The sequence below is a fragment of the Enterococcus sp. AZ020 genome (assembly GCF_050499205.1).
Classification (GTDB): Bacteria; Bacillota; Bacilli; order Lactobacillales; family Enterococcaceae; genus Enterococcus_L; species Enterococcus_L dunnyi.
Genome location: NZ_JBIPAT010000001.1, coordinates 2,951,372 through 3,751,657 on the forward strand (window position 1 = coordinate 2,951,372; position 800,286 = coordinate 3,751,657).

Consider the following 800,286-nt stretch of genomic DNA (forward strand, 5'->3'; position numbering starts at 1 on the left):
TCATCGATCAGAATTTTTACAGATCCGCTAAGAACGTATAAAATTCGAATATAAGGTGCACGGTAGGTCAGTCGTTCTTTTGTGTTTTGACAGACGAAAGAGGCGATTTGTCGTTTGGGATTGGTTTCAAAATTATTAAGTTCTTCAATCATTCCATCTTGGGTTTTATTATAACAATCCAGGGTTTTTAAAAAGTCAAAAAAGCAGTCGAATTGTTCTTTAGAAAAAGTATACATAATTCCTCCATCTTAAAATAGCCTACTTAATATGTTTGGACAGACTAATTCAATTATTCTCAAATGAAAGTATAATGAATTAGAATTCAGATGTAAATAGCTATTTAACAACTTTCTTTATTGTGAAAATACGAGCAATGTAATTGTTCGGTATATATAGCAAAATGGAATAAGACACTTTGTATGAAAGGGGAAACAAAAAATGGACACAACGGCTCAAAAAAGAGTACCAACAAAAATGATGATTGCCATTGCAGCTATTGTAACGAATGTCATTTGGGGAACACCATTTAAACTAATCAAAATCATGAATGATGAGATGGGAATTTCCAGAGATGCTTTAGGAGATAATTATATTGGACAGGTTTTGGCAACGATCAGTATTCGCTTTTTTATTGCAGGGATCATGACATTGATTTTTGCGATGTTTATTAAACAAAATATTTTTAAGGTGACAAAAACCCAATGGAAAGAAGTTGTGATCATGGGGCTCTTGTCTACAACAGCTGCGTATTTCTTTTTTAATATCGGGAATGTGAATATTTCTTCAACGATCAACTCAACGATTCTTGCGCAATCCACGATTTTTTTTGCAGCGATTTTAGCTCATTTTGCGTATAAAAATGACAAATTGACTGTGCCGAAAGTAGTTGCTTTGGTGATTGGTTTCACTGGATTGATCATTTCTCAGCTGACTGGTGGAACAACGATCAACGATATGTTTGAATTTGCTTTAACAGGGGAAGGGTTCATGTTGATTTATGGATTGATCGCCGCACTGGCTACGATGTTAGCGAAAAAAATCGGTTCTACGCTGAATTCATTTGTAATGACGGGTTGGAATTTGATTATTGGTTCTGTTTTTTTATTTGTCATTGGTTTATTTATGGGCGGGACCTTAAGTTATATCAACTGGACGCCATTAGGTGTGGTGTTATTGATTATTTTAGCTGCTGCATCAGCGATTCCATTTAGCCTATGGTACTGGTGTGCGCAGTATGCTAATCTAGGAGAGATCACTGTTTATAAATTTATCATGCCGATTTCTGGCAGCTTACTAGCAGTTATTTTAGGTGAACGTTTCACGATGCCTTTAGCATTTGGGTTGATTTTAGTTTGTTTATCGATCATTTTGATCAATCGGCCGCCAAAATCATTTCAGGCATTAACAAAATTTACCAAAAAAGAAAGCGAATCAGTTTAGTACTTTTTGAAAGGAAGTCACTTTTATGAAAATTGGATTCATTGGAACAGGAAATATGGCAGGAGCAATCGTACAAGGCATCACTGCTAAAAACTTTGTTGAGGGAAAAGACGTTTATCTGTTTGATGTTTTGACGGATAAAGTCAAAGAGTTAGCGGCTCAAGTTGATGGAAATGTTTGCTCTTCTGCTGGAGAAGTGATTGAGCAAGTAGATGCTATCGTACTTTCAGTTAAACCAAATATTATTCAAAAAGTTGTAGAAGAAACAAAATCAGTCGTATTAAAGAAAAAACCACTATTGATTTCGATTGCTGCAGGTACAACATTGGATAAACTGGAAGGATTGGTTGGTACAAGTACATTACCGATTATTCGAGTAATGCCAAACGTTAACGCAATGATCGGTTTAGGAGCTGCGGCAGTAGCTGGAAATCAAAATACTTCAAAAGAACAGATACAATACGTTGTTGACTTGTTCAATGCTGTAGGAAAAGCTTGGGAAGTTGAAGAAAAAGACTTTTCAGCCTATACGGCTGTGGCAGGAAGTTCACCTGCCTATGCATATTTATTTATTGACAGTATTGCTCGAGCAGGAGTCAAACATGGTTTGACGAAAGAAAAAGCATTGGAATATGCGGCTCAAGCTGTTCTAGGTAGTGCTCAAATGATCTTAGATTCAGATGAAAATCCTTGGACCTTGATCGATCGTGTATGTTCTCCAGGAGGAACTACAGTTGCGGGACTACTGGCTTTGGAGGAAGAAGCATTTATTGCGACAGTGGTAAAAGGAATCGATGCGACAGTTGCTCGCGATGAGGAAATGAAAAAAATGTAATTTTTCGTATAGAAAAAGGAATAAATCAACCTAAAAAGGTCGGTCTATTCCTTTTTTTCATTTTATAGTTTCTGTGTAGCATTGGTCTTCACTAACCGCAATAAAACCGAAGTTACGGCCACCGTAGCAATCGCCGCTACAATTGCTTCCACGATCCCGCTTGTAAAAATCACCGTCAAAATCGCAGTGTAAACAGCGGCTCCGCTTGCGCCGATCGTCTCTGCATATGCATCTTTAAAGAGAAAATAAATCAAGTTCATAACTAAGATCGTATTTGTCGCAGACCCTAAGAGTCCTGCGATAAATAAACTGATCGATTGTGATGTTGGTTTATTTTTAGTTACTTTTTTTAGCCCCATAAAGACGAAGTAAGGGACGACACCGATCAAAATCCTCGGTACCATTGCGATCACGATTGCTTTCCAGCTGCCTTGGTTTGTTCCGATCACCGGAATAAACGGTGAGAAAACAAACGACAGTGGAGATAAGACTACTGTACTGCGGATCATACTGATCACACCGAAGACACCGCCTAGAAAAGCACCGATTCTTGGACCTAAAATGATCGAAGCGATAATGACAGGAATATGCATCGTTGTTGCATTGATCGGACCGATCGGAATGAAGCCCAGAAAGGGAACTGCTGATAATAAGATCAAAATTGCTAAGAACATCGCAGTCAATGTAAATGTTTTTGTATTTTTCATAAAGGACTCCTCACCATTATTTCGCTAAAAGTTCACTGGCTTTTGCCACGACTTCTTCAACAGTCGCTAAAGCGCCGCGACCAAAATCACCGCAAGCCAGTAATGCTTCGCGAGGCTCGATTTCTTGGTAGCCAACTTTTTTTAGTGTTTTTAGATTCCGTTGTGTGATCGGATTTTGATACATATAGGTATTCATTGCTGGTGCGATCATCTTTGGCACTTCTTCTTTCAAGGCTAAGGCAACGGTTGAAAGCATATCATCTGCGATCCCGTTAGCAAGCTTGGCAATGATATTCGCAGAAGCTGGCGCTACAAGGAATAGGTCGGCTTTTTTCGCTAGTTCGATATGATTGATTTTATCTGGCGCAATTTCTTCCATGACATTTGTGTGCACAGGATTTTTAGAAAGAGATTGCAACGTCAAAGGCGTGATGAATTTGGTGCTGTTTGTTGTCATGATGACTTCCACATTATAGCCTAATTTTGTTAATTGACTAGTGATATCCGCTGATTTATAGGCAGAAATACTGCCTGAAACACCTAACAGAATGGTTTTCATTTTTTATTCCTCCATTTATTTTCGACATTCTCGACGATCAGTCGTGCAATCTCGGCTTTGGTTTGAGCAGTTTGTGTTTGCCCAGCCGCATCGATCAAAATGCCTTTGTGCTGATCACCTTGGATCGTTTCTAAATCATTGGCTAAAATAAAATCGCAGTGATTTTTTTCAAGAATCGTTTGACCGACTTGGATCAGCTCTTCTTCTGAAACGCCAACTAAAAGTTTAAAACCAACTACTATTGCCTGCGGTTGTTTTTCGCGAAGCATTGCAATTATTTTAGGGTTTTTCTTTAAAAAAAGCAAGAGACGATCTGTTTTTGAAGGAATCTTTTTCTGATCCTGAACCGTTTCGCCAATTTCAGCTAAACCTTGGTGCAAAAATTCTTTTAGTTGTTGCTTCGTTGGTTGTTCCAACTCAACTAATTTTGCAGAAAGCTGCTCGATAAATTCTTCTTCTGATAGGGTTGTTTCAGTCGTAAAATCGCTCACAGCCATGCTATGGATCACACTGTCAAAAGCGGTCTGGTCAAATTGTTCAAGCAACGCTTCTTGTAAGTCTTTCGTCGTTTCAATGGGAACGATCGTTAATTTTTCCTGTTCAGCAGGTCGGACAGCTTGAGCTGTGGTGACATAGGTTACGTGATGACCTTGTGCTAAAAATGTTTCAGCGATGATTTTACCTAAGCGTCCAGTCGAATGATTGGTAATGGAACGGACGTTGTCTATTTTTTCAGAAGTTCCACCTGCAGTAATCAATATATTCATTATTGTGATGCCCCTTTAGTTCATTTTTATGATGGTGCGACCAATGTGTGTGCCTTTTTGTAATTGCTCCAACGTATTTGGCAATTGCTCTAATGTGATTTCTTGTGTCAGTTCGTGTTGGCTTACATTCAAATCTGCCGCCAAACGTTGCCAGATCGCTACGCGCGGCTCCATTGGCACATTGACTGAATCGATGCCTAACAAATTGATACCTCGTAAGATAAACGGTAAGACAGTGGTGTTTAGTGTGATACCTGCTGCATTGCCGCAGATGGCAATGCTTCCGCCATAACGCAATTGCGCCAATAGTGCAGCTGTGATATCTCCGCCAACGGTGTCGATCACAAAATCGATGGTTTGTTTCGCTAAAGGCTTGATTTTTTCGGGAAGAAAATCCTCAACAAGCAGTACTTGAGAGGCACCGATGTTCTTTAATGATGCTTCCGCTTCTTTTTTTCGACTTAATGCAATGATGTTTTTATAGCCTAATTGCTTCAGCATCGCAATCGACAAGCTGCCGACACCACCTGTAGCACCAGACACTAAAATTGTCGCTTCTTTATTCTGGCTCAACCCATGATTTTCTAGTGCTTGAACAGATAAGGCTGCAGTAAAACCAGCAGTACCGAAAATCATAGCATCCTTTAGACTTAAACCAGTAGGTAAAGGAACGACCCAATCTGCCGGAACACGAGCAATTTGAGCGAACCCGCCAGTATGTGTCACGCCTAGACCGTAGCCTGTGACTAAAACTTCTTGTCCTTCTTTGAAGCGAGCATCAGTTGAAGTTAAGACAGTGCCGCTTAGATCGATACCGGGAATCATAGGATAATGACGGATCACCCCGCCATTTTCTTTTGCTGCTAAAGAATCTTTATAGTTGACCGATGAATAAGCTACTTGTATCGTAACGTCACCAGCAGATAACGCATCGATCGTAGTATCAGCTATCTCTGTTCGGAATGTTTGATTGATGTCATTTACGATAAATCCAGAAAATGTTTTCATGTGTAGGCTCCTTTAAATACAAAATCGTTTTATTGTTACTATCATAACATATTCTCCTTTTATCTTTAGGAAATTCTTCTCAAATCAACCTTCATAAATGCTAGAAAATAAGCTAGAATAGAAGGTGAGTGTTTTATTGACTTGGAAAGTGAAAATAAATACATGGATGAAAAAAATAAGCGGAAAGGGAATTGAATGAGTGAAGTTTAAAATTGGTATGCGTACATTTAAAACGGGGATCAGTGTGTTTCTTTGTATCCTTGTCAGTATTTTATTGAAACGTGAAACGTATGTCGTTGCGGCGATCACTACTGTATTCAGTCTGAGAGAAGACATGGAGAATACGTTAAAATACGGCAAGCATCGAATTACTGGGAATGTAATGGGAGCGATCATGTCAGTTGTTGTGATTGCGGTGTTCAGTGTATTTGGACGAACCGAGATCGTTCAGCTGATCTTTATTCCAACGATCATTATGGTGATGATCGCACTGCTTGCTTCGATCAGCTGTCATGAAGGGACGGTCGGAGCTTGTGCGACGCTTTTGACGATCGTGTTTATGATTCCTTCTGATCAGTCTTACGGCTATGCGTTTGATCGTGTGGTGGATAGCTTTATCGGGATGGGAATCGCATTAGCAGTGAATTATTTTATTCCGTTAAAACTAAACAGAAAAAAGGCAGTGATTCCAGAGGACAATGAAGTCGCTGCAGAATAAAAGAAAAGGTTGGGATTTAGTACCCAGCCTTTTCTTTTTTGCTATTCTTTGATTAAATGTGTTTCTTTTTGTTTAATGTGTGCTTCCAATTCGTGCTTGTCGATCAAGGAAGAAACTACACCATCACGTGAGATACAAAAGCCGGCAGCATACGTAGCAATACGAACAGCATCCTTCAATGTATATCCATAAAGCAAGTAGGAAGAAAGGGCACTGATAAACGCATCACTTGCTCCTGTGCTATCGATTGCTGGAAAATCAACAGCGGGAACATAGTCATCCCATTCGGCTGTTTTAACATAACAGCCTTTTTCGCCTAACGTGACAATGATCGTATCGACACCGCATGTTAGGAGATGATCGGACTTTTCTTCTAAAGTAGTGTATTCAGGACATAGTTCGTTCAGCTCATCTTCATTCGGAATCAAGATATCGATCGCAGAAAGAACCTCTTTAGGAATACTGCCATAAGCTGAAGGTTTTAAAATTGTTTTTGCGCCATATTGGTGTGCTACTGAACACGCTTTAGCGACGGTGTCCAGTGGAATTTCTGTTTGAATCAGGCAATAGCCTGTGTTTTCGAACAACTCTTTTTTATCTTCGATATCTTCTGGTGTAAAAATGCCGTTGGCACCAGGGAGGATCGAGATAGTGGAGTGGCCGCTCGTTTCTACAAAGATATACGCTTTTCCTGTATTAGTATGATTACTTCTCTTGATCCCTAATGTCTCAACACCAAATTGGTTCAATGTATTATACACATAATCAGAATCAAGGTCCGATCCGATTTTGCCGATCAGCGCAACCCGATGCCCTAATTTAGCAGCACCGATCGATTGGTTCACCCCTTTTCCTCCTGGATAGATCGAAGAACCTGTGATCGAGACTGTTTTCCCACTGTCCGGCAGCTTTGGCACGGTCAAATAAGTATCGATATTGATACTTCCGATCACTACGATTTTAGGAATATTCAAATTGAAGGGCAAGCTGACTGTCGTACGATTATCCAACGAAAAATCTTGAAAATAAGTCGGTGTTTCCAATGATTTTTTTTCTATGGTATTGATCAATTGCCGACAAAGATAGCCGCCAAAATCAGCATTTCGAATCGTATATGTAGAGATTTCAGATAACTCACTTAATGATAGCGGCTCCGTCCGTTCGCTTTTTAGTGAAATCAGCGAAAGATCCTCCGGGATTTTGTAACTTAGTGCGTGGAGTAGTTGGTAAAATTCTAATGCCTTATGATAGTGAGAAGAAATCACACCTGTGATCTGTCTGTTATTTAATTTATGGTTTAAGTTCTCATTGAAATCGAAGAAGATCAACTCTGGGTCAAGTTTCATATGATTATCGAACAAACATTTTTTATAGCCAGCTAAGAAGGCTTCGGTACGTCTGCCGGGTGTCAGTAAACAGGCGATTTTTTGATGTTTTTGATCGATCAACTCTTGTGTGATATGATAGGCTGCTTTTTCGTAAGGAAACAAAATCGATGTTTCGCCACCATTTTCTCCAGTACTTAGGACAGGAATAGCCAGTTCTTCAAAATGGGTGAGGTGGCTTAAACTTTCTTCATCGATCGGCTCCCAGATGACACCGTCGACGTTTTGTTTGCAGAGAGAGGTGATGTTTTTTAATTCTTGTTCCTTGTCATCGTAATTATTAAAGATCAACGGGCTGTAGCCATTTTTTTGAGCGGTCTGGATGATCCCGTCTAACGTCGCATCCAATGAGGTGGAAGACCGGAGTAAAACGCCTAATAGCCATGACTTTGCTGGGGTACCTGCAGAAGAAGCATAAGGTGCATAATTATATTCTTTGACGATTTTCAGCACGCGTTCTCTTGTTTCATGGCTGATACTTTGGTCTTTTTGGTTGACGATTTTTGATACGGTAGAAACAGAAACACCAGCTAATTTGGCGATGTCTTTTATATTCATAATGATTATTTCCCTCATTTCGTTTAGTGATCAAAAGGTGGTTCATCTATAGTAAATAAGAAAAAAATGCTAATTCTTTCTATCAAAATGAAGCGTCTAATTATGCTTACATCATAGATAAATAATTCATGGAAGTCAACCGTAAGTATTCTGTGAATGAGGAGAAAAATCTTTTTGATCAAAATCCAAAAAAGCGTTGACAAAAGAAGCAAACGATGTTAATTTCTACTTAGAGAAAACGTTTTCCGAAAAAGTTTTCCTTATTCGAGAAAAATAAATTCTGAACGAAACGGAGGTCATGTCATGAAGCAGAGAAGTTTTCTAAATAGAATCAAGGCGCAGTTCACGACGAAATCGTTAGTTCTCATTCCCATAGCTGTAGGCATCAACCTGATTGGCGGAACGTTATGCTCAGCGTTAAAGCTGCCTTTGTTTTTAGATATGATTGGAACGATCATCATTGCTTGTCTCTCTGGACCTTGGGTTGCTGCTTTATGCGGTTTTTTGACAAATGTGTTTTTAACTTTAGTGGCTAATCCAGTTTATTTTCCTTATTCCGTCGTGAGTGTTTTATGTGGTCTTGTCACAGGCTTTATGGTCAAAGCGGGGTTGTTTCGAAATGTTTGGGGAGCAATTTTGACTTGGATTGTATGCGCCTTCACAAATACGGTATCTGCTTCGATGATCACGATTTTTGTATACGGCGGTGCAACAGGTGTTAATGGCAGTTCACTTTTTACAGCTGCATTGATTGCAACGACTAAGAAAATCATTCTATCGGTTTTATCGACATCGATGATCGAAAATTTGGTCGATAAAGGGATCGTTTTTCTGATCGCCTATCTTCTAGTACAAAAGATTCCAAAACGTTTCTTAAGCCAATATGCACTTGGAATGAACGAAGATGAATTAGAAGAAGATTGGTAGTGAAAAGGGACAGAACGAAAATAGTTTAGGAGGGAGAATATGAAGCTGTCAAATACCTTTGTAGAAAAAGATACAATGATCGAAAAGATAAATCCGTTGACGAAGATCCTTGCTGTCTTTTGTTTTGGATTAGGTACGCTGTTATTTCCCAAATTATGGTTAGGGTTTGGACTTATTATTTGTTTATTTTTCATTGCTTATTTAGGGAAATTACTGAAACCGTTTACTCGTTTGATGCTGGGCTTCGGGCTGCCGATCAGTTTGATGCTGCTTTTTATTCAGGGTTTTTACGGCGTAAATAATAAAACAGTCATTGCTGATTTTGGCTTTGCTGAGCTAGGCTTAGAAGGTGTGCTATATGCGCTAAAAATAGTGACGACATTATTAGTATTTCTAGGGTCATTTTATTTGATGAATCAAACGACTGAGACAGGAAAATTAGTTGCAGCATTGACGAATAGCGGCTTACCGCCCAAAGCAGGCTATTTGGTTTTAGCAACGTTGAATGTCGTACCGCAAATGCAGCGGAGAATGAATGTGATCCAAGAAGCGCAAGAAGCGAGAGGCGTCGAGATCAAAGGACGGTTAGTTGCAAGGATCAAGGCCTACTTGCCGCTTTTAGGTCCTGTAATCATGTCTTCGCTGACGGATGCACAAGAAAGAGGAATGACGCTGGAAACAAGAGGATTTGGTATTAAAGGAGTCAAGCAAACAAGCTATGTCCAAGTAAAAACGACAAAAATAGACAAGATCATCAACATCTTGCTGGTACTCTTTTTAATTTTTGTGATTCTAGCATCTATATGGATGAAATAAACAAGATAGGAGGGGAAATGAATGTCTGAACCTGTTGTAACAGTCAATAATTTTTCGTATAGATATAATCAAACGAAAACAAGAGCTCTGAAAAATTTGACGTTTCAGGTGGAAGCGGGCAGCTTCTTTTGTATCGTTGGCGGAAATGGCTCAGGGAAGTCAACGTTATGTAATGCACTAGTCGGCTTGATTCCTCACTATTTTGTAGGGAAAAAAGCGGGAGAAATCATCATTGATGGGCTTAAAACGGAAGCTGCGACGATCGCTGAGTTGTCTACACGAATTGGGTTAGTCTTTCAAAATCCATTCAATCAATTATCCTATACAGCGGGTACTGTTGCAGAAGAGTTAGCGTATGGCTTGGGCAATCGTGGTGTACCGAGAACAGAGATGCTCAAAAAAGTGGAGATGGTATCCAAGCTGATGCATATCGACCATATTCTTTCAAAAAATCCGCTGGAGCTATCAGGAGGTCAGGTACAGCGGGTCGCTTTTGGCTCGACGTTCATTTTAGAACCAAAAATCTTAGTGTTAGATGAATGTACAACACAGCTGGACCCCATGGGAAGTGACGAGATTTTTGCTATCGTGAAGCGCTTGAATCAAAATGGGATCACTGTGATCATGGTGGATCATGACATGGAACGGGTAGCAAAAAATGCGGATCAGATCATGGTTCTTTCAGAAGGTGAGATCCAGATGATTGGAAATCCCAAGGATGTTTTTGAATTTCTGGAACAAACAGATCTTGGAATCGAAGTGCCTGATTATGTGAAAATTTCAAGAATACTTCAACAAAAGGGCTATACAAAAGCAGAAATCACATGGACGGAAGAAGAAACGATTCGTTTGGTAAAGGAGGTGCTGAAATATGAAGATCCAGTTGAAAAACCTTCATTTTAGCTATCCTTCAAGTGAGGAAGTATTAAAAGGGATCGATTTAACGATCGAAGGCACAAAACCTGTCGCGATCATCGGACAAAACGGTGCAGGTAAAACAACGATCGTGAAGCATTTGAATGGCATTTTGTCACCGACCTCAGGTGAAGTATGGATCGATGGAGAAGCGATCCAGACAAAGAGCACAGCACAATGGTCGAAAACGGTTGGCTATGTGTTTCAAAATCCTGATGATCAATTATTTTTAGAAACAGTTAAAAAGGAATTGTTGTTTGGTCCGCAACAGATTGGTATGTCCCAAAAAGACATCGACCAACGCCTAGAATGGGTAGCAGATGTGACTGGCTTAAAGGATAAATTAGATATTCATCCATTTGACTTAAATGCAACTGAAAAAAAGTTTTGTACGATTGCTTCTATTATGATGATGAATCCGAAGGTTCTGATCTTCGATGAGCCGACCTGCGGACAAGATGTCTATGGAAATCGACGATTGAAAAAAATCATTCAGGAACTGAAACATCGTGGAGTGCTATGTATCACGATAACGCATGATATGAAGTTTGTGGCAGATAATTTTGAACGAATCATCGTGATGAAAGAAGGAACGGTACTTTTAGACGGATCAGTGGATGATGTATTTTCACAGCCTGAACGATTAAAACAAAGTTTTGTTACACCACCTCCGATCACGCGTGTGGGACAAGGAGTTGGGTTTTCAGAACCAGTATTTACGACAGAAGCGTTCATGAAGGTTTTTGAAAGAGAAAGGGGTGAGTAAAATGTTTGATACTGTTGGGGAACTAGTAAAAAGAAAGCGTGAAAGAGACGGATGAGATAAACGCTCCGTAAAAATGGTTGGTTGTTGAATAAAGTCAAGATTGAAAGGTGTGGAAAAAATGTCAGCTAACACTGAGACAGAAAAAGTAATTGGCGTTCCCGTTCCTAGAGAAGGAACTCCTGAATTTGAAAAAATGAATCGGATGGCAAAACGTGCGATTCCGCTGATTTTAATTATTTTTATTTTTGGTATTCTTGAGCAACAGGCATTTGGTATGATTTTTGTTAATATTGGCGAACAGTTGGGAACACCCAATTTAGCGCCATTGATCACATCGATACCGGGCATCGTTTTGGGCATCGTTTGTGTCATTTATGGTTCTTTGGGAGATTTTGTTTCATTTAAAAAGATGACGATGTTGGGTGTCGTATTATTGATTGTTGGTTCTGCGATCGGATTTATACTGGGACCGATCAATATTTGGGCGGTCGTAATTGCCCGTGTGCTTCAATCAGCAGGCGGACAGGTAGCAGGTTCTGTTTTCTTAGTCTTGGTATCAAAATATATCGCAAAAGAAAATCGCGTGATCTACTACGGCATTTTCGTTGCTGTTTTTAGATTTTCAGCAGCACTAGGTGTGGTAGCAGCAGGTTATGTAACGAAGATCGATTGGCGTTGGTTATTCGCTGTTCCTTTGATTTCTTTCTTATTTATTCCATCGTTAGCGAAAAACTTACCGGACGATCATGCAGAAGGTGCAACGATCGACTGGGCTGGATTTGCCTTGATCGGTGCATTTGCTGGAGCAGTCACGATGTTCTTTACAGATATGAATGTATTTTGGGCAGTAGCCTGTGTGGTTACACTGATTGCTTTTATCGTTTATATCAATAAAGCTAAAAATCCGTTTATTACTCCTGAGTTCTTTAAGAACCCAGCATTCATTGCAACGATGACCGTTATTTTTGTAGGTTATTTCTTCAGCTACACATTAAATGCAGGTGTCAATGCGATCGGCTTGAATATTTATGGTATCGATTCTGCAGAAGTTTCTACTTTATTGGTTTGGTCGATTTTATTAGCGGCAGTTCTTGGATTTGTTTGCGGTCCAGTTATTAAACGGATCGGACGTTCAGCAGGCATCATTATGGCCTTGAGCTTTATGGGATTAGGATTGATCGCAATTGCTTTCGCCATTCCTATGGGCAAAGTTTGGGCATTAGCTGTAGCGCCATGTATCTATTATTTTGGAACGTCATTCTTTTACTCACCGATCGTTGATACAGCAACGCTTACTGTATCGCCGGAAGAGTCTGGTCGTGTTCTTGGTGTCAATGACCTAGTCCAAGCGATCACAGGATCTGTTGGTGTGGCTGTATTCGGCGGAATGATGTCTTCAGGTGCGATGTCTGGAGGAAGTATCGTCGGTGTAGACAGCGGTGCTGCGTCAACTTATGCCAATGTCTTTTTAGTCGGTGGTGTGATCATTTTGGCCGCTTTGGTGATCTTCTTGGTAACGAAAAAAACGATCTACAGTCGTTCAAGAGCAGAATAAAAATAGTTAGAAAAAAAGATGATAGGAGGAAGAAAAATGGCAAAACAAAAAATAATTTTAGACTGCGATCCTGGACATGATGACGCGTTGGCTTTATTGATGGCTTTAGCTTCTGACAAGGTGGAACTGATCGGAATCACGACCTCAGCTGGCAACCAATTGCCGGAAAAAACCTTTGATAACACGCGAAAACTCTTAGCTTTAGCAAACAGAGAGGACATTCCTGTAGCAATGGGTGCATTGAAACCTCTTCGAAGAGAATTGATCATTGCAGATGATGTTCATGGAGAAAGTGGGCTGGATGGAGCAGAACTACCTGAACCAACAGCAGCGGCAGAAAAGATCAGCGGAAATGACTTACTAGCGAAGCTATTAAAAGAAAGTGATGAAAAGGTGACGATCATCGCTACTGGTCCACTGACAAATATCGCGATCTTTTTATTATCACATCCAGAACTAAAAGAGAAGATCGAGTTGATCTCCTTTATGGGCGGCGCTTGTTTTGGCGGTAATATCACTCCGCATGCAGAGTTCAATATTTATGTCGATCCTGAAGCAGCCGATATTGTCGTGAAATCAGGCGTGCCAACAGCGATGTTTGGCTTAGATGTGACATTGAAAGCACAGCTTTTTGAAGAAGACATTCAAGAAATCAGAGCGATCGGGAATCCAGTCGCTCGTACGATGGCTGATTTATTAGACTTTTTCAATTTGACAACAACAGTTCCATTTTTGGCTGAGGAAGGTCATATCGAAGGGATTCATATGCATGATCCGTGTGCGATGGCGTACGTCATCGATCCAAGCTTATTCAAGGTTTTACCGATGCATGTGGAGGTCGAAACAAGCGAAACACTTACGCTAGGAAGCACAGTTGTTGATTATGATGATCTTTTCAAAAAAGAAAAAAATGTGCTTGTTGGATTTGATATCGATTTACCAAAATTCAAAGCCCTAGTAATAGATACGATGTCTTATTTTTCTAAGTAGTCATCATTCGAGTGAAACGTAGTAGAGGAGGTCAGGCAATGAATAAAGTCACAGTCATTGGAAGTATCAACGCAGACACCACATTAAAAATGAACTATTTGCCCAAACATGGAGAAACGATCCATGCAGATGAATTATTTACATCAGGCGGAGGAAAAGGGGCAAATCAGGCGATCGCTGCTAAACGAAGCGGAGCAAATACAAGCTTTATCGGAGCGGTTGGCGCTGATGATACAGGCAAGCGAATGCTGGATTTATTAAAGAAAGAAACGATCGATGTCTCAGGGATCAAAACCCTTGATGATCAAACGACGGGCAGTGCATATGTATTGTTAGATAGCTTTGGGGAAAACAGTATCATTATCCATTCAGGCGCAAATAATCAAATCACTTGTGAACAGGTAGAAGAAAATAGAAATAAGATCGAAGAAAGTGATTTTATCATTGCCCAATTTGAGAGTACGATCGACAGCACGATTCGAGCATTTGAATTAGCCAGAGCAGCTGGGACGAAAACTATCTTGAATCCAGCGCCGGCGATCGAACAGATTCCTACGCAGCTACTAGAAAATACGGATATGATCGTACCAAATGAATCCGAAGTAGAAATTCTGACTGGAATAAAAATCACCTCTGAACAGAGTATGATCCATGCAGCCTCTTCTTTACACGGATTAGGAATAGAAACGGTCGTGATCACACTCGGTAGTGCAGGTGCTTTTTATGATCAGGCAGGAGAGCGGGGAATCATCCCAGCATATCCAGTAAAAGCAGTTGACACAACGGCAGCTGGGGATACATTTATTGGCGCGATGGCAGCTATTTTGGAAAAAGATTTCAGTAATTTAGAAGCTGCCATTCGTTACGGTGCAAAAGCTGCTTCACTCACTGTCCAACGCTACGGTGCACAACCAGCGATTCCTTATCGTAGTGAGCTAGATGGATTTCTTGTGAGTAAATAGAAGAATAAGTTAGACAATGATTTAGAAACAATAGCCTATCTAAAGAACAGGACGAGAGTAAAGATTACTTTTGTCCTGTTCTTTTTTTATTTAAAATAAGTAAATACATAATTTAAGTGGGAAACTATAAATTGAAGGTGAAAAAGCCTGTTATAATAATGTTGACAAATTATACCGACTAGGAGGTATTTATTTATGATTTCATATATACACCTTACTATACGCAAGCAAGAAATGCTCTTTTTTATCATGGTTTTGGTTTTAACATTCGTGGAATTGGGCGAAAACTTGCAACTGTTATGAGAAAGCTTAGAAGGGATATTGCAAAGGTTACAACCTATTCGCGTTCTTTAGCTCAAAAAATCGTCTCATCAGAAAAAGCATAAATGCGGAAGAAAGAAAATTTTGGATCAATCTATTCTCATTTAGTTTATTTGATACATGATATCTTTTGTTTAGAGTACATGTTGAATAGTTTCTTATTAATCAATTCCAACGAATGTACTTCTGCGTTCTAAAAGTAATGTATCTTTCCATTTAGGTCCTAATTTTCCAATTTTTTTTCTTTTACCTACAATTCTAAAACCATGTTTCTCGTGGAGAAGTATGCTTGCCGTATTTTCAGAAAAAATCCCTGCTTGAATTGTCCATAATCCATTGTTTTCACTTTCCTGAATTGCAGCTGTCATTAATTGATCGCCAATTCCTTGTCTTCTATAGCGTGATGAAGTATAAATGCTGATTTCAGCAACTCCGCTATATACGCTTCGAGAAGAAATTGGAGAAAAAGCACTCCAACCAACCACTTGATGTTCAATAGTGGCTACCAATCTTCCAATTATCAAATGATTGCCGTCCCATGTGGAGTAGTCTGGAATTGAATCAACCGTTGTAAAAGTTGCAGTACCCGTTTCGATGCCTTCCTGATAAATAGCTCTGACTTCAGACCAATCACTCTCAGACATTTTCCTAATTAGTATTGTCATTAAATTATCCTCCTTAAAAACTTTTGACTAAATGGGTTGGACTACGTTCTCTTAAGAGATTTCTGTATATTATATCATATTAGCTTGATATAATTTTTTATTCTTGCGTTTAATTAAATGATCCTAGTAGCTATAAAAAAATAGAATTTTTTTAGCAAATGTAGTTGCTATTTTTTGAAAAATTCGTATACTAAAGAAGGTAAAATTAAACTCCTAGTTTAGTATTAGAAAACTTTTTAGAATATCCAAGCGAGGTGAGTAGATGGAAATCGGTGAAAAGCTACGTAATTTGCGCGTACAAAAAAATTTGACCCAAGAAGAACTTGGTGAGCGGACGGACTTGACGAAGGGCTATATTTCGCAGTTGGAAAGGGATTTAAGCTCGCCTTCAATGGAAACCTTTTTTAATATTTTAGAAGTGTTGGGCATCACTCCAGAACAATTTTTTAGTGAGCAAACCTTGGAACAAAAGATCGTGTATAAAGATGAAGATAGTACGCTCTATTATGATGAAGAAAACGGCTATGAACTAAAATGGCTGATTCCAGAATCGAACGAAAAAGAGATGGAGCCTGTGTTATTGACATTTGATAAAAATGGGGAATATAAAACGTTCGAGCCTTCATTATCTGAGACCTTTATTTACGTGATCGATGGTGCAGTCTCATTGACGTTAGGTGAAACGAGATACTCGGCGAAAAAAGGTGAAGCAATGTACTATCAAGCAACAGAGCCGCATCAATTGATCAATCATGCCAAGGGGAAAAGCCGTGTATTGATCGTAGCAACAGAATCTTATTTATAAACAAGGGGGCATTGGCGCGTGAAAAAAAAGATCATTTCATTTGAAAATGTAGTGAAAGAATATGATGATGAAAAAGTACTAAAAAATGTCAGCTTTGAGATTGAACAGGGGAAATTTTATACGCTCCTTGGACCTTCTGGTTGTGGGAAGACAACAATCTTACGTATTTTAGCTGGATTTGCAGATGCGACAAAAGGAGATATCTATTTTGATGGTCAGAGAATCAATGATATTCCTGCTAATAAGCGTCAGGTAAATACTGTATTTCAAGATTACGCGCTATTTCCTCATATGAATGTGTTTGATAATGTCGCTTTTGGGTTGAAAATCAAAAAGTTATCAAAAGCAGAAATAGAGAAAAAAGTCAAAGATGCTTTGCGAATGGTTCAATTGCCAGGATACGAAACAAGAGAAATCAGCGAAATGTCTGGTGGGCAAAGGCAACGTGTGGCGATTGCCCGAGCGATCGTCAATGAGCCAAAAGTCTTATTGTTGGATGAGCCATTATCTGCGCTAGATTTGAAGCTGCGGACGGATATGCAGTATGAGCTTCGGGACCTGCAGCAGCGGTTGGGGATCACATTTATTTTTGTCACCCATGATCAAGAAGAAGCTCTAGCGATGAGTGATGTGATTTTCGTGATGAACAAAGGTCATATCGTGCAAAGCGGGACACCAGTGGATATCTATGATGAGCCGATCAATCATTTTGTTGCAGATTTTGTAGGGGAAAGTAATATCGTCAATGGTACGATGATCGAAGATAATTTGGTTGAATTCGTCGGTAAACGCTTTGAATGTGTCGATGGCGGGATGCGTAAAAATGAGCCCGTAGAAATCGTCCTGCGCCCAGAGGATTTGACAATTACAAGTGCAGACAAAGGAAAATTAGTTGTTACCGTCGATACGCAGCTTTTTCGCGGTGTTCATTATGAAATCATTTGCCATGACGAAGACCATAATGAATGGATGGTCCATTCGACTAGAAAGGCAACCGAGGGAGCTAAAGTTGGGTTGTTTTTTGAGCCGGAAGACATTCACGTCATGCGTTTCAATGAATCGGAAGAAGATTTTGATGCTCGTTTAGAAAGCTACGAGGAATAGGGGGAAGAGCAATGAAAACAATGCGTCGGATCTATTCGATTCCTTATGCGATGTGGCTGCTTTTGTTTGTGATCACACCTGTTTTAATGATCATTTATCAATCTTTTTTTGATATGAATGGACAGTTCACATTGGAAAATTACCGAACGTATTTTACATCAGGTACTTATTTAAGTATGACGTTGAATTCGGTTTGGTATGCGTTTTTGATTACCTTATTTACGTTGTTGATCAGCTATCCGACCGCCTATTTTTTGACGAAATTAAAGCATAAGCAATTGTGGCTGATGTTGGTTATTTTGCCGACCTGGGTCAATCTTTTGCTGAAGGCTTATGCATTTATTGGCATTTTTAGTATTCATGGAAGTATCAATCAATTTTTAGGCTTTGCAGGTGTGGGTCCGTATCAAATTTTGTTTACTGATTTTAGTTTTTTATTTGTTGCAACTTACATTGAAATTCCATTTATGATCTTGCCGATCTTCAATGCCCTTGAAGAAATGAATCCTTCATTGATCAGCGCTAGCCGTGATTTAGGTGCGAGCAGTGTTCAAACCTTTCAACGGGTGATTTTTCCCTTATCTTTGAATGGAGTTAAAAGTGGGGTGCAGGCAGTATTTATTCCATCACTTTCTCTGTTCATGTTGACTCGTTTGATTGGCGGCAATCGTGTGATCACATTGGGAACGGCGATCGAAGAGCATTTTATGGTGACTCAAAACTGGGGCATGGGTTCAACGATCGGTGTGATCTTGATCGTTGCGATGTTTTTTGTGATGCTTTTGACTGGTGAGAAGAAGAAAAAAGGGCGGGTGAAAGAATGACAAAGAAAAAATTCAAATGGTCTTATCTGTATTTGATCGTTGTTTTTGCTTTATTATATGCACCGATCTTTTACTTGATTTTTTACTCGTTCAATGACACGGATACGATGAATCAGTTTACTGGCTTCACTTTGGATAATTATAAAGCGGTTTTCGAGGACACTCGTTTACTGATCATCGTACTGAATACCTTTTTGTTGGCGTTTTTATCTGCTTTACTGGCAACGATCATTGGCACATTTGGTGCGATGGGAATTTATTATACACGCCGACGTAAAACGAGAACGACATTGATGAGCTTCAATAATATCTTGTTAGTTTCTCCGGACGTAATCATCGGTGCTAGTTTTTTGATTTTCTTTACAGCACTCGGATTTATCAGTTTGGGCTTTGCTAGCGTATTATTGTCGCATATTGCCTTTAGTATCCCGATCGTTGTACTGATGGTTTTACCGAAATTACAGGAAATGAACGACTCGATGGTGGATGCTGCAAGAGACCTTGGTGCAAATAATATTCAAGTGATCAAAAATATTATTTTACCATTTTTGTCACCAGGGATCATTGCCGGCTATTTTATGGCTTTTACGTATTCACTGGATGATTTTGCGGTGACATTTTTTGTTACTGGAAATGGATTTTCAACATTGTCAGTTGAAATCTATTCCCGTGCCAGACAAGGAATCAGCTTAGAAATCAATGCCTTGAGTGCCCTTGTCTTTATTTTCTCTATGATTCTTGTGATCGGCTATTACTTTATTAGTCAGGATAACCTGCCAAAAAGAATGCGTAAAATACGTCAGGAGCAAAGTGAGGTGGCTAAGCTCAAATGAGAAAACTACAATCTTTGTTTATTGGGATATTAGCGATCATTTTGATTTTGTTTTTTGGTGTACGTCAACTTGAAAAGTCAAGCGGCATGGCTGGAGCCGATACGTTGACCATCTACAATTGGGGCGATTATATTGATCCCAATCTTATACGTGCATTTGAAAAAGAGTCAGGCCACAAGGTCAACTATGAAACCTTTGATTCAAATGAAGCGATGTTCACAAAAATTCAACAAGGCGGAACGGCCTACGATATTACGATTCCTTCTGAATATATGATTCAAAAAATGATGAAGGAAAAAATGCTGTTGCCGATCGATCATACGAAGCTTAAAGGACTTAATAATATCGATATGCGTTTTTTAGATCAAGAGTTTGATCCGCAGAATAAATACTCGATCCCGTATTTCTGGGGAACGTTAGGGATCATTTACAATGACAAGTTTATCGATGGAAGCAAAGTCAACCATTGGGATGATTTGTGGCGACCCGAGTTAAAAGATAATGTGATGCTGATCGATGGTGCTAGAGAAGTTATTGGTCTGTCACTAAATAGTCTTGGCTATTCTTTAAATAGTAGAAACAATCAAGAGCTGCGAAAAGCAACGGACAAGTTAAATAAATTGACAACGAATGTCAAAGCGATCGTCGCTGATGAAATCAAGATGTACATGATCAATGAAGAAAGTGCGGCAGCTGTGACATTTTCAGGTGAAGCAGCAGAAATGCTGGATAACAATGAACATCTGCATTATGTGATTCCCTCAGAAGGCTCGAACTTATGGTTTGATAATATCGTGATTCCTAAAACTGCTAAAAATGTCAAAGGTGCTTACGAATTCATCAACTTCATGTTACGGCCAGAAAATGCGGCGCAAAATGCAGAGTACATTGGGTACTCTACACCGAATAAAGAAGCGAAGAAGCTTTTACCTAAAGAGATTTCTGGTGATGAACAGTTCTATCCTAGCGATGAAGTGATCAAGCACTTGGAAGTGTATGAGGATTTGGGTGCGGAATATCTTGGGATTTATAATGATTTGTTTTTAGAGTTTAAGATGTATCGTAAATAGCGAGAAACTCAGCTAAAGTAGTATTAAATCAATAGAAAAATGAGCTGTCATTGTAGCTGTTAATTTTATTATCCTATAATGAAGGAAACTAGTTGTATCATTTGATACAGCTAGTTTTTTTACGTATTGTTACAATTTACTTTTCAAAATTTAAGTAGTCAAAAAGTAGCTTGAAAATGTATTGCGCCAAGATAGCAGATTTTTATGAAGATTTCTAGCTTATTTTTACTTTAGATACTAGTGGAAGTGATACGAGAAGCTTTTGTTTTTTATTCGTTGGTGGTTTAGCTAGGTAAGTTTATTCTTTTCTTGGTGCGATCCCTTTAATTAGGAGCTCTGTCCACTCAGCTGTATAAGGCAGAATTCGTTCATAGATCTGAGGACTAGAGATTCCTTCCACAATTGCTTGGAAATAAAGCAAAAGAAATTCATCTGAATATTTAAGATCGACCTTTCCTTCCTTACGTCCACGGTGAAATAGGTCAAGCATTATGCTAAAGCTTTCCTGTGTATATTGCTCCATCAAAAGAGAGAATTCGCGATTACTTTTATCAGTATAATAAGCCATTAAATCAAGGTAAAATTGCTTGTTTATTTTTTCTAGGTAGTTGATTTTATTTTGACTCATCGCAATCAGTGTTTCTTCAAATGGTTTATTTTCAGCCATAATTTTGGTAGCAGATTCACCCATCTTATTTAAAAATGAACTGAAGACTTCATGAATCAAGGTTTCTTTGTTACCAAAGTATTTGAAAATAGAAGTTTTCCCGACATTGGCATGTTTGGCGATATCGTCCATTGTCAAGTTTTCAATACCATTCTCCGTATTCATTAAAGTAAAGGTTGCCTCTAAAACTTGATTTTTCTTTTCCTGGGTTCGTTTTTCAAAACCATTCATAGTAGTTCCCACTTTCTACAAAAATAGATATTGATTTTCGTTTTCTAGTTCAAAATAAGTCTTTCTTCTATTATATAGTAATAGTTATGAACTATCAAATTGAAATTAGTTTGTAAAAAAAGAACGATTTTGATTGACTATCTACTTGTGAGAGTCTATTATTGAAGTCGTAAATGAATTTTAGTTTAAAATAAGATGGAAAAAGGTATAATATGAACTTTTTTAATATTTTTAGTTCGTTATTGTAACTAGATAAAAAGGTTATTTTAAACTGGAAAGCACGTTATAACCTATTTAAAATAATTGTAAGGAGTTTAGTGCTATGTCAGAGATCGTAAAAGTACAAGGTTTACAAAAAAAATTCGGAAAATTTCAAGCGTTGCATGATGTATCGTTTACTATTGAAGCAGGAGAGGTCGTTGGTTTTATTGGACCTAATGGCGCTGGGAAATCTACGACGATCCGAACCTTGCTGGGAATTATTAATCGTGATGCAGGAGAAGCAAAGATTTTTAATCAAGATGTTTGGAAGGATAGTTTCGATATTCATAAAAGGATTTCTTATGTTCCAGGAGACGTTGCTTTGTGGGGGAATTTAACGGGCGGAGAAATTATTGATTTATTTATCAAGCTGCATGGTGGCGGCGACCGTCAAAAAAGAGATGAGCTGATCCAGCGTTTTGAACTGGATCCAAAGAAAAAAGCAAAAAGTTATTCAAAAGGAAATCGACAAAAAGTCGGACTGATTGCGGCTTTATCTGTTGCTTCAGATTTATATATTTTTGATGAGCCGACTTCCGGTTTGGATCCATTGATGGAGGCAGTTTTTCAAGAAGAAGTTGAAAAAATAAAGCATGCAGGGAAAGCGATTTTACTTTCATCACATATTCTTAGTGAGGTAGAACGTTTAGCTGATAAGGTGGTTATTATTCGTCAAGGCAATATCGTAGAAACTGGAACGCTTGATGAGCTGCGTCATTTGACGCGCTCAACTGTGACAATGGTCACTGCTGGAAATATCTCGGAGATGGCTGGTATAAAAGGAGTCTATGATTTTAAAGTCAAAAACAATCAAGCAACATTTTCTGCAGACAATGAATGTATCAATGATATTTTAATTGAGGCAACAAAGCTTGGCGTTCAAAAATTTGAATCAGTCCCACCAACGCTGGAAGACTTATTTATGCGTCACTACGAAGGCTGAGGAGGGAAAAAGATGACAAGAGAAAAATTTGGGCGCTGGGATGTGCTGTTTAAGCAATATATAAAACGTGACTGGAAAAAAATCATTCTTTGGATTGTTGGTCTAGGCTTGTTTTCAGCAGGCTTTGTTCCAGCTTTTGAAGAGATCAGTAAAGGTCAAGGGCTGATCGGAATGTATGAAACCATGCAAAATCCGGCAATGATCTCAATGGTCGGACCGACTCCGGTGACCGAAGCCGCTGATTATACCTTAGGTGCTATGTATGCACATGAAATGCTGCTGTTTTGCGGGTTATTTGCGATGATTATGTCAGTGTTGCATGTCGTTGGTCATACACGTAAGGAAGAAGATTTAGGCTTGACTGAGTTAGTTCGGTCATTTCAGGTCGGACGTCAGGCTAATTCTTTGGCTGTAATCGTTGAAACGATTTTGATCAATCTGCTGCTGGCTGTCTTGGTTGGTGGTGTGATTTCAAACTTTGGTGTAGAAACACTTTCGATAAATGGCTCTTTCTTATTTGGCGCATCTGTCGGTTTAGCAGGAATTTTAGGCGCTGTGATCGCCTTAGTGATGTCGCAAATCATGGCTACATCAGCAGGAGCGACAGGTTCTTCTTTAGGGATTATTGGTTTGTTATATATTGTTTGGGCGGGAACGGATGCGTCTAACGTTGATCTTTCAATGCTGAATCCGTTAGGCTGGACGTATTTAACTTATCCCTTTACTGAAAATCATTGGTATGTACTGGGTTTTGGCGTGCTGTTTGGTGTAATCCTGCTAGGACTTTCATTTCTTCTTGAAGGTCGGCGTGATATGGGGAGCGGTTATCTTCCAGAATTTGAAGGGAAAGCTACAGCAGGCAAAACCTTATTGTCTGTTCCGGGTCTGTTTTTAAGAATCAATCGCGGTGTAATTTTGAGTTGGCTGATTGGGTTTCTTATTATGGGGGCTGCTTATGGTTCTATTTACGGAGATATGCAATCTTTTTTAAATAGTAATGAATTGATGAAGCAAATGTTTGCCCAATCAGATGTCTCAATTGAAAACTCTTTTACCGGAACAATCACGGTTGTATTAACAGGATTAGTGTCAATTTTACCGATTGCGATCATCAATAAGCTATTTGCAGAAGAAAGCCGTCAGCATCTAAGTCAATTTTATGTGACTAAAATGACTCGCGCTAAGCTTTATTGGACAAATGTTTTATTAGCTGTGATTTTTGGCGCTATTGGGATTTTACTAGCCTTAGGGGGACTCGGAGGAGCGGCAGTTGCTGCGATGGACGGAAAATCTGATCTACAGCTAAATGATTTTCTGGCAGCAGGATATAATTTTTTCCCAGCAGTCCTATTTTTCGTTGGCTGTGCTGCTTTAGCTTTAGGTTGGTTTCCTAAGCTAGGTAAGGTGATTTATATCTATTTAGGCTATTCATTTGCATTGAATTATTTTGGCGGTATTTTAGATCTTCCAGATTGGTTTGCCAAAACGGCGATTCAAAGCTGGATTCCAAGAATACCGATAGAATCATTCGATGGTACGATCTTTTCGATAATTACTTTAATTAGTATTGGGTTGATGTTCATTGGTTATTTTGGATACAGTAGACGTGATTTAGTAGAAGGTGCTTAAATGTATAGTTTGGCATATTAAAAAGTAATCTTATTATGGAAGACTATGACAATAAAACATACAGATTAACTATTCATGATAAACTTCGGGGGATGAAATTCTTATTTCTTTAATCTGAAACGATTTATGATGTATCGTAAGTAAAATGAATGTTTTGGTAAATAGTTTGTTTATATAGTCCTAAAAAGATGAATATGTCTGTTTTTTTCTTTCATTTTTTTAACTGTCTCATTGCGTCTCTTTTATAAGTAAGGTAAATTGAACATGAAAGGAGCGAATACAGATGGCTAATGAAGGAACAAAAGACTTTAATGCAATGTTGCAAGACAGCAAAGATATGCCCAAAATAAAGGTGATCAATGATCAAAAAAGTATCGATAAGTATGGTGGGAAAAGAATGTTTTTTGCGCCACCAATTGCTTATGATGCGGTAATGAAAACAATCCCTACTGGTAAATTGACTACCGTGGGAGAAATTCGACAGTACTTTGCAAAAGAAAATCAAGCAGATTTTACTGATCCAATCACAGCTGGAATATTTGTGTCTATTGTTGCTTGGGCGAGCGTTCAAAGAGAACAAGATCAAACCCCCTTTTGGAGAACATTAAAAGCGAATGGAGAATTGAATATCAAGTACCCTGGCGGAATAGAAGTACAGAAAAAGCGATTAGAAGCTGAGGGGCATGAAATTATTCAAAGAGGACGAACGAATATTCGTTTTCATGTTAAAGAGTATGAAAAATCATTGATAGAGTTAGGAAATTAATGATGTTGCCTTTATTGGAGTTAATGTAATGGTGAGTACCCCTTTATGATATGTAGATAAATCTTGGAAAACGATTCCCAAATTTTTTGGGAATCGTTTTTTTGTTAGATAATAACATATTTCTCGATCACTAAACAGGCTCACCGAAAAAAAAGTAAATATAAATTAGTAAAACTGGCAGTAAGGCAAACGCAAGCCAAAAAAGTTGAAACTTTCTTTGCCCGCGCGATTTTGCTTCATAGGAACAATAAATGCCAAGCAAAGGTAACAGAAAAAAGAGTATGTATTTAAAAATCAAAATCGTTCTCCTTCATTAAGTAATTAGGTCAAAATATATCCAAACAGAAAACTAATAGGAAACTTTCTGAAAATGTTTCACTAAAGATTCTAGTTAAAACTTAAAAATAGAAAAAGTAATCCAGCCAGAAGAAGCGAAAAGAAACCAATCAAATTCTTCCTATTGATGCTACTACCATAGCCTTCTGATTTAGAAATAAAAAAACGCTGATCAGTAAAAAATTTTCCCATAGATCGTTTAGATGCAATGAGCGAGGGCAGTGTCAATACAGGATAGGCAAGAAGAATCAAAGAAACTAAAAAAGTAATATTATTTTTCATCGAGTTATCCTCCTTTTCATCCTCATTATACATCGAATAGTTCAACAATCATATAATGAAAAAATCAATGAGAAAAACAATCTCAGGCTGATAAATCAATTATCGATGAAACACTATAAATTTTTCTTGACCTAAAGTTAACTTCAAGTAGTAAAATAAATCAAGACAAAGGAGGAGTTTTATGTTACTAGAAACAATACAACAGCCAAGTGATCTTAAAAAACTGTCTGATCAGGAACTACAGAACTTGGTGAATGAAACGCGGGAAACCTTACTACGTAAAATCAGTCATCATGGTGGTCACAATGGACCGAATCTAGGTATGGTTGAAATGACAGTCGCTTTACATTACGTTTTTAATTCACCGATCGATCAACTCATTTTTGATGTATCTCATCAAACGTATATTCATAAAATGTTGACAGGGCGTGCAGAAGCATTTTTATCCCCAGAACACTATGAGGATGTCTCAGGCTACACGAATCCAAAAGAAAGTACACATGATCTTTTTACGATTGGACACACATCGACCTCGTTATCCTTAGCAAATGGTGTTGCGAAAGCGCGTGATTTAAAAAATGAAAAGAATAACGTAATAGCTGTTATCGGTGACGGGTCGCTTTCTGGGGGACTTGCCTATGAAGGATTGAATAACATTGTCGAGCAAGGAACAAATACGATTGTGATCGTCAATGACAATGATCAATCTATTGCAGAAAATTTTGGTGGTATTTACAAAAATCTTAAAGAGTTACGTGAGACAAATGGGCAGGCAAAAAATAATTTCTTTGAAGCGCTAGGATTCGAGTATCACTATCTTGAAGACGGTAACGAATTAACTGCACTGATCGATTTATTTGAAAGTGTGAAAGACAAAAAAATACCTGTGTTACTTCATATCCACACGATCAAAGGCAAAGGGTTCAAATTTGCAGAAGAAAACAGAGAAAAATTTCATGCCGGCGGCCCTTTTAGTCTAACGACTGGCGATTACCTTACCTCTAGTAGCCAAAAGGAGACATATAATTCCATCACAACGGATTTTTTGATGAGAAAAATGCAGGCTGATCCAAAAGTTATTGCAGTCAATGCAGGAACGCCAATGCTTCTTTTCAATAAAGAGCAACGTGAAAAAGTAGGAAAACAATTTGTTGATGTTGGCATTGCTGAAGAGCATGCAGCAACGATGACAGCAGGACTTGCTAAAAATGGAGCAAAACCGATTTGGGCTGTTTTTTCTACATTTATGCAGAGAAGTTATGATCAGATTTCCCATGATTTAGCATTGAATGATTTACCAGGTACGATTTTAGTTTATGGTGCTTCAGTACATGGAATGAATGATGAAAGTCATTTAGGGATTTTTGATATTCCGTTTTTAAGTCATATTCCAAATATCGTTTATCTGGCACCGACAACAAAAGAAGAATATTTGGCGATGCTGGATTGGTCGATTGAACAAAATGAACATCCTGTAGCCATTCGTGTGCCGGTCGGATCAGTCAAAGAAACAGGAATCAAAGATCAAACAAATTACGCTCAATATTTCAAAAATCATGTCACAAAAGAAGGCTCTCAAGTTGCGCTGTTAGGACTAGGCAACTTTTATTTTTTAGCAGAGGACATTGCCCTTGATCTTGAAACAGAGCATAACATCAATGCAACGATCATCAATCCTAAATTTATCTCAGGTCTTGATACAGTATTGCTTGATGATTTAGTAAAGAATCATAAGCTCGTCGTTACACTTGAGGATGGTGTGCTTGATGGAGGATATGGTCAAACTGTAGCTGGATACCTAGGCAATAAAAATGTAAAAGTTCAAACCTATGGCTTAGAAAAAACATTTCATGACCGTTACTCTGCATCTGAGCTGCTTAGTGAAAATGGGCTGACAAAAAATAACATCGTCAAAAATATCTTGAATAGTTTATAAGAGAAACTCCTTCATCCCTTATACTGGATGTGGGAGTTTTTTTATTAAGAAACATAAAAAAAGGATATATTTAGTATCAATCATGAATTTTTTGAGAAATTTTATGAAACTTTGAGTCAAGTACGAGATTTTAACACTTACTTATGGTAAAATAAATTCAACTTATGGAAGCTTTAAATCGATCTTTAGAACAAAGGTAGGTGGCTATATCAAAGTATGTGGCAAGAAGCTAGCTGAAAGGCTGACTTATTGAAACTGCAAAAAATGGTACTGATTTAAGCATCAAGATATAAGAAGGCAATAACGAATAAAGTAAGAACAGATCCTACTAAAAACAAGTGATCTGAATCTTAGCAGTTTACGAGAGGAACTAAAGTGAATGAAAAGAAAAATTCTATCATTCCAGATGATTTTTGCACTGCTTAGTGTGAATTTGATTCCCGTCGCAAGTTATGCGGATGAATTGAGCCAGTCGGGACCGAGTGCAATTGAGGACGGTTCAACAACTGAGTCTACTGAAAGTTCTTGTACAGAGGAAACATCCACATCAACGACAGATTCTTCAACATCTGGAAGCGAAACAAGTACGACAGAATCTAGTAATACTGAAACGACAGATTCTTCAGTGGCTCCACAGCCGCCAACAGTCAGCCCGGAACCTGAGCAGCCAGTAGAGCCTGCTCCTGTTGCGCCAACAGCTCCTGAAGAAGAGGTGACAGTTGATCAAGTGCCCGTAGTAACAGACAACGGGTTGACAGTTCAGCCTAACCAAGAGATTTCTATAGTAAAAAATGAGCCAACCGAAAACTTTATTCGCCGAATCGGTGAAAAAGCACGAGCAGTTGGACAAAAAAATGACTTATATGCTTCTGTCATGATTGCTCAAGCAATCTTAGAAACAGGGGCAGGCGGCAGCCAATTAAGTCAACAGCCTTACCATAATTTATTTGGTATCAAAGGAGAGTATAAAGGTGAGAGCGTCGTTTTTTCTACTCAAGAAGATGACGGTTCTGGAAATCTATATACGATCGATGCCGCATTTAAACAATACCCTGGCTACAAAGAATCCTTTGAAGATTATGCAAAATTGATGAAAGAAGGCATTGATTCTAATCCAGAGATTTATTCTGGTACGTGGAAAAAGAATGCTGTAACATATCAAGAAGCAACAAAATCTTTGACAGGTGTTTATGCGACAGATACCAGCTATGATCAAAAATTGAATGCGTTCATTGAAGAGTATAATTTGACTGAGTATGATAAAGCTCAGCCTTCTCAAACAGCATCAGGAATGATTATCGCTGATACACATCCAGACAGTGATTTTGAAGATTATACTGGGGAAACTTTCTCAGGTTCTGAAGCCTATGCAGAAGGAAATTGTACTCAATATGTATACAATCGTGTTGTTCAATTAGGCGGCTCTGTAGAAACGACGATGGGCAACGGAATGGATTGGGGCGCTACTGGTAAAGCTAATGGCTACGAAGTCACAAATAAGCCTAAAGCCGGTACAGCTGTCAGCTTCCAACCTGGCGTAGCTGGAGCAGACGGAACTTATGGACATGTAGCGTTTGTTGAACATGTGTATAAAGATGGTTCAATCTTGATTTCAGAAATGAATGCTGCTGGTTTGGGAGTAGTCTCTTTCCGAGTGATCGACCAAAACACAGCTAATACACTTGCATACGTAACACCGAAATAAGTAAAAACAGTAACAGCACTCTGTGAAATGCGGAGTTGATGTTACTGTTTTTTTATATTTACTCTTTCTTAATGTTTCTATAGAAAATCAAAACAAATTGGGCACACTTTCTTCAAATCTTCTCGGTATTATTAATGCATACCCAATAACAAACCCAAACAAAACACTTTTTCATTTTTACTCCTCAAGTAAAAAAGAACTCCTTTCCGCTCGGTCACCCAGCCGAGCGGTCTTTTGTTTTTATTTGGGGAGAGTGAACTTTCCAATCAAGTGGATAGAATGATTCATGTATAATTGATTTTGCGAATAAACAGTAGCTAGGATTATTTGATATTTTCAACCTGTAGTTATATAGATATAATATAAGTATACTTTGTAGCTAATTGTTGGTTATCTTGAATAAAATTTGAAGGAGCTTCGTTATGACAAATAAGATTGCGTTGTTGGCAGATGTTCATGGAAATTCAACTGCTTTAGAATCTGTTTTAAAGGATTGTGAGCTTAAAGAAGTATCTGATTACTGGGTTTTAGGAGATTTATTTTTACCAGGACCTGGTGGAAAAGACATTCTAAAGAATTTAAGAGCGGTTACTCCAAGTGCTTGGATCAGAGGGAATTGGGATGATTGCTTTTTAGAGGTGGTCGATAAAAAAATCGATTTCGATGATCCAACTGATGTATATGTAGGGATGCTGGCCAGCATCATTATTCCACAGTTCGATCAAGCAGACATTGATTTCTTTAAGAAAATGCCAATTCAACGAATAAAGAAAATAGCTGGTCTAAATATTAGCTTAACGCACAACCTGCCAGAAATAAATTATGGTGGACAGCTGCATCCTAGTTCAAACCAATCTGAGTTTGATAAATTATTTACCATTGAAAGTGATATTGCAGTCTATGCACATATACATCATCAAACATTACGATATAGTTCGAATGATCAAATTATCATAAATCCAGGATCGATCGGACAACCTTTTAATGGCTGGAAACATTTTAAACATGATAAAAGAGCGCACTATGCTATTTTAGAAGTAGAGGATAGTTGTCTTGTGAATGTGGATTTTAGAAGAATATCTTATGATGTTGAGAAAGAACTTAAAAGAGCGCAAGAGGCAAGTCTGCCATTCTATAATCTTTATGAAGAGATGCTCTATTCAGGAAAAACGTATACACATGATGCGGTAGTATTAGGAGATTTGATTGAAAAGAATAATTATAAAGAGCGTTTAGCAGATTTTTTATCAAGCTGAAATAATAAAAAATTTTAACTTATAAAGTGATGAATAGACAAAAGCATTGAGACTATCTGATCATAAGAAAAAAGCAACTCATACGATGAGTTGCTTCAGACTGTAGACAAAGTCCCAAAAAGGGATGACGTCTGCAGTCTGAAACCTCCTGTGTAAACTGGAGGTCTTAATTTTGCTAAAAACATTGATTTTATAGGATTTGCAAATTCATGTAAGAAATCTTAGAGTGAAATTTCGTTCCATTGATACGGGAACCCCTTTACCTGTAGGAATTGTGAAAGTCATTAACAAAAACAATCAGAAATTTCTAACCATATTGTTGTCGAACCTTATGGTAACCTTGATGATATTATGTTTGTTACAGTAATAAAAGACTAATAAAAAAGGCCAAGCACTGTTCAGTGTTTGGTCTTTTCTATTTATTATCCGTATACTAAATGATCTAAGTTCCAAGCAGATAACCAAATATTTTTTGTTCTACCCACTGTATTTTCTGTGGCACGGAATAAAGTCCACCAATAACCACCGGTACCATAACCACCAGCGTCTGCTACAGACCATGTAGCTCTTATACTTTGTGGGATACAGAATTGCCCAGCATATAATTCAACTGTGCCTATTGGAATACCGTTTTCTCTGTCTGTATAGCCTACGGGAACAAGGTAATTAGAAACAATGAGAGTGGAACTATATCTACTTACTGAGTACCATTTTTTTGCCGCTCTTGCTTGTTTTGTAACTGATGATAATAATTCATAATCTTTTTCTGTTTGAGATTTTTCTAAAGTCAAATTTTCTTTAGGAAAGGGCAAATTTTCAAGAGCTTCTGGAGCAACTTTTTCAAGATATTCAATTGCTCTTTGATTTTCTTCTTTCGAGACAGTATATTGAGAAGCTTCTTCGCCACCCCATGCAGCTGCATGAACAGTGTCCGAAGTGTTACAAATCGAAATACCTAAAATTGTTAATGTTAGAGCCAAACTACCTAATATCTTTTTCATAAAAACACTCCTTACTATAATTTTTTGTCATTATTATTAATAATAATGTGAGCGCTAAACAACATTATACAGGAAATGAATACTAAAATATAGAACGGTTTCACCTTTTCTTTTATGAGAGCCAGAACGTTATTATTCAAAAATTTATCAAGTATATGGCCTTTGTTTATTGATATTAAATATTGAATTTCCAACATCGTTGGGAGAAATTGAATATTTTTATCTGGATATCCCACAAGAAATAAAATCAGTCACAGTACAAGTTTTTGGGAGAGTTCATCTAAGAATGCTTGGTGAATTATCCATATAATAAATGATTAAGATCCCAAGCTGATAGCCAATAAGTTACTGTAGTATTTGTTGTTGCATTAACATAAACAGTTGACCTAAATTGAGTCCAGAAATATCCTCCAGTTCCATACCCGGCGGATCCAGTTGTCGAAATATTGTTTGTTTTAAAGTTAAAAATTCCAGAAGTTGTAGTTCCGCCACGTTGGGTAATAGCATTCCAAGGGATTCCATTGTCAGCCCAGGTGAACCCCACAGGAACTAATTCTACCGTTGGTTTGACTTGTAACCCACCATAAAGAGGTGCAGAAGCTGTATAAGCATAGGTCTTTAAGACAGCTCGTGGTTGTGCCAATATTTTTGGTTGTTGAAGTGTTAAGTTTTCAATAGGGACAGGGCAATTGTCTAAACCACCATTTTCTTCTACAATTGCAATAGCTCGTTTGTTATCTTCTTCGCTTACTACAAAATTTTCAGCACCACCATATGCCATTGCCGAAGCTTCTGTACTCATACCAAGACAAACCCAAAATGCACCTGTAGCAACGAGTAATAATTTCTTCTGGATCATTTAACTCACTTCCTCTACTTTTTTTAGAACTTAATGTTCTAGATATAATAATACCATCGTTCGGAAAGCGCTGTCAAAAAATATGTTAATCTTTTCACTATATTAATTTTAAGACGATTTTGCGATTGATTGTTAAGTAAAAAATTAATTTTATCGGGGGAAATCCGGACATATTGCTATCCATTCTTTAATTACTGTCTATTACTACAGTGCTAAAACGTAAATATAATTGATTTCTAATAAAAATATATAAATTATTGACAAAAGATAACGCTTACATTTATACTGATTTTGTAATTAAATAAAAAATGATTGGAGATGTTATCATGAAGAATTTTCAGGCAACAAAGTTATCATTTTTTCTATTATTGTGTATGGGGTTACTTTTTTCTTTTTCTGAAAAAGGATTTGCTCAAGAGATGGGTATGTATTATACGGAGGAGGAAATAGAAGGCAGATTTTTTGGAATGGAGAACGAAAAATCGGTAATTATAACGCCAGAAGGCGGTATTTTGCATGGAGAAATGACTGTCTATGATAGTGATGATCAAGTAATTGAGTATTATAACAGCGAGACTGATCCAGATGCAACAACAGTAGCAAAATTAAAATATAAATTCAGAAATACTCCTAAAAACTTACTTGATGTTGGAGTAGCACCGCGTGTGGCAAGACCTGCTTCAGGACCACCTAAAGTCTTATCTTATGGAGGCGAATATATTTCAAATAAATTTAGTGGCAGTGGCTGGCAATTTGCAGGATATCTATTCAAGCCAGCAACTGGAACTGGAAATTTTTTGAGATGGTCTACTTATAATGATAGTGGAAGGGTAGGAGACGAGGCTCAAGCCTGGAGTACTTATAACGGAGGTTTAGCAGGGAACGTCTTGGATCCTGGACCAGCGAGATGGTTTACAGGAGCAAATGCGGTTACAACATACTACTCATTTAATCCAGTGAATGGGTCGTTCTACTTTGTTGCAAATAAAGAACCTTAATATTTTTTATAAGACGATTGTTATTTATTGGTGATATTTCGTAAAACAAAAGGTGAACTTTAGTTCACCTCAGACTGTAGACAAAGTCCTAAAAAAGGGATGACGTCTACAGTTTTTTCTTTTATACTTAACGTATGAAAACGTTTTAAAGGGGAGTGGGAAAAATGATGACAAAACACCCAATGAATGGCAGAGATCAGTACATGATGATTTCCTTGGAAGAACTTGTCCCAACAGATCACTTGATTCGAAAAGTAGATAAAGCAATCGATTTTACCTTCATTTATCCAATTGTTGAATCAACTTATTCGACCTTAGGTCGACCAAGTATTGATCCTGTGGTTTTAGTCAAAATCGTCTTCATTCAATATCTCTTTGGTATCCGTTCCATGCGTCAAACCATAAAAGAAATAGACACGAATGTCGCTTATCGTTGGTTTTTAGGCTACGATTTCAATGAAACCATTCCACATTTCTCTACCTTTGGAAAAAACTATGTTCGCCGCTTTCGAGAGACCACACTCTTTGAAGATATCTTTGCCTACATACTGGAACAAGCTGTCAAAGCTCGGATGGTTACGGAAGATGTTCTCTATATGGATTCTACTCATATCAAAGCCAATGCAAACAAGCACCATTTTACTAGAGAAATGACCCATATTGAAGCTAAGGCCTATCAATCAGAATTAGAGAAAGAAATTAACGAGGAACGCATCAAGGCAGGAAAGCGTCCTTTTATTTTCCTGCCAGAAAGTGAGCTGAAAGAACGAAAAATAAGTAAAGTAGACCCAGAGAGCGGATATTATGTAAAAGGAGAACGAGAGAAACAATTTGCTTATTCTGCTCATACTGGTTGTGATGAACATGGATTCATTTTTGATGTCATTGTGACTCCTGGTAACCGTCATGATAGTCAAATTGCTCCTGATTTAGTTGCCTCTATCTGTACTAAATTTCCAGCGATATACGCTGTGGCTGCTGATGCTGGGTATAAAACTGCCACTTTTATAGAATTTCTCCGTCGGAGAAATCTTCACCCTGTTCTTCCTTATACACGACCTAGAGGTGATCGAACGTTACTAGCCAAAAATCAATTTGTCTATGACGAATACTACGATTGTTACCTGTGCCCTGAAAATCACCCCTTACATTTTTCTACACTTACTCGAGAGGGATACCGTGAATATAAGTCAAAATCTTACATTTGTCAGAACTGTCCGCAATTGAAGCAGTGCACAAGAAGTCAAAATCATCAAAAAGTAGTGACTCGTCATATTTGGCAAGCTGGGTTGGAAAATGCAGAACATCTTCGTCATACGTCCTTTAATCGAGAGACATACCGCAAACGAAAAGAAACTATTGAAAGAGTGTTTGCCGATGCAAAAGAGAAGCACGGGATGCGCTGGACAAAATACCGAACCTTGGAAAAAGTCGCAGTGCATACGAGGCTGATTTTTGCTGCAATGAACTTAAAGAAATTAGCCTTGTGGGGCTAGAAAAAGGCGAATGCCTTTATTTTTTTACTTTGATTTTGATACTAAGATAAAAAATACGCTCAACACTCTATTTTCTGAATGTTGAACGTATTTGTCTACAGTCTGAAGCAACTCATACGATGAGTTGCTTTTTTCTTTGGTTTATTTTTTCCATTTTGCCACTTCATCTGAATGACTATCGATCCAATCTCGTGCTGCTTGTTCTGGGTCAGCTCCATTGTTGATCGCTAACATGACAGATTCCATGTCTTCCTTTGTCCAGTGGAAATTTTTCAAGATATTATAAGCTTCAGGATTGTCTTTTTCTAATCCTTTTCTAGCCATTGTATGGATCGTTTCTTCAGTTCCCATCGTTCCTTTAGGATCTTCTAAATATTTTAAATCATATTTAGCAAACATCCAGTGAGGAGACCAGCCGGTGATGACGATCTCTTCTTTATTTTTGATCGCTTGACCTAAGGCAACAGTCATTGCGCCGGAAGAAGAGGTTTCAACAGACCAGTCTGCTAAATTGCTGTAGGCTCTCTGTGTTTTTTCAGCTGCAGAAACAACTCCTGCCCCAGGTTCGATCCCTGTGATTTTTTTGCCAGCTTGATCTGTTAAATCTTCAATCGAATCAACATCCATATAGGCTGGAACGACAAGCCCCAATTTAGCACCTTTTAGATTTTCACCTAGATCATCGACTTTAGATTGATATTGTTTGTATTGTTCCCCATGTGTGCCGGGAAGCCAAGCTGCAACCATAGCATCTGTTTCACCTTTTGATACAGATTCCCACATGATGGCATTATCTAATGGCGTCAATGAAACATTATATCCAGCATCCTTCAATACTTCAGCTATCACGTGAGTGGAGGCAACTTCTGTATCCCATTCTACGTAAGACAATGAGATTTTTTTATCTTCATCCTTTGCTGAAGTAAATAGAGAAGGAACTGCAATAGCGCCAATGATCAACACAACGATAGCGATGATACCGCCGATTTTCTGCTTCTTAGAAACAGTCGATTTAGCTGGTGTTGTTTTTTTCTTGTTTAGATTTTGAGTAAAGCGATCGATAATGATTGCTAAGATAACTAAAGCAACACCATTGACAAAACCATTTCCGACTTGCGCTCTTTGCAAGGCAGATAGAACACCACGACCTAAGCCAGGTGCGCCGATCATCGAAGCGATAACGACCATTGAAAGTGCCAGCATGGTTGTTTGGTTGACACCAGCCATAATGGTGCTTTTAGCTAATGGTAATTCTAGCTTAAATAGTTTCTGCCAGCCTGTACTACCAAATGAATCGGAAGCTTCAACTAATTCTTTCGGCACTTGGCGAATACCAAGGTTCGTAAAACGAACAGTTGGCGGTAAAGCAAAAATGACAGAAGCAAATACACCAGGGACCATTCCAATACCAAAGAAAGCAACTGCTGGTATCAAATAGACAAATCCAGGCATCGTTTGCATGAAATCGAGGATAGGAGTGATCACACTTTGAGCTTTATTACTTTTAGCCATTAAGATCCCTAATGGAACCCCAATAATGATCGATACTACACTAGAAAGTAAAACTAACGTCACTGTGCTCATCAAATCGTTCCAAAGGTTTTGGTTATAGATAAATAATAGACCAACCAAAGTGAAAAGACTTAGACCGATTTTCTTATTTGAAATAAGAAAGGCAACCACCGTTAATAATACAATGAACAATAGTGGCGGGATTGCAACAAGTAGAGAAGTGATCGTATCCATCAGACTTTGACCTGTAGATTGGAAGAAACTGAATAGTCCAGAAAATGTATTTGTCATCCATTCTGTGATCGTCTCTACCCAGTCAGCTACTGGTAATTGATAATTATTCATTGATGCTCACCTCAGTTTCTGCTAATGCTTCAAGAACACTTCCGCGAATAACTACACCCAATAGCTTATTATTATCTGTTACTGCAACAGGAGTAGGGGAGTCATAGATGATAGGTAAGATATCATTGACTAGCATATCTTTATCGATCGTTGTGATCTCAGTGTCAACAAAATCTGTTAATGGAAGTCCAGCTTTTCTTGCTTCTAACGCACGTTCAGCCCGGACCACTCCTTTTAACTGACGTTTTTTGTCGACTGCCATCAGCATACTAACTTCTTCTTGGCGCATACGAGTCAGAGCAACCGTAGGGCCGTCGATCTCGATATTGGTCGTAAGTGCCGGCACCATGATATTTTGTGCGGTCAAGACTTTTGAACGATCGACATCTTCAACGAACGTACGAACATAATCATTAGCGGGATTGGTCAAGATTTCTTCTCCAGTACCGATTTGCATGATCTGTCCATCTTTCATCAAGGCAATCCGATCACCGATACGTAACGCCTCATTTAAATCATGAGTAATAAAAATAATCGTTTTCTTCACATTTTCTTGTAAATCAACTAATTCATCCTGCATTTCACGGCGAATCAAAGGGTCAAGAGCTGAAAATGCTTCATCCATCAATAGGATTTCAGGATCATTTGCTAATGCTCGGGCTAAACCGACCCGTTGCTGCATCCCACCGGATAATTGATTGGGATATTGATCTTTAAATGCTAATAAACTAGAATTTTCCAACGCTTGTTCAGCTTTAGCTGTTCGTTCTTCTTTAGGAACGCCACGAACTTCTAAACCATATTCTGTATTTTCTAAAATTGTTCGGTGAGGGAAGAGACCAAAATTTTGGAACACCATACTCATTTTATTTCTACGGACTTCCCGTAATCCTTCTTTATCCAGTTTGGCGATTTCTTGATCGTCGATAAAGATATTTCCTGATGTTGGTTCAATCAAGCGATTCAATAAACGAATCAACGTAGACTTCCCACTTCCTGAAAGTCCCATGATCACGAAAATTTCTCCTTCTTCGACTTCAAAATTAACATCATACACACCGACAGTGGCACCCGTCTTTTTCAAAATCTCCGTTTTTGACTTGTTTTCTCGGATCATATCCAATGCTTGCTTGGATTTTTTACCAAATATTTTTGTTAAATGTGACACTTTTACCTTGGGCAAAACAAAATTCCTCCTTAAAATTAAAAGCGGAACAAGCCGTTTAGCGTTGACAGAAAAATAGGAAAAACGAAATGTTATGCTTTTTGCCACAATTCATTTTTATCTTTTTTCCGAAAAGCTGGCTTGTACAGCTGGATAGCAATAAAAGCGGAACAGGCTCATTTAGTTCTGAAAGAAAAATAGGAAAAATGAAATGAGGTGTTTTTTGCCTCAGATCATTTTTATCTTTTTTCCGAAGAACTAGCCTGTGCAGCTAGATAGCACAAATGATCAACACTTTCTTACGAAAGTCTTGTACTGTTCATCATCAACTCAAATACTTTCGTTGTGATTCTCAGTACAAGCGGAACAAATCGGTTAGTTCTGTAGAAAATTAGGAAATTGAGATTGAGACGCTTTTTGTCTCACTGGCAATTTGCCTATTTTCTTAAGGATTGATTTGTGCAGCTAGATAACAAATACGTTGTCCATTGTAGCGATCATTCATACTCAATTTTTTATTCATGAAAAGAAAATCATTTCTTTTCTGAAAAAAAGTGACCATTTTAGGTTAACATCGTGTAGTCACTTTGTCAAATTGCTGTTATATCTCATGAGAAAATAATAAGAGAGTTCGAAACAAAGCTGAATAACAGTTTTGTTTCAAACTCTCTTACTTAATGAACGGTGGCCAAAGACCAATTTTTACGAAATTTCCAAAGGAGCTGCTATATAGCCATTTTGATTACACGCTAGGATAGAAGTAGTTTTGAACGCGCTGCAAAGTAGATTCATGTCCAACAAAATAAATCGTATCACCGGCTTCTAATTTTGCATAAGGACCAGGAGAGACAAGTAATTCTTCCCCATGTTTGATTGCAATAACGGTGGCAGAAGTACTTTGCCATAGGTTTAACTCACTGATTGTCCTATCAAGGTTTGCAGCTTTTTCCGTTAAGGTAAATGTTACGGGATTCAAAGGATTGAAAGAATCAAAACGTTTTGTTTGATCAACTAACTTATCTAATATTTCAGAGAAGTAGCTTAATTCTTCTTTTTGCTTCTCTACACTATTGATCAAGTCCTCTTTTAGATCATGGATCGATTGAACATCTTGGTATTGTTCAACGAAAACTTTGGCTTTTTCGATCGAGTGGACATAAAATCCACTGCCATGCTTTGCTTTGACGATTTCTAAATCGACTAAAACACTGATAGCCTTTCGAGCGGTTTCAGGTGAAACGCTGTATTTATTTGCCAGTGTAGAACGTGCGTGAAGCTTATCGCCCACTGAGAATCGTTGTTCAGCGATTTGAGAGGCGACATCGACAGCGATTTGTTGATATTTAGGTTTGGTGACATTCATGCGTTTAGATGCCATATTCATCTGCCTTTCATTCGTTCATATCTTCAAATTCTTCTAGCTCAAGGCTGAGATTTTCCCAATCTGTAAGCAATGTTTCCTGCTGAGTACGTTGAGACTCCAGTTCGTCATTTAAAGCCATTAGTTTTACATGGTCGTCAACTAGCGCTGGATCATTCATGCTTTGCTCTAGCTCGTCGATAGATGTATCCAATGACGTTAGCGTTTCTTCGATTTGAGTGATTTTTCTCTTTAGGTTCCGTAGTATTTTTTGCTGCTCTTTGTTTTGATAAAAGTCATTTTTAGGTTTTGGTGTCTCCGAAGATTTAGTTGTTTCATCTGCTAATAATTCAGCCAATTCTTCTTCTTCTTTTTTCTTTTCGATATAGTAATCGTAATCGCCCAAATATAATTTACTACCAGATTCGGAAAGTTCGATCACTTTTGTAGCAATTCGGTTGATAAAATAACGGTCATGGGAAACAAATAATAACGTACCTTCATAATCGATCAAGGCATTTTCAAGTACCTCTTTATTATCGATATCTAGGTGGTTGGTTGGTTCGTCAAGGATCAGAAAATTTTCTTTATCCATCGATAATTTGGCTAAAGCAACGCGAGCTTTTTCGCCGCCGCTTAGAAGCGGAATCGTTTTTTCAACATCGTTTCCACTAAATAAAAAGCTGCCCAACACACTTCGGATCTCCTTTTCCGGAGTGGTAGGATGTTCATCCCATAATTCGGCTAAAACTGTTTTTGTACCATGTAACTCCGCTTGCTCTTGATCATAGTATCCGATTTGGACATTGGTTCCAAGCGTTGCATGACCTTTGATAAAAGGGATTTTTCCAATGATCGATTTAAGCAGCGTTGATTTTCCGATTCCGTTTGGACCTACTAAAGCGATAGCTTCTTGTCTTCGGATATCTAAAGAAACAGGTTCAGATAAAATGCGAGTATCATACCCGATAGCTGCTTCTTCAACCTGAAGTACGACATTTCCAGATACTTTTTCTATATCAAAAAGAAAATTAGCTGATTTTTCATCACCTTGAGGCCGATCCAATCGTTCCATTTTTTCTAAGGTTTTTCTTCGGCTTTGTGCGCGTTTGGTTGTGGAAGCTCTCACTAAATTTCGTGCGACAAAATCCTCCAGTTTACTGATCTCAGCCTGTTGTTTTTCATAGGCTTTCCATTCGCTGGTCAGCTGCTCAGCTTTTAAATCTAAATATTTTGAATAATTACCTTTGTAATAACGCATTTTGTGACGGCTGATTTCATAGACTTCATTGACGACCTTATCAAGAAAATAGCGATCATGGGAAACGATCAAGAGAGCACCTGAATAACTTGGCAGATAATTTTCTAGCCAAGAAAGAGTATCGATATCTAAATGGTTTGTTGGTTCATCCAAAATTAAAATATCTGGTTTTTGCAGCAGCATTCTAGCTAAAGCCAAACGAGTTTTTTGACCTCCAGACAATGTACTGATGGCTTTTTCATAAAAATCTTCTTGGAAGCCGAATCCGTGTAAAACTGAGCGGATCTCATTTTCATACCCGTAGCCGTTTTGCTCAGCAAAGTCATGCTGAAGGCGATCGTATTCCATCATTATTGATTCGTAGTTTGCTGCATCAGGTAAAAGTTCACTGATGATCACTTCTAATTCTCTCATACGTTTTTCCATTGTGATGATTTCTGCAAAGGCTTCAAGCATTTCGTCCCAAACAGTTTTATTAGAGGTTAAACCAGTATCTTGAGCAAGGTAGCCAAGACTGGCCGTTTTATTTTTAGCGATCGTTCCTGCATCAGGAGCGTCGATTCCAGCAATTATTTTTAATAATGTTGATTTACCAGCACCATTGCGGCCGACTAAAGCAATTCGACTATTCGTGCTGATTTCCATTTGTATGTTTTCAAACAAAGTTTCCGCTCCAAAATAACGGGCGATTTGATTTGCTTGGAGTAAAATCATGGGGCATCCTCATTTCTATTTGAATGTCTTTAGTGTAGCATAGTTTAAGGCAAAATAGCACCTATACTGCCGGTTGTCCTGCAAAAATCACTTTAGGGAATTAGAAAAGATTGAAAAAATTGCTTTTTCTTGAGCTGTAAGATTGCTTTTTGATGAGAATAACTGATATCATGAGAGATGGATATTTGTCTATATTTAGAATATTGGAGGTACAATTGTGAAAGACCAAATTATTCCAAAAGCAACGGCACGCCGCCTTCCCCTATATTATCGTTATTTGAGAATCCTGCATGACGCAGGGAAAAACAAAGTTTCTTCAACAGAGTTAAGTGAAGCAGTTCAAGTAGATAGCGCAACGATTCGCCGCGATTTTTCTTATTTTGGTGAATTAGGTAAGCGTGGTTACGGTTATGATGTGGAGAACTTAATGAATTTCTTCGCTAAAACATTGAATGATGATGAACTTACTAATGTGGCTTTGATCGGTGTAGGGAATTTAGGGAGTGCATTACTTAAATATAAATTCCACCAAAGTAACAGTATTCGTGTGAGTTGCGCGTTTGATGTAAATGAAGATATCGTTGGTCGGATCGTCGACGGGATCCCCGTATATCCAATGAGCGATATGATGGAGCAGATTCGTGTTCAGCAAATCGAAGTAGCTATTTTGACGTTACCTGCTAGAAGAGCACAAGAAGTTGTCAGCCAATTAGCAGATGCAGGGGTCAAAGGGATCTTGAACTTTACCGCAGCACGTTTGGTTGCACCTTCTGATGTATTGATTCAAAATGTTGATTTGACGAATGAATTACAAACGTTGATCTACTTCTTGCATCATGACAATGAATTGATCGACACTGAGATAGAAGAATAAAAAAGTAAAATACCTAAGGTTGTACTCACGATGTGATACGGAACCTTAGGTATTTTTTATTTAGGTAATTCAATATTTGCATAATGTAGAATCAATTGAGCGATGACAACGAGCGTATTCATTCCGCAATGTGCAAGGATCGATGTCCAAATTTTTCCAGTCATTTTATATAAAATAGCAAAAAAGAAGCCCATGAAAAAGTAAACAAAGAAATGGCCATCTTGATGCACGACGGAGAACAAAGCTGAACTGATCCCAGCAGCGATCCAAAAACCTGTATAACTTTCTGTTAATCCAATCATCGAACGGCGAAAAACAAATTCTTCCATGATAGGGCCGCCGATAGTAGTTGCCAATATAAATAGCGGGTTAGCTAAAATAATAGCCATGATATTTTGAGTATTTTGTGAACTTGGTTGTTCCCCCGTGATGGCCATTTCGATACTGAAGACGATTGTTTGGATGATCATAGCCAGAAAAATCCCGCTGATGCCTAAAAGCAAGGTAAAAACAGGAGAAGTCAATTTTGCTTCATTTTCAGTAATTGTAGTAGCTGTTTTCCTATTATTGAAGTATAGGCATATCATCACTGCTGCCCCAAGAATATAGCTGACAGTTGTGCCGATGATCACTAAATCTGAAGAAAATGGTACAAAGACATAGGGTGAAAAAAAGACTAGTAAATAAAGTAAAATCGTAATGATGCTTAATTTTTTGATCGATAAGTTTCTGAGCATAAATAAATTGAACTCCTTTCCATATAACAATGTAAAAAGTATATCATATCCTTTATGAGAAGATATGGACTGATTGAATGAAAGTAGATCATTTTCGATTATTGCGATACCCTAATAAGAGAAAAATGAATACAAAGAAGAACGCTGCTTCCCATAATGTTGTTGTCCAATCAAAACGTCGGCTGATGCCAAAAAAGAAATTTCCCACATTTGCAATGATCAAATAAAGGCCAGTCGCCAGTAGAGCTCCGATAATTCGTTGTTTCATCTAAATCGCCTCACTTTCTTTTTTTATTTTACCATGAAATCGTTGTAAACAAAAAAATGCTTTATTTGGCTAAGGACCTTTTAATAGATGTAAAAATAAGAGGGAAGAAATATTTTATAAAATTGACCAAAAGACTTGCAAAGTAATAGTAAAATGAGTATTATAAAAAGTGTAAGTTAGCACTCTGCTTATAAGAGTGCTAAAAAAGATGATCAATTTTAGTATGGAGGGATTTATTGTGTTAAAACCATTAAGCGATCGCGTCATTATTGAAGTCGCACAAGAAGAAGAAAAGACAGTAGGAGGCATTGTTTTAGCGTCTGCTGCTAAAGAAAAACCACAAACTGGAAAAGTCATCGCAGTAGGAGAAGGCCGTGTTTTAGATAACGGGACAAAAGTTCCTGCTGATGTTAAAGAAGGCGATGTAGTAATGTTTGAAAAATACGCCGGTACAGAAGTAAAATATGAAGGCAATGATTACCTGATCGTTTCTGGAAAAGATATTATTGCGATCGTTGAGTAATCGATACAATCAAGTAAATAGAAAAATAATTTTGAGGTGAAGAAATCATGGCAAAAGAAATTAAATTCGCAGAAGATGCACGAGCAGCAATGCTTCGAGGTGTAGATATTTTAGCAGATACAGTAAAAGTAACATTAGGCCCTAAAGGTCGTAACGTTGTCTTAGAAAAATCATTTGGTTCTCCTTTGATCACAAATGATGGCGTGACAATCGCGAAAGAAATCGAATTAGAAGATCATTTTGAAAATATGGGTGCTAAGCTTGTTTCAGAGGTAGCATCAAAAACAAATGATATCGCTGGAGATGGTACAACAACTGCTACTGTTTTAACGCAAGCGATCGTACGTGAAGGATTGAAAAATGTTACGGCGGGAGCTAATCCGTTAGGAATTCGCCGTGGTATCGAACTAGCAACAAAAACAGCTGTTGAAGAATTACACAATATCTCAACAGTCGTTGATTCTAAAGAAGCGATCGCTCAAGTTGCAGCTGTTTCTTCAGGATCAGACCGTGTGGGTCAACTGATTGCAGATGCAATGGAAAAAGTTGGGAATGACGGCGTTATTACGATCGAAGAATCAAAAGGGATCGAAACAGAATTAGATGTCGTTGAAGGAATGCAGTTTGATCGCGGTTATCTATCTCAATATATGGTCACTGACAATGATAAAATGGAAGCTGTTTTAGAAAATCCATATATCTTAATCACAGATAAAAAAATCTCAAACATCCAAGATATCTTACCGTTACTAGAACAAATTCTACAACAAAGCCGTCCATTATTGATCATTGCTGATGATGTTGATGGAGAAGCATTACCAACCTTAGTATTAAACAAAATCCGCGGAACATTCAATGTTGTTGCAGTGAAAGCTCCAGGATTTGGTGATCGTCGTAAAGCGATGCTTGAAGATATTGCTGTCTTAACTGGCGGAACTGTGATCACAGATGATTTAGGCCTTGAATTGAAAGATACAACGATCGAAAATCTTGGAAATGCAAGCAAGGTCGTTGTGGATAAAGACAATACAACGATCGTTGAAGGTGCAGGCGAAAAAGCAGGAATCGATGCACGTGTTCAATTGATCAAAAATCAAATTGCAGAAACAACTTCTGATTTTGACCGCGAAAAACTACAGGAACGTTTAGCAAAATTAGCTGGCGGGGTTGCCGTTGTCAAAGTTGGTGCTGCAACTGAAACAGAACTAAAAGAATTGAAACTACGTATCGAAGATGCGTTAAATGCTACTCGCGCAGCTGTCGAAGAAGGAATGGTTTCTGGTGGTGGTACTGCTTTAGTTAATGTGATCAATAAAGTAACAGAAGTAGAAGCTGAAGGAGACGTAGCCACTGGCGTGAAAATCGTTGTCCGTGCCTTGGAAGAACCAATTCGTCAAATCGCTGAAAATGCTGGCTATGAAGGCTCAGTTGTTGTCGATAAATTGAAAAATATTGAACTAGGTATTGGTTTCAATGCTGCAAATGGCGAATGGGTCAATATGGTAGAAGCAGGGATCGTTGATCCTACAAAAGTAACTCGTTCAGCATTACAAAACGCTGCCTCTGTTGCTGCATTATTATTGACAACAGAAGCTGTTGTTGCTGATAAACCAGAACCAGCTGCACCAGCAATGCCACCAATGGATCCTTCAATGGGTATGGGCGGCATGATGTAATAACTCTTTGAGAACCCTTATTTTATAAGGGTTCTTTTTCTTTTTATTGATTGTTTATTTACGTAAGGGGCAATAAAGGGGCATAAAAATATAAAAAAATTATAGGCTATTAAGTTTGTTTATGACCTGCTTTTTAGCTTTTTTTGTAACATGGTTATATATAGATAGAGTTGTATTTGCGTCAGAGTGTCCTACACGCTCCATAATTGCCTTTAGCGGAACATTAAGCTCAGATAAAAGCGATACATGACTGTGACGAAAAATATGAGAAGACAATTTTTTCTCGAAAGATAGTTCTTCCTCTACCTTATGAAGAATAATATTGAAACTATGGAGAGAGAGAGGGGTTCCTCTGTTTGATATAAAAATATAATTATCATGTGCCTGTTCTCCAAGTCTAAAAGTATTGTCAGCGATAACTTGATTCAATATCTCTTTTGCCCGATCTGATAATTCAACAATACGGTTAGAATAAACATTCTTCGGTGTGGTCTTTACAGCTTCAGACATTTTCAAGAAAGAATAGTCTAGTGTCCCATTCACCTGAATTGATTTTCCATCGTAGTTTTTGATCTGCAAGGCTTGAAGCTCTCCATATCTTAATCCCGTTAGATAAAGAAATTCAGCAATATAAGCATGAAGCGAACGACTGCTTCTTTTTCTCATATGATCAAGGATTACTTTCACTTCTTTTTGATCTAGATATTTTTCATCCATCTGCTTTCTTCGTTTTTCTTCCTCACTCTTTTTAGGTTGTATCTTTACCAGTAGAGCTGTATTGTTAGAGATGTATTTTTTTTGTTGTGCATAGTTCAACATGACAGATAGAGTGGTTTTTGTCTGCTTGGTATAGTTAAGAGACAGGGTCCCGAATGTATACATTTCTTCAACTATTTTTTGGATAAGTTCTTCATCAATATTCCTTATCAATGTATCACCTGGAATCACTTTATTGATATGTTTCATCATCTTAGGGACTTTAGTCCAGCTCGATCTTTTAACATGCATCTTATAATAATTGAACCATTCTTTGTATAATTCATCGAATCTCATATCTGATCGATTATAATTTTTAAGCTTTTCGTCGATTCTGTCAGTAAGTATTTTAACGGCTTTATTTCTTGCCCGTCCTGAATCAGAATCTAATGTCACGCTAACCCTTTTTACTTTTTCGGAATAAGGTTCTGTATAACGCTCAAAGTATTTAAACTTTCCATTGTCTAACTCTTCCATCCACATGTTGTATCACTCCTAATATTTTGATACAATAAGCGTAACTAAATAAGCCTATTGTGGTTTTATTTTTAACGTACTTGCTTCTTGGTCGGAGGGGTACGTTTTTATTTTAATTATTGTTTTTCATAGGACATAACAAAAGAACCAAGCACATTCTCAACTTTTTTGATCTTAACGACAATTTCATCGCCTTCTTTTACGTTGGGATTGTCACTGGAAATATAGTTTAGGTGTTTCCCAGCTTGGATAGTATAACCCAATGCCCCATCTGGAACAAAAGTTGCAACTTTTACTTGTACAGTTTTACCTTCTAAATTCTCACCATTATTCAACGCGATTTCAGCTTCTTTTTCAGTATAATCAGGCTCAGCTACTTTTGATCCGCAGCCAACCAATACCAACGAGATAAACATAGCAAATAGTAGCATTTTAATTTTTTTCATTTTGAAAAACCCTCACTTTTAATTTTTTTATTTTACTCTAAGTTGTTCTCCAGGAGATATTCCTGAACTTGCATCCATATTATTCAATTCGAATAATTGTTCTAAACTAATCCCGTTTCTTTGAGCGAATTGATTCGGACCTTCTCCAGCTTGCACTTCATCATATATATATTGCTGAGGTTCTGAAGATTGTGCAGGTTGTTCTTCGCTACTAGGGACAGCTTCCTCGGCAACTACTTCACTTTCTGGCTGTTGTGTTTCTTGCAACACTGCAGCAGTCTGACTTGTTTCAGAACTTGTTTCGGTAGAAGAACTACTAATTGATGTAGATGATTCTTTCGTACTTGAACTAGTTGACTGTTCTGTTTTTGAAGAACTGCTGGAGTCGATTTTTTTATCAGAACTATTTCCACACCCAGCTAATGCGATTAAAGCAATACTTAACATAAACACTTTTTTCATCTTTTTTCCTCACCTTTATGATTTAGTTATTTTCTAAGATTGAATAGAACGTTTCAGGAAGTCCATATTCTTTTGAAAGTAGATCAATCTTACTGAGCTTAAAATCATGTTCTTCCTTATATAACTCGTAGATCAGTTTAGTTGCAAATTTACTCGCTTCGTATTCTGATTTATTTTTCGTCGAGTTATTCAAAGAGTAATACCCTGATATGTCTGTATGCAGTAGAGCATGACCAAGCTCATGGGCACAAACAAAATACTCCTCATTAGTATCTTTAATTGAATTGCTTAGCAGGATTACTTTATCACCTAGTATTGTTGTATATTGACCTCTAGGATTTTTTAAAAAGTTTACATATTTTATTTCGATATTCATGTGTTCAGACAGATTAAATGGATTCATAGTACCGTACTTGTTTTTTAAATCATCCATCATTTTAGATATCTGCAATCACGTCACCCTCATTTATTTGTTTTCTTTTGTTTCTCTAACTTTTCCCAGAATATGCCTGTTAATACATCTTTAACTCTTTGTTTTTCTTCTTCGGTCAAATTTTCACCTCCATAACTCATGTTTACATTTGAACTCAACATTTTATCTAGTTCAAGAATATCGTTATCACTTGCCCACTTTGGAGCACTTTCTTCAATTTCACTTTTACGTCCTAAAAGGTAATCAGTTGAGACTTCAAAATAATCAGCTACTTTTGACAGTGGTTCTGAGTTGGGCTTGACTTTGTCCCATTTAGATATAATTCCGTTGGATAAATCTAATTCTCTTTCTAATTGAGCAATACTAATTTTCTTTGATCTAGCAAGCTCTTTTATGATCTGATATGTTCCCAAAATAAAACCTCCGATTTAATTCTAATAAAACTGTTGACAATAGAATTAAATCTATGTTAATATTCATGTGTACTCAAAACAAGGTACACATATAGCTATCCTAAAATCTCGCCAAAAGGTTTTAAGACTTATCTCACATATGATTTAACTCAAGAATCTCAACAATTCTTAGGTATATTTAGCATACATTCATATTAGATTATATTCTGAGGTAAGTCAATAGGATAGATTAAAAAAATCTGTTTAAAATCTAAAAAGAAGGGAGTGAGCTAATTGCTTTATGATCAAATTAAGAAGTTAGCTTCTAAAAAAGGAATATCAATTCAAAAAATAGAGGCTGATTTAGAACTTTCAAATGGAATTATTTCTAAATGGAACAAAGCGAAACCTACCATAAATAATTTAGCGAAAGTTGCAGATTATCTCGGTATGACCGTTGATGATTTGCTAAAAAAATCAGAGCAGGAACGTTAGTTCTTATTAGTATAATAGCGCAAATGCTAATGTATTACAAATTAGAATGCTCTAATGTGTGTGAAAGCTATTTGAAAGGAGTGACAGGGATGAAGAAACCAACTGTAGAAGAGCTTCTAAAACAGATAGAAGGGAAAGAGGTACAAGTTGAATGGGATCGCAGAGATGAGCTCATGAAACGTTTTAATGGTTTATCGAGATCAACACTCAATACCTATCAGAAAGAAATGGAAGAGATACCTGAGTTTAAAGAAGGTGTTCTAAAACCGACTCACAGTGTCACATGGATAAACCTAGCTCTTTTCATTCTGTTTCTAAAATGGAAGGAAGAAAACCGATATCGAACTCGAAAAGTATCAGCTAGTGATTTTTTATTAAAAATTGAAGGTGAGACCTTATGAAACTACCAGCAATACTAATCCTACTAAGCCTATCCATCATCTGCTTTTCAGTAGGCGAGAAGGTACAAGGCAGCGTATTTCTAGCTGTGGTGTGGGTAGTAGGGAATCTATCACTTATATGGAAGGAAGAAAACGAATGAAACACAAATTTTTCAAAGCATTAGACGAAACGCCGTTTGTTCTATTTCTAGCCGTTATGTCAAGTCTGTGGGTAGTTGCGGGGATGATGATCATTGTTCTATGTATTTTTAACGGCACGATGAAATTGAAAGATATTCCTATGGCACTGTTCGTAGTCGCTACGGCTCATATGTCAATTTGGATAGGCTTAGCTGTCATTGTTGCTTATATCATTGTTCGGACGTTGGATTTCCATTCATACGTAGTTGAACGTAAGAGATTAAATTAGGAGGAGAACAAATGGGAACTAGCAAGAAAAGTAAATTAAGAGTCAGATATGTTGATGATTATAAAAAAAAGGAGTGGATATACCTAGAAACTAAAGGGCCTGAAACAAGCTTATGGAGTGTAGTTGTTAAATATCCAATCAAGAAAATGCCTGATGGAGAAGAGGTAATTGCGCTAGATTTGCCTTTAAAAATTAGAGATATGATGGAAAGTGGGCTTTACACTTGGTCTCAGTATTAATTAGGAGGGATTTAAATGCCAAAAGAAAAGAAGTTTGAAACAAGTATTCATGTTGAAAGAGCTAAGAAACGTATGACACAACAGGAGTTAGCTGACAAAGTAGGATGCAGTAGACAGACAATCATTCAGTTAGAGCGCAATCGTTTTAATCCATCACTAATGTTAGCTCAAGATATTGCTGATGTTTTTGGAGTCACTATTTATGAAATATTTACTTTCACTACTCAGAAAGATGAAGGTGAAACCAATGCTTAATCCAGAACAAAGAAGATTAGTAGTAGGTGCAATCAAAGACAAAGTTGATAACTATGCTGAATTACTCAGACATGAAAATGCTAAACCTTTAGCTGATCAAGATACTAAATTGATTAAGCAGCTTACTAATATGTATCACGAATACGATGAAATTTTGAATGAAGTTCAGAGAGTAGGTGTTTAGATGCCTGAACCATCAAAAGAAACATATATTCAGTCTATCAGTGAAATGTTGAAAAATTTAGACAAAGAAACAATCGATCGAATCTATCGATTTGCTCAGCGCAGATGGATAAAAGAATCAAAACAAAAACAAGAGCCTGCATCGTCTGCAAACGATACAAGCCATTAAATAAATTATTCGTATAAAAATTATAACACAAACTAGGAGGAATTAGAAAATGCAAGAAAGCACAGGATCAAAGATTTTAGTAACAGGAGTAATCGCGGTAGGTTTAGGAGTACTAGGAGGCTTCCTGTTTTGGGAAAAAATTGACAATGGATATGTCGGTGTTCGTTATTCAATGAGTGGTGGGATTAAAGATGACACATTATCTCAAGGTGTAAAATTTGTCGGTTTAGATAAGGTGATCCAGTATCCAATCCGTTTGCAAACGATCCAAGCAAAAGATGTATCAGTTTCCACATCAGACGGTAAGAAAACTACGGTAAACATTAAATATGATTACAAGGTAGATCCTACGAATGCCTCAAAAATGTACAAAGAGTTCGGCAATATCACCTCAGAAGATATCGAAAAAGGGTGGCTCAAATCTAAGCTACAAAAAGAAGCAAGAGAAGTCTATTCAAAATATAGCCTATTGAACGTCCTATCTGGTGATTCATCAAAAGTTGAAGCTTCTTTATTAGACAACTTCTCCAAAGCAGTAGAAGCCAAAGGATTTGTGGTCGAAGATGTTACAGTCGGCGTTCCAGAAGTTGACAGCGAAACACAAAAATCAATCGATGGAATCATCCGTGCTGGTCAAGATAATGAAAAAGCCAAGCTTGATGCACAAACAGCTAAAACAAAAGCAGATAGTGAAGCTTACCAAAAAGTTAAGTCAGCAGAGGCAGAAGCTGATGCAAATAAAAAACTATCAGAATCAATCACACCTGAATTGATCAACTTGAAAGAAGCAGAAGCACGCCTAAAACATGGCTGGGTTGAAGTTCAAACTGGTGAAGCAATTGTAGATGCCAAGAAATAGGTGATTGTATGGGATTTTTCATTCAAAAAATAGTTATTGGAATTATCCTGATCTTCACACTGTTGAGAGTATGGACGTTACTAAAAAGGATGAACAAGAAAGATCAAGAAAAGGAACACGATGATCAGTGGGACGAATTTTAGAGGGAGGGTTCACATGTCTGTAAAAATAAATAAATTAGAAATAGAAAATGTTAAGCGTGTCAAGGCAGTTAAAATTGAGCCGACAGCAAGCGGTTTGACAATCGTTGGTGGAAATAACAACCAAGGTAAAACAAGTGTGTTAGATGCAATCGCATGGGCATTAGGGGGCAACAAATACAAACCTAGCCAAGCGAACAGAGAAGGTTCAGCTATTCCACCACATCTGCATATCGTAATGAGTAACGGCTTAATTGTAGAGCGAAAAGGAAAGAACAGCGATTTAAAAGTAATTGATCCAGAAGGCAACAAAGGTGGACAGCAGCTCCTTAATGGTTTTGTGGAAGAGTTGGCCATTGATCTACCAAAATTTATGGAATCAACCGGAAAAGAAAAAGCTCAAACACTATTACAAATTATTGGTGTAGGGGATCAGTTGGCTAAAATCGAGCATGAAGAACAGCAAGTTTATAATCAACGCCATACAATCGGTCAAATAGCTGACCAGAAAGATAAATTTGCTAAAGAGCAGTTGTATTATCCTGATGCACCGAAAGAGCTTGTATCAGTGTCCGAATTGGTTCAGCAGCAACAAGAGATTCTAGCGCGCAATGGTGAAAATCAAAGAAAAAGGCAAAACGTTGCGGAATTGTCAGCACGATACGAGCAAGAGTCGCAACGAATTGAATTAGTCAAGAACCAGCTTAAAGAACTTGAAGAGCAACATTTCAAAACGTATGAAGATTTATCTACTGCTCAAAAGTCTGCTGCTGATATTCAAGACGAATCTACAGAAGAGCTACAAAAGAATATAGCTGAGATTGATGAAATCAATCGTAAAGTCAGAATCAATCTCGATAAGGAAAAAGCAGAAGAAGATGCAGCAGATTACCGTGAGCAATATGAAAAGTTAACTGCTCAAATTAACGACTTACGGCAAATGAAAACTGAGTTGCTCAATAAAGCCGACTTACCACTAGCTGGGCTATCTGTTACAGATGGAGAATTGATTTATAACGGTCAGAAGTGGGATAACATGAGCGGTTCTGATCAATTGAAAGTATCTACTGCGATTATTCGTAAATTGAAACCAAACTGCGGCTTCATTCTTTTGGATAAGTTAGAACAGATGGATATGGTCACATTGAATGAGTTTGGTCAATGGCTAGAACAAGAAGGATTGCAAGCAATTGCCACTCGTGTTTCTACGGGTGAAGAATGTTCCATCATTATTGAAGATGGCTATGTAGCTGGTGAAGATGCTGCACCAGTTAAAGATATTATTCCACCAGCACCACAAACTTGGGAAGGGAAAGGAGCATTTTAATGAACATTACAAGCGGCAAAGTACCAAAAGCACAAAAAGTTGTTCTGTACGGAGTAGAAGGGATCGGCAAATCAACATTTGCTAGTCAGTTTCCAGATCCATTATTCATTGATACAGAAGATTCTACTCTGCATATGGATGTAAAACGATTCGATAAGCCGACAAGTTGGACAATGCTATTGCAACAAGTGTCATTCGTAAAAGCGAATAAACCGTGTCAGACACTGGTAATCGATACGATGGACTGGGCAGAAGAAATTTGTAAACGTCATTTAATGGATGCCAACGGCTGGTCTGGCATTGACTCAGAGGGCTATGGTAAGAAGTTCGTTGCTTTGGCAAAAGAAATGGGTGGACTACTAAATTTATTGAGTGATGTAGTCGATACAGGTATTAACGTTGTGGTCACGGCTCATGCGATGCTGCGTAAAAAAGAAGAACCAGACGAAATGGGCGCTTATGATCGATATGAATTGAAGCTTGAAAAGAAAACAGCTCCATTAGTCAAAGAATGGGCGGACATGGTTCTGTTTGCTAACTACAAAACAACAATCATCACTGATAGTAAAACAGATAGTAAAAAGGCTACTGGCGGACAACGTATGATGTATACCACACATCGTCCGGCTTGGGATGCTAAGAACAGAATGGGATTAGCTGACGAGCTGCCGTTTGATTATGGACAAATTGCACAAGCGTTTATCCGAGTAACTAGCCAACCACAGCAAACTGCACCAGATCCACAATTTGATGTAGTTGCTACTGCAGAAACTCTTCCCACTGAAAATGCTTCTGTTCCGGATTTTACGCCTGATCGTGAACAGACAATGCCTGATAGTATTCCGAAATCAGTTGCTGATCTGATGACTGCTGATCAAGTAACGGTTGACGAAATCATGCAAATTATTTATCAAGGCGGATTTATGCCAGCCGACACACCACTCGATAATATTCCAGCCGATCTTTGGGGTTACTTATCAAGTAACTGGAGCAAGGCAATGGATTTATTAAATACAAAAATTAGAAACTTTTAGGGGGAAACATTAATGAACAACGAAAATGAATTTTTAGACTGGAATGGTGGTTTTGTGGCCGAGGAAAACTCGTTCACTCTTTTACCAGCCGGCGAATACCAATTTACTGTGACAAATATGGAAAGAAAAGTCTATGACGGATCAAGTGATAAAATCCCAAATGGCGCACCATATGCAGAAGTATCTTTGGAAGTAGTAGGAGCAGAAGGAAAAACTGTAGTAAAAGAACGTTTATACATGATGAAAAAATTCCAATGGAAGCTAACGGAATTCTTTTCAGCTATTGGACAAGCGCCAGTTATTGGACAGCCATTTAATCCGAACTGGTCAACGATTATCGGGAGTGCAGGACGCGCTAAAATCGAAATCAACACCTATAAGCATCAAGGAGAAGAACGTCAAAATAATCGAATCAAAGAATTCTTGAAACCAGTGGGGCAAACAGGAACGCCACAGCAAACGTTCACTCAGCCAGTGCAACCTACACAACCAGCACCGCAACAAACATTTACACAACCAACACAACCGCAACAACCAAATAACGGATTTCAACCAGGAGCGTTCTAGAAAGGGGAATTATTATGAGCAAAGAAATTGAATTGAATTTGTCAGCAATGGCAAATGGTGCTATTCAAGAAAAACTTGATGGCGAGCTAGAAAAATTATTTAAAAATATTCATGATCCAAATACAAAGGCGAAGGATAAACGAGCGATCACCATTAAATTGGAGTTCGCTCCAGATGATAACCGCCAAGTGATTAATTTAAATAGTAGCTTTTCAACGAAATTAGCGCCTGTACGTGATTTTGATACTACTATTTTAACGGGTAAAGATTTGACTAGCGGAAAAGTTGCTGCTCGTGAATTGCAATCCGAAGCACCAGGACAAACTTTTATCGATCCAGTTGATGGCCAACAAAAAACAGATGTCGGTGAATCAATTGATGTCATCGAAAAAGAAGAAGCAGCCAAAGAATCTCAGCAACAACAAATCATAAACTTACAAGAGAAAAGAGGATAAATAAATGACAATGACAAAAGAAGCAATTCAATATTTGATGGAACAAGGTATTCATCCAGAGGATCGTTTAGTTAATTTTGATAATGATACTCGATGGATGGTTATTAACAGCAATGGAGAGGCTAGAGAAATTGTGCCTAAAGTTTATTTAGCTGATCCACTTGAAATTAATACCCTTTCAGGTCTAGTGAATTATATCAAAGCGAATATTGAACGCATCAATAAAAAATTGATTGTTCAAATTAAAAATGAGCATACAGTCTACCTAAAAGGACTTATTGAAGAAGACGGGGACAGAGAATGCCTAGCAACAGCAACTGCAATTGTTCCTAGATTTCATTTTGATAATTTTTACGACATGGAAGAATTTAACATCGCGTTGCAATCAAAATTCGTTAGCCTAATTGAAGATGTAGATATTCCGGATGATCGTTCATTGTTACTGCAGGTAGTGGGGAATGTAGCAGAAAAGAACGTCAAGCAAGCAAACGATGATGGTGTTAGCCAAGCGATTACTATCAATCAAGGTGTTGCCACTCAAGCAGCCGTTCAAGTTCCTAATCCTGTTTTATTAGCACCGTACAGAACTTTCTTGGAAGTTGAGCAGCCAGCGAGTCAATTTGTATTCCGTATGAAAGACGGTCCGCGTGCTGCGATCTTTGAAGCAGACGGGGGAGCTTGGAGAAATCAAGCAATCGTTAATATTCGAGAATTCTTAGTTAAGGCACTAGAAGAAGAAATCGAATCAGAACGAATTACTATAATTGCATAAAACTGGAAGGGCGGTTTATCCGTCTTTTCTTAAAGATTGGAGAGAAGCCGAATGAATAAACCGAAGTTTCGGGCGTGGGATGAAGAGCGAGGAATGATGAAATGTCACGGATTGTTTCAAGGTTGTACGATAGCGCAATTGTATAACGATGATTATCAAAATTACATGAGGTTTTTGGATGAAATCATCCTCATGCAATACACCGGACTAAATGATAAGAACGGTGTTGAGATTTATGAGGGGGATATCATTAAAGGTCCACATGATTTCGGTCCAGCAGGATTTCATCAAAGAACTGGTGTTGTAACTTTTACTGCTGAATATGGGTATCAGTGGGAATATTGGCTAATAAATGACATTGAGGTAATAGGTTCGATCCACGAAAACCCTGAGCTACTAAGTGGGGTGGAGTAGATGAAAACTTGTCCTATTTGTGAAGAGGTATTCACTTCTTTCCAAGACGTAGTGGAAGTGAACAACAAAGTTTATCACGAAGAGTGTATCGAAATAATTCCAATTAAGTTTTGTGCTTATATACCTGGTGATTACGAAGATGGGTATTTAGGGAATTTCGAACCAGATGACAAAACTTGGGCTTCTAACATTTTAGATGAAGAAGAATATCTTGAAGAAAAACCGTATCTAGTAACGTATCTAACTTATGAAGATGAAGTTGATTCACGAGAGCAATTTGCTCTTAGTAAAGAAGATGCGACAAAGATAGTTAGTCAATGGGGATTTGTCAGCGAAGTAATTAGTGTGGAAGAGGTGGAGTAGATGTATGAGGACTTTGAAAGCCAGTTTTGCCCAAATTGCGACGAAGAACTAACTTATGAAAATTATTGTGAGGATTGCGATAAACAGTGGACTGAAAAAGAGCTAGATGATTATCAAGAAAGAGAAAACGAAGCTTATGTGAAATGGTGCAAAGAATAGCATCCGGAGTGGTTTGACGAAAAAAGCCTAGAGCCACAACTCTAGGCACCACGCTTAAGAACTCTAGGTCCGAGCGGTGATCGCTCGTAAATAGTGTATCAAAGATATAGCGTGATTTCAAATAGATTTTAGGGAGTGATATATGTTCAAACGAATTATAAATTTTAAAATGAGCGATTGGAAACATATTTGGTGGCTTTGGAAAAATATGCATATCCAATTCTTTAAAGGAAATTTTAGCGAATCGTATGAAGCTTGGATGTGGATACTGGTGCATTTATCTTATGATTCTGAGAAAAAAGAGGTGGAGTAGGTGTGGAAGGTTAAATATTTAAATTGGTCACACAAAATCAAAACTACAAGAATACAGGCATTTACGGAAAAACAAGCTGAGCAAACAGCAAGTAATCTGTCTGATGTCAAATGCATATTAGATATTAAGGAGGACACAACACATGGGAAATATAGATTATTACATTAAGAAAAATAAAATGAAGATTGAGCGAAACGAGCGTGCTTTAGAAAACGGAATGTCATCGCATGCCGTTAAAGATTTAGATTTATGCAATGAAATGAGAGAGGAATTTATTGAAGACCTTAGACAACTCAGATCATCACTACCAAACCAACAGGACAAGATTGTGGTGCCGGAGTTTGTGGCTGAGTGGATTGAACATTGCAGAAAATGCTCGTGGGATTTAAGGGCAGCGATGTCGTTTGAAAACTTTGGCAATTTTGACGATAAGAGAAAACTAAAAAAATGGTTTTTAGATGGACAAGGCAAAAGCGAATTATTCGCTCGTGCGTGGCAAGACGGTTACACAGTGGTAAAAGAGCCTAGAAAGCATGTACTGAAATTAGATAGCGAATACTATGATGATGTTGTATCGGGATTTAAAAAGTTCGAAATTAGGTTTAACGATCGTGACTATAAAGTCGGAGATATTTTGGTGTTAGAAGAATATGACGGCATCGATTATACAGGTGATCGTTGTAAAAGAATAGTCACCTACATCACAGACTATGCGCAGCAAGATGGCTATGTAGTGTTGGGGATTGAACCAGTGGAGGAGGAAGCGAAATGAGTAAATCATATACAACAGAACAATTTGAGGCAATGCGTAAATTGTTTCAAGAATTTAAAGAAGTAGGACAGGAACACGAATTTACAGTAGGTACGATCCAAAGAAGATTAAGAGTTGGGCGAGTAAAAGCGCTGGATATATTTGTTGATTTGATGGAGGATGCGGAATGAAACGAATCTACATTTTATCGAATAATGGAACTCACAAAAATTACGTAAAAAAATACGATGGTGCATACTGTGGCTTTGGAAGTCGTGAAGAAGCAAAAGCCTTTGACGAAAAGCAAGCTAAAGAAGTTAAAGCGCTGTTGGATAGAAACATGGGTGAAGCTTTTATCGAGGAGGGAAACCAATGACAGAGAAAACAATACTGCGACAGATTAGATCATTAGCTCAAACAGCTGTCAATGCAGACGATGATCAAGAGCAGTTTAGTAACCTAATGCGGATTATCGAATTAACAGAAGTAGACAACCAAAACTTTGCAGTTGGGGAGTATTACAGTTATAAAAGTTTAGAGAATGTGTTGCATATCTTAAAAATTGATGCTGTTATGGGGGACATCGTAGAAGCGGGGTTTTTAAATACTGAAACAGGAAAATTAATCAATACAAGAATTGAACTTGACAAGAAATATGTACAACCAGCCACCGCCGAACAGATAGCAACGATTAAGCGTGCCGAGCAGTTTGCTGCTAAAGGGCGTAAGTTGGATGAGTTTCGAGTGGGGGATAAGGTTAACTGTAGCGAGATACCTTTTGATAATGGTTACTATATGGGCGATTTAAAGATTGAAAGATTCGTTGGAAAGCAATTTGTTGCAGAATCAGAAACCAGTTTTTATCCATTTGATTTAGATGAAATTAACAAAGTTACCCTCATCCAAACAGCCGAAGAACTGCAGGAGGTAGAAACTAATGAAGGCATATGAAGCAAAACAATTGATCAGAGAATATTCCGCAACTACAACATTAAAAGAAATATTCGAAAGTTTTGAAAGGCCGTTCGAGTGCCCACAGTGTAAAGGTGATGGATTCTATCAGAAAAAAGTAATAGTTCCGTATCCGAGCGGCTTACCCGATTCTGGTTGGGTACCAGATAGCATTGAATACCGTAGAACAGAATGTGAATTGTGTGACGGTCATGGTTGGGCTACCAAGGAGTACAAGCCGAAAATGGTTCAGGATGGCTGGCAATAAAAAAGGAGGGCGTAACATTGGAGCTTAGACCTTATCAACAAGAATCAAGAGAGGCTGTTCAGAACGAATGGGAAGCAGGCAACAAGAAAACTCTTCTAGTTTTGCCGACAGGAACTGGTAAAACAATTGTATTCAGTAAAATTATTGAAGATACAGTTAGAAAAGGAAATAGAAATCTCGTTCTTGCTCATCGTGGTGAGTTATTGGATCAAGCAGCCGATAAATTAGAAAAAAGTACAGGACTTAAAAGTGCAACTGAAAAAGCAGAAAAAAGCGCATTAGGAAGTTTCTTCCGTGTAGTCGTTGGATCGGTCCAAACACTACAAAATGAAAAACGATTGAAGAAATTTCCACCAGATTATTTTGACAATATCATTATCGATGAAGCTCATCATTGCATCAGTGATGGTTATCAACGTGTATTGAAATATTTTGGATCAGCGAATGTTCTTGGTGTTACAGCTACACCAGATCGTGGAGATATGAGGAATTTAGGTAGTTATTTTGATTCGTTAGCTTATGAATACTCATTAGTTCAAGCAATCAAAGAAGGTTATCTATCACCAATCAAGGCGGTAACTGTTCCGCTTAAATTAGACTTATCTGGTGTGGGGCAGCAAGCAGGAGATTTTAAAACAAAGGATTTAGGCACTGCGCTTGATCCTTATCTAGAATCTATTGCAGATGAAATGCTGGAATACTGCAAGGATCGCAAAACAGTTGTCTTTCTTCCACTCGTTAAAACTAGCCAAAAGTTTACAGAAATTTTGAATCGAAAAGGATTCAAGTCTGCAGAAGTGAATGGAGATAGTAAGGATCGCGCCGAAGTGTTAGAAGACTTTGAAAACGATAAGTACAACGTTCTCTGCAATTCTATGCTGCTAACTGAAGGCTGGGACTGTCCGAGTGTCGATTGTGTCATTGTTCTACGTCCGACGAAGGTACGTAGCTTATATAGTCAAATGGTTGGGCGGGGTACTCGATTACATCCAGGGAAAGAAGAATTGTTGCTATTAGATTTCTTGTGGCATACAGAGCGGCATGAGCTTTGCCATCCAGCACATTTAATTGCTGAAAATGAAGAAGTAGCCAAGAAGATGACCGAAAATATCGAAGAGGCAGGTTGTCCTATTGATTTAGAAGAAGCGGAAGCAAAAGCCGCCGATGATGTCATTGCTCAACGTGAGGAAGCTCTGGCTAAACAACTTGCTGAAATGAAAAAACGCAAACGTAAGTTAGTTGATCCGTTGCAATTTGAAATGAGTATTCAAGCAGAAGACCTTTCCAGTTATGTTCCAAGTTTTGGTTTTGAAATGTCTCCTCCTACAAATAATCAATTGCAGTCACTAGAAAAATTCGGAATTATGCCTGATGAAATAGACAATGCAGGGAAGGCCTCATTATTATTAGAGCGACTTAATAAACGAAGAATAGAAGGCTTAACTACGCCAAAACAAATCAGGTTTTTAGAAGGTAGAGGTTTCCAACATGTTGGAACTTGGGACTTCGAAGGAGCAAAAAAGCTAATTGATCGAATTGCTGGGAATGGTTGGCGCATACCTAGTGGAATAAATCCGTCGGAATACAGACCAGAGAGGTGATGAAAATGGCAGTGGCTTTGAATTTAGAAAATAAAAAATTTGGTAGGTTAACCGCTATAAGACGTTCTGATAACGTTGGTAATCATGCATATTGGCAATGTATTTGCGAATGCGGTAATGAAAAAACTGTTCGAAGTGATCATTTAAAAAATGGTTTAATAAAAAGTTGTGGATGTTTAGAAATTGACTCAAGGGAACGTGGAAACAATCATAAACATGGAGGGTCAAAACATCGACTTTATAGAATATGGTCAGGTATGAAAAAACGGTGCTTTAATAAAAATTGTCCTGCGTTTAAAAATTACGGTGGTAGAGGTATCACTATTTGTGTTGATTGGAAAAATGACTATGCCAGTTTTGAAACTTGGGCATTAAAAAATGGATATGATGATACTCTTTCAATAGATAGAATAGATGTCAATGGAAATTATGAACCTTCTAATTGTCGTTGGGCAAATGCCAAAACACAAGCGAACAACCGAAGATTGAGAGGTAGTGCTTGAAATGAGTTTTAATTTATTGGAAGTTTTAGATCATATAGATCCGTCTGCTCTGGATTATCAGGAATGGGTAAATGTTGGAATGGCTTTAAAACAGGAAGGCTATTCCGTTGATGATTGGGACGATTGGAGCAAGAATGATAGCCGATATAAACCAGAGGAATGTTTCAGAAAATGGGAAACATTCAAAGGTACAGGCTTACCAGTGACTGGTGCAACGATCACACAATTAGCAAAGGACAACGGCTGGCAGAGCTCTTATTCTGATGATGATTCGTTTCTTGATTGGAATGATAGTTTCATCGCAACAGACGTGGACAAAGGCTATAAGCTAGTAAAAACAGATTGGGTATTAGGAAAAGAAATCAAGGAGCCAAAAAACTGGAATCCTCCACAAGAGATCATCAGTTATTTAGAGGCATTGTTTGCTCCAGGGGATATTATCGGTTATGTAAATGATGGCTATTTAGATACAAAGGCAGATGGTCAAGAAAAATGGCTGCCTAGAAATGGTGTCTACACTAAAACATCTGGTGAGATCATTGATGCTTTAAGAAAAAACAACGGTGATATCGGTGCTGTGATGGGTGATCCTAATCAAGCAAGCGGTGCATGGATTCGTTTCAATCCATTAGACGGAGAAGGGACTAAAAATACTAATGTTGTTGACTTCCGTTATGCATTAGTAGAATCAGACAGCATGAAAATTGAGCAGCAACATGAGATCCTCAGAGAATTGGAGTTGCCAATTGTCGCTCTGACATATTCAGGTGGGAAAAGTCTTCATGCAATTGTCAAAATTGATGCTGTCAATTATCCGCAGTACCAAGAACGCGTGGATTACTTATATAAGATAGTAGAAAAAAATGGGTTAAGAGTAGACAAACAGAATAAGAACCCTTCTAGATTGACTCGTTTACCGGGTTTTGTCAGAGGTGAAAAGAAACAGTTTCTTATAGCAAAAAATATCGGTAAAGGCTCATGGGAAGAATGGCAAGAATACATTGAAGATATGAACGACAATCTACCAGATCCTGAAAGTTTGGCTGATTTATTCGATAAAGAAATCGAGTTGGCACCTGAACTGATCAAGGGAGTTCTACGGCAAGGGCATAAAATGTTGATTGCTGGTCCAAGTAAAGCCGGAAAGTCCTTCCTATTAATGGAGTTAGTAATTGCAATTGCTGAAGGTACTGACTGGCTAGGCTTTCCATGTGAGCAAGGAAAAGTTCTGTACGTAAACTTAGAGCTTGATGCTAATTCTGCGAAAAACCGTATTGTCGAGATATACAAGTCATTAGGTCATGGACATAAAAATGTCTCAAATATTGATATCTGGAATTTACGTGGGAAAACAAGTCCAATGGATAAGCTGGCCCCTAAGCTGATCAGACGAGCGCAAAAAGCTGGGTACATCGCAGTGGTCATTGATCCAATTTATAAAGTACTTACAGGAGACGAGAACAGCGCACATGAAATGGCTAATTTTACAAATCAATTCGATAAGATAGCCACAGAATTAGGATGTGCGGTCATCTACTGTCACCATCACTCCAAAGGATCTCAAGGAGGAAAAAATTCAATTGACCGTTCCAGTGGTTCAGGAGTATTCGCCAGAGATCCGGATGCTATTCTCGATCTAATTGAATTACCCGTTACTGAGGATCGTTACATTGTCCTTGAGAATCAAGCGGAGTGTGATACCTACTCAAGAGCGATCAAATACTATAATCCTTCATACAATGAAATTGGGTTAGATGATCAGTTCAGTAAAAAGCAAATGGGCCATCATTTAATGGCAGCCATTCAAAATCAAGAAACACTTGCTTATATCGAACAGGAACGACAGCGATCAGTTGAAATTGCTAGACAATGCAGCGCTTGGCGTTTAGAGGGAACACTGCGAGAGTTCCCGAGATTTAAAACTGTCAATGCATGGTTCAAATTCCCGATTCATGAGCTTGATGACTCATTGCAAGACATTAGTCTAGAAGACAATCCAAAAGAGAAGTGGAAAAAAGGTACCTCGAAATCAAACGAGAGTCGTTCCGAAAAAGCGAAAAAAGAGCTGGAAGAAGCGTTTAATATTTTAAGTGAAAATGGAGATTCTGTTGAAGTTGGACAATTATCTGATTACTTAGACATAGCAAGAAGTACGGTTTATACAAGAGTAAAAAAACACGAAAGTTTCAAAGCGGAAGATGGATTCATCTATAAAAATAAAGAAAAATGATTGTCGAGGCTAAATAGCTCCGACAAGCCCCGACAAAACAAGTTTTACGTTAAGGGCTAAATAGCTCCGACAAGCCCCGACAACTTTTAGAAACCCTGTCACACCGCTGTCCGCTATTCTTGTCTACTCTCCCTTTACAAGGGATAGAGTAGACAATAGAATACAGCGTGACAAAATTTGGAGGCGACAGAGGAAAAAGAAAAGGTATGTACTAGAATAAAATAACAGGAAATGGAGAATGAAAATGATTGAATTTTTTCTACACATGATACCGCCAGAAACCACTCATCAGCAAAAGAAAGTTCATGTGGTAAAAAATAAGCCAGTGTTTTATGAGCCGGATGATCTAAAGGATGCACGAACAAAGTTAATGGCTCATCTATCTAAACATATTCCGAAAGAGCGAATTGATGGACCCGTTCGGATGATGATCAAATGGTGCTTTCCATTAGTTGGCAATCATACGAATGGTGAGTACAAATATACTAAGCCTGATCTAGATAACAGTAATAAGCTGATTCAAGATTGCCTAACGAAATTGAATTTCTGGAAAGATGATTCTTATGTAGTCAGCTTAGTCGCTGAAAAATTTTGGGCAGAAGTACCAGGAATCTATATCAGAATTGAGGAGATAGAATGAATTGGGCTGACGTTTTTACAGATATACAGAAATGGATGGAGGCTTCTAATGTTATTCGATTGCAGCATCCAATTACTACCGATGAATATTGGGACTGGCTCATTCAAACACTTGGCTATTTAGGAAATAAATACAATAACCATCCAGTGGTGTTAGGATTCCTAACTGTTCTGATTGGTGTTCAAGAAGAAAATTATAAAAGTGCATTAGGAGGATGACAGGGAATGATTAAAAAAATATATAAGCAATGGGATAAGATTCTAATGATATTACTATTCATTTCTGCGATCTTGAACATGTTCTGCGGCTATGAATTTAGAGCCTTTGTGTATGCATTTTTATTGGTCGGTTTAGGCATACAGATAACTATCGCAGAACTTGCGAATTGGATTAAGTCGCTATGTCATTTACTTTACTGGAAAGAAAAAGAAAGAGAGGAGTAATCATATTGAGTAAGATTACTGAGTTATCAGATGAGCAGCTAGATATACTAGCGGAAAAAATCACCATGAAATTGACCAAAGAGCAGCAAAATGAATTTGAAAAAATGAGACAGTATGCTTTTCATAATACACGATTGCTTCTGAAAAATTTTGATAAATTGAAAGCACATGTACAAACTGTTGCGGATCAGCTTGAAGAGGATAGAGATACTTTTTGGAATCACAAGTATTTAACTCTTAGTGCATTGATGCAGAACAGAGCCAAGACGGTGAAAATTATGCATCATGTAGATATCTGTCTGAACGAATATGAAAAAATGTGCAAGGAGACAGGAAGTCGTGGCTATAAACTAATCGAGAAAAAATACTTTGGGCGTAAGATGAGTGATGAGGCAATTGCTGAGTATTACGATGTGGATCGAACTACTGCAAACCGACAAATCAAAGATGCGATAAACGAATTCTCAATTTTATTATATGGAGTGGAAGCTTTAGAAATAAAATAATGCACAGTTCACGCACAATCGATGCACCACAAAACCACATTTTCCGTGTTACTATGATAACGTGAAATAAGTAGGTTACCTGAAAAACAACCAAAAAAACATGAGAACTCCAATTTTCATAATTTGACTCCTTTAAACATGCCAGAGGGAACCTGTTTTCACTAAGCACTCACAGGCTAACAACAAAAATTGAAAATAAGGATGGTGAAAACTCTCCCTCATAGAGTTTATTTTACACATTCTTGTCTGTGGGTGTTTTATTGAGGTATAGCTCAGTTGGTAGAGCGCCTGACTGTTAATCAGGTTGTCACAGGTTCGAGTCCTGTTATCTCAGTTTGAAACAGAAAATAATTAGGAGTGATCAAATGAATAATCAAAACTTTATTGAAAATTGTATTGATATCGTAGAATCAAAAGGAGCGCAACGAGATAGTATTTTTGTAGTTTGGACCTGCAAAACTTTACAAAATAATAAAGCTATTCTTTCCTATGCTGGAAAAGGTGCGCCGCTATACGAAATCACGCACAATGGTGATAAGTCTGAAATCTATGTTGATACTTACATTAAAGAATCTAATGAGTGTTTAGTAATACCAAAATAAAGAAAATAGTCATCGCATTGCGGTGGCTTTTTATATTGCAAGAAAGAAGGTGAATAACATGACAATGACAGAGAAACAAAGGATTTTTGCGGATGAGTATTTAAAAGATCTCAATGGTACGAGGGCATACAAAGTCGCTTATCCAGCTGTTAAGAAGGATACAACGGCAGCAACTAATGCTGGGCGATTGCTTAGAAATGCTGAGGTTAAAACTTATATAGATGAGCAGCTCGAAATCATGCATAACGAACGCACTGCAGACGCTCAAGAGGTACTGGAGTATTTAACGGCAGTAATGCGGGGGGAACAGACTGAGACAGTGGCTACTTCAAAAGGATTATACGACGGGGTTGAGGTTGGTGCTAAGGATCGCTTGAAAGCTGCAGAACTACTGGGCAAACGTCATGCGCTGTTCACTGATAAAGTTGATATCGCTGGAAATATTGGCGTTACGATTGTGGATGATGTCTGATGGCAGCGAATCAAGTCAAAATCTCAGATATCATTACAGAACCGTTCAAAGAATTTTGGATTGTGTCGAGATGTAAAGAGCATCTGCGGCATGTGCTAAAAGGCGGGCGTGGTTCTGGTAAGTCGTTTCATATTCCTCTGAGAATCCTAGTGGATATTATGGAGTACCCCGTTTCTGCAGTTGGAATTCGTAAGGTTCAAAATACATTATTAAAATCAGTATATGCAAACTTTAAAGGTGCTGCTAACGTTTTAGGCGTTCGGCATCTTTTTCGTTTTGTTGATTCAAGGTTAGAAATCACCTATCGCCCAAGAGGTAATAAGATCTACTGCATGGGTGCTGATGATCCAGACAAAATAAAATCTATCAAAGATGCAGATTTCCCGTTGGCAATCGCTTGGTTTGAAGAATTGGCAGAGTTTAAAAGCGAGGATGAAGTCACTTCGATTGAGAATTCTATTCTACGTGAAGAGTTAGAAGGAAAAATCACTAGTGAGGCTGACAGGAAGAAAGCCTATCCTTTCGATTATAGCTTTTATTACTCATACAATCCGCCTAAACGTCGTCAATCATGGGTAAATAAGAAGTACGAAAGTAGTTTCATTGATAAGAATACTTATGTACATCATTCAACATATCTGACAAATCCTCATCTATCTAAGAAATTCATTGAAGAGGCTGAAAACGTCAAAGAGAGAAAGCCTTTAAAATATCGTTGGGAATACTTGGGTGAAGCAATCGGCTCTGGTGTAGTACCGTTTGACAATTTACAAGTAGAAGCAGGTTCTATCACAGATGAGATGGTTGCTAACTTTGATAATATTCGAAACGCTGTCGATTTTGGGTATGCAACTGATCCACTGGCTTTTGTTCGTTGGCATTACGATAAAAAGAAAAATGGCATTTATGCGATAGATGAGATATACGGCGTTAAGATCAGTAACCGAGAATTAGCCAAAGAGTTACATGCTAGAGGTTATCAATCTGATGAGATATTTGCTGATTCTGCTGAGCCTAAATCGATAGCGGAGTTATCTGATGAACATAATATCAAAAGGATTGAGGGCGTTAATAAGGGTCCAGACTCTGTGGAATATGGTGAGGAATGGCTGGATGACTTAGATTTCATCTGCATTGACCCATTAAGAACACCAAACATCGCTAAAGAATTTGAGAATATTGACTATCAAACTGATAAAGATGGCAATCCTAAGCCAAGGCTTGAGGATAAGGACAATCACACAATTGATGCTACACGTTATGCGTTTAGTGAGGATATGACAACTAATGAATTTGAATTCTTTGAATATTAGGGGGTGGAACAGTGCTTTATAATAAATTATCATTAAAAAACTATAAAAGAATACGAACGAAATATGCAACGCAATTGGCTGAAGGTCTTTTCGATCCTAACGGATTCATGGAAGATATGCAGCCATTCTTTAATGATCGAGAACGGAAGTATTTAGCTTATACAAGCGAGAAGAATGAAATCGATGACAGACAAAAGCCAAAAACAAACATTATCAAAGTGAATAACAAGCTTCATGCTGGTATGTACAACATCGTTGTAGATCAGGCAGTGAATCATTTCACTGGTATTCCAATTAAATGGGACTACGACGTATCAGAACAGAGAAGAACAATTATTCAACGCGCAAAAGATTTCTTTCTTGGAAATGATTTGAATCATTCAAAAACACCAGAAGAATTTGACATCCTCGCAGACATGGTTGATAATCTTCGTTTTTCAATGCTTGATTCCGAATCTGCTACCTATCAAGGAGCAACTGGAGTGGCCTTTCGTTTGCTCGAACCTGTGAAAGCAGGTGAATCATGGGAACTGTGGGCATCTAACATTGAACCTTGGTTCGCTGAAAGATATCAGAATGGCGCTGTATTCATTCGTGAAAAATATGATACGATGCAGCGGAAATTCTACCAAGAAATGAAAGTAGTAACCGAAAATGAAATTGAAACGTATGATCGTTATATCGATAGTAGTCTTATTGGTATTACTAATAAGTTTAAGTTGATGGACAAAGTAAAAAATCCGCTTGAAAATATCTATCTGTCAGAATTCAAGAACAATACAAATAGGTATTGTGATTTCGAGGTTGCAGAGGAAATATCTGATGCAATCGATCGCAGTGTTTCAGATCAACAAAATGAAGTAGAGCAGTTCAAACTTGCTTATATGATGGTTACTGGAACGAAACTGGATGAAGAATCAGCAAAGCGCATGATGGATCAGTTAGGTATCATCAACATGAAAGATCCTAATTCTAAAGTTGAGTATGTAACGAAAGATATCAATAAGGACTTTAATGAATATCACTTAGATTTGCTCAAACGTCAGTTTTACACAATCACAAAGGCAATCGACTTCAATGATGAGGTATTCAAGTCTAACTCATCCGGTGAGGCACGAAAGTGGCAGATCATTGCTCTAGAGGCTAAAACTAACACGAAAGAACAGTTCTTCCGCGAAGGGTTAAAAGAGACTGCTGAAACTTTAGCAGCATTCATCCAAGTAAAAGATAAAAAAGAAATCGATCCTAAAAAGATTATTTTCACCTTCTCACGTTCGTTACCAACAGATATCGGATATTTAGCTGAAGCTTTGCCAAAACTAGCACCATATGTCTCTAAGCGCACAATCATGACTCAGATTCCATTCGTTGATGATGTAGATTATGAGCTGCAGATGATGGATATTGAACAAGGTCAAACCTATCCAGATGGCGAGTACAGCAATCTAGGCGGTGAGTCTAATGGCAAAGACACCCAAGTTGAGTAAGTCAGCATTAAAATATTGGGAGAAGCGCCGTGATCTAGAAGATAAAGTTCGTCTCAAATTAGAGAACGAAACGCTAAAGATGATTACAGATATCTTTCCCGAAGCTTTAAAACGGATCCAAGAGAAATTACTGTCTCAATCTGATTTGCATAAGATTAACCAGCAAAAACTTCTAGAAGATGTGAAACAGCGTGATCAAGAGAAATACAGAAAGTACATTGAGGAAAATTATAAGTCTTTGATGAATTCTGACGAGAAATATCAGGCGTTTATAGATGAGTTCTTCCCAGCTTATGATTATGCCAAGGTCAATCGCTTGCTGCAGATTCGTTCTGACATCTTTTCCATTTTAGCAGAAGAAATGATCAAAAAAGAAGCCGATGCAAAATTCAATGATCGGTTAGATGACTTTGTTAATCGTGTTTACAACACCAATGCTAATGCTTTAGGTCATATATTGGGGACTGGTGATTTTTCGTCGCTTCCCAAAAAAGAAATTGAGCGAATGTTAAACTACCCCTGGAGCGGAAAGACCTTTTCTTCTCGATTATGGGGGAATGTATCAAAATTAGAACAAAACCTCAGCCAAGCAATAGTTAATGCAGTTGCGAGTGGTGGCGGTGTTACAGATGCTTTGAAAACAATGCGGCAAGATCCGACAATTTCCGACATGTTCAAACTTGAGAAAGATAAGTTTAATCGAGCCATTGAAAATCTCGTCAGAACTGAATATGCTCATTTTGCTGTAGAGGGTATCAATGCATCATTTGAAGAAGCTGGCGTTAAGAAATCAATAAGCTGGTCCGCAGAAGATGAGAGAGTTTGTTCGATTTGCGGGGGGTATCATGGCAAGGAAATAAAAAAAGGTGGTATTGATCCACCGTATCATACTCGTTGCCGTTGTACTAAGATACCATCTATTCCAGATTTGGGTGAAGACATCGACACTCTTTATGAGTCAATGTTTGGGGATTTACTAGATGAGTTCGCTAAAAATGAATGGGGAATTGCTCTAAATCGTCCTAACAAACCAAATACATTGAAGAAAGTATTTGATAAAACAAACATGAAGGAAATGGTTGGTACGGACAATTACAACGCATTCTTAAAGAGTTTTGAATCAATTAAGGATGGACGTGTTAAAGAACTACTTAACAAATTCGGAGATCAGCTATCTTTTAATAAGCTATCAAGTGGCAAAAGTTCTGCACAAGGAAAAACAATTCAACTGTCTGAAAAAGCGTTTAAAGGTAGTCATAATGGGAAACCGATGCAAAAAGTATTCCATGAACTGGGACATTTTCTTGATGCTCGGGGAGCTGAAGCAATAGGTAGTGATTTTGATCATATCTCTGAAATTCCTAGTTACAAGCTGAAAAATGCTATCAAAAAAGATCTACTAAATTTATTCAATAAAGATTTATCAGAAATTAACGGTGAAAAGCATAAACAAATTAATGATCTGAAAAAGTTATCTATTTTTGATCAGAGCGCAATCGTTAGGAAATATAAAAAATTGGCGGAAGAAAATCCGTATATGTATTCTTCTTTATCTGACATGATGGAATCAACAGGTGTATTTGTTGAAGGGCCATTGGGTTCTGGTCACGGATTAAAGTATTGGAAGATATCCGGAATGCAAGAGACAGAATTTTTTGCACATATGCTGGAAACTGTTGTGAACGAAGAATCAAGAAAAATGATGTATGAGTTATTTCCTGAGGCGACTAAGAAGTGGGAAAAAATGCTGGATGACATTTTAAAGAAAATGAAGTAGCCGTTAAGTTGTTTTTAAATTAGAAGTCCTAGCAATAGGGCTTTTTGTTTTGTCCGAAATGACATAAAACTAACGAATGGCGGGCGGTTATCCGAATGCTGGGCGTAAAAAATAATATCAATGCAATGCGGGGCGCAAGACGAATCGTGGGGCAGAGGAGGAAAAACAATGAAGAAATTGTTACCAATGAATTTGCAGTATTTTGCTGAAGGCGAAGGAAATGAGCCTGAGTTTTCTTTTGATGACTTCAAAGCCTTTGCTGAGTCCAATGAAGATGCTCAGAAGTTTCTTAAATCTCAGAATCAGTCTGCTGCAGATAAACAGCTCGAATCATGGCAGAAGAATAACTTAGATAAAATCAAACAAGATGCAATCAAGGATTATGAAGAATCTAAGAAGAACAAGACGCCTGATCAAATCAAACTTGAAGAACTACAAGCAGAAATGGCAGCGGAAAAAGCTCTACGCATTACAAGTGAAAATAAGGCGTTTGTAGCTGAACAAATTTCAGGACTTGAACTTGATGGAGATTTAAAGGAATCAGTTTCTAAATTCATGTTGAATAATTTAGTCAGCGATAACTCAGAATTTACCAAAAGTGCAGTAGAAGCATTTACTGGCGTGTTAGGAACAATCAAGGAGCAACATGCTGCATCAATCAAAGAATTAGAAATGAAGTCAGCGTTTGGTAATAAGCAACAAAACAGTACTGGATCACAAAAAGAACAATCTACTGGTGATCCGATGGAGGCATTAAGCCAAGGAATTAATAATTTAATATCTTAGGAGGAAACACACATGAAAAAAACATCAACAAATAATTTGGAGTACTTAGACATTTCTCCAATGATTAACGCTTTACAAATTCCTAATACACCGTTCTTATCTTGGTTATTAGGGGCAGGAAAAACTAATCCTGCTACGTCAACCGAAATCAAATGGCGCGAATATAATATCAATGAAGATGATTCATCTGGTCAATTAGAAGGCGGAAAATATACGGATGCAGAATCAGGACGTGTATGGTTTAACAACTTCACAGAGATTTTCCGTAAATCAACTTCAGTGTCAGGGACTTTGGACGCCATTAATGTTCACGGTGTAGGTAATGAATTGACTAATCAAGTATCACAACGCGCCTTAGAAATGAAAATTGATTTAAACCGTCAATTATTAACTGGTGTTAAAGCAGACGAAAATGGTACAACTGGTCGCCGTACTAGTGGAATTATGAATCTAATCAATTCAGCAAATGTGATCGATACAGCATCTGCGACTGCAGTTACACGTAAAGATGTAGATAAAATGTTCAAAATCATGTATGACAAGGGTTATATGGGCGAGAAACTTTGTTTAGTTTCAACTGATATGCTGGATTTAATGACGGATGAAGTAGATGGTAAATCGACTAAGGTTGCTCAATTTGGCGATACTGTTCAGTTTGGACTACGTTTAGGCAGCATCACATCTAACTATGGATCAGGGATTGCTTTGGTAGAACCAGCGTTGCCAAATGGCACAATGATTGCATTAGATACTAACTACGTTAATTTACGCCCGTTACGTGAATGGAGAGCAAGAGAATTGCCTCAAGAGACTGATTCAAAACGAATTGGTATCGTTGGTGAATATACAATTGAATACACTGCATCAAATTCAGGCGCAATCTTGAAACTTGCTGCTGTTACAGAGGGATAGTCTAAAAGCTATCTCTTTTATTTTAATTTAGGAGGAATTTTAATGACTGCAAAAAAAGAAACTGAAAAAAATACTGAAGAAGTAAAAAAAGAACAGGCAGAAACGAAGCAGGAAAAAACAGTGACTTATAAAGTGCTGAAAAAGAAAAATTTTGTAGGTTTTGTTCATCCTGACTCTCGCCGATTAGTGACAGCAAATGATAAAGGTGAGTTTATTGTGAAAGCATCGGACAAAAAAGCAATCGATATTTTAGAAAATGCTGCAGATGTACACGAAGTATAGGACGTGATCATATGTCTGATGAACAAAAGAAAAAAATCATCGATCAGATCAAAAAACAATTTCCAACAGTAGAAGAACAGCGAATCGAATCACTGTTAAATCTTATTTTATTGGAATTTGAATCCTTCAATACTTGTGGGAAGGAAATCGACTGGGAGAAGCTCTCTGATCTCGTTTCTGAGGTTTTATATCAGGCAATGAAGAGCGAATCAGAAAAAACTATTACTGCTGTAAAACGCGGTGATACGTCCATAAGCTATGCTAACACCTCGCAAGCTGTGCGCCAACTATTAGATGGTTATGCAGCCATGATCAATCGACTCATTGGTTGTAATAGCGGGGTGATGTTCTTTTGAACGAAGCTGAAATTTTAGCGATGACATATACAGATACATGTACAATCGAGCGCTATGATGATCATGAAGATCCTGAAACAGGAGTAACAGAACAATCTTATCAAGTTGTTAGCGAGGATCTTCCTTGTGCTTTATCTCAGAGTGGGCTTGGTAGTTCAGGCAATTTAGCTGTTGTAGAAAATACTGGAATGGTTAATGTTACCTATGAAGAACAAAAGCTGTTTCTCGTGCCTACGGTAGACATTAGAAAAGGAGATCGAATTCAGATCACTCAATCAACTGGACAGCAGCACACACTATTTGCGAAGAAGCCTTTTTCATATCCTAGCCATTTAGAAGTTAACTTGTCAGGAAGTGAAATAGATGAGTAAGCCGGGGTACAGCACACACTCAAATGCTAAAAAAGTAATTGAAAACTTTAAGAAGATGACTCCTTTAGCTGAAGCTCAGGGGATTATGCTAGTAAATGATTCGTTGGCTAAGATTTATCAATTGATTGTGCCGATCACACCTATTAAAACAGGAGATTTGCGCCGCGGTTATCGTATTGTCAAAGCACGAAAATTATCAAGCGGTCGAATCGTAGGTGCTTTAGTAAACAACGAAAAATATTTTAAATACATCAATGATGGTCATCGTACGAAAAACGGCGGATATGTCAAAGGTCGATTCATGCTGCAAAAGGCTCAAAACCTCGCACATATGACTTACATTCCACGTCGGTTCAAACAGATGGCCATTGTTATTGCTAAGAAAGGATAGTTGCCAATGTACGATAAAATTTTGTCTACTGTAACAGGGATTCTAAAACAGATTAAACCTGATGGCACTATCTATTTAGATTCTGTCATGCAATCTAAGCAACCTCTTTATTTTGTACTCAGCATTGAAGAAGGTGGAACAGAAAACGTAGGTATCACGATTCAAAATGCTTCGTTTTTAGTCGACATTGCGATTGTAGACAACAAAGAGAATAAAAAACTAGTAAGGGACCTCACAGCTCAGTGCGGTTCTTTTTTTAATGTGTTAGATATCGATGGAAATCAACTCTTTCCAGAGAATTATCTACCTTATAAATCTGACGGAGTGCAGCATGTTAGTTTTACTATTGCATTTCCACAACAAATTGAATGGAGTGAATCATAAATGAAAAAAAGTACAGTAGGAATCATTTCCGTTGAGAAACCTACATGGTTTCCACTGGAAGATGAAACAGCCGGATTTCCAACGTATAAAGCACCAGTGACGATCGGTACAGCTGTTAGTATCAACCCAACCCTAAATTATGAAACATCACCAGACTATGGGGATGGCGTTGTGCAGGATCAGTTTACTGCGTTTGGTGGTGCTGAAATTGCGCTAACAACAAACGGTTATCTCAATAAAGTATTAGCTGAATTGACTGGCGGAAGAATGGTCGGCGGTGGTGTATTGCGATCTGCTGATGATATTACACCGGATGGAGCCTTCGCCTATCGTCGTAAGAAATCAAATGGCGCATACCGTTACACAATTTTTTACAAAGGACAATTCTTGTTATCGTCTGACGAATCCACAACTTTAGAAGGCAGCACCGTTTCATATACACATCCTGAATGGACAGGAAACTTTGTTGATGTTCCAGGCGTCGGCTATATGTGGTCTGTAGACTCTGACGATGAGAATGTAGATCCAGAAGTAATCAAAAACTGGTTTACAAAAGTAACAGAACCAATTGACTTTGATGGAGGGACAGAATAATGGCGAGTAAATTACAAACAACAATCAAATTGAATTTTAAAAAAGCAAAAGGTGGGTATGAAAAGAAACAATTCAAATCTGCTGAAATTTTACCAGGATCAGTCATGGAAGATGCCACTGCTTTACAAGTAGAGCTTGAAGAAGCAACTCAAACAAATGACATGGAAGAAATTCGTCCAGTTTTGCGCAAATGTTATGACTTTATCGCTGAAGTCATTTTTGAAGGTCAATTCACTGGCCAACAATATTTAGACGGTATGGATGCCAGAGAAATTTTAAAAATGACTGGGCAGCTCTTACGCTCTGTTTCCGTTGGATACGACTCTGTCTACTCAGAAACGAAAAAAAAGTAACCGACCTTTTACAGCATCCTGACTTTATGTCTACACCACAATATCGTGAAATGGCACTAAAAGTTGAACTGTTTGAAATGGGATGGACTCTGAACGAAATAGAAAATACTGATTTATCTGAACTGATGAAGTTACTCGCGTTTCGTGATGGTGCCAAAGAATATCAAGATCTCAAATACCTTGATGAAAATACGATGTTCTAGGGGGTGACACTTTTTTGAATAATGAAGATTTAGTTTTAAAAATGATATTAGATGAATCTGGTTTTGCTTCCGGTTTGAATGCTGCTGTAAAAAAGCTAGGGGATTTTGACGGTAAAGTGGACAATGCAAGTCAAAAAGGCGGTCGCTCTCTGGGCAGCATTTGGACATCGTTTGTCGGTAATTTCCTTGCCAGTGGAGCAAGTAAAATCATTTCAAAAGGTATCGGTTTGATTACTAGTAACTTAGATGGGGCTATTAATCGGGTCGATACCTTAAATAATGCAAACAGAGTCTTTGAAAATATGGGCTTTTCTGCGGGCGAAACATCAAAGACGATGGACAGTTTAAAGAAAAGTATTCAGGGACTACCCACGCCATTAGATGGTGCAATCAAAGGGGTTCAACTCATTGCCTCCTCTACCAATGACTTGGGGAAGTCCGAAAAGATATTTGCTGCATTAAATAATGGGATTCTTGGTTTCGGTGGATCTGCTGAAATGGTTGATAATGCCGTTGTTCAGTTATCACAGTCATTTTCTAATGGCAAGGTTGATGCACAGACATGGAACAGTATGATCAATAGTGGTCTTGGTCCCGCGCTTAATGCTTTAGCCAAACAAATGGGGCTAACTGCAGGTGAAATGAAAGAAGGACTCTCAAATGGAACTATTTCAGTAGAAGAGTTTCAGGATTCCTTGATCAAACTTAACAAAGAAGGTGGCGGCGGTCTTAAATCACTAGAACAAATTGCAAAAGACTCAACGGCTGGTATCAAAACAGGTATTGCCAATATGAAAACTGCAATTGTTCGTGGTGTCGCTAATTTGATCACTAAGTTTGATGAAGCTTTACAAGATGCTGGCTTCGGTAGTATCAGTGAGATTATCGCTGAAAAAGGTGCTGCGCTTGAAAAAATGCTAACCAATTTCGCTAATGCTTTACCTGGGATCATTAAAACAGCAAAACAGCTATACGACACATTGAAACCATATGAACCAGTACTTGTCGCGTTGGCCGCTAGTATCGGAACATTAATGGTCATCAATAAAGTAAACAGCGCTATGAAAGCTTGGAAAACGGCTACTGAGGCGATGACGATTGTTCAAGCAATTTTAAATTCCACTATGTTAGCCAATCCAATTGTAGCAATTACGACATTAATTGTTGGATTAGTTGCAGGGATTGTTTATCTCTGGAAAACTAACGAAGGCTTTAGAAATGCAATCAAAGATATTTGGAAAGGCATCACAGATGCAATCAGCAGTGCGGCAGATGCCGTTGTAAAAGCTTGGGATGCCACTATTCAATGGTTTTCTGATATGTGGAAAGGTCTGCAAGATGCAGCCAAAAATGCTGCTGATGGTATAAAGGATGCTTGGAGTAATATCACAGGTTGGTTTTCCAATCAATTTCAGGAGATTCAAGATGCTGCTGTCGGGATCTGGAATGGTGCAGTAGATGGTGCCAAGTCCGGAGTCAATAGTATAAAAGAAGCTTGGTCTGGTACAAAACAATGGTTTGCGGATCTATGGGAGGGCATAACTTCCACGGCTAGCGGATTAGCAGACGGGATCATGCAGTATATTGGACCACTTGTCTATGGGGTAAGAAATGCATTTATGCATATGGGCTTGTTCCTCAGTAATTTGTGGAAAAACCTCGTAAATATTGCAAAAAATATCTTTACTATTCTGAAAAATGTGATTATGGCTCCGATGTTGTTCGTTACTTCTCTGATTTCAGATGGTTGGGATGAAGCAAAAAATAATATGATCGCAGTTTGGGAAAACATCGCAGAAGCAGCGGGGAATATATGGGGATATATCACTGATATCATCTCGAATTTCTTGCTAAACATAAAAATGGCTGGGCTTAATATTTGGTACGGCATCAAGAATTCATTCCTTAATATTTGGAATGATTTATCCAGTCGAGCTGTTGAAATATGGGGAAATGTAAAAACGTATTTCAGCGATTTATGGACTGGGATGAAAGAGAATGCTGCTCAAAGTTGGATAGATTTGAAAGTAAGTGTGGCGACTACCTGGGAAAACCTCAAACAAGGTGCTGCAGATACCGCCAACTCAATAGGAACCTTTTTTGTCGAAGGTTGGGCTTCTCTAAAAGAAAACACTGCTCAAACTTGGGAAAATATCAAAAAAGGCACAGTTGATGGGTGGGAAGCAATTAAAAAATTCTTTTCAGATACTGTAAACAATATGGTTGAAGGTGCAAAAAATGCTTGGGAAAATCTGAAAAAAAGCGTCCGAGACACAGTAGAGAAAATAGCAAATATTTTCAGTGATCTGAAAAAAATTGATCTATATGAGATTGGGAAAAATATTGTTCAAGGATTGATCAATGGTGTGAATGAAATGATTGGTAAGGTTGGTAAAACAATCAAAGGTGTAGCAGGAACAATCAAGAACACAATCAAAAAGAATTTAGGAATAAACTCACCATCTCGTTGGATGCGGGACATGATCGGTAAAAACATCGTACTAGGTGTTGTAAGAGGTGTCGAACAAGAACAAAGTACATTAGACAATACAGTCAAAAAGATGACTGACTTTCCAGTGGAACTGCCATCAATTTCTGCTCAATCAAAAGTTCCTACTATTAATAGTACGGATAAAATTGATCAAAAGAACCGAAACGACAATAAAGCCGCCACTGATATTGCAGGAGATACATTCAACATTAATCTGCAAGCGCTTGGTGAAATGTCAGAATCACAATTAATGAGTATGGCAAGACAGCTAGTGAAATATATTGAAATGGTTAGAAACAATGACACAGCACCACAGGGAGGGGCATATAATGGAGCTTAAACGCGGTCAATTCAAAATAAATCATCAACACAGCGAGCAGTGCAATGCTTTTATGCGAGAACGCCCAAAACGCCCCTCTGCTGCTCGTGTGGTCGAAATGAGAGAACGACCGGGCAATGACTCTATCGTTATGGACTTCAAATATTACAAGAATGCCGAACAAACTATTTCTTGTTACGCTAAAGCTGCCAATCTAGAAGAGGTATCTGTTTTAGAAGAGGAAATCTCTTACTGGCTTGATATGGGAAGTTATACAGACTATGCAGTTTATTATGATCCTCATTACATTTATCAAGCAATCGTAACTTCTCCGCCGGAATTTACCGGACAGCGTAGAAATGGAAATTTGATTCCATTCGATTTCTCGATCAGTCTTAGGCCGTTTAAGATGTCGCGGGTCGGTCTTTCATGGAAAACGAACAAAAAAATATTGATTAATACAGAGAAATATCCTTCTAAACCTAAGATTCATATCTTTGGTTCGGGGGATATTTCTTTTTACATTAATGATCAAGTTTTCGAGCTAAAAGGGGTAGATGAAGAAATCCTGATCGATTCTGCTATCGAAGAATCATATAAGAAGGTCAAAGATGAAATAGTCTCACAGGATGAAAAGACACTGTTTAGGGATTATCCACTATTAAATACAGGAAGAAACAAGATTTCATGGATCGGAGACGTCCAAAAAATACAAATTATGCCGAGGTGGTGGACAAAAATATGACACCAGTCATTTATAAACCAAGGGAAACAGATTTTACACATAATGGGCTAGGTCGCTTATCTGAGGCGACTCGATGCGACATTACAGAAGAAGCAAACGGAAAATATGAGCTTGAGCTAGATTATCCAGCAAATAGTCGATTTTCTGATTACTTCGAAAATGGGTATCAAATCAAAGCGAAACCAAACGATTTGGAAGAGTATCACATTTTTGAAATCAAACAGACATTTAAAGATACCTTTTTAGGAATCGTAACTGTTTACGCTCAGTGTAGAACCTACAAATTAGGCAACAGAGAGGTGCAATATGTAGATATTAAATCTGCAGACGGCGCAAAAGCAATGAAAGCTATTGAAGCTAATATGGACGAGCCTTGTGACGTGAAGTTGTTCTCTGATATTTCAGCAAACTCGAATACAGTCTTTGAAGCCCGAAACGTGTTGAACTGTATCGCTGGTGAGCAAGGTTCTTTATTACAGTTATGGGGTGGAGAGATCAAGCGTGAACCATTTAAACTTTCTCTGTTAAAACGCCGTGGCCGCGATAATGTAGGTACTGTACGTTACGGAAAAGACTTGAATGGGTTGAAAATAAAATTTGATTGGTCATCAATCGTTACAAAAGTTTTACCATTCGCAGATTTACAAGATGGCAATGATGGGAAAACAAAACGAATATACGGTGATCCAGTCAAAAGCCAGTACATGAATAATTATCCTGATATTTACGCTCGGCATATTCAGTTCACCGAAGAACAAGGCGTGACTGACAAAGCTAGCTTGAATCGTGTAGCAAAAAACTATTTTACCTCAATGAATCCGGGATCAGATAAGCCGAAAGTCAGCATGGAATTAGAAGTTGAAAAGCTGACTGACTCAGAGGAAGCGAAAGAATTTTCTAAGATTCGGAATTACGGTTTGTTTGATACATTCAAGATTTACCACAATCTTTATGATATCGACATCGATACAAAAGTGAACAGTATCATCTATGACAGTTTACTTGAAAAAAATAAGAAAGTAATTGCTGGAGATATCCAAGTCGCCTTTTACAAACAACAAAATTATGAGTTTCAAGAAGCAATGAAGACTCTAACAAAAAAAGGATACATGAGTGAGTTCGTTGATTATATCACTGATTTGATCAATGGTGTTCAAGGCGGATCAGTGCTTCAGTATCCTAAAAATCATCCACATACTACCTATTATATGGACACTGATTCCACAGATACTGCTAAAAATGTCATCGCCATTAACAATGCCGGAATTGGTTTCTCAACTACTGGTTGGCGCGGTCCGTTTACAAATGCATGGACAATTGACGGCACATTAAATGCTGATTTCATTAGAGCGGGCAAAATCAGAGCCGACATTTTTGAGACATCATTTAATGCTTATGGTGATCAACTGAAACTATCAGGTGGTGCGTTACAGGCTGTAAACAATAAAAAGAAAATCATGGAATTAACAAAATCAGGAATGGAATTTTGGAATGATAAAGAGTATATAGGATCAATTGGTACAAAAGGAAATCCTTTTCCTCGATTAACAGCTAACGATGAGAATGGTAACGCCATACCAGTAGTGCTTGATGGAAATTCAGTACTTATAACCAGTGATGGAAAAAGAAAAATTATTGGGATATCCACTAAAGACGAAACAGGAATTTTATTGAATGAAGAACAATCTATGTTTATGGGAAGAAGATTTTCATTTTTTAACGGTATTGAAGGTGGTGCAGAATCGAAAGCAATTTTTCAAAATGTTGAAATCACAGGGAAATTAACAGTTAATGGCAAAGAAATTGGAGACGGTTCAGGTGGCGGTGGCGGAGGGATTGGCGGAGGCTATCCACCAGAGGTAACAAGCAAAGCCGATAAGTTCGCATGGGACTTGTGGGCTTATTTATTATCTAAAGGATACAGCAAGGCAGCTGCCGCTGGTATCTTGGGTAATGTTCAACAAGAAACGGGCGGAACGATGGACCCTGACACATTACAAGGTGGCGTTGGTCCTGGTTATGGTTTAGTTCAGTGGGATGGTTCACGCTATCCGTTAGTTCCTCCAGCTACCTCAGATGGTATTCAATATGTCAAAAACTTAATGAAGGCTGCTAACATCACAGATGGTCATGCATCGATTCTTGGACAATCTAAGTTGCTTGATTGGTCAATGTATAACGGTCAGTGGCTTGGTATTGTAGAACCGACTAGTGTTGATGGATTTAAAAAGATGACTGATCCTCGCGCTGCAGCTAATACGTTTGAACGAAACTTTGAGCGTCCTGCAGTAGCCCATCCGGAAAGACAAGGATATGCACAAGAATGGTACAACAAATTTAAAGACTTGAAACCTTCGTCAGATGGTTGGTTGTCGCCTGTTCGTGTGGGTTACGTGATTACACAAGAATGGGATCACATTGGAGCCGGAACTAGCGTTATGCACGGTGGTATTGATTTAGCCCCAACTGGTGGTGGAAATCCACCTATATATGCAGCTAAAGGTGGCACAGTAATAACTGTCGGAAATAACCCAGCATTAGAGGGTAACTATGTCATGATTGATCATGGAGACGGTTACTATACCTACTACGGGCATATGGTTGATGGCAGCGTAAAAGTTACTAACGGTCAAAAAGTCACGAATGAAACAGTGTTAGGAGCAATGGGTGAGACAGGGCTAGCATTTGGAGTTCATCTTCATTTTGAAGTTCGACAAGGTGGCTCTGGTGCTGACAAACGAATCAACCCACGTGATGTAATTAAATTTAGTTAGGAGTGATACTTTGAAGATCAAATATGAAATGACCTTATCCACGACTGAACCTAACAACGAAGTTGGTGTGATAAAGATTAGGCAAGAAGATATTAATAGCCAAGTTTTTGATATCGAGGTAGAAGCAAACGGGGAGCCTGTAGATTTTACAGGATTAACCCCGTTTTTTGTAAATAAAACAAAGCTCGCTAATGCCAAACCGATTGAACAGGCTGATCGAATGACAGTATATCCAAAAGAAGGTTGTCTGGAATATACGTTAGATAGTCGTGACTGGCAATGGATTGGGGAAAATACTGCGTATATTAGTTTTAGAAAGTTAAGTGGTGATGATAGTTGGAGTGAGATGTTCAGCACTCGTGATTTTAGCTATCAAGTAACCGAAGGGATCACAAAAGGTAAGTTACAAGATTCCGGATATGTTTGGACCTTTGAAGACTTGCTGCGCATGTTTCAACAATTTATTAATGATAGCGAAAACTCGATGCTTACGTTTCGGGAACAATGGGAAAAATTTGTTGAAGAAAATAAAGCAATACTTGAGAGTGTAGATCCCGGCGGAGAACTTTTGAACCAATTACATGAAGTAAAAGAAAAACAAGCAGAATTGGATGGTGTGCTACAGACAAACGCAGCACTGCAAATTGGCGGCGAGACACCCCGTCCGGTGTTTACAGGACCATTAAACACCTTACGGAAAAAGATTGATAAAACAAAGTTTAACGTGCTGCATATGACGGATATTCATACCGATTACGGCTATGAAGCAACGTCGTGGAAATATGCACAGTATTTTTGGTCACACCTCACTAACATGCAGTCGTTGCAAGATGTAGCAGATGTGGCGATTTATAACGGTGATAATGCCGATTGTTATATCAAGGATAAAGAGCAGTCAGAGATCCAGCAGCGTAAATTTGGGATCAAGGCACTGCGAATGGCTAAAATTCCAACATTTGTAAATCTCGGCAACCATGATAACGGATCACCACCGTTTAAACGAGACATTGGAAAAGTTATGCCAGGTGACATTATTACAAACGAGGAATTCAAAGATTTCTATGAGACTAAAACAAAATTATTTGACGAAGTGAGAAACGGCGACAGCTTGTACTTTTACAAAGATTTTCCTGAGAAGAAAATTCGAATCATCGGATTAAATACAAATGATAATAATCAAAGCGTGCTAAATACAGATGGTACTTACAAGTATGGATCTCATGATCATTTCGCAATGCAGCAGGAACAACTTCAATGGTTGGCAAATGAAGCTCTTAAAGTCCCTACCGATTATCATGTCATTGTGTTTGGTCATTGTCCATTACACGAAACTATTTTTGATAACAGAGAATGTGCTGTTAAAATTCTTGAAGCATTTAAACTTGGAACAACAGTACCGATTAAAAGTGTCTATCCTGATCATCTAGTAGATTTTACAGCAAGCTTTGTAGGTCAAGGTCCGGGGAATTTAGTTGGATATATTTGTGGACACTGGCACGACGAGGGATTCAATCAAATTGGCGAAAGTATCAAATTTACGCAAATGCGATGCTTAAATGGTGGCTTTAGCGATCCGACATTGATTGATACACCTCAAGAGGATTGTTGGTCTGTCTTATCTGTAGATACTGCAGCAAAAAAAGTAGATGTATTTGGATTTGGTCGGGCAACTGATCGATCATTTACCTATTAAGGGGTGACGGAATGAAATTTGATTTAAAAAATTTGAAGTTGTTTCCTTCTGTAAAACAGCTAATTTTATTAGTGGAAAATCATATCGGCTCAAATGAAAAAGAAGCGCACAAGGCAGCGAGTGAGTTTACTCATGGATTTGCTACACCAGAAGTATTCAAAGGGGCTAAGAACATTAGACTCCAAGGAGCGTTAAAACAGTATAATTCAGTTTTTGACATTCCTCCTGGACTATACGATACGTACGCAGACTTCGGTGGATTGCCTGGTGGGTTGAGTAACACTAGCGCAATTATTCAATTAAGGATTGAGCAAGGGGTAGGAAGACGAAAACAAATCTGGTTAACAGAAGGGTATGAAGGTCGATTATGGTACTACACATTCCACACGAACGAGCAGTCATACAATCCAGAAGGATGGACGTATCTTCCGCGTATTCAAGAAGTATGGGCTGGCACAGCGAAAACTGCAGGGGATATTCTTACATTAAATCAACATATGACTCACTTTAAGACAATTAGAGTATGGTATGAGCTAGACGATGGAATATCAAGGATTTGCCAAGAATTTGAATCAAATCAATCATTTAACTTGAGAGAAATTGACATATTTAACGGTTCTGCTGGTGCTAATCTATTTGAAATTCGCGTGACTAGGAATAGTAATACTCAATTAGTTATAACTCAAAATAAAGCTATTGGGTTAGATGGAAAAGAAACTACTAGCAATTTAAGAATCAGAAAAATTGAAGGAGTGGCTTAGATGGTAAATAAATATCTAAAACAGGAAACAGTCACCCCATCAGCAGAGATTACACTTGGCGCTCACAAGCAACAAAAGCTTGAGAGCGTCATCTATTCTTATGATAAGGATATCTCAAAACTGATTATTCCTGTAACGGTACCAAAGTGTAAAGAATTGGATTTTGAAAATGTTGAAACAGTCAAAATTCTTTTAACCGTGGTACAAGATCGAAAAGAGAAAAAAATAGAAGATACAGCCACCGTCGAAAAAATCCACCGTAGGCATATTTCTTATATCATCACCGATCGGTTAAATGGCTATCAAGGTAATGTAAAAATGAACGTTTATCTCGACTTAAAAAATGGTCAACAAATCGATTTAGCTGAGTATGGTTTTACGATGGTACGTTCGGCGATTGATCAGAATATGCCAGAGATCGAGGATTTTTATTTTAAGTCGTTAGATGATGTGATAACAGAACTAAAACAAAAAACAGAAGCAGCGTGGCAAGAAGTAGCTGGGGATTTATCAGAGATCAATGGCAGCATTGATGCTGCAAACGAAAAGATCAATCAGCTTGAAAATAAAGCAGATGAGATCAGCGATCAAATAGCCAACAATGACTTTAGAAATTTTATCATGGGTAAAGAAATCATCATTGATGAAAAAGCGACTATGATCGGGAAAGTTTCGGGTAGCTTAGTAGAAAATCCTCATAGAATGTTCTCAAACATGGGTAAGGCTATTTTAAACCCTAACCAATTCAACTATGAGATAGGATCAACGTCCTATGCAGATTCAGCGGAATTAGATAATAAAATCTACACTACTCAAACAAGTGTTGCAGAGCAGATGCGACAAGTTGGTGTGCATTTCAATATTGTGGAGGATATTGAACGTAAATATCAGGGGATATTTGAAACGTTTGGGGCGATCACACAACAGCAAAAAGTCGCTGTTGCTAAATCTGTCATATCGTTAATATCATATGGAGTCTATGCAATGGCGAGTAGCTCGACAAGTAATGAACTATCAACGGCTCCAAGGGCAAAAGATGCTTGGGGAGGCGTCATGATTACTAAAGGAGATAAAATCCATTTAAATAGCCGTAAATTTACTGGCGGACAAATAGATGTTGTTATTCAAGATGATGGTTTTATGTATGTTGTAATTTTTGCACCACCAAGTGACGGCACAGCACCAAGTATGATTAATATTGATCAAGTCTATTTGGAGTATCAAATCAAATTTAAGATGTCCGACGTGTACGTATCAAAAAATAATCAATTTACTCCGATACTTATCGTTGCGCCAAATGCTGGGGCTGATGATTTAGATAAGTATACAAAAGCTGGGTATTACTTATGTCGTACTAGCGCATATGCAACTAACGTTTTAAATACACCAATAAACATCGCTTTTAGGTTAGAGGTACAAGAGCTTGTATCATCAGGGGAGTTGCCGGGAGTTAATCAGTTGTTGACTACTTATCATACTAACAACACGTCTTTTAGGCGATTTACCCGTAACTTATACAATGGTGTGTGGTCAGTATGGCGCGAGATCCCGTTTGTTGATCAAGTGCAAATATCTAAAGTTACTCAGGATAATGGCGATGCTCTTATCAAGGTGAGCGATACAGAGACTATCCTTGATCGTGTACTTGCTTCCGGAGCTGGATATAAGACGGGCGAAGCAACCGGAAAAACAGCAGACGCGCCGTCAACATCAAATACTCGTTTAAAAATTACTATGGTTAACGCCACAGCTGGAGTAGTTGATGCGACAGATACCGGAGGGGTTAACTATACAAGGGTGATCAGTGGTAGTGCTTGGCGCGATGAGTGGAAGCGACAACCAACAGCTAAAGAGTTTAGTGATTTAGCAGCGAAAGTGGCAGCGTTAGAAAGCAAGGTAAAATAAAGAAAAGGTGGTAATTATGGAAATGTTTGAATATTTGGAGCGATTTTTAGTAGATGCGGATCATAAAGCGATTTATGTTTTAGCATTAATTTGTGTAGCAATGGTGATTGATTTTTTAAGTGGCACTTTAGCAGCCAAAATCAATCCTGACATTGAGTTTAAAAGTAAAGTAGGAATCAATGGAATTTTAAGGAAAATTGCAAGTATGGTTCTGTTAATGTTTTTTATTCCTTTTGCCCCGTTAATCCCGGGAGGTGTCGGCGTAGGTTTAATTTATGTATTGTATCTAGGCTATCTAATGATGGAGCTTAAATCAATCTTAGAGAACTACAAAAAAATGGGAATCGTGACAGAACTTTTTGAGGATTTTTTGAAAAATATTAATACTAAGGATGATGAAGAATGAATATTGAACGCCAAATGAGAGCAACGCCACAAGTAGGCAATGCGCCTTATAGACAAATCCATCCGCATAGTACTGGCAATACGAATTCTACCGCACAAAATGAAGCAGACTATATGAACCGAAAAGACTTGAACGGTGGTTATTACACTCATGTGGTCGGTAACGGACGTATTATCCAAACAGCAGAAGTGGGACGCGGTGCCTATGATGTCGGTGGCGGATGGAATTATGAAACCTATGCTGCTGTGGAATTGATCCAAAGTCATGCAACGAGAGCAGAGTTTGAACGAGATTATCGTTTATATGTGGATCTGCTTAGACAGTTAGCTAAAGAAGCAGGCATTCCACTAACTTTAGACACTAAGGATCTGGCAGGGATTAAAACTCATATGTTTTGCACCTATAACCAACCAAATAACAGCAGTGATCATATTGATCCATACCCATATTTAAACCAATGGGGAATTACTGTAGATCAGTTTGAACGAGATTTAGCGCATGGATTTGGAAATTCAAATAACAACACAAACAGCAATACAGAAACACCAAATAAACCAACAACAGGAAAGGATGATGATATTATGTTTAAATTTATCAAAGTGTTAAAAAATGGAACAAAAGAAATTTGGTTAGTCTTCGGAAACAAGCGTATGCACTTAGGACCAAAACAATTGGCAGATGCAAATTTATTGCTGACTCGCACAGGACATTCAACAAAAGAAGAGCAGTATAGCCATGATAATTATGCACTGAAAATGATTGAGAAATTTACGGATGTTGTAAAATTCTAATTAACCAAGCCTATCTCTTAACTGAGGTAGGCTTATTTTTTTGTTTCGTCCTCTAGTGGGGGAATATTACTTCCCCTTAAAAGGGCGGCTGAAAAATCCGCTACACCATCAACAATTGAATAGCCGTAGCCAAAAATGGCAACGTGCAAGCTATATGAAAGTAAAGCCAACCAGATTGACCTTGCTTTTTTTATAGAAAATAATTTAATATAGCATTTTTTTCTTACTCTTGGTATGATTGAATAAAAAGGAGTAAATATGAATAATAAGAAGATTATAGGTGAATGGATTGATAAGATGAATGATTATCAGAACAAAAAAGTGAATTTAGATATAAGAGTGAGGATTGCAGAAAAAATAGAGGCTATGTTCAATCCTATAAAAATTTTAATTAGAAATAACTGGTTTATATTTACAATATCAACTCTTATCGCAATACCATGTTTTATTACGTCATTTTATATATTGAACAGTGTTATTGTTAACATTACTAATCTTGGAGAAATAAAATCGATATTAGCAATATCAGGAGTGTTGCTGGTTATACCATTGTTTTGTTTATATGTATATTTTGTTTATAAATTGAGTATAAAAAAACGTCCAGCATTTACAGTCGTTTTGATTTTAGGCATCATTGGACTTTTTATGCTAAATGTAATAGGTGGGATAGACTTGATTAAAACTATAGAGGCCAAGAAGGAAGCTCCGAGCGATTTATTTTTAAAGACATTTTTAATAGATACTTACACAATTTCTTTTATGATTACAAAATTGACATGCTTATTGTTTAATAAAATTATTGATAAAATAAAAAAAGTAGGGAATTGGATAGTTGATGATGCTCAGGATAATAACGATATTTTAAAAGCAAAATTATCTTTCATTAACAAGATTATTACTGGATTCATTGCAATTGTTGCTTCAATACTTGGCTTATTATTAACTCTAAATAAAATATTCTAGTAGTATGAGTTATTTTTTTATGGTATATGAAAAGGGGCAAAAAAGGGGCACAACTTCCAAATAAGTGTAAACTAGCACATTTTCTTTCTAATGAAAAAAGAGTGGTACACCTTTATTTTACGGGATTTTACACCTGTTTGAACTAGCCGGAATTGTAGTTGACTGATGGGCGGCATGATGTAATAAAAAATCAAAGAAGAAATGTTAGGGCAAAAGCGTTTGGCTAATGTGATCGAAGCGTGTTAGCTGCTTTTGTCTTGATGTTTATTCGAAATTAGAGCCCGAAACAAAACTGATGTTTAGTTTTGTTTCGGGCTCTTTGAATTTATGTAAATAGTAGAAAGTGAGGTAGCTACTTTAAAACAGCCATCTGGTCTACTTATTTTTCTAGAACATATTTAGCAAATATGGAACAATGATGAACTGCTGAATTGCTGTCAAAAGCAATAAATGAACAGGATAGAACCAATAAAAAAAATACTTCATTTGTTTTCCGCGCTGCCCATTATAAAAATAAATCAAAGGAAAAGCCATCAGGCCAAATAAACTGTTTTGTAAAATCACAGCCCCGCCAAATACACATTTCAGTAAGTTATGATTCCTAAAAATATACAATACCACGATCAATAAAACACCGATCCAACCACCATAATCCGTATGCAGCCATTCTGCTGAAAAAATTCCACATAAGATAAACACACTTGAGATAAGATAATTTTTGATCGAGCGACCTTGATACCTCTTTAGACCAGTAATAACGAGTAGACCTATCAATAAGGTAAAAAAGACATTCTGATTTTGCCAATCAAACCATTGTTTAGAAAAAGCAAGATCATAAGGAATTTCAGAAAGAAGGGTAAACAGAAATAAGCGTAAACTGTAACGTGAAAGGTTTGATGTATGGATAAATCCTTGAACCAGCAAAAAGCAAAACAAAGGAAAAGCTAATCTGCCGATCGTAATAAAAATAGGAAATAATGTTTTGGTGACTTCTGCTATAACAGAACTGTCTGTTGCATAAGGGACAGACAATGCAGCGTTCTGCTGAAATGAAATGATTTTTGCTGTATGATCCAGCAACATTGAAATGATCGCCAGCCACTTTAATTGACTGCCTGTAAAAAATTTAGATGCCAACAATCTGCCTCCCTGTCATAGTAAGTAAAGATACACTATTTTACCACAAATTATATAGAAGAGAGCATAGTTTTTCATGTTCGATTACCTTTTTGAAGGGAAGATAGACTGTTTTAGTTAGAGAGAAGAATAAGTGTAGGAATCGGAGAGAATATTTCAAATTCTATGATTTTTTATACAAAAAAAGAAATAATATTTTTTATAAAAAGGATGAAATTTCTAGTTATATTGATATAATAATGATATATATGTATTAGATAATTTTTTTCTTGTATGTATCAGGTATAAGAAAATATAAAACAGGTTAATCAATAAATCACAAGTCAACTTCAACTACTAATTCATTCTATCTCAAAAAAGATGAGCAGTCTATATGAAAAAGATCATTTTTCTATCATGTTTTTATGAGAATTGAGAAAAAAATGAGAAAAGATTTAAACAAATCGGTGTTAAAAATTAAAAAAACGAAGGTTTAGATGGTTATTGTTTTATTTTTATTGAAATTAATTTACTCATACTTATGATCTTATCAAAAAAGAAATAGGTATATATTTTTAAGCCGTCAAATAAGCCGTCAATTTTTTTTTCGGAGAGGGTGTCGCAAGTGAGTAGAAAAGGTGAAAATATATATAAAAGGAAGGATGGTAGATGGGAAGGTAGATACATCAAAGCAAGAAACGAACATGGCAAAATCATATATGGCTATATCTACGGAAAAAAATATTCTTGTGTTAAAAAAAGGCTTGCTGAGTTGAAAGTTCAATATTCTTTCACGCATAATAATCTCAGTTTATATAAAGGAAGCGTTGAAGATTGGCTAAATCATTGGCTGAATGTTGTGATGAAGAAGAGAATAAAGCAGTCTACCTATATAAGTTATCGGCTAAGGATCGATAAATATATTATTCCTGCTTTGGGAAATCGTGCATTAACACAGCTAAAAAGTCGTGAAATAGAGGAATTCGTTAATTATCTGATTCAATTGGAATTATCATCTTCAACGATCCATTCAATAGTAACTGTTTTAAAAAGTGCATTGGGGAGAGCGTATATTGAGAATTGTATTTTAGTAAATCCTTGTAAAAATCTTTCATTATCTTCTACATCGACGAATGAAATATCTGCACTAAGTTTGGCCGATCAAGAGAAGATAGAAGCTATCGCTTTAAGAGAGAAAGGATGTTCTGCTGTCATATTAGCGCTATATACAGGATTGAGAATTGGTGAAATAAGCGGACTTAAATGGGACGATATTGATTTTGAGAAGAACATCATACACATTAGAAGAACACTGTATAGGATCCCAAGTGTGACAAACAAGAAAAAGACTGAGGTTATCTTGGCAGAACCCAAAACAAAAAGTTCTAAGCGTCTGATTCCTTTGGCAGATAATTTGAAAAGCTACCTATTAAATAAGAAAAAGGAACGAACCTCCGAATATGTTATTTCTTGCAAAGATAGCTACGCTGAACCTCGAGTGATTAGTTATCGTTTTCGAAAAACTGTTGAAGAAGCTGGAATCAAACCGATTCATTTCCATGTTTTAAGACACACATTTGCAACAAGGTGTGTAGAACGCGGTATCGATATCGCCACTTTAAGTAAGCTTTTAGGTCATGCTTCGATAAAATTGACCTTAGATACCTACACAGATTCGCTTTGGGAAAACAGAAGAGCAGCTGTTTCTATATTGGATAAGCAATTACAGGAACTACTTTAAAAAGAAGCTAACAAAACATCGCTTGTTTTGTTAGCTTCTTTTTTTGTTTGCCAGACATTTTTTAGCCGTCATAAAGTGGTCAACTGATTTTTTGAAGTGTGTAGCAACAAGAGCTGACCGTCCTTTTTCTTATACCTGATACATTCAAGAAATTAATTTAAGCCAAATATCTATTATAAAATCAAAATTTGCCGTCGATATAAATTCATTCGACCACTGATGAATTTACTTATCGTTATTATAATCGCAAATCAATTTTTTCTAAACTTTAAGGCTTCAAATTTAAAAGAAATATTGTTTAAAGGAAAAAAAAGTAAAACAACAAATGATGGTGAGGAGGCTTCGAGAAATGTACACAATCGGATACATTTCATTAAATGGTAAGTTAAGTGAAAAGTATAAAAAAATCCTTAATATGTTTCAATGCGATATTCAATTAATAGAAAAAGAAACGATTGATCAGTTACTTCTGGGGAAAGCTGAGTCAATTAAGCAAGTAGATACATTAATTATCGAGGATATTGATTTTTCCAGTATCAATTGGATTTGCGGATTGATTATGGACATACGAAGACAATCAGATTTACCATTGTGGATTCTTACATCTGTGGATGAGTCTAATAAAACAAATCGTATCGTTTATCTTCAATTAGGAGCTGATGGGATCATTGATTACAACAATGATTTAGATGAATCAATATTAACTGTAAAGAACTTAATAAAACGTTTTAAAGAACCTCAGGCACAATTGAGCATGTCAAAAAATTCTTTGGTTCGAGATGTAAAGGATTTTCAATTAAATCCACAAAATCTGAGTGTTTGTTTAGAAGATGGCAAAGAAGTAAATCTAACGAAATTAGAATTTCTTACGATTGAATATTTACATAAACATGCACGTAAAACAATGACATATGAGGAAATCTACAAAAACGTTTGGAATGATACCTATGGAAATAGAAAATATCGGGTTTCGAATTTAGTTTTTCATTTAAGAAAAAAAATCGAGCACGATATTGAAAAACCGCAGTATATCAAAACAATTCGTTCTAAAGGATATATGTTATACGTCTAAAGAATTGAATAGCAGTTTATCTAATTAGTAATGGGACTGGGAATCGGCAATGATACATCCTAGTGTGATAAAACCAATCATTTGATTTTAGTTAGAAATAGGAGGTAGAGACATGCATATTATGATTTCAGTCAATAGGATAATTTGCGAAACTGGTTAGAAGCAAGCGGGAAAAGAAGTGGATGCTCGTTACTTCTGGAAAGGAGGGAGCAAAAAAAGGTTTCGTCAAAAGCATATTTTAGGAGGAGAAAGATTTGAAAAAAACACAAGTATTGAAAAAAAGTTTGTTTGCTTTAGCAGCAACAGCGACCCTAGGAGCAGTGGTAGTAACTGTACCAACACCAATTTCAGGTAGCCCAGTAGTAGCATACGCAGCAGAAGAAACAGCAGAAGTTTCAACTATTGAACAATTTGAAGCGGCCTTAAAAAACCCTTCAGTTACAGTAATCAATGTAAATGCAAGTATCCAATTCAAGAAAAACATCACAGATATCCCAAACCGTGATCTAACGATCAATGGTAATGCAGATCAAGGTGTTGTAATCAATTCAGCACACAACTCTATCTATGGTAAACAAAACAAGAAAGGCACAAACCTTGTAACGATCACAAATGCAAACATCGTTGGTGCCGACAGTGACGGTCGTTTCTTTACAGGTGGTTCTGGTAACGGACCTTCAAGCTATGGATGGGACGTACTAGCGAAAGATGTCACTTATACTGGTGCTCGTTTTGTTCACCTTAGTGAAGGTAAATTAACATTTGACGGAACAAACAATATCACGACTCGTGCAGAAAATGCTTGGGTTCACGATTTAGAATTTAAAGCAGGTTCTACGTATAACGGAATTGCAGCGAACAAAGATCACGGACAATTCTCAGCGTTTTACTTTAATGGTGCGTTGATCAACGGAAAAGCAACTGGTGAAGCAATCATCGGTGACAATGCAAACGTAAATGTAAAAATTGGACCTCAAAGCAAAGTTAATTACTACTATCCAGTATTTTACGATAAAGTACAAAAAGTTGATGTAGGTACAGGCGCAACATTTGATGTTGATGCTGCAGGAGTTGCTTTCCAATTTATTCCTCGTGCTGATTATGTAAATAAAGTACCAACATTGAACTTAGCTTCAAGAAGTAAAGTGAAATTCAATGGTCGTGGTGGCGGAAACTATTCAGCAATGAAACTACAATACTATGGAACTGAAGTAAATGTAGATCGCGGTGCTGAATTAGTTGTGACTGGTGACAGCACAAAATCAGTAATCGAAAGTGAATATAAGGGTGCAGTAATCAATTTAAATGCCCCTAAAAACTTTGAAGTAGCAAACAAACGTGCGAATTCAAAACTATTCTATTCAACTAATACAACAATCAATGGTACAAATATTAGCCGTATCTCAACTTGGGGTCAACTAGGTGGAGATTATGCAACACCTGCTACAGAAACATTCAGAGGTGGAAAAGAATTTGCTGTGAACTTCGGTAAGATCTGCAATAGCAAAACATTGTCAGTTACAGGTACTTTGACTGGAGATCAAGAATTTAAACTTGAAAACTACGGTAAGCTTTCTCTAGTTGGTGGAAGTATCTAATCGATTACCTTTAGTAATGTGATTCTTATTTAATTTTTGAAGAAAGGAGGAAAATAATGAAGAAACATATCAAAGTTTTTCTCTTTCTAGGACTAGGGCTAATTGCCCTAGTTTCTGGTTGGTTTCAATTTTATGTTTCTAATGGAAATAAAATTGTTGCAGCACCTTTACCAGGCTATTCAGATATTAAAACAGCCAATGGGATTAATTTAGTCGGTAAGAGTGGTTCTAATACAGAAATTTCTGGAGATTATGGTTTCATGTTCAAATTAACTGATAATGTCACCTATGAACCGATTGGAAACCCAATAATCAATGATGGTTTTTCTGGAAGCAAGACCAAGGTTTACCAATTTAATCCAACAAATCCGAGTACAGAAAAAGGTGCTTGGGTTAGAAATGCTGGATTATATAATGGTCGCAGTGTGGATATGAAGTTTGTCATCGATGAAATGGCCTTTGCGCAAAAAAAAGATGGTACATATCCTTCATTCCGCTTTTTTGCAGTAGATGCGGCTGATCGAAATAGTATGGTTAATGTACCAATCGACACTGCTTGGGGAAGCTACTTCTTAATGGTCGGATCGGGTTTATATAGTCATGAAGAAGATTTTATGTTAGGTGATAAAGTTCGTTATCATTATGAATTTTACTATAACGATAACAAAGAATCGCTCAATTTAAAAGGTTCATGGAACTTTAGTAATGTGAATGTGAACAAAAAAGTTGCACTCCCATTTTCTTCAACTGATTTTAGTAGTATGTATGTTACAGATGATTCAAAGATCGGTTATAAGCTTGAAAATAATATTTTTGAAATGACCAGTGATGATTTAGAAGTAGATCAACCATTTACTCGATTAACTGATTTGTTCGAAAAAAAGACGTATGAAATGAGTATGGAATATCAAGGATATGATTATGATGATCCAGATCCATGGCCAGGTCAAATGGCTGTTTTGTATTCTACTGAGTCTCTAGCTCGTATTGCACCAGCAACACCAATCGTATATGGAGAGAGAAACAGTGCTGTCCATACTGATCCAGATTATAAGACATTGAAGTACTCTATTCTTCAAGGAATTGCTGATAACTCCAAAGAAAATAGAAACACTAAATTCAGACTTGAGACAGAAGTTCCGGAGTTTTATGATATTCAATCTATTGAAATTTATGAATACGGTACGACAATCAAAAAGACGAATCTTTTTGATATCACTTTTGATGGTACAGCGAAGTCAAAGGCTATCTTGACAGCAAAAGATTCTACATCTAACGATTTCAATGGTAGTTTATTTGATATCAAAGTGATAGCTGTCCCAAATGACAAATTCAATTTTGATGGCTCTGCGACGTCACCATACGGATACGTTAATGCTGCTAATCAAAGTGATAAGGACAATGGTTACATGGTCTTTGAACAGGCCGGTCCTAAGACAGTTGCTTACTATAGCTATATTAATGCCTTTTTAAATATTGATAATAAGGCGTTAGAATCAGTGCCTGTAAAAAATGTCAATGAAGTTGGTTCGCAAGCAAAAGTATTATATGAAGGTATACCAAATGCAGAAGCCAAATCACCAATTCAAATTCCACTAAATACGAATTTTGAAACGGACTATCCATTTAATGCAAATCCTTTACCGACAGAAACTGAGAATTATTTCTTGAAAAATATTTCTGTGGATACGGATAACTTAATCGATAAACCAGTGAAAGTGACCTATAGTCAAAATCATACGTTGCCCGACACATCTGTATTAGGAGACAAGACGTTGTGGCTGACACTAACGACGGCCAAAAATGTTACAAAGGACATTGAAGTGAAAATCACGATTGTACCTGTTACAACTGAATTAAGAGTTAAGTACAAAATCAACGGAAGTTATATGACCGATAAATATCCTGATTATGTTGATACGACTCAAATGATTGGAGATCCAATCAATTTGAAAAACATCAAATCAGTTACGGATACTATTCAGGCTATTAAAGATGCAGGTTACGAACAAACCAACGCACCAGTCGAGGAATTTGTACTTTCAGCAAGTGGCAATACAGTAGAGTATGAATTTGAAGGCCGACTATTTTTATCTTCAACACCAACGAAGCTCAACTTTGGGATCGAAGAAGTCAGCTATAAGCCAATTCGTGTAAACGAAGCTACACTTGACAAAGCATTGATCATCACGGATACAAGAGCCAGCAAACAAAAGTGGACACTTCAAGCTAAAGTAACACAAGAATTTACTTTAACGGATACGGATGGATCAAAAAAAGTCATTCCTAACATTTTGAGATACAACGATGGGACGGAGAATGAAAAGAGTTTCTTGTTGGATACTGCACAGGATCTATTGACAGATACTCATACGACAAGTAATGAGTTTGATGTAAGTGGAACCTGGAATCCGAAAGGCAAAGGCTTCAAATTAGATGTGCCTGCGGATACAGTGAAGAAATTAGGTAAATATCAAGCAACGATCGAATTTACAGTTGGAGAGACCCCGTAAAAATTAAAGGAGAGACATGCACATGACAGTAAAAAAAATACGAGCAACTATTGTTCTACTTTCCCTTGTTTTTATAGGTAGTTTCTTCATGCTGAAACCAACACTGGTATATGGAGCAGAGGCTTCTGTCAAAACGAACGGAGAAATTGTTTTCACAGAAGAAAGTACTCCTCCAACATCAGAAACAAGTGAGACAACATCGTCTAGTGAAGAACCAACAAAAAAACCGGCAGGAAAATATCCTTCTACAGGAGAATTGATTCAAAAAAGCCTATCGGTTAGCGGAATTGCTGTTCTTATTTTTGCACTAGGTTTTTATCTAGTGAAAAGAAAACGAGAATCTACCAGAAAGGAAGGGTCTGATCAATGAAAAGAATAAGCTTACTGATGACTGCTTTTCTTGGTACTGTTCTCTTTTTTTCAGCTCAAATGGAACAAGCTCACGCAGAAGCTTCACGCAAAAGCGGAGCAGAAATCGATTTGAGTCAATTTAAGGAAGAAGATTCTATTATTCGTGATCCTGAAAATCCTGATATAGAGGTCGATCCAGGCGAAACACCGCAAACGGATGGTGATTTACGAATCGATTTTGTTCCAAAGCTAAATTTCAGCACAGTAAAAATAAGTAAAGAAGCAGCTGTCTATCCGATCAATGCACAACTGTTTCACGGTGAGACTGGAGCGAGAGGAAATTTTATTCAAGTTTCAGATTATCGTGACAATCACTCAGGTTGGACATTACAGGTAAGACAAGAGGAACAATTTAAGCATGCAACGAAGGTCGGAGCTGAGCTAAAGGGAGCAGTGATTTCTTTTGACCAAGCTTGGACGAATTCGACTACAGATGCATCTTTATCACCATCAGTTTCCAAAGAAGTCATTCGTATGAGTAATATTGGAGACACGTATAACCTTGCACAAGCAAAGGACGAAAAAGGTTCTGGAACTTGGAGCATCATATTTGGCGCATCAGCAGAAAATAAAAATGGGCGTCAAAATTCATTGGAACTGAGAAAGGATTTTTCAGGCAATACGATTGAAGATCCAATCTTTAAAAAGCCTGTGTATAGTAATCAAGCGATTACACTAACTGTACCTAAGGAAACAGAAAAAGAAGCGGGCGCTTACTCAACGGTGTTAACTTGGATATTAGCCGAGTTACCATAAATATACACAAAAACTAGGAGGAAATACAAATGAAATTAACACACAAATTAGCTGGTACAGCTTTACTAGCAGCATTGGCAGTAGCAGCAGCAGGACCGGCAACTAAAGCGGCAGATCCAAACAAACCAGGTGTTGGCGAAGGAGAAATCGAATTTACAAGTAAATCGTATGAAACATATGATACTTCTGGTGTTGTACCACCTAACACATCTAGCCAATCAACAAGAGATACTGATAGTACTGCATTGTTGGATGGAGAATTTTTAGTACAAGGTATGTCTAAGTTAGTCTTCAATTCACAAGCTGCAACAACTGGTGCAGTAACTTCTTGGGCGAAACCAACAACAGCTAACCCATCTACAGCAGCTGACCACGTGCCATCACGTGCTAACTGGGTTCAATTCAAAGATGACCGTCAAACAGACGATCACACATATGAATTGACTGCAAAAATTACTAGAAACTTCCAATTCAACGATACTGCAAAAGGTAAAGTAAGAAACATCAATGGTGCTGAAATCACTTACGGCAACCCAATTTTAGTTGCTGATGCAGAAAACGAAGCTTTAAAACCAAGTTCTACAGGAATTAAAACAGCTGTAGTAAACGAATCAACACCTGCTGCTGTATTTACAAATACAGATGGTAAAGAAGCTAACGGTTCTAAAGGTCGCGGACGTTATGCTGTTTACTTTGGTGATATCGAAGATCCAGCTAAAAAAGCAGAAGAATCTGTTAAATTAGAAATCCCTGCGAACCAAGCACAAGAAATCATGAATGGTAAATATGTAGCTGAAATCACTTGGACACTTTCAGAAACACCATTATAATTCGAGATCAACCATTCGAATAATTATTTAGGCTGGGACAGAAGCAGCACACTCTAAGAATCACTTTCGATGATTCAGCTGATCACGGTCAGTTAGTCATCGGAATATATGGGAGTTGCTTCTGCTCCCGCCATTTATTTAATAAGCCTATTCGTTTAGAGAAGTAACAATAATTAGGAAGTATTTGTATCTAATTTTAACTATAGAAGTTGAGCATTTTTAGTCTTGGCTTATTGTAGTGATAGGACGAGAAAGGACAATCAAATCAAATGAAAAAAAGAATCAGCTTATACCTAATAATAGGATTATACATAGTATCGTTGTTTGGCTTTGCCCTGCCTGCACATGCTGAAAAGCAGTTTGCCTATGAATCGATCATGCCGGAAAATCAACAAGGAGATGTGCAATACTTCAATTTACGGATGAATCCAGGTCAAAAACAAACCGTTCAAATCATGCTCACAAACCGGGCAGAGGAAGAACAGACGATCACGATTGGATTGAATGGCGCTAAAACAAACTCAAATGGTGTTTTAGAATATGGTCCATCGTCAATAAAAAATGATGCTTCACTAAAATATGATTTCAAAGACATTGTAAAAGGTCCGACAGAAGTAACACTGGGACCTAAAGAAACTGCACCTTTGAATTTAGACATAACAATGCCGGAAGTCAGTTATGATGGTAAAATCGTTGGCGGAATTTATATGAAGTCAAAACCAAGCAAAAAAGAGGAAGAAGAGAAGAAAAAAGCGACGGGCGTGATCAACGAGTATGCCTTTGTAGTAGGTATGGTCTTGCAAGAAACGGATACAGCGATTACACCAGAATTAAAGCTGAATAGTGTTTCCGCTGGTCTATCAAATTACCGCAATAGTATTTTTGCCAATTTTTCGAATATCTCTGCAGATTTTGTCAGCGGAATGACTGTTGAAATGGAAGTGACGAAGAAAGGTTCAGAAGCGGTTCTTTATGATACAAAACGCGCAGATATGCGTATGGCTCCAAACTCACTGATCGATTTTCCATTGGAAATGAATGGTGATCAGATGGAACCAGGCGATTATAAAGCTCATATTCTAGTAACAAGCGGAGACAAAAAATGGACGTGGGATAAAGAGTTTAAAATCACAAAAGAAGATGCAGACAAATACAATGCGCAAGATGTGACACTGATCCAAGAACGAGGGATCAACTGGAAGCTGATTGCAATGATCGCAGGCGGTGTATTTATAGCCTTCTTGGCAATTTTCTTCACTGTTAGAGCGATGAATAATAAGAAAAAAACAAAAAAGAAGGGTAGTAAAAGCGGAGCAAAAAAGAAAAGAAAGAAGAGCAGCTAAATAAGAAGGGGGATCAGTAATATGGTTCTGTTAGATTGGTTTTTTATGGGGTTGCTTTCTTTAGCTATGCTTTGCTTTATGTTTGTGTTATTTTGCTTATTTTACTTCTTTGCAACGAAAAAGGAACTAAAAAAAGGCCAGTGGAGAAGGCGACCAAAAAATAAGGTGAAACGAAAAAGGTGGGTACGTGAAAGACGGCTGCTTGTTAGTCGTCAAAAACGTTACTTTAGAAATTCATTGATTTTCTTAGTTGTCATGCTTCTTTCAGCTGGATCTGCTGCATATGCTAGATACTATCAATTGACGAACTTAACGTCAGATGATGCCAAAGTAGTTGTTCAAGGGTATTTATTGACAGAAGATTTAGAAAAAAAGCTTACAACCATCAAAGAAGGCGGCAGTATCGATAAAGTCTATCCTCAGTTTCAAGAAGTAAGTTCATTATTGGTTACCTATGGCAATCGACCGGTTTCGGTGGGACTATCAGAGGAAGGCTCCAAGCTATTGACTCGTTATTATGTTTCGATGAAAGATGTTGGAATGAACTTATCGACTTTGACACAAGAACAATTAGCAAACAAAGAAATACTCGAAAGTTACCTGAAAGATATAAGTAAGATCAAAGAACGACAAAAAGCTGTTTTTACTTACTTTAAAGTCAATGAGTCAGCACTGAAACAGAAAAACTAGGAGACTCAACATGGAACAAAAGGCTAAAGTTAAAAACCATAAAAGACGTAAAAAGATAAGAGAGCAGACTGCCAAAAAAAAGAACGTAAAAAGCCGAAAGTCGCAACAAACAACAGCTAAGACAACGGTGACCTCTGCAGCAAAAAAGAAGCATTCTTCATCCAGAACAATAGATAGAAAAAAAGGAAAACGAAAAAAAACGAGTCAAAAAAGAAAAAGAAGTGAGCAAAGACACCAAATATACAAAGAAATTGGTATCAGCTTTTTCCTGTTGATGAGTCTTTTTTTTCTATTACAGTGGCTTTTCTTTAGCTTGCCGACAGTCAATGGTTATGGGATGACTGCTACATTGAACGATGGTGATCGACTTTTTGTAAGGAAGCACGCACAGATCAAGCGGTTTGATTTGATCTATTTTAAAAATCCCGTGAACGATCAGTTGATGATCAGGCGGGTCATTGGTCTACCAGGAGAAGAGATTACTTATGAAGAGGATCAATTGATGATCGATCAAAAGTTCGTTGTCGAACGATTTTTAGTGAACGAACAAAATGAAGCAAAAGCAGAGGAGCGCTTATTAACTGAAAATTTTTCTTTAGCTTCCTTGACAGGGTCTAGGGCTTTACCGAAGGGCAGCTATTTTGTATTGGGCGATAATCGTCATTACGCAGCGGATAGTCGTCAGTTTGGCTGGATCGATGAAGAAAACATTATTGGTGTTGTGAAAACAAGGCTGTTGCCGCTGCACAACATGACACAATTTTAATCGGGCAATGGGAGGAACAACTGTGGCAATCAATCAAATGCAGACACAGAAACCTAGAAAAGGACAATCTACGATCAAAAAGTGTCAACATTTTTCAAATAGGAGGCTCCCAAAAAATAAAAAAATATCGGAGCGGGAAACTAAAAAAAGGCTGAACATTCGTGAAGGACTTCTGCTTTTTTTAGTAGCTCTGTGCATTCTCGGTTTATTACAAATCAAAACACATCGAGTTGACGGACGCTCGATGCTGCCTACGCTACAAAATAATGATCGAATCATTGTGAGAAAAGGTCAATCACCGAACCGCTACGATTTGATCACTTTCGATCCGGAAATACCGGAGGAATCCAGTTACGTGAAGCGTGTGATCGGTATGCCGGGAGATCAGCTTTGGACAGATCAAACAGGTGTGTACTTAAGACCAAAACAGGCAGATGTATGGAATGATGTAAATGATCAATTAACTGCCTTCCAGTTGCCTGACAGTACATTAAAGTTGATTGTTAGTGAAGAAGTAGCTCGAAAATTACGCAATATTTCAGTGATTCCGGAAGGAAGTTATTTTGTTTTAGGCGATAATCGGAATGCCTCAAAAGACAGCCGTCACTTTGGGTTGGTCGAAGCAGAACAAATTGAAGGAACGGTGGTTTGCCGTTTTTATCCCTTTGATCGAGCTGGGCGCATAAATTGAAAAAGAGATTAAATATCTAGGAGGAAACGCAGTATGAAGTATAAAGAATGGATCAAACATAAGGGCTGGGCATTTTTATTGAGCATTCTTTTACCGATCAGCATCATGGGCTTTGTTTATTTTCTTCTAGGAATTTATCCAGGCAGTGAGAAAACGATTTTAGCTAGTGATGCTTTATCGCAAACGTCTAATTTTTTTGCCAGTTTCAACAATGCTTTACATGGAAAACAGAGCTTTTTATATACTTGGTACGGCTCTTTAGGGCTGAATTACTGGTCCTTTATGGCGTACTATATCAATGGTATTTTTAGCCCACTTGTTTATTTTTTTGATAACAGTCAAATACCAGACGCATTGTATATGATCCTTTTACTGAAATTCGGTGCGATCGGCGGAACATTTTGGGTAATGAGCGATCGTATTTTCAAAATCCCCCAATGGAGCAAATTGATTTTGAGTGTCAGTTTTGCCTTAAGCGGATTTTGCGTTGCGTATTCTCCGCAGCAAATGTGGCTGGACGGGTTGATTTATCTACCGTTAGTTATTTTAGGGATTCACCGCTTGATGGATGAAAGAAAACCAGCATTATTGTTTATCAGTTATTTACTCTTGTTTTTATCAAACTTTTACATGGCTTTCATGATCGGTGTCTTTTCTTTTCTATATGTATTATGTCGATTTATATTAGCGCCGCAAATGTACAAAAAGACGTTGATCACCTATTTGATCACTTCGCTTTTAGCAGGTGGAGCTTCAATGGTCACTATTTTACCTACCTTGCTTGATTTAAAAAACAATGGGGAAAGCTTAACTAAATTAAGTCGTTTGTTTACAAATGATACAGGGATCTGGGACATTCCAGTCAAAACCATGGTAGGTGTCTATGATACTAGTAAATATGGAAGTGCACCGTTTCTATATTTTGGTTTATTAGGAACGATTTTTTGTCTCTTCTATTTTGTTAGTCCAAAAATAAAATTGAAAAATAAACTCGTATACGGCAGTCTTTTTTTCCTTTTGATCGCCAGTGTTTATATTGAACCAATGAATCTATTTTGGCATGGATTCCATGCGCCAAATATGTTTTTATTCCGTTTTAGCTTTCTATTTTCTTTTTTAGGATTACTTTTAGCAGGGTTCGGACTGGAAAAAGCGACGAAAGAAGACGGTAATCGCATATTAAATATCGTTTTAGGCATCATTTTTCTTTATGTTCTGATCGTTTTCTTAGCGAATCGTAAACGTTATGATTTCTTAGATAAAAATGCTGTGCTGGCTAGTGTCGTTTTTCTGATTGTTTACTTGCTGATTTTGTTACTGAAAGATCGCTTCAAATCAAAACAAACAGTTTGGTTATTTCTTTTAGTTGCTGTTTTTATCGGTGAAATGACATTGAATGCTCAAAAATTAGTGGAGGGAATTGCAACTGAATGGCGTTACCCAGAACGAATTGCCTACACTCAAAACTATGAAGATGTGCATCGATTAGTTGAATGGACAAAAGAGCAAAATGATACTTTATACCGCATAGGAAATCTCAACAGTAGTTCAAGAAATGAAAGTTTTATTCATGGCTACAGCGGAGTTTCAATGTTTTCATCGATCCGAAACCGTCATTCTTCAATGTATATGAATGAATTAGGATTTCGTTCAACAGGAACCAATTTAACGATCCAATATATCAATAACACGCTAGTAATGGATTCTTTGTTAGGAATCAAATACAATTTAGCGCAAAATGATCCAGATAAATTTGGCTTTACTCTTAAGAAAAAAGTCGGTAAATATGGTGTGTATGAAAATGAATTTGCCTTACCTTTAGGCATGCTGACGGATAAAGGCATATACAAAAAAGATGTGGTAAACAATCAAACAGAGTTGTTGCAGCATTTATCCGGCGAAACAGATTCGTTCTTCTATTTTTCTGAGATCAAAACGCTCAAAGAAGAAAATGTTCAAGTTGAAGATCATGATTCTGTCTTATTTTACTCCAAAACAATGCCTAATAAACTGAGAACACTGACTTATTCAGTCGATGTTCCGGCACGTTCACAAGCCTACCTTAGCTTGTACGGTCAGGGAACCGAGGTTGACGTCAAAATGAAAGTCAATGGTGTTGAAAGTTGGGCCGGTTTGGAAGGAACGGGGCAATATTATAATTTAGGCTACTATGATAAAGCTGAAACAGTAGAGGTCGAAGTCAGCTTCACAGGTGATCGGGTTGTCCATTTAGTGAGACCGAATGCTATGTTTATAAACGTCGACACATTTAAAGAGGCGATTCAAAAGGTGAAGGAAAAAGAAGTTGACTTTAAAACAGATGGGCGTACTGCAGAGGCTAAGGTGAATTTAGATAAAGAACAAGTGGTCTTGACGACGATTCCTTATGATAAGGGATGGCAAGCCTACATTGATGGAGAAAAAGTGGCTATTCCGACCTTCAAAGATGCTTTTCTTGCGTTGCCAGTCGCAAAAGGCAGTCATACGATCAAATTCGTCTTTGTTCCACAAGGGCTTAAACTGGGAGTAATTTTATTTGTCAGTTGTATTCTTCTTTTTACTTTCTATAACTGGCAACTAATAAAAAAGAACAAGCAAAGCTTAATAGTAATTGAGAATGGAGGGTACTATGACTAAGAAACCAATAAAGGTATTACTGTTGTTCTTACTTCTTGTTTTTAGTGGTTGTTCAGCTAAATTAGCAGACAAAAAGGAATCTTTTGAGGCGAAAGGGATCGATTATACGATCCAGCTACCGAGTAAGTGGGAAACAGTGACGGATTTCAAAGTAAAATACAGTAATGAAGCAGTATTTGGTGCACAAGATACCAAAAGTAACTCAACTTTAGTCGTCATGGGTCAAAGGAAAGAAGCAGTAACGCTGGACGAAGATTTTGGCAAGCGGATGCGAAAAGAACTGAAAGAACAGTATAACTATAAAAAAGAATCTGAAATTTTTATGAAAGAATTTAAGGTTGGGAAATATAAAGGATACAAATATACCTTAGATACAATGTTTGAAAAGCGTTCAACTTGGCTGCATCTGTACTACATTGAAACAGCGCACGGACTGCTTCAGCTAAATTATTATTCAGCAAATGATGGCGGTCATGAAAAAAGAGCGGAAATCATTGATGAATCGGCACGTTCTGTAAAAGAAGTCAGTGATTCAGGAAGCGACACTTCTGATGAAACAGATGAAGTAGTTTTTAAAAACGAAACCCTTTCGATCGAATTAACTGGTGTGATGAATTTAAATGGAGAAGGCAGCAAAAAATTACTTGCGTTACGCTATACAGTTGAAAATATCGGTGAACAAGATGTGACAGCTAAAATTTGGGATGAAGCAATTCAGATAACTCAAAATGGTCAAACCTTAGCCGAAGGCAAACTACCAAAAGAAAACACGATATTGGATATTCCTAAATTGATCGAGCAAAAAAATGAAGCAATTGCGATAGGAGCCAGTGCAGAAAGTGTGTCTTTATATGAGCTGAAGGATACAAGTGAAGTGACTTTAATTCCTTCAAAAGAACGCTTTGCAGGAGCAGATGAGATTCCGATCGTCATAACGACTGTAGCAGAGGAAGGAGATAAATAATGAAACACAGAAACTATTTGTTTATACTTGCTCTATTTATTTGTCTTTTATTAGCGGTAGGTTGCTCAGGTAAAAATAATGCAGCTGAGGTTGAGCATCAGCAACTGATTTGGCAAGAACAGCGAGAGAAACCTTTTGGTACATTTGATTATCCAGAAATTTCAGAGGATGAGGCATTGGACTTACTGAAAAATAAATTTGAGGTGAAGGTTCCTGAAATCATCCCACAGACTAAAAAGTTATTTGATGAAAAGATCATCACCACTAACCTTGAAGCAAAGAAAGCTGAGTACTCCCTCTATGCTTCTGGAAATGACCTTTTAGTTCGCGGGTATTATCCTGTCTACAAAGGAGAAGAATTAATTGTTTTTGCATTAATCGATCTGAAATATTCATTTGATAAAGAGCAAAAAGAAGTTCGTTTAGCTTCGCAAAGCTTGGCGCTGTCAAATTATGGAAAAGAAGAGACGTATCCAAAGGACAATTTCAATGAACTGCTATTGGAAGTGGCTCAAAACATCGATATTTCAAAGGATAAAGCTGATTTAGCTATCCAAAATTTTGAGAAAGATTACAAAGAAGTCGATAAACGACCGGCTTCAAAAACAGTGGTCGTCTATGGAAATGATGAAGAAGCGGAAGAAAAGAAACTAGTTTCTCAAACCTTGCGAGTTGGATTCAATGATAAACGAGAATTTAGAGAAATTCATGCGGCAATCATCGACTATACAGAGTAAAAGAATGATTCGTTATATAAGTGATTTGAGAGAAAAGAGGTGAGCTCGGATAAAGATGGAACGGAATCGACAGCGAATACTCCTATTTATTGTGTTTTTGCTGTTAAGTATCATACCGCTGCTATTTACTCATATAGGAAAAGAAGTCATGTATCGAGGGGATGATCTTTATTTTCATCTCAATCGAATCGAAGGCTTAGCTTTGGGCATAAGAAATGGAGATTATAGTCCTAAAATCAACTATTTTTTTCTCTATGGGATGGGTTATGGCTCACCAATATTTTATTCAGATATTTTCCTTTATCCGGCTAGTTTGCTGAGAATATTGGGTCTGTCAATAAGCAATAGTTATATTATTTTCTTGATAGGGATAAATTTTATAACTTATTTGGTTGCTTATTATAGTTTTCTTTTTTATAAAAAAGCCCCTTTTCAAGCATTTCTTTTTGCTGTTTTATATGGGACAGCTTCTTACCGCTTAAGTGACTTGACGGAAAGAGCTGCTTTAGGAGAAGTATTGGCCCTTACGTTTATTCCGCTAGCATTTGTCGGTATGTGGTCAATTTTTGAAGGAGACAGGGATAAATTTTATTTGTTATCTCTGGGAATGTCAGCCTTGATTTTAAGCCATGTATTAAGTGCGTTTATCTTTAGTCTATTTATTGTAGTTTACTTACTATTTAATATACGTCATATAATCAGTGAAAAAATAAGATTAGTTGCCTTTTTTAAAGCAATTGGACTAACGATATTATTATGCCTAGGTTTTCTCGTGCCGTTGGCTGAACAAGTCGTACAGCAATCATTCACATTTCAAACAAATCAAGTAACACAGCTTAGTCAGGAAGTTGGAACGATCGTCGATTATTTGAACATTGCTATTCGAAATAGTGGGTTTAATAACATAGGGCTGTTGATGATCGGGTTACTATTTTTCTTAGGATTAAATTACAGTAGTTTTCCTAAACGAACGAAACAATTACTTATGATCGCAGGCTTATTTTTATTTGCCTCAACGAGTTTCTTTCCTCATAGATTATTGGATAATACGCTAATGAACGCGATTCAATTTCCTTGGCGCTTATTTTCGATCGTTACTTTTTGTGTTTGCTGGTTATTCGCAGAAAATTATTCTTTGATCATAAAAAAAGAGTACTGGAGAAAATTACTTTCATACGGTGTTATGACGATAGCTCTGGTACTTGTGTTTACTCATGGTTTTTTTGTGGCAGATGTTGAGCGGTTGGTTACCAAAGATCAGATTGAGCAGTTGCCTTCAACATTTTTAGGATGGGGCAATGAATATATCCCTTCTGATACTGATCTTCAGGAATTTATTCAAGCACCTAAAACGATCCGCAATAGTAAAGGGATCAAACTAGAAAATGTCACCTTTGATTATGGCGCAGTCGACTTGGATTATCAGATAGATGAAAAAGACTCAAAAGAAGCAATCGTTTTCCCGTTCATTTATTACAAAGGCTATCAAGCTAAGGTGAATGGAAAAATGCTGGAAGCATACAATAGTCCAACTTTTTCAGGCCTTAGTGAGCTACGTTTGAGTGGAAAAGGAACTGTTCACTTTGCCTATTACTGGACAAAGCTTCAACTACTGTCAGCTGCTATTTCAACAGGAACTTTGTTGTTTCTAGTCGTCTGGCTATCGAAGCAGAACAACAAGGAACAGAAAATAGTAAATGAAAAAAACGAATGATCGAAAGGGCTATGTTGCCTACCACACAGGTAATCAACATGGCTTTTTTGATATGTTCTATTTTTTACAGGAAACAATTCACCAAAATAAAAAATCAAAATATATAATCGTCTTCTTTATGCTATACTTAATCAAGCGAATAAAATGGAAAATGAATTGTAAGGGGAGAATAAGTAGTGAACGTTGTTTTTTGTGATATAGATGGTACTTTTCAAGAGATGGGTCAAGAAATTCCGCAAGTTAATTTTGACGCAATTTATGCGCTTCAAAAACAAGGAGATCATTTTGTGTTTATCAGTGGACGTGGTTTTGCGCAATTAGAAGAATTGATGAATCAGCTTGATAGTGAATGTGATATGATTTTCAGTAATGGTGGTGGCCACAAATTAGTCGGTCAGCCAGTTGAGTATAACCATTGCTTGCCTTTGGATGAATGCAAAAAAGCGATTACGATCTTGGAGGATCGCAACATTTTTTATCATCTTCATACGAACGAAGGAATCATTTTAAAACCAGTAGAGAATTATGAAGATAATATTTTAGCTTTGAGAGAAAAACTTGCGTCAATGGGAGACCTTGGAAAACAAATCATGGATTTTAAAGAAAACTTCTTTAAAACAGAATGCGATCATGTAGAAGATCCGTTGGCTTATTTAGTGGAGCATCCGGAGGTGAAAGTAATGAAGATCGAATTGATGGAAGCAAGTGATGCCGAACATGAGAATTTACGTAGATTATTGGGGAGCGACACCGCGTTTGTCTTTTCTTCATTTACGCAGTGTCTAGAAGTGGTCGATCCAAAAAGCAGCAAAGGTTATGCGATCAATGAATTTATGAGTGCTTATCCAGATGCGGTCAGCTATGGTATTGGCGATGCTGGAAGCTGTTGATGTTTCGCTTGCAGTGGATAACGCGTTGGATATCGTCAAAGAACAATGTGATCGAGTGATTGGCGATTGCGCTGATGGAGGCGTGGGAAAATTTATTTTTGAAGAATTAATAAAATAAATAGTTATGTTGGTAAAAGGAGAACGAATGGAAAATATAAAAGAACAGATTCATCGCGATCTTGACTATTACAAATCAGGGATCCGACAACTTTATCAAAGGAGCTATCAGCTGTATATATTTGGACTGATTGCTTTAATGCTTTTGACTGTCACAGGGATAGGTGTTTCAACTGCTATTTTGAGGGGGATTTTAGTACTTATTTTTATTAGCGAAGTTGTCGGCTTGCTATATTTGCTTCGCTTTTTAAAAGAAGCTTCCTTTGAAAGCTATTTTAAGGAAATTCCAGAAAAATTGATCGAGGCGTTTCCGGTGATGCAGGAAAGTGCGCCCCAAGAAGATAATCAGGCCTATTATTTTTTAGATAGCCAGGGCGAATTGATCAAATTAAACAAGAAAAATATTCGTAATTTTCCTTCGGCTATCAAACAATATACATTACTAGTAGGTTTCAACTATGAAACAGATAAAGTTAGATTTGAGCAGCCGCTGCATTTTTATTACTATGATATTACAGCGATCACACACTCAGACAGCTATAAAAAAGAAGTGTTGAAGAATACTAATTTCTTGGCGAAACGTCGAAAAAGAAGGATTCGTACAATTATCTTGACGTTGATCGGTATAGTTCTAGCGAGTGCTGTGGTCTATTTTGGAGCAAAAACTTATTTTAACGATAATGGTTCTTCAATTCTTGAAAATAGATTACGTGATGAGGCTGATTTCGATAACGATGAACAAAAAACGATGATTCAGTCAATGGACATATCAAGAGGAAATGAGACTGTCACATTAACGCTGCCTCAGGAACTTCATGATCAATCTGGCTATTTTATGGATATTGCTGATGAAGATGGATATTCATATCAATCGTTTATGAGCGAAACCTATTTTATCGATGTTAGCATGATAGAGAAAGCTACATACGGTAGTTTTTCCGAGTATTTGAAAAAGGCAGCTCAAACGAGAGCTGAATCTTCGGTCGATAAAAAAACGGAAAAAATTCATGAAGATTTTTTTATTACTGAATATCGTGAAGAAGCAAAACAAGATGCTGAACAAGGTCAAATGATGGTGTATTATTTTGAATCAGAGGAGAATTACGGTTCGATCAGCCTGAGTTTCAAGGATGCTGATGAACTGAACTTACCTGCTGATACAGCCTTGAGCATACTAAAAGAGCTTAAATTTGAGCGAAAAGAGAATATACTATAAAAAAAGTGGTCAAAAGTCAGAGCTTTTGACCATTTTTTCAAAAACGAGCACTACGATTTGCGTAGTGCTCGTTTTTTACTCTAATGATTTGACTTAGCCGTTTTTGATTTAGAAGTACTGTTCTGCATTTGATTTGTACATTGTTCTTATCTGTTCCTATTTCGCAAACTCTTGGATGATCTGATTCAATGTTTCGGCAGCTCTGTCACCAATACGATCATTGTAATAAGCAGCAAAACGTTCATCGCCAACATACATTTGACCTAGTCCTTTGTGCAGTTCAACAGAATAGTTAGGGGAAGTGATCTTCAGCCATTCTCTGTGTTTTGAAAATACGGCTTTTGCTTCATCCGATTGATAGTCGTTTGTTTGTATGACTATTTTCAAAGCATCAAACATTTCTTTTTCAATGCGCTCCATTTTTTCAACATCAGCTTCACTTAAATTTAGCCACTGCTTATTTGAAGCGGCTACAGTTTTTTCTCCGTATTTTTCACGGATTTCTTTACCGTATCGTTCTTCATTTTCTTTTAGTTTTTGTTGTTTAAAGCCAATAAATTTTTCTTTATCAGTCATATTTATCTCTCCTTTTTGATAGTGGATCGTTTTTTCTACAGTCAGGATCAGATGGTCGATCATCGTTCGTTTTTCTAAAAGCTGCTCATAGTGTTCCTGTAATGCTTTTTGAGGATCATAATTAGGATCATTTAACAACTTTTGGATATCCTCAAGCTTCATCTCTAGCGAGCGGTAAAAAAGAATTTGCTGAAGACGATCGATTTCTTTTGTACCATATATACGATAACCGGAAGAATTGATGCGCGCAGGGTTCAATAAGCCGATTTCGTCATAGTAGCGTAATGTTCGTGTACTGATTCCGGATAATTCAGCAACTTTTTTGATTGTATATTCCATCTTTTTCCCTCCTGTGTAACTAAGCATAAACCTTTACCTAACGTGAAGGTCAAGTCTTTTATTTACAATAACATATAAAATCTCTGATTTACAAATAAGCAAAGAAAGAGTAAAATTTATGTAAGGTTAATCAGACAGGGATAGTTGAAAAGGAGCTACATATATGAAATTGATCGAAACACCAATAAATAAAAATTTGAATTTAGAATATTTTTATCCAAATATCACAAAGTTTGTTTTTGGTTCTAAAGCAATCAAGTTTTTTAAATTATATGCACTAGACCGAACACAGATCGTTTATGCGGATGCCTATGATAAAATCGACATCATCATGATCAATACGAAGAAAAAAATTGCAAAAGCGGAAGTTGACTTTGTGATCAAAAGACTTTTGAATGCAACAAGAGAAGATGTCGATGTACATATCGGCATAAAAAATAAAATGACAGAAGCAGGTTATTCTTTTAGTGCACCTAGAAAGGATATCATTGTAATTCAAAAAAATGTTTCTGCTGAGTAAGTACAAATGAGCAGCACCAAAAAGGGAAAATAGCGATTGCCCTTTTTGGTGCTTTTACTTTATCAACGAATGAACGATTCGCTTATAACTAAAAAATAGAAAATCAGTAGGCTTTCGTTTCCATTTTTGTTAAAATAGAAGCACAATGAAAGGAAGAGTGAAAATTGAAAGAGTTATTTCATAAATATAAAGAAGTGATTTCTTATTTAGTTTTTGGTGTGGCAACAACAGTTGTTAACATTGTTGTGTTTTTTATCTGTAAAGATCTTTTTGGCATTGATTATAAAATCAGTAATACGATTGGCTGGTTCTTATCTGTCTTGTTTGCATTTTTTACAAATAAGTATTTTGTTTTTGCAAGTCAGCATGTTGATTTGAGAGCATTTTTTAAAGAAATGCTGCTATTTTACTGGTATCGTATTTTATCGTTTGTCATTGATATGGCTCTGATGGTATTGATGATCGAGTGGCTGCATATTTCTGATTTTTGGGCTAAGATGGTCACACAGGTCGTCGTGATCGTATTAAATTATTTCTTTAGCAAGTTTTTGATTTTCAAGAACAAGGCTTCTTAAGAAGTAAAACGAGTTTTTGGTTGAAATAATGAAGTTTTGTTATAATAAAGGATAATGTTTTATAAAAAGTAAAGGATGGCATGGTGAGATGAAGCGAGTTTATAAAGATGATAGTTTAACGTTACATACTGATTTATATCAAATCAATATGATGCAAACATATTGGAAGTTAGGACGTGCAGATATCCATTCTGTTTTTGAATGTTATTTTCGAGAAATGCCGTTTAACCATGGCTATGCAATTTTTGCCGGATTGGAGCGACTAGTCGATTATTTAGAGAATCTAACATTTTCTGACACAGATATTGCGTATCTTAGAGAAGTAGAGGATTATCCAGAAGATTTTCTGACCTACTTAAAAGAATTTGAATTTAAATGTACGGTCCGTTCCGCTTTGGAAGGCGATCTAGTGTTCAATAACGAACCTTTGATCCAGGTTGAAGGACCATTAGCTCAGTGTCAGTTGATCGAAACAGCTTTATTAAATATGGTCAATTTTCAAACATTGATCGCCACAAAAGCAGCTCGAATCAAGTCAGTGATTGGTGATGATCCGTTGATGGAATTTGGGACACGTCGAGCACAAGAATTGGATGCGGCTATTTGGGGAACACGTGCGGCATTTATCGGTGGTGCAGACGCTACGAGCAACGTGCGCGCAGGCAAAATTTTCGGTATCCCTGTGAGTGGAACACATGCCCATTCACTTGTTCAGTCCTATGGTAATGATTACGATGCGTTCATGGCTTATGCTCAAACCCACAAAGATTGTGTCTTTTTAGTTGATACGTATGATACCTTGAAGTCAGGCGTGCCAAGTGCGATTCGTGTAGCACGTGAGATGGGTGATAAAATCAATTTTCTTGGTGTTCGTTTGGATAGTGGGGATATGGCCTATATTTCTAAACGTGTACGTGAGCAGTTAGATGAAGCTGGCTTCCACGAAGCAAAAATTTACGCTTCAAATGATCTGGATGAAAATACGATTTTGAGTTTAAAAATGCAAAAAGCTAAGATCGATGTTTGGGGTGTTGGAACTAAGCTGATCACGGCGTACGACCAGCCTGCATTAGGAGCGGTGTTCAAGTTAGTGTCGATCGAAGATAAAGATGGCAAGATGAAAGACACGATCAAGCTTTCAAGCAATGCGGAAAAAGTGACTACGCCAGGGAAAAAACAAGTGTGGCGGATCACACGTAAGTCAGATAAAAAGTCTGAAGGCGACTATGTCACTTTATGGGACGAAGATCCGCGCGAACAGGAAGAAATTTACATGTTCCATCCAGTGCATACATTTATCAACAAGACAGTTAGAAATTTTGAAGCAAGAGCAGTCTTGCAGGATATTTTTGTTGAAGGAAAAAGAGTGTATGAACTGCCGACATTGGAAGAAATCAAGCATTATGCCAAAGAAAATCTCGATTCATTATGGGAAGAGTACAAACGAGATCTTAATCCGCAAAAGTATCCAGTAGATCTATCGACAGAATGTTGGAATCATAAAATGCGTCTACTTGAAAAAGTCCGTGTTGATGTAAAGGCACTAACAGAAAATAAATAAATTGGAGGAATGTTTCATGGATTCTTTGCAAAAAGCGATCATCGAAGAATTAGGTGCAAAATCTCAAATTGATCCTAAAGAAGAAATTCGTAAGAGTATCGATTTTATGAAAAGCTATTTATATAAGTACCCATTTTTAAAAACGCTGGTGTTAGGAATCAGCGGTGGTCAAGACTCAAGCTTGGCCGGAAGATTGGCACAGCTTACAATGGAAGAAATGCGCATAGAAACCAAAGATGATTCTTATCAATTTATTGCCGTTCGCTTACCATATGGCGAACAGGCAGATGAAGCAGATGCCAAAAAGGCGTTGGATTTTATCAAACCAGATATTTCCTTGCGAGTAGATATTAAACCGGCGATTGATGCGAGTGTGGTTTCACTGAGTGAGACGGGTGTTTCAATAAGTGATTTCAACAAAGGCAATATGAAAGCTCGTCAACGGATGATCGTACAATACGCTATTGCAGGTGAAAAATCAGGCGCTGTAATAGGAACAGATCATGCTGCAGAAAATATTACTGGTTTTTACACGAAATATGGTGATGGTGGAGCAGATATCTTACCATTGTTCCGTTTGAACAAGCGACAAGGCAAAGCTCTGTTGAAAGAATTAGGTGCGCCAGCAGAACTTTATTTAAAAATCCCAACTGCAGATCTAGAAGACGATAAGCCATTAGTAGCGGATGAAGTCGCTTTAGGTGTGACTTACGATGACATTGATGATTATGTGGAAGGCAAAGAGGTTTCTGCAAAAGCAAAAGAGACGATCGAGAACTGGTATAAAAAAACGCAACACAAACGCCATATGCCAATTACGATTTTTGATGATTTTTGGAAATAATAGTACATTGTAGTTTGTTTCGTGTTTGGTGCGAATCATAAGTGCACATGAAATCACTGAGAGATTCGCACCAAAAAAATCGAGATAATTTGGTTGTAATCGCTCTTCTTCTCATGGAATTTTAATGTGAGAGAAGAATTTAAGGTGAATACTAGCAGATATGTAATCTATTTCTGCTTTATTCACAGTCTAGCTCTGTTTAGAGCTAGTGGATTGAAATTTAACTTTGGCGCTTTATGAACATTTTAATAAAAAGTCTAGCTCTGTTTAGAGCTAGTGGATTGAAATCATGCTCTTTGTCAATCTCATCTAGGTGTCGATTGAGTCTAGCTCTGTTTAGAGCTAGTGGATTGAAATGCACAAGGTTGGCACTTCAGTTCAGACAAAGCAAGTCTAGCTCTGTTTAGAGCTAGTGGATTGAAATAGGATTGACGGGTAAGACTACGGTTGAACCCCCATGTCTAGCTCTGTTTAGAGCTAGTGGATTGAAATACATTGGAGTGCCTAACAAAATAGATATATCTGGTCTAGCTCTGTTTAGAGCTAGTGGATTGAAATAGTTCACCTGTTTTTGTATCATCGTTGAAAGGTGTCTAGCTCTGTTTAGAGCTAGTGGATTGAAATAAAATATACATGGCAATTTTTACTAAGAAAGATTTGTCTAGCTCTGTTTAGAGCTAGTGGATTGAAATAGTTCTTCCTTTTCTTTCGCTTCTGCTTTTTCCTGTCTAGCTCTGTTTAGAGCTAGTGGATTGAAATGCTTAGGATATGGAAAAAATGATCCGATCATCGGAGTCTAGCTCTGTTTAGAGCTAGTGGATTGAAATCCCAAGTCCTTTCTAACAAGGAGGTGATTTTATACGTCTAGCTCTGTTTAGAGCTAGTGGATTGAAATCTAGATAAATTAATTCGGTAGTGTTTTCAAACAGTCTAGCTCTGTTTAGAGCTAGTGGATTGAAATTTATCACCAATTTTCTTAACTAGTTGGCGCATTTCGTCTAGCTCTGTTTAGAGCTAGTGGATTGAAATTTATCACCAATTTTCTTAACTAGTTGGCGCATTTCGTCTAGCTCTGTTTAGAGCTAGTGGATTGAAATACTACTAACCTATCTAATGATGAATCATTTCTTGCTGTCTAGCTCTGTTTAGAGCTAGTGGATTGAAATAGCAAGAGTAAAGCCACTGCCACTACTTCCACCGCGTCTAGCTCTGTTTAGAGCTAGTGGATTGAAATTATCCGCTCTTTCTCATTAGTTTCAATAATTGATGTCTAGCTCTGTTTAGAGCTAGTGGATTGAAATACCGCTTCCACCTAAAACTTTCGAAAGTTTTAACAGTCTAGCTCTGTTTAGAGCTAGACGTTTCTCCTTTATGTTTATATATTATCTCAATTTTTTTGAGTAGAAACTTCTCAAGTATTCTCCTTATTTTTATGTTAAAAATTCCGGGAAATGAGATCTTATTACTCCAACGTTTTTCTTCATTGAAGGACATCTGATTTTACTTTTATCAAAAACTATAGAGAGAAAAACATTTACAGGTATTTTAATCAAGGCATCTGAAGTAGATTAACCCTAAATCTCAAAAAGTAGCTATCTTATAACATATTATGGCACTTTCTACAAAAGTGTACCGCTGAAATGAGAAAAATAGAAATCTCGATTTATCGAAGTTTCTATTTTGTTATGGCAATAGACAAATGATCTTTAGTCTTCTTGATTTTTGAAAGTATTTAGGTTCAGAATAATTATCACAATAAAGAACCATGCGGATTAAGTAATCTGTAAAAAGTTTCACTGCCGATAGAGTGAGGCTTTTTTTAGTTTCTATATTATTAATAACAAGAAACGAGATAAATAGTGGGAGCTGGAAAAATTCTTCCTATTTGGATTTAGTAATGATGATCCACGAAAATGATGTTAAATACACTTTGAATAGAGTAAGAAAGGGCCATTCTTGTTCAATTGATTAAAAAAAGTGTAAACTTAAAGCTATAACCAGTAATTATGATAAAAGTATTCTACAATTAATTAAGTATAAACATCAGAGGAAAGTGAATTGGGTGAACTATGAAAAAATTGTTTAAGAAAAAAAGAGATATCGATAATGAAACGTTTTTTTCATCAGAAGAAAAACAACAAGGAATAACTACTGAAGATATAAGGATTCCAGAGACGATCAAAGGGCTATCCGACCAAGAAGTCGAAGCACTCTATGCTGAAGGAAAATACAATAATGAAACAGAAGATCTATCCAGAACAACGAAACAGATCATTTTGGATAATTCATTGACATTATTTAATTTCATTAATTTATTTCTGGCAATCGCTGTTTTTGCTGTAGGATATCCTAAAAATGCGCTTTTTTTCTGGATCATCATCATCAATACAGCAATTGGTGTTTTTCAGGAAATTCATGCGAAACGAACGATCGATAAGCTATCGATCGTCAATAAAACAGAGGTTTTAGCGCTAAGACAAGGGCAATTGAAAAAGATTTTTCAAGATGACATTGTTTTAGGTGATGTTCTCGTTTTGACATTAGGCAATCAAGTGCCATCTGACGGCATCGTTCTTCATGGAGAAGGTATGGAGGTTGATGAATCGCTGTTAACTGGAGAGTCTGATAAGATCCTGAAAGTTAATGGAGATAAAATCATGAGCGGGAGCTTTATCACTTCTGGTTTAGGTTTTGTCAAAATCACAGCTGTGGGTGAAGATAATTTTGTTTCCAAGTTGTCTAAAGAAGCAAAAACAGAGAAAAAATCAACATCAGAGCTTATGAATTCGTTAAACCTTTTGATTAAAGGACTGACTTTTGCGATCGTGCCTATTGGAGTATTGCTATTTTGGTCTCAATATCAATCAACACACTCATTTCCTAAAACAGTCTTAGGCGTATCCGGTGCATTGATCAGCATGATACCAGAAGGATTGATGCTTTTGACTAGTGTGGCATTTGCCGTAGGTGCAGCAAATTTGGCGCGGAAGCAAACGCTGATTCAGCGCTTAGCATGTATCGAAACACTAGCACGTGTCGACACGATTTGTTTGGATAAAACAGGGACGATCACCGATGGAACATTAACATTCAAGGAGCTGATTCCATTAGCGGGTTTTCCTTCGAGTGAGATCGAGCGCGCGATGAGCGAGATGATGGCGGGTCTGTCCGATCAAAATGCAACTGCAAAAGTACTGAGAAAAAGATTTCCTCAGCAACAAGCTGAATGGGCAGTAAAAAAAGTCATGCCGTTTTCTTCTGATCGAAAGTGGAGTGGCATTACATTTAATGAAAAAGGGACTTTTGTAATGGGCGCTCCTGAATTCATTTATTCGGAGCTGCCGAATGAACTTCGTGAAAGACTTGCGCCTTATAATGAGCAAGGCGATCGAGTGTTGATTTTGATTCATTCTGATGAAGAGTTAACGGGTCCGATCCTGCCAAATGAAAAAGAAACGGTAGCTATCTTTATTATCGCAGATACATTACGAGAAAATGCTGCAGATACCTTCTCTTATTTTGCGAAACAGGATGTTACTCTAAAAGTTATTTCTGGTGACAATCCAATCACAGTTTCTCAGATTGCCAAACAAGCTGGAATTGCAGGAGCTGAACACTTTGTTGATATGAGTAAAGTATCTGATTCTGAAAATTTTAATGAGCTGGTTGAAAAAACAACAGTTTTTGGTCGAGTAACACCGTATCAAAAAAGGGAACTGATCCAAGCTTTGAAAGAAAATGGTCATACGACGTGTATGACAGGTGATGGCGTAAATGATATTCTTTCTTTAAGAGAAGCAGATGTTAGTGTGGCAATGGCTAGTGGAAGCGATGCAGCTAGAGCTGTGTCAGATGTCGTTTTACTGAATTCAGACTTTAGTTCCATGATCCAAGTATTGAATGAAGGCCGTCGTGTTATCAATAATATTGAACGTGTGGCATCGATGTATATGGTCAAAACGATCTATTCTGCCATTCTTGCAGTGACGTTCATTTTCTTATTATTGCCGTATCCATTTGCTCCGTTACAGTTAACACCGATCAATACGTTAACTGTTGGTATTCCATCATTTATTTTAGCGCTAGAGCCAAATTATAAGCGGATCAAAGGTCATTTTTTGACCAATATCCTTAGAATTTCGGTGCCGGGAGCTTTGACAGTTGTTTTTAATATTTTGATTTTACAATTGGCTGGAATTTGGTTTGGGTTGCCGCATCAAGAAGTTTCTACGATGTGTGTTCTTTTAACTGGATGCGTTGGTTTTCAAGTGCTTTTCAGAGCAGCAAGACCTTTAGATTTGAAAAAGAAAATCATGATCGGATTGCTGATTGCAGCATTCTTAGTCTGCTTCTTGATTTTTGGAGAATTTTTCATGCTGACCTCCTTATTCACAAGGAACGTGTTCTTCTACTTACCACTTGTTTTAGGTAGCCGTTCCATCTTCAATTACATTTCATTGGTGATGACTAGAGTGGTTTACGAAGTGGAGAAGAGAAAAGAAAATAGAAAGGTCAAAAAGAAAAAACGTGTGATTTAAGCTGAAAATGACCTGGGAGAGTAAAATGTCCAGGTTATTTTTTTGCTGTTTTTAATAAAGAATGACAATCATTTTCATTTAAGCCTTTTGATTTTGTTCTATTGTTCTTTGGGGGTATTCTTGACTAAAAGAGATCTTTTGTGAAAGGCGTGGCTACGATGAAACATTTGACAAAATTACTGATCACGATCAGCACAGGAATACTAGCTTTATTATTTGAATTTATTCTTCATCAACCTTCATTTGCATTTGGTATTATTTTAATAACGGGTTCGATTATGGCATTTTCAATGCTGATAGAGATGATCCGCACGCTAAAGTCAGGGCGCTATGGCGTGGATATATTAGCAATCACAGCAATTGTTGCCACATTGGCCGTCGGTGAGTATTGGGCAAGCTTGATGATTCTGATCATGTTGACCGGTGGTGATTCTTTGGAAGACTATGCAGCAAAGCGTGCGAATAAAGAATTGAAGTCGCTTTTGGATCATTCTCCTCAAATAGCTCATCGGCTGTTAGATGATTCCTTATCTGATATTCGTGTCGAGCAAATCAAAATTGGTGATGAGCTAGTCGTGAAACCAGGAGAAATCATACCAGTCGATGGCAAAATTTTGAGAGGCAAGTCAGCGGTGGACGAAGCATCTTTGACCGGTGAATCACGTCCGGTAAACAAAAATCTTGGCGATTCTGTGATGTCGGGTTCTATCAATGGAGAAAGTTCTTTGACGATCCAAGCAGAAAAGACAGCCGCAGATAGTCAATATCAAATGATTGTGAAACTGGTTAAAGAGTCCCAAACGCAGCCTGCACATTTTGTTCGCATGGCTGACCGCTATGCTGTACCTTTTACGATTGCCGCTTATGTGATTGCTGGAGCTGCCTGGTTTTTTTCAAAGAATCCAACTAGATTTGCAGAAGTGTTAGTTGTTGCTTCACCATGTCCGTTGATTTTAGCAGCTCCGATTGCTTTAGTTGCCGGCATGAACCGTTCAAGCAGGAATGGGATCGTTATAAAAACTGGAACTTCTATAGAAAAAATAGCCGATGCAAGGACAATCGCTTTTGATAAGACTGGCACGATCACCAAAGGAGAACTTTCTGTCGCACAAGTTGTTGCTTTAGGGTCTATTGCTGAGGATGAGTTACTTGTTTTAGCAGCGAGTGCTGAACAAGAATCAAGTCATATTTTAGCACGGTCGCTTGTCAATTATGCATCAAAAAGTCATAGCTTGAAAAAGGTTTCGAGCCTTGAGGAAACAACTGGTGCTGGTGTGAAAGCGATTATTGAAGGAAACACGATTCTTGTCGGTAAGCCAACGTTCGTTTCAAAAGATATAATAGAAGATATCCCAGAGCAAACAGCTATCTATGTTTCTATGAATGGCCACTATTTAGGATATATCACTTTCACTGATAGTGTTAGACTAGAAGCTAAGCAAACGATGAGCCAACTTCAAAAGCTTCAAATCAGTCATTTATTGATGTTGACTGGAGATCATCAGAAAATTGCCGAAGAGATCGCGTCAGAAGTCGGCATTACAGAAGTTCACTCAGAGTGTTTGCCTCAAGATAAAATAGACGTGTTGAAAAAATTGCCAGAATCAAGTCGTCCAGTGATCATGGTAGGTGATGGTGTCAATGATGCACCTTCTTTGGCTGTTGCAGATATCGGAATCGCGATGGGTGCTCATGGGTCAAGTGCTGCAAGTGAGACGGCAGATGCAGTTATTTTAAAAGATGACTTAGAAAAGGTCAGTAAAGCGGTTAAAATCTCAAAAGATACGATGAAAATTGCTAAGCAATCTGTATTGATCGGTATTGCTATTTGTACTATTTTGATGCTGATCGCTAGTACAGGAGTGATTCCAGCTTTATTTGGGGCAGTGTTGCAGGAAGTGGTAGATACTGTGTCGATCCTTTCTTCACTACGGGCTAGAAATGATTGATGTAGGAACGATTAGTTGCCTTGCTGGTTTTAAGTTGTTAAAATGTAGCTATAGATAAAGCGTGTTATCTAATTTCAGTAACAAGAGGCTAAAAAACATGTATCAAATTTTAGTAGTGCTTGTTAGATGAGGAGGAAAAACGATGGACGGCAGTAAAATCGATGGAAAAAATGTAACAGAGGAGATGCTTTTAGACCAAGGGTATCGTAAATACTCGGGAGAAAAATTAGATATATACTATAGCAAGGATATTTGTGCTCACATTGGTAATTGTGTGCGGGGCAATCCTGATGTATTTGAAGTAGGACGTCGTCCTTGGATCATCGCAGATAATGGCGGCGTAGAAGACGATATTCAGGTAATCAATACATGTCCAAGCGGGGCATTAAAGTATATTCGAAAGGATGGAAAATAAGAATGGAAATCAAAGAAGAAACAGGGCGTTTTGCTTTATATAATGATGAAAACCAAGAAATTGGCGAAATGACTTGGTCAGATGCAGGCACTGAAATGATGATCATTGACCATACATTTGTTGATCCAGCGTACAGAGGTCAAAAACTAGCTGAAAAATTAGTTTATCAAGGGGTGGAAAAAGCACGTCGAGAAGGGAAAAAAATTATTCCGTTATGTCCATTCGCAAAAAAAGAATTTGATACAAAGCCAGAATATAAAGATGTTTTAAGAGCGTAATAAAAATAGAGATTCTTCTGATGTTTAGAATCCATCAATTAAAAGTTTAGGATGCGACTCAATGAGTGGTCTCCTAGACTTTTTTCCGACAAAAAGACAGAGGATTTTTCAATTTTAACTAGTATTTAAAAAAGAATTATGCTAAAGTATAGTAGATGTATTTTGTGAATAAGGGAGAATTAAACTATGTATAATTTTATTTTAACACTTGTAGTCATTTTGTCAGTAGTGATGGTCATTGCTGTAATGATGCAGCCAAGCAAACAAAATAGCGCAGCAAGTGCCTTTACAGGTGGAGCAGATAAACTTTTCGGCAAACAAAAAGCTCGTGGTTTTGAAGCTGTGATGCAAAGAGCGACAGCAGTGATTGGCGCTGTTTGGATGTTACTATTATTTGTCTTAGTATTATTATCATCAAAGTAAGACCTTTGAAGTCCCTCATTTGACTGAGGGACTTTTTTATTTCCTCAAAAAGCAAAGGAAAAAAGTCAGCGACCTTTCTTTTCATAAGGTTTTCAGCCGATAATGTGCTAAAATGAGGATGAGGTGAATCAGAGAATGAAAATAACAAATCTACCTAAACCATTATTTACCGAAAATGGTCCTCGTGCAGTTCTTTTACTGCACGCATATTCAGGAAGCAGCAATGACATGCGTATGCTTAGTCGCTATTTAGAAAAAGAAAACTACACGGTGTACTCACCAAATTTTTCCGGTCATGCAACGTTTGATCCGGAAAATATTTTGGAAAAAACAACAGCAGACTGGCAGCAGGACACAATAAATGCTCTTCAATTTTTAAAAGAAAAAGGCTATGCGCAAATCGCTGTTTTTGGCCTTTCAATGGGCGGGATTTTCGCAACAGCAGCGTTAGCAGATCAATTAGAAGGTGTGATCGGGGGAGGATTTTTCTGCTCACCGATTTTTCCAGTCAAAAACAATGTACCTGAAAATTTTGCTTTGTATGCGGAGCAAGTATTGAGTATTGCTGGTGTTCCAGAAGATGAGCGCATCGACCGCTTAACCAACATCAAGGCTGACTCTCACGAACAGCTAGCAGATATTGAACAGTTTTCCACTAAAACAGCTGAAAAACTGAATCAAGTAGAGGTGCCATTTTTTATGGCTCAAGCTGGTAATGATGAAATGATTGATGCAACAGGTGTCTATCAAAGTGCTGAAGCACTCACACAAACACGATTTACATTAAACTGGTATCCAAACGGTGGACATGCTGTAACAGTTGGACCAGAACATAAACAATTAGAACAAGACGTGGCAGCATTTTTAAACACACTGTCTTGGAATGAGGAGAACGAATGACAAAACAAACAATCAAGGAGAATATCCTGTTTTTCATGGAAAATCATAGTAAGAAAAGCTTTTCTATGGAAGAAATTGCGGAGGGACTTAAGCTGCAAAAAAGTGCAGATTTTAAACTGCTGGTTCAAACAGTCGCAGCAATGGAACGGGAAAAATCCGTAGAATTTACTAAAAAAGGCAAAATCAAGTTGCCGCAAAAGGATGTAACAGTCGAAGGCGTTTTTCGTGCGAATGAACGCGGTTTTGGTTTTGTGACGATCGATCCGGAAGAAGCGGATGTCTATATCCCAAAAGAAGCAGTCAATTTTGCAATGGATGGGGACACTGTAGCGATCGATATTGTTCAAACTGCGGATCCTTTTTCTGATCGCGGAGCAGAAGGCAAAATCGTCGAGATCAAAACAAGAGCGATCACTCAAGTCGTAGGCGAATTTATCGCTTATGATGACAAAGAAGTCAGTGAAACTGATCTGTATGGTTATGCAGTGCCAAAGGATAAAAAGATGGCAGGACTAACCTTCAATATTGCAGCCCAAGGAATCAAACCAGTCGACGGCAGCATTGTGATCGTCGAAGTGACACATTATCCTGAGAAAGAATACCCAAGAAGTTTGGAAGGATTGGTCAAAAAAGTCGTTGGACATAAAAACGATCCAGGCATGGATATTTTATCGATCGTTGTTGCCCATGGAATTCCAACAAGCTTTCCAGATCCTGTCATTGACGAAGCAGATAAAGTACCAGATGCTATTTCAGAGGATGATATAAAGGGACGCAGAGATTTGCGTGATCAATTGATCGTAACGATCGATGGAGAAGATGCAAAAGATTTAGATGATGCGGTCACTGTTCAAAAATTAGAAAACGGGAATTATTTCTTAGGTGTTCATATCGCTGATGTCTCTTACTATGTAACAGAAGGCAGCGAACTTGATATTGAAGCCTATGAACGTGGAACAAGTGTTTATTTGACAGATCGTGTAATACCGATGATTCCTCAACGATTATCAAATGGTATTTGTTCATTGAATCCACATGTTCCTCGTCTAACGATGAGCTGTGAAATGGAGATCACGCCGGAAGGTCATGTAGTCAAACATGATATTTTCCAAAGTGTGATTCAAACTGCCGAGCGAATGACCTATACAGCAGTCAATGAGATTCTAGAGGAACAAAATCCTGAAACAATGGAGCGCTACAAAGAGTTAGTTCCTATGTTTAAGGAAATGGGTGAACTTCACCAAATACTTGAACAAATGCGGGAGACACGAGGAGCGATTTCATTTGAAGATCGTGAAGCTAAGGTATTGGTTGACGCCAAGGGGCATCCACAAGACATCTTATTGCGAACACGTGGTATTGGTGAGCGTTTGATCGAGTCCTTCATGCTGGCTGCTAATGAAACAGTGGCGAAGCACTACCATGATCTTAAATTACCGTTTATTTATCGGATCCATGAACAGCCGAAAGAAGAAAAGATGCAGCGATTCTTCGATTTTGCAGCAGTTTTAGGAATTTTAGTCAAGGGAACAAAAACAGATATCACACCAAAGGATCTTCAAAGAGTATTAGAGCAAGTAGCTGATAAACCTGAAGAAGCAGTTATCAATACAATGCTGTTGCGCAGTATGCAGCAAGCACGTTACTCTGAGGATAATTATGGACACTATGGTCTAGCAGCCGAATACTATACGCATTTTACGTCACCGATCAGACGATATCCAGATTTGATCGTCCATCGTTTGATCCGCAGCTATGAAGGAAATGTTTCTGAAAAACTAAAAGAAAAATGGGAACAACATTTACCTGATATCGCAGACCATAGTTCAAAAATGGAGCGACGCGCAGTTGAAGCGGAACGCGAAGTCGATGCAATGAAGAAAGCTGAATTTATGGCAGATAAGATCGGTGAAGAATATCAAGGGATCATCAGTTCAGTCGCTCGCTTTGGTTTCTTTGTGGAATTACCAAATACGATCGAAGGCTTGATTCACGTCAACAACTTGAAACAAGATTATTTCCATTATATCGAAAACCATATGGCGCTCGTTGGAGAACATACAGGTATGACCTTGAAGATCGGTCAAAAAGTTAAGGTTAGAGTAGAAAAGGCCGATCCGGAAACACGTGAGATCGATTTTGAATTTTTAGAAGCAGAAGAAGTTGAGAAACTGGAAGCACCTAAACAAAAGAAACGGCAAGATGGTCGTAAACGACGTGATGATCGTAAAGATCGGGAGCGTGGTCGTGATAAGAAACCATTTACCCAAAAGAAAAACAAGAAAAAAGGTAAGAAACCTTTTTATAAAGAAGTTGCTAAGAAAAAAGGTAAAGGCAAAAAAACGAAGAAAAAATAAGAAATTGGAGGTACAGCTATGCCAAAAGGAGAAGGCAAATTGATTGCCCAAAATCGAAAAGCTAGGCATGACTATACTGTTGTTGATACAATGGAAGCAGGAATGGTTTTACAGGGAACTGAAATCAAGTCGATCCGCAATAGCCGCATCAATTTGAAAGATGGTTTCGTACGTATCAGAAATGGCGAAGCTTATTTACTCAATGTGCATATCAGTCCTTATGAGCAGGGAAATATCTTTAATCACGATCCTTTGCGCACGAGAAAACTATTATTGCATAAAAAGCAAATCGCGAAATTGATGACGGAAACGAAAAACACTGGAATCACAATCATTCCTTTGAAAGTTTACATTCGAAACGGCTATGCGAAAGTCTTGATCGGACTTGCTAAAGGGAAAAAGCAATATGACAAACGAGAAGACTTAAAACGCAAAGAAATCAATCGGGAAATCGATCGTACATTAAAAAATAATTTGCGATAAATGATTAAATTTTTTGTTGTTTTTTGATAGAAAAAGTGCTTTTAAGTGGTTATTTTATTCTTTTTCGCATATTTCATTTCTTTGCTTTATCTTATGCGGAAAATTTGATAGAGTGTAAGGGCACTGATGAGTTTTCATCGTTTTTTCAGTAACTCGTCTTCATGCCGTCAGATACCATTAGGACCCTATTCTTTTAATCTTTTGTCAGATCAAAAGAAGTGTCTTATTTTCATAGATTTTTTTTGATATTATTCATTGATGGTGGTATGATACGTGTGATTAAAAAAGAGAAGCAAAGGACGCTTCTTATAAGTTTGTTGGAAAAGAGGTGAAATAAGTTGGAAGAGAAGACAATGCTCTTCAAAGTCGGGCCATTTTGGTCTGGTGGACCTTCAATTTGGTTTGATGGCACCATTTGTTTAATGGTACTGTTGACATGTGTCATTGTCTTTGGGATCGTTTATTTCTGCACAAGAAATCTTCAAATGAAACCAAAAGGCAAGCAAAATGTGATTGAGTATCTCATTGATTTTGTTCGGGGGATCATTACCGACAATATGCCAAGTAAAGAAGTATCGAATTTTCACCTACTTTCATTTACAATGTTTATGTTTGTCTTGGTTGCCAATATTATTGGCCTGGTGACAAAAGTTGTGATTGGTGATTATACGTATTGGAAGAGCCCAACGGCCGATCCATTAGTTACCTTGACCTTAGCATTGATCATGATCGTATTGACTCATTTCTTTAGTGTGAGTCGATTTGGTTTGAAAGGTTATTTTAAAAATAGCTTTTTGAGTCCAGTAGCATTTTTGATGCCGATCAAGATCATGGAAGAATTTACGAACTTATTAACATTGGCATTACGTCTATACGGTAATATTTTTGCCGGAGAGGTTTTACTGGGATTGATCGCAAGTATTGTTTCAAGTACAGGTCTGTGGGCAATTCCCTTAGCGATACCGCTAGAGATGATCTGGCTGGCATTTTCAATATTTATCGGAGCGATCCAAGCATTTATCTTTGTTACATTATCAATGGTTTACATGGCTCATAAAGTTGAAGTCGAAGAATAAATAATAAAAACAATCATTTTTAGGAGGAAAACAACATGGATGGATTAAATTATATCGCAGCTGCAATCGCAGTTTTCGGAGCAGCAATCGGGGCAGCATATGGTAACGGAAAGGTTATCTCTAAAACACTTGAATCAATGACACGCCAACCAGAAATGGCTGGCCAATTAAGAACAACAATGTTTATCGGGGTAGCTTTAATCGAGGCGGTTCCAATTCTAGGTGTAGTTATTGCATTGTTATTAGTGTTCAAATAATTTCTTAGAAGGCAGGGCGCACAAAGTTTGAGAGAATGCGTGCTGCTTTCTTTGCTGCGAATCACTGTGACTGGCTGCTTTAGCAGACAGAACAGATGATGAGCAGTGCTTGGCGAACGAAGGTGAGCGAAGTAACCTTACAATGAAACACAGCGATTGCTAAAAGCAGAGCTGATGTTGAGAAGTACTTGGCGAACGAAGGTGAGCGAAGTGACCAAACTAGGACTCACAGCGATTGCTAAATCAAAACTATTGTTTAGCTGTCCTTGGTAAGCAAAGTAGCCTCACTAGAATTCACCTACCGTTTTCCAAGCCACAATTAGGAATCAGAAAGCTTAGAACTACGAACAAATAAAAAGTATGGGACTAAGCAGCTGACGAATAAAACGATAATAACTATTTATTAATAACAAAAGTACAAATGAGCTATTAATAAAATTCAATAAAATGTGTTTTAGGTAAAGTGCAAGTCAGTTTAAAGTAAAACACAATCACCACCGAGAATTGCAGAGAAAGGAAGTTGATACTTCATGCTGAACCATTTAGTTATCGGCGAAGCGACCCCAAGTACAACACTTGGAACCATGATCGTCGTAAGTGGTGCTTTCCTTATTTTGATGCTTCTGATCAAGAAGTTTGCCTGGGAAGCAATCACCGAAATGTTGAAAAAACGTGAAGATAAAATTGCCAACGATTTAGATTCTGCAGAACAATCTCGACTAGCAGCAGCTAAGATGGAAGAAGAACGTCATGCAAAATTACTTTCTTCTAAATCCGAAGCAGCAGAAATCATCAAAGATGCGAAAGAGAGTGGAGATCAGAACCGCCAAAAAATCTTAACAGAAACCAATAATGAAGTATCACGTTTAAGAGAAAAAGCACGTCAAGATATTTCTCAAGAACATGATGAAGCGTTAGCCTCTGTAAAGGATGAAGTAGCGAGCCTATCTTTACAAATTGCAGAGAAAATTTTAAATAGAGAATTGACGCCAGATGCTCATGAAGCATTGATCGATTCCTATATTGAAGGCTTAGGTAAGTCAGATGAAGTTAGATAAATATACAGTAGGTAAACGTTACGGCAAAGCTTTGTTCGAGTTGGCAATTGAAAAGCAAGAAGCCGATGATGTTTATCATGATTTACTAACGTTAAGGGAAATTTTCCATGAAGTTCCTGATTTAGGTGAGATTTTAAGCGATGCTCGTCTTGAACCTTATGAAAAAGATGAGATCATGAATCAGTTGATCCGCGGATTTGATGGGACGATGAAAAACTTTTTGTACGTGGTTTATAATTACTCACGTATGAATGATCTGTTATTGATGATCGATGAGTATGAACGTAGATATGATGAGCATAAGAGTCTTTTACTTGGAACCGTGTTAACGGCTGTTCCTTTATCAAAAGAACAACATCAACGGATGGAAGAAAAAGCTGCAGCACTTTTAGGCTACGAACAAGCAAATCTGATCAATCTGATCGAGCCGGCAATCATTGGCGGTGTCGTGATCGAAGCGAATCATAAAGTAATAGACGGCAGTATCCAAAAACAACTAGAACGAATCCAAGAATTGTTAGTAAAATAACGTTCAGCACAATAAAGAGGTGAATTGAATGGCTATCAAAGCAGAAGAAATCAGTGCCTTGATTAAGGAACAAATCAAGAATTATCAACAAGAATTAGCAGTTGAAGAAGTTGGGACTGTCACATATGTCGGTGACGGGATCGCCCGTGCACACGGCTTAGAAAATGCGATGAGCGGAGAATTAGTTGAATTTTCCAATGGCTCATATGGAATGGCGCAAAACTTGGAAACAAATGATGTCGGTATCATTATTCTAGGTGATTTTGAAACCATTCGTGAAGGAGATAAAGTAACACGTACTGGAAAAATCATGGAAGTTCCTGTTGGAGAAGCAATGATCGGTCGTGTCGTTAATCCTTTAGGTCAGCCAATCGATGGGCTGGGTGAAATCAAAACAGATAAAACACGTCCTGTTGAAGCAGCAGCTCCAGGCGTTATGCAAAGAAAATCCGTTAACGAACCAATGCAGACAGGACTAAAAGCGATCGATGCGCTTGTACCGATCGGCCGCGGTCAGCGTGAGTTAGTCATTGGTGACCGTAAAACTGGGAAAACATCGATTGCGATCGATACGATCATCAACCAAAAAGGGCAAGATGTTATCTGTATCTATGTTGCTATCGGTCAAAAAGAATCCACAGTTCGTAATCAAGTCGAAACCTTGAGAAAATTTGGTGCACTTGACTATACGATCGTTGTCACTGCCGGTGCTTCTCAACCAGCACCATTATTATATATTGCGCCTTATGCAGGTGCTGCCATGGGTGAAGAGTTTATGTACAACGGCAAGCATGTGTTGATCATTTTTGATGATTTATCTAAACAAGCGGTTGCTTACCGTGAACTTTCTTTACTATTACGCCGTCCTCCAGGTCGGGAAGCTTATCCTGGGGATGTTTTCTACCTACATTCACGTTTATTAGAACGTGCAGCTAAATTAAGTGATGAATTAGGCGGCGGTTCAATGACCGCTTTACCGTTTGTAGAAACACAAGCGGGAGATATCTCTGCTTATATTCCAACAAACGTAATTTCGATCACAGATGGTCAAATCTTCTTAGAAAGCGATTTGTTCTATGCTGGGACTCGTCCAGCCGTAGATGCGGGTCTTTCCGTTTCACGTGTTGGTGGTTCAGCACAAATCAAAGCAATGAAAAAAGTTGCTGGAACACTTCGTTTAGATTTAGCCAGCTATCGTGAATTAGAAGCCTTTACTCAATTTGGTTCTGATTTAGACGCGGCGACACAAGCAAAATTAAACCGTGGCCGTCGAACAGTCGAAATCTTGAAGCAAAAATTACATGCACCATTAGCCGTGGAAAAACAAGTCGTGATTTTATACGCGCTGACTCGCGGATTTTTAGATAGTATCAGCGTTGCAAAAATCTTAGATTTTGAATCAGAATTATTTGATTATTTAGATGGTAAACATCCAGAAATTTTTGAAACCATTCGAACAACCAAAGACCTTCCAGAGTCAAAAGATTTAGATGCTGCAATAAATGAATACAAAGAAATCTTCAGCGCTGCTAATTCTGAGGGTTCAACAGCAAAAGATACCCTTGAATCCATTCAAAACGCATAAGAGAGGTGACAGGAAATGGGTGCTTCATTAAATGAAATCAAACAACGCATAGCTTCTACTAAAAAAACCAGTCAAATCACAAATGCGATGCAGATGGTTTCAGGAGCAAAGCTGACGAAATCAGAAGCGGCTTCTAGAAGCTTTCAAGAATATGCGTCCAAAATCCGTTCGATCGTTACTCATCTTGTTGCATCACAGTTGAATGACCTTGATGATTTAGACAACTTTGATTCCGAAGATTCTTCGGATCTGAACTATCATGCGATGTTAAAAGCACGTCCAGTGAAAAAGACCGGCTACATCGTTATCACCTCTGATAAAGGATTAGTTGGTGGTTATAATAGTTCGATCTTAAAACAAACGATGAAAATGATGAGTGATGATCACGACTCACAAGAAGAATTTGTTTTGATTGCAATTGGCGGAACTGGAGCTGATTTTTTCAAGGCTCGCGGCATCAATGTTGCGTATGAATTGCGCGGACTGACTGATCAACCAACGTTTGATGAGGTCAGAAAAATCGTTTCAGCAGCAACATCAATGTATGAAAACGAAGTTTTTGATGAATTATATGTTTGTTATAATCACCACATCAATTCACTGACAAGCCAATTTCGAGTAGAAAAGATGCTGCCGATTTCAGATTTAGATCCGGAAGAAGCAACAACTTATGAGCAAGAATATATATTGGAACCTTCAAAAGAAGCGATCCTTGATAATTTATTGCCTCAATATGCGGAAAGCTTGATTTATGGAGCCATTATCGATGCCAAAACAGCGGAACATGCTGCTGGTATGACTGCAATGAAAACGGCAACGGATAATGCTCAAAATATTATTAGTGATTTAACGATTTCATATAACCGAGCTCGACAAGGAGCAATCACTCAAGAAATCACAGAGATCGTGGCTGGTGCAGCAGCACTAGAATAAGTAGTATGAAACACTATCTCTATAAACGGTATAAAACTATCAGGCGCTTCGACAGTTTCACACAAGTTAAATAGCCAAAAAGCGGCTAGTTATCTTGTGCTCCAACTGCTTTCGCCAAAGCGATAGTTTTGTGACCTCTATAAACGGTATAAAACTATCAGGCGCTTCGACAGTTTCACACAAGCTAAATAGCCAAAAAGCGGCTAGTTATCGTGTGTTCCAACTGCTTTCGCCAAAGCGATAGTTTTGTGACCTCTATAAACGGTATAAAACTATCAGGCGCTTCGACAGTTTCACACAAGCTAAATAGCCAAAAAGCGGCTAGTTATCTTGTGCTCCAACTGCTCTTGCCAAAGTGATAGTTTCATGACCTCTATAAACGAAACGGAGGAAAAGACATGAGTTCAGGAAAGATTGTTGAAGTTATTGGTCCCGTTGTCGACGTGGAATTTTCACTAGATCAATCCTTACCAGATATCAATAATGCATTAGTCGTTTATAAAAACGGCGAACAAAAACAAAAAGTTGTATTAGAAGTTGCTTTGGAATTGGGCGATGGTGTTATCCGCTCGATCGCTATGGAATCAACAGATGGTCTGCAACGTGGAATGGAAGTTATCGACACAGGTAAACCAATTTCAGTTCCTGTAGGAAAAGAAACATTAGGACGTGTGTTTAATGTGTTAGGTGACACTATCGATTTAGAAGCACCATTCCCTGAAGAAGCAGAACGTAGCGGTATTCATAAAAAAGCGCCTGCTTTTGATGAACTTAGCACAAGTAATGAAATTTTGGAAACTGGGATCAAAGTAATCGATTTGTTGGCTCCTTATTTAAAAGGGGGGAAAGTTGGACTTTTCGGGGGTGCCGGAGTAGGTAAAACCGTCTTGATCCAAGAATTGATCCACAATATTGCCCAAGAACACGGCGGTATTTCAGTATTTACGGGTGTAGGTGAACGAACTCGTGAAGGGAACGACCTTTATTTTGAGATGAAAGATTCCGGTGTTATTGAAAAAACAGCGATGGTGTTTGGACAAATGAACGAGCCGCCAGGTGCACGGATGCGTGTAGCACTGACCGGTTTGACGATCGCTGAGTATTTCCGTGACGTGGAAGGACAAGACGTATTGTTGTTTATCGACAATATTTTCCGTTTCACACAAGCGGGTTCAGAAGTGTCTGCCTTGTTAGGCCGGATGCCTTCTGCCGTTGGTTATCAACCAACGTTAGCTACTGAAATGGGTCAATTGCAAGAACGTATTACCTCAACTAAAAAGGGTTCTATTACATCTATCCAAGCGATTTATGTGCCAGCCGATGACTATACTGACCCAGCTCCAGCAACTGCTTTCGCCCATTTGGATGCAACAACCAACTTAGAACGTCGTTTGACGGAGCAAGGAATCTACCCTGCGGTTGATCCGTTGGCTTCTTCATCGAGTGCCTTAGCGCCGGAAGTTGTTGGTGAAGAGCATTATGCAGTTGCAACAGAAGTGCAGCATGTGCTTCAACGTTATCGTGAATTGCAAGATATCATCGCTATTTTAGGGATGGATGAATTGTCAGATCAAGAAAAAATCTTGGTAGGACGCGCACGTCGAATTCAATTCTTCTTATCACAAAACTTCAATGTGGCAGAACAGTTCACTGGTCAGCCAGGTTCTTATGTGCCAGTTGCTGAAACTGTTAGAGGATTTAGAGAAATTCTTGATGGAAAATATGATGATCTACCAGAAGAAGCATTCCGTAGCGTCGGCAAGATCGAAGACGTCATTGAAAAAGCGAAAACGTTGAATTACTAGAAGGAGGGAACACAGATGGACTGTTTAACTGTAAATGTGGTTACTCCTAATGGTTTAGTTTATGATCACCGAGCAACGATCGTTGTGGCTAAAACGACGGATGGTGAGATCGGTATTTTGCCAAAACATGCGCCGATCATTGTTCCTTTAGCGATAGACGAGGTTCGTGTGAAAAGAACAGATTCCGACACTCACGTCGATTGGATCGCAGTAAATGGCGGTATCATGGAAGTTCGTGATGACGTTATCTCGATCATCGCAGATAGTGCGGAACGTGAACGAGACATTGACGTTAGCCGTGCTGAGAGAGCAAAACAGCGTGCTGAACGAATGATTCAAGAAGCGAAAGAAAATGCTAATACAGATGAATTGCGCCGAGCAACAGTTGCTTTACATCGAGCGATCAATCGGATCAATGTATCTAAACATACGTAATAGCATATTCTTCATTAAGAATAAAAGTCTGGGATAAAACTGTTTTCTAGTTTTGTCGGCTCTTTGTCAACTAATGTTGGTAAAGAAAATCCAAAGAATGAAATCGATGAATATGAATCCTAGAGGAAATTTCCTCTAGGTCTTTTTGTTTTCTTGAAAAAGAATGGTGCCAAAACACAAAGAAATTCTCAATTTGAAATTGTAAAAGTTACGGAACCCGTAAGCATTTCTCTTCAACACTTTAATATGGTTATTTAAACCTTCTAATGGTCCATTAGAATAAGACAATTCTAGCGCATGTTTAATTTCATTTTGGTACTTCTTAAACGTACCAATAGTCTTTTGATAGTAGGGAGGAAGACGGCGGAAATCTTCGTCTAATAGTGCATGAAACCGATCAAAGTCTCTTGTCTGTATAGCATAAAGAAAGTCCTGATAACAGGTGTGGCCACTTTTCAACTCGTCATCATACGCAAGTAATCGATCAACGATCTCTGTTTCAGTTAAATAGGTGCGGAAAGAAGGACGCCAAAGGCGTTTTTCAAAATCAAGCTTCGATTGATTTTTTTGAAGAAGCTTCCAGTAGTTCTTCAAGTGTCGATATTTTTTCGCTTCTGTATTTCCCTGATGAAGAAAGGTGTTCATTCTCTGAATGCGGTGCTTTAAAAAGGTTCGACCGATGAGTTGGACAATATGAAAGCGATCAAGAATAATCTGAGCCATCGGGAATAACTTTTTGACGAGAGAAAAATAAGGAGCATACATATCGCAAACAATATACTTAACCGTTTTACGAACAGTCAAAGGAAATCGTGAAAAATAACGCTCTAGAAAAGGGAGCTGACGATTTTCAACAACATCAATTAACTGCTTGGTTTGCCCATCCATCATGATGAAACTCATCGAAGCCGTGACTTGTTTCACTGATTTGAATTCATCAAAACAAAGAACTTCCGGTAAGGTGAGTCGATTGATTTTTTTTGGCTCATAAAATCGTTTCAAGACACGGTAAACAGAGGAAACAGAGACCTTCTTTTGACGTGCAATTTGACTCATAGAAGTGACGTTTCGGAGGCGGTCAGCAATGGACAGCTTCACCTTCGATGAAATCGAACACCCTTTTTCAACAAGACTCGTTTCTGCAACAAATGTTCTGTCACAAGAATGACAGAAGAAACGACGTTTCTTCAAGCGTAAATACGTTTGATACTCCGAAACATCGTTGAGTAAAATCAAACAGCTTGTAAAGCCCCAACGGATAATTGCTTCCTTTTCTTCTTGATCACAGTGAGGACAAATATGCGCAGTATAATCGAGCGTACCAGAAAAGACCTGACAGATTCTTCCTTTGACCCGTTCTTTTTTTAAGCAGTTTTCGTTAAAAGTGATATTTAAGTCTAGAATATCTAAGGTATTTTTGATAAGATTTGTATAGGACATCTTGATTTCCTCCTTTTTGAATGGTTTTAGACGACTTCATTCTAAAGGATATCAGGGTGTCTTTTCTATTATTTTGCATTAAAAAAGATGCCAGTGATTTCTCACCAACATCAGAAAGTATAGAGCCGTTTTGTCTTAGACTTTTTCTTGTTTTAAAAGTATACATATATTTGAGAGATAAAAAGTAATTAATTAAAAAATAAGAAACATTATTTTTTGTTTTTGCTGATTTGTGATAAACTGGTTTTATGTTACTTAGTTAGAGAGATACATATTATTAAAAAATAAAGTTAGTGATGAACATTTTTGTGGGAAAAAGCTCTATATCTCTCGAGAAAGAGATAAAACCTGAATGAGGTAAAAGCGCCTCAGGCATGTTTTTCTATTTTTCAGTCAGAGCTGAATGAGACTGTTCCGCTTTTGCTGAGAATCACAACGAAAGTATTTAAGTTGATGATGAACAGTACAAGACTTTCGTAAGAAAGTGTTGATCATTATTGTTATCCAGCTGCATGAGCCAGTCTCTCGAGAAAAAGATAAAACCAGAATGAGGCCAAAAGCGCCTCAGTCATGTTTTCCTATTTTCTAGTCGAGACTAAGCGGGCTCATTCCGCTTTTAATTTAAGGAGTGTATTATGCAATTTTATGGAATCGATGCGTTGATTCGGATCATTTGTCACATGCTGTTTATTTATGTAAGTTTTTGGGCAATGCAGTCTATTCGGATCGAGCAGTTTTTTAAAGCGCATTTGACGAATCAGGTGCGTTTGCTGATTGTGTTATTTTCAATTGTGATCGGTTATACAGTCAGTTCATTCTTCTTAGAATTTATTGCGTTGTGCCGTAATTTATTCATAGTATTTTTCCAATAAGAATGAAGAATAAAAAGAAAAGGTACTATTTTTTATAAAATAGTGGTATAATAGAAAAGATTTTGGATCGAGACGTCCAATTCTAATTTTTTTGGGGGGAACAAAATGGAACAAATTATTGTTCATGGTGGTAACCAATTAAAAGGAACTGTGAAGATCGAAGGGGCTAAAAATGCAGTATTACCTATTTTAGCAGCGACCCTATTAGCAGAAGAAGGAACAACGACATTAAATAATGTACCGATTCTTTCTGATGTATTTACAATGAACCAAGTAATTAAACATTTAAATGTAGATATTGATTTCAATGAAGAATTAAACCAAGTTAAAATAGATGCGACTCAACCGTTAGGCATTGAAGCAAATTATGAATATGTTAGCCAAATGAGAGCATCGATCGTCGTTATGGGGCCATTATTGGCTCGTAATGGGCATGCTAAAGTAGCAATGCCTGGTGGCTGTGCCATCGGTAAACGCCCAATTGATTTACATTTAAAAGGATTTCAAGCATTGGGTGCGACGATCATCCAGAAAAATGGATATATTGAAGCCATTGCTGAAGAATTAACAGGAAACACGATTTATTTAGATTTTCCAAGTGTTGGTGCAACACAAAATATCATGATGGCGGCTGTTAAAGCAAAAGGTACTACGATCATCGAAAACGTGGCTAGAGAACCTGAAATCGTTGATTTAGCTAATGTCCTTAATAAAATGGGTGCGAAAATCATTGGTGCTGGGACTGAAACGATGCGTATCGAAGGCGTTGAAAAACTTCATTCTGTTGAACATTCGATCGTCCAAGACCGTATTGAAGCAGGTACTTTCATGGTGGCTGCGGCAATGACACAAGGGGATGTACTGATCGAAGAAGCTATTCCGGAACACAACCGTCCGTTGATTTCTAAATTGACTGAAATGGGTGCTGTGATTCGTGAAGAAAGAGGCGGTTTACGTGTTGTTGGTCCTAAAGTGATCAAACCAACTGATGTTAAAACTTTACCTCATCCAGGTTTCCCAACAGATATGCAAGCACAAATGACAGCGATGCAAATGGTAGCGGATGGCTCAAGTGTTATTACTGAAACTGTTTTTGAAAATCGTTTCCAACATCTTGAAGAAATGCAACGTATGAATGCAGACGTGAAGATCGATGGAAATGTTGCTATCATCAATGGGACACAACGTTTACAAGGAGCTGCTGTCGAAGCAACAGATTTACGTGCAGCTGCAGCATTGATTTTAGTTGGTTTACGTGCTGAAGGGATCACTCGTGTCTCTCATCTAGAGTATCTAGACCGCGGTTATTATAAATTCCATGAAAAACTTCAAAAACTTGGAGCAAAAGTGGAACGTGTCAATGACGAAAAAGTTGTTGAAAAAAATCTATCTGCAATTCTTTAAAAGGGGAAAAAAATATGAGTTCGACACGCTATATAATAGTGACTTTGTTGAAAGTCTTAGTTGTGATTTCTTTAGTGATCATTTTATTTGTTGCCGGTACGATGATCGGTTACGGTGTGATCGGTGGAGGAAATCCTAAAGATGTATTTAAAGAAGAAATTTGGGCTCATATTCTAGACTTTTTTAAATCTTGATAATGAATCACTACAAACGTTTTGTTTGTGGTGATTTTTTTCGTTTTAGATAAAAGTGATAAGAAAATAAGAATCGTGTTTTAGTTCAAAATAGTGATTTAGAAAAAATGTTCTATGTTATAATTAAAAGTGAATACTAGATGAAGGGAAGATTATGTGATGAAAGCAATAGTTACCGAAATTGGTGCAAAAGCCTTGGATGAAAAAGAACCAATGATCATTCTATTTGGTGAAAGTGCCACAGAAGGACTAAAAGAATATTCCGTAATTCAAAAATTTCAAGAAACACGATCATTGAAAATGAAAGAAGGAGACCGACTAAAAATTGACGAACAGGAATACACGATTCGTTATGTGGGGTCATATGCGAATGAAAATTTAAACAGCATTGCCCATGTCACTTTAGTTTTTACTGATATACCTGAGGAAGATCCTATTGTCAATGGTTTATATCTTGATCCAACAACGCTTCCGAAGATTCAGATCGGAACAACAATTGACTATGTGTCTTCTGGAGTGTGATTAAATGAAAAATGAAAAGGTCAAAGAAAAACGCCTTTCGTGGTTTTGGCGTTGGTTCTTGAATAATCAGGTGGTCACAGCTTTATTGATCGTATTGCTGATTTTATTGATCATTTTGGTTTTTACTAAGGTTTCCTACCTATTTACACCAGTCTGGCAATTTATTGGTGTCGTCGGCCTACCATTGATCATGGCAGGTATCTTGTATTATTTAATGAATCCAGTAGTTGATTTCTTAGAAAAGAAGCAGATTCCAAGGATTTGGAGCATCATTGGCTTGTTCATTATCGTTGTTGCATTGATCATTTGGGGATTAGTTGTAATTGTTCCAAAAATACAAGAGCAAACCATTAGCTTTGGGAATCATTTTCCTCAATATATCGAAACGATCGATAAAAAGATGCAGGAAATTTTAAGTGATCCGCTTTTCGCACAATTCCGTACACAGTTAGAGGATATGGGCGATAAATTGACTAATTCATTAGGAGATGTGATCCGCAATATCTCTACGTTTACCGTTCAAGGATTAGGAAGTTTTGTGGGCGCTGTAGCAACTGTCTTTGTGGCAATCGTTACGATGCCATTCATTTTGTTCTATCTTCTAAAGGACGGCAAACAGTTGGCTCCTTATCTTATGAAATTTTTACCGAATAAAATGCGTAAGCCAACATTGAGGGTCTTGAGTGAAGTGAATGAACAAGTGTCATCTTATATTCGCGGGCAGTTGACGGTTGCGTTCGCAGTTGCGGTGATGTTCATTATAGGGTTTTCGGTCATCGGGCTTGATTATGCGATCACGTTAGGGATCACAGCTGGATTTTTAAATTTGATTCCATATCTTGGTTCATTTTTAGCAATGATTCCGGCTATATTTTTGGGGATCGTAGGCGGTCCTGTTCTGTTAGTAAAAGTTTTGGTCGTTTTTGTTATTGAACAAACGATCGAGGGCCGTGTGATTTCACCGCTTGTTTTAGGTAGTCAGCTGGATATTCATCCAGTAACGATTTTAGTGGTTTTATTGACCTCAGGGAAGCTTTTTGGTGTGGTAGGAGTGATTTTAGGTATTCCAGTCTATGCTGCGGCTAAAGTTATCATTACGCATATTTTTGAGTGGTATAAAGATGTATCAAGTTTGTATCATGAAGAAGAGGGACAAAATCAAGAAGAATAAAAGAAGAGGCTGAGATAAAAGTGTTTAGCTCCGAGAACCAAGTAGGTACTGTGCAGCATCAACTCATTCTTTATTGTGTTTTACAGCAATAAGAAGGGGCTGCTTTTTTCTCGCCGTTTATTCGAATTTAGAGCGTGGGACAAAACTGATTTTTAGTTTTGTCCCACGCTCTTCTTTTTATTTTAAAAAGTTTTACCTAAAGTCGTTGCTTGGTTCATTGCTGTTTCTAATAATTCTTCTGCTCTATCTGGGAAATGGTCGATTCCTTCAATAAACAATTGATCGACTTGAGAAACTCCGATGAAGTTTAAGATTCCTTTAACATATTGTGACGCGAAATCTTGTCCTTCATAAAAGCCGCCATTTGATTGGATGTGTAGAGCTTTTTTACCTTCAGTTAAAGGTTTTGGTCCTTCTTCTGTATATTTGAACGTTTTGCCGGCAACGTTGATCGTATCGACCCATGCTTTCAAACGAGTAGGTACGTTTAAGTTCCATAAGGCATTTGCAATAACAACTTTATCAGCAGCTAAGAATTGATCAGTCAACTCGTTGAAGCGTGCTACTTTTGATTGTTGGCTTTCGTTTAAAGCTGTAAATTCTGTACCAGTACGTAATGCTCCCCAACCAGATAATAATTCTTCATCGATTTCAGGAACATAATCAGCATAAACATCAAGAACATCGATTTCATCCGCTGGATTTTCTGATTTATAGCTTTCTAAAAAAGTTTCTAATGCACGTACAGAACGTGATTCTTCTTTTGTAAGCGGGTGTGCTTTGACAACTAATAATTTTGACATATAAAATCTCCTTTAAATACCTAAGTATCTTTATTTGTAAACAAGACTTATTTTACTAATAAAAAGTAAGAAAATCAATATTTTTGCGAAAATTATATAAAAATTGTTTGTATATGATTTTTTGGTAAAAAACATCGAGTGTTTGAGCAGCCATAAATCTTTATTTTGTGGATGATCTCTTTTGGAGTCATATTCTTAAATGGAACAGCGTATTTTTTATTCGATTCTAAAAAAATTCTCAATTCCTTTTTTGAAAAGGGTTGCATCTATTTTAAAATAATGGTATGCTAAGCATGCATTAAGGATTGTTACTGTTCGGCAGGCAAAACCAGAATCTTCCATAAGTTTGTAGTAGTGGGCGGATTCTAGGTTTTTTTCATTTGTATTTGTAAAAGTGAGGTTCATCATGTATATTGAAAAAATTTTAAACAACAATGTCGTTATGACAAAAAATGAATCAGGTGAAGAAATTGTCTGTATGGGCCGTGGATTAGCATTTCAAAAAAAAGTTGGAGACTTGATCGATCCAACCTTTATTGAAAAAGAGTTTGTTCTAAAAGATTCTGTTACCTCAGGACAATTTCAGCAATTATTTGCAGATATTCCTATGGAGGAAGTCGAGGTCGTTAAAAAGATCGTTGATATGGCAGAAGCTGATTTAGGGATCGAGCTCTCTTCAAATATCTACTTGACGTTGACGGATCATATCCATTATGCGATCATGCGGGCAAAAGAAGGATTGGAAATGCCCAATCCATTGATGTTTGAGACTAAAAAGTTTTATCCTAAAGAGTTTGCGATCGCTAAAAAAGGTGTAGAGTTGATCAAAGAGAAATTAGCTGTTGATTTTTCTGAGAGTGAAGCAGGATTCATTGCTTTTCATATCGTCAATAGTGAACAAGCAAACGGGAATATGGAAGTGACCATGTCAGCTACTGAGATGGTACGGGATATCCTGACGATCATTAGCCGTTACTTTGGGAAACCATTTGACGAAGATTCCTTGAATTATCAACGAATCGTGACACATCTGCAGTATTTTGCACAACGCTATCTGCAAAATGAAGCGCACGATGAAGAAGATGATTTTCTCTATGAATTGATTCAAAGTAAGTATCCGAAAGCATTTCAATCGGTACAAAGAATCAATGATTATCTAGTTAAGACATATCAAAAGCCGATCGATAAGGCTGAACAAATTTATCTAACCATACATATCCAACGAGTGGTTGGAGATAAAAAGTAGTTTCATCAAAAACCTTCAATCATAGCGGATTGTTACTGATTAGCAGGCAAAACCTAGATTGAAAAAACAAACGATTCATCTATACGTATCTTTTCTTTACGTATAGGCGAGTATTGTTTTTTCAGTTTAGGTTTTTTTATATAAAAAAATCAAAAATATGGACGGTTCTCTTTTCATTTAATGAGAAAGAGCACTTAGCCTGATAAAAATAAGCAAGGGAGAAAATGATTATGAGTAAAAATCAAGAAATCGCTGAACGCGTGTTATCGATGGTTGGCGGAGAAGAGAATGTAAATAGCGTTGTACACTGTGCAACTCGTTTACGTTTCAAATTGAAAGACGAGGAGAAAGCAGCGACTGATAAGCTAAATCAAGATCCAGATGTCATTCAAGTTGTTAGAAGCGGTGGACAATATCAAGTCGTTATCGGAAGTCATGTTAGTGATGTTTATAAGGAATTGATGGCTCACAGTGGTTTAGGGGACAATAGTGACTCTAAAGATGAAGGACCTAAAGGAAATATCTTTAATCAGTTGATCGATATTATTTCTTCTATCTTTACACCATTTTTAGGTGCAATGGCAGGAGCTGGGGTCTTAAAAGGATTCTTGACTTTAGCGCTCACATTGAATTGGTTGACAGCAGAATCTGGTGTCTATGTAGTGCTTTTTTCTATCGCTGATGGTATTTTTACGTTCTTACCGATTCTTCTAGCATTCACGGCGGCGAAGAAATTTAAGACAAATGAATTTTTGGCAGTCTGTTTAGCGATGGCGTTAGTTCATCCAAGTATTTCGGCACTAGCAGGTAATACTTTGAGCTTTGCTGGAATTCCAGTGATTATTGGTGCAAGTGCGTATACGTCTTCAGTTATTCCAATTATTTTGGCTGTGTTCGTACAAAGCTATGTTGAACGCTTTTTCAAAAAAGTTATTCCGTCATTCTTGCAAATTATCTGTGTTCCATTAGCAGTTTTCTTGGTAATGGCGCCAGTAACATTTATTGCGATCGGTCCGATCGGTACAATTTTAGGTGATCTATTAGGTAAAGGCTATAATGGTATTTATGGTTTTAGTCCAATTATCGCAGGTGCTGTAATGGGTGGTTTATGGCAAGTATTCGTAATGTTTGGGATGCACTGGGGCTTTGTGCCGATCATGATGCTAAACTTATCTGAAGCAGGCGGTGGTGTTGATACAATGGCGCCAATGTTATTACCAGCTGTTTTAGCACAGGGTGGCGCAGCTTTAGCTGTGTTCTTCATGACAAAGAATGTAAAATTGAAAGGTTTAGCATTATCATCTGCAATGACTTCTGTCTTTGGAATTACTGAGCCAACTGTTTATGGTGTAACACTTCCTCTGAAAAGACCATTTATCGCCGCTTGTATCGGTGGTGCGATCGGTGGTGCATATATTGGCTTTAGTCATGTTCAAAACTTTGTCTTTGGGTTGATCAGCTTATTGAGCTTACCAGGATTTATTCCGCAAGAAACAAAAGATACATCAGGTATGATCGCAGCGATCATCGGAACGGCCATCGCCTTTGTAGTTGCCTTTGTTCTAACATTTATCTTGAGATTTGATGACAAAGTAGAAGCAGCTGGAACACAAGAAACAAAAGAAAGTCAAACAGCTGCAAAAGGTGATAAAATTGTTTTATCCAGTCCATTAACAGGTGTAATCGTTCCTTTAGATAAAGTAGAAGATCAAGTGTTTTCATCTGGCGCTTTAGGTAAAGGAATTGCAGTTGAACCAACAGTCGGTGAACTTTATGCTCCGGCAGATGGAGAAATCACTACGTTGTTCCCAACAGGGCATGCAGTTGGTATTACTACCACTGATGGAGCGGAAGTGCTGATGCATATTGGCATGGACACTGTTGAAATGGATGGTGATGGCTTTGAAATACTTGCAAAACAAGGGGATAAAGTGAAACAAGGTGATTTATTGATCAAATTTGATATCGATAAAATCAAAGAAGCTGGACACCCAGTTGTTACGCCGATCGTTGTAACAAATAGTGCTGATTTTCTTGATGTGTTAGATATGAACCAAACAGAAGTGCTTCATGGTGAAGACTTCCTGGCAGTGGTTCGTTAAAAAGATTTTTGGCTATTTGAAGTAGTATCAAGGAAAAACGGATAAAAATAGAGTCAGGCTGAAAGCGGCTCTATTTTTTCTAACGAGGATCAAATGGGCTTGTCACGCTTATAAATTTAAGGAGGACGATTATATGTCAAACAAAACTACTGCATTTCCAAAGGGATTTTTATGGGGCGGTGCAACAGCAGCGAATCAGCTAGAAGGAGCCTATCTTTCAGATGGTAAAGGATTATCTGTTGCAGATGCGATGCCTGGTGGCAAGCAGCGTTTTCAAGTGTTAGGCAGTGATACCTTTAATTGGGAGATCGATGAGGATAAATATATTTACCCAAATCATCGTGGCATCGATCATTATCACCGCTATAAAGAAGATATCGCACTATTTGCAAAAATGGGGTTCAAATGTTATCGCTTTTCTATCGCTTGGGCTAGAATTTTTCCTAAAGGAGACGAGTCTACGCCAAATGAAGCTGGCTTGAAGTTTTATGATCAAGTGATCGAAGAATGTTTGAAGCATGGGATTGAGCCTGTTGTGACGATTTCTCACTACGAAATGCCATTACATTTGGCTAAAGAATATGGCGGCTGGAAGAACCGTAAGTTGATCGATTTCTTTGAAACATATGCAACGGTCGTATTGAATCGTTATGGTAAAAAAGTAAAATATTGGATGACCTTCAATGAGATCAACTCTGCTTTCCATTTTCCAGCACTTAGCCAGGGAATGGTCAAAGCGACTGGAGCCGGCGATTATCAAAATGTTTTCCAAGCATGGCATAATCAGTTTGTAGCAAGTGCTAAAGCAGTGAAAATCGGACACGAAATCAATCCAGATATGCAAATCGGATGTATGATCATTTATGCAACTACTTACAGTATCGATGCTAATCCTGTCAATCAAATGGCGACCTTAGCTCAAAATCAGGAATTCAACTTCTACTGTACGGATGCACAAGTTCGCGGTGAATATCCTGCTTATCAACAACGTATGTTTGAAAAATATGGTGTTTCTGCATTAGAAATGGGCGCAGATGACTTGGAATTGATGAAGAAATATACGGTAGACTATATTGGTTTCAGTTACTATATGTCATCAGCAGTCAATGAGACAGCTGAAGAAGAAGACACAGTGATTGGAAACTTACTAGGTGGTGTACGTAATCCATTCTTAGAAGCAAGTGAATGGGGCTGGCAAATCGATCCAGAAGGCTTGAGAATTGCATTGAATGAATTGTATGACCGTTACCAAAAACCACTATTTATCGTTGAAAATGGCTTAGGAGCGATCGATAAGGTTGACGAGAACTTCTATGTAGAAGATGATTATCGTATCGATTATCTGCGTCGTCATATTGAAGCGATGTCTGATGCAATAAAAGATGGTGTTGATCTAATGGGCTATACGCCTTGGGGATGTATTGATCTTGTTAGTGCATCGACGGGTGAAATGAGCAAACGTTATGGCTTTATTTATGTAGATTTAGATGATAATGGCGAAGGAACATTGAATCGCTATGAGAAAAAATCGTTTAACTGGTATAAAAAAGTCATTGAAACAAATGGTCAGGATCTAAATTAATACTCTTGCAGCTGAACTGTAACTTTTCAAGTTATGGTCGGCTGCTTTTTTTAGTTGAAGCAATCGTTCAGTTATTGTATAGTTGTGCTAAGTTTTCAAAGGAGGAAAAACAATGACAAAGCCTTCATTACAACATCTATTTTTTATTATTATCGGTCCAAGCGGCTCTGGAAAAACAAAGGTTGCAGAAGCTGTTTTTCCAAAAGATTATAAAGTGATTTCTCACACGACCCGACCAAAGAGGCTGGGAGAACAAGAGGGAGTCGATTACTATTTTGAAACACAAGAACAATTCCAGAACTTGATTCAGTCAAATGCTTTAGCAGAATATGATACCTATAATGGACAAAAATACGGAGTGGGCATTGATGAACTGTTGCGTAAAACAACGAAACATTGTGCGTATGATGTTTTAACCTTTCAGGGATTTGAGGCGATCGAAAAGCTGTTTAAACCGATGGTGGTTCCGATTTTTTTTGAAGTATCTAAAGAGAATGTGATGACACGATTACAGGAAAGAGGAGATTTGCCTGAGATCATTAAGGAACGTTCTGCTTTATATGATCAAGAAATCAAAAATAAAGAAAAAATCATCCACTATCCTCAACACTTCATTATAGATGCAAACCAGCCATTTGATTGTGTTGTGAAGAGTTTAGCTCACATCGTCGAAGAGTCCATAAAAAAACATGACTAGGCAAGTTTATTTTTTATAAAGAAAGTAGTTTAGTGCTAAAAATGCTTTTTGTACGACCTTTATTGATAAGCGTATTTGCTTGCTGAAATCAGGAGACACGTATAAAATAAACTCTAGGAGACATTCGGAGGGGGAAGTCGAATGGAGAAATTTATACTATCGAAAGATGTCTATGTAGAAACGGTTGCAATTCGGATAAAAGATGTAGAAACGATGGTCAGCTTTTATAAGAATGTGTTGGGTTTTGTGTTAAAATTAGAAGAAAATAATTTGTCTATTTTTGGTTCTCTGAAAAGAGACAGTCGATTACTTATATTAGAAGAAACGGAATCTGAACAGGTGGAAGTAGTTGAGAAGTCTGTCTGTTTTTCTTTGTTGATTCCAACATTGGAAGAGTTCAGCAGTCTTTTGCGGCGAATTACGGTTCATGATTATCCAATTACATGCGCCATTCAGCAAAATGGTCGAAAAAGTGTTTTTTTAAGTGATCCTGAAGGCAATGATATCGCCATTACGTATAATGATGAAACGAAGCAGACGGAAACGTCATTGCAGGAACTGGATATTCAGCATTTGATCAAATCTAGTAAAGTTTTATACACGAATCTGTCTCCAGAAGTCAGATTGGATCGAGTGAAATTATATGTTGATGATAAGTCAGAACACTATCATTTCTATCAAGAAGTATTAGGGATGGTTCCTAAATCAGATAGTGAAGATACATTAGCGATCAATGATCATAATTTTTTTATTCATTTGGAGCATTCAAAACAGTCAAACAAAAAAGCAACAACAAAAGATACTTTAGGGATCGATTTTTTTGTGCTGAATGTTGATCAGGAAGATGAAATGATCCGCTTGAAAGGGCACTTGGAAGAACAAAATCAGGCATTTTTTATCGATAATAAACGAACGATATTAACTATTTACGATCCAAGTAATATTGAATGGTGGTTTGTAAGAAACTAAGAGGGAAAATAAGATGTACAATAGAACAAAAGAAAAAATCACACAGCTCATGAATCAAGGAACGTTTTCAGGTGCGAGCTTTTCATTTATCATAAACGGCTACAGTGAAGATTATACGTGGGGCAGTGCTCAAGTCATTCCAAGCATAGAGCCGCTTACGCCTTCACTGCTTTTTGATGTGGCTTCTTTGACGAAAGTCATTTGTACTACGACGGTTGTTCTTCAATTATTGGAAGAAGGCCTGATCGATCTAGATCAACCATTTAACAACTATTTACCAGTGTTCAATGATGAAAAAATAACGATCAGACATTTATTGACTCATACATCAGATATTCAAAGCTACATCGAGAACCGTGACGAATTATCCAAAGAAGAATTGCGGGAAGCATACTATCATGTTCGGTCTGGCGATCAGCTTGGAAAAAAAGTAGCCTATACAGATACTGGAACGATACTTCTAGGCTTCATGTTGGAACATTTGTTAGGTAAGGATGCTATCGTTATCTTTAAAGAGCGAGTGTTAGAGCCTTTGGATATGAATGACAGTTGCTTTTTACCAAAAGAGGCTTTGAAAACTGTCCCAACTGAAAAGCATCCAGTTAGAGGACTTATACGTGGGCAAACTCATGATCCAAAAGCGTTGGTTTTAGCTGAACATGCCGGAAATGCTGGATTATTTACAAATTTAGCTGACTTAAAAAAATTTGTTGGCATGTATCTGAGACAAGGGGTGGCTGGTTCTAGAAGATTGTTGAAAAAAGAAACGATTGTCTCACTTTTATCGGATCAAACACCCGATAAAAAAGGACACCGTTCACTAGGTTGGGATTTAAAAGATGACAAGGAGAAGCGACCGTTATTGTTCCATACAGGGTATACTGGGACCTTTTTATTGATTGATGTCCTAAAGCAAGAAGCGTTTATTTTTCTTTCAAATCGTGTTCATCCGATCGATCGAAGAGCAGACTATATTCAAAAGCGCGATGAACTGATTCAAATATATTTAAAAGAAAAATAACAAGCAAAGATGAATCGCTTTCTTTTTAGTGGTATAATAAATTCGAGCAAAAATGGAAGGAGTCTCAAACAATGCAGCAACCTTTATTTTTAACACCTGTTTTTCAAGAAAAAATTTGGGGTGGGGATCGTTTACATACCGTATTCGGTTTTGATCTGCCTAGTAACAAAATTGGAGAGGACTGGGCGATCAGTGCGCATCCTCATGGCGTAAGCGTCGTGGAAAATGGTGAATTTGCAGGACAGAAACTTGATGATCTATGGACCAACTATCGTGAATTATTCGGTAATGCTAAAGGAGATGTATTTCCTTTACTGACGAAGATTTTAGATGCAGAGGATGATTTATCTGTACAAGTTCATCCAGATGATGCCTATGGTTTGGCTCATGAAGGAGAATTAGGGAAAACAGAATGTTGGTACATTATCGATGCAGAACCAGGTTCAACGATCATTTATGGTCACAACGCGAAGACTCGTGAAGAACTTGAAACATTGATCAAAGAAGGTCGCTGGGATGATTTATTGCGGAAGGTTCCTGTAAAAAAAGGAGATTTTTTCTATGTCCCAAGCGGAACGATCCATGCGATTGGTAAAGGCATCATGATTTTAGAAACACAACAAAGTAGTGATACGACTTATCGTGTATATGACTATGATCGAAAAGACGATCAAGGTCAGACGCGTGAATTGCATATTCAGCAATCAGTAGACGTGACCACAGTTCCGGCGAAAGATGCGCAATTAACTATTCAGCAGCAAAATCAAGGACAATCAAGCATCGTTACCTATTTAAAGACAGCATTTTTCAATGTCTATGAATGGCAAGTGAAAGGTATCTTGAAGTTAGCGAAAAATGCGCCGTACACTTTGGCTACGGTCATTGATGGTGCTGGAAATTTGGTCATCGAAAATGAAGATGGAATGAAAGCTGAAAGCTATGAGTTGAAAAAAGGCAGCAGTTTTATTCTACCAAGTGATATAAAAAAATGGCGTATTGAAGGTGATGTTACGATCATTGCGTCTGAGCCTGGTGAGAATGTTTAAAAGTAATGGAGTATTAAATTAGTTGATTTTTTAGTAGAAGTTAATATGAGGGATCTTTCGCTTTCACTGTCTATATGTTTTTAGGAGGAGTGAGTCGCAGTAGTTCTTAAAGTTATGACCTACTCCTTTTTACGACTAAATTTTCTCACTTTGAAATTAACAAATAGACTGAGGAAATTTTATATTTAAAAGTTGATAGTGATTTTATTGATAATATAAAGTGAGGAAAAATGAAAAAAATAATTTGTGAAGCATGTGGTAGTAATGAACTAGTCAGAAAGGGTAATTATTTCATTTGTGAGTATTGCAGAAGTACTTACGAAATAAATAAGGTAATGACTGATAAACGAAATACCCTTCATTCATCACCTAAACAAAGCGTTAAGTTAAACGAAGATAAATCTTCTTTAGATCAAAAAGAAGTCTTAGCGAAAAATGAACCAAAGAAAGTAGATTTAGCAAATAGAACGCCTTTTTTATTTCGTTTGTTGGGCAATGCTCTTATTATTTGGGGAATCCTTTTTGCTTTGGTCGTGATTACTTCTTTAGTAGACAAAGAATGGCTGGATGTGATTTTCTTTGGTTTGTGGTCAACGTTACTAATTAACGGCGGGAACGATTTAGTAAACACAAAGAGAACTGGAATCATTAGGAAATTGCGTGTACCTCAGTTAATTTTTTTGATTATTCTTTCTCTCATTCTTTTTTTCTGTTACGTGAATGGTTTTCTTTTTTTTAAGTACATCTAATTATATAATTATAGTTTGAAGCAAAAAAACATACAAATCTCTTAATTAAAAGAAATGTATGTTTTTTTATTTTTCAAAATATGCATAGAGGATTTTGAACATTATAATATATTTATCTAACTGAATTTAGTTGATGATCATTTTATGAGGAATCTCAAAAGGCTCTCCGTACTTTTTTTCCAAAGCTGTCTTGATCAATCGGATACCAAGATTTTCATTTCTAGCCAAGATCGGACCATGGAAGTAAGAGCCAAAGACATTTTTGTAGATGACACCCTCAGAACCGTCTTCATTATTATTGCCTTTTCCTTGAACAACATTTCCAAGCGGACGCTCACCTTTACCCAAAAAGGTTCGGCCATTATGATTCTCAAAACCATAATATGTTTCGTTGAATTCTTCGTTATGAATAACGATATCCCCAATGTAACGGTTATTGTCTTGACTTAATGTATAGTGATCCAAGGCACCAATACCGTGGATTTTTTCCCCTTTAGCACCCATATAATAATGCCCAAGTAATTGGAAGCCGCCGCAGATCGCCAGCATGACGCCATCATTCTCGATATATTCTGTTAATGTCTCTTTTTTTGTCTGAATATCATCCGAGATGATCAGCTGTTCAAAATCTTGACCTCCGCCAATAAAGACTAAATCATATTTTTTTGGATCAAAATCTTCATAAACACTGACGATCTCCGAACGAAAAGTTACATTCATTTTTTCAGAAAGGTATTTAAGCATCAACAAATTTCCATTATCACCATAGGTATTCAGTAAATTTCCGTATAAATGACAAACAACTAATTCTTTAGGCACCATTCATTCCTCCTTGAATATAGCCTTGAGCAGCTAATGATTTTCGTAACTGTAAAACTGCTGTGTAGGTTGCTAAAATGTAAACATGTTCTGTTGGCAGCTCTTTGATCGCAGCAATTACATCATCTATCGCAGGGATTTCTCTTAATTTATCCTCTGGAATGCCCGCAACTTTTAAACGCAGAGCCATATCCTGATGGCGGTCGCCACCTGCAATCACCTCTGGAATGTCCATTGTAGCCAATGCTTCATGATCTCCGTCCCAGATCCAGCTCACATCGATTCCGTCTGCGTAATTCGCATTAAGTAATGAGACCAGTGAGAAGGAGTAAGGGGCAAGCCCCATCATATCGATAACTTGATTGATACCTACAGGATTCTTCACCAAAATCAAGGTACATTGTTTTCCTTCGATGGTGATGACTTCTTGACGGCCAAAAACTTTTTCATCATAGCTTAAGCCTGCTCTGATTTTCTCAGGTGCAACACCATAGTGTTCAGCTACTGCTGTGGCTGCTAAAGCATTATACACATTATACATTCCGCCAACTGCGATGTTGTATTCTGCGCCATCGATCACAAAATCGGCAGATACGTTATCCATTCGAACCATCTCAGTTAATTGAACATCTAATTCTGGACGATGGAAGTCACAATTTGGACAATAATATTTTCCTAAATTCGCATACGTGATCATTTTGTAGTGCAAGATATGATGACACTTAGGACAAAGCAAGCCGTCTGTATTATAATGCGCCATCTGTTCTTCATCTGGCTGGTGATTAAAGCCATAATATTTTCTAGGATTGATCGTTTCAATAGAATTGAAGATCGGCGAATCACCATTACATAAAATCGGTGCGTTTGGTGCTTGCGCAGCACCATCTACGATCAATTTGTACGTTGTATAAATTTCGCCATAGCGATCCATTTGATCACGAAAGATATTTGTAAATAAAAATAGTTTTGGTTCAATATATTTAGTTACACGGCTTAAGCTGGCTTCATCGATCTCGAGAACAGCAAACTTTTGTTTTGCTCCTTTATTTTTGGCAGATAAAAAGGTTGAAACGATGCCTTGTTCCATATTTGCCCCAGTTGGATTCGTCAAAACATGATCGAACTCTTGTCTTAAAATATTAACAGTCAAAGCTGTCGTCAATGTTTTTCCGTTTGTTCCTGTGACAACGATGATTTCATAGTCTTTTGCTAATGTATCTAAAATTTTAGGATCGATTTTTAATGCTAATTTTCCAGGGTAGCTGCTGCCGCCTTTAAAAAATGTTTGTAATAACCATTGAGAAGTTTTTCCAGCAAAAATCGCTGCATGGCTTCTGATTCCCATAAAGTGACCTCCAATTTGTCTCAATTATTCGTGTCTAAAGACAACAATAAACTCAATCTATAATAACACAACTGAAAAAAAAAATTAATTCCTTTTGCTTTTTCTTACTATAATATAAAGAATTTACACTAACGTATAAAAAAAGTGACTGGTCGTTCCTTTAAAAAAGGAATCTACCAGCCACCAGATTTGATTATTTCGCATCGATATAGCTATATAACGTGTATTTGGAAATATTAAAGAAATTAGCGACTTTATCTCCAGACTTTGTGACTAAAAATGCGCCCTTATTATTCAAAAATTGAATACACTTTACTTTGTCATCTTTGGTCATAAGCGGAACAGGTTTGCCCACTAATTTAACAGATTCTTCGATCAGGTCATCTAAAAGTTCGTTGATGTCTTGAGGAATATAATCTGGCTCTTTGTTGCTGTCTTCTTGTTCATCAATTGAAATCAAAGATTTTAAGGTAGATTCAGCCGCGATCAAAGAGGTGATATCATAATTGATCGCAAAAATTCCGTCTAAGCTTCCGGATTTATCTTTAAAATAAATGGTACTTGATTTTAAGATTCGTCCGTCGTGAGTTCTTGTTAGGTAATTGATGTGGTCAACTAAATCAGCTGGATCTTTTTTCAATGCCTCAAGAACGACTTGAGAAGGACCATCTCCAAGCTGACGGGAAGAAACATGACCGTTTTCAATGGATACAATCGTATTGTTTACATTGTCTTCATTGATTTTGTGGATCACTATTTCACAGTTTTCGCCAAACTGACCTGCCAAGGCTTTGGCAACTTGCGTAAGAAAAATTAACTTTTCATCTGAAAGCATGAGGTTCTCCTTTCTAATGTGTATAAAATAATAAAACTCGATAAGTAAGATAGTTCTTTGATTTATAAGCCCTAGATACGAAAATCAAGAACGAATATATGTACTCCAATAAACAAAGGAAAGTCTTTTATCAGTTTCTGTTTGTAATAATATCATGCGCCAATTTATAATACAAGACAATGGTCACGATGCACTAAAAAATATTTTTTAGGTAGCATTGTTTTTTTTTAGGTTAAGTGGTATAATTTACTCGAGTTAGAGGAAATAGTTTGCTGAAAGCAATGATGCGAACGCTTTCATCTGTTTTTAGAATAACAGAAAAAAATCGAACAGCCAACTATTTATACTTTCGTGAATAGTTGAACTAGTTATTTTGTAAGCGATTACTTATTTGTGGAAAATTAAAAAATTGAACTTATAGGAGGAGCAATGATGTTATTAGTTGGAAATGGACGGTTGATTGCCAGAGATGCACAAGGAACTTTTTATGACGATGGATGTGTAGCACTTGAGGGAACGACGATCAAAAAAGTAGGCTCAACAGCTGATCTGCGTAAAGAATTTCCAGAGGCTGAATTCATAGATGCCAAAGGCGGTGTGATCATGCCGGGATTTATCAATATGCATAATCATATCTACAGCACATTTGCCAGAGGCTTGAGCATCAACGGGTATCATCCAAAGAATTTTATGGACATATTAGAAGGACAATGGTGGCGGATCGATCGTACGTTGAATTTAGATGACTCTTATCATAGTGCAAAAATTGCCTATCTGGACAGTATCAAAAATGGGGTCACAACGGTTTTCGATCATCATGCAAGCTATGGCGCGATTGAAGGAAGCTTAACACAACTATCAAACGCAGCAGATGAATTAGGTGTTCGAACTTGTTTATGCTATGAAGTTTCTGATCGAGATGGGGAAGAGAAGATGAAGGCAGCAGTAAAAGAGAATGCTGATTTTATCAAAGCGAGTGCTGCCAGAAATGATGATATGCAAAAAGCAATGATGGGCATGCATGCAGCGTTCACTTTATCAGATAAATCGTTAGAACACTGTGCTGCCAATACTCCAGAAGGCGTGGGCTATCATATCCATATCGCAGAAGATATTGCAGATGTTTATGATTCATTGAAAAAACATGGGAAACCAATCATCAATCGTCTCTTCGATCTTGGCATTTTAGGCAAACAAACGATGGCAGGTCACTGTATTCATATCGGTCCTCATGAAATGGAGATTTTACGAGACACAAACACTATGGTCGTGACGAATCCAGAGTCAAATATGGGCAATGCAGTTGGGTGTCCGCCAGCAATGCGGATGTTTAATGACTATGGTATTTTAATGGGGCTTGGAACAGATGGCTATACGAATGATGTCACTGAATCCTATAAAGTAGGCAATATCATCCATAAGCATCATTTGGCAGATCCTAATGCTGCCTGGGCAGAAATTCCTGAAATGCTTTTCAATAATAATCCTAAAATGGCGAATCGCTACTTTGAAAAGAAACTAGGGGTTTTAGAAACAGGCGCAGTAGCAGACGTGATCGTTTTAGATTATAAAGGCCCGACACCGATGACAAAAGATAATTACAATTCTCATATTCTTTTTGGAATGAATGGCGGAGCTGTAACAGATACGATCATCAATGGCGAGATTCGTATGAGAAATCGTGAAGTTCAAGGGGTTGACGAAGCAAAAATTTGGCATGATGCACAAGCGCAAGCACAAAGCCTTTGGAACAGAATCAACGGTTGATCGTTAATAATGAATTAGCGTAGAAACTCTTTTCAGGTTGAACACTGAGACAATTAGCTAAATGAGGGCCCTTTGTTCAAGCTGATCTTAACAAAGCAGAAAACTAAAAAAGGAGTGACACACATGAGTGACATCATGCATCCGATCTCGGTCGATGGGTTATTGAACTGGATTTTAAACGAATATAAAAATGAATCAACTATTTTCGGCGTACGAAAGTTTTACAAAGCAGACCCAACTAAAACAATTCCGCTTTTTGGTGAAAAAATGGAGACACCGTGTGGTCCTGCTGCTGGACCGCATACGCAATTATCACAAAACATCATTGCTTCTTATTTAACTGGTTCACGTTTTTTTGAAGTGAAAACAGTACAGATCATCGATGGAGAGGATTTGCCTGTTAGTAAACCTTGTATTACTGCGGCTGATGAGTGTTATAACGTCGAATGGTCGACAGAATTAAAAGTACCGCAAGCGTATGATGAATATGTCAAAGCATGGTTTATTTTAAAACTGTTGAGTAAAGAATTGGGATTGGGCGATCCGGACGGGTTTATCTTTAACATGAGTGTTGGATATGACTTAGCAGGAATTCAGTCTCCGAAAATTGATAAATATATTACCGATATGCAAGATGCACAAGGCACACCGATTTGGGCAGAGTGTATTGAAGCTGCGTATAAGTATTTGCCGCAGTTCAAGCATATTGATAAAGCATATATTGACAGCATCAGTCCAAACGTGTGTCGTTCCATCACATTATCAACATTGCACGGTTGTCCATCAGATGAGATCGAGCGAATCACGACCTATTTATTGGAAACGAAAGGTCTTAATTCATTCATCAAATGTAATCCAACGATGCTTGGTTATGAATACACACGTCAAACAATGGACGATTTAGGTTTTGATTATATGGTGTTTGATGATCATCATTTCCTAGAAGATCTGCAATTTGAAGATGCAGTGCCGATGCTGCAACGACTGCAAAAATTAGCAGACAGCAAAGGATTGAACTTTGGTGTGAAAATCACGAATACATTTCCTGTGGGGATCGCAGAAGATGAGCTTCCAGGAGATGAAATGTACATGTCCGGGCGGTCATTATTCCCATTAAGTATTTCTCTTGCCAAAAAATTATCAGATGCCTTTGATGGCAAACTGCAAATTTCATACTCTGGCGGAGCAGATATTTTTAACATCAAAGACATTTTTGATGCTGGGATTTGGCCGATCACGATGGCAACGACATTATTAAAGCCGGGCGGTTATCAACGAATGAATCAGGTGGCCAATTTATTGGGTGATTCGGATTATCCAACGGATGTGCAAGTAAACTTGGAAAAATTAGGGCGAATCGTTGAGAAAGCAAAAACGCAAAGTCGCTATAAAAAATCGATTAAATTACCAGAAAGTCCTAAGCTTCGGACAACTGTTCCGTTGACAAACTGTTATACAGCTCCATGTCGAAGTGATGGCGGCTGTCCAATCAATCAGGATATTCCGGCTTACCTCCGTTATGTGAGCGAAGGCAACTATTTAGAAGCACTGAAAGTGATCGTTGATAAGAATCCGTTACCATTCATCACTGGAACGATTTGTGCTCATCCATGTATGACGAAATGTACACGTCAATTCTATGAAGGCTCGATCAAGATCCGTGAAGCAAAACTGGAAGCTGCTGAGCATGCTTATGATGAATTAATGGCTTCGATGACGAAACCGGTTCGTAAAGAAAATGCTGTTAAAACGGCAGTTGTCGGTGGGGGACCTGCTGGAATTTCGGCTGGCTTCTTACTTGCTCGTGAAGGAATGCCGGTAACAGTTTTTGAAAAAGCTGATATGATCGGCGGTGTTTGTAGTCAGATCGTTCCAGAATTCAGAATTTCAATGAAATCTGTTCAAAATGATGTTGAAATGGCGAAATTCATGGGCGCAGAATTTAAAACAGGACAAGCGGCACCAAGTTTAGAAGAATTGAGAGCACAAGGCTACACGAATGTCATTTATGCGATCGGTGCCTGGAAACATGGCAAATTGAGACTTGAATCTGGAGAGGCAATAAACTCACTTGAATTCTTAAAAGCAAATAGAGAAAACACTCAAGTCAATCCATACGGTGAACAAATCGTCGTTGTCGGCGGAGGAAATACAGCGATGGACTGCGCAAGAGCAGCCACTACGCTGCCAGGCGTGAAAAAAGTTTCTGTCGTTTATCGTCGTGACAAACGAAATATGCCGGCGGATGAAGAAGAATTGTACTTTGCTTTGGAAGATGGCGTAGAATTTTTAGAGTTATTATCACCAGTTAAATTAGAGAACGGTATACTGACTTGTGAAAAAATGCGTTTAGGTGAACGTGATGCTTCGGGGCGTCGTAGACCAGTCGGTACAGGTGAATTCACAGAGGTTCCAGCAGATACAGTGATTGCGGCAGTTGGTGAAAAAGTCGATACTGATTTTTACCAATCGATCGGTATTACAACTGATCAGTATGGAAAGGTTGTTTCAAATCAAGAAACACTTGAAACAAATTTAAAAGATGTTTACGTGATCGGTGATGCGAATTTAGGTCCGGCAACGATCGTCGAAGCAATTGCAGATGCGACAAAAGCTGCCAGCAATATTTGCCAAATCCATAATGAACATTATGAGCAAACAAATTTGAACAGCGATGTTGCTTCAGTTCGCAATAAACGCGGCATTCTTGAACCAAATGAAGCATTGTGCGGCCAAGCTTCAAATTGCTTGGAATGTTCAACGATTTGTGAATCTTGTATGGATGTTTGTCCAAACCGCGCCAATATCGTTGTAACAGTGAAAGGGCAACCGCAAATCGTCCATGTAGATCGGATGTGTAATGAATGTGGTAACTGTGAAACCTTCTGTCCCTACGCAAGTGCACCATACAAGGACAAATTCACATTGTTTAATACCGAAGCTGATTTCAACGATAGTACAAACTCCGGATTCTATGTGATCGATCCGAGAGAAAAAGCTTGCTTGGTTCGTTTATGGGGCAATGTTTCAACTATTCGTTTGGATCAGGCTGGCCTTGATATTCCGGAAGACTTAATTGAATTGATGGATACGATGATCGAAAGCTATGATTATTGTATGCAAATGTAAAAAGACATGAGTTGCCCAAAAAACAACTTCTGAATCGATGGAGGTTAAAATATGTCTATTCTATTGAAAGGCGGAGTTGTAGTCTCCGCAAACGATCGTCGCCAGCTGGATGTCAGGCTGGACGGTGAAACGATCATTGAAATGGGAACAAATTTAGCAATAGGTGAGTCCGAGGTAGAAGATGTCACAGGATGTTTTTTACTACCGGGATTTATCGATGCGCATACGCATTTAGAATTGAATAATGGAAAAGGTTCGATGGGGACAGCTGATAATTTTTACACAGGCAGTAAAGCCGCTGTTGCCAAGGGAACAACGACCGTTATCGATATGGCCACACCAAGCAAAGGCAGTTCGTTGAAAGACTGCTTGGCTGCTTGGGATCATTTAGCTGAAGGAAATAGTTCATGTGATTATACGTATCACATGTCGATCATTGAATGGAATCCTGAAATCAAAGCAGAGATCAAAGAGATGATCGATGCTGGAATCACTTCTTTCAAGATGTATATGGCTTACGATAATCTACGAACAAAGGATGCTGAAATTTTTGAAGCAATGCAGGAAATTCGAACGTTTGGCGGCATGCTTGGTATCCATTGTGAAAATGGCGACATGGTCAATGAAATGATTGCTAAATTTGTAGCAGAAGGAAAAGTAAGTCCTCATTATCATCCGCTAACGAGACCAGATTCTGTTGAAGCAGAGGCGGTAGAGCGTTATCTAATGATTGCTGATCTAGCAGATTTGCCAGTGAATATTGTGCATCTTAGCACAAAACGTTCTCTGGAAGCTGTTCGCCGGGCCCGTGAAAGAGGGCAAAAAGTGTATGTTGAAACTTGTCCGCAATACCTAGTTTTGGACGAACATCTGTATGATGGTCCGGATTTTGAGGGAGCTAAATACGTTTGCTCACCGCCGTTACGTTCGATAGAAGATCAAGCGGCTTTATGGACAGGTGTTATTGAAGGGACAGTCGATACGATCTCTACCGATCATTGCAGCTTTAATTTCGAAGGACAAAAAACGATCGGAAGAACTGATTTCAGTAAAATTCCAAATGGGATGCCTGGTGTAGAAACAAGGCCGGAACTGATTTATACCCATGGCGTAGCAGCAAATAAAATCACCCTAGAACGTATGGTGGGACTTCTTTCGGAAGACATTGCCAAGCAGTTTGCATTGTATCCGCAAAAAGGTGTGATCCAACGAGGCAGTGATGCAGATATCGTTGTTTGGGATCCAGAAAAATCAGGTGTGATTTCTGCGGCGACACAGCTGCAAAATGTGGATTATACCCCTTATGACGGTTTTGAAACAGAAGGAGCTGCTCGTTCTGTCTATCTTAGAGGGCAAAAAGTTGCTGAAGAGGGGCAGATGTTCAAAGAGAAAAAAGGTCGATTTGTTTTTAGAACGATCGGTCAAAATAAGTAATGGAATCAATCAACCCATGTTGATTTAAATAATAAATACGGAGGGGAACATTTTTGGAAAAAATAAAATGGACGGCAAATGAAATGCCTAAAACAGACGATCAGTATTTATCACTGATGTCGAAGGATTCGATTGAAAAAGCGTTGGCTTTTCATCAGAGTTTTCCGCAATATAGCCAAACGCCATTGGCTGAAGTAAAAAATATGGCTGAATATTTAGGATTAAAAGACTTCTTTGTTAAAGATGAATCCTATCGCTTCGGATTGAATGCCTTTAAAGTACTTGGCGGTTCATTTGCGATGGCAAATTACATTGCAGAAAAATTAGGGAAAGATGTATCTGATCTGACCTACGATGTTTTAACCTCTGATAAGCTGCGTGATGAATTCGGTCAAGCAACATTCTTTACAGCAACTGATGGAAATCACGGGCGTGGTGTTGCCTGGGCGGCAAATAAATTAGGGCAAAAATCAGTTGTGCTAATGCCGAAAGGTTCAACACAAACACGGAAGGAAAACATTGAAAAAGAAGGCGCCAAAGTCACGATCGAAGAAGTGAATTATGATGAGTGCGTTCGGATGGCTAATAAAATGGCTGAAGAAACTGAAAACGGTGTCATGGTCCAAGATACTGCGTGGGACGGCTATGAGAAAATCCCGACCTGGATCATGCAAGGCTATGGAACAATGGCTTTAGAAGCATCTAAACAATTAGAAGAAGTAGGAAATAAGCGTCCAACACACGTATTCGTTCAGGCAGGTGTGGGAAGCTTGGCTGGGGCAGTCGTTGGGTATTTCGCCAATTTGTATCCGGATAATCCTCCGACCATGGTCGTTGTTGAAGCACAAGCTGCAGATTGTTTATATAAATCGGCGATCGAAAAAGACGGCAAGATTCGTTTTGTTGAAGGAGACTTACAAACGATCATGGCAGGGCTTGCCTGCGGTGAACCAAATACGATTTCATTCGATATTTTGGAAAATCACACGTCTGTTTTTGTTTCAGCACCAGATTGGGTTTCAGAAAAAGGAATGAGAATGCTCGGAGCGCCATTAAAAGGTGATCCGCAAGTGATTTCAGGAGAATCAGGAGCTGTAGCAATGGGCTTAGTAGCAACTGCTATGAAAGATCCCGAGTACAAAGAATTACGTGATGTCTTGAAACTGGATGAAAATTCTACCGTCTTGATGTTTTCAACAGAAGGCGATACAGATCCAGATAATTATAAAAAAATCTTATGGGGGTAATGGTAAATGGATTTCAAAGCAATTAACGCAGCAGCAGAAGGTTACAGAGCAGACATGATCAAGTTCTTACGTGATCTTGTAAAGATTCCGGGAGAAAGTGCTGAAGAAGGCGCAAAAATGGATTGTGCGAAAGCAGAAATGGAAAAACTAGGATTTGATAAAGTCGAAGTTGATCCTCAAGGAAACTTATTAGGATATATGGGAACTGGTAAAAAGCTAATTGCTTTTGACGGACATATGGATACAGTTGGAATCGGTGAAATGAGCAACTGGGAATTTGATCCATATGACGGATACGAAACAGATACAGAAATCGGTGGTCGTGGGACTTCTGACCAAGAGGGCGGGATCGTTTCTGCTATCTACGGTGCAAAAATCATGAAAGACTTAGGTCTATTATCTGAAAAATATACAGCATTAGTTACAGTGACTGTGCAAGAAGAAGACTGCGATGGCTTATGTTGGCAATATATCATCAAAGAAGACAACATTCGTCCAGAATTTGTTGTGTCAACTGAACCGACGGATGGCGGAATTTACCGTGGGCAACGTGGACGTATGGAAATCAAAGTTGAAGTTAAAGGTGTTTCATGTCATGGCTCTGCACCCGAACGTGGAGACAATGCGATTTATAAAATGGCAGATATTTTACAAGATGTGCGTGCATTGAATAATAATGGCGACACAGAAAGTACAGCGATCAGAGGTTTAGTTCGCATGCTTGATCCAAAATACAATCCAGAATGGAAAGAAGCTCGTTTCTTAGGTCGAGGAACCGTTACAGCTTCGCAAATTTTCCACTCTTCTCCAAGCCGTTGTGCAGTTGCTGATGGTTGTACTGTTTCATTAGACCGCCGTATGACTGCAGGCGAAACATGGGAAAGCTGTCTAGAAGAGATTCGTCAATTACCGGCAGTTAAAAAATATGGTGATGATGTTGTTGTATCAATGTATGACTATGATCGTCCATCTTACACAGGCTTGTCTTACCCGATCGAATGTTACTTCCCAACATGGGTGATCCCAGAAGACCATGGTGTAACGAAAGCATTGATGGAAACACACAGAAATCTTTACGGTGAAGAACGTGAAGGCTCAAAAGAAACTATTGAAATGCGTAAAGCTCGTCCGCTTCTTGATAAATGGACCTTCTCAACCAATGGTGTATCGATCATGGGCCGTAACGGCATTCCATGTATTGGATTCGGACCTGGTGCCGAAGCACAAGCACATGCGCCAAATGAAAAAACATGGAAAGACGATTTGGTTCGTTGTGCAGCAGTTTATGCTGCATTGCCAAGTGTTTATTGCGAAAACAACTAAGTTATCTCGCAAGAAAGTGAGTCTCAAAAAAAATAATAGGAATCATCGAATGATCGTCCTGATGAGTAAAGGACATCAGGGCGGTCCTTTCGCTATTACTAATCAAAAGGGAGAAATAACATGGAAACTTTTAACGAATATATTGCAAAATTGGACAAATTAGAATTTGATAAAATGTATGAAAATGACTTTTTCTTAACTTGGGAAAAAACACGTGATGAACTAGAAGCGGTCTTTACAGTAGCTGATACGCTACGTTATTTACGTGAAAACAATATCTCTACGAAAATTTTCGATAGCGGATTAGGAATTTCCTTATTCCGTGACAACTCAACGAGAACTCGTTTTAGTTTTGCATCTGCTTGTAACCTTTTAGGATTAGAAGTTCAAGATTTAGATGAAGGAAAAAGTCAAATTTCTCATGGTGAAACAGTTCGTGAAACAGCAAACATGATTTCATTTATGGCAGATATCATTGGGATTCGGGATGATATGTATATCGGTAAAGGAAATGCCTATATGCATGAGGTATCTGAATCTGTTCAAGAAGGACATAAGGATGGCGTATTAGAACAACGTCCGACATTAGTCAATTTACAATGTGATATCGATCATCCGACACAAGCGATGGCAGATGCACTTCATTTGATTCACGAATTTGGCGGCGTTGAAAACCTTAAAGGCAAGAAAATCGCTATGACTTGGGCTTATTCTCCATCTTACGGCAAACCATTATCAGTTCCTCAAGGAATCGTTGGTTTGATGACACGTTTAGGGATGGACGTTGTTTTAGCTCATCCAGAGGGCTATGAGATCATGCCGGAAGTAGAAGAAGTGGCGAAGAAAAATGCTGCTGAATCAGGCGGTTCATTTACGAAAACAAATAGCATGGCAGAAGCGTTCAAAGATGCTGATGTTGTTTATCCTAAGAGCTGGGCACCATTTGCAGCGATGGAAAAACGCACACAATTATACGGTGAAGGCGATCAAGCTGGGATCGATGCGCTAGAAAAAGAATTATTAGCAGATAATTCCAACCATAAAGATTGGGAATGTACGGAAGAATTGATGAAAACGACAAAAGACGGCAAAGCATTATATATGCACTGCTTGCCTGCTGATATCACTGGTGTTAGCTGTGAAGAAGGAGAAGTAGCTGCCTCTGTCTTTGATCGTTACCGTGTTCCTCTATACAAAGAAGCTAGTTACAAACCATATATCATTGCGGCAATGATCTTCTTAAGTAAAGTGAAGAGCCCGCAACAAACATTGAAAGAGCTTGAACAAAAAGCGACACCGAGAGAAGTAAAATAAACGGTGTAAAGATCATTGGCATGAAGTGAGATGCTTTTTCTATCAATGATGATAGTTATTAGTAAAATAATTTGCTCTCTTTTAGAAATACCATTGAAATGATAATAAGACCTTTCCAAGTCCATTTATATTGGCTATCGGTTAAGAAAAAGTTGTTTTGAGACGAATCTGCTGTCCACAGGTTCTGACCACTTCATGCACAATTCAGATTTTTCTTAACACTCATTGACAGGATTTATTGAAGAGAAAGCATCTTACTTTTTTACTAAAATATCGAAACGATAAGGTGGATGATTGAATGGTAAAACGAGTAGTCGTTGCCCTTGGCGGAAATGCCTTAGGGGATAATTTAACAGAACAAATGACCGCAGTCAAAGAAACATCAAAAGCAATCGCGGATTTGATCGAAGCAGGATATGAAGTGATTTTATCACATGGGAATGGTCCTCAAGTTGGGATGATCCAATTAGCGATGGAAGAACTTTCCTTAAGCAATCCTGAAAAATATCCAACAGTTCCATTATCGGTCTGCGTAGCCATGAGTCAAAGCTATATTGGGTATGATTTACAAAATGCTCTTCGGGAAGAATTGCTAAACCGTGATGTCACACAGCCTGTAGCAACGGTGATCACTCAAGTCGGTGTAGATCCAAATGATCCAGCTTTTGAGCGTCCAGCAAAACCGATCGGACGTTTTATGTCTAAAGAAGAAGCCGATCAATTAGTGAAAGAGAAACACGTAACAGTCGTTGAAGATTCAGGTAGAGGCTATCGCCAAGTCGTTGCTTCACCAAAACCAAAAGAAATCATTGAAGTTGAAACGATCACATCATTGATCAAGTCTGGCCAAACAGTGATTGCTTGTGGCGGCGGTGGAATTCCAGTCGTTAAGGAAGGCAATCATTTGAGCGGTGTTCCAGCAGTGATCGATAAAGACTTTTGTAGTGAATTACTAGCAGAATTGGTAGATGCTGATTTATTGATCATTTTGACAGCTGTTGAAAAAGTATGTGTCGATTTTGGTAAACCAACACAAAAAGAATTAACGAATGTTACGATCGATGAAATGAAGCAACATGCCAAAGATGGTCAGTTTGCGCCTGGATCGATGTTGCCGAAAGTTGAAGCAGCGATTCAATTTGCAGAATCAAAACCAGGACGTAAAACGTTGATCACTCTTTTAGAAAAAGCGAAAGATGGGATTCTTGGTAAGACAGGAACAACCATTCAACAATAAAGAAACTAACGAATTCAAATAGGAATAGGAGTGAAGTAGATGACAAATAAAATGATCAATTCAGCAAATGCACCAGCAGCAGTAGGACCGTATTCACATTCTGTATTCGCAGGACAGACACAATACATTTCCGGACAATTAGGACTTGATCCTGTAAGTGGTGAAATGAAGGAAACAGTTGAACAACAGGCAGAACAAGCACTAACGAATCTAGGAGCTATTCTTAAAGAAGCAGGTATGACCTATGACCATGTGGTAAAAACAACGGTCTTTTTAAAGAATATGTCAGATTTTGCTAAAATAAATGATATTTATGGAAAATACTTCTCAAACACTCTTCCTGCTCGTTCGTGTGTAGAAGTATGTGAGTTACCAAAAAACGGACTTTTTGAAGTAGAAGCAATCGCAGTCAAAAATTGATTTTTGAAAGACTTTCGTAAAGAAAAGGGTTGCGGATTTTTGAGACTCGTTAAGTGCAGTCCTTTTTAAAATAAAAAGAGAAGAAGGAAACTTGCCTATGAGTGAAAAGGAAGAAAAGGCATTGTTCGAATACGATGCCAAGTTATCGATCAAAGAAGCTGTTCCGATGGGCTTACAACACGTCGTAGCAGCAGTCGTCGGGATCGTTACACCAGGGATCATGATTGCCAAAGTTTGTAATCTAGATTCCGGTGATACAACGATCATGATTCAGACATCGCTGATTTTTTCAGCAATCGCTACGTTGATCCAGCTATTTCCGATTTTTGGGAAGGTTGGTTCTAGACTGCCTGTGATGATGGGAGCGAGTTTTGCTTATGTACCGATTCTAATGGCTATTGGGGGAGATTTCGGTATTGCCGCAATATTTGGGTCACAGTTAGTCGGCAGTATCTTGGTTATTTTAGTTGGTTTATCGATTAAAAAAATTCGGATATTGTTTCCTCCGCTAGTTACTGGTACAGTTATATTGAGTATTGGATTATCTCTATTTCCAGTAGCGATCAAGTATATGGCCGGTGGTGCCGGCAGTCCTGATTTTGGTTCTGCTCAAAACTGGCTGGTTGCGTTACTGACGTTTGCAGTAGTCTTTTATTTTAATTATTTTTCTAAAGGTTTTCTAAAATTATCGTCCATTTTAAATGGAATGATCATTGGTTATATCGTATCGTTAGTTTTAGGGATGGTCGATTTTGGCCCTGTACAAGAAGCATCAGTGTTTCAGGTGATCACACCGCTTTATTTTGGGCTTGATTTTCAACTCGTTCCAATTTTGACTTTAGTGGTCATGTTTATTGTCGATGCCGTGCAGGCGATCGGTCAGTTTACAGCTACAACTGTTGGTGCAATGGATCGCGAGCCAACGGATAAAGAGCTTTCCGGTGGAATTATGGGAAGCGGTTTCTCAAACTTTATCGGCAGTTTTTTCGGTTCAGTTCCAGTCGCTACTTTTGGTCAAAATGTTGGGTTAGTAACTGTAACAAGAGTGATCAATAAATATGTGATGGTTTTTGCTTCTGTCATTCTGTTGGTCGCAGGATTTGTTCCAAAAGTCGCTTCGATCTTGACAACGATTCCTTATGCTGTGATCGGCGGGGCAACGATTTCTGTTTTCGCTTCGATCTCAATGACGGGTATTCGGATGATTTCCTCTCAAGAATTAACACCAAGAAATACAGGTGTCGTTGGAATTGCCTTAGCTTTTGGAATAGGTGTGACATTATCTGTTGGTAGCTTGAGCGGATTTCCGCCTTGGGTGACAACGATTTTTGGCAATTCAGAAGTTATTTTAACAACGATCGTTGCAGTGCTCTTAAATGTGCTTTTGAAAGAAGAAAAAGAAGTAGCGCTTGAGTAACTGTAAGGATTTTCTCCTTAAAGGTAATAAATGGATTGAGGCGAAAAGTTGATTTTTGCCTCAATACCAATTGGAATAATGGGCATATAAAGGGAGGAAAGAATGAGACATTTTTTTCTACAGGGGGATAAATTTATCGGGAAATCGACGATGCTGCAAAAAATATTACAAGAAATGGCGATTCCAGTCGGCGGGTTCTATGTCGAGCGAAGGTGGGATGCACTGGGAAACATTACTGGTTTTGAACTAAGGGCAGCAATGGACTTATCTACGTCTGTAAAAGCTTCTCAAAGCAATGAGGATCATTATTTTATTTATACTGAAGATGGAAAACGTTATCATAATCTAGCGGTTTTTGAAGAATTTGGCTGTGAATTGCTTCGTAAAGCGAGACGATCAGAGCAAGTAATACTTTTAGATGAAATCGGTGGAATAGAGCTCTTGTCAGACAAATTCACTAAAGAGCTGCTGACAACGATTCGACGATCAAAAAAAATTCTAGGGGTATTTAAGTCTGAAAAAAATTATCAAAACCAAAAGCAGCATACATTAGAGAAACTTGAAATCAGTCATCAACGAGAATTATTAAAACAAGAAATTATTAAAGCTAATGGAAAAATCATGTCATTGACGCAAGAGAATCAAGACTTGCTAGAAGATAAGCTACGTCTTTTTTTGAAAGAGTAATTTTTTTTGGTAGCCGTTATCTTTCTTGAGGATAACGAAAATGATCAAAAAAGGAGGGGACGATATGGAGGAAAAAGAAAAATTCAATTACACACTGAATTTGAAGTTGCGTATGAATCGGATATTTTTTGGCCCAGGTGTTGTCGAGTTGCTCCAAAGGATCTCTCAAACCGGCTCTTTGAATACCGCAGCCAAACAGATGAAAATGTCATACAACAAAGCGTGGCGAATGATTCAAAAAGCGGAAGAGGAATTAGGCTATCCATTGGTGCATAAAAGTGTCGGAGGAAATAATGGCGGAGGGTCTGTAGTAACAAGAGAAGGAAAACGCTTGACTGCTAAATTTTTACTTTTTCAAAAAAAGACCTATCATATCACGAATCAATACTTTAATGAAATATTCAGTGAGGATTTAGAAAAGTTGGAGGAAAAAGCATGAAGGAGATTTTTGACCGATTGTCTCAGGCAATCAAGAATAAAAATGATACTGTTTTAGTTTCAGTCATTGCAAGTTCTGGTTCAACACCGCGAGGAGAAGGGGCACGAATGCTGGTCGATAAAAACGGGCGGGTTGCAGGAACGATCGGCGGTGGTGCTGTTGAATTCCGTTCGGAACAGCTGGCAAAGGAAGTGCTGGAAACAAAAGCAGCAAAAATTGAGACGTTTATTTTAGCGCCGAACGATGTTGCAGACTTAGGCATGGTTTGCGGCGGCAATGTAGAAGTACTTTTTCAATTTATTGATTGCCAGGAACCAAGTGTTAGTGTCATTTGTCAGAAGTTTAACCAGCACTACCAAGAGAATCGACCGTGTTGGCTGATTTCTGAATTAGGTGAACAACCGTCGAATCATTTAACTTTTTATAGTCGTGAAACTGGATTTTATAATGAGGAATCGAAAGAACTTCAGAAGCTTATGTTTAAACAAGGAATGACGATTGTTTCTGATTCAGACAAGCGATTTTTAGTCGAATCTCTTATAAACACTGGGAAAGTATATATATTCGGCGGTGGACATGTTGCACAAGCGTTGGTTCCTGTACTGAAAACAGTAGACTTCTACTGTGTTGTACTGGATGATCGTCCCGAATTATTAACAAAAGAATATTTCCCGGAGGCAGACCAATGTGTTGTACTCGATCTAAAAAATATCATGGATAAAGTCGAGATCACCGAAGAAGATTATGTTGTTGTTATGACAAGAGGGCATCAATTCGATTTTGAAGTGTCGAAGCAAGTTTTGAAGACAAACGCATACTATATCGGTGTGATGGGAAGTAAGCATAAAATAGCAATACAGATCAAACGGTTGAAAGAATGTGGATTCGAGACTGAGGAGATCGATCGGATCAATATGCCGATCGGCTTAAAAATAAAAACAGAAACACCGGCAGAGCTTGCAATAAGTGTTGCTGGAGAGTTGATCATCAAGCGGGCAGAAAAATAAAAGCCTCTTTTGGGAGTGGACACAGTGGAGATGCGACAATCATTATCTAGGCACAAAAAAATCATACTTTTGGGAACGATCCTTCTCTTTTTTGTTGTACTGATCGTCTCCTTTTTACTGGGAAAATATCCGATCACGCTGACTGATTTTTTGCGCGCAGTGATCAATAAGATAATTCCGCTGGAGCAGACTTGGAGTACTCAAGTGGAAACCATTTTATTTAAGATTCGTTTTCCTAGAATTATTATGGCGGCAGTGATCGGCAGTGGCATTTCAGTTGCTGGTGCGACCTATCAGGCTTTGTTCCAAAATCCAATGATATCACAAGACATTTTGGGTGCTTCACAAGGAGCAGCCTTTGGTGCTGCAGTCGGATTGTTCTTTTCATTGACCTATGAACAAGTGATTTCGTTATCGTTTTTCTTTGGCTTACTGGCTGTCGCAGTGGTGTTGCTATTGAACCGTTGGCTAAAAAGTAAGTCTGTGTTGAACATGGTTTTGATTGGGATGATGATCGGTTCGTTGTTTTCGTCTGCTGTTTCTTTTTTAAAACTGGTCGGTGATCCAACCAACACACTTCCTGCAATCACTTATTGGCTGATGGGCAGTCTATCTGCAATCAAAATACAGGATCTTCATTTTGCTGTGCCGCTTATTTTAGTTGGTATGATACCGATTTTTCTACTGCGCTGGCGTTTGAATGTCCTTTCTTTAGGGGAGGAAGAGGCCTTGAGCCTAGGTGTTAACAGTAGACAATTACGAATTGTTTTGATTACAGCGGCAACACTGATCACAGCGGCTGCAGTTTCTGTTAGCGGTTTGATTGGCTGGGTCGGTTTGATCGTTCCTCATTTTTCACGTCTGCTTATAGGGAACGATCATCGCTATAGCATTCCTGTGAGTGCTATTTTAGGCGGCACATTTTTGTTGTTTGTTGATGATTTTTCTCGCTTGCTCTCGACAAGTGAAATTCCGATCGGGATACTGACTTCGTTTATTGGTGCACCGATTTTTCTTATTCTGATTGCTAAAAGTAGTCGTGCTGTTAACGCTTGATTTTGGAGGGATCGATATGCTGCAAGTGATAGATCTAAATTTTTCGTATAGAAAATCAAAAATATTAACGAACATCTCTTTTGAGTTGGACTGCGGACGATCCGTTTGTTTACTAGGAAAGAACGGGGTTGGGAAAAGTACATTGTTTAAATGCTTACTGAACATAGTAAAACCAACCTCGGGAGTGATCAAGATAGAAGGAAAAGAGCTTCAGCATTTCTCAAGAAGTCAACTTTCCAAATGCATATCTTATATTCCTCAGACCCAAAATGGACAAACAGGATTTACCGTTTTCGAAATGGTCTTGTTGGGGACGACCTCTCGTTTGAACCATTTTCAGCAACCTGGAAAAATGGAATATGATTTGGCAGAAGCTGCATTAGTTGATTTGAACATTGCACACTTAAAGCAGAAATTGTTTTCTGAAATCAGCGGAGGCGAACAACAATTAGTGATCATTGCCCGTTCAGTTGCTCAACAGAGTAAAATCATCATCATGGATGAACCGTGTGCAAATTTGGATTATGGCAATCAGATCATGGTGCTGGAGATGATTCGAACCCTTAGTAAAAAAGGCTATTTGATTATTCAGGCCACTCATGACCCTAATCATGTATTGCAGTATGGGGATCAGGTATTGATTTTACAAGAAGGAAAGTTGCTTGTTCAAGGAGCACCAAAAGAGGTATTGACGAGCCAACGATTGGAGGAAATTTATCAGGTGCCAGTCATTGTGAGAGAGCTGGAAATGGAGCAGCAACGAATTTGTTTGCCTAAAAAGAGAACGATCAACTAGAAAGAGAGAGAACCATGTGGAAACTATATGATGAATTGATTGAAGCCATTCCTTCTGGAATCAAGATTTCTGATCTAGCGCAAACTGAACGCTGGACATTTGCGGTCAATGATCAAACGATTGGAACGGCGATGAAGTTTTCCAAAAAATACCAGGATCTTGAATACTATCAGCAGATGGAGTTACAAGAAGTTGCAGCACTTGTTAAGTCCTGGGATTTTGAAAAGGCCAGTTTTGGATTAGCGGCAATCAATAGCTTTTTTAATGATAATAAACAAGTGAAAAAGCAGTTTCAGACAGAGAAAATCTACCATAAAGATGCTTTTGATCGATTGATCGAAAACCCCAATCAGCAAAAAATCGGTATGATCGGCCATTTTCCATTTGTCGATCGTTATCCAGAACTTAGCAAAAATATCAGCATCTTTGAATTAGAGCCTAGAATTGGTGATTATCCAGCTAGTGCATGTGAATTCTTACTTCCTAAGATGACGACTGTTTACATCACCGCTTCAACGATCATCAATAAAACATTGCCTAGACTATTGGAGTTATCAGAACACGCACAAACCATTTTAGTTGGTTCCAGCTGTCCTTTGAGTAACAGCTTGTTCAACCATGGTATAGACATACTGGCAGGAACTATTTATGAAAATACTCTGACTGAATTACAAGCGAAAAAATCATCTGAGCGATTACCACTCAGTAAATACGGTCATGCCGTCATGATCGAAAAAAGAAAGGCGTAGAAAGAATGAAAAAGAAAACAATTCAGCTAGTTGTCCTTATGCTACTCTCGGTAGTAATAACAGGGTGTGCAGGCAAGAATGATCAAACAAATGACAGTAAAAGCAGTAGTTCACAGTCAGAAAAGATGACCCGAATATTTACTGATTCTGCCGGAAGAGACGTGGAAATACCAAATACTATCGAAAAAATCGCTCCTTCTGGTCCATTAGCACAACTTGTTTTATATACAAGTTCACCAGATTTGTTAGTTGGATTGGCGAGTCCATTTTCAACTGAATCAAAGGAATTTATTGATCAAAAATACCAGTCCTTACCTGAGTTTGGTCAATTTTACGGTAAGAATGCCAGTCTGAATATGGAAGCCCTTAGTGCGGCAGAACCAGATGTTGTGATCGATATCGGTGAAGCTAAAAAAACGGTCAAAGAAGATATGGATAAATTACAGGATCAGTTAGACATTCCTACGATATTTATTGAGGCAAATCTGAGCAATCTACCTGAAGCCTATCAAAAAATCGGTGAGTTGCTCGGCAACACAGAAGAAACAGATCAGTTAAGTGCATATTGTGAAAAAGTATTGGCCCAAGCGAAGGAAGTCAAAGGAAGCTTGAAAGCTGCAGATCAAAAAAGTGTTTATTACGCTTCTGGAAATGCTGGTTTAAATACAAATGCTGAAGGTTCTTTTCATGCTCAGGTCATTGATGAGGTAGGCGCTAAAAATGCTGCAGTCGGTGTGGATATTGTTTCTAAAGGTGCTGGAAGTGTTGTCTCGATGGAACAATTGATCCAATGGCAGCCAGATTATATTCTTGCAGATTCAAAAGATGTTTACAAGCAGATCACCACAGAGGAGTCTTGGAAAGAATTGACTGCTGTCAAAGAAAATAGAGTGTACCAAATTCCGACAGCGCCATATAATTTCTTAGGTTCGCCACCGTCAGTCAATCGAATCATCGGGATCCAATGGCTAGGTCAATTGATTTATCCAGAGCAATATCAGCTTGATATCAAGCAAGCTGTCGCAGAGTTTTATGAACTATTTTATCATGTAAAACCGACAAATGATCAGATCTCAGCAGTCTTAGAAAACGCTCAATAGCATCTATGTAAGGAGGAAAAAAATGCAGATCAAAACAGAACTCCCAGAAATTTTTACTGAATTTGACGAAGCACGTCGTCAAGGATTCATTCAAGTCAAAGAATTAAAAGAACAAGGAATTCCTGTGATCGGTGTCTACTGTACATTTATGCCGGAAGAAATAGTCTTAGCAGCAAATGCCGTTCAAATCAGCTTATGTTCTACTTCAGATGAAACCATCGCAGCAGCAGAGGAAGATCTACCAAGAAATCTCTGCCCGTTGATCAAATCAAGTTACGGTTTTGGGAAAACAGATAAATGTCCTTTCTTTTACTTTTCTGACTTAGTTGTGGGTGAAACGACATGTGATGGCAAGAAAAAAATGTATGAATATATGGAAGAATTTAAACCGCTATATTTGATGCAATTACCAAATATGCGTAATTCAGCTGCTTCTTTCAATTTATGGAAAGATGAAATCGTTCGTTTCAAAGAAAAGCTGGAGGAATTTCTTGATGTAGAAATTACGGAGGAACAAATCCGTCAGGCGATCCGTTTAAAAAACAGAGAACGTGAAGCACGCAAAAATTTTTACGGTCTAGGAAAATTAAATCCGCCAGCAATCGAAGGATCAGAAATTTTCAAGGTGATGTACGGAGCAAATTATACATTTGAAAAAGAGGGCTTGATCGAAAAACTGACAACAACAACGAATACTATTCAAGATCAGTATCCTGAAAAACACCAGCCACAAGGAAAGCCGCGCATTTTGATCACAGGCTCTCCCATGGGCGGAGTAACTGAAAAAGTTATCCGTGCAGTCGAGGAGAACGGTGGAACGATCGTAGGATTTGAAAATTGTACAGTAGCTAAAGCGGTGGAAAAATTAGTCGATGAAGAAAAAGAAGATGTCTATGAAGCGTTAGCTGAAAAGTATATCGATATTGGCTGTGCCTGTATGTCGAATAATACAAGTCGTTTTGATTTGCTGGATCGAATGATTGATGAATATCAAGTTGACGGCGTGCTGGATATGGTATTGCAGTCATGTCATCCCTATTCGATTGAATCATTGAAAGTTCGCCGTTTTTGCCAAGAAGAAAAGAATGTTCCATATCTTTATTTGGAAACGGACTATTCGACAGCAGATATCGAGCAAATCAATACACGTGTTGCCGCATTCATTGAAATGCTGGAGGAGTAGAGCGATGCGAGTGATTGGTCTAGATAGTGGCTCTACAACTACTAAAGGCGTTCTTTTTGAACATGGTAAACTTCAAAAAAAGAAACTCGTATCAACATCTGGTGACCCCAAAGTAGCTAGTGAAAAAATTTTTACGGAATTAGGTAATACACCAGAAACGTTTATTGTTACAACAGGTTATGGACGGAAATTGATCCAGGCAGACAAAATTGTAACAGAGATCACTTGTCATGCAAAAGGAGCCGCTTATTTGAGAGACGGCATCAAAAATGTGATCGATATTGGCGGTCAGGACAGCAAAGCGATTCGAATGGATCAGTTTGGCAGAGTGCTGGATTTTAGTATGAATGATAAATGTGCGGCTGGCACTGGACGTTTTGTAGAAGTGCTGATGAGAACGTTAGGTGAAAAAATTGAGCAGATCGATCCATTTGTCGCGCATGCAGTACCAGTAAAAATCAACAGCATGTGTACTGTCTTCGCAGAATCTGAAGTGATCAGTTTGATCGGAAAAGGTGAAAAAAGAGAGAATATTGCTTTAGGTGTTCTTCATTCGATCGCCAGCCGAATCAGCAATCAATTAAGGCAAGTAAATCCAGAAACAGGACCGATCTTTTTTTCCGGGGGCTTATCTCATAGTCAAACGATGGCAAAACTGATTGGACAGTATACGAAGATGGCGGTCTATTACGATCAGGAGCTTTCTCAATATGCTGGTGCGATCGGCGCTGCACAGATTGTTTTGCAGCAGAATTAAATAAAATTATTTTTTTGCTAAAAAATAATTTTTAGCTTAACAATTTGTGTTATAATCATAGTGATAAAAAGCTATATTATAATAGAAATTGGGGTGTAAAGAAAAAATGTATTCATTCGTAGTAAATGGCAAACCTGAAACCTGCAGCACAAACAAAAAATTGATGGACTTTCTACGGGAAGATCTATCGCTGACCGGAACGAAAGATGGTTGTAACCAAGGCTCATGCGGCGCTTGTTCAGTGCTGATTAATGGAAGGGTTTCCAAAGCGTGTTTATTCAATTTGGAAAAGCTTGAAGGTAAGGAAATCACCACGATCGAAGGAATCAGTCAAAGACAAAAAGATGTTTACGCATATGCTTTTGCGAAAATGGGCGCAGTTCAGTGTGGATATTGTATACCGGGAATCGTGATCTCAGCGCAAGGCTTACTGAACAAAAAAGAAGAACCAAGCGATGAAGAGGTTCGTAAAGCAATTAGAGGGAATATTTGCCGATGTACTGGCTATGTTAAAATCATCGAAGCGATCCAATTAGCTGCTAAAATGTTTCGTGAAGATTTGAGCATACCAGAAGAAGCTTCAACGGGCAAACTTGGTGAAGACTTCAAACGTGTCGATGCGGTTGAGAAGACTTTAGGTACGGGGCTTTATGTAGATGATATCACAGTCGAAGGTATGCTGCATGCTTCTGCGATCCGTAGTAAATACCCAAGAGCAAAAGTCCTGAATATCGATACATCCAAAGCTTTAGAGCATCCTGAGTGTGAAGCGGTACTGACTGCTAAAGATGTACCGGGAAATAATAAAATCGGTCACTTGGAATTTATATCTGATTGGGATGTAATGATTCCAGAAGGAGAAATCACACGTTATGTGGGGGATGCAGTAGCGTTAGTCGTTTCTAAAGACAAAGAAGCATTAGAAGAAATCAAAGAGCTTGTCGAAATTGAGTATGAAGAGCTGAAACCGATGGTCACCTGTGAAGAAGCATTAGCTGAAGGAGCTCCATTGATCCATGAAAAAGGCAATGTTCTATCTCATGAGCACCTTGTTCGTGGAAATGCAGATGAACAGCTAGCTGCTTCTGCTCATGTCGTCACCCAACATTATTCTGTACCGATCAATGAACATGCATTTATGGAGCCGGAATGTGCGATTGCAATGCCGGAAGGTGAAGACGGAATTTTACTTTATAGTGCTGGGCAAAGTATTTATGATGAACAACGAGAAGTTGCAAGAATGCTTGGAGTAGAAAAAGAAAAAGTTCATGTCCAAGCAAAATTAGTCGGCGGCGGCTTTGGCGGAAAAGAAGATATGAGCGTCCAGCATCATGCGTCACTTGCAGCTTGGTGTTTACAGAAACCTGTGAAAGTCTTGCTTAGTCGCCAAGAAAGTTTGATGGTTCATCCGAAGCGTCATGGAATGGAGATGGACTTTACAACTGGCTGTGACGAAGAAGGAAATCTAACGGCAATGAAAGCTGTTATCTATTCAGATACTGGAGCCTATGCTTCGTTGGGTGGTCCAGTCTTGCAAAGAGCATGCACTCATGCGGCAGGTCCCTATAAATATCAACATATCGATGTTGAAGGTTTTGCCGTATACACGAATAATCCGCCAGCTGGAGCGTTCCGCGGCTTTGGTGTTTGTCAGACGGCCTTTGCAATTGAGAGTAATTTAAATCTACTGGCAGAAAAAGTAGGGATTTCGCAATGGGATATACGCTATAAAAATGCTGTAGCACCAGGAGACTCCTTACCAAATGGACAGCTTGTGTCAAATAATGCTGCATTAAAAGAGACCTTATTGGAAGTCAAAGAAGCATACGAAAATGCAGAAATTGCTGGTATTTCCTGCTTCTTTAAAAACAGCGGGATCGGTGTTGGCTTGTCCGATGTTGGTCGTTGTATTGTTTCAGTAGAAGACGGTAAAGTCCATGTAAGAACGAGTGCAGCATGTATCGGACAAGGGATGGCGACAGTTACCACGCAAGTGGCCTGTGAGACACTGAATCTACCACCGGAAATGATCATAGCAGAAGCACCAGATACTCGTCGTACACCGGATTCCGGCACAACAACTGCTTCTCGTCAGTCTTTATTTACAGGTGAAGCGACAAGAAGAGCTGCCATGCAGTTACGTTATGAGCTGGATATGGGACGTTCGTTATCAGATTTAGAAGGGCAAGAATTTTATGGTGAATATTCTGCTAAAACAGATCCATTGATCAATGATAAGACGAATCCTGTTAGTCATGCTGGCTATGGCTATGCTTCTGAAGTGGCGATTTTAGATGAAAAAGGGAAAGTCGAGAAATTTGTTGCTGCTTATGACATGGGACAAGTTGTGAATCCTAAAGCTGCGGAAGGCCAAATCGAAGGTGGGATCGTCATGGGCATGGGCTATGCGCTGACAGAAAAATTTGCGATGGAAGATGGGTACGTAAAAGCAAAATATGCCACATTAGGTTTGTTGAACGCGGCACAAGTACCGCCGATCGAAACGATCTTAGTTCAAGCTGATAATATTCATGACGGCTTGGCCTACGGAATCAAAGGAGTTGGAGAATTAGCAACGATTCCGACGGCTCCTGCATTAGCGGGTGCTTATTATGCACTGGACGGTAAGCTGCGTCCGACATTACCAATGGAAGATACCTTCTATCAAAAAAAGAAAAAGTAAAAAAGTAATACTGTGATGTGCTGGGAAAATCGCTCATAACAGGCGAAAAAACGCATCTATTTGAAAGAGTTGGATGCGTTTTTTCTTTTTTGTAAAACAGACGTAAAGGAGAAAAAAGTGATGCTAAAGATCAGTGCGATCATTATGGCCTCTGGTTTTTCAAAAAGAATGGGCACCAATAAACTATTCCTTGAATATCAGGGAAAAACTTTTTTGGAACACGTTCTTTTGTTATCGAAGAAGCTTGGCTTTTTTGAACAAATTTTAGTCATTTCACCTGAAAATCTAGCAGGCATATCTTTACCTGAAGACGTCAAAGTTGTGTTGAACCACGATGCTGACCAAGGTCAAAGCACCAGCGTACGTTTAGGGACACAATTTGCTTCTGGAGCTGGTTACCTTTATCTGACCGTAGATCAGCCTTTGCTGGATGAAAGCTTATTTGCACCGCTTTTAGCAGCATATACCACAGAAAACATTGTTTTTCCAGTTACATTAGAAGGAAAACCAAGTAGTCCAATCTTTTTCGGGAAGCGATTTCGGACAGATTTATTACAGGTTTCAGGCAGTACTGGCGGTCGTGAGGTCCGAAATAAATATCCTGATGCGTGGCATCAGGTGCCAGTCGACGAACCTTATCGGTTAGCGGACATTGATACATATAGCGATTATCAAAAGCTGATCGCCAATAAAGTAGATGAAAGGACACGATCATGAAACTACCTGTCTATCTAAATTATGCGGCAACCTCTAACCAGAAATTTGACACAACGATCGATGAGCTTTGTGCATATTTAAAAGAAAATAATAGTACAAATACAAACCGCAACGTCAATGCTTTAGGCGATCTTGGTGCACTTTTTAATGCACGCCAAGTACTTGCTGATTTTTTTCATGCCCCAGATCCAGCGCATGTGATTTTTACATCTAATGCGACGATGGCGTTGAATATGGTATTGCATGGCTTACTAAAACTAGGGGATCATGTATTGACAACAATGGTGGAGCATAATGCAGTAACCAGACCACTGCATCTTCTTGAGACGGAACGAAATGTTGCTGTTACACATTTAGTATGTGCGAAAGATGGTAGCTTTGATCCTGAGCAGATCGAAATGGCTATTCGTGGAGAAACGAAGGTGCTGGTGATGACCCATGCCTCAAATGTTTTAGGAACGATACTTCCTATTAAAGAATGTTTTGAAAAAGCCAAAAAGCACGGGATCATCACGGTTTTGGATAGTGCACAGACGGCCGGTTTTTTACCGCTTGATATGAAAGAGCAGGCAATAGATATTTTAACGTTTACAGGACACAAAAGCCTAATGGGGCTGTCTGGAATCGGCGGTTTTGTTTTAGGAAAAGACATAGAAAAGAAAATCGATCCTTGGTTGACAGGAGGAACGGGCAGTGCTTCTCATTTATTGACACAGCCGGAATTTTTACCAGATAAATTTGAGCCGGGCACCTTGAATACGCTTGGGATCATTAGCTTGAAAAGTGCTGTCACAGAAATACAGCGGCTTGGTTTAGACCGAATTTTAATGCATGAACGACTGTTGACGAAAAGATTTTTAGATGGCGTCAAAGGAATGCCGGTTGAAATCTTGGGATGCCAAGATGCAAAACGGTCAGTCCCTGTTGTTTCCCTCGTTAGTCCCCAAATAGATAGCGGTGAGCTTGCTCAACGATTAGCTGATGAGTTTCAAATCGTTACGAGATCAGGCTTGCATTGTGCACCATTGGCTCATGAAACAGCAGGGTCACTCAAGACAGGAGCTGTTCGCTTTAGCTTTGGCTGGGAGACAACGCTAGCAGAAGTCGATTATGCATTATCAGCATTAGAAAAAATTTTATCTCAATGATAGAAAGTAAGGAGAGACCGATGGAATTTTTATCACAATGTACATCAGGAGGCTGCGGCGCTAAAATAGGACCAAATGAATTAGCCGGCTTTTTGAATCATTTACCAACATTTACGGACAAACGCATATTAGTGGACTTTGACTCATCTGATGATGCGGCAGTTTATCAAATTTCAGAAGACACGGCACTGATTTCTACAGTTGATTTTTTCTCTCCAATGGTCGATGATCCTAAAACTTTTGGCCGGATCGCCGCAGCAAATGCTATGAGTGATGTGTATGCCATGGGCGGTGAGGTGCTGTTTGCTCTGAATTTGGTTTGCTTTCCTGAAAAGATGGACAAGCAGATGCTTTCAGACATTCTATATGGTGGAGCCGAAAAACTGAAGGAAGCACAAGCATCTTTGGCAGGAGGACATTCGATTTATGATCATGAACCGAAGTATGGTTTGGCTGTAACGGGAAGGATCGATCCACAAAAAATCATCCGTAACAACACAGCAGAACCTGGAGATATCTTGATTTTGACCAAAGCATTGGGTGTAGGCTTGATACAAGCAGCTGTAAGAGGACAGGTTGCTTCAAAGAAAGCAGAGCAAGCGGCTATTGACTCGATGGAGCGGTTGAATAAATATGCTGCTGAAAAAATGCAGGATTTTGCAGTCCATGCTTGTACGGATGTCACTGGTTTTGGTCTATTAGTTCATGCTGCAGAGATGGCAGACAAACATGTAACACTCGTCATAGACACAGAGCAACTGCCGTTATTGCCGGAAGCGTATCATTATGCAGAAGAATTTTTAGCGACAGCTGCTGGACAAAGAAATCGCCAGTTTATGGCTGATAAAATTGATCTATCCGCTATTACACCAGCTTTTCAAGAGATATTATTTGATCCGCAAACATCCGGAGGACTTTTGTTGAGCGTAGCACCAGAACAAGCAGAGGCTTGCTTGGCCGCTATCCAAAAAGAAGACCCAGTTGCTGCCATTATTGGGGAAGTCTGTGAAAGAATCACAGAGCAGCCGTTGCTTATTTTATAAGAAAGAAGGATACAAAATGAATAAAATCAATGCTTTAGGAAAACCCTGCCCAATTCCAGTCATTGAAGCCAAAAAGGCCATTCGGGAAATTCAAGCAGAAGGTGGATCGATCGAAATACTGGTCGATAACGAGGTCGCAGTTAAAAATATAGAAAAAATGGTCCACGGCCTAAAATTGAAGGCTAAGATCAAACAGGTGAACGAAGCAGAATGGACTGTTCAAATTGCTGTACCTAAAAAACAAATACAAGCAGATTCAGAGCAGCCCGACCAGGAGCTTGTGATTGCTTTTGGAAAAAAAACGATGGGTGAAGGAGATCCTGATCTTGGCGAAATTTTACTTAAAAATTTTATCTACTCACTGACAGAACTAGAGACACCACCAGAACATCTACTGTTTTTCAATAGTGGAGCATATCTGACAAATAAAGGGTCAAATGCTTTGAAGGATCTGCATAGACTGGAAGAGAAAGGAACGCAGATCAGCACGTGTGGTGCTTGTCTGGACTTTTATCAAATCAAAAAAAGCTTAGCAATCGGTGAAATCACTAATATGTATGGAATCACAGAAGTGATGGCTCAAGCAAAAAAAGTGATCAACTTTTAGTAAAAGAGGTGTAAAGATGGAATACCTTTTGACTTTTCAAAATACGCATTATGCTGTCCATAGTGAAAAAATTTTGGACGCACATAAGATCCCAGTTTCTGTTATGGCATTGCCGACAAGTCTGGGTGATTTTTGCGGGATCTGCTTACGACTGGACGCTTCTTATGTTGAAAAAGGACAACAGTGTTTATCACAGGCTGACTTACCAATTGAAAAAATTTTTATCATTGAAGAACAAAATAACGAAAGGAGCTATAGGGAATGGAACGATTGAACGATTGCTTTGCATTTCAGGGGAAACAAGTGATCTCACTGATTGGAAGCGGCGGTAAAACAAGCTTGATGTGGTATTTAGCGGACTGCTATCGTCACGAAAAAGTGTTAGTCAGTACGACGACGAAAATTGGCTATCCGCTTCATCAGCTGTACGACTTTTTCTATTGTCAAGATTTCTCTAAAGTAGGAACTGATGGTAGAGGGATCACATTAGCTGGAACACATATGCTGGGTGCACATAAATTAAGTTCGCCGCCTAGTATAGTTCAGCAAAGCTTTCCGTCCTTCGATAAAATTTTTCTTGAAGCAGACGGCTCAAAACAATTGCCTTTGAAAGGCTGGGAAACCTTTGAGCCAGTGGTCATCCCTGAGACCACTGTGACGATCGGGCTGATTCCGATTTCTGTTTTAAATCAAAAAATCGATGAGACAACTGTCCATCGCTTGCCCTTATTTTTGAGAGCTACTGGAACTAAAACAGGAGAGGTGATTTGCGAGGAGACATTAGCAGAGGTTATTTCCAGTCCCAAAGGTCTCTGGGCAAAGAGTCGCGGTCATCGTATTTTATGTATCAATCAGGTAGAAACCTCAGAACAATTAAATCAGGCGAAAAAAGTTTTATCCTTGCTGCCGTGCATGTTGATGAAGCGGCTGACTAAAGTTATCGCCTGTAATGTTCAATCTGGAAAAGGAGTCGTACTATGGGAAAAATGACAGACACATTTGCTGAAACGCTTGTTGCTGTACGTGGCGGTGGCGATCTTGCTACTGGTATCATTCAAAAATTGTACCATGCAGGGTTCAAGGTAGTTATCTTGGAAGCGGAAAAACCCTTGGCAATTAGACGAACTGTAGCTTTGTGTAATGCAGTTTTTCAAAAAAAACAGCACGTTGAAGATATGAAAGCCGTGCTAGTTGAATCAAAAAATGAATGTCATGAGTGTTGGAAAAATGGCTATTTACCTGTATTAGTGGATACAAAAGCGGAATCATTGAATGAGTTAAAACCGTTGATTTTAGTTGATGCTATTTTAGCGAAACGAAATATCGGAACGAATCGATCGATGGCGCCGATCACGATTGCATTAGGTCCTGGTTTTTCTGCATCAGAGGATGTTGATGTAGTTGTAGAGACGATGAGAGGTCATTATTTAGGAAGACTTTATTTTGAAGGAAGTGCATTAGCAAATACGGGCATTCCAGGTGAAATTGGCGGAAAAAGTGCTGAGCGAGTGATTCATTCCCCAGCCTCTGGTCAAGTAAAGCATATAAAAAAAATTGGAGACAGCGTTCAAAAGGATGAACTTCTATTTTATGTTGGGGACCAGCCAGTACATTCACCTTTAAAAGGTGTTTTAAGAGGCTTGATTTCAGATCAAGTAATTTGTCAAAAAGGTTTAAAATGTGCAGATGTCGACCCGAGAGAGACAGAAGAGGTCGATTGCTATACTATTTCAGATAAAGCACGAGCATTAGGCGGCGCTGTTTTAGATGCAATTCTGTTGATAGGACGTCAAAAGGAGTTGCTGTAGAGACGCTCTTTTTGATATCACTTTTAAGAATTGATCTTGCCATCTAAAAATTATTTTTTTTACCTAAAAATTATTGTTTTAAACATTGAGTTTATGGTATAGTATAAGTGAAGTTTTTGATTCTTTCCGTCTTCAAAAAAGAAAGCGTTTTATTTGGATTTTTAATTATGTGAAAAAGGTAATTTGATTAAAAGCTAGTAGAATAATTCATATTTTTGATAATAAGTATGAGAGAAATGAAAGGGGTTTCGTTCAGCTTTTATACTTTAAAATATTTTGTAAAAAAGATGAGAGGATGAGCAAATATGGCACTAGTAAAAATCGTTTATGCAAGTATGACAGGAAACACTGAGGAGATTTCAGAAATTTTGGAAAGTACTGTTCAGGACGCAGGCTTTGAGGTTGAAAGAGAAGAGTGCTCAGAGGTAGATGTAGACTTTTTTGATGACGCAGATGCATGTGTCATCGCGACGTATACTTATGGAGATGGAGAATTACCATTTGAGTTTGAAGATTTCTTTGATGAACTGGAAGATAAAGACTTATCAGGAAAAATCTTTGGTGTCGTTGGTTCGGGAGATCGGGAATATGGGGACTTGTTCTGTAAATCCGCTCATGATTTCGTTGAAGCGTTGGAAAAAGCAGGCGCAAAAAAAGTAGCAGAAACAGTCGAAATCGAAAATAACGCTGAAGATGAAGATGTCGAAGCATTGAAGAAGTTTGTCACTGAATTGACAGCAGGTTTATAAAGCTTGTAAATCATATGAAAGAAGGAAAAATGAATGAATTCATTCATTAACGGTAAAGCATATGTATAAGATAACCAAAAGTGAAGTACTTTCAACAAATGAATTTGATTTTTGGATCGAAGCGCCACGAATCGCTTCAAAAGCGCAACCTGGTCAGTTTGTGATTTTACGCATCAATGAAGTCGGTGAAAGAATTCCTTTAACGATTGCAGATACAGACTCAGAAAAAGGACTGATCCGTTTGGTTTTTCAAGTCATTGGCAAGACGACTGCCGAGCTGTCAAAATTAAAAGCTGGTGGTAATTTATTAGACTTAACGGGTCCTCTAGGCATGCCTACAGAGATCAAAAATTATGGGACAGTGATGATCGTTGGTGGCGGTGTAGGGATTGCAGCGATTTTTCCAATCGTCAAAGGGCTGAAAAAAGCTGGAAATCGTGTGATTACGATTCTTGGCGCAAAAACAGCAGAATTAGTGATTCTACAAGAAGAATGCGAACAGTTTTCGGATGAGTTGATCATTACGACAGACGATGGCTCTTTAGGTATGAAAGGTCTAGTCACTGAAGCGATGGAGCAAGTGATTAGAAGGGAGCCTGTTCATTGTAGCTGGGCGATTGGACCAAGCTTGATGATGAAATTTTGTACACTAACCGCATCAAAACATGACTTGCCTATCTATGTTTCCCTGAATCCGATCATGATCGATGGAACGGGGATGTGCGGAGGCTGCCGTGTTACGGTGGATAATAGCATCAAATTTGCTTGTGTCGATGGACCAGAGTTCAAAGGAACAGAAGTCAATTGGGATGAATTCATCAATCGCATGAAACAATATAAAGCAGAAGAAGAAACGTGTCTGGCGGATTATGAAAAAGCGCAGGTGACAAACTAATGGCGAGAAAAAGCAGAACAAAAACACCTATTTCAGAACAAGCGCCGGAAATTCGCAAAACGAATTTTGAGGAAGTTTGTTTAGGATATACGATCGAAGAAGGTCAAGCAGAGGCAGAGCGTTGCCTTCAATGTAAAAATGCTCCATGTATTGCCAGTTGCCCTGTAATGATCGATATTCCAGGATTTATACTAGCGATCAAAGAAGGTGATATGCAGGAAGCTGCAGACGTTTTAGGAAAATATACGAACCTACCAGCAATTTGCGGTCGTGTTTGTCCTCAAGAAAAACAATGTGAGGAAGTTTGTAAATTAGGCAAAGCGAAAAATTTTGAACCTGTGGCTATTGGAAAATTAGAACGTTTAGTTGCTGATTGGGCTTTGGAAAATCAAGATTTTTCAAAGCAGACATCGAACGATAGACCGATCATCGGAAAAATTGCGGTGATTGGTTCAGGACCGTCAGGGCTTACTGTAGCAGGTGATTTAGCTAAACTGAATTATGAGGTTACGATTTATGAAGCACTCCATGATGCAGGTGGTGTGTTGACCTACGGCATTCCAGAATTTCGTTTACCAAAAAGAATCGTAAAACAAGAAATCGAAAGTATTGAAGCATTAGGGGTCAAAATCGAAACAAATGTTGTCGTTGGAAAAACGATCACGATGGATGAGATCATGGAAGAATTTGATGCGTGTTATATCTCGGTAGGCGCTGGGGCTCCTAATTTCATGGGTATCCCTGGAACCTCTTTAAACGGCGTCTATTCTTCTAGTGAGTACCTAACAAGAATCAACTTGATGCATAGCTATGAATTTCCTAAATATGATACGCCGATCAAAAAGTCGAAAAATGTTGTTGTTATCGGCGGGGGAAATGTTGCGATGGATGCAGCAAGGTCAGCTAAACGGATGGGTGCAGAGAATGTCAGCATCGTTTATCGTCGTTCGTTGGAAGAACTGCCGGCACGTATCGAAGAATATCACCATTCTGTTGAAGAAGAGATCAATTACCACTGGCTTACTAATCCAATCGAATATTTAAGCGACAGCAACGGAAACCTAATAGGAGTCAAATGTATCAAAATGGAATTAGGCGAACCTGATTCATCAGGCCGACGCAGACCAGTTCCAATCAAAAATAGTGAATTTATTATCGAAGCTGACACAGTGATCGAGGCAATCGGTCAAGGATCCAACAAAGTGTTGTTATCCACTTTCCCAGAACTTGCGTTGACGAAATGGGGTTATATTGAAGCGGATCCAAAAACGGGAGAAACATCGATTCCCGGCGTCTTTGCCGGCGGAGATATCGTGACAGGAGCAGCAACAGTTATTTTGGCGATGGGCGCCGGAAAAGTTGCCGCAGTTCAAATGGATAAATATGTCCAGGAACAAAAGAAAATACCCGCAACAACAAAAGTCTGAGGAAAGATAAAAGGTGAAAAGACATGAAAAGAACAAAAACAATGGATGGGAATACAGCAGCAGCTTACATTTCCTATGCATTTACGGAAGTGGCAGCGATTTATCCGATCACACCCAGTTCTACAATGGCAGAATTAGTAGATGAATGGGCTGAAAATGGGTTGAAAAATATATATGGACAAAAAGTTCAGGTCATCGAGATGCAGTCAGAAGCTGGTGCAGCCGGTGTGGTTCACGGATCATTGAAGACAGGAGCATTGACAACGACTTATACAGCTTCACAAGGGCTACTGCTGATGATTCCTAACATGTATAAGATCGCAGGAGAACTTTTACCCTCTGTTTTCCATGTGGCAGCTAGAGCGATCACCACAAGTGCATTAAGTATTTTCGGTGATCATGGGGATGTTATGGCCACTCGTCAAACTGGTTTTTGTATGCTGGCAGAATCAAGTGTCCAAGAAGTAATGGATTTATCTGCTGTGGCTCATTTAGCGAGTATCGAAGGGAGCTTGCCGTTCGTTAACTTTTTTGATGGTTTTAGAACGAGTCATGAGCTACAAAAAATCGAAGTTCTTGAGTACGATGATTTAAAAGGAATGCTGGATCAAGATGCTGTTGATCGTTTCCGCCGCAGAGGGATGAATCCGAATCATCCGACTGTTTCAGGAACGGCTCAAAATCCAGACATCCATTTCCAACAACGTGAAACTGTTAATGCAAATTATGAAGCGATGCCGGCGATCGTTCAAAAATATATGAAGCAAATCAACGAAATAAGAGGCACTTCTTATGATTTGACAGATTATTATGGTGCAGAAGATGCGACTGAAGTCATTATTTCAATGGGGTCGGCTTCACCAGTGATCCAGCAAACAGTTGATTATCTAAATGGGCAAGGCAGAAAAGTCGGCTTTATCAATATTCATTTATACCGCCCATTCCCAACAGAAAACTTATTAGAAAAATTACCGAAGACCGTTCAAAAGATAGCTGTGCTAGACCGAACTAAAGAAGCTGGTGCAGATGGCGAGCCATTGCTTTTAGATGTTCAAAGTGCGCTTTATCAACATGAGAGTCGTCCAATCGTGATTGGCGGACGATATGGGCTAGGTTCGAAAGACGTTACACCAAATCAAATCAAAGCAGTATATGATCATTTATTACTGCCATTTGCCGATTTAAAACAACGTTTTACGATCGGGATCGTTGATGATGTGACATATCGTTCATTACCGCAGGGAGAAACGTTAGATTTAACGGCTCCAACAACTTTCCAAGCTAAATTCTGGGGCTTTGGTTCAGATGGAACGGTTGGTGCGAACAAACAAGCAATCAAGATCATCGGTGATAATACCGATTTATATGCCCAAGCTTATTTTAGTTATGATTCAAAAAAATCTGGCGGATTGACCATGTCTCATTTACGTTTTGGTAAAGAACCGATCACATCCACTTATTTAGTAGAGCAGGCTGATTTTATCGCCTGTCACAATGCCTCTTATATCCATAACTATGATTTGCTTAAAGGATTAAAAGATGGCGGGACTTTCTTACTCAACACGATTTGGGATAAGGAAAAAGTCTATCGTTTATTACCAGCTAAACTAAAAAAATATATTGGAGAACACAATATTCAGTTTTATATCATCAATGCGGTGGAGCTAGCTCGTGAAGTTGGGTTGGGACGGCGCATCAATACGGTGATGTCTACCGCATTTTTTGAAGTCACAGATTTGATGTCACGCGACGAATATCTACCATTATTAAAAGCAGAAGTTAAAAAAACATATGGTAAAAAATCAATGGAGATCGTTGAGAAAAACTACCAAGCGATCGATGGTACGTTTGATTCTTTACAAAAAGTAGAGGTTCCGGCAGAATGGGCAACGATCGAAGTTGAACCAGAAAAAGTCGATCCAACGCTGCCAAAATATATCACGAATATTTTACAACCGATCAATCGTCAAGAAGGAAATGACTTGACTGTTGGAGATTTGATCGATAACGGCATGAAAACTGGTGAGATGCCAATGGGAACAGCAGCCTACGAAAAACGCGGCATTGCATTAGAAGTTCCAGAGTGGCAAATGGATAAATGTACGATGTGTAATGAGTGCGCCTTTGTCTGCCCACATGCTGCGATCCGGCCGTTTTTAGCAGATGAAGAAGAAATGCAGGAGGCACCTGAAGGCTTCGTAGCGAGAGAAATGCGCGGCGCTGACGGCTTAATGTACCGTATACAAGTTTCTTTAGAGGACTGTACAGGCTGCGGCTTGTGTGTTCAAGCATGTCCAGTAAAAGAAAAAGCGATCCTAATGAAACCATACGAAGAACAAAAAGAACAAGCAATCAATTGGGCTTTTGCGATGACGTTACAGCAAAAAGAAAATCCTGTCCGCAAATTATCTGTAAAAGGTTCACAGTTCAATCAACCGTTGATGGAATTTTCCGGGGCCTGTGAAGGCTGTGGTGAAACACCATATATCAAGTTATTGACTCAGCTGTTCGGTGATCGAATGATGATGGCCAATGCTACAGGTTGTTCTTCTATTTGGGGTGGTTCTTCGCCTGTTACCCCATATACGACAAATGAATGCGGGCAAGGACCTGCATGGAGCAATTCATTATTTGAAGATAATGCAGAATATGGTTATGGTATGTATGTGGCAAATAACACGAAGCGTCAATATGTAGCTGACCAAGTTCAGGAGGCTATCGATAAGAAGGTAGGCTCGGAAGATCTTCAAGCGTTACTTCAAGATTGGCATGAGCATTACTTAGAAGGTGAAGGAACACAGCAGCGTGCAACGAAACTTGCAGCTGTGTTAAGTGAAGAATATCGATCAGATCCATTATTAGAACAAATCTATAAGCAAAGTGATTTGTTCGTCAAAACAAGCCAATGGATCGTCGGTGGAGATGGATGGGCGTATGATATTGGGTTCAGCGGAATCGACCATGTATTAGCTAGCGGGGCAGATGTCAATATTTTTGTCATGGATAATGAAGTTTATGCGAATACTGGTGGACAAACATCCAAAGCAACGCCGGCTGCAGCAATTGCGAAGTTCTCTGCTGGAGGAAAACAAACCTCTAAAAAAGATTTAGGTATGATGGCAATGACCTATGGCAATGTTTACGTTGCGCAAATCGCACTTGGTGCAAATTCAATGCAAACGATCAAAGCGATCGATGAGGCAGAACGTTATCCGGGTCCATCTTTGATCATTGGTTACACTCCTTGTATCAATCATGGAGTGAAAGGCGGAATGATCGAAACGTTATCTTTAGCCAAAGAAGCAGTTGAATCTGGTTATTGGCAATTGTATCGCTACAATCCGCAACTGATCGAAAAGGGCAAAGACCCAATGATCATCGATTACAAAAAAGCTGATTTCAGTAAGATGAGAGACTTCCTTGAAAAACAAACTCGTTTCTCTGCGTTACACACGATCAAAGATAATCAAGAAGTAGTTGAGCATCTTTTGACGAAAACAAAAGAAGACGCGGAAGACCGTTCAGAAAACTATGTAAAATTAGTGAGCCAGATCAAGAAATAAAGCTTCGTACAACTGAAGACCAAACAGTCCGGATAAAACTAGAAAATAGTTTTGCCCGGACTTTAATTTTTAATGAATAATGACCAAGAGTCAGATTCTTCAGTGATTTTTATCTCTTCCTTTTTTCTTGCCAAAAATAAAAAATTTATCAGAAACCTGAAAAAAACGTTTCCATTGTGTTATCCTTATGTTCGATCATTTAAGTAAAAAATACCAAATTATATTGATACATAGAGATTTGATTTATGGACTATTAGGAGGAGTTATATGTTTCGAATAAAAAAGCTGACTAAAGAAGGGCTCAAACGTGAAATAGTTGCGGGAACAACATCGTTTTTTGCTATTTCATATATTATCATGGTGAATACAGTCATTTTGTCTGAAGCGGGAATGCCGAAGGAACTGACGATTTTTGGGACGATCTTCATTTCGATCATTGGTTCGATTTTGATGGGATCGATAGCAGATGCACCAATTGTACTGACGACAGGGATGGGCGTAAATTCATTTTTCACATACACGTTAGTTCTTTCTTTGGGGCTGAGCTGGCAGGAAGCATTAGCTGTTAGTTTTTGTGCAGGGGTCGTATACTTGATCGTTGCCTTTACGAAGTTGAGTAAGTTATTCGCAGAAATCGTTCCTGAAACGTTGAAAGCTGGAATAACAGTTGGTATTGGTTTTTTTCTAGTGCTGATTGGATTAGAAAAGGGACATTTGATTTTAAGAGGGGAGCATACCTTTACACAATTAGCGCCGCTGAATGACAGTTTGACGATTTTGACATTATTTTCACTATTATTGACTGTATTTCTTTTTATCAAAGGGATACAAGGCAGCTTCTTTATAGGGATCGTTGTTGTGACGGCAGTTGCTAATCTTTTAGGATTAGTGGATCCAACAGAACATTTTTCTTTAGGCAGTTTAAAAAATGTTTCTCAAATTTTTCTAGAACTTGATTTCAGTTCAATGCTGTCAAAAAGTTTCTTACTCGGTGTATTTGCCTTATCGATGATTCTGATTTTTGAATCGATGGGGATTCTTAAAGGCTTGATGCCGGAAGCAGATGAGGATAAGTATTTGCGTGCTTATCGCGTCACAGGTTTGATTACACTGTTGTCTAGTCTATTTGGAACGAGCCCGACTATTGCAGCAGCAGAAAGTGCGACTGGGATCGAAGAAGGTGGGAGAACAGGCTGGACTGCCATTACGAGCGGAATCTGTTTCTTTTTAGCCTTGTTAGCTTTACCCTTTCTTTCCTATATCCCTGATTCTGCGTTAGCTCCAGCAATCATCATCACAGGCTTTTTAATGATCCAGCAAGTCAAGTCATTAAATTTTAGTGATTTTAGTGATTACTTTCCCGCAATGCTGATGATCGTTTTGATTCCTTTTACTATGAACATTTCTGATGGAATGGCTTTTGGATTTGTCGCTTATCCGTTAACAAAATGGATCGCTGGAAAGAAAAACGAACTGTCATTACCAATGTGGCTGATCTCTGGATTGTTTTTAGTGTATCTGATCGTGAATGTCTTGATTTAAACAAAAAGGTTGAGATAGAAGCGTAGTAGTTGCTTTTTTATCGCTGTTTATTCGTTTTAAAGAGGGACTGGGTCGTAACTCCTAGAGTTATGTCCCAGTCCCTCTTTTTTTATCCAATAATGATTTTTTCAGAAGGATATTCATAGCCGATATCACGTGTTTCTTTTGGCACGAAAAGCATCAATGTATACAACATACCGATTCGTCCAATAAACATCAATAAAGCGATCATTAGTTTGCCGACGGTCGTTAAATCAGAAGTGATCCCCAACGAAAGACCGGTCGTTCCAAAGGCAGAAGCAACTTCAACAATGATTGCGATCAGCGAATGGTCCTCTGTTGCGGTCAAAAATAAGACGGCAAAGAAACACATCGTTAATGAAAGCATGAAAACAACGATCGATTTTCTGACATCATCCTCATCGATCCTTCGTCCGAAAACGTTGATTTTATCTTCGCTTTTTAAGAAAGAGTATAAGTATAGGCCGATGATCGCTACAGTAGTCGTCCGAATCCCTCCGCCAACAGAACTGGGACTACAGCCGATAAACATCAATAAAGAAAAAACAATGAGCGTTGTCACCTGAAAATCGCCTAAATCATTGATCTGTAAACCAGCATTTCGAGTGGTCATAGAATAAAACATCGAGGTGATCCAGCGTTGCACTTCGCCCATCTCGATAAATAAATGATCTTTCTCCAGCAAATAAATCAGTAATGTTCCACCGACAAATAGAATCACGAAGGCCAGTAGAGCGATTTTACTAAAAAGAGAGAATCGAAACGGCAATCCCCGCTTTTTCTTTTTAAAAAATATCCATTCTCGAACTTCCATCAATACAGGAAAACCGATCCCGCCGATAAAAATCAAAAACATGATGAGCATCAAAAATAAATAATCATTCGCAAAAGGAATGATCGAATCCCCTGTTACATCGAATCCAGAGTTTGTTACAGCCGAAATGGATTGATAAAAGCCAAAGAAAATCGCTTTCGACCATGTTTTATAATACCCTGCATAATAAAAGTAGATCGAAAAAAATGTACCGAAAATAACTTGAAACCACAAGATAATCGAGAACGTGATGCGGATCAGTCGGACAATTCCACTCAATTTAGGTTGATTCATGTCTGTCATGATCAACTGACGCTGTCTTAATGAAATCTTGCGTTTTGACAAGATGATAAAAGCTGTCGAAATCATCATGATCCCGAGTCCACCAATTTGAAAAAGAATTTCCAATAATACTACTCCGCGGTCGTTAAAAACAGAATTGATATCAAAGGTAGATAACCCTGTCACACTAACAGTGCTGATCGCCATAAACAGCATATCTATAAAATGAACCTGCGAGCCCTTTTCTCTAAAAAAAGGCAGGCAAAAAAGAATATACGAGATGACTGTCATAATAATATAGTATGAAACAATAATTTGAATGGAAGAGAAATGGTTTGAAAAGTGTTTCCCTTTTCGCTGTGCCAGCCATATAAGCCGATTTCGATTCATAACGAACCTCCCAACTGTCATTAAGATAAGTATATCAGAAAATGAAAGATGGGCAAATAAAGAAAAATTTCTTAGAATAGATAAAAAATTGATTAAAAAAAAGTAGAAAAACAAGACAAATGAAAAAAGACATGTTATTTTATCAAAAGACAATTTATAGTCGTTCTAATTTGTGAAAAAAGTTAGATTGTTTAATTTATTCGTTAAAATATTATTTTAATTGATTACTATTTGCTTTCTATTGTGATTCGTTTCACTAAAAAAACGATCTATTGTCTAAAAAAAGATGAGGTGGGGGAAACAATGAAAAAAATCGTCTTGAGCGTAGTTTCTTTAGGACTGTTTGCGGGCTTAGCAGTTGGCTGCAGCAGTGATCAAGAGAAAAAGATGAGCCATAAAACGTCGAAAGAAAGTACAGAAGAAGTGACCTCAGGTGCCTCTGCAAATGGTTATACAGTTATCAGTGAATTGAAAGACAGCTTGATGTTGTAATTGTTGGCGCTGGTGGTGCAGGCATGACAGCTACATTACAAGCGAAAGATGCTGGAATGAATCCTGTTATTTTAGAAAAATTGCCGATTGCTGGGGGAAATAGGATCAAATCATCTTCTGGAATGAATGCATCTGAAACTAAATTTCAAAAAGAAGAAGGAATATCAGACAGCAATGACAAATTCTTCGACGAGACTTTAAAAGGCGGAAAAGGTACAAATAATTAAGTAGATCAAGTAAAGGTGATGAATAGTGAAGAAAAGAAAAAGTTTAGTACTACTTGGAACGATATTATTATGCACGACTCAATTAGCACCGATGATTTCATATTCTATGGAATCAGGGACATTGAATCAATCAAATACTTCAACGTTATATAATGAAAATAGTGAAGAAATGATGACAAGTCCAAAGCAAGACCTATCTGATCAGTCGATCATGGAATCAGAGCGTATTGAAGAACAGACAAACCAAGAAACACAGAATGAAGTCAATGAAACAGAAAATCCTTTAGCAGACTCAACTCAAACGTTAGTTGATGATAAAAACGAAATAGAAAAAGCAGCTGATGCCCAGGAGTCAAACGTGATTCAAGGCTTAGCAGACTCTTTAGGGACTTTGGAACAATTGATTCCTAAAAACCCAGAGGCTGTAGCTGATATCAGTGAAAATTTAGGTATTCTTCCAACCGATGAAGTCACGCAAGAGCAATTAGATACAATCACAACATTAAGAGCATCTGCCGGTGATTGGGAAGGATTTCAATATTTGACTAATCTTACTGAATTAGTCATTTTCACTGGAATCGGTCATCCTGAGAACAATGTTCAGTATCTACTGCCTTTGAAGCAGCTTGAAACGCTAACGTATGATGGTAGTGGCGGGAATGAACATACACTAGTCCCGAATGGCACATCCAAAAAATCAAGTGTTGATTTGACTCAATTTAATGAACTATTAGATAATGGCTTTCCTTTGAACGTCAATTTTATGAATTTAGATGTTACTGCTTATACACCATCATATAAATATGCAATTGCAAATCCGTTTATCGATCGAGAAGGAGCTGTGAGTCAAGAACTGAGTATTGATTCACCTTCATCAGATATTTTCTATGACGAAGAGAATGGGATGTTTTTTACAGAAATCGCTGATGGAACGATGGTTGTCCCTAGCAATAACCTAATTGATGAACTTTACTTTGCAGATAATGAATGGAAAATACAATATTACTTTACGATGGTCAATTTTAACGTACCAGTTTATGGTGATTTTGTGATTGAAGCAGATTCGGAAATTTCGTATCATGCGAATACATCCATTTCTGAAGCAACGTTTCTTTCAGATATCCATGCCAAATATGCAGCAAAACTTCCAATAGAGTCGGATGTAATAATAACGAGTAACTTTTCAGAAAACGTTGATTTTAATCAACCTGGAGAATATACAGTACAGCTTGATACAAAGTTATCTTCAACGATCGACTCTAGAGCAAATGCTAAGCCGGTTGAAGTCATTGTAACGATTTTGCCGGAGATCAGTGGGGATGTCATTGTCAAGTACGTTGATACAGAAGGCAACTCAATTGCGGATGAGATCATAAAGTCCGGCAGCATAGGAGAAGATTATACAACAGAAAAACAAGAGATCGCTGGTTACACATTTAAAGAAGTGCAGGGAAATGTGAGCGGTAAATTTACGAATCAATTGCAAACAGTGACATATGTTTATACAAAGAATACTGAATCTGCTGGAGATGTCATTGTTAGGTATGTCGATACGACTGGCCATCCAATTGCGGATGAAATCGTGAAATCAGGTAAGATAGGAGAAGGCTATACGACAGAAAAACAAGAGATCACTGGTTATACATTTAAAGAAGCTCAAGGAAATACAGCTGGTACATTCACGAATCAGGTTCAAACAGTGACATATATCTATACAAAAAATAAAGAGAATATTTCTTCACCAGCGCCTAAACCACAAAGTCCTTCGAACAATGGTCAAGGATACGAAAAGAATGATACGACTAAAGATGCACTGCCAGCATTAGGCGAAACCGATCACTTAACACTCAATATTCTTGGTATGATAATAATGGCAGTAACAGCAATCATTTTATTATTTAGAAAAAGAACACAGGAAAAATAAAAGACAGCATGCAATAGACATTAAAGAAATTGATTTCGATAGATCGATTCTTTATTGTCTATTTTTATGTAAAATCGGTCTACAGTTTTTAGATTTCCCAATATTATTAAAAGAGGCAAAGGAGAGAAGGAAGAGAAAATTTATAGAAAAAAATCTCTTGTTCGATATGCCATAAATTTACCACTGTAAAAAACTCCAGTTTTATAGTAAAATACGAGAGGAACAAAACGAAAGGTGACGACGGATAAATGGCACAATTATTTTTTAAATATGGCGCAATGAACAGCGGCAAAACCATTGAAATTTTAAAAGTAGCTCACAATTATGAAGAACAGGACAAACCTGTTGTAATCATGACAAGCGGACTAGATACTAGAGATGGCGTTGGTGTCGTTTCAAGTCGTATCGGCCTTAGAAGAGAAGCGATCCCGATTTTCAAAGAGACCAATGTTTATGAATTGATCCAAAAATTAGACTATCGACCATATTGTATATTAGTGGACGAATCTCAATTTTTAGGTAAACAGCACGTGATCGAATTTGCCCGTGTGGTTGATGAGCTGAATATTCCAGTCATGGCGTTCGGGTTGAAAAATGATTTTCGTAATGAGCTTTTTGAAGGATCTAAATATTTAATGCTTTATGCAGACAAATTAGAAGAACTAAAAACGATTTGCTGGTTCTGCCACAAAAAAGCAACGATGAACTTGCATTACATCGACGGTAAGCCCGTTTATGAAGGCACACAAGTTCAAATTGGCGGCAATGAAGCCTATTATCCAGTCTGCCGTAATCACTACTTTCATCCGCCGATCGATGGGGAACAAGAAGGAAAGTAAACGATAAATAAATGAATAAAAATGTTATCAAACAAAAAAGGAGCAGTTGACTATGTACGATCAGTTACAATCAATCGAAGATCGCTATGAAGAGCTGGGCGAATTACTAAGTGACCCTGAAGTCATTAGTGATACGAAACGCTTTATGCAGCTATCAAAAGAAGAGGCGAATACTCGTGAAACAGTAGAAGTCTACCGCCGTTATAAACAAGTCATCGAAGGAATCAGTGACACCGAAGAGTTATTAGGTGAAAAAATGGATGCTGAAATGACTGAAATGGCGAAAGAAGAGCTTTCAGAACTCAAAAAAGAAAAAGAAGTGCTTGAAGAACGAATCAAGATTTTACTATTACCAACAGATCCAAATGACGATAAAAATATTATCATGGAAATTCGCGGAGCAGCTGGTGGAGATGAAGCCGCATTATTTGCGGGGGATCTATTCGGCATGTACCAAAAATATGCAGAATCCCAAGGCTGGAAAACAGATGTTATGGAAGCGAGTATTACTGGGATCGGCGGCTATAAAGAAGTCATCATGATGATTTCTGGGGAGAACGTTTTCTCTAAATTAAAGTATGAGAGTGGTGCACACCGTGTACAACGTGTCCCTTCAACGGAATCGCAAGGACGAATCCATACCTCTACAGCGACAGTAGTGGTGTTGCCGGAAGCAGAGGAAGTCGAACTTGAGCTGGAAGACAAAGATATTCGTACGGACATTTACCATGCCTCTGGGGCAGGTGGTCAGCACGTCAACAAAACGGCATCTGCTGTTCGTTTGACTCATATTCCAACAGGAATTGCTGTAGCGATGCAGGATGAACGTTCTCAAATCAAAAACCGTGAAAAGGCAATGAAAATTTTACGTGCCAGAGTGTATGACCAAATTCAACAAGAAGCACAAAATGAGTACGATGCAAATCGGAAATCTGCTGTGGGAACAGGCGATCGTTCAGAGCGTATTCGTACCTATAATTTCCCGCAAAACCGTGTAACAGATCACCGAATTGGTTTGACGATCCAAAAATTAGATCAAATTTTAGCTGGAAAGCTGGATGAAATCGTGGATGCATTAGTACTGTATGATCAAACCTCAAAACTAGAAGAGATGCAAAATGGGTAACCGTTATTTTGAAGTCCTTGAACGGGCTTCTTCTTTTTTGGAAGAACAAGGGATTGAAGGTCAAAGTATCCTTTTTGTCTTTTTAGAGCGGAAAAACTGGAGCAAGACAGATTGGCTGATCCATTTAAAAGATGAAATGCCTGAAGAAGAAGAGCAGCAGCTTGAGACAGACCTAGCCTTGTTAGCGGATCATTATCCAGCTCAATATTTATTAGGCTATGCTGACTTTTATGAACAGCGCTTTTCTGTAAACGAACATACACTTATTCCTAGACCGGAAACAGAAGAACTCGTTGAACTTTGTCTAAAAGAGAATCTTGATGAGCCGCTGACAGTTACAGATATCGGTACAGGTACAGGAGCAATCGCAATCAGTTTGAAGGTAAATCGTCCAAGCTGGCAAATCCTAGCAGTTGATATTTCTGTTGAAGCTTTAAGAGTTGCTGAAGGAAATGCCAAGAGATTACATGCAGCAGTGGATTTTCTACAAGGGGATCTTCTAAAACCTTTAGAAGGAAAAGCAATTGATCTTTTGATCTCAAATCCGCCTTATATCAGTAATGATGAGTGGCGCCTGATGGATGAAAGTGTCCGCACGTTTGAACCTAAAACAGCTCTTTTTGCAGAGCAGGACGGTTTGGCTATTTATCAGCGTTTAGCACAAGAAGCACCGAAGATTTTAGCACCTAAAGGGAAAATATATTTAGAAATCGGATTCCAGCAAGGGAAAGCAGTGAAAGAATTATTTCAGCAGGCTTTTCCTGGACATGTCGTTCGAGTACTTAAAGATTTATCTGGTAATGATCGAATGGTAGCAGTCACACCAGATGAAAAAGCGGGGTGAAAATGTGGAAACAAAACTATTTACAGTTGATGAAATAGAGCAAGCGGCAAATTTGCTTCGCCAAGGGGAGCTCATTGCCTTTCCGACTGAGACAGTATACGGTCTTGGTGCCAATGCTTTGGATGAGTCAGCAGTCAAACAGGTTTATGCTGTCAAGGGGCGTCCCAGTGATAATCCGCTGATCGTCCATGTCAGTGATTTTGAGATGGTCAAAGAGTACGTCACTGATTTACCAAAGCAAACGGCAGCATTAGTAAACGCTTTTTGGCCGGGACCGCTAACGATGATCTTCAATGTAAAACCAGCTGCCTTTTCAAAAACAGTTACAGGCGGATTGCAGACCGTTGCTTTTCGTATGCCGAATAATCAGCAGACGGTCAATTTGATCAAAAAAGCAGGTGTGCCTATTGTTGGACCAAGTGCCAATACTTCTGGAAAACCAAGTCCTACAACTGCCGATCATGTTTATCATGATCTTGAAGGAAAAATTGCTGGTATATTAGATGATGGACCCACTCAAATCGGGGTAGAATCTACTGTTTTAGATTTGACTTCTTCTGACGGCGTCCCAGTGATACTCCGACCCGGGGCAGTCACGAAAGAACAGTTGGAAGCAGTCATTGGACAGGTGGCGATCGATCAGCACTTGATCAGCGAAAATGAAGCACCTAAAGCTCCTGGAATGAAATACAAGCATTATTCTCCAGATGTACCTGTTTGGATCATTGAGGGCGGTTTAGAGGTGTTTGATCAAGCAATCGATTGGGCATTCAAGAACCATAAAAGAGTTGGCCTTTTTGCAGATGATCAGATCATCGTTGAGACCAAAAAAGTCAATGAGACTTTTTCATTCGGGCAACCTTCCGTAGAGTCAGCGACAAAGTGGTTATTTGCTGGTTTGAGAGCACTGGATGAGACAGAGATCGATGTTATTTTTGCTCAGGGATTTCCGGAGACTGGCCTAGGGATCGCTTACATGAACCGGTTGAAAAAAGCTGCAAACCAAAAAATTTTAAAAAAAGATTCTATTTTCGAGTAGAGAGCATTTAAGTATGATACAATCGAGACATCTGAATGAAATGGAGGCTTGTTTAATGGATTATAAAACATTTGATCCTGATTTATGGGAGGCAATCGCGAAAGAAAATGACCGTCAAGAAAACAATTTGGAGCTGATCGCATCTGAGAATGTTGTTTCAAAAGGAGTAATGGCGGCACAAGGAAGTATTTTAACGAACAAATATGCTGAAGGTTATCCGGGCAAACGATATTATGGCGGCTGTGAGTTTATCGATATCGTTGAAGATTTAGCGATCGATCGTGCAAAAGAGCTGTTTGGTGCTAAGTTTGCGAATGTACAGCCGCACTCAGGCTCACAAGCGAATACAGCAGCTTATCTTTCATTGATCGAGCCAGGGGACACGGTGTTGGGCATGGATTTGTCTGCGGGAGGACATTTAACACATGGATCACCAGTGAATTTCAGTGGAAAAACCTATAACTTTGTTAGTTATGGTGTGGATCCGACCACAGAAGTGATCGATTATAATGTCGTACGCATTTTAGCACGTGAACATCAACCAAAATTGATCGTTGCTGGTGCAAGTGCCTATTCTAGAATCATCGATTTTGCTAAATTCCGCGAAATCGCAGATGAAGTTGGAGCAAAATTAATGGTAGATATGGCTCATATTGCCGGCTTAGTTGCAGCAGGCCTTCATCCAAATCCAGTACCTTATGCAGATATCACGACTTCAACAACACATAAAACATTACGCGGTCCTCGCGGCGGGTTGATTTTGACCAACGATGAAGACTTAGCAAAAAAAATCAATAGCAATATATTCCCTGGGATTCAGGGCGGACCATTAGAACATGTCATCGCTGGTAAAGCAGTTGCCTTTAAAGAAGCGCTGGATATCAGCTTTAAAGAATACAGTGAACAAGTGATCGAGAATGCCAAAGCAATGACAAAAGTTTTCAATCAAGCACCAGAAGCGCGTTTAGTGAGCGGTTCGACAGATAATCATTTATTATTGATCGACGTCTCTGGTTTTGGTTTGAATGGAAAAGAAGCGGAAGCAATTTTGGATAGTGTGAATATCACTGCAAACAAAAACTCGATTCCATTTGAGCAACTTAGCCCATTCAAAACAAGCGGGATCCGAATCGGTACTCCTGCAATCACAACTCGCGGCTTCAAAGAAGACGATTGTGTAGAAGTGGCTAAATTGATCGTAAAAGTCTTAAAAGATCATGAAAATGAAGTGACACTATCAGAAGTTCGTGCATCTGTGAGTGAGCTGACAAAAAAATATCCACTTTATAAGTAAAAGATTCGAGTGATTGACTAGTCAATCGCTCGATTTTGTTTTACAATAGGAAGGAATAAATTATTGAAGGAGAATGAACATGGGAAAATTCCAAGTAATCGATCATCCGCTGATCCAACACAAATTAACAATCATTAGAGATAAGGATTGTGGAACAAAGGTTTTTCGTGAAGTCGTGAATGAGATTGCGATGTTGATGGCCTATGAAGTATCAAGAGATATGCCGTTAGAAGATGTCGTTATTGAGACACCTATCTGTAAATCAACACAAAAAACATTAACTGGTAAAAAGGTAGCGATCGTACCGATTTTACGTGCAGGTATTGGAATGGTAGATGGTATTTTGGAATTGATTCCAGCAGCTAAAGTTGGACATATCGGTTTGTACCGCGACCACGATACATTAGAACCTGTGGAGTATTTCGTAAAAATGCCGGAAGATATCGATGTTCGTCAATTATTCGTTGTTGACCCGATGTTAGCGACAGGTGGTTCAGCGATCATGGCGATCGATGCATTGAAAAAACGCGGCGGCAGCAACATTAAATTCGTCTGCTTAGTTGCAGCGCCTGAAGGGGTCAAAGCGTTACAAGAAGCTCATCCGGATATTGATATCTACACAGCTGCTTTAGACGAAAAATTAGATGAAAATGGCTACATCGTTCCAGGCTTGGGCGATGCCGGTGACCGTTTGTTCGGAACTAAATAATAAAATAAACCATAGCAGATTCGTTTTATTCACAACATCTGTTATGGTTTTTTTTATGAAAAAAAATCCATCCAAGATTGTTTGGATGGAAGTAGTTAGACTTTTTGTAATTTTTTGTAATTGATGACGATGACTCCGTTGCTTTTGACCATCAAGTCAGTGTTATCAGAGTTTTCATCAATTTCTACAACAGCGGAATTACTAAGTTGCTTAGTGATGATTCCAGTTTGTTGTTGGCCATGCATCAAGAAAGTGACTTGAGTATCAACAGTGAATAATTCCCCTTCAGAAGAAGGCACGACAGGGCGATTAAAGTTACCGAAATTAGACATTTATAAAAAACTTCCTTTCTTAACTACTTTTATTATACCACATTTGAAGAAAAAATTCACAAGTCTGATTTTTGAAGAAAATACATCCAAAGACTTTACAAAAAAACAGATTCGTTTTATAATTTTGTTTGTGTCGCCAGCTTAGCTCAGTTGGTAGAGCAATGCACTCGTAACGCATAGGTCACAGGTTCGATCCCTGCAGCTGGCATATAAGTAACCCTCGAAGCCTTTGAAATTTAAGGTTTCGAGGGTTTTGTATAGTTAACATATTCAGTGTAAATGGGAAAATGTTGTTGCTGTTCTTTAAGCGCTTAAAACTAGAAGCATTCCTTTTCGCTAGTTTCTGATCAAGCTGCAGTCGTCTGCAATTTATTTTTCACACAATAAAAAGAAACCTATAAAAAATAAGGCAGGTAAGCCGATATTAGCAATAATTTCTCCAAATACAACTTCTTTTTCAGCAGATGTTAGATAAATAGAATTTAATAATATTATTATATTTCTGAGCAGTAATGGAATATTGACCAACAATACTAGAATTCCTAAAATCAAGAATACCCATTTAAAAAAATTTTTTCATAATAATGCCTCCTTTTTATTTAGAAATATTATATCATAGTAGGTAAAACGAAATAATATATACAGTAACTGTGTGTGTATTGATTGTAAACAGGGAGTAAAAGATAAAAATCAACTGTTTTTGCTAACAGTTTTGTGAGAAGACAGTCTGCTTGTGTATTATACAGAAATAAGAAGACAAATTAATGGTGTATAGAATAAAATTAAGTATTTCTTTTTTTGCACAAGCACAAGTAAACGTTGGCTCTAGAGAAACTTCTTTATAAAAAAATCCTGGATTGATGAAAAGTAATTTTCATCAATCCAGGATTTTTTGTCGATGTGCTTCTTTTCAACATTATATAAAATTAAATGTATATTTTATGATCCAACTCCACCTATAAACACAAAGTACATTGAATGAGCCCCTAAATCATTTGTCGGTAAAAGATAGACACCCACTGAAAATTCATTGAGCTCATCTGCAAGAAGGGCAGCATTATCTGTTGGATCATTCTTCCAAAAATCAAGGATCTCTTTCGCCATATCTTCGGCATGTCCTGAGGCAACAGGCTTACCTACATCAGTCATGTTTCCAATAGCTTGGACTGTTGGGTTATGTTTCGCCATGTCGATCCCAGTTTCCTGAATCACCGTCTTAAACGATCTTCCATCTGGACGAAGGGGAGTAAACGACGTTGATAATTCTCTTGCTCGATTTCTATTGCCTAATTGATAAAGAGCATCATGAGTCATTTCAGATTTTCCGTTCTCTAATCGATATTGATTGATCAAGTAGGCTAGAACCAGTTCGATATTTTGTTCACCCGCAGTTTTCAAAGTCATCTGATAGGTGAAAGTGATGCTTTGGTCGGCACTCATATTCGTGATTGTTTGAGACGTATCCCCTTTGAGTGTACATTCATCAAATTCAGGGGCAATAGCAGTATACGTTTCGCCTTCTGGAATTTCAATGATCTCAGGTAATCGAATCATGGTATTGTTATTGTAAACATAATTGATCGTAAGAGTATGCATAACTACTTCGTTTTTCTTATAAATAAATGTTGCTTGCTGATCATTTTCTGTAAAAGTTATTGTTTGGGAACTTGGCTCTTGAGCCGTATAACCTTTGATCGATGGTGCATTATATGTTTTGGTTGTGCCGACTGCTTGTGTGTCGCTAGTTGTAGATTGAAGAACGTTGTTATCTGTATCTTTGTAATTAAATGTGATTGTTGATTTTGCGCTCACCGTTACGGTTTGACTTTTTTTGATCCCGTTGTGAGACGTTGCTGTGATCGTTGTAGAACCTACCCCAACAGCTGTGATGTTGCCTAGCTGATCGATCGTCGCGATAGCAGGGTTGCTGCTGCTGTATGTGATAGACTTATCTGTCGCATTTCTAGGGTAGACAAAAGCAGGTGCTGTCGTTTTTTCACCAACGATCAAGTTTGCTTTCGTGACGCTCATGTCGATTTCAGTAACAGGAATCGTTTCTTTTTCAACAAGCTTGATCTCAATGGCTTCTAACTTTTTCTTTTGTCCAATACTGCCGGCTAGTTCAGCATTTTTCTTCCAACCTTGCCAGCCATAATCTTGTCCATGGACTCGATAGTAGACATCATGCGTTTGCTTTAAATTCCCAGTTAATTCAATCTTAATGGCTTCTACGCGCTTTTTTTGTCCGGAAGTACCACCAAGGGCACCATCGCTTTTCCAAGTCTGCCAACCATAGTCCTGTCCGTGGACTTGATAGCTGATACCACCATCACCAGTTGTATTGATTTTTAATGCTTCCACACGTTTATTTTTTCCAGTTGTACCAGCAGTGATACCATCACCCACTTGACTTTGCCAACCGTAGTCTTGACCATGAGCAGAGTAGTAAACCTGTGGAGTCTTAGCAACTAGACGAATTTCTATTGCTTCTACCTTTTTTTTTTTGCCCGTTGTGCCAGCAAGCTCGCCATTTCGTTTCCATTCCTGCCAGCCATAATCTTGTCCATGAACTCGATAATAAATATCATATTTATTTTTAAGATTACCAGTTAATTGAATTTTAAGAGCTTCGACTCTTTTTCCAGTACCTGTACTTCCACCTAGCTCGCCATCTTTTTTCCAGCTTTGCCAGCCATAGTCTTGTCCATGTAATTGGTATGTGATGCCGCCGTCACCAGTAACATTGAGTTTCATAGCTTCCAACCGCTTGTTTTTACCAGTTGAGCCAGCCATAGTTCCGTTAGATACTTGTTTTTGCCAACCATAGTCCTGTCCATGGACAGTATAAGTTACGTTGTCAATAGGTGTAGCGCTTACAGTATCGATTGAGCAGACTGTACTGACGATCATCACAAAACCAAAGAAAATCCCTAACATCTTCTTTTTCATAATTTCCTCCTTTTTTATACGAAACGATAGAACAACATATTTACAATATTAATATATCATGAGAAAAGACGCTGGGAAAGTCATTTTTAATAAAAAAAATCCTGTTTTTTGATTATTTTCCTGAAGTTTATTTAATAAGAGATATACTAAACATATAATTTTTATGAAATTGATAGATATAAGTATTTATTGCTCTACTTTTATGTAAAGAGTATACTTTTACTAGTTAAAACGGTGAAGTCTAAAATGAAGTTGTTTTCACTATTTTGCTATTTAGTGAGTTGATCATAGGAAGAGAGGGATTGGGTGAGGGAAGAGAAATGTACGATCCATTTAATGGGCACTGTGATCCAAATATGGGTACAGCATGAAAATCCTGAGGTGCTCTTAAAAGAGGCGCAGAAAAGATTGATGGATTATGAAAAACGGTTTAGCGCAAATGATTCAAGTTCTAATTTAATGAAGATCAATCAGCAAGCAGGGATTGCTCCAGTAAGAACAGATTTAGACTTATTTGAGCTGATAAAAATCGGAAAACAACACAGCTTAGCAGAAAATAGCTTTTTAAATATTGCTATTGGTCCAATGGTTCAGGAATGGCGGATCGGTTTTTCCAATGCTGCTCATCCATCTGATGAAAGAATTGAGGCATTACTCTCTTTGATCGATCCCAAAAATGTCGAATTGAATGAAGCTGAAACAACTGTCTTTCTTAAAAATTCCGGTATGGCGATCGACCTTGGTGCTTTAGCTAAAGGCTATTTTGCGGATCAAATCATTCATTATTTTAAAAATGAAGGGGCAAAAGCAGCTTTTATTGATCTAGGAGGCAATGTTCTGACATTTGGAGAATCACCTCATCATGAGGATGGATATTGGCGAATTGGGCTTCAAAATCCATTTTTACCGCGAGGAAATCATGCGGCAGTGCTCAAAATCAAAAATCAGTCAGTCGTGACTTCAGGAATTTATGAACGGAAATTTGAATGGCAAGGAAAAAATTATCATCATATCTTTAGCAGTGAGACAGGCTATCCCATTGAAACGGATCTTGCTAGTTTAACGATCGTTTCAAAGCTATCACTGGATGGCGAAATTTGGACGACGCGTTTATATGGAAAAAAAGCAGCAGAAGTGATTGCTTTTCTTTCGCGGCAAAAAGAAATAGAAGGTTTAGTCATCACGACGGATGGCCGTATGGCACATACACAAGGATTAACTGGAGCACTTGAACACGTAATATCTTAGAGGATGGATCGTTGATCTGTCATTCAAAAGATCAGATCATCACTCGTTAAGTATATTGACAATCAAATGTTAAAGCTTTTGTTTTAGCATTTAACTGTCAATATCTAGTTATGTTCTGGTCTTTTTATTTTGTCTTTAAATCGATAGCTAACTGATCTAAAAAGCAATCGACTAGTTCTTTTTCGATCGGACGCATCGTTTTATCAGCGGAATGAGCGATGAAATAGTCTAGTGACAAGAGTTCTAAAGGCATAGAATAAATGTTATAAGGGCCATCTAATTTAGAAATACGAACACTTTCAGGAATGAAAGTCAAACCCACACTTTGTTTCGCTAGCTCTAAAATAGTAAAAATATTATTGCTTTCTAAGAGGATCGTCGGCTTGATTTTGAATTTTTGTAATAAATAATCTATTTGACGTCTGATTGCTGAGCCGCGTGTCGTTAAAATCAGCGGTTCTTGGAGTAACTGTTTGATCGAAAGTGTATTTGGTTTAAGTATGGTCTGATTTTTTTGATATAGCTTCGATGTTTTAGGAATGACTGCATAATACCCGTGTGGCCCTTTACTGTAAACAGTAAGCTTTGGTGAAATCGACTCTGGATTTTGTCCTATAAAAAAATCAAGCTCCTTAGCAATAATTTTTTCTTCAGTTTGTTCAGGTACAGACTCGATGATCTGAATGCTGATTTCAGGATGCTTTTTTAAGAAGTCGGGGAGAAACAAAGGCAATAGATAGGTCCCTAAACTGGATAAAACCCCAATTCGAATAACGGTCTGTTCTTGTGGAGCATAAGCTGAAATTTTTTTTCGAAAGCGGTCCTGCTCTGTTTCTAGCGATTGCAAATAGTGATAATAAACTTTTCCGGCTTCGGTCAACTGTAACGGTGAAGCTTGTCGATTAATAATATCGATCTCTAATTCTAGTTCGACCTTTTTGATGGTTTGCGTAAGATAAGGCTGAGAAATATACAGATCTTTGGCTGCTTTTGTATAGTTTCCATGTTTTAAGAGCATATCGAGATACTGCAGCATGTTCGATGAATAAATAGAGGTCATTTTTTACTCCTAGATCGTTTTCTTTTTATTATAACAAAATACTTATAGTTTGATAATTAAATAAATATTTCACAAATGAATTTTTCTGATTTACACTACCTATAGAAACGAAAACATACATAAAAAACATTTTACGTACGGAATAATCTCAGTTTTATCCCATTTTTTGTTTCATTTTGATTTGAACAGAATTTGCCAACTATTTTTTTAAGTTTATATGTGTATGTTTTCACAATTAGAAAGAAGGTATATTATGAAATTTATTGGGATCGTAGGAACAAATTCAGCGCATTCGACAAACCGTAAGTTACTACAATTTATGCGTGATCATTTTTCAGAAACTGCAGAGATCGAAGTTTGTGAGATCGGTGATTTTCCAGCGTTTAATGAGCCAAAAAATAAGGTTGCACCAGAAGGAATTAGTGTATTATCAGAAAAAATCAACGAGGCAGATGGGGTGATCATTAGTACACCAGAATATGATCATTCGATTCCTGCTGTATTAAAAAGTTTGATCGAATGGCTTTCGTATACAACAAGACCTTTGATCGATAAACCTGTGATGGTCGTCGGTGCCTCACATGGGTCACTTGGCTCTTCAAGAGCACAAGCACATTTACGTCAGATTTTAGATGCACCAGAGCTAAAAGCAAGAATCATGCCTGGTTCAGAGTTCCTACTAGGACATTCTCTTCAAGCGTTTGATGAAAATGGAGAGTTGCTTTATTCAGAAAAAGTAACAGAATTGGATGAATGCTTTGAAGAGTTTTGCTTATTCGTTTCAATTACCAATCAACTAGTTAAAGATCATCGTTTTAAAACGGAACAAAATAGAAAATTTACATGGGAGCAACTTGCTGAAGGGGGAGAAAGAGCATGAAATTTATCGGAATCGTAGGGACAAATGCCCAAGAATCGTATAACCGTCTGCTTTTACGGTTTATGCAGAAGCATTTCAGTAATAAAGCAGAGATTGAAATTTTAGAATTAACAAATGTGCCAATGTTTAACGAGACAAATGATCAATCAGACAGTGAGATCATTCAGGAATTCAACCGTAAAATTACGGAAGCAGACGGTGTCATCATTGCGACTCCAGAACATAACCATTCTATCCCTTCAGCCCTTAAAAGCATTCTTGAGTGGCTATCTTTTAATCTTCATCCATTTGATGGAAAGCCAGTGATGATCGTTGGAGCATCATATGACGTGCAGGGTTCTTCTCGCGCGCAGCTTCATTTGCGTCAAATTTTAGATGCTCCAGGAGTCAATGCGACTGTCATGCCTGGCTATGAATTCTTGCTGGGTCGTGCGCATCAAGCGTTTGATGAGGAAGGAAATATCAAAGAAGAGCGTACGATCGACTTCTTGGAAAGCTGTTTCTGGCGTTTTATGCGCTTTACAGAAATTGCTAATTTATTGAATGTTCCAGAAGATGTGACTTTTGAACCAGGAGATTATACGGTTACTGCGCCGGGACATAATGGTGATCTGCCGATGGTCGTTACGTTGACGACTGATCGAATCGAGTCGATCGATATTGATACGACTGGAGAATCAGAAGGCATTGCAGATGTCGTGTTTACAAGGATTCCGACACAGATTTTGGAAGGACAGACATTGAATGTCGATGTGCTTTCTGGTGCTTCTGTAACGAGTAATGGTGTGATCGATGGTGTGGCAAAAGCGGTGAAAATGGCTGGAGCAAACCCAGATGTTCTTAGAAAACGTCCAAAGGCACCAAGCACTGTAGCAGAAGATGCTGAATATACAACTGATGTAGTGGTCGTGGGTGCTGGTGGAGCTGGATTAGCTGCAGCAGCAAGTGTTCTTCAGGAAGGAAAGAAAGTCATCGTTGTCGAAAAATTTCCAGCAGTTGGTGGAAATACCGTTCGTACAGGAGGTCCGATGAATGCTGCTGATCCAGAATGGCAAAATACATTTGAGGCGATTTCAGGAGAAAGCCATACGCTGAGAGAAATGGCTGAGATCGATGAAGAGTCGATCGATCCAGAATATATAGAAGATTTCCGATTACTGAAACAACAAATCGACGCCTATCTAAATGAAAATAAAGGAAAAACAGGTTATTTATTCGATTCTGCAATTTTCCATCGGATGCAGACCTATCTTGGAGGAAAACGGACAGACCAAGAAGGAAATGTGATTTATGGCCAGTATGATCTAGTAAAAATCCTTACAGATCAAGCCCTTGATTCCGTTAAATGGTTAGAAGAGATCGGTGTTGAATTTGATGCAGAGGATGTGACTATGCCAGTTGGTGCATTGTGGCGCCGCGGACATAAGCCGTTGAAAAACGAAGGCTATGCATTTGTTTCAGCCCTTCAATCGTTTGTTGAAACGAATGGTGGAACGATCATTACAGATACAGCTGTAGATGAACTGATTATTGAGAATGGTAAGATTACTGGAATCATTGGTTCAGGAGCTGGTGGTCAAAGCGTAACAGTTCATGCCGATGCTGTTGTGCTGGCTTCTGGAGGATTTGGGGCAAACACGAAAATGCTGAAAGAGTACAACACTTATTGGACTGAAATCGATGATGATATCAAAACATCCAATTCCCCAGCTATTACAGGAGATGGTATTCTTTTAGGCCAAAGTGCTGGTGCAGATCTTGTTGGAATGGGTTTTTCTCAGATGATGCCAGTTTCTGATCCGGAAACGGGAGCTTTGTTTAGTGGATTGCAGGTACCGCCGCAAAACTTTGTGATGGTCAATCAAAAAGGAAAACGTTTTGTGAACGAATATGGCAGCCGAGATGCCTTGACTCAAGCAGCGATCGACAATGGCGGACTGTTTTACTTGATCGCAGATGATGAAATCAAAAAGACTGCATACAACACGACACAAGAAAAAATCGATCGTCAGGTAGAGGCAGGAACCTTGTTCCGTTCTGACACATTAGAAGGATTAGCTGAACAACTTGGCATGGCCCCTGCTGTATTTGTAGAAACTATTGATAACTATAATCGTTATGTCGATCAAGGAAACGATCCAGAATTTGGAAAAGATGTATTTGATCTAAAAGTAGCAGTTGCGCCATTTTATGCTACACCAAGAAAACCAGCAGTGCATCATACGATGGGCGGGCTAAAAATCGACACTGAAACACATGTTTTAGATAAATCAGGAAAGATTATTCCGGGACTTTATGCTGCTGGAGAAGTAGCGGGAGGAATTCACGCAGGCAACCGATTGGGCGGAAATTCATTGACAGATATCTTTACATTTGGCCGAATTGCAGGAAAAACAGCATTAAAAGATACACAGACAGACTAACCTAACGAGAGATATGGAGGAGTAAAAATGAATGCTAAAGTAAATCGATGGCAAGTGCTGATTGCTTCCACAGCTGTATTATTATGTACAGGTGCAGTCTATGCATTTAGTGTTTTTGCAGGTCCGTTAAGCGTTGAAAAAGGCTGGACGATGGCTGAGATCATGCTCGCTTTTACGATAAATGCAGCGATAGGTCCGATTCCTATGATTTTTGGCGGATTTCTTACAGATAAAGGATTAGCCAAGTGGGCGATCGTTATTGGCGGCGTATTATTTGGATTAGGTTTTTTATTGACTGGTTTTGTGACAAGTACAGGAATGCTGTATTTGACTTACGGACTTATTGGCGGCTTTGGTCAAGGCTTAGCCTATTCTGGTTGTCTTAGTAATACGATCAAGCTATTTCCGGATAAAAAAGGTTTAGCTTCAGGGATTATTACGGCGGGAATGGGTGGAGCAGCGATCATAGCTGCTCCGATAGGTAACTATTTTATCGAAAACAACGATGTATTTTATGCATTTCGATCATTAGGGATTGCCTATATCATCGTTATCGTGATCGCCAGTTTTTTCATTAAGACGGCTCCCGCAAATTATGTACCGGAAGGCTTTACACCACCTGAAATGATGCGTGGTGGGAAAATGATCAATAAAAATTGGAAACAAATGCTGCGCTCTCCTTATTTTTATTTGATTTTCTTTATGTTATGCACTGGAGCGTTTTCTGGTTTAATGATCGCTTCAAATGCTTCTGTGATTGGGCAGCAGATGTTTGGCTTGAGTGCAGGAACTGCCGCCTTTTATGTAAGCTTATATTCATTGAGCAATTGTGCTGGCCGCGTTTTGTGGGGAACTGTCTCTGATAAATTAGGTCGAAATAAGACATTGAATATTATTTTGAGTGTGATCATTGCGGCATTGATCGTATTGACTGTCTTATCGAGTCAGCTAGGATTTGCTATTGGAATTATTGCATTAGGATTATGTTTTGGCGGTGTGATGGGTGTTTTTCCGCCGATTGTTATGGAAAATTATGGTCCCGTCAATCAAGGAGTCAATTACGGTATAGTATTTATTGGTTACTCTACAGCTGCTTTTTTTGCACCGAGAGTAGCAGTTAGTATGGCTTCAGCTAGCGGCGGCAGCTTTACCAATGCGTTTTATGTTGCAATTGTTGTTGCTTGTATCGGACTAGTTTTGAACATTTGCTATAGTCAAATGAAAAAAACTAAAGCAAAAGAGATAGTAGAAGCGTAAATAGATGATTTATTGTAAATAAAAACAGGCAGGTTTCTTAATTAAATGAAACTTGCCTGTTTTTTGATTGCTGATCTATCGGTAACTGATAATAAGTATCACTGATGGTTATTATCAAAAACATTGATTGTACTTCGGATTCTTTCAAACATATAATGATGTCAGATAGGAGTGATAGTATTGAAAAAAATCGATTGTAGTATTTATAGAGGAGGGACGAGTAAAGGTGTCTTTTTATTTGAAAAGGACTTAGCTGAATTTGGTGAAAACTATGATGATGTTCTTCTTAAGATAATGGGCAGTCCGGATGTAAGACAAATTGATGGCTTAGGTGGAGCTGTCTCTACTACAAGTAAGGTTGCCATCATTTCACCTGAAGAAAAAGAAGCGTGGGATGTAAATTATACATTCGCTCAAGTAGCGATCGATAAGCCGATCGTCTCTTACGCTGGGAATTGCGGAAATATTTCTTCAGCTGTTGGTGTATTCGCAATTGAAAGCGGTTTAGTAAAAACGACTGATCCGATAACGACCGTTAAAGTATATAACACGAATACAAAGAAAGTGATCTATGAGCATATTCCTACGCCTGACGGAAAATTAAGTTATGAAGGCGACTTCAAAATATCTGGAGTACCTGGGAGCGGATTGAAAATCGAGTTGGAATTTATTGATCCTGCTGGTTCAATGACTGGCAAACTATTACCAACGGGCAATGTAGTTGATACATTAATGATCGAAGGGTTAGGTGAAATAGAGGTATCGATCGTTGATGCAGCAAATCCTCTCGTTTTTGTAGAAGCAGATCGGGTTGGTTTGACCGGAAAAGAAAGCGCTTCGGAAATAGATAGTAGTGACGACCGATTAGCTTTACTGGAAAAAATCAGAGGAGCAGCAGCAGAAAAACTAGGGTTCGTCAAAGCGGCAGATCAAAGCGCAAAAGAATCGCCGGGAGTACCTAAACTGACTTTAGTGAGTAAAGCTGGAACCTACACAACTGTCAGTGGTGAAACGATTCCATCAGATAGCTACGACTTAGCTGTTCGAATGATGAGTATGCAAAAAGCGCACAAAACGATTGCTTTGACAGGCGCACTTTGTACTGCAGCAGCTTGTGTGATAGCTGGTACGATTCCAAATCTGCTTCTTAGAAAAGAGAATCAGTCGAACCATCAAACGAAATTATGCTTTGGTCATGGCGATGGCTTGATCGAAACCACTATCGATTATGAAGAACCAAAAGAAGGTGACACAATCATTCGTTCTATATCATCTTATAGAACAGCAAGAAAGATTTTAACGGGTACGGTATTTTTTTAGATTAAAAAGGAGATGAAAAGAGTATGTTGGCTTTATTGGGATATTTGATGATTATTGTATTTATGGCACTATTACTTTCGAAAAAAATCTCCCCTTTTGCAGGGCTGATTCTTGTACCATTGGCATTCGGGTTTATTGCAGCGGGATATACAGGGCAATCATTCTTAAATGTATTTGAGTGGATATATGAAGGGTTATATTATCAACTTGCCGGAGGCAAAGTGAAATCAGGTGTCGCACCGACGATCACTTTATTGTTATTTGCTATTTTATACTTCTCGATCATGTTAGATGTTGGTCTTTTTGATCCGTTAAGTAAAGTCTTGATCAAGTGGGCAAAAGGAGATCCTCTTCGACTTTGTGTAGCTACAGCAGTTATTTCGATGATCGTTTCTTTAGACGGTGACGGAACAACAACTGTATTGATCGTAACTGCGGCAGTTTTATCTCTATTCAAAAAAATGAAGATGCGGCAGCTCTACTTGGCAGTATTGATTGCCATACCTAATTCGATCATGAATTTAGTGCCGTGGAGTGGACCGATGGCTAGGGCCATGCCGGTGCTGAATATTGGGCCTAAAGAATTTTTCTTACCTTTGATTCCTGGAATGATCGGAGCGATGTTCCTTACAGCGTATATGGCTTATAGTTACGGAAAAAAAGAGCGTGTAAGATTAGGCTATACAGCAGAGAAAAGTATTGTCACGGATGAAGATTTAACAGCGATCATGTCTTCTCTAGATGAAGATCCAGAGAGCTTGAAACGTCCCAAACTATTACTGTTCAACTTTATTTTGACGATTTTCATCATGGCGTTACTGATATTGGATACTGTCAACGGTGGAATACTCTTCTTAGTTGGAACGAGTATCGCATTGATCGTTAACTATAAAAATCCTGTGCTTCAAGCGCAACGATTGACGGCAAATGGTTCGGAAGCGCTAGGACCTGTGAGTTTAGTTTTTGGCGCAGGTGTTATTATGGGCGTGCTGAATGGTAGTGGAATGAGTGAAGGAATTGCGCAGCATATCGTTTCCTTACTGCCTGAAAGTATGGGCGGCTATATTCCTCTTTTACTGGCGTTGATTTCTTTACCGGGGCTATTTTTCTTACCGAATGATGCGTTTTACTTTGGTATTTTGCCTGTGATCGCACCGATTGCGTACACATTTGGTGCGAGTCCAGTAAACATTGGTGTTGCTTCACTGATCGGGCAAGCTGTGCGTTTTGCCAGTCCTTTAGTGGCGTTCCTTTACGTATTAGTTGATCGTACAGAAGTCAGCTTTGGAGATTACCAAAAAGAATACTTAAAATGGGGAATCCCCAGCTACTTCATTCAATTAGCGATCGCGATCTTGACTGGGGCTATTCCTTTGCCATTTTTAAATTAATGTTTTACAAAGGTCAATAAATTCACGTGTATAGGGTGGGAGTATCCGATTTTTACGATAACCGATCAGCACTTCTGTAGAAAATAAATGTTCATCTGGCTGGCTGATCGAAAAGAAATAGGGGCGTTCTTTTAGATTCAGGTGTTCTACATGGTTTTCGTAAACGAAGGATACTCCATATCCAGCAACTGTTAGATTGAGAGCTGTTTCGATATTTTTTGTGTAAAATACATTCTTGGGTTTGATTTGATAATAGCGGAAAATTTTTTCGGCCATTTGACCTGTCCTTTGGTTGGGAAAATGCAAAATAAACCGCTCATCTTTAAGCTGTCGTAAATCAAAATAGGGATATTTGGGTTGAGATTTTTCTGGAAGAAGATCTGCTGTAAGAAATGATCTTGGAACAGCCAGCAATATTTTTTCTCTACGGACGATTTCGTAGTCCATATTTAAGAAACGGTCAGGTTTATTCATGATAATAATATCTGCACGCCCATCTTGTATTTTCTTCTCAAGAACAACAGAAGCATCCTCACTCAATTCAATTTGAACATTTGGATAAAGCGTATTGAATTTAGGCAATATTTCAGGCAGCAAATAGGAACTGCGTAATAAAGGAATCGCTAAGCGGATTTTACCATAGCGTTGTTCCAACATTGTTTCCAGCTTACTTTGGAAATTATCTTTGATTTCAAGAATGCTTAATCCGGCTGCTAGATATTCTTCACCTAATAGGGTCAAAGAAAATTTTTTACCGATGATCTGAAACACTTGAAAACCTAGACGATCTTCCATATTTTTTAAATACATGCTTAAAGAAGGCTGCGTGATATACAGAGATTCAGCTGCTTTGGTCAAATTTTCAAATTCTAAAATTGCACGAATATACTCAAAATCTTTTATTTCCATGAAATAGATACCCCTTTCATCTGTTTCTTTACTATCAATCATAAAGTATTTTCATATTAAAACAACATTTTTTGGAGGTCACTCGATGAAAAGAACAATAATAATTCAAAACAAGGAGTACACTTTTTTTAGTTTAAAGGCATTGGCTGAAAAAACGGGAGCCGATATTTCCCGTTTGCCATATTCCATCAGAATTTTACTGGAAAATATTTTACGTCAGGAAACAGCGGAAGGAGATAAAGTCGTTCAACAATTAGTGGATTGGAACTTACCGAATAGTCAAAAAACCGAAATTCCTTTTAAACCAGGTCGAGTTATTTTACAAGATTTGACTGGAGGAGCTGCGATCGTAGACTTAGCTTCTTTGAGAAAAGCGGTGAAAGATTTTGGTCAAGATCCCAATATCATCAATCCAGAAATTCCTGTTGATTTAGTGATCGATCATTCAGTTCAAGTTGATTTTGCAGGTTCAAAAACAGCATTTCAGAAAAATGAAGAGCTGGAATTTGCGCGAAATATGGAACGTTACAGTTTCTTTAAATGGGCAGAGCAATCCTTTGATTCGTTTAGAGTGGTTCCACCGGCAACCGGGATCGTTCACCAAGTCAATTTAGAATATCTGGCGGATGTCGTAACGGAAAGAGACACTAAAAACGAAAACCTTCTTTTCCCAGATACTTTAGTGGGGACAGATTCACATACAACAATGATCAATGCACTCGGTGTTTTAGGCTGGGGAGTTGGCGGCATCGAAGCAGAGGCAGGAATGTTAGGACAGCCATGCTACTTAACGACACCTGATGTTATTGGTGTTCGTTTAACTGGGGCACTTAAAAATGGCGCGACTGCTACAGATTTAGCTTTGACGCTTACGCAGCTATTACGAGAAAAAAATGTTGTTGGCAAATTTGTTGAATACTTTGGTGAAGGTCTCGCTCATTTGACTGTATCGGATCGTTCTGTTGTAGCAAATATGGCACCTGAATATGGGGCAACTTGCGGATTTTTCCCGATCGATCAAGAAACACTCAACTATTTAGATTTCAGCGGAAGAAATCCTGAACAACGAGCGATCATTGAAGCCTATGTAAAAGAAAATCAACTATTTTATGACGCTGCGAAAGAAGCAGACTATACAGAAATCATCGAATTGAACCTAAGCGACATCGAACCAAGCTTAGCAGGGCCCAAACGTCCGCAAGATTTAGTGCCGCTATCAAAAGTCAAACAAGGATTCATCGATTCGCTTACGAAGCCTAATGGGAACAGCGGGTACGGTTTAGCATCAGGAGAAGAAAAGAAACAAGCAACGATCAACTATAAAGATGGTACACAAGAGACGATCGAAACAGGAGCAGTCGTTATTGCTTCGATCACAAGTTGTACAAATACAAGTAATCCGTTCATCATGTTGAGTGCAGGACTACTTGCAAAAAAAGCAGTTGAAAAAGGGTTATCAGTGAAACGATACGTGAAAACATCATTGTCGCCTGGTTCAAAAGTAGCAACACGTTATTTTGAAGATGCTGGCTTACTTCCGTACTTAGAAAAACTAGGGTTTGATGTGATTGGTTATGGCTGTATGACCTGTGTTGGAAACTCTGGACCACTGGATGAAACGATCAGCCAAGTGATCCAAGATGAAAATTTACTTGTTTCAGCTGTCCTCAGCGGCAATCGTAATTTTGAAGGACGTATCCATGCTGATGTAAAAGCAGGCTATCTAGCAGCACCGCACTTAGTGATTGCCTATGCTTTAGCAGGAAATGTCAATGTTGATCTGACAACAGAACCATTAGGCTTTGACTCAGAAGGTGCTCCAGTCTATCTAAAAGACATCATGCCGAGCAATGAAGAAGTGGAACAGTTGATCAATCGTTATGTCAAAACAGACCTATACAAAGAAGAATATGGTTCTGTGTTTAACTCAAATCAACACTGGAACAATATTGAAACAACACCATCGATGACTTATGAGTGGGATGAAAAATCGACTTATATTGCCAATCCGCCTTATTTTGAAGCGTTGGAATCTCAAGCTCAGCCGATCCAAGCTTTAAAAAATCAACGAGTATTGGCTAAATTGGGCGATTCGATCACGACGGATCACCTTTCTCCAGTGGGCTCGATTCCGTTACAGTCACCTGCGGGTAAATATTTGACAGAACACGGTGTGCGACCTCAAGCTTTTAACTCTTACGGCAGTCGACGCGGCAATCACGAAGTGATGGTACGCGGAACACTGAATAACATTCGATTACGTAATGAATTGGCCGATGGGAAAGAAGGCGGATATACAAAACATTTTCCAACTGGGGAGATCTTGACAATATTTGATGCAAGTGAAAAATATCTCAAAGAGGATGTTGGTTTGCTTATCTTAGCTGGAGAAGACTATGGCATGGGTTCTTCTAGAGACTGGGCAGCGAAAGGTGTTCGGCTGCTTGGTGTGAATACAGTGATCGCTAAAAGTTTTGAACGAATCCATCGTTCGAATCTATTGATGATGGGCGTTTTACCACTTCAATTTGTTGAGGGACAGGATGCAGATAGTTTAGGATTGACTGGCGAGGAAAGCTTTGACTTCATTATCGATGACTCGATCAAACCAAATGACATCATTAGTGTTCGAGCGACAAACCCAAATGGCGATGTGACTGGATTTAAAGTACGTGCAAGATTTGAGTCAGAAACAGAGATCGATTATTACCGAAATCAAGGGATTCTACCAATGGTACTAAGAAACAAACTAAGCTAAAAAACAAATAGGAGCAAACCAAATGACACATATGATAGATGTAGCTGAAATTGTTGCAGAAAACTTAGACTTCAGTAGCACAAAATCATTGAAAACAGTGGTGTATTCAGCATTAAAAAAAACGATCTTAAATGGAGAGATCCCAGCAGGGACAAGGATCAATGAATTATTTCTTTGCAACAAAGTGAGTATCAGTAGAACGCCGTTACGCTCCGCCCTGCAACGTCTTCATGATGAAAACCTCTTAGAATATGTGCCGGGGAGCGGGATGATCGTCAAAGGAATCACGAGCAAAGATGCGTATGAAATTTTCACCATTAGAAAATCGTTGGATCGATTAGCAACGATCACTGCAATGCACGAAATGAATGATCGTGATTTTGAAGAGTTCGAACAAATCGTGTCGCTTATGCAAAAGCAGGGAGAAAACGGTGAGGAGTTGGCTTCAATATTCACTGAATTCAACGAATTTATTTACTCTAAGAGTCAGTTATTTCGACTTAGAGATACGAGGGAAAACATCCAGAACTATTTAAGTTATTTTAGAGAGCTATCTGTGCATTCGAATGATCGAAGAGCGAATGCGATCGAAGACCATGTGAAACTTTACTATTATATGAAAACAAAAAATGAGAAACAGGTAGAGCTTCTTTTGGACGAACATTTGGAAAATGCGCTGGACGGCATCTTAAGTGAGATGGATAGAAAGGTGCTGCAGGCAATCTAAGATTTTTTCTAATTAAATATTTGTAAAAATGAGAGAGTGTGGGACAGAAGTGTTCAACTCTGAGAAATAAGCTGGAATCCACGAAAATTGTACTACAAATTTTTGTGGATTTCAGTTTATTTTTGACGCTTTCAACTTGTGGTGCTTTAGCATGTAGAATTAATTTTACTAGCTTCATTTTGTTCCTTGAACAATAGCGAAATTGTATCCCTTAACTGATAGGATCGAAGCATTGTGTAGTAGTTATTTCTGTTTCGTACGCTCTTCTTTAAAGCTGATTCTCTAAAGTTTTTCCAAAATCCTCAAGTCTACACTTTCTTTTCTATCCATAGAAAGTTATAATAAAAAGCGTATGATTCAAGGAAAAGGGATGACGAATGAATAAAAATAAATTACTAAATAACTTAGATAATCGAATCGACTACGGAGTGATCTTACCTGTTTTCCTTCTGTCGATCATAGGAATACTTTCATTATATGTAGCATTGAGCAATGATCCGTTACGACCTGAGATAGGGAATATGTTGATGAAGCAAGGACTATGGTACCTTGTTGGCGGCATCAGTATCGTTGTGGTGATGCATTTTAACTCGAAGTTACTTTGGCGATTGACACCGATTTTTTACGCCATTGGTCTTGTGATGATGGGTCTATTGCTTAAGTTTTATGATCCTTATTTAGAGTCTCAAACAGGGTCTAAAAACTGGATTTCTTTTGGTGGTACAACATTTCAGCCATCTGAATTGATGAAAATTGCTTTTATTTTGATGTTAGCCTATATTGTCACAATGCATAATGTGAAGAACGTTGATCGGACATTGAAATCTGATTTTTGGTTGATCGGTAAGATGCTGTTGGTGACGCTGCCTGTTCTGATTTTGATTTTACTGCAAGATGACTTTGGAACGATGTTAGTTTTCTTAGCCATTTTCAGTGGCGTTTTCTTGATGTCAGGTATTTCTTGGAAAATTATTTTACCGACGTTTTTAGTAGCTATCTTGATTGGGGCTGGAACGATTTATCTTGTGACAACAACAGCAGGGCGTGAGTTTCTTTATTCGGTTGGATTTAAGTCTTATCAGTTTGAACGGATCGACTTATGGATGAAGCCGTTTCATCATGATCCAAATCGTTCGCAGCAACCAGCGCTTGCATTGACTGCTATTGGTTCAGGCGGATTATTTGGTAAAGGATTCAATAATAGCGATGTGTATGTGCCGGTCAGAGAATCAGATATGATTTTCACGGTTGTGGGAGAAAACTTTGGTTTCATTGGCGGATGTTTTATTATTTTGCTATACTTTATCTTGATTTACCGCATGATCAAAGTTTGTTTTGAGACGAATAATGAATTTTATGCCTATATTGCGACAGGGATCATCATGATGATCTTGTTCCACGTATTTGAAAATATCGGTGCAAACATTGGACTTCTGCCATTGACTGGGATTCCGTTGCCATTTATTAGTCAGGGTGGTTCATCTATTTTAGGAAATATGCTGGGCGTAGGTTTGATCATGTCCATGAAATATCAAAAAGAAGCAGTGATTGAAGAATATTAAACGAAAGAGGGCGTTAGAATGTATACATTTTTCTGGTATCCAAAGTGTTCAACATGTAAAAAGGCAAAAGCTTGGTTAGATGAAAAACAGGTCAACTATGAAACGATCGATATGATCGAAAATCCGCCAACAGCAAAACAGTTAGCAAGCTGGATGGAGCAAAGTGATCTGCCTGTTCGTCGTTTTTTCAATACAAGCGGTATTCGTTATAGAGAACAAGGCTTGAAAGACAAAGTCAATGACTTTTCGATCAAAGAAGCCAGCGAGCTTTTAGCGACAGACGGTATGTTGATCAAACGTCCGATTTTTGTTAAAGGAGATCAATTTTTAGCGAACGGATTTAAAGAATCTGATTACGAAGGAGCTATTCAATAATGGCTGAAGAAGTAAAAATCATTGATAACTTATGGGTCTTGAAAACCGCTGAAGGATACAAGGTAGGCCTGACAAATGAAGCGCAAGAAGAATTAGGCAATATCACTTTTGCAACATTACCAAAAATGGGTCAAGAATTAAAAAAAGGTGATTCCTTGATCGAAGTGGAAGCAGAAAAAGCGGTTAGTGAATTTAGTTCACCGGTAACTGGAACGGTTGCTTCTATCAATGAAGCTGCTGAAAATGAGCCAAGTGTCCTTGATGACCCTAATCAAACGAATGCATGGATCGCTGTTTTAACTAACGTTAACGAAGAAGAGCTAGTATAAGCATAAAAATGTTTGACAAGTGTTTTGGTTGTTGCTATAATTTCATCAATATAAATTGAAAGCTTTGAAAAGAAGAGTACATGTCAAAAGTGTTTTAAAGAGAGCCTTGTTTGCTGAAAATAGGCAACGTGATTGATATGGAAGATGGTCTTTGAGCAGAATAAGTGAGCATGAGTAAACTTATTACGGGTGTGCCCGTTACAGCACCACAGTATACGAATTCAAGTACTGTATAAGGCTATTATTGTGAAATGATAGTAAATCAAGGTGGTAACACGAAAGACAAGCTTTCGTCCTTTTGTCAAATAAGACAAAAGGGCGGAAGCTTTTTGTTGTGAAACACTGCGACTGGCTAAGCCAGAGCAGATGTTGAACAATACTTGGCGAGCAGAGTGAGCGAAGTTACATTACTAGTGAAACAAAGAACAGTTTAGGTCAGAGCAGATGTTGAACAATACTTGGCGAGCAGAGTGAGCGAAGTTACATTACTAGTGAAACAAAGAACAGTTTAGGTCAGAGCAGATGTTGAACAGTACTTGGCGAACAAAGTGAGCGAAGTTACGTTACTAGTGAAACAAGCCAATCTTTCATTGAAGGTACTAGAATCAAAAAATCAAAGTATCCATAGTTTAAAACACACGCTTGATCACCAAGAGAAGTCTAACCATACCACCAAACATATAGTATACTTAAACAAGCAAAACAAAAGAAAGTCGAGGGGGAAAAATGCCTCTAATTGAATTACAACACGTAAAAAAACAATTTTCTGGTAAAAACGGGCAAGTAACGGCCGTCAATGATGTGTCATTATCTGTTGAGCAGGGCGATATTTATGGTATCGTAGGTTACTCTGGAGCAGGAAAGAGTACCTTGGTTCGTCTGTTAAATGGCTTGGAACTGCCAACAGAAGGAGAAGTAAACATCCAAGGACACAATGTCGCGCAAATGGCGAATCGTGAACTTCGTCAGTTCCGCAAGAAGATCGGCATGATTTTCCAACACTTCAATTTGCTATGGTCAAGAACGATTTTAGAAAATATCATGTTGCCGTTAGAATTAGCCGGGGTGCCTAAAAGTAGTAGAAAAGAGCGAGCACAGGAGCTTTTGACTTTAGTTGGGCTAGAAGGCAGAGGAGATGCCTATCCAAGTCAGTTGTCCGGTGGCCAAAAACAACGGGTGGGGATCGCCAGAGCATTGGCAAATAATCCAGAGATCTTACTTTGTGACGAAGCAACCAGCGCCTTAGATCCGCAAACAACAGACGAAGTATTGGATCTACTACTTGAAATCAATAAAACATTGAATCTAACCATCGTACTGATCACACACGAAATGCATGTGATCCGTAAAATTTGTAATAAGGTAGCTGTAATGGAGCTTGGACAAATCGTGGAAGAAGGAGACGTATTAGAAGTCTTTAAAAATCCCCAACAAGCTGTCACAAAACGTTTTGTTCAACAAGAACTTGAACCAAAAGAAGACACAGAAGAACTACTTGGTGAGTTGATCAAAGAAAATCCAGCTGGTTTAGTCGTTACGCTTCAGTTTAGTGGAGACAATGCCAATGAACCAGTGATTTCTCAAGCGATTCGTCAGTTTAAAGTGGACATCAATGTCGTTCAAGGTCAAGTGCAGCAAGCGAAAGAAGGCGCCTTTGGAACCTTGACGGTCATGGTTTTAGGAGAACAAAGTGAAGTCGAAAAGACACTCGCTTTCTTCACAGAAAAAGAAGTTGGGTTGGAGGTGATTCACCGTGGCGAATGAAACATTTGTTGAAAAGTACTTGAATTTTAGCCGGGTGAACCCAGAGTCAATGAAACAAGCGGCGGTCGATACATTGTTTATGACAGTCGTTGCAATGATTTTTGTCATTATTATCGGATTCTTGTTAGGATTGCTGTTATATAGTTTGAGCCGCAACAAGTCTCCTCTAGCGAAAATCAGCTATAGTGTGTTATCCGTTGTTAGTAATGTTTTCCGCTCGATTCCTTATATTGTATTGATCATCTTGTTGATGGATTTCTCTCGGAAATTAGTGGGAACAGGGATCGGTGCAAAAGCGGCTATCCCATCATTGATCGTATCTGCAGCACCCTTTTATGCTAGATTAGTTGAAATTGCCTTTCGTGAAGTGGATAGTGGTGTATTAGAAGCTGCTGATGCGATGGGGGCTTCCAAACTTCAAAAGATTTTTAAAGTTTTGATTCCAGAAAGCAAACCAGCATTACTATCAGGAATCACGTTAACAACGATCACGATGATCGGATTTACGGCAATGGCCGGAATCATCGGTGGTGGTGGCCTTGGCGGGTTAGCTTACCAAGAAGGGTTTAGCCGGAACAATAATACAGTAACACTTGTAGCAACGATCTTAATTTTGGTGATTGTGTTTATCATTCAATTTGTCGGTGATCAATTGGTCAAACGTTCAGACAAACGATAAGCAATTAATATAGAAAATAATTGGAGGAAATAAAGATGAAAAAGAAATTATTCGGTTTAGCAGCATTGGCAGTCGTTGCAGTTAGTTTAGCAGCATGTGGTGGCGGAAATAGTAAAACAGATGATAGTAAAACTGCGGGATCAGACAAAGAATCTTCTGTTTTAAAAGTCGGCGCATCTGCTTCTCCACACGCAGAAATTTTGGAGCAAGTAAAACCAATCCTTAAAAAAGAAGGCGTTGATTTGGAAATCGTTCAATTCGATGATTATATTTTACCAAACAAAAACTTGGCAGAAGGCGATATCGATGCAAACTACTTCCAACATATTCCATACTTCAATCTACAAGTAAAAGAAAACAACTATGATTTCGCCAATGCGGGCGGTATCCATATCGAACCAATGGGCTTATACTCAAAACGTATCAAAGATATCAAGGATTTGAAAGATGGCGCGACGATCATCACCTCTAACTCAGAATCAGACTGGGGCCGAATCATCACGATTTTACAAGATGCGGATTTAGTAACGGTCAAAGATGGTGTTGATCTAGAAACAGCAACATTTGAAGATATCGACAAAAATCCTAAAAACTTGAAGTTTATTCACAACATCAACCCTGAAGTCTTAACAACAACGTATAACAATGATGAAGCTGACCTTGTTGCGATCAATGCCAACTTTGCATACAGTGCAGGCTTGAATCCATTGAAAGATTCTGTCTTGCTTGAAAAAGATAACTCGCCATATGTGAATATCGTTGCAGTTCGTTCAGAAGATAAAGATAGTGATAAAATCAAAAAATTGGTTGATGCGTTGCATAGTAAAGAAATCCAAGACTGGATTCTTGAAAAATGGGATGGCTCAGTGAAACCAGTAGATAAGTAAACAAAATAGAAACAGCTGAACTACGCTCTGTCAAGTTGTAGTTCAGCTGTTTTTGTCTACTCAGAATACTCTATAAAAAAGACATGTTTGTTGTAATTTATTTATTATTTAAAAATAATAATTTTGTTCTTTAAGTTGATTTAAATGTTTGTTTATGATAATCTCATCTAGTGCACATTTATAAAAAAGGAGAGGTTAACATGAAAAAAAGCAATATTGTTTTATTTTTTGTTTCGATGATGGCAATTTGTTTTGCTGTTGTTGGAACTAGTTCAAGTGCGGAGGCAAGTGAATATGATTTGAATCAAGGAGCGACCTTCACGTTTAATTCAGAGGGTGAGTGGAAACGAATCTATTCTGGTGTATTTTCTGGAACGAGTGCAACTGGTTTTAGCTATGCTGATTATTCTGGAGAGATCCAGTATGCGCATGTAACGGCAAATACACAAAAAATCCAAGCAGCCTATGTTGTGAAGGATCGGATTTTTGATTTTGAAGGAACCTATTCACCAAGAGAATCTTATTTTAATGGTAATACTAAAATTTGGGCATTCAACATTCAAAGAGTGAATGGCTTAACACCTGTTTATAAAACGACAATGGCCGTGACAGAAGGATTACCTGGCGGAACAGTTTTACATGTAAAAGCTGACCGTGCGCCAGTGCCTAACTGGGCAGCGTTACCGAATATAGATAGTATGTCTAAAGTTCAGATCACTGGAACATACATCTCAATTATTCCTCAATAATTTAGAAGAAAAAGGAAGGACTTCTGCTTAATGTAGAAGAACTTTCTTTTTTTGTATATCAAAAAAAGGTCTGGGTTAACTGTTTTATAGACGGTAAGAAGAGATTCACTTTAGAAAGATTCTAAATAAGTCCATTTTTTCACAAAGAAAACCTCTAGTAATTAAGAATTATTCTAGTAAAGAGATTGCTTATCATTCTCAATTAGGATAAAATGAATGAGAACGATAAAATAATTATTTTTAAGTTGGAGGGAATTATACATGTCCGTTTTAGAGATTAAAAATTTGCACGTATCAATCGAAGATAAGAAGATTTTAAAAGGTGTGAACCTGACCATGAAAACAGGAGAGATCCACGCGATCATGGGACCAAACGGAACAGGTAAATCGACATTATCTGCTGCGATCATGGGAAATCCAAATTACGAAGTCACAGAAGGTGAAATTCTTTTTGATGGCGAAAATGTCTTAGAACTTGAAGTAGATGAACGTGCGCGTTTAGGTCTATTTTTAGCGATGCAATACCCAAGTGAAATTCCTGGTATCACAAATGCTGAATTCATGCGTGCGGCGATCAATGCCAAACGTGATGAAGATGACAAAATTTCTGTGATGCAGTTCATCAAAAAATTAGATAAAAAAATGGAACTACTAAATATGCCAGAAGAAATGGCTGAACGTTATTTGAACGAAGGATTCTCAGGCGGAGAAAAGAAACGTAATGAAATCTTACAATTATTGATGCTAGAACCAACATTTGCGATCTTAGATGAAATCGACTCTGGTTTAGATATTGATGCTTTAAAAGTTGTTTCAAAAGGCGTGAATGAAATGCGCGGCGAAAACTTTGGCGCATTGATCATCACTCACTACCAACGTCTATTGAACTACATCACACCTGATGTGGTGCATATCATGATGGAAGGCCGTGTCGTAAAAACAGGCGGCGCTGATCTTGCACAACGTTTAGAAGCAGAAGGCTATGCTGGAATCAGTGAAGAATTAGGTATTGAATACAAAGAAGAAGCGTAAGGAGGACAAGATAAATGAAAGATATCACAACAGCAAATTATCTTGACGACATCAAAGCTTTTTCAGCACGTAACGAAGAACCCTCATGGATGACGGACTTGCGCGCAGCGGCTTTAGAAAAAGCTGAACACTTAGAATTACCAAAGATCGAACGGGTGAAATTTCACCGTTGGCCTTTGTTTAATGTAAATACAGACGATTATATACCACAAGCGATGAATATCCCTAGCTTTGATGCAATGAAAGACAATCCAGTCATCGTGCAGCAAGGATCGATCACAGCATTTGAACAGCTTTCAGCAAAATTAGCTGACCAAGGCGTGATCTTCACTGATCTGTTCACTGCGATGCAGGAACATGGTGATCTAGTCAAAGAATACTATATGACAAAAGCTGTGGAGATGGACGAAGACAAGCTGACAGCTTTCCATACAGCGTTCATGAATAGCGGTGTGTTCTTATATGTACCCAAAAATGTCGTGATCGAAGAACCGATCGAATCGATCTTTATCCAAGATTCAGATAGTGAACAACCCTTCTTCAAACATGTTTTGATCATTGCAGATGAGCATAGTGAATTCAGTTATTTAGAACGATTCCAAACTATCGGCGAACGAAAAGCAAAAGTTTCGGCAAACATCATTGTTGAAGTGATTGCCAAAGCTGGCTCAAAAGTGAAGTATTCAGCAGTCGATCAATTAGGTGAAAACCTATCGACTTATATGAACCGTCGTGGTCATATCATGCGCGATGCCTCAGTTGACTGGGCGATCGGTGTTATGAATGATGGCGATGTGGTTGCTGATTTTGATTCTGACTTAGTAGGCGAAGGCTCTCACTCAGAAGTCAAAGTTGTGGCAATCAGTGCCGGCAAACAAACACAAGGAATCGATACACGTGTAACCAATAAAGCCTCTCATTCTGTAGGGCATATTTTACAACACGGAGTTATTCGTGAAAAAGGAACATTGACCTTCAACGGAATCGGTCATATCTTAAAAGGGGCTAAAGGAGCAGATGCGCAACAAGAAAGCCGTGTCTTGATGCTTTCTGACAAAGCCCGTGGTGATGCGAACCCAATTTTATTGATCGATGAAAATGAAGTAACTGCAGGACATGCGGCCAGTGTTGGTCGTGTCGATCCAGAGGAAATGTACTATTTGATGAGTCGTGGTCTGCGCAAAGAAGAAGCAGAACGTTTAGTGATTCGTGGTTTCTTAGGATCAGTGATCACAGCGATCCCGGTCAAAGAAGTCCAAAAAGAATTTGTAGATGTTATTGAAGGGAAGTTGAATGCATGATAAACGCAGATAAGATTCGGCAACAGTTTCCCATCTTGTTTCAAGAAGTAAATGACGAGCCGCTTGTTTATCTGGATAATGCAGCAACAACTCAAAAACCCAAAGCAGTTTTAGATAGACTGACTTATTATTACGAACATGATAACGCCAATGTCCATCGTGGTGTGCATACTTTAGCTGAAAGGGCAACAAAAGATTATGAAGCGGCTCGTGAAAAAGTTAGAGCTTTTATCAATGCCAAAGAAACAGCTGAAACATTATTCACGCGAGGCACAACGACTAGCTTGAACTGGGTCGCAAAAAGCTATGGTGATCTAGTAGTACAAGCTGGTGATGAAATTGTGATCTCTTATATGGAACACCATTCAAACATCATTCCGTGGCAGCAATTAGCCGAACGTAAAGGTGCGACGTTGAAATACATTGATATTACAGCAGACGGCTTTTTAGATATGGAAAGCGCGAAACAACAAATCACAGACAAAACCAAGATCGTTTCTATCGCTCATGTCTCTAACGTCTTAGGTGTGATCAATCCAGTTAAAGAACTAGCTGAATTAGCGCATAGTCATGGTGCTGTCTTAGTTGTCGATGGTGCGCAAGCTGTTCCTCATATGTCGGTGGATGTTCAAGCCATCAATGCGGACTTTTATGCTTTTAGCGGACATAAAATGTGCGCCCCAACTGGAATTGGTGTATTATATGGAAAACGCGAATTGCTAGAGAAAATGGAGCCCATCGAATTCGGCGGAGAAATGATCGATTTTGTGAATTTGTATGATAGTACATGGAAAGAATTGCCATGGAAGTTCGAAGCAGGAACGCCAAATATTGGCGGTGCGATCGCTTTGGGTGCCGCAATCGATTTTCTCAATGAGATCGGTTTGGACAATATCCATCAACATGAAGCAGAATTAGTAGAGTATGTATTGCCAAAATTGTTAGCGATCGATGGTCTAACGGTGTATGGACCACAAGATCCTGCGCATCATACGGGTGTGATCGCGTTTAATTTAGATGGACTGCATCCTCATGATACAGCGACGGCTTTGGATATGGAAGGTGTGGCAGTTCGGGCAGGACATCATTGTGCCCAGCCATTACTGAAATATTTAGACGTAGCAGCAACAGCTAGAGCAAGCTTTTCTCTCTATAATACCAAAGCAGATGCGGATCGATTGATCGAAGCAATTTTAGCGACAAAGGAGTTTTTCCAACATGGCTCTCTCTAAATTAGATAATTTATACCGTCAAGTGATTTTAGACCATTCTAGCCATCCGCATCATCATGGAAGCTTGGATGCGTCAAGTCAAACAATCGAAATGAATAATCCGACATGTGGTGATGTGATCGAATTACAGCTGGATATCCAGGATAATATCATCAAAGATATTGCCTTTAACGGCAGCGGCTGTTCGATCAGTACTGCAAGTGCCAGCATGATGACTGATGCAGTCATCGGAAAAAGCTTAACTGAAGCAGAGCAGCTTGCGGAAGATTTCTCCCAATTGGTGCAAGGCAATGAGGTATCAGATGAAGAAAAACTCGGTGATGCAGCGATGCTTGGCGGCGTAGCAAAATTCCCAGCTCGGATCAAATGTGCCACATTAGCGTGGAAAGCATTAGAACAAGCAGTGGAAAATGACGGACAAGGAACTGCAGGACAATTACACTGCAAAGAATAAAAATACAAATCAAGAGGAACGTTGTTTCCTTTTAGTTCGAACTTATATTTAAGGGAAGGTGAAATAATGAGCAACGTACCAGAGTTAGAAGAATATAAATTTGGTTTCCACGATGATGTGAAACCGATCTTCAGTACGGGAGATGGACTAACAGAGGAAGTCGTTAGAGAAATTTCACGAAAAAAAGAAGAACCAGAATGGATGCTGGAATTCCGTTTGAAATCATTAGAACAATTCAATAAAATGAAAATGCAGGACTGGGGACCAGATTTATCAGATATCGATTTTGATAAGATCAAATATTTCCAAAGAGCCAGCGACAAACCTGCTCGCGACTGGGACGATGTACCAGATAAAATCAAAGAAACCTTTGAAAAAATCGGTATCCCAGAAGCAGAACGTGCTTACTTAGCTGGTGCTTCTGCCCAATACGAATCAGAAGTGGTTTACCACAATATGAAAGAAGAATTCCAAAAATTAGGGATCATCTTTACCGATACAGATTCAGCGTTGAAAGAATACCCTGATTTATTCAAGAAATACTTCTCAAAATTAGTGCCACCAACAGATAACAAATTAGCTGCACTAAACTCTGCGGTTTGGTCCGGTGGAACCTTTATCTATGTACCGAAAGGCGTTCGCGTAGATGTCCCATTACAAACCTACTTCCGGATCAATGCGGAAAACACCGGACAATTTGAACGTACGTTGATCATCGTGGATGAAGGCGCAAGTGTTCACTACGTAGAAGGCTGTACCGCACCTACGTACACAAGCAATAGCTTACACGCAGCGATCGTTGAGATCTTTACCCATAAAGATGCCTATACACGTTACACAACGATCCAAAACTGGTCAGATAATGTATATAACCTAGTAACCAAACGTGCCAAAGCTTACGAAGGAGCAACCGTTGAGTGGATCGATGGAAACCTAGGAGCAAAAGCAACGATGAAATACCCAAGTGTCTATCTAGATGGAAAAGGCGCACGCGGCACGATGCTATCGATCGCATTCGCCGGCGAAAACCAAATCCAAGACACAGGGGCAAAAATGATTCATAATGCACCAAACACATCAAGCTCGATCGTCTCAAAATCGATCGCTAAAGATGGCGGAGAAGTGAACTATCGTGGACAAGTAACCTTTGCCAAAGATAGTGCTGGTTCGATTTCACATATTGAGTGTGATACGATCATCATGGATGATAAATCGAAATCAGATACGATTCCGTTTAATGAGATCCATAATAGTCAAGTGGCGTTGGAGCATGAAGCAAAGGTTTCGAAAATTTCGGAAGAACAGCTTTATTACTTGATGAGTCGCGGTTTGTCAGAGCAAGAAGCGACTGAGATGATCGTTATGGGATTTGTGGAGCCGTTTACGAAGGAATTGCCGATGGAGTATGCGGTGGAGTTGAATCGATTGATTAGTTATGAGATGGAAGGGTCTGTTGGGTAGACCTATAATAGAAGCTCCGAATGTTGATTTAACAGCATTCGGAGTTTTTTATTTTGCCTAAAAATCTATCTAACTACGTTGTTAGCTACGATTTAAAAATTTGCGTACTTGGCAAACTGGTTATGAGCATCATCTATATCATCGTCTGTAACGTGAGTGTAGATATTCATTGTTGTTTCTAAATTTTTGTGGCCAAGTAGTTCTTGGGCTGTTTTTGGAGGTACACCACTTTTGAATAATAGACTGGCAAATGTATGTCTAAAACCATGAACTGTGATTTTGGGTAAATCATATTTATCTAAAATCATTTTCAACCAGTCATTGGCTACTTGTGGATAGTACAGACCATTCTTTTTATTGGTAAAGATAAATTGGTCTTTATCAAAAGTATTAATACCAAATTTAATGTACCATTCTTTTTGATTAATTTTCCATCGTTTTAAAATACGTAAAGTCTTATCATCGAATTTTACTTTCCGTTTGGAGTTTTCCGTCTTAGGTGACTGAATAATAATCTTACCAAATTCATCAACAGCCAAGGTTTTACTTATATTGGCTGTGGATTCTTCAAAATCAATATCTTTCCACTGAAGGCTCAGCACTTCGGATTTTCTCAAACCAGTAAAAGCAAGAACTCTAAAGAATGCCAATATTTTAAGTCCGGTTCGTCCATCTTTTTCAATATGCTCATCTAAGCACTTAAAGAAAATTTCTAGTTGTTCTTTTGTATAAAAATTTTTTTCTTTAGCAGTATCTGTTTTTGGAGGAACTGTATTTTTCATTGCATTAGCTTGAAGATACTCCATCCGAACAGCATATTGCAAAATTTGAGCAGTAACCCGTCTAAAATATTTACATTGTTTGTATTTTTTTTGCCAGCCATCAACTATTTTTTGACACTGAGACACAGTAATTTTATCTATCTTATAGCTTCCTAGGACAGGTAATACATGACTTTCTACAAAACGACGGTTAGTAGCAACAGTTGAAGCTTTAACCTCAAGACGGTGATGTTCCAACCATTCTTGGTATAACTCTTTGAAGGTTAAAGACTTTGTTTTATCAGTATTGTATTTACCATCTTTAAAATCAGTCATTAAGCGATTATATGCAAGCTTAGCGGCTGTTTTATTCTCAAAACGTGATCGGGTAGTCCGGATTTCTTTGCCGGTATTGGGATCAATACCTAAGTATGCCGAAAACTTCCAATATTTTTTACCATCTCTTTTGTCAACGTACTGTTTGTATCTGTCATCTGTTTTATTGTTCTTCATTATAATTTCCTCCTGTTTGCATGGGCATGCAATAGAAGAGGTATAACTAAATGATTCTTGAATCAGCAACAAGGTCTAATGATAAGTTGTTCTCTGGATCGATTTCTTGTTCAATTTCTTCAAGAATTTGCCTTTTTATTTTTGTTTTTATTTCATCTATAAAGCTTTTTTCTTGTACAAATTTTTCCTGTATCTCTTTAAAGTCTTCTTCATTGTAGAAGATCTGACCATTTAGGATATCATTATTTATATGATTAATTGCGACATCAACATCAGATTTAAAAGAAAATTTATACTTGTTGTATCTTAGTGTGCAATAAAATTCGGCAGTCCAAATGGTTTTCTCCACATCAGTGTATTCAACTTCTCCATAGTTATCGAAATCTTCTTCACGCGCGAAGTCGCCTCTACTTTCACTAACTTCTCTTATAATTATTTTGGAAACAGTCACATTCATTTTTTTTGATTTATGTGGAGAGTAAATAAATAGTTCTTCTAGAGGAATTTCCAAATAATCCAATATGGCTTGAATGGTATCAAAATGTATCGAAGTTGATTTTTCATTAATGATTTTTCCCAATGAATTGGCTGATATACCAATATCAGCACTCATTTTAGTAATGGTTATTTTTCTATCTTCTAAAATTTTTTTTAGATTTATTTTTATGCTATGTTCCTTCATACTTCCTCCTCCTTCCTTGTTCTAAGTTATACCATATAAACTTAAAACGTTCAAGTTTTTATATAACCACGATTACTAATATATAATCGTGGTTGTTGACCGAGCGTAAAAAAAATGATAGATTAAGATCATAGGTGTTGATTCACGACTTTACTTGTTTGGTGTAGTAAGGAGGTGAAACAATGAATTTAGAAAGAGAGGAGAAAAAAGAGTTAACTGAATTAAAGTTAGAAAATCAAGTTTTATCCACTATTTCAGAAAGTGTTTATGCGGCAATGATGTCTGAGGAGTTTCTTAATAAACTGATGATTATTCTTCACAAAGAAAACTTTAATCAAGGAGAAATTGCAGCATTAAATGGAGTATCACCGGTGACAATACGTCAGTGGAGCAGAAGTGGTCTTCCTGTTCAGATATTAGGTGAAAAGACATTGTTATACGATAAAAAGGAAGTCAATGAATGGATAAAGAAACATAAAATTTAGAAAATGGGCATGCAATGAGGACGTTGGTACATTCTTTAAATTCAAGTAGAATGTACCAACATTAAATGTGCATAAGGAGGGTATGGAAATGAAAACATCACACATTTCAATTGATAGTAGAAAAGTAGAATATACTGAATTAGTGGCTTTACTAAAAGTTGTTCAATTAAATTGTAGCCAGATAAACGAAATTTTTGGCTGTGATCTAAAAACTGATAAGTCGCCGCTGAAAGAAGATTTTCTAGATAAGGAATTTTTGAGAAAAGATGGAGATAGTAAAGCAACAACATATTATACGTTAAAAGATTCCAAAATTAAAAATGGAAGTAAAAAATATGAAGTAATTGCAGATAGATACAAAAAAGGACAGCAATTGTTAAATTTCGTTCGAACGATGAATGAAAGAAGTAAGAGTAGAATAATTTTACTAGATCCATATCTTTTATCTGCAAATTGTTTTGATACAACATTTGTAGATATGAATAATTTGTCAAGAATTGAATCAGGAGTGCAAGTCTACTTTCTTTCAGGTGAAAATGAAGAGATTCCTGTAAAATCTTCAAGAGAACATAAGATTTTTTTAGTTGAGAATATATCGATTGCGAGAAGAGCAAAGTTTCTTAAAAAAAGAATTAGTCAGGTTTTTCCATTTATTTTTTATTGTGACATAAAGGAATTTCAAACTAAGATATATGCTTTCTATTCGGAAGAATCTGCTATCGCAGAAGAAGAATTTACGAAAATGGACGTTATTGATATCATTCATTTCACTCGAAATCATCATTTGAGTAGCGCGAATTTTGAACCAAGTGATGAACAGCAATTAAAAATGAATGATGCTAAGTTTCAAAAGCTTATTAAGTTAGTGAATGTTCAAAAAAAGAGCTCTAAGCAAACTAGTAATGCAAGAAGCGAAAAGGTGAAAAAAACGTTTGAATTAATTGAAAAAAAAGAGGTGTTTTAGAAAGATATGGGCAAAATGAGAGAAAGTTTGAAGGAATTAGGTAACCAGAAAAGATGGATGATTAAGCTATATTTAAGATTAATAGTTAATAAATAGAAATAACGGGCTGTATATAGTATTTTAATGCGGTAAGATAATAGTATAAGTAGAAATTGAATGTGCTTTTCAATAGTTTTTAATCTCAGTAAAAGATTGAAAAGCACTTATGAAAGTGCTAAATAGGATGTAATCCTTAAAGCAAAACTTTGCTGGTTTCACCGGTAAAAGTGGTTGTATGTAAGGTGGTTGCTCGCTCCCCACTGACATTAAAAATAGCGTTTAGTTGCATACACACCGGGAATAATTTCTGGAAGAGGGAAAATTTCAGATAAAACAATAATAACCTATCCAAGCATATGGGTGTTGTCTTCCATATGTGGGATTCTATAGAGAATTGAGCATTCTATTGATATTGACCTAAGTAAATTTATAAGGTAAACAGCTCAAAATTTCCAAGTAAAAGAAAAGTGTTCGTTAAAAGAAGCGGACAACGAAGAGGACGGCGGATTCCAGAAATGGATAGTGGTTATAGTTGGAAAGACCATTGTGTAGTCGTTGATGAGCGTATACTCATCGGGGGAGGCAACTGGCAATTGATCTCAGATTATGAGGGCCTAATAGTAATTAGACCTTGATAAATTGAGATTAGTAGCGAGTTCAATTTACCTAAGTCTAACTTCAAGTTGGGAAGGACCTGTAAATTTTAGTGCAGGGGAATCTTTAGAATTGGAGGGGGGACAAGAGGGGGGTGGATTGTTCTCGATTAAGTAGTATCTAATAGTATATGTGTAATAGTACCAACAGTAAACTACTAGCAAATATAAAGCAGGAGCAAGTAAAGAGAATAGAAAGTACTAGAGAATGAACAGAGAACGTACAAAGAATACACAGGGAACAAACAGGATGTTAGGGATGATAAAAATAGTTTGAATAGAAGTAATAACAACTTTTTAGGTAAAGTAAAAAAGAACAACTTCTTTTTAATAAAAGATGAGGTTCTTTCAAAATAAAACTATTTAATATCTATTAGGGATTGAATGATTTTTATATATTCGTTTCGGTGTGGATGAAGATTCAGTTGTTTAAACAAGTCGACCATTTCAGTATCACTTTCATTAACCAATGCTTGTTCATTTTCAAATTCTTTAAAGAAAACTGAATAGCTTATATTTAAACCTTTTAGTAATGAACAGAAGGTTACCAATGATATTTTTACAGAGCCACGTTCGATTTGAACTATAGTATTTCGACTAATACTGGCTTTCTCTGCAAGTTTTTCTTGAGTAAGACCTTGCTTTTTCCGTAGGTAAATAATGTGTTTTATGATTCGTTCAGCTTCTATTGTAGCAAAAGTTTTGATTTGCTCTTCATTCATCATTCTCGCCTACTTTCATTCGTTTATATCACAAATTTTAGATGAAGATTGCTTATCTAACCATGCTTTAGAATGTGCAAAAAAAATTAATGTTTAGTTTGGTGTGGAAAAATACTATTATGTGCGATATAATGTTTTTGTAAGTTATCATGCAAGGAGGAGAATGTAAAATGAAAAAGAGATTATTTCTTAGTTTAACAAGTGTCGCGTTATTTGGAGTCTTAGTAATAGGAACGGGAATAGAAACAGAGGCGACAACTAATTGGAGTCCAAATAGCCCAGATATGATACAAATTAAAGATGGAGAGAAGTCGTATACATTAGTTTTAGGAGATACACTGTGGGCGATTTCACAGAGGACTAATTTAACAGTTCAAACTTTGGCTGAAGTAAACAGTATTGATCTTTCTAAAGGTGAACAATATTTTTTACCAGTTGGGCGAGTTATTTATTTTGAAGGTGATGTAGTTACAGTTAAAGATAATCAGGGAAATGTTATTAATGAAACTACTATAACTGATGAGAATAAAGTGAATCCAAATCAGGGTGTTGGTGAAACAGTGAACCCTTCTGTAACAGAGCCAACTACAGGTACAGAAACACCGCCAACAAGCGGAGGCGAAGTAGTAGCTCCAGAAGTGCCAACAAACCCGATAGCTCCGGTTGAGCCAACAGACCCAGCAAAACCTGTCGATCCGGTAGACCCAGTTGACCCTACTGATCCAGAAGAACCAGAAGTGCCAGAAGGTCCGTATGTAGGAGCTCAAATTCCCGGTGTGGCAAATGGTATCATAGGAACATATACAGATGATACAGCGTTAATGGATGCGATGGATGATTACAAATTGGCGAATGACCTACATGGTAGTGATTGGGATTATCTAATTTTGAGCAATGGTTATGGTTGGTATGCAGTTTGGGTAAACCAGTAAGAATATAGAATCAGAGAGGTTTAGGGGAAACTCTAAGCCTTATTTTTAACTAAAAAGGAGCTACAAGTGGATGTTTAAAAAGAGAGATACAATTAACATAAATAATAAACAATCTAACCAAAAAAGACAATTTATTATATTGGCAATACTGATGGTTTTTGTAAGTATATTCTTTTTTAAAACTATGTATGATAAACGTGTGGAAGCCCAGAAAATTCAACAAGAAGAGAAAATTGCAAAATGGGTTAAAAAAGCATATGAAGACGGCTATTTAACTGAAGAAGCTACTCAAGTACTTTCAGATGTTCAAGAATATATAAAAGAGAATAGTTTAGGGAATGAAGGTTTCATTTTTAAAACAGGATTTAATGAACTTGAGGAGGAGTTAATGCTAAAAGATACACTCAATGATCTTTTTGAGGTACCAGTAATTGTTGCAGGTGAATTGAAAAAAGATGTAGTTTTAAAAGATTTTAATATGGATAAAGAAGTTATGGCAAGCATCGAAAGTGAGTTGTATAAATATAGTAAAGAAGAAAAATATAATAAGAAAATCTATGAACAGTTCACTCAAACAGCAAAAATTGTTGAAGAGCAAGAGGATTTAGGAGAATATGTAGCTAAAGAAAGTATAAAAAAGAATAAGGAGAGTGAAGAGCTGCGTTCTTATTTAAAATCATCTAATCAGTTAAATTGGGAGCAATTTAGTTTGACTTCTCCAACAATTGTTGGAAAATATAAGTTGACTAGATCAGGTAAAATTTCTAACATGAATTTTTCTTTAGAAGATTTGGAAACTTTAACTGCGATTGGTAAAATGAGTGACGAATTCGTTGTAGATATCTCTACAAATAAATCAAGTATAGAGTTAACTGCTGATGGGAAGCAAATTACTTATTATGATTTTTATTCAACTAATTTGGATATTATAAAAACAACGATTGAGACTGCTAATTACTTGTTTCGTGATAATGATACTTTGATTGTTGGGACTTCAAATCAGTCAGAAGACTATTCTTTTTATGCTAAGTTGTATAAAGGGAGAATGCCTGGTGGAGGAAGTGGCCTCCTCCAAAAGTATTTTTTAGAGAATAATCAAGAGAAACAATATATTAATATCTATGATTATCCAAAGGTCGAAGAGACTGATTCGTATATGCTACTAGACTTAACTAAAGACTATTTGGGACGAATTGATGAGTTGAGAAAAGAATATGGAAATCAAGTAATGTATATTGATAGAGAAGTACTTTATCAAATTGCATATTATGAGGATAGTGTTTCCGTTTATGTATATACCAAAATATAATGTTAATGCTGAACATCTAGCATTAGAAGATGTTGTGTTATTTGAGTTTAAATGAATTTCAGGCAGAACTTGTAAATTAAGTTCTGTTTTTTTTGTTTTGGGCGCAGACAATTGATTTTTAGCGCGTTAAACTTATGGATATAAATATAAAATAGGAGTGAGATGTTTATGGATATTACAGATGTTTTATCATTAAAAGAACTAAGAGCTATTGATATGATTGTAGAAATGAGCCCGGAACAAATAATAATTGATTATCTTGGTGCTTCTTGCATTGAAATAACACTTTCAGAGATTATGACTTTGACCATTCATTTTAGGTCAAGTGAAGAGTGTCAAATTGTTGATGCCTACTTAAGTGAAGTGCTTTTTGAGTACGCATTCGAATACGAGTTATGGGAAGACAGTTATAATGCAATCTGAATATAGATTGTTATCAAGTTCAATTTATTTTGATCTAGGTATTATTAAAAGGTTGGTTGAAAATCGTCCGCTTACTCTATTCATTACTGGTTTGACAGTGGATATACAATTACAAGAAGTCGACATATATACGATCAACAGTGAGGATGAAGATACCTTAGAGTTTGTTTTGTTGCTTTTAAAAAATTTTTTTAAGGTAGAAGAAATCATAGTATAAAATATTTGGTTAGATTTGGATGTTTAGTTTAAGAAGCTAATAATCCAAATCTTTTTTATTAAATAACGAAGATTCTGCGAAGATAGCTGTAATTGGATGGTGAACCCGATATGATTAATTGGAGGTAAATATTCGATTTATTTTCTATTAATTAAAGATTTATTTCTGATGAATTTACCTTATCTTGTAAAAAAAGACTGTAAAACAGGCGATTCTGTGGGAAGTGATTGTCTTTTTACTCATTTGTTTAGAATCAAAATGAAAGGGTGTGAAAAATGCTACAGCGAATAAATTTAAAAAGAACTGAACTTTTTGAGTTGTTATCTATCTGTGCATTGACTACCAAGCAAATAAACTTCTTTCTTTATTCCAAAAAAGAGGCACAACATTTTAAGAAATATCCGTTGATCCAAAGAGAGAAAATGCAACCAATAACTGCTGGAAGACCTACATATTTTATGTATGTTGCTCCAAATAAACTGTCTATTTCTAGTATTAAGAGAGGGGAGCTATTAGAGAAATTTGTTTTATATGGGAGAACCCAATTTTGGTTATTTGCTGATTTTAAAACGTTATCTGAAAGTACCATATCCGTAACAATTTTTGATAGGCAGCAGTGTAAACAGTATACAAACGTCCATTTACATTTGGTAATCAATGCTCAGTTTAAAGTAAAATCCCTTTTCTTGGGTAAGAAAAATATCTTTTTAAGCGAAGATGGGACTATTGGAAAACGTGTTGATTTACAAAATCAAGATATCTATTTTTCAATGGAAAATAGTGAATTGAAGGAAGTTAAGAAAGAAAAAAATGAGAATTTTTCTGGGTCTAAAAGTCTATTGAAATCAGCTTTATTTAAAGGTTTAGAGTATTACTTCATAGCTAGTGAAGGTGATTTTGTTGAGGAACTAAGTTTAAAATTTAGACCTAAAAAAAATAAGGGGGAAAAATAATGAATAAAAATAGGGAAGAAAAAAGGAAGAGGTCAGTAAAACGTTGGAAATATATAAAAAAGGAGATAATTCCTAAAATACGAATTTTTATTAGATTTGTAGGTATATTTTTAGGAGGGGGAATTTATCGATTGAAGTATCAAAAAAGAACACAACAAAACTTTTGGTCATTCTTTCTAACAGCATTATTTATAATATCAATTACTTTAAAAATTGTGGCGATGTGGTTCCCAATTTTCAGTGTAAAAGTTATTTTTTGGTTCTGTTGGTTCACAGCAACATACCTTGTGATCATTATCTGGTATGAGTTGACAATAGCTTTGATTAATAAATCACTACAATCAATTAGAAAAGAACAAGATGTAGGCACAAAAGAGGTGTATTACGATCTCCCGTTAAGACTAGATAAGACTTGGGAAGCGATAGAAAAGATTTTGGGTGTAACAATTGACTTCTATCATACAGAGTATGATAGAGCACGAAGTATTTTGAAGATAAAAATACTAGATGTACAAAAGATAACTACAACTATTTCACAAGGATGTTCATCAGATGAATTGTTTAAAATGCTATATCTCTTACCCGCCCATAATTCACTTAGGAAAAATGTTTATGTTAGTGTTGAAGGATACTTGCATCAATATATTCCAGCACTACTATCTGCTGACTCAAGGCTAATGGAGGAATATGTAATGAATGATCCTGTACTGTTAAAAAAGATTAAGAATATTGTTCCAGAAAAAAATCCCGAATTTCAAGCAGAACAAATAATTCAAGCTAGTATTTTACCTTTATCAGCTCAGAAAAAAGCACAGCAATTCTTAGACCAAGTGTATAGAAATAGAAAAATGTGGAAATTTAGTGTGAGTAATGTTTCGGGGCAAGAGAAATTCCTTCAATTAAATTGCCGACTTATAGAAAATCAGACGGTTCAAAACATTGAAAAATTGAAGCCAGATATTGAAGCTCTATTTAGGTGTCGAGTGATTATTAAAGAACATGCCGACAGAGGTATTTTTACTTTAGTAGTTTTATTAAATGAAGAGCTATCTTCTTATGAAATGAGTATTGATGCACTGAATAAGTATAATGCAGTTGGGGAGTTTTTTATTGGGGAAAGTTTAATGGGATCACTGTCTGCTAAATGGAATTTTCAAACGAATTTCTTTTGGGTAGCAGGGATGAGTGGAGCAGGGAAAAGTGTTCAAATTAAGAATATTTTAGCTCAGTTAGCTCAAATTTCGCAATACGATTTGGGTTTTGACTATACAACTATGTTTTTGACGTCTAGTTCTAAAATTGCTGATTTTATAGAATTTGAGAAAGCAGGAGCTTTTATTGCTTCTGGAATTAACTCTCAGTTGAAGGTCTTTGAATACGTCTTAAAAGAGCTTGAAAGACGTGAAAGGTTGTTTTATGAGCTTCAAGTTGAAAACATTAAAGAATATAACGAGAAGCATTTGCATGCTCCACTAAAACAAATAGTTTTATTAGCGGACGAATATGAAAATACTCGAAATGGGTTAGATAAAAAGCAAAGTGATTATGCAGAAAGATTGCTTTTGAACATTTTAAATATAGGGAGATCTTCTGGTTGTGTGGTAATTATTGGTACACAAAGTGCTTTAAAAGGAGCCGTTGGAATTGTTGCAGATAAGTTGACGGTTAAGTTTAGTGGCTATAATGAAAGTAACGTTCTTAGAAAATTTTCACCTGCAATTGCTTCTTACTACCAGACACTAAAAAAAGAGCCGCAAGGAGTTTTTTTCTATAATTCACTTAATTTGAGGCCGGAACAAGAAGTTTTAACTTACGATATGTCTTATGCTTTGATACAAACACCGTATGTTTTAGGAATCAATCAAGAAAATTTGCCTAAACTTTTAGGTAGAGAAATGAAGGAGGAAATTTTTAAATCCATTTCAGTGGAAGATGATTTATAAATTTTTTAGTTGGTCAGAAACATAATAGTTTTTGACCAACTATTTGTTTGTTGATGTGTCAATCTTGATAGATGGTCATTAACTTAGGTCAGAAAATAATTAAGATAAGAGGGGATATTCTATGATTTATGGATATGCGAGAGTAAGTACGAAAGCTCAGTCATTAGGGGAGCAGTTGGAACAATTGAAACAAGCTGGTGTGAGTAAAGAAAATGTGTATAAAGAAAAATTTACAGGAACAAAAATAAATCGACCGGAATTTACCAAGTTATTATCAATTCTAGAGGATAACGATACAGTTGTAGTGACTAAATTGGATCGTTTTGCAAGGAATACTAAAGAAGCGTTAGAAGTAATTGAACCGCTGTTAGAACGAAATATAACAATTAAGGTTCTTAATCTCGGTACCATTGAAAACACAACTATTGGTCGGATGATAATGCGTACAATTTTATCAGTAGCTGAAATGGAGCGTGACATGATCGTAGAGCGCACACAGGAGGGGAAAGCATTTGCTAAGAGAAATAATCCAAACTTCCGAGAAGGACGCCCTAAAGCCAAAATAACAGATGATAAGTTGCATGCCTATGAATTGTTGAAATCTGGATTGAGTTACAAAGAAGTTTCTAAAAGAACAAGGCTGAGTGTGAGCACGATACAGAGGGTAAAGAGGAATATTGAATTTCCAATGAAAAATGAAAGATAATTCTTTTGATTTTGTTCATTTTGAATTGAATATATGCCAAATGCTTTATTGCTGATATAATGGATAATAAATAAACTTCTAAATTCTGATAGCATAAATAGAAAAATCTAGAGAATTTTAGGACATATAACAATTTTAATTATGATAATCTGGGAGGCGGAAAAAGTGTATCATAATGTTGAAGTGGACTGGAAAACTTTTGAATATATACATTCTGGACGAACTCAGTATACATTTGAATACTTAGCATATATTTTATTTTGTCATGAATTCAATCAAAGTATTGGAATGTTTCGGTACTTTAATCAAGCTGGTATTGAAACAGACCCAATTGATCTTGATAATGAAGTGATTGGATTTCAAGCAAAATACTACGATGCTTCCACAAAGATATCGGACCGAGTATCTGAGCTTAAAGATATGGTGGATAAAGCAAAGAAAAAAAATCCAGCATTAACTAAAATACTTATATATGTAAACAAAGAACTATCAGAAAGCAGTAGCAAAGATAGAAAAATTCCTAAGTATCAGGAAGAGATTGAAAAATACGCCAAAATGAATGATGTATGTATAGAGTGGAGAGTTCCAAGTCATATAGAACGGATACTTTTTTCATCTAGAATTCCAGAATATATAAGAGATTTCTTTTTTAATCCTCAAAAAGGAATTAGGCAGTTCATTGAACAAAATAAGTCACATTCCGAGTCTTTAATTGAGACAATAGATAATTCAATTGAATATGAAAATCAAAAGTTGGAAATTGAATATTCTAAGTCTTTTTTTTCAGAATTTTTGGGTTCAGATCAAAAACATTTATTAATATACGGTGAGTCTGGCACAGGTAAATCTGGACTTATTAAATCATTTTACACAGAGAATAATGATGATATTCCAATTTTTATTTACAAAGCAACTGATTTTGGTTTTAATACACTTTCTGAATTTAGTAGACAGTTTGGTGAGTGTAATTTAGATGATTTTTTTAGTGCATTTGACAATAGTAAAAATAAAGTAATTGTAATAGATTCGGCTGAAAAGAGGTTCAGCCTGCCTAACGAAGTTTTAGGATTGTTTTTGAATAAGGCAGTGAAACATAGTTGGCAAGTCATCCATACAATTAGGCGATCTTACAAAGATAGCTATGTTAGCTATGTTTTAAATGATAGTAGCTATTTAGAAGAACAATTAGAATTAATCTCAGTTCAAAAAATGAAAGATTTTTTAGAAATTTGTAACATTTCGTGTCCCGAAAATGAAAAAATGCAAAATCTACTGTGTAATCTATTCTATTTATTTATATATATACGTACTTATCATGAAAATAACGATTCCTTTAAGACTAGAAATTTGTTTTTCAAACACATTTGGGACACTAGAATTAAAGGAATTCCATGTGATACAGAAATTAATTCAGTTGCTCGTGAGAAAACAATTTTTGCCATGTTTGAAAGAATTTTAGAAACGGGCTCTTCATATTATACAAGTAATGCTCCTCAAGAAATGCAGGTACTCCAAAATATAAAAAATGATGGTGTTATTGATTATGATGACGTTTACAGAGGATATTATTTCGCGCATGATATTTATGAAGAGTTAGTTGCTAGATATTTGATTACATCGTTGTATGATACGACAGGAAGTGAAGTTGAGTTCCATGGTTCACTTCATCTTAGTATGATTATGCGTAAACATTATAGATTGTGGTTGTATGATAGATTGTATGAAACGGAAGATAACGAATTTTCAGAGTTTATTGTCAAATCAATTACAAATAAGACAATTAACAAAATATGGAGAGATGAAATTTTAATTACCTTAATGGAATTTGAAAAAAACAATCAAACGCTTGATCTATTAGAAGAATTGTTTAATGAAGATGGGGAATTACTTGTGCGATCTATTTTTTTATTGAAAACTGCATGTAAGATGATAGATTATAACTCTGCTTCCTCAATTTTAACTCAAGAAGAGATAGATTCAAGAGTTACTCTTCTGTATCGATATACTAAGCCCTCTGGAGCTGGATGGAAGTATCTAATTAAATATGTATACTTACATTTATCGGAAATAAACTGGGATGAAGGGTTGGTACCGCTGGTTTATGAAATGGTTTCAAGTTGGATTAAAAACGTTAAACGAGGTGTGACAACAAAGTATGCTGGAATGATAGCGCTATATCTTTATGATTTGTTAGAAGAATCTGATTTTAAATATCCGATTGACAGAGATTTGAAAGGAAAAATAAGTGAAACCATCCTAGAGGCTTCGGCAGAGCTAAAAGAAAAATTATTATTAATTTTTAATTCAATACTTGAAGAAAAAGATTTAGATAATAATCATAAATATAATGACTTAGTTGAAGTTCTTTTAGGAAATGTTGTGAATAGCTATATACCTTGTTTAGTTATGCCTGATATGGTTATAAAAATTTGTGAAGCTTTTTGGAAAAAGAATGAAACTAATGAACCTGACGGCTCTTTCAGATACACGTCTTACGATAGAGATAGTATTGAAAATGATTTTGGATTAAAGTCTAGCACAAACTATGATTATTATCCAACAAGTGCTTTCTGGACACCTACATTTATGTTACTCCAGCATGTTTCTGATGTAGGTATTCCTTTTGTTTTGAATTTTGTAAATGAAATCACAGAGAATTACGAAATTTCTAAAAGCAATCAAGAATACACGGAAACTTACCAAGTTGTTTTGAAACTGCAGGATGGTACAGAGGTTGTTCAAATCTGCAGTAATCGCTTATGGATGGCACATAGAGGACTTTCATCAGGGCCTAACCTGTTAGACTGTATTTTGATGGCATTAGAAAGATGGCTTTTATATACTATACCTTCTGTAGATGAAAATAAGGCTAATAAGCTATGTGAATACCTTTTACGAAATTCGAAATCTGTTGCAATAACTTCTGTAATAAATAGTGTTGTTCTATCATTTCCAGAAAAATTGTTTCCTACAGCGTGTAGTTTAATATCTTTAGGTGAAGTTGTTTTTTCGTTGGATAATAGTCGATTAATAAATGAGAGTATGACTAACATGGCTAGAGGAGTACTAGGAACAAGCTATCAATATGATCAAGAAAGAATTAAATCAAATGCTTTACCTTTTCGAAAAAAGAGCATAGAAAAGATAATAGTGGACTATCAAATGTCATCAGGAAATCTTGATGAAAAGCAATTTATAAAAAGAAGAGAGCAGATTTATAGTTGTCTTGATTCGTTAAGCAAGGACGTAGATCTTGATAATACAACATTACGTTATGCATTAAACCGAATAGATTTAAGACGTTTGAAAGTTAGTGATGAACCAGAACAAATCATAGAGGGGAAAAAATATGTTGTTTTAAAAGCTGATGAGGCGGAAGATTTAAGATTATTACGCGAAAAACAACAAAAGGAGACAGATGAGAGATACGAATTTTTAAGTGTTTCTCTTTGGGCTAGAGCGAAGTTTAAGGGGACAAAAGATGCTGAAAAGTACAAAGAATATGAGACTCAACCAGTAAAAGCAATTGATGAAATGAAAAGAATGCTAGAAAAAGTAAAGCAAGGGTATTCTTATGATTTTACGATAGCTAGTGCTCCTGCCTATATATCTGCAGTATCATTAAAGTTTTTTGAAAACCAACTTTCAGTCGAAGAAAAAGAGTACTGTATAAAATTTTTAGAAGAAAATTTATCTTTACTGACTAATACAAATCACGTAAACAATATCTCGAATGGTGTTATTGCAATTGTCGATAGTTTGCCATATTTGATTAAAAATACTATTGATTATAGAAAAAAACTTGATTACAGTATTGCTTTTTTTACTGCACTACTAGTAGACAATTCTAGAGAGAGAGATTTTTATAAGGTTTTTTCTAGAAAGATGTGGTGCGAGAATCCTGTTGAAGCAAAGCTGATTTTTAAGATGATTGTATCGTTTAAAAAGGAATTCACTGATTGGATTAAATTAGAAGGGCTTAGTACTAAATCAGTTGAAAAATTTGTTAAAAAAAGAAAAAAATATCTTCGAAAAATTTTCAAAGGAACGGAAGAAATAGATGAGACTGAGTATTCTTTATTAGATTACAATGATTTAATGGAGATTACGATGCTATTAGATATTACCAGTGAATCACACTGGGGGATACTAAAAAGTTTTGGTCCTACAGTATGGAAAATAGTGTTTGAGGAGGATCATTTAAGAAATAGAAATTATGATTTAGAAGTTCAATATATAGTTTGGTTGGCAAAATACACATACCACACAACAGACAAGATACGAATGGAACTAATGGAGATGTTAGGCCCTTGTTTGACCATTTGCAGAGACTTTGAAAGCTATTTATCTTGGATAATAAGTGAGCATGATAAATTAAAAGATAATCGGGTTTTTTGGACTATCTGGAATAATTTATACGGAACTATAGTTAGACTGGTCAATCCATACAAAGAACTAGTATTAAAAAGTTCCAATTCCTATGATTTTGATGGAGTGATTGCTACCTATTGTTTTGCTTGGAATTATTGGGGTGAAAAACAAAAAGAATGGGTAGGATTTAAAATACAACATTTGAACTTCTTTGATAAGGTAATAAAGGATATAGGTTTTTTACCAGTGACTTTAGAATCCATAGCAAGATTTATTGGTAGTATTGGTTATTCATTTACTAAAGAAGGTGTATCATGGGTAGCTACATTAATTTCAGAAAATGACTATTTGGTTCATGCTCAATTACATTCTAATACTATATACTATTTAGAGGAGATGATTCTTAGAGTTTCTAAAGAGAATTTGAATGATGTAAAAAAGGATTCCATTTTAAGAGGGAAAATTTTAATAATAGTGAATTTCTTAATATCGAGAGGTTCTACAATAGGTTTTCTTGTGAGAGAAGAATTTTTTTAGTGATTGTTTTGTCGAATATTCTAGTTTTTAAGTATTATGAAAACTATAGATCTTGTTCCCGTGCATTAAAAACCATGAATTATATCATGCAAACAAGAATTTTAACAGGTATTCTAAATGGTTTGGAGTCAACATATAATCGATTAACCAATGCTCAGAGACCTTTTTGAGAATAATATAAAAGCTAATCTTATTGTTTCAAGCAAAAATTAGTATTCAATTTTCAGGGATTTAGAAGTTGTTTTACTGGGATATTTAATTCTTATTTGACTATTTTTTCTGATAAGATAATCGAAATTTAAGTTTTATGTATGTTTTTCATCGAGAGTATAATTATATGAAGACAGGTAAGTTAGTTATAAAGCTTTCCTGTTTTTTTATAATTAGATTATTTGCAACATCTAAATTAATGAAAAAGAACTAATTAAAGTATTTTTAGCTGATTTAGTTACTTCATAAGCTTTATTTATCTTGGTAAGATATATGTACAAAATAAAAAAGGGGGAAATCATATGCTTCTTAATAAGCAACTAGAGATTGAGAGGAAAAATAGAGGCATTTCTAAAAAAAGATTAGTACAAATTATAGAGCAAGGAACAGGACTTACTTTTCAGGTAGATACTATTCGACGTTGGGAATCAGGAATTTCAACCATTGATCCAAGAGGGTTAGCATTCTTAAGTGTACTATATGGCATCACAATGGAAGATTTAGTTTCTGAGGATGTAGAGCCAGTTATTGATAATAAAGAAAAATACTACAAATTTGGGAAAGAAATAAGCGAATATTGCTTGGTAGAAAACATTACAGAATTTACTATGAGATATGAAGTTGTTGATAGTAGAGATTGGATTGTGACACCAAAATATGATTTGATTATGCGTTGTTATGAAGATTATTTAAAACGTGAGCAAGCTGATTATTTTGCTTGCAAAGCTGCATACGAGGTGTGTAGAGATTGGATGGTTAATATAAAGGAACTGGACTATATTGATGACAGATTATATAACCGAATATATGATGATAGTGCAGGATATTTGGGAATTAGAGAAAAAAGAGACCCTATAGACTATTTAAATTTATTAGAGGAGTTAGAAGCGGTTGTAGATGATATTTCTGGTTATTTAGAATTATTTGAGACTGGAGGGTTTGATAAATGGGAGTATATTTAAAAATAAAAGAAGAAAGAAAAAAGAAGCAAATGACACAAGAACAATTGGCTGAAAAAGTTGGGGTTTCAATAAAGACAATAGCTAATTGGGAAAATGATGCTGCTATGCCTACCTTAGAAAACTGTAAGAAATTAAGATCAGTCTTTGAGATTACGCTAGATTATCTCTTAGAAGATAGTTTTGAACTACAGAATATGTACGATGAGTATGTCAAATTAGGAGAAAAAGTTCTTGAATTAGTCGATGAAGAATATCCTTTAGATTTTATTCAAAATTATTATATCTGTGCTAGAGAGCCTAGCTTGGTAATACCTAAAAAAGTAGCAGATAGTTTTATTAAGAATATAGGGCAGAAAATAAATAATACCGATTACTTTGATAGAGGAAAAATAAAAGTGATACATCAAGAAATGAAGGAGTTTTTATACTTTTGGTATAAATACAATAAAGGAAAGCATTTGCTTTCAAAGAATTTGAAAGTGAAGACTTTATTTATGAATAGTGTTTCTTTTACCAGTGAAGAAGTAATAGATCAGCTAAAAAATCCAGAGGCTCAAACAAAACCCATTTTGTTACTACGAAATCTGATGATAAATAGACTAATAAAAGAATGTAACCTCCTTCAGTACAATATTGATGAGGAAATAGAAGAGGAATTAGATTATAGTGGGGAAATTATGTGGCCCGTAACTGCTTACAAATAGAATGAAAACTATAAAAAGATTATTTTATAAAGGAGATTCATATGGACAATTCAAAACTAAAATCTTATTTTAAAAAATTTGATTCAATATCTTTAGCTAAATCGATCTATACAATAACATCATGGATTTCGAATAGAAAATATATTGGTATGGTAGATAAAATGAATAAAACCTTTATAGAAATTGAAGATGAAGCTGGAACTATTGAAATATCAACTTATGAAGACTTTAAAAAAATGTTTCAAGATCTAACTCCTTACTTGAAAAATTCTTATGGTTATCCTGAAGGATTCACTAGTGATACAGGAGAAGTAAGATTTTATTCGGATGGTAGTTTTAAAAAAATTTTTATTGGTAACGGATCTGAAGATATTTATGAAGCATGTTTTTTTATAGAGAGTATAGTGCAAGATGATGAATATTTAAAGACAATATGGAAAGAAATTTTGTTATATGAAGATTTCATTCTTTCTAAATTATACTTAGGAGAATTTTCTCGTTCTACAGAATTTGAATGTCCCCCAAAAGAGTATTTTGAGAACGTATTCGATATTTATGAATCTTTAATGAATCCCAAGTTAAAATTATTCTTTCAAGATTTTAAGAGTTCCAATAGTGAATTATATGATTTTTTTACAAAGAAGAATGGCTATCCAATTTTTTTACCGGTAATAAAAGAAAGCTTTTTAGAAAAAATCGAACAACTTTTACCGTTAGAACACTTAAAAGATTCAGCTTGGCGTGCAGTAATTAATCAGGTGAGAGATAATTTTTTACCGATATCTTCCAGAGAAATACAAGCTGTTTTTTCAGTAATGCTTATTGAAAAAAAGACAAATTTAGAAACTGTAATTGAAAATTCCTTTGTGATTTGGGATACAAGTCATGTTGTCATTTTTGTACCAGATGATTTAAATGAAAAATTACTAGATTCACTAAAACTTGGAATTAGAGATGAAAACTATACTCTTGCAGGATTTTCTGCTAACGGAGATTTAATAAAAGTAAGTTTTGAATCAGAGATGAGGATGATTGTCCAGAAAGTGGAAGATGTTGATATCTCACCCAATATATCCAAAATGATGATGTTTTCTAAAACGGATGAAGCTTATATTGATATGAGAGGGCTAATGGGTATAATTAATTTTGCATCTGACATAAACGAAATCGTTGAATTTATAAAATTTTCAAATGATAAAGCAAGTGCAGAAAAAATTATGAATGCTTCAGGAATAACATCTTATTTTCAGATATGGCAGGATATGAATAAAGTAATTATTGAAGGATCATTAGACGCTATGATTGTAGTGCCACCGTATCAATCTGTCGAAAAAACTATAGAATTTTTTAGTAGCGATATGAAGTACTATCCTTATGATGCTGGACTTGAATTTTCAAAAATTCATCATTGGAATTTTTTGACTGAAGCAAAATCAGATTTATCATTAAATGCTAAAGGTGGAACAGGATCAGCTGATATTTTTATAGCAAAGGATAAATCAATAGTATATCAAGAACTTTACTTTATTATAGAAGATATGGATGAGAAAACCGTCGAAACAATAACGTCTTTCCATGAAATTATTATAAATGAACTAGATGAAAATAAAGAATTGATTCTTTCCTTATATAGGAAAAATATATTAGAGATTAATCTGGTATCAGAAAGAGTCTTGAAGAAAAATGCGACAAAGTTAACAATTATAGAATCTAAATATTGTGAAAAGCTTATTATAAATTCAGATGATGACACCCAAATATTGTTAGTAAAACCAGATTGGGAAAAAATTGTAGATGATAACATTATTTCAAAAGAGAAATCTTTTGAAAATGAGTTAATATTAAGTTTTTTAAAGGGCGGAAATTTTAGTGATGAAAAGCTTTTAGAAAAAGAGATTAAAAAAAGTAATACTGAGCAGAGAACATCATCGATTAGTCAAATAGAAATTCCTTATTTTATTGATCCTCACTTAAATTTTGATTCACCGAAGATATCCGCTTTTAAAAATGTTAGGAAAATAATGTCTAAAATAATAGAAAAAATGGAGTTGGAGACTAAAGAGTACGAAGAGGCTGAAATTTTAGGAGTTGTAAGACGCTTTAGAAATGAGATTCGTAATGATTTAATAAAAAAAATTGAAATTTTTGATAAAATCGATTTGCATAAAAAACTGTTAAATGTATATTCTACAATACTCTTCCAAATTAATATTCATCAGGAAAGAATTAATGAGTTTCAGGTGATTGATTACTTGCGTGAAGATTCGTTAAATGAATTTAGAGAGCAGGCAATTAAATTAAGAGAGGAATCAAAAACGTATAGGCAAGTTCTTGAGTACTTAATGGAAGAGAATTTGATTTGTGACAGAATAAACACAGCTCGAATTATCACCAATCAAGACTTGGACGAATTAATTGCATATTCGAAATGGATACTAGATTTTCAAACAATGTCTGATTCCGTAAGTTATGGAGCAAGTGGATGGAATAAATTAGAAATTAGAGAAGACCATGTACTTGAAATCAAAGAAACTGATAAATATGTGAGAGATGCAGAATTATTAAAAAAATTGAGATATGTCTATGGCGATTATTCATATAGAGATCATGAAATGGATAAACAAATGCTTGATTTAGTTGATAATGCATTTCAAATAGAAACCCAAATATCTTTTAAAGCTTTATTTACGACATTAACATTACTTTACTCTAATTCATATGTGGCTGATATTGCACAGGAAGAAGAAGTTAAAGTTACTAATAATATTGTTGAAACACCAATTAATATTATTGCCAATCTTTTTCTATTCGAAACAGAATTGCCTATAGAAGAATTCTTTAAGGTACTCAATTTTATAACAATAAATGTCGATCAAATTTCTGATAATAATGGCGTAATTCCAGTATGGGAAAAGAAAAAAAGGAAAAATAAGTTATCAGCTCAACCAGTATTACTTATTGAAAACAATTTAATTTTTTCTCCGATTTCTTTATATGAATTAAAAAAAAGTTGGTTCCAAGGAATGATGAGTTTCATATTACCTTACAATGTAGGCTTAGAAAAGACAACAAAGGCCATTGATGAGTGGAAAGAGTATTATGAACATAAAATAGTAATGGATTTAGCTACATTATTTGAAGAAGCCATTTATGATGTTTACCCTGATAAAGAGTTATATAAATTAGATCCAAAAGGAAATCATCCACGTGATCTTGGGGACTATGATCTTATTGTAATAAATAAAGAAAAGAAAGAAATCCTTCTATTTGAAGTTAAATATATGCGTTTAAGCCAGACAATGAAGGATTCGCTTGGTGATCAAGGAAAGTATTTTTTAAATAGAAAAGCTAAGGCAAAGAAATTTGTGAGAAGAGTAAATTATTTTCAAGAACATGTTAATCGAATAATGAGTAATTTAGGTTTTGAGGAAAATTTCGTAGTTAAGAAATATTTTTTATCTAATAAAAATATCCGCTCTTTCTTTAAAGAGTATCCATTTGAAGTAATTGGTTTTAAAGAGTTTGAGCAGACTTATTTCAATTAAGATAAGAAACTAAAAGAATCTAGTATTGGATAATTAACAAATTGAGAGATTGGAGTTGATTTTTATGGTTTGGGAAAACTTAAAAAAGCATATTTCTGAAATGAAATCGAGTGAAAGGACTTTCAGTGGATTTGAATTTAGATATAAGAAATTTGATTGTATTGGTATTCTTAGTATTGTCGAAAGCGATTTGGAGACAAGTAAATATGGAATTGCAAAGATTTACGTATATAAAAATCAGGATTTGGATAATTGTTTAGTTGTTTATCCGAGTTGGACAGACATGAGTATTTATCCGAATATTACAGCATTTTATAATTTTTTTGAGATTGAAACTTCCTATAATGGGGATCATTTCAAGGAATTAAAAGCAAATTTCATGTCGGATACAGATTCATTTATTCCTCCAAATTTTCAACCTAATTTAGCACCTGCTATTGAACGAGCATCTATACACACATTGATTTCGAATGATCCTACTGATCCAAATAAAAGATATTGTATTGGTCTAAAATTGAACGGGAATAAAAAAAATGGGAATCGGAAAAAAAGATCAGACTATAACGATGAAAAATCACGACATTTAAAAAAGAGGTTGTATGCTATTGTTGGGAAACATAAAGAAATTAGTTTTAACTATTCTAAAAATGTTGAAGAGGAAAAAGATGACTGGGAGATATTACGTCGCTTTGTAGAGAATAACTCAGAATATGGATTTCTCAATTATCAGAAGAAATAGAATTGTTAGTCGGTTTAAAATGCATGCCCATGCTATTTGATTTAACTCCGTTGTTAACTACGATTGAACTTTCTTTGTCTAATTATTAGTGATTAAGAGTAACGATTTACTCATTAGTGATTCGTATATTTACTAACTTTTTCCAACTCTTTCTAATGAAATCTCTATTGGAAGGGTCTGTTGGCTAACTCTCTAATATGTGCTAGGAATACTGTTAAATCAGTATTTCTAGCCTTTTTAATTTAGGTGAATCATTAAAAGTTCTTTATTTTCACTCATTTAATATTTTATGTGTATGACTATTTATAATTTCTTTATGGTTATATATAAGTATTCATTTATAGTTCCTTTTTAATCCTTTTTCCATATTTATAGTTTGTCTATTATATGATAAACTAAATTAGACAATATGCTAAATAAGGAGGAACAAAATGACTGTTAATAGTAATTCAAGTATTGCTGGTGGTATTTCGGCTTCTTTTAGTCAGTCTGCTAGTGCATTAAATAGTATAAGTGTTTCTGTATCTGCTTCTAACACCAATGTTTCAGGCAATGCTCCAGCTGTACAATCTATTAATAACTATCAACAAGGATTAGCAGCATTATCTACTAGTGTTGTTTCTGCGGGCGATAATATTCATTCCGTTGCGAAAGAGTTTGAACGAATCGATCAAACTATTGCTCAATTGACAAAATTTAATTTTCCAGGAGGTTTGTCATGAGTGAAATTCAAAAACAACAAGAATTTGATCAAAAAAATTATCAGTTCAGGATTCGTTTAGAACAACTTCAAGAGGATCAGTTAGCAATTAGGAAAGAGCAGCGCTACATAGAAGAGCAACAAGAAGAATTTTTTCAGCTAGAACAACAAGAACAGGCTGCTTATGATTTTGTCTTAGGAAACTGTGAAGCAGAGGAGCGAGCTTTCTTTGAAGAAAGAGGAGATGAAAGTCTTCATCTCGCTAAAAAAGCTCAACGAGAATTTAATGAACAACTTCTTCAACTAAAAAAAGATGAACGTACATTGTTTGATCAAGAAGAAAATCTAAAGGCAGAACTACAAGCTTTTTGGAAGAAGCCAGAGGCAAAAGAAAATGGGGCTTAAATTTTACGTGAGTGAAGCACAGGCACGATCAATACAAGCTTCTCAATTGACCAATCAAGCAAATCAGGCTATTACATCATTACAAGCAAGCATTCAATTGTTTTTATCTGCACCACTTTCTAGTAAGGCCTACGATTCAGCGAAAAGTTATTTTATAATCGCTTATACACCGTTATGTCAATCTGCTATAATGACAGGTGAGGCATTGGAAAGTGCACATAAAAAGTTTCTTAGTGAATATCAAGGAACAGTTAGTGGGATTGATACGGATGAGGACCTGATTTTAGAAGAAATCAATCAATTTGAGCAGTTGAAACAGCGTTTAGACTACCAAATGAGTACCGCAAAAACCGCGCGACCAGATTTAGAGCGTAGATATATCAATGCTTGTGAAAGTATTGATAAGCGTCGAGAGAAATTAGAAAAGTTTCATGCATATGATGGTCAATCAGCTGGTTTCTTTTCAGATTATGAAGCGAGTCAACAAGAATTTAACACAGGTTTAGCACAAGTGGCAAATTCTAAAGCATGGAATCCAGCTACAGGTACTTTTGATATGAAGCGTTTAGACATGACATGGGCAAAACCAATCCATACACGTTGGAAGCAACGTGAAAAAATGAAACAAGAAGCAAAAATGAAAGAAGTCAATCAAGCGATCGGTAATTTAGATGGTTATACAATCATTTGTAGTGATTTAGGGAATAGTAAAAAATGGTATTTGATGAAGAATGGAAAGCCGCTACCAATAAAAGACCATCCACGATTATACGAGCAACTATATAAATGTAAGGACTATTTGAAGCCTGAACAGTATAACGTTGAGGACGTTATTGTAATGAAAAACGAAATGCCATTTGCGCCCGGTATTGGAATATTAGGAAATTTAGGCAAAGCAGGTAGGGGATTTAACGTAATCCGAAAAGGAACTCAAGCTTTAAAGGTAGGGCAATCAATTTCAGATTTAATCAATAATGCGCCTTCAATTTCCTATAGTGATGCTAGTGCTGAGGATGTAGAGATTGAAATACCCAAGGATGTACAAAGGAAGATAAAAAAGCTATCTCCAGAACAGAAGAAAGCATTAGATAAAGCATTGGATAAGCTTTCAAAAGGAGACAAAACAGGACTGCATGATCATGCTCTTTCAGGAAATAGGAAGGGTGAAAGAGCTTTTGATATCAAAGGAAAAGGTACAGGGAATAACAGAGGTGGTATCCGAGGGATATATGAAAACGGTGGTAAAGGTAAAATCAAACTGAAAGATGTATTTAAAGGGCATAAATATTAAGGTAAAGGGAGTTTTAAATTTTGGAAACTAGAATAAAACATGTATTATTAGAAGTATTTTATGAAGATGGTCTAGATATAGAGAAGTTATTCCAGGAAGGAGCAACTTTTGATGATTTTAAAGAAAAAGATATAAGATTTACTTATGCAGACTATGAATTATGTTATGCTGGAAAAACGGGAATTGTTCAAACTCTAGATGATTTTGTTGGATTTGGTGGAGAAATGGATATCGATTTTGATGATGAGAATTATGAAACTCATAATAAGAAATTAAAAGAAGAGTGGGAGAGAATATCTAGAAAAAAAATTAAAGAAGCTTATGATGAATATATGGGGTTCAAAAAGAATTATATGATAAAAAATGACATTAAAGATGATATGATAGATTAATTTTTTGAAGAAAGATTAGAATAGTTAGAGCTGTTTTTATTTTAGTAATAGCGTATGTTTAACTAGTAAAATATTACTAATTTCTTCTAAATGAAATAGCTCATAAAAAAAGTATATACTCTTCACTTTCTTAAATAGAAAAGAGTATATACTTTTTTATTGAACTTAAATCTTCCCTCTCTGCATCATCCTCGCTACAATCTCCTCACTCTCCTTCAAAACTCCCTAAAAATCCCAAGAAAACACCTGATACAACTGCTGACAAGAATAATACCGCATCCGCATATCCTTCTTATTCCTCGTAACCTTCCCATCAAAAAACTCATTCAAATAAACCAACGACTTCTGCCAAGACCGAAGCTTGATCAACTCACTCCGCACATCCAAAATATCCTGATAAGGTACTGCTTTCAAATTCTGTTCTTTACTCATCATTACACATCCATTCCTTTTTTGTAAAACCAACAGGAAAATAAAAAACGATTAGACCTATCTGTGCCTCATCGTGTGCAATAGTTCGTCAAAGAGCGCATGAAATCGCCAGAAAAATGAAAGAATCCACTAATACCCCTAGTCAAATCAATCAAAATTAAGTACAATAAAATATGCGAGTACTTAGGTACGCGCTATCGGCAACTCGATTATGCAGTTCCTGCTGCCTATTCGGGGCCTTGCAACGTGATGCCAGTCAGGTTGTAAGGTGCCGTTTTTTATTTTTCTATTTTTAACTCTATACATTATAACTTTAGAAAAAATCAACCATAGAAAAGAAACAAAAAAGGCATTGGCGCAATGTCCAATACCTGAATAAGTCAATAGTACCTTAAAGAAACCTAGCAATCTTTTAAAGTTTTCGCTCAAAAAGAGACATGACAAAAAAGCTAGTGATTCATTTACTATTGGCATACTTGTGCGGACAGTTCCTGCTGTTTTCAAGACCATTTCCGTTCGGTGCCAGCCAAACAAAAAGGTGCCAAGGATTAAATTGTCATAAAGTTGAGTGAGGTTCTGAATCAGGACTTACTCAGCTTTTTTATTTCCATTCTATACACTAAGTATAAATAAATCGACAGAGAGAATCAAGGCGAACAAGCAATAAAATCCACTTTTATTCGAGAAGTTCAACAGGCGAAAAGATGGAATAAATGCTACTGAGTCAGTTAAAAAGTACTATATAAACGAAATGATTATCAAAAATAATCATCTATCGCGAAATTTCTGAAAAAAAGCTAGACAACTCTTATGGTAATCTATAATTAGCATAATGACAATTTATTGAGAAAGTGGGTTGATTTGATGGAACCAATTAGTAGCAATAGTGCAGTTGCAGGAGAACTCGCAAGAGGGATTTTTTCTGCGATGGACGACCTGAACAGTCAGCAATCTATCGTTACAGATGAGCAATCAACGATTTCTGGAAATACGGCAGCCAAAAATGCAATAAAAGAGTTACAGTCTATGGTACAGACGATCAGCGCAGCCGTTGCAACAGATGCCAATAATATAAAGAGCGTGGCAACGGAATTTGATGAAGCGGATGCAACGATTCGTAAAATGATGCGTGGGTTAAGGTGAATGTATGAACGAAAAACAGTTAAGATGGGATGATCTATTAGTAGAGGAACGGAAAATCGAACATGAGCTAGACGAAATGATCCAAGTCCAACGGGATACACAAAGGATCGAAGAGAATTACCAAGAACTTTTCTTTCAAGGAAATCAGCTGATGGATCGTTTGGATCATTTTATTGGAGAAGATAGGGATGAAATAAAAGAGCTGCAGTGGCAAAGTAAGCAGAAGCAGCAAGGAATTTTGTATCATTTAGAGGATCAAAAAGAGCAATTACATAAAGAACAGAGAAAAATAGAAGATCGTCAAGATGAGCTATATTACGAAAAAAAGAGAGTTTTAGCAGGCAAGGAGGACAGCGATGAGTATTGATATGTACTTAGGTTCTTCTAAAGCACAAGGAAGCAGTGCCAGCGCGTTAAGCCAAAGCTATCAGGCCGGATTTCAGGTATTACAAGCGGCTGTTGGTCAGTTTACTCAAGATACCCTGTTGAGAAGCCAAGCCTACGATTCAGGCAAATCTTATTTTCAAGGTGTCTATATTCCGCTGATCCAAGGAGCGATCCTTGTAGCAGAAGCAACGGGAAAAGCAGTCGAAAAACTACCCAATGACTATGTATCACAAGTAGATAGCTGCGATTTGAGATCCTCTGAACTGGAAGCTGAGATCCAGCGATATGAAACACAGATCCAAGGAATGCAAAATCAAATGGATCAAATAAAACAATTACTGCCAGTTTCTAGCGAACGTGTGCAGCATCTCAGAGAAGCAAGCGGACTAATCTCAGATTATACAAGTGCAAAACGCAAGCTGGAAAAACAGTTACAAAAACTCCTCGCTTTCCATGCCTTTTCTTCTACACTTTTTACAGAAGTCACAAGCTTACAAACTGCCGTCAATCAAGGGTTAGCCCAAGTTTCAGGAGGCAAAGGCTTTGATCCAAAGACCGGCACATTTTCTCCAAAGAACTTGAAAGATACCCGTTGGATGATTACAATAGGAAATGCATGGGATAAACGCCAGAAAGAAATAGCTGAGATCAATCGAAAAGCGAGAGTAGAAAGAGAAATGGCTGCATTGCAAGAAGCAGCGAAAATAGCTGGTGCTGATATAGCCATGAACTCTTTCATGATGAATGTTGGTCTAATGAACATGGGGCCATCTATTTATGGAAATTTGAAAGATTACGGCTCGCAGAAGGCGTTGACAGCGTCGTTGAGACCGACTGGAACGATGAGCAGAAGTAATATGAAAGTTAGTGGAGGTGAATTGCCTCAAAAATACCAACAGATTATCAAGAAAAATTCTTCAGACTATAATTATAGCCGTAGTGTACTTGAAAAAGCTAAGCTGGATCCTCATTATCATGATTTTCCTAAGAATTTAGATAATGAAATTTTGTCAAATCCAGTTTTGACTAGGCCGGATGGGAGAATTGAACACCTAGCAAAAGGTACTATAAATGGAGAGAAAGGAATATATCATATTACGCTGAAAGGAGATAAGATCATACATCGTACCTTTATCCCAGAGAGCGGTTGGGCAAGGTTTGCAAAAGTAAATGGTTTACCAGAATATGTGAATATCCCTTCATTAAAATAAAGGAGAAGAAAATGACACAATTTAGAATTAATATACTGGGTGAATATAATGACTGGTGCGAAATTTATAAAGATAATATTTTAATTCACAATGGCTCATTGATAGGAATTTTAAGTAAAGTAGAAAATAAGATTTTTTTAAGGATAAATTATGGAACACCAGACTACTTTTATTCTGAGATTAAGTATTTAGGAAATAATATAATTTCAGTTCCGCGACAACCTGATTTATTGAATAGTCAATATAGATACCAGCCATTAATTTTTAATACTCAAGAATTTGAAGCATTTATTGATACTGTTTATTTTGACAAAGAATTGTTAAAGGAACTATCGGAAGTCTCTAAAGAAGACTTGATTAACATGTGGTTATTATCAAATCCAAATAGAGGTAATTATTCAGACATTCTTGAACTGGAACAAAGTACATTAAAGAATATATTGTTTTTTTCAGACGATTGTTTTGATGTATCTAATTTGAAAAAAGTGATTGATTCTTCTAGCACAGTAATTAGTCAAATTTGTGGTAACTTAGAGCCTGTAATCATTTATATGGACAGCGATAAAGGAATGTATGAATGGAGTGGTTTGGTAAAAATAGAAGATAAAATTCTCTTGAGATTGGATGATTATTACTTTATAAATAGTTAGAAAATAGTACGTTTTACTATTTACAGATATCATGGACGTGGAATTCGTTTGAATATGGACGGCTCTTTTAAAGGATTTATTGATCAAATTGATTTAAAAGGCTACAAGCAGCTTTAAATATTTGTCTCATTATCTCAGATACAGCTATTAGTCAAAATTGTTTTAAATAATAATGGTCTTCTAGGTGTTTAAATTTATAAAATATTGTAAAGCTAAGTAATGTTCTAAAGTAGAACTTACTCAGCTTTTTTTAGTATATAATAGGTTTAAATAGTCTAACGTTGAGAAGCAAGACGAATATGAAAAAAAGCGACTGAGTATCAACGAATTACTCCACGAAAAAGAGAGTTATAGTAGCAAAAATATCTGAAGTCGATACGTAATCCCATCAGTAACCATAATAAATTTAAGTAACTTTCTGGAAATCAAGAAAGGAGAAAACAATATGATAAAAAGCATGATGCCTGATATCATTGACTTCATAAAAACAGAAGCACTAGCTAAAAAAATGACCAGTGAAGAAATCGCCAATCATTTTGGTTATGATAAATATCATTTCAGCAGAAAATTCAAAGAAATAAATGGATTCAGCATTGCAGAATATATATCAAGTTTGAAAATAGAAAAGGCAGTTACTGCGATCGATCAACCAAAAAAAATGATTGAACTGCAAGATATTTCAGATTTTGAGAGCAGTAGCAGTTTTACGAATACCTTTAAAAAATTCACTGGAAGTGCTCCTAAAAAATATAAAAATGAAATGACTGAATTATTCTCTGAGGTAAAAAGTTTCGAAAGCAGCAATGAATATCATGCAGTGGAATATTATGAAAAGCAAGATACATCCTATTGTAGTGTAACGATCGAAGTGCCCGAAAATTTTGAAAAAGGATTGTTTTTTATCGGATTATTCCGCACACCGATCCCAAATCATAAACCGATATCTGGGATCGCTACTAAAAGAACCAAATTGAATGTGTTGAAGAACGTGCCAGATGGTGAATATTATTTACTGGTGTGCGCTATTGATCGCTCAACCAATATTTTTTCTTACTTTAATTTGCAAAACTGCTTGAGGGGAAGAGTAATGGAAAAATTATCTTTTCCCGCATGCTCTGGGGAGCATTATACAGTAAAACTAAGACCGCCTATACCGGAAGATCCTCCCATTTTACTAAGTGTAGCAAAGCTTTTAATATCGAGTTTGAAAAACACAATCTAGAACAATATTAATAGTGGAAGCCATAGTAAAATATAGTTGAGATGGATTTGAAAGTACACTAAACTTTTAGGGTAAAATCTCAAATAAAAAATGGAGGTAAGTCGATATGAAAAGTTTCGTATCTATATTAGAAATTCCGGTACTAGAAGTTTCAAGAGCCATTGATTTTTATCAATCGAGTTTGGGTATTGAAATTGAATACTTAGAATTTCCAGAGTTGAAAATGGGGTTATTCCCAACAGAAGGACAACAGCTTGTAGTTGTATTAATGCAAGGAGAGGACTATACACCTTCATCAAATGGTGTGACAAGCTATCTTGATGGTGGAGATGATCTTCAGGTTATACTGGATAAAATTGAGAAGAGCGGCGGCACGATCGTGGTTCCAAAAACGCCTCATGCTGATGAAATTGGTTATTTTGCATTGTTTATTGATACTGAAGGGAACAAATTAGGGTTACATTCGCCGAATTGATTTAATTTAGTTGAGATCGAGTAGGTAATAAGATCATAAAAATTGCTCTCTTTTTGAACACTTGAGGGATATAAGTAAACTATCATGTTAATGAAAAAAGATTGCTTAACGCTAGGCAATTATAGAAAAATAATTTGGCACAGAACAGTGGTTTTGAGGGAATCAAAACTGCTGTTCTTTATATAGAACGGCACAAGATCAATTAGACATTTCGAGTTCTGTAATTTACTGAATCGGACGATAGATTTACTATTTAAGATAAATGATAGCTAGTCAACGTTGCATCGTTACAAAAAATACCTAGCAAAATGCAAATAATTAAATTCTAGCTATTTGATTGACCGCTCGTTATAATCATACTATACAGATCTTGAAGGTGAGGGATGTTCATGGAGTTTCAGCAAAGAGTGATCAATCAAGAGTATCGTTTGACTGATTTAGAAGACGAGCTTGTAGCCTATATCGCTAAAAATAAAGCGAGTGTTTCCAAAATGAAGATCATAGAGCTTGCTTCTCTTTTTTTCACTGTTCCAAATACGATCACTAGGTTGTGCCATAAGCTAGGTTACTCTGGGTATTCTGAGTTGAAAAATGAGCTGAAACGAGAAAGTGAACAGCCGTCAGATAACTCATTCAAGCAGAAAGAACTGTTACTTAAAAATTTTGAACTCATTGATTTTGAGCGAGAAAAGCGTGTCGTGCAATTATTCAAAGCTGCAAAACGGATCAATTTTTTTGCGATTGGTCAAACCGCCTATGCAGCAAAGATCGTCGTTGATAATTTTTATGCAATAGATGATAAGGCGTTTTTCTATACATATGCGAATGAGTTAAGGCACAAGATCCAGCATGCAACAGAGGAAGTTTTTTTCTTTATTAGTCTTTCAGGAGAGAAGGAGCAAATACTAGAATTAGCAAAATTGGCGCATGAGCATCAACATAAGGTAATATCTCTGACAGGTTTAAGCAGCAATTCTTTAGCGAGATTAGCGGACATCAGTTTATTTTGTTATTCGCCTGAAGTGATCAGGAATCATTACAATATCACAGACAAAACACCGCTGCTGGTCATTATGAACAGTCTTTTTGAAACCTATATCGATTCGTGAGATCAATGGACGTGTAAAATTACACATAAACCTCTTTCAAAAGAATGAAAGGGGTTTATTTTTCTTAAAAATCAAAGTTCTGAGCCTAAATAGTGCTAAAGTTTAGCCATAAGGAGGAGGAAAGAATATGAATCTAGCACACGCAACGTCAGAAGCACTTATTTTTTTAGAAGCATCCTTTAAAACACGTGAAGAAGTTTTTGGATTTATGACGCAAAAACTCTATGAACAAGGGAAGGTATCAGATCCTAAGCAATTTTTAGCAGCAGTTCAAGCTAGAGAAGCATTGTCGGTGACGGGGTTTGAAAATGGGCTGGCGATTCCACATGGAAAATCTTCAGCAGTCAAGGAAGCGTCGTTTGCGATACTGAGATTGAAGGAGCCGTTAGCAGATTATCCTAGTTTGGATCCTACGAATCAAGTATCGTTGATCTTTATGTTGGCAATTCCGGAGGCAGAAGCAGGCAGCACTCATTTAGATATTCTTGCAAAGCTAGCAGGTCGACTTTCTGATCATGATTATTTAGAACGATTTAAGCGTGCAGTAACTGCTTCTGAGATGTTGACTTTACTGGATGAATCAGACGAAGTTACAACGGTTTCTCAAGGGGACAAAGGATTGATCTTAGGAATCACAGCTTGTGCTGCAGGCATCGCACATACTTATATGGCTGCTGAGGCGATCACCAAAGCAGCGAACCGACTTGGCTATCAGGCTAGGGTCGAGAAGCAAGGTGCGAAAGGAATGGAAGATCGGATCACAGCAAAAGAAGTCAATGAGGCAGTGGGAATTATTTTGGCTCATGACGTGTCTCTTAAAGGAATGGAGCGCTTTGCGAAGCTTCCTAAAGTCGATACCACAGTGGCAGAGCCGATCAAACATCCTGATGAAGTCGTTCAGCGACTATTGGATAAGGCAGAGAATTATGTACCTAGTGGAGATGATGTGGCAGATTTTGACGATACTGATGAACAAGAGAAATCGATTGGTCAGCAGATAAAAGATGCAATTTTAACAGGAATTTCCTATATTATTCCGATCATCATTGCAGGCGGAATGATTTCAACGGTTGCAGTGTTGATCACTCAATTATTTGGGTTGCAGGAGATGGCTGCAGCTGAAGGTAGTTGGCTGTTTTTACTAAAAGGGCTTGGTGGCGGATTATTGGGAAGCTTGATGATTCCTGTATTGGCAGGGTATATGGCGTATTCGATTGCCGATAAACCAGGCTTGACCCCAGGTTTCGCTGGTGGTTTAGCTGCGATGACGATCAATAGTGGATTTCTTGGCGGGATGTTGGCCGGTTTACTGGCTGGTTTCTTGATGAACTGGATGAAGAAAAATATTCAGGCTAAAGGTGTTTTTTCAGGCTTTGTGACTTTTTGGGTTTATCCAGTGATCGGTTCACTGGTTGTTGGTGTGGTCATGCTTTTTCTTATCGGAAAACCAGTTGCAGCAATCAATAATGGATTGATTGGTTGGTTAGATACTTTGCAAGGAACGAATGCGTTATTGCTGGGCGCTGTATTAGGAGCGATGGTGTCATTCGATTTGGGTGGACCTGTCAATAAAGCTGCTTATGCATTTTGTATTGCGGCGATGTCAAATGGTAATTTTATTCCTTATTGTACATTTGCTTCGGTTAAAATGGTTTCTGCATTTTCTTTATCCGCAGCGTGCTTATTGAAGAAAAATTTATTTACTGAACAAGAAAGAGAAATCGGCAATCAAACATGGTTATTAGGCTTAGCGGGAATTACTGAAGGAGCGATCCCGTTTGCGATGGGCGATCCGATTCGAGTGATTGGTTCATTTATTGGAGGCTCTATCATCACTGGGGCGATCGTTGCTTATACGGGACTTGGTTTGAATGTTCCAGGAGCAGGGATTTTCTCGATGTTTTTACTGGAAGGTGACTATAGCAGTGTAATGGGTGCGTTCATTTGGTTAGGTGCAGCAATTTTAGGTGCGGCGGTTTCTACTATTTTATTGATTGTAACAAGACAACATAAATTGCGAAAACAAGCAAATAGATAAGGTGAGAAAATTTATGAAGAATGTACACATTGTGCCCCATATGCATTGGGATCGAGAATGGTATTTTTCAACAGAGGAATCTAGAATTTTATTAGTGAATAATATGGCAGAAATTTTAGAGATGTTAGAAAATGATCCAGAATATCCCTATTACGTATTAGACGGACAAACAGCTGTTTTAGAAGACTATTTTGCAGTTTGCCCAGATCAAAAAGAGCGGGTCAAAAAGCTTGTTCAAGCTGGAAAACTGATCATTGGTCCATGGTATAGCCAAACAGACGAACTAGTTGTAGGCGGAGAATCGATCGTCAGGAATCTACTCTATGGCATCAAGGACAGCAAAAAATTGGGTGATCCAATGATGATCGGCTATCTACCGGATTCGTTTGGTCAAAGCGGGCAGATGCCGCAAATTTTAAATGGATTCAATATTCAACGAGCGATTTTTTGGCGGGGGATTTCTGAACGTCATGGCACAGACAAAACCGAATTTTATTGGGAGGGAAATGACGGTTCTGAGGTTCTGACCCAACTATTTCCATTAGGATATGCTATCGGAAAGTATCTTCCGGAAGATAAAAATGCTTTGAAAGAACGAATGGACAAGTATTTTAGCGTTCTTGATCATGGGGCAACAAGTAATGAAGAAATTATTCCAAATGGTCACGATCAAATGCCGATTCAAAAGAATATTTTCCAAGTGATTCAAACGCTTGAAGAATTATATCCCGAAAGAAAATTTTTCCTTAGCCGCTATGAGAATGTGTTTGATATTTTAGAGAAGAAGACGGACTTACCAACGGTCAAAGGGGAATTTATTGATGGGAAATATAGTCGTGTTCATCGAAGTATTTTTTCGACAAGAATGGATATCAAGGCAGCGAATGCGCGCATTGAAAACAAGCTTACGAACAGTTTAGAACCACTAGCAGCGATTGCTTATTCACTAGGGCACGAATATCATCATGGATTGATCGAAGGAATCTGGAAAGAGATCATGAAAAATCATGCACATGATAGTATCGGCTGCTGTTGTTCGGATAAAGTGCACTTTGAAATCATGGCACGTTTTATCAATGCTGAGGAACGTACGGATCGTCTGATCGAATTTTATCAACGAAAAATTTCAGAGAGTACGCCTGATAAAGAGGACTCAGAAAAACTGATATTGTTTAATCTATTGCCTTATGAAAGAACTGAAGTTGTAACAACGGAGATTATTTCCAAACGTTCAGCTCTTCATTTAGTGAATGATCGAGGGGAAAATCTTCCTTTTGAGATCATTCAGCAAGAAATAATCGATCCAGGATTGATCGACCGACAGATCGTACATTACGGGAACTATGAACCATTTATTAAATATACGATTTGCTTTGAAAAAAAATTACCAGCAATGGGCTATGAAGTAGTGTATATAGAAACAGCAGAAAGTCTTCCAAAATCGGAATTGACTGAAAAAGAATTTATAGATACGGAGTATTTCAAGATTTTCGGTAATCCTAATGGCACAATAACAGTTCTTGATAAACGAAATAATCAGGAATATAAAGATATTCTTGCAGTGGAAGATATAGCGGATGATGGTGATGAGTATGATTTTTCACCCTTAGAAAATGATCGACCTCGTCTATCAAAAGATGAAGTCACAGCAAATATCTCTTATGAGCATAGTTTATTTGCAAGCTCGATGCATATTTCTTATGAGTGGTCATTAGCGAAAAATCTCGAAGAACGCAAAAGTGGAAAGGCGACAGGGAAAATCGGGCTGGAACTTACCATTCAAGCGATAGAAAATCAGCCAATTCTCCAGCTGTCTGTTCAAGTAAATAATCAATGTGAAGATCATCGGATGCGTCTATTATTGCCGACAGAAATTGCTTCGAGTTTTTCGATCGCAGACAATCAATTTGGAACAGTTGAACGATCAGTGATCGATGAAGCGATGGCGTTTTGGCAAAAAGAAGAGTGGGATGAACGTCCGGATGCGATCTATCCATTTTTGACGAACGTTTCATTAACAAATAGTGAGCGAACAGTCTCCGTTTTAACAAATAGCTCAAGAGAGTATGAAGTCATCGGTGAACACTATGATTGCTTAGCGATCACATTGTTTAGAAGCGTTGGTGTGTTGGGGAAAGAAAATTTAGTGCGTCGTCCAGGAAGACCCTCAGGAATCAAACTGGCGACTCCTGATTCGCAAATGTTGAAAACAATTAAGTTAGAGTTTGCGCTTTTATTTTCGAATGAACCGATCGAAATAGCGAATCCAGCAAAATACGCTAAAGAATACCTAACACCAATTTTAGCCTATAATCAGATGGGGTATAATGCAATGAAACTGAACTCTTCAATGTTACAGGTGCCAACAAGTTATTCGCTGTTCCGTCAAGAAAATGATACACTTATTTTAAGTGTAGTCAAAAAAGCAGAAGAGGGCTCGCACCTTTTAGCGAGATTTTTCAATCCAGCTAAAGATGATCAAAGTTTAAGGTTAAAAGATGTTCAAGCACCAGCTCATTATCAACTAAACGAGGAGCTCATCTTGGAAAATGATTCTGAACAAATCGGTGCAAATAAAGTAGTGACAGTCAGCATCAAAAAATAAATGAGTATCTGAACAGCTAATATAGCTGTTCAGTTTCTTTGCAGAAGAGGGTGAAAAAATGAAAATTGTGACGGCGATCGATTCAATGAAAGGCTCCTTAACGAGCAAGCAAGCGAATCAAATTGTGGCAGAAGTTTTTAGAGATGAAAAATTAGAGGTCACAGAAGTTGCAATTGCTGATGGCGGGGAAGGAACGGTAGAGGCTTTTGTAACAAATGCTAATGGGGAAGTAATATCAGTTAAGTGTCATAATTTATTAGGCGATGAAATAACAGCTGACTATGGTTGGCTGAAAGAAGAAAAAACGGCTGTGATCGAATCTGCAGCGACTTGCGGGATCCAATTTTTAAAGGGGACATCTGGAACACATCCCCACAATACCAATTCTTATGGCTTGGGCGAACAAATTCTTTCTGCAGCACAAAAAGGAGCCAAGCGAATCATTATTGGCTTAGGCGGAACAGGAACGATCGATGGCGGAATCGGTTTATTAGCCTGTCTAGGCGTTGAATTTTTCGACAAGCAAAATCAATTGGTTTCACCGATTCCTCGTAATTTCAAAAAAATCACCAGAGTAGAAACCCCAAAAATGCCAATGATGTTAAAAGAGCTTGAAATCATCGTTGCTGCAGATGTAAAAAGTACGATTACAGGTGAAAAAGGAGCAGTCTATTTATTTGGAGAGCAAAAAGGGCTACAAAGCAATGAGCTAGCTGCTTTTGAAGAAGAGATGACACATTATAGTAAATTATTATTGGAAGGAGCAGAGTCACAAGAAGGTGATGGCGCAGCTGGTGGGATTGGATTAGCTCTTCGGACGATCCTGCAGGCAAAAGTGGTATCTGGTTTGGACCTGATCGCTGAACAGTCTCATTTACCAGAAATAATCCAACAAGCCGATCTGGTTATTACAGGTGAAGGAAAAATCGATAGCCAAAGTTTACAGGGAAAAGTCCCAGTAGGTATCGGGGCAATGGCGCAAAAGCATCAAGTTCCCGTTCTCGTATTTGTAGGTGCGATGCAAGGAGAATCTGACGAATTTGAAAAAGCAGGACTATCAGTGATCATTCCGATCGTAAACGAGGTATCAACTTTGACTGAAGCGCTTATGTATGCTGAACAAAATCTGCGTCAGGCAGCAGAAAGAACGAAAAAACTTCTTTTTCTATTAACATAGTTTATTTGGTTTAAGATTAGAAGAGAATATATTTTTTCATTTTAAGGGGACAATAAAGGAGCAATACGCATAGCGTATTGCTCCTTTATTGTAAAATTGCCGGAAAATCTGGTTTTTGCTATCACTTGTTAAGAAGTAGAGTCCGAGACAAAGCTGTTTTCTAGTGTTTGTCTCGAACTTTTTTTGTAACCACTATATTTTTCTATTTTCGAAAGCTCATTAGACGATAAAAACCTTTAGAAATCAAGGGTCTAAAAATTATAGCCTCAAAATAAAGAAAAACATTTACAAAAAATAGAAAATAATGTAAAATTACACCATAAATATAAAGAAGGTGAAAAAATGTTCCGATTAGAAGCATTGAAAGGAAAATTGATCGTGTCTTGTCAAGCGTTGGAGAATGAACCCCTGCATAGCTCGTTTATAATGGGAAGAATGGCGCTAGCTGCTGAAGAAGGTGGTGCAAAGGGAATCAGAGCCAATTCAGTAACTGATATCAATGAGATCAAAAAACAAACAGAGTTGCCAGTAATCGGTATTATCAAGCGGGATTATGATGATTCAGATGTGTATATTACGCCAACAATGAAAGAAGTTGACGAGCTATTGACGACTTCAGTAGAAATCATTGCTTTAGATGCAACGAAGCAAACAAGACCGGATAATGAAAAAGCAAGTGATTTAGTCGAACGGATCCATCGATCAGGGAGATTAGCAATGGCAGATATCTCCACATTGTCAGAAGCATTGCAAGCGGAGAAGGATGGATTTGATCTAGTGTCAACAACATTGGCTGGATATACATCTTATTCTAGAAAAACGGACACGCCTGATTTTGATCTACTTAAAGAGATCGTTCAGCAAGTTGATGTACCAGTAATTATGGAAGGGCATACAGATGCTCCAGAACAAGTGACTAAAGCACTTGAGTTAGGTGCATTTTCTGTTGTGGTTGGCTCGATCATCACAAGACCGCAATTGATCACAAAGCGTTATGTTGAAGCAGCAGATAAGGCAGTGGATGGAAAATGATGAAAGATAAATTATTGGTTTGTGACCTTGATGGCACATTGCTAGATGCGAATGGAGCAATTGATGAAGTTAGTTTAGAAAAAATAAAACAGTTTTGTGAAGACGGTGGACATTTTGTTGTTTGCACAGGCAGGATGGATACAGACATTCGCTATATCGAAGACAAGCTAGGCTTCAAAAGTGAATATCGAATTAGCCAAAATGGAGCTGTGATTTATGACAAAAGTGAACAATTGTACTATGAAACGATCCCCAAAAAATACATCATTACTTTAAACAGGATTATTTTTGGTATGGGACTACGTACGGAAGTATCTAATGTTACAAACCGTCTTTTTCCTAGTCCGAGAGATCCTAAAGATATTGCGGAGTTTGTTGATTCATCGATCATTATTGAGAATCTGGAGAATTTTGTTCTGGAACAAGAAAAAAATCCAACGATCTATCTTACGTTTGGAGAAAAGCAACAATTTCAGGAAATTCGTGAAAAGGTCGAAGAGGAGTTAGGAGAAGATGCTGTCAACATTGTCATGACTAGTCCCAATTCATTAGAAATCTTTTCAAAAAAAGTATCGAAAGGACAAGCGGTGGAACGAATCATTCAGCAATTGCAATTAGAACGTGAAAATGTTTATACTGCGGGAGATGCTGAAAGTGATGTGTCCATGTTTCATGTGACACCAAATTCTTATGCTGTCCAACAGGCAGAGGCGGCAATAAGAGAGCAGGCTGATTTTTACGCAGAGAATGTTGGAGTGATCATTGACGAAATGTATAAAGGAAGGTGAAAAAAATGCTGAAAATCGTTTATATTCCTTTAGATGAGCGACCGTGCAATGCAGATTATCCGCTGAATGCAGCAGCAGTTTCTAAAGAGATACAGTGTACGATGTTGCCAAAAGAAAGGATGGGAAATAAAAAGAAGTCGGGTGATCTTGATGCTATTTGGCGATTTATTGATGAAGCGGCAAAAAATAGTGATGCAGCCGTTATATCAACAGAAATGGTTCTTTATGGAGGGTTGCTTGCTTCCAGATTACATGAGTTAAAAGAAGCTGCATTGCTAACGTATGAGAAAAGAATACGATCGTTAAAGAAAACGAATCCTCGATTAAAAATTTATGCGTCCAATTTGATCATGAGAACACCAAAATATAATAGTTCAGATGAGGAACCGGAGTATTATGAAGAATACGGTGAACGAATTTTTCGCTATGGCTGGCTGTTGGACAAAAAAACTAGGGAATTTTTAGATGCAGATGAAAATTTGGAGCTTGAGCATCTGAAACAAGAGATCCCAAAGGCAATCATCAAGGATTATGAAGATCGTCGTTCGTTCAACGTTCACGTAAATCTTTTAAATATTCGACTTGTGGAAGAAGGCGTGATCGATTTTCTTGTGATCCCGCAAGATGATTCAGCAGCTTACGGCTATACTGCAATGGATCAAAAGAAGGTTTATCATGCCATTGATGAAAAAAACTTAAAAGATCAAATCATGGTTTATCCAGGGGCAGATGAAGTTGGTTTTACTTTATTAGCTAGAGCCTATAATCAGTATAAAAATAAAATACCTACTGTGTACGTTCAATTTTCTTCAACACTAGGTCCTGAAATCGTTCCGCTATACGAAGATCGAATCATCAATGAAAGTCTAAAAGCTCACATAATGGCTGCGGGGATGAGATTGACGAAAAATCAGGACTCTGCTGATTATTATTTAGCGTATAATACTCCAGGAAAAGTAATGCAGGAATCATGGGATCAGCTTGAAAATAAAGACGTCACTTATGACTCGTATCGTCATCTTTTGACTTTTGTTGATGAGATTGCTTGTGCGGCAAATTCGGGGAAAATTATTGGAATATGTGATAGCGCATACGCAAATGGCGGAGATCGTGAATTGCTTCAACTTTTAGATAAACAGGGATTAGTCAATCAACTTTCTGTTTACAAGGCATGGAATACAAATTGTAATTCCTTAGGTAGTGCATTAGGGGCGTTGGCGATGATCGATGAGCAGGTCGATCATTCACAACTTATGAATAATTTGTATTCAAGTCTATTTGAAGATATCTTGTATCAAGCACTCATTCGTATGGACGTCACTGAGAATTTTTTACCTCAGATCGATGCAAACTATTTTGATTTGAAAGATCAAGTTGAAGTGGTACTAATGAAAGTCGAGAGTGCAATGAATCATTTAGAAAAACGTTATTTAAAGAAATCTCTTAAAGGAAAGCAGATTGAATTTACAGAAATGTCTTCACCTTGGAATCGAATGTTTGAAATAAACTGTCAAGTAAGAGTGACGGAGGGAGAATAAAATGAAATCAAACGTAGTTGAAAAAATGTTGGTCGTTGCAAATAAGTTTTCTAGTCAGAGGCATATTGCGGCGATTCGAGATGGTTTTGTGGCCTTGATACCAGTTACGATCATTGCTTCTTTTTGGGTGTTGATCAATAATCTCGTATTGAGTCCATCCAACGGTTTGTTGAAACATTTTAGCGGTGCTGCTCGTTGGATGGACTTAGGGAATCAAATTTATAATTCTTCATTAGGAATTTTAGCGATTTTGATTGCTGCGACGATTGGTTATAAATTAGCGATCAGCTACCAAGAAGAAGGGCTGTTTGGTGCGGTGATGGGTGTGATAGCTTTCTTCCTTGTCTTGCCTGCTCAAAATATTGTTACAGATAGTAACGGAGAAACCTTTACAGCCACAGCATTCACACAAGCGCAGACAAGTGCGACGGGAATGTTTTTGGCCATCGTTGCAACCTTGGTTTCTGTCACCCTTCTTTCAAAATTTTCAAAAATGAATGCGCTGAAAATTAGAATGCATGAGAGTGTTCCGCCATCGATTGCAAAGTCATTCAATGTACTGATTCCAGCCTTTTTAGTTACAACGATCATAGGACTTGTAGAAGTAATGATCGTTTGGTTCGCTCATACGGATATCCCAACGATCATTACGAAATTTTTCCAAGCGCCATTGGTTGCGTCTTTTCAATCGATCGGTGGACTGTTGGTTTATGTTTTTCTAAGTAACCTTTTATGGGCTTTTGGGTTACATGGGACGTTTATTTTAGGTTCGATCGGGGAACCAATCATGATGACTGCGATCCAGGAAAATATGGACGCATTGAAAAACAATACAGAATTACCGAACATCGTCACTAAACCATTTCTAGATGCTTTCGGCTGGATGGGCGGAGGAGGAATGTTGATTTGTCTAGTTATCGCTATTTTTATAGGCTCTAAACGTTCAGATTATCGTTCAATTACTAAAGTTGGTGTGATTCCTTCCTTATTCAATGTTAGTGAACCGCTGATGTTTGGGATACCGGTCGTTTTCAATCCTTTGCTAGGCATTCCGTTAGTGATTGTTCCGATGGTCACTACAGGGCTCGCTTATTTTGCGACAAGCATTGGTTTGATCGCTAAAACTTCTGTGTTGATTCCTTGGACCACACCGCCGATTCTTTCAGGCTATTTGGCTACGAATGGTGATTGGCGCGCAGCACTGTTACAAATTGTTTTATTGATCATCGGCGTCTTGATTTATCTACCATTCGTTTTCATGACAAACAAAGAAAGTGCTTGATCATTAAAAAAAGTGAAACCAAACTAAAAATCAGCGTTTGCTTCAGTTTCTTTCCTCTTTTGGAGATTTGAATCGAGTTTGATATAATCAAGCTATAAAGAGGAGGACGTAATATGGATTTATTAGCAATGATCAGCAGCTTTTTTCCATCGTTAAGTAAGTCTGAGAAGAAAGTTGCTCAATTGATTTTAAGTAATCCTGATGAAATAGAACATTTATCGATCAATGAAATTTCTGCAATGGCAAGTGTGGGTGAAAGCACGGTTGTTCGTTTTGCTAGAAAAATCGGTTTTTCTGGATTTCAAGATTTGAAGCTGGCTTTAGCTAAATATCAAGCAACTGTCATCAAAAAGGATAGTAGAGAAAGTGATGGTGAGAAGGGAATCATCTATCAACAATATGTCGATAGTTTAGCTGAAACGATGGGCTTTTTAAAAGAGGATCAAATTCAAAAAGCTGTTACTTCTATCCATGAGGCGAGACGTATTTATATATTTGCTGTGGGAAATTCAGGTCTTGTCGGAATGAACTTAAGTAATCGCTTGAAGCGTTTAGGAAAATGGGTCGAGTTTGTTCAAGATGGGCAACTACAAAGTATTTATGCAACGATGATGACAAAAGATGATTTAGCATTTGCTATCAGTACCTCTGGTAATACGAATGAAGTGATCATCAATGTGGAGATGGCTAAATCTCATGGATGTAAGTCTATTTCATTAACAAACTATCTTGGCTCTAAACTAACTGAAATCAGCGATCTAGTCTTAATTGGATCATCTAAAGAATATATTTCGGATGCGGGTTCATTTGCGGCGATGGTCAACCAAATGTTCATTATCGATGTATTGGCTAAAGAATTAGTCAAGCTTGCTCCTGATCATTATCATGAGCTACGTATGAAGCGTAATGAAGCGTTGATGAATCGCATAAATTAAACGGTTGGACTTGTCATATTTAAAAAAGAGGGAAAGCTTATCAAAAAATAAGTTTTCCCTCTTTTTAAATTAAAAACAAAATGATTTATTACTGAGTCTCATTGACTGTCACCTTATATTCATAAACAATGTCGTCCTCGGAGATCAACTGTTCAATTTTGTTAGGATCACTTTTGACTTTTTTGATAAGCTCTTCATTATCTGTAAAAATGCTATATCCTAACGAAGTGCCTTTTTTAGTGTTTGATTGGATGTTAGGGATAAAGCTAGAAAAATTCTTTTCGGTATTGGAGCTAGTGGAGTTAAAAAGTGAAGTTTCATTCGCAAAGGTTAAACGTTCATGTAAATCTGAACCTTTGTTATAGATGACTAATAATAGATTATTTTGTATCGTACTTGAAACTTGTTCATTTTTATTATTTGGAAAGTGTAAAAAGTCTTGGAATTCATTATTTTTTGAAGGAGTGCTTAAAACTCTTTTTCTTGATAATACTGCATAGATAGAAGTGTTTGAAGAATTCGTGAGTGTAAAGTATGTTGGAGTTTTTGCTCCTTCAGAGATTAGAGCAGTATTCAATGCTTGAGCTTCTTTTGGTAACGCATTCATTTCAACCTGATGAACGACAACGTTTTCTGATTGCTTATTCTGATAGGTGAAATACAAGGTAAGGGCAATTGCAATTATCAGCATAGAAGTTAGTAAAACAAACGATTTCTTTTTCATTAAAATCTCCTCCTTGCAAATGTAGAGTCCTCTCTTTTATTATACGGTAATAAAAAAATAATCGCAATGTAAAAAAAATATTATTATAGTGAGAAATTAAATATATATTTAAAATTAAAATAAAAAAATATTGATATGTTTGATAGAGAATGATATTTTTAACTTGAAGAAAGCGCTTTCTTAAAAATCTATAAGGAGAGAGAACCATGAAAAAAATTATATTATCCTCATTGATATTTGTTTGTTTTGGATTGAATTTAGCGTTGAATGCTGAGGCGGATGAACTGCCTGAAGGATTAGAGATAGAAATTGGTATGCAGGATTTAACTACGGGTGAAATGCTTACGGACAATTTAGAAATTACTGATGTAAAAACAAGAGAAGGAATAAAAAAGAGCATCAATCCATTTGAAGAGAACTACATTTCAGAAATAGAAGTATCATACTCAGTTCCAGAAGATCAGAATCTAAGAGCTCAAAATACGAACACTTCAGACCAATACGGTGTGGCCAAAGCTTATGTATTGATCGATTATGATGTCTCTGGTCAGACAATAAGGATCAATGGTGGTGGTTGTAGTTGGACGCTAAACAGCAGTTTGATGTCAGTTTATGATCGATCATTTGTTCTATCAGCACCCTTTGGAGTTAATATTTTACAAAGAACACCTGCTAGTAATAGTTATGTCTACTATAGTACTGGTTGGGGGTATGTGACAAATTACGGTGGGACGCAAAGAGCATATGCCAGTTCAGCGGCTACAGGTGGAGCTAGTGGGATGACTCAATATAGACTAACGAGTATTGTCTATCCAAGAACTGCGAGAGGAGATGAAAGTAATGAGGAAAATAAATAAACGATTTCTAGTTTTTTTCTCGCTACCAATTCTGATCTGCATTCCGGGACAGATAGGTTATGCAGCAGAAATCGATCGAGCATTAGAAAATGATGTCGAGGTAAGAATGACAAATATGGAGACGTTGGAAGATCTTTCTAAAGAGGTAAAAATCACAGCAATTTCAGATAAACCTGCATTGGAAACTTTTACAACAAAACTAGGGCATGAATATAGGGAACGAACGGTTGAAGCTGAGTTTTCATTACCCGACGACTATGGTACTCGGGCATCACAGACTGGAACGAGCAATAATGGGATAGTAACGGCCAGCGTGACGATTACTTATTCTTTTTCCGGTAATCAAGTACAGGTATCAAATTGTTCAGGAAATTGGTCAAAGTCGAGCTCTTCTGTATTTATCACGAATCGATATGTGACTTATCGAGGACCGATTATCCAACAAACGGGTTACGGTTATCCAACGACAGACTCGTTTAGTTACAATACAGGTTTTGCTTATGCAACTAAAAATACTGCTGGAAATGGTAGAGGGTATAGTTCAGCTTATACAAGGTTAAGCGGTATGGGAGACGTATTCCTTGAAGTTGTAGCACATGTACCGCAATAAAGGATAGAAGAATGACTTGATACCAATAATTATTACAATTATTTTTGAATGAAGAAAATTTATTCAATATTATAAAAAAACAGATTAGAAATCATGTTTTATGATTTTCAGTCTGTTTTTTTATTTCTAGAATATTAATTAGGTTAAAATGATGAGTTTATCAAGGACATTATCTATTGATATCCTTAATTGTTAAGAACGCTCATTTCTATTTAAAAAAAGATAATCCATTTTTCGATATTCTTTAGGTGATACGCCCGTCTTTTTTCGAAATAGCCGACTAAAATAAGCAAAATTATCTAAGCCGACCTCAAGTGAAATCGCCTGGATTGTCAACTTGGAATAACGTAATAAATCCTTAGCGTAGGTAATCTTTTGACTGATTTGGTAGTCTATTGGAGGTTGCCCGATGTATCTGGAAAAATCTTTTGACAACTGAAATTTATTTATGTGAAACATATTTTCCAATTCTTCTAAAGAAATGCTATTTACATAATTTTCATCTAAATATTTTTTTACATGAAAAATATAGTTTGGTATGTCTTGATCGGAAAAATCTAGCTGGTATTTTTGAAGGATGAGCTCATTTAACAATTCATGGAGAAGCAGTGAATTTTGAAAAGCAGTTTTTGCGTTTGGTTCTTGTTGCAACTTTAGCAGTTTCTCAATAAGTAAATGAATTCGATTTAACCTAATGTCAGGAGCAGAAGTGTGAAAGACCGGATGCCCATTCTTGATAAACTCATTGTAGAAAATAGAGGTATTTCCTCCAGAAAAATGAACCCAATCCATCTCCCAAGGTTCAGAACTGACCGTTTTGTAATGCTGATAATTATTGCAGTCTATAAAAAAGAGATCACCTGCTTTAAGTGAGTATGTTTGATTTTTGTAAATCAATTGCCCTTCTCCGCTTAAAGTGAATTTGACTAGAAAAGAGGATAAATTTTCTCGCTCGGTAAAATAAGGTTTAGCTGCCTTGAACTGACCGATTTCCTGTACATAATAAAATAATTTACGGTTTTTTTGAGTCGGTGTATCAATAAAACGAGTTGAATCTGAACTCCAAGAGTGATTTGCTTTTTCCCAGTAATCCATTTTCTCAAATCCTTTCTACCAAGATAGTGCTATTATATATCAAAATTGTAGGATGTAAAATAGTAGATGGCCTTTTATACTATAAATGTAAACAGTTGGAATAAGAAATGTACTAATTTTTTTGAAATCAAAAAAATGAAAGGATGTGGAGTATATGGAGACGTTTGTCGCTATTGATATCGGTGCTTCAAGCGGTCGAGTGATAAAAAGTGAACGACTGGATGGAAAACTAACTTTGGAAGAAATTCATCGTTTCAAAAATGCATTTCATTTAGAAAAAGGTTTTCAGCGGTGGAATGTAAAAAATCTGATTCAAGAAATCTTGATTGGCTTAGAAAAGCTCAAAAGGAAAGGAATTCAAAAATGTTTTGTAGGTATCGATACATGGGCAGTTGATTATTGCTTAGTAGATAAAAATGGAGAATTATTAGCAAACCCAGTTTCTTACCGAGATCCCCGAACACAGGGAGCGATAGATTTGTTTCAACAAAAAATGGATCTGATCACATTGTTCAAAAAAACTGGAATTCAGATACAGCCCTTTAACACTATTTTTCAGCTTTTGATCGAGGACAAGCGAGTTTTAGAAGCTACAGAGAAAATAATGCTGATTCCTGACTATCTTGGATATATGTTCACTGATGAGATGGTGACTGAAAAAACAAACGGATCCACGATGCAGCTTTTAAATAATGAAACAGAAACGTGGGATGAAGAGTTGTTGCAGCTTCTGGGCATAAATGAAGAGTTTTTTGCACCTTTAGTAGACAGCGGCACTATTTTAGGGCCATTAGTTTCTGAAAAATTTACTGAATTTGACTTGCCGGAAGTTACCTTTATAAATGTTGCTAGTCATGATACTGCCTCGGCGGTTGCAGGTATACCGAGTGAAGAAAGAAAAAATTGGGGATTTCTTTCAAGTGGTACATGGTCATTACTGGGAGTTGAAACAAAAGTCTCCAACCATAGTGTCGAAGCATATAATGAGAATTATTCAAATGAATGGGGTGTTGAATCCAGCTACCGCTTCTTGAAAAATATCATGGGCATGTGGCTGATTCAGCAAGTATCTCACCAATTAGATGATCAATATAGCTATCAAGAGTTAGCTGATCTAGCATCAGAAGAACCAAAGTTTCAGCAGTTTATAGATATCAATGAAGCAATGTTTTTAAACCCTGAAAATATGATTGAAGCGATTCAAGATTACTGTCGAAAGACAGATCAGAAAATTCCGAAAACGACGGGTGAAATAGCCCGAAGTATCTTTGATAACTTGGCTTTATGTTACGCTTTAGAGCTGGAAAAACTTGAGAAACTATCTACTAAAATAGAAGTTCTTCATATTATTGGAGGAGGTTCCAATAATGAGTTGTTGAATCAGCTGACAGCTGATTTAAGCCATACGCCAGTATGTGCCGGTCCAAGTGAAGCAACGGCAATCGGCAATATTCTGATACAAATGGTTACGATAGGGATTTTTTCATCTGTTCAAGAAGGGAGAGACTACGTTCGGAAATCTTTTCCTCAGACATATTATCAACCGATCGATGTAAATAAAGAAGTTCTAGAAAATTATAAATGCTTTATTGAAAAGAGGAAAAATAATGACAATTGAAAAGAAGTATTTAGAGGCAAAAGAAAAATATGGAAAGCTTGGTATTGATACGGATAAGGCGCTAAACGAATTACAAAAAATCAAGATTTCTGTTCATGTATGGCAAGGAGATGATGTCAATGGATTTCTGAATGATTCAGCGCTTTCTGGCGGAATTTCTGTCACGGGTAGTTACCCCGGTGCTGCAACTACGCCAGATGAGCTAAGACAAGATTTGGAAAAAGCGTATTCCTTGATTCCTGGTAGGCATAAATTGAATTTGCATGCTATTTATTTAGATACTGAGGAAAAAGTTGATCTTGACGAGTTAGAGCCTAAACATTTCAAAAAGTGGGTAGATTGGGCGAAAGAACAACAATTAGGGCTTGATTTTAACGCCACTTTCTTCGCTCATCCAATGTTTAAAGATGGCTTTACTCTAGCTTCACCAGAAAAAGATGTTCAAAAATTTTGGATCGAACATGGAAAACGTTCGAGGAAAATTGCGGAATATTTTGGAAAAGAAACAGGTCAAGTAAGTATAAATAATTATTGGGTGCCAGATGGTTACAAAGATAATCCGATCGATCGTTTGTCACCAAGAAAGCGTTTGTTGGAAGCCTTAGATGAAATTTTTGCTGAAGAATTGGATCCGACATATATGTTGGATGCGGTAGAAAGTAAGTTGTTCGGCATTGGTGCAGAAGCTTACACGGTTGGCTCACATGAATTTTATATGGGGTATAGTTTAACACGAAACAAACTTCTTTGTTTAGACTCCGGACATTTTCATCCGACTGAAGTGATTTCAAATAAACTTTCTTCTCTCAGTCTATTCAATCCGGGCCTTCTGCTTCATGTAAGCCGCCCGGTTCGTTGGGATAGTGACCATGTTGTGATAATGGATGATGAGTTACAGGAAATCGGGCGTGAATTAGTTCGTAATGAGTTGTTGGAAAAAACAGTCATTGGTTTAGACTTCTTTGATGCTACGATCAACAGAATTGCTGCTTGGGTGATTGGGACTAGGAATACGCAAAAAGCTCTATTAAAAGCAATGTTAGAACCAATCAGCTCGCTAAAAGAGTTAGAATTATCTGGAGATTATACAAGCCGTATTGCGTTGATTGAAGAATTGAAAGACTATCCTTTTGCAGATGTTTGGAACTATTTTTGTATGATCAATAATGTTCCTGTTGGGTTGGAGTGGCTGAAAGAAGTACAAGAATACGAACAGACAGTATTAAGCAAAAGAAAGTAGAGGATCTTATGAAAAAAATAGATATATTACAAGCCGGCTTTGTTCAAGAAATGATTGAGGTTACTTCAAATATGTATCGTTTAGGTTGGGACGAACGCAATGGAGGAAATGTTAGCTATTTGTTGAAGGAAGAGCAGATTCTGCCATTTTTAGATACAAAAAAGGTTATTCGTACATTTTCAATGAAGTTTGATGCCGCGAAACTTGCTGGAGAGTACTTCATTATTACTGGTTCGGGAAAATATTTCAAAAATGTAAAAGAAAATCCTGCGGATAACTTAGGGATCGTTCGAGTGAATAAAGATGGACAAACCCTAGAGCTATTATGGGGGTTAGAAAATGAAGGGATACCAACAAGTGAGCTTCCTAGTCATTTTATGACTCATATAGCGCGCTTAGAGGTCGATCCAGAGAATCGGATTGTCATGCATAATCATGCGACACATTTATTGGCGATGAGTTTTTCTCATGAATTAGACGAGCGCAAGTTTACCAGAACCTTATGGCAAATGTGTACAGAGTGTATCGTTGTATTTCCAGAAGGTATTTCCATCATACCTTGGCTTGTTCCTGGAACGGTAGAGATTGGTGAGAGAACTGCTGAGAAAATGAAGGAGACGAGATTAGTATTATGGCCTCAGCATGGCGTATATGGTGTAGGTAAAACAATGGATGAAGTCTTTGGCTTAATTGAAACTGCTGAAAAAGCTGCTGAGGTTTATACCTATGTGTGTGCTCAGGGAGGAATGAAGCAAACAATTACAGATGAAAACTTGAATGAGCTGGCTGAATCTTTTAACGTAGTTCCTCGAGACGAGTATCTAAAATAAATCAGAAAAAAGTAAGAGGATGGGATAGAAGTGTTCAACTCCTAGAACCAAGTAAATACTGTGCAACACTGTTTATCTGCGACGAGTCTTTGACAAGAAAGCATCAACTCATTCTTCGTTGTTTTTTACAGCAATAAGAGGGAATTCACGAAAATTGTTCTTCAAATTTTTGTGACCAAGTAGGTACTGTGCAACATCAACTCGTTCCTCGTTGTGTTTTACAGCAATTTCAGCTTATTTCCGAAGCCTTCAACTCTTAGTGCTTTAGCACTTAGAATGTTGCTAGCTTCACTTTGTTCTTTGAACAATAATGAAACTGTATGCGTTAGCTGATGTGATCCAAGCGAAGCGTAGTGCAGTAGTTACTTCTGCTTCAAACGTTTATTCGTTTTAAAAAGGACTGGGGCATAACTCATAGAGTTATGCCCCAGTCCTTTTTTGTGCATGATTACAAGCTTGATTCTTTAGCCACCATAAGTTAACTTGATCATTTTGTGATCGACGACTGGAGATTCACCTTGTACTGGACCAAAATATTGCTCCATCATTTTTCGTAAGCTGCCGATTGTTTTTCTATCACGCATAAACTCGTAAAAGCCTAAAGGGTTTGTTGTTGGATGGCTGCCGATCCACGGCTGATCATCGAAAGAGATGTCTTTCCGCACAGAATAATGCCCCAAGGATTCTTGAAAACCGTAGCTTTGTACAAAAGCAAGGAATAGACGTGCAGCAGCTTTATGCTTTGTCAATTTGAACATAGCAATTCTTTGACCCCAAGAAATGAAGAAGTCTTTTTCTGGGATAAAAGATTGGGAAGGCTGAGTAGGAATTGTTTCATATCCAGTCAAGCTGCCAAGCAATTGATTTTTACCCACTAATAATGGGGGGCCGGCAGTTCCGCGAATAAATAACGGATTTAGTTTGGCTAAATCAGCTAGAAATTGTTCACCATGTTTTTTGATCATTTGATCGTACACATAGAGTACGGCATCATCATCGTGAGGATAAGTTAGAACCAGCTTGTTTTGATAGTCTGGTGTCAGCATATCCATAAGAGTTGATGGTACTGTTGAAATCCCTTCTTTCGCGTATTGTGGAAGGAAAGCAAACATACGAAAAACAGAAAAATCACCTTCTGGATCTTTAAATTCATCACGAATTTGCGAAAAGCCTAGTGGTTTAAAGGATTCTAAAACGCCAAGTTTTTTCCAATCTTCAAAATCATTTGATGTTTGAAGCATCGTTACATCTGGAGTTAAGTCACCGTTCAGTAATTCTTCATATATTTTTAAATCATGAATCTTTGATAGTTCTACCTTGATATCAATGGGTATTTTAGGGAATCTAGCTGTAAATAGTTTAGCTAAAGTATCCTGTTGATTCACTGCATCACCGCCAGCCCAAACTATGAGACTTTCTCCAGTATCAGCGAGTTCTTCGACTGCTAGAGTATAGAGCTCATCTAATTCCTTTTCTTCTAAAGACATATCCATTTCTCTTCCTCCTTATTAATTATGTAAAGTTAAACGTGTAAATAAATACATGTTTAATTTTATGTATTTATGTTATAATTATTGACACTAATTGTCAAGGAGAAGTCTAATGGCTAAAAAAAGAACACTACGATATATATTATTAGGGTTGTTGAATGATAACCCGATGACTGGATATGAATTGAATCAGTCGTTTCGAAATGAAATTGGTGAATTTTGGCAGGCGAAACACAGCCAAATATATCCAGAGTTGATAAAAATGGAAAAAGATGGTTTGATTTCTCATAAGATAGAGATTGCAGGGACGAAGCTTGAGAAAAAGTGTTATTCAATCACTGAAAAAGGAAGAGCTGAGCTGAATAGTTGGGTGAACTTAGCCACAGAGGAGCTTCCAGTAAATAGAGATGAATTCGTGGTAAAGCTGTATTTTATAAAAGATGCCACTGATCCCGCTCTCTATGAGGTTGTAGAAAATCAGTTGAAACTTCATGAAGAAAGGCTATCTCACTTAGAAGATAGGAAACGTCTGATTTTTGACTCTTCGAAAAAAATAGAGGCTAATTTTGGTCATTTTTTAATCTTAGATCATGGTATAAATCGTGAAAAAGAATATGTGGATTGGCTGAAGAAGATTCAATCTCAAATAAATGAACGATAAAAGTGATGTTTGACGTGTCGCTTTTATCGTTCGTTTCTATTTTACATCCGAGTCCTATATTCTTGAGGTGTATAATTTGTGAAATGCTTAAAGCGCTGATAAAAGGAAGTCAAATTAGAGATGCCAACTTTTTCTGCTATTTCGTAAATGGGCATTTCTTTGTTTTGTAGTAGTATCAATGCCTTTTTCATTCGTTGTTCGTTCACAAGCTGTTTGAACGTTTTACCAGAAAACTCTTTAATAAATTTACTGATATACGACGAATTATAGCCAAGTGTTTGGCACATGTCACTAAGGTTTCCTTTTTGATAATTTTGATTGATATAATCAAGGATCCTGTTAGCAAGTTCTTGATTTTTAACACCGTAGTGAGAAAAATTTGTATTGTAAGAACTTTCTCTTGAGAGATGTGAAATGAGAATCATAATATAATTATCAATGATGTCGTCTGAACAAATTCGCGGTTCGAAAAACTCACATAGAATATTTTGAATACAGTTTCTCAACAAAGGATCGTCTTTTGTATAATAAAGCAAATAATGATTGTGCGTATTTCGATGATTCATCAGTTCCGTCATAAATGTTGTGATCAGTTGATCTCTGGGTAACGTATTGATGAATTTATTAGAGAAAAAATTTTCATTGAGAATAATGTTGATACCAACATCATTTTCTCCTGTGGCAGCTACACTATGCGGTACATGTTTATCTAAAATAATGATATCTCCAGCCTTTAAAACAACTGTTTGATTTTCAACAGTTAATGTAAAAGAACCAGAATAAACATAAGTCATCACAATATAGTGAAAAATATGCATAGGAATCCGACCATTATTTTTCTCGTGGATCGAAACAATGTGGTTTCGATTCTTAAATTCTCTATTTGTATCAAATACAAACATTTGCTCGTTATTGAAAGGTACAGAAAGGAATTTATTATTGAAATGTTCAAATAATTCTTGATCTTCCATTCCGCTATACACACAATAGCGTCCCAAGGTTTTCTCTAATTCCTGATAATTCATATAAATCATCTCCATTTTTCCAAAAATTTGACAGTCTTAAACCCTTTTAATGACATTGAGAAAACGTTTTCTTTTCTTTATAATAAGAGTATCTTAATAGAAAAGCGCGCTCTTTGAGAGTAATTGTATCACAATCTGAAATTGTTAGGGGAGAAAAAATATGGAAACGAAGAAAACATTTTTTGATAGTTTGCAGGATATCCTTGGGAAATTATCAATGAAGATGAATGGGAATATCTATGTCAATGCGATCAAAGATGGAATGCTTGCTTATATGCCGTTTACTTTTATTGCATCGATCTTTCTGATTATATCCTTTTTTCCAATACCGCAGGTTGGCGAGTTCATTACAATGATCACGGGGTTAGAACAGCCCATTTGGCAAGCAAAGTTAAATTTAGTCAGTGATTCTAGTCTAGGGATTGGAGGTTTATTAGTATTAGTGGCTGTAAGTCGTTCACTTGCAGAGAAAATGAATATCAATGTGATTCAAGTATTAATGACCTCGATTGTGTCATATATTTTGTTGACACCTTATGGTCAAAGTGAAAGCGGAAGTGTGATCGAGGTTGCTTCATTAGGTGCACAATCCATATTTATTGCATTAGTCATCGCTATTTTAGTCGCAAAAATTTATGCATTTATTGATTCTAAAGGTTTGAAAATCAAGATGCCGGCAGCAGTTCCACCGGCTGTTTCAGCACCTTTTGAATCGATCATTCCTTCATTGTTGGTCATCACTTTTTTCTGGATCATTCGTTTACTGATAGATGGTATCTTTGCTAGTAGTGCATTAGAATTATTCAATGCTACTCTAGGTGCACCCTTGAAAATGATGGGAGGGTCGCTATTTGGAGTCATTATAGTGAAAATATTTAGTCAATTACTTTGGTTTTTCGGAATTCATGGCGATTCAATTGTTGGTGGTGTGATGTCACCGATTTTTCAAGTATTGCAAGATGAAAATAGAGCAGCATCAATAGCTGGTGAGTTGCCGACGAATATTATCAATCAGAGTTTCTGGGATAGCTTTGCTTCTATTGGGATCGTTGGCTCTATTTTGGCAATCATTGTCATTGCAAAAAGTAAACGCTACAAAGAAATGAAAAAAATTGCTGGTGTCCCTTATTTATTCAATGTTGGTGAACCAACACTTTTCGGTATTCCTTTGATGATGAATGTAACGTATTTTATTCCGTTTATATTAAGCAATGTTGTTTCTATCGTCATTTCATATAGCGCTTTTGCTTTTGGGTGGGTTTCCATTCCAACGGGATTAGCTCAAGTTCCTTGGACAACACCACTTATCATTAGCGGCTATCTAGTTACGGGTAGTATTGCGGGGGCTGTTCTTCAAATTATTTGTATTGTCGCAGTATTTTTCATTTGGCTGCCATTTGTTAAGGTAGCAGATAATCAGCTAATGAAGGAAGAGGCCGCTTTAGATGAAGGTAACAGTGCTTCATAAAGTTAATGTAGGACGGTGAGAGAAGATATGACGAAAAATAAAGAGTGGCAATTTCAAGGCGGATGGCTTCAAGGAGAATCAATGGCTTATGGCGTTGCTGATGAATTATATTATAAAAAAAATGCACATACTATTTTAAAAAAGACATTTATGCTTCAAGATTTTGATACAGCGTGCTTACATGTTGCTGCTCTTGGTTATTATATAGGTTACTTGAATGGGAAAAGAATTGGGGATGCTGAACTAAATAGTGACTGGACGAATTATAGAAAAAGAATTTACTATGATGAATATGATATTTCTAGTTATCTTGTTCAAGGAGAAAATGTGTTGACTTTTGAGCTAGGAAATGGAATGTATAATCCTTCGCCACTTAAATTACTGGGAAAGTATAATTTAAGAGAAAGATTGTCAATCATTGGAGAGCCTAAATTGATCTGTGATATAGAAACAGATGGGAAACTTTTGTTTTCTAGTGACACTACTTGGGAAACAAAGCAGGGGAATCGAATCGTTAATAATTTGTATTTAGGCGAAGTCGTTGATTTTACAAAAGCCCCTTCTTCGTGGGTTCAGGCTACAGTAGTACCATTTAATGAACAAGCTATAATGGTAAAAAGCTTTATTCCTAAGATAAAAAGCTTTCAGTCTGTATTGCCAGTTACTATAAGAAAGTCAAACGAAGAGATTATCATGGATTTCGGTGAAATGATTTCTGGTTTTATACACATTAAGTTAAACGCAAAAAAAAATCAGCGCGTCTGCTTGAAATATGGAGAGAGTTTGACCGATGGGAAGGTTGACTATGACTCTTCGTATGCTGGTAGTGTTGGCGCAAAAATTGGTGATCATAAAATTGACGGAGGTAAGGGAGCGCCAGAAGAAGCGATTCAACAAGATATTCTTATTTGCAGAGCAGGACTCAATGAGTTTCACAATAAATTCTCTTATCACTCTTTTCGATTTGTTCAAATTCAAGGCGTTGCGCTTGATGACATATTAAGTATCGAAGCAACGTATGTTCATACAGATGTGCAACAAATCGGACGGATACATTCAGATAATGACTATATAAATGAACTCTTTGCAGCAGCGTTACGTACAAAATTGAATAATATTCATTCTGTATTTGAAGATTGTGCGAGAGAACGATTGGGTTATGGTGGAGATATCGCTGCACTGGCAGACTCGAATTTATACTTATTTGACCTTGAAGCGTTTGCTCGAAAAGTGATCATTGACTTTAGAAATGACCAGACAAATTCAGGCGGGATTCCGGAAACGGCACCTTATATGGGGATTCAGACAAAGGGTACAGGAGAGGGTGAAGGTCCGATTCTTTGGCAGCTAGTCTATCCATATCTAACCTACAAGCATTATCAATTTTATGGTGATCAGGATGTTGTTGAAGAAGAATATCCATTCATAGAAAAACAATTGAATTATCTATTGTCTAAAGAATTAGAAGAGGTTGTTCAAAAATGTATAGGAGATCATGGAAGTCCATTGATTGCTGGACATTTTAACCTGAGTACACCTGACAAGTTATTTGTAGGGTATTGTACGATTTTATTATTTTTAAAATATAACATGTATCTAAGAAAAATTTTGAACAAAGAATGCACGTTTCTTCAAGAAAGATATAATGAGATTGAACGAACTGTTATTCAAAAATTTCAAAAAGAGGATAATACTTTTGGTGACGGTACGCAGACATCCTATGCCTTTGCTTTGGAACTAGGAATTGGGGATACGAAAAAACTGGCAAGGAAATTTGCTGAAAAAATTAGAAAAGAGCACTATATCTTTAATTCTGGAATTTTCGGCATGAGCCTAACATATAAAGGTTTACATCGATTCGGCTATGACTACATTATTGAAGAATGGTTATGTCAAGGCTCAGATATTAGCTTTAAAAAGATGCTTGGTAGTGGGAACAAATCTTTGGCAGAGCTATTTGTTGGTGATCACTATTCCAAGAACCATGCTATGTTTGCCAGTTATCAACAATGGTATTTTGAGGCTTTAGCTGGAATTACGATTTCAGAAGAGGCCATTGGTTTTTCAAAAATTACTATTAATCCTTATTTTTCTAAACGATTGAATCAATTTACTGCTACTATTTCGACAAAGAATGGAGAAATCAAATCAAGTTGGTATAGAGTAGAAGAAAAAATCGTTCTAAAAGTAGCGCTTCCTAAATCAATTGATTATAAAATTGATTTAAGAAGTTACGAGATAAGCGTTGAAGATGACGGACAGTCCCTATTTTTAGCGATCGAATGTTGAATAAATAATTTATTAGCCGTATGAAAGGTGTTCTCAAGCAAAAAGCGAAGAGGCACCTTTTTTTAATTGATGAATATAGAAAAATCTATTTCTATCCTTGTTGCTATATAGTATACTTTAGGGAAGGAATATATTTTATATTGGAGTTAGTTAGGAGAATTTATGAACATGATCGATTTGCTAAATAGTTTGAAGCCGCTGTTTGAGAGTAAAGTAATGTGGTTTTTAATGGTGCTGATTATTATCAATTATCTTTCCAAAATTTTTTCATTTTTTGTTGAACGCAATAAGAACTATCAATTAAGTGATATCGATGCTATGTCAGGTGAAAAGTTCGAGCATTATTTTGCCAATTTATTAAGAAAATCAAATTATCAGCGAGTCAATGTTACGCAATATCAGGGGGATCAGGGAATCGACGTTCTAGCTCATAATGATGATCGGAAAATAGGATATCAGTGTAAACGATATAAAAGAAATGTTGGAAATAAAGCCGTTCAAGAGGCACATGCTGGTAAAAGTTATTATGAATTAGATGAGGTGTATGTCGTGACGAACAGTTACTTTACTAAACCTGCAAAAGAATTAGCACACAAAACAGGGGTTCATCTAATTGATAGAGACGAGTTATACAAAATGATGAAAAATAAAAAATGACAAAGCTTTATAGAAATCCATTCAAATAAAAGAGAGTAACAAAAAATCGATTTATCCCTTTCTATCTAGAAAAAAGATAGGATAAATCGATTTTTTTATCGTATTAACTATGTTTATTTTCTAACCATTTTCTTGCTTCGCTAATTTCTTCATAGGTCAATTGATGACTTTGTGTCCATAAATGAGAGACATCTCCATGATTTTCCGCAAATAAATTCAGCACACGTTGGCTTTCTTCGATTGGTACGATCGGATCATGTGCTCCAAGTGTCATAAAAGTTTCCGTATTTTTCAAATGCTCTGGGTTCGCTACATTTATTGGATACATGGGATGTAGTAAGATAGCTTTTTTCAATCTGGAATCTCTCAGCATCAAATTGACGGCGATATTTGCTCCATTGGAATAACCGATCAATGTGACCCGATCGAATGAAAAATCATATGTTTGTGCTAAACCATCAATAAAATCGTCTAATTCTTTTCCCCGTGATTCCAAGTCTTTTTCATCATAGATCCCTTCAGCTAGCCGACGGAAATAACGATTCATGCCATCTTCTTGTACGGTTCCTCGAATCCCGATCAGTGTAGCATCAGCATTCAATTCTTTTCCGATCGGAAGCAGAGAATGCTCATCTCCTCCTGTTCCGTGAAGGAGAATAAAAACAGGAGCATCTGCTTTGCCTTGTTCTATTATATAGTTCATTGTTGTTCCCTCCATCGTATATCGTGATCAAACATCTAGCCTTGGTAGACGAGAGATGATTTCTGTTCGCCGAGCTTCAAACTGAGGCGGCATCATTAATTGTTTGCCTAAATTTTCAAAAGATTCATCAACAGTAAAACCAGGTGTTTCAGTCGCGATTTCAAAGATGATATCTCCGTGTTCTTGGAAGTAGATCGCTTTAAAATAGTTGCGGTCTTTGATCTCAGTTACCGAATAATGATGAGTATATAAATAATCCTGCCATTGTTTCTGTGATTCGTAAGTGGGCACAGACCAAGCAATATGGTGTACGGTACCAACTCCCCAGCGACCAAATTTCATCACCGTTTTTGGCACGATGATTTGATGCTTTTGAGTGCCTTTTGTGTAAAACGAATAGCTTTTCTCAGTTGTTACCGCAGATTCTAATCCGAGATCGTTTACCAAGGTGTTGATTGTTGCCTCAGGATCAGCTGAAAACAGCACTGTCCCGTGAAATCCAAGAATTGCGGCTGAATCTGCAGTTTCGACTCCTTCAACAAGTGCCAAAGATAAATCATGAGAGTCTTGTAGCTCCAATGTTGGTTGATTAAATAGCTCCGTTTCTTTTACAGAAATCTGATGTTTAGCTAGATGCTCTTTCCAATAAGCGGTAGTTCCCTTCGGAATACGAAAAGCAATGGTTCCCACTTGGCCGCTGCCTACACGTCCTTTATGCGCATTGCTCCAAGGGAAAAAAGTGATGATCGTTCCATTATCGACAGATTGGTTGCTGTAGTATAAATGGTAGGTATGTTCGTCATCAAAATTGACCGTTTGTTTGACTAAACGTAAACCTAAAACATCGCGATAGAACTGTAGATTTTCTTGCGGATCACCGACTATGGCAGAAATGTGATGGATTTTATCGATCGGGTTCATTGGACATTCTCCTTAAGCGCGTATGGTATTGAAAGGTTTGATGACACTTTCGATATATTCGCGACGATTTTCTAAAAATGGTGCAAGTGATAATTTTTCTCCTAATGTTTCGTAAGGCTCATCCCCCATGAAACCTGGTTCATCTGTTGCTAGCTCAACAAGTATATGACCGACACGAACATATAAAGATTCAAAGTAGTAACGATCGACATAGCCGGAATTGGCTAATCCTAGATTATCAAAAATTTCCTGCCAAACAGCTAATGATTTGCGGTCAGCTAAACGGAATGCAACATGGTGAACCTCGCCAAAACCTTGTTGAGATTGCGGACTGGTCGTATCATCCACCAATACTACTTGAGCGCCGTTACCACCTTCGCCAACTTCCATCAAATATCGATTGTCTTCTTGCTTAACAGTTTTAAAGTTGAAAATATTTTCTAATAAACCTTTAAAATCAGCCGCATAAGAAACGGAAATCTCAACTGGTCCTAAACCGTAAATCGCAAATTCTTCTGGGACGGGCCCTTTTTTCCAAGGAATTCCTGCTTTGACACCGGTATTTGTTTCATCGGAAATCAATTGATAGGCTTGATCGTCGAAATCCCAGAAACGTAATACTTTTTTACCGAATTCAGTTGAAATAGCTTCCTGTTTTACATTGAATTCATTAAAACGTTGTTCATAGTAAGTTAAAGCAGCATCGCTTGGTACACGAAATCCAGTTCTGCTGATCGAATTCGTCCCTTTGGTTCCTTTTGGATTGTTGGGAAAGTCGAAAAAGGTCATCGTTGTACCGGGTGAACCTAAGTCGTCTGCAAAATAAGTATGGTAGGTATAGATATCATCTTGATTGACTGTTTTTTTCACTAATCGCATGCCTAGAATATCTGTGAAAAATGCATAATTCTTTTCTACATCGCTAGTCATTGCTGTGACATGATGTACTCCTAATAATTGATCTTCTTTTCTCATTTTAATAGCCTCACTTTTAATCGTTTATTTTTTTTAATAAGTGTTGTAATGATCGTAATTCTTCGATAGTAATATCAGAAAAACTAGCCGTAATTTGCTGAGCATGAGTAGGAAAAATTTCCTCCATCAGAGTTTTTCCTGCTACGGTAATATCGACATAGATGATTCGACGATCGCTTTCATTTGTTTGCCGTTTTACATAGCCTTTTTTCGTTAACTGGTCGATGACATAGGTGGTACTGCTGCTAGCAATCAGGATCTTTTCCTTAATGGTTTGTGTCGTTTGTCTTCCTTTATGGAAAAGCAATTCCAAAACTGAGAATTCAGTAATATTCAAGCCGTAACAGGTAACATCCTTTTTGGCTAATTGCTCTAGTTGACTAGCGGTGCGTAAAATTCCGATATATGTTTTTAATGATTCTTCTTGATGATCCATGAGTTCACCTCTTTTTATTTCGAATTCGAAATAAATATAACTTACTTTTAATAAGTATGCAAGCTTTTTGTTTCGATCATTCAAAATGATTGTTTAAAAGCAGCGTCAGTTGTACTCTTAAGAGAGAATAGAAAGAGGAGAGGTTGACTTTAGAGGATTAAAACATTTTCGTTTACAAATGTAGTCGTATTTGTTATGCTTGTTTTGTCGAAAGGTTTTAGAACATATAAATAATCTGGTTTTGATCAATGAGCGAAAGCAGCTAAAGTGAAATAAGCGAAAGTAGGGATAAATAATGAGTAATAAGAGTACAGGCAGTGATGGAAAAAATCATTCAATGCACGCAGATCATGAAATGAAAGGAATGGACCATACTGAACATGATATGAGCAACATGAATCATTCGATGCATGAAGACCAAGATATGAGCAACATGGACCATTCAATGCATGAAGGACACGATATGGGCGGTATGGATCATAGTATACATATGGGGAACTTCAAGCAAAAATTTTGGTTATCTTTGATCATCGCTATTCCGATCATTATACTATCACCAATGATGGGAATGGAGTTGCCTTTTCAATTTTCGTTTCCAGGTTCTAACTGGGTCGTTTTAGTTTTAGCCACTATTTTATTTGTTTATGGTGGTCAACCATTTTTAAGTGGCGCTAAAATGGAGTTGAAAATGAAAAGTCCAGCAATGATGACACTGATTGCAATGGGGATTTCTGTCGCTTTCTTTTACAGCTTATATTCGTTTGTTGCGAATACCTTTTTTCATGCACATGTCATGGATTTTTTCTGGGAGCTTGCGACATTGATCGTTATCATGTTATTAGGACATTGGATCGAAATGAATGCGGTGATGAATGCCAGTGATGCGTTGCAAAAATTAGCAGAACTGCTGCCGGATGAGGTGACACGAGTTAGATCCGATGGCACTGAGGAAAAAGTTTCTCTACAAGCAGTCCACGAAAACGATCATTTGATTGTTCGTGCGGGCGACAAAATGCCGACAGATGGACTTATTGAAAAAGGCAATTCCATTGTTGATGAATCAGCTGTTACAGGTGAGTCTCGCGGTGTGATCAAAAAGGTAGGGGATCGTGTGATCGGTGGCTCTGTCAACGGAGATGGAACCATGACAATTCTAGTTACAGGAACAGGCGAAAGCGGTTATCTTGCGAAAGTAATGGACATGGTGCGCAAAGCCCAAGCGGACAAATCAAAACTAGAAGCACTATCAGACAAGGTAGCAAAATTGTTGTTTTATGTGGCATTATTTGCTGGGATTCTAGCATTTATTGTCTGGTTGTTTGTTAGTGATCTGCCTTCTGCTTTAGAACGAATGGTGACCGTTTTTATTATTGCTTGTCCTCATGCGTTAGGATTAGCGATCCCGTTGGTTGTTGCCCGCTCAACCTCTATTGCAGCTAAAAATGGCTTATTATTAAAAAACCGCAATGCTCTTGAGAATGCTCATGATCTAGATATGATTTTATTAGATAAAACAGGTACGTTGACTCAAGGAACTTTTACTGTAACTGGTGTGGAAACATTTGCTGAAACTTTAGATAAAAAAGCAGTGTTACAATATATCGGTGCTTTAGAAAGTAGCGCAAATCATCCAATTGCTACAGGAATCATGAACTACTTAAAGGAACAGAAGATCACACCGTTTAAAGCTGCGAATGAAAGAAATATTTCTGGTGTTGGGTTAGAAGGGCAAGTTGAAGGTAAAAAGGTAAAAATCATCAATGCCAAAGCGTTGAGTCAATTGAATATGACAGTTGATCAGTCAGCTATTACACACTATCAAGAACAAGGCAATACGATCAGCTATTTGTTGATCGAAGAGCAATTAGTCGGTTTGATTGCTTTGGGTGATCAAGTAAAACCTGAAGCGAAGGAATTTATTATCGCGTTGAAAGCACGGGGGATTGAACCCGTTATGCTGACTGGAGATAATGAAGAAGCAGCTTCTAGTGTTGCAAACTATTTAGGTATCGAACGATTTTATGCTAGTTTATTACCTGAAGGAAAAGAAAAAATCGTTGCTAAGTTAGTGAATGAAGGACATCGTGTAGCGATGGTGGGTGACGGAATCAATGATGCGCCGAGTCTCGCACGTGCGACGATCGGAATTGCGATCGGAGCTGGAACGGATGTAGCGATCGATTCTGCAGATGTTGTATTAACAAATAGTAACCCGCTGGATATTTTACATTTTATTGATTTGGCGAAACAAACCCGAATCAAAATGGTTCAAAATTTATGGTGGGGAGCGGGTTATAACATCGTTGCTATCCCTTTAGCTGCTGGTGTTTTAGCTCCTTGGGGAATCATCTTGAATCCTGCTGTCGGGGCTGCCCTGATGTCTTTGAGTACGATCATTGTAGCATTGAATGCGATGACGTTGAAGATTAAAAAATAGAGAAGGGTTACTTTTTATAAAAATAAAAGAACAAACTAAAACAGAGGAGATCATCATCAGTTGATGTGCAGCTCCTCTGTTTTAATTAGCTCTATTGATCAAAGCTTTCCATTAACTTAGCTTGAGCTTCAATCCGTTCTTTGATCTTGATAATAAAACTATCTGGGCTAGTCACGGTCAAAAATGGTCCGAATGACAATATCCGAATCAACAGCTCTGTTTCATCGCTCGTATCATATTGAATGGTCAATTCATAGTGAGACTCATCCAATCGACGAGTCGTTTTGTGGTAATCAGCAAAATGAAGCATACTTCGTTTTAACGCTTGTCGCTTATCGATCAATTGACAAGTCATTTGTGCTTGCTTTCGACGAGAGGTGATCGGTAGAGCCAAATAGTCTCTTTTTTCTTCAGCTAACTGGGCTGTAAGCATGCGATCAAGATTAAGTGTTACTTCAAATCGGCTGGTCCGTAAGATACGCCAAGCCTTTAAGCGAAAAAGATTATTCTTGGGTGAATAGTCTAATTTGAAGGGCAGAAAAAGACCGATTTTGCTGGATACTTTTTTATGTCGTTGATAGTCGATCAACAAAGGCCTTTTTTCCTGAATGGCTTCGATCAAGCATTTAAAATGGCGCTGCTGCTGTTTCTGATCAATGATCGAATCGATTTGGTTAAACTGATCATAATAAGTGATAGCGTTTAAATCGAAAAGTGGCTGAATTCCTTTAAGTTGCTGATCTAAATCAGAAATCTCATGATCTTCTAAGAAAAATGAAAGTCGAGGATCCTTCATTATCGTTTTGAGCCAGCGACGTTCTAAAGCCGTATATGTGCTAGGTGTCTCATTTTTCGTGATTGGAAACCAGCAATCAGGTTCTTTTTCAAATAATAAGTACCAAGGATTATTTTTGTTCTGCAAAGAAGGAAGGAGCTGCATCACAGACTCGTCAAATCCTTTCATTCGAACGATACGGTCCAGTTCTTTTGTTGATAATGCTTGCTTCTGATTTAAAATTTCCTTTACAATAGCAAAATAGATTCCATGTATTTCATGAAATAAAAAATCAGTCATCTATTTTTACCTCCTTTGAAGGGGAGTATAGGGCAATAAGTTCCTTTAAGTCGTTAATAAATAATGTCTCCCACTCTTTATCTGTACTTTCAATAGAAATGATTCTTCCGACAAATGTTCTGAGAAATGGGTTGATAGCAAATAGATCAATCAATTCAATTTCAAAAACGACTGTCTTTTGATCGATTCGATAGCTAATTCCCATTCGCTGTTCGCGAGCGATTCTTGTCATCAAATAATCCTCATATCCCTCCAAAATCTGAAGCAATACGCGTAATTTTTTTAAAGGTTTTTGATTAAAACTTCCGTTCCAAGAAGTCTCTTTCTTCTCAGAAAACTGTTCTTGAAAATCTAAATATTGTTCAACAGGTTCTTTCAAAATAACTTCTTTGATATTGTCGATTCTGATCGAAGTAAGTAAGTTTTTGTGAAGCAAGCCGACTAGATATTGTCTGCCGGTCTCTGTGCTAACATACAAAGACAGTGGTATTAGTTCAGCTTCTTTGCCATTATATTGGTAAACAGATATATAGCGGTGCTCCGTAATTGCAGCAAGAATGGTCAAAACAATTTCCTCATCTAAACTGTGAACAATAAAGTGATGCTTGAACGTAAACGGATTTTCGGTTTTCTGATTTAGCTTATTCAATAAAAATTGGCCAATAACACCACCAGGCAGAACTTCTTTATAAAAATGCAGAACAGGAATCATTTTTTTCTCTAAACTTAGAAGAGCGACTAACTGATAATGAAGTCGCTTCTCTTTTTCTATCTCTTGAAGGACACCTAGTCTGCTGTATTCTTTCAGTTTGTTTCGGATGGTAAGTTCTGAGAGTGTCGGTGCACCGTCAAAATGATTCAAGTACTCTTGGTGAAGCAGTTCTGTCAATTCAGTTAGGGACAATGACTCATAGCTTGTCAAACAATCTAGAATTGTAAAATGAAGAAAAACATCATTTTTAGTGAAACTTTTTGTTTGCCATAATTTAAAGAGTGGATTTGTGTCTAAGGGTTCTTGCTTGAGTTCAAGTCGAATCGTTTTCCCTTGGGCAGTTTGTTCCCATTCAGTATATTCGCTTAAGAAGCTTTCTATGCGACGGCGCTCATTATCATAGCTACGTAAACTTTTTTCTTGAAATTCCTCTCGATGTTTAAAACCATTGATATAAAATTCTCTGGCATACGAGCGAATCGTATTAAAATCTTTGATCAACTCATTAAAAGACCTACTCATTTTTTTCCTCACTATTTTTATTTGGTCATTTTATTATAGCAAATTCACTGATCAAAGTTCGCAACATTTTTTTAAGGCTGAAATGAACGGGGTGTTTTACAATGAATTCAGTTAAGTCATTACTGACAAAACATATCGAAAAAAGGAGTGAAAATAATGTTTGTACATTATGATAAATCAAAAAATGCTGCACCGATCAAAGTTTGGCTGCCTAAGGGGACGCTTGAGGAAAATGTGTTAGAACAAGCGCTGGACTTGGCTCAATTACCATTTGTTTTTAAATGGGTTGCTTTGATGCCGGATTGTCATTATGGCTACGGGATGCCGATTGGAGGAGTTTTAGCGACAAAAGATGTGATCGTTCCTAATGCAGTTGGTATGGATATTGGTTGTGGGATGTGCTACGTTCAAACGGATATTTTGTTCGCTGATTTGCAAAAAGTAGAACATGATAGACAACCACTTTTAAAATTGATCGTCAATCAAGTGATGCGCGATGTACCAGTCGGCTTTGCATTGCATAAAGAAAAGCAATCTTCTAAAGTGATCGACCAAGCATTGATCGATATGAGGGATGATCGAAGTCTTCCAGAAGCAAAAGAAATTTTAGAGAATGCGTATTATCAAATAGGTACGTTGGGCGGAGGCAATCATTTTATCGAGTTTCAGCAAGATGATGAGGGCTATATCGGGATCATGCTTCATTCCGGAAGTAGAAATTTGGGTGCTAAGATTTGTCAACATTTTAATAAAGTAGCGAAAAACTTAAACGAAATCTGGCATAGTCGAGTACCTGAAAGCAATCAATTGCCTTTTTTACCGACAGCAACTGAAACAGGTAAATCGTATTTAAAATGGATGAATATAGCGCTGGATTATGCTTATGAGAATCGTGAACAGATGCTTGAAAAAACAATGGAAATCTTTTCTCATTTTGTTGATAAGTATTTGGAAAAAGAAGTGAATTACAGTATGCGTGTGAACTGTCACCATAACTATGCAGCGTTAGAACATCATTATGGTCAAAATGTTTGGGTACATCGAAAAGGAGCAACACGTGCTAGAAAAGGTGAGTTGGGGATTATTCCTGGAGCAATGGGTTCATCGAGCTATATCGTAAAAGGATTAGGTGAACCAGAAAGCTTTCATTCATCTTCTCATGGAGCTGGACGTGTGTATTCACGTAAAAAAGCGAAAGAAGAAATTTCTGTTGAATCTGTGATCGTTGATTTGAAAGAAAGAGAAGTTATCCTTGGCAAAGTGAAAAAGGCAGATGTCGCAGAAGAAAGTCGTTTTGCGTATAAAAATATCGATGAAGTGATGGGAAATCAAGAAGAACTAGTCACGCCTATCAAAAAATTAACTACAATAGGTGTCATCAAAGGATAGAAAGCAGGAAGTAAAATGAAAAATCAAGAATTTACAAATAATAATCAGCATTATAGACAGCTTGAGGAAAATATGCAAAAAGAATTTCATCAATTGCTTTATGAGAATCAACCATTGTTTAAAGTCGCGCTTACCGACGATTTGTGGCTTCATTATCTGGAATCACTTGAGCTATCAAGTCGACAACAGTATAACTGTAGTTGCTGCAAAGCATTTATTAGAAAGTATGGAGATCTAGTTATTCTGACAGAGGATGGTCAAATAAAATCTGCACTTTGGCATCCAGAAACTGTACCTGATTATTTTAAAGCAGCAGTAACACAACTCAAGAAAGTGGTTGAAGCGAGTTCTATCAAAACAGTTTTTTATTCAGATCAGCGTCAGCTGGGAACGCCATTTTCTGGGGAAAGAAGCCACTTATCACTGATGTTGCCTAAACACTATGTAAGTAAGTCTGCTTTGAAAACAGCCAATCAGCTGATGGCGGAAAAGAAAGCAGAATTTCAACTTTTTGAAGCTACCTTACACATGTATTCTAGAGATAGTGTTTCTATAATGAAAACACTTATCGACTCAGGTGCTCTTTATCGCAGTGAACGATTTATCGGTATGATCTCATGGTTTGACGAAGCACAACAAGTGATTTTGAAAGAAAAAGATGCTCTCGTGAGAGAACGTTTGATGTGGCGTTATATAGCAAAAGCCAAAACAGGCTATTGCCATTTGAAAAATTCGATGATCGGCACCTTGCTTGATGATTATCAGGCAGGTATAAATACTGATGAATTGATCCGACGCTATAACGATAAAATGGACCCATCACAATATATGCGTGCGCAATCGGCTCCTACTGAAGGTGCTTTGATCGAAGCAGAAAAATTAGTTGAAAAACTTGGCATAACAGATGCGTTAGAACGTCGTTTTGCTCGTTTAGATGAGATTCCAGAATTCATTTGGCGTTCTCCTGAAAAGAAAGTGGAAAAACAAAAAATGGGATTGTTTAGTGGGATTATTCCGAAAATCCCAAAGGTCAAGATTGTTGATTGGCCGATCACTACAATGACCTGGAAAAAGTTTTCTGAAACTCTTCTGCCGCAAGTAAATAAAATTGAAGCTAGAGTTGATGATACGAATCGTTTGATGAGTTTAGTGACGGAGAATATACCAGACTCTAAAAGCATTTTCCAATGGGATAATCCATTCTCTTGGTATTATCACGGCGGGGTAGATGGTGAAATCAAGCGTCGTGTCCAAGAAGCGGGTGGCAGATATGAAGAAAATGATATCCGCTGTTCGCTCATTTGGGAAAATCGTACGGATTTGGATTTGCATTGCTTGACACCGGCTGGTAAACATATTTTCTATAACCGAAAACGTGAAACAAATGGTTGGCTGGATGTTGATATGAATGTTCGTGGAGAAACGATGTATCCAGTTGAAAATATTCGCTGGACGAAAGGAGAAGGTGTGGAAGGAAACTATCGGTTTTATGTTCATAATTATCGGGATAGGAGCAATGGATGGGGCACGCCTTTTAAAGTAGAGCTGGAAGTCGCAGGGCAAGTTTATACTTATCAAGGAGAGTTGAGTGTAACAGGTGCGCAAGAAACTGCTTTTGAGTTCATCTATAAAAAAGGACAGATAGCCAAAATGTTGACTAGTAATCAAAGTAGAGAGTATGATACATGGAATCTTACACAAGGAGCATTTGTGGAAGTTACAGGGATCACTAAATCACCCAATCTTTGGGGAGAAAGAAATTGGGAACAAAGCGGAAATCATACATTCTTCTTGTTAAAGGACTGTCGTGATGAGAGTCAAGGCAAAGGTCGTGGTTTCTTCAACGAAATGTTGATACCTGAGTTGAGGGAAATAAGAAAGACTCTAGAAATTTATACGGCGATGACACCGATCAAAGCGGCAGAGATGGCAACAGCTTGCGGGCTTGGATTTAGTAAAGAAGCTGAATGGAATGTGTTATTAAAAATTTCTATCGATGGTATGGAGCGATTGATCAAAATTGATCGATTTGACTGATTTCGATTAAAAGGATAAAAAAATGTTTAAAAAGAACAACCGTCCCAATTATTTTTATTGAGACGGTTGTTCTTTTTTTCGTAAGAGCGATTAAATCGTAATCGTCTCTTTAGCAGTTTTAGCTAATTCTTTCTTCAATTCGCCGATAATTTCTATTCCTGCGCTAGTTCCGATTCTTTCAGCTCCACAGGCGATCATCTTTTTAAACGTTTCGGCATCACGAATTCCACCGGCCGCTTTGACCTTCACTTTATCACCCACACGTTTTTTCATCAATTTGACATCATCGAAAGTTGCTCCTGTCGGCGCAAAGCCTGTCGATGTTTTGATGAAATCCGGCTCGACTTTTTTAGCTATTTCACTAAGCTTGATTTTTTCTTCATCAGTCAGGTAAGCATTTTCAAAAATAACTTTGGAAATCACGTGGTTTTTACGGCAAATCGCAACGATACCTTCCATCTCTTCTTCGATATATAGCCAATTTTGAGCTTTGACCTCAGTCAGGTTGACTACATAATCGATTTCAGTGGCACCGATCTTGATTGCGTTCTCTGTTTCGAAAAATTTCGCTTCTTTAGAAGTTTGTCCTAAAGGAAAGCTAATGGCTGCGCCGATATTGATATCCGTCCCTGCCAATAATTCAGCGCATAACTTCGACTGGACTTGGTTGATAGCGACCATCTTGAAATGATAGTCTTTCGCTTCTTGGCAAAGCTTGCTCATATCTGCGGTGGTAGCATCAGCCTTCAGGTTGGTATGATCGATAAAACGTGCTAACTCATCGATAGTATAATTCGACATGTAAATCCCTCCTATATGTAATTACATAATGAGTGTAAAACGAAAAGGTTTTCTTGTCAAGAGAAAAAATATTCAAATAAGTTATTGACATATTAATTGTAAGGGGTTGCTATTTGGGTGTGTTAAGAATTAATGTAATTACATAAATGGAGGTTATAAAATGAAGCTATTACTTGTCTCGCATGGAACCTTTGCAACTGGCTTATTGGAAAGCTATGTCATGATCGCTGGCGAAAATAGTGATATTTCTGCAATTTGTTTGACAGATGATGGGATTGGAGATTTCTCTAAACGTTTGCAGGACTTTGTACAAATGCATCTTGATGAAGGTCTTTTGATTCTGTGTGATATTAAAGGAGGAACGCCCTTCAATGAGGCGTATCGGGAATTTTTGGCAAATCCACAGCAAGTAAAAGTGGTGACAGGGATGAATCTACCAATGTTGATTGAAACAGGTGTCGCCCTTCAAAGCGGTAGAAAGCTTGAAGAATTATTTGAACTAGCAGTCAATACGGGTAGAAGCTCTGTTGAAGGTACTGAGGTATTAGCACAACAAGAGGATGAGATCGACTTTTAAAGGAGGAAAACAACATGACAATTACACTAGCAAGAATCGATGACCGAGTGATTCATGGACAAACAACGACACGCTGGACCAAAGCAAGACCTGTCCAAGGAATCTTAGTTGTAGGGGATGATATCGCTCAGGATGACTTAAGAAAAAAAGTACTGAAGGCAGCGGCTGGGAACTTGAAATTAGGAATTTATACCGTAGAGCAAGCAGTTGAAAGTGTGCCGAAAGGGAAAAACTCACAAAAGGATTTCTTTCTTATCAGTAATTCGCCGCAAACGTTTGCGAAATTGGTAAAGCTTGGCGTTGATTTTGGTAAAAAACTCAATGTTGGACCGATGAATACTCGTGCTGGAGCAAAAGTGTTAGGACGAACAGTAGCCATCGATGAAAAAGATTATGAAGCTTTCGAATATATGGACCAGCAAGGAATCGAAATCGGATTTCAATTGTTGCCGGATGATGAAATCAAACCTTGGAAACAATTAAAAGCCAAATATGATGGGATGTAATGGGAAAAACAGATAGGGGGAATCAAAATGGATACAGGATTATTATTGCCAGCATTATTGACCGGAATTTTTTGTTATTTAGGTGCGATCGAAACCCCATGGCTTTTCGGCATGACGGGCGGCTTTTACATTGTTGGCCGGCCTTTGGTTGCAGGATTACTGGTAGGGATCGCTTTTGGTGATGTGCAGGCGGGAATTCTTTGTGGCTTAGCTGTTCAAGCCGTTTTTATTGCCAATTTAACCACTGGGGGAGCAACGAACAGTGAGATCACGTATGCGGCATATGGCGGCATCGGTTTAGCTTTAGCAACGACTAAAGACCCTGCTGTTGCAGTTACTTTGGCTATTTTGATCGGGCAAACATTTGGACTTATTTTTTACAATTCTAGAATGGCAGCGTATTCTTTTTGGAATACTCGGGCGCAAACAGCCGCAGAGAAAAATGATGATCGAGGAATCGTTTTGAACCATGTTGTTTATCCTCAGATCACGACCTTCTTATTGCGTGCAGTACCAGTATTTTTAGCAATATTTTTAGGAAAAGGATTAGTGAATTGGCTTCTTTCAAACGTTCCTCAGGTCGTAACGGATATTATTTCTGTTTTGGGCGGCGTCTTACCGGCATTAGGAATCGCTATGCTAATGAGCATCGTAGTCAAAGAAAAGGCGCACTTGATTTTCTTTTTTGCTGGTTTTGTTTTAATGGCATTTGCCGGATTGAATATGATCGCTTTAGTATTTATAGCAGCACTTGTCGCTTATATCGTCTTTTTAGCAACAGGCAATGCGTCTAATGCTCAACCTAAAGCAACAAATCAATCGGCTGATTCTACCGTATTTGAAGATGATGATCTATTCTAGAAAGGATGAACTGACATGGAACAAACAACGAAGCGTTTATCAAAAAAAGAGTTACGTCAAATTTGGAAACGTTGGGGCTTCACCCATCTTTCTTCGATGAGCTATGAAAAATTACAAGCGCATGCCTGGGCGTATTCCTATCTGCCATTTGCTGAAAAATACTATAAGAATGATCCAGAAAAAAAGAAACGTTTATTGATGCGTCATTCAATGTTCTATAATACTGAACCACAAACGGGACAGCTGATCAATGGGATCGTGGCATCTTTAGAAGAAGAGATAGCTATCGGCGGCGATGTGCCAGAGGAAATGCCGATCAATATCAAAACGACGCTGATGGGACCCCTAGCAGGAATTGGAGATTCGATCATTCAGGGCATCATCGTACCGATCCTATTGTCGATCGGTATGGGCTTAGCTTCTGGCGGGAATGCCCTAGGACCGATCTTTTATATCTTATCGTATGGCGTAGTTGGGGTACTGATTTCTTACCTTGCGTTTATGAATGGGTATAAATTAGGTGTAAACGCCATTGATGTGATTATTGGCGAAAATGCGAAACGAATCACAGATGCCTTCAACATTTTAGGTGTGATGGTTGTCGGAGGCTTAGCTGCTTCAAATATTGCGCTCGTGACAAAACTAAAGATTCCAATGGGCGAAGAAGTCCAAGCCTTACAAGATGTCTTGGATGGCATTTTTCCTAAGGTACTACCGTTGGCGATGGTATTATTAGCTTGGTACTTATTGACGTCTAAGCAATTGACAGCAACAAAAGTTATTTTAGTACTGACGGTTATTTCTGCGATCGGTGTTGCCGTCGGCGTTTTTTAGGAGTGGTGAAAAAGCATGTTTATATTAAAATCGATTCCCAAAAAAAGAATTTGGGGAACGCCTCGTTTACAAGCCTATTCAACAGAAAGCTGTGAGGGAAAAATAGGTTCTGTGTATTCTGCATCTGCAACCGAAGAAATCGATAGTCCTGTTGTTTCGGAACAACAGACATTACGTGAGTTGGTACAAGAAAATCCACAGTCCTTTGGTTTGCTTGAAGGAGAAGAATACCCTTTGATCATTTCGATGACTGGCGCAGATGAGGATTTGAGCATTCAAGTGCATCCTACTGATGACTATGCTGAAAAAACAGTCAATAAGCCGTATGGAAAAAGTGAAGCTTGGTTCTTTTTGACATCACCAAAAAGTGGATCGATCATCGCGGGGCAAACAGCAGCTTCCGAACAAGCCTTTATGACAGCGATCCAAGAGAATAAGTATGAAACGATTTTAGGAAAAACGACAGTGGCGAAAGAATCGATCGTGTATATTCCTTCTGGAACCATTCACGCATTGACCAAAGGCGCATTAGTCTATGAAATTCAGCAGTCTACAGATATCACATATCGTTTTTATGATTATGATCGTTCCGATGATTCCGGCATCAAAAGAGAACTGCATACAAAACAAGCGACTGAAACACTAGAATTACAACAAACTGTGCTAAAGGCTAATTTTGACTTAGGACAAACCCTTGATGTGAAAGAATTTACTGTCAGAAGAGCACTTTTAGCAAAGAACTACCGAAATCAAAACTCCTTAGCACAAGTGATCACAGTTTTGACTGGAATAACTAAAATCGCAGAACAAGAGATCAAGCAAGGCCAGAGTATAATCGTTTTGCCCGATGAACAATTAGTGATCGATACACCATTTGAATGTATGATCGCTACACCAAAAGCATATTGGCGCGAGACTTCTGTCTAATTTATTGTATAATGAAGATACATGAGCGAGGAGGTAGTTTATGAATTTGCCTTTATACAAAAAAATCGAGCAGGATCTATTAGATAAGATCGAAGATGGAACCTATGCTGAAAATGAGCTGATCCCAACAGAATTAGAATTAGCTGAAGAATATCAAGTAAGCAGACCGACAGTAAGACAGGCGGTCCAAACATTAGTGGATGCTGGCTATTTAGAGAAGAGAAAAAAAAGAGGAACGATCGTTAAACGCCCAAAAATCGAGCAGGAATTTACCAAAGTGATCGAAAGTTTCGATTCTGAGATGAGCCGAAAAGGCTTGGTTCCAAAGACGAAAGTCATTGCTTTTAAAAAAGACGCTGCCAATGAAGAAGTGGCTGAAAACTTAGAGATTCTAGAAGGTGATGACGTCTATAAGCTGATTCGTTTACGGTATGCTGGAGAAAAACCGACAGTTTTAGTAACTACCTACATCCCGGCATTTCTATTTAAGGAACTTGATGAAGTCGATTTTTCTACAAATTTACTTTACAGTATCTTTAAAGAAAAAGGCTTTCCGATCAAGACTGTTTCACGTCGTCTAGATGTGATTCAAGCGGATGATACAGTGAGTGATTTATTGGATGTTGAGGTAGGCGCACCGCTGTTTTATTTCCATACTCGAGGATTTACAGACGGGAAGTTACCGATCGAGTATTCGATTTCAAAATACCGGGGAGATATAAATTCCTTTGTGTTTGAGATAACTGAAAATGGATAGCACTTGAATCATAGTTTGACTGTAAAAAATGTGTATGAGATATGCCGTAGGTGATATCTCATACACATTTTTTGTTTTCTTTTATACTAGAAAATCATTTATTAGATAAGAATAAAAAAATATGTTACATTTCAATTGAACGTCAATGTGCCATTATTTTAGTATACATGCTTTTTTTCACGATTAAAAGACCAGAGGTGAAGTTGCGATGACCACTAATCAGGAAGAAGTAATGAAAGAGCTCTATAACCTTATTTTAAATCCCGGAACACGTGATTGGGAACGTGTACAGTTGATAGAAGCGAAGAATCAAATAGAAACTGGTGCGAATTTCAAAGACCAGCTAGCTAAACTTGAAGCAGCCTTGCGCCCTCTGAATACGAGAAACAATCTAACTCCTGATGTAGCTGACTTTTATTCGAAAATCACAAACGACCCAATTGGAGAAAAGGTGTATGACTTTTCAAAACATATCGTTTTAGATGCCGACCATCAAGAACGTGCTGTTTTTGCTGGCGGCTGTTTTTGGTGTATGGTCGAGCCTTTTGAAACACGTCGTGGGATCGTTTCCGTTTTATCTGGCTATACAGGAGGATCGGTTGAACATCCGACTTATGATCAAATAATAGGAGGAAGTACAGGTCATGTAGAAGCAGTTGAGATTATTTTTGATACACGCATGATCAGTTATAGAGAATTAGTGGAATTATACTGGGAAATTTCTGACCCAACGGATGCATTTGGTCAGTTTCAGGATCGCGGAAATCAATACAGACCGATCATTTTCGTTCAGAATGCGCAACAACGACAGATTGCTGAACAATCAAAGGAGGCACTTGAAGCTTCTGGAAAATACAAAGAGCCGATTGTGACAGAAATTCAGTCAGCAACGGAATTTTGGCCTGCAGAAAATTATCATCAAGAATTTTATAAGAAACAGCCCAAACGATATAGAAAAATGAAGCGTGCTCGTCAAAATCTTATGAAATATCAACAGCTTAAAAATAAAATTCAACGTAAAAAAAATAGAAAACGCAATTGAATTTGTCGATAATTTCCTTGAATTAAAATGAAAACGTATTTATTTTTTTGTTTCTTGTAAGACTATTGACAATAAAACCTATATGCGTTAATATCGAACAGTATTAATTACTAACACTGTTAGCTATTAACGGTGAAAGTGATTATTTTAAAAGAAGGAGGAGTCATATGTCATTCGCAGAGGAAGCTGAACAAGAGCTTATTCGTTTGATGGTGGAGAACCGTAATAGTGCCTTCAGCAAGTTTGAAAAGAGTAATCAAGGTGAAAATATCGTCATCAAATTTCTCTATAAACATGGTGAACCCACTAGCCCGAAGCATTTAGCGGAATCACTGAATTTATCTAGTGCCCGAATTGCTGTTGTTTTAGGAAGTTTAGAAAAAAAGGGACTGATCGAGCGTAATATGGACCCAAATGACCGTAGAAGAATCAATGTTACTTTGACGGAGTGCGGCAAGAAAGCGGCTAAACAAGAGAAAAAGCAAATGCGTGATAAAGTCGTTCAAATTTTCAAAATGATGGGCGAAGACGATACAGTACTGTTCATTGAACTCGTTGCGAAATTTGTTGACTGCGCCCAAAAATTATCTCTGAAAGAGGAAGGTGACCAATAGTGAAGATTTTTAAATATCTAGGCAAATACTGGTATGCGGTCATCGCAGTTCTTGTGCTTTTAGTTGTACAAGCCAATAGTGATCTAAGCTTACCAAACTTAACATCCGACATTGTTGATATCGGTATTCAACAAGGAGGGCTTGAAAACTCTACGCCTGAAAAAATCAGAAAATCAACTCTTCAGGGAATTGAAATGTTCATGACTGAAGATGAAAAGAAAACCATTGAGGACAACTACAAAGAAACAACTCAAAAAATCGATGGTGAAAAAGTAGACATTTATAAACTAGATCTGCAAGAAGGAATGACAAAAGAAAAGCTTGCTAAGGTCTTTGATCTGCCTATGATGATGTTAGCATCTTCTCAAGCAAAGGATTCTAAAAGTGCAAGTGAAGCCAAAGCAATCATCGAAGACTATAAAGCAATCGGAAACGATGCTGAAAAAGCCCAAAAGTTAGGAGCAGAGGCTAAGGCATTAGGCGAACAAGCAAAAGCAGCTGGCGAAGCTGCAGCAAGTGCAACAGATGCCGCTACTGCGGCAGCCAATGTCAGTGAAGCTCAATCTTTAGCAGCGCAAGCACAGGAAAAAGGGGCTGAAGCACAGAAGCTTGCAGATTCCTTACAAACAAGAACGGATGAAATGCCCGCAAAAGTGGAGGCTGCTAGAAAGAAAACAGAAGATAACTTAGGTGATCTTGGAGCAAATTCGCTTAGAACGGTGGGGATCCAATTAACGTTAGCTGAATATAAGGCGTTGAATATGGACACACAACAAATTCAAACGGATTATATTATTAAAACTGGCTCAAAAATGATCTTATTAACATTGATTTCTGCTGTCGCTGCAATTATTGTTGGTTTGATCGCTTCGATCGTGGCAGCGTCTGTCGGACGAAATTTACGTGTGGGACAATATGAAAAAACATTACAATTCTCCAATACAGAAATGGAAAAATTCTCACCAGCATCATTGATCACTCGTAATACTAATGACATCCAACAAATGCAGATGGGGATCGTCATGATCATGCGTATCGTATTATATGCACCGATCCTTGGTATTGGCGGGATCTACCAAGTCTACCGAACAGGAACTGGTATGGGCTGGATCGTTGGAGTAGCGGTCGGCGCGGTATTGGTTTTAGTTCTAACCTTATTAGCAACAACGATGCCTAAGTTTAAGGCGTTACAAAACTTGGTGGATAGAGTGAACTTAGTTTCTCGTGAAATCATCACTGGACTACCTGTTATTCGGGCATTTTCGCGTGAGAAATTTGAAGAAAAACGTTTTGACCGTGCAAATACAGATTTAATGAAAACTCAATTATTTGTCAACCGCGCAATGTCGATCATGATGCCGGTAATGATGCTATTGATGAATGGGATTTCTGTCTTGATCGTTTGGGTCGGTGGTCATAATATGGATATGGGCCAACTTCAAGTTGGGGACATGATGGCCTTCATCACCTATACAATGCAAATCGTTATGGCCTTCATGATGTTGTCGATGGTATCGATCATTCTTCCTCGTGCAAATGTAGCAGCAGGCCGTGTGGAAGAAGTTCTTGAGACCGTACCGACGATCGAAGATCCAAAACAACCAAAAGACGACCATGAATTCAATGGTGAAGTGAAATTCGAAGCTGTTCAATTTAGATATGGCGATGCCGATGAGGATGTCTTACATCATATCAATTTTGTGGCAAAACCAGGGCAAACGACCGCATTGATCGGGTCAACAGGATCTGGTAAATCAACGGTCATCAATTTGATTCCTAGATTATTCGACGTCACAGGTGGACGAATCACAATCGATGGCATCGATATTCGGGAAATGTCCTTGCATAAACTACATGAAATCATTGGATTTGTTCCTCAAAAAGGGGTACTTTTCTCAGGTGATATCGCGTCAAACATCAAATTTGGAGATGCAGATATTTCAGATGAACAAATGAAAAAAGCAGCTCAAATTGCACAAGCAGAAGAATTTATCGATTCGAATGAAAAAGGCTACAGCCGTGAGATTTCTCAAGGTGGAACGAATGTTTCCGGTGGTCAAAAACAACGTTTGTCCATTGCTCGTGCTCTAGCTAAAAATCCTAAGATCTTGATTTTTGATGACTCATTTTCAGCACTTGATAATAAAACTGATGTTGCTTTACGTAAGGCTTTGTCTGAAAATATCAAAGATGTAACGCAGATCATTGTTGCTCAAAAAATTTCAACGATCCTTCATGCAGATAACATTATCGTGTTAAATGAAGGACGTATCGTTGATCAAGGAACGCATGAAGAACTGATGAAATCATCAAAAGTATATCAAGAAATCGCTCAGTCACAATTAAGCAATGCTGAATTAGGCATAGAAGAAGCGGAGTAAGGAGGAGCAAATAATGGCAGAAGAAAAACAAAACCGCCCTCGTCGCGGCGGTGGTCCTGGACAAATTGCTCCAGTAGAAAAAGCAAAAGATTTCAAAGGAACGATCAAGAAATTAGTGTCGTATATCGGTGCCTATAAAATTCCTGTATTCTTTGTGATGATCTTTGCGATCGCCTCAACCGTATTCAATATTTGGGGACCAAAAATTTTATCCAAAGCAATCACAGAATTATTTAATGGTTTAATCAAGAAATATCAAGGAACCGGTGGTATCGATTTTGAAAAAATCGGTGGTATCCTATTATTCATGCTAGGTTTATACCTTGTTGCATCGTTATTCGGGATCATCCAAGGCTGGATCATGTCGACGATTTCGCAAAAAATCACCTACCGCATGAGAAAAGAAATATCAGAGAAAATCAATCGTATGCCGATGAACTATTTTGAAAGTCGGACGACTGGGGAAGTTTTATCTCGTATCACAAATGACGTGGATACATTAGGACAATCATTGAACCAATCGATCACACAACTGATCACATCTGTCTTCACCATCATTGGAGTTATCGTGATGATGCTTTCGATCTCAGTTAAAATGACAGGAATTGCGATTTTGATCGTACCGATTTCCTTTATTTTGATCATGATCGTTGTAAAAAACTCACAAAAATACTTTAAAACACAACAAGAATATCTTGGTGTGATCAATGGTAAAGTCGAAGAAACGATCGGTGGTTACAATATCGTGCGTTTGTTCAATGATGAAGAAAACTCTTTGAATGAATTTAAAGAGCAAAATGATGTGCTATTCAAATCAGCTTGGAAATCACAATTTCTTTCAGGTTTGATGCAGCCGATCATGAACTTTGTCGGAAACTTAGGGTATGTTGCAGTTGCGATCGTTGGTGGGATCATGGCATATAATGGTTCGATCACAGTTGGGGATATCCAAGCGTTCATCCAATATGTACGTAACTTAACACAGCCGATCGCTCAATTAGCGCAAGTGTCTAATATGCTTCAATCAATGGCGGCAGCTGCTGAACGTGTCTTCGAATTTCTTGGTGAGGAAGAAGAAGATCAAACGGTACCAAATCCAGTTAAAATCGATAAAGCCGAAGGAATGGTCGACTTTGACCATGTACAATTTGGTTATACACCAGATAAAATCGTTATCCATGACTTCAGTTCCCATGTGGAACCAGGACAGACAGTTGCGATCGTTGGTCCAACGGGTGCAGGGAAAACAACAATGGTCAAATTGCTGATGCGTTTTTACGATGTCAATTCTGGTGCAATCAAGATCGATGGCCACAATATCAAAGATTTCAATCGTGCCGATCTACGTAAGAATATCGGAATGGTTTTACAAGATACTTGGTTATTCAAAGGAACTATCATGGAAAATCTTCGGTATGGTCGTCTTGAAGCAACGGATGAAGAAGTCTACGCTGCTGCGAAAGCGGCCCATGTCCATCATTTTATCCAAACATTGCCTGGCGGCTACAATATGGAATTGAATGAAGAGTCTTCTAATATATCTCAAGGTCAAAAACAATTATTGACGATCGCCCGTGCTATTTTAGCTGACAAACCGATCTTGATTCTAGACGAAGCAACTTCTTCTGTTGATACACGAACAGAAGGATTGATCCAAGAGGCGATGAATAATTTAATGGCTGGACGTACGTCATTTGTTATCGCTCACCGTTTATCTACGATCAAAGATGCAGATAAGATCCTTTATATGCAAGACGGAGACATCAAAGAGCAAGGAACACATGATGAATTACTTGCTGAAGGTGGCTACTATGCGTCGCTTTACAATTCCCAGTTTGAGGATTTAGCAGACGAAAACTAGATAGTAAAAAGAAAGTTAGAAATGATCTTTAAGAGGTCGTTTCTAGCTTTTTTAATTATGGTAAAATGAAGAAGGACTTATCAAGTTTAAACCAAAAGAAACACTTAAGGAGGAACCAGTGAAAGAAAAAATAATCGTTACAGGTGCAACAGGCTTTTTAGGAGAGTATGTGATACAGGAGCTAGTTGCCCAAGATTACGATGTGATTGCGGTTGGTAGAAATAGCAAACAATTGGCGATGTTGGTGGGAAAATATGGTGTAACTGCTTTGCAATTGGATTTATCGAATCGAGAACAAGTGCTGAAGGTTTGGCCGAAGAGTGTATCGGCTTGCATTCATTGCGCTGCACTGTCAACTGTTTATGGACCTTATACTGCTTTTTATGAAGCAAATGTAATGGTGACAAAAACTGTGATAGAAGCTTCGATTGCAGCTCACATTCCGCGCTTTGTTTTTGTATCTTCACCAAGTGTCTATGCAAAATGCAGAGATGATTTTGATATCAAAGAGCTTGATCCATTCAAAGACTTGTCTAAGCAGTCTTACTTGAATTATTATATCCAGACAAAAATTGAAGCTGAACAACTACTGCTAACTTATCAAGAACAAATCGAATTAGTTATCGTTCGACCTAGAGGTTTATTTGGTATCGGCGATACTAGTATTTTTCCTCGATTGATGGAAGTAAATAATAAGATAGGTATTCCTTTATTCCGAAAGGGACAAGGAAATATTATGGACATCACTTGCGTCGAAAATGTGGCGTATGCTTTACGGCTTTGTGTTGAAAAAGCAGACATTCAAGGAAGCATTTTTAATATCACCAATGGAGAACCGATGCCTTTTAAACTATTGATTGAACGGATTTTTGATCTTTTGGGAGAAGAAGTCCACTATCGTAAATTGAACGCACAGCTGATCTATCGTTTTGCAGGCATGTTAGAAGGTATCTACTATGGCTTGAAGCGGAATAAAGAACCGCTTTTGACAAGGTATACTGTGAGTATTTTGGCTTATAGTCAAACACTAGATATCAGTGCGGCAAAGGAGCGATTAGGCTATACACCGATCATGACGGTCGATGAAGGAATTCAAAAATATATTACGGACTATAAAATGAAATTGGATAGGTGAAAAAATGAAATTTACAATTGTTGGATCAGGCCGTCATTTGCCTGAAAGAGTCGTTTTATCGACAGAAGTCGATCAGCATTTCAATTTAGAACCAGGAGAAACACAACGCAGAACAGGTATTGCCAAACGTCATTTTTATGACGAAGGAACATCAAAGTTAGCGGCAAAAGCAGTGACTGCAGCTCTAAATGATGCACAATTGACGTATCAGGACTTAGATCTTTTGATTTGTGCGTCAGGTACATTTGAGCAGCCGATTCCGTGCACAGCGAGTTTGATTGCAGAACACTTTTTAGCAGAGGATCATCCGATTCCGTGCTTTGATGTTAATGCCACCTGCTTAAGCTTCATCAGCGCTTGTGAAATAGCACAGTCATTTCTTACAACTGGCAGATACTCGACTATTTTAATCGTTTCTGCGGAAGCTGGTGATGATGCTCTAGATCCAGAAGAGTTTGAGAGCAGTGCTTTAATCGGAAATGCGAGCGCAGCATTTATTTTTTCTACAGCTAAGCAGCCCAAAGCACAGTATGATGTTGAGGTTTTAGGCGCAAGGTTTATGACCTATCCTGAATATGCTCATGCAGCAGAGATCAAAGCTGGAGGAAGCGCTGATTTTATTCCTGAAAATGAGCAAGACCGCTATTTCCATATGGACGGTTTTGAATTGATCAAAGCGATGCGCCGTAAATTGCCGGATTTTTTAAGTGATCTTTTAGCAGAAGCTCAAGTGGAGATAAAAGCTATCGATTTTGTTGTGCCGCATCAAGCGAGTGGTCCTGGTATGAAGATCGCTGGACGGTTGGCTAAATTTTCAGATAAGCAGCTAATCAATATCATTGAAGAAACTGGAAACACGATTGCAGCTTCAATTCCATTCACCTTCGAGTATTTGTTGAAACGAGAAGAAGAATTTAAAGAAAAGATTGTTCTACTTCTAGGAACAGGAGCAGGAATGTCGATCGGCGGACAGTTACTAAGGATCAGTCGCCGATGATCAATCATATAACAGTTATTAAAACGGGGAAGGCGATGCAGCGTCCGTTTTGGACCAAAGCTGGCGGAACATTTCGAAAAAAGGAATACCCCATTTATTGCATTGAACTTGAGCACGAAAAACTAGGGAAGATTTTAATTGATACAGGCTATGGCAATCAGTTTTTATCTCGCTTAGCATCACTGCCGCGAATTGTCTACGGGAAATTATTTATTGAAAAGAAAGAGTCTGTAAATGAAAAATGCTCTATAGCTGTACAGACTTACGAATGGGTGATTTTATCACATTTCCATCCGGACCATATAGGCGGATTAGGGGAGCTGAACTATCGGAAATTGATAATATCTTCTGAAATCGAAGGGCTAATAAAGCAGCCGCGTATTCAACAATTAAGACAAGGCTTTTTTACAGAGCTAATGCCTAAATCAATAGAACAGGCGGATTTTATTGAACATAGTAAGAAAATAAACCTACCCGAGCTACAAGTTGAAGCATATGATCTATTTGGCGATCGCAGTGTTTGTGCGATTCCAATGGAAGGGCATGCTGTCGGACAATCGATTTTTTATGTTCAAACAGTAGAAGGCCCCGTTTTACTGGCCATTGATGTTGCCTGGCATGTAGAATCGATTACCGAACACCGTTTTCCAAAAATTGTGACTAAATTAATCGTGCACGATTATAAAGAAATGAAACGTAATATCCGGATGTTAGCGAAAATTCATCAAGAAAATCCTGATCTTCCAATCGTGCTTTCCCATTGTCAAAACTCACTGAATTGGCTGAAACGATGGGATCAAGAGAATGGAGGCTGCATCGTTGACTATCAAGAAAATTAAACCTTTTATAAGTACCTATTTAGATGTAAGCTATCAAAGATATTTAAGCATAAAGCACCCTAAAAGGTTCCGACAATTTCAGAAAAAACGTTTAAACCGTCATTTGAAAAGGATAGTGTCTAAATCCCCTTACTATAGAAGCCTTATAAACGAACAAGAAGAAATCAGTCTCAGCGATTTTCCAATCATGAATAAGGCTGTGATGATGAAAGAGTTCGACCAGCTAAATACCAAGGGAATTTCACTAGTGCAAGCCAAAAAAGTTGCTCTTCAAGCGGAAGAGAATCGTGATTTTGCCCCTAAAATAGGCACAGTTTCTGTTGGTCTTTCCTCTGGGACTACAGGGAATCAAGGCGTCTTTTTAGTAAGCGATGAAGAGACTGTCCAGTGGTCTGCAGCTATGATGAATAAAGCCTTAGACCGTAAAAAATTTCGTGGACAAGCAATTGTGATCGCCTTTTTCATGCGCGCCAATAACAATTTGTATGAGATGATCAACCAAGGAAATATTCAGCTTCATTTTTTTGATTTGTTGCATCCAGTAGAAGAAAATTTGAAGCAGTTAAAACAACTGAAACCCAATGTGATCGTTGCGCAGCCATCGATGCTCAGAATGATTGCTCATTTTTTTGACAAAGAATCACTGGATTTCTCACTAAAAGAAGTTTTCAGCATTGCCGAAGTTTTGGAAGAAGTTGACAAAGAATTTATTGAGCAGCGATTATCCTGTCGATTAAAAGAAATCTATCAAGCAACGGAAGGCTTTCTTGGAATCAGCTGTCATCATGGGACACTACATTTGAATGAAGAGATTGTTTATATTGAAAAAGAGTACTTAGCAGATGATTCTACTCGATTTGTACCAATCATCACGGATCTTTATAGAACTACCCAGCCTTTGATTCGCTATCGTCATACTGATATCTTAGTTGAGCGGGTGACTCCTTGCCCTTGTGGTAGTTCGTTTATAGCCTTGGAAAAAATTGAAGGCCGTGAGGATGATTGTTTTATTTTTGGTGAAGGGAAAGAAGCACAAGTCATTTTTCCTGATTTTATTCGTTATGCGATCACACGCTCAAGTGAGGAAATCCGACAATTTAAGTGCATCCAGCAAACGAGACAAATAATTGAGGTAACCTTGGAACTTTCACCGCAGGCACTTGAATCAGAAATCATACAGACTGTAAAAGCAAAGCTTAAAGCATTAGTAAAAGATGTCGATGAACAAAAGGCATTAACGATCACTATTAATGTCGCTTCGTTAGACTATGAACAAGACCAAAAAATGCGCCGTGTGATTTCTAATGTAAAAGGAGGAGAGCGCTGATGCGGATCGCATTATCAGGCGGGCGTTCTCCGTTAGCCCTTTTTTTCGGGAATAAACTGAAGCAACAAGGTCATGAGATCTTTATGCTGGAACATCTTTCACCGACTTTTGCAACGTATTCATCTATTTTTACGAAAGTCCAAGTGGTTGCTTCACCTGTATTTCATTGGGAAACTTTTCGAATGGAAGTTTTGAACTTTCTAGAAGTGACTGATATCGAGTTGTTTCTGCCAATCAATGAAGAAACGCTTTACTATGGACTACTTCAAGAGGAAATTCGAGCGCTGGGAACGACATTTTTGATTGGTTCTCAGGACCTATTGGAAAAGTTACACAATAAATTAGATTTTATCAACTGGTGTAAAGATATTGGTTTAACTGCTCCAAAAACTGAATTGTATCAAGGGCATTCGATTGACTTTTCCAGCCAATTATTAAAACCTGTGTATTCTCGCTTTGGTCAATCAGTCATAACTTCGGAGATTGAGCTTGTCCAAAAGCAACCAAAGGCTAAAATGATTGTCCAAGAAAAAATCGTTGGTCAGCAGATTTGTGTTTCATTGATGATTCGAGAAAGTCGCTTGATTTCATATTGTGCATATGATACCAATTTAGGAATAGAAAATTATGCCAGTATCACGTATATTCCATTTGAACATGCTACATTGACCCAAATCGTCAAACAGTTAAGCGAAAATTTAGGGGATCAAGGGATTTTTAGCTTTGACTTTATGTTTGATGGAGAAAATTTTTTTCCGATCGAGTGTAATCCGCGCCTGACTTTCGGCTCAATATTGGACAGTCAGCGGATTCTGGCAGGTCTTCTAGAAGAAAATGGCAGCAATTTATCAGAGGTGAATCAGACACATTATGGAATCAAACTGCTTTGGTTGGGGAAAATACTTTATCATCGTGAATGGAGAAAAACTTTCAGGCGATATCGACAATCACGTGATGTGCTAGCTGAAGCATTCGATTGGCAGACTTGGTTGTGGATGCCATGGGTCTTAATGTCTTATTTCATCAGAGCAAGAAAACGAAAGCTTACTATCACGGATTATGTAGTTCATGATATTTCATACCCCTATCAGCAGAGTAGTAAAGGAGACATGGAATGATGAAAGCACGTTTATATTCAAGTGTTGATTTTGCTGAATGTCCCTTGACCAAACATCCATTGTACAGTTACATTCAAACTTTTCTAAGTAATGATCTTTCCAATTTAGTTGAAAACTGCAGCAATGCTGATTGTTATGCATTAGAAGTCGGACAAAAGCTTCTCCTAGTTGTTGATGCTACGTACCAAGATAGCCAAACTTATCCCACCTCTTTAAGAGCGCAATATTTAGATTATGCGCAAGAGGAGCTGTTCTTAACCAATATAAAAGGTAAAAAAATTTTAACTAAGGTGTTTCAGATTATAAAAATATTTGTCCCGAAAACAATAGATGAAGCGGTTTATGTGGGAAATTATTTATTATCGACAAATTTATTTCAAGAGTTTTCATTGGAAGAGCTTCAAGAAATCGAAACACTTTTGAAGCAACGATTCCCAACTAAAACGATCGTCTATCGTTCACAAAATCAATTGCTAAATCAGCAGCTGATGACCCATTTAGCTACTCTAAACTATCAGCCTTTTATATCTCGACAGGTGTTTATCGCTCATCAAGCACAAACCATTAAACAAAAAAAGAGTTTTAACAATGACCGTAGACTAGCTGCTAAAACAACCTTGGATGTGCGTACAGATTTTGATGTTAAAGCGTACAGCGAACGTATCGTGGAACTGTATTCGCAATTGTACATTACAAAATATTCTCAAATTAATCCGCAGTACACACCAACATTTATTGAATCGATGGCAAGTGCGGAAAATACCTGTTTTACAGGAATATTTGAAGATGAAAAATTAGTCGGAGTGACAATGAGTTGGGAATTGGATGGTATGCTTACGGTTCCTATTTTAGGTTATGATTTAAGTTATCCTAAAAAAGTTGGGATCTATCGGTTGTTGACCTATTATACATTGTTGCGTGTTGATGAAACAAAAGTCTTTCATATGAGTTCTGGAGTAGGCTCTTTTAAACTTTCCCGGGGAGCAGTGTACCTTCCTGAGTATATCTATTTCAAATCATCGGCTTCCTCTAGAAAAAAGTATTCTTTATGGTTATTACAGAAGTTAAACAAGTTGCTCGTTTATATCAGCAAGAAGCATGTGTTTTAATAATCAGAAATTTTTTAAGAGGATTGTCAAAAAATCTTTTCTTTTGTTATAATCAAATTCAAGAGAAGTGGAGGAATGTAAGTATGATCAAAGTAGCAATTATTGGGTACGGGAACCTTGGACGCGGCGTTGAGCGTTCGATCAAACAAAATGAAGATATGGAATTAGTCGGAGTATTCACAAGAAGAGCACCTGAGACCGTTCAAACCGAAGGGGCAAAAGCTTATAAGATGGATGAATTGAACGGTAAAAAAGACGCTATCGATGTGTGTATTCTATGCGGTGGGTCAGCAACAGATCTGCCAACACAAACACCGGAGTGGACAAAACAATTCAATACGATCGACAGCTTTGACACCCATGCGAAGATTCCAGAGCATTTTAAAAAAGTTGATCAAGCAGCAAAGGAAAATCAAACAACATCGATCATTTCTACTGGCTGGGATCCAGGTCTATTCAGCTTGAATCGTTTATATGCACAAAGTATTTTGCCTGTTGGTGAGACGAATACGTTTTGGGGCAAAGGAGTCAGTCAGGGACATTCAGATGCGCTCAGAAGAATCGAAGGCGTTAGTGATGCTGTTCAATATACGATCCCAAATAGCGAAGTCATCGCTAAACTTAAAGCTGGTGAAACATTGAATTTGACGACAAGAGATAAACATTTTAGAGAATGTTTTGTTGTGTTGGAAGAAGACAGTGACGCAGAAAAAATCCGGGAAGAAATCATTTCGATGCCGAATTATTTTGCAGATTATGACACGGAAGTACATTTTATTTCCCAAGCTGAATTGGATCAAGAGCATAAGGCAATGCCGCATGGAGGTACTGTGTTGCACACTGGAACAACACATGAAGATACGAAGCAAGTCATTGAATACAATCTTCAACTAGAAAGTAATCCAGAATTTACAGCAAGCGTTTTGGTCGCTTATGCGAGAGCGTGTGTTCGTTTGGCTAAGGAGGAGCAGTTCGGTGCATTTACTGTATTAGATATTCCGCCGAAATATTTGTCACCAAAAACAGATGAAGAATTAAGAAAAGAACTATTATAATAAGCAAAAAGACTTGCGTTTCAGTTATAACTGAAACGCAAGTTTTTTTGTTTATTTAGTCTTTAGCTGTATTGACTAAAATACGATAGACATGTTCGATATCCTCCTGTGTTCCGCGCAGCTCATAATCTGCCAAAAAAGGAAAACCAAATTTTTCTGCATACTGCTTAGCAGTCAAACAATACTGATGATTGAAATTTTTATTTCCACTACCGACAACTCCTAGACAATAACGATAATTATCATGATAATCTAAATATTCCCGCATCGTTTCTGTCAATATTTCGGTATCACCATTATCTACGCCGTTTCCACCATCCAAGTAAGTAGGAACGAAGGTGAAAAATGGTTCTGTCTCATCTTCGAACGTTGAATTTTCATGGATTTCCTCTACGTTGATTTGAACATTATGCTGAGTATCGGCATAATCAACGAGACGTTTTACAAAGGAACGGGTATTTCCCGAGATAGATATATACAAGATCTTCATCATTTAGCCCCTCCGCTTGTTAAATGTTTTACAAGTCTACTATAGTTAAAGGGCAGCGAAATTACAATAGTTTTCTATTAATAATTGTCAGTTCTAATAGTTGTAAAGAATTGATCGTCTTCTTATAATAAGCATATAAAACTAGAAAAGAGGAACCTTCATGTCTTATAAAGTAGATTTTAAAAGTGTATCGACAGTTGGCTTTGAAAGCTCACCAGCAGCTGAAGCAATGGCCGGCCTACGAGCAAATGAGGCGCGTTATTATTGGAATAAATACAAGCATGAATTTGTAACAGTACCTGCAAGTGAAGATCCAGAAACGCTAGCTTGGATCGAAAAAATTCTGGCAGAACGTGATTTGACGTTTCCGTATAAACCACTAGAAGTTTCAAGTTTTGAAGTTGATGGAATCAAAATGGCTTATGTGTTTTACGAGAATGGTTTATCTGTCAACGTGATGTATACGTTAGAAGACGGGGGAAAACGAGCTGTTGGATTCAAATTATCTGATGGAATCGATATCCCGGCTGAGTTTGAAGGGAAATTTAAATTTGCACGCCAAAAATCAAAGCTTGCTGGTACGATTCGCGGTTCGTTTTTTGTGATCAAAGGTGAATATTGAATAATTGAGGATAAGCATTATAAAAACGTCTATAGTTAGTTTCTAAATGTTTTTTGTGTATCTTATAGCCAATGGAAATATGGCGAAATGGAAAGCTTTACATTTTTCGCTAGACATGATAGGCTTATTGTAGTGTCGAATAGATGCGAACTAAAAATTAAATAGAACCCATCACAAAGGGGAGCCTTGGCTGAGATTGAGTACCTACTCTAAACCCTTCGAACCTGTTCGTTAATACGAGCGTAGGAATTGTGATGGAGTAAATATATGCATTTTACTCCTCCTTTGTGAATTGGTTGTTCTAAAGGAGGAGTTTTTTTATGCAACGAAAAAAAGAATTACAAGTGTGGATCGAAGGAACGATCGTTGCGGCGATTGCCATGATTTTGTCTTTTATTCCAACAAATATCGGCAGCAGTTTTTCAATTTCTTTAGGGATGATTCCTGTGACTCTTTTTGCTTTAAGAAGAGGGGCGAAGGCTGGTTTTTTCTCAGCATTTATCTGGGGATTACTTCATTTTCCGTTAGCCCAAGTGTATTATTTGACCCCAGTTCAAGTGGTGATTGAATACATTTTGGCCTTTGGTTTCGCAGGATTTGCGGGCGTTTTTAGTGGGAAGCTACAGCAGTCGATCCAAAATGGTACGTTTAAAAAGAGTGTGTCGATCATTTGTTATGCAACATTTTTAGGGACATTGATGCGTTATTTCTGGCATTTTATTGCCGGTGTGATTTTCTGGGGAAGCTTTGCATTGTGGGGAATGAACCCATGGCTGTTTTCATTCGTTATGAATGGCATTAGCGGTCTAGCAACAGCAGTTGTGACAGCTTTATTCTTGATTGCTCTGCTAAAAATCAATCCGAATTTATTTTTTCCAGGAAAGCTAGTGAATGTTCTTCAGCAAAAAAAATAAAAAAGACTTGACCGATGTTTTAGTAGGTGAATTATGCTGACAGATCAACTCGTATTCTTTATTTTAGAGTAAATTCTGTCTAGCAAAAAAGAAGAAAATTTTAGTTGAATAGTATGAAAAATGAGGCTGTAATATAATTAATTGCTAATTATATTACAGCCTCTAAAATATACAATGATAAAAAGATGCAGCAAGTTTGATTTTAAGTGTCACGTACTTTTTGAGTCATCGTTTTTCATCTTAGTTATTGGTTTACATTTGCATCCAAGTTGGTTCTAATGTATTGCCATCTAAGTCCTGTACCTCAAGACCATACATCTGATCTTCTGGTATGCCCATATCAACTTTATAAAAATCTCCACCGTTTGCTTTGGCTGTTTCACCAAATTTTTTTACAGCATCCGCACTTTCCATACTGAATGATACTAAGACACCGCTTGTCGTTCTGGCGTCTGCAATTGTTTTTTCTTTGATAAATTTACTGTAAAAGTCATGGTTCAACAGCATGATCCAAAAATTATCATCCCAAACCATTGAACTTGCTTCCTCATTAGAAAACTCTTCATTTTTTTTAAAACCTAATTTTTCATAAAATTCTGTCGCTCGTTTAACATCACTTACTGGAAAATTGACAAATACCATTGTAGCCATAGAAAATCAACCTCTCTTTTTTTATTTTTATACGACTAGAGCATCTCACGCGGCTACTTTTTTGTCAAAAATTAGCGTTCACGTTTCAAAAAAAGTTGTGTGACTGGCACTTCAATGGTAGAAACTGTTAAAATGAGTGGAGTGAATACTTAGATTGTCACCTAGATCTTTCGCTGCAGAAGCTAACATAGAGATTTAAAGTGATGGGTGATAGCGGTATGAAGAAAATAAACAGCATCAAAGCAATGAGCTGCTTTTAAATTAGGAGGAACGACTATCAATCAAAAAAGAACATTTATTACTGCGATCTTACTCTTATTACTTATTTTTGTTATCAGCTTGGGAGTGATTTTAGTCATGAATCAAAAAGAACAAAAGGAAACAAGTCAACGATCAGAAACAACTTTGGCGAGTAGTACAACAACTTCTTCAACACAAAAAAGAACTTCAGCTAAAACGCAGGATGAAGTAATCAAAAAGTTGATGGCTTCCATGAGCTTGGAAGAAAAAGTCGGTCAGTTATTCTTAGCTCGTGTGCCGGTTGAAGGTCAGATCGAGAGTATTCAACTGAATCATTTAGGCGGCTATTTACTTTTTGGGCGCGATGTAGAAATGGAGACGCCAGAGACACTAAAAGAAAAAATTGCTTCTTATCAAGAAGCAAGTAAAATTCCATTATTGATTGCCTCTGATGAGGAAGGTGGAACTGTTTCTCGTTTAAGTAGAGGAACTGATTTAGTTGCAGATGCGTTTCAGTCACCCCAAGAAATTTATCAAGCTTCAGGTCTAGCGGGAATTCGTAGGGATATTCAGCAAAAAGCCACTGTTTTACACTCTTACGGTATTCAAGCCGGTCTTTTCCCTGACGCTGATGTTGCTACTGATCCTCAAGCATTTATTTACGATCGGACGCTAGGATTAGATGCAGGTAAAACAAGTGAGTATATAAAAACAAGCGTAGAAGAGTTGAAAAATCAAAAGCTTGTTTCTACGTTGAAGCATTTTCCAGGTTATGGGAATAATCGAGATTCTCATGTCGAAATCGTTTATGATACAAGAACTTTAGCTGAATTACAAACGAACGACTTTTTACCTTTTAAAGCAGGGATCTCGGCTGGCGCTGATAGTGTCTTAGTGTCTCACAATATTGTAACAAGTATTGATGAAACAATGCCGGCATCTATTTCAAAACCAGTCCATGATTTATTGCGTAATGAGTTAGGGTTTCAGGGCGTGATCATGACAGATGATATGGATATGGCGGGATTAGCCGAATTTATTCCCCAGGAAGAAGCAGGTTTAGCTGCACTGCAAGCCGGCAATGACTTGATTCTATCTTCCTCCTTTCAAGAACAGATTCCCTATGTGCTGCAAGGAATCGAACAAGGAGTGTATACAACAGAGGCATTGGATCGATCTGTGTATCGTGTGTTAAAAATGAAAATGGACATAGGCTTGATAAATCGGTAGATGTTTAGTTTTAAACAGTTGAAAAAACAGCCAGCTGATAGAGTAAATTTTCAGCTGGGTGTTTCATTTATATCAAGTTAGGATTCATCTTTTGATAGTTGGCTAATTTATAGGCAAGGTTCTTTTCATAATCTTGATTGAAAAAGCTAAGGTAGAGACAATCAAAGATATACATCAAGGACATGCGGGTGGAAAAAGAAGAAATCTTGTTATAATGGTTCTCCAAGGATGAAAAAAGAAAGACGTCATCAACTTTTGTTTTAAGTAAAGGGCTATTTTTAGAGGTGATCAATAGTACTTTACTTTGATTCTTTTTTAAGGTATCTAAGATTTTTTTGACACTGGAACCTCGTCCTTCATATGAAACAACGATCGCCAGATGGTCTGGTGTACTATTCGCTGCACTCAGGTTTTGTGTGTAATCATCGATGGGGACATTGATTCGTTTCCCGATTTCCTGCAGTTGAAATTGAAAGTTTTGAGCAAAATAAATATTTGCGGAAGAAGCATAAACATCGATATATTTCGCTTGTTTCAATAAATCACTATTTGCTGTCATTTGATCAAAATTATTTGTATCGATGGTGGATTGTACAGTTTGTTCGTATACTGTTTTCAATTTGGTCGTCATTGCATAGAGATTGTCTTCGGCAGAAATAGGATAGTCTATATCGATGATCGGTGTCGTTCGGTGCTCATTTAAATCATTGACTAAGGCGAGTTTAAGATCATTCAGACCATCAAGCTCAAGCTTATTGATCAAACGATAAATGGTTGAAATCGACACGTAAGAATGTTCTGCCAACTCTTGTGGAGAAAAGTGGATCACCTCATCCGGCGTTTCTAAAATGTAATCAACGAGAGTTTGTTCACTAGCAGTTAAAGAATCTAAGCTTTTTAATTTAAAAAATAGGCTCATTATATCAGTTACCTTTCAATGATGTTCGTGTTACTAAATTCAGTATACCTGATAATGACCATTTATGTAAAAAAGAGTGTCGAACCAAGCATTATTTCTACGTTTGGTTCGGCACTCAAAAGTTGAATAAATAATGAAAACTGAAACGGCTGTTTTAAAGTAACTCTGCCAATGCTTTTGCAATTCCATCTTCGTTGTTAGTCGCTGTAACTTTGTTCGCTGCACTTTTTAATTCATCTACCGCATTGCCCATTGCAATACCGATTCCAGCGTAATTGATGAGCGACAAATCATTATGTCCGTCACCAAAAGAAACAATATGCTCTTGCTGGATTCCTAAAGGCTTAAGCGATTGCTCTAGAGCATGAGCTTTGTCGATCCCCTGATCAGTAAACTCGAAATACATTGGAGCAGAAAAGACGCCGCTCACTATATCTTTAAAAGGGGCTAAAATGTTTTCGGCATGTTTTTGTAAATATTCTGGTTGAGCAGCCACTAAAATTTTGTGTAATGGAAATTCAACAAAAGCAGCTAAATCTGTTTTTTCGCATAACTGGAAGTTCCCGCCGCGAGATTCATACTCAATGATATTGAACTGTTTACCCATAGTGCCAAGATCAAGGATACCATCGAAAACATCGTTCACATACATATAGTCACCGTGAGCGATCATTGGTTTCACATCAAACTGTTTTAAATGTTCTAAAATAGCTTTTGCTGTTTCAGTAGAAAGAGGTTGACTGAACAGTTCTTCTTGCGTGCAAACGTCTAAAACATGTGCGCCATTATATGAAACAAGCAGCCCATTATATTGATCCAATTTCAATTCTTCAACGTATTTTAACATACCGGGAGTTGGTCTGCCGGAAGCCAATACGACTTTGATCCCGTTTTTTTGTGCATCGATCAGGGCCTCTCGTGTGTTTTTTGATACTTCTTTTTTATCATTTAACAAAGTACCATCGATATCTAATACAATTGCTTTAATAGTCATGTTCGTTTCTCCTCACTATACAGTTAATTCCAATCGATTTCCTTCTGGATCAGCAATCACTGATTCATAATAGCCGTCACCAGTTGTTCGGCAGGGGCTTAACAATTCATAGCCCTCCAGCACTAAAACATTCGTCAGCGCATCAACGCTTTGTTTACTTCCTAAAGAAATCGCTAAATGGGCAAAGCCTAAGCTTTCACTGGTGCCAGTGCTATTTGTAACATCTTCACGCTGCATGATCTCTAATCTAGCACCATCTTCAAAAGTCAAAAAATAAGAATGAAAACTTGTTTTAGTATTATGATAAAGCTCCGATGATGTTACATTGAAATATGTCTGATAAAAGGTTCGCATGGCTTCTAAGTCACGAACCCATAATCCAATATGTTCTATTTTCAAAATAATCCCTCCGTTTGCAAATGTTTACACTCTCAGTATAAAACAAAACCATCACATAAAGTATGGGACTAGAAAGATTGATAGAATCTTTTCAAAAGTATAATAAAAGTAAGTTTTTTTCTGAAAAAAAAGTATCAGAGCTATTTACTTTATCCATCCGTAAAAGGCAGTTCTTGACAAGTAATATTTCCTCATGCTATATTGAAAACAATAAAAACGAAGAGAGGGATCCGTGCATTGAAAAATTAAGTCAATTTGTTGAAGCTGCATTCAGACTGTATCTTGAAGTATTTCAAGGGAGCAGTGTGCAGATTTTCAGGATTGGCGATGATTTTTCAGTGTACGGGTCTTTTTGTGTACAGATAAATGAGTAAGCCAGTTCTGAAAAGTGTCGAAGGTGTTTAAAGCAGCCTTCCGCTTTTTTTAACGAGGTGATAGTATGTCAAAAATTGAAATCAAACAACTAACGTTTGGATATGATAATCAAGGAACACTCTTATTTGACCAAGCAAATCTAAATTTCGATACCAGCTGGAAATTAGGTCTAATTGGAAGGAATGGGCGGGGAAAAACGACGCTCTTAAATATTTTACAGAACAAGCTAAGCTATAGCGGACAAATCAACCATCAATTAGAATTTTTGTACTTCCCGCAGCCGATCAAGGATAAAAAACAGCTGACTTTTTATGTTTTACAGGAGATCAGTGATTTTGAACAATGGGAAATCGAACGTGAGTTGAATCTTTTGAATGTCGATCCGCAAATTTTATGGCGTCAGTTTGAAACATTATCTGGTGGGGAGCAGACGAAAGTGCTGCTAGCTTTATTATTCATTGATGATCAGCATTTTCCGCTGATCGATGAACCGACTAATCATTTAGATATCGCAGGTCGCAAGCAAGTAGCAGAATACTTGAAAAAGAAACGTCAGGGATTTATCGTTGTTAGTCATGATCGATCTTTTGTAGACGACGTCGTTGATCATGTATTATCGATCGAGAAGAGTCAGCTGGAATTATATCAAGGAAATTTTTCTGTTTATGAGGAACAAAAGAAGATAAAAGATGAGTTTGAGCTAGCGCAAAATGAAAAGCTAAAAAAAGAAGTCACTCGTCTCCGAAAAACAGCTGCTGAAAAAGCTGAATGGTCTCGATCGAAAGAACAAGATAAGTATGGAAAAGCTTCTGAAAAAGGTAGTGGAGCAATTTACGATACAGGCTTTATCGGTGCTCGGGCAGCACGTACGATGAAACGATCAAAATCGATCGAGAGTAGGATGGAAACACAGCTCGCTGAAAAAGAAAGCTTATTGAAAGATATCGAGTATATCGATCCATTGACCATGAACTATCAACCTGGACACAATAAGCGCCTATTGACAGTTGAACACTTAGCTTTAAGCTATCAAGGTGAGCCTTTGTTTCAACCTGTTTCTTTCACTTTAAGTCAAGGAGATCGACTTGCATTGACTGGTGCAAACGGCTCAGGAAAATCATCGATCATTCGTTTATTACTGAATCAGTTCGAAGGAGAAAGTTCAGGAGAAATAAATCGTCCTGAAAAATTGAACATCAGCTATGTCCGCCAAAATTATGAGGATAATCAAGGAACATTGACGGAGTTCTCAGAAGCACAAGGACTAAATTACCAAGAATTTCTCAATAATTTGCATAAACTCGGGATGGAAAGAGACGTTTTTCATAATCGGATCGAGCAAATGAGTATGGGGCAGCGTAAAAAAGTTGAACTGGCAAAATCTTTGGCGATGCCAGCAGAATTTTATATCTGGGATGAACCTTTGAATTATTTGGATGTATTTAATCAAGAGCAGTTAGAGCAATTGATTTTATCCGTCAAGCCAACCATGCTTTTAGTAGAGCATGATCAAGCTTTTTTAGAAAAAATTGCCACACAGATTATACCGTTAGTCAAAGCATGATCTAGTCTATTAATGATTTAAATGTAGAGTACGGAATAAAAGAGCACTTTCTTTTATTCCGTGATGAAAAGAGAGAGCACAAATTCATTCTTTCTTATGATGATTATGGATGTTTAGAACACATTTATGGTGAAAATTGGAAAATTATGGAAGATGGGGAGAAAAAATGTTATATGAAAACACTGAAGAAGAAATCGGTGTATTTTAGCTGAAAGGAAGTGGATTTGTACAATGAAAGTATTGGTAACTGGGTTCGATCCGTTTGGAGGAGAATCAAGAAATCCTTCATATGAAGCTGTAAAACTCTTACCGGATAGAATTGCTGGAGCGACGATAGTCAAAGCTGAAATTCCCACTGAATTTGAAAAAAGTAGTGTTATTTTGAAGAGGCTTCTCGAAGAAATGAAGCCTGATATCGTCATTTGTGTTGGGCAAGCTGGTGGACGTAGTGCCATTTCTTTTGAGCGTGTAGCGATCAATCTGGCCGAAGCAAGAATTCCAGATAATAAAGGAAATCAGCCGATAGGTGCTAAACTAGAGTTAGATGGAGAAACGGCCTATTTTACGAACCTACCGATCAAAGCAATGAGAAAAAATGTAGTAGCTCATGAGTTACCTGCAGATATTTCATATACGGCAGGTACTTTTGTCTGTAACGCAGTGATGTATCGACTATTATATCTGATCGATCGAGAATATCCCGATGTACGAGGTGGCTTTATCCATGTTCCTTTTGAGCCTGGACAGGTACTTGATCGGGCACCTGGAACGGCTTGTTTACCACTTCCAACCATTTGTGACAGTCTTTATTATGCTATTGAAGCGTGTGTAACGAATCCGTTTGATAGTGAAGAAAATGCTGGAACACTTCAATGATCAAAAGTGAGTTCAATTTTACTGATAATGATTCTCATTATCATGTGCTTGTGTTATACTAACTCAATAAGGAAAGGAGTGGATCAAGGATTCTTTAGACGGGCTATCCATCCTTTTGAACGTAACAAACCATCAGCTATTTTTTTAACTGATCTGTTGACTAAAGGACGATATCTACTTAAAATAAACAGTCCTGTCTATGGGCAGTTATTATTTTTATCTATAGTAAAGCAAGAAGGGCCGGAAAAATGAAAAAATTAAAAATTCAAGATTTTATTTCAATTGGTATTTATACTGCTATTTATTTTTTGATTGTATCGATCGCCTTGGCGATCCTAACATTCACGATTCCTACATTTAACAATGTTTTGATTCCTAGTGCGACTGCTTTGTTCGCTGGAATCGTCTATTTATTAGTGATCCAGCGTGTTCCTCGATTCGGTGCGATTACGATCATGGGAAGTGTGATGGGATTATTTTTTCTGATATCTGGACATTTTCCTTTATCATTCTTACCAAGTATTATTTGTGCAGTCGCTGCAGATTTACTGCAATATAAAACGAAATTACCACAAAAAGCTCGGACGATGATCAGTTATACTGTTTTTAGTTTTGGATTGATGGGTCCTGTGCTGCCATTGTGGTTTATGAAAAATGCATACATCGATGCATTGATTGCACGCGGCAAAGATTCAGTCTACATCGAAAAAGTCTTTACACCGATCACGACGGGCATGTTTTATTTTTGTACGATCGCTGTTATTGTTTGTAGTGTTTTAGGTATATTGATTGGACAAAAAATCTATGTGAAGCATTTTGATAAAACCAAAGGGAAGAACTATGAGCAAAGTATACGTAACGTTTGATCCTAGAAGTAAGTTATGTACGATTTTATTTGCAAGCTTTTTGCTGATGTTCCCTTTACCATTTGCTGCTGAAATACTTTTTGTGAGCTTGTTATATGGACTGTTTATTTTAAATGGTGCATTTAAAAAAGGAACGATTTTCTATGCGATTTTCTGGTTGTTCATTCTTGGTGATCATTTGTTATTTCCCTACATAGATAATGGAGCGGCAGCTTTTTTTGATTTTCTTTTGGTTGGGAATCGTCGTTTATTACCGACGGTTATGGCAGCAGCTTTTGCAATGAATCAGACAAAAATCAGTGAATGGATCGCAGCATTAAAAAAATGCCGTATACCTTTTGGCTTGATCATTCCTTTAACGGTACTATTTCGCTTTTTCCCAACTCTTTTTCAAGATTTTAAAAGTATCCGAAATGCTATGAAGTATCGGGGGATCGCTGTCTCGACAGTAGATTTATTTATGCATCCTTTTCAAACAATGGAATACATCATTGTTCCCGTACTGATGTCAGCAGAAAATACGTCATTGGATTTATCAGCAGCTGCGCTAGCTCGTGGATTGGCTACTCCAACAGCCCATACAAGTATTTATGAGATTCGTTTAAAAATACAGGACTATGTATTGATGGGCCTTCTTGTTCTAGGTATGTTGTTTGGGAGGAAGATTGGATGATCGACTTAAAAAAGATGACATTTGCTTATGAGGATAAAGAGACAGTGATCAAGAGCGTCGATCTATCTGTTCAGCCTGGTGAATTTATTGTTTTATGTGGAAAAAGCGGTTGTGGAAAATCGACACTGCTTAGACTGTTGAATGGCTTGATACCGGAATTATATACGGGAGATCTGACAGGAGAAGGAACGATTTTAGGACACGACTTTTTAACGAAAGAATTTAACCAGTATGTTCGTGATATCGGTACGGTTTTTCAAAATCCTAAAACACAATTTTTTACAAATGATGTTTATTCAGAATTAGCATTTGCTATGGAGAATTATGGTGTACCTAGGACAGAAATTATTGAAAGAATCGATGAAATCGCAGAATTATTTTCGTTGACACCATTTTTAGATAGAAGCATGTTTCATTTATCCGGTGGGCAGAAACAGTTGATTGCGTTTGCTTCTGCAAGTATGTTGGAACATCGTTTATTCTTATTAGATGAGCCTTCGAGTAATCTAGATGGTGAAACAGTTGAAAAACTGAAAGAATATTTACAAATCCTCAAGAATTTAGGAATGACGATCATAGTTTCTGAACATCGTTTGTACTATTTAAAAGAGCTTGCAGATCGCTATATACTAATGGATAAAGGGGAGATCGTGACACAATATACACGACAAGAAATGAATGAAAAATCACCTGATGAGATACGTCAGTTAGGACTGCGTTCGCTTGAGCAAACGGCTCTTATAAAAAAAGAATCACCGAAAGTTTCAAGAGAGCATGTACTAACTTGTCAAAATTTGGATTTTTACTATCGAAGAAGCGGATCAGTTTCTGTAAGAATCCCTGATTTAGAGCTAGCTAGTTCATCTGTAACAGGCATCATCGGTCATAATGGTGCAGGAAAATCTACCTTTTCAAAACTTATATCAGGTCTCATTAAGCCGCGTTCTGGGAAAATCCTATTGAATCAAAAAACAATGACGCCTAAAGAGCTGATCAAAGAAAGTTTTGTTGTCATGCAGGATGTGAATTTACAGCTATTTTTTGAAACTGTAGAAAAAGAAATCTGTCTACATGCAAAAGAAAGTGAAGAAATCGATCAAATCATTGCGATGCTTCATTTAGAACCGCTGCTTTTTCGCCATCCTCAAACCTTATCAGGTGGAGAAAAACAACGGGTCGCGATTGCCAGTGCTGTTTTATCTGGAAAGAAGATCATTATTTTTGATGAGCCTACAAGTGGACTTGATTTGATGCATATGGAAGAAGTTGCCGCAACAATACGTTGGTTGAAGGAGCGAGATATTTTGGTTTTGATCATTTCACATGATAAAGAATTTCTTAGCCAAACATGCCAGCGAATCGTGCATTTTGATCAAGGAGAAATCATCGATGACTATTTTATTGAAAATACAGAGATCGATCATGGAGGGAAATAAATGTATATTGTAACGAATACGATCCAGGCAGAAACAGAACATTCCCAGCGAATTATTCAGCAGTTTACTGCAGGTCATACGAAAAAAAGCATGGAAGCAGTTGAAGGATTTTTAAATTTTCAGTTGATGTATCGAGTGTTGCCAGAAACTCCAGAAATCACAGAATTAGTTGTGCTAAGTCGCTGGGTATCAAAGGAGCACCAAAAAAATTGGGTAAAAAGTCAGTCTTTTAAACAAATGCATCAAAGAAATTCAGAAAAGAAAGAGTCGAGAGAAAAGTCAAAATCCTCTGGGATTATTTCTAGTACGATTGCCGAATATGAAGTGTTGACATAAGGAAAACTAGTCAAACCAGAAGCATAGAGCTTTGAGAATAAAGACCTTGATGTTGATACTTAGAGAGAGATGATCGAAACAAAGTGAAGTCATTTCTACTTCTACGTTTACTCATTGCTAAAAGACCATGCCGTAACTTATAGAGTTATGTCATGGCCTTTTTTGTATCTGATCAATATGAATGACATTGTAATAATTACATAAAAAGATTTAAAAAATAGATTATCGGAATTGTTTTTTCAGTTTGGTTCGGATTTCGTCTAAGTGCCGATCGTTGTACGTACAATTATCTGATTTTTGTGAAATCGTTTGCCGCTGTGATTTAGGTTACTTAAAGGAAATCTTTTTAACTATCTATACAGATCGATCCTAAACAGAGCAAGCAAGATAAATAGAATTAGCTATAAAACAATAGAGAATTGTTGAACATCAAAGGAAAAACGTTTATGCTTATGAAGTAGATGACGTAGAGAACTACGTATTGATGGATGATAAGATCTATCAGAATACGATAAAGCAACTTCTTTAAAAAAATCTTTTTAACGGCGAATGATCAGGCAGAGAAAGAAGTTATCTAACAGATGCTCATTCAAGCAAAAGACGATCCCAAGTTGATGCTTGAAGGAATCAATCAATGCTCCCAATGGGCTCATGAGTGGTTCTCATAAGCAAATATGATGTTTTACGAGTTAGTGTTAGATACATTAAAAATAGGTAATTAGGAGACGGTTAGATGAAAAAATTTCCAAAACATTTTTTATGGGGAGCAGCGACCTCAGCTCCGCAGTCAGAAGGTCACAGCTCATTAAACGGAAAAAGTCCTTCAACATGGGACAAGTGGTATGAATTAGCACCGGAAAAATTCCAAAAAGACCAAGGGCCAGAACACACAACAAATATGTACGAGTTTTACAAAGAAGATGTGAAGCGGATGAAAGACATTCATATGAATTCCTTTCGGACGTCCATTGCTTGGACTCGTTTATTACCAGATGGAAAAAGCATCAATCAGGAAGCAGTCGAATTTTATCGTTCCTACTTTGAGGAGCTTCGTGTCAATGGGGTAAAACCGATCATCAATTTATTTCACTTTGATATGCCTTGGTGGCTGATGGAAAAAGGTGGATGGGAAGTACGTGAATCTGTAGATGCATTTGCGTTTTATGCAAAGACCTGTTTTGATCTGTTTGGCGATCTAGTTGAGTATTGGACGACTTTCAATGAGCCCATGGTTCATGTCGAATGTGGTTATTTGTATGGCTACCATTATCCGGCAGTCAATGATTTTAAAAAGGCAGTTCAAGTAGGCTATCATACGTTGCTGGCGCATACTATGGCTGTAAAAATGTTTAGAAATGGCAACTATCCAGGTGAAATCGGTATTATTTTGAATGTTTCTCCTTGTTATCCAAGAAGTGAGTCTGTAGAAGATAGACAGGCGGCGGAAATCGCAGATTTATTGAACACAAAAAGCTTTTTAGACCCAGCTGTTTTAGGAACGATTCCAAAGAAACTGATCGATTGTTTGGCTGAGAATCAGTTACTTCCAGTTACGGCAAAAACAGATTTAAAAGAAATTGAACAAAATACAGTCGATTTTATTGGTATGAACTACTATCAGCCGCGCCGTGTTAAAGCACCCGAACGGGTCAATCATCCGGCAAGCTCACCAGAAGATTTCTACGCTCATTATGACTGGCCAAATAAAAAAATCAATCCTTACCGCGGTTGGGAAATTTTTCCAGAAGCGCTTTATGATGTGGCAATGATGATCAAAAATGAATACAAAAATATTCCTTGGTATGTTTCTGAAAACGGTATGGGCGTCGCTGATGAAAAACGATTTATGGATGAAACAGGGATGATTCAGGATGATTATCGTATCGAATTTATGGAAGAACATTTGGAACAGCTGTATAAAGGGATCGAGGCAGGAAGTAATTGCTTTGGCTATCATTCATGGACATTCATCGATTGTTGGTCATGGTTGAATGGTTATAAGAATAGATATGGTTTTTATCAGTTAGATTTAGAAACTGATCAGCGCAGATTGAAAAAAAGCGGACATTGGTTTAAAGAACTGATCGATCATAATGGGCTAAAATAATATCAGTATACTCAACTAAAAAATCTCAATGGCTGTTTATTTTTTACTAGAATGAAAGGAGGAAAAGTGATGCATCGAGGTAGCTGCTCAATACAGTTATGATCTGATAGAGATTGTATTGAGCCAAAATTTATCTATCAGAAAAATAACTGTATTGATCTTACTGTATAACGATTAAGTAAGGGAGAAGCGGTTATGAAAAAAGAAAAACAAAAGAAATATTGGCAATCACTTGAGCAGGAGAATATTCTCGGATGGGATTTTTCTTATATGGAGAATCGGTGGAGCGTAGAAGAGTTACCTTGGTCTTATGATGATCTTGTTCGTAAATATTTAAAAGAATCAATGTTTCTATTAGATATGGGAACAGGAGGAGGGGAACGATTATTGACTTTTGATCACCCCTATAAGCGAACAAGTGTAACGGAAGGGTGGCTGCCTAACTATGAGCGACTTCAAAAGGTACTGAAACCTTTGGGAATTACAATCGTTTATGTTGATGAAACAGATCGTTTAGATTTTCCAGATGATTCATTCGACATCGTTTTAAATAGTCATGAGTCCTATGATCCAAGAGAGGTTAGACGTGTTCTGAGATCGGGTGGATTATTTATCACTCAACAGGTTGGAGAAAAAAATGGGCTTATTCTTTCAGAAAAGATGAAGATGGTTGAACAAAGAGATCATACAAGTTGGTCTTTAAAGACTGCTGGAGAAGGACTAAAAAAAACAAATTTCAGTTTGATTTTCTGTCAAGAATTTTTTCCTTATCAAAAATTTTATGATATGGAAGGACTGATTTACTACATGAAAAGAATTCCTTGGGAGTACCCAAATTTTTCGGTAGCAGTCCATTTTGATGAGTTACTAAAGCTGCAAAACGAATTATCACTAAATGGTGAAGTCAAAAATCTTCAACATCGTTTTATTTTGATCGCTAAACTAGAGAAATAAGTAAAAAACGTAGGAGCGCTTATCAGCAGCTCCTACGTTTTTTACTTATTATTATTTAACTACTAAAACATTACAAGGTGCATACTGTACAACATAGCTTGTAGTAGTACCGAGTTGATTTGCCTGAATCTGTCCTTTTCCTGTTGCTCCGACAACGATCAAATCAATGGATTGATTGGCGGGAACGATTGTTGCGATCGTTTCTTTAGGATTTCCGATTTCAACAAGAGGAATCACATCATGGACCTCTTGTTGTGTGGCATAATAGATATTTTTCAATAATTCTTTTTCGATCGCTTCTTTCTCTTCAGCTAAAACTTTTGAATATGCATAAGAGCTGTGGCTGATCGCATTTTCATCAACGACAGAAAGCAAGTATAAGGTGGCATTTTTTTCTTTAGCGATTGCAACCGCATGCTGCAATGCTAACTCAGCATTTTTTGATCCATCAACAGCAACTAAAATATTTTTGTAGTCATTGATCATTTTACTCATCACCTTTCTTTATCTATCTTAATTATATCATGTTCTGTACAGGACTTTAAATAATTGCACAAAATAAAAAGATAAGAAAATCAGGAACTTCCCAAAATTCTTATCTTTATATAAATGATTACAAACCTAGGAATGGGGCAGGATTTACAAAGCCGCTCCATAAACCAGTAGAAATACTAAAGTGTAAATGAACTCCTGTTGAATTACCAGTTGTTCCCATACCACCTAATGTTTGTCCCGCACTAACATTTTGCCCAGCTGAAACGCTCAGACTGCTCATGTGTAAGTAGTAAGAATAGTAGCCATTATCATGTTTGATAACAACATGATTTCCAGCCATACCTCCGTAATTTGCTGTTACGACTTCACCGCCGCGTGAGGCCATGATTGGAGTGCCGCTAGCGCCCCCAAAGTCGATACCATCATGGAAAGAACCAGAAATCCCCGTAGGATCTTCTCTTCCGCCAAATCCACTTGTTACGATCATGCTTGCAACAGGAGAAGCCCAGCCGCCTGAAGAAGTCGGTGGCGTCACAACTTCTTGACTGTCGTTAGAGTCAGAAGGGGTCTCAACCGTACTAACTGTGTTTGTATCCGGAACTGTTGTAGTGGTATTCTCTGAATCAGTTGTTTTTGAAGCTGCTGCAGCTTGCTGTTCTTTTGCTGCTAATTCTTTGGCTTGTTTCTCAGCGATTGCTTTTGCTTCCGCTTCTTTTTTCTTTTCTTCGGCGATCGCTTTTAATTGAGCGGCTTTTTTCTTTGCAGCTTCTTCTTTTTGTTTAACAAATTTATCTTTCTCTGCTTTTTCAGTTGCAAGGGCAGCTGAAATTTCATTGATTTTTACATTTTGCTCTAACTTCGCTTCAGTCAATGCAGCTTCTTTTTCTTCAAGCTCAGCAGTTTTCTTTTCAAGCGTTTCTAATGTTTTAGTTAAAGAAACTTTCAATTTATCAAGTTCTTCTTTATCTTCTTTTTGAGCGGTCAAAATATCATTGTTCGCAGTGACTAATGTGTTTACTGCCAATGCTTTAGAAATAGCATCTGAAATCGACTCAGAATTTAGAATGACAGCTAGAACTGATTCTTGTTCATTATTTGTTTGGGTAACTCTTGCTTGAGCATTTAACTGGTCATTTCTTTTTTCGATCTTTGTTTCCAAAGTTGCGATATCTGTATTTAGTTTGTTCATTTCTTTTTCATGTTTTTGTTTTTCAGATAGCACAGATTGGTATTCATTTTCGATTGTTTCGATTTCAGTTTCTAGAGTAGCTAAATATTCTTTAGCGTCTTGTTCATTTTTTATGATTTCTTCGATTTTTTTCGTTTGGCTATCGATTTTTTGATCGATGTCTTCAGCAGATACGCTCATAGGCGCTGCATGGACTAACAATATAAATGAAAGTGTAAGTAATAATTTCTTCTTCAAAGTAACATCCTCGCTTTTTAATTTTCATATTTTAGAAATGGAACAAGAAGTGCTGCTCAAAAGACATCCAGCTACTAGCTTTGCACCACCATATATTCTTTGATAACACAAATAAAAGTATACCATAATCTACGAGGAATAATCCTTTAAGAACCATAAGATTAATAAAAAGCGATGAAATTTAAAATCTGGAAATAAACTTATCATCTAATTGTAATATATGACATCTAGGTCTTTACAGTAACAAAAGTATATAGAAAGATCCTTAAATTACTTTCTATTGTGGTCAATGTAGAAGGCATCCAAAAGTGCTAGAAGAGTATCCTTCTCCTGAGTATACCTCTTTTGAACTGTTTTATCAGGCAACTTCTTTTGACGTGTTTTTTTATCGTTAAATGCTGAATAATTCACGATTTTTGCTTCATGAGGGTCATCATAGGCAATATCATTGGTCACGACATCAGATATGATAGAGAAAATCTGGGTAAGTGAAGGAAGAAGTTGATTTTTTTCAGCACGCTCTAATAGATCAAATAATTGAAATAAGAGAATATCATTGATTTGCTTCTGAATCGATTTGTGAAATAAAGCATCGATCTTTGGTAGAAAATCTGTCCGATATTGACGATCTTGTTCGATCCTATAGACCATAGGATCTTCTGAAATCACTAAATTACTTTTTTGTGAGAGCTTGATTTGATAAGTCGTTTCAAATAATTCTGGAAATAGCTCATGGGCAGTGGTCAAGATTTCTAGATCTTGCAAATAAGAAATTTTCTGTTTTGTTAATGTTTGCATCAGTAGTTGTAATTGATCTTTCTGAAGTGAAGCCTTTAATTTATTTTGAGACAGTAAACGAATCACATATTCTTCAAAGCTGCCGTAACGAATCCAATTTACTGTTGTATTGCCAAGAATAGCCAATTTTTCTAAACGTTCTTCTTTTGGCAGATTATTGCCTTTTTCCCAATTGTTTACTGTGCTGGCACTAGAATTTCCGACTAATTTTGAAAAACGTGCCATAGAATAATTATGCTGACAACGAATGTCTTTGATTCGCTGTCCTGCTGCTTTTAAATCTATTTTCAAGATAGTACCTCCTGTTTTTTCTCTTTTCTACTATATCACTTTTTGAAGATTAATTGTAGTGTTTAATTGTCAATTTGTTGTTGATTTTTGTTCTTTTAAATGATAATCTATTTTTATGCCGAAATAGTTTCATTCGTTTGGTGAAGGAGGTGAAAGCACGACATGCTATTGAGCTGATTTAGTTAATGTTTTTAGTTTATTCCTTTGTTTTAAAAACTGGTACATAAAATTATAATTGTCTATCTCAGCATTTTGTTTTTATTTATTTTTACCGAAATTTATTCATTATTTGTAAAAAGGGGGAAGAAGAAAATGAAAAAAACGGCCAAATTGGAAGAACGCAAAAATTATTTATTGTATGAATTTTTGGAAAAATTGAATAGAGAAGTTCCTTTTCAAAACGACGGACGAAAACTAGAAGAAGCATTTGTTCAGCAATACAAGATGATGGTAAACATGTCATTCAGTGCGAATATTTTATATAAAGGGCTTGATTATGCTTCACGACTTTATAATCATATCGCTAAAATAGAATACACACGTTTGCATAAATTTATCATCTATCATCAGTTTGATCCTCAGCATACAGAAATGTTATTAAAAAGAATCAAGAAGGCACACAATGAATTGGTTCAAAATTCTCCTAGAACAAAAAAATCTGAGGGTGTAGAAATATTTTATGGGTTCACCGGTGGAAACCGTAAAAAGTATAAAATGAACCGTAAAGCGATCACTCAAATGTATATTGTGATAAAAACGACGTCTGAACAAAACCGATTGAAATTTGCGCAAGAGTTATGGGACAGGGGCTACCAAAAATTGAAAATGAAAAAGGCAGCTATTTGTTGGCGACTAAAAAGTTATACATGGCGTTAAAGGAACTTCTTAATGAATAACATACGCATAAGAAGTCTTTTTATTTGCGGCGCAATAATGATTTTTCTAATTTGTGTACTCAAAAATTTGATTATCTAATACAAAAACTGAATAAAAAATGAAAATCGATGAGTCCTGCGTAGTTTATCTATGTAGACTCATTTTTGTATGTAGAAGACATCAAAAACTAATTATTGGGGGAACACACAGGAGATGGATTACAAAGAACTTATTGATTACGATGCCAGAAAATTACTAGATCTTTTCTTATTACTTGCTTCTGCTGATGGCAAAGAAAAGTTGGAGATATTCTCAAGAAAATTATCTATAAATGCAAAAACGATTTTGCGTTACATAAAGAAGATAAAGCTTCTTATCAAACGATTTCAATTAGAGGCGGAGTTATCGATCAGTCGTAAATCCATAAATTACTATTATTTAAAAAAATCTAGTGATTATTATGTAGAAATATTTTTAACTAGATTTTTGTGTGAGCTCCCTGAAATTATTTTTTTGAAGGCAATAATAGACGATACAACTATTCAAACGAAAGAATTTTCAGAAAGACTTTCAATTAGTGAGTCCAGTTTAAGAAGACGAATAAAAAAAATCGATTTATGGTTACGCAAAAGTGGACTTTCTTTAAGAAGAGGCAGTTATCAACTTGTGGGAGATGAAGTACAAATCCGGGCATTTATTTTGCATTTTTATTGGCTTGTCTATCGAGGAACCATCGGCAACTTTCTCTCATCTGAAATAGAATCTAGTGATAAATTAGCAGAAACGATCATTCATTTTTTTCAGATTAAAATCAACGATCTTCAGAAACTATCTTTTTCCCGCATGATCCAGATTGCATTATGGCGCGAAAGTAATGGCCATCAGATTCGTCAAAAAAGTGAGTGGTCTCCTTATTTAAAAGAAAGTGCCATTTTTTCAAATTTTGTTCAGACGATTGTAAAAGAAGGCTTCGCTAAAAAAATACCTCTTTCAGAATTTGCGTATCTGTATTTAATGATTCAGGCAAATTTTTTACCCTACTATGGTGCAAGTATGCAAGCTTATATTATTGAAGAGCATTTTTTGAAAAAAACAACCTGCTATTTAAATACGCTGATAGCAACAACTAAATTTCGACAGATTTTTTGGGAGAAAAAGATCGAGCATTCCAAAGCAAGTGTGATAAGCTTTCTCTCTTTTCACTTACTTTATGAGTTAGTTTCTGATTTATCATTCGAGCGAAATCGTTCTGTCAACAAATTACAGGAAATGTACCCTAAGTTTCTGAAAAGGATTCATACGTGTGTTGATGAACTGATAGTAGAAATTCCAGTCTATAAAAAAGTGAAGAGAGAGTTACTTGTGCATCGCTACTTCACAATCTTATCGACTCTTACATCACCGGTTTACAATGAAAAAAAGATCGTCATTTGTTTGATGACAGATTTCTCCATGGAAAAAGAATATGAATTAGGTAAGCGAATCACTGCTTTTTTTCAATACAAATATAATTTAGTCGTTATTTATGCTCGAACATCCAGTACGATCGGTTATGCAACGCTTATTTTAACGACCACGTACCACCAAAATTTATTTCATCAGTGTGAAAGGCCAGTGATGCTAATTGATATTGAATTTTGTGAAAAACAGTTTTTTCAATTGGAAAAATACTTAAAAAAAGTGATTAGTTGAAGCCCTTTCATAGAGTTGTGGTACACTATAAAAGTAAAGACAAATTTAGGAGGTTTCACAGTGAAGAAAATTCAATTTGGAACAAGTGAGTTAAAAGCGGCATCGGTCATTCTTGGATGTATGAGGATGAATGGAGCAGAAAATCCTACAGAAGTAATTGAAACCGCATATGAGAATGGCATTGATTTTTTTGACCATGCGGATATTTACGGAGGAGGAGAATGTGAAACGATTTTTGGCAAAGCTCTAAGAGAATCCGCAATTAATAGAGAGGATATCATTATCCAAACAAAATGTGGGATCCGCAAAGGAATGTTTGACTTCTCAAAAGAACATATCGTTGCTTCTGTTGAAGGCAGTTTAAAGCGTTTGGGTGTGGATTATGTTGATGCTTTATTATTACATCGCCCTGACACTTTAGTAGAACCAGAAGAAGTTGCTGAAGCTTTTGATCAATTAGAATCTCAAGGAAAAGTAAAATATTTTGGTGTAAGTAATCAAAAACCAATGCAAATTGAATTGCTGAAAAAAACCGTCAAACAACCATTGCTGGCAAATCAGCTACAGTTTGGAATCAAGCATACTGGAATGATCGATCAAGGAATTCATGTTAATATGACTGATGAAGCAAGTATTGACAGAGATGGGAGTATTTTAGATTATTCTAGATTGAATCAAATGACGATCCAAGCGTGGTCTCCTTATCAATATGGATTTTTTGAAGGTGTTTTTCTTGGAAATGATAAATTCTCAGAGTTAAACCAAATACTGGATCGCATTGCCGAAAAGTATGGTTGCTCGTCAACTGGTTTAGCAACGTCTTGGATTTTAAGACACCCTGCGAATATGCAAGTGATTGCAGGAACGATGAATACTAAGCGTATCAAAGAAATAGCGCAAGCAGCTGATATCGTACTTTCAAGAGAAGAATGGTATGAGATTTATAGTGCTGCGGGGAATATTCTACCTTAAAATACAAGTTTTTCATATAATCTTCACAATGATTTAGTATGATTCTTTTTGTAAAGCAATTCTATTTTGTGTGTGAATAATATAAAAAGTCCATTCCGTGTGTGGGAATGGACTTTTGGCTCTTTGTCAACTAATGTTGGTAAAGAAAATCCAAAGAATGAAATCGATGAATATGAAACCTAGAGGAAATTTCCTCTAGGTTTTTTTGTTTTCTTGAAAAAGAATGGTGCCAAAACACAAAGAAATTCTCAATTTGAAATTGTAAAAGTTACGGAACCCGTAAGCATTTCTCTTCAACACTTTAATATGGTTATTTAAACCTTCTAATGGTCCATTAGAATAAGACAATTCTAGCGCATGTTTAATTTCATTTTGGTACTTCTTAAACGTACCAATAGTCTTTTGATAGTAGGGAGGAAGACGGCGGAAATCTTCGTCTAATAGTGCATGAAACCGATCAAAGTCTCTTGTCTGTATAGCATAAAGAAAGTCCTGATAACAGGTGTGGCCACTTTTCAACTCGTCATCATACGCAAGTAATCGATCAACGATCTCTGTTTCAGTTAAATAGGTGCGGAAAGAAGGACGCCAAAGGCGTTTTTCAAAATCAAGCTTCGATTGATTTTTTTGAAGAAGCTTCCAGTAGTTCTTCAAGTGTCGATATTTTTTCGCTTCTGTATTTCCCTGATGAAGAAAGGTGTTCATTCTCTGAATGCGGTGCTTTAAAAAGGTTCGACCGATGAGTTGGACAATATGAAAGCGATCAAGAATAATCTGAGCCATCGGGAATAACTTTTTGACGAGAGAAAAATAAGGAGCATACATATCGCAAACAATATACTTAACCGTTTTACGAACAGTCAAAGGAAATCGTGAAAAATAACGCTCTAGAAAAGGGAGCTGACGATTTTCAACAACATCAATTAACTGCTTGGTTTGCCCATCCATCATGATGAAACTCATCGAAGCCGTGACTTGTTTCACTGATTTGAATTCATCAAAACAAAGAACTTCCGGTAAGGTGAGTCGATTGATTTTTTTTGGCTCATAAAATCGTTTCAAGACACGGTAAACAGAGGAAACAGAGACCTTCTTTTGACGTGCAATTTGACTCATAGAAGTGACGTTTCGGAGGCGGTCAGCAATGGACAGCTTCACCTTCGATGAAATCGAACACCCTTTTTCAACAAGACTCGTTTCTGCAACAAATGTTCTGTCACAAGAATGACAGAAGAAACGACGTTTCTTCAAGCGTAAATACGTTTGATACTCCGAAACATCGTTGAGTAAAATCAAACAGCTTGTAAAGCCCCAACGGATAATTGCTTCCTTTTCTTCTTGATCACAGTGAGGACAAATATGCGCAGTATAATCGAGCGTACCAGAAAAGACCTGACAGATTCTTCCTTTGACCCGTTCTTTTTTTAAGCAGTTTTCGTTAAAAGTGATATTTAAGTCTAGAATATCTAAGGTATTTTTGATAAGATTTGTATAGGACATCTTGATTTCCTCCTTTTTGAATGGTTTTAGACGACTTCATTCTAAAGGATATCAGGGTGTCTTTTCTATTATTTTGCATTAAAAAAGATGCCAGTGATTTCTCACCAACATCAGAAAGTATAGAGCCAAAAAAGGGATGACGTCTACAGTTTTTTCTTTTATACTTAACGTATGAAAACGTTTTAAAGGGGAGTGGGAAAAATGATGACAAAACACCCAATGAATGGCAGAGATCAGTACATGATGATTTCCTTGGAAGAACTTGTCCCAACAGATCACTTGATTCGAAAAGTAGATAAAGCAATCGATTTTACCTTCATTTATCCAATTGTTGAATCAACTTATTCGACCTTAGGTCGACCAAGTATTGATCCTGTGGTTTTAGTCAAAATCGTCTTCATTCAATATCTCTTTGGTATCCGTTCCATGCGTCAAACCATAAAAGAAATAGACACGAATGTCGCTTATCGTTGGTTTTTAGGCTACGATTTCAATGAAACCATTCCACATTTCTCTACCTTTGGAAAAAACTATGTTCGCCGCTTTCGAGAGACCACACTCTTTGAAGATATCTTTGCCTACATACTGGAACAAGCTGTCAAAGCTCGGATGGTTACGGAAGATGTTCTCTATATGGATTCTACTCATATCAAAGCCAATGCAAACAAGCACCATTTTACTAGAGAAATGACCCATATTGAAGCTAAGGCCTATCAATCAGAATTAGAGAAAGAAATTAACGAGGAACGCATCAAGGCAGGAAAGCGTCCTTTTATTTTCCTGCCAGAAAGTGAGCTGAAAGAACGAAAAATAAGTAAAGTAGACCCAGAGAGCGGATATTATGTAAAAGGAGAACGAGAGAAACAATTTGCTTATTCTGCTCATACTGGTTGTGATGAACATGGATTCATTTTTGATGTCATTGTGACTCCTGGTAACCGTCATGATAGTCAAATTGCTCCTGATTTAGTTGCCTCTATCTGTACTAAATTTCCAGCGATATACGCTGTGGCTGCTGATGCTGGGTATAAAACTGCCACTTTTATAGAATTTCTCCGTCGGAGAAATCTTCACCCTGTTCTTCCTTATACACGACCTAGAGGTGATCGAACGTTACTAGCCAAAAATCAATTTGTCTATGACGAATACTACGATTGTTACCTGTGCCCTGAAAATCACCCCTTACATTTTTCTACACTTACTCGAGAGGGATACCGTGAATATAAGTCAAAATCTTACATTTGTCAGAACTGTCCGCAATTGAAGCAGTGCACAAGAAGTCAAAATCATCAAAAAGTAGTGACTCGTCATATTTGGCAAGCTGGGTTGGAAAATGCAGAACATCTTCGTCATACGTCCTTTAATCGAGAGACATACCGCAAACGAAAAGAAACTATTGAAAGAGTGTTTGCCGATGCAAAAGAGAAGCACGGGATGCGCTGGACAAAATACCGAACCTTGGAAAAAGTCGCAGTGCATACGAGGCTGATTTTTGCTGCAATGAACTTAAAGAAATTAGCCTTGTGGGGCTAGAAAAAGGCGAATGCCTTTATTTTTTTACTTTGATTTTGATACTAAGATAAAAAATACGCTCAACACTCTATTTTCTGAATGTTGAACGTATTTGTCTACAGTCTGAAGCCTGAACTAAAACTAGTTTTAGTTCAGGCTTTTTTCTGATTTATATTTTGGCACTGTATTTCTTTTGACTAACCTGACGTGAATTTCACGTTCAGGAAGCTGCGTTTTATTTAATTGATTATATAAATAAATAAAAGAATTCTCAGCCTGATGATTGATAGAATAATCGACCGTCGTAATATGCATTAAATCACTGATTTCACTGTTATCAAATCCAATAACTGCTACGTCTTCTGGGATAGAATAGCCTAATGTTTGCAATCTTGAAATAAATCCCGCGGCTACGAAGTCAGTATAAAAAGCCATTGCAGTTGGTTTTTCCATCATTTCATGCCATAAATCAGCAATAGACTGCCCATTGTTGCTGTTGCTTTCTTCATGAAAGATCCAGTTTTTTCTAATAGGTAAATGCTTTTCCTCATGAAAATCATCGATCGCTTTTAAGCGAGCTTTGGTATTTAGATTTTTTACGTTTCCTAAAACATGGCCGATAGAACGATACCCTTGATCGAAAAGATACTCTAATGACTTATAATAGCCTTTATAATGATCAATATAAGAAGAATAGATCCGTTCAGAATCTATTCGGTGCCAGGTTGCGATAGGGCCATAAATGCTATAAGATTCTATGACATCCCATTCATTTGCTCTAGTTAAGATGAATACGCCGTCAAGCTGTTTGTACTTCATTTGATTGAGTGCTTCGATTTCTTTTTTCTTATCGCCATCAGTGAAATAGACAGTGACATAATAATTATAGGTTTTTGCAATTGAAATAAAGCTTTCTAAAAAGACACCCAAAGGACCAAAAGAACCATGAGCTAAAAAACCAATTGTTTTGGTTTCACCACTTTGAAGGTTTCGTGCAATTAGATTAGGAGAATATGCGAGCGTTTCCATTGCTTCCAATACTTTTTTTCTGCTTTCTTGACTGACATAGCCATTTCCGGAGATGACCCTTGAAACAGTTGATTTTGATACATTCGCTTGTTTTGCTACATCAATGATAGTCGTCATGTGTGTACACCTCATAGTTTAAATTGAGTAAGGAGAAAAATTGCCTCGACACTTACTAAATAAGTATACCATAAAAAAATTATAAAAAGTCCTTGACATGGGAACATTCCCACAGATTATCCTATAAATGTAAACGATGTCAGAACGTATTCTGAACAAAAAATCAGGAGGGAAACACATGACAAGAGATGCATTGAAAATCGCTACAATTGGTGGAGGATCTAGCTACACACCAGAGTTGATCGAAGGATATATCAAAAGAAAAGATGAATTACCGATCAAAGAAATTTGGTTAGTTGATATTGAAGCAGGAAAAGAAAAATTAGAAATCGTTGGCGAGATGGCAAAACGTATGGTCAAAGCGGCTGGCTTAGACTGGGAAGTTCATTTGACTTTGGATCGTCGTGAAGCCTTGAAAGATGCCGACTTTGTTTCTACACAATTCCGTGTAGGTTTATTGGATGCTCGTATCAAAGATGAGAGAATTCCTTTATCCCATGGTGTTTTAGGTCAAGAAACAAATGGAGCAGGCGGTATGTTTAAAGCATTCCGTACAATTCCAGTGATCTTAGGCATCATTGAAGATATGAAAGAACTATGTCCGAATGCTTGGTTGGTAAACTTTACAAATCCTGCTGGAATGGTCACGGAAGCTGCAATCAAACACGGCGGCTGGAAAAAGACAGTTGGATTATGTAATGTACCAATCGGTCACCGCAAACAGGCTGCTGAAAAATTAGGTGTTCCGGAAGAAGACTTATTCTTCAAGTTTGCAGGAATCAATCATTTCCACTGGCACCGTGTATGGGATAAAGAAGGAAATGAGCGAACTCAAGAATTGATCGATTTGATTTATGGTCCGCAAAATGAACAAGAAAGTCATCTGAAAAATATTTGGGATGCACCATTCCATTATGAACAATTAAAAGACTTAGGTATGCTGCCTTGTGGCTATCACCGTTATTACTACATCGAAGATGAGATGCTGAAACATTCAGTTGAAGAATTTGAAAAAGGTGAAACAAGAGCACAAGTCGTAAAAGAAACGGAAGCACGCTTGTTTGAATTATACAAAGATCCAAAACTAGATTACAAGCCAAAAGAATTAGAGCAACGTGGCGGAACACACTACAGTGATGCTGCTTGCGAAATGATTGCTTCGATCTATAACGATAAACGTACAGACATGGTCGTTTCAACAGAAAACAATGGTACAATTACTGATTTGCCATATGATTGTGTTGTAGAAGTTTCTGGTCCGGTAACTTCTCATGGACATGAACCATATAATTGGGGTGCTTTCCCGCCAGCAGCTAGAGGGATCATCCAAAATATGAAAGGAATGGAAGAAACAGTGATCCGTGCTGCAATCGATGGAGATTACGGAGCTGCTTTACATGCCTTTACAGTGAATCCATTAGTTCCTGGAGGCACAATGGCTAAAACACTCTTAGATGAGCTATTGATCGCACATAAAGATCATTTACCAAACTTCTCAGAATCGATCGCTAAAATCGAGAAAGAACAACCAGATACAGTTGCTTATGTGACTGAATTGATGAAAAGTAATTAATGACTTAAAAAAAACTCCGATGAAATAATCGGAGTTTTTTGCTTATATTTAAATCAAATAATTTTAGTTGTCATCGTGTTCTTCAAGAAAGAGCGAATGGGTTGCTCTGGTTCAACGCTAAATCGATAAGAACGGTAACGAAACAATTGGCTCAAGACTCCAAAAGAAATCATTTCAACGAAAAAGAAAATTTTCAAAGAATCAATGGAAAGGCTAATCAATGAAATAGCCAAAAATAATGTTATGAGTAGAGCGAATAATTGCTGGATTTGGTTTGTATTTGTGATGGTTACTTCTTTAGTATCCGATGTGACTTTGATTTTTTGAGAAAAACGAAAAAGACCTTCTCTAAACTCTAACGTATCTCCTTCATTAACTTCTAATTCAGTTGAAAAATTATTGAATAGTTTCCCTTGGTAAGCGCCATTTTTATACACAGAGAAATGACGAACACATCCCCACGTTGTTTGTCTTTTTAGTACAATTTTCATTCATATCACCTCTTGTAACTATTTTCCCATGATTCAAATAAAAAAGAATCAATCAAAAGACTGATTCTTTTTATCACTTTTATCGTTCTTAAGTCTTAGAAGTTAAATATCTTCTAAAGGAAGGTAGGTATACTCGGCTATTTCAGCCGCATGAGTTCCTGCCACATGTCCTGTAACAAAAGCTGCAGTCACATTATAACCGCCAGTGTATCCATTGATATCCAATAATTCCCCTGCAAAGAATAAGCCATTGATCAGTTTACTTTCCATTGTTTTAGGTTGGACCTCTTTTAAAGAAATTCCGCCTCCAGTAACAAAAGACTTTTCGATCGGCAAAGTTTTTTCTGCTGTTATTGAAAAAGACTTTAAGGTTTTTGTGAACTGTTCTAATTGTGTTTCAGAGACTTTTTTAGCTGTGGTGTCAGTCAGCTCAAGCTCTGTCAATAGATAATCCAAAAGACGCTCAGGAATCAGATTTTTCAACGCATTTTTAAAAGACTTTTCAGGTTGCTCCGAAATCATCGACTGGACGCTCTTATTTAATTCAGCTTGTGTATTTTCCGGGAAAATATCTAAGCGTAATGAGACAGCAGCTTCGGGATTTTTAGCTAATTCTTGATTGACAAAACTAGAACATCTCAAAGCTGCAGGACCAGAAATGCCAAAATGAGTAAAAAGAAGATCCATTTGGTGCGAAACAATGACTTTATTTTTTTGATTTAAGACAGAAAGCGAAACATCTTGTAAAGATAGACCTTGAAGTGTTTTTTTCTGAATAAATGAATCATTTGAGACAATAGGGGACTCAGTTGCATAAAGTGTGGTGATCGTGTGACCTACTTTTTTAGCTAGCTTGTATCCATCTCCAGTAGAACCAGTAGAAGGATACGTTCTTCCGCCGGTCGTTAGAATAACACAAGGCGCATATAGCTTTTGATCGGCTAACGCAACTCCGATCATTTGACCTTCTTTATGTAAAAGTTTTTCAACCTTTGCTTCTGTATAAATAGTGACCTCAAGTTGTTGTAGCTGATTAAAAAGAGTTTCTACAATCGTTTTTGAACGGTCAGTGACAGGGAACATTCTTCCGTGATCTTCCTCTTTTAAATGAGTACCGTTTGATTCGAAGAACGCCATAATATCATAGTTATTGAATTGAGAGAAAGCACTGTACAAAAATTTCCCATTTCCAGGAATGTGGGAAATGATTTCTTCTGCTGGTCGATTATTGGTCACATTACACCGTCCGCCGCCAGTCATCAATAATTTTTTTCCGACACGTTTATTTTTTTCTAGTAATAAGACTTTACTACCTGCTTGAGCTGCGGCGATTGCAGCCATCATACCGCTAGTGCCGGCACCAACGACAATAACATCAAAAAGTTTCATATATTTGCCTCCAATTCAATGGTAGTTTAACACAATTTTCAACTTTTTTCTCACTTTCTTGCAATTTACAGTAAAAAATTGTGGAAATTTTCTGAATTTAGGTTAAAATAGGATTATAACTATGAGAGGGTGATTAAATGGAAGCAAAACAGTATGTGGAAGAGATTCAAAAGAAGATTCATGAAAATGATCGAGGACAAGTAGAATACTTGCAAGCAGTCGATGAATTTTTACCAACGGTAGAGGTATTTCTAAAAGAAAACCCAGCATTCATTGAAGCCAATATTTTAGGGGTCTTGATCGAGCCAGAAAGAATTTTACAATTCAGAGTACCGTGGCAAGATGATCAAGGCAACTGGAAAGTCAACCGTGGTTATCGTGTGCAGTATAATTCTGCGATTGGTCCATATAAAGGTGGCTTGCGTTTTCACCCTAGTGTAAATTTGAGTGTGATGAAATTTTTAGCATTTGAACAAATTTTTAAAAATAGCTTAACTGGATTACCGATCGGCGGCGGTAAAGGTGGCAGTGATTTTGATCCTAAAGGAAAATCAGATGCCGAGGTCATGCGTTTTTGTCAAAGCTTTATGACGGAGTTACAAAAACATATCGGTCCAAGTACAGATGTGCCTGCAGGAGATATCGGTGTTGGAGCAAGAGAGATCGGCTACTTATATGGACAATACAAACGTTTGAGAAATTATGACGCGGGTGTTTTGACTGGGAAGCCATTAGGTTATTGGGGTAGTCAGGCTAGAACGGAAGCTACAGGTTACGGCTGTGTCTATTTTGTGAAACATCTATTGAACGATGCAAATGATTCTTTCCAAGGGAAAAAAGTTGTTGTTTCCGGTAGTGGAAATGTATCGATCTATGCGATGGAAAAAGCTAAAGAACTTGGTGCGACAGTTCTCACTTGTTCTGATTCAACTGGCTTTGTCTACGATCCAAATGGCATCGATGTGGAACTTGTCAAAGAATTGAAAGAAAAAAATCGTGAACGAATTTCTAAATATGTCGACACACATAAAGAGGCAGTCTATTATGATGGTCAATCTGTGTGGGATTTTGATGTGGCGTATGATATTGCTTTACCATGTGCAACACAAAACGAAATCAATGTAGAGCAAGCAAAACGCTTAGTTAAAAATGGCGGTAAAGTTGTAGCAGAAGGGGCAAATATGCCTTGTACGCTAGAAGCTGTGGATGTTTTAGCTGAAGCTGGTGTCTTATACTGCCCTGGTAAAGCAGCAAATGCTGGTGGTGTAGCAGTTTCTGCACTTGAAATGAGCCAAAACTCTGAGCGCTTATCTTGGTCATTCGAAAAAGTGGACAGCATGTTGGATGCTATCATGAAAAATATTTATGAGACTTGTCGTGACACTGCAGCAAAATATGATGCTAAAGATAACTTTGTTTTAGGTGCAAATATTGCAGGTTTTGAAAAAGTTGCAACGGCTATGCTGAGTCAAGGTTTAGTCTAAGAAAAAATCTAAACGTTAACGAGAGTGATGAAAGAACGATCGAATGCTTGGTCATGGTCGTTCTTTTTTCTTGCAATGAAGGCATTATGTTACGAGATAATTTCGTTATTTTAAATGAATTAACATAAAATTGGTACAGACGGTCATAATTTGCTTGAAAAATACAGGAAAAGAACGTAAAGTAGTTAATGTAGTAAGTTTAAATTCAAGGAGGAGAAGGAATGTCACACATTCAATTTGATTATTCCAATTTGACACCATTTATCGCTGATCATGAATTGGAATACATGCAGACACAAGTGACTGCAGTAGACAAAGCATTACGAGAAGGAACTGGAGCAGGCAGTGATTTTACTGGCTGGATCGATTTACCAGAAAATTATGATAAAGAAGAATTTGCCCGTATCAAAAAAGCAGCTGAAAAAATCCAGTCTGATTCTGAGGTTTTAGTTGTTATTGGGATCGGTGGTTCTTATTTAGGTGCTAGAGCAGCAATTGAATTTTTACATCATTCATTTAACAACTTATTACCAGCAGATGAAAGAAAAGCACCACAAATTTTCTTCGCTGGAAATAGCATCAGCTCAACTTATCTAGCAGATTTGATCAATGTTATTGGTGATCGTGACTTCTCAGTAAACGTGATCTCAAAATCTGGTACAACGACAGAACCTGCTATTGCGTTTAGAGTATTCAAAGAATTACTAGTTAAAAAATATGGTAAAGAAGAAGCAAACAAGCGTATCTACGCAACAACTGACCGCGCGAAAGGTGCTGTAAAAGTTGAAGCGGATGCTGAAGGTTGGGAAACATTTGTAATTCCTGATGATGTTGGCGGACGTTTTACTGTATTGACACCAGTAGGCTTGTTACCGATCGCTGTTAGCGGAGCGGATATCGATAGTTTGATGAATGGGGCAAATGATGCTCGTAAAGAATACGCATCAACGACAGATTTAAGCAAAAATGAAGCATATCAATATGCGGCATTAAGAAATATCTTATACCGTAAAGGTAAAACAACAGAAATGCTGATCAACTACGAACCAGGAATGCACTATTTCTCAGAATGGTGGAAACAATTATTCGGTGAATCAGAAGGAAAAGATCAAAAAGGTATTTTCCCAGCTGCAGCTGACTTTTCTACTGACTTGCATTCAATGGGTCAATATGTACAAGATGGTATGCGTAACTTATTTGAGACAGTCGTTAAAGTTGAAACACCGCGTCATGTTGTTTCAATTCCTGAATTAGAAGAGGATTTAGATGGACTTGGCTACTTGCAAGGTAAAGAAATCGACTTTGTAAATACAAAAGCGTTCCAAGGAACGTTGCTTGCTCACACAGATGGCGGCGTGCCAAATATGGTAGTAAAAATTCCTGCAATGGATGCTTATTCATTAGGTTATGTAATGTACTTCTTTGAAATCGCTGTTGGGATTTCAGGATACTTGAATGGCGTAAATCCATTTGACCAAGAAGGTGTGGAAGCTTACAAGAAAAATATGTTTGCTTTACTTGGTAAACCAGGCTTTGAAGAATTAGCGAAAGAATTGAACGCTCGCTTGTAGGACGCTGTTTACAGCGCTCTAATAATAGTAAAAAGAATGCCACCAAAACAGATGCTAAAATCGCTTTGGTGGCATTTTTTTAAGCTTTGGTTTTCATATAACTATCTAATTTATCCATAGCACTCTGTTTCACTTCTGCTGTTATATGAGCGTAGATGAGGGTGGCAGTTAGATTTTTATGTCCTAATATTCCCTAAAATTTGAGTATTGCCCGTCTCCAGTTTTCCGTTTTTCAAAAGATACTCAGCTTCAAATCGCTGATTCTTTCGCTTTTGTATAAAAAAAGCAACCTATTAAGACTGCTTTTCCTTTTTGTATTTTGTTAGGAGAAAAGAAACGATTGTGTAAATAGTTAAGGTTATCAAAGATACCTCACTTATTTTGATAAACAGATGCCCTAAATCGTAATTAATAGAAAATTGTTTTTGAAGATTAATCTTCTCATCCAATGTTAAAGTATCTGGATCTTGCATAGGGAGAAAATTTAAAGTTAGGATAACTCCTATTAGCCAAATTAGAAGAAGAACAAAATACAAGCTTTGTATTATTTTTTTTCTATTAATCACAGTAATAAACTCCTATCTTGACATAGTCCTCACAATTTCAATTTTATAAGGTTTGATGGCACCTAATGTTTGGACAAATACACAATAATTATTTCCGAAACCTACACCAAAATTATTACTATATCCATTAACTTCCCACTTAAAGTCAAATATATCAGTAACTTTCACCGTAGTAAAGTAGTTACCATTTGCTTGTCTTTTATATGATACGGTATAAGATACTCCTCTCAATGCAGTCATAAGATGTCCACTAGGGAAAGTATGTGTACCTGAAAACGATCCTGAAGCTCGTCCACCTCTGAACGCTTCAGCTTTTAAACGACTGTAATATGCAGTCATAAGACTTTCACTGTCTACCATTCTTGCCCAAGTATCGTCTTTATTCTAATAAGTTGCTGGAGTGTAATTAGTACCAATTTTGTCTAACGGTACAATCGCGCGTCTCATATAGTTTGCAGTTTGCCAGTGTCCCATACGATCAACAACAGCGATGCCTGCTTTATAAGCTGCAATTGCTGTTGGATATGGTGTAATAACTCTTTTTTGTGAAAGGTTGGAAGACTCAATCACGTCTTCTAGTTTTTCATCTTGTGTAGAATCAAAATTATCTAACTCGGATAGCGCAGAATTCAAAAAGGAATTAAAATCTTCCGCAGAATCATTTTCGGAAGCTACCTCATAATACATGTCAATTGTACTTTCAATATAGTCCTTATTTGCAGGTTCAGAAGCTGAAAGTTCTGCAATTAAGTTACTATTTTCCTCATTGATTTCAAATTTTTCTTGGGCTTCAACAGTTGTACTAAAACCAAGACCTAACAGTAACAAAGTAACCCCTAGTAATTTTTCCATAATATTCCTCCTTTTTGAAGTGATGAAAGTATACTATATAATTCTATTAGAATCAAATTTATTTTTTGTTGGTGGATTTTATGTGATGTGTAAAAAGGCGGTTGAAATTGTTCCTTTAACGTGTGTATCTTGAAAGATAATAAAAATCCCGACCGATTGAATAGACATACGAAGTAGGAATTTTTTTGTATATCTAAAAGGGTGGCATATTTTGATAAAAGTGGCATAAAAAGATTTTTATGGTGAAAGTAGATAATAGAAATGCCTATAAGTAGCCAATTATGGCTACTGTGATAGTTCTAATAAAGAATAACTTACAAGAAAAAAATGTTTGCGCTACTTGGTAATCCAGGCTTTAAAGAATTAGCGAAAGAATTGAACGATCGCTTATAATTTTGATTATTATTCAGTTGAAAAAGGAACGCTCATGAGTTGAGCGTTCCTTTTTCTAAGTATAAATAAATTAGTTAACTGGAAAATCAGCTTTTCCATATTCTGTTCCTAATATGTCTTGTGCGATTAAAGTAACAGGTGTCTCAGTATCAGTCAATTCATAACCCATTGCACTTGCTACAGTTCCGCCAGGTTTGATTTCTGCCATTTGAGACTCTAAAAATTGAGCATCTGGTAAAGGTGAAACATTTAACTTGTTCACTTTATTTGGATCATTATCTTGAACAGCTTTGAAACTCATGATCCATGCCATATTTGGATTGATCTCAGCTTCATCTTTGTAATCAGGTGAAACTAAAGTATCAAACCAAAAAGCTAGTACTGGTTTTTCCCCATATTCATTGCCAGGTTCACCCGGTTGAATCACTTTGTTGCTTGTGATTTTGATAGTGTATGAATTGCCTTTAAGTGTTGTACCATCAAAAGTTGAGTCTGCAGCTGAAGAAACGAAATCGCCCGTTGTTTCAGTCTTTTCCTCTTTTTTTGTAGTTGAGCTGGTTTCACTGGCTTTTGACTCTTTGCTTCCAGAATCAGTTGATCCGCAGCCCATAAGTGCAAATAAAAGTATACCACCCATAAACATAATACTTGTTTTTTTCATTTTCGAATTCCTCACTTTGTGATATAATATTTTTGCTAAGAGAAATTCTGTTTGGTTGCTCCGTTATGTGTCAGCATAACAGAGCTTTTTTTATTGATCGATTTTTAGCTAGTTGTTATTTATATTCATCATCTTTGGGATAAGGCAGGACGTGAAGATAGTCATCGTCTTCTACGGGGGCATCTACATTATCTACCTCGTGTTGTGAATAGGTGTTTTGCTGAAAGTCGTGTTGTGTTTCTTTTGGAAGGTCACTAGTATTCATTGTTGAATGAAGAGTGTCTGTCTGCTCTGGATTATGTTGAGCTAGACGAGCCTTGGCTTCTTTTTCAGCTTTGATTTGATTGTCGTGTTTATTCGTTTGACCTTTTCCACTTGTAAAAGTTAAATAAATGATCAATAAAATCATGATGATCGTTGCTATGATCAAAGCAATAAACATACCGAATGAGATAAACATATTGATTCAACCTCCTTTATCCATTATTGACAAGTACTAGTGTATCAAATGTTAACGCTATCGTCATCTGTTTCTAGCGAACAATTGCGTTTTTCTTAAGAAGGATTAATATAATTTGCATAAAAAGGAAAGAATTGTGTAGGAATTTGCTCCTTTGTGGTAAACTATAGAAAGCAAGTTTTTGGAGGAATGAAATTGAAATCAAAAGAGCTATTACATACAGTATTATATTTTGCAGCTTTTGCGCTGATCCTATTTTTATTAAGACAATTTGTCTTCACCCCGGTGGTTGTCAAAGGGCATTCGATGGACCCGACATTAGCTGATGGTGAACGAGTGATCGCGCTGAAAAATACTGAGATCAAACGGTATGACATTGTGACATTTCCAGCGCCGGATGAACCTAAAAAAAGCTATATCAAGCGAGTGATCGGACTTCCAGGAGATTCTATCGAGTATAAAGACGATGTGTTATATATCAATGGTAAAGAAACAAAAGAGCCTTACTTGGATGAATTTAAAGGTGAACTGACAGATGGAATGCCATTTACCTTTGATTTTACCTTGAAAGAAGTCACAGGTAAGGACAAAGTTCCAGCGGGCGAATATTTCGTGATGGGAGACAATCGAAGAAATTCTAAAGATGGAAGAATGATCGGTTTCATCAACGAAAAGGATATTTCTGGTGATGTTAAATTTGTGTTATGGCCGTTCAGTCGTTTTGGAACTCTTTCAAAAGTTGAGCAGTAGATACGTTGCACTTACTAAAAAAACAGAAAGCTCTCTTTTAATTAAGAGGCTTTTTTTGTTAGATATTGTCTATGATAGTCATAAAGATTATGTGCTACACTATAAAAAGAATCAACAGCTAAAAAGGATGTGACAAAATGAGTCTGCAATTTGTACGTGGAACAGCTGATATGGATTTGGAAGAAGAATTGATACAAGCTTCATTGGACTGGCTTTCAAAGGACAAAAGAAATGAAGTTTTTTATCTAGTACCCAATCATATGAAATTTGAACAAGAAATCAATACATTGAAACGAATTCAAACACTCAAAAACCAATCGAATGATTCGATTGCGACAATGCGTCTACAAGTGTTCAGTTTTTACCGCTTAGCTTGGTATTATCTTCAAAATACACAATATTATAGCTCAGAAGTGTTGTCAGAAGCTGGAGCGGCTATGGTGTTTAGGAAGATATTGTCTGAAAGTGAAGAAGAACTGAGTGTTTTTCGTGGAGAAATCAACAAAGCTGGCTTTATTCAACAGTTATTTGAACTCTATCAAGAGATGAAAGAGGGGAATATTGAAATCCAGCAACTCTCTGATTTTCTAAAAGAAACTAAACTAGGCGGGAAAGAACAGGATCTACAATTAAAGATTCAAGATATTCAATTGATCTTTTCACGATTTGAGGAGACTATGAGTCATTATGGCATCAAGTCAGCTGAGATCATCAATTATTTGGCGGAATATCTGGAAACGAAAGAGCTTAAACATGTTTTGTTTGTGATCACAGGGTATCATCATTTTTCTGCGAGAGAATTAAAACTGATCGAGGTTTTATTGCGACAAAGTGGAGAAGTAAAGATATCTATGGTCGTCGATAAAAAATATGCCGTAGAAATACCGTCATCAATGGATTTATTTTATGAAACGGGAACGACGTATCAGCAGCTATATCAATTGGCTAGAAAATCAAATATCGCTGTTTTGCCAGATATCGTCGAACATGATAAGCCATTGATCACAGAAGTAGATCTTCAAGCTCTTGGCGATTACTGGATCGATTCGCAAGAGAAAACAATCAAGAAAAGTAAAACAAGTATCAAAAATGACCATCTACAGATATGGCAGGCAGAAACGCCAAAAGAAGAAATCGATCATATTGCTAAAGAAATTAGAAGATTAGTTGTGGAAGAAGGCTATCGTTATAAAGATATTCAAGTATTGACTCGTGATCTGGATAGCTATGAGACACTTCTTGAACCACTTTTTTCACTCAACGATATTCCAATTTATTTGGATCGAGATATGGCGATGGAGCAGCATCCGTTGGTTGAATTTATTCAATCCTTATTCGCAATAAATGCTTATCGCTACAGATATCGTGATGTTTTACGATTCTTGCGAACAGAATTATTCTTTCCTATTGAAGATGAGATTTCCAGTGAAGAATGGCAACAACAACGAGATGAATGGCGCAGGAAAATCGATGTGACTGAGAATGTTGTGCTTGCTTATGGTTATGAAGGGTATCATTGGGAACAAAATAAAGACTGGCGTTTTATCCGTTACGATTTTGAATCAGATCAACAAGATGATACTGAACAAATTGAACAGGATTCAAATGTCGTTCGTAAAATGATCCAGCAAACCATTCCTGCTTTTTTTAAAGCCATTCAAAAAGCAAAAACAGGGATTGAAGCTGCAGATTGCTTTTATCGTTTTTTAGTGCACAGCGGCGTTGAAAAGCAATTGATCATGTGGCGAAATCAAGCAGTTGCTAATGGAGAGCTTGAAGCAGCTAGAAACCATGAACAAACTTGGGAAGCTTTGATGACTTTGATGGATGAATACGTGACGATCTATGGTGGAGATTCGTTTGACCTATCCACATTTGAAACGATTTTTTCAAGCGGTCTAGAAGGATTACGTTATAATAAGGTACCTACAGCTATTGACCAAGTTCAGGTAAGAGCCATTGATTTAGCGCGTCCAGGTCAAGCAAAAGTTGTTTTTGTTATTGGCTTGACTGATCAAGTCTTACCGCAAAAAATCGAAAATAAAACATTGCTTTCAGATGAAGAACGACAATTTATGAGTGAACGTCTTGGTGAAGGTCAATATTTGCTAAACGATACAAGAAAAAGTATCGCTAAAGAGCCATTTATTGCTTATATCATGCTTAGTTCGGCTAGAGAACGTTTATATCTAACATATCCTAGTGTAAAAGATACAGTCAAAGACGTTAAAATGTCTCCTTATTTATTGAATATCCAAAAAGATTTAAATCTGTCTATCATAGAAAAGAGAGCATTGCTGATTTCAGATGATGAGCAGGAAAGCTTAGCGCATATTGGGACTTATCGGACATTGATCAGTGATTTAACCAATCTAAAACGGCAGAAAAAGGAAACGCAAGCACCTTATTTAACATTTTGGGATCGTTTAGAAAAAGTGTTGATGAAAAAAGAGCAAAGTCTGTTGGCGCAGCATGTCTTTGAAAGTTTAGCCCACAAAAATGTTCCTGAAAATCTACAGGAACAGCTGGCGCAAAATTTATATAGTAAGCAGATCTATACTTCTGTTTCGAGAATGGAAAGCTTTTACCGTTGTCAGTATCAATATTTCTCTCGCTTTGGTTTAGGCTTAAAGGAACGGGACGTATTTGGACTATCTCCAGCAGCTACAGGTGATTTTTTCCATGAAGCACTTGATCAGTTTTTCAAATTATTGATCATGGAAAAGAAACAATTGACTGATTTGACAGACAAGGAAGTCAACGAGTTTACAGAGAAAATTTTGAATTCTGTTTTTGGCGAAATCAAATTTTCGATTTTAGATTCTTCAAGCCGAATGAATTATATTCGCTATCAGCTCGGTCAAACGATCAAAAAAGTCAGCTGGGCATTGAAGCGTCAAAGTGAACGGAGTGGAATGAGCACAGTCCAAACAGAAATTTTATTTGGGCAGCTAGCAAGTCAAAAAGGTATCAAGGGACTAGAACTACCTCTTAAAAATGGCGGAAATATCAGTGTACGCGGGAAAATCGACCGATTGGATCAATTAGTTACACCAGATGCTCTTTATTTAGGTGTTGTAGATTATAAATCCAGTCATAAAAAGTTCAACATCACAGAAGCGTATTATGGATTAGCTATGCAGATGCTGACGTATCTAGACGTTGCGTTGATGGATGCGGTAAGCTTGGTAGGTCAAACGGCTAAGCCGGCGGGATCTTTGTATCTTCATGTCCATAACCCGATTCTTCCATACGAGGTTGAAGATAAAAAAGAGCAGCAACTACTGAAGAAATTTCAATTTGATGGTTTATTACTAAATGATCCGGTTCTATTAGAAAATTTAGATAAAAGTTTGGAACCAAAAAAGAGTTCTTTACTTTATCCGATCGAAGAATCCGCTAAAGAGCTGATCAAACCTGGCCGTCGTCAGGAAGATAAATTTGTAACGGAACCTGAGTTAGATGCATTATTGACCCATAACCGCAGTAAATTTATCGAGGCTGGAAATAAGATCACAAGTGGTGAAATCGAATTGAACCCTGCCTATCAAGGCAAAGAAAGAATTGCTTGTAAATTCTGTCCATTTAGAAGCGTCTGTAATTTTGATGTGATGCTAAAAGAAAATAACTACAACCGAATTGAAACATTATCCAAAAAAGAAGTAATGGAACGATTGATACTTGATGAACAGGAAGGAGGACGAAGTGATGAGTAAGGAGATTCCTTTACGTCCAGAGAATGAACTTTTTACGGACAATCAGTGGCAAGCAGTATTTGACGGGGATGAAAACATTTTGGTTTCTGCATCTGCGGGTTCTGGAAAAACGACCGTCCTTGTTCGCCGTGTGATCGAAAAACTAAAAAGTGGGACCGATATTGATCGATTACTGATCGTTACTTATACTGAAGCTGCCGCAAAAGAAATGAAAGAACGAATTCAAGTTGCCTTGCAAAAAGCAATTACCAATGAAAGTGATGCTGAAAAGAAACAACATTTTATTCGTCAATTGACATTGCTTCCTACCGCTAATATCAGTACGTTACATGCGTTTTGTTTGACGGTGATTCGTCGGTTTTACTATTTGATCGATATGGATCCTGTGTTTCGACTGTTAACGGATGAAACAGAAATGCTTTTGTTGAAAGAAGATGTTTGGGATGAGTTAAGAGAAACATTTTATGCAGAAAACCGCGAACCCTTCTACCAATTGACAGGGAATTTTTCTAACGATCGAAGCGACGAAGGGCTAACACGTTTGGTATTTTCACTTTATGAATTTGCTAAAGCAAATCCTGATCCTAAACAATGGCTTACTCATTTGGCGGATAGCTATCGAGCAGATGGTAAACTGGGAGATTCGATCTTATTCCAAGAGTTTATAAAGCCCCAAGTGATGGAAACTTTAATGCGCTGTGTGGAACGTTATGAGGAAATGATACAGTTGACTGAAGGGGAAGAAAAACTTGAAAAAATCGCTGTACTTGCTCGAAATGAAAAGGAGTTTGTAGAGACATTCAGCAGTCTGTTAGCAGACGATGATCTAGAAGCTGGTTTTGAAGTTTCAAAAACAGTGACGTTTGAACGATATCCAACAGTCAGAGTTGAGGAATTAAAAGAAATTGCCAGTCAAGCAAAGGGATTACGTGAGCAAAACAAAAAAGCGATCACTACAGTTATTGACGATTTGTTTACTTTATCTCCGCAGAAAATGAAAGAGGTCATGGCTCAGGCCTTCCCTGTTGTTGAGGAAATGGCACGAGTCGGTCAAGCTTTTATCGAGGCGTATGGTAGACAAAAATTAGCCAAAGGCTTGGTTGATTTTAACGATCTGGAACATTTTACCTTAGCTATTTTGGCAAAAAAAGATGCGGATGGCTGGCATGCCACAGAAGCATCCACTTATTATCGGGATAAATTTGATGAAGTACTCGTCGATGAATATCAAGATATCAACCGGCTGCAGGAAACGATTCTTTACTGGCTGAGACGACCAGATGCTTCAGAGGGGAATTTATTCATGGTGGGTGACGTGAAGCAGTCGATCTATTCCTTTCGTTTAGCAGATCCTACGTTGTTCATTGAGAAGTATAACCAATATGGACAAAATAAAGACGGAAAAAGAATTGTTTTAGCAGAAAACTTCCGTTCGAGAAAGAATGTACTAGACTTTACGAACTTAGTTTTTGAACAGCTGATGGATGAACGAGTTGGCCAAATTGCCTATGATGAAGCAGCGCGATTGGTTCATGGTTTTGATCAATTTGAAGAAGCTGAAAATTATGATACAGAACTATTGATTTATGAAAAAAAAGCTGCTAAAACTGAAGAAGTGTCAATAATAGATGAGAGCCAGCTGGTTTTAGAAGACAAAACAGAGGGCGAACTGCACATGACTGCTTTGAAAATCAGAGAATTAGTGGATCAAAAATTCATGATCTATGATAAAGCAAATAAAACCAATCGCCCTGTAACATACAAAGATATTGTGCTGCTGACGCCGACGAAGAAAAATAATTTGACGATCTTAGAGATTTTTAAAACAGCAGGAATTCCAATTCAAGTGAATGATGCACAGAATTATTTTCAAGCAACAGAAGTACAAACGATGGTTTCTCTTCTACAGATCATTGATAATCCATATCAAGACATCCCACTCGCTGCAGTATTACGTTCGCCGATTGTTGGTTTGAGGGAAAATGATTTAGTCGAAATTCGTCTAGCTGCGAAAAAAAGTATGTATTATGATGCTTTTTTAGCATTCAACCAAAAAGTAGAGTTGACCAAAGAGCAACAGGAAATACAACTGAAAACAATGGAATTTGCAGAAAAATTGACAAAATGGCGGGAAATGGCAAGACGTAATCAACTAGCTTCTTTGATTTGGATGATCTATCAAGATACTGCTTATTTAGATTATGTTGGCGGACTGCCTGCTGGCAAACAGCGTCAAGCAAATTTGTATGCGCTGGTCGATCGTGCTGCGGCATATGAACAAACAAGTTTTCGCGGGTTATTTCAATTTGTACGATTTATTGAAAAAATGCAGGAGAAGGACAAAGATTTAGCTGAACCTGTCATTTTGAGTGAGGAAAATGCTGTTCGTGTCATGACGATCCATGCTAGTAAAGGGCTTGAGTTTCCGATCGTCTTTATTTTAGATATGACTAAAGAATTCAATTTAGGAGATTTAAATGAACGGTATATCTTTGATGATCGGTTAGGTGTAGGAATTCGTTATCTTGATCAGACAGAGCGGATGCTGTATGATACATTGCCGTTTTTAGCAATCAAGCAAGCAAAATTGAAAAAATTATTATCAGAAGAAATGCGTAAGCTTTATGTTGCATTGACCCGAGCTGAGCAAAAACTTTATTTGGTCGGTTCTTACAATGATCAGGCTGCACTTTGGAAAGAATGGCTGAAAGTCGGGGATGTTACAACAAAAGTGCTGCCTAGTGAAAATCGTCTTCAGGGAAAAAGCAGCTTGATGAATTGGGTAGGGATGAGTCTGATCCGTCATCAAAGCATGGCGAAGTTTCAAACCGAATTTGTGACCGAAAAAGTAGCGGGAATCACAACACATACGGCTGATTTTACTCTTTCATTTATGACTGAAAAAGAGATTCAAGAACAATTTGCTGCTCTTCAATTTACCAATACAGCTGTCGAGAACGCTCAAATAGATCAAACCGTTGATCCAAATAGGATAAAGCAAGCTCTTCTTCGGTTGGATTATCATTACCCATACCAATTATCAACAAAAACGACCAATTATCAATCTGTTTCGGAAATCAAGCGTGTTTTTGAAGATCCTGATAATAAAGAAATCGCAAAAATCGAAGTAAGCGATAAAAACACCTTTCAGCCGACCCCATTGATCGTTCATCGAATGACTGAGGGAGAGCTAGGAAAACCGAGATTTATTGAAAAAATCCAGCGGGCTACTTCAATGGAAATCGGTACGGCAACACACTATTTATTGCAGCTTTTAGACTTGAAGCAACAACCGACAAAAGAAACAATTGAACGACTAAAGAATGAACTTGTGAAAACAAAAATCATTCAGGAAAATGTAGCAAGGGAAATCAATATTGAACAAATCCTGGCGTTTTATCAGACGAGTTTAGGAAAGCAATTGTTAGCTGAGCCTGAAAACGTCGTTCGTGAACAACCATTTTCTATGTTGTTAAAAGCAGAAGAGCTGATCAAGGATTATCCACGAGAAACAGAAGATGATCTTTTGATTCACGGGATGATCGATGGGTATATCGAACAAGAAGAGTCCTGTATTTTATACGATTATAAAACGGATTATGTAAAAGATCATAAAAATCCCGCTGAAGTGTCAAAAATCATTCAACGCTATAAAGGACAATTGAATCTTTATAAAAAAGCATTGGTAGAAGCAACGAATAAACCAGTAAGACAAGTGCTTCTGGTCTTGCTGTCTGCCGGGATCATCATTGATCTAGACAAAGAAGAAATAATTGAAGAAATCAATAAGAATTGAAGCAGATGTACTTACAAATTGTAAGTTGTGTGCTATACTCAGTTCACGAGGTGAGGAAAATGGAGCAAGTAAAAACAACTGAATTTGCACTATGCCCCAAGTTTGAAAAGGCCTTTGCGATTCTAGGAAAGAAATGGAATGGTTTGATCATTGACGTGCTATTAGAAAATGGCCCTCAACGATTTGGTGAACTGCGCCAAAAGATTCCTGAATTAAGTGATCGCGTGTTAGTCGAAAGACTAAAAGAGCTTGAAGCAGAAGGTGTTGTTGCAAAAGCTGTTCGTTGTGACGAAAGCAGTCGCTTAGAATATTTCCTTACAAATAAAGGTAAGGATCTGCAGCAAGCGATGGAAAAAATTCAAGAATGGGCAGAAAAATGGGTCACTGCTGAAGAATGCAGTTGACCAAACACCAAACTTCTTGTAAACTATACTCAATTGAATAAAAAAATGTCGATGGAAAAGAGTAGTTTTCACTGGTACGTTCAAGGGAAAATCTGTCATAGACTGAAAGCAGATTACGTTATCGAAAAATGAAGTTCACTTCCGGAGTTTGTCTGCTCCATAAAAGCAGGCCGGTGAAAGCCGTTATTAAAATTGAGTGCATGACTATTTGTCATGAAGTAGGATGGTAACACGATAGCTCGTTCCTTATTAGGAGCGGGCTATCGTTTTTTGTTTTACCGATAGATGAAAATGTGAACATTAAACAAAAGAAAGGGATAGAAAAAAATGACATTGAAAGCTCAGTTAGAAGCATTAAGAGATGAAACATTGACTAAGATCCAGCAAGTGGATGACCTTAATGCACTAAATCAAATCAGAGTAGAAACATTAGGGAAAAAAGGGCCCATCACAGAAGTGTTGAGAGGCATGAAAGATTTATCTGCAGAAGAACGTCCGATCGTGGGGAGTTTTGCAAATGAAATCCGAGATTTATTGACAGAAGCACTGGAAAAACGTAAAGAAATTTTGGAACAATCAGCTTTGAATGCTGCATTAGAGCAAGAAACGATTGACGTTACACTTTCAGGAAAACAAATGACTCATGGCACACGCCATGTCTTATCTCAAGTAATGGAAGAAATCGAAGATATTTTTGTCGGCATGGGCTATCAAGTTGTTGAGGGATATGAAGTCGAGTCAGATCATTACAATTTTGAACGGATGAATTTACCGAAAGACCATCCGGCGCGTGATATGCAGGATACGTTTTACATTACAGATGAAACATTGATCCGCACACATACTTCTCCAGTTCAAGCACGTACAATGGAAAAACACGATTTTTCTAAAGGTGCACTTCGCATGATCTCTCCTGGGAAAGTTTTCCGTAGAGATACAGATGATGCGACTCATAGTCATCAATTCCATCAAATAGAAGGTTTAGTAATCGATAAAAATGTTACAATGGGTGATCTTAAAGGAACGCTAGAAGTGGTGATGAAAAAAATGTTTGGTGAAGATCGCAGCATTCGTCTGCGTCCAAGCTATTTCCCGTTTACAGAACCGTCTGTTGAAGTGGATGTCAGCTGCTTCAAATGTGGCGGAGCAGGCTGTAATGTGTGTAAACATACTGGCTGGATCGAAATTTTAGGTGCAGGTATGGTCCATCCTGATGTACTGAAAATGTCCGGCATCGATCCAACTGAATATACAGGCTTTGCCTTTGGCTTAGGTCCTGATAGGGTTGCTATGCTGCGTTATGGTGTCAATGATATTCGGAATTTCTATCAAAATGATTTACGTTTCTTAAATCAGTTCAAGGTAAAGGAGTAGTCGACAATGTTAGTTTCTTATAAATGGTTAAGTGAGTATTTAGATCTTTCTAAAATTTCTGCTAAAGAAGTATCTGATAAAATGTCTGTGACAGGGATCGAAGTCGAAGGTGTGGAAGTACCTGAAGATGGATTGAAAAAAATTGTTGTGGGCGAGGTCAAAGAATGCATTCCTCATCCCAATTCAGATCATTTATCGATTTGCCAAGTGGACATCGGCGAAGAAGAATTGTCTCAGATCGTCTGCGGTGCGCCAAATGTTAAAGCTGGGATCAAAGTGATCGTGGCTCTGCCTGGTTCTCGTATTACAGGAAATCAAAAAATCAAAAAAGGAAAAATGCGTGGAGAGGTTTCAAATGGAATGATTTGTTCTCTTCAAGAATTGGGTTATTCAGATAATGTTATTCCTAAAGCTTATTCGGATGGAATTTATTATCTGCCTGATGAGGCTGTGAATGGGACAGATGTGTTTCCTTATTTAGATATGGATGATCATATCATCGAATTATCGATTACACCAAATCGTGCTGATGCGCTGAGTATGCGCGGTGTAGCTTATGAAGTTGGCGCGATTTATCGTCAGACACCTTCTTTCAATGACGAACCCTTGATGGAAGATATGAGCGAAACAGCCTCTGATTACATTGATGTTGAAGTAATGGATACAAAAGATGCACCAGCGTATCAAATCAGAATCATCAAAGATGTAAAAATTGCAGAAAGTCCACTCTGGCTGCAAAATCGTTTAATGAATGAAGGAATCCGTCCAATCAATAATGTCGTTGATGTAACGAACTATATTTTATTGCTTTTTGGTCAACCATTACATGCGTTTGATTATGATAAATTAAATAGCAAGAAGATCCTTGTTAGAAGAGCAAATAAAGGGGAAGAGCTAGTCACCTTAGACGGTGAAAAAAGAGAGCTATCAAGCGAGAATATCGTTATCACAAATGGTGACGTTCCGGTTGCTCTTGCTGGTGTTATGGGCGGAGCAGATTCAGAAATCACAGATGGGACAACAACTGTAGCGTTAGAGTCTGCCTTGTTTGATTCATTATCTATCCGCAGAACATCCAAAGAATTCAATTTACGCAGCGAATCTTCCAGTCGTTTTGAAAAAGGAATCAATCAAGCAACGGTTGGAGAAGCGGGAGATGTGGCTGCTGCAATGATTGCAAAACTTGCAGGCGGAACTGTTGTTTCAGGAAAGAGTGTGGGTTCAAAAGTCACTCTTGAGGAAGTAAACGTTAGCGTGACGATCGATCGTATCAATGAATATCTTGGAACGACTTTAGATGAAGCAATCATCAGCGAAATTTTTGAAGCATTAGGATTTAACTATTCATTCAATAATGGAGAATATACAGTGACTGTACCTCCAAGACGTTGGGATATTTCAATTGAAGCGGATTTGATCGAAGAAGTGGCTAGAATTTACGGCTATGACAATTTACCTTCGACATTACCAAAAGGAGAAACAGTTGCTGGAAGCTTAACTGATAGTCAACAGCTAGTCCGTAAAATAAAAGGGCTATTGGAAGGCAGCGGACTTAGTGAAGCGATTAGCTATGCATTGACAACAGAAGAAAAATCTAGTCAATTTATGATGAGAGCAAGCGAAGCAACAAAACTTCAATGGCCAATGAGTGAGGAGCGTTCTACGTTAAGAATGAACCTGATTTCAGGTTTATTGGATGACGTTCTTTATAACACGGCGCGTAAGAACTCAAATGTTGGCTTATATGAAATCGGACGAGTTTTTTATAAAAACGAAGATGAAGCTCAAGAATTACCCTATGAAGAAAATCATTTAGCAGTAGCTATTTCGGGAAATCAAATGATAAAAGATTGGCAAACGAAAGAAACACCTGTTGATTTTTATACAGTTAAAGGAATTTTAGAAGGTATGTTTGATTCGATCGGACTAAAAGATGTCGTGACGTATGAAGCGGTCAATGACTACGCTGAAATGCATCCAGGAAGAACAGCGTTAGTAAAAATCGATGAGAAGGTCATTGGCTTTGTTGGACAAGTTCATCCAACAATTGCAAAAGAATACGATATTCCAGAAACCTATGTTGCGGAATTGAACTTACAAGCGATCGTTGAAGTAAGCGGACATTCGTTTGTCTACCAACAAGTTACAAAATTCCCAGCGATTTCTAGGGATATTGCACTTTTAGTAGATGAAACTGTCACAAATCAAGCATTAGTTGAAACAATTACAATGAATGCTGGAAAATACTTGCAATCTGTTCATTTGTTCGATGTATATCAAGGCGCGAACATTGCAGACGGGAAAAAATCAATGGCTTACAGCCTGACATTTGTTAACTCAGAAGCAACGTTAGTAGATGAAGAAATCAACCAATCGCTAACAAAAGTGGAAAAAGCATTAGTTGAACAATTTGATGTAAGCATTAGATAAGTTAAAAAGGAGCCTCATACAAAACTTTTTTAGTTTTGTATGAGGCTCCTTTTCTATAAAAGATGCTAAAAAAATTAGCTTCTTCGGTAATTTTGCACCAACTAATTGAACTCAGGTGATTTTTGTTTTAGACCCAGTTTCGAGACAACCATCTTGAAAACTGAGAAATAGAAAAGTTAATAACAAAATACATCAAGGCAACGAGACCGTATATCATAAAGACCTGCTCTGTCTGAGCATAGCGTCCCATCAAAATATAAGACTTGCCAAACAATTCTTGCAAAGCAATAACTGAATACAAGAAACTTGTATCTTTGATCACTGTAACGAACTGAGATACGATTGCCGGCAGGACATTTCGAATCGCCTGAGGTAAGACGATATACAAAATGATTTGAAAATTGCTGAATCCCTGCGAGCGTGCCGCTTCTTTTTGTCCTTTGTCAACACCATTTAAGCCACCGCGGATAATTTCAGCTAAAGCAGCTGTAGTGAAAACAGTGAAGCTGACGATTCCAGCTGGCGTTGATTTGATCTTGAAGATCAAAAATATTACATAAATCCATAGTAAATTAGGAATATTGCGGACGATCTCGATGTAGAGACTGGCCAAAAACTTTAAAGGTCCTTTTTTCTGATTTCGAAGTACAGCTAAAATAGTACCAAAAATCGTACTTAAAACGATCGAAATAAAAGAAATATAAAGAGTGAGCTTCAATCCATCGAATAAAAAGCGCAAATTATTCCCCGTCAAAAGTTGACTCATTTGTTCTGAAAAAGACATTTATGCACTCTCCTATCTGGTATAAGCTTTCTTATTATTTTCTTCTAATCTTCGTGCTAGTTTAGCTAACGGGAAGCACAGAATGAAATATAAAAACCCTGCTAAAGCAAAAGCTGGAATATAATTCAAGTTGATAGAAGACCAACTATTTGCCGTGAACATGACATCTGCTCCCGAAATGATAGCGACCGTCGATGTATTTTTGATCAAGTTTACCACTTGATTTGTTAATGGCGGCAGCATGATCCGCCAAGCTTGTGGTAAAACAACGTAACGCATCGTTTCGCCATAGGAAAATCCCTGGGAATAAGCTGCTTCAAATTGTCCTTTCGGAACTGCACCGATCCCTGAGCGAACAACTTCAGAGATATAAGCGCCATGATATAAACCAACACATAGAATGGCAATAAATGTTGTCGGAAAGGTCAAAGCAGGGCTGATCAAAGGAAATCCATAATAAACAACGATAAATTGAATCAATAATGGTGTATTCTGAAAAAACTCAACATAAATTCTACTGATTATTTTTGGTAGTTTATTATGCATTGAAGATAAACTGCCAAAAATAATGCCGAGAATCATTGCAACGATCAGAGAGCCGACGGCCAGAAGAATTGTATAAAGAAAGGCGTCGCCAAACAGTTTCCAGTCCTTAAGCAAAGCTTCCCAACGGAAAAGAGCAAAAGGGCTGGCATTTAATATAATCAACATCTAATTCCCTCCCAAGTCCAGAAAAACTAAATAAAATCGACTGGGATTTAGTTTAGATTCCATGTTTTGTAGATTTTATCTAATGTTCCGTCTTTTTCCCATTTTTCGATCGATTCATTCAAGAAGTCATTTAACTCAGTATTCGACTTTTTAGTCGCAATCCCATATTCTTGTGGTGAGAATCCATCCTTGAGAATTTCAGTATTATCATCCACATAGCCGGTCAAAATAGATTTGTCGACAGAAAAAGCGTCGATACGTTTTGACGTTAATGCAGTTTTTAATTCTGGATAAGAACCTAGCTCTTGATATTTAAATGTGACACCTAATTCTTTTGCTTGCTTCTCGATCGCATCTTTTGTTGTCGAAGATTGAACAACGCCGATCGTTTTTCCATCAAGACTTTTAGTATCTGTAAATTTATCTGCTTTTCTTACAAGGAAGCCTACTTCATCTTTATAGTAAGGGGTAGTGAAGTTATAAGTTTCTTTTCGCTCATCGGTAATCGTAAAGGTTGCGATGACCATATCTAACTCACCGTTATCCAAAAGAGGACCACGAGTTTTAGCTGTTACACCGACAAATTCAACATTATCTTCGCTGCCAGTCAACTCTTTTGCAAGCAAACGGGCAATATCTGGTTCCATTCCTTCGTTTTTATTCGTATCAGGATTCATATAACCGAAATTAGGTACATCTTCTTTTACACCGACTTTGATAACACCTGCATCTTTTATTTTCTGAAGATCTGTCGTTTTACCTGATGAATCAGCTGACTTTGTATCATCTCCACTGCTGCAGCCTACAACTAAACCAAGCAATAAAGTAAGGGAAAGAGCACCTACAATTTTTTTCATCTTTTTCATATTCAATTCCTCCTATTTTTATCATTAATTATGAATGATTTTGCTTAAAAATTCTTTTGCACGTTCGTTTTGTGTATTTGTAAAGAAATGTTCAGGAGTCCCAGTCTCAATAATTTGACCGTCATCCATAAAAATCACTTTATCGGCTACTTGACGGGCAAATCCCATTTCATGAGTAACGCAGATCATTGTAATATTTTGTTTAGACAAATCGATCATTACATCTAATACTTCTTGAATCATTTCAGGATCAAGCGCTGATGTTGGTTCGTCAAAAAGAATGATCTCCGGATGCATATTCAATGCCCGAGCAATGGCGACCCGTTGTTGCTGTCCGCCTGAAAGTTGCGAAGGGTAAGCATTTGCTTTGTCTGCAAGTCCGACTCTTTCTAAATATTCCATACCAGTTTTGGTTGCTTCTTCTTTGCTGACACCTTTTACTTTGATAGGGGCTAGGGTCAAGTTTTGAATAATTGTCTTATGAGCGTAAAGATTGAAGTTCTGAAAGACCATCGCTACTTTTTGGCGAACTTCCTGCACAGGGGCTTTTGGTTCCGTTATATCGATCCCATCAACGAAAATATGTCCATCACTAACTTTTTCCAAACGGTTGATACAGCGAATCAAAGTGCTTTTTCCCGAACCAGAAGGTCCGATTATAACAATTTTTTCCCCTTCGTTGACATTTAAAGAAACATCTTTCAAAACGTGATGTTCTCCAAAAAACTTATTTACATGCTCCAACGAAATCATAGCAAATCTCCTTTATGTATAGATTTATCACATGAATATCAAAAGATTATGAGTGAATAGGACAAAAGAATAGTGCAAGAAAAAAGAAAAAGTATTACCTTCAATGAAATGATACAAAATAGAATTTTGTAAAAAAACGTTTTATCGTCTTTAGTTGATAGAGGTATCGTTTTTTTACTCCGAAAGAATATTCTTTTTCTAAGCACATTTATCTTTTTAATCTAATCTAATAATCATAATTCTATTCGTTTGTTAATGTTAGAAATTATAACATATGAAAAAAGAGATTGCTAGTTTTTTTTGTTAATGGATAACAAACAATAAAAAAACATCAAGAAGAATGGTATAATAGAGGAGCTTTGATAATTAAACTTGAAATAAAACATTAAAAAGTAGAAAATAAAAATGTTGAAATATACTGTAAAGGTTTGATCAATTTGAATAATCGTGGAGCGATAGGTTTTATGGATTCCGGAGTCGGAGGACTTACGGTTGTTAAGGAAGCGTTAAAGCAACTTCCCAATGAGCAGTTGATTTATTTAGGTGATACAGCACGTTGCCCTTATGGCCCTAGACCAGCCGAACAAGTTATCCAGTTTTCCTGGGAAATGACTGATTTTCTATTAGATAAAAACATAAAAATGCTAGTGATAGCTTGTAATACTGCAACTGCTGTAGCATTGGAGTCTATCAAGGCACAATTAGATATTCCTGTAGTTGGCGTGATTCTTCCAGGTACTAGAGCGGCATTGAAAGCAACAAAAAATAATCGAGTTGGAGTGATCGGAACAGCTGGTACGATCAAAAGTGGTGCGTATGAATACGCATTGAAAGGAAAAGCGCCAAAAACATTTGTTAGTAGTTTAGCTTGTCCTAAGTTTGTTCCGATCGTTGAAAGTAATGAAACACATTCTTCGGTTGCTAAGAAGGTAGTATCAGAAACATTGCATCCATTGTTGCTTAAAAAGCTGGATACATTGATTTTGGGATGTACGCATTACCCGTTGTTGCGTCCGTTGATCCAAAATGTGATGGGCAATCAAGTAAAGCTGATTGACTCAGGTGCTGAGACAGTGGGAGAAGTTAGTATGCTTTTAGATTATTTTGACCTTGCTAATACACCATCATCAGAAAAGGCACCTCATGAATTTTATACGACAGGTTCCGCTAAAATGTTCAAAGAAATTGCGGATGAATGGTTAGGTTTAGAAGGTCTTACTGTAAAACAGATTCGATTAGGGGGAAAGTTAAAGAATGAATAGACATGATGGTAGACAAGCAAAAGAATTGAGAAAGATCATCATTGAGACGAATGTCTATAAACATCCGGAAGGTTCCGTAGTCATTTCATTTGGTGATACAAAAGTCATCTGCTCAGCAACGGTGGAAGAAAAGGTTCCACCATTTTTAAGAAATCAGGGAACGGGTTGGGTCACAGCGGAGTATAGTATGCTGCCGCGTGCAACCGACACCCGAAATATTCGTGAAAGCGCCAAAGGAAAATTGACGGGCAGAACAATGGAAATCCAAAGACTGATTGGCCGCTCTTTACGTGCGGTGGTCGATCTGGCTAAACTTGGAGAACGAAGTATCATCGTTGACTGTGATGTAATACAAGCAGATGGAGGGACACGTACGGCAAGTATTACAGGAGCATTTGTAGCAATGAAGTTAGCAGTAGACAAACTGATGAAAAATGGAGAATTAAAAGAAGATCCGATCAAAGAATACTTGGCAGCTGTCAGCGCGGGAATTTTAGAGGATGGTTATTGTGTCTTGGATCTAGATTATGAAGAAGACTCTGCAACTGCTGTTGATATGAATCTAGTGATGACAGAATCAGGAAATTTCGTGGAGCTCCAAGGGACGGGAGAGGAATCCACTTTTTCGGGAGATGAGCTGAATGCATTGCTTTTTTATGGAAAAACGGGAATCGAAGAGCTGATTGCGTATCAAAAAGAAGCACTTTTAGCACCCGATCTACAGAACCATTCTGTAGAGGAAAATACGATCGTTATTGCAACTAGAAACCCTGGAAAAGCAAAGGAATTTACGAAAATTTTTGCAGAAAAAGGCTATCAGGTAAAAACGTTATTAGATTATCCAGAGCTTCCTGATGTGGAAGAGACTGGAAAGACATTTGAAGAAAACGCACGTTTAAAGGCGGAAACGATTGCTGAACTTTTACAACAGCCGGTCTTGGCTGATGATTCTGGTTTGATCGTTGATGCATTAGGCGGACGACCAGGGATTTTTTCTGCAAGATTTGCAGGTGAACCAACGAACAACGCTGCGAACAATGCAAAATTACTTCATGAAATGACAGGGATACCGCCAGAAAAAAGAACGGCAACATTTCATTGTACCCTTGTTTTTGCAGCGCCACATAAGGAAAGTTTAGTGGTTGAAGGTGATTGGGCAGGTATTGTTGGTACGATTCCAAGAGGTGAGCACGGCTTTGGGTATGATCCATTATTTTTCATAGCCGAAGAACAAAAAACTGCCGCAGAATTGTCTGATGAACGCAAAAATGAGATCAGCCATAGAGCTAAAGCAGTCGCAAAATTAAAAGATCAATGGGAAGATTGGTTGAAAAAGTAGGAGGAAATCAATGAAATATTTAGTAGTGAGTGACAATCATGGAGACCGTGATGTTTTAGTGGATTTGGTTGAAACCTATCGCGGCAAAGTCGATCGAATGTTCCATTGCGGTGATTCAGAACTTGAACCAACCGATTCCTTATGGCAGGATTTTAAAGTTGTGAAGGGGAATTGCGACTATGATCCGGCATTTCCTGAGAAAATTGTTGAAAAAACTGAAATGGACACGATTTTTATGACACATGGGCATCTGGCAAACGTTCGTTATGATTTAACGACGCTTTCTTTGCAAGCATCACAGGCTTCTGCCAATATCGCACTATTTGGTCATACACATGAAATCGGCTGTGAAGTGCGGGCCAATATTTTATACCTGAATCCCGGAAGTATTCGGCTGCCCAGAGGACCGATCCAATTACAATCATATGCGATCATTGAAAGTACAGAAGATAAATACCATGTTCAATATTTTGGACGGGATCATCAGCCATTTAAAGAGCTATCGTTTAATTTTAGCAAATATTGATCATCTAACAGTAAGGTGTTGAACAATCGATTTGTTTTCACCTTGCTTTTTTAAAAGTGAAGAAATTGTGTTCAAAGCTTAATTTTTTTTAAGAGTTATGAAAAAAGTTTGAATTTCAAGACATTTGCATCCGTTTTCGGTAAAATAGAGTTTGTGGCAAAGAAAATGAAATGGAGGCACTCCAATGATTGGATCTGCTGTAAAAGAATTATTATTAGAAAAAGAAGATACATTTTTAATACCTGCGGAAAACGTTGCAAACGTAATGTGTTTGAATCCGCTTAGTCATGCATTATTGGTTTTATCACAAGTAAAGTATTCAAAAATTCCTGTTTTGGATAAAGGGGACCGATTTGTCGGATTGATCAGTTTATCAGATGTTGTAGATAAAATGTTTGATATCAGCTCGGTTGATTTTGATAAATTGAAAGAATTTACAGTTGCAGATGTGATGGAGGTCAATGTTCCTGTGATCGGTGAAAATTGGGAGCTGGAGGATATCCTGCATTTGTTAGTAGATGCAGCATTTTTACCTGTTGTTGATGATAATCAACGATTCAAAGGAATCATTACGCGCAAAGAGCTACTTAAAGCAATCAATCATATGGCTCACGAATTAGAGCGAAAAAATATCATTTTACCAAAATCAGAAGAGGATCATCGAGAAATAAAAGTTGTTTGATTTTTTTCGTTTTTCTGTTAAGCTAAAAATCTGTAAAATGATTATTTTACTGTAAAGTTTGAAGGGAGTTATTTAATGGACGCATATGAAATTATCAATTATATTGGCAATGCCAAAAAGAAAACGCCTGTCAAGGTGACATTGAAAGGAAAGCTAAAAGAAGTTACGTTTCCAGAAACGATCCAAGCTTTTACGAATTGCAAAACAGGAACGTTATTTGGAGAATGGGAAGATATTAAGGCTTTTCTAAGTGAAAATGAAGCAGCAATCGAGGATTACGTTGTTGAAAATGATGCTCGAAATTCAGCGATCCCGATGCTTGATATTAAAGAAATCAACGCACGTATTGAACCGGGAGCGATTATTCGTGATCAAGTGGAGATCGGGGATCAAGCGGTCATTATGATGGGTGCTATTATTAATATTGGGGCGGTGATCGGTGAATCCTCAATGATCGATATGGGTGCAATTTTAGGTGGAAGAGCAACCGTAGGTAAGAATTGTCATATTGGCGCTGGAACAGTACTGGCTGGTGTTGTTGAACCGCCAAGTGCTCAACCTGTCGTAATTGAGGACAATGTCTTGATCGGAGCAAATGCCGTTGTTTTGGAAGGCGTTAGAGTAGGTGAAGGAGCAGTGGTTGCCGCTGGTGCAATTGTGGTCGATGATGTTGCGCCCTACACAGTTGTTGCGGGAGTTCCTGCTAGAAAAATCAAAGATATCGATGCTAAAACCAAGAGTAAAACAACGATGCTTGATGAATTGAGAAAACTTTGATCTTCCACATTAAATGATAACGAGATATGAAATAAAGAATAGGTGGGACGCTTAGGCTGTCTCATCTATTTTTTTAAGCTTTCAAATATGTAAGAAAACTGTTCGTTTATTCGCTTTTTGAATTGTCATTAAACATCTATAATCATTATTAGATAGATTGTAGGAGGAATTATGATGATGAAGAACAAAAAAGTAAAATGGGTTATCGGCGGCGTTATTCTTAGTTTAGGGATCGGAGGATATTTTTTCCTATCTTCTTCAAATAAAAATAGTGAACCGAGTTATAGTGCATTTAAGTTGGAGCCGCTAGATCCTCTTGTACTAAAAGGAGAAATCAACGCTACTCAAAGCGAAGATATTTTTTATGATCAAACTTTAGGAACGATCGCATCGATCTCAGTCAAAAATGAACAAGAAGTCAAAGCTGGAGAAGTAGTGCTGAACTATCAAAATAGTGATGCTCAGACTCGGGCAGATCAACAACAGCGAACAGTAAACAAAAGTAGTTTGACAGCACAACAAGCTGCCCAAAACTTAACGAATGCACAAACGAAATACAATGAGGCACAAGCAGCTTTAAACCAAAGTAAAGCAGATGTGGATCGTGAAACCGATCCAGAAATAAAAGAAACACTAAAAAGCAAGGTAGAGCAGCAACAAACTGAATTGACTGCTACTAATAGTGAAGTGATTCAAGCTCAGCAGGCATTAGAATTAGCAAATACTGATGTGAATGACGAATCAGCAGCACTGGAAACAGAGCAAGGAAAAATCGTGACGACGGTCCAAGCTACCCAAGATGGAATTGCGATCGTGAATGAAGCTGGGAAAAAGTCATTAGATATTCCTTTGGTAAGAGTTTTGAGCAAATCAAAACAAATTAAAGGAACTGTAACAGAGTATGATCTTTCAAAATTAAAAACAGGTCAAGAAGTTAGCGTCACTTCTATCGGTTCAAACCAAGAAGTTTCAGGGAAAGTCGGAACAATCAACCAGTTACCTAAAACAAGTGCTGGCGGAGAAAGCGAGATCCCGACCTATGAGTTTACTGTAGAAGGTGATTTTCCTTGGCCTTATGGTTCTTCAGCCCAAGTTTCTTTGCAGCAGCCTCAATTGATTTTACCTCAAAGTGCAATCGTGACCGAAGGCAAGCAAACCTTCGTTTATATCTACAAAAATGGCCGAGCTAAAAAAACTGAGGTGAAACTTTCTGACAGCAATAATGCTAAAGTTGTAGAATCCGGTGTTTCAAAAGGAATGACGATCATTGATAATCCTGATGAATCATTAAAAAACGATGCAGAAGTGCAGGTGGCCGAAAATGATTAAACTGGAACATATAAACAAGTATTACTCACTGGAAGAAGAACAACTTCATGTGCTGAAAGATATCAACTTTGAAATCAATGAAAAGGAATTTGTGGCAGTCATGGGACCGTCTGGTTCCGGTAAATCAACCTTGATCAATTTGATCGGTTTTATTGATAAGAAATTTGAAGGGAAATATCTTTTTGAAGGAAAAGAAATCACTGATTTTTCAGATAAAGATCTTTCTGCGATTCGAAATCGTTCTGTCGGTTTTGTTTTCCAGAATTTCAGCTTGATCGAAAATAATACGGTTTTTGAAAATATTGAATTACCACTGCTTTATAATGGATCAGCTTATGAGAATACCAAAGAGAGAGTTCAGGAAGTTCTTGAAAAAGTAGGCTTGCCGGATAAGGGCAATAAATATCCGAAACAGCTTTCCGGTGGTCAGCAGCAACGTGTGGCGATTGCTAGAGCAATCGTCAATTCCCCTAAATTTATTATTGCAGATGAACCAACAGGCGCATTAGATTCAAAGACCTCAGAAGACATTATGCAGTTATTTCAGGAATTAAATCGTAAAGAAGGCGCAACGATCATTTTAGTTACGCATAATCCAGAAATGGTTTTTTACTGCAATCGCTTGATCCGCGTAAAAGACGGCATGATCTTGGAAGAGGAGCTGATTAAATGAAAAGTCATGTTCTCTGGAAGACAGCACTAAAGTCTATTTTAAAAAATAAAAAACGTAGCTTTCTGACGATGTTCGGCATAATCATCGGTATTGCATCAGTAATTACGATCGTGTCGATCGGTAATGGGTTTAAACGAGATATGATCGATAAAATGTCAATGACTAACACTAACGAAAACGTCAACAATTTAACGTTTAATTATTATGATGTTGCTAATGCATTTACTGAAAATGAAGTTTTTAAAAAAAGTGATTTAGATTTAATAAAAAATGTAAAAGGCGTTAAGAAAGTAGATTTTTACGAGCCAAAGAAAAAAATGACTGAACGTCAAGTGGAAATTCATATCAGAGAAAAGAAGCTGACAAAAACAGTTGAACGTGTAGAACAAACAACTCTTCAATTATTAAAAGGCCGTCAACTTGAACCTAAAGACAGCGAAACGTTAAACAAAGTCGTTGTGATCGATGAGATCTTAGCACAAAAATTATATGGTGACCCTGAGCAAGCATTGGGTAAAGGGTTTGAAGTTGGCAGTGAATTATTTACGATCGTCGGTATTAATGCTAATAAAAATGGCACGTTATCGATGGAAAATCAAGCACCTTTGGCTTATTTTCCGATAAACAGTTATGATCGTTACTTTAAGAAAAAGGAAAGTCAATCAATTTTAAATTTAGAAGTAGAAAATGTACGAGATAAGGAACGAATCACTGCAGAAGTATTGAAGCAGTTGAATTTTAATGGTAGTTTGCGTAATGTTGGAGAATATGAACAGTATAACCCTAAATCAGATATTGCTGAAATGGGTAAGATTTTAGATAACTTAACGTTGTTTATCTCTGCAGTTGCTGGAATTTCATTGTTTATTGCAGGCGTGGGTGTGATGAACATGATGTACATTTCTGTTTCTGAACGAACAAAAGAAATCGGTATTCGTCGTGCGTTAGGAGCAACAGAAAAAGATATTCGCAAACAATTTTTGGCAGAAGGCCTGACGTTGACTTTACTTGGCGGTTTGATCGGCTATCTTCTTGGTATGGTTTTAGGGCTTTTGACCTCTCTATTTTTACCGTTTGCGGTTCGCCCAGATTTGTTTACAATCTCCTTAGCAGTAGGAATTTCAGCTTTGATTGGGATCGCATTTAGTTATATGCCTGCATCAGCAGCTTCTAAAAAGGATCTAATCGATATTATGAAATAGTTGCTAGCGAAGTAAGACGAAACAGAGATTTTGTTTGGTCTTACTTTTTCATTTTCTCAACAATCAATGTTAGAGTAATTGAACGATTGACAGATTCTTTTTTTTGTTGAACAATAAGTCTTATGAAATAGAAAAGAGGCAGATAAATAGTGATTAATGATCGATTGATAGAGATTCGTAGACAATTGCATCAAATACCTGAGATTGGCTTGGAAGAAATTGAAACACAAAAAAAACTATTGACGTTGATCCGTCAAATTGAGAAGGACTATATAGAAGTAAAGGTTTGGCAGACAGGTATTTTAGTTTTTATCCATGGGAAAAGCCCTAAAAAAACAATCGGTTGGCGGACAGATATCGATGGTTTACCCATTACTGAAGAGGTTACTTCTGATTTTGAATCGGTGCGAGAGGGATTCATGCATGCCTGCGGGCATGATTTTCATATGACGATTGCTTTAGGTCTATTGGAACAGTTAGCAAAAGAGCAACCTGAAAATAATTATTTATTCCTTTTCCAACCTGCTGAAGAAAATGAAGCAGGAGGAATGCTGATGTATGACGGAGGTGCCTTTGGAGAATGGTTGCCTGATGAATTTTATGGATTGCATGTCAATCCTGATCTGCCGGTAGGAACGATCACAACCAAAGTGGGAACGTTGTTTGCTGCAACGTGTGAGGTACAAGTTACATTGGTTGGCAAAGGCGGACATGCAGCGTTTCCTCAAGATTCCAATGATATGATCATTGCTGGTATGAGTTTTGTGCAGCAAGCTCAGACGATTGTCAGCCGCAATGTTAATCCGGTAGAAGGAGCAGTTGTGACTTTTGGGACGTTCAATGCAGGAAGTGCTACAAACGTGATCGCTGGAAAAGCAACGATTTCTGGAACGATTCGAACACTTACAGATGAGATGAATCAATTGACTCAAAAAAGAATCCGGGAAATTGGAGAGGGAATTGCAAAATCATTTAATTGCGAGGTAGATGTTTTTCTAGATCAAAAAGGGTATGTTCCTGTTATCAATGATCAAGTGACAACAGAGCGTTTTATGCGTTTTATGGAACAAGAAGAAGAGGTTTCGTTTTATGAAGCGGGAGTAGCGATGACAGGTGAAGACTTTGGGTATTTATTATCGAAGGTTCCGGGAACAATGTTTTGGTTAGGTGTAGACAGTGCTTATGGATTGCATTCAGCTAAATTCGATCCGAAAGAAGAAGCGATTCCTTTCGCAGTCAAGCATATTTCTGCATTTTTAAAATCATTAGATAAATAAAAAAGTGACTAGGACATAACTCTACGAGTTACGGACTAGTCACTTTAAAACGAATAAACGGCAAAACGAAAACATCTATTTTAAAGTAATCGGTGTATTTGGTATGGAGAAATTCGCTTCTGACAATTTTTTGACGTACTGTGCCAAAAATTCTTCTCGGATCACTGCTTGTTTTCCATTTAACACATACATCGTCGTCCGAATAGCAAAGTTTCCGTTGCCTAAATCAACCATTCCGAAAACCGTTGGTCCAGACTGGATACTTTCGGAATATTTTTCTTTAAGCTCCTGATTTACCTGTTCGATGACTGCAACGATCTGGTCATATCCTTCATCAGGAATAATCCGCACATCGATCAACACCTGCATATTAGAGCGTGAAAGGTTACTGATAGTTGTAATATTACGATTGGGGATAAAATGGACAGTTCCGTCAAGGGCCTTCATTTGAATCGTTCTAAGACCGACAGAAGTCACAGTTCCTTCAATGCCTAAGGCAGTCAGACGAACATAATCACCAACATCCATTTGTTGTTCTAAAATAATGAAAAAGCCGGTAATGATATCATTCATAAATCCTTGCGCGCCTAAACCAATTGCTACACCTGCGATCCCAGCACCAGCAAGTAAGGACCCTACAGGAACACCGACAGTTGTCAATAAAGAATAAATAAAGAAGAAAAATAATGTATACTGAAACGCATTGATGATCAATGTATGCAAAGTTTTTAGACGACTTTCGCTAAAAGATTGCTTTTTGCTATAGTTGTTATATGCTCGATCGATCAATAGTTTTCCAATACGATTTAAAACGATAAAAAGTAAAATCAATAAAACTAAATAGATCGTTTTTTCAATCACAACAGCTAAAATGTGATCCCAATTGATATCGTTCCAAAAACGCTGTAGAGCATTGACTTTTCGTTCAGTGGCTACTTTTATATCAAGCGTAGAATCTGCCGTGCTGTCTAATGTACTGCTGGAAATAGATTGTCCCAAAATAAGCAATAATAACCCAACTTTCTTTGACTTTTTTGAAGGGAGAAAGCATTCCTCTCCCATTTGTACTCTTCATATTATACTTGAAATTGAAAAAAGATGTCATTATTTCTGTAAAAAGGTTAACAAAGTGATTGGGAATATGTTACAATATTCTGAAAATAAGGAGTGATTGCATGACATTAGATTGGGATAATTTAGGCTTCGACTATATAAAAACACCTTTTCGTTATATATCGATGTGGAAAGATGGTCAGTGGGATGAAGGGAAACTGACTGAAGATAATGTTCTTCATTTACATGAAGGCTCTGCAGCCCTCCATTATGGACAGCAATGTTTTGAAGGGCTTAAAGCTTATCGGTGCAAAGATGGTTCTATCAATTTATTTAGAGTAGATGAGAACTCAAAGCGTATGAACCGCAGTGCCAAAAGACTATTGATGGCTGAAGTTCCAGAAGAAAAATTTATTCAAGCAGTTGAAGAGGTAGTAAAGGCAAATGAAGCTTTCGTTCCACCTTATGGAAGTGGTGGAACCCTCTATATCCGTCCGCTATTGATCGGAGTAGGGCAAGGGATCGGAGTTCATCCAGCCCCTGAATATTTGTTTACTGTGTTTTGTATGCCAGTTGGTGCTTACTTTAAAGGCGGCTTAGTACCGACTAATTTTGTGGTTTCAGAATATGATCGTGCGGCACCTCATGGCACAGGAGCGATCAAAGTTGGAGGAAATTATGCTGCAAGCTTACTTCCAGGTGAAGAAGCAAAAGAGCGAAGTTTTTCAGATTGTATCTACCTTGATCCGGCGACACATACAAAGATCGAAGAGGTAGGTTCAGCTAATTTCTTTGGAATCACAAAAGACGATCGTTTCGTTACACCATTGTCTCCATCTATTTTACCGAGTATCACAAAGTATTCACTTTTGCATCTTGCCGAGCACAATTTGGGCTTAGAAGCGGTAGAAGAAGATGTTTATCTTGATTCGCTGGATCAATATAAAGAAGCCGGAGCTTGCGGAACTGCTGCTGTCATTTCACCGATCGGCGGGATCCAAGTTGGAGATGATTTTCATGTGTTTTACAGTGAAAATGAAGTTGGTCCAGTCACTCAAAGATTATATGATGAGCTTACAGGCATTCAATTTGGTGATATTCCAGGACCATCAGGCTGGATCAGAAATATCAGCGTATAGAACTTTACAATAAAATCTTGAGAGCTCACTTGTTAAAAGTAACTTTCGAGATTTTTTGTTTCTTTAAAAGACTTAGCTTAGATACAGAAAATAAAAAAAAGGCAGGTTGTCATGGATGCTACTTTGCGATTAATAAGTATTCATCAGATTGAGAAACTTGCAGTTCCCAAAATAGAATGATCAAGGTGTGATCAATAATGGAGAGTCTATGTATAAGCTGATTTGAAGCTCTTTTTTAACTTGTTCACTCTTTTATAAAAGGTATCGATTTAGGAAAACATAACTTTTTATAAAATGAGTTGTTTTTCATCTGGATACTTTAGGAGTATAATAAAGTAAGAAAAAATTTTATATGGAAAGGAATGACCGATGTATGTCTTTTGAAACAACAAAAGAATTGGCTAATGGTTCTATCATTCCTCGCTTAGGTTTAGGCGTTTGGAAGGTAGAAGATGGGAAAGAAGCAGTAAATTCTGTAAAATGGGCGCTTGAAACAGGATATCGTTTGATCGACACTGCTGCAGCTTATAAAAACGAAGAAGGCGTAGGAGAAGGGATTCGTCAGTCTGGAGTTCCTAGAGAAGAGATTTTTGTTACAACTAAATTATGGAATGCGGACCAAGGATATGAGTCAGCTCTTAAAGCCTTTGATAAGAGCTTAGAGAAACTAGGGTTAGACTATGTTGACTTATATTTGATTCACTGGCCAGTTGAAGGGAAATATAAAGATTCTTGGCGGGCGATGGAAGAGATTTATCATAGTGGCCGAGCAAAAGCAATCGGTGTTTCTAATTTCCACGAACATCACCTTGAGGATCTCCTGAAAGACGCAACGGTAAAACCTGTTGTCGATCAAGTTGAAATACACCCAACATTAACACAAGAGCCTTTACGTCGTTTCTTAGCTGAGCATAATATTGCTGCAGAAGCGTGGTCACCTTTAGGTCAAGGGAAAATCCTTGAAAATCCTGTCTTGATTGAAATTGGGAAAACACATAATAAAACTGCTGCACAAGTTATCATTCGCTGGCATTTACAAAATGATATTATTGTTATTCCAAAATCAGTGCATGAGGATCGAATCAAACAAAACTTCGATGTTTTTGATTTTGAATTAAGTAAGGATGAAATGGAACGAATCGATCAGTTGAATACAAATGAACGTATTGGTCCAGATCCTGACAATTTTGATTTTTAGTTAGCGAAAATAAAGATAGCAAAATAAAAAGTACGGGACAAAACGAATGCTAAGTTTTGTCCCGTACTTTTATTTTTGTGATAATGGCTAAAGATCATTGACGAAATAGTCGAACAGTTTGAACTCGTTTCTTTCAGCTTCAAATCGTAATTCAGGATGCCACTGAACACCTAAAATACGTTTTACAGGATCGATTGACTCAATGCCTTCTATCAGTCCGTCAGTAGAAGTAGCACTGACCTTTAATGTATCAGCTAATGTGTGAATGGCTTGATGATGGTAAGAATTGACCCGAGCTTTTGCACCGAAAAGTTGATAGAGAGCGCTATCTTTTTCTATGTTTACATCATGCGTCGCGAACTGTGGTTGTGTTGGCTGTTGAACATGCTTGACTTTCCAATCTGCATATAATGAGAGATCTTGGTACAATGTTCCGCCTAAAGCGACATTGAGTAATTGCATACCGCGGCAAACAGCAAAGATTGGTTTTTGTTGTTTGAGTGCTTCCTCGATCAATGCAAGTTCAAAAAGATCACGGTTTCGATTCGTTTCTTCAAGCTTTGGGTGAGGTTCTTCTCCAAATAAATCTGGAGATATATCTTGTCCGCCAGCTAACAATAATTTGTCGATTTTTTCAATATATGCTTTCGCTGCTTCTTTTGATCCGATCGGTAATACTAAAGGTAATCCGTTCGCTTGCTGAACAGCCGTTACAAATCCTTGTGGAGTATACGTTACGTGATTTCCGTGAAAAACATCAACGTGTTGAATAATTTGGTTAGCAGCAATACCTATTATTTGTTGCATATAAACACATCCTTTATTATCATGTAGCAATAGTTTATCATTCTTTCTCAAAAAAAGAATAGAAATAGCTTTAGGAGACATCAATAAAAAAATACCCAAGACAAAACTAAAAAACGGTTTTGTCTTAGATACTAACTCTTAATAAATGAGGGCCAAAAGTCAGATTCTTCGGCAACTTCGCAAAAAAGGACCGATTGTTCGAAGTGACTTTTATCTCCTCTTCTTTAGTGATTAACGAGCACGAATGACTTCGATTTTATATCCATCGGGATCAGTAATAAAGTAATACGATGGCGGAGTACCAGGTAAACCTTTCATGTCAGTAACATTAAAACCAGCTTCTTTTTGTTCTTCGTGAAGTTTCTCGATTTCGTCTGTACTAATAGCGATATGACCATAGCCATCACCTAAATCATATGCTTCATGATCGTAATTATATGTTAGCTCAAGTTCGTATCCGTCGCCAGGAAGTGTTAGATAGACTAATGTAAATTTATGTTCTGGAAAATCACGACGGCGACTTTCTTCAAAATTGAAAGCTTTTTGGTAAAATTCTAGAGATGCTTCTAAATCTTTGACACGTACACAAGTATGGGCCATTTTCATATGAGGTATCATCCTTTCAAATATAAATCTATCGTAGAAAAATCTACTGACAATCTTATAGTAGCACAAATATTCCTCGATTTGTGATTGAAAAGTTTAGATAATACTTGTTCATTAGAAAATTCTCATGTAAAATTGACTTAAACGAAAAGGGAGTTGTTTGTATGGAAACACCGTCGTTCGGTGAAAAATCGGAAAAATTGGTCTATAAAAAAAGGTTAGGTGCTTATATTATTATTTCCAGAAAAAACAATAGTGAGATTGTTTTAATCCAAGCACCAAATGGGGCCTATTTTTTACCAGGCGGAGAAATTGAAAAAGGAGAAACTAAAGAAGAAGCTATAGATCGTGAAATGATTGAAGAATTAGGTATTGAAGTAGCTATCGGCTCTTATTTGGGGCAAGCGGACGAATATTTCCACTCAAGACATCGCAGTACCGATTATTATAATCCTGGGTACTTTTTCGTTGCAGATGCTTGGAAACAAATTTGTGAACCTTTAGAAAAAACAAATGGAATTGAATGGGTCAGCGTAGAAGAGGGGGTCTCTCTGTTGAAGCGCGGCAGTCATAAATGGGCAGTAAAAAAATGGCAAGCGAGTTTATTACACTAAGAGATCGAAATAGATAGGTTCCACTGATGACTCATTTTTAAAAGGAGCAGGGCATAACTCATAGAGTTATGTGCCTGCTCCTTGTTTGTTACAAATATTTTAATAAAACTTCAGCAACACCGTCTTCATCATTACTGCTGGTTTGAATATCTGCTGCCTGTTTCACACTCTCAGTCGCATTACCCATTGCTACACCGATTCCGGCATATTCGATCATAGATAAGTCATTTTCGTTATCTCCGATAGCCATAACTTCTGATTGTTGGATTCCTAAATGATCAGCTAATTTTGCTAGTGCATTTCCTTTACTTGCTTCTTTGTTTAAAATCTCATAATAAAAATCTGTGCTTTTAACTGTTGTATATTTATTAGAGAATTCTTCCGGCAACTGGCTGATTGCTTTATCCAAAATCTCCGGCTCGTCGATCATCATCATTTTGATGATCGACAAATCAGGTGTCATTTCCTCAACAGTACGATACTTTAAAGGCATGTCCACTAAATAAGCTTCGTGAACAGTGTATTTCCCGATATCACGATTTGCAGTATAGATTGCCTTGTCATCGATCGTATGCAGATGAGTACCAACTTTGCGAGACATCAATTCGATTTCTAAAAAGTCATCATAACTTAAAGAATATTCAGAAATGATTTTATTTGTTTTGGTAGCTTGAACTAAAGAGCCATTATAAGTGATAACATAATCATTATCACCATATAAATCCAATTCAGTTAACTGATCTTTCACTCCAGGTAATGGACGACCAGTACAAAGAACAATGTAAATACCTTTTTCATTGGCCTTTTGAAGTGTCTCTTTCACTTTCGGTGTGATCTTTCTGTTTGAATCAAGTAGTGTTCCATCGATATCTATTGCTACTAATTTGACTGACATAACTTCCTCCTGTATCTCTCTTTTTAATTATTGTTTTCCTTCGACTAATGCACCGTTATGAATGTAGGCTGCAAATTCACGATACGTATCATCGAATAAATCAAAATGTTGCTGTCTTTTTGGGTCGATCATTTCCTTTGGAAAGAAAAAGCGTTCATCGATTTGGGTCTGACCAGCTAAAGCAGCAACTAAATGACTAACTTTAGATAACTCGACCAGAGTACCATCTTTTTGCATAATCTCGATTTGGGTACGATGACTATGTTTTTCCGGCCGATAAAAATCATATGGAAGGTCATAGCTCGAATTGATCGCTGTATAATATTGAGGATTGTAACCAACTTTTTCGATCAATGCCTTTAAATGCCTGATTGTGACAGAATCACGATTGCCTGAAAAAGTAGCTGATTTGAGTGGTCTACGAATCAAAAATCGATTTGCTAAATCTGTCAGAATAGGATCTGGCAATGACGTCCACTGAGTAAAGTAAGTATTCAAAACACCGTCATCCAATTTCAAATAATCCTGCAATGAATAATTTCCTTTAAAGAAAGGAACCAATAACTGAGAATGAAGCTGGTAATCTTCTGGTGCTTCTTCATATAGCTCTTTTGCGCGATTAAGCAGATGGTCTAAAATCACTTCCATACCACGTGAAACAGGGTGGAAGTAGACTTGCACATACATCTGATAACGACTGACGATATAGTCTTCGACAGCATGCATACCATTCATTGCAAAGGCCAAGCCATTTTTATATGGACGAATCACGCGTAAAATTCTGGTTAAGTCAAATGTACCATATTCTGTTCCAGTAAAATAGGCATCCCGAAGAAGATAATCCATTCGATCAGCATCGATCTGACTCGAAATCATTTGAACGACCTGCGGGTTAGGATAGGTTTTCTTGATAACATTAGCTACCTTATCCGGAAAATCAGCCGACACGCGATTTAATATCTGGAAAACTTCTGTTTCAGGTGAGGTAATGATCTCTACGGTGATTGCTTCATGATCCGTTTTAAAAATGTGCTCAAACGTATGAGAATAGGGACCATGACCGACATCATGCAACAAAGCAGCACAAAGTGCCACTAATCGTTCATTATCATCCCAACCTTCTTCACCTAAATATTCTGCAGAGTAATTTCGCTGGAAAATATCACAAATTCTGCGTGTGATCTCATAGACGCCCAATGAATGAGCAAAACGACTATGCTCTGCACCATGAAAAGTAAAAGAGGACGTGCCGAGCTGCTTGATCCGACGTAGTCGTTGAACTTCTGCAGAATTGATCAAATCAAGGATTACCTGATGTTGCACGTGGATATAATTATGAACAGGGTCACGAAAGACTTTTTCTATCGGTAAAATTTGGTGTTTATATGGGGTTGGCATCTGTTCACTCCTTTAGTGAGGATGGGACAAAAGTATCAGGATCCGAAAACCAAGTCCTTCAATTCTTAGTATCTTTGATATTTAGAGATTGATGTGATCGGAACAAAGTGAAGTAGGTACTATGCAACACAGTTTATCTACTTTTGTTTCCACCTTTTTTAAGTTTCAGAGTGCAAAATAAAGCTGATTTTTTTGCTTTATCTCACGCTGAAAATTATTTTTGAAAAAATTAATCTAATAGTTGATTACGCTGCTTCATTTTTTCGAGTTGTTTATTTGTTTCAGTGATAAACCATTCTGATCGAAGTAACGTAGAAAGAGCTTGGTCATTTACTGTAAATTCATTTTTTGATGCTAATGTATCAAGCAGCCTTTGTTTGACGTCACCAACAGAGAGTCTGGTCTGAAGTAAGTCTTCCAAATTTGCCATGACAGCCGGATTGACAGGTGGGTAACCATTTTTGCCGAAATCTATCCCTAAGCTTGCTTTGTAAAAATCACGGACACTCTCACTACGCTTTTGTTGATCTCCGCTTACGCTTAAATAAATCATAACAGAAATACCATCTTTGACGCGGCGTTGAGCAATTCCTGCAAATTTTTTCCCATCAATGCTTAAATCAAAAGTGCCTGGACAGTAAGATTCTGTCACTTCAAAAGCATTGATTTTATGCGTAGAATCTTCAAACGTAAGCTTTATCAATTCCCACATCAGCGTGTACCCCTGATCGATACTCAGCTTTTTATCAGCAGTATTTGGTAAAATCAGTGAGATGTTCAAGACGCCCTCATCTGCAATCACGCCCAATCCGCCTGCATTACGAACAACAGGATGATAGCCAGACTTTTCTAAAGAGGTCAGACCAGCTGAAAGGTCACTGACACGAGTGTCTTTCATTCCAAGGATCATCGCTTGATCTAACTGCCAAAAATGGATGATCGGCTGTTGGTGGCTACCTGTATATGTCGTCAGAACATCAGTTAGGGCAAAAGGCAAAAAATAATCTTTTTGAGTCAAACACTGCTGATCATACAAAAAGATAGAATCGAAGTGGGCTAAACGTTCTAAACTATTCATCTGCATCGTCATCCTGCTTCACCCGAGAAACATAATCTTTTACTTCTTTATTCATCTGGTTATATTCATTTGTAAACCGCATTAGCTTGCTGATGATACGCATAGGCATCGTTGCAAGAAATTTACTGAAATCTTGACGGGCTTCTTCTGATAAGCGACCGGGTTTTGAAACTAAGCGTTCGTATAAGTAGTGATAAAATTGATTCATCGCATCAATGTCAATACTCATCTGGTTATGGCATTCAACGCATTCGATGCTGGAAATGATTTCATTCATATACTGAATATCATGTAGTGTTTCTTTTTGACAATGCATACAAAAGAGCATTGCTTTTTCATCGTGAAATAACATCTTTATCCACCTCCATTATCTATTATATACGATTTAAGCGAAAAATCATGCTTCATTGCGGATAAATAATAACTAAAGTTGAAAAATCTTAAAGAAATCAAAAAAAGATGGAGAAAATCTTGCTATTGGAGCAGGAAAACTATAATATATTTACATATGATCACAAGATGAACAATTGTAAAGGAGCAAGTGCATGAATCCGAAAATACGCATGACCGAAAAGAATGGTCGACTTGATAATGTTTCTGCATTAAGAAAAATGTGGGAGATTCGAATATTCGAAGAAATGATCCAGCAACTTTTTGATGAGGGAGAGCTGCATGGCACAATGCATCTATGTATAGGACAAGAAGCAACAGCGGTCGGTGGAGCCGGCATTCTTGATCAAAGTGACTGGATTGTGTCTACACATAGAAACCATGGGCATTGTATTGCAAAAGGAACAGACATCCGTGCAATGTTTGCTGAAATGTTAGGGAAAAAAACAGGAACGAATGAAGGAAAGGGCGGTAGTATGCATATTGCTGATCTGGATGTTGGTAATCTAGGTTCGAATGGGATCGTGGGCGCTGGTTTTCCGATTGCAGCTGGAGCAGCTCTTAGTGCCCAAATGCAAGGGTCAAACCAAGTAGTGTTATGCTATGCTGGCGATGGAGCCACCAATGAAGGCAGCTTTCATGAAGCATTGAATTTAGCGTCTATTTGGCAATTGCCGGTGATATATTTTATCGAAAACAATCAATATGGAATGAGCAGCTCGATCGAGCAGATGGTCAATATCGACCAGCTGTCTGAACGTGGAAAAAGCTATGGTATCGAAGGGATTACAATCGATGGTAATGATTTGGATGAAGTTGCTCAAACGGTTGCTAAAGCCGTTGAAAAGGCAAGAAATGGTGGCGGCCCTACACTTATTGAAGCATTGACTTATCGGCATAAGGGCCACTCAAAATCGGATAAACTAATGTATCGATCAGAAGCAGAATGCCGTCAATGGCAAAAATATAATGACCCAATCGTTCGGCTGGAAACCAAATTGATCCAACAAGATCAGATGACTCCAGAAGATATTCGTTTACTGGAAGAGTCGATCCGAAATGAGTTTTCAAGTCTTGTTGCTTCTGTCAAACAAGATGAAGAACCCAAAATCAATGATCTTTGGACACATGTCTATGCGGAGGAGAATAAATGAGAACGATCACTTACTTACAAGCAGTCAATGAAGCTCTTGACGAAGCTTTAGCTCAAGATGAACGTGTGTTTCTTTTGGGAGAGGATATTGGGATTTATGGTGGTGGTTTTGGTGCAACTCAAGGCTTGCAGGAAAAATATGGTGTACAACGGGTTCGTGATACGCCTATCTCTGAAAGTGCGATTGCAGGAGCAGCTGTAGGGGCAGCTATGACAGGGATGCGTCCAATAATGGAGTTACAGTTTTCAGATTTCATCACTGTGGCTATGGATCAATTAGTCAATCAGGCTGCAAAAATCCATTATATGTATGGCGGGAAAGCAAATGTTCCTTTGGTGATGCGAACGGCAGCTGGATCGGGAACGGGTGCGGGCGCTCAACATTCGCAAAGTTTGGAGAATTGGATGGCGCATATTCCTGGTTTGAAAGTTGTACAGCCGTCAAATGCATATGATGCAAAAGGTTTGCTGCATGCGGCAATCAAAGATAATAATCCTGTCATGTTTTATGAACACAAATTACTATATAAGACAAGCGGAGCTGTTCCAGAAAAAGCGTATGATTTACCGCTTGGTGTAGCAGATATAAAATTGACGGGATCAGATATTACGATCATAGCGACTGGGATTATGGTCAACAAAGCGTTACAGGCAGCAGCAATGGTCAAAGAAAAAGGCATTTCGGTCGAAGTAGTCGATCCGAGAACTTTAGTACCGTTAGATGAACAAACATTGATTCAGTCTGTTGCAAAAACCAAACGAGTGATCGTAGCTACTGAAGCTGTTAAAAATAGTGGATTTAGTGCGGAGTTGACTGCGGTTATCGCGGAATCTGATTTGGCAACAAAATTAGCTGCACCGATTATACGTTTAGGTGGAGAATTTGTTCCAATGCCGGCTCAAAAATCACTCGAAGCACAAGCAACACCTCAAGTTGATTCGCTCGTTCAGGCAATCGAGCAATCGATGTCTTATAAAGAGGATCAAGCATGAAGATCAGTGAAAATCGAAGAAAAATGTTGAAGATCGTAACAATGTATTACGAACAAGGCCTGACACAAGCAGTTATCGCCAAAAAAATGGGTATTTCTCGTCCAGTGGTCTCTAAAATCCTCCAACAAGCGAAAGATAGTGGCATCGTATCTATTTCAATCAAAGATGAATCAGCTTATGTGGTAGAATTAGGATTGCGCTTGGAGAAAAAATTTCAATTGCGAGACGTCCTTGTTATTCCTGCAAATGAACAAAAAAGACCCGAAGCGATCAAAAGAGAAGTCAGCAGTGCCGCTTCGATGTACCTTAAAGAACATTTGACACCGGATATGTCTGTTGGGTTATCGTGGGGAACGACCTTAGCGGATATGATCGATGAAATGCCTTATTGCTCTTTTCCTACGATCAAAGTTTGTCCTCTAGTCGGAGGGGTTTCAAGTGAGCATTTGTATTTTGATACGAACCATTTAGTTTTTCGTTTAGCGGAAAAATTGAATAGCCGCTGTCAGTATTTTTATGCGCCTGCACTTGCGGAAAGCATCGAACTGGCTGACATCTTAAACAAGACTGATCTAGTCAAAACCGCGATGGATCAAGCAAAACATGTAGATCTAGCAATTATTGGTGTTGGAAATCCGAACGAAAGCTCTACTTGGAAAAGATTAGGGTATATTGGCGTTGAGGAAGCACATATGATCGAACAAACCGCAGTTAAGGGAGATGCAGTAGCGTCACTATTTGACAAATATGGCCAAACAGTCAACAATGAAATAAGCAAACGAATGCTTGGAATCAAGATAGAAGATCTTGCTGAGATGCCAGAAGTTATGGTGATTGCCATTGGTGAGGAAAAAGCAGAAAGTATTTTGCCGTTACTGATCGGTAAACGCTGTACAATACTGGTGATCGATCAGACAATTGCAGAAGCATTGCTATGAACGATGCACTCTAGGTTTGAACTAAAAAACAACGGTTTTTATTATCTAGTTTCATGAGCTGATTTTTCGAGAAAAAGATAAAATCTCAAAGTGGTAAAGAGCACCACCTTTCGATTTTCCTATTTTCTGTCAAAATTGAACGAGCTCATTCCACTTTTACTATCTAGTTTCGTGAGCTAACTTTTCGAGAAAAAGACAAAATCATAACGTGGTATAAAGTACCATATTTGATTTTCTTATTTTCTATCAAAGTCAAATGAGCTCATTCTACTTTAAAATTAAGGAGTGTGTCATTATGGATTTATCACAAGGAACACCAGTGTCGATTCAATTGAAAACAATTGTCGATCAAGAGGGAGAGAAGAAGAATTTTTATTTTGATTTAGAAGGTCAAATCGTCAAAATTGGCGATACACTTTATATTCGTTATAAAGAAGAGCAAGAAGAGGGGGAACCTGTACCTGTTACGATCAAGGTCGAGCCTGATGGGAAAATTCAGCTGATCCGCGCAGGAGGATTACGGATGCGTTTGAAATTTGCTTACCAAGAGCGTTTAGATACTAGTTACAGAACTCCTTATGGACTATTCCAAATCACGACGTTCACGCGCAATCTACGCTTTAGTTTGAAAGATCAGCCGGTAGCAGGAAGCATTCTAATCGACTATGATTTGTACTCTCAAGCAGAAAAAATCGGCGAATATCATTTAGAATTAGAATTTACTGCGTAATTATGTAAGAATCAATTGATTTTTTCTTCATGTTTTTGTATGATAAAGAGTAGACTGTGAAAGGACGTGTACCGTTTGGAAATTAATGTATTTGACGGGTTGAACAAAGATGAACTATCCATGATCGAAGTTGCGCACGCAATTTTAGAACAACGTGAAGATGTGATGGATTTCTCTGATTTAGTAAACCAAATTCAAAATTATCTTGGAAAATCTGACAGCGAAATTCGTGACTCTTTAGCACAATTTTATACTGACTTAAATATTGATGGCAGTTTTATCTCTCTAGGAGATAACCGTTGGGGCTTGCGCTCATGGTATCCAATCGATTCTATCGACGAAGAAGTAACACATGGTTTAGAAGATGATGAAGAAGATAAACCACGCCGTAGAAAACGTAAGAAAGTCAATGCCTTTATCATTGATGCCAATGATGAAGACGTGATCGACTACAACGATGATGATCCGGAAGATGCAGAATTAACGGATGAAGACGAAGACGATATTCTTTATGATGATGATGACGATGAGGATGAAGAAATCAAAGCATACAACTCTGATCTTCAAGAAATCGGTGCAGATTCAGATGATGAAGAAGAAGAGCTTCCTGGCATTGAAGAAGACTTGACTATTATTGATGAAGACGATGTAGATGACGACTTTGACGATGAAGACGAGTATGCCGACGAAGAAGAAGAGTAAACTGATTTCAGCGAATGTTTTTACATATAAACATTCGCTGATTTTTTTATTTTTCTGAATGGAAAATTTTTTTGATCACTTTTTTGAAAAAAAGGAAACAAATTGATTGACAAATGGTCTATATCTTTGTAAACTATCACTGTTAACAAAACGAATAGCGTTTTCATGTGACTGGATAATACTAGGCATGGAAGAATTTCTTTAAAATATGATATACTCATATTTTGACGGGATTGTTCTATGCTTTTTTTGTTGCTCCGGCACGTGAATGCGGACGATCTACTTCTGCAGAAGAGGAATGTTTATGAAAATCAAAAAGGTGCTTAATCAAAATGCAGTACTTGTTGAAGATGTCGGGCAGGAAAAAGTAGCTGTTGGCAAAGGAGTGGGCTTTAACAAGAAGAAAAATGACTTGTTATTCCCGCAACAGGTGGAGCGGATGTTTGTGATGGAACCAGACGGTGTAAAAAAACTGCAAGTTCTATTGTCACAAATCGACGAAAAGTATTTCTTTGTAACAGAAGAAATCATTGCACATGCTGAGATGGTTTTAGGTGAAAAACTAAATGAGCATATCAATATCGGGCTAAGTGATCATATTGCCTTTGCGGCTGAAAATATTCAAAACAATATCATTGTGCGCAACAAACTTTTAAATGAGATCGAAATTCTTTATAGTGAAGAATTTTCAATTGCACAATGGGCTGTTGAATATTTAACACAGACATTGGAAATCCCATTTAGCTATGATGAGGCGGGTTATATTGCTATCCACATTCATAGTGCTCGCAGTGGGCGGACGGATAATAGTAAAAGTATCCGTGAAGTCACAATCGTTTCAGAAATCATTCATTTAATCGAGCAAGAATTAGAGATCAATATTCATGATGAAAAGATGAGCCTAAGTTATTCTAGGTTAGTCAATCATTTGCGCTTGTTTATTCACCGTTTTCAGCAAAATCAATATGCAGTACTGGATGATGAAATTTTAGATGTGGTCCGCAAGAAATATGCGGAGAGCTATGAAATCTCTAAAAAAGTCCAGGTTTTGTTAATGAGGAACTTTCATTATCAGGTTCCAAACGAAGAATTAGGTTATCTAGCGATTCATATCGAACGCTTGAGGATGACCAAATAAAAGAATAAGGGGAGAAACAAAAATGAAAGCATACATGCAAAGAATGGGACGTTCATTGATGCTTCCTGTAGCCGTATTACCGGCAGCAGCGATTTTGATGGGGATTGGTTACTGGATCGATCCAAACGTAATGACTGGATTAGGCGATCCGAATTTCTTATCTGTTTTCTTAGTGAAAGCAGGGGGCGCGATCATTGATAACTTACCAGTATTATTTGCGGTTGGTTTGGCATTAGGTATGTCTAAAGATAAAGACGGTGCAGCAGCCCTTAGTGGACTAGTAGCGTTCTTAGTTGTAACAACATTACTTTCAAGTGCAGCAGTTGGTGCGATGAAAGGAATTCCAGTTGAGCAAGTCGATCCTGCATTTGCGAAAATCGGTAATGCCTTTATCGGTATTTTATCAGGTTTGATCGCAGCTGCGATGTACAATCGTTTCAGCCAAGTGAAATTGCCAATGGCTTTATCATTCTTTAGTGGGAAACGATTAGTACCGATCATGACTGCTTTAGCAATGTTAGTTGCTTCAGGCGTATTGTTCTTTGTTTGGCCAGTTGTCTTTTCTGGCTTAGTAACTTTTGGTGAATCTATCTCTAAATTGGGTGCTGTAGGTGCTGGTCTTTACGGATTCTTTAACCGTTTATTGATTCCGACAGGTTTACACCACGCTTTAAACTCAGTATTCTGGTTCGACGTAGCTGGTATCAACGATATCGGAAACTTCTTGTCAGGTGCTGGTGAAAAAGGTGTCACTGGTATGTATCAAGCTGGGTTCTTCCCAATGATGATGTTTGGTTTACCAGCTGGAGCATACGCAATCTATCGTAACGCTCGTCCTGAAAAGAAAAAAGCAACTGCTTCATTGATGATCGCAGCAGCTTTTGCTTCATTCTTCACAGGTATCACTGAACCATTAGAATTTTCATTCATGTTCGTAGCATGGCCATTATATGTATTACATGCTATTTTGACAGGTATTTCATTATTCATCTCAGCAATTTTCCACTGGACAGCAGGTTTTGCATTTAGTGCTGGACTAGTCGACTTTGTGTTAAGCTTACGTAATCCAATCGCGAACCAACCGTACATGTTGATCGTTCAAGGATTGGTAATGGCTGTTCTTTACTTCGTAGTATTCGACTTTGCAATCAAGAAATTCAACTTGATGACACCAGGTCGCGAAGAAGGTGAAGGCGAAGAAACACCAGATGTTGCAACAAATGGAGATAATAAATTCGCTGTATTAGCAAGCAGAATTTATCAAGGTCTTGGCGGAGATGCAAATGTTACTTCTATTGACAACTGTACGACTCGTTTGCGTTTAACAGTGGCTGATACAAGTAAAGTTGATCAAGGAAAAATCAAAGCAACTGGCGTTCCAGGTGTGAAAGTCATTGATGATACAAATATTCAAGTAATCGTTGGGACAGAGGTTCAATTCGTTGCAGACGAAATGAATAAAATCCGTAATGGAGCTGCTCCAATTTCAGGTGAACTTGTAAAAAAGCCTGAAGTGAAAGAAGAAGTAGCAACACCTGCCGCAACAACAAAAGAAACTGAGTTGTTTGCAGTAGCGAACGGGAAAGTTATCCCGATTTCTGAAGTACAAGATGATGTTTTCTCAGCAAAAATGATGGGTGATGGATTTGCAGTCATTCCAACAGATGGTGAAGTAACAACACCAGTTGCTGGTAAAATCACTAGTATTTTCCCAACTAAACATGCCTTAGGAATCCAGACTGATTCAGGTATCGAAGTACTATTACACATGGGCTTAGATACAGTTGAACTAAAAGGTGCACCATTTACGCTTCATGTTGAAGAAGGTCAAGTAGTAAAACATGGCGATAAGATCGCTACGATTGATCTAGCTGCGCTTGAAGCGGCAGGTAAAAAATCAGATTTGATCGTTGTATTTACGAATCAAGATATTGTTGATAACTATGATCTAGCTAAATCAGGTCAAGAAACTTCAGCCAATGATACAATTGGTAAAGTAACAGTAAAATAATAGCCGTTATTTACAGCTGAACAAAGATAGAGCCGTCGTGATTCTATCTCGTTCAGCTGTTTTTTTAAACCCTCGTTTTATTTTTAATGTTTTTGTTCTCTTGCTTTATTTTTTTTCTATGCTATGGTTAATGTGTAATTGTTTTTAGGAGGAGATTATCTTGCGCGAATAAGGCTGGACACAAAGAAGTGCCAGTTGATGATCCTATGGTTTCTTTGTGTCATATTGATTGAATATGATGAAGAAAAGGGAGATAGATCAATGATTATTGTTAAAGGAAAGAATTCAAGAAAAATCGAGAAAGTCTGGGATTTAGTCAAGAGAGAGCACACTGGTAAGAAAGTTGCGGTTGTCGGATATTCTGGAGAGATTCCTTATAATTTTATTCGAGCAAAACAAATGCCGGCCTATGAAACGATGACAAGACATAATACGCTTAACGACTTAAAACGTTTTTTAAACGACACTAAAAATAGATTTGAAGCAATTATTCTTTATATTGATTGTGACACTCATATGATCGATCAAATTAAAGAGATGACAAGATCTTATCAAGAGAAATTTATTTTGACGGTTTATGATGAAAAGGAAATCGAGCAAGTCGTTGATAGAATTTAAGGTGGGAAAAATATGAAGGAAAATACAGAACGGTTGTTGGGACTGATCGAAAAATTTCAAACAGAGGAGCTTTCCCTGGATGATGCAATAGAGTTACGTCGCTTATCGGCTGAATTTGCAAATGTATGCGGCGAAAACGTCGAACGTAAGATGGATCAATTTTATAACAAGTAATGTATTAAAAGGATGGTGCTTAAAACCATCCTTTTTTCTTTCTGTTTCACCACTTACAATTAGTAAGCATATAAGTTGTACTTTTTTTAAATAGGTATATAATAGCATTACAAAGGTCAATAAAGGTCAATTAAAAATCTTTTTATTGATCCTTTGAAGAAAATAGGAGGTTTGTAAATTATGGCAAAACAACATTATGACAGAAGTAAACCCCATGTAAATATCGGCACGATCGGTCATGTCGATCATGGGAAAACAACATTGACTGCTGCGATCACTACAGTATTAGGAAAAAAAGGCCTAGCAAACCCGCAGGACTATGCTAGTATTGATGCAGCACCAGAAGAAAGAGAACGTGGGATCACAATCAACACCGCCCATGTGGAATACGAAACAGACGCTCGTCACTATGCTCATATCGATGCTCCGGGACATGCGGATTACGTGAAAAATATGATCACAGGTGCAGCTCAAATGGATGGTGCGATTTTAGTCGTTTCAGCAACTGATGGTCCAATGCCGCAAACAAGAGAGCATATTTTATTGTCTCGTCAAGTCGGTGTTAAATATCTGATCGTCTTTCTTAATAAAACAGATTTAGTAGATGATGAAGAGTTGATCGATTTAGTTGAGATGGAAGTTCGTGAATTACTTAATGAGTACAATTTCCCAGGCGATGATACACCGATCATCAAAGGCTCTGCATTAAAAGCACTTCAAGGAGATCCAGAAGCAGAAGCTGCCATCATGGAGTTGATGGATACTGTTGATTCATATATTCCTACACCTGAAAGGGATACAGATAAACCGTTATTACTACCTGTAGAAGATGTCTTTTCAATTACAGGACGAGGAACTGTTGCTTCTGGTCGTATTGACCGAGGAAAAGTGAGCGTTGGTGACGAAATTGAAATCGTAGGGATTAAACCAGAAACACAAAAAGCTGTGGTAACTGGAATCGAAATGTTCAGAAAAACATTGGATTATGGTGAAGCAGGAGATAATGTTGGTGTACTTTTACGTGGAATCACTCGTGATGAAATCGAACGTGGACAAGTAATTGCTAAACCGGGTTCCATTACTCCACATACAAAATTCAATGCAGAAGTCTATGTTCTTACAAAAGAAGAAGGTGGACGTCATACACCATTCTTTACAAATTATCGTCCACAATTTTATTTCCGAACAACTGATGTAACGGGAGTTGTTGAACTCCCTGAAAATGTTGAAATGGTTATGCCGGGTGACAATGTGACGATCGATGTTGAATTGATCCATCCAATTGCTGTTGAAAAAGGAACGACCTTTTCAATTCGTGAAGGCGGACGTACAGTCGGTTCCGGGATTGTGACAGAAATAGAAAAATAGAAAAAAGTCGTACTAAGCGTGTATGTCAAAAAAATCTGTTTTGACGTATACGCTTTTTTATTATATGATATGGACTAAAAAAGGGAGCGTTCGTTAATGGAGTGTTTGGTTTTGAGGGTAGATGCATTTACTAAGGTCATTGGACAAGGGAATCCAGCAGGTGTTGTCTTAAACGGTGATCAGTATAGTACAAAAGAGATGCAGGAAATTGCGAAAAAAGTCGGCTTTAATGAAACAGTTTTTTGTTGTTCGAGTGATCATGCGGATATCAAATTACGATATTTTACACCAGGACACGAAACACCATTATGTGGCCATGCGACGATGGGGAGTATTTTTGCTTTATATCATGGAAAAGGAAATCAAAAGCGAGTCATTGAAACGAAAGCGGGGCTTCTTTCGGTCGATTATAATGATGAACAATGTGAAATCACGATGACTCAAGCGGAACCAAAGTTTATCGACTTTACGGGAGATAAAAAAGCGCTTTGTCGGAGTTTAGGGATCGAAAAGACAGATCTTGATCCAAGTTTACCGATTCAATATGGGAATACAGGCTCATGGACCTTGCTAGTTCCGGTTAAAAATGAAACAGTTTTGGACAAAATGTCAGCAGATACACAATGTTTTCCTGAGCTGTTGACTGAGATACCAAAAGCTTCTGTTCATCCCTTTGCAGTGCTTTCAAAAGAAGCTGCTATGATGACTGCAAGGCATTTTTCATCTCCATTTTCAGGAACGAAAGAAGATTCTGTTACTGGTACCGCTTCTGGTGTGATGGGAGCTTATGCTTTAAATCATATTTATCTTGATGATCAGAGAAAAGAAATCACTGTTTTCCAAGGGAAACATGTAAACAGATCAGGACAGGTTTTAGTTGATGTGATCAGAGGGGAAAAGGCAGCTCATTCGGTCAGAATAACTGGTACAGCCTGTTTGAACGAAGAGATAAAGATAACATTAGATGAGTAAAAAACGAGACAAAACTGAAAATCAGTTTTGTCTCGTTTTTTTCTAAATCATGATCAATGATGGTCTAAAAGTAGATTATTCAGTAATTCTGTAACGATTTGTACCAATTACAGCCTACTTCTTAACGTTGAGATCTATTTCTAAGAATACGGCGAATCCCGTGAACATTTTTTTGCTTTTCAATAGGTGCGTTGTCAATGATCAATAGTGCGATCATAACATAGGCGATAAAACTTTCTCTGGAATAAAGGGTATAACGTGAAACCCAGGCAGTTGCATATTTTTCTTTATAATCCCGTAATCCTTGAAAAGAATAAAAGCGAGAGCCAAATTCATAAACAAGATAAGCGATCCGTTCTTGGATAAAGCTTTTTCTCGATGTTCCTACATTCGATAAGGGAGCCATTCCTAAATTGAAGTAAGCTAAGCCTTCTTCTTGCATATGTTGGAATAAGGAGATAAAAAGATAGTCCATTACGCCAGAGGGAGCTTCCTTGCTGTATCTCATTAAATCGATCGTTCCTTCTTCTTTTGTGTAAGTCGGCATGATATTTGCAAATGCAATGATTTTTCCTGATTGATTTTTCGCTACAGCGATTTGGCTGCGAGCTAGGTAATATTCATTGAAAAAACCGAGAGAAAATCCTTTTTCTTTGCGGCTGCCGAGCCACTCATCTGAAACTTGTTTTAGCTCTGATACTAACTCATCTGAAAAAGGAGGGGACAGAACCTCGAAAGAATAGTTCTCTTTAGTGAAACGATTCATAACAGCCCGCTCACTTTTCATTTTTTTGCCAGATAAAGTAAAGCTTGGTAAATCGACATGAGCCTCTTCGCCCATTTTAATGAAATCATAGCCAAACTCGTGTAAAAACATTACACATTCTTCTGAAACTTCATAGAAAACAGGTAAATATCCCCAACGATCAGCTTCGTTGATGAACTGTTCGATCGCATCAGAAAAATCTTCTTTATTTCCGGAAGGATCTCCCATAACGATGCATTTGTTGTTGATCGTTTTAAATTGTATCAAGACAGTATCTTCCTGAGCACTATTTTGATAAATATACATATCTTTGTCACCAAGAAAAACCAATTGACTGTCAGTATTTCCTCCATAATTCAGCAAAAGTGATAATGCCCGTTCGTCATCTAGCGGCATACCGATTTTATAGCGTTTGCCTTCGAGATAACGAATGAATAAGTAGCTGACTAAAGTGACCAGTAAAATACCAATAAGACCAGATAACCAAATTTTCTCAGACGGGAATAAGAAAAAGGAAATAAATTTGTGCTTGTGGTGAGGGAAGGCCGGCAAGTTATAGACACCGATCACGATATATAAGATTGTCAGCGTTAGAAAAATCACGCCATCGACTGTGATCATCTCCCAAGAATACACAAGTTGTTCTCTAAATAATTGTCGCTTGGAAAAGACAATGATAAGTAAAAGTAAACTTAGAAATAAAATCACTCCCCAGCTAAAATCTTTCATAAAGGTATAACCAAGTGTAATGACGATCAATCCGATTGTGGGAAAATATGCTCGTTTCACACGAGCCGCGATGCCTCTACCAGTAATCAAGAGCAAAAAGCCTAGTAAAATTGCTGGAATTTGTGTAATAATCCGAAAAGAAAGTGGATTTAGCTGTTTGAGCCAAGTCAACTCTATAAAAGCTTCAGGAATCGTAGCTGATAAAACAATCATAATTCCAGAAAAATACATTAGGAAAACAACAAATTTATGTGCTATTTCAGTTGAAAGCTCTCTGGGAATACCAGAATATCTTTTATTTAAGGAATAACTCAAATTATTCATGAAGAAAATCACACCGATCAGAAACGGTATAATATAGTAAAAGAGTCGATAAAGTAGGATCCAAGCAACAACAACCTCACGAGAGATACCGAGTGCAGACAATCCGAGGATCATCAATAAGTCGAAACTACCAAGTTCCCCAGGAATCATCGAAACGATTCCGATAACAGAAGCAGCAATAAACAATGGGATGATTTGTAATGGATTCATTTTGACACCCATCAGCATGCCGATCAACAAGAAGCTGCCTAAAACGCCTGTCCATTCCATGAAAGAGGTCAAGATCAAACCAGCACGTGTTTTTCTATCGATATCCCCAATATAATTGTCTTTCTTGAAAAAACTAACAAGTAGTACGATCGGAAAATATAGACTGCCGCCAATTAACCAAACCCAGTATTGTTGGATATAGTCATTTGTATGCCCTAGTGTTACTAATAAAAATGAAATAAGACTATAGATTGAAAGACCGGACATCAAAAATAGTAAAATCTTCGAAAGTGCCTGAACAACTCTTTTACCATCTTTTTCTTTACCGTAGAATTCAGAGCGTAGTCCGATACTGATCAATCCGCCGAAGCCTGCAATATTATTGATCGTATTGATCATCCAGCTGCTTTCAAATAGAAATCTTTTCTTGGGATGTTGTCCTAGTATTTTGTTGAGGATTACATCATAATTAAGCATCGGCAGCACAGAGACTAATCCAATAAGTAGCATCAAAGCAATTTTCCAAAGAGGAATATCTTGAAAAACGATACCTAATTGATTGAATGAGATCGTTTTACTGATCGTAAGAAGTTCACGCAAGATGATAATAATAACTGAAAAAATAAAGATTATTTTAAAATAACTGATTCGTTCCTTGAACCATTGCAGCATTTTTTTCACTAAATACACCTACTTTTCTAATAAAAATGAGAGCACTTCTTGATTAAATAACTCAGGATTCTTTCTTGCAAAAGAGTGTCCTTGTCTGGGGACTAAAACAAATGAAGCCTTCGGAATATTTTTTGCCAGATACATCGAATGGGCACGTTTGATCACATCGTGTTTTCCGACAATAACTAATGTCTTAGCTCTAAATTGGCTTAAATCAGTTGTTGAGACATCGATATCTTTTCGCATCAACTGAATAACTGGCAAATATCTTTTTGCTGTTTCACTAATCAATGCAGCTAGGCGAACTAACAGATATTCTAGTTCCGTTAATCCTCTAAAAAAAAGTTTGACTCCTGAAACGGTTGTATTACCAGCGTTTAATACAAGGCGATGAACAGCTTTGGGGTACTTTTTAGTGAAGACCATTGCAACATTCGCACCATCGCTGAAACCGACAAAATCAGCTTGCCGAATATCCTCCTGCTTCATGATCAAATGTAAATCTTCTGCCATTTGGTTAAATGACAAGGTAGTACTTTGATTCGTAGAACGCCCATGTCCGCGGCTGTCTACGGTGATCACTTTAAAATGTTGACTGAATTCAGGTAACTGTTTTTCGAAATATTTTCCGCTTCCGCTATTGCCATGAAGAAGAAATAAAGGGAAGCCGGTGCCGCAAATTTCGTAATAGATTTGACTGTGATCAGCTGCTGATAACACTCTTTTTTCTCGTTTCATTTTATTCCCACCTGTCGTTCTTAGTATATCGGTTTTTGACTTGTTTTCAAACCGAAAAGATATTTATTTAGGAACCTTTTATTAAAGAATAATAAAGAATTCAGCATTTATTTAGATTTTTTTTTTAGAATAACGTATGATAAGTAATACCTTAAAAAAGTTTGGATGATATGATGGGCAAATTAGCGAGATTATTTAAAAGATCACTATTATTAATATTATTACTATTGATTATTGTAGCGGGTTATCTTGGCTACGACATTCGTAAAAATGTCAAACATGTGATGACATTTGAGGCAGAGGTCGAGGAAGCTGTGAAGGAGAACCATATTCCTGAATATAAGAATGTGATTTTAGCAATTATTTATACAGAATCAAAAGGTAGAGCAGACGACCTGATGCAAAGTAGTGAGAGTGTTTATGGTCAAAGACATATGATCGGAACGACCAAAGAGAGTATTGACGCAGGTGTCGCTTACTTAGCTCAATCAGTTGAAAAGGCTGAAGCAGCTGGTTGTGATCAGTGGACTGCGGTGCAGGCTTATAATTTTGGATTGGATTATATTGAATTTGTTAAAGAACGCGGAGGCAAAAATACCGTTCGTTTAGCTGAAGAGTATTCAAGAGATGTTTTGGCGCCTTTATTAGGAAATGACGAGCAAAAAATGTATCGTTATTATCGGCCGCAGGCAGTTTTTCATAACGGTGGTTTTTTATATCGTAATGGTGGAAACATGTTTTATGCAGATATTGTCAAGATGAACATGCAATTTATCAAATGGCTCAAATAAGTAACTACATAATCCTTGAGAATGATCGTTTGTTGAAATTATACGAATTCTCAAGGATTTTCTTGAAGTTCTTTCTATTAACAAGTAAACTAAAGAATGTGTATCTTTAACAAGGAGAAAGTAGGGAAGCTAATTCATGGCAAATAATTTTGATATAAAACAGGGTCTGACTCAATCGGAGGTAGAAGAGAGAAAGAGGCAAGGCCTACAAAATGATTACGAAGAAAATGTTGCAAAATCAACGAAAGACATTATTTACGACAATGTAATGACCTTGTTCAACTTTTTGAACTTTGCCATTGCCGTCTGTTTATTTTTTGTTGGGGCTTATTCTAATCTAGCCTTTCTAGCAATTATTTTAGTCAATATGGGTATGGGGATCTATCAGGAGATTCATGCCAGAAATTTAGTCCAAAAGTTATCGATCGTCGCCAAAGAAAGCGTACATGTCGTACGTGATGGAAAAGAGGTCGAGATCGATACCAAAGAATTAGTCATGGACGATATCGTTGTGATTGCAGCAGGTGAACAGGTTCCTTCTGATTTAGAAGTAATTGAAGGAAAAGCAGAGGCAAATGAAGCCCTGCTGACGGGTGAATCTGATTTGATCGAAAAAGTGAGTGGAGATATCCTACTTTCCGGCAGTTTTTTAGCGAGTGGACAAGTCTATGCCAAAGTCATCCATGTCGGAGCTGAAAACTATGCGGTCAAAATTACAGCGGAAGCAAAGGTCCATAAACCAATTCAATCAGAGCTAGTAAACTCGATTCGAAAAGTATCGAAATTTACCAGTTTAGTGATCATTCCATTGGGTGTCATTTTATTTTTAGAAGGATTTTTGATCAGAGATGCAGGTCTAAAAGGGTCTGTCGTCGCTTCAGCAGCTGCTTTGTTAGGGATGCTGCCAAAAGGATTGGTTTTACTGATTAGTATCGCGTTGACAACAGGTGTTGCCAAGCTAGCTAAAAAACGAATTTTAGTTCAAGATATGTATTCTATCGAAACATTGGCACATGTCGATACACTATGTCTAGATAAGACAGGAACGATCACCGAAGGAAAAATGAAAGTCCAAAAAGTAACAGTGCTTCATGCTGAATATCACGAGAACTTTCCACAGATTATAGGAAGTTATCTAGCTGAAAGTACAGATAATAATATTACGATGCAAGCGATTCGAGATCATTTTGACTTATCAAATCGTTATGGTGCAGAACAAACTTTACCATTTTCTTCTGAGAGAAAATGGGGAGCGATCGATTTTACCGAGCTTGGGACTGTGTACCTTGGAGCGCCTGAAAAATTATTTTCAGCTGAACGGCTACCTAAAGAAGTTTTAGATGCTCAGGAAAATGGCTATCGTGTGCTGATGTTGGGGATTGCTGAACACATTCGTTTGGATGAGCAAACGATGCCGCACCTAGAGCCTTTAGCTGTGTTAGAAATCGATGATCCGATTCGCCAAAATGCAAATGAGACACTAGCTTATTTACGTGAAGAAGGCATTGATTTAAAAGTCATTTCCGGAGATAATCCAGTAACGGTATCGAATATCGCTCGCCGAGCAGGTTTGTTCGGTTATGAGTCATATATCGATTTATCAACTTTAGACACAGAAGAACAGGTTCGTAAAGCAGTACATGAGTATACTGTTTTTGGTCGAGTGACACCACAGCAAAAACGAATCATCGTTCGTGAACTAAAAGATAATGACCATGTTGTCGCGATGACTGGTGATGGAGTAAATGACGTTTTAGCTTTGCGTGAAGCAGACTGCAGTATTGCAATGGCAGAAGGAGACGGCGCAACAAGACAGATTTCTAATTTGGTTTTACTGGATTCAGATTTTACGACCTTGCCGGATGTTTTATTTGAAGGGCGTCGTGTGGTCAACAATGTCACAAAAGTTGCTAGTATCTTTTTCATTAAAACGATCTATTCATTCATTTTATCCATGATCTGTATGTTCACTGCAATCGCATTCCCATTTATACCGATCCAGATTACGTTGATCGATTTGGCTATTGAAGGCTATCCAGCTTTCTTCCTGTCATTCGAAAGTGATAAGCGGAAGGTTAAAGGGAAGTTCTTACCTACGGCTTTGAGAAATGCTTCTGTAAATGCCGTATTAGTTGTGTTAAACATCGTTGCTGTTTACCTGATTGCTCAGGGACGAGGGTTTAGCCAAATGGAAACAACGACTCTAATGTATTATCTATTGATCGGGATCAGTTGTATGGCTGTTGTTAGAGCGTGTCTGCCGTTTAATCCATTACGGATTTTCCTTGCGGTAACAACCATCGGCGGTATTTATGTTGCAGCGATGCTGTTCCACCATATTTTAGAAGTCGGCTTTTTAACTAGCCAAACGTTACCGATCTTCGCTGTGATGATGGTGATAAATATTGTCGTAAGAATCATCATCGGATTTTATCAAATGAAACGCGCAGGTAAAACAATCAAGGAGCTTTAAAAGTGAGTGAAAAATAAGGAGGGGAAATGATGAGCGGCGAATATCAAATGCGCAAAACGATTGGAAAATGTTTTCGGTCTTCAACAGATAATTTTAATGGAGTCGTTCGAATCTATGGCAGTCCTTATATGTATCGTGTGATCAACGGTATCCCTGAAAAGGGTGCAATGTTGGAAGTCGTTGATTTTTCTAGTACAGAATTATTTGTAACTGTAAACAACTATTTATTCGAAAGTGATGTGAATTATATTGATAATCCTTAATATTTTAATTTTTATTGTCGTTCTTATTTTAATTTTGGTACTTGTTTCAAAAATGGTGATCATTGTACAGCAGGGAGAAGTGAAGATCGTTGAAAGCTTTGGTAAATATGTTAAAACGATCGATCCAGGGCTTCATTTTCTAATTCCGGTACTTTACAAAGTTAGAGGAAGAGTGTCACTAAAGCAAACGCCTTTAGAAATCGAGTCTCAAAGTGTGATTACCAGAGACAACGTAATCGTGGAAGTTGATGAAGCAATCAAGTACCATGTAACCGATGTTCGTGCATTTGTTTATGACAACGAAGATTCTGTGACTTCGATGATTCAAGATTGTCAATCAAATCTACGCGGTATCATTGGTAAAATGGATTTGAATGAGGTGCTAAACGGTACGGAAGAAATCAATGTGAGTTTATTCGAAAGTGTCAAAGATATTACTGCTGGGTACGGCTTATCTATCGATAGAATCAATATCGGAGAAATCTCAGTTTCAGATGAAATCGTTAATTCAATGAATAAATTGATTACCGCCAGTAGAGATAAAGAATCAACGATCACTATTTCTGAAGGTAGAAAGCAATCGATTATTTTGGATTCTGAAGCGAATGCGTCGCAAATGCAGATCGATGCTGAAGCGCGTGCTAAACAGACAAAAATCGACGCCGAAGCTCGAGCTGAACGTACGAAAATCGATGCCGAAGCCGAGGCAGAAAGAATTCGCATTACAACTGAAGCCGAAAGACAAAGGATTTTTGCATTGAATCAGGCAATCAAGGATAGTGATTTAAATGATCAAGCCTTAGCTTATCTTGGAATAGAAGCATTTAAAGAAGTGGTGAAAAGTGATACTAATACAGTGATCTTACCAAGCAATATGACTGAATTAGGAAATATTCCTGTAGCAAAAGAATTATGGTCCGCTCAAGATAAGAAAGAGCATTCGACTCCAGAACTTTAAGGGAAATATCGTATTAAACAAGAAAAGAAAACGATAAGTTGATTATCTGTCTTCTTTTTTTGTTTATATCATGATTTAGGTGACCATATTTATTTTATGTAAACTATAAAAAAAGATTTTTGAGTGAAGAAAATAAATAGGCAATTTACTTGAAAATAATGTTAAATATGATACAATGAACCATGTGTAATTGTGTCTTTTTAAAATCGCGCTGAAGGTTTCAGTGCTTTTTTACTGACTATCACGTGAATTAGCTTTTGGCTTTTTTTAGGAGGTGAGAACAGTGGCACAAAGAATTCCTCAAGAAGTGATCGAGGAAGTGAGGCAACGAACAAACATCGTTGATGTTGTTGGACAGTATGTTCAATTGAAAAAATCCGGCAAGAACTATATGGGTCTATGTCCGTTCCACGAAGAACGTTCCCCTTCATTTTCGGTAGCAGAAGACAAGCAGATATTTCACTGTTTTGGTTGCGGAAAAGGTGGAACTGTTTTTAATTTTCTACAAGAAATCGAAGGAATCAGTTTTCCTGAGTCGGTAAAAAGAGTTGCAGAGCTTGAAAATATTCCGGTATCTATCGACTGGAGCAATTCTTATGATGCGGATACAGCTGAAAATAGCCAAAATCGTAAATTGATCGAACTGCATAAAAAAGCTGCTGATTTATATCACCATGTATTGATGAACACGCAAATCGGCGAGCCTGCGTTGAACTATTTACTAGAACGTGGCTTGACGAAAGAGTTGATTGAAACATTTAAAATCGGCTTTGCTCCGAAAAAAAGAGATTTTTTAAGCCAGGTTTTCCAAAATGAACAAACAGCCGAAGAATTGTTTAAAGAATCAGGTTTATTTATTCAAAGAGACAACGGTGAATTTTTGGATCGTTTTTATCAGCGTGTGATGTTTCCTATCAATGATGATCGTGGAAATATTATTGCTTTTTCTGGACGATTGCTTAAAACAGAAGATTTTTCTGGCGACGATATGCCTAAATACCTCAATAGTCCTGAGACGGTCTTATTCAATAAAAGAGATACACTCTTTAACTTTGATAAGGCCCGTAAAGAAATTCGTAAAGAGAATACAGTCTTTTTGTTCGAAGGCTTTATGGATGTACTTGCTGCTTGGCAGGCCGGCATCACTAGTGGTGTTGCCTCGATGGGAACCAGCTTGACGAATGAACAAATCCGAAAGCTAGAGCGAGTCGCTCAAGAACTTGTTATTTGTTACGATGGGGATAAAGCAGGGATCGAAGCAACCAATCGGGCGATTTCCTTATTAAGTGACCATAGTCGCTTTAAGTTGAGTATCGTTAGTATCCCGGAAAAGCTTGACCCGGATGAGTATTTAAGAAAATACGGCAGTGATTCTTTTCGTGAGCTTGCACTTCATGGTCGCGAGACAGTTTTCAGCTTTAAAATGCAGTATCATCGTTTATCGAGAAATATGAACAACGAAAAAGAACAGCTGGATTATGTTAATGATTTACTCCAAGAGCTGCTACTTGTTCAGTCACCATTAGAAAAAGACCGTTATCTGAACCAACTCGCTCAGGAATTTCAATTATCCTTTCATTCTTTGGAAGAACAGTTGAGACAACTTGAAGCACAACAGCGTTCCGTCAAAAGAAGCGAACGACAGCAAGCAACAGTACCGCCGCCTGTTTTAGAAATAGACGGGATGATCGAACCACCTGAATTTTTTGAAGAAGAAGCGATGCCATCTGCTCAAAATAAATTGCCTTTGACTCAAGTAGAAAAGGCGGAGCGAACATTGATTTATCGTTTAATGAATGAACAGGGGATTCGTAATCAGGTCATGCAGCTGGCTGACTTTAGTTTTGCTCATGATCAGTATCAAGAATTATATTTACTTTTGGATAGCTATATGAGTATTCATAGTGATTTTTTACTAGCTGATTTTGTTGATTATTTGAAAGAAGATTCGACGAAGAAACTCGCTATTGATATCTCTCTTCAAAAGATTTCTGAAGAAAGTTCGGATCGTGAAATTGCAGATGTCATACGAGTGATCCAAAATTCCAGCTTGGAAGAACAAATTTCTTTGAAACAACAGCAAAAAAAGGAAGCAGAACGTATCGGCAACAAACAATTAGTTGATGAATTATCCATTGAAGTCATCGGCTTAGTAAGACAATTGCAAAAAAGTCGTACAGCCTCTTAGCGAACTGTTTAAGAGCATGTATTTGACTATTATTTATAGATTTAGCTGAATGGAAAAATGAAGGGGGCCTTCTTTTCATGGAAAAAGAAACAGAAAAAAAATATGCAGCTGCACTGGCAGCCTTTATCAAGAAAAACAAGCCTAAAGGAACTGTTTTTTATGATGATTTAACAAACACATTAGCAACACCATTTACATTGAATGCAGATGAAATGGAAAAATTGATTCAAAAAGTTGAAGACGCTGGAATCAGTGTTGTAGATGAAAATGGCGACCCTAGTGAACATAGTCTGAAAAAAGATGAAAAAGTTGCTGAAAAGGCCCAAATGGAAGATTTGTCTGCTCCTACGGGTGTCAAGATCAATGACCCTGTACGTATGTACTTAAAAGAAATCGGCCGCGTTCAATTACTGACAGCAGCAGAAGAAGTTGAACTTGCCTTGAAGATCGAAGAAGGCGATCAAGAAGCGAAACAGCGTTTAGCTGAAGCTAACTTACGTTTGGTTGTTTCTATTGCAAAACGTTATGTTGGCCGCGGTATGCAGTTCCTTGATTTGATTCAAGAAGGAAATATGGGCTTGATGAAAGCCGTTGAAAAATTTGATTATCGTAAAGGGTTCAAGTTTTCAACCTATGCGACTTGGTGGATCCGTCAAGCAATCACACGTGCGATCGCTGACCAAGCAAGAACGATCCGGATTCCAGTGCATATGGTAGAAACGATCAATAAATTGATCCGAATCCAACGTCAATTACTGCAAGATTTAGGCAGAGAACCAACGCCGGAAGAAATCGGAGCAGAAATGGATCTACCTACTGAAAAAGTACGTGAGATTCTAAAAATCGCTCAAGAGCCAGTTTCTTTAGAAACACCGATCGGTGAAGAGGACGATTCTCATCTTGGTGATTTTATCGAGGATCAAGATGCAACAAGTCCTGCTGAGCATGCAGCGTATGAATTGTTGAAGGAACAATTAGAAGATGTCTTAGACACATTAACTGACCGTGAAGAAAATGTTCTTCGTTTGCGTTTCGGTTTAGATGACGGACGTACTCGCACATTAGAAGAAGTTGGAAAAGTTTTTGGTGTAACTCGTGAGCGTATTCGTCAAATCGAAGCGAAAGCATTGCGTAAATTACGCCATCCATCTCGTTCTAAACAATTGAAAGACTTTTTAGAATAAGAGTAGGTACAGTTAAAAATGAATAAGAATAGCTGATAGGACGCTGTTTATCTAAGTTTTAAAGTGAAGCAAAACTTTTGTTTAGTTTTGCTTCACTCTTTTTTTAAATAATCGTAACAAAAAAGTTAGATAGTACATATTGGAAGAACAGCATTTTTATGGTAGATTAGATTTACTTGAATGATAGAATGTGAGGCGGAATGAATGACGAAACAATGTCCAAATTGCGGAACTGAAATAGATAATAAAGAAGAAATCTGTCTAAACTGTGGTCATTCTTTTAAAGAAGACCAAAAAAGTGAAAAGATTTCAACTGAGGAAACGAATACTGAAGCGACGATCAATGAGGAAGAATCATCCTCAAGTTTTCTTAATAAGGAAAAAAATGAAAATATTGAATGGTCTGAATTGAAAGATATGAGTATTGGTCATGTGATGACGATGTTCAATGAGCAGCAAGAAGAAACAAGTGCGACTGCTGAGGAAAGCACAATTGACTCTGAGGAAACAATCGAAGAGAAAAAGACTGACCTCGAAGACACAGCTGCGTTAGCTCAATATATCAATGACCATAAAAATGAAGAAATAAAAGACGAGTTATCTTCTGATGAGAAAACAAAAAATGCTGAAAAGACCAATGAAAATGAAGAGCTTAAAGAGCCGATGACTTCTAAAGAAACAGAACAAGCGGCTGAGCCGGAAGTAGAATCTACTGATAAAGGACAAGATGAAGTGAAGCCTATAGAAGAGGATAAAAAACAGAATGAAAAACCGATAAATAATACATCAAAAGAAGGAATTTCTAAATTCGTTAAACCAGAAGAAAAACCAATCGGTCCTAAAGCATTACCGAAAGAAACAACTGAAATCCCTTCAAATAGTAAAAAGCCGGAAGAAATCGAAATGGACGCAGCACCGATCTTTTTTAAAGATGGGGAAGAAGGATCGTCTTCTGCTAAAGATCATTTCGCTAAACCGGCGGCTCCATCTAGTAAAGCTGAACCTAAATCTGACAATCCAAAACCATCAAAACCAAAAAACTATAAAAAATTATCGATTATTTTGGCGGCGGTCGTAGTACTAGCAGGAGGATCGTGGTTTGCTTATAGCCAAACACAAAAGAAATCTTCTGATGGAACAAAAGTGTCTGAAACGAATGAAAAACTTGCTTCTCAAACAGAAAAAGAATTGAATAGTTATTTTACAGATGATAAACAGCTGTTTATCAAGCCGGAGATGGTCAATCTTAGTCCGAAAACCATCAAAGAAAATCTAGATACATTGAAAGATGATAAAGATCACAAAAAACTACAAGCATTGTATGATAAAGTGACGACGAAGCAGGCTGCACTTTCACAGGTCAATGAGCTATTTGATCAACCAGTTATTTCTGGAAACAAGTTAAATGATGTTGCAATCAAGGCCGATAAAAAAGTCGATATTAGTAAATATGATGAAAAAGATGCTTTTGACAAATTGATCAACCAAGGAATCGATCAAGCAATCGCACAATATGATCAATTACAAAAAGCAAAAGCTGCAGTTGAAGTTGTCTATAAGGATAACCAAACGACTGAAGCCTTGACAAGAGAAACCTATAATGCTGCAAAAGCCGAAGTCGATCAAGTCAAGAGTGAAACGTTACGTAAGCCGTTAACAGAAGCACTGGCAAAAGCTGATCAAGCATTGACTGAACTAGAAACAGCAAATGCAGCACAGCAGCAAGCGGCATCTGCTCAAGCGAGCGGACAGTCGTCAGCGGGGAACACAGCTGTTTATGATGAGCAAGGAAATACTGTACAACCTGCAAATGGCGGACAACCAGATGCAAGTACATTCACACCTGCAAATGCTGATGGTGTTTACACGGCTCCTGTTTATACGGCAGATGCAAATGATGTTAGCGATATGAGTAACCCAGCATGGGTATGGGCACCTGGGATTCAAGATAAAGTCATTGCTACTTGTATTGAACGTGGATACATTACAGCAGGTAATTACTCATTACAACCCGCTAGAATCATTGATGGGGAAGGCTATTATAACCTCTATGGCGGAGATGGTCAGTATTTAGTTACGATCAATGCTAAAACAGGCTGGTTCAAAGGAAATGCTTCAAGAAATGCTGGAAGATGATCATTTTTTTGAGAAGAAATAGATGAGGCAAAGGTCTTTGTACTTTTGTCTCGTTTTCCTTCTGAATCAATCTATATAGGCGCTTATGCAAGCACGAAACAGAAAAAATGAGTTTCTGCATTTTTAAAGGCATCACTGGTTGTCTTGATAAACGCCCTATGGTGAAAATAGCCAATGACGATTGGCTAAATACAAGGAGAAACAGTATGGAAAAAAAAGAATATAACACATTCAAAGAAGGGGTAATGGCTTGTGTACCAACCATTTTAGGCTATTTAGGCATCGGGATCGCTGCAGGAGTCGTTGGGAAAAACGTTGGCCTATCGATTTTGGAAATTGCTTTAATGTCCATTTTGGTTTATGCCGGAGGTGCACAATTTATCATTTGCGGCATGCTCGCAATACATTCACCAGTTTCTGCAATTATCTTTACCACTTTTTTAGTAAATTTACGTCATTTTTTGATGAGCATGTCCGTTGCGCCATATTTTAAACAAGAGCCTCTGATCACAAGTATCGGTATCGGAACACTTCTGACAGATGAATCGTATGGGGTTTTGATGTCAGCTTTAAATAATGAAAATCGTGTCTCTTCGGCATGGACACACGGCTTGAATATCACAGCTTACGCTGCTTGGATTTTCGCCACTGTCATTGGAGGATTATTGGGTACTTGGATTCCAGATCCAAATTTACTTGGCTTGGATTTTGCGTTAGTTGCGATGTTTGCCGGCTTATTCATATTGCAATTGGATGATCCAATAAAAAAACATACCAAAGAAACATTGATCGTTTTAGGAACGGTGATCGTTTCACTTTATCTATTTATGGGATTCTTTTCCCCAGAACTTTCTGTTTTATTTTCTACACTATTAGGTTGTACAGTCGGGGTGGTGAATTATCGTGATGAATAATTATGTGCTGCTGACTATTTTAGGATGTTCATTAGTTACTTGGATTCCGCGGATTTTACCATTCCTGATCTCAAAACGTGTGGATTTTCCTAAATGGTTTTTACGATTTTTATCGTTTATTCCTATTTGTATCTTGACTGCACTTTTATTTCAGAGTATTTTAGAGGCTCAGACAACAGGTTTTCCCCGGGTAAAAGTAATAGAAGCATTAGGCTGTATTCCCACTTTACTCGTAGCTATTCGTACGAAAGACTTAATGAAAACCGTTTTAGTCGGGATCGTAACGGTAGCTTTACTACGCATTTTTTTAGGCTAAGGCCAGAAGGAGCATACTATGAACGAATTATTAGCAAAAATTTTTACCGCATTGGTGATCGATGAAAATGACGGATATTACTTTTTACAAAAAAACGGGATCACTTTTCGTTTAGCAAAAGAAGAAGGAGCTCATGAAATCGGTGAGGCAGTTGAAGGATTCGGCTACTTAAATCAAAAACAAGAGCCGGAAATGACAACGGTGATCCCAGCAGCTCGAATCGGTCAATTTGCTTTCGGGACGGTAACGGGTACTAGAAGAGATCTGGGCGCTTTTGTCGATATTGGCTTAAAGGATAAGGATGTAGTAGTATCTCTTGATGAATTGCCTGTTATGCGCGAATTATGGCCTAAGAAAGATGACCAACTAATGATTGCACTCAAAGTCGATGACAAAGACCGGATTTGGGGTGAATTAGCAGATGAAAAATTGTTTAAAGCAATGGCTAAGCCTGGAACTGAAGACCTTAAAAACAAAAATGTCAGCGGCATCGTTTATCGTTTAAAGATGGCAGGTACTTTTGTTCTAACAGATGATTTTCAAATTGGCTTTATCCATCCTTCCGAACGTTATCAAGAGCCACGTTTAGGTGAGAAAGTAAATGGCAGAGTCATTGGTGTGCGTCCTGATGGTGTGCTGAATCTTTCATTGAAACCTAGAGGATATGAAGTCATTAGTGATGATGCGCTGATGATTTTGACCTTCTTAGAAAGAGCCGCTGATCATAAGATCCCTTTTACTGATAAATCGAATCCTGAGGAAATCAAGCAGACATTCGGTATCAGCAAAGCTCAATTCAAGCGGGCAATCGGCAGCTTGCTAAAACAAGGGAAGATCAAGCAGGAATCTGGGTTTACTATTTTATTGGAAAAAGAGGAGAAATAAATCTTTTTTCATTCTAATTGAGAATCACTTGCAAATGTTCTTCAGTTATTTTATACTAATTATAATCTAATTCTAGGAATTACATTCCTAGTTTAAAATCATTCTAAATAAGGGGCTGCCAACTATGGATTCAACTGCTGCTTTAAAGAAAACGAAACAACAATTGCATGAATCTGGATTCAAACTAACGCCTCAACGAGAAGCAACGGTTTTAGTCTTACTAGAAAATGAAAAAGATCACTTATCAGCAGAAGAAATTTATTTTTTAGTCAAACAAAAAAGCCCTGAAATTGGTTTAGCAACTGTTTACCGCACACTGGAAATATTGACGGATCTAAAGGTCGTCGATAAAGTAAGTTTTAATGATGGATTAGCCCGTTATGATTTACGTAAAGAAGGTGCAAAGCATTTCCATCATCATTTGCTATGTTTGGAATGCGGCAATATTCAAGAAGTAGAAGAGGACCTTCTCGGTGAAGTCGAGCAAGTGATCGAGCAACGCTATCATTTCATGGTGAAAGATCATCGCTTAACCTTTCATGGTATTTGTGAAGAATGTCAGCAGAAAAAGAAAAATCAAACAAAAGAATAGTGTTCTATTTGAAAAAGCCAAACGTGTATTTTAGATACTTTTGTTTGGCTTTTTGTCGTTTATTTGCAAAAATGATTGACAATCCTTGAAGAATCTCATACAATAGCTTCAATAAACAATAAAAGTATCGATAAGAACTAGTAAGATAAGACAGTTGTACAGAAAGTAGCCGGTGGTTGAGAGGCGCACAAACTTGGATTATCCGAATTCCTCTTTGAACTTCACACCGAATGAAGTAGGCTGTGACGGTTAGTGCGCGCCCGTTATTGTGCCAGGGTATATATTTGTACCTATTAAGGCAATGAGTGTGAGCTGATTGTAAACAAAGGTGGTAACACGAGTCAATACGTCTCGTCCTTTTCAGAAATGAAAAGGCGGGGCTTTTTTTATTGTTTGAGTACTAGAAAAATGAGGGGGAGTTATTCTATGAGTTTTAAAGCATTAAGCAAGACGATCGATTTTGATCAAGTAAAATCTTTGTCCACATTAACGAAAGAGCAAGCGGAGAAAAAAGCACTTCGGGATCATGAATTGAGGGAGATCATAGAAGGGAAAAGTCAAAAGATTTTATTATTGATCGGCCCATGTTCTGCTCATGATGAAGAAGCTGTGATGGAATATGTTACTCGTTTAGCAAAATTGCAAGAAAGAGTACAGGATAAAGTTTTTATGGTTCCGCGTGTTTATACGAATAAACCAAGAACAAATGGCGACGGCTATAAAGGGCTGCTTCATCAACAAAATCCAGAAGGTGAAAGTAACCTGATCAAAGGTATCGCAGCTGTGCGCAGTCTCCATAATCGTGTAATCAGTGAGACAGGATTGACAACAGCAGATGAGATGCTTTATCCAGAAAATTTAGAATTTGTACAGGATCTAGTCAGCTACATTGCAGTTGGTGCTCGTTCAGTAGAAGATCAGCAACATCGTTTTGTGGCAAGCGGGATCGACCAGCCTACAGGAATGAAAAACCCAACTAGCGGCAACTTAAATGTACTGTTCAACTCTTTATATGCAGCACAACAAAAACAAGAATTTATTTTTAATGGATTAGAAGTGGAATCTAGCTCAAACCCATTGGCTCATGTTGTTTTACGTGGAGGGTTAAATGAGTATGGGAAAAATATTCCTAATTATCATTACGAAGATCTATTGAAAGTAGTAGAATTATACAAATCAGGTGGGTATAAAAATCCATTTATTGTGATCGACACTAATCATGATAATTCTGGTAAACAATACAAAGAGCAGATTCGAATCGTCAAAGAAACATTGATCAATCGTTCTTGGAACAATGATATGAAACAATGGGTTCGCGGCTTTATGATCGAAAGTTTCCTTGAAAGTGGACGGCAAGAAGCAAACGGCAAGGTGTTTGGTCAATCTATCACCGATCCATGTTTAGGCTGGGATGAAACAGAACGTTTAGTTGAATATATTGCTGAGAATGCGTAAATAATTTCAGCAATGAAAAAAGCTCTCACAAGCAATTATTTTGCTTTGAGAGCTTTTTTACGATCATGATTTATAAATTAGCAAATTTTTCCAGTAAGCGAATCATTTGGCAAGTAAAGCCATATTCATTGTCATACCAAGCAACGGTTTTAACTAATTGGAATTCACCAGCAGAAGTGACTTCTGTTTGAGTTGGGTCGAAGATCGATCCTTCTGTAGTACCAATGACATCACCTGAAACGATTTCGCGGTCGTCATAGCCGAATGAAGGATTATCAACTGTATGTTTTTTGATTGCTTCATTGACTTGGTCTGCAGTTACTTTTGTTTTTAGAATCGATACTAATTCAGTTAATGAACCGTCAACAACAGGAACACGTTGCGCATGGCCTTGTAATTTTCCATTCAATTCCGGAATAACTAAACCAATTGCTTTAGCTGCTCCAGTAGAGTGAGGGATCGTATTATCAGCTGCAGAACGAGCGGCACGCAAGTTTCCACCTTTGACCGGACCGTCTAAAAGCATTTGAGTAGAAGTATACGCATGGACCGTAGTCATTGTGCCGACTTCAATACCAAACTCATTGTTTAAGAAAAAGGCCATCGGTGCTAAACAGTTTGTTGTACATGAACCAGCTGAAATAATTTTGTCATCAGGAGTCAATGTATCATCGTTTACGTTGTATACGATCGTTTTCATGTCTCCAGCAGGAGCAGAGATCACAACTCGTTTTACACCAGCATCTAAGTGAGCTTGTGCTTTCGCTTCAGAAGTATAAAAACCAGTACATTCTAAAACGATGTCGACACCATTTTCTTCGACCCATTTCAATTTGCTGGCATCAGCTTCTGCATAGACTTTTGTTTCTTGCCCGTCAACTACAATTGAATCGTCAGTTGCAGTTACTTTTCCAGGATAAGTACCATGAGTAGAGTCGAACTGCAATAACTGAGCCAACATAGTCGGACTAGTCAAATCATTGATCGCCACCACTTCAATATCATCAGAAACCTCTTTGATTCGACGGAACGCAAGGCGTCCAATACGTCCAAATCCATTAATACCTACTTTTACTGTCATGCTAAATTTCCTCCTTTGATAGTTAAGGTTAAGACAATATCAAGAAATAGGTTAACTATTTTGATACCTTCTCACCATTTATCCAAAATTTTGAACACAAAAACAGTACATAAAATGAATAAAGCAGTCAACGTAATATCCCTTTTGAGTTAAGAACAGATAGATATACGCTATACCTGTAGCATGAACGCTTTTTCGATTTTTGTCAAAAATCTTGTCTTTTGATCAATAAAGGTCACAAAAAAATTTGCTGTTATAGCATAAAAGTGAAAAAAAGAAAACATGGACATTTGTTAATTTAAGCTCATAATAACGAAAGTAACTAGACAAATGCAGCATTAACCTTTACAATAAGAAAGGCTTTCAAACAGCATTTCCTTTTGAGGAAAATAGTAAAACACTAAGCTGTTTTACGATCATCAATTAAATCCAATGAATGAAATAATGAATATCGAAAGAGTTTATTTCAATTTCTTTAGAATAGGAGGACAAATTATGTCCATGTTTTTAGATCAGGTAACGATCGACGTCAAAGCCGGTAAAGGCGGCGATGGAATGGTAGCTTTTCGTAGAGAAAAATATGTACCGGACGGAGGTCCAGCAGGCGGTGACGGAGGTCGCGGCGGTGATGTGATTTTAATCGTTGAAGAAGGCTTGCGTACATTGATGGATTTTCGTTTTAACCGTCATTTTAAAGCACAGCCGGGCGAAAATGGTATGAGTAAAGGAATGCACGGGCGCGGCTCGGAAGATACATTTGTCAAAGTTCCGCCGGGTACAACCGTACGCGATGCAGATACGGGCGTTTTGATCGGTGATTTAATCGAAAATGGTCAAACTTTGACTGTAGCTAAAGGCGGCCGCGGCGGCCGTGGGAATATTCGTTTTGCCTCTGCAAAAAATCCAGCACCGGAAATTGCTGAAAACGGTGAACCAGGCCAAGAAAGACGAATCGAATTAGAGTTGAAAGTTTTAGCTGATGTCGGACTCGTTGGTTTTCCTTCTGTTGGGAAGTCTACGTTACTTTCAGTCATTTCATCTGCACGTCCTAAAATCGGTGCCTATCACTTTACGACGCTTGTACCAAATCTTGGAATGGTTTCAACAACAGATGGGCGCAGTTTTGCTGCTGCTGATTTACCTGGATTGATTGAAGGTGCGTCGCAAGGTGTCGGCTTGGGTACACAGTTTTTACGCCACATTGAACGAACACGAGTAATCCTTCATGTGATCGATATGAGTGGGATGGAAGGCCGTGATCCATATGAAGATTATCTGGCAATCAATAAAGAGCTTGCCTCTCATAACTTGCGCTTAATGGAGCGTCCGCAAATCATTGTCGCTAACAAGATGGATATGCCGGAAGCTGAAGAAAACTTAAAAAAATTCAAGGAACAGATCGAGAAAGAACGGACAGATGAATATGCTGATCATTTACCGATTTTCCCTATCTCTGGTATTTCCCGCAAAGGGATCGAACCTTTGCTGAATGCAACAGCGGATCTACTTGAGGTTACTCCAGAATTTCCGTTATATGAAGAGGAAATCGTCGAAGATACTGTTCATTATGGTTTCCAATCCGAAGGTCCGCAATTTAGCATTGACCGTGACCCTGATGCCACTTGGATCTTGTCAGGTGAATCATTGGAGAAATTATTCCAAATGACGAACTTTGAACATGACGAAAGCGTGATGCGTTTTGCTCGTCAGTTACGCGGAATGGGCGTTGATGAAGCTCTCCGAGCACGTGGAGCAAAAGATGGAGATATCGTTAGAATAGCTGAATTTGAATTTGAGTTTGTTGAATAAGAATAGATGAAAGAGCTGATCATTGATCAGTTCTTTTTTAGATGATTTTAGTGAATTTATTCACATGCATTGAGGCAAAGACTCTTTTTCAAGAGACTCTTTGATTTAATTGTCTACTTCAAAATGATAGTGATTTTCAATAGGAGTTTCTAAGATAATTGAACTCTTGACTTTAGCAAATCTCATCCATTTTGCAAGCAGCTCCTTCATCTCAGTGGTATTTTGAACGGTAGCTTTCACAAGATAATTCACTTCTCCACTGACGATATGGACTTCGTTGACTTGCGGCAGCTGTTTTAGCATGGGAATTATCTTTTCAAGGGGCAAGGTGACTTGGCTTAGTTCGGAAAAGAAGGTGATTGTTTCGTTGTACTGATTTAAAGATGTTTGGATCGTAAAGCTTTTGATGATCCCTTTTTCGACCAATTTATCGATTCGTTCTTTTACGCTGGGACGACTTAAATTAACCTGACGAGAGAGCTCAACGATTGAAATACGTGAATTTTCATGCAGGATCTGTAATAGCTTATAATCAGTTCTATCCATCGATCTACCTCCTAATAGTGCTGTGTGACTTATTTTGTACAATTATTATAGTGTATAATTCGTGTTTTTTCTAGCTATTTCAGATTGTAAAAAAAAGGAAGGAATAATTTCTAATCTGAAAAGAATGCGTTTTCATTTCGTGCTTTTTTTTATATACAAAAATAGAAAGAATCCTTTATGATAGACCTATCTTGAGATGTAAGTTATTTTACTAGTAAAAGCAGTGTTTCTTCAATCAAAAAAGGAACCAAGAAGGAGTGTTCTTTATGGTGGGAAACAAATGGTTGAAATTTTTGTTGCTTTATTTAGGTGGAGTGGTCGTTTCATTGAGCCAATTGAAGTTGGTTCCTATTCAGAATGAATTGAGTCAGGAGCTTGGCGTTAGTCTATCGATGATTTCATGGTTGATGGCGATCTTTACAGTTTCTGGTATCTTTTTAGCAATTCCAGGAGGCGCTTTAGTGGCGCACTTTGGAGCGAAAAAGCTATTAGTTGGGTTGATGAGTTGTTTAGCTATAGGGAACCTTTGGGGATATTTTTCCAAGAGCTATTTCACATTATTACTCTCCAGAGTCATTGAGGGAATTTCGTTTTCGATGATCATTATGGTAGGCATCGTATTGATCAATTTTTGGTTTAAAAAAGGAAATAGCGGCATTGCAACTGGTCTTTGGGGAACATTTTCAGCATTAGGTTCGATGTTGGCTATGAATGTATTTAAACCATTGACTCAATTGTACGGTCTTCGTTTCTTGTGGTTGCTTATCGCAGTATGTGCCGTTTTCTTATTGTTTATTTATCTGTTTCTATTCGACGAACCCGCAGTATATGAAAAGGAAAGTCAAAAAGAAGAGAAGATAACTATTAAAAAGACGATCAAAAATAAATCGATCTGTCTTTTGGCATTAGCGCAAGGCGGGATGGCTTTCATTTTGTTCGCTTTTATCAATCTTTATCCATTGATTTATACACAGCTATATGGATTATCAGAAACAGTGGCAAATCGGTATACAGGTTACTTTGGTCTATTCGGTATTCCTTTTGGTGCTGTAGCCGGCTACTTGATCGATAAAACAAGAAAAGGCAAAGTCGCGATTGTTTGTTCATTTCTCTTATTATTTGTTTCAACATTGTGGATGGCCTTTTTATCTAGTGAAGTGACATTTATTGGACAATTGTTTACTCTATCTGCCGGAGCAAGTCTAGCATCATCCTGTGTGATGATCTTAGCACCAAAAGTGGTCAAGCAAGAGCAATTGATTGGTTCAAGCATCTCGTTTATCAACTTATTTTATTATATAGGTATTTTTATAGGCACACCCATAGTTACAGAAATCAGTGGAAAAAATCAATCGTGGACGTTCGCGATTTATGCGCTGAGCGGTATTGGAATTTTCTCTTTGTTGGCGATCATAGTCTTTGTCAAATTGAATCGAGAAAAAGTTTTAGCCTGAAAGAGCGATGATTGATTTATTAAATAGGAATCGTTGAAAAAGGAAAGGTGATAGCAATGAAAAATAATTTTCAAGCAGATCGTGCATATGCACAATGGTTGGATGATAATGACCCGTTAAAAGAAATTAAAGGTCGCTTTTATGTACAGGAAGATGAAATTTATATGGATGGGAATTCTTTGGGGCTAGCCTCCAAAGATGCAGAAGAGGCCCTGCTGAAAATGCTGGAAACTTGGAAAAAGGAAGGCATCAAACTATGGGACGGCTTATTTCATTATGCTGGAAAGTTAGGTGAACTATCAGCACCATTGATCAATGCATACCCAGATGAAATCGTGATCACTGGAAGTACAACGATAAATATTCATCAATGCATTAGTACATTATATAAACCAACAAAAGATCGTTATAAAATATTAGTAGATGATCTAAATTTTCCAACAGACCGATATGCCATCGACAGTCAAGTACGTCTGCGTGGATACACCCCTGATGAAGCTGTTAAAGTAGTCAAAAGTTCTGATGGTCGTTTGATCGATGAAGAAGCGGTCATCGCTGCAATGACAGATGATGTTGCGATCATACTGCTGCCAACTGTGTTGTATAGAAGTTCTCAGGTATTAGATATGGGGAAAGTAACAAAAGCCGCACACGACAAAGGGATCTTGATCGGGTGGGATCTGTGCCATGCGATCGGTGCGATTCCAATGGATTTTAAGGAAGTTCAACCAGATTTTGCAGTGTGGTGTACGTATAAATATCTCTCAGCAGGACCAGGATCGATTGCTGGTCTATACATGAATAGAAAACATTTTAAAGAAACTCCTGGATTAGCTGGCTGGTGGGGGAATAAAGATGAGACTCAATTTGAATTGAAGCATCAGTTCGAGCACCAACAAGATGCCAGTGGTTGGCAAATCGGTTCACCAAGCTTTTTAGCTATGGCGCCTTTAGAGGGAACCTTAAACATTTTTAATGAAGTAGGAATAGAAAAGATTCGTGAAAAATCATTGTTGATCACAGCCTATTTAATGTATTTGATCGATGAAAAACTTGAACGTTATGGTTTTAATGTAGGAAATCCTCGTGAAGACAATCGACGTGGCGGTCATGTTTGCTTAGAACATCAAGAAGCATACCGAATCTGTAAGGCATTAAAGCAAGCAGGGATTGTTCCAGATTTTAGAGAACCAAATGTCATTCGGTTGGCACCAATAGCTTTGTATAATACTTATCAAGAAGTGTATACACTTGTGGAAACACTAGAGAAAATCGCCGTAGAAAAGACATATGAACAGTTTAGTAAGGAACGGACATTAGTTGTTTAAAATAAATCAGCGAGGTGATAAAAATGCGTATTGGAATTCCTAAAGAAATTAAGAATAATGAAAATAGAGTAGCCATCACACCTTCTGGAATCGTTAGTTTAGTTGATGCTGGTCATGACGTCGTTGTTGAACGTGGAGCAGGTCTTGGTTCAGGTTTTACAGATCAGGAATACAAAACAGTTGGTGCAGTCATTGAAGCGGATACTAGTAAAGTTTGGCAATCAGAAATGGTGATCAAAGTCAAAGAACCGCTGCCGCAAGAATTTCAGTATTTTCATGATAAGCTAATTTTGTTTACCTATCTGCATCTTGCACCTGAACCTGAATTGACGAATGCTTTGATCACTAGTAATGTCACCGCTGTAGCCTATGAAACAATGAGCTTGAACCATACATTACCTCTATTGACTCCAATGAGTGAAGTTGCTGGTAGAATGTCTGTTCAAATCGGTGCACAATTTTTAGAAAAACCAAAAGGTGGAGAAGGAATCCTGCTTTTCGGCGTTCCTGGTGTTGAGCGAGGAAAAGTGGTCATTATCGGCGGAGGTGTTGCAGGGACGAATGCCGCAAAAATCGCTATTGGGTTGGGGGCTAAAGTTACTATATTGGATGTCAACCCGAATCGCTTGGCAGAATTAGATGATTTGTTCGGTAATAATGTACAGACGCTGATTTCAAATGCTTATCATATCGAAAACAAAGTCAAAGAAGCGGATGTGGTCATTGGTGCAGTGTTGATATCAGGTGCTAAAGCACCGAAGCTTGTCACTGAAGAAATGGTCAAGCAAATGAAGCCTGGTGCAGTCATTGTTGATATCGCCATCGATCAAGGAGGAATCTTTGAAACAACGGACCAAATCACGACTCATGACCATCCGACTTATATCAAACACGGTGTTGTTCATTACGCTGTTGCTAATATGCCGGGTGCTGTACCGAGAACCTCTACTTTTGCATTAACAAACGCGACGATTCCTTATGCTGTAACAATTGCTAATAAAGGGATCGTTCAAGCAGCAAAAGAAAATGAAACGATTGCCACAGGGATAAACACGTATAAAAATCATTTGACAATAGAGGTAGTCGCAAAAGACCAAAATAAAGAATATACACCAGTATATGAGCTTTTAACTTAAACGATCTATAGGCTATATCAACATTTATTCAATTTCCAAATGACTGAGAAGTAATCTTTTGAAATTACTTCTCAGTCATTTTTTATATTTCCCCAGATAAATCAACCAACTTTAAGTTTTATTTATGTTTCCTTTTTTACAATGAATTCAGTTAAAGGAGAGACAAATATGGTTAAACTAAAAAATAGTTTTCAAAGAAAAGAAAAAAAATATGCGTTATCTTATGAAATGTATCATAAATTAAAAGAAGAACTACAGGTCTACATGCAAGAAGATGAATACGGACTACACACGATCATCTCTGTCTACTTCGATACTCAAGATTATGAAATGATCAGACAGTCGATCGCAAAGCCAACCTATAAAGAAAAATTTAGAATCAGAAGCTATGGTGTTCCCAAAGAGCATTCAGAAGTCTTCTTAGAGATCAAAAAGAAAGTTCTGGGAGTTGTTTATAAGCGTCGAATATCATTGCCTTATCGATCTGCGAAACGATACATTCAACACCCGCATTCACTTAAGTTGAGTTCAGCGAAAGAGCAACAGATCAAACAAGAAATCGACTGGCTCTTTGCTCGAAAAAGATTACAGCCAAAAGTCATGATCGCCTATGATCGTCGAGCATTATTTGCTTTAGACAATCATGACTTCCGGGTCACTTTTGACTTTAATATCCGTTTTAGACAAGAATATTTAACTAAAGAAATAACTGATTTTGGCGAACGTGTGGCTCCAGAAATCGATGTTCTAATGGAAGTAAAAGCATTGGGTGCATATCCTTTATGGTTCTCTGAAATTTTAGCAGCATTCGAGGTCTATCCATGTTCATTTTCTAAATACGCTCAAGCGTATCAGCGTTATTTATATTGTAGGGAGGATTTTTATCATGTTGTCTAGTTTGTTAGTTGAAAGCTCAGTCGATCTATCCTTTAAACAATTGCTTATTTGTATCGTAACATCGGTTCTTTTAGGATTATTGGTAGCAGGGGTCCACATGTATCGCAATGTTTACAGCAAAAACTTTGTGATCACATTGGCAGTCTTACCTGTTTTGGTACAGTTGGTCATCATGCTGGTCAATGGAAATTTAGGCACAGGCGTAGCAGTACTTGGTGCATTTAGTTTGATCAGATTTCGTTCGGTAGCTGGTGGTGCAAGAGAAATCACAAGTATTTTCTGGTCAATGGGGATCGGTTTAGCAACAGGTATGGGATTTGTTGGCTATATTGCACTATTTTCTGTGATCATTGCTCTATTCTTATTATTGTTGAATACTATCCATTTTGGTGAAAAACAAAGAGTTGCGGAACGAGAAATCAAAATCACGATACCAGAAGATTTAGATTATCCTGGTTTATTTGATGATTTGTTTCAAAAATACACTTATTCTTCCACTTTGGATTCTGTTAAAACCACGAATATGGGTAGTTTATATGAATTACGCTACCGGATTAATTTGAAAGACAGCCGAAAAGAAAAAGAGTTGATGGACGCCATGCGTGTTAGAAATGGAAATCTAACGATCGTTTTTGGAAAAGTATCAACGAATAGAGAAGAATTGTAGGTGGCATATCATGAAACGAAAAAAACTAAGTTCAGCTTTGGTAATCTTGATTTTGATGACACTTGCTGGTTGCGATCGTCAGGCGTCAAATACAGATGAAAAAACAACTACCGATACATCACAACAAGCAGCAAAGACCGTTGCACAAGCTACACAAACATCTGAAATTAAATATGGCTCATATGACGATGAAGATTTTGAAGAAAGCTATAATGAAGCTAAAGCTACAAACATCACTTTAAAGAACTCTGGAACTGAGATCGACGGCTCCGGCGCTTCTGAAAAAGACGGGTCGATCGTGATAACTGCTGGTGGAACGTATGTTTTTTCCGGTGATTACAATGGTCAGGTGAGGATCAGTGCAAAAGATGAAGTTGTTCATTTAGTATTAAATAATGCGAACATCACAAACGATTCTTCTTCTGCGATCTACGTTGAGCAGGCACAAAAAGTAATCACGACTTTAGTAGATGATTCAAACAACAGCTTATCTGATGGAGCCAATTACACCTTTCCTTCTTCGGATGTGACTGAGCCCGATGCTGTATTTTTCAGCAAAGATGATTTGACAATAAACGGTTCAGGGACACTGAATGTGACAGGAAATTATAGCAACGGTATTCGTAGTAAAGATGATTTGATTATCACGAACGGGACGATCAATGTCACAGCCAAAAATAATGCGCTGAAAGGCAAAGACTCTGTATCTATCGCAGACGGCACATTTAGTTTAAAGACGTCAGAAGGAGATGGTATCCAGGCAAACAACGCAACAGATGCTGAGAAAGGGTGGATCGCTATCGATGGCGGAAAAATCAATATTCAATCCGGAAATGATGGTATCCAAGCTGAAACAAATCTATCGATCTCTACTGGGGATATAACGATTCAAACTGCTGACGGCTATGATGATTCAGCCATCGATACAACCAAAAGCTACAAAGGATTGAAAGCTGCAGGTAACATTATAGTTGATTCTGGAACATTTGACCTAAATACCGCAGATGATTCGATCCACGCAAATGCAGCAGTTACCATCAATAATGGGACGTTTTCAATAACAAGTGGTGATGACGGGATTCATGCTGATACTGATTTATTGATCAATAATGGAAAAATCAAAGTCAGTCAATCATATGAAGGACTGGAAGGAGCAACAGTGACAATCAAAGATGGGGATATTTCTGTCAAAGCTTCAGATGATGGAATCAATGCAGCTGGTGGCAGCGCAAACGAAAATGAACAAGAAGGTCCTTTCGGTACGGATTCATTTGGAGGACCAGATGGAGCTGGAGATAGTACAAAATTTATAGAGATTTCTGGTGGTACGGTTTTTGTTGATGCACAGGGTGATGGAGTCGACAGTAATGGTGACATACGAATGACCGAGGGGACATTGATCGTAAACGGACCATTGGATAGTGGGAATGCAGCGTTAGACTATGATGGTTCCTTTACCATTGACGGCGGCACATTTATCGCGAGCGGAAGTTCAGGTATGGCAATGAGTGCGAGCGACTCCTCTTCTCAAGCTAGCCTTAGTATTTATTTTGACGAAACAAAAGCTGCAGGTACACTGATCAATGTGAAGGATGAAACAGGGAAAACCATTGTTTCAGTTGCACCAGCAAAAGATTTTTCTCACATTGCGATTAGTTCACCAAATTTAAAAGTCGGTGAGACAGTCACTCTTTCTATAGATGGGGAAGACTCCGGGACTATGACAAACGGGGTGTATCAAGATGGAAACTATTCAAACGGAACCCAGCTAACTTCTATTTCGATCGACGACGTATTAACCTCAGTGGATCAGTCCGGGAATGAAGTCAGTGGGAATCAGATGGGCGGAGGACAACCGCCGATGTAATTGATTTTCATTGCTTTTGCTCCTACTTTATTGATAAAATGAAGACATCAAATAAAATGAGGTGGATACGATGTCAAAACGAGTAATTATTATGCATTTTGAAGTAGAAAGTCAAGCGTATCAAGCATTTTCAGAAATAAAAAAATTGTATGTAGAAAAACAGGTCAAAGGAGAACAAATGGCGGTAGTCACTCATATCAATGATGGCGTCCATCAATTTAAGATCGATGATTTTCTTGATTTTACAGGTAATGACCATACATCAAAAAATAGTATGATCGGGATGTTGATCGGTATTTTAGGTGGTCCCCTAGGTATTTTACTTGGCTGGTTTGCAGGAAGCCTTTTAGGTGCCAGTCAGGATGCGAAAGAAATTCAAGGGGCGCAAACCGTTTTCGAACATGTCACAAAGCAAATTGGCGAAGGTGAAACGGGACTGATCTTGATTGCAGAAGAAGATGATAATCGTCCATTGAATCATTTGATCATGAATGAATTAGGCGGTGAGATCACTCGTTTAGATTTTGAAGATGTGGAACAAGAAATCTCAGATGCTAAAGCTGTCGAAAAAGAAACAAAGGACTCAGCAGAAAGATCTTGGCGCAATAAAAAGCAAGAATCAAGCGAAAAAGTGGATCATTGATTTTTAAAGCAAATTGAAATAAATAGTTCATGAAGAAGACGTGACAAATGCTGCTTTCGTCTTCTTTTTTTGAGTAAAAAGGTGGGAATAAGATGCTTAAGATACTTTTAGTAGAAGATGATGAAATTTTGTCAGATAGTATTTTGGAGATTTTATCTGAAATCGGAGAAATCGACCAAGTCTATGATGGAGAGGAAGCTCTTTATGAAGGCGAGCGCGGAATTTATGATCTAATTGTTTTGGATCTGATGTTACCGTTAATGTCTGGAGAACAAGTTCTGACAGCACTCCGCAAAAAAAATATTTATACGCCAGTTCTTATTTTGACTGCTAAAGACGGTTTAGAAGATAAGGTAAATGGATTTAAAAATGGGGGAGATGATTATCTGACAAAGCCCTTTCACCGTGAGGAGTTACTACTTCGTGTTCAAGCGTTGGCGAGACGTTCTTTAGGAATGAATGGGAAGAATGAGTTAGTGGTAGCTGACTTACGTTTAGATCCAGATAATCGCCAGGTAAGCTTCAAAGAGCAAGAGCTAGTTCTTCAGGGAAAAGAGTTTGATCTGCTGCACTATCTTATGCAAAACCGCGGGAGAATCATTACTAAAGATCAGCTTTTCGATCGGATTTGGGGATTTCAATCGGATACGACATTAACTGTAGTCGAGGTTTATATGAGTAATCTGAGAAAAAATATGAAACCGTTCGGACTGGATAGCTGGATCAAAACATTACGAAATGTAGGCTACCTCTTTGAAGTGCCTGAAGGTCATGCCCATGAATAAACAACTCAACAAAAGGCAGCGGTTCAATTATTTCTTGATGAATTTAGTTTCCTTTGCCAGCATCTTTTTGATTTTAGGTGTTATCGTATTCCAGCTGGTTCAAACATCGATGTATCAATCTGTAGATAACGATTTGGAGGGACTGGCGACAGATCAAAAATTTATTCAACATCAGTTGATGAAAAAAGAACAGCTGCAAAATCAATCACCCATGTTAGGAAAGTTTGACGGTCCGCCTCCAAACAATTTCCAACAGCAAGTGATCCTCTGGTCTGCAGATGGAAAAATTTTGAACGAAAGAGAGCTGGGTTCTCGGCTTTATGATTTTCAAGCATTAAAGCTATCCACTGATGACTTGAATAAAATTGCTAATGTCCAAACGAAAGACAGTAATGACCGTTCATTACAGTTTCGATCGATCATTCTTCCTACAGAAGGGCAAGAAGATATTGCATACATCCAATTATTAGTGAATACAGATCCTATCAAAGGAACTGTCGAGCGATTCAAACAAATCTTGATCATTTGTATGATCATTTTCGGATTACTTTCGATTGGATTAAGTTATTTTCTTTCAAAATGGTTTATGAAACCCATCTTGATTTCATGGAAAAAACAGCAGGAATTTGTTGAAAATGCCTCTCATGAATTGAGGACCCCTCTTGCGATCATTCAAGCAAAATTGGAAAAACTATTTACAAAACCAAATCATACCATTATGCAAGAATCTGAAACGATTGCACTTTCGTTGGACGAAGTACAGCGTTTGAGTCAACTGACGAGCGACCTATTACTATTGGCTCGTTCGGATTCCAACTCTTTGACATTAGAAAAAACACCTGTGAAAATCAATCACTTTCTAAACACATTGTTACTGCCGTATCAGGAGTTAGCTATTGCTGAAGAGAAACAATTCACGATTGATCTAGGTGAAGAACAGCAACTCTTTTTTGACAAAAAGAGAATCCACCAATTGTTGATCATTCTTTTGGACAATGCTTTGAAATATACGTCATCGGGAGAGCGGATCATCGTTTTTTCTACTGTAAAAAATAGTGAATGGATCATCAAAATCAGTGATACAGGAATCGGTATTCCTGATGATAAAAAAGCGGCGGTGTTTGAGCGCTTCTATCGCGGAGAAGAATCAAGAAATCGCAAAACAGGAGGCAACGGCATAGGTTTAGCTATTGCCCAGTGGATCGTAGACGAACATCAAGGAAAAATAGAGTTGACTGATACTAATCCGAAAGGGACGACCGTCACACTACGTTTTCCTGTAAAATAAATATTATTTGCTAAAGCGAGCACTTTCTTCTAAAATAAAGAAGAAGTTTAAAGAAAGTTAGGAAGCCGATGGAATTACAATTTTTAGGTACAGGTGCTGGGGTTCCAGCAAAACACCGCAATGTCAGCAGCATTGCATTAAAGTTATTAGACGAAAGAAATGCCGTTTGGCTATTCGATTGCGGAGAAGGAACACAACTGCAAATTTTAAAAAGCAATATTCGCCCTAGAAAAATCGAGAAAATCTTTATTACTCATCTACACGGTGATCATATTTTTGGTCTGCCTGGGTTATTGAGCAGCCGCTCATTTCAAGGCGGGAATGAACGACTAGAACTGTACGGTCCTGTTGGAATTGCTTCATTTGTACGTACAGCACTAAAAGTGTCACAAACGCGATTATCTTACGAATTGAAGATTATTGAGATCGATAAAGAAGGCGGTACTATTTTTTCTGACAAACAATTCAGTGTTTCATGTTTACCGTTAGATCATGGAATCGCTAGTTTTGGTTTTCGAATCGTCGAAGCAGATCACGAGGGAGAACTACAAGTTGAAAAACTAAAAGCTTTAAATATCCCATCTGGTCCGATCTACGGGAAAATCAAACGCGGAGAGACGGTCACATTACCGGATGGACAGGAAATCAACGGAAAAGATTTTGTTGGAGAACAAAAAAAAGGACGAACAGTAACGATTTTAGGTGACACTAGAAAAACTAAAAATAGTGTGTTATTAGCTGACCATGCTGATATTCTCGTTCACGAGAGTACGTTCAATAAAGAAGAAGAAAAGATGGCGAAGGCCTATTTCCATTCTACAAGTCATCAAGCTGCACAGGTGGCTCTAAATGCGAATGTTGAGAAGTTGATCTTGACTCATATTAGTGCCCGCTATTTAACTGGTGATATTATTCAACTGGAAAATGAAGCCAAAGAAATTTTCCAAAAAACAAAAATCGTGAAAGATATGGATATCATCGATATACCGTTTAAGGATGAGGGGGATAAGTGATGTTTAAAGGACAGGATTTAACAAATAAAGTGGTCGTTGTAACAGGTGGTTCTGCTGGTTTAGGTGAGCAGATTTGTTATGAGGCAGCTAAGAAAGGCGCTATCGTCGTGGTGTGCGCTCGCCGAATCAATCTAATCGGCAAAGTCAAAGAAATGTGTGAAGAATTGAGTGGGAATGAAGCATACTCATTTCAACTAGATATTGCTGATCCGGATAATGTAGATGCCGTATTTGAAAAAATCGAAGCAGAAGTTGGACCGATCGATGTTTTGGTCAACAATGCTGGTTTTGGTATTTTTGAGAATTTTTTAGAAACAGATTTGGCTATTGCTAAAAATATGTTTGAAGTGAATGTCTTAGGAATGATGGTTTTCACTCAAAAAGTAGCTTTACAGATGGCTGAAAGAGGAACAGGTCATATCATCAATATCGCTTCTATGGCAGGAAAAATGGCGACAGCGAAATCAACGATATATTCTGCAACAAAATTTGCTGTACTTGGTTTTTCCAATGCTTTACGCTTAGAATTAAAACCTTTAGGAATTTCTGTAACGACCGTTAACCCAGGTCCGATCAAAACAGAATTTTTTGATAAGGCAGATCCTTCTGGAGATTATTTGGCATCAGTTGATTTATTTGTATTAGAGCCCAACAAGTTAGCGAAAGAGATCGTTTCAGCGATGGGGACTTTTAAAAGAGAAATCAATCGGCCATTGGCTATGGAGGGGGCATATCGTCTGTATGCGTTATTCCCGCACATTGGTGATTTTTTAGCTGGCGGTTTATTAAATAAGAAGTAGGAGGAAAATACATGAAAAATCAGTGGCGAGTAGTGATTGGCCTTGTTTTAGTTCTTATTATCGTGGTCTTTGCAGTTTTGAACAGTCAGACAGTTCCTGTTAATTTCGGAGTCGCAAAAATCTCAGGTCCTTTGATCTTAACGATTTTAGGATCAGCAATTATAGGAGCGCTAATTGGTCTGTTGACATCAACAACAACGATGTGGAAACAAAAAAAACAAGTAAAAGAACTTGAAAAAACGATTGAAACCTATAAAAATGATAGCGAACAAGCAACGCAGGCAGAAGTGGAAGAAATCAAACGCAGCTATGAAAATCAATTGGCAGAATTACAAGCTAAATATGAAGCGTCCCTTTCAATGAATACGGCTGAACCTGTTGATCCTGAATCTGTAGGAAGCCGTGTCGATCATTTCACTAAGCCGAGAAATAATTGATCCATACATCAAAAAAGACTGATCAGACTGCTCGATGAGCCGCTTGTCCAGTCTTTTTTCTTTTGCATAAAATGAGAGACTTTCTTTAGTTTTCCGTTTGAATTTGTTATAATTACTTGGTTAGGAGTGGTGACGTGAAAAAAGCAAAATATGCATGGCGATTGCAAGAAAAGAGCGAATTGCCGGCAGAGTTTACAGAAATACTAACAAATGAAAAAATCAATCCCTTATTAGGACAGATTCTATGGCATCGCGGGGTCCAGTCTGCGGAAGCCTTAGAAACTTTTTTACGTCCAACGATAGAAAATCTTTATGATCCTTTTTTGATGTACGATATGGAAAAAGCTGTTACTAGAATTCAAGATGCTGTTGCGCAAGGTGAAAAAATTTTAGTTTATGGTGACTATGATGCCGATGGGATCACAAGTACGACTGTGATGAAAGAGGCGATCGAGCTGATTGGTGGCGAAGTGGATTATTTCTTGCCGAATCGCTTTAAGCATGGCTATGGTCCAAATTTGTCTGTCTTTAAAGAGCAAATAGAAGAAGGCGTTCAATTGATCGTAACGGTCGATAATGGAGTTGCTGGGCATGAAGCGATTGAGTACGCTGAAACTCAAGGAGTCAATGTGATCGTTACCGATCATCACGAATTGCCTTCAGATTTACCGAATGCTTTTGCTATTATTCATCCAAAACATCCTAAAGGCTCATATCCGTTCAGTGATCTAGCTGGGGTGGGTGTTGCATTTAAAGTGGCTACAGCCTTGTTAGGAGAGTTGCCAGTTGAGTTTTTAGACTTAGTTGCGATCGGTACGATCGCTGATTTAGTTTCTTTAACAGACGAAAACAGAGTTCTTGTAAAAATGGGTCTTGAAATGATTCAGACGGGTGAACGAATCGGTCTAGATATGTTGATTCATTTAGCAGAATTAAAAAAAGAAAGTATCTCAGAAGAAAATATTGGTTTTACCATTGGTCCTCGTTTAAACGCGTTAGGCAGATTAGGTGATGCGGCACCTGGTGTTGAGCTGATGACGACTTTTGACGAAGAAGAAGCGCAGCAGATCGCAATGTATGTCAATAGCCAAAACGAAGAACGAAAAGAAATCGTATCAAGGATCACAAAAGAAGCCTTTGAGCTGATCGATCCTGCTGATTCAGTTCACGTTCTTGCAAAACAAGGATGGCATGAAGGGGTTTTGGGGATCGTTGCCGGCAGAATTATGCAGGACACAGGAAAGCCAACGATCGTTTTGACGATCGATGAGCATAATGAATTGGCTAAAGGATCTGGGCGAAGTGTTTCAGCACTGAATCTATTTGATGCTCTAAATGAGATTCGTGAATCGTTCACGCATTTTGGCGGACATCATATGGCTGCTGGAATGACTTTACCTGTTGAAAATATTTCTAAAGTAAAAGAACATTTGCTGAATTATCTGGAAGTAAAGCAAATTGATCTTTCTCAAGGGCAAGAACTATTGATAGATGAAACATTAAAAATAGAAGAGGTTACACTACCTTTTATTCAGCAATTGAAAATCTTGGCTCCCTTCGGTACGGATAATCCTGTTCCTAACTTCCTATTCCAAGATGTTTCCATCGAGCAGAGCAAGCAAATCGGTGCGGATAAAAGTCATCTTAAGTTCCAATTAGTTCAATCTAGTGCAAAATTAGATGCAATTGCCTTTCAGATGGGCAGCCAAATCGATGAACTAGGGCAAGGGAAGACGAACATCTCCGGACAATTATCGATCAACGAATGGAATGGCAATAAAAAACCGCAATTGATGGTCAATGATTTTTCCGTTGATGGTATGCAGTTATTTGACTTGAGAGGAAAAAATAATCGTCAAAAAGAAATACCTGTCACTAACACTCTATTTATTTATTTTAACGAAAATAATCAAAAATTGATCGATAATCCTGCAGCAAATCGAGTGTTGTTTAGTCACCTCGAAGATATTTTAGAAACGATCAAAACAAATCAAATTGAACAACTAGTATTTGTTGATTGTCCGGATGATCACTCATTGATCAAGCAAATTACTTTGCAGGGACAGATTGAACGAGTATATTTGATGGGCATTTCACCAGAAGAAGCTTATTTAAATGGTGTGGGCACAAGGGAGCAATACGCGCAATTGTTCAAATTCGTTAAACAACAAGAACAAGTCGATGTTCGGTATAAGCTGGATAATGTAGCGCAATACCTAAATATTCAAAAAAAATTATTAATTTTTATGATTCAGGTGTTTTTTGACTTGGGATTTGTTACAATAGAAAACGGTGTTTTAAGAAAAGTTGAAAAACCTGAAAATCATCCATTGACAGAGAGTACAGTTTATCAAACTCGCTTAAAACGAATCAAAACAGAAGAATTTTTGTTATACAGCGATCGTGAGACATTACAACAATGGCTGTGGAATGAGGAGGAAGTATAAAAATGAATTTGAAAGATTATATTGCTAGTATTCCCGATTACCCTGAAAAAGGCATCGTTTTCAGAGATATCTCACCATTGATGGCAAATGGAGATGCGTATCGTGAAGCAACAAAGCAAATCGTTGATTATGCAAAAGAAAAAAGAATAGACATGGTCGTAGGACCAGAAGCTAGAGGCTTTATCGTAGGCTGTCCAGTCGCCTATGAATTAGGTGTAGGATTTGCTCCAGTTCGTAAAAAAGGCAAATTGCCACGCGAAACAATCGAAGTTACTTATGATTTAGAATACGGAACAGATACATTGACGCTTCACAAAGATGCGATCCAGCCTGGACAACGTGTTTTGATTTGCGATGATTTACTAGCAACTGGCGGAACGATCAAAGCAACAGTTGAATTGATCGAATCTTTGGGTGGAATCGTTGTTGGCTGTGCTTTCTTGATCGAGCTAATGGATCTTCATGGACGAGATAAAATCAGTGACTATGAAATTGTTACATTGATGGAGTATTGATAAAACAAAAAGATGTTGAAGGGTTGACCGTAAAGGTGGTCTACTTCAACATCTTTTTTAGTTATAAACACAACGAATCGTACTATTTTTTATGGATACTTCCGATAGACATACCGTTGATGTTCACTTTTTTTTCGAGTATGAATATATCTTTTCTCATCCCATAACATAAACCATATAATAAAGAGAGGGCTAACGATAAGTAAAGCTGAACGCAACCCTAATGTTCCTAAGAAAATACCAATAATCAATACAACAAATAATAACCCGCCACGACGAATAGCTTTCATTCTTAATCACCTCATAATTTTTTATCGAACAAATGTTTGTATAGTTATTATACGAATGTTTGTTCGGTTTGTAAAGAGATAAATGCAAAAAAAGTTCTTCTTTTTTTATAAAAGAAGAACTTTTTTGATTCGTGGTGTAAAAAGATAAGCTGTACATGATTTTTAAGTGAAGAATAGAATAGAGAAAAACATAAAGCCAGCACCCAACATAACGAACAGATGCCAAACCACATGCATAAATCGTACACTCTTTAAACTATAAAATGCTGCTCCTAGCGTATATGAAACACCGCCGGCAACCAATAATGCAGTTCCTGTGAATCCTAAAGAATCATATAGTGGTTTAGCTGCGGTTAAACAAAGCCAACCCATGATAATATAAATCACTGTAGAAATATTTTTGACGGTCTCTTGCTTGTGTAGTGTAAGAGACTTATAAACGACACCGCTGATTGCCATCAACCAAATCAGTACGAACAATAACCAGCCCAGCCAACCTTTGACGCTTAATAAGCAAAAGGGGGTATAACTACCTGCGATCAGTAAGAAAATCGAACTATGATCGAAAACCTGAAAGACTTTTTTTGCTCGCGTAAAAATTAGACTATGGAACAACGTCGATGACAGGAACAATAAAATCAAAGTTGATCCATAGATTGCATAGGAGACAACATGAACTGCAGAGCCAAGACGTGCCCCTTTGACGAGTAAAATCACAAGTCCAGCAATACTCAAGCCGGCACCGATGCCATGAGTCACTGCGTTGAGGACTTCATTTAAAATCATGTATTTTCTGGAGAATTTTGCTTTTTCCAAGAAATCAACTTCCTTCATTTTAATTTGGTGAAAAATACTTCTTTGTCTGTTATACTATAAACAGACATTCAAGCCTCAAAAGTATTTTACCACGAATTGGGGTTGTTTTTAAAGGAAGAGTGATAAAATTATGACAAATGTTAAAGTTGTGACGGATTCTTCTTGTACGATGTTGAAAAGTGTACGAGATGAACTAGACATTCAAATGATGCCTTTATCTGTAATGATCGATGGTGTTGTATACGCTGACGATGATCATTTGGAAGGTGAACACTTCATGGAACTGATGGCTTCAGCTAAATCTTTGCCTAAAACAAGCCAACCGCCAATTGGCGAATTTGTTGAGCTTTATGATCGTCTAGGGGCTGACGGCAGTGAAATAATTTCCATACACATGACTAAAGGACTAAGTGGTACAGTTGAAGCTGCGCGCCAAGCCAGCAATCTAAGTACCAGTAAAGTGACAGTTATCGATAGTGATTTTACCGATCAAGGCTTGTCATTCCAAGTGATCCAAGCTGCAAAACTTGCTAAAAATGGCGCAAGCCTTCCTGAGATATTAGCTGAGATCAATCATGTCAAAGAAAATACCAAACTATTTATCGGGATTTCTACATTAGATAACTTGGTTAAAGGTGGTCGTATTAGTCGGGCAACAGGGCTTTTGTCGAATATTTTCAATATGAAAGTGGTCATGGACTTTGAACATACAGAATTGATTCCAGTGGCTAAAGGTCGAGGAATAAAAACCTTCAACAAATGGTTTGATGAACTTAAAAATGAATTAAGTCAATTATCCAATGTACGCCAAATTGGTATTTCACATGCTGATGGTTTAGAGTTAGCGAATGGGTTCAAAGAAGGTTTACAAGCTTTGTTTCCTGATATGGATATTCCTGTGCTGCACACTAACCCTGTTATCGCGACACATACAGGTAAAGGTGCTTTTGCCATCATGTATTATACAGACTAGCAATCAAACACTTAGCTTTAGTTTGATTTAGAATTATTTAAGATGTAAGACGAACAATTTTTTGAGCTGTACCACTTCAGAAAATTTGTGACTGAGGAATAACTGGACAAGTTATCGCTCAGTCACTTTTTTCTAGTTTTCTGATGAAAGTGATATAAAAGCATAGAAAATCAGTCTGATTTTGTGTATCATAGCGATTAATAGTAAGTTTAAATGACCGTTTGGAGGTAGCAATCCTACCTCATTTGATTTATGTAAAGGAAGGGATAGAATGAACTATTTTTTTCAAAAAAACTGGCGAAGCTTTGCAATTTTCTTTGCCACGATCATCAGCGTTTTCTTGCTCCTGATGATCACAATCCCTAAAGCGAAACCGATTTTAGGAACTGGTGACCAAAAAACAGAAAAAAGAGCGACAAAAGAAGTGATACATTATGCGGCGATAGGTGATTCATTAACTGAAGGGATCGGCGATTTAACTAACTCTGGCGGTTTTGTTCCGTTAGTTGCCAACGATTTACAAGAAGAATATCATTTGAATGGTGTTCAAACAGATAATTTTGGTAAAAATGGCGACCGCAGCGACCAAATTCTTAAAAGAATCAAGAAAAAAGAAGAGATCCAGACAGGATTAGCTTCTGCCGATTTGATTTCTTTAACAGTTGGCGGAAATGATTTGATGAAAGTCATTAAAGGAGACGTTTTTCGTCTAACACAAGATTCTTTCAAAAAGCCTCTCAAAAAATATCAGAGCCAAGTGGAACAGTTACTTGCGGAGATCCGTAAATACAATCCAGAGGCACCTATTTATGTAGTGGGCATTTATAATCCATTTTATCTCTATTTTCCTGAAATCACTGAGATGCAAGATATCGTAGATAATTGGAATGAGGGAACTAAAGAAATCGTTGAAGCTGAAGGGAATTCTTATTTTATTCCAATCAATGATTTATTATATAAAGGCGTAGACGACCAGGTTGGGATCGTTAGTGCTGATCAGACTGCCTCGTCAAGTGAAAATCGTGATATCAAAAACAATGCTCTTTATGAAGAAGATCGATTCCATCCAAATAATTTGGGTTATCAACTTATGGCAAGTGCGATTCGTGATGAAATGGTCAAAACAAATAATAAATGGCTAGAAAAAGGAAGTGAGTGAACAAGATGAACAATGAACAAGAGACTTCTAAAAAGGAAAAAGACGCTAAGCAGAGAAAACAAAAGAAAGACGTGCAAACGCCAATGAATCGTTGGAAGATCGCTTTTCTTATTTTAGTTGGTACTATTATTGCAAGTTTAGCTTTTATTTTTGTAAGAATCACTCAAGTTCGTGAGCCTAATTATAAACCGGTTCCTGAACTGGTTGCTAAAGAGGGAACACCTGTAATTGCTATTCAATCAAATAAAAAACAGGTCAATGCATTGATCGATTTTTTCCTTAGTGATTTTCAAAAGGATTCTGACATTACCTATAAATTTTATTTAGAAAACGAAGCTATGTTGAACGGAACTTTTGAAGTTTTAGGCTATCCAATTGAATTCAACCTTTATTTCGATCCATTTGTGATGAATGATGGCAATGTTCAACTAAAGGCTAAAAGTTTATCAATTGGAACGCTAGGTTTACCAATAAAAGAGATCTTGAAGTTTGTTCAGCGAGATTATAAGCTACCAAGTTGGGTAGAGGTAAATCCGGATGACAGTACTATTTTGCTGCGTTTAGATCAGTTTAGAATGCAAAACGGCCTGTTTATTCGAGCAGAAAAAATCAATTTAGTGGACGATGATATTCGAATGAACATCTATCTACCAAAAGATACTTCAAGTAAGGAGGATTAATTATGAGTGAAAAAGCAATATTTGCTGGAGGTTGTTTTTGGTGCATGATCCAGCCGTTCGATACCCAACCTGGCATTCTTTCGGTTACCTCTGGGTATACAGGAGGACATGTGCCTAATCCCACTTACGAGCAAGTCTTGAGTCATACTACTGGGCATACTGAAGCTGTCGAGATTGAATTTGATCCTGAAATCATGTCATATGAACGATTAGTAGAAATATACTGGCAGCAAACAGATCCTACCGATGCTCTTGGGCAATTCGAAGATCGCGGGGACAATTATCGACCAGTGATTTTTTACACAACAGATGAGCAAAAGGAAATTGCGATACAAAGTCGAAAAGCATTAGCGGAAAGCGGACGCTTTGATGATCCTATAGTTACAAAGATCGAACCGGCTGTCACTTTTTATCCTGCCGAAGACTATCATCAAGATTTTTATCAAAAAGACCCTGAACGCTACGAAGATGCTCACGCAAATCGAGCAAATTTTATAAAAGAAAATTGGTGAATCAATGAGAAGAAGTTTCTACCATTACTTAATGACTTTACGAGCTCCTAAAAAAACTGCAGAAAGTCAATTTGCCAATGACGCTGCAAAAGACATTCAATTCCCAAAACAATCTGAGGATTATCATGAAATATCCAGTTACTTGGAAATGAATGTAGATTATATAAGCAATATGCTCATTTTTGATGAGTTGTGGGAAAAATACTTAGAAAACAACAAATAAAAAGCGGGGAAGACTTTTCCTTGCTTTTTTTTCATGTTACACTGGAATGCATGCAGTATAAATTAGCAGGAAGGAGAGAACGCTATGAAAGAGAAACGACAAGTGCCTTATTATCAGTACATAATTTCAATTTTATGTGTCGCGTTTCTTGTTGGAAGTGGTAGTTATATTTATTTTGATCACCAATATAAAAAACAACTTGCAGATCGTCCAATGCAAAGCAGTGAGCTAAAAAAAGTTGACGCTCTTTACAACGAAATTGTCACAAATTACGTCGGAAAGGTCGATGAAGAAAAGCTAGTAGATGGTGCACTAAAAGGAATGACAGAAGCGTTAGACGATCCATATTCCAGCTATTTAAATGAACCCGAGGCAGATGAACTGGATCAAAGTCTTTCAGGAAGTTTTGAGGGAATTGGTGCAACCATGACCATGACCGATGAACTACCTACTGTGGCACAAGCACCGATCGACGGATCTCCAGCTGCAAAGGCAGGAATCAAAGCAAACGATCAAATCATCAAAGTGGATGATGAGGAAACAAAAGGAAAAACACTCACTGAAGTTGTAAGTAAAATACGAGGAAAAAAAGGGACAGAAGTCCGCTTGACCATCACTCGTGGTTCTGAAACTTTTGAGCTAAAATTAAAACGAGATACGATCCCGATCGAAACTGTTAAGGGAGAAATCGATGCCAAAGATAAAACGATCGGCAGCATCAAAATTTCTTCCTTTGGTGAAAATACATACCAAGAGTTGAAAGATACGATCATCTCATTAAGAAAAGACGGGGCAACCTCCTTCGTGATCGATTTACGTCAAAATCCTGGGGGCTTATTGGATCAGGTGGAACAGATGGCCAGTATGTTCTTAGAAGATGGTCAAACTATCGTGAAATTTGAAGATAAGCAGGGAAATACAAGTGAAGATACGGCTTCTTCTGAATTAGATGACGGGTTTAAAGTAAAAGAGCCAACTGTTGTTTTGGTGGACGAAGGCAGTGCGAGTGCTTCTGAAATTTTCGCAGCGGCTCTAAAAGAATCTGGAAATAAAAAAATCATTGGGATGAAAACCTTCGGCAAAGGCACTGTCCAATCAGTGAAGAATTTGAACGATAAAAGTGAGATCAAATTGACTGTGATGAAGTGGTTGACGCCTAAAGGTGAGTGGATTCATGAAAAAGGATTAGAGCCAACGATCAAAGCAGATTACCCTGACTATGCCTATCTAGCTCCGATTTCTAGAGACAAAACATTGAAAATAGGCGATTCTTCCTCTGTTGTCAAAAATCTCAATGCTTTATTAAAAGCTTTGGGATATGAAGTAAATGCCGAAAGCAGTGATTTTTCTGAAGAAACGAAAAATGCTGTAGCTGCTGTTCAAACTGAGAACGGTCTTCCAGCTACTGGTGAAGTAGATAACGAAACTGCAGATCATATCGAAAAAGAAGTAGCGAAAAAAATTGTTGAAAATGATCAAGCCTATGATTTAGGCATCAAAGAATTACAGGAAGAACGAAACAAAAATTAAAAATGATGGTGTGAATTGGGGTGATTCATCAAACGATATTTTACCTTTTTCACACCTTTACTTTATTTTGCAAAAGGATTCATTTTTTTCTATAAAAATAGTCGCTTTTTCTAATGTTCTTCCTTTATAATAAGATAGACGAAAGGATGGGGAAGATGAATCAAAAGAAAAATTATGTTGGTTACTTTATTTCTTTCATGAAATTACTCATTCCTTCTGTTGTCTTAGTTTTTATTTTGAGAGGTTTTTTCTTGATTCCTGTTCCGGTTGACGGAAGTTCAATGGCCAAAACACTGAATCAAGGGGATATGATCGTGATGGAGAAGTTCACTTCGATCAAGCGGTTTGATGTAGTTGTGTTTAAATTACCGAATGGATCGATTTATATTAAACGGATCATTGGACTGCCGGGGGATGCAATTCGCTATGAGAACGATCAGCTTTATGTGAATGAAACTCCGGTAGAAGAACCCTTCCTAGAAAAAAATCTGAAAAAAGATCATGAAACGGTTCCTTACACGACCAATTTTGATTTGAGTGATCTGATTACAGAAAAGGTGCTGCCTGAAGATCATTACTTTGTACTAGGTGATAACCGTCGGATGTCAAAGGATAGCCGTTCTTTCGGAGCAGTCGAAAGTAAGTATATTTTAGGCAAAGCGCAATTTGTGTACTACCCATTTTCACACATGAAATTTATACCAAGATAGGTGATAAAATGACAATACAGTGGTTCCCAGGACATATGGCAAAAGCCAGAAGAGAAGTATCAGAGAAAATCAAATACGTAGATATCGTATTTGAACTGATTGATGCGAGATTACCGCTTTCATCCCGCAATCCAATGATGGATCAAATCGTTCAGCAAAAACCTCGATTGATCTTATTGAATAAAGGAGATTTGGCAGATAAGGAGCAGAATCAAAAATGGCAACAATATTTTCAAGAAAAAGGTTACCATACCCTGATTATCAATGCTCAGCAGAATAAAGGAGTCAATAAAATCGTTCCAGAAGCCAAAAAGGCTCTGAAAGAGAAAATCGAACGTGAACGAGCAAAAGGACTGAAGCCTCGCGCGATCCGTGCCATGTGCATTGGGATTCCTAATGTCGGGAAATCAACGCTGATGAATCGATTAGTCGGAAAAAAAATAGCACAAACAGGCAACAAGCCGGGTGTTACCAAAGGACAACAATGGCTACGTTCAGGAACGGAGCTAGAACTTTTAGATACGCCGGGTATTTTGTGGCCTAAATTTGAAGATCAGGAAATTGGAAAAAAATTGGCATTGACGGGAGCAATCAAGGATCAACTTCTTCATTTAGATGATTTAGCCATTTATGGTTTGTCGTTTTTTTCTCGTTTTTATCCTGAGCGTTTGATTGAACGATACCGTCTAACTGAAGAAGAAACTTTTTTACCACCTGCGGAGCTTTTGATGCTGATCAGTCAAAAACGTGGGTACCGTGATGATTACGATCGAGCAAGTGAAATGATCATCCAGGAGATCCGAAGCAGTAAATTGGGACCTTATACATTAGATCGTTGGGAAGAATTAGGAGCTATAAATGATGAAAGCTGAATCGATTCAACAAATAAAAATGGCTTTAGCTGAAATTGATAGAAGAGATGACGAACGAATTGAGCACTGGCAGCAAGATGAGCGCAGCGGAGTACAACAAGCTCTCAAGCAATGGGAACGCAGAATTCAACGACATGAAAAGGACATAGCGCTTTTAGATGAGATGCAAGTGTTTGAAAGGAATGCCCGCGCACAAGGACATCGTTTGATCGTAGGAATCGACGAGGTTGGTCGAGGTCCTTTGGCTGGACCAGTTGTTGCAGCAGCGGTTATTTTACCAGAAAAATTTCAATTGCTTGGTGTTAATGATTCTAAAAAGTTATCTGCTAAAAAAAGAGATGAGCTTTATGATCAAATTCAAAATCAAGCTATTTCTATCGGTATTGGCATGGTTGATCACAATAAAATCGATGAAATCAATATCTATCAGGCATCTAAACTTGCAATGGGAATCGCATTAGAAGATCTATGCTTCATTCCTGATTATTTGTTGATAGATGCAATGACTTTGGATGTCAAGATCCCTCAAGAAAATATCATAAAAGGAGATGCACGTTCTGTTTCGATTGCAGCTGCAAGTATTGTAGCAAAAGTTATTCGTGATCGATTGATGGAGGACTATGCCAAAATGTATCCCGGTTATGGTTTTGAAAAAAATGCTGGTTATGGAACAAAAGAGCATTTACAAGGGATCAAGGAGCTGGGAATTTGTAAAATTCATAGAAAGACCTTTGCTCCAATAAAAGATTTTTGCTAAAAAATAAAAAAGACCTTTTTTTGCGGATACTTACTATAACAAGTATACACAAAGGAAGGTTTTTTTATGAATGAAGAACAACGGGCACTATTTTTTAAACTTTCGGTATGTAAAGGCATAGGCAATCTAGGAATGCTAAAAGTATTAGATTTTTCAATGAATTATAATAATATAGCTGATTTCTCCAAAGAAGAGATTATTCACATAGCTGAAATCCGAACCTATCAGAAGATTTTTTTACACTCTTGGGAGTATTGGACTAGAGAAGATAAGAGCCTAAGATCTTTTCAAGAACAGCATAATTTTATTACAATTTTAGATGATGACTATCCAACGTATCTCAAGCAAATCTATAATTGTCCAGTTTTATTATTTTACCAAGGAAATATCGCTCTTTTAAAGAATCCTTGTTTATCTTTTGTTGGCGCTAGATCTTCTTCTGTTTATGGAATAAATGTCGTTAGGCAATTAGTACCTAAAATGATTGAACATGGGCTGACGATCGTCAGTGGATTAGCTAAGGGAATAGATAGTGTGAGCCATCAAATAGCAATGCATCATTCAGGTCAAACGATCGGTGTGATCGGAACGGGACTAGACTATTGCTACCCAAAAGAAACAGCTCATGTTCAACGCAAAATGATGGCAGAACAGCTAGTGATCAGTGAGTATCCTAACGGAACAAAGCCAAGAAAATACCATTTTCCAATGAGAAACCGGATCATCGCAGGCATCAGTTTAGGTACATGTGTGATCGAGGCCAGTAAAAAAAGTGGCTCTTTAATTACTGCACAAGCAGCATTAGAATACGGAAGAGAAGTATTTGCAGTTCCGGGAAATTCACTAGATTTGCGTTCTGATGGCTGTCATACACTGATTCAAGAAGGTGCAAAGTGTACGATTTGCCCTCAAGATATCCTTGAAGAAATCCAAAATTTTTCAATTTAATACTATCAATCCTTGACAAACCTGTGATGAATAGATATGATGAAGTACGATTTGTGAGTTCTCTACATTTTGATATATATAATAGAAGAAACACAAAAACCGAAAGGAGCCACACGTTGAATGGCGTATAAATATCTAGTTATTGTAGAATCCCCAGCTAAAGCCAAAACGATTGAAAAATATTTAGGAAAAAATTATAAGGTAGTTGCCAGTGTTGGACACATTCGTGATTTACCAAAAAGTAAAATGGGTATCGATATTGAAAATAATTATGAACCGCACTATATCTCGATCAGAGGTAAAGGCGATGTAATCAAAAGTTTAAAAGCTGCTGCTAAAAAAGCTGATAAAGTCTATCTCGCAGCCGATCCGGACCGAGAAGGAGAGGCAATTGCCTGGCATTTATCTTACCTTCTCGGCCTTGATCTGAAAGACAAAAACCGAGTTGTCTTCAACGAAATTACAAAAGAAGCTGTCAAAGCTGCGTTCAAAGAACCTCGAACGATCGACCTAGATTTAGTAGATGCGCAACAAGCTCGTAGAATTTTAGACCGTCTTGTTGGCTATTCACTTAGCCCAATTCTATGGCGTAAAGTCAAAAAAGGCTTAAGTGCCGGCCGTGTTCAGTCTGTTGCATTGAAGATCATTATTGATCGTGAAAATGATATTCGTAAATTTATTCCAGAAGAATACTGGAGTATTGATGGAAATTTCCAAAAAGCAAAGAAAAAATTCAAAGCGAATTTTTGGGGTGTGGATGGAAAGAAGAAAAAATTACCTAATGCTGAAGCAGTCAAAGAAGTGACCACTAGAATTACGGGAAAAGATTATGATGTTACCAAAGTTGAGAAAAAAGAACGTAAACGTAATCCAGCATTACCTTTTACCACGAGTAGCCTACAACAAGAAGCAGCTAGAAAATTGAATTTTAGAACGAGAAAAACAATGATGGTTGCCCAACAGCTATATGAGGGAATTGCTTTAGGAAAACAGGGAACAGTTGGTTTGATCACTTATATGCGTACCGACTCAACCAGAATCGCGGATTCAGCGAAAGAAGAAGCTGCAGAATATATCGAAAAAAATTACGGCAGTGAATTTTCAGCACACGGCGGGCGTAAAGCAAAAAATTCGCAAGGGGCGCAAGATGCCCATGAGGCTGTCCGACCATCAAGTGTATTGCGCTCACCAAATGAAATCAAGCAATACTTAGACAAAGACCAACTTAAATTGTATACATTGATTTGGTCCCGATTCGTTGCAAGTCAAATGACACCAGCAGTGCTGGATACAATGAAAGTAACCCTTGAGCAAAATGGCGTGATTTTCATTGCAAACGGTGCAAAAGTGAAATTCAAAGGGTTCATGCAAGTTTATGTTGAAGGTCGAGATGACGGAAAAGAAGACAAAGAAAATATTCTTCCTGATTTAGTTGAAGGAGATAAAGTCAAGGCTGTTGATATCGAACCAAAACAACATTTCACTCAACCTCCAGCACGATTCAGTGAAGCAACATTGATCCGCGCATTGGAAGAAAACGGAGTGGGACGTCCATCAACGTATGCACCAACTTTGGAAACTATTCAAAGACGTTATTATGTTAAATTAACGAATAAACGTTTTGAGCCAACTGAACTTGGTGAAATCGTTAATTCTCTGATCGTGGAATTCTTCCCGCAAATCGTTGATGTCCATTTTACTGCATCAATGGAAGGGGATTTGGATAAAATCGGCGTTGGGCAGGAAAAATGGGTGGAAGTTGTGGACCGCTTCTACCAACCATTTGAAAAAGAATTGACCAACGCAGAAGAGAAAATCGAAAAAATCCAAATCAAAGATGAGCCAGCTGGTTTTGACTGCGACCTTTGCGGACACCCAATGGTCATCAAACTAGGACGCTACGGAAAATTTTATGCATGCAGCAATTTCCCAGAATGTCGAAACACTAAAGCCATCGTTAAAGAAATCGGTGTAACATGTCCAGTTTGTAATGAAGGCCAAGTTATTGAACGTAAATCTAAGAAAAACCGATTGTTCTATGGATGCAGCCGTTATCCAGAATGTGACTTTACTTCTTGGGATAAACCAATTGGACGTCCATGTCCAAAATGTGGTCAGTATCTTGTTGAAAAGAAAGTCAAAGGCGGAAAACAAGTTGTCTGTATCAATGGTGATTACGAAGAAAATGTTCAAAAATAGCTATCTTGACTACAAATAAAATAATCAATTATACAGAAGCAATTACTTTTTTAAAGTCAATTGTTTCTGTATCTATATAAAAGAAAAGGGGATCTAAATGACTACTACTTCTGTAACAGTTATTGGCGCCGGTCTAGCTGGCAGTGAAGCTGCTTGGCAAGTTGCCAAAGCGGGTGTGCCAGTTACTCTATATGAAATGCGACCAGTAAAAAAGACACCAGCTCACCAGACTGAAAATTTTGCTGAGTTAGTTTGCTCTAATTCCTTAAGAGGAAATAATTTAACGAATGCAGTAGGGGTTTTAAAAGAAGAGATGCGCCGTTTAGACTCAATTATAATCAATAGCGCTGATTTAACGGCAGTTCCCGCAGGAGGAGCTTTGGCAGTCGATCGAGATACCTTTTCTCAGGAAATCACAGATCGAATCAAAAAACATCCGTTAATTACTGTAAAAAATGAAGAAATCACTGCATTACCAGAAGGAATCGTTATTGTAGCAACAGGACCTTTGACCTCAGAAGCTTTGGCAGAACAAATCAAAGAATTCAATGGTTCAGATGGTTTCTATTTTTATGATGCAGCTGCACCGATCGTTGATAAAGCAACGATCGATATGGATAAAGTTTACCTGAAATCACGTTATGATAAAGGAGAAGCAGCTTATCTAAACTGTCCTATGACAGAGGAAGAATTCACTGCTTTTTACGAAGCATTAGTTTCTGCTGAAGTCGTTCCGTTAAAAACATTCGAAAAAGAAAAATTCTTTGAAGGATGTATGCCGATCGAAGTAATGGCTAAACGCGGAATCAAAACAATGCTATTTGGACCTTTAAAACCTGTAGGACTTGAAGATCCTAAAACAGGAAAACGTCCGTATGCGGTGATTCAATTGCGTCAAGATAATGCAGCAGCGTCTTTATACAATTTAGTTGGATTTCAAACTCATTTAAAATGGGGAGAGCAAAAACGTGTTTTCCAAATGATTCCTGGGTTAGAAAATGCTGAGTTTGTGCGATATGGTGTGATGCATCGAAACAGTTTCATGAATTCACCAAAGCTTTTAAAACCAACCTATCAATCTCAAAAGAGAGAGAACCTGTTTTTTGCAGGTCAAATGACTGGTGTTGAAGGATATGTTGAGAGTGCGGCTAGTGGTTTATTGGCAGGTATCAATGCAGCGCGTTTAGCTAAAGGGGAAGAGCCTATTGTCTTCCCAAGAGAAACGACACTTGGCAGTATGGCCTATTACATCACTCATGCAGAAGGCAAGCATTTCCAACCAATGAATGCTAATTTCGGTCTCTTTCCTGAGATGCCTGAACGAATTCGTGATAAAAAAGAGCGTTATGAAGCAATTGCCAATAGAGCATTAACAAAATTGGCTGAGACAAAAAAAGAATTTGATCTTGTCGATTAGTAACTAAAAACTAAGGTACTTAGGGTGGAAACATTCTGTACCTTAGCTTTTTTTGTCTGCTTTTTGACTTGTTACAGATTAGATTTCCCTTATAAAACACGAGTTATTTATCTTCAAATATGAATAAATTGTTACTAAATTTGAAAATATTAATTAAATTCTGACAATTCATTTGTTTTTTCAAAATGGTTATGCTAAAGTTACCTTGTAATTTGATGGAGGGAAAATTATGCAGCAAAAAAACTGGCCGGAGATGTTCTTAACTTACTTGATCGTCGAACGCGGTTACTCTGAAAAAACACGAATTGCCTATGAAGAAGACATTCTAAATTTTTTTGATTTCCTGAAAAATTCTGGAGACGCTGATTATTTAACAGTCGATCATTTGGATATTCGTACATACTTAAGTTTTCTGTACGATAAGAAATACAGTCGCAATTCGATCAGTAGAAAAATTGCTAGTTTACGCTCATTCTATCAATTTTTACTTAAAAATGAAGTAATCAAAGAAAATCCATTTTCCTATGTTCATATGAAAAAAAAGCAATTGAGACTTCCTCGTTTCTTTTATGAAAAAGAGATGGATGCACTTTTTGAGAGTGTTAAGGGAACAAAACCACTGGACTTAAGAAATCAGGCACTGCTTGAAATTTTATACGGAACGGGTATTCGTGTGAGTGAATGCGCTAACTTAACGCTCCAGTCAGTGGATTTTTCTGCAAATGTATTACTCATTCATGGGAAAGGAAACAAGGATCGCTATGTTCCTTTCGGCTCATTCGCTCAAGATGCATTAAAAGAGTATCTTGAACATGGCAGAAAAGTTTTGATGGAAAAACACGGGAAAGATCATGCATTTATTTTCATCAATCACCATGGGGATCAGATCACATCAACAGGGATCGAATATGTGTTGAATCAATTGATCAAGAAAAGCACGCTAAACGGGGATATCCACCCCCATATGCTGCGGCATACCTTTGCCACCCATTTGCTGAATAATGGCGCTGACATGAGAACCGTCCAAGAGCTCTTAGGACATTCGGATTTATCGACAACTCAAATTTATGCGCATGTAACAAAAGAAAGTTTACAAAAAAATTATCGAACATTTCACCCTCGAGCTTAGCAAAAAAATATTAGCTGCTTTAAAGGCGTGGATCTATAATACAACAAAAGCGTGTGAGCTTTTGATTTAGGAGGAACTATCATGGTTGAATCACAATTTCACTCAACAACGATTTGTGCGGTTGAAAAAGATGGAAAATTCGCGATGGCTGGTGACGGTCAAGTTACGATGGGCGAATCTGTCGTGATGAAAGGAACGGCTAAAAAAGTTCGTAGAATTTATAATGATGAGGTCGTTGTCGGTTTTGCAGGCAGCGTTGCAGATGCATTTACTTTAGAAGAAAAATTCGAAGGTAAATTGAATGAATATAATGGAAATCTGACTCGAGCAGCTGTTGAGCTCGCTCAGGAATGGCGTACACAGCAGTCTATGCAAAAGTTAGAGGCAATGTTGATCGTCATGAATAAAAAGGAAATGCTTTTAGTTTCCGGAACAGGAGAAGTGATCACACCAGATGATGGCATTTTAGCTATTGGCTCAGGTGGCAACTTCGCACTTTCCGCTGCAAGAGCGATGAAACATTACGGTGATAAAGAGATGTCTGCCAAAAGTATTGCGGAAAATGCATTGAATATAGCCGCAGATATCTGTGTTTTTACAAACCACAATATTATTGTAGAAGAATTATAGATGGAGGATTCTAGCTATGAATGAACTGAATAAAACACCTAGAGAAATCGTGAAGGAATTAGATGAATATATCATTGGCCAAGAAACGGCTAAAAAATCTGTCGCTGTTGCTTTAAGAAATCGATACAGACGTCTGCAGCTCGATGAAAAAATGCAGCAGGATATCACACCTAAAAATATGCTGATGATTGGTCCTACCGGGGTCGGGAAAACTGAAATCGCTCGACGTTTGGCTAAAATCGTCAATGCTCCATTTATAAAGGTTGAAGCAACTAAATTCACGGAAGTTGGCTATGTAGGTCGTGATGTGGAATCAATGGTCCGCGATTTAGTAGAAAATGCCATTCAAATCGTCGAAAAAAAACAATACAGTCGAGTCTATTCTCAAGCGCTAAAAAAAGCGAATAATCGTCTGGTAAAAGTATTGGTTCCTGGGATCAAAAAAGAACAAAAACAAGCATCAACTAATCAATTTGAACAAATGATGCAAATGTTCTCAGCAGCACAACAGCCACAGGAAACACAAGAAGAAGTAACGGAAGAAATCAAAATCAACCGAAAAACCGTTCTTGAGCAGTTAGAAAAAGGACTGTTGAATAATCGTGAAGTTACAATCGAAATCGATGAACCTAAGAAAAATATGCCGGCAATGAATGCAGGGATGGAGCAAATGGGGATCGATCTAAACGAAACGCTAGGGGCATTGTCACCAAAGAAAAAAATAGAGCGCACAGTCACTGTAAAAGAAGCGCAAGAACTGCTAGTCAAAGAAGAATCAGCTAAAATCGTCAAAGATGCTGATATTCACAGCGAAGCGATTCGTTTAACAGAGAGTAGCGGGATCATTTTTATTGATGAATTCGATAAGATCACGTCAAAAAGCCAGCAAAATTCTGGAGAAGTGTCACGCGAAGGAGTACAGCGTGATATTTTACCGATCGTTGAAGGCTCACAAGTCAATACAAAATACGGTCCGATCCAAACAGATCATATTTTATTTATCGCGTCGGGTGCCTTTCATTTATCAAAACCAAGTGATTTGATCCCGGAACTGCAAGGGCGTTTCCCGATTCGTGTAGAACTAGATGATTTAACCGCTGAAGATTTCGTTAGGATTCTGACTGAACCAAATAACGCGTTGATCAAACAATATATAGCATTGATCGGAACAGAAAATGTAACAGTTATTTTCACTAAAGAAGCAATAGAGCGTATTGCTGATATCGCTTTTGATGTCAATCGCGACACGGACAATATTGGAGCACGTCGCCTGCATACGATTTTAGAGCGTCTTTTAGAGGATTTGTTATTTGAAGCACCAGATATGCAAATGGGTGAAATTACGATCACAGAAGCCTACGTGAACGAAAAATTGAACAGCATCGTTCAAAACGAAGATTTAAGCCGCTACATTCTTTGATCCTAGTAAACGTTCTTCGGACATCTTTTTAAAACAAGCTTGATAGTTTTTAAATTAGGAGGAGTAAAAATGACTACTTTATTAGAAAAAACGCGTCAAATTAACAAATTATTACAGCAAAAGAATACGTTTGATCAAAAAGCTGATTTACCTTACGATAAAATGGCAATGATCTTAGGGGACGTATTAGATAGCAATGCTTACATCATCAGCAGTGAGGGCGTACTGTTAGGGTATAATGAAAAACTAGATGTCAATAATGCACGTGTCAAACATATGTTTGAAGAAAAACGCTTTCCTCAAAGCTATACAGATGCAGCGGACAATTTAGCTAAAACAGAAGCAAATATTTCCATTACAAGTGATCTGACAGCTTTTCCTGTGGAATGGCGCGAAAAATATCCGTTTGGATTGACAACGATTGTACCGATGTTTGGGGCAGGAGAACGTTTAGGGACGATCATTTTGGCGAGAGTGGAACAGTCTTTTGATGATGAAGATCTAGTTCTAGCTGAATATAGTGCGACCGTTGTTGGCATGCAGATCTTGTATCAACAATCCAGATCGATCGAAGCAAGTGTTCGCAGTGCAACCGCTGTTCAAATGGCGATCAACACGCTATCTTATAGCGAACTGAAAGCTGTTCATGCGATTTTCAAAGCTTTAGATGGGGAAGAAGGTCGTTTGACAGCCTCAAGTATTGCAGATGAGATTGGAATCACGCGATCAGTGATCGTTAATGCGTTGAGAAAATTAGAATCTGCCGGAATCATTGAATCTCGTTCGTTAGGGATGAAAGGGACTTATTTGAAAGTCTTGAATAAGCAATTCATGAAAGAGCTAGAAAAAGAGAACTAGTAGGGGGCATGACAAATGACTGTACAAATTGAAAATGAATTTTTGATCGCAACGATTGCAGAAGACGGAGCGGAATTGATCAGTTTAAAATCTAAAAAAAGTGATATCGAATATATTTGGAACGGAGATCCAGCTTTCTGGGGACGTCATGCACCTGTTCTTTTTCCTTTTGTAGGTAGATTGAAAGATGATCGATACACATATGGTGGCAAGTCTTATCCGATGGGACAGCATGGCTTCGCGAGAGATCAAGTTTTCGAAGTACTCGAACACGGGACAGAATTAGTTTCCTTGTCGCTTAAAAGTTCAGCAGAAACGAAGAAAGTCTATCCTTTTGATTTTGAATTGATTCTTTCTTATGTCTTAGAAGAAAACAATCTTACTGTAAACTATCAGGTTGAAAATACTGGCAATGAAAAAATGTACTTTTCGATTGGCGGTCATCCAGCTTTTAATGTGCCTTTAGAAAAGAACTTATCATTCGATGATTATTATTTAGGGTTCTCACCACAAAAGTCACGCATTCAAATCCCATTAAGTGGTCCTTATGCTGATTTTGCTCACAAGACACTTGGACAGACAAATACAAGTCTAGATTTGCGCAGAGAGTTATTTAAAGAGGATGCGATCATTTTTGAAACAAAAGGAGTCAATACCTTTACGATCGCAACGGATGAAAGTCCACACAGCATTAGTTTAAGCTATGCTGACATGCCTTATGTCGGCTTTTGGTCTCCTTATCCAAAGGAAGCCCCATTCGTCTGTATCGAGCCGTGGTGCGGAATTGCAGATGGTGTAGATGCAACAGGGAATCTTATTGATAAAATCGGCATCAATCAGCTTGATAGCTCAGGCATATTTAAGACACACTATACACTAACAGCGAAATAATAAAAAAAGCCAAAGACGAACACCTAATACGCTCGAGCTTTGGCTTTTTTTATTTACTATTTTTTGCACCTAATCCAAAGGACACACGGCTTTCTGTTCCTTCTTTGATTCGTTTGATGTTGTCTTTATGGCGGACAAAAATAAAAATCGTCAATGCCACAGCGATCAAAGTCAGCAACCAGTCAAATCTCGGCAAAATCTGTGGGATCGCGAAAGGAATAATGATCGTTGATAATGTGATCAACACAGCACTAACCATACTAGTCAAACTTACCATACTGGTAATATACAATGTAATAATAAAAATCAATGCAGAATAAACAAAAAATGTTGGACTATAGGCTAAAATCATCCCCGCGCTTGTTGCAACAGCTTTGCCACCTTTAAAATTCGCAAAAACTGGAAATGTGTGTCCCAATACAGCTGCTACACCGAAAACCAACGGATTGACATTCAAAGAAAATAAGAGTGGTAAACTAGTTGCTAAAGTTCCCTTTAAAATATCCATCAATAAAACAGTGATTCCAGCTTTTTTCCCTAATACTCTAAACGTATTGGTCGTTCCAGTGTTGCCGCTCCCGAAAAGGCGAATATCTTTTTTGAAAAAAAGTTTTCCGATCCAAACGCCAGACGGAATCGAACCTAATAAATAGGCAATGATCAATAATACTATAAATTTCATCAAGTGACCTCTTTCTGTTCAAGCTAGCCTATATTTTATCATGAATAGAAACAGCTAACAATAATTAACTATTCGTTGTATAATAAGAAAGAAGCGAAATTAAGAGAGGGTGACAAAGATGTCTGTTGAAAATCCATCACAAGAACAAATCTTTACTTATTTGAAAGAAGCGAAACGAATCGCAGTTGTCGGTTTAAGTAATAAGCCTGATAGAACAAGCTACCAAATTGCAGAATTATTGCAGGAATATGGATATGAAATCATTCCAGTCAATCCAGTCTTGGCAGGGCAAGAAATCCTTGGTGAATATGTGTATGAAAAACTTCAGGATATCCCTGGCTCAATCGATATTGTCGATATTTTCCGCAGAAGTGAATTCTTACCAGAAGTTGCCCGTGACTTTTTAGAAACAAATGCGACAGTTTTTTGGGCACAACTAGGGCTAGAAAGTGAAGAAGCTGCGGAATTATTGAAAAAAGCAGGAAGAAATGCTATCATAATGAATCGTTGCATTAAGATCGAACTCGCTAAAATGCCGAAATAAGCACAAATGATCTTAAGAAAGAGTTACCGAATAGGAAAGCTCTTTTTTTTTGAGAGTTTTTAGAGTATTATTGTAATGATGTGGCTAAGGGCCCTATAATTCAAGTATAAGGAGTTTTTTTCTTTGGCGAAAAAGGTAAACAATGAATACAATGACGCCTCCATCCAAGTCTTAGAAGGTTTGGAAGCGGTACGTAAAAGACCAGGGATGTATATCGGTTCAACAGATAGCCGCGGATTACATCATTTAGTGTATGAAATCGTAGATAATGCCGTCGATGAAGCATTATCAGGGTATGGAAATGAAATCAATGTAGTCATTCAAAAAGACAATAGTATAAAGATCGTCGATTCTGGACGTGGTATGCCCGTAGGGATGCACGCATCAGGAATACCAACTGTAGAAGTAATTTTTACCGTATTACATGCAGGTGGAAAATTCGGACAGGGCGGTTATAAAACATCCGGTGGACTTCACGGAGTAGGTGCCAGCGTTGTAAATGCATTATCCTCATGGCTGGAAGTAACGATCGTCCGCGATGGTGTTGAATATAAAGAGCGTTTTGAAAATGGCGGGAAGCCTGTCGGTACATTGAAAAAAATCGGGAAGACAAATAAAAAGAACGGGACAACTGTTACTTTTTTACCTGACGATACGATTTTTTCTACGATCCATTTCTCTTATGAAACATTAGCGGAACGCTTACGTGAATCTGCTTTCTTATTGAAAGGGGTAAAAATCACACTTGCTGATCTGCGAGGAGAAGAACCTAAAGAAGAAGTCTTCCATTATGAAGAAGGAATCAAAGAATTTGTCTCGTATTTGAATGAAGAGAAAGATACCTTGACCCCAGTTGTTTATTTTTCTGGTGAAAAAGAAGGGATCGAAGTTGAATTAGCTTATCAGTATAACGATGGCTATTCAGAAAATGTTTTGTCATTTGTTAACAATGTCCGAACAAAAGATGGCGGAACTCATGAAGTCGGGATGAAAACGTCCATGACGAAAGCATATAATGAATATGCTCGTAAAGTAGGTCTATTGAAAGAAAAAGACAAAAATCTTGAGGGCAGTGACTTTCGTGAAGGTTTGGCTGCAGTTTTATCTATTCGTGTACCTGAAAATCTCTTGCAATTTGAAGGTCAAACAAAAGAAAAATTAGGTACACCTCTTGCCAGAAATGCAGTGGATAATGTTGTCGGTGAACAAATGGGCTTCTACCTTCAAGAAAATAGCGAAATGAGTCAGCAATTAGTTCGTAAAGCAATCAAAGCACGTGAAGCACGTGAAGCCGCTCGTAAAGCACGTGAAGAAAGCAGAAATGGAAAGAAACGGAAAAAAGGGGAGTCTCTTTTATCCGGTAAGTTAACACCTGCTCAATCGCGAAACCCTAAGAAAAATGAACTTTACTTAGTCGAAGGAGATTCTGCCGGCGGCTCTGCAAAACAAGGCCGCGATAGAAAATTCCAAGCAATTTTGCCGCTTCGAGGAAAAGTGTTAAATACAGAAAAAGCAAAAATGCAGGATATTCTCAAAAACGAAGAAATCAATACGATGATTTATACGATCGGCGCCGGTGTTGGTCCTGAATTTTCAGTTGAAGACTGCAATTATGATAAAGTCATTATCATGACCGATGCAGATACCGATGGTGCGCATATCCAAGTCTTGTTATTGACGTTCTTTTATCGTTATATGAAGCCGCTGATCGAAGCAGGCAAAGTTTATATTGCTTTACCTCCGTTGTATAAGGTTTCAAAAGGGCTGGGTAAAAAAGCGATCACTGAATACGCGTGGACCGACGAAGAGCTTGCAAATGTAACAGAACAAGTTGGTAAAGGCTATATGCTGCAACGCTACAAAGGTCTTGGTGAAATGAATGCAGATCAGTTATGGGAAACAACGATGGACCCTGAAACTCGTACGTTGATTCGAGTTCGTATCGATGATGCAGCTCAGGCAGAACGTCGTGTTACCACTCTTATGGGAGATAAGGTAGAGCCGAGAAGAAAATGGATCGAACGTCATGTTCAATTCACTTTAGAAGAAGACGGCAGTATTTTAGACCGTAAAGATGGCGAAACAGAGATTGCACCTTCCATTTCAAACGACGTTTTGGATGAAGAGAAAAAAATAGAAAATGAACAAAAAAAGACAGAAACTGAAGAAATCAGTTTGTTCGATTTAGAGTAGGGAGTGATGAATGTGGAAAAACGCCAAGAAGTTCAAGAACTGACTCTTGAAGAAGTAATGGGCGATCGTTTTGGAAGATATTCCAAATATATCATTCAAGAGCGTGCCCTGCCAGATATTCGTGATGGATTAAAACCAGTTCAGCGCAGAATTTTATTTTCCATGAACAAAGATGGCAATACATTTGAAAAAAGTTTTAGAAAGTCAGCAAAATCTGTCGGAAATATCATGGGGAATTATCACCCCCATGGAGACAGCAGTATTTACGAAGCGATGGTTCGTCTAAGTCAAGACTGGAAACTTCGTGAAGTTTTGATCGAAATGCACGGGAATAATGGAAGTATGGATGGTGATCCGCCTGCAGCCATGCGTTATACTGAGGCCCGCTTATCAAAATTAAGTGGAGAAATGCTGAAAGATATCGAAAAAGACACCGTCGACTTTGTGTGGAACTTTGATGATACAGAAAAAGAACCAACAGTTTTACCCGCAAAATATCCCAATTTGTTAGTCAATGGCTCCACAGGGATATCAGCAGGTTATGCGACGGAGATCCCTACGCATAATTTAGCCGAAATCATAGATGGAACGATCTATCTGATCGATCATCCAAATGCTTCATTAGAAAAATTAATGGAATTTATCCCAGGACCTGATTTTCCTACAGGAGGTATTCTGCAAGGAAAAGAAGAAATCAAGAAGGCCTATGAAACAGGACGAGGAAAAGTGATTCTCCGTTCGAAAACAAAAATCGAACCATTAAAAGGCGGTAAACAGCAGATCATCGTCACTGAAATTCCTTATGAAGTGAATAAAGCGACACTAGTGAAAAAAATCGATGAAGTACGTCTGAATAAAAAAATCGAGGGGATCGCCGAAGTTCGTGACGAAAGTGACCGAACGGGGCTGCAGATCGCTATCGAGTTGAAAAAGGATACCAACGCTGAAGGAATCTTGAACTATCTTTTTAAAAATACTGAATTGCAAATCAATTACAACTTTAATATGGTTGCCATCGATAACATGACACCGCATCAAGTGGGGCTCAAACGTATTTTAGACAGCTATGTTGCGCACCGCAAAGAAGTGATCACAAACCGCAGTCAGTTTGAATTGGATAAAGCGCAAGCCCGTCAACATATCGTATCTGGTTTGATCAAAGCCTTATCGATCCTTGATCAGGTCATTGAAACGATCCGTGCATCAAAGGATAAAAAAGATGCAAAAAACAATTTAGTGAAAGAGTACGCGTTTACAGAAGCACAAGCGGAAGCAATCGTTACTTTACAATTGTATCGTTTAACAAATACAGATATTACACAGCTTGAAAAAGAAGCGGAAGAACTTAGTCGTTTAGTTGCTGAATTGACAACTATTTTGAATGATGAAAAAGAATTGTTCAATGTCATGAAAAAAGAGCTTCGCGAGGTCAAAAAGCAATATGGAAATGAACGTTTGACTCAAATCGAAAATGAGATCCAAGAGATCAAGATCGATACACAAGTATTGGTTGCTCAAGAAGATGTTGTAGTCACAGTAACACATGAAGGCTACATTAAGCGGAGCAGTTTGCGCTCTTACAGTGCATCCAAGCCGGAAGAAATCGGGATGAAGGAAGGGGACTTCCTGCTCTATACCGGTGAAGTCAATACGTTGGATCATGTTTTATTGATCACTAATAAAGCGAATGTGATTTATCGTCCGGTCCATGAATTACCAGATCTAAGATGGAAAGAAATCGGCGAGCACATTTCTCAAACGATTCTAAATCTGTCGATAGATGAGTCGATCATCGCTGTTTATACCTATAAAGAACTGTCACCGACAAAAACATTTGTTTTCATGACAAAAGAAGGTATGATCAAGCAAACAAAAATGACTGATTTTGAACCTTGGAGAACCTATAAGAGTCGACCAACAAACTGTATGAAACTGAAATCCGATACAGATGAAATCGTCAATGTTTATTTGACGAATGAGCAAAAGCTCTTGGATGTCTTTTTAGTTAGTCATCGAGGATTTGGCCTCCGTTATCCATTAGAAGAGGTGCCAGTCGTCGGAGCAAAAGCTGCTGGGGTAAAAGCGATGAACTTAAAAGACCAAGATTATGTGGTCAACGGTCTATTAGTTTATCAAGAAGGAGATACACCGGTCGTGATCTTAACGCAGCGTGGAAGTATCAAGCGAATGCTTGCACAAGAACTCACACAGTTAGGTAGAGCAAAACGAGGACTGATGGTCTTAAGGGAACTAAAGAAAAATCCACATCGTGTGAGCTTTATGTCAGAAAGCAGTACGCTAGAGCTTTTAGTAACTACTCAAAGCGGCAAACAATATACGATTGATTCTCAGACATACCCAATTAACGACAGAACTTCTAATGGTTCATTTATGTTGGATGAGAAACAAGATGGAGAAATCCTAGAAGTCCATGAAATGCATACAGCAGAGTTGCCTGAAAAAGATGAGACTGAATAAATCAATTCTGTTCTATAGAATTAGAAAAAAGCTAGAACTGTACTAATACAGTTCTAGCTTTTTGTATTACAGATTTCTTACTTTTTATATAAAACTGATTCTAGTTCGTTAATCATATCACAAATATTAAATCCCTATAAATCAACGTTTCATACTGTTTTATTAAAAAAAATAGCGATTTCGCTCAAAATATAATAAGGAAAGGCTTGCATAAAAATAGCGATGTGTTATACTAATCACATAAAGCTGTTACATTAATCAACAGCATACTAAGGAGGCCCATCAATGGAGCAATGGAAAGGCTTTAAAGGCGACAAGTGGAAAACATCAGTAGATACACGTGATTTCATTCAAAGAAACTATACTGAGTATACAGGTGATGACTCTTTCCTAGAACCGATCGCACCAAGCACAGACAAATTATGGACAAAATTACAGGAATTATTTGAAGTACAGCATGAACAAAATGGTGTGTACGACATGGACAATAATATTCCTGCAACAATCACTTCTCATGAACCTGGGTATTTGATCAAAGAAGAAGAAACAATCGTAGGTCTACAAACTGACGTACCTTTGAAACAAGCATTCATGCCATTCGGCGGTATCAACATGGCGAATAACTCTTTAACTTCAAACGGTTACGAAGTAGACGCTGAAATGTCTAAAATCTTTACTGAGTGGAGAAAAACACACAACCAAGGTGTTTTCGATGCTTATACACCAGAAATGAGATCAGCTCGTAAAAACAAAATCATCACAGGTCTTCCAGATGCATACGGACGTGGACGTATCATTGGTGATTACCGTCGTATTGCTTTATACGGTATGGATTTCTTGATCGCTGAGAAGAAAAAAGACTTAAGCAACACAGGAAACAAAGTGATGACTGACGATGTTATCCGTTTAAGAGAAGAAATCTCTGAACAAATCAGAGCAATGGCAGATCTTAAAGAAATGGCTTCAACTTATGGTTTTGATATTTCTAAACCAGCAGCAAATGCTAAAGAAGCAATCCAATGGTTATACTTTGGTTACCTAGGTGCAATCAAATCACAAAATGGAGCAGCAATGTCTATCGGACGTATTTCTGCATTCTTAGATATCTATATCCAACGTGATTTAGAAGCTGGATTGATCACTGAATTTGAAGCGCAAGAAATGATCGATCACTTGATCATGAAACTACGTATGGTTAAATTCGCTCGTACACCAGAATACAACCAATTATTCTCTGGTTACCCAATCTGGGCGACATTATCGATCGCTGGTATGGGCTTGGATGGACGTTCATTAGTAACTAAAAATGATTTCCGTATCCTGCATACTTTAACAAACATGGGACCATCACCAGAACCAAACTTAACTGTATTGTATTCATCTCATTTACCAGTAGGATTCAGAACATTTGCATCTAAAATCGCAAAACAAAGTTCTTCGATCCAATTCGAAAATGATGATCTATTACGTGCTAACTGGGGATCAGATGACTGTGCGATCGCATGTTGTGTATCTGCAACAGTTATGGGTAAAGATATGCAATTCTTCGGTGCTCGTGCCAACTTAGCTAAAGCTGTGCTTTACGCGATCAATGGTGGTGTGGACGAAAAAACAAAAATGCAAGTAGCTCCTAAATTCCGCCCAATGACTGGCGATACTTTAGACTACAACGAATTTATCGATCGTTACAAAGACATCATGGATTGGTTAGCTGAATTGTATGTAAATACATTGAATGTTATCCACTACATGCATGATAAATACTCATATGAAGCAGCACAATTAGCCTTCATGGAAAGTAACTTACAACGTACATTTGCAACTGGTATCGCAGGTATTTCACATGCTGCTGACTCAGTAATGGCTATCAAACATGGTAATGTAAAAGTTATTCGTGATGAAGACGGCTTAGCGGTTGATTATGTTCCTCAAAATGAGTTCCCAACTTATGGTAACGACAATGAAGAAGCAGATGCAATGGCTAACTGGATCCTTGAGTACTTCATGACTCAAATCAGACGTCAACATACGTACCGTAACGCTAGACCAACAACTTCATTATTGACAATCACTTCTAATGTAGTTTACGGTAAAGCAACTGGTAACTTACCAGATGGACGTCGTGCAGGTAAACCATTGGCACCAGGTGCTAACCCAAGTTATCAAGATGGTAAATTCTTAGGTGAGAAAAATGGTCTTTTAGCTTCACTTAACTCAACTGCTAGACTTGAGTACACAAGTGCATTAGATGGTATCTCTAATACACAAACGATCAATCCTAACGGTTTAGGTAAAGATGATGAAACAAGAATCGAAAATCTACGTAACGTAATGGATGGCTACTTCGATAAAGGTGGTTACCACTTGAACGTTAACGTATTCACAAATGAATTGCTTTTAGATGCACAAGCACATCCAGAAAAATATCCAAACTTAACGATCCGTGTATCTGGATATGCCGTGAAATTCCGTGACTTAACTCCTGAGCAACAAGCAGACGTTATTTCTAGAACTTCACACGATAGACTGTAAGAACATACAATTGAAGGGGTGACCTCGTGTCATCCCTTTTTTCTAAAAAAGAAATGAGGAATCGAAATGACGACACCTGTAATTGGTAGAATCCACTCTACAGAAAATTTTGGAACGGTTGATGGACCTGGTGTCCGCTTCATCGTGTTTACGCAAGGGTGCCGCATGCGTTGTCAATTTTGCCATAATCCTGATACATGGAAAATAGGTTCAGGCGGCCGCGAAGTTACAACGGATGAAGTATTAGAAGAAGCTATCAAGTATCGTTCATATTGGGGCGAAAAGGGAGGAATCACTGTCAGTGGTGGTGAACCATTACTACAGCTGGAATTTCTCACAGACTTATTTAAAAAAGCGAAAGACAAAGGCATACATACAACGATCGACACTTGTGGGAAACCTTTCACAAGAGAAGAACCATTTTTCAGCCAATTTCAAGAACTAATGAACTATACTGATCTGTTATTATTCGATATCAAACATATCGATAATGAACAACACAAATTATTGACTTCTTTAGGAAATGAAAATATTTTAGAAATGGCTCAGTATCTTTCTGAAATTGGAAAACCAGTTTGGATCAGACACGTATTAGTTCCAGAGCGTAGTGACTATGATGAGTATTTGATTCGCCTAGATTCATTTATCAAAACCCTTAAAAATGTCGATAAAGTAGAAGTTTTACCTTATCACGTAATGGGTAAATATAAATGGGACGAATTAGGGTTAGACTATCCATTAAAAGGAATCGATCCACCAACAGAAGAGCGTGTGACTAACGCAAAAAAACTATTACATGTTGCAGATTATCAAGGATATGCAACGAGATAAGTATTAAAAATAGAAAAGTGCAGCAAATATTGTTGTTTCTTTTCTATTTTTTGTTATTATTAATAATGAAGAAAAAAGAAGGAGTGAACCCTTATAATGTCAAAAATTCTTGTTTTTGGACACCAAAATCCTGATACTGATGCAATCGGTGCAGCGATCAGTTTTGCCTATTTACAAAAAGAACTTGGAAAAGATACTGAAGCTGTAGCTTTAGGTGCACCAAGTGAAGAAACACAATATGCTTTAGATTATTTTAACGTAGATGCACCTCGGGTAATCGAGAGTGCAGCTGGAGAAACGAATCAAGTGATGTTAGTCGATCATAATGAATTTCAGCAAAGCGTTTCAGATATTGCAGATGTAACGATTTTAGCTGTTGTTGACCATCATCGTATCGCAAACTTCGAGACAGCTGATCCATTGTATTATCGTGCAGAACCTGTCGGCTGTACAAGTACGATCGTTTTAAAGCTATTTAAAGAAAATAACATTGTTGTACCAAAACAAATCGCAGGAATGATGGTATCAGCGATCATCTCTGACACTTTATTATTTAAGTCACCAACCTGTACTCAAGAAGATATCGATGCCGCTCACGAGCTAGCAGATATTGCAGAAATAAACTTGAATGGCTACGGACTAGATATGTTAAAAGCCGGAACGAATCTAAGTGACAAATCAGCTGAGGTCTTACTGGATTTAGATGCTAAAAGCTTCCCAATGGGCTCTAAAAACGTCCGAATCGCTCAAGTTAATACCGTTGACCTGAATGAAGTTTTAGACCGCCAAGAAGAGCTGGAAGCAGCTATGAAAAATGAAAATGCGACGAATGGATATGATTTATTCGTTCTGATCATCACAGATATTTTGAATAGTGACTCTGAATTACTAGTGATCGGAGAGTCATTAGATAAAGTAGAATCAGCTTTCAATGTAACCTTGGATAACAATCGTGCATTTTTAAATGGTGTCGTTTCGCGTAAAAAACAAGTAGTTCCTCAATTAACTGAAGTATTTAGTTAATCTGGACATATCAATGAAAGAGCTTGGGATATAACTCTTCGGGTTATTTTCTAAGCTCTTTCTTATTATAAAAAGAAAGCGTGGTCGAGCTTTGGAAAAGGTAATCTACTATTATAAAAGAGAAAACACTGCACAGCTCAACAAGTTGATTTCCACACCATTATTTGAAGAAATCATGCAGCATTTGATACACAATCAGCAACAAGAACTTATTTTACGACAGTTAAAAGCTACTATTCCAACAACAGAAAATTTAGAACTCTATTTAGAACAAATGATCAGTCAGGGGATCATCCAAAGAGTAAATCGACGCTACTATTTATCCATACCGATTTTTTCTCAGCAAAATCGCCTAGAGATACCAGCTTCTACCCAATTATTCTTAGATGATTTAATGAAAAAATCCAGCAACCAAGACCAGTTTTTTGGCGAAGTTTTATGGTCGGTATTCTTTGATGACGATACGAACTATTTTTTTGGTGTACAAATGGCGGATTCTTCGGCTACTTTCGTGAAAAAAGTAGAAGAGGGGAATGAGAAGCTACAATTTGTTTCTCTTCATCTGGAAGATACGTTTCCGCTTTCTCTAGCCGACTATTTTTCTCTACTCTCTAAAAGAACGGCTTTACCAGACACATTCAAGCCAATAGAGCAATTGATCGGAGATGTTGACATTGATTATTTCATCACTCAAGCACTAAAAGTGATACGTTCTAGTCTCAGGTCAAAATCCAAACAAATGAAGAGAAATATTTTCCAGGAGACTCTTATAATCACAAATGACTTGCAAGAAAGAGCTGATACCACTTTTTCTTTGACTTCGCCCATCTTAGAAAATGGTAGTTTAGCGACAGCAGACGAACTAGACGAACTCAAAAAAATCTTACCGCCACTTTGGGAAAATATCAAAGACGATAATGAACGCATATTCTATAAGAAACAATTATATTCTTACTTGTTTCATTATTATTTTCCTGAGATAGAATTTTTACACTACCTAAAATATTAAGTTACCTATAAAAATATTATGTAAACTTTAAAATCGATTAGGTAAAAGAGCAGCATCTAAAGTAGAATAGATCCTGCTCTTTTACTTAACTATTTCGTTTACGTACTTTTTTAGTCCAGAAACCACCTGAAATAAACTTAGGTTCATAAGAAATGATAAATGCTCTAGGTTCTTTTTCATTGATCAGTTTATACAAACTACGTTCATTTTTGCGAGGAGAAAGAATTTCAAGAATCATTCGTTCACCTTCACGACCGGCACCAAAGCTTTGGGTCACACCATATCCGTTTTCTCTTAATATCTCCGGTAAATTCAGTTGTTCTGTAGAAGAAGGCAAGATCGCTGTAACCATGATATAGCCTAAAGCTAAGTAATCTTCGATTTTGATTCCAACGCTGATTCCGACTGCATACCCTAAAGCGTACACGATTAAATTGATTGGCTCATCTAAACGATTCAATACCATACTTAAGCCTAAAACGTAAATCGTGATCTCGGCCATGCTGACTAATGGTGCAATCAAACGATAACCTTTCATTGTCAGCATAAAGCGGATAGTGTTCAAAGTAATATACGAAAAATTCACAAAAAAGATAGTTGCAAGCATCTTGACATCCATTCCGATTAATTCCTCTTTTCAATTAAAGATATCTGCATATTATAGTACACTATTCACTGAAATTAAATAGGTTGAACAAAATTAAAGAAAAAAACTTATGCTCTATTTTATTCAAAATTGATTATGAAAAATCAGAGTGTTATATGTTGGAGCAGGAGATACTTTTTGCTATAATCAATGTATTATGTGTATAAGGGAGAAATGAAATTAGATGAGAATTTTTATCCTCATACTTGTGGGTTTATTGTTATTAAATACAACAGCAGCACTTATTACCGTGTTTAGAAAGCCGCGAAGTATTTCCAGTGTTTTGGCCTGGATCATGACCTTGATTTTTTTACCAGGAATCGGCTTTATTATCTATCTTTTTTGCGGTAGAGGGATCGATGGGCAAAAAGTATTTCAATTAACTGACTATGATAACGAAAAAATAGCAGAAATCAAAAAAATTGTTGATAAAGATAATTTAAAAGCTGATAGCGGATTAAATATCAATTTATTGACAGATGCACGTGTACTGAATCGCTATTTCAGAAATATGGATTCATCGCCTTTAAGCAAGCGCAACAGTATACAGCTTTATACGGACGGTAAGGAAAAATTCGAGGCCTTATTTGATGATATCCGTAAAGCAAAAGAAACGGTTCATGTCGAATATTATTCTTTTTTCAACGATAAGATTGGTAATACATTTCTTGATCTATTGGAGGAAAAAGTAAAAGAGGGGATAGAGGTCTATTTAATCTATGATCCATGGGGCTCACCTGGTGCTGATAAAAAATTCTTTGCTTCATTTGTTGCTGCCGGTGGAAATGTCGCACCTTTTATAACCTCAAAAAATATGATCAGTAAAACCCGGCTAAACTATCATTTGCACCGTAAGATCGTTGTGATCGATGGAAAGATAGGCTGGACTGGCGGCTTTAATGTCGGTGATCAGTACTTGGGTGAAAGTAAAAAATTTGGTTACTGGCGAGATACACATATTCGAATTGTCGGTTCTTCAGTCTTTTCTCTTCAGGAGATTTTTATCATGGATTGGAATGCGTCTGTTGCAGATAAAACAAAGAAAATGGACTATTTAGATAAGTATTTCCAACTTTCTGCTGCTGATCAATTAGAAGATTTATCATTGCAAATCGTTTCTGATGGACCTGATTCAGAAGAAGAAATTCTAAAAAGCGGTTTTATAAAAATGATTTTAGCGGCCGAAAAATCGGTTTGGATCCAAACACCGTATTTAATACCAGATGACAGCATGATCAATGCGCTGCTGATTGCTGTTCGATCTGGAATCGATGTACGTATCATGATTCCATGTATGCCAGATCATCCGTTTATTTATCGCGCAACTCAGTACTATGCAAACTATCTTCATAAACGCGGCATAAAAATTTATCTGTATCAAAACGGTTTTTTACATGCAAAAACAATGATCATCGACAATGAAATCTGTATGGTCGGCACCACAAATCAAGATATCAGAAGCTATGCATTGAATTTTGAAGTAAGCACGTTTATCTACGACACTAAGTTTTCTTGGAAGCTCACTCAAATATTCAAAGAAGACATAGAGCAAAGTCTTTTACTGACTGATGAGATGATCAGAGAACAGTCCCATTGGTTACGATTTAAGCAAAATTTCTCAAGATTATTATCACCAATTCTATAGTTAAACTGAAGAAGTTGCTTCTGTTTCCACCGTTTATTAAGATTTAGAGTGCGAAACAAAACTAAAAATCAGTTTTGTTTCGCACTCTTTCAGTTTTTTTGTCTGGATTGATAGGGTCTTAGGCGAATATGTAAAAGGTGCTTGAGTGATAATTTCTTATTTCATTCCAGTTAACATAATATACATTATACAAAGTAACTTTACTCCAGTTTAGAATAAGTTTAGACAACGTCATACTTTCGTCTTTATTATCTGGAATAACTGAATATAAAAAAATTTTTTAAACTTTTTTTATTGGCACAAAAAACCCCTTGAAGCTTAGAGCCGCAAGGGGTTAGTAAGTATACTCTTTGTACAGTGTAGGGGGGTGTTACTAGCCCCCATTCAATACATTAAATAACAAATATTCACGTTGGGGATCAGACGAAAAACTCCTTATAAAATAGTATATCAAATAACGTTAAAACAAGCAATAAAGTATTGATTTTCATATGTATCCACTTCTCTTCCTTTGTTGGAAAAAAGAACAGAAAAATGCTACAATATTAGTAAGTTGTTCGAGTGTTGTGATTCTCTTTTTTGCTTACCAGGCTTTGAGATTCCAACGCTCGTTTTTCGATTTCAAAAAATTTTATAATGAGATCGTTCAAATTCTTCTTGTACAGATCCAAGAACTCTTCTGATGCCTCTAAAATTCCCTCTGCTGAATCTTCTGACATATACTCTTGATTGTTCCTGTAAAACTCTAACTTGAATTCTATGACCCTGCAAGGATCTATAATATCATCCTGAATCATTTCAAGTACATCAAGTAAAAACTCATTCTTAACCACACTAAGCATAAAAAAACCTCCTGCATTATTGTATTTATTTTAAGCATGCTTATTAGCTTTTTAGAAAGCATTTTGTCAGACAGTGCAGGCGCGCGGTGCAGCAGCTCCGTGCGTCCGCGCTGTCCAGAACAAAAATGCCTTAACTAAAAAATTCTAAATGTAGCACTGCATTAAAACCGAAATCCGCAATCATTGACAGCAGGAACCCCTTTGTTGTGCTTGTTTTTTGGTGCCCTCAGCCTTATAAGTCATTAACCAAAATTAGCACGCTGAGGCGCAAAAAGCTTAGCACAAGTCGCCTACTGTAAATGAACCGCTACGCTTTGCTAGTTCTCTTCTTGTTGTTTCTTCTCAGACAAAATGACATTGACTAGCGCATTAACTGAAATGCCTTTTGCTGCTGCCGTCACCTTAAGCCATGCATGAATATCTGCCGGAGTAGAAACTAAAAATTTCACCTTATCCGTTTTATTCAACCCCTTCACATATGGTATATGCAAAGCATATATTATATATATATACTTGTCAACAAAAAAAGCCCTTTAGAAGTTCAAAAAGCAGTTTAACATTTATACATTATACAAAGTAGTTTTGATTAAACAATTATCACTACCTTTCAATAACATCATTAATTAAAACATGAAACTACTCTTGAACTTGATCTTCAATCGATGCTAGCTAGTTCTTATTGATTAATATTCGTAATAACCTGTGGCTTCAAAATAGTTAAAAGTTCCAATGCTGAAGTGTAAATTACGATCTTGTTGTCAGCCCAACGCTCTTTTACTAAAACTTTTTCCGTCTATAACATGTGTGATCTTTGTAGAAATCAGGCACTTTTCGGAACTGTTTCATAATGATCATCGATTTTTCAAGCTTAGGTACATTAAAAATAAGTACAAACGTATTCGTGTTCTTATCGTAATCTAAATGCGCTCGTTCATTTTTATCTAATGAATAAGCGACGATTTCTTCATCGATTTTATATTCTTGATAAAATTTTGTTAGTGTTTCTTTGTCATCAGTTGCAATGTTGATCCAATAATCCCCTTTATGACTCAAGGCAGTTTTAGTAATCAATTTTTTCACTCCTTAACTTCGTGAAATATGAATCCTCTTCCATATTGTCTGACTTTTCAGAAAAAGTCTTTTCAAAATAAGGGGAGTATTCCGGAAAGTTCAAAAAGACTTTTTATTCGAATCTTTTAATTATAATGAAATTATTCTTTTAAAACAACTAAGTTCAGGTAATAAATGTATAGTAAAAAAACTGAAACAAAACTTTTTGAAAGTAAAGTTAAGCTCCAGTTTTTTTGTATTGCTATTGATGTTATCTTTCGTTTTTCATTGCTTCTAAGGCTGCTGTGTTGATAATATTCCAAGGTTTATCAAATGAAGGTTGGAAGAAGAAATCTGCATAAGCTAAATCTTCGATCGTCATTTTCGCTTTGATTGCTAAGGAAATGGCATTGATATTTGCTGTTAAATCGGCTTTAGACATCAATTGCGCACCTAAAACTTGTGTTGTTTCTGGATCATAAACTAATTTGAACCACGCTTTTTGTTTATCCGGATTAAAGTCCATTAAATAATCTTCAACCACTAATGCTGATTTCGTTTGTTTATTTAGTTTTTTGGCCATCTCTTCATTGATACCAGTTGAAGCAAATTTATAGTCAAATACGGCTAGTCCTGATGAACCTTGAATTCCTGGGAATGGTTTTACAGGAGCCTCTAAGTTTTTCACTGCAAAGCGACCTTGTTTTCTAGCATTCGTAGCTAATGCAATATTTACCTCTGTTTGTCCAGGATTGTATTTGATCAAGGTTGCGTCACCGACAGCAAATACATCCGGAGCACTTGTCTGCATGTATTCGTCCGTCTTGATCAATCCATTAGGATGAAGTTCAAGGGTATCCTTCAGCCATTCTGTATTTGGACGAACACCAACAGCTACAACAACTAGATCAGCGTCATAATCCCCCTTATCTGTGACAACTTTTTGAACATGCCCATCGCCTTTATAGCTTTGAACTGTTTCGTTTGTTACTACTTTTATATTATTTGCTTCCATCTCTTCAGTCAATACATCTGTAAATTCTTTATCGAGATAAACGCCTAGTGGTCGATCCAAAATATCGATGACAGTAACATTTTTGCCAGCTTTTGCAAATGATTCTGCTGCTTCGATTCCGATATAGCCACTACCGATCACTACCACATTATTTACTTCTGGATCTACGGTTTTTTGTTTTAATTTGATTGCCCATTTTCTGCCGCGCATCAAATAAATATTATCTAAGTCCTTTCCAGGAAGATTTAATTCAAATGGAACAGCTCCAGGACTGATAATAAGCTTGTCATATTGCTCAGTACGCTCAGCTCCAGTTACTAAATCTTTCACAGTAACATAGTGATCTTCAGGTTTGATCGCAGTGATTTTTGTATTTGAAAATACGTTGACTCCTCTACTTTCCATACCTTCTGCTGTCATATAACGAACTGAATTTACATCTTTAACTTTACCTTCTAGATAAAGCTGCATTCCGCAAGAGAGAAAAGAAATGAAATCCCCTTTTTCGTACCATTGAATTTCTGCATCCGGATGAGAAATCAACAACTCCTCTACTGCTTCATAACCTCCATGGGATGAACCTAAAACGATAACTTTCATACTTCTATTCCTCCAATACTATTTATTATATAATAAATAGTATCATATAAATAGCTTATAAAACAAGTCATTTATATATATATTCTCAATTAAGTGTAATTAAATGAGAATATGTAGCTAACTAAATGAACATAATAATTTTATTGTAACTAAAAATAGCAACCGATGCAGAGATCTCCCCTGAATCAGTTGCTATTCAATCTCTTACTCTTGCGCTTGTTCTTTGGATAAAGTTGATAAATCATAAGGTGTATTTTGATATACTGCATAGTTTAGCCAATTAGAAAAAAGCAACGACGCAGCCATGTGCCAACGCAATTGAGGCGTTTTTCCTTGATCATCGTTAGGAAAATAATGCTCAGGAATATTTGGGCCGATCCCCTTCTCTAAGTCTCTTTTAAATTCTTGTTCTAGAGTTTCTCTATCATATTCCAAATGCCCCATTGCATAGAAAGCTCGGTTGTTTTTATTTCCTACTAAAAAAATACCAGCTTCTTGTGATTCAGCCAAAATTTCCAGCTCAACCGTCGCTTCTATGTCCTTTTTTTGAATAGTTGTATAACGAGAATGAGGAGCAAAAAAAATATCATCGAAGCCTTTCATAATACTCCAAGTTGAATCGAGCACATCGTGTAGATAGATTCCAGATAATTTTCTATTTAATTGATGTTTGTTGATATTATGATGATAATACAGACCTGCTTGCGCTCCCCAACAGATATGAAACGTTGAAAAGACATGAGTTTTACTCCATTTAAAAATATCCGACAACTCCGACCAGTAATCAACCTCTTCAAAAGATAACTGTTCCACAGGAGCTCCGGTAATGATCAATCCATCGTAATAATTTTCTTTAACTTCATCAAATCGATGATAAAATCGTTTTAAATGATCTTTAGAAGTATTTTTCGCTATATGACTACTCATGTGCAAAAAATCAACATTGATCTGTAAAGGTGTATTGCTCAACAAACGTAATAATTGAACTTCAGTTTCATCTTTTTTCGGCATTAAATTTAAAATAAGAAGTTGTAATGGACGAATATCCTGATGCATGGCGCGATCTTCGTCCATTACAAAAATATTCTCTTTCTCTAAAACTTTAATTGCTGGCAGTTCTTTTGGCACTCGAATCGGCATACACATATTCCTCCCTTTCTTATTATGTAAATCTATTCTACGCTATAAACAGCTATAAAGGAAGCTACTTATTGCTAAACGCCGTCTTTTAAATAAATATAATAGCTGATACTCTTTAGTCACCTATATGAATCCCATACAGTTTTTACATACCAAATAGAAAAAACATGAGATGAAGATTATATCTTCATCTCATGTAACTTATGGAAGTATAAAATGATCCTTTATTTATTCTTCTTCTTTTTTGTTTCTACGGTTAAGACCAAAGATTCCTAGTGCGCCTAATAATAATGCGCCTACTAAGCCCCAGTTGTTTACGATCTCACCATTGTTAGGGAGGTCTTTTCTAGAGCTAGAGCTTAGAGTCTTCAATCCAGAACCATTATTGTTCAACCCGTTATTGCCGGTACCATTTCCGTTGCCATTGTTGTTATTACCATTCCCGTTACCATTTCCTGATCCAGGATCGGCTGGGATTAAGAATTCAGTTGGTAAACTTTGATTACCATCTTCATCAAAAGCAACGGCCGTATCTGTTTCTCTAGGTGATACCATACCTTTAGGGATAGCGATTGTGTAATTTCCGTTTTCATCAACTTGGCCGGCACCTACCAACATACCTTCATCACTATATAAATTGACAGTGTTGCCAGGGTCAGCCGTTCCAGTTACTGTATAACCAGTTGTTGATGTTCCGGTAACATTATTTACAATTGGTGCAGAAACAGTTGCACCAGGATCTGCAGGTAATTCAAATAATGTAGGAACACTTTCGTTATTTGCGTTATCTTTTGCAATTGAAGTCAACTGTTCATTTGGAGAAGCCATTCCCATTGGAATAGTGATCGTGAAGCTTCCCTCTGCAGCTGCTCTATTTGTATCTGTTGGAAGTTCTCCATCAGCTACTGCTTGTCCTAATAGGTCACCGTCTGCATTGTAGATTTCAACTTTATTACCAAATGTCGTTTTACCTAAAACAGTATATCCAGTAAGTGAAGTTCCTTCAACGTCTAAAATAATCGGCGGAGCGATATTTATTTTAGGATCTGCTGGCGTTGTAAATGGTGTAGCCGAACTTGTATTACCAGCTCCATCTTTCGCTACAGCACTCAATTGTTCTCTAGCAGATGCAGCACCTACTGGAAGTACAATTGTGTAGTCTCCGTTGGAATCTGCTACATCTGTTCCCAACACAGTTCCATTCGTATTGCGAATTTCAACTGTATTTCCTGCTGTTGCCTTACCAGTCACTGTATAGCCCGAAGTTGAGCTTCCTGTTACTGTATCAACGCTTGGTGCAAGGACATTTACAGGATCTGCTGGCGTCGTAAATGTAGTACCTGGGCTTGTGTTACCATCTGCATCTTTCGCAGTTGCAGTCAATTGTTCATTTGGTGTAGCAGAACCAGCTGGAATTGTTACCGTGTAATCGCCGTTTTCATCAGCTGTAGCTGAACCGATCACTGTACCACCGCTATTTTTGATTTCTACAGTGCTGCCAGCTGGTGCTGTACCTGTCACTGTATAGCCGGTAGATGAAGTTCCTGTGACACTATCTACGGTTGGTGCTGCAACGACTACAGGATCTGCTGGGGTCGTAAATGTAGTACCTGGACTTGAATTGCCGTCCTCATCTTTTGCTGTTGCAGTCAGTTGTTCGTTTGGTGTAGCAGAACCAGCTGGAATCGTTACTGTGTAGTTACCATTCTCATCAGCTGTAGCTGAACCGATCACTGTACCACCTGCGTTTGTAATTTCTACAGTGCTACCAGCTGGTGCCGTACCTGTCACTGTATAGCCAGTAGATGAATCTCCTGTGACACTATCAACAGTTGGCGCTGCAACTTCAACTGGATCTGCTGGAGTAGTGAACGGTGTTGCTGGACTTTGATTACCACTGCCATCTTTTGCTACTACAGTTAATTGTTCATTTGGCACTGCAGAGCCTGTTGGAAGAGTGACTGTGTAATTGCCACTCCCGTCTGCTAAACCAGAACCGATCACCATGCCTCCCGTATTCTTCACTTCTACAGTGTTGCCTGGTGTTGCCGTACCTGTCACTGTATAGCCGGTAGATGAAGTTCCTGTGACACTGTCAACAGTTGGTGCTGTAACTTCAACTGGATCTGCTGGAGTAGTGAACGGTGTTGCTGGACTTGTATTACCATCTGCATCTTTCGCAGTTGCTGTTAATTGTTCACTTGCTGATGCAGCCCCTGTTGGGATTGTAATAGTGTAATCACCATTTGCATCTGCCGTTGCAGAACCGATGACTGTGCCGCCTGTATTTCTCACTTCTACTGTACTATCTGCTGGTGCTGTACCAGTTACAGTATAACCAGTAGAAGAAGTTCCTGTTACGCTATCTACTGTTGGCGCTGTAATAACAACTGGATCTGCCGGAGTAGTGAATGGTGTAGCTGGACTTGTATTACCATCTGCATCTTTTGCAGTTGCCGTTAATTGTTCACTTGGCAGCGCTGATCCAGCTGGAATCGTCACTGTATAGTCACCATTTCCATCTGCTATTGCAGAACCAATGACTGTACCACCTGTGTTTTTCACTTCAATAGTGTTTCCTGGTGTTGCCGTACCTGTCACTGTATAGCCTGTTGATGATGTACCTGTTACACTATCTACTGTTGGTGCTGTGACAGCTACTGGATCTGCTGGGGTAGTAAATGGTGTTGCTGTACTTTGATTTCCTAATAAATCTTTTGCTACAGCTGCCAATTGTTGACTTGGAGCGGCAGAACCAATTGGAAGATCAATTGTGTAATCGCCATTTAAATCAGCAATCGTTGACCCAATGACTGTACCACCAGTATTTCTGATTTCAACAGTATTTCCGACTGTTGCTTTACCTGTCACTGTATATCCAGTTGTAGAGGTTCCTGTTACATTATCTACTGTTGGCGCTGTGACAACGACTGGATCTGCTGGGGTAGTAAATGGTGTTGCTGGGCTTTGGTTGCCATCTAAATCTTTTGCTACAGCTGTTAATTGTTGATTTGGCGTTGCTTGTCCTGTCGGAATCACAACTGTGTAATTGCCACTGCCGTCTACGAGAGTGGTACCGATGACGGTTCCGCCTGTATTCTTGATTTCGATAAAATCACCAGGTGATGCAGTTCCCTTGACCGTATAACCCGTTGTTGAAGTCCCTGTGACACTATCAACAGTTGGTGCTGTAACTTCGACTGGATCTGCTGGTGTCACAAATGCTGTCGGTAAACTTTCGTCAGTTCCCACTATAGCTACTGCAGTTAAAGCTTCATTTGCAGTGGCTTGTCCTTGAGGGATCGTAACGGTGAAATCACCATTTCCATCAGCAATACCTGAACCGATTGTTGTTCCACCAATATTGTGGATTTCAATGGTTGCACCTGCTTCGGCAGTTCCTTTGACCGTATAGCCAGTTGCAGCAGTACCTGTTGTATCCGTCACAACTGGAGGGGCAACAACCACAATTGGATCTGCTGGTGTGATAAACGATACTGGTAAACTTTCGTTTGCACCATTTTTGGCTACTGCAGTCAGCGGCTCAAGAGCCATTGCTTGTCCTTGAGGGATCGTAACAGTAAAATCACCATTCCCATCTGCAGTTGCTGTACCGATCGTTGTGCCGCCAAGATTCCGGATATCAACTGTATCACCTGCAGTAGCTGTTCCCTTAACTGTATAGCCAAGCGTTGAATTACCTGTTGTACTTGTAACCACTGGTGGGGCAACTACTACTGTATCTGCTGGTGTCGTAAAGGCTGTTGGTAAGCTTTCATTCGTTCCATCTTTCGCTATAGCAGTCAATGGTTCAAGAGCTGTTGCATCGCCTTGTGCGATAGTAATGGTGAAGTCGCCGTTAGCATCTACAGTTGCTGTACCGATCGTTGTACCGCCAAGATTCCGAATATCAACTGTATTTCCTGCAGTTGCTGTACCTTTAACGGTGTAACCTGTTGCAGATGTCCCTGTAGTACTTGTAACCACTGGCGGTGCAACTACTACTGCATCTGCCGGTGTTGTAAACGGCGTTGGTAAGCTTTCATTTGCGCCATCCTTTGCTACAGCTGTTAGTGCTTCGTTTGCGGAAGCTTCACCTTGAGGGATCGTGATCGTGAAGTCACCGTTACTGTCTGCTGTTGCTGTACCGATCGTTGTGCCACCAATATTACGAATATCAACTGTATTTCCTGCAGTTGCAGTACCTTTAACGGTATAACCTGTTGCAGATGTTCCAGTTGTACTTGTAACTACTGGCGGAACGACTAAAGCGACGTCTAGCGGAGTTTTGAACGGAGTTGGTGTACTTTCATTCGTTCCATCTTTCGCTACAGCAGTCAATGATTCATCTGCAGTTGCTTGCCCTGAAGGAAGTGTAATCGTGAAATCACCATTTGCATCTGCGACTCCTGAAGCGATAGTGTTGCCACTTCCGTTACGAATATCCACTGTATTCCCAGCTGTTGCTGTCCCTTTGACTGTATAACCAGTCAAAGAAGTGCCAGTTGTACTTGTAACTACTGGCGGAGCAACTACTACTGCATCTGCTGGTGTTGTAAAGGCTGTTGGTGTACTTTCATCCGTTCCATCAATAGCGATCGCATTCAACGATTCATTCGCAGTTGCAGCTCCTTGTGGAATTGTAACAGTGAAATTACCACTTCCATCAACAAGTCCTGTCCCAATCGTTGTTCCTCCTGCATTTCTGATGGCGATTGAATTTCCTGCTGTTGCAGTCCCTGTCACTGTATACCCAGTTGTAGATGTTCCAGTTGTATTTGTAATAACTGGAGGGGCAACAGCTGCTGCTGTTCCAGCGTAGTAAATATCAGATACGCCATTTGCTGTTTTAATCAAAGCGACATCGATAAGATCTGCTTTGACAACTGTTCCGACAAATCTAGCATCTAGATTTTGTGTTAAGCCTTGTGGGCTAATTACCGTTGTTGGGATATTGATATCTGTCCCGCCTAAAACTGATGCATCAGCTAATTGATTGACACCTTCTCCACCTAATCCAACAAGCGGTAAAGCAAGATCAATAGCTGTATTAACAGTGCCTTTCACTGGCAATAATGCAGTATTAATAGCTGCTGCAACGATATTGCTGGCAATGCCACTTCCTGTAGCATTTAATGCTGCTACAGCTGCTTTCAAATCTTGTAGTAATGTTGAAACATTTTGTGCTAGAACTAATCCTAGTCCATCATCAATGTTCGCATTGATATATGATCCATCTGGTGATAATACAGCATTACTAGTAAATGATGCACTACCAAAATTTTCTAAATTGTTCAAAGCATCAATTTTTTGATTCACAGTCGTTAAATTTAAGGTAACTCCTGTTAAACTACCTAACGAACCATCAACAATATCAGTCAATAAATTAGAGAGCTGATTAACTGCATTCAATGTACCGGTTAAAAACGTTAAGTCTCCCACTGTTAATGTTATATTAGTATCGATTTGAGCTGCTCCATTAGGAGATACACGCCCTTGTAATTCATTTGGTATAGCTAAAACTGCTTGTTTCGTTCCGTCTGCAACAACTGAAGCACCAACTAGCTCGCTACCAGAAATCGAAAAATCAACATTTTTGGAAGTACCATCGGCAGCCCAACGATTCGCCGTACTTGTTCCACTATTGTTTGAACTAGAAATATTAGATAAGATCTCGGCATCTAAAACCGCTGCTGAAGCAGTAATTCCTCCTGGTAGATAAAATGATAGTGGAACAGTTAAAGGTGCAATGATTAAACTACTTGTCATTACTAAAGATAATGCACGATATTTATTTTGCTTTTTTGACTTTGTAGTGCTTTTCTTTTTTTGCTGATCATTTTTCATGATTGTCCTCCTCTTTACTTATAAGACTTAATAACACAAAACAAACAATTAGAAGCTTTCCAAAACCCGTAAGACACTCTCCCTTCATAAATTGTGAGCACATAAAAATTTATTTAAGCTTCTACCAAAGGATTTTATAACCTTTATAATATTTTTGGAAATAATATGTACTGAAAACCAACGTTTTTTTTAATAAAGATAAGAAATCAAGTAGAAAACAAGAATGGAATAATATTAAAAACGCCTTTAAATCAAAGTTAATAAGCTATATTTAAACTAATTTATATTTAATAAAAATAATAAAAAAAAGAACCGACATATTATTCAATTAATATGTTGGTTCTTTTGAATTTTTTAGTATTCGCTTACATTTTTCTTTTTATAAAAATAACAACTACGATGACTCATTTTTTTGATTTTCAAACGATAAATATTAAACTTTCGTACTTTTCTTGATCAGTGGTAAGCTGACTTCCTTATTCCAAAAATCGATCAGTGGGCCAGTCAAGAACGCATTGATAACTGTACCGATTCCAACAGGTCCGCCGAATATAAAGGCTAACAAGACAAAAAAGACATCTTGCGAAATTCGAACGATTTTATATGAACCATGTGTTCTATCTACGATGATCGGCGCAATCGCATCATAAGGAGCATTTCCTAATTCAGCAGACATATACAATGATGCACCGAAAGTAAAAACTATCACCCCAATCAATAGTAACAACACCTGTACAAAACGTGTGATCTCAAACGGAATAAATGTTTCATAAACCCATGTATAGAAATCAATAAAAAAACCTGTAAGAACCATATTGACAACCGTACCGATTCCAATGTATTTTCTTCCAAAGAGAAATACTAGTACTAAAATGATACAATTCACAATCAATTGGTAAACACCTAAAGAAAGACCTAAACTCTTACCGATCCCGATATTTGCAGCTGTATAGGGATCCAACCCCACCTTACCAACACGTAAAGTCGCGGCACCGAATGCCAAAATAGCCACTCCTAAGAAAGCGTAAGCAGTTCGTATACTAATTTCTTTTATATTTTTCATTCTATTCGATCTCCCCATTCTTATATAGATAAAGCATCTCAAACTAATTAAAAAAAAGCAAAAAAACAAACTCAAAAAAGTCAAAAAAAAATGAGCTCGGAGCAAAACCAAAATTTAGTTTTGCCCCGCACTCTAAAACTTGATACTATTTTTGATTTTCAGCAATATCTTTTAACGCTGCTTGTGCTAATAGGTTTAAATAGTTCCAAGGACGATCGAAATGCGGCTGGAAGAAGAAATCAGATAAAGCAAGATCTTCAACAGTCATTTCATTTTGAACTGCTAATGACAATGTATTGGCAGATTGTGTAATATCATATTTAGACATCAATTGTCCACCAACAATTCGATTTGTTCCTTTTTCGTAGACTAATTCCATCATAACATTTTCAGTCGTTGGCATAAATTCTGGGCGATAATTATCTTCGAATAAAGTTGCATCTACTTCTAAATTGTTCATTTTCGCGCTTTCTAAAGTGACCCCAGTTGAACCTATTTTCCAACCGAATAAATATAAACCAGAAGTTCCCTGAGTACCACGATACGCTAATTTTTGCTCAACTAGGTTATACCCAACGAGCATCCCTTGGCGAACAGCGTTCGTTGCTAAAGGAATGTAATTTGTCGAACTGCTTGGGTTATAGTGTACAACTGCACTATCCCCTGCAGCAAGGATATCAGGATTGCTTGAGCGCATAAACTTATCTACAACAATTGCTCCATTAGGCAACATATCAACTTTATCTTTCAACAGCGTTGTATTAGGGCTGAAACCTACGCACATAATTACCATATCAGCATCAAATTCTAGACTAGGAGTAATTACTTTATTCACATGACCAGCCGCATCAGCTTTAAATTCTTGAACATTTTCTCCAAGCGCTAGAGTCACACCGCGATCAACAAGTTCTTTTTCTAATACATCAGTGAAAGGTTTGTCCAAGTATTTATTTAGAATACGATCCAAACCATCGATTAGAGTGACTTCCTTACCAGACTCTACAAAAGCCTCAACCAATTCGATACCGATATAACCACCGCCTACTACGACAACCTTTTTCGCATCTTTGGCACGTTCGATAATAACATTCGCCTGATTAAAGTTTTTACACAATAAAATATTTTCCGCTTCAATGCCCTTGATTGGAGGTACGATCGGCCAAGAACCTGTGGTCATTACTAATTTATCATATGAAACTGTTTCAACAGTCCCAGTTGTTAAATCTTTCGCTGTAACTGTTTTATGATCAACATCGATGGTTTCGACTTCATGTTCCATTTTGACTGTAGCACCTAGTGACGCTAGTTCTTCAGGACTTGAATAAAATAAGCTATCAGCCTCCTTCACTACCCCGCCAACATATAGAGCGATACCGCATGATAAAAATGATACATTATCATTTCGTTCATAAACGGTTACCTCCGCATTTGGGTGATTTGTTAAAATACTTTTGACTGCAGCTGTTCCTGCATGCGTACATCCTACGACTACGACTTTCATTTTGTAAATCCCTTCTTTCAAGTTAAATTTTTCACCAATATAAGCTGTACTTTACACTGGTCTACTTAAAATATAACAAAGCAAGGAGCGAGTTTCGAGTTCTTTGCTTGTGAATCACAAACATATTTTTTCACAAACTATTGTTCATTTAATCATTTTCACAGCATAATCTAAATAGACAATCTCATAATCGTTGATTTAACAACAAAAAAAGTTGAGGATATTTCATTCCTCAACTTGTGAAAACGCTATGCTATTGATTAACAGCTGCAATAATTTCTATCTCTACAAGAACATCTTTTGGTAAGCGGGCTACCTCAACTGCAGAACGAGCAGGTAATTTTCCCGAAAACGCTGAAGCATAGACTTCATTGAACCGCACAAAATCATTCATGTCCTTTAAAAAGCAAGTCGTCTTAACAACATGATCAAAATCGCTACCTGCTTCTTCTAAAATTGCTGAGATATTTTTCAATACTTGCTTTGTTTGTTCTTCTATCGTTGCTCCCACGACCTCTCCTGTTTCAGGATCTAAAGGAACCTGACCGGAAGCAAACAATAATCCATTGATAATATTTCCTTGAACATAAGGACCTATCGCTTTGGGTGCTTTTTCAGTATGTATCGATCTCATTTTTTCACTCATTTCTTTTCAGCGGCTTGGCATTCTGGACACAAACCATATAACTCTAATCTGTGTTCATTGATTTCAAAGCCCGTTAGTTTACTAGCAGCCATCTCTACATCTTCCAATCCTGGATAATGAAAGTCAACGATCTTGCCGCAGTTTTGACAAATCGCATGGTAGTGTTTTTTAGAACTAAAATCAAAACGGCTGGATGCATCTCCATAGTTCATCTCTTGAACGAATCCAATATCTGTGAATAATCGTAAATTATTATATACGGTTGCCACGCTCATATTCGGAAAGCGATCTTCCAAAGCGCGGTAAATTTCGTCAGCTGTCGGATGACTATGATTCTCAATTAGATATTCTAAAATCGCATATCTTTGAGGAGTGATACGGATATTGGCTTCTTTTAGCTCTTCAAGTGCATTTTTAACCAATACATTGTCCATTTTGTTCCCCTCCAGTCTTCTTTCTTAAATAATACTATTTCTAATCTGACTTGACAAGAATAATTGAGCAATAAAGCGGGAAAATCCCGCTTTTATTTCAATTTTCCACATAAAAAAGAAATAATACTTGCTTTTTGACAAAATATATAGACGCACCCCGTTTTGCGTGTTCATTCTTTTAAATGATCAATCATTCAGGAAAATTGTATAGTGCTGTTGATAGATAACGTTCGCCATTATCTGGAACAACAGTCAAGACTTTTTTCCCTTTGCCTAATTCTTTTGCTTTTTCAATCGCAGCGTAAACTGCTGCACCAGCAGAGATCCCAACTAATAGACCTTCTTGAGTGGCTAACTGGCGTGCTGTTTCCATAGCCGTTTCACTTGGAACAGCAGCAATTTGTTCATAAATTTCTGTGTCTAATATTTTCGGTACAAAGCCTGCACCGATCCCTTGAATTTTGTGAGGAGATGGACTACCGCCTTCTAAAACAGGAGATTCTGAAGGTTCTACTGCAATAATGGAGATCGTTGGGTACACACGTTTCAATTCTTTTCCAACACCAGTGATCGTCCCACCGGTACCAACGCCTGCCACAAAAGCATCTAACCCAGAAGGGCCAAAAGCATCCTGAATTTCCTTTCCAGTCGTCTTTTCATGAGTTTGTGCATTTGCTGGATTTTCAAATTGCATTGGCATGAAGTAACCGTCTTGCTCTGCTAACTCAGAAGCTTTAGCAATAGCGCCTTTCATCCCTTCTGATCCTGGAGTCAATAATAGCTGTGCACCATAAGCCTGCATCAACTTTCTACGCTCAATACTCATTGTGTCAGGCATGACAATGACCACTTTATACCCTTTAGCTGCACCGACCATCGATAAGCCGATACCTGTATTGCCGCTTGTTGGTTCTACGATCGTATCCCCTTTTTTTAAATGACCATCTTTTTCAGCCGCTTCGATCATACTAAGTGCAACTCGATCTTTGACACTTCCACCAGGATTAAAGAATTCCAGTTTCACAAACACATCTGCGGCATCTTCAGGAACAATTTTACCTAACTTGACAATGGGTGTCTTTCCGATTAATTCTGTAACTGAATGAAAAATTTGAGTCATTAGCTATTCCTCCATTTTCTATTATGAGACTTGGTAATTTTATAATAGCTCATATTTTTTCGTATGGCTATCATTTTGCAAGTATTTAACGAGCATTATGAATGGGTTTCTCGTTTTTTTTCATTAAACTACGTTTGAATAGCCTTAGCAACCAATTTTTTATGATATAATTGCTGTCTAAATAGTTACCCTTAATCCCTTTTCTTATCATTTAAGACAAACTTAATAAAAATAGTGTATAGTAGTAAAGATAGTAAAAACTTAAAAATAGGAGTTATTTTATTTATGAAAATAGTAAATATTAGTCCTAGAGGCTATTGTTACGGCGTTGTTGATGCTATGGTCATTGCCAGAAATGCTTCTCTTGATGAAAGCTTGCCTCGCCCTATCTATATTTTAGGAATGATCGTTCATAACAAGCATGTCACTGATGCCTTTGAAAGTATTGGTATCCATACATTAGAAGGTGAAAATCGTGAAGATATTTTAGCGCAAGTCGATCAAGGGACCGTTATTTTCACGGCTCACGGAACATCCCCTAAAGTAAAAGAAATGGCTATTGAAAAAGGCTTGACGGTTATCGATGCGACTTGCCCTGACGTGATGATCACTCATGAGTTGATTGCTGAGAAAGTCGCTGAAGGCTATGAAATTATTTACATCGGTAAAAAAAATCACCCAGAGCCAGAAGGAGCACTCGGTGTTTCTCCTGAACATGTTCATCTAGTATCAAACAGCGATGAAATCAAACATTTAGAATTAGTTGCTGATAAGATTTTTGTTACGAACCAGACAACAATGAGCCAATGGGACGTCAGTGATTTAATGGATTTGATCAAAGAAAAATATCCCAATGTGTTGATTCACAAAGATATTTGTAAAGCAACACAAGTTCGACAAGAAGCAGTTGTCGAACAAGCGAAGGGTTGTGACCTGACGATCGTTGTAGGAGATCCTAAAAGCAACAATAGTAATCGATTAGCTCAAGTTTCGATCGAACAAGCAGGTGTCAATGCTTATCGTATCTCGGATGTTTCTCAAATAGATCCCGCTTGGCTTTTGAATGTTGAGACGATCGCCGTGACCGCTGGGGCCTCAACCCCAACTCAAATCGTTCGAGAAGTAATCGAGTATTTAAAAGAATTTGATCCAAATGATCCGCAAACATATAAAAGGGAGTCAACAACGGTTCCTGAAGCAATATTACCAAGGCCTAGAATCAAGGACTTGACCAAAAATCGACAACGACGTTTAGAAGAATTACGCTCAGGAAAACGTTAAAAAAGCAACAGCTTCACAGAATATGTGAAGCTGTTGCTTTTTTGTATGCTATACTTGTAAAGTTTGGCCAACAGTGATCAACTCAGCAGATAATCCATTCATTGCCATCAGTTGATCAACAGAAACACCGAAGTTTTCTGCAATCCCCCATAAGGTATCTCCTGAAGCAACTGTGTAAGATTGTCCTGAAATAGTTGCTGTTTCAGTGCTTTGGCCAATCGTCGATTGATCAGTTGCAGTCACCGAAGTTTCAGAGGAGCCCCAATCGTATGCTGTTAATCCATAAGTAGAAATCAACCAATTTAATTTATCTGCATAATTGGGATCAGTCGCATAACGTCCTGTCAAAGCCGCTGTAGCATCCATATAGCTGGTCGTATTGCTTCTCCAAGCACCCGCATAGTGTGCGCTCATAAGAACATTAGCATGGTCCTGAAATGAATCTGCATAAGAAGGATAACTTCTAAATGGTTCGGTAAGAGTGACCCACTCTCCATTTAGATATTCTTTCGTAGGCATGTAGACAGTTTGTCCACCATAGCTACCTTTCACTCCAAATAAATTATAATTAGGCGCCGATGCTAAGCCTGATGTACCGTAGCTACTTTCTAGCAAAGCTTGGGCAATCATAACAGATGCATATAAATCATTCGAACTAGCTACAGAAGCAGCTGAATAACCAATAGAATCAATAAATGCTTGTTGAGAAACCGCTTCTTGTTGTTCATACTCTGTCGCTTGCGCACCTAATGGAAGTAAATTCCCAGCAATTGGTAAAAATATTAATGACGTTCCAATCACCGATGCAGCTTTTTTGCTGTTACGTTGCTTCGCATTAAGTTGATGCCTGCTACTTCTTGTCATTTTCTTGTCCATCCATTTGTTCCTCCTCAATAGAACATCGTACAATCATTCTACTAGGAGTTTTTTTTATAAACAATCATTTAGATTCGAAAAATAGATATTTAAAGCTAGTGTAATCCTGTTGAAATGTTTGTTTTATTATTTTATTGTCATTTGTTTTACATTTTTCACACTGTGTTTTTTATATTTATGACTAATTATTGAATAAAACGCTCACTGATAGCTTTCTGAGAAAAATATTAATAAAGTAGAAAAACTTTCTGCTCATTGCTGTTTCATTACATTTGTTACACAAACTTGATCAAACAAAAAAAGAGACTAAAACATAACTCTTAGAGTTGCGTTTTAGTCTCTTTAACTTTTGAAAACGGCAATATCAGAAGTCAATCTTTCTTATTTCTCGGAAGTTGACCGTTCTGTCTCAGCCCTTTTTTTATTTAGCAATTATAAGGAGTTGAATTTGGCAGCAACATTTTCTGGTGTGAAACCAAACTCTTTTAAGACTAGATCACCTGGTGCAGAAGCGCCGAAATGATCGATCGTTACTGTTGTACCCTCAGTGCCGACATAACGCTCCCAACCGAATGAAGAAGCCGCTTCAACTGCTACTCGCTTAGTTACTTCTTTAGGGAGAACAGATTCTTTGTATTCATCTGATTGTTTTTCAAACAAGTCGAAACTTGGCATTGAAACAACTGAAACATCTTTTCCTTGTTCTGACAACAATTTTTGCGCTTCGATTGCCAAATTAACTTCAGAACCTGTTGCAATCAAAATACCTTCAGGTTTCGCTCCTTTTTGAGCTGATATCACATAGGCACCTTTTTTAACAAGATCACCTGCATGTTCTTTAGTGCCTTCAATGACTGGTAAATTTTGACGGCTCAATACTAAAATAGTAGGGGCATCTTTTGTTGTCATTGCGATCTTCCATGCTGCAACTGTTTCATTACCATCTGCTGGGCGAATAACTTGGACACCAGGCATGCAGCGAATACTTGCCAATTGTTCCACAGGCTCGTGTGTTGGGCCGTCTTCTCCGACCGCAACTGAATCATGTGTCAAAACATACGTCACAGGTGTATGCTGGATAGCTGCTAAACGAACTGCTGGACGGAGATAATCAGTAAATACAAAGAATGTTCCTCCGTAAATACGGCTTCCTCCGTGTAGCTGAATACCGTTCATAGCCGCCGCCATAGCGAACTCACGAACACCGAACCAAATATTGCGACCTTCATATTGTCCAGGTTCAAAATCTTTTTCAGCAGCAACCATTGTATTATTTGAAGCCGATAAATCAGCGGATCCGCCCCAGAAGCTAGGAATAGCTTTAGATAGAGCTTGAATCGTTTCTTTACTAGTCACACGACTTGCTGCACTAGTTCCAACTTCATAACTTGGCAACTCACTATCCCAATTTTCAGGAAGTTCATCAGCAAAAGCTTGTTTGAATTGTTTTGCTAGTTCAGGATGTTCTTTTGTATAGTTCTCAAACATTGTATTCCATTTGTTCTCAGCCTTTTCGCCTTCATCAACTACCGTTTCTTTGAAACGTGCTGCAACTTCATCTGGAACTGTAAAATCTGGATAATCCCAGCCGTACACTGCTTTCGCTGCAGTAATACCTTCTGCTCCCAGGGGTGCTCCATGAACAGCTGAAGTTCCTTCTTTAGGTGAGCCAAATCCAATCACTGTTTTCACTTCGATCAATGTGGGTTTGTCAGTCTCAGCTTTGGCTGCTTCGATTGCTTTTGAAATAGCTTCTAGGTCATTTCCATCTTTTACGAGGATATGCTGCCAGCCATAAGCTTCATAGCGTGCACCAACATTTTCAGTGAATGCTTTAGACGTTGGACCATCTAATGAAATATCATTTGAATCATATAACACGATCAATTTACCGAGTTTCATATGACCAGCCATTGAACTTGCTTCTTGAGAAACACCTTCCATCAAGTCACCATCACCGCAAAGTGCATAAGTGTAGTGATCGATCACAGGGAAGCTGTCACGATTATAAACTGCAGCAGTATGCGCTTCAGCCATTGCCATTCCTACAGCCATCGCAATACCTTGACCTAATGGACCAGTCGTTGCTTCAACACCATCTGTGTGATGGACTTCAGGGTGACCAGGAGTTAGGCTTTCCCATTGACGGAACCCTTTCAAATCATCGATAGAAAGGTTATAGCCTGCTAAATGAAGCAAACTATATAACATCGCCGAACCATGACCAGCAGAAAGAACGAACCGGTCTCTGTCAGCCCAGTTTCTTGAAGTTTTAGGATTTACTTTTAAATGTTTTGTCCAAAGTGCATAGGCCATAGGTGCTGCCCCCATTGGTAATCCAGGATGCCCTGAATTAGCTTTTTGGATCGCTTCGATACTTAAGGTACGAATGGTATTGACGCCTAATTGATCAGTGTTGTCGAACAAAAAAATCATCTCCTATTTAGGTTTTTTTTACCTTTATTAAGTCCATTTTAGCGTATTTCTTTTATGAAAGCAATTACTTTCAGTAAAAAAAACTGAAATTATTTTCTATTATGCAGCCCTTTTTGTTTTTGGATTTTCTTCAATTTATCCGGGGTCACATCTTTTCCTTCTGGGTCTACAACTTTCATTCCTTCGATATGATGACGCATACCGCTGCGGAATGTAGCCAAATATTCTTGTCTAAGTTGATTTTGTTCTTCTTTTTCAATTTCTGATAATCCGCTTTCTTTTGCTTTTTTAGCAAGCTCGTTGATACGGTTCATTTTTTCTGCTGATAGCATTCATTGTCCTCCTTTAGTAAAAGGTCATCAAAATTAAAATAGTAATTACATAAGAAATAAGAGTTTACTTTCCATGTCTATCTTATAAGATGTGCTATAAAAATACAACTATATTCTAGATAAAACCATGTTCTCACCCCTTTTTTCACATTTAATAATACTTTCAATAAAAAATACGAACGCTTGTTTGATTCCTGAAGAAATCTATGGTACACTAAATTTATAAATTGAAAGAAGGTGCGGGTTTTGGTGAAACGTACAGATACAAGACAAGTCGAAGTATTAAAATATATATATGAGCAAGTCGAACTTAAAGGATATCCCCCAACCGTTCGAGAAATCGGAAAAGCAGTAGATCTTTCTTCTACCTCTACCGTTCATGGACATTTAGCACGTTTAGAGAAAAAAGGGTTGATCCAACGAGATCCAACAAAGCCTAGAGCAATCGAGTTGACTGCTGAAGGTTTAGAAAAAATCGGCATCAAGCCATCCGTCATTCCTATGTTAGGAGTAGTTACCGCCGGTGAACCAATTCTGGCTGTTGAAGAGGCATCTGACTTTTTCCCATTGCCTCCTGATTTACAATCCGAAGAAAATTCCCTATTCATGTTGACGATCCGCGGAGAAAGTATGATCAATGCGGGAATACTAGACGGCGATCAAGTCATCGTTCGTAAACAAAGTGCTGCAGCAAATGGGGACATTGTTATTGCGATGACGGATGAAGATGAAGCGACATGCAAACGGTTCTTTAAGGAAACAGACCATATTCGCCTACAACCTGAAAATGACGCATTAGAACCAATTATTCTGCCTAATGTCAGTATCCTTGGTAAAGTTGTTGGTTTATATCGCAATCATATTTAATAAAAAAGTTAGCAGATCTTTTTATAAGATCTGCTAACTTTTTCTAATTTTCCTGCTCTGGGCAGACTTTCCTTTGATACGTTTCAAATTGATAAGGATAATGATTCTGCTCGTCCTGCTCACCTGGGCTAAGATTGATCAATGTCCAATCCTCCCAAGAAACTTCTGGAAATACTGAATCTCCATCAAAAGTATGGTTGATCACTGTACGATATAAAACGTCACAGTACGGCAAAAATTCTTCGTAGACTGCGGAACCTCCAGCAATAAACGTAATTCCTGAAAATTCTTGGGCATAGGCCAATACTTCGTCTATATCATGAACAACAATAACACCGGAAGCCTGATAGTCTTTGTCCCTCGTCATAACGATCGTTTGGCGATTAGGCAGCGGACGACCTCCCATCCCTTCAAAAGTTTTTCTTCCCATGACGATTGTATTATCCTCCGTCATTTGCTTAAAAAATTTTAGATCATTCGGCAGATGCCATGGTAATCGATTGTTCTTTCCGATCGTTCCCTGTTCATCTTGTGCCCAGATAGCTGCTAACATAAGGTGCTCCTTTCAAATCTTAGACGGCGATAGGTGCTTTGATTGCTGGATGAGGATCGTATCCTTCAATCACGATATCCTCCATTTCAAAATCAAAAACAGATTCTTTCTCTTGGTTTAATTTAAGTGTAGGAAATGAACGAAGCTCTCTCGATAGCTGCTCTTTCATTTGATCAACATGATTTGTATACAAATGCGCATCACCTAGTGTATGAACGAAATCCCCAACTTCTAAGCCAGTTTCATGAGCAATCAAATGAGTCAATAACGCATAACTAGCAATATTAAATGGTACTCCTAGAAAAACATCCCCGCTACGTTGATATAATTGACAGCTTAATTTACCATCATTCACATAAAATTGAAACATGGTATGACAGGGTGGCAAAGCCATTGACGGTACATCTTCTGGATTCCAAGCAGAAACGATCAATCGACGAGAATCTGGTATTGTTTTGATCATCTTAATGACATTTTTCAATTGATCGATAAATCCACCGTCTTTTGTTTCCCAATGCCGCCACTGTGCACCATAAATATTACCAAGTTCTCCATACTTAGCTGCAAATTCGTCGTCTGATACGATCTTTTCACAAAACGCTTTATGTTCAGCCTCATAGCTTATTTTGAATTCGTCATCCACTAACACTCTACGACCAAAATCAGTCATATCCGGCCCTTGATAGTCTTCACTTTTGATGTATCGCTCAAAAGCCCATTCGTCCCAAATATGATTATTATGCTCCAATAAGTAGCGGATATTCGTGTCTCCTTTTAAAAACCACAACAACTCACTTTTGATCAAGCCAAAAGGAACTCGTTTTGTCGTAAGCAATGGAAACCCTTGGGATAAATCAAAACGCATTTGATGACCAAAAATACTTTTGGTTCCAGTTCCAGTCCGGTCTTCTTTTACATGACCCTCTTCTAAAATTTTACGGCCCAGCGCTAAGTATGCTTCTTCCATCGTTATTGCCTCCTAATTTTCTGCAAATTCACTCAAATATTCCCAACGTTCCAATTTTTCTTCTAATTGTTGTTCAACAGACGTCAATTCTGCCTGCAATTGCTGAAGCTTTGTGAAATCATCTCCTTGGTGATTCATCTCTTCTCCAAGTTGAGCTGAACGATTTTCTAGTTCACTGATTTCAGTTTCAATTGTAGCCCATTCTTTTTGTTCCATATAGGTCAATTTTACTTTTTCTTTTTTTTCGGTCACCTGAACTTGTTTCGGCTCAGATTTAACTGTTTTTTTAGCAGATTCCTTATTTTGTGTCAAGTAATCACTCATCGAACCAAAATACGTACTTATCTGCCCTTCTCCTTCAAAGACAAGTAGTTTTTCCATTGTTTTATCAAGAAAATAGCGGTCATGTGATACGGCAATAACTGCACCTTTGAATGTACGAATATAATCTTCTAAAATTGTCAATGTGTCGATATCTAAATCATTTGTCGGTTCATCAAGCAGCAAAACATTTGGCTGTCCTATCAGTAGCTTCAATAAATACAAACGTCTCTTTTCTCCACCGGAGAGCTTACCTATGATGGTCCCATGCATAAAACGCGGGAAAAGAAATTGTTCAAGCAGTTCAGCGACTCCAATGCTGCTGCCGTCATTTCTTTGTACCTGTTCAGCAGCTTCTTGAAGATACGCAATCATCCGCTGATTTGGGTCCATGGCTTCATTTTGTTGGGTGTAGTATGCTAGTCTCACTGTTTCACCGATCGAATAGAGACCGCTATCCAAAGGTAGACGCCCAGCTAAGATATTTAACAAAGTTGATTTTCCTGCACCATTTTTTCCAGTGATCCCAATGCGGTCTTTTGTCTGTACTAGAAGGTCAAACTGCCTTAAAATAACCTTCTGTTCAATTGAATAATTTCCGTCTTTTATTTCAAGTACTTTTTTCCCAAGCCGCTGTCCAGCGATATCGATCTCTAATTGCCCTTTTTGATTGACCTGATGCAAGTTTTCCTTAAGATCATGAAACCGATCTTGTCTAGCTTGTTGTTTGGTTCCACGAGCCTGAACTCCTGCGCGCATCCACTCAAGCTCTTGTTTATATAGTTGTTTTCGTTTTTCTTCTTGATCGACCTCGATCCGCTCACGTTCAGCCTTAGCTAAAATATATGCTTCGTAATTTCCTTTATATTCATATAATTGTCCAAATGACAGCTCAAAAATTCGATTGGTTACTCGATCGAGAAAATAACGATCATGTGTCACCATCAAGATGGCTCCGCGATAACCATTCAAAAAGCTTTCAAGCCAGCTGATTGCTTCGTAATCCAGGTGATTGGTCGGCTCATCCAAAATCAGTAGATCTGGTGACTCGATCAATACCTGTGCTAAACTAACACGCTTTTTTTGACCGCCGGATAATTCTCCAATTTTTTTATGAAGTGTTTCGATTCCCAATTTTTGTAAAATGATTTTAGCATCTGTATCTGCTGTCCAAGCATCTTCTTTGTTCATCAATTCTTCGGCCTGAGCATATTGTCTTTGAGCAGCTTCACTACTGCCGTCTTTTGCTAAAGCAATAAGTGCCAGCTCGTAACGCTTGACCGCTTGAATAATCGGAGTTTCTCCTTGGAAAATAGCATCCACGACTGTCAATTCTGGATCAAAGAGCTGATCTTGAGAAAGGTAGCCGATTTGATAATCATTTGGTTGCTGGATTGCTTGAACATCACCATCTCCACTATCTTTACCAGCTAATATATTTAATAAAGTAGTTTTACCAGTTCCGTTCGTCCCAATCAAACCAATACGATTTTTTTCGTGGATATGGAAGGATATATGATCAAATAATGTTTTTTCCCCATATGTTTTGGTTAGTTCTGTCACTTTTAATTCTTTCATCTGTTTGCTCACACCCTTTTCATCCTGCTTATTGTATCAAAAATAAACAAAAAAAAGAAGCTTGTTTTCTCACTCAGCTTCTTTTTCTAATTTTTTCGCTAACTTTCTAAATGGGATCGTATTAGAAACATCATTGATCGAATACGATTCTAGTAAATTAACATTTTTTCTAAACTCGTTTGCTTCTATTGAAGATATCTTATCACATAATTCATATTCATCGATCACTTTTCGTTCTTCTTGATACCCAATCAATAGCTCTTTGACATAATTTGATTGAGAATGAACAATAAAGGAATCGATAAATGTTCCATCTTCTAAACGCTGTGCTAATTGCAGGCGGCTATCAATGAAGAAACGGATGATTTCATCGTCATAAACACCTTTTAAATTATCCAAACTCTTTAAAATAACTTCCGTATTTTGTAAGAAAACTTGTCGGACATTTTCTAATTCTTCTGATTGCAGCTCTCGTCTGTCTTCTTCATTTTTACGTGCAAAAAGAAAATTTGGATGAACGAAAAAAGCAACGATTTGCCGGACGAACAACAGCCAAAAACCAATAATTGAAAGAAGCTGTCGCGCAATGGAGCGTTCCATTCTAGAAATCAGACGGGCATAAAGGCGATAGCCGTCAACGCCAATTTCTTTTTGACGAAAACTTTCTTCCAATCCATCACGCTCAATAGAAACGATCAAGGCCCGCAGTTCCTGGACTTCTTGTTTCTGATCAGAAGGCAGTTGACTGGTATACAGTTCTTTTAAGCGGTCTTGGTAATTCTCAATGACCACGTTCATTTCTACATGCGGATCTTCTTTGTTGATAACTTTCAGTTTTTCAATCACTTCTTGCAACAAGGTGATTCCTTGAGGATTTATCTCCTCTACTTCTTCTGAATCTGTCAGAAAAGGTAATACTAAGATCCCCCCAACTAGTGTAACTAAAATGACACAGGCCGTTATGAATAATAGTAAGGAACGTTCTTCAAACGTTTGTCCATTGATCGTGATCGGTAAAATAAAAATAGTGGCTAGACTGACGGTTCCTTTTACACCGCCAAACGTTAAAATCAACATTTCATTCATAGATTGCCAAAGATTTTTGATTCCTTTTTTTACACTATAAATCAAGACGATCGAAAGGAAGCGCGCAACAAATAACGTTACACTCAAAAGTAAAATGACCAGCATCAAAAAGCTGTTTGAATAGGTCTCGCTATTCCAAATCGGTGAAAATACTTGAGATAACTCGATCCCAAGAAATAAAAAGACTAATGCATTCAATGTAAATGTGATCGTGCCCCAGGTAGTCTCAGACACACTAGAAAGTTCTGCTTCAAATAACGATACTTTTTTGAAAGTCGCAGCTTGCATGACCCCAGCGACTACCGCAGCAATAATTCCTGAAACATTGAATAATTCTGCTACCATATAAGCTAAAAATGGCAGTAATAATTCTAATAATAAATACCCAGTTACATCTCTTGCTGATGCTTTTTCTAATATCATAACTATTTGTCTTTTGATCATCACTAAAATCGCACCAACGACAGCACCGCCAATACTTGAAACAATCAACATGATTCCTGCATCTGCTGCAGAAAATGAGCCTGTAAGCAACGCAGCCAATGCAAATTGAAAGGCAGTAACGCCGGACGCGTCATTGATCAATCCTTCACCTTCAAGAATGTGCATCGCTTTTTCCGGAATTTGAATTTTCCCTGATAACGAACCAACTGCCACGGCATCCGTAGGTCCTAACGCTGCTCCCAAAGCAAAACACGCTGCAATCGGCAACGCTGGTAGAATTATATGTAAGGCCCAGCCAACACTGATCAGTGTGATCAGCACACCGAAGAATGCTAAAAACAAGATCACACTAAAATTTTTCAGTGTAGATGAAATATCATTTCTCTCACCTTCTCGAAATAACAAAGGTGCAATGATCATTACTAAAAATATTTCTGGTTCAAATACGATTTCATGCCCGATCTCAGTGATTCCGATCAGTACACCCACGATGATCTGTACGATCGGCAACGGAATGATCGGAAAGATCCGGTTAAAGACATTAGAAAAAGTAATAGCAAAAGCAAATACAATAATTAAATAGACAAACTCCATCTTGTATCCCCCTTTGACTAATGGTTTTATTGATCGATTTGTTTTCCTAAATAACGAAGTAATTTCTCTTTTTTACAGCTGATTTTTTTCTCGATCAAGCCTAGTTCTTTTTCTCTATCACAAAGTTCCAGTTGTGCACGTCGAGCTTCCAAACGAAGCAAATCAGATTTAATGTGCTCAATCTTCTTATAGTTCAGGAAATTTTTCTTCTTAATATGGCGCTCCAGCTCTGCTTTTTTCTCAGGCGGCAACGCTTTATATTTTTCACGTAATTCAGCAAGCCGCTCTTCTATTTCTTTATGCACAATGATACTTCCTTTCAGAATTTCTCTGACACATTATAGCAAACTGTTCGGAAAATACCTATCAAAATTGATCATTATTTTGAAAAGGAAAGTTCTTTTACTCTTTTCTCTTAATAATTTAATAAAAGTGAAAACGACGTACCTTATTGCATACGCGATTTCACCTTTACTTGGCTATTACTTATTGATTTTCATCAACAAGTATGTTGATTTCTGCGTCTTCATTCAATCGCCCAGAGAGAAAGGTCAGCAATTCTTCTAATGGAATAGAAAATTTCAACATCGGACCTCTCCTGTCATCTTTGAAATAATTCAACCAAATTTCTTCTTCTTTTAACAACAAAGCCATCTTGTTGATCTCATGATACTCTATCCCTTTACGGTCAAAAGGTCCTAAGATCAAGCGATCATCTGAAAAGCCTTTTGCATCTAATAAGAAGCTTAAGACAAGTAAAATCACAAGAAAACTGCGAATCCGCTGATCAAGAGTTTGTTCAACACTTAAAGCCAAAAATAAAATCAGCAAACTGACTATACTGATAAGAACATAAATAATTTTTTTCTTCACACTTTTGATCAGAATACTTTTTCTGACTAAAAACAAATAAACGTATAAAAGTACGACAAAAATGAAAAGTATTACAGTGAAAAAGTCGATAATCAAATCAAGCTCCTTTTTGATGAATAACCGCCTACATCAGAGACTATTCTTTATTATTTAATTCTGTTAATTTTTGATTGATTTTTTTTATTCTATCTTTACATGCGAGTATATCGCGGATCATCTGGTCTCTCTCGTCTCCAAGGGGCAAACGGTTGATCACCTGGTAATACGCAGCGAGCAGTTGAACCTGCTTCATTTTTTCTTTCTGTAACCGCTCTTCATTTAGATTCATCCACTCGCCTCCTTTTCTTTAAGTATACCTTACTTTTAAAGAAAAATGACTATCGAACCGTTATTTTTATTAAAAAATAGGATCTGTCTTCTATTTTAACATACTATTCATTATCTGTTGAATTATATGAAAAACATAGGATAAAGTAAAACGATCGATCCGTCTTACTTCATCCTATGTCACCTATTATTATTGAGCTGAGATACATAAACCAATTGCTTTTTCACCTAAATGTGTCCCAATAACAGGACCAAAATGACCGATTTCAATAATTGCATCAGGATATTGTTTTGCAAGCTTTGCTTTTTCTTCTTCAGCGACTGCCAAATTATTTGCATGGATCACATATAATTTTACTGGACGATCAATTTCTTTATCACGCATACCGATAATTTTTTCCGCTCGAGCAAAAGCTTTCTTAGTCGAACGGATTTTTTCAAACAGGATTATTTTCCCTTCTTCGAAGGTCAAAATCGGTTTGATTTTCAATAAACCGGCAATCAGTGCTGCTCCATTTGTCAAACGTCCGCCACGAACTAGATTATTTAGATCATCAACGATCAGATAAGCGTAAGTATTATCTCTAATAATATCCAATCGTGCAAAGATCTCTTCTAGGCTAGCGCCTTCTTGAACTAAATCAAGTGCGACCTCTACCATATGGCCCATCGGCACACTTGTGATCTTAGAATCATAAGGATAAAGAGTGATTCCTTTCACTGCATCTGTCAAAGAAAACAATGTATTGACAAAACCAGAAATTCCAGCAGAAAGATGAATACTGATGATCGTATCGTAGCCTTTTTCTGCAATCTTTTCATACAAATCGATGACTTCTCCTAAAGCTGGCTGAGACGTCGTTGGGAATTCTTTACTGCTATTCAATAAGCTGTAATATTCATCTGCTTCAATGTCGATTCCTTCGTTATATATTTTACCGTCCAAAATGACTGGGATCGGTATTACAAACAAATCAGGTGAATTCTTAATTCGCTCAGGTAAATAAGCGGTACTATCTGTCACAATAGCGATTTTCATTCTGTAACCTCGTTTCACTAATTTTACACGATATTATAAATATAGCATAGATTACCTGATATTTAAATAAAATAGTTATTGATCAAGAAAATTTTGTACAGCTGCACGGTTCATATCTGGATCGATTTGAAGCACGCTGCCAGCGTAATCGTAATCGACGTTCTGCCAAGAATTTTCCACTGGAACTGTTAATCTTTCGATGCCACTGCCGCCTTTTAAAAGAAGAGACGGACCATTTTTGATCATAAAACTAGTTGGAACATCGGTTGACATATATCCTACTAAACGGCCAAGCGATTCTGGTGTACGCAATAATGCTAATGGATTTTTCAACTGTCCCATCACTGCCGTCATCACTTGTTGTTGACGACGAACTCGGCCAAAGTCACCTTCTTCATCCATTCTAAAGCGTGAATATTGTAATAATGTATGCCCGTCCATCTTCTGACTGCCTTTAGCAATATCGACACCATCTAAATTCAAATCTTTTTCTGCATCTATTTTGACACCGCTAGGAAACATCGAGTCAACGATTTTTTCAAATGATTGAAAATCGACTTTTGCATAGTAATTACATTGGATATTAAAGTTTTCGGCTAAGGTTTGGCGAACTAACTCTGCACCACCTAAAGCGTAAGAAGCATTGATTTTATTATCATCATAGCCTGGAATATCAACAAAGGTGTCACGCATGAAAGAAACCAACTTAGGTTTTTTAGAAGGTCCATCTAGCTGCAGAACCATGATCGTATCTGCACGACCGCTATCTTCTCCCCGTGTATCACTTCCTAAAATCAAAATATTGTGAGCACCATTGGAGCTTTTCACTCCATTAAATGTTTCAAGTTCTTCTTTGGGAAGAGAAGTATCATTTTCAGCATAAGACTTACCTTTGAAAAAGAAGCCAACAGCTAATACGATCAATAATAGCAATACAAGTAAAATTCTCTTCGGCCAACTAAACCTTTTTTTCTTTTTTGGTTTTTTAGGCGACTTTTCTTTTTTAAAAAAACGTTTCTTTCCATTCGGTTGATCCATAGGTTCATTTGAACGTGATTCTATTTCCGGTTCTTTAAATGACTCGGACTCCTTGTAGGATGCTTCATCACTGGAATTTTTTTCTTTTCTTGGATTGAATGATTTTTTCTCTTCAATTGGTTTTGCTTTTTCATGGATATGTTTATAACGATCCACTCGGCTCATCATTTCCACCTCACTTAAATATTACAACACTAACAAGCATACCTTATTTTACACTAAAAGCCTAATGCTTCGTTAAAATTTTAACAAAAAAATAAAAAGACCTTTGCAGATCTTTTATACACCTTCTATCAAATGAACATTATAGTTACCGAATACTTTGACCGTTCCACCCATTAAACGCAGTTCCTCAAGTGCATAGTCAATCAATGATCGTGGTTGCTGGATATTGATATCGATAAGAAAGAAATACTCCCCCAAGGTTGTTTTTAAAGGTCTAGATTCGATTTTACTCAGATCGATCTCTCGCCAACTAAATACGGAAAGTGCTTTATGCAGTGCACCCGGCATATTATTCGGCATCGTCACAGCAATAGTCATCTTTTGGTTTTCGACAGCCAACGGCAAATGAACATCTTCAGCACCCAAGATCCAAAAACGTGTCTGATTACTTGCTACATCTTGAATGTTTTCCCCAACAACAGCAAGTTCATAAGTTTCTGCAGACTTTTTCGGTGCGATCGCCGCCATTTTTTGCTCCGGATGGTCAGCCACAAAACTCGCAGCATAAGCGGTTGAAGGTGTTGCTTCTAATCGAGCATTCGGAAAATACATCCGGATAAATTCTTGTGATTGAGCTAACGCCTGCGGGTGAGACAAAATCCGTGTTGTTTGCTGCCAATCGTGTTGGTTTGATTTAGTGACCATAAATTGTTGATAGATCGGCAGAACGATTTCACCGCCAACTGGAATCGTCGTTTGATGAAACAGATAATCTACTGTTGTATTGACAGAGCCCTCGATCGTATTCTCGATTGGTACAACGCCAAGATCGACTTCGCCAAATTCGACCCCTTTGATACAGGCTGGAATTGAATGAAAAGGAACCAATTCTTCTTGTGGAAAAGCTGTTTTTGCTGCATTATGTGTAAAAGAAGCTTCTGGTCCTAAAAAACCCACTCTCATTTGCTCACCTACTTATATTTTTTCTAGAATCTCTTGAACAATGCTTTCTGGTGTTCGATCACTTGTTGGAATGATCAGACTTGCGCTTTCTTCATAAAAAGGAATCCGTGGTTCAAAAATTTCTTGGATCTCCTCCGCTGTTTTTGATAAGATCAAAGGCCGTACATTTTCCTGATCTTCTTTTAACCGGGAAAGAAAAGTTTCTGGTTCTGTTTTTAGATAAATGACTGGCGCCAATTGTTTCAATAATTGGCGGTTTTCTGGCTTTAAAACAATACCGCCACCAGTAGAAATGATTTGTTCATGATCGATATAACGTTTCAATAATTTTGTTTCTTGATCTCTAAAGGCTTTTTCTCCATAAAGGCCAAAATACTCCTGAATCGTCATTCCCAGTTCGATAACTAACTGTTCATCGAAATCGACGTGCTGCATTCCTGTTTTTTCAGCTAACAATTTTCCGACGGTCGTTTTTCCTGACCCCATGAATCCTATTAAAATGATACCTTTCATTTATATCACCGCCTATTGATACAACTTGTTTAAATCATCGAAAAAGGCTGGATAAGAAACGGAAATGGCTTCTGCTTTTTCAAGTTCAACAGTACCAGATTTAACTAAAAGCGCTGCGATCTGTAACATCATCCCGATTCGGTGATCCCCGTAACTAGTCACTTTTGCCCCATGTAACGGTGTCTTTCCATGGATGATCAATCCATCATCAGTAGGTTCGATCGAAGCCCCCATTTTGTTCAATTCTGTTGCTACAGCATCAATCCTATTTGTTTCTTTGACTTTTAATTCTTCCGCATCGCGAATGATCGTTGTTCCTTGTGCCTGTGTTGCTAAAAGAGCAATAACCGGTAATTCATCGATCAAACGAGGAATGATTTCTCCACCGATCTCGATCCCTTTTAAATCGCTTGTTTCAATAATCAGTTTGCCCGCTTTGTTTTCTTTATTACCAGTTTCTTCTACGGTTAGTTTACCACCCATTTGTTCAATGACCTCAAGAATACCCGTCCGAGTTGGATTCAATCCGACATTATTCAAAATGATTCGGCTATTTTCAATGATGGAGCCTGCAACAAGGAAAAAAGCAGCGGATGAAATATCTCCTGGGACATTTATCTCTTGACCAGTCAGTTTTTGCGGTCCTTTAATGCGAATTTCTTTGCCTGAAATTGCAATCTCACCGCCAAATTGACGAATCATATCCTCAGTGTGATCTCGCGTCTTTTCTTTTTCAATGATTACTGACTCACCTTGCGCCTGCAGTGCTGCAAATAAAATAGCTGACTTGACTTGTGCACTAGCAACCGGCATTTGATAATGAATGGGTTTCAATGTTCTTGTGCCTTTGATCGTCAACGGTGGAAACTCTGTACCATCATGTCCAGAACATTCTGCTCCCATTTGATTGATAGGGAGCATCACTCGATTCATCGGACGCTTAGCTATGGAGTGATCACCGAATAATTCCGTACTGAAATCTGTTCCAGCTAAAATTCCGGTGATCAAGCGGATCGTTGTTCCAGAATTTCCTACATCGATTGCTTTTTTTGCTTGGGTCAAACCGGAAATTCCCTTTCCATGAACGGTAATTGTTTCACCATCATCTTCAATCGAAACACCAAGATTTTGAAAGGCTTTTAGTGTACTTAAGCAATCATCACCACGCAGAAAATTCTTGATCGTTGTTTTCCCATTTGCAATCGCTCCGAACATAATACTTCTGTGAGAAATTGATTTATCGCTAGGTATATCGATTTCTCCATTCAATCCAATCTGGTTCACTACTAGTTCCAAAATATCCCTCCTTGATTTAACTATTTTTCATACTTATTTTTCATAACATAAATAATTTGTTTGTTTTTCTATATACTCTTTGGCTGCTTCTACATCTTTTTGTCGTTTAAACGTCAATTGTAGAATACCATAAATATCTTCTCGTGTTTCAAGAATTTTTAAATTGATCAATGACAGTTCCGCTTTTCCTAGTAAGCCCGTGATTTCAGCAATCACACCTGGAACATCCGGTACATCTACAAACAGATCATGGAATGCCGGAATCGCCCCTTCTTTATGGACAGGCAGCTGGTTTCTCGTTTCTTTTGCCTCAAAGAAAAATTGAAAGATAGCTTCAGAATTTTCAGAAGCGATCCAGTCAGCCACTTGTGTCATTTCCTTTTGCCAAAGATGCATCAAGTCCAACAGCGCTTCTTTATTACTTAATAAAATGTCTGTCCACATTTGCGGATCTGATGAAGCAATTCTCGTAATATCTCTGAAACCACCTGCAGCTAATTGCTTAGACCGAGGGTGTTCTTCATTAAATTGCTTACTTTGGTTCACTAAACCTGCAGCAATAATATGTGGAAGATGACTAAGCATCCCTGTGATTTGATCATGTTCTTCTGCTGTTAAAACAACAAATTTTGCTCTGGTTCCCTGCAGTAATTCCTGCAATTGTCGAACATTCTTTGCATTTGTTTGATCTGAGTTTGTGAGGATATAATAGGCATTCTCAAATAAATCTTCATCAGCTGCTGTTACTCCGGACTTGTGTGAACCAGCCATTGGATGACCGCCAATAAAAGAATCTAGTCCTAATGATCGGGCTTTAGCTACGATTTCTTTTTTTGTACTGCCGACATCTGTGATCACCACACCGCTTTTAAGTTCTGTACTACTTAAAATTTCTAGTTGTGTTAAAGTACTTTTGACTGGGGTACATAAAAAAATTATATCCGCTTTGGCAGCTGCTTTTTTTAATGAATCCGCTTCTTGATCGATGATCTGCCTTTTCAAAGCAAAAGCCACCGAAGTTTCTTCCTTGTCTAAACCAATGATCGTTACTGAAGGATGTATTTTTTTGATACACAATGCTATAGAACTGCCAATCAATCCTAATCCAACAATTACTACTCTTTTTTTCATATCGTGTCACTCTCCACTTATTTTTTGATCAAAACGATTGAGTATAACGACGATATGCTGAAACCTCTTCTTTCATTTGTTCAAAGGCATCACTGCCAAATTTTTCAAGCATTGCTTGAGCAACTTCTGTTGCAACGACAGCTTCACAAACAACACTGGCAGCTGGGACAGCGGTGCTATCAGAGCGTTCCACACTTGCTTTGTATGGCTCTTTCGTGTCGATATTGACACTTTGTAATGGTTTGTAGAGCGTTGGGATCGGCTTCATCACCCCTCTAACAATAATCGGCATACCGTTGGTCATTCCGCCTTCAAAACCGCCCAAATTATTTGATGTCCGAGTATATCCAGTTTGTTTATCCCAAACGATTTCATCCATGACTTGACTCCCCGGACGATTGCCCATTTCAAAACCGATACCAAATTCAACACCCTTAAAAGCATTGATACTCGTAACAGCTTGAGCAATTTTAGCATCTAGTTTTCGGTCCCATTGGACATAACTTCCTAAACCAATCGGCACTCCGCCAACAATGACTTCAACAACTCCACCGATCGTATCTCCGTTTTTCTTAGTTTGATCGATCAAGTTTCGCATTTTTTCTTCAACCTCAGGATCTAACACTCGAACATCTGAGTGTTCGGAGCGCTCACGGATTTCAGAAACAGTCAGATGTTCCGGGATTTCAGCTCTGATCCCGCCCAAAACAGCCACATGACCAGCTACCTCGATATCCAGCTCTTTCAACAACTTTTTGGCGACAGCACCGATCGCGACACGCATCGTTGTTTCACGCGCTGAGGAACGCTCTAAAACATTTCTAAGATCGTCATGTTGATATTTGATTCCGCCAACTAAATCTGCATGTCCTGGTCTTGGTTTGTTGACACGACGAATTTTCTTTTCTTTTTCAGTCACTTCTTCAATAGACATAACTGAGGTCCAGTTCTTCCAATCTTTATTTTCAACGACTAGCGTCACTGGCGATCCCAGTGTTTTGCCATGTCGAATACCAGATGTGATTTTCACTTGATCTTTTTCGATCAACATTCTGCCGCCGCGCCCATATCCGCCTTGTCTTCGTGCCAATTCAAAATTGATATCTTCAGGTGATAAAGGCATACCGGCTGGCAAACCTTCAATGATTGCTGTCAATTCTGGTCCATGAGATTCTCCTGCAGTAATAAAACGCATATCTATTCCTCCCTAGTCTAAATAACTCTTCATTTCTTCAATCGGCATACGAACGATCTTAGCTTCGCCAATTGATTCTAATAAAATAATATTGATTTTCCCGCCGCGTGTTTTTTTGTCATGCGTCAATGCATTATACAGTGCTTGTTTGTCCCAATTTTTAGATGAAGTAGGCAAATGAAATTTTTGAATCATTTGGCTCAATTGTTCCGTTGTCCCTACAGGTGTCAACCCTTTTTGCTCTGCTATACGAGTAATTTGAAGCATCCCGATAGCTACTCCTTCTCCATGAGTCAACTTACCATAACCAGCTGTATTTTCCAATGCATGACCAATCGTGTGTCCAAAGTTTAGCAACAGTCGTACACCGTTATCAAGCTCATCTTCCTCTACAACTTTTCTCTTGATCTTACAGCAAGCTGCAATAATTTCAGTTGCATGGGCTAATAAGTCGTGTTCATCTTTTAAAGCAGCTAATTGCTGCCAAAGTTGTTTATCAGCAATTGCCGCAGATTTGATGATTTCAGCGATTCCTTCTTGAACGCGACGGACTTCCAATGTATTCAAGGTGTCTGGATCGATCAAAACGCCATCTGGCTGAGCAAATGTTCCAACTAGATTTTTTGCTTTAGATGTATTGACTGCTGTTTTGCCGCCGATACTGCTGTCAACTTGAGCCAACAAAGTAGTCGGCACTTGTAAAAAGTGCAGTCCGCGCATATAAGTCGATGCTACAAATCCGGCTAAATCACCGACCACACCTCCACCTAAGGCAATGATCCCATCACTTCTAGTTAAACCTTCCTCTGCTAAAAAGTCATATAGCTCAGCAGCGACTTTTAACGACTTGCGTTGCTCTCCAGCTTCTATAACAAACGTTGCTGCTTCAAATCCGGCATTCTTCAAACTTGTCTCAACCTGAGCTCCATATAAAGGCTGAACATTCGTATCAGTTATGATAACAACCTTTTGTGGAGACCAAATAGTCGCAGCCCATGAACCTATTTCAGTCAACAAGCCCTTTTCAATCGTCAAATCATAGGAATGATTTGGTAAGGTTACAGTCAATTTCATTTTCGTTCAACTCCTGTATTTGATTGGAAGAATGACCGTCTTGGAACATTCTGCCTTCTTTTTTTGGATTAGTCTAATGCATTGATTTCCTTCATCGCTTTTTCCATGATATGCACTTCTTTCATCATACGCATGTATGTTTTTTCATTTAGCGATTGTGGACCATCTGACCAAGCATTGACTGGATCTGGATGGATTTCAACGATCAAACCATCAGCACCAGCTGCAACACCTGCACGAGCCATTGGCGGAACGAGATCCCAAATACCTACCCCATGACTAGGATCGACGATGATCGGAAAATGGCTCAATTTTTTGATCAGCGGCACCGCACTTAAATCTAACGTATTTCGTGTAGCTGTTTCGTATGTCCGAATCCCACGTTCAATGAAAATCACATTAAAGTTACCTTGCGCTGCGATGTATTCAGCAGCATTCAACCACTCATCAATTGTACCAGATATCCCGCGCTTCAGACCAATCGGTTTTCCTGTTTTCCCAACTGCTTCTAACAGCTTAAAGTTTTGCATATTTCTGGCACCGATCTGTAAGATATCACTGTATTCAGCTACCATATCGATATGCGCTTCATCCATTACTTCTGTGATGACTTTCATGTCTAGTTCATCTGCTGCTTGACGAATGTATTTTAGCCCTTCTTCCTCCAAGCCTTGGAATGCGTATGGAGATGTTCTTGGTTTAAAAGCACCTCCGCGCAAAATAGTCGCGCCGCCAGCTTTAGCGATTCTAGCACATTCACGGATTTGATCCAGCCCTTCAATCGAGCAAGGACCAGCCATCATTGTCATGCTTCCGTCACCGATTTTTACCCCATCTACATCGACTATTGTATTTTCTGGGTGAAACTCACGACTTGTCAGTTTGTAGGTCAAAGAAATTCTTACCGCATTTTCTACTCCATCATAGCTGTTAAACGCTACATCTTGCATTTTACGTGTATCTCCGACCAATCCAATGATCGTTTGTTCTTTTCCTTCGCTTAAATGGACCTCAAGTCCTTCTTTTTTTACGCGTTCAATCACTGATTTAATTTGTGCTTTCGTTGCTTCTGATTTCATGATTACGATCATTCTAATTCTCTCCTCTAGTTTCGTTCTTTTTATATATTCTCAATAATGGGTTTAACTAGTTCAATAGGTAATTCTTGTCCAGTCCATATTTTAAATGCTTCTGCTCCTTGATAAAGCAGCATTCCCAAGCCATTTGCAGTGTTTGCACCACGTAATCGTGCTTGCTTTAAAAATTCAGTTTCTCTTGGTGTATAAATAGCATCATAGACTGCTAAATCGGATGGGATAACTGAAAAATCTTGAATAGGCGTCGTTTTTTCTAATGGTTTCATCCCAACAGAAGTTGTGTTTAACAGTAAAATACTTTCTTCGATATCTTTAGCTAAAGCTTGTTCGTCAGCCAAGTCATTTAAAATAATACTGCAACCCGTCTGTTCAGCGATGGCTTTTAACTTCAATTGAGCTTTTTCGTATGAAGGGCTTTTGCGATTGTATACGGCAATTTCATTCACTCCATCCAGGGCTGCTTGTGCTATGATAGCCGCTGCCGCTCCGCCTGCTCCGAGAATGGTTATTTTCTGACCAATAATATTGACATTCATATCTGTTAGGCTTTTTAAAAAGCCGATACCGTCCGTATTGTGGCCAATTAGTCGACCATTGTCATTTTTGATCGTATTGATCGCCCCGATCAATCGGGCCGACTCACTTAACTCATCCATGTAATCAACCGCTAAAATTTTATTCGGCATCGATAAATTGGCACCTAGCATATCTAAGTTTTTGATTGAATCGATCGCCCTTTCAAGACTACTTGTCCCAACATCAAAAGCTAGATATACAGCATCGATCCCTAATGCCTGAAATGCTGTATTATGGATCATTGGCGAAACACTATGTCGAGCCGGTGTGGCAAATAGTGCAGTCAACCTCGTATTTCCTGTAATTTTATTGCCCAACTCATCTCCTCCTCTAACAATCTTTTCAACAAAAAAAGGGTTCACGTAAATTTTCAGAAAAATCTACAGTGAACACCTTGCAAAAAAATAGGTAAAATAAAAGCCACTATAGATTTCTCATCTACGCGGCTGAAAGTCATCTCAAAATTCCCTAGCCATCATAGATACAAACACGTCTGTTTGCATCCACAATGTTCATGAACACAAACTCATCTAAAATAGCTAAAGTAATAATTATTCAGTTGTAATTGGTTATGCTTCATGCTTGTCATATGAATCACTCCGTAACTGATTTATTTAAGAATTGTTCTTAGTATATACTTCAAATTTACAAGTGTCAACAATTTTTTTCGGGCATGTTTAAAACTGTCGTTCATTTTATCTGAATTTTCTTATTTTTCTAATTATTTCTGATCGTAAAATGAAGAGGCAAAACTATGAGATTTGCCTCTTCATTAGATCATTTACTATTAAAGCTCTTCACCATAAACATCATCAACTGTTTGTGTTGGATCGATCACGATATACAAGCTTTTTGTTTTTTCGCTGACTTTAGTTGATTGGTATACGTTGTCTAAACCTTCGTCAGTTTTGTCTTTGTATGGGAAGTATACTAAGTCAGGTGTACCTGTTTTGTATAAAATTTCCATACGTTCAATATCTTCATATTTTAAGGCACGGGCGAACATACCTAATTCTAATCCACCAAGGTTGATGTCATGTGTTTGAACATGATCCCCTTCTTGGAAAATTTCGATTTTAAAGCCTTCACATGGATGGATTTCCATAAATTCGCTTCCGTGGATGCGACCAAAACTTGTTGTAATTTGTTTGATCCATAGGTCTCCGATAAAGCGGCGTCCGATCGTCCATGTTTCACCATTTCTAAAATAAAACTTCAATCCTGTCATTTCTCTACTCATGATATAAGTCTCCTTACTAAAATATTTTATACATTTTTAAGTTTAGCATAACTTTTAAACTAGGTCACTCTATTCGCTTCATCATTTAGAAAGCGCTAATTTGCTTAAAAATACATCTGTTAAGATAACAGCTCTTTGATGTGTTCCAGAAGCTACGACTTGCTCATTGTCTAAAACCTCAAAAGAAAAATCGACTTTAGATTTCCCCCTTGTTTCAACCTTGATATGAACGAAAATTTCAGCTCCTACTTTTGAAGGTCTTGAATGTTTCGCACTGATCATCGTACCGACTGACGTTTCTTCTGGTGTCAATTCTTTAGCCAAGAAATCTTTGGCTGTATTTTCAACCATCGTGATCAATACAGGTGTTGCAAGAACATCTAGATCACCTGATCCGATCACTTTTGCAGTATCTTTTTGACTGACAATAAACGACTTAGAAAATTTTTCCATAGCGCTCACTCCTTCTCAAGATTGTCTTTTGCAAAAGAAAGTAAAGCTTCCCGCGTATTTTCAACCTGTCCATCAACAACCGCTCTCTCGATCGTTTGAATTAGATCACCCAACCATTTTCCAGGCTTTTTGTCAAAAGACTTCATCAGGTCATTGCCTGTAATGGCTAGCTCTTTCCGATCATGGATAGGTAGACTTAAATATAGTTTACTTGCTTCTTCAATTTTACTCTTTTGGTTATAATAAAACAATAGTTTTTCAACGGATACGAGCGCTTCTAATCCTAAATCGAACAAATCGATGGCTTGCCAATCAGCAACGAGACGTTTCTCTAAACCATATAATAATTGTTGTACTTCCTGAAGTAAATGATTGGAAAGCTTCCATGATTTTAAAAAGCTGCGCAGGTCATTTTCTTTTAGCCCGATCGTTTTGATCAGTAATGTCCACGCTTGTGCTTCCGTCTCTATCCTTCGTTCTGGGAAATCAGCAAACCTTAGTAAAGCATCGCCTGATTGTTTTAATCCTGGACAATATTGATAACATTCCGTCTCGACAAATGGTAAGATTCCAGCCCGTCTATTTTTCCCTAATAACAATTTGCTGAACTCAACAGCGATCCGCTCCACCGAGATTTTTTCAAGTAACGAATGAAATTCTTGGATCGCAGCTAGAGTATTATCTTCAATCGAAAAATCAAGCTGACTGGCAAACCGTAAACCGCGCATCATACGTAATGCATCTTCATGAAACCGTTCTTTCGGATTTCCTACTGCTCGAATGATTTGCTGATTCAGATCTGACATACCATCAAATAAATCAATGATTTCACCTTCGACAGTCATTGCCAATGCATTGATGGTAAAATCACGTCGTTTCAGATCCTCTTTTAGTGTACGGACAAAAGTAACTTTGTCCGGTCTTCTATAATCTTGGTAGGTAGATTCCGTTCGAAAAGTCGTAATCTCATATTGTTCTTCGCCTACTAATATTAGAACCGTTCCATGATCGATCCCAACATCGATCGTCCGTTTAAATATTTGCTTGATCTCTTCTGGGTAAGCACTAGTAGCAATGTCTACATCATGAATTTCTTGACCTAATAAAGCATCACGAACACTGCCCCCAACAAAATAAGCTTCATATCCATGCGAGTGGATTTCTTTTAAAATATCAGATGCTTTGATAAATTCATCTGGAACTATCTCTAATTTCATAGAAGATTTTCCAATCCATAAACTAATTTGTCTAAATGAATCACTTTTTCACAACCTAAAGCGACTCCAGTCATAAACGAGCTACGGTCATAAGAATCATGTCTAATCGTCAAGCCTTCACCAACACCGCCAAATTGAACTTGCTGATGTGCGATCAATCCCGGCAAGCGCACACTATGGATTTTCATCCCATCAAAATCTGCGCCTCGTGCACCGGCAAGCAGCTCTTTTTCTTCTTGATGTCCTTGCGTTTTCTTTTGGCGAACTTCGCTCATCATTTCAGCTGTTTTAAGTGCAGTTCCGCTCGGAGCATCCAGCTTATTATCATGATGAAGCTCGATGATTTCCACATCTGGAAAATAAGCTGCCGCCTTTTGAGCAAACTGCATCATCAAAACTGCACCAACAGCAAAATTAGGTGCTATTAACCCACCGACTTTAAGTTCTTCAGAGAGCGTCGTTAATTCAGACAGTTGTTCTTCTGTTAACCCCGTCGTTCCAACTACTGGTGAAATGTGGTTTTCGATCGCAAAACGAGTATTTTCATAAGCAACTGCCGGAATAGTAAAGTCTATCCACACATCTGGCTTAACAGATACTACTTCTTTTTTATTTTTAAAAATAGGGACATCGATCCCTTTATATTCAGCTAATTCATTCAGATGATTTTTTTCCTCAAACGGATCTAATACACCTACTAATTCAAAATCATCATGGTCTAACACCATTTTGGTCGCTGTAGCGCCCATTTTCCCTTTGAAACCTGCTACTAACACTTTAATCATTTGTCTGACCATCCTTTCGTTCAAAACGATATTTGTCTCGCTGATTGAATTTTTCCATATTCTTTTGAAATGCTTCTGTTAAATCTATATCTAGAGAGTTGGCCATGATCATCGTCACAAACAATACATCTCCTAATTCTTCGGTAACTGTTTTTGGCTGTTCGTTTGCCTTTTTAGGCTTTTCGCCATAATAGTGGTTGATTTCTCTTGCTAGTTCCCCAACCTCTTCAGTCAAACGAGCCATCTGACTCAATGGAGAAAAATAGCCTGTTTTAAATTGCTGGATATACGCATCGACTTCTTGCTGCATCGAGTACAATGACTGTTTATTCTCTTTCATTTTATCGCAACCTTTCTTACTCTATTCATCTTATCAAAAACTTTGTGATCTGGAAAGGTTCTACTTGTTGTTTTATCTGTAGAATGCTAAAGTGAGTACTGGATATAGACAACTTATCATAAAGAATAATAGCTAAATCTTGAGTTGTTAGGGAGTGGAGTTATGGAAGAAAAGAAATTTTATATGAAAGACGTTTTGCTGATTTTAGCCGGGACCTGCCTCTATGCGTTTGGTTTAGTTACTTTCAATATTGCAAATGACTTAGCCGAAGGCGGCGTGACAGGGATCACCTTGATTTTACGAGCATTATTTCATATTGATCCAGCGTACTCAACGCTGATCATCAATATTCCACTGATTTTGATCGGTGGCAAAGTTCTTGGTAAACATTCATTTTATTATACTATTTTAGGAACGGTCTCTTTATCCGTTTTCTTATGGCTATGGCAACGTTTCCCGATCGAAGTTAATCTAGATCACGATTTGTTGATTGCCTCTTTACTTGCGGGGTTAGCTGCAGGCTTGGGCAGCGGTTTTGTCTATCGTGTTGGCGGAACCACTGGTGGAACAGATGTTATTGCTCGGATTTTAGAAAAGAATTATGGGATCAGCATGGGACGCTCATTACTGATTTTTGATATTTTAGTCCTTGTTCTGTCACTAAGTTACATCGATGTTAAACGAATGATGTATACACTGATCGTATCGTTTGTATTTAGCCGCGTGGTTGATTCTGTGCTGGATGGAGCATATGCTGCAAAAGGAATGCTGGTCATTTCTGATCACACAGAAGATATCGGTGAAGTCGTTATGGCTATTTTAGAACGAGGTGTTACTTATTTGAATGGTCAAGGTGGTTACTCTCAGGGAGAGAAAAAAGTGCTTTATATGGTCGTTAGTCCAAGTGAATTGATGGAAATCAAACGAATCGTTCATGAACTGGATCCGAAAGCGTTCATCTCAGTCATCAATGTTCATGAGGCCATTGGCGAAGGCTTTACTTATGCCCGTCCAACTAAAACATTATTCAAAAAGAAAAAGATCTTAAATTGACTTTAAAAGGAGTGAAGCAAAGGGTCAAGCCTTTCGTTTCACTCTTTTTAATATTTATCATGAATTTTTCAAATGATTCAGTTCGTCTGATAATTCAAGAAACGCTTCATAATTATCATCTTCCAACGCTAAATCAATTTGACTATACAATAAGTCGATTTTAGCTTGTTTTTCTTCTTGAGCAAAAAAAGTATTGATATTTTTCACGATTTCTTCACTGACCTGTTCATTCCAGCGAGCATACGGATTATCCTCCAAAATGGATAAATATTGGCTATTTTGCCAAGAACCATCGAATATACATTCAATATACAGGGCTTCTTTCCAGTTCATTCGAATTTCATGGAAAATCTGATCCGTATCTGTAAACTCTTTTCCTGAAAGAAATAAAATAATAGGATCGTCTTCCATTTCCTTTGATGTAACTTTTATTCCTCGCACCGCTTTATCTGCATGCTCAACAAAATGCACATTATTTAAAATCGCTTCATGGTTGATCAAATAATTCAAGATCCATAACACTTCTCTTTGACTAAAAGAAACGTTGTTCACTAACCAAAGTAAAAATTCTTTCTTATCAGAGACATTGACAAACATCGTCATCACCTATCTTTCTTCTATATCATCCAGTAATGATTGTGCTTCTGTATCACCAGGCTCATGGTGGAGATAATGCTGTAACAATTCCTTCGCTTTTTCCAACTGACCTTCTTCACGTAGAAATACCGCATATTCTTTCAAAAAATCAGGTTCGTGGTTAAGTTCTTGATATGCTTGTTCGTAGTGAACTTTTGCCAATGCAAATTCTTCCAGTTCATTATATGCATGAGCGAGATTCCATTCAGCATATGGATGTCCTTGTTCTTCCATCTTTTGAACGACTTCGACAACTTCATCAAAGCGTTCTTCATTTAAATACAAATTACTTAAGGTAAGCAGCGTTTCATCTTTTTTTTCCCCAAGTTCTAGAGCTTTTTTCAATAACTCTTCTGCTTGTTCTGTATCATGTAGGCGATAAGCATTTTCAGAAGCAAGATGGTATAAATCAACTTGAAATGGATTTTCTTTGATTCCTTCTGTCAAAACGCTTTGAGCTTCTTCAAGTTGTTCCTCTTCTTGTAACGCTTCCCCTAATGAAAGATACAACGACTGATAATGAGGATTTAAAGCTCTCAATTGCTGCAGCAATGCAATAGCTTTTTGATTTTCGTGCAGCTGTAAATACGTGAACGCAAGCTGAAATAGACGCTCATCTGTCTGCCCTTCTCCCAAAGCCTTTTCCAAGTAGGGAATAGCTTCTTCAAATTCACCAGTCATGCTGTAACAGCTTCCAAGGCGTTCATTGATCGAAACTCCGGAAATTTCTGTTACTTGTTCCTCAAGCAGAGTAGTGTATGCTTCTACAGCTTCACCAAATTGTCCATTTACAAAATATAACTCGCCTAAAGCGAATAAAATAAGTGGTTCATTCGGTAAAATCTGTTGTGCTTCCTTCAATTTTGCTTCACTGACTTCTGGAATACCGATCACTTGATATAAATCTGCTGTAACAAGCAGACTTTGAACATAGCTATCACTGTCTTTCGTTACTTTTTCTAAATATTCAAAGGCTTCATCGATCATATTATTCTCGATCGCAATCTCTGCCAACGGAATATTTAATCCTTCCGCATCTGGGAAAATCGATAGTAAATGGTCAAAAATCAATTTTGCTTCTTCTAGGAAACCTAATGACAACAACTCTTCACCTAAATCTGCAAGAGTATCATCGTCATCTTTTCTAATTGCTTCTGCAAGCATCAATTGCGCTTGCGCTAAATCATCTTCATGTAATGCTTGTAGCATTTTTTCGCTATATGTTGTCATCGTTCTGCCCTCTGATTTCGTTTATTATTCGTCTATATTGTTCAACAGTCTGTAACAAGTCTTCTGCTTTTGGCTTTTCAAGCTGATCCCCATTGCCGATTTCGCTTAACAAAAGTGCCCGCTCTCCTCGGTCAACACAGGTCAAAATCCCTTCCACATAATCGCTAGTCAAAATTTGTTCTGGAAAATCGACAGGAAAGCCTAAGTGGATCAACCAGATGACAAAATTTTTATAATGAAAAGAAAAACCACTAATTTTCTGTGCCCAAAGTAACTGTAATAAACAACCTAAAAGACGCTTCATATTTCTAGATAAAAGATGTCCATTGGCTGCTTCAGAAAAGCCGTGCTCGAATAGTGTACCAAACTGATCGATTTTTTGTCCATCTATCTCATAATAATGAATCATTTCATTCAATAAAGCAGCAAATGACTGCTGATTTAATTTTGAACGATCATTATAGTTTTTAAAAAGGACCCTTAAATAATCATGACTTCGCACAATACCGCATCGGATAAAAATCAGAAAATCCACTAATTTTCCATCCCCATGGTCTGTGATCAGCGTATGATCATAGATAATTTGTTCTGGGAGCACTGTATTTTTTAATACAGGATGATTGCTTAGTTCTATTTCAGCATCACAAAGTAAGCTCTTACTAAGTGCACGAACTGATAAAGGGAGTAACCAGCAGGTCGATGTCAGCACTGAGGTACTGTGCAAAAAACTAGTCAATTGAATTACTCCTTCATTTCCGATACCTAAAAACAAGAAGTCCTGTTGCTGGTCAAAATCTGCGATAAACGTGAGAAGACTTTCAAGTTCATTCATATTATTGCAATGCGCATCATTCTTACAAATAAACCAATCGATCTCCTGTCCCTCATCAAAAAACTGAATAAATTTATCCGCAAACAAATCATAGTATCGTTGGTTGGTGATCAAAAAAACATGTGTAGCCTTCACCGTCGTTGCTCTGAGCTGAGAAGCGAAGGTTTTTCCATATGTAATCGTGGTTTCTTGATCATTCTTTGCATAAGTGAACTCCATCGCTGTCACCCCTCTTCTTTATTCTACCATTATTTGCCGGAAAACATAAAGAGGGAGGGACTATTTTCCCAAACGATCACTTTGACCCAATAACAATGCTTCTTTAGGGTTTCTTAAAGAACAGACATTATTGATTCACATTTCCCTACAGAATATTCCTTTTTCCAGCATATAAAATTCTCATATGCAACTTATAATAAAATTGCTTCAAAGAAAATGTATGATGTGGACTTTAGCGCACTCCTTAAACATACAAATTTCTAGGAGCATAGTGATTCGATCTAATTTGAATAATTAGTCGCTTTAACTGTTCATAGGTAAACTTGTTTTTGACATAACTAATTATTCCTTATCCTTAAAAAACTGAGATAAATGCTGTCAACATCCATCTATTATGGAAGCAGCACTTATCTCAGCTTTTTATCATTCCAAAATAAAGAAAGAACCCCTGAATATCAAGGGTTCTAAGAACTGTCTTATTTAACAGCATCTTTCAAGGCTTTACCTGGTTTAAACGCAGGTACTTTACTTGCAGCGATTTGAATTTCTTTACCAGTTTGTGGGTTACGTCCTTTACGAGCCGCACGTTCGCGAACTTCAAAGTTACCAAAACCGATTAATTGAACTTTTTCACCTTTAGCAAGAGATTCTTGGATTGTTGAAAATACAGCATCCACTGCTGCAGTTGCGTCTTTTTTAGTTAGACCAGTTGAAGATGCAACGTTTTCGATTAATTCTGCTTTATTTGCCATGGATTATTTCACCTCCTCCACAAGGGATAGGATATCTAATAGATATCGAATTTACGTTCATTTTTGAGTGGTCCAAAAATGACGTACAAATATTGATTTGGTTCAATATTCTGTTATCACGATATCATAGGAAGCTTGTAATAGCAAGGTTTTTGATGCTTTTTAACCAGTTTTTTCAAAAAATGTCATTTTTTTTTAGAACTCAATGAATTTGTTTGTACATTTGAAAAAAGTGTGGTAAAATGCGCTATTTCCGTCTTCTTGGAATAATTTTGATCGGTGTTCCTTCAAAAGTGAATGCTTTTCGAATTTGATTTTCTAAAAAACGTGCGTAAGAAAAATGCATCAATTCTTCTTCATTCACGAAAATCACGAAGGTTGGCGGTTTGATAGCCACTTGTGTAGCATAAAAGACTTTCAAACGTTTCCCTTTATCGGTCGGTGTTGGATTGATCGCGATCGCATCCATCACTACGTCGTTCAATAACGCTGACGGAATTCGTAGGTTTTGGTTCATGCTGACAGTTTCGATCAGCTCAGGCAGCTTATTTAAACGCTGCTTCGTTACAGCTGAAACGAAAATGATCGGTGCATAGTCCAAATATTGGAATTCATCACGAATTTCTTCTTCAAAATCACGCATGGTATTTGTTTCTTTTTTCAACGTGTCCCATTTATTGACGACGATGATGATGCCTCGGCCAGCTTCATGTGCATAACCGGCAACTTTTTTATCTTGTTCACGAATACCTTCTTCCGCATTTAGAACCATCAAAACAATATCTGAACGTTCGATCGCACGCATCGCACGCATTACGCTATACTTTTCAGTACTTTCATAGACTTTTCCGCGTTTACGCATTCCTGCTGTATCGATCATCAGGAACTTTTGCCCATTTTCAGATTCAAAGTGTGTGTCGATGGCATCTCTCGTCGTGCCTTCAATATCAGAAACGATCACTCGTTCTTCACCTAAAATTGCGTTGATCAATGAGGATTTCCCTACATTCGGACGTCCAATCAGGCTAAACTTGATTATGCCTTCCTCTTCTTCTTCGATTTCAGTTGAAAAATGCTTAACTGCTTCATCCAGTACATCACCGATACCAAGTCCATGACTTCCTGAAATTGGAAATGGATCTCCTAATCCTAACGCATAAAACTCATAAATATCATTACGCATTTCTGGGTTATCGACTTTATTCACAGCCAAAATGATTGGCTTTTTACTACGGTATAAAATTTTTGCTACAAGTTCATCTGCATCTGTCACGCCTTCTCTGCCGCTGGCAACGAAAATGATGACATCGGCCTCTTCGATCGCGATTTCTGCCTGATGCTTGATTTGTTCCATAAACGGCTCGTCACTAAGATCGATACCACCTGTATCGATTATACTAAATTCGCGACCTAACCACTCTCCTGTGGCGTAAATACGGTCTCTGGTGACACCTGGTGTATCTTCAACGATAGAAATTCGTTCACCAGCTATACGGTTAAAAATCGTCGACTTTCCTACATTCGGGCGACCGACAATTGCAATTGTTGGATTTGCCATTCAAACTACCTCCTTGACAAGTTTTCAATCTTTACTAGTTTACCTAATGCCTGTCGAAGATGCAAGAAAAACTAGTGAAATATATGTTTAAAGATGAAAAAAGAACGGTACTGTATAAATGACTTCATTTGTCATTAATTACAGTACCGTTCAACTATCCCTGTCATTCTTCTAATGATCGATCATTCTATACCATAGGCTATACGTTTGACATTCATCAAATGACGTGCTGTTACATTATCCGTTGTACTACTGCCGCCCATGGCACCACAGCCTAAAGTCATTGAAGGTGCCAGTTTTGTCGTCGCTCCGATTGCACCTAAAGCGCCAAGTGTATTGACTAAAATACGAGAGGCTTTCATTTCTAAACCAAACGTTTCCGCATTCGCATCCGTTGTCGTATGAAGAACAGCAGTATGACCTGTTCCTTCATTTGCTAGTAAAGCTTTACATGTATCGACACCTTCTTTGAAAGAAGTTACAGTATACAACCCTAAGATCGGTGTTAGTTTCTCTCTAGAGTATGGATTGTGCCGACCGATCTCTGTCTGTTCTGAAATTAAAATACTGGTACTTGCTGGTACATTAATACCTACTAATTCCGCTACATCGACTGCACTTTTTCCAACTATTTCAGGATTCAGAGTTCCTGTCTCTCTCAAAATGTAACAGCTGACTTTACCCGCTTCTTCCTCATTCATAAAATAAGCATCCTTCGCTTTTAATTGTTCAATGACTTCATTTTTGACAGATGCTTCCACAACTAAAGCCTGTTCTGAAGCGCAAATGATACCATTATCAAAAGTTTTACTGCTGACAATACAGTTTATTGCATGATTAATATCTGCAGAGCGATCGATCAATACAGGAACATTGCCAGGCCCTACACCAATTGCTGGATTTCCCGAGCTATAAGCTGCTTGGACCATTGCCTTGCCACCCGTCGCAAGAATCAAAGAGACATCCGGATGCTTCATTAAAGCTCCTGTTGCTTCTAAAGTGGGCTCTTTGATCACTTGAATCAAGCCTGCCGGTGCGCCAGTAGCAACAGCTGCGTTTTCAATAATTTCAGCAGCTAATAAAATCGCATTCAATGCTTTCGGATGTGGTGAAAAAATAATTGCGTTTCCAGTTTTTAGAGCAATCAATGATTTAAAAATGACCGTTGCCGTTGGATTTGTTGATGGAATCAAGCCAGCAACCACTCCTAAAGGTATACCGATCTCGATGATTTTTTCCTGTTCAAGGCGATTGATGATTCCAACTGTCGCTAAATCTTTGATGCTCTCATACACTTGTTCACTTGCAAAAGTATTCTTGATTATTTTATCAGATACTTTCCCAAATCCTGTCTCTTCATTTGCCGCTATAGCCAATTTTTCTGCATTCTTTAGCGTAGCTTGGTAAACACTTCTAACAACCGCATCTACTTGTTCCTGTGTAAAGTACTCGTACTTCTTTTGCGCATTTTTTGCTGTCTCAACAAGAGTTTCGATTTCTTTTACTTTGATTTCTTCTGTCATATCGGCCACCCCTTCTTTTTTAAACGCTTACAAATAGAGTTTAATCTATTTTAGCCAATTTGTTAGGGACAAATTTAAGAAGATTATGGACAATATTTACTTTTTTCTGTAATTTTTTCACAAAGAATTACACTTGAAAGCGCTACTTATTCAATGTATGATAAGGTTGTAAAATAAATTTCACAAAGAAATGAGGGTTTGTTTATGTGCCGACTATTGATTGTCAGTGATGATCTACAGGAACAATCGATGCTTCAACAATCGATCAACGATTCTTTCATGAATATAAAAATCCTACCTCCAGCTACAACTGAAGTAGAAGCACTAAAAATCACAGAAGAATTTTTACCTGAGATTTTGTTGATTTCGATTGACCATTTGGACATCGACGGATTTATTGTGAAACGAAAAATAGTTCAAACTTTGCCGAATATCAAAGTGATCATTTTGACTGAACACGAGAGCTTTCAAAGCCTTCATCAGGCTCTGCGCTGTGGAGTCATCGACTATTTACTTACACCCGTTGATTTTGATGAATTGAAAGTTGCAATCGACCGTTGTGTCAGATCCTTAAATCAAGTTTCACTCATGGATGTATTAAATAATAAACCAACTGTTTTAGCTAAAGAACAAATCAATACTATCTTAGATTATATTCACGAACACTATAATGAGGAGATCAACTTGACCACCTTAGCTGACATCATGCACCTAAATCGTCACTATGTCAGTCGCTTCTTTAAAGAAGCTGTCGGAATGAATTTCATTGATTATTTAACTGCTTATCGGATTGAAAAAGCGAAACAGCTATTGATGAAAACAGAGGAGCCTATTACTGAAATTTCAGGAACAGTCGGTTATATAGACTCAACATATTTCAGTAAATTATTCAAGAAAAAAGTGGGACAATCGCCTCATCAATTTCGTAAACAGTATCATGGGGAACATACCCCAGCTGATTTAAGAATTATTTATCAATGAACAAAAAAAATCCACGATAAAACTAGAAAACAGTTTTATCGTGGATTTTTATTCTTGATAAACGGTGATAAAAATCAGACCGAGCATTTATACTCTACCTTCAGACTGAAAAATTATTCTGAGTCTGTGTCCTGACCTTTTAATGCATCACCTAAGATATCACCCATTGTGAATCCAGTATTTTCTTCTGGAAGTTCATAATCTTCAACATCTTTTGGTTCTTCTTTAGATTCTGGTTTTGCTTCTAATGCCTTAATACTTAGAGCAATACGATGTTCTTCAGGATTGACTTCTAATACTTTTACTTGGATCGCATCGCCTTCTTGCAGTACTTCATGAGGAGTTGCAATATGTTTATGCGAAATTTGAGAGATATGCACTAAGCCTTCCACGCCAGGGAAAACTTCAACAAATGCACCAAAGCTAGTTAAACGCTTAACAACTCCGTCAAGAACAGAGCCGACAGCTGCTTTATTTTCGATATCTTCCCACGGTCCTGCCAATGTTTCTTTGATAGATAATGAAACACGCTCTTCATCTGGATTGATCGAAAGGATCTTGACTTTCACATCATCTCCAACTGATAAAACATCGCTTGGTTTACCGACATGCTGATGAGCGATTTCTGATACGTGAACCAATCCGTCAATACCGCCTAAATCGATAAATGCACCGAAATCAGTTAAACGAGCAACTTTACCATCCACGATATCACCATCATGCAATGTTGCTAGAATATCTTTTTTCTTCGATTCCTTTTCAGCTTCAACAACAGCTTTATGAGATAAAATCAAACGATTTTCTGAAGGTTCGATTTCAATGATTTTGAACGTCAACGTCTTCCCTTTGTATTCAGAGAAATCATCTACAAAATGATCTTCAACCATTGATGCAGGAACAAATCCACGTACACCAACATCAACAACTAAACCGCCTTTTACAACATTTGTAACAGGTGCTTCGATGATTTTTCCGGCTTGGAAATCTTGCTCGATCTCTTCCCAAACTTTTTTAGCATCTAAACGGCGTTTTGAAAGTAAATAACTGCCATTTTCTTTATCTTTACCGATTGATGTGATGACTACTAAATCTAATATGTCACCGACTTTAACTAATTCATTGATATCTTCTACTTGAGTCGTAGATAACTCTTTTGCGGGAACTACGCCTTCAACACCGGCGCCTTCAATACCAACAATCACTTGTTTGTCCTCAACGGCAAGTACTTCACCCTTAACGATGTCGCCAACGTTTACTTCTTGGACGCTGTTCATTACATCTTCCATTGTTTCATTGCTGTTTTCCATTTGTTTGTCTTCTGTCATGAATACTAATCCTCCTATGCCACCAAAAATTCGTAAAAAACTGACCTACTCCCTTAATAGTACGGGATTTTCCAGAAAAAATAAAGCGATTTCTCTCATTTTCTTTTTTTTCTTTCAGAGAAGAAGAAATTTTCTTGCTTAAAGACAAAGAAACTATATCCTTATCTGATTTGTAAAGGTGAAAGTAGCATTTAACTAGCTGCTAAAATAACTTGCTCAATCGCTGCTACGACCTCTTCTATAGTTAAACCTGTCGTATCGATCTTCACTGCATCTTCCGCTTGCTTTAAAGGTGACACAGCTCGAGTTGAATCAAGGTGATCACGCTGCTCGATTTCTTTTTTCAATGTTTCAAAATCTGTTGTGATTCCTTTTTCCTGATTTTCTTTATAACGTCTTTCTGCCCGTTCTGAAACACTGGCAACCAAAAAGATCTTGACTTCCGCATCTGGCAAGACTGCTGTACCGATGTCTCGGCCATCCATCACTACTCCTCCAGCTTGACCGATCGCTTGTTGCAGTTCGACCATTTTTTCTCGAACTTCTTTATGTTTCGCAACGATCGAGACAGCGTTTGTAACATCCGGCTGTCTAATTGCTTCCGTTACTTCATTGTTGTCGACAAAAACTAATTGCTCTTTATCAGTTTGCTTAAATGAAATCGTATGCTCCAAACATAATTTGACTAAACCCGTTTCATCTTCAAAATCAATATTCTTTTGGATCGCTAAATAGGTCAATGCACGATACATCGCACCTGTATCACAGTATATATAATTTAGTTTTTTAGCTAAAATCTTTGCTACAGTACTTTTGCCGGATGAAGCCGGACCATCGATTGCAATACTAATCTTTTTCATAATGCGCTCCCTTGTTTATCACATAGTAAAAGAGTCTGGTACAAAACGATCACTGTTTTGCTTCAGACCCTTAATAACAGCAGAAAACATTGGGACATTTCCTGCTGCTTTATTTTTTATTATTTTACACGTAGTCGTTGACCTGGTTGTAACATTGCATCGCTAGTCATTCCATTTAATTGTAGTAATTCTTCAAGAGAAATGCCGTTTCTTTCAGCTACTTGTTGAGGTCCTTCTCCTGAAAGTACTTCTGTATAATCACTATCAGCCTCTGTTTGACTTGATGATGGTGTTGTTACACCATTTGGATCTGTTTCACCTTCTGATGATGAAGTAGACTGCTGTTGAGATTCACTTGATGACGAAGGTTGTGTCGTGCTGTTTTTAGTTGACGATTGAACGACAACTGACGATGACGGCTGACTCGCTTGTTTACTTGCATCAGGCTTTTTATCTCTCATTACATAAAGGTAAGTTCCTACTGGAAGTGAAATGATCAATAGTAATAAGATAACTAAAATCGTTAGAAAAACTGTGTTTCCTTTCTTTTGTTGACGCTTTTCTGAACGAGAACCTCCCGCACCCTTTTCTGTATCATAAATTGACTGCTCCCATGGTTCGCGTACACCATTTTTCTTATCTCGTTTACTCACGTATCTGTTCCTCCTAAAAATTCTCTTTTGCTATTATACCACAGCTTTTTCTATGCTGCAGTCTAAAAAAAGATTATTTTCATTCTTTAAATAATCTTATCAAAATGTCCTCCCACCGATCGAGGATTTCGTTTTCTTCTGGTGATTGTACTATTTGTGCTTGATAACTGTCAAAGGATAAGTCGCAATTATCACAGCAGAATCTTTGATGATTTTCTTCTACTTCCTCTGAGAAATACTGTTGAATGAATCGACGTCGGCAGTTTGAATGCTGGATATAGTTTAACATAATTCTCAATTGTTGTTGACGTTCTTTCTCTTTTCTTAATAATCTTTGTTCCAACTCTTCAATTGTATATTCTTGATCCAGAAACCCTTGAATCCATTTTTGTTGGATCTCACTCAATTCTAAATCTGCCAGTTCATTTTCAGAAAGTGAAGATATCAATGCATGTAGGATTTCACGATCCATCCGACTTTCAGATTGAAAATAATAATGGATCGATTCATCGCCTTTTTGATAAAGTAAGATCGCAATACTTTCCAGTCCATCTCGCCCCGCGCGACCGATTTCCTGAACATAATTTTCTAAACTATCCGGACAGTCATAATGAATGACAAAACGAACATCTGGTTTATCGATGCCCATTCCAAAAGCATTCGTCGCACATAAGACATCTAGTTGATTGTGGACAAACTGCTGCTGCAGTAAGCTGCGTTCAACAGGAGTCAAGCCGCCATGATAATACGCTGTTTTCAAGTTCGTTTGTTCTTTGATAAGACGGTCAAGTGCTTCGGCTGTTTTTCTGGTCGCACAATAAATGATCCCTTTTTGTTTCAATTGCATCAGATAAGAAATCAGCTGTTCTTCTTTTTCCGTCGTTTGATCGACCATGAGTCCAATATTCGGCCGATTGACAGAGTATACGATTTGCGACACTTCTCGGCTGTGAGAAAACAATTGAGCGATGATTTCCTCCTTGACTGCTGGTGTTGCGGTAGCCGTTAGTGCTAGTGTTAAAGGAAAACCACATTCTTGCTGAATTTGAGCAAGTTTCGTGTACTCTGGTCTAAAATCGACCCCCCATTGAGCAACACAGTGCGCTTCATCTACAACAAATAGTGACACGGTCTCTTGAGCAAGCTTTGTCCGAACATCTTTTTGCAGCAATGTTTCAGGACTGACAAAAATATAGTTGTATTGACTCAAATGAGCCAATACATATTGTTTTTCAAAAAAGTTCAAGCTGCTATTTAATGCTATCCCTCTTGTTTCTCCTTGCTTTTGTAATTGAATCACTTGATCTTCCATCAAAGATAGCAAAGGCGATACGATAATAACCAATCCTTCAGTAAGTTTTCCGATCATTTGATAACAAAGTGATTTCCCTGTCCCTGTCGGCAAAACAGCCAACGTATCTTTTTTATCCAGCAATTGCTGGATCACTTCTTTTTGTCCTGGTTTAAATGTAGAAAAGCCAAATTTATCATGTAAAAACTGCTCTAGATCAATCATGGCAATTTATCAGCTCTTTCTTTTTTTAGTTTTTCAATTTGATATAACCGATATTCAAAATAATCAAGTTTCTCATTTTCTTGTTTTAAGGAACGATAGATCCATTGTGGACATGGGCTGGAAAGCTGGTCCAAAAATCGATAAGTTTCCTTTGAAATATAGTGTTCAAAAGGGATCTCTTCTGTTAAAGCAAGTTCCAGTAAATGATCTTGAATCGTACTTTTTTTCATCCCTCTTTGTTGTGCAATTGCTTCGATTGAAGTCTCTTGATGTAAGTAGCTTTTTGTTTGATTCATACTCTGATTATCATTTTTTGTTATAAAGGGTTGAATCGATTGTTTTAAAAACGTTTCTTCCGGCATATTTTCAATCTCATAGAGTAAATGGTGCAGCCGATCTTTTTTTATTAGAAGCTGTTCAAATGGAGTTGATTCTTTCTGCAGTATTTGAGCGGCGATCTTGCCGATTTGCTGATAACCAGAAAATTGCTGGGCAAAATAATCAGCTTCGCTTTTTGATAAACGTGATAGTAAAAAATGCCATTCGGCTTTCATCGTTTGAATCAATTCTTTTTTTGAAACGGATGCGATTCTGCGTTTTAAGAAAGCTTGATAAAACGGTGATTGCTCGAGCGGGATATATTCTTTATCTCCATAAGATAAATGAGAAGTCACTTGTACTAAAAATTGCAAAAAACGCCAGATTTCTTCGTCTGTTTTGCCAAAGCGATAATTATCCAACCAATGAATCGATTGATCGCTTTCTGATAATAATCGTTTTCCTTGCGTTGTTATCTGAACTTCTCCCGTTAAATCTGTTACCAATAATTGAGCTTCGTTCAACGTGTGTATCTGCTTGTTGAATTCCTGTTCCGACAATTCTGGACACAGTTGAAAAAAACGAAGATTTTCATAAAGAAAACCATAGACTAAAACGGAGCTTGTTCGCTTTCCTTTTAAAAGGTGATATAATGTCGATGTTCGAACCTTGTATCCGTGCTGAAATAACGTTAAAATAAAGTGCGGCTCCATTGTTTCACCTCTTTAAATGCTAGAATAGGATGTGTCACTATGTTATGTAAAATAATTCCAGATAAATGTATTGCCTGCGGGCTATGTCAAATCTATGCGCCTGAAATTTTCGATTATGACGATGATGGGATCGTACTCTTAAATCATGATCATTCTGCCCAACAGGAAATGATCAGTGAAAATGAACAGTCTAATGTCTTAACAGCGTACCGCAAATGTCCTGTCCGTGCAATAGAGATCACTGAAAAATAAAGAATAACAGAAAATGGATGCCATATATCGCCTCCGATTCTGTTATTCTCTATTTTTTTACTTTATATTCTTTAGCCAGTTTATTAAATGCTCAGCTATTTCATGTTGTTGTTCTTCGTTATCGATCGATGCAGGATGATCCCCTTTTTGTTCGCCATAGCTTCCAAAACCTGCGTGATTCCCTCCGCTTATTTTTTCATAAAGCGTCTGTTTCGGTAAATATCTTTTTGACTCATCATAAGCTGTCCAGTTCAATACGCCATCTTCTGAACCCGTCAACGATAAAACCGGTCCTGTAAATTTCGCTAAACTTCCTTTTTCATCTGGGTAACTTGCAAGAAAAAAAACACCTTTAGGAGCAGCTTGTTTCTCTTGGTCTGCTGCGAAACGACTAGCCATGACACCACCCAAAGAATGTCCTCCGATCACATAATTGCTCAACTGGTTCTTTTGGATCACTGCTTCTGCCTTGTTTTGTCCTAATACTGCTAGATTTAACGGTTGTTTCACTAAATAAACTGAGTATCCAGCTTCAGCAACTTGTTCAGCCCACAAGCTGTAACTAGTATTTTCTACTAAAGCACCTTGATAAAAAATCACTGATGGTTTTTCTGGATCACCTCTAAATACTAGAGTCCCATTTTCATTTTTGGCTTTTTCAGCACTTTCGATCGCTGAGGTAGTTGGCGTATAGGTGATCGTTTTAAGATAAAACAGACCGATCAACAGCAGCGCAACAATCACTCCTGCTATCCAAAGCAAGCGTTTTTGCCATTTTTTCAATTTAGATTCGCCCCTTTCTTTTCCTTTATATTTTATCAGAAAGAAGCACATTAGCAGATAATTTTGTTTTCAAATAAAAAAGAATCGAGGATGCTCCCCGATTCTTTCATCTATACATTATTTCATTATTGGTTTTTTATTTCCTAACTGATGTTGTTTCCTAGAAAGCCATGGTAATAACTTGGCGTGAAGGACTAAGAAAACAGCACTCACGATAGCTCCTTTGATTAAATTGAATGGAAGAATACCGATCGTTACGTATTTCGCTAAAGACATTCCTAAGAATTCTCCAGCCGACAGACCGAACAGCTTCAAATAAATTGGTGTAATCACAAAGTAGTTAGCCACACACATGAATATAGTCAGACTAAGAATTCCCGTTACCACACCGAATACTTTATTTGTTGTTTTGTGGCTTCCTCGTTTAAAAAAGTAATACATCGGCAAGGTGAACATTGTGCTTGCCAAAAAGCTTGTAGCATCTCCAACAAAATTTTGCGGCGATATTCCCGTTGTAAACAAATGCAGAGCAGATCTAATAAAAGCTGTACTGATTCCTGCCAGCGGTCCAAATAAGAACATGCTGATCATGACTGGAATATCACTAAAATCGATTTTCAAGAAACTGAATGCAGGCATGATTGGAAAAGCCACGAACTGTAATACCACCCCGATTGCTGCTAGCATTGCTACACTTACCATTTTTTGTACCTTGTTGTTTCGCATATGAAATCCTCCTGTTAAGGACCCATCTTCAAATGAACTTTTCTAAACCAACACTTTCAACTAAGATTCTCGTTTAACTGTGAGCAGCGCTTGATGACCTTCCAATTATAAGACCAAAAAAACTTAAGTGACTCAAAACGGTAACAACTTCTGCTAAGCATCATACCTGATCTTACACGGTCATAGACCATAAATAACATCATCTACTTCTAATTAATTTTAGGTACTTTAACTTTTAGAAGTTGATGAGATCGAAGCCTAGCGTAGTGATTCACAGCAAAAAAACTCTATTTTCCAACAGGGAAAATAGAGTAGAGTTATCTTATTTGAAAAATGCCAATTCAAATAAGCCCTATCTTCTTTATCCAGACTTTACTGTCGGTATTGGATTTTCACCAATTCAACTACTTCAAAAGAAGTAGGTCGTGGACTATAACCACCGGTCGGGAATTTCACCCTGCCCCTGAAGACGAACCTTTATTAATTTTTTAGTACAACTACAGTATACAACCTTTTTGAGAAAAATCAATCTTTATGTTCATATTATCACATAACTTTTCATCTATTCAGACAAAATTTGCTAGCTTCACATTGTTTTTTGAATAATTATGAAACTGTATACATTAACTGAGGGGACCAAAACAGTTGCTTCTGCTTCCACCTTTTATAACGTTTTAGAGTGCGAAGCAAAACCATTTTTTAGTTTTGTCCCGCACTCCTTCTCTCTTTATTTTGACTGGTTCATCAACACGCTGATTTCTTTTTTATTCAACGAACGGTACTCACCCGGACGAAGTCCTTTTAATGTTAAATCACCGTATTTTTCTCTTTTAAGTTTTTGAACTGGATAACCAACTGCTTGGAGCATATTTTTCACTTGGTGGTTACGCCCTTCATGGATCGTCAATTCGACAATACTTGTATTTGTCTTTAAATCAACAGAAATGATTTGAAAAGCTGCTGGCGCAGTTTTATAGCCGTCGATTTTGATTCCTTTTGTTAAGGGAAGAAAATCATGCTTTTTAGCTAAGCCTTTGACCTTTGCTACATATACTTTATCTACCTCATGGCTCGGATGTGTCAAACGTTGTGAAAATTCACCATCATTTGTCAATAACAGCAATCCTGATGTGTCATAATCCAATCGACCGACTGGATAGATGCGTTCTTTGATATGAGTAAAGTAGTCAGTAACGACTTTCCTTCCCTTATCATCTGATACTGCTGAGATCACTCCTTTAGGCTTATAGAACAAATAATAACCGTACTCTTCTTTATAGATCGGCACATTATCGACTTCTACTAGATCACTTTTCCCAACTTGTGTTCCAAGTTCACGTACGATTTTTCCATTTACTTTGACTCGACCACTCACAATATATTCTTCTGCTTTTCTGCGGGATGTGATGCCGGCATGAGCAATTACTTTTTGAAGTCTCTCCATTTAGCTTTCTTCCTCCGATTCGTTGATCTCCGTTTGTTCTTCTTCATTTAATTCTTTATAGCGGTCAAAAAAGAGATCTAATGGCAATTCTTCAGCGATTTCTTCTTCCATTTGCTGAATATCCGGCAACTCTTCTAATGATTTTAAACCAAAATAATCCATGAAATAGGCAGTCGTCCCATATAAAATTGCACGCCCCGGGCCGTCTACTCGCCCTTTTTCTTCTATTAATTGACGTGCAACCAATTTTTGCATGGAACCTGCTGACTGAACTCCTCGGATCTCGTCAACCTCTACCCTTGAAATTGGTTGTTTATATGCTACGATCGACAATGTTTCTAATGCAGCTTGTGATAAAGCATTTGAAATCGGTGATTGCGCATATTTTTTCAACAATGGCGCAAAGATTTTTTTTGTTGATAAGACAAAATGATTGCCAACTTCTAATATATTCAATGCAGATTGATCATCTGCTTCATAGCGCTCTTTTAATGCAGTCAGTGCTTCGTAAGTTTTCGCTGTAGAAAGTTCTAATAAATACGATAATTCTTCCAGTCCGATTCCTTCTTCACCAACAACGAATAGAATCGCTTCGATTTGACTAATTGTGGTCACGCTGTTTCCTCCGTACTAGATTCGATCTCATTTGCTGTATTGTATAGCAAAATCGTGCTGTAATTTTCTTCTTGCTCAACATGGATCGACCCTTTTTTCATCAACTCTAATAATGCCATGAAAGTTGTGACGATCTCCTGTTTTGAATGGGATGTAAAAAAATCTTCAAAATTCACTGGTGTTTGCCGATCGATTTGAGCCATCTTTTGTGAGATCGCAGTTATTTTTTCTTCGATCGACACATCATCTCCAGCCACTGTCGTTTTTACAGGCTGTCGATTTTTTTTCTTTTCAAGCATTGCATGAAAAGCCAAAAATAAATCGATCGTATTTAATTGATTGGGTTCCAGCAAAGGATTGTCTTCCTTATATTCATCGACATCCATTGGCTCTTTCGTAAAATAAAGACTTCGTTCAGACTCTTTTTCATGTAAAAGTCCTGCTGCATATTTAAATTTACGATATTCCAACAATTGGGCAACAAGTGCATCCCGCGGATCTTCACCAGTTAAAAGCTCATCATCATCTGTCACTTCCAACTCTTGTTTCGGCAACAGCATTTTACTTTTGATAGCCATCAATGTTGCTGCCATAACGATATATTCTCCAGCCACTTCCAGTTCCAAGGTTTTCATCGTGTGAATATAATTCATATATTGTTCTGTTACAGCAGCAATCGGAATATCGTAAATATCAATTTCAAGTTTCTTGATTAAATGTAAAAGAAGATCAAGCGGTCCTTCAAATACATCTAACTTTACATTCATTTCTTGCAAGATCATCCAACTTTCTTTTTCGACTCTCTAGTTTACCATAAAATTTATTCATTGTGTTCTTTCCATTTAGATAAATAAGCAGAAGTGGCAGCAGTGCCGTATAATTTCAGCTCTGGATATCGCTCCAGCACTTCGTTCAAAAGCTCAAAGCCAAGTTTTTCGCCACGAAAAGAAGGCGTGATCGAAATATCATGAACGACTATCCCAACAGAATCTTCTAACTCGATCCCTATGATTCCTTGGATATTCTGTTCTCCATCCGGTGTCCAAAGAAGTAAATGAAGATTTTCGTCATTTTCATACATATCGATTTCTTTCAACAACGAACGATATTCTGTCAGTTTTTGGTGGAAACTCAACAAACCCATAGCTATTTTCCGCTGTTCTTTTCTATAATACGTTAACATGATCTCACCTTCCTCTGTAGAGTACCTACTTTGATCAGGCTCTTGGAAAATGCTGTTTATAAACATCTGCCATTCGCTGTTTTGTGATATGAGTGTATATCTGAGTAGTTGAAATATCCGCATGCCCAAGTAGTTCCTGGACGATACGTAAATCTGCGCCATTTTCCAACAAATGAGTAGCAAAACTATGTCTTAAGGTATGCGGTGTGATATTTTTATCGATCCCCGCTTCTTGGACGATCTGCTTCAAGTTTTTCCAAACTCCCTGACGAGAAAGCGGCTTGCCATGATGATTTACAAATAGATGTGTTTCATTGGGATTTTTTTTAGTTAACATAGGACGGGCTTCTTCTAAGTACTTTTCGATCCATTGTATCGCATAATCCCCTAAAGGAATGATACGTTCTTTGTCTCCTTTACCAATCGTTTGTAATAAACCGATCGATAAATGTAGATCGCCAATTTTTAAATCTACAAGCTCACTCACACGTAATCCTGTAGCATACATCACTTCTAGGATCGTACGATTTCTGATGCCTAATGGTTTTGTTGTATCCGGCGTTTCGATCAAAGCCGTAACTTCCTCTATCGAAAGAGTACTAGGTAGTTTTTGCGCTTTTTTCGGCGAATCGATATGCTGCATCGGATCATGATCTGTCAGGCGTTCCTGTCTCAAAAATTGATGAAACCCTCTCAAAGTCGAGATCATACGAATGATCGTAGCAGAAGAATTACTGTCATTACTCAAGGATTGTAAATATTCCATAATTATGTATCGGTCAACTGATTGCCAAGAGTCTAGTTGTTGTTCTTTCAAAAAGGCATTATATTTATGTAAGTCGCGTTCATAGCTTTTTCGTGTGTTAAGGGAAAGCCCGCGTTCGATTTGCAGGTAGTGCAAATAATCGGTTATTTGTTCTTCCATTCATTTTACCTCATTTCTTTTTATTATCATATCAAAGAATGCTGACCTCTGACTAGTCTCCACAAGAAAAAAGCATAGCTTCTTCTCTCTAACACTTTAAAAATGACTGAAATATAACTCATCAAAGTCATATCTCAGCCACTTAAGGATTTAAGTTCTTGTTAATCCACGTATTGATTTAGAAATTTATTGACCTCTTCCTTGTAGGCTTTTGAATCAATAGAATAAGCCTTGGCGTGTTCAGCGCCTTCAACAACATATTTCTCTTTTGGTGCGTCAGTTGCATTATACACCTCATCCAGCATTTCAAATGGGACAAATGTATCAGCATCACCATGAATAAATAGCATCGGTGTTTTATTTTTTTTCAATTGTGCAACAGAACTTGCTTCACCAAAGAAATAGCCTGCACGAATTTTAGTGATCATACTTGTTACTGGAATCAACGGAAAGGCCGGTAAATTAAACATGTCTTTCAATTGATAAGTCAATTCTTCATTGACTGAAGAATAGCCACAATCTTCAACGATCGCCTTAACATTTTGAGGCAATTTTTCACCACTTGTCATCATGACTGTCGCGCCACCCATACTAATCCCATATAATGTGATTTGTGCATTTTCTCCATTTTTATCGATCATTTGGTCGATCCAGTTAAGATAATCTTTACGTTCCGGCCAGCCAAAGCCGATATATTCTCCTTCACTTTCACCATGTCCGCGAGCATCAGGAACTAAAACATTATATCCCCAGTCGTGATACATTTTTGCAAACTTCGCCATTGTTTCTGCGGTTCCCATGTAACCATGAGCCATAATCACATTTTTATCCGTTTTTTCATCCGCTGGCAAATAGATGGCATGAAGCTTTAATCCATCTTCCGATTTTATTGACCAATAAGAACGGTTTTGATCATCTTTGAACCACTGTTCTTCTGGACTTTTTGCCTCTATATTAGTGCCTGGAGTATCTCCTGCTAAAAAATCTTTTTCAGAGGGAACCACTGCGTAATTATAGAAGTACAGCCCTGCGCCGATCAAGATGATCGTGATGACCACAAAAACGGCAATCAATATCTTTACTATTTTTTTCATTTACTGACCCCTTACTTCATAATAGTGCTTTATCATTGAGAATCACCATTTCTCTCAACGTATTATTCACTTTTTAAATCCTTAAATAGTATAAAGTTTTATTCTCTTTTTCGCAATCTTAATCACAAATCATTTCATTTTTTTCATGCTGGTAATCATGAAAAAGCATCTCATAATTTTGTTTGATCGTTCGCGCTTCAGAAAGTTTCAGTGAGTAAATTTCTTCAAGTGTAAAAAAAGCTGCAGCACTTGTTTCAATACCCGGCTTGATTTTTTGACTAGCTGGCTGACATCGTATAAAAAATTTATACACATAGGTCAATGATGGCGGGTATTCATGTTTGGCTTTATCTAAAACTGCTATTAGTCGTTCCGCTTTGACTTTTAGTCCTGTCTCTTCGAGAACTTCTTTTTCCGCAACTTCCTTTGGAGAATACCCGATATCAGCCCAACCACCCGGTAAAGCCCAAGAATCATCACTTTTTTCTTTAACCAACAATAATTTGCCTTCTTGATTGAAAACAACTGCTCGAATATCGACTTTGGGCGTCGCATACCCTTCATCTTTGTCGAAAAATATCATAAGTTCTTGTTCAGATAACTCCGGATATAGTAAGTGAGTGAGTTCTTTAGCAACGATCGAGAGTTCCTCGTATCGTTCTTGATCAAAAATATCTTTGCCAAACTGTTTACCAGTCTGTGCGATCCCTTGAAGCTTCGACAATAAAATACTTAATTCCTTCTCCAATACTACCACCTCATTTTACCTATTATACCAAAAGGAATGGCTATTTACGCAGAGTGAACAAAAAAAGGACTGAGACATAACTCTACAAGTTACGACCCAGTTCCTTTAAAAATGAATAAACAGTGAAAACAAAAGTAAATACTAAGCTTCGACCATACCGGCTAGCCAAATTGTAACTGCTGAAGCACTAAGACTTGAAGGCCCAGAAAATAAGCTCAACTCTTCTGTCTCAATCTCATTATTTTTCAATTATTTTTTGTTTTCGATCAATTTAAAACTTGACCATGGTTTTAGAAAATCTAATAAAAATAGTTCGTCATCAGAGATACGGCCAACCACATTTACCCGACCATCGTTTTTCATTGGCTTCAGCGCAATTTGTGTTTCTCCTTTATATTGACCATAACCCACATTGTCGATCAAAACATCACCTTTAGTCATGTCGATCGTATTATGCGCTGGAAATTCACGATCTTTGAAGTGGATACGGGTCATCGTAGAACGTAAAATATATTCTGAGCGATCACCGCGGTAACTGTGCAGGCTAGTAAATAAAACTTCTTTTTCATCATCTGAAATATCGGCTGCAACATCTACTTTTACAGATGGATATTCGGCATTGAAGGCCTCTGCCATTGCTTTTAATTCAGCTTCTGAAGCATAAGCGTTCCCTACTAAAATATCATCGATCAAGCCCGTTAAAACAAGATGTTTTACTTGTGTAGCAATTTCAAGATCACGATGATCTTCTAGCGAACACAAGCCGTCTTGTGTCGGCCACGGACCAAACGTTGCGTCATGTGAATTCACAAAGGCCATTGTATTTAAATTATATTTTCTGAATTTCTCAGAACAAAAAACAAAATGATCATAACTTAAACCTGAATAGCGATGCGGATAAAAATTATGTGAACCTAATAAATTCTCTGTGTTGGGTGAATAGCTCATGATATTATCAACATAACTTGTACCGGTACTCATATTGATTTCTATTTTGATTCCATAAGGGTTACGGGTCATTTTTGCTTCTTCCGCTCCAGTAAAACCGATATCTAAACGTACACCATAAGCGCCCATTTCATTGAAGAATGATAAATCATCATAAGAAATCTCTAATTGTTCAAATAAAGCAGGATTGATATCTACCATAACTTCCATGCCCAGACTATTTGCGTAGTCTGCGACTTTTTTAAATTCTGCTAATACTTTTTCTTTATTTTCTGTAATTTGAAGCAAGCTGGTAAATACACGTTTGAATCCATATTTATGCGCTAAGTCTAAATATTCTTTGTCCTTTTCAAAAGTTGAACGTTCTGGATAAATCGAAATGCCTAATTTTCCCATTGTGCTGCCCCCTAAGAGTTTTATTGATTATAATGTATCCATTTTCATTATAGCAGAATGAAGAAAAGTGGTCTACACCTTTCCTAAATTTTAAAAAAAATCTATTTTGACTAGCAGTTATATCGATCATTTGTTATCATGAAATGTAAACTATTTTTGAAAGGAAGAATTAACCTTATGAAAACCAAAAAATTCATTGCTGCTGCTACACTCCTAGCATCATTAGTGTTCTTTACAGCATGTGGATCTAAAACTGAAAACAAAGCAGATTCATCTTCAAGCCCAGAAACAAAAACATCTGAATCCGTTGACCTGAATGCTTTAGAATTACCTCAACTATCAGAAAAAGTTAGTGAAGATGAAGATTTAGTTGAAATGGTCACAACAGAAGGCACGATCGAAATCAAGCTTTTTCCAAAACAAGCACCAAAAACAGTTGAAAACTTTATGACTCATGCAAAAGACGGTTATTATGACAATGTTACTTTTCACCGTGTGATCAAAGATTTCATGATCCAAGGCGGCGATCCTAAAGGTGATGGGACTGGCGGAGAAAGTATCTGGGGCGATTCATTTGATGATGAATTCAGCAACCAACTATACAACATTCGCGGTGCACTATCTATGGCAAATGCTGGTACAGATGCTGATGGCAACGGAACAAACGGCAGCCAATTCTTTATCGTCCAAAATGATCAAGATGTTTCTGATGGACTATTGAAAGATGACTACCCACAAAAAATCATTGACGCTTATAAAAAAGGCGGAACACCATTCTTAGATGGAAAGCATACCGTTTTTGGTCAAGTGACCAAAGGAATGGACGTTGTCGATAAGATCGCTTCAGCCGAAACAGACGAAAGTGACAAACCGAAAAAAGATATCCGTATCGAGAAAATCAACATTTTACAAGAAGCTAAATAATGATAAAATGAAACCGGACATGACCTTGTGTTATGCTTCGGTTTCTTTATTGTTCTTAATTAGGAGGTACGTATGATGAAAATAGTTATTGCGGGTCCTGTCGGTAGCGGGAAAACTACATTTGCCAGAGAATTAGCCAAAGAACAAAAAGTTCCACTATATGAACTTGACAATCTTATTTGGCAACGAACACCACAAGGAGATCAACGCTTTTCTAAAGAGAAATCTGCACAACTATTACAAGATATTTTAAACTATCCAGAATGGATCATTGAAGGGACTACCACTCAATCCTGGATTCAAGATGCATTGATTCAAGCGGATAGTGTTTTACTTTTACTCCCACCTTATCCTATACGCCTATATCGTATTCTGAAGCGCTTCATCAAGCAAAAGTTGCAGCTAGAACAAGCAAATTACACTCCAACGATAAACTTGCTAAAAATGATGTTTGTGTGGAATCATCACTATGAAACAAAAAATAAATTGGAACTGCAGCAATTGATTGCAACAAGTCCTGCTAAACTGCATATTTTAAAAGGCCGAAACGCTTATTCTGCATACAAAAAAATGATTGAGACATAACTAGTTACGTCATATCCCCATCATAATGTATTTTGTCTATTCTTTTTTAACCTATTTTATCTAGTGCTTGTTGCGGTACTTGGTCTTTTGTTACTTCTTCATAAGTTTCAACATGGGCACCCTTATTATAAATTTTTAAATAGCGATCTTGGATCAATTCATGATCTGCAGTGAAGGTGATCGCTCGTTTTTTGCCTTCTTTATCTACTGCTTCTTGTTTATATACCGCAATACCGTGTTCAATGACTTCATTGGCTTCTTTAGTCTTCACGTAGACTTCACCTTCTGTAACCAATGGATTCAATTGATCCAATACACCTGGAAGCTCGCCAGACTGATTTTGCGTGTATGCTTTAGCTCCAAAAAGAGCAGCTGCTCCAAGTAAAAGAAAAATTCCGATCGTTTTGACTAATTTCATTTTTGTTCCTCCAAATTTATTTGATAAAACTACTTTAACAATAAATATAAAAAATGAAATCAGACAAATTAATGAATTTTCTTTCCAACCTTCGACCTACTTTTTTCTAAGACCAGCAGTAGATAAACACTCTGTTCAATTATTTTTGAAAATAGCGATGATTTCTTCTTTTTTCAAGCTCATGATTCCAGAAGTACTTAACGAGGCCAATCCAGTCGCAATGACCCAGACTTTGATAAATAACTTGTTTAAATTTTCTGGTGAAATCGCTGTATAACGTTCGTCTCCTTTTAAACTTTTAGTGAATAAGTCCAAAGTCAACTGATTGATTTGTTGGCCATATGAATGATGCTCAACAAATAGAACGATAAATAAATTTCTCTTTGTCTTAGCAAATTCAATGTAATTCAAAACGAAGTTGATTAAAAAATCGTCCGATTGAATTGTCGAAAAATAGTCTTTCTCCAGAGATTTATAAATTGTTTGTAGCAGCGTCAATTTTAAATCTTCCATATTTTTGAACTCCAAGTAGATCGGCTGAGTTGAGATTCCCATGTGCTCAGCTACATTTCTTGCAGTTATTGCAGAAAAACTTTTTTTTTCTAGTAAATCAGAGGCAGCAGCTAAAATATGTTGCTTTTTATATACTTTTTTCCTAACCAAAAAAATCCCTCCATACCTATGCTTCTTTAAATATTTATTTAAATTCCATTTATTATTATTACATTTTACACTGTTTTAAGTGTTTATTTTCTCAATAATTATAGATATGGTGGAAAAATATGATAATTTTCAAACGAAATACGAAATAAGATTGACCAATCAGAGTTTGACAGGATATAGTAAACTTATCAATTGATAACGGAGGTAGTCTTCATGTCCAGCGATCAGCATTCGCGTCAGCCATTTTTTTTACATACTGATAAAAAAACAGAGAAAGAAATCATTCAAAACAGAAATTATTACCTTTTGATCGGCTACTGTCTACTCCTGATCTTGATCGGGCTGAGTAGTGAATCTTTCAATACACTTTTAGGAGGCATGCTTCGGATTTTAACTTCTCCTAGTAATTTACTTACTGATTACATTGCTTTAGGTAGCTTCGGCAGTGCCTTTGTTAATAGTGGTTTACTCACCTTATTTAGTGTACTGATTGCTAAGAAAGAAAAAATCCCTATCAATGGTGCTATGATAGCTGCGTTGTTCACTGTATCGGGGTGTTCTTTTTTTGGAAAAAATATGTATAATTCTATTCCAATTATCATTGGTGGAATTTGTTATGCTAAAATTGTTAAAAAGCCCTTTTCTCAATTTATTGTCGTTAGTTTATTCGGCAGTGCATTGTCACCGATCATTAGCTTTTTCACTTTTGGCTTATCGATCCCTTTGATGTTTTCTTTGCCATTAGGCTGCATTATCGGTATTTTTATCGGTTTGATCTTGCCGCCGCTCGCTTCTCATGTTCTAACTTTCCATCAAGGATTTTCTTTATATAATGTTGGATTCACTTCTGGATTGATCGCTATGATGTTTACTGGTGTACTTAGAATGTTCGGCGTGAGCATCGAAGGAAAAAACGTTGTATCTGACGATTATCATAATCAATTACTATTTTTTATGTTATTTTTATTTTTTCTGATATTTATTGTAGGGTTTATCATTAACCACTTTTCCTTTAAAGGGATCAAGGAGATCAGTCGCACCTCCGGGAAATTGATTACTGATTTTACATTTATCTCAGGAATTGGTGCAACAATGATGAATATGGCTTTTATGGGGTTGCTCCTGATCGGTTATACTCAGTTTAGTCATTGTACTCTTAATGGCCCCATTGTTGGTGCTATCCTATCAGCAGTCGGCTTCAGTGCTTTTGGTAATCATCCATTAAATAGTCTCCCCTTGCTTATCAGTGTCTTTTTCACTGCACAATTATCATCTGTTTTTGCTGTCGATCAGACAACTGTAGCTCTAGCTGGAATTTTTGCCACTGGGTTGGCGCCGATCGCTGGATATTATGGTTTTCACTATGGTCTTGCTGCCGGTTTCCTGCATATGTCATTGGTTACTAATGTGAGTTACCTTCATGGTGGATTAAATCTTTATAATAACGGATTTTCTACTGGTTTTGTTGCGGCTGTCATGGTACCATTACTAGATAATATTTTACAAATCAGAAAGGTGAAACAACATGCAAGAAAGAGAAAAAGCTAAGCGTATTATAGATGAGCTTCTCACTTATTTTTTTTCAAATGATATTGAGGACATCCGAATTGGACTCGATTTTACATCTGAAGGTTTTTATATAGAAATGCAAGGACAAACCAAAGACGAACCAGAAGGTGTTTTGAACTTATTGGAATTGTTGAATACACCAAGAGATTTGAGTATTGAAAGCTATTATGATGAGCTGCTGGGCATCACCCATCATGAAGAAGAAGATTATCATTTACTAGGTTTAATGATTGACGAGGCCGAAATCAATTTTGACTCTCCTATTTTCGATATTAAGGTTTTTAGAAAAAAATGATCGTAAAAGCTTGATATAAAAGTATATTAAAAAATGTACTGGGACATAACTCTTAGAGTTACAACCCGAGTACATTTTTTTAATACACAGCACGAGCTCCGCCAATCAATTTCGGTCGACTATACAAAAAAGTCGTATGTGCTTCACCAATTTCCTTGATAGTTGTTCTGATTGGGATCTGTACATGTTTCACATGCATACCGATAGCCGTATCTCCTATATCGATTCCCCCTCTAGCAACGATTTTTTCTACCACGACTGGATCAGTAAATAATTGAAAGGCTGCAACAGCAGCTGCGCCGCCTGCATGAAGGGCAGGAACAACAGACACGATTTCAAAATCATGTGCTTCAGCAACTTCTTTTTCAATGACCAATGCCCGATTGATGTGTTCACATCCTTGTACAGCAAGGTATACCCCTTTTTTATCCAGATGCTCTTTTAGAGTCGAAACGATCCCTTCACCAACATCAAGTCTAGAATTTTGACCGATCACGCCACCAAGTATTTCGCTGCTACTGCACCCTAAAACAAAAATGTCTCCAGCTTTGAATGACGTTTTTTCAAAATATTCTTGTATCCCTGTCGTTAACTGTTCCTGATAGCTATTTCGTTCATTCATCACTCACGCCTCCCGTTCTTATTCATTTTGTTCATTATGCACAAGATTTATTCTTTAGTCAAAAAAAATCGTGAAAAATAACTCAATGAGTTACCTTTCACGACCTTGATCTTATTTACCATCTACGATATTTAAACGAACTTTCTTAGGTCCATCCACGCGTACACTGTAAACAATCGTACGGATTGCTTTAGCAACACGGCCTTGTTTACCAATAATACGACCAATATCTTCAGGTGATACAGTTAAATTATATTCTAGAAAAGCATCAGACTCTTCTACTTCCAATTTAACCATCTCAGGTTGACTGACTAATGGACGAACGATAGTTAAAACTAACTCTTTCACATCTGCCATAATCGGTCACCTTATTTCTTTTCTAATTTAGCTTCGTGGTGTTTTTTCATAACGCCTTCTTTTGAAAGGATGTTACGAACTGTATCTGAAGGTTGAGCACCTTTAGACAACCAGTCTAAAACTAAATCTTCTTTTAAAACTACTTCTGCAGGATCTTTCAAAGGATTGTAAGTCCCAACAGTTTCGATGAAACGTCCATCACGTGGAGAACGAGAATCAGCGACTACGATACGGTAAAAAGGACTCTTTTTAGAACCCATACGTTTTAAACGAATTTTTACTGACATTTTATCTATTACACCTCCATTAACTTAATCACAAATGTTAGTTTAACAGATTTCAAGTGTGCTGTAAAGAGTTTTTTCTTGACACCCTTAAAATTGCTTCATTCTATTGATCTATACAGGTTTTCATCTTTTTATGATATACTACTATTACCTTGGCAGGGGCAATTATTTGCTTCAAAAATCAGTCTGGCGATTTTCTCTTGAGAAGAACCAGACTGATTTTTTAAAACACTGAAACGTAATAGTCGAAGCATGCTTTTTGCTTGAAGCCGATCGACTGATAGAGGCCCATAGCAGCTGCATTCGTTGACTCAACTTCTAAATAAATTTGTGAGTAGCCTTCTCTTTTTAACTGTGAAACAATCGTTGTTAAAATTTTACGACCGATTCCTTTTCCGCGTTGGTCAGTTCGAACAACAAAGCCATAAATTCCACACTCTTCTTGATTTTTTTCGAGTCGAATACTGGCTATGAGTTCTTTCCCTTCTTTAAGCACAAGAGTTTTAGCCAAATCGATTTCATCAATCGGCTGAATCTTCTCAAACTCTGATTCTCCATCCAGCTGTGCGATTTTACTGGCATCAGCTTTTTCAGCTGATACTAATGAACACTCTTCTGAATGGATTTCTGTCTTACTATCGAATAACATCGCATATTCTGAGAAAGAGTGGCTATAAAGTTTCATTTCTTTGATGAAAGATACAATCAAGTTATCTCTTTGGTCAACGATCCATAATAACCGTACAAACTTTTTTTTCTGAGCAAAGATGCGTGCGGCTTCATGCATAGGAGCAATTGCTTCATTAGTCGTTGCAATCATAGTTACCTCTAACTCCTCAGGGTCATAGCCGCTTAACGCTGTATAGCCCAAAAGCTCTTCATCTTTCCAGAGCAACAGATGCTGGACTTTCTCCGTCGATTCCATAAAAAAACTTAAGTCTAACTTATATTCCACACCAAGTAATTGTTGATTTCTAGCTTTTAACAGCTTGATCTGGCTTAACTCCGTTTCACTGAGCTGTTGCTTTATACTAAGATTAATATCGAGTTCCTCACCTTCATGTTTTTTTACTGAATTGTAGCTTAATTTGAACGAAACAGCAATCCTATTTTGATCTACTCTATACTAAAATAGAGACAAGCGTCAGTTCAGCAAATCAAAATACAAAAAAACTACCCAACTTTGAAAAAATCAGGTAGTTTTTTTAATGAGCTTACTGTTAAATTATTTTTTCTTCTTTTTCTTCTTTTTGTTTTTCTTGACCATTCGGTTCATTGCCATTTTCCCAAGTTTTCCTTTGATACCGCCACCCAGCATTTGATCCATACCAGGGATATCCATATTACCTTTAGACATTTGCTGCATCATTTTCTTAGATTCTTTGAACTGTTTGATCATTCGGTTGACCTCAACAACACTGTTCCCAGAACCTGCGGCAATCCTTCTGCGTCTACTTGGATTCAGTAAATCAGGATTTTCTCGCTCTGCTGGTGTCATTGAAAGCACCATTGCCTTTTTACGTGCAACATCTTTAGGATCTACTTTGACATTTTCAAGACCAGGCATTTGACTCATGCCAGGGATCATTTTTAAAAGATCTTCAATCGGTCCCATTCCCATGACTTGATCTAATTGCTCGATAAAGTCATTGAAATCAAAGCTGTTTTCTTTCATCTTTGTTGCAAGTTCTTCAGCTTTTTTCTCATCATAATCCTGCTGTGCTTTTTCGATCAGCGTCAGCATGTCTCCCATGCCTAATATACGGCTGGACATACGATCTGGATGGAAAATTTCTAGATCAGTTAATTTTTCACCTGACCCAATAAATTTGATTGGTGCACCTGTAACAGCACGTATAGAAAGCGCCGCACCACCACGCGTATCCCCATCCAATTTTGTGATTACGACACCAGTGATACCTAGCTGCTGATTGAAGCTCTCTGCAACATTCACCGCATCCTGTCCTGTCATTGCATCAACAACAAGTAAAATTTCATCTGGTTCAGCGACTGCTTTGATTTGTTTCAATTCATCCATGAGCGCTTCATCAACATGAAGACGTCCTGCTGTATCGATCAAGACGTAGTCATTTTTCTGCTCTTTGGCTAAGGCCATCCCTTGACGGACGATCTCAACAGGATCAGTATCTGTTCCCATATCAAAGACAGGTACATCTAATTGCTGACCTAAGACTTTCAATTGATCGATCGCCGCTGGACGATAAACATCGGCTGCGATCATTAAGGGCCGCGCTTTTTCTGTTTTGATCAAGTGATTTGCTAATTTACCGCCGAAGGTCGTTTTACCGGCCCCTTGTAAACCAGCCATCATAATGACTGTTGGAATTCGTTCGGATTTATTCAGTCCCACCGTTTCAGAACCTAACGTTGCAGTCAATTCTTCATCTACGATTTTAACGATTTGTTGGGCAGGTGATAAACTTGCTAAGACCTCTACACCAACGGCACGTTCCCGTACACGCTTTGTAAAGTCTTTTACTACTTGTAAATTTACGTCTGCTTCTAATAACGCAAGACGAATTTCTCTCATCATTTCTTTTACATCTGCTTCGGAGACTTTCCCTTTGCGACGTAATTTACTCATTGCCTGTTGTAAGCGGTCTGTTAAACTTTCAAAAGCCATACTCTCATTCCTCTACTTCTTGTATTTGTTCTATATAATTTGCAATCGTTATATCTTTAGGATAGGTTTCACTCACATAGTTCTTAAGTGCATCCAATAACTCGCCACGTACGACATAATCGGAAAACAAATGAAGCTTCCGTTCATATTCTTCTAATATTTTTTCTGTTCGCTTGATATTATCATAAACGGCTTGACGACTGACATCGTACTCTTCAGCAATTTCACCTAAAGAAAAGTCATCAGCGTAATACATCTCCATGTAATTCATTTGCTTTTCAGTCAGCAATGTGGAGTAAAATTCAAATAAAGCATTCATTCGATTGGTTTTTTCAATTTCCATAATTGCTGCTCCTATCTTCAATCCCTTTTAGGTTACCGATTTCAAGGGAATTAGTCAATAGTTCTCAAGTGATTTCCTTGGATTTCTTCAAAAATTTCGACCAGTGCCTCATAGTAGCTTTCCGCATTTGCACAGAAATCTTTTTTTGATACTACTGCTCGTGTGATCGTTTGTTGATAGTTTTCTTGGTGATAGCCTGTTAAGGCAACCTTTAAAGTAGGATCAGCCAGCATTCTTTTTAACTTAGAAAGCGGGACACAAAATAAACTTTCAACTTCTTCTTCCTGTAAAGTAAAACTTCCTATCTTGATTTCTTGCTGCACAAGATAAACATTCGTAAATTCATTATCGATAAAGGTTCCTAAGTTTATGCTCACCGGAAAAACACCTAAAAACGCTGCTTCCTCAGGTAAAATCTCCACACCTAATTCTTCCCTGACCTCTCTAAAACCGTCTAAAACAGTTTCATTCGCCAAAAGATGCCCAGCAGCTGTGATATCCAACTGATTAGGAAAGTCTTTCTTTTTAGGTGAACGTTTCTGAAAATAAATGATTACTTCATCTTGTTCCATTGTATAAAACCAACAATGAAAGGTTTCGTGCCACAAACCTTCTCGATGCGCACGTTCTCTGGTCGCTGTCCCATATTGCTGATAATCTTTATCAAAAATCTTTAGTATTTCCATTTCAGCCATTTGATCCCTCATGCTGTACAATTGTTTGCCATTCATTTTCTGATACAACGCTGATCCCGTTCAAAATAAAATAAGCCGTCGCAACACCAATACCAGCTATTTTATTTCCGGAAAACGTACCATCATAGATCCTTCTGTATCCACAAGAAGGACTATCTTCTTTAACGATCAATGTATCGATTTGATGTTCTAGAAGTTTTTGATACGCAATTTTTGCCCCTTCTTTGAAACACTCGGTCACATCTTCACCCGATACTGTCAACACGCTTGCTTGTCCTTGCCAAACAGCAAAACCGTCTCCACCTGTTATTTCGGCCGGCTCTCTTGGAATCGGCAATCCACCTAAAACCTCTGGGCAAATAGGCATTGCCTCTTTCTTTTCAACTAATTCTTTTAAAAAAGATAGTTCTTTAGACTGACCATCATATCGACAACAAATACCACCCAAACATGCACTGATTCCGATCATTTCTTCCCCTCTTTTCAATCTTTATTATTATACCATTTCTTTGAACCAGAATGTAGCATTAGACCCATTCCTTAAAGTTTTTGATCGTTGCTGATTTATGATAAAATAGCGTTGTATTGATTTTCCATATAAAAGGAGCTAAACGAATGAAAAAAGTGCTTGTGGTTGACGATGAACCTTCGATCGTCACATTGTTAACTTTCAATTTAGAAAAAGACGGGTATGAAGTTATAAGTGCCACTGATGGAGCTGTAGGTTTTGAATTGGCTTCAACCAATCAATTTGATTTTATTATCCTTGATGTCATGCTGCCGAATATGGATGGGCTGGAAATTACAAAAGCCTTGAGAAGAGAAAAAATCGACACCCCTATTTTGATTTTAACTGCAAAAGATGATCAAGTAGATAAAATCATCGGTTTGGAAATCGGTGCAGATGATTATTTAACTAAGCCTTTTAGCCCTAGAGAAGTTTTAGCACGAATGAAAGCCATTTTCAGACGATTGAAACCAACAGTTGAAAAGAAAGAGGACATTAGTGAACCTGTGAAAGCACCATTGATCATAGGAGACATTATGGTCGATGAACAAAACTATGCTGTCTCTGTTCGTGGTGAGAAAATCGAATTGACACCAAAAGAATTTGAATTATTGGTTTACTTTATCAAACGTAAAGATCGTGTGATCGATCGTGATACATTGCTTGATCGTATTTGGAATTATGATTTTGCAGGGCAAAGCCGTATAGTAGATGTCCATGTGAGCCATTTAAGGGATAAAATCGAAATTGATCCGAAGCATCCGGCTTACTTAGTCACAGTCAGAGGATTTGGCTATCGTTTTCAGGAGCCTAAAAAATGAAAAAGCGGCAACGTTTTGAATATCTTTTAGTCATACTTATGATGCTGGCTCTTTTTGTTGGCAGTATTTTTCTGACGAACTATTTTTTCCGAAAGGAATTATTGACACAACAGGAAGAATATTTGCAAAAGAAAGCAACGCTGCTTTTAGATCAGTTATCTCCTGAAGTTTTCACTCAGCAGGCTTTTACTTCTCAGGAAAAAACACTAGTTGCTCACTATTTGACTGATGAGAATGAACGATTGAGTCTAATGAATAACACAGGTGATATCTTCTATGACAGTGTAGACACAAAATTACATGACTCTAGAAAAAACCGGCCTGAGATCAAAGCGGTTCTTTCAGGTGCTGACTTCGGTTCTGCTCTGCGTAAAAGCGCCACTTTAAATAAGGAGTTGCTCTACCTTGCACTTCCCGTGAAGAAAAATGGCGATCTAGTTGGGATCATTCGTATGTCAGAAGAAACAACCCAATTTTCGAGCAGTATACAATCATTCAAACGGTATATTTTACTAACTTTAGGCATTTTATTTATCATTATCACTGGGTTTGTTTTTGTCCTGCTTCAGCAGAAAAATGAACCACTAGTCACCGTCTTACCTGTATTGAAAAAAATCGTCAAATACCCTGATGAAGCCCGTTCGATCATCCAAGATTCTCCTGAATGGAATGAACTTTACCAAACGGTCAATCTTATCAGCCAGCAAATGAGTCAGACCTATTTAGCCTATACTTCAACTGAAGAACAATTTCATGCACTACTAGATGAACTGATGATCGGCGTTTTTATTATTGATGTCGAAGGAAAATTACAGTTGGTCAATCCAAAAATGCTGGATATTTTGAATATCCAACCGGATGCTGTCGGCAAAGATTATTTTGATGTGATCGAAGAGCCTGCATTGATCCACCTGATTCACCAAGTAATTACTGAAAAGACGACTCTTCATCAAGAGATTTCTTTAGCTGAGAGCTTGAATGAGACCATTTTGGATATGTCCTTACGTTTTATAGAAGAAAACGGTAATAATTACCAAGTGCTAGGAATCGCTTATGATTTGACGCGTGTCAGACAATTGGAAAAGATGCAAAAAGACTTTGTCAGTAATGTCTCTCATGAATTGAAAACGCCAGTCACTTCTCTATTAGGTTTCACTGAAACTTTACTAGATGGTGCGAAAGATGATCCTGAAACATTAACTCAGTTTTTACAAATCATGGAAAAAGATGCTTTACGTCTACAACAGTTGATCCAAGAAATATTGCAGCTTTCTCGTGATGGCAAAAATATCACTTATGATGATCAAATCATTGAGCTTTTCCCGTTTACAGAAGAAATTCTACGATCTTATCGCAAGACGATCAAAGAAAAGAATCTGACGATCCAAATCAGCGGTTCAAAACATATAACCTATACAACAAAATATGAACTTTTTTATCCTATCGCAAAAAATCTTATTGAAAATGCTGTTCAGTACTCACAAATCGATGAAACGATCACCATTGATTTTGGCTTTACAGATAGATTTTACTTTATGGTGAAAGACACTGGAATTGGGATCAGTCAAAAGGATCAAGAACGAATTTTTGAGCGGTTCTACCGTGTAGACAAAGCACGAAGTCGTCATTCCGGTGGGACTGGCTTAGGCTTATCGATCGTGCAAAATTATACTGAATTACTTGGCGGCAAAGTGACCATCGACAGTCATTTAGGTTTAGGAACGACCTTTACCGTCTATTTACCAAAAAAATAATCAGAGAGAAAACTTGATGATCACAAGTTTTCTCTCTGATTTTTTCTATTTCTAGGGGGAAATATTTATTTTTCTTTGATCGTTCCTGAAACGTCACGTTCAACTTTCATATCTGTGATCGGTAAGTAACCTAATTCTTTGACCACTCCTTTTTGAACATCTTCTTCCAACATAAAATCTAAAAAGGCTTTGACTTCTTTATCTGGCTCGCCTTTTGTATACATATGCTCATAAGACCAGATTTTCCAAGAGTTATCCGCGACATTTTCTTCCGTCGGCTTAACATCATCTACGCTTAAAGCAATCGTTGAGTCATCCATATAAGAAAAAGCAAGATAGCTGATTGCTCCTGGAGTTTGGGCAACGATTTGACGTACAGTTCCTGATGAGTCCTGTTCCTGTGATTGAACGGCTGTCGCTCCATCCAGTCCCCATTTTTCAAATGTTGCGCGCGTTCCGCTTCCACTTGGGCGGTTGATCACAGCAATTTCCTGATCTTTGCCTCCAAGTTCCTTCCAATTTTTCGTTTTTCCAGTAAAAATATCGATCAATTCCTGTTTTGTCACGTTTTTAACGCCGACTTCTTTGTTAACAACAGGTCCCATACCAACTACTGCAACTCGATGATCGACTAATTTTGACGCATCAACTCCAGATTTTTCTTCTGCAAAAACATCTGAATTACCAATCGTCACAGCGCCATCAGCTACTTGAGAGAGTCCTGTTCCGCTGCCCCCGCCTTGAACAGAGATCGTATAATTAGGATGTTCAGAAATAAATTGATCTTTTGCTGCATCAACTAGCGGCTGTAAAGCCGTTGAACCGACTGCTACGATTTTAACTGGTTGATCGTTGCTTTCCTTACTTTTATTACTGCTTTCGTTAGTTGCTGCGCCTTGACTGCCGCAACCTGCGATTAATAGTCCTACACTCAAAACAATTGCTGATAATAAAGGTTTCTTCATTTCTGCACTTCCTTTTCAATTAGTTACAAGCTTAGTTTAACAGCGGAGTGTTAATTCTAATCCAATGTTTTGTAAATAATTCGTAAAGGAGTGTAAAGGTTTTGTTTAAGTGAAAAATAAAAAAGTGTTAAAGACAAGCCTAAAAACTGGTTTGTCCTTAACACTGATCAGAAGTCAGGTGCTTTAGCGATTGGAAAAAACAGAGAATATAAATATCCTACTATTCATTCTTTTCTAAAAGCTCGAACCTAAACGATTTACATAAGATTCTCTATTAGCTTCTCATTTATTTTATATAAGCACCAATACGTCTCATAGCTTCTTTCAAGGTACTCATATCAGCCGCGTAGCTGATTCTAACATACCCTTCTGCTTCTTTTCCAAAAGCAATACCAGGAATGATTGCGATTGCTTGTTTCTGCGCTAAATCAACACAAAACTTCATAGAGTCTTGCTCATAACCGTCTGGGATTTTAGCAAAAATATAAAAAGCGCCATTTGGTCTAGCAACTTCAAACCCGAATCCTGTCATTTGTTCATAAACAAAATCACGACGCTCTCGGTATTCTTCTTTCATCACAGAAGCATCATTGATACCTTCGACAAGCGCTCTAACAGCTGCTTTTTGTGAAATCGTAGAAGCTGCAGTAACCAAATACTGATGGACCTTGATGATCTCTGCAATCAATTCTTCGGGTCCAAAGATAAATCCGATCCGCCAACCGGTCATAGCATGGGATTTTGACAATCCGTTGATCAGGATCGTTTGCTCCGGAATAAATTCTGCAATAGATACATGTTCGTCTTCATACGTCAGCTCACTATAAATTTCATCACTGATAACGAATATTGGATATTTTTTTACTACATCAGCAATTGCTTTCACTTCTTCACGTGTATAAGTGACCCCCGTCGGATTACTTGGATAATTCAAGATGATTGCTTTCACTTGATCCCCGTGCTCTGCCATAGCTTCTTCGATCATTTGTGGAGTTAAAACAAATTTATTTGGTCTCGTATCGATATACACTGGTTCAGCATTTGCTAAAGTGATCACAGGCTCATAACCTGGATATATCGGAGCAGGCATCAAGATTTTATCTCCTGGCTCCAAGATCGCCAATAAGCTTGCCGAAATCGCTTCTGTTGCACCTACAGTTACCAAAATCTCAGAAGTCGCTTGGTAGCTCACACCATACTTCTCTTTCATAAAAAATGCGGCTGCTTCTCGAACATCAGTCAACCCTGCCATACCTGAGTAGTGAGAGAAATTGTCATTAATAGCGTCATGTGCCGCTTTTTTTACATGCTCTGGTGTATTGAAATCAGGTTCACCTAACGTTAGTTTTAAAATTCCATCGATCGATGACACTTGCTCATCAAACTGACGAATCAATGATACAGCGATTTTAGATACTTGTTTATTGAATCTTTTAGTTAAATCCATGAACTTCTCCCCTTCTCTATTTAAATGCCCAAACCGTTCATACGGCTTATTTTATCAATGGAATTATCATAGCATATTCTCTTACAAAATGAAATTTGTATTTAAAAAAAGTGTATTTTCTTTTCAAATTCTCAGATTGCACTTGCGAAACCTTCTTTGCTTCTTTATAGTAATAAGAAATGAAGGGAGTTATGTTTATGAAAGGACTCAGAAAAATCACACCCTATGTTCCAGGTGAGCAGCCAAATTATTCGGATATGATCAAACTAAACACCAATGAAAATCCTTATCCGCCTTCTCCAAAAGTAACGGAAGCTTTAAAAAATTTCAATCCAGAATCATTGAAGCGCTATAGCTCCGTCGATAATTTTGAGCTAAAAAAAGTCTTGAGTGATAAATTCAAATTATCTCCAGAACATTTTTTGATCGGTAATGGTTCAGATGAGGTACTGGCATTTTGTTTTCTAGCTTTTTTCAATAGTCCAGATCCACTGCTTTTTCCAGAAATCACTTATGGTTTTTATAAAGTTTGGGCAGACTTATTTCATATCCCATTCAAAGAAATTCCATTGAAGAAAGATTTTAGTATTGATCTTGATGACTATCATCAAAACAACGGCGGAATTATTTTAGCCAATCCTAATGCACCTACTGGACTATTTCAACCACTCGAAGCCATTGAAAGGCTATTGTCAGAAACTGCCGATGTTATCGTAATTGTTGATGAAGCCTATATTGATTTTGCTGGAAAATCAGCTATTACCTTGCTAGAAAACCATCCAAATCTCATTATCGTCAGAACCTTATCAAAAGCGAACTCTTTAGCTGGTCTACGTGTTGGTTATGCTATTGGAAATCCTCAGTATATCCGTATTGCTGAAAGTATCAAGTCTTCTTTCAATCCTTATTCGGTCGATCTACTAGCGGAAACATTGGCCACAGCTGCTATTGAAGATACAGACTATTATGACAAGATTACAGAAAAAATTTGCCAAACACGAGAGTGGTTCATTAGAGAACTGCATGCTGTAGGTTTTGATTCTCTACCATCAAAAACGAACTTCGTTCTGTCGACACATCCCAAACTCGAGATAAGTGACCTTTATCGACATTTAGAAGAACAAGATGTTTTTGTTCGCTATTTTCCTACTATTGAGCGTTTGCAATCTTATTTGAGAATTTCGATCGGCACTCAGAAAGAAATGGCATCCGTTTTAACAATTATCAAAGACTACTTATCTCAATTGCGATAAAAAAAATAGCTTGAAGCAGCTGAAAGGCGTGCATCAAGCTATTTTTTTATTTAGATATATCTTGAATAGAATCTAAAACTTCTTCCAATTCTTTTCCATTCTTACTTTTTTTGCTATTCATCGTCCAAGCCATTTTCTGAACATAGTGACCCGCATCAGATTGTGCGACATCATACACATAATAAGCGCGCATGCCATCAATTCTCGCTGTGATCAGATAGCGTGTACCTTTCCAGCCATTTCCATTGATTTCTTGTTCTGTTTCGTCATCTACTTCCAACCATTGGTGGAAATCGATTGCCTCCTTGAAACTATCGAATCCATCATAGTCATCAGCTGATTCACTTAAAACAGCTGCATACATGATTTTTTTGTCATTTTCTAACGCAATATCCGCATCATCATTCAATTCTGTAGGTTCGATCTCTTCCCAACCATCTGGCAGTACTACAGAAAAATCTCCATTTTCAGTTTCGATCGTTTTCTTTTCCGCGTCCGCTTTACTTGACTCAGACGCTTTAACTGGTGCCTTTGATGTGTCAGTCTGTTCATTCTTTTCAGAATTTTTGTTTGCTTTTTCCACACGCGATGTTGTGCCGCATGCAGATAAAACAAATCCTAAAGCAATGACCAGCGCTGCCTGTCCCATTTTTTTCATTTGTTACACTCCTTTTATTTCAATAAAATATACCAAAATAAGTATAGACTATTTAGAGTGTACTGGCAACTTTAGCTGAATAATCGTTTCAGTTCTTGAATAAAATAGTGACCGATTTGGCTAATGCTTTTATTTTTCTGATAAAGTACACAAATTTTATTATCTGGGCTATCGGCAAGCGGGATCAGCCGAATTTCCTTTTTTGTAAATCCAGTCACAACCCCTGAACCAGACGCATATGCATCAGTTTCTACCAGCAGATTCATCAAAGTCCCTCGATCATTTGTGTAAATCACCGTTTCCTGCTCTTGATTTTCAATCAAATCCTCCGAAAAATAGGCAAAATTACTTCCTTCTTGCGTAAAACGCACCTGAGGATAGCAGCATAACTGCTCTAATGAGATCTCACTCATCTTCGCTAGAGGATGATCATTGCTCACAAAAATATGGGTCTTAAAACTTCCAACAACATCATAGGTTAAATTCGCTTGTTCAAGATAGCGTTCGATTCCCGATTGATTCTGATGATTTAAATAAATGATCCCTAATTCACTATGATAACTTTTTACATCTTCAATGACTTTTAACGTCGTTGTCTCGAATACACGAAAATTTTTGTATTGCTCTTTAAACTGCTTGATCACATTCCCCATGACCACGCCAAGAAAATCATAATGTTGAGAAGAAATCGAAAACCGTTCACTCGTTGTGACTTCCTGATAACGATTCTCCAGCATTTCCATCTGGGTCAAAACCTTCTCAGCATGCTCCAAAAAAACTAGGCCTTCCTCTGTCAAAGAAGCTCCTTTATTCGTTCGGATGAACAGACTTACCCCAATTTCATCTTCAAGCTCACGAATTCCGTTAGACAAGCTAGGTTGAGTGATAAACATTTTTTTAGCTGCTTCCCTAAAACTGCCATTATTAGCAACAGCAACGACATATTTCATTTGTTGAATATTCATTTTGGTCCTCCATTTTATTCCGTAAAATAAACTTTACGACCATTTAGTTCTTGAACAGGCCGATTATTGAATGGCAGCATTCCTTCATCTATTCGTTGGAAAAAATCATGGTCCATCTTCTGAACTGTATCAAAAACAAACCAATGCACGGGTCCTTTTGTTGGCGGAGTCGTTAGCGACCCAAGATAGTGAAAATGAGATTTTTTTTCAGGTAAAAAAATCGATGGATCAAACCATTGCTGATGGGTTTCCGTTTCCCAAATAAATGCTTTCTGATCTTTAGAAAACTTATTCGCTTCTTTAGTGATCGTAAATAGACAACCTACGACCAAGTTTTCTCCCGAATTATTCATATGCACTAGGTGAAATTCTAATGGACAATGTTCTCCATCAAATGTATGCTCACTTGGTGTATGAAAATGGATATCCGTTAGATAATACTTTTCTTCTTCAAAAATAACATAACTTTCTGTATTTGGCGGTACAAAGTGAAAGGTATTTTTAAATTCTTTTTCTGTAAATTCTTCATTTTTATAAAAAAAAGTAATCTCTCTATTCGCTTTATTTTCACTAATCAGTGTTTTGGATAGATTTACAGGTGATTGATATGGATATTTGGCTCCAAGTGAAAACCAATCACAAAGCGTATGCCAATGCTCCGGCCCTGTATCTCCTGTATATCCCCATTCTACATCCATGTTTCGAATATTTTTCATCAAACCCCACCTTCTGATTTTTCATTTGAATGACTCTATCACTAATAGACATGTAATTCACTATTATCGTGTTGCTTTAAATTTTTAATAGTCAAAGTATAGCATAAAATAGCAAAAGCTTATAATAATAAAAAGTGTCTGGGAGAAAACTCTGCGAGTCAAACCCCGGACACCTGAAATCCAGATAAACGGTGAGAGCAGAAGCAATCCCTTCGGAAATAAGCTAGAATTCACAAAAATTTGGAAAACAATTTTCATGAATTCTTTCTTATTTCTCGGGATTAAACACTTCTGTCTCAACCTCTCTTACTTATTTTTTTAACCAATTTTCAGGATCTTTTTTCCAATCCTGTAAAAGAGAAACATCCGTAGATTCGATATAATTTGATTCCAGCGCTGCATCGATCAACGTAGAATAATTTGTCAACGTAACTAACTTCGTGTTTTGAGCAGTAAAATTCTCGATCCCTTTTGGTAACTCATACGTGAAAATTGCTGCAACTCCTAACACATCAGCTCCTTCACGAGCAGCTGCAGATGCTGCTTCCAACACACTGCCACCTGTTGAAATCAAGTCTTCGATCACAACCATTTTCTGCCCTTTGAAAATGCGGCCTTCAATTTGGTTCCCTTTTCCATGTGCCTTAGCTTTACTACGGATATAGACCATTGGTAAGTCTAAAATATCTGCTACCCAAGCAGCGTGAGGAATCCCAGCAGTAGCTGTGCCCGCGATCACTTCTACATCAGGAAAGTCTGCTTTGATTTTATCCGCTAATCCCTGTGCAATCTCTTTACGAACAACTGGATAGCTCATCGTAATACGATTATCACAATAAATTGGGCTTTTGATCCCGCTTGCCCATGTAAACGGCTCGTTTGGACTTAGGAAAACTGCTTCAATTTCTAATAGATCTTTGGCGATTCTTTTTGCTAATTCAGTCATTACGATTCTCCATTCCATTCTTGTTTGATTGTTTGATAAGCTTCATAAGGTCGATCGGCTTGAGTGATCGGTCTTCCCACCACGATAAATGTTGCGCCAATTTTTCTTGCTTCGCTTGGAGTCACTACACGTTGTTGATCGCCTATAGCGCTGCCGCTTGGACGAATGCCCGGTGTTAGACAAACAAAGGCCTCACTGGTTGCTTGATGAATAGCTTTTGCTTCCAGTGCTGAGCAAACAACTCCATCTAGTCCAGCTTTTTCAGCACATGCAGCATAATGAATCACACTTTCTTTTAAGGAGACATCGATCAATTGATCTTGATGCATTTCTGTCTCACTCGTTGAAGTCAGTTGAGTCACAGCGATCAAGATCGGAACATCCTGACCAGCTGCGGTCCCCTTTTTCAATCCTTCTTTAGCAGCCTTCATCATCTTGATCCCGCCTGCCGCGTGAACATTTGTTATATCTACTCCTAATTTAGCTAATCCAGTCATCGCTCTCTCTACTGTATTAGGAATATCGTGAAGTTTTAAATCTAGGAAAACAGAGTGCCCTAAGGACTTCAACCAGCGAACAATTTCAGGCCCTTCTTGATAAAAAAGCTCCATCCCTACTTTTACAAATAAAGATTCCTCTGATGGAAATTTCAATAAGAAGACTTCGACTGCTTCTTTTGAAGGAAAATCTAAGGCGATGATCGGTCTTTGACTCATTGATTTTTTGCCTCCTTCACTTCTTTAATTAGCTGTTCAAGCGATTCGATGCCTAATTCCGCCATTCTAATCGGTAAATCTTCAATCAATTTAGGACAAATATACGGATCAGTAAAATTAGCAGTTCCAACCCCAACGGCACTTGCACCAGCTAGAAACATTTCTAAAACATCATCGACTGTTTGAACTCCACCCATACCAATGATCGGTAAATCAGAGATTTGTGATACTTGTTTGATCAATCGTATTGCAACCGGCTTGATTGCAGGACCGGATAATCCACCTGTTTGATTGGCTAAAATCGGTTGACGCGTTTTTAAATCGATCCGCATTCCCAACAACGTGTTGATCATTGAAAAACCGTCAGCTCCTCCAGCTTCGATGGCTTGAGCGATGGGGACAATATCAGTAACATTTGGGGATAATTTAACGTAAATCGGAACCTCTGTTACTTTTTTTACTGCTTGTGTTAATTGGAATGCTACATCAGGATCCGTCCCGAAGGCGATCCCCCCGTGCTTGACGTTTGGACAAGAGATATTTAGTTCAATTGCTTTCACATTGACAGCCTCACCAATTTTACTACAAACCTCGACATAATCCTCTTCGCAAGCGCCAGCTACATTAGCGATAATTGGCAGGTCGTACTTTTCTAAGGCTGGAAGCTTTTCTTTCATAACAACGTCCAGTCCTGGATTTTGTAAGCCAATAGCATTTAGCATACCGCTCGGCGTCTCCGCTACACGAGGTGTCGGATTACCAAAACGAGCTTGCGGTGTTGTAGCTTTGATCATGATCGATCCTAATTTTCCTAGATCGTAATATTTAGCATATTCTTCACCAAAACCAAAACAGCCACTTGCTGGAATAATTGGATTTTTCAGCTCTAAGCCAGGAATAGTTACAGCTAATGGATTTTTCATCATAAAACCACCTCACTTGCTCTGAAAATCGGACCTTCGTCACAGACTTTCACACTTTTTGTCCCAGTTTCATCATCCGGCACATGACAAACACAAGCATAGCAAGCGCCCATTCCACACGCCATACGCTGCTCTAAAGATAGGAAAACATTTGGTTGATCAGGAAAAACCTGAGCGATCATTTTCAGCATTCCATTCGCGCCACAAGCATAAACAGCATCCGGCTGCTCTGTTTTGATTGCTTCTAGAATAAGATTACCAACATTACCTTCCACGCCAAACGAACCGTCATCTGTTGCAAAGCGAGTATCACCTAATTCAAGAAACTCTTCTTCGAAGTAAACCACTTCCTTAGAAGCATACCCTAAAAAATGAATGACTTCCACGCCTCGCTGCTTCAACTGCTTTGATAATTCATACATCGGTGGAATCCCGATTCCTCCGCCAACTACAAAAGCTTTTTGTCCCTCATTCAAGCAATCGACATCAAAACCATTACCCAAAGGGCCCATGACATCAAGCTTATCACCTGATGTCATCATAGAAAATTCTTTAGTGCCGTCTCCTTCGGTCCGATAAATGATCGTACAAGTTTTAGCTTGTTGATCGATTTGATTTAAACTGATCGGTCTTCTCAAAAGAAGGTCTGCTCGGGGCACTTTTATATGGATAAATTGACCTGGCTTTTTCATTTCATTGACAAGCTCACCTGTCAACGTCATTTGAAAAATTCTAGGAGCTAGTTGCTTTTGTGAAACGATCGTCATTATTTCCTGTTTCATGTTTTCTACTCCTTTGAAAGATTATATATTGAGTTCTAAAATCAGATAGCTTCAGTAGAAAAAGCTCTTGATTCTAGAACTTTAAGAATTGCTTCCGCAGTGTCTAATGAAGTAAATAGTGGAACGCCATGTTCAACTGCTTCTCGACGAATCAAAAAGCCATCTTGATTTAGGTCAGAACGATTTTTGTCCATGGTATTGACAACGACCTGTGCTTCACCTGTTCGAATAAGATCGAGGACCGTTTCGTCATTGTCTTGATCGATCTTAGAAACTGTTTTAACAAATAAACCGTGCTCTTTTAAATACTCAGCGGTACCTTTAGTAGCAATCAGACTATACCCAATGTCATTAAAGCGTTTCGCTAAATGTAATGCTTCTTCTTTTGTTTCATCAGCGATCGTAAACAACACCGCACCATAACTTGGCAAATGTAGTCCTGATGCTTCAAAAGCCTTGTATAAAGCTTTTTCTAAGCTAACATCTGACCCCATGACTTCTCCTGTCGACTTCATTTCAGGCCCTAAGTAGGTATCAACTTTTTGCAGTTTAGTAAATGAGAAGACAGGTGCTTTGATGTGTACTTGCTTGCTTTCAGGATAAAGTCCATCTTGATAGCCTAGAGATTTTAAAGTTTGACCTAAGATTGCTTTTGTTGCCACTTGAGCCATTGGAATACCTGTGATTTTACTTAAAAATGGTACTGTGCGACTTGCACGAGGATTGACTTCAATAACATAGACCTTTTCCTCATGAATAACGAATTGAATGTTCATCATCCCGATACAGTTTAGCCCTAACGCTAATTTTTTCGTATAATCTGCAATGGTTTGCTGGATTTCCGCAGACAAAGTTTGAGGCGGATAAACAGCCATTGAATCGCCAGAATGAACGCCGGCTCTTTCGATATGCTCCATGATTCCTGGGATCAACACTGTTTCCCCGTCACAGATCGCATCGACTTCACATTCTTTCCCTAAAAGATAGCTGTCGACTAAAACTGGATGCTCCGGTGAAGCTTTTACGGCATTTGCCATATAATCTTCTAGATCTTTTTGATTTTCGACAATTTCCATCGCTCGTCCGCCCAATACATAACTTGGTCGAACTAAGACTGGATAACCGATTTTATTAGCTACAGCTACGGCTTCCTGCGCACTGGTCGCTGTATCTCCCGGCGGTTGTGGAATATCAAGTTCTTGTAAAGCTTGTTCAAATAAGTCACGATTTTCAGCTCGATCCAAATCTTCGATCGATGTACCCAAGATCTTGACTCCTTGCTTAACAAGGGGCTCGGCTAGATTGATCGCTGTCTGCCCACCGAATTGAACGATCACGCCAGTTGGTTGTTCTAATTCGATGACATTCATGACATCTTCCAGGGTCAGTGGCTCAAAGTACAGTTTATCTGAAATTGAAAAGTCAGTTGACACGGTCTCTGGATTACTATTCATAATAATCGCTTCAAAACCGGCTGCTTGAATGGCTTTTACAGAGTGCACCGTTGCATAGTCAAATTCCACTCCTTGACCAATTCGGATCGGTCCTGATCCTAAAACTAAAACAGATGGTTTTTCAGAACGCAGGCTTTCATTTTCAAATTCATATGTGCTATAGAAATAAGGTGTTTGTGATTCAAATTCAGCCGCACAAGTATCGACCATTTTATAGACAGGTAAAACTTTTTCCTTATGACGATAGTCAGTGACTTCTTGTTCTGTCACTTGCCAAAGATCGGCAATTTTTCGGTCTGTAAAGCCGTTTTGCTTCGCTTCTTTTAGTGTTTCAAGATCTTTGACGTTCTCTTTCAACGCTGTTTCGATTTCATAAATATGCAGAAGTTTATCTAAGAAGAAGAGATCGATTTTTGTCAGCTCTGCTAATTCTTCAATTGTGTAGCCGCGACGAATCGCTTCAGATAAATAGAACAGACGATCATCTTGAGCTTTAACAACCTTTTCAGTCAGAAACTCATCCGTCACTTGCTCGATTTCTTTTAACTCATTATGATATGCACCGATTTCAAGAGATCGAACAGCTTTTAACAGAGATTCCTCAATATTTCTACCGATCGCCATGACTTCGCCTGTAGCTTTCATTTGAGTGCCAAGACGACGTTCCCCTTTTTCAAATTTATCGAATGGCCAGCGAGGAATTTTCGCTACCACATAATCTAAAGCTGGTTCAAATTCGGCATAAGTGGTTTCTGTAACTGGATTTTTCATCTCATCCAGAGTAAGTCCAACTGCGATTTTAGCTGCTAATTTAGCGATTGGATAACCTGTGGCTTTACTTGCTAATGCAGATGAGCGTGATACCCGAGGATTGACCTCGATCACATAATAATTGAAACTATGCGGATCAAGAGCTAGCTGAACGTTACAGCCACCTTCGATTTTTAAAGCCCGAATGATCTTTAAGGAAGCATCGCGCAACATTTGGTACTCGTAATCAGATAGTGTCTGGCTTGGTGCAAAAACGATCGAATCCCCCGTATGGATCCCAACTGGATCAAAGTTTTCCATATTGCAGACTACGATCGCATTGTCAGCTGAATCTCTCATCACTTCGTACTCGATTTCTTTGTAGCCGGCAATACTTTTTTCGATCAAACATTGCGTTGCTGGTGATAATTTCAACCCATTTTCTGCGATGATTCGAAGCTCTTCTTCATTATCACACATACCACCACCTGTGCCGCCTAACGTGAAGGCCGGTCGAACGATGATCGGGTAGCCGATTTTATTTGCAAAAGCTACTGCTTGATCAACTGTATTGACGATTTCACTTTCGGGAATCGGCTGTTCCAATTCTTCCATCAATTGTTTAAATAAATCTCGATCCTCAGCTTGATCGATTGCACTCAATTTTGTACCAAGCAGTTCAACATTCAATTCATCCAGAATACCTGAAGCAGCTAGCTCCATTGCCATATTCAAGCCTGTTTGACCGCCTAGTGTCGGTAACAACGCATCTGGACGTTCTTTACGTAATATCCGCGAAACAAATTCTAATGTGATAGGTTCAATATAAACTTTATCGGCGATCTCTTTATCAGTCATGATCGTAGCAGGATTTGAGTTGACCAAAACAACTTCATATCCTTCTTCTCTCAAAGCAAGACACGCCTGCGTACCAGCGTAATCGAATTCTGCTGCCTGACCAATGATGATCGGACCGGAACCGATCACCATAATTTTTTTGATATCTGTTCTTTTTGGCATTAGTCTTGCTCCTTCCATGCATCCATTAATTCCATAAATTCATCAAATAAGTGCAATCCATCATGCGGACCAGGTGCAGCATCCGGATGATATTGAACAGTAAATGCTGGATATTGACGATGTCTGACACCTTCTACTGAACCGTCATTGACCTCCACATGTGTCACCATTAATTTCTCTGGGTCTACTGTTGCTTCATCGACCGCATAACCATGGTTTTGTGAGGTGAAATCGATTTTTCCAGTTGCGATTTCTCTAACAGGATGATTTAATCCGCGATGGCCAAATCTCATTTTGTAAGTGTCTGCCCCATTTGCTAAAGCAAAAAGTTGGTGTCCTAAACAGATGCCAAAAATCGGCACTTTTCCTTGGATTTTTTGAATCATCTCGATCGCTTCCGGTACATCCTTTGGATCACCCGGTCCGTTTGTCAACATCACACCGTCTGGTGACAACTCTAAAATCGTTTCCGCATCCGTATTGTAAGGCAAAACGGTCAAATTACAATGACGCTTTGATAGCTCTCTTAAAATACTATGTTTCAAACCAAAGTCCACTACGACCACGTTACGACCGATTCCTGGGCTAGGATAAGGTTTCGTCGTCGAAACCTGTGCTACTTGATTTTTCGGTAAGACAGTTGCTTTTAATTGATCAAATGCATGTGTTAAATCATCACCTGCATCGATAAAACCAGCTTTCATTGTTCCAGCTGACCGCAATTTTTTTGTCAAGGCACGCGTATCGATACCAGAAATCCCAGGAATTCCTTTTCGTTTCAAAAACTCATCCAGTGTCATTTGCTCACGCCAATTTGAAGCTAGACGAGCATGCTCTTTCACAACTACACCTTTACAGGTAGGAGAAATCGATTCATAATCGTCACGATTGACACCGTAATTTCCAACCATTGGATAAGTAAATGTAATGATTTGACCATTAAAACTTTGGTCAGTAATGGTTTCTTGGTATCCTGTCATACTTGTGGTAAAAACAACCTCACCAACAACATCTACATCAGCACCAAAAGCTTTTCCTTCAAAAACTGTGCCATCTTCCAGTATCAATAATCGCTTCAAATCTACGCATCTCCTTTAGACCATGCTGATTTTCCATCAACAAAAGTCATTAATGTATTCCCTTTTACTTTCCAGCCAACGAATGGAGTATTCACACCCATTGATTCAAACTGCTTGTCATCGATCTCTTCTTCAAGTTCTAAATCAAAAACAGCGATATCTGCCGGACTTCCGATCGTTAGTGTACCTGCATCTAATCCAAAGATTTCTGCAGGTTTTACAGCCATCCAGTCAATCACTTGTTCTAAAGTGAATTTTCCTGTTTCAACAAAATGAGTGTAGATCAGTTGGAAAGCTGTTTCACTGCCAACGATGCCGAACGGTGCTTTCAAAAATGTTTGATTTTTTTCTTCTAACCCATGAGGTGCGTGATCCGTTGCAATACAATCGATCGTGCCATCCAGTAATCCTTCGATCAAGGCGTCTCTGTCTTCTGTCCCACGAAGCGGTGGATTCATTTTCCAAAAGCCGTTATCCTCTGGGATATTTTCATCTATCAAAATTAGATGATGTGGTGAAACTTCCGCTGTTACGTGAACTCCTGCACGTTTGGCATCACGAATCACACGGACACTTTCTTTTGTTGAAACATGGCAGACATGATAGTGGACACCAGTTTCACCAGCTAACACAACATCTCGTGCAATTTGAGATGCTTCAGTAGAGCTTAAAATCCCAGGTAATCCTAGTTTTTTTGATATTTCACCTTCATGCATCACACCGCCGAACAATAATGACTCATCTTCTGTATGAGCAACCAGCGCCATTCCTAATGAGGCTGCTTCTTTCATTGCCAAGTACATCGTACCTGCTGTTTGTACGCCAACCCCATCGTTGGTAAAGGCGAATGCACCAACTTCTTTCAAGGCCTTTTGATCTGTAAGTGTTTCACTGCGTAATTCTTCTGTGATCGGTGCATATTGCAGCACTTTGACCACAGCATTTTCATGAATGATGTCATAAACTTCTTGTAGTTTTTCTGGTGTATCTGGTACTGGATTTAGATTAGGCATAGCGCAAACAGTAGTGAAGCCGCCTCTTGCAGCAGATTTACTCCCCGTTTCGATCGTTTCTTTATAGGTAAAGCCTGGTTCTCTTAAATGAACATGGACATCCACCAAACCTGGTGTAATCAATTGGCCTTTGGCATCAAATACTTCATCGAACATGGCTTCATCAAAAGTCGTTCCGATCGCCTTGATTTTTTTATCTTCGATCCAAATTTCTGCTGAGATCAGTTGATTGTCTTTTTTAATGATTTTTCCATTTTTGATCAGTGTCTTCAAATTGCTCACCTAAGCCTTTCCGTGTAATACTGCTTCTAAAATTGCCATTCTCATATAAACTCCGTTACTCATTTGTTGAATGATTCGTGACTGGATGCCTTCCACCAGTGAATCTGCTAATTCAACGTCACGATTGACTGGTGCCGGATGCATGATGACTGCATGTTTTTGTAATCGTTTTGCTCGCTCAACAGTCAATCCATAATTTTGGTGATACTCTTCTTTAGAAAAAATCTCTGATCCATCATGTCGTTCATGCTGGACCCGAAGCAGCATCATGACATCCACTGTTTCAACTAACTCATCCAACTCCATATAATGGCCATACGCCTCAAACTGCTTGTCATACCATTCTTCCGGACCTGAGAAAAAGATCGTAGCACCTAATCGTTTTAGCATCTGCATATTTGATTTTGCAACACGGGAATGTGTAATATCACCGACGATTGCTACTTTCAAACCTTCGAAATAGCCAAACTCCTCGTAAATCGTCATTAAATCTAGTAAACATTGTGTTGGATGCTGACCACTACCGTCTCCACCGTTGATGATAGAGCATTGGATCGTTTTACTTTGGATCAGTTCATCATAATAGTTTTCTTTGCCATGACGAATGACTGCCACATCTACACCGATCGCAGACATTGTCAGTACAGTATCGTATAGTGTTTCACCTTTTTTCACTGAACTCATGCTTTCTTCAAACTCGATCACTTCGATTCCGAGTTTCTTCTCAGCAACATCAAAACTTTTATGTGTTCGGGTACTATTTTCGAAAAACAAATTTGTCGCAAAGTATTGTTTTTTCTCAGGCTGCCAAGATGCACCTTGCTTAAATTCCTGCGCTCGGCGAATTAATCCCATAACTTCTTGATCGCTAAGTGCTTCAACGGTCAAAAGATGCTTCAGACTAATACGTTCAGATGTGATGATCATTCGTTTTCCTCCTTAATATTAAAAGCGTAGCGGGCTCGTTTAGTCTTGATAGAAAAATAGGAAAAGATGTTCGTGACGCTGTTTATCACTGATACATCCTATTCTTTTTCTAAAAGACTATGCTTTAAAATCTAAACAGACTTTTCTTCACTGCGTGCTGTTTCGGGTAAAATCAGGTTCAAGATAATACCTAAAACGGTTGCCAAGGCCATCGATGAAAGTTCAAATGTATTTAGTTTGAACACTAGACCGCCGATTCCAATGACTAGAATGACAGAAGCAATCAATAGGTTCTTTTTCTTATCAAAGTTTATTTGATTGTCGATCAAAATTTTTAACCCGCTGGCTGCAATTACTCCGAATAAGACAAAGCTGATTCCAGAAATAACAGGTCCAGGAATACTTAAGATAACTGCACTCAATTTCCCAACAAAGCCAAGGCCTACTGCAAATACCGCTGCTCCTCCGATTACAAAAACACTGTGGACTCTTGTGATTGCCAGTACCCCAATATTTTCACCATAACTCGTTACAGGAGGTCCTCCTACAAGTCCGGCTACTATTTGCGCTGCTCCATCTCCCATCAAGGTTTTCGATAAACCAGGTTCTTGGAAGAAATTACGCTTTGTCAGCTTATTTAGTACCATCAAGTGTCCAATATGCTCCGTCATTGTTACAAATGCGATCGGCGCCATTGTTGTGATTGCATTTAGATAAAGTTTAGGCTGATATTGAACAAAAGGAATTTCAAAGTTCGGCATAGCAAGCCACGCTGCTGCTTTGATCGGCTCGACATCTACAATACCAAAAGCTAATGCGATCAGATACCCGCTGACGATCCCTAGTAAAATCGGAATAAGTCCTAAAAACCCTTTGAAAAACATGTTGTAAAAGATCGTCAAGCCTAATGTCAGCAAGGCTACAGCTATATATTTGAAATCATACTCACCATTGTTGAACATTGCATTGTTCGCTGCGTTTGAAGCAAGACCTAATCCAATGACCATTACTACAGGGCCAACTACGATCGGTGGTAAAATTTTATCTAGCCAATCTGAACCGATTTTTTTAATGATCAATGAAACAATCAAATACACTAATCCAGTTGTGATCGCACCTTGAGCAATCGCCGGATATCCATCGCTTTTCATCAGCATCTGCATTGCTGCAATAAAGGCAAAACTACTTCCTAGATACGCCGGAATTTTTCCTTTGGTCACGAATAAGTAGACCATGGTTCCTAATCCCGAACTAACTAAAGCAATTCCTGGATCGATACCGACCAATATCGGTACTAGTACAGTTGCACCAAACATGGTGAATAGATGCTGTAAGCTCAGCCCGATCCAATGTGCCGGCTTTGGCCGATCGTGGATGTCTAAAACTGCTTCTTCATTACGAAATTCTTTTTCTGTCATGTCAAATTTACCTACCCTATCTTTACTATTTCAATTGTTTTATTCTTCAACGCTGGCAATCAAAATGCGGTCTGCGCCGTCTTTTTCTTCCACTTCAACGATAATTTCTTCTTTCATAGATGTTGGAATATTTTTTCCTACGTAATCTGCTCGAATCGGTAATTCTCTATGTCCTCGATCTACTAAAACCGCTAAGGAGATTTTTTTTGGTCTACCTAGATCCATTACTGCGTCCATCGCTGCTCGAATAGTCCTGCCTGTAAAAAGCACATCGTCGATCAAAATAACTTCTTTTCCTTCTAATGACACTGGAATACTTGACGAATGTAATTCTGGTTCTTCAAGCGAGCGTTCCTTCATTGTTTGTCCATCCATATCATCACGATATAAAGTGATATCCAATTCACCTACTGGAACATCGGTATGTTCTAATTGCTTAAGACGTTCGGCAATCCGTTGAGCAATATAAATTCCTCTTGTTTTGATTCCCACAAGTACAATGTCTTGGACCCCTTTGTTTCTTTCGATGATTTCATAAGTGATTCTTGTTAGTGCACGTTTCATCGTTACAGCATCAACGACTTCTTTTCCTTGCATATCTATTCTCCTTTATCAAAATATTTTTAGTGTTTGCTGCCCTTCGAGCTTCCTGTTTCAGCGGCTGGGCTTCCGCTTGCTCTTTTAGCATTTTTTTGTTGTTTATCCAAACAAATTTTGGACAACAAAAATCCTCCTACCCGTGTTTAGGTAGGAGGATGGAATACATCTATACAAAGATACCATGTATCACACACAGACCATGACTAAGCGCACCTAGTTGGATCCTGCATGTTTCCTTCTTAGCCTCACGGGACTATTCTTAAAGGAGAAATTATTCAATTTTCTTTCTCAAACAGTGTACCTTTTCTGAAGCAATAAATCAATCATTATTTCTTAAATCATCTAAAGTTTTTTCAAACAGTTCAGGTAAAGGTGCTTCAAAGACCATCATTTGTCCAGTTGTCGGATGTTTGAACCCCAGCATTTGTGCATGCAAGAACTGACCGTTACCTTTTAGCGTCTTTCTAGGTCCATAAAGAGGATCACCAGCTACTGGATAACCAATGTATTTCATGTGGACACGAATTTGATGCGTCCGCCCTGTTTCAAGCTGTAACTGTACTAAAGTAAAACCTTCAAAACGTTCCAACACTTCAAAATGCGTCACTGCCGGCTTCCCGCCTTCAATAACTGCCTGCATCTTACGATCATTCTTTGAACGTCCGATCGGTGCATTGATTTCGCCTTTATCATGAGAAATCTCTCCGTGGACAAGAGCAACATATTTTCTAAGAGACGTTTTGTCTTTCAGCTGTTCTGCTAAAGCAACATGCGCATGATCATTTTTAGCGACCATCAATAAACCAGATGTGTCTTTATCGATACGGTGAACGATTCCAGGCCGAATCACCCCGTTGATCGAAGATAGATCTTTGATATGATACAACAAGGCATTGACCAGTGTTCCTTGAGAGTGACCAGCGGAAGGATGAACGACCATTCCCTGAGGTTTATTTATGACCAAAACATCATCATCTTCATAGACAATATCAAGTGGAATATTTTCTGCTTGGATATCCAACTCTTCTGGTTCAGGAATCGTGATCAATATCTCATCAGATGGTTTGACTTTATAATTTGAACGGATGATTTCACCATTGACCTTTACGTGGTTCTCTTTGACCCATTGTTGGATTTGTGAACGAGAATGCTCTTTCAATAGATCACTTAACACCTTATCGATCCGGCCAGTTTCTGTGTTTATTTTTACATTAATTTGCTCCATTTTTTCCGTCCTTCGCTGCTTTTTCTTCCAATATCAAATAAATAAAAATACAAGCTACTCCGACTACCAGCACGCTGTCAGCCACATTGAATATTGGGAAATTCATAAATTCAGTTTGAAACATATCTACTACATAGCCTAAGCGCAAACGGTCGATAAAATTACCGATAGCACCTGCTAAAATCAAACTCAAACCGATCGTAAACCATTTACTTCCATGGATATTTTTGATCAAGATATAAAGCACCACTGCAACTACAATAATAGTGATGATGTAAAAGAACCACATTTTCCCCTCAAGTAAACTCCAGGCTGCTCCTGTATTACGAATATTCGTAAACGATAAAACTCCAGGTATAAATTCTTTCGTTTCACCAAGATTTATATTGGCAACGGTCAAATATTTCACCCATTGATCTAAACCAATCAATATGGCGCTGATAATAAGATAAACTGCTAACAAATAACTTCATTCCTTCTCTAAAATATTGTATAGATCTCTCGGACGGATAATCCCTAGCAAATTGCCATTTGGATTCCCATCAGAGGTAATCAGAATCGCTTCCAATTTAACTTGGGTAGAAAACATCTCTTCCACTTGAAATACAGTCGTTTCTTGATCGACAAACTGATAATTACTTTCTTTGTAATTGGTCAATAAAAGCTCTGATGCTTTGCGTCCATCCAAATGAATATCTCCATGAGAACTTTCGATAGCAAGCCAAATCCCTAATCCGCGGGCAGTGATCAATCCTTTAAAAATACCTTTATCATAAATAGGAAATTGAGAATATTGCTTCCTAGCAACAATAGATAAAATCTCTTTGATCGAAATAGAGATATCAAAGCCCGTAACCTTTTTAGCAAAACGCGGTAAAACCTTATCCGGGCTGATCAATGCTTGTTCGATTTCTTCTATACGTCTAACCGCCCATTCGTTTGGTTCAGCTATGACAAAGTCATTTGAAATTCGTTCATGTACGATAGCATTCCTTAATTGAGCCATTTGCAGCAGATCATCCTGAAAGTGCAGCACTTGACTATCCTTTTTTCTGGCTAAACGCCGAACCATTTCACTGAAGCCCATATTAGTCGGGTTGTTCAGCTCTTCACGAAACCATTTTTCAATTCGATTAAATGCAACTAAAAATGACTCAGCTCTTTCTCCCATTAGTGTGTCTCCTTAATGATATATGCCTTTTTAAACATAGAAAATAAAAACACGATGTATGCTACAAGCAAAAATAAAATACCAAATATATTTAAATGAAAAACAGGAACTAAGAGCATCCCTATGAAAATTATAACATAATTTGATACCAAAATCGGATTCATTGTTATTTCTATACTAATTGGCTGTCCTTTATCGATCAAGATCAACGGCTCGCTTTTTAAAAGAAAGAAGCTCACCTGAACAGTACACTGATCCTCTGTAACTTCCAGTTCTTTTGTCTGATTATGATTTAAGTAAATCCACTTTTCTCCGTTTTTCTTTAGTTCGATCGGGCTGCCCATTCCATAGAATCCTGTATTTCTTGTACAACGAACATCCATTTTGATTCCTCCCTGAGCTTTAATTAGAAGTATATACCAAAAACTCGGACACGAAAAGAAAGAAGTTACTATAAAGAGCAGAACCATGACGTATCGTTCGGAAAAAATAACCACCAAACATTGTATTTTTTACGTACAACCTTTGGTGGTCACCTCAAAACTAAAAACCAGCTTTTTCCTGGTTTCTATTTATTATTTTAAAATAATCCAATTGCTTGTCCATCTTGATCTACATCCATATTCAATGCAGCAGGTTTTTTAGGGAGTCCCGGCATAGTCATCACATCTCCAGTCAATACTACAATAAATCCAGCACCGATCTTTGGTACCAATTCGCGAACTGTGACTGTAAAATCTTCTGGGCGTCCTAATGCTTCTGCATCATCTGATAAAGAATATTGTGTCTTAGCCATACATACAGGCAAACGATCCCAACCGTATTTTTCAAATACCGCAAGTTGTTTTTGGGCTTTTTTTGAAAATGAAACACCGCTTCCGCCATAAATTTTTGTGACGATCGCCTGAATTTTTTCTTCTAGATCCATCCCTTTTTGATAAATCGTTCGAAATTCACCTTGTTCTTCATCGATCAATTCAACCACTCGATTTGCTAAAGCAATCCCGCCTTCTGGTCCATTTGCCCAAACACTGGTCAACTCTACTGGAACTTTTTGCGTCTCACAGAGCTCTTTTAGTGTAGATAATTCCTTTTCAGTATCCCCCGAAAATTCATTGACTGCAACGACTACTGGTAAGCCATAGCTTCTCATATTTTCAATATGTTTTTGAAGATTAGCGAATCCTTTGACCAAAGCCGCTATGTTTTCTTTTGTCAACTCTGTTTTAGAAACACCGCCATGCATTTTCAATGCTCTTATCGTTGCAACGATGACAACTGCATCAGGTGCTTTTTTTAGATTAGGCACTTTGATATCCAAAAATTTTTCTGCACCTAAATCAGCCCCGAATCCTGCTTCTGTTACAGTAAAATCCCCAAGCTTCAATGCTGTTTTTGTTGCTAAAATACTATTACAGCCATGAGCAATATTCGCAAATGGACCACCGTGAACCAATGCTGCCGTTCCATAAATCGTTTGAACGAGGTTTGGTTTCAACGCATCCTTCAACAGCAATGTCAAAGCACCTTGAACCCCTAGATCACTAACGGTGACCGGCTCCAAATCAAAAGTATACGCAATCACGATATTTCCTAAGCGAGATTTTAAATCCTCTAAATCAGAGGCTAAACACAGCACCGCCATAATTTCACTGGCAACTGTAATATCGAATCCGTCTTCTCTTGGGACCCCTTGGATTGGTCCACCTAAACCGACCATCACTTGGCGCAGTTCTCGATCATTCAAATCCACCACACGTTTCCAGATCACTCTTCTTGCATCGATGTTCAACTCATTCCCCTGGTGTATGTGATTATCCAGCAACGCAGAAAGAGCATTATTGGCTGTGGTAATCGCATGCATGTCCCCTGTAAAATGCAAATTAATATCTTCCATAGGTAAAACTTGAGCAAATCCTCCGCCAGCAGCACCGCCCTTGATCCCCATAACGGGACCTAATGAAGGCTCACGTAGAGCAATCACGGTTTTTTTGCCGATCTTATTCAATGCATCCCCCAACCCAATCGTGACAGTTGATTTTCCTTCTCCGGCCGGAGTCGGATTGATCGATGTGACTAATATTAGTTTTCCGTCTGGCTTTTTCGACAAATGTTGGATGGCAGAAAAGTTGATTTTCGCTTTATGTTGTCCATATAATTCTAAATCATTCTCTTTTAGATCGATCTTTTCTCCAATTTTAATGATTGGTGATAATTGAACTGACTGTGAAATTTCGATATCTGTTTTCATTACGCCCTCTTTTCCCGAACTTTTTCTGTACAATAAGTGTTTTTCGTTAAGATATTAACCATTATACCTTTTCTTTCTCCCTATTTCTATGGTAAAAAAAGCATTTTTGCAAAAGATTGACGAGGATTTGTTTTCACTTTATAATGATGCTAGACTTTAGAAAATAAAGGGGCGTGATTTGAATGGAAAAAGGGTTCGTCAAGTGGTTTGATAATAGAAAAGGTTATGGTTTTATTAAGTACAATGAAGACGATGAAATTTTTGTTCATTTCACAGCAATTGAAGGCGATGGGTTTAAATCATTAGATGAAAACCAAGCGGTAGAATTTGAAGTTATGGAAGGTACACGCGGTCTCCAAGCTGCACACGTGAAGAAAGTATAAACAAAAAGCTGAGAGGCACATTTCCTAGGAAATGTCCTTCTCAGCTTTTATTTTGCTTTATTCTATTTAGCTATTCCGTTATTGCTTTCCAGCCTTTTGGTTTGGGTCTTCATGAATAAGCACATGATCAGGCAGCATTGTTTCAATCTGAGAAATAAAAGCAGCTTTCGTTTTTTTTGTCATTATATAGAGCTGGCTGCCTTCTTTAAACTCACTAGAAATAATTTTGATCGATTTAGGACCAACAAAAATAGCCTCGATCGTTTGTACTTTTATTTTCTTACGTCTAATTGGTAATAATGCATGAATGATCAGCTGATCATCTTTCAAAATAAAATAACGATTCAATCCTAAAAGTGCGAAGAAAAAGAACACGCCTAAAACAATGTTGCTCACCAAATAAGGGCGAGTGTGTTCCAACATCAAAATCAAACTTAAAAATAAAATGCCAAATGTACAGGACCAATAAATTATCGTTGTCGATAATTCTGGCTGCCAATGATAGACTCTTTTCTTCATACAGCGACCCCTTAGTAAAAATTCAGTATGTTACAATAATAACATACATCAACTTTTAACGAAAAGAAAATAAGGAGATATTTATGTTACGAATATATGTCGATGCTGCAACAAAAGGAAATCCTGGTCCAAGCGGCGGAGGAATCGTGATCGTTGGCGAAGAACATCACGAACAACACCATATTTCTCTAGGAGAATGTTCAAACCATGAAGCTGAATTTAGAGTATTTATCCAAGCACTTCACCTGTTGATCGAAAAGAATTATACGGATCAGACGATCGTGATTCATTCTGATAGCAAAGTGGTCGTTCAAACGATCGAAAAAGATTATTCAAAAAACCCTTTATTTCAGCCATACTTAGCTACTTATAGACAATTGGAGCCACGCTTTTCGTTACTATTGATCAAATGGATCCCAGAAAGTCAAAACAAAGGCGCTGACACTCTAGCAAGACAGGCTTTACAAAAATACCATTAGACGAGAAAATAAAAATACTGATCGAATGCAATAATTAGCATTCGATCAGTATTTTTTACATTGTTATGTCTGCCATTTTCCCTTTAGTTATCTTTAAAATGGCCTCTGGAGCTAATTCTATCTGTACACCTCTTCTGCCAGCTGAAACAATGATTTCCTCAAATTCATTCGCTTCTTGAGCAATGTAGGTTGGAAAAAGTTTCTTCATCCCAATCGGCGAGCAGCCTCCGCGAATATAACCTGTAGTTTCTTCGAGATCCCTCAAATGAAGCATTTCAACTTTTTTATTTCCGCTGACCGCTGCTATTTTTTTTAGGTTCAATTCCTTTTCACCAGGTATCACTGCAACAACAGGTCCAGTTTTATTGCCGACAGCGACCAGTGTTTTAAAAATTTTGCCTTCGGTCACGCCTAATTTTTCCGTAACACTTTCCGCACTTAAATGATCTTCACTCCACGCAAACTCATATTCTTTGTAAGGAATTTTTTGTTGTTCTACAATACGGATCGCATTTGTTTTTTGTGCTTTCTTTTTTCCCATAGTCCACCTCTCAGTTTTTTGATAATGACAGGAGATTTAAAAGTTGGCGTAGTTTCACAACAGAGATTTGACCAGGTGCAGAAGCTTTTCGATCAGCGCCAAAGGTTAAAGCTGAACCAAAAAGCTCACCAGTCAATCGGCTGACCAACCCCAGTTGCCCCATGGACATCGTTACGATCGGACGATCTGCATGCTCCTTTTTCATCTCATTGGACGCTGCAAGTAAGGTAATAACATCTTCGGAGGTTTGCGGCATTACAGCGATTTTGCAAATATCTGCATTCATTTCCTGCATCCGGCAGAGCCTAGAAATAATTTCACTTTTTTCTGGTGTTCGATCAAAATCATGATTACACATGATCACTTTGATGCCTTTAGAATGAGCGAGCTGAATCGTCTGCTTCACAAGCTGCTCATCCATGAATAGCTCAATATCGAGTAACTCAAGACAGCCTCTTTGAATCATCGTTTGATACAATAAAAAATAGTCGCTATCTTTGAGATCAGTCACTCCACCTTCTTTTTTGGTGCGAAAAGTAAAAAGTAATGGTTTATCCAAAAGATATTCTGTGATTTTTTTAGATAATTCTGCTACTGCTTGGAAATCAGTGACCTGTTCAAAAAAATCGACCCGCCATTCCACTAAATCACATTTGATTTTTGCTAAATGTTTGGCATCATTGATTATTTCGTCTTCTGTTTTTCCAACAAGCGGCACAACTATTTTAGGACTGCCACTGCCAATACTGATTCCTTTAACATCAACTGTTCTCATCTTTCCTCTCCTTCTATCCCGAGTTGCAAATGATCCTATTTTTGAGCTATTTTTTGATTTCAATAAAGAATACTTTCAAATAATTACCTTCTTGAAAATGTTTATTTGTTTTGAAATCACTTGGCAATTGATACGTTTCTTTAAATTGATAGCGGACATGCTTTTTATCTAGTGCCTGAATGATCATTTTTTTGTATTTTTCAATTGAAATGTTCGCAGCATTTGTTGAAGCAATCAATAACCCCTTATCAGCTAAAATAGTCACTGCATCTTCTACTAAATCCCCGTAGTTTTTTGCCACTGAAAAGACTTTCTTTTTGTTTCGAGCAAAACTTGGCGGATCTAAAACGATCACATCATAGTTTAGTTCTTTACGCACAGCATATTTAAAGTACTCAAAGACATCCATCACAATGATTTTTTGCTCGGCTGGGTCGATTTGATTTACTTCAAACTGCTCTTTGGTTTTTAGTAAACTTCTTTTAGCTAAATCAACACTAGTCGTTTTTGCGGCTCCGCCCATAGCACTCGCAACTGAAAAGGCGCCCGTATAACTAAACATATTCAACACAGTTTTACCAGCTGCTGCCCCATCGATCAATCGTCCGCGAACCTCTTTTTGATCTAGAAAAATTCCTGTCATCAAGCCATCATTCAGATAGGTTGCGTAAGTCACACCGTTTTCCAAAACCAATAATGGTTCAGGAGCATCCTTACCGAATAATTTTTGTGATTCAGGCAAAGACTGAGTTGAAAAGCGAATTTTTTCGTATCCACCGATAATCTCAGGTACGCTTGCTTTGAAGGCTTGGATGATTTGTTCTTTCATATTATATAGCGTTTCATTGTACCAAGAAAAAACGGCAAACTCATCATAGCGATCGATCGTTAAACCACCTAACCCGTCCCCTTCACCGTTGAACAACCGATAAGCTGTGGTTCCAAGATCTTGTTCGAAAACCGCTCGCTCATTTTTCGCCTTTAAAAATAGCTTTTCTAAAAATTCGGAATCTATACTCCCTTGCCGATTGACTAGCCAGCCTATTCCTTTATTTTGTTCACCAAGATAGCCTGATGCAACGAAATTTCCTTTGCTATCAAGAAAATCAAGCCATTCCGCAGAAAATTTTTGTGGCGTTTCCTGCAAATCTTCCTTTTGGACTAAGGGATAGCCTGCTTTAAGTTTTTTCTCTGATTTTTTTGTTATTCGTATGTTCATTTTCTACATCCTTTAGCTTTCAATTAAGTATTCTCCATTATATTCTTTCTTCGTCAGTATATCAAAAAAAGATCAAGCTGTCGTTACCTATAAGAATCATTCTCACCTCTCTTTGACTGAAGATGAACTAATTTCTACTGCTTCTTTTTTAAAGAAAAGTAAAATTTCATTAACAATCCGCTCCCAATTCTTGATTTAAATTGACAGGGCTAAAGGAACAGAGTAAAATTAATGCTGTATATGTAAAGCTTGTGAAAACTTTTCACTGGCTTTCTCTTAGATTTGATCGTAGAAAGGATTCGTTCACTTTGAATATTTTAAAAAAAATACATACACCTAAATTTTTAGATACCCGTATGGGACTATTTCTCTTTATAGGTGTCCTGATTTGGATGAAGTCGATTTTTGCTTATGTTGTCGATTTTCATCTTCGTATCGAAAATGCTTTTGAATATTTTATTCTCTTTATCAATCCAATTGCTTCAACTTTTTTCTTGTTGGCAATTGCTTTGTATGTGAGAAGAAAAAGAGCTTCCTATATCACTATGATGGTGATTTATTTCCTAGTTAGCCTGCTTCTTTTCTCAAATGTTACTTATTATAGAGAATTTACTGATTTTATCACTGTTAATACTATGCTTGGTGCCGGTAAAGTTGCCAGCGGTCTTGGTGAAAGTGCATTGCGTCTTTTCAGACCTTATGATGTGATTTACTGGCTCGACTTTATTATCGTTGGTATTTTATTACTGACGAAAACAATCAAAATGGATGAACGTCCAGTTAGAGCTAGAGTTGCTCTTTCTATGAGTTTATTATCTGCTTTGTTCTTTGCTGCAAACTTAACTTTAGCGGAAACTGCAAGACCACAATTATTAGGTCGTCAGTTTTCCCGTGATTATATCGTGAAATTTTTAGGCTTGAATGCTTTTACTGTTTATGATGGTGTCACAACATATCAGACGAACCAAGTACGAGCAGAAGCAAGTGAGAACGACATGGATACAGTTTCTGACTATGTTAAAGGTCATTATGCTGAGCCTAATCCAGAAACATTCGGAATTGCCAAAGGAAAAAATGTGATTTATATCCATTTAGAAAGCTTCCAACAATTCCTGATCGATTACAAGTTAAAAGATGAAAATGGGGTCGATCATGAAGTTACTCCATTCCTTAACAGTATTTTCCATAATAATAGTACGTATAGTTTCGACAATTTTTTCCATCAAGTAGGACAAGGAAAAACGAGTGATGCTGAAACGATGTTTGAAAATTCATTATTCGGTTTAGATCAAGGATCATTGTTCACTCAAGTCGGCGGAAAAAATACATTCGAAGCTGCTCCAGCAATTCTAGATCAAGAAGCTGGTTATACTAGTGCTGTTTTCCACGGAAATGCCGGTAATTTCTGGAATCGTAACGAAACTTACAAGCATTTAGGGTATGATTACTTTTTCGATGCTAGTTATTATGATGTTAACGAAGATAACTCTTTCCAATACGGATTGCATGATAAACCATTTTTCAACCAGTCCGTTCAATATTTAGAGCATTTACAACAACCTTTTTATTCTAAATTTATCGCTGTTTCTAATCATTATCCTTATTCTCAATTTACAAATGATGAAGCAGGATTCCCGATTGCAAATACGTCAGATGAAACGATCAACGGCTACTTTGCTACAGCGAATTACCTTGACAAATCTGTTGAAGAATTTTTCAATTATTTAAAAGCATCTGGATTATATGATAATTCAGTGATCGTACTTTACGGCGACCATTATGGTGTTTCGACTTCCCGTAATAAGAATTTAGCTGAACTCGTTGGTAAAACAAAATCTACCTGGAATGATTTTGACAATTCAACAATGCAGCGTGTACCATATATGATTCATATTCCAGGTCAAACAAATGGCGGGATCAATCATACGTACGGCGGTCAAATCGATGCACTGCCTACCCTACTTCACTTGCTGGGTATCGATACAAAGAATTATATTCAAATGGGACAAGATCTATTCTCTAAACAAAATGAACAGCTAGTTGCCTTTAGAAATGGTAACTATGTTTCACCTAAATATACGATGTTAGGTTCTAATATCTATGATACAGCAACTGGTCTATTGATCAGTGAACCAACTGAACAACAACTGCAGGAAACGAAAGCGTTAAAAGATAAAGTAAGCTTACAGCTTGAGATGTCTGATCAAACGACGAACGGTGATCTTCTTCGCTTCTATACAAACAGCGGTTTGACGCCGGTAAATCCTGATAATTACAATTATAAAGATCAGCTGGAACAAATGAAAAAAATCGAATCTAAAAAAGGGAAATCATCAACGAGTGTCTACAGCAAAAATAACAACACATCAACCGTTGATAAATACCACACAGAATCCTATCAGGATTACCAAAAAGCAAATAAATAGTCATGAAAGCTTGAGTAATTACTCAAGCTTTTTTATACCTTTTTCATAGATTATTCATATTCTTATTTTATACTTGTTCCTGTGAGGTGAATCTATTTGAAAAACATTCGTTACGCCTATGCCAGTGTTTCCTATCATAAAAAAACATCCTTTAGTCTTGGACTTTTTTCTGGACTTTTTCTCGTACTATCGACAAGCATTTTGAACCTCATCGATTTAGAAAACACATTTTATCAACAAGTAAAGGATTTGGCGAATCTATCTGATTACTTAAAAAACCATCAGAAATTTATTCACCTATTCTTAGTGATGTACATAGTACTCTTAGTCGTTGCATTGTTTATTATCAGCCTTTTACTTTTTTCGACTCTTCGGTTAAAAAGACAAGACATGTTAAAATGGCGGATCATGGGATTTAAACGTTCTTTTATCATCAAGCAAGCTGTCTTGGAAACGCTGATTCCATTGATGATCGGGATTTTTTTCGCGGCTTTTGCTTTATTAGTTTGCCAGCATACCTATGAGTTTCTTTTGATCAGGATAAAACCTATATTAGCTGCTCAATTTGGAATTGAACGGGTTACGTTTTTTTCTCCGAATTTTGTTGTTGAAAGCACACCAAATCAAGTAATGACTGCTAATGGCAATACTACCTTTATTTCATTAGGGATCACCAATCTGCCTATTTCTGTCATATTCAAAGCTTTTCTAAAAAATTGTTTGATTCTTACTGGTACAACTACACTAGTAACATCGATTTCTACCTATTCATTTTTGAAAAAAAGAATTCAGTATTAAGGACGTGAATAAATGGATTTTTCTTTACAAAATTTCTGGACGCAAGAGCGTTTCAATGAATTATTTAAGGAACAACATATGACAGTCATTTTAGAAGATCAAAGCCGTATTCAAGCTGATTTTTTCTTTCTTATCGATAAGACATTTGATTTAAAACAAACGATGGCGATCGGTTTTATTTTATCTGAAAATACGTTTTTCCCTTATCTCTCGATTCGTGATAATCTGTTTCTTGGTACATCGATCAAAGAGAAAAATAAAAAGCCTCTGCTAATAGAACAGCTTAGTTATGTTGGCTTAACACACGATGTACTGATTAAATCTGAATCTGATTTAAACACATTAGAAGTAATCAAGCTCCAGTTAGTTCAACTGCTATTACTTGGTAAAGACATCATCATCATTGATGATATCTTCCAAAAATTATCGATTGGACAGCGGCAAGAGCTACTTCCATTGCTGCAAAAAATCGCTAAAGAAAAGAAAAAAGCGATTTTAGTATTGACGAACGACATTCAGATTGCAGAAAGTCCTTATATGGATAAAATCATTCATACAGCATAAAAAAGGTTTGGCGGACCCCTCTATGAGCGGATACTGCCAAACCTTTTTTAGCCATTAAATAAGCTGGGTAAAGAGAACGATCATCTCTACCCAGCTTATTCTTGTTATTATACTCTTTCCTTACTCTTCGTCTTGAATTTCAACATCCGGGAATGAAACGGTAAAGCTTGTTCCTTTGCCCTCTTTACTTTCAACGTTGATCTTCCCTTTATGCAGTCTCACTAGCTGCTGAACGATAGACAATCCTAAACCAGATTCTCCATATTTCGTGTTTTTCCTAGATGGATCGACCTTATAGTAGCGATCCCAAATATTTTGTACTTGGTCTTCTGACATTCCAATTCCTGTGTCAGTAATCGTTACGATCGTTTCCAAATAACCTTTTTGTAAATGAACTCGGATCTCTCCGTCTTGAGTAAACTGTATCGCGTTTTGCAGGATATTGACCATGATCTGAACGAAGCGATCATAGTCAGCATAAACATCAATAGGTTCGTGTGTTTCAAGAATCAAGCGATCATTAGCAGATTCTGCTTTCGCTTCTAATTGTGTTAAAATATTTTCCAGTGTTTCTGTAGCATTGAATTTTTTCACAACAATGCTGATTTGATTCGTTCTGATTTTCTCATAGTCTAGATTCTCATTGACTAATCGTATCAGACGAGAGGTTTCATTTTGCATCAATTTAATAGCATTAGCCCGTTGATTTTCAGGTATTGCGTCATACTGAAGTCCTTCTAGCAAACCGTTGATCGTTGTTAAAGGAGTTCTCATTTCATGAGAGGCATCGGCCATAAATTGGCGGCGGCGTTCTTCTTGACGATCTATTTCTTCTCTTGATTCTTTTAGTGACTCAGCCATCTTGTTAAAATCTTCTGCTAAGTCATCAAATTCATCTTTGTCATGGGTTGCTAATTTAACATCAAAGTTTCCACTAGTGATTTCTTTTGTAGCTTTCCTCATTCGATTGATCCGTTTAACTTGGAAACTCGCAAAGAAATAGCTCAAAATCAAGCCCACTATACTAGATATGATAAAACCCTTGAATAAATTCGATGTAATAGCATCCATACTATCAGACACGTTTTTTGCTGGTTGGGTAACCACTAACGCGCCAATGATCGTATTTTGTTGCGACTGAATATCGGTCATCGTCACAGGCAGCATAACGTAGGAGGAGACATTCTTGTTTCCGTAAATATCTTTATCTACTGTGGCAAACTCCTGTTGTCCTTGCATCAATCCATCCCAGTTAGCTTTGATCACTGTATCGTCTAGCTTTTTTTCAGGATTAAGTGGGTATTGAACATTCATATTCGTATCATAAAAAACGAATTGAACATCTTGATTGCTTAAAAAGCCTTCAAATAGATGAAAGGATGCATTCCACGTATCCTGATCTGTCATCCCTGGGACTCTATTGATCGAGTCTTTCGCCTGCCATGCTGATTTGGCATAGCCTTGTAATTGTTCATAATTCGTATCCTGTAAGGTTTTTTTCGTTAATTGTGTAAAAGATGTCCCCACGATCAAAATGATTAAAATGATCACACCCCAAAAAGCGAGTAATTGCTGATGTAAATATTTCATCTAAGCAACTCCAGAATCATCAAATTTATACCCTACGCCCCAAACCGTTTGAATAACTTGCGGTCCCACTTTTTCAATCTTTTGACGCAACTTTTTGATATGAGCATCAACTGTTCGCTCATCTCCAAAATATTGATAATCCCAAACCATTTCTAGCAGTTGCTCACGGGAGAATACTTGTCTTGGTTTTTTTGCAAGTGTATACAGTAAATCAAATTCTTTCGGTGTCAAACCGTCGATCGGTTTATTATCAAGATAAGCTTCCCTTGTTTTTGTATTCATTTTGAAATGTTCTGTCGTTACATCAAACTTTTCATCTGAAGGTTCAGAGCTGTCAACATGCTCTCCGATCTCAGAACGACGATGAAGAGCTTTGATACGAGCGATCAAGGTCAACGGACTGAACGGCTTAGTCACATAATCATCTGCGCCCATCTCAAGCCCTATCACCTGATCACTTTCAGAATCTCTGGCAGTCAGCATAATGATCGGTACAGTATTTGATACCTTGCGAACTTCACGGCACACTGACATCCCATCCATCGTTGGTAAATTCAGATCCAGTGTAATCATATCCCACTTCTCCGGCGCTTCTAAAAAGGTATCCAATCCTTCTTTGCCGTCATATTTGAAAGTCGCTTCCCAACCTTCGTTCAAAAAGAACATTTGCATCATTTCTGATACAGATTCATTATCTTCGATCATTAATACATTCATTTATATACCGCCTCTTTTCTTCATAGTTAACGTCAGTAATATTATACTCTAAAAATCGCTAAGCTCCAATAACTTCTATCTTTCTTCAAAAAAGCTTTGTCTTTTTTTCAATCTTTGATAAGATTAAGCATGAAAGGACGTTGAAAATTTATGGAAAAGATTCAAGCAGTTGCTTTTTTTGATTTAGACGGCACATTACTGAACGAAAAATCTGAAATTACTTCTGAGATCTCAACCGCCATCCAGGCATTGAAAGATAATCAAGTATTACCTTTGATCGCTACTGGTCGGACGATAGTAGAGATCGAGCATATCATGAAAGATAGCGGGATCGATTCAGCTATTGTGATGAATGGTCAATTGATCCAAGTTGAAGGAAAGAAAGTGTATTCAAATGAGTTCACACCGGAAGAAGTTGCTAAGATGCAAAAACATGTCAAACAGCAAGGACACGAGATTTCTTATTATAATGATCGCCATATTTGGTGTTCAGGACACAACGAAATCGTTTCAAATGCTTATGCTTTCATTCATTCAAAACCACCTATGATCGATCCTTTTAACACTGAAAATAAGACTGTTAATATGATGTTAGTACTCTCAGAAGATGGCGATGAACATTATTTGGAACACTTTCCTGAGATGACGTTTTACCGAAATGGTCCATACTCTATTGATACAGTCAGAAAAGGTGTTTCAAAAGGTTCTGGTGTTCAAAATCTATTCAAAAGTCTTGATCTTCCAAAAGTTCCGACATTTGCTTTTGGAGATGGCATCAACGACCTTGCGTTGTTTGATGCATGTGATAATAAAATTGCGATGGACAATGCTCGAGCTGAGTTGAAAGAACGCTCAAGTTATATCACAAAGAAAAATACGGATGGCGGTATTGTTCATGCTTTGAAGCATTTTGATTTGATTTGATCAAAAATAAAAATCCCACTTCTTTATTTAGAAGATGGGATTTCTTTTTTTTGTCTTTTTTGATGAACACAGATAACTGATCCTGTCACTTGTACCAATAAAAGCACCGCTAAAAAAATACTCAAAGCAATATGCCCTCGTTCAAACGTTTTTACTAACAATACAAGTAAAATGAAGCTGCTTATTGAATACAGTGACCATTGTTTATCCATAATATCTAGACCCCTTTGGTTTGTTAAGATAAGGATAGGACTTTTACTGAGAAAAAGCAAGGATGTTTTGACTATCTGAGAGTTTTCCTCTGTTTTTTTAGTATATCTTTATAATTCTAAGCAAAATTTAAATAATCATTCCAAAATACTGCCTTTTTACTTCTTGCCTTAGAGTAAAGAAAAAACATTTCTAAAAAAGAAAATAGGCTTATTTCTAATAAATCAATGATTTCAAACCTATAGAAAAAGTGATACACTGTTTTTATCGCATACTTTACTTCAAGGAGTTTTTTGAATGAAAGAATCAAAACAAAAAAATTTACAACTCATTTTAGATACTTGCTTATTAGCTGGAAAAATAATGACAGAAAGTGGTTCTGAAGTGTATCGTGTGGAAGATACAATGAACCGCATCGCAGAAAATGCTGGCCAAAAAGAAAGTGTTAGCTACGTAACTGCTACAGGTCTTTTTATGGGGTTTCGCTCGAGTAATTTTACGCAATTAGAAAATGTGACTGAACGCAGTATCAATTTGGAAAAAGTGGCCATTGTCAATAATCTTTCTCGACAACTCGCTAACCAAGAAATTTCTCTAGCTGAGCTTAACCATAAATTAGTCAATATCGACACTGAAGCACCAACATATTCGATGACGCTGCAAATTTTTGCAGCCGGTATTGTCAGTTGCACCTTGATGTATATTTTTGGCGGGAGTTGGGATGATTTTCTAGCTACATTCTTTATTGGTATGATCGGCTTTAGTGTAGCTCATTTCACAAAGGAGTGGCTCCACATTAAATTCTTAGATGACTTTCTGGCTTCTTTTATAATTGGTCTGCTCGCATATTTTGCAGTGACCTTCCATCTAGCTGGTAATGTCGATAACATCATTATTGGTGCTGTGATGCCATTGGTTCCTGGTGTGGCGATCACAAATTCATTCAGAGACATTTTAGCTGGACATCTGTTAAGCGGAACAGCACGGGCAACAGAAGCGATATTTATTGCAGGTTCGATCGGTATCGGCATTGCGATCGTTTTCAAACTATTTATGTAAGGAGAAATTATTTTGGAAATTGTGATTCATTGTCTTTTTAGTTATTTAAGCACCATTACATTTGGAATCGTGACGAATGTCCCAAGAAAATTGCTAAATGCTTGCGGAATCACTGGTACTGTTGGCTGGATGATTTTTTGGTCAACTAAAAACCTGGAGGCCGGAGCGATTTTTGCAAATTTCCTCGGCGCCATTGGTATCGGTTTGATGAGCATCTTTTTTTCACGACGGAAGAAAATGCCAATGACTATCTTTAATATCCCCAGCCTTGTTCCGCTAGTTCCAGGCGGTCCGGCTTATCAAGCAGTTCGCAGTATCGTTTTAGGTGACTACGTCAACGGCATACATTTCATTATCAAAGTGATCATGACTGCTGGAGCGATCGCAGCTGGTTTCATGGTCACAGGAATCGTAGAACGTCTGTTAAAAAATATTTTAGATAAAAAAGAAGTCAAGACTAATCGATAGTCTTGACTTCTTTCTTAATCTACTGACAGCTCTGCTTCTTCTTCGAAGAACAATAATAAATCTTGTAGAGTCAGTTTTTCCTTCTCGCTTTTATTCAAGTCTTTAATGATCCGACCTTTTTGTAAGACGATCAGCCGATTGCCATATTCTAACGCATCTTCCATTCGGTGAGTGATCATTAAACAAGTCAAATCAGCTTCTTTGATTCGTTGATCGGTTAGATGCATCAATTGTTTTGACGTTTTAGGATCTAAAGCTGCTGTATGTTCATCTAACAATAGCAACTCTGGTTTAGTCAATGTCGCCATCAGCAAGCTCAATGCTTGTCTTTGCCCGCCAGAAAGATTGCCAGTTGGGGTATCCAAATGATTTTCCAGTCCATTTCCTACTTCACTGCAGATTTTTGTAAAAAATGTTCGCTGCTCACTGATTTTTCTTAAGCGTAAGCTTCTTTTTTGTCCTCGGTACATTGCCAAAAGTAGATTTTCTGCAACAGTCATTCGTGGTGCTGTTCCCATTTTAGGATCTTGAAAAACCCGGGAGAAAAAAGTTGCCCGTTTTTCTTCAGAATAATTCGTGATTTTTTGTTGATTGATAAACAAGTCACCTTCACTTAGAGACAATGTTCCAGCGATGCTGTTGAACAGCGTGCTTTTACCAGCCCCATTTCCACCTAAAACAGTGACAAATTCACCTTTTTCAATCGTTAGATTCACATTATTCAAAATGACCTTTGTTTCATTTAGACCATTATCGATTCTTTTAGTCGCATGTTTCAATTCAAGTACAGTACTCATTTTTCAGCCTCCTTCTCAGGTAGAAAGTGAAGATTCAATGCTTTTTTCAACTGCGGTATCATTAAACAAATTGCTAAAATCACAGCAGAGAATATTTTCAAGTAGGTCGTATCAAAGCCTAATTTGATCACAGCTAAAATCAATAATTGATAAATGATACTACCTACAACGATCGCGACCAAACGCTCTGCAAATGTCAACTCACCGAAAAGCACCTCGCCAATAATGATCGATGCAAGTCCAATGACGATCACGCCTGTTCCTTTATTGACATCCGCATAGCCATCATTTTGGGCAATCAGCGCTCCGGATAATGCGATCACGCCATTTGATAACGTTAAACCTAAAATTTTCATTGAATCTGTTTTGATGCCAAGTGAACGAGCCATATGTTCATTGTCTCCTGTAGCAATATAGGCCTGTCCTAGATTCGTATTGAAGAAAAAGAGTAATAAACTAATGATGATCACAAGAAAAATCACACCTAGAAAAACGATATCGTAATAATTCGGTAAATCAAATTGTAAAAAGAAATCCTGAATTTTTGGCTTATTTAATAATGATAGATTGGGTGTCTGCATGACATACAGAATCACTGAATTTAGTCCTGACATCACTAATATTCCAGCTAAAATCACTGGTATTTTTCCTTTTGTAAATAGCAATCCTGTGACCAATCCAGCGCACATACCAGCTAAAACACCTAATAATGTCGCAAAAACTGGATGGATCCCTGAAGTGATAGCAGTCACACAAACCGCTCCGCCTAATGGAAATGACCCTTCTGTTGTCATATCCGGAAAATTTAAAATTCGATAGGTCATAAAAATACCTAACCCTAAGATTGCCCATAGCATCCCTTGTCCAATTGCTGAAACGATCATTTTTTCCACTCCTATTCTACGATTTTAGCTTTTTCTCGAATGTTTTCAGGAATTTTGATTCCTAATTTGTCTGCTTGTTTTTGGTTGATAATGATATCACCTGAATCAAAAGTATAAATCGGCGTCGTTGCCGGCTGTGATTTTCCTGAAAGAATCGCAGCTGCCATTTTCCCAGTTTGAACACCAAGATCAAATTGATTGATTCCTACAGTCGCTACTCCTCCTTGTTCGACCATCGTATCCACAGAAGGGAAAATCGACACTTTCGCTTTATCAGCTTCATTCACTACGGTTTGCATCGCATTAGCAATTGTGTTATCTGTCGGAATATAGATCATATCCACTTCACTGGCCATCACTTGAACCGTTTGCGCAATTTCATTACTTGATGGCACAGCATATGTTTTGACTGTCATGCCTTTTTTCTCTGCAACTTTCTTTGCTTCCTCGACTTGGTATTTAGAATTTTCTTCAGATGAAGCGTACAAGATACCTACTTTTTTATTGTTCGGCACTAATTTTGCGATCAAGTCAAACTGAGCATCAACAGGAGACTTATCACTGACACCTGTAATATTCCCTCCAGGTTTTTCATTGCTTTTGACCAAACCTGCACTCACAGGATCAGTGATCGCTCCCAGAATGATCGGACGCTCAGAAGTTGTATTCGCCAATGCTTGTGCGGCTGGTGTCGCTATGCCGATCAGGACATCTGATTTTTTCTCCTGTACTAGCTGTTGACTCATTGTCGCAAGTTTACTTTGATCAGCTTGTCCGTTTTGAAAAACCAATGTCATATTTTTGCCATCTTCATAACCTTCTTCTTTCAGTCCCGCTTGGATACCTTTATAAATTTGGTCTAATGCAGGGTGGCTCACAAATTGAAGCACACCAACTGTAGGTAATTTTTCTTTTTGTGTTTCTCTTTTTTCTATAAAAAATGACCCAATCAAAAAGATAATAATGGCAGCTACTACAAATGATAAACGATTTTTTCTCATTTTTTCTCCTCCTAAATTGAAATTTTCTAAACAAAAAAACAACAGCAAGTCCTAAAAAGGAGCGGCCGTTGTTTTAAACAAAAACCGCATAGATCAAACATCTATGCGGTCAGAAATCATTTTTAATAAACCGACATAGATACAAACTTTAGAAAAAATTCTAATTCGTTGTATCTATGAGAGCACCATACATACAACTATCTACGCCAGTTTTGCCATGAGTTATTCAATTGGTTGTTTGGTGTGGATAGCTTCATCATGTAATCACTCCTATAGTTTTTCTGTTAAATGTAGTCTACACTACTTATGATTTATTCGTCAAGGTCAAAAAACGTTAAATTGAATTTTTTTTTCGTAAATGCTGATTTTTCAGGCGCTTTCGATAGCTCCAACTATCCTTTTGTTTCTTGTATGGATAAAAGTTTAAATGGGTAAACATTTTTTGCGACGCTTCATTCCAGTTGAAAATCTCACTTACCGTGATTCGTTCTCTACCAAGTTTTTTCGCTTTATAGATAAAGTATTTGGTAACCATACGACCGATATGACGATTTTGAAATGCCTGATCGATGACAATTGCATAATCGTCCTCTGCCAGCCAGACATCTCCGATCGTTTGAAAGCAATCGCCCTCACGATATTCAATGTAGTAAAGAAATCCATGCTCATTTTGCCAATGATACATTTGCTTTATCTGCTCTTTACTGTAAATCGTTTCTATTCCTACGATATTACGCATATTTTCCGGATCTTGATACCATTTCAATGCTTCATTTCTAAATTTATCAAAAGGGCTTAGCCGGATCGATTCATTTATACGGACTTTTTTTAGGCTATTTTGATTGAAAGAGGACTCAGTAGACATCTGAGTCCTCTTTCTTACTAAATCAGTTGCCAACGTCCGCCATTTAATACTTGTCACGTCGATCACTTCTTACATAAACACGCTGCATAGCAGGTTGGATTATCCCAAGCTTCAATAATAGGATCAAAATCAATTCTTTCATCGTAAGCCCTTCTTTCTAGTAGTTACGTCATTATTCTGCAGGAACTTCAGCTTCAGTCGGCTGTTCCTGCACTTGTCCTTGTTCGTCGACTTCTTGCGTTTGTGTCTCTTGTGTTGTCTGAGTTGTTTCAGCAGTTGAATGTGTTGTATTTTCTGCCGGTGTTTGGACCGTTGGCTCCACGCTTGACAATGGCAACTGATTCAAAGCAGGGATCAATGTTGTCTTTATATCTTGACTAGTTTCTAGAGTAAAGCGATTTTTTTCTTTGCCGCTTTCAAAAAAGATCACCGTAGTTTCATCTTTTTTTAGCTTATACTTTTCTTCGATTTTTTCAGCATTATAAACAATTGGGTAGATATAAATACTATGATTGAATGTCTTCATCTGATCCGTATCTTTTAAAACATCGATTACTGCATCATACGTTTTTCCACTCGGAACAGAAAACAAAACAGTCATTGCTGTTTTCTCACTAATTTGCTGATCTGCCGTTTTAGCATCTAAATAATTTGCTTTTTTTGCTAATTTGGTTTGACTCACAATCGATTGAATTTGAGAGGCACGAATATTTGCCTGTACTTTAGGGATCATAAAAAATAAACTAATAATTAATAAAACTACGATACCAATAATGATAGCTGTCATTTTTTTCTGTTTATTTAAATAATCAATAACATCATCTTTTGCATCAATAAAATTTTTCTTCACTTTACTCTCCCCTTATCACTTCTCTCCTTTATTATACCTTTACTTCTTTTTTTTTCCTAGTATAAAATATTTTCCTGGATTTATGTTAAAAAATTATAATCTAACAACTTAATAAACCAATTATATAATTTTAACGCCATAGTTTTGCGAGCGGTTACTTTGTGATAAAATATACATAAAGAAAGATCAGGAGGGATGATCATGAGTTCTGTAGAAAAGTTGAGCGTCGATCAGATTACGAAAGAAAATCCACTTTTATCCAATTTTCGAAGCATCATTGAAACAAGTTTTTACAGGAATAACGTTCATAAAGTGACTCGATTAAGCGACTGTTATATCTTAGCAAAAAATGCTTTGGGCACAATTGTCACTGACATTCCAGTCTATCAGCCAGAAAAACTCGAATTACCAGCCGATGCAATGGTCCTAGTCTCAAACGATGGAAAAATAGTCGGCAGAAGTGCGATGGCCAGAAGAATTATCGGTGATCCTGAGGTGGACACTGACTTTTATAGCGGACTTTTACGTGAAGCAATCTATCAGAGTTCTCAAAAAGATTGTTATCATAGCGAGGTTTATGTCGGACTTTCAGCAGATTTCATGATCAAATGCCACCTTCAACTTCCAAAAGGCTTTGAGCACAGTCTTTATGCCTATCTCTTAAATTTCCAATCCACAACGAGTGCTTACCATACGCAATACACTGCTTCGGCTCATTATGAGGAAGGAGATATTTATGTCTATGCCGATCCTACATGGGTGCACCCGGATTTTCCAGATGGCTTAGTATTGATCGATTACAAGCACAATGTTGCTGCTGTTTTGGGACTGCGCTATTTTGGAGAATTGAAAAAGGCTACTTTAACATTAGCTTGGGCGATCGCACATCGAAATGGCTTCATTGCTTGCCATGGTGGGCTAAAACAATATAACTTAGTTGAAAAAAAATATACTATGGCTGTTTTTGGTTTGTCAGGTTCAGGTAAATCAACGATTACTTTAGCCGACCATCAAAATCAGCATAATGTGACCGTTCTTCATGATGATGCTTTTATCATATCTAAAAAGAATGGCTCCACTACTGCCTTAGAGCCTGCCTATTTCGATAAAACACAAGACTATCCAATGAAAGATCCAAGTATAAACTTTTTTTTAACTGGTCACAATATTGGTGTTACTCTAAATGAACAGCACCAAAAAGTTCTAGTGACTGAAGATATTAGAAACAATAACGGTCGAACGATCAAATCACGGTATGCAACGCCTAATAGAAAGGATCATCTGCCAGAAAAGCTGGATGCTGTTTATTGGATCATGAAAGATGACAGCTTACCACCGATCGTCAAGATCGATGATCCTGTGTTAGCTGCAATCTTTGGTTTGACCCTAGCGACCAAACGATCGACAGCCGAGAATGTCTTACCTGAGACAGACTTAGATCGATTGGTTATTGAGCCTTTTGCGAATCCTTTCCGTGCTTATCCATTAACAGAAGATTATCAGGATTTCAAGGAATTGTTTGAACAGCAAACGGTCGACTGTTACGTTTTAAATACTGGCTATTTTAATGGACAAAAAATCAGCCCGCAGCAAACATTATCCTGCATCGAAGCCGTGATAAACAATACAGAGACATTTCTCCCTTTTGGTCCATTATCTTCAATGAGTTATGCACCAACAGATTCATTGCTTCCTGATTTTCATGATCCAAATTATTTAGTAAAAATCCAAGATAGTTTGAGCCATAGGCTTGAATTCATTCAACAACAAAAAAACGAGCGACAAGACGATCCCGTCCTTCCAAATGAAATCGAGTTGTTCATACAGAAATTAATAGACGAGTTAGAAACTGCCAAAGCAGCGATCAGTGAATGAAATATAAACAGCTGTTGACAAACATTTTGACCTAGCCTATACTTTCAGTAATGATAAATAAATTAGAATACGATGAAAAGAAGAGTACTGTTTTTAGAAAATTGATTAGAGAGTCTCGGTAGCTGAAAAGAGATAATTTGCTATTACAGGAAAATGACCTTTTCGTAAGAAGATGTGAGCTGAGGTAAGCATGTTCTGGGTGCGCCCAATATAGTGCAATGGTATTGAAGAATTGATTCTGTACCTAGTTGAGGGAAATCTTGTGAGAGATTTCCAAAATGAAGGTGGTAACGCGAGCATTCGCCCTTTACTTTGAAGAAAGTATAGGGTTTTTTTGTATTTTTCAACTTACTAAACTGAAATAATGGAGGAATTATTATGACAAACAACAAACAAAAAATCCCTTTTCGCTATGATATCGTTGGTAGTTTTTTACGTACAGAGCCTTTGAAAGAAGCTCGTCAAGCTTTTGCTGACGGAACGATCTCAAAAGAAAAGCTAACTGAAATCGAAGATCAAGAGATCATCAAATTGATAGAAAAACAAAAAGCAGCAGGGCTTTCGGCTGTAACAGATGGTGAATTTCGTCGTCGCTGGTGGCATTTAGATTTTATTGCAGGGTTGAACGGGATCACTGTTTTTGATTTTGAAACAACTGCTTTTGGAATTACCACTGAAGCTCAAGGGACATTTGTCAGTGGTCCACTCTCTTTTTCGCAAGACCACCCGTTTCTTGATCATTTTCGTTTCACTCAACGCCATGCAGCACCACTTTTGGCTAAACAAACCATTCCTGGACCGAATATGATTTTTCTAGACTCATTGATCTTATCCAAACAATATAATGAAAATCCGATCTATGATTCTTTGGCTGCATTCAAACAAGACTTGATCAAAACGTATCAAGATGCGATCCAAGCGTTCTATGATGCAGGCTGTCGATACTTGCAATTGGATGATACCAGTTGGGGCGGGTTGTTTGATGATCGTTTCCGTGAAATGATCAAAGCAAATGGCTTGAATCCAGATCAATTGCTTCAGGATTTTCAGGAAGTAACAGAACAAGCATTAGCTAAAAAGCCAGCCGATTTAGCTGTTACCTTCCATTTTTGTAAAGGGAACTTCCAGTCTCATTGGTTATATAATGGCTCTTATGAAACAATTGCCAAAAATCTCTTTTCGATCCAAGCATTCGATGGTTTCTTTTTAGAGTATGACGATGAGCGTTCTGGCGGATTTGAACCATTAGAAAAATTACACGATCAGCGAATCGTTTTAGGCTTGATCACAACAAAAACAGGAAACTTAGAAAGTTCTGAGGCGATTATTGCTCGAATCAAAGAAGCAAGCCAATATGTGCCTTTAGAGCAAATTTGCTTGTCTCCGCAATGCGGCTTCGCGTCCACCCACGAAGGAAATCATTTAACAGAAGAAGAGCAATGGGAAAAAATCGCGCTTGTTAAAACAATCGCTGAAACTGTTTGGACAGATGCATAAACAAAAAAGCAGGAAAAATGAAGAATTCGTTTTTTCCTGCTTTTTTTAGTCGAACCGTATGCTTAATACACTCCTGTTCTCTATCGATTGACTGAACGAGCCATACGATTGATCGTATGGCGCATTCCTCGAATCGCCAATGACATTTCGTAAATATTTTCAGCTGGAGCTAATCCGCCATATCCAGCGTCTCCGATGTGCTGGATGTCTACTCCACAGATCTTATTCAGCAAAGCGATTTGACGAATCGTTTCTTTACTAGCACTTTCTTGACTCGTACCAATCGCTGACATTGTCAATAGATCGTATTTTTTGGCAATAGCGATCGCGGCTTTCATATCTTCTTCAGAGAATCCTTGAACCGTTCCAACTGCCGGTAATAGTAGAATATCTGCCCCTGCTTTAGCGTAAGCTTCAACTGCTTCGGTAGAAACAACTGGCTCATCTGAACCAGCACTGTGCATTTTTCCAGCAATGATCAACCCAGAAAAATTTTCCTTCGCTATTTTTACTGCTTTAGCAATTTCAGCATTTGTCACACCTGTTCCAGGATTTCCTGTTAAACAGATAAAATCAACGCCCATCTCTTCTGCTCGCTGAATCGTTTCTTTAGAGCTTGTACGTCCTTTTGCGATCGTCAGTTTTTCGCTAAACATTTGAGAAGATTCGTCTACAGGCTCTAAATTCACACCCACTGGACGCCCGATCAATTTTTTCAAGATCGGAATTGGGTTGATCTGATTTTCTTCTGGATGCTGCCAGTAGTTCATTACCTCTTCAAGGGACATCCCTGGAATCCCTTGTACGACTGGATTAAAACAATCAAATAAATTCAGTAGAATCAAATCAGCACCAAAAGCCGCTGCTACCTCTGCATTACTGATATCTCCTGCCTGTGGTGATGCAGCTACGACATTCTCTGAAAGGATCGTCCGCCCTTCACTTGCTTTGATGGACTGTTTTAGTTCCTGAGCAGTCATCTTAGCAACATCACTGTAGCTTGCACTGATCAATCTTTTTACCATACTTCTGCCTCCTTATAATAAAAGCCATTTGCTGATTAAAAATTGGTACTCCATTCATTATACTAAACATTTGAAAAATACGCAGACATTTACTGATCCATGTCTAGCCTATTCGTTTTTTTATGTTTTATTCCTCACTCCTTTATAAATAAAAAGAACTCCGTTATAATGGTACTATTATGTTTATAGAATTGAGGGATGTTTATGTCATTTGATGGCGTATTTACACATACCATGGTTTCGGAATTATCTGATACCTTAGTAACAGGCCGAATTTCTAAAATTCATCAGCCTTATGAAAATGAAATTGTTTTAGTTATACGATCAAAAGGAAAAAATCATAAATTACTTTTATCTGCTCATCCGAGTTATGCACGAATCCAGCTGACAGACATTGCTTATGCAAATCCTGATACACCGCCTAATTTCGTGATGATGCTGCGTAAATTTTTGGAAGGGGCGATTTTAGAACAGATCCATCAAGTCAATAATGATCGTGTCGTCCATTTTACTTTTACAAAAAGAGATGAACTAGGTGATTTACAAAATATTGTACTGATCGTTGAATTGATGGGTAGACACAGTACGATCATTTTAATGAATAAAGAAAATGGAAAAATCCTGGATGCGATCAAGCATATCGGCAGTTCACAGAATAGCTATCGTTCCTTGCTTCCTGGTGTTGACTATATCGATCCGCCCAAACAGGAATCTCAGAATCCTTTTTCCGCAAGTAAAGAAAAAGTGTTTGCGATTTTATCCCAAGCTTCTGTTTTGGATGGCAAATATCTTCAGTCTCAATTTCAAGGCTTAGGGAGAGACACAGCAGATGAGCTTGCCCATCGATTAAATGAACGGCCGAATGAAAAAATGCTTGTTTGGGAAGCCTTCTGGTTCGATCTTTTAAGTAAGACCACCCCTACCTTGACGATAACTGAGAAAAAAGAGTACTTTACTCCTCTGCCGTTTAAGTCACTTGAAGGAACACAAACGACTTATCGAACCTTAAGTGAATTACTTGATGTTTTTTACGGTGGTAAAGCTGAGAAGGATCGTGTGAAACAGCAAGGTGGAGAACTGATCCACAAACTCGATAATGAGCTGAAACGCAATCAAACAAAAATTCTAAAGCTTCAACAAACATTGGCTGATACTGAACTTGCTGAGAACTACCGCCGAGATGGTGAACTTTTGACGACTTTCATGGCACAAGTTCCTAAAGGAGCTGAATTTGTGGAATTGCCGAATTATTACGAGGAAGACAAGCCATTAAAAATAAAATTGAATCCTGCTTTAAGCCCTAATCAAAATGCCCAAAAATATTTCCAAAAATACCAAAAACTTAAAAACGCCGTTAAAATCGTTCACAGTCAAATTGAACAGGCTACAAAAGAAGTCGGTTATTTGGAGTCTGTTTTAGCTCAGTTGGAAATCGCAGGCCCCATGGATATTGATTTGATTCGTGAAGAATTGATTGAACAAGGCTATCTCAAAAAACGCGCTGCTAAAAAACAAAAGCAGTCTAAGCAAAGCAAACCAGATGAATTCTATTCTAGTGATGGTACATTGATTTTAGTTGGACGTAATAATCTGCAAAACGATCAATTGACTCTCCGCTCTGCTAAAAAAACTGATATTTGGCTACATGCAAAAGATATTCCTGGTTCACACGTGATCATCAAGGATACCGATCCATCTGAAACCACACTACTTGAAGCTGCAATGTTAGCTGCATACTACTCTAAATATCGTTTATCAGCTCAAGTCCCTGTGGATTATGTTCAGGTGAAATACGTGCATAAACCGAATGGTGCTAAACCAGGGTACGTCATATATGAAAATCAAAAAACACTCTATGTTACACCAGAAGAAGATTCAATAAGAAAATTGAAAGAAAACAAGAGTAGTTGATTTTATAGGCTATGACCAAATTTAATCGAACAAAAAGAGGTATAAATTCGCATTGTACGCGAGCTTATCCCTCTTTTTGCTTTATTTCTGGGCAACCATTGCCCGTTTGACTAAATTATTGGCTACTTCCGAAATAATGGTATTTGCTGAAGTCCCATTTAATACTGGTCTTTTTAGTGTCATATAAAAAATATATTTAGGATCTTCCGTCGGTGTGATCGTCACAACAGAATGCAAATAATCTTGTTTCTGATATATGCCGTTTTCAAAAAACTCCGCCGTTCCTGTTTTAGCAGATACATTTAGACCATCTATGGCATATTCTTTTCCCATGCCATATTTAGGATCTGTCGTTACATCTTTCATGTATTCCAACACTTTTGAGGCTGTTTCACTTGAAATCGGTGTGCCTGTCACTTGAGGCTCGACCAGCTTTTCTTCCCCATTTGAAGAAACAACACGACTGATGATATTTGGTTTCAACATTTGTCCATTGTTAGCAATCGCTGTGTAGGCCTGCAGCATCTGCAGATGAGTAACGGAAATTCCTTGCCCATAAGAAGTCATTGCTCTATCGACAGTCGTTTTATTCTGTATCTCCCCTGCGGCTTCACCAGATAAACCAAAATTAGTCGACTGTCCAAAACCAAACTTCGTTAAATAGTCTTGCCACAGTTCCGGCATTCGTTCTTGAAGTGTGACCATCCCAACATTACTTGACCACGCTAACCCTTGCCTAAATGTCATATTCCCTTCGCCCACACCATTATTCCAATCACTGATGGTGGTATCATCCACCTTGATAGCGCCTGAAGTAAATTGTTCGTTTTCATCAAATTTATGTTCTTGTAAGGCACTTGCGACCATCATACTTTTCATGGTCGACCCCGGTTCGTAAACTTCCTCCAACAAAATATTGGTCCAACGCGGATTAGGGCCATCCAGTCCTTTTCTTGTATCTAGTTCAAAAGAGGGACGCTGTGATGTCGCTAAAATATTTCCTGTTTTAGCTTCCATAAGTGTTGCCGTCACATGTTCAGGCTGATAAGTATTTACAACATTATCCATGAGTTCTTCTAAATAGAATTGCAGATTGCTATCTAATGTTGTGTAAATATCACTGCCATTTTCCCGTTTGGTTTCTTTTACACTTCCTGGCTTTACATCGCCGAGGGAAGAATTTTTTTCATAGCTTCTTGAACCGTTTTTACCAGCGAGTTGATCATTATAAGCTTCTTCGATCCCCATCACACCTTGCTCATTTCCTTGATCATCTTGTTGCGTATAGCCAATAAAGTATGAAGCAAAGTTGCCAACCTGATAGCTCCGTTTTTTCTCTTCTTTAAAATAAATTCCTGAAATCTTTTGATCATCTAATGCTTCTTGAATTTGTCGTTTCGTTTCAAAGTTCAAATTTTTGCCATTTGTACCAAATTCCACTGTAGTGATTGGTTCTCCGTCCTCGTTCACACTGGGTTTTAACTGTTTTAATGTCATATCTTTATCGATTCCTACCACTTTTTGAAAAATGTCAGCAATGGCATTCCAATCTTTTTCTTGTACATAAAGCTTTTTACCATCTAAATCTGTATAATTTTTATCTAAAATCGCATAGAGCGAAAAAGCACTGGAATCTTCGACTAATACGTTCCCATCTTTATCAAAAATCGAGCCTCTTTTTGCCTCTAGTGTTTCGTGTACTTCATAAAGTTCTTTCGTTTTCTCAGCCAAAGAATTTCCCGCAACTTTGCCAGTGATCACAATATAAGACAAACGAATGGTAAATAATAAAAAGATCAAAATGATCAAAAATAAAACGATCACACCTACTCGTTTTCGGTTTTTTAGCGTTGAAAGGTTACGACTATTGAAGAATTCTTTGATTTTTTTCATTCTTGTTCTCTCCGTTGGCAGTTTTATGGTGAAATCCGTTTTGACTCAGCATTTTTATTTTAACTCTTTTTCGATGTTATTTTTAGTTCTTCCACTTTTCTTAAGCAAAAATTAGACACTCATTTCTGTTCATTTTTCCAAAGAATTTGTAGAGAATCGAGCATTCGGAATTATAACTAAAAAAAGAGTGCTCCGAACATTTGCCGTTCAAGATCACTCTCATTTTTGCTTTATTTCTTTCTTGCTTTGTGAACCTTGAGTTGCTTCCCTTTGATCGTTCGATCTTTCATTGCTTGAAGTACAATGCTGCCTTTCCCATTTAAGATATCAATATAGGTCACATTCTCTTGAATTGTGATGATGCCGATATCTTCAGCAGTGATTCCTTCGATTGAAGTAAGAGTTCCTACAAAGTCCAATGCGCGTAATTTTTTCTTTTTCCCACCGTTAAAATAAAGCTTCATGATATCCTGCTCTAATGCTTTACCTTTTGGCGATTGCAGCACTTGTTTAGTAGTGATTTTCTTCTCAAATGCTCCTCGGCTGCGTGCGACTTGTTTCGCATTTGGTAGACTGATCTGGTTCATTTTAAACCCACCGTATGCTTCTATCTCTTTTTTCAGTTCTTGATCCTTTGCTGTGAAAAAGGTTAACGCCAAGCCCTCCTTACCTGCTCGTCCTGTTCTCCCCACTCGATGAATGTAACTTTCTTTTTCATAAGGAGCGTCCATATTGATCACATGAGTGATATTCTCAATATCGATCCCTCTTGCTGCAACGTCTGTTGCCACCAAGTAACGAAATCGTTTATTTCTAAAGGCATCCATCACTTCAAAACGATCTTCTTGGATCATTCCTCCATGAATTTTACCAACAGGGTAGCCAGCGTCGACGAGATGATCGTAAGTATTATCTACTTTCTCTTGCGTGTTACAAAAAATGATACATGAGTCAGGATTTTCAACAACTGTCAGTGCTTCTAATGCAGCAAATTTTTCCTCATCAGCAACTGGTAAAAATACATGTTGGATTTTTGGGACGGTCTTTTCAGTTGCTTCAACTGCTATCATTTTCGGTTCTGATAAATAGTTTTGGCTCAATTCTACGATTTTTTCAGGCATTGTTGCAGAAAACAATAATGTTTGTCTTTGCTTCGGCAAAGCCTGAATGATCTCCTTGACTTGTTCGATAAATCCCATATTCAGCATTTCATCCGCTTCATCGATCACTACATAGCGGATCTTATCAAGGGACAACGTACCTTTCAAAATATGATCAGATACACGACCTGGTGTTCCAACAACAATATGGCTTTTTTGTTTGAGCTCTGACTTTTGCTTGATAAATGATGCTTTCCCATATACTGCTGTCGTTTTTACTCGCTTGTACCGTCCAATATTGATCAAATCTTCTTGGACTTGTTGGGCCAACTCTCTTGTAGGTTCAAGAATCAAAGCCTGTGGTTTGTTTTCAAGCCACTCAACTTTTTCACATATGGGAATACCAAAGCTAGCAGTTTTCCCACTGCCAGTCTGCGACTGAACAAGCAAATCTTTTCCAGCCAGAAGCTCTGGAATCACCGCTTGTTGGACGATCGTTGGGTATTTATAGCCTAAATCAGACACTGCTTTTCTTATTTCTTCTTCTAATGGAAAATCTGTAAACTTATTTTTTATCATAAGAACCTCATTCTTTTGTCTAGTCATCTTTTTGATTGTATGTAAAAAAAGATCGTAAGTGTAATGTTTGTTCAGATCAAACATTTTCCGCTACAATGGACTATAGCACAGCTAACTTATATAGAGAAGGTCTTTTTATGAACTTATTGAAAAAATCTGGTTTTTATTTACTGGTCATTGTTGTTATCGCCGAATTAAGCGTTCCATTTTTTCTTGCTAGATACTATCCTAATTATGACTCTATCACTATGCTGATCAGTGATTTTGGCGAAGAAGGCAGTCCAGTACGACATATGTTTAAGCTTTGGCAGCTGATTGATGGTAGTTTGTTTTTACTAACAATTCCTAGTTTTTATCTGCGTTTTAGCCAAACATCTCCCATTCTTAGTAAATGGCTAGGAATAATGATGGCGGTTTTCGCGATCGGTGATTGTATCACAACTGGTATTTTGGATCGTTCAACCAATCCGTTAGAAGCTGGAATTGAATCCTTTGTCCATGATTATGCTTCTGGAGCCGGTTTTACAGCTTTGTTGGCAGCGACCTTTCTGTTGATCCTGCTTTATAAAATGGAAAATAATTCCTTCGTGGTTCGGACATTTACGATGATTTTTATCGTTTCATTATGTTTGCTGCTTCTTTATGCTGCCCCAAAATTGCCTGTGCTAAATACACTGAATATACCTTTTCGCGGCTTATGGCAACGATTGAATCTACTTTTTTTGTATTTGCCGTTCTTTTTCGTTGCTTTGAAAAATCTATAAATCAATCAATAAAAAAATCATTACCACACTAGAAATAGCTAGTGAGTAATGATTCTTTTTTTATCATTCACCCAGGATCATTAATTGACATTTTCGATTACGCTGACGGTTTTGATCGAAGTCGATGAAATAGATATAGCCAACGGAACCGATCTGCAGCTGTTGTTCTCTAAGGATAAATGTTTCACTTGCCCCAAACAGTGAAGCGCGGATATGAGCATCACCATTCAATATCGTTCCCGGATCACATGGGTAATTCGGATCATCTAAGCTCATCAAAAATTCAAGATGTTTTGGACCTGGATAACGGTAATTTGTTTCTTCTGACAATTCTCTTGGGATTATTTTATCCAAGATACGATTTAGATCTACTTGGAGAAATTCGTCTCCATTAAAATCCGTATCATGTACATATTCCTCAAAAATCACTGAGCAGGTTGTATGAGGTGATTGAACGACACACAATCCATTATTTATTCCACTTTCTGCTACAGCAGCTTTTACCTGCTCGGTAATATTGTGATAGCTCACACGTTGGCCATTAGACGTCAAAACTAAGTCTTTGGTATATGTTTTCATTTTCTTTGCTCCCTTTGTTCACTGCGAACTGCTGCAACTGTCTCCACCATTTCCATTAAGGTTTGTTCTGGATCTGCCGCACATACAATTCCGCTTGTACCGCCCGTTCCATCTGCACCAGACTCTATCGCCAGACGCACATCTTGCGCTGAACTGATTCCTGCAGCTTGTAGAACTAATGTATTTGGTGAAACACTTTTGACTGCTTCATTTGTTTGTTTCATATAAGAAGCATCACTTGTTTTGCCAGTTCCGATCAATTCTGTTGGCTCACAAACCATGACATCTGGCGCCAACGTAGCGATGGCTTGTGCTTCAGCGATCGAATCTGCACAGGCAATGACCAAAATACCCAACTCTTCTGCCCGCTTCATAATTTTGACTAGATCATTTACGCCAACTGGATGTTCAGCATGGTTCAAAAACGTTGCTTGAACACCTGCTGCCACAAGTCCTTCTGGTAAAATATAACCCATTCCCGGCCCTACATTCAGATTATCCATATGCTGAACAGTGATGATCAAATGCTTCGTTTCTTGTGCGATTCGAAAAGCATCTGCATACTGAACAGTGAAAAAGATATCGATTGAATATTTCTCGGCTAGTGCATCTGCTGTTTTAGCCAATTTTAAAGCTTCTTCTCCATATAAATAGGCTTTAGGATTCACACAGAAAAACGGCGGGTTGATTGTTCTTTTTTCCACTTATACTTCACCTCTCATTTTGTTTCAAAAACTTCGTAATAGTGACTTAACGTTTGTTCGATCGCTTGATTCGCTAATTTTTTCAGCTCAAAATAATCTGTAGGTTTTACTCCTTCGATTTCCTTCATCGCTGCTGTGATAAAATCAGTGAAAATATTGATTTTAGCAATTCCTTCAGTTGCACAGCGTTTCAGATTGGTATCTCCAGATGACGACCCGCCATGTAAGACAAGTGGTGTTGGCAGTGCTGCTTTCAATTCCGCCAAGCGTTCAAAACTGATTTTAGGTGTTCCTTTATAAAAGCCGTGAGCGGTGCCGATCGATACAGCTAATGAATCGACCTGTGTCTGATTTACAAACGCAACAGCATCTGCGACTTCTGTGTAGATCGAGTCACTTTGATCATGATTTTCGTAATTCACACCGGAACCAACAAAGCCAATTTCTGCTTCGACTACGACCTCTCTTGCATGAGCGTAATCAACGATTGCTTTTGTTCGGCGAACGTTTTCTTCAAATGAATCTTGTGAAGCATCGATCATGACAGAAGTAAACCCTAGGTCAATTGCCTGCTTTATGATATTCTCATCCTGTCCATGATCTAAGTGTAAAACGACTGGTACTGCGGCTTTTTTAGCCAAATACTTACCGACCAGCGCTGCTTCTTCCAAAGACATCATCTCTAAATGTGCCTGAGCGAATGCTAATATCAGCGGCTTGTTCATTTGATTTGCGACGGCTGTATAAGCCCGAGCAGAATCCAGATCGAAGAAATTGGCAGCCGGAATAGCATAATGATTTTCTTGTGCCTGTTTAAATAATTCTTTTGACGTAACTAACAAGGGTAGTCCTCCTATTCATTGAGTTTTGCTTCGATTTCTTGATACATTTCATCTGTCCCGATACCTGTTAACAAGGGTAAACCCATAATAACTTTTTCTTTGATTTGATCAGGAACAACCGTTGTACTGACGATAATATCGTAGTCATCGATTCGATTCATTTCATCAGCAACTTTTGATTGGTATAAACGAACATCATTTTCATATCCTTTACTTTTTAGCCATTCTTTCACCTTGTTCGTCACGATCGTCGAGGTTGCAACGCCTGTGCCGCACATGATCAACATTTTTTTCATTTGATTTCTTCCTTTCTATTCAACAACTTTATTTTTTTTAGGGAGAACTTTATTTACATAGATCAAGCCTGCTAAAACTACAGCGCCGATGATCGCCAAGCCGCCCCAACTCAATACTTTTGTTAAGCCAACATACATCCATGTAGTCCATAATCCGCCTTCAGCAAGTGCTGTAATACTTGAATTTCCTTGCAGGTCAAAATTAGCTGCTTTAGCAGACATTGTTACAAGCGGTGCGACCCATGAAGTAATATACAAAATGCTAACCATATAAATAGAACCTGCAATCACTGTTCGGACAATATTTCCGCCAAAAACAGCAGCCATCAAACAAACTAAGAATGGAATCGTTGCAAGGTCTCCAAACGGTAAGGTGGTATTTCCAGGAAGAACGACTGCCAGTAAAATAGTGATTGGTACTAATAATAAAGAAGACGATAAAACTGCTGGATGACCTACAGATAAAGCCGCATCCATCCCAATATACAACTCTCTTCCTGGAAAACGTTTTTTAACAAATTCATTTGCTGCTTCTGAAATCGGCGTTAACCCTTCCATCAGCAAGGCCACCATTCTTGGCATCAAAATCATGACAGCTCCCGTTTTAACAGCCAACTGACCAACGCCAGCTACGTCATACCCTGCAAAAATACCGATTACTAACCCGATCAAAAAGCCCATTACCGCAGAGTCACCAAAAATTCCAAAGCGTTTTTGAATCGTTTCAGGATCTGCTTTCCAATTCTTGATACCTGGAATTCGGTCAAATAGCCAATTCATCGGCAGTGCAAAGATAAATCCCGGAGCTGCAGTTCCATGAGGAAACGTGATATTTGGGAATCCATAAAACTTCTTGACGATCGGTCCTAAAATATCTCCAAATAAAAGAATCATCATCATATAAACGACTGTTGCAGCAATTCCTATAGCAAAATTGCCAGTTAATGCATAGACAAGTGAAGCTACAAACGCAGCATGCCAAAAATTCCAAATATCAACATCTAATGTTTTTGTTAAACCTAAAATGATCAAGAGTACGTTTAGTAATACACCGATCGGAATCGCTAAACTTCCTAATACTGTTCCATAAGAAATTGCTGCAGCAGCAGGCCATCCCACATCGATGGTCGTCAAATTAAGTCCAAACCGCTCAACCATCGCTTGTGCTGCAGGTCCTAAGCTAGAACTTAATAGATCGATCACTAGGTTTAACCCCACAAAGCCAACACCAACAGTCAATGCTGAGGTAAACGCCTTTCCAGGCTTCGTTCCAAGAATAATACCAAACACAAAAATCAGGATCGGTAACACAACGATCGCACCTAAATCAACAAACCATTGTAATGCATTTAACATGTTTTTTCCCCCATTTCCTTATGCCAAGCCAACCTGATGAATAAGTTGAATAAATTCTGTTTTTGTACGGCAATGATACAGTTGCTCCATGATTTCCTGTTGCTGAATCATACTGATCAGCTTTTGCAGCATTTCCAATTGTTCGTGTGGTTCTTTTAACGCCAGCATAAAGATCATCTGAACCTCTACTGGTTTGTCACTTGTTCCCATTTCAAAAAAAGTGATCGGATTTTTCAAAGACATAAAAGCGATCTGCGACCGTTTGACATATTCACTGTCTGTATGAGGGATCGCCACACCCATATTTTTGACTGCTAAACCAGTGGGAAAATCTTTTTCCCTTTCAATAAGATGCTCAAGAAAATCTTCTGTAATAAAATTTTTTTCAGTTAATTGTTCTGTCAAACGTTTAAACGCGTCCTCTTTATCTGTTACTTCAACTTGAAATTCAGCGATTTCACTATCAAAATACATCCTCCGCTGTCCTCCTTCTCACATAAGCCATCAGCTCTTCAGCATTTTGACTCTCGATTATTTGTTGTACATTTTCTTTAGAATTGATAACATTATATAGATCAGAAACTAAATCTTTGGCAATAGCCATATCTTTTTCTGCAATCGCTATTGTGACAATCAATCGAACAGCATTTGTATCCCATTGTACTGGGTGTTTTGTTGTCATAAATGACAGACTTGTTTCTTTCACAGTATCTGGTGCACCATGAGGAATCGCTACACCGCTCACAATACTTGTATTACCAAGTTCCTCCCTTTGAAAAATCGTTTCTTCGAATCCTTGCTCGACTAAACCCAATCGCTCATATTGTTCAATCAAATAATTCAGGATCTCCTTTTTCTCATTGAACGCCATGTTCAAAAAAATCAGCTCTTCTTGAATAAATGATGCTAGAGAAACAGTCGTATTCTTTTTAGAATACGTCATCGTTTTTTCATGTTCACTCATAGTCGATAAATAAGCGGCGATCATCGCTACTTCATCTGCTGTTGGTAGCGCTGATACATGCAGTACTGGAATCTGACTTATTTCAAGCGGTACTGCTGCAATGATCAAATCGATATCATCCACTGGATTTTCCTTGATCTGCTTTTCTGTTGCGATCTCTATTACGACACTTGCGGGCAAATTTTGTTTGATACGATTGAAGATCAATTCTGAGGTTGCCAATCCATTCCCGCAAACAATCAAAACATGTTTCGTCAATTGAATCTTCTCAAATGCAAGCTGAAAATGAATCGTCAAAAATGATACTTCATCTTCATTCAAAAATAATCCATAATGCTTTTCAAAAACGGCAGAAGCAAATTGTGTCAATGTAAACATAGTCGTATATTGTCTTTTTATATTTTCTTTCAAAGGATTGCGAACATAAATATCATTTTTTAGCCGATGAACCATGGGGATAATGTGCGAAATCAATGAGTGATACAATTGTTCATCCTCATCGACTTGGACATTCAACAAATGTGTCATTTCGTCGATCAAAGCAATGGTTATCATATGGAGCTTTTGATCGATCGGTAGATCGGCAACACCCGGAACGACGCCATGTGCAAATAACAATGAACATAAGTATTGAATATCATGTTTGAAAAAAACGCAGTTCAGCTCTTGACTCATATCTTCTGAAAATGCCAAAGCAATCATATAAAGCTGCATCTTTTTTAAATCTTTAAAGACAAATTCATTTTGCTCTTCAACATGATGTCCTAGGTTCAAACGAGTCAACAAAATGCATAAAGAAAGTCTAAGTGAGTAAACAAAATAGTCATTTAATACTTTCCCAGTATGAATCATTAGTTTTTCAATGAATAAATTGACTTGATAAACAATTTGCGGATCTAGAATCTCTGAAAAATAGGTCAGGTTATCTCGTTGATCATGTTCGGCTTGTGGATGATACTTTTTGCTATAGCCGATCAGATATTTTTTAAATACCTTTTGAATCATCGTTTCTTTTTCCTGAGCAGTTTGTTTAGATCCAGTCTTCGCAGCTAGACCACTTTTCTTTAGATAGGTGAAGACCTCATCCATATCCTTCTTGATTGACTGCTTACTGATCAAGAACTGCTCGGCATAGTCCTCGTATGTCCCTCTTTTTTCGTAAATCAATAGATCAGCCAATATGATTAATTGGCGATATGCAGGTGTAAATGCTTCATTTTCTAAAACTACCATCGTCTCGTTTGACAATACCGCTTTTAAATGTTCTTTCTGTGCATGACTCCCAATCAAATAGATTCCTTTTCTTGGTACCCGGTCGATCGTTAGTTTCGTTTTTTCCAAGTATTTCTGAATATTCTTTAAATCTGAATAAATCGTTTTGTTTGATACTGATAACTGATTTCCGAAAAACGTAGTTGCCTGATACTCATTTTGTAAAAGCAAAAGATCAAGTAATTGGTTCTCTCGTTTTGTTAATTTCATCATCACACCTCCGGAAAGCGCTTTCCATATTTAAAGTATATAGGCATTTACGCCGCTAGTAAATTACCTTTCGCTTCCACATTAATGTGGAAATCTGTATCATTGATTAAACTATTCAATAAGAAACAAAAAGAATGCAGGATAAAAGAAAAAACACTTTTATCCGCATTCTATTTTTAGACCACTGTAAAAAAATAAGCAATTATTTTCCTTACCTGTGTACACTGATCAGTTACTCTTCAAATATTTCTTTTGCTAGTGAAAATGCTGACCAGGCTTTTGGCCAACCGGTATAAAAAGCTAAATGAGTGATCAACTCTACGATTTCTTCTTTGGTTACACCGTTTTGCTTGGCAATTTTCATATGTGCTTCTAGCTGAGGTGCGCCTTGAGTGAGTAGGCTAGCACAAGTAATCAAGCTTCGATCGCGGGCAGATAGTTTCTCTTCTCGAGACCAAACTTCGCCAAATAATATATCATCATTCAGCTCGGCAAATTTTGGTGCAAATTCTCCTAACTGATCGCGTCCTGCTGTTTGTTTTTTCATTTTCTCTCTCCTTTAGTGGTTCGTGTTTAACGTATTATAAAGCTCATCCGTTACCGGTTCCAACCATTCAGGTGTTCCTGTTGTGATGGCAAGATGCGAAAACCAACTGTCTTTTGCTGCTCCATGCCAATGTTTTATGCCATCGTGGGTGACGATCACATCACCAGCAGTTAAGAATACCGCCTCTTTTCCCTCTTCTTGATACCAGCCTTCACCTCCGGTAACTAAAAGAATTTGATAACCATCGTGATGGATATGCCAGTGATTACGGCAGCCTGGTTCAAAAGTCACATTTCCGACGCCAACAGAAACTGCCGGATCAGCCACTAACGTTTTCAGATAGCTTTGACCAACAAAGTAATCTGCATACGCATCATTTTTTTCGCCAGATGAAAAAATCACACCATCTTTTACTTTTCTATATTTTGCCATCTTTGATTCCTCCTATTGATGTCCGACAATGACATGGGGAACATAGGGTTCTTCTAAAAATCGAATATCTTCTTCTGTCAACTTCAATTCTAAAGCTGGAAGAGCCTTCGTTAAGTGACTTTCTTTTGTTGCCCCAATGATCGGAGCAACCACCTGTTCTTTTTGAAGCAGCCAGGCCAATGCAACTTGTACTCGTTCAACATTATATTTCTCTGCGATTTCTTTTACACGTTCAACGATGATTCGGTCTTGCTCTGCTGTTTTATCATATTTTGATTGAGCCATTTTATCTGTTTCAAAGCGTTTGGTTTGGGCGCTCCAATCACGAGTCAAACGACCAGAAGCTAGCGGACTATAAGGTGTCACTGCGATTTTTTGATCTTGACATAATGGCAGCATTTCTCGTTCTTCTTCCCGATAGAGAAGGTTCAAATGATTTTGCATCGAAACAAACTTTGTCCAGCCGTTTTTCTCTGCAACTGCTTGTGCTTTGGCAAACTGCCAGGCGAACATTGCTGATGCACCGATATAGCGGACTTTCCCTGATTTTACGATATCATGTAATGCTTCCATGGTTTCTTCGATCGGCGTATTGTAGTCCCAGCGATGAATGATATATAAATCGACATAATCCATATTTAAACGTTTTAAACTTTGATCGATTTGATGAAAGATTTCTTTTCTTGAGAGCCCACCACTATTCGGAACATTCTTTTTCATCGTTGTAAATAATTTTGTTGCAACCACGATTTCATCACGGTTAGCATATTCGTTCAGTGCTTTACCCAAAATTTCTTCACTTGCACCATAAGAATAAACATTTGCAGTATCAAAAAAATTGATGCCTAGATCAAGAGCTTTCTTGATAACAACTTTGCTCTCCTTCTCTTCTAACACCCACTCGTGAAAACCACTTGCTGGATCACCAAATCCCATTGCTCCTAAGCAAAGACGCGAAACCTCCATACCAGTGTTGCCAAATTTTACGTATTCCATTATGATTCCCCCTACTTGATAAGTTACACTTTTTATTACTAAAGTTAGTCTACCTCTTAAAGTGCACTCTAAGTCAAGCTGTTTGGCAAAAATATTTTCTATTAAAATAAGTGACAGAAAAAAATACAAGTTAGTACAACCATTTTTATTGGTATAAACTAGTTTTTACTTTATTATCTTTACCGAAGCTGAATCATCAGTCTACCAGAAAACTCATTTCTTCATGTCGTTAGAAAGTCTCTATTCCATTTTTTTATTAGAATTACTTTGACTTCTTTCTTTTTTGTTGATTCATCTGCACTGATCACTACTCTATTTTTTCACTGGTAAACAAAACATTTAATTTCTTTTGGTGACTGATTTGATCTAAGCCTTCAGGATCAATGATTTTTCCTAATCGTGTATAAACATAATTCGTTTCAAGATCTTCATAAAATAGTACAAGACAATCCTTGCCAAACAACATAACATCACCTTTACTTATTTGCCCAGGAGATTGTGCTTCTGTCGGAAGTGTCTTTGGTAAATAATAATATTTTTCATTGTTGTGGAGATCATCCATCATGATTTCAAGCGGGAACATACGTTGTAATGTTTTAGCTGATGCATTATCACACCATTCAATATAAAAATCAATTTGGTCGATCGTAACTTTAGTAATAGCTATCTTCTCTTCCTCACTCTCTGTTGGATAGTTTTTCACCATACTTGTATCTAAGTGCTCTTCGCTAAACGATGGATCATTTCTCAGAACATTTTTACAACCGAATAAGAGTAGTAATGAAAACGAAAACATCATCTTAACACCGATTTTATTCATCATTTTCATCGATCATACGCACGATTTTCGCTGGGCTTCCTACAACAACTGCGTTCTTAGGAACATCTCTAGTGACAGTAGCATCTGCTGCGACAATGGCATTTTCTCCTATTGTCACTCCTGGTAAGATCGAGACATTTGCACCGATCCACGCATTTCTTTTGATTACAATCGGTGCTACCGCAACTCCTCTTCTATTTTGGGGATCAGTCAAATGATTGACCGTAATCAGCCGACTGTCTGGACCAATCAGCACATTGTCTTCTAATGTGATTCCTCCAAGATCCACAAAGGTTACATTCTTATTGATAAAAATATCTTTCCCAAAAATGATATGTCTGCCAAAATCAGTGTAAAAAGGCTGAGAAACAGTCACCGACGCGTCAATTGAATGACCAGTGATCTTTTCAAGATACTTCAGCATCTCGCTATTTTTACGATACTGTGTATTCAAATCCATTACTAATCGTTCGTTATTTTCTTTGATCATATGGACTTCTTTGAATAATGGTGAATCTGGTAAAATCTCTTTGCCCAGCAATCTTTTTTCTAAACTAATCACTTCCATCTTTTATTCCTCGCTCTCTATTTTATTACTAGCTTCATTTTACAAAACCATGTTATGATTAACTAATACTTATAAGTGATAGCTAGACATAATTTTTAATTATAGGAGGATCTAATGGATCTACGCGTATTGAATTACTTTTTAACTGTTGCGAGAGAAAAAACGATCAGCAAAGCTGCTGAAGTTCTTCATATTTCACAGCCTGCTTTATCTAAACAATTGAAAGAGTTAGAAGAAGAATTAGGTGTAAGGCTGTTTACCCGCGGGAGTCGATCGATCACTCTAACCGAGGAAGGCGTTTATTTGGCAAATAGAGGAAAAGAAATACTTCAATTGGTAGAGACAACTACTACGAATTTAAGTAACCATGAGGTGATCAGCGGTAAAATCATTATTGGCGGTGGAGAAACACAGGCTTTTTCTTATATTGCTATGTTGATCAATGAATTACAGCAAAAACATCCTGATGTTCGTATCGAACTTTATAGTGGAAATGCGGATGATGTATTAGAGAAAATCGATAAAGGGATTCTTGATTTTGCACTGGTGATCGATCCTGTAGAAAAGCAAAAGTACGAATACATTCGTTTGCCTCTATCTGATCATTGGGGGATTTTGATCAATAATAGTCATGAATTAGCTAAGAAAAAAACGATATCACCAACAGACTTGCATAACCTTCCCTTATTGATTTCCAATCAATCGTTTGTCGATAATCAATTGTCCGAGTGGTTAGGAGAAAATATTGAACATTTTAATATTATTGGAACATACAACTTACTTTATAATGCTTCTTTATTAGTTAAGGAAGGAACGGTCAGTGTACTTTGTATTGATGGTATCATAAACACAGCAACTACTGATTTGACCTTCATCCCCTGTTCACCTCCATTAACAGCGACCATCAATATTGTCTGGAAAAAAGGACACGTTTTCTCAAATGCTTCAAAAGAATTTTTACGTTTACTACACGATCTAGCATAAAAAAACAGCGGCTTTCATAAAACAGCCGCTGCTTTTCTATTTAAATCGATCTTTGATGCCACTAGAAAGGTCTTTAAATTGCTTTCCTACTTCCTTTCCTTTGTTTTTATATTCTTCACCAATTCCTTTTCCTTCCTCAGCGTATTTCTCACCTAAAGCTTTTCCTTGTTTTTTAGTTTGTTGAAATGTTTCTTTTAGTTGGTCGATTTCTTCTTTAAATGACATGATTACTTCCTCCTATTATTTATGATTTAAGCTCTAAAGAATGGATTTCATGTTTCCTTTTTTGGATACCTTTAAAAGTTTAGCCGCATGATCATCCTATATTTACAGATATTATACATCTGCAGATATATGTTGTCTATAGATAGGGTGAAAAAGATGGATCACCTTATTAGGAGATCCATCTTTTGATTGCTATTTCTTCGGTTCGTCCTCGTCCATTTTCAGAACTGCCATGAAGGCTTCATTAAGTACAGTTTTCAATTTTCACATCTCTGTTGCCGAATGACAATAATATAATACATAAATTGTCATTTGACAACATTTTTGTTGCCTTTTTGCAATTTTATTTTGATTTTGTTGCCAAATGGCTATATTATGAGATAAAGAAAGGAGCTTGACCGATGAACTTTGGCGAAAAATTAAAACATTTACGCGAATCAAAAGGTTTAGGAGTTAATCAACTTGCTTTAAAATCTGGTGTAAATGCTTCAAATATCTCCAGACTAGAAAACGGCGAGCGAAAAGACCCTACTTTTGAAACTGTAAAAAAACTTTCTAAAGCATTAGGTGTCTCAGTATCTTATTTTGATGAACAAGAAAACGATCAATTGACTATAGCCGCTCATATCGACGAGGACACCAGCGACGAGGAAATGGAGGAAATTTTAGACTATATTGCATATATTAAGAGTAAACATAGAAAAAAATAGAAGGTGTTTTTATGGATAATGTCGAAAATTTGATGTCCTATTTTCCTGATATCAAATATGTTTTTGATAAGGAAATGCCGAAAAAACAAAAAGGTTTATACATTGATAATGTGATTTATCTAAACCCTGCTCAATCTGATGCTGAGTTATATAGTACATTGTCCGAAGAAATTGGGCATCATTGCACCTCAATTGATGATATTACGGATCAAAAGGCACTTGAAACAACTAAACAAGAGCGGCTAGCTCGACAAGTTGGTTCAGAAATATCAGTCCACCCTAGCAAATTATTAGAATGCAAATTACAGGATTTTAAAGCAGATTGGGAATGTTCTGAATATTTGGGAGTTACGCTTGATCATTTTAGGCAAGCTTTACGATTATATAAGGAGAAATACGGTCTACAATTTGAGTATGACGGTTACATGTTTATGTTTGGTGAAGCTGACGCCTTAGATATTAAGCGTATAATATATTATTAATACTTTTTACTTATGGAGGAGAATTGTTGGAGCTATTACAGCAAAAAGAAAACTACTAGTATAATTGATGAAATGAAAATAAAAATTAATCTAAATAGCTTTGATACTCCTGTAGTTTATATCGATTTAATAACTAAGAAAACGAAAACTGATTCTCCAGTTTAGAAAGATGCAATTTCTAAAGCTGATCGTATTATTTCTTTTTTAAAAATGGTAACTAGAGATTAATCTCCTGACTATATATAATCAACAAAAAAATACTCCTATCCACTTGGCTGATGTCTAGGAGTAATTGGACTCACCACTTTACATGATGATAAATTATTATATCACATCTGTAAGGGGGCAGTAAAATGAATAATAAAGAAATAATGGTTAATACTGAACAAAAAAAAGGACAAAAAGAATTTAGTCATTTGCCTGGAGGTTCAATATGCCGATTTCAATGATGTTTACCCAAACAAATTCTTTTTATGAAAATGGTATTACTATAGGTGGTCAAATGCAAATGTTAGATCAGGACGGGTTAGGAATGTCTGAAGGTGAAGGGCACCTATTCGTAGATCCAACTGATAAGATTATAAGTTTTGATCAGCGCGAGTTGAAAACATATAATGTTGATTATGATCACAGATACGAAACACAAGGTTTCGTTTTTGAAAGATCATTTAAATATTATTTCCAAAATTTTAAGTTTAGGATTTATCACGATAATAATGCAAATGTACTACTTGTTTCAACTAAGAAAGACATTGCTAAGTCATTCCTAAATGAGGTTAGTAAAGAAAGAAAAAATACAAAGAATAATAAAGGGAAATTATTTGACTTTACGCCTATCCCAATTGACTTCAATCAAATTGTAGCTAAAGCAGAAAATTTATCCGGACTTTGGTCACAAGTAAACCGTGGAAATGTCCATTCTCAAGCTTATTATGGTGAAAATATTAATTTTGATGAAGAAGTACAATTGACTCTAAAAGAAAAAAACACCTCTTATGTTCTGTTTGAGAGTAACATAGGAGGTATTTACCAAAAAATAGGGATTACTAAACATGGTAATGTTGTATTATATAATAATTTTGAGAGTGAAATACAAAAAATTAAGACAGCATTTAAAGTGTACGATCTATTTCTAAGTTAGTTATTACTAATTACTAGAAAGTCAGATGATATCTTTTCAATGGTCTCAAATGACTTGCATGTCACTTCGATACTATTGTTACTAACAACGAATTTCATATTATCTATGCTATATTTTAGTATAAATGAAGATAATTCAGAATTGTCTAAACGACGAACATATAGACCGTAGTATGGATTTTCTTTTCTAAATTTTATTTTTAGAGAGAAAGAACTTTCTTTTGCTACTGAATTTAAAGTCATATCAATCATTCTACTTAGATATTTAAAATGTTTATTAATGACGTCCTTACTTTCTCTATAATTTATATTGGAAGAACTAGAAATTTTAATTGTTGATTGGTCTATTGCAGAAATAGTAAATAAAGTTAACCCTATCTTAATTGCAAGAGTGTTGCCTCTTTCAGAAACTTTTTGCATCTCTTCGCCAACCAACTCTTTGTAGTCAGGATCGCTCAGTATGTTAGAAAATAAGTTAAGTAATTTTTCTTGATCTATACTATCATAAACAATATAGGAAGTTATCTGCCACTCTAAACCAGGATTTAGAATCCACGTTTTGGCTTTATTCCACAGTATAAAAGCTTTGTTCATGTTTTCAACTAGAAACTGAATATAAAATACTATTAAAGGAGTAATGGCAATTAACACATTTACTAGAGTGTTATCAAATCCATTTACTATACTGAATATAGTAAGACCTATCGAAGCAACTACTAAGAGCGTGATTACTAAAATTGATCTTGTTTTCATGCTTCTCACCTTCCTTTTGTATATAATATCATTAAGAACATACATTCGTAAAGGTATATCTCTGACAAAAGGTTGAAATCTTATTCATTTATTAGACTCGTATTTTACGAGTCTTACATTTAAAACCCAGAAGAACATACGTTTGTATTTCTATTATATTTTTACGAAAAAATATACAATTTGATGTTTTATCTCTTGTTTTTTATCTCAAATTCGTATTTATTAGGGAGAAAATCGACATGCAAGGATCAGTAAGAAAAAAAAGGAAATAATTGGTATTATCGCATAGATATCGCTTATGTTAACGGGTCCCTTCAACAAATCGAACGTTATGCAGGCAAAGCTCTCTCTCCCCTTCGTGCTGCTATTAAAGAATATGAAACAACGGCGACGTAATGAGCTTATCTGACATATCCGTAATAGACTATTTTACTATTGGTTCGAGAAATATGTGAAGGTAAATTAAAAAAAGAACACTCAAGACAACTACCGGAATATACTTGATAAACATATCTTCCCTTCCATTGGACATTATAAATTAAAAGCAGTCAAAGCTGGAACCTTACAGGATTTACTTATAGAGAAATTCGAAGCTGGATACGCTAAACAGACCCTTGCTATTATTAAAGGAGTTCTAAACAAAGCGTTTATGATGGCTGTTTTTCCGTATCAATATTTGAATAATGATCCTACTCGATACGTTACCATGCCGAAATACGATCAGAAAGAGTGGAAAGACAAAGGCGAATTGAAAATTATCTCAATGGAAGATTTTAAACTAATAAGAAATTATGTTTCAGTTAGTGATCCGTTTTATTTACCTATGATGATATCATTTCAAACAGGTTTAAGGCGTGCTGAGGTTTGCGGTCTTGAATGGTCTGATATTGATTTCGAGGAAAACACTTTAAGCGTCGAACGAATTATGATCGGCACAAAAGGTGGTTCTTATGAGATAGGAACACCAAAAACAAAAGCATCATATAGAACAATTGTATTAGGTTCTACCCTCACTTCTCTATTGAAAAAAATGAAAAATCGTCAAAAAGAAAATAAACTATTCTATGGACAAAATTATTTTGATAGTGACTTTGTTTGTGTGAAAGAAAATGGACAACCAGTCACACCAAATTCAATTAAATACAACGTTGAAAAAATTAGGAATGCAACAGGTGTTGACTTCAATTTCCACTCATTCCGACACACACATGCTACTATGATACTAGAAAGCGGAGCAAAGCCTAAAGAGATCCAGGCACGATTGGGGCACTCTAGGATAGCAACAACCATGGATACATATTCTCATGTCACTAAGAAAATGAAAACTGAAACCGTTGATATTTTCGAGCAAATGTTGAAAGATTCAGCGTTCTAAACAAAAATTCCCACGAGTTCATTTGCTCGTGGGATAAATGTGGGAAAATTTGATTTAACGTAGCGATCAAAACTCTTAAATCCTTGCTATTTCTTCGGTTCGTCCTCGTCCATTTTCAGAACTGCCATGAAGGCTTCCTGCGGTACTTCCACCGAACCGATCTGTTTCATTCGTTTCTTCCCTTCTTTTTGTTTCTCTAATAATTTACGTTTACGAGAAACATCTCCACCATAACATTTCGCTAAGACATTTTTACGCAATGCTTTGATATCTGATCTAGCCACGATTTTTTGCCCGATCGCTGCTTGGATCGGCACTTCAAATTGTTGTCTTGGAATCAGTTTTCTTAATTTTTCTACGATAGCTTTGCCCCGTTCATAAGCAAAGTCTCTATGCACGATAAAGCTTAAAGCATCGACTTTTTCGCTGTTTAATAAGATATCCATTTTCACAAGACGGCTCGTTCTATAACCAGACATTTCATAATCTAGTGAAGCATAGCCTTTTGTACTTGATTTTAGCTTATCAAAGAAATCAAAAACAATTTCCGATAGAGGTAATTCATACACTACATTTACACGATAATCATCTAAGTAATCCATGGTTACGAATTCTCCCCGTTTACGTTGAGACAATTCCATTACCGCACCAACATACTCATTCGGTACCATGATCTGTGCTTTAACAAAAGGTTCTTCTACAGAATCGATCGTTACTGGTTCAGGGAAATCAGCTGGATTATCAACAACGACTTGTGAGCCATCCGTTTTATTGACATGATAAATAACAGAAGGCGCTGTCGTGATAAGGTCTAAATTAAATTCACGTTCCAAACGCTCTTGAATAACATCCATATGCAGCAATCCTAAAAATCCGCAACGGAAACCAAACCCTAAGGCTTGAGATGTTTCTGGTTCGAATTGTAATGCAGCATCGTTCAATTGAAGTTTTTCCAATGCTTCTCGTAAATCATTGTATCGGGAATTGTCAATTGGATATAGACCACAATAAACCATTGGATTCATTTTACGATATCCAGGCAAAGCTTCTTGTGCTGGGTTCTCTGCTAATGTGACTGTATCCCCAACTTGAGTATCCTGTACTGTTTTGATGCTGGCCGTGATATAACCGACATCACCGACCATCAAATAGTCACGAGCAACCGCTTTTGGTGAGAAGACGCCGACTTCGGTTACATCAAACGTTTTACCATTGCTCATCATCTGAATCTTATCACCTGGTCTAACTACGCCGTCCATGACTCTAACATTCAATACGACACCACGATAACTATCATAAACAGAGTCGAAAATCAATGCCTTCAACGGTGCATCTAAATCGCCAGCTGGTGCTGGCACATACTCTACGACCTGCTCTAAAATATCTTCAATACCGATCCCTGCTTTAGCACTAGCTAAAACTGCTTCACTAGCATCGATTCCGATCACATCTTCGATCTCAGTCCGAACACGTTCGGGATCTGCCGCTGGTAAATCGATTTTATTGATCACCGGTAAAATTTCTAAGTCGTTATCCAACGCTAAATAAACATTAGCTAATGTTTGAGCTTCGATCCCTTGGGCTGCATCAACAACTAAAACCGCACCTTCACAGGCAGCAAGACTACGAGATACTTCGTACGTAAAATCCACATGTCCAGGGGTGTCGATCAAGTGAAAAATATAAGTTTCGCCATCTTTTGCGGTATACGTAAGCTCGACTGCATTCAGCTTGATCGTGATTCCCCGTTCTCTTTCAAGATCCATAGAATCCAACAATTGATCCTGCATCTCTCTTGATGTAACCGTATTTGTTTTTTCTAAAATACGATCGGCAAGCGTCGATTTCCCGTGGTCAATATGGGCAATAATGGAAAAATTACGAATTTTTTCTTGTCTTTGTTTCATTTCATTTATATTCATTTATTGTCCTCATTTCTTTAATAAACAGCTAAATCAGTTTTGCTTTTTCAATACCTTCAGCAAAGACTCTTAGCTCCGATCATTTTCAATCAGCACTTACCATTATAACAAGGTTTCACCTAGAATTAAAGAACTTTCCCATGAATCAAACGACTTATACTAGAATCAATCTACTCGTATTCGTCAAAATGGTCTGTCACGTAGATGGACTGTTGGTTTTCCAATAAAAAAAAGCCTCTTTGCGGCACTTCTAAACTTAACAACTCTTCTTCTTTCAGCTTTGAGAAACAGCCTCGCAGTACTCTCCCAAGAAGTCCATGAGCCATGATGATCACATGTTCTTCCTCAGCCTTTTCCAAATCAGCTAACCATTCATTACAACGAGTTGCTACATCTGAGAGACTTTCGCCATTTGGTCCTTTAAAGTACCAATTAAAAGTATTTGACTCAAGCTCTGGCTGTTGTGCTTGAATCTGTTCTCTATTCTTCCCATTCCACTCACCGATATCAACTTCCTTCAAACGCTCGTCAGTCACTATAGTCAATTCTTTGCGATCTAATATTTGCTGTATTAGCTTTGAACTTTGAATAGCTCTTCCCAACGGACTTGATAGAAAAAGAATCTGTTGGTCTTGAACATCTGCCAACTTTCGTTTGAGCAAAAAAGCATTCGCCTGAACTTGCTGTACGCCCGCTTCCGTCAATGGAGAATCTAAAATCCCCTGATAGATCCCTTTTTTATTGAATTCCGTTTCACCATGCCGTAATAAATAAAGCTTCTTTTTCATTACATCATCTCCTTTCATCAAAGAGTAACATACTTTTAAGCCAATCGATTGCCTCTTAATTCTTTTTTAATAAGCAAATACTCTGTATATTCCATTTTTTTTGATATACTGAGGATAGAAAATTAATTGGAGATGGAAAAATGGACCAAAAAGAGTTCAGAGAAAATTTAGAGTTAAAAGTTGTTGATGAAAAATATGTTGATCAGTTCAATGAGTTATTGAGCTATGTTTTCCAATTTACGGAAGCAGATTTAGAAGAAAGCGGTTATGAAAGTAAAAAAGAATTGATTAAATCCAAACAGCCAATTTTGGAACAATCAAAAGTTTTTGGCTGGTTTCACGAAGATAAGTTGATTTCTCAAATCGCTATTTATCCCTGTGAAGTCAATATCCATGGTACCTTGTTCAAAATGGGCGGAGTCACTGGTGTCGGTACCTATCCTGAGTATGCTAATCATGGATTGATGCAGGATCTGATCCATCTAGCCCTTAAAAACATGCGGCAGGATAAACAATGGATCTCCTATCTTTATCCATATAATATTCCTTACTATCGTAGAAAAGGCTGGGAAATCATGTCTGACAAGCTGTCATTTAAAATACGTGACACACAGCTGCCCAAACAAGTGGCTGTTCCTGGAATGGTAGAGCGGGTCAATGTAGATCATGAGGATGTTTTTTCGGTTTATGCAAAGTTTGCCCGTCAGAATCACGGAGCATTGATTCGCAGTGAGTTCAACTGGGAAGAATACTGGCGCTTTGAAAATGAAGAGGAACGAACAGCCGCCGTGTATTATGGCGCAAATCAGGAGCCTTTAGGTGTCTTGTTTTATTGGGTCGCTGAAGAAGTATTTCACATCAAAGAAATGTTTTATATCAATCAGGAAGCCAGAAATGGCTTATGGAACTTCATATCCGCTCATTTTTCAATGATCTATTGGGCTACTGGTGATATTTATAAAAATGAGCCCCTCGCTTTTTTACTTGAGGATAGTCAAATCAAAGAGACGATCGAACCTTACTACATGGCGCGAATCGTTGATGTCAAAGAAATGCTTCAAGCGTATCCTTATTCAAGTACTGCAAAGCCGTTTTACTTCGTAGTCAGTGATCCGGTGGCTGAATGGAACAATGGCATTTTCAGTTTGATGTGGGATGAAGAAGATCAAGTCACTATTTCCGATGAACCCTTAGGACAGCCTGTAACGATCGATATTCAAACATTGACTTGTCTTTTGATGAATTATCGCAGACCAACCTATCTTCACAGAATCGAGCGTCTGATCACTGATAAAGAAACATTGCATTCGTTGGAACGGATCATTCCTGATCAGGAAGCTTATTTTAGCGATTATTTTTGAGTCACTTTTTTAACGAGTAGCTATAAACAATTATTGGAGGAACGTATAAGATGAAAATTTATTTTGCTGGTCCCATGTTTGCTAAAGCAGACTTACTTTATAATGACTATTTGGTCAAAAACATCCGTGCTCTAGATGATAAAATAGAGGTCTATCTGCCTCAGGAGAACGGTGCAATCAATGATAAAACTGCTTACGCTGACAGCAAAATGATTGCTCTCGCTGATACCGAACGCGTCCTTGAAAGTGATTTGTTGGTTGCAGTTCTAGATGGCGCTGTCATCGATCCTGGTGTCGCTTCTGAAATTGGTGTAGCCTATGCCAAAAATATTCCAATGGTTGGATTATATACAGATACACGGCAGCAAGGGGCAGATAATCAAAAAAAATTAGATGCTTTAAGTGACACCGCTGAAAATCAATTTCACTACTTGAATCTCTACACAGTAGGTTTATTAAAATTGAATGGAACAGTGGCAACTGATGAGCAGACGTTTCTATCCTTGATCGAAGAACATCTGAAAAAATAGAGCACATATAAATCGGGAGGTTTTTTTATGAAAATAGAATTTGAAGATCAACAAGAAAAGCGGTTGTTCTATTTTTTACTCGCATTTGGCTTCATTACTTTACTGGTAAATATCGTCAAAAGTTTTGTCGTTCAGCCTAAAGAACAATACCTACTATTGACTGTTGAAATGATTGCAGGGATCGCAGTGATTTTTGTTCCTTTTATTTTTACACGATTCACGGGGTTGATTTTCCCAAAAATGGTTCGGCTTTACTATTGGTTTTTTCTTTGGATCGCTGTGTTCCTTGGTACAGGGTTACGATTGATCATCATCGTGCCATTCTGGGATAAAATTCTACATGCAGTCAGCCCTATCTTATTGGTAGCTGTTGGTTATGCGATTATCGGCTATTGCTTGAGAGAAGCTGATTTTTCCAAGATCAGTCCTTGGCTTTTTATTGTAATGGGCTTTGCTTTTGCTGGTTTGTGTGGTGTTTTTTGGGAATTTTGGGAGTTTTTATGTGATTCTATCGGGAATATGAATTTGCAGCGGTATATGACTGAAGCTGGGCAACCATACATCGGTCGTGCTGCATTGATGGATACAATGGGTGACTTACTGACCAATACAATTGGTGCATTGCTTTTAACTTTTTATAGTTTTATCAAACGTAATGATCCTGATTATTTTAAAGCATATGCGTTTAGAAAAACAAAATAATGCTTCACGCTAAAAAAAGGAGTTATTATTGTGACATCGATTTACAAGAAAACAGGAATCCTTTCAAGTGAAAGAGTGGAGTCTTATGACGCGGCGGCTACATCACTGCTATTAAACTTTTAGAAAAAGAGAGCTTGAAACGAAACTAAAAACTAGTTTTGTTTCAAGCTCTCTTTTATTTGTGTGAACTAATTATTCTACTTCTAACTCTACAGAAATGTTCCCTTTTGTTGCTTTTGAATATGGGCATACTTGATGTGCTGTATTGACTAATTCAACGGCTGTCGCATGATCTACCTCATCGATTTTGACAGATAAGACAACACCAACTTGGAAGCCAGTCTCTTCATCACTAAACAAAGAAACAGTTGCTTTTACTGTACTCTTAGAGTGGATGTTCTTTTGTCCCATCACAAGTTCTAAAGCACTGTTGAAACAAGAGCTATAGGCTGCAGCAAATAGTTGCTCAGGATTGGTCTTATTCTCTTTATGCGGACCGGGTGATGTTACTTCGTAGCTGAATGATTTATCCGGCGAGTATACTTCACCTTCTCTTCCACCCGTATTGATAATTGTTGTTGAATAAATTTTTTTCATATTCTCTTCCTCCAAATCATAGATGTTTTATTTACATTTCATACAATTATATTGTACACAACATTTTCAGGGAAGTACATTATTTTGCTTCAAATAGTTCACTCGATTTTCAACAGCTTTCCTTCTGTTTCCATCGTGTATTCAAAATTAAAAGAGACTGGCACATAAAAGTTCCAGTCCCTTTTTTATCATATTTTATGATCGATCTGTGCAATTTGTCCACTTAGCTCATTGAGTTGTTTGATCAAAGAAAAATAGTCATTTTCTTCAACATTCAACTGTGTCAAACAGCTCTCTACTTTTTCGTAGATTTCCTGCTCTAATTCAACTGCCTTTTCAGAAAGAGAAATAATCACGATCCGTTCATCTTTAGCTAAACGATTGCGATGAATGTATCCACTTGCTTCCATTCTTTTCAGCATCGGCGTCAACGTTCCTGTATCTAGTGCCAGTTTTTCTCCTAGGTCAGTGATCCGTTGATCAGAGTGCTCCCATAAAACAAGTAAAACTAGATACTGCGGATAGGTCAACTGAAATGGTTTGAGTGCTTTTGCATACATTCGATTAAATTGCTTATTTACTGTTTGTAAGGAAAAACATAGCTGTTCATCCAAACGTCTGCTCTTTTTTTCCATATCATCCCTCTTTTGACTCTCGTGGTCTTTGGTGTTTGTCTGAGATCATTTTTGCATAATCGTCAATTTGCTTTCTCTGATTTTCCAGTTTTTCTTTTTTATGATTTAAGTATTGCTTTTGTGACGGATCATCTGTTTTTGCTAGTTCTTGATCTATTTCTGTAATTTTACGATCTACGTCTGACTGCCACTGATGATTGAACTGATGCCACCATTCTGGATCTTTTTGCGCACCTTGGGCATTATTCATAGAAGAACGCAATAAAGCAGCATATTTTTGAAAGCCATTATCCCAAGGCTGACTTTGCGACTGAAAATAATATTTTCTTTGTTCGTCATTCATTTGATCGACATAAATATCTTCCTCATGTGTGACGATGTTTTGTAAAAAGCCAAAAATTGGTAAACCAAGATACACAACAAGTCCTAGTTTAGGATAAAAATAAGCTAACACTAAAAGAAAAATTCTAAAAATAAAAGTTCCTCTATGTTTGAATCTGATCTTTCGTTGGACCCCATCTTTCACTTTCTTTTCCTCATTGATCTGTTGCTCCAGCGAGTTAAGTAAGATTTGTAAAAAGATAGTAACGATAAAAGTCAACAGTCCATACATGAGGACGATCTCCCGATTCGTATCTTCAATCAACAATCTAGTGAATGCTGGTACAAGGGAAAGAAAAAACATCAGGATCATGTAAACAACAAAATCTTTATTCTTGATCTTATTGACGAGATTAAAAACTTGTGCAGTTTGATACCAAAAATTGCCTACAAAACAAAAACTAATAAAATAAATGCCTACAGAACGAAATAATAGCTCTAATTCTATATTCCCAGATTGATTTAATTTTATCGGCAGATCTAAGACCATGATCGTAATAATAATTGCTATGATTGCATCGCCAAGCATAACGACACGCTCTTTCATTTTCTCCAAAATATCCACTCCAATCTTCTACTCTTCATTATTTTATAGTAAAAATGATTTTTCGCAATCATTTTGTATTCAAACAGTCGAAACACTTCATTGACCAGAAAAAATGCAGGAAAAAAGTAGCATTTTACTTTCTCCTGCATTTTAAATTCAACTGGTGAAGATACCACTTGGTATAATCATGCAACGTTCTTTCTATACCTCCAACTCACACTATCTACTCTTCAAATACTTCGTTTTCAAAGACTAATTGATTGTTTAATAGACTGATCGTTACTTTTGTCTTTGGTAATACTCTGCCAGAAACAATTTCTTTCGCTAGTGGTGTTTCTAGTTCTTTTGTAATGAATCGTTTCAAAGGACGAGCACCATATGCTGGATCATAACCACTTTCAGCGATCCAGGTTTTCGCCTCATCAGAAATCACCAATTCGATCTCTTGATGCTCTAAACGCTTAGAAAGCTGCTCTGTCATTTTTTCAATGATTCCTTTGACATTATCCAAGCTTAGAGGAGTGAATAAAATCGTATCATCGATTCTATTTAAGAATTCAGGTTTAAAGTTTCCACGTAAAATCGTCATCACCTGTTCTTCTACCTCTTCAGGAATCGTTCCTTCAGGTGTCACACCCTCAAGCAGTAATTGAGAACCAATATTGCTGGTCATGATCAAGACTGTGTTTTTAAAATCAACGACACGGCCTTTAGAATCTGTCAAACGTCCGTCATCTAAGACTTGAAGCAAAATGTTAAATACGTCAGGATGAGCTTTTTCGATTTCATCTAATAAAACGATCGTGTACGGATTCCGGCGAACGGCTTCGGTCAATTGGCCGCCTTCTTCATAGCCAACATAGCCTGGAGGCGCACCGACTAAACGAGACACACTATGTTTTTCCATATATTCACTCATATCGATCCGTACCATATGATCTTCGGAATCAAATAAATCTTCTGCTAAAGCTTTAGCAAGTTCTGTTTTCCCTACACCGGTTGGTCCTAAGAATAAGAAGGAGCCTAACGGCCGATTTGGATCTTGCAATCCTGCTCTTGAACGGATCACTGCATCACTGACTGCATCGACCGCCTCATCTTGTCCTATGACACGTTTGTGTAATGTTTCGTTCAATTTCATCAATTTTTCTCGTTCGCCCTCAACTAACTTCGTTACAGGGATCCCTGTCAAACGGCCAACAACCAAAGCAATTTCATTTTCTGTCACTGCTTCTTGAACCATTTTGACATTATCTTTGGCATTCTTAGCTTCTAGATTTTTTAATTCTTCTTCTAACTGTGGAATAGTTCCATGACGCAGCACCGCAGCGCGTTCAAGATCATAATTGTTTTCGGCGTCTTCTAATTCGTGTTTAGCTTTGTCGATTTCAGCACGCTTGTTGCTGACTGCATTGACCTCTTCTTTTTCTGTTTCCCACTGCATTTTCATTGCATTTGCTTCTTCACGCAAATCAGCGAGTTCTTCTTGTAAGGCACTTAGTCGTTTTTTACTTGCATCATCAGATTCTTTTTTCAATGCAGCTTCTTCAATTTCTAACTGCATCAAACGACGAGTGACCTGATCTAACTCAGTCGGCATCGAATTCATTTCCACACGAATCGTTGCACTTGCTTCGTCGACTAAATCGATTGCTTTATCTGGTAAAAAGCGGTCCGTGATATAACGGTCTGATAAAGTAGCCGCTGCAACTAAGGCATTATCATGAATATTCACACTATGATGGATCTCAAAACGTTCCTTTAATCCACGTAAAATACTGATCGTATCTTCGACAGTGGGTTCTTTCACCAATACCTTTTGGAAACGACGTTCTAAGGCTTTATCCTTCTCCATATATTGACGGTACTCATCTAATGTGGTCGCACCGATCAAGTGCAGTTCACCACGAGCTAACATTGGCTTCAATAGATTTCCTGCATCCATGCTTCCCTCTGTTTTACCTGCACCAACAATATTGTGGATCTCATCAATGAACAAGATGATTCGTCCATCACTTTTCTTCACTTCTTTTAAAACAGCTTTCAAGCGTTCTTCAAATTCTCCACGGAATTTTGCACCCGCGATCAATGCACCCATATCCAAAGAGAAAATCGTCTTATCTTTTAAGTTTTCAGGCACATCTTTACGAACGATCCGTTGAGCTAAGCCTTCAATGATCGCTGTTTTACCAACACCTGGCTCACCGATCAATACCGGATTATTTTTTGTTTTTCGAGATAAAATTCGGATCACATCGCGGATTTCCTCATCTCGTCCAATAATTGGATCCTGTTTGCCGCTTTTCACTTGTTGGACTAAATCCACACCATATTTTTCTAATGCTTTGTATTGCTCTTCTTGATTTTTAGAAGTCACACGATCGCCCCCTCTAATGTCTTCAATATTTTTACGTAATTCTTTTTCTGAAATACCTTGGTTTATTAAATATTTTGTTAATCGGTAATTTTTAAGTTTCATCAACGCTAATACTACGATTTCCGTTGCCAAAAACTCATCTTGAAAAGATTCTCTTAATTTATCTGCTTCGTTCAATAGGTTAAACAAATTTTGACTCATGCTTTGACCATACTGAATATTCCCACCTTGAACGCTTGGGTACTCATCTAAAGCTTTATCTACCTCTCGTTCAAAAGCTTCGACATCAACACCTGCATCCGTATAAAAATTACGACCAAAATGATTCGGTTGTAAAAAAACTTTCCATAAATGGGCAATATCGATTTCCTGATGACGACGCGTAACTGCAATTTGCTGTGCTTCAGCGATCGCCTCTTGTAACGTAGTAGTCATTTTTTCGATGTTCATAGAATTCCCTCCTAAATTTAAAAGCTGATCAGGCTCGTTTTACTCTGAAAGAAAAATAGGAAACTTAATTTATGGTGCTCTTTACCATCAATCAAGTTTATCTTTTTTCCGAAGAGTTAGCCTGAGATGCTGGATACCATAAAAAGCTGATCAGGTTCGTTTGGTTTTGAATGGAAAATAGGAAATATGAAATGCGACTCTTTTTGTCGCTTTTTATATTTATCTTTTTCACGAAAAACAAGCCTGAGATGCTGGATACTATAAAAAGCTGATCAGGCTCGTTTCACTCTGAAAGAAAAATAAAATACTGATCTATTTGATCTTCAACTTTTAAAAAGATTGTTTGCTTTAAATAATCTATATAAATAGTACCGTTTCTTGAGCAAAAAAGCAGTACTTCTTTTGGACTATTTTTTAAGGTTAAAATGACTGATCAATTTTGACCTTATGAATCAATTATACTCAATTAGTCAGTAAAGGTCAAACAAAATCAATTGGAAAACGATCGATTTCTCTCACTTTTTATGATAACTCAATCACTGATTTTAGCAACAGATATGCAGGCAAACAAAAAGATCAAGCACGAACCTTGTGCCTGATCTTTTAAACTTATTTAAATTTTTTCAACTTTAACAACTGCATTTCCCGCGATTTGAGGTGGAATCGACATCGTCATTACGGGTAACCCACTTAGTGTAAATTTAACACTATCGCCAGCTTTTAATTGATCTTCTGTAAGACCATCTGCTAGCTGTTCCTTTGTGACATTCAAAATGACACCATCATTTTTCATTGTGCCGATGATTTCTTCCGGGTCCTCAACTGCTTTTACGTCATTTAAGAAAAGACGGATCGACTGGTCAACCGTTTCATTTTGCACGGCATCTTCCACTAAAACTGCCGTAAAAATTGATTCCTGATCCTCTTTAACAGTAGAGCTTGTATTTGTACTTTGATTTTTTTGACTGCTCATTGTCGTATCTTCACTTCCTGATTCGCCTGTCTTCTTATTCCCGCTGCACGCGGCTAAAGAGATTGCTGCAAAAATCGTTACTAAAGTGATTGCGAGTTTTTTCATATAATTTCCTCCAATCTATACACTTTATTATAACTAGACATCATATTGAAGTCCATTCAGAGCTTCAGAAAGAAAATCTGATGCCTTTGTCATTTCTTCAGGCTCATATTTTGCTTGAGAAACAAGTAAATCGATCGTCAAATTATTCAAATTAGTTGTTTTTTCAAGTTCTTCTAAGAAGCGTTCTTTCAAAAGTTCCCGAAATTCACGCAATGATTCAGGGGTTGAAAACGTATAAGAGCTCCACGTTGGGGTTACTTGATTGACCATATATAAGCTATTGCTTTGATCGGAGCTTTCTTGAAAGACCCGCGTGATCATTTTCAATAACTCTTTAGTCTGTTCTTCTGTCATCAATTTTTTGAGACTGTCCCAATAGCGAATACGAACCACCACAGTGTACAAGTCTGTCTGAAAACGTTCAGACATAGTGACAAACATCGGGAAATCACTTTCGTATAGCGTTAAGGTTCTCAAGTGTGTCTCAGCATCCAGTGCGTTATATTGTACATTGTTCTTTTTCAATCGCTCGTTCTCTTTTTCCAACAAACGAACTTGATAGGTGATCAAAAAAATACTCAGGCAATATAATGGTGGAATGATCAACCAAAATAGCGAAGCATAAGTAAACTGTTTCATAAACACATATTGATAAGAAACATAGCCCAACTGAACGAAAACAAAAATCAAGGTAAAAATCAGGCCTGACACAATACCTGTAAAATAAGTAATGATCACAAGAATCAATGTGATCAATAAACTGATCAAGTCAATGAAAAAGCCGTTATTTCCCAAACCGACAAAAATGACGGTGATGGAGACTAGACTGATAAAAAACAAAAGGGACAAATCCATGATCGTACTCGCATAGCGTTTATTCAGTTTCATCGTCATTTCCCCCTTTAGTGTCTTTTTTCAAAATAAAGAATGCGGACAATCCAACGATCATGACCACAAGTAAGAAGACGACTAGGTAAATACCTAATTTTTGATTATTGATGATCCTTTGACCTAAGTTTTCTTGTTGAGATTGACTTACTTCTTTTTTAAAGCGGTAGTCATAGCGTTTGTAATTATTATCGACAACCAGTGCATCGCCTTTATATGTCGAGGTATTTTTTTCAGTGGCGATTTGAGTAGAAGCCAGGAAAACATTCTCAGGAGTCGTTCCTGTCAAAATCAACATGGCCGCTTTGCTTTCAAAAGGTGAAAAGAGCAGTTGTGCTGTTCCGATACTTTTTCCATAGTCTTCCTCAATACTTAGTTTCTCATTCGAAACGAATGTAGAGAATGACTTATCGTAAGCGAAAAACAAGTCATTGTTCAACGATTTGATCAACGCATTATCATTTGGTGTCCCTAAAACAATTAGATTATGTGTCGATAACGCTGATTCTTTCGGTTTTGTTTTATAATAAGTGATTTCTCCGACATTACTTTGAGCGTAGTTTCCAATCAAATTGAATATGTTTGTCAATGCTTTGAAATAATCCTTATTAAGTTTCTCAGGAAGCACCACACCTAAATCTGCAAACGACTGACTTTTTACAAACATATTAGGATAGTTTGTAAAAAGCATCGTATCAAGCTCTTGCGTTTTAATAAATGCGTTAGAAGTATTCTCGATATAAGCCCAGGGGGTTTGGTTACTTCGGATATTTTCCGGATTTTCAACGACTAAATCAAAGCTAACTTTTAAAACAAAGCTGTCAGTGATTCCTAGATCATTCGGAAACTCTACTAAAAATTCATCCCCGTTGGCTTTGGCTGCACTTAACCGCTGACTTCCAATTGGACGATCATTGACTGAGACCGTCACTAATGAGTTATCAAAGTCTAAATTATCTGCATATTTAAAATTCAAATGAACCGAGCTGCCATTTGCATTATTTTGATCGACGGGTAAATTGACGAAGTAAACTTGTTCCTGATGATTCACACCACTCAGTTTATCACCAGTAGAAGTTAACGGATATGTACCGTCAAACTCTAAAGATGAAGTAAAAGTCAACGTCTCTTTCGTGACTCTTTTTTCAGTTTTTTCTGTTTGTGTCATCAATTCTTCATTGCCGATATATCGGCCAGCTCTGATCAGCAGTGCTTCATCTTTTGAAGTGGCAACTAAAATATGCTTTCCGTTAGATTCAAAACGTTTTAAAACCGCTTCGTTCTCTAAATTTTTTGCATCGATTTGCTGACGATACTCTTTAGGTATTTTGTCATAAAGTCCTATGATCAGCTGATAAGGCTGGTCGTGCTGTCCTTTTAATGAATCAAGCTGCAGTAGTTCACTTTTGGTTGTGATGATCCTTGAAACTCCAGCCAAAGCGTATGTTGCAGCAGATAATTCTTTTTCAGTAGCATCTTCTGGTACCAAGATCACGCTTTGTGCATTAGCGATCGTGTCTGCTCCGATAAAATGGTTGTAAAACGAATGAATACTTGCTTCTGGCAATATAAGATCATATTGAAAATTGACATTCGATCCTTCATAAATCGTCAGCCAGTTCGCGGGTGTTTCAATCAACGTATATGAATCTTCAACTGAATGATTGATGATTTGTCCCTCTACTGTCAACGTATTCGTTCCTTGAACTAAATCAAGCGGAATCGTAATTTCCTGTTCTTGGATCTCCGTTGTATTTTTTGGTCTGAAAGAGAAAAACTTTACACCGTTGACTGCAACGGTCAAATCAGACCCTTGAGAATTTTCAAGTTGAGTAATTTGAAATTTCAAGTTCAATGTTGCTTTTTTTACATCCCAATAATCGATTTTTGTGAAATACATCGTTGCTTTTACAGAGGTTCCTGTAAGTGATGTTGTTGGGTTTTGAAACGGCTGAGTAAATGTATGGTTCTCCTGCTCTGAGGTTTCTGCGAATACTGTCCGACTCCCAAGTACGAACACTAGACTTAAAAAACTGATAAGAATGATAGGCATCTTTTTCATGATTAAACTCTCCTTATTTAAATCGTTCCGTCTTATACCATTTTGTTTGTGTCTGTTTATGAAATACTGATTCTTTAATGTACATGAACATACCGTATGCAGCGACAACCAGCCACATTTGGCTATAAGTGATATACATCAAAGCGATCACTAAGACATTTTGCAGCTTCATTTCTCCTTTTTCTGTGGAGATACTGACATAGGTGCTAAAAATAAAGAGTAATACCGCTAACAACCATAACGAATTACTGAATCCTTCTAAAGTTGTACTCAAATACCCTGAAACGGACAAGACAAGCATGATATCCGATAAAACTAAAGAAGTCATTAAAAGAAAGTAGATCGATAAGAAGTATAAGATATCAAAACGAATCCGTTTTGCACTTGGATGAAAAATCAATTTCGCATTTTTAACAATGACATAAATATTTCCTTTGACCCAGCGCGTTCTTTGGCGGAACCAGACAGAAAGTGTTTGCGGCTCCTGCTCCCAAGTGACTGCTTTCGGCTGAAACTTGATCTTGTACCCCATCATATAAATTCGAAAGCTGATTTCTGTATCCTCCGCTAAAGCTTTATCGTCCCAGCCGCCGATCGCTTCTATGATCGAACGTCGAACCACAAAATTCGTACCAGGGATCGTACACAGTTTAAATAATTCAAATCTTCCAGCCTGAGCCATCCATTGAAATGCGAGAGTCTCGATATTGATAAATCGAGTTAGGAGATTGGTGTCCTTATTACGCGTCCTAAACTTACCGATAACAGCGCCATATTCATTGCCATCCATCAGTTCGGCGACTAAATACGTCAGCGCATGTGCTTCGGGTGTATTATCTGCATCGTAAATCGCGATAACCTCTCCCTTTGCTTCTTTAAAGCCGATATTCAAGGCATTCGACTTTCCTTTCCCTCCTGTAACTGCATCTGTGTTGATGACTTTCAAATTTCGTGTGGGGAATTCTTTGCCCAGAGCCTCAAGTAATTCAGCGCTGTTATCACTTGAGTTATCATTGATCACAATGACTTCATAGCGGTCAGCCGGGTAACTAAAATTTAATAACGCTTCAACTGTACGTACGATCACGATCCCTTCATTATGCGCTGGTACCATGATTGATACAAAAGGAATCTGCCCATTTTTTAGTTTTGGAGGTTCCAGATGATCTGTTTTTAAATAGTAAATATAACCGAAAATAACTAGTACAATATTTACAAGCAGCAATGACCAAATAATGATCGTTGCCGCAAGCATGATTCCGTCAGCTATTGTCATTTGCTCCCCCTCTTTTTCTGAATATATTTTGATCGATAGTTTCTTCGTCCAAAGATGAACAATATACTTAAAATGGCTAAAGTCGACAATACAAACACGATCAAAACAATGTTCGTCACATTGAAAAATCGAGCAAATTGCCCTCTAAATACTGTTTCAGTCACTTCAGTATTCGGTATATTTTTTAAGGAGTTGACTAATTTTCCATTTAAATACCTGCGACTATTAAGAAACTCGATATGCTGAGTCTGCGTTTGAACGTCAAACTGAAACCTGTGTTGACCTACTTTATAAAACTGTAATGGAGAGTCAGAGATATCTTGGATGATTTTTTTTATTTCTCTTTTGGAATCTGGAAACGAAAAACTCATAGTTACTAGCATTGGAAAATGATAATCAGCTGTCATACCATCTTTTTTCCACGAAATTCCAGCGAGATACTCAAAAGGGAAATTATAAAATGCCGTATTAAAGACATCTGAGTTGTTCGTCTTACCTCTATAATGTTGATCTTCAATCGGTGGATTCTCACGTAAAATGATCGTCTTACTGATTTTCAACCCATCCGCTTGATACTGTGCATCCTGATTCCAATAGCCATGAGCTGAGAATCCAACAGGAAATACACTTCGATCAATCAGAAGACTGATCTGCTGCTCTAAAAGCTGGGCTAAAGCATGGTTATCATTCAAATTGACATTATTTACGACCGGCATCTCTAAAAAAATGATTCCAGATCCCGATTCAAACGAGCGAAGCACATCTGTGAACACATTATACGGTTTTGTTGTATTGTTTCGGTTCACACTTGTAGTGGAAACAATATAAGGGATACTCACTTTCGATAACGCTTTTTGAAAATCAGAAGCAACACCCATATCTTTCATTGGATTTAAACCATCTATCGTCAAAATAGGGTTATACGACTGCTCTACTCCTAACCAAGAACCCATCAGCTCTGCACTTTTCAAAAAAACTGCTCCTTTTTTATCAAAAAAAGGCAAAAATCCGTGACCATTTTCCAGCACACCAAATGGAATTGCTTGATCATCGATTTCTTGAGCTCTTAACCGACCAATTTTTTCTCCAGCTGCCTCTTCTAAAACGGTTGTCTTTTCTCGATAATTGAGAATTTGAGAATAACGGTCACGCTCATCTTCCAGCGTAAATTGACGGTGACTTAAATCCCGCCATTTTCCTGTAAAAAGCTGCTGCTCATCTGGTGCGACTTTCGAACCGATATGTAGCTTTTTCCCGGAAAATTGGCTTCTATCCTGTATAAACTGTTCATTTAATTCTTTATCAGACCAATTGATCATCGTAATGACTCCGTCAAATTTTTGATCGAACATCATTCCACTTATATATTTATCTTCTTCAACCGTTTGGACGCTTGCGCCAAAACTTGTTAAAAGACGCTGGATAGAATCTACATCATTTTGTTTATTCTCAGCAATATTTAAACTGTCATAGACAAGTAAAATGTGTTGTTCTTCCGCCAAAGCCTTCTGTGGAATGAAAAACAAACAGCATAAAATGAAGAATAGACTATATCTGAGTTTCATATTCCAGCCCCTCCTTTTGCACTGGTTCATCATTCCAGATCCGCTTGCCTACAACATCTGACCAAAGCAATAACGAAATCAAATCGAAATAGAGTGATACAAGGAACAATAAGCGGATTAAATCTGAATCCCCATTGATCACTATAGATGAAAGAAAAATAAAGATCATATTCACTAAAAATCCAGCAATCAAAAAGAATCGTACGACCATGCCTGGTCGTTTTTCCCTAAATCCATTGTAAAAGCCCACCCCATAAATGCCGATCAGCACAATACTGAAAAGAATATAGAAACCAAAAGATTTTGGATAGCCGGCTGCTTTGATTCGATTATATAAAGTAAAGAACCGTGTTTGTTGTGCCGGCTCTCCTCCAACTGATTTTTCATAATTGCCGAGTTCGGATGGCTTAACAAAATATACATCTTGTACTGCTATATCCAATAGCTTATTGAACTCATCTGGATGATTGATGTAATTGATGATCACCCAGATCGTACCAGCTTTTTCAAGGAAATTTTCTTTTACTTGCTCTGATTTTGGAGATACAGGACTATATTCATCAAAATAGGTCGTCCCTTTTTTCAATCCATATTGACGGTTGATACCACCTTCACGCATTCGTGAATCAGGATTCGTCGTTTCAAGCATGACACCTCTAGTTAAGCTGTGATATAGATCGATCTCGCGCGTCGAATAGGGGACAAAAATAGTGCCCATGATGAGAAAGCCAACAAATGTTACTAAAACAGCACTTAATGCTAATCGTGTCCCTTTACTTTTAGTAAAAGCGAAAAGTCCAAAACCCATGATCAAAAGTCCAAAAATCAAAGAAAATTGCCGTTTAGTTACACCAAGCAGGATGACTGTACTGATAAACAACAGAAGCCAAATCAAGCCTCTTTTGCCAAAATCTTTTGTACGATATAAATAAATGACCGATGCAAAAATATACAAAGATGCTATCAAGGAGGTCGCTTCTGGATAAAATGAGTTGAAATAAATCGTATATGATGTATCTCCTAAAAGAAAAATCACAAACAAAGAAACTAAATAGCTCCGCCCTTTCGATAAACCAGCACTCAGTCCTCGCACCAATAAATAGATTCCAGGTAAATAAAACAACAAATAAACCGCACCCAAAAATCGAATGTCAAACTGATGCGCACTGTAAAAAAGTTTATTTAGCCAAATAGCCAGTGTAATAAACAGTTGTTGAGAAGAGATAAAAATACTGGAGGATTGGTTGTAGTATTGCATGATGGAAAAATCTTTTTGAAAATAACTTAAATAAGAATGGTTCTCGATATTTTGAATATAAAGACCACTGCCGTTTAAAATGCGATAATAATTGCCATTATCCGCTAATCCATTGACTGGTGGAACAAACAATAAAATACTCGTGACGATACCTATTACAAGTACAGCAAGTAACGGTGGAGAAATATACTTAGAGAAAGCAGTAATATAATGTTGGAACCTGCGCACAAAACTCTTCACGCTTTTCACCTCGATCATAAATCATATGCTATAAGAGCCATTAAATTATTATAGGAAAACACATCTTTTGTCCGGATATCACCAAATCCTCCATAAAACAAACTATTTGGATCGGTGATTTGAAAATTATTTAAAATCAAAATCGAAGAATCGTATAACTCCTGATCATGGATAACTGCTCCAATCACTGCTGCTAATGCATACGCAGCAGCTGATTGATTTTTATCCACCGGAACGCCTGTTAAATCATAGGAGTTGAACAAGGTCCCCTTGCTGACCTGATCCTTAATAAAATCAATACTCTCCTGCTTTTGAAGTCCAGCCTCCCCTAAGTGCAGGATCGTAAGTAAGGATTCAATCACATTGATCGTTCCAGTATTTTCATATTTATTCGTTTTGTGGTTGTATCTAGTTTGATAAAATGGAAAGGTATCAGATATATAGCCGTTTTCAATCAAAGAATAATGATATTGTAAATAATCAGCAGATACATCATATTTTTTATAAAGATAACCCATTGTTTTTAAATCAATATAAAAAAGCGAGGTACTATCAGATTTTTTCTTTTGATCAACATCATAAAAGTCGATCAAGACATTATCATCCATTGATGTTTCCATAAAATTTTTAGCTAAGGTATCAATTTCCTTTGTATAGTCTTCGGAACCAAATCGAGCGCTAGCACCGATCAACGCTCGAATGATTCTTAAATCATCGACCGAAGCATTTACAGGAAATTTCTTGCCATTTTCATCTATACGATAGCTGAATTGGACTTTATCATAAAAAAGCTTCTTTGTTTCTTTATAATACGCATCAAAACGGCCTTTTGTATCAGTCATTTCAAGATTTCTTAGGTATAACCCAGAAGATTCACTTAGCATTTCATGCCCCGTTGCTACCTCAGTTGACTCTGTATTTTCCAGAAAGTTGGTTATTATTCCACCACTTGGAAGCAGCATTTTTGTATCGATAAAGAACTTAAGATTATCTCTGCGTTCTTGCGTCTCTGGTGATTGTTTCACAGTTTTATGCCTAAAAGTCTGTTCATCCGTTGTCATCAGTTTCATGATTTCCGGTTCCACCTTTTTTACATTGATCTCTTTTGTCGTTTGTCTGAAAAAAAGAAAATAGGCGAACACGCCCAAAATTAGTATCCCCCCAAAAAAGACTACTTTCTTTCTCATAATTCACCTCAGCCATTTGTTTTTATGTCTTTAGTGTACACATTTCTTTGTAATAAAGCGAATAATCCGCAACCTAGCCAGCAACTTTAAAAGAAAAAAAGGACTAGGACATAACTCTACGAGTTACGACCTAGTCCTCTTTAAAACGAATAAATCATGGAAGCAGAAGTAACTACTTCGCTTCGATCACATCAGCTAACGCATACAGTTTCACTATTGTTCAAAGAACAAAGTGAAGCTAGCAAAATTCTAAATGCTAAAGTACTAAAATTTGAAGGCTTCGTAAATAAACTGACATTGCTGTAAAACACAACGAAAAATGAGTTGATGCTTTCTCGTCAAAGACTCGTTGCAGATAAACAGTGTCGCACAGTACCTACTTGGTTCTCGGAGTTGAACATTTCTGTCCCATCCTCTTTTCTAACCATTTCTCCGGTCATTTCCGGACATTGTGATTTCCTTTGCTAAATAGCGAACACGTTCCATGATCCTACGTGCTTTCAATGGCTCTTGTTCCCCTCGTTGTGTAACAGTTAAATGTTTTTCAAGATCTTTTAAGTTTAGATTCGATGAAAAGAAAGTGACTAATTGCTCTTGCATTCGATATTGTAGGATAACACTCAATACATCATCACGAATCCATGACGTCATCGATTCAGCGCCCAGATCATCGATCATCAACACTGGAGATTTTTTGACTGCATCCAGCTTTTCCCCCACTTGATCTTTCGCGATCGCCTGCTTCATTTCTACGGTAAAGGTTGGAAAATGGACGATCGTTGTGACAAATCCACGCTCAGCTAAACTATTGGCGATGGCACCTAAAAGGAATGATTTTCCTACGCCAAATGTCCCTTGTAAATATAAGCCTTTATGAAATTCTTTTGGAGACTGCGAATATTCCTTAATAAATTTCATCGCTCCGGCAAACGCTTCTTCCCGTCCATCTGAACTTAGATCGAAGGATTTCAAGCGAGCTTCACGGACATCTTTTGGCATGTCCATCGCCTTCACACGTTTTCTGATCTCTTCTTCTTGCTGCTTCGCAATCAAAGCCTCCGTTGGAATATAAGTGACATCGATATAATGGAAGTTCAAAGCTAATTTTGGTTCGTAACCAGGGGCGATCATCGTAGGATCGTTTAGCTGATACTTTCTTTTCTCCTGAACAAACTCATATAATTTTGAATAGCTTTTTCGGATATCATCATCTGTCAAACGGTCGCGATGTTCTTCAATAAATTTTTGGACATCATCATCTTTCAAAACAACATTCACCAACTCGTTATAACGTTCACTCATATCTCTGTTTCGAATGATCTTTGACATTTCTTTTCCTACATCTTCCATTATTAATCACCTTCTTCTTTTAATAATTCTCGAAGCTCCCTTTCAAGCTCGGCTTGTCTTTCTGGGGATAATTTCTTTTCCTCCACTGGATTGTCTACCCAGTCAGGCAATGTTTCCTGACGAATAACTCGATTATTTTGTGGATAACGGGGCTTGCTTTGATTTGTTTTACTTTTTTGAGCTATTTCACGGACATGTTCGATTGCTTTCTCCGGTGAAACGATTTCGCTTTGAGCCCATTCATTGGCAATTCGATTTACATAGTCTGCCTTTAGCGTAGGCTGCTTTTGAATATTGTATACATAATTGATCAAAATATTGATCACACTATTCGGTAAGCCAGATTTTGAAACTAGATATTTCACTAAAGACCGCTCTTGCGGTGTTGTATACCCGCCTTTGCTATTTTTTAAGGCCTCTAAGTAATTCAACGGGAAGTTATTTTCACTATCCATGATCATTTGAATATCCATTTCTGAAAAACCAGACATTTTCAATGAATTATATCGATAGGTCTGCTGATCCGCTTCTGAAAGATTCGCCTGTTCATTTTGAACGACTTCACTTTTTCTTTGTTGCTTGTCAGGGTCGTATGTTCTATAAACCGCACGTTTAAAATCCTTAGTATCGATCTTACCCGTATAATAATCAAATGATTTTGAACAAAAATCGACCATATCCAATTCTGTGATGCCAAACAAATTATGAAAAATAAAAACTTCTTCCTTGAATCCATCCTTATTATCCGGCAGTTTTATACCTAAACGCTCGATTCCCTGAATAAAATAGGCCCAGTCAAACGACTCATTTACAGCACTGATTTTTTTAGCAGGACGAGGATCCTTAAACGACGCTTCAATCTGTTGTAATTGCTTATTTTGAGCAACTATCTGTTCTTCTTTAAATAAATAGACATCCTTAAAACTTGCTGAAATCTCTTCATAACCAGCTAACGAGAAAAAGTTTGGCTTAAAACGAGCAAATAGCTTATCCAGCTTTCTTTGACCGACCGTATTCAAAAGAGTCAATGTCAAAACTTCATCTTTGAAAAAGCGCTCAACAGTTTCCGGGTGATTCAATCGATAGAAAAAAATAGTGCCTAACTCTGGATCGTTTTTGACAAACGTATCTAAAAGTCCTATTCCTTCTAATTTTTTTCTTGCGTCTAGAATTTGTTTGATACTCTTATTCATCATCGTGATCAATTCAGCATGAAACAGTGATTCACTCGTACCACTAGTCTCTATTTCCGACAAAAGTGTCGTATACAAACTAAAGGCATCTGAGCCAATGATCGGCTGATACAAAAGCGTCAATACTTCCCGCTCTTGATCAGATAACGGTGAACTTATACCAACTTGAAAAATGCTTTTTGGTTGGACTTCTTTCCAATTACTTTTCAAGGAAAGACCTCCTTATTTATTGGTTGCATCATTATTTGACGACTTAGCTTTATCAACGATTCCTTGTAATTCTTTCAAAAAGACACTCATATCTTTAAATTGACGATAAACACTCGCAAATCGAATATAAGCAATCTCATCCAGATTTACAAGATCTTCCATCACGTATTCACCAACTAAAGTGGTCGAAACTTCATTTTCCCCTAAACTACGTACTCGGTTTTCAACATTATCAACAATTTGCTCCATTTGTTCCATTGCAACAGGTCTTTTTTCAGCTGAACGAATCAACCCACGCAAAATCTTTTCTCTATTAAATTCTTCTCGATCACCATTCTTTTTGATCACTAGCAATGGCGCCGCTTCGATCCGCTCAAAGGTTGTAAAACGGTAGTTACAATTTTCGCACTCTCTACGACGACGAATCGCACGCCCGTCATCTGCTTGACGGCTATCAATGACTCGAGAATTATTATGATGACATCTTGGACAACGCATAATATTCACCTCATTTATCTCTATTATTATCTATTATTTCGTATAATCGTTGTTTACTACTCGTATTATAACATGAAATGGCTGAGAAACCAGACATTAACTATCTATCTCTATTAATTTTTTCTTATAGTATGAGTTTTATTTAATAACAATTATCCATCGTAAAATAAAATAACAAACCACGCGAAGAAACTTTTCCTTACATGGTTTGTTACAGTTGTATGATTTAAAAGTTATAGCTCTATTTTATTTCTCGTCCCCCAGCCAGTGTTTTTATGAGTAATATATCCCCAAATTCGCACAGGTGAAAGAACAAAAACCATCCATAATACGGTAAAGGGAAACGCACAAAACACGATCCACTTATCTCTTTTAGCCAAGTCATTTCTTGGAATCGAAATATATGATAACGAATAAACGGCACTAAAGGCTAATGGTGCTAAAAGCAAAAATGGAATATCTGTCATCACGAAAATCAGCCAGTACAATAATTGTAGCTTGATCACGATCATCGAAGCAAACATTGCCCAGCCAAAAGCTTGCCTAAAAAACACAAAGCTATTGATCGGAAAAAGGGACAGACGCCAAAAGCCTCTAATAAAGCTTCCTCTGCTCCAACGAAGGTGTTGCCGAACATGATGGCTAAGTTTATTTGGTAACTCAGTATAAGAAACTGCGGTTGACTGAGCAACTGCTCTCCCTAATAAAAGAGCCGCCATCGTCAAAAAACTATCATCTGAAAACTCCACTCTTGCACGGCCAAATCGTTCATTTTCATACCCAAGAGTTTCGGCTAAATTCAGAACCTCCGCACGATAAAAAGCGATCGGTCCGCTGTTAACTGCTACACTGCCAAACATCGAATTCATCGATCGTTCTATTAGCACCATATGGCCAACAACCAATAGGTCCGTAATGATCGTTAGGATATTATCTGTAATATTCCGCGTAACAATGACTCCAGCAACAGAATAAACTTGCTCGTCTTCAAATGGGATGATGCCCTGCTCGATCGCATGCTTTTCAAAAACAGTATCACTATCCACAGTTAAAATAAGTTCATTGTGAAAATCAGCAATATTCAACGAGCGATAAGCCAATAACTGAGCCGCCCGCTTCCCACTATTTTTCTGAGTCAAAAATTGAAATCGAATATCTTTTTCGGCAAAAATCCGTTGGTACTTAGCAGAAAGTTCAGCATAGTCAACTAGTTGACTGCCATCATCTACTGCAACGAAAGAATAAGGTTTTACTGTTTGATTCAAAATAGAACGAAAAGCATTCTCGATATTTTCAACCGGTTCATTATAGATGGGCATCAGGATATGAACGTTTCGTTCTTTAGTGCCACCACTTGTATAAGGCGTATATAAAGCACTCAAAACGAGTGTTGCAAGTGCCATTCCTCCACTCATCGTAAAAAATGGAGCAATACCACTCAAAGAGTGACGGGAACCATCTGAAAGTCGATAACCAAACCAAATAATACCTAAAATGATCGTCGCAACGACAGTGACAAATAGCATGCTCGTACTTTTTTTAAACAGGATCTGTTCTTTTCCGGTTTTTCGTTTTATTGACCAATAACCAATTTTATACCGTCTAATTTTTGGAGTGATTCCAGAATCTTTAAGGACTCTTTTTTTCTGATTATTAAACGTAAAATGAATGATCAAAACGAATACAACGACAAGAAAAAAGGCTGTCATTGGTAATTTTCCGGATAAAATAAACTGCTCGATCGTCTGATCATTAAAATGAGTGAGCTCATAAAAAATAATGTAACCGATAGAACAAACAGGAATTAAAAATAACAGAGATTTACCAGTTACCTCAAGCAAGAAAAAAAGACTTTTTTTCATTGAAACATCCTTTCTAAACAATCAGTAAACCCAATCAATAGTGATATGCTCTTAAAAGAGCCACATCTTTAAAATCTAGCTCCAAACCTGCTGGAAGGTTCAATTCAACTTTACCTAAATAGATGCTCTTGCCTTCCCCTTGAATCACCACAGATCGATCAAAACTTTTTTCAGGAAAGTTGAGCAGCAAAATAGAACGACGCTGCTGCTTCTTTTTAGTCTTATCAAAATGAAAGACTTTTTCTTTTTGAACCGTTATTCGATTTTCTGTTGTCAGTTCTTCTTCCGTTTGAGGGAACTTGATATCTTTCTTTAGATTGATTTCACTTATATGCGTGTTTGATAAAGCTTCGACCAGCTCGGACCATGAAGAAACCTCAGCATATTTTTTTTCCTTTATCACTAGTTGAGTGGGTTGACTTTCTTTCGTCGTTTTTTTAGGCGCTTGTTTAACTAGATGTACCCCAAAAACAAGAGCTGGTATAGATAAGAGTAAAAGTAATGGGGCCATCACTGTTTTTAGTAATTTTTTTGAGCGTCGATTCTCAATAACCTGTTGTTCTTTACGCTTACTCTTTCTGGACATTTCAATCACCTCACCCATTTCCTATCCAGATTTCAATCATTTAGACTGTCGTCAAATCGTAAAAAAGACGGCTATTTTCAATGATCTTTGGCTTGTTTTCTTCATAGCGTTCATGATCCACAGCATAGATCACTAAATCAAAAGAAGTAAGTTCATGGTAATTATTCTCTAAACAGCATATTTTCCCATCCTCTTTGGTATAGTAAGCATACAAGACATCGTCATAAGCAACGATATGTTCGGTCATTTCTCCTAATTTATCCACCAATCTACGAACTGATGACATCCGGATATCTGCTACATTTTTCTTATAAGTTACTCCCAAGATCGCAACTTTCAGTTCTCCAAGTTTTTCTCCCCGTTCAACGAGATAGTCATTGATCTTATGTAAATGATAGTCGAGCATTGAATCATTGATTTGGCCTGCTGTACTGATCAAGGGAGTATCGATTCCTCTTTTTTCCATCAACCAAGTGAGATAATATGGGTCAACTGGAATACAATGGCCACCGATCCCTAAGTTTGGTGTAAACTTCATAAAACCAAACGGCTTGGTTGCTGCTGCCTCCAGCACTTCTCCTACACTGATTCCTAAATTATCCGTGATTTTTTGCAGCTCATCTGCTAAAGCAATGTTGACTAGTCTAAATGTATTTTCATAAATCTTTGCAAGTTCTGCTATTTTTAAGCTTGAAACCGCTGATACATGATCTCCGTATAACGCTTTTGCCTGTGCAAGACAGTTTTTAGTATATCCCGCTACGATCCTTGGGATTTTCGCACTTAAAGATTCTGTATTTCCTGGATCGATTCTTTCAGGAGAATACGCTATGTACAAATCAGTACCTATGTTGTAGCCTTTTGCAGCAAACCTTTCCACCAGATATTCTTCCGTCGTTCCTGGATAAGTAGTACTTTCTAAAATAATCAATGATCCTACTTTCACTTTATCTTCAATCAGACTTACTGCGGATTTCACATAACTCAAATCAGGAATTTTATGATCGTCAATCGGCGTTGGCACATCAATAATGTAAACATCTCTATCCTTCAGCATTTGTTCGTCAGCTGTAAAAACTGTTTCCTTTTTTAACATCTCAGTGATCGATTCGTTTGACATTGTATCAAGATAGCTGACACCTCGATTCAGTGAATCAATCTTCCTTTGGTCAATGTCAAATCCAATTACCTGATGACCATTTTCTACATGATTCATAACACTCGGTAATCCTACGTAACCTAAGCCGATCACAACTATTTCTTTTTTCATCCTTAATTCCCCTATGTTTGTTTATTTTTTTCATTTTTCTTTTACGTAAGATAACACAAATCAAATATAATTGTCTATATACTTTTAAAACATTTAGTTATTTAAAATTAACTATATAATTATTCCCTAAATACTAATAAATCGAATTAAACCTCATGAAAACGCAAAAATAGCAATGTGATTTTTTATTTTCACATCGCTATTTTGAAATTAACTAGCACTCTCTATCAACATAAATAAAATAACTATATAACACTAATTCTATATAATCAAAAAATATTTTTTGAAAGCCATTTCTTGACTTGTTTTTTTGTCTCTTCCGTTGTTTTTTGATTATCAAAAATGATATCTGCCCGATTTTTTTTCTCTTCGATCGGCATTTGACTATCGATTCTTTGTTCAGCCTCTAAAGCTGAAAGGTCATCTCTCTTCATTAAACGAGATAATTGTAGCTCTTCTGGAATGTAAACCACTGCGACTTGGTCGACAACCGCATCATAGCCTCCTTCATAAAGCAAAGGAATATCTACAATAACTAAAGATGACAGATTTTTCTTCCGAGCGATATCCGTTAAGATAGCTTCTCTTAAAAACGGTGACAGTACTCGATTCAATCGCTCTCTCTTTTGCTTATCTGAGAAAATGATCTTTCCCAGTTTTTTTCTATTTAAGGAACCATCAGCAAACAATAGTTCAGAACCAAATGCATCAACGACCGCTTGAAGTCCGGGAGTCCCCGGCTCAACTATTTCTCTTGCGATTATATCCGCATCCACAATAGGAAAACCTTCATCTTTAAAAATCTCAACGACTGTGCTCTTGCCTGTAGCGATTCCTCCAGTTAATCCTAATATCATTCCCATCTATCCTAGCTCCTCACTTTCAGTGTTTGACATTTCGGACAAAAATGAGTGCCTCTTTGAGCGACTTTGATCTTTTTTATTGGTGTGCCACATCTTGGACAAGGCTGATTCGTCTGACCATATACATTTAATGAAACTTGAAAGGTCCCAGCTTCTCCTAATGCATTTAAATAGCTGCGAATCGTTGTCCCGCCAACTTCAACAGCTCGGCCTAAAACATCGATGATCGCATAATAAAGCTGACTTACTTCTTTGCCATTTAACGAATCCGCGGGTTGTTCTGGGTGGATTTGGGCCTCCCACAATGCTTCATCAACATAGATGTTCCCTAATCCAGTTACTAAACGTTGATCTAAAAGCAAAGGTTTGATTGCCTTGTGATGTTTTTTTAGACCTTCACGAAATGATTTCAATTTGAACTCAGTTGGAACTGGTTCCGGGCCTAGTGCTAGAATACTTTTATAATTTATCCCCTGATCTTTTTCAACCAGCGTCATTCGTCCAAACTTACGAACATCTAAATAACGAAGTTCTGTGCCATCCGTAAACTTAAATATTACATGAGTATGCTTATCCACTGCATCTGCGCTATCGTGTGTTTCGTATTTTCCCTCCATACGTAAATGAGAGATCATATCATAATCAGTAAACTTAAATAGCAAATATTTTCCTCGTCGTTCCATTTTTTCTAGACGTTGACCAACAAGTTTTAAAGCAAAAATCTCTGCTTCAGGTGCTTCAATGATTCTCGGCCATAAAATCGTAACTTCTTGTATCGTTTTTCCGATGACTAATTTTTCCAACCCTTTTCGAACCGTTTCAACTTCTGGTAGTTCAGGCATTTTCCATCTCTCCTTAGCGGAAAGAGACTGATGATAATGGCAGTGAAACAGATAGGCTTATCTTCCGCATTAAGCATTCTCTGAATCAACCGATCAACCAGTCTCTTTTTAATTTATTTATTATTTTGCTTCATACCATGTTTTGCCCCAGCTACTATCTGTGATCAGAGGTACATGAAGAGCAACTGCATTTTCCATAACATCTTTGACTAAAGTGTTTAGTTTTTCAAGCTCTGTTTCAGGAACTTCAAAAACGAGTTCATCGTGTACTTGAAGCAGCATAGTCGCCTGCATTTTTTCTTCTTTTAAGCGTTGATCCATTTCGATCATTGCAATTTTCAAAATATCCGCAGCACTTCCTTGAATCGGCGTATTGATAGCTGTCCGTTCAGCAAATGATCGCAAATTAAAGTTTCGTGAATTGATATCAGGCAAATAACGGCGTCGATGATACAATGTTTCAACAAACCCTTTATCTTTTGCATCACGAACGATTTCTTCCATATATTTTTTAACACCTGGATACTTTTCAAAGTACGTATCAATATACTCCTGTGCTTGCTTTCTAGTGATTCCTAGATTTTGAGATAAGCCATAATCACTGATTCCATAAACAATTCCAAAATTCACTGCCTTTGCTTGACGTCGCATGTTTGGCGTTACATCCTCTGCTTTTTCAATTCCAAAGACCCGCATCGCCGTACTAGAATGGATATCCTGTCCTTCAATAAAAGCTTCTTTTAGATGCTGATCGTCTGAGATATGCGCCAATACCCGCAATTCAATTTGTGAATAATCTGAAGAGAAAATACGCCAATCTTTTTCTCTTGGAACAAACGCCTGACGAATTTTTCTACCTTCATCCAAACGGATCGGAATATTTTGTAGATTGGGATCGATCGAACTTAAACGCCCGGTTTGTGTCAAAGTCTGCACGTAACGAGTATGGATCTTATCGTCAGGCTGGATCACTTTGAGCAAACCCTCTACATAGGTCGATTGGATTTTAGCGATTTGACGGTACACTAAAATATCTTCGACGATCGGTGCCTGTTCCTTCAATTGCTCCAAAACATCCACAGCTGTAGAATAGCCTGTTTTCGTCTTTTTGATGACTGGCAAGCCCATTTTTTCAAATAGGATCACTCCTAATTGTTTTGGCGAATTCAAGTTGAATTCTTCACCCGCTTCAGCATAGATTTTTTGTTCGATTTCACGTAGACGATCTGAAAATTCGATACGCATATCTTTCAACCGCTGCGCATCTACTCTGATTCCAGTGATTTCCATATCAGCTAAAATACGAGACAACGGTAATTCCATTTTATAAAATAGATCAGATTGATTTTTTTCAGCTAATTCATGATCCAGCTTTTCTGTCAGAAAATGGATCGCATTGACTTTTCTTGCCAAGTGACTAAAGAATACTTCTTCGTCTTCCGGTAAGCCTTTTTTAGCCCCTTTTCCATAGATCGCTTCATCTGATCGAATGTCACCATATCCATAATATTGCGCAACACCTTCGATATCCGCACTATTGTCATTTGTATCCAACAGATATGCCGCCAATAATACATCAAACTTGATGCCCTTTGTTTTGCCAACATAACGATTAAGTGCTACATACGTACGTTTCGCATCATATACGACTTTCTGATATTTATCTGACAATAGCCAGTCGATAAAGGGCTGACTTTCAAAAAGAGCTAAATTGTTTGTTGTATAAATCTTTTTCTTTGTTCCCCACGCTACTCCGACGATCGGCGATGTATGATAATTGTCTTCCATCATTTCTACATACAAAGCCATATCTTCTGTAAACATTTCCTTTGTAAATGTGTCCACTACATCAAAATGAACATCCGCTAAATCAACGGTTTCTTCTTCAATGTCCAATTTACTTAAATGTTGTTTAAACTCCATCTCACGATAGAAAGGAACTAATTTGTCTAAATTTTTTCCATTATAAACTAAACTGTCGATAGAAATATCGATCGGTGCATTGACATCGATCGTTGCAAGCTTTTTACTTAAAAAGGCCTGCTCTTTATCATTGATCAAGTTTTCTTTCATCTTACTTGGTTTTAACTCATCGATATGCTCGTATAAGCCTTCCACCGAACCGTACTCTGCCAGTAACTTGATCGCTGTTTTTTCTCCTACCCGCGTGACCCCGGGTATATTATCTGAGCTGTCTCCTGCAAGACCTTTCATATCGATTATTTGCAAAGGAGTCAAGCCATATTTTTCTTTAATAAACTCTGGTGTATAAGTGACTAATTCACTAACGCCTTTTGCAGTCACCTCTACCCTGATATTCTTATCAGCCAATTGGGTTAAATCTTTATCCCCAGAGACAACAACTACTTCAAAATCATCTGCTTCCACACGACGTGCAAGAGTTCCAATAATGTCATCTGCTTCGTATTCCGGCAACTCATAATGTTGTATCCCCAAAGCATCGATCAGCTCGCGAATATAAGGCATTTGTTCTTTAAACTCACCTGGTGTTTTAGCTCGACCAGCTTTATAGTCATCAAAAAAAGCATGGCGGAAGGTCGTCTTTCCCGCATCAAAAGCAATCAAGACGTGGCTCGGCTCTTCTTTTTGCATGATATTATCCAACATATTGTTGAAAAAAAGAATCGCATTTGTATGTAAGCCATTTTTTGTTTTAAATGACTCAAAATTTTGAACAGCATAAAACGCTCGAAACGCTACACTATTCCCATCTACTAATAATAACTTCTTTTTTGTCATTCTATTTCTCCTCATCTTCAGCAAACTGGTGTCCTTCTCTATTCTAACAAAAATCTTAAAACTTTGCAGTAGAGAAGAAAGGAAAGAGCACATTCAAATTTAAAGCACAAAAAAACCGCTCTGCACACATTCAGAGCGGAACATTAGGATTCACACAAATGAAACAAACACACACTTTTTTTGTTTTGTTTCGATAGTTAAATAATACAAGGAAGTTATGAATAAAATGTGAATGAAAGATTTCTAAAATGTAACTTTTCTTCGATAAAAGCCTTCTTCTTAACTACTATTTTTTGATGCATCTTTTCTACATGTATCATTATTTTTGGGGAAGACTGATTTTTTCTCTCTAATATCACTAAGAAAAATCACTATATCAAAAGTAGTAGCTGCTTTTTCTCGCGTTTTTTTAAGTGTAGAGAGCGAAACAAAACAGATGTTTAGTTTTGTCCCGCTCTCCTTCCTACGATTAGTCAAGAGAAAAATAAAGAAATAATCAAAGATATTTTAATCGTTTGTAGACGAAGGGAATATTTTAGAAAAAAGTTCACGATAAATAACCCTGATGAGTATGTTTTTTTTCCAGCAGGGTGCTATAATTAATATATAAGACTTGGTCTTATTGGTCCATAGAGACCGTGTGCGCATAGTCGTACCTTGTCTCATTCTTGATCATGGAATAGAGACACTTTAGTAGTTTGTTCATGCAGGCTACGGTCGCAACCTTATCCTTTTTGGATAAAGGTTGCGTTTTTAATTTATAATAGTAATCCACGATATGATTAGGCGCGGCAGCTTGCTGGCGAATCATATTTTTCACGGTAAAATAAAGGAGCTTTCGAGCCTTGGGGTTGCCACGTTTATTGATATGGTCTTGGGCTAGGTATTTACCAGATTGATACCTACGGGTATCTATCCCAACAAACGCATTCACTTTCTTATGATTTTCAAATCGGCGAATATCGCCAATTTCACCAATAATTAATGCGGCAGATACTTCACCAATCCCCGGAACACTTCGGTAAAGATCAAATTCTGGTAAGGGTCTTGTTTGTTCGATCAGTTGCTTAGACACCGTTTCTTTTGAGTGAAGAAGTTCTTTTAATTGGCGGGCGTAATAACGAACTTTCTGTACTTGAATGCTCGTTTTCGTCGTCGCTGGATAGGAAGTAGAAGCCAATGAAAGGAGCTGTTGCGCTTTTTCTAAGGCTTTTTTATCCGAAAGACGTTTGTCTGTGCTCTTTTTCAAAATATTTTTTATTTGAGTTTGACTAAATCCCGCTAAGCATTCTGGATGAGGGAACAGCTCGATAAGATTCAATGATAATTTTGACAATCGATTCGAAAAAAGGCGTTCCAATTCCGGAAAACTAAGTTGAAGAGCCGTGTGTAAGTACATTCTTAGTCGCTTGATTTCTGCTTCTATCTCTTGATAAAAGCGAGCTAAATCATGGGATTCTTCATAAATATCAGGTTGGAGTTTCTTAATTTTCCGCTCATACTGGCAGTGAGTTTGTGCTAGTCGATGTGCGTCTTGTTTATCCGTTTTAAGCACACGAAGACCGCTATCCAGCTGTTTTTTTGCTTCCAAAGGATTCAATAGACAATAAAGTAAGTGATTATTTTGACAAAAGGTTTCAATCACTCTTGAGTAAATACCGGTCGATTCAAATACGATACTAGGCAGTTCGGGTAACTGTTGAATTTCTTGAAGCAAATAATCAAAGCCAAATTTGGTATGAGTAATCTCTCCCTCGGAGAGACAACGCTCATCTTCGTAAAGCACGTGATAACTTTTCCCCATCGAAACATCTAATGCAAGTACATATGTCATACGTTCATCTTCTTTCTTTTTTTTTGAAAGGTACTTCACTGTTTCATTTCATGTCTAATTTCCTTAACACGAGCTCGAAGCCCCAACATACTTAAAACAGATTTTAAAATGACAGTGAAGGAGACCGTTTTTTTGTAGGGACTCGAAGTCCAAGAGAGCATGGTCGATCTTCCTTTCACTCTTTACTATAGACCTAAAAAAGGAAATAGAGGGTAAAGTCATCCGTCGGTGACTTTACCCTCTAATCTTAGTATGTTTTTTGAATCAATTACTTTTGTCTTTGTCTCATTGTAGATGTCTAAAAATTTTCAGAATAGATTTTTTCAACTTATGGAAGCTGTGATCGTTCATCAGCTTTTAGATATTCATTTCTTATTCTATCTTAATTTTTTTCGACGTTCTAATTGAAGGATCACGCATAGAATCAACATGAATAAAGCAAATAGAGCTAGGTTTTCTGATCCTTTTTCTCCTGTGCTCGGTAATGATGACCTCGGACCAGAAGTTGCTGGCAAAGTACTTGTATTATTAACTAGTGGTTTGAAGCGTACTGTTTGCTTCTCATTCTCTAAATCTAAATGCTCAGCTATTACTTCATTTTCAGTCAGTAAAGTCTCTGTAAATACGATCCCGTCATTACTAAATAATTGACTATCGATCTGATACTCAAAAGAAAGTGTGATCTCTGTTTTTTCTGCAATAAACGTTTTTTGCTTCGTTAATTCGTCAATGACTCTTCCGTCTGATAAGCGATGCCCATTCACATTTACAGTATACTTATGTCCAATGATCAAGCCTGTGATCTTAGCTGTTTCCTGGATTGTTGTATTTTGTGCTGGGACTAAGATTTTCTCTCCGTTTTTCCCTTGAGCCAAAGTCGTGATCTTGGGATCAGTAAATTGAATCGTTTGTTTTTTATTCGTCAAATCATTGTGTTCTGCAATGACTTCATCGTTGAACAATAATTTTTCAGTAAATACGATGCCATCACCAGCTAATTCTTTTCCACTTAAAACAAAATCAAAACTGTAGCTCATTTTTGTTTCAGTCGCTGTAAACACAGCTTCTGCCCTTATTTTTTCGTAAGGCTCCCCCGTCGATAAGCGGTATCCTTGAACAATTACTTTATACTCATCACCAATAATTAGGTCAGTAAAAACAGCGGTTTCTTTAATTGGTATTTTCGCTAACGGGTCAAATTTCTGTTGTTTATCTTTTCCATGAGCTTTTGTAGAAATCTCAGGATCAGTAAATGAAACGGTTTGATCTTCATTCTCTAAATCTTCATGATTGGCTACTTCTTCATTTTCGTAAAAAAGTTTTTCAGTAAAGACAAGTCCATTCCCTTGTAGGTCTTTGCCATCTAAAATAAAATCAAATGTCACTTCCATCGTCGGGCTTGTTGCAATGAATGTTTTCGTTTCCAAAGCATCATCATATGGGGTATTATCACTTAATCTATAAGCCTGAACAGTCGTTGTGTATTTATGTCCGACAACAAGATCAGTAAATGAAGCTGTTTCTTTGACTGGAACTTTTGTTAAGGGGTTAAATTGTTGCCTGCCATCTTCTCCCTGTGCTTTTGTAGTTATTTTAGGATCATTGACTTTTATCGATTGTCCTTCATCATTGATATCTTCATGTTTGGCCACTTCTTTTTTACTTACGGTGTCATAGATGTATTCATAGAAAACAAGTTTTTTTCCACGATATTTATTTCCATCTACAGTCGTTTTTACCACATAAAAACCTTCATATGCTGGCGGAACAAATGATCCTTGAAGTGTTTCAAGAACTTCGCCTGTCTCTTGATCGACGATTTTCGCAGTGTACTGATAGGTTCTTCCAGCAAATAGCCATTTATAGTGAATCGTATCTTCTAATTCGATTTCTTTTGTCGGATCAACAAATTTTTCCCCATTTTTTCCAGTCGCAGTAGTATTGAGCACTACTGGATTAGGCTCATTATCAACGATGAGCTCTATTAATTTCCCATCGTTTTCTACCGTAACGTTGAAATCATATTCTGTTGTGTTTGGTAAAAAGCCATGCAGCGGCTCCAATTCAACAAATCGGTAACCATCCCTATTATATAAAAGTCGTTCGATGTTTATTTCTCCATTGGCATCTGTTTTATATTCACCAATCAGCGTTTTTGTCACACCAGTCAGCTTGTATAAAGCAAATGGGACATCTTTTAACGGTCGATTCGCATCCTTTTCCCGTTTGATCAATTTGATTGGTTGCTGAGCCCAACGATTCGTGAATGTTTTTGTAATCGTTTGTCCGGGCTCGATCACAACTGTTTGTGGAATGTTATCGATAACACGACCTTCAGGAGCACGAATTTCTGTGATCGTTACACTTGTCCCCATTAAAATGTCATCAAGCTTGACCAAGCCATCCTCACCTGTTGTTCGCTCTTCAACTATCCCATCATATTCAAATCTGAAAACAGCATCTGCAAGCGGGTTGCCCTCTTCATCAAGTTTTTGAGCCGCTGCCGAACCAGTCTTAACAACCTTGACGCGAATTTTAGTTTGTGTTGGTTGAGCTTCACCGGCTGTTGTCATCGTTTGAGCATTTTCTTTCACCCAAAAATATTGAACACCAGAAACAGGAGAATTTCTTTGAAAAACGATCTCTCCATCGTTAGAGTTTATAGACGGAGTGATCTTCAATGTGTTTCCATCTTTTGACACACTTGTATTTCCGTCGTTTCTGATCTCATGATAATAATTGAACACGTTTTTACTATCATTCAATTGTACAGTTTCACCTGCTTTGACCGTGATTTCCTGATTATCAAAACTAGGTTTTGTTCGATGATTGTCTGCTCTAGCATCAATTTGACTCTTGTAGGCAGCATAATTAGCCAAATCACTTTGAACTGTATATCCTAAAGCTTCCCAAATATAAAACTGTGTCGCCATATATAACTCATCAGAATCATTCCCATTGGAGCCAAAATTGATGATATTATTGATTATCTGTTTTTGGTTCTCATTGATCAAACCTATTGACGGATGCGGAACATAACCTTCACCCTGGCCGAACTCAACTCCTGGCTGAACACAATAAGCAATACCTCCATCTATTCTAAACTTTTCGACGTGCAAGGCAATAATCAGCCAAGTTTGATCTAATTTTACTGAATAGGACATTGGTATCAGCTTTTCTACTGATCCAACGCCTTTAGCTCTCGCAAATGGTATATTGAGGACAACACCTTGATCATTTGTTACATGAACTTCAAAGGTTGGATTTACACTAGCATAAGAGCCGTACATATGATTAGCTAAAGCAATGATTTCTGCATCAGTCAAGCCTTCTACACTATATGGCTCTGCTCTTGCAGCTAATTCAGCACCTGATCGTTCTTGCTCTGTATTTTCTTCAGTGCTTTCTTCCTCAAGCAACGAATCTTTTTCAATCACTGGCTCTGGAAACGCTGCTTCTAATTCAGTTGGAGTTTCTAGTTCCTCAGTGCTTGTTTCGATCGTTTGACTCTCTGTAGCGTCGATCGATTGATCTACCTGTTCATCATCAACTAAACTGTTTTCTATTCCATTTTCTGCATAAGCTGTGATTGGCTGTATCACAGCTATAAAATTTGAAGCTAGCATAAAGAAAAGAACAAGCCATGTAAGAATTTTCTGTTGTCTTATTTTCATTATTTTCCCCCACTTAATCATTTATTTTATGCTTGTTTCTTTCTTCGGCGGTGATCGAATTTCCATTGCTGTCCCTCCTTTTAGGTACAAAAAAAGACGACCTTTTTGTCGTCTTACCTGAGTCTTGTCTATTCTTTGTCGGCGATAAAAGTAACTAAATTTTAACCTGCCTAAAAAAATGAGTGAGAAAACTCATGTCCTATCGTGAAGTTTATAGCAATCGAAACTTCAAACTCTATGAGAGCAGAATACTTGAAAAGTCTCTCAATGTCACAGCAATACCTCATTCGGTTCTACTCTTTCGCCCTAAGCTGTACTGATAACGAAAGCGGTGGACTCACCGGATATTCAATTTCTGTCGCTATTTTTTACTCATTTGATATACTTTAGCATTGAGCTTCAATTTTTGGTTATAGGCTAGGCGTTGGAGAATACTATTGTAAACATCACCTTTACCCGTATAATAAAGAGCTGCACCTTGCTTTGAACGTTTAGCAATCATTGTCCTTTTACAATCAAAAACCATATGAACGTCTTCATAAATGTTTTCTATTATTTTCGACTCAACAACCGTATATTGCTTTCCCATTTTTCCTTCTTCAAAATACATTACACGTTTTTCGATCGTTTGATTTTCCGGATTTACAGTCCATTGAACAGATTGGCCAAACAGCTTCATTGATTTAGCTGAGGAAATAATATCCTCCTTTGTCATTTTTATAGAATCTTTCCTTGCCAAATTAACACCTCCAACAACGCTTTTTCATTTTTAAGTAAAGCTTAAAAAGAAGAAACTAATAACAAAAAAGCTAGGGCGCGCCACTTATTAAGTGTAACGCGCCCTAGCTCAAATAAACACACAAACAAAATGCGAGTAATACAAAACGAAAGTTTATTCTTACTAGTGATAGAAAAATAAAAAGCTACTTTTTTCTCTATCAAAAATCTGAAAACTTTGCTATACTCTAGAATGTGGCTTGCTTCAGTAAGCTACAGGGGTGCATTCCACATAAATCAGTACACGCTGTTTTATTGTGGACTAGTATTATGCTGACCTAGGCCTGAGAAACCTGGCGAGTGATACTAGCGCATCTCTATTTTTTTATTAGTTTCTTCTTGTTAAACTTCAATACTCTTTTAAATTAACATGCTTTTAAAAATAAAACAACTATTTTTTGATTTTTATATTTCGACCTTGATACTAAAATCAACTTCCTTTTAGTAATAAATAACAACGCTTACCACATTCTGCATTCATTTTATTTGTTCTCCCATTTCTCTCATTATAAATCCTTTGAAAATAAGTTACCATCGATCATTGAAAAAAGCGCAAATTTTAACTATCTCCTTCTCAAAAACGATTTATTTTCGTCTTTTTGAGCGAAATATCGACTCTTTTATTAATTTTTTTTAATAGTTCAGCTATAATCTTTTCTTGAAATCAATAAAAAAGGAGCGATTACTATGAAAACAAAATCAGATGGAGAAGTATTAAAACAACTGCGCACCTATCGAAAACTTACTCAACTAGAGTGCTGTCAAGGAATCATTTCAAGGCATACGTATTCTAAGATAGAACGAAATCAAACCAGTATACAAGTTCAGATCTTGGTTGAGTTGCTTGAGCGCTTGCATGTAAGCTACGATGATTTTCTCTTTTTAAAAATGGGCGGTCAAACTCCTGAATTTTATCGAAAAAAATGTGCTGAATATACAAGAGAAAATCTTTTACATGACTATCCTCAAAAACTGTACAACACATTAGAAAAAAAGAAAGAACAAAGTATCAAACATTTTCACGATTACTTATTTTGTAAAAAGAGGATGAATGAGCTCGACGTTGAAAAAATTGAACGAATATCAGAATCTGATTTAAATCAATTGCATTCATACATAAACAGATTAACCTTTTTTTCTACCATCGATTTAACATTGTTTTCGGATATGTGTACTTTTCTGACATATAAAACAGCTAAATATGCAGGTTCGAAAATCATTGAACAGCTTGATGATTTTTCTGACTACCTTTCACTTACTCAAGCATATCAACAGGCTTTTCATCAGGCACTGACTACAATGACTTCTGTTGCTTTAAATAACAATGACTATCTTTTTGTTCAACTATTACTAAAGAAAACAAAAGAATTCATTTTTTATTTTCCGAGTCATTATTATTTAGTCAATTTTCATTTGAATACAGATATTTTAAATTACAAGCAAACTGAAAATAATTATTATTTGACCAAACTATTTGTATTGAAAGACTATATGAAAATATTGGAAGATCACTCACTTGCGGATAAAATAGAGGAACAAATAAAAACACTACTTCAGCAAACAGCGTCATTACCAACGAATCAAAGCAAGTAACTTTAGCCAAAAAAGTCCGGCTCTATACTTTCTGATGTTGGTGAGAAATCACTGGCATCTTTTTTAATGCAAAATAATAGAAAAGACACCCTGATATCCTTTAGAATGAAGTCGTCTAAAACCATTCAAAAAGGAGGAAATCAAGATGTCCTATACAAATCTTATCAAAAATACCTTAGATATTCTAGACTTAAATATCACTTTTAACGAAAACTGCTTAAAAAAAGAACGGGTCAAAGGAAGAATCTGTCAGGTCTTTTCTGGTACGCTCGATTATACTGCGCATATTTGTCCTCACTGTGATCAAGAAGAAAAGGAAGCAATTATCCGTTGGGGCTTTACAAGCTGTTTGATTTTACTCAACGATGTTTCGGAGTATCAAACGTATTTACGCTTGAAGAAACGTCGTTTCTTCTGTCATTCTTGTGACAGAACATTTGTTGCAGAAACGAGTCTTGTTGAAAAAGGGTGTTCGATTTCATCGAAGGTGAAGCTGTCCATTGCTGACCGCCTCCGAAACGTCACTTCTATGAGTCAAATTGCACGTCAAAAGAAGGTCTCTGTTTCCTCTGTTTACCGTGTCTTGAAACGATTTTATGAGCCAAAAAAAATCAATCGACTCACCTTACCGGAAGTTCTTTGTTTTGATGAATTCAAATCAGTGAAACAAGTCACGGCTTCGATGAGTTTCATCATGATGGATGGGCAAACCAAGCAGTTAATTGATGTTGTTGAAAATCGTCAGCTCCCTTTTCTAGAGCGTTATTTTTCACGATTTCCTTTGACTGTTCGTAAAACGGTTAAGTATATTGTTTGCGATATGTATGCTCCTTATTTTTCTCTCGTCAAAAAGTTATTCCCGATGGCTCAGATTATTCTTGATCGCTTTCATATTGTCCAACTCATCGGTCGAACCTTTTTAAAGCACCGCATTCAGAGAATGAACACCTTTCTTCATCAGGGAAATACAGAAGCGAAAAAATATCGACACTTGAAGAACTACTGGAAGCTTCTTCAAAAAAATCAATCGAAGCTTGATTTTGAAAAACGCCTTTGGCGTCCTTCTTTCCGCACCTATTTAACTGAAACAGAGATCGTTGATCGATTACTTGCGTATGATGACGAGTTGAAAAGTGGCCACACCTGTTATCAGGACTTTCTTTATGCTATACAGACAAGAGACTTTGATCGGTTTCATGCACTATTAGACGAAGATTTCCGCCGTCTTCCTCCCTACTATCAAAAGACTATTGGTACGTTTAAGAAGTACCAAAATGAAATTAAACATGCGCTAGAATTGTCTTATTCTAATGGACCATTAGAAGGTTTAAATAACCATATTAAAGTGTTGAAGAGAAATGCTTACGGGTTCCGTAACTTTTACAATTTCAAATTGAGAATTTCTTTGTGTTTTGGCACCATTCTTTTTCAAGAAAACAAAAAAACCTAGAGGAAATTTCCTCTAGGATTCATATTCATCGATTTCATTCTTTGGATTTTCTTTACCAACATTAGTTGACAAAGAGCCCCTTTTTTAGGACTTTGTCTACAGTCTGAAGCCTGAACTAAAACTAGTTTTAGTTCAGGCTTTTTTCGTTAAATTGGTTTTTTCCCTAATCAGTTACTTTTTTTCGTTCATTTTTTAAAATAGAAATCGATTGTTTCAATGACTTCCATACACCACCGTCACTATATACTAATACATTTGATTTGTATAATTTAGCAGAAAATAGTGTCAATAATATACCGAAAACGACCAAGATCACAACAGAAATTACAGCGCCTGTCGTACTTACTGTCTCACTTGCTAAACGAATCGGCATAATAAACGATGAAATCAATGGGATATAAGAAGTAACTTTGATCACAATATTTTGCGGATCAGTCGGTCCCAATGAAATGCCGATAAAGTACCCGATCATTGCGATATAGATAATTGGTTGCACTGCTTTTGCAGTATCTTCTGGCTTAGAAACCAATGAACCGCACAATGCTGCAAGAACTGAATAGACTAGGACACCTAGAACAAAAAATACTAACGTGAAGAATAAAAAGCTGCCAAAGATATTAGCGGATGAGATCCCATCTAAAAATGTTTTGACTATCTCTAAATTCTTTAACTGTGAATAACCAATTCCGATTGCCGCAGCATATATCACAATTTGCGTTAATGCAACCAAGATCACCCCAGTCAATTTGCCATAAAAGTGTGTTTGAGCTTTTGTACTGGACAAAATGACTTCCATGATCCGCGTGCCCTTTTCTGAAGCAATCTCCTGAGCAATGATCGATGCATAGGTGATGATAATTACCCACAAAATAATCGTTATGACAAATGATAAAGCTGATTGAATCGCTGTATTATCTTGACCGGTAGTCATCTTGCCATTTTCATCAAAACTAACTTTTGTTTTTTCGAAATTTGCGGGCTGACTTAGACTAGATACTTGTTCAGCAGTTAGATTCAGCTTACTTGCATTTAACGAAGATTGTAATCCATTGAGCATTTGGCTCATCATCAATTCTGTCGTTGTTCCTAAGGAAGATTCGACGTATAATTTTCCTTGAATCTGTTCTTCTTTTGTATCAAGTACAAGAAAAGCATCGATATCTTTCTTTTTCAATTGCTTCTCAGCATCTTTTTGTGATGTAACAACTTTAAATGTATATTCATCACTTTCAGACTTTGCAAGCTGTTCTGCCAATACTTGGTTATCTGACACAAGTCCAACTTTTGTATCCTCAGAAAAACCACCAGCAAGTGAACCAGCAATATAGATGATCCCCATTACTATAAACGGCACCAATATCATAATGACAAAAGAAACGGATTTCACATTCTTTTTATATACATCGCTTGCTATGATCCAGAATTTATTCATTTGGTTCACCTGCCTTCATTTTGAATATTTCTTCTAATGTTGGTGGCTGCTGATTGAACATTGGGATATACCCAAATTGAGTCGCACGTGCAAATATTTCTTCACCCGCTTTTGGATCTTCCAAGGTTACTTCGACCACTCCATCACCACGCTTGACCGCGGCTTTAACGCCATCGATTGCTAGGACATCCGCTGGTTCCAATGGTGATTCCAAGAAAACCTTAGTACGACCAAAGCTTTCACGAATGTCATGGACTTTCCCATTCAACACCATTTTTCCACTACGCAACATCACCAAATGGTCACAGATTTTCTCAACATTATCCATATTATGACTAGAGAAAATGACACAGGAACCTTTTTCCTTCAATGCAAGAATCCCATCCTTTAAAAGCTCAGCGTTCACAGGATCCAACCCACTAAAAGGTTCGTCTAAAATAACTAGTTTCGGCTCATGAATCAACGTTGCGATCAATTGAACTTTTTGTTGATTACCTTTGGAAAGTGATTTTACTTTATCTGTTTTCTTTCCTTTAACTTTGAATTTTTCCATCCATTCGTCGATCTTAGGTTCGATTTCTTTTTTTGTTTTTCCCCTCAATTCTGCAAAATAAATCAACTGATCTTGAATTGAGATCTTTGGATATAATCCTCTTTCTTCCGGTAGATAACCAATATCGTTATAGTCTTTCCCGCTTAACGAGTGACCATTCCACAGGACTGTTCCACTGTCTTGCGATAAAAAATCTAAAATCAAACGAAATGTTGTGGTCTTTCCCGCCCCATTTTGGCCGATCAATCCAAGGATTTTTCCGTCAGGAATTTCAAAAGAAATATCATCCACAGCTGTGTAGTCCCCAAATGTTTTGACTAAATTATTCACTTCTAACATTTTCATCCCCCTATTTTCATACTTGATTTATTTTGTAAATAACTAATTCACGTATCAATAAAATGTTTCACCTAAAATAAGACTAACCATGACGCCCAGAACAAAGCCAATTGCCCCTAGAAATAAAGAATCTCTCATTACCTTTTGTCGTTTCGCGAAACGTTCCGGATGATTATAGTATTTGGTCCTGTCTCGATAAAATACTAGAGAAAATATCACACTGATCACAACTCCTGGTGGCAGTGCAACAAAAAGCATACCCACAAACATAAGAACTACTCGAAATGCTAAATTAGAAAGGATCAGATTATTCGACTCCTTTGTATGTAGAAGTATTCCTAAAAGAATGAGTCCTATAGGAAAATAGATCCAATAACTCCGCAGCATCCAAAGCCATTCTTTCTTCATTCGCTGCCAATAACTCTCTGGATCTGAGTATATAGTCGGTGTATCAAGATCAGCTTTAAAATAAAAATATTTATTTTTGTAATTCGCTATATTCTCCCAGCCTGCCTGCTCATAAATCACCAAATATTCAGACAATTCTTCTTTTGACCCTTCAAAAAAATCAACAGAAAAATTCTTCTGTTCTGGTTCTCCCTTTTCAAAAACCAAAAATCCCAACCGATTCATTTTTCTAAAAAGCCAGCCATCCTCAGCCATCATTTTTAAGATCTGCATTTCTTTCTCAGGATAAAATGCTACGCCTCTAGAAAAAATGTATTTTTTTCCCCTAACCATCTTCATTCAATCTCCTTTTTTTGCTAACAGACGACTTCCAGCTTGATACAAGAGTTTCCGTCGTTCTACATCTTGCTCTAAGATGCTTCGTCCCTTATCAGTGATCAAATAAATCTTTTTCCGATCACTACTTTCCTCTAATGAAATATATTTGCTTGTTTGTAATTTTTTTAAGATAGTGTACATGCTTGCTGGACCAATCGTAACTTGACCATTCGTTAAAAGATTTACTTCTTTCATGATAGCATAGCCATGCTGTGGTTTTAATAATGCTAACAGAATCAAATAGGTAGAGTCTGTCAATGTTTCTTCCATGATGCTCCGCCCCTTTATATCGTCAAGCGATATATCATATACTGATATAGTATCGTTTGTTGTTTCTGCTGTCAATTGTTTTTTATTCATAATTTCCTCTTTGGTCATAAAAAACATACTAAGATTAGAGGGTAAAGTCACCGACGGATGACTTTACCCTCTATTTCCTTTTTTAGGTCTATAGTAAAGAGTGAAAGGAAGATCGACCATGCTCTCTTGGACTTCGAGTCCCTACAAAAAAACGGTCTCCTTCACTGTCATTTTAAAATCTGTTTTAAGTATGTTGGGGCTTCGAGCTCGTGTTAAGGAAATTAGACATGAAATGAAACAGTGAAGTACCTTTCAAAAAAAAAGAAAGAAGATGAACGTATGACATATGTACTTGCATTAGATGTTTCGATGGGGAAAAGTTATCACGTGCTTTACGAAGATGAGCGTTGTCTCTCCGAGGGAGAGATTACTCATACCAAATTTGGCTTTGATTATTTGCTTCAAGAAATTCAACAGTTACCCGAACTGCCTAGTATCGTATTTGAATCGACCGGTATTTACTCAAGAGTGATTGAAACCTTTTGTCAAAATAATCACTTACTTTATTGTCTATTGAATCCTTTGGAAGCAAAAAAACAGCTGGATAGCGGTCTTCGTGTGCTTAAAACGGATAAACAAGACGCACATCGACTAGCACAAACTCACTGCCAGTATGAGCGGAAAATTAAGAAACTCCAACCTGATATTTATGAAGAATCCCATGATTTAGCTCGCTTTTATCAAGAGATAGAAGCAGAAATCAAGCGACTAAGAATGTACTTACACACGGCTCTTCAACTTAGTTTTCCGGAATTGGAACGCCTTTTTTCGAATCGATTGTCAAAATTATCATTGAATCTTATCGAGCTGTTCCCTCATCCAGAATGCTTAGCGGGATTTAGTCAAACTCAAATAAAAAATATTTTGAAAAAGAGCACAGACAAACGTCTTTCGGATAAAAAAGCCTTAGAAAAAGCGCAACAGCTCCTTTCATTGGCTTCTACTTCCTATCCAGCGACGACGAAAACGAGCATTCAAGTACAGAAAGTTCGTTATTACGCCCGCCAATTAAAAGAACTTCTTCACTCAAAAGAAACGGTGTCTAAGCAACTGATCGAACAAACAAGACCCTTACCAGAATTTGATCTTTACCGAAGTGTTCCGGGGATTGGTGAAGTATCTGCCGCATTAATTATTGGTGAAATTGGCGATATTCGCCGATTTGAAAATCATAAGAAAGTGAATGCGTTTGTTGGGATAGATACCCGTAGGTATCAATCTGGTAAATACCTAGCCCAAGACCATATCAATAAACGTGGCAACCCCAAGGCTCGAAAGCTCCTTTATTTTACCGTGAAAAATATGATTCGCCAGCAAGCTGCCGCGCCTAATCATATCGTGGATTACTATTATAAATTAAAAACGCAACCTTTATCCAAAAAGGATAAGGTTGCGACCGTAGCCTGCATGAACAAACTACTAAAGTGTCTCTATTCCATGATCAAGAATGAGACAAGGTACGACTATGCGCACACGGTCTCTATGGACCAATAAGACCAAGTCTTATATATTAATTATAGCACCCTGCTGGAAAAAAAACATACTCATCAGGGTTATTTATCGTGAACTTTTTTCTAAAATATTCCCTTCGTCTACAAACGATTAAAATATCTTTGATTATTTCTTTATTTTTCTCTTGACTAATCGTAGGAAAGAGAGAGCGGAACAAAACTAAAAACCAGTTTTATTCCGCTCTCTGAATCCGAAAATTAGTGTTTAAGAAGTAATCTTGTTCCCTTTCACTAATTAATCACTTCTCTTCTTTTTCATGTAAATGGTCATAGACATTTTTAGCCACATTTTTGGGTAGTCCAGAAGCATTTAATTCTTCGATACTTGCTGCAGTAATATTTTTTAAAGATTTGAATTGCTTTAAAAGTTCTTTTTTTCGTTTGGGACCTAGACCTTCAACTCCGTCTAAACGTGAAGCAAAACTATTCTTACTTCGCAATTGACGATGAAACGTGATCGCAAATCGATGAACCTCATCTTGAATTCGCTGTAGTAAAAAGAATTCTTGAGAATTTCTTTCTAAAGGAACGATCTCTAGTTCAGGACCGAAAAGTAACTCACTTGTCTTATGCTTATCATTTTTAGCCAATCCAGCGATCGGGATATCCAAACCAAGCTGATTATCTAGGACTTCTCTTGCCGCATCTACCTGACCTTTCCCGCCATCAATGACGATCAGGTCAGGGAATGGCAATCCTTCTTTTAGAACACGGGAATATCTGCGATAGATAACTTCTCGCATGGATGCATAGTCATCTGGTCCCTTTACCGTTTTGATCTTGTATTTTCGATATTCTTTTTTATCAGGACGGCCGTCGACAAAAACGACCATCGCAGAAACCGGATCAGTTCCCATAATATTCGAGTTATCAAACGCTTCGATTCGTACAGGAGCTGGAATATTCATTGCATTGCCTAACTTTTCAACTGCTCCGATCGTCCGCTCTTGTTTGCGGACGATCAAATCAAATTTTTCCTGTAATGCGACTGTAGCATTTTTACCAGCAAGTTTTACCAGTTTTTTCTTCTCTCCTCGTTGGGGTTGCAGCACTTTTGTTGAAAGCATCGCTTCAACACTTTCAATATCGATATTATCCGGGATCAACACTTCTTTTGGAATAAAATGTTCATTTTCTTGATAAAACTGTCCGATAAACGTCAAAAAGTCTTCCTCTTCTTCGTTATAGAATGGAAAAATCGAAACATCTCGTTCAATCAACTTTCCTTGACGAACAAAAAAGACTTGCACACACATCCAGCCTTTGTCCACTGAATAGCCAAAAACATCACGATCGACTAGATCTGCATTGGTCATTTTCTGACGGGTCATTACAGTCTCGATCGCTTTGATCTGGTCGCGGTATTCTGCTGCTTTTTCAAATTCCATGTTTTCAGCAGCAGCAGCCATTTTCTGTTGAAGCTCCTCTTGAATTGCAGGATGTCCGCCATTCAAGAAGCTCTTGATCTCTCCCACCATTTCTTTATATGTTGATTTAGGGATGTCAAATACACAAGGAGCCAAGCATTGCCCCATATGATAATATAAACAAACTTCCTTTGGCAGTACACGGCATTTTCTTAAAGGAAATAAGCGATCAAGCAATCGTTTCGTTTCATTTGCTGCGCCAACATCCGGATAGGGACCAAAATAAAGAGCTTTATCTTTTACAACCTTACGTGTGATCAATAGACGCGGATAATCTTCATTCGTGATTTTGATAAAAGGGTAACTTTTATCATCTTTCAACATAATATTGTACTTAGGATCATTCTTATGAATCAAATTGATTTCCAATAAGAGTGCTTCGATATTTGATTCGGTGACAATATATTCAAAGTCTTCGATTTCACTGACAAGTCGTTCTGTTTTTGTATCATGACTGCCAGTAAAATAAGAGCGAACACGATTTTTTAATACTTTTGCTTTCCCGACATAAATAATGGTACCATTTTTGTCTTTCATCAAATAACAGCCTGGCTGATCAGGAAGCAATGCTAATTTATTCTTGATTCTTTCGTTCATAGTACTTCCTTTCTCTTTCTTTGATAAAGTTTATTATACCATTTTCTCGACTGTTAGACAGAAAAAAGGTGAGTCAGACAAAACTTTCCGTCTTATCTCATTCACCAAAAACGCTCATTCAAAAAAGCTGAGACGAAAAAATCATTCGTCTCAACCTTTTGCTTTTTATAAATATTTTTCGATCAATGTACGTAATTGTTCTTTTGAATGGACACCAACTGCTTTTTCTACAACTTCGCCATCTTTTTTCAAAAGAAGCGTTGGAATACTCATGATACCAAATGAAGCTGGTGTTTCCGGATTTTCATCCACATCCATTTTTGCGATTTTCAGTTCGCTTTCATCATATTCTTCACTTAGTTGTTCTAAAATCGGTGCCTGCATCCGACAAGGTCCACACCATGTTGCCCAAAAGTCGATCAATACAAGACCGCTATCTGTTTCTGCTGCAAATTCTTTATCTGTAATTACTTGTGTCATTTGATTTACCTCCTACTTTTACTTCTATTGTGATTATAGCACTTGTTCCTTTATCCGACTAGTTTTCTGCTTACTAAAGGTAAGTACGCTATTTGAATTTAACAATTGTTGCCCCATTACCGCCCTGATTCCCCGGTGCAAATTCGAATCCGCTCACACTGCGGTGATTTTTAAGATATTCGGTGATTCCTGTCCGTAATGCCCCAGTCCCTTTTCCATGAACGATCGTGACTTGCGGATAGCCAGCTAAAATTGCTGCATCCAAATATTGATCTACTTCTGCCAAAGCTTCTTCATAGCGTTTTCCTCGTAGATCCAACTGATTCGGTACATGACTACTTTGGCTTGAGCGCACAGCAGTTACCCGCTGTTTTGGTTCTTTCTCAGGTGCTACCGGTGTCATGTCGTTTTCATTCACAGCCATTTTCAAAATACCAAGCTGTACTTGCCATTCTTGCGAGCCAGTTTTGCGAATCAGGGTTCCTCGTTGGCCATACGTATTCACAATGACCTCATCACCCGTTTTTAGCTGTTTCTGTTCTTTCGCTTTTTTTAATACTTTATTTTTTTCTAAGCGTGTTTCTTCTTGATGGAGTTGAGAAAGCTTCGATTTTGCATCAATCAGCTGATGTTCTTTGATACCGCCTTGGTTGCCGCTGGTCAACTGCATTTTACGAATATCTGAAATAATAGCTTCTGCTTGTTCTTGTGCCTCAGAAACTAACTCATTAGCTTTCTTACGTGCTTTAGCCATCTCTTTCTCACGTTCATCAAAGAAGTAACCATAAGCATCTTTCAATTCTTTATATAGACGCTCTGATTCATCCACATAGTGACGAACTTCCAAGTATTCTGTTTCAGCCATCTTGCGACGATTTTCTAAGTCAGCGATCATTTCATTTAAATCCTGACTTTCTCCATCCATAATATGTTTGGCTTCATCGATGATTGTTTGATCTAGACCTAAACGTTTAGAAATTTCGAACGCATTACTTCTTCCTGGAACACCAATCAGCAAACGATATGTTGGACTCAAAGTATCTACATCAAATTCCATGCTGGCATTGATCGTACCTGCACGATTATAGCCGTAAACTTTCAATTCAGGATAATGAGTTGTCGCCATGACATACGCACTCTTACTGCCTAATGCGTCTAAAATCGAAATAGCCAATGCAGCACCTTCCTGCGGATCGGTACCAGCACCCAGCTCGTCAAAGAGAACTAAACTATGACTGTCCACTTTCTCTAAAACGCTGACAATATTCGTCATGTGCGAAGAAAACGTACTTAAACTTTGCTCGATCGATTGTTCATCACCGATATCTGCAAAGACTTCGTCAAAAATTCCCATACGACTTTCTTCGCCTACTGGGATCGGCAAGCCTGATTGTCCCATCAACTGCAACAGTCCTAAGGTTTTCAGTGTGATCGTCTTTCCTCCGGTATTTGGTCCAGTGATGACAATTGCCTGATAATCCTCACCAATCATAATATCATTCGGTACAGCTTTTTCCTGATTTAATAAAGGATGTCTTGCCTGCTTGAAATAAATATGGTTTTCTTCGCTGATTTCGGGAACAACTGCCTTGAGTTCCTTACCAAAGCGAGCCTTTGCATTTGCAAAATCAAATTTACCGATCACATAAGCATTGTGCAGAATATCATTACGATGAGGAACTAACTCAGCTGATAGTTCAGATAAGATCCGCTCGATTTCATTTCGCTCTGCAATTTGATGCTGACGTAAGCGGTTATTGAGTTCCACGATTTGTTTTGGTTCGATAAATAAGGTTTGTCCGGAAGAACTTTGATCGTGGACAACACCGCCAAATACACTTTTATATTCTTGTTTCACTGGAATAACGTAGCGTTCGTTTCTCATTGTAACGATCGCGTCACTTAAATATTTCGCATTTTTTCCTCTTACAATACCATCTAATTGCTCACGGATCGTTTGCTCACTTTTACGAATATTATTACGGATGCCCTTCAATTCTTGGGAGGCGTCATCCGTAACGCGTCCATCTTCATCGATGGACTCTTTTAAACGGCGACTTAGTTCAGGTAATACAACTAATTGCTCTGTCCATGAATAAAGACGTAACAAGTCGATTTCACTATCCTGTAGATCATTGAAAAAACGAATGATCTCAGATGTCGTAGATAGTACTCGACCGATTTGTGCTAATTCCAAGCCATTCAAATCGGCACCGATCTCGATTCGTTTCATATGCGGACGAATATTTTCCAGCTTTGGAATAGGTATTCCACCGCGTAATCGTTGTATTTTTAGGCTATCTTCGGTTTCTTCCAACCATGATTGGATCGTCAGCTCATCATTGACAGGAACTAAATGCTCAACTTCTTCCATCCCTTGTGCTGTAACAATATATTGGGCAATCATTTGTTTGACTTTATCAAAACCTAAAGTTGTTAAAATACGGGTATTCATTGATTCTCACCTTCTATTCTTTTTTACTGTGTAACGTGAAGTAGGCAAACAGTAACTGATTCAGCATTGAAACAAGTTATGTTTACCTTCATTCTCTAGCTATCCAGATGTTCTCTTTATTCTCTATTTAATCATTTGCTCGACCCATAAATCATAGATCTGCTTGGAAAATATTGGTGTATCTTTAACGATAAATTGTGCAAGTCCACTATTTTTGAATTGATTTTGAACGGCATCGACAGGAAGCATCGAAACGGTGTACAGTACTAAAAAGACCCCGACATACACTACAATAAAATTCAATAGTCCTCCCGCTAATCCATTTGCTTGTTTTAATACAGGTAAAAAAGTCAGCCCATGAGCAAAAATCGCTAAAAAGCGAACCACTAACCAGCCTGCTGCCATAATCAGCAAGAATGCAACAGCACCGTAAAATGCCTGATCTAAATCCAACGTTAGTTTTTGGTTGAAAAAAAGCAATTTCGTTTCTTCTGTTGGTGAAGGATAAGGGACATACAATTCTAAATGAGAAGCTAAGCTTTTATAATTTGATTTTGCGATAAGATACGTACAAAGATAACCGAATGTATACAAAATCTGCAAAACCAATCCACGTCTGGAACCAGTATAATATCCAATCGCTAGTATTACTAAAATGAGTAATGTTAACATCCTGTCATCCTTTCAGACTATTGCTCTGTACTTTTGTTTTGAATTTGTTGTTTTCTGTTTTCATTGAGTATTTGTTGGGCTTCCATGTGATTATGGATCTCAACACCTTCTTGACCGTTCTTTTTCAAAACATCTCGTGCCTCTTCTTCGATTGCTTCGATCCGTTTGATTCGATTTTCCAATTCAGCTAAACGGATTGTTTGTTTTTTGTATTCTGCCACTTCTTTTTCTAAATTGATCGTTTTCTCTTGTTTTTTTAATTGATCAGAAATTGCATTGATCGCAAGTAACACGGATGCTTGCTCATTATCTGTCTGTGGTGAGATGTGCTTGATTTCAGCTAACTGCTCATTCACTAGTTTTGTGACTAGATCCATATGTTGTTTGCTTTCTTGCCCGATTATTGTATACGTATGATCAGCAATCACTGCTTTATATCTTGTTTTTTCTTTGACCATGATCGTGTTCCCTCCTGTAATGATCCATCAACTGCTATTGTACCATGAAAATCATTCGATTGTATTCTTAAATAAACCCTTTTTTATTATATGCTACTAAACAGAAAAATTAAAGGTCTAGGCGCATTATTACGTTTTTCATTAGATTTTTTTCGTTAAACGACTTCTTACTAGGAAATTTTGTCTAATTTTCATACAATAGCAAGAGAAAGGTTATTTATAGTAGTTTAATAACTGATCTGTTTATACGAAAGGAAGAAATAATCATGAAAATTTTTATTTACGGGATTGGAAAAAAGGAACAGCCTGTTGCAGAAAAATGGGCCAAAGAGCATAACGTTGAGATTGCATTTACGGATCAAGAATTGAACACCCAAACAGTTATTTTAGCAAAGGGATACGATGCAATCTCATTTCAACAAATGGCCGCTGTCCATGATGAAAAAATCTATCAAATCATGGCAGAAAATAATATTCGTTTACTTTCTACACGTTCTGCAGGAATTGACGGGTTAAATAAAGATTTTCTAAAAAAATATCAGATCGCTGCCTGCAACGTGCCGGTATATAGTCCGCGAGCAATTGCAGAGCATGCCTTAACTTTGACAATGATGCTGCTGCGTCAAATTCCAAGACTTCTACAAAGAGAGCAGCAACAAGATTTTACATTGGACGGTTTGATTGGGAGAGAAATCCACGATCTGACAGTCGGTGTAGTGGGAACCGGTCATATCGGTTTAGTTACCGCAGAATTATTCACTGCCTTAGGTGCAACTGTCATTGCTTATGATAAATACCCTAAAAATGATGTTGGTTCTGTTTTGACTTACCGTAGCTCTTTAGAAGCAGTTGCCCAAGAAGCAGACATTCTAACACTCCATACTCCCTATGTTCAAGAGAATCATCATTTGATCAATGCATCTTTATTGAAGCAAATGAAACCTGATGCTCTTTTGATCAATACAGCTAGAGGACCTCTAGTTGATACTTCTGCATTGATCCAAGCACTTAAAAATGGACAAATTGCTGGTGCTGGTTTAGATACTTTAGAAGACGAAATGATGTTCGTCAACAAAACAAAAGCTGAACAAGAAAAGCAAAATCCTTATATTGAAGAATTACTGGCATTAGATAATGTTGTTGTTAGCCCGCACATTGCTTTTTATACATTACAAGCCTCAAAAATTTTGATGGAAAGCTCTTTAAACAGCTTATTTATTCTATATACAACTGGTTCTAGCGATGCTTTGATCCAATTATAAGACGTTTAAAAAGGATCTGGGAAATATCCCAGATCCTTTTTAAGTAGAATTCCCTAGAAACCTAGTCCCATTGTTTAAAGCATATCAAACAAGGATAACTGATTTTCATCAGGCAAATCTTTCAACACGCCATTTTCGTTCATATATTCTATCAATGTTTTAGAGACTTTTCCTCGTGTTGCTAAGTCTTCTTTTGATAAAAACGGTTCAGATCTTGCTTCTACGATAGAGCGAGCCACGTTTAGACCCAAACTTGGAACTGCCCTAAATGGGGCAATCAAGGTATCTCCATCGATGACAAAATTTTCAGCATCTGACTTATACAGATCGATCATCCCAAATTTAAATCCGCGCTCTAACATTTCATTCGCTAATTCTAAAACAGTCAATAAATTCTTTTCTTTCGTAGAGGCTTCCAGTCCTTTATCCTGAATCTCTTTCATTCGAGCTTTGACTGCTTCTTTACCTTGAGACATTGCCACCAAATCAAAGTCATCTGCACGAACAGAAAAATAAGCACAGTAGTAAAGAATAGGAAAATACACTTTAAAATACGCTACCCGCAAAGCCATCAATACGTATGCTGCCGCATGGGCTTTCGGGAACATGTACTTGATTTTTGAACAAGAATCAATGTACCAGTCGGGTACATTATTTTCCTTCATTGCTTTCAAGTATTCTTCACGCAGCTCATCAGGAATCTTATTCCATAAACCTTTACGTACCGTTTCCATAATTTTGAAGGCCATCCCACTGTCCAGTCCTGCATGGATCAAATAAACCATGATATCGTCACGACAACCAATTACTTCTGCCAGGTTCGCTTCTCCACGTTTGATCAATTCTTCCGCATTCCCCAGCCAAACATCTGTACCATGAGATAGACCAGAAATTTGTAATAGCTCTGCAAAAGTCGACGGGTGTGTTTCTTCCAACATTCCTCGTACAAATCTTGTCCCAAATTCCGGAATCCCTAATGTACCCGTTTTAGAATAGATCTGTTCCGGAGTAACACCTAAAACTTCTGGTCCTGCAAAAATCCGCATCATTTCCGAATCGTCTGTTGGTATCGTTTTCGGATCGATTCCGGATAAATCCTGTAACATCCGAATAACTGTTGGATCATCGTGTCCTAGTATATCAAGTTTCAAAATATTATCGTGGATCGAGTGGAAGTCGAAGTGAGTCGTTTTCCATTCCGCATTTTGATCATCCGCAGGAAATTGAATCGGTGTAAAGTCATAGACATCCATATAATCCGGAATAACAATAATCCCGCCCGGATGCTGTCCTGTCGTCCGTTTCACCCCAGTTGAACCTTTTGCTAAACGATCCACTTCAGCTCCTCTGAAATGAAGATTGTGATCACGCTCATAACCCTTAACGAAACCGTAGGCCGTTTTATCTGCAACGGTACCGATCGTTCCGGCACGATACACATATTCCTCACCAAACAGCACCTTCGTATAGTTATGAGCTTCAGCCTGATAATCACCTGAAAAATTCAAATCGATATCGGGTACTTTATCTCCGTGGAAACCTAAGAATGTTTCAAAAGGAATATCATGACCATCTTTAAACAAACGCTGCCCACAGTTCGGACAATTTTTCTCCGGCATATCGAACCCGGAACCATAAGAACCATCTTCAAAGAATTCAGAATATTGACAGTTCGTGCAGTGATAATGAGGTGCTAATGGGTTAACTTCTGTGATCCCAGTCATCGTCGCGACAAAACTCGACCCCACTGACCCACGTGAGCCAACCAAATAGCCATCTTCCATACTCTTGTGCACTAACTTTTGCGAAATCAGATAAATAACTGAGAAGCCATTTCCGATGATACTATCCAATTCCTTTTTCAATCGTTTTTCAACGATATCCGGTAGTGGATCGCCATATAATTCTTTGGCACGTGTATAGCTCAAGTTTCTGATCTCATCTTCAGAACCTGGAATCTTAGGTGTATACAAATCATCCTTAACGGGAGTGATTTCATCACACATGTCTGCAATCATATTAGGATTTTCTACAACCAGCTTATGAGCTGTTTCTTCTCCTAAAAATTGGAAAGCCGTCAGCATTTCATCTGTTGTTCTAAAATGAACATCCGGCAAACTATGGCGATTCAGAGGATTTGCTCCCCCCATCGAACCGATCAAAATTTTACGATAAATGCTATCTTCTTCATTCAAATAATGGACATTCCCCGTTGCAACAACCGGTTTATCCAATTCGTCACCGATCTTGACTAAATTCGCAATGATTTCTTCCAAGTCAGCTTCACTTTTGACTAATTCCTGTTCAAGTAAAGGCGCATAGACAGCTTTGGGCATCACTTCGATATAATCATAAAATTTTGCCCGATTTTTAGCCTCTTCTACCCCTTTTTGCATCATCGCTTCGAAAATTTCACCGCTCGAACAAGCCGAACCAATGATCAAGCCTTCACGTAATTTATTCAGCTGAGAACGAGGAATCCGCGGAATTCTGAAAAAGTAATTCACATTAGACATTGAAATCAACTTAAAGAGATTTTTTAAACCAGCCTGTGTTGTTGCTAAAATCGTTGCATGGAAAGGACGTGCTCGTTTATACGAATCGCCTTCTCCAATATGCATATTCAGTTCATCATGATAATTCATGCCATGATTTTCTTTCGCATCTTTTAAGAAGATCCAGCATAAATGACCCGTTGATTCAGAATCATAGATCGCCCGGTGATGCTGCTCTAGATTGACACCGAATTTTTTAGACAAGGTATTTAAACGGTGACTTTTGAAGGTTGGGTGCAAATAACGAGATAATTCCAATGTATCGATGACTGGATTTTCAGCCTCTGGTATGTCATATTTACCGTAGCTCGTATTTAAGAAGCCCATATCAAACGAAGCATTGTGGGCAACTAAAATCGTGCCTTCTGAAAATTCTCTAAAAAGACGTAATACTTCTTCTTCTGATTTTGACCCGCGAACCATTTCATCCGTAATACCCGTTAAATTGATGGTCGTCTGAGACAAAGGATGTCCCGGATCGATAAATTGTTCGAATGTATCAATGATATTTCCTTTGTGCATTTTGACCGCAGCCAATTCAATGATCGTGTCATAAACTGCTGATAGTCCAGTCGTTTCCACGTCAAAGACAACATAAGTAGCTTCACTTAATTCAATGTGCGCTTCATTATAAGCGATCGGCACCCCATCATCCACAACATTTGCTTCGACACCGTACAAAATTTTTACGCCCGCTTTTTTACCAGCACTGTGAGCATCCGGGAAAGCTTGAGCACCACCATGATCGGTGATTGCGATGGCCTTATGTCCCCATTTACCTGCTTGAGCGACTAAATCACCTACATTATTCGTTGCGTCCATCGTGCTCATGTTGCTGTGTAAATGAAGTTCTACCCGCTTATCTCCTTCTGGTGCATAGTCTTTACGCGGTGCATGTTTGACTTCCATCAAATCCTGACAGTTCATGACTAGATCCCGCATAAAGGTATCTTCTTGAATACTGCCTCGAACTCGAACCCAACTATTTTTCTGGATCGCATCAAAGATCTGTTCATCCTTTTCACCATTCGAGAACTTTTTAACAATGAAAGAAGAAGTATAGTCTGTGATTTTTAAAATCAAGATTTTTCGTTTTGAACGCAATTCACGTACTTCTTTATCAAAAATAAAGCCCTCGATCGTAATACGGCGTTCTTCTTCTAAAATGTTGCCCATCGGCATAATTGGTTCATCATTGGGAATATTTCTACCCAAACGAATAGGACCTTCCAATGCTGGACCTTGTTGTTGCTGTTGTTTTTTCTTTTGTTCATGCTTGATCAACGACTCTGCTGCCTGCTGTTGAAAAGCTGCGTCTTGTTCTTGTTTTCGTTCCTCAAATAAGGCTAAAACACGCTTCGCCTGTTGTTCATCCATTTTAGGTTCAATATGGAATTTAGGAAAGCCGTAGTCAAGAAATAGATCTTCGATAATCGGCAAATATTGTTGTTTTAGATAGGGAATGACTGCATCATTATCAACAGGTAAAATAATTTTTTTATTTTCAATGATCGGTGTTTGACTCTTGATCACACGCTGCACTAAAGGAGTATCACACTGGCTGTTCAGTAACGCTACTTGCCAGTAGTCTGTTAACTGATCTGCGGTAAACTCGGTCTTTTCAGTCGTGATTTTCACTGAAACACCTGCAATTTGTTGAAATGCTAATTGTAATTGCTGCATAAATGATTGATACAGCATTACTGGTAAAATTTCTGAAAAGCCTAAATGAAATTCCCAATGACGGCTTTGCTGGTGAACAATTACCTTATTGATTTTTCCTTGTTGGATCAACGGATGTTGCCGTTCTTGTTCGCTTAATTGAATCTGATCGATCAACTTTTCAAATAAGTCTTGTGCTTTTTCTGCCACCAAACGAACCTCCTTTAATTTAAAAACGAAACAAACTCGGCTCTTTTCTCTTGTAAGAGTCTTGCCAAGTTAAACATATCTTCTCGAATTTTATTGATCTGAGCAAAAATCCGCCAGAAACATTTGATAAGAAAGAGGCCCTTAGACATTTCTGCCAAGTGCCTCGCCACAGTTTAGTATACTATTTTTCAAAGTGAAATACAATTGCTAGAAAAGACATAACGTCTATGAAACCATATAAAAACTGATTTCATAGACGTTTAAATTATTCTTTTTCTGGATTAAGCAAGATAGTCAAAGTACTCTCAAGTTCTTCCTTACGTACTTCTACCATTTCACCTGTTCGTTTGATCTTCACTTCAACAACACCATCGACCGCTTTTTTCCCAACAGTGATTCGGATCGGACAGCCAATCAAATCAGCATCAGCAAATTTCACTCCTGCACGTTCATTGCGGTCATCCACAAGAACTTCATAGCCAGAAGCAGACATCATTTCTTCCACTTCTTGAGCCAGTTTCGATTGGTATTCATCTTTGACATTCATTTGAACGACATGCAAGTCAAATGGTGAAATTCCAGTTGGCCAATTGATACCATTTTCATCGATATTTTGTTCAACGATCGCTGATAACAGTCGGCTGACGCCAATACCATAACAACCCATGATCACAGGTTTTTCACGACCATTTTCATCTAAGACCGTTGCACCCATCGACTCACTGTAACGTGTACCTAATTTGAATATATGACCTATTTCAATCCCCTTTGTAAATTCTAATAGTCCATTTCCATCAGGCGAAGGGTCCCCTTCTTGCACAAAGCGTAAATCTTCATAACTGATCGGTGTGAAATCACGCCCTGGATTCACATTAGTGAGATGGTAGCCAGTCTCATTTGCTCCAGCAATTGCATTGGCTAAATCCTGAACATGTCGATCAGCGTACAACTTAACTTCTTCAGATAACTCAACTGGTCCAACTGAACCAAAATCAGCACCTAAATATTTACGCGCATCTTCCTCTGTTGCTTCATCTAAGAAATCAACGCCTAAGAAGTTTTTCAATTTGACATCATTGACTTCATGGTCACCACGAACTAAAACTAACACAGGTTCTTCATCAGCCATGAATAGAACTGACTTGATTATTTTTTGCGCTTCAACATTGAAAAATGCTGCAACTTCTTCGATCGAAGAGACGTTTGGTGTTGCTGTTTTCTCAATTTCTAATTGTGTCTCATGCGATTTTTTTGGTGTATAAAGGCTAGTTGCCATTTCTAAGTTTGCCGCGTAATCACCTTCAGTTGAAAAGCAAATCGTGTCTTCACCGATGTCAGATATGGCCATAAACTCTTTTGAATCTTTTCCGCCCATTGCACCACCGTCACCGATGATCGCCCGGAAATTCAGACCACAGCGCTCAAAAATAGCTGAGTAAGCTTTCTCATAATCGCGGTAAGATTGATCCAAGCTTTCTTCGCTTGAATGGAATGAATAGCCGTCCTTCATAATAAATTCACGGCCTCTCAATAGACCGAAACGTGGACGTTTTTCATCACGATATTTTGTTTGGATTTGATACAGATTCAATGGTAAACGCTTATACGAATTGATTTCGTTACGGATCAGTTCAGTAAATGTTTCTTCATGTGTAGGACCAAGAATCAAGTCACGATCATTACGATCCTTTAATCGATACAAGTTGGGACCGTAAGTTTCATAACGACCAGATTCTTTCCATAATTCAGCTGGTAGTAATGCCGGCATCAACATTTCGACTGCATCGATCTTATCAAATTCTTCACGCATGATTTTCTTCAATTTTTCGAGGACACGATTAGCTAAAGGCAGATAAGAATAAATTCCTGCTGATACTTGGCGGATATAGCCCGCTCTAAGCAGCATTTGATGACTTAACACTTCAGCATCATTTGGTACCTCTCGTAATGTTGGGATTAGCATTTTTGACTGTTTCATCAGAACTCTCCTTTGTTTAAACGAATACCACAAAACTCCTCAAGTAGTCCGTTATAAATTGCAGTTTATTTAATTAAAAGAAAAAACGTTGAATATCATTCCAGGTCACTAACACCATCAATATCATGATAAAACCAAACCCAATAAGTGTTAGTATCCCTTCTTTTTCTTGACTCAAAGGTTTCCCTCTAAGTCCTTCGATAATGTTCAAGACAATTTTACCGCCGTCCAAAGCTGGGATCGGCAATAAATTGATGATTCCTAGATTGACCGACAACATTGCCATCAGCCAGATAACTGTATTCAACCCAGCTTTAGAAGCTTCTGAAGACATTTGGAACATCATGACCGGTCCGCCCAATTTATCCAAACTAAAACCGGTAAACAGTGATTTTAGCGCTTTAAAAATCTGCATGGAACTCTCTAAAGTCGTCTGGAAGCCTCCAGCCAGTTTGTCTGTGAAACTAGTTTTCTTCGGCGGTGTAATGCCGATCATACCAATTTCCTGTTCTCCTGACTTTTGACTTTTAGGTGTGATTGCTACTTCTTTTGTCTTTCCATCAGATTCTACGTCTAGTGTTAATTTTTTTTCAGGACTAGCTTGGATGATTTTTGTAAAATCCTCCCACGTCGAAACTTCTTTGCCATCGATTGCTAAAATTTTGTCATTTGCTTTCAAATCTGCTTTTTGTGCTGGGCTATCTGCCTGAACATCGCCGATCTGATTTGTATTTGTATATGTTACACCGCCCTGCATGAAGACGTATAACGTAAACAAAACAAAAGCTAAAATGAAATTATTCATCGGTCCGGCAAAATTCGTCAACATTCGCTGCCATAATTTAGCTGATTGAAACTGGACATCGACAGGTGCGATCCGTACTTCAGTACCATCTTGCTCAATGATCGTTGCATCATGATTTACTTTATAAGTGATTTCATTTGTTTCGTCACCGTTCACGTAACCTTTGATGAATAATTCTTCCTCTAGATCTGCTTCTAACATTTCCATCGGGATACTGTTTGTCAGCTGAACTTTTTTACTTGTATTGATCTTTACGACTTCTTCCTGTTCATTCAGTTCAACAGAAAGAGTCATCCCGGGGGCTAGCTCAGTTTCATCTTCCCCCATTCCAGCCATTCGAACATACCCGCCGATCGGCAGAATACGAATCGTATAAGCTGTGCCGTCTTTGCCTTGATGAGCAAAAATCTTTGGTCCCATACCTATCGCAAATTCCCGCACTAAAATTCCTGAGCGTTTTGCAAAGAAAAAGTGGCCAAATTCGTGCACAAGGACGAGAATACCAAAGACAATTATAAATGTAATGATCGTTTTCATAAATGACCTTCTTCCTTGATCCATCTTTCTATGATAGTTCTTGTTTTTTTATCGATCGCAATCACTTCTTCTAAAGTGACTTCGGTTGTTTCATTGTACTCGTTCACTGCTCGCTGAACAAAGTGTTCAATCTGCAAGTATGAAATTTTGCCTTCAATGAAAGCCGTCGCAGCAATTTCATTTGCTGCATTATAAACAGTTGGATAAGCGCCGCCTTTTCTCCCTACTTCAAATGCTAACCTCAACATTGGAAAACGCTCAAAATCCATTACTTCAAAATTCAACTGACTGATCTGAGTCAAATCAAATGCTTTTTCATTTTTTATCGGTAAGCGTTTGGGATACGTCAATGCATATTGGATCGGTTCACGCATGTCACTTGGTCCTAATTGAGCTAAGTAAGCACCATCAGTTAGAACGATCATTGAGTGGACAATACTTTCTTTATGTAAAACAACTTTTATTTTATCATAATCTACACTAAATAACCAATGGGCTTCAATAACTTCTAACCCTTTATTCATCATCGTGGAAGAGTCGATCGTGATTTTTTTGCCCATCGACCAGTTTGGGTGCTTTAACGCTTGCTCTAAAGTAACTTTTTTTAGATCTTCTCTTGATAGATCCCTAAAACTGCCGCCAGAAGCTGTGATCATCAATTCCTTCAAATTTTCTTTTGGTTGACCTTCTAAACACTGATAAATGGCTGAATGTTCACTATCTACAGGTAATATTTGCACCTTGTGTTTAGCTGCTGCCTCCATGACCCATTGGCCTGCCATGACCAGAGTTTCTTTATTTGCCAGTGCAATATCTTTTCCTGCTTCTATTGCGGCCATCGTCGGCGCAAGTCCGACGCTTCCTGTGACAGCAGTCAAGACAACCTCTACAGAATCTAACGTAGCAGCTTGAACCAAGCCTGTTTCTCCTACACCAAATTCAACTGACGGAAAACGAGAAGCAAGAATTTCTTTGATATCTTCTGAGCCAACCCCGACATATCGAGGATTCAGCTGCTCAATCAAATCTGCACCCGCCTCCACATTTGAATGAAATGTAAGGGAATCGATTTGAAATAATTCAGGATAAGCTTTGACTACATCAACTGTATTTGAACCGATCGAACCTGTTGCTCCTAATAATGCTATTTTCTTCATAGTAAAAAGAAAAACTCTGACCAATCAGAGTTTTTCACCTTCCCTTCTTGCTTAGAAATTAAAATAATCCGAATAAATGCATGATTGGAAAAACAAAAAGCAAACTATCAAAACGATCCAAAATCCCGCCATGCCCAGGTAGAATCGTTCCAGAATCTTTTACATCATAATGCCGCTTGATCGATGACTCGACTAAATCACCAAATTGACCAACGATCGAAAAGACTACAGTCATTGCTAACATGATGGGTAAATTATACGTAAATAATTCTTTGTTTGGTGTTAACGTCAAGAATAATAACGCGACAACTACGGCACTAAGAATGCCGCCCAAAGAACCCTCGATCGTCTTATTAGGTGAAACTTCTGGCCATAATTTTCTTTGACCGAAGCGTTTCCCAATGAAATAAGCGCCGATATCTGTTGCCCAAACCACAAATAATGCATAAAGCAGTACAACAAAGCCCGTAGCTCTTGCATTGACGAAGTTTTGAAAACCAACACCAACATACAAGCTAGTGATCACTGGAAAACCAGCCTGAGAAATAGTATACATATTTTTTGACGCCACAAGGCCGCCTAGTAAAATCATCACTGTAACATAAAACAAAATAAAATTGTCAGCTTTTTCAGGTAAAAAGAAAAACCAACGCTCTTTCGGCAACACTAGCAATACTGCACCCAAAGCAGAAAGGATCCCTTCGAAACTAACGATTTCTAACCCCTTCATTCTAAATAACTCGTAAACACCAACCACTGCAAGCACAGCAGCAGCCAATTCGATCACAAAACCTCCGTACCAAATAATTGGAATAAACACAACTAAAGCTACGGCAGCTGTAATAACACGCTGTCTCATTTATTTTCCTCCTCTGTTTCTTTCAGACCGCCAAAACGACGGTTTCTATTCTGGAATGAAGCTAAAGCCATTTCCAATAATTCTTCATTAAAATCAGGCCATAAAGCATCCGTAAAAAACAATTCACTATAAGCAATCTGCCAAAGTAAAAAGTTACTGATCCTTTCTTCGCCGCTTGTACGAATCAACAATTCAGGATCTCTTAACTCCTCAGTCAAAAAACCTGTCATCAAATGTTGCGCTATAGATTCTTCTGTAATAGCATCTACCTGAAGCTCTCCACTAGCTGCCTGTCCAGCTATTTCTTTTACCGCAGTAACGATCTCAGCTCTTGAACCGTAATTTAGCGCAAAATTCAAGACCATGCCCGTATTCTCTTTTGTTTGATTGACAGCACGCGTAATAGCGTCTTGTGTGTGTTCTGGTAGAAATTCTTTATAGCCCATCACATGAACTTTTACATTTTCTTTGATCAGCTCCGGTACGAATGTATCAAAAAAGTCAACCGGCAGTTGCATAAGAAAGCTTACTTCATCTGTCGGGCGCTTCCAATTCTCAGTAGAAAAGGCATATAACGTGAGAACCTTGACCCCTAATTTACTCGCATGCTTTGTGATCTTTTTGACGGTGTTCATCCCTTCTTTGTGTCCAGCAATTCTAGGTAAACGACGATTTTGTGCCCAACGGCCATTACCATCCATAATCACAGCTACATGTTTAGGGATCGCTCCCTCATTATTGAAAGTAAAGTCACTTTCCTGCTGTATATATTTATTCTTTTGCGGAAAAAAACGTAACATATTTTTCCCTCCAATCCAAAAATCTGTCTAGACTATTATAGCAATATCTTTCAGAAAAGCCTATGCAAATGAAAAATTTTTCGAGATTATTTAACAAATTCACTTAATTTACAAAGAAAATCCCCGATTCACCCTCCTATTCCATTACAAAAAGCGGGCAAAGAAAACGGCAAGATCGTTTTCCGTACACGCTAGTTGACTTTTATTCTTCTGACTCTTTCGTTGCTTCCGGTTTAAGATTCCCTTTACTTATACCAATTTGGATAACTGAATCGATCGGAACAAACTCATTATAGTTACTCATTTTTACAACAGTTCCTTTGGTAACAGTTGAATCAACATAATACACTTGATAGGTTATGTTTGCACCCTTTGATTGATAGTCATCAAAGAATATCTTTTGAAGATCGCCTTCTACTGTATTATCACGTAGATCCTTGATATAAGGCTTACCAATCGAGTATACAACCTGAATGACAGGCTTATCATCTTTTTCGGTAAACTTACTTCCGATTTCTACTGATTGACTGATGAAATGCCCGTACGGTACCGTGTTGTTATACAATTGTTTCACTTGTACCTGCAGCCCATTCCCTTTATCCGCTGCTTCTTCTGCAGTAAATTGTGAAAAATCGGGTACGATCATCGCTTTTCCTGTAGAGACTGTCACTGTCAGTGTATCTCTCTTGGCAACTTTTGTGTCTTTACCTATGCTTTGAGAGATCACCTTGCCCGCTTCGATTTTATCAGAATCTGCTTCTTCTACTTTTAATGTGATTTCGTTTTTCTTCGTCCATTCCGTGACTTCTTCTTTTGTTTTTCCTGTAAAATCTAGCATGGCAATATTTTTTTCAAAAATCTCTTTACCTTTTGAGAAATAGACTTTTGCTTTATCTTTACGTTTATATTCTTCTGCTTTTACATCTTTATTCGTGATCTCAAATTTAATGAAATCTCCTTGTGCTACTTTATCACTGTATTCTTCAATAATCGCTAAATTATCTGCTTTTTGCTCTGAGATCCATTTCTTTGCTTCGCTGATTTTCATTTCTTTAAATTCAGGTAACTGGATCTGCTCTTCCGGATCAGCACCCAAACTAGCATCAACAACTAATTCTTTGCCTTTTTTGATCTTTTTATTCTTGACCGTTTGATCAATGATCAAATTCGCTGCTTTATCAAAATCATATTTCTGTTCGACTTGAAGTTTCACTCCATTTTCAGCTGTCCATTCACGAACTTCTGATAATTCTTTCCCTTCAAAATCAGGGACTTTTACATGTGTCAACTGATAGTAACCAACATACAATAAAATTACAGCTGCCAAACTTCCCATACCGATTAAAATCAGTTTTGTTCTACGTTTCTTTTTGTACGTTGGATCCGTTTCGATAAACTCATCCGGATTTTGTGACGTAGTCACAGGTTCCGCTTTAGCAACTGGCGTTCCTGTTTCTTTTTTTGGTTCATATTTTTTCTTTTTTGTACGCTTCTTGGTGTAGATCACATCATCAGTATTTTCTACTTGTTTAGGTTCTTCTTTTTCATTTGTGGTTTGCTGAATATTTTTTGAAGTAGAATCTATTGTATTTTTAGGCCCAACAAAAGCAGGTGTTGACTCCTTTTTTGCAGATGATTGTTCTTCGTCATTTTTGATTGCTTTAGTTTTTTTCTGTTCTTTTTGCTTATTTTTATTTTCGCGGGTCTTTTCATAATTCTCACCGCTGAAATTTGATAGAAAATCACTCATATTTTTTTAACACACCTTTTTTCAGGTAGTATGTCTCATCCGACTGGGCAGCAATCTCATTCGAGTGAGTAACTACGATCACACATTTATTATGAACTTTCGCAAGATTTTTGAAAATGTCAACGATCTCTTGCTCCATTCCTTCATCTAAATTTCCAGTTGGTTCATCTGCTAGGATAACATCCACATTCGTCGATAGTGCTCTGGCAATCGCCACACGCTGCTGTTCACCACCTGATAATTGATTGACTGAGCGATCCGCTTTTTCGTGCGTGATCCCAATGTAATCCAGTAGATTATAGGCAACTTCTTTTTGATTTGGCGGCAACTCATTATCTGTGATCGACATGGCAACTAACACATTTTCTAATGCAGTCAAATACGGAACGAGATTATAACTTTGGAAAATAATACTGATATCATCACGGCGGTATTTTTCATAGCCGATTGTTTTGATATCTTTTCCATTCAGCAAAATTTGTCCTTCCTTTGGTGTATCTAATGCACTGATCAATGAAAGAAAGGTCGTTTTTCCAGATCCTGACTGACCTAAAATCGTATAGAATTTTCCCTGTTCAAAAGACACGCTGGTATCTTTCAAAATGAAGCGGCGCTGATCACCATCTTGGTAAAAATAACTAAGCTTTTTTGTTTCTAAAATCGCCATTCTCCTGACCTCCTACATCATTATTTTCTTTGGATTTAATCGTACGATATATAGTAATGGCAAAATTGCTGATAGTAGGACCGTTCCTAAACCAACAACTAAATAGGTCACGATATAGCCAAGCGAGAATTTCACTTCATAGGCATTCATGATGTCATCTGCGGTTAAATCAGCAGTGCCAAGTTCATCCATAACCATAAAAGTATTCATTTGATTATTCGTATTGTTTAAAATATCACTATTCAATAAAGAATCAGAAACCATTTTTCCTAAGAAGTTTCCTGTAATCAATGATAAAATCAATGCGATTCCGCTGATCAACAGCATTTCAATGATTATTTGTCCCATAACGTGACTGCGTTTGTCTCCAAGTGACAGATAAATGCCCAATTCATGCTTACGATCTCTCATAAATAAGAGAACAACCAGCGAAATAATCAATAATGTCGCAATCACAGCAATCCAAACAACATAACCTGAAATTTGTGACATTTTTTTCATGCTCCCGCCGATTTGTTCATACTGATCAGCAGATGCTTTCACTGTATAAAGATTAGGCAACAGCGGTTGAGCTTCTTCTTTAAAAGCATCTACATCTTCCGGACTTTTCAATACATATATTGGTGTATAGTATTCTTCTTCATTTTCACCATCGAACATCTCACTATTTGAGGAAGTTTCTTTCAACTTATCCATGTAGTTTTTATTGATTTCCAACACTGTTTTATTCGGTAAATAAACTGTATTGATCTGCTGTAAAGACATAAATTGCTGATTCATATTTTGTTCAGAATTTTTTTCTTTCTCTTTTTCTTTCATTTCAACAGTCGTTGGTTCAAAAATACCAATGATTTGGATCGGTATGTCCTGCTTAAATAATTCTTTTTCTTCACCATTTTCGGCATAGTCATAGCCTCTTGAGTCGGCAACCATTTGGTCTCCAACAGAAAGTCCGTTTTCCTCAGCAACTTTTGATGAAATCAAGCCGACATTTTTACCATTTTCGATATCCTCTTGTGTAAATATGTTTCCTTCGATCAGCTTGATTTTCTTTTCTTCTATATCTAAAACTTTATTATAGTTCACACCTTTTAAGGTAAAGCCTTCCATCATACCAAATTCTTCTGACTCTGAAGATACACTTTTCAGATCTTTTGTTTGAACCATAGTCATTGCGCTATAATCATAATATTTTACATAGGGAGATTCTCCAATTTTCTTAATCAAGTCTACCTTGAGTGGTTCAATCTCAACGTCTTCTTTCATAAATTCTTCTTGATTGTTTTCATAATCAAGTTGAATCGTTGCCATACCACCAAGTTCTTTTTTTACACTTTTTTCAACATTTTGCGTAGACTGCTGAATTGCAATAGCACCAGCGATAACATTCCCTAATACAAAAATTACAGCAAATAAAATAAGTGACTTTCCCTTTTTTCTTGTCACACTGCATAATGCACGCTTAATAAAATTCATTTTTTCATCTCCTTCAAAAAAATATAGCTGATTACATTATTTCATAACACCGATTGATTAACAAGTTAATTTTTACTTGCCACTATTAATCTTTAATGTTTAATAAATTATAAAGTTATATTTTTGAGTTTTTTCTAATTAAATAACAAATGTTCAAAATAAAAATAAATAAACAGCAAAGATATCCTTTTAAAATGGCTCTATACTTTCTGATGTTGGTGAGAAATCACTGGCATCTTTTTTAATGCAAAATAATAGAAAAGACACCCTGATATCCTTTAGAATGAAGTCGTCTAAAACCATTCAAAAAGGAGGAAATCAAGATGTCCTATACAAATCTTATCAAAAATACCTTAGATATTCTAGACTTAAATATCACTTTTAACGAAAACTGCTTAAAAAAAGAACGGGTCAAAGGAAGAATCTGTCAGGTCTTTTCTGGTACGCTCGATTATACTGCGCATATTTGTCCTCACTGTGATCAAGAAGAAAAGGAAGCAATTATCCGTTGGGGCTTTACAAGCTGTTTGATTTTACTCAACGATGTTTCGGAGTATCAAACGTATTTACGCTTGAAGAAACGTCGTTTCTTCTGTCATTCTTGTGACAGAACATTTGTTGCAGAAACGAGTCTTGTTGAAAAAGGGTGTTCGATTTCATCGAAGGTGAAGCTGTCCATTGCTGACCGCCTCCGAAACGTCACTTCTATGAGTCAAATTGCACGTCAAAAGAAGGTCTCTGTTTCCTCTGTTTACCGTGTCTTGAAACGATTTTATGAGCCAAAAAAAATCAATCGACTCACCTTACCGGAAGTTCTTTGTTTTGATGAATTCAAATCAGTGAAACAAGTCACGGCTTCGATGAGTTTCATCATGATGGATGGGCAAACCAAGCAGTTAATTGATGTTGTTGAAAATCGTCAGCTCCCTTTTCTAGAGCGTTATTTTTCACGATTTCCTTTGACTGTTCGTAAAACGGTTAAGTATATTGTTTGCGATATGTATGCTCCTTATTTTTCTCTCGTCAAAAAGTTATTCCCGATGGCTCAGATTATTCTTGATCGCTTTCATATTGTCCAACTCATCGGTCGAACCTTTTTAAAGCACCGCATTCAGAGAATGAACACCTTTCTTCATCAGGGAAATACAGAAGCGAAAAAATATCGACACTTGAAGAACTACTGGAAGCTTCTTCAAAAAAATCAATCGAAGCTTGATTTTGAAAAACGCCTTTGGCGTCCTTCTTTCCGCACCTATTTAACTGAAACAGAGATCGTTGATCGATTACTTGCGTATGATGACGAGTTGAAAAGTGGCCACACCTGTTATCAGGACTTTCTTTATGCTATACAGACAAGAGACTTTGATCGGTTTCATGCACTATTAGACGAAGATTTCCGCCGTCTTCCTCCCTACTATCAAAAGACTATTGGTACGTTTAAGAAGTACCAAAATGAAATTAAACATGCGCTAGAATTGTCTTATTCTAATGGACCATTAGAAGGTTTAAATAACCATATTAAAGTGTTGAAGAGAAATGCTTACGGGTTCCGTAACTTTTACAATTTCAAATTGAGAATTTCTTTGTGTTTTGGCACCATTCTTTTTCAAGAAAACAAAAAGACCTAGAGGAAATTTCCTCTAGGATTCATATTCATCGATTTCATTCTTTGGATTTTCTTTACCAACATTAGTTGACAAAGAGCCTTTAAAATCAGGCATCTTTGCTGTTTTCTATTTTTTCGATTTAGGAAAAAATTTAAACTTCTAACAATTCTTTTTCTTTTTCAGCTGTGATCGTATCGATATTTTTCACACTATCATCTGTCAGCTTTTGCGCTTCTTTTTCTAAATTACGTAATTCGTCTTCAGTGATTTCGTTATTTTTTTGTTGTTTTTTCAAGTCATCGATCGCATCACGACGGATGTTACGAACAGCGATTTTCGCGTTTTCAGCAGCTTTTTTTACATCTTTCGCTAATTCTTTACGTCTTTCTTCAGTCAATTGTGGAATAACTAATCGGATAACCGTTCCATCATTTGTCGGACTGATACCGATATCGCTCGCTTGAATCGCTTTTTCAATATCTTCCAGTGAATTTTTATCAAATGGTGTGATCATCAAAACACGTGCTTCTGGAATATTGATTCCTGCAAGCTGATTGACAGGTGTTGGTGCACCGTAGTAATCAACTTGGATACGATCTAAAAGACTGGCATTCGCACGACCGGCACGAATTTGTCCTAGTTCACGTTGTAAGCTTTGTTCTGCTTTACCCATTTTTTCTTTTGCTGTCGCTAAAATTGTTCCGCTCATTCCTTATTTCCCCCTTACCGTTGTTCCGATATTTTCGCCTAAACATGCACGACGAATATTTCCTGTTTCATTTAGATTGAAAACAACTAATGGAATATCATTGTCCATGCTCAATGAGCTTGCTGTTGAGTCCATCACTTGTAGTCCTTTTGAAATAACATCCAAGTGTGTTAATTCTTCAAATTTAACTGCATTTGCATCTACTTTAGGATCTGCTGAGTAGACACCATCAACATTATTTTTTGCCATCAAAATCACATCAGCATCAACTTCTGCTGCACGTAAAGCCGCTGTTGTATCTGTTGAGAAATATGGATTTCCTGTACCACCGGCAAAAATCACGATACGACCTTTTTCTAGATGACGCTCTGCCCGACGTCGGATATACGGTTCTGCAATTTGACGCATTTCGATCGATGTTTGAACACGTGTAGGAACGCCTAGATTCTCCAAGGTATCTTGCAGCGCCAACGCATTCATGACTGTTGCAAGCATTCCCATATAATCAGCTTGCGCGCGTTCCATACCCATTTGCGCACCAATTTGTCCACGCCAGATATTTCCACCGCCGACAACGATCGCCATTTCGATCCCTAATTCATGTACTTCCTTGATCTCTTCTACAATTTCTTTGATTACAGGAGGCTTAATTCCAAACCCATCTTCTCCGGCTAAAGCTTCGCCGCTTAACTTCAATACAACTCGTTGATACTTAGGTTTTACCATTTTGATTTCCCTCCACCATTTATCTATCAATAGTTTAACATATTTCGACTATTATTTCTTTTAATTCCTAAAAAAAGGGAGCGCATCTTCATGCGTTCCCGACTGTCTCAAAAGCAGAAACAGAATTATTTTTTGATTTGGCTCATAACTTCGTCCGCAAAGTTATCTTCACGTTTTTCGATTCCTTCGCCCACTTCAAAACGAGTGAAAGATTTAACTGTAGCGCCTTTAGATGCTACATATTTTTCAACTGTCATATCAGGATCTTTAACGAATGGTTGATCTACTAATGAAATTTCAGCTTTAAATTTGTTCAAACGGCCGATAACCATTTTTTCAACGATGTTCGCTGGTTTGCCTTCATTTAATGCTTGCTCAGAAAGAATTGCTTTTTCATGATCTAATTCTTCTTGAGGAATTTGTGATTCGTTCACATAACGAGGATTGATAGCTGCAACGTGCATCGCAACGTCTTTCGCAACTTCTTCGTCAGTCGTGCCATCTAAGACTGTCAATACAGCGATACGTCCACCCATGTGTAAGTAAGCGCCGAAAGCAGCATTATCAGCTTTTTCAACTAGCTCAAAACGGCGGAAGCTGATTTTTTCACCGATAACAGTTGTTGCTTCTACTAACTCAGACTCGATTGTGCCTTTATCTGTTTTAAGTGCTAAAGCTTCTTCCATAGAAGCTGGTTTGTTTTTCGCGATTTCAGTAGCGATTTTTTTAACTAGGTCTTGGAACATTTCATTTTTAGAAACGAAATCTGTTTCAGAGTTTACTTCAACGATTGCTGCGAAGTTTCCATCTGTTGCAACGTTAGCTAAACCTTCTGCTGCTACACGGTCATTCTTCTTAGCAGCTTTTGCCATACCTTTTTCACGTAGATAATCTACAGCTGCATCCATGTTTCCTTCTACTTCTACTAACGCTCTTTTTGCGTCCATCATACCGACACCAGTCATGTCGCGTAGTTCTTTAACTAATTTTGCTGAAATATCTGCCATTTTCTTGTTCCTCCTAAGTTTTAAAAGCTGAATGAGCTCGATAAGACTCGACTGAAAAATAGAGAAATATGAATGTGATGCTTTTAATCACAGGCAGATTTCATCTTTTTTCTGAGAGTCTAGCTCATGAAGCTAGATAGTTTTAAAAGCGTAACAGTCTCGTTTAACCTTGACTGAAAAATGGGAAAAATTGATTGAGATGTCTTTTGTCTCACTTCATTTTTATCCATTTTCCAAAGCGCTAGCTCATGTTTGTTTAAAAAAAGCTATCTCAAAGGTAAAATCAGGCTTTTGTTCGCCTAGCCTTCAAGACAGCTCTGTAATTTTATATTATTCTGCTGATTCGTTGCTGCCTTCAACAACATCAACGATTTCTTCGATAGAAGTTGCAGCTTCTGGTGCTTCTTCAACGAATGTTTCTTCAACGACTTGATCTTCACCTTGGTTTCCTTCGATGAAAGCATCAGCCATTTTAGCAGTGATCAATTTAACCGCACGAATCGCATCATCATTTGATGGGATTACTACATCGATCTCATCAGGATCACAGTTTGTATCAACCATAGCAACGATCGGGATGTTCAATTTTTGTGCTTCTTGAACAGCAATACGTTCTTTACGAGGATCAACGATGTACATTACATCTGGAATTCTAGGCATATCAGCGATACCGCCTAAGAATTTTTCTAAACGTTCGCGTTGTTTGTTTAAGCCAACAACTTCTTTTTTAGGAAGTACATCAAATGTTCCATCTTCTTCCATTTTGTTGATGTCTTTCAAACGTTTGATACGTTTTTGGATTGTATCCCAGTTAGTTAGAGTTCCACCTAACCAACGGTGGTTAACATAGAACTGACCTGAACGAATCGCTTCGTCTTTGATTGCTTCTTGTGCTTGTTTTTTTGTTCCTACGAATAATGCAACACCGCCGTCTTCAGCAACGTTTTTCATGTAATCGTAAGCAGCATCTACTAATTTAACTGTTTTTTGTAAGTCAATGATGTAGATTCCGTTTCTTTCTGTGAAGATATATTTCTTCATTTTTGGGTTCCAGCGACGAGTTTGGTGACCAAAGTGTACGCCGGCTTCTAGTAATTGTTTCATAGAAATTACTGCCATGATTTGTTTCCTCCAATTGGTTTTTATTTGTTCCCTCTCCTGTTCTCAGCTTTATAAGGAACTACTAAACGCAGCACCGCCTTATAAATCAAACAAGGATGTGGATTTAGTGTTTTCACACCGTTAACTAGTATAACTTACTCTTATAGATATTTCAACAATAAAAAAAGGTTTTTCTGAATTTATGTAAAGACTGCCTCTCACTTCCGTTGACTACAACTCCATTAAAAAGAAGTGACTGAGACATAACATATCTGCTATATTTCAATCACTTCATATTTGAACTTTAGTGCAGTCTCTTTGTTCATCCTATTTTTTAAAGTCAGACGAGCATTACTATAGTAGACTATTCATTATGAGACAATACTACACGATCATTCAACGGTTGGATCTCGCGATTATTATGATCATAGAATTCTTGGAAATCTTTGATTTGTTCAGCAGAAACTTCGACAGGATTTTTAAGCACATACCACTCCACGTTTTCAGAAAGTGGCGGTGTCGTAAGTGAACCTAGGTAATGATAGTAACTTTTATTCTCAGGGAACATTGTTTCGATATCTGTGATCTCACTATCTTTTTGGTTCTTCACGTCATCTAATACTTCTTGGAATCCTTTGTTTTCCTGACCTTTTTCAAAGAAAACACCGATCACCGCAAGTCTTCCATCTTGTGCTTGATTGACAAAGTGAGCTTCCATTGGATAATGCTTGCCATCAACAGTATGCTCACTCTCAGCATGGAAATGGAATTGAGTCAATTCAAAATTTCGTCCATTGATCACGGCTGTACCTGAATCAGTCAATTGAATGCTGTGACCATTATTTTCAGCCTTTGTGATTTTAGCACTATAGTCAAGTGTGATTCCGCCTTTATCAGTCATTTCTACTGATGATGAAGCCGGAATATCGATCGGCGACTGCATTTTCCCAGCAACCTGCTCCCACTCTTCCTGTGCATCATAATCAAAATGACCAGCTTCTTTTTTTGTTGTACTTTCTTGTGTGTGTGAAGAGCTTTCGCTTGTTTTTGTTGCAGTTTGTTGACTGCAAGCTGTTACTAATAACAACGACGGTAATACCATCGACATAAGCAACGTTCTTTTCATATTTGTTTCCTTCTTTCAAATTTAGCAAACTTACTTCTATTTACCATCATTATAAAAAACATAGCTATGCTCTTTTCATCGCTTGCCGGCTAAAGTATTATACTGCTTCTGCGCCAATATTTCAAACAAAAATAACAAGAATTTCTCCTTGTTATTTTATCTTTTTGTTTAAAATTTTTTTCACAAGAAATGATACATCAAAATCCCAGCAGCAATCGCAACATTCAATGATTCTGCTTTTCCGACGATCGGAATATAAACAGACTGATCGACCATTTCCAATAGTTCTCTTGAGACCCCTTGTCCTTCATTTCCCATGATCAAAGCATAATTTTCTTGTTTAGGTAATGTCTGATAAGCAACTGCTTCTTTATTTAATTCAGTGCCATAGACAGAAATTCCGTTTTTTTGAAATCCTTCGATTACTTCTGCAAGCGGCAAACGAAAGAGCGGCAAATGATAATTACTGCCCTGCATCGCCCGAAGAACTTTTGTATTATAAATATCTGCACAACCAGAGCCTAGGACAACGCCAGTCAGCCCAGCAGCATCTGCTGTGCGAATCATCGTACCCACATTTCCAGGATCTTGAACATTATCTAACAATAGCCAACGCCCATGATGAGACATCCCTTGTTCCTGATCTGGCATCTTAACAACTGCTAGCATCCCTTGAGGTGTCGGTACTTCAGAAAGAGAACTTAAAATTTCTTCTGTCACGAAAATAAAGCGTTCATCTTCATGTAAAGCAATCCACTCAGCCCATTCCTCTATCCCACGCTGATTGATCAAAATCCACTCGACTTCAGCATGTGCCTCGATTGCTTCTTCGATCAGATGAAAACCTTCTATCAAATAGCGTTGTTGCGCTTCACGATGTTTTTTTATTCTTAATTTTTTTAATTCTTTTATCATTGTATTTTTGCTGGACAAAATTTCTTTCATTTTTACACCTCACCAACATTTATTATACCATGACTATTTCACCTCAAACAATCACTACTTTACTTGTCAGATAATCAAAAAAACGCTATCATTGATAGTAAGTTAAAAGCGAGGTGCACACTTATGAGAAAAGTACGCATGAATGTTCAAGGCAGAGTCCAGGGTGTAGGTTTTCGCTATATGACTAAGCTTGCTGCAGATGAGCTTGGTATAGCAGGAACCGTCCGAAATGAAGACGATGGTTCTGTTTCAATAGAAGCATTCGGCACAGATGAAAAAATGGCTGAATTCATACAAAGAGTCAAAGACTCACCTAGTCCTGCTGGGCGAGTAACTTATGTTGATCTACAAGACGACCCATTACTCGAAGAATATTCTTCTTTTAAAGTCACTAACTAGTCGAAAGCAATTATGAAGGATCCTACTCAGACTTGAGGCGGATTCTTCTATTTTTTATTGAAAAAAAACGCTTTTTCAAGTATAGTTAGACATGTGCAAATTTTTTAGAAAAGGACAGAGTGAAATGCAAAAATTAAATAAGTGGCTACTGGGTTCCGGCCTATTCACCTTGGTATTGTTTTTATCAGGCTGTGTAAAAACTGGATCTGATGGTCAACCAACAGGTGAAGGAATCATTTATAACTTCCTAGTAAAACCAATGAGCAGCGCCATTACATATCTTGTTGATAATTTCAACTGGAACTACGGCTGGGCCATTATCTTCATCACGATCATAGTACGACTGGTCATCATGCCTTTAGGCTTGAGCCAATCGAAAAAAAGTATGATCCAAACAGAAAAAATGCAAGCGATCAAGCCTCAACTTGATGCTGCACAAGCAAAATTAAAAGAAGCGACCACTCGAGAAGAACAAATGCAGGCGCAAGCAGAATTACAATCTGTCTATAAAGAAAACAACATGAGTATGATGGGCGGTATCGGCTGTCTACCATTATTGATCCAAATGCCGATTTTCTCTGCCTTATTCTTTGCAGCTCGTTATACGAAAGGTATCAGTGAAGCTAGCTTCCTTGGTGTCAATCTTGGTCAACCAAGTATGATCTTCGTTATTTTAGCCGGAGTTGCTTACTTACTACAAGGGTATCTTTCAACGATCGGTATTCCAGAAGAACAAAAGAAAACGATGAAATCTATGTTGATCGTTTCACCTTTGATGATCGTCTTTATGTCTATCAGCTCGCCAGCAGGCGTTACGCTATATTGGGTAGTCGGCGGTATTTTCACTTGTATCCAAACATTTATTACAAACATATTATTAAAACCAAGAATCAAAGCGCAGGTTGCGGAGGAATTGAAAAAGAATCCGCCTAAACAAGTGGTAACACCTAGAAAAGATGTTACTCCAGCTGATTTGAAACCAGCAGAAAAAACACCTACGAAAACAACTAGCTCACCTAAAGGTCGAAACGCTGGTAAACAAAATAGAAAATAAGAAAAGGACTGAGACGTAACTTTTAGAGTTAGGTCTCAGTCCTTTTTAAAACAAATAGACAGCAAATGCAGAAATACTCTTTTGAGAATCCGCTCCAACTTCTGCTTTATTCGTTACTTGTGATACCATTTAAAAATAAATCCACAACTTGATCAATCGTCAATGTTGTTGTCCGCTGCTCTGCTTTGATGTATGGTGATAATGTATTCAAGAAATGAGTTGTTGCTATTTCAGGAGATACTCCGGAACGTATCGGAAAATCACTTGTTTTAAACAGACGGAGCAACGGCTCTTTATAGGATTGATTCCAAAGTATAAATAATTTATATTGGGTTTCTTTCATCAATTTTGTATTAAAATCATGCATCATCAAATCAAAATCAAAAGGATGTTTTGTTTTTAAGCACTCAGCAAATCTTTTTAATTTGCTAACTGTATCCAGCGTCTGATCCTCCACTATCACAACTAATTCTTCATTCACATCACTTAATAAGGTTTCAATGACACCGATATAGACTTCTTCTTTATTTTTAAAATGATGATACAAATTAGGTTGCGTCACTTCGGCCAACTGCGCAATTTGTCTTGTAGATGTCCCTAAATAACCATTATCCATGAACAATCTAGTTGCTACTTGAATGATTCGATCTCTCGTGTTTACTATTTCTTTTTCCATTTACATTGCCACCTATAATTGATATGACTCTTATTTTAACAGAAATAATTGAAGAAAAACATATCAGCTAGCTTTCTTTTTAGATAAAAGAAATAAATCATACAAACAGAAGAGTGAAATCAGCAATAAACAAATCATAACGGTCGTAATGATCATTGGGTAGGCACCATTCCAGCCATCTGCTGAACGATGCTTCACTAATATACCGTAATACGCCCAAAGTGTAGCTATTCCATAAGCGATATCTCTATTCTTGATAACTGTTGCACCAATGATCACCACACCAACAAGTAAAATGACTATTGTCCAGACTTGCTGATTGTCTTGTAAAAAAGCAATAGTTTTATCAACTAAAAAAGCAGTGATATTCGCAATCGTTGCAATCGTGATCCAGCCAAAATACACGCTAAATGGCAAACGTATAAAAAAGTAATCCCCCTTAGTCAAAGACATCATCGCTAGCATTCTGTTGCAATAAATCAAGGTGATCAATAATCCCAACATAATAAAAATCGTGATATTGATATATAAATATTGCCAAGCAACTAACCAAAGACTATTCAAAACTGAAGAAATAATAAAGACTATACGTATTTTTTGCGCTATCTGTCTATCGGCTAAAATCGACCCATTTTTTGGTTTTATCCATTGATATACAACAAAGGCACCCAGTAGTAAGTAAATAACTGACCAAATCGAAAACGTAAGTCCTGCTGGAGCAAACAAATTTGAATAACTATCTGAAACTTCTTGTGTCGTCATTCCATTCATCGGCAATAAGACCGCAGCAGCATTTACACCGATCATTACAACATAGATGATCGGTACCAGCCACTGATACAACTCTTTTTTCATCTGGTTCATGTTAACTCCTCCTTCTTTATAATCCTTTCCTTCCAATAAAAGGGACAAACTTTGGGGTTTTTGCTGCATATGCTAAAAAGTCAGGACGTTCTTTATATTTTTTTTCAAGCAAAGGTACACCCGAAACAAATAACAATAATAAGGTGATCGTCAAAGGCCCAATGATTCCCCAAACATTCCGCACTTCATTCAAACTGATCAAAAAGATGCCCCACCAGCTAAGTGCTTCACCAAAATAATTTGGGTGTCGAGTCAACGACCATAAACCAGTTGTCAATAACTTTCCATGATTCGTTTTATCCTGTTTAAATTTTGCTAATTCATAATCACTGATCACCTCAAAACCAAAGCCAAGTAACCAAATAACGATTCCAGCTCCGTTCCACCAGTAAAATGAATTGGAAGATCCTGTAACGACCAATAAAATCGGTAATGATACGATCATCAGCAACACACCTTGTAATACAAAAACATTCAAGTAAGCTTTCAATTTGGCAAAATGTGTGCCCCAACGTTTACGCATATTTACATAGCGATAATCTTCCGGCTTACCAATATTTCTTTTCGCTAGGTGAAGAAACAAGCGAATCCCCCAAACTGCAACTAAACTTACGATGATCGTACTTACTTTTGTTTTATTCGGCATGATCAAATAACCTGTTAGTGCAACGATGACAAAACCGATTCCCCATGCTAAATCCACGATCGAATTATTTTTCAAATATTGTGCCCAAAAGAACAATGCCGTGAAGTAAACAAATAGTACCCCACTTATGATCCAAATCGTCATTCTAATTTCCTCCTTTATCTGCTAATTCAACTGCTACTGCAACACAACCTTGTCCTGCACTTAACGCAACAACTGAAGAAATATCCATGATATAACTTGCTGGCAAACTAAATTCTGTCTCTAATTTTTTGCCCCAAACCTCAGCTTTTTCAAAAGAATCGGCATGAAGGACGGAATAGCTTTTTATCCCTTGAGACTTATGCATCATTTTTAGCTTTTTGAAAATTTTTCGTTCATTTCCTTCTAAACTAAACGAAAAGTCACTGAGCTTCCCTTCGCCTTCTTCACTTAAACTAACGATTGGCTTTACATTTATTTTTTTCGCTGCTCTCCCTGCGATTTGCGGAATTCTTCCCGAATCAATCATCGGATTCAGATCATCAACACTCACTAAAATGTTTATATGCGCCCGCTTCGCCTTGATTCGTTCAACGATCGTTTCAAAAGCCAATCCCTCTTTGATCCACTCATTTGCTTTCATCACCAAAAGTCCTTCGGCACCTGAATTTAGTCTAGAATCGATCACTTCGATACGAGCTTGTGATGTCGTTCTTTTTACTGCCTGTTTCACCGCTTGATACGTTCCACTCAATTTGTCCGCTACAGTAATAACAATGATCGAATCGTACTTATTTTCTAAAAACGAAAAGAGGTTTTCAACAGTTCTTACCGCGGGCTGTGCACTTGTTGCACGTTGGTGCTGCTTTTTCATCAAAGTGAAAAGATGTTGATTTTGAATCGTCACTTTATCGATATAGCTAGTTTCACCTAATAAAATATTCATGGGTAAAACATGGATTTGTTCTTCCAACAAATAATCTGCTGGCAAATCTGCAATCGAATCAGTGACTAGAGCAATAGAAGCTTTTTTATCCTGACTGATTTGATACTGTAATAGCATATCATCTGCCTTTTGCTGTCGCACATCTCCAATTTCACCGACTATTTCCAAAACCTTAGCAGGTTGATTCGAATGAATATGAATTCTTGCCTTGCCACGATTGACCGCCACGATCAATGAATCTCCCAGATGTTTGATTTTATCTTGGATTTCTTGCTTTGTTAAAGCAACTTGATCTAAAAGGATTTCGGTACAATAACGATAGGCCGGTTCTTCCGTGTCAGGGTGTGTCATAGTTTGAAATGCTGGATCAGATGGCGTTTCAACACTTACTACATGCTGACTTCCATTTTTTTTATCGATAAAGGCTTGCGTGAATCCTTTGATAAAGACGTAAAATCCTTGTGCACCAGCATCTACGACTTGGTTCTTTTTTAGCACCTTTAGCTGCTCTGTCGTATTCTCCAACGCTTCTTTTGCAGCAGTAAGTGCTTTAGTTAATTTCATTTCAAGCGTCGATCTTTGCTCACCTTCGTTTAATGCTTCTGCCCATGAACGCATTACTGTAATGATCGTTCCCTCTACAGGATTTTCAATTGCTTGGTACGCCTCACTAATAGCAGATTTCATACTACTCACAAGACTTTTCACCGAATTTTTTTCCTCTGAATCCAATAAATGGGTGTAGATCCCATTAAAATATTGTGCAAAAATAATACCGGAATTTCCTCTAGCTCCAATCAAAGCAGCATCAGCAACTTTTTCAAAAACATCAAGAACTGATTGTGATTCTTCATGAGTTACTTCTAGTATCGATTGCATCAATGATGCTAAATTACTGCCGGTATCTCCATCTGATACTGGAAAAACATTGATTTGATTTAACTCCTTTTTCTCGTTAATCAATTGAATTGCCCCTTGTTGAAAGGCAAATAATAATTCTTGATGATCGATCATTTGATTAACCGTTTCCTTTTCCATGGGTATATTACCTCCAGTTGAAATGTTCGGCAAGATAAACAGTGATACCACAAGTTGTCGCTGTTACAAACATTCCCCAAATTAGATCAATGATGGTTATAATGCCTGGCCAGTTCTTCAACGTTGCTAGATTTGTTAAATCATACGTTCCGTAACAAACTAAGCCAAATAAAGCACCAGCTCCAATCGCAAAAAGCAAACTTTCCTTTTCGATCGCTGGTTGGATGACAAAAAATAGTACAGCAATGACATAAATGAGATAAAATAGTACAGCTGGTAAAATTTTGGTTTGTCCCATTAGATCACCTAAATAATTTTGATACATTTTCTTAGAAATCAAAAATAGCCAGATAAAATCAAGAATCAAAAAAACTAAAGCGGTGGTACCAAAAAGTTTAAATGAAAAATTCATGTATGTTCCCTCCTAAAATAAAAAATGATACGATTACCTTATCAATTGATAAGGTAATCGTATCATGCTTAAAAAAATTAGAAAACTATTTTGCTCATGAAAGAAAAACAGACACTAATAGGGAAGTCTTTTTCACTTTTTATATTATTTTACGATCAATAAATCTAAACTTGCTAAAGATAAAGCCATTTTAGCAATACGATTCAGTTCATTCAAACGATTTGTTTTTACACGCTCATCTTCGACCATTACCATGGTTTCATCAAAATAACGCTCGATCAATGGACGTAGATCAACTAACGCTTGATAATTTTCGGCCATCGTCTTGTCTTTAAAGCCAGCTTCCACAGCATTGACCGCCTTGTTCAGCTCTTTTTCAGCATCATTTTCAAACAAGGTCACATCTACTTCTGCTGATTGATCTTGTCCTTTTTTGGCTAAATTGATGACACGAGTCAACGCTTCGATCGATGGTCTAAATTCTTTATCCAACAAATGATTTTTGATGATCGCTGCTGATGAAAAAAGTTTCGTTAAGTCTTTTTGTTCTGCTGAAATCACAGCATCGATCACATCATGACGTACATCTTTCGTCAATAATAATTGACGCAAACGAGCTTTGACAAAGTCAATAACTTCTGCTTGTCCACTGTTCAATTGAATACCATATTTTCTGTCATCTGCATTGATCGCAGCATCGATCTCTCTTTGTAATTGATCAAGCGGGAATCTCCAGTTCTTGTTTTCAATAATGCGGATCACACCATATGTTTGACGACGTAGCGCATACGGATCATTCGAACCGCTAGGGATCATTCCCACAGCAAAGAATGAAAAGACGCTATCTAACTTATCTGCAATCGCTAAGACTGCACCAATATCAGAAACAGGCAGGTCACCTTCACTTGAAGTCGGCATATAATGCTCTTTGATCGCTTGGGCCACTGCAGGAGTTTCTCCTTGAAGTAAGGCATATTTTTCTCCCATGATTCCTTGTAGTTCAGGGAATTCACCCACCATGTTAGTGACTAAATCAAATTTATAGATCTCAGAAGCACGTTTCAACTCTGTCAATTCATTTTCAGAAAGACCAACTTCTTTACCGATCACTTGTCCGATAAGACCCACACGCTGCATTTTTTCATAAATCGTTCCAATTTTCTCGTGGAAGGTCACGTGTTTCAATTTATCGACACACTCTTCGATCGTTAATTTCTTGTCTTCGCTATAGAAAAATTCAGCATCTTCCAAACGAGCAATCAACACTTTTTCATTTCCTTTGATGACGTTTTCAAGGTGTACATCATTTCCATTTCGAACTGAAATAAAATGCGGCAATAACATCCCTTGATCGTTACGTACCTCAAAATAGCGTTGATGCTCTTTCATTGATGTCACTAAAACTTCATCTGGCACAGACAAATACTTTTCATCAAAACCACCAACAAAAGCTGTTGGATACTCAACTAGATTGGTTACCTCTTCTAGTAATTTCCCATCTAAATCTAAGGTCCAATGATTTTTTTCTGCTAATTGTTCAGCCTGGGCAACAATCATCGCTTTTCTTTCTGCTGGATCGACGATCACATACTGCTCTTTCAGTTTCGCTTCATATTCTTTAGAGTGCATTATTGTCACATCATCACCTAAAAAGCGATGGCCACGCGATTGATTACTTGTCTCCACATCCAAAACAGAAAAAGGAATGATCTCGTCTCCTAAGAGTGCAACCAACCAATGGATCGGACGAATATATTCAAAATCATAGTTTGCCCAATGCATCGTTACAGGAAATGTCAGACTTGTGATCACATCTTTTAATCCACTTAATACATCAATCGTTTTTTGACCATGATTATGCTTTGTGACATATACGTATTCTACTCCATTCAATTCCTTGAACGTAATCGCGTCTGTTGTTAGTCCTTGCCCTCTAACGAAACCTTCGGCAGCCTTACTCCAATTTCCCTGATCATCTTGAGCAATTTTTCTTGCTGGTCCTTTGACTTCTTCCTGTGTGTCTTCTTGTTGTTCAGGTAATTGAGTGACACGAACAGCTAAACGACGAGGCGTTGAGAAACTTTGAACTGTTTCATATACTAAATTATTTTCTTCTAAAAATTTCACTACTTTTTGTTCTAATTGTAAACGGCTTGGAGTGACAATATGTGCTGGGATTTCTTCCAATCCAATTTCGAGTAATAGATCTTTCGCCATATTAGTTTGCCTCCTTCGTAACTTGTTCTTTTTTATTCAATAATGGGAATCCTAATTTCTCACGCTCTGCAACAAAAATCTTCGCTACTGCACGTGCCATATTTCTAATACGTGCAAGATATCCTGCACGTTCAGTCACGGACACTGCTCCGCGAGCATCCAGTAAATTAAAGGTATGACTGCATTTTAAAATATAATCATATGCTGGATGCACTAAATTTTCATCGATACAGCGTTTTGCTTCTTTTTCAAATTTATCAAAGTTTTCTAACAGCATCTCTTGGTCACTGATTTCAAATGAGTATTTTGAATGCTCGTATTCAGGCTGATTGAAAATTTCACCATATTTTACGCCATTGGTCCACTCTAGATCATACACACTTTCAACTTCTTGAATATAAGAAGCTAGTCGTTCGATCCCATAAGTGATCTCAGATGTCACTGGATGACAAGCTAACCCGCCCACTTGTTGGAAATAGGTAAACTGAGTGATTTCCATACCGTCAAGCCAAACTTCCCAGCCCAGACCAGCACAGCCCATTGAAGGATTTTCCCAGTTGTCTTCCACAAAACGAATATCGTGAGCTAACGGATCGATTCCGAGCAATTCTAAACTTTCTAGATACAGCTCCTGGATATTTTCTGGTGAAGGTTTCATCACCACTTGAAACTGATGATGTTGATAAAGTCTATTAGGATTCTCTCCATAACGACCGTCAGCAGGACGACGTGACGGTTCAACATAAGCCGCATTCCAAGGTTCAGGTCCGATCGCTCGTAAAAAAGTATACGGACTCATCGTTCCCGCTCCTTTTTCCGTATCATAGGACTGCATGAGCATACAGCCATTTGACGACCAAAATTTTTGTAACGTTAAAATCATATCTTGCACAGTAAGTTTCTTCTCCATTGAGATCCTCCTCGTATAATAAAGTTATCAGATTTATTCTGATATTTTGTTTTCATCCCCGTTGGGGTATGATTATTTCGTACAGATAGAGGGCATAGTTTTTCCTCCTTGAAGCTTTGTCTTCCTAATTAAGACTGATGCCTCTTCTCTACGGACTGTATATGAATGAGCTGGATAGAACCGTGTTTCTGAATCTCTCACGAGGCTATATCGTCCCTAGAGTTTGAGGAAAACCTTATCTGTAAACTCTTGTTGAAAGGTGTTGATTGTATGTTCTTTATCGGTATTGATATTGGAAAACGAAACCACGAAGCAGCTCTACTTGATGAACAAGGGAAACTACTTGGAAAAACACTTCGCTTTGCCAATTCTAAACGCGGGAGTGAACAGCTCCTACAATTTATTAATCAGTATGAACTATTGCCTGATACTACTATGATTGGAATGGAAGCAACTGGTCATTATTGGTTATCGATTTATTCATTTCTACATCGATTGGGATTTCATGTAACAGCTTTTAATCCGATTCAATCCGATTCTCTTCGAAATTTCTATATCCGTAAAACCAAAACGGATACCGTGGATTCAGTCTTAATTGCACAAGTAATGCGTATGGACTTACCTGACCCAACCCAACTGCCTAAAGAAGAAATTTTTCAATTAAAACAGTTGGAACGGTTTCGTTACAGCGTTGTTGATAATATGTCGGACTTGAAACGGAAAGTTATTGCTTGTTTGGATCAAGTGTTTCCAGAATATAATCAGCTTTTTTCCGATATGTTCGGAAAATCTTCTACACAGTTATTACTTCAATCTCCTTTGCCAGAGGATTTGGTAGAAATTGACTCCGATAAATTAATCCAACTGCTGAATCAAGCGAGTAATGGTCGCCTAGGGCGATCCAAAGCGGAACAAAAAGTGAATCAGCTAAAAGGTATCGCAGAGTCTTCTTTCGGTATTAGCATTGCGACAGATGTTTTCAAGCTTCAAATTCAATTACTTTTAGAACAGATTCAATTATTTGAAAAACAAATTCATCAGCTTGAAGATGAAATGGTTCGGATTGTTGAAAAACAAGAAAATTTCCTCACGACTATTACAGGAATTGGTCCAATAACTGCCGCAGTTATCATAGGGGAAGTGGGCGATATTCATCGATTTGAACGCCCAAATCAATTGCTTGCTTTCGCAGGACTAGATGCCTCTGTCCATCAGTCTGGTGATTTTACAGGTACCCAAAATCATCTGTCAAAACGAGGCTCCCCCTATTTACGCCGAGCTATTTGGCAAGCAGCTTTTATTGCTTCTCAAAAAGATCCTGCTTTATCCGCTTATTACCAAGGTCTTAGAACTCGGGGGAAATCCCACGGAACAGCTATTGGAGCCGTTTGTCGTAAGCTTGTGAACATTATTTTCGCTATTTGGACAACGGATAAACCTTATGAAGTTCGTTTAACTTCTGAAACTGAAGCCTAGAAAATTTTAAACTATATGCTAGGCTTATTTGTCGTGCACTACAGTTGCACAACAAATAACTAAAAAAAATACTCGTTTTTACTTGACCTTTTCATAGCTGGCTTAATATAAAAGCGGAACAGGCTTGCCCAGCTCTGACAGAAAAATAGGAATTATTGATTGAGATGCTCTTTATCTCACTCAATAGTTATCTTTTTTCCGAAGAGCTAGCCTGTGCAGCTAGATAACTATAATAGCGGAACAAATCGTCTAATCCGGTAGAAAATTAGGAAATTGCCTTTGAGGTGCTTTTTACCTCACTGACAATTTATCTATTTTCCTGAGGATTGATTTGTGCAGCTGGATAACATTTAAAAGCGGAACAAGCCGTTCAGTTTTGACAGAAAAATAGGAAAAATAAAATGTGGTGCTTTTTGCCACAATTTATTTTTATCTTTTTTCCGAAAAACTGGCTTGTGCAGCTAGATAACATTTAAAAGCGGAATGAGCCTGTTTAGTCTCGACAAGAAAATAGAAAAACATTACTGAGGCGCTTTTTGCCTCATTCAGGTTTTATCTTTTTCTCGAGAGACTGGCTCATGTAGCTAGATAACTATAATGATCAACACTTTCTTCGAAAGTCTTGTACTGTTCCACATCAGTTCATTTCATTCACTGTGTTTCTCAGTAAATCAAAAAAATCCCTATGTCTCTTAGAGACATAGGGACGAATAATCGCGGTTCCACCCTACTTCCGGCATTTGCCGACAGCTTTATTTATCATACTCAAAAGCGCCCTTCAAAAGCTGCTAGTATCTGGCTCACACTCTCCCAGACTCGCTAAACAAGCAAATCCTTTTACTCCTCTTTATCAATGTACGTATTTAATTCTTCTTAATCATAATCTTTACGGCGTAAGTTGTCAAATGATTTTGTTATAGTATCAAAGAATAAACCGAAAAATTCTCAACGATCAATCGTTTAACTGTTCATCTAATTTATCGTTGTCTTTTCTTTTTGGGATACGTAAAGTATCTTCCCAGCTTTTCATTTGATCAATAAATTTCTTGCTCTTTAAATGAATTCCTACATATTCATCGTACAATTCATCGATCATTTGTCGAATCGCTGTTTTTGTTTCAGCTTTTACATTGATATCTTGGACTTTATCATAGGAAATTGCGGAAAACAAACGAACAAAGTGAACCGCTCTAGGATCTGCATGATAACGATGCTCGTCTAACTGCCAATGACGTTCACAAAGAACACCACTATACTTTGATGAATAATCAAATTTCCCTCTTGTTTCCTGGCAAACTGCACAATGAGACCATTCAGGAGTGATACCAAAACGATGGAGCAACTGGATCTCAAAAATGTTGGTGATGATTTCTGCATCTTTCCCATCATTTAGCAAAGTTAGCGCCTGAACAGTGAAATGATACAAGTTAGGATCGTATACACGATCTTCGATAGCCGCATCTACTAAATTTAAGATGTACGTTGCATAGGCATTGATAAAAATATCTTCCTGAATTTTCCGAAATGGTGCAACTTCTTTACTGCCATTTAGAAAAGATAGTCCTTCTTCTCTAAAATCCCCAATATAAACAGCTTCTGTAAATGGTAAAATAGCAGGAGTGATCGGATTGTTCTTCCGATGTGCTCCTTTTACAAAGAACATCAATTTGCCAAATGACTCTGTGAAAATCTTGACTAATTTATCTTTTTCTTTGTAATCCTTCGTAAAAAGAATAATTCCTTTTGTTTCACCTAATGTCATCTTCAAACCTCCGTTCTCGCATATCTTAAGAAAAGAGACCGGGACAAAACCAAAAATCAGTTTTGTTTCGATCTCTAAACCTGAATAAAAGTTGAGAAAAAAGCATCTCTTTCAGAAATAAATCCTTTTCTCTCATCCTCTTTCCTTCATTAATAATCGTCTTTACGGTACCCAAAATCCTGCAAATGAACTTTTTTATCGCGCCAATCTTTTTGCACTTTTACCCAAAGCTCTAAATAGACCTTATCATCCAGTAAGTGTTCGATATCTTGCCGCGCTTTTGTACCGATTTGCTTCAGCATTTTACCACCTTTACCTATGATGATCCCTTTTTGACTATCTCGTTCAACGATAATCGTCGCTTGGATATGGACTTTATCATTCTCATCGCGTTTCATCGAATCAACAACTACTGCAACTGAATGAGGAATTTCATCTCGAGTCAAAAGCAAAACTTTTTCACGAACTAATTCAGAAACAATAAAATATTCCGGGTGATCTGTCACTTGATCATCTGGGAAATATTGCGGACCTTCAGGCATTTGAGAAACTAAAACATCCATCAAACGATCGACATTATTTCCTTCTGTGGCAGAAATCGGCACAACTTCAGTAAATGTCATTTGGCTTGTATAATCTTCGATGATTCCCAGCAATTGATCTGGATGAACCGTATCGATTTTATTGATGACTAAGTAAACAGGACTGTTCATCGTTTTCAGACGCTCGATGATAAAATCATCACCTTTACCTCTTTTTTGATCTGCACTGATCATAAACAAAGTTGCATCTACTTCACGTAATGCACTGTAGGCAGTCTCCACCATAAAATCCCCCAAACGATGTTTAGGCTTATGAATTCCTGGTGTATCAATAAAAACGATTTGCGCTTCAGGAACCGTATAGATCCCCTGAATTTTATTTCTCGTTGTTTGTGCCTTATCACTCATAATCGCAATTTTTTGTCCGACGATACGATTCAATAAAGTAGATTTTCCAACATTTGGTCTTCCTACAATAGCCACAAATCCAGATTTATGTGCTTCTGTCATTATTTCTCTCCTCTATAAAAAGTCTTTAATTATTTGCCATATTTTTGGAACAAACAAAAGTAATCCGACGATAACAGCAAAGCCGCTAGTTAACAAGACCGCTCCAGCAGCCATATCTTTGATCTTTTTCCCGATTGGGTGAAAATGAAAATCCGTAAACATATCGACAACATTTTCAAAAACCGTATTGATGATTTCAACCACTAGTACAAGAAAAATCACCAGAAGCAGCCATAACCATTCTGCTATCGACAGTCCAAAAACAAATCCGATAACAACAGCTATGATTCCCATCAATACATGAGTGCGCATATTTCTTTCTTCTTTAAATACCGTTTTGATCCCTTGAAGAGCAAACTCCAGTGAAGCAATAAAATGTTTATTTTTCCCTGTTTGTTTATCTTTTGAGTCCATAGGCATCTAAAATCTCTTTCTGTAAACCAAACATTTCCTTCTCGTCTTCTGGCTCCATGTGATCATACCCATTCAAATGAAGAAAACCATGCACTGCTAAAAAACCTAGCTCCCGTTCAAAAGTATGTCCATATTCTGCTGCTTGTTCTGCTGCTCTTTCAGTAGAAATCATCAGATCGCCTAGATTCCTAGGGAAAATATCGTCTTCGTCTTCAAAGATAATCTGCAGTTCATCTTCTCCCGCTTCTTCCAAAGCAAAACTGATCACATCCGTTGGTACATCTTTTCCTCTATAATCTCTGTTGATCACTTGAATGCCCGCATTATCCATAAAAGTTACGGAAATCTCAGTATCATCCGAAATTTCAAGAAAATCAGCTGCAAACTGCAGCAAATCCTCCACTTCTTTTAAATGTAGTTTTGACACGCTTTTTGTTTCATCAATGAACGTTATATCCATTAGTCATCTCTCTTTTCTTGTTCATCTTTCATTTTTTCCGCCTCTGATTTCATTTTCGGATATTTGATCCTTGAATGGAATGTGCTGCATAAGCCACTGACTAATGACTTCTCGACGATTCTGATTTCTTTCATCGTCAATCCGCAATCATCCAGCTGGCCATCTGAGATCCTGTCTTGAATCACATTGTGCACAAACGCTTGGATCTTCTCATTTGTCGGATGATCCATTGCACGTACTGCAGCTTCACAAGTATCTGCGATGCTAACGATCCCAGCTTCTCTTGTTTGCGGCTTAGGACCTGGATAACGGAAATCTTCTTCAGCAATTTCCGGATTTCGTTCCTTAGCTTTTACATAGAAAAATTTCATCAATGTGGTCCCATGATGCTGACGGCAAATATCGATCACCATTTCAGGCATATGATATTCTTCTAAAATTTTTGCACCATCAATGACATGACCAAAAATAATCTGCTTGCTGTCTTCTGGTAGTAGAAAATTATGCGGGTTTTCAGCTCCAGCAGGTAAATTTTCAACAAAGAAATTAGCATGTTTGATCTTTCCAATATCATGATAATAGCAAGCAACACGCGTCAATAATGATCGCCCGCCGATTTCAGCGACCGCATTAGCACTCAAACTAGCAACCATCATACTATGATGATACGTTCCTGGCGCCTCTTCAAGCAATCGTTTCAACAACGGATGATTTGGATTACTCAACTCATTCAAGATGATCATACTATCATCAGTCACAAGCAACTCGATATATGGATGAAGACCCATAGTAGCAAGGAAAGATAATACCGTTCCAGCTAATGCACAAATCATCATTGTCCAAGATTTTCCATCAAACAAACTCATTCCTTGATAAACGATCAAGACAAAGTCTAAGCAAATAGGAAAAATAATCACCCAAAATACAGCTACCATACCTTGTTCACTGATCCGTGTGCGTTTAACGACCGTTGCAAGCAGACCAGAAAATAGATAGCTGACAATGATGATCGTCAGAGAATTGGTCCCAATAGAATTATAGAAAACAAACAATGCAAAGATTACTTGAAAAATAGCAGCAAGAATCCCTGCTCTACGGTTAACAAAGTAATTCAACACCAATGGCGTGAAGGCCGCTGGGAAAAATAATGATACGTAAGCCATTTGTTCTGTCTGAAAAATTTGGAAGAACTTCATAAGCAATACACTTAGCGACATAGCCGCTACATAAAACAAAATAAAGTGACGGCGTTTGCCTTCTTCTGTTACTTGCTTTGTAAAGAAAATCAAGACAAGCACTTGCAAAACAATCGCTAAGCCCAGAGCTACCATTGGAAATACTGAAGTACTTTGATTTGTCATCCCTAAAAGCTCAAGTTTCTCCATTGCCTTACTGTCGATCTGCGTTCCTTCACGAACAATGATCTCTCCTTGATAGATCATCGCAGGTGGAACAGCATCCATTGCATTTTGACGCATTTCTTTTGTTTTTTTATCATTTGCAAAATCATTTGCGACAATTCCTTCATTGACAAGATAACGAATTTCCTGCTGCATCACACTGGTCACATCAAGAAACTGGATCTTCTCGATCGCACTTTGGCGAATACTCTCCAAATCAGCTTCACGAACATGATCTTTCATTTTATCATCAATGATTTTCAAGCTTTCTGTTTTTACTTGTTGAATTTGAGTCGCATCTAAAGAAAAGATATTTTGATAAAAGACATTTGCGAATTTTTGATAGAAAGCCACCTCATCTTGATCTAGCTGTTCAAACTGAGATTTTAAGTTGGCTACCCTTTCCTCAATGGTTGGTTTCGGAATGGTTTCGTCTTTTTTAGCTTTTGCCTTTTTCTCTTCATAATCTTTATCTGTTTTTTCATTTGCAGTAGTGATCAGCTTAAAGAGCTTTTCAATTCGTTTATGCTGAATACCAGCAGTCTCTTCCTGATAAATATATTCTGGAGTGACTGCTTCTGCTGCTAATTTTTTCTTTTGCTCTGTCTCATAGGTATTTTCAACGTTTTTATTGGCGCGAATTGTATTTTCAGCTAGTTGTCCTTCTTTGATTTCAACTTTTTTCTGATGAACACTGCCAAGCATGATCACAAATAAGAAACAGGAAAAAACCAATAATAAAATCGGAATAAACGCTTTTCCTAACTTATCACGTAATTTTATTAATGAATACTTCAACGGAATTCTCACTCCTTTCCGTGGACGATCTTTACTGTTGATTTTCCTTTTCGTACGCTCGAATAATCTGAGCTACTACTGGGTGTCTAACAACATCACCCGCATCAAAATGAACAAACGAGATTTTTTCGATCGAACGCAATGTTTTCTCAGCATTGATCAGTCCGCTTGTCACACCTTTTGGTAAATCTATCTGACTTGCATCTCCATTGACGATCATTCTTGAATTAAAGCCCAATCTCGTCAAAAACATCTTCATTTGGGCAACTGTTGTGTTTTGCGCCTCATCTAATATGACAAACGCATCATCCAACGTACGTCCCCGCATATAAGCTAAAGGCGCAATTTCGATCACGCCGCGCTCCATCAGACGATTTGTATGGTCCATCCCAAAAATCTGGTATAACGCGTCATAAACTGGGCGTAAATATGGATCGACCTTCTCTTTCAAGTCGCCAGGTAAAAAACCTAAACTTTCACCCGCTTCAACAGCTGGTCTAGTTAAAATGATTTTTTGTACCTCACCTTTTTTTAAGGCTGACACTGCCATAACAACTGCTAGAAACGTTTTACCTGTCCCAGCAGGACCAATTCCAAAAATAACATCATGCTTTCTTATTGCATCCACATACTTTTTCTGGCCAATATTTTTAATACGGATCGCACGCCCGTGATGATCTTTAATGATCTCTTCTTCATACATTGCAACAAATGAATCAAGATCTCCCGCTCTAGCCATTTTTAGGGCTGATACGACATCTGGCGTACTGATTTTGATTCCACGCTGAATCAACACTTTTAATGTACGGATTACTGATGCAATCAATTGGACTTCGGTTTCTTCCCCGATCAATTGTATCGTTTCTCCTCTAGTATTGATCGTTATCGCTGAATTTTCTTCTAAAAATTTTATATGTTTATCGTGGGTTCCTAAAAGCATACTCACATCATCAGAATCTGTTAATTTTAATTCCAACGATATTGACTGATTTTCTGTCAAAAAACGCCCAGCTCCTTTATTTTTTCGTTCTCTACAATCATACCACACAATTTATTTATTAAAAAGAAGTCATCACTTTCTTATGTACATTAGGACAAAAAAACCAACGGATATCCGCTGGTTTTTTTATCTCGGTTATTTCTCTTGTAGTAATTCTTTTACAATTGCATTGACTTGATTGCCGTCTGCTTTCCCCTTAACTGCGGGCATCACAGCTGACATGACTTTACCAAATTCTTTTGGCGAAGAAGCTCCAGTCTGATCAATTGCCGTCTGAACGATCTGACGAATTTCTTCTTCAGAAAGTTGCTTCGGCATATATTTTTCAACAATTGTGATTTCGATTTTTACTTTGTCAGCAAGATCATCACGTCCCGCTTTTTCAAACTCTGATAGAGAGTCTCTACGTTGTTTCATCTCACGAGATAAAACTGTCAACTCTTCTTCTCCGTCCAAATCACGGTTGGCTTTAATCTGCTCGTTTTGAATGGCTGCTTTTAACATGCGAAGTACAGATAACGTTTCTTTATCTTTAGACTTCATCGCTGTTTTGATATCGTCATTCAATGTTGTTAGTAATGACATACAACCAACTCCAATTCATCGAAACTAGAATTTTTTACGTTTTCTAGCTGCTTCAGATTTTTTCTTACGCTTTACACTTGGTTTTTCGTAGAATTCACGTTTACGAGATTCTTGTAAAGTACCCGCTTTTGAAACGGAACGTTTGAAGCGACGAAGAGCATCGTCAAGAGATTCGTTTTTACGAACGACAGTTTTTGACATGTTAATTCCCTCCCTCCGAGCTTAAAAAGTAACCGTTTTTTATATTTATGAATATTTAGTCATAAACAAAATACCGTTCTTTCTATATTATATCGAAAGGTTATTTTAACGTCAACCTTTACTCGTAAAAAATATAGGAAAAAGTAGCAAAATGATTATTTTTTTAAACACTTGCAGAATCGAACGCCTAATTCTTGAAACATCTCACCGACATTCTTCACAACGACCGAAAATTTCAAAGCGATGTCCTTCAATTTCGCAGCCGCTCAATTGCTCTTTGAAGAAGTCCATTGGACACATATGGATCTCTTTCGTTTTTCCGCAAACTGTACAAATAAAATGATGATGATGACCAACTTCTTGACAACAATGGAAACGGAATTTTTTTTCTCCATTCAAATCAGTTGCCTCTAATAGATTCATCATTTCAAAGTCATGTAAGTTACGATAGATCGTATCATAACTTACCCCCTTATATTCTTTGTTCATGAATTCATAGACTTCTTTTGCTGTTATATATCGGTTGCGTCGAATCAGGTAGGTGATGATCGCTTCTCTCTTTTTTGTATATTTTAAACCATTTTCCTTCATGACCATTAACGATTGCTCGACTTTTGAATTTGACTGTGACATAACTTTTCCTCCAATCAATAAATCAGAATCATTACGAATAAGATTTATGAAGGTATGGTATAATAAAATTATCAAAAAAGCAAGAGAGGAATGCTACTATGACAAATGACGAACAAAAAAAATGCGTAACGATTTTTGTAATTTCTGATTCCGCAGGTGAGACAGCTTCCAAATTGGCAGCTGCATCAATGGCGCAATATCCTACTGTAGACTTTTCATTATTTAGACGAACTTTTGCAAAAGAAGAAGAAAAATTAAAAAAAGCCTTAGAAGATGCCAAGCGTGAAAACGCAATGGTTCTTCATACTATTGTTAATGATCGTCTTGTAAAAATTGCAAATGATTTTTTTGAAGAACACAATATGTACCACTTTGATATATTGACTCCTCCTGTCGCTGAGATCGAGCGCTTGACTGGAATTGCTCCAACACGTGAGCCAGGTGCTTTACACCATTTAAATGAGAATTATTTCAAGCGGATCGAAGCAATGGAATTTGCGGTAAAATACGATGATGGCAAAGACCCTCGCGGATTTTTGGAGGCTGATGTTCTTTTGCTAGGCGTCTCAAGAACCTCAAAAACACCACTTAGCCTTTTCTTAGCGAATAAGAATCTGAAAGTAGCAAATTTACCATTGATCCCTGAAGCACATTTACCGAAACAGCTTTGGGAGACGAACCCTAAAAAAATTGTCGGTCTAACGAATGATCCAGATATTTTAAACGGTATTCGGAAAGAACGGATGAGAACCTATGGCTTGCCAGCAGATACTTCTTATTCAGATATCGAAAAAATCAAAAAAGAGTTGACATTCGCCAACGATCTTTATAAAAAAATTGGTTGCGAAGTGATCAATGTAGCTTCTTTATCGATTGAGGAAACAGCTTCCATGATTTTAAATGCATTGAACTTAGAAGACCATAGCTATTACGCAACGGAATCACCAGAATAATAAAAAAAGACGCACGGATCGTAATGCTCCGTCGTCTTTTTTATTCTTAAAATACTTGAATGCCTTCTTGATCGATCGACAAGACATTGATCGATGCTGATATTGGTAGTTTTTCCAGTTCTCTGACCATTTGACTGGTCTTTTCCTCTGGAGATAAAATTAATACGGTTGGCCCAGCTCCACTTAAAAAAGCCCCATAAACACCGACCTCTTGGCCCGATGCACGTATTTTATCCAAATGAGGAACTAATTTACGACGATAAGCTTCATGCCACCGGTCTTCCTCCATCATCACTCCTGCCAAAGGTAAATTACCATTTAAAATTGCTGCGATCATAACGTTGGCAATCGAGCTCGCCTTGACTGCTTCTTTATAAGGCATGCTATCAGGAAGCACACTGCGGCTTTCAGATGTCAATAAATGAACATCGGGGACATATGCAATAACGTCGCACAATGGAAAATGATGCTTAACATAATGAACATCTCCGTCCACATAGCTTGCAACCACAAAATCACCGCAAATCGCAGGAGCAACGTTATCGGGATGTCCTTCGATCTCTGTCGCAATCTGTAATTTGTCTTTTTGAGATAAGTTCAAATTACCTAAGCGATTTGCAAGTTCAATACCGGCAACGATCACACTGGAACTGCTGCCTAATCCTCGAGCCAAAGGAATGTCCGAGGTCATTTTTAAAACTTTCGGCGCGAGTTTCGGTGCTAATTTCAGTGCCGTTTGAAGCAGTAAATTTGTTTTATCTGATGGAATATCAGCTCCTAAAGAATGAATAATCTGCCACTCATCCGCATTTTCCAAGACTTCAATACTCAGATATTGTGACAATGCAATACCACATGAGTCAAAACCTGGACCCAAATTTGCACTCGTAGCAGGAACTCTTATTTTCATAGTTCAGACACTCCATTACGTAGATGCATCCGCATCTCTTCTAAATCACTCATTTTAGAAATTTTCACATCTGTCGCATTGATTGCAGTATCAGGATCTTTAAGTCCATTCCCTGTGAAAACAGCAACCACTGTTTCACCTGCTTTGATTTTTCCATTTTTTACATGTTGAATAACGCCAGCAAGGGATGCTGCAGAACCTGGTTCAACAAAAACACCGTCTTGTGCAGCAACCTTACGATATGCATTCAAAATCTCTTCATCTGTGACTGCATCAATATGTCCATCTGACTCATCTCTGGCAGCTTCTGCCAACTTCCAGCTAGCAGGGTTACCGATTCGAATTGCTGTAGCAATTGTTTCCGGCTGATCGATCGGCTCACCTTTTACGATCGCCGCTGCCCCTTCTGCTTCAAAGCCATGCATACGCGGTAAAAGTGTCCCTTTTACATCATGCCATTCTTTAAAACCTTTCCAGTAAGCAGAAATATTTCCGGCGTTTCCAACAGGAATCGCTAAAACATCCGGTGCTTTACCAAGCTGTTCACAGACTTCAAAGGCAGCAGTCTTTTGTCCTTCCAAACGGTATGGATTGACTGAATTTACTAAGGCGACTGCTTCAGTTTTAGCAATATCACGAACTGCTTTAAGTGCTTCATCAAAATTTCCAGGAATAGAAATGATGTCTGCACCGTAAATAATCGCTTGTGCTAATTTCCCCATCGCAATTTTTCCATCTGGGATCACAACATAGGCTTTCACTCCTGCTCTTGTGGCATAAGCTGCTGCTGCCGCACTAGTATTTCCTGTTGAGGCGCAAACAATTGCTTTTGCTCCTTCTTCAACTGCCTTAGCAACTGCCATGACCATTCCGCGATCCTTAAATGAACCAGTCGGATTCAATCCTTCATACTTGCCATATAAATTGATTCCCAATTCCTTTGATAAATTGTGTAAAGGAATCAACGGAGTATTCCCTTCTGCTAATGAAATCATAGGTGTTTTATCTGTAATAGGTAAATATTCCTTATATTGTTTTAATAATCCTTCATACATGTTTCTAGTCCTCCAATACTTTAAATGTGTTTAAAAGTTCAAAATCATTCGTTGATTCGATTTCTTTGATGACTGCTTTCATTTGCGCCTTAGTGATCGTATGGGTAATTGCAACGATTCTCGCTCTGGTTCCATCTGACTTTTGCTGTACCAACTGATCAAAACTAACATTGGCATTGGTCATGATTTGAGTCAACTTCAAAATTTGACCATGTCTGTCCGGCACTCCTATAGAAAAATAGTATTTTCCTGAAGTATCCTGATCATCTGCTAATTTTGTGTCATGTTGATAGGCATTGAACATATGGCCTGTTGTCCCTAAACGAATGTTTTTGGCAATGGTGATGATATCACTGACAACACTAGTTGCAGTCGGTTTGGCACCTGCTCCTGGTCCATAATACATCGACTCGCCTACGCCTGAACTTTCAATAAAAACAGCATTAAACTCATTTCTCACAGAAGCAATTGGATGAGCTTTAGCCACTAACATCGGTCCAACTTCGACCGCAATACGACCAGACTGATTTTCTGAAGAGCCAATTAGTTTTACTTCATACCCTAATTGAGCAGCCATTTCAACATCATCTAAAGATAATCCCCTAATGCCACGTGTATCTACTTGATCTAAACGCACATTCATGCCAAATGCAAATTGACTTAAAATAACCATCTTATACGCTGCATCGATCCCATCTACATCATTTGTTGGGTCCGATTCAGCAAAACCTAATTCTTGCGCCTCTTTTAAAGCCTGTTCATATGATTTTTTCTCTGAAACCATCTGGGTCAGCATATAATTCGTTGTCCCATTGACGATCCCTAAAACCTTTTGAATATTATCCGCTGCTAAGCTATTAGCGATCGTACGTAAAATAGGAATGCCGCCTGCAACACTTGCTTCATAATACAAGTCACAATGATTCTTTTGGGCTAAAGCTACCAATTCACTGCCGTGCTGTGCAAGTAGATCCTTATTAGCTGTAACAATATGTTTCCCTTTTTCAAGAGCTTGAGTAATGAAGGTTTTAGCCGGTTCTACTTTTCCGATCAATTCAATAACGATCTGGATGTCATCATCATTAAGAATATCGTCGATGTTTGTGGTCAGTTGAATATCAAACTTCTCTGCTTGACGTCTTTTTTCTTCCTCGTCACGCACAAGTGCTTTAGAAATGGCGATCTCCATCCCAGTCACTTGAGAAATCTTTTCTTGATGTTCTTTTAAAATCGTTGGTACACCAGAGCCAACTGTCCCTAACCCGAGTAAACCGATGTTCAATTTTTCCTTCATTTTTCTTCCTCCAACTGTAAAATTAGAAATATTTCATTTTCTTCTAATAAATCATGTTTCTAGTATAACGAACTGCCACAAAAAAAACTACCCTTTTCTTTGAATTTCCCTTAAGGATCCAAGAAAAGGTAAGTTATTGGTGTTTGATATGTTCAAATGTTTGATTCAAAATATCGATAACATGATGATCATCCAAGGTATAATAAATTGTTTTCCCTTGTCTTCTCGATCTCACAACATGTGTATCGCGTAAAAGTCTTAATTGATGAGACACGGCAGATTGTTCCATTGAGAGTTCTTCTCCAATTGAAGTCACATTTAATTCTCCCTGCTTCAACAGTAATAAAATACGTAATCTTGTCGGGTCACTTAATACTTTATAGAGCTGGCTAACTTTTTTTATTTCTTCTTCAGTCACTGTTGTGTCTCCTTTCGTGATTCAGTCTCGTTTATTATAACAAATATCTTTTCAAAAGAGGAACGTTTTTCTTTAATAATATGAAAAAACAACTGAAATCCTTTGAGAATTCCAGTTGCCGTTTTCTTACTGATTTGCTTGCTTGATCGCATCAATAACTGCGTATCTGAACCCATTTTTCTCTAAAGCGGCTACTCCCTTGATCGTGCTGCCGCCTGGTGAGGTCACACCATCTTTCAGCTCTCCAGGATGCTTTTTCGTTTCGATCGCTAGTTTGGCTGATCCTAGCATCATTTGAGCGACGACTTCATAGGCCAGATTGCGAGACATTCCTTCCATGACAGCCCCATCAGCCAAAGCTTCCATAAAGATATCTACAAAAGCTGGACTACAACCAGCCACTGTACCAAAGGTTCCAAGAATCGCTTCATTGACTTCTTCTACTTTTCCTAAAGAACTTAAGACACGAAGCGCTTCATCTTTGACTGTATTCGGCATTTCAGGATCAAAAGCGGCACCGATCATTCCTTCATTCACACTGACTGGTGTATTAGGAATCGCATGAACCACATAGATTTCATTTCCGAGTACTTCCTTTGCGTCTGCAAGTGTATGGCCTGTTGCAACAGAAATCAGAATGGTATTTTCTGACATGAATGAAGCAGCTTCCTTCAATACATCCAAAACGATCGTCGCTCCTGTAGCAATAAAAATCACTTGGCATTCTTTGAATGCTGAATAATCTTTGATTAGGTTAAAACCTAATTTTTGCTGAAGAACTTCAGCTGTACCGCTTGAACCGCCTTTAACATATAAATGTTCTGGTGCTACTATCTGAGCTTTCAATAATCCTTCGATCATCGCACTTCCCATATGTCCAGCTCCGATAAATCCAATATTCATCTCTTTCACTCCTATTCTTTTCGAAAAAAGGACTGAATCAACCTTTATCTCTAGTTTTTTCAGTCCTGATCATTTTATTCAGTTAATGCATTAACTGCCGCTTCAAAATCCAAAATCTTTTGATCTGCTTCTGCTTTAGACAAGGCTTTTGTCGCCAAGTAGAATTTGATTTTTGGTTCTGTTCCAGACGGTCGAATAGCGATCCAACTGCCATCCTCCAAGAAATACTTGAGCACATCTGACGGTGGTGTTGAAAGTTTTTCTTGTCTTCCATCTACAAATGTCCGGGTCAACGCTTTGAAGTCTTCTGTTTGAACAACATTGATCCCAGCAAAAGATGATGGCGCTTCATCACGGAATTTTTTCATCAAGGCTTGGATTTTAGCACTACCTTCAATCCCGCTCAAGGTCACAGAAATAGTTTTTTCTTCAAAATAGCCGTATTCTTCAAAAATATCCTGCAAGCCGTCATAAAGTGTTTTTCCTTGCTTCTTATAAAAAGCTGCAACTTCTGCCAGTAAAACGAGTGCTTGAATCGCATCTTTGTCGCGTACGAATGACTTGATCAAATAGCCATAACTTTCTTCAAAACCAAACATGAAGGTTTGGGAATGATCTTCCTCATATTGCTCGATTTTTTCCGCAATAAACTTGAATCCAGTCAGAACATCGACCATTTTTGTATTGTATTTTTCTGCGACTGCTGTTGCTAATTCACTGGATACGATCGATTTCAAGACGACCGCATTTTCAGGAAGCGTCCCAGCTTTTTGATGTGCATCCAAAATATACTGGATCATGATCGCGCCTAATTGGTTTCCAGTCAAGACTTGATAAGAACCATCCGGTAAACGAACAGCTGCTCCTAAACGATCAGCATCAGGATCTGTTGCTATCAGCAGATCAGCATCTTCTTTTTCTCCCAAGCGAATAGCATACTCAAATGCTGAATGCTCCTCTGGATTAGGAGATTTAACTGTTGTAAAATCCGGATCAGCAATAGCTTGTTCAGGAACTAATACAAATTTTTCGAACCCTGCTTGTCTCAATGCCTTCTCACCTAGCATCGTACCTGTTCCATGAAGCGGTGTATAAACAAGCTTCAGTTCTTTGCCCATCTCGTCGATCAATGCTTGATCGATCGTTACAGCTTTGATTTCTTTCAAATATGCATTGTCTACTTCATCACCAATGATCGTGATCAAGTCACTTGTCTTCGCTTCGTTCTCAGACAAAACTTCCACTTTTAAGGGATTTTCCACTTCACGAACATATCTTGTCAGAGCGTCTGCATCTGCCGGAGGCATTTGTCCACCGTCTGCTCCGTAAACTTTGTATCCATTATACGCAGCTGGATTATGAGACGCTGTGATCATGATTCCTGTAAAAGCATTTAAGTATCGAACAGCAAAAGACAATTCTGGTGTTGGACGCAAACTTTCAAAGACAAATGCTGGAATATCATGCTTCGCCAATGTCTTAGCGGCTTCCATCGCAAATTCTGGTGACATGTGACGTGAATCATACGCAATTGCAACACCACGTCTCTTCGTCTCTGCATCTTGAGCATCCATAAAACGAGCCAAACCTTCTGTCGCTTGACGAATCGTAAAAATGTTCATACGGTTGATTCCCGCGCCTAAAATCCCACGCATACCTGCCGTTCCAAACTCTAACGGCGCGTAAAAAGCATCTTCACACTTTTCAGGGTCTTCCTTTAAATCTTTTAGCTCTTTTTTTAAATTTTCTGGTATATTTTCTTCATTTATCCACTTTTCATAGACTTGTTCCCAAGACATGTTTAGCACCTCTTTTATCATTTGTAATCTTACCCATTAGTAAGTATACCATTCCATTGCGCTATAAGAAAGTAATGGCTCGCAAAAAGAACACCTGCTCTTATTTCAGTAAACCTTGCATCTTTAACAGTTGATCCGTAACCATCGTTGCATCAGCTGCAAAGTAATCCGCAAATTTTTGACTCCAGCGTTTCGTTTCTCTCGCTTCACCAAACAGTTCCATGGTTTGATCATATTGCTCGATCAGTTCATAAGTGTATGGTTGGTAATGTTCAAAATGGATAACTGCTGCTTGCGGCAGTCGAGGCTTGACCTTCATTTCGACGATCGGCTTTCCAATACTAAGACCAAACAACGGTACAGTCATTTCAGGAAGGTTTAATAATCGACTGATTTCTTTTCCATGCTTACGTATACTACCAACAACGACAGAACCTAAGTCCAAGCTTTCGGCCGCAATGACGGCATTTTCCAATGCCAAAGCCGCATCCGTCGTTGCGACTAACAAAGATTCAACACTCTCTTCTATTTGATACGCAGATTCATACGCAGCACTAACCATTTTCGTCCGATAAAGATCTGCAATAAAAATCAAAAATACAGAACTTTTTAGTATCTGAGGATTCCCCGGATTCCATTCAACCAGCTGCTTTCTTATTTTTTTATCTTGAAGGACGATAATACTGTAAAATTGACCATTCATCCAGCTAGGCGCTTGACGTGCCGCATCCAAAATTTCCTGCAGCTCTTCTTTAGGCAGTACATATTCTTCATCAAAGTCCCGAAAACTACGACGAGTTTTCAATAATTCTAACGTTTCATTCATAGTAAATCCCTCCGTTTTCTTCATTTTATCATAGTCCTGGGAAATCTAATCTAATTTTTTCGGTAATACGAGCAAGCTTTTCTTGAAACGCTGTAACATCTTGTTGACTGACTCTAGAAAAGTTGATACGAATACTATCACGCTTCTCACTGTAAAAAAAGCTAGGCGCAATCAGCAATCCTTCTTGCAAAAATATAGCCCAGTCTTTTTGACGTAATTCTCCATGCCGCCATTTAGCCCAGAGATAATAACCACCTTTTGGCTTTTCAGCTTCCCAATCAGACATTTGAGTGACAATGTCATAAACAGCTTGACCTCTTGCTTCAACCTCGTGTGTCAACGTAGCGATTTTTCTTGAATAGTCTTCATCTGTCAATGCTAAATTTGCTAAGACCTGCGGAAAAATACTCAACGAAAAATCCATCATCTTCCTTGCTTCTGCTATTTGTTGATTAACAGATGCTGGAGCACTTAGCCACCCAATTTTGGTCGTTGACCCTAAAATTTTGGACAAGGAACCAATATAGAGAACATTTTCAGGATCTAGTTTTTTTAGCGGTGGAATTTCCTCACTTGGAATAAAATTTAATTTTGCGAAAACATCATCTTCTAAAATCGGGATCTGATATTCTTGACAAAGCTTGACTAATCCCTCACGTCGTTTCATTGACATTGTTTTGCCTGTAGGATTCTGGAATGATGGATTGACCATGACCATTTTGATTCGATGCTGACGAATCGCTCTTTCCAATTCATCTAAACAGATTCCTTCCTGATTCATTTTCACTCCATATAATCGAATTCCAGCAGCTTGGAAAATAGGCAGTGCATAAAAAAAAGAGGGATCTTCAATGGCTACGCTGTCTCCTGGCGATAATAAAACCTGCAAAATCAAAAATAGTGCTTGCTGTGCACCAGAGGTAATCAAAATACTTTCAGCCGGCAAGCTAAAACGATATTCCTTCTCCATCTCTCGACTTAGTGATGTTCTTAATGGCAAATAGCCTAAATCATCCTGCTGCTCCTCTTCTAAAAAATGCTTCCATGTAAGCGGAGGAAAAGCAAAGCTGGGAATCAAATCCAACGGCAACTCACCTGTATAAAGATCCAGTATATTTTCTTTTGAAGATCGAATAAGCTCTTCGATCTGCTCGACAAAGGGATCAACTTTTGCAAAAGCATTTTGTTCCAGATAATTACGCCAATTTGTTCTTGGAGCGGTAGTAATTCCCCATTTCCCTTCATTGACGATCGTCCCGCTTCCTTGTTTTCTTATGATCCAGCCTAAAGCTACTAGCTCATCTAATGCATGAACGACTGTTGAACGATTCACGTTGAATAAATCAGCCAATTTTCTTTCCGAAGGTAAACGTTCCCCTGGAAGGAGGTCACCATTTTTTATGTATGAAAGAATCAGATCAATAATGCTGATATAAATAGGAACATTCTTTTCTTTTTTTAACGTCCACATGCTTATTCTCTCCTTTTTTGACGATCACTATTTGAATTTCTTTGTCTTTTAAAGCTGAAGATCAGATAACATTTCTTTTATCTGTAAAAATTTAGTTATCATACTTCTCGTCTTTCTCATTTTATATTACCCGGTATTTGATCATTCCATGATTTTTGGTGTTTGAAAAGGTCGTGGCTCTCTTTAGTTGGGCTGTACTTCTCAAAAATCAATTCATTTCGTTTTTTGTGTTTTTTACCAAAGTTACAACTCTTCCTTTGGTCACCTTGTACTGCTCAACATCAATTCTCTTCGTTCTTTGTGTTTCTTACGAAAGTTACAACTCTCCCTTCGATCACCTTGTACTAATTAACATCAATTCTCTTCGTTCTTTGTGTTTCTTACGAAGGTTACAACTCTCCCTTTGGTCGCCTTGTACTGTTCAACATCAATTCTCTTCGTTCTTTGTGTTTCACAGTAATTGGATGACCTGAAAATAACCCAATTGGCTGTTTTTGTCAACTTTGATTTGTTTTACAATACAGATATTAAATTGAATGTGAATTGAGGTTAGAAAATGATCAAAAAAGTATTGACAGTAGCAGGTTCTGATTCTAGTGGTGGAGCCGGTATTCAGGCGGATTTAAAAACCTTTGAAGAATATGGCACATTTGGTTTTTCTGCTTTGACAAGTATTGTGACAATGGATCCTGATGAGGGTTGGAGTCATTTAGTTACACCTATAGAACCTGATTTAGTTGAAAGACAGCTTAAAACGATTTTTGCAGGGGCACCACTTGATGCAATGAAAACCGGAATGCTGGGAACGATCGAAGCAATCGAAATTACTCGAAAGTATATTGATAATTTTCCAATGGAAAATATCGTTATCGATCCGGTAATGGCTTGTAAAGGAACAAGCGAGTTGCTACAGCCGGAAAATGTAGCTGCTATGGCTCGTTTACTTTTGCCTAAAGCAACTATCACTACACCTAATTTAGTAGAAGCTGGGATTCTTTCCGAAATGGGAGATCTGACTTCTGTTGAACAAATGAAAGAAGCAGCAAAAAAGATCCTAAACTTAGGACCTAAAAATGTTGTTATCAAAGGCGGACACCGTTTGAATACGGATAAAGCGATCGATTTGTTTTACGATGGCTCTGAGTTCACAATATTTGAAGAAGAACTTTTTGCCACTGATTTTAACCACGGCGCAGGCTGTACATTTGCTGCGGCTGTTACAGCTGGTCTTGCAAAAGGTTATTCTGTAGAAAAATCAGTTGCTTTAGCGAAAAAATTTGTAGCGGCTGCTATTAAAAATGGACAAAAAATCAATCCTTTCCTTGGTCATGTTTGGCACGGTGCTTATAACCATGCAGAAGACCGGATGAATGAAAAGTAGCAAAGGGAGACTTGTGATGACAAAACAACATTCAACGACCTCTATCGTTTTGATAGGTTTATTTACCGCTCTGACTGTTTTAGGTACGATGCTGAAAATTCCCTTGCCTACAGGGGCATTCGTTCATTTAGGCAACACTGTTTTACTATTGGCCGTTCTGTTGATCGGCTATAAAAAAGGTGCTTTAGCTGGCGGCTTAGGCTTTGCTATTTTTGATTTACTGAATGGCTTTGCTGCCGAAGCTCCCTATTTTATCTTAGAAAGCTTCATCGTTGGAGGAGCAGCAGCATTGATGATTCTTTTTTTCAAGCAAAACGTAGATACGATCAGTAAAATCATCGTAATTGCTAGCGTGACTGGTCTTGCTAAAATCATTATGACCCAACTAAAAAATACAGTGATGGGTCTGATGGCAGGAGCAAACTTTAATGTAGCTTTTGCCAGTGCTCTGTCCAAACTGCCAGCTACTTTAGTAAATGTCGCAACAACGATCATTATCGTAACGCTTGTTTACTTTCCATTAAAAAAAGCCATGTCGGCTATTTTTTCAAAGCAATCATTTTAGCTATTTAAAAGAAGTTGAACCGTAGTATTCAATTTCGAGAAAAAAGGGACGGTGTCATAACTTTATGAGTTATGACACCGTCCCTTTAACTTTTTATTCCTCACCGAAAATACTCTCCAAAATCCAAAAGAGTATCCCCGCTACTGGGAAAATTGTCCAAGCAGTTCCCCAATTCCCTAAGAAAAATCCTTGGAAAAAGAAAATTCCTGTTACGATAGGCCAATAAATTTTCTCTATGGTTTGCAGCCAACTTGGCATTTTTTTGTTTCGTTCCGCAGCGGCTTTAGGTCCTGGTTTATCCTCATCAGAAACAAAATAGGTCTGATCGATCATATTAGTAAAACTACCCATGATCACACCGCCAAAAATAAGAAAGAAAACACCAAAGGAAGCAATTGCGAACATACCGCCGACACCAATAAATTCATTTGCCTCTGAAAAATCAGTCAAAGACAGAAAGACAATCGGAATGATCGATAAAATACACAAGGAAACACCAATCACAATACAAAAAACAAATGAACGCTGAAACTGCTCTTTTCTTTTTTTCACTGCATTTTTAACTTGTAAAGAAATAAATCGATCATCCAGCTTCTTATTTGAATTCGTCATACTTGTTCCTGCGATAATAAATAACGGTACCCCAATGGCTGCCCCAACGAATAGAAACAACAGACCAAATCCCATACTTTCTGTACTTTCTGTTATTCCAGCCGAAGCAAAACAAAGTGCCGCTCCCAGCATGATCAACATAACACCTATGCCAATCAACGTCGCTCCTCTGTGTCTGACGCTCAAGAAATCATTCGCTTCTTCAAGAGTGATTTCATCGATTTCATAGCCTTTTTCATCAATGTATTCTTGCTTGATATTCATTTCATCCAGCAACTCATCAATTGAACCAAATCCGGCAATCACACTGCCAATGGCTTCGTTTTCAGATTTCCCCTGACTTTTTAAATCTTCATAGCGATCCTCGGCATTCGCCAACAAATCCTCTTTCAATTGTTTCGTTTGGCTTGTTTCAACTACTCCAAGAAATAAGCTGTCGATATAGTCTTTGATTGTTTTCATTATTTTTCCTCCTTAGGTCATCTCGCTTAGTCGATAAAACGTTCGACAACTTTCTTAGTCAGCTGCCATTCCGCTATTTTTTCTGCTAAATATTCTTTTCCATCTTGGGTGATTTTATAGTAAGTCCTCTTTTTCCCGTGAGTTACCTGTCCAGGAAACGATGTGATGAATCCATTTTTTTCCAGCCGATTGAATGCTGAATACAATGTTGTTTCTTTAATCGAATAGTTGTTATCGGAAATTTCAGTGATTCGCTTAGAGATAGCGTATCCGTAAGAATCGCCTTCTTGTAAAACAGATAAAATGAACGTATCGTTGTATCCTCTAATTGCGTCGCTGCCGATCATTCAATCACCTCCAAATTACTTCATCTAACGTACTACGTCTGTCGTTGTAATTATCATATCACTATTACTACGACAGGTAAAGTAAAATATGTAAAAAAATACTGAGAAAGAGCATATTCGCTTTTTCTCAGTATTTTTATCTAGCATCTGCTCTTTAAAAACGCAAAGTTCTTACGAGTAGATAGCTCTATTCTGTTTCTAAATGGTATCTCCATTAAAAATCGAATTCTTCACAATAACATAATCGACTTTACGAATCGCTTCTAGATCTCGACCGCCTGAATATGAAATCGAAGATTGTAAATCTTGCTGCATTTCAACTAACGTATCAACTAAGCTTCCTTTATGTTGAATCCAGATTTTTTTCCCTTCGACGTTCTTTTTCTCGCCTTTTTGGAACTCTGATGCACTACCAAAATATTCCTTATAAACGACACCATTCTCCACTTTTGTTTCTCCCGGAGATTCTTCATGTCCAGCAAATAATGAACCGATCATGACCATTGTCGCACCAAAACGAACTGATTTTGCAATATCTCCCGGCGTTCTGATCCCGCCATCCGCAATGATCGGTTTTCTAGCTGCTTTGGCACACCAACGTAATGCTGCTAATTGCCAGCCGCCAGTCCCAAAGCCTGTTTTGATTTTAGTAATACAGACTTTTCCTGGTCCGATTCCGACTTTTGTCGCATCTGCTCCAGCATTTTCCAACTCACGGACTGCTTCAGGTGTCCCCACGTTACCTGCAATTACAAAGGTCTTTGGTAAGTGCTTTTTTAAATGTTGAATCATATTGATCACCGCATTTGAATGACCATGAGCAATATCGATCGTTACATAATCCGGAACTAAGTTACGTTGAGCTAATTCTTCAACAAACTGGTATTCTCCTTCTTTCACGCCAACACTGATCGAAGTGATCAACCCTTTAGCTTGCATTCTCTCAATAAAAGGAATTCGTGCACTTTCATCAAAACGGTGCATGATATAAAAATAGTTATTTTCAGCTAAAAATTCTGCGATTTTGTCATCCACGATCGTTTGCATATTCGCCGGTACAACTGGCATTTTAAAGCTATGGTCTCCTAGCTTCACTGTTGTATCACATTCTGAGCGACTATCCACGATACATTTATTCGGGATCAACTGGACATCTTCGTAATCAAAAACTTTCATACTTTACTGCCTCCTAGCAAGTTCAATTAAAAATACGCAAAAACACGAACATTAGAATCCTTATCGTTCGTATTTCACAAGCGCCTATGCTAATTTACACTATAACCATTTGAAAGTCAAAGGTAAAAGACGAAAAATACAAAACAACTCATCGAATGTTCGTGTTTTATTCAATTATCTAATCAATTAAGCTGTGCTGCCTCACCAGAATCCATTTGTGTTATCTCTTCCGGCTTTGCTGATTTTTCAGAAGGCAGTAACCGATTCAGGAGAATCGCTGCGATCGAAGCCGTTGCAACAGATGAACCGAATAAATATTGTAAAAATTGCGGTAATGATTGAATAAACTCTTCAGGAATCAAGGTCAATGCTAACGTTAAAATCATCGGAATCGCGATCACATACATTTCTTTTTCATTGATCTCCACTTCCTTGATCACTTTGATACCACTGATTGAAATAATCCCGCACACAATAACAAATACTCCACCAATGACAGGAGATGGAATAGACGAAATCAATGTAGATAGCTTTCCAGATAAACCAAAAACAACAAACCAAGCACCAGCAGCTACAAACACTTTTTTACTAGCTACGCCAGTAATTGAAATAATTCCAGCATTTGTTGAATATCCAGTAACGGGGGTCGTTCCCAGTAACGAAGCAATCAAACAACCGATCCCCTCACCAACAACTCCTCGATTGATATTTTCATCTGTCAATGGTTCTTCACAGACATTACTGACCGCAAACCACGTACCTGTCGTTTCAGCCATCAACACAACATAAATAATGACCATTGTTAAAATCGAAGATAAATCAAATGAAAAACTGAAATCAACAAAAGGCAAACTAGGAACGCTGATCAATGATGCTTTTGAAACTGCTGATAAATCTAGTACACCCATCATTTCAGCTGCGAAAGAGCCAATGATCAATGCTAATATCACAGATGAGATTCGAAAAATCCTGCCTTTACCAGGAAAACGTGACCCGATCATAGCAAACAAAATAAGAGAAGCTGCTGCAATGATAGCCAACAATATATTTTGCCCTAAATCACCAGACGCGTTGAAAACATTGTCGTTTAAAGCCACAGGCATCAAAGATAAGCCTACGATAAAAATGATCGTTCCTCCCACAATCGGTGGCACGAAAGCTTTGATCAAACGATTGAAAATGCCTGTAAGTCCTAAAATGATCACAAGTATGGCACCGATCAGACCAGCTCCCAAAACAGTTCCCCAGCCTTGACCATTTTGACTATTTGCAAAGTAAATACCAGCTACTGCACCGATTGGGATAAAAGACGGCCCTTGCGCTACAGGTAATTTCATACAAAAATAAGATTGAATGATCGTTGCCAGTCCTGCTGCAATAAAGGTAGACTGAATCAATGCTGATGATTCTTTTGTAGTTAAACCAATAATTGAAGCAATAATAAATGGAACGACATAAACATCCATCGCTAACACATGCTGAATGCCCAAAAGCAAAGACTGCCCTATAGAAAGTTCATCATTCGGACCAACTGTCAATGCTGATTTTTTAGAGTGTGATTCTGACATCTTATTTTTCTTCCTTTCGTTGTTCAACTGTTTTGTCGTAAACTTTTCTAGCTTGGACCCACACTTCTTGAATACATTCAGGACGAGACAAATATATAATCTTTTGGAATACATCCAATAAAGGTTCTGTTTCAGAAAAAATCGGCAGCCCTTTCGTTGTAACAAATTGAACATCCCAAGCATAATCAACGGCCAACTTGCCAATCGGAAGACTCAATGATTCACCGCCACCTGCAGTAGCTAAATAGAACGCCTCATTTAACGTTAAACTAGAGCCTTTCACGCCACGTTTATCACTACAGCAATCTTTATCTACTCCATCTTCTAACATTCGAGAAGAAATAACTGCCTGTTTGATATTGTCAAATAAGCTTGGAGAGAAACCGCCAGATATGTCACTCCCTAACCCTACCTTTACCTGATACTCATTGAGCAATTTGGCAACTGGTGTCACCGCGTTACCAAAGTAAGCATTAGAGATAGGGCAATGAGCAACTGCTGTCCCTTTTTCAGCAAATAACTGCATGTCTTCATCAGAAAGAAAGCCGCAATGAGCCATAACCGCTTTTTCACTAAGTAAACCAAATTCGTTTAGTGCAACTGCATCATTTTTACCAAAGCGTTCCTTAACATAGTCATGAGCCCAATCACTTTCACTGCAGTGGGATTGAATATGGACATCATATTTTGCAGCTAAAGCACCTAATCCTTCTAAGGACTTATCTGTACAACTAGGAATGAACCTTGGCGTAACAACTGGATAGACTCCTTGCGGCGTATGCTTGTTAAGTTCCAACACTTCCTGAATAAACGCTTCTGTCTCGGCAATCGCCACTTTAGCATCATCGTCGCGATAGTAGTCAGGATTTTGTTCAGGATCATCCATGACAACCTTTCCAACTAGACCTCTTTGCCCTTTTTCACTGCAGATTTCTGCTAAACGAAGACTTGCTTTTTGATGAACCGTAGCAAAATATAAAGCTGTCGTCGTACCATTTTTCAATAATTGTGAGACTAAATCTGAATACACTCGGTCCGCAAATGCCTGATCAGAAAACTTCGCCTCTAGCGGAAACGTATAAGTATTCAGCCATTCATACAAAGGAAGATCTAATGCTGTTCCTGCTTGTGCCCATTGAGGCGCATGAATATGGAGATCGACGAAGCCTGGTAAAATATATTGATCCGATGCCAACTCCTGCAATCGTCCTTTTGCTGAATATTCTTGGATCGTCTCTTTGTAGCCTGCATCATCTGGCTGAATGATCTTTGCAATCAGCCCATCTTCTGAAATACAAAATAACGAATCTTGTAAAACCTCTACATTTTTTTGGTCACGACTAGTGAACGCCGTTCCTTTTACAACAAATTTAAACAAATCAGCTACCCCTTCCATAACAATACCAACACATTATATATTATTATTCGTCTTTATTCCATATTTTTTTATAAAAAAATACGAATTAAGTTGATAACTAACAAAACACGAACTTTATTTCGGTGGACAAAAAATAAAAGTAGCATTAATCGAATATTTTCGCTTTATACCATTCTTTATATCTAAATAAATATTTTCTTCAATCCTATACTATGCCACATGTCAAAATATAAAATCCTTCAAAAAAATACTTCCGACTTTTGATTCTTTATGAAATTGCGTTATACTTAAATGAGAGAAATTGTGAATTAGGAGGCTACAAACTATGTTAACTATCGAACGTATCCTGACAGGTGTCATTCAGGAAAATTGCTATTTGATCTATAATGAAGAAAATCTTTTGATCATCGATCCAGGTGCAGAAGCAGAACGAATCATTTCCTTGATCAAAAAAACAGAGAAAAAACCGATCGCTATTTTACTTACACATACACATTATGATCATATCGGAGCTGTTGAGGAGTTGCGCCATCATTATCATATCCCCGTATATGTAAGCCCGCTTGAACAAGAATGGTTATCGAACCCTGTTTTAAATCTATCTGGATTAGGTAGACATGATGATATTGCAGATATCGTGGTTCAACCTGCGGAAATGGAATTTGAAATGACTGACTATGAACTTGGGGGAATCAAATTTTCTGTTGTGCCAACCCCTGGTCATTCCATTGGAAGTGTTAGTTTGATATTTGATGATTTTGTCGTAACCGGAGATGCTTTATTCAAAGGAAGTATCGGCCGAACTGATTTGCATACAGGCGATATGGAACAGCTGCTTCACAGCATTAGAACCTATCTTTTTACTTTGCCTGATGAATTCCCAGCTTACCCAGGACATGGCGATGCGACAACGATCGAGCATGAGAAGAAAACCAATCCTTTTTTCAATTAAAATAATCTACTAGGAGGACGTACCATGAACAAACCAACGGTGCTATACATTATCCGCCACGGGAAAACTATGTTCAATACGATTGGTCGGACACAAGGATGGTCGGACACACCTTTGACAAAAGAAGGTGAAAAAGTCATCCACGCTTTAGGTATCGGATTAAAAGACATCCCTTTTAAAGAAGCCTATTCTAGTGACAGCGGCCGTGCAATGCAGACTGCCCGTATTATTTTACAAGAGCATTCAAAAGGAGCCGCAATTCCTTATGCTACAGACAGCCGTATTCGGGAATGGTGTTTTGGTTCTCTAGATGGCGGCTATGATGGTGAATTATGGGGGGTCGTTCCACGAATATTAGCTTTTAAAAATTATGAAGACATGATGACCAATCGGATCAGCTACAAAGACTTAGCGGAGGCAATCATCGCAGCAGATACAGCCGATTGGGCAGAACCCTATGATAAAATCAAAGAACGTGTTTGGAGCGGATTTGAAGATATTGCCCATAGAAGAGAAAAAGATGGCGGTGGAAATGTTATGATCGTTTCTCACGGCTTGACGATTTCATTCTTGCTGTCTTTAATCGATTCAAGCTTGCCAATGCAGATCGGTCTGGAAAATGGCAGTGTAACTAAATTGATTTATGAAAATGGTCGATTTACGATCGATACAGTCAATGACATCCATTATATCGAAGATGGCCAAAAACAATCATCGAACAACTAAAAAGGTTTGGCGGAACATAACTCTTCCGCCAAACCTTTTACTAATCAAACTTTGTACCTTTTTAAAATCTCAACGGCTCCCCTAGAGTGCTGGATTTTTTCTAGTGTTTTATCATAATTTTTTGCTCCATAAGCAAAGAACAGCACATCTACGACATAAAGCTGTGCAGTCAAAGAAACTGTAGCAGCACTTCTTAAAGGCGCTTCCTCCCCTTTGGGCGTCAATAATAAAATTTTACTTTTTTGAGCTAAATCAGATTCTCTATCTGCTGTCAAAGCAACGACTGGCAGTCCTTTTTCAATCGCTAATTCTGCCAATGCATTGGTTTCAGGATTTGTTCCAGAATTTGAAATACCAATAAATAAGCCTTTCAATTGATTCGTTCCTAAAGCAGAGGCGAACAAATGAAGATCCATCGTAAAGAAAACACTTAAACCTAGTCGGGTAAATTTTTGATAAATATCTTGTGCTACAAGCGATGAAGCACCTAATCCATAGACAAAGACGATCTCTGATTCTTCTACTTCACTAACTGCCCGATCGATTGCTTCAACTTCTAAATGTTCATTCGTTCGTTCTAGAACATGAACCAATCGATGCTGCAGCTTCTCTTTTATCGCAGCTGTCGTTTCTCCATTTTCGACCTCTGTATACATCTGTGTATCGACCGCGCCAAGGTTAGCTGATAACTGTAGCTTTAAATCGGTAAAGCCGTTGACTTCGATCGAACGGCAAAAACGAATGATCGCTGCCGGACTTGACCCAGATTTTTTCGCCAACTCTTGTGCACTTAAAGTAATTACTTCATTTGTGTTAGTTAAAATATATTCAGCAACTTTTTGTTCAGATCCTGGGAGTGTTTTCAAATGATCCTGAATCGTTAAAATAATGTTTTGCTGCATGATATTCATACCCTTCTTCCTACTCAAACTTTTTTCAAGATGCACTTGATAATACATTTCTACAAGGAATAGTATAACAGAAAAGACTTGCCTATGTTGCATAAGAATCTAAAAAAGCAAGCCTGATGAGCAAATTTTCCAAACAAAAAATCAACTGTTTTATTATAGTTAGCAATAGATGCTATCTAATAAAAACAGCTGATTTCTATACAATCGAACGATCTAATCGACTGTTTTATTTATTTTCTTGAAGATCCTTTGGAATACCAAAGAAGAATGTTGCAACAAAGCCGCCAGCATATGCAGCCAATAATCCTAACACATAAGCAAGCCATTGGTTATTAGCGATCAGCGGGATCAAAGCTGCACCACTTGGACCGATCGCAATTGCCCCAACATTGCCGAAAGCTCCGATTACCGCACCACCGATTCCTCCGCCAACACAGGCTGTGATAAACGGACGACCTAAAGGTAAAGTAACCCCATAAATCAACGGTTCACCGATTCCTAAAATCCCAACAGGTAATGCTCCTTTAATCATCTCAACTAACTGTGCATCTTTTTTGCAACGAATCCATAAGGCTAAAGCTGCTCCTACTTGACCTGCTCCTGCCATAGCTAATATCGGTAATAGTAATGTCATTCCTGTTTGATTGATCATTTCAATATGGATCGGGGTCAAGATTTGATGTAATCCAAACATAACCATCGGCAAGAATGTCGCTCCTAGGGTAAATCCTGCTAAAATCCCGCCTTTTTCCAAGACTACATTGATCACACCTACTAAGCTATTGGAAATCAAGCCTGCGATCGGCATGATCAAGAAAATCGTTATCAATCCAATGACCAATAAAGAAACCGTTGGTGTGACAATAATATCGATAGAATCAGGAATGATTTTATGCAATTGCTTTTCTACTAATGAAAGTAACCAAACTGCAAAAATAACCCCAATAATACCACCTTGTCCAGCAGATAACGTACCACCGTTTAAAATATTTGGCAGCGGCGCCTCTGGATTCATCCCAGTTAACATCGTTACAGCACCAATTACTCCACCAAGCGCTGGTGTTGCTCCAAATTCGCTCGCACTGTTGATCCCTGTATATAAAGCTAAATAAGCAAAAATCCCGTTTTTGATGATATTCAATACATCAATATACTGCTGCCAAGAGTCACCGATCGTTCCTGCAACCAGTAAATTAGACATAACAGCGGCTATTCCTCCAATGATTCCGGCACCAACAAATGCAGGAATCAGCGGAACAAAAATATTAGAGATCGATTTCAATACTTTTTTAAAGCCTGAAGTGCTTTTATTTTTCTCTTTTTGGGCAGCCTTTACTTCAGCCGCTTTTTCTTCTACTAATTGTTTGCCTGACAGCTTATTTGGAAATGGCTCACCAAGCTTAACACCTGCCATGTCCACCATTTCTTGAGCAACTTTATTTACCGTCCCTGGTCCGATCACGACTTGTAAGGTATCGTCTTCTACAACGCCCATTACACCATCGATCTTCTTCAACTCGTCAAGCTTTACTTTATCATAATCCCGTATATCCATTCGAACTCTTGTCATACAATGACGCAATTTCAACACATTTTCCTGTCCGCCAACTTCTTCATAAATTTCCCTTGCCAAACGTTTTACTTTCTCTTCTGACACAGTCATTTCCCCCTTAGTTTTCCCTTAAATTGTATTTTTGATAAAATGATTGCCCTGAATCAATTTTGTTTCAGCCTCTTCTTTTGAGGAGTTTGTCAATAACATCACGATAGCCAGTTTGACATTTTCATCCGCTTTGATGAAATAGTCAGCGGCTGTTTGATAGTCGCAAGTTGTCGCTTCCATAATGATACGCTTAGCACGTTCCACTAATTTTTCATTTGTTGGTTTCACATCCACCATTAAGTTGTTATACACTTTACCAATTCCGATCATTGAAACCGTCGATAACATATTTAAAATCAATTTTTGTGCTGTTCCAGATTTTAGACGTGTGGAACCTGTTAAAAATTCAGGCCCTGCATCAACTTCAATAGGAAAGTCAGCATAACGGCTGATTTCAGCATGTTTGTTGCAAGAAACCGAAACTGTTTTTGCACCAATAGAAGCCGCATACTCCAATCCTCCAATTACATAAGGAGTACGGCCGCTAGCTGCAATTCCAACAACGACATCTTTATCAGTTAGTTGAATCTCGATTAAATCTTCCTGTCCAAATTCCTTAGAATCTTCTGCACCTTCCACAGCAATCGTCATCGCCTTTTGCCCACCAGCGATCAAACCTTGCACCATTTCAGGATCTACACCAAATGTCGGCACACACTCTGCCGCATCCAATACACCTAAGCGGCCGCTTGTGCCTGCCCCCATATATATCAAACGTCCATCTTTTTTGAAAGCATCAATAATCACGTGAACAGCTGGTTCGATTTGCGGAAGTGCTTCACTAACTGCAATAGCTACCTTTTGATCTTCTTGATTCATTTTTATCAACGCTTCTTCTACAGTCATTTCATCTAAATTCATTGTTTCTTGATTTCTGCGTTCTGTTGTCAGTTTTTCTAAATTCATCTTATAATGTCCCCTTATCTATCAATTTAAATTTACGACCTGCGGCGATCCTTTTTATTAGCGCTTGATCTTCAGTGACTACTCGTGCCACCACATTGACTTTTTTATCTGCAGGCAATGTTTTTTTTGTCAATTGAATTTCACCCATATAGCGGCCGTATTCTGAATTATCGATGGTCACACTGCCCAATGATCGTACAATCGATGCTTCTGGTACGATCGTGTCTATTTTCTTAAAGCGAGCATCTGCACTGCGAATGACTTCTCTCGCGTCATCTTGGCGATTCACATGCTCTCCTAAAATCGATGAATAGTAGCGGCTGCCCATATCAATAACTTCCAAAACCAGTTCACCTTGGCTCAAATATAGCTCCAATTGCCGCATCGTACGTTTAGAAATCATTGGATCGCCAATATAGACACCGTCAACTGCGAATCGCTCTTTCAATTCGATCATAGTCGCTAAAGGATGTTCATGACGATGTTTTTCTAAAGTTGGCAACCCCATGAACAAAGGACCACGTAATTGAGCATCCCCTGGTGCAAAAGCAAAGACTTTAAAGCCTGATGCCTTCAACCATTCATTTTTTTCAGAGAAAAAAGAACTGCCTAAGCCAGTCTCTGGTCTCGGATAATAATTATGCCACGCTTCAAAATTTGAAAAATCGGCTTCATATCGTTTGAGCTCAGCAACATCTTTTGATGTAATCGTGCTGGCATTTAAGCCGACATCCATAACATGTGATACTTGAGCGATTTTTTGATTAGAAATCGCATAATCCATACGTAATCCAGTCACACCGATGGCAATAATTTCTTCCAAACGTTCAAAAGAAAAACCAGCGCGGTTTAAGGCTTCACCAGAGATATCGACCATTAGCTTCATTCCATTTTTAGAAGCAATCTCACCTAATACTCTTAGTCGTTGTGCGTACAATTCACTATTGTCTTCAGGAATATGCAAAGAAGTAAATATTCCTTTTACTCCAATGCAGCTCATTTCTTGTATATAAGTTTGCGTCTCTTTTGTTAGGTCTTCACCAAGAAAAACTGATATCCCATACATATCCATCTGCTCCTCTCTAACACGCTTTCATTATAATTCTTTTGAAATAAAATTTCAAGTTAAATATTTATTTTGTTTATAAAACGGAATTTTTTTTCAAAGAGTACATAAAAAAATAGAACAAACAACAGTGAATTGTCTGTTCTACTTGATGAAATAATATTTCACTCTTTATGCCTTTGCACTACCTACTATCTCTCCAGCAGTGACCTGTCCTGTCTTTGTTAGATCAAATTTTTTCACAGCATCCATATTGGTAATAACGACCACCATATCGGTTGCTTTACCAGCTGAAATGATTTTTTCTAGATCAACCGTCGCAATCAATGTTCCTGGTACAACCTTTGTTCCTTCCGTCACCTTGATAGAAAACGGTGCACCATTTAATTCTACTGTATCGATCCCCATATGCAGTAAAACTTCCAGTCCATTAGCCATTTTCATCCCAACTGCATGTTTTGTCTGAAATACGCTCAAAATTTTCCCTTCGATCGGTGCATAAATTTCCCCAGTTTCCGGAAGAACTGCAAAGCCATCACCCATCATTTTTTGTGAAAATACCGGATCGTTTACTTCAGTGATAGGAATTACTTTCCCTGTTGCTACTGCATATAGTGTTTCATTTACTTGTGATGGTTCTTTCTTTTTTAAAAATCCAAACATTATTTATTTTCCTCCAATTTTATGAATAGTAATAGTATAGAAAATTCTTAAAGTAAATACAACCACCAATCGCTGATTCTAATTTTTTCTAACGTCACATAATTGTTAGTTGGTTTTTTTCATTCAAAAAGGTATAATATTAGTGATTTTATTATTTTTACATTGAAAGGATTGAACCTATGCTTTTATCAAATTTATGGAAAGCAATTATTTTAGGGATTATTGAAGGAGTTACCGAGTGGCTGCCGATCAGTAGTACCGGTCACCTGATCCTAGTTGATGAATTTATTAAGATGAATCTTAGCGCTGATTTTATGGAAATGTTCAATGTCGTGATCCAACTAGGAGCGATCATGGCCGTTGTCGTTCTTTATTTTCATAAGTTAAACCCCTTCTCTCCTCAAAAAGATGAGAATGAAAAGCGAGATACTTGGCTCTTATGGACAAAAGTCCTTGTGGCTACTGTACCAGCTGGAATCATTGGTATTTTGCTAGATGATTGGCTGGAAGCGAAATTTCACAATTTCTTTACTGTTTCTCTTATGTTGATCATTTATGGTGTTGCTTTCATCATTATCGAGAAAAGAAACAAAACACGCGAACCAAAATGCAGCGATCTGAACAGTTTCACATACAAAGCTGCCGCAATCGTTGGTTTTTTCCAAGTTTTATCATTAATTCCTGGAACTTCACGCTCAGGTGCAACTATCTTAGGTGCGATTCTAATTGGCGCTTCGCGATTCGTTGCAACCGAGTTTTCATTTTTCATGGGAATTCCTGTCATGTTTGGTGCTAGTTTCTTGAAAATCATTAAATTTATTGCAAAAGGCAACTCATTCAGTTTTAATGAGACTGTTGTTTTATTAACAGGTTCTATCGTTGCTTTTGTCGTTTCGATCATCGTGATCAAGTTCTTATTGAACTACTTGAAACGTAATGACTTTACCGTTTTTGGTTGGTACCGAATTATTTTAGGTGTTCTACTAATTAGCTATTGGCTATTTTCTTGATTGTTCATACTGTACAGCTAGCTAACGTAATTGAAGCACAGCATAATAGCTACTTTTGCTTCCAATATCTGTTTGCTTTTAAAGGGACTAAGTTGTAACTCTTAGAGTTATTTCTTAGTCCTATTTTTTGTTACTTAAAATGATAATGATTATCACTCTTAATTAGAATTAATATATTTAAAAAATAAGGTAAAACCCTAATAAAAATAGGTTTCACCTAAATGATAATCACTATCATTCTCATTTAGGATATTTCATTATCAATTAGAATCAGTTTATGTTATGCTCTTATTGAGGAGTGATGAAAATGAAACTTTCAAAAGAAAAAAAAGCAATTCTATCTACTATTTTATGTCTTATTTTTATGATTGCAGGTTTTATGTTAGAAAAATCAGGTGCTACTTTTTATCCGATCATTTTTATTTTAGCTATTGTTTTCGGTGGATTTAAACAAACAAAAGAGGGCTTGATCAGCACTTTTGAAGACAAACATTTGAATGTAGATTTATTGATGACCCTAGCTACTATTGGTGCTTGTATCATTGGAAATTGGTTTGAAGGAGCAATGTTGACGTTTATCTTTTGTCTGAGCGGCGCCCTTGAAGAATACACGACAAACAAAAGTAAAAAAGAAATTGCCAGCTTGATGAATTTACAGCCAGAGACTGCTTTACTATTTGAGAATGGAAAAACAACAGAAGTATCTGTCGATACATTAGAAATCGGAGATACATTACTCGTTCCAAAAGGTTCAAGTATTCCGATCGATGGTCAATTAGCTGCCGGAACATCGACCATTGACGAAGCGGCGATCACAGGAGAATCTGTCCCTGTTGAAAAAAGTGCCTCAGATTTATTATTTGGAGGAACAATCAACCTTGGTGAAGCTTTCACAATGACGGTTACAAAAAATAGTGAAGATACTCTATTTGCCAAAATCATTCGATTGGTCGATGAAGCACAAAATACCCCTTCTCAAACAGCAAGCTTTATTGAAAAATTAGAAAACACTTATGTAAAAATTGTATTGATCACTATTCCTCTAATGATTTTGATTCCTTATTTCTTTTTGGGCTGGTCTTGGAACGAAAGCTTTTATCGTGGAATGGTATTACTCGTTGTCGCTTCCCCTTGTGCATTGGTCGCTTCGGCAACACCTGCCACTTTGGCTGCCATCTCAAATGGTGCTAGAAATGGCGTCCTATTCAAGGGCGGTGTCTATTTAGAGAACTTAGCAGCATTAAAAGCAGTTGCTTTTGATAAAACTGGAACTCTGACAAAAGGGAAACCTATTGTAACAGATGCTATATTTCTGAGTGACAAACAAAAAGCAATCGATATTTTAGTCGCAATGGAGCGTCACTCTACTCATCCGCTTGCACAAGCAGTGATCGACCGTTTCGATGAAGAAAGCACCACTCATTATGAACAACTTGATGTCAAAAACGTTGTAGGTTTCGGAATGGAAACTACAATCAATTCTACAGTCTGGCGATTAGGGAAAATTTCTTTTGCGGATACTTCTTCAATCACATCAGACATTTTAGAGCAAATTGAACAACTACAAGCAGATGGTAAAACAGTCATCTATCTCTTTGAAGGAGAAACGATCGTTGCCTACCTTGGATTGTTAGATGTTCCAAAACCAGAAGCAAAATCGATCATTACTTATTTTAAACAAGTCGGTGTTCATACGACGATGATCACTGGAGATCAAGAAAGAACTGCTGCTGCAGTTGCAAATGAACTAGAAATCGATGAAATTCATGCAAACTGTTTACCAGAAGATAAGACAATTCTTATCAAACAACAAAAAGAACGTTACGGTGTTAATGCAATGGTTGGGGATGGCATCAACGATGCTCCCGCTTTAGCTAATGCAGCGATCGGTGTTGCAATGGGCGGCGGAACGGATATTGCAATGGATGTCGCAGATGTCGTTTTGATGCAAAATGATTTAGAAAAACTACAGATGAGTCATTTGCTTTCAAAAAAATTAAAACGAATCGTCATGCAAAATATATTATTTTCAGCCTTTGTCATTTGTCTTTTAGTTCTTTCAAATTTTTTCCAAATCATCAGCCTTCCTTTAGGAGTGATCGGCCATGAAGGAAGCACGATTTTGGTAATTTTAAATGGTTTGAGATTACTTAAGACGATTCCGATCGAGCACATAAAAACCAAAACACAAACACCATTAAAGTCACTAAATTCATATAATCGTAGTGAATCAAGTATTTAAAATAGACAAAAAAAGAGCTACTCATTGCTGGATGAGTAGCTCCTTTTTTATCTACCTCTAATAACTCCTTACTCCCATTCTTCAAGAAATTCTTTAAGAAAGTTTTCCAAAAATTCTTGTCGCTGCTTTCCTATTTTTTTAGCATAGGGCGTATTTAAACGATCGTTCAATAGTAGAATTTTCTCATAAAAATGATTGATTACTGTACTTTCTTCCCTGTACTCTGATTTATTTTGCAATAATCTTGGCTTAATAGCAGGGTCATAAATTTTATTTCCTTTGTGCCCACCATAATAAATGGTTCGGATGATCCCGATCGCTCCCATTGCATCCAGCCGATCAGCATCTTGAACGATTTGTCCTTCTACGCTTAATTCCATTTTCTTTCCTTCAAGTTCCTGGCTGAATGAAAGGTTTTTAATGATATAAAGGATATGCTCGATCTTCTCAACAGGAACACCATTCACTTGTAAAACTTCTTTAATCTCTTGATATGCTTTTTCCTGATCCTCAACAAGCTTTTCATCAGCAACATCATGAAGATATGCTGCAGCTACTACGACAAATTCATCACACGCTTGTGTTTGTATGATTTTTTGTGCATTTCGGACGACACGCTCTATATGGTCCATGCCATGACCACTTTGATCCTCTTTCAATTTTGATCGAACAAACGCTTTGATCACATCTATTGTCTGCATATCCATCTAAAATCCTCCTAATCGCTCAAAAAAAGGCTGAAACAAATTCGATTTATCCCAACCTAACACTGTATTTCATTTAACTATTCTTTATGACCAATCCTCCAATAACATCTACGACTGATTCACTTGCATTCAGTAAATCTTCCAATTGATCATAAACGTTTTTCCAGCGAATCACTTCAATCGGATTTTCTTCATTTGTAAATAAATCTTTCAGAGATTCACTGTAAAGCTTATCAGCTTTGCCTTCGATCTCACTGACTTCATCCATCATCGTTCGTAATGTTTTAGAATTTTTGAACTTGGCAAACTCTTTTGTCGCCGTTAAAACTCCGGCTGTAGCTTCTAAAGCATAGGTAATAAATACCATTGCATTTTCTTTCAGTTCCTTAACGACTAAACTGCTCAATAAATAAGCAATGCTATTGATTGTATCCAGCACATCATCTAGTCGTTCTGTGATTTCAACAATGTCTTCCCGATCGATAGGTGTGATGAAAGAAACATATAATTCACTTAAAATTTGTTTAACGATTTGATCGCCTTCACGCTCCAGATCATGGATTTTTATTGCTTCTTTTTCTAAATAATCCAAAGAATAATTAATCGCGATCATTTCTAAGATCTCTGCTGCCTGATGGGCATTTCTCGCGAGATGCTCCAACTCTCCAAAATAGTCAAATTGTTTCTTTCTTGCCATTTTACTCTCTCCCTTAGCTTAACTCTCTATCGTTATTGGTTTTGTTTTCTATTTTTATGTTCGATCAAAATAGGGCTACAAACAACTTAGCCATGATAAAAGCGATCAGACCACAACCCGGAAATGTTAAAACCCAGGCAATCAGCATTTCTTTTACAATTCGCCAATCTACGCTTGACACGCGTTTTGAAGCACCTACCCCCATGATCGCAGTCGTTTTTGTATGTGTCGTAGAAACTGGAATACCAGCAATTGAAGCAGCAAATAAGCATACTGCCGTACTTAAATCAGCAGCAAAGCCTTGGTAACGTTCTAATTTTACCATATCCATCCCAACGGACTTGATGATCCGCATACCACCAACTGAAGTTCCGATCCCCATCGTTACAGAACATAAGACCATGACCCAAATAGGAATAATGAAACCCGCTCCAGATTTTTCAGCAAGATTATTGTAATATAATCCCAGCATAAAAACCCCCATAAATTTTTGACCATCTTGAGCACCATGCAAAAAAGCATTAGCTCCAGCACCAAACGCCTGACCATAGGTGAAAAATTTATCCGCTGTTCTTCTGGCAACACCTCTGAAAAGGATTACAATCAACTTCGTTACGATAAAACCGCCACCAAAGCCCATAACGGTTGACACCACTAATCCAACCAATACTTTTGTCCATTCAGACCCATTAACCGCTCCAATACCGCCTAAAGCCATTGCAGAACCAGTCAAGCCCGCGATCAAAGCATGGCTTTCACTTGTTGGTATACCAAAATACCAAGCCGCAACCGACCAAACAACGATTGAAAACAAAGAGGCTGCTAGTGCTACCTGAGAAGCATTTCCCTGTGCATCGAAACTGACGATATTACTAATTGTTTCCGCTACCTGAGCGTTGAAATACGTCATAACTAATGCACCTAAAAAATTCATTACTACTGCCATCCAAATCGCTACATTTGGCTTCAACACACGGGTCGAGACAGCGGTTGCAATTGCATTCGGTGCATCTGTCCAACCATTAACAAAGATAACTCCCATCACTAGCGTAACCGTAATCACTAAAGCAATATTCACTATGACACCCCACCATTTCATTTTTCATCTGTAATAATATCATATAATTTGTTAAAAGTATCCATTTTTTCATATATGCCCTGTTTTATCCCTACAAATACATTAAATTTACTGTTAAGGAAAAAAACTTGTCATCTTTTTATTGCAATGACAGTTTGGATTAGGTATAATGATTAGTGTTGAATTACATATGGATATTCCTGTGTAAGACCTTATTTTATCGGAGGTGAAAGAAATGCCAAATATTGAATCTGCAATTAAACGTGTACGTACTAACGCAAACGCGAATGCTCAAAATTCATCTCAAAAGAATTCTATGCGTACAGCAATCAAGAAATTTGAAGATGCTGTAGCTACAGGTGCTGATAACGCGGATGAGCTATATAAAGAAGCTGCTAGAGCTGTGGACATGGCTGAATCAAAAGGATTGATCCATAAAAACAAAGCGAGCCGCGACAAATCTCGTCTAAGCAAAAAATTAGCAAAATAATGAATTTGCAGAAGCTGGCTACATGGTCAGCTTCTTTTTTTGCACCAAAAGAGTGCGAAACAAAACGAAGAAATCCATTTTGTCTCGCACTCTAAAACGTAATAAATGATGGGTAAAAATCAGATTCTTCTACAATTCTCTAAAAATAAAAGCATATTGTACTATTTTCATACCAATTGAAGCCTAATCGACTTTTGTCTTTGCTTAGATAGATATCAATTTGGATCAAAGAAAAACATTCCAACATCGAAGATCGGCTTCAAAATTCTATATCTCATTTATACTTCATGCATTGATTCTAGTTGTTTTGAAGCTCCAGCCCTTTACGATCGATTTGGATCCAATATTCAGAGATTTTCTCATCTTCAACCAAATAAACTGCACTAGCAATTTGAATAATTTCTTTACCGTCCGACATCGTTCCAGTCTGTTTCCAACGAACATATACCTTATTCCCATCTTCTAACAACTCTTGGATTTCTAAGTGAAACTGACCATAGATATCCTGCATTTCTTTTACGTGTTCGATATAATCTTGTGGAGATCGCTCAATTACATATTCATTCTCAGATTGGATTTGATGGGCAATCACGCACTCGTGCATATAAATAGATGCAGTATCAATATCTTTCCCTGAGCGGACATTTCTAAAAAAATCTGCAATGATCTCTTTTGGCTTCTTTATGCAATCTAGCTCCTTTCCTATCTATTACCTTACGCCTTGAGCAGACAATTTCAGAATAAATAATTCAAAAAGCAGCTCTTTATCCATCTTGCCAGTTTTCATTTTAACATCATTTTCTACTAGCTCATCATAGATCTCTTCCAATCGTTCCAATTCAAAACGTCTCACTTGCTGCAATGCCAATTTTACACGATAAGGATGGATTTTTAGTGTATCTGCAATATTGGCTTGTTGATATCCAAGTTTAGCTAGGATTTTTGTTTGCAAAAATAAACGAATTTGATTTAGTAAAATCGCATTTAGCTTGATCGTTTCCTCGCCTTGAAGCAAAAGATCTTCATAGAGCTGTATTGCTTTTTCTCCATTTCCTGACAAGACCTCATTCGTTAAATCAAAGACATTATGCTCCAACGATTTTGGTACTAGTTCTTTTACAGCGTGAAGAGAAATAACTTTATCTTCTGAAGAAAAAAGAAATAGTTTCTGCAGCTCCCCCATTACTTTGGACAAATTCAAATCTGTCAGCTGCAATAATAAATCAAAAGCTTCTGGGCGAATGTCATAACCTTCACTTTGAATGGTTTGTTCGATATATTGGCGGACCTCACGTTCGCCCATTGGGTTGACATCGATGAATGCCGCTTGTTTCTTCAATGATTTTGTAATTTTTTTTCGTTCATCTAATTTTTCAACGCTTGCATTGAATACTAAAATAGTCGTAGGAGACGGTTCTTCCAGATATTTCAATAAACTATCGATGTCATGATCAAGACCCGTTATTTTTCTTTCAGCTGTTAAAAAATAAGGGTTTTCGATAAACACTAAACGGTAATCACCAAAGAATGGAATCGTTTCAGCTTCTTCGATAGCTACTGATAAAGGAACCTCTTCCATATCAAAAGAAGAATAGTTAAATTGATCATCTTCTGTTTTGATCAATTGATTCATTAGTTCTGTTTTAAATAGTTCACTCAAATAGCCTTCTGTCCCCTGAACTAGATACACAGAGGCAAACTGTTGTTGGCGAACTTGCTGCAACGCTTCTTGTAAGTTCATAATTCCCCTCATTTCTCTTTTCCATCCTATCATGACAATTCAAGAAATGCTAGTCTTGTTTGATCATTGTTTGCACTGGTGACATTTTTGACCAAGGCGACCATTCATAGTATGCCATACCTTCCTGATCTGTTCGAAAAATCGTAATATTTTCTTGTTTTAATGTTTCTTCAGTTTCACTATGAGGATGCTTGAAACGGTTGTTCCGCCCACATGAAATGATTGCTTCACTAGGCGAAATTTGTTTGACAAATGAATCATCCGTTGATGTTTTACTTCCATGATGTCCGACTTTTAAGCTGTCTATTTTTAGATTAGGATAGTTTGCAAGCAACTGCCTCTCACCTTCCTTTTCCAAATCTCCAGTAAACAGAAAACGTCTATCAGCTATTTTGGAATAGATGACTAAAGAATCTTGATTTTCTCCATTGCCTTTAGTCGTTGGTGCTAGAACTTTTAGCGCTATTGAGCGACCGATCGTCTGACCTGCTAAAACAGGATAACACTTAACACCCGACTGTTTTAAAGTATTCAACATCCTTTGAAACAATTGCTTATTTTCCGTACCTGCTGGATAATAAAGAGCTCGAATCGGGATTTTTTTGTGGATTTCTAAAAGATCCCCGCAATGATCCAGATCACCATGGCTGATCAACACTTTATCTAAATACTTTACCCCTTTACTTTTTAGAAAAGGAATAACTGAATAGTCAGCATTAGATTTTTCTTTATTTCTTATTGCCCATTCCTCTTTTTCAAACATCAGTTTACCACCAGTATCGAGCAAAATATTTTCTTGATGAAAAGGGGTTTGGATAAAAATACTATCTCCCTGACCAACATCAATAAAAGCGACTGTTCCTTTGGGGAAAATGTATTTACTTTGAAATAATAACAACAACATAACACCAGACCAACAAGCTTTTTTTGGATCTATAGGTAGACGGTCCAGCAAAATCCCTAATGAAAGAAAGACTGCTATCAATAACCAAAATGAAAAGTGACCTATAATGATCGTAAATGTACTTGTATAGCTCAACCACTCAAAAACTTTTTGTTGTAAAAGAAAATAGGATTCTAATCCAACAACCAAAAAATCAATCTTGATAAAATAAGAACTAACAAAACTAATAGTCAGGACAGGTAAAATCATGTGTTCAAAAACTGGCAACAACACAAATGTAAACACACTCCCTGTCAACTGCCACTCAAAAAACGAAAGTCCCAATAATGGAACAATCGCAACATTCAAAAGTAATGAAAAACAATAACTTTTCAAAAGACTATACTTGATACATTCAACAATCGGCTGTACAAAGAGAATCAAAAAAGACAAACCATAACTCAGTTGCCCACCGATCGTAAACAATAAATATGGACGAACAATCAAGCCTATCATAAGCGTTAAACTCCAGCAATCTAATCTGGATAATTGCCAGCGAAAGTGCTGGTTAGCCAAGATAATCGAACTTTGGACCAATGCACGTACTACACTGACAGAAAAACCAGTAAATCCCGCATAGATCAATGCAAAAAAAAGTTGTAACCAAAATAATTTTTCTATAGTAAATCCAGACCTTAAAAATAAATACCTAAAACTACCGATAAAAAATGCGACATGCATCCCTGACAAACTAAACAAATGAAGAATTCCCAAATTCGCCAAAACAGCTTCTTTTTGGGAAAAATCACTAGATCGATACCCAAATAATAGTATTTTTACGTGTAAAGCCGTTTCTTTCATGAAAATCTTCAAGCAATGATCAATCGCTTTTTTTCTATTGCTACTGATCCACGACCTGAAGTCATACCATCGAACAGGCTGCTCTGAAATACTCTGGATACTTTTGATTGCCACTGTTTGATAAATGCCCTTTGTCCTCAAATAGTTCTGATAATCAAAGCCATGCAAATTAGTTTGCGCTATAGGTGTTTGAACTGTTCCTGTCATACGCAACTGTAATGGTTGTGTGTGCTCCATCCAACTTTCTTTTTCCAGTTTTGAGGAGAATTGATAAAAAGCAACGATTTTTCTGCCAAGCGTTTTAGAATAAAATTTTCCTTCTAATTGAAGACGGTCTCCATCAATGTTCATTTTATCAGGCAAAACACTAAATGTACCAGAAAGTTCGGTTCCTTCTGCAAATTTTTGCTGTTTTTCATTGTTCAATACCAAAAAACAGGAGATGATCGCAATAACCGTACATAAAAAACTAACAGCGATGATCACCCGATTTCGAGTTGCAGCAATACGCCAACATAAATATAGACACATCAAACCTGACGGCCAGTTAAATTCTATAATGAGAAATACAGATCCTATTACTAAAAGTACTGGAAATATCCAGTGATTATTGATCTGCTTGAGGTGCTTCGTCCATTGAAGCAAGCTCTTCTCCTAACTGTAATTCGGCAAAATATTTCTTTGAGAGAGTGACTTGATCCACACTTGCACCAACCTGTTTGATCAAATCCAGTGCATAAGGATCATTGCGATAATCCTTTAAATAATGAATTTTTTTGATTCCAGCTTGTAAAATCATTTTCGTACATTGCAGATAAGGAAAATGGGTCACGTAAATTTCTGCGCCTTCTGTAGGAATACCAAATTTTGCACATTGCAAAATAGCATTCATCTCTGCATGGATCGTTCGGACACAATGCCCATCTACAACGTAACAACCGTCATCTATACAATGGACATCTCCACTAACAGAACCGTTGTACCCTCCAGCAATAATTCGTTTGTCTCTGACGATCGTCGCCCCGACTTCTAATCGAGTACATGTACTTCTTAAAGATAATAATACGCTTTGCGCCATAAAATATTGATCCCATGGAATCCGTTCTAATGTCATTTTTGTGCTCCTTCTTTATATACTAATGTCTATCTCATTTTCAAAATAATTTGCTGTTGTTTAAAAATAATAGTCTAATACAAATAGTAAATTATAGAAAAACTCCCGTCAAGAATCTAAGCGATATATTCTAAAAATACTTCGCATAACAGTGTGCTTTTAATTAAGCGCTATATTGTAATGGCATCTTTTAATCGTTCAAATGTTTTTTCACCAAATCCAGAAATACTCTTTATTTCTTCTATTGATTTGAATCCGCCATTTTCTTCCCGATAGCGAATGATTTCCTGTGCCTTTTTTAGTCCAATGCCTGATAAGGTTTGAAGCTGTGACTCATCCGCTAAATTGAGGTTGATCTTAGATGCTGCAGCCGCATCTTCTTCACCAGCCATATTTTGTTTGATAGGAGGATCTTCTCCTTCGAGCGGTACATAGATCACCATTTGATCCGTAAGCTGTTCAGCAAAGTTGACCTGCTTGGTATCTGCCCCTTCCTTGAAACCGCCGGCCAGCATGACTGCATCCCAGACTCTCATGTTCATTTTCACTTCATACATTCCTGGTTGCTTAACTGCGCCTTTTATATCGACATATAGCTGCCTTTGATCATGAGCTGATTCAGATGACATTATTTGTTGAGTTGAGGAAACATCCGTCTGAAAATCTTCGTCTATTGCTTCAATCGGCTTTTTTATCAAAAATAAAAGAACACTACAACATAAAAGCAGCCCAACTCCTCCTGCAATCAAGTAATACTTGTATTTACTGATGATCTCCTGGTAATTCATTTTTTCCCTCCTTCATCTATAAAATACGCATTATTTTTCATTTTCATGATAGAAAAACAAAAAGTCCATCGTATAATAAAGTAAGAAGGTGATAAAACGTGGAAAAGGACATTATTACACTATTGATCAAGAGGGATTTTTTAGGGTTGGAAAAATTCATCGATGCATTTGGAACCGATATCATAAAATGTATTCGCTCCATTTTGAATCATCCGAAAGAAAAAATATATCATAAGGAAGCGGAAAATGAAGTTTTTTATCGTATTTGGCAGAAGATCGCTACTTACGATGCGAAAAAAAGCAGCTTGAAAACTTGGGCAATGACGATCACCCGAAATATTTGCCTTGATAAAAAGCGCCAGATCATTCGCGAACAACAAATAATTCCAACTGAACAGCTGCCAGAGACTTTGTTAGAAGAAGACTATTTTGAGAAAGAACAGTTTTTAGATCTACTGAACTGTTTAAATGGAGAAGATCAATTGATCTTCTTAAGATATTACTATTATCAAGATTCACCTAAAGAAATTGCGAAGGATTTGGCAATGGATACTTCTCAAATATACAATCGTTTATCTCGCGGGAGACAAAAACTTAAACAATCTATCCAACAATGATCATACTAAATACATTAGGAGGAGTTATCATGGTAAATCTATTTAAATCTGCCGTGAACCAAGTCAACACTGAACTGAACAAGCAACAAAAAAGAGACTTATACAATCAAACTAAAATGTATATTTTTCTGCAAAGCTTTATCGATCAGCTAAAAGAACAATTGAATGAAGGTGAAGAAATCAGTGCTTACTTACCACTAACTTCTGACGGAGAGAATGTTTCTGCTGTCGGTAGTGGCTTACTAGGCATGTATCATCCTAGAACTGAGGCAGCCAAAGCATATTTAAAAGAGTTCAACGATCTTCGCGGGAATCGTGTTCTGATCTTCACCAATCAGCGGATGATTTACACCACTATCATTGAATTTCTCGATCATCAACCTTTATTCAGCTATCCTTATGATACGATTAAAGCAATCACTCTAAAGCAAAATAAAGTCTCGTACTTCAATTGGAATGGTTTCAAACCTACACGTTCTTTTCTTTCAACTTATACATTTGACTTTGAGTCAGAAAACCATATTTTCTCAGAGTTATTAAGTGAACGGGATGCAGATATTTTGAAACGACAGTTAACAGAAATTCCATTACTGAAAACGATTCTCGTGACAGAAAATATTTATCGTAAAAAACGTTTTGACCAAGTCGTTAATAACCCTGTACTTGCCTATCGTTTTATTCTCTATTTTTCTATCGGAGCCGCTGTTTTATTTCTATTCTTTTTAGCTTTAGGAGGTATTTTTCATCTTGGACCAGCAAAATACCTATTTGATTTCGGTTCCTCTTCAATGCTTCATCCTTCAGTTGTTGTTCATTAAAAAAACAGAGACTAAATCAAATTCGAGGTTGATTTAGTCTCTGTTTTTTATTTTTCTTTCAATGTTTCAAGGTAGTCTAAAGCATCTTGCACATTTTTTACAGGAACGATCTTCATTGATGTTCCTATTTTTTTAGCAGTAGCTTTCGCTTCTTCGTAATTTGTTTTGATTTTCGGCTCTGCTTCTTTCATTTCTTTTGTGATTTCATCATCAGGAGCAAAGAAAATATCTGCCTTATTTTTACTTGCGGTCACTACTTTTTTATCAATTCCGCCAATTCTTCCAACGATGCCGTCTGTATTGATCGTCCCTGTTCCAGCGATTTTATAGCCCTTACGTATACCTTTTTGTGTTAACTGTTCATACGTTTCCAGTGTAAACATTAAACCGGCAGAAGGACCACCGATATCACCAGAATCGATTTCAATGGGAATCGACGAATCGATTTCTGTATGATCGGTCAAGCCGATACCAATCCCTGCTTTTTTATCGGTCGGTAGTTCAATCAGCTTACCTGTTGCTTCTTTAGCTTTTCCATCTTGTAAATAGCTAACAGTGACTTCTTGACCGACCTTTTGTTTTTTGACATATGCAACAAATTCTTCGCTACTTTTAAATGTTTTCCCATCGATTCCTGTTACTGTATCACCAACAGAAATTTTTCCTTTGAAACTTGAGTTATCTTCAATAGCTAGTACATAAACACCTTTGAATTGCATGTCATATGGTACATTTGCTAACTTTAATGCTTGTTCGATTGCTGCATTTTTCGACGAGTCCATATAATATTGCTGAATTCGCTCGTATTCACTGTTGGTACTTGATCCCATCAGGTCTTTCTTACTCACTATTTCTTGAAAATCAGAAAATGAAGCAGTTATCAAAGAAGCTAGAGTAGCTTTACGAACACCTACAGTGGTTAAATAAAATGCTCCTGGTTCTGTATCTTGTTTATTATCAACAGACACAAAGTCTTTCAAATTTTCTGTCGTTCCAGGTCCTTCAATATAATAAGGGATCGGAAAAATCATGGCAATGATCAATACTATGACAAGCACAAATGGCAGCATAGATTTTATAGATATTCTTTCTTCCTGTTCATTATTCATTCATCTTCAACTCACGATTCTTTTGATTTAGCGCTTCATTAACTGGCTTTGGCAAATAAGCAGAAACATCGCCTCCAAATATCAGCACTTCTTTTAATAAACTAGAGCTAATATGTCCATATGTTTCATCTGCCAGTAAAAATACTGTTTCTATGCTGGCAGCCAAATGATGATTCATCATAGCAATATCTTTTTCATACTCGTAATCTTTCACATTTCTAATTCCACGGATCAAAAAGTTTGCTCCCAGCTCAGCAGCACTTTCTACAGTCAACTTGCTTTCTTGTGTAACAACTTCTACATTTTCTAAATGCGCTGTCGATTGCTTGATCAATAAGAGCTTTTCTTCTAAAGTAAATAATGCCTTTTTATTTGTATTCACAAAAACACCGACAATGACTTTATCAAAAATCTTCGTACTGCGCTCGATCAAATCTAAATGACCATTTGTCAGCGGATCAAAACTTCCTGGAAAAAGTGCAACTCTACCCATCATTTCCCTCCTATTTATAAATCGTGATTTGAGTAATACCATAGATCACTTCTCGTGTCTTGGCTAAAGGACCAATATTTTCTGGAAGTGTTACTGATTTATCTGTTTCACAGACGATGACTGACTGTTCACTCAATAATCGATAGGATATCATCTTCTCGATTTGCTTTTCTATTTCTTGTTTTGCATAAGGCGGATCTAGTAAAACTAAATCAAATACACGTTGCTCTTCTTTGAGAAAATCGATTGCTTTATTTGCGTCCATTTTTTTTATGATAAATTTTTCCGGTTCTTTAGTGATCGCAATATTTTCTTGAATAATTTTGATTGCCGCAAAATTTTTTTCAATACAGATTCCCAGATCCATTCCCCTAGAGACTGCTTCTATTGCGAGTCCACCACTTCCAGCATATAGATCTAACACCACACCTCCATCAAAATAAGGGCCAATCATATTGAATATCGATTCTTTGACTTTATCTGTTGTTGGACGTGTGTGGTCGCCATCCAATGCTTTCAAACGGCGTCCGCCGTACTCTCCAGAAATCACGCGCATGTCATTTAACGCTCCTTTACTTATTCCACTATTTCCTTAATAGTATACCAAATATACAGAAAAAAGATGAAAAATGTTTGACGTTCGTGCACATTTTTCATCTTGATTTTTAGACATTTTCAGCTAAACGAATTTGGGTATTTAGTTCCTCAACTTCAAATCCCTCTTCTTCTTTATATTGATAGGCTGCTTTTGTCCCGATTTTTTCTGCGAAATTCATTTCCACGTCTGGTCTGTATGACCGTTCAACTTTACGTACAAAATGAAGTCCGTTGATTTTTGCTTCTGATGCTTCGATATCTTCTTCATTCATATAGATAACTACATACTTCATACGTCGTGAAACATAGTGTATCAAACCAAAACGTTTTAATGTCCTTAGTTGCTTTAAGCTATATACCCATACAACTAAACAACGACGTTTTTGAATATTCAGTTCTTTTTCCTCGTTAACTTGCATGACAACTACCTCCACAACCTGAGTGTTTTCCTTTTTCGAAGAAAGGATTCCCAGCGTCCACCTTGATATCTTCAGAAATCGTTTTAGCAACTGAAAGTCCGATTACATCCAAAATCGTTTGCACTTCTGTCTCGGAAAAACGGAACTCTGCTACTTCTTCACTCATATCCAGTGCTCTCTTTGCTTGTCGCACAGCACGCTGCTTTGTTCTAAAATCCGGTGCATGATTTCCATAAGGTTCAATGCGTTCAAATGACTCCTTAGCACTCAAAAAAGCCTTTTGCTTCTCCATGATATCCTGTGAAGTATACATTGCTTCTCGATTTTTCTTATATAAAGTAATACTGTCACTTGCCAAAATTGCACTAACAAGATTCTCTACCTGATCCTCTATTTCAAAAAGTTTTTCTGTAATGATCATACTTATTCACTATCCTCTGTCTGAGATATTTCTTTTTCAGTCTCTTGTATTAAGACTAACATACTTGCTTTAGAGAATGCAACGCCAATGTTTTCATTTCCTTCATGGGCAAAACGAGAATGATAGAGCGAATCAGAAAACCATGAAAGAACAGTAAAGGATGGATCGTAAATCGGTTCTGTGTACATGCCAGTCGTATTTTTTTTGTCCATCTGTCCTAATCTCAGCAATTTTTGGTATTCATCATTAGACAAGACAAATGTCTCAGTTGCGCTCAATTGTTCTTTACTGAACTGCCAGTTTTCCAATCGTTCAGCGGAAAAGATATTCTTTTGCTGTTTAGGCAAAAGCTCAAAAAGCTTTTGAGCATTTTTTTGACTTTCAGTTGAAATAGCGTATGTTTCAAGGTTTTCTTTCATTCTCAATAAATTGATCGTACGAATGACCTGATTACTTTTGATTGGATCAAATCCGGTCAATTGATTTTCAGGTATTAAAGGAAGTGCTTCCCCTTCAATCAATTGATAGGGCATCAACGTCAATAACGATTCCTTATCAAGATAAACCACTGCAGCAAGTTCGCTATCTCCTTGATTGAAAAACAAAATAGCGAACGATTGATTATCGAAAGCAATCAGCGGACGATAATTCATATCTTCTTCCATCAACTCTATGTTATAGTTTGTTTCTTTATATGTAAAAGCAAAATCTGAATAGATCGTCATCCGTTCTGAAACATCTGATAAATTCATTCCAATCGAAAATGGCACTAATTCTTTTGAATCGTTGAACGCTTTGATCATCGAAATTTTTTCATTTTGGACATTCACTTCTAGATAGTCTGCATCTTTTTCTCCGTAAGTCCATAGCTCATAAGGCATACCCGATGGTTGTTTTTCAAGAGGTTCACCGAATTTAGCAACAAATTCCGATATCGGCTTTCCAACATACTCCGCATATCCAGAAGCAGAAAGCTCTTCATATGGCAAAGCAGTATGGGAGACGTTCTGTCTCCCAAAATCATCTGCTACTTGCTTCGGTTTTTCAGCAGGAAAAAAGACAGGCTCTAAATAGCCAATCGTTAGGACTACTAAAAATACGCCCAAGAAAGCTAAAAATCGTCTCATCTTTTTCCCCACTTTTCACTTATTTTTCGCTGACTTCTATTAAAAGATCTCCAGAACTGATTGCTTCACCTTCGACAACATAGATATGTTCTACCTCGCCATCGAAACGTGCTTCAATCGTTGTTTCCATTTTCATTGCTTCAGTGACCAGTAAAGCATCACCTTTTTTGACCTTATCACCTTTTTTGACTAGCACTTGAAGTACAGAGCCAGACATCGTTGCACCAATCTGTTCTTTGTTCGTCGGCTCAGCTTTTCTTTTTGCCTGAATCGCTGATTTAACGGATGTATCTTTTATGACAACTTCTCTACGCTGCCCGTTCAAGTTGAAGAAGAGTACTCGATTTCCTTCAATATCAGGCTCACCAACTTCGTCTAGACGAATGATCAATGTTTTTCCTTTTTCAATTTGGACTTCTACTGATTCACCTTGACGAATACCTTGGAAGAAGGTTGGCGTATCCAACAACGTCACATCCCCAAAGTTTTGATAAGATGTACGATAATCTAAAAATACTTGCGGATACATCAAATAGCTTAAAATCTCTTCCAATTTAGGTTCATAGCCAATCAGTTCAGCCAGCTCGTCCTTAACTTTATCAAATTTTACAGGTGCCGCTAAGCTTCCGGGTCTTTCTGTAAACGCTGGACGTCCTTTTAAAATGATACTCTGAAGCTCTTTGGGAAAACCACCAACGGGTTGACCTAAGTCTCCTTGGAAAAAAGTGACTACTGATTCAGGGAAGCTCAAGCTTTCTCCATTAGAAAAAATATCCTCTTCTGTTAAATCATTTTGTACCATGAATAGCGCCATGTCTCCAACAACTTTTGAAGAAGGTGTTACTTTGACGATATCGCCAAACATTTGATTCACTGTATGATACATTTTTTTGATGTCATCCCATTTATGACCTAACCCAACTGCTTTTGCCTGTTGTTGTAAGTTAGAGTATTGTCCACCAGGCATTTCATGCATGTATACTTCTGTTTGCGGTGCATTCAATCCATTTTCAAACGGTTTGTAATACATACGAACATCTTCCCAGTAATGATTGATTTTTTGAGCATTATCAACATTGATATCAGGTGTTCTTTCACCATTAACTAAGGCATAATACAGACTGCTCATACTTGGTTGACTTGTTGCGCCACTCATTGCACTAGTCGCAACATCCACAATATCAACACCAGCTTTTGTTGCTGCAGAATACGTGATAATACCATTCCCGCTAGTATCATGGGTATGCAAATGTATAGGAAGATCCGTTGTTGCTTTCAATTCACTGATCAAACGGTAAGCAGCTTGTGGTTTTAGTAATCCAGCCATATCTTTGATTGCGATGATATGAGCGCCCATTTGTTCAAGCTCTTTCGTCATGTTTTTATAGTATTCAACATTATATTTTGCTCTTGAAGGATCATTGATATCGCCGGTATAGCAAATAGCGGCTTCAGCGATTTTTCCAGTATCTCTAACTGCTTGAATACTTTTTTCCATTTGCGGAAGCCAGTTCAAGCTGTCAAAAATTCGAAAAACATCGATTCCTTGTCTTGCTGATTCTTTGATAAACTCTTCGATCACATTATCTGGATAGTTTTGATATCCTACTGCATTCGAACCTCTAAAGAGCATTTGCAGTAATGTGTTCGGCATCAATTTACGAATCTTGCGAAGTCTTTGCCACGGATCTTCATTTAAGAAACGATAAGCAACATCAAAGGTAGCGCCCCCCCACATCTCACTTGAGAATAATTCAGGTAGACCTTCTCCTGTCAGACGAGCAATTTCTTTAAAGTCCTGTGTTCTCACACGAGTCGCCAGTAAGCTTTGGTGGGCATCACGGAAGGTTGTATCTGTTAATAGTACATTTTCCTGTGACTTGATCCAATCGATCACACCAGAAGCGCCTTTTGCATCTAAAATATTTTTAGCTGTGACGTAGTTTTCACGTAATTCTAAGTCCGTTGGAATCCGCGGTGCATCAAAGTATTTCTTTGTCGATTTTTCTACACCTGGGAAACCATTGACTGTTACTTCTCCAATATATTTCATCGTTTTATTTCCACGGTCTCTCAACTTAGGAAATTCGAATAATTGCGGTGTGTTATCAATAAAAGTCGTCTTTGCTTCCCCCGATTGAAATTCAGGATGACCAATAACTTTATGAAGGAACGGGATATTTGTTTTGACTCCGCGAATTCTGAATTCACGTAAGCAACGCTCCATTTTTTGAATCGCTTTATCAAAGGTAAAACCATGCGTACAAACTTTTACTAAAAGTGAATCAAAGTAAGGTGTTACCACCGCACCAGAGTATGCATTCCCTACATCTAGACGCACACCAAATCCGCCTGGCGAACGATACGTATCGATTTTACCTGTATCAGGCATAAATTGATTCAACGGATCTTCTGTAGTGATTCGACATTGAATCGCTGCGCCGTTCAATGAAATATCTTTTTGTTGTGGAATTTTCATATCCTTATGCAAATCAAGCCCTTGTGCAATTTGCAGTTGAGAAACTACGATATCAATATCCGTGATCATTTCTGTAATCGTATGTTCCACCTGAACACGAGGATTGACTTCGATAAAGTAAAATTGATCCCCTTCAACTAGGAATTCAACCGTACCTGCATTGATATAGCCAACATGCTGCATCAATTGGACAGCAGCATCACAGATTTTCAATCGTTGTTCTTCATTCATCGAGATACACGGTGCAACTTCGACTACTTTTTGATGACGGCGCTGAACAGAACAATCGCGCTCAAATAAGTGAATAACGTTACCATGGCTGTCGCCTAGAATTTGGACTTCTATATGTTTAGGATTAGAGATATATTTTTCAACGTAAACCTCATCTGAACCGAAAGCTGCTTTAGCTTCACTTTTAGCCCGATCATAACCTTCTCTCGCTTCTTTTTCATCATGAGCAACACGCATTCCACGACCGCCGCCGCCTAATGCTGCTTTGATCATGATCGGAAAGCCATGTATCCGACCAAACTCTAACACTGCATCAACAGTTTGAACAGGACCATCCGAACCCGGAATCGAAGCAATACCTGCTGCAACTGCGGCTTCTTTCGCTTTGATCTTGTCACCGAATATGTCTAAGTGATGTAAAGAAGGACCTACGAAAGTCAATCCTTCCTCTTCACAACGACGAGCAAATTCTAGATTTTCTGAAAGAAAACCATAGCCAGGATGGATCGCATCTGCTCCAGATTTCTTGGCAATGCGAATGATATCTTCCATATCAAGGTAGGCTTCAATTGGTTTTTTCCCTTTACCAACCAAATAAGCTTCGTCAGCTTTAAAACGATGTACTGAATATTCATCTTCCGCTGCATAGATTGCCACTGTCCCGATGTGCATCTCCGTACAGGCTCTAAAAATTCTGATTGCAATTTCTCCACGATTTGCTACTAAAACTTTTTTCATTCCTTCACTCCTACCTTTTTATTCAGCTAAACATCATTTATAAAAATTAGATTCTATTTAACTGCCTTCATTTTTATTGATTCCCAAATAATTGGTATTCTTGGGTCATTTTTTGTTTTTTCTCATCCGCACTGATGTTCAGCACAAAAGCAACCGCAATGGAGATGATCAATAGACTATTTCCTCCATGACTGAGAAATGGAAAAGTAATTCCAGTTAGTGGAATCACACCTGTGATTCCGCCTAGGTTGATGAAAACTTGTAATAATAACATCGAACCAATACCAATACACATTAAAGAATTGAATGGCTTTTTCGAACGAACACCAACTAAAATAATTCGCGCTATCATGAACATCAAAAGCGCTAAAATGATCAACGATACAAGTAAGCCTAGCTCTTCGATTGTGATCGCAAATATAAAGTCTGAATGTGCTTCTGGCAAAAAGCCTTTTTTCTGTATACTATTTCCTAGTCCTTTACCGAACCAGCCGCCATTGTTGATGGCATAGTATGAATTCGCTAATTGATGTCCCGCATTACGTTCATCCGTAAATGGATTTAAAAAAATCGCAAAACGTTTGTAAACATACTGGTATTTCGCAGGAATAAACGCACCTTTACTTAAAATCAACGCTTCAATAATAAAAATACTTCCTAAGATCCCTGCTCCTCCAACCACATAGGTATACATGTAATTCACACCGCAAGCTAAAATCATAATGATCGCAATCAGCGTCAAAATCGCTGCATTACCAAGATCGGGCTGGATCGCTACAAGGGCAATCAAAAAACCAACTAAAAGCATTGGTCTGAACACAGCTTTTTTAAACTCTTTGTCGATATACTTCTGTCTTCTACCTAAAATGTAAGCTAAATACCAAATGATCATGATTTTCAAGTATTCAGCAGGCTGCATAGAAAATCCGCCTAAATATAGCCAACCGGATGCACCATTGATCGTTTTCCCTAATGGCGTAAATTTAACTGCCAATAGCAAAACAGAAATCACAGTAATGGCTAACATAATGAAGCCTTTATTTTGAAAAACAGCGGTTTTCATTTTGTAAATAAAAAACATTGCCACTAAGCTTAAAACCCAAAACTGCAGTTGAGAAACGACCATACTAGTCGGCGGTTCCCCTTTTGTAACTAACAGTGAAGAAGTCGAACTATAGACCATGATCAGGCCTACTGCACTAAGAACCAAATATGGAATCAAAATGCTATAATCTAACAGGTGCCGCTTTTTTATCTTGTTTGGCAAAGTTTAGACCTCCTTGCCAATCTCTTTTTTTTCTTGTGTTTCCTCATAAACATCACTATATAATTGATTAAGTTCTTTCTCTAAATCACTTAATAATTGGTGTCCTTGGGTCGAACTCAAAATGCCAAGACGAATCGCATAAGTCACCTGACGAGAAAAACCATACATTTGCGTATCAACGACTTCTTCAAAAGCCTTACATTGGGAAATACATAAACTATTTTTTTGATTACGGATCAGCATCATGATCCTTTGTGCGTCATCATTTAACAGCTGAATCGCGAACTCTTTTGAAATGGATTCCATGTGCACTAAACCTCCCATCTTAATTATGTAATTATAGCATAATTTAGCTGATTATTAACAGAAATTTTCTGAAAATCACTTGTTTAACTCTTTTTTTAATTTTTAGCAAATTCGAATGAAAAAAATCTCATTTTTCTCTTTGTTTTTCTAAGATCAACAAACCTATTAAGCTTGCTCAAATAATCAATGAGTTTCTTCTAGAATTTTAGTTCAATCCATAAACGATTACATAATATATTACATAAATCCAGCTTAAAAGCCCATGAAATACCGCCCAAATGATACTATGCCAATTCACATAAGAAATGACCATCGCCAAAGCACAGCCAAAAGATATCCCAGCTTTTGCACCATCTTTCATCTTGATTCCTCCTAGTCCATTCATTTATTACGATGGAATAAGAATCTTTCCATCTGATTTTAACCAATCACTTACATCGATTTTTTTGATCAGAAGATATTCCCTTGGAATCTCTGGTTCCGACAACAAACCAAATTCACTCGCTTGCTGATAACCATAACGGTTATAATAAGCAGGATCACCTACCAAAATGATTGCTTTCTCTTTCGCATCTTTAGCCGCTGCCTCGGCGGTTTCCATAAGTTTGGCTCCCACTCCTTTATTCCTTTGGTCTAATCTTACTGCCAAAGGAGCTAATAGCAGCAATTTGCTTTCCTCATGTTCATTTTCGAAATGAAGTCTTGTAAGCATGATATGTCCTACGATTTCATCATTACACTCAGCAAGGTATTCAAACTGAGGCAAATAATCCAAACTTTGTCGCAGACGTTGTACAAAATGATGCTCATCACCATCTTTAACTTTTGCCGTTTCGAAGGCCACTTTGATGAATCGATCGATCTTATCAACATCTCGTTTTTCCTTCAAACGAATAAACATATCATCGCCTTCTTCAAATCGTTATGTATTTAAATTCTTTCTACTTATAGTAACAGAATCTATTTTAAGAATCCATCAAAGACACTGTCCCATTTTATTCATTTAAAAGCTTATACAAAGAGATTCTCATAAGTTAGAAGCATTCGCTCTAACTTTTTGAGAATCTCTAATATAACATGTGGATGGAACAAAAGCGTCAAACTTCGGAAACCAAGTCCTTCAATTCTTAGTATCTTTGATACTTAGAAATTGATATGATCGAGGCATAGCGTAGTGCTGCTTCTGATTCCACCGTTTATCGATATTTAAAGAGCTTAGTATGTCACTCTCTATTTTTTCATGTCAACAACCATTCTACCTTTGATCTTACCTTGCTCCATTTCTTCAAAGATATCATTCACTTCATGTAAACAGCGTGTTTCTACAACAGGAACAACTTTTCCTTCCGCACCAAATTGGAAAGCTTCTTCTAAGTCTTTACGAGTTCCAACTAATGATCCTACGATTTGAATGCCATCTAAGACTGTTTTCACGATTTCTAAATCCATTGTTTCCGGCGGAAGCCCAACTGCAACTACTTTCCCTGCCGCCCGAACGGAGTTCACAGCTTGATTGAATGCAACTTTGGAAACAGCTGTCACAACTGCTGCATGTGCGCCACCGATTTTAGCTTGGATCCACTCACCAGCGTCTCCGTCTTTTAGCGGATTACACACTAGATCTGCACCCAGCTCTTTTGCAAATTCTAATTTGTCATCGTTGATATCGATTGCAATTACTTTGGCGTTAAAGACATTCTTTGCATACTGAATAGCCAGATTTCCTAAACCGCCGATACCATAAATAGCGACCCATTGTCCAGGTTTCACTTCCGACACCTTGATTGCCTTATAACAAGTAACACCCGCACAAGAAATACTACTTGCTTGAGCAGGATCCAATCCCTCAGGCACTTTTACTGCATAATTTGCTTTAACAATACACTGTTCTGCCATCGCCCCGTCAACTGAAAAACCTGCATTTTTTACTTGACGGCAAAATGTTTCACGACCGGTTATACAATACTCACATGTGCCGCATCCTTCAAAGAACCATGCGATACTGACACGATCTCCGACTTTTAGATTATCTACATCAGAAGCAACTTCTTTAACGATCCCGATCCCTTCATGTCCTATGACACGTCCTGGCACTTCGCCAAAATCACCATGAGCAACATGTAAGTCTGTATGGCAGACACCACAATATTCAACATCCACCAAAGCTTCTCCTGCTTCAAGCGGTCTTAATTCTACTTCTTTGATTTCTACTTTTCCATTACTTTCTTTTGTTACAACAGCTGCTTTCACACGATCACTCCTACATTTATTATTAATAGTAATATTTACATTTTACCATGTACGAAATCGATTTAAAAGTCAAATGATAAAATTGTTCATCATTTTTGAAATTTTGTTCAAACTACATAATAAAAAAGGAAAATGAATCATTTTGCACGATTCATTTTCCTTTTTATAATTGTATACTTTAATTTTTAGATTGCTGTTGTTGCACCGCGATATACGATTCCACGACGAGGGTCAACTGTGATCAATTCACCATTTTCAATAAGGTTTGTTGCATCAGCTGCACCAACGATAACAGGAATATCTTTGGCAATAGCAACTACTGCTGCATGAGAAGTTAATCCACCTTCTTCAACCACTAAAGCAATAGCTTTATCGATTGCAGGCATGTAGTCCTTATCTGTTGTTTTCACAACTAATATAGAACCTTCAACAGCGTTCGCCACTGCTTCTTCAGCAGTATTTGCAACTACTGCTTTAGCAATAACTGAATCTTCGCCGATTCCTTGACCTTGAACTAATTTTGATCCGATCATTTGGATCTTCATTAGGTTTGTTGTACCTTTTTCACCGACTGGAACACCTGCAGTGATGATGATTAGATCGCCTTCACTTGCAAAGCCTTCGTCTTGAGAAACGTGTGTTGCTAAGCTGAACATTTCATCAGTACTTGCTGGTTTTTCTGCAACTGTTGCATAAACACCCCAAGATAATGATAAACTGCGTGCTTTTTGTTCAGTAAATGTGATTGCAACGATGTGTGCTTTCGGACGGTATTTAGAAATCATACGTGCTGTATGTCCTGATTCTGTCGCTGCAACGATCGTTTGGATACCTAAGTTACGCGCAGTATGTCCAACAGATTGGCCAATCGCTTCTGTCATATCTGTTTTGCTGTATAGTTTTAATGCAAATGAATCTTGGTTGATCAATGCTTCTTCCGTACGAACTGCGATGCGAGCCATTGTTTGAACTGCTTCTAAAGGATAATCCCCAGCCGCTGTTTCACCAGAAAGCATTACTGCATCTGTTCCGTCATAAATAGCGTTAGCAACGTCGTTTGCTTCTGCACGAGTCGGACGAGGATTGCGTTGCATAGAATCCAACATTTGTGTTGCAGTAATAACTGGTTTACCTAAAGCATTACATTTTTTGATCAATTCTTTTTGAACAACAGGAACATCTTCTGTTGGGATTTCAACACCCATATCTCCACGGGCAACCATTAAACCATCAGAAACTTTTAGGATCTCATCGATGTTGTCGATCCCTTCTTGGTTTTCGATTTTAGGAATGATTTGGATATGTGTTGCATTTTCTTCTTCTAAAATTTTTGTGATTTCTAGAACGTCTGTTGCACGGCGAACGAAACTTGCAGCGATAAAGTCAACGCCTTGTTCGATACCAAAACGGATATCAGCGGCATCTTTATCAGTGATTCCTGGAAGATTTACAGAAACACCAGGTACGTTAACACCTTTTTTATTTTTTAGTACGCCTTCGTTTTTAACTAATGTAACGATTTCGTTTGCTGAGCGGTCGATATCTGTTACTTCCAAATCGATCAAGCCATCATCTAAAAGAATATGTGAGCCGACGTTTACATCATTGATTAATTCTGGATAAGTAATTGAAAATTTTTCGTTTGTTCCTAAAACTTCTGTCATAGAAAGACGGACAGTATCACCTGTTTTTAGAGTGATTGCGCCATTTTCCATTTCGTTCGTACGAATCTCAGGACCTTTTGTGTCAAGTAAGATCGCAACACGTTTACCAGTGATCTTAGCAGCCTCACGAATGTTTTTGATGCGGTTGCCATGTTCTTCAAAGTCACCATGTGAGAAGTTCAAACGGCAAACATTCATCCCTGCATTCATTAAGTTTACTAGCATATCAACGGATTCACTAGCTGGTCCGATCGTACATACGATTTTCGTTTTTTTCATTACCAAACGCTCCTATTCCAATTTTGTTTATACATTATGAAGATTTATCTATTTTCCTCAAGGTTTCTTTAGAATATTGATTAGAAAGAAATCTCTTGATTTAAATCATAAAGTGATAAGTCAGGTTTATGTTTGTGGTTTTCAAGTGTATCAACGATATCAGCTGAAACGACTTGATTATCCAACATTCCGATACATTGTCCGCCCTTGCCTGCTTTCAATAATTCCACTGCATGTGAACCAAACTTACTTGCCAATACACGGTCACGCGCACTTGGAGAACCACCGCGGACCACATGTCCTAAAATAGACACACGAGTATGGAAATCACCGTGTTCAGAAAGCTTTTCGGCAAATTCATTACCGCCCATTACGCCTTCTGCTAAAATGATCAAGCAATGTTTCTTCCCGCGATCACGGCCTTCTCTGATTCGTTTAGCTACATTGACCATGTCAAAGTCATGCTCTGGAATGATGATTTCGTCTGCACCACCGGCAACTCCAGACCATAGCGCGATATCCCCTGCTCCACGACCCATTACTTCGATCACGAATGTACGTACGTGAGAGGTAGCAGTATCACGAATGCGGTCGATCGATTCCAATACAGTATTGATCGCTGTATCAAATCCAATCGTAAAATCAGTCCCAGGAATATCATTATCGATCGTACCTGGAATTCCAACAGCAGGGAATCCGCGTTTTGTCAGCGCCATTGCACCATGATAAGAACCGTCACCACCGATAACGACCAAACCTTCAATGCCGAATTTTTTCAATTGTTCGATCCCTTTTAGCTGGCCTTCTTCTGTTGCAAATTCTGGATAGCGGGCAGAGTAAAGAAATGTTCCCCCACGTTGAATTTTATCGCCAACATCTGCAATATCCAAACGGCGGATATCACCAGCCACCAAGCCTGCAAAACCGTAGTTGATCCCATAAACTTCGATTCCGTCATAAATCCCTTTACGTACCACTGCACGAATTGCAGCGTTCATTCCTGGGGCGTCTCCCCCACTGGTTAAAATACCGATACGTTTCATTCGTTCTTTCACCTCATAATAATATACTTTTAAGCTGCAACAGGTTTTGTCACAGTTATTAATACTCAAAAATATTACGTCACTCATTTTACCATTAATAGTGCAAAATGTCTTGATTTAAGAAGAAAAAATTGAAAAAAGATGAAAACAATTAGTATTATTTACCGTAAATCATTTGAAAACGACATTTTCAGCTCCTAAAATCTCTACCAGCTGTTCTTTTACCTCAATCGTCTCAGTCAACCAATTTTCTTCTCCTAGAACTAATTTTTTCCCATCTTTTTCAAAATAAATAATTACAGGTACGTTTCCTTTATTTTGTTTGAGCAGCTGGTTCACATTGAACAAGATGTCTTTTTGATCTTTTTCCTTTGTTATTTTCAGATAACAGGTTGTTGCACTGATACTTTGTTCGATCTCACTGGCTTTTTCGATCCTATTGACTAGCAACTGCAGTTCTTGATTATAGTTACTCTTTTCTACTTTTCCTTCAACAAAATAGACCTGATTCTGCTCCACATTTTGCCTTAACGATCGAAAAACAGTTGGAAACAAGGTCAGAGACAATGACCCCGTCAGATCATCTCCTTCAACAAAAGCCATCTGCTCACCTTTTTTCGTCCGAATCACACGAACATCCTTGACATAAATCAGCAAACGGGCAGCTTGATTTTCTACGACATCACTGATTTGCATTGTTTGTTTAGCAATTCGAGTCTTTTTGAATTCTTCTGTTGGATGTCCTGACAAATAAACACCTAAATATTGTTCTTCCTGCTCTAATTTTTCTTCAAGTGTATAGTCGGCTACTTCTACTTCTTTCAATTTTAGTGTTTCTTCTAAAAGATTCATGCTCCCGCCGCTATAAATAATATTTTGAATTTCACTATCTAAGCTGACCGCTAGCTGCCTTCTATTCGGCTGCAGTTCGTCAAAGGCGCCAATTGCGATCAAAGGTTGAATATTTTCTGCCTTCAGCCACTTACGATCGATACGTAATAAGAACTGATCGAATGAATGAAAGACACCTCGTTCTTTGCGTTCCTGTAAAATATTTTGAATGAAATCTCTTCGTATGCCTTTTAGAGAGCTGAAACCAAACATGATCTGATCGTCTTTGGTCAAATAAAAACTATATTGGCTCGTATTGATCGACGGCTGTAGTATCGTTACTTTATTCTTTCTTGCTTCTCCAATATATTCTTTGATCTTATTGGGATTGTGCCGAACAGAATGCAAGATCGCAGCATAGAAAGCTCCAGGATAATGAACTTTTAAATAAGCCATTTGAAACCCAATAAAAGAATAAGCAAAGGCATGAGACCGGTTGAACCCATAATTTGCAAAGCGTTCAATATAGTCATAGATCATATTTGCCGTTTTTTCATCGTGTCCTTGATCGATAGCACCATCTACAAAATGTTTTCTTTCTTGATCCAACACATCTTTCTTCTTTTTACTAACAGCTCGACGTAAAATATCCGCTTGCCCTAAACTAAAACCAGCCATTTGGGAAGCTACTTGAATGATTTGTTCTTGATAAACAATGATTCCATAGGTATTCTTTAAAATCGGTTCTAAGCTTGCATCAGGATAAGTTAATGGTTCCAACCCTTTCTTTCTGCGAATAAACAGATCAATATTCTGCATAGGGCCAGGTCGATACAATGCATTGACGGCAGCAATATCTTCAATACTTGTCGGTCCTAATTTTCTTAATACATTTCTAATTCCTGCTGATTCAAATTGAAAAACACCACTCGTTTCCCCACGTCTGAAAAGTGCTAATGTCTTTTCATCATCTAAAGGAATTTGATTCAGTACGATCTCTTTTTGATAGACTCGCTTAACTGTTTTGATCGTATCATCCAGAATGGACAAATTTCTCAATCCAAGAAAATCCATCTTCAACAAACCAATTTTTTCAACATCGTTCATCGTAAATTGGGTAAGCAAAATATCGTTTGTTCCAGGTTGTAACGGAACTAATTCAAGCAAATTCAAATCGCTGATGACTACTCCGGCCGCATGAGTCGATACGTGACGAGGAAGTCCTTCCAATCGTTTAGCTGTATCGAATAAAAGGCGATTCGTTTCAGATGAATTGACCAGCTCAACTAATTTCTTCGATTCTTCATAGGCAGTATTCAACGTCATTTTCAATGCATTTGGCACTGCACTTGACCAACGGTTCGATTCACTTTGCGAAAGCCCAAAGACTCTGGCAACATCTCTTAAGACCATTTTTGCTGCCATTGTACCGAAGGTCGCGATTTGTGCCATGTGATAATGTCCATATTTTTCCCGAACATAAAGCAGTACTTCTTCCCGGCGATTATCTGGAATATCTAAATCGATATCAGGCATCGAATGTCTTTCAGGATTTAAAAAACGCTCAAAAAGCAAATCATATTTGATTGGATCAACGTCTGTGATCGACAATACATATGAAACAAGCGAGCCAGCAGCCGATCCACGGCCAGCACCTGTGACGATTTTTCTTTCGTGGGCAAATGCCATAACATCCCAAACGATCAGGAAATAGTCATCAAAGCCCATTGTATGAATAATGTCCAGCTCTTTTTCTAAACGCGCTTCATAAACAGAAGAAAATCCTGGGACTCTCTCCGGAAGCTTTTTTAAACACAATTCTCTTAAAAACACCCCAGCATCTTGTCCATCAGGAATTGGATAATGCGGCAACAAGCGTTGATGTAAAGGGATTTCTAAAGAACATGAAGCAGCGATATGTTCTGCATTTTCAAGAGCAGTTCTACCAATTTTCACCTCAAGCTGTTTTGCCGCGTCTTCTTGGTTTCTTAAGAAATATGGACCATCGATCTTTGTTTCTTCCACATTCAACGACATCTGTTGGCCTTCATCGATATGTGTTAAAACATTTAGAGCAAAGCCGTCTTCGCGATGTAAATAGCGTGTCTCTTGTAAAGCGATCAGCGGTTGTTTTTGATTTGTATAGAAGTCGAACAGTTCAGGATCTGATTCTGGATTGCTGGTAAATGATGCTCCTATATAAAAAGAATCATCATCAAATAATTGCACTAATTGAGCCAGCGTTTCCGCCCCTTCTTGTTCACCTCTTTTAAAAGCTGCAGTGACTTCTCCAGTATCTGAAGGCATCACCACATACAAATGAGATAAATAGTCGCTGACTGATTCTATATAAAAAACTTTTTCGCCTGTCATTTTGGCCGTTGAAATTTGCATTAGATTTTGATATCCTTGAAGATCTTTTGCATACAAAAGCAGTCTAGCAGCTTGTTCTGCTTTTTTGGGAGTGTATTCTAAAGTTAAACCGATGATCGGTTTAATGGATTCTTTTTTACACGCTTCATAAAACTCAATGGCTCCGTGTAGCACATTGATGTCTGCGATCCCTAAGGTCTTGTACCCTAGCTTTTTAGCTTGTCGAACAAGTTCCGGGATACGTATGGTACTAGAAAGCAAGGAATAAGAAGTAATCGTATTTAACTGTGGAAAGCGCATAAGACATCTCCTTTTCATATTGTCATTTTAAATCAACATTGTCACTTTCAAATTCTTTACATTTAGAAAAATTGTGCTAAACTAAAAGCTAGAAAAGAGGTGTGAGCCATGCGTTACATTCTTGTATTGTTGTGGTCCTTTATACTAGGTCAAGTCGTGGGTTATATCGGCGGTGCCTTAACAAACGGAACCTATGATTTCATGTTAACAACTATTATATCATTGATTTGCGGTTTTGTTATTCTGTTGATCGGCCAATTTGCACTACCGAAAAAAGAGACGACAAAACAAGTGCAATAAATTATTTTTTATTCTTTTGATATCAATCGATAATAGACGATCGATCCAACCAAATAGTAAAGTATACTCTCGATTATACACTGTTTGATTGGCTCTGTCGTCTATTTTTTGTATCCTCATTCTCAATGATCTAGTGGCTAACGGAATGGTTTTTTACTTAATTTTTCGTTGTGATAAAAATAAGCAGCCTAACCAATCAGACTACTTAATCAACTATCTACGCTGTTTTGATTCATCTTTTTTTCATCTATGCATTTTTCTTCAAAAACCACTTCTTGATAGTTATAATTTCTTCGTTAAAATTTTTCGAAAATTAAACAAAGATAGACAAATATTTCCAAAGACAAAGCAGGCGGTCACAATGAAAACAGAACTATAGCCCATCCCGTGCGCCACAGTCGATCCAATCATCGGACCTAATACTTGACCAAAATTACTAAACATTTGATTGTAGCTATAAATCCGGCTCACACCCTCAGACGGTGTAAGCTTACTGATCAGTGTATTGATCGACGGCATTAAAGCACCTGTTGAAAATCCTAAAATGAAACGCAGCAGTCCTAATTGAAAAGGTGTTTTAACAAAGGCCATTGGGATGTAGCAAAGCAGTGACAAAACCAGACCTGCTAATAAAACTTTATGATTACCGATTTTATCTCCCAGCTTCCCTAGGATCGGTGATGAAATCACAGCAGACACTCCCGCTACTGAAACGATCAAACCACTGACAAACAAAATGTTCCCTGTATTGCTGCTCAACGAACGAATGTACAGCGTTAAAATAGGGCTGATACTAGTTACGCCAATTTGCAAAATCAGTGTTGTAATAAATAAGCCAATCAACACAGATACATGATCCATTTGAGCAAAAATCTCCTTTGTGCTCAATAGATCTTTCTTCTCTACTGGCTTGAAATCTTCTTTTACCATAAAAACAGTCAACAACGTAGTGATCAGCAAGACAACTCCTGTAATGATAAAGACATTTTCCATACCGAACCATTGAGCTAATGCGCCGCCAAACGAAGGACCGATCAATGTTCCAGCTACTGCACCAGTCGACAACGTTCCTAAAGCCCAGCCGCTTTTTTCTCTAGGCGCCTGTGAGGCGATCATTGCTGTCGCGTTTGGGATATACCCTGATAAAATCCCATTAAAAAAACGCAAAATCAATAGCCAATAAACATTTGGTACAAAAGCCAACGCCCCCATCGTGATCGTCATACCAGCCGCAGCCCGGATCATCATCAACTTCCGTCCTTTACGATCTGCTAAATTCCCCCAGATCGGCGCCACGATCGCAGCAGCAAAAGCTGTAACCGAAATCGCAAGTCCCGAAAATAATTCTATCTGACTTTTCGGAGTGCCAAGTTGTTCCACATAAACAGGAATAAAAGGCATGACCAAACTAATACTGGAACCCGTAAAGAAACACCCCAACCAAGCAACCATCAAGTTCTTTTTCCAATCAATTTTCATATCCGTTTACACCTCACAAGTTCTTCACTATTAACTATACTCCAAAAAGTGTAATCTCTCAAAAAAATTTCAGCAAATAAAAAATAAAAGAGCGAAACAAAACTAAAAATCAGTTTTGTTTCGCTCTCTAAATCAAGACTACAAAATCGCTAAAATAATAAAGTTCAAAATAAATAATGCATTTACGATCCAAAGAATCGGCGAGATTTCTGCTATCTTTCCTTTTGCTACTTTTACAACCACATAAAAGATAAAACCAGCTGCAATACCATATGAAATGCTATAGCATAAACCCATGAAGATCGAAGCGAAAAATGCAGGAATTGCTTCTTCTAAGTTAGTCCATTCAATATCTTTGAAGGAAGCTAACATCATTACCCCAACAAGAATCAACGCTGGCGCTGTTGCTTGGGCAGGAACGATCGCAATCAGTGGTGAAAACAAACTGCTCAAAGCAAACATTGCAGCAACTACTACTGATGTCAAGCCAGTCCGTCCGCCAGCACCGATCCCAGCTGCACTTTCCACATAAGTCGTCGTATTTGATGTCCCGAAAACTGCACCGATCGATGTGGCAACAGCATCCGCAAACAATGCTTTATCCATTTTCGTTGAGAATCCTTTGCTGTCTTCTAAAGCCAGTTCGTCTTCTTTTGAGAAAATTCCCGTGCGGCGTCCGGTACCAATAAATGTTCCGATCGTGTCAAAAGTATCAGACAGGCTAAATGCGATCACAGTCATCAATACTTGAGGAATTTTTGAAGCATCACTAAACAAAGACTGCATCCCTTCTGAACCAAACGCGGCTCCGAATGTTGTCTTCAGTTCCCCTAATGAGTTGCCTAAAGAACTTTGCTGCCAGTTGATGGCAGATAAATCAACCACGCCTAACGGAATTGCAATGATCGTTGTTGCAACAATTCCGATCAAAATAGAACCGCGAACATTCAACACAACTAAAACAGTTGTTAAAACCAAACCAATAACGGCTAAGATAATTTCAGGATTGTTGAAGTTTCCTAATGCAGGAACAATACTATCTCCATTCACTGCACCATTTTTTGGCTCAGCTTGTACAGTAAAATCCAATAATTTCGCATTTTTGATTCCCACATAAGCCACAAAAATACCGATTCCGCCACCGATTGCATGCTGCATACTTTCTGGAATTGCTTTGACGATCAATTTGCGGATCTTGGTCACTGTGATCAAAATATTGATCAGCCCGCAAATAAAGACCATTGCTAATGCTTGCTGCCATGTATAGCCTAATCCAAAAACAACTGTAAATGTAAAAAACGCATTTAAACCCATTCCCGGTGCTTGTGCATATGGAACATTTGCAAAAAGCCCCATGATCAAAGTACCAATGATCGATGCAATGATCGTGGCTAAAAAGACTGCCTGAAACGGCATTCCTGTTTGTGATAAAATGGATGGATTTACAAATAAGATATAGCTCATTGCAAAAAATGTCGTTACCCCAGCCATCATTTCAGTTGAAACGTTTGTCTTGTTTTCCTTCAATTTGAAAAACTTTTCCATTTACTTATGTCTCTCCCTTTTCTCGATCCAAGTTCTTCACTTTTCAGTCAAGGCTTTTCTCTTTACTCAATATATCTCAGGAAAATGATTAAATCAGACGATAAAGCTGATCAATATAATAAGTGCTCGTTCTTGTTTCCTGATGAATACTTATAAAGTATAAGCTAGAAAATTTCGTTTTTCAACAAATTATTAACTTTAAACCCTGTTTTTATTTTTAATGTTCGTGTTTTTAGGAAATCACAAAAAAGGCACATGGTATCTTTTACTACCACGTACCTTTTTTCTATTTATAAGTAAGTTACGTTCTCTTTTTTAAGAAAACAACAAAGCCTGAGCTGACCGATAACCAACCTACAACAGCAATAAATGAAGTTGATCGTTCACCTGTTTTTGGCAACTCACCTTTTCCACTGGCCTCCGAAGATTTAGTGGAAATTTCTGTAGACGAGTCGGAAATAGTCTTTTTCGGTAAGATAGGGATCGTAAAAACTGCTTGGTTATTTTCATTGTCAATCACTAAAGCTGTTAGCTTTTCTTTACCAGCAAGCTTCAAAGGCGCCACATTCAGTTTGATGATCCCTTCACCATCTGCTTGGCCTTGAAGATCACCTGTTGGAATCTCCGATGTCCTTGTTGCAGTTTGAGGTAGGTCGCCAGTAAAAATGACAATCGTAGCATTCGGTAATGTTACTCCTCTTAAAAACTCATCGTCTTCGTACAAAGGATCAAAAATCGTTGCCTTTGTCAATCGATCATTGTTTGTCGGCTCAGGTGTTGGTTCGACTGGTTCAACTGGATCAGCCAATGCTTTACGTCCTTCGATCGACGCCTCGATCAATTCTCCTGCCGCTTCTTTACTTTCGATATAACTAATAAACGTTTCTGTATCTGGCTGAATCGCGTTGACTAGCCGGCTCTCAGTAAAACTTGAAAAGCCATCTCCTCCGCCAAATAAAAAATCATTGATCACAACCAAATAAGGCTGCTCTGCTTGAATCGGTGTTCCATCACTTTTATACATCTCTTTCACTGCATAGGGCTGATTCGCATCCCCCGTTTCAGCAAAAGTATATTTTAACCCTGAAATTTGTAAAAAGTAGCGTTCTTCTTCGTCATATTGCTCGTTGAGCACTTGTTGGATCTGCGCACCAGTCATTTCTACGACTTGCAAGATATTTCCGAATGGCTGAACTGCCTGTGCAGCTCCCCACGTGATTTCACCATCGGCACCTACGATCAAATCTGCACGAATACCGCCATTGTTTGTCATCGCAAAGTCAGCATCGATCCCTTGTGCTTTAGCCATTGCCACTTGTCCGTCTGTGATCAAATTACCTAACGGTGATTCTTTACATTCATTGACTTCCCGAGTGATCGACTGACTTCCCTTAGCTGTTCCGATTTTCTTGTTTGTCACAGTAGAAACTCGATCTTGCGCGTCTTTTACTGTTTTATCGACAGCTTCATCCACTTTCGGGGTTGTTTTCCCTGCAGGGTCAACCGCTGAGACAGTTGCATCCGGTGTTTTTACAAAATCGTTGTTCTTTGGATCTAATGTTCCTTGAAGATCGATATAGCCTTTCCCTTGCGACGTTGATTGAACGACTCTCGTATTATTGACTACACCATTAGTATATTGATGATTATGTGCAGCAAAAAAAGCATCGACACTATTTTCAGGATAGATCTTATTGACTTCATTTAGAATTTCTGCTGCTTCGCCTTCCACTTTTCCTGCTTTACTTGTTGCTGGAATATGGGCTAAAACAACGATCGCGTTTACTCCTTGATTTCTCAGTTGACTAGAATAGTAGGCTATCGTTTGTGCCTCATCTAAAAAATCATAGGCTTCATAATGCTCTCGCAACACCAAATTAGGAATTTCTGTTGTGACCACGCCGATAAAACCAACCTTGACTTTATTAGCCCCAGTACCGACTTCCCTGATCGTATATGGCTGCCAGCCAAATGGAATTTCTTCGGTATCTTTTTTGACCACATTCCCAATGACTATTTGCGTTTTAGAGGCTTCTCTTGGATATTCCGTCAAAATACCATACGGATCATCAACTGGTTTTGTACCCGTCATGATTCGGTTGAATTCTGCCAGACCTTCATCAAATTCATGATTGCCAAGCGTCCCTATTGAAAAGTCCATTTGATTCAAGACTTTGATCGTTGGTTCGTCTTGAAGTAAACCTGAACTCGCCGGACTTGCTCCTACCATGTCACCAGCTTGAACACGTAAGGTTTGTCCACCTTTATTATTTTTTGAAAACTGTTCCTGAGCTTGATTGAGATACCCTGCTAATAACGGTGCAGTTCCAGCTTTTTCAACTTTATTTCCTAAATCGTCATAAAATGATCCAGTCGTATTCAATGCACCATGAAAATCATTGATCCCTAATAATTGAAAAGGAATCAGTTCTTCTTGATTGGATGCTTCTATCTGTTCAGCTTTTGCTTGCTCGTTTGTTGTTTCTGCTTGCGCTGTTCCATTGCCCCACACAATTGCGCTGCTGATTCCTCCAATAACAAAGAAAATTGTTACTAAAGAATTATGCCATTTTTTCATTCCGTATACTCCTTCGCTTTTATTCCCTAATAATTACTTAGTTAAAGAGTAACAAGTTCCAAACACGCTGTCAATGACTTCTATCAATTCTATTTTTGCTGTTTTACGCTAAAAATCATTCCCAATAAAATCAGCTGGAATACTGTAAGCAGGAAAATAAACAACCATTTTTCTTGTGACCATTGAAAAAAAATTATCTGTAATGTGTTAACTGGCTTGGTAAATAGATATGCACTATGTAGACGATCAAAACGTCCGACGAAAATCGCTAGACTTGATAAACCAGAGATAAGGACTGTGACTAGTCCAAATTGCCAGTTTTTAGTCATGAGCCCCTTTTTTCTTGCTTCATAATTTAGCGTAAATAATGTACTCATCCCCAAAATACCATATACCAAAATGCCCGTAGCTAAAAGAACAAATCTACTCCAATCATGGATCGACTGAAGAAAAATCTGATTCTGACCTTGATAGATCGTCAGCTCTGCTAAATGAAAGAAATCAGTAAATAAATATGGCGCGTTCGGATAAAAGATCAGCCAGAAAGCTGCAATAAAATAAAACGACTTTCGATTGACCCGCTCAAAATAAAAACTAATTTCAATCGGGATATATGCAAGAAATACATTGAGCGTCATAAACTGATAGCTATTTGCAACTAGCAGCATATATACGCAATAAAAGACCGTCCCAATTCGAATCGTCCAACGAAGTTTTTGACTCAACTACTTCACCCACCTTTTCTCATCAAGTGTATCATACTCGTAAATTTATAGAAAATTTTCTTGAAAACTTGTTATTCTCCTATTTTATGCTAGACTATCTTTAAGAAAATATCATGGAGGAATCAACTTGAAAAAATTAATTGCAATCGATTTGGATGGCACTACTTTAAACAATCAATCCCTTATCAGTCCGACAACAGAAAAAGCATTGAAAAAAGCGATCGATCATGGGCACTATGTGAGTATCGTGACAGGACGCCCATACCGTATGAGTAGTCAATTTTACCGCCAATTAGGCTTAACGACTCCAATGGTCAATTTTAATGGCGCACTCGTTCATTTACCTGAAAAGAAATGGGCGAATGAAAAAGAAACAGGCATCAAAAGAGATTTAGTATTTGATATTTTAGCGCAGAAACAAGCGCTGAACCTTGACTTTGTTGCAGCTGAAAATAAAGAAACATTCTACATCGACACATTAGATTATTTCGACCCAGCTTTCTTCGCATCCGAGGCAACACCAAGCAATTTGCTTACGACGAAAAATTTAGTAACTGATCCGACATCTATGATGGTTCGTACAACACACGATCAAGCAAAAAATGTTTCGGATTCTTTAATGAAACAATACGGTGAATACGTCGATGTCAGAACCTGGGGAGGCCCAACACCGATCTTGGAAATCGTTTCAAAAGGCATCCAAAAAGCGAAAGGTGTTGAACAGGTTGCTAGTTTCCTTAATGTTAAACGCGCTGATATTTTAGCATTCGGTGACGAACATAATGATGAAGAAATGCTTGATTACGTTGGCTGGGGCGTTGCAATGAAAAACGCGACAGATAAAATCAAATCGGTCGCAAATGATATCACAGAAAAGACGAATGATGAAGATGGTTTAGCTGATTATTTAACTCAGTATTTGGACCTGAACGATCATTAATATGACTTTTTCTGTATCGATCGGCTAACTACAAATTTTATAAGATGACTGCAGAATCCAAATGTGTGCAGTCATCTTTTTTTACCTTTACAATTCTTATTCTTCTTGATAAAATAAGAACATACGTTCTTGTTGAATTTAGAAAAGAGGAATAACTATGGATTTATCTAGAAAAATTGAGATTCTTGCTGAATCAGCCAAGTATGACGTCTCTTGCTCCAGCAGTGGTGTTGCTGATAATCAGCGGACAGGCAGCGTTGGCAGCACAGCCAAAGCTGGGATTTGTCACTCATTCACAAGCGACGGACGCTGTGTTTCCTTACTAAAACTATTATTTACAAATGCTTGTATTTTTGATTGTCACTATTGCATCAACAGAAAATCCAACGCGATCCCGCGGGCGACTTTTACACCTCAAGAAGTCGCCGATCTAACAATGGATTTTTATATGAGAAATTATATCGAAGGTTTATTTTTAAGCTCTGCTATTATAAAAAATGTTGATTACACAAGTGAGCTTTTGATCAAAACGCTAAAGATCTTACGTCATGAAAAAGGATTTAAAGGGTATATCCATGTGAAAGCAATTCCAGGAGCCGATGAACGATTGATCGAAGAACTTGGCTTTCTTGCCGATCGAATGAGTGTGAACGTTGAATTGCCTTCACGCGAAAGTCTCAAGCTTTTAGCACCGGATAAAGACCCATTCGCTTTATACAAACCTATGAAGCAAATTACCCATAAGAAAAAGGAGCTATCCTTGGTTCCAGCTTTAAAGAGAGCAAGTTCTTTTGTGCCCGCTGGACAGTCTACCCAAATGATCATTGGTGCTTCTCCGGAAAGCGATCATTCCATCGTTAAAATTGCAGAAAATCTTTATCAAAAGTATGACTTGAAGCGCGTTTATTACTCTGCTTATATACCAGTAAATCAAGATTCGTTATTACCCGCCGTCACGACTGATCCGCCTTTGTTACGAGAACATCGTTTATATCAAGCAGACTGGCTTTTACGCTTTTATCGCTTTTCTGCAGATGAAATTTTATCGCCAGAAAAACCTAATTTTAATTTATATTTAGACCCTAAAGCAAACTGGGCTGTTCAAAATTACGAGCAATTTCCCGTTGATGTTCAAACAGCCTCATATGAGCGTTTATTACGAATACCAGGGATCGGACCAAAGAGTGCCCAAAATATCTTAAAAGCAAGAAAATACTACAAATTACACTTGTCTGATCTAAAAAAATTAGGAGTCGTTGTCAAACGCGCACAGTATTTTATCAGCTGTAACGGAGCCGTTCAAGCAGGTTTGATTCAAGAGCCTGAATGGATAATCACTTCTTTGATCTCCTCTAAACAGTATGACACATTAAAAAAAATAAATACGCAATCCAGGCATGAACAGTTGTCTTTATTTGATGTGGAACGCTTTGAAGCGACCAAACACAAGGAGATGCGTTATGTCAATTGAAGAAACAAATGAAGTTTGGGAATATGACGGCAGTTATTATGGCTTTTTGACCATTGTTTATCATGCATTCAAAAAAAACTCTTTTCCAGAAATGATTTTGACCCCTGAAAATTCAGTGGAAACACTCTTTATCAGTGAATGGTTCGAAACAGATGAAGAACTGGCAAAAAAAATCTATCAACGACTAGAACAGCGTCTAAAAAAAGAAAATCTCCAGTTTATTATTGATGGCTTTTATTGTTCGTTAAAAGAAAAGGAACGCTGCTTATTGGATGCGATCCAAATCGCATTATCAACAAATGATTCATTGACCAACCATTTGGGACATCCATCGATCCTCGCTTTACAAAAATCCTTAAAGGCTTTGTTTAGTGAAGTCCACTTATTTACAGGATTTGTTCGTTTTGAATATGTGGGGGCATTCTTGTATAGTCAAATCGCACCTAAACATTTTTCTTTACCCTACTTATGTCCGCATTTTGCTCAAAGATACCCAAATGAAACGCTCATGATCTACGATGAAACACACCGTTTACTGGGAATCATCGAACAAGCTCATATTCGATTTATCGAAAATACAGATCCTCCAGTATTTCACGCTCAGTCTTGCGAACAAGAAGTTCAAGACAATTGGCGAACGTTTCTTCGAGCCGTGACGATCGAAGAACGTAAAAATGAACAAGTCCAATTATCTCACCTCCCTAAACGTTTTCGCGGAAATATGGTTGATTTTAGAGAATAAAAGGAGTTACTTCTGCTTCCACCGTTTATTCGTTTTAAAAAGGGACTGGGTCATAACTTCAAGAGTTACGCTCCAGTCCCTTTTTCTATTCTATTTCAATCGATTCTAAGATGGATCTTTTTCACGATCAACTTATCTGGTAACTGTGATTGATTGCTTTGTTCCCCAATAACTTCAGCAAAGATATTAGTGCGATCTTCTTTTTTCTGAAGCTGATAGTCAATTTTTCCTGTCTCGTTCAGCTCATTCATCATCTCATTGTAGTTATCAGATTCTGTTTTTTTCGTAATGAAGCCTAGACCAACCAGCTGTTCATCTAAATTTTTGGCTGATATCAATGACCCAAAAGCAATTTTTTTGCGAATCGTCTGGTTCAATTGAGCGATTTTCACCTTTGGATCTTGTTGAGCAGACTGTTTTTCTAGTAAATCTTCATACTGCTCTACTGTCAGCATGACCCCTGCAACTCTATTTCTATTATAGATATAGACGCCTGTTTGTTCTTTCTTGGCTGTAGCAAAAACGGTCATGGGCGATTGTTTCACATCTGTAATCGAGACAGAAATTTCTTTTTCACTTTTCATTCGTCAACTTCCCTTCCTAGACGATTATATCATACAGAAAAACTGTGTGAAGAGCTTTTTATGAATTGCTTGTACGAATGAAAAATGTCGATCGTGTCTTTTTCAGATTGAATCAATTGCTTTAAAGCCGATATCTTTGCGGTAAAACAAGCCAGTCGTGTCCATTTTTTCCAGACGTTCATAAACTGCTTCCTGCGCTTCTTTTAACGTATCTCTACTTGCTTCAACTAGATACACACGCCCGCCATTCGAAAGAAGCTGACCTGATGTCTCTTTTACTCCTGCATAATAGATATGTTCATCCGAAGCATCAAAAGCAGCTGGAACCGAGTGATCTTTTTGATACTCTCCCGGATACCCCTTGGCTGCAACGACCACACCCAAGCTATATCCTGTTTGCTTCCATTCAATTTCTGGTGTTTTTCCATGTAATAGATCATCAATGATTTGAGCTAGATCGCTATTCAAGCGTTGTAAAACCACCTGAGTTTCCGGATCGCCAAAACGCGCATTAAATTCAATCACTTTAGGCCCTGCGGAAGTAGCGATCAAACCAGTATATAAAATACCCGTAAAAGGTTTGCCCTCTTCGATCATTCCAAGTGCTGCTGGTCGTACAATCGTTGATACTGCTTTTTCTATGAGTGATCGAGGAATTTGCGGTACAGGAGCATACGCACCCATTCCGCCAGTATTTGGACCTAAATCGCCATCATATGCACGCTTGTGATCCTGAGCGATCACCATTGGATAAACCTCTTGATCACGAACAAAAGCCAATAGCGAAAATTCTTCTCCTTCAAGAAATTCCTCTACAACAACTTTGGCGCCGCTTTGTCCGAACTTATTTTCCTTAAGCATATCTTCAAGTGCCTCGATTGCTTCAGCAGTTGTTTCTGCAACAACGACTCCTTTTCCTGCAGCTAATCCATCTGCTTTTATTACGATCGGCGCACCTTTTTCAAGAACATACGCTTTTGCTCGTTCGAAGTCAGAAAATGTCTGATGCTCTGCCGTCGGAATGTTATATCGATTCATTAGCTCTTTTGCGAAATCCTTAGACCCTTCAATCAATGCTGCCGCTTTTGTCGGGCCAAAAATCAACAGACCCTCCGCGGTAAAATCATCAACGATCCCATTTAAAAGAGGGATCTCAGGACCAACAAACGTCCAATCGATTTTTTGTTCTTTCGCAAATTCGATTAAGCTGACATGATCATCTTCAGCAATATCAACAAGTTGAATCCCCTCTTTTTTCATCCCTGCATTCCCTTTAGCACAGAAAACAGAATCAACCTTTGGACTTTGATACAATTTTTGAGCAATCGTATGCTCTCTACCGCCGCTTCCGATCACTAAAATATTTAATCCCATGTTACTCTCCTTTTAATGTCTAAAGTGTCTAACATCTGTAAAGACCATTGCAATTCCATATTTATCAGCCATGTCGATCGACTCTTGATCTTTGATGCTTCCACCAGGTTGAATGATTGCTTTGATGCCATGATCTCCAGCATAAGCAACGCTATCTCCCATCGGGAAAAACGCATCACTGGCTAAAACTGCTTCCTCGATCGCTGTGCCTGCCTGCTCGATCGCAATCTGAACAGAACCAACGCGATTCATCTGACCTGCACCAATCCCAAGTGTTTGATGATTATTTGCCACAACGATAGCATTGCTTTTAACATGTTTTACAGCTTTCCAAGCAAATTCAAGAGCAGCTAATTCTTTTTCACTAGGTGCTCTTTTTGTTACAACTTGCCAATCGTCCTTTGTTTCACTAATAACGTCTTGATTTTGAATCAGCAAACCACCTAAAATAGAGATTTTTTCATCTTTTAGCGCTTGATCTTTTTTAGAAAAGTCTAATGTCATCAAGCGTAGATTTTTTTTCTTTGATAACAGTTCCAGCGCTTCCTCAGAGAAACTAGGTGCAATGATGATCTCAAGAAACAGCTGATGCATCTTTTCAGCTACTGGTGTATCTACCTCACGATTCAACACGATGATCCCACCAAAAATCGACACAGGATCAGCTTCATATGCATATTGGTATGCTTCATCGATCGTTTGACCGATCCCTATACCGCAAGGGTTCATATGTTTCACCGCTACAACTGCTGGCTCAAAATATTCTCTAGAAATTCGAATCGCTGCATCCGCATCCCGAATATTATTATAGGATAATTCTTTTCCATGCAGCTGTTTTGCGCTGGCGATCGAAAAAGCCGTTGGCAAAGCATCTTGATAAAAGGTTGCTTGTTGATGACTGTTTTCACCATAGCGTAATGACTGCTTTAATTCATAAGTCAACGTAAGTGATTCGGGTTCTACCTCACCGACTAACTCTGTCAGATATTCCGCAATCAATGCATCATATGCAGCCGTATGACGAAAAACCTTGGCCGCCAATTTTTTTCTCGTAGAAAGAGCTGTCTGCCCATTTTCTTTCAGCTCAGACAAAATCAATGGGTAATCTGCGGGATCAACAACAACAGTGACTGCCTGATGATTTTTAGCAGCGCTTCGTAACATACTAGGACCACCAATATCAATATTTTCGATTGCTTCTTCTTCTGTAACATTTTCCTTTAAAATCGTTTCTTTAAACGGATATAAATTCACACAAACAAAATCGATCGGACGAATATCATGCTGCTCCATCGCCTCCATATGAGAAGGCATGTCGCGACGTCCTAATAATCCGCCGTGAATGTTAGGGTGCAGTGTTTTGACACGTCCGTCCATCATTTCTGGAAAACCAGTTACTTCATCGATCGAGAGAGTTGAAAGACCAGCTTGATCAAGAGTTGCTTTCGTCCCTCCAGTAGAAATAATTTCGACCCCCTGTGCAATCAATCCCTCTACAAAAGAAACGATCCCTGTTTTATCTGAAACACTGACCAATGCTCTTCTTTTCATCATTAAAAACTCTCTCCTTGCTGTGATTTAATTACTTGTGCTAAAACAGTTGGATACAAACGATGCTCAATAGCATGGATTTTTTTCTCCAGATTGCTCAATGTATCATCAGCTTCAATAGCCACAGATTCTTGAGCAATGATCGGACCTGTATCCACGCCAGCATCAACAAAATGAATCGTCACTCCCGTTTTTTTCACGCCACTTTCAAAAGCATCTTTGATGCCTCTTAAACCGGGAAAATCAGGCAGCAGCGACGGATGTATATTGATGATTCTATTTGCAAAAACTTCCAATAATGTCGCTCCAATAATTCTCATATAACCTGCCAAAATAATCAAATCAATTTGTTCTTCTTCAAGTAGATGAAGCAACTCCGCCTCATAAATCTCTTTTGATTCAAAATCCTTAGGTGAAAAAGAAATAACAGGAATCGATAAATTTCGTGCCCGCTGAATCACATAGGCATCCTTTTTATCACAAAATAGCAAACTGATTTCTCCTGGGATCGTTCCTGCTTCAACTGCTTCTGCAATCACTTGAAAATTACTGCCATTTCCTGAAGCAAATACAGCTAATTTCATTTTCACACCTCTTTAAATAGAATCGGCTGGTTTTCTCTTCGCAACACTTTTCCAATGACATAGCCCGTTTCGCCTACCTCACTTAAAATGGTTTGAACATCGTCAACCTTTTGCGGCGAAACAGCTAAAACCATCCCAATCCCCATATTGAAGATCTCGAACATTTCCAATTCAGGAATTTGTCCATACTTTCCAAGCACTGTAAATATTGGTAGCTTGGGCCATGAACCTAAATGAATCTCTGCACACAGCTCTTTTGGCAGCATACGTGGGATATTCTCCACAAAGCCGCCTCCTGTAATATGTGCTGCACCATTTAGCAAGCCTTGTTTAATTAAAGGCAGCATAGCTTTGACATAGATTTTAGTTGGTTTCAATAACTCATCTGACAATTGCGTTTCATTCAACTCCGGAATGATCGACGTGCCTGTAAGCGCGTGTTTTTCAAAAAAGATTTTACGAACAAGGGAATAGCCATTCGAATGGATACCGCTTGCCGGTAAACCAATCAAAATATCTCCTGTCTTTACTAAATCGCCGGTTATTACTTGACTTTTTTCTGCAACACCGACTGCAAAACCTGCTAAATCATATTCTGACTCGCCATACATCCCCGGCATCTCAGCCGTTTCACCGCCAATCAACGCAGCTCCTGCTTGAAGACACCCGTCAGCAACTCCAGCAACAACTTTTTCTAAACGTTCCGGAACATTTTTTCCAGTCGCTATATAGTCAAGAAAATATAGCGGCTCCGCTCCCTGTGCGACAATATCATTCACGCACATTGCCACACAATCGATCCCGATCGTATCATGTCGATCCGCCTCAAGTGCGACCATCAATTTTGTTCCTACCCCGTCTGTTCCCGAAATCAAGACAGGCTCCTTCACATCCACCATACTCAAGTCAAAACATCCGCCAAAGCCTCCAAGAGCACCCATCACACCAGCGCGTTCGGTTCGTTTCACATGTTTTTTTATTCTTTCAACTACTTCATAACCAGCCTCAACATCTACACCAGCTTTTGCATAGGCATTTGCCATCTGTGTTCCTCCTGTCATTTGAGTTACAGTTGCTTTAAACAAAACTAATTTTGTCCTTTAAAGATTTTCGATAAGTCGTTTCATAATCATATAAAGGCGTTGGATAATCACCATTGAAATAAGCCATGCACAGTCCTGAATACGGTGCATCATAGTTTAAACCGATCGCATCGATCAAGCCTTGTTCACTCAAAAAACTCAAAGAATCTGCAGTGATCAATTGTTCGATTTCAGAGACTGAATGATTAGCTGCAATCAATTCTTTTCTTGTTTGTATATCTATCCCATAAAAACAAGGGAATTTTAACGGCGGTGATGCAATTCGAACATGAACTTCTTTTGCCCCTGCATCTTTTAATAGTTGAACGATACGACGGCTCGTCGTTCCTCTCACGATCGAATCATCGACCATCACTACCCGCTTTCCTTCAACCACGCCTCTTACAGCCGAAAGCTTCATCCGAACACCTTGTTCTCTTAATTCCTGAGTCGGTTGAATAAATGTTCGTGCAATATATTGATTTTTGACTAAACCCATTTCATAAGGAATTCCGCTGGCTTCTGCATAGCCGCTCGCTGCAGAAAGCGATGAATTAGGAACACCGACGACCATATCTGCTGCAACTGGTGCTTCGATCGCTAAACGTTTTCCCATATTTTTTCTCGCTGTATGAACGTTCACACCGGCAATATTAGAATCCGGTCGGGCAAAGTAAATATACTCCATTGAACAAATCGAATATTGAGTGTCATCTGTATATGTCTCAACTTTATACCCGTTGTCATCAATGATGATCACTTCTCCTGGACCAACATCTCTGATAAAAGAAGCACCAATCACTTCTAATGCACAGGTCTCACTGGCGATCACATATGCACCGTTTTTCATTTGACCGATCGATAATGGTCGAAACGCATTTGGATCAAGTGCTGCAATCATTGCCGTTTCAGTCATCAGTAAGTAAGCAAAACCACCCTTGACTGTTCTCAGACCTTCTTTTAGCTGTTCGATAAACGTTTCTTTTTTACTACGACGAATCAGATGCATCAAAATTTCAGTATCTGAGTTAGAATGAAAAATTGCTCCATCTTTTTCCAATTCTTTTCGCAAACTCTTGGCGTTGGTTAGATTTCCATTATGAGCAAGACCACACGAGCTATCGTAAAATTTGAATAAAAATGGCTGAATATTATCTACACTGCCATTTCCAGCAGTTGCATAGCGGACATGACCAATCGCAGATTCGCCACTCAGTGCAGTTAGCGAGCGGTCATCTTTGAACACTTCAGATAATAGCCCCAACCCGCGATAACCATTTAATTTCCCCTCATGATTAGAAACGATGCCTGCACCTTCTTGTCCGCGATGCTGCAAACTATGAAGACCAAAATACGTTACTCGAGCAGCATCTGGATGTCCCCAAATCCCAAAAACTCCGCATTCCTCATTTAGACTTTTTACTTCATAAGACATGGAATAGCTTCCTCCCAGACTTCTCTCGCCTTTTGTGTCATCAATTCGATTTTTTGATCAGCAGTTTTAATCTTGAGCAATCCATTATTAGTAACTACACCGATTTTTCGAGCCGAGTCTTTTACTAGTTGTTCAAAAGCAACTTGATTTTCAGGTTTCACTGAGACAACAAAACGGGATTGTGTTTCAGAAAACAATAGCGCAGTATCCATTGCTGCATCCACATCTATACCAACATTCTTTTTAAATGCAGATTCTGCTAAGGCGATTGCTAAACCGCCTTCTGAACAATCATGAGCACTTGCAACCAAGCCTGCTGCAATCGCTTTTGAAACTAACTGTTGATGTTCTTTTTCAATCATTAAATCAAAGTCCATCAATTTTCCTTCGATTCGACCTAAGTGCATTTTTTGGATTTCAGTACCATTAAAATCTGCATTTGTTTCCCCTAACACATAAATCAAATCGTTTGCTGCTTTAAAGTCTTGTGTCGTTATATTCTTCAAATCACTGATCAATCCAACCATACCAATAACAGGTGTGGGATAAATTGCTTTACCATCAGTCTCGTTATATAAAGAAACATTTCCGGAAATTACTGGCGTCTCTAAAACTTCACATGCTCTTGCTATTCCATCAGCAGATGTCCACAGCTCCCAAAATCCTTCCGGTTTATCCGGTGAGCCATAATTTAAGCAGTCAGTGATCGCTAAAGGCTGACCGCCGCTGGCAACAATATTTCTTGCAGCTTCTGCTACTGCTATTTGTCCGCCAACTTCCGGATCCAAATAAAGATAACGCGCATTACAATCTGTCGTCATCGCTAGCGCTTTATTCGTTCCGCGAACGCGTAAAACAGCTGCATCACTACCAGGTAATACGACCGTATTCGTTCGCACTTGGGAGTCGTAGGTTTCATAAATGACTTTCTTAGAAGCGATAGTCGGCTGTTGCAGCAAAGCAAGCAATGTTTGAGTTCCGTCGATTACTTCCGGATAGAAATCATCCATTGAAGCAAAAGCACTGATTCTACCTGGCTCTTGTTTTTCCTTTTGATAAACTGGTGCATCTTCTGCCAATGCATCCACAGGTAAATTAGCAACTTCTATGCCGTTATGATTCAAACGATAAAGCCCATCATCTGTCACTTTCCCAATCGTCACAGCGTCCAAATCATATTTTTGAAACAAGTCAATAACTGTTTGTTCATGTCCTTTTTCAACACAGATCAACATACGTTCCTGCGATTCAGATAACATCATCTCATAAGGTGTCATGCCTATTTCACGCTGCGGTACATCATCTAGATCTAAAATCAAACCAGAACCAGCTTTTGAAGCCATTTCAGCACTAGAAGAAACCAAACCAGCTGCTCCCATATCTTGAATGCCCACCAAAATATCTGAGTGGTTCAAGATCAATTCTAAACAAGCTTCCAGTAAAAGTTTTTCCATGAAAGGATCACCAACCTGAACAGCAGAACGCTGCTGCTCTTCACCCTCAACAAATTCTTCAGAGGCAAATGTCGCACCATGAATGCCGTCGCGTCCTGTTTTCGCTCCAACATACATGATGGCATTCCCGACTCCTTTGGCTTGTCCTTTTTGAATATCTTTATGATCGATCAAACCGATACACATCGCATTTACTAAAGGATTGCCTTCGTAGCAAGGATCAAAAGCAACTTCACCGCCGACAGTTGGGATTCCGATACAATTTCCGTAGCCGCTAATACCAGCAACCACTTCTTCTAAAAGATATTTTGTCCGATCATTTGTCAGTTCACCAAACCGTAAAGAATCCAACAATGCAATTGGTCTTGCGCCCATACTGAAAATATCTCTAATGATCCCACCAACGCCGGTTGCTGCACCTTCATATGGTTCAACCGCTGAGGGATGATTATGACTTTCCGCTTTGAATACCACTGCTTGACCATCACCGATATCGACGATCCCCGCACCTTCACCTGGTCCTTGTAATACTTGCGGTCCTGAGGTAGGAAATTTTCGTAAAACTGGCTTCGAATTTTTATACGAACAATGCTCGCTCCACATCACTGAGAATAAACCTGTTTCTGTGTAATTCGGCATCCGGCCTAAAATATCCTCTTCGATCATTCGATACTCTTCATCTGTTAAGCCCCAGTCAGAATAGATTCGTTGGTTTTTGATGTCTTCTGGCGTTGGTTCCGTTACTTTCATCATACGTTTATCCGTTCCTTTTCATAGTTTTTAACAATCGATTTAAAAAAGCGCAGACCATCATCAGAGCCTAAAAGACTTTCTACAGCTCGTTCCGGATGCGGCATCATACCTAAAACATTCCCTTTGTCATTGATGATCCCAGCAATATTTTCAATACTTCCATTAGGATTTTCATCTGCATACGTAAAAACGATTTGCTGGTTTTTTTTCAGTGTTTCGAGCGTTTCTTCATCACAATAATAATTTCCCTCGCCGTGTGCTACCGGTATTCGAATGCATTCTCCAGCTTTGTACTCGGAGGTGAAATTCGTTTGATTATTCACCACTTTCAACGACACAGTTTTACAAACAAAATGAAGCGATTCATTGCGAATCAACGCTCCCGGCAATAACCCAGCTTCTGTCAAAATCTGAAAACCATTACAGGTGCCGAAAACAGGTTTTCCTTCATCCGCAAACCGAACAACTTCATCAATGATTTTAGAAAAACGAGCAATCGCCCCGCATCTAAGGTAATCACCATATGAAAAGCCGCCAGGTATCAATACCCCATCAAATCCTTCTAAACTCTCTGCATCATGGCGAACGTATTCTGCCTCTTCACCTAAAATGTCTCTAACAGCCCATAAAAGATCCATATCACAATTCGATCCGGGAAAAACAATGACCGCAAATTTCATTTTAGAGCTCCTCCGTGATTTCATAACGATAGGTTTCCATATTGACATTCGCTAGTAATTTATCACAAATTTCTTCGATCACAGTTTCAACAGTCCGATCACTTTGTGCCACTTTGATTTCAAAGTATTTTCCTATCCGAATTTCTTCGATTTCATTGAATCCTAAGCGATGAACCGCTCCTTTGACCGCTTCTCCTTGAGGATCTAATACAGAATCTTTGTACGTAACATAGACTTTTGCTAAGTAATTCATTGACTATTCTCCTTTTTTATCGTTAATTGAATCTTTTTTCCAAACGAGTTAATACTTCTTGATACACAGGTACGATTTCACCTAAATTTTTACGATAGACATCTTTATCTAGAGGTTGATTCGTTTTAAAATCCCATAAACGGCACGTATCAGGGGTAATTTCATCAGCTAATAAAATCGTTCCGTCAGAGCATCTGCCAAATTCGATTTTAAAATCAACTAATCGTAGATCGATTTCTCTGAAAATCTCAATCAACAGTTGGTTTATTTTATGTGCTTCGTCTTTGATTGTTTTGATTTCCTCTTCATTTGCAATTTCAAGAATTTTGACATGGTCATCATTGATCAATGGATCATCCAATGAATCTTCTTTAAAGTAAAATTCCAAAATCGGCTGTGCTAATTCTACTCCTTCTTCAAAAGCTAATCGCTTAGCAAAACTGCCAGCAGAAATGTTTCTGATCACAACTTCTAAAGGTATGATCGCTAAAGGACGCACCAATTGTTCGTGTTTTGATATTTTTTTGGTAAAATGGCTCGACATTCCTTTTTGTGCGAGTTGCTCAAAAATCAATGCGGTTATTTGATTGTTGAGCATTCCTTTCCCCTGAACAATATCTTTCCTAGCTCCATTCAAAGCAGTTGCCTGATCTAAGTATTCCACTCGTAATTGCTCAGGATCATCTGTTTTAAATAGTTTTTTTGCTTTCCCTTCATATAACAACATATCTTCCATCGCAGTTCAGCACTCTCTTTCCGTACGTTTTTTATTATAAAAACGAATATCATTCGTATAATATCTTTGTTTACATTTTAACAAGCATTATTCTGGGCGTCAACAAAATCATTAACGATAATGAAACATTTATCATAATCGTTCGTGTTTACCAAAATGATACTTTTTCCTCATTCCTCAAACAACAGAAAAACAGCTGTAAGCATTTACAATAGATAGTAAAAATGGTATGCTAATAAAAAATAACTTACTTAACGTGTTCACTATTCTTTAGTGATGATTTTTAGGAGGGACCTCAAGAATGACTAGCGATTATGACCATTTGACTCAGGAATTTTTGGCAGGATTAGTGCTTGAAGAACGAACAAAATTGTATAATGACTTATTAGCCTTAGAAGAAGTTCATAAGTTGAATCAGCACAGCTCTTACTACACATTTAGAAATTTGAAGCGTATTTTTCAACGACATTCTGAACGAAGAAAGCGTACGTTTCGTTATATAAATAGCCATAACAACGAACTGTTGATCCATCAGATTCACGAACAACATTTCTGTAAAAATAAATATTGTATTCAGATTTACTTTAATTCAAAAGAGTGCAATTATTTGTTTATCGATCAACTACTTACTGCGCTAAAAGCGCCTTCTACTTCACCATTAAGAAACTTAAGAGAAATAGCCATTTAAAAGACAGAAACTCTTAGAGATACAGCTAAGAGTTTTTTTGGTCACTTGAGGAGAGATTATGGAAAAACTAAAAGTTAAAGTAACAGTCGATCGTCCTGTTGGTTATCTAGATTCCTTTAATAATCGTTACCCAGTAAATTATGGTTACATCGAAGGAGTGATAGGCGGAGACGGCGAAGAACAAGATGCATATATTTTAAATGTACCAGCAAAAAAGTTAGATACATTTATTGGCATCGTCACAGCCGTGATCCATCGAAATGACGATATCGAAACGAAGTGGATCGTTATACCAGAAGGTTCAACGATCTCAGTAGATGAAATCACAAAACAAACTTATTTTATTGAACAACACTTTGATAGTCATATTGAACTTCTTTAGAATAAGAAGAGAGTATCAACCAAAAGTAACGATTTCTTTTGGTTGATACTCTCTTTTTTCTATTACGCTAGTCCGACACGCTCAAAAATAATGTCAACATTTTTTAAATGATAATTATAATCAAATGCATCATCAAGCTCTTCTTTAGATAACACCGAGGTGATCTTTTCGTCAGCTTCAAGTAATGGTCTGAACGCCGTTTGATGATCCCAAGCATAAGCCGTTTTCGGCTGAACTAAATCGTAAGCTGCCTCTCTTGTCATACCGTGATCGATCAATTTTAATAATACTCGCTGGCTATATATCAGCCCAAAGGTTGCCTCCATGTTGCGTTTCATATTTTCTGGAAAAACAGTTAGATTTTTCACGATCGTCGAGAAGCGATTCAACATATAATTCAGTAAAATCGTTGTATCTGGAATAATGATTCGTTCCGCCGATGAGTGGGAAATATCTCTTTCATGCCATAAAGTAACGTTTTCATAGGCTGTCACCATATGTCCGCGAATCACACGAGCAAGCCCTGTCATATTTTCTGAACCGATCGGGTTTCGTTTATGCGGCATCGCAGATGAACCTTTTTGACCTTTTGCAAAAAACTCTTCCACTTCTCGTGTTTCAGATTTTTGCAGGCCGCGGATCTCTGTTGCAAATTTTTCGATACTTGTTGCAATCAGCGCCATTGCAGAAACGTATTCAGCATGCAGATCTCGCGGTAAAACTTGAGTAGAAATTTCCTGCGCTCTGATGCCTAAATGCTCACAAACATATTCTTCAACAAAAGGAGGAATATTCGCAAACGTTCCAACCGCACCACTGATCTTCCCAGCCTCTACACCTTTAGCTGCATGATCAAAACGCTCAATATTTCGTTTCATTTCTGAATACCATAAAGCTAGCTTCAACCCAAAAGTAGTTGGTTCAGCATGAACACCATGTGTACGCCCCATCATGACTGTATCTTTATGTTCTTTAGCTTTTTCACCAACGATTTCTGTAAAACGTGCGAGATCTGCTCTTAAAATATCATTGGCCTGCTTCAATTGATAACCATAAGCTGTATCAACGACATCTGTACTCGTCAAACCATAATGTACCCATTTACGTTCTTCACCTAACGTTTCAGATACAGCTCTGGTAAATGCCACAACATCATGACGTGTTTCTTCTTCAATCTCTAAAATCCGAGCAACATCAAATGAAGCATTGTCACGAATTTTCTGCACATCTTCTTTTGGTATTTCACCTAGTTCTGCCCAAGCTTCATCCGCTAAAATCTCAACTTCCAACCAAGCTTTATAGCGGTTCTCATCTGTCCAAATAGCACCCATCTCTGGTCGTGTATAACGATCAATCATTCGTTTATCTGCTCCTTTTTAATCCCAAATAGTTGTTTGATAAATTTCTTCTAAGGTTTCGTATATATCCTCTGTCAAAATCGTGATATGCCCCATCTTGCGGCCTTTCTTTGCTTCTGCTTTACCATAATAATGAAAATGCCACTCTGGTTTTTCAGCAATCACATCCATCGTTTCATACATTTCATCACCTAAAATATTGACCATCACCGCTTCTGATAATAGTTCAACTTCAGCCAACGGCCAGCCGCAAATCCCCCGAATGTGGGCATCAAATTGACTCATCGAGCACGCTTCGATCGAATAATGTCCTGAATTGTGCGGTCTTGGTGCCAACTCATTTACATAAATACCACCATCATTGGTCAAAAACATTTCAACAGCTAGTGTTCCAGCTAAATCGACCGATTCGGCAATGACACGAGCGATGCGTTGTGCCTCAGCAACAACGTCATCATTGACTCTAGCTGGCGCAATCGTTTCATGCAAAATATTGTTACGATGAATATTTTCTACGACAGGGAAAACAGTATATTGTCCCTGCCCATTTCCGCTCACTAGGACGGATATCTCTTTTTCATAAGGAATCCAAGCTTCTAAGACGCAGGTTCCCTCTCTTAATAGATGCATCGCAGAAGAAACATCGGAAGTACTGTATAAGACAAATTGCCCTTTGCCATCATAACCGCCTCTAGTTGTCTTCAGCACACATGGGTAACCGATACCGTCGATCGCATCTTGAATATCTGTTGGGCTAACGATCGTTGCATATGGCGCAATCACGATATTATTTTCTTCAAGGAACGACTTCTCTAATAAGCGGTCTTGAGTAATCGCTAAAAGATCGGAACCTTGAGGGATCTCTGTCAAATCTTGCACCTGCATCAACGCCTCAACATCGACATTTTCAAATTCGTAAGTCAACACTTGAGAACGACTAGCTAATTCTTTTAGCGCTTCAACATCATCATATTCAGCCAGTAAATGCCAATCAGCCACCTGTGCTGCCGGACAGTCAACAGCCGGATCTAAAACGCCTATACGAAAACCCATCTCCCTAGCGCTAAGCGCCATCATTCTGCCTAATTGTCCGCCACCAATGATCCCAATCATTTGACCCGGCAATAATGGTTTATTCAAGTTCATCACTACTTTCCATCACTGTTTGTTCAAGAAATTTACGCTCAGCGTCTAATTTCCCTGCTAACTCTACATCATACATGGAAAGCATCTGAACTGCAAGCAATCCTGCATTGACTGCTCCTGCACGACCGATCGCAGTCGTTGCTACAGGGACACCTCCTGGCATTTGAACGATCGATAACAATGAATCCAATCCATTTAATGCCTTCGACTGAACAGGCACTCCTATCACCGGTAATGTAGTTTTAGCAGCTATCATCCCTGGTAAGTGGGCAGCACCGCCAGCTCCTGCGATAATCACTTTAATGCCACGGGCTCTTGCCTCTTCAGCAAAACTAAACATGTAGTCCGGCGTTCGATGAGCAGATACGACTTTTTTTTCATAAGGAACACCAAAAGCTTCTAAACGATCACACGCTTCTTTCATTGTCGGCCAATCCGATGTACTTCCCATTACTACTGAAACCACGACAGACATAAGATTCCCCTTTCTCTATTCCCCTTCATTTTAGCAAGGCTCAAGCAAGGTGTCAAAATAAAATCGAATATTATAGTGATTTTTAATCTTATCGTTCGTATATACAGATAAAATAAAGAAAAACCAAACGAACATTCGGTTTTTCTTTATTTTGTTTATTCAATTATTCCTCTGATTTCAAACCATTGAAAAGTAGATTCAAAATGATAGCAGTCAGACTGCTCATTACAATTCCGTTTCCAGTAAACATACGTAAGGTTTCAGGCATTTGCTGGAATAAAGTCGGCATCATATTGAATCCAAGGCCAAAACCAATTGATATCGCAATGATCAACAAATTCTTATCGTTCGTATAATCAACTTTAGATAACATCCGCATTCCTTGAACAGCTACCATGCCAAACATAACCAGCATTCCTCCACCTAAAACAGGTTCTGGAATAATTTGAGCTATAGCACCAACTTTCGGCAATAGTCCTAAAGCGATCAAGAAAAATGCTGAGTAGTAGATCGGGCGGCGAGTTTTGATTCCTGAAAGCTGGACCAAACCGACATTTTGAGAAAAGCCAGTATAAGGGAACGTATTGAAGATTCCACCTAGAATAACTGCTAATCCTTCTGCCCTATATCCTTTTTTAAGCTCTTCTTCTCCGATATGTTTTCCAGTAATATCCCCTAAAGCAAAATAGACACCTGTCGATTCGACCATACTGACAATTGAAATGATCACCATCAAGACGATAGATGAAAGATCAAATGTCGGTGCGCCAAAATAAAAAGGTTGCGGGAAATGGAACCAAGTAGCCTCACCGACGGGAGCTAGATCGACTTGACCTAAGACTGCCGCTAAAATCGTTCCAGCGACTAACCCAACAAGAACCGCAATCGATTTGATAAAGCCTCGACCCCAAACTTGAACAACAATAATCAAAGCGATCGTTATAAATGCTAATAATAAATTCGTGCCATTACCGAAATCTTTGGCAGAAGCCATTCCTCCGCCCATTTTTTCAACAGCTACTGGAATCAAGGTCAATCCGATCACCGTGATCACTGTTCCTGTGACCAATGGAGGAAACAATTTTTTGATTTTCGAGAATATTCCTGAAACTAACACAACAAAAATCCCAGAAGCAATGATCGAACCATAGATCGCGCCGATCCCCTTATCGTTCCCAATCATGATCAATGGAGCAACGGCTTGAATCGCACATCCTAATACAACAGGCAACCCTATGCCGAAAAATCGATTGACCGTCAATTGTAGTAAAGTAGCTATTCCGCACATAAAAATATCAATAGAAATCAAATAAGTCATCTGTTCTGAATTAAAATTCAGTCCTGTACCGATCAATAATGGAACAGCTACAGCACCAGCATACATTGCTAATAAATGCTGCAACCCTAAAACAGCTGCTTTGCCGTTTTCAGGATTTTGTTGGTTCAATTCTTTGTTTTGATTTTCTTCATTTGCCAACTTTACGCATCCCCCTCAAGAAATTCGACTTCACCATTTTGCAGAGACGCAATTCGAGCTAAAGATACGACTTTCATCCCCATTTCCTCTAACAGCGAGCGACCATCTTGAAACGACTTTTCGATCACGATGCCAATGCCATCCACGTCAGCACCAGCCTGTTGACATAATTCGATCAGTCCTTTTGCTGCTTGACCATTTGCTAAGAAGTCATCAATGATCAATACTTTATCTTCACTGGATAAAAATTTTCTAGAAATTGAAATCTGACTCGTTACTTGTTTCGTAAAAGAGTATACAGAAGAGGTCAATAACTCTTCGTCCATTGTTAAGCTTTTTGCTTTACGAGCAAAAATCATTGGTACGTTCAATTTTTTGGCTGCAAAAAGAGCTGGAGCAATTCCCGAAGCCTCGATCGTAACAACTTTTGTAATTCCCGCATTTGCAAATACCTCTGCAAAACGATAACCGATTGCTTCCATCAAGATAGGATCGACCTGATGGGTGACAAAGCTGTCTACTTTTAATACGCCATCCCCCAAAACTCTCCCGTCTTCTTTGATTCGGTTTACTAGTTCTTCCATTACTTCCGACTCCTTCATTCTATTTTTTATAAAAACAAAAAAAGCCTTCTCCTGCAAAAAGCAAAAAAGGCCCTCAGACTCTTTTTCGCTTATAGACCGACATTTACGGTGTCGGGTAGAGACAGTCATCCATATTATGACCATATATAAGCTCTTGTATTACTATACAATAGTACAAAACTCTGAAAATTTCAATGAAAAGAATGAATTTTCATTGAAATCTTACAGAGCTTTATTTACAACTATTCTTTATTTGTTCCTCATTTTTTGATGAATGCGGCTTTTCCGCCTGTAGGTAATGCAGTATTTTTAGGTACCACTCTGATTTCGATTGCTTCCAGACGTTTAGACAATCCTTGTGTTCCCGAAGATTGTCCATTTTTAGTCCACGCTTGCCAGCCATAATCTTGGGAGTGGACTCGGTATTGCACATCATATTGTGTGGCTGCAGTTCCGGTCAATTGGATTTGAATCGCTTCTAACCGTTTCTTTTGTCCTGTGGTTCCACTCAACGCATTATTTGCTTTCCAACCTTGCCAGCCAATATCTTGAATATGTGTTTTGTATTGGATTCCTCCGTTAACAGATGAATCAAGCTTGATTTGAATACCTTCTAATCGTTTCTTTTGTCCAGTACTTCCACTTGGTTGACCTGCTGCTACATAACCGCCCCAGCCAAAATCTTGGACATGCGTACGATAGCTCACTAGATTAGGGATCGCAGGTGCACTATTTTTAATCACTCGTACAGCGAAATCCGGTTTAAAATAGGTGGTTGAATTGATTTTGACCACTTCATTCACATTTGGTGCGTGGATATATTGGTTATTTCCTATTGCAATCGCTACATGATACGTGTTTCCCTTAGCACCCCAAAAATAAAGATCCCCAGGTTCTGCTTGAGCAACACTGATTTGCTCGCCTGATTTTTCTTGTGGCACTGTGTAATCACCAATGTTTTTTCCCGTCACTTGTAAGTATACATAACGAGTCAATCCAGAACAGTCAAACACATTCGGACCTTTTCCACCCCAAGCATAAGGTTTACCTAGATGTCTTCTGGCTTCGTTTACAATTTGTGTTTTCTGTGAAGCTGCTGCAAATGTAACTGCACTTCTGGCTGCTGGTTGTTCTTCGATCGTTTCTAACGAAAAATCAGGCATCTCCTGAATTTTCTGGATTTGTTCAGCTGTATAACCAGCGTCAAGCGCTTCCTGATAGCTTTCGTCTCCAAACACCTCTGTCGCTTCCGCCGACTGGGTCGATCCAAGCGCAAAGAGCAACAGAGCAGCCCCAACTATGTAACAATACTTTTTCATTATTTTCCCAACTCCTACTCTCTCATTCGATTTAATTTAATGATAACATAAAAATAAAATAATTATAGACTAGTAAAGCTAGCTTATTTAATTTTTCATCGTTTTGTAATATAACCTGATTTTTGTAATCATAAAAAAAGTGATCATAAGGAAATTTTTACCCTCATTAATCACTTAGTATGTTGTTCATCGATCCTACTGATCGTTTTCTTTTTCTAAATTTCTATACTTATCCATTTTATGACTAAAAAGCTCACCATTGCTAGGCGGAGTATAGGTAATGGCATTTGCGCCAGCTGCGATCGTTTCAGTGATTGATTCATCTGTCGGTCCTCCTGTTGCAATGATCGGCAACGTAGGATATTTCTTTCTGAAATAGCGAACGGTTTCTGCTGTATTTTTCCCAGCGCTAATGTTGATCATCGTCACTCCAGCAGCTATTTTTTCATCGATTGGCGTATGGATCGATGTCACCGTACTAACAACAGGAATATCGACAACCTCACAAACCATCTCAACTGTTTCAACTGGTGTCGGCCCATTTAATACAACCCCGATCGATCCCTGAGCTTCTGCAAAAAGGCTCATATACGCAGAACGTTGTCCTTGCGTCAAACCTCCGCCCACTCCTGAAAATACAGGAATATCTGCTGCTTCTATAATGCTTTTAGTGATCGCCGGATGCGGGGTAAATGGATAAACAGCAATGACTGCATTTGCATCCGTATTCCGAATGATCGCAATATCCGTAGTAAAAATGATCGACTTGATTTTCTTTCCAAAAATTCTGATCCCGCTTGCCTGTGCAATCACCTTCGGTACTTGTACAATATCCTGCTTCAGCGGTGTGACGATTTCCGGTACCCATTTTTCTTCCATCTAACTCCTCCTTTTTCTTAATGATCGTATTTGTTTAAATCATAGCTTTCGATCACATGAATAACTTTTTCAGCATAGGTTGGATCTGTTGCATAGCCTGCATCTTGTAAAGCTTGTGCAGCCTCTTTATAATTTTTCGCCAACAACACATTTTCATATAGACGAGGATTCCAAGTGACACCATTGACAAACAATCGAGTATGGTCATCCATTGATTCTTCCCAAGTATCATAAACTCTGAAATCACCTTGAATCACGATCCACTCTTCATTGATGTATTCCTTCGTTTCAAGATTCACTTTTTTCTGATCACCATACGCTTTGATTCCAAATAAATTATTATATTTAGAGGCAAGCGTACTTTGCCCCCAGTTTGACTCTAAGATTCCTTGTCCAATAATAATACTAGGTAAAACGCCATAAGAAGACTGCAACTCTTGTGCGTGCGGGCTGATTCTATCGATAAACTCTTCTTTTGACACCTGTTCATTTTTCTGTGCCGTATTTTCTTCAGTTTTAGAACTATCTGATAACACATTGATGGAAAAGATAAATGCAACCCCAACAATCAATAGTCCCGCAAATAATGCCGGTAAGTTTGATTGTCTTCTTTTCTTTTTATACCTTTGACTATTCATACATTCCCTACTTTATCGTGTATTCATTCCGTTAAAAAAACGGACAATGGCTGACTGATTATATCAGTTTTTTTCATTACAATCAATCTACAGCTGTCGTAGTCATGGTTGTCGAAGTTTTCGTTGGTTCCTTAGATGTTGTCGTCATGGTCGTTTGGCTTACTTCTGTTGTTGGTTCAGTTGTGTTTTTTGTCTTGTCTTTTGCTGTATCATGTCCAAAAAATACATAGATCACAGCACCTAACATTATAATGACGGATAATATGCCTAAAATTTGTTTCACAAAAAAACTCCTCACTTACTTATTCACCAACGTAAGTTCCCATTAAATTTTCATTTACCCAATCTAATAGCTCTACTTTCGATCCTTCCAGTTGACCTTGTAAAGTGGCCGGCAAACGAAACGTAACGATATCATCAAAGCCCCATTCACCATACGAAACGGTAACTTTCAAATCGATATATGCTTGCTCTACATGTTCAGCCTTGTTTTTTGAAGGGATCAATTCAGCCACTCCTGCTCCAGACTGCAGCCACTTTTTGGCGATCAAGGTTTTTAATCGCTTATATTCAGACACAGCGACATTCCTTTTTTCTGGAAAAAGAATGGTTTGGCGCAGCACTTTTTGTGTCAGCATCCACTCATAATCAGTAAAAAGATTTTTCACCTTTTGCATTTCTTCATTAGTCAAGCTGGTATGACCTTTTTTCCAGTTCTCCCAGTTTTCTTTCGACGTTTGGAGATAGTCGGTATAAAACGTCTCTTCTGTTTCAAACTCTTCTATAATTGCATCGATAAGAATATCTATATACATTTGGTGCATGACTTTCGCCTCCTTTCTTTATTTTACTGAAAATATCAAAAAAAAGCATCTCTTTGCTCCACTTATTTTCGTTTTTTTAAGAAACATTCACCTTTTTCTCTAATAATTTTTACGTTAACTTCCATTTGCTTAAATTTAACCACGATTTCATACTTCTCATGTATAATAGAAGTGATCTTTTAATTAGGAGGAAGAAACAATGGCAAATTATAATTGGGGCATCATCGGACTTGGTGATATTGCAACAAGCTTTACAGAAACATTTCAGCATAAACACAGCAGCATCCATGCAGTTGCTTCACGTACATTGAGTAAGGCAGAGGAATTTGCTAAACAGCATAATATCCCTACTGCATATGGCTCATACGAAGAACTATTGTCAGATGATTCTATCGATATCATCTACGTTGCAGTACCAAACAGACAACATATCGACCACATCTTGAAAGCTCTGCACGCAGGGAAGCATGTTCTTTGCGAAAAAGCGATCACTATGAATAGCGCTGAACTAACTGAAGCAATGAAACTAGCTGAAGAAAAGAATCTAATTTTAGCTGAAGCTATGACGATTTTTAATATGCCTTTATATCATGAGCTAAAAAGCCAAATCGATTCTGGTCGTTTCGGCAAGCTAAAAGTGATCCAAGCGCCTTTTGGCAGTTACAAAGAGCCCAATCCAACCAACCGCTTTTTTAATCCCGAATTAGCTGGCGGTGCTCTTTTGGATATTGGAACGTATGCTGTTTCTTTCGCCCGTTGGTTCTTGAGTGCGCAGCCTAAAGTAGTCGCTTCTGTGATGCAGCCTTTCTCTACAGGAGTAGATGAACAATCGGCTACTATTTTACAAAATGATGCACAAGAAATAGCCACTGTTTCACTAAGTTTTCAGGCAAAGATGCCCAAACAAGGAGTTGTGGCTTTTGAAAATGCCTATTTGGTGATCAACGACTATCCTCGAGCAGATGAAGCAAAAATTTTCTTCAACGACGACACAGTTGAAACGGTCGTCTCTGGTGATAGTTCCCAAGCACTGAATTATGAAATCGACAATATGATCCAAATGATCGAAGGAACCTTGTCAAATCGCTCTCTATTCTTGACAAAAGACGTGATCGATCTATTAGATCAAATGCAGCAAGAATGGCAAAAATAATCAAAAATAGTGTAAAAATCAAAAAAGCAGTTGACCCTAATTAAACAGGGACTAACTGCTTTTTTCTTTTTAATTATTACATTTCATTTGGTGCATGAAGACCTAATAAACGTAAATCTTCCTTGATGATCGTAGCCATTGCATAAACTAAAGCCAAACGTGATTCTCTCTCAGGATCATCAGCTAAAATTTTCACATGGGCATAATACTTATTGAACGCTTGAGCAACTTGGATCGCATGTTTTGCAATCACTGAAGGCTCATATTTGTCAGCAGCTTGCAAAACGACATCTGGGAATTTTTGAAGTAATTTTACTACTTCCCAGCTTTCTTTATCGTTCAAAGCGTATTCTTTTGTTTCATCGATCGTGAAATCCGCTTTTCTTAAAATACTCATTGCGCGAGCGTGAGTGTATTGAACATACGGTCCTGTCTCACCTTCGAAACGCACAACTTCCTCTAGTACGAAATCAAAATTGTTCAAACGATCATTTTTCAAATCATGGAAAATCACTGAACCGATCCCTACTTGTCTTGCTACTTCTTCGCGATTTGGCAAGTCAGGATTTTTTTCCATGATTTGCTTATTCGCTAGCGAAACTGCTTCATTCAAGACTTCTTCTAGAAGAACGATTTTCCCTTTACGCGTAGATAGCTTCTTACCGCCTTGTGTAATTAATCCAAATGGTACGTGATGCATATCATCCGACCACTCAAAACCTAATTCTTTCAACACAGCTTTTAGCTGTTTGAAGTGATTCGACTGCTCGTTACCAACGACATAAATTGCTTTAGCAAAATCATACGTCCGTTTACGATAAACTGCTGCAGCTAAATCACGGGTAATATATAGTGTTGCCCCGTCTGATTTTTTGATCAACGCAGGGTTTAAGTCATACGCAGATAGGTCAACGATTTCAGCACCTTGATTTTCTTGCAGTAGATGCTTTTCTTCCAGCATTGTAACGATTTCAGCCATCTTATCATTATAAAAAGCTTCCCCATTATAAGAATCAAACGACACTTCAAGCATACCATAGATTTTATCAAACTCTTTTAGTGACTCTGTACGGAACCATTGCCATAAATCAGTAGCTTCTTGGTCCCCTTCTTCAAGTTTTTTGAACCACGCACGTGCTTCTTCTTCCAATTCAGGTTGTGTTTCCGCCTCTTCATGAAATTGCACATATAGACGTAGTAATTCTGTAATTGGCGCATTTTTGACGCCTTCTTCTGAGCCCCATTTTTTATAAGCAACGATCAGCTTTCCAAATTGAGTGCCCCAATCGCCCAAATGATTGATACGAACAGGCGAATAACCGATTTTTTCAAGAATAAAGGCAATTGAGTTACCAATGACCGTTGAACGTAAATGCCCCATTGAAATTGGTTTTGCAATGTTCGGCGATGACATATCGATCGGTACACTGCCCTTCCCACCAATAGAACTATCCCCATAATGACCTTTTTCTTTGGCAATCTGAGTGATCACTGCATGACTGACCATCTTTTTATTCATGAAAAAGTTTAAATAAGGGCCAACCACTTCAATTTTTTCAAAATCTGAACCTTCGATTTTTTCGGCTAATTCTGCGGCAATTTGTTGTGGCGCTTTACGGTAGACCTTTGCTAATGAAAAAGCTGGAAAAGCCACATCGCCATGGTCAACTGACTTAGGATTTTCTAATAATTGTGTGACTGTCTCTAAAGATAAATCATCTTTCACTACTGCATAAATAGCTTTTGCTACGATTTCTTTGTTATTCATCTTTCTCCTCCTATATATTAGGTTATTCATTTTTAGTTCATTTGCGCTCTCACAGTTAATGTTTCCTTTATTCTTACTCATCGTTACTTTTTACTTAAGAATATGGCTTTCTTTGACTACTGAAAACTTCTCAACAGATATGCAAGTTTCATCAATTGCGGTGTTTCCTTCGCATTTGGTACTTCGCTCCATCCGTCGCCAACTACTTTTCAACATCTGCTCTAGCTTTGCCAGTCGCAGTGTTTCAAAGCAAAAAGTCCCTGGTGTTTAAAAACACCAGAGACGAGAATTTCCCGCGGTACCACTCTAATTGTCCATTCTACGATAGACCCACTTAATCTAATAACGGTAGATAGCCGTCTGCTTGTGCAGATTCTCTAAAGTGCGCTTCCTTTACTTGTCATTTTCGGCTTACACCGTCCCGAAATCGCTTGTGATGACCTTAGATAAAGTACTCTCTTTTTCAACGAATCAATATGAAACTGGATTTATTATAGCAAAATTTTACGAATATGCCTAGTCCTTAATTATTGACCGATCGTTTTAAAGCTCAAACTAGGTTCTGCATTTAGATGAGCATCAGCTAAATGACCCTTTTCTGCTTCGACGAATGCTGCCGCACCGATCATCGCAGCGTTATCTCCACATAGTCTTAACGGAGGCACAATAATAGTTGTTTCTGGCAATTGATCAGCGATCGCCTGACTTAATCGTTCTCTTAATCCTTGATTTGCAGCAACTCCGCCGGCCATAACTAATTGTTTCACAGGATATTCTTTACAAGCACGTATTGTTTTGTCGACTAATACGTCGATCACACTCGCTTGAAAGCTAGCCGCCAGATTTTCGATACTAAGTGCTTCCTCCCGTTGTTGTGCATTATGAACAGTGTTGATAAACGAGCTTTTTAACCCGCTAAAACTAAAGTCATAATTATCCTCTTTCATCATCGCTCGTGGAAAATGATACGTATCTTGCCCTAAATGAGCCAGTGTATCAATTTCCTTACCGCTCGGATAACTTAATCCTAACACCCGTCCAACTTTATCATACGCTTCACCAGCAGCATCATCTCTTGTTTCACCGATGATTTCAAAGGAACCTGTTTCTTTCATATACACTAGCTCTGTATGCCCTCCGCTGACGAGTAACGCCATCAAAGGAAATTGTAACGGCTCTACAAAGTGAGCTGCATAAATATGACCAGCCATGTGGTTGACTGGAATCAACGGCAGATCATGAGCCCATGCAAAAGCCTTTGCAGCGGAAATTCCAATCAATAATGCGCCTACAAGTCCAGGTCCGTAAGTCACTGCCACTCCACTTAAATCAGCCGGTCCTACCTCAGCTTCCATCAATGCGTCTTCGATACACAGCGTGATTTCCTCCACATGATGACGACTCGCGACTTCCGGCACGACACCGCCAAATCGACGATGGCTTTTTACTTGAGAAGCAACTATGTTGGATAAAATTTGATCGCCATTCTCAATTACTGCGACACTCGTTTCATCACAGCTGCTTTCGATTGCCAAAATCAGTTTTCTTTCTTTATAAAAAAAAGTCATTGTTCCACTTCCTTAATTTTTAAACACATTACAATTCCATCTTCTACTGGACGTGTGTAATATTTTTTTCGGCGACTAAGCGTCTCGAAATTTTTTTTCAGATATAACTGCTGAGCCGCATAATTGAATGCTCGGACTTCTAAAAAAACAGTCTTGATTCCCTGCTCTTTAAAAAGCTGAATAGCCTGATCCAACAATTGACTGCCTACGCCCATTCCCTGTAACTTCTTTTGGACCACGATATGAGAAATATCGACCTCATCTAAAATTTGCTGGTAACTGATAAATCCCTGCCATTCGTCTTCTTCGATCTTTACAAGGTAATCCGTTACTTCTTGCTGCAGATCAACACTGAATTGCTCCAATGACCACGGAGAACCATGCTCATACGCGTTTTCACATAATTGCCATAACTTTTCAGCAGCAGACTTGATCGGCAGCTCTTCTTTTAAACAATACATTTGATCACTCTTCTTTTAAAGACAACACCATTTCAAGGGCGTCTTCTTTGTTTTCAGTATAGTACTCCTGCTTGATCGTACTTGATGTAAACCCTAATTTTCTATAGACTCTTTGTGCATTCTTATTACTGATCCTCACTTCTAATGAAATCGTTTCGCATTTATTCAAAACAGAAAATTGCTGAATTTCTTTAATCAAAAAACTACCGATCCCTTTTCCTTGATAGGCAGTAGAAACTGCGACATTTGTAATGTGCGCATCTTTCCCAAACAATCGACAACCAATAAAACCGATCGTTTTTCCTTCTTTTTGAATCAACAAATATAAATGAGGGTCTGTTGCCTGCAGCTCCATTAAAAAGGCGGTTTTCGTCCATGGCATTTCACCGGCATAGACTTCCCTTTCGATAGATAATAAATCCTTGATATCCTCAAATTTGATTGCCCGCACGAAATAATCTTCATTAGAAAGCTGAATCGTTTTTGCTTCATAAGGCCGATTTTTAAAAAGTAAGCCTGCAAGCTTATTGAAAGGATTAAATCTTTTCAACATATGTTTCTCCTTCAGGTTTATGTTCTTTTAGCCAATTTTCTTCCGCTTCTACTCGTTTCAGATAATCCGGTAAAAAATGATGAATATCCATTGATGGTTCAGCTTTTCTTCCAAGTCCAGCAAGTACGGAAGCATTTGGGATCTGCCATTGAGGAATCGTATTGATCACAGCATCCGGCAAGATTTCTTTTATTTGTTCTTGCAATTTCACAGCATCCTCACCGACAAAATAGATATGTTCAAACTCCTTCAATTGCTTCAACCACTCTTCTAAAGAAATATGTTGATCTGGAATGTTCGTCTGTAATTCACCATTTATGTATTCATAGGCTCCTGTATAAACATTATTTCTTCTAGCATCGAACAACGGAACGATCACACCTTTGATCGAAATACAGTTCGCCGCTACCGTTTTCAAACTAGAAATTCCAACTAATTCTTTATTCAGCGTGTATGCTAATGTTTTGGCAGTTGTTACACCTATTCTCAACCCCGTATATGAACCCGGACCTTGCGCAACGACAATTCGATCAAGCTCGTCGGGTTTCAAACCAATATCTTTCATCAATTGTGTGATTGCCGGCATCAATGTCAAACTATGATTGCGTTTCACGGTTATAGTATATTGTCCTAAAATTTTTTCCTCATCACAAACTGCGATAGATAATGTCTGATTCGAGGTATCTATTGCTAAAATACGCACAAAAAAATCCCTTTCTTTCATTAGGTAGTTGTTTCATTGTAGCATATTTTTTCGAAGCAGTAAAAAAGTCCAAGTGTTCTTCTAAATAAATATAAAAAGCACAAGAAAACGTAGACTGAGGCAAAAACATTTAGCTCCAAAAAAATTAAGAAGAAGTTGCTTTTTTTCTCCGTTTATTCGAAATTAATGAGGCTGAGACAAAAGCGTTTAGCTCCGAGAAATAAGAAAGAATTTACGAAAATTGCTTTTCAAATTTTAGTGAATTTCTGCTTATTTCCGAAGGAGCTGCTTTTTTTTCGCCGTTTATTCACGTTTAGAGAGCGAAACAAAACTGATTTTTAGTTTTGTCCCGCTCTCTTAAAGTTTCCTAGATTTTGATAAATTGACAGCTAACTCAAAAATAGCTTGTTTTATCTCTACATTTACTTATAGGTTGCTTCTAAATAATCGATCAACGGTTTACTGATATCTGTCGCTGTATCATTTTTTCTAGAGTCTTCTACCATGATCATCGCAGAAAACTTATTATTGCTGCGATCCATAGCCAGAAGGAAGCTATTTTCCTTGCCAACGGTATCTTGTTTCTCTTTAATTTCAGCTGTTCCTGTTTTAGCAGCCAATGAGAATTCAGGATTGTACATATTATGCACGTAACCATCTGCATCTTCCACACTGCCAAGAAGATCCGTCACGATCGTATCAGCCGCATTTGAACTAATTACATTTTCTTTCGTCTTTGCCTCTTTAGACAACTCGATTTTCGGGTAGACCAGCTTACCTTCATTTTGGAAAACTGTATACATCGCCGCTTGCTGGATCGGTGTGATCAAAAGCTGACCTTGACCATAACCTGTATCTGCCAATAGAATCTCTGATTTGAACGAGTCTTCATTTGAAATTTGAGCTGGATTCATTGGAATAGCCAAGTCTAGTTTTTCACCAAAAATAAATTTATCCAGCCCTTTTCTAAAAGTTTCTTCCCCCATACGCAGCGTCTGTTCTGCAAAATAGATATTGTCAGAGTTGACCAATGCTGTTCGTAAGTTGACAGGACTTGCTTCTTTTACCCGCGTCACAAAATAGTCACCCCAAGAAGCATCCTTCTGCCATTTCAATCCATTGATCGCAAGCTCTTCTTCCGGCTTAAGTGTCCCAGCATCTAAACCAATACCACCTGTGATCGTCTTAAAGGTCGAGCCTGGTGCGTAACCTGTAGCAAACCTTGCTGTAAATGGTAAATTTTCATTATTAGCATACGCATCATATTCTGTTTGAGAAATACCATTCGCAAGCTTATTCGGATCAAAAGATGGTGAACTGACAGTCGCTAATAAATCCCCTTGCCGCGGATCCATCACAACAGCACTGCCTGGACGATTTGCAAAAATAGCATAGCCTTGTGACTGTGCATTTTTATCGATCGTCAATTGAATTTTCTGACCATCTTTTTTCTCTACTTTTTGAAGAACACTTTTTTCCTGTCCATTTTCATCAGTAATAGTGATACTTCCACCGTCTTGTCCACGTAATTCTTTATCAAAGGCTTGTTCCAGCCCAACTTTCCCAACGACACCAGTGCTGCTTAGAGAAGGATCTTTTTCAATATCTTCTGCTGTCACTGTTCCAACGTAGCCGATCAATTGTGCAGCTGCTTCTTTTAGTGGATAGTATCGGACAATTTTATCTTGTGAAGCCGCACCTTGTGGCAAATCAGTGATCGGATCAAAGGATATTTTGATCGGCACGAATGAATCATCTTGGACCCAAGCTTGCTTCAAATGTTGTTCAATTTCTTCTACAGGAACATTGAACTGATCACTGAAAGCTTTGATGTTTGCCGTTTTTGCATCTCCTTCTCCAAGTTTACCTGGAACGATACCAACCTGATCAAAAGCTTGATTTACAGCAAGCCCTTCTCCGTTACGATCGACGATTTCTCCACGCGCCGCAGTATCTACGCCAATAGAGACTTTATCCTGACCAGACATCTTCGGAAAAATCAAGCTAGGTTGCCAGTTGATTTTGTAGTTGTCTTTTTCTTTATCGATCGTCGTTTTATAGGATAAACCCTTTAAGTTACCTAACGGCGTTGTCATCTCTAGTTGATAGCTAAATGTGAACTTGTCACTAGCTTTTTTTTCAACTTTTACCTGTTTACTCCTGATTCCTTGTGCTTGTATCCCAGTGAAGATCGCTTCATATTTTTCAACTAATTGATTCTTATCATATCCATTGTCTTTGATCGACTCTTCACTCAACACAGTAGGAAGCTGATCAAACTCTTGCTTAGATAAATGTTTTAAAAAAGTTTGCGCTGTTTTCTCCACTTGCTTTATTTCTTGCTTAGTTTGCCATGCACTATAAGCAAAAACACCACCACCCAAAGCAGCAACAACTATTATCCCGCTAATTACTAAAATTATCGGTTTTTTTGACTTCTTTTGTGTTCTTCTTTCCACTAGCGATTCCCCCATCTCTTCCATTTTAAAATGTCTTCTTTATTATACCTCAATCTTGTCATTTATTCGTTATAAAAAGAGGAAGCTTAGTAAAAAATCAATAAGCTTATTAGACCTTAGCTGTATTTTTACCTTCTTCGTTTATGGTATACTATTTTCACGTACAACTTTTATCAAGGAGGAATTTGGAATGGGAATTATTAAAGCAGCAACAAGTGCGATCGGCGGAGGCTTAGCGGATCAATGGATCGAAGTCATTGAACCTGCTGATATGGGTGATACGACCGTTATGACCAAGGGAATTTTTGTTCGTAAAAATGATAAGCGCGGCTCTAACCGTAAAGGAACAGAGGATGTTTTGACGGATGGTTCTGTTATACATGTGTATCCAAATACGATGATGATTTTAGTCGATGGCGGTAAAATCATTGATTATACTGCTGAAGAAGGTTACTACACAGTGAAAAATGACTCCGCTCCTTCGGCGTTCAATGGTTCTTTAAAAGCAGCAATTTCAGAAAGTTTTGACCGTTTTAAATTTGGCGGTGTAACTCCTCAAAAACAACAAGTCTTCTACATCAATTTACAAGAAATCAAAGGAATCAAATTTGGGACTTCTTCTCCCCTTAATTACTTTGATAATTTTTATAATGCAGAATTGTTTTTACGAGCGCATGGGAATTATTCGATCAAGATCACAGACCCATTACTATTTTTCTCAAATGCGATTCCTCGAAATAAAAGCCAAGTAGATATTAATGATATCAACGAACAATATTTAGCAGAATTCTTAACAGCTCTTCAATCTGCGATCAATAAAATGTCTGCAGACGGTGAGCGTATTTCTTATGTACCATCAAAAAGTTTAGAATTAAGCAAATATATGGCACAAGCCTTAGATGACGAATGGCGTGAACTTCGTGGAATGGAAATCGTTTCTGTTGCAGTTGCTAGCATTTCATACACGGATGATTCAACGAAATTGATCAATATGCGTAATCAAGGAGCGATGTTGAGTGATCCAAGCGTCCGTGAAGGCTATGTTCAAGGATCATTGGCCCGTGGAATGGAAGCAGCTGGAAGCAATGAAGGAGGCGCAATGAACGGGTTTATGGGCGTTGGTATGGGCATGAATACTAGCGGAAATTATTTTGCTCAAGCTTCTCAAACCAATCAGCAGCAAATGCAGGAAAAACAAAATCAGCAAAATGCCCAAGGCTCAGCTGATACTTGGACTTGTCCTCAATGTGGAACAGAAAATTCAGGGAAATTCTGCTCTAACTGCGGCACACCGAAGCCAACCAATGAGAAACCAAAATTAGAAATGAAATGCAGTGAATGTAGTGAAGTCGTTGACCTATCTAACGGTATTCCTAAATTCTGCCCGCATTGCGGCAAACCATTTCAAGGAATTCCATTATAAATAGCAACACAGAAAATCCGAGTGCGGAACAAAGCTAAAAAACAGTTTTGTTTCGCACTCTAAAACTAAACAAGCCTATTTAGCGGTCTAAACTAAATCAGATTGCCAAATAAGAAAGGAAACATTATGACGGACACTTTTACACACAAATGCCCCAATTGCGACGGTCCTTTATTGTTTGATCCTAAAGATCAAAAGTTTCATTGTGAATACTGCTTGAATGTTTATACTGAGACAGAAGTCACAGCATATGAACAGTCTCAGCGTGACGCTCGTTTAGAAGATCCCGCCATTGAAGAGGAGTTGACTTATACCGCAGACGCAAAGGCTGATCGAATGCATTCTGATGAAGCAACTGCGTTTGACGATACTTCCGATAGTAACAAAGACGATATGGAATTATTCAACTGTCCGAGCTGCGGTGCCCAAATCGTCACAGAAGCAACGACAGCTGCCACCTATTGCTATTATTGTCATAACCCAGTTGTTTTATCTGGTCGTTTAAACGGGACCTTTTTGCCGGAAAAAGTCTTACCTTTTGCGATCGAAAAAGAAGAAGCTGTCGAAACGTTTTTAGCCTGGACCAAGAAAAAATGGTTTATTCCTAAAGATTTTTTCAATAAAGAGCAAATCGATAAATTGACCGGTGTCTATTTTCCTTATTGGGTAGTTGATGCCGATATCAATGGTCAACTGAATGCTATGGGGACCACTTTACGGGTTTGGCGAGTCGGAGATCTGGAATATACAGAAACAAAACAATTCGAGGTTACACGACAAGGAAAAATTTCATTCAAAGAACTGATCAAAAATGCGTTATCTAAAAATACTCAGCAAAAAATGGTTGAAACAGTCCAACCTTTTCCTATCGATAAAGCTCGCTCGTTTAAAAGCCAGTATTTAGCTGGCTTTCAAGCAGAGAAACGAGATATAGAATATGAAGCAATTCAACAGGCTATTCAAAACGAGCTCAAAGATTATTCTGAATCCTTACTACGGGATACAGCTGCTGGCTATACTTCCTTAACAAAATTGCGAACGGATATTTCTCTAGCAGATGAAAAAAATCATTATATGCTTTTACCTATTTGGTTAGTGACCTATAGAAGCAATGAACAATCAAACAAAGTCTACTACTTCGCAATGAATGGTCAAACAGGAAAAGTGAGCGGGATCCTTCCTGTCAGCTATAAACGTTTAGGACTTTTCACTTTCGGTCTATTCACTCTCTTATTGGCTCTTTTTTTGATCGGAGGCTGGTTCATATGATGAAAAAAATGCCTTTATGGTTTCTTACATGTTTTGTTCTTCTCTTTGGTTTTAGCGTACAAAGTTATGCTGCAGAAGATTCGATCGATGATCAAGCTGGGCTTTTTACCAGAGAACAAGTTAATCGATTAAAAGAAATGCTTGCTCCGATCGAAGCAAAAACGAAAGCACGCATTTTTATTGTTACCAATACCGACAATGAGATCGATTCTACTCGATTTGCAGATTACTATATGCTTGACCGGATTGGCAAGGATCAAAATGGTGTCACTTTTTATATCGATATGAATCAACGAAAATCAGTGATTTCTACCTCTGGCAATATGATCGATTATTTGACGGATAAACGAAATAGCCAAATGCAGGATAACATCGGTGCTAGTTTGACGAACGGAAATTATATGGAAGCTGCTCAAACATTTCTTGAGGATACTAGCAGATTCTTCGATCAAGGCGTTCCTGGCGGTCATTATCGTGTAGATACAGAAACAGGTAAAATCACACGTTATAAGGTGCTAACGACCACTGAAATTTTGATTGCTTTGATTGCCTCCGTTATTTTAAGCGGCATCTTTTTTGCAATCAGTGTTTCAAAATACCAGTTGAAATTTGGTACTTATTCTTATCCTTTCAGAGAAAAAGCAACGCTGCATTTAACAAGTAAAAATGATCGGCTGATCAATTCTTTCGTTACCACGCGGCGGATCCCTAGAAACAATTCAAATGGCGGAGGCTCTGGTGGTGGCGGCAGCAGCACACACTCTACAGGCGGAGGGACTTTTGGCGGTAGCAGTCGAGGATTTTAATTAAATAAATACTTATATTTTTATCATTATTTTAGCATTTTAAGTGGTCCTTCTTTCATTTTCAGAAGGATCATTTTCTTTTTTTTATCTCAAAGTTATCTTGTTATTTCTTCTATTTCAAGGTAGTATAGAGTTAATCGATTCATGCTGGATAATCATTGACAGCTAGTCTAAAAATGAGAAAAGTGAGGATATAAGTAGTGAAAAAAATTCTGGGTTTCGGCATATTGACATTGTGCGGATTGACTTTGGTTGCATGCAGCAGCAACGACAATACAACAAAAAAAAGTAGTGCAGACTCTTCGACATCTCAAAAAAAAGAAGGCAATGCGTATTTTAAAGATGATACTTTAAAAATCGATATGGCTACAGTGAAAATTCTTTCTACAGAAGTGTTACCTGCTGATACAGCTCTTTATAGAGAAAAACCACAATTAGCACTGACTTATGAAGTGACAAATGACAGTAAAGAACCTCTGTCTGCTTCTACTGTCTGGATCGCTTGTATGGAATTAACACAGGAGGGTGAAAATACGATCAATCGGCTGAATGTTGGTATGACACCACAAGATGAACGCTTTGCAGAATACACAGAACATCAATCAGATGATATCAAACCAGGCGGTACAGTCAAAGCAATTATTTCTTATGATTTAGACGATACTGAAACACCGGTTGTTTTAAAGGCAACACAGGGAATGGCTGGAAAAGAACTTGGTGAGAAGAAAATTGACTTAAAATAAAAGAAAAGAGCAGTTTGCCGAATATTTGGCTCACTGCTCTTTTTGTTATTTCATTCAAAAAAGTCACTATCTAACAAAAACCAATGCTTCTGATCGTCTATTCTTTCACAGGTACCAGTAGTTGACTCGTTCCAATGGCATTGGCTTGGGCAGTCACATGAACCTCGATACTCTCCCCAAAATAATCGATCGTTCCGACTGCTTCAGAGTAGTTTTTACTGGTCGATAAATCCTCAAAACGAAAAGTTGTACTATTGATGTACTGAATATTGCTCCATTTAATATCATTGACTTTAAATTCCGGTGCTTCTGGTGCTGTTTCTAAAATGGTGGCAAAGCTATTTTCCTGTGAGATCTGAATCGCTAATTTAAGTCCCTTCAATGAGTCGTCTTCTCTCACCCAAACGCGATTCATGAATGCATCAAACTTGTTTTTTTCATTTGCAGAAAGGGTCTCTCCAATAAAGTCTGAGAGCTTTTTCAAACTATTTTTTTCTTCCTTATTCAGGAGAGTCGCTAATTTCTCCAAACTATAAAAATCATTGATATCAGATTCCTTGACCTTATCATTGATTTGTTCTTCGATCACTTTATTTAATTTATCCATATTTTCTTCGTTTAATACATTTTGAGCCGCTAATAACTGCTCGTATGTTCCATCTGCATCATTGTTCATTAGACGAGTTGAAATTTCCGGCAAATGTAACTCATAATAACTTATTTGTCTGATTTCCTCAGCTTCTTTTGTCTCTGATCCTTGAAGTGAATCAACAGCCGCTTTATACTTTTTTTTCTTTAGATTCACTTGAGCGCTTGAAATTTGATAAGCATCTTTTACTTTATTATCCAGTTTTTTGTCAGCAAGCAAGTCAACTACCTCTTGATAATGTTCTTTTTCAAAAGCCAACTGAGCTTTTGAAAATAAATAGATACTTTCACTTTGTTCAGACTTCTCCTTGTTTTCCTCTAATAACGTAACAACTTCTTGATAATTTCCTTCTTTATAAGCCGATTCTGCCTTCTCTTCTTTGCTTGTACAATCTGACAACACGGCAAAAAGAACAATAATTATAACAAAACTTTTTCTCATGTTTTACTCCCCTTTCCTTACAACAACTTAATTATATAATAATAAAATCTCATCTGACAATCTCTCAAATCACCTTAACATTATTTCTTATATTTCAGTCGTTAAAAGCGCACTGATCGAGATCATTCTGCTAAAAAAGACTGACACATCTAATTTTAGTTAGAAGTACCAGTCTTTTTATATAAACAAAAAAAGCCTTCTCGGCTTTGATCAATCAACAATTCAATCAGACACATGGCGGCACTCACTTAG

Annotated in this window: 743 protein-coding genes, 2 tRNA genes, 5 pseudogenes, 1 CRISPR repeat array, 3 riboswitches and 4 other annotated features (1 of these 758 running past the window's edge); of the genes and pseudogenes, 411 read left to right on the top strand and 339 right to left on the bottom strand. The window is 37.7% G+C overall.

What is annotated here, in order from left to right:
- Nucleotides 1-236, bottom strand: the beginning of a protein-coding gene (locus IGI58_RS14160; protein ID WP_429952894.1) for a helix-turn-helix domain-containing protein. 724 nt of this gene lie to the left of the window's left edge; 236 of the gene's 960 nt are visible here — the first part of the coding sequence; its start codon is at nt 234-236; its stop codon lies off the left edge, out of view.
- 202 nt (nt 237-438) lie between these two features.
- Between IGI58_RS14160 and IGI58_RS14165 the strand changes: the two genes are divergently transcribed.
- The gene (locus IGI58_RS14165; RefSeq protein ID WP_429952893.1) at nt 439-1,440 is read left to right on the top strand and encodes a DMT family transporter; all 1,002 of its coding nucleotides are present in this window, start codon (nt 439-441) and stop codon (nt 1,438-1,440) included.
- A 25-nt stretch (nt 1,441-1,465) separates the two neighbouring features.
- Complete coding sequence (gene proC / locus IGI58_RS14170) at nt 1,466-2,275, top strand: pyrroline-5-carboxylate reductase (RefSeq protein ID WP_429952892.1); 810 nt, start codon at nt 1,466-1,468, stop codon at nt 2,273-2,275.
- A gap of 62 nt (nt 2,276-2,337) precedes the next feature.
- On the opposite strand, the gene IGI58_RS14175 is transcribed toward proC (IGI58_RS14170), so the two are convergent.
- From IGI58_RS14175 to IGI58_RS14190, 4 genes are read right to left on the bottom strand one after another with little or no spacing between them, the layout of a single operon-like run.
- Nucleotides 2,338-2,982: an ECF transporter S component gene (locus IGI58_RS14175; RefSeq protein ID WP_429952891.1), complete on the bottom strand. Its 645-nt coding sequence runs from the start codon at nt 2,980-2,982 to the stop codon at nt 2,338-2,340.
- Between the two features lie 16 nt (nt 2,983-2,998).
- Nucleotides 2,999-3,541, bottom strand: a complete 543-nt coding sequence (gene coaC, locus IGI58_RS14180) for a phosphopantothenoylcysteine decarboxylase (RefSeq protein ID WP_429952890.1) — start codon at nt 3,539-3,541, stop codon at nt 2,999-3,001.
- The gene (coaB, locus tag IGI58_RS14185; protein WP_429952889.1) at nt 3,538-4,308 is read right to left on the bottom strand and encodes a phosphopantothenate--cysteine ligase; all 771 of its coding nucleotides are present in this window, start codon (nt 4,306-4,308) and stop codon (nt 3,538-3,540) included. Before coaB ends, coaC begins: the two co-directional genes overlap by 4 nt.
- A gap of 15 nt (nt 4,309-4,323) precedes the next feature.
- Nucleotides 4,324-5,316 (bottom strand): oxidoreductase, encoded by a 993-nt coding sequence (locus IGI58_RS14190; protein ID WP_429952888.1) that lies wholly within the window; start codon nt 5,314-5,316, stop codon nt 4,324-4,326.
- Between the two features lie 199 nt (nt 5,317-5,515).
- Here IGI58_RS14190 and IGI58_RS14195 point away from each other — a divergent pair, with 199 nt between their 5' ends.
- The gene (locus tag IGI58_RS14195; RefSeq protein ID WP_225533106.1) at nt 5,516-6,034 is read left to right on the top strand and encodes an FUSC family protein; all 519 of its coding nucleotides are present in this window, start codon (nt 5,516-5,518) and stop codon (nt 6,032-6,034) included.
- 41 nt (nt 6,035-6,075) lie between these two features.
- On the opposite strand, the gene IGI58_RS14200 is transcribed toward IGI58_RS14195, so the two are convergent.
- A complete protein-coding gene (locus tag IGI58_RS14200) occupies nt 6,076-7,977 on the bottom strand; it encodes a PfkB family carbohydrate kinase (protein WP_429952887.1) in 1,902 nt (633 codons plus the stop codon).
- Between the two features lie 303 nt (nt 7,978-8,280).
- Here IGI58_RS14200 and IGI58_RS14205 point away from each other — a divergent pair, with 303 nt between their 5' ends.
- From IGI58_RS14205 to rbsK, 7 genes are all read left to right on the top strand, one after another.
- Nucleotides 8,281-8,904 carry an ECF transporter S component gene (locus IGI58_RS14205; RefSeq protein ID WP_429952886.1) on the top strand — a complete coding sequence of 208 codons (624 nt, stop codon included), beginning with the start codon at nt 8,281-8,283 and terminating at the stop codon, nt 8,902-8,904.
- Between the two features lie 39 nt (nt 8,905-8,943).
- Nucleotides 8,944-9,720: an energy-coupling factor transporter transmembrane component T gene (locus tag IGI58_RS14210; protein WP_087639685.1), complete on the top strand. Its 777-nt coding sequence runs from the start codon at nt 8,944-8,946 to the stop codon at nt 9,718-9,720.
- Nucleotides 9,721-9,741: 21 nt separating this feature from the next.
- Nucleotides 9,742-10,623 (top strand): energy-coupling factor ABC transporter ATP-binding protein, encoded by an 882-nt coding sequence (locus IGI58_RS14215; protein WP_429952885.1) that lies wholly within the window; start codon nt 9,742-9,744, stop codon nt 10,621-10,623.
- On the top strand, nt 10,592-11,401 hold the full coding sequence (locus IGI58_RS14220; RefSeq protein WP_429952884.1) for an energy-coupling factor ABC transporter ATP-binding protein: 810 nt from the start codon (nt 10,592-10,594) through the stop codon (nt 11,399-11,401). Before IGI58_RS14215 ends, IGI58_RS14220 begins: the two co-directional genes overlap by 32 nt.
- 118 nt (nt 11,402-11,519) lie before the next feature.
- Nucleotides 11,520-12,956, top strand: coding sequence for an MFS transporter (locus IGI58_RS14225; RefSeq protein WP_429952883.1), 1,437 nt, complete (start codon nt 11,520-11,522; stop codon nt 12,954-12,956).
- Nucleotides 12,957-12,992: 36 nt separating this feature from the next.
- Entirely contained in the window at nt 12,993-13,946 is a 954-nt protein-coding gene (locus IGI58_RS14230; protein ID WP_429952882.1) for a nucleoside hydrolase, read from the top strand.
- A 38-nt stretch (nt 13,947-13,984) separates the two neighbouring features.
- On the top strand, nt 13,985-14,908 hold the full coding sequence (gene rbsK / locus IGI58_RS14235; RefSeq protein ID WP_087639690.1) for a ribokinase: 924 nt from the start codon (nt 13,985-13,987) through the stop codon (nt 14,906-14,908).
- Between the two features lie 482 nt (nt 14,909-15,390).
- On the opposite strand, the gene IGI58_RS14240 is transcribed toward rbsK, so the two are convergent.
- Complete coding sequence (locus tag IGI58_RS14240) at nt 15,391-15,894, bottom strand: N-acetyltransferase family protein (protein WP_429952881.1); 504 nt, start codon at nt 15,892-15,894, stop codon at nt 15,391-15,393.
- Nucleotides 15,895-16,156: 262 nt separating this feature from the next.
- On the opposite strand from IGI58_RS14240, the gene IGI58_RS14245 reads away from it, so the two are divergent.
- The 5 genes from IGI58_RS14245 to IGI58_RS14265 are packed head-to-tail and all read left to right on the top strand — an operon-like array spanning nt 16,157 to nt 20,530.
- Complete coding sequence (locus IGI58_RS14245) at nt 16,157-16,699, top strand: helix-turn-helix domain-containing protein (RefSeq protein ID WP_225533115.1); 543 nt, start codon at nt 16,157-16,159, stop codon at nt 16,697-16,699.
- A gap of 18 nt (nt 16,700-16,717) precedes the next feature.
- Nucleotides 16,718-17,803 carry an ABC transporter ATP-binding protein gene (locus IGI58_RS14250; protein WP_429952880.1) on the top strand — a complete coding sequence of 362 codons (1,086 nt, stop codon included), beginning with the start codon at nt 16,718-16,720 and terminating at the stop codon, nt 17,801-17,803.
- 11 nt (nt 17,804-17,814) lie between these two features.
- The gene (locus IGI58_RS14255) at nt 17,815-18,627 is read left to right on the top strand and encodes an ABC transporter permease (protein WP_087639694.1); all 813 of its coding nucleotides are present in this window, start codon (nt 17,815-17,817) and stop codon (nt 18,625-18,627) included.
- Complete coding sequence (locus IGI58_RS14260) at nt 18,624-19,460, top strand: ABC transporter permease (RefSeq protein WP_429952879.1); 837 nt, start codon at nt 18,624-18,626, stop codon at nt 19,458-19,460. Before IGI58_RS14255 ends, IGI58_RS14260 begins: the two co-directional genes overlap by 4 nt.
- Nucleotides 19,457-20,530, top strand: coding sequence for an ABC transporter substrate-binding protein (locus IGI58_RS14265; RefSeq protein WP_429952878.1), 1,074 nt, complete (start codon nt 19,457-19,459; stop codon nt 20,528-20,530). Before IGI58_RS14260 ends, IGI58_RS14265 begins: the two co-directional genes overlap by 4 nt.
- A gap of 298 nt (nt 20,531-20,828) precedes the next feature.
- Here IGI58_RS14265 and IGI58_RS14270 read toward each other — a convergent pair whose 3' ends face one another.
- A complete protein-coding gene (locus IGI58_RS14270; protein WP_429952877.1) occupies nt 20,829-21,428 on the bottom strand; it encodes a TetR/AcrR family transcriptional regulator in 600 nt (199 codons plus the stop codon).
- 322 nt (nt 21,429-21,750) lie between these two features.
- Between IGI58_RS14270 and IGI58_RS14275 the strand changes: the two genes are divergently transcribed.
- The 3 genes from IGI58_RS14275 (at nt 21,751) to IGI58_RS14285 (ending at nt 25,027) form a co-directional block, all read left to right on the top strand.
- Nucleotides 21,751-22,632 (top strand): ATP-binding cassette domain-containing protein, encoded by an 882-nt coding sequence (locus tag IGI58_RS14275; RefSeq protein WP_429952876.1) that lies wholly within the window; start codon nt 21,751-21,753, stop codon nt 22,630-22,632.
- Between the two features lie 12 nt (nt 22,633-22,644).
- A complete protein-coding gene (locus IGI58_RS14280; protein WP_429952875.1) occupies nt 22,645-24,261 on the top strand; it encodes an ABC transporter permease in 1,617 nt (538 codons plus the stop codon).
- A 283-nt stretch (nt 24,262-24,544) separates the two neighbouring features.
- The gene (locus IGI58_RS14285; protein ID WP_429952874.1) at nt 24,545-25,027 is read left to right on the top strand and encodes an MGMT family protein; all 483 of its coding nucleotides are present in this window, start codon (nt 24,545-24,547) and stop codon (nt 25,025-25,027) included.
- Between the two features lie 387 nt (nt 25,028-25,414).
- Here IGI58_RS14285 and IGI58_RS14290 read toward each other — a convergent pair whose 3' ends face one another.
- Complete coding sequence (locus IGI58_RS14290) at nt 25,415-25,645, bottom strand: hypothetical protein (RefSeq protein ID WP_087639700.1); 231 nt, start codon at nt 25,643-25,645, stop codon at nt 25,415-25,417.
- A 181-nt stretch (nt 25,646-25,826) separates the two neighbouring features.
- Between IGI58_RS14290 and IGI58_RS14295 the strand changes: the two genes are divergently transcribed.
- The 3 genes from IGI58_RS14295 to IGI58_RS14305 all read left to right on the top strand — a co-directional run bounded on the left by IGI58_RS14295 (nt 25,827) and on the right by IGI58_RS14305 (nt 30,542).
- Complete coding sequence (locus IGI58_RS14295) at nt 25,827-27,581, top strand: 1-deoxy-D-xylulose-5-phosphate synthase (RefSeq protein WP_429952873.1); 1,755 nt, start codon at nt 25,827-25,829, stop codon at nt 27,579-27,581.
- Nucleotides 27,582-27,960: 379 nt separating this feature from the next.
- Complete coding sequence (locus IGI58_RS14300) at nt 27,961-29,286, top strand: glucosaminidase domain-containing protein (RefSeq protein WP_429952872.1); 1,326 nt, start codon at nt 27,961-27,963, stop codon at nt 29,284-29,286.
- Nucleotides 29,287-29,708: 422 nt separating this feature from the next.
- Complete coding sequence (locus IGI58_RS14305) at nt 29,709-30,542, top strand: metallophosphoesterase family protein (protein WP_429952871.1); 834 nt, start codon at nt 29,709-29,711, stop codon at nt 30,540-30,542.
- Between the two features lie 422 nt (nt 30,543-30,964).
- On the opposite strand, the gene IGI58_RS14310 is transcribed toward IGI58_RS14305, so the two are convergent.
- A complete protein-coding gene (locus IGI58_RS14310; RefSeq protein ID WP_429952870.1) occupies nt 30,965-31,543 on the bottom strand; it encodes a hypothetical protein in 579 nt (192 codons plus the stop codon).
- Nucleotides 31,544-31,841: 298 nt separating this feature from the next.
- Nucleotides 31,842-32,402: a hypothetical protein gene (locus tag IGI58_RS14315; protein ID WP_429952869.1), complete on the bottom strand. Its 561-nt coding sequence runs from the start codon at nt 32,400-32,402 to the stop codon at nt 31,842-31,844.
- A gap of 326 nt (nt 32,403-32,728) precedes the next feature.
- On the opposite strand from IGI58_RS14315, the gene IGI58_RS14320 reads away from it, so the two are divergent.
- Entirely contained in the window at nt 32,729-33,400 is a 672-nt protein-coding gene (locus tag IGI58_RS14320; RefSeq protein WP_429952868.1) for a hypothetical protein, read from the top strand.
- 164 nt (nt 33,401-33,564) lie between these two features.
- Nucleotides 33,565-34,981 (top strand): annotated as a pseudogene (locus tag IGI58_RS14325) (IS1182 family transposase).
- Nucleotides 34,982-35,037: 56 nt separating this feature from the next.
- On the opposite strand, the gene IGI58_RS14330 reads toward IGI58_RS14325, so the two are convergent.
- The 4 genes from IGI58_RS14330 to IGI58_RS14345 all read right to left on the bottom strand — a co-directional run bounded on the left by IGI58_RS14330 (nt 35,038) and on the right by IGI58_RS14345 (nt 41,253).
- On the bottom strand, nt 35,038-36,753 hold the full coding sequence (locus IGI58_RS14330) for an ABC transporter permease/substrate binding protein (RefSeq protein ID WP_429952866.1): 1,716 nt from the start codon (nt 36,751-36,753) through the stop codon (nt 35,038-35,040).
- Nucleotides 36,746-37,936, bottom strand: a complete 1,191-nt coding sequence (locus IGI58_RS14335; protein WP_087639705.1) for a quaternary amine ABC transporter ATP-binding protein — start codon at nt 37,934-37,936, stop codon at nt 36,746-36,748. The genes IGI58_RS14330 and IGI58_RS14335 overlap by 8 nt, the downstream gene beginning before the upstream one ends.
- Before the next feature lie 724 nt (nt 37,937-38,660).
- Complete coding sequence (locus IGI58_RS14340; RefSeq protein ID WP_429955282.1) at nt 38,661-39,296, bottom strand: TrkA C-terminal domain-containing protein; 636 nt, start codon at nt 39,294-39,296, stop codon at nt 38,661-38,663.
- Between the two features lie 13 nt (nt 39,297-39,309).
- A complete protein-coding gene (locus IGI58_RS14345; RefSeq protein WP_429952865.1) occupies nt 39,310-41,253 on the bottom strand; it encodes an ABC-F family ATP-binding cassette domain-containing protein in 1,944 nt (647 codons plus the stop codon).
- A 217-nt stretch (nt 41,254-41,470) separates the two neighbouring features.
- On the opposite strand from IGI58_RS14345, the gene IGI58_RS14350 reads away from it, so the two are divergent.
- Nucleotides 41,471-42,127, top strand: coding sequence for a redox-sensing transcriptional repressor Rex (locus tag IGI58_RS14350; protein WP_087639708.1), 657 nt, complete (start codon nt 41,471-41,473; stop codon nt 42,125-42,127).
- Between the two features lie 56 nt (nt 42,128-42,183).
- Here IGI58_RS14350 and IGI58_RS14355 read toward each other — a convergent pair whose 3' ends face one another.
- Both IGI58_RS14355 and IGI58_RS14360 read right to left on the bottom strand, forming a co-directional pair.
- Nucleotides 42,184-42,864, bottom strand: a complete 681-nt coding sequence (locus tag IGI58_RS14355; protein WP_429952864.1) for a CPBP family intramembrane glutamic endopeptidase — start codon at nt 42,862-42,864, stop codon at nt 42,184-42,186.
- 88 nt (nt 42,865-42,952) lie between these two features.
- Complete coding sequence (locus IGI58_RS14360; protein ID WP_087639710.1) at nt 42,953-43,132, bottom strand: hypothetical protein; 180 nt, start codon at nt 43,130-43,132, stop codon at nt 42,953-42,955.
- A 238-nt stretch (nt 43,133-43,370) separates the two neighbouring features.
- Between IGI58_RS14360 and groES the strand changes: the two genes are divergently transcribed.
- Both groES and groL read left to right on the top strand, forming a co-directional pair.
- Nucleotides 43,371-43,655: a co-chaperone GroES gene (groES, locus tag IGI58_RS14365; RefSeq protein WP_087639711.1), complete on the top strand. Its 285-nt coding sequence runs from the start codon at nt 43,371-43,373 to the stop codon at nt 43,653-43,655.
- A 47-nt stretch (nt 43,656-43,702) separates the two neighbouring features.
- Nucleotides 43,703-45,331, top strand: coding sequence for a chaperonin GroEL (groL, locus tag IGI58_RS14370; RefSeq protein ID WP_087639712.1), 1,629 nt, complete (start codon nt 43,703-43,705; stop codon nt 45,329-45,331).
- A 99-nt stretch (nt 45,332-45,430) separates the two neighbouring features.
- Here the strand turns inward: groL and IGI58_RS14375 are convergent, their stop codons facing one another.
- The 5 genes from IGI58_RS14375 to IGI58_RS14395 form a co-directional block, all read right to left on the bottom strand.
- Nucleotides 45,431-46,570: a tyrosine-type recombinase/integrase gene (locus tag IGI58_RS14375; protein ID WP_429952863.1), complete on the bottom strand. Its 1,140-nt coding sequence runs from the start codon at nt 46,568-46,570 to the stop codon at nt 45,431-45,433.
- A gap of 110 nt (nt 46,571-46,680) precedes the next feature.
- The gene (locus tag IGI58_RS14380) at nt 46,681-47,010 is read right to left on the bottom strand and encodes a hypothetical protein (RefSeq protein ID WP_429952862.1); all 330 of its coding nucleotides are present in this window, start codon (nt 47,008-47,010) and stop codon (nt 46,681-46,683) included.
- Nucleotides 47,011-47,037: 27 nt separating this feature from the next.
- A complete protein-coding gene (locus IGI58_RS14385; protein ID WP_429952861.1) occupies nt 47,038-47,472 on the bottom strand; it encodes a LysM peptidoglycan-binding domain-containing protein in 435 nt (144 codons plus the stop codon).
- A gap of 22 nt (nt 47,473-47,494) precedes the next feature.
- Nucleotides 47,495-47,923 (bottom strand): ImmA/IrrE family metallo-endopeptidase, encoded by a 429-nt coding sequence (locus tag IGI58_RS14390; protein ID WP_429952860.1) that lies wholly within the window; start codon nt 47,921-47,923, stop codon nt 47,495-47,497.
- An 11-nt stretch (nt 47,924-47,934) separates the two neighbouring features.
- Complete coding sequence (locus IGI58_RS14395; RefSeq protein ID WP_429952859.1) at nt 47,935-48,318, bottom strand: helix-turn-helix domain-containing protein; 384 nt, start codon at nt 48,316-48,318, stop codon at nt 47,935-47,937.
- Nucleotides 48,319-48,591: 273 nt separating this feature from the next.
- Here IGI58_RS14395 and IGI58_RS14400 point away from each other — a divergent pair, with 273 nt between their 5' ends.
- The 53 genes and pseudogenes from IGI58_RS14400 (at nt 48,592) to IGI58_RS14660 (ending at nt 87,875) form a co-directional block, all read left to right on the top strand.
- The gene (locus tag IGI58_RS14400; RefSeq protein ID WP_429952858.1) at nt 48,592-48,792 is read left to right on the top strand and encodes a helix-turn-helix domain-containing protein; all 201 of its coding nucleotides are present in this window, start codon (nt 48,592-48,594) and stop codon (nt 48,790-48,792) included.
- Between the two features lie 89 nt (nt 48,793-48,881).
- Nucleotides 48,882-49,193: a hypothetical protein gene (locus IGI58_RS14405; protein ID WP_429952857.1), complete on the top strand. Its 312-nt coding sequence runs from the start codon at nt 48,882-48,884 to the stop codon at nt 49,191-49,193.
- 136 nt (nt 49,194-49,329) lie between these two features.
- The gene (locus IGI58_RS14410) at nt 49,330-49,602 is read left to right on the top strand and encodes a hypothetical protein (protein ID WP_429952856.1); all 273 of its coding nucleotides are present in this window, start codon (nt 49,330-49,332) and stop codon (nt 49,600-49,602) included.
- A gap of 11 nt (nt 49,603-49,613) precedes the next feature.
- Nucleotides 49,614-49,841, top strand: a complete 228-nt coding sequence (locus IGI58_RS14415; protein WP_429952854.1) for a hypothetical protein — start codon at nt 49,614-49,616, stop codon at nt 49,839-49,841.
- Between the two features lie 15 nt (nt 49,842-49,856).
- The gene (locus tag IGI58_RS14420) at nt 49,857-50,096 is read left to right on the top strand and encodes a helix-turn-helix transcriptional regulator (protein ID WP_429952853.1); all 240 of its coding nucleotides are present in this window, start codon (nt 49,857-49,859) and stop codon (nt 50,094-50,096) included.
- Nucleotides 50,089-50,280, top strand: coding sequence for a hypothetical protein (locus IGI58_RS14425; RefSeq protein ID WP_429952852.1), 192 nt, complete (start codon nt 50,089-50,091; stop codon nt 50,278-50,280). The genes IGI58_RS14420 and IGI58_RS14425 overlap by 8 nt, the downstream gene beginning before the upstream one ends.
- Nucleotides 50,281-50,448, top strand: a complete 168-nt coding sequence (locus IGI58_RS14430; protein WP_429952851.1) for a hypothetical protein — start codon at nt 50,281-50,283, stop codon at nt 50,446-50,448. It begins immediately after the preceding gene.
- A gap of 49 nt (nt 50,449-50,497) precedes the next feature.
- Complete coding sequence (locus IGI58_RS14435) at nt 50,498-51,307, top strand: prohibitin family protein (RefSeq protein ID WP_429952850.1); 810 nt, start codon at nt 50,498-50,500, stop codon at nt 51,305-51,307.
- 156 nt (nt 51,308-51,463) lie between these two features.
- On the top strand, nt 51,464-52,774 hold the full coding sequence (locus IGI58_RS14440; protein WP_429956329.1) for an AAA family ATPase: 1,311 nt from the start codon (nt 51,464-51,466) through the stop codon (nt 52,772-52,774).
- Nucleotides 52,774-53,808, top strand: a complete 1,035-nt coding sequence (locus tag IGI58_RS14445; protein WP_429952848.1) for an ATP-binding protein — start codon at nt 52,774-52,776, stop codon at nt 53,806-53,808. Before IGI58_RS14440 ends, IGI58_RS14445 begins: the two co-directional genes overlap by 1 nt.
- Nucleotides 53,809-53,820: 12 nt before the next feature.
- The gene (locus IGI58_RS14450; protein ID WP_429952847.1) at nt 53,821-54,375 is read left to right on the top strand and encodes a hypothetical protein; all 555 of its coding nucleotides are present in this window, start codon (nt 53,821-53,823) and stop codon (nt 54,373-54,375) included.
- 14 nt (nt 54,376-54,389) lie between these two features.
- A complete protein-coding gene (locus tag IGI58_RS14455; protein ID WP_429952846.1) occupies nt 54,390-54,830 on the top strand; it encodes a replication terminator protein in 441 nt (146 codons plus the stop codon).
- Nucleotides 54,831-54,834: 4 nt separating this feature from the next.
- Nucleotides 54,835-55,602: a hypothetical protein gene (locus IGI58_RS14460; protein ID WP_429952845.1), complete on the top strand. Its 768-nt coding sequence runs from the start codon at nt 54,835-54,837 to the stop codon at nt 55,600-55,602.
- 51 nt (nt 55,603-55,653) lie between these two features.
- Nucleotides 55,654-56,016 carry a YopX family protein gene (locus IGI58_RS14465; RefSeq protein WP_429952844.1) on the top strand — a complete coding sequence of 121 codons (363 nt, stop codon included), beginning with the start codon at nt 55,654-55,656 and terminating at the stop codon, nt 56,014-56,016.
- Nucleotides 56,017-56,379, top strand: coding sequence for a hypothetical protein (locus tag IGI58_RS14470; RefSeq protein WP_429952843.1), 363 nt, complete (start codon nt 56,017-56,019; stop codon nt 56,377-56,379). It begins immediately after the preceding gene.
- Nucleotides 56,380-56,538: a hypothetical protein gene (locus IGI58_RS14475; protein ID WP_429952841.1), complete on the top strand. Its 159-nt coding sequence runs from the start codon at nt 56,380-56,382 to the stop codon at nt 56,536-56,538.
- Nucleotides 56,539-56,993: 455 nt separating this feature from the next.
- Nucleotides 56,994-57,623: a DUF3850 domain-containing protein gene (locus IGI58_RS14480; protein WP_429952840.1), complete on the top strand. Its 630-nt coding sequence runs from the start codon at nt 56,994-56,996 to the stop codon at nt 57,621-57,623.
- Nucleotides 57,620-57,793, top strand: a complete 174-nt coding sequence (locus tag IGI58_RS14485; protein ID WP_429952839.1) for a hypothetical protein — start codon at nt 57,620-57,622, stop codon at nt 57,791-57,793. The genes IGI58_RS14480 and IGI58_RS14485 overlap by 4 nt, the downstream gene beginning before the upstream one ends.
- Nucleotides 57,790-57,978 carry a hypothetical protein gene (locus IGI58_RS14490; RefSeq protein ID WP_429952838.1) on the top strand — a complete coding sequence of 63 codons (189 nt, stop codon included), beginning with the start codon at nt 57,790-57,792 and terminating at the stop codon, nt 57,976-57,978. Before IGI58_RS14485 ends, IGI58_RS14490 begins: the two co-directional genes overlap by 4 nt.
- Nucleotides 57,975-58,553 (top strand): hypothetical protein, encoded by a 579-nt coding sequence (locus IGI58_RS14495; protein ID WP_429952837.1) that lies wholly within the window; start codon nt 57,975-57,977, stop codon nt 58,551-58,553. Before IGI58_RS14490 ends, IGI58_RS14495 begins: the two co-directional genes overlap by 4 nt.
- Nucleotides 58,540-58,821, top strand: coding sequence for a hypothetical protein (locus tag IGI58_RS14500; protein ID WP_429952836.1), 282 nt, complete (start codon nt 58,540-58,542; stop codon nt 58,819-58,821). Before IGI58_RS14495 ends, IGI58_RS14500 begins: the two co-directional genes overlap by 14 nt.
- 17 nt (nt 58,822-58,838) lie before the next feature.
- The gene (locus IGI58_RS14505; protein ID WP_429952835.1) at nt 58,839-60,422 is read left to right on the top strand and encodes a DEAD/DEAH box helicase; all 1,584 of its coding nucleotides are present in this window, start codon (nt 58,839-58,841) and stop codon (nt 60,420-60,422) included.
- Nucleotides 60,423-60,427: 5 nt separating this feature from the next.
- Nucleotides 60,428-60,925: a hypothetical protein gene (locus IGI58_RS14510; protein ID WP_429956330.1), complete on the top strand. Its 498-nt coding sequence runs from the start codon at nt 60,428-60,430 to the stop codon at nt 60,923-60,925.
- A gap of 1 nt (nt 60,926) precedes the next feature.
- Nucleotides 60,927-63,155 carry an AAA family ATPase gene (locus tag IGI58_RS14515; protein WP_429956331.1) on the top strand — a complete coding sequence of 743 codons (2,229 nt, stop codon included), beginning with the start codon at nt 60,927-60,929 and terminating at the stop codon, nt 63,153-63,155.
- Nucleotides 63,156-63,399: 244 nt separating this feature from the next.
- Nucleotides 63,400-63,795 (top strand): RusA family crossover junction endodeoxyribonuclease, encoded by a 396-nt coding sequence (locus IGI58_RS14520; RefSeq protein WP_429952832.1) that lies wholly within the window; start codon nt 63,400-63,402, stop codon nt 63,793-63,795.
- Entirely contained in the window at nt 63,792-64,013 is a 222-nt protein-coding gene (locus IGI58_RS14525) for a hypothetical protein (protein WP_429952831.1), read from the top strand. The genes IGI58_RS14520 and IGI58_RS14525 overlap by 4 nt, the downstream gene beginning before the upstream one ends.
- Nucleotides 64,014-64,019: 6 nt before the next feature.
- Nucleotides 64,020-64,238 (top strand): hypothetical protein, encoded by a 219-nt coding sequence (locus IGI58_RS14530; protein WP_429952830.1) that lies wholly within the window; start codon nt 64,020-64,022, stop codon nt 64,236-64,238.
- A 5-nt stretch (nt 64,239-64,243) separates the two neighbouring features.
- Nucleotides 64,244-64,744 carry a hypothetical protein gene (locus IGI58_RS14535; protein ID WP_429952829.1) on the top strand — a complete coding sequence of 167 codons (501 nt, stop codon included), beginning with the start codon at nt 64,244-64,246 and terminating at the stop codon, nt 64,742-64,744.
- 261 nt (nt 64,745-65,005) lie between these two features.
- Nucleotides 65,006-65,078: transfer RNA gene (locus IGI58_RS14540), tRNA-Asn, on the top strand.
- Between the two features lie 31 nt (nt 65,079-65,109).
- A complete protein-coding gene (locus tag IGI58_RS14545; protein WP_429952828.1) occupies nt 65,110-65,346 on the top strand; it encodes a DUF6275 family protein in 237 nt (78 codons plus the stop codon).
- A gap of 58 nt (nt 65,347-65,404) precedes the next feature.
- Nucleotides 65,405-65,818 (top strand): terminase small subunit, encoded by a 414-nt coding sequence (locus IGI58_RS14550; RefSeq protein WP_429952827.1) that lies wholly within the window; start codon nt 65,405-65,407, stop codon nt 65,816-65,818.
- The gene (locus IGI58_RS14555) at nt 65,818-67,131 is read left to right on the top strand and encodes a PBSX family phage terminase large subunit (protein WP_429952826.1); all 1,314 of its coding nucleotides are present in this window, start codon (nt 65,818-65,820) and stop codon (nt 67,129-67,131) included. Before IGI58_RS14550 ends, IGI58_RS14555 begins: the two co-directional genes overlap by 1 nt.
- An 11-nt stretch (nt 67,132-67,142) precedes the next feature.
- Nucleotides 67,143-68,618, top strand: a complete 1,476-nt coding sequence (locus IGI58_RS14560) for a phage portal protein (protein WP_429952825.1) — start codon at nt 67,143-67,145, stop codon at nt 68,616-68,618.
- Nucleotides 68,593-70,395: a head protein gene (locus IGI58_RS14565; RefSeq protein ID WP_429956332.1), complete on the top strand. Its 1,803-nt coding sequence runs from the start codon at nt 68,593-68,595 to the stop codon at nt 70,393-70,395. Before IGI58_RS14560 ends, IGI58_RS14565 begins: the two co-directional genes overlap by 26 nt.
- A gap of 168 nt (nt 70,396-70,563) precedes the next feature.
- Nucleotides 70,564-71,181, top strand: coding sequence for a capsid assembly scaffolding protein Gp46 family protein (locus IGI58_RS14570; RefSeq protein ID WP_429952823.1), 618 nt, complete (start codon nt 70,564-70,566; stop codon nt 71,179-71,181).
- Between the two features lie 12 nt (nt 71,182-71,193).
- A complete protein-coding gene (locus IGI58_RS14575) occupies nt 71,194-72,093 on the top strand; it encodes an SU10 major capsid protein (protein ID WP_429952822.1) in 900 nt (299 codons plus the stop codon).
- 42 nt (nt 72,094-72,135) lie between these two features.
- Nucleotides 72,136-72,375 (top strand): hypothetical protein, encoded by a 240-nt coding sequence (locus tag IGI58_RS14580; RefSeq protein ID WP_429952821.1) that lies wholly within the window; start codon nt 72,136-72,138, stop codon nt 72,373-72,375.
- An 11-nt stretch (nt 72,376-72,386) separates the two neighbouring features.
- Nucleotides 72,387-72,731, top strand: a complete 345-nt coding sequence (locus IGI58_RS14585; protein WP_429952820.1) for a hypothetical protein — start codon at nt 72,387-72,389, stop codon at nt 72,729-72,731.
- Nucleotides 72,728-73,102 (top strand): DUF6093 family protein, encoded by a 375-nt coding sequence (locus IGI58_RS14590; protein WP_429955506.1) that lies wholly within the window; start codon nt 72,728-72,730, stop codon nt 73,100-73,102. Before IGI58_RS14585 ends, IGI58_RS14590 begins: the two co-directional genes overlap by 4 nt.
- The gene (locus tag IGI58_RS14595) at nt 73,095-73,493 is read left to right on the top strand and encodes an HK97 gp10 family phage protein (protein WP_429952818.1); all 399 of its coding nucleotides are present in this window, start codon (nt 73,095-73,097) and stop codon (nt 73,491-73,493) included. The genes IGI58_RS14590 and IGI58_RS14595 overlap by 8 nt, the downstream gene beginning before the upstream one ends.
- A 6-nt stretch (nt 73,494-73,499) precedes the next feature.
- Nucleotides 73,500-73,877: a phage tail terminator family protein gene (locus tag IGI58_RS14600; protein WP_429952817.1), complete on the top strand. Its 378-nt coding sequence runs from the start codon at nt 73,500-73,502 to the stop codon at nt 73,875-73,877.
- Nucleotides 73,878-74,444 (top strand): annotated as a pseudogene (locus tag IGI58_RS14605) (major tail protein); the annotation flags it as partial.
- A gap of 26 nt (nt 74,445-74,470) precedes the next feature.
- A complete protein-coding gene (gene gpG / locus IGI58_RS14610) occupies nt 74,471-74,824 on the top strand; it encodes a phage tail assembly chaperone G (protein WP_429956333.1) in 354 nt (117 codons plus the stop codon).
- A 26-nt stretch (nt 74,825-74,850) separates the two neighbouring features.
- Nucleotides 74,851-75,027: a hypothetical protein gene (locus IGI58_RS14615; protein WP_157894267.1), complete on the top strand. Its 177-nt coding sequence runs from the start codon at nt 74,851-74,853 to the stop codon at nt 75,025-75,027.
- Between the two features lie 41 nt (nt 75,028-75,068).
- The gene (locus IGI58_RS14620; protein WP_429956345.1) at nt 75,069-77,858 is read left to right on the top strand and encodes a tape measure protein; all 2,790 of its coding nucleotides are present in this window, start codon (nt 75,069-75,071) and stop codon (nt 77,856-77,858) included.
- The gene (locus IGI58_RS14625) at nt 77,848-78,582 is read left to right on the top strand and encodes a phage tail protein (protein WP_429956334.1); all 735 of its coding nucleotides are present in this window, start codon (nt 77,848-77,850) and stop codon (nt 78,580-78,582) included. Before IGI58_RS14620 ends, IGI58_RS14625 begins: the two co-directional genes overlap by 11 nt.
- Entirely contained in the window at nt 78,579-81,356 is a 2,778-nt protein-coding gene (locus tag IGI58_RS14630; protein ID WP_429952814.1) for a phage tail spike protein, read from the top strand. Before IGI58_RS14625 ends, IGI58_RS14630 begins: the two co-directional genes overlap by 4 nt.
- A gap of 28 nt (nt 81,357-81,384) precedes the next feature.
- On the top strand, nt 81,385-83,049 hold the full coding sequence (locus IGI58_RS14635) for a BppU family phage baseplate upper protein (protein ID WP_429952813.1): 1,665 nt from the start codon (nt 81,385-81,387) through the stop codon (nt 83,047-83,049).
- 11 nt (nt 83,050-83,060) lie between these two features.
- Nucleotides 83,061-83,810 carry a hypothetical protein gene (locus IGI58_RS14640; protein ID WP_429956335.1) on the top strand — a complete coding sequence of 250 codons (750 nt, stop codon included), beginning with the start codon at nt 83,061-83,063 and terminating at the stop codon, nt 83,808-83,810.
- Nucleotides 83,811-85,715 (top strand): hypothetical protein, encoded by a 1,905-nt coding sequence (locus IGI58_RS14645; RefSeq protein WP_429956336.1) that lies wholly within the window; start codon nt 83,811-83,813, stop codon nt 85,713-85,715.
- Nucleotides 85,716-85,731: 16 nt separating this feature from the next.
- Nucleotides 85,732-86,121, top strand: a complete 390-nt coding sequence (locus tag IGI58_RS14650) for a phage holin family protein (RefSeq protein ID WP_429952810.1) — start codon at nt 85,732-85,734, stop codon at nt 86,119-86,121.
- Nucleotides 86,118-86,912: a peptidoglycan recognition protein family protein gene (locus tag IGI58_RS14655; RefSeq protein ID WP_429952809.1), complete on the top strand. Its 795-nt coding sequence runs from the start codon at nt 86,118-86,120 to the stop codon at nt 86,910-86,912. The genes IGI58_RS14650 and IGI58_RS14655 overlap by 4 nt, the downstream gene beginning before the upstream one ends.
- A gap of 258 nt (nt 86,913-87,170) precedes the next feature.
- Nucleotides 87,171-87,875 carry a hypothetical protein gene (locus IGI58_RS14660; protein ID WP_429952808.1) on the top strand — a complete coding sequence of 235 codons (705 nt, stop codon included), beginning with the start codon at nt 87,171-87,173 and terminating at the stop codon, nt 87,873-87,875.
- Between the two features lie 387 nt (nt 87,876-88,262).
- Here IGI58_RS14660 and IGI58_RS14665 read toward each other — a convergent pair whose 3' ends face one another.
- Complete coding sequence (locus tag IGI58_RS14665) at nt 88,263-89,012, bottom strand: TraX family protein (protein WP_429952807.1); 750 nt, start codon at nt 89,010-89,012, stop codon at nt 88,263-88,265.
- Nucleotides 89,013-89,616: 604 nt separating this feature from the next.
- On the opposite strand from IGI58_RS14665, the gene IGI58_RS14670 reads away from it, so the two are divergent.
- From IGI58_RS14670 to IGI58_RS14755, 18 genes are all read left to right on the top strand, one after another.
- Nucleotides 89,617-90,732: a tyrosine-type recombinase/integrase gene (locus IGI58_RS14670; protein WP_429952806.1), complete on the top strand. Its 1,116-nt coding sequence runs from the start codon at nt 89,617-89,619 to the stop codon at nt 90,730-90,732.
- A 349-nt stretch (nt 90,733-91,081) separates the two neighbouring features.
- The gene (locus IGI58_RS14675) at nt 91,082-91,804 is read left to right on the top strand and encodes a response regulator transcription factor (RefSeq protein WP_429952805.1); all 723 of its coding nucleotides are present in this window, start codon (nt 91,082-91,084) and stop codon (nt 91,802-91,804) included.
- Between the two features lie 254 nt (nt 91,805-92,058).
- Complete coding sequence (locus tag IGI58_RS14680; RefSeq protein WP_429952804.1) at nt 92,059-93,402, top strand: pectate lyase-like adhesive domain-containing protein; 1,344 nt, start codon at nt 92,059-92,061, stop codon at nt 93,400-93,402.
- Between the two features lie 56 nt (nt 93,403-93,458).
- Nucleotides 93,459-95,915, top strand: a complete 2,457-nt coding sequence (locus tag IGI58_RS14685; RefSeq protein WP_429952803.1) for a hypothetical protein — start codon at nt 93,459-93,461, stop codon at nt 95,913-95,915.
- 22 nt (nt 95,916-95,937) lie between these two features.
- Entirely contained in the window at nt 95,938-96,285 is a 348-nt protein-coding gene (locus tag IGI58_RS14690) for an LPXTG cell wall anchor domain-containing protein (protein WP_429952802.1), read from the top strand.
- Nucleotides 96,282-97,082 (top strand): WxL domain-containing protein, encoded by an 801-nt coding sequence (locus IGI58_RS14695; RefSeq protein ID WP_429952801.1) that lies wholly within the window; start codon nt 96,282-96,284, stop codon nt 97,080-97,082. Before IGI58_RS14690 ends, IGI58_RS14695 begins: the two co-directional genes overlap by 4 nt.
- A gap of 29 nt (nt 97,083-97,111) precedes the next feature.
- Nucleotides 97,112-97,912, top strand: a complete 801-nt coding sequence (locus IGI58_RS14700) for a WxL domain-containing protein (protein WP_087639720.1) — start codon at nt 97,112-97,114, stop codon at nt 97,910-97,912.
- Between the two features lie 269 nt (nt 97,913-98,181).
- Entirely contained in the window at nt 98,182-99,255 is a 1,074-nt protein-coding gene (locus IGI58_RS14705; RefSeq protein ID WP_429952800.1) for a DUF916 and DUF3324 domain-containing protein, read from the top strand.
- A gap of 21 nt (nt 99,256-99,276) precedes the next feature.
- Nucleotides 99,277-99,945 carry a hypothetical protein gene (locus IGI58_RS14710; protein ID WP_087639722.1) on the top strand — a complete coding sequence of 223 codons (669 nt, stop codon included), beginning with the start codon at nt 99,277-99,279 and terminating at the stop codon, nt 99,943-99,945.
- 10 nt (nt 99,946-99,955) lie between these two features.
- A complete protein-coding gene (gene lepB / locus IGI58_RS14715) occupies nt 99,956-100,711 on the top strand; it encodes a signal peptidase I (protein ID WP_429952799.1) in 756 nt (251 codons plus the stop codon).
- A gap of 22 nt (nt 100,712-100,733) precedes the next feature.
- On the top strand, nt 100,734-101,402 hold the full coding sequence (lepB, locus tag IGI58_RS14720; protein ID WP_429952798.1) for a signal peptidase I: 669 nt from the start codon (nt 100,734-100,736) through the stop codon (nt 101,400-101,402).
- A 33-nt stretch (nt 101,403-101,435) separates the two neighbouring features.
- Nucleotides 101,436-104,039, top strand: coding sequence for a YfhO family protein (locus IGI58_RS14725; protein WP_429952797.1), 2,604 nt, complete (start codon nt 101,436-101,438; stop codon nt 104,037-104,039).
- Nucleotides 104,032-105,003, top strand: a complete 972-nt coding sequence (locus IGI58_RS14730) for a DUF5067 domain-containing protein (RefSeq protein ID WP_429952796.1) — start codon at nt 104,032-104,034, stop codon at nt 105,001-105,003. Before IGI58_RS14725 ends, IGI58_RS14730 begins: the two co-directional genes overlap by 8 nt.
- A complete protein-coding gene (locus IGI58_RS14735; RefSeq protein WP_429952795.1) occupies nt 105,003-105,740 on the top strand; it encodes a hypothetical protein in 738 nt (245 codons plus the stop codon). Before IGI58_RS14730 ends, IGI58_RS14735 begins: the two co-directional genes overlap by 1 nt.
- A gap of 148 nt (nt 105,741-105,888) precedes the next feature.
- Nucleotides 105,889-107,454, top strand: a complete 1,566-nt coding sequence (locus IGI58_RS14740) for a hypothetical protein (RefSeq protein ID WP_429952794.1) — start codon at nt 105,889-105,891, stop codon at nt 107,452-107,454.
- Between the two features lie 176 nt (nt 107,455-107,630).
- Entirely contained in the window at nt 107,631-108,344 is a 714-nt protein-coding gene (locus tag IGI58_RS14745) for an HAD hydrolase family protein (RefSeq protein WP_429952793.1), read from the top strand.
- The gene (locus IGI58_RS14750) at nt 108,304-108,462 is read left to right on the top strand and encodes an HAD hydrolase family protein (RefSeq protein ID WP_429952792.1); all 159 of its coding nucleotides are present in this window, start codon (nt 108,304-108,306) and stop codon (nt 108,460-108,462) included. Before IGI58_RS14745 ends, IGI58_RS14750 begins: the two co-directional genes overlap by 41 nt.
- A 27-nt stretch (nt 108,463-108,489) precedes the next feature.
- Nucleotides 108,490-109,677 carry a hypothetical protein gene (locus tag IGI58_RS14755; protein WP_429952791.1) on the top strand — a complete coding sequence of 396 codons (1,188 nt, stop codon included), beginning with the start codon at nt 108,490-108,492 and terminating at the stop codon, nt 109,675-109,677.
- 156 nt (nt 109,678-109,833) lie between these two features.
- Here the strand turns inward: IGI58_RS14755 and IGI58_RS14760 are convergent, their stop codons facing one another.
- Nucleotides 109,834-110,592: a MerR family transcriptional regulator gene (locus IGI58_RS14760; protein WP_429952790.1), complete on the bottom strand. Its 759-nt coding sequence runs from the start codon at nt 110,590-110,592 to the stop codon at nt 109,834-109,836.
- Nucleotides 110,593-110,755: 163 nt separating this feature from the next.
- Between IGI58_RS14760 and IGI58_RS14765 the strand changes: the two genes are divergently transcribed.
- The 20 genes from IGI58_RS14765 (at nt 110,756) to IGI58_RS14860 (ending at nt 133,113) form a co-directional block, all read left to right on the top strand.
- On the top strand, nt 110,756-111,112 hold the full coding sequence (locus IGI58_RS14765) for a DUF1827 family protein (RefSeq protein ID WP_225533149.1): 357 nt from the start codon (nt 110,756-110,758) through the stop codon (nt 111,110-111,112).
- A 164-nt stretch (nt 111,113-111,276) separates the two neighbouring features.
- Entirely contained in the window at nt 111,277-111,687 is a 411-nt protein-coding gene (locus tag IGI58_RS14770; RefSeq protein WP_087639733.1) for a GtrA family protein, read from the top strand.
- Between the two features lie 88 nt (nt 111,688-111,775).
- Complete coding sequence (locus tag IGI58_RS14775) at nt 111,776-113,248, top strand: nicotinate phosphoribosyltransferase (RefSeq protein ID WP_087639734.1); 1,473 nt, start codon at nt 111,776-111,778, stop codon at nt 113,246-113,248.
- A gap of 16 nt (nt 113,249-113,264) precedes the next feature.
- Nucleotides 113,265-114,092, top strand: coding sequence for an ammonia-dependent NAD(+) synthetase (gene nadE, locus IGI58_RS14780; RefSeq protein ID WP_429952789.1), 828 nt, complete (start codon nt 113,265-113,267; stop codon nt 114,090-114,092).
- A 187-nt stretch (nt 114,093-114,279) separates the two neighbouring features.
- Nucleotides 114,280-115,393: a CRISPR direct-repeat array (repeat unit 33 nt; unit sequence GTCTAGCTCTGTTTAGAGCTAGTGGATTGAAAT).
- Nucleotides 115,394-116,161: 768 nt separating this feature from the next.
- The gene (locus tag IGI58_RS14785) at nt 116,162-118,630 is read left to right on the top strand and encodes an HAD-IC family P-type ATPase (RefSeq protein WP_429952788.1); all 2,469 of its coding nucleotides are present in this window, start codon (nt 116,162-116,164) and stop codon (nt 118,628-118,630) included.
- Between the two features lie 158 nt (nt 118,631-118,788).
- Nucleotides 118,789-120,579: a heavy metal translocating P-type ATPase gene (locus tag IGI58_RS14790; RefSeq protein WP_429952787.1), complete on the top strand. Its 1,791-nt coding sequence runs from the start codon at nt 118,789-118,791 to the stop codon at nt 120,577-120,579.
- Nucleotides 120,580-120,721: 142 nt separating this feature from the next.
- Nucleotides 120,722-120,994, top strand: coding sequence for a (4Fe-4S)-binding protein (locus tag IGI58_RS14795; RefSeq protein ID WP_429952786.1), 273 nt, complete (start codon nt 120,722-120,724; stop codon nt 120,992-120,994).
- A 2-nt stretch (nt 120,995-120,996) separates the two neighbouring features.
- Complete coding sequence (locus IGI58_RS14800; RefSeq protein ID WP_087639738.1) at nt 120,997-121,272, top strand: GNAT family N-acetyltransferase; 276 nt, start codon at nt 120,997-120,999, stop codon at nt 121,270-121,272.
- 186 nt (nt 121,273-121,458) lie between these two features.
- Complete coding sequence (gene secG, locus IGI58_RS14805; protein WP_087639739.1) at nt 121,459-121,695, top strand: preprotein translocase subunit SecG; 237 nt, start codon at nt 121,459-121,461, stop codon at nt 121,693-121,695.
- Between the two features lie 135 nt (nt 121,696-121,830).
- Nucleotides 121,831-122,595, top strand: coding sequence for an alpha/beta hydrolase (locus IGI58_RS14810; protein WP_429952785.1), 765 nt, complete (start codon nt 121,831-121,833; stop codon nt 122,593-122,595).
- Nucleotides 122,592-124,952 (top strand): ribonuclease R, encoded by a 2,361-nt coding sequence (gene rnr / locus IGI58_RS14815; protein WP_429952784.1) that lies wholly within the window; start codon nt 122,592-122,594, stop codon nt 124,950-124,952. Before IGI58_RS14810 ends, rnr begins: the two co-directional genes overlap by 4 nt.
- Before the next feature lie 18 nt (nt 124,953-124,970).
- A complete protein-coding gene (gene smpB / locus IGI58_RS14820) occupies nt 124,971-125,435 on the top strand; it encodes an SsrA-binding protein SmpB (protein ID WP_088268435.1) in 465 nt (154 codons plus the stop codon).
- A gap of 338 nt (nt 125,436-125,773) precedes the next feature.
- Entirely contained in the window at nt 125,774-126,511 is a 738-nt protein-coding gene (gene atpB / locus IGI58_RS14825; RefSeq protein ID WP_429952783.1) for a F0F1 ATP synthase subunit A, read from the top strand.
- 35 nt (nt 126,512-126,546) lie between these two features.
- Entirely contained in the window at nt 126,547-126,768 is a 222-nt protein-coding gene (atpE, locus tag IGI58_RS14830; protein WP_086331600.1) for a F0F1 ATP synthase subunit C, read from the top strand.
- 530 nt (nt 126,769-127,298) lie between these two features.
- Nucleotides 127,299-127,826, top strand: coding sequence for a F0F1 ATP synthase subunit B (gene atpF / locus IGI58_RS14835; protein WP_087639743.1), 528 nt, complete (start codon nt 127,299-127,301; stop codon nt 127,824-127,826).
- The gene (atpH, locus tag IGI58_RS14840; RefSeq protein ID WP_087639744.1) at nt 127,813-128,355 is read left to right on the top strand and encodes an ATP synthase F1 subunit delta; all 543 of its coding nucleotides are present in this window, start codon (nt 127,813-127,815) and stop codon (nt 128,353-128,355) included. The genes atpF and atpH overlap by 14 nt, the downstream gene beginning before the upstream one ends.
- A gap of 28 nt (nt 128,356-128,383) precedes the next feature.
- Nucleotides 128,384-129,940 (top strand): F0F1 ATP synthase subunit alpha, encoded by a 1,557-nt coding sequence (gene atpA / locus IGI58_RS14845; RefSeq protein WP_225533157.1) that lies wholly within the window; start codon nt 128,384-128,386, stop codon nt 129,938-129,940.
- Between the two features lie 15 nt (nt 129,941-129,955).
- Nucleotides 129,956-130,873: a F0F1 ATP synthase subunit gamma gene (locus IGI58_RS14850; protein WP_087639746.1), complete on the top strand. Its 918-nt coding sequence runs from the start codon at nt 129,956-129,958 to the stop codon at nt 130,871-130,873.
- 398 nt (nt 130,874-131,271) lie between these two features.
- The gene (atpD, locus tag IGI58_RS14855) at nt 131,272-132,678 is read left to right on the top strand and encodes a F0F1 ATP synthase subunit beta (protein WP_087639747.1); all 1,407 of its coding nucleotides are present in this window, start codon (nt 131,272-131,274) and stop codon (nt 132,676-132,678) included.
- A 15-nt stretch (nt 132,679-132,693) separates the two neighbouring features.
- Entirely contained in the window at nt 132,694-133,113 is a 420-nt protein-coding gene (locus IGI58_RS14860) for a F0F1 ATP synthase subunit epsilon (RefSeq protein ID WP_087639748.1), read from the top strand.
- A 135-nt stretch (nt 133,114-133,248) separates the two neighbouring features.
- Here the strand turns inward: IGI58_RS14860 and IGI58_RS14865 are convergent, their stop codons facing one another.
- Nucleotides 133,249-134,553 carry an ISL3 family transposase gene (locus IGI58_RS14865; RefSeq protein WP_429952441.1) on the bottom strand — a complete coding sequence of 435 codons (1,305 nt, stop codon included), beginning with the start codon at nt 134,551-134,553 and terminating at the stop codon, nt 133,249-133,251.
- Between the two features lie 635 nt (nt 134,554-135,188).
- Here IGI58_RS14865 and IGI58_RS14870 point away from each other — a divergent pair.
- The 5 genes from IGI58_RS14870 (at nt 135,189) to IGI58_RS14890 (ending at nt 138,716) form a co-directional block, all read left to right on the top strand.
- Entirely contained in the window at nt 135,189-135,425 is a 237-nt protein-coding gene (locus IGI58_RS14870) for a DUF1146 family protein (protein ID WP_087639749.1), read from the top strand.
- Between the two features lie 105 nt (nt 135,426-135,530).
- The gene (gene murA / locus IGI58_RS14875; RefSeq protein ID WP_429952782.1) at nt 135,531-136,829 is read left to right on the top strand and encodes a UDP-N-acetylglucosamine 1-carboxyvinyltransferase; all 1,299 of its coding nucleotides are present in this window, start codon (nt 135,531-135,533) and stop codon (nt 136,827-136,829) included.
- A 14-nt stretch (nt 136,830-136,843) separates the two neighbouring features.
- Complete coding sequence (locus IGI58_RS14880; RefSeq protein WP_087639751.1) at nt 136,844-137,023, top strand: DNA-directed RNA polymerase subunit beta; 180 nt, start codon at nt 136,844-136,846, stop codon at nt 137,021-137,023.
- A 159-nt stretch (nt 137,024-137,182) separates the two neighbouring features.
- The gene (locus IGI58_RS14885; RefSeq protein ID WP_087639752.1) at nt 137,183-137,545 is read left to right on the top strand and encodes a PTS glucitol/sorbitol transporter subunit IIA; all 363 of its coding nucleotides are present in this window, start codon (nt 137,183-137,185) and stop codon (nt 137,543-137,545) included.
- Nucleotides 137,546-137,549: 4 nt separating this feature from the next.
- Nucleotides 137,550-138,716 carry an AI-2E family transporter gene (locus IGI58_RS14890; RefSeq protein WP_429952781.1) on the top strand — a complete coding sequence of 389 codons (1,167 nt, stop codon included), beginning with the start codon at nt 137,550-137,552 and terminating at the stop codon, nt 138,714-138,716.
- 182 nt (nt 138,717-138,898) lie between these two features.
- Here IGI58_RS14890 and IGI58_RS14895 read toward each other — a convergent pair whose 3' ends face one another.
- Nucleotides 138,899-139,519: an FMN-dependent NADH-azoreductase gene (locus IGI58_RS14895; protein WP_087639754.1), complete on the bottom strand. Its 621-nt coding sequence runs from the start codon at nt 139,517-139,519 to the stop codon at nt 138,899-138,901.
- A gap of 406 nt (nt 139,520-139,925) precedes the next feature.
- Here IGI58_RS14895 and licT point away from each other — a divergent pair, with 406 nt between their 5' ends.
- From licT to IGI58_RS14935, 8 genes are all read left to right on the top strand, one after another.
- Nucleotides 139,926-140,765, top strand: a complete 840-nt coding sequence (gene licT, locus IGI58_RS14900) for a BglG family transcription antiterminator LicT (RefSeq protein WP_087639755.1) — start codon at nt 139,926-139,928, stop codon at nt 140,763-140,765.
- Between the two features lie 230 nt (nt 140,766-140,995).
- Nucleotides 140,996-142,867, top strand: coding sequence for a beta-glucoside-specific PTS transporter subunit IIABC (locus tag IGI58_RS14905; RefSeq protein ID WP_429952780.1), 1,872 nt, complete (start codon nt 140,996-140,998; stop codon nt 142,865-142,867).
- A 133-nt stretch (nt 142,868-143,000) separates the two neighbouring features.
- Entirely contained in the window at nt 143,001-144,449 is a 1,449-nt protein-coding gene (locus tag IGI58_RS14910) for a glycoside hydrolase family 1 protein (protein ID WP_225533160.1), read from the top strand.
- Nucleotides 144,450-144,561: 112 nt separating this feature from the next.
- Entirely contained in the window at nt 144,562-145,146 is a 585-nt protein-coding gene (locus IGI58_RS14915) for a guanylate kinase (RefSeq protein WP_429952779.1), read from the top strand.
- 141 nt (nt 145,147-145,287) lie between these two features.
- Complete coding sequence (locus IGI58_RS14920; RefSeq protein ID WP_225533162.1) at nt 145,288-146,115, top strand: VOC family protein; 828 nt, start codon at nt 145,288-145,290, stop codon at nt 146,113-146,115.
- A 13-nt stretch (nt 146,116-146,128) separates the two neighbouring features.
- Complete coding sequence (locus IGI58_RS14925) at nt 146,129-147,136, top strand: serine hydrolase domain-containing protein (RefSeq protein WP_429952778.1); 1,008 nt, start codon at nt 146,129-146,131, stop codon at nt 147,134-147,136.
- 71 nt (nt 147,137-147,207) lie between these two features.
- On the top strand, nt 147,208-148,182 hold the full coding sequence (manA, locus tag IGI58_RS14930; RefSeq protein ID WP_429952777.1) for a mannose-6-phosphate isomerase, class I: 975 nt from the start codon (nt 147,208-147,210) through the stop codon (nt 148,180-148,182).
- Between the two features lie 230 nt (nt 148,183-148,412).
- The gene (locus IGI58_RS14935) at nt 148,413-148,931 is read left to right on the top strand and encodes a hypothetical protein (RefSeq protein WP_429952776.1); all 519 of its coding nucleotides are present in this window, start codon (nt 148,413-148,415) and stop codon (nt 148,929-148,931) included.
- 126 nt (nt 148,932-149,057) lie between these two features.
- Here IGI58_RS14935 and IGI58_RS14940 read toward each other — a convergent pair whose 3' ends face one another.
- The 3 genes from IGI58_RS14940 to IGI58_RS14950 form a co-directional block, all read right to left on the bottom strand.
- Nucleotides 149,058-149,753: a type 1 glutamine amidotransferase gene (locus IGI58_RS14940; protein ID WP_429952775.1), complete on the bottom strand. Its 696-nt coding sequence runs from the start codon at nt 149,751-149,753 to the stop codon at nt 149,058-149,060.
- The gene (locus tag IGI58_RS14945) at nt 149,743-151,095 is read right to left on the bottom strand and encodes a Mur ligase family protein (protein ID WP_225533168.1); all 1,353 of its coding nucleotides are present in this window, start codon (nt 151,093-151,095) and stop codon (nt 149,743-149,745) included. The genes IGI58_RS14940 and IGI58_RS14945 overlap by 11 nt, the downstream gene beginning before the upstream one ends.
- 193 nt (nt 151,096-151,288) lie before the next feature.
- Nucleotides 151,289-151,930: a helix-turn-helix transcriptional regulator gene (locus tag IGI58_RS14950; RefSeq protein WP_087639764.1), complete on the bottom strand. Its 642-nt coding sequence runs from the start codon at nt 151,928-151,930 to the stop codon at nt 151,289-151,291.
- Nucleotides 151,931-152,362: 432 nt separating this feature from the next.
- On the opposite strand from IGI58_RS14950, the gene ssnA reads away from it, so the two are divergent.
- From ssnA to IGI58_RS15105, 31 genes are all read left to right on the top strand, one after another.
- Complete coding sequence (ssnA, locus tag IGI58_RS14955) at nt 152,363-153,697, top strand: putative aminohydrolase SsnA (RefSeq protein WP_429955278.1); 1,335 nt, start codon at nt 152,363-152,365, stop codon at nt 153,695-153,697.
- Nucleotides 153,698-153,820: 123 nt separating this feature from the next.
- On the top strand, nt 153,821-156,826 hold the full coding sequence (gene ygfK, locus IGI58_RS14960) for a putative selenate reductase subunit YgfK (RefSeq protein ID WP_429952773.1): 3,006 nt from the start codon (nt 153,821-153,823) through the stop codon (nt 156,824-156,826).
- Between the two features lie 51 nt (nt 156,827-156,877).
- Complete coding sequence (gene hydA / locus IGI58_RS14965) at nt 156,878-158,260, top strand: dihydropyrimidinase (RefSeq protein ID WP_429952771.1); 1,383 nt, start codon at nt 156,878-156,880, stop codon at nt 158,258-158,260.
- 53 nt (nt 158,261-158,313) lie between these two features.
- Nucleotides 158,314-159,507 (top strand): diaminopropionate ammonia-lyase, encoded by a 1,194-nt coding sequence (gene dpaL / locus IGI58_RS14970; protein WP_429952770.1) that lies wholly within the window; start codon nt 158,314-158,316, stop codon nt 159,505-159,507.
- Nucleotides 159,508-159,513: 6 nt separating this feature from the next.
- Nucleotides 159,514-160,830 carry a YgeY family selenium metabolism-linked hydrolase gene (locus IGI58_RS14975; protein ID WP_429952769.1) on the top strand — a complete coding sequence of 439 codons (1,317 nt, stop codon included), beginning with the start codon at nt 159,514-159,516 and terminating at the stop codon, nt 160,828-160,830.
- Between the two features lie 120 nt (nt 160,831-160,950).
- Nucleotides 160,951-162,144: a knotted carbamoyltransferase YgeW gene (ygeW, locus tag IGI58_RS14980; RefSeq protein WP_087639770.1), complete on the top strand. Its 1,194-nt coding sequence runs from the start codon at nt 160,951-160,953 to the stop codon at nt 162,142-162,144.
- A 298-nt stretch (nt 162,145-162,442) separates the two neighbouring features.
- Complete coding sequence (gene arcC, locus IGI58_RS14985; RefSeq protein ID WP_429952768.1) at nt 162,443-163,381, top strand: carbamate kinase; 939 nt, start codon at nt 162,443-162,445, stop codon at nt 163,379-163,381.
- A gap of 39 nt (nt 163,382-163,420) precedes the next feature.
- The gene (locus tag IGI58_RS14990) at nt 163,421-163,801 is read left to right on the top strand and encodes a RidA family protein (RefSeq protein WP_087639772.1); all 381 of its coding nucleotides are present in this window, start codon (nt 163,421-163,423) and stop codon (nt 163,799-163,801) included.
- A gap of 97 nt (nt 163,802-163,898) precedes the next feature.
- Nucleotides 163,899-165,218 (top strand): nucleobase:cation symporter-2 family protein, encoded by a 1,320-nt coding sequence (locus IGI58_RS14995; RefSeq protein ID WP_087639773.1) that lies wholly within the window; start codon nt 163,899-163,901, stop codon nt 165,216-165,218.
- Between the two features lie 102 nt (nt 165,219-165,320).
- The gene (locus IGI58_RS15000; RefSeq protein WP_429952767.1) at nt 165,321-165,905 is read left to right on the top strand and encodes a nucleoside-triphosphatase; all 585 of its coding nucleotides are present in this window, start codon (nt 165,321-165,323) and stop codon (nt 165,903-165,905) included.
- Nucleotides 165,906-165,969: 64 nt separating this feature from the next.
- Nucleotides 165,970-166,344: a winged helix-turn-helix domain-containing protein gene (locus IGI58_RS15005; RefSeq protein WP_429952766.1), complete on the top strand. Its 375-nt coding sequence runs from the start codon at nt 165,970-165,972 to the stop codon at nt 166,342-166,344.
- On the top strand, nt 166,341-167,351 hold the full coding sequence (locus IGI58_RS15010; protein ID WP_429952765.1) for an XdhC family protein: 1,011 nt from the start codon (nt 166,341-166,343) through the stop codon (nt 167,349-167,351). The genes IGI58_RS15005 and IGI58_RS15010 overlap by 4 nt, the downstream gene beginning before the upstream one ends.
- A 30-nt stretch (nt 167,352-167,381) precedes the next feature.
- Nucleotides 167,382-168,407, top strand: coding sequence for a FecCD family ABC transporter permease (locus IGI58_RS15015; RefSeq protein WP_429955276.1), 1,026 nt, complete (start codon nt 167,382-167,384; stop codon nt 168,405-168,407).
- A gap of 16 nt (nt 168,408-168,423) precedes the next feature.
- Nucleotides 168,424-169,203: an ABC transporter ATP-binding protein gene (locus tag IGI58_RS15020; protein ID WP_429952764.1), complete on the top strand. Its 780-nt coding sequence runs from the start codon at nt 168,424-168,426 to the stop codon at nt 169,201-169,203.
- Nucleotides 169,204-169,217: 14 nt separating this feature from the next.
- Complete coding sequence (locus IGI58_RS15025; protein ID WP_429952763.1) at nt 169,218-169,952, top strand: Rossmann-like domain-containing protein; 735 nt, start codon at nt 169,218-169,220, stop codon at nt 169,950-169,952.
- Between the two features lie 5 nt (nt 169,953-169,957).
- On the top strand, nt 169,958-171,052 hold the full coding sequence (locus IGI58_RS15030) for an ABC transporter substrate-binding protein (RefSeq protein WP_429952762.1): 1,095 nt from the start codon (nt 169,958-169,960) through the stop codon (nt 171,050-171,052).
- A gap of 22 nt (nt 171,053-171,074) precedes the next feature.
- The gene (locus IGI58_RS15035; protein ID WP_429952761.1) at nt 171,075-172,235 is read left to right on the top strand and encodes a double-cubane-cluster-containing anaerobic reductase; all 1,161 of its coding nucleotides are present in this window, start codon (nt 171,075-171,077) and stop codon (nt 172,233-172,235) included.
- 4 nt (nt 172,236-172,239) lie between these two features.
- Entirely contained in the window at nt 172,240-172,992 is a 753-nt protein-coding gene (locus IGI58_RS15040; protein WP_429952760.1) for an acyl-CoA dehydratase activase, read from the top strand.
- Nucleotides 172,993-173,098: 106 nt separating this feature from the next.
- Complete coding sequence (gene xdh, locus IGI58_RS15045; RefSeq protein ID WP_429952759.1) at nt 173,099-175,675, top strand: selenium-dependent xanthine dehydrogenase; 2,577 nt, start codon at nt 173,099-173,101, stop codon at nt 175,673-175,675.
- Nucleotides 175,676-175,795: 120 nt separating this feature from the next.
- Nucleotides 175,796-176,392, top strand: a complete 597-nt coding sequence (locus IGI58_RS15050) for a nucleotidyltransferase family protein (protein ID WP_429952758.1) — start codon at nt 175,796-175,798, stop codon at nt 176,390-176,392.
- Nucleotides 176,389-177,540 carry a selenocysteine lyase SclA gene (gene sclA, locus IGI58_RS15055; protein ID WP_429952757.1) on the top strand — a complete coding sequence of 384 codons (1,152 nt, stop codon included), beginning with the start codon at nt 176,389-176,391 and terminating at the stop codon, nt 177,538-177,540. Before IGI58_RS15050 ends, sclA begins: the two co-directional genes overlap by 4 nt.
- A gap of 20 nt (nt 177,541-177,560) precedes the next feature.
- Nucleotides 177,561-178,583 carry a selenide, water dikinase SelD gene (selD, locus tag IGI58_RS15060; RefSeq protein WP_429952756.1) on the top strand — a complete coding sequence of 341 codons (1,023 nt, stop codon included), beginning with the start codon at nt 177,561-177,563 and terminating at the stop codon, nt 178,581-178,583.
- A gap of 16 nt (nt 178,584-178,599) precedes the next feature.
- Entirely contained in the window at nt 178,600-179,190 is a 591-nt protein-coding gene (gene yedF / locus IGI58_RS15065; RefSeq protein WP_429952755.1) for a sulfurtransferase-like selenium metabolism protein YedF, read from the top strand.
- Between the two features lie 16 nt (nt 179,191-179,206).
- A complete protein-coding gene (locus IGI58_RS15070; protein ID WP_429952754.1) occupies nt 179,207-179,464 on the top strand; it encodes a DUF3343 domain-containing protein in 258 nt (85 codons plus the stop codon).
- Nucleotides 179,452-180,180: a selenium cofactor biosynthesis protein YqeC gene (gene yqeC, locus IGI58_RS15075; protein WP_429952753.1), complete on the top strand. Its 729-nt coding sequence runs from the start codon at nt 179,452-179,454 to the stop codon at nt 180,178-180,180. Before IGI58_RS15070 ends, yqeC begins: the two co-directional genes overlap by 13 nt.
- Nucleotides 180,168-180,998, top strand: a complete 831-nt coding sequence (gene yqeB / locus IGI58_RS15080) for a selenium-dependent molybdenum cofactor biosynthesis protein YqeB (RefSeq protein ID WP_429952752.1) — start codon at nt 180,168-180,170, stop codon at nt 180,996-180,998. Before yqeC ends, yqeB begins: the two co-directional genes overlap by 13 nt.
- Nucleotides 180,999-181,303: 305 nt before the next feature.
- On the top strand, nt 181,304-181,747 hold the full coding sequence (locus tag IGI58_RS15085) for a flavodoxin (RefSeq protein WP_087639790.1): 444 nt from the start codon (nt 181,304-181,306) through the stop codon (nt 181,745-181,747).
- A 61-nt stretch (nt 181,748-181,808) separates the two neighbouring features.
- Nucleotides 181,809-182,642 carry a sulfide/dihydroorotate dehydrogenase-like FAD/NAD-binding protein gene (locus IGI58_RS15090; protein ID WP_429952751.1) on the top strand — a complete coding sequence of 278 codons (834 nt, stop codon included), beginning with the start codon at nt 181,809-181,811 and terminating at the stop codon, nt 182,640-182,642.
- Nucleotides 182,642-184,069 (top strand): NADPH-dependent glutamate synthase, encoded by a 1,428-nt coding sequence (gene gltA, locus IGI58_RS15095; RefSeq protein WP_429952750.1) that lies wholly within the window; start codon nt 182,642-182,644, stop codon nt 184,067-184,069. The genes IGI58_RS15090 and gltA overlap by 1 nt, the downstream gene beginning before the upstream one ends.
- A gap of 23 nt (nt 184,070-184,092) precedes the next feature.
- A complete protein-coding gene (gene nifJ, locus IGI58_RS15100; protein WP_429952749.1) occupies nt 184,093-187,632 on the top strand; it encodes a pyruvate:ferredoxin (flavodoxin) oxidoreductase in 3,540 nt (1,179 codons plus the stop codon).
- 267 nt (nt 187,633-187,899) lie between these two features.
- Complete coding sequence (locus IGI58_RS15105) at nt 187,900-189,174, top strand: NCS2 family permease (RefSeq protein WP_429952748.1); 1,275 nt, start codon at nt 187,900-187,902, stop codon at nt 189,172-189,174.
- Nucleotides 189,175-189,283: 109 nt separating this feature from the next.
- Here IGI58_RS15105 and IGI58_RS15110 read toward each other — a convergent pair whose 3' ends face one another.
- Nucleotides 189,284-190,681 carry a TrkH family potassium uptake protein gene (locus IGI58_RS15110; RefSeq protein WP_429952747.1) on the bottom strand — a complete coding sequence of 466 codons (1,398 nt, stop codon included), beginning with the start codon at nt 190,679-190,681 and terminating at the stop codon, nt 189,284-189,286.
- A gap of 303 nt (nt 190,682-190,984) precedes the next feature.
- Here IGI58_RS15110 and IGI58_RS15115 point away from each other — a divergent pair.
- The 8 genes and pseudogenes from IGI58_RS15115 to upp all read left to right on the top strand — a co-directional run.
- Nucleotides 190,985-191,397, top strand: a pseudogene (locus IGI58_RS15115) (FAD-binding protein); the annotation flags it as partial.
- Between the two features lie 28 nt (nt 191,398-191,425).
- The gene (locus IGI58_RS15120) at nt 191,426-193,324 is read left to right on the top strand and encodes a MucBP domain-containing protein (RefSeq protein WP_429952746.1); all 1,899 of its coding nucleotides are present in this window, start codon (nt 191,426-191,428) and stop codon (nt 193,322-193,324) included.
- A 248-nt stretch (nt 193,325-193,572) separates the two neighbouring features.
- A complete protein-coding gene (locus IGI58_RS15125) occupies nt 193,573-194,163 on the top strand; it encodes a thymidine kinase (RefSeq protein ID WP_225533195.1) in 591 nt (196 codons plus the stop codon).
- Between the two features lie 52 nt (nt 194,164-194,215).
- Complete coding sequence (prfA, locus tag IGI58_RS15130) at nt 194,216-195,289, top strand: peptide chain release factor 1 (RefSeq protein ID WP_087639797.1); 1,074 nt, start codon at nt 194,216-194,218, stop codon at nt 195,287-195,289.
- On the top strand, nt 195,282-196,133 hold the full coding sequence (gene prmC / locus IGI58_RS15135) for a peptide chain release factor N(5)-glutamine methyltransferase (RefSeq protein WP_429952745.1): 852 nt from the start codon (nt 195,282-195,284) through the stop codon (nt 196,131-196,133). Before prfA ends, prmC begins: the two co-directional genes overlap by 8 nt.
- A 4-nt stretch (nt 196,134-196,137) precedes the next feature.
- Nucleotides 196,138-197,172 (top strand): L-threonylcarbamoyladenylate synthase, encoded by a 1,035-nt coding sequence (locus IGI58_RS15140; RefSeq protein WP_429952744.1) that lies wholly within the window; start codon nt 196,138-196,140, stop codon nt 197,170-197,172.
- A gap of 55 nt (nt 197,173-197,227) precedes the next feature.
- The gene (glyA, locus tag IGI58_RS15145) at nt 197,228-198,466 is read left to right on the top strand and encodes a serine hydroxymethyltransferase (protein ID WP_087639799.1); all 1,239 of its coding nucleotides are present in this window, start codon (nt 197,228-197,230) and stop codon (nt 198,464-198,466) included.
- A gap of 79 nt (nt 198,467-198,545) precedes the next feature.
- Entirely contained in the window at nt 198,546-199,175 is a 630-nt protein-coding gene (gene upp / locus IGI58_RS15150; RefSeq protein WP_087639800.1) for a uracil phosphoribosyltransferase, read from the top strand.
- A gap of 95 nt (nt 199,176-199,270) precedes the next feature.
- Here the strand turns inward: upp and IGI58_RS15155 are convergent, their stop codons facing one another.
- Nucleotides 199,271-199,507: a hypothetical protein gene (locus tag IGI58_RS15155; protein ID WP_087639801.1), complete on the bottom strand. Its 237-nt coding sequence runs from the start codon at nt 199,505-199,507 to the stop codon at nt 199,271-199,273.
- 135 nt (nt 199,508-199,642) lie between these two features.
- Between IGI58_RS15155 and IGI58_RS15160 the strand changes: the two genes are divergently transcribed.
- Nucleotides 199,643-199,715 (top strand) — tRNA-Thr (locus tag IGI58_RS15160).
- 731 nt (nt 199,716-200,446) lie between these two features.
- On the opposite strand, the gene IGI58_RS15165 is transcribed toward IGI58_RS15160, so the two are convergent.
- On the bottom strand, nt 200,447-202,456 hold the full coding sequence (locus IGI58_RS15165; protein WP_429952742.1) for an Ig-like domain-containing protein: 2,010 nt from the start codon (nt 202,454-202,456) through the stop codon (nt 200,447-200,449).
- 306 nt (nt 202,457-202,762) lie between these two features.
- Between IGI58_RS15165 and IGI58_RS15170 the strand changes: the two genes are divergently transcribed.
- Entirely contained in the window at nt 202,763-203,704 is a 942-nt protein-coding gene (locus IGI58_RS15170) for an FAD:protein FMN transferase (RefSeq protein ID WP_429952741.1), read from the top strand.
- Between the two features lie 124 nt (nt 203,705-203,828).
- Here the strand turns inward: IGI58_RS15170 and IGI58_RS15175 are convergent, their stop codons facing one another.
- A complete protein-coding gene (locus IGI58_RS15175) occupies nt 203,829-204,764 on the bottom strand; it encodes a LysR family transcriptional regulator (protein ID WP_429952740.1) in 936 nt (311 codons plus the stop codon).
- A 253-nt stretch (nt 204,765-205,017) separates the two neighbouring features.
- Here IGI58_RS15175 and IGI58_RS15180 point away from each other — a divergent pair, with 253 nt between their 5' ends.
- The 5 genes from IGI58_RS15180 to IGI58_RS15200 all read left to right on the top strand — a co-directional run bounded on the left by IGI58_RS15180 (nt 205,018) and on the right by IGI58_RS15200 (nt 212,035).
- A complete protein-coding gene (locus tag IGI58_RS15180) occupies nt 205,018-205,644 on the top strand; it encodes an NADPH-dependent FMN reductase (protein WP_429952739.1) in 627 nt (208 codons plus the stop codon).
- Complete coding sequence (locus tag IGI58_RS15185; protein WP_429952738.1) at nt 205,641-208,067, top strand: flavocytochrome c; 2,427 nt, start codon at nt 205,641-205,643, stop codon at nt 208,065-208,067. Before IGI58_RS15180 ends, IGI58_RS15185 begins: the two co-directional genes overlap by 4 nt.
- A 27-nt stretch (nt 208,068-208,094) precedes the next feature.
- Nucleotides 208,095-209,324 carry an L-lactate MFS transporter gene (locus IGI58_RS15190; protein ID WP_429952737.1) on the top strand — a complete coding sequence of 410 codons (1,230 nt, stop codon included), beginning with the start codon at nt 208,095-208,097 and terminating at the stop codon, nt 209,322-209,324.
- A 171-nt stretch (nt 209,325-209,495) separates the two neighbouring features.
- Nucleotides 209,496-210,644, top strand: a complete 1,149-nt coding sequence (locus IGI58_RS15195) for a 2-methylaconitate cis-trans isomerase PrpF family protein (RefSeq protein WP_429952736.1) — start codon at nt 209,496-209,498, stop codon at nt 210,642-210,644.
- Nucleotides 210,645-210,667: 23 nt separating this feature from the next.
- Nucleotides 210,668-212,035 carry a CitMHS family transporter gene (locus tag IGI58_RS15200; RefSeq protein ID WP_225533205.1) on the top strand — a complete coding sequence of 456 codons (1,368 nt, stop codon included), beginning with the start codon at nt 210,668-210,670 and terminating at the stop codon, nt 212,033-212,035.
- Here the strand turns inward: IGI58_RS15200 and IGI58_RS15205 are convergent.
- On the bottom strand, nt 212,027-212,944 hold the full coding sequence (locus IGI58_RS15205; protein WP_429952735.1) for a LysR family transcriptional regulator: 918 nt from the start codon (nt 212,942-212,944) through the stop codon (nt 212,027-212,029). The two genes, IGI58_RS15200 and IGI58_RS15205, sit on opposite strands and share 9 nt — an antisense overlap.
- An 85-nt stretch (nt 212,945-213,029) precedes the next feature.
- Here IGI58_RS15205 and acnA point away from each other — a divergent pair, with 85 nt between their 5' ends.
- The 14 genes from acnA to sufB all read left to right on the top strand — a co-directional run bounded on the left by acnA (nt 213,030) and on the right by sufB (nt 228,254).
- Nucleotides 213,030-215,702 carry an aconitate hydratase AcnA gene (gene acnA, locus IGI58_RS15210; protein ID WP_429952734.1) on the top strand — a complete coding sequence of 891 codons (2,673 nt, stop codon included), beginning with the start codon at nt 213,030-213,032 and terminating at the stop codon, nt 215,700-215,702.
- A gap of 22 nt (nt 215,703-215,724) precedes the next feature.
- The gene (locus IGI58_RS15215) at nt 215,725-216,429 is read left to right on the top strand and encodes a GntR family transcriptional regulator (RefSeq protein WP_225533208.1); all 705 of its coding nucleotides are present in this window, start codon (nt 215,725-215,727) and stop codon (nt 216,427-216,429) included.
- Nucleotides 216,430-216,806: 377 nt separating this feature from the next.
- A complete protein-coding gene (locus tag IGI58_RS15220) occupies nt 216,807-217,991 on the top strand; it encodes an FtsW/RodA/SpoVE family cell cycle protein (RefSeq protein WP_087639812.1) in 1,185 nt (394 codons plus the stop codon).
- An 18-nt stretch (nt 217,992-218,009) separates the two neighbouring features.
- On the top strand, nt 218,010-218,366 hold the full coding sequence (locus IGI58_RS15225) for an arsenate reductase family protein (RefSeq protein ID WP_088268501.1): 357 nt from the start codon (nt 218,010-218,012) through the stop codon (nt 218,364-218,366).
- Nucleotides 218,363-218,695, top strand: coding sequence for a glycine cleavage system protein H (locus IGI58_RS15230; RefSeq protein WP_429955274.1), 333 nt, complete (start codon nt 218,363-218,365; stop codon nt 218,693-218,695). Before IGI58_RS15225 ends, IGI58_RS15230 begins: the two co-directional genes overlap by 4 nt.
- Before the next feature lie 55 nt (nt 218,696-218,750).
- Nucleotides 218,751-218,996, top strand: a binding site (T-box leader).
- A 425-nt stretch (nt 218,997-219,421) separates the two neighbouring features.
- Entirely contained in the window at nt 219,422-220,459 is a 1,038-nt protein-coding gene (locus IGI58_RS15235) for a methionine ABC transporter ATP-binding protein (protein ID WP_429952733.1), read from the top strand.
- A 49-nt stretch (nt 220,460-220,508) separates the two neighbouring features.
- Nucleotides 220,509-221,138, top strand: coding sequence for a methionine ABC transporter permease (locus IGI58_RS15240; RefSeq protein ID WP_188634471.1), 630 nt, complete (start codon nt 220,509-220,511; stop codon nt 221,136-221,138).
- A gap of 35 nt (nt 221,139-221,173) precedes the next feature.
- Nucleotides 221,174-222,025 carry a MetQ/NlpA family ABC transporter substrate-binding protein gene (locus IGI58_RS15245; protein ID WP_429952732.1) on the top strand — a complete coding sequence of 284 codons (852 nt, stop codon included), beginning with the start codon at nt 221,174-221,176 and terminating at the stop codon, nt 222,023-222,025.
- Between the two features lie 200 nt (nt 222,026-222,225).
- Nucleotides 222,226-222,774, top strand: coding sequence for a hypothetical protein (locus IGI58_RS15250; RefSeq protein ID WP_225533213.1), 549 nt, complete (start codon nt 222,226-222,228; stop codon nt 222,772-222,774).
- Nucleotides 222,775-223,035: 261 nt separating this feature from the next.
- Entirely contained in the window at nt 223,036-223,806 is a 771-nt protein-coding gene (gene sufC / locus IGI58_RS15255) for a Fe-S cluster assembly ATPase SufC (RefSeq protein ID WP_429952730.1), read from the top strand.
- Between the two features lie 14 nt (nt 223,807-223,820).
- Nucleotides 223,821-225,107, top strand: coding sequence for a Fe-S cluster assembly protein SufD (sufD, locus tag IGI58_RS15260; RefSeq protein ID WP_429952729.1), 1,287 nt, complete (start codon nt 223,821-223,823; stop codon nt 225,105-225,107).
- On the top strand, nt 225,104-226,339 hold the full coding sequence (locus tag IGI58_RS15265; protein WP_429952728.1) for a cysteine desulfurase: 1,236 nt from the start codon (nt 225,104-225,106) through the stop codon (nt 226,337-226,339). Before sufD ends, IGI58_RS15265 begins: the two co-directional genes overlap by 4 nt.
- Nucleotides 226,326-226,793, top strand: a complete 468-nt coding sequence (gene sufU / locus IGI58_RS15270; RefSeq protein ID WP_429952727.1) for a Fe-S cluster assembly sulfur transfer protein SufU — start codon at nt 226,326-226,328, stop codon at nt 226,791-226,793. Before IGI58_RS15265 ends, sufU begins: the two co-directional genes overlap by 14 nt.
- 66 nt (nt 226,794-226,859) lie before the next feature.
- Complete coding sequence (sufB, locus tag IGI58_RS15275) at nt 226,860-228,254, top strand: Fe-S cluster assembly protein SufB (RefSeq protein ID WP_088268511.1); 1,395 nt, start codon at nt 226,860-226,862, stop codon at nt 228,252-228,254.
- A 92-nt stretch (nt 228,255-228,346) separates the two neighbouring features.
- Here sufB and IGI58_RS15280 read toward each other — a convergent pair whose 3' ends face one another.
- Nucleotides 228,347-229,528: a tyrosine-type recombinase/integrase gene (locus tag IGI58_RS15280; RefSeq protein ID WP_429952725.1), complete on the bottom strand. Its 1,182-nt coding sequence runs from the start codon at nt 229,526-229,528 to the stop codon at nt 228,347-228,349.
- A 46-nt stretch (nt 229,529-229,574) separates the two neighbouring features.
- A complete protein-coding gene (locus IGI58_RS15285) occupies nt 229,575-230,210 on the bottom strand; it encodes a helix-turn-helix domain-containing protein (RefSeq protein WP_429952724.1) in 636 nt (211 codons plus the stop codon).
- 182 nt (nt 230,211-230,392) lie between these two features.
- On the opposite strand from IGI58_RS15285, the gene IGI58_RS15290 reads away from it, so the two are divergent.
- Nucleotides 230,393-230,695, top strand: coding sequence for a helix-turn-helix transcriptional regulator (locus IGI58_RS15290; protein WP_429952723.1), 303 nt, complete (start codon nt 230,393-230,395; stop codon nt 230,693-230,695).
- 88 nt (nt 230,696-230,783) lie between these two features.
- A complete protein-coding gene (locus IGI58_RS15295) occupies nt 230,784-231,659 on the top strand; it encodes a hypothetical protein (protein ID WP_429952722.1) in 876 nt (291 codons plus the stop codon).
- Between the two features lie 1,051 nt (nt 231,660-232,710).
- Here the strand turns inward: IGI58_RS15295 and IGI58_RS15300 are convergent.
- Nucleotides 232,711-233,073 carry a helix-turn-helix domain-containing protein gene (locus tag IGI58_RS15300; protein WP_429956337.1) on the bottom strand — a complete coding sequence of 121 codons (363 nt, stop codon included), beginning with the start codon at nt 233,071-233,073 and terminating at the stop codon, nt 232,711-232,713.
- 170 nt (nt 233,074-233,243) lie between these two features.
- Here IGI58_RS15300 and IGI58_RS15305 point away from each other — a divergent pair, with 170 nt between their 5' ends.
- The 15 genes from IGI58_RS15305 (at nt 233,244) to IGI58_RS15375 (ending at nt 253,412) form a co-directional block, all read left to right on the top strand.
- Nucleotides 233,244-234,005 (top strand): LysM peptidoglycan-binding domain-containing protein, encoded by a 762-nt coding sequence (locus IGI58_RS15305; RefSeq protein ID WP_429952720.1) that lies wholly within the window; start codon nt 233,244-233,246, stop codon nt 234,003-234,005.
- Nucleotides 234,006-234,075: 70 nt separating this feature from the next.
- On the top strand, nt 234,076-235,314 hold the full coding sequence (locus tag IGI58_RS15310) for a hypothetical protein (RefSeq protein WP_429952719.1): 1,239 nt from the start codon (nt 234,076-234,078) through the stop codon (nt 235,312-235,314).
- Nucleotides 235,315-235,482: 168 nt separating this feature from the next.
- Complete coding sequence (locus tag IGI58_RS15315; protein ID WP_429952718.1) at nt 235,483-235,737, top strand: hypothetical protein; 255 nt, start codon at nt 235,483-235,485, stop codon at nt 235,735-235,737.
- Nucleotides 235,738-236,229: 492 nt separating this feature from the next.
- Nucleotides 236,230-236,907, top strand: a complete 678-nt coding sequence (locus tag IGI58_RS15320) for a hypothetical protein (RefSeq protein WP_429952716.1) — start codon at nt 236,230-236,232, stop codon at nt 236,905-236,907.
- Nucleotides 236,907-238,850, top strand: a complete 1,944-nt coding sequence (locus IGI58_RS15325) for an FtsK/SpoIIIE domain-containing protein (RefSeq protein ID WP_429952715.1) — start codon at nt 236,907-236,909, stop codon at nt 238,848-238,850. The genes IGI58_RS15320 and IGI58_RS15325 overlap by 1 nt, the downstream gene beginning before the upstream one ends.
- A 121-nt stretch (nt 238,851-238,971) precedes the next feature.
- Complete coding sequence (locus IGI58_RS15330) at nt 238,972-239,556, top strand: recombinase family protein (protein WP_429952714.1); 585 nt, start codon at nt 238,972-238,974, stop codon at nt 239,554-239,556.
- A 165-nt stretch (nt 239,557-239,721) separates the two neighbouring features.
- Nucleotides 239,722-244,464 (top strand): ATP-binding protein, encoded by a 4,743-nt coding sequence (locus tag IGI58_RS15335; RefSeq protein ID WP_429952712.1) that lies wholly within the window; start codon nt 239,722-239,724, stop codon nt 244,462-244,464.
- A gap of 512 nt (nt 244,465-244,976) precedes the next feature.
- Nucleotides 244,977-245,636: a hypothetical protein gene (locus tag IGI58_RS15340; protein WP_154775349.1), complete on the top strand. Its 660-nt coding sequence runs from the start codon at nt 244,977-244,979 to the stop codon at nt 245,634-245,636.
- On the top strand, nt 245,621-246,340 hold the full coding sequence (locus tag IGI58_RS15345; RefSeq protein ID WP_154775350.1) for a helix-turn-helix domain-containing protein: 720 nt from the start codon (nt 245,621-245,623) through the stop codon (nt 246,338-246,340). Before IGI58_RS15340 ends, IGI58_RS15345 begins: the two co-directional genes overlap by 16 nt.
- 41 nt (nt 246,341-246,381) lie before the next feature.
- Complete coding sequence (locus IGI58_RS15350; protein ID WP_154775351.1) at nt 246,382-249,885, top strand: hypothetical protein; 3,504 nt, start codon at nt 246,382-246,384, stop codon at nt 249,883-249,885.
- A 64-nt stretch (nt 249,886-249,949) separates the two neighbouring features.
- Nucleotides 249,950-250,624: a DUF6037 family protein gene (locus IGI58_RS15355; protein ID WP_154775352.1), complete on the top strand. Its 675-nt coding sequence runs from the start codon at nt 249,950-249,952 to the stop codon at nt 250,622-250,624.
- Nucleotides 250,625-251,055: 431 nt separating this feature from the next.
- On the top strand, nt 251,056-251,346 hold the full coding sequence (locus IGI58_RS15360) for a TIGR04197 family type VII secretion effector (protein WP_429952710.1): 291 nt from the start codon (nt 251,056-251,058) through the stop codon (nt 251,344-251,346).
- Nucleotides 251,343-251,729, top strand: coding sequence for a hypothetical protein (locus IGI58_RS15365; RefSeq protein ID WP_429952709.1), 387 nt, complete (start codon nt 251,343-251,345; stop codon nt 251,727-251,729). The genes IGI58_RS15360 and IGI58_RS15365 overlap by 4 nt, the downstream gene beginning before the upstream one ends.
- A complete protein-coding gene (locus IGI58_RS15370) occupies nt 251,719-253,020 on the top strand; it encodes a hypothetical protein (RefSeq protein WP_429952708.1) in 1,302 nt (433 codons plus the stop codon). The genes IGI58_RS15365 and IGI58_RS15370 overlap by 11 nt, the downstream gene beginning before the upstream one ends.
- 20 nt (nt 253,021-253,040) lie before the next feature.
- Entirely contained in the window at nt 253,041-253,412 is a 372-nt protein-coding gene (locus IGI58_RS15375) for a hypothetical protein (protein WP_429952707.1), read from the top strand.
- A gap of 225 nt (nt 253,413-253,637) precedes the next feature.
- Here the strand turns inward: IGI58_RS15375 and IGI58_RS15380 are convergent, their stop codons facing one another.
- The gene (locus IGI58_RS15380; RefSeq protein WP_429952706.1) at nt 253,638-253,844 is read right to left on the bottom strand and encodes a hypothetical protein; all 207 of its coding nucleotides are present in this window, start codon (nt 253,842-253,844) and stop codon (nt 253,638-253,640) included.
- 864 nt (nt 253,845-254,708) lie between these two features.
- Here IGI58_RS15380 and IGI58_RS15385 point away from each other — a divergent pair.
- From IGI58_RS15385 to IGI58_RS15455, 15 genes are all read left to right on the top strand, one after another.
- The gene (locus tag IGI58_RS15385) at nt 254,709-254,987 is read left to right on the top strand and encodes a TIGR04197 family type VII secretion effector (RefSeq protein WP_429952704.1); all 279 of its coding nucleotides are present in this window, start codon (nt 254,709-254,711) and stop codon (nt 254,985-254,987) included.
- 4 nt (nt 254,988-254,991) lie between these two features.
- Nucleotides 254,992-255,354, top strand: a complete 363-nt coding sequence (locus IGI58_RS15390; protein ID WP_429952703.1) for a DUF3958 family protein — start codon at nt 254,992-254,994, stop codon at nt 255,352-255,354.
- Nucleotides 255,344-256,585 carry a hypothetical protein gene (locus IGI58_RS15395; protein ID WP_429952702.1) on the top strand — a complete coding sequence of 414 codons (1,242 nt, stop codon included), beginning with the start codon at nt 255,344-255,346 and terminating at the stop codon, nt 256,583-256,585. Before IGI58_RS15390 ends, IGI58_RS15395 begins: the two co-directional genes overlap by 11 nt.
- A gap of 11 nt (nt 256,586-256,596) precedes the next feature.
- A complete protein-coding gene (locus IGI58_RS15400; protein ID WP_429952701.1) occupies nt 256,597-257,235 on the top strand; it encodes a hypothetical protein in 639 nt (212 codons plus the stop codon).
- A gap of 445 nt (nt 257,236-257,680) precedes the next feature.
- Entirely contained in the window at nt 257,681-258,457 is a 777-nt protein-coding gene (locus IGI58_RS15405) for a helix-turn-helix domain-containing protein (protein ID WP_429952699.1), read from the top strand.
- Nucleotides 258,458-258,563: 106 nt separating this feature from the next.
- Nucleotides 258,564-258,932, top strand: a complete 369-nt coding sequence (locus tag IGI58_RS15410) for a VOC family protein (protein WP_429952697.1) — start codon at nt 258,564-258,566, stop codon at nt 258,930-258,932.
- Nucleotides 258,933-259,321: 389 nt separating this feature from the next.
- Entirely contained in the window at nt 259,322-260,041 is a 720-nt protein-coding gene (locus tag IGI58_RS15415) for a MurR/RpiR family transcriptional regulator (RefSeq protein ID WP_429952696.1), read from the top strand.
- A gap of 127 nt (nt 260,042-260,168) precedes the next feature.
- Entirely contained in the window at nt 260,169-262,079 is a 1,911-nt protein-coding gene (mngA, locus tag IGI58_RS15420) for a PTS 2-O-a-mannosyl-D-glycerate transporter subunit IIABC (protein ID WP_429952695.1), read from the top strand.
- A gap of 13 nt (nt 262,080-262,092) precedes the next feature.
- On the top strand, nt 262,093-264,684 hold the full coding sequence (gene mngB, locus IGI58_RS15425) for a mannosylglycerate hydrolase (RefSeq protein WP_429952694.1): 2,592 nt from the start codon (nt 262,093-262,095) through the stop codon (nt 264,682-264,684).
- Nucleotides 264,685-264,742: 58 nt separating this feature from the next.
- Entirely contained in the window at nt 264,743-265,861 is a 1,119-nt protein-coding gene (locus IGI58_RS15430; protein ID WP_429952693.1) for a glycerate kinase family protein, read from the top strand.
- 342 nt (nt 265,862-266,203) lie between these two features.
- A complete protein-coding gene (locus IGI58_RS15435; protein ID WP_429952692.1) occupies nt 266,204-266,893 on the top strand; it encodes an N-acetylmannosamine-6-phosphate 2-epimerase in 690 nt (229 codons plus the stop codon).
- Nucleotides 266,893-267,681, top strand: a complete 789-nt coding sequence (locus tag IGI58_RS15440; RefSeq protein ID WP_429952691.1) for a Cof-type HAD-IIB family hydrolase — start codon at nt 266,893-266,895, stop codon at nt 267,679-267,681. The genes IGI58_RS15435 and IGI58_RS15440 overlap by 1 nt, the downstream gene beginning before the upstream one ends.
- Before the next feature lie 5 nt (nt 267,682-267,686).
- Nucleotides 267,687-269,219 carry a DUF4127 family protein gene (locus IGI58_RS15445; protein WP_429952690.1) on the top strand — a complete coding sequence of 511 codons (1,533 nt, stop codon included), beginning with the start codon at nt 267,687-267,689 and terminating at the stop codon, nt 269,217-269,219.
- Between the two features lies 1 nt (nt 269,220).
- Complete coding sequence (locus IGI58_RS15450; RefSeq protein WP_429952689.1) at nt 269,221-270,501, top strand: PTS sugar transporter subunit IIC; 1,281 nt, start codon at nt 269,221-269,223, stop codon at nt 270,499-270,501.
- A 113-nt stretch (nt 270,502-270,614) separates the two neighbouring features.
- Complete coding sequence (locus IGI58_RS15455; protein ID WP_429952688.1) at nt 270,615-271,436, top strand: MurR/RpiR family transcriptional regulator; 822 nt, start codon at nt 270,615-270,617, stop codon at nt 271,434-271,436.
- Nucleotides 271,437-271,524: 88 nt separating this feature from the next.
- Here IGI58_RS15455 and IGI58_RS15460 read toward each other — a convergent pair whose 3' ends face one another.
- The gene (locus IGI58_RS15460; protein WP_429952687.1) at nt 271,525-272,160 is read right to left on the bottom strand and encodes a hypothetical protein; all 636 of its coding nucleotides are present in this window, start codon (nt 272,158-272,160) and stop codon (nt 271,525-271,527) included.
- A 206-nt stretch (nt 272,161-272,366) separates the two neighbouring features.
- Here IGI58_RS15460 and IGI58_RS15465 point away from each other — a divergent pair, with 206 nt between their 5' ends.
- Both IGI58_RS15465 and IGI58_RS15470 read left to right on the top strand, forming a co-directional pair.
- Nucleotides 272,367-273,017, top strand: coding sequence for a hypothetical protein (locus tag IGI58_RS15465; protein WP_429952686.1), 651 nt, complete (start codon nt 272,367-272,369; stop codon nt 273,015-273,017).
- The gene (locus IGI58_RS15470) at nt 273,001-273,627 is read left to right on the top strand and encodes a hypothetical protein (protein ID WP_429952685.1); all 627 of its coding nucleotides are present in this window, start codon (nt 273,001-273,003) and stop codon (nt 273,625-273,627) included. The genes IGI58_RS15465 and IGI58_RS15470 overlap by 17 nt, the downstream gene beginning before the upstream one ends.
- 192 nt (nt 273,628-273,819) lie before the next feature.
- Here the strand turns inward: IGI58_RS15470 and IGI58_RS15475 are convergent, their stop codons facing one another.
- Nucleotides 273,820-274,722, bottom strand: a complete 903-nt coding sequence (locus IGI58_RS15475; protein ID WP_429952684.1) for an AraC family transcriptional regulator — start codon at nt 274,720-274,722, stop codon at nt 273,820-273,822.
- A gap of 154 nt (nt 274,723-274,876) precedes the next feature.
- Between IGI58_RS15475 and rhaB the strand changes: the two genes are divergently transcribed.
- Genes rhaB through rhaD form a run of 3 tightly spaced genes read left to right on the top strand, consistent with a single transcriptional unit; the run spans nt 274,877 to nt 278,410 of the window.
- On the top strand, nt 274,877-276,340 hold the full coding sequence (gene rhaB / locus IGI58_RS15480; RefSeq protein WP_429952683.1) for a rhamnulokinase: 1,464 nt from the start codon (nt 274,877-274,879) through the stop codon (nt 276,338-276,340).
- The gene (rhaA, locus tag IGI58_RS15485) at nt 276,327-277,580 is read left to right on the top strand and encodes an L-rhamnose isomerase (RefSeq protein ID WP_429955272.1); all 1,254 of its coding nucleotides are present in this window, start codon (nt 276,327-276,329) and stop codon (nt 277,578-277,580) included. The genes rhaB and rhaA overlap by 14 nt, the downstream gene beginning before the upstream one ends.
- A gap of 8 nt (nt 277,581-277,588) precedes the next feature.
- Nucleotides 277,589-278,410, top strand: coding sequence for a rhamnulose-1-phosphate aldolase (gene rhaD / locus IGI58_RS15490; RefSeq protein ID WP_429952681.1), 822 nt, complete (start codon nt 277,589-277,591; stop codon nt 278,408-278,410).
- A gap of 464 nt (nt 278,411-278,874) precedes the next feature.
- Here rhaD and IGI58_RS15495 read toward each other — a convergent pair whose 3' ends face one another.
- The gene (locus tag IGI58_RS15495; protein ID WP_429952680.1) at nt 278,875-279,903 is read right to left on the bottom strand and encodes an ABC transporter substrate-binding protein; all 1,029 of its coding nucleotides are present in this window, start codon (nt 279,901-279,903) and stop codon (nt 278,875-278,877) included.
- A gap of 109 nt (nt 279,904-280,012) precedes the next feature.
- Here IGI58_RS15495 and IGI58_RS15500 point away from each other — a divergent pair, with 109 nt between their 5' ends.
- Complete coding sequence (locus tag IGI58_RS15500; protein ID WP_429952679.1) at nt 280,013-280,561, top strand: PadR family transcriptional regulator; 549 nt, start codon at nt 280,013-280,015, stop codon at nt 280,559-280,561.
- A 41-nt stretch (nt 280,562-280,602) separates the two neighbouring features.
- Here IGI58_RS15500 and IGI58_RS15505 read toward each other — a convergent pair whose 3' ends face one another.
- On the bottom strand, nt 280,603-281,586 hold the full coding sequence (locus IGI58_RS15505) for an AraC family transcriptional regulator (RefSeq protein WP_429952678.1): 984 nt from the start codon (nt 281,584-281,586) through the stop codon (nt 280,603-280,605).
- Between the two features lie 160 nt (nt 281,587-281,746).
- Between IGI58_RS15505 and IGI58_RS15510 the strand changes: the two genes are divergently transcribed.
- From IGI58_RS15510 to IGI58_RS15520, 3 genes are all read left to right on the top strand, one after another.
- Nucleotides 281,747-283,054 carry a PTS sugar transporter subunit IIC gene (locus IGI58_RS15510; RefSeq protein ID WP_429952677.1) on the top strand — a complete coding sequence of 436 codons (1,308 nt, stop codon included), beginning with the start codon at nt 281,747-281,749 and terminating at the stop codon, nt 283,052-283,054.
- A gap of 27 nt (nt 283,055-283,081) precedes the next feature.
- Complete coding sequence (locus IGI58_RS15515) at nt 283,082-285,343, top strand: family 78 glycoside hydrolase catalytic domain (RefSeq protein ID WP_429952676.1); 2,262 nt, start codon at nt 283,082-283,084, stop codon at nt 285,341-285,343.
- Nucleotides 285,344-285,505: 162 nt separating this feature from the next.
- On the top strand, nt 285,506-286,000 hold the full coding sequence (locus IGI58_RS15520; RefSeq protein ID WP_429952675.1) for a restriction endonuclease: 495 nt from the start codon (nt 285,506-285,508) through the stop codon (nt 285,998-286,000).
- 103 nt (nt 286,001-286,103) lie between these two features.
- Here the strand turns inward: IGI58_RS15520 and IGI58_RS15525 are convergent, their stop codons facing one another.
- From IGI58_RS15525 to IGI58_RS15540, 4 genes are read right to left on the bottom strand one after another with little or no spacing between them, the layout of a single operon-like run.
- A complete protein-coding gene (locus IGI58_RS15525; RefSeq protein ID WP_429952674.1) occupies nt 286,104-286,703 on the bottom strand; it encodes an alpha/beta hydrolase in 600 nt (199 codons plus the stop codon).
- 27 nt (nt 286,704-286,730) lie between these two features.
- Nucleotides 286,731-287,624 (bottom strand): VOC family protein, encoded by an 894-nt coding sequence (locus IGI58_RS15530; protein ID WP_429952673.1) that lies wholly within the window; start codon nt 287,622-287,624, stop codon nt 286,731-286,733.
- Nucleotides 287,625-287,636: 12 nt separating this feature from the next.
- Nucleotides 287,637-288,599 carry a ring-cleaving dioxygenase gene (locus tag IGI58_RS15535; RefSeq protein ID WP_429952672.1) on the bottom strand — a complete coding sequence of 321 codons (963 nt, stop codon included), beginning with the start codon at nt 288,597-288,599 and terminating at the stop codon, nt 287,637-287,639.
- A 16-nt stretch (nt 288,600-288,615) separates the two neighbouring features.
- A complete protein-coding gene (locus tag IGI58_RS15540) occupies nt 288,616-289,035 on the bottom strand; it encodes a MarR family winged helix-turn-helix transcriptional regulator (protein ID WP_429952671.1) in 420 nt (139 codons plus the stop codon).
- Nucleotides 289,036-289,330: 295 nt separating this feature from the next.
- On the opposite strand from IGI58_RS15540, the gene IGI58_RS15545 reads away from it, so the two are divergent.
- Complete coding sequence (locus IGI58_RS15545) at nt 289,331-291,472, top strand: heavy metal translocating P-type ATPase (RefSeq protein WP_429952670.1); 2,142 nt, start codon at nt 289,331-289,333, stop codon at nt 291,470-291,472.
- Between the two features lie 91 nt (nt 291,473-291,563).
- Here IGI58_RS15545 and IGI58_RS15550 read toward each other — a convergent pair whose 3' ends face one another.
- Both IGI58_RS15550 and IGI58_RS15555 read right to left on the bottom strand, forming a co-directional pair.
- A complete protein-coding gene (locus IGI58_RS15550) occupies nt 291,564-292,547 on the bottom strand; it encodes a WYL domain-containing protein (protein ID WP_429952668.1) in 984 nt (327 codons plus the stop codon).
- Complete coding sequence (locus tag IGI58_RS15555; protein ID WP_429952667.1) at nt 292,540-293,781, bottom strand: hypothetical protein; 1,242 nt, start codon at nt 293,779-293,781, stop codon at nt 292,540-292,542. Before IGI58_RS15555 ends, IGI58_RS15550 begins: the two co-directional genes overlap by 8 nt.
- 156 nt (nt 293,782-293,937) lie before the next feature.
- On the opposite strand from IGI58_RS15555, the gene IGI58_RS15560 reads away from it, so the two are divergent.
- Together IGI58_RS15560 and IGI58_RS15565 are read left to right on the top strand one after the other, a co-directional pair.
- Nucleotides 293,938-295,170: an RtcB family protein gene (locus IGI58_RS15560; protein ID WP_429952666.1), complete on the top strand. Its 1,233-nt coding sequence runs from the start codon at nt 293,938-293,940 to the stop codon at nt 295,168-295,170.
- Nucleotides 295,171-295,185: 15 nt separating this feature from the next.
- Complete coding sequence (locus IGI58_RS15565) at nt 295,186-297,207, top strand: hypothetical protein (RefSeq protein WP_429952665.1); 2,022 nt, start codon at nt 295,186-295,188, stop codon at nt 297,205-297,207.
- Nucleotides 297,208-297,297: 90 nt separating this feature from the next.
- Here the strand turns inward: IGI58_RS15565 and deoC are convergent, their stop codons facing one another.
- A complete protein-coding gene (gene deoC, locus IGI58_RS15570; protein ID WP_429952664.1) occupies nt 297,298-298,008 on the bottom strand; it encodes a deoxyribose-phosphate aldolase in 711 nt (236 codons plus the stop codon).
- A 160-nt stretch (nt 298,009-298,168) separates the two neighbouring features.
- Here deoC and IGI58_RS15575 point away from each other — a divergent pair, with 160 nt between their 5' ends.
- The 17 genes from IGI58_RS15575 to IGI58_RS15655 all read left to right on the top strand — a co-directional run bounded on the left by IGI58_RS15575 (nt 298,169) and on the right by IGI58_RS15655 (nt 315,948).
- Complete coding sequence (locus tag IGI58_RS15575; protein WP_429952663.1) at nt 298,169-298,585, top strand: PTS sugar transporter subunit IIA; 417 nt, start codon at nt 298,169-298,171, stop codon at nt 298,583-298,585.
- Between the two features lie 14 nt (nt 298,586-298,599).
- A complete protein-coding gene (locus IGI58_RS15580; RefSeq protein WP_087639877.1) occupies nt 298,600-299,091 on the top strand; it encodes a PTS system mannose/fructose/N-acetylgalactosamine-transporter subunit IIB in 492 nt (163 codons plus the stop codon).
- A gap of 27 nt (nt 299,092-299,118) precedes the next feature.
- Entirely contained in the window at nt 299,119-299,952 is an 834-nt protein-coding gene (locus IGI58_RS15585; RefSeq protein WP_429952662.1) for a PTS mannose/fructose/sorbose/N-acetylgalactosamine transporter subunit IIC, read from the top strand.
- A gap of 15 nt (nt 299,953-299,967) precedes the next feature.
- Nucleotides 299,968-300,786: a PTS system mannose/fructose/sorbose family transporter subunit IID gene (locus tag IGI58_RS15590; protein ID WP_087639879.1), complete on the top strand. Its 819-nt coding sequence runs from the start codon at nt 299,968-299,970 to the stop codon at nt 300,784-300,786.
- A gap of 15 nt (nt 300,787-300,801) precedes the next feature.
- On the top strand, nt 300,802-301,713 hold the full coding sequence (locus IGI58_RS15595) for a type I phosphomannose isomerase catalytic subunit (RefSeq protein WP_429952661.1): 912 nt from the start codon (nt 300,802-300,804) through the stop codon (nt 301,711-301,713).
- A gap of 40 nt (nt 301,714-301,753) precedes the next feature.
- Nucleotides 301,754-302,470 (top strand): GntR family transcriptional regulator, encoded by a 717-nt coding sequence (locus IGI58_RS15600; RefSeq protein WP_429952660.1) that lies wholly within the window; start codon nt 301,754-301,756, stop codon nt 302,468-302,470.
- Nucleotides 302,471-302,678: 208 nt separating this feature from the next.
- Complete coding sequence (gene msrA, locus IGI58_RS15605) at nt 302,679-303,512, top strand: peptide-methionine (S)-S-oxide reductase MsrA (RefSeq protein WP_429952659.1); 834 nt, start codon at nt 302,679-302,681, stop codon at nt 303,510-303,512.
- Nucleotides 303,513-303,679: 167 nt separating this feature from the next.
- The gene (locus IGI58_RS15610) at nt 303,680-304,126 is read left to right on the top strand and encodes a MarR family winged helix-turn-helix transcriptional regulator (RefSeq protein WP_087639883.1); all 447 of its coding nucleotides are present in this window, start codon (nt 303,680-303,682) and stop codon (nt 304,124-304,126) included.
- Nucleotides 304,126-306,507 carry an ATP-binding cassette domain-containing protein gene (locus IGI58_RS15615; protein ID WP_429952657.1) on the top strand — a complete coding sequence of 794 codons (2,382 nt, stop codon included), beginning with the start codon at nt 304,126-304,128 and terminating at the stop codon, nt 306,505-306,507. The genes IGI58_RS15610 and IGI58_RS15615 overlap by 1 nt, the downstream gene beginning before the upstream one ends.
- A 13-nt stretch (nt 306,508-306,520) precedes the next feature.
- Nucleotides 306,521-308,368 carry an ABC transporter ATP-binding protein gene (locus IGI58_RS15620; RefSeq protein WP_087639885.1) on the top strand — a complete coding sequence of 616 codons (1,848 nt, stop codon included), beginning with the start codon at nt 306,521-306,523 and terminating at the stop codon, nt 308,366-308,368.
- Nucleotides 308,369-308,486: 118 nt separating this feature from the next.
- The gene (locus tag IGI58_RS15625; protein WP_429952656.1) at nt 308,487-309,503 is read left to right on the top strand and encodes an NAD-dependent epimerase/dehydratase family protein; all 1,017 of its coding nucleotides are present in this window, start codon (nt 308,487-308,489) and stop codon (nt 309,501-309,503) included.
- Nucleotides 309,504-309,507: 4 nt separating this feature from the next.
- Nucleotides 309,508-310,500 (top strand): 3-oxoacyl-[acyl-carrier-protein] synthase III C-terminal domain-containing protein, encoded by a 993-nt coding sequence (locus IGI58_RS15630; RefSeq protein ID WP_087639887.1) that lies wholly within the window; start codon nt 309,508-309,510, stop codon nt 310,498-310,500.
- A complete protein-coding gene (locus tag IGI58_RS15635; protein WP_429952655.1) occupies nt 310,497-311,339 on the top strand; it encodes an MBL fold metallo-hydrolase in 843 nt (280 codons plus the stop codon). Before IGI58_RS15630 ends, IGI58_RS15635 begins: the two co-directional genes overlap by 4 nt.
- Nucleotides 311,305-312,666, top strand: a complete 1,362-nt coding sequence (locus tag IGI58_RS15640) for a F390 synthetase-related protein (protein ID WP_429952654.1) — start codon at nt 311,305-311,307, stop codon at nt 312,664-312,666. Before IGI58_RS15635 ends, IGI58_RS15640 begins: the two co-directional genes overlap by 35 nt.
- Nucleotides 312,666-313,784, top strand: coding sequence for an ATP-grasp domain-containing protein (locus IGI58_RS15645; RefSeq protein WP_429952653.1), 1,119 nt, complete (start codon nt 312,666-312,668; stop codon nt 313,782-313,784). The genes IGI58_RS15640 and IGI58_RS15645 overlap by 1 nt, the downstream gene beginning before the upstream one ends.
- On the top strand, nt 313,781-314,893 hold the full coding sequence (locus tag IGI58_RS15650) for a hypothetical protein (protein WP_429952652.1): 1,113 nt from the start codon (nt 313,781-313,783) through the stop codon (nt 314,891-314,893). Before IGI58_RS15645 ends, IGI58_RS15650 begins: the two co-directional genes overlap by 4 nt.
- Before the next feature lie 83 nt (nt 314,894-314,976).
- On the top strand, nt 314,977-315,948 hold the full coding sequence (locus tag IGI58_RS15655; protein WP_429952651.1) for a diaminopimelate dehydrogenase: 972 nt from the start codon (nt 314,977-314,979) through the stop codon (nt 315,946-315,948).
- A gap of 55 nt (nt 315,949-316,003) precedes the next feature.
- Here IGI58_RS15655 and nrdI read toward each other — a convergent pair whose 3' ends face one another.
- Nucleotides 316,004-316,438 carry a class Ib ribonucleoside-diphosphate reductase assembly flavoprotein NrdI gene (nrdI, locus tag IGI58_RS15660; RefSeq protein ID WP_429955270.1) on the bottom strand — a complete coding sequence of 145 codons (435 nt, stop codon included), beginning with the start codon at nt 316,436-316,438 and terminating at the stop codon, nt 316,004-316,006.
- A gap of 160 nt (nt 316,439-316,598) precedes the next feature.
- Here nrdI and IGI58_RS15665 point away from each other — a divergent pair, with 160 nt between their 5' ends.
- On the top strand, nt 316,599-317,060 hold the full coding sequence (locus tag IGI58_RS15665) for a phage tail protein (RefSeq protein WP_429952650.1): 462 nt from the start codon (nt 316,599-316,601) through the stop codon (nt 317,058-317,060).
- A gap of 167 nt (nt 317,061-317,227) precedes the next feature.
- Nucleotides 317,228-317,326, top strand: a riboswitch (TPP riboswitch).
- Between the two features lie 54 nt (nt 317,327-317,380).
- A complete protein-coding gene (gene thiT / locus IGI58_RS15670) occupies nt 317,381-317,974 on the top strand; it encodes an energy-coupled thiamine transporter ThiT (RefSeq protein ID WP_087639894.1) in 594 nt (197 codons plus the stop codon).
- A gap of 252 nt (nt 317,975-318,226) precedes the next feature.
- Here the strand turns inward: thiT and IGI58_RS15675 are convergent, their stop codons facing one another.
- On the bottom strand, nt 318,227-318,625 hold the full coding sequence (locus IGI58_RS15675) for a VOC family protein (protein WP_087639895.1): 399 nt from the start codon (nt 318,623-318,625) through the stop codon (nt 318,227-318,229).
- A gap of 357 nt (nt 318,626-318,982) precedes the next feature.
- Between IGI58_RS15675 and IGI58_RS15680 the strand changes: the two genes are divergently transcribed.
- Nucleotides 318,983-320,095: a glycoside hydrolase family 3 protein gene (locus IGI58_RS15680; protein WP_429952649.1), complete on the top strand. Its 1,113-nt coding sequence runs from the start codon at nt 318,983-318,985 to the stop codon at nt 320,093-320,095.
- Nucleotides 320,096-320,162: 67 nt separating this feature from the next.
- On the opposite strand, the gene IGI58_RS15685 is transcribed toward IGI58_RS15680, so the two are convergent.
- The 3 genes from IGI58_RS15685 to IGI58_RS15695 form a co-directional block, all read right to left on the bottom strand.
- Nucleotides 320,163-321,014, bottom strand: coding sequence for a MurR/RpiR family transcriptional regulator (locus tag IGI58_RS15685; RefSeq protein ID WP_429952648.1), 852 nt, complete (start codon nt 321,012-321,014; stop codon nt 320,163-320,165).
- A gap of 154 nt (nt 321,015-321,168) precedes the next feature.
- Nucleotides 321,169-322,008 carry a Cof-type HAD-IIB family hydrolase gene (locus IGI58_RS15690; RefSeq protein WP_429952647.1) on the bottom strand — a complete coding sequence of 280 codons (840 nt, stop codon included), beginning with the start codon at nt 322,006-322,008 and terminating at the stop codon, nt 321,169-321,171.
- Between the two features lie 15 nt (nt 322,009-322,023).
- Nucleotides 322,024-322,407 (bottom strand): VOC family protein, encoded by a 384-nt coding sequence (locus IGI58_RS15695; protein WP_176372767.1) that lies wholly within the window; start codon nt 322,405-322,407, stop codon nt 322,024-322,026.
- Between the two features lie 439 nt (nt 322,408-322,846).
- On the opposite strand from IGI58_RS15695, the gene IGI58_RS15700 reads away from it, so the two are divergent.
- The 8 genes from IGI58_RS15700 (at nt 322,847) to IGI58_RS15735 (ending at nt 331,594) form a co-directional block, all read left to right on the top strand.
- Nucleotides 322,847-324,346: an Lsa family ABC-F type ribosomal protection protein gene (locus IGI58_RS15700; RefSeq protein ID WP_429952646.1), complete on the top strand. Its 1,500-nt coding sequence runs from the start codon at nt 322,847-322,849 to the stop codon at nt 324,344-324,346.
- Nucleotides 324,347-324,577: 231 nt separating this feature from the next.
- Nucleotides 324,578-325,222, top strand: coding sequence for a pyroglutamyl-peptidase I (gene pcp / locus IGI58_RS15705; protein ID WP_429952645.1), 645 nt, complete (start codon nt 324,578-324,580; stop codon nt 325,220-325,222).
- A gap of 248 nt (nt 325,223-325,470) precedes the next feature.
- Complete coding sequence (locus IGI58_RS15710) at nt 325,471-326,088, top strand: MptD family putative ECF transporter S component (RefSeq protein WP_429952644.1); 618 nt, start codon at nt 325,471-325,473, stop codon at nt 326,086-326,088.
- Entirely contained in the window at nt 326,063-326,761 is a 699-nt protein-coding gene (locus IGI58_RS15715; RefSeq protein ID WP_429952643.1) for an energy-coupling factor transporter transmembrane component T, read from the top strand. Before IGI58_RS15710 ends, IGI58_RS15715 begins: the two co-directional genes overlap by 26 nt.
- Nucleotides 326,758-328,197 carry an ABC transporter ATP-binding protein gene (locus IGI58_RS15720; protein ID WP_429952642.1) on the top strand — a complete coding sequence of 480 codons (1,440 nt, stop codon included), beginning with the start codon at nt 326,758-326,760 and terminating at the stop codon, nt 328,195-328,197. The genes IGI58_RS15715 and IGI58_RS15720 overlap by 4 nt, the downstream gene beginning before the upstream one ends.
- Nucleotides 328,198-328,533 carry an antibiotic biosynthesis monooxygenase gene (locus tag IGI58_RS15725; protein ID WP_225534094.1) on the top strand — a complete coding sequence of 112 codons (336 nt, stop codon included), beginning with the start codon at nt 328,198-328,200 and terminating at the stop codon, nt 328,531-328,533.
- Between the two features lie 733 nt (nt 328,534-329,266).
- Nucleotides 329,267-330,640, top strand: a complete 1,374-nt coding sequence (locus IGI58_RS15730; RefSeq protein ID WP_429952640.1) for a glycoside hydrolase family 1 protein — start codon at nt 329,267-329,269, stop codon at nt 330,638-330,640.
- Between the two features lie 195 nt (nt 330,641-330,835).
- Nucleotides 330,836-331,594 (top strand): methyltransferase domain-containing protein, encoded by a 759-nt coding sequence (locus tag IGI58_RS15735; RefSeq protein WP_429952639.1) that lies wholly within the window; start codon nt 330,836-330,838, stop codon nt 331,592-331,594.
- 51 nt (nt 331,595-331,645) lie between these two features.
- Here the strand turns inward: IGI58_RS15735 and IGI58_RS15740 are convergent, their stop codons facing one another.
- From IGI58_RS15740 to IGI58_RS15750, 3 genes are all read right to left on the bottom strand, one after another.
- A complete protein-coding gene (locus IGI58_RS15740) occupies nt 331,646-332,080 on the bottom strand; it encodes a universal stress protein (protein ID WP_225534091.1) in 435 nt (144 codons plus the stop codon).
- A gap of 127 nt (nt 332,081-332,207) precedes the next feature.
- Entirely contained in the window at nt 332,208-333,515 is a 1,308-nt protein-coding gene (locus tag IGI58_RS15745; RefSeq protein ID WP_429952638.1) for a murein hydrolase activator EnvC family protein, read from the bottom strand.
- Between the two features lie 270 nt (nt 333,516-333,785).
- A complete protein-coding gene (locus IGI58_RS15750; protein WP_429952637.1) occupies nt 333,786-334,604 on the bottom strand; it encodes a helix-turn-helix domain-containing protein in 819 nt (272 codons plus the stop codon).
- A 312-nt stretch (nt 334,605-334,916) separates the two neighbouring features.
- On the opposite strand from IGI58_RS15750, the gene IGI58_RS15755 reads away from it, so the two are divergent.
- The 3 genes from IGI58_RS15755 (at nt 334,917) to IGI58_RS15765 (ending at nt 338,144) form a co-directional block, all read left to right on the top strand.
- Nucleotides 334,917-335,480, top strand: a complete 564-nt coding sequence (locus IGI58_RS15755; protein WP_429952636.1) for a hypothetical protein — start codon at nt 334,917-334,919, stop codon at nt 335,478-335,480.
- Between the two features lie 213 nt (nt 335,481-335,693).
- Nucleotides 335,694-337,172 carry a helix-turn-helix domain-containing protein gene (locus IGI58_RS15760; RefSeq protein ID WP_429952635.1) on the top strand — a complete coding sequence of 493 codons (1,479 nt, stop codon included), beginning with the start codon at nt 335,694-335,696 and terminating at the stop codon, nt 337,170-337,172.
- Between the two features lie 60 nt (nt 337,173-337,232).
- Nucleotides 337,233-338,144, top strand: a complete 912-nt coding sequence (locus IGI58_RS15765) for an aldo/keto reductase (RefSeq protein WP_429952634.1) — start codon at nt 337,233-337,235, stop codon at nt 338,142-338,144.
- A 195-nt stretch (nt 338,145-338,339) separates the two neighbouring features.
- On the opposite strand, the gene IGI58_RS15770 is transcribed toward IGI58_RS15765, so the two are convergent.
- Complete coding sequence (locus tag IGI58_RS15770; RefSeq protein ID WP_429952441.1) at nt 338,340-339,644, bottom strand: ISL3 family transposase; 1,305 nt, start codon at nt 339,642-339,644, stop codon at nt 338,340-338,342.
- Between the two features lie 201 nt (nt 339,645-339,845).
- Here IGI58_RS15770 and IGI58_RS15775 point away from each other — a divergent pair.
- Nucleotides 339,846-341,262 (top strand): annotated as a pseudogene (locus IGI58_RS15775) (IS1182 family transposase).
- 41 nt (nt 341,263-341,303) lie between these two features.
- Here the strand turns inward: IGI58_RS15775 and IGI58_RS15780 are convergent.
- The gene (locus IGI58_RS15780) at nt 341,304-342,302 is read right to left on the bottom strand and encodes a LacI family DNA-binding transcriptional regulator (RefSeq protein ID WP_429952633.1); all 999 of its coding nucleotides are present in this window, start codon (nt 342,300-342,302) and stop codon (nt 341,304-341,306) included.
- Between the two features lie 178 nt (nt 342,303-342,480).
- On the opposite strand from IGI58_RS15780, the gene IGI58_RS15785 reads away from it, so the two are divergent.
- Complete coding sequence (locus tag IGI58_RS15785; RefSeq protein ID WP_087640178.1) at nt 342,481-343,875, top strand: 6-phospho-beta-glucosidase; 1,395 nt, start codon at nt 342,481-342,483, stop codon at nt 343,873-343,875.
- 53 nt (nt 343,876-343,928) lie between these two features.
- Here IGI58_RS15785 and IGI58_RS15790 read toward each other — a convergent pair whose 3' ends face one another.
- Together IGI58_RS15790 and IGI58_RS15795 are read right to left on the bottom strand one after the other, a co-directional pair.
- Nucleotides 343,929-344,366: a hypothetical protein gene (locus IGI58_RS15790; RefSeq protein WP_429952632.1), complete on the bottom strand. Its 438-nt coding sequence runs from the start codon at nt 344,364-344,366 to the stop codon at nt 343,929-343,931.
- A 102-nt stretch (nt 344,367-344,468) separates the two neighbouring features.
- A complete protein-coding gene (locus tag IGI58_RS15795) occupies nt 344,469-345,755 on the bottom strand; it encodes an NAD(P)/FAD-dependent oxidoreductase (RefSeq protein ID WP_429952631.1) in 1,287 nt (428 codons plus the stop codon).
- A 137-nt stretch (nt 345,756-345,892) separates the two neighbouring features.
- Here IGI58_RS15795 and gdhA point away from each other — a divergent pair, with 137 nt between their 5' ends.
- Both gdhA and IGI58_RS15805 read left to right on the top strand, forming a co-directional pair.
- Nucleotides 345,893-347,239, top strand: a complete 1,347-nt coding sequence (gdhA, locus tag IGI58_RS15800; RefSeq protein ID WP_429952630.1) for an NADP-specific glutamate dehydrogenase — start codon at nt 345,893-345,895, stop codon at nt 347,237-347,239.
- 221 nt (nt 347,240-347,460) lie between these two features.
- A complete protein-coding gene (locus IGI58_RS15805; protein WP_429952629.1) occupies nt 347,461-348,810 on the top strand; it encodes a glucose-6-phosphate isomerase in 1,350 nt (449 codons plus the stop codon).
- 293 nt (nt 348,811-349,103) lie between these two features.
- On the opposite strand, the gene IGI58_RS15810 is transcribed toward IGI58_RS15805, so the two are convergent.
- The 5 genes from IGI58_RS15810 to IGI58_RS15830 all read right to left on the bottom strand — a co-directional run bounded on the left by IGI58_RS15810 (nt 349,104) and on the right by IGI58_RS15830 (nt 351,742).
- Nucleotides 349,104-349,376 carry a hypothetical protein gene (locus IGI58_RS15810; RefSeq protein WP_429956338.1) on the bottom strand — a complete coding sequence of 91 codons (273 nt, stop codon included), beginning with the start codon at nt 349,374-349,376 and terminating at the stop codon, nt 349,104-349,106.
- A gap of 12 nt (nt 349,377-349,388) precedes the next feature.
- Nucleotides 349,389-349,715 carry a hypothetical protein gene (locus IGI58_RS15815; protein WP_429952628.1) on the bottom strand — a complete coding sequence of 109 codons (327 nt, stop codon included), beginning with the start codon at nt 349,713-349,715 and terminating at the stop codon, nt 349,389-349,391.
- A 45-nt stretch (nt 349,716-349,760) separates the two neighbouring features.
- On the bottom strand, nt 349,761-350,228 hold the full coding sequence (locus IGI58_RS15820; protein WP_429952627.1) for a hypothetical protein: 468 nt from the start codon (nt 350,226-350,228) through the stop codon (nt 349,761-349,763).
- 463 nt (nt 350,229-350,691) lie between these two features.
- Complete coding sequence (locus IGI58_RS15825) at nt 350,692-351,282, bottom strand: DUF5067 domain-containing protein (protein ID WP_087640172.1); 591 nt, start codon at nt 351,280-351,282, stop codon at nt 350,692-350,694.
- A 115-nt stretch (nt 351,283-351,397) separates the two neighbouring features.
- Nucleotides 351,398-351,742: a hypothetical protein gene (locus IGI58_RS15830; protein ID WP_429952626.1), complete on the bottom strand. Its 345-nt coding sequence runs from the start codon at nt 351,740-351,742 to the stop codon at nt 351,398-351,400.
- Nucleotides 351,743-351,931: 189 nt separating this feature from the next.
- On the opposite strand from IGI58_RS15830, the gene lepB (IGI58_RS15835) reads away from it, so the two are divergent.
- The 6 genes from lepB (IGI58_RS15835) to pheT all read left to right on the top strand — a co-directional run bounded on the left by lepB (IGI58_RS15835) (nt 351,932) and on the right by pheT (nt 364,212).
- The gene (gene lepB, locus IGI58_RS15835) at nt 351,932-352,492 is read left to right on the top strand and encodes a signal peptidase I (protein WP_429952625.1); all 561 of its coding nucleotides are present in this window, start codon (nt 351,932-351,934) and stop codon (nt 352,490-352,492) included.
- A gap of 137 nt (nt 352,493-352,629) precedes the next feature.
- Nucleotides 352,630-356,208 (top strand): PD-(D/E)XK nuclease family protein, encoded by a 3,579-nt coding sequence (locus IGI58_RS15840; RefSeq protein WP_429952624.1) that lies wholly within the window; start codon nt 352,630-352,632, stop codon nt 356,206-356,208.
- The gene (gene addA / locus IGI58_RS15845) at nt 356,201-360,004 is read left to right on the top strand and encodes a helicase-exonuclease AddAB subunit AddA (RefSeq protein ID WP_429952623.1); all 3,804 of its coding nucleotides are present in this window, start codon (nt 356,201-356,203) and stop codon (nt 360,002-360,004) included. The genes IGI58_RS15840 and addA overlap by 8 nt, the downstream gene beginning before the upstream one ends.
- A gap of 59 nt (nt 360,005-360,063) precedes the next feature.
- Entirely contained in the window at nt 360,064-360,408 is a 345-nt protein-coding gene (locus IGI58_RS15850) for a winged helix-turn-helix transcriptional regulator (RefSeq protein ID WP_429952621.1), read from the top strand.
- 39 nt (nt 360,409-360,447) lie between these two features.
- Nucleotides 360,448-360,658, top strand: a binding site (T-box leader).
- Between the two features lie 77 nt (nt 360,659-360,735).
- Nucleotides 360,736-361,782, top strand: coding sequence for a phenylalanine--tRNA ligase subunit alpha (pheS, locus tag IGI58_RS15855; protein ID WP_429952620.1), 1,047 nt, complete (start codon nt 360,736-360,738; stop codon nt 361,780-361,782).
- 6 nt (nt 361,783-361,788) lie between these two features.
- Nucleotides 361,789-364,212 carry a phenylalanine--tRNA ligase subunit beta gene (gene pheT / locus IGI58_RS15860; protein ID WP_429952619.1) on the top strand — a complete coding sequence of 808 codons (2,424 nt, stop codon included), beginning with the start codon at nt 361,789-361,791 and terminating at the stop codon, nt 364,210-364,212.
- Between the two features lie 127 nt (nt 364,213-364,339).
- Here the strand turns inward: pheT and IGI58_RS15865 are convergent, their stop codons facing one another.
- From IGI58_RS15865 to IGI58_RS15880, 4 genes are read right to left on the bottom strand one after another with little or no spacing between them, the layout of a single operon-like run.
- Nucleotides 364,340-364,978 carry an amino acid ABC transporter permease gene (locus IGI58_RS15865; RefSeq protein WP_176372800.1) on the bottom strand — a complete coding sequence of 213 codons (639 nt, stop codon included), beginning with the start codon at nt 364,976-364,978 and terminating at the stop codon, nt 364,340-364,342.
- 30 nt (nt 364,979-365,008) lie between these two features.
- A complete protein-coding gene (locus IGI58_RS15870) occupies nt 365,009-365,707 on the bottom strand; it encodes an amino acid ABC transporter permease (protein ID WP_087640164.1) in 699 nt (232 codons plus the stop codon).
- A gap of 47 nt (nt 365,708-365,754) precedes the next feature.
- Nucleotides 365,755-366,573: a transporter substrate-binding domain-containing protein gene (locus tag IGI58_RS15875; protein WP_087640163.1), complete on the bottom strand. Its 819-nt coding sequence runs from the start codon at nt 366,571-366,573 to the stop codon at nt 365,755-365,757.
- Between the two features lie 24 nt (nt 366,574-366,597).
- Nucleotides 366,598-367,326 (bottom strand): amino acid ABC transporter ATP-binding protein, encoded by a 729-nt coding sequence (locus IGI58_RS15880; RefSeq protein ID WP_087640162.1) that lies wholly within the window; start codon nt 367,324-367,326, stop codon nt 366,598-366,600.
- Nucleotides 367,327-367,763: 437 nt separating this feature from the next.
- On the opposite strand from IGI58_RS15880, the gene racE reads away from it, so the two are divergent.
- The 9 genes from racE (at nt 367,764) to IGI58_RS15925 (ending at nt 376,393) form a co-directional block, all read left to right on the top strand.
- On the top strand, nt 367,764-368,588 hold the full coding sequence (gene racE / locus IGI58_RS15885; RefSeq protein ID WP_087640161.1) for a glutamate racemase: 825 nt from the start codon (nt 367,764-367,766) through the stop codon (nt 368,586-368,588).
- Nucleotides 368,581-369,927: a ribonuclease PH gene (gene rph, locus IGI58_RS15890; RefSeq protein WP_429952618.1), complete on the top strand. Its 1,347-nt coding sequence runs from the start codon at nt 368,581-368,583 to the stop codon at nt 369,925-369,927. Before racE ends, rph begins: the two co-directional genes overlap by 8 nt.
- Before the next feature lie 10 nt (nt 369,928-369,937).
- Nucleotides 369,938-370,453 (top strand): metallophosphoesterase, encoded by a 516-nt coding sequence (locus IGI58_RS15895; protein WP_429952617.1) that lies wholly within the window; start codon nt 369,938-369,940, stop codon nt 370,451-370,453.
- Nucleotides 370,454-370,637: 184 nt separating this feature from the next.
- A complete protein-coding gene (gene cbpB / locus IGI58_RS15900) occupies nt 370,638-371,135 on the top strand; it encodes a cyclic-di-AMP-binding protein CbpB (protein WP_225533908.1) in 498 nt (165 codons plus the stop codon).
- A gap of 75 nt (nt 371,136-371,210) precedes the next feature.
- A complete protein-coding gene (gene dapD / locus IGI58_RS15905) occupies nt 371,211-371,912 on the top strand; it encodes a 2,3,4,5-tetrahydropyridine-2,6-dicarboxylate N-acetyltransferase (RefSeq protein WP_087640157.1) in 702 nt (233 codons plus the stop codon).
- A gap of 174 nt (nt 371,913-372,086) precedes the next feature.
- Nucleotides 372,087-373,241, top strand: a complete 1,155-nt coding sequence (locus IGI58_RS15910; RefSeq protein WP_429952616.1) for an efflux RND transporter periplasmic adaptor subunit — start codon at nt 372,087-372,089, stop codon at nt 373,239-373,241.
- Nucleotides 373,234-373,914, top strand: a complete 681-nt coding sequence (locus IGI58_RS15915; protein WP_429952615.1) for an ABC transporter ATP-binding protein — start codon at nt 373,234-373,236, stop codon at nt 373,912-373,914. The genes IGI58_RS15910 and IGI58_RS15915 overlap by 8 nt, the downstream gene beginning before the upstream one ends.
- Entirely contained in the window at nt 373,911-375,116 is a 1,206-nt protein-coding gene (locus IGI58_RS15920; protein ID WP_429952614.1) for an ABC transporter permease, read from the top strand. The genes IGI58_RS15915 and IGI58_RS15920 overlap by 4 nt, the downstream gene beginning before the upstream one ends.
- Nucleotides 375,117-375,265: 149 nt before the next feature.
- Nucleotides 375,266-376,393 carry an N-acetyldiaminopimelate deacetylase gene (locus IGI58_RS15925; protein WP_429952613.1) on the top strand — a complete coding sequence of 376 codons (1,128 nt, stop codon included), beginning with the start codon at nt 375,266-375,268 and terminating at the stop codon, nt 376,391-376,393.
- A 75-nt stretch (nt 376,394-376,468) separates the two neighbouring features.
- Here the strand turns inward: IGI58_RS15925 and IGI58_RS15930 are convergent, their stop codons facing one another.
- Entirely contained in the window at nt 376,469-377,401 is a 933-nt protein-coding gene (locus IGI58_RS15930) for a mechanosensitive ion channel family protein (protein WP_225534143.1), read from the bottom strand.
- A 167-nt stretch (nt 377,402-377,568) separates the two neighbouring features.
- Between IGI58_RS15930 and IGI58_RS15935 the strand changes: the two genes are divergently transcribed.
- On the top strand, nt 377,569-378,585 hold the full coding sequence (locus tag IGI58_RS15935) for a branched-chain amino acid aminotransferase (protein ID WP_087640153.1): 1,017 nt from the start codon (nt 377,569-377,571) through the stop codon (nt 378,583-378,585).
- A gap of 373 nt (nt 378,586-378,958) precedes the next feature.
- On the top strand, nt 378,959-379,783 hold the full coding sequence (locus IGI58_RS15940; RefSeq protein ID WP_225533912.1) for an aldo/keto reductase: 825 nt from the start codon (nt 378,959-378,961) through the stop codon (nt 379,781-379,783).
- Nucleotides 379,784-379,870: 87 nt separating this feature from the next.
- On the opposite strand, the gene IGI58_RS15945 is transcribed toward IGI58_RS15940, so the two are convergent.
- Complete coding sequence (locus IGI58_RS15945) at nt 379,871-380,590, bottom strand: gamma-glutamyl-gamma-aminobutyrate hydrolase family protein (RefSeq protein ID WP_429952612.1); 720 nt, start codon at nt 380,588-380,590, stop codon at nt 379,871-379,873.
- 231 nt (nt 380,591-380,821) lie between these two features.
- Nucleotides 380,822-381,196 carry a lactoylglutathione lyase gene (gloA, locus tag IGI58_RS15950; RefSeq protein ID WP_087640150.1) on the bottom strand — a complete coding sequence of 125 codons (375 nt, stop codon included), beginning with the start codon at nt 381,194-381,196 and terminating at the stop codon, nt 380,822-380,824.
- Between the two features lie 164 nt (nt 381,197-381,360).
- Between gloA and IGI58_RS15955 the strand changes: the two genes are divergently transcribed.
- The gene (locus tag IGI58_RS15955) at nt 381,361-381,810 is read left to right on the top strand and encodes an NUDIX hydrolase (protein ID WP_225533914.1); all 450 of its coding nucleotides are present in this window, start codon (nt 381,361-381,363) and stop codon (nt 381,808-381,810) included.
- A gap of 88 nt (nt 381,811-381,898) precedes the next feature.
- Here IGI58_RS15955 and yidA read toward each other — a convergent pair whose 3' ends face one another.
- The 4 genes from yidA to IGI58_RS15975 all read right to left on the bottom strand — a co-directional run bounded on the left by yidA (nt 381,899) and on the right by IGI58_RS15975 (nt 385,533).
- Nucleotides 381,899-382,705 (bottom strand): sugar-phosphatase, encoded by an 807-nt coding sequence (yidA, locus tag IGI58_RS15960; protein WP_087640148.1) that lies wholly within the window; start codon nt 382,703-382,705, stop codon nt 381,899-381,901.
- A gap of 27 nt (nt 382,706-382,732) precedes the next feature.
- Nucleotides 382,733-384,103, bottom strand: a complete 1,371-nt coding sequence (locus IGI58_RS15965) for an HD domain-containing protein (RefSeq protein ID WP_087640147.1) — start codon at nt 384,101-384,103, stop codon at nt 382,733-382,735.
- A gap of 229 nt (nt 384,104-384,332) precedes the next feature.
- Nucleotides 384,333-385,181, bottom strand: coding sequence for a lipoate--protein ligase family protein (locus tag IGI58_RS15970; RefSeq protein WP_429952611.1), 849 nt, complete (start codon nt 385,179-385,181; stop codon nt 384,333-384,335).
- Nucleotides 385,174-385,533: a hypothetical protein gene (locus IGI58_RS15975; RefSeq protein ID WP_429952610.1), complete on the bottom strand. Its 360-nt coding sequence runs from the start codon at nt 385,531-385,533 to the stop codon at nt 385,174-385,176. The genes IGI58_RS15970 and IGI58_RS15975 overlap by 8 nt, the downstream gene beginning before the upstream one ends.
- 193 nt (nt 385,534-385,726) lie before the next feature.
- On the opposite strand from IGI58_RS15975, the gene IGI58_RS15980 reads away from it, so the two are divergent.
- From IGI58_RS15980 to IGI58_RS16030, 11 genes are all read left to right on the top strand, one after another.
- Nucleotides 385,727-386,725: a thiamine pyrophosphate-dependent dehydrogenase E1 component subunit alpha gene (locus IGI58_RS15980; protein WP_429952608.1), complete on the top strand. Its 999-nt coding sequence runs from the start codon at nt 385,727-385,729 to the stop codon at nt 386,723-386,725.
- The gene (locus IGI58_RS15985) at nt 386,722-387,717 is read left to right on the top strand and encodes an alpha-ketoacid dehydrogenase subunit beta (RefSeq protein WP_429952607.1); all 996 of its coding nucleotides are present in this window, start codon (nt 386,722-386,724) and stop codon (nt 387,715-387,717) included. Before IGI58_RS15980 ends, IGI58_RS15985 begins: the two co-directional genes overlap by 4 nt.
- The gene (locus tag IGI58_RS15990) at nt 387,714-388,655 is read left to right on the top strand and encodes a sugar-binding transcriptional regulator (protein ID WP_429952606.1); all 942 of its coding nucleotides are present in this window, start codon (nt 387,714-387,716) and stop codon (nt 388,653-388,655) included. The genes IGI58_RS15985 and IGI58_RS15990 overlap by 4 nt, the downstream gene beginning before the upstream one ends.
- A 295-nt stretch (nt 388,656-388,950) precedes the next feature.
- On the top strand, nt 388,951-389,385 hold the full coding sequence (locus IGI58_RS15995) for a DUF1934 domain-containing protein (protein WP_087640141.1): 435 nt from the start codon (nt 388,951-388,953) through the stop codon (nt 389,383-389,385).
- 75 nt (nt 389,386-389,460) lie between these two features.
- A complete protein-coding gene (gene rpoE / locus IGI58_RS16000; protein WP_242585281.1) occupies nt 389,461-390,087 on the top strand; it encodes a DNA-directed RNA polymerase subunit delta in 627 nt (208 codons plus the stop codon).
- Nucleotides 390,088-390,391: 304 nt separating this feature from the next.
- Nucleotides 390,392-391,225 (top strand): PRD domain-containing protein, encoded by an 834-nt coding sequence (locus IGI58_RS16005; RefSeq protein WP_429952605.1) that lies wholly within the window; start codon nt 390,392-390,394, stop codon nt 391,223-391,225.
- 22 nt (nt 391,226-391,247) lie between these two features.
- Nucleotides 391,248-393,236, top strand: coding sequence for an N-acetylglucosamine-specific PTS transporter subunit IIBC (gene nagE / locus IGI58_RS16010; protein WP_429952604.1), 1,989 nt, complete (start codon nt 391,248-391,250; stop codon nt 393,234-393,236).
- A 261-nt stretch (nt 393,237-393,497) separates the two neighbouring features.
- Nucleotides 393,498-393,854, top strand: a complete 357-nt coding sequence (locus tag IGI58_RS16015; RefSeq protein ID WP_087640425.1) for a hypothetical protein — start codon at nt 393,498-393,500, stop codon at nt 393,852-393,854.
- Between the two features lie 12 nt (nt 393,855-393,866).
- Nucleotides 393,867-394,028 (top strand): hypothetical protein, encoded by a 162-nt coding sequence (locus IGI58_RS16020; protein WP_225533923.1) that lies wholly within the window; start codon nt 393,867-393,869, stop codon nt 394,026-394,028.
- Between the two features lie 180 nt (nt 394,029-394,208).
- Complete coding sequence (gene tuf / locus IGI58_RS16025) at nt 394,209-395,396, top strand: elongation factor Tu (protein ID WP_225533924.1); 1,188 nt, start codon at nt 394,209-394,211, stop codon at nt 395,394-395,396.
- Nucleotides 395,397-395,492: 96 nt separating this feature from the next.
- On the top strand, nt 395,493-396,368 hold the full coding sequence (locus tag IGI58_RS16030) for a PhzF family phenazine biosynthesis isomerase (protein ID WP_429952603.1): 876 nt from the start codon (nt 395,493-395,495) through the stop codon (nt 396,366-396,368).
- A gap of 121 nt (nt 396,369-396,489) precedes the next feature.
- Here IGI58_RS16030 and mprF read toward each other — a convergent pair whose 3' ends face one another.
- Nucleotides 396,490-399,069 (bottom strand): bifunctional lysylphosphatidylglycerol flippase/synthetase MprF, encoded by a 2,580-nt coding sequence (gene mprF / locus IGI58_RS16035; RefSeq protein ID WP_429955267.1) that lies wholly within the window; start codon nt 399,067-399,069, stop codon nt 396,490-396,492.
- 18 nt (nt 399,070-399,087) lie between these two features.
- On the bottom strand, nt 399,088-399,807 hold the full coding sequence (locus IGI58_RS16040; protein WP_429952602.1) for an alpha/beta fold hydrolase: 720 nt from the start codon (nt 399,805-399,807) through the stop codon (nt 399,088-399,090).
- A gap of 173 nt (nt 399,808-399,980) precedes the next feature.
- Here IGI58_RS16040 and IGI58_RS16045 point away from each other — a divergent pair, with 173 nt between their 5' ends.
- The 12 genes from IGI58_RS16045 to IGI58_RS16100 all read left to right on the top strand — a co-directional run bounded on the left by IGI58_RS16045 (nt 399,981) and on the right by IGI58_RS16100 (nt 413,962).
- A complete protein-coding gene (locus IGI58_RS16045) occupies nt 399,981-400,598 on the top strand; it encodes a lysozyme family protein (RefSeq protein ID WP_429952601.1) in 618 nt (205 codons plus the stop codon).
- Between the two features lie 136 nt (nt 400,599-400,734).
- The gene (locus IGI58_RS16050) at nt 400,735-403,071 is read left to right on the top strand and encodes a cation-translocating P-type ATPase (RefSeq protein ID WP_429952600.1); all 2,337 of its coding nucleotides are present in this window, start codon (nt 400,735-400,737) and stop codon (nt 403,069-403,071) included.
- A gap of 29 nt (nt 403,072-403,100) precedes the next feature.
- A complete protein-coding gene (locus IGI58_RS16055) occupies nt 403,101-403,334 on the top strand; it encodes a hypothetical protein (RefSeq protein WP_087640131.1) in 234 nt (77 codons plus the stop codon).
- 52 nt (nt 403,335-403,386) lie between these two features.
- Nucleotides 403,387-404,292, top strand: a complete 906-nt coding sequence (locus IGI58_RS16060) for an SPFH domain-containing protein (RefSeq protein ID WP_412523567.1) — start codon at nt 403,387-403,389, stop codon at nt 404,290-404,292.
- Nucleotides 404,293-404,575: 283 nt separating this feature from the next.
- Nucleotides 404,576-406,480 (top strand): DNA primase, encoded by a 1,905-nt coding sequence (gene dnaG / locus IGI58_RS16065; protein ID WP_429952598.1) that lies wholly within the window; start codon nt 404,576-404,578, stop codon nt 406,478-406,480.
- A gap of 77 nt (nt 406,481-406,557) precedes the next feature.
- A complete protein-coding gene (rpoD, locus tag IGI58_RS16070) occupies nt 406,558-407,664 on the top strand; it encodes an RNA polymerase sigma factor RpoD (RefSeq protein WP_087640128.1) in 1,107 nt (368 codons plus the stop codon).
- 204 nt (nt 407,665-407,868) lie between these two features.
- A complete protein-coding gene (locus IGI58_RS16075; protein WP_429952597.1) occupies nt 407,869-409,800 on the top strand; it encodes a cell division site-positioning protein MapZ family protein in 1,932 nt (643 codons plus the stop codon).
- Nucleotides 409,801-410,006: 206 nt separating this feature from the next.
- A complete protein-coding gene (locus IGI58_RS16080; RefSeq protein WP_087640126.1) occupies nt 410,007-410,714 on the top strand; it encodes an AzlC family ABC transporter permease in 708 nt (235 codons plus the stop codon).
- The gene (locus IGI58_RS16085) at nt 410,704-411,030 is read left to right on the top strand and encodes an AzlD domain-containing protein (protein ID WP_412523568.1); all 327 of its coding nucleotides are present in this window, start codon (nt 410,704-410,706) and stop codon (nt 411,028-411,030) included. The genes IGI58_RS16080 and IGI58_RS16085 overlap by 11 nt, the downstream gene beginning before the upstream one ends.
- A gap of 18 nt (nt 411,031-411,048) precedes the next feature.
- On the top strand, nt 411,049-411,915 hold the full coding sequence (locus IGI58_RS16090; protein ID WP_087640124.1) for a CvfB family protein: 867 nt from the start codon (nt 411,049-411,051) through the stop codon (nt 411,913-411,915).
- A gap of 124 nt (nt 411,916-412,039) precedes the next feature.
- Complete coding sequence (locus IGI58_RS16095; protein WP_087640123.1) at nt 412,040-412,507, top strand: Fur family transcriptional regulator; 468 nt, start codon at nt 412,040-412,042, stop codon at nt 412,505-412,507.
- Between the two features lie 118 nt (nt 412,508-412,625).
- Nucleotides 412,626-412,869: a binding site (T-box leader), on the top strand.
- Nucleotides 412,870-412,933: 64 nt separating this feature from the next.
- A complete protein-coding gene (locus tag IGI58_RS16100; protein WP_429952596.1) occupies nt 412,934-413,962 on the top strand; it encodes a 3-deoxy-7-phosphoheptulonate synthase in 1,029 nt (342 codons plus the stop codon).
- A gap of 70 nt (nt 413,963-414,032) precedes the next feature.
- Here the strand turns inward: IGI58_RS16100 and gap are convergent, their stop codons facing one another.
- Nucleotides 414,033-415,043 (bottom strand): type I glyceraldehyde-3-phosphate dehydrogenase, encoded by a 1,011-nt coding sequence (gene gap / locus IGI58_RS16105; RefSeq protein ID WP_087640121.1) that lies wholly within the window; start codon nt 415,041-415,043, stop codon nt 414,033-414,035.
- A 495-nt stretch (nt 415,044-415,538) separates the two neighbouring features.
- On the opposite strand from gap, the gene obgE reads away from it, so the two are divergent.
- Entirely contained in the window at nt 415,539-416,852 is a 1,314-nt protein-coding gene (gene obgE, locus IGI58_RS16110; RefSeq protein WP_318652968.1) for a GTPase ObgE, read from the top strand.
- A gap of 105 nt (nt 416,853-416,957) precedes the next feature.
- Here obgE and IGI58_RS16115 read toward each other — a convergent pair whose 3' ends face one another.
- Complete coding sequence (locus tag IGI58_RS16115; RefSeq protein WP_225533934.1) at nt 416,958-417,398, bottom strand: Lrp/AsnC family transcriptional regulator; 441 nt, start codon at nt 417,396-417,398, stop codon at nt 416,958-416,960.
- Nucleotides 417,399-417,664: 266 nt separating this feature from the next.
- Between IGI58_RS16115 and IGI58_RS16120 the strand changes: the two genes are divergently transcribed.
- From IGI58_RS16120 to IGI58_RS16185, 14 genes are all read left to right on the top strand, one after another.
- Nucleotides 417,665-418,852: an MFS transporter gene (locus tag IGI58_RS16120; RefSeq protein WP_429952595.1), complete on the top strand. Its 1,188-nt coding sequence runs from the start codon at nt 417,665-417,667 to the stop codon at nt 418,850-418,852.
- Nucleotides 418,853-418,908: 56 nt separating this feature from the next.
- The gene (kynU, locus tag IGI58_RS16125) at nt 418,909-420,180 is read left to right on the top strand and encodes a kynureninase (protein ID WP_429952594.1); all 1,272 of its coding nucleotides are present in this window, start codon (nt 418,909-418,911) and stop codon (nt 420,178-420,180) included.
- 23 nt (nt 420,181-420,203) lie between these two features.
- Entirely contained in the window at nt 420,204-421,316 is a 1,113-nt protein-coding gene (ald, locus tag IGI58_RS16130; protein ID WP_429952593.1) for an alanine dehydrogenase, read from the top strand.
- Between the two features lie 168 nt (nt 421,317-421,484).
- On the top strand, nt 421,485-422,213 hold the full coding sequence (locus IGI58_RS16135; protein ID WP_225533938.1) for a polyphosphate polymerase domain-containing protein: 729 nt from the start codon (nt 421,485-421,487) through the stop codon (nt 422,211-422,213).
- Complete coding sequence (locus IGI58_RS16140; RefSeq protein ID WP_429952592.1) at nt 422,203-422,880, top strand: DUF4956 domain-containing protein; 678 nt, start codon at nt 422,203-422,205, stop codon at nt 422,878-422,880. The genes IGI58_RS16135 and IGI58_RS16140 overlap by 11 nt, the downstream gene beginning before the upstream one ends.
- A gap of 10 nt (nt 422,881-422,890) precedes the next feature.
- The gene (locus tag IGI58_RS16145) at nt 422,891-424,747 is read left to right on the top strand and encodes a carbohydrate-binding domain-containing protein (protein WP_429952591.1); all 1,857 of its coding nucleotides are present in this window, start codon (nt 422,891-422,893) and stop codon (nt 424,745-424,747) included.
- A gap of 70 nt (nt 424,748-424,817) precedes the next feature.
- Entirely contained in the window at nt 424,818-425,390 is a 573-nt protein-coding gene (locus IGI58_RS16150) for a DUF1269 domain-containing protein (protein WP_087640112.1), read from the top strand.
- Nucleotides 425,391-425,482: 92 nt separating this feature from the next.
- Nucleotides 425,483-426,175, top strand: coding sequence for a response regulator transcription factor (locus tag IGI58_RS16155; RefSeq protein ID WP_225533941.1), 693 nt, complete (start codon nt 425,483-425,485; stop codon nt 426,173-426,175).
- On the top strand, nt 426,168-427,463 hold the full coding sequence (locus IGI58_RS16160; protein ID WP_429952590.1) for a sensor histidine kinase: 1,296 nt from the start codon (nt 426,168-426,170) through the stop codon (nt 427,461-427,463). Before IGI58_RS16155 ends, IGI58_RS16160 begins: the two co-directional genes overlap by 8 nt.
- A gap of 68 nt (nt 427,464-427,531) precedes the next feature.
- Nucleotides 427,532-428,476 (top strand): ribonuclease Z, encoded by a 945-nt coding sequence (gene rnz / locus IGI58_RS16165; protein WP_087640109.1) that lies wholly within the window; start codon nt 427,532-427,534, stop codon nt 428,474-428,476.
- The gene (locus IGI58_RS16170; protein WP_225533943.1) at nt 428,476-429,276 is read left to right on the top strand and encodes an SDR family NAD(P)-dependent oxidoreductase; all 801 of its coding nucleotides are present in this window, start codon (nt 428,476-428,478) and stop codon (nt 429,274-429,276) included. The genes rnz and IGI58_RS16170 overlap by 1 nt, the downstream gene beginning before the upstream one ends.
- 11 nt (nt 429,277-429,287) lie before the next feature.
- Nucleotides 429,288-429,713 (top strand): LapA family protein, encoded by a 426-nt coding sequence (locus tag IGI58_RS16175; RefSeq protein ID WP_087640107.1) that lies wholly within the window; start codon nt 429,288-429,290, stop codon nt 429,711-429,713.
- A 134-nt stretch (nt 429,714-429,847) separates the two neighbouring features.
- Nucleotides 429,848-432,160, top strand: a complete 2,313-nt coding sequence (recJ, locus tag IGI58_RS16180; RefSeq protein ID WP_429952589.1) for a single-stranded-DNA-specific exonuclease RecJ — start codon at nt 429,848-429,850, stop codon at nt 432,158-432,160.
- Between the two features lie 2 nt (nt 432,161-432,162).
- Complete coding sequence (locus tag IGI58_RS16185; protein WP_087640105.1) at nt 432,163-432,675, top strand: adenine phosphoribosyltransferase; 513 nt, start codon at nt 432,163-432,165, stop codon at nt 432,673-432,675.
- 89 nt (nt 432,676-432,764) lie between these two features.
- On the opposite strand, the gene IGI58_RS16190 is transcribed toward IGI58_RS16185, so the two are convergent.
- Nucleotides 432,765-432,965, bottom strand: coding sequence for a hypothetical protein (locus IGI58_RS16190; protein ID WP_225533945.1), 201 nt, complete (start codon nt 432,963-432,965; stop codon nt 432,765-432,767).
- A gap of 162 nt (nt 432,966-433,127) precedes the next feature.
- Nucleotides 433,128-433,781 carry a PAQR family membrane homeostasis protein TrhA gene (gene trhA, locus IGI58_RS16195; protein ID WP_176372775.1) on the bottom strand — a complete coding sequence of 218 codons (654 nt, stop codon included), beginning with the start codon at nt 433,779-433,781 and terminating at the stop codon, nt 433,128-433,130.
- Nucleotides 433,782-433,911: 130 nt separating this feature from the next.
- On the opposite strand from trhA, the gene IGI58_RS16200 reads away from it, so the two are divergent.
- The 17 genes from IGI58_RS16200 (at nt 433,912) to IGI58_RS16280 (ending at nt 450,689) form a co-directional block, all read left to right on the top strand.
- A complete protein-coding gene (locus IGI58_RS16200) occupies nt 433,912-434,754 on the top strand; it encodes a DegV family protein (RefSeq protein ID WP_087640102.1) in 843 nt (280 codons plus the stop codon).
- A 271-nt stretch (nt 434,755-435,025) separates the two neighbouring features.
- Complete coding sequence (locus IGI58_RS16205) at nt 435,026-435,913, top strand: SGNH/GDSL hydrolase family protein (RefSeq protein WP_429952588.1); 888 nt, start codon at nt 435,026-435,028, stop codon at nt 435,911-435,913.
- 83 nt (nt 435,914-435,996) lie between these two features.
- Nucleotides 435,997-436,593 carry a YpmS family protein gene (locus IGI58_RS16210; protein ID WP_429955265.1) on the top strand — a complete coding sequence of 199 codons (597 nt, stop codon included), beginning with the start codon at nt 435,997-435,999 and terminating at the stop codon, nt 436,591-436,593.
- A gap of 2 nt (nt 436,594-436,595) precedes the next feature.
- Nucleotides 436,596-437,105 (top strand): peptide-methionine (S)-S-oxide reductase MsrA, encoded by a 510-nt coding sequence (gene msrA / locus IGI58_RS16215; RefSeq protein WP_429952587.1) that lies wholly within the window; start codon nt 436,596-436,598, stop codon nt 437,103-437,105.
- 4 nt (nt 437,106-437,109) lie between these two features.
- Nucleotides 437,110-437,328 carry a YozE family protein gene (locus tag IGI58_RS16220; protein ID WP_087640099.1) on the top strand — a complete coding sequence of 73 codons (219 nt, stop codon included), beginning with the start codon at nt 437,110-437,112 and terminating at the stop codon, nt 437,326-437,328.
- Between the two features lie 84 nt (nt 437,329-437,412).
- Nucleotides 437,413-438,858 carry a S41 family peptidase gene (locus IGI58_RS16225; protein ID WP_429952586.1) on the top strand — a complete coding sequence of 482 codons (1,446 nt, stop codon included), beginning with the start codon at nt 437,413-437,415 and terminating at the stop codon, nt 438,856-438,858.
- 155 nt (nt 438,859-439,013) lie between these two features.
- A complete protein-coding gene (gene lepB, locus IGI58_RS16230; RefSeq protein ID WP_429952585.1) occupies nt 439,014-439,568 on the top strand; it encodes a signal peptidase I in 555 nt (184 codons plus the stop codon).
- Nucleotides 439,569-439,576: 8 nt separating this feature from the next.
- Entirely contained in the window at nt 439,577-440,440 is an 864-nt protein-coding gene (gene ylqF / locus IGI58_RS16235; protein WP_087640096.1) for a ribosome biogenesis GTPase YlqF, read from the top strand.
- A complete protein-coding gene (locus IGI58_RS16240; protein ID WP_087640095.1) occupies nt 440,430-441,197 on the top strand; it encodes a ribonuclease HII in 768 nt (255 codons plus the stop codon). Before ylqF ends, IGI58_RS16240 begins: the two co-directional genes overlap by 11 nt.
- Before the next feature lie 66 nt (nt 441,198-441,263).
- The gene (dprA, locus tag IGI58_RS16245; RefSeq protein ID WP_429952584.1) at nt 441,264-442,145 is read left to right on the top strand and encodes a DNA-processing protein DprA; all 882 of its coding nucleotides are present in this window, start codon (nt 441,264-441,266) and stop codon (nt 442,143-442,145) included.
- A gap of 120 nt (nt 442,146-442,265) precedes the next feature.
- Nucleotides 442,266-444,344: a type I DNA topoisomerase gene (topA, locus tag IGI58_RS16250; RefSeq protein WP_087640093.1), complete on the top strand. Its 2,079-nt coding sequence runs from the start codon at nt 442,266-442,268 to the stop codon at nt 444,342-444,344.
- A gap of 97 nt (nt 444,345-444,441) precedes the next feature.
- The gene (gene trmFO / locus IGI58_RS16255; protein WP_429952583.1) at nt 444,442-445,761 is read left to right on the top strand and encodes an FADH(2)-oxidizing methylenetetrahydrofolate--tRNA-(uracil(54)-C(5))-methyltransferase TrmFO; all 1,320 of its coding nucleotides are present in this window, start codon (nt 444,442-444,444) and stop codon (nt 445,759-445,761) included.
- Nucleotides 445,762-445,990: 229 nt separating this feature from the next.
- Nucleotides 445,991-446,890, top strand: coding sequence for a tyrosine recombinase XerC (xerC, locus tag IGI58_RS16260; protein WP_429952582.1), 900 nt, complete (start codon nt 445,991-445,993; stop codon nt 446,888-446,890).
- An 81-nt stretch (nt 446,891-446,971) separates the two neighbouring features.
- Complete coding sequence (hslV, locus tag IGI58_RS16265; RefSeq protein ID WP_087640090.1) at nt 446,972-447,520, top strand: HslVU peptidase proteolytic subunit; 549 nt, start codon at nt 446,972-446,974, stop codon at nt 447,518-447,520.
- A gap of 16 nt (nt 447,521-447,536) precedes the next feature.
- Complete coding sequence (hslU, locus tag IGI58_RS16270; protein ID WP_429952581.1) at nt 447,537-448,940, top strand: ATP-dependent protease ATPase subunit HslU; 1,404 nt, start codon at nt 447,537-447,539, stop codon at nt 448,938-448,940.
- A gap of 69 nt (nt 448,941-449,009) precedes the next feature.
- Nucleotides 449,010-449,798, top strand: a complete 789-nt coding sequence (codY, locus tag IGI58_RS16275; protein ID WP_087640088.1) for a GTP-sensing pleiotropic transcriptional regulator CodY — start codon at nt 449,010-449,012, stop codon at nt 449,796-449,798.
- Between the two features lie 15 nt (nt 449,799-449,813).
- Nucleotides 449,814-450,689: an aldose 1-epimerase family protein gene (locus tag IGI58_RS16280; RefSeq protein WP_429952580.1), complete on the top strand. Its 876-nt coding sequence runs from the start codon at nt 449,814-449,816 to the stop codon at nt 450,687-450,689.
- Nucleotides 450,690-450,738: 49 nt separating this feature from the next.
- Here IGI58_RS16280 and plsY read toward each other — a convergent pair whose 3' ends face one another.
- A complete protein-coding gene (gene plsY / locus IGI58_RS16285) occupies nt 450,739-451,371 on the bottom strand; it encodes a glycerol-3-phosphate 1-O-acyltransferase PlsY (RefSeq protein ID WP_225533954.1) in 633 nt (210 codons plus the stop codon).
- Nucleotides 451,372-451,489: 118 nt separating this feature from the next.
- Between plsY and IGI58_RS16290 the strand changes: the two genes are divergently transcribed.
- The 7 genes from IGI58_RS16290 to IGI58_RS16320 all read left to right on the top strand — a co-directional run bounded on the left by IGI58_RS16290 (nt 451,490) and on the right by IGI58_RS16320 (nt 461,981).
- On the top strand, nt 451,490-451,915 hold the full coding sequence (locus IGI58_RS16290) for a CoA-binding protein (RefSeq protein ID WP_087640085.1): 426 nt from the start codon (nt 451,490-451,492) through the stop codon (nt 451,913-451,915).
- A gap of 123 nt (nt 451,916-452,038) precedes the next feature.
- A complete protein-coding gene (gene parE, locus IGI58_RS16295; protein ID WP_225533955.1) occupies nt 452,039-454,108 on the top strand; it encodes a DNA topoisomerase IV subunit B in 2,070 nt (689 codons plus the stop codon).
- A 12-nt stretch (nt 454,109-454,120) separates the two neighbouring features.
- A complete protein-coding gene (parC, locus tag IGI58_RS16300) occupies nt 454,121-456,586 on the top strand; it encodes a DNA topoisomerase IV subunit A (RefSeq protein WP_429952579.1) in 2,466 nt (821 codons plus the stop codon).
- A gap of 285 nt (nt 456,587-456,871) precedes the next feature.
- Nucleotides 456,872-459,118 (top strand): formate C-acetyltransferase, encoded by a 2,247-nt coding sequence (pflB, locus tag IGI58_RS16305; RefSeq protein WP_087640082.1) that lies wholly within the window; start codon nt 456,872-456,874, stop codon nt 459,116-459,118.
- A 66-nt stretch (nt 459,119-459,184) separates the two neighbouring features.
- Complete coding sequence (pflA, locus tag IGI58_RS16310; RefSeq protein ID WP_225533956.1) at nt 459,185-459,949, top strand: pyruvate formate-lyase-activating protein; 765 nt, start codon at nt 459,185-459,187, stop codon at nt 459,947-459,949.
- Nucleotides 459,950-460,045: 96 nt separating this feature from the next.
- Entirely contained in the window at nt 460,046-460,972 is a 927-nt protein-coding gene (locus IGI58_RS16315) for a manganese-dependent inorganic pyrophosphatase (RefSeq protein WP_225533957.1), read from the top strand.
- Nucleotides 460,973-461,063: 91 nt separating this feature from the next.
- Nucleotides 461,064-461,981 carry a DUF1803 domain-containing protein gene (locus IGI58_RS16320; protein WP_429952577.1) on the top strand — a complete coding sequence of 306 codons (918 nt, stop codon included), beginning with the start codon at nt 461,064-461,066 and terminating at the stop codon, nt 461,979-461,981.
- Between the two features lie 85 nt (nt 461,982-462,066).
- Here the strand turns inward: IGI58_RS16320 and IGI58_RS16325 are convergent, their stop codons facing one another.
- Entirely contained in the window at nt 462,067-462,606 is a 540-nt protein-coding gene (locus tag IGI58_RS16325) for a DUF2179 domain-containing protein (RefSeq protein ID WP_087640078.1), read from the bottom strand.
- Between the two features lie 205 nt (nt 462,607-462,811).
- Between IGI58_RS16325 and cls the strand changes: the two genes are divergently transcribed.
- Nucleotides 462,812-464,272 carry a cardiolipin synthase gene (gene cls, locus IGI58_RS16330; protein ID WP_429952575.1) on the top strand — a complete coding sequence of 487 codons (1,461 nt, stop codon included), beginning with the start codon at nt 462,812-462,814 and terminating at the stop codon, nt 464,270-464,272.
- Between the two features lie 545 nt (nt 464,273-464,817).
- Here the strand turns inward: cls and IGI58_RS16335 are convergent.
- From IGI58_RS16335 to cysK, 11 genes are all read right to left on the bottom strand, one after another.
- Nucleotides 464,818-465,114: a hypothetical protein gene (locus IGI58_RS16335; protein WP_429952574.1), complete on the bottom strand. Its 297-nt coding sequence runs from the start codon at nt 465,112-465,114 to the stop codon at nt 464,818-464,820.
- A gap of 317 nt (nt 465,115-465,431) precedes the next feature.
- The gene (locus IGI58_RS16340; RefSeq protein ID WP_429952573.1) at nt 465,432-465,581 is read right to left on the bottom strand and encodes a toxin-antitoxin system HicB family antitoxin; all 150 of its coding nucleotides are present in this window, start codon (nt 465,579-465,581) and stop codon (nt 465,432-465,434) included.
- 310 nt (nt 465,582-465,891) lie between these two features.
- Entirely contained in the window at nt 465,892-466,185 is a 294-nt protein-coding gene (locus IGI58_RS16345; RefSeq protein WP_429952572.1) for a hypothetical protein, read from the bottom strand.
- Nucleotides 466,186-466,435: 250 nt separating this feature from the next.
- Nucleotides 466,436-467,779 (bottom strand): FAD-dependent oxidoreductase, encoded by a 1,344-nt coding sequence (locus IGI58_RS16350; RefSeq protein WP_429952571.1) that lies wholly within the window; start codon nt 467,777-467,779, stop codon nt 466,436-466,438.
- Between the two features lie 204 nt (nt 467,780-467,983).
- Nucleotides 467,984-468,919 (bottom strand): homoserine O-acetyltransferase MetA, encoded by a 936-nt coding sequence (gene metA, locus IGI58_RS16355; RefSeq protein ID WP_429952570.1) that lies wholly within the window; start codon nt 468,917-468,919, stop codon nt 467,984-467,986.
- A 228-nt stretch (nt 468,920-469,147) separates the two neighbouring features.
- A complete protein-coding gene (locus IGI58_RS16360) occupies nt 469,148-474,766 on the bottom strand; it encodes an Ig-like domain-containing protein (protein ID WP_429952569.1) in 5,619 nt (1,872 codons plus the stop codon).
- Between the two features lie 433 nt (nt 474,767-475,199).
- A complete protein-coding gene (locus tag IGI58_RS16365; protein ID WP_429952568.1) occupies nt 475,200-475,829 on the bottom strand; it encodes a YczE/YyaS/YitT family protein in 630 nt (209 codons plus the stop codon).
- A gap of 145 nt (nt 475,830-475,974) precedes the next feature.
- Nucleotides 475,975-477,330, bottom strand: coding sequence for an NADH oxidase (locus tag IGI58_RS16370; RefSeq protein ID WP_429952567.1), 1,356 nt, complete (start codon nt 477,328-477,330; stop codon nt 475,975-475,977).
- A gap of 253 nt (nt 477,331-477,583) precedes the next feature.
- On the bottom strand, nt 477,584-477,964 hold the full coding sequence (locus IGI58_RS16375) for a RidA family protein (RefSeq protein WP_087640072.1): 381 nt from the start codon (nt 477,962-477,964) through the stop codon (nt 477,584-477,586).
- An 8-nt stretch (nt 477,965-477,972) separates the two neighbouring features.
- On the bottom strand, nt 477,973-478,410 hold the full coding sequence (perR, locus tag IGI58_RS16380) for a peroxide-responsive transcriptional repressor PerR (protein ID WP_087640071.1): 438 nt from the start codon (nt 478,408-478,410) through the stop codon (nt 477,973-477,975).
- Nucleotides 478,411-478,600: 190 nt separating this feature from the next.
- A complete protein-coding gene (gene cysK / locus IGI58_RS16385) occupies nt 478,601-479,530 on the bottom strand; it encodes a cysteine synthase A (RefSeq protein WP_225533965.1) in 930 nt (309 codons plus the stop codon).
- A gap of 285 nt (nt 479,531-479,815) precedes the next feature.
- On the opposite strand from cysK, the gene IGI58_RS16390 reads away from it, so the two are divergent.
- Nucleotides 479,816-480,811, top strand: a complete 996-nt coding sequence (locus tag IGI58_RS16390; RefSeq protein WP_225533967.1) for a 4-hydroxy-3-methylbut-2-enyl diphosphate reductase — start codon at nt 479,816-479,818, stop codon at nt 480,809-480,811.
- A 48-nt stretch (nt 480,812-480,859) separates the two neighbouring features.
- On the opposite strand, the gene IGI58_RS16395 is transcribed toward IGI58_RS16390, so the two are convergent.
- The 3 genes from IGI58_RS16395 to IGI58_RS16405 form a co-directional block, all read right to left on the bottom strand.
- A complete protein-coding gene (locus tag IGI58_RS16395; RefSeq protein WP_087642317.1) occupies nt 480,860-481,687 on the bottom strand; it encodes a glucosaminidase domain-containing protein in 828 nt (275 codons plus the stop codon).
- A 432-nt stretch (nt 481,688-482,119) separates the two neighbouring features.
- Complete coding sequence (gene tkt, locus IGI58_RS16400; RefSeq protein ID WP_429952566.1) at nt 482,120-484,114, bottom strand: transketolase; 1,995 nt, start codon at nt 484,112-484,114, stop codon at nt 482,120-482,122.
- Between the two features lie 98 nt (nt 484,115-484,212).
- Entirely contained in the window at nt 484,213-484,455 is a 243-nt protein-coding gene (locus tag IGI58_RS16405; protein WP_087640068.1) for a DUF896 family protein, read from the bottom strand.
- Between the two features lie 246 nt (nt 484,456-484,701).
- On the opposite strand from IGI58_RS16405, the gene lexA reads away from it, so the two are divergent.
- Nucleotides 484,702-485,322 carry a transcriptional repressor LexA gene (gene lexA, locus IGI58_RS16410; RefSeq protein ID WP_176372773.1) on the top strand — a complete coding sequence of 207 codons (621 nt, stop codon included), beginning with the start codon at nt 484,702-484,704 and terminating at the stop codon, nt 485,320-485,322.
- Nucleotides 485,323-485,365: 43 nt separating this feature from the next.
- Here the strand turns inward: lexA and IGI58_RS16415 are convergent, their stop codons facing one another.
- From IGI58_RS16415 to IGI58_RS16520, 22 genes are all read right to left on the bottom strand, one after another.
- The gene (locus IGI58_RS16415; RefSeq protein ID WP_087640066.1) at nt 485,366-485,875 is read right to left on the bottom strand and encodes a dihydrofolate reductase; all 510 of its coding nucleotides are present in this window, start codon (nt 485,873-485,875) and stop codon (nt 485,366-485,368) included.
- Between the two features lie 19 nt (nt 485,876-485,894).
- Nucleotides 485,895-486,842 carry a thymidylate synthase gene (locus IGI58_RS16420; RefSeq protein WP_429952564.1) on the bottom strand — a complete coding sequence of 316 codons (948 nt, stop codon included), beginning with the start codon at nt 486,840-486,842 and terminating at the stop codon, nt 485,895-485,897.
- A gap of 12 nt (nt 486,843-486,854) precedes the next feature.
- Nucleotides 486,855-488,741, bottom strand: a complete 1,887-nt coding sequence (locus IGI58_RS16425; protein ID WP_429955262.1) for an ABC-F family ATP-binding cassette domain-containing protein — start codon at nt 488,739-488,741, stop codon at nt 486,855-486,857.
- Nucleotides 488,742-488,810: 69 nt separating this feature from the next.
- Nucleotides 488,811-490,865: a cation:proton antiporter gene (locus tag IGI58_RS16430; RefSeq protein ID WP_087640064.1), complete on the bottom strand. Its 2,055-nt coding sequence runs from the start codon at nt 490,863-490,865 to the stop codon at nt 488,811-488,813.
- A gap of 26 nt (nt 490,866-490,891) precedes the next feature.
- Nucleotides 490,892-491,170 (bottom strand): hypothetical protein, encoded by a 279-nt coding sequence (locus IGI58_RS16435; protein ID WP_087640063.1) that lies wholly within the window; start codon nt 491,168-491,170, stop codon nt 490,892-490,894.
- 181 nt (nt 491,171-491,351) lie between these two features.
- Nucleotides 491,352-491,834 carry a hypothetical protein gene (locus IGI58_RS16440; protein ID WP_429956339.1) on the bottom strand — a complete coding sequence of 161 codons (483 nt, stop codon included), beginning with the start codon at nt 491,832-491,834 and terminating at the stop codon, nt 491,352-491,354.
- Between the two features lie 40 nt (nt 491,835-491,874).
- Nucleotides 491,875-492,066, bottom strand: coding sequence for a hypothetical protein (locus IGI58_RS16445; RefSeq protein WP_087640061.1), 192 nt, complete (start codon nt 492,064-492,066; stop codon nt 491,875-491,877).
- A 189-nt stretch (nt 492,067-492,255) separates the two neighbouring features.
- Nucleotides 492,256-493,104, bottom strand: coding sequence for a DegV family protein (locus IGI58_RS16450; RefSeq protein WP_429952562.1), 849 nt, complete (start codon nt 493,102-493,104; stop codon nt 492,256-492,258).
- A 75-nt stretch (nt 493,105-493,179) separates the two neighbouring features.
- A complete protein-coding gene (locus IGI58_RS16455) occupies nt 493,180-494,307 on the bottom strand; it encodes an LCP family protein (protein ID WP_429952561.1) in 1,128 nt (375 codons plus the stop codon).
- A gap of 114 nt (nt 494,308-494,421) precedes the next feature.
- Nucleotides 494,422-495,270: a prephenate dehydratase gene (pheA, locus tag IGI58_RS16460; protein WP_429952560.1), complete on the bottom strand. Its 849-nt coding sequence runs from the start codon at nt 495,268-495,270 to the stop codon at nt 494,422-494,424.
- Nucleotides 495,271-495,282: 12 nt separating this feature from the next.
- Nucleotides 495,283-495,783 carry a shikimate kinase gene (locus tag IGI58_RS16465; RefSeq protein ID WP_429952559.1) on the bottom strand — a complete coding sequence of 167 codons (501 nt, stop codon included), beginning with the start codon at nt 495,781-495,783 and terminating at the stop codon, nt 495,283-495,285.
- A 12-nt stretch (nt 495,784-495,795) separates the two neighbouring features.
- Complete coding sequence (aroA, locus tag IGI58_RS16470) at nt 495,796-497,079, bottom strand: 3-phosphoshikimate 1-carboxyvinyltransferase (RefSeq protein WP_429952558.1); 1,284 nt, start codon at nt 497,077-497,079, stop codon at nt 495,796-495,798.
- 33 nt (nt 497,080-497,112) lie between these two features.
- Nucleotides 497,113-498,210, bottom strand: coding sequence for a prephenate dehydrogenase (locus IGI58_RS16475; protein ID WP_429952557.1), 1,098 nt, complete (start codon nt 498,208-498,210; stop codon nt 497,113-497,115).
- Nucleotides 498,211-498,238: 28 nt separating this feature from the next.
- Nucleotides 498,239-499,405: a chorismate synthase gene (gene aroC, locus IGI58_RS16480; protein ID WP_429952556.1), complete on the bottom strand. Its 1,167-nt coding sequence runs from the start codon at nt 499,403-499,405 to the stop codon at nt 498,239-498,241.
- Nucleotides 499,406-499,417: 12 nt separating this feature from the next.
- Nucleotides 499,418-500,479, bottom strand: coding sequence for a 3-dehydroquinate synthase (gene aroB / locus IGI58_RS16485; protein ID WP_429952555.1), 1,062 nt, complete (start codon nt 500,477-500,479; stop codon nt 499,418-499,420).
- Nucleotides 500,480-500,547: 68 nt separating this feature from the next.
- Complete coding sequence (aroF, locus tag IGI58_RS16490) at nt 500,548-501,570, bottom strand: 3-deoxy-7-phosphoheptulonate synthase (protein ID WP_087640052.1); 1,023 nt, start codon at nt 501,568-501,570, stop codon at nt 500,548-500,550.
- Nucleotides 501,571-501,599: 29 nt separating this feature from the next.
- Nucleotides 501,600-502,469 carry a shikimate dehydrogenase gene (aroE, locus tag IGI58_RS16495; protein WP_429952554.1) on the bottom strand — a complete coding sequence of 290 codons (870 nt, stop codon included), beginning with the start codon at nt 502,467-502,469 and terminating at the stop codon, nt 501,600-501,602.
- Between the two features lie 470 nt (nt 502,470-502,939).
- Nucleotides 502,940-503,392 carry a hypothetical protein gene (locus tag IGI58_RS16500; RefSeq protein ID WP_010772458.1) on the bottom strand — a complete coding sequence of 151 codons (453 nt, stop codon included), beginning with the start codon at nt 503,390-503,392 and terminating at the stop codon, nt 502,940-502,942.
- Between the two features lie 81 nt (nt 503,393-503,473).
- Nucleotides 503,474-503,845 carry a thioesterase family protein gene (locus IGI58_RS16505; RefSeq protein ID WP_429952553.1) on the bottom strand — a complete coding sequence of 124 codons (372 nt, stop codon included), beginning with the start codon at nt 503,843-503,845 and terminating at the stop codon, nt 503,474-503,476.
- A gap of 5 nt (nt 503,846-503,850) precedes the next feature.
- Entirely contained in the window at nt 503,851-505,062 is a 1,212-nt protein-coding gene (locus IGI58_RS16510; protein ID WP_429952552.1) for a CCA tRNA nucleotidyltransferase, read from the bottom strand.
- Nucleotides 505,059-505,847 (bottom strand): 4-hydroxy-tetrahydrodipicolinate reductase, encoded by a 789-nt coding sequence (gene dapB, locus IGI58_RS16515; protein ID WP_429952551.1) that lies wholly within the window; start codon nt 505,845-505,847, stop codon nt 505,059-505,061. Before dapB ends, IGI58_RS16510 begins: the two co-directional genes overlap by 4 nt.
- Nucleotides 505,840-506,187, bottom strand: coding sequence for a nucleotide pyrophosphohydrolase (locus IGI58_RS16520; RefSeq protein ID WP_087640047.1), 348 nt, complete (start codon nt 506,185-506,187; stop codon nt 505,840-505,842). The genes dapB and IGI58_RS16520 overlap by 8 nt, the downstream gene beginning before the upstream one ends.
- Before the next feature lie 162 nt (nt 506,188-506,349).
- Between IGI58_RS16520 and IGI58_RS16525 the strand changes: the two genes are divergently transcribed.
- The gene (locus IGI58_RS16525) at nt 506,350-507,240 is read left to right on the top strand and encodes a YitT family protein (RefSeq protein WP_429952550.1); all 891 of its coding nucleotides are present in this window, start codon (nt 506,350-506,352) and stop codon (nt 507,238-507,240) included.
- Nucleotides 507,241-507,297: 57 nt separating this feature from the next.
- Here IGI58_RS16525 and IGI58_RS16530 read toward each other — a convergent pair whose 3' ends face one another.
- The 6 genes from IGI58_RS16530 to IGI58_RS16555 all read right to left on the bottom strand — a co-directional run bounded on the left by IGI58_RS16530 (nt 507,298) and on the right by IGI58_RS16555 (nt 513,990).
- Nucleotides 507,298-507,837 carry a ReoY family proteolytic degradation factor gene (locus IGI58_RS16530; protein WP_225534150.1) on the bottom strand — a complete coding sequence of 180 codons (540 nt, stop codon included), beginning with the start codon at nt 507,835-507,837 and terminating at the stop codon, nt 507,298-507,300.
- A gap of 9 nt (nt 507,838-507,846) precedes the next feature.
- Nucleotides 507,847-509,106, bottom strand: a complete 1,260-nt coding sequence (locus IGI58_RS16535) for a tetratricopeptide repeat protein (protein ID WP_429952549.1) — start codon at nt 509,104-509,106, stop codon at nt 507,847-507,849.
- Complete coding sequence (locus IGI58_RS16540; protein ID WP_429952548.1) at nt 509,093-510,157, bottom strand: hypothetical protein; 1,065 nt, start codon at nt 510,155-510,157, stop codon at nt 509,093-509,095. Before IGI58_RS16540 ends, IGI58_RS16535 begins: the two co-directional genes overlap by 14 nt.
- A 476-nt stretch (nt 510,158-510,633) precedes the next feature.
- Nucleotides 510,634-510,909 (bottom strand): HU family DNA-binding protein, encoded by a 276-nt coding sequence (locus IGI58_RS16545; protein ID WP_010761417.1) that lies wholly within the window; start codon nt 510,907-510,909, stop codon nt 510,634-510,636.
- Between the two features lie 247 nt (nt 510,910-511,156).
- Entirely contained in the window at nt 511,157-512,467 is a 1,311-nt protein-coding gene (der, locus tag IGI58_RS16550) for a ribosome biogenesis GTPase Der (RefSeq protein ID WP_087640043.1), read from the bottom strand.
- Between the two features lie 182 nt (nt 512,468-512,649).
- Entirely contained in the window at nt 512,650-513,990 is a 1,341-nt protein-coding gene (locus IGI58_RS16555; RefSeq protein ID WP_429952547.1) for an aldehyde dehydrogenase family protein, read from the bottom strand.
- A 204-nt stretch (nt 513,991-514,194) separates the two neighbouring features.
- Between IGI58_RS16555 and IGI58_RS16560 the strand changes: the two genes are divergently transcribed.
- Complete coding sequence (locus tag IGI58_RS16560) at nt 514,195-514,971, top strand: helix-turn-helix domain-containing protein (protein ID WP_429952546.1); 777 nt, start codon at nt 514,195-514,197, stop codon at nt 514,969-514,971.
- A gap of 113 nt (nt 514,972-515,084) precedes the next feature.
- On the opposite strand, the gene rpsA is transcribed toward IGI58_RS16560, so the two are convergent.
- From rpsA to IGI58_RS16585, 5 genes are all read right to left on the bottom strand, one after another.
- Complete coding sequence (rpsA, locus tag IGI58_RS16565) at nt 515,085-516,296, bottom strand: 30S ribosomal protein S1 (RefSeq protein ID WP_087640040.1); 1,212 nt, start codon at nt 516,294-516,296, stop codon at nt 515,085-515,087.
- Nucleotides 516,297-516,487: 191 nt separating this feature from the next.
- A complete protein-coding gene (gene cmk / locus IGI58_RS16570; protein WP_429952545.1) occupies nt 516,488-517,156 on the bottom strand; it encodes a (d)CMP kinase in 669 nt (222 codons plus the stop codon).
- A 119-nt stretch (nt 517,157-517,275) separates the two neighbouring features.
- Nucleotides 517,276-517,809 (bottom strand): SAG1386/EF1546 family surface-associated protein, encoded by a 534-nt coding sequence (locus IGI58_RS16575; RefSeq protein ID WP_429952544.1) that lies wholly within the window; start codon nt 517,807-517,809, stop codon nt 517,276-517,278.
- A gap of 79 nt (nt 517,810-517,888) precedes the next feature.
- Nucleotides 517,889-519,325 carry a RecQ family ATP-dependent DNA helicase gene (locus IGI58_RS16580; protein WP_429952543.1) on the bottom strand — a complete coding sequence of 479 codons (1,437 nt, stop codon included), beginning with the start codon at nt 519,323-519,325 and terminating at the stop codon, nt 517,889-517,891.
- The gene (locus IGI58_RS16585; protein WP_429952542.1) at nt 519,322-520,356 is read right to left on the bottom strand and encodes a helix-turn-helix domain-containing protein; all 1,035 of its coding nucleotides are present in this window, start codon (nt 520,354-520,356) and stop codon (nt 519,322-519,324) included. Before IGI58_RS16585 ends, IGI58_RS16580 begins: the two co-directional genes overlap by 4 nt.
- A 39-nt stretch (nt 520,357-520,395) precedes the next feature.
- Between IGI58_RS16585 and IGI58_RS16590 the strand changes: the two genes are divergently transcribed.
- Nucleotides 520,396-520,608, top strand: a complete 213-nt coding sequence (locus IGI58_RS16590; RefSeq protein ID WP_087640035.1) for a ferredoxin — start codon at nt 520,396-520,398, stop codon at nt 520,606-520,608.
- A gap of 57 nt (nt 520,609-520,665) precedes the next feature.
- On the opposite strand, the gene IGI58_RS16595 is transcribed toward IGI58_RS16590, so the two are convergent.
- The 10 genes from IGI58_RS16595 to IGI58_RS16640 all read right to left on the bottom strand — a co-directional run bounded on the left by IGI58_RS16595 (nt 520,666) and on the right by IGI58_RS16640 (nt 529,470).
- The gene (locus IGI58_RS16595; RefSeq protein ID WP_429952541.1) at nt 520,666-521,391 is read right to left on the bottom strand and encodes an alpha/beta hydrolase; all 726 of its coding nucleotides are present in this window, start codon (nt 521,389-521,391) and stop codon (nt 520,666-520,668) included.
- Between the two features lie 117 nt (nt 521,392-521,508).
- Nucleotides 521,509-522,117 carry an ECF transporter S component gene (locus tag IGI58_RS16600; RefSeq protein ID WP_225533996.1) on the bottom strand — a complete coding sequence of 203 codons (609 nt, stop codon included), beginning with the start codon at nt 522,115-522,117 and terminating at the stop codon, nt 521,509-521,511.
- 350 nt (nt 522,118-522,467) lie between these two features.
- Nucleotides 522,468-522,592: riboswitch (FMN riboswitch) on the bottom strand.
- Between the two features lie 252 nt (nt 522,593-522,844).
- Nucleotides 522,845-523,561 (bottom strand): pseudouridine synthase, encoded by a 717-nt coding sequence (locus tag IGI58_RS16605; protein WP_429952540.1) that lies wholly within the window; start codon nt 523,559-523,561, stop codon nt 522,845-522,847.
- Nucleotides 523,562-524,176: an SMC-Scp complex subunit ScpB gene (gene scpB / locus IGI58_RS16610; RefSeq protein WP_429952539.1), complete on the bottom strand. Its 615-nt coding sequence runs from the start codon at nt 524,174-524,176 to the stop codon at nt 523,562-523,564.
- Nucleotides 524,173-524,952 (bottom strand): segregation/condensation protein A, encoded by a 780-nt coding sequence (locus IGI58_RS16615; RefSeq protein ID WP_429955260.1) that lies wholly within the window; start codon nt 524,950-524,952, stop codon nt 524,173-524,175. Before IGI58_RS16615 ends, scpB begins: the two co-directional genes overlap by 4 nt.
- 44 nt (nt 524,953-524,996) lie before the next feature.
- Nucleotides 524,997-525,359, bottom strand: a complete 363-nt coding sequence (locus tag IGI58_RS16620) for a GNAT family N-acetyltransferase (protein WP_087640029.1) — start codon at nt 525,357-525,359, stop codon at nt 524,997-524,999.
- A 34-nt stretch (nt 525,360-525,393) separates the two neighbouring features.
- Complete coding sequence (gene xerD, locus IGI58_RS16625) at nt 525,394-526,284, bottom strand: site-specific tyrosine recombinase XerD (RefSeq protein WP_087640028.1); 891 nt, start codon at nt 526,282-526,284, stop codon at nt 525,394-525,396.
- 161 nt (nt 526,285-526,445) lie between these two features.
- Nucleotides 526,446-527,378: an alpha/beta hydrolase gene (locus tag IGI58_RS16630; protein WP_429952537.1), complete on the bottom strand. Its 933-nt coding sequence runs from the start codon at nt 527,376-527,378 to the stop codon at nt 526,446-526,448.
- A 118-nt stretch (nt 527,379-527,496) separates the two neighbouring features.
- On the bottom strand, nt 527,497-528,126 hold the full coding sequence (locus tag IGI58_RS16635) for an NUDIX hydrolase N-terminal domain-containing protein (RefSeq protein WP_225533998.1): 630 nt from the start codon (nt 528,124-528,126) through the stop codon (nt 527,497-527,499).
- A 249-nt stretch (nt 528,127-528,375) separates the two neighbouring features.
- On the bottom strand, nt 528,376-529,470 hold the full coding sequence (locus tag IGI58_RS16640; protein WP_429952535.1) for a DUF871 domain-containing protein: 1,095 nt from the start codon (nt 529,468-529,470) through the stop codon (nt 528,376-528,378).
- Nucleotides 529,471-529,647: 177 nt separating this feature from the next.
- Here IGI58_RS16640 and IGI58_RS16645 point away from each other — a divergent pair, with 177 nt between their 5' ends.
- Nucleotides 529,648-530,394, top strand: coding sequence for a peptidylprolyl isomerase (locus IGI58_RS16645; protein ID WP_429952534.1), 747 nt, complete (start codon nt 529,648-529,650; stop codon nt 530,392-530,394).
- A gap of 72 nt (nt 530,395-530,466) precedes the next feature.
- A complete protein-coding gene (locus IGI58_RS16650) occupies nt 530,467-530,979 on the top strand; it encodes a shikimate kinase (RefSeq protein ID WP_429952533.1) in 513 nt (170 codons plus the stop codon).
- A gap of 46 nt (nt 530,980-531,025) precedes the next feature.
- Here IGI58_RS16650 and IGI58_RS16655 read toward each other — a convergent pair whose 3' ends face one another.
- Together IGI58_RS16655 and IGI58_RS16660 are read right to left on the bottom strand one after the other, a co-directional pair.
- Entirely contained in the window at nt 531,026-531,397 is a 372-nt protein-coding gene (locus IGI58_RS16655) for a YxeA family protein (protein ID WP_087640022.1), read from the bottom strand.
- A 135-nt stretch (nt 531,398-531,532) separates the two neighbouring features.
- Nucleotides 531,533-532,060 carry a TetR/AcrR family transcriptional regulator gene (locus IGI58_RS16660; RefSeq protein WP_087640021.1) on the bottom strand — a complete coding sequence of 176 codons (528 nt, stop codon included), beginning with the start codon at nt 532,058-532,060 and terminating at the stop codon, nt 531,533-531,535.
- Nucleotides 532,061-532,273: 213 nt separating this feature from the next.
- On the opposite strand from IGI58_RS16660, the gene IGI58_RS16665 reads away from it, so the two are divergent.
- Together IGI58_RS16665 and IGI58_RS16670 are read left to right on the top strand one after the other, a co-directional pair.
- The gene (locus IGI58_RS16665) at nt 532,274-533,608 is read left to right on the top strand and encodes a DUF1576 domain-containing protein (RefSeq protein WP_225534003.1); all 1,335 of its coding nucleotides are present in this window, start codon (nt 532,274-532,276) and stop codon (nt 533,606-533,608) included.
- Complete coding sequence (locus tag IGI58_RS16670; RefSeq protein WP_087640019.1) at nt 533,586-533,924, top strand: hypothetical protein; 339 nt, start codon at nt 533,586-533,588, stop codon at nt 533,922-533,924. Before IGI58_RS16665 ends, IGI58_RS16670 begins: the two co-directional genes overlap by 23 nt.
- Before the next feature lie 79 nt (nt 533,925-534,003).
- On the opposite strand, the gene IGI58_RS16675 is transcribed toward IGI58_RS16670, so the two are convergent.
- From IGI58_RS16675 to IGI58_RS16710, 8 genes are all read right to left on the bottom strand, one after another.
- On the bottom strand, nt 534,004-534,546 hold the full coding sequence (locus IGI58_RS16675; protein ID WP_429952532.1) for a TIGR01440 family protein: 543 nt from the start codon (nt 534,544-534,546) through the stop codon (nt 534,004-534,006).
- Between the two features lie 111 nt (nt 534,547-534,657).
- A complete protein-coding gene (locus IGI58_RS16680) occupies nt 534,658-534,903 on the bottom strand; it encodes a KH domain-containing protein (RefSeq protein ID WP_087640017.1) in 246 nt (81 codons plus the stop codon).
- 11 nt (nt 534,904-534,914) lie between these two features.
- A complete protein-coding gene (gene rpsP, locus IGI58_RS16685; protein ID WP_010761445.1) occupies nt 534,915-535,190 on the bottom strand; it encodes a 30S ribosomal protein S16 in 276 nt (91 codons plus the stop codon).
- A 223-nt stretch (nt 535,191-535,413) separates the two neighbouring features.
- Nucleotides 535,414-536,115 carry a GNAT family N-acetyltransferase gene (locus IGI58_RS16690; RefSeq protein WP_429952531.1) on the bottom strand — a complete coding sequence of 234 codons (702 nt, stop codon included), beginning with the start codon at nt 536,113-536,115 and terminating at the stop codon, nt 535,414-535,416.
- 300 nt (nt 536,116-536,415) lie between these two features.
- Entirely contained in the window at nt 536,416-537,834 is a 1,419-nt protein-coding gene (gene ffh, locus IGI58_RS16695) for a signal recognition particle protein (RefSeq protein ID WP_429952530.1), read from the bottom strand.
- 4 nt (nt 537,835-537,838) lie between these two features.
- A complete protein-coding gene (locus IGI58_RS16700; RefSeq protein ID WP_087640014.1) occupies nt 537,839-538,177 on the bottom strand; it encodes a putative DNA-binding protein in 339 nt (112 codons plus the stop codon).
- A 50-nt stretch (nt 538,178-538,227) separates the two neighbouring features.
- Nucleotides 538,228-538,872, bottom strand: a complete 645-nt coding sequence (locus tag IGI58_RS16705; protein ID WP_429952529.1) for an NUDIX hydrolase — start codon at nt 538,870-538,872, stop codon at nt 538,228-538,230.
- Nucleotides 538,865-539,341 (bottom strand): DUF523 domain-containing protein, encoded by a 477-nt coding sequence (locus IGI58_RS16710; RefSeq protein ID WP_429952528.1) that lies wholly within the window; start codon nt 539,339-539,341, stop codon nt 538,865-538,867. The genes IGI58_RS16705 and IGI58_RS16710 overlap by 8 nt, the downstream gene beginning before the upstream one ends.
- A 146-nt stretch (nt 539,342-539,487) precedes the next feature.
- Here IGI58_RS16710 and IGI58_RS16715 point away from each other — a divergent pair, with 146 nt between their 5' ends.
- A complete protein-coding gene (locus IGI58_RS16715) occupies nt 539,488-540,201 on the top strand; it encodes a response regulator transcription factor (protein ID WP_087640011.1) in 714 nt (237 codons plus the stop codon).
- Nucleotides 540,198-541,955: an ATP-binding protein gene (locus IGI58_RS16720; RefSeq protein ID WP_429952527.1), complete on the top strand. Its 1,758-nt coding sequence runs from the start codon at nt 540,198-540,200 to the stop codon at nt 541,953-541,955. Before IGI58_RS16715 ends, IGI58_RS16720 begins: the two co-directional genes overlap by 4 nt.
- A 65-nt stretch (nt 541,956-542,020) precedes the next feature.
- On the opposite strand, the gene IGI58_RS16725 is transcribed toward IGI58_RS16720, so the two are convergent.
- Nucleotides 542,021-542,920: a phosphate ABC transporter substrate-binding protein PstS family protein gene (locus tag IGI58_RS16725; RefSeq protein WP_087640009.1), complete on the bottom strand. Its 900-nt coding sequence runs from the start codon at nt 542,918-542,920 to the stop codon at nt 542,021-542,023.
- 286 nt (nt 542,921-543,206) lie between these two features.
- Nucleotides 543,207-544,367 (bottom strand): pyridoxal phosphate-dependent aminotransferase, encoded by a 1,161-nt coding sequence (locus IGI58_RS16730; protein WP_429952525.1) that lies wholly within the window; start codon nt 544,365-544,367, stop codon nt 543,207-543,209.
- 197 nt (nt 544,368-544,564) lie between these two features.
- Between IGI58_RS16730 and hisC the strand changes: the two genes are divergently transcribed.
- Entirely contained in the window at nt 544,565-545,620 is a 1,056-nt protein-coding gene (gene hisC / locus IGI58_RS16735; RefSeq protein ID WP_429952524.1) for a histidinol-phosphate transaminase, read from the top strand.
- A 46-nt stretch (nt 545,621-545,666) separates the two neighbouring features.
- Here the strand turns inward: hisC and IGI58_RS16740 are convergent, their stop codons facing one another.
- The 19 genes and pseudogenes from IGI58_RS16740 to IGI58_RS16830 all read right to left on the bottom strand — a co-directional run bounded on the left by IGI58_RS16740 (nt 545,667) and on the right by IGI58_RS16830 (nt 564,516).
- Nucleotides 545,667-546,278, bottom strand: a complete 612-nt coding sequence (locus IGI58_RS16740) for a hypothetical protein (protein WP_429952523.1) — start codon at nt 546,276-546,278, stop codon at nt 545,667-545,669.
- Between the two features lie 71 nt (nt 546,279-546,349).
- Nucleotides 546,350-547,243, bottom strand: coding sequence for a LysR family transcriptional regulator (locus IGI58_RS16745; RefSeq protein WP_429952522.1), 894 nt, complete (start codon nt 547,241-547,243; stop codon nt 546,350-546,352).
- Between the two features lie 14 nt (nt 547,244-547,257).
- A complete protein-coding gene (locus IGI58_RS16750; protein ID WP_087640004.1) occupies nt 547,258-547,959 on the bottom strand; it encodes a carbonic anhydrase family protein in 702 nt (233 codons plus the stop codon).
- A 183-nt stretch (nt 547,960-548,142) separates the two neighbouring features.
- Nucleotides 548,143-548,259, bottom strand: a pseudogene (locus IGI58_RS16755) (DUF3788 family protein); the annotation flags it as partial.
- Nucleotides 548,260-548,269: 10 nt separating this feature from the next.
- Nucleotides 548,270-548,905, bottom strand: a complete 636-nt coding sequence (gene pyrE, locus IGI58_RS16760) for an orotate phosphoribosyltransferase (protein ID WP_087640003.1) — start codon at nt 548,903-548,905, stop codon at nt 548,270-548,272.
- Complete coding sequence (pyrF, locus tag IGI58_RS16765) at nt 548,905-549,621, bottom strand: orotidine-5'-phosphate decarboxylase (RefSeq protein WP_429952521.1); 717 nt, start codon at nt 549,619-549,621, stop codon at nt 548,905-548,907. Before pyrF ends, pyrE begins: the two co-directional genes overlap by 1 nt.
- Complete coding sequence (locus IGI58_RS16770; protein ID WP_429952520.1) at nt 549,618-550,547, bottom strand: dihydroorotate dehydrogenase; 930 nt, start codon at nt 550,545-550,547, stop codon at nt 549,618-549,620. The genes pyrF and IGI58_RS16770 overlap by 4 nt, the downstream gene beginning before the upstream one ends.
- The gene (locus IGI58_RS16775) at nt 550,544-551,326 is read right to left on the bottom strand and encodes a dihydroorotate dehydrogenase electron transfer subunit (protein WP_429952518.1); all 783 of its coding nucleotides are present in this window, start codon (nt 551,324-551,326) and stop codon (nt 550,544-550,546) included. Before IGI58_RS16775 ends, IGI58_RS16770 begins: the two co-directional genes overlap by 4 nt.
- 41 nt (nt 551,327-551,367) lie before the next feature.
- Nucleotides 551,368-554,550, bottom strand: a complete 3,183-nt coding sequence (carB, locus tag IGI58_RS16780) for a carbamoyl-phosphate synthase large subunit (RefSeq protein ID WP_429952517.1) — start codon at nt 554,548-554,550, stop codon at nt 551,368-551,370.
- Entirely contained in the window at nt 554,550-555,629 is a 1,080-nt protein-coding gene (locus tag IGI58_RS16785; RefSeq protein ID WP_087639998.1) for a carbamoyl phosphate synthase small subunit, read from the bottom strand. The genes carB and IGI58_RS16785 overlap by 1 nt, the downstream gene beginning before the upstream one ends.
- A gap of 2 nt (nt 555,630-555,631) precedes the next feature.
- Nucleotides 555,632-556,915 carry a dihydroorotase gene (locus IGI58_RS16790; protein WP_225534020.1) on the bottom strand — a complete coding sequence of 428 codons (1,284 nt, stop codon included), beginning with the start codon at nt 556,913-556,915 and terminating at the stop codon, nt 555,632-555,634.
- A 9-nt stretch (nt 556,916-556,924) separates the two neighbouring features.
- The gene (locus IGI58_RS16795; RefSeq protein WP_087639996.1) at nt 556,925-557,851 is read right to left on the bottom strand and encodes an aspartate carbamoyltransferase catalytic subunit; all 927 of its coding nucleotides are present in this window, start codon (nt 557,849-557,851) and stop codon (nt 556,925-556,927) included.
- Between the two features lie 131 nt (nt 557,852-557,982).
- A complete protein-coding gene (locus IGI58_RS16800) occupies nt 557,983-559,269 on the bottom strand; it encodes a solute carrier family 23 protein (RefSeq protein WP_429952516.1) in 1,287 nt (428 codons plus the stop codon).
- Between the two features lie 39 nt (nt 559,270-559,308).
- On the bottom strand, nt 559,309-559,866 hold the full coding sequence (gene pyrR, locus IGI58_RS16805; RefSeq protein WP_087639994.1) for a bifunctional pyr operon transcriptional regulator/uracil phosphoribosyltransferase PyrR: 558 nt from the start codon (nt 559,864-559,866) through the stop codon (nt 559,309-559,311).
- 322 nt (nt 559,867-560,188) lie between these two features.
- On the bottom strand, nt 560,189-561,094 hold the full coding sequence (locus IGI58_RS16810) for an RluA family pseudouridine synthase (RefSeq protein ID WP_429952515.1): 906 nt from the start codon (nt 561,092-561,094) through the stop codon (nt 560,189-560,191).
- On the bottom strand, nt 561,081-561,557 hold the full coding sequence (gene lspA / locus IGI58_RS16815; RefSeq protein ID WP_429952514.1) for a signal peptidase II: 477 nt from the start codon (nt 561,555-561,557) through the stop codon (nt 561,081-561,083). Before lspA ends, IGI58_RS16810 begins: the two co-directional genes overlap by 14 nt.
- A 6-nt stretch (nt 561,558-561,563) precedes the next feature.
- Nucleotides 561,564-562,265, bottom strand: a complete 702-nt coding sequence (locus IGI58_RS16820; protein WP_429952513.1) for a CBS domain-containing protein — start codon at nt 562,263-562,265, stop codon at nt 561,564-561,566.
- Nucleotides 562,265-562,648 carry a hypothetical protein gene (locus IGI58_RS16825; protein WP_087639990.1) on the bottom strand — a complete coding sequence of 128 codons (384 nt, stop codon included), beginning with the start codon at nt 562,646-562,648 and terminating at the stop codon, nt 562,265-562,267. The genes IGI58_RS16820 and IGI58_RS16825 overlap by 1 nt, the downstream gene beginning before the upstream one ends.
- A gap of 197 nt (nt 562,649-562,845) precedes the next feature.
- Nucleotides 562,846-564,516 carry a formate--tetrahydrofolate ligase gene (locus IGI58_RS16830; RefSeq protein WP_429952512.1) on the bottom strand — a complete coding sequence of 557 codons (1,671 nt, stop codon included), beginning with the start codon at nt 564,514-564,516 and terminating at the stop codon, nt 562,846-562,848.
- Nucleotides 564,517-564,698: 182 nt separating this feature from the next.
- Here IGI58_RS16830 and IGI58_RS16835 point away from each other — a divergent pair, with 182 nt between their 5' ends.
- Nucleotides 564,699-564,899: a cold-shock protein gene (locus tag IGI58_RS16835; RefSeq protein WP_225534027.1), complete on the top strand. Its 201-nt coding sequence runs from the start codon at nt 564,699-564,701 to the stop codon at nt 564,897-564,899.
- Nucleotides 564,900-564,977: 78 nt separating this feature from the next.
- On the opposite strand, the gene IGI58_RS16840 is transcribed toward IGI58_RS16835, so the two are convergent.
- Entirely contained in the window at nt 564,978-565,418 is a 441-nt protein-coding gene (locus IGI58_RS16840) for an EbsA family protein (protein ID WP_429952511.1), read from the bottom strand.
- A gap of 83 nt (nt 565,419-565,501) precedes the next feature.
- Here IGI58_RS16840 and IGI58_RS16845 point away from each other — a divergent pair, with 83 nt between their 5' ends.
- Nucleotides 565,502-565,897, top strand: a complete 396-nt coding sequence (locus tag IGI58_RS16845) for a ribonuclease HI family protein (RefSeq protein ID WP_429952510.1) — start codon at nt 565,502-565,504, stop codon at nt 565,895-565,897.
- Nucleotides 565,898-565,952: 55 nt separating this feature from the next.
- Here IGI58_RS16845 and ybaK read toward each other — a convergent pair whose 3' ends face one another.
- Genes ybaK through IGI58_RS16860 form a run of 3 tightly spaced genes read right to left on the bottom strand, consistent with a single transcriptional unit; the run spans nt 565,953 to nt 568,432 of the window.
- On the bottom strand, nt 565,953-566,438 hold the full coding sequence (gene ybaK, locus IGI58_RS16850) for a Cys-tRNA(Pro) deacylase (RefSeq protein ID WP_087639985.1): 486 nt from the start codon (nt 566,436-566,438) through the stop codon (nt 565,953-565,955).
- 10 nt (nt 566,439-566,448) lie between these two features.
- Nucleotides 566,449-567,213, bottom strand: a complete 765-nt coding sequence (gene aroD, locus IGI58_RS16855; RefSeq protein WP_429952509.1) for a type I 3-dehydroquinate dehydratase — start codon at nt 567,211-567,213, stop codon at nt 566,449-566,451.
- A 46-nt stretch (nt 567,214-567,259) separates the two neighbouring features.
- Entirely contained in the window at nt 567,260-568,432 is a 1,173-nt protein-coding gene (locus tag IGI58_RS16860; RefSeq protein WP_429952508.1) for a class I SAM-dependent rRNA methyltransferase, read from the bottom strand.
- 356 nt (nt 568,433-568,788) lie between these two features.
- On the opposite strand from IGI58_RS16860, the gene IGI58_RS16865 reads away from it, so the two are divergent.
- From IGI58_RS16865 to IGI58_RS16875, 3 genes are all read left to right on the top strand, one after another.
- The gene (locus IGI58_RS16865; RefSeq protein ID WP_087640420.1) at nt 568,789-570,858 is read left to right on the top strand and encodes an LTA synthase family protein; all 2,070 of its coding nucleotides are present in this window, start codon (nt 568,789-568,791) and stop codon (nt 570,856-570,858) included.
- Between the two features lie 96 nt (nt 570,859-570,954).
- Nucleotides 570,955-571,656 carry an FtsX-like permease family protein gene (locus IGI58_RS16870; RefSeq protein ID WP_087639982.1) on the top strand — a complete coding sequence of 234 codons (702 nt, stop codon included), beginning with the start codon at nt 570,955-570,957 and terminating at the stop codon, nt 571,654-571,656.
- A 12-nt stretch (nt 571,657-571,668) separates the two neighbouring features.
- A complete protein-coding gene (locus IGI58_RS16875; protein WP_429952507.1) occupies nt 571,669-572,220 on the top strand; it encodes a hypothetical protein in 552 nt (183 codons plus the stop codon).
- A 120-nt stretch (nt 572,221-572,340) separates the two neighbouring features.
- On the opposite strand, the gene IGI58_RS16880 is transcribed toward IGI58_RS16875, so the two are convergent.
- Both IGI58_RS16880 and IGI58_RS16885 read right to left on the bottom strand, forming a co-directional pair.
- Nucleotides 572,341-573,810 carry an ATP-binding protein gene (locus IGI58_RS16880; protein ID WP_429952506.1) on the bottom strand — a complete coding sequence of 490 codons (1,470 nt, stop codon included), beginning with the start codon at nt 573,808-573,810 and terminating at the stop codon, nt 572,341-572,343.
- Nucleotides 573,811-574,527, bottom strand: coding sequence for a response regulator transcription factor (locus tag IGI58_RS16885; protein WP_087639979.1), 717 nt, complete (start codon nt 574,525-574,527; stop codon nt 573,811-573,813). It lies immediately after the preceding gene.
- A 150-nt stretch (nt 574,528-574,677) separates the two neighbouring features.
- On the opposite strand from IGI58_RS16885, the gene IGI58_RS16890 reads away from it, so the two are divergent.
- Entirely contained in the window at nt 574,678-575,451 is a 774-nt protein-coding gene (locus IGI58_RS16890; RefSeq protein ID WP_429952505.1) for a Cof-type HAD-IIB family hydrolase, read from the top strand.
- A 23-nt stretch (nt 575,452-575,474) separates the two neighbouring features.
- On the opposite strand, the gene IGI58_RS16895 is transcribed toward IGI58_RS16890, so the two are convergent.
- Entirely contained in the window at nt 575,475-575,663 is a 189-nt protein-coding gene (locus tag IGI58_RS16895) for a hypothetical protein (RefSeq protein WP_088268645.1), read from the bottom strand.
- Nucleotides 575,664-575,958: 295 nt separating this feature from the next.
- On the opposite strand from IGI58_RS16895, the gene IGI58_RS16900 reads away from it, so the two are divergent.
- Entirely contained in the window at nt 575,959-576,720 is a 762-nt protein-coding gene (locus tag IGI58_RS16900) for a threonine/serine exporter family protein (protein ID WP_429952504.1), read from the top strand.
- A gap of 12 nt (nt 576,721-576,732) precedes the next feature.
- Nucleotides 576,733-577,188 carry a threonine/serine exporter family protein gene (locus IGI58_RS16905; protein WP_429952503.1) on the top strand — a complete coding sequence of 152 codons (456 nt, stop codon included), beginning with the start codon at nt 576,733-576,735 and terminating at the stop codon, nt 577,186-577,188.
- Between the two features lie 14 nt (nt 577,189-577,202).
- On the opposite strand, the gene IGI58_RS16910 is transcribed toward IGI58_RS16905, so the two are convergent.
- The 5 genes from IGI58_RS16910 to IGI58_RS16930 all read right to left on the bottom strand — a co-directional run bounded on the left by IGI58_RS16910 (nt 577,203) and on the right by IGI58_RS16930 (nt 581,585).
- On the bottom strand, nt 577,203-577,985 hold the full coding sequence (locus tag IGI58_RS16910; RefSeq protein ID WP_429952502.1) for an ABC transporter ATP-binding protein: 783 nt from the start codon (nt 577,983-577,985) through the stop codon (nt 577,203-577,205).
- Nucleotides 577,982-578,869: an ABC transporter permease gene (locus IGI58_RS16915; RefSeq protein WP_429952501.1), complete on the bottom strand. Its 888-nt coding sequence runs from the start codon at nt 578,867-578,869 to the stop codon at nt 577,982-577,984. Before IGI58_RS16915 ends, IGI58_RS16910 begins: the two co-directional genes overlap by 4 nt.
- 11 nt (nt 578,870-578,880) lie before the next feature.
- On the bottom strand, nt 578,881-579,870 hold the full coding sequence (gene trpX / locus IGI58_RS16920; protein WP_429952500.1) for a tryptophan ABC transporter substrate-binding protein: 990 nt from the start codon (nt 579,868-579,870) through the stop codon (nt 578,881-578,883).
- Between the two features lie 334 nt (nt 579,871-580,204).
- On the bottom strand, nt 580,205-580,735 hold the full coding sequence (locus tag IGI58_RS16925) for a GNAT family N-acetyltransferase (RefSeq protein ID WP_429952499.1): 531 nt from the start codon (nt 580,733-580,735) through the stop codon (nt 580,205-580,207).
- Nucleotides 580,736-580,907: 172 nt separating this feature from the next.
- On the bottom strand, nt 580,908-581,585 hold the full coding sequence (locus IGI58_RS16930) for a hypothetical protein (protein ID WP_429952498.1): 678 nt from the start codon (nt 581,583-581,585) through the stop codon (nt 580,908-580,910).
- 201 nt (nt 581,586-581,786) lie between these two features.
- Between IGI58_RS16930 and IGI58_RS16935 the strand changes: the two genes are divergently transcribed.
- The gene (locus IGI58_RS16935; protein ID WP_429952497.1) at nt 581,787-583,460 is read left to right on the top strand and encodes a phosphoenolpyruvate carboxykinase (ATP); all 1,674 of its coding nucleotides are present in this window, start codon (nt 581,787-581,789) and stop codon (nt 583,458-583,460) included.
- Nucleotides 583,461-583,838: 378 nt separating this feature from the next.
- Complete coding sequence (locus tag IGI58_RS16940) at nt 583,839-584,957, top strand: 5-methyltetrahydropteroyltriglutamate--homocysteine S-methyltransferase (RefSeq protein ID WP_429952496.1); 1,119 nt, start codon at nt 583,839-583,841, stop codon at nt 584,955-584,957.
- Between the two features lie 80 nt (nt 584,958-585,037).
- On the opposite strand, the gene IGI58_RS16945 is transcribed toward IGI58_RS16940, so the two are convergent.
- The gene (locus tag IGI58_RS16945; protein ID WP_087639967.1) at nt 585,038-585,982 is read right to left on the bottom strand and encodes a radical SAM protein; all 945 of its coding nucleotides are present in this window, start codon (nt 585,980-585,982) and stop codon (nt 585,038-585,040) included.
- A gap of 204 nt (nt 585,983-586,186) precedes the next feature.
- Here IGI58_RS16945 and efbA point away from each other — a divergent pair, with 204 nt between their 5' ends.
- Entirely contained in the window at nt 586,187-587,893 is a 1,707-nt protein-coding gene (gene efbA / locus IGI58_RS16950) for a fibronectin-binding protein EfbA (RefSeq protein ID WP_429952495.1), read from the top strand.
- An 81-nt stretch (nt 587,894-587,974) separates the two neighbouring features.
- Here the strand turns inward: efbA and IGI58_RS16955 are convergent, their stop codons facing one another.
- Both IGI58_RS16955 and IGI58_RS16960 read right to left on the bottom strand, forming a co-directional pair.
- Complete coding sequence (locus IGI58_RS16955) at nt 587,975-589,786, bottom strand: penicillin-binding transpeptidase domain-containing protein (RefSeq protein WP_429952494.1); 1,812 nt, start codon at nt 589,784-589,786, stop codon at nt 587,975-587,977.
- 230 nt (nt 589,787-590,016) lie between these two features.
- The gene (locus IGI58_RS16960; RefSeq protein WP_429952493.1) at nt 590,017-591,465 is read right to left on the bottom strand and encodes a DEAD/DEAH box helicase; all 1,449 of its coding nucleotides are present in this window, start codon (nt 591,463-591,465) and stop codon (nt 590,017-590,019) included.
- Nucleotides 591,466-591,602: 137 nt separating this feature from the next.
- Between IGI58_RS16960 and IGI58_RS16965 the strand changes: the two genes are divergently transcribed.
- Complete coding sequence (locus IGI58_RS16965; protein ID WP_225534044.1) at nt 591,603-592,229, top strand: DUF998 domain-containing protein; 627 nt, start codon at nt 591,603-591,605, stop codon at nt 592,227-592,229.
- Between the two features lie 63 nt (nt 592,230-592,292).
- Here IGI58_RS16965 and IGI58_RS16970 read toward each other — a convergent pair whose 3' ends face one another.
- From IGI58_RS16970 to IGI58_RS17025, 12 genes are all read right to left on the bottom strand, one after another.
- Complete coding sequence (locus IGI58_RS16970) at nt 592,293-592,808, bottom strand: YjbQ family protein (RefSeq protein WP_429952492.1); 516 nt, start codon at nt 592,806-592,808, stop codon at nt 592,293-592,295.
- Complete coding sequence (locus IGI58_RS16975; protein WP_429952491.1) at nt 592,805-593,512, bottom strand: triose-phosphate isomerase; 708 nt, start codon at nt 593,510-593,512, stop codon at nt 592,805-592,807. The genes IGI58_RS16970 and IGI58_RS16975 overlap by 4 nt, the downstream gene beginning before the upstream one ends.
- A gap of 14 nt (nt 593,513-593,526) precedes the next feature.
- Entirely contained in the window at nt 593,527-594,354 is an 828-nt protein-coding gene (locus tag IGI58_RS16980; RefSeq protein ID WP_225534047.1) for a class II fructose-bisphosphate aldolase, read from the bottom strand.
- 11 nt (nt 594,355-594,365) lie between these two features.
- Nucleotides 594,366-594,650, bottom strand: coding sequence for a PTS sugar transporter subunit IIB (locus IGI58_RS16985; RefSeq protein ID WP_087639959.1), 285 nt, complete (start codon nt 594,648-594,650; stop codon nt 594,366-594,368).
- A 15-nt stretch (nt 594,651-594,665) separates the two neighbouring features.
- Nucleotides 594,666-596,006 carry a PTS galactitol transporter subunit IIC gene (locus IGI58_RS16990; RefSeq protein WP_429952490.1) on the bottom strand — a complete coding sequence of 447 codons (1,341 nt, stop codon included), beginning with the start codon at nt 596,004-596,006 and terminating at the stop codon, nt 594,666-594,668.
- Between the two features lie 18 nt (nt 596,007-596,024).
- Nucleotides 596,025-596,480, bottom strand: a complete 456-nt coding sequence (locus IGI58_RS16995) for a PTS sugar transporter subunit IIA (protein WP_087639957.1) — start codon at nt 596,478-596,480, stop codon at nt 596,025-596,027.
- Nucleotides 596,470-598,452: a BglG family transcription antiterminator gene (locus IGI58_RS17000; protein ID WP_429952489.1), complete on the bottom strand. Its 1,983-nt coding sequence runs from the start codon at nt 598,450-598,452 to the stop codon at nt 596,470-596,472. The genes IGI58_RS16995 and IGI58_RS17000 overlap by 11 nt, the downstream gene beginning before the upstream one ends.
- A gap of 232 nt (nt 598,453-598,684) precedes the next feature.
- A complete protein-coding gene (locus IGI58_RS17005; protein WP_429952488.1) occupies nt 598,685-598,999 on the bottom strand; it encodes a carboxymuconolactone decarboxylase family protein in 315 nt (104 codons plus the stop codon).
- A gap of 12 nt (nt 599,000-599,011) precedes the next feature.
- Nucleotides 599,012-599,431 (bottom strand): cupin domain-containing protein, encoded by a 420-nt coding sequence (locus tag IGI58_RS17010; RefSeq protein WP_429952487.1) that lies wholly within the window; start codon nt 599,429-599,431, stop codon nt 599,012-599,014.
- 12 nt (nt 599,432-599,443) lie between these two features.
- Entirely contained in the window at nt 599,444-600,427 is a 984-nt protein-coding gene (locus tag IGI58_RS17015) for an aldo/keto reductase (RefSeq protein WP_429952486.1), read from the bottom strand.
- A gap of 307 nt (nt 600,428-600,734) precedes the next feature.
- Entirely contained in the window at nt 600,735-601,250 is a 516-nt protein-coding gene (locus IGI58_RS17020; RefSeq protein WP_429956340.1) for a cyclophilin-like fold protein, read from the bottom strand.
- Nucleotides 601,240-601,815 (bottom strand): DapH/DapD/GlmU-related protein, encoded by a 576-nt coding sequence (locus IGI58_RS17025; RefSeq protein ID WP_429952484.1) that lies wholly within the window; start codon nt 601,813-601,815, stop codon nt 601,240-601,242. Before IGI58_RS17025 ends, IGI58_RS17020 begins: the two co-directional genes overlap by 11 nt.
- A gap of 114 nt (nt 601,816-601,929) precedes the next feature.
- Here IGI58_RS17025 and IGI58_RS17030 point away from each other — a divergent pair, with 114 nt between their 5' ends.
- Nucleotides 601,930-602,799, top strand: coding sequence for a LysR family transcriptional regulator (locus IGI58_RS17030; RefSeq protein ID WP_225534057.1), 870 nt, complete (start codon nt 601,930-601,932; stop codon nt 602,797-602,799).
- Between the two features lie 36 nt (nt 602,800-602,835).
- Here IGI58_RS17030 and IGI58_RS17035 read toward each other — a convergent pair whose 3' ends face one another.
- Nucleotides 602,836-603,024, bottom strand: a complete 189-nt coding sequence (locus tag IGI58_RS17035; protein ID WP_087639949.1) for a hypothetical protein — start codon at nt 603,022-603,024, stop codon at nt 602,836-602,838.
- Nucleotides 603,025-603,425: 401 nt separating this feature from the next.
- Between IGI58_RS17035 and IGI58_RS17040 the strand changes: the two genes are divergently transcribed.
- The 3 genes from IGI58_RS17040 to IGI58_RS17050 all read left to right on the top strand — a co-directional run bounded on the left by IGI58_RS17040 (nt 603,426) and on the right by IGI58_RS17050 (nt 605,357).
- Nucleotides 603,426-603,734, top strand: a complete 309-nt coding sequence (locus IGI58_RS17040) for a helix-turn-helix domain-containing protein (RefSeq protein WP_429952483.1) — start codon at nt 603,426-603,428, stop codon at nt 603,732-603,734.
- Nucleotides 603,735-603,745: 11 nt separating this feature from the next.
- Nucleotides 603,746-604,216 (top strand): ImmA/IrrE family metallo-endopeptidase, encoded by a 471-nt coding sequence (locus IGI58_RS17045; RefSeq protein ID WP_429952482.1) that lies wholly within the window; start codon nt 603,746-603,748, stop codon nt 604,214-604,216.
- A 433-nt stretch (nt 604,217-604,649) separates the two neighbouring features.
- Nucleotides 604,650-605,357, top strand: coding sequence for a hypothetical protein (locus tag IGI58_RS17050; protein WP_429952481.1), 708 nt, complete (start codon nt 604,650-604,652; stop codon nt 605,355-605,357).
- Here the strand turns inward: IGI58_RS17050 and IGI58_RS17055 are convergent.
- Nucleotides 605,354-606,109, bottom strand: a complete 756-nt coding sequence (locus IGI58_RS17055) for a hypothetical protein (protein WP_429952480.1) — start codon at nt 606,107-606,109, stop codon at nt 605,354-605,356. The genes IGI58_RS17050 and IGI58_RS17055 overlap by 4 nt on opposite strands.
- Before the next feature lie 652 nt (nt 606,110-606,761).
- Between IGI58_RS17055 and IGI58_RS17060 the strand changes: the two genes are divergently transcribed.
- Nucleotides 606,762-607,484: a tyrosine-type recombinase/integrase gene (locus IGI58_RS17060; protein WP_429952479.1), complete on the top strand. Its 723-nt coding sequence runs from the start codon at nt 606,762-606,764 to the stop codon at nt 607,482-607,484.
- 86 nt (nt 607,485-607,570) lie between these two features.
- Here IGI58_RS17060 and lepA read toward each other — a convergent pair whose 3' ends face one another.
- Both lepA and IGI58_RS17070 read right to left on the bottom strand, forming a co-directional pair.
- Nucleotides 607,571-609,406 carry a translation elongation factor 4 gene (lepA, locus tag IGI58_RS17065; RefSeq protein ID WP_429952478.1) on the bottom strand — a complete coding sequence of 612 codons (1,836 nt, stop codon included), beginning with the start codon at nt 609,404-609,406 and terminating at the stop codon, nt 607,571-607,573.
- A gap of 170 nt (nt 609,407-609,576) precedes the next feature.
- A complete protein-coding gene (locus tag IGI58_RS17070) occupies nt 609,577-610,194 on the bottom strand; it encodes a histidine phosphatase family protein (protein WP_429952477.1) in 618 nt (205 codons plus the stop codon).
- Between the two features lie 140 nt (nt 610,195-610,334).
- Between IGI58_RS17070 and IGI58_RS17075 the strand changes: the two genes are divergently transcribed.
- From IGI58_RS17075 to IGI58_RS17085, 3 genes are read left to right on the top strand one after another with little or no spacing between them, the layout of a single operon-like run.
- A complete protein-coding gene (locus tag IGI58_RS17075) occupies nt 610,335-611,555 on the top strand; it encodes a GNAT family N-acetyltransferase (protein WP_429952476.1) in 1,221 nt (406 codons plus the stop codon).
- Nucleotides 611,556-611,605: 50 nt separating this feature from the next.
- Nucleotides 611,606-612,085 carry a nucleoside 2-deoxyribosyltransferase gene (locus tag IGI58_RS17080; protein ID WP_087639934.1) on the top strand — a complete coding sequence of 160 codons (480 nt, stop codon included), beginning with the start codon at nt 611,606-611,608 and terminating at the stop codon, nt 612,083-612,085.
- A gap of 27 nt (nt 612,086-612,112) precedes the next feature.
- Entirely contained in the window at nt 612,113-612,787 is a 675-nt protein-coding gene (locus tag IGI58_RS17085) for a hypothetical protein (protein WP_087639933.1), read from the top strand.
- Nucleotides 612,788-612,979: 192 nt separating this feature from the next.
- Here IGI58_RS17085 and IGI58_RS17090 read toward each other — a convergent pair whose 3' ends face one another.
- From IGI58_RS17090 to IGI58_RS17200, 23 genes are all read right to left on the bottom strand, one after another.
- Entirely contained in the window at nt 612,980-613,384 is a 405-nt protein-coding gene (locus tag IGI58_RS17090) for an organic hydroperoxide resistance protein (protein WP_429952475.1), read from the bottom strand.
- A 188-nt stretch (nt 613,385-613,572) separates the two neighbouring features.
- Nucleotides 613,573-614,019 carry a MarR family winged helix-turn-helix transcriptional regulator gene (locus IGI58_RS17095; RefSeq protein ID WP_429952473.1) on the bottom strand — a complete coding sequence of 149 codons (447 nt, stop codon included), beginning with the start codon at nt 614,017-614,019 and terminating at the stop codon, nt 613,573-613,575.
- Nucleotide 614,020: 1 nt separating this feature from the next.
- Nucleotides 614,021-614,947, bottom strand: a complete 927-nt coding sequence (locus IGI58_RS17100; RefSeq protein ID WP_429955257.1) for a TMEM175 family protein — start codon at nt 614,945-614,947, stop codon at nt 614,021-614,023.
- Between the two features lie 223 nt (nt 614,948-615,170).
- The gene (gene clpB / locus IGI58_RS17105; protein WP_429952472.1) at nt 615,171-617,774 is read right to left on the bottom strand and encodes an ATP-dependent chaperone ClpB; all 2,604 of its coding nucleotides are present in this window, start codon (nt 617,772-617,774) and stop codon (nt 615,171-615,173) included.
- A 613-nt stretch (nt 617,775-618,387) separates the two neighbouring features.
- Nucleotides 618,388-618,852, bottom strand: a complete 465-nt coding sequence (locus IGI58_RS17110; RefSeq protein ID WP_429952471.1) for a hypothetical protein — start codon at nt 618,850-618,852, stop codon at nt 618,388-618,390.
- Nucleotides 618,853-618,885: 33 nt separating this feature from the next.
- Nucleotides 618,886-619,740, bottom strand: coding sequence for a diguanylate cyclase (locus tag IGI58_RS17115; RefSeq protein ID WP_429952470.1), 855 nt, complete (start codon nt 619,738-619,740; stop codon nt 618,886-618,888).
- The gene (locus IGI58_RS17120) at nt 619,727-621,802 is read right to left on the bottom strand and encodes a cellulose biosynthesis cyclic di-GMP-binding regulatory protein BcsB (protein WP_429952469.1); all 2,076 of its coding nucleotides are present in this window, start codon (nt 621,800-621,802) and stop codon (nt 619,727-619,729) included. The genes IGI58_RS17115 and IGI58_RS17120 overlap by 14 nt, the downstream gene beginning before the upstream one ends.
- Before the next feature lie 13 nt (nt 621,803-621,815).
- Nucleotides 621,816-623,078: a glycosyltransferase gene (locus IGI58_RS17125; protein ID WP_087639925.1), complete on the bottom strand. Its 1,263-nt coding sequence runs from the start codon at nt 623,076-623,078 to the stop codon at nt 621,816-621,818.
- Entirely contained in the window at nt 623,075-624,643 is a 1,569-nt protein-coding gene (locus IGI58_RS17130) for a hypothetical protein (protein ID WP_429952468.1), read from the bottom strand. Before IGI58_RS17130 ends, IGI58_RS17125 begins: the two co-directional genes overlap by 4 nt.
- The gene (locus tag IGI58_RS17135; protein ID WP_429952467.1) at nt 624,627-626,141 is read right to left on the bottom strand and encodes a hypothetical protein; all 1,515 of its coding nucleotides are present in this window, start codon (nt 626,139-626,141) and stop codon (nt 624,627-624,629) included. Before IGI58_RS17135 ends, IGI58_RS17130 begins: the two co-directional genes overlap by 17 nt.
- A 14-nt stretch (nt 626,142-626,155) precedes the next feature.
- Complete coding sequence (locus tag IGI58_RS17140) at nt 626,156-627,328, bottom strand: hypothetical protein (RefSeq protein ID WP_429952466.1); 1,173 nt, start codon at nt 627,326-627,328, stop codon at nt 626,156-626,158.
- Nucleotides 627,329-627,748: 420 nt separating this feature from the next.
- Nucleotides 627,749-628,678: a primosomal protein DnaI gene (gene dnaI / locus IGI58_RS17145; RefSeq protein WP_429952465.1), complete on the bottom strand. Its 930-nt coding sequence runs from the start codon at nt 628,676-628,678 to the stop codon at nt 627,749-627,751.
- 2 nt (nt 628,679-628,680) lie between these two features.
- Nucleotides 628,681-630,081 carry a replication initiation and membrane attachment family protein gene (locus IGI58_RS17150; RefSeq protein WP_429952464.1) on the bottom strand — a complete coding sequence of 467 codons (1,401 nt, stop codon included), beginning with the start codon at nt 630,079-630,081 and terminating at the stop codon, nt 628,681-628,683.
- A gap of 12 nt (nt 630,082-630,093) precedes the next feature.
- Nucleotides 630,094-630,579: a transcriptional regulator NrdR gene (gene nrdR / locus IGI58_RS17155; RefSeq protein ID WP_087639921.1), complete on the bottom strand. Its 486-nt coding sequence runs from the start codon at nt 630,577-630,579 to the stop codon at nt 630,094-630,096.
- A gap of 233 nt (nt 630,580-630,812) precedes the next feature.
- A complete protein-coding gene (locus IGI58_RS17160; protein WP_429952463.1) occupies nt 630,813-632,441 on the bottom strand; it encodes a glycosyltransferase in 1,629 nt (542 codons plus the stop codon).
- A gap of 34 nt (nt 632,442-632,475) precedes the next feature.
- Nucleotides 632,476-633,027 carry a pectate lyase-like adhesive domain-containing protein gene (locus IGI58_RS17165; RefSeq protein ID WP_429952462.1) on the bottom strand — a complete coding sequence of 184 codons (552 nt, stop codon included), beginning with the start codon at nt 633,025-633,027 and terminating at the stop codon, nt 632,476-632,478.
- Nucleotides 633,028-633,067: 40 nt separating this feature from the next.
- A complete protein-coding gene (locus IGI58_RS17170; protein ID WP_429952461.1) occupies nt 633,068-634,297 on the bottom strand; it encodes a nucleotide sugar dehydrogenase in 1,230 nt (409 codons plus the stop codon).
- Between the two features lie 269 nt (nt 634,298-634,566).
- Nucleotides 634,567-635,160: a dephospho-CoA kinase gene (gene coaE / locus IGI58_RS17175; RefSeq protein ID WP_429952460.1), complete on the bottom strand. Its 594-nt coding sequence runs from the start codon at nt 635,158-635,160 to the stop codon at nt 634,567-634,569.
- Nucleotides 635,161-635,165: 5 nt separating this feature from the next.
- Complete coding sequence (mutM, locus tag IGI58_RS17180; protein WP_429952459.1) at nt 635,166-636,002, bottom strand: DNA-formamidopyrimidine glycosylase; 837 nt, start codon at nt 636,000-636,002, stop codon at nt 635,166-635,168.
- Between the two features lie 120 nt (nt 636,003-636,122).
- Complete coding sequence (gene polA / locus IGI58_RS17185; RefSeq protein ID WP_429952458.1) at nt 636,123-638,762, bottom strand: DNA polymerase I; 2,640 nt, start codon at nt 638,760-638,762, stop codon at nt 636,123-636,125.
- A gap of 619 nt (nt 638,763-639,381) precedes the next feature.
- Nucleotides 639,382-640,596 (bottom strand): IS110 family transposase, encoded by a 1,215-nt coding sequence (locus tag IGI58_RS17190; protein ID WP_429952452.1) that lies wholly within the window; start codon nt 640,594-640,596, stop codon nt 639,382-639,384.
- A gap of 377 nt (nt 640,597-640,973) precedes the next feature.
- Entirely contained in the window at nt 640,974-644,270 is a 3,297-nt protein-coding gene (locus tag IGI58_RS17195; RefSeq protein WP_429952457.1) for a VaFE repeat-containing surface-anchored protein, read from the bottom strand.
- Nucleotides 644,271-644,631: 361 nt separating this feature from the next.
- On the bottom strand, nt 644,632-645,009 hold the full coding sequence (locus tag IGI58_RS17200) for a hypothetical protein (RefSeq protein WP_429952456.1): 378 nt from the start codon (nt 645,007-645,009) through the stop codon (nt 644,632-644,634).
- A 725-nt stretch (nt 645,010-645,734) separates the two neighbouring features.
- Between IGI58_RS17200 and IGI58_RS17205 the strand changes: the two genes are divergently transcribed.
- Both IGI58_RS17205 and IGI58_RS17210 read left to right on the top strand, forming a co-directional pair.
- Nucleotides 645,735-646,640 carry a helix-turn-helix domain-containing protein gene (locus tag IGI58_RS17205; protein WP_429952455.1) on the top strand — a complete coding sequence of 302 codons (906 nt, stop codon included), beginning with the start codon at nt 645,735-645,737 and terminating at the stop codon, nt 646,638-646,640.
- A 145-nt stretch (nt 646,641-646,785) separates the two neighbouring features.
- Entirely contained in the window at nt 646,786-648,090 is a 1,305-nt protein-coding gene (locus tag IGI58_RS17210) for an ISL3 family transposase (RefSeq protein WP_429952441.1), read from the top strand.
- A 163-nt stretch (nt 648,091-648,253) separates the two neighbouring features.
- On the opposite strand, the gene IGI58_RS17215 is transcribed toward IGI58_RS17210, so the two are convergent.
- From IGI58_RS17215 to IGI58_RS17230, 4 genes are read right to left on the bottom strand one after another with little or no spacing between them, the layout of a single operon-like run.
- On the bottom strand, nt 648,254-649,522 hold the full coding sequence (locus IGI58_RS17215; RefSeq protein WP_429952454.1) for an ABC transporter permease: 1,269 nt from the start codon (nt 649,520-649,522) through the stop codon (nt 648,254-648,256).
- Nucleotides 649,515-650,414: an ABC transporter ATP-binding protein gene (locus IGI58_RS17220; protein ID WP_087640181.1), complete on the bottom strand. Its 900-nt coding sequence runs from the start codon at nt 650,412-650,414 to the stop codon at nt 649,515-649,517. Before IGI58_RS17220 ends, IGI58_RS17215 begins: the two co-directional genes overlap by 8 nt.
- 54 nt (nt 650,415-650,468) lie before the next feature.
- On the bottom strand, nt 650,469-651,161 hold the full coding sequence (locus IGI58_RS17225; protein WP_429952453.1) for a DUF2812 domain-containing protein: 693 nt from the start codon (nt 651,159-651,161) through the stop codon (nt 650,469-650,471).
- Nucleotides 651,162-651,470: a PadR family transcriptional regulator gene (locus IGI58_RS17230; protein ID WP_225533890.1), complete on the bottom strand. Its 309-nt coding sequence runs from the start codon at nt 651,468-651,470 to the stop codon at nt 651,162-651,164.
- Between the two features lie 369 nt (nt 651,471-651,839).
- On the opposite strand from IGI58_RS17230, the gene IGI58_RS17235 reads away from it, so the two are divergent.
- A complete protein-coding gene (locus IGI58_RS17235; RefSeq protein WP_429952452.1) occupies nt 651,840-653,054 on the top strand; it encodes an IS110 family transposase in 1,215 nt (404 codons plus the stop codon).
- A gap of 256 nt (nt 653,055-653,310) precedes the next feature.
- Here IGI58_RS17235 and uvrC read toward each other — a convergent pair whose 3' ends face one another.
- The 5 genes from uvrC to zapA all read right to left on the bottom strand — a co-directional run bounded on the left by uvrC (nt 653,311) and on the right by zapA (nt 659,160).
- A complete protein-coding gene (gene uvrC, locus IGI58_RS17240) occupies nt 653,311-655,095 on the bottom strand; it encodes an excinuclease ABC subunit UvrC (protein ID WP_429952451.1) in 1,785 nt (594 codons plus the stop codon).
- A 165-nt stretch (nt 655,096-655,260) separates the two neighbouring features.
- Nucleotides 655,261-655,575: a thioredoxin gene (gene trxA, locus IGI58_RS17245; RefSeq protein WP_087640185.1), complete on the bottom strand. Its 315-nt coding sequence runs from the start codon at nt 655,573-655,575 to the stop codon at nt 655,261-655,263.
- 88 nt (nt 655,576-655,663) lie between these two features.
- Nucleotides 655,664-658,030 carry an endonuclease MutS2 gene (locus IGI58_RS17250; RefSeq protein ID WP_429952450.1) on the bottom strand — a complete coding sequence of 789 codons (2,367 nt, stop codon included), beginning with the start codon at nt 658,028-658,030 and terminating at the stop codon, nt 655,664-655,666.
- 123 nt (nt 658,031-658,153) lie between these two features.
- On the bottom strand, nt 658,154-658,702 hold the full coding sequence (locus IGI58_RS17255; protein ID WP_225533887.1) for a CvpA family protein: 549 nt from the start codon (nt 658,700-658,702) through the stop codon (nt 658,154-658,156).
- A gap of 17 nt (nt 658,703-658,719) precedes the next feature.
- Entirely contained in the window at nt 658,720-659,160 is a 441-nt protein-coding gene (gene zapA, locus IGI58_RS17260) for a cell division protein ZapA (RefSeq protein ID WP_162288321.1), read from the bottom strand.
- Between the two features lie 266 nt (nt 659,161-659,426).
- Here zapA and IGI58_RS17265 point away from each other — a divergent pair, with 266 nt between their 5' ends.
- Nucleotides 659,427-660,422, top strand: coding sequence for a D-2-hydroxyacid dehydrogenase (locus tag IGI58_RS17265; RefSeq protein WP_429952449.1), 996 nt, complete (start codon nt 659,427-659,429; stop codon nt 660,420-660,422).
- Between the two features lie 74 nt (nt 660,423-660,496).
- Here IGI58_RS17265 and IGI58_RS17270 read toward each other — a convergent pair whose 3' ends face one another.
- From IGI58_RS17270 to IGI58_RS17310, 9 genes are all read right to left on the bottom strand, one after another.
- Nucleotides 660,497-664,849, bottom strand: coding sequence for a PolC-type DNA polymerase III (locus tag IGI58_RS17270; protein ID WP_225533885.1), 4,353 nt, complete (start codon nt 664,847-664,849; stop codon nt 660,497-660,499).
- A 265-nt stretch (nt 664,850-665,114) separates the two neighbouring features.
- Nucleotides 665,115-666,827: a proline--tRNA ligase gene (locus IGI58_RS17275; RefSeq protein ID WP_087640191.1), complete on the bottom strand. Its 1,713-nt coding sequence runs from the start codon at nt 666,825-666,827 to the stop codon at nt 665,115-665,117.
- 73 nt (nt 666,828-666,900) lie between these two features.
- Nucleotides 666,901-668,169 (bottom strand): RIP metalloprotease RseP, encoded by a 1,269-nt coding sequence (gene rseP / locus IGI58_RS17280; RefSeq protein WP_429952448.1) that lies wholly within the window; start codon nt 668,167-668,169, stop codon nt 666,901-666,903.
- Nucleotides 668,166-669,350, bottom strand: coding sequence for a 1-deoxy-D-xylulose-5-phosphate reductoisomerase (locus IGI58_RS17285; protein WP_429956341.1), 1,185 nt, complete (start codon nt 669,348-669,350; stop codon nt 668,166-668,168). The genes rseP and IGI58_RS17285 overlap by 4 nt, the downstream gene beginning before the upstream one ends.
- 34 nt (nt 669,351-669,384) lie before the next feature.
- The gene (locus tag IGI58_RS17290; protein WP_429952446.1) at nt 669,385-670,185 is read right to left on the bottom strand and encodes a phosphatidate cytidylyltransferase; all 801 of its coding nucleotides are present in this window, start codon (nt 670,183-670,185) and stop codon (nt 669,385-669,387) included.
- Nucleotides 670,182-670,985, bottom strand: a complete 804-nt coding sequence (locus IGI58_RS17295) for an isoprenyl transferase (protein WP_429952445.1) — start codon at nt 670,983-670,985, stop codon at nt 670,182-670,184. Before IGI58_RS17295 ends, IGI58_RS17290 begins: the two co-directional genes overlap by 4 nt.
- A 202-nt stretch (nt 670,986-671,187) precedes the next feature.
- Nucleotides 671,188-672,735: a PASTA domain-containing protein gene (locus IGI58_RS17300; protein WP_429952444.1), complete on the bottom strand. Its 1,548-nt coding sequence runs from the start codon at nt 672,733-672,735 to the stop codon at nt 671,188-671,190.
- Entirely contained in the window at nt 672,728-673,402 is a 675-nt protein-coding gene (locus IGI58_RS17305; protein WP_429952443.1) for an ABC transporter ATP-binding protein, read from the bottom strand. The genes IGI58_RS17300 and IGI58_RS17305 overlap by 8 nt, the downstream gene beginning before the upstream one ends.
- A 12-nt stretch (nt 673,403-673,414) precedes the next feature.
- The gene (locus tag IGI58_RS17310) at nt 673,415-674,878 is read right to left on the bottom strand and encodes an ABC transporter permease (RefSeq protein WP_429952442.1); all 1,464 of its coding nucleotides are present in this window, start codon (nt 674,876-674,878) and stop codon (nt 673,415-673,417) included.
- A 323-nt stretch (nt 674,879-675,201) separates the two neighbouring features.
- Between IGI58_RS17310 and IGI58_RS17315 the strand changes: the two genes are divergently transcribed.
- Nucleotides 675,202-676,506 (top strand): ISL3 family transposase, encoded by a 1,305-nt coding sequence (locus IGI58_RS17315; protein ID WP_429952441.1) that lies wholly within the window; start codon nt 675,202-675,204, stop codon nt 676,504-676,506.
- A 130-nt stretch (nt 676,507-676,636) separates the two neighbouring features.
- On the opposite strand, the gene frr is transcribed toward IGI58_RS17315, so the two are convergent.
- The 6 genes from frr to IGI58_RS17345 all read right to left on the bottom strand — a co-directional run bounded on the left by frr (nt 676,637) and on the right by IGI58_RS17345 (nt 682,099).
- Nucleotides 676,637-677,194, bottom strand: coding sequence for a ribosome recycling factor (gene frr / locus IGI58_RS17320; protein WP_087640198.1), 558 nt, complete (start codon nt 677,192-677,194; stop codon nt 676,637-676,639).
- 3 nt (nt 677,195-677,197) lie between these two features.
- On the bottom strand, nt 677,198-677,920 hold the full coding sequence (gene pyrH / locus IGI58_RS17325) for a UMP kinase (RefSeq protein ID WP_069665001.1): 723 nt from the start codon (nt 677,918-677,920) through the stop codon (nt 677,198-677,200).
- A 125-nt stretch (nt 677,921-678,045) separates the two neighbouring features.
- On the bottom strand, nt 678,046-678,927 hold the full coding sequence (tsf, locus tag IGI58_RS17330) for a translation elongation factor Ts (protein WP_087640199.1): 882 nt from the start codon (nt 678,925-678,927) through the stop codon (nt 678,046-678,048).
- Nucleotides 678,928-679,257: 330 nt separating this feature from the next.
- The gene (rpsB, locus tag IGI58_RS17335) at nt 679,258-680,046 is read right to left on the bottom strand and encodes a 30S ribosomal protein S2 (RefSeq protein WP_087640200.1); all 789 of its coding nucleotides are present in this window, start codon (nt 680,044-680,046) and stop codon (nt 679,258-679,260) included.
- 346 nt (nt 680,047-680,392) lie between these two features.
- The gene (locus IGI58_RS17340; protein WP_087640201.1) at nt 680,393-681,154 is read right to left on the bottom strand and encodes a carbonic anhydrase; all 762 of its coding nucleotides are present in this window, start codon (nt 681,152-681,154) and stop codon (nt 680,393-680,395) included.
- A 180-nt stretch (nt 681,155-681,334) separates the two neighbouring features.
- Entirely contained in the window at nt 681,335-682,099 is a 765-nt protein-coding gene (locus IGI58_RS17345) for a TrmH family RNA methyltransferase (protein ID WP_429952440.1), read from the bottom strand.
- Nucleotides 682,100-682,222: 123 nt separating this feature from the next.
- On the opposite strand from IGI58_RS17345, the gene IGI58_RS17350 reads away from it, so the two are divergent.
- On the top strand, nt 682,223-682,498 hold the full coding sequence (locus IGI58_RS17350; protein WP_087640203.1) for an acylphosphatase: 276 nt from the start codon (nt 682,223-682,225) through the stop codon (nt 682,496-682,498).
- Between the two features lie 124 nt (nt 682,499-682,622).
- The gene (gene yidC, locus IGI58_RS17355) at nt 682,623-683,552 is read left to right on the top strand and encodes a membrane protein insertase YidC (protein WP_087640204.1); all 930 of its coding nucleotides are present in this window, start codon (nt 682,623-682,625) and stop codon (nt 683,550-683,552) included.
- 106 nt (nt 683,553-683,658) lie between these two features.
- On the opposite strand, the gene IGI58_RS17360 is transcribed toward yidC, so the two are convergent.
- The 7 genes from IGI58_RS17360 to glyQ form a co-directional block, all read right to left on the bottom strand.
- Entirely contained in the window at nt 683,659-684,228 is a 570-nt protein-coding gene (locus IGI58_RS17360) for a TetR/AcrR family transcriptional regulator (RefSeq protein ID WP_429952438.1), read from the bottom strand.
- 63 nt (nt 684,229-684,291) lie between these two features.
- The gene (locus IGI58_RS17365; protein WP_429952437.1) at nt 684,292-685,092 is read right to left on the bottom strand and encodes a tryptophan-rich sensory protein; all 801 of its coding nucleotides are present in this window, start codon (nt 685,090-685,092) and stop codon (nt 684,292-684,294) included.
- A 16-nt stretch (nt 685,093-685,108) separates the two neighbouring features.
- Nucleotides 685,109-685,882: a DUF1295 domain-containing protein gene (locus tag IGI58_RS17370; RefSeq protein ID WP_429952436.1), complete on the bottom strand. Its 774-nt coding sequence runs from the start codon at nt 685,880-685,882 to the stop codon at nt 685,109-685,111.
- 1 nt (nt 685,883) lies between these two features.
- On the bottom strand, nt 685,884-687,704 hold the full coding sequence (locus IGI58_RS17375; protein WP_429952435.1) for a DAK2 domain-containing protein: 1,821 nt from the start codon (nt 687,702-687,704) through the stop codon (nt 685,884-685,886).
- Nucleotides 687,705-687,711: 7 nt separating this feature from the next.
- Nucleotides 687,712-688,116: a DUF2177 family protein gene (locus tag IGI58_RS17380; protein ID WP_225533872.1), complete on the bottom strand. Its 405-nt coding sequence runs from the start codon at nt 688,114-688,116 to the stop codon at nt 687,712-687,714.
- 144 nt (nt 688,117-688,260) lie between these two features.
- Nucleotides 688,261-690,333 (bottom strand): glycine--tRNA ligase subunit beta, encoded by a 2,073-nt coding sequence (gene glyS / locus IGI58_RS17385; protein ID WP_429952434.1) that lies wholly within the window; start codon nt 690,331-690,333, stop codon nt 688,261-688,263.
- A 1-nt stretch (nt 690,334) separates the two neighbouring features.
- The gene (glyQ, locus tag IGI58_RS17390; protein ID WP_429952433.1) at nt 690,335-691,243 is read right to left on the bottom strand and encodes a glycine--tRNA ligase subunit alpha; all 909 of its coding nucleotides are present in this window, start codon (nt 691,241-691,243) and stop codon (nt 690,335-690,337) included.
- A 270-nt stretch (nt 691,244-691,513) separates the two neighbouring features.
- Between glyQ and IGI58_RS17395 the strand changes: the two genes are divergently transcribed.
- Nucleotides 691,514-692,719: an IS110 family transposase gene (locus IGI58_RS17395; RefSeq protein ID WP_429952432.1), complete on the top strand. Its 1,206-nt coding sequence runs from the start codon at nt 691,514-691,516 to the stop codon at nt 692,717-692,719.
- Between the two features lie 952 nt (nt 692,720-693,671).
- Here IGI58_RS17395 and recO read toward each other — a convergent pair.
- The 9 genes from recO to IGI58_RS17440 all read right to left on the bottom strand — a co-directional run bounded on the left by recO (nt 693,672) and on the right by IGI58_RS17440 (nt 701,024).
- Nucleotides 693,672-694,481 carry a DNA repair protein RecO gene (gene recO, locus IGI58_RS17400; protein WP_429952431.1) on the bottom strand — a complete coding sequence of 270 codons (810 nt, stop codon included), beginning with the start codon at nt 694,479-694,481 and terminating at the stop codon, nt 693,672-693,674.
- 149 nt (nt 694,482-694,630) lie between these two features.
- Nucleotides 694,631-695,533, bottom strand: coding sequence for a GTPase Era (gene era / locus IGI58_RS17405; RefSeq protein WP_087640212.1), 903 nt, complete (start codon nt 695,531-695,533; stop codon nt 694,631-694,633).
- A gap of 12 nt (nt 695,534-695,545) precedes the next feature.
- A complete protein-coding gene (locus IGI58_RS17410; RefSeq protein ID WP_429952430.1) occupies nt 695,546-695,953 on the bottom strand; it encodes a diacylglycerol kinase family protein in 408 nt (135 codons plus the stop codon).
- Nucleotides 695,931-696,407: an rRNA maturation RNase YbeY gene (ybeY, locus tag IGI58_RS17415; protein ID WP_429952429.1), complete on the bottom strand. Its 477-nt coding sequence runs from the start codon at nt 696,405-696,407 to the stop codon at nt 695,931-695,933. The genes IGI58_RS17410 and ybeY overlap by 23 nt, the downstream gene beginning before the upstream one ends.
- Nucleotides 696,407-698,605: an HD family phosphohydrolase gene (locus IGI58_RS17420; protein WP_429952428.1), complete on the bottom strand. Its 2,199-nt coding sequence runs from the start codon at nt 698,603-698,605 to the stop codon at nt 696,407-696,409. Before IGI58_RS17420 ends, ybeY begins: the two co-directional genes overlap by 1 nt.
- A 31-nt stretch (nt 698,606-698,636) precedes the next feature.
- The gene (locus IGI58_RS17425; protein ID WP_087640216.1) at nt 698,637-699,605 is read right to left on the bottom strand and encodes a PhoH family protein; all 969 of its coding nucleotides are present in this window, start codon (nt 699,603-699,605) and stop codon (nt 698,637-698,639) included.
- Nucleotides 699,606-699,740: 135 nt separating this feature from the next.
- Nucleotides 699,741-700,190, bottom strand: a complete 450-nt coding sequence (locus tag IGI58_RS17430) for a GatB/YqeY domain-containing protein (RefSeq protein WP_087640217.1) — start codon at nt 700,188-700,190, stop codon at nt 699,741-699,743.
- 24 nt (nt 700,191-700,214) lie between these two features.
- Nucleotides 700,215-700,391, bottom strand: coding sequence for a 30S ribosomal protein S21 (rpsU, locus tag IGI58_RS17435; protein ID WP_002356740.1), 177 nt, complete (start codon nt 700,389-700,391; stop codon nt 700,215-700,217).
- 204 nt (nt 700,392-700,595) lie between these two features.
- On the bottom strand, nt 700,596-701,024 hold the full coding sequence (locus tag IGI58_RS17440) for a Fur family transcriptional regulator (RefSeq protein WP_087640218.1): 429 nt from the start codon (nt 701,022-701,024) through the stop codon (nt 700,596-700,598).
- 98 nt (nt 701,025-701,122) lie between these two features.
- Between IGI58_RS17440 and IGI58_RS17445 the strand changes: the two genes are divergently transcribed.
- Nucleotides 701,123-701,977 carry a pyruvate, water dikinase regulatory protein gene (locus IGI58_RS17445; protein WP_087640219.1) on the top strand — a complete coding sequence of 285 codons (855 nt, stop codon included), beginning with the start codon at nt 701,123-701,125 and terminating at the stop codon, nt 701,975-701,977.
- 46 nt (nt 701,978-702,023) lie between these two features.
- On the opposite strand, the gene thrB is transcribed toward IGI58_RS17445, so the two are convergent.
- From thrB to IGI58_RS17485, 8 genes are all read right to left on the bottom strand, one after another.
- A complete protein-coding gene (gene thrB / locus IGI58_RS17450) occupies nt 702,024-702,887 on the bottom strand; it encodes a homoserine kinase (protein ID WP_429952427.1) in 864 nt (287 codons plus the stop codon).
- The gene (gene thrC, locus IGI58_RS17455) at nt 702,884-703,942 is read right to left on the bottom strand and encodes a threonine synthase (RefSeq protein WP_429952426.1); all 1,059 of its coding nucleotides are present in this window, start codon (nt 703,940-703,942) and stop codon (nt 702,884-702,886) included. The genes thrB and thrC overlap by 4 nt, the downstream gene beginning before the upstream one ends.
- A 4-nt stretch (nt 703,943-703,946) precedes the next feature.
- A complete protein-coding gene (locus IGI58_RS17460; protein ID WP_225533866.1) occupies nt 703,947-705,236 on the bottom strand; it encodes a homoserine dehydrogenase in 1,290 nt (429 codons plus the stop codon).
- Nucleotides 705,237-705,369: 133 nt separating this feature from the next.
- Nucleotides 705,370-705,654, bottom strand: a complete 285-nt coding sequence (locus tag IGI58_RS17465) for an ArsR/SmtB family transcription factor (protein WP_225533865.1) — start codon at nt 705,652-705,654, stop codon at nt 705,370-705,372.
- A gap of 126 nt (nt 705,655-705,780) precedes the next feature.
- Entirely contained in the window at nt 705,781-706,557 is a 777-nt protein-coding gene (gene proC / locus IGI58_RS17470) for a pyrroline-5-carboxylate reductase (protein ID WP_429952424.1), read from the bottom strand.
- A 74-nt stretch (nt 706,558-706,631) separates the two neighbouring features.
- The gene (locus IGI58_RS17475) at nt 706,632-708,356 is read right to left on the bottom strand and encodes a phospho-sugar mutase (protein ID WP_429952423.1); all 1,725 of its coding nucleotides are present in this window, start codon (nt 708,354-708,356) and stop codon (nt 706,632-706,634) included.
- A gap of 100 nt (nt 708,357-708,456) precedes the next feature.
- Complete coding sequence (locus IGI58_RS17480; protein WP_429952422.1) at nt 708,457-709,182, bottom strand: nitroreductase family protein; 726 nt, start codon at nt 709,180-709,182, stop codon at nt 708,457-708,459.
- 28 nt (nt 709,183-709,210) lie between these two features.
- Nucleotides 709,211-710,653, bottom strand: coding sequence for a PLP-dependent aminotransferase family protein (locus IGI58_RS17485; RefSeq protein WP_429952421.1), 1,443 nt, complete (start codon nt 710,651-710,653; stop codon nt 709,211-709,213).
- A gap of 556 nt (nt 710,654-711,209) precedes the next feature.
- On the opposite strand from IGI58_RS17485, the gene thiD reads away from it, so the two are divergent.
- Entirely contained in the window at nt 711,210-712,034 is an 825-nt protein-coding gene (gene thiD, locus IGI58_RS17490; protein WP_429952420.1) for a bifunctional hydroxymethylpyrimidine kinase/phosphomethylpyrimidine kinase, read from the top strand.
- Between the two features lie 16 nt (nt 712,035-712,050).
- Nucleotides 712,051-712,599, top strand: coding sequence for an ECF transporter S component (locus IGI58_RS17495; RefSeq protein ID WP_225533859.1), 549 nt, complete (start codon nt 712,051-712,053; stop codon nt 712,597-712,599).
- A gap of 93 nt (nt 712,600-712,692) precedes the next feature.
- On the opposite strand, the gene IGI58_RS17500 is transcribed toward IGI58_RS17495, so the two are convergent.
- The 5 genes from IGI58_RS17500 to guaD form a co-directional block, all read right to left on the bottom strand.
- Nucleotides 712,693-713,673, bottom strand: a complete 981-nt coding sequence (locus IGI58_RS17500; protein WP_429952419.1) for a permease prefix domain 1-containing protein — start codon at nt 713,671-713,673, stop codon at nt 712,693-712,695.
- Nucleotides 713,674-713,699: 26 nt separating this feature from the next.
- Complete coding sequence (locus IGI58_RS17505) at nt 713,700-714,020, bottom strand: PadR family transcriptional regulator (protein ID WP_429952417.1); 321 nt, start codon at nt 714,018-714,020, stop codon at nt 713,700-713,702.
- A 198-nt stretch (nt 714,021-714,218) separates the two neighbouring features.
- Nucleotides 714,219-715,196: a GMP reductase gene (guaC, locus tag IGI58_RS17510; RefSeq protein WP_429952416.1), complete on the bottom strand. Its 978-nt coding sequence runs from the start codon at nt 715,194-715,196 to the stop codon at nt 714,219-714,221.
- Nucleotides 715,197-715,378: 182 nt separating this feature from the next.
- Nucleotides 715,379-716,764, bottom strand: a complete 1,386-nt coding sequence (locus IGI58_RS17515; protein WP_429952415.1) for a uracil-xanthine permease family protein — start codon at nt 716,762-716,764, stop codon at nt 715,379-715,381.
- Between the two features lies 1 nt (nt 716,765).
- Nucleotides 716,766-718,142, bottom strand: coding sequence for a guanine deaminase (gene guaD / locus IGI58_RS17520; RefSeq protein WP_429952414.1), 1,377 nt, complete (start codon nt 718,140-718,142; stop codon nt 716,766-716,768).
- 325 nt (nt 718,143-718,467) lie between these two features.
- Here guaD and IGI58_RS17525 point away from each other — a divergent pair, with 325 nt between their 5' ends.
- A complete protein-coding gene (locus tag IGI58_RS17525) occupies nt 718,468-719,094 on the top strand; it encodes an MBL fold metallo-hydrolase (protein WP_225533854.1) in 627 nt (208 codons plus the stop codon).
- Nucleotides 719,095-719,118: 24 nt separating this feature from the next.
- Complete coding sequence (locus tag IGI58_RS17530; protein WP_087640234.1) at nt 719,119-719,820, top strand: histidine phosphatase family protein; 702 nt, start codon at nt 719,119-719,121, stop codon at nt 719,818-719,820.
- 44 nt (nt 719,821-719,864) lie between these two features.
- Here IGI58_RS17530 and IGI58_RS17535 read toward each other — a convergent pair whose 3' ends face one another.
- From IGI58_RS17535 to IGI58_RS17555, 5 genes are all read right to left on the bottom strand, one after another.
- Nucleotides 719,865-720,722 carry a MurR/RpiR family transcriptional regulator gene (locus IGI58_RS17535; RefSeq protein ID WP_087640434.1) on the bottom strand — a complete coding sequence of 286 codons (858 nt, stop codon included), beginning with the start codon at nt 720,720-720,722 and terminating at the stop codon, nt 719,865-719,867.
- A 235-nt stretch (nt 720,723-720,957) separates the two neighbouring features.
- On the bottom strand, nt 720,958-722,388 hold the full coding sequence (locus IGI58_RS17540; protein ID WP_429952413.1) for a PTS transporter subunit EIIC: 1,431 nt from the start codon (nt 722,386-722,388) through the stop codon (nt 720,958-720,960).
- A gap of 24 nt (nt 722,389-722,412) precedes the next feature.
- Complete coding sequence (gene murQ, locus IGI58_RS17545) at nt 722,413-723,300, bottom strand: N-acetylmuramic acid 6-phosphate etherase (protein ID WP_429952412.1); 888 nt, start codon at nt 723,298-723,300, stop codon at nt 722,413-722,415.
- Between the two features lies 1 nt (nt 723,301).
- Nucleotides 723,302-724,366 (bottom strand): DUF871 domain-containing protein, encoded by a 1,065-nt coding sequence (locus IGI58_RS17550; protein ID WP_429952411.1) that lies wholly within the window; start codon nt 724,364-724,366, stop codon nt 723,302-723,304.
- 171 nt (nt 724,367-724,537) lie between these two features.
- On the bottom strand, nt 724,538-725,029 hold the full coding sequence (locus IGI58_RS17555) for a PTS sugar transporter subunit IIA (protein WP_429952410.1): 492 nt from the start codon (nt 725,027-725,029) through the stop codon (nt 724,538-724,540).
- A gap of 179 nt (nt 725,030-725,208) precedes the next feature.
- Here IGI58_RS17555 and IGI58_RS17560 point away from each other — a divergent pair, with 179 nt between their 5' ends.
- Both IGI58_RS17560 and IGI58_RS17565 read left to right on the top strand, forming a co-directional pair.
- Nucleotides 725,209-726,039 (top strand): undecaprenyl-diphosphate phosphatase, encoded by an 831-nt coding sequence (locus tag IGI58_RS17560; protein ID WP_225533849.1) that lies wholly within the window; start codon nt 725,209-725,211, stop codon nt 726,037-726,039.
- A gap of 307 nt (nt 726,040-726,346) precedes the next feature.
- Nucleotides 726,347-728,281 carry a heavy metal translocating P-type ATPase gene (locus tag IGI58_RS17565; RefSeq protein ID WP_429952409.1) on the top strand — a complete coding sequence of 645 codons (1,935 nt, stop codon included), beginning with the start codon at nt 726,347-726,349 and terminating at the stop codon, nt 728,279-728,281.
- Between the two features lie 68 nt (nt 728,282-728,349).
- Here the strand turns inward: IGI58_RS17565 and IGI58_RS17570 are convergent, their stop codons facing one another.
- The 3 genes from IGI58_RS17570 to IGI58_RS17580 form a co-directional block, all read right to left on the bottom strand.
- Nucleotides 728,350-728,988 (bottom strand): HD domain-containing protein, encoded by a 639-nt coding sequence (locus tag IGI58_RS17570; protein WP_429952408.1) that lies wholly within the window; start codon nt 728,986-728,988, stop codon nt 728,350-728,352.
- Between the two features lie 73 nt (nt 728,989-729,061).
- Nucleotides 729,062-729,685 carry a DUF47 domain-containing protein gene (locus tag IGI58_RS17575; protein ID WP_429952407.1) on the bottom strand — a complete coding sequence of 208 codons (624 nt, stop codon included), beginning with the start codon at nt 729,683-729,685 and terminating at the stop codon, nt 729,062-729,064.
- A gap of 64 nt (nt 729,686-729,749) precedes the next feature.
- A complete protein-coding gene (locus IGI58_RS17580) occupies nt 729,750-730,784 on the bottom strand; it encodes an inorganic phosphate transporter (RefSeq protein WP_429952406.1) in 1,035 nt (344 codons plus the stop codon).
- A 214-nt stretch (nt 730,785-730,998) separates the two neighbouring features.
- On the opposite strand from IGI58_RS17580, the gene rpsT reads away from it, so the two are divergent.
- Nucleotides 730,999-731,253, top strand: a complete 255-nt coding sequence (rpsT, locus tag IGI58_RS17585; RefSeq protein WP_069662814.1) for a 30S ribosomal protein S20 — start codon at nt 730,999-731,001, stop codon at nt 731,251-731,253.
- Between the two features lie 298 nt (nt 731,254-731,551).
- On the opposite strand, the gene IGI58_RS17590 is transcribed toward rpsT, so the two are convergent.
- From IGI58_RS17590 to IGI58_RS17610, 5 genes are all read right to left on the bottom strand, one after another.
- Nucleotides 731,552-731,959, bottom strand: coding sequence for an ester cyclase (locus IGI58_RS17590; RefSeq protein ID WP_429956346.1), 408 nt, complete (start codon nt 731,957-731,959; stop codon nt 731,552-731,554).
- A gap of 3 nt (nt 731,960-731,962) precedes the next feature.
- Nucleotides 731,963-732,994 carry a DNA polymerase III subunit delta gene (gene holA / locus IGI58_RS17595; RefSeq protein ID WP_429952405.1) on the bottom strand — a complete coding sequence of 344 codons (1,032 nt, stop codon included), beginning with the start codon at nt 732,992-732,994 and terminating at the stop codon, nt 731,963-731,965.
- 49 nt (nt 732,995-733,043) lie between these two features.
- Entirely contained in the window at nt 733,044-735,383 is a 2,340-nt protein-coding gene (locus IGI58_RS17600) for a DNA internalization-related competence protein ComEC/Rec2 (protein WP_429952404.1), read from the bottom strand.
- Complete coding sequence (locus tag IGI58_RS17605) at nt 735,346-735,852, bottom strand: ComE operon protein 2 (protein ID WP_429952403.1); 507 nt, start codon at nt 735,850-735,852, stop codon at nt 735,346-735,348. The genes IGI58_RS17600 and IGI58_RS17605 overlap by 38 nt, the downstream gene beginning before the upstream one ends.
- Before the next feature lie 170 nt (nt 735,853-736,022).
- A complete protein-coding gene (locus tag IGI58_RS17610) occupies nt 736,023-736,640 on the bottom strand; it encodes a helix-hairpin-helix domain-containing protein (protein WP_429952402.1) in 618 nt (205 codons plus the stop codon).
- Between the two features lie 98 nt (nt 736,641-736,738).
- Between IGI58_RS17610 and IGI58_RS17615 the strand changes: the two genes are divergently transcribed.
- Nucleotides 736,739-737,257: a sigma-70 family RNA polymerase sigma factor gene (locus tag IGI58_RS17615; RefSeq protein ID WP_429952401.1), complete on the top strand. Its 519-nt coding sequence runs from the start codon at nt 736,739-736,741 to the stop codon at nt 737,255-737,257.
- Between the two features lie 29 nt (nt 737,258-737,286).
- A complete protein-coding gene (locus IGI58_RS17620) occupies nt 737,287-738,075 on the top strand; it encodes a hypothetical protein (RefSeq protein ID WP_429952400.1) in 789 nt (262 codons plus the stop codon).
- A 47-nt stretch (nt 738,076-738,122) separates the two neighbouring features.
- Here the strand turns inward: IGI58_RS17620 and IGI58_RS17625 are convergent, their stop codons facing one another.
- The 15 genes from IGI58_RS17625 to dnaE all read right to left on the bottom strand — a co-directional run bounded on the left by IGI58_RS17625 (nt 738,123) and on the right by dnaE (nt 756,002).
- A complete protein-coding gene (locus tag IGI58_RS17625) occupies nt 738,123-739,184 on the bottom strand; it encodes a SepM family pheromone-processing serine protease (RefSeq protein ID WP_429952398.1) in 1,062 nt (353 codons plus the stop codon).
- The gene (gene coaD / locus IGI58_RS17630) at nt 739,177-739,677 is read right to left on the bottom strand and encodes a pantetheine-phosphate adenylyltransferase (RefSeq protein ID WP_429952396.1); all 501 of its coding nucleotides are present in this window, start codon (nt 739,675-739,677) and stop codon (nt 739,177-739,179) included. Before coaD ends, IGI58_RS17625 begins: the two co-directional genes overlap by 8 nt.
- 10 nt (nt 739,678-739,687) lie before the next feature.
- Nucleotides 739,688-740,233 (bottom strand): 16S rRNA (guanine(966)-N(2))-methyltransferase RsmD, encoded by a 546-nt coding sequence (gene rsmD, locus IGI58_RS17635; protein ID WP_225533836.1) that lies wholly within the window; start codon nt 740,231-740,233, stop codon nt 739,688-739,690.
- Between the two features lie 109 nt (nt 740,234-740,342).
- On the bottom strand, nt 740,343-740,693 hold the full coding sequence (locus tag IGI58_RS17640; RefSeq protein ID WP_225533835.1) for a YlbG family protein: 351 nt from the start codon (nt 740,691-740,693) through the stop codon (nt 740,343-740,345).
- Complete coding sequence (locus IGI58_RS17645; RefSeq protein WP_225533834.1) at nt 740,683-741,114, bottom strand: YlbF family regulator; 432 nt, start codon at nt 741,112-741,114, stop codon at nt 740,683-740,685. Before IGI58_RS17645 ends, IGI58_RS17640 begins: the two co-directional genes overlap by 11 nt.
- Nucleotides 741,115-741,116: 2 nt before the next feature.
- The gene (locus tag IGI58_RS17650; protein ID WP_429952394.1) at nt 741,117-742,241 is read right to left on the bottom strand and encodes a CAP-associated domain-containing protein; all 1,125 of its coding nucleotides are present in this window, start codon (nt 742,239-742,241) and stop codon (nt 741,117-741,119) included.
- A gap of 19 nt (nt 742,242-742,260) precedes the next feature.
- Nucleotides 742,261-745,689 (bottom strand): pyruvate carboxylase, encoded by a 3,429-nt coding sequence (locus tag IGI58_RS17655; protein WP_429952392.1) that lies wholly within the window; start codon nt 745,687-745,689, stop codon nt 742,261-742,263.
- Between the two features lie 73 nt (nt 745,690-745,762).
- A complete protein-coding gene (locus IGI58_RS17660) occupies nt 745,763-746,956 on the bottom strand; it encodes an FtsW/RodA/SpoVE family cell cycle protein (RefSeq protein ID WP_087640256.1) in 1,194 nt (397 codons plus the stop codon).
- Nucleotides 746,957-746,959: 3 nt separating this feature from the next.
- Nucleotides 746,960-747,262 (bottom strand): YlaN family protein, encoded by a 303-nt coding sequence (locus IGI58_RS17665; protein ID WP_087640257.1) that lies wholly within the window; start codon nt 747,260-747,262, stop codon nt 746,960-746,962.
- Between the two features lie 205 nt (nt 747,263-747,467).
- Nucleotides 747,468-747,623, bottom strand: a complete 156-nt coding sequence (locus IGI58_RS17670; protein ID WP_207114542.1) for a hypothetical protein — start codon at nt 747,621-747,623, stop codon at nt 747,468-747,470.
- A 27-nt stretch (nt 747,624-747,650) separates the two neighbouring features.
- Nucleotides 747,651-748,163, bottom strand: a complete 513-nt coding sequence (locus IGI58_RS17675; protein ID WP_429952389.1) for a GNAT family N-acetyltransferase — start codon at nt 748,161-748,163, stop codon at nt 747,651-747,653.
- A gap of 329 nt (nt 748,164-748,492) precedes the next feature.
- A complete protein-coding gene (gene adhP / locus IGI58_RS17680) occupies nt 748,493-749,512 on the bottom strand; it encodes an alcohol dehydrogenase AdhP (RefSeq protein ID WP_225533829.1) in 1,020 nt (339 codons plus the stop codon).
- A 185-nt stretch (nt 749,513-749,697) separates the two neighbouring features.
- Complete coding sequence (gene pyk, locus IGI58_RS17685; protein ID WP_429952386.1) at nt 749,698-751,455, bottom strand: pyruvate kinase; 1,758 nt, start codon at nt 751,453-751,455, stop codon at nt 749,698-749,700.
- A gap of 80 nt (nt 751,456-751,535) precedes the next feature.
- Nucleotides 751,536-752,498 carry a 6-phosphofructokinase gene (gene pfkA, locus IGI58_RS17690; protein WP_429952384.1) on the bottom strand — a complete coding sequence of 321 codons (963 nt, stop codon included), beginning with the start codon at nt 752,496-752,498 and terminating at the stop codon, nt 751,536-751,538.
- A 171-nt stretch (nt 752,499-752,669) separates the two neighbouring features.
- Nucleotides 752,670-756,002 carry a DNA polymerase III subunit alpha gene (dnaE, locus tag IGI58_RS17695; protein WP_429952382.1) on the bottom strand — a complete coding sequence of 1,111 codons (3,333 nt, stop codon included), beginning with the start codon at nt 756,000-756,002 and terminating at the stop codon, nt 752,670-752,672.
- A gap of 108 nt (nt 756,003-756,110) precedes the next feature.
- On the opposite strand from dnaE, the gene IGI58_RS17700 reads away from it, so the two are divergent.
- Complete coding sequence (locus IGI58_RS17700; protein WP_087640263.1) at nt 756,111-756,302, top strand: YjzD family protein; 192 nt, start codon at nt 756,111-756,113, stop codon at nt 756,300-756,302.
- Nucleotides 756,303-756,584: 282 nt separating this feature from the next.
- On the opposite strand, the gene IGI58_RS17705 is transcribed toward IGI58_RS17700, so the two are convergent.
- The 4 genes from IGI58_RS17705 to IGI58_RS17720 all read right to left on the bottom strand — a co-directional run bounded on the left by IGI58_RS17705 (nt 756,585) and on the right by IGI58_RS17720 (nt 762,629).
- The gene (locus tag IGI58_RS17705; RefSeq protein ID WP_087640264.1) at nt 756,585-757,781 is read right to left on the bottom strand and encodes a multidrug efflux MFS transporter; all 1,197 of its coding nucleotides are present in this window, start codon (nt 757,779-757,781) and stop codon (nt 756,585-756,587) included.
- 138 nt (nt 757,782-757,919) lie between these two features.
- Entirely contained in the window at nt 757,920-759,326 is a 1,407-nt protein-coding gene (locus IGI58_RS17710) for an NCS2 family permease (protein ID WP_429952379.1), read from the bottom strand.
- 301 nt (nt 759,327-759,627) lie between these two features.
- Nucleotides 759,628-761,904, bottom strand: coding sequence for a 5'-nucleotidase C-terminal domain-containing protein (locus tag IGI58_RS17715; RefSeq protein WP_429952377.1), 2,277 nt, complete (start codon nt 761,902-761,904; stop codon nt 759,628-759,630).
- A gap of 89 nt (nt 761,905-761,993) precedes the next feature.
- Nucleotides 761,994-762,629 (bottom strand): DUF1361 domain-containing protein, encoded by a 636-nt coding sequence (locus IGI58_RS17720; protein ID WP_429952375.1) that lies wholly within the window; start codon nt 762,627-762,629, stop codon nt 761,994-761,996.
- A 127-nt stretch (nt 762,630-762,756) separates the two neighbouring features.
- On the opposite strand from IGI58_RS17720, the gene IGI58_RS17725 reads away from it, so the two are divergent.
- The 3 genes from IGI58_RS17725 (at nt 762,757) to IGI58_RS17735 (ending at nt 765,782) form a co-directional block, all read left to right on the top strand.
- Nucleotides 762,757-763,569 (top strand): Cof-type HAD-IIB family hydrolase, encoded by an 813-nt coding sequence (locus IGI58_RS17725; protein ID WP_225533823.1) that lies wholly within the window; start codon nt 762,757-762,759, stop codon nt 763,567-763,569.
- A 157-nt stretch (nt 763,570-763,726) separates the two neighbouring features.
- Nucleotides 763,727-765,040: a putative DNA modification/repair radical SAM protein gene (locus IGI58_RS17730; RefSeq protein ID WP_429952372.1), complete on the top strand. Its 1,314-nt coding sequence runs from the start codon at nt 763,727-763,729 to the stop codon at nt 765,038-765,040.
- Nucleotides 765,030-765,782, top strand: a complete 753-nt coding sequence (locus tag IGI58_RS17735) for a TIGR03915 family putative DNA repair protein (RefSeq protein ID WP_429952370.1) — start codon at nt 765,030-765,032, stop codon at nt 765,780-765,782. The genes IGI58_RS17730 and IGI58_RS17735 overlap by 11 nt, the downstream gene beginning before the upstream one ends.
- 95 nt (nt 765,783-765,877) lie before the next feature.
- Here the strand turns inward: IGI58_RS17735 and IGI58_RS17740 are convergent, their stop codons facing one another.
- From IGI58_RS17740 to purC, 10 genes are all read right to left on the bottom strand, one after another.
- Nucleotides 765,878-766,366, bottom strand: a complete 489-nt coding sequence (locus tag IGI58_RS17740) for a type II toxin-antitoxin system Phd/YefM family antitoxin (protein WP_225533820.1) — start codon at nt 766,364-766,366, stop codon at nt 765,878-765,880.
- A 102-nt stretch (nt 766,367-766,468) separates the two neighbouring features.
- The gene (gene purD, locus IGI58_RS17745; protein ID WP_429952369.1) at nt 766,469-767,740 is read right to left on the bottom strand and encodes a phosphoribosylamine--glycine ligase; all 1,272 of its coding nucleotides are present in this window, start codon (nt 767,738-767,740) and stop codon (nt 766,469-766,471) included.
- Between the two features lie 12 nt (nt 767,741-767,752).
- Nucleotides 767,753-769,294: a bifunctional phosphoribosylaminoimidazolecarboxamide formyltransferase/IMP cyclohydrolase gene (purH, locus tag IGI58_RS17750; protein WP_429952367.1), complete on the bottom strand. Its 1,542-nt coding sequence runs from the start codon at nt 769,292-769,294 to the stop codon at nt 767,753-767,755.
- Complete coding sequence (gene purN / locus IGI58_RS17755; protein ID WP_429952365.1) at nt 769,294-769,875, bottom strand: phosphoribosylglycinamide formyltransferase; 582 nt, start codon at nt 769,873-769,875, stop codon at nt 769,294-769,296. The genes purH and purN overlap by 1 nt, the downstream gene beginning before the upstream one ends.
- Nucleotides 769,876-769,877: 2 nt before the next feature.
- Nucleotides 769,878-770,918 carry a phosphoribosylformylglycinamidine cyclo-ligase gene (gene purM / locus IGI58_RS17760; protein ID WP_429952363.1) on the bottom strand — a complete coding sequence of 347 codons (1,041 nt, stop codon included), beginning with the start codon at nt 770,916-770,918 and terminating at the stop codon, nt 769,878-769,880.
- Between the two features lie 34 nt (nt 770,919-770,952).
- The gene (gene purF / locus IGI58_RS17765) at nt 770,953-772,392 is read right to left on the bottom strand and encodes an amidophosphoribosyltransferase (protein ID WP_429952361.1); all 1,440 of its coding nucleotides are present in this window, start codon (nt 772,390-772,392) and stop codon (nt 770,953-770,955) included.
- A complete protein-coding gene (gene purL, locus IGI58_RS17770; RefSeq protein ID WP_429952359.1) occupies nt 772,377-774,599 on the bottom strand; it encodes a phosphoribosylformylglycinamidine synthase subunit PurL in 2,223 nt (740 codons plus the stop codon). The genes purF and purL overlap by 16 nt, the downstream gene beginning before the upstream one ends.
- Nucleotides 774,596-775,303, bottom strand: coding sequence for a phosphoribosylformylglycinamidine synthase subunit PurQ (gene purQ / locus IGI58_RS17775; RefSeq protein ID WP_429952357.1), 708 nt, complete (start codon nt 775,301-775,303; stop codon nt 774,596-774,598). The genes purL and purQ overlap by 4 nt, the downstream gene beginning before the upstream one ends.
- Nucleotides 775,281-775,532: a phosphoribosylformylglycinamidine synthase subunit PurS gene (purS, locus tag IGI58_RS17780; RefSeq protein WP_087640277.1), complete on the bottom strand. Its 252-nt coding sequence runs from the start codon at nt 775,530-775,532 to the stop codon at nt 775,281-775,283. Before purS ends, purQ begins: the two co-directional genes overlap by 23 nt.
- A gap of 22 nt (nt 775,533-775,554) precedes the next feature.
- Complete coding sequence (purC, locus tag IGI58_RS17785) at nt 775,555-776,268, bottom strand: phosphoribosylaminoimidazolesuccinocarboxamide synthase (protein WP_429952355.1); 714 nt, start codon at nt 776,266-776,268, stop codon at nt 775,555-775,557.
- 301 nt (nt 776,269-776,569) lie between these two features.
- Here purC and IGI58_RS17790 point away from each other — a divergent pair, with 301 nt between their 5' ends.
- Complete coding sequence (locus IGI58_RS17790; RefSeq protein ID WP_087640279.1) at nt 776,570-776,956, top strand: hypothetical protein; 387 nt, start codon at nt 776,570-776,572, stop codon at nt 776,954-776,956.
- A 58-nt stretch (nt 776,957-777,014) separates the two neighbouring features.
- On the top strand, nt 777,015-777,338 hold the full coding sequence (locus IGI58_RS17795; protein WP_225533811.1) for an inorganic pyrophosphatase: 324 nt from the start codon (nt 777,015-777,017) through the stop codon (nt 777,336-777,338).
- A 62-nt stretch (nt 777,339-777,400) separates the two neighbouring features.
- Here the strand turns inward: IGI58_RS17795 and purB are convergent, their stop codons facing one another.
- The 10 genes from purB to IGI58_RS17845 form a co-directional block, all read right to left on the bottom strand.
- Nucleotides 777,401-778,696: an adenylosuccinate lyase gene (purB, locus tag IGI58_RS17800; RefSeq protein WP_225533810.1), complete on the bottom strand. Its 1,296-nt coding sequence runs from the start codon at nt 778,694-778,696 to the stop codon at nt 777,401-777,403.
- 18 nt (nt 778,697-778,714) lie between these two features.
- A complete protein-coding gene (purK, locus tag IGI58_RS17805) occupies nt 778,715-779,836 on the bottom strand; it encodes a 5-(carboxyamino)imidazole ribonucleotide synthase (RefSeq protein ID WP_429955252.1) in 1,122 nt (373 codons plus the stop codon).
- The gene (gene purE / locus IGI58_RS17810; RefSeq protein WP_087640283.1) at nt 779,829-780,317 is read right to left on the bottom strand and encodes a 5-(carboxyamino)imidazole ribonucleotide mutase; all 489 of its coding nucleotides are present in this window, start codon (nt 780,315-780,317) and stop codon (nt 779,829-779,831) included. The genes purK and purE overlap by 8 nt, the downstream gene beginning before the upstream one ends.
- Before the next feature lie 163 nt (nt 780,318-780,480).
- Complete coding sequence (locus IGI58_RS17815) at nt 780,481-781,794, bottom strand: nucleobase:cation symporter-2 family protein (RefSeq protein WP_429952352.1); 1,314 nt, start codon at nt 781,792-781,794, stop codon at nt 780,481-780,483.
- Between the two features lie 2 nt (nt 781,795-781,796).
- Complete coding sequence (locus IGI58_RS17820) at nt 781,797-782,378, bottom strand: xanthine phosphoribosyltransferase (RefSeq protein ID WP_087640284.1); 582 nt, start codon at nt 782,376-782,378, stop codon at nt 781,797-781,799.
- A 72-nt stretch (nt 782,379-782,450) separates the two neighbouring features.
- Nucleotides 782,451-782,548, bottom strand: a riboswitch (purine riboswitch).
- A 90-nt stretch (nt 782,549-782,638) separates the two neighbouring features.
- On the bottom strand, nt 782,639-783,697 hold the full coding sequence (locus tag IGI58_RS17825) for an NlpC/P60 family protein (RefSeq protein WP_429952350.1): 1,059 nt from the start codon (nt 783,695-783,697) through the stop codon (nt 782,639-782,641).
- Nucleotides 783,698-783,892: 195 nt separating this feature from the next.
- A complete protein-coding gene (locus IGI58_RS17830; protein WP_087640286.1) occupies nt 783,893-784,576 on the bottom strand; it encodes a hydrolase in 684 nt (227 codons plus the stop codon).
- 17 nt (nt 784,577-784,593) lie between these two features.
- A complete protein-coding gene (locus IGI58_RS17835; protein ID WP_087640287.1) occupies nt 784,594-785,214 on the bottom strand; it encodes a glycoside hydrolase family 73 protein in 621 nt (206 codons plus the stop codon).
- 82 nt (nt 785,215-785,296) lie between these two features.
- A complete protein-coding gene (locus tag IGI58_RS17840; protein ID WP_429952348.1) occupies nt 785,297-785,497 on the bottom strand; it encodes a hypothetical protein in 201 nt (66 codons plus the stop codon).
- Between the two features lie 19 nt (nt 785,498-785,516).
- Entirely contained in the window at nt 785,517-786,038 is a 522-nt protein-coding gene (locus IGI58_RS17845; RefSeq protein WP_225533807.1) for a hypothetical protein, read from the bottom strand.
- Nucleotides 786,039-786,237: 199 nt separating this feature from the next.
- Here IGI58_RS17845 and IGI58_RS17850 point away from each other — a divergent pair, with 199 nt between their 5' ends.
- Nucleotides 786,238-787,191: a Gfo/Idh/MocA family protein gene (locus IGI58_RS17850; protein ID WP_429952345.1), complete on the top strand. Its 954-nt coding sequence runs from the start codon at nt 786,238-786,240 to the stop codon at nt 787,189-787,191.
- Between the two features lie 76 nt (nt 787,192-787,267).
- Here IGI58_RS17850 and argS read toward each other — a convergent pair whose 3' ends face one another.
- The 6 genes from argS to IGI58_RS17880 form a co-directional block, all read right to left on the bottom strand.
- Nucleotides 787,268-788,959, bottom strand: coding sequence for an arginine--tRNA ligase (gene argS / locus IGI58_RS17855; protein ID WP_429952343.1), 1,692 nt, complete (start codon nt 788,957-788,959; stop codon nt 787,268-787,270).
- Nucleotides 788,960-789,234: 275 nt separating this feature from the next.
- Nucleotides 789,235-789,435: a binding site (T-box leader), on the bottom strand.
- A gap of 51 nt (nt 789,436-789,486) precedes the next feature.
- Nucleotides 789,487-790,527 carry a tRNA (adenosine(37)-N6)-threonylcarbamoyltransferase complex transferase subunit TsaD gene (gene tsaD, locus IGI58_RS17860; protein ID WP_429952341.1) on the bottom strand — a complete coding sequence of 347 codons (1,041 nt, stop codon included), beginning with the start codon at nt 790,525-790,527 and terminating at the stop codon, nt 789,487-789,489.
- Nucleotides 790,524-790,988, bottom strand: coding sequence for a ribosomal protein S18-alanine N-acetyltransferase (gene rimI, locus IGI58_RS17865; protein WP_429952340.1), 465 nt, complete (start codon nt 790,986-790,988; stop codon nt 790,524-790,526). Before rimI (IGI58_RS17865) ends, tsaD begins: the two co-directional genes overlap by 4 nt.
- A 4-nt stretch (nt 790,989-790,992) precedes the next feature.
- Entirely contained in the window at nt 790,993-791,541 is a 549-nt protein-coding gene (gene rimI, locus IGI58_RS17870) for a ribosomal protein S18-alanine N-acetyltransferase (RefSeq protein ID WP_429952339.1), read from the bottom strand.
- Nucleotides 791,525-792,244 carry a tRNA (adenosine(37)-N6)-threonylcarbamoyltransferase complex dimerization subunit type 1 TsaB gene (gene tsaB / locus IGI58_RS17875; protein WP_429952338.1) on the bottom strand — a complete coding sequence of 240 codons (720 nt, stop codon included), beginning with the start codon at nt 792,242-792,244 and terminating at the stop codon, nt 791,525-791,527. Before tsaB ends, rimI (IGI58_RS17870) begins: the two co-directional genes overlap by 17 nt.
- A gap of 422 nt (nt 792,245-792,666) precedes the next feature.
- A complete protein-coding gene (locus IGI58_RS17880; RefSeq protein ID WP_429955250.1) occupies nt 792,667-794,718 on the bottom strand; it encodes a penicillin-binding transpeptidase domain-containing protein in 2,052 nt (683 codons plus the stop codon).
- A 175-nt stretch (nt 794,719-794,893) separates the two neighbouring features.
- On the opposite strand from IGI58_RS17880, the gene IGI58_RS17885 reads away from it, so the two are divergent.
- The 4 genes from IGI58_RS17885 to IGI58_RS17900 all read left to right on the top strand — a co-directional run bounded on the left by IGI58_RS17885 (nt 794,894) and on the right by IGI58_RS17900 (nt 798,944).
- Nucleotides 794,894-796,126, top strand: coding sequence for an SPFH domain-containing protein (locus tag IGI58_RS17885; RefSeq protein WP_087640295.1), 1,233 nt, complete (start codon nt 794,894-794,896; stop codon nt 796,124-796,126).
- Nucleotides 796,127-796,252: 126 nt separating this feature from the next.
- Entirely contained in the window at nt 796,253-797,395 is a 1,143-nt protein-coding gene (locus IGI58_RS17890) for a TFIIB-type zinc ribbon-containing protein (protein ID WP_429952337.1), read from the top strand.
- Nucleotides 797,395-798,201: a TPM domain-containing protein gene (locus IGI58_RS17895; protein ID WP_429955248.1), complete on the top strand. Its 807-nt coding sequence runs from the start codon at nt 797,395-797,397 to the stop codon at nt 798,199-798,201. Before IGI58_RS17890 ends, IGI58_RS17895 begins: the two co-directional genes overlap by 1 nt.
- Nucleotides 798,202-798,401: 200 nt before the next feature.
- Nucleotides 798,402-798,944 (top strand): DUF5067 domain-containing protein, encoded by a 543-nt coding sequence (locus tag IGI58_RS17900; RefSeq protein WP_429952336.1) that lies wholly within the window; start codon nt 798,402-798,404, stop codon nt 798,942-798,944.
- A 97-nt stretch (nt 798,945-799,041) separates the two neighbouring features.
- On the opposite strand, the gene IGI58_RS17905 is transcribed toward IGI58_RS17900, so the two are convergent.
- On the bottom strand, nt 799,042-800,034 hold the full coding sequence (locus IGI58_RS17905; RefSeq protein ID WP_429952335.1) for a hypothetical protein: 993 nt from the start codon (nt 800,032-800,034) through the stop codon (nt 799,042-799,044).
- Nucleotides 800,035-800,286 lie beyond the last annotated feature (252 nt).

Coding starts and splice junctions, on each gene's coding strand:
- IGI58_RS16115 (WP_225533934.1), bottom strand. CDS start 417,398: ATGGATAGAACTGATTATAAGCTATTACAGATCCTGCATGAAAATTCA.
- IGI58_RS16700 (WP_087640014.1), bottom strand. CDS start 538,177: ATGGAAATTGAAAAAACCAATCGAATGAATGCTTTATTTGAATTTTAC.
- IGI58_RS15560 (WP_429952666.1), top strand. CDS start 293,938: ATGTTTGTACATTATGATAAATCAAAAAATGCTGCACCGATCAAAGTT.
- IGI58_RS15000 (WP_429952767.1), top strand. CDS start 165,321: ATGAGACATTTTTTTCTACAGGGGGATAAATTTATCGGGAAATCGACG.
- smpB (WP_088268435.1), top strand. CDS start 124,971: ATGCCAAAAGGAGAAGGCAAATTGATTGCCCAAAATCGAAAAGCTAGG.
- IGI58_RS15245 (WP_429952732.1), top strand. CDS start 221,174: ATGAAAAAGAAATTATTCGGTTTAGCAGCATTGGCAGTCGTTGCAGTT.
- thrC (WP_429952426.1), bottom strand. CDS start 703,942: ATGTATGAAGGATTATTAAAACAATATAAGGAATATTTACCTATTACA.
- pyk (WP_429952386.1), bottom strand. CDS start 751,455: ATGAAAAAAACGAAAATCGTATGTACGATCGGACCAGCTAGTGAATCC.
- IGI58_RS15535 (WP_429952672.1), bottom strand. CDS start 288,599: ATGAGAAAAGAAGATCAATTATTAGGAGTACATCATGTCACAGCAATG.
- IGI58_RS15550 (WP_429952668.1), bottom strand. CDS start 292,547: ATGACTGATTTTTTATTTCATGAAATACATGGAATCTATTTTGCTATT.
- IGI58_RS17340 (WP_087640201.1), bottom strand. CDS start 681,154: ATGAAAAGAACGTTGCTTATGTCGATGGTATTACCGTCGTTGTTATTA.
- IGI58_RS17300 (WP_429952444.1), bottom strand. CDS start 672,735: ATGAGTGATTTTCTATCAAATTTCAGCGGTGAGAATTATGAAAAGACC.
- IGI58_RS14755 (WP_429952791.1), top strand. CDS start 108,490: ATGGAAAATATAAAAGAACAGATTCATCGCGATCTTGACTATTACAAA.
- IGI58_RS16995 (WP_087639957.1), bottom strand. CDS start 596,480: ATGTATTTTGATAGTGAAATCGCTGAATTTCAAGTTGAAGTAACAGAT.
- IGI58_RS17565 (WP_429952409.1), top strand. CDS start 726,347: ATGAAACTTTCAAAAGAAAAAAAAGCAATTCTATCTACTATTTTATGT.
- IGI58_RS15305 (WP_429952720.1), top strand. CDS start 233,244: ATGAAAAAGAGATTATTTCTTAGTTTAACAAGTGTCGCGTTATTTGGA.
- IGI58_RS16465 (WP_429952559.1), bottom strand. CDS start 495,783: ATGAAAGGTATCATTTTAATAGGATTCATGGGGTCAGGAAAAACGACC.
- IGI58_RS17580 (WP_429952406.1), bottom strand. CDS start 730,784: ATGAAATGGTGGGGTGTCATAGTGAATATTGCTTTAGTGATTACGGTT.
- IGI58_RS14530 (WP_429952830.1), top strand. CDS start 64,020: ATGATTAAAAAAATATATAAGCAATGGGATAAGATTCTAATGATATTA.
- IGI58_RS16520 (WP_087640047.1), bottom strand. CDS start 506,187: ATGAAAGAGAATAAACAGTCATTGTACTCGATGCAGCAAGAAGTCGAT.
- dnaE (WP_429952382.1), bottom strand. CDS start 756,002: ATGCGCTTTCCACAGTTAAATACGATTACTTCTTATTCCTTGCTTTCT.
- IGI58_RS15200 (WP_225533205.1), top strand. CDS start 210,668: ATGTTGGCTTTATTGGGATATTTGATGATTATTGTATTTATGGCACTA.
- IGI58_RS17890 (WP_429952337.1), top strand. CDS start 796,253: ATGACGGACACTTTTACACACAAATGCCCCAATTGCGACGGTCCTTTA.
- IGI58_RS16080 (WP_087640126.1), top strand. CDS start 410,007: ATGGAAAAAAAAGAATATAACACATTCAAAGAAGGGGTAATGGCTTGT.
- IGI58_RS16715 (WP_087640011.1), top strand. CDS start 539,488: ATGAAAAAAGTGCTTGTGGTTGACGATGAACCTTCGATCGTCACATTG.
- tsaD (WP_429952341.1), bottom strand. CDS start 790,527: ATGACTTTTTTTTATAAAGAAAGAAAACTGATTTTGGCAATCGAAAGC.
- xerD (WP_087640028.1), bottom strand. CDS start 526,284: ATGGAAGAACAAATAACCGATTATTTGCACTACCTGCAAATCGAACGC.
- IGI58_RS17560 (WP_225533849.1), top strand. CDS start 725,209: ATGCTTTTATCAAATTTATGGAAAGCAATTATTTTAGGGATTATTGAA.
- IGI58_RS14490 (WP_429952838.1), top strand. CDS start 57,790: ATGAAACGAATCTACATTTTATCGAATAATGGAACTCACAAAAATTAC.
- IGI58_RS14865 (WP_429952441.1), bottom strand. CDS start 134,553: ATGTCCTATACAAATCTTATCAAAAATACCTTAGATATTCTAGACTTA.
- hydA (WP_429952771.1), top strand. CDS start 156,878: ATGTCTATTCTATTGAAAGGCGGAGTTGTAGTCTCCGCAAACGATCGT.
- IGI58_RS16075 (WP_429952597.1), top strand. CDS start 407,869: ATGACGAAACAATGTCCAAATTGCGGAACTGAAATAGATAATAAAGAA.
- IGI58_RS16580 (WP_429952543.1), bottom strand. CDS start 519,325: ATGATTGATCTAGAGCAGTTTTTACATGATAAATTTGGCTTTTCTACA.
- coaD (WP_429952396.1), bottom strand. CDS start 739,677: ATGGGTAGAGTTGCACTTTTTCCAGGAAGTTTTGATCCGCTGACAAAT.
- groL (WP_087639712.1), top strand. CDS start 43,703: ATGGCAAAAGAAATTAAATTCGCAGAAGATGCACGAGCAGCAATGCTT.
- IGI58_RS16175 (WP_087640107.1), top strand. CDS start 429,288: ATGAAAAATCAGTGGCGAGTAGTGATTGGCCTTGTTTTAGTTCTTATT.
- efbA (WP_429952495.1), top strand. CDS start 586,187: ATGTCATTTGATGGCGTATTTACACATACCATGGTTTCGGAATTATCT.
- IGI58_RS15720 (WP_429952642.1), top strand. CDS start 326,758: ATGATCGACTTAAAAAAGATGACATTTGCTTATGAGGATAAAGAGACA.
- IGI58_RS15435 (WP_429952692.1), top strand. CDS start 266,204: ATGTTCCGATTAGAAGCATTGAAAGGAAAATTGATCGTGTCTTGTCAA.
- IGI58_RS17675 (WP_429952389.1), bottom strand. CDS start 748,163: ATGTTTATTCGTTTGAAGGAAAAACGAGATGTTGATAAGATCGATCGA.
- IGI58_RS16030 (WP_429952603.1), top strand. CDS start 395,493: ATGGAGTGTTTGGTTTTGAGGGTAGATGCATTTACTAAGGTCATTGGA.
- IGI58_RS15895 (WP_429952617.1), top strand. CDS start 369,938: ATGAAATATTTAGTAGTGAGTGACAATCATGGAGACCGTGATGTTTTA.
- IGI58_RS17665 (WP_087640257.1), bottom strand. CDS start 747,262: ATGGAATCCATTTCAAAAGAGTTCGCGATTCAGCTGTTAAATGATGAC.
- IGI58_RS17710 (WP_429952379.1), bottom strand. CDS start 759,326: ATGGAAAAGTTTTTCAAATTGAAGGAAAACAAGACAAACGTTTCAACT.
- IGI58_RS14190 (WP_429952888.1), bottom strand. CDS start 5,316: ATGAAAACATTTTCTGGATTTATCGTAAATGACATCAATCAAACATTC.
- pyrH (WP_069665001.1), bottom strand. CDS start 677,920: ATGGTAAAACCTAAGTATCAACGAGTTGTATTGAAGTTAAGCGGCGAA.
- IGI58_RS16650 (WP_429952533.1), top strand. CDS start 530,467: ATGATGAAAATAGTTATTGCGGGTCCTGTCGGTAGCGGGAAAACTACA.
- IGI58_RS16395 (WP_087642317.1), bottom strand. CDS start 481,687: ATGGACAAGAAAATGACAAGAAGTAGCAGGCATCAACTTAATGCGAAG.
- IGI58_RS17230 (WP_225533890.1), bottom strand. CDS start 651,470: ATGGAAGAAACATTGACAGACTCTACCTATTTGATTCTGTTAGCATTA.
- aroF (WP_087640052.1), bottom strand. CDS start 501,570: ATGATCGTAATCATGAAATCAGAAGCAACGAAAGCACAAATTAAATCA.
- IGI58_RS16425 (WP_429955262.1), bottom strand. CDS start 488,741: ATGAAAGAATTAAAAGTGACAGAACTAACCAAAACATATGGGGAAAAA.
- IGI58_RS16100 (WP_429952596.1), top strand. CDS start 412,934: ATGAGTTTTAAAGCATTAAGCAAGACGATCGATTTTGATCAAGTAAAA.
- IGI58_RS14455 (WP_429952846.1), top strand. CDS start 54,390: ATGAGCAAAGAAATTGAATTGAATTTGTCAGCAATGGCAAATGGTGCT.
- IGI58_RS15805 (WP_429952629.1), top strand. CDS start 347,461: ATGTCACACATTCAATTTGATTATTCCAATTTGACACCATTTATCGCT.
- IGI58_RS16170 (WP_225533943.1), top strand. CDS start 428,476: ATGTTTAAAGGACAGGATTTAACAAATAAAGTGGTCGTTGTAACAGGT.
- IGI58_RS17045 (WP_429952482.1), top strand. CDS start 603,746: ATGGATAATGTCGAAAATTTGATGTCCTATTTTCCTGATATCAAATAT.
- IGI58_RS16005 (WP_429952605.1), top strand. CDS start 390,392: ATGAAAATCAAAAAGGTGCTTAATCAAAATGCAGTACTTGTTGAAGAT.
- aroD (WP_429952509.1), bottom strand. CDS start 567,213: ATGAGAACAGTTGATGTTAAAGGAATCAGTATTGGCAGTGGCAGTCCT.
- IGI58_RS17640 (WP_225533835.1), bottom strand. CDS start 740,693: ATGCAAGTTAACGAGGAAAAAGAACTGAATATTCAAAAACGTCGTTGT.
- IGI58_RS15735 (WP_429952639.1), top strand. CDS start 330,836: ATGAAAAAAGAAAAACAAAAGAAATATTGGCAATCACTTGAGCAGGAG.
- IGI58_RS16525 (WP_429952550.1), top strand. CDS start 506,350: ATGGAAGAAAAGAAATTTTATATGAAAGACGTTTTGCTGATTTTAGCC.
- IGI58_RS16820 (WP_429952513.1), bottom strand. CDS start 562,265: ATGGGAGAAAGAGCTGAGTCATTTTTAGTTGCATTTAATCGAATTGAA.
- IGI58_RS15330 (WP_429952714.1), top strand. CDS start 238,972: ATGATTTATGGATATGCGAGAGTAAGTACGAAAGCTCAGTCATTAGGG.
- IGI58_RS14920 (WP_225533162.1), top strand. CDS start 145,288: ATGGAGAAATTTATACTATCGAAAGATGTCTATGTAGAAACGGTTGCA.
- IGI58_RS15430 (WP_429952693.1), top strand. CDS start 264,743: ATGAAAATTGTGACGGCGATCGATTCAATGAAAGGCTCCTTAACGAGC.
- IGI58_RS14545 (WP_429952828.1), top strand. CDS start 65,110: ATGAATAATCAAAACTTTATTGAAAATTGTATTGATATCGTAGAATCA.
- ssnA (WP_429955278.1), top strand. CDS start 152,363: ATGTTATTAGTTGGAAATGGACGGTTGATTGCCAGAGATGCACAAGGA.
- IGI58_RS15380 (WP_429952706.1), bottom strand. CDS start 253,844: ATGAGTAAAGAACAGAATTTGAAAGCAGTACCTTATCAGGATATTTTG.
- IGI58_RS16985 (WP_087639959.1), bottom strand. CDS start 594,650: ATGAAAAAAATGTTGATCATGTGCGGCACAGGCGTTGCAACCTCGACG.
- IGI58_RS17645 (WP_225533834.1), bottom strand. CDS start 741,114: ATGATCATTACAGAAAAACTTTTTGAAATAGAGGATCAGGTAGAGAAT.
- IGI58_RS16875 (WP_429952507.1), top strand. CDS start 571,669: ATGGATTTTTCTTTACAAAATTTCTGGACGCAAGAGCGTTTCAATGAA.
- IGI58_RS15180 (WP_429952739.1), top strand. CDS start 205,018: ATGAAATTTATTGGGATCGTAGGAACAAATTCAGCGCATTCGACAAAC.
- IGI58_RS15325 (WP_429952715.1), top strand. CDS start 236,907: ATGAATAAAAATAGGGAAGAAAAAAGGAAGAGGTCAGTAAAACGTTGG.
- IGI58_RS14310 (WP_429952870.1), bottom strand. CDS start 31,543: ATGAAAAAGATATTAGGTAGTTTGGCTCTAACATTAACAATTTTAGGT.
- IGI58_RS15915 (WP_429952615.1), top strand. CDS start 373,234: ATGATTAAACTGGAACATATAAACAAGTATTACTCACTGGAAGAAGAA.
- IGI58_RS16880 (WP_429952506.1), bottom strand. CDS start 573,810: ATGAAATATTTACATCAGCAATTACTCGCTTTTTGGGGTGTGATCATT.
- IGI58_RS15385 (WP_429952704.1), top strand. CDS start 254,709: ATGGAACCAATTAGTAGCAATAGTGCAGTTGCAGGAGAACTCGCAAGA.
- IGI58_RS14990 (WP_087639772.1), top strand. CDS start 163,421: ATGACAAATAAAATGATCAATTCAGCAAATGCACCAGCAGCAGTAGGA.
- IGI58_RS17100 (WP_429955257.1), bottom strand. CDS start 614,947: ATGAAAGAGCGTGTCGTTATGCTTGGCGATGCAATCATAGCAATTATT.
- IGI58_RS15505 (WP_429952678.1), bottom strand. CDS start 281,586: ATGAATTATCAGGAATTAGAGAAAACCTTGGGACGCTATTGTGTGTAT.
- IGI58_RS17055 (WP_429952480.1), bottom strand. CDS start 606,109: ATGAAAACAAGATCAATTTTAGTAATCACGCTCTTAGTAGTTGCTTCG.
- IGI58_RS14300 (WP_429952872.1), top strand. CDS start 27,961: ATGAAAAGAAAAATTCTATCATTCCAGATGATTTTTGCACTGCTTAGT.
- murQ (WP_429952412.1), bottom strand. CDS start 723,300: ATGAATTTAGAAAAACTGACAACAGAACGCAGAAATCAAGAAACAATG.
- IGI58_RS14380 (WP_429952862.1), bottom strand. CDS start 47,010: ATGAAAAAAATTAAAATGCTACTATTTGCTATGTTTATCTCGTTGGTA.
- dprA (WP_429952584.1), top strand. CDS start 441,264: ATGAATGAAGAACAACGGGCACTATTTTTTAAACTTTCGGTATGTAAA.
- IGI58_RS16775 (WP_429952518.1), bottom strand. CDS start 551,326: ATGAAACAGGAAATAATGACGATCGTTTCACAAAAGCAACTAGCTCCT.
- IGI58_RS15650 (WP_429952652.1), top strand. CDS start 313,781: ATGATGAAAGCACGTTTATATTCAAGTGTTGATTTTGCTGAATGTCCC.
- selD (WP_429952756.1), top strand. CDS start 177,561: ATGGAATTTTTATCACAATGTACATCAGGAGGCTGCGGCGCTAAAATA.
- IGI58_RS14280 (WP_429952875.1), top strand. CDS start 22,645: ATGACAAGAGAAAAATTTGGGCGCTGGGATGTGCTGTTTAAGCAATAT.
- IGI58_RS15965 (WP_087640147.1), bottom strand. CDS start 384,103: ATGCCAACCCCATATAAACACCAAATTTTACCGATAGAAAAAGTCTTT.
- IGI58_RS15360 (WP_429952710.1), top strand. CDS start 251,056: ATGACTGTTAATAGTAATTCAAGTATTGCTGGTGGTATTTCGGCTTCT.
- IGI58_RS14580 (WP_429952821.1), top strand. CDS start 72,136: ATGACTGCAAAAAAAGAAACTGAAAAAAATACTGAAGAAGTAAAAAAA.
- IGI58_RS14495 (WP_429952837.1), top strand. CDS start 57,975: ATGACAGAGAAAACAATACTGCGACAGATTAGATCATTAGCTCAAACA.
- IGI58_RS16745 (WP_429952522.1), bottom strand. CDS start 547,243: ATGAATATTCAACAAATGAAATATGTCGTTGCTGTTGCTAATAATGGC.
- IGI58_RS15175 (WP_429952740.1), bottom strand. CDS start 204,764: ATGACCTCTATTTATTCATCGAACATGCTGCAGTATCTCGATATGCTC.
- IGI58_RS14730 (WP_429952796.1), top strand. CDS start 104,032: ATGACTAAGAAACCAATAAAGGTATTACTGTTGTTCTTACTTCTTGTT.
- IGI58_RS15685 (WP_429952648.1), bottom strand. CDS start 321,014: ATGAGCCTATTTTTTAAATTAAAAAGCTTAGATTCTTTAACTGCTAGT.
- xdh (WP_429952759.1), top strand. CDS start 173,099: ATGTATTCATTCGTAGTAAATGGCAAACCTGAAACCTGCAGCACAAAC.
- IGI58_RS16665 (WP_225534003.1), top strand. CDS start 532,274: ATGTCCAGCGATCAGCATTCGCGTCAGCCATTTTTTTTACATACTGAT.
- IGI58_RS15315 (WP_429952718.1), top strand. CDS start 235,483: ATGGATATTACAGATGTTTTATCATTAAAAGAACTAAGAGCTATTGAT.
- rimI (WP_429952340.1), bottom strand. CDS start 790,988: ATGTATTGTTTAAAAGAAGAGCTGCCGATCAAGTCTGCTGCTGAAAAG.
- IGI58_RS16090 (WP_087640124.1), top strand. CDS start 411,049: ATGAACGAATTATTAGCAAAAATTTTTACCGCATTGGTGATCGATGAA.
- IGI58_RS17730 (WP_429952372.1), top strand. CDS start 763,727: ATGGATTTATCTAGAAAAATTGAGATTCTTGCTGAATCAGCCAAGTAT.
- IGI58_RS15970 (WP_429952611.1), bottom strand. CDS start 385,181: ATGAATAGTTTAGAACGTTTAGCCCACTTCGATTCTATCTTTTTGTAT.
- IGI58_RS15395 (WP_429952702.1), top strand. CDS start 255,344: ATGAGTATTGATATGTACTTAGGTTCTTCTAAAGCACAAGGAAGCAGT.
- IGI58_RS15785 (WP_087640178.1), top strand. CDS start 342,481: ATGACAAGAGATGCATTGAAAATCGCTACAATTGGTGGAGGATCTAGC.
- IGI58_RS16205 (WP_429952588.1), top strand. CDS start 435,026: ATGAACTATTTTTTTCAAAAAAACTGGCGAAGCTTTGCAATTTTCTTT.
- IGI58_RS14320 (WP_429952868.1), top strand. CDS start 32,729: ATGAAGAATTTTCAGGCAACAAAGTTATCATTTTTTCTATTATTGTGT.
- IGI58_RS16135 (WP_225533938.1), top strand. CDS start 421,485: ATGGTTAAACTAAAAAATAGTTTTCAAAGAAAAGAAAAAAAATATGCG.
- IGI58_RS15030 (WP_429952762.1), top strand. CDS start 169,958: ATGAAAAAGAAAACAATTCAGCTAGTTGTCCTTATGCTACTCTCGGTA.
- gdhA (WP_429952630.1), top strand. CDS start 345,893: ATGGAAGCAAAACAGTATGTGGAAGAGATTCAAAAGAAGATTCATGAA.
- IGI58_RS17410 (WP_429952430.1), bottom strand. CDS start 695,953: ATGCCTATGGACTCAAAAGATAAACAAACAGGGAAAAATAAACATTTT.
- IGI58_RS15580 (WP_087639877.1), top strand. CDS start 298,600: ATGACAATTACACTAGCAAGAATCGATGACCGAGTGATTCATGGACAA.
- IGI58_RS15470 (WP_429952685.1), top strand. CDS start 273,001: ATGAGGAAAATAAATAAACGATTTCTAGTTTTTTTCTCGCTACCAATT.
- IGI58_RS15955 (WP_225533914.1), top strand. CDS start 381,361: ATGGAAACACCGTCGTTCGGTGAAAAATCGGAAAAATTGGTCTATAAA.
- IGI58_RS16370 (WP_429952567.1), bottom strand. CDS start 477,330: ATGAAAGTCGTAGTCGTAGGATGTACGCATGCAGGAACAGCTGCAGTC.
- IGI58_RS17625 (WP_429952398.1), bottom strand. CDS start 739,184: ATGAATAATGAACAGGAAGAAAGAATATCTATAAAATCTATGCTGCCA.
- xerC (WP_429952582.1), top strand. CDS start 445,991: ATGCAGCAAAAAAACTGGCCGGAGATGTTCTTAACTTACTTGATCGTC.
- IGI58_RS17475 (WP_429952423.1), bottom strand. CDS start 708,356: ATGTCTTGGGAACAAGTCTATGAAAAGTGGATAAATGAAGAAAATATA.
- IGI58_RS14520 (WP_429952832.1), top strand. CDS start 63,400: ATGATTGAATTTTTTCTACACATGATACCGCCAGAAACCACTCATCAG.
- IGI58_RS16560 (WP_429952546.1), top strand. CDS start 514,195: ATGTGCCGACTATTGATTGTCAGTGATGATCTACAGGAACAATCGATG.
- pyrR (WP_087639994.1), bottom strand. CDS start 559,866: ATGCAAGGAAAAGAAGTCGTTGATGCTGTAACGATGAAACGTGCACTA.
- rsmD (WP_225533836.1), bottom strand. CDS start 740,233: ATGCGCGTGATTTCTGGAGAGTACGGCGGACGCCGTTTGAAAGCATTG.
- IGI58_RS16705 (WP_429952529.1), bottom strand. CDS start 538,872: ATGGCTGAAATGGAAATACTAAAGATTTTTGATAAAGATTATCAGCAA.
- IGI58_RS15795 (WP_429952631.1), bottom strand. CDS start 345,755: ATGAAACTTTTTGATGTTATTGTCGTTGGTGCCGGCACTAGCGGTATG.
- thrB (WP_429952427.1), bottom strand. CDS start 702,887: ATGAAAATAAGAGTTCCTGCTACGAGTGCAAATTTGGGTCCAGGTTTT.
- IGI58_RS14890 (WP_429952781.1), top strand. CDS start 137,550: ATGAAAAATGAAAAGGTCAAAGAAAAACGCCTTTCGTGGTTTTGGCGT.
- IGI58_RS17670 (WP_207114542.1), bottom strand. CDS start 747,623: ATGAAAGATGGTGCAAAAGCTGGGATATCTTTTGGCTGTGCTTTGGCG.
- aroC (WP_429952556.1), bottom strand. CDS start 499,405: ATGCGTTTTATTACTGCAGGAGAATCTCATGGACCAGAATTGACAGCA.
- IGI58_RS16535 (WP_429952549.1), bottom strand. CDS start 509,106: ATGACAACATATAGCGAAAAAATGCTACAAGCATTACATGAAGATGAT.
- IGI58_RS16940 (WP_429952496.1), top strand. CDS start 583,839: ATGACAAACAACAAACAAAAAATCCCTTTTCGCTATGATATCGTTGGT.
- IGI58_RS17125 (WP_087639925.1), bottom strand. CDS start 623,078: ATGACAATAGCTGACGGAATCATGCTTGCGGCAACGATCATTATTTGG.
- IGI58_RS14905 (WP_429952780.1), top strand. CDS start 140,996: ATGAGTAAAAATCAAGAAATCGCTGAACGCGTGTTATCGATGGTTGGC.
- IGI58_RS14690 (WP_429952802.1), top strand. CDS start 95,938: ATGACAGTAAAAAAAATACGAGCAACTATTGTTCTACTTTCCCTTGTT.
- yedF (WP_429952755.1), top strand. CDS start 178,600: ATGAATAAAATCAATGCTTTAGGAAAACCCTGCCCAATTCCAGTCATT.
- IGI58_RS16835 (WP_225534027.1), top strand. CDS start 564,699: ATGGAAAAAGGGTTCGTCAAGTGGTTTGATAATAGAAAAGGTTATGGT.
- IGI58_RS14510 (WP_429956330.1), top strand. CDS start 60,428: ATGGCAGTGGCTTTGAATTTAGAAAATAAAAAATTTGGTAGGTTAACC.
- IGI58_RS16050 (WP_429952600.1), top strand. CDS start 400,735: ATGGCAAATAATTTTGATATAAAACAGGGTCTGACTCAATCGGAGGTA.
- IGI58_RS14710 (WP_087639722.1), top strand. CDS start 99,277: ATGGTTCTGTTAGATTGGTTTTTTATGGGGTTGCTTTCTTTAGCTATG.
- sufB (WP_088268511.1), top strand. CDS start 226,860: ATGAGCAACGTACCAGAGTTAGAAGAATATAAATTTGGTTTCCACGAT.
- IGI58_RS15770 (WP_429952441.1), bottom strand. CDS start 339,644: ATGTCCTATACAAATCTTATCAAAAATACCTTAGATATTCTAGACTTA.
- acnA (WP_429952734.1), top strand. CDS start 213,030: ATGAAAAGAACAATAATAATTCAAAACAAGGAGTACACTTTTTTTAGT.
- gloA (WP_087640150.1), bottom strand. CDS start 381,196: ATGAAAATGGCCCATACTTGTGTACGTGTCAAAGATTTAGAAGCATCT.
- IGI58_RS15340 (WP_154775349.1), top strand. CDS start 244,977: ATGCTTCTTAATAAGCAACTAGAGATTGAGAGGAAAAATAGAGGCATT.
- IGI58_RS14660 (WP_429952808.1), top strand. CDS start 87,171: ATGAATAATAAGAAGATTATAGGTGAATGGATTGATAAGATGAATGAT.
- IGI58_RS15290 (WP_429952723.1), top strand. CDS start 230,393: ATGAATTTAGAAAGAGAGGAGAAAAAAGAGTTAACTGAATTAAAGTTA.
- IGI58_RS16095 (WP_087640123.1), top strand. CDS start 412,040: ATGGATTCAACTGCTGCTTTAAAGAAAACGAAACAACAATTGCATGAA.
- IGI58_RS17115 (WP_429952470.1), bottom strand. CDS start 619,740: ATGAAACTGAATAAACGCTATGCGAGTACGATCATGGATTTGTCCCTT.
- purE (WP_087640283.1), bottom strand. CDS start 780,317: ATGTCTGTCGTGGTTTCAGTAGTAATGGGAAGTACATCGGATTGGCCG.
- IGI58_RS14450 (WP_429952847.1), top strand. CDS start 53,821: ATGAACAACGAAAATGAATTTTTAGACTGGAATGGTGGTTTTGTGGCC.
- IGI58_RS17290 (WP_429952446.1), bottom strand. CDS start 670,185: ATGAGACAGCGTGTTATTACAGCTGCCGTAGCTTTAGTTGTGTTTATT.
- licT (WP_087639755.1), top strand. CDS start 139,926: ATGTATATTGAAAAAATTTTAAACAACAATGTCGTTATGACAAAAAAT.
- IGI58_RS15590 (WP_087639879.1), top strand. CDS start 299,968: ATGGAACAAACAACGAAGCGTTTATCAAAAAAAGAGTTACGTCAAATT.
- nifJ (WP_429952749.1), top strand. CDS start 184,093: ATGAAAAGAACAAAAACAATGGATGGGAATACAGCAGCAGCTTACATT.
- IGI58_RS15205 (WP_429952735.1), bottom strand. CDS start 212,944: ATGGAAATAAAAGATTTTGAGTATATTCGTGCAATTTTAGAATTTGAA.
- rpsB (WP_087640200.1), bottom strand. CDS start 680,046: ATGGCAGTAATTTCTATGAAACAATTACTAGAAGCCGGCGTACACTTT.
- IGI58_RS14705 (WP_429952800.1), top strand. CDS start 98,182: ATGAAAAAAAGAATCAGCTTATACCTAATAATAGGATTATACATAGTA.
- IGI58_RS17110 (WP_429952471.1), bottom strand. CDS start 618,852: ATGAAAAAACTCGCAATCACTTTAGTAACGATTTTTGCAGCAATCTCT.
- IGI58_RS17040 (WP_429952483.1), top strand. CDS start 603,426: ATGAACTTTGGCGAAAAATTAAAACATTTACGCGAATCAAAAGGTTTA.
- IGI58_RS16530 (WP_225534150.1), bottom strand. CDS start 507,837: ATGTTTGTCAATGTCTCTGATAAGAAAGAATTTTTACTTTGGTTAGTG.
- IGI58_RS16910 (WP_429952502.1), bottom strand. CDS start 577,985: ATGAGTACTGTACTTGAATTGAAACATGCGACTAAAAGAATCGATAAT.
- IGI58_RS16455 (WP_429952561.1), bottom strand. CDS start 494,307: ATGAGCCGAGTGGATCGTTATAAACATATCCATGAAAAAGCAAAACCA.
- IGI58_RS16770 (WP_429952520.1), bottom strand. CDS start 550,547: ATGATGAAAAATCCATTAGCTGTAACTATTCCTGGCTTAGAGCTGAAA.
- glyA (WP_087639799.1), top strand. CDS start 197,228: ATGGATTATAAAACATTTGATCCTGATTTATGGGAGGCAATCGCGAAA.
- IGI58_RS17345 (WP_429952440.1), bottom strand. CDS start 682,099: ATGAAAGAAATTTTGTCCAGCAAAAATACAATGATAAAAGAATTAAAA.
- IGI58_RS15370 (WP_429952708.1), top strand. CDS start 251,719: ATGGGGCTTAAATTTTACGTGAGTGAAGCACAGGCACGATCAATACAA.
- IGI58_RS14675 (WP_429952805.1), top strand. CDS start 91,082: ATGTACACAATCGGATACATTTCATTAAATGGTAAGTTAAGTGAAAAG.
- IGI58_RS14615 (WP_157894267.1), top strand. CDS start 74,851: ATGTCTACACCACAATATCGTGAAATGGCACTAAAAGTTGAACTGTTT.
- IGI58_RS15365 (WP_429952709.1), top strand. CDS start 251,343: ATGAGTGAAATTCAAAAACAACAAGAATTTGATCAAAAAAATTATCAG.
- gap (WP_087640121.1), bottom strand. CDS start 415,043: ATGACAGTAAAAGTAGGTATTAATGGATTTGGACGTATTGGACGCCTT.
- IGI58_RS17790 (WP_087640279.1), top strand. CDS start 776,570: ATGACTAGCGATTATGACCATTTGACTCAGGAATTTTTGGCAGGATTA.
- IGI58_RS17530 (WP_087640234.1), top strand. CDS start 719,119: ATGAACAAACCAACGGTGCTATACATTATCCGCCACGGGAAAACTATG.
- IGI58_RS15190 (WP_429952737.1), top strand. CDS start 208,095: ATGAATGCTAAAGTAAATCGATGGCAAGTGCTGATTGCTTCCACAGCT.
- IGI58_RS14165 (WP_429952893.1), top strand. CDS start 439: ATGGACACAACGGCTCAAAAAAGAGTACCAACAAAAATGATGATTGCC.
- IGI58_RS16890 (WP_429952505.1), top strand. CDS start 574,678: ATGGAAAAGATTCAAGCAGTTGCTTTTTTTGATTTAGACGGCACATTA.
- IGI58_RS16555 (WP_429952547.1), bottom strand. CDS start 513,990: ATGACAGAAGAAATCAAAGTAAAAGAAATCGAAACTCTTGTTGAGACA.
- IGI58_RS14895 (WP_087639754.1), bottom strand. CDS start 139,519: ATGTCAAAATTATTAGTTGTCAAAGCACACCCGCTTACAAAAGAAGAA.
- IGI58_RS17445 (WP_087640219.1), top strand. CDS start 701,123: ATGACAAATGACGAACAAAAAAAATGCGTAACGATTTTTGTAATTTCT.
- IGI58_RS15155 (WP_087639801.1), bottom strand. CDS start 199,507: ATGTCTAATTTCGGTAACTTTAATCGCCCTGTCGTGCCTTCTTCTGAA.
- IGI58_RS14315 (WP_429952869.1), bottom strand. CDS start 32,402: ATGATCCAGAAGAAATTATTACTCGTTGCTACAGGTGCATTTTGGGTT.
- IGI58_RS17165 (WP_429952462.1), bottom strand. CDS start 633,027: ATGTCCAGAAAGAGTAAGCGTAAAGAACAACAGGTTATTGAGAATCGA.
- IGI58_RS14355 (WP_429952864.1), bottom strand. CDS start 42,864: ATGCTCAGAAACTTATCGATCAAAAAATTAAGCATCATTACGATTTTA.
- IGI58_RS17220 (WP_087640181.1), bottom strand. CDS start 650,414: ATGTTAGAAGTGAATAATTTAGTCAAAACATTTGGGGACTACACAGCT.
- IGI58_RS17205 (WP_429952455.1), top strand. CDS start 645,735: ATGAAAACAAAATCAGATGGAGAAGTATTAAAACAACTGCGCACCTAT.
- IGI58_RS16540 (WP_429952548.1), bottom strand. CDS start 510,157: ATGGAGTTCACTTATGCAAAGAATGATCAAGAAACCACGATTACATAT.
- IGI58_RS16990 (WP_429952490.1), bottom strand. CDS start 596,006: ATGTTAAATGCATTACAATGGTTTGTTGATTTAGGTGCGATCGTTGTG.
- pheT (WP_429952619.1), top strand. CDS start 361,789: ATGTTAGTTTCTTATAAATGGTTAAGTGAGTATTTAGATCTTTCTAAA.
- IGI58_RS15165 (WP_429952742.1), bottom strand. CDS start 202,456: ATGAAAAAGAAGATGTTAGGGATTTTCTTTGGTTTTGTGATGATCGTC.
- IGI58_RS15540 (WP_429952671.1), bottom strand. CDS start 289,035: ATGGATCATCAAGAAGAATCATTAAAAACATATATCGGAATTTTACGC.
- IGI58_RS17080 (WP_087639934.1), top strand. CDS start 611,606: ATGAAAATTTATTTTGCTGGTCCCATGTTTGCTAAAGCAGACTTACTT.
- murA (WP_429952782.1), top strand. CDS start 135,531: ATGGAACAAATTATTGTTCATGGTGGTAACCAATTAAAAGGAACTGTG.
- IGI58_RS14935 (WP_429952776.1), top strand. CDS start 148,413: ATGAAAAAAATAATTTGTGAAGCATGTGGTAGTAATGAACTAGTCAGA.
- IGI58_RS15545 (WP_429952670.1), top strand. CDS start 289,331: ATGAGTAATAAGAGTACAGGCAGTGATGGAAAAAATCATTCAATGCAC.
- IGI58_RS15110 (WP_429952747.1), bottom strand. CDS start 190,681: ATGAATCGAAATCGGCTTATATGGCTGGCACAGCGAAAAGGGAAACAC.
- IGI58_RS15405 (WP_429952699.1), top strand. CDS start 257,681: ATGATAAAAAGCATGATGCCTGATATCATTGACTTCATAAAAACAGAA.
- IGI58_RS16335 (WP_429952574.1), bottom strand. CDS start 465,114: ATGCTTAGTGTGGTTAAGAATGAGTTTTTACTTGATGTACTTGAAATG.
- IGI58_RS15755 (WP_429952636.1), top strand. CDS start 334,917: ATGAAAAAAACGGCCAAATTGGAAGAACGCAAAAATTATTTATTGTAT.
- IGI58_RS15790 (WP_429952632.1), bottom strand. CDS start 344,366: ATGAAAATTGTACTAAAAAGACAAACAACGTGGGGATGTGTTCGTCAT.
- IGI58_RS14255 (WP_087639694.1), top strand. CDS start 17,815: ATGAAAACAATGCGTCGGATCTATTCGATTCCTTATGCGATGTGGCTG.
- mutM (WP_429952459.1), bottom strand. CDS start 636,002: ATGCCTGAACTACCAGAAGTTGAAACGGTTCGAAAAGGGTTGGAAAAA.
- IGI58_RS15005 (WP_429952766.1), top strand. CDS start 165,970: ATGGAGGAAAAAGAAAAATTCAATTACACACTGAATTTGAAGTTGCGT.
- codY (WP_087640088.1), top strand. CDS start 449,010: ATGACTACTTTATTAGAAAAAACGCGTCAAATTAACAAATTATTACAG.
- IGI58_RS17275 (WP_087640191.1), bottom strand. CDS start 666,827: ATGAAACAGTCAAAAATGCTAATCCCAACATTACGAGAGGTACCAAAT.
- IGI58_RS15475 (WP_429952684.1), bottom strand. CDS start 274,722: ATGGATTACTGGGAAAAAGCAAATCACTCTTGGAGTTCAGATTCAACT.
- sufC (WP_429952730.1), top strand. CDS start 223,036: ATGTCCGTTTTAGAGATTAAAAATTTGCACGTATCAATCGAAGATAAG.
- carB (WP_429952517.1), bottom strand. CDS start 554,550: ATGCCAAAAAGAACAGATATCAAAAAAATTATGGTGATCGGTTCCGGT.
- IGI58_RS16155 (WP_225533941.1), top strand. CDS start 425,483: ATGCTTAAGATACTTTTAGTAGAAGATGATGAAATTTTGTCAGATAGT.
- IGI58_RS14445 (WP_429952848.1), top strand. CDS start 52,774: ATGAACATTACAAGCGGCAAAGTACCAAAAGCACAAAAAGTTGTTCTG.
- IGI58_RS17605 (WP_429952403.1), bottom strand. CDS start 735,852: ATGACATTAGAACGGATTCCATGGGATCAATATTTTATGGCGCAAAGC.
- nrdI (WP_429955270.1), bottom strand. CDS start 316,438: ATGAAGATCTTGTATATATCTATCTCGGGAAATACCCGTTCCTTTGTA.
- IGI58_RS16970 (WP_429952492.1), bottom strand. CDS start 592,808: ATGAAAACATATACCAAAGACTTAGTTTTGACGTCTAATGGCCAACGT.
- IGI58_RS16500 (WP_010772458.1), bottom strand. CDS start 503,392: ATGAGTAGAGAAATGACAGGATTGAAGTTTTATTTTAGAAATGGTGAA.
- uvrC (WP_429952451.1), bottom strand. CDS start 655,095: ATGAACGAAAGAATCAAGAATAAATTAGCATTGCTTCCTGATCAGCCA.
- obgE (WP_318652968.1), top strand. CDS start 415,539: ATGTCCATGTTTTTAGATCAGGTAACGATCGACGTCAAAGCCGGTAAA.
- IGI58_RS14420 (WP_429952853.1), top strand. CDS start 49,857: ATGCCAAAAGAAAAGAAGTTTGAAACAAGTATTCATGTTGAAAGAGCT.
- IGI58_RS14470 (WP_429952843.1), top strand. CDS start 56,017: ATGAAAACTTGTCCTATTTGTGAAGAGGTATTCACTTCTTTCCAAGAC.
- rpsA (WP_087640040.1), bottom strand. CDS start 516,296: ATGACAGAAGACAAACAAATGGAAAACAGCAATGAAACAATGGAAGAT.
- IGI58_RS15460 (WP_429952687.1), bottom strand. CDS start 272,160: ATGAAAAAGAAATCGTTTGTTTTACTAACTTCTATGCTGATAATTGCA.
- IGI58_RS16955 (WP_429952494.1), bottom strand. CDS start 589,786: ATGAAAAAAATCAAAGAATTCTTCAATAGTCGTAACCTTTCAACGCTA.
- IGI58_RS14230 (WP_429952882.1), top strand. CDS start 12,993: ATGGCAAAACAAAAAATAATTTTAGACTGCGATCCTGGACATGATGAC.
- IGI58_RS17190 (WP_429952452.1), bottom strand. CDS start 640,596: ATGACATATGTACTTGCATTAGATGTTTCGATGGGGAAAAGTTATCAC.
- IGI58_RS14475 (WP_429952841.1), top strand. CDS start 56,380: ATGTATGAGGACTTTGAAAGCCAGTTTTGCCCAAATTGCGACGAAGAA.
- IGI58_RS15310 (WP_429952719.1), top strand. CDS start 234,076: ATGTTTAAAAAGAGAGATACAATTAACATAAATAATAAACAATCTAAC.
- IGI58_RS15410 (WP_429952697.1), top strand. CDS start 258,564: ATGAAAAGTTTCGTATCTATATTAGAAATTCCGGTACTAGAAGTTTCA.
- IGI58_RS16365 (WP_429952568.1), bottom strand. CDS start 475,829: ATGAAAAATATAAAAGAAATTAGTATACGAACTGCTTACGCTTTCTTA.
- IGI58_RS14885 (WP_087639752.1), top strand. CDS start 137,183: ATGAAAGCAATAGTTACCGAAATTGGTGCAAAAGCCTTGGATGAAAAA.
- IGI58_RS17015 (WP_429952486.1), bottom strand. CDS start 600,427: ATGGAATACGTAAAATTTGGCAACACTGGTATGGAGGTTTCGCGTCTT.
- upp (WP_087639800.1), top strand. CDS start 198,546: ATGGGAAAATTCCAAGTAATCGATCATCCGCTGATCCAACACAAATTA.
- lepB (WP_429952799.1), top strand. CDS start 99,956: ATGGAACAAAAGGCTAAAGTTAAAAACCATAAAAGACGTAAAAAGATA.
- IGI58_RS14465 (WP_429952844.1), top strand. CDS start 55,654: ATGAATAAACCGAAGTTTCGGGCGTGGGATGAAGAGCGAGGAATGATG.
- IGI58_RS16710 (WP_429952528.1), bottom strand. CDS start 539,341: ATGATCGGAATCAGTGCATGTTTGGGTGGTATTTGTTGTCGATATGAT.
- IGI58_RS15070 (WP_429952754.1), top strand. CDS start 179,207: ATGGAATACCTTTTGACTTTTCAAAATACGCATTATGCTGTCCATAGT.
- trmFO (WP_429952583.1), top strand. CDS start 444,442: ATGACTACTACTTCTGTAACAGTTATTGGCGCCGGTCTAGCTGGCAGT.
- lepB (WP_429952625.1), top strand. CDS start 351,932: ATGAAATTGAAATCAAAAGAGCTATTACATACAGTATTATATTTTGCA.
- IGI58_RS17195 (WP_429952457.1), bottom strand. CDS start 644,270: ATGAAAATAAGACAACAGAAAATTCTTACATGGCTTGTTCTTTTCTTT.
- IGI58_RS15415 (WP_429952696.1), top strand. CDS start 259,322: ATGGAGTTTCAGCAAAGAGTGATCAATCAAGAGTATCGTTTGACTGAT.
- IGI58_RS16640 (WP_429952535.1), bottom strand. CDS start 529,470: ATGGGAAAATTAGGCATTTCGATTTATCCAGAACGTTCAACTTTTGAA.
- ygeW (WP_087639770.1), top strand. CDS start 160,951: ATGGAAACTTTTAACGAATATATTGCAAAATTGGACAAATTAGAATTT.
- IGI58_RS17480 (WP_429952422.1), bottom strand. CDS start 709,182: ATGAATGAAACGTTAGAATTATTGAAAACTCGTCGTAGTTTTCGGGAC.
- IGI58_RS17350 (WP_087640203.1), top strand. CDS start 682,223: ATGAGAAAAGTACGCATGAATGTTCAAGGCAGAGTCCAGGGTGTAGGT.
- IGI58_RS14725 (WP_429952797.1), top strand. CDS start 101,436: ATGAAGTATAAAGAATGGATCAAACATAAGGGCTGGGCATTTTTATTG.
- IGI58_RS16800 (WP_429952516.1), bottom strand. CDS start 559,269: ATGACAGAAAAAGAATTTCGTAATGAAGAAGCAGTTTTAGACATCCAC.
- rph (WP_429952618.1), top strand. CDS start 368,581: ATGAATAGACATGATGGTAGACAAGCAAAAGAATTGAGAAAGATCATC.
- IGI58_RS17010 (WP_429952487.1), bottom strand. CDS start 599,431: ATGGCAAAATATAGAAAAGTAAAAGATGGTGTGATTTTTTCATCTGGC.
- aroB (WP_429952555.1), bottom strand. CDS start 500,479: ATGAAATTGACTGTAACCTTACCAAATCATTCCTATGATTTGACGATT.
- IGI58_RS17705 (WP_087640264.1), bottom strand. CDS start 757,781: ATGAAAATTGATTGGAAAAAGAACTTGATGGTTGCTTGGTTGGGGTGT.
- IGI58_RS16965 (WP_225534044.1), top strand. CDS start 591,603: ATGAACTTATTGAAAAAATCTGGTTTTTATTTACTGGTCATTGTTGTT.
- coaE (WP_429952460.1), bottom strand. CDS start 635,160: ATGGGAATGATATTAGGATTAACTGGAGGAATCGCTACAGGCAAGAGC.
- nrdR (WP_087639921.1), bottom strand. CDS start 630,579: ATGCGTTGTCCAAGATGTCATCATAATAATTCTCGAGTCATTGATAGC.
- IGI58_RS16885 (WP_087639979.1), bottom strand. CDS start 574,527: ATGAATGTATTAATGATCGAAGATAATGAATCTGTATCAGAAATGATG.
- manA (WP_429952777.1), top strand. CDS start 147,208: ATGCAGCAACCTTTATTTTTAACACCTGTTTTTCAAGAAAAAATTTGG.
- IGI58_RS16240 (WP_087640095.1), top strand. CDS start 440,430: ATGAAAGCTGAATCGATTCAACAAATAAAAATGGCTTTAGCTGAAATT.
- IGI58_RS17430 (WP_087640217.1), bottom strand. CDS start 700,190: ATGTCATTACTAACAACATTGAATGACGATATCAAAACAGCGATGAAG.
- glyQ (WP_429952433.1), bottom strand. CDS start 691,243: ATGGAGAAGAAACTTACTGTGCAAGATATGATTTTAACGTTACAAAAA.
- IGI58_RS14700 (WP_087639720.1), top strand. CDS start 97,112: ATGAAATTAACACACAAATTAGCTGGTACAGCTTTACTAGCAGCATTG.
- IGI58_RS14595 (WP_429952818.1), top strand. CDS start 73,095: ATGAGTAAGCCGGGGTACAGCACACACTCAAATGCTAAAAAAGTAATT.
- IGI58_RS16830 (WP_429952512.1), bottom strand. CDS start 564,516: ATGAAAACAGATATCGAAATTTCACAGTCAGTTCAATTATCACCAATC.
- IGI58_RS16845 (WP_429952510.1), top strand. CDS start 565,502: ATGTTACGAATATATGTCGATGCTGCAACAAAAGGAAATCCTGGTCCA.
- IGI58_RS16510 (WP_429952552.1), bottom strand. CDS start 505,062: ATGAAATTAGAGATAGTTCCAGATGAATTTATCAAAGCATCTGATATT.
- IGI58_RS17715 (WP_429952377.1), bottom strand. CDS start 761,904: ATGAAAAAATGGCATAATTCTTTAGTAACAATTTTCTTTGTTATTGGA.
- yidA (WP_087640148.1), bottom strand. CDS start 382,705: ATGTCAGTCAAATTAGTAGCAATAGATATCGATGGAACACTACTTGAT.
- mngB (WP_429952694.1), top strand. CDS start 262,093: ATGAAGAATGTACACATTGTGCCCCATATGCATTGGGATCGAGAATGG.
- sufU (WP_429952727.1), top strand. CDS start 226,326: ATGGCTCTCTCTAAATTAGATAATTTATACCGTCAAGTGATTTTAGAC.
- IGI58_RS17305 (WP_429952443.1), bottom strand. CDS start 673,402: ATGGCGATTTTAGAAACAAAAAAGCTTAGTTATTTTTACCAAGATGGT.
- IGI58_RS14205 (WP_429952886.1), top strand. CDS start 8,281: ATGAAGCAGAGAAGTTTTCTAAATAGAATCAAGGCGCAGTTCACGACG.
- sclA (WP_429952757.1), top strand. CDS start 176,389: ATGAAACTACCTGTCTATCTAAATTATGCGGCAACCTCTAACCAGAAA.
- atpE (WP_086331600.1), top strand. CDS start 126,547: ATGGATGGATTAAATTATATCGCAGCTGCAATCGCAGTTTTCGGAGCA.
- IGI58_RS16445 (WP_087640061.1), bottom strand. CDS start 492,066: ATGAATCTAAATGAAGAGCGGTTACAGAAAGAAAAAATGAAGCAGGTT.
- IGI58_RS17075 (WP_429952476.1), top strand. CDS start 610,335: ATGGACCAAAAAGAGTTCAGAGAAAATTTAGAGTTAAAAGTTGTTGAT.
- IGI58_RS16015 (WP_087640425.1), top strand. CDS start 393,498: ATGATTATTGTTAAAGGAAAGAATTCAAGAAAAATCGAGAAAGTCTGG.
- IGI58_RS17170 (WP_429952461.1), bottom strand. CDS start 634,297: ATGAAAAAAGAAATAGTTGTGATCGGCTTAGGTTACGTAGGATTACCG.
- IGI58_RS17905 (WP_429952335.1), bottom strand. CDS start 800,034: ATGAGAAAAAGTTTTGTTATAATTATTGTTCTTTTTGCCGTGTTGTCA.
- IGI58_RS14950 (WP_087639764.1), bottom strand. CDS start 151,930: ATGCTTTCAGATGAAAAGTTAATTTTTCTTACGCAAGTTGCCAAAGCC.
- IGI58_RS17525 (WP_225533854.1), top strand. CDS start 718,468: ATGTTAACTATCGAACGTATCCTGACAGGTGTCATTCAGGAAAATTGC.
- prmC (WP_429952745.1), top strand. CDS start 195,282: ATGGGTAACCGTTATTTTGAAGTCCTTGAACGGGCTTCTTCTTTTTTG.
- IGI58_RS16405 (WP_087640068.1), bottom strand. CDS start 484,455: ATGCTATCAGCAGAAAAAATGAACCGTATCAACGAGCTTGCTAAAAAA.
- IGI58_RS17740 (WP_225533820.1), bottom strand. CDS start 766,366: ATGAAAAGTGAAAAAGAAATTTCTGTCTCGATTACAGATGTGAAACAA.
- IGI58_RS17020 (WP_429956340.1), bottom strand. CDS start 601,250: ATGATGAATAAAATCGGTGTTAAGATGATGTTTTCGTTTTCATTACTA.
- IGI58_RS16810 (WP_429952515.1), bottom strand. CDS start 561,094: ATGGAGCAAATTAATGTAAAAATAAACACAGAAACTGGCCGGATCGAT.
- IGI58_RS16725 (WP_087640009.1), bottom strand. CDS start 542,920: ATGAAGAAACCTTTATTATCAGCAATTGTTTTGAGTGTAGGACTATTA.
- IGI58_RS17575 (WP_429952407.1), bottom strand. CDS start 729,685: ATGGCAAGAAAGAAACAATTTGACTATTTTGGAGAGTTGGAGCATCTC.
- IGI58_RS15320 (WP_429952716.1), top strand. CDS start 236,230: ATGCTACAGCGAATAAATTTAAAAAGAACTGAACTTTTTGAGTTGTTA.
- IGI58_RS16945 (WP_087639967.1), bottom strand. CDS start 585,982: ATGGTAAAAAGATTGATCAGTGCAAGCTACAGTGATGTTGCTAAGATG.
- pheA (WP_429952560.1), bottom strand. CDS start 495,270: ATGAGAGTGGGTTTTTTAGGACCAGAAGCTTCTTTTACACATAATGCA.
- IGI58_RS16150 (WP_087640112.1), top strand. CDS start 424,818: ATGTCAAAACGAGTAATTATTATGCATTTTGAAGTAGAAAGTCAAGCG.
- IGI58_RS17250 (WP_429952450.1), bottom strand. CDS start 658,030: ATGAATACCCGTATTTTAACAACTTTAGGTTTTGATAAAGTCAAACAA.
- purD (WP_429952369.1), bottom strand. CDS start 767,740: ATGGGATTAAATATTTTAGTGATCGGAAGCGGCGGTAGAGAGCATACG.
- IGI58_RS16730 (WP_429952525.1), bottom strand. CDS start 544,367: ATGGATTTAACTAAAAGATTCAATAAACAAGTATCTAAAATCGCTGTA.
- IGI58_RS16915 (WP_429952501.1), bottom strand. CDS start 578,869: ATGATCGTTTCAGCAATTGGACAAGGGATGCTATGGGCAATCTTAGGG.
- IGI58_RS15935 (WP_087640153.1), top strand. CDS start 377,569: ATGACATTAGATTGGGATAATTTAGGCTTCGACTATATAAAAACACCT.
- IGI58_RS17395 (WP_429952432.1), top strand. CDS start 691,514: ATGTTCTTTATCGGTATTGATATTGGAAAACGAAACCACGAAGCAGCT.
- IGI58_RS17460 (WP_225533866.1), bottom strand. CDS start 705,236: ATGAAGGAAAAATTGAACATCGGTTTACTCGGGTTAGGGACAGTTGGC.
- IGI58_RS14410 (WP_429952856.1), top strand. CDS start 49,330: ATGAAACACAAATTTTTCAAAGCATTAGACGAAACGCCGTTTGTTCTA.
- IGI58_RS16360 (WP_429952569.1), bottom strand. CDS start 474,766: ATGAAAAATGATCAGCAAAAAAAGAAAAGCACTACAAAGTCAAAAAAG.
- IGI58_RS15610 (WP_087639883.1), top strand. CDS start 303,680: ATGTCATTCGCAGAGGAAGCTGAACAAGAGCTTATTCGTTTGATGGTG.
- IGI58_RS17050 (WP_429952481.1), top strand. CDS start 604,650: ATGCCGATTTCAATGATGTTTACCCAAACAAATTCTTTTTATGAAAAT.
- IGI58_RS14915 (WP_429952779.1), top strand. CDS start 144,562: ATGACAAAGCCTTCATTACAACATCTATTTTTTATTATTATCGGTCCA.
- IGI58_RS15635 (WP_429952655.1), top strand. CDS start 310,497: ATGATCAATCATATAACAGTTATTAAAACGGGGAAGGCGATGCAGCGT.
- IGI58_RS14200 (WP_429952887.1), bottom strand. CDS start 7,977: ATGAATATAAAAGACATCGCCAAATTAGCTGGTGTTTCTGTTTCTACC.
- IGI58_RS16740 (WP_429952523.1), bottom strand. CDS start 546,278: ATGAAAAAAATGGGACAGGCAGCGCTGGTCATTGCTTTAGGATTTGTT.
- IGI58_RS17500 (WP_429952419.1), bottom strand. CDS start 713,673: ATGAAAACAATCAAAGACTATATCGACAGCTTATTTCTTGGAGTAGTT.
- IGI58_RS15040 (WP_429952760.1), top strand. CDS start 172,240: ATGCGAGTGATTGGTCTAGATAGTGGCTCTACAACTACTAAAGGCGTT.
- IGI58_RS15300 (WP_429956337.1), bottom strand. CDS start 233,073: ATGAATGAAGAGCAAATCAAAACTTTTGCTACAATAGAAGCTGAACGA.
- IGI58_RS15235 (WP_429952733.1), top strand. CDS start 219,422: ATGCCTCTAATTGAATTACAACACGTAAAAAAACAATTTTCTGGTAAA.
- IGI58_RS14555 (WP_429952826.1), top strand. CDS start 65,818: ATGGCAGCGAATCAAGTCAAAATCTCAGATATCATTACAGAACCGTTC.
- IGI58_RS14550 (WP_429952827.1), top strand. CDS start 65,405: ATGACAATGACAGAGAAACAAAGGATTTTTGCGGATGAGTATTTAAAA.
- tsf (WP_087640199.1), bottom strand. CDS start 678,927: ATGGCAGATATTTCAGCAAAATTAGTTAAAGAACTACGCGACATGACT.
- IGI58_RS17735 (WP_429952370.1), top strand. CDS start 765,030: ATGTCAATTGAAGAAACAAATGAAGTTTGGGAATATGACGGCAGTTAT.
- pfkA (WP_429952384.1), bottom strand. CDS start 752,498: ATGAAACGTATCGGTATTTTAACCAGTGGGGGAGACGCCCCAGGAATG.
- IGI58_RS16190 (WP_225533945.1), bottom strand. CDS start 432,965: ATGAAAGCTATTCGTCGTGGCGGGTTATTATTTGTTGTATTGATTATT.
- IGI58_RS17070 (WP_429952477.1), bottom strand. CDS start 610,194: ATGAAAAAGAAGCTTTATTTATTACGGCATGGTGAAACGGAATTCAAT.
- IGI58_RS16140 (WP_429952592.1), top strand. CDS start 422,203: ATGTTGTCTAGTTTGTTAGTTGAAAGCTCAGTCGATCTATCCTTTAAA.
- IGI58_RS16900 (WP_429952504.1), top strand. CDS start 575,959: ATGAAAGAATCAAAACAAAAAAATTTACAACTCATTTTAGATACTTGC.
- IGI58_RS17265 (WP_429952449.1), top strand. CDS start 659,427: ATGAAAATTTTTATTTACGGGATTGGAAAAAAGGAACAGCCTGTTGCA.
- argS (WP_429952343.1), bottom strand. CDS start 788,959: ATGAATAACAAAGAAATCGTAGCAAAAGCTATTTATGCAGTAGTGAAA.
- IGI58_RS17885 (WP_087640295.1), top strand. CDS start 794,894: ATGGGAATTATTAAAGCAGCAACAAGTGCGATCGGCGGAGGCTTAGCG.
- IGI58_RS14640 (WP_429956335.1), top strand. CDS start 83,061: ATGAAATTTGATTTAAAAAATTTGAAGTTGTTTCCTTCTGTAAAACAG.
- IGI58_RS14340 (WP_429955282.1), bottom strand. CDS start 39,296: ATGGCATCTAAACGCATGAATGTCACCAAACCTAAATATCAACAAATC.
- yqeB (WP_429952752.1), top strand. CDS start 180,168: ATGGGAAAAATGACAGACACATTTGCTGAAACGCTTGTTGCTGTACGT.
- IGI58_RS16585 (WP_429952542.1), bottom strand. CDS start 520,356: ATGGAGCCGCACTTTATTTTAACGTTATTTCAGCACGGATACAAGGTT.
- IGI58_RS14685 (WP_429952803.1), top strand. CDS start 93,459: ATGAAGAAACATATCAAAGTTTTTCTCTTTCTAGGACTAGGGCTAATT.
- IGI58_RS15690 (WP_429952647.1), bottom strand. CDS start 322,008: ATGACTATTAAAGCAATTGTATTAGATATCGATGGTACTTTGTTAAAT.
- IGI58_RS14345 (WP_429952865.1), bottom strand. CDS start 41,253: ATGATTTTACTCCAAGCAAATCAAATCGCCCGTTATTTTGGAGCGGAA.
- IGI58_RS14270 (WP_429952877.1), bottom strand. CDS start 21,428: ATGAATGGTTTTGAAAAACGAACCCAGGAAAAGAAAAATCAAGTTTTA.
- IGI58_RS16720 (WP_429952527.1), top strand. CDS start 540,198: ATGAAAAAGCGGCAACGTTTTGAATATCTTTTAGTCATACTTATGATG.
- IGI58_RS15680 (WP_429952649.1), top strand. CDS start 318,983: ATGAATCAAAAAGAACAAAAGGAAACAAGTCAACGATCAGAAACAACT.
- IGI58_RS14265 (WP_429952878.1), top strand. CDS start 19,457: ATGAGAAAACTACAATCTTTGTTTATTGGGATATTAGCGATCATTTTG.
- rhaD (WP_429952681.1), top strand. CDS start 277,589: ATGAAAAAAATAGATATATTACAAGCCGGCTTTGTTCAAGAAATGATT.
- IGI58_RS16160 (WP_429952590.1), top strand. CDS start 426,168: ATGAATAAACAACTCAACAAAAGGCAGCGGTTCAATTATTTCTTGATG.
- IGI58_RS15760 (WP_429952635.1), top strand. CDS start 335,694: ATGGATTACAAAGAACTTATTGATTACGATGCCAGAAAATTACTAGAT.
- IGI58_RS15125 (WP_225533195.1), top strand. CDS start 193,573: ATGGCACAATTATTTTTTAAATATGGCGCAATGAACAGCGGCAAAACC.
- IGI58_RS15565 (WP_429952665.1), top strand. CDS start 295,186: ATGAAAAATCAAGAATTTACAAATAATAATCAGCATTATAGACAGCTT.
- hslU (WP_429952581.1), top strand. CDS start 447,537: ATGAATGAACTGAATAAAACACCTAGAGAAATCGTGAAGGAATTAGAT.
- IGI58_RS14995 (WP_087639773.1), top strand. CDS start 163,899: ATGAGTGAAAAGGAAGAAAAGGCATTGTTCGAATACGATGCCAAGTTA.
- IGI58_RS17000 (WP_429952489.1), bottom strand. CDS start 598,452: ATGAAATTAACAAAACGAGAGAACCAATTACTTGATCTTTTGCTTTTA.
- rimI (WP_429952339.1), bottom strand. CDS start 791,541: ATGTTGAAAAGATTTAATCCTTTCAATAAGCTTGCAGGCTTACTTTTT.
- IGI58_RS15575 (WP_429952663.1), top strand. CDS start 298,169: ATGAAGCTATTACTTGTCTCGCATGGAACCTTTGCAACTGGCTTATTG.
- IGI58_RS15630 (WP_087639887.1), top strand. CDS start 309,508: ATGAAATTTACAATTGTTGGATCAGGCCGTCATTTGCCTGAAAGAGTC.
- IGI58_RS15465 (WP_429952686.1), top strand. CDS start 272,367: ATGAAAAAAATTATATTATCCTCATTGATATTTGTTTGTTTTGGATTG.
- thiT (WP_087639894.1), top strand. CDS start 317,381: ATGCAACGAAAAAAAGAATTACAAGTGTGGATCGAAGGAACGATCGTT.
- IGI58_RS17085 (WP_087639933.1), top strand. CDS start 612,113: ATGAAAATAGAATTTGAAGATCAACAAGAAAAGCGGTTGTTCTATTTT.
- IGI58_RS14260 (WP_429952879.1), top strand. CDS start 18,624: ATGACAAAGAAAAAATTCAAATGGTCTTATCTGTATTTGATCGTTGTT.
- ald (WP_429952593.1), top strand. CDS start 420,204: ATGCGTATTGGAATTCCTAAAGAAATTAAGAATAATGAAAATAGAGTA.
- IGI58_RS15220 (WP_087639812.1), top strand. CDS start 216,807: ATGAATAAAAATAAATTACTAAATAACTTAGATAATCGAATCGACTAC.
- polA (WP_429952458.1), bottom strand. CDS start 638,762: ATGACAAAAAAGAAGTTATTATTAGTAGATGGGAATAGTGTAGCGTTT.
- IGI58_RS14460 (WP_429952845.1), top strand. CDS start 54,835: ATGACAATGACAAAAGAAGCAATTCAATATTTGATGGAACAAGGTATT.
- IGI58_RS17225 (WP_429952453.1), bottom strand. CDS start 651,161: ATGAAGATGGTTAGGGGAAAAAAATACATTTTTTCTAGAGGCGTAGCA.
- IGI58_RS15225 (WP_088268501.1), top strand. CDS start 218,010: ATGTATACATTTTTCTGGTATCCAAAGTGTTCAACATGTAAAAAGGCA.
- dapD (WP_087640157.1), top strand. CDS start 371,211: ATGGACGCATATGAAATTATCAATTATATTGGCAATGCCAAAAAGAAA.
- IGI58_RS14275 (WP_429952876.1), top strand. CDS start 21,751: ATGTCAGAGATCGTAAAAGTACAAGGTTTACAAAAAAAATTCGGAAAA.
- IGI58_RS14385 (WP_429952861.1), bottom strand. CDS start 47,472: ATGAAAAAAGTGTTTATGTTAAGTATTGCTTTAATCGCATTAGCTGGG.
- coaC (WP_429952890.1), bottom strand. CDS start 3,541: ATGAAAACCATTCTGTTAGGTGTTTCAGGCAGTATTTCTGCCTATAAA.
- guaC (WP_429952416.1), bottom strand. CDS start 715,196: ATGAAAGTTTTTGATTACGAAGATGTCCAGTTGATCCCGAATAAATGT.
- IGI58_RS14785 (WP_429952788.1), top strand. CDS start 116,162: ATGAAAAAATTGTTTAAGAAAAAAAGAGATATCGATAATGAAACGTTT.
- IGI58_RS17700 (WP_087640263.1), top strand. CDS start 756,111: ATGCGTTACATTCTTGTATTGTTGTGGTCCTTTATACTAGGTCAAGTC.
- IGI58_RS16925 (WP_429952499.1), bottom strand. CDS start 580,735: ATGTCTACTGAGTCCTCTTTCAATCAAAATAGCCTAAAAAAAGTCCGT.
- IGI58_RS17655 (WP_429952392.1), bottom strand. CDS start 745,689: ATGAAAAAAGTTTTAGTAGCAAATCGTGGAGAAATTGCAATCAGAATT.
- IGI58_RS15280 (WP_429952725.1), bottom strand. CDS start 229,528: ATGAAGAACAATAAAACAGATGACAGATACAAACAGTACGTTGACAAA.
- IGI58_RS14635 (WP_429952813.1), top strand. CDS start 81,385: ATGACCTTATCCACGACTGAACCTAACAACGAAGTTGGTGTGATAAAG.
- IGI58_RS16210 (WP_429955265.1), top strand. CDS start 435,997: ATGAATCGTTGGAAGATCGCTTTTCTTATTTTAGTTGGTACTATTATT.
- IGI58_RS14650 (WP_429952810.1), top strand. CDS start 85,732: ATGGAAATGTTTGAATATTTGGAGCGATTTTTAGTAGATGCGGATCAT.
- IGI58_RS15725 (WP_225534094.1), top strand. CDS start 328,198: ATGTATATTGTAACGAATACGATCCAGGCAGAAACAGAACATTCCCAG.
- IGI58_RS15600 (WP_429952660.1), top strand. CDS start 301,754: ATGAATTTGCCTTTATACAAAAAAATCGAGCAGGATCTATTAGATAAG.
- trpX (WP_429952500.1), bottom strand. CDS start 579,870: ATGAGAAAAAATCGTTTATCATTTGTAGTAGCTGCCATTATTATCTTT.
- IGI58_RS17555 (WP_429952410.1), bottom strand. CDS start 725,029: ATGTTTGGATTTTTAAAAAAGAAAGAACCATCACAAGTAAATGAAACA.
- purF (WP_429952361.1), bottom strand. CDS start 772,392: ATGTCTTATGAAGTAAAAAGTCTAAATGAGGAATGCGGAGTTTTTGGG.
- IGI58_RS16450 (WP_429952562.1), bottom strand. CDS start 493,104: ATGAAAATCGCTATTGTGACAGATAGTACCGCTTATTTACCTGAGCGA.
- IGI58_RS15510 (WP_429952677.1), top strand. CDS start 281,747: ATGGAAACGAAGAAAACATTTTTTGATAGTTTGCAGGATATCCTTGGG.
- IGI58_RS17505 (WP_429952417.1), bottom strand. CDS start 714,020: ATGATCGGCAGCGACGCAATTAGAGGATACAACGATACGTTCATTTTA.
- proC (WP_429952424.1), bottom strand. CDS start 706,557: ATGAATATTGGATTTATCGGAGCTGGACATATGGGAAGTGCGATGATC.
- IGI58_RS16415 (WP_087640066.1), bottom strand. CDS start 485,875: ATGTTAGCAGCTATCTGGGCACAAGATGAACAGGGAACGATCGGAAAG.
- IGI58_RS15345 (WP_154775350.1), top strand. CDS start 245,621: ATGGGAGTATATTTAAAAATAAAAGAAGAAAGAAAAAAGAAGCAAATG.
- IGI58_RS14435 (WP_429952850.1), top strand. CDS start 50,498: ATGCAAGAAAGCACAGGATCAAAGATTTTAGTAACAGGAGTAATCGCG.
- IGI58_RS14790 (WP_429952787.1), top strand. CDS start 118,789: ATGAAACATTTGACAAAATTACTGATCACGATCAGCACAGGAATACTA.
- IGI58_RS14760 (WP_429952790.1), bottom strand. CDS start 110,592: ATGGAATATACAATCAAAAAAGTTGCTGAATTATCCGGAATCAGTACA.
- IGI58_RS14210 (WP_087639685.1), top strand. CDS start 8,944: ATGAAGCTGTCAAATACCTTTGTAGAAAAAGATACAATGATCGAAAAG.
- IGI58_RS17820 (WP_087640284.1), bottom strand. CDS start 782,378: ATGGAAGAACTAGTAAACCGAATCAAAGAAGACGGGAGAGTTTTGGGG.
- IGI58_RS14975 (WP_429952769.1), top strand. CDS start 159,514: ATGGATTTCAAAGCAATTAACGCAGCAGCAGAAGGTTACAGAGCAGAC.
- IGI58_RS17120 (WP_429952469.1), bottom strand. CDS start 621,802: ATGAAAAAGATGCCTATCATTCTTATCAGTTTTTTAAGTCTAGTGTTC.
- IGI58_RS17160 (WP_429952463.1), bottom strand. CDS start 632,441: ATGAAAAAAAGTCTTTTTTTCTTGCTTGAGGTAACTGGTAAATCTCTG.
- IGI58_RS15620 (WP_087639885.1), top strand. CDS start 306,521: ATGGCAGAAGAAAAACAAAACCGCCCTCGTCGCGGCGGTGGTCCTGGA.
- IGI58_RS15825 (WP_087640172.1), bottom strand. CDS start 351,282: ATGAAAAAAACAAGTATTATGTTTATGGGTGGTATACTTTTATTTGCA.
- IGI58_RS15830 (WP_429952626.1), bottom strand. CDS start 351,742: ATGTTTATCTCATTCGGTATGTTTATTGCTTTGATCATAGCAACGATC.
- IGI58_RS16675 (WP_429952532.1), bottom strand. CDS start 534,546: ATGAATGAACGAAATAGCTATCAGGAACAGTTAACGACAGGGATACAA.
- IGI58_RS16645 (WP_429952534.1), top strand. CDS start 529,648: ATGAAAACCAAAAAATTCATTGCTGCTGCTACACTCCTAGCATCATTA.
- IGI58_RS15185 (WP_429952738.1), top strand. CDS start 205,641: ATGAAATTTATCGGAATCGTAGGGACAAATGCCCAAGAATCGTATAAC.
- IGI58_RS14480 (WP_429952840.1), top strand. CDS start 56,994: ATGGGAAATATAGATTATTACATTAAGAAAAATAAAATGAAGATTGAG.
- IGI58_RS15945 (WP_429952612.1), bottom strand. CDS start 380,590: ATGCAACAAATAATAGGTATTGCTGCTAACCAAATTATTCAACACGTT.
- purC (WP_429952355.1), bottom strand. CDS start 776,268: ATGGAAGATATGTTGTTATATGAAGGGAAAGCAAAAAAACTATTTAAA.
- IGI58_RS16290 (WP_087640085.1), top strand. CDS start 451,490: ATGTCTGTTGAAAATCCATCACAAGAACAAATCTTTACTTATTTGAAA.
- IGI58_RS14305 (WP_429952871.1), top strand. CDS start 29,709: ATGACAAATAAGATTGCGTTGTTGGCAGATGTTCATGGAAATTCAACT.
- yqeC (WP_429952753.1), top strand. CDS start 179,452: ATGGAACGATTGAACGATTGCTTTGCATTTCAGGGGAAACAAGTGATC.
- IGI58_RS15025 (WP_429952763.1), top strand. CDS start 169,218: ATGTGGAAACTATATGATGAATTGATTGAAGCCATTCCTTCTGGAATC.
- IGI58_RS17215 (WP_429952454.1), bottom strand. CDS start 649,522: ATGAATAAATTCTGGATCATAGCAAGCGATGTATATAAAAAGAATGTG.
- IGI58_RS16045 (WP_429952601.1), top strand. CDS start 399,981: ATGGGCAAATTAGCGAGATTATTTAAAAGATCACTATTATTAATATTA.
- IGI58_RS15455 (WP_429952688.1), top strand. CDS start 270,615: ATGGATTTATTAGCAATGATCAGCAGCTTTTTTCCATCGTTAAGTAAG.
- IGI58_RS17210 (WP_429952441.1), top strand. CDS start 646,786: ATGTCCTATACAAATCTTATCAAAAATACCTTAGATATTCTAGACTTA.
- ygfK (WP_429952773.1), top strand. CDS start 153,821: ATGAGTGACATCATGCATCCGATCTCGGTCGATGGGTTATTGAACTGG.
- IGI58_RS17295 (WP_429952445.1), bottom strand. CDS start 670,985: ATGTTACGTTTTTTTCCGCAAAAGAATAAATATATACAGCAGGAAAGT.
- IGI58_RS15105 (WP_429952748.1), top strand. CDS start 187,900: ATGTTTCGAATAAAAAAGCTGACTAAAGAAGGGCTCAAACGTGAAATA.
- hslV (WP_087640090.1), top strand. CDS start 446,972: ATGGTTGAATCACAATTTCACTCAACAACGATTTGTGCGGTTGAAAAA.
- IGI58_RS14585 (WP_429952820.1), top strand. CDS start 72,387: ATGTCTGATGAACAAAAGAAAAAAATCATCGATCAGATCAAAAAACAA.
- IGI58_RS16120 (WP_429952595.1), top strand. CDS start 417,665: ATGGTGGGAAACAAATGGTTGAAATTTTTGTTGCTTTATTTAGGTGGA.
- IGI58_RS14765 (WP_225533149.1), top strand. CDS start 110,756: ATGAAATTGATCGAAACACCAATAAATAAAAATTTGAATTTAGAATAT.
- sufD (WP_429952729.1), top strand. CDS start 223,821: ATGAAAGATATCACAACAGCAAATTATCTTGACGACATCAAAGCTTTT.
- rnr (WP_429952784.1), top strand. CDS start 122,592: ATGACAAAACAAACAATCAAGGAGAATATCCTGTTTTTCATGGAAAAT.
- IGI58_RS15990 (WP_429952606.1), top strand. CDS start 387,714: ATGAAGATCAGTGAAAATCGAAGAAAAATGTTGAAGATCGTAACAATG.
- purL (WP_429952359.1), bottom strand. CDS start 774,599: ATGATGAAAGTAACGGAACCAACGCCAGAAGACATCAAAAACCAACGA.
- IGI58_RS14620 (WP_429956345.1), top strand. CDS start 75,069: ATGATATTAGATGAATCTGGTTTTGCTTCCGGTTTGAATGCTGCTGTA.
- clpB (WP_429952472.1), bottom strand. CDS start 617,774: ATGAACATCGAAAAAATGACTACTACGTTACAAGAGGCGATCGCTGAA.
- IGI58_RS15020 (WP_429952764.1), top strand. CDS start 168,424: ATGCTGCAAGTGATAGATCTAAATTTTTCGTATAGAAAATCAAAAATA.
- IGI58_RS17835 (WP_087640287.1), bottom strand. CDS start 785,214: ATGAATAGTCAAAGGTATAAAAAGAAAAGAAGACAATCAAACTTACCG.
- rhaB (WP_429952683.1), top strand. CDS start 274,877: ATGGAGACGTTTGTCGCTATTGATATCGGTGCTTCAAGCGGTCGAGTG.
- IGI58_RS14800 (WP_087639738.1), top strand. CDS start 120,997: ATGGAAATCAAAGAAGAAACAGGGCGTTTTGCTTTATATAATGATGAA.
- IGI58_RS15780 (WP_429952633.1), bottom strand. CDS start 342,302: ATGACGACTATCATTGATGTAGCAAAACAAGCGAATGTATCAAAATCA.
- perR (WP_087640071.1), bottom strand. CDS start 478,410: ATGGACAATGTATTGGTTAAAAATGCACTTGAAGAGCTAAAAGAAGCC.
- pflB (WP_087640082.1), top strand. CDS start 456,872: ATGGAGCAATGGAAAGGCTTTAAAGGCGACAAGTGGAAAACATCAGTA.
- purN (WP_429952365.1), bottom strand. CDS start 769,875: ATGAAATTAGCTGTATTTGCTTCAGGAAATGGCAGTAATTTTCAAGTG.
- IGI58_RS15350 (WP_154775351.1), top strand. CDS start 246,382: ATGGACAATTCAAAACTAAAATCTTATTTTAAAAAATTTGATTCAATA.
- kynU (WP_429952594.1), top strand. CDS start 418,909: ATGAAAAATAATTTTCAAGCAGATCGTGCATATGCACAATGGTTGGAT.
- IGI58_RS15015 (WP_429955276.1), top strand. CDS start 167,382: ATGCGACAATCATTATCTAGGCACAAAAAAATCATACTTTTGGGAACG.
- prfA (WP_087639797.1), top strand. CDS start 194,216: ATGTACGATCAGTTACAATCAATCGAAGATCGCTATGAAGAGCTGGGC.
- IGI58_RS15645 (WP_429952653.1), top strand. CDS start 312,666: ATGCGGATCGCATTATCAGGCGGGCGTTCTCCGTTAGCCCTTTTTTTC.
- IGI58_RS15390 (WP_429952703.1), top strand. CDS start 254,992: ATGAACGAAAAACAGTTAAGATGGGATGATCTATTAGTAGAGGAACGG.
- IGI58_RS17515 (WP_429952415.1), bottom strand. CDS start 716,764: ATGTCAGAATCACACTCTAAAAAATCAGCATTGACAGTTGGTCCGAAT.
- IGI58_RS14425 (WP_429952852.1), top strand. CDS start 50,089: ATGCTTAATCCAGAACAAAGAAGATTAGTAGTAGGTGCAATCAAAGAC.
- IGI58_RS15700 (WP_429952646.1), top strand. CDS start 322,847: ATGTCAAAAATTGAAATCAAACAACTAACGTTTGGATATGATAATCAA.
- IGI58_RS15445 (WP_429952690.1), top strand. CDS start 267,687: ATGCTGAAAATCGTTTATATTCCTTTAGATGAGCGACCGTGCAATGCA.
- ylqF (WP_087640096.1), top strand. CDS start 439,577: ATGACAATACAGTGGTTCCCAGGACATATGGCAAAAGCCAGAAGAGAA.
- rpsT (WP_069662814.1), top strand. CDS start 730,999: ATGCCAAATATTGAATCTGCAATTAAACGTGTACGTACTAACGCAAAC.
- IGI58_RS15400 (WP_429952701.1), top strand. CDS start 256,597: ATGACACAATTTAGAATTAATATACTGGGTGAATATAATGACTGGTGC.
- IGI58_RS16600 (WP_225533996.1), bottom strand. CDS start 522,117: ATGCGAAACAACAAGGTACAAAAAATGGTAAGTGTAGCAATGCTAGCA.
- IGI58_RS17550 (WP_429952411.1), bottom strand. CDS start 724,366: ATGTATGGGATATCAGTTTTTCTTGGTGAAGACCTAACAAAAGAGACG.
- IGI58_RS15595 (WP_429952661.1), top strand. CDS start 300,802: ATGTTTATATTAAAATCGATTCCCAAAAAAAGAATTTGGGGAACGCCT.
- lepA (WP_429952478.1), bottom strand. CDS start 609,406: ATGAATATAAATGAAATGAAACAAAGACAAGAAAAAATTCGTAATTTT.
- yidC (WP_087640204.1), top strand. CDS start 682,623: ATGCAAAAATTAAATAAGTGGCTACTGGGTTCCGGCCTATTCACCTTG.
- IGI58_RS16420 (WP_429952564.1), bottom strand. CDS start 486,842: ATGGAAGAAGCATACTTAGCGCTGGGCCGTAAAATTTTAGAAGAGGGT.
- glyS (WP_429952434.1), bottom strand. CDS start 690,333: ATGGCGAAAGATCTATTACTCGAAATTGGATTGGAAGAAATCCCAGCA.
- cysK (WP_225533965.1), bottom strand. CDS start 479,530: ATGACTCAAATTTTTCATTCAGTTACAGAATTAATCGGAAAGACACCC.
- IGI58_RS14795 (WP_429952786.1), top strand. CDS start 120,722: ATGGACGGCAGTAAAATCGATGGAAAAAATGTAACAGAGGAGATGCTT.
- pyrE (WP_087640003.1), bottom strand. CDS start 548,905: ATGACTGAATTAGCAAAAAGAATCGCCAAAGATCTATTAGAAATTGAA.
- rnz (WP_087640109.1), top strand. CDS start 427,532: ATGGAATTACAATTTTTAGGTACAGGTGCTGGGGTTCCAGCAAAACAC.
- IGI58_RS14330 (WP_429952866.1), bottom strand. CDS start 36,753: ATGAATAATTATCAATTACCAGTAGCTGACTGGGTAGAGACGATCACA.
- IGI58_RS14225 (WP_429952883.1), top strand. CDS start 11,520: ATGTCAGCTAACACTGAGACAGAAAAAGTAATTGGCGTTCCCGTTCCT.
- IGI58_RS16935 (WP_429952497.1), top strand. CDS start 581,787: ATGAGTTCTGTAGAAAAGTTGAGCGTCGATCAGATTACGAAAGAAAAT.
- IGI58_RS15815 (WP_429952628.1), bottom strand. CDS start 349,715: ATGACTGCATATTACAGTCGTTTAAAAGCTGAAGCGTTCAGAGGTGGA.
- IGI58_RS14945 (WP_225533168.1), bottom strand. CDS start 151,095: ATGGGAATCAGAAGCCATGCAGCGATTTTTGCTGGAAAAACTTCTCAA.
- secG (WP_087639739.1), top strand. CDS start 121,459: ATGTATAATTTTATTTTAACACTTGTAGTCATTTTGTCAGTAGTGATG.
- IGI58_RS14515 (WP_429956331.1), top strand. CDS start 60,927: ATGAGTTTTAATTTATTGGAAGTTTTAGATCATATAGATCCGTCTGCT.
- IGI58_RS15355 (WP_154775352.1), top strand. CDS start 249,950: ATGGTTTGGGAAAACTTAAAAAAGCATATTTCTGAAATGAAATCGAGT.
- IGI58_RS14655 (WP_429952809.1), top strand. CDS start 86,118: ATGAATATTGAACGCCAAATGAGAGCAACGCCACAAGTAGGCAATGCG.
- IGI58_RS14565 (WP_429956332.1), top strand. CDS start 68,593: ATGGCAAAGACACCCAAGTTGAGTAAGTCAGCATTAAAATATTGGGAG.
- IGI58_RS14575 (WP_429952822.1), top strand. CDS start 71,194: ATGAAAAAAACATCAACAAATAATTTGGAGTACTTAGACATTTCTCCA.
- ybeY (WP_429952429.1), bottom strand. CDS start 696,407: ATGGATATAACGTTCATTGATGAAACAAAAAGCGTGTCAAAACTACAT.
- IGI58_RS17850 (WP_429952345.1), top strand. CDS start 786,238: ATGGCAAATTATAATTGGGGCATCATCGGACTTGGTGATATTGCAACA.
- IGI58_RS17495 (WP_225533859.1), top strand. CDS start 712,051: ATGACAAAACAACATTCAACGACCTCTATCGTTTTGATAGGTTTATTT.
- IGI58_RS14525 (WP_429952831.1), top strand. CDS start 63,792: ATGAATTGGGCTGACGTTTTTACAGATATACAGAAATGGATGGAGGCT.
- IGI58_RS14880 (WP_087639751.1), top strand. CDS start 136,844: ATGAGTTCGACACGCTATATAATAGTGACTTTGTTGAAAGTCTTAGTT.
- IGI58_RS14775 (WP_087639734.1), top strand. CDS start 111,776: ATGAAGCGAGTTTATAAAGATGATAGTTTAACGTTACATACTGATTTA.
- IGI58_RS15665 (WP_429952650.1), top strand. CDS start 316,599: ATGTCTTATAAAGTAGATTTTAAAAGTGTATCGACAGTTGGCTTTGAA.
- IGI58_RS16430 (WP_087640064.1), bottom strand. CDS start 490,865: ATGGAGTTTGTCTATTTAATTATTGTATTTGCTTTTGCTATTACTTTT.
- IGI58_RS15920 (WP_429952614.1), top strand. CDS start 373,911: ATGAAAAGTCATGTTCTCTGGAAGACAGCACTAAAGTCTATTTTAAAA.
- plsY (WP_225533954.1), bottom strand. CDS start 451,371: ATGAAATTTATAGTATTATTGATCATTGCCTATTTATTAGGTTCGATT.
- IGI58_RS15675 (WP_087639895.1), bottom strand. CDS start 318,625: ATGGCTACAATGGTATTTGTCAATTTTCCAGTAAGTGATGTTAAACGA.
- IGI58_RS16375 (WP_087640072.1), bottom strand. CDS start 477,964: ATGAGATCGATACATACTGAAAAAGCACCCAAAGCGATAGGTCCTTAT.
- IGI58_RS15870 (WP_087640164.1), bottom strand. CDS start 365,707: ATGTTGATTATATTAAATGCCAGCCCTTTTGCTCTTTTCCGTTGGGAA.
- IGI58_RS17440 (WP_087640218.1), bottom strand. CDS start 701,024: ATGTCACAGTCAAATTCAAAAGTCGAGCAATCGTTAATGGTCATGAAG.
- dapB (WP_429952551.1), bottom strand. CDS start 505,847: ATGATTAAAGTGTTAGTAGCAGGTTTCAAAGGGAAAATGGGCGCTACA.
- IGI58_RS14295 (WP_429952873.1), top strand. CDS start 25,827: ATGTTACTAGAAACAATACAACAGCCAAGTGATCTTAAAAAACTGTCT.
- IGI58_RS16895 (WP_088268645.1), bottom strand. CDS start 575,663: ATGGATAAACAATGGTCACTGTATTCAATAAGCAGCTTCATTTTACTT.
- IGI58_RS14695 (WP_429952801.1), top strand. CDS start 96,282: ATGAAAAGAATAAGCTTACTGATGACTGCTTTTCTTGGTACTGTTCTC.
- IGI58_RS16145 (WP_429952591.1), top strand. CDS start 422,891: ATGAAACGAAAAAAACTAAGTTCAGCTTTGGTAATCTTGATTTTGATG.
- IGI58_RS15520 (WP_429952675.1), top strand. CDS start 285,506: ATGAACATGATCGATTTGCTAAATAGTTTGAAGCCGCTGTTTGAGAGT.
- pflA (WP_225533956.1), top strand. CDS start 459,185: ATGACGACACCTGTAATTGGTAGAATCCACTCTACAGAAAATTTTGGA.
- IGI58_RS14500 (WP_429952836.1), top strand. CDS start 58,540: ATGAAGGCATATGAAGCAAAACAATTGATCAGAGAATATTCCGCAACT.
- mprF (WP_429955267.1), bottom strand. CDS start 399,069: ATGCTGCAATGGTTCAAGGAACGAATCAGTTATTTTAAAATAATCTTT.
- IGI58_RS15980 (WP_429952608.1), top strand. CDS start 385,727: ATGAATCCGAAAATACGCATGACCGAAAAGAATGGTCGACTTGATAAT.
- IGI58_RS15440 (WP_429952691.1), top strand. CDS start 266,893: ATGAAAGATAAATTATTGGTTTGTGACCTTGATGGCACATTGCTAGAT.
- IGI58_RS14570 (WP_429952823.1), top strand. CDS start 70,564: ATGAAGAAATTGTTACCAATGAATTTGCAGTATTTTGCTGAAGGCGAA.
- IGI58_RS14860 (WP_087639748.1), top strand. CDS start 132,694: ATGGACTGTTTAACTGTAAATGTGGTTACTCCTAATGGTTTAGTTTAT.
- IGI58_RS17235 (WP_429952452.1), top strand. CDS start 651,840: ATGACATATGTACTTGCATTAGATGTTTCGATGGGGAAAAGTTATCAC.
- proC (WP_429952892.1), top strand. CDS start 1,466: ATGAAAATTGGATTCATTGGAACAGGAAATATGGCAGGAGCAATCGTA.
- gltA (WP_429952750.1), top strand. CDS start 182,642: ATGGCGAGAAAAAGCAGAACAAAAACACCTATTTCAGAACAAGCGCCG.
- recO (WP_429952431.1), bottom strand. CDS start 694,481: ATGACATTAGGTGAAACAAAAGGAATTATTCTTTTTACGAAGGATTAC.
- IGI58_RS16825 (WP_087639990.1), bottom strand. CDS start 562,648: ATGGATGTTCGTTGTACAAGAAATACAGGATTCTATGGAATGGGCAGC.
- purM (WP_429952363.1), bottom strand. CDS start 770,918: ATGGCAAATGCCTATGCAAAAGCTGGTGTAGATGTTGAGGCTGGTTAT.
- IGI58_RS16630 (WP_429952537.1), bottom strand. CDS start 527,378: ATGAAAAAAATAGTAAAGATATTGATTGCCGTTTTTGTGGTCATCACG.
- IGI58_RS14750 (WP_429952792.1), top strand. CDS start 108,304: ATGCGGTCAGCTATGGTATTGGCGATGCTGGAAGCTGTTGATGTTTCG.
- IGI58_RS17375 (WP_429952435.1), bottom strand. CDS start 687,704: ATGGAAAAGGAAACGGTTAATCAAATGATCGATCATCAAGAATTATTA.
- IGI58_RS16545 (WP_010761417.1), bottom strand. CDS start 510,909: ATGGCAAATAAAGCAGAATTAATCGAAAACGTTGCATCTTCAACTGGT.
- IGI58_RS17845 (WP_225533807.1), bottom strand. CDS start 786,038: ATGCACCAAATGTATATAGATATTCTTATCGATGCAATTATAGAAGAG.
- arcC (WP_429952768.1), top strand. CDS start 162,443: ATGGTAAAACGAGTAGTCGTTGCCCTTGGCGGAAATGCCTTAGGGGAT.
- IGI58_RS16200 (WP_087640102.1), top strand. CDS start 433,912: ATGACAAATGTTAAAGTTGTGACGGATTCTTCTTGTACGATGTTGAAA.
- IGI58_RS16960 (WP_429952493.1), bottom strand. CDS start 591,465: ATGATAAAAAATAAGTTTACAGATTTTCCATTAGAAGAAGAAATAAGA.
- IGI58_RS17060 (WP_429952479.1), top strand. CDS start 606,762: ATGGCTGTTTTTCCGTATCAATATTTGAATAATGATCCTACTCGATAC.
- IGI58_RS17310 (WP_429952442.1), bottom strand. CDS start 674,878: ATGAATTTTATTAAGCGTGCATTATGCAGTGTGACAAGAAAAAAGGGA.
- ybaK (WP_087639985.1), bottom strand. CDS start 566,438: ATGGGAAAAAAGAAAGCACAAAAAACAAATGCGATCCGTATTGTAGAA.
- IGI58_RS16680 (WP_087640017.1), bottom strand. CDS start 534,903: ATGGCAGATGTGAAAGAGTTAGTTTTAACTATCGTTCGTCCATTAGTC.
- IGI58_RS14440 (WP_429956329.1), top strand. CDS start 51,464: ATGTCTGTAAAAATAAATAAATTAGAAATAGAAAATGTTAAGCGTGTC.
- IGI58_RS14925 (WP_429952778.1), top strand. CDS start 146,129: ATGTACAATAGAACAAAAGAAAAAATCACACAGCTCATGAATCAAGGA.
- atpF (WP_087639743.1), top strand. CDS start 127,299: ATGCTGAACCATTTAGTTATCGGCGAAGCGACCCCAAGTACAACACTT.
- IGI58_RS17025 (WP_429952484.1), bottom strand. CDS start 601,815: ATGGAAGTGATTAGTTTAGAAAAAAGATTGCTGGGCAAAGAGATTTTA.
- IGI58_RS15530 (WP_429952673.1), bottom strand. CDS start 287,624: ATGAACCCGATCGATAAAATCCATCACATTTCTGCCATAGTCGGTGAT.
- IGI58_RS17095 (WP_429952473.1), bottom strand. CDS start 614,019: ATGGAAAAAAAGAGCAGACGTTTGGATGAACAGCTATGTTTTTCCTTA.
- IGI58_RS16055 (WP_087640131.1), top strand. CDS start 403,101: ATGAGCGGCGAATATCAAATGCGCAAAACGATTGGAAAATGTTTTCGG.
- IGI58_RS16475 (WP_429952557.1), bottom strand. CDS start 498,210: ATGAAAAAAAGAGTAGTAATTGTTGGATTAGGATTGATTGGCAGTTCT.
- IGI58_RS14240 (WP_429952881.1), bottom strand. CDS start 15,894: ATGACAATACTAATTAGGAAAATGTCTGAGAGTGATTGGTCTGAAGTC.
- der (WP_087640043.1), bottom strand. CDS start 512,467: ATGGCAAATCCAACAATTGCAATTGTCGGTCGCCCGAATGTAGGAAAG.
- trxA (WP_087640185.1), bottom strand. CDS start 655,575: ATGACACAAGTAATTACAGATAAAGAATTTGCAGCAGAAACAGATAGC.
- IGI58_RS15035 (WP_429952761.1), top strand. CDS start 171,075: ATGCAGATCAAAACAGAACTCCCAGAAATTTTTACTGAATTTGACGAA.
- IGI58_RS14940 (WP_429952775.1), bottom strand. CDS start 149,753: ATGGTGCCTAAAGAATTAGTTGTTTGTCATTTATACGGAAATTTACTG.
- IGI58_RS16280 (WP_429952580.1), top strand. CDS start 449,814: ATGACTGTACAAATTGAAAATGAATTTTTGATCGCAACGATTGCAGAA.
- IGI58_RS15285 (WP_429952724.1), bottom strand. CDS start 230,210: ATGAAGGAACATAGCATAAAAATAAATCTAAAAAAAATTTTAGAAGAT.
- IGI58_RS17650 (WP_429952394.1), bottom strand. CDS start 742,241: ATGAGACGATTTTTAGCTTTCTTGGGCGTATTTTTAGTAGTCCTAACG.
- IGI58_RS16590 (WP_087640035.1), top strand. CDS start 520,396: ATGTTATGTAAAATAATTCCAGATAAATGTATTGCCTGCGGGCTATGT.
- zapA (WP_162288321.1), bottom strand. CDS start 659,160: ATGGTCAAAGAAAAAACAAGATATAAAGCAGTGATTGCTGATCATACG.
- purB (WP_225533810.1), bottom strand. CDS start 778,696: ATGATTGATCGTTATACACGACCAGAGATGGGTGCTATTTGGACAGAT.
- IGI58_RS15090 (WP_429952751.1), top strand. CDS start 181,809: ATGTATAAGATAACCAAAAGTGAAGTACTTTCAACAAATGAATTTGAT.
- tuf (WP_225533924.1), top strand. CDS start 394,209: ATGGCAAAACAACATTATGACAGAAGTAAACCCCATGTAAATATCGGC.
- topA (WP_087640093.1), top strand. CDS start 442,266: ATGGCGTATAAATATCTAGTTATTGTAGAATCCCCAGCTAAAGCCAAA.
- IGI58_RS17030 (WP_225534057.1), top strand. CDS start 601,930: ATGGATCTACGCGTATTGAATTACTTTTTAACTGTTGCGAGAGAAAAA.
- IGI58_RS17825 (WP_429952350.1), bottom strand. CDS start 783,697: ATGAAAAAGTATTGTTACATAGTTGGGGCTGCTCTGTTGCTCTTTGCG.
- IGI58_RS17570 (WP_429952408.1), bottom strand. CDS start 728,988: ATGGATATGCAGACAATAGATGTGATCAAAGCGTTTGTTCGATCAAAA.
- IGI58_RS16390 (WP_225533967.1), top strand. CDS start 479,816: ATGAAAATAGTAAATATTAGTCCTAGAGGCTATTGTTACGGCGTTGTT.
- IGI58_RS17035 (WP_087639949.1), bottom strand. CDS start 603,024: ATGTCATTTAAAGAAGAAATCGACCAACTAAAAGAAACATTTCAACAA.
- IGI58_RS15265 (WP_429952728.1), top strand. CDS start 225,104: ATGATAAACGCAGATAAGATTCGGCAACAGTTTCCCATCTTGTTTCAA.
- ffh (WP_429952530.1), bottom strand. CDS start 537,834: ATGGCTTTTGAAAGTTTAACAGACCGCTTACAACAGGCAATGAGTAAA.
- IGI58_RS14220 (WP_429952884.1), top strand. CDS start 10,592: ATGAAGATCCAGTTGAAAAACCTTCATTTTAGCTATCCTTCAAGTGAG.
- IGI58_RS15585 (WP_429952662.1), top strand. CDS start 299,119: ATGGATACAGGATTATTATTGCCAGCATTATTGACCGGAATTTTTTGT.
- IGI58_RS15730 (WP_429952640.1), top strand. CDS start 329,267: ATGAAAAAATTTCCAAAACATTTTTTATGGGGAGCAGCGACCTCAGCT.
- IGI58_RS15495 (WP_429952680.1), bottom strand. CDS start 279,903: ATGGATATGTCTTTAGAAGAAAAGGAATTAGATGAGCTCTATACTCTA.
- IGI58_RS14290 (WP_087639700.1), bottom strand. CDS start 25,645: ATGAAAAATAATATTACTTTTTTAGTTTCTTTGATTCTTCTTGCCTAT.
- deoC (WP_429952664.1), bottom strand. CDS start 298,008: ATGTCGAATTATACTATCGATGAGTTAGCACGTTTTATCGATCATACC.
- IGI58_RS15740 (WP_225534091.1), bottom strand. CDS start 332,080: ATGATCAATGACTACAAAAATATTTTAGTTGCTGTTGATGGATCAAAA.
- IGI58_RS15875 (WP_087640163.1), bottom strand. CDS start 366,573: ATGAAAAAGATGAAAAAAATTGTAGGTGCTCTTTCCCTTACTTTATTG.
- IGI58_RS17830 (WP_087640286.1), bottom strand. CDS start 784,576: ATGGAAGAAAAATGGGTACCGGAAATCGTCACACCGCTGAAGCAGGAT.
- IGI58_RS15215 (WP_225533208.1), top strand. CDS start 215,725: ATGACACATATGATAGATGTAGCTGAAATTGTTGCAGAAAACTTAGAC.
- IGI58_RS14430 (WP_429952851.1), top strand. CDS start 50,281: ATGCCTGAACCATCAAAAGAAACATATATTCAGTCTATCAGTGAAATG.
- IGI58_RS14415 (WP_429952854.1), top strand. CDS start 49,614: ATGGGAACTAGCAAGAAAAGTAAATTAAGAGTCAGATATGTTGATGAT.
- IGI58_RS16750 (WP_087640004.1), bottom strand. CDS start 547,959: ATGAAAAATATTCGAAACATGGATGTAGAATGGGGATATACAGGAGAT.
- IGI58_RS15555 (WP_429952667.1), bottom strand. CDS start 293,781: ATGAGTAGGTCTTTTAATGAGTTGATCAAAGATTTTAATACGATTCGC.
- cls (WP_429952575.1), top strand. CDS start 462,812: ATGAGAATTTTTATCCTCATACTTGTGGGTTTATTGTTATTAAATACA.
- IGI58_RS15975 (WP_429952610.1), bottom strand. CDS start 385,533: ATGTTATTTCACGATGAAAAAGCAATGCTCTTTTGTATGCATTGTCAA.
- IGI58_RS16315 (WP_225533957.1), top strand. CDS start 460,046: ATGTCAAAAATTCTTGTTTTTGGACACCAAAATCCTGATACTGATGCA.
- IGI58_RS14375 (WP_429952863.1), bottom strand. CDS start 46,570: ATGTGGATGGAAGAGTTAGACAATGGAAAGTTTAAATACTTTGAGCGT.
- IGI58_RS14285 (WP_429952874.1), top strand. CDS start 24,545: ATGGCTAATGAAGGAACAAAAGACTTTAATGCAATGTTGCAAGACAGC.
- pheS (WP_429952620.1), top strand. CDS start 360,736: ATGACATTGAAAGCTCAGTTAGAAGCATTAAGAGATGAAACATTGACT.
- IGI58_RS14485 (WP_429952839.1), top strand. CDS start 57,620: ATGAGTAAATCATATACAACAGAACAATTTGAGGCAATGCGTAAATTG.
- nadE (WP_429952789.1), top strand. CDS start 113,265: ATGGATTCTTTGCAAAAAGCGATCATCGAAGAATTAGGTGCAAAATCT.
- IGI58_RS15085 (WP_087639790.1), top strand. CDS start 181,304: ATGGCACTAGTAAAAATCGTTTATGCAAGTATGACAGGAAACACTGAG.
- IGI58_RS14630 (WP_429952814.1), top strand. CDS start 78,579: ATGACACCAGTCATTTATAAACCAAGGGAAACAGATTTTACACATAAT.
- IGI58_RS16620 (WP_087640029.1), bottom strand. CDS start 525,359: ATGTTAACGTATTATAGAAAAGAACAGCGGAAAATAGCTATGGGTTTG.
- pcp (WP_429952645.1), top strand. CDS start 324,578: ATGAAAGTATTGGTAACTGGGTTCGATCCGTTTGGAGGAGAATCAAGA.
- IGI58_RS14910 (WP_225533160.1), top strand. CDS start 143,001: ATGTCAAACAAAACTACTGCATTTCCAAAGGGATTTTTATGGGGCGGT.
- IGI58_RS14740 (WP_429952794.1), top strand. CDS start 105,889: ATGTATCGAGGGGATGATCTTTATTTTCATCTCAATCGAATCGAAGGC.
- IGI58_RS17380 (WP_225533872.1), bottom strand. CDS start 688,116: ATGAATTTTTCATTTAAACTTTTTGGTACCACCGCTTTAGTTTTTTTG.
- IGI58_RS17895 (WP_429955248.1), top strand. CDS start 797,395: ATGAAAAAAATGCCTTTATGGTTTCTTACATGTTTTGTTCTTCTCTTT.
- IGI58_RS16795 (WP_087639996.1), bottom strand. CDS start 557,851: ATGATCATCACATCTGAACGTATTAGTCTGAAGCATCTTTTGACCGTT.
- era (WP_087640212.1), bottom strand. CDS start 695,533: ATGACAGAAGCACATAAATCTGGATTTGTGGCTATTGTAGGAAGACCA.
- purH (WP_429952367.1), bottom strand. CDS start 769,294: ATGATGAAAAGAAGAGCATTGGTCAGTGTTTCAGATAAAACAGGGATC.
- IGI58_RS16860 (WP_429952508.1), bottom strand. CDS start 568,432: ATGAACATACGAATAACAAAAAAATCAGAGAAAAAACTTAAAGCAGGC.
- IGI58_RS15515 (WP_429952676.1), top strand. CDS start 283,082: ATGACGAAAAATAAAGAGTGGCAATTTCAAGGCGGATGGCTTCAAGGA.
- atpH (WP_087639744.1), top strand. CDS start 127,813: ATGAAGTTAGATAAATATACAGTAGGTAAACGTTACGGCAAAGCTTTG.
- IGI58_RS16655 (WP_087640022.1), bottom strand. CDS start 531,397: ATGAAATTAGTCAAAACGATCGGAATTTTTCTTTTACTTGGAGCAGCT.
- lepB (WP_429952585.1), top strand. CDS start 439,014: ATGAATCAAAAGAAAAATTATGTTGGTTACTTTATTTCTTTCATGAAA.
- IGI58_RS17535 (WP_087640434.1), bottom strand. CDS start 720,722: ATGCAGCAAAACATTATTTTAACGATTCAGGATCATTTGAAAACACTC.
- nagE (WP_429952604.1), top strand. CDS start 391,248: ATGAAAGCATACATGCAAAGAATGGGACGTTCATTGATGCTTCCTGTA.
- IGI58_RS15910 (WP_429952616.1), top strand. CDS start 372,087: ATGATGAAGAACAAAAAAGTAAAATGGGTTATCGGCGGCGTTATTCTT.
- IGI58_RS14600 (WP_429952817.1), top strand. CDS start 73,500: ATGTACGATAAAATTTTGTCTACTGTAACAGGGATTCTAAAACAGATT.
- pyrF (WP_429952521.1), bottom strand. CDS start 549,621: ATGAGTCAAAGACCGATCATCGCCTTAGATTTTCCTTCAAAAGAAGCA.
- IGI58_RS16225 (WP_429952586.1), top strand. CDS start 437,413: ATGAAAGAGAAACGACAAGTGCCTTATTATCAGTACATAATTTCAATT.
- rpoD (WP_087640128.1), top strand. CDS start 406,558: ATGGAAAAAGAAACAGAAAAAAAATATGCAGCTGCACTGGCAGCCTTT.
- metA (WP_429952570.1), bottom strand. CDS start 468,919: ATGCCGATTCGAGTGCCAAAAGAACTGCCAGCAATTAAAGTTTTAGAG.
- IGI58_RS17255 (WP_225533887.1), bottom strand. CDS start 658,702: ATGTTAACATTACTCATTTTAGTAATACTAGCGATTGGATATTATACT.
- gpG (WP_429956333.1), top strand. CDS start 74,471: ATGGCGAGTAAATTACAAACAACAATCAAATTGAATTTTAAAAAAGCA.
- IGI58_RS15525 (WP_429952674.1), bottom strand. CDS start 286,703: ATGAACTATATAATAGAACAAGGCAAAGCAGATGCTCCTGTTTTTATT.
- atpA (WP_225533157.1), top strand. CDS start 128,384: ATGGCTATCAAAGCAGAAGAAATCAGTGCCTTGATTAAGGAACAAATC.
- IGI58_RS15295 (WP_429952722.1), top strand. CDS start 230,784: ATGAAAACATCACACATTTCAATTGATAGTAGAAAAGTAGAATATACT.
- IGI58_RS17880 (WP_429955250.1), bottom strand. CDS start 794,718: ATGGGGGAATCGCTAGTGGAAAGAAGAACACAAAAGAAGTCAAAAAAA.
- IGI58_RS15865 (WP_176372800.1), bottom strand. CDS start 364,978: ATGAGTCAACTTTTGACGGGGAATAATTTGCGCTTTTTATTCGATGGA.
- IGI58_RS16040 (WP_429952602.1), bottom strand. CDS start 399,807: ATGAAACGAGAAAAAAGAGTGTTATCAGCAGCTGATCACAGTCAAATC.
- msrA (WP_429952659.1), top strand. CDS start 302,679: ATGACCACTAATCAGGAAGAAGTAATGAAAGAGCTCTATAACCTTATT.
- IGI58_RS16350 (WP_429952571.1), bottom strand. CDS start 467,779: ATGAAAGTTATCGTTTTAGGTTCATCCCATGGAGGTTATGAAGCAGTA.
- IGI58_RS15640 (WP_429952654.1), top strand. CDS start 311,305: ATGGAGGCTGCATCGTTGACTATCAAGAAAATTAAACCTTTTATAAGT.
- IGI58_RS15940 (WP_225533912.1), top strand. CDS start 378,959: ATGTCTTTTGAAACAACAAAAGAATTGGCTAATGGTTCTATCATTCCT.
- rseP (WP_429952448.1), bottom strand. CDS start 668,169: ATGAAAACGATCATTACATTTATAATTGTCTTTGGTATTCTCGTCCTT.
- IGI58_RS14360 (WP_087639710.1), bottom strand. CDS start 43,132: ATGAAACAACGAATTATCGGAGCTCTACTGGCGACTGGCCTTTATTTG.
- IGI58_RS17795 (WP_225533811.1), top strand. CDS start 777,015: ATGGAAAAACTAAAAGTTAAAGTAACAGTCGATCGTCCTGTTGGTTAT.
- IGI58_RS16670 (WP_087640019.1), top strand. CDS start 533,586: ATGCAAGAAAGAGAAAAAGCTAAGCGTATTATAGATGAGCTTCTCACT.
- IGI58_RS14870 (WP_087639749.1), top strand. CDS start 135,189: ATGCAATTTTATGGAATCGATGCGTTGATTCGGATCATTTGTCACATG.
- IGI58_RS15995 (WP_087640141.1), top strand. CDS start 388,951: ATGGATTTATCACAAGGAACACCAGTGTCGATTCAATTGAAAACAATT.
- coaB (WP_429952889.1), bottom strand. CDS start 4,308: ATGAATATATTGATTACTGCAGGTGGAACTTCTGAAAAAATAGACAAC.
- IGI58_RS16690 (WP_429952531.1), bottom strand. CDS start 536,115: ATGGAATCGACGGAGAAAGTCCAGCATCTGTTGCTCTGGAAAGATGAA.
- IGI58_RS17140 (WP_429952466.1), bottom strand. CDS start 627,328: ATGAGAAAGAAAGTAGTCTTTTTTGGGGGGATACTAATTTTGGGCGTG.
- IGI58_RS14625 (WP_429956334.1), top strand. CDS start 77,848: ATGGAGCTTAAACGCGGTCAATTCAAAATAAATCATCAACACAGCGAG.
- IGI58_RS15840 (WP_429952624.1), top strand. CDS start 352,630: ATGAGTCTGCAATTTGTACGTGGAACAGCTGATATGGATTTGGAAGAA.
- IGI58_RS17365 (WP_429952437.1), bottom strand. CDS start 685,092: ATGAACCAGATGAAAAAAGAGTTGTATCAGTGGCTGGTACCGATCATC.
- IGI58_RS17485 (WP_429952421.1), bottom strand. CDS start 710,653: ATGTGGACGTTAAAAAAAGAAAAGAATGTTCCTATTTATATCAGCATT.
- IGI58_RS17370 (WP_429952436.1), bottom strand. CDS start 685,882: ATGACGATTTGGATCATAAGTGGGGTACTATTTGTTTACTTCACGGCA.
- IGI58_RS14405 (WP_429952857.1), top strand. CDS start 48,882: ATGAAGAAACCAACTGTAGAAGAGCTTCTAAAACAGATAGAAGGGAAA.
- msrA (WP_429952587.1), top strand. CDS start 436,596: ATGAGTGAAAAAGCAATATTTGCTGGAGGTTGTTTTTGGTGCATGATC.
- IGI58_RS16220 (WP_087640099.1), top strand. CDS start 437,110: ATGAGAAGAAGTTTCTACCATTACTTAATGACTTTACGAGCTCCTAAA.
- IGI58_RS14245 (WP_225533115.1), top strand. CDS start 16,157: ATGGAAATCGGTGAAAAGCTACGTAATTTGCGCGTACAAAAAAATTTG.
- rpsU (WP_002356740.1), bottom strand. CDS start 700,391: ATGTCAAAAACTGTCGTTCGTAAAAACGAATCTCTTGACGATGCTCTT.
- IGI58_RS15500 (WP_429952679.1), top strand. CDS start 280,013: ATGGCTAAAAAAAGAACACTACGATATATATTATTAGGGTTGTTGAAT.
- hisC (WP_429952524.1), top strand. CDS start 544,565: ATGAAAGGACTCAGAAAAATCACACCCTATGTTCCAGGTGAGCAGCCA.
- IGI58_RS15240 (WP_188634471.1), top strand. CDS start 220,509: ATGAAACAAGCGGCGGTCGATACATTGTTTATGACAGTCGTTGCAATG.
- IGI58_RS16865 (WP_087640420.1), top strand. CDS start 568,789: ATGGGACTATTTCTCTTTATAGGTGTCCTGATTTGGATGAAGTCGATT.
- IGI58_RS16605 (WP_429952540.1), bottom strand. CDS start 523,561: ATGGAGAGACTTCAAAAAGTAATTGCTCATGCCGGCATCACATCCCGC.
- mngA (WP_429952695.1), top strand. CDS start 260,169: ATGAATCTAGCACACGCAACGTCAGAAGCACTTATTTTTTTAGAAGCA.
- IGI58_RS16840 (WP_429952511.1), bottom strand. CDS start 565,418: ATGAAGAAAAGAGTCTATCATTGGCAGCCAGAATTATCGACAACGATA.
- purS (WP_087640277.1), bottom strand. CDS start 775,532: ATGAATTACTTAGCAAAAGTCTATGTTACGTACAAAGATTCTGTATTA.
- IGI58_RS16020 (WP_225533923.1), top strand. CDS start 393,867: ATGAAGGAAAATACAGAACGGTTGTTGGGACTGATCGAAAAATTTCAA.
- purQ (WP_429952357.1), bottom strand. CDS start 775,303: ATGAAATCACGGAGGAGCTCTAAAATGAAATTTGCGGTCATTGTTTTT.
- frr (WP_087640198.1), bottom strand. CDS start 677,194: ATGAGCGGAACAATTTTAGCGACAGCAAAAGAAAAAATGGGTAAAGCA.
- cmk (WP_429952545.1), bottom strand. CDS start 517,156: ATGAAAAAGATTAGTATTGCAATCGATGGTCCGGCTTCATCCGGCAAA.
- IGI58_RS17360 (WP_429952438.1), bottom strand. CDS start 684,228: ATGGAAAAAGAAATAGTAAACACGAGAGATCGAATCATTCAAGTAGCA.
- rpsP (WP_010761445.1), bottom strand. CDS start 535,190: ATGTCAGTAAAAATTCGTTTAAAACGTATGGGTTCTAAAAAGAGTCCT.
- atpD (WP_087639747.1), top strand. CDS start 131,272: ATGAGTTCAGGAAAGATTGTTGAAGTTATTGGTCCCGTTGTCGACGTG.
- thiD (WP_429952420.1), top strand. CDS start 711,210: ATGATCAAAAAAGTATTGACAGTAGCAGGTTCTGATTCTAGTGGTGGA.
- IGI58_RS15655 (WP_429952651.1), top strand. CDS start 314,977: ATGATCAAAGTAGCAATTATTGGGTACGGGAACCTTGGACGCGGCGTT.
- IGI58_RS16060 (WP_412523567.1), top strand. CDS start 403,387: ATGGTGATCATTGTACAGCAGGGAGAAGTGAAGATCGTTGAAAGCTTT.
- IGI58_RS15050 (WP_429952758.1), top strand. CDS start 175,796: ATGCTAAAGATCAGTGCGATCATTATGGCCTCTGGTTTTTCAAAAAGA.
- addA (WP_429952623.1), top strand. CDS start 356,201: ATGAGTAAGGAGATTCCTTTACGTCCAGAGAATGAACTTTTTACGGAC.
- IGI58_RS17315 (WP_429952441.1), top strand. CDS start 675,202: ATGTCCTATACAAATCTTATCAAAAATACCTTAGATATTCTAGACTTA.
- IGI58_RS17620 (WP_429952400.1), top strand. CDS start 737,287: ATGGTAAATCTATTTAAATCTGCCGTGAACCAAGTCAACACTGAACTG.
- IGI58_RS15850 (WP_429952621.1), top strand. CDS start 360,064: ATGGAGCAAGTAAAAACAACTGAATTTGCACTATGCCCCAAGTTTGAA.
- IGI58_RS14735 (WP_429952795.1), top strand. CDS start 105,003: ATGAAACACAGAAACTATTTGTTTATACTTGCTCTATTTATTTGTCTT.
- IGI58_RS14810 (WP_429952785.1), top strand. CDS start 121,831: ATGAAAATAACAAATCTACCTAAACCATTATTTACCGAAAATGGTCCT.
- IGI58_RS15820 (WP_429952627.1), bottom strand. CDS start 350,228: ATGGAAAAATTACTAGGGGTTACTTTGTTACTGTTAGGTCTTGGTTTT.
- IGI58_RS17610 (WP_429952402.1), bottom strand. CDS start 736,640: ATGAATTACCAGGAGATCATCAGTAAATACAAGTATTACTTGATTGCA.
- IGI58_RS17130 (WP_429952468.1), bottom strand. CDS start 624,643: ATGAAACTCAGATATAGTCTATTCTTCATTTTATGCTGTTTGTTTTTC.
- IGI58_RS15250 (WP_225533213.1), top strand. CDS start 222,226: ATGAAAAAAAGCAATATTGTTTTATTTTTTGTTTCGATGATGGCAATT.
- IGI58_RS17005 (WP_429952488.1), bottom strand. CDS start 598,999: ATGAAAAAACAAACAGCAGGACGCGATCAGTTAGGAGAATTTGCACCA.
- IGI58_RS14215 (WP_429952885.1), top strand. CDS start 9,742: ATGTCTGAACCTGTTGTAACAGTCAATAATTTTTCGTATAGATATAAT.
- IGI58_RS14645 (WP_429956336.1), top strand. CDS start 83,811: ATGGTAAATAAATATCTAAAACAGGAAACAGTCACCCCATCAGCAGAG.
- IGI58_RS15010 (WP_429952765.1), top strand. CDS start 166,341: ATGAAGGAGATTTTTGACCGATTGTCTCAGGCAATCAAGAATAAAAAT.
- rbsK (WP_087639690.1), top strand. CDS start 13,985: ATGAATAAAGTCACAGTCATTGGAAGTATCAACGCAGACACCACATTA.
- IGI58_RS14175 (WP_429952891.1), bottom strand. CDS start 2,982: ATGAAAAATACAAAAACATTTACATTGACTGCGATGTTCTTAGCAATT.
- dnaI (WP_429952465.1), bottom strand. CDS start 628,678: ATGGAAGATGTAGGAAAAGAAATGTCAAAGATCATTCGAAACAGAGAT.
- IGI58_RS16505 (WP_429952553.1), bottom strand. CDS start 503,845: ATGGAAAAATTTTCTAAGTCGTTTATTGTCAGTCAAAAAGATACTGCA.
- IGI58_RS15715 (WP_429952643.1), top strand. CDS start 326,063: ATGAGCAAAGTATACGTAACGTTTGATCCTAGAAGTAAGTTATGTACG.
- cbpB (WP_225533908.1), top strand. CDS start 370,638: ATGATTGGATCTGCTGTAAAAGAATTATTATTAGAAAAAGAAGATACA.
- IGI58_RS16185 (WP_087640105.1), top strand. CDS start 432,163: ATGAATTTGAAAGATTATATTGCTAGTATTCCCGATTACCCTGAAAAA.
- IGI58_RS14850 (WP_087639746.1), top strand. CDS start 129,956: ATGGGTGCTTCATTAAATGAAATCAAACAACGCATAGCTTCTACTAAA.
- IGI58_RS15985 (WP_429952607.1), top strand. CDS start 386,722: ATGAGAACGATCACTTACTTACAAGCAGTCAATGAAGCTCTTGACGAA.
- holA (WP_429952405.1), bottom strand. CDS start 732,994: ATGAACTTACAAGAAGCGTTGCAGCAAGTTCGCCAACAACAGTTTGCC.
- IGI58_RS15710 (WP_429952644.1), top strand. CDS start 325,471: ATGAAAAAATTAAAAATTCAAGATTTTATTTCAATTGGTATTTATACT.
- IGI58_RS15450 (WP_429952689.1), top strand. CDS start 269,221: ATGAAATCAAACGTAGTTGAAAAAATGTTGGTCGTTGCAAATAAGTTT.
- IGI58_RS17090 (WP_429952475.1), bottom strand. CDS start 613,384: ATGAAAAAAATTTATTCAACAACAATTATCAATACGGGTGGAAGAGAA.
- IGI58_RS15880 (WP_087640162.1), bottom strand. CDS start 367,326: ATGATTTCGTTGGAGCATGTAAATAAGTTTTTTGGAGAACATCACGTT.